886 protein-coding genes, 7 tRNA genes, 1 other RNA gene, 4 pseudogenes and 2 riboswitches (2 of these 900 cut by a window edge) are annotated in these 898963 nt (G+C 68.7%); of the genes and pseudogenes, 472 read left to right on the top strand and 426 right to left on the bottom strand.

The features are described from left to right. The 3 genes in view from AB8M46_RS11060 to AB8M46_RS11050 are tightly spaced (at most 16 nt apart) and all read right to left on the bottom strand, a layout consistent with a single transcriptional unit that may run on beyond the window. Positions 1-522, bottom strand: the start of a protein-coding gene (locus tag AB8M46_RS11060; RefSeq protein ID WP_037334209.1) for an amidohydrolase family protein. The gene continues 786 nt to the left of window position 1, outside the view; the window shows 522 of its 1308 coding nt (coding positions 1-522); the start codon lies at positions 520-522; the stop codon falls past the left edge of the window. Positions 523-538: 16 nt separating this feature from the next. Then, on the bottom strand, positions 539-1189 hold the full coding sequence (locus tag AB8M46_RS11055) for a response regulator transcription factor (protein ID WP_125731249.1): 651 nt from the start codon (positions 1187-1189) through the stop codon (positions 539-541). Then, positions 1186-2961, bottom strand: a complete 1776-nt coding sequence (locus tag AB8M46_RS11050) for a sensor histidine kinase (RefSeq protein ID WP_394360213.1) — start codon at positions 2959-2961, stop codon at positions 1186-1188. The genes AB8M46_RS11055 and AB8M46_RS11050 overlap by 4 nt, the downstream gene beginning before the upstream one ends. A 181-nt stretch (positions 2962-3142) precedes the next feature. On the opposite strand from AB8M46_RS11050, the gene AB8M46_RS11045 reads away from it, so the two are divergent. Both AB8M46_RS11045 and AB8M46_RS11040 read left to right on the top strand, forming a co-directional pair. Beyond that, a complete protein-coding gene (locus AB8M46_RS11045) occupies positions 3143-3838 on the top strand; it encodes an ABC transporter ATP-binding protein (protein ID WP_016338261.1) in 696 nt (231 codons plus the stop codon). Then, positions 3838-6087 (top strand): FtsX-like permease family protein, encoded by a 2250-nt coding sequence (locus AB8M46_RS11040; RefSeq protein WP_394360212.1) that lies wholly within the window; start codon positions 3838-3840, stop codon positions 6085-6087. The genes AB8M46_RS11045 and AB8M46_RS11040 overlap by 1 nt, the downstream gene beginning before the upstream one ends. A gap of 222 nt (positions 6088-6309) precedes the next feature. Here AB8M46_RS11040 and trmB read toward each other — a convergent pair whose 3' ends face one another. The 6 genes from trmB to AB8M46_RS11010 form a co-directional block, all read right to left on the bottom strand. Further along, the gene (trmB, locus tag AB8M46_RS11035) at positions 6310-6993 is read right to left on the bottom strand and encodes a tRNA (guanosine(46)-N7)-methyltransferase TrmB (RefSeq protein ID WP_038521854.1); all 684 of its coding nucleotides are present in this window, start codon (positions 6991-6993) and stop codon (positions 6310-6312) included. Positions 6994-7037: 44 nt separating this feature from the next. Beyond that, on the bottom strand, positions 7038-7580 hold the full coding sequence (locus AB8M46_RS11030) for a hypothetical protein (protein WP_037334228.1): 543 nt from the start codon (positions 7578-7580) through the stop codon (positions 7038-7040). Between the two features lie 169 nt (positions 7581-7749). Then, on the bottom strand, positions 7750-8502 hold the full coding sequence (locus AB8M46_RS11025; RefSeq protein WP_073845880.1) for a hypothetical protein: 753 nt from the start codon (positions 8500-8502) through the stop codon (positions 7750-7752). Beyond that, positions 8499-9419, bottom strand: a complete 921-nt coding sequence (locus AB8M46_RS11020) for an ABC transporter ATP-binding protein (protein WP_378423176.1) — start codon at positions 9417-9419, stop codon at positions 8499-8501. The genes AB8M46_RS11025 and AB8M46_RS11020 overlap by 4 nt, the downstream gene beginning before the upstream one ends. Positions 9420-9568: 149 nt before the next feature. Further along, the gene (locus AB8M46_RS11015) at positions 9569-10297 is read right to left on the bottom strand and encodes an ABC transporter permease (protein ID WP_125731240.1); all 729 of its coding nucleotides are present in this window, start codon (positions 10295-10297) and stop codon (positions 9569-9571) included. A 28-nt stretch (positions 10298-10325) separates the two neighbouring features. Further along, on the bottom strand, positions 10326-11267 hold the full coding sequence (locus AB8M46_RS11010) for an ABC transporter ATP-binding protein (RefSeq protein ID WP_037334240.1): 942 nt from the start codon (positions 11265-11267) through the stop codon (positions 10326-10328). Between the two features lie 190 nt (positions 11268-11457). Between AB8M46_RS11010 and AB8M46_RS11005 the strand changes: the two genes are divergently transcribed. Next, positions 11458-12036: a TetR/AcrR family transcriptional regulator gene (locus AB8M46_RS11005; protein ID WP_037334243.1), complete on the top strand. Its 579-nt coding sequence runs from the start codon at positions 11458-11460 to the stop codon at positions 12034-12036. Next, a complete protein-coding gene (locus AB8M46_RS11000) occupies positions 12037-12948 on the top strand; it encodes an SDR family NAD(P)-dependent oxidoreductase (protein ID WP_037334246.1) in 912 nt (303 codons plus the stop codon). It begins immediately after the preceding gene. A 21-nt stretch (positions 12949-12969) separates the two neighbouring features. On the opposite strand, the gene AB8M46_RS10995 is transcribed toward AB8M46_RS11000, so the two are convergent. The 3 genes from AB8M46_RS10995 to AB8M46_RS10985 all read right to left on the bottom strand — a co-directional run bounded on the left by AB8M46_RS10995 (position 12970) and on the right by AB8M46_RS10985 (position 15381). Then, positions 12970-13383 carry a VOC family protein gene (locus tag AB8M46_RS10995; RefSeq protein ID WP_394360211.1) on the bottom strand — a complete coding sequence of 138 codons (414 nt, stop codon included), beginning with the start codon at positions 13381-13383 and terminating at the stop codon, positions 12970-12972. 157 nt (positions 13384-13540) lie between these two features. Continuing rightward, the gene (locus AB8M46_RS10990; protein WP_005167029.1) at positions 13541-14197 is read right to left on the bottom strand and encodes a response regulator transcription factor; all 657 of its coding nucleotides are present in this window, start codon (positions 14195-14197) and stop codon (positions 13541-13543) included. Next, on the bottom strand, positions 14194-15381 hold the full coding sequence (locus tag AB8M46_RS10985; protein WP_394360882.1) for a sensor histidine kinase: 1188 nt from the start codon (positions 15379-15381) through the stop codon (positions 14194-14196). Before AB8M46_RS10985 ends, AB8M46_RS10990 begins: the two co-directional genes overlap by 4 nt. A gap of 209 nt (positions 15382-15590) precedes the next feature. On the opposite strand from AB8M46_RS10985, the gene AB8M46_RS10980 reads away from it, so the two are divergent. The 11 genes from AB8M46_RS10980 (at position 15591) to AB8M46_RS10930 (ending at position 27302) form a co-directional block, all read left to right on the top strand. Next, positions 15591-17114, top strand: a complete 1524-nt coding sequence (locus AB8M46_RS10980) for a dynamin family protein (RefSeq protein ID WP_378423198.1) — start codon at positions 15591-15593, stop codon at positions 17112-17114. A 129-nt stretch (positions 17115-17243) separates the two neighbouring features. Beyond that, positions 17244-17723: a hypothetical protein gene (locus tag AB8M46_RS10975; protein ID WP_037334255.1), complete on the top strand. Its 480-nt coding sequence runs from the start codon at positions 17244-17246 to the stop codon at positions 17721-17723. Then, a complete protein-coding gene (locus AB8M46_RS10970; RefSeq protein ID WP_037334257.1) occupies positions 17720-18376 on the top strand; it encodes a TetR/AcrR family transcriptional regulator in 657 nt (218 codons plus the stop codon). The genes AB8M46_RS10975 and AB8M46_RS10970 overlap by 4 nt, the downstream gene beginning before the upstream one ends. 38 nt (positions 18377-18414) lie before the next feature. Continuing rightward, complete coding sequence (gene grpE, locus AB8M46_RS10965) at positions 18415-18900, top strand: nucleotide exchange factor GrpE (protein ID WP_037334261.1); 486 nt, start codon at positions 18415-18417, stop codon at positions 18898-18900. Beyond that, on the top strand, positions 18897-20732 hold the full coding sequence (locus tag AB8M46_RS10960; RefSeq protein WP_038521819.1) for a dynamin family protein: 1836 nt from the start codon (positions 18897-18899) through the stop codon (positions 20730-20732). Before grpE (AB8M46_RS10965) ends, AB8M46_RS10960 begins: the two co-directional genes overlap by 4 nt. 177 nt (positions 20733-20909) lie before the next feature. After that, the gene (locus tag AB8M46_RS10955; protein WP_125731224.1) at positions 20910-21629 is read left to right on the top strand and encodes a hypothetical protein; all 720 of its coding nucleotides are present in this window, start codon (positions 20910-20912) and stop codon (positions 21627-21629) included. A gap of 396 nt (positions 21630-22025) precedes the next feature. Further along, positions 22026-23849 carry a phosphoenolpyruvate carboxykinase (GTP) gene (locus tag AB8M46_RS10950; RefSeq protein ID WP_394360210.1) on the top strand — a complete coding sequence of 608 codons (1824 nt, stop codon included), beginning with the start codon at positions 22026-22028 and terminating at the stop codon, positions 23847-23849. 85 nt (positions 23850-23934) lie between these two features. Next, the gene (locus AB8M46_RS10945) at positions 23935-24807 is read left to right on the top strand and encodes an LLM class F420-dependent oxidoreductase (protein WP_394360209.1); all 873 of its coding nucleotides are present in this window, start codon (positions 23935-23937) and stop codon (positions 24805-24807) included. Then, the gene (locus AB8M46_RS10940) at positions 24804-25409 is read left to right on the top strand and encodes an ABC transporter ATP-binding protein (RefSeq protein WP_125731218.1); all 606 of its coding nucleotides are present in this window, start codon (positions 24804-24806) and stop codon (positions 25407-25409) included. The genes AB8M46_RS10945 and AB8M46_RS10940 overlap by 4 nt, the downstream gene beginning before the upstream one ends. Further along, positions 25403-26650: a hypothetical protein gene (locus AB8M46_RS10935; RefSeq protein WP_394360208.1), complete on the top strand. Its 1248-nt coding sequence runs from the start codon at positions 25403-25405 to the stop codon at positions 26648-26650. The genes AB8M46_RS10940 and AB8M46_RS10935 overlap by 7 nt, the downstream gene beginning before the upstream one ends. Before the next feature lie 76 nt (positions 26651-26726). After that, positions 26727-27302: an EndoU domain-containing protein gene (locus AB8M46_RS10930; RefSeq protein ID WP_037334282.1), complete on the top strand. Its 576-nt coding sequence runs from the start codon at positions 26727-26729 to the stop codon at positions 27300-27302. 242 nt (positions 27303-27544) lie between these two features. On the opposite strand, the gene AB8M46_RS10925 is transcribed toward AB8M46_RS10930, so the two are convergent. Both AB8M46_RS10925 and AB8M46_RS10920 read right to left on the bottom strand, forming a co-directional pair. Beyond that, entirely contained in the window at positions 27545-27820 is a 276-nt protein-coding gene (locus tag AB8M46_RS10925) for a helix-turn-helix domain-containing protein (RefSeq protein WP_125731214.1), read from the bottom strand. A gap of 339 nt (positions 27821-28159) precedes the next feature. Further along, entirely contained in the window at positions 28160-29776 is a 1617-nt protein-coding gene (locus AB8M46_RS10920; RefSeq protein WP_037334288.1) for an alpha/beta hydrolase, read from the bottom strand. Between the two features lie 204 nt (positions 29777-29980). Here AB8M46_RS10920 and AB8M46_RS10915 point away from each other — a divergent pair, with 204 nt between their 5' ends. After that, positions 29981-30259: a DUF3311 domain-containing protein gene (locus tag AB8M46_RS10915; protein ID WP_037334291.1), complete on the top strand. Its 279-nt coding sequence runs from the start codon at positions 29981-29983 to the stop codon at positions 30257-30259. After that, positions 30256-31899: a monocarboxylate uptake permease MctP gene (gene mctP / locus AB8M46_RS10910; RefSeq protein ID WP_037334294.1), complete on the top strand. Its 1644-nt coding sequence runs from the start codon at positions 30256-30258 to the stop codon at positions 31897-31899. The genes AB8M46_RS10915 and mctP overlap by 4 nt, the downstream gene beginning before the upstream one ends. Here mctP and AB8M46_RS10905 read toward each other — a convergent pair. From AB8M46_RS10905 to AB8M46_RS10870, 8 genes are all read right to left on the bottom strand, one after another. Next, positions 31896-32522: a hypothetical protein gene (locus AB8M46_RS10905; RefSeq protein WP_394360207.1), complete on the bottom strand. Its 627-nt coding sequence runs from the start codon at positions 32520-32522 to the stop codon at positions 31896-31898. The genes mctP and AB8M46_RS10905 overlap by 4 nt on opposite strands. A 285-nt stretch (positions 32523-32807) precedes the next feature. Further along, positions 32808-34022, bottom strand: a complete 1215-nt coding sequence (locus AB8M46_RS10900) for an RNA polymerase sigma factor (RefSeq protein ID WP_394360206.1) — start codon at positions 34020-34022, stop codon at positions 32808-32810. 7 nt (positions 34023-34029) lie between these two features. Further along, on the bottom strand, positions 34030-34386 hold the full coding sequence (locus AB8M46_RS10895; protein WP_037334303.1) for a YciI family protein: 357 nt from the start codon (positions 34384-34386) through the stop codon (positions 34030-34032). A gap of 56 nt (positions 34387-34442) precedes the next feature. Beyond that, positions 34443-34718 carry a hypothetical protein gene (locus AB8M46_RS10890; RefSeq protein ID WP_037334305.1) on the bottom strand — a complete coding sequence of 92 codons (276 nt, stop codon included), beginning with the start codon at positions 34716-34718 and terminating at the stop codon, positions 34443-34445. A gap of 1 nt (position 34719) precedes the next feature. Continuing rightward, positions 34720-35643 carry a helix-turn-helix domain-containing GNAT family N-acetyltransferase gene (locus tag AB8M46_RS10885; RefSeq protein WP_125732962.1) on the bottom strand — a complete coding sequence of 308 codons (924 nt, stop codon included), beginning with the start codon at positions 35641-35643 and terminating at the stop codon, positions 34720-34722. A gap of 234 nt (positions 35644-35877) precedes the next feature. After that, positions 35878-36027, bottom strand: coding sequence for a hypothetical protein (locus tag AB8M46_RS10880; RefSeq protein WP_007032374.1), 150 nt, complete (start codon positions 36025-36027; stop codon positions 35878-35880). A gap of 256 nt (positions 36028-36283) precedes the next feature. Beyond that, positions 36284-37474 carry an ATP-binding protein gene (locus AB8M46_RS10875; protein ID WP_007032375.1) on the bottom strand — a complete coding sequence of 397 codons (1191 nt, stop codon included), beginning with the start codon at positions 37472-37474 and terminating at the stop codon, positions 36284-36286. 112 nt (positions 37475-37586) lie between these two features. Then, positions 37587-38348, bottom strand: coding sequence for a MerR family transcriptional regulator (locus AB8M46_RS10870; RefSeq protein WP_125732963.1), 762 nt, complete (start codon positions 38346-38348; stop codon positions 37587-37589). Between the two features lie 71 nt (positions 38349-38419). Between AB8M46_RS10870 and AB8M46_RS10865 the strand changes: the two genes are divergently transcribed. Both AB8M46_RS10865 and AB8M46_RS10860 read left to right on the top strand, forming a co-directional pair. Continuing rightward, positions 38420-39451, top strand: coding sequence for a glycerophosphodiester phosphodiesterase family protein (locus AB8M46_RS10865; protein WP_394360205.1), 1032 nt, complete (start codon positions 38420-38422; stop codon positions 39449-39451). Positions 39452-39582: 131 nt separating this feature from the next. Next, positions 39583-40089 (top strand): DoxX family protein, encoded by a 507-nt coding sequence (locus AB8M46_RS10860; RefSeq protein ID WP_037334313.1) that lies wholly within the window; start codon positions 39583-39585, stop codon positions 40087-40089. A 60-nt stretch (positions 40090-40149) separates the two neighbouring features. Here AB8M46_RS10860 and AB8M46_RS10855 read toward each other — a convergent pair whose 3' ends face one another. The 4 genes from AB8M46_RS10855 to AB8M46_RS10840 all read right to left on the bottom strand — a co-directional run bounded on the left by AB8M46_RS10855 (position 40150) and on the right by AB8M46_RS10840 (position 43731). After that, the gene (locus AB8M46_RS10855) at positions 40150-40521 is read right to left on the bottom strand and encodes a YciI family protein (RefSeq protein WP_081975715.1); all 372 of its coding nucleotides are present in this window, start codon (positions 40519-40521) and stop codon (positions 40150-40152) included. Between the two features lie 99 nt (positions 40522-40620). Then, positions 40621-41424, bottom strand: coding sequence for an ABC transporter permease (locus AB8M46_RS10850; RefSeq protein ID WP_037334316.1), 804 nt, complete (start codon positions 41422-41424; stop codon positions 40621-40623). Then, on the bottom strand, positions 41421-42374 hold the full coding sequence (locus AB8M46_RS10845) for a daunorubicin resistance protein DrrA family ABC transporter ATP-binding protein (RefSeq protein WP_037334320.1): 954 nt from the start codon (positions 42372-42374) through the stop codon (positions 41421-41423). The genes AB8M46_RS10850 and AB8M46_RS10845 overlap by 4 nt, the downstream gene beginning before the upstream one ends. Before the next feature lie 67 nt (positions 42375-42441). Then, positions 42442-43731: an acetyl-CoA C-acetyltransferase gene (locus AB8M46_RS10840; RefSeq protein ID WP_378423140.1), complete on the bottom strand. Its 1290-nt coding sequence runs from the start codon at positions 43729-43731 to the stop codon at positions 42442-42444. Between the two features lie 92 nt (positions 43732-43823). Between AB8M46_RS10840 and AB8M46_RS10835 the strand changes: the two genes are divergently transcribed. Together AB8M46_RS10835 and AB8M46_RS10830 are read left to right on the top strand one after the other, a co-directional pair. Then, positions 43824-45158 carry a 3-oxoacyl-ACP reductase gene (locus AB8M46_RS10835; protein ID WP_394360204.1) on the top strand — a complete coding sequence of 445 codons (1335 nt, stop codon included), beginning with the start codon at positions 43824-43826 and terminating at the stop codon, positions 45156-45158. 2 nt (positions 45159-45160) lie between these two features. After that, a complete protein-coding gene (locus AB8M46_RS10830; RefSeq protein WP_378423136.1) occupies positions 45161-46006 on the top strand; it encodes a MaoC family dehydratase in 846 nt (281 codons plus the stop codon). Here AB8M46_RS10830 and AB8M46_RS10825 read toward each other — a convergent pair. Beyond that, positions 45989-46654 carry a TetR/AcrR family transcriptional regulator gene (locus tag AB8M46_RS10825; RefSeq protein ID WP_007032385.1) on the bottom strand — a complete coding sequence of 222 codons (666 nt, stop codon included), beginning with the start codon at positions 46652-46654 and terminating at the stop codon, positions 45989-45991. The two genes, AB8M46_RS10830 and AB8M46_RS10825, sit on opposite strands and share 18 nt — an antisense overlap. 128 nt (positions 46655-46782) lie before the next feature. Here AB8M46_RS10825 and AB8M46_RS10820 point away from each other — a divergent pair, with 128 nt between their 5' ends. Then, a complete protein-coding gene (locus AB8M46_RS10820; protein WP_125732966.1) occupies positions 46783-47418 on the top strand; it encodes an SCP2 sterol-binding domain-containing protein in 636 nt (211 codons plus the stop codon). Positions 47419-47504: 86 nt separating this feature from the next. After that, positions 47505-48095, top strand: a complete 591-nt coding sequence (locus tag AB8M46_RS10815; RefSeq protein WP_394360881.1) for an SCP2 sterol-binding domain-containing protein — start codon at positions 47505-47507, stop codon at positions 48093-48095. 9 nt (positions 48096-48104) lie between these two features. Here the strand turns inward: AB8M46_RS10815 and AB8M46_RS10810 are convergent, their stop codons facing one another. The 4 genes from AB8M46_RS10810 to AB8M46_RS10795 are packed head-to-tail and all read right to left on the bottom strand — an operon-like array spanning position 48105 to position 51674. Continuing rightward, the gene (locus AB8M46_RS10810; protein WP_394360203.1) at positions 48105-48587 is read right to left on the bottom strand and encodes an FxsA family protein; all 483 of its coding nucleotides are present in this window, start codon (positions 48585-48587) and stop codon (positions 48105-48107) included. A 44-nt stretch (positions 48588-48631) separates the two neighbouring features. Beyond that, the gene (locus AB8M46_RS10805; RefSeq protein ID WP_394360202.1) at positions 48632-49132 is read right to left on the bottom strand and encodes a DNA topology modulation protein FlaR; all 501 of its coding nucleotides are present in this window, start codon (positions 49130-49132) and stop codon (positions 48632-48634) included. Positions 49133-49134: 2 nt separating this feature from the next. Next, on the bottom strand, positions 49135-51078 hold the full coding sequence (locus AB8M46_RS10800; protein ID WP_394360880.1) for an ABC transporter ATP-binding protein: 1944 nt from the start codon (positions 51076-51078) through the stop codon (positions 49135-49137). Positions 51079-51104: 26 nt separating this feature from the next. Continuing rightward, positions 51105-51674, bottom strand: coding sequence for a TetR/AcrR family transcriptional regulator (locus AB8M46_RS10795; protein WP_125733640.1), 570 nt, complete (start codon positions 51672-51674; stop codon positions 51105-51107). A 172-nt stretch (positions 51675-51846) separates the two neighbouring features. On the opposite strand from AB8M46_RS10795, the gene AB8M46_RS10790 reads away from it, so the two are divergent. The 3 genes from AB8M46_RS10790 to AB8M46_RS10780 are packed head-to-tail and all read left to right on the top strand — an operon-like array spanning position 51847 to position 56937. Then, positions 51847-54585 (top strand): hypothetical protein, encoded by a 2739-nt coding sequence (locus tag AB8M46_RS10790; protein ID WP_394360201.1) that lies wholly within the window; start codon positions 51847-51849, stop codon positions 54583-54585. An 8-nt stretch (positions 54586-54593) separates the two neighbouring features. Then, positions 54594-55592 carry a hypothetical protein gene (locus AB8M46_RS10785; RefSeq protein WP_394360200.1) on the top strand — a complete coding sequence of 333 codons (999 nt, stop codon included), beginning with the start codon at positions 54594-54596 and terminating at the stop codon, positions 55590-55592. Further along, positions 55585-56937 carry a hypothetical protein gene (locus tag AB8M46_RS10780; protein ID WP_394360199.1) on the top strand — a complete coding sequence of 451 codons (1353 nt, stop codon included), beginning with the start codon at positions 55585-55587 and terminating at the stop codon, positions 56935-56937. The genes AB8M46_RS10785 and AB8M46_RS10780 overlap by 8 nt, the downstream gene beginning before the upstream one ends. A gap of 63 nt (positions 56938-57000) precedes the next feature. Here the strand turns inward: AB8M46_RS10780 and AB8M46_RS10775 are convergent, their stop codons facing one another. Genes AB8M46_RS10775 through pdhA form a run of 3 tightly spaced genes read right to left on the bottom strand, consistent with a single transcriptional unit; the run spans position 57001 to position 60566 of the window. After that, entirely contained in the window at positions 57001-58350 is a 1350-nt protein-coding gene (locus tag AB8M46_RS10775) for a dihydrolipoamide acetyltransferase family protein (protein WP_394360198.1), read from the bottom strand. Positions 58351-58366: 16 nt separating this feature from the next. Further along, positions 58367-59359 (bottom strand): alpha-ketoacid dehydrogenase subunit beta, encoded by a 993-nt coding sequence (locus AB8M46_RS10770; RefSeq protein WP_394360197.1) that lies wholly within the window; start codon positions 59357-59359, stop codon positions 58367-58369. 1 nt (position 59360) lies between these two features. Continuing rightward, positions 59361-60566, bottom strand: coding sequence for a pyruvate dehydrogenase (acetyl-transferring) E1 component subunit alpha (pdhA, locus tag AB8M46_RS10765; RefSeq protein ID WP_037334358.1), 1206 nt, complete (start codon positions 60564-60566; stop codon positions 59361-59363). 373 nt (positions 60567-60939) lie between these two features. Between pdhA and AB8M46_RS10760 the strand changes: the two genes are divergently transcribed. Together AB8M46_RS10760 and AB8M46_RS10755 are read left to right on the top strand one after the other, a co-directional pair. Beyond that, a complete protein-coding gene (locus tag AB8M46_RS10760) occupies positions 60940-62352 on the top strand; it encodes a M20/M25/M40 family metallo-hydrolase (RefSeq protein WP_360957118.1) in 1413 nt (470 codons plus the stop codon). Positions 62353-62436: 84 nt separating this feature from the next. Beyond that, a complete protein-coding gene (locus AB8M46_RS10755) occupies positions 62437-63294 on the top strand; it encodes an alpha/beta fold hydrolase (protein WP_037334364.1) in 858 nt (285 codons plus the stop codon). Here AB8M46_RS10755 and AB8M46_RS10750 read toward each other — a convergent pair. Then, positions 63291-64289, bottom strand: a complete 999-nt coding sequence (locus AB8M46_RS10750) for an ABC transporter substrate-binding protein (RefSeq protein WP_394360196.1) — start codon at positions 64287-64289, stop codon at positions 63291-63293. The two genes, AB8M46_RS10755 and AB8M46_RS10750, sit on opposite strands and share 4 nt — an antisense overlap. 66 nt (positions 64290-64355) lie before the next feature. On the opposite strand from AB8M46_RS10750, the gene AB8M46_RS10745 reads away from it, so the two are divergent. Together AB8M46_RS10745 and AB8M46_RS10740 are read left to right on the top strand one after the other, a co-directional pair. Continuing rightward, positions 64356-65387, top strand: coding sequence for an iron ABC transporter permease (locus tag AB8M46_RS10745; RefSeq protein ID WP_037336159.1), 1032 nt, complete (start codon positions 64356-64358; stop codon positions 65385-65387). Continuing rightward, entirely contained in the window at positions 65384-66388 is a 1005-nt protein-coding gene (locus tag AB8M46_RS10740; protein ID WP_350596502.1) for an iron chelate uptake ABC transporter family permease subunit, read from the top strand. Before AB8M46_RS10745 ends, AB8M46_RS10740 begins: the two co-directional genes overlap by 4 nt. Here AB8M46_RS10740 and AB8M46_RS10735 read toward each other — a convergent pair. The 3 genes from AB8M46_RS10735 to AB8M46_RS10725 are packed head-to-tail and all read right to left on the bottom strand — an operon-like array spanning position 66385 to position 69844. Continuing rightward, complete coding sequence (locus tag AB8M46_RS10735; protein ID WP_037334373.1) at positions 66385-67227, bottom strand: transglutaminase family protein; 843 nt, start codon at positions 67225-67227, stop codon at positions 66385-66387. The genes AB8M46_RS10740 and AB8M46_RS10735 overlap by 4 nt on opposite strands. Next, the gene (locus AB8M46_RS10730) at positions 67224-68171 is read right to left on the bottom strand and encodes an alpha-E domain-containing protein (RefSeq protein ID WP_016338202.1); all 948 of its coding nucleotides are present in this window, start codon (positions 68169-68171) and stop codon (positions 67224-67226) included. Before AB8M46_RS10730 ends, AB8M46_RS10735 begins: the two co-directional genes overlap by 4 nt. A gap of 11 nt (positions 68172-68182) precedes the next feature. Next, a complete protein-coding gene (locus AB8M46_RS10725; RefSeq protein WP_052120306.1) occupies positions 68183-69844 on the bottom strand; it encodes a circularly permuted type 2 ATP-grasp protein in 1662 nt (553 codons plus the stop codon). A 148-nt stretch (positions 69845-69992) separates the two neighbouring features. Between AB8M46_RS10725 and AB8M46_RS10720 the strand changes: the two genes are divergently transcribed. The 3 genes from AB8M46_RS10720 (at position 69993) to AB8M46_RS10710 (ending at position 72434) form a co-directional block, all read left to right on the top strand. Continuing rightward, positions 69993-70808 (top strand): basic amino acid ABC transporter substrate-binding protein, encoded by an 816-nt coding sequence (locus AB8M46_RS10720; protein WP_037334376.1) that lies wholly within the window; start codon positions 69993-69995, stop codon positions 70806-70808. Between the two features lie 70 nt (positions 70809-70878). After that, complete coding sequence (locus tag AB8M46_RS10715) at positions 70879-71682, top strand: amino acid ABC transporter permease (RefSeq protein WP_037334379.1); 804 nt, start codon at positions 70879-70881, stop codon at positions 71680-71682. Beyond that, positions 71679-72434 carry an amino acid ABC transporter ATP-binding protein gene (locus AB8M46_RS10710; RefSeq protein ID WP_037334383.1) on the top strand — a complete coding sequence of 252 codons (756 nt, stop codon included), beginning with the start codon at positions 71679-71681 and terminating at the stop codon, positions 72432-72434. Before AB8M46_RS10715 ends, AB8M46_RS10710 begins: the two co-directional genes overlap by 4 nt. Here AB8M46_RS10710 and AB8M46_RS10705 read toward each other — a convergent pair. The 6 genes from AB8M46_RS10705 to AB8M46_RS10680 form a co-directional block, all read right to left on the bottom strand. Next, a complete protein-coding gene (locus tag AB8M46_RS10705; RefSeq protein WP_394360195.1) occupies positions 72431-73174 on the bottom strand; it encodes an ESX secretion-associated protein EspG in 744 nt (247 codons plus the stop codon). The genes AB8M46_RS10710 and AB8M46_RS10705 overlap by 4 nt on opposite strands. Position 73175: 1 nt before the next feature. After that, positions 73176-74384: a hypothetical protein gene (locus tag AB8M46_RS10700; RefSeq protein WP_394360194.1), complete on the bottom strand. Its 1209-nt coding sequence runs from the start codon at positions 74382-74384 to the stop codon at positions 73176-73178. A gap of 3 nt (positions 74385-74387) precedes the next feature. Then, complete coding sequence (locus AB8M46_RS10695) at positions 74388-74993, bottom strand: DUF3558 domain-containing protein (RefSeq protein ID WP_037334391.1); 606 nt, start codon at positions 74991-74993, stop codon at positions 74388-74390. Further along, the gene (locus AB8M46_RS10690) at positions 74993-75499 is read right to left on the bottom strand and encodes a PE domain-containing protein (RefSeq protein ID WP_394360193.1); all 507 of its coding nucleotides are present in this window, start codon (positions 75497-75499) and stop codon (positions 74993-74995) included. Before AB8M46_RS10690 ends, AB8M46_RS10695 begins: the two co-directional genes overlap by 1 nt. A gap of 173 nt (positions 75500-75672) precedes the next feature. Beyond that, positions 75673-76176, bottom strand: a complete 504-nt coding sequence (locus AB8M46_RS10685) for a DUF3558 family protein (RefSeq protein WP_394360879.1) — start codon at positions 76174-76176, stop codon at positions 75673-75675. Between the two features lie 43 nt (positions 76177-76219). Next, the gene (locus AB8M46_RS10680) at positions 76220-76351 is read right to left on the bottom strand and encodes a hypothetical protein (protein WP_255355305.1); all 132 of its coding nucleotides are present in this window, start codon (positions 76349-76351) and stop codon (positions 76220-76222) included. Between the two features lie 262 nt (positions 76352-76613). Between AB8M46_RS10680 and AB8M46_RS10675 the strand changes: the two genes are divergently transcribed. Next, positions 76614-78959: a hypothetical protein gene (locus AB8M46_RS10675; RefSeq protein ID WP_037334397.1), complete on the top strand. Its 2346-nt coding sequence runs from the start codon at positions 76614-76616 to the stop codon at positions 78957-78959. Positions 78960-78994: 35 nt separating this feature from the next. Next, the gene (locus AB8M46_RS10670) at positions 78995-79456 is read left to right on the top strand and encodes an SRPBCC family protein (RefSeq protein ID WP_037334400.1); all 462 of its coding nucleotides are present in this window, start codon (positions 78995-78997) and stop codon (positions 79454-79456) included. 141 nt (positions 79457-79597) lie between these two features. Here the strand turns inward: AB8M46_RS10670 and AB8M46_RS10665 are convergent, their stop codons facing one another. Beyond that, entirely contained in the window at positions 79598-80167 is a 570-nt protein-coding gene (locus AB8M46_RS10665; RefSeq protein ID WP_394360192.1) for a hypothetical protein, read from the bottom strand. Positions 80168-80346: 179 nt separating this feature from the next. Between AB8M46_RS10665 and AB8M46_RS10660 the strand changes: the two genes are divergently transcribed. From AB8M46_RS10660 to AB8M46_RS10650, 3 genes are read left to right on the top strand one after another with little or no spacing between them, the layout of a single operon-like run. Continuing rightward, entirely contained in the window at positions 80347-82155 is a 1809-nt protein-coding gene (locus AB8M46_RS10660) for an NHL domain-containing thioredoxin family protein (RefSeq protein WP_394360878.1), read from the top strand. 40 nt (positions 82156-82195) lie between these two features. Further along, positions 82196-82489 (top strand): co-chaperone GroES, encoded by a 294-nt coding sequence (locus tag AB8M46_RS10655; protein WP_007032412.1) that lies wholly within the window; start codon positions 82196-82198, stop codon positions 82487-82489. Between the two features lie 30 nt (positions 82490-82519). Next, on the top strand, positions 82520-84364 hold the full coding sequence (locus AB8M46_RS10650; protein WP_394360191.1) for a VanW family protein: 1845 nt from the start codon (positions 82520-82522) through the stop codon (positions 84362-84364). A gap of 178 nt (positions 84365-84542) precedes the next feature. Here AB8M46_RS10650 and AB8M46_RS10645 read toward each other — a convergent pair whose 3' ends face one another. From AB8M46_RS10645 to mug, 6 genes are all read right to left on the bottom strand, one after another. Then, on the bottom strand, positions 84543-85259 hold the full coding sequence (locus AB8M46_RS10645; RefSeq protein ID WP_394360190.1) for a leucine-rich repeat domain-containing protein: 717 nt from the start codon (positions 85257-85259) through the stop codon (positions 84543-84545). Between the two features lie 22 nt (positions 85260-85281). Further along, positions 85282-85575, bottom strand: coding sequence for a GlsB/YeaQ/YmgE family stress response membrane protein (locus AB8M46_RS10640; RefSeq protein WP_038521684.1), 294 nt, complete (start codon positions 85573-85575; stop codon positions 85282-85284). Between the two features lie 73 nt (positions 85576-85648). After that, positions 85649-85924 carry a GlsB/YeaQ/YmgE family stress response membrane protein gene (locus AB8M46_RS10635; RefSeq protein WP_037334416.1) on the bottom strand — a complete coding sequence of 92 codons (276 nt, stop codon included), beginning with the start codon at positions 85922-85924 and terminating at the stop codon, positions 85649-85651. A 124-nt stretch (positions 85925-86048) separates the two neighbouring features. After that, positions 86049-87893, bottom strand: coding sequence for an acyl-CoA dehydrogenase (locus AB8M46_RS10630; protein WP_037334419.1), 1845 nt, complete (start codon positions 87891-87893; stop codon positions 86049-86051). Between the two features lie 149 nt (positions 87894-88042). Beyond that, entirely contained in the window at positions 88043-88843 is an 801-nt protein-coding gene (locus AB8M46_RS10625; protein ID WP_037336170.1) for a response regulator transcription factor, read from the bottom strand. A 282-nt stretch (positions 88844-89125) separates the two neighbouring features. Beyond that, positions 89126-89677 carry a G/U mismatch-specific DNA glycosylase gene (mug, locus tag AB8M46_RS10620; RefSeq protein WP_394360189.1) on the bottom strand — a complete coding sequence of 184 codons (552 nt, stop codon included), beginning with the start codon at positions 89675-89677 and terminating at the stop codon, positions 89126-89128. A gap of 28 nt (positions 89678-89705) precedes the next feature. On the opposite strand from mug, the gene AB8M46_RS10615 reads away from it, so the two are divergent. Together AB8M46_RS10615 and AB8M46_RS10610 are read left to right on the top strand one after the other, a co-directional pair. Next, a complete protein-coding gene (locus AB8M46_RS10615; RefSeq protein ID WP_394360188.1) occupies positions 89706-90359 on the top strand; it encodes a class I SAM-dependent methyltransferase in 654 nt (217 codons plus the stop codon). A 96-nt stretch (positions 90360-90455) separates the two neighbouring features. After that, positions 90456-90632, top strand: a complete 177-nt coding sequence (locus AB8M46_RS10610) for a hypothetical protein (RefSeq protein WP_167551731.1) — start codon at positions 90456-90458, stop codon at positions 90630-90632. On the opposite strand, the gene AB8M46_RS10605 is transcribed toward AB8M46_RS10610, so the two are convergent. After that, positions 90573-91220, bottom strand: a complete 648-nt coding sequence (locus AB8M46_RS10605) for a VanZ family protein (protein ID WP_394360187.1) — start codon at positions 91218-91220, stop codon at positions 90573-90575. The two genes, AB8M46_RS10610 and AB8M46_RS10605, sit on opposite strands and share 60 nt — an antisense overlap. A 150-nt stretch (positions 91221-91370) precedes the next feature. Between AB8M46_RS10605 and AB8M46_RS10600 the strand changes: the two genes are divergently transcribed. The 3 genes from AB8M46_RS10600 (at position 91371) to AB8M46_RS10590 (ending at position 94110) form a co-directional block, all read left to right on the top strand. Then, positions 91371-91856: a GNAT family N-acetyltransferase gene (locus AB8M46_RS10600; protein ID WP_394360186.1), complete on the top strand. Its 486-nt coding sequence runs from the start codon at positions 91371-91373 to the stop codon at positions 91854-91856. Positions 91857-91976: 120 nt separating this feature from the next. After that, positions 91977-93662, top strand: coding sequence for a bifunctional metallophosphatase/5'-nucleotidase (locus AB8M46_RS10595; RefSeq protein WP_394360877.1), 1686 nt, complete (start codon positions 91977-91979; stop codon positions 93660-93662). A gap of 109 nt (positions 93663-93771) precedes the next feature. Beyond that, positions 93772-94110: an MmcQ/YjbR family DNA-binding protein gene (locus tag AB8M46_RS10590; RefSeq protein WP_394360185.1), complete on the top strand. Its 339-nt coding sequence runs from the start codon at positions 93772-93774 to the stop codon at positions 94108-94110. Here the strand turns inward: AB8M46_RS10590 and AB8M46_RS10585 are convergent. Then, positions 94107-94634, bottom strand: a complete 528-nt coding sequence (locus AB8M46_RS10585; protein ID WP_394360184.1) for a GNAT family N-acetyltransferase — start codon at positions 94632-94634, stop codon at positions 94107-94109. The two genes, AB8M46_RS10590 and AB8M46_RS10585, sit on opposite strands and share 4 nt — an antisense overlap. Before the next feature lie 34 nt (positions 94635-94668). Then, positions 94669-95061, bottom strand: coding sequence for a nitroreductase/quinone reductase family protein (locus AB8M46_RS10580; protein ID WP_394360183.1), 393 nt, complete (start codon positions 95059-95061; stop codon positions 94669-94671). A gap of 36 nt (positions 95062-95097) precedes the next feature. Between AB8M46_RS10580 and AB8M46_RS10575 the strand changes: the two genes are divergently transcribed. Beyond that, the gene (locus AB8M46_RS10575) at positions 95098-95499 is read left to right on the top strand and encodes a DUF4279 domain-containing protein (RefSeq protein ID WP_016338169.1); all 402 of its coding nucleotides are present in this window, start codon (positions 95098-95100) and stop codon (positions 95497-95499) included. A gap of 61 nt (positions 95500-95560) precedes the next feature. Continuing rightward, a complete protein-coding gene (locus AB8M46_RS10570) occupies positions 95561-96214 on the top strand; it encodes a hypothetical protein (protein WP_394360182.1) in 654 nt (217 codons plus the stop codon). 3 nt (positions 96215-96217) lie between these two features. Here the strand turns inward: AB8M46_RS10570 and AB8M46_RS10565 are convergent, their stop codons facing one another. The 3 genes and pseudogenes from AB8M46_RS10565 to AB8M46_RS10555 form a co-directional block, all read right to left on the bottom strand. After that, entirely contained in the window at positions 96218-96712 is a 495-nt protein-coding gene (locus tag AB8M46_RS10565) for a GNAT family N-acetyltransferase (protein WP_125732992.1), read from the bottom strand. A gap of 27 nt (positions 96713-96739) precedes the next feature. After that, on the bottom strand, positions 96740-97255 hold the full coding sequence (locus AB8M46_RS10560; RefSeq protein WP_394360181.1) for a hypothetical protein: 516 nt from the start codon (positions 97253-97255) through the stop codon (positions 96740-96742). A 130-nt stretch (positions 97256-97385) separates the two neighbouring features. Continuing rightward, positions 97386-97592 (bottom strand): annotated as a pseudogene (locus tag AB8M46_RS10555) (YdcF family protein); the annotation flags it as partial. A 639-nt stretch (positions 97593-98231) separates the two neighbouring features. Between AB8M46_RS10555 and AB8M46_RS10550 the strand changes: the two are divergent. After that, a complete protein-coding gene (locus tag AB8M46_RS10550; RefSeq protein WP_394360180.1) occupies positions 98232-99224 on the top strand; it encodes a hypothetical protein in 993 nt (330 codons plus the stop codon). 32 nt (positions 99225-99256) lie between these two features. Here the strand turns inward: AB8M46_RS10550 and AB8M46_RS10545 are convergent, their stop codons facing one another. Beyond that, positions 99257-99904: a YdcF family protein gene (locus AB8M46_RS10545; RefSeq protein ID WP_394360179.1), complete on the bottom strand. Its 648-nt coding sequence runs from the start codon at positions 99902-99904 to the stop codon at positions 99257-99259. 65 nt (positions 99905-99969) lie between these two features. Continuing rightward, positions 99970-100040: transfer RNA gene (locus AB8M46_RS10540), tRNA-Gly, on the bottom strand. Between the two features lie 110 nt (positions 100041-100150). On the opposite strand from AB8M46_RS10540, the gene AB8M46_RS10535 reads away from it, so the two are divergent. Both AB8M46_RS10535 and dcd read left to right on the top strand, forming a co-directional pair. Next, positions 100151-101356, top strand: coding sequence for an oxygenase MpaB family protein (locus AB8M46_RS10535; RefSeq protein ID WP_394360178.1), 1206 nt, complete (start codon positions 100151-100153; stop codon positions 101354-101356). A 13-nt stretch (positions 101357-101369) separates the two neighbouring features. Continuing rightward, positions 101370-101951, top strand: a complete 582-nt coding sequence (gene dcd / locus AB8M46_RS10530) for a dCTP deaminase (protein ID WP_016338162.1) — start codon at positions 101370-101372, stop codon at positions 101949-101951. Here the strand turns inward: dcd and AB8M46_RS10525 are convergent. Beyond that, the gene (locus tag AB8M46_RS10525) at positions 101948-103135 is read right to left on the bottom strand and encodes an FAD-dependent oxidoreductase (protein ID WP_394360177.1); all 1188 of its coding nucleotides are present in this window, start codon (positions 103133-103135) and stop codon (positions 101948-101950) included. The genes dcd and AB8M46_RS10525 overlap by 4 nt on opposite strands. Before the next feature lie 73 nt (positions 103136-103208). On the opposite strand from AB8M46_RS10525, the gene AB8M46_RS10520 reads away from it, so the two are divergent. Both AB8M46_RS10520 and AB8M46_RS10515 read left to right on the top strand, forming a co-directional pair. Continuing rightward, positions 103209-103667 carry a MarR family winged helix-turn-helix transcriptional regulator gene (locus AB8M46_RS10520; RefSeq protein WP_394360176.1) on the top strand — a complete coding sequence of 153 codons (459 nt, stop codon included), beginning with the start codon at positions 103209-103211 and terminating at the stop codon, positions 103665-103667. A gap of 121 nt (positions 103668-103788) precedes the next feature. Beyond that, complete coding sequence (locus AB8M46_RS10515; protein WP_394360175.1) at positions 103789-104481, top strand: CAP domain-containing protein; 693 nt, start codon at positions 103789-103791, stop codon at positions 104479-104481. On the opposite strand, the gene AB8M46_RS10510 is transcribed toward AB8M46_RS10515, so the two are convergent. From AB8M46_RS10510 to AB8M46_RS10500, 3 genes are all read right to left on the bottom strand, one after another. After that, complete coding sequence (locus tag AB8M46_RS10510; protein WP_394360174.1) at positions 104475-105470, bottom strand: cation diffusion facilitator family transporter; 996 nt, start codon at positions 105468-105470, stop codon at positions 104475-104477. The two genes, AB8M46_RS10515 and AB8M46_RS10510, sit on opposite strands and share 7 nt — an antisense overlap. A gap of 30 nt (positions 105471-105500) precedes the next feature. Next, positions 105501-106013, bottom strand: coding sequence for a DUF742 domain-containing protein (locus tag AB8M46_RS10505; RefSeq protein ID WP_037334464.1), 513 nt, complete (start codon positions 106011-106013; stop codon positions 105501-105503). Between the two features lie 156 nt (positions 106014-106169). Then, complete coding sequence (locus AB8M46_RS10500; protein WP_394360173.1) at positions 106170-108464, bottom strand: (Fe-S)-binding protein; 2295 nt, start codon at positions 108462-108464, stop codon at positions 106170-106172. Positions 108465-108617: 153 nt separating this feature from the next. Between AB8M46_RS10500 and AB8M46_RS10495 the strand changes: the two genes are divergently transcribed. From AB8M46_RS10495 to AB8M46_RS10485, 3 genes are read left to right on the top strand one after another with little or no spacing between them, the layout of a single operon-like run. Further along, the gene (locus AB8M46_RS10495) at positions 108618-108944 is read left to right on the top strand and encodes a multidrug efflux SMR transporter (RefSeq protein ID WP_037334469.1); all 327 of its coding nucleotides are present in this window, start codon (positions 108618-108620) and stop codon (positions 108942-108944) included. Then, positions 108945-109505 carry a TetR/AcrR family transcriptional regulator gene (locus AB8M46_RS10490; protein ID WP_016338154.1) on the top strand — a complete coding sequence of 187 codons (561 nt, stop codon included), beginning with the start codon at positions 108945-108947 and terminating at the stop codon, positions 109503-109505. A 22-nt stretch (positions 109506-109527) separates the two neighbouring features. Continuing rightward, positions 109528-109962 (top strand): GNAT family N-acetyltransferase, encoded by a 435-nt coding sequence (locus AB8M46_RS10485; protein WP_037334472.1) that lies wholly within the window; start codon positions 109528-109530, stop codon positions 109960-109962. Positions 109963-110024: 62 nt separating this feature from the next. Here AB8M46_RS10485 and AB8M46_RS10480 read toward each other — a convergent pair whose 3' ends face one another. Further along, a complete protein-coding gene (locus AB8M46_RS10480; RefSeq protein WP_350598537.1) occupies positions 110025-110564 on the bottom strand; it encodes a YbhB/YbcL family Raf kinase inhibitor-like protein in 540 nt (179 codons plus the stop codon). Between the two features lie 161 nt (positions 110565-110725). Here AB8M46_RS10480 and AB8M46_RS10475 point away from each other — a divergent pair, with 161 nt between their 5' ends. From AB8M46_RS10475 to AB8M46_RS10445, 7 genes are all read left to right on the top strand, one after another. After that, entirely contained in the window at positions 110726-111493 is a 768-nt protein-coding gene (locus AB8M46_RS10475; RefSeq protein ID WP_037334478.1) for a DUF4097 family beta strand repeat-containing protein, read from the top strand. Between the two features lie 26 nt (positions 111494-111519). Next, a complete protein-coding gene (locus tag AB8M46_RS10470; RefSeq protein ID WP_378422367.1) occupies positions 111520-112191 on the top strand; it encodes a DUF4097 family beta strand repeat-containing protein in 672 nt (223 codons plus the stop codon). Further along, entirely contained in the window at positions 112188-113594 is a 1407-nt protein-coding gene (locus AB8M46_RS10465) for an alpha/beta hydrolase (RefSeq protein ID WP_394360172.1), read from the top strand. The genes AB8M46_RS10470 and AB8M46_RS10465 overlap by 4 nt, the downstream gene beginning before the upstream one ends. Positions 113595-113760: 166 nt before the next feature. Further along, on the top strand, positions 113761-115632 hold the full coding sequence (dnaK, locus tag AB8M46_RS10460) for a molecular chaperone DnaK (protein WP_016338148.1): 1872 nt from the start codon (positions 113761-113763) through the stop codon (positions 115630-115632). Next, on the top strand, positions 115629-116372 hold the full coding sequence (gene grpE / locus AB8M46_RS10455; RefSeq protein WP_037334489.1) for a nucleotide exchange factor GrpE: 744 nt from the start codon (positions 115629-115631) through the stop codon (positions 116370-116372). Before dnaK ends, grpE (AB8M46_RS10455) begins: the two co-directional genes overlap by 4 nt. Before the next feature lie 33 nt (positions 116373-116405). Beyond that, positions 116406-117581: a molecular chaperone DnaJ gene (gene dnaJ, locus AB8M46_RS10450; RefSeq protein ID WP_037334492.1), complete on the top strand. Its 1176-nt coding sequence runs from the start codon at positions 116406-116408 to the stop codon at positions 117579-117581. Positions 117582-117586: 5 nt separating this feature from the next. Beyond that, complete coding sequence (locus AB8M46_RS10445) at positions 117587-118015, top strand: heat shock protein transcriptional repressor HspR (protein WP_037336183.1); 429 nt, start codon at positions 117587-117589, stop codon at positions 118013-118015. Positions 118016-118130: 115 nt separating this feature from the next. On the opposite strand, the gene AB8M46_RS10440 is transcribed toward AB8M46_RS10445, so the two are convergent. From AB8M46_RS10440 to AB8M46_RS10425, 4 genes are all read right to left on the bottom strand, one after another. Continuing rightward, positions 118131-118733: a DUF305 domain-containing protein gene (locus tag AB8M46_RS10440; RefSeq protein ID WP_394360171.1), complete on the bottom strand. Its 603-nt coding sequence runs from the start codon at positions 118731-118733 to the stop codon at positions 118131-118133. A gap of 7 nt (positions 118734-118740) precedes the next feature. Continuing rightward, a complete protein-coding gene (locus AB8M46_RS10435; RefSeq protein ID WP_037334498.1) occupies positions 118741-119496 on the bottom strand; it encodes a lytic polysaccharide monooxygenase in 756 nt (251 codons plus the stop codon). Positions 119497-119655: 159 nt separating this feature from the next. Further along, complete coding sequence (locus AB8M46_RS10430) at positions 119656-120864, bottom strand: globin domain-containing protein (RefSeq protein ID WP_370323670.1); 1209 nt, start codon at positions 120862-120864, stop codon at positions 119656-119658. A 273-nt stretch (positions 120865-121137) separates the two neighbouring features. After that, complete coding sequence (locus AB8M46_RS10425; protein WP_172843548.1) at positions 121138-122343, bottom strand: globin domain-containing protein; 1206 nt, start codon at positions 122341-122343, stop codon at positions 121138-121140. Between the two features lie 270 nt (positions 122344-122613). Between AB8M46_RS10425 and AB8M46_RS10420 the strand changes: the two genes are divergently transcribed. From AB8M46_RS10420 to AB8M46_RS10405, 4 genes are all read left to right on the top strand, one after another. Beyond that, a complete protein-coding gene (locus AB8M46_RS10420; RefSeq protein WP_037334501.1) occupies positions 122614-123078 on the top strand; it encodes a MarR family winged helix-turn-helix transcriptional regulator in 465 nt (154 codons plus the stop codon). 75 nt (positions 123079-123153) lie between these two features. Then, on the top strand, positions 123154-124338 hold the full coding sequence (locus AB8M46_RS10415; protein ID WP_394360170.1) for an MFS transporter: 1185 nt from the start codon (positions 123154-123156) through the stop codon (positions 124336-124338). Positions 124339-124426: 88 nt separating this feature from the next. Then, on the top strand, positions 124427-127024 hold the full coding sequence (clpB, locus tag AB8M46_RS10410) for an ATP-dependent chaperone ClpB (protein ID WP_037334507.1): 2598 nt from the start codon (positions 124427-124429) through the stop codon (positions 127022-127024). Between the two features lie 427 nt (positions 127025-127451). After that, positions 127452-128162, top strand: a complete 711-nt coding sequence (locus AB8M46_RS10405) for a hypothetical protein (RefSeq protein ID WP_037334510.1) — start codon at positions 127452-127454, stop codon at positions 128160-128162. Here the strand turns inward: AB8M46_RS10405 and AB8M46_RS10400 are convergent. Next, complete coding sequence (locus AB8M46_RS10400; protein ID WP_394360169.1) at positions 128159-129292, bottom strand: hypothetical protein; 1134 nt, start codon at positions 129290-129292, stop codon at positions 128159-128161. The genes AB8M46_RS10405 and AB8M46_RS10400 overlap by 4 nt on opposite strands. 121 nt (positions 129293-129413) lie before the next feature. Here AB8M46_RS10400 and AB8M46_RS10395 point away from each other — a divergent pair, with 121 nt between their 5' ends. Next, complete coding sequence (locus AB8M46_RS10395) at positions 129414-130181, top strand: SDR family NAD(P)-dependent oxidoreductase (RefSeq protein ID WP_394360168.1); 768 nt, start codon at positions 129414-129416, stop codon at positions 130179-130181. Here AB8M46_RS10395 and AB8M46_RS10390 read toward each other — a convergent pair. Next, entirely contained in the window at positions 130178-130858 is a 681-nt protein-coding gene (locus tag AB8M46_RS10390) for an MgtC/SapB family protein (protein WP_394360876.1), read from the bottom strand. The two genes, AB8M46_RS10395 and AB8M46_RS10390, sit on opposite strands and share 4 nt — an antisense overlap. A 61-nt stretch (positions 130859-130919) precedes the next feature. Between AB8M46_RS10390 and AB8M46_RS10385 the strand changes: the two genes are divergently transcribed. The 6 genes from AB8M46_RS10385 to AB8M46_RS10360 all read left to right on the top strand — a co-directional run bounded on the left by AB8M46_RS10385 (position 130920) and on the right by AB8M46_RS10360 (position 136719). Beyond that, positions 130920-131399 (top strand): PepSY domain-containing protein, encoded by a 480-nt coding sequence (locus AB8M46_RS10385; RefSeq protein WP_037334520.1) that lies wholly within the window; start codon positions 130920-130922, stop codon positions 131397-131399. Positions 131400-131470: 71 nt separating this feature from the next. Then, the gene (locus AB8M46_RS10380; protein WP_394360167.1) at positions 131471-132229 is read left to right on the top strand and encodes an ABC transporter ATP-binding protein; all 759 of its coding nucleotides are present in this window, start codon (positions 131471-131473) and stop codon (positions 132227-132229) included. Further along, a complete protein-coding gene (locus tag AB8M46_RS10375; protein ID WP_394360166.1) occupies positions 132229-134763 on the top strand; it encodes an FtsX-like permease family protein in 2535 nt (844 codons plus the stop codon). Before AB8M46_RS10380 ends, AB8M46_RS10375 begins: the two co-directional genes overlap by 1 nt. 46 nt (positions 134764-134809) lie before the next feature. Then, complete coding sequence (gene pyrE / locus AB8M46_RS10370; protein ID WP_016338130.1) at positions 134810-135373, top strand: orotate phosphoribosyltransferase; 564 nt, start codon at positions 134810-134812, stop codon at positions 135371-135373. A 118-nt stretch (positions 135374-135491) separates the two neighbouring features. Then, positions 135492-135884 carry a DUF2784 domain-containing protein gene (locus AB8M46_RS10365; protein ID WP_037334525.1) on the top strand — a complete coding sequence of 131 codons (393 nt, stop codon included), beginning with the start codon at positions 135492-135494 and terminating at the stop codon, positions 135882-135884. 181 nt (positions 135885-136065) lie between these two features. Then, complete coding sequence (locus tag AB8M46_RS10360; protein ID WP_394360165.1) at positions 136066-136719, top strand: TrmH family RNA methyltransferase; 654 nt, start codon at positions 136066-136068, stop codon at positions 136717-136719. Positions 136720-136789: 70 nt separating this feature from the next. On the opposite strand, the gene AB8M46_RS10355 is transcribed toward AB8M46_RS10360, so the two are convergent. Then, positions 136790-138925 (bottom strand): molybdopterin-dependent oxidoreductase, encoded by a 2136-nt coding sequence (locus AB8M46_RS10355; protein ID WP_394360164.1) that lies wholly within the window; start codon positions 138923-138925, stop codon positions 136790-136792. Positions 138926-138998: 73 nt separating this feature from the next. Here AB8M46_RS10355 and AB8M46_RS10350 point away from each other — a divergent pair, with 73 nt between their 5' ends. Next, a complete protein-coding gene (locus tag AB8M46_RS10350) occupies positions 138999-140015 on the top strand; it encodes a glycoside hydrolase family 76 protein (protein WP_394360163.1) in 1017 nt (338 codons plus the stop codon). A gap of 13 nt (positions 140016-140028) precedes the next feature. On the opposite strand, the gene AB8M46_RS10345 is transcribed toward AB8M46_RS10350, so the two are convergent. The 3 genes from AB8M46_RS10345 to AB8M46_RS10335 all read right to left on the bottom strand — a co-directional run bounded on the left by AB8M46_RS10345 (position 140029) and on the right by AB8M46_RS10335 (position 142602). Continuing rightward, positions 140029-140562 (bottom strand): GNAT family N-acetyltransferase, encoded by a 534-nt coding sequence (locus AB8M46_RS10345; RefSeq protein ID WP_378422390.1) that lies wholly within the window; start codon positions 140560-140562, stop codon positions 140029-140031. A gap of 47 nt (positions 140563-140609) precedes the next feature. Beyond that, positions 140610-141479 carry a LacI family DNA-binding transcriptional regulator gene (locus AB8M46_RS10340; protein ID WP_037334535.1) on the bottom strand — a complete coding sequence of 290 codons (870 nt, stop codon included), beginning with the start codon at positions 141477-141479 and terminating at the stop codon, positions 140610-140612. 88 nt (positions 141480-141567) lie between these two features. Beyond that, a complete protein-coding gene (locus tag AB8M46_RS10335; RefSeq protein ID WP_037334537.1) occupies positions 141568-142602 on the bottom strand; it encodes a LacI family DNA-binding transcriptional regulator in 1035 nt (344 codons plus the stop codon). A 114-nt stretch (positions 142603-142716) separates the two neighbouring features. On the opposite strand from AB8M46_RS10335, the gene AB8M46_RS10330 reads away from it, so the two are divergent. The 7 genes from AB8M46_RS10330 to AB8M46_RS10300 all read left to right on the top strand — a co-directional run bounded on the left by AB8M46_RS10330 (position 142717) and on the right by AB8M46_RS10300 (position 148394). Then, positions 142717-143733 carry a substrate-binding domain-containing protein gene (locus AB8M46_RS10330; protein WP_378422393.1) on the top strand — a complete coding sequence of 339 codons (1017 nt, stop codon included), beginning with the start codon at positions 142717-142719 and terminating at the stop codon, positions 143731-143733. Further along, complete coding sequence (locus AB8M46_RS10325) at positions 143730-144719, top strand: ABC transporter permease (protein ID WP_037334541.1); 990 nt, start codon at positions 143730-143732, stop codon at positions 144717-144719. The genes AB8M46_RS10330 and AB8M46_RS10325 overlap by 4 nt, the downstream gene beginning before the upstream one ends. Further along, positions 144716-145522 carry an ATP-binding cassette domain-containing protein gene (locus AB8M46_RS10320; protein ID WP_394360162.1) on the top strand — a complete coding sequence of 269 codons (807 nt, stop codon included), beginning with the start codon at positions 144716-144718 and terminating at the stop codon, positions 145520-145522. Before AB8M46_RS10325 ends, AB8M46_RS10320 begins: the two co-directional genes overlap by 4 nt. A 5-nt stretch (positions 145523-145527) precedes the next feature. Continuing rightward, positions 145528-146397, top strand: coding sequence for a PfkB family carbohydrate kinase (locus AB8M46_RS10315; protein ID WP_394360875.1), 870 nt, complete (start codon positions 145528-145530; stop codon positions 146395-146397). Further along, positions 146394-147041: a nucleoside/nucleotide kinase family protein gene (locus AB8M46_RS10310; RefSeq protein ID WP_016338118.1), complete on the top strand. Its 648-nt coding sequence runs from the start codon at positions 146394-146396 to the stop codon at positions 147039-147041. Before AB8M46_RS10315 ends, AB8M46_RS10310 begins: the two co-directional genes overlap by 4 nt. 7 nt (positions 147042-147048) lie before the next feature. Further along, on the top strand, positions 147049-147795 hold the full coding sequence (locus AB8M46_RS10305; RefSeq protein ID WP_350592646.1) for an SDR family oxidoreductase: 747 nt from the start codon (positions 147049-147051) through the stop codon (positions 147793-147795). A gap of 185 nt (positions 147796-147980) precedes the next feature. Further along, on the top strand, positions 147981-148394 hold the full coding sequence (locus AB8M46_RS10300) for a VOC family protein (protein ID WP_005160702.1): 414 nt from the start codon (positions 147981-147983) through the stop codon (positions 148392-148394). Here AB8M46_RS10300 and AB8M46_RS10295 read toward each other — a convergent pair. The 3 genes from AB8M46_RS10295 to AB8M46_RS10285 form a co-directional block, all read right to left on the bottom strand. Next, positions 148391-149059: a DedA family protein gene (locus AB8M46_RS10295; protein ID WP_037334547.1), complete on the bottom strand. Its 669-nt coding sequence runs from the start codon at positions 149057-149059 to the stop codon at positions 148391-148393. The two genes, AB8M46_RS10300 and AB8M46_RS10295, sit on opposite strands and share 4 nt — an antisense overlap. 228 nt (positions 149060-149287) lie before the next feature. Then, positions 149288-151549 (bottom strand): MFS transporter, encoded by a 2262-nt coding sequence (locus AB8M46_RS10290; RefSeq protein ID WP_394360161.1) that lies wholly within the window; start codon positions 151547-151549, stop codon positions 149288-149290. 4 nt (positions 151550-151553) lie between these two features. Continuing rightward, a complete protein-coding gene (locus tag AB8M46_RS10285; protein ID WP_037336196.1) occupies positions 151554-152072 on the bottom strand; it encodes a MarR family winged helix-turn-helix transcriptional regulator in 519 nt (172 codons plus the stop codon). A 192-nt stretch (positions 152073-152264) separates the two neighbouring features. On the opposite strand from AB8M46_RS10285, the gene AB8M46_RS10280 reads away from it, so the two are divergent. Further along, on the top strand, positions 152265-152687 hold the full coding sequence (locus AB8M46_RS10280) for a PPOX class F420-dependent oxidoreductase (RefSeq protein WP_037334551.1): 423 nt from the start codon (positions 152265-152267) through the stop codon (positions 152685-152687). 70 nt (positions 152688-152757) lie between these two features. On the opposite strand, the gene AB8M46_RS10275 is transcribed toward AB8M46_RS10280, so the two are convergent. Further along, on the bottom strand, positions 152758-153285 hold the full coding sequence (locus tag AB8M46_RS10275) for a TetR/AcrR family transcriptional regulator (protein ID WP_394360160.1): 528 nt from the start codon (positions 153283-153285) through the stop codon (positions 152758-152760). An 88-nt stretch (positions 153286-153373) separates the two neighbouring features. Here AB8M46_RS10275 and AB8M46_RS10270 point away from each other — a divergent pair, with 88 nt between their 5' ends. Together AB8M46_RS10270 and AB8M46_RS10265 are read left to right on the top strand one after the other, a co-directional pair. Continuing rightward, positions 153374-154858, top strand: a complete 1485-nt coding sequence (locus tag AB8M46_RS10270) for an MFS transporter (protein WP_073845811.1) — start codon at positions 153374-153376, stop codon at positions 154856-154858. 19 nt (positions 154859-154877) lie between these two features. Next, positions 154878-156266 carry an FAD-binding oxidoreductase gene (locus AB8M46_RS10265; RefSeq protein WP_394360159.1) on the top strand — a complete coding sequence of 463 codons (1389 nt, stop codon included), beginning with the start codon at positions 154878-154880 and terminating at the stop codon, positions 156264-156266. A 76-nt stretch (positions 156267-156342) separates the two neighbouring features. Here AB8M46_RS10265 and AB8M46_RS10260 read toward each other — a convergent pair whose 3' ends face one another. The 4 genes from AB8M46_RS10260 to AB8M46_RS10245 form a co-directional block, all read right to left on the bottom strand. Further along, positions 156343-157065 carry a DedA family protein gene (locus AB8M46_RS10260; protein ID WP_037334559.1) on the bottom strand — a complete coding sequence of 241 codons (723 nt, stop codon included), beginning with the start codon at positions 157063-157065 and terminating at the stop codon, positions 156343-156345. A 53-nt stretch (positions 157066-157118) separates the two neighbouring features. Next, positions 157119-157499, bottom strand: a complete 381-nt coding sequence (locus tag AB8M46_RS10255; protein ID WP_037334561.1) for a hypothetical protein — start codon at positions 157497-157499, stop codon at positions 157119-157121. Positions 157500-157516: 17 nt separating this feature from the next. Beyond that, complete coding sequence (nagA, locus tag AB8M46_RS10250; RefSeq protein WP_037334563.1) at positions 157517-158701, bottom strand: N-acetylglucosamine-6-phosphate deacetylase; 1185 nt, start codon at positions 158699-158701, stop codon at positions 157517-157519. A 91-nt stretch (positions 158702-158792) separates the two neighbouring features. Next, positions 158793-159368, bottom strand: coding sequence for a SigE family RNA polymerase sigma factor (locus AB8M46_RS10245; protein ID WP_007032484.1), 576 nt, complete (start codon positions 159366-159368; stop codon positions 158793-158795). A gap of 141 nt (positions 159369-159509) precedes the next feature. Between AB8M46_RS10245 and AB8M46_RS10240 the strand changes: the two genes are divergently transcribed. Further along, the gene (locus AB8M46_RS10240) at positions 159510-159794 is read left to right on the top strand and encodes a YciI family protein (RefSeq protein WP_043849254.1); all 285 of its coding nucleotides are present in this window, start codon (positions 159510-159512) and stop codon (positions 159792-159794) included. A 4-nt stretch (positions 159795-159798) separates the two neighbouring features. Here AB8M46_RS10240 and AB8M46_RS10235 read toward each other — a convergent pair whose 3' ends face one another. The 6 genes and pseudogenes from AB8M46_RS10235 to AB8M46_RS10210 form a co-directional block, all read right to left on the bottom strand. Further along, a complete protein-coding gene (locus AB8M46_RS10235; protein ID WP_394360158.1) occupies positions 159799-160800 on the bottom strand; it encodes a PDR/VanB family oxidoreductase in 1002 nt (333 codons plus the stop codon). Beyond that, entirely contained in the window at positions 160800-161666 is an 867-nt protein-coding gene (locus tag AB8M46_RS10230; protein ID WP_394360157.1) for a metal-dependent hydrolase, read from the bottom strand. Before AB8M46_RS10230 ends, AB8M46_RS10235 begins: the two co-directional genes overlap by 1 nt. Then, complete coding sequence (locus tag AB8M46_RS10225) at positions 161663-163132, bottom strand: NAD(P)/FAD-dependent oxidoreductase (protein WP_037334569.1); 1470 nt, start codon at positions 163130-163132, stop codon at positions 161663-161665. Before AB8M46_RS10225 ends, AB8M46_RS10230 begins: the two co-directional genes overlap by 4 nt. Before the next feature lie 79 nt (positions 163133-163211). Next, positions 163212-163685: a pyridoxamine 5'-phosphate oxidase family protein gene (locus AB8M46_RS10220; protein WP_125733032.1), complete on the bottom strand. Its 474-nt coding sequence runs from the start codon at positions 163683-163685 to the stop codon at positions 163212-163214. A gap of 3 nt (positions 163686-163688) precedes the next feature. Further along, a complete protein-coding gene (locus AB8M46_RS10215; protein WP_394360156.1) occupies positions 163689-164579 on the bottom strand; it encodes an SDR family oxidoreductase in 891 nt (296 codons plus the stop codon). Positions 164580-164729: 150 nt separating this feature from the next. Further along, positions 164730-165640, bottom strand: a pseudogene (locus AB8M46_RS10210) (aldo/keto reductase). A 50-nt stretch (positions 165641-165690) separates the two neighbouring features. Between AB8M46_RS10210 and AB8M46_RS10205 the strand changes: the two are divergent. The 3 genes from AB8M46_RS10205 (at position 165691) to AB8M46_RS10195 (ending at position 169127) form a co-directional block, all read left to right on the top strand. Beyond that, positions 165691-166512, top strand: coding sequence for an LLM class F420-dependent oxidoreductase (locus AB8M46_RS10205; RefSeq protein ID WP_037334577.1), 822 nt, complete (start codon positions 165691-165693; stop codon positions 166510-166512). Positions 166513-166595: 83 nt separating this feature from the next. After that, positions 166596-167624, top strand: coding sequence for a class II fructose-bisphosphate aldolase (fbaA, locus tag AB8M46_RS10200; protein WP_394360155.1), 1029 nt, complete (start codon positions 166596-166598; stop codon positions 167622-167624). A gap of 225 nt (positions 167625-167849) precedes the next feature. Continuing rightward, a complete protein-coding gene (locus AB8M46_RS10195; protein WP_394360154.1) occupies positions 167850-169127 on the top strand; it encodes an ATP-binding protein in 1278 nt (425 codons plus the stop codon). A 3-nt stretch (positions 169128-169130) separates the two neighbouring features. Here the strand turns inward: AB8M46_RS10195 and AB8M46_RS10190 are convergent, their stop codons facing one another. Continuing rightward, complete coding sequence (locus AB8M46_RS10190; RefSeq protein ID WP_037334584.1) at positions 169131-170336, bottom strand: hypothetical protein; 1206 nt, start codon at positions 170334-170336, stop codon at positions 169131-169133. Between the two features lie 232 nt (positions 170337-170568). On the opposite strand from AB8M46_RS10190, the gene AB8M46_RS10185 reads away from it, so the two are divergent. Then, positions 170569-170976, top strand: a complete 408-nt coding sequence (locus tag AB8M46_RS10185; protein ID WP_394360153.1) for a DUF3151 domain-containing protein — start codon at positions 170569-170571, stop codon at positions 170974-170976. Positions 170977-171100: 124 nt separating this feature from the next. On the opposite strand, the gene AB8M46_RS10180 is transcribed toward AB8M46_RS10185, so the two are convergent. Beyond that, positions 171101-172327 carry a lipase family protein gene (locus AB8M46_RS10180; protein WP_037334588.1) on the bottom strand — a complete coding sequence of 409 codons (1227 nt, stop codon included), beginning with the start codon at positions 172325-172327 and terminating at the stop codon, positions 171101-171103. A 134-nt stretch (positions 172328-172461) separates the two neighbouring features. Here AB8M46_RS10180 and AB8M46_RS10175 point away from each other — a divergent pair, with 134 nt between their 5' ends. Then, positions 172462-173043 carry a TetR/AcrR family transcriptional regulator gene (locus AB8M46_RS10175; protein WP_394360874.1) on the top strand — a complete coding sequence of 194 codons (582 nt, stop codon included), beginning with the start codon at positions 172462-172464 and terminating at the stop codon, positions 173041-173043. Here the strand turns inward: AB8M46_RS10175 and AB8M46_RS10170 are convergent. From AB8M46_RS10170 to AB8M46_RS10160, 3 genes are all read right to left on the bottom strand, one after another. After that, complete coding sequence (locus AB8M46_RS10170; protein ID WP_394360152.1) at positions 173040-174350, bottom strand: GGDEF domain-containing protein; 1311 nt, start codon at positions 174348-174350, stop codon at positions 173040-173042. The genes AB8M46_RS10175 and AB8M46_RS10170 overlap by 4 nt on opposite strands. Positions 174351-174552: 202 nt before the next feature. Continuing rightward, positions 174553-175806, bottom strand: coding sequence for an MFS transporter (locus tag AB8M46_RS10165; RefSeq protein ID WP_378428504.1), 1254 nt, complete (start codon positions 175804-175806; stop codon positions 174553-174555). 439 nt (positions 175807-176245) lie between these two features. Further along, entirely contained in the window at positions 176246-177376 is a 1131-nt protein-coding gene (locus tag AB8M46_RS10160) for an LLM class flavin-dependent oxidoreductase (RefSeq protein WP_073845802.1), read from the bottom strand. A gap of 123 nt (positions 177377-177499) precedes the next feature. Here AB8M46_RS10160 and AB8M46_RS10155 point away from each other — a divergent pair, with 123 nt between their 5' ends. Then, a complete protein-coding gene (locus AB8M46_RS10155) occupies positions 177500-179392 on the top strand; it encodes an FAD/NAD(P)-binding protein (RefSeq protein ID WP_394360151.1) in 1893 nt (630 codons plus the stop codon). On the opposite strand, the gene AB8M46_RS10150 is transcribed toward AB8M46_RS10155, so the two are convergent. From AB8M46_RS10150 to AB8M46_RS10115, 8 genes are all read right to left on the bottom strand, one after another. Further along, complete coding sequence (locus AB8M46_RS10150) at positions 179389-180492, bottom strand: glycosyltransferase (protein ID WP_394360150.1); 1104 nt, start codon at positions 180490-180492, stop codon at positions 179389-179391. The genes AB8M46_RS10155 and AB8M46_RS10150 overlap by 4 nt on opposite strands. Positions 180493-180505: 13 nt before the next feature. Then, positions 180506-181543 carry an LLM class flavin-dependent oxidoreductase gene (locus AB8M46_RS10145; RefSeq protein WP_394360149.1) on the bottom strand — a complete coding sequence of 346 codons (1038 nt, stop codon included), beginning with the start codon at positions 181541-181543 and terminating at the stop codon, positions 180506-180508. Next, positions 181540-183117: a dipeptide ABC transporter ATP-binding protein gene (locus tag AB8M46_RS10140; RefSeq protein ID WP_394360148.1), complete on the bottom strand. Its 1578-nt coding sequence runs from the start codon at positions 183115-183117 to the stop codon at positions 181540-181542. Before AB8M46_RS10140 ends, AB8M46_RS10145 begins: the two co-directional genes overlap by 4 nt. Continuing rightward, on the bottom strand, positions 183114-183929 hold the full coding sequence (locus tag AB8M46_RS10135) for an ABC transporter permease (RefSeq protein ID WP_394360147.1): 816 nt from the start codon (positions 183927-183929) through the stop codon (positions 183114-183116). The genes AB8M46_RS10140 and AB8M46_RS10135 overlap by 4 nt, the downstream gene beginning before the upstream one ends. Beyond that, positions 183922-184872, bottom strand: a complete 951-nt coding sequence (locus AB8M46_RS10130; protein ID WP_016338083.1) for an ABC transporter permease — start codon at positions 184870-184872, stop codon at positions 183922-183924. The genes AB8M46_RS10135 and AB8M46_RS10130 overlap by 8 nt, the downstream gene beginning before the upstream one ends. Beyond that, positions 184869-186476 (bottom strand): ABC transporter substrate-binding protein, encoded by a 1608-nt coding sequence (locus tag AB8M46_RS10125; RefSeq protein ID WP_394360146.1) that lies wholly within the window; start codon positions 186474-186476, stop codon positions 184869-184871. Before AB8M46_RS10125 ends, AB8M46_RS10130 begins: the two co-directional genes overlap by 4 nt. 206 nt (positions 186477-186682) lie before the next feature. Further along, a complete protein-coding gene (locus AB8M46_RS10120) occupies positions 186683-187321 on the bottom strand; it encodes a DUF1524 domain-containing protein (RefSeq protein WP_394360145.1) in 639 nt (212 codons plus the stop codon). A gap of 185 nt (positions 187322-187506) precedes the next feature. Next, complete coding sequence (locus AB8M46_RS10115) at positions 187507-188187, bottom strand: hypothetical protein (protein WP_369797380.1); 681 nt, start codon at positions 188185-188187, stop codon at positions 187507-187509. A gap of 54 nt (positions 188188-188241) precedes the next feature. On the opposite strand from AB8M46_RS10115, the gene AB8M46_RS10110 reads away from it, so the two are divergent. Continuing rightward, positions 188242-189528, top strand: coding sequence for an adenylosuccinate synthase (locus tag AB8M46_RS10110; RefSeq protein WP_037334603.1), 1287 nt, complete (start codon positions 188242-188244; stop codon positions 189526-189528). Positions 189529-189596: 68 nt separating this feature from the next. Here AB8M46_RS10110 and AB8M46_RS10105 read toward each other — a convergent pair whose 3' ends face one another. Beyond that, complete coding sequence (locus AB8M46_RS10105) at positions 189597-190091, bottom strand: OsmC family protein (RefSeq protein WP_037334605.1); 495 nt, start codon at positions 190089-190091, stop codon at positions 189597-189599. 122 nt (positions 190092-190213) lie between these two features. On the opposite strand from AB8M46_RS10105, the gene AB8M46_RS10100 reads away from it, so the two are divergent. Both AB8M46_RS10100 and AB8M46_RS10095 read left to right on the top strand, forming a co-directional pair. Beyond that, entirely contained in the window at positions 190214-191149 is a 936-nt protein-coding gene (locus AB8M46_RS10100) for an LLM class F420-dependent oxidoreductase (protein WP_394360144.1), read from the top strand. Positions 191150-191289: 140 nt separating this feature from the next. Then, positions 191290-192513 carry an MFS transporter gene (locus AB8M46_RS10095; RefSeq protein WP_378426995.1) on the top strand — a complete coding sequence of 408 codons (1224 nt, stop codon included), beginning with the start codon at positions 191290-191292 and terminating at the stop codon, positions 192511-192513. Here AB8M46_RS10095 and AB8M46_RS10090 read toward each other — a convergent pair. Beyond that, on the bottom strand, positions 192497-194035 hold the full coding sequence (locus AB8M46_RS10090; protein ID WP_378426997.1) for an amino acid permease: 1539 nt from the start codon (positions 194033-194035) through the stop codon (positions 192497-192499). The genes AB8M46_RS10095 and AB8M46_RS10090 overlap by 17 nt on opposite strands. A gap of 440 nt (positions 194036-194475) precedes the next feature. Next, complete coding sequence (locus AB8M46_RS10085) at positions 194476-195594, bottom strand: glycerophosphodiester phosphodiesterase (protein ID WP_394360143.1); 1119 nt, start codon at positions 195592-195594, stop codon at positions 194476-194478. Positions 195595-195770: 176 nt separating this feature from the next. Here AB8M46_RS10085 and purD point away from each other — a divergent pair, with 176 nt between their 5' ends. The 7 genes from purD (at position 195771) to AB8M46_RS10050 (ending at position 202210) form a co-directional block, all read left to right on the top strand. Continuing rightward, positions 195771-197033, top strand: a complete 1263-nt coding sequence (purD, locus tag AB8M46_RS10080) for a phosphoribosylamine--glycine ligase (protein ID WP_037334615.1) — start codon at positions 195771-195773, stop codon at positions 197031-197033. A gap of 136 nt (positions 197034-197169) precedes the next feature. Next, entirely contained in the window at positions 197170-197556 is a 387-nt protein-coding gene (locus AB8M46_RS10075; protein WP_037334617.1) for a PE domain-containing protein, read from the top strand. Beyond that, positions 197507-198148 carry a DUF3558 domain-containing protein gene (locus tag AB8M46_RS10070; protein WP_233629601.1) on the top strand — a complete coding sequence of 214 codons (642 nt, stop codon included), beginning with the start codon at positions 197507-197509 and terminating at the stop codon, positions 198146-198148. Before AB8M46_RS10075 ends, AB8M46_RS10070 begins: the two co-directional genes overlap by 50 nt. A 10-nt stretch (positions 198149-198158) precedes the next feature. After that, on the top strand, positions 198159-199814 hold the full coding sequence (locus tag AB8M46_RS10065; protein ID WP_394360142.1) for a hypothetical protein: 1656 nt from the start codon (positions 198159-198161) through the stop codon (positions 199812-199814). Positions 199815-199818: 4 nt separating this feature from the next. Continuing rightward, entirely contained in the window at positions 199819-200589 is a 771-nt protein-coding gene (locus AB8M46_RS10060) for an ESX secretion-associated protein EspG (protein WP_394360141.1), read from the top strand. Between the two features lie 146 nt (positions 200590-200735). Further along, positions 200736-201047, top strand: coding sequence for a hypothetical protein (locus AB8M46_RS10055; protein ID WP_026467133.1), 312 nt, complete (start codon positions 200736-200738; stop codon positions 201045-201047). Positions 201048-201091: 44 nt separating this feature from the next. After that, complete coding sequence (locus tag AB8M46_RS10050; protein ID WP_350592676.1) at positions 201092-202210, top strand: transglycosylase SLT domain-containing protein; 1119 nt, start codon at positions 201092-201094, stop codon at positions 202208-202210. Positions 202211-202352: 142 nt separating this feature from the next. Here AB8M46_RS10050 and AB8M46_RS10045 read toward each other — a convergent pair whose 3' ends face one another. After that, entirely contained in the window at positions 202353-203537 is a 1185-nt protein-coding gene (locus tag AB8M46_RS10045) for an FAD-dependent monooxygenase (protein WP_394360140.1), read from the bottom strand. A gap of 143 nt (positions 203538-203680) precedes the next feature. Here AB8M46_RS10045 and AB8M46_RS10040 point away from each other — a divergent pair, with 143 nt between their 5' ends. From AB8M46_RS10040 to AB8M46_RS10030, 3 genes are all read left to right on the top strand, one after another. After that, positions 203681-204589 (top strand): TetR/AcrR family transcriptional regulator C-terminal domain-containing protein, encoded by a 909-nt coding sequence (locus AB8M46_RS10040; protein ID WP_394360139.1) that lies wholly within the window; start codon positions 203681-203683, stop codon positions 204587-204589. Between the two features lie 9 nt (positions 204590-204598). Then, entirely contained in the window at positions 204599-205786 is a 1188-nt protein-coding gene (locus AB8M46_RS10035; RefSeq protein ID WP_394360138.1) for a pyridoxal phosphate-dependent aminotransferase, read from the top strand. A gap of 85 nt (positions 205787-205871) precedes the next feature. Next, the gene (locus tag AB8M46_RS10030; protein WP_007032516.1) at positions 205872-206057 is read left to right on the top strand and encodes a hypothetical protein; all 186 of its coding nucleotides are present in this window, start codon (positions 205872-205874) and stop codon (positions 206055-206057) included. Here AB8M46_RS10030 and AB8M46_RS10025 read toward each other — a convergent pair. From AB8M46_RS10025 to AB8M46_RS10015, 3 genes are all read right to left on the bottom strand, one after another. After that, positions 206054-206875 carry an SAM-dependent methyltransferase gene (locus AB8M46_RS10025; RefSeq protein ID WP_394360137.1) on the bottom strand — a complete coding sequence of 274 codons (822 nt, stop codon included), beginning with the start codon at positions 206873-206875 and terminating at the stop codon, positions 206054-206056. The two genes, AB8M46_RS10030 and AB8M46_RS10025, sit on opposite strands and share 4 nt — an antisense overlap. Before the next feature lie 88 nt (positions 206876-206963). Beyond that, positions 206964-207554 (bottom strand): HAD family phosphatase, encoded by a 591-nt coding sequence (locus AB8M46_RS10020; protein WP_037334637.1) that lies wholly within the window; start codon positions 207552-207554, stop codon positions 206964-206966. A gap of 2 nt (positions 207555-207556) precedes the next feature. Continuing rightward, positions 207557-208585: a low specificity L-threonine aldolase gene (locus tag AB8M46_RS10015; protein WP_037334640.1), complete on the bottom strand. Its 1029-nt coding sequence runs from the start codon at positions 208583-208585 to the stop codon at positions 207557-207559. 135 nt (positions 208586-208720) lie between these two features. Here AB8M46_RS10015 and AB8M46_RS10010 point away from each other — a divergent pair, with 135 nt between their 5' ends. From AB8M46_RS10010 to AB8M46_RS09965, 10 genes are all read left to right on the top strand, one after another. Further along, positions 208721-209239 (top strand): SigE family RNA polymerase sigma factor, encoded by a 519-nt coding sequence (locus tag AB8M46_RS10010; protein ID WP_005152531.1) that lies wholly within the window; start codon positions 208721-208723, stop codon positions 209237-209239. Beyond that, positions 209226-209927 (top strand): hypothetical protein, encoded by a 702-nt coding sequence (locus AB8M46_RS10005; RefSeq protein WP_037334649.1) that lies wholly within the window; start codon positions 209226-209228, stop codon positions 209925-209927. The genes AB8M46_RS10010 and AB8M46_RS10005 overlap by 14 nt, the downstream gene beginning before the upstream one ends. 23 nt (positions 209928-209950) lie before the next feature. After that, on the top strand, positions 209951-210544 hold the full coding sequence (locus AB8M46_RS10000; protein WP_037334651.1) for a TetR/AcrR family transcriptional regulator: 594 nt from the start codon (positions 209951-209953) through the stop codon (positions 210542-210544). Positions 210545-210634: 90 nt separating this feature from the next. Further along, positions 210635-212065, top strand: coding sequence for an adenylosuccinate lyase (gene purB / locus AB8M46_RS09995; RefSeq protein WP_394360136.1), 1431 nt, complete (start codon positions 210635-210637; stop codon positions 212063-212065). A 162-nt stretch (positions 212066-212227) separates the two neighbouring features. Next, entirely contained in the window at positions 212228-213055 is an 828-nt protein-coding gene (locus tag AB8M46_RS09990; protein WP_081975717.1) for an ABC transporter substrate-binding protein, read from the top strand. A gap of 5 nt (positions 213056-213060) precedes the next feature. Beyond that, on the top strand, positions 213061-213834 hold the full coding sequence (locus tag AB8M46_RS09985; protein ID WP_037334657.1) for an ABC transporter substrate-binding protein: 774 nt from the start codon (positions 213061-213063) through the stop codon (positions 213832-213834). An 8-nt stretch (positions 213835-213842) separates the two neighbouring features. Next, positions 213843-214625 (top strand): ABC transporter substrate-binding protein, encoded by a 783-nt coding sequence (locus AB8M46_RS09980; protein WP_037334659.1) that lies wholly within the window; start codon positions 213843-213845, stop codon positions 214623-214625. Further along, positions 214626-215384, top strand: a complete 759-nt coding sequence (locus AB8M46_RS09975) for an amino acid ABC transporter permease (protein WP_394360135.1) — start codon at positions 214626-214628, stop codon at positions 215382-215384. Continuing rightward, on the top strand, positions 215381-216121 hold the full coding sequence (locus tag AB8M46_RS09970) for an amino acid ABC transporter ATP-binding protein (protein WP_037334665.1): 741 nt from the start codon (positions 215381-215383) through the stop codon (positions 216119-216121). The genes AB8M46_RS09975 and AB8M46_RS09970 overlap by 4 nt, the downstream gene beginning before the upstream one ends. A gap of 307 nt (positions 216122-216428) precedes the next feature. Continuing rightward, positions 216429-217316, top strand: a complete 888-nt coding sequence (locus tag AB8M46_RS09965) for an MOSC domain-containing protein (RefSeq protein ID WP_394360134.1) — start codon at positions 216429-216431, stop codon at positions 217314-217316. On the opposite strand, the gene AB8M46_RS09960 is transcribed toward AB8M46_RS09965, so the two are convergent. After that, positions 217199-218005: an S-adenosyl-l-methionine hydroxide adenosyltransferase family protein gene (locus AB8M46_RS09960; protein ID WP_125733062.1), complete on the bottom strand. Its 807-nt coding sequence runs from the start codon at positions 218003-218005 to the stop codon at positions 217199-217201. The two genes, AB8M46_RS09965 and AB8M46_RS09960, sit on opposite strands and share 118 nt — an antisense overlap. A gap of 35 nt (positions 218006-218040) precedes the next feature. Between AB8M46_RS09960 and AB8M46_RS09955 the strand changes: the two genes are divergently transcribed. The 4 genes from AB8M46_RS09955 to AB8M46_RS09940 all read left to right on the top strand — a co-directional run bounded on the left by AB8M46_RS09955 (position 218041) and on the right by AB8M46_RS09940 (position 221627). Further along, positions 218041-218922, top strand: coding sequence for a phosphoribosylaminoimidazolesuccinocarboxamide synthase (locus AB8M46_RS09955; protein ID WP_394360133.1), 882 nt, complete (start codon positions 218041-218043; stop codon positions 218920-218922). 58 nt (positions 218923-218980) lie between these two features. Then, positions 218981-219688, top strand: a complete 708-nt coding sequence (locus tag AB8M46_RS09950; protein ID WP_228694807.1) for a DUF2334 domain-containing protein — start codon at positions 218981-218983, stop codon at positions 219686-219688. After that, complete coding sequence (locus tag AB8M46_RS09945; RefSeq protein WP_394360132.1) at positions 219685-220416, top strand: TetR/AcrR family transcriptional regulator; 732 nt, start codon at positions 219685-219687, stop codon at positions 220414-220416. The genes AB8M46_RS09950 and AB8M46_RS09945 overlap by 4 nt, the downstream gene beginning before the upstream one ends. A 71-nt stretch (positions 220417-220487) precedes the next feature. After that, positions 220488-221627, top strand: coding sequence for a DUF418 domain-containing protein (locus AB8M46_RS09940; protein ID WP_394360131.1), 1140 nt, complete (start codon positions 220488-220490; stop codon positions 221625-221627). A gap of 301 nt (positions 221628-221928) precedes the next feature. Here AB8M46_RS09940 and AB8M46_RS09935 read toward each other — a convergent pair whose 3' ends face one another. Both AB8M46_RS09935 and AB8M46_RS09930 read right to left on the bottom strand, forming a co-directional pair. Then, on the bottom strand, positions 221929-222564 hold the full coding sequence (locus tag AB8M46_RS09935) for an MBL fold metallo-hydrolase (RefSeq protein WP_394360130.1): 636 nt from the start codon (positions 222562-222564) through the stop codon (positions 221929-221931). Positions 222565-222597: 33 nt separating this feature from the next. Beyond that, positions 222598-223542: a DUF5937 family protein gene (locus tag AB8M46_RS09930; protein WP_394360129.1), complete on the bottom strand. Its 945-nt coding sequence runs from the start codon at positions 223540-223542 to the stop codon at positions 222598-222600. Between the two features lie 62 nt (positions 223543-223604). On the opposite strand from AB8M46_RS09930, the gene AB8M46_RS09925 reads away from it, so the two are divergent. Both AB8M46_RS09925 and AB8M46_RS09920 read left to right on the top strand, forming a co-directional pair. After that, positions 223605-224747 carry an MFS transporter gene (locus AB8M46_RS09925; RefSeq protein WP_394360128.1) on the top strand — a complete coding sequence of 381 codons (1143 nt, stop codon included), beginning with the start codon at positions 223605-223607 and terminating at the stop codon, positions 224745-224747. A 33-nt stretch (positions 224748-224780) separates the two neighbouring features. Next, positions 224781-226283, top strand: a complete 1503-nt coding sequence (locus AB8M46_RS09920) for an aldehyde dehydrogenase family protein (protein WP_125733068.1) — start codon at positions 224781-224783, stop codon at positions 226281-226283. A 77-nt stretch (positions 226284-226360) separates the two neighbouring features. Here AB8M46_RS09920 and AB8M46_RS09915 read toward each other — a convergent pair whose 3' ends face one another. After that, on the bottom strand, positions 226361-227941 hold the full coding sequence (locus tag AB8M46_RS09915; protein ID WP_125685910.1) for a GMC family oxidoreductase: 1581 nt from the start codon (positions 227939-227941) through the stop codon (positions 226361-226363). 102 nt (positions 227942-228043) lie between these two features. Then, positions 228044-228820, bottom strand: a complete 777-nt coding sequence (locus AB8M46_RS09910; RefSeq protein WP_394360127.1) for a hypothetical protein — start codon at positions 228818-228820, stop codon at positions 228044-228046. A 66-nt stretch (positions 228821-228886) separates the two neighbouring features. Here AB8M46_RS09910 and purS point away from each other — a divergent pair, with 66 nt between their 5' ends. Both purS and purQ read left to right on the top strand, forming a co-directional pair. Further along, positions 228887-229126, top strand: coding sequence for a phosphoribosylformylglycinamidine synthase subunit PurS (purS, locus tag AB8M46_RS09905; RefSeq protein ID WP_005152565.1), 240 nt, complete (start codon positions 228887-228889; stop codon positions 229124-229126). After that, complete coding sequence (purQ, locus tag AB8M46_RS09900) at positions 229123-229800, top strand: phosphoribosylformylglycinamidine synthase subunit PurQ (protein ID WP_394360126.1); 678 nt, start codon at positions 229123-229125, stop codon at positions 229798-229800. The genes purS and purQ overlap by 4 nt, the downstream gene beginning before the upstream one ends. Before the next feature lie 54 nt (positions 229801-229854). Here the strand turns inward: purQ and AB8M46_RS09895 are convergent, their stop codons facing one another. Both AB8M46_RS09895 and AB8M46_RS09890 read right to left on the bottom strand, forming a co-directional pair. Then, positions 229855-231582: an ABC transporter ATP-binding protein gene (locus tag AB8M46_RS09895; RefSeq protein ID WP_394360125.1), complete on the bottom strand. Its 1728-nt coding sequence runs from the start codon at positions 231580-231582 to the stop codon at positions 229855-229857. Beyond that, on the bottom strand, positions 231579-233204 hold the full coding sequence (locus tag AB8M46_RS09890; protein WP_394360124.1) for an ABC transporter ATP-binding protein: 1626 nt from the start codon (positions 233202-233204) through the stop codon (positions 231579-231581). The genes AB8M46_RS09895 and AB8M46_RS09890 overlap by 4 nt, the downstream gene beginning before the upstream one ends. A gap of 119 nt (positions 233205-233323) precedes the next feature. Here AB8M46_RS09890 and purL point away from each other — a divergent pair, with 119 nt between their 5' ends. Further along, entirely contained in the window at positions 233324-235606 is a 2283-nt protein-coding gene (gene purL / locus AB8M46_RS09885; protein ID WP_394360873.1) for a phosphoribosylformylglycinamidine synthase subunit PurL, read from the top strand. Positions 235607-235672: 66 nt separating this feature from the next. Here purL and AB8M46_RS09880 read toward each other — a convergent pair whose 3' ends face one another. The 6 genes from AB8M46_RS09880 to AB8M46_RS09855 form a co-directional block, all read right to left on the bottom strand. Beyond that, on the bottom strand, positions 235673-236515 hold the full coding sequence (locus AB8M46_RS09880; RefSeq protein ID WP_037334706.1) for a hypothetical protein: 843 nt from the start codon (positions 236513-236515) through the stop codon (positions 235673-235675). Further along, the gene (locus AB8M46_RS09875) at positions 236512-237621 is read right to left on the bottom strand and encodes a pentapeptide repeat-containing protein (protein ID WP_394360123.1); all 1110 of its coding nucleotides are present in this window, start codon (positions 237619-237621) and stop codon (positions 236512-236514) included. The genes AB8M46_RS09880 and AB8M46_RS09875 overlap by 4 nt, the downstream gene beginning before the upstream one ends. Then, on the bottom strand, positions 237618-238412 hold the full coding sequence (locus AB8M46_RS09870; protein WP_394360122.1) for a Twin-arginine translocation protein TatA: 795 nt from the start codon (positions 238410-238412) through the stop codon (positions 237618-237620). Before AB8M46_RS09870 ends, AB8M46_RS09875 begins: the two co-directional genes overlap by 4 nt. Before the next feature lie 163 nt (positions 238413-238575). Beyond that, positions 238576-239421, bottom strand: coding sequence for a lysozyme (locus tag AB8M46_RS09865; RefSeq protein WP_037334714.1), 846 nt, complete (start codon positions 239419-239421; stop codon positions 238576-238578). A 192-nt stretch (positions 239422-239613) separates the two neighbouring features. Further along, entirely contained in the window at positions 239614-240429 is an 816-nt protein-coding gene (locus AB8M46_RS09860; RefSeq protein WP_394360121.1) for a lysozyme, read from the bottom strand. Positions 240430-240533: 104 nt separating this feature from the next. Continuing rightward, complete coding sequence (locus AB8M46_RS09855) at positions 240534-241151, bottom strand: type VII secretion system-associated protein (RefSeq protein WP_394360872.1); 618 nt, start codon at positions 241149-241151, stop codon at positions 240534-240536. Between the two features lie 53 nt (positions 241152-241204). Between AB8M46_RS09855 and AB8M46_RS09850 the strand changes: the two genes are divergently transcribed. After that, positions 241205-241585 carry a sterol carrier family protein gene (locus tag AB8M46_RS09850; RefSeq protein ID WP_394360120.1) on the top strand — a complete coding sequence of 127 codons (381 nt, stop codon included), beginning with the start codon at positions 241205-241207 and terminating at the stop codon, positions 241583-241585. A gap of 81 nt (positions 241586-241666) precedes the next feature. Here the strand turns inward: AB8M46_RS09850 and AB8M46_RS09845 are convergent, their stop codons facing one another. Then, positions 241667-242464, bottom strand: coding sequence for an SAM-dependent methyltransferase (locus AB8M46_RS09845; protein WP_394360871.1), 798 nt, complete (start codon positions 242462-242464; stop codon positions 241667-241669). Positions 242465-242666: 202 nt separating this feature from the next. Here AB8M46_RS09845 and AB8M46_RS09840 point away from each other — a divergent pair, with 202 nt between their 5' ends. The 6 genes from AB8M46_RS09840 to arfB all read left to right on the top strand — a co-directional run bounded on the left by AB8M46_RS09840 (position 242667) and on the right by arfB (position 247765). Next, complete coding sequence (locus tag AB8M46_RS09840; protein ID WP_007032551.1) at positions 242667-243545, top strand: helix-turn-helix transcriptional regulator; 879 nt, start codon at positions 242667-242669, stop codon at positions 243543-243545. 284 nt (positions 243546-243829) lie between these two features. Next, complete coding sequence (locus AB8M46_RS09835; RefSeq protein WP_037334728.1) at positions 243830-244069, top strand: DUF397 domain-containing protein; 240 nt, start codon at positions 243830-243832, stop codon at positions 244067-244069. Further along, positions 244053-244454: a hypothetical protein gene (locus AB8M46_RS09830; protein ID WP_037334730.1), complete on the top strand. Its 402-nt coding sequence runs from the start codon at positions 244053-244055 to the stop codon at positions 244452-244454. The genes AB8M46_RS09835 and AB8M46_RS09830 overlap by 17 nt, the downstream gene beginning before the upstream one ends. Before the next feature lie 204 nt (positions 244455-244658). Next, a complete protein-coding gene (gene purF / locus AB8M46_RS09825) occupies positions 244659-246197 on the top strand; it encodes an amidophosphoribosyltransferase (RefSeq protein ID WP_007032554.1) in 1539 nt (512 codons plus the stop codon). Between the two features lie 30 nt (positions 246198-246227). Next, the gene (purM, locus tag AB8M46_RS09820) at positions 246228-247298 is read left to right on the top strand and encodes a phosphoribosylformylglycinamidine cyclo-ligase (RefSeq protein ID WP_007032555.1); all 1071 of its coding nucleotides are present in this window, start codon (positions 246228-246230) and stop codon (positions 247296-247298) included. Between the two features lie 35 nt (positions 247299-247333). Then, complete coding sequence (arfB, locus tag AB8M46_RS09815) at positions 247334-247765, top strand: alternative ribosome rescue aminoacyl-tRNA hydrolase ArfB (protein ID WP_016338029.1); 432 nt, start codon at positions 247334-247336, stop codon at positions 247763-247765. Here the strand turns inward: arfB and AB8M46_RS09810 are convergent. The 3 genes from AB8M46_RS09810 to AB8M46_RS09800 all read right to left on the bottom strand — a co-directional run bounded on the left by AB8M46_RS09810 (position 247754) and on the right by AB8M46_RS09800 (position 250465). Beyond that, positions 247754-248512: a GNAT family N-acetyltransferase gene (locus tag AB8M46_RS09810; protein WP_394360119.1), complete on the bottom strand. Its 759-nt coding sequence runs from the start codon at positions 248510-248512 to the stop codon at positions 247754-247756. The genes arfB and AB8M46_RS09810 overlap by 12 nt on opposite strands. Positions 248513-248689: 177 nt before the next feature. Continuing rightward, positions 248690-249343 carry a VanZ family protein gene (locus AB8M46_RS09805; RefSeq protein WP_394360118.1) on the bottom strand — a complete coding sequence of 218 codons (654 nt, stop codon included), beginning with the start codon at positions 249341-249343 and terminating at the stop codon, positions 248690-248692. Positions 249344-249565: 222 nt separating this feature from the next. Further along, positions 249566-250465 carry a Gfo/Idh/MocA family protein gene (locus AB8M46_RS09800; RefSeq protein WP_394360117.1) on the bottom strand — a complete coding sequence of 300 codons (900 nt, stop codon included), beginning with the start codon at positions 250463-250465 and terminating at the stop codon, positions 249566-249568. A 123-nt stretch (positions 250466-250588) separates the two neighbouring features. Between AB8M46_RS09800 and AB8M46_RS09795 the strand changes: the two genes are divergently transcribed. Further along, positions 250589-251044, top strand: a complete 456-nt coding sequence (locus tag AB8M46_RS09795; RefSeq protein ID WP_360087086.1) for a helix-turn-helix domain-containing protein — start codon at positions 250589-250591, stop codon at positions 251042-251044. 12 nt (positions 251045-251056) lie between these two features. After that, entirely contained in the window at positions 251057-251599 is a 543-nt protein-coding gene (locus AB8M46_RS09790; protein WP_394360116.1) for a PIN domain-containing protein, read from the top strand. A gap of 10 nt (positions 251600-251609) precedes the next feature. On the opposite strand, the gene AB8M46_RS09785 is transcribed toward AB8M46_RS09790, so the two are convergent. Further along, positions 251610-252470, bottom strand: a complete 861-nt coding sequence (locus AB8M46_RS09785; protein WP_091598365.1) for a 3-hydroxybutyryl-CoA dehydrogenase — start codon at positions 252468-252470, stop codon at positions 251610-251612. Positions 252471-252558: 88 nt separating this feature from the next. Continuing rightward, positions 252559-252744, bottom strand: coding sequence for a DUF3073 domain-containing protein (locus AB8M46_RS09780; RefSeq protein WP_016338022.1), 186 nt, complete (start codon positions 252742-252744; stop codon positions 252559-252561). A gap of 207 nt (positions 252745-252951) precedes the next feature. Here AB8M46_RS09780 and AB8M46_RS09775 point away from each other — a divergent pair, with 207 nt between their 5' ends. Beyond that, positions 252952-253851, top strand: a complete 900-nt coding sequence (locus AB8M46_RS09775) for a hypothetical protein (RefSeq protein ID WP_394360115.1) — start codon at positions 252952-252954, stop codon at positions 253849-253851. On the opposite strand, the gene AB8M46_RS09770 is transcribed toward AB8M46_RS09775, so the two are convergent. The 3 genes from AB8M46_RS09770 to AB8M46_RS09760 form a co-directional block, all read right to left on the bottom strand. Beyond that, complete coding sequence (locus tag AB8M46_RS09770) at positions 253848-254795, bottom strand: asparaginase (RefSeq protein WP_394360114.1); 948 nt, start codon at positions 254793-254795, stop codon at positions 253848-253850. The two genes, AB8M46_RS09775 and AB8M46_RS09770, sit on opposite strands and share 4 nt — an antisense overlap. Then, a complete protein-coding gene (locus AB8M46_RS09765; RefSeq protein WP_007032564.1) occupies positions 254792-255355 on the bottom strand; it encodes a hypothetical protein in 564 nt (187 codons plus the stop codon). Before AB8M46_RS09765 ends, AB8M46_RS09770 begins: the two co-directional genes overlap by 4 nt. 384 nt (positions 255356-255739) lie before the next feature. Then, the gene (locus AB8M46_RS09760; protein WP_394360113.1) at positions 255740-256867 is read right to left on the bottom strand and encodes a YgfZ/GcvT domain-containing protein; all 1128 of its coding nucleotides are present in this window, start codon (positions 256865-256867) and stop codon (positions 255740-255742) included. 30 nt (positions 256868-256897) lie between these two features. Between AB8M46_RS09760 and AB8M46_RS09755 the strand changes: the two genes are divergently transcribed. Then, positions 256898-257752, top strand: a complete 855-nt coding sequence (locus AB8M46_RS09755; protein WP_394360112.1) for an aminodeoxychorismate lyase — start codon at positions 256898-256900, stop codon at positions 257750-257752. Here AB8M46_RS09755 and AB8M46_RS09750 read toward each other — a convergent pair. From AB8M46_RS09750 to AB8M46_RS09705, 10 genes are all read right to left on the bottom strand, one after another. Continuing rightward, a complete protein-coding gene (locus AB8M46_RS09750; RefSeq protein ID WP_394360111.1) occupies positions 257745-258176 on the bottom strand; it encodes a TFIIB-type zinc ribbon-containing protein in 432 nt (143 codons plus the stop codon). The genes AB8M46_RS09755 and AB8M46_RS09750 overlap by 8 nt on opposite strands. Beyond that, positions 258176-258589, bottom strand: a complete 414-nt coding sequence (locus AB8M46_RS09745) for a hypothetical protein (protein ID WP_037334753.1) — start codon at positions 258587-258589, stop codon at positions 258176-258178. Before AB8M46_RS09745 ends, AB8M46_RS09750 begins: the two co-directional genes overlap by 1 nt. After that, entirely contained in the window at positions 258577-259449 is an 873-nt protein-coding gene (locus AB8M46_RS09740) for a biotin-dependent carboxyltransferase family protein (protein WP_394360110.1), read from the bottom strand. Before AB8M46_RS09740 ends, AB8M46_RS09745 begins: the two co-directional genes overlap by 13 nt. Beyond that, on the bottom strand, positions 259446-260057 hold the full coding sequence (gene pxpB / locus AB8M46_RS09735) for a 5-oxoprolinase subunit PxpB (RefSeq protein ID WP_394360109.1): 612 nt from the start codon (positions 260055-260057) through the stop codon (positions 259446-259448). Before pxpB ends, AB8M46_RS09740 begins: the two co-directional genes overlap by 4 nt. 11 nt (positions 260058-260068) lie before the next feature. Further along, complete coding sequence (locus tag AB8M46_RS09730; RefSeq protein ID WP_037334760.1) at positions 260069-260692, bottom strand: FABP family protein; 624 nt, start codon at positions 260690-260692, stop codon at positions 260069-260071. A gap of 228 nt (positions 260693-260920) precedes the next feature. Further along, positions 260921-261229, bottom strand: coding sequence for a DUF1416 domain-containing protein (locus AB8M46_RS09725; protein ID WP_037334762.1), 309 nt, complete (start codon positions 261227-261229; stop codon positions 260921-260923). Continuing rightward, positions 261229-262065: a sulfurtransferase gene (locus AB8M46_RS09720; protein ID WP_394360108.1), complete on the bottom strand. Its 837-nt coding sequence runs from the start codon at positions 262063-262065 to the stop codon at positions 261229-261231. Before AB8M46_RS09720 ends, AB8M46_RS09725 begins: the two co-directional genes overlap by 1 nt. A 21-nt stretch (positions 262066-262086) precedes the next feature. After that, positions 262087-262521: a DUF4395 domain-containing protein gene (locus AB8M46_RS09715; protein WP_125733089.1), complete on the bottom strand. Its 435-nt coding sequence runs from the start codon at positions 262519-262521 to the stop codon at positions 262087-262089. Positions 262522-262747: 226 nt separating this feature from the next. Beyond that, the gene (locus tag AB8M46_RS09710) at positions 262748-263167 is read right to left on the bottom strand and encodes a thioredoxin family protein (RefSeq protein ID WP_037336208.1); all 420 of its coding nucleotides are present in this window, start codon (positions 263165-263167) and stop codon (positions 262748-262750) included. A 7-nt stretch (positions 263168-263174) separates the two neighbouring features. Further along, complete coding sequence (locus AB8M46_RS09705) at positions 263175-264068, bottom strand: DUF2993 domain-containing protein (protein ID WP_081975722.1); 894 nt, start codon at positions 264066-264068, stop codon at positions 263175-263177. 144 nt (positions 264069-264212) lie between these two features. Between AB8M46_RS09705 and AB8M46_RS09700 the strand changes: the two genes are divergently transcribed. The 6 genes from AB8M46_RS09700 to pstB all read left to right on the top strand — a co-directional run bounded on the left by AB8M46_RS09700 (position 264213) and on the right by pstB (position 270085). Further along, entirely contained in the window at positions 264213-264959 is a 747-nt protein-coding gene (locus AB8M46_RS09700) for a response regulator transcription factor (protein ID WP_037334769.1), read from the top strand. A gap of 63 nt (positions 264960-265022) precedes the next feature. Further along, positions 265023-265898, top strand: a complete 876-nt coding sequence (mshD, locus tag AB8M46_RS09695) for a mycothiol synthase (RefSeq protein WP_037334771.1) — start codon at positions 265023-265025, stop codon at positions 265896-265898. A gap of 229 nt (positions 265899-266127) precedes the next feature. Next, positions 266128-267252, top strand: a complete 1125-nt coding sequence (pstS, locus tag AB8M46_RS09690) for a phosphate ABC transporter substrate-binding protein PstS (protein ID WP_037334774.1) — start codon at positions 266128-266130, stop codon at positions 267250-267252. Between the two features lie 208 nt (positions 267253-267460). Beyond that, a complete protein-coding gene (pstC, locus tag AB8M46_RS09685) occupies positions 267461-268378 on the top strand; it encodes a phosphate ABC transporter permease subunit PstC (protein ID WP_016338002.1) in 918 nt (305 codons plus the stop codon). Positions 268379-268380: 2 nt separating this feature from the next. Beyond that, positions 268381-269298 (top strand): phosphate ABC transporter permease PstA, encoded by a 918-nt coding sequence (gene pstA / locus AB8M46_RS09680; RefSeq protein WP_037334778.1) that lies wholly within the window; start codon positions 268381-268383, stop codon positions 269296-269298. Positions 269299-269308: 10 nt separating this feature from the next. Continuing rightward, positions 269309-270085 carry a phosphate ABC transporter ATP-binding protein PstB gene (gene pstB, locus AB8M46_RS09675; RefSeq protein WP_016338000.1) on the top strand — a complete coding sequence of 259 codons (777 nt, stop codon included), beginning with the start codon at positions 269309-269311 and terminating at the stop codon, positions 270083-270085. A 240-nt stretch (positions 270086-270325) separates the two neighbouring features. Here the strand turns inward: pstB and phoU are convergent, their stop codons facing one another. From phoU to AB8M46_RS09650, 5 genes are all read right to left on the bottom strand, one after another. Beyond that, positions 270326-270988 (bottom strand): phosphate signaling complex protein PhoU, encoded by a 663-nt coding sequence (gene phoU / locus AB8M46_RS09670; RefSeq protein ID WP_016337999.1) that lies wholly within the window; start codon positions 270986-270988, stop codon positions 270326-270328. An 80-nt stretch (positions 270989-271068) separates the two neighbouring features. Beyond that, positions 271069-272472 (bottom strand): LCP family protein, encoded by a 1404-nt coding sequence (locus tag AB8M46_RS09665; protein ID WP_037334782.1) that lies wholly within the window; start codon positions 272470-272472, stop codon positions 271069-271071. An 816-nt stretch (positions 272473-273288) separates the two neighbouring features. Continuing rightward, the gene (locus AB8M46_RS09660; protein ID WP_037334786.1) at positions 273289-274017 is read right to left on the bottom strand and encodes a GGDEF domain-containing protein; all 729 of its coding nucleotides are present in this window, start codon (positions 274015-274017) and stop codon (positions 273289-273291) included. Positions 274018-274130: 113 nt separating this feature from the next. Further along, positions 274131-274694: an isopentenyl-diphosphate Delta-isomerase gene (gene idi, locus AB8M46_RS09655; RefSeq protein ID WP_394360107.1), complete on the bottom strand. Its 564-nt coding sequence runs from the start codon at positions 274692-274694 to the stop codon at positions 274131-274133. 58 nt (positions 274695-274752) lie between these two features. Continuing rightward, entirely contained in the window at positions 274753-275586 is an 834-nt protein-coding gene (locus AB8M46_RS09650) for an alpha/beta fold hydrolase (protein WP_037334792.1), read from the bottom strand. A gap of 122 nt (positions 275587-275708) precedes the next feature. Between AB8M46_RS09650 and AB8M46_RS09645 the strand changes: the two genes are divergently transcribed. Further along, positions 275709-275993, top strand: a complete 285-nt coding sequence (locus tag AB8M46_RS09645; protein WP_037334795.1) for a hypothetical protein — start codon at positions 275709-275711, stop codon at positions 275991-275993. 46 nt (positions 275994-276039) lie between these two features. On the opposite strand, the gene dusB is transcribed toward AB8M46_RS09645, so the two are convergent. The 4 genes from dusB to AB8M46_RS09625 all read right to left on the bottom strand — a co-directional run bounded on the left by dusB (position 276040) and on the right by AB8M46_RS09625 (position 278962). After that, the gene (gene dusB / locus AB8M46_RS09640) at positions 276040-277185 is read right to left on the bottom strand and encodes a tRNA dihydrouridine synthase DusB (RefSeq protein WP_037334798.1); all 1146 of its coding nucleotides are present in this window, start codon (positions 277183-277185) and stop codon (positions 276040-276042) included. A gap of 18 nt (positions 277186-277203) precedes the next feature. Further along, the gene (locus tag AB8M46_RS09635; protein WP_394360106.1) at positions 277204-277596 is read right to left on the bottom strand and encodes a hypothetical protein; all 393 of its coding nucleotides are present in this window, start codon (positions 277594-277596) and stop codon (positions 277204-277206) included. Positions 277597-277875: 279 nt separating this feature from the next. Then, complete coding sequence (locus tag AB8M46_RS09630; RefSeq protein WP_394360105.1) at positions 277876-278196, bottom strand: hypothetical protein; 321 nt, start codon at positions 278194-278196, stop codon at positions 277876-277878. Between the two features lie 382 nt (positions 278197-278578). Further along, a complete protein-coding gene (locus AB8M46_RS09625) occupies positions 278579-278962 on the bottom strand; it encodes a hypothetical protein (RefSeq protein ID WP_394360104.1) in 384 nt (127 codons plus the stop codon). Here AB8M46_RS09625 and AB8M46_RS09620 point away from each other — a divergent pair. Beyond that, a complete protein-coding gene (locus AB8M46_RS09620) occupies positions 278927-280624 on the top strand; it encodes a DUF2339 domain-containing protein (RefSeq protein ID WP_394360103.1) in 1698 nt (565 codons plus the stop codon). The genes AB8M46_RS09625 and AB8M46_RS09620 overlap by 36 nt on opposite strands. A gap of 43 nt (positions 280625-280667) precedes the next feature. Beyond that, complete coding sequence (locus AB8M46_RS09615) at positions 280668-281069, top strand: TIGR03667 family PPOX class F420-dependent oxidoreductase (RefSeq protein ID WP_037334807.1); 402 nt, start codon at positions 280668-280670, stop codon at positions 281067-281069. A gap of 9 nt (positions 281070-281078) precedes the next feature. On the opposite strand, the gene AB8M46_RS09610 is transcribed toward AB8M46_RS09615, so the two are convergent. After that, entirely contained in the window at positions 281079-281630 is a 552-nt protein-coding gene (locus AB8M46_RS09610) for a superoxide dismutase (RefSeq protein ID WP_378426013.1), read from the bottom strand. Between the two features lie 83 nt (positions 281631-281713). On the opposite strand from AB8M46_RS09610, the gene AB8M46_RS09605 reads away from it, so the two are divergent. Together AB8M46_RS09605 and AB8M46_RS09600 are read left to right on the top strand one after the other, a co-directional pair. Further along, positions 281714-282676, top strand: a complete 963-nt coding sequence (locus tag AB8M46_RS09605) for a DMT family transporter (RefSeq protein WP_394360102.1) — start codon at positions 281714-281716, stop codon at positions 282674-282676. Continuing rightward, positions 282621-283085, top strand: a complete 465-nt coding sequence (locus AB8M46_RS09600) for a DUF6328 family protein (RefSeq protein WP_037334815.1) — start codon at positions 282621-282623, stop codon at positions 283083-283085. The genes AB8M46_RS09605 and AB8M46_RS09600 overlap by 56 nt, the downstream gene beginning before the upstream one ends. Here AB8M46_RS09600 and AB8M46_RS09595 read toward each other — a convergent pair whose 3' ends face one another. Next, complete coding sequence (locus AB8M46_RS09595) at positions 283086-283613, bottom strand: hypothetical protein (RefSeq protein ID WP_394360101.1); 528 nt, start codon at positions 283611-283613, stop codon at positions 283086-283088. Positions 283614-283690: 77 nt separating this feature from the next. Here AB8M46_RS09595 and AB8M46_RS09590 point away from each other — a divergent pair, with 77 nt between their 5' ends. Beyond that, a complete protein-coding gene (locus AB8M46_RS09590) occupies positions 283691-285502 on the top strand; it encodes a LamG-like jellyroll fold domain-containing protein (RefSeq protein ID WP_394360100.1) in 1812 nt (603 codons plus the stop codon). A gap of 180 nt (positions 285503-285682) precedes the next feature. Beyond that, a complete protein-coding gene (gene helR, locus AB8M46_RS09585) occupies positions 285683-287887 on the top strand; it encodes an RNA polymerase recycling motor ATPase HelR (protein WP_394360099.1) in 2205 nt (734 codons plus the stop codon). A 79-nt stretch (positions 287888-287966) separates the two neighbouring features. Here helR and AB8M46_RS09580 read toward each other — a convergent pair whose 3' ends face one another. The 3 genes from AB8M46_RS09580 to AB8M46_RS09570 form a co-directional block, all read right to left on the bottom strand. Next, positions 287967-288461, bottom strand: a complete 495-nt coding sequence (locus tag AB8M46_RS09580; RefSeq protein WP_037334827.1) for an Lrp/AsnC family transcriptional regulator — start codon at positions 288459-288461, stop codon at positions 287967-287969. A 168-nt stretch (positions 288462-288629) separates the two neighbouring features. Next, a complete protein-coding gene (gene lysA / locus AB8M46_RS09575) occupies positions 288630-289973 on the bottom strand; it encodes a diaminopimelate decarboxylase (protein WP_394360098.1) in 1344 nt (447 codons plus the stop codon). Positions 289974-290085: 112 nt separating this feature from the next. Next, positions 290086-291006, bottom strand: coding sequence for a dihydrodipicolinate synthase family protein (locus AB8M46_RS09570; RefSeq protein ID WP_394360097.1), 921 nt, complete (start codon positions 291004-291006; stop codon positions 290086-290088). A gap of 38 nt (positions 291007-291044) precedes the next feature. Between AB8M46_RS09570 and AB8M46_RS09565 the strand changes: the two genes are divergently transcribed. Continuing rightward, positions 291045-291515, top strand: a complete 471-nt coding sequence (locus AB8M46_RS09565) for a hypothetical protein (protein WP_394360096.1) — start codon at positions 291045-291047, stop codon at positions 291513-291515. Here the strand turns inward: AB8M46_RS09565 and AB8M46_RS09560 are convergent. Both AB8M46_RS09560 and AB8M46_RS09555 read right to left on the bottom strand, forming a co-directional pair. Then, the gene (locus AB8M46_RS09560; protein ID WP_394360095.1) at positions 291512-291982 is read right to left on the bottom strand and encodes a heme-degrading domain-containing protein; all 471 of its coding nucleotides are present in this window, start codon (positions 291980-291982) and stop codon (positions 291512-291514) included. The genes AB8M46_RS09565 and AB8M46_RS09560 overlap by 4 nt on opposite strands. A gap of 33 nt (positions 291983-292015) precedes the next feature. Beyond that, positions 292016-293245: a M20 family metallopeptidase gene (locus tag AB8M46_RS09555; RefSeq protein ID WP_394360094.1), complete on the bottom strand. Its 1230-nt coding sequence runs from the start codon at positions 293243-293245 to the stop codon at positions 292016-292018. Positions 293246-293321: 76 nt separating this feature from the next. Here AB8M46_RS09555 and AB8M46_RS09550 point away from each other — a divergent pair, with 76 nt between their 5' ends. From AB8M46_RS09550 to AB8M46_RS09540, 3 genes are all read left to right on the top strand, one after another. Next, the gene (locus AB8M46_RS09550) at positions 293322-293804 is read left to right on the top strand and encodes a tRNA adenosine deaminase-associated protein (protein WP_197684721.1); all 483 of its coding nucleotides are present in this window, start codon (positions 293322-293324) and stop codon (positions 293802-293804) included. After that, positions 293759-294280, top strand: coding sequence for a nucleoside deaminase (locus AB8M46_RS09545; protein WP_394360093.1), 522 nt, complete (start codon positions 293759-293761; stop codon positions 294278-294280). The genes AB8M46_RS09550 and AB8M46_RS09545 overlap by 46 nt, the downstream gene beginning before the upstream one ends. Positions 294281-294365: 85 nt before the next feature. Continuing rightward, positions 294366-294572, top strand: coding sequence for a CsbD family protein (locus AB8M46_RS09540; protein ID WP_037334843.1), 207 nt, complete (start codon positions 294366-294368; stop codon positions 294570-294572). Between the two features lie 46 nt (positions 294573-294618). Here the strand turns inward: AB8M46_RS09540 and AB8M46_RS09535 are convergent. The 4 genes from AB8M46_RS09535 to AB8M46_RS09520 form a co-directional block, all read right to left on the bottom strand. Further along, positions 294619-294706 (bottom strand) — tRNA-Ser (locus AB8M46_RS09535). Positions 294707-294748: 42 nt separating this feature from the next. Further along, positions 294749-295294 (bottom strand): DUF305 domain-containing protein, encoded by a 546-nt coding sequence (locus AB8M46_RS09530; protein WP_360087191.1) that lies wholly within the window; start codon positions 295292-295294, stop codon positions 294749-294751. A gap of 235 nt (positions 295295-295529) precedes the next feature. Next, positions 295530-295712, bottom strand: a complete 183-nt coding sequence (locus AB8M46_RS09525) for a hypothetical protein (RefSeq protein ID WP_037334852.1) — start codon at positions 295710-295712, stop codon at positions 295530-295532. 124 nt (positions 295713-295836) lie between these two features. Further along, a complete protein-coding gene (locus AB8M46_RS09520) occupies positions 295837-297168 on the bottom strand; it encodes a BNR-4 repeat-containing protein (RefSeq protein WP_394360092.1) in 1332 nt (443 codons plus the stop codon). Between the two features lie 159 nt (positions 297169-297327). On the opposite strand from AB8M46_RS09520, the gene AB8M46_RS09515 reads away from it, so the two are divergent. Continuing rightward, positions 297328-299793 (top strand): endonuclease/exonuclease/phosphatase family protein, encoded by a 2466-nt coding sequence (locus AB8M46_RS09515; RefSeq protein WP_394360091.1) that lies wholly within the window; start codon positions 297328-297330, stop codon positions 299791-299793. Positions 299794-299866: 73 nt separating this feature from the next. Here the strand turns inward: AB8M46_RS09515 and AB8M46_RS09510 are convergent, their stop codons facing one another. The 6 genes from AB8M46_RS09510 to AB8M46_RS09485 all read right to left on the bottom strand — a co-directional run bounded on the left by AB8M46_RS09510 (position 299867) and on the right by AB8M46_RS09485 (position 304539). Further along, positions 299867-300238, bottom strand: coding sequence for a hypothetical protein (locus tag AB8M46_RS09510; protein ID WP_037334861.1), 372 nt, complete (start codon positions 300236-300238; stop codon positions 299867-299869). Beyond that, positions 300231-302972 carry an FtsK/SpoIIIE domain-containing protein gene (locus tag AB8M46_RS09505; protein ID WP_037334864.1) on the bottom strand — a complete coding sequence of 914 codons (2742 nt, stop codon included), beginning with the start codon at positions 302970-302972 and terminating at the stop codon, positions 300231-300233. Before AB8M46_RS09505 ends, AB8M46_RS09510 begins: the two co-directional genes overlap by 8 nt. Before the next feature lie 15 nt (positions 302973-302987). After that, positions 302988-303233 (bottom strand): hypothetical protein, encoded by a 246-nt coding sequence (locus AB8M46_RS09500; RefSeq protein ID WP_037334866.1) that lies wholly within the window; start codon positions 303231-303233, stop codon positions 302988-302990. Position 303234: 1 nt separating this feature from the next. Beyond that, entirely contained in the window at positions 303235-303495 is a 261-nt protein-coding gene (locus tag AB8M46_RS09495) for a hypothetical protein (protein WP_005167132.1), read from the bottom strand. Between the two features lie 140 nt (positions 303496-303635). Then, positions 303636-303720, bottom strand: a tRNA-Ser gene (locus AB8M46_RS09490). Positions 303721-303792: 72 nt separating this feature from the next. Then, positions 303793-304539, bottom strand: coding sequence for a PP2C family serine/threonine-protein phosphatase (locus tag AB8M46_RS09485; protein WP_081975724.1), 747 nt, complete (start codon positions 304537-304539; stop codon positions 303793-303795). A 77-nt stretch (positions 304540-304616) separates the two neighbouring features. Between AB8M46_RS09485 and AB8M46_RS09480 the strand changes: the two genes are divergently transcribed. From AB8M46_RS09480 to AB8M46_RS09460, 5 genes are all read left to right on the top strand, one after another. Then, positions 304617-306257 (top strand): N-6 DNA methylase, encoded by a 1641-nt coding sequence (locus AB8M46_RS09480; protein WP_394360090.1) that lies wholly within the window; start codon positions 304617-304619, stop codon positions 306255-306257. 1 nt (position 306258) lies between these two features. Beyond that, positions 306259-307143 (top strand): serine/threonine-protein kinase, encoded by an 885-nt coding sequence (locus AB8M46_RS09475; protein ID WP_125733114.1) that lies wholly within the window; start codon positions 306259-306261, stop codon positions 307141-307143. A gap of 94 nt (positions 307144-307237) precedes the next feature. Further along, a complete protein-coding gene (locus tag AB8M46_RS09470; RefSeq protein ID WP_125733115.1) occupies positions 307238-307879 on the top strand; it encodes a L,D-transpeptidase in 642 nt (213 codons plus the stop codon). Positions 307880-308106: 227 nt separating this feature from the next. Next, positions 308107-310917 carry a PQQ-dependent sugar dehydrogenase gene (locus AB8M46_RS09465; protein WP_394360089.1) on the top strand — a complete coding sequence of 937 codons (2811 nt, stop codon included), beginning with the start codon at positions 308107-308109 and terminating at the stop codon, positions 310915-310917. A gap of 87 nt (positions 310918-311004) precedes the next feature. Beyond that, the gene (locus AB8M46_RS09460; RefSeq protein ID WP_394360088.1) at positions 311005-313827 is read left to right on the top strand and encodes a PQQ-dependent sugar dehydrogenase; all 2823 of its coding nucleotides are present in this window, start codon (positions 311005-311007) and stop codon (positions 313825-313827) included. Between the two features lie 76 nt (positions 313828-313903). On the opposite strand, the gene AB8M46_RS09455 is transcribed toward AB8M46_RS09460, so the two are convergent. After that, on the bottom strand, positions 313904-315427 hold the full coding sequence (locus tag AB8M46_RS09455) for a 3-hydroxyacyl-CoA dehydrogenase (RefSeq protein ID WP_394360087.1): 1524 nt from the start codon (positions 315425-315427) through the stop codon (positions 313904-313906). A gap of 169 nt (positions 315428-315596) precedes the next feature. Here AB8M46_RS09455 and AB8M46_RS09450 point away from each other — a divergent pair, with 169 nt between their 5' ends. Together AB8M46_RS09450 and AB8M46_RS09445 are read left to right on the top strand one after the other, a co-directional pair. Continuing rightward, positions 315597-315791, top strand: a complete 195-nt coding sequence (locus tag AB8M46_RS09450) for a hypothetical protein (protein WP_378426831.1) — start codon at positions 315597-315599, stop codon at positions 315789-315791. 9 nt (positions 315792-315800) lie between these two features. Further along, positions 315801-316424 carry a TetR/AcrR family transcriptional regulator gene (locus AB8M46_RS09445; protein WP_038521223.1) on the top strand — a complete coding sequence of 208 codons (624 nt, stop codon included), beginning with the start codon at positions 315801-315803 and terminating at the stop codon, positions 316422-316424. Here the strand turns inward: AB8M46_RS09445 and AB8M46_RS09440 are convergent. Then, positions 316408-317097: a TetR/AcrR family transcriptional regulator gene (locus tag AB8M46_RS09440; protein WP_394360086.1), complete on the bottom strand. Its 690-nt coding sequence runs from the start codon at positions 317095-317097 to the stop codon at positions 316408-316410. The two genes, AB8M46_RS09445 and AB8M46_RS09440, sit on opposite strands and share 17 nt — an antisense overlap. 117 nt (positions 317098-317214) lie before the next feature. On the opposite strand from AB8M46_RS09440, the gene AB8M46_RS09435 reads away from it, so the two are divergent. Next, positions 317215-317685 (top strand): nitroreductase/quinone reductase family protein, encoded by a 471-nt coding sequence (locus tag AB8M46_RS09435; protein ID WP_394360085.1) that lies wholly within the window; start codon positions 317215-317217, stop codon positions 317683-317685. Positions 317686-317777: 92 nt separating this feature from the next. Here the strand turns inward: AB8M46_RS09435 and AB8M46_RS09430 are convergent, their stop codons facing one another. The 3 genes from AB8M46_RS09430 to AB8M46_RS09420 all read right to left on the bottom strand — a co-directional run bounded on the left by AB8M46_RS09430 (position 317778) and on the right by AB8M46_RS09420 (position 319895). Beyond that, complete coding sequence (locus AB8M46_RS09430) at positions 317778-317993, bottom strand: hypothetical protein (RefSeq protein ID WP_016337955.1); 216 nt, start codon at positions 317991-317993, stop codon at positions 317778-317780. Between the two features lie 82 nt (positions 317994-318075). Beyond that, on the bottom strand, positions 318076-318729 hold the full coding sequence (locus tag AB8M46_RS09425; protein ID WP_037334899.1) for a response regulator transcription factor: 654 nt from the start codon (positions 318727-318729) through the stop codon (positions 318076-318078). Beyond that, on the bottom strand, positions 318726-319895 hold the full coding sequence (locus AB8M46_RS09420) for a sensor histidine kinase (RefSeq protein ID WP_394360084.1): 1170 nt from the start codon (positions 319893-319895) through the stop codon (positions 318726-318728). Before AB8M46_RS09420 ends, AB8M46_RS09425 begins: the two co-directional genes overlap by 4 nt. 52 nt (positions 319896-319947) lie before the next feature. On the opposite strand from AB8M46_RS09420, the gene AB8M46_RS09415 reads away from it, so the two are divergent. Then, positions 319948-321006, top strand: a complete 1059-nt coding sequence (locus AB8M46_RS09415) for a hypothetical protein (RefSeq protein ID WP_394360083.1) — start codon at positions 319948-319950, stop codon at positions 321004-321006. Here AB8M46_RS09415 and AB8M46_RS09410 read toward each other — a convergent pair. Further along, a complete protein-coding gene (locus AB8M46_RS09410) occupies positions 321000-321545 on the bottom strand; it encodes a hypothetical protein (protein WP_037334908.1) in 546 nt (181 codons plus the stop codon). The genes AB8M46_RS09415 and AB8M46_RS09410 overlap by 7 nt on opposite strands. Positions 321546-321714: 169 nt before the next feature. On the opposite strand from AB8M46_RS09410, the gene AB8M46_RS09405 reads away from it, so the two are divergent. Together AB8M46_RS09405 and AB8M46_RS09400 are read left to right on the top strand one after the other, a co-directional pair. Further along, positions 321715-322464, top strand: coding sequence for a response regulator transcription factor (locus tag AB8M46_RS09405; RefSeq protein ID WP_037334910.1), 750 nt, complete (start codon positions 321715-321717; stop codon positions 322462-322464). Continuing rightward, the gene (locus tag AB8M46_RS09400) at positions 322442-323923 is read left to right on the top strand and encodes a sensor histidine kinase (RefSeq protein WP_394360082.1); all 1482 of its coding nucleotides are present in this window, start codon (positions 322442-322444) and stop codon (positions 323921-323923) included. Before AB8M46_RS09405 ends, AB8M46_RS09400 begins: the two co-directional genes overlap by 23 nt. Here the strand turns inward: AB8M46_RS09400 and AB8M46_RS09395 are convergent. Beyond that, entirely contained in the window at positions 323901-324791 is an 891-nt protein-coding gene (locus AB8M46_RS09395) for a serine/threonine dehydratase (RefSeq protein WP_394360081.1), read from the bottom strand. The two genes, AB8M46_RS09400 and AB8M46_RS09395, sit on opposite strands and share 23 nt — an antisense overlap. Before the next feature lie 46 nt (positions 324792-324837). Here AB8M46_RS09395 and ffs point away from each other — a divergent pair. Then, an RNA gene (gene ffs, locus AB8M46_RS09390) (signal recognition particle sRNA small type) lies at positions 324838-324932 on the top strand. Between the two features lie 8 nt (positions 324933-324940). On the opposite strand, the gene AB8M46_RS09385 is transcribed toward ffs, so the two are convergent. Continuing rightward, a complete protein-coding gene (locus AB8M46_RS09385; protein ID WP_394360080.1) occupies positions 324941-325774 on the bottom strand; it encodes a spermidine synthase in 834 nt (277 codons plus the stop codon). A gap of 29 nt (positions 325775-325803) precedes the next feature. Here AB8M46_RS09385 and AB8M46_RS09380 point away from each other — a divergent pair, with 29 nt between their 5' ends. Beyond that, complete coding sequence (locus AB8M46_RS09380; protein WP_394360079.1) at positions 325804-327834, top strand: DNA polymerase III subunit gamma and tau; 2031 nt, start codon at positions 325804-325806, stop codon at positions 327832-327834. A 343-nt stretch (positions 327835-328177) separates the two neighbouring features. Here AB8M46_RS09380 and AB8M46_RS09375 read toward each other — a convergent pair whose 3' ends face one another. Next, positions 328178-329026 carry an N-acetylmuramoyl-L-alanine amidase gene (locus tag AB8M46_RS09375; RefSeq protein WP_394360870.1) on the bottom strand — a complete coding sequence of 283 codons (849 nt, stop codon included), beginning with the start codon at positions 329024-329026 and terminating at the stop codon, positions 328178-328180. 89 nt (positions 329027-329115) lie between these two features. On the opposite strand from AB8M46_RS09375, the gene AB8M46_RS09370 reads away from it, so the two are divergent. The 3 genes from AB8M46_RS09370 (at position 329116) to AB8M46_RS09360 (ending at position 331097) form a co-directional block, all read left to right on the top strand. After that, positions 329116-329472 carry a YbaB/EbfC family nucleoid-associated protein gene (locus AB8M46_RS09370; RefSeq protein WP_007035126.1) on the top strand — a complete coding sequence of 119 codons (357 nt, stop codon included), beginning with the start codon at positions 329116-329118 and terminating at the stop codon, positions 329470-329472. Position 329473: 1 nt separating this feature from the next. Next, positions 329474-330070 carry a recombination mediator RecR gene (gene recR / locus AB8M46_RS09365; RefSeq protein ID WP_005166260.1) on the top strand — a complete coding sequence of 199 codons (597 nt, stop codon included), beginning with the start codon at positions 329474-329476 and terminating at the stop codon, positions 330068-330070. Between the two features lie 106 nt (positions 330071-330176). Then, positions 330177-331097 carry a PIG-L family deacetylase gene (locus AB8M46_RS09360; RefSeq protein WP_394360078.1) on the top strand — a complete coding sequence of 307 codons (921 nt, stop codon included), beginning with the start codon at positions 330177-330179 and terminating at the stop codon, positions 331095-331097. A gap of 758 nt (positions 331098-331855) precedes the next feature. Here AB8M46_RS09360 and AB8M46_RS09355 read toward each other — a convergent pair. Beyond that, the gene (locus AB8M46_RS09355; RefSeq protein WP_037334923.1) at positions 331856-332968 is read right to left on the bottom strand and encodes a UDP-N-acetylglucosamine 2-epimerase; all 1113 of its coding nucleotides are present in this window, start codon (positions 332966-332968) and stop codon (positions 331856-331858) included. A gap of 61 nt (positions 332969-333029) precedes the next feature. Here AB8M46_RS09355 and AB8M46_RS09350 point away from each other — a divergent pair, with 61 nt between their 5' ends. From AB8M46_RS09350 to AB8M46_RS09295, 12 genes are all read left to right on the top strand, one after another. After that, positions 333030-334046 (top strand): glycosyltransferase family 2 protein, encoded by a 1017-nt coding sequence (locus AB8M46_RS09350; RefSeq protein WP_394360869.1) that lies wholly within the window; start codon positions 333030-333032, stop codon positions 334044-334046. Continuing rightward, positions 334043-335338 carry a lipopolysaccharide biosynthesis protein gene (locus AB8M46_RS09345; protein ID WP_394360077.1) on the top strand — a complete coding sequence of 432 codons (1296 nt, stop codon included), beginning with the start codon at positions 334043-334045 and terminating at the stop codon, positions 335336-335338. The genes AB8M46_RS09350 and AB8M46_RS09345 overlap by 4 nt, the downstream gene beginning before the upstream one ends. Before the next feature lie 82 nt (positions 335339-335420). Continuing rightward, entirely contained in the window at positions 335421-337400 is a 1980-nt protein-coding gene (locus tag AB8M46_RS09340; protein ID WP_394360076.1) for a DUF6541 family protein, read from the top strand. A 59-nt stretch (positions 337401-337459) separates the two neighbouring features. Further along, complete coding sequence (locus tag AB8M46_RS09335) at positions 337460-338161, top strand: glycosyltransferase family 2 protein (RefSeq protein WP_394360868.1); 702 nt, start codon at positions 337460-337462, stop codon at positions 338159-338161. Positions 338162-338173: 12 nt separating this feature from the next. Further along, a complete protein-coding gene (locus AB8M46_RS09330) occupies positions 338174-338611 on the top strand; it encodes a DUF2304 domain-containing protein (protein WP_394360075.1) in 438 nt (145 codons plus the stop codon). After that, complete coding sequence (locus tag AB8M46_RS09325) at positions 338608-339156, top strand: uridine kinase (RefSeq protein WP_394360867.1); 549 nt, start codon at positions 338608-338610, stop codon at positions 339154-339156. Before AB8M46_RS09330 ends, AB8M46_RS09325 begins: the two co-directional genes overlap by 4 nt. Positions 339157-339626: 470 nt before the next feature. Continuing rightward, entirely contained in the window at positions 339627-341168 is a 1542-nt protein-coding gene (locus AB8M46_RS09320) for an ABC transporter substrate-binding protein (protein ID WP_081975726.1), read from the top strand. An 85-nt stretch (positions 341169-341253) separates the two neighbouring features. Then, complete coding sequence (locus AB8M46_RS09315; protein ID WP_037334940.1) at positions 341254-342255, top strand: ABC transporter permease; 1002 nt, start codon at positions 341254-341256, stop codon at positions 342253-342255. Then, positions 342252-343187: an ABC transporter permease gene (locus tag AB8M46_RS09310; RefSeq protein ID WP_037334943.1), complete on the top strand. Its 936-nt coding sequence runs from the start codon at positions 342252-342254 to the stop codon at positions 343185-343187. Before AB8M46_RS09315 ends, AB8M46_RS09310 begins: the two co-directional genes overlap by 4 nt. Before the next feature lie 6 nt (positions 343188-343193). Continuing rightward, complete coding sequence (locus AB8M46_RS09305; RefSeq protein ID WP_125733134.1) at positions 343194-344189, top strand: ABC transporter ATP-binding protein; 996 nt, start codon at positions 343194-343196, stop codon at positions 344187-344189. Continuing rightward, positions 344186-345304, top strand: coding sequence for an ABC transporter ATP-binding protein (locus AB8M46_RS09300; protein ID WP_037334948.1), 1119 nt, complete (start codon positions 344186-344188; stop codon positions 345302-345304). The genes AB8M46_RS09305 and AB8M46_RS09300 overlap by 4 nt, the downstream gene beginning before the upstream one ends. Before the next feature lie 170 nt (positions 345305-345474). Further along, on the top strand, positions 345475-346116 hold the full coding sequence (locus AB8M46_RS09295; protein ID WP_037334951.1) for an SDR family oxidoreductase: 642 nt from the start codon (positions 345475-345477) through the stop codon (positions 346114-346116). Here AB8M46_RS09295 and AB8M46_RS09290 read toward each other — a convergent pair. Continuing rightward, positions 346085-346672 carry a CGNR zinc finger domain-containing protein gene (locus AB8M46_RS09290; RefSeq protein WP_394360074.1) on the bottom strand — a complete coding sequence of 196 codons (588 nt, stop codon included), beginning with the start codon at positions 346670-346672 and terminating at the stop codon, positions 346085-346087. The two genes, AB8M46_RS09295 and AB8M46_RS09290, sit on opposite strands and share 32 nt — an antisense overlap. An 87-nt stretch (positions 346673-346759) precedes the next feature. On the opposite strand from AB8M46_RS09290, the gene AB8M46_RS09285 reads away from it, so the two are divergent. Both AB8M46_RS09285 and erm read left to right on the top strand, forming a co-directional pair. Continuing rightward, positions 346760-347458, top strand: coding sequence for an SDR family oxidoreductase (locus AB8M46_RS09285; RefSeq protein WP_394360073.1), 699 nt, complete (start codon positions 346760-346762; stop codon positions 347456-347458). 183 nt (positions 347459-347641) lie between these two features. Then, a complete protein-coding gene (gene erm, locus AB8M46_RS09280; protein ID WP_394360072.1) occupies positions 347642-348376 on the top strand; it encodes a 23S ribosomal RNA methyltransferase Erm in 735 nt (244 codons plus the stop codon). On the opposite strand, the gene AB8M46_RS09275 is transcribed toward erm, so the two are convergent. Next, the gene (locus AB8M46_RS09275; RefSeq protein ID WP_037334961.1) at positions 348279-349202 is read right to left on the bottom strand and encodes an EamA family transporter; all 924 of its coding nucleotides are present in this window, start codon (positions 349200-349202) and stop codon (positions 348279-348281) included. The genes erm and AB8M46_RS09275 overlap by 98 nt on opposite strands. Before the next feature lie 87 nt (positions 349203-349289). On the opposite strand from AB8M46_RS09275, the gene AB8M46_RS09270 reads away from it, so the two are divergent. Then, complete coding sequence (locus AB8M46_RS09270) at positions 349290-350228, top strand: LysR family transcriptional regulator (protein WP_016337925.1); 939 nt, start codon at positions 349290-349292, stop codon at positions 350226-350228. On the opposite strand, the gene AB8M46_RS09265 is transcribed toward AB8M46_RS09270, so the two are convergent. Next, complete coding sequence (locus AB8M46_RS09265) at positions 350185-350790, bottom strand: TetR/AcrR family transcriptional regulator (protein WP_394360071.1); 606 nt, start codon at positions 350788-350790, stop codon at positions 350185-350187. The genes AB8M46_RS09270 and AB8M46_RS09265 overlap by 44 nt on opposite strands. Positions 350791-350848: 58 nt before the next feature. Here AB8M46_RS09265 and AB8M46_RS09260 point away from each other — a divergent pair, with 58 nt between their 5' ends. Further along, positions 350849-351475 carry a peroxiredoxin-like family protein gene (locus AB8M46_RS09260; RefSeq protein WP_037334967.1) on the top strand — a complete coding sequence of 209 codons (627 nt, stop codon included), beginning with the start codon at positions 350849-350851 and terminating at the stop codon, positions 351473-351475. Positions 351476-351541: 66 nt separating this feature from the next. Here the strand turns inward: AB8M46_RS09260 and leuA are convergent, their stop codons facing one another. Further along, a complete protein-coding gene (gene leuA / locus AB8M46_RS09255) occupies positions 351542-353299 on the bottom strand; it encodes a 2-isopropylmalate synthase (protein ID WP_037334969.1) in 1758 nt (585 codons plus the stop codon). A 244-nt stretch (positions 353300-353543) separates the two neighbouring features. On the opposite strand from leuA, the gene AB8M46_RS09250 reads away from it, so the two are divergent. Genes AB8M46_RS09250 through AB8M46_RS09240 form a run of 3 tightly spaced genes read left to right on the top strand, consistent with a single transcriptional unit; the run spans position 353544 to position 356367 of the window. Next, positions 353544-353909, top strand: coding sequence for a hypothetical protein (locus tag AB8M46_RS09250; protein ID WP_394360070.1), 366 nt, complete (start codon positions 353544-353546; stop codon positions 353907-353909). Positions 353910-353932: 23 nt separating this feature from the next. Further along, the gene (locus tag AB8M46_RS09245; RefSeq protein ID WP_394360069.1) at positions 353933-354526 is read left to right on the top strand and encodes a chemotaxis protein CheB; all 594 of its coding nucleotides are present in this window, start codon (positions 353933-353935) and stop codon (positions 354524-354526) included. Then, positions 354523-356367, top strand: coding sequence for a CheR family methyltransferase (locus AB8M46_RS09240; protein ID WP_394360068.1), 1845 nt, complete (start codon positions 354523-354525; stop codon positions 356365-356367). Before AB8M46_RS09245 ends, AB8M46_RS09240 begins: the two co-directional genes overlap by 4 nt. Here the strand turns inward: AB8M46_RS09240 and AB8M46_RS09235 are convergent. Then, positions 356300-357091 (bottom strand): ANTAR domain-containing protein, encoded by a 792-nt coding sequence (locus tag AB8M46_RS09235; RefSeq protein ID WP_394360067.1) that lies wholly within the window; start codon positions 357089-357091, stop codon positions 356300-356302. The two genes, AB8M46_RS09240 and AB8M46_RS09235, sit on opposite strands and share 68 nt — an antisense overlap. 119 nt (positions 357092-357210) lie before the next feature. Here AB8M46_RS09235 and AB8M46_RS09230 point away from each other — a divergent pair, with 119 nt between their 5' ends. Beyond that, positions 357211-358083 (top strand): ANTAR domain-containing protein, encoded by an 873-nt coding sequence (locus tag AB8M46_RS09230; RefSeq protein ID WP_394360066.1) that lies wholly within the window; start codon positions 357211-357213, stop codon positions 358081-358083. Here the strand turns inward: AB8M46_RS09230 and AB8M46_RS09225 are convergent. Further along, complete coding sequence (locus AB8M46_RS09225) at positions 358076-358669, bottom strand: hypothetical protein (protein ID WP_394360065.1); 594 nt, start codon at positions 358667-358669, stop codon at positions 358076-358078. The genes AB8M46_RS09230 and AB8M46_RS09225 overlap by 8 nt on opposite strands. Positions 358670-358678: 9 nt before the next feature. Beyond that, positions 358679-359518 carry a helix-turn-helix transcriptional regulator gene (locus AB8M46_RS09220; protein ID WP_350595999.1) on the bottom strand — a complete coding sequence of 280 codons (840 nt, stop codon included), beginning with the start codon at positions 359516-359518 and terminating at the stop codon, positions 358679-358681. Positions 359519-359868: 350 nt separating this feature from the next. Between AB8M46_RS09220 and AB8M46_RS09215 the strand changes: the two genes are divergently transcribed. Next, positions 359869-361329 carry an MFS transporter gene (locus AB8M46_RS09215; RefSeq protein WP_394360064.1) on the top strand — a complete coding sequence of 487 codons (1461 nt, stop codon included), beginning with the start codon at positions 359869-359871 and terminating at the stop codon, positions 361327-361329. On the opposite strand, the gene AB8M46_RS09210 is transcribed toward AB8M46_RS09215, so the two are convergent. After that, positions 361290-361886 carry a nitroreductase family protein gene (locus AB8M46_RS09210; RefSeq protein ID WP_394360063.1) on the bottom strand — a complete coding sequence of 199 codons (597 nt, stop codon included), beginning with the start codon at positions 361884-361886 and terminating at the stop codon, positions 361290-361292. The genes AB8M46_RS09215 and AB8M46_RS09210 overlap by 40 nt on opposite strands. 228 nt (positions 361887-362114) lie before the next feature. Here AB8M46_RS09210 and AB8M46_RS09205 point away from each other — a divergent pair, with 228 nt between their 5' ends. Together AB8M46_RS09205 and AB8M46_RS09200 are read left to right on the top strand one after the other, a co-directional pair. Continuing rightward, positions 362115-363380, top strand: coding sequence for an aspartate kinase (locus tag AB8M46_RS09205; RefSeq protein ID WP_037334984.1), 1266 nt, complete (start codon positions 362115-362117; stop codon positions 363378-363380). Beyond that, a complete protein-coding gene (locus AB8M46_RS09200; protein ID WP_394360062.1) occupies positions 363380-364420 on the top strand; it encodes an aspartate-semialdehyde dehydrogenase in 1041 nt (346 codons plus the stop codon). Before AB8M46_RS09205 ends, AB8M46_RS09200 begins: the two co-directional genes overlap by 1 nt. Before the next feature lie 273 nt (positions 364421-364693). On the opposite strand, the gene AB8M46_RS09195 is transcribed toward AB8M46_RS09200, so the two are convergent. Together AB8M46_RS09195 and AB8M46_RS09190 are read right to left on the bottom strand one after the other, a co-directional pair. Next, positions 364694-365794 carry a DUF4034 domain-containing protein gene (locus tag AB8M46_RS09195; RefSeq protein ID WP_394360061.1) on the bottom strand — a complete coding sequence of 367 codons (1101 nt, stop codon included), beginning with the start codon at positions 365792-365794 and terminating at the stop codon, positions 364694-364696. Positions 365795-365803: 9 nt separating this feature from the next. Beyond that, positions 365804-367303, bottom strand: coding sequence for a M48 family metallopeptidase (locus tag AB8M46_RS09190; RefSeq protein ID WP_394360060.1), 1500 nt, complete (start codon positions 367301-367303; stop codon positions 365804-365806). Positions 367304-367541: 238 nt separating this feature from the next. Here AB8M46_RS09190 and AB8M46_RS09185 point away from each other — a divergent pair, with 238 nt between their 5' ends. Continuing rightward, positions 367542-368732, top strand: coding sequence for an RtcB family protein (locus tag AB8M46_RS09185; RefSeq protein WP_037334992.1), 1191 nt, complete (start codon positions 367542-367544; stop codon positions 368730-368732). Between the two features lie 62 nt (positions 368733-368794). Then, the gene (locus AB8M46_RS09180; protein ID WP_037336230.1) at positions 368795-369166 is read left to right on the top strand and encodes a hypothetical protein; all 372 of its coding nucleotides are present in this window, start codon (positions 368795-368797) and stop codon (positions 369164-369166) included. A 73-nt stretch (positions 369167-369239) separates the two neighbouring features. Here the strand turns inward: AB8M46_RS09180 and AB8M46_RS09175 are convergent, their stop codons facing one another. Beyond that, positions 369240-370382 carry an MFS transporter gene (locus AB8M46_RS09175; RefSeq protein ID WP_394360866.1) on the bottom strand — a complete coding sequence of 381 codons (1143 nt, stop codon included), beginning with the start codon at positions 370380-370382 and terminating at the stop codon, positions 369240-369242. Positions 370383-370589: 207 nt separating this feature from the next. On the opposite strand from AB8M46_RS09175, the gene AB8M46_RS09170 reads away from it, so the two are divergent. Together AB8M46_RS09170 and AB8M46_RS09165 are read left to right on the top strand one after the other, a co-directional pair. Then, positions 370590-372032 (top strand): catalase, encoded by a 1443-nt coding sequence (locus AB8M46_RS09170; protein WP_037334996.1) that lies wholly within the window; start codon positions 370590-370592, stop codon positions 372030-372032. A 433-nt stretch (positions 372033-372465) separates the two neighbouring features. Continuing rightward, on the top strand, positions 372466-372996 hold the full coding sequence (locus tag AB8M46_RS09165) for a hypothetical protein (protein WP_037334998.1): 531 nt from the start codon (positions 372466-372468) through the stop codon (positions 372994-372996). 102 nt (positions 372997-373098) lie between these two features. On the opposite strand, the gene AB8M46_RS09160 is transcribed toward AB8M46_RS09165, so the two are convergent. Continuing rightward, the gene (locus AB8M46_RS09160) at positions 373099-374145 is read right to left on the bottom strand and encodes an alpha/beta hydrolase (RefSeq protein ID WP_038521106.1); all 1047 of its coding nucleotides are present in this window, start codon (positions 374143-374145) and stop codon (positions 373099-373101) included. A gap of 147 nt (positions 374146-374292) precedes the next feature. Between AB8M46_RS09160 and AB8M46_RS09155 the strand changes: the two genes are divergently transcribed. The 6 genes from AB8M46_RS09155 to AB8M46_RS09130 all read left to right on the top strand — a co-directional run bounded on the left by AB8M46_RS09155 (position 374293) and on the right by AB8M46_RS09130 (position 378349). Further along, positions 374293-374868 (top strand): NADPH-dependent FMN reductase, encoded by a 576-nt coding sequence (locus AB8M46_RS09155; protein ID WP_394360059.1) that lies wholly within the window; start codon positions 374293-374295, stop codon positions 374866-374868. A gap of 138 nt (positions 374869-375006) precedes the next feature. Beyond that, positions 375007-375429 (top strand): organic hydroperoxide resistance protein, encoded by a 423-nt coding sequence (locus AB8M46_RS09150; RefSeq protein ID WP_037335004.1) that lies wholly within the window; start codon positions 375007-375009, stop codon positions 375427-375429. A gap of 58 nt (positions 375430-375487) precedes the next feature. After that, positions 375488-375964, top strand: coding sequence for a Dps family protein (locus AB8M46_RS09145; RefSeq protein WP_037335006.1), 477 nt, complete (start codon positions 375488-375490; stop codon positions 375962-375964). Between the two features lie 126 nt (positions 375965-376090). Next, positions 376091-377464: a glutamate decarboxylase gene (locus AB8M46_RS09140; RefSeq protein WP_038521098.1), complete on the top strand. Its 1374-nt coding sequence runs from the start codon at positions 376091-376093 to the stop codon at positions 377462-377464. A 62-nt stretch (positions 377465-377526) separates the two neighbouring features. After that, a complete protein-coding gene (locus AB8M46_RS09135) occupies positions 377527-378153 on the top strand; it encodes a TIGR03085 family metal-binding protein (protein WP_037335009.1) in 627 nt (208 codons plus the stop codon). 10 nt (positions 378154-378163) lie between these two features. Then, a complete protein-coding gene (locus AB8M46_RS09130) occupies positions 378164-378349 on the top strand; it encodes a 2-hydroxymuconate tautomerase (protein WP_125733150.1) in 186 nt (61 codons plus the stop codon). Positions 378350-378363: 14 nt separating this feature from the next. Here AB8M46_RS09130 and AB8M46_RS09125 read toward each other — a convergent pair whose 3' ends face one another. Continuing rightward, positions 378364-380208, bottom strand: a complete 1845-nt coding sequence (locus AB8M46_RS09125) for a prolyl oligopeptidase family serine peptidase (RefSeq protein ID WP_394360058.1) — start codon at positions 380206-380208, stop codon at positions 378364-378366. A gap of 39 nt (positions 380209-380247) precedes the next feature. On the opposite strand from AB8M46_RS09125, the gene AB8M46_RS09120 reads away from it, so the two are divergent. Beyond that, positions 380248-380928, top strand: coding sequence for a methyltransferase domain-containing protein (locus AB8M46_RS09120; RefSeq protein ID WP_037335017.1), 681 nt, complete (start codon positions 380248-380250; stop codon positions 380926-380928). 396 nt (positions 380929-381324) lie between these two features. On the opposite strand, the gene AB8M46_RS09115 is transcribed toward AB8M46_RS09120, so the two are convergent. From AB8M46_RS09115 to AB8M46_RS09100, 4 genes are all read right to left on the bottom strand, one after another. Next, a tRNA-Pro gene (locus AB8M46_RS09115) sits at positions 381325-381398 on the bottom strand. A 28-nt stretch (positions 381399-381426) separates the two neighbouring features. Then, the gene (locus AB8M46_RS09110) at positions 381427-382353 is read right to left on the bottom strand and encodes a metallophosphoesterase (RefSeq protein ID WP_198941694.1); all 927 of its coding nucleotides are present in this window, start codon (positions 382351-382353) and stop codon (positions 381427-381429) included. Between the two features lie 277 nt (positions 382354-382630). Then, on the bottom strand, positions 382631-382945 hold the full coding sequence (locus tag AB8M46_RS09105) for a hypothetical protein (RefSeq protein WP_394360057.1): 315 nt from the start codon (positions 382943-382945) through the stop codon (positions 382631-382633). Between the two features lie 68 nt (positions 382946-383013). Further along, a complete protein-coding gene (locus tag AB8M46_RS09100) occupies positions 383014-385185 on the bottom strand; it encodes a transglycosylase domain-containing protein (RefSeq protein ID WP_378424103.1) in 2172 nt (723 codons plus the stop codon). 350 nt (positions 385186-385535) lie between these two features. Here AB8M46_RS09100 and AB8M46_RS09095 point away from each other — a divergent pair, with 350 nt between their 5' ends. Further along, positions 385536-385853, top strand: a complete 318-nt coding sequence (locus AB8M46_RS09095) for a WhiB family transcriptional regulator (protein ID WP_005166974.1) — start codon at positions 385536-385538, stop codon at positions 385851-385853. Between the two features lie 65 nt (positions 385854-385918). Here the strand turns inward: AB8M46_RS09095 and AB8M46_RS09090 are convergent, their stop codons facing one another. The 4 genes from AB8M46_RS09090 to AB8M46_RS09075 form a co-directional block, all read right to left on the bottom strand. Continuing rightward, positions 385919-387049, bottom strand: a complete 1131-nt coding sequence (locus AB8M46_RS09090; protein WP_037335024.1) for an ArsA family ATPase — start codon at positions 387047-387049, stop codon at positions 385919-385921. Beyond that, positions 387049-388053 (bottom strand): ArsA-related P-loop ATPase, encoded by a 1005-nt coding sequence (locus AB8M46_RS09085; protein WP_037336235.1) that lies wholly within the window; start codon positions 388051-388053, stop codon positions 387049-387051. The genes AB8M46_RS09090 and AB8M46_RS09085 overlap by 1 nt, the downstream gene beginning before the upstream one ends. A 22-nt stretch (positions 388054-388075) precedes the next feature. Next, positions 388076-388324, bottom strand: coding sequence for a hypothetical protein (locus AB8M46_RS09080; protein ID WP_037335026.1), 249 nt, complete (start codon positions 388322-388324; stop codon positions 388076-388078). A 74-nt stretch (positions 388325-388398) separates the two neighbouring features. After that, positions 388399-389343: a triacylglycerol lipase gene (locus tag AB8M46_RS09075; protein ID WP_037335028.1), complete on the bottom strand. Its 945-nt coding sequence runs from the start codon at positions 389341-389343 to the stop codon at positions 388399-388401. Positions 389344-389472: 129 nt separating this feature from the next. On the opposite strand from AB8M46_RS09075, the gene AB8M46_RS09070 reads away from it, so the two are divergent. From AB8M46_RS09070 to AB8M46_RS09040, 7 genes are all read left to right on the top strand, one after another. Then, positions 389473-389634: a DUF4177 domain-containing protein gene (locus AB8M46_RS09070; RefSeq protein WP_005166970.1), complete on the top strand. Its 162-nt coding sequence runs from the start codon at positions 389473-389475 to the stop codon at positions 389632-389634. A 12-nt stretch (positions 389635-389646) separates the two neighbouring features. Next, the gene (locus AB8M46_RS09065) at positions 389647-390102 is read left to right on the top strand and encodes a RidA family protein (protein ID WP_016337888.1); all 456 of its coding nucleotides are present in this window, start codon (positions 389647-389649) and stop codon (positions 390100-390102) included. Next, positions 390102-390731 (top strand): hypothetical protein, encoded by a 630-nt coding sequence (locus AB8M46_RS09060; protein WP_125733156.1) that lies wholly within the window; start codon positions 390102-390104, stop codon positions 390729-390731. Before AB8M46_RS09065 ends, AB8M46_RS09060 begins: the two co-directional genes overlap by 1 nt. A gap of 38 nt (positions 390732-390769) precedes the next feature. Continuing rightward, positions 390770-391921, top strand: coding sequence for a hypothetical protein (locus AB8M46_RS09055; protein ID WP_394360056.1), 1152 nt, complete (start codon positions 390770-390772; stop codon positions 391919-391921). Between the two features lie 89 nt (positions 391922-392010). After that, complete coding sequence (locus tag AB8M46_RS09050) at positions 392011-392823, top strand: NUDIX domain-containing protein (protein ID WP_037335033.1); 813 nt, start codon at positions 392011-392013, stop codon at positions 392821-392823. Then, complete coding sequence (locus tag AB8M46_RS09045) at positions 392820-393590, top strand: MBL fold metallo-hydrolase (RefSeq protein WP_394360055.1); 771 nt, start codon at positions 392820-392822, stop codon at positions 393588-393590. The genes AB8M46_RS09050 and AB8M46_RS09045 overlap by 4 nt, the downstream gene beginning before the upstream one ends. Next, positions 393587-393838 carry a glutaredoxin domain-containing protein gene (locus tag AB8M46_RS09040; RefSeq protein WP_034314716.1) on the top strand — a complete coding sequence of 84 codons (252 nt, stop codon included), beginning with the start codon at positions 393587-393589 and terminating at the stop codon, positions 393836-393838. Before AB8M46_RS09045 ends, AB8M46_RS09040 begins: the two co-directional genes overlap by 4 nt. A gap of 234 nt (positions 393839-394072) precedes the next feature. On the opposite strand, the gene AB8M46_RS09035 is transcribed toward AB8M46_RS09040, so the two are convergent. From AB8M46_RS09035 to AB8M46_RS09020, 4 genes are all read right to left on the bottom strand, one after another. Continuing rightward, on the bottom strand, positions 394073-395137 hold the full coding sequence (locus AB8M46_RS09035; RefSeq protein ID WP_394360054.1) for a DNA polymerase III subunit beta: 1065 nt from the start codon (positions 395135-395137) through the stop codon (positions 394073-394075). 9 nt (positions 395138-395146) lie between these two features. Continuing rightward, positions 395147-396409 (bottom strand): MFS transporter, encoded by a 1263-nt coding sequence (locus AB8M46_RS09030; protein ID WP_394360865.1) that lies wholly within the window; start codon positions 396407-396409, stop codon positions 395147-395149. A gap of 474 nt (positions 396410-396883) precedes the next feature. After that, positions 396884-397558, bottom strand: coding sequence for a Crp/Fnr family transcriptional regulator (locus tag AB8M46_RS09025; protein ID WP_003081747.1), 675 nt, complete (start codon positions 397556-397558; stop codon positions 396884-396886). 160 nt (positions 397559-397718) lie between these two features. Continuing rightward, entirely contained in the window at positions 397719-397970 is a 252-nt protein-coding gene (locus tag AB8M46_RS09020; protein WP_005166943.1) for a hypothetical protein, read from the bottom strand. 238 nt (positions 397971-398208) lie between these two features. On the opposite strand from AB8M46_RS09020, the gene nth reads away from it, so the two are divergent. Genes nth through AB8M46_RS09000 form a run of 4 tightly spaced genes read left to right on the top strand, consistent with a single transcriptional unit; the run spans position 398209 to position 401380 of the window. Next, entirely contained in the window at positions 398209-398892 is a 684-nt protein-coding gene (gene nth, locus AB8M46_RS09015; RefSeq protein ID WP_394360864.1) for an endonuclease III, read from the top strand. After that, positions 398889-399485 (top strand): TlpA disulfide reductase family protein, encoded by a 597-nt coding sequence (locus AB8M46_RS09010; RefSeq protein ID WP_350598789.1) that lies wholly within the window; start codon positions 398889-398891, stop codon positions 399483-399485. The genes nth and AB8M46_RS09010 overlap by 4 nt, the downstream gene beginning before the upstream one ends. Further along, positions 399482-400189, top strand: a complete 708-nt coding sequence (locus tag AB8M46_RS09005) for an NUDIX hydrolase (RefSeq protein WP_394360053.1) — start codon at positions 399482-399484, stop codon at positions 400187-400189. The genes AB8M46_RS09010 and AB8M46_RS09005 overlap by 4 nt, the downstream gene beginning before the upstream one ends. 6 nt (positions 400190-400195) lie before the next feature. Next, positions 400196-401380 carry a MarP family serine protease gene (locus tag AB8M46_RS09000; RefSeq protein ID WP_240596900.1) on the top strand — a complete coding sequence of 395 codons (1185 nt, stop codon included), beginning with the start codon at positions 400196-400198 and terminating at the stop codon, positions 401378-401380. An 86-nt stretch (positions 401381-401466) separates the two neighbouring features. Here the strand turns inward: AB8M46_RS09000 and AB8M46_RS08995 are convergent, their stop codons facing one another. Genes AB8M46_RS08995 through nhaA form a run of 4 tightly spaced genes read right to left on the bottom strand, consistent with a single transcriptional unit; the run spans position 401467 to position 404564 of the window. Next, the gene (locus AB8M46_RS08995; protein ID WP_378424088.1) at positions 401467-401883 is read right to left on the bottom strand and encodes a DUF1992 domain-containing protein; all 417 of its coding nucleotides are present in this window, start codon (positions 401881-401883) and stop codon (positions 401467-401469) included. Next, positions 401880-402803, bottom strand: coding sequence for an alpha/beta fold hydrolase (locus tag AB8M46_RS08990; RefSeq protein WP_394360052.1), 924 nt, complete (start codon positions 402801-402803; stop codon positions 401880-401882). The genes AB8M46_RS08995 and AB8M46_RS08990 overlap by 4 nt, the downstream gene beginning before the upstream one ends. 15 nt (positions 402804-402818) lie before the next feature. Beyond that, complete coding sequence (locus tag AB8M46_RS08985; protein ID WP_016337874.1) at positions 402819-403313, bottom strand: phage holin family protein; 495 nt, start codon at positions 403311-403313, stop codon at positions 402819-402821. A gap of 51 nt (positions 403314-403364) precedes the next feature. Then, positions 403365-404564 (bottom strand): Na+/H+ antiporter NhaA, encoded by a 1200-nt coding sequence (gene nhaA / locus AB8M46_RS08980; protein ID WP_394360863.1) that lies wholly within the window; start codon positions 404562-404564, stop codon positions 403365-403367. 207 nt (positions 404565-404771) lie between these two features. Between nhaA and AB8M46_RS08975 the strand changes: the two genes are divergently transcribed. Further along, the gene (locus AB8M46_RS08975; RefSeq protein WP_199754938.1) at positions 404772-406232 is read left to right on the top strand and encodes a peptide MFS transporter; all 1461 of its coding nucleotides are present in this window, start codon (positions 404772-404774) and stop codon (positions 406230-406232) included. A 160-nt stretch (positions 406233-406392) separates the two neighbouring features. On the opposite strand, the gene AB8M46_RS08970 is transcribed toward AB8M46_RS08975, so the two are convergent. Then, a complete protein-coding gene (locus AB8M46_RS08970; protein ID WP_037335059.1) occupies positions 406393-407112 on the bottom strand; it encodes a VIT family protein in 720 nt (239 codons plus the stop codon). A 112-nt stretch (positions 407113-407224) separates the two neighbouring features. Here AB8M46_RS08970 and AB8M46_RS08965 point away from each other — a divergent pair, with 112 nt between their 5' ends. Both AB8M46_RS08965 and AB8M46_RS08960 read left to right on the top strand, forming a co-directional pair. Beyond that, positions 407225-407740, top strand: coding sequence for an AAA family ATPase (locus AB8M46_RS08965; protein ID WP_394360051.1), 516 nt, complete (start codon positions 407225-407227; stop codon positions 407738-407740). Next, entirely contained in the window at positions 407683-408459 is a 777-nt protein-coding gene (locus tag AB8M46_RS08960) for a tRNA(His) guanylyltransferase Thg1 family protein (protein ID WP_378424078.1), read from the top strand. The genes AB8M46_RS08965 and AB8M46_RS08960 overlap by 58 nt, the downstream gene beginning before the upstream one ends. Here AB8M46_RS08960 and AB8M46_RS08955 read toward each other — a convergent pair. Next, the gene (locus AB8M46_RS08955) at positions 408423-409103 is read right to left on the bottom strand and encodes a DUF2848 domain-containing protein (RefSeq protein WP_037335066.1); all 681 of its coding nucleotides are present in this window, start codon (positions 409101-409103) and stop codon (positions 408423-408425) included. The two genes, AB8M46_RS08960 and AB8M46_RS08955, sit on opposite strands and share 37 nt — an antisense overlap. A 107-nt stretch (positions 409104-409210) precedes the next feature. Between AB8M46_RS08955 and AB8M46_RS08950 the strand changes: the two genes are divergently transcribed. Further along, positions 409211-410515 (top strand): MFS transporter, encoded by a 1305-nt coding sequence (locus AB8M46_RS08950; protein WP_394360050.1) that lies wholly within the window; start codon positions 409211-409213, stop codon positions 410513-410515. Continuing rightward, positions 410512-410850 (top strand): cupin domain-containing protein, encoded by a 339-nt coding sequence (locus AB8M46_RS08945; RefSeq protein ID WP_394360049.1) that lies wholly within the window; start codon positions 410512-410514, stop codon positions 410848-410850. Before AB8M46_RS08950 ends, AB8M46_RS08945 begins: the two co-directional genes overlap by 4 nt. A 55-nt stretch (positions 410851-410905) precedes the next feature. On the opposite strand, the gene AB8M46_RS08940 is transcribed toward AB8M46_RS08945, so the two are convergent. The 3 genes from AB8M46_RS08940 to AB8M46_RS08930 form a co-directional block, all read right to left on the bottom strand. Beyond that, positions 410906-411412 (bottom strand): DUF6319 family protein, encoded by a 507-nt coding sequence (locus tag AB8M46_RS08940; RefSeq protein ID WP_394360048.1) that lies wholly within the window; start codon positions 411410-411412, stop codon positions 410906-410908. A 164-nt stretch (positions 411413-411576) separates the two neighbouring features. After that, positions 411577-413547 carry an acetate--CoA ligase gene (gene acs / locus AB8M46_RS08935; protein ID WP_378424070.1) on the bottom strand — a complete coding sequence of 657 codons (1971 nt, stop codon included), beginning with the start codon at positions 413545-413547 and terminating at the stop codon, positions 411577-411579. 100 nt (positions 413548-413647) lie between these two features. Then, positions 413648-414226 (bottom strand): GNAT family N-acetyltransferase, encoded by a 579-nt coding sequence (locus AB8M46_RS08930; protein WP_394360047.1) that lies wholly within the window; start codon positions 414224-414226, stop codon positions 413648-413650. A 115-nt stretch (positions 414227-414341) separates the two neighbouring features. On the opposite strand from AB8M46_RS08930, the gene AB8M46_RS08925 reads away from it, so the two are divergent. The 5 genes from AB8M46_RS08925 (at position 414342) to AB8M46_RS08905 (ending at position 419662) form a co-directional block, all read left to right on the top strand. Then, entirely contained in the window at positions 414342-414839 is a 498-nt protein-coding gene (locus AB8M46_RS08925) for a phosphoribosyltransferase (RefSeq protein ID WP_007028464.1), read from the top strand. After that, complete coding sequence (locus tag AB8M46_RS08920) at positions 414836-415567, top strand: hypothetical protein (RefSeq protein ID WP_037335083.1); 732 nt, start codon at positions 414836-414838, stop codon at positions 415565-415567. Before AB8M46_RS08925 ends, AB8M46_RS08920 begins: the two co-directional genes overlap by 4 nt. Before the next feature lie 164 nt (positions 415568-415731). Further along, the gene (locus tag AB8M46_RS08915; protein WP_394360046.1) at positions 415732-416490 is read left to right on the top strand and encodes a 3-hydroxybutyrate dehydrogenase; all 759 of its coding nucleotides are present in this window, start codon (positions 415732-415734) and stop codon (positions 416488-416490) included. Positions 416491-416513: 23 nt separating this feature from the next. Further along, entirely contained in the window at positions 416514-417830 is a 1317-nt protein-coding gene (locus AB8M46_RS08910) for an MFS transporter (RefSeq protein WP_378424064.1), read from the top strand. Next, positions 417827-419662: a helix-turn-helix domain-containing protein gene (locus AB8M46_RS08905; RefSeq protein WP_394360045.1), complete on the top strand. Its 1836-nt coding sequence runs from the start codon at positions 417827-417829 to the stop codon at positions 419660-419662. The genes AB8M46_RS08910 and AB8M46_RS08905 overlap by 4 nt, the downstream gene beginning before the upstream one ends. Here AB8M46_RS08905 and AB8M46_RS08900 read toward each other — a convergent pair. Beyond that, positions 419640-420224, bottom strand: a complete 585-nt coding sequence (locus AB8M46_RS08900; RefSeq protein WP_037335093.1) for a nitroreductase family protein — start codon at positions 420222-420224, stop codon at positions 419640-419642. The genes AB8M46_RS08905 and AB8M46_RS08900 overlap by 23 nt on opposite strands. 4 nt (positions 420225-420228) lie before the next feature. After that, positions 420229-421500, bottom strand: coding sequence for a tannase/feruloyl esterase family alpha/beta hydrolase (locus AB8M46_RS08895; protein WP_394360044.1), 1272 nt, complete (start codon positions 421498-421500; stop codon positions 420229-420231). A 119-nt stretch (positions 421501-421619) separates the two neighbouring features. Between AB8M46_RS08895 and AB8M46_RS08890 the strand changes: the two genes are divergently transcribed. Next, positions 421620-422474, top strand: a complete 855-nt coding sequence (locus AB8M46_RS08890) for a PHB depolymerase family esterase (protein WP_394360043.1) — start codon at positions 421620-421622, stop codon at positions 422472-422474. On the opposite strand, the gene AB8M46_RS08885 is transcribed toward AB8M46_RS08890, so the two are convergent. Next, entirely contained in the window at positions 422451-422756 is a 306-nt protein-coding gene (locus tag AB8M46_RS08885; protein WP_037335099.1) for a helix-turn-helix transcriptional regulator, read from the bottom strand. The two genes, AB8M46_RS08890 and AB8M46_RS08885, sit on opposite strands and share 24 nt — an antisense overlap. A gap of 52 nt (positions 422757-422808) precedes the next feature. Here AB8M46_RS08885 and AB8M46_RS08880 point away from each other — a divergent pair, with 52 nt between their 5' ends. After that, entirely contained in the window at positions 422809-423978 is a 1170-nt protein-coding gene (locus tag AB8M46_RS08880; protein ID WP_394360042.1) for an MFS transporter, read from the top strand. 213 nt (positions 423979-424191) lie between these two features. Here the strand turns inward: AB8M46_RS08880 and AB8M46_RS08875 are convergent, their stop codons facing one another. The 7 genes from AB8M46_RS08875 to AB8M46_RS08845 all read right to left on the bottom strand — a co-directional run bounded on the left by AB8M46_RS08875 (position 424192) and on the right by AB8M46_RS08845 (position 433685). Continuing rightward, positions 424192-425241 (bottom strand): HoxN/HupN/NixA family nickel/cobalt transporter, encoded by a 1050-nt coding sequence (locus AB8M46_RS08875; RefSeq protein ID WP_394360041.1) that lies wholly within the window; start codon positions 425239-425241, stop codon positions 424192-424194. A gap of 56 nt (positions 425242-425297) precedes the next feature. Next, complete coding sequence (locus AB8M46_RS08870; protein WP_007028475.1) at positions 425298-426227, bottom strand: N-acetylmuramic acid 6-phosphate etherase; 930 nt, start codon at positions 426225-426227, stop codon at positions 425298-425300. 17 nt (positions 426228-426244) lie between these two features. Further along, complete coding sequence (locus AB8M46_RS08865) at positions 426245-427243, bottom strand: MurR/RpiR family transcriptional regulator (protein ID WP_370323676.1); 999 nt, start codon at positions 427241-427243, stop codon at positions 426245-426247. 210 nt (positions 427244-427453) lie between these two features. Beyond that, positions 427454-429229 carry a serine hydrolase gene (locus tag AB8M46_RS08860; protein WP_394360040.1) on the bottom strand — a complete coding sequence of 592 codons (1776 nt, stop codon included), beginning with the start codon at positions 429227-429229 and terminating at the stop codon, positions 427454-427456. A gap of 11 nt (positions 429230-429240) precedes the next feature. Next, a complete protein-coding gene (locus AB8M46_RS08855) occupies positions 429241-430509 on the bottom strand; it encodes an exo-beta-N-acetylmuramidase NamZ domain-containing protein (RefSeq protein WP_394360039.1) in 1269 nt (422 codons plus the stop codon). Continuing rightward, on the bottom strand, positions 430506-432311 hold the full coding sequence (locus AB8M46_RS08850; protein WP_394360038.1) for a glycoside hydrolase family 3 protein: 1806 nt from the start codon (positions 432309-432311) through the stop codon (positions 430506-430508). The genes AB8M46_RS08855 and AB8M46_RS08850 overlap by 4 nt, the downstream gene beginning before the upstream one ends. Before the next feature lie 576 nt (positions 432312-432887). Then, positions 432888-433685: an HAD family hydrolase gene (locus AB8M46_RS08845; protein WP_394360037.1), complete on the bottom strand. Its 798-nt coding sequence runs from the start codon at positions 433683-433685 to the stop codon at positions 432888-432890. A 562-nt stretch (positions 433686-434247) separates the two neighbouring features. Between AB8M46_RS08845 and ssd the strand changes: the two genes are divergently transcribed. The 8 genes from ssd to AB8M46_RS08805 all read left to right on the top strand — a co-directional run bounded on the left by ssd (position 434248) and on the right by AB8M46_RS08805 (position 439694). Then, entirely contained in the window at positions 434248-435321 is a 1074-nt protein-coding gene (gene ssd / locus AB8M46_RS08840; protein WP_394360036.1) for a septum site-determining protein Ssd, read from the top strand. Further along, positions 435318-436460 carry a TadA family conjugal transfer-associated ATPase gene (locus tag AB8M46_RS08835; RefSeq protein WP_394360035.1) on the top strand — a complete coding sequence of 381 codons (1143 nt, stop codon included), beginning with the start codon at positions 435318-435320 and terminating at the stop codon, positions 436458-436460. Before ssd ends, AB8M46_RS08835 begins: the two co-directional genes overlap by 4 nt. Beyond that, a complete protein-coding gene (locus tag AB8M46_RS08830) occupies positions 436457-437197 on the top strand; it encodes a type II secretion system F family protein (RefSeq protein WP_394360034.1) in 741 nt (246 codons plus the stop codon). Before AB8M46_RS08835 ends, AB8M46_RS08830 begins: the two co-directional genes overlap by 4 nt. Continuing rightward, entirely contained in the window at positions 437191-437760 is a 570-nt protein-coding gene (locus AB8M46_RS08825) for a type II secretion system F family protein (RefSeq protein WP_394360033.1), read from the top strand. The genes AB8M46_RS08830 and AB8M46_RS08825 overlap by 7 nt, the downstream gene beginning before the upstream one ends. Before the next feature lie 16 nt (positions 437761-437776). After that, on the top strand, positions 437777-437950 hold the full coding sequence (locus AB8M46_RS08820) for a DUF4244 domain-containing protein (protein WP_394360032.1): 174 nt from the start codon (positions 437777-437779) through the stop codon (positions 437948-437950). Next, a complete protein-coding gene (locus AB8M46_RS08815; protein ID WP_394360031.1) occupies positions 437950-438288 on the top strand; it encodes a TadE family type IV pilus minor pilin in 339 nt (112 codons plus the stop codon). The genes AB8M46_RS08820 and AB8M46_RS08815 overlap by 1 nt, the downstream gene beginning before the upstream one ends. Next, positions 438285-438650: an Rv3654c family TadE-like protein gene (locus AB8M46_RS08810; protein WP_394360030.1), complete on the top strand. Its 366-nt coding sequence runs from the start codon at positions 438285-438287 to the stop codon at positions 438648-438650. The genes AB8M46_RS08815 and AB8M46_RS08810 overlap by 4 nt, the downstream gene beginning before the upstream one ends. 417 nt (positions 438651-439067) lie before the next feature. Then, positions 439068-439694, top strand: a complete 627-nt coding sequence (locus tag AB8M46_RS08805; RefSeq protein WP_073845645.1) for a bifunctional DNA primase/polymerase — start codon at positions 439068-439070, stop codon at positions 439692-439694. Between the two features lie 26 nt (positions 439695-439720). On the opposite strand, the gene AB8M46_RS08800 is transcribed toward AB8M46_RS08805, so the two are convergent. Beyond that, complete coding sequence (locus AB8M46_RS08800; protein ID WP_394360029.1) at positions 439721-442186, bottom strand: DEAD/DEAH box helicase; 2466 nt, start codon at positions 442184-442186, stop codon at positions 439721-439723. Positions 442187-442504: 318 nt separating this feature from the next. Here AB8M46_RS08800 and AB8M46_RS08795 point away from each other — a divergent pair, with 318 nt between their 5' ends. The 4 genes from AB8M46_RS08795 to AB8M46_RS08780 all read left to right on the top strand — a co-directional run bounded on the left by AB8M46_RS08795 (position 442505) and on the right by AB8M46_RS08780 (position 446774). Beyond that, a complete protein-coding gene (locus AB8M46_RS08795; protein WP_037335130.1) occupies positions 442505-444799 on the top strand; it encodes a sodium-translocating pyrophosphatase in 2295 nt (764 codons plus the stop codon). Between the two features lie 116 nt (positions 444800-444915). Next, entirely contained in the window at positions 444916-445452 is a 537-nt protein-coding gene (locus AB8M46_RS08790) for a hypothetical protein (protein ID WP_235213220.1), read from the top strand. 91 nt (positions 445453-445543) lie between these two features. Further along, positions 445544-446128: a hypothetical protein gene (locus tag AB8M46_RS08785; protein WP_037335133.1), complete on the top strand. Its 585-nt coding sequence runs from the start codon at positions 445544-445546 to the stop codon at positions 446126-446128. Between the two features lie 34 nt (positions 446129-446162). Next, entirely contained in the window at positions 446163-446774 is a 612-nt protein-coding gene (locus AB8M46_RS08780; protein ID WP_394360028.1) for a hypothetical protein, read from the top strand. A 242-nt stretch (positions 446775-447016) separates the two neighbouring features. Here the strand turns inward: AB8M46_RS08780 and AB8M46_RS08775 are convergent, their stop codons facing one another. Continuing rightward, a complete protein-coding gene (locus tag AB8M46_RS08775; protein WP_394360027.1) occupies positions 447017-447829 on the bottom strand; it encodes a serine protease in 813 nt (270 codons plus the stop codon). A gap of 269 nt (positions 447830-448098) precedes the next feature. On the opposite strand from AB8M46_RS08775, the gene topA reads away from it, so the two are divergent. The 7 genes from topA (at position 448099) to AB8M46_RS08740 (ending at position 458164) form a co-directional block, all read left to right on the top strand. Then, entirely contained in the window at positions 448099-450996 is a 2898-nt protein-coding gene (topA, locus tag AB8M46_RS08770; protein WP_378425660.1) for a type I DNA topoisomerase, read from the top strand. A 320-nt stretch (positions 450997-451316) separates the two neighbouring features. Further along, positions 451317-452108, top strand: a complete 792-nt coding sequence (locus AB8M46_RS08765; RefSeq protein WP_038520950.1) for an ESX secretion-associated protein EspG — start codon at positions 451317-451319, stop codon at positions 452106-452108. Further along, positions 452101-452874, top strand: coding sequence for an ESX secretion-associated protein EspG (locus AB8M46_RS08760; protein WP_394360026.1), 774 nt, complete (start codon positions 452101-452103; stop codon positions 452872-452874). Before AB8M46_RS08765 ends, AB8M46_RS08760 begins: the two co-directional genes overlap by 8 nt. A 34-nt stretch (positions 452875-452908) precedes the next feature. Beyond that, positions 452909-454129 (top strand): hypothetical protein, encoded by a 1221-nt coding sequence (locus AB8M46_RS08755; RefSeq protein WP_394360025.1) that lies wholly within the window; start codon positions 452909-452911, stop codon positions 454127-454129. A gap of 13 nt (positions 454130-454142) precedes the next feature. Continuing rightward, on the top strand, positions 454143-454757 hold the full coding sequence (locus AB8M46_RS08750) for a hypothetical protein (protein WP_235213221.1): 615 nt from the start codon (positions 454143-454145) through the stop codon (positions 454755-454757). A 147-nt stretch (positions 454758-454904) separates the two neighbouring features. Further along, positions 454905-456959 carry a dTMP kinase gene (locus tag AB8M46_RS08745; protein ID WP_037335156.1) on the top strand — a complete coding sequence of 685 codons (2055 nt, stop codon included), beginning with the start codon at positions 454905-454907 and terminating at the stop codon, positions 456957-456959. Then, the gene (locus AB8M46_RS08740; protein WP_394360024.1) at positions 456956-458164 is read left to right on the top strand and encodes a DNA polymerase III subunit delta'; all 1209 of its coding nucleotides are present in this window, start codon (positions 456956-456958) and stop codon (positions 458162-458164) included. Before AB8M46_RS08745 ends, AB8M46_RS08740 begins: the two co-directional genes overlap by 4 nt. A gap of 295 nt (positions 458165-458459) precedes the next feature. Here the strand turns inward: AB8M46_RS08740 and AB8M46_RS08735 are convergent, their stop codons facing one another. Further along, positions 458460-460154, bottom strand: a complete 1695-nt coding sequence (locus AB8M46_RS08735; protein ID WP_394360023.1) for a hypothetical protein — start codon at positions 460152-460154, stop codon at positions 458460-458462. A gap of 140 nt (positions 460155-460294) precedes the next feature. Between AB8M46_RS08735 and AB8M46_RS08730 the strand changes: the two genes are divergently transcribed. Then, positions 460295-460368, top strand: a tRNA-Thr gene (locus AB8M46_RS08730). A gap of 82 nt (positions 460369-460450) precedes the next feature. Here the strand turns inward: AB8M46_RS08730 and AB8M46_RS08725 are convergent. Then, entirely contained in the window at positions 460451-461095 is a 645-nt protein-coding gene (locus tag AB8M46_RS08725) for a TetR/AcrR family transcriptional regulator (protein ID WP_394360022.1), read from the bottom strand. Between the two features lie 44 nt (positions 461096-461139). On the opposite strand from AB8M46_RS08725, the gene AB8M46_RS08720 reads away from it, so the two are divergent. The 6 genes from AB8M46_RS08720 (at position 461140) to AB8M46_RS08695 (ending at position 467378) form a co-directional block, all read left to right on the top strand. Further along, positions 461140-462066, top strand: a complete 927-nt coding sequence (locus tag AB8M46_RS08720) for an alpha/beta hydrolase (protein WP_394360021.1) — start codon at positions 461140-461142, stop codon at positions 462064-462066. Further along, positions 462063-462878 carry an SDR family NAD(P)-dependent oxidoreductase gene (locus tag AB8M46_RS08715; RefSeq protein ID WP_394360020.1) on the top strand — a complete coding sequence of 272 codons (816 nt, stop codon included), beginning with the start codon at positions 462063-462065 and terminating at the stop codon, positions 462876-462878. The genes AB8M46_RS08720 and AB8M46_RS08715 overlap by 4 nt, the downstream gene beginning before the upstream one ends. Further along, positions 462878-463807: a hypothetical protein gene (locus tag AB8M46_RS08710; protein ID WP_037335167.1), complete on the top strand. Its 930-nt coding sequence runs from the start codon at positions 462878-462880 to the stop codon at positions 463805-463807. The genes AB8M46_RS08715 and AB8M46_RS08710 overlap by 1 nt, the downstream gene beginning before the upstream one ends. Beyond that, positions 463804-464289 carry an FAD-dependent oxidoreductase gene (locus tag AB8M46_RS08705; RefSeq protein ID WP_394360019.1) on the top strand — a complete coding sequence of 162 codons (486 nt, stop codon included), beginning with the start codon at positions 463804-463806 and terminating at the stop codon, positions 464287-464289. The genes AB8M46_RS08710 and AB8M46_RS08705 overlap by 4 nt, the downstream gene beginning before the upstream one ends. After that, positions 464286-465773, top strand: coding sequence for a flavin-containing monooxygenase (locus AB8M46_RS08700; protein ID WP_394360018.1), 1488 nt, complete (start codon positions 464286-464288; stop codon positions 465771-465773). The genes AB8M46_RS08705 and AB8M46_RS08700 overlap by 4 nt, the downstream gene beginning before the upstream one ends. Before the next feature lie 72 nt (positions 465774-465845). Further along, a complete protein-coding gene (locus AB8M46_RS08695; RefSeq protein ID WP_394360017.1) occupies positions 465846-467378 on the top strand; it encodes a PstS family phosphate ABC transporter substrate-binding protein in 1533 nt (510 codons plus the stop codon). 93 nt (positions 467379-467471) lie between these two features. On the opposite strand, the gene AB8M46_RS08690 is transcribed toward AB8M46_RS08695, so the two are convergent. Further along, a complete protein-coding gene (locus AB8M46_RS08690) occupies positions 467472-467936 on the bottom strand; it encodes a GreA/GreB family elongation factor (protein WP_037336264.1) in 465 nt (154 codons plus the stop codon). A 123-nt stretch (positions 467937-468059) separates the two neighbouring features. Here AB8M46_RS08690 and AB8M46_RS08685 point away from each other — a divergent pair, with 123 nt between their 5' ends. The 6 genes from AB8M46_RS08685 to glyA all read left to right on the top strand — a co-directional run bounded on the left by AB8M46_RS08685 (position 468060) and on the right by glyA (position 472852). Beyond that, positions 468060-468647: a TetR/AcrR family transcriptional regulator gene (locus AB8M46_RS08685; protein WP_037335180.1), complete on the top strand. Its 588-nt coding sequence runs from the start codon at positions 468060-468062 to the stop codon at positions 468645-468647. Positions 468648-468763: 116 nt separating this feature from the next. Further along, entirely contained in the window at positions 468764-469990 is a 1227-nt protein-coding gene (locus AB8M46_RS08680; RefSeq protein WP_038520917.1) for a M14 family metallopeptidase, read from the top strand. 85 nt (positions 469991-470075) lie between these two features. Next, entirely contained in the window at positions 470076-470597 is a 522-nt protein-coding gene (locus AB8M46_RS08675; RefSeq protein WP_125733198.1) for a gamma carbonic anhydrase family protein, read from the top strand. Positions 470598-470630: 33 nt separating this feature from the next. Next, positions 470631-471062, top strand: coding sequence for a 50S ribosomal protein L11 (gene rplK / locus AB8M46_RS08670; protein ID WP_037335188.1), 432 nt, complete (start codon positions 470631-470633; stop codon positions 471060-471062). Then, entirely contained in the window at positions 471059-471472 is a 414-nt protein-coding gene (locus AB8M46_RS08665; protein ID WP_052120324.1) for a hypothetical protein, read from the top strand. Before rplK ends, AB8M46_RS08665 begins: the two co-directional genes overlap by 4 nt. Positions 471473-471583: 111 nt before the next feature. Beyond that, complete coding sequence (glyA, locus tag AB8M46_RS08660; RefSeq protein WP_394360016.1) at positions 471584-472852, top strand: serine hydroxymethyltransferase; 1269 nt, start codon at positions 471584-471586, stop codon at positions 472850-472852. 285 nt (positions 472853-473137) lie between these two features. Here the strand turns inward: glyA and AB8M46_RS08655 are convergent, their stop codons facing one another. Beyond that, the gene (locus AB8M46_RS08655) at positions 473138-473656 is read right to left on the bottom strand and encodes an inorganic diphosphatase (protein WP_016337787.1); all 519 of its coding nucleotides are present in this window, start codon (positions 473654-473656) and stop codon (positions 473138-473140) included. A gap of 151 nt (positions 473657-473807) precedes the next feature. Between AB8M46_RS08655 and dacB the strand changes: the two genes are divergently transcribed. The 13 genes from dacB to folK all read left to right on the top strand — a co-directional run bounded on the left by dacB (position 473808) and on the right by folK (position 487168). After that, positions 473808-475850 (top strand): D-alanyl-D-alanine carboxypeptidase/D-alanyl-D-alanine-endopeptidase, encoded by a 2043-nt coding sequence (gene dacB / locus AB8M46_RS08650; RefSeq protein ID WP_394360014.1) that lies wholly within the window; start codon positions 473808-473810, stop codon positions 475848-475850. A 100-nt stretch (positions 475851-475950) separates the two neighbouring features. After that, entirely contained in the window at positions 475951-476979 is a 1029-nt protein-coding gene (locus AB8M46_RS08645; protein ID WP_037335198.1) for a zinc-dependent metalloprotease, read from the top strand. Next, positions 476976-477950: a tRNA lysidine(34) synthetase TilS gene (tilS, locus tag AB8M46_RS08640; RefSeq protein ID WP_037335201.1), complete on the top strand. Its 975-nt coding sequence runs from the start codon at positions 476976-476978 to the stop codon at positions 477948-477950. Before AB8M46_RS08645 ends, tilS begins: the two co-directional genes overlap by 4 nt. A 13-nt stretch (positions 477951-477963) precedes the next feature. Next, the gene (gene hpt / locus AB8M46_RS08635; protein WP_016337783.1) at positions 477964-478527 is read left to right on the top strand and encodes a hypoxanthine phosphoribosyltransferase; all 564 of its coding nucleotides are present in this window, start codon (positions 477964-477966) and stop codon (positions 478525-478527) included. 144 nt (positions 478528-478671) lie between these two features. Continuing rightward, positions 478672-479037: a hypothetical protein gene (locus AB8M46_RS08630; protein ID WP_037335204.1), complete on the top strand. Its 366-nt coding sequence runs from the start codon at positions 478672-478674 to the stop codon at positions 479035-479037. Between the two features lie 17 nt (positions 479038-479054). Next, positions 479055-480425 (top strand): WXG100 family type VII secretion target, encoded by a 1371-nt coding sequence (locus AB8M46_RS08625; protein WP_125733202.1) that lies wholly within the window; start codon positions 479055-479057, stop codon positions 480423-480425. A gap of 64 nt (positions 480426-480489) precedes the next feature. Beyond that, the gene (locus tag AB8M46_RS08620; protein ID WP_037335209.1) at positions 480490-481284 is read left to right on the top strand and encodes an ESX secretion-associated protein EspG; all 795 of its coding nucleotides are present in this window, start codon (positions 480490-480492) and stop codon (positions 481282-481284) included. 184 nt (positions 481285-481468) lie between these two features. After that, entirely contained in the window at positions 481469-482302 is an 834-nt protein-coding gene (locus tag AB8M46_RS08615) for an ESX secretion-associated protein EspG (RefSeq protein WP_037335212.1), read from the top strand. 189 nt (positions 482303-482491) lie between these two features. Continuing rightward, complete coding sequence (ftsH, locus tag AB8M46_RS08610; RefSeq protein WP_378425045.1) at positions 482492-484909, top strand: ATP-dependent zinc metalloprotease FtsH; 2418 nt, start codon at positions 482492-482494, stop codon at positions 484907-484909. Further along, positions 484878-485492: a GTP cyclohydrolase I FolE gene (gene folE / locus AB8M46_RS08605; protein ID WP_360964106.1), complete on the top strand. Its 615-nt coding sequence runs from the start codon at positions 484878-484880 to the stop codon at positions 485490-485492. Before ftsH ends, folE begins: the two co-directional genes overlap by 32 nt. Continuing rightward, entirely contained in the window at positions 485489-486331 is an 843-nt protein-coding gene (folP, locus tag AB8M46_RS08600) for a dihydropteroate synthase (protein WP_394360013.1), read from the top strand. Before folE ends, folP begins: the two co-directional genes overlap by 4 nt. Beyond that, positions 486324-486683 carry a dihydroneopterin aldolase gene (folB, locus tag AB8M46_RS08595; RefSeq protein WP_020632060.1) on the top strand — a complete coding sequence of 120 codons (360 nt, stop codon included), beginning with the start codon at positions 486324-486326 and terminating at the stop codon, positions 486681-486683. The genes folP and folB overlap by 8 nt, the downstream gene beginning before the upstream one ends. Then, positions 486680-487168 (top strand): 2-amino-4-hydroxy-6-hydroxymethyldihydropteridine diphosphokinase, encoded by a 489-nt coding sequence (gene folK, locus AB8M46_RS08590; RefSeq protein ID WP_394360012.1) that lies wholly within the window; start codon positions 486680-486682, stop codon positions 487166-487168. Before folB ends, folK begins: the two co-directional genes overlap by 4 nt. 82 nt (positions 487169-487250) lie before the next feature. Here the strand turns inward: folK and AB8M46_RS08585 are convergent, their stop codons facing one another. After that, the gene (locus AB8M46_RS08585) at positions 487251-488192 is read right to left on the bottom strand and encodes a MerR family transcriptional regulator (protein ID WP_394360011.1); all 942 of its coding nucleotides are present in this window, start codon (positions 488190-488192) and stop codon (positions 487251-487253) included. A gap of 60 nt (positions 488193-488252) precedes the next feature. Between AB8M46_RS08585 and AB8M46_RS08580 the strand changes: the two genes are divergently transcribed. From AB8M46_RS08580 to AB8M46_RS08550, 7 genes are all read left to right on the top strand, one after another. Continuing rightward, entirely contained in the window at positions 488253-488714 is a 462-nt protein-coding gene (locus AB8M46_RS08580) for a DUF3180 domain-containing protein (RefSeq protein ID WP_037335223.1), read from the top strand. Positions 488715-488783: 69 nt separating this feature from the next. Further along, a complete protein-coding gene (locus tag AB8M46_RS08575) occupies positions 488784-490811 on the top strand; it encodes a DUF6779 domain-containing protein (protein WP_394360010.1) in 2028 nt (675 codons plus the stop codon). A gap of 28 nt (positions 490812-490839) precedes the next feature. Continuing rightward, positions 490840-492009 (top strand): PrsW family intramembrane metalloprotease, encoded by a 1170-nt coding sequence (locus tag AB8M46_RS08570; protein WP_081975729.1) that lies wholly within the window; start codon positions 490840-490842, stop codon positions 492007-492009. Between the two features lie 135 nt (positions 492010-492144). Then, positions 492145-493062 carry a Rossmann-like and DUF2520 domain-containing protein gene (locus AB8M46_RS08565; RefSeq protein WP_394360009.1) on the top strand — a complete coding sequence of 306 codons (918 nt, stop codon included), beginning with the start codon at positions 492145-492147 and terminating at the stop codon, positions 493060-493062. Next, positions 493059-493967 (top strand): pantoate--beta-alanine ligase, encoded by a 909-nt coding sequence (gene panC, locus AB8M46_RS08560; RefSeq protein WP_037335229.1) that lies wholly within the window; start codon positions 493059-493061, stop codon positions 493965-493967. The genes AB8M46_RS08565 and panC overlap by 4 nt, the downstream gene beginning before the upstream one ends. 12 nt (positions 493968-493979) lie before the next feature. Further along, complete coding sequence (gene panD, locus AB8M46_RS08555; protein ID WP_016337767.1) at positions 493980-494474, top strand: aspartate 1-decarboxylase; 495 nt, start codon at positions 493980-493982, stop codon at positions 494472-494474. Between the two features lie 4 nt (positions 494475-494478). Continuing rightward, a complete protein-coding gene (locus AB8M46_RS08550; RefSeq protein WP_394360008.1) occupies positions 494479-495258 on the top strand; it encodes a type III pantothenate kinase in 780 nt (259 codons plus the stop codon). A 46-nt stretch (positions 495259-495304) separates the two neighbouring features. Here AB8M46_RS08550 and AB8M46_RS08545 read toward each other — a convergent pair whose 3' ends face one another. Next, a complete protein-coding gene (locus tag AB8M46_RS08545) occupies positions 495305-496069 on the bottom strand; it encodes a class I SAM-dependent methyltransferase (protein ID WP_394360007.1) in 765 nt (254 codons plus the stop codon). After that, on the bottom strand, positions 496066-496839 hold the full coding sequence (locus AB8M46_RS08540) for a class I SAM-dependent methyltransferase (RefSeq protein ID WP_394360006.1): 774 nt from the start codon (positions 496837-496839) through the stop codon (positions 496066-496068). Before AB8M46_RS08540 ends, AB8M46_RS08545 begins: the two co-directional genes overlap by 4 nt. A 96-nt stretch (positions 496840-496935) precedes the next feature. Here AB8M46_RS08540 and lysS point away from each other — a divergent pair, with 96 nt between their 5' ends. Beyond that, on the top strand, positions 496936-498447 hold the full coding sequence (gene lysS, locus AB8M46_RS08535) for a lysine--tRNA ligase (RefSeq protein WP_037335237.1): 1512 nt from the start codon (positions 496936-496938) through the stop codon (positions 498445-498447). 151 nt (positions 498448-498598) lie between these two features. After that, on the top strand, positions 498599-498952 hold the full coding sequence (locus AB8M46_RS08530) for an Lsr2 family protein (RefSeq protein ID WP_005165380.1): 354 nt from the start codon (positions 498599-498601) through the stop codon (positions 498950-498952). A 6-nt stretch (positions 498953-498958) separates the two neighbouring features. On the opposite strand, the gene AB8M46_RS08525 is transcribed toward AB8M46_RS08530, so the two are convergent. Further along, the gene (locus AB8M46_RS08525; RefSeq protein WP_394360005.1) at positions 498959-499798 is read right to left on the bottom strand and encodes a DUF6597 domain-containing transcriptional factor; all 840 of its coding nucleotides are present in this window, start codon (positions 499796-499798) and stop codon (positions 498959-498961) included. A 66-nt stretch (positions 499799-499864) separates the two neighbouring features. Between AB8M46_RS08525 and AB8M46_RS08520 the strand changes: the two genes are divergently transcribed. Continuing rightward, positions 499865-500446 (top strand): TIGR03086 family metal-binding protein, encoded by a 582-nt coding sequence (locus AB8M46_RS08520; protein WP_394360004.1) that lies wholly within the window; start codon positions 499865-499867, stop codon positions 500444-500446. On the opposite strand, the gene AB8M46_RS08515 is transcribed toward AB8M46_RS08520, so the two are convergent. Next, positions 500443-501261, bottom strand: coding sequence for an iron-sulfur protein (locus tag AB8M46_RS08515; protein ID WP_394360003.1), 819 nt, complete (start codon positions 501259-501261; stop codon positions 500443-500445). The two genes, AB8M46_RS08520 and AB8M46_RS08515, sit on opposite strands and share 4 nt — an antisense overlap. A gap of 347 nt (positions 501262-501608) precedes the next feature. On the opposite strand from AB8M46_RS08515, the gene AB8M46_RS08510 reads away from it, so the two are divergent. From AB8M46_RS08510 to AB8M46_RS08495, 4 genes are all read left to right on the top strand, one after another. After that, on the top strand, positions 501609-504167 hold the full coding sequence (locus AB8M46_RS08510; RefSeq protein ID WP_016337759.1) for an ATP-dependent Clp protease ATP-binding subunit: 2559 nt from the start codon (positions 501609-501611) through the stop codon (positions 504165-504167). Positions 504168-504536: 369 nt separating this feature from the next. Next, entirely contained in the window at positions 504537-504902 is a 366-nt protein-coding gene (locus tag AB8M46_RS08505; RefSeq protein ID WP_394360002.1) for a type II toxin-antitoxin system RelE/ParE family toxin, read from the top strand. Position 504903: 1 nt separating this feature from the next. Continuing rightward, positions 504904-505242: an XRE family transcriptional regulator gene (locus AB8M46_RS08500; protein ID WP_037335250.1), complete on the top strand. Its 339-nt coding sequence runs from the start codon at positions 504904-504906 to the stop codon at positions 505240-505242. A 61-nt stretch (positions 505243-505303) separates the two neighbouring features. Further along, positions 505304-507070 (top strand): Hsp70 family protein, encoded by a 1767-nt coding sequence (locus AB8M46_RS08495; RefSeq protein ID WP_394360001.1) that lies wholly within the window; start codon positions 505304-505306, stop codon positions 507068-507070. On the opposite strand, the gene pcp is transcribed toward AB8M46_RS08495, so the two are convergent. After that, on the bottom strand, positions 507071-507706 hold the full coding sequence (pcp, locus tag AB8M46_RS08490; RefSeq protein ID WP_037335254.1) for a pyroglutamyl-peptidase I: 636 nt from the start codon (positions 507704-507706) through the stop codon (positions 507071-507073). A gap of 26 nt (positions 507707-507732) precedes the next feature. Beyond that, positions 507733-509148 (bottom strand): M1 family metallopeptidase, encoded by a 1416-nt coding sequence (locus AB8M46_RS08485; protein ID WP_394360000.1) that lies wholly within the window; start codon positions 509146-509148, stop codon positions 507733-507735. A gap of 151 nt (positions 509149-509299) precedes the next feature. Between AB8M46_RS08485 and AB8M46_RS08480 the strand changes: the two genes are divergently transcribed. Further along, positions 509300-512485, top strand: a complete 3186-nt coding sequence (locus AB8M46_RS08480; protein ID WP_394359999.1) for a BTAD domain-containing putative transcriptional regulator — start codon at positions 509300-509302, stop codon at positions 512483-512485. Between the two features lie 62 nt (positions 512486-512547). On the opposite strand, the gene AB8M46_RS08475 is transcribed toward AB8M46_RS08480, so the two are convergent. Together AB8M46_RS08475 and AB8M46_RS08470 are read right to left on the bottom strand one after the other, a co-directional pair. Beyond that, a complete protein-coding gene (locus AB8M46_RS08475; protein WP_016337752.1) occupies positions 512548-513345 on the bottom strand; it encodes an ABC transporter permease in 798 nt (265 codons plus the stop codon). Continuing rightward, on the bottom strand, positions 513342-514319 hold the full coding sequence (locus AB8M46_RS08470) for an ATP-binding cassette domain-containing protein (protein WP_125694982.1): 978 nt from the start codon (positions 514317-514319) through the stop codon (positions 513342-513344). The genes AB8M46_RS08475 and AB8M46_RS08470 overlap by 4 nt, the downstream gene beginning before the upstream one ends. A 137-nt stretch (positions 514320-514456) precedes the next feature. Here AB8M46_RS08470 and AB8M46_RS08465 point away from each other — a divergent pair, with 137 nt between their 5' ends. Continuing rightward, the gene (locus AB8M46_RS08465; protein ID WP_394359998.1) at positions 514457-515485 is read left to right on the top strand and encodes an endonuclease/exonuclease/phosphatase family protein; all 1029 of its coding nucleotides are present in this window, start codon (positions 514457-514459) and stop codon (positions 515483-515485) included. A 332-nt stretch (positions 515486-515817) separates the two neighbouring features. Beyond that, complete coding sequence (locus AB8M46_RS08460; RefSeq protein WP_394359997.1) at positions 515818-516339, top strand: hypothetical protein; 522 nt, start codon at positions 515818-515820, stop codon at positions 516337-516339. Here the strand turns inward: AB8M46_RS08460 and AB8M46_RS08455 are convergent. Together AB8M46_RS08455 and AB8M46_RS08450 are read right to left on the bottom strand one after the other, a co-directional pair. Next, a complete protein-coding gene (locus AB8M46_RS08455; protein WP_394359996.1) occupies positions 516332-517144 on the bottom strand; it encodes an NAD-dependent deacetylase in 813 nt (270 codons plus the stop codon). The genes AB8M46_RS08460 and AB8M46_RS08455 overlap by 8 nt on opposite strands. Beyond that, positions 517137-517445, bottom strand: a complete 309-nt coding sequence (locus AB8M46_RS08450; protein WP_016337748.1) for an antibiotic biosynthesis monooxygenase — start codon at positions 517443-517445, stop codon at positions 517137-517139. Before AB8M46_RS08450 ends, AB8M46_RS08455 begins: the two co-directional genes overlap by 8 nt. Before the next feature lie 61 nt (positions 517446-517506). Here AB8M46_RS08450 and AB8M46_RS08445 point away from each other — a divergent pair, with 61 nt between their 5' ends. After that, complete coding sequence (locus AB8M46_RS08445) at positions 517507-518709, top strand: FAD-dependent monooxygenase (protein WP_394359995.1); 1203 nt, start codon at positions 517507-517509, stop codon at positions 518707-518709. 62 nt (positions 518710-518771) lie between these two features. Here AB8M46_RS08445 and AB8M46_RS08440 read toward each other — a convergent pair whose 3' ends face one another. Then, positions 518772-520214, bottom strand: coding sequence for a M1 family metallopeptidase (locus AB8M46_RS08440; protein WP_037335269.1), 1443 nt, complete (start codon positions 520212-520214; stop codon positions 518772-518774). On the opposite strand from AB8M46_RS08440, the gene AB8M46_RS08435 reads away from it, so the two are divergent. Further along, a complete protein-coding gene (locus tag AB8M46_RS08435; protein ID WP_394359994.1) occupies positions 520213-521010 on the top strand; it encodes an alpha/beta fold hydrolase in 798 nt (265 codons plus the stop codon). The two genes, AB8M46_RS08440 and AB8M46_RS08435, sit on opposite strands and share 2 nt — an antisense overlap. Here the strand turns inward: AB8M46_RS08435 and AB8M46_RS08430 are convergent. From AB8M46_RS08430 to AB8M46_RS08420, 3 genes are all read right to left on the bottom strand, one after another. Beyond that, complete coding sequence (locus AB8M46_RS08430) at positions 520992-521426, bottom strand: co-chaperone YbbN (RefSeq protein ID WP_037335271.1); 435 nt, start codon at positions 521424-521426, stop codon at positions 520992-520994. The two genes, AB8M46_RS08435 and AB8M46_RS08430, sit on opposite strands and share 19 nt — an antisense overlap. Before the next feature lie 12 nt (positions 521427-521438). Continuing rightward, positions 521439-521789: a rhodanese-like domain-containing protein gene (locus AB8M46_RS08425; protein ID WP_037335273.1), complete on the bottom strand. Its 351-nt coding sequence runs from the start codon at positions 521787-521789 to the stop codon at positions 521439-521441. A 92-nt stretch (positions 521790-521881) separates the two neighbouring features. Then, a complete protein-coding gene (locus AB8M46_RS08420) occupies positions 521882-522835 on the bottom strand; it encodes a LysR family transcriptional regulator (protein WP_125733224.1) in 954 nt (317 codons plus the stop codon). A 159-nt stretch (positions 522836-522994) separates the two neighbouring features. Between AB8M46_RS08420 and AB8M46_RS08415 the strand changes: the two genes are divergently transcribed. The 3 genes from AB8M46_RS08415 to AB8M46_RS08405 are packed head-to-tail and all read left to right on the top strand — an operon-like array spanning position 522995 to position 525974. Next, complete coding sequence (locus tag AB8M46_RS08415) at positions 522995-523681, top strand: tRNA-dependent cyclodipeptide synthase (RefSeq protein ID WP_125733225.1); 687 nt, start codon at positions 522995-522997, stop codon at positions 523679-523681. Positions 523682-523683: 2 nt separating this feature from the next. Next, positions 523684-524997, top strand: coding sequence for a purine-cytosine permease family protein (locus AB8M46_RS08410; protein WP_394359993.1), 1314 nt, complete (start codon positions 523684-523686; stop codon positions 524995-524997). Continuing rightward, positions 524994-525974 (top strand): LysR family transcriptional regulator, encoded by a 981-nt coding sequence (locus AB8M46_RS08405; RefSeq protein WP_394359992.1) that lies wholly within the window; start codon positions 524994-524996, stop codon positions 525972-525974. Before AB8M46_RS08410 ends, AB8M46_RS08405 begins: the two co-directional genes overlap by 4 nt. 423 nt (positions 525975-526397) lie before the next feature. On the opposite strand, the gene AB8M46_RS08400 is transcribed toward AB8M46_RS08405, so the two are convergent. Continuing rightward, the gene (locus tag AB8M46_RS08400) at positions 526398-527837 is read right to left on the bottom strand and encodes a M1 family metallopeptidase (protein WP_394359991.1); all 1440 of its coding nucleotides are present in this window, start codon (positions 527835-527837) and stop codon (positions 526398-526400) included. Between the two features lie 167 nt (positions 527838-528004). Between AB8M46_RS08400 and AB8M46_RS08395 the strand changes: the two genes are divergently transcribed. Next, positions 528005-529159 carry an MFS transporter gene (locus AB8M46_RS08395; protein ID WP_394359990.1) on the top strand — a complete coding sequence of 385 codons (1155 nt, stop codon included), beginning with the start codon at positions 528005-528007 and terminating at the stop codon, positions 529157-529159. Here the strand turns inward: AB8M46_RS08395 and AB8M46_RS08390 are convergent. From AB8M46_RS08390 to AB8M46_RS08375, 4 genes are all read right to left on the bottom strand, one after another. Then, on the bottom strand, positions 529104-530066 hold the full coding sequence (locus AB8M46_RS08390; protein WP_152610845.1) for an N-acetylmuramoyl-L-alanine amidase: 963 nt from the start codon (positions 530064-530066) through the stop codon (positions 529104-529106). The genes AB8M46_RS08395 and AB8M46_RS08390 overlap by 56 nt on opposite strands. Before the next feature lie 88 nt (positions 530067-530154). Then, a complete protein-coding gene (locus AB8M46_RS08385; protein WP_037335292.1) occupies positions 530155-531030 on the bottom strand; it encodes an A/G-specific adenine glycosylase in 876 nt (291 codons plus the stop codon). An 18-nt stretch (positions 531031-531048) separates the two neighbouring features. Then, positions 531049-531540: a carbonic anhydrase gene (locus AB8M46_RS08380; RefSeq protein WP_037335294.1), complete on the bottom strand. Its 492-nt coding sequence runs from the start codon at positions 531538-531540 to the stop codon at positions 531049-531051. A 51-nt stretch (positions 531541-531591) separates the two neighbouring features. Continuing rightward, positions 531592-532692 carry a LacI family DNA-binding transcriptional regulator gene (locus AB8M46_RS08375; RefSeq protein ID WP_037336281.1) on the bottom strand — a complete coding sequence of 367 codons (1101 nt, stop codon included), beginning with the start codon at positions 532690-532692 and terminating at the stop codon, positions 531592-531594. A 200-nt stretch (positions 532693-532892) separates the two neighbouring features. Between AB8M46_RS08375 and AB8M46_RS08370 the strand changes: the two genes are divergently transcribed. From AB8M46_RS08370 to AB8M46_RS08360, 3 genes are all read left to right on the top strand, one after another. Further along, the gene (locus AB8M46_RS08370; RefSeq protein WP_073845555.1) at positions 532893-533822 is read left to right on the top strand and encodes a metal ABC transporter solute-binding protein, Zn/Mn family; all 930 of its coding nucleotides are present in this window, start codon (positions 532893-532895) and stop codon (positions 533820-533822) included. Beyond that, positions 533822-534655, top strand: a complete 834-nt coding sequence (locus AB8M46_RS08365; RefSeq protein WP_360125195.1) for a metal ABC transporter ATP-binding protein — start codon at positions 533822-533824, stop codon at positions 534653-534655. The genes AB8M46_RS08370 and AB8M46_RS08365 overlap by 1 nt, the downstream gene beginning before the upstream one ends. Positions 534656-534829: 174 nt before the next feature. Continuing rightward, complete coding sequence (locus AB8M46_RS08360; RefSeq protein WP_378424960.1) at positions 534830-535711, top strand: metal ABC transporter permease; 882 nt, start codon at positions 534830-534832, stop codon at positions 535709-535711. Here AB8M46_RS08360 and AB8M46_RS08355 read toward each other — a convergent pair. From AB8M46_RS08355 to AB8M46_RS08340, 4 genes are all read right to left on the bottom strand, one after another. Further along, the gene (locus AB8M46_RS08355; RefSeq protein WP_037335304.1) at positions 535708-537021 is read right to left on the bottom strand and encodes a hypothetical protein; all 1314 of its coding nucleotides are present in this window, start codon (positions 537019-537021) and stop codon (positions 535708-535710) included. The genes AB8M46_RS08360 and AB8M46_RS08355 overlap by 4 nt on opposite strands. Before the next feature lie 134 nt (positions 537022-537155). Next, entirely contained in the window at positions 537156-538379 is a 1224-nt protein-coding gene (locus tag AB8M46_RS08350) for a DUF445 domain-containing protein (protein ID WP_394359989.1), read from the bottom strand. A gap of 50 nt (positions 538380-538429) precedes the next feature. Then, positions 538430-539656, bottom strand: coding sequence for a DUF445 domain-containing protein (locus tag AB8M46_RS08345; RefSeq protein ID WP_394359988.1), 1227 nt, complete (start codon positions 539654-539656; stop codon positions 538430-538432). Between the two features lie 50 nt (positions 539657-539706). Further along, positions 539707-540936, bottom strand: a complete 1230-nt coding sequence (locus AB8M46_RS08340; RefSeq protein WP_037335314.1) for a DUF445 domain-containing protein — start codon at positions 540934-540936, stop codon at positions 539707-539709. Between the two features lie 123 nt (positions 540937-541059). Between AB8M46_RS08340 and AB8M46_RS08335 the strand changes: the two genes are divergently transcribed. Then, the gene (locus tag AB8M46_RS08335) at positions 541060-542019 is read left to right on the top strand and encodes a hypothetical protein (protein WP_125733235.1); all 960 of its coding nucleotides are present in this window, start codon (positions 541060-541062) and stop codon (positions 542017-542019) included. Positions 542020-542023: 4 nt separating this feature from the next. On the opposite strand, the gene AB8M46_RS08330 is transcribed toward AB8M46_RS08335, so the two are convergent. The 4 genes from AB8M46_RS08330 to AB8M46_RS08315 all read right to left on the bottom strand — a co-directional run bounded on the left by AB8M46_RS08330 (position 542024) and on the right by AB8M46_RS08315 (position 546318). Then, the gene (locus AB8M46_RS08330) at positions 542024-543463 is read right to left on the bottom strand and encodes an FGGY-family carbohydrate kinase (RefSeq protein ID WP_394359987.1); all 1440 of its coding nucleotides are present in this window, start codon (positions 543461-543463) and stop codon (positions 542024-542026) included. Then, positions 543460-544794 (bottom strand): MFS transporter, encoded by a 1335-nt coding sequence (locus tag AB8M46_RS08325; RefSeq protein WP_394359986.1) that lies wholly within the window; start codon positions 544792-544794, stop codon positions 543460-543462. Before AB8M46_RS08325 ends, AB8M46_RS08330 begins: the two co-directional genes overlap by 4 nt. A gap of 106 nt (positions 544795-544900) precedes the next feature. After that, on the bottom strand, positions 544901-545695 hold the full coding sequence (locus tag AB8M46_RS08320) for a DeoR/GlpR family DNA-binding transcription regulator (RefSeq protein WP_037335321.1): 795 nt from the start codon (positions 545693-545695) through the stop codon (positions 544901-544903). Beyond that, positions 545692-546318: a histidine phosphatase family protein gene (locus tag AB8M46_RS08315; RefSeq protein ID WP_394359985.1), complete on the bottom strand. Its 627-nt coding sequence runs from the start codon at positions 546316-546318 to the stop codon at positions 545692-545694. Before AB8M46_RS08315 ends, AB8M46_RS08320 begins: the two co-directional genes overlap by 4 nt. A gap of 77 nt (positions 546319-546395) precedes the next feature. Here AB8M46_RS08315 and AB8M46_RS08310 point away from each other — a divergent pair, with 77 nt between their 5' ends. The 7 genes from AB8M46_RS08310 (at position 546396) to AB8M46_RS08280 (ending at position 553108) form a co-directional block, all read left to right on the top strand. Further along, entirely contained in the window at positions 546396-547082 is a 687-nt protein-coding gene (locus AB8M46_RS08310; RefSeq protein WP_037335327.1) for an HAD family phosphatase, read from the top strand. Further along, positions 547079-548764, top strand: coding sequence for a dihydroxyacetone kinase family protein (locus AB8M46_RS08305; RefSeq protein ID WP_350595550.1), 1686 nt, complete (start codon positions 547079-547081; stop codon positions 548762-548764). Before AB8M46_RS08310 ends, AB8M46_RS08305 begins: the two co-directional genes overlap by 4 nt. After that, on the top strand, positions 548765-549220 hold the full coding sequence (locus AB8M46_RS08300) for a ribose-5-phosphate isomerase (RefSeq protein ID WP_037335333.1): 456 nt from the start codon (positions 548765-548767) through the stop codon (positions 549218-549220). Positions 549221-549257: 37 nt separating this feature from the next. Continuing rightward, positions 549258-550292, top strand: coding sequence for a 2-hydroxyacid dehydrogenase (locus tag AB8M46_RS08295; RefSeq protein WP_394359984.1), 1035 nt, complete (start codon positions 549258-549260; stop codon positions 550290-550292). Further along, positions 550289-551737 (top strand): FGGY family carbohydrate kinase, encoded by a 1449-nt coding sequence (locus AB8M46_RS08290; protein ID WP_394359983.1) that lies wholly within the window; start codon positions 550289-550291, stop codon positions 551735-551737. Before AB8M46_RS08295 ends, AB8M46_RS08290 begins: the two co-directional genes overlap by 4 nt. Before the next feature lie 2 nt (positions 551738-551739). After that, entirely contained in the window at positions 551740-552390 is a 651-nt protein-coding gene (locus AB8M46_RS08285) for a class II aldolase/adducin family protein (RefSeq protein ID WP_394359982.1), read from the top strand. A 121-nt stretch (positions 552391-552511) separates the two neighbouring features. Beyond that, positions 552512-553108, top strand: a complete 597-nt coding sequence (locus AB8M46_RS08280) for a hypothetical protein (protein WP_394359981.1) — start codon at positions 552512-552514, stop codon at positions 553106-553108. A gap of 4 nt (positions 553109-553112) precedes the next feature. Here the strand turns inward: AB8M46_RS08280 and AB8M46_RS08275 are convergent, their stop codons facing one another. The 5 genes from AB8M46_RS08275 to AB8M46_RS08255 all read right to left on the bottom strand — a co-directional run bounded on the left by AB8M46_RS08275 (position 553113) and on the right by AB8M46_RS08255 (position 556910). Next, positions 553113-553805 carry an HD domain-containing protein gene (locus AB8M46_RS08275; protein ID WP_037335342.1) on the bottom strand — a complete coding sequence of 231 codons (693 nt, stop codon included), beginning with the start codon at positions 553803-553805 and terminating at the stop codon, positions 553113-553115. Between the two features lie 67 nt (positions 553806-553872). Next, on the bottom strand, positions 553873-554511 hold the full coding sequence (locus AB8M46_RS08270) for a hypothetical protein (protein ID WP_037335344.1): 639 nt from the start codon (positions 554509-554511) through the stop codon (positions 553873-553875). A gap of 40 nt (positions 554512-554551) precedes the next feature. Then, positions 554552-555598, bottom strand: coding sequence for a hypothetical protein (locus tag AB8M46_RS08265; RefSeq protein ID WP_394360862.1), 1047 nt, complete (start codon positions 555596-555598; stop codon positions 554552-554554). A 149-nt stretch (positions 555599-555747) separates the two neighbouring features. After that, a complete protein-coding gene (locus tag AB8M46_RS08260) occupies positions 555748-556353 on the bottom strand; it encodes a transglutaminase family protein (RefSeq protein ID WP_037335347.1) in 606 nt (201 codons plus the stop codon). Further along, positions 556350-556910: a TetR/AcrR family transcriptional regulator gene (locus tag AB8M46_RS08255; protein ID WP_394359980.1), complete on the bottom strand. Its 561-nt coding sequence runs from the start codon at positions 556908-556910 to the stop codon at positions 556350-556352. Before AB8M46_RS08255 ends, AB8M46_RS08260 begins: the two co-directional genes overlap by 4 nt. 87 nt (positions 556911-556997) lie before the next feature. Here AB8M46_RS08255 and AB8M46_RS08250 point away from each other — a divergent pair, with 87 nt between their 5' ends. After that, entirely contained in the window at positions 556998-557717 is a 720-nt protein-coding gene (locus tag AB8M46_RS08250) for an alpha/beta fold hydrolase (RefSeq protein WP_394359979.1), read from the top strand. On the opposite strand, the gene AB8M46_RS08245 is transcribed toward AB8M46_RS08250, so the two are convergent. The 11 genes from AB8M46_RS08245 to AB8M46_RS08195 all read right to left on the bottom strand — a co-directional run bounded on the left by AB8M46_RS08245 (position 557645) and on the right by AB8M46_RS08195 (position 565731). Continuing rightward, positions 557645-558124 (bottom strand): HIT family protein, encoded by a 480-nt coding sequence (locus AB8M46_RS08245; RefSeq protein WP_394359978.1) that lies wholly within the window; start codon positions 558122-558124, stop codon positions 557645-557647. The two genes, AB8M46_RS08250 and AB8M46_RS08245, sit on opposite strands and share 73 nt — an antisense overlap. Before the next feature lie 9 nt (positions 558125-558133). After that, positions 558134-558478, bottom strand: a complete 345-nt coding sequence (locus AB8M46_RS08240; RefSeq protein WP_016337706.1) for a hypothetical protein — start codon at positions 558476-558478, stop codon at positions 558134-558136. Positions 558479-558488: 10 nt separating this feature from the next. Continuing rightward, entirely contained in the window at positions 558489-559922 is a 1434-nt protein-coding gene (locus tag AB8M46_RS08235) for an MBOAT family protein (protein ID WP_037335361.1), read from the bottom strand. 85 nt (positions 559923-560007) lie between these two features. After that, positions 560008-560964, bottom strand: a complete 957-nt coding sequence (gene rlmB / locus AB8M46_RS08230; protein WP_037335364.1) for a 23S rRNA (guanosine(2251)-2'-O)-methyltransferase RlmB — start codon at positions 560962-560964, stop codon at positions 560008-560010. A 35-nt stretch (positions 560965-560999) separates the two neighbouring features. Next, positions 561000-562391 (bottom strand): cysteine--tRNA ligase, encoded by a 1392-nt coding sequence (gene cysS / locus AB8M46_RS08225; protein WP_394359977.1) that lies wholly within the window; start codon positions 562389-562391, stop codon positions 561000-561002. A 46-nt stretch (positions 562392-562437) separates the two neighbouring features. Next, positions 562438-563124, bottom strand: a complete 687-nt coding sequence (locus tag AB8M46_RS08220) for an HAD family hydrolase (protein ID WP_037336292.1) — start codon at positions 563122-563124, stop codon at positions 562438-562440. A gap of 107 nt (positions 563125-563231) precedes the next feature. Continuing rightward, positions 563232-563627 carry a PPOX class F420-dependent oxidoreductase gene (locus AB8M46_RS08215; protein WP_037335370.1) on the bottom strand — a complete coding sequence of 132 codons (396 nt, stop codon included), beginning with the start codon at positions 563625-563627 and terminating at the stop codon, positions 563232-563234. Between the two features lie 14 nt (positions 563628-563641). Continuing rightward, complete coding sequence (locus AB8M46_RS08210; protein ID WP_394359976.1) at positions 563642-564037, bottom strand: PPOX class F420-dependent oxidoreductase; 396 nt, start codon at positions 564035-564037, stop codon at positions 563642-563644. Positions 564038-564065: 28 nt separating this feature from the next. Next, positions 564066-564536 (bottom strand): 2-C-methyl-D-erythritol 2,4-cyclodiphosphate synthase, encoded by a 471-nt coding sequence (ispF, locus tag AB8M46_RS08205; protein WP_034310203.1) that lies wholly within the window; start codon positions 564534-564536, stop codon positions 564066-564068. Continuing rightward, a complete protein-coding gene (locus AB8M46_RS08200) occupies positions 564533-565180 on the bottom strand; it encodes a 2-C-methyl-D-erythritol 4-phosphate cytidylyltransferase (RefSeq protein ID WP_394359975.1) in 648 nt (215 codons plus the stop codon). Before AB8M46_RS08200 ends, ispF begins: the two co-directional genes overlap by 4 nt. A gap of 59 nt (positions 565181-565239) precedes the next feature. Next, positions 565240-565731 carry a CarD family transcriptional regulator gene (locus AB8M46_RS08195; RefSeq protein WP_005165253.1) on the bottom strand — a complete coding sequence of 164 codons (492 nt, stop codon included), beginning with the start codon at positions 565729-565731 and terminating at the stop codon, positions 565240-565242. A gap of 297 nt (positions 565732-566028) precedes the next feature. On the opposite strand from AB8M46_RS08195, the gene AB8M46_RS08190 reads away from it, so the two are divergent. Next, on the top strand, positions 566029-566757 hold the full coding sequence (locus AB8M46_RS08190) for a hypothetical protein (RefSeq protein WP_350595516.1): 729 nt from the start codon (positions 566029-566031) through the stop codon (positions 566755-566757). 111 nt (positions 566758-566868) lie between these two features. Then, positions 566869-568227 carry a DNA repair protein RadA gene (radA, locus tag AB8M46_RS08185; RefSeq protein ID WP_394359974.1) on the top strand — a complete coding sequence of 453 codons (1359 nt, stop codon included), beginning with the start codon at positions 566869-566871 and terminating at the stop codon, positions 568225-568227. Here the strand turns inward: radA and AB8M46_RS08180 are convergent. Together AB8M46_RS08180 and AB8M46_RS08175 are read right to left on the bottom strand one after the other, a co-directional pair. After that, complete coding sequence (locus AB8M46_RS08180) at positions 568224-569321, bottom strand: CU044_5270 family protein (RefSeq protein WP_394359973.1); 1098 nt, start codon at positions 569319-569321, stop codon at positions 568224-568226. The genes radA and AB8M46_RS08180 overlap by 4 nt on opposite strands. Before the next feature lie 10 nt (positions 569322-569331). Beyond that, on the bottom strand, positions 569332-569961 hold the full coding sequence (locus tag AB8M46_RS08175; protein WP_037335389.1) for an RNA polymerase sigma factor: 630 nt from the start codon (positions 569959-569961) through the stop codon (positions 569332-569334). Positions 569962-570119: 158 nt separating this feature from the next. Between AB8M46_RS08175 and AB8M46_RS08170 the strand changes: the two genes are divergently transcribed. The 4 genes from AB8M46_RS08170 to AB8M46_RS08155 all read left to right on the top strand — a co-directional run bounded on the left by AB8M46_RS08170 (position 570120) and on the right by AB8M46_RS08155 (position 573342). Continuing rightward, a complete protein-coding gene (locus AB8M46_RS08170; protein ID WP_125733254.1) occupies positions 570120-570773 on the top strand; it encodes a C39 family peptidase in 654 nt (217 codons plus the stop codon). A 120-nt stretch (positions 570774-570893) separates the two neighbouring features. Then, positions 570894-571850 (top strand): glycoside hydrolase family 6 protein, encoded by a 957-nt coding sequence (locus AB8M46_RS08165; protein ID WP_394359972.1) that lies wholly within the window; start codon positions 570894-570896, stop codon positions 571848-571850. Between the two features lie 166 nt (positions 571851-572016). Then, on the top strand, positions 572017-573069 hold the full coding sequence (locus AB8M46_RS08160; RefSeq protein ID WP_394359971.1) for a WD40/YVTN/BNR-like repeat-containing protein: 1053 nt from the start codon (positions 572017-572019) through the stop codon (positions 573067-573069). Beyond that, on the top strand, positions 573070-573342 hold the full coding sequence (locus tag AB8M46_RS08155) for a MoaD/ThiS family protein (protein WP_394359970.1): 273 nt from the start codon (positions 573070-573072) through the stop codon (positions 573340-573342). Positions 573343-573420: 78 nt separating this feature from the next. Here the strand turns inward: AB8M46_RS08155 and otsB are convergent, their stop codons facing one another. From otsB to AB8M46_RS08140, 3 genes are all read right to left on the bottom strand, one after another. After that, on the bottom strand, positions 573421-575949 hold the full coding sequence (gene otsB / locus AB8M46_RS08150; protein WP_037335403.1) for a trehalose-phosphatase: 2529 nt from the start codon (positions 575947-575949) through the stop codon (positions 573421-573423). 35 nt (positions 575950-575984) lie between these two features. Continuing rightward, positions 575985-577436 (bottom strand): trehalose-6-phosphate synthase, encoded by a 1452-nt coding sequence (locus AB8M46_RS08145; protein ID WP_016337688.1) that lies wholly within the window; start codon positions 577434-577436, stop codon positions 575985-575987. Positions 577437-577517: 81 nt separating this feature from the next. Next, positions 577518-579083, bottom strand: a complete 1566-nt coding sequence (locus AB8M46_RS08140) for a threonine/serine exporter ThrE family protein (protein ID WP_037335406.1) — start codon at positions 579081-579083, stop codon at positions 577518-577520. A 149-nt stretch (positions 579084-579232) separates the two neighbouring features. On the opposite strand from AB8M46_RS08140, the gene AB8M46_RS08135 reads away from it, so the two are divergent. Together AB8M46_RS08135 and AB8M46_RS08130 are read left to right on the top strand one after the other, a co-directional pair. Continuing rightward, positions 579233-580801 (top strand): alkaline phosphatase D family protein, encoded by a 1569-nt coding sequence (locus tag AB8M46_RS08135; protein ID WP_394359969.1) that lies wholly within the window; start codon positions 579233-579235, stop codon positions 580799-580801. Between the two features lie 44 nt (positions 580802-580845). Beyond that, a tRNA-Thr gene (locus AB8M46_RS08130) sits at positions 580846-580918 on the top strand. Positions 580919-580983: 65 nt separating this feature from the next. On the opposite strand, the gene AB8M46_RS08125 is transcribed toward AB8M46_RS08130, so the two are convergent. After that, positions 580984-581877 carry a TIGR03619 family F420-dependent LLM class oxidoreductase gene (locus AB8M46_RS08125; protein ID WP_016337685.1) on the bottom strand — a complete coding sequence of 298 codons (894 nt, stop codon included), beginning with the start codon at positions 581875-581877 and terminating at the stop codon, positions 580984-580986. A gap of 123 nt (positions 581878-582000) precedes the next feature. Further along, on the bottom strand, positions 582001-582366 hold the full coding sequence (locus tag AB8M46_RS08120; protein WP_394359968.1) for a hypothetical protein: 366 nt from the start codon (positions 582364-582366) through the stop codon (positions 582001-582003). A 182-nt stretch (positions 582367-582548) separates the two neighbouring features. On the opposite strand from AB8M46_RS08120, the gene AB8M46_RS08115 reads away from it, so the two are divergent. The 3 genes from AB8M46_RS08115 to AB8M46_RS08105 all read left to right on the top strand — a co-directional run bounded on the left by AB8M46_RS08115 (position 582549) and on the right by AB8M46_RS08105 (position 586399). After that, positions 582549-583340: an ArsR/SmtB family transcription factor gene (locus tag AB8M46_RS08115; RefSeq protein WP_394359967.1), complete on the top strand. Its 792-nt coding sequence runs from the start codon at positions 582549-582551 to the stop codon at positions 583338-583340. Between the two features lie 32 nt (positions 583341-583372). Beyond that, on the top strand, positions 583373-584152 hold the full coding sequence (locus AB8M46_RS08110; protein WP_394359966.1) for a DUF3800 domain-containing protein: 780 nt from the start codon (positions 583373-583375) through the stop codon (positions 584150-584152). 105 nt (positions 584153-584257) lie between these two features. Next, positions 584258-586399: a germacradienol/geosmin synthase gene (locus tag AB8M46_RS08105; protein WP_394359965.1), complete on the top strand. Its 2142-nt coding sequence runs from the start codon at positions 584258-584260 to the stop codon at positions 586397-586399. A gap of 4 nt (positions 586400-586403) precedes the next feature. Here AB8M46_RS08105 and AB8M46_RS08100 read toward each other — a convergent pair whose 3' ends face one another. Then, positions 586404-587591, bottom strand: coding sequence for a beta-1,3-glucanase family protein (locus AB8M46_RS08100; RefSeq protein ID WP_037335427.1), 1188 nt, complete (start codon positions 587589-587591; stop codon positions 586404-586406). A 305-nt stretch (positions 587592-587896) separates the two neighbouring features. On the opposite strand from AB8M46_RS08100, the gene AB8M46_RS08095 reads away from it, so the two are divergent. The 4 genes from AB8M46_RS08095 to AB8M46_RS08080 all read left to right on the top strand — a co-directional run bounded on the left by AB8M46_RS08095 (position 587897) and on the right by AB8M46_RS08080 (position 591313). After that, positions 587897-588517, top strand: a complete 621-nt coding sequence (locus AB8M46_RS08095) for a sigma-70 family RNA polymerase sigma factor (RefSeq protein ID WP_037335430.1) — start codon at positions 587897-587899, stop codon at positions 588515-588517. 438 nt (positions 588518-588955) lie between these two features. Next, positions 588956-589603, top strand: coding sequence for an ANTAR domain-containing protein (locus AB8M46_RS08090; protein WP_394359964.1), 648 nt, complete (start codon positions 588956-588958; stop codon positions 589601-589603). A 32-nt stretch (positions 589604-589635) separates the two neighbouring features. Beyond that, complete coding sequence (locus AB8M46_RS08085; RefSeq protein ID WP_394359963.1) at positions 589636-590349, top strand: GAF and ANTAR domain-containing protein; 714 nt, start codon at positions 589636-589638, stop codon at positions 590347-590349. 52 nt (positions 590350-590401) lie between these two features. Then, positions 590402-591313, top strand: coding sequence for a LysR substrate-binding domain-containing protein (locus AB8M46_RS08080; protein WP_394359962.1), 912 nt, complete (start codon positions 590402-590404; stop codon positions 591311-591313). Here the strand turns inward: AB8M46_RS08080 and AB8M46_RS08075 are convergent. Beyond that, complete coding sequence (locus AB8M46_RS08075; RefSeq protein ID WP_394359961.1) at positions 591295-592302, bottom strand: small ribosomal subunit Rsm22 family protein; 1008 nt, start codon at positions 592300-592302, stop codon at positions 591295-591297. The two genes, AB8M46_RS08080 and AB8M46_RS08075, sit on opposite strands and share 19 nt — an antisense overlap. Positions 592303-592435: 133 nt before the next feature. Here AB8M46_RS08075 and AB8M46_RS08070 point away from each other — a divergent pair, with 133 nt between their 5' ends. Together AB8M46_RS08070 and AB8M46_RS08065 are read left to right on the top strand one after the other, a co-directional pair. Next, entirely contained in the window at positions 592436-592852 is a 417-nt protein-coding gene (locus AB8M46_RS08070) for a YciI family protein (RefSeq protein ID WP_037335443.1), read from the top strand. Positions 592853-592882: 30 nt separating this feature from the next. Beyond that, positions 592883-594157: an RNA polymerase sigma factor gene (locus AB8M46_RS08065; RefSeq protein WP_037335445.1), complete on the top strand. Its 1275-nt coding sequence runs from the start codon at positions 592883-592885 to the stop codon at positions 594155-594157. A gap of 56 nt (positions 594158-594213) precedes the next feature. Here AB8M46_RS08065 and AB8M46_RS08060 read toward each other — a convergent pair whose 3' ends face one another. The 6 genes from AB8M46_RS08060 to AB8M46_RS08035 form a co-directional block, all read right to left on the bottom strand. Next, positions 594214-594654 (bottom strand): sigma factor-like helix-turn-helix DNA-binding protein, encoded by a 441-nt coding sequence (locus AB8M46_RS08060; protein WP_233629609.1) that lies wholly within the window; start codon positions 594652-594654, stop codon positions 594214-594216. A gap of 76 nt (positions 594655-594730) precedes the next feature. Beyond that, positions 594731-595603 carry a hypothetical protein gene (locus AB8M46_RS08055; protein WP_037335447.1) on the bottom strand — a complete coding sequence of 291 codons (873 nt, stop codon included), beginning with the start codon at positions 595601-595603 and terminating at the stop codon, positions 594731-594733. A gap of 107 nt (positions 595604-595710) precedes the next feature. Further along, the gene (locus tag AB8M46_RS08050; protein WP_394359960.1) at positions 595711-597393 is read right to left on the bottom strand and encodes an L-lactate permease; all 1683 of its coding nucleotides are present in this window, start codon (positions 597391-597393) and stop codon (positions 595711-595713) included. Between the two features lies 1 nt (position 597394). Beyond that, positions 597395-598177 carry an IclR family transcriptional regulator gene (locus AB8M46_RS08045; protein WP_037335451.1) on the bottom strand — a complete coding sequence of 261 codons (783 nt, stop codon included), beginning with the start codon at positions 598175-598177 and terminating at the stop codon, positions 597395-597397. 280 nt (positions 598178-598457) lie between these two features. Then, positions 598458-598865, bottom strand: coding sequence for a CoA-binding protein (locus AB8M46_RS08040; RefSeq protein ID WP_037335452.1), 408 nt, complete (start codon positions 598863-598865; stop codon positions 598458-598460). Between the two features lie 34 nt (positions 598866-598899). Beyond that, complete coding sequence (locus tag AB8M46_RS08035) at positions 598900-599472, bottom strand: hypothetical protein (protein ID WP_378426796.1); 573 nt, start codon at positions 599470-599472, stop codon at positions 598900-598902. Positions 599473-599603: 131 nt separating this feature from the next. On the opposite strand from AB8M46_RS08035, the gene AB8M46_RS08030 reads away from it, so the two are divergent. Both AB8M46_RS08030 and AB8M46_RS08025 read left to right on the top strand, forming a co-directional pair. Beyond that, positions 599604-600401, top strand: a complete 798-nt coding sequence (locus AB8M46_RS08030) for a 2-keto-4-pentenoate hydratase (RefSeq protein WP_037335454.1) — start codon at positions 599604-599606, stop codon at positions 600399-600401. Beyond that, positions 600398-601159: a 2-keto-4-pentenoate hydratase gene (locus tag AB8M46_RS08025; protein WP_394359959.1), complete on the top strand. Its 762-nt coding sequence runs from the start codon at positions 600398-600400 to the stop codon at positions 601157-601159. Before AB8M46_RS08030 ends, AB8M46_RS08025 begins: the two co-directional genes overlap by 4 nt. On the opposite strand, the gene AB8M46_RS08020 is transcribed toward AB8M46_RS08025, so the two are convergent. Then, on the bottom strand, positions 601140-602024 hold the full coding sequence (locus AB8M46_RS08020) for an alpha/beta fold hydrolase (protein WP_073845425.1): 885 nt from the start codon (positions 602022-602024) through the stop codon (positions 601140-601142). The two genes, AB8M46_RS08025 and AB8M46_RS08020, sit on opposite strands and share 20 nt — an antisense overlap. Positions 602025-602037: 13 nt before the next feature. Then, complete coding sequence (locus AB8M46_RS08015) at positions 602038-603924, bottom strand: ABC transporter ATP-binding protein (protein ID WP_394359958.1); 1887 nt, start codon at positions 603922-603924, stop codon at positions 602038-602040. 213 nt (positions 603925-604137) lie between these two features. Between AB8M46_RS08015 and AB8M46_RS08010 the strand changes: the two genes are divergently transcribed. From AB8M46_RS08010 to AB8M46_RS07995, 4 genes are all read left to right on the top strand, one after another. Further along, positions 604138-604569, top strand: a complete 432-nt coding sequence (locus tag AB8M46_RS08010; RefSeq protein WP_394359957.1) for a hypothetical protein — start codon at positions 604138-604140, stop codon at positions 604567-604569. Between the two features lie 208 nt (positions 604570-604777). Beyond that, positions 604778-606370 carry a 2,3-epoxybenzoyl-CoA dihydrolase gene (gene boxC / locus AB8M46_RS08005; RefSeq protein WP_394359956.1) on the top strand — a complete coding sequence of 531 codons (1593 nt, stop codon included), beginning with the start codon at positions 604778-604780 and terminating at the stop codon, positions 606368-606370. Between the two features lie 7 nt (positions 606371-606377). Further along, on the top strand, positions 606378-607799 hold the full coding sequence (gene boxB / locus AB8M46_RS08000) for a benzoyl-CoA 2,3-epoxidase subunit BoxB (RefSeq protein ID WP_037335463.1): 1422 nt from the start codon (positions 606378-606380) through the stop codon (positions 607797-607799). Between the two features lie 17 nt (positions 607800-607816). Beyond that, complete coding sequence (locus AB8M46_RS07995; protein ID WP_394359955.1) at positions 607817-609415, top strand: benzoate-CoA ligase family protein; 1599 nt, start codon at positions 607817-607819, stop codon at positions 609413-609415. Positions 609416-609467: 52 nt separating this feature from the next. Here the strand turns inward: AB8M46_RS07995 and AB8M46_RS07990 are convergent, their stop codons facing one another. Further along, positions 609468-609920, bottom strand: a complete 453-nt coding sequence (locus AB8M46_RS07990; RefSeq protein WP_394359954.1) for a MarR family winged helix-turn-helix transcriptional regulator — start codon at positions 609918-609920, stop codon at positions 609468-609470. A gap of 97 nt (positions 609921-610017) precedes the next feature. Between AB8M46_RS07990 and AB8M46_RS07985 the strand changes: the two genes are divergently transcribed. From AB8M46_RS07985 to AB8M46_RS07970, 4 genes are read left to right on the top strand one after another with little or no spacing between them, the layout of a single operon-like run. Further along, positions 610018-610977, top strand: a complete 960-nt coding sequence (locus tag AB8M46_RS07985; protein WP_378428332.1) for a ring-cleaving dioxygenase — start codon at positions 610018-610020, stop codon at positions 610975-610977. After that, positions 610974-611579 (top strand): alpha/beta hydrolase, encoded by a 606-nt coding sequence (locus AB8M46_RS07980; RefSeq protein WP_125733279.1) that lies wholly within the window; start codon positions 610974-610976, stop codon positions 611577-611579. Before AB8M46_RS07985 ends, AB8M46_RS07980 begins: the two co-directional genes overlap by 4 nt. Positions 611580-611615: 36 nt before the next feature. Beyond that, positions 611616-612764 carry a dipeptidase gene (locus AB8M46_RS07975; protein ID WP_378428334.1) on the top strand — a complete coding sequence of 383 codons (1149 nt, stop codon included), beginning with the start codon at positions 611616-611618 and terminating at the stop codon, positions 612762-612764. Between the two features lie 38 nt (positions 612765-612802). Beyond that, positions 612803-613159, top strand: coding sequence for a lipopolysaccharide assembly LapA domain-containing protein (locus tag AB8M46_RS07970; RefSeq protein WP_037335474.1), 357 nt, complete (start codon positions 612803-612805; stop codon positions 613157-613159). Here AB8M46_RS07970 and AB8M46_RS07965 read toward each other — a convergent pair. Beyond that, positions 613147-614076, bottom strand: coding sequence for an AraC family transcriptional regulator (locus tag AB8M46_RS07965; protein ID WP_394359953.1), 930 nt, complete (start codon positions 614074-614076; stop codon positions 613147-613149). The two genes, AB8M46_RS07970 and AB8M46_RS07965, sit on opposite strands and share 13 nt — an antisense overlap. Before the next feature lie 82 nt (positions 614077-614158). Between AB8M46_RS07965 and AB8M46_RS07960 the strand changes: the two genes are divergently transcribed. Next, positions 614159-614557 carry a pyridoxamine 5'-phosphate oxidase family protein gene (locus tag AB8M46_RS07960; RefSeq protein WP_378428336.1) on the top strand — a complete coding sequence of 133 codons (399 nt, stop codon included), beginning with the start codon at positions 614159-614161 and terminating at the stop codon, positions 614555-614557. Here AB8M46_RS07960 and AB8M46_RS07955 read toward each other — a convergent pair. Further along, entirely contained in the window at positions 614520-615389 is an 870-nt protein-coding gene (locus tag AB8M46_RS07955) for a maleylpyruvate isomerase family mycothiol-dependent enzyme (protein ID WP_394359952.1), read from the bottom strand. The genes AB8M46_RS07960 and AB8M46_RS07955 overlap by 38 nt on opposite strands. 80 nt (positions 615390-615469) lie before the next feature. Between AB8M46_RS07955 and AB8M46_RS07950 the strand changes: the two genes are divergently transcribed. From AB8M46_RS07950 to AB8M46_RS07915, 8 genes are all read left to right on the top strand, one after another. Then, a complete protein-coding gene (locus AB8M46_RS07950) occupies positions 615470-616252 on the top strand; it encodes an Abi-alpha family protein (RefSeq protein WP_016337650.1) in 783 nt (260 codons plus the stop codon). A 7-nt stretch (positions 616253-616259) separates the two neighbouring features. Continuing rightward, positions 616260-617504, top strand: coding sequence for a DUF445 domain-containing protein (locus AB8M46_RS07945; RefSeq protein WP_394359951.1), 1245 nt, complete (start codon positions 616260-616262; stop codon positions 617502-617504). Between the two features lie 156 nt (positions 617505-617660). Next, positions 617661-620633: a patatin-like protein gene (locus AB8M46_RS07940; protein ID WP_394359950.1), complete on the top strand. Its 2973-nt coding sequence runs from the start codon at positions 617661-617663 to the stop codon at positions 620631-620633. Positions 620634-620856: 223 nt separating this feature from the next. Beyond that, the gene (gene ectA, locus AB8M46_RS07935; protein WP_038507771.1) at positions 620857-621348 is read left to right on the top strand and encodes a diaminobutyrate acetyltransferase; all 492 of its coding nucleotides are present in this window, start codon (positions 620857-620859) and stop codon (positions 621346-621348) included. A 38-nt stretch (positions 621349-621386) separates the two neighbouring features. Further along, entirely contained in the window at positions 621387-622637 is a 1251-nt protein-coding gene (ectB, locus tag AB8M46_RS07930; protein ID WP_037335486.1) for a diaminobutyrate--2-oxoglutarate transaminase, read from the top strand. A 44-nt stretch (positions 622638-622681) separates the two neighbouring features. Further along, positions 622682-623071 (top strand): ectoine synthase, encoded by a 390-nt coding sequence (locus tag AB8M46_RS07925; protein ID WP_007033454.1) that lies wholly within the window; start codon positions 622682-622684, stop codon positions 623069-623071. 24 nt (positions 623072-623095) lie between these two features. After that, positions 623096-623995 (top strand): ectoine hydroxylase, encoded by a 900-nt coding sequence (thpD, locus tag AB8M46_RS07920; RefSeq protein WP_037335490.1) that lies wholly within the window; start codon positions 623096-623098, stop codon positions 623993-623995. A 565-nt stretch (positions 623996-624560) separates the two neighbouring features. Further along, positions 624561-627350 (top strand): BTAD domain-containing putative transcriptional regulator, encoded by a 2790-nt coding sequence (locus AB8M46_RS07915; protein ID WP_378429455.1) that lies wholly within the window; start codon positions 624561-624563, stop codon positions 627348-627350. Between the two features lie 279 nt (positions 627351-627629). Here the strand turns inward: AB8M46_RS07915 and AB8M46_RS07910 are convergent, their stop codons facing one another. From AB8M46_RS07910 to AB8M46_RS07885, 6 genes are all read right to left on the bottom strand, one after another. Next, entirely contained in the window at positions 627630-628280 is a 651-nt protein-coding gene (locus AB8M46_RS07910; protein WP_037335494.1) for a hypothetical protein, read from the bottom strand. Between the two features lie 161 nt (positions 628281-628441). After that, on the bottom strand, positions 628442-629326 hold the full coding sequence (locus AB8M46_RS07905; RefSeq protein WP_037335497.1) for a hypothetical protein: 885 nt from the start codon (positions 629324-629326) through the stop codon (positions 628442-628444). Further along, positions 629323-629799, bottom strand: coding sequence for a DUF6932 family protein (locus AB8M46_RS07900; RefSeq protein ID WP_037335500.1), 477 nt, complete (start codon positions 629797-629799; stop codon positions 629323-629325). Before AB8M46_RS07900 ends, AB8M46_RS07905 begins: the two co-directional genes overlap by 4 nt. A gap of 91 nt (positions 629800-629890) precedes the next feature. After that, positions 629891-630331, bottom strand: coding sequence for a hypothetical protein (locus AB8M46_RS07895; protein WP_394359949.1), 441 nt, complete (start codon positions 630329-630331; stop codon positions 629891-629893). 7 nt (positions 630332-630338) lie between these two features. Next, complete coding sequence (locus AB8M46_RS07890; RefSeq protein WP_394359948.1) at positions 630339-631058, bottom strand: OmpA family protein; 720 nt, start codon at positions 631056-631058, stop codon at positions 630339-630341. Positions 631059-631196: 138 nt separating this feature from the next. After that, positions 631197-632036, bottom strand: a complete 840-nt coding sequence (locus tag AB8M46_RS07885; protein WP_063273051.1) for an SGNH/GDSL hydrolase family protein — start codon at positions 632034-632036, stop codon at positions 631197-631199. Positions 632037-632309: 273 nt separating this feature from the next. On the opposite strand from AB8M46_RS07885, the gene AB8M46_RS07880 reads away from it, so the two are divergent. Beyond that, on the top strand, positions 632310-632993 hold the full coding sequence (locus AB8M46_RS07880; RefSeq protein WP_037335511.1) for a DUF3159 domain-containing protein: 684 nt from the start codon (positions 632310-632312) through the stop codon (positions 632991-632993). 108 nt (positions 632994-633101) lie between these two features. On the opposite strand, the gene AB8M46_RS07875 is transcribed toward AB8M46_RS07880, so the two are convergent. Together AB8M46_RS07875 and AB8M46_RS07870 are read right to left on the bottom strand one after the other, a co-directional pair. Next, positions 633102-634052 (bottom strand): N-acetylglucosamine kinase, encoded by a 951-nt coding sequence (locus AB8M46_RS07875; protein WP_037335514.1) that lies wholly within the window; start codon positions 634050-634052, stop codon positions 633102-633104. Next, on the bottom strand, positions 634049-635092 hold the full coding sequence (locus AB8M46_RS07870; RefSeq protein ID WP_037336305.1) for an SIS domain-containing protein: 1044 nt from the start codon (positions 635090-635092) through the stop codon (positions 634049-634051). Before AB8M46_RS07870 ends, AB8M46_RS07875 begins: the two co-directional genes overlap by 4 nt. 140 nt (positions 635093-635232) lie before the next feature. On the opposite strand from AB8M46_RS07870, the gene AB8M46_RS07865 reads away from it, so the two are divergent. Together AB8M46_RS07865 and AB8M46_RS07860 are read left to right on the top strand one after the other, a co-directional pair. Beyond that, positions 635233-635988 carry a GntR family transcriptional regulator gene (locus AB8M46_RS07865; protein ID WP_005160527.1) on the top strand — a complete coding sequence of 252 codons (756 nt, stop codon included), beginning with the start codon at positions 635233-635235 and terminating at the stop codon, positions 635986-635988. Positions 635989-636080: 92 nt separating this feature from the next. Further along, positions 636081-637586, top strand: coding sequence for an MFS transporter (locus tag AB8M46_RS07860; RefSeq protein WP_378427165.1), 1506 nt, complete (start codon positions 636081-636083; stop codon positions 637584-637586). A gap of 88 nt (positions 637587-637674) precedes the next feature. On the opposite strand, the gene AB8M46_RS07855 is transcribed toward AB8M46_RS07860, so the two are convergent. Beyond that, on the bottom strand, positions 637675-638613 hold the full coding sequence (locus tag AB8M46_RS07855) for a threonine/serine dehydratase (protein ID WP_394359947.1): 939 nt from the start codon (positions 638611-638613) through the stop codon (positions 637675-637677). A gap of 149 nt (positions 638614-638762) precedes the next feature. On the opposite strand from AB8M46_RS07855, the gene AB8M46_RS07850 reads away from it, so the two are divergent. Continuing rightward, positions 638763-639476: a hypothetical protein gene (locus tag AB8M46_RS07850; RefSeq protein ID WP_037335523.1), complete on the top strand. Its 714-nt coding sequence runs from the start codon at positions 638763-638765 to the stop codon at positions 639474-639476. 89 nt (positions 639477-639565) lie between these two features. Here the strand turns inward: AB8M46_RS07850 and thiE are convergent, their stop codons facing one another. Continuing rightward, complete coding sequence (thiE, locus tag AB8M46_RS07845) at positions 639566-640231, bottom strand: thiamine phosphate synthase (protein ID WP_394359946.1); 666 nt, start codon at positions 640229-640231, stop codon at positions 639566-639568. A gap of 30 nt (positions 640232-640261) precedes the next feature. After that, positions 640262-640369, top strand: a riboswitch (TPP riboswitch). On the opposite strand from thiE, the gene thiO reads away from it, so the two are divergent. The 4 genes from thiO (at position 640363) to AB8M46_RS07825 (ending at position 642940) form a co-directional block, all read left to right on the top strand. Beyond that, the gene (thiO, locus tag AB8M46_RS07840; protein WP_394359945.1) at positions 640363-641436 is read left to right on the top strand and encodes a glycine oxidase ThiO; all 1074 of its coding nucleotides are present in this window, start codon (positions 640363-640365) and stop codon (positions 641434-641436) included. Its footprint overlaps the riboswitch before it by 7 nt. Next, positions 641436-641636, top strand: a complete 201-nt coding sequence (thiS, locus tag AB8M46_RS07835; protein WP_394359944.1) for a sulfur carrier protein ThiS — start codon at positions 641436-641438, stop codon at positions 641634-641636. Before thiO ends, thiS begins: the two co-directional genes overlap by 1 nt. A 1-nt stretch (position 641637) precedes the next feature. Beyond that, positions 641638-642396, top strand: a complete 759-nt coding sequence (locus AB8M46_RS07830; protein ID WP_037335528.1) for a thiazole synthase — start codon at positions 641638-641640, stop codon at positions 642394-642396. A gap of 109 nt (positions 642397-642505) precedes the next feature. Continuing rightward, the gene (locus AB8M46_RS07825) at positions 642506-642940 is read left to right on the top strand and encodes a MarR family winged helix-turn-helix transcriptional regulator (RefSeq protein WP_037335529.1); all 435 of its coding nucleotides are present in this window, start codon (positions 642506-642508) and stop codon (positions 642938-642940) included. On the opposite strand, the gene AB8M46_RS07820 is transcribed toward AB8M46_RS07825, so the two are convergent. Both AB8M46_RS07820 and thiD (AB8M46_RS07815) read right to left on the bottom strand, forming a co-directional pair. Continuing rightward, positions 642918-643715 carry an ion transporter gene (locus AB8M46_RS07820; protein ID WP_037335532.1) on the bottom strand — a complete coding sequence of 266 codons (798 nt, stop codon included), beginning with the start codon at positions 643713-643715 and terminating at the stop codon, positions 642918-642920. The two genes, AB8M46_RS07825 and AB8M46_RS07820, sit on opposite strands and share 23 nt — an antisense overlap. A 26-nt stretch (positions 643716-643741) precedes the next feature. Continuing rightward, the gene (gene thiD, locus AB8M46_RS07815) at positions 643742-644572 is read right to left on the bottom strand and encodes a bifunctional hydroxymethylpyrimidine kinase/phosphomethylpyrimidine kinase (protein WP_037335535.1); all 831 of its coding nucleotides are present in this window, start codon (positions 644570-644572) and stop codon (positions 643742-643744) included. Positions 644573-644721: 149 nt separating this feature from the next. Between thiD (AB8M46_RS07815) and AB8M46_RS07810 the strand changes: the two genes are divergently transcribed. Continuing rightward, positions 644722-646239 (top strand): alkaline phosphatase family protein, encoded by a 1518-nt coding sequence (locus AB8M46_RS07810; RefSeq protein WP_394359943.1) that lies wholly within the window; start codon positions 644722-644724, stop codon positions 646237-646239. Positions 646240-646309: 70 nt separating this feature from the next. On the opposite strand, the gene thiD (AB8M46_RS07805) is transcribed toward AB8M46_RS07810, so the two are convergent. Then, a complete protein-coding gene (gene thiD / locus AB8M46_RS07805; RefSeq protein ID WP_394359942.1) occupies positions 646310-647125 on the bottom strand; it encodes a bifunctional hydroxymethylpyrimidine kinase/phosphomethylpyrimidine kinase in 816 nt (271 codons plus the stop codon). Next, a complete protein-coding gene (gene thiC / locus AB8M46_RS07800; protein WP_052120328.1) occupies positions 647122-648765 on the bottom strand; it encodes a phosphomethylpyrimidine synthase ThiC in 1644 nt (547 codons plus the stop codon). The genes thiD (AB8M46_RS07805) and thiC overlap by 4 nt, the downstream gene beginning before the upstream one ends. After that, a riboswitch (TPP riboswitch) is annotated at positions 648759-648889 on the bottom strand. (Overlaps the previous gene by 7 nt.) 162 nt (positions 648890-649051) lie before the next feature. Here thiC and AB8M46_RS07795 point away from each other — a divergent pair. Then, entirely contained in the window at positions 649052-651220 is a 2169-nt protein-coding gene (locus tag AB8M46_RS07795) for a glycoside hydrolase family 15 protein (protein ID WP_394359941.1), read from the top strand. Between the two features lie 79 nt (positions 651221-651299). Here AB8M46_RS07795 and AB8M46_RS07790 read toward each other — a convergent pair whose 3' ends face one another. After that, positions 651300-651866 (bottom strand): peptide deformylase, encoded by a 567-nt coding sequence (locus AB8M46_RS07790; protein ID WP_037335552.1) that lies wholly within the window; start codon positions 651864-651866, stop codon positions 651300-651302. A 158-nt stretch (positions 651867-652024) separates the two neighbouring features. On the opposite strand from AB8M46_RS07790, the gene AB8M46_RS07785 reads away from it, so the two are divergent. Beyond that, positions 652025-652336 carry a DUF3263 domain-containing protein gene (locus AB8M46_RS07785; RefSeq protein ID WP_005160574.1) on the top strand — a complete coding sequence of 104 codons (312 nt, stop codon included), beginning with the start codon at positions 652025-652027 and terminating at the stop codon, positions 652334-652336. Beyond that, complete coding sequence (locus tag AB8M46_RS07780) at positions 652333-652965, top strand: LytR C-terminal domain-containing protein (RefSeq protein WP_394359940.1); 633 nt, start codon at positions 652333-652335, stop codon at positions 652963-652965. The genes AB8M46_RS07785 and AB8M46_RS07780 overlap by 4 nt, the downstream gene beginning before the upstream one ends. Positions 652966-653019: 54 nt before the next feature. Here AB8M46_RS07780 and AB8M46_RS07775 read toward each other — a convergent pair whose 3' ends face one another. Continuing rightward, positions 653020-655299, bottom strand: a complete 2280-nt coding sequence (locus tag AB8M46_RS07775) for an AAA family ATPase (protein WP_394359939.1) — start codon at positions 655297-655299, stop codon at positions 653020-653022. Between the two features lie 13 nt (positions 655300-655312). Continuing rightward, positions 655313-655927 (bottom strand): nitroreductase family protein, encoded by a 615-nt coding sequence (locus tag AB8M46_RS07770; protein ID WP_394359938.1) that lies wholly within the window; start codon positions 655925-655927, stop codon positions 655313-655315. A gap of 80 nt (positions 655928-656007) precedes the next feature. On the opposite strand from AB8M46_RS07770, the gene AB8M46_RS07765 reads away from it, so the two are divergent. Then, the gene (locus AB8M46_RS07765; protein ID WP_037335561.1) at positions 656008-656649 is read left to right on the top strand and encodes a TetR/AcrR family transcriptional regulator; all 642 of its coding nucleotides are present in this window, start codon (positions 656008-656010) and stop codon (positions 656647-656649) included. A 252-nt stretch (positions 656650-656901) separates the two neighbouring features. Here AB8M46_RS07765 and pssA read toward each other — a convergent pair whose 3' ends face one another. From pssA to AB8M46_RS07750, 3 genes are all read right to left on the bottom strand, one after another. Further along, positions 656902-657873, bottom strand: coding sequence for a CDP-diacylglycerol--serine O-phosphatidyltransferase (pssA, locus tag AB8M46_RS07760; protein ID WP_037335564.1), 972 nt, complete (start codon positions 657871-657873; stop codon positions 656902-656904). 3 nt (positions 657874-657876) lie between these two features. Continuing rightward, positions 657877-658605, bottom strand: a complete 729-nt coding sequence (locus AB8M46_RS07755) for a phosphatidylserine decarboxylase (RefSeq protein WP_038507807.1) — start codon at positions 658603-658605, stop codon at positions 657877-657879. 477 nt (positions 658606-659082) lie between these two features. After that, positions 659083-659364 carry a GlsB/YeaQ/YmgE family stress response membrane protein gene (locus tag AB8M46_RS07750; RefSeq protein WP_039923570.1) on the bottom strand — a complete coding sequence of 94 codons (282 nt, stop codon included), beginning with the start codon at positions 659362-659364 and terminating at the stop codon, positions 659083-659085. 81 nt (positions 659365-659445) lie between these two features. Here AB8M46_RS07750 and AB8M46_RS07745 point away from each other — a divergent pair, with 81 nt between their 5' ends. Continuing rightward, complete coding sequence (locus AB8M46_RS07745; RefSeq protein WP_037335572.1) at positions 659446-660009, top strand: helix-turn-helix transcriptional regulator; 564 nt, start codon at positions 659446-659448, stop codon at positions 660007-660009. Further along, positions 660006-661250: an MFS transporter gene (locus AB8M46_RS07740; RefSeq protein ID WP_394359937.1), complete on the top strand. Its 1245-nt coding sequence runs from the start codon at positions 660006-660008 to the stop codon at positions 661248-661250. Before AB8M46_RS07745 ends, AB8M46_RS07740 begins: the two co-directional genes overlap by 4 nt. A 192-nt stretch (positions 661251-661442) precedes the next feature. Here the strand turns inward: AB8M46_RS07740 and glp are convergent, their stop codons facing one another. Then, the gene (gene glp, locus AB8M46_RS07735) at positions 661443-662636 is read right to left on the bottom strand and encodes a gephyrin-like molybdotransferase Glp (protein ID WP_394359936.1); all 1194 of its coding nucleotides are present in this window, start codon (positions 662634-662636) and stop codon (positions 661443-661445) included. A 74-nt stretch (positions 662637-662710) separates the two neighbouring features. On the opposite strand from glp, the gene AB8M46_RS07730 reads away from it, so the two are divergent. The 5 genes from AB8M46_RS07730 to groL all read left to right on the top strand — a co-directional run bounded on the left by AB8M46_RS07730 (position 662711) and on the right by groL (position 667723). Further along, complete coding sequence (locus AB8M46_RS07730; RefSeq protein WP_037335581.1) at positions 662711-663388, top strand: TIGR00266 family protein; 678 nt, start codon at positions 662711-662713, stop codon at positions 663386-663388. Positions 663389-663392: 4 nt separating this feature from the next. Then, a complete protein-coding gene (locus AB8M46_RS07725) occupies positions 663393-664016 on the top strand; it encodes an AIM24 family protein (protein WP_037335590.1) in 624 nt (207 codons plus the stop codon). A 114-nt stretch (positions 664017-664130) separates the two neighbouring features. Continuing rightward, positions 664131-664337, top strand: a complete 207-nt coding sequence (locus AB8M46_RS07720; protein ID WP_005164266.1) for a cold-shock protein — start codon at positions 664131-664133, stop codon at positions 664335-664337. A gap of 56 nt (positions 664338-664393) precedes the next feature. Then, positions 664394-665845, top strand: a complete 1452-nt coding sequence (locus AB8M46_RS07715; protein ID WP_394359935.1) for a serine/threonine-protein kinase — start codon at positions 664394-664396, stop codon at positions 665843-665845. Between the two features lie 249 nt (positions 665846-666094). Continuing rightward, positions 666095-667723 carry a chaperonin GroEL gene (groL, locus tag AB8M46_RS07710; RefSeq protein ID WP_037335595.1) on the top strand — a complete coding sequence of 543 codons (1629 nt, stop codon included), beginning with the start codon at positions 666095-666097 and terminating at the stop codon, positions 667721-667723. A 361-nt stretch (positions 667724-668084) separates the two neighbouring features. Here groL and AB8M46_RS07705 read toward each other — a convergent pair whose 3' ends face one another. Beyond that, on the bottom strand, positions 668085-669779 hold the full coding sequence (locus tag AB8M46_RS07705; RefSeq protein WP_394359933.1) for a hypothetical protein: 1695 nt from the start codon (positions 669777-669779) through the stop codon (positions 668085-668087). Between the two features lie 206 nt (positions 669780-669985). Next, positions 669986-670210: a PspC domain-containing protein gene (locus AB8M46_RS07700; RefSeq protein ID WP_007033414.1), complete on the bottom strand. Its 225-nt coding sequence runs from the start codon at positions 670208-670210 to the stop codon at positions 669986-669988. A gap of 128 nt (positions 670211-670338) precedes the next feature. On the opposite strand from AB8M46_RS07700, the gene AB8M46_RS07695 reads away from it, so the two are divergent. The 4 genes from AB8M46_RS07695 (at position 670339) to AB8M46_RS07680 (ending at position 673688) form a co-directional block, all read left to right on the top strand. Next, positions 670339-671109, top strand: a complete 771-nt coding sequence (locus AB8M46_RS07695; RefSeq protein ID WP_394359932.1) for a DNA polymerase beta superfamily protein — start codon at positions 670339-670341, stop codon at positions 671107-671109. Then, positions 671109-671903 carry a transporter substrate-binding domain-containing protein gene (locus tag AB8M46_RS07690; RefSeq protein WP_378429063.1) on the top strand — a complete coding sequence of 265 codons (795 nt, stop codon included), beginning with the start codon at positions 671109-671111 and terminating at the stop codon, positions 671901-671903. The genes AB8M46_RS07695 and AB8M46_RS07690 overlap by 1 nt, the downstream gene beginning before the upstream one ends. Positions 671904-671983: 80 nt before the next feature. After that, positions 671984-672622, top strand: a complete 639-nt coding sequence (locus AB8M46_RS07685; RefSeq protein ID WP_037335603.1) for a hypothetical protein — start codon at positions 671984-671986, stop codon at positions 672620-672622. A 157-nt stretch (positions 672623-672779) separates the two neighbouring features. Beyond that, positions 672780-673688: a M23 family metallopeptidase gene (locus tag AB8M46_RS07680; RefSeq protein WP_233629612.1), complete on the top strand. Its 909-nt coding sequence runs from the start codon at positions 672780-672782 to the stop codon at positions 673686-673688. A 56-nt stretch (positions 673689-673744) separates the two neighbouring features. Here AB8M46_RS07680 and AB8M46_RS07675 read toward each other — a convergent pair whose 3' ends face one another. Next, a complete protein-coding gene (locus AB8M46_RS07675; RefSeq protein ID WP_394359931.1) occupies positions 673745-674689 on the bottom strand; it encodes an o-succinylbenzoate synthase in 945 nt (314 codons plus the stop codon). Between the two features lie 57 nt (positions 674690-674746). Between AB8M46_RS07675 and AB8M46_RS07670 the strand changes: the two genes are divergently transcribed. Continuing rightward, entirely contained in the window at positions 674747-677569 is a 2823-nt protein-coding gene (locus AB8M46_RS07670; protein WP_394359930.1) for a BTAD domain-containing putative transcriptional regulator, read from the top strand. A gap of 115 nt (positions 677570-677684) precedes the next feature. On the opposite strand, the gene AB8M46_RS07665 is transcribed toward AB8M46_RS07670, so the two are convergent. The 3 genes from AB8M46_RS07665 to AB8M46_RS07655 form a co-directional block, all read right to left on the bottom strand. Next, the gene (locus AB8M46_RS07665; RefSeq protein WP_394359929.1) at positions 677685-678500 is read right to left on the bottom strand and encodes a DUF72 domain-containing protein; all 816 of its coding nucleotides are present in this window, start codon (positions 678498-678500) and stop codon (positions 677685-677687) included. Positions 678501-678552: 52 nt separating this feature from the next. After that, positions 678553-679308 (bottom strand): DUF4253 domain-containing protein, encoded by a 756-nt coding sequence (locus tag AB8M46_RS07660; protein ID WP_037336314.1) that lies wholly within the window; start codon positions 679306-679308, stop codon positions 678553-678555. Positions 679309-679627: 319 nt separating this feature from the next. Further along, entirely contained in the window at positions 679628-681274 is a 1647-nt protein-coding gene (locus tag AB8M46_RS07655) for a DNA repair helicase XPB (protein WP_016337592.1), read from the bottom strand. A gap of 85 nt (positions 681275-681359) precedes the next feature. On the opposite strand from AB8M46_RS07655, the gene AB8M46_RS07650 reads away from it, so the two are divergent. After that, positions 681360-681995 (top strand): hypothetical protein, encoded by a 636-nt coding sequence (locus AB8M46_RS07650; protein ID WP_037335608.1) that lies wholly within the window; start codon positions 681360-681362, stop codon positions 681993-681995. On the opposite strand, the gene AB8M46_RS07645 is transcribed toward AB8M46_RS07650, so the two are convergent. Then, positions 681992-682948, bottom strand: coding sequence for an ABC transporter substrate-binding protein (locus tag AB8M46_RS07645; RefSeq protein WP_350597049.1), 957 nt, complete (start codon positions 682946-682948; stop codon positions 681992-681994). The two genes, AB8M46_RS07650 and AB8M46_RS07645, sit on opposite strands and share 4 nt — an antisense overlap. A gap of 191 nt (positions 682949-683139) precedes the next feature. Between AB8M46_RS07645 and AB8M46_RS07640 the strand changes: the two genes are divergently transcribed. The 3 genes from AB8M46_RS07640 to mdlC all read left to right on the top strand — a co-directional run bounded on the left by AB8M46_RS07640 (position 683140) and on the right by mdlC (position 688247). Then, the gene (locus AB8M46_RS07640; RefSeq protein ID WP_394359928.1) at positions 683140-685821 is read left to right on the top strand and encodes a nitrate- and nitrite sensing domain-containing protein; all 2682 of its coding nucleotides are present in this window, start codon (positions 683140-683142) and stop codon (positions 685819-685821) included. A 15-nt stretch (positions 685822-685836) separates the two neighbouring features. Then, complete coding sequence (locus AB8M46_RS07635) at positions 685837-686514, top strand: copper homeostasis protein CutC (RefSeq protein WP_350597047.1); 678 nt, start codon at positions 685837-685839, stop codon at positions 686512-686514. Positions 686515-686663: 149 nt separating this feature from the next. Beyond that, positions 686664-688247 carry a benzoylformate decarboxylase gene (gene mdlC, locus AB8M46_RS07630; RefSeq protein WP_394359927.1) on the top strand — a complete coding sequence of 528 codons (1584 nt, stop codon included), beginning with the start codon at positions 686664-686666 and terminating at the stop codon, positions 688245-688247. 390 nt (positions 688248-688637) lie between these two features. On the opposite strand, the gene AB8M46_RS07625 is transcribed toward mdlC, so the two are convergent. The 5 genes from AB8M46_RS07625 to AB8M46_RS07605 form a co-directional block, all read right to left on the bottom strand. Further along, positions 688638-689507 carry an ABC transporter ATP-binding protein gene (locus tag AB8M46_RS07625; RefSeq protein WP_394359926.1) on the bottom strand — a complete coding sequence of 290 codons (870 nt, stop codon included), beginning with the start codon at positions 689505-689507 and terminating at the stop codon, positions 688638-688640. A gap of 19 nt (positions 689508-689526) precedes the next feature. Further along, positions 689527-690360: an ABC transporter permease gene (locus AB8M46_RS07620; protein ID WP_394359925.1), complete on the bottom strand. Its 834-nt coding sequence runs from the start codon at positions 690358-690360 to the stop codon at positions 689527-689529. Beyond that, positions 690357-691127, bottom strand: a complete 771-nt coding sequence (locus AB8M46_RS07615) for an ABC transporter permease (protein ID WP_073845345.1) — start codon at positions 691125-691127, stop codon at positions 690357-690359. Before AB8M46_RS07615 ends, AB8M46_RS07620 begins: the two co-directional genes overlap by 4 nt. Positions 691128-691135: 8 nt before the next feature. After that, positions 691136-692140: an ABC transporter substrate-binding protein gene (locus AB8M46_RS07610; RefSeq protein WP_235213227.1), complete on the bottom strand. Its 1005-nt coding sequence runs from the start codon at positions 692138-692140 to the stop codon at positions 691136-691138. 247 nt (positions 692141-692387) lie between these two features. Next, positions 692388-693344, bottom strand: a complete 957-nt coding sequence (locus tag AB8M46_RS07605) for an ABC transporter substrate-binding protein (protein ID WP_037335625.1) — start codon at positions 693342-693344, stop codon at positions 692388-692390. Between the two features lie 722 nt (positions 693345-694066). Here AB8M46_RS07605 and AB8M46_RS07600 point away from each other — a divergent pair. From AB8M46_RS07600 to AB8M46_RS07575, 6 genes are all read left to right on the top strand, one after another. Continuing rightward, positions 694067-697180: a nitrate- and nitrite sensing domain-containing protein gene (locus AB8M46_RS07600; RefSeq protein ID WP_394360861.1), complete on the top strand. Its 3114-nt coding sequence runs from the start codon at positions 694067-694069 to the stop codon at positions 697178-697180. Positions 697181-697200: 20 nt separating this feature from the next. Beyond that, a complete protein-coding gene (locus AB8M46_RS07595; protein WP_085939650.1) occupies positions 697201-697659 on the top strand; it encodes a roadblock/LC7 domain-containing protein in 459 nt (152 codons plus the stop codon). A 25-nt stretch (positions 697660-697684) separates the two neighbouring features. Beyond that, positions 697685-698467, top strand: a complete 783-nt coding sequence (locus AB8M46_RS07590; RefSeq protein WP_378427347.1) for a DUF742 domain-containing protein — start codon at positions 697685-697687, stop codon at positions 698465-698467. Then, complete coding sequence (locus AB8M46_RS07585) at positions 698448-699056, top strand: ATP/GTP-binding protein (protein WP_007033392.1); 609 nt, start codon at positions 698448-698450, stop codon at positions 699054-699056. Before AB8M46_RS07590 ends, AB8M46_RS07585 begins: the two co-directional genes overlap by 20 nt. 429 nt (positions 699057-699485) lie before the next feature. Beyond that, complete coding sequence (locus AB8M46_RS07580) at positions 699486-699905, top strand: roadblock/LC7 domain-containing protein (protein WP_005156190.1); 420 nt, start codon at positions 699486-699488, stop codon at positions 699903-699905. 3 nt (positions 699906-699908) lie between these two features. Further along, a complete protein-coding gene (locus AB8M46_RS07575; RefSeq protein WP_394359924.1) occupies positions 699909-700478 on the top strand; it encodes a DUF742 domain-containing protein in 570 nt (189 codons plus the stop codon). Positions 700479-700638: 160 nt separating this feature from the next. On the opposite strand, the gene AB8M46_RS07570 is transcribed toward AB8M46_RS07575, so the two are convergent. Further along, entirely contained in the window at positions 700639-702882 is a 2244-nt protein-coding gene (locus tag AB8M46_RS07570) for a helicase-associated domain-containing protein (protein WP_394359923.1), read from the bottom strand. Positions 702883-702975: 93 nt separating this feature from the next. Here AB8M46_RS07570 and AB8M46_RS07565 point away from each other — a divergent pair, with 93 nt between their 5' ends. The 5 genes and pseudogenes from AB8M46_RS07565 to AB8M46_RS07545 all read left to right on the top strand — a co-directional run bounded on the left by AB8M46_RS07565 (position 702976) and on the right by AB8M46_RS07545 (position 707757). Then, the gene (locus AB8M46_RS07565) at positions 702976-703158 is read left to right on the top strand and encodes a hypothetical protein (RefSeq protein WP_037335631.1); all 183 of its coding nucleotides are present in this window, start codon (positions 702976-702978) and stop codon (positions 703156-703158) included. Between the two features lie 100 nt (positions 703159-703258). Then, positions 703259-704659 carry an NAD-dependent malic enzyme gene (locus AB8M46_RS07560; RefSeq protein WP_037335633.1) on the top strand — a complete coding sequence of 467 codons (1401 nt, stop codon included), beginning with the start codon at positions 703259-703261 and terminating at the stop codon, positions 704657-704659. 149 nt (positions 704660-704808) lie between these two features. Next, positions 704809-706356, top strand: coding sequence for an alpha/beta hydrolase (locus tag AB8M46_RS07555; protein ID WP_394359922.1), 1548 nt, complete (start codon positions 704809-704811; stop codon positions 706354-706356). Between the two features lie 17 nt (positions 706357-706373). Next, positions 706374-706844 (top strand): cyclic pyranopterin monophosphate synthase MoaC, encoded by a 471-nt coding sequence (gene moaC, locus AB8M46_RS07550; protein ID WP_240599443.1) that lies wholly within the window; start codon positions 706374-706376, stop codon positions 706842-706844. Next, a pseudogene (locus tag AB8M46_RS07545) lies at positions 706841-707757 on the top strand (molybdenum cofactor biosynthesis protein MoaE). The gene moaC and the pseudogene AB8M46_RS07545 overlap by 4 nt, the downstream one beginning before the upstream one ends. A 216-nt stretch (positions 707758-707973) precedes the next feature. On the opposite strand, the gene AB8M46_RS07540 reads toward AB8M46_RS07545, so the two are convergent. The 4 genes from AB8M46_RS07540 to moaA form a co-directional block, all read right to left on the bottom strand. Further along, a complete protein-coding gene (locus AB8M46_RS07540) occupies positions 707974-708606 on the bottom strand; it encodes a transglycosylase family protein (RefSeq protein WP_037335640.1) in 633 nt (210 codons plus the stop codon). A gap of 455 nt (positions 708607-709061) precedes the next feature. Continuing rightward, positions 709062-709913 carry a phosphatidylinositol-specific phospholipase C/glycerophosphodiester phosphodiesterase family protein gene (locus AB8M46_RS07535; RefSeq protein ID WP_394359921.1) on the bottom strand — a complete coding sequence of 284 codons (852 nt, stop codon included), beginning with the start codon at positions 709911-709913 and terminating at the stop codon, positions 709062-709064. 111 nt (positions 709914-710024) lie between these two features. Continuing rightward, complete coding sequence (locus tag AB8M46_RS07530) at positions 710025-710279, bottom strand: MoaD/ThiS family protein (RefSeq protein ID WP_037335646.1); 255 nt, start codon at positions 710277-710279, stop codon at positions 710025-710027. 1 nt (position 710280) lies between these two features. Then, the gene (moaA, locus tag AB8M46_RS07525; protein ID WP_394359920.1) at positions 710281-711345 is read right to left on the bottom strand and encodes a GTP 3',8-cyclase MoaA; all 1065 of its coding nucleotides are present in this window, start codon (positions 711343-711345) and stop codon (positions 710281-710283) included. A gap of 79 nt (positions 711346-711424) precedes the next feature. Between moaA and AB8M46_RS07520 the strand changes: the two genes are divergently transcribed. The 7 genes from AB8M46_RS07520 to AB8M46_RS07490 all read left to right on the top strand — a co-directional run bounded on the left by AB8M46_RS07520 (position 711425) and on the right by AB8M46_RS07490 (position 716642). After that, complete coding sequence (locus AB8M46_RS07520) at positions 711425-711889, top strand: MarR family transcriptional regulator (RefSeq protein WP_394359919.1); 465 nt, start codon at positions 711425-711427, stop codon at positions 711887-711889. A 33-nt stretch (positions 711890-711922) separates the two neighbouring features. Then, on the top strand, positions 711923-712327 hold the full coding sequence (locus tag AB8M46_RS07515) for a molybdopterin-binding protein (RefSeq protein WP_005156143.1): 405 nt from the start codon (positions 711923-711925) through the stop codon (positions 712325-712327). After that, a complete protein-coding gene (gene modA, locus AB8M46_RS07510; protein ID WP_378427646.1) occupies positions 712324-713076 on the top strand; it encodes a molybdate ABC transporter substrate-binding protein in 753 nt (250 codons plus the stop codon). The genes AB8M46_RS07515 and modA overlap by 4 nt, the downstream gene beginning before the upstream one ends. A gap of 70 nt (positions 713077-713146) precedes the next feature. Beyond that, a complete protein-coding gene (locus AB8M46_RS07505; RefSeq protein WP_350597039.1) occupies positions 713147-713923 on the top strand; it encodes an ABC transporter permease in 777 nt (258 codons plus the stop codon). Further along, the gene (locus AB8M46_RS07500; RefSeq protein WP_394359918.1) at positions 713920-714984 is read left to right on the top strand and encodes a sulfate/molybdate ABC transporter ATP-binding protein; all 1065 of its coding nucleotides are present in this window, start codon (positions 713920-713922) and stop codon (positions 714982-714984) included. The genes AB8M46_RS07505 and AB8M46_RS07500 overlap by 4 nt, the downstream gene beginning before the upstream one ends. Positions 714985-714994: 10 nt before the next feature. Further along, on the top strand, positions 714995-715789 hold the full coding sequence (locus AB8M46_RS07495; protein WP_007033377.1) for an HAD-IIA family hydrolase: 795 nt from the start codon (positions 714995-714997) through the stop codon (positions 715787-715789). A 37-nt stretch (positions 715790-715826) separates the two neighbouring features. Then, a complete protein-coding gene (locus tag AB8M46_RS07490) occupies positions 715827-716642 on the top strand; it encodes a metallophosphoesterase family protein (RefSeq protein WP_037335654.1) in 816 nt (271 codons plus the stop codon). Between the two features lie 3 nt (positions 716643-716645). On the opposite strand, the gene AB8M46_RS07485 is transcribed toward AB8M46_RS07490, so the two are convergent. Both AB8M46_RS07485 and AB8M46_RS07480 read right to left on the bottom strand, forming a co-directional pair. Further along, a complete protein-coding gene (locus AB8M46_RS07485; RefSeq protein ID WP_016337560.1) occupies positions 716646-717020 on the bottom strand; it encodes a YccF domain-containing protein in 375 nt (124 codons plus the stop codon). After that, a complete protein-coding gene (locus AB8M46_RS07480) occupies positions 717020-717781 on the bottom strand; it encodes a PhzF family phenazine biosynthesis protein (RefSeq protein WP_394359917.1) in 762 nt (253 codons plus the stop codon). The genes AB8M46_RS07485 and AB8M46_RS07480 overlap by 1 nt, the downstream gene beginning before the upstream one ends. A gap of 133 nt (positions 717782-717914) precedes the next feature. Between AB8M46_RS07480 and AB8M46_RS07475 the strand changes: the two genes are divergently transcribed. Together AB8M46_RS07475 and AB8M46_RS07470 are read left to right on the top strand one after the other, a co-directional pair. Continuing rightward, complete coding sequence (locus AB8M46_RS07475; RefSeq protein WP_394359916.1) at positions 717915-719573, top strand: AMP-binding protein; 1659 nt, start codon at positions 717915-717917, stop codon at positions 719571-719573. Positions 719574-719652: 79 nt separating this feature from the next. After that, on the top strand, positions 719653-720795 hold the full coding sequence (locus AB8M46_RS07470; protein ID WP_394359915.1) for a hypothetical protein: 1143 nt from the start codon (positions 719653-719655) through the stop codon (positions 720793-720795). A 58-nt stretch (positions 720796-720853) separates the two neighbouring features. Here AB8M46_RS07470 and AB8M46_RS07465 read toward each other — a convergent pair whose 3' ends face one another. Both AB8M46_RS07465 and AB8M46_RS07460 read right to left on the bottom strand, forming a co-directional pair. Further along, positions 720854-721825: a R2-like ligand-binding oxidase gene (locus AB8M46_RS07465; protein WP_394359914.1), complete on the bottom strand. Its 972-nt coding sequence runs from the start codon at positions 721823-721825 to the stop codon at positions 720854-720856. Beyond that, complete coding sequence (locus AB8M46_RS07460; RefSeq protein ID WP_174491991.1) at positions 721822-722433, bottom strand: TetR/AcrR family transcriptional regulator; 612 nt, start codon at positions 722431-722433, stop codon at positions 721822-721824. The genes AB8M46_RS07465 and AB8M46_RS07460 overlap by 4 nt, the downstream gene beginning before the upstream one ends. Before the next feature lie 94 nt (positions 722434-722527). Between AB8M46_RS07460 and AB8M46_RS07455 the strand changes: the two genes are divergently transcribed. Beyond that, positions 722528-723145, top strand: coding sequence for an HAD family hydrolase (locus AB8M46_RS07455; protein WP_125733339.1), 618 nt, complete (start codon positions 722528-722530; stop codon positions 723143-723145). On the opposite strand, the gene AB8M46_RS07450 is transcribed toward AB8M46_RS07455, so the two are convergent. Next, positions 723117-723362, bottom strand: coding sequence for a hypothetical protein (locus tag AB8M46_RS07450; RefSeq protein ID WP_394359913.1), 246 nt, complete (start codon positions 723360-723362; stop codon positions 723117-723119). The genes AB8M46_RS07455 and AB8M46_RS07450 overlap by 29 nt on opposite strands. Before the next feature lie 132 nt (positions 723363-723494). On the opposite strand from AB8M46_RS07450, the gene AB8M46_RS07445 reads away from it, so the two are divergent. After that, positions 723495-723881, top strand: coding sequence for a cold-shock protein (locus tag AB8M46_RS07445; protein ID WP_016337551.1), 387 nt, complete (start codon positions 723495-723497; stop codon positions 723879-723881). 123 nt (positions 723882-724004) lie between these two features. Here AB8M46_RS07445 and AB8M46_RS07440 read toward each other — a convergent pair whose 3' ends face one another. Genes AB8M46_RS07440 through AB8M46_RS07430 form a run of 3 tightly spaced genes read right to left on the bottom strand, consistent with a single transcriptional unit; the run spans position 724005 to position 727242 of the window. After that, positions 724005-724469, bottom strand: a complete 465-nt coding sequence (locus AB8M46_RS07440; protein WP_052120336.1) for a DUF2771 family protein — start codon at positions 724467-724469, stop codon at positions 724005-724007. A 28-nt stretch (positions 724470-724497) separates the two neighbouring features. Further along, positions 724498-726426, bottom strand: coding sequence for an MFS transporter (locus AB8M46_RS07435; RefSeq protein WP_394359912.1), 1929 nt, complete (start codon positions 726424-726426; stop codon positions 724498-724500). Between the two features lie 51 nt (positions 726427-726477). Then, the gene (locus AB8M46_RS07430; protein ID WP_394359911.1) at positions 726478-727242 is read right to left on the bottom strand and encodes a glutaminyl-peptide cyclotransferase; all 765 of its coding nucleotides are present in this window, start codon (positions 727240-727242) and stop codon (positions 726478-726480) included. Positions 727243-727291: 49 nt separating this feature from the next. On the opposite strand from AB8M46_RS07430, the gene AB8M46_RS07425 reads away from it, so the two are divergent. Both AB8M46_RS07425 and AB8M46_RS07420 read left to right on the top strand, forming a co-directional pair. Continuing rightward, positions 727292-728239: a DUF3027 domain-containing protein gene (locus tag AB8M46_RS07425; RefSeq protein WP_378427427.1), complete on the top strand. Its 948-nt coding sequence runs from the start codon at positions 727292-727294 to the stop codon at positions 728237-728239. Continuing rightward, the gene (locus AB8M46_RS07420) at positions 728229-731036 is read left to right on the top strand and encodes a sacsin N-terminal ATP-binding-like domain-containing protein (protein WP_394359910.1); all 2808 of its coding nucleotides are present in this window, start codon (positions 728229-728231) and stop codon (positions 731034-731036) included. Before AB8M46_RS07425 ends, AB8M46_RS07420 begins: the two co-directional genes overlap by 11 nt. 27 nt (positions 731037-731063) lie before the next feature. Here the strand turns inward: AB8M46_RS07420 and AB8M46_RS07415 are convergent, their stop codons facing one another. Then, a complete protein-coding gene (locus tag AB8M46_RS07415) occupies positions 731064-731291 on the bottom strand; it encodes a DUF2530 domain-containing protein (RefSeq protein WP_037335676.1) in 228 nt (75 codons plus the stop codon). Between the two features lie 80 nt (positions 731292-731371). Here AB8M46_RS07415 and AB8M46_RS07410 point away from each other — a divergent pair, with 80 nt between their 5' ends. From AB8M46_RS07410 to AB8M46_RS07395, 4 genes are all read left to right on the top strand, one after another. After that, positions 731372-732829 carry an NCS2 family permease gene (locus AB8M46_RS07410; RefSeq protein ID WP_037335679.1) on the top strand — a complete coding sequence of 486 codons (1458 nt, stop codon included), beginning with the start codon at positions 731372-731374 and terminating at the stop codon, positions 732827-732829. Between the two features lie 67 nt (positions 732830-732896). After that, the gene (locus tag AB8M46_RS07405; RefSeq protein WP_016337543.1) at positions 732897-733328 is read left to right on the top strand and encodes a MarR family winged helix-turn-helix transcriptional regulator; all 432 of its coding nucleotides are present in this window, start codon (positions 732897-732899) and stop codon (positions 733326-733328) included. 107 nt (positions 733329-733435) lie between these two features. Beyond that, entirely contained in the window at positions 733436-734695 is a 1260-nt protein-coding gene (locus AB8M46_RS07400; RefSeq protein ID WP_037335683.1) for an MFS transporter, read from the top strand. Beyond that, positions 734692-735108 carry a hypothetical protein gene (locus AB8M46_RS07395; RefSeq protein WP_394359909.1) on the top strand — a complete coding sequence of 139 codons (417 nt, stop codon included), beginning with the start codon at positions 734692-734694 and terminating at the stop codon, positions 735106-735108. Before AB8M46_RS07400 ends, AB8M46_RS07395 begins: the two co-directional genes overlap by 4 nt. On the opposite strand, the gene AB8M46_RS07390 is transcribed toward AB8M46_RS07395, so the two are convergent. Then, positions 735105-736118 carry a hypothetical protein gene (locus AB8M46_RS07390; protein WP_394359908.1) on the bottom strand — a complete coding sequence of 338 codons (1014 nt, stop codon included), beginning with the start codon at positions 736116-736118 and terminating at the stop codon, positions 735105-735107. The two genes, AB8M46_RS07395 and AB8M46_RS07390, sit on opposite strands and share 4 nt — an antisense overlap. 215 nt (positions 736119-736333) lie before the next feature. Between AB8M46_RS07390 and AB8M46_RS07385 the strand changes: the two genes are divergently transcribed. Further along, the gene (locus AB8M46_RS07385; protein WP_394359907.1) at positions 736334-736816 is read left to right on the top strand and encodes a hypothetical protein; all 483 of its coding nucleotides are present in this window, start codon (positions 736334-736336) and stop codon (positions 736814-736816) included. A 451-nt stretch (positions 736817-737267) separates the two neighbouring features. Here the strand turns inward: AB8M46_RS07385 and AB8M46_RS07380 are convergent, their stop codons facing one another. The 7 genes from AB8M46_RS07380 to AB8M46_RS07350 form a co-directional block, all read right to left on the bottom strand. After that, a complete protein-coding gene (locus AB8M46_RS07380; protein ID WP_394359906.1) occupies positions 737268-738107 on the bottom strand; it encodes an SDR family NAD(P)-dependent oxidoreductase in 840 nt (279 codons plus the stop codon). A gap of 203 nt (positions 738108-738310) precedes the next feature. Next, on the bottom strand, positions 738311-739075 hold the full coding sequence (locus tag AB8M46_RS07375) for an arylamine N-acetyltransferase (RefSeq protein WP_394359905.1): 765 nt from the start codon (positions 739073-739075) through the stop codon (positions 738311-738313). Between the two features lie 91 nt (positions 739076-739166). Beyond that, positions 739167-739790 (bottom strand): superoxide dismutase, encoded by a 624-nt coding sequence (locus AB8M46_RS07370; RefSeq protein WP_016337537.1) that lies wholly within the window; start codon positions 739788-739790, stop codon positions 739167-739169. A 198-nt stretch (positions 739791-739988) separates the two neighbouring features. Continuing rightward, positions 739989-741848, bottom strand: coding sequence for a serine hydrolase domain-containing protein (locus AB8M46_RS07365; RefSeq protein ID WP_394359904.1), 1860 nt, complete (start codon positions 741846-741848; stop codon positions 739989-739991). Positions 741849-741944: 96 nt separating this feature from the next. Next, entirely contained in the window at positions 741945-742613 is a 669-nt protein-coding gene (locus tag AB8M46_RS07360; protein WP_394359903.1) for a heme oxygenase (biliverdin-producing), read from the bottom strand. A gap of 79 nt (positions 742614-742692) precedes the next feature. Then, a complete protein-coding gene (locus tag AB8M46_RS07355; protein ID WP_037348068.1) occupies positions 742693-743280 on the bottom strand; it encodes a TetR/AcrR family transcriptional regulator in 588 nt (195 codons plus the stop codon). Between the two features lie 201 nt (positions 743281-743481). Beyond that, complete coding sequence (locus AB8M46_RS07350; protein WP_037348067.1) at positions 743482-744981, bottom strand: glutamate-cysteine ligase family protein; 1500 nt, start codon at positions 744979-744981, stop codon at positions 743482-743484. Positions 744982-745197: 216 nt separating this feature from the next. On the opposite strand from AB8M46_RS07350, the gene AB8M46_RS07345 reads away from it, so the two are divergent. Both AB8M46_RS07345 and AB8M46_RS07340 read left to right on the top strand, forming a co-directional pair. Then, positions 745198-746013 (top strand): TrmH family RNA methyltransferase, encoded by an 816-nt coding sequence (locus AB8M46_RS07345; RefSeq protein WP_394359902.1) that lies wholly within the window; start codon positions 745198-745200, stop codon positions 746011-746013. A 27-nt stretch (positions 746014-746040) separates the two neighbouring features. Continuing rightward, positions 746041-746643, top strand: coding sequence for a DUF2537 domain-containing protein (locus tag AB8M46_RS07340; protein ID WP_037348064.1), 603 nt, complete (start codon positions 746041-746043; stop codon positions 746641-746643). On the opposite strand, the gene AB8M46_RS07335 is transcribed toward AB8M46_RS07340, so the two are convergent. After that, positions 746640-747377, bottom strand: a complete 738-nt coding sequence (locus AB8M46_RS07335; protein WP_394359901.1) for a hypothetical protein — start codon at positions 747375-747377, stop codon at positions 746640-746642. The two genes, AB8M46_RS07340 and AB8M46_RS07335, sit on opposite strands and share 4 nt — an antisense overlap. 110 nt (positions 747378-747487) lie before the next feature. On the opposite strand from AB8M46_RS07335, the pseudogene AB8M46_RS07330 reads away from it, so the two are divergent. Further along, positions 747488-747586: pseudogene (locus AB8M46_RS07330) on the top strand (MmcQ/YjbR family DNA-binding protein); the annotation flags it as partial. A gap of 56 nt (positions 747587-747642) precedes the next feature. On the opposite strand, the gene sepH reads toward AB8M46_RS07330, so the two are convergent. The 3 genes from sepH to AB8M46_RS07315 form a co-directional block, all read right to left on the bottom strand. Continuing rightward, positions 747643-748488, bottom strand: a complete 846-nt coding sequence (gene sepH / locus AB8M46_RS07325; RefSeq protein WP_038507911.1) for a septation protein SepH — start codon at positions 748486-748488, stop codon at positions 747643-747645. 190 nt (positions 748489-748678) lie between these two features. Then, the gene (locus AB8M46_RS07320; protein WP_378427405.1) at positions 748679-749845 is read right to left on the bottom strand and encodes an ATP-binding protein; all 1167 of its coding nucleotides are present in this window, start codon (positions 749843-749845) and stop codon (positions 748679-748681) included. Next, the gene (locus AB8M46_RS07315; protein ID WP_037348058.1) at positions 749842-750501 is read right to left on the bottom strand and encodes a response regulator transcription factor; all 660 of its coding nucleotides are present in this window, start codon (positions 750499-750501) and stop codon (positions 749842-749844) included. Before AB8M46_RS07315 ends, AB8M46_RS07320 begins: the two co-directional genes overlap by 4 nt. A gap of 1218 nt (positions 750502-751719) precedes the next feature. On the opposite strand from AB8M46_RS07315, the gene AB8M46_RS07310 reads away from it, so the two are divergent. Further along, on the top strand, positions 751720-751974 hold the full coding sequence (locus AB8M46_RS07310) for a hypothetical protein (RefSeq protein WP_394359900.1): 255 nt from the start codon (positions 751720-751722) through the stop codon (positions 751972-751974). Here the strand turns inward: AB8M46_RS07310 and AB8M46_RS07305 are convergent. Next, complete coding sequence (locus tag AB8M46_RS07305; protein WP_394359899.1) at positions 751971-753155, bottom strand: helix-turn-helix domain-containing protein; 1185 nt, start codon at positions 753153-753155, stop codon at positions 751971-751973. The two genes, AB8M46_RS07310 and AB8M46_RS07305, sit on opposite strands and share 4 nt — an antisense overlap. Before the next feature lie 998 nt (positions 753156-754153). On the opposite strand from AB8M46_RS07305, the gene AB8M46_RS07300 reads away from it, so the two are divergent. Together AB8M46_RS07300 and AB8M46_RS07295 are read left to right on the top strand one after the other, a co-directional pair. Then, positions 754154-755116, top strand: coding sequence for a replication-relaxation family protein (locus AB8M46_RS07300; RefSeq protein ID WP_394359898.1), 963 nt, complete (start codon positions 754154-754156; stop codon positions 755114-755116). Then, positions 755113-755781, top strand: a complete 669-nt coding sequence (locus tag AB8M46_RS07295; protein ID WP_394359897.1) for a hypothetical protein — start codon at positions 755113-755115, stop codon at positions 755779-755781. Before AB8M46_RS07300 ends, AB8M46_RS07295 begins: the two co-directional genes overlap by 4 nt. Positions 755782-755924: 143 nt before the next feature. On the opposite strand, the gene AB8M46_RS07290 is transcribed toward AB8M46_RS07295, so the two are convergent. Next, positions 755925-757487 carry a recombinase family protein gene (locus AB8M46_RS07290; protein ID WP_394359896.1) on the bottom strand — a complete coding sequence of 521 codons (1563 nt, stop codon included), beginning with the start codon at positions 757485-757487 and terminating at the stop codon, positions 755925-755927. Positions 757488-757562: 75 nt separating this feature from the next. Then, positions 757563-759365, bottom strand: a complete 1803-nt coding sequence (locus AB8M46_RS07285) for an alpha-L-fucosidase (RefSeq protein ID WP_394359895.1) — start codon at positions 759363-759365, stop codon at positions 757563-757565. Positions 759366-759595: 230 nt separating this feature from the next. On the opposite strand from AB8M46_RS07285, the gene AB8M46_RS07280 reads away from it, so the two are divergent. The 5 genes from AB8M46_RS07280 to AB8M46_RS07260 all read left to right on the top strand — a co-directional run bounded on the left by AB8M46_RS07280 (position 759596) and on the right by AB8M46_RS07260 (position 764415). Further along, a complete protein-coding gene (locus AB8M46_RS07280; RefSeq protein WP_378429376.1) occupies positions 759596-760141 on the top strand; it encodes a hypothetical protein in 546 nt (181 codons plus the stop codon). Then, positions 760138-761238, top strand: coding sequence for a peptidoglycan-binding protein (locus tag AB8M46_RS07275; RefSeq protein WP_394359894.1), 1101 nt, complete (start codon positions 760138-760140; stop codon positions 761236-761238). Before AB8M46_RS07280 ends, AB8M46_RS07275 begins: the two co-directional genes overlap by 4 nt. Continuing rightward, positions 761235-761921, top strand: coding sequence for an ABC transporter ATP-binding protein (locus AB8M46_RS07270; protein WP_007033339.1), 687 nt, complete (start codon positions 761235-761237; stop codon positions 761919-761921). Before AB8M46_RS07275 ends, AB8M46_RS07270 begins: the two co-directional genes overlap by 4 nt. Continuing rightward, positions 761918-763132: an ABC transporter permease gene (locus tag AB8M46_RS07265; RefSeq protein WP_037348051.1), complete on the top strand. Its 1215-nt coding sequence runs from the start codon at positions 761918-761920 to the stop codon at positions 763130-763132. The genes AB8M46_RS07270 and AB8M46_RS07265 overlap by 4 nt, the downstream gene beginning before the upstream one ends. Before the next feature lie 80 nt (positions 763133-763212). Then, positions 763213-764415, top strand: a complete 1203-nt coding sequence (locus tag AB8M46_RS07260; RefSeq protein ID WP_394359893.1) for a glycosyltransferase 87 family protein — start codon at positions 763213-763215, stop codon at positions 764413-764415. On the opposite strand, the gene serC is transcribed toward AB8M46_RS07260, so the two are convergent. Beyond that, complete coding sequence (serC, locus tag AB8M46_RS07255) at positions 764412-765539, bottom strand: phosphoserine transaminase (protein WP_016337521.1); 1128 nt, start codon at positions 765537-765539, stop codon at positions 764412-764414. The two genes, AB8M46_RS07260 and serC, sit on opposite strands and share 4 nt — an antisense overlap. 116 nt (positions 765540-765655) lie before the next feature. On the opposite strand from serC, the gene AB8M46_RS07250 reads away from it, so the two are divergent. After that, complete coding sequence (locus AB8M46_RS07250; protein WP_394359892.1) at positions 765656-765973, top strand: hypothetical protein; 318 nt, start codon at positions 765656-765658, stop codon at positions 765971-765973. Beyond that, complete coding sequence (locus AB8M46_RS07245; RefSeq protein ID WP_394359891.1) at positions 765973-766437, top strand: hypothetical protein; 465 nt, start codon at positions 765973-765975, stop codon at positions 766435-766437. The genes AB8M46_RS07250 and AB8M46_RS07245 overlap by 1 nt, the downstream gene beginning before the upstream one ends. Here AB8M46_RS07245 and AB8M46_RS07240 read toward each other — a convergent pair. From AB8M46_RS07240 to AB8M46_RS07220, 5 genes are read right to left on the bottom strand one after another with little or no spacing between them, the layout of a single operon-like run. Next, complete coding sequence (locus AB8M46_RS07240; RefSeq protein WP_037348046.1) at positions 766434-767780, bottom strand: serine hydrolase; 1347 nt, start codon at positions 767778-767780, stop codon at positions 766434-766436. The two genes, AB8M46_RS07245 and AB8M46_RS07240, sit on opposite strands and share 4 nt — an antisense overlap. Positions 767781-767794: 14 nt before the next feature. Continuing rightward, entirely contained in the window at positions 767795-768415 is a 621-nt protein-coding gene (locus AB8M46_RS07235; RefSeq protein WP_037348043.1) for a response regulator transcription factor, read from the bottom strand. Beyond that, a complete protein-coding gene (locus AB8M46_RS07230) occupies positions 768412-769572 on the bottom strand; it encodes a sensor histidine kinase (RefSeq protein ID WP_394359890.1) in 1161 nt (386 codons plus the stop codon). Before AB8M46_RS07230 ends, AB8M46_RS07235 begins: the two co-directional genes overlap by 4 nt. Further along, positions 769569-770381 carry an ABC transporter permease gene (locus AB8M46_RS07225; RefSeq protein ID WP_037348039.1) on the bottom strand — a complete coding sequence of 271 codons (813 nt, stop codon included), beginning with the start codon at positions 770379-770381 and terminating at the stop codon, positions 769569-769571. The genes AB8M46_RS07230 and AB8M46_RS07225 overlap by 4 nt, the downstream gene beginning before the upstream one ends. Continuing rightward, on the bottom strand, positions 770378-771217 hold the full coding sequence (locus AB8M46_RS07220; RefSeq protein ID WP_394359889.1) for an ABC transporter ATP-binding protein: 840 nt from the start codon (positions 771215-771217) through the stop codon (positions 770378-770380). The genes AB8M46_RS07225 and AB8M46_RS07220 overlap by 4 nt, the downstream gene beginning before the upstream one ends. A gap of 251 nt (positions 771218-771468) precedes the next feature. On the opposite strand from AB8M46_RS07220, the gene AB8M46_RS07215 reads away from it, so the two are divergent. Further along, positions 771469-772359, top strand: a complete 891-nt coding sequence (locus AB8M46_RS07215; RefSeq protein WP_125733365.1) for an endonuclease domain-containing protein — start codon at positions 771469-771471, stop codon at positions 772357-772359. A 46-nt stretch (positions 772360-772405) separates the two neighbouring features. Here AB8M46_RS07215 and AB8M46_RS07210 read toward each other — a convergent pair whose 3' ends face one another. Further along, positions 772406-772996 (bottom strand): TetR/AcrR family transcriptional regulator, encoded by a 591-nt coding sequence (locus AB8M46_RS07210; RefSeq protein WP_394359888.1) that lies wholly within the window; start codon positions 772994-772996, stop codon positions 772406-772408. Between the two features lie 170 nt (positions 772997-773166). Between AB8M46_RS07210 and AB8M46_RS07205 the strand changes: the two genes are divergently transcribed. Genes AB8M46_RS07205 through AB8M46_RS07195 form a run of 3 tightly spaced genes read left to right on the top strand, consistent with a single transcriptional unit; the run spans position 773167 to position 777002 of the window. Beyond that, complete coding sequence (locus AB8M46_RS07205) at positions 773167-774666, top strand: MFS transporter (protein WP_394359887.1); 1500 nt, start codon at positions 773167-773169, stop codon at positions 774664-774666. A gap of 36 nt (positions 774667-774702) precedes the next feature. Then, the gene (locus tag AB8M46_RS07200) at positions 774703-776394 is read left to right on the top strand and encodes an SDR family oxidoreductase (RefSeq protein ID WP_394360860.1); all 1692 of its coding nucleotides are present in this window, start codon (positions 774703-774705) and stop codon (positions 776392-776394) included. Between the two features lie 17 nt (positions 776395-776411). Continuing rightward, a complete protein-coding gene (locus tag AB8M46_RS07195; protein ID WP_394360859.1) occupies positions 776412-777002 on the top strand; it encodes a TetR/AcrR family transcriptional regulator in 591 nt (196 codons plus the stop codon). 51 nt (positions 777003-777053) lie between these two features. Here the strand turns inward: AB8M46_RS07195 and AB8M46_RS07190 are convergent, their stop codons facing one another. Further along, positions 777054-778205 carry a citrate synthase 2 gene (locus AB8M46_RS07190; protein ID WP_037348027.1) on the bottom strand — a complete coding sequence of 384 codons (1152 nt, stop codon included), beginning with the start codon at positions 778203-778205 and terminating at the stop codon, positions 777054-777056. Between the two features lie 291 nt (positions 778206-778496). Here AB8M46_RS07190 and AB8M46_RS07185 point away from each other — a divergent pair, with 291 nt between their 5' ends. From AB8M46_RS07185 to AB8M46_RS07160, 6 genes are read left to right on the top strand one after another with little or no spacing between them, the layout of a single operon-like run. Continuing rightward, positions 778497-778799 (top strand): urease subunit gamma, encoded by a 303-nt coding sequence (locus AB8M46_RS07185; RefSeq protein ID WP_016337506.1) that lies wholly within the window; start codon positions 778497-778499, stop codon positions 778797-778799. Positions 778800-778811: 12 nt separating this feature from the next. Continuing rightward, positions 778812-779105 (top strand): urease subunit beta, encoded by a 294-nt coding sequence (locus AB8M46_RS07180; protein WP_350599334.1) that lies wholly within the window; start codon positions 778812-778814, stop codon positions 779103-779105. Next, on the top strand, positions 779105-780826 hold the full coding sequence (locus AB8M46_RS07175; protein ID WP_378425967.1) for an urease subunit alpha: 1722 nt from the start codon (positions 779105-779107) through the stop codon (positions 780824-780826). Before AB8M46_RS07180 ends, AB8M46_RS07175 begins: the two co-directional genes overlap by 1 nt. After that, positions 780826-781500, top strand: a complete 675-nt coding sequence (locus AB8M46_RS07170) for an urease accessory protein UreF (protein WP_394359886.1) — start codon at positions 780826-780828, stop codon at positions 781498-781500. The genes AB8M46_RS07175 and AB8M46_RS07170 overlap by 1 nt, the downstream gene beginning before the upstream one ends. Continuing rightward, a complete protein-coding gene (gene ureG / locus AB8M46_RS07165; RefSeq protein ID WP_394359885.1) occupies positions 781490-782197 on the top strand; it encodes an urease accessory protein UreG in 708 nt (235 codons plus the stop codon). Before AB8M46_RS07170 ends, ureG begins: the two co-directional genes overlap by 11 nt. Then, a complete protein-coding gene (locus tag AB8M46_RS07160) occupies positions 782194-782898 on the top strand; it encodes an urease accessory protein UreD (RefSeq protein ID WP_394359884.1) in 705 nt (234 codons plus the stop codon). Before ureG ends, AB8M46_RS07160 begins: the two co-directional genes overlap by 4 nt. 57 nt (positions 782899-782955) lie before the next feature. Here the strand turns inward: AB8M46_RS07160 and AB8M46_RS07155 are convergent, their stop codons facing one another. Next, the gene (locus AB8M46_RS07155) at positions 782956-784047 is read right to left on the bottom strand and encodes a lipase family protein (protein WP_038507948.1); all 1092 of its coding nucleotides are present in this window, start codon (positions 784045-784047) and stop codon (positions 782956-782958) included. Between the two features lie 91 nt (positions 784048-784138). On the opposite strand from AB8M46_RS07155, the gene AB8M46_RS07150 reads away from it, so the two are divergent. Further along, positions 784139-784759 carry a TetR/AcrR family transcriptional regulator gene (locus AB8M46_RS07150; protein WP_394359883.1) on the top strand — a complete coding sequence of 207 codons (621 nt, stop codon included), beginning with the start codon at positions 784139-784141 and terminating at the stop codon, positions 784757-784759. Positions 784760-784831: 72 nt separating this feature from the next. Here AB8M46_RS07150 and AB8M46_RS07145 read toward each other — a convergent pair whose 3' ends face one another. Genes AB8M46_RS07145 through AB8M46_RS07115 form a run of 7 tightly spaced genes read right to left on the bottom strand, consistent with a single transcriptional unit; the run spans position 784832 to position 791592 of the window. After that, entirely contained in the window at positions 784832-785425 is a 594-nt protein-coding gene (locus AB8M46_RS07145; RefSeq protein WP_038507950.1) for an ATP/GTP-binding protein, read from the bottom strand. Further along, positions 785403-785783, bottom strand: a complete 381-nt coding sequence (locus tag AB8M46_RS07140; protein WP_034308529.1) for a DUF742 domain-containing protein — start codon at positions 785781-785783, stop codon at positions 785403-785405. Before AB8M46_RS07140 ends, AB8M46_RS07145 begins: the two co-directional genes overlap by 23 nt. Positions 785784-785803: 20 nt before the next feature. Then, complete coding sequence (locus tag AB8M46_RS07135) at positions 785804-786229, bottom strand: roadblock/LC7 domain-containing protein (RefSeq protein ID WP_005156032.1); 426 nt, start codon at positions 786227-786229, stop codon at positions 785804-785806. Further along, positions 786226-788850 (bottom strand): nitrate- and nitrite sensing domain-containing protein, encoded by a 2625-nt coding sequence (locus tag AB8M46_RS07130; RefSeq protein ID WP_037348010.1) that lies wholly within the window; start codon positions 788848-788850, stop codon positions 786226-786228. The genes AB8M46_RS07135 and AB8M46_RS07130 overlap by 4 nt, the downstream gene beginning before the upstream one ends. A gap of 2 nt (positions 788851-788852) precedes the next feature. Then, positions 788853-789641 (bottom strand): ABC transporter ATP-binding protein, encoded by a 789-nt coding sequence (locus AB8M46_RS07125; RefSeq protein ID WP_394359882.1) that lies wholly within the window; start codon positions 789639-789641, stop codon positions 788853-788855. After that, positions 789638-790591 carry an ABC transporter permease gene (locus AB8M46_RS07120; RefSeq protein ID WP_394359881.1) on the bottom strand — a complete coding sequence of 318 codons (954 nt, stop codon included), beginning with the start codon at positions 790589-790591 and terminating at the stop codon, positions 789638-789640. Before AB8M46_RS07120 ends, AB8M46_RS07125 begins: the two co-directional genes overlap by 4 nt. Further along, entirely contained in the window at positions 790588-791592 is a 1005-nt protein-coding gene (locus tag AB8M46_RS07115) for an ABC transporter substrate-binding protein (RefSeq protein WP_394359880.1), read from the bottom strand. The genes AB8M46_RS07120 and AB8M46_RS07115 overlap by 4 nt, the downstream gene beginning before the upstream one ends. Before the next feature lie 354 nt (positions 791593-791946). On the opposite strand from AB8M46_RS07115, the gene AB8M46_RS07110 reads away from it, so the two are divergent. The 5 genes from AB8M46_RS07110 to AB8M46_RS07090 all read left to right on the top strand — a co-directional run bounded on the left by AB8M46_RS07110 (position 791947) and on the right by AB8M46_RS07090 (position 796963). Further along, complete coding sequence (locus tag AB8M46_RS07110) at positions 791947-792318, top strand: hypothetical protein (protein ID WP_394359879.1); 372 nt, start codon at positions 791947-791949, stop codon at positions 792316-792318. Between the two features lie 471 nt (positions 792319-792789). After that, positions 792790-793476, top strand: a complete 687-nt coding sequence (gene pdxH / locus AB8M46_RS07105; RefSeq protein ID WP_037348006.1) for a pyridoxamine 5'-phosphate oxidase — start codon at positions 792790-792792, stop codon at positions 793474-793476. 119 nt (positions 793477-793595) lie between these two features. After that, positions 793596-794879, top strand: coding sequence for an MFS transporter (locus AB8M46_RS07100; RefSeq protein ID WP_037348004.1), 1284 nt, complete (start codon positions 793596-793598; stop codon positions 794877-794879). 24 nt (positions 794880-794903) lie between these two features. Beyond that, complete coding sequence (locus tag AB8M46_RS07095) at positions 794904-795482, top strand: DUF3558 family protein (RefSeq protein ID WP_394359878.1); 579 nt, start codon at positions 794904-794906, stop codon at positions 795480-795482. A gap of 95 nt (positions 795483-795577) precedes the next feature. Beyond that, the gene (locus AB8M46_RS07090) at positions 795578-796963 is read left to right on the top strand and encodes an APC family permease (RefSeq protein WP_394359877.1); all 1386 of its coding nucleotides are present in this window, start codon (positions 795578-795580) and stop codon (positions 796961-796963) included. On the opposite strand, the gene AB8M46_RS07085 is transcribed toward AB8M46_RS07090, so the two are convergent. Genes AB8M46_RS07085 through AB8M46_RS07075 form a run of 3 tightly spaced genes read right to left on the bottom strand, consistent with a single transcriptional unit; the run spans position 796960 to position 799177 of the window. Then, positions 796960-797787, bottom strand: coding sequence for an MBL fold metallo-hydrolase (locus tag AB8M46_RS07085; RefSeq protein WP_037347999.1), 828 nt, complete (start codon positions 797785-797787; stop codon positions 796960-796962). The two genes, AB8M46_RS07090 and AB8M46_RS07085, sit on opposite strands and share 4 nt — an antisense overlap. After that, entirely contained in the window at positions 797784-798614 is an 831-nt protein-coding gene (locus AB8M46_RS07080) for an MBL fold metallo-hydrolase (protein WP_378425985.1), read from the bottom strand. The genes AB8M46_RS07085 and AB8M46_RS07080 overlap by 4 nt, the downstream gene beginning before the upstream one ends. Beyond that, positions 798614-799177 carry a TetR/AcrR family transcriptional regulator gene (locus tag AB8M46_RS07075; protein ID WP_037347997.1) on the bottom strand — a complete coding sequence of 188 codons (564 nt, stop codon included), beginning with the start codon at positions 799175-799177 and terminating at the stop codon, positions 798614-798616. The genes AB8M46_RS07080 and AB8M46_RS07075 overlap by 1 nt, the downstream gene beginning before the upstream one ends. A gap of 217 nt (positions 799178-799394) precedes the next feature. On the opposite strand from AB8M46_RS07075, the gene AB8M46_RS07070 reads away from it, so the two are divergent. After that, a complete protein-coding gene (locus AB8M46_RS07070; protein WP_394359876.1) occupies positions 799395-800180 on the top strand; it encodes an aminoglycoside adenylyltransferase domain-containing protein in 786 nt (261 codons plus the stop codon). Here AB8M46_RS07070 and AB8M46_RS07065 read toward each other — a convergent pair. Further along, positions 800157-801665, bottom strand: coding sequence for a fatty acyl-CoA synthetase (locus AB8M46_RS07065; RefSeq protein ID WP_394359875.1), 1509 nt, complete (start codon positions 801663-801665; stop codon positions 800157-800159). The two genes, AB8M46_RS07070 and AB8M46_RS07065, sit on opposite strands and share 24 nt — an antisense overlap. Positions 801666-801717: 52 nt before the next feature. Between AB8M46_RS07065 and AB8M46_RS07060 the strand changes: the two genes are divergently transcribed. Genes AB8M46_RS07060 through AB8M46_RS07050 form a run of 3 tightly spaced genes read left to right on the top strand, consistent with a single transcriptional unit; the run spans position 801718 to position 804348 of the window. Next, on the top strand, positions 801718-802623 hold the full coding sequence (locus AB8M46_RS07060) for an aldose 1-epimerase family protein (protein ID WP_394359874.1): 906 nt from the start codon (positions 801718-801720) through the stop codon (positions 802621-802623). A gap of 1 nt (position 802624) precedes the next feature. After that, positions 802625-803107 carry a GNAT family N-acetyltransferase gene (locus tag AB8M46_RS07055; RefSeq protein ID WP_394359873.1) on the top strand — a complete coding sequence of 161 codons (483 nt, stop codon included), beginning with the start codon at positions 802625-802627 and terminating at the stop codon, positions 803105-803107. An 11-nt stretch (positions 803108-803118) separates the two neighbouring features. Continuing rightward, the gene (locus AB8M46_RS07050) at positions 803119-804348 is read left to right on the top strand and encodes an amidohydrolase (RefSeq protein WP_350597078.1); all 1230 of its coding nucleotides are present in this window, start codon (positions 803119-803121) and stop codon (positions 804346-804348) included. Positions 804349-804407: 59 nt separating this feature from the next. Here AB8M46_RS07050 and AB8M46_RS07045 read toward each other — a convergent pair whose 3' ends face one another. Continuing rightward, positions 804408-805553: an acyl-CoA dehydrogenase family protein gene (locus AB8M46_RS07045; protein ID WP_394359872.1), complete on the bottom strand. Its 1146-nt coding sequence runs from the start codon at positions 805551-805553 to the stop codon at positions 804408-804410. A 103-nt stretch (positions 805554-805656) separates the two neighbouring features. Here AB8M46_RS07045 and AB8M46_RS07040 point away from each other — a divergent pair, with 103 nt between their 5' ends. From AB8M46_RS07040 to AB8M46_RS07025, 4 genes are all read left to right on the top strand, one after another. Continuing rightward, on the top strand, positions 805657-806247 hold the full coding sequence (locus tag AB8M46_RS07040) for a TetR/AcrR family transcriptional regulator (protein ID WP_037347986.1): 591 nt from the start codon (positions 805657-805659) through the stop codon (positions 806245-806247). 43 nt (positions 806248-806290) lie between these two features. Beyond that, positions 806291-807232, top strand: a complete 942-nt coding sequence (locus AB8M46_RS07035; protein WP_394359871.1) for a carbohydrate kinase — start codon at positions 806291-806293, stop codon at positions 807230-807232. Between the two features lie 192 nt (positions 807233-807424). Then, the gene (locus AB8M46_RS07030) at positions 807425-808741 is read left to right on the top strand and encodes a citrate synthase (protein WP_051972324.1); all 1317 of its coding nucleotides are present in this window, start codon (positions 807425-807427) and stop codon (positions 808739-808741) included. 114 nt (positions 808742-808855) lie between these two features. Then, on the top strand, positions 808856-810202 hold the full coding sequence (locus AB8M46_RS07025) for a cryptochrome/photolyase family protein (protein WP_394359870.1): 1347 nt from the start codon (positions 808856-808858) through the stop codon (positions 810200-810202). On the opposite strand, the gene AB8M46_RS07020 is transcribed toward AB8M46_RS07025, so the two are convergent. From AB8M46_RS07020 to AB8M46_RS06985, 8 genes are all read right to left on the bottom strand, one after another. Then, positions 810199-811389 carry an ABC transporter permease gene (locus AB8M46_RS07020; RefSeq protein WP_037347982.1) on the bottom strand — a complete coding sequence of 397 codons (1191 nt, stop codon included), beginning with the start codon at positions 811387-811389 and terminating at the stop codon, positions 810199-810201. The genes AB8M46_RS07025 and AB8M46_RS07020 overlap by 4 nt on opposite strands. Beyond that, positions 811386-812312 carry an ABC transporter ATP-binding protein gene (locus AB8M46_RS07015; RefSeq protein WP_125733393.1) on the bottom strand — a complete coding sequence of 309 codons (927 nt, stop codon included), beginning with the start codon at positions 812310-812312 and terminating at the stop codon, positions 811386-811388. Before AB8M46_RS07015 ends, AB8M46_RS07020 begins: the two co-directional genes overlap by 4 nt. Beyond that, positions 812309-812539: a hypothetical protein gene (locus AB8M46_RS07010; protein ID WP_125733394.1), complete on the bottom strand. Its 231-nt coding sequence runs from the start codon at positions 812537-812539 to the stop codon at positions 812309-812311. Before AB8M46_RS07010 ends, AB8M46_RS07015 begins: the two co-directional genes overlap by 4 nt. After that, positions 812536-812991 carry a hypothetical protein gene (locus AB8M46_RS07005; RefSeq protein ID WP_037347977.1) on the bottom strand — a complete coding sequence of 152 codons (456 nt, stop codon included), beginning with the start codon at positions 812989-812991 and terminating at the stop codon, positions 812536-812538. The genes AB8M46_RS07010 and AB8M46_RS07005 overlap by 4 nt, the downstream gene beginning before the upstream one ends. Beyond that, positions 812988-813533 (bottom strand): hypothetical protein, encoded by a 546-nt coding sequence (locus AB8M46_RS07000; RefSeq protein WP_037347975.1) that lies wholly within the window; start codon positions 813531-813533, stop codon positions 812988-812990. The genes AB8M46_RS07005 and AB8M46_RS07000 overlap by 4 nt, the downstream gene beginning before the upstream one ends. Then, positions 813530-813799 carry a helix-turn-helix transcriptional regulator gene (locus tag AB8M46_RS06995; protein WP_005155992.1) on the bottom strand — a complete coding sequence of 90 codons (270 nt, stop codon included), beginning with the start codon at positions 813797-813799 and terminating at the stop codon, positions 813530-813532. The genes AB8M46_RS07000 and AB8M46_RS06995 overlap by 4 nt, the downstream gene beginning before the upstream one ends. An 84-nt stretch (positions 813800-813883) precedes the next feature. Beyond that, positions 813884-815425 carry a glycerol-3-phosphate dehydrogenase/oxidase gene (locus AB8M46_RS06990; RefSeq protein WP_394359869.1) on the bottom strand — a complete coding sequence of 514 codons (1542 nt, stop codon included), beginning with the start codon at positions 815423-815425 and terminating at the stop codon, positions 813884-813886. Beyond that, positions 815422-815985: a TetR/AcrR family transcriptional regulator gene (locus tag AB8M46_RS06985; protein ID WP_394360858.1), complete on the bottom strand. Its 564-nt coding sequence runs from the start codon at positions 815983-815985 to the stop codon at positions 815422-815424. Before AB8M46_RS06985 ends, AB8M46_RS06990 begins: the two co-directional genes overlap by 4 nt. A gap of 97 nt (positions 815986-816082) precedes the next feature. Between AB8M46_RS06985 and AB8M46_RS06980 the strand changes: the two genes are divergently transcribed. Further along, positions 816083-817702 (top strand): FAD-binding oxidoreductase, encoded by a 1620-nt coding sequence (locus tag AB8M46_RS06980; RefSeq protein ID WP_394359868.1) that lies wholly within the window; start codon positions 816083-816085, stop codon positions 817700-817702. On the opposite strand, the gene AB8M46_RS06975 is transcribed toward AB8M46_RS06980, so the two are convergent. From AB8M46_RS06975 to AB8M46_RS06960, 4 genes are all read right to left on the bottom strand, one after another. Continuing rightward, the gene (locus AB8M46_RS06975; protein ID WP_038507994.1) at positions 817680-818327 is read right to left on the bottom strand and encodes a gamma-glutamylcyclotransferase family protein; all 648 of its coding nucleotides are present in this window, start codon (positions 818325-818327) and stop codon (positions 817680-817682) included. The two genes, AB8M46_RS06980 and AB8M46_RS06975, sit on opposite strands and share 23 nt — an antisense overlap. Then, positions 818321-819415, bottom strand: a complete 1095-nt coding sequence (locus AB8M46_RS06970; RefSeq protein WP_394360857.1) for an S-(hydroxymethyl)mycothiol dehydrogenase — start codon at positions 819413-819415, stop codon at positions 818321-818323. Before AB8M46_RS06970 ends, AB8M46_RS06975 begins: the two co-directional genes overlap by 7 nt. An 80-nt stretch (positions 819416-819495) precedes the next feature. Beyond that, positions 819496-820761, bottom strand: coding sequence for a C39 family peptidase (locus AB8M46_RS06965; RefSeq protein ID WP_394359867.1), 1266 nt, complete (start codon positions 820759-820761; stop codon positions 819496-819498). Between the two features lie 192 nt (positions 820762-820953). Continuing rightward, positions 820954-822675 (bottom strand): TIGR03767 family metallophosphoesterase, encoded by a 1722-nt coding sequence (locus AB8M46_RS06960; protein WP_394359866.1) that lies wholly within the window; start codon positions 822673-822675, stop codon positions 820954-820956. A gap of 175 nt (positions 822676-822850) precedes the next feature. Between AB8M46_RS06960 and AB8M46_RS06955 the strand changes: the two genes are divergently transcribed. Beyond that, the gene (locus AB8M46_RS06955; RefSeq protein ID WP_016337460.1) at positions 822851-823285 is read left to right on the top strand and encodes a hypothetical protein; all 435 of its coding nucleotides are present in this window, start codon (positions 822851-822853) and stop codon (positions 823283-823285) included. Positions 823286-823366: 81 nt separating this feature from the next. On the opposite strand, the gene AB8M46_RS06950 is transcribed toward AB8M46_RS06955, so the two are convergent. Continuing rightward, a complete protein-coding gene (locus AB8M46_RS06950) occupies positions 823367-823966 on the bottom strand; it encodes a TetR/AcrR family transcriptional regulator C-terminal domain-containing protein (protein ID WP_394359865.1) in 600 nt (199 codons plus the stop codon). Between the two features lie 59 nt (positions 823967-824025). Between AB8M46_RS06950 and AB8M46_RS06945 the strand changes: the two genes are divergently transcribed. Next, on the top strand, positions 824026-824475 hold the full coding sequence (locus tag AB8M46_RS06945; protein WP_394359864.1) for a hypothetical protein: 450 nt from the start codon (positions 824026-824028) through the stop codon (positions 824473-824475). Here AB8M46_RS06945 and AB8M46_RS06940 read toward each other — a convergent pair. Together AB8M46_RS06940 and AB8M46_RS06935 are read right to left on the bottom strand one after the other, a co-directional pair. After that, on the bottom strand, positions 824444-825706 hold the full coding sequence (locus AB8M46_RS06940) for an ABC transporter substrate-binding protein (RefSeq protein ID WP_394359863.1): 1263 nt from the start codon (positions 825704-825706) through the stop codon (positions 824444-824446). The two genes, AB8M46_RS06945 and AB8M46_RS06940, sit on opposite strands and share 32 nt — an antisense overlap. Before the next feature lie 100 nt (positions 825707-825806). Next, positions 825807-827444, bottom strand: coding sequence for a long-chain fatty acid--CoA ligase (locus tag AB8M46_RS06935; protein WP_394359862.1), 1638 nt, complete (start codon positions 827442-827444; stop codon positions 825807-825809). Positions 827445-827894: 450 nt separating this feature from the next. Here AB8M46_RS06935 and mihF point away from each other — a divergent pair, with 450 nt between their 5' ends. Next, a complete protein-coding gene (gene mihF, locus AB8M46_RS06930) occupies positions 827895-828206 on the top strand; it encodes an integration host factor, actinobacterial type (RefSeq protein WP_005155963.1) in 312 nt (103 codons plus the stop codon). 105 nt (positions 828207-828311) lie between these two features. Then, on the top strand, positions 828312-829460 hold the full coding sequence (locus AB8M46_RS06925; RefSeq protein ID WP_394359861.1) for an isochorismate synthase: 1149 nt from the start codon (positions 828312-828314) through the stop codon (positions 829458-829460). Between the two features lie 69 nt (positions 829461-829529). On the opposite strand, the gene AB8M46_RS06920 is transcribed toward AB8M46_RS06925, so the two are convergent. After that, positions 829530-830219, bottom strand: coding sequence for a 4'-phosphopantetheinyl transferase family protein (locus tag AB8M46_RS06920; RefSeq protein WP_394359860.1), 690 nt, complete (start codon positions 830217-830219; stop codon positions 829530-829532). Then, positions 830216-831556 carry a cation:dicarboxylate symporter family transporter gene (locus AB8M46_RS06915; protein WP_378424681.1) on the bottom strand — a complete coding sequence of 447 codons (1341 nt, stop codon included), beginning with the start codon at positions 831554-831556 and terminating at the stop codon, positions 830216-830218. Before AB8M46_RS06915 ends, AB8M46_RS06920 begins: the two co-directional genes overlap by 4 nt. Before the next feature lie 126 nt (positions 831557-831682). Between AB8M46_RS06915 and AB8M46_RS06910 the strand changes: the two genes are divergently transcribed. Then, positions 831683-832852: an acyl-CoA dehydrogenase family protein gene (locus tag AB8M46_RS06910; protein ID WP_037347957.1), complete on the top strand. Its 1170-nt coding sequence runs from the start codon at positions 831683-831685 to the stop codon at positions 832850-832852. Between the two features lie 71 nt (positions 832853-832923). Here the strand turns inward: AB8M46_RS06910 and AB8M46_RS06905 are convergent, their stop codons facing one another. The 4 genes from AB8M46_RS06905 to AB8M46_RS06890 are packed head-to-tail and all read right to left on the bottom strand — an operon-like array spanning position 832924 to position 836267. Continuing rightward, positions 832924-833253 carry a hypothetical protein gene (locus AB8M46_RS06905; protein WP_007028628.1) on the bottom strand — a complete coding sequence of 110 codons (330 nt, stop codon included), beginning with the start codon at positions 833251-833253 and terminating at the stop codon, positions 832924-832926. A 58-nt stretch (positions 833254-833311) separates the two neighbouring features. Next, positions 833312-833947 (bottom strand): TetR/AcrR family transcriptional regulator, encoded by a 636-nt coding sequence (locus tag AB8M46_RS06900; RefSeq protein ID WP_394359859.1) that lies wholly within the window; start codon positions 833945-833947, stop codon positions 833312-833314. Between the two features lie 35 nt (positions 833948-833982). Beyond that, positions 833983-835527 carry an ATP-dependent acyl-CoA ligase gene (locus AB8M46_RS06895; protein ID WP_394359858.1) on the bottom strand — a complete coding sequence of 515 codons (1545 nt, stop codon included), beginning with the start codon at positions 835525-835527 and terminating at the stop codon, positions 833983-833985. Further along, positions 835524-836267 carry an enoyl-CoA hydratase/isomerase family protein gene (locus AB8M46_RS06890; protein ID WP_394359857.1) on the bottom strand — a complete coding sequence of 248 codons (744 nt, stop codon included), beginning with the start codon at positions 836265-836267 and terminating at the stop codon, positions 835524-835526. The genes AB8M46_RS06895 and AB8M46_RS06890 overlap by 4 nt, the downstream gene beginning before the upstream one ends. Positions 836268-836314: 47 nt before the next feature. Between AB8M46_RS06890 and AB8M46_RS06885 the strand changes: the two genes are divergently transcribed. The 6 genes from AB8M46_RS06885 to AB8M46_RS06860 all read left to right on the top strand — a co-directional run bounded on the left by AB8M46_RS06885 (position 836315) and on the right by AB8M46_RS06860 (position 841544). Then, entirely contained in the window at positions 836315-837904 is a 1590-nt protein-coding gene (locus tag AB8M46_RS06885) for an amidohydrolase (protein ID WP_394359856.1), read from the top strand. A gap of 5 nt (positions 837905-837909) precedes the next feature. After that, complete coding sequence (locus AB8M46_RS06880; protein WP_378424673.1) at positions 837910-838359, top strand: GNAT family N-acetyltransferase; 450 nt, start codon at positions 837910-837912, stop codon at positions 838357-838359. A gap of 35 nt (positions 838360-838394) precedes the next feature. After that, positions 838395-839078, top strand: a complete 684-nt coding sequence (locus tag AB8M46_RS06875) for a metal-dependent transcriptional regulator (protein ID WP_037347949.1) — start codon at positions 838395-838397, stop codon at positions 839076-839078. Positions 839079-839245: 167 nt separating this feature from the next. Then, positions 839246-839626 carry a transcriptional regulator gene (locus AB8M46_RS06870; protein ID WP_394360856.1) on the top strand — a complete coding sequence of 127 codons (381 nt, stop codon included), beginning with the start codon at positions 839246-839248 and terminating at the stop codon, positions 839624-839626. 9 nt (positions 839627-839635) lie between these two features. Next, on the top strand, positions 839636-840694 hold the full coding sequence (locus AB8M46_RS06865) for a zinc-dependent alcohol dehydrogenase family protein (RefSeq protein WP_378424671.1): 1059 nt from the start codon (positions 839636-839638) through the stop codon (positions 840692-840694). 211 nt (positions 840695-840905) lie between these two features. Then, positions 840906-841544 carry an alpha-ketoglutarate-dependent dioxygenase AlkB family protein gene (locus AB8M46_RS06860; RefSeq protein ID WP_394359855.1) on the top strand — a complete coding sequence of 213 codons (639 nt, stop codon included), beginning with the start codon at positions 840906-840908 and terminating at the stop codon, positions 841542-841544. Positions 841545-842218: 674 nt separating this feature from the next. Here the strand turns inward: AB8M46_RS06860 and AB8M46_RS06855 are convergent. From AB8M46_RS06855 to AB8M46_RS06835, 5 genes are read right to left on the bottom strand one after another with little or no spacing between them, the layout of a single operon-like run. Beyond that, complete coding sequence (locus tag AB8M46_RS06855; RefSeq protein ID WP_394359854.1) at positions 842219-843076, bottom strand: biotin-dependent carboxyltransferase family protein; 858 nt, start codon at positions 843074-843076, stop codon at positions 842219-842221. Further along, positions 843073-843678 carry an allophanate hydrolase subunit 1 gene (locus tag AB8M46_RS06850; RefSeq protein WP_394360855.1) on the bottom strand — a complete coding sequence of 202 codons (606 nt, stop codon included), beginning with the start codon at positions 843676-843678 and terminating at the stop codon, positions 843073-843075. Before AB8M46_RS06850 ends, AB8M46_RS06855 begins: the two co-directional genes overlap by 4 nt. Then, entirely contained in the window at positions 843678-844436 is a 759-nt protein-coding gene (locus tag AB8M46_RS06845) for a LamB/YcsF family protein (protein WP_394359853.1), read from the bottom strand. The genes AB8M46_RS06850 and AB8M46_RS06845 overlap by 1 nt, the downstream gene beginning before the upstream one ends. Beyond that, the gene (locus tag AB8M46_RS06840) at positions 844436-845230 is read right to left on the bottom strand and encodes a putative hydro-lyase (protein ID WP_394359852.1); all 795 of its coding nucleotides are present in this window, start codon (positions 845228-845230) and stop codon (positions 844436-844438) included. Before AB8M46_RS06840 ends, AB8M46_RS06845 begins: the two co-directional genes overlap by 1 nt. A 26-nt stretch (positions 845231-845256) precedes the next feature. Next, on the bottom strand, positions 845257-846501 hold the full coding sequence (locus AB8M46_RS06835; RefSeq protein ID WP_037347934.1) for an MFS transporter: 1245 nt from the start codon (positions 846499-846501) through the stop codon (positions 845257-845259). Between the two features lie 181 nt (positions 846502-846682). Here AB8M46_RS06835 and AB8M46_RS06830 point away from each other — a divergent pair, with 181 nt between their 5' ends. Beyond that, entirely contained in the window at positions 846683-847330 is a 648-nt protein-coding gene (locus AB8M46_RS06830) for a GntR family transcriptional regulator (protein WP_394360854.1), read from the top strand. A 73-nt stretch (positions 847331-847403) separates the two neighbouring features. Here AB8M46_RS06830 and AB8M46_RS06825 read toward each other — a convergent pair whose 3' ends face one another. Both AB8M46_RS06825 and AB8M46_RS06820 read right to left on the bottom strand, forming a co-directional pair. Then, positions 847404-848630, bottom strand: a complete 1227-nt coding sequence (locus tag AB8M46_RS06825; RefSeq protein WP_394359851.1) for a family 16 glycosylhydrolase — start codon at positions 848628-848630, stop codon at positions 847404-847406. Between the two features lie 109 nt (positions 848631-848739). After that, positions 848740-849987, bottom strand: coding sequence for an ROK family protein (locus tag AB8M46_RS06820; protein WP_394359850.1), 1248 nt, complete (start codon positions 849985-849987; stop codon positions 848740-848742). A gap of 85 nt (positions 849988-850072) precedes the next feature. On the opposite strand from AB8M46_RS06820, the gene AB8M46_RS06815 reads away from it, so the two are divergent. Further along, entirely contained in the window at positions 850073-851461 is a 1389-nt protein-coding gene (locus tag AB8M46_RS06815; RefSeq protein ID WP_394359849.1) for a GH1 family beta-glucosidase, read from the top strand. A gap of 192 nt (positions 851462-851653) precedes the next feature. Continuing rightward, a complete protein-coding gene (locus AB8M46_RS06810) occupies positions 851654-852289 on the top strand; it encodes a DUF2306 domain-containing protein (RefSeq protein ID WP_125733695.1) in 636 nt (211 codons plus the stop codon). On the opposite strand, the gene AB8M46_RS06805 is transcribed toward AB8M46_RS06810, so the two are convergent. Together AB8M46_RS06805 and AB8M46_RS06800 are read right to left on the bottom strand one after the other, a co-directional pair. After that, on the bottom strand, positions 852261-853403 hold the full coding sequence (locus AB8M46_RS06805; RefSeq protein WP_394359848.1) for an acyl-CoA dehydrogenase family protein: 1143 nt from the start codon (positions 853401-853403) through the stop codon (positions 852261-852263). The genes AB8M46_RS06810 and AB8M46_RS06805 overlap by 29 nt on opposite strands. Beyond that, the gene (locus tag AB8M46_RS06800; RefSeq protein WP_394359847.1) at positions 853400-855751 is read right to left on the bottom strand and encodes a bifunctional salicylyl-CoA 5-hydroxylase/oxidoreductase; all 2352 of its coding nucleotides are present in this window, start codon (positions 855749-855751) and stop codon (positions 853400-853402) included. The genes AB8M46_RS06805 and AB8M46_RS06800 overlap by 4 nt, the downstream gene beginning before the upstream one ends. Before the next feature lie 48 nt (positions 855752-855799). Between AB8M46_RS06800 and AB8M46_RS06795 the strand changes: the two genes are divergently transcribed. After that, the gene (locus AB8M46_RS06795) at positions 855800-856198 is read left to right on the top strand and encodes a RidA family protein (protein ID WP_016337429.1); all 399 of its coding nucleotides are present in this window, start codon (positions 855800-855802) and stop codon (positions 856196-856198) included. Here AB8M46_RS06795 and AB8M46_RS06790 read toward each other — a convergent pair. After that, positions 856195-857043, bottom strand: a complete 849-nt coding sequence (locus tag AB8M46_RS06790) for a PaaX family transcriptional regulator C-terminal domain-containing protein (RefSeq protein ID WP_378424654.1) — start codon at positions 857041-857043, stop codon at positions 856195-856197. The two genes, AB8M46_RS06795 and AB8M46_RS06790, sit on opposite strands and share 4 nt — an antisense overlap. 73 nt (positions 857044-857116) lie before the next feature. Here AB8M46_RS06790 and AB8M46_RS06785 point away from each other — a divergent pair, with 73 nt between their 5' ends. From AB8M46_RS06785 to AB8M46_RS06775, 3 genes are read left to right on the top strand one after another with little or no spacing between them, the layout of a single operon-like run. Then, on the top strand, positions 857117-857776 hold the full coding sequence (locus AB8M46_RS06785; protein WP_394359846.1) for an oxidoreductase: 660 nt from the start codon (positions 857117-857119) through the stop codon (positions 857774-857776). A gap of 37 nt (positions 857777-857813) precedes the next feature. Continuing rightward, positions 857814-858164 carry a PLDc N-terminal domain-containing protein gene (locus AB8M46_RS06780; protein WP_016337426.1) on the top strand — a complete coding sequence of 117 codons (351 nt, stop codon included), beginning with the start codon at positions 857814-857816 and terminating at the stop codon, positions 858162-858164. Between the two features lie 38 nt (positions 858165-858202). Beyond that, the gene (locus AB8M46_RS06775; RefSeq protein ID WP_037347915.1) at positions 858203-858619 is read left to right on the top strand and encodes a nitroreductase family deazaflavin-dependent oxidoreductase; all 417 of its coding nucleotides are present in this window, start codon (positions 858203-858205) and stop codon (positions 858617-858619) included. A 509-nt stretch (positions 858620-859128) separates the two neighbouring features. Here AB8M46_RS06775 and AB8M46_RS06770 read toward each other — a convergent pair. Further along, positions 859129-860310, bottom strand: coding sequence for an acyltransferase (locus AB8M46_RS06770; protein ID WP_037347913.1), 1182 nt, complete (start codon positions 860308-860310; stop codon positions 859129-859131). Between the two features lie 97 nt (positions 860311-860407). Further along, positions 860408-861742, bottom strand: coding sequence for an FAD-binding oxidoreductase (locus AB8M46_RS06765; RefSeq protein ID WP_394359845.1), 1335 nt, complete (start codon positions 861740-861742; stop codon positions 860408-860410). A gap of 70 nt (positions 861743-861812) precedes the next feature. On the opposite strand from AB8M46_RS06765, the gene AB8M46_RS06760 reads away from it, so the two are divergent. Beyond that, on the top strand, positions 861813-862697 hold the full coding sequence (locus tag AB8M46_RS06760; protein ID WP_394359844.1) for a LysR family transcriptional regulator: 885 nt from the start codon (positions 861813-861815) through the stop codon (positions 862695-862697). Here AB8M46_RS06760 and AB8M46_RS06755 read toward each other — a convergent pair. From AB8M46_RS06755 to AB8M46_RS06745, 3 genes are all read right to left on the bottom strand, one after another. Continuing rightward, complete coding sequence (locus AB8M46_RS06755) at positions 862666-863745, bottom strand: methyltransferase (protein WP_394359843.1); 1080 nt, start codon at positions 863743-863745, stop codon at positions 862666-862668. The two genes, AB8M46_RS06760 and AB8M46_RS06755, sit on opposite strands and share 32 nt — an antisense overlap. A gap of 118 nt (positions 863746-863863) precedes the next feature. Beyond that, a complete protein-coding gene (locus AB8M46_RS06750) occupies positions 863864-864688 on the bottom strand; it encodes an NAD(P)H-binding protein (protein ID WP_394359842.1) in 825 nt (274 codons plus the stop codon). Beyond that, positions 864685-865293 carry a hypothetical protein gene (locus AB8M46_RS06745; protein WP_394359841.1) on the bottom strand — a complete coding sequence of 203 codons (609 nt, stop codon included), beginning with the start codon at positions 865291-865293 and terminating at the stop codon, positions 864685-864687. The genes AB8M46_RS06750 and AB8M46_RS06745 overlap by 4 nt, the downstream gene beginning before the upstream one ends. 52 nt (positions 865294-865345) lie before the next feature. Here AB8M46_RS06745 and soxR point away from each other — a divergent pair, with 52 nt between their 5' ends. Next, positions 865346-865792 carry a redox-sensitive transcriptional activator SoxR gene (soxR, locus tag AB8M46_RS06740; protein WP_038508065.1) on the top strand — a complete coding sequence of 149 codons (447 nt, stop codon included), beginning with the start codon at positions 865346-865348 and terminating at the stop codon, positions 865790-865792. Here the strand turns inward: soxR and AB8M46_RS06735 are convergent. From AB8M46_RS06735 to AB8M46_RS06725, 3 genes are all read right to left on the bottom strand, one after another. Next, a complete protein-coding gene (locus AB8M46_RS06735; RefSeq protein WP_394359840.1) occupies positions 865782-867002 on the bottom strand; it encodes an RNA polymerase sigma factor in 1221 nt (406 codons plus the stop codon). The two genes, soxR and AB8M46_RS06735, sit on opposite strands and share 11 nt — an antisense overlap. Next, positions 866990-867358 carry a YciI family protein gene (locus AB8M46_RS06730; RefSeq protein ID WP_037348084.1) on the bottom strand — a complete coding sequence of 123 codons (369 nt, stop codon included), beginning with the start codon at positions 867356-867358 and terminating at the stop codon, positions 866990-866992. Before AB8M46_RS06730 ends, AB8M46_RS06735 begins: the two co-directional genes overlap by 13 nt. A 112-nt stretch (positions 867359-867470) precedes the next feature. Then, the gene (locus tag AB8M46_RS06725; RefSeq protein WP_394359839.1) at positions 867471-868994 is read right to left on the bottom strand and encodes a trypsin-like serine protease; all 1524 of its coding nucleotides are present in this window, start codon (positions 868992-868994) and stop codon (positions 867471-867473) included. A 167-nt stretch (positions 868995-869161) separates the two neighbouring features. On the opposite strand from AB8M46_RS06725, the gene AB8M46_RS06720 reads away from it, so the two are divergent. Beyond that, positions 869162-869929, top strand: coding sequence for an SDR family oxidoreductase (locus AB8M46_RS06720; RefSeq protein WP_394359838.1), 768 nt, complete (start codon positions 869162-869164; stop codon positions 869927-869929). Between the two features lie 7 nt (positions 869930-869936). Here AB8M46_RS06720 and AB8M46_RS06715 read toward each other — a convergent pair whose 3' ends face one another. Then, entirely contained in the window at positions 869937-870473 is a 537-nt protein-coding gene (locus AB8M46_RS06715; protein WP_394359837.1) for a TetR/AcrR family transcriptional regulator, read from the bottom strand. Between the two features lie 86 nt (positions 870474-870559). On the opposite strand from AB8M46_RS06715, the gene AB8M46_RS06710 reads away from it, so the two are divergent. Then, entirely contained in the window at positions 870560-871099 is a 540-nt protein-coding gene (locus AB8M46_RS06710) for a DoxX family protein (RefSeq protein ID WP_394359836.1), read from the top strand. A gap of 2 nt (positions 871100-871101) precedes the next feature. Then, the gene (locus AB8M46_RS06705; protein ID WP_394359835.1) at positions 871102-871257 is read left to right on the top strand and encodes a hypothetical protein; all 156 of its coding nucleotides are present in this window, start codon (positions 871102-871104) and stop codon (positions 871255-871257) included. A gap of 2 nt (positions 871258-871259) precedes the next feature. Here AB8M46_RS06705 and AB8M46_RS06700 read toward each other — a convergent pair whose 3' ends face one another. The 3 genes from AB8M46_RS06700 to AB8M46_RS06690 form a co-directional block, all read right to left on the bottom strand. Next, on the bottom strand, positions 871260-871967 hold the full coding sequence (locus tag AB8M46_RS06700; protein ID WP_394359834.1) for a hypothetical protein: 708 nt from the start codon (positions 871965-871967) through the stop codon (positions 871260-871262). 184 nt (positions 871968-872151) lie between these two features. Then, positions 872152-873375, bottom strand: coding sequence for a DUF222 domain-containing protein (locus AB8M46_RS06695; RefSeq protein ID WP_394360853.1), 1224 nt, complete (start codon positions 873373-873375; stop codon positions 872152-872154). A gap of 332 nt (positions 873376-873707) precedes the next feature. Further along, complete coding sequence (locus tag AB8M46_RS06690; RefSeq protein WP_394359833.1) at positions 873708-874556, bottom strand: DUF4394 domain-containing protein; 849 nt, start codon at positions 874554-874556, stop codon at positions 873708-873710. Between the two features lie 128 nt (positions 874557-874684). Between AB8M46_RS06690 and AB8M46_RS06685 the strand changes: the two genes are divergently transcribed. Beyond that, on the top strand, positions 874685-875098 hold the full coding sequence (locus AB8M46_RS06685; RefSeq protein WP_394359832.1) for a hypothetical protein: 414 nt from the start codon (positions 874685-874687) through the stop codon (positions 875096-875098). Here AB8M46_RS06685 and AB8M46_RS06680 read toward each other — a convergent pair. The 6 genes from AB8M46_RS06680 to AB8M46_RS06655 all read right to left on the bottom strand — a co-directional run bounded on the left by AB8M46_RS06680 (position 875095) and on the right by AB8M46_RS06655 (position 885847). Beyond that, on the bottom strand, positions 875095-878082 hold the full coding sequence (locus AB8M46_RS06680) for a BTAD domain-containing putative transcriptional regulator (RefSeq protein ID WP_394359831.1): 2988 nt from the start codon (positions 878080-878082) through the stop codon (positions 875095-875097). The two genes, AB8M46_RS06685 and AB8M46_RS06680, sit on opposite strands and share 4 nt — an antisense overlap. 87 nt (positions 878083-878169) lie before the next feature. Next, entirely contained in the window at positions 878170-882153 is a 3984-nt protein-coding gene (locus tag AB8M46_RS06675) for a TIGR02680 family protein (RefSeq protein WP_394359830.1), read from the bottom strand. Next, positions 882150-883370 carry a TIGR02678 family protein gene (locus AB8M46_RS06670; RefSeq protein ID WP_378421436.1) on the bottom strand — a complete coding sequence of 407 codons (1221 nt, stop codon included), beginning with the start codon at positions 883368-883370 and terminating at the stop codon, positions 882150-882152. Before AB8M46_RS06670 ends, AB8M46_RS06675 begins: the two co-directional genes overlap by 4 nt. Further along, the gene (locus AB8M46_RS06665) at positions 883367-884860 is read right to left on the bottom strand and encodes a TIGR02677 family protein (RefSeq protein ID WP_394359829.1); all 1494 of its coding nucleotides are present in this window, start codon (positions 884858-884860) and stop codon (positions 883367-883369) included. The genes AB8M46_RS06670 and AB8M46_RS06665 overlap by 4 nt, the downstream gene beginning before the upstream one ends. A gap of 87 nt (positions 884861-884947) precedes the next feature. Further along, positions 884948-885274 carry a hypothetical protein gene (locus AB8M46_RS06660; RefSeq protein ID WP_394359828.1) on the bottom strand — a complete coding sequence of 109 codons (327 nt, stop codon included), beginning with the start codon at positions 885272-885274 and terminating at the stop codon, positions 884948-884950. After that, positions 885275-885847, bottom strand: a complete 573-nt coding sequence (locus AB8M46_RS06655; protein WP_394359827.1) for a hypothetical protein — start codon at positions 885845-885847, stop codon at positions 885275-885277. 179 nt (positions 885848-886026) lie between these two features. Between AB8M46_RS06655 and AB8M46_RS06650 the strand changes: the two genes are divergently transcribed. The 3 genes from AB8M46_RS06650 (at position 886027) to AB8M46_RS06640 (ending at position 888434) form a co-directional block, all read left to right on the top strand. After that, positions 886027-887421 carry a helix-turn-helix domain-containing protein gene (locus tag AB8M46_RS06650; protein ID WP_394359826.1) on the top strand — a complete coding sequence of 465 codons (1395 nt, stop codon included), beginning with the start codon at positions 886027-886029 and terminating at the stop codon, positions 887419-887421. A gap of 81 nt (positions 887422-887502) precedes the next feature. Continuing rightward, a complete protein-coding gene (gene msrA, locus AB8M46_RS06645; protein WP_037340442.1) occupies positions 887503-887997 on the top strand; it encodes a peptide-methionine (S)-S-oxide reductase MsrA in 495 nt (164 codons plus the stop codon). Then, entirely contained in the window at positions 887976-888434 is a 459-nt protein-coding gene (locus AB8M46_RS06640; protein ID WP_394359825.1) for a molybdenum cofactor biosysynthesis protein, read from the top strand. Before msrA ends, AB8M46_RS06640 begins: the two co-directional genes overlap by 22 nt. On the opposite strand, the gene AB8M46_RS06635 is transcribed toward AB8M46_RS06640, so the two are convergent. Further along, positions 888416-889729 (bottom strand): plasmid pRiA4b ORF-3 family protein, encoded by a 1314-nt coding sequence (locus tag AB8M46_RS06635; protein ID WP_394359824.1) that lies wholly within the window; start codon positions 889727-889729, stop codon positions 888416-888418. The two genes, AB8M46_RS06640 and AB8M46_RS06635, sit on opposite strands and share 19 nt — an antisense overlap. Next, positions 889704-890282: a TetR/AcrR family transcriptional regulator gene (locus AB8M46_RS06630; RefSeq protein ID WP_394359823.1), complete on the bottom strand. Its 579-nt coding sequence runs from the start codon at positions 890280-890282 to the stop codon at positions 889704-889706. The genes AB8M46_RS06635 and AB8M46_RS06630 overlap by 26 nt, the downstream gene beginning before the upstream one ends. 48 nt (positions 890283-890330) lie before the next feature. Here AB8M46_RS06630 and AB8M46_RS06625 point away from each other — a divergent pair, with 48 nt between their 5' ends. The 4 genes from AB8M46_RS06625 to AB8M46_RS06610 are packed head-to-tail and all read left to right on the top strand — an operon-like array spanning position 890331 to position 892728. Then, positions 890331-890747, top strand: coding sequence for a cupin (locus AB8M46_RS06625; protein ID WP_394359822.1), 417 nt, complete (start codon positions 890331-890333; stop codon positions 890745-890747). Positions 890748-890804: 57 nt separating this feature from the next. Beyond that, positions 890805-891101 (top strand): hypothetical protein, encoded by a 297-nt coding sequence (locus AB8M46_RS06620; RefSeq protein WP_037340450.1) that lies wholly within the window; start codon positions 890805-890807, stop codon positions 891099-891101. Further along, a complete protein-coding gene (locus tag AB8M46_RS06615; RefSeq protein ID WP_394359821.1) occupies positions 891101-892279 on the top strand; it encodes a DUF6973 domain-containing protein in 1179 nt (392 codons plus the stop codon). Before AB8M46_RS06620 ends, AB8M46_RS06615 begins: the two co-directional genes overlap by 1 nt. A 2-nt stretch (positions 892280-892281) precedes the next feature. Then, positions 892282-892728 carry a hypothetical protein gene (locus tag AB8M46_RS06610; protein WP_394359820.1) on the top strand — a complete coding sequence of 149 codons (447 nt, stop codon included), beginning with the start codon at positions 892282-892284 and terminating at the stop codon, positions 892726-892728. Positions 892729-892925: 197 nt separating this feature from the next. Here the strand turns inward: AB8M46_RS06610 and AB8M46_RS06605 are convergent, their stop codons facing one another. Both AB8M46_RS06605 and AB8M46_RS06600 read right to left on the bottom strand, forming a co-directional pair. Beyond that, positions 892926-894581 carry a hypothetical protein gene (locus tag AB8M46_RS06605; RefSeq protein ID WP_394359819.1) on the bottom strand — a complete coding sequence of 552 codons (1656 nt, stop codon included), beginning with the start codon at positions 894579-894581 and terminating at the stop codon, positions 892926-892928. 101 nt (positions 894582-894682) lie between these two features. Then, positions 894683-894755: transfer RNA gene (locus AB8M46_RS06600), tRNA-Arg, on the bottom strand. A gap of 371 nt (positions 894756-895126) precedes the next feature. Between AB8M46_RS06600 and AB8M46_RS06595 the strand changes: the two genes are divergently transcribed. From AB8M46_RS06595 to AB8M46_RS06575, 5 genes are all read left to right on the top strand, one after another. Further along, positions 895127-895780 carry a response regulator transcription factor gene (locus tag AB8M46_RS06595; RefSeq protein ID WP_005155565.1) on the top strand — a complete coding sequence of 218 codons (654 nt, stop codon included), beginning with the start codon at positions 895127-895129 and terminating at the stop codon, positions 895778-895780. Next, positions 895780-896394 (top strand): trimeric intracellular cation channel family protein, encoded by a 615-nt coding sequence (locus AB8M46_RS06590; protein ID WP_037340464.1) that lies wholly within the window; start codon positions 895780-895782, stop codon positions 896392-896394. Before AB8M46_RS06595 ends, AB8M46_RS06590 begins: the two co-directional genes overlap by 1 nt. Before the next feature lie 85 nt (positions 896395-896479). Next, the gene (locus tag AB8M46_RS06585; protein WP_037340466.1) at positions 896480-897172 is read left to right on the top strand and encodes a response regulator transcription factor; all 693 of its coding nucleotides are present in this window, start codon (positions 896480-896482) and stop codon (positions 897170-897172) included. Then, on the top strand, positions 897169-898593 hold the full coding sequence (locus tag AB8M46_RS06580; RefSeq protein ID WP_052120752.1) for a HAMP domain-containing sensor histidine kinase: 1425 nt from the start codon (positions 897169-897171) through the stop codon (positions 898591-898593). Before AB8M46_RS06585 ends, AB8M46_RS06580 begins: the two co-directional genes overlap by 4 nt. Then, a protein-coding gene (locus AB8M46_RS06575; protein ID WP_037340469.1) for a carboxymuconolactone decarboxylase family protein crosses the window boundary here: on the top strand, positions 898593-898963 show its 5' portion. It continues 124 nt past the right edge of the window; 371 of the gene's 495 nt are visible here — the first part of the coding sequence; the start codon lies at positions 898593-898595; its stop codon lies off the right edge, out of view. The genes AB8M46_RS06580 and AB8M46_RS06575 overlap by 1 nt, the downstream gene beginning before the upstream one ends.

The raw sequence follows: 898963 nt of genomic DNA, 5'->3' as shown, positions 1-898963 counted from the left end.
CCCGAACCGCAGGCCGTCGGTGTCGATCCAGCGCTCGATGCTCTTCAACATCGCGCGCCAATCCATCCCGGGCAGTTCCATGATCGGCGGACCCAGCACCACGCGGCCACCGGTGGTGAGCACCGCGTCGGCGAGCTGCTCGCCCTCGAAGTACATCTCCGCGCTCGTCGTGACACCGTGCCGCAGCATCTCGACCGAGCCGAGCAGCATGCCGGTGCGGATGTCGGCCGGCTTCAGCTTCGCTTCGGTCGGCCAGATGATCTCGGTCAGCCACGGCAGCAGCGGCAGGTCGCCGCCCATCCCGCGCAGCAGCGTCATCGGGCTGTGCGCATGCGCGTTGACCAGACCGGGCAGGAGGATGCCGCTCAACCGGGTCACGGGAGCGGACGTTTCGGGCGCCTCGGAAGCGGGACCGACATGGGTGATACGCCCTGCCTCGTCCACGTCGACCACGGCGTCACGCAGCAACGAGCAGGCGGGGTCGGCGGGGAGAACGACAGGAGCGTGGAAACGGCGTTGCATGCCGCCGAGCTTACGGTCAGTCCACAACTCCGCTCCGCCACGCCCACGCCGCGATCTCCACCCGGTTCCGCGCACCGACCTTCCCCTGCACCGACGCCAGATGCGTCTTCACCGTCGACAGCGACAGGAACAGCTCGGCCCCGATCTCGGTATTCGTCAGCCCCTTCGCGGCCGCCTTCACGACGTCCAGCTCCCGCGCCGTCAGCGGCTCCGAAGGCGGACTGACGTCGCGTTTCACCGTCCCGCCGTCGAAATGCTTCAGCAGCCGGACGGTGATCTGCGGCGACACCAGCGCGTCCCCGCGCGCGGCCGCGCGCACGGCTTCGATCAGCAACGCAGGCCCGGCGTCCTTCAGCAGGAAACCGCTCGCACCGTTCCGCAGCGCGGTGTGCACGTATTCGTCGAGGTCGAACGTCGTCACCACCACCACCTTCAGCGGATCGGCGACGTCCGGGCCCGCCAGCTGCTTGGTGACCTCGAGCCCGTCGATCCCGGGCATGCGGATGTCCAGCAGGCAGACGTCCGGCCGCAGTTCCCGCGCCTTCGCGACCGCCGAGACGCCGTCCGCCACGTCGGCGACCACCTCGATGTCGTCCTGCGCGTCCAGGATCATCCGGAAGCCGATCCGCACCATGTCCTGGTCGTCGGCGATCAATACCCGGATCACTCTTCTCCTTCAAGTGGTAGCCACGCTTCGACGCGCCATCCGCCGCCCGGCGCCCGCCCGGCGGAGAGCCGGCCGTGCAGCAGGGCGACCCGTTCGCGCATGCCGATCAGACCGTAGCCGCCCGACCCGCCCGCCGGACGCCGCTGGGGTTCGCGTCCGTCATCGGTCACCTGGAGGTGCAGTTCGTTCCCGGTCACCTCGGCGATGACCATCGCCTCCTTCGCCCCCGACGCGTGCTTGCCGACGTTCGTCAGCGACTCCTGCACCAGCCGCAACGCCGACCGCCCGACCTCGTGCGGCACGTTCGACGGCAGTTCGAGCTTCATCGACGTCTTCACGCCGTGGTTCGACCGTTCGATCAGCGTCCGCAGGTCGGCGGCGAGATCGGTGGTGGCCTGTTCGCTGAACTCGCTGCTCCCGGCCGGGGCGTCCCCGCGCATACTCCGCACGAGCCGCCGCATCGCCGCCAGCGCCTCCACCCCGGCGTCCTCGATCCGGCCCATCGCCTCGACCGCGACCTGCGGGTTCTTCTCGCCCATCATCTTCGCCGCCTGCGCCTGCACGACGATCCCGGTGACGTGGTGGGCGACGACGTCGTGCAGTTCCCGCGCCAGCGCCATCCGTTCCGACGTCTGCGCGTCACTGATCGCCGACTGGATGACCTGCGTGCGCTCCGAATCCCGCGAACGCAGCGCCAGGCCGACCGCCACCGAGATACCGAGCAGCAGCACCGCCGCGACGGCGAGGCCGGCGATCTCGTCCGGGTCGGTCATCAGCCTGGGGCCCGGCCGTTTGGTGTTGAGGATCGCGGCCACGGCGACCACGGCCGAAAGCCCTACGATCCGGGACACGGCCTTGCTGAGCCCGACCGCCCGGACCAGGGTGACGACCAGCCCCATCCCCGCGACGATCTGCGTCCCCGGCACCCCGCCGGGCGTGGCGTAGTCGTAGCGGAGCCGCAGGAACGGCGTCACCAGAGCCGAAAGCAGCATGACCGCGGTGAGCGCCACCATCGCGTCGGCGGGCCGGCGCGGCGCGGCGACCGCGATGATCGCCGCGACGATCGAGCAGACCAGGATCGGGAAGCCGTGCGCCCCGCTCTCGTAGGTGAAGCCGAACTCCAGGATCAGCGCGACACCCAGCAGGCCGATGAGCGGCCATTGGCCCATCACCAGCTTGTTGAGCTTCTGCAGCTTCTCGTAGCGTTTCGGATGCGCCGTGCGGTCGCGGCCGGGGATCGCGAAGATCAGCGTGCCACCCAGCAGGATGCCGCCGAACAGCATCGCCTGCGCCATGGTGCCGTTCGAATCGCTGCCGGAGAAATACCGGCCGGACACCGCGGTCAACGTGGCCAGCACCAGACCCGAGATCACCGCGAAGGCGACGCCCGGTCGCGTCCGGCGTGCGGCGTAGAACAGGATCTCGACCCCCGCCACCACCTCGGTGATGGACAGATGCGCGAGCACGCTCGAGTAGGTCGGGATGTTGAAATACCGGACGACCAGCGTGTACGCGACCAGCACCACCGAGGCCGCGACGGCGGCTACGGCGGCCCGCTTCTGCGCCCAGAGCGCGCAGAACACCATCGCGAAAATGCCGGGGAACAGCAGGAGATCGATGCCGCGGGGGCCCGTGTCGTCGAAAGCCGCGTCGGTCACGAAGACCAGGTCGAACGCGAGCGCGGCCAGCAGGACGACGGCGGGCATGCCGATCCGTCGCGCGAGCGCACTCACCCGCGCGGTGAACTTGTTCTGGGCCGGACCTGCTGTCACACCGTGACGGTAGAGGATCGGCCGCCGTCCGCACCTTGGCCGACCGGCCCGAGCCGGGTCGGCCGATCGGCCGATGCGCGGGTGATCAGCACTGGCCGTCTGCCCGAAGTGGACACAGGTGGTTCACCGCGAAGCTCTTCACCGAAGCAGAACACACAGTGACTGACTAGGGAGAATCACGGTGGTTGATCCACAGTGGACAGGGCAGCCGGTGCTTTCGGGCCGCGGGCTGGTGAAGCGGTACGGCACACAGCACGCGCTGGCCGGGATCGACATCGACATCCAGGCGGGTGACGCGGTCGCCATCGTCGGGCCTTCCGGCTCGGGCAAGACCTCCCTGCTGCACGTGCTCGCCGGGATCCTCCGCGCCGACTCCGGGCAGATCTTCCTGGCGGGCCAGCGCGTCGACCAGCTCAACGAGCGCAAGCGCAGCGAACTGCGGCGCACCGAGTTCGGCTTCGTGTTCCAGTCCGGGATGCTCGTCGCCGAACTGAGCGCCGAGGAGAACGTCGCGCTGCCGTCGCTGCTGGGTGGCAAGGGGCGCAAGGAATCCATCGAAGCCGGCCGCGAATGGCTGGCGAAGCTCGGCCTCGCGGGCAAGGAGAAGCGCCGCCCCGGCGAGCTTTCCGGCGGTGAGGCGCAGCGCGTCGCGATCGCCCGCGCGCTGACGCACCGGCCGAAGGTGATCTTCGCCGACGAGCCGACCGGCGCGCTCGACACCCGCACCGGCCGCGCCACGATGGACGCGCTGCTCGCCGCGGCCGCCGACAGCGGCGCCGCGGTGATCGTGGTGACCCACGACCGCGAGCTCGCCGAAGCCATGCCGCGCACCGTCTCCATCCGGGACGGCCTGATCGCGACGAGGCTGGCCGCGTAATGAACAGCTTCCAGCTGGCCATGCGGGTGCTCCGGGTCGACCGCCGGACCCGCACGTCGGCCATCCTCACCGCGGTCGGGGTCGCCGTCGCGACCAGTCTGGTGCTCCTGCTCGCCTCTCTTCCCGGTGCCACGCAGGCCCGTTCGCAGCGGGCGATCTGGCAGGACATCGGCAGCTACTACTCCCAATCCGGGGAGAGCCAGCGTCCGGCGCCGCTGCTGATGGCGTCGAACAAGGACTACTCGGGCGACCGCGAGATCATCCGCGTCGACATCGCCCTGACCGGTACCGCGCCGATGCTCAGCCTGCCGCCGGGCATCCCGAGGTTGCCCGCCCCCGGCGAGTCGATCGTTTCCCCCGAACTCGGGAAACTGATCCAGTCCGCGCCGCAGGCGCAGCTCGGGGACCGGTTCGGCAAACTCGTCGACGCCCTCGGTCCTGAATCGCTGATGTATCCGGAGCAGCTGGTCGCCGTCGTCGGCCACACCCCGGAGTCGATGCCGCAGACGGCGCTCGCCGCGGACGGCTTCCCCAACAAGCAGGCGAAACCCGACCCGATGCTCGAACTGCTCGCCTGGGTCGGCGTCATCGTCCTGCTCGTGCCGAGCCTGGTGCTCGTCGCGTCTTCGGCCAGGCTCACCGCCGCCCGGCGTGAGCTGCGGATGGCCGCGCTCCGGCTCGCCGGGGCGACTCCCGGCCAGGTGACGAAGATCGTCGCCGCCGAAACGGCGTTGTCCGCGACCGTCGGCGCGTTGCTCGGCATCCTCGTGGCGCCCGCGCTGCAGGGGCTCTCAACGTTCGTCCCGTGGGCTGGCGGGACCTGGCTCGCGTCGGACTTCAGCCTGTCGGTCGGCTCGACCATCGCGGTCGCCATCGCGATCCCGCTGCTGGTCGTCCTCGCCGGGGTCCTCGGCATCCGCCGCGTGCTGAAGACGCCGCTGTTCGCGGCCTCGGCGCACGCTCGCAAGCCGCTGCACTGGTGGCGGCTGCTGGCGGTCCCCGTGGCCGGTGCCTTCTTCCTCTTCGCGATCACCCAGGACAACGCCAGCCTGCCGATGGTGATGCTCGGACTGTTCCTGCTGGTCGGCTCGGCCGCGATCATCGGACCGTGGGTCACCTCGGCGGTCGGCGGCACGTTCGTCCGGATCTGGCGCAAACCGGCGTCGCTGCTGGCCGGACGCAGGCTCCGCGACGACCCGAAGAGCGCTTACCGCGCCACAGCGGGTGTCGTGCTCGCCGTCTTCACCGGCTCGATGGCGCTCACCCTGCTGCCCTCGTTCGAGTCGATGGCGGGTGGTGGCCGGACCTTCAAGGACAACGTCCTCTACGCCCAATCCGACGCGACCCAGGCGCGGCAGGTCGCGGACCAGACCAACGCGTCCCTCGCCCGCTACGGGATCACCGAGAAGGCCGTCGCGGTCGGGCAGGTCTACCTGTCCACCGGCGAACCGGGCACCCGCTCGCAGAATCTGAACCGGGCCTTCGTGATGACCTGCGAGGACGCCTCGAAACTCCTGCGGGTGAACATCGGCGGCTCGTGCCGGCCGGGTCCGGCGATCTACAGCAGGTACGCCATCAACCCGGCGGAGTACCGCGTGCTGTCGGAGTACGACAAGGCCGGTCCGCAGCTGGATCCGAAGGCTCCCGTGCACCTCTTCCCGCAGGGTGACGAGGACACGTCCAGCACGATCGTCATCGACCCGGCCCTGGTGCCCGCGGGGGTCACGCCGGAACGCTTCGACGTGATCGTGCCGACGACCCCGGACAACGCCGAGGTCGTGCGGACCGCACTGGTCGGCGCGGCCCCCGGCCAGGAGGTCGGCAGCCGCGGCCTGCACCTGATCGGCCAGCAGCAGGAGCTCGGCGACCTGCGCCGGGTCACCGTCATCGGCCTGATCGCCGCCGGTGTGCTCGCCGGCTGCAGCGCGGCCGTGGCGACCGCGGGTTCGGTGATGGACCGCCGCCGCACCTTCGGGGCGCTCATCGCGGCCGGGACACCGGTCCGGGTGCTGGCGAGGGCGTTGCGGATGGAAGCGGCCCTGCCCGCGATGGTGGCCACCATCGGCGCGGGGGTGGTCGGGATCGGCGTCGGGATGGGGCTCTACAGCCTGGTCGAGAAGGAGTCGGTCGTGCTGAGCCCGTGGCTGCTGGCGCCCGTGGTGCTGGGAATCGGGGTGGCGTTGCTCGGGGCATCCGTCTCGACCCCGGCGCTCAAGCGGGTGCAGTCGGAGCCCTTGGCCGACGAATAGAAAAAAGATTCGCCCGAATGGCGTCATGGCGCCTGGGCGGGCAGGTCTCGTGGGTGGAGTCGGGTGATCACATCCACGAGGCCGGGTGCCCGGTCGTCTCTCTGTCGGGGGAGGGACGAACGGGCACCGGGGACGCGCAGGGGGCGTTCCAAGGCACGGGGGTGTGAAGAAAGGGCCGGTCAGGGTACGTGGGGACGTCCTGACCGGCCCTTTCTGTGCGCTCTAAACCCGCTCGAAGATCAGGTCGTGCGAGATCCGGCCCTCGACGTCGGCGCGGTTCTCGAACTTCGTGATCGGCCGCCACTCCGGCCGCGGCGCCCAGCCGCCGGGCTCGCCGGCGTGGCGGTTGCGCAGGAGCGGCTCGGCCGAGCAGACCTCCATCATCTGCTCGGCGTAGTTCTCCCAGTCGGTCGCCATGTGGAAGGTCCCGCCCGGCGCGAGCCGCGAGGCCACCAGCGCGACGAACTCGGGCTGCACGATCCGCCGTTTGTGATGCCGCTTCTTCGGCCACGGGTCCGGGAAGAACAGCCGGACGCCGGACAGCGTGCCCGGCTCCACATGCGAGGTCAGCAGCACGACGGCGTCACCGTGCATCAGCCGCAGGTTCTCCACCCCGAGCTTCTCGGCGCGCAACATCAGCTGGCCGAGCCCCGGGTCGTACACCTCGACCGCGACGTAGTTCAGCTCCGGCGCGGCGGCGGCGAGCTGGGACGTGGTCTCGCCCATGCCCGAACCGATCTCCACCATCACCGGGGCCCGCCTGCCGAACCAGTCGTCGAAGTCCACCGGTCCTTCGGGCAGTTCGCCGACGGTGCGGCCGAGCGACGGCCAGAGTTCGTTCCAGGCTCGCTGCTGCCCGACGGTCATCCGGCCGCCGCGTTTGACATAGCTGACCACGCTGCGCATCCGTGGCTGGTCCTCGTTTTCCACCAGCCCATTAAACGCGGCGGTTACCTGACTGCTTCGAACTCCCCCAGCCGCGAGCGCAGCCCGGCGAAACCGCCGACCGCGATCGGGGCGGGCGTCGGGCTGGAATGCGCGGGAAGAACGTCGATCCAGCCGTCGTGGCGGCTGGTGTTCAGCACCGTGGTCGGGATCGAATGCCCGGACGCGCCGCGTTCGGAAGGCATGAACTCCCAGTAGCCGGATTCACCGTCCGCGGCCCACGGCACGAATTCCCAGCCGGGCCGCCTGCCGAGCAGGCCGGCGATGCGATCTTCGATGCGGAAACCGAGCTCCCGCGATTCGAGCCGTCCGTCCACGATGGCGCGGAGCCACCAAGGCGCGGGAATTTCGCCGTGCATTCCGCTCGACGCGCGATACAACGCGACGACGAGATCTTCGGGAGCGCGATGCACCCAGGCGCGGCGGATATCCGACGGCCGGGTCGCGGACGCCACCGTGCGGGGCAGTTCGATCGCCTGTGACCATTCGAGGTCGAGCATGGGCTCGAGCCGGGGCTGCATACTTTCCGTGCGGGCTTGCGGGATCATACGTTCCACTCCCTGACCGGAATCCACCGTCAAGGATCACCTCCGGGGCCGAGAGCCGAGAAATAGGCTCATCCCGAGCATCGCCCGGTCAGGAACAGTATGTCCGCTTCCTGTGAGAGAAGCCACAGGCTCTTAACGTGGACTTAACTCCTTTGGCCGCGGTAAAAGCTCACGCATCCCTTCGATGGGTGATCATCAGCCCGGCCGCATAAACAATCACGCAGATGCCGCCGAAATAAGCCAAATAGCCCCACGGTCCCAACGGCGGTTCGAGTTTCAGCATCGAAACCGTCAGATCCGGCCCCGAAAACTGATTCGCCGCGAAGAACGGCATCCACTGGTAGATGTCGTCGCCCACTTTCGGGATCAGCATGACGAGCCCCTCGAGCAGCTGCGTCCAGGCCAGTGCGAACCCGAGCGCGAACGCGGGACTGCGGAACAGCAGCCCGAGGCCGACGCCGAGCAGGCCGGTCAGGAAGAAGGTCAGGCCCTGTCCCGCCACCGCGCGCCAGTCGGCGCCCGAAGCAAGCCCCAGGTCGGCGGCCGGTTTGATCAAGTACGCGATCGCCCACGAGCCGAAGCCCACCAGCAGGCCGATCAGCCCCGAGAACACCCCGACGACGGCGCCCTTCGCCAGCAAGGCGGGCAACCGCGAAGGCACCGCCTGGAAGGTGAGCTTCATCGTGCCCCAGTTGAACTCCGTCGCCGCCGCGAGGATCGCGAGGACCAGCACCACGGTGCGGCCGAGCGCGCTGGCGACCTGCGTCGAGTTGACGCCGGTCTGGCCTTCGAGCGGGACGAAACCGAAGAACAACGCGGTGTAGGCGAGCGCGATCACGACCGCGATCCCCGCGCACCACCAGGGCATGCGGGTGCTCAGCAGTTTGATCCGCTCCGCGCGGAGCATGTTCGCCGCGGTCATCGGACGACCTCCGGGACCTGGCCGGTGCCGTACTCGACGGCCTCGGCGGTGAGTTGCATGTACGCCTGTTCGAGCGAGCCGGTGAGCGGCTTCAGCTCGTGGAGGGTCGCGCCCGCGGCGAACGCGAGCTCGCCGATGTGGTCGCTGTCCATTTCGGACACGACGAGCGCGCCGTCCTCCTCACGGAATTCGGCGCCCTTCTCGGTCAGCGCCCTCCGCAGCTCGGGCAGATGCGGGCTGCGGACCCGCACGCCGAGGCCCTTCGCGCGGCCGACGAAGTCCTCCATCGTGCCCTGGTAGATCAGCTTCCCGCGCCCGATCACGACGAGGTCCTGCGCGGTCTGCGCCATCTCCGGCAGCAGGTGGCTGGACACGAACACGGTGCGTCCCTCGGCGGCGAGCGCGTGCATCAGCTTCCTGATCCACACGATGCCCTCGGGGTCGAGCCCGTTCACCGGCTCGTCGAACAGCAGCACCCGGGGGTCGCCCAGCAGCGCCGTGGCGATCCCGAGCCGCTGCGCCATCCCGAGCGAGAACTGCCCGGCGCGTTTGCGGGCGACCGGCTCCAGGCCGACGAGCCGGAGCACCTCGTCGACCCGCTTGTCCGGGAGGCCGTTGGTCGCGGCGATCCAGCGGAGGTGCTCGCGGGCGGTGCGGCCGGGATGCCGCCAGGTGGCGTCGATCATGCCCCCGACCGTCCGAAGTGGATCACGCAGCTCGCGGTAGACGTGGCCGTCGATCGTCACCGTGCCCGACGTCGGGCTGTCGAGCCCGAGCATCATCCGCATGGTGGTGGACTTCCCCGCCCCGTTGGGGCCGAGGAACCCGGTCACCCGTCCTGCTTCGGCGGTGAAGGAAAGGTCGTCGACGGCGAGCTTGTCGCCGTAGCTTTTCGTGAGTCCGATGGCCTCGATCATCAGCCCTCCCTCCGGTGGATTCCGACATTACGCGGGAAAGGACCGGGCTGCCCCCGATAGGCGGCCCGGTCCTTGTTCCCCTTTTTCTCCCCGTCCGGACGTCTCGCTCCCCCGAGTGAGACGTCCGGCTTTCTCCCCTGTGGAAGTCCTTACGCGTCGCGCTTGTTCGCGACGACCAGCGAGATGACCAGCAACACCAGCGCGAAACCGGCGAAGTAGGCCAGCGAGCCTGCCTGGTTCAACGGCGCGTCCGCCGCGGCGGGGCCCCCGGTGAGGAACCGGTCGGCGACGTGGAACGGCATCCAGTCGTAGATGTCCTTGCCGATCTTCGGGATGAGCTGGATCAGGTTCTCCACCGCGAGGGCGTAGATCAGCACGAGCGAGATGGCGCCGGCGCTGTGCCGGATCAGGATGCCGACGGCGATCGCGATCACCGAGGCGAGGGCGAACACCACGCCCACCCCGGCGACGGAGACCCACTCCGCGGTGGTGTTCAGCATGAGGTCTTCCGGCCGCATGATCGAAGCGAGGCCCCAGGCGCCGAACGCGGCGACCTCGCCGACCACGAGCGACAGGGTCGCGACCACGCCGGTCTTGGCCAGCAGCGCCGAAGTGCGGTTCGGCACGGCCTGGAAGGTCGTCCGGATGGTGCCGAAGCGGTATTCGGTGGTCACCGAAAGCGCGGCGAGCACCATGATCACGGCCATGCCGAACCCGTAACCGAACTGGGTCAGGCTGACGTCGGTGAGTTCCCCGGCGGGCGCGGCACTGGAGATGATGGCGGCGAAGCCAATCACGACCGCGAGTGCGGCCAGCGCGCACCACCAGGGTGAGCGGGTGGTGAACAGCTTGATGCGTTCCACGGCGAGCAGAGTCATGGCTTTTCTTTCCTCGAAGAGTGGCTGGCTACTGGGCGGCGGAGAACGCGGCTTCGGCAGTGCCGTCCCTGAGACCGGTGTGGTACTCGACCGAATCGCCGGTGATCTGCATGAAGGCCTGCTCCAGGGAGCCGGTCTGCGGGCTGAGCTCGTGCAGCACGATCTGGTTGGCCGCGGCGATCTCGCCGATCTTGTCACTGTCCAAACCGGACACCACGAGCGCTCGGTCGGCGTCGGTGACCTGAGCGCTCGCCTGCGTCAGCGCGGCGCGCAGCGCGGGCAGTTGCGGCGACCGGACCTTGACCGTGTTCTCGGCGGCCCGCGCCACGAAGTCCTCGGTGGAGGACTGGGAGATCAGCCGCCCCTTGCCGATCACGACCAGGTGGCTCGCGGTCAGCGCCATCTCCGAAAGGAGGTGCGAGGAAACGAATACCGTGCGGCCTTCGTCGGCCAGCCGGTGCATGAACTTCCGGATCCAGAGGATGCCTTCGGGGTCGAGGCCGTTGACGGGCTCGTCGAAAAGCAGGACCTCCGGGTCGCCCAGCAGTGCCGCCGCGATCCCCAACCGCTGCGACATCCCGAGGGAAAATCCACCGGCGCGCTTGCCGGCGACGCTGGTGAGCCCGACGATCTCGAGCACCTCGTCGACCCGGCTCTCCGCGATCTTGTTGGACTTCGCCATCCACCGCAGATGCGCCCGCGCCGACCGGTTGGGGTGCACCCATTTGGCGTCCAGCAGCGCGCCGACGGTCCGCAGCGGGTCTTTCAGATCGCGGTAGAGCTTGCCCCCGATGCGCACCTGGCCCGAGGTCGGGTTGTCCAGACCGAGGATCATCCGCATGGTCGTGGACTTGCCCGCCCCGTTGGGGCCGAGGAACCCGGTGACCTCACCCGCCGCGACGGAGAAGGACAGGTCGTTCACCGCCAGTGTCTTGCCGTACCGCTTGGTGAGGCCCGCTGCCTCGATCATGTCTGCTCCCCTCGGCGACTGCGAGAACAATCGTCGTCCATGTGGGTGGCCGAGCGCGTCATCCTGAGGTGCCAACCTGATACCCGACCTGAGACGTAGCTTGCCGTCTTCCGGCGGCGTACGCGATCGGTGATACCCCTGAGAGTGACCCTGATTCGCCAGGGTTAATGAACCGTGGTTCAATAATCGCATGGCGAGGCCCCGCAGCATCACCGACGAACGACTGCTGACCGCGGCGGGAACCGTGATCGGCAAGGTCGGCCCGGGTTTCACGCTGGCCCAGGTGGCGGCGGAGGCCGGGGTGGCGGTCGGCACCGTCGCCCAGCGGTTCGGTTCGAAGAACGGTCTCCTGCTGGCGTTGAGCCGGGCGAACACGCGATCCGTCGTGGGACTGATGCGGGAATGCGGCGAGCTGGCCGATCCCGTGGAAGCACTGCGGGCGGCGGTCGTCGTGGTCTACGAGGGCCTCGGCGACGCGGAGACCGCGGCGAACCATCTCGGGCAGCTGGGGGTGGACATCGGCGATCCGGAGCTGCGCGCCCTGCTCGGTGACCATTTCACCGCCGTGGAAGCGGAATTGCGCAGGCTGGTGCGCGCCGCGACGCGTGACCTGCCGGGCGCGCCGGGGGTCGTCCGCGCCGCGCGAGTGCTGCTGGGGGTGGCGAACGGGGCCGCGCTGGACTGGTCGATCCGGCCGAAGGGACGGATCACCGAACGGTTGGGGCAAGACGTGGACGCGGTACTGACCGCGTGGAAGGGAGTGTCCTGAATGGACCGGAAAGTGGCCGTGGTCACGGGGGCGACGCGGGGATGCGGCCGGGCGATCGCGGTGGAACTGGGCAGGCTCGGCTGGACGGTGTTCGTCACCGGCCGCACGACGCGGGAGCAGCAGTCGCCGATGAAGCGGTCGGAGACGATCGAAGACACCGCTGAGCTCGTCGACGCGGCGGGTGGCCGGGGGATCCCCGTCCGGACCGACTTCACCGTCGTGTCCGATGTGGACGCACTGAAGGCGCGGATCGAGTCCGAAGTGGACGGAAGGATCGACGTCCTGGTCGACGACGTCTGGGGCGGCGACCAGTTCGCGGATTTCGAGGGGGCGTACTGGGACTCCAGCCTCGACGACGCGCTCACGCTGGTGCACAACGCGATCGACACGCATCTGATCGCGCTGCACCGGCTGCTCCCGCTGGTCGTGCGGCGGGAAGGCGGCCTCGTCATCGAGGTCACCGACGGCGACCACGACGAGTACGTCGGCGCGGGAATCCCGTACTTCCTCGCGAAATGCGGGATCCGCGCGATCGGCAGGGCACTCGGCGCCGAACTGAAGAAGTACGGCTGCGTCGGCATGACCGTCACACCGGGCTTCCTGCGTTCGGAAGCCATGCTCGACTACTTCAAGGTCACCGAGGAGACGTGGCGTGACGCGGTCGGCAAGGCCGCGCCGGTCGATTTCGCGATCTCGGAGACGCCGGCGCTGCTCGGACGCGGTGTCGCGAAGCTGGCGACCGACCCGGAGGTCTCGCGGTTCGCGGGCAAGACGCTCGCGTCGTGGACGTTGATGAACGAGTACGGCCTGACCGACGTCGACGGCTCACGCCCTGACTTCGGCAAGTGGATGGCCGAAGTCAGGGAGCAGGGCAAGGACGCCGCGACGGCGGATCACGCGCTGTACCGCTGAGGGATCGTGCCGGCCGGGGAGCTACTTCTTCCCGGCCAGCACGTCCAGGTAGTGCTGGTTGAACATGACGCCGAGGACGTTGCCGAACGGGTCGACGACGGCGGCGGTCACGAAGCCCGGCCCGCGCTCGATGATCGGCTCGTACTCCTTCGCGCCCTTCTCCAGCAGCTTCGCGAAGGCGTCCTCGACGTTGTCGACGGCCCAGTTCGCGATGGCCCCGCCGGGGCCCGGCTGAGCCGACGGCGGCCGGAAGTCCCCGCGGACCAGGCCGAACTCGTGCTGGTAGTCACCGATCCGGAACTCGGCGTACGCCGGCGTGCCGTCGGGACCGTTGCGGACGAAGTACGGCTCGATCCCGAAGAGGCCGGAGTACCACTCGATCGCGGCGGTCAGGTCGTCGGCGTAGAACGTGGTGGTGGTGAGACCTCGCAGCATTTCGTTCTCCTCAAGTAGTGGCTCTGAGAAGAAGGATCCACCGCAAAGTGCTCACCGAATGACCACTTTTCCGAGTTCCGGCGAGAATCACGCTTGATCCGGCTCCAAGCACGCGAGTTCCGCCTGGAATCACGCGAGATCCGCTTTCCAGTGAGGCTCAGGTGACCCCGGGACGCGCCAACCCCGTCTCGTAGGCGAGCACCACGGCCTGCACCCGGTCGCGCAGATCCAGCTTCGACAAAATCCGCCCGACGTGCGTCTTCACCGTCGCTTCGGACAGGAACAGTGTCTCGGCGATCTCCAGGTTCGAGAGGCCCTTCGCGATCAGCACGAGCACCTCCCGCTCCCGTTCGGTGAGGACATCGAGCTCGGCCGCGTCGCGCATCGGCTTCCCGCCGCCGCCGACGAACCGGTCGAGCAATCGCCGGGTCACCGAAGGCGAGACCACGGCATCACCCGAAGCGACCGCTCGCAGCGCCGACACCAGGTGATCCGGCTGCGTGTCCTTCAGCAGGAACCCGCTGGCCCCGCCCTGCAACGCCGAGTACACGTACTCGTCCAGATCGAACGTCGTCATCACGAGCACGCGCGCCGTCCCGGCCTCGACGATCCGCTTCGTCGCTTCGACCCCGTCCAGCACCGGCATCCGGACGTCCATCAGCACGACGTCGGGCCGCAGTTCCTCGGCGAGCCGGATGGCCTGCGCGCCGTCCCCCGCCTCTCCGACGACATCGATGTCGGCCTGCGCGCCCAGGACCATCCGGAACCCGACGCGCATCAATTCCTGGTCGTCGACGACCACCACCCGTATCACGTCGCCAACCTAACCGGGAGCCTCGCGTGCACCTGCCACCCTCCACCGGGAGCGGGGCCGACCTCCAGCGTGCCGCCGAAGACGTTCGCCCGTTCCCTCATTCCGATCAATCCGTTCCCACCGGGGACGGTGAGCTTCCGCGGCGGCGCGGTGTGCGCCGCCACCTTCGTCGCCGTGGGCACCAGCTGTTTCGCGCGGCCGGCGCCGTCGTCGGTGACCTTGACGTCGATCACGTCGGCCTCGCGGCGCACCACCACCTCGGCCTGTGCGCCCTGACCGGCGTGTTTCAGCGTGTTCGTCAGCGATTCCTGCACGATCCGGTACACGCCGAGGGAGACACCGGCGGGCAGCCCGGCCAGCGCTTCCGGCCCGATCGCCAGCGTCACCGGCACCCCCGCCTGGCGGATCCGGTCCGCCAGGTCGGTCAGCGCGGTGGCGTCCGGCTGCGGGACGCGCGGCTCGTCGTCGCCGTCGCTGCGGAGCACGTCCAGCAGCCGCCGCAGTTCGGCGAGCGCGCCGCGGCCGGTCTCCGAAATCGTCTGCAGGGCTCGTTTCGCCATCTCGGGATTCCCGTCGACCGCGTAGGACGCGCCGTCGGCCTGCACGACCATCACGCTCACCGCGTGCGCGACGACGTCGTGCAGCTCACGGGCGATACGTCCGCGCTCCTCGCCGACGGCGATCCTGGTCGCCTGGTCCCGTTCCGTCTCAAGCAGATGCAACCTGGCTTCCACCTCCTCGTGATAGGCGCGCCTCGCGCCGGCGAACTCACCGAGCGTCCAGCACAGCGCGGTGGAGAAAAGGGCGATGATCGCCAGGATCCACACGTCTTCCGGCGTGTCGATCCACAGCTGGAGCCCCGTGACGACCACGGTCGCCAGCAGGTACAGCAGCCCCTGTTTGCGCCCGACGTAGACCAGCACCGAGTAGATGCTGATCATCATCGCGAACGCGCTGGCCGCGCCCAGCTCCAGCGCGCTGTGCGGGATGCCGATCAGCAGCAGGAGATACGCCGACCACAGCGTCGCCTTCCGCCGGAAGACCAGCGGCGCGACCATCGCGACGTCCAGCGGCAGGACCACGTACCAGGGCGGCATCGGGACTTCGGGCGTCTCGGCCGCCGCCACGAAGAACAGCAGGTCCGTGAGCAGCAGGGCGACGGCGATGAAGCTGTCCCCGGCCATGGGGTGGGCACGCATCCAGAGGCTTAACCGTCGCACCTGGTAACACTATGTCGGGCGATGCCGTCCGCGCGTCGGTCGCCGGTACCACCTTCGGTGCGACCCGAGGATGAGCGGCATGGCACGATTCTCCTCGGCGTGCTCGACGACTGGGAGGGGTGGGCGCCGTGACCTCAGCGACGGAGCAGGGCCGTCTCGCCGGTCCGTTGTCGATGTCGGTGGCGAATCTCTGCCATCGCCTCCAGCCCCAGGTGTCCGCGCGGACCGCGGCGGGGTTCGCCGAAGTGCTGCGCAGACTGGGCGGCCCGTTGCAGGTCGCCGTCGCGGGCCGGATCAAATCGGGGAAGTCCACCCTGGTCAACGCCCTGATCGGCCGCCGGGTCGCGCCGACCGACGTCGGCGAGTGCACGCGGCTGGTCACCCGGTTCCAGTACGGCACGGTCGACCGCGTCGAGATCGTCTTCAACGACGGCCGCAAACAGGTGCTGCCCTTCTCCGCCGACGGGATGATCCCGGCCGAGCTGGGCATCGACATCGACCAGGTGTCGCATATCGAGGCGTACCTCACCAACGCGGTCCTGCAGGGCATGACCGTCATCGACACCCCGGGCCTCGGCTCGCTCGACGCCGCTTCGGTGTCGCGGACCGAGGAGCTGCTGGGCGCGGCGAAGCACCGCAAGCCCGACGATGACGAAGAGGAAGAAGAAGGCTCCGACGAGCTGGACGACACCTCGCGCAACGCCGTCGCGGGTGCCGAGGCCGTGCTCTACGTGGTCACGCAGGGCGTGCGCGCCGACGACCAGCAGGCGCTGGCCGCGTTCACCGCGGCGACCGCGAGCCGCGAGGCGGGCCCGGTCAACGCGATCGCGGTGCTCAACAAGGCGGACACCATCGCGCCGGAGTCGGTCGACGGCTCGGGCGGCGACGTGTGGAAGGCCGCGACGCTGCTGTCGGAGAAGCAGGCCGCGACGCTGAAGCCCCGTGTCGCGGACGTGCTGCCGGTGATCGGGCTGATCGCGGAGTCGGCCGAGTCCGGCGGGTTCACCTCCCCCGACGCCGAGGCGCTGCGCCAGCTGGCCGAGATGGACGACGACATCCTCGAGACCATGCTGATCTCGGCGGACATCTTCACCAGCTGGGAATGCGACGTCGCGGCGGGCACCCGGCTGCGGCTGCTGGAGAAACTGGACCTGTTCGGCGTCCGGTACGCCGTCGAGGCGATCCGCAAGGAACCCGAGATCACCGCGGGCTCGCTGCGCCGGAAGCTGCTCGACGCCTCCGGGCTCGAAGCCGTCCGCCAGCGGCTGAGCATCGTCTTCGCCGCGCGGGCCGACGGCATCAAGGCCGCCGCCGCGCTCGCTTCGGTCACCGCGCTGGCCCACGCGTCCGGCGATCCGGCCGAGCGGCAGCGCGTCCACGACGCGATCGAGGTCCTGCTCGCCAAGCCCGAGGCGCATCAGCTGCGGCTGCTCGAAGCGCTCACCCTGGTCGCGTCCGGCGCGGTCGACATGCCCGAGGACCTGTCCGAGGAGGTCCTGCGGGTCGGCAGCAACGCCGACATCGGCGCCCAGCTCGGCAAGCCGGGCGCTCCCCGCGCCGAACTCGCCGCCCACGCCCTCGAACGCGCCGGCTGGTGGCGCTCCTTCGCGTCCTTCGGCGCGACGCCCGCCCAAAGCCGCGTCGCCCACGTCGTGCACCGGGCCTACTTCCTCATCTGGCAGCAGATCCGCGACTGATCCTCCCGCAATCCGCGCATTTAGTCGACTACTTGCCCCGACCGCGGTCAGGCGCCGGAAGGCATCCAGGCAAGTAGTCGACTAAATGCGCGGATTGATAAACCGAGCGCTCGGTCTAATAATGAGCACATGGAAACGATCGTCGACGAGCCCCAGTGGCTGCGCACGGCCTCCTGGATCGGCTGCCCGCTGGCGGGGGCGGCCATCGGCTGGTTCCTCCAGTCGATCTCGGGCTGGGTGGCGTCCCTGAGCTGGATCCCGTTCAAGGGCCCGTTCCAGCTCGTCTCGAACATCCCCCAGCCCTGGGGCACGGTCGTCGGAATCGGCGCGGGGCTGGTCCTCGGCCTGCTGTTCGCCGCGGTCTGGGCGCACGAGCGGCTGATCGTCAAGGTGACGCCGGCCCGTATCACGCTCACCACCAAGGGCCGCAGCCGCGCGTACGAAGCCGAGCTGGAGGCCGTCTTCCTCGACGGCAAGGAGCTCGTCCTCCTCGCCGCCGACGGACGGGAGCTGACGCGGCAGAAGGGCGACGTCGACCGCAAAGCCGTCGCCAAGGCATTCCTCGACCACGGCTATCCGTGGCTCGACGAGCCCCCGGCGGTGAAATGAGGACGGTCGACCCCGCCAAACACGAGGCCAAACGCCGCGCCATCCTCGACGCGGCCGCGTGGCGTTTCTCGGAGAAGGGTTTCGAGAAGACCACGACGGCGGAGATCTGCCGCGCGGCGGGGATCAGCACCGGCAGCCTCTTCCACTACTTCCCGAACAAACGCGCGGTGTTCGTCGGCATCTTCGAGCAGGACGCCGACGAGACCGCGGCCCTGCTCGCGGCCGCCGGGGAGATCCAGGACCCGTGGGAGGCGATCCTCCACGTCATCGCGCACGTGTCCGAGCAGCTGCTGCACCCGGTCGCGGCCAAACTTGTCCTCGAGGTCGCCGCGCAGTGCTCCCGCGACGCCGACCTGGCCGAGCTCGTCCAGGGCAACGACCGCGCCCTGCGCGACGGGCTCACCCTCCTCGTGACACGGGCGGTGGACGCGGGCCGGATCGACCCCGGGCTGCCCCCACGGACGGTGGCCAGCTGGCTCGTCGCGCTGGTCGACGCGCCGCTTTCCCGCGTGATTCTGGAGCCGGACCTCGATCCGGCGGCGGAACTCGCGGTGATGAAGGAGCTGATCGCCAGATTCCTGCGTCCCGTTCTGGCGATTCCGCCCCCGGCGGCCGGGCGAGTGGCCGACACTGGTGAAATCTCCCCGGGCTGATCGGTAGGCCCGGGACATCAGTTACGGGGGTCGAATCGGTGGGTGCCTGGCTGCGCAAGAAGGCGGTCGACGAGGAAAATCCGGACGATGTGCCGACCGGCCAGATCTCGGCGGCGCTCATCGCCGAAGCGGATGGCGGGACTTCGCCGTCCGAGGGAACCACGGAGGTCGAAGCCGCGTCGAAACCCGATGTGGAGTCCACGACCACGGGTCCGGCCGACCTCGAACAGGCTCTCGCCGACAGGCAGGCACTGATCCAGATGTGCCTGTACGCCCTCGATCGCGCCCGCAGCGGCGGTGTCGTCGAGCGGCTCGAACACGGTCTCGCCGCGATCGGCGTCCGTGCCCTGCGTCCGGACGGCGAGCGGTTCGACCCCGCCGTGCACGAGGCGGGCGGCGCGGTCGCGACCGAGGATCCCGCGCTCGAAGGGCTCGTCGCGGAGACCGAGGTCGTCGGGTTCGCCGATCACGACCGGGTGCTGCGCGCGCCGATCGTCATCGTCTACGCGAAGAAGGCACAGTGACCGCTCCGAGCGCGGCGGCCAACCTGCCCGCGGTCGTGAAGAGCACCCGCGAGCAGCTGCTCACCGTCGTCCGCGAAGCCGATCCCCAGGCCGCGAAATGGGTCGAGGACATCCGGAAGACGCGGCCGAAGAAGCCGTCCGTCGTGGTGGTCGGCGAGACCAACCGCGGCAAGAGCTCGCTCGTGAACGCGCTCCTGTCCATGCCGGGACTGTCCCCTGTGGACGCCGACGTCGCCACGGCGACCTATCTCGTCTTCGAGCACGCAGAGCAGTGGTCCGCGCAGGCCTGCTATCCGGGCCAGCTGGCGCCGGTGCCGATCAACCTGAACGACCTGATCCACTGGGTCTCGGCCGCGCACGAACTGCCGGAAGGGCAGATCCCGCCGCGGTACGTCGAGGTCTCCGGCCCGGTCCCGCTGCTCGAACGAGTGTCCATTGTGGATACCCCGGGTGTAGGCGGGCTCGATTCGATGCACGGCGAACTCGCGAAGGAAGCCGCCGCGGGCGCCACCGCGCTGCTGTTCGTCGTCGACTCCTCCTCGCCGTTCACCGCGCAGGAACTGCAATTCCTGCAGGACATGGGCGAGCGCGTCGAGACGGTGCTGTTCGCGCTGACCAAGACCGACCAGTTCCGTGGCTGGCGCGAGGTGCTCGAAGCCGACCGGCGGCTGCTCGCCGAGCACGCCCCGCGGTTCGCCGACGCGGTGTTCCACCCGGTGTCCGCGCGTATGTTCGAGACGGCGGCCAAGGCCCCGAACGAGCAGATGGCCATGATGCTGCGCGAGAAGGCGGGCATCGCCGCACTGCAGGGCGCGTTGCAGGAGATGCTGGTCGGCCGTTCGGCGATGCTGGGCGAGGCCAACACCCTGCGCGCGCTGTCGAGCGCGCTCGGCGAACTCAAGGCGAAACTCCAGGCGGAAAGCCGCGCCCTGTCCGCCGGCGAGGCCGAAGCGGAGCAGCTGCGCCAGCGCCGCGACGACCTGACCACCGAACGCCGGTCTTCGACCCGCGGCTGGCAGCTGAAACTGCGCGCGGAGATCCAGCGGACGCGTGTCGAGGTCGGGCACGAGACCAGCAGGCAGATGCGCGACGCGTCGACCCACTTCCGCCAGCGGATCGACGGCGCGAAACGGGACGATCTCGCGGCGCTGCCCCAGCAGGTCGACATCGCGCTGCAGACGACGTCGCAGCGGATCTCGATGCTGCTCTCCCAGCGGCTCAACCAGGTCACCAACGTCGCGCTCGCCGAGTTGTTCTCACCCGAAGAGCTCGACATCATCCGCGGCCAGTTCGCCAGGGCGGGCGGCCCGCCGGTCGTGCTGCGCCCGCCGGACAAGAAACCGCCGACGGCCGAGGACAAACTCCTCATCTTCATGGGGGTTTCCGGTGGTCTCGGCGCCGGGAAGGTCGCCGCGCTGCCGCTGGCGGGTGTCGCGATCCTGAACCCGGTGATCCTGCCGGCCACGATCATCATCGGGCTCGGTGCCGGCTGGTGGATGGCGCGGACCCGCAAACACGCGTCGGACAAGCAGCATATGAAGCAGTGGCTGGTCGAAGCGATCGCCGACGCGCGGTCCACGTTGGACCAGCTCGTCGCGGAGCAGCTGATCGAAGCCGAACAGCAGCTTTCGATGGCGCTCGACGAAGCCCTCGGCCGCCGCATCGACGCGATCGAGGCGGAGCTGAAGGAAGTCGACAAGACGATCAAGATGGGCGCGCAGGAACGGGCGAAGAAGATCTCGGTCGTCGCGAAGCGCCTGAAGGACGTCTCGGACGGCCGGGACCGCGCTGAGGCACTGCTCGGACGCATTCGGTCACTGCGCGACGCCTGATCACCCGCGTTTAGTCCTCTGGATGCGGTACTTGCACGCGCAAGTACCGCATCCAGAGGACCAAACGCGCTGGGCCGGCCTGCCCGCGCGGGTGGTCCTGTTGTGGACCGGAACCGAACCGGCTTACGGTGAGTCTTAAGCTTCGACACACCAGCAGGTCAACGAGGGGGTTATCCCATGTGGGTCGACGAGAGCGGCGGCACGGACACCGAGTCGGGCTCCACCGAAGCGGTCACCGTCCACGTTGACGGCGAGGAGTACCAGGCCGAGCTCAACTACGACCTCGACAAGGACGGCGTGAACGACGCCGCCGTCATCCAGCACGAGGACGGCACGGGCCAGGCGTTCGTCGACAGCGACGGCGACGGCGAGGCCGACCAGTACGCGGTGCTCGACGAGAACGGCAAGGTCGTCCAGGAAGCCGTCTACGACGAGGCGTCCGGTTCCTGGGTCGAAGCGGGCGGCAGCGGTGGCGACGACGGTTCCGACGCGGGCACCAGCGGCACCATGCACGCCGACATGCCCAGCGGCGACGTCGAGGTCGGCCCGCCGACCGTCGACACCAACAACGACGGAACCCCGGACACCGCCATCGTCCACACCGAGGACGGCCGCACGATCGCCTTCACCGACAAGGACGGCGACGGCAGCGCCGACATCGCGGTGGAGACCGACGCCTCCGGCAACTCCAAGACCTACGAGCACACCGGCCCGGGTCAGTGGTCCGAGGTCGGCAGCGGCCTGGTCAACAACGACATCGACTCGGTCTTCACGAGCGCTCCGGCGGCCGAAGGCGACCCGGCGGGCGACGCGGCGTGGGGTGGCGAGGGCACCGAAACACTCGAAGGAGTGGCGAAGATCGATTCCGCCACCGGCCAGTGGATCAGCCCCAACTAAATCCTGAAATGGCCTGGACCAATACAAGAATGGTTTAGTCCATTTCGGCGGGCCGATTAATGTAATCCTGGTCACAGAACAACCCGGCACGAGACCTCGTGCCGGGTTTTCTCATGTCCGATTCGGCCGGCGACTGTGCCATCGATCACCGGAAGAATTTCTGCGTATGGCCCATTCCGGTGATACTGAATCGATTCCCTTATCGTTCTTGTGAGAGAACCGACAGGTCAGCTCTCGGTTACCTGCCGGTCATCCGGCTACTCTCGGGGAATCCCAAAACCTGCACGCCGGTCTTCCCGCCGGTGTGCGAAGCCATTCGGTCGCCGGCATCGAAGCCCGCATCGGAACAGCGTCGTTCCCGGTGTGGGCTTCTGCCGTCGGAAGTCAGGAGAAGAGATGACCGCAGTCGCCATCCCCGGACTGGAAAATGCGCCGACGACGCACAGTGGCGTGCTGTCCTGGGTCCGAGAGGTCGCCGAACTGACCACTCCGGACCGTGTGGTGTGGGTCGACGGGTCCGACGAAGAGGCCGCCCGGATCAACGCCGAGCTGGTCTCCGCCGGCACGTTCGTGCAGCTCGACGCGAAGCCCAACTCGTACTGGGCCGCTTCCGACCCGAATGACGTCGCCCGCGTCGAAGAGCGCACCTTCATCTGTTCCGAGAAGGAAGAGGACGCCGGTCCCACCAACAACTGGATGGACCCGGCCGAGATGAAGGCCACGATGACCGAGCTGTACCGCGGATGCATGCGCGGTCGCACGATGTACGTCATCCCCTTCTGCATGGGCCCCCTCGGAGCCGAGGACCCCAAGCTCGGCATCGAGATCACCGACTTCGCCTACGTCGTCGCCTCCATGCGCGTGATGACCCGCGCCGGCAAGGCCGCGCTGGACAAGTTCGTCACCGAGGACGGCACCGAGCGCGAGTTCGTCCCGGCCCTGCACTCCGTCGGCGCGCCGCTGGAGCCGGGTCAGGAGGACGTCTCCTGGCCGTGCAACACCACCAAGTACATCTCGCACTTCCCCGAGACCCGCGAGATCTGGAGCTACGGCTCCGGCTACGGCGGCAACTCGCTGCTGGGCAAGAAGTGCTACTCGCTGCGCATCGGCTCGGTCATCGCCCGCGACGAGGGCTGGCTGGCCGAGCACATGCTGATCCTCAAGCTGATCTCGCCCGAGGACAAGGTCCACTACGTCGCGGCGGCGTTCCCGAGCGCCTGCGGCAAGACCAACCTCGCCATGCTGCAGCCGACCATCCCCGGCTGGCGCGCCGAGACCCTCGGTGACGACATCGCGTGGATGCGGTTCGGCGAGGACGGCCGTCTGTACGCGGTGAACCCCGAGTTCGGCTTCTTCGGCGTCGCGCCGGGCACCGACTGGCACACCAACCCCAACGCGATGCGCACCATCGAAAAGGGCAACACGGTCTACACGAACGTCGCGCTCACCGACGACGGCGACGTCTGGTGGGAGGGCATGGGCGACAAGCCCGAGCACGCCACCTCCTGGAAGAAGCAGGACTGGACGCCGGAGTCGGAAGAGAAGGCCGCGCACCCGAACTCGCGCTACTGCACCCCGATGTCGCAGTGCCCGATCCTCGCGCCGGAGTGGGACGACCCGAAGGGCGTGCCGATCTCGGCGATCCTGTTCGGCGGCCGCCGCAAGACCACGGTCCCGCTGGTGAACGAGGCCCGCGACTGGCAGCACGGCGTGTTCATGGGTGCCACCATGTCGTCGGAGACCACCGCGGCCGCCGCCGGCGCGGTCGGCAACGTGCGCCGCGACCCGATGGCCATGCTGCCGTTCCTCGGCTACCACGCCGGTGACTACTTCAAGCACTGGCTGGACCTCGGCAAGAACGCCGACGCGGACAAGCTGCCGAAGATCTTCTACGTCAACTGGTTCCGCCGTGGCGACGACGGCCGCTTCCTGTGGCCGGGCTTCGGCGAGAACTCGCGGATCCTGAAGTGGGTCATCGACCGCGTCGAGGGCAAGGGCAACGCGAACGAGACCCCGGTCGGCTTCGTGCCGAACGCCGAGGACCTCGACACCGAGGGCCTCAAGGAGCCGCTGGCCGACATCCAGGCCGCGCTGGACGTCTCCGCCGACGAGTGGCGCCAGGAACTGCCGCTCATCGAGGAGTGGTTCGACAAGATCGGCGACAAGGTCCCGTCGTCGCTGCGTGACGAGCTGGACGCGCTGAAGCAGCGCCTCGGCTGATCGCCCGAACGCCGGAGCAGGCCTCATCCTCGGAGTCATTCCCGAGGATGAGGCCTTCTTCTTTCCCGCTCGGTACCGTGGCCGCATGGTCAAATTCGGCGTCAACATGGTCGTCCCGGAAAGCCGTGCCGCGTGGGTCGAAAAGTGCCGCAAGGCCGAAGACCTCGGATTCGACGTGATCGGCGCGGCCGACCACCTCGGCATGGCACCGCCGTTCCCGGCCCTCGTGCTCGCCGCCGAGGTGACGAACCGCCCTCGGCTCAACACTTTCGTCATCAACACCGCCTTCTACAACCCGGTGCTGCTGGCCCGCGACGTCACCGGCACGGATCAGTTCACCGAAGGCAGGCTGGAGCTCGGTCTGGGGGCCGGTTACGTGAAGGCCGAATTCGAAGCGGCGGGCATGGAGTTCCCGCGTGCGGGCAAACGCGTGGACCATCTCGAAAACACCATAAAAGCGCTGAAACGGCTCTATGCCGACGAAAACCACAAACCGCCGACGGTGCAGAAACCGGGCCCGCCGCTGATGATCGCCGGCCGCGGTGACAGGCTCCTCACCCTCGCCGCCGAACACGCCGACATCATCGGCTTCACCGGCACGGCGGCCGTTCCCGACGGCGGCGCGCTCGCCGTCGACGACGCCGCCGGAATCGAAGAGCGGGTGAACTTCGTCCGCGGGAAACTGAACGGCCGCGCGGTCGAATTCAACATCCTCTCGCATTTCGTCGCCGTGGTCGAAGACCGGCGAAAAGGGTTGGAGAGCCTGCGAGAGTTACTCGACGGCAAGCTCACCGTCGAACAACTCGCGGAACTGCCGACGGCTTTGGTCGGCACCCACGAACAGATCGCCGAACAGATCCTGGCACATCGCGAACGCTTCGGCTTCACCTACTTCACCGTGCTGGAACACAACATGGACGCGCTCGCTCCGGTGATCGAATCCTTGCGCGGCGAATGATCGACGTACGCGGGCTCGGCGTCCAGGCCGGGGAGCACTGGTTGTTCGACGGCCTCGACTTCGAGGTCGAGGCGGGCGAATGCGCGGTCATCGTCGGCCCCAACGGAGTCGGGAAATCGACCCTGCTGCGGTGTTTGTACGGCACGCAAACTCCGCAGCGCGGCCGCGTCGTCGTCGCGGGCGGAAAACCCGACGAACGCGATGTTTCCTTCCGTCGCAAGGTTTCCGTTCTGTTCGACGACTCCGATTTCTTCGCCGAGCTGACCCCGCTCCAGCATCTCGAACTGCTGGAGGGTTCGTTCGGCGCCGATCTCGGCGACTACGGCGCGCTCCTCGCGGACGCGGGGCTCGCCGAGCGGGCGAAGGTCACCGCGGGCAAGTTCTCGGCCGGGCAACGCCGTCGGCTGTTGCTCCTCGGTGCGACGGCGCGGCCGCACGACGTCCTGCTGCTCGACGAGCCCGAGCGGGCACTCGACGTCGCGGGGAAGGAATGGCTGACGTCGTTGATCAAGCGTTCGACCGACGCCGGGGCGGCCGTCGTCGTGGCCACGCATCACCCTCCGCTGCTCGAAGCGGCCGACTCCACCCTCGAGTTGTGGTGACCACGAAAGCGTCCGCGCACGTCCCAGGGCGGCAGCGTTTCGGTGGGCTGCTCAACGGCGACTACCAGACCTTCCTGGCATTGTTCGGTTTCGGCGCGCTGTTCACCGCCTTCCAGAACCTGCCGAAGCTCCGCGATTTCCTCTTTGGACAGTCCGTTGTGGACTTTCCGGCGGTCTTCGGGCTACTGGTAGTGCTCTGCGCGATGTTCTGGCGCGGCCTGCTGCGCCGCGGTTTCGTCTGGGCCGAACCGGCGGCGCTGACGTGGATGGACTTCGCCCGCGTCGACAGGCGCCGCGTCGTCGTGAAGCGGATGTGGACGCTGTGGTCCGGCCTGGTCCTGGTGGTCGGCTACACCGGGGCGCTGGTCACCGCGATCGGTGGCGGGTCGAAGGACGTGTGGATCGCGATGTCGGCGTTGACCGCCTCCGGCGCGATCCTGGCCGCCGTCACCGCGCGGCGGACGGCGATCCGAGGGGAAACGCTCGCGCCGGTCGTGCTCGCGCTCGCCGGTCTGGCGTTCGCGGCCGCGGGTCTCGGCCCGGTCGCCGTCGAGGTGCTGGCCGGCGCGCTGTTCGTGGTGGCGGTCGCGGTGGCCTTCGGTGGGGAGCCGATGTCCGGGGTCGGCCGCCAGGAACTCGTCGACGGCTGGAACGCGCGGCTGCTGCGGGCGATGGCCGCGGTCTTCATGGACCCCATGCTGCTGATCCCGGAGTCGAAACCGGTGCCGTGGCTGTCGCTGCGGCGTCCGACGACGCTGCGGCTCGCGTGGGCGGGGGTGCTCGGCCGGGCGCGCTACGCGGCGTCGAGCGTGGTGATCGCGTGCCTGGCCGGCGTCACGCACCTGGCCTTTCCGGCGATCCCCGCGGCGGCGCTGTTCGCGCTCGGCGCGTACGCGGCGCTCGTGCCGTTCGTCGGCGGGCTCGGCGAACTGTGGCGCAACCCCGGCCGCAGGCGGTGGCTCGGCGCGTCCGACTGGGAGTTGCGGCTGGTCAACGGGCTGGTGATCACCCTGCTGGGTGTCGCTTGGGGGATCCTGCTCGGCCTGGTGACACTGCTCCTCGGCGTGATCCCCGCCTGGCCGGTGTGGCTCGCGATCCCGCTCGCGGTGTTCGCCGCGCTGCGGACGGCGACCCGGCCACCGATGAACTACGACGTCAGCGGCGGGGCGGCCGGGCTGCAGGCCTTGCGCGGCGTGGACGTCCTCGTCGTCGGCGCCGTCTTGCTCAGCGTGATCGCCTGAGGTCACCCGTTCCCGCGTTCGGATCATTCGGATACTCCGAACGCGGGTTACCCTCGATGCGACGAAAGGAGCACGAGTGGGCGGCGGGCACGCACCGGGGAAGGGGCGGCGGGCGACCAGCGAGTTCCCCGCGGGCTGGACCGACGAGCAGATCATCGCGGTGATCAAGGACGTCGCGAACGATCCGAGCGAACCCCGCCTCAGACTCCACAACGGCCGTTGGCGCTGCGCCGGCGAACGGTACGGCGTGCACCTGATCGTGCTGGTCGAAGACAACGGCCACGTCAAGACGGGTTATCCGGTGGCGGGCCCCGGCGTGGTCCGCAATCCCGACACCGCCGCCGACCCGGCGAACCCGACCGTCGCCGACCTCGCCGCCGGACGGATCAGCTTCTTCGGCGACAGCCTGCTCGACCAGATCGGCGACCGGATCGCGCCGGACCTCCTGGCCTTCTACCGCACGCTGCACTGGTCGGGCGAGTGGGAAGAACTGGCGGACGTCCTCGTCGCGCACGCGCTGAAGGAGAACCTGCACCTCGGCGTGGACGAGTACGCCACCCTGGAAAGCCTGCTGAACAGCTTCGACCTGCCGATCGACGGCTTCCTCTACCTGAACGACCGGGCACACGCCCTGGCCGCCCTGCGCCCCTGATCTCGGCGTCCCCCGCGCACCCCACCCCCCACCCATCCCCGGGGGGCGCGCCCTGCACCAGCGTATCGGCGGTGGGTGACGGGAATGGGGTGGAAGGTGATCGAGGGCGGGAGTTGTCCACAACGGCGGGGGCCTGTGGATAGTGGGACGAAGGGGCCTTGACCGCATGCGATGCGGCGAAAGCGTCCTTCGCCCGCTTCTCGAGTACGCCCACCGCTCACGAAGCGGTGCTGAAGCCCTCGTCAGCTCGCTTCGGCGACATCTTCGGCGTCGCCCTCGGCGGCCGAACGCAGTGCGTCCAGCGGCAGCGCGACGGCGTCCGCGATCGCCATCACGGTGAAGAAGGCGGGCGTCGGGATCCGCCCGGTCTCGATCTTCCGGAGCGTCTCCACCGAGATCCCGGCCTCGGCCGCGACCTCGACCATGCTCCGCGACGACGCCGCGCGCGCGTCCCGGAGCGCCAGCCCCAGCCGCTCGCCGCGTTCGCGTTCCTCGTCCGTCAACGGCACTCGCACCATGAGCCCAATACTAATACCGGTCGGATTGGTCGTGAGTGGCGATCCGGGTCGCACCGTCCTTACCACTCACGAGGTGCGGCACCGGCGATGTCACGTGTTTGGGCGGACGACACGCGTGACTGGATGGACGAGACGCCACGAACCGTCCGCTGGATCACGCGTGTCGTCCATCCAAACACGCGTGTCGTCCAACTGATCCCGCGAAAGCGCCACGCCACTTACGACCGGCCCACTGAGTTACCCCCAGCCTGTGGACAACTCTGTGCACAGGTCGTGGACAACCCCAAGAAAAGGGCCCCGCCGAGCCGAAACTCGACGGGGCCACAATCCCTAGTGGCTTCAGGCGCCCGCGGGCACCGGAAGTGGGAGTCCGGGGAGGCTCTGGTCGTTCGGCACCTTGCCGTCGACGAGGTAGTCCTCCACGACCTTGTCCACACCCACGTTGCCGCCGGCGTAGATACCGTGGTCACCCTCACCGGTCACGGTGATCATCCGCGAGTTGGCGAACGCGCGGTGCGCACGGGTCGCGCCCTCGATCGGGGTCGCGGGGTCGTGCACCGACTGGACGATCAGCACCGGCGGGACGCCGCGGCCGTCGAGCTTCGGCAGGTCGACCGGCTTGTTCTTCCAGAAGATGCACGGCTGGATCAGCCAGCCGGCGCCGAGCAGCGGCAGATCACGGTCGATCAGCTTCTGCGACTGGCGGATGACGCTCTGCCGGGTGCCGGTCCACTTGCCCTCGTTGCAGGGGATGGACCAGAAGCTGGCGTTGTAGGAGTCGCCGTCGCTCGGGACGAACAGCGGCTGCGGGCCGATGACGCCGTCCCCGTCGACGGTCTCGGCCTTGACCTTCTGCGCGGCCGAGGCCTTCTGCTGCTGCGACGAGGTGCCCTCGGTCAGCGTCTTCAGGTTGACCAGGTAGTCGGCCAGCGCCGGGAAGTTGCGCTTCGAGTAGAGGTACGAAGCGATGGTCGAGTCGAGGGCGTTGGCCGAAACCGGGACGCCGTCCACCTCGACCGGGTTCTGGGTCAGCGCGAAGCGGACCTTCTCGTAGGTCTGGCGAGCGGCCTCACCGTTCTTGCCGAAGCCGTAGACCTTGTCGTACTTGCCCATCCACGGCAGGAAGTCCTGACGCCAGCGGCGCTCGAAGCCGAGCGGCTGCCCGTCGAACGAGTTCTGCCAGGTGGTGGTGAACTCGGTCGAGGAGTCGAGCAGGAAGCGGCCGGTCCGGGTGGGGAACTGCTGCGCGTAGTGCGCGCCCATCCAGGTGCCCGCCGAGTAGCCGACCCAGTTGATCTTGTCGCGGCCCAGGAGGACACGCAGCAGGTCGATGTCGCGGATGGTCTGGGCGGTGTTGATGAGCGGGCCCAGCTCGCCGGACTTCACCTGGCAGGAGTCCGCCGCGTACTTGGTGGCGTCCAGGATCAGGTTGAGGTTCGCCCGGCTGCGGTCGCGCGGGTCCAGGTCGGAGCCGGTGCCGATCGCGTTGCCGCAGGTGATGTTGGTGCTCTTGCCGGTGCCGCGCGGGTCGAGACCGATGATCTCCTGGTTCGCGCGCAGCTTCGTCTGGTTACGGAGACGGGCCGGGAAGTTACGGCCGGGAGCGCCGGGACCACCCGGGTTCGTGATGACACTGGCCGTCGCGTTGCCGCTGGTGGCGGCGAGGCGGCTGACGGCGATCGTCAGGTCGATGGCCTCGTTCGGCTTGTACCAGTTACGCGGCGAGCGGTAGGTCGCACACTCGATGTTCTCGGCCCCCGGAGGCGGCGCGGACGGCAGCTCACTGGCGGTGCACTTGTGCCAGTCCAGCTTCTGGTCCGCGTACTTCGCCGGAATGTTGGTGGAGTTCAGCGGCTGCTGCCCGGCAGCCTCCGGACCTGCGAACGCAGGCGTGAACCCGGCCAGCATGGTGCCGGCGACAGCCGGGATCACCACCGCATAGCGGAGTTTCTTCATCCGATGCCCCTTTGATGTTGCGTGCGAAGTTCCTGTTCGCGACTTGCGGCTATTGATATCCGCCGGGGACTCCGACGGCAACCGCCCTTCGTCGTATGAGGCGTCGCTGATCAAATCGATATCCGGCACGCGTGACCCGGGCGGGTGAGAGGTTCTAGGGTCATCGGGTCGATCCGGGGGTACGGGAACGTTAGGTGAGGTCCGATGGCGTCAGGTAAGGCAGACGGGAAGGTGAGGGGCTTTCAGTTCAGCCCCTGGAACCTCCTGTTGATCATCCCGTTGCTGGTGCTGATCACGTCCTTGTTCAATTCGGACGGTCCCCGGCTGTTCGGGATGCCGTTCTTCTACTGGTTCCAATTCGTGTTCGTGGCGGTCGGTGTCCTCTGCACATGGATCGTCTACGTGATGACGAAGGACAAGCCGACCAGTGAGCGTCCCGACCGGCTGTCCGTGGACGAGCTCGACGAGGGGGACGTCAAGTGACCAACATCCAATGGCCCGAGCTGATCATCTTCACGATCCTCTTCGCGGTCGTCACCGTCCTCGGCTTCGTCGCGTCTCGCTGGAAGGCAGGCAACACCCTCGATCACCTGGACGAGTGGGGTCTCGGCGGCCGCAAGTTCGGCTCGTGGATCACCTGGTTCCTGCTCGGCGGTGACCTCTACACGGCTTACACGTTCGTGGCCGTTCCCGCGCTGATGTTCAGCGCCGGCGCGATGGGCCTGTTCGCGCTGCCGTACACGATCATCGTCTACCCGATCGTGTTGATGCCGGCGCTGCGCATGTGGTCGGTCTCGCGCGTCCGCGGCTACGTCACCCCCGCCGACTTCGTCCGCGGCCGGTTCGGTTCGCCGACGCTGGCGCTGCTGATCGCCATCACCGGCATCATCGCCACGATGCCGTACATCGCGCTGCAGCTCGTCGGGCTCGAGGCGGTCCTGCGGACCATGGGCATCAACGGCTCCGGCATCGTCGGTCACCTGCCGCTGCTGGTCGCCTTCATCATCCTGGCGGTCTACACCTACCAGTCGGGCCTTCGCGCGCCCGCGCTGATCGCGTTCGTCAAGGACATCCTGATCTACCTCGTGATCCTCGTGGCGATCATCTACCTGCCCTCGAAACTCGGCGGCTGGTCGGCGATCTTCGACGCGGCCGACGCGAAATTCGACAAGACGCCCTCTCCGGCGGACGGCATCCTGCTCAATACCAACAACCAGTTGCAGTACGCCACGCTGGCGCTCGGTTCGGCGCTCGCGCTGTTCCTGTACCCGCACTCGCTCACCAGCGTGCTCGCCTCGCGCGGCCGCAGCGTGATCAAGCGGAACATGGTCGCTCTGCCGGCGTACTCGCTGGTCCTGGGCCTGCTGGCGCTGCTCGGCTACGTCGCGATCAGTGCCTCGGTCAAGCCGATCACGAACAACGCCACCGGCAAACCCGACACGAACACCGTCGTCCCGGTGCTGTTCGACACGCAGTTCTCGTCGTGGTTCGCCGGGATCGCGTTCGCCGCGATCGGCATCGGCGCGCTGGTGCCCGCGGCGATCATGTCGATCGCGGCGGCCAACCTGTGGACCCGCAACATCTACAAGGAGTACATCAAGAAGAACGCGACGCCGGGCCAGGAGGCGAAGCAGGCCAAGCTCGCTTCGCTGATCGTGAAGTTCGGCGCGGTGGCGTTCATCCTGTTCATCGACCCGCAGTTCTCGATCGACCTGCAGCTCATCGGCGGGGTGCTGATCCTGCAGACGCTGCCCGCGGTGGCGATTTCGCTCTACACGCGGTGGTTCCACCGCTGGGGCCTGATCGCCGGCTGGGTGGTCGGCATCGGGTGGGGCCTGATCATGCTCTACAACATCCCGAACCCGGCGACCGGCAAGGCGCACTTCGGTGGCTCGGCGCTGAAGCTCGGGGACCTGTCGATCTTCGGCTGGCACCCGCTCAGCGGCTCGCAGCTGCAGATCTACGTCGGGTTCGTGGCGCTGATCGCGAACCTGCTGGTCGCCGTGATCTTCACGGTGATCGCGCGGCAGCTGAAGGTCTTCAACGGCACGGACGACACCGAGGCCGAGGACTACCACGCCGATGAACACGACAAGGATCTCCGCGAAATCGGCGTCCACTAGTCACCGCTGATCGAAGGGGCCGCGTCCTGCCGGGACGCGGCCCTTTTCGTGGCCGCGGTCGCCGCCAGGTAGAGGGTGAGGCCGTTCAGCAGGTGCCAGAGGAAGTGCGTCCCGGCGGGAAAGCTGCCGCAGACCGTGTGGTCGGCCGTGCGGAAAGACAGGGACACCCCGAATACGGCCGCGGCGAGGGCGAACCTGCGGCGATGTTCACCCCTGAGGATGATCGCGAAGATCACGAGCCCGAGCAGCGCCGAGAGGTACAGCCCGCCGCCCAGTGACGCGACGACGGCGGTGAAGGCGAGGAACACGGGGATGCCGAGCCACGAGAGCCCACGGCGGACGCCGAAGAACAGATGCGGGAACACGGCGGCGTAGTACAGGACGAACACCAGGATGAAGCCGGTGTCGGCGGCCGCGGACCAGCGGGTGGCGAGCAGGTGGAAGGCCGTGCTGCCGAGGAACACCAGTCCGATGAGGACGGCGAAGACGCGACCCTTCGGCTGCCGCCAGACCGCGATCGCCGCGATCAGGAACGCGAGATTGCTGAGACTGTTGAGCGGCTCGCCCCAAAGGCCGGGAGCGAGGCGTTCGCAGTAGCCGTCGACGTACGCCGTCCAGTTCACTCCCCCAGGTAACCGTGCCCGCGTGAACCGGAGGTGTCTTTCGCGCTGGACACCTGCCGGATCTCCGCGTCCTGAAGGGTCCCTTTGAGACGCTCAATGTCCCCAAGGCCCCCTTTGAGACACCCACCCCGAGTTGTCCACACCCACCCGCCGTTGTGGACAACTCGGCCCCCACCCCCACCGGAACCCACCCCGCGTCACCCCCTCCCGATACGCTGGTGCGGGGCGCGCCCCCCTGGGAGCGGTGGGGGGTGGGGTACGCGCGGGGAAGCGAAAAAAGCCTGGTCAATCGGGTGAGCAGGACGCCAGTCGTCGGTTGAGGAAGCGACGTCGCGGCTCCGAGCAGGGCAGCGCGAGCGCCCGCCGGTAGTGGTCCGCGGCTCGCCCGGGGTCGCCGGCGCGCAGCCACAGCGCGCCGAGGACGGCGGGCAGCAGCGTGTAGTCCGGCAGATCGGCCTCGACGGCTTCGAGTTCGGCGATCCCGGCCGCCGCGCCGTCCACCATCGAAAGCGCGATCGCGCGATTCAGCCGCGCCACCGGCGACGGCCGCAGCGCCAGCAGGTCGTCGTACAGGCCGACGATCCGGCGCCAATCCGGCGGCGAAGCCGTGCTGTGGCACAGCGCGATCGCCGCTTCGACGTGATACGCCGACATCTCCGGCCCGGTGCACGCTCGCTCGAACAGCCGTGTCCCCTCGGCGATCATCGCGTGATCCCAGCGATCCCGGTCCTGCTCGTCGAGCAGCAGCAGGTCACCGTCGCGGTCCACCCGCGCGGGCAGCCTGCTCCCCTGCAACAGCATCAGCGCGACCAGCGCCCGCACCCTCGGCAGATCCGTCTTCGGCTCGGCCAGCAGCAGCCGCCCCAGCCGGATCGCCTCGCCGCACAGTTCGCCGCGCACCGCGACCTCGCCGGTCGTCGCGTCGTAGCCCTCGTTGAACAGCAGGTAGAGCACGGCCAGCACACTGTCCACTCTGGACTCCAGAGCGTCCGGCCCCGGCAGGGTGAGCGGCTTCCCCGATTCCCGCAGCCATTTCTTCGCCCGCACGAGCCGCTGCGCCACGGTCGCCGGTTTCGTCAGCAGGGCCGCCGCGATCTCGTTCACCCCGAGCCCACCGACGGTCTTCAACGTCAGCGCCACCTGCGAGACCGTCGGCAGCGCGGGATGACAGCACAGCAGCATCAACACGAGCTCGTCGTCCGTACGCCGGTCGGCTTCGTGGCCGTTCAGCTCCACGAGCCGCGGCAGCAGCGCGCGCAAGGTCTGTTCGCGCCGGACGACGTCCATCGCCCGGTTCCTCGCCGCCCGGAACAGCCAACCGCGCGGATTGTCCGGCACGCCGGTCTGCGGCCAGGTCCGCAGCGCCTGCTCCAGCGCGTCGGCGACGGCCTCCTCGGCCAGGTCCAGGCGTTCGGGGCCGAGCGCCCTGGCCAGCGTGGCGACGATCCGCCCGGCGCTGTGCCGGAACAGATGCTCCACCACGCCGGCCGGGCGGCTCATGACGGCGTCAGTCCTCACAACCGCGTTCGCCGACCTTGCGCACCTCGATCGGCCCGAACCTCAGATGCGGATGCGTCGCGAAGATCTTCTCCGCCTGGTCGAGATCCACGGCCTCGATCACCTGGTAGCCGCCGACGATCTCGGTGGCTTCGGTGTGCGGTCCGTCGGTCGCGCCGACCTCGCCGCCCGTGCCGCGCAGCACCCGGCCGCCTCGCGACAGCCCGCCGCCGACGACGAAACGGCCCTCCTTCGTGCGTTCGTCGGCCCAGGCGATGTAGCTCTCGAGCACGCGTTGTGCTTCGTCGGGGCCGAGGTGATCATGCGAATCCGACTGGGACCGCAGGAAACCGACGTACTGGGGCATGGTGTCCTCCTTGGAATCGATGGCCCCTAGACGAACGAGCCCCCGGGGAATCGACATCAATAGCGGAAGAGCCGGTCGTGCAGTTCACGTTGCCGCGCGAACCAGGCACCAAGCCTGGTCCGGCGGCGACGGCGTTTCAACACGTGCTGGACTTCGCGCACACAGGGCTCGTCGGGCGCGAAGGATTTCCCGGTCAGCAGGACGGCGTAGTGGCCGTCCGGGCAGCGGCCGGAAACGGAGATCATGCCCGGCGTCAGGTCGTCGACGAAATCGATCGAGTCGACCCCGACCACGGACCGCCGATCGCAGACGGGGCAGTAGACGACGAACACGTCACAGCTCCAGCCGCCAGGTCTGCCCGGTCAGCTCGTAACCGAAGCCCGTGATCGTCTCTTCGCTCACCAGCTGGAAGCCGGCCTTCTGGTAGATCGCCCTCGCCGCCTCCAGCAGTGAGACCGTCCAGAGCTCCATCGCCGGGTAGCCGGACGCCCTCGCGAACTCGACGCACTCGCTGACCAGGCGTTTCCCGACACCCCGTCCTCGTGCGGCCGGTTCGAGGAGCAACATGCGCAGCTTCGCGGTGACGCCGTCTTCGGCGGGCATGCAGAAGATGCTGCCGACGCGCTCCCCGTCGAGTTCGGCGATCCAGCCCGCTTGACGTGGATCGCCGCGCCTGTCGACGTACTCCGCGACGACACGGGCGACGAGAGCTTCGAAGCGTTCGTCCCAGCCGTACTCGCGGGAGTAGAGGGCGCCGTGACGGTGGACCACCCAGCCGAAGTCACCCGGCCGGGGCGGGCGCAGGACCAGCGTGGGATCCGCGGCGCGCTCGCCGACCAGCGAGGTGATCGTGTCCATGGCGCCGAGCAGCCGTTGCTGTTCGTCGTCGCCGAACCGGCCGAGCAGCGAGCCGATCCGGCCCACCGACCGTTCGTCGAGGACGGCGAAGGCCTTGCGGCCGTTCTCGGTCAGCCGGACGATCTGACGGCGGGCGTCCTCGTCGCTGCGTTCACGGGTGAGCAGGCCGCGCCCCTCGAGCCTCGCGAGCAGCCTGCTCGCGTACCCGGCGTCGAGGTCGAGACGTTTGCGCAGGTCGGTGACCTGGGTTTGGTCCTGCTGCGCGAGTTCGAAGATGACCCTGGCTTCGCTCAGGGAGTACTCCGCGTCGGCCGGTCCTTCGTCAAGGACGCCGATCACGCCGGTGTACAGGCGGTTGAAGGCCCGGACGGTCGCCACCCGGTCTGCGGAACGATTCATTTGACCACCTCAACAGATTCGTTGACGAGGTCAAGTGTTACTCCGCGAAGCGGTGAAGGCAAGAATCTTTCGGGGTCCGGACATATGGAAACCCCGTGATGCTGCCAGGTCGGGGGTCCGCCAGCATCACGGGGTCGTAGTGGGTATCGACGCCGCGTTCCGCGGCGTTACACCTCACGCACTATGTGTCGTAGGTCACTCGAACGGGCGACACCTACAACGGTTGTTGTCGGGTCAGCGCATGTGCGTGTGACGCGCCTGGGAGATAGCGATGAGCTCCTGACGAACGGTCGCGGTGGCCGCGGTGTCGATCGCCCGGTTCAGCGCCCGGCGAGTGCGAGCCTCGGCGCGACGGGCACGGAGCTTGGCGGCGATGTTGTTCATCGGTTTTTGTCATCCCCTTGGGAGTAGGTCTTGCGTCTTCGTGGCTGTGCTCCTAGTATGCACCCTTTTTCACAAGGATGCCAACGATTATCCGGTGACTTGGCACACCTGCCGATGAATCATCGGCAACATGAGCGTAAAACCGGAGAGATTTGGTGGCGCCGGTCACTTCTTGATAACGCCGGAAGGCGCGACGAAGCGACGATAGGGGTCTCTACCGTTTTCTAGAGCTGAGGCTATAAAGCTTGAGAGAGGCTTAGTCCCGGCCGAGCAGGTAGTGGCCGAAGTGCGGGACGGTGAAGGCGATGTGCCCGCGTTCGGCGGAGTACACCAGCCCCTTCTTCATCAGGCTGTCCCGCGCCGGTGACAGCGACGAAGGCTTCCGCCCCAGGTAGACGGCCACATCGGCGGTCCCGGCGGACTCGTCCCGCCCCTGCGTCAGCTCCGCCATCGCGAGCAGGTACTCGCGTTCCGCGGGTGTCGCGCGTTCGTAGCGGGAGCCGAAGAAGCCGACCGCGAGCTCGGACTCGGCCTCCGGGGCGGCGACCTGGACGTCCTTCACGGTGATGGGGTCCGCGGGCGCGGCGTCCCAGGCGGCCTTGCCGTAGGCCTGGATGAAGTACGGATAGCCGCCGGACGCGTCGAACAGGGCGTCCAGCGCCTCCGGCTCGATGCCCGCGTCCTCGCGTTCGATCGGCGCCATCACCGCGAGGTCGGCGTCTTCGCGCTCCAGCCTGTCGATGCGCGCGTAGCGGAAGAGGCGCTCCGAGTACGACTTCGACGCCGACAGGACGGCAGGTACATGCGGCAGTCCCGCGCCGACCACGACCAACGGCGCCCCGGACTGCGAAAGTTCGTGGCAGGCGGCGCAGAGCGCGGAAACGTCCTCCGGCAGCAGGTCCTGGATCTCGTCGATCAGCAGTGCGACCCCGGTGCCGACGTCGGCCGCCAGCTCCGCGACCTCGGTGAACAGTTCGACCAGGTCGATCTCGATGTCGCCGGAATCGGCGCGGCCCTGCGCGGCGGGCACGTCGATGCCCGGTTGCCAGCGGTCGCGCAGCTTCGCGTCCGGTTTGTTGGCGCGCAGCGCGAACGCCTTGAGCACGCCGAGCACCTGCTCGACCCGGTCCGGCGCGCGATGGCGCACGGCGAGATCGCGGATCGCGCGGTGCAGCGCGGCCGAGAGCGGCCGCCTCAGTTCGGTGTCCGGGCGGGCCTCGATCTTGCCCGCGCCCCAGCCGTGCTTGATGGCCCGCGAGCGCAGCTCGCCCAGCAATACGGTCTTCCCCACGCCGCGCAGGCCGGTCAGCATCAGGCTGCGTTCCGGTCTCCCCCGCGCGACCCGTTCGAGCACGACCTCGAAGGCCTGGAGCTCGCGGACGCGACCTGCCAGCTCGGGTGGCCGTTGACCGGCACCCGGGGCGAAGGGGTTGCGGATGGGATCCACTCTCACACGCTATCGGGGTTTCTAGCGTCGACCCGATATTCCGCCATAGAGGGATAGGCGTGTCGTGGCGGGTTACTCCGAGTGGACGGGTCTGCAGCCCCGTCCCTCGTTCCTACTCACTCAGGTTGCGTTCCGCGTAGATCGTCATCGCGTCACGGATGTATTCCGCGGTGCCCGCGCCGTACTTCTCGTCGTACTGCCCGTAGCGCGGGTCGTCGACGTACAGCTGCCCGAGACCGGCGAAGTAGCCCTTCGACACGGCTCGCACCGCCGGCCGCAGCCATTCGTACAGCCGCCGCGTGATCGCCTGTGCCTCGTCGCCGTCGGCGGGCAGGCCCTGCGCGCGGGCCTCGCCGAACGCGGCCGCGATGTCCTTCTGTTCCTGCTGGTGCGCCTTCTTGTCCTCGGCGCTCAGCGACTTCCACCACCGGTCACCCTGCTTGTAGGCGTCGGCGCCCCAGCGTTCGGTGACCTCCTTCTCGTACTTCGTGTGGTCGAAGCCGTCGAACACTTCCGTTGCCATCAGTTGTTCACCTCTCTCCGTCTTCCTCAAGGTCGTTTTGACCGATTCGATCTGCCGTCCGAGCCGCTGTCGCTCCTGCTCCAGCCACTTCAGATGCGTGCGTAGCGCCGCCGTCGTGTCCTGCTCCCCTTCGAGGACTTCGCCGATCGCGGGCAGGCTCAGCCCGAGTTCGCGAAGCAGCAGGATCCGCTGCAGCCGCACCAGCGCGTCCTGGTCGTAGTAGCGGTATCCGTTGCTCCCCACCCGGCTCGGTTCGAGCAGTCCGATGTCGCCGTAGTGGCGCAGCGTGCGGCTCGTGGTCCCGGCCGAGCGGGCGATGTCCTGGATCGACCACTCCGTCTCGTTCGGCATGTCCACGAAGGTAGAGGTTGACGTTGCGTCAAAGTCAATCGAAGTTCACCCGACCGTGGCATGGTTCACGGATGAAGACATTCGCGCTGGTCATGGCCGCTGCGCTGACCTTGACGACGGCCGGGGTCGCCGACGCGCAACCGCGTCGCGCCTTCGACATCCAGGCTCACCGCGGCGGGCTCGGCCTTACGGTCGAGAGCACGCTCGCGTCCTTCGGCAAGGCGATGGAGCTGGGGGTGACCACGCTCGAACTCGACATCCAGATCACCAAGGACGGTCGCGAGGTCATCACCCACGACCGCAAGACGACACCCGCGAAGTGCCGCGACACCGCGCCCGCGACGCCTGGCGACCCGGCGTATCCGTACGTCGGCAAGTACGTGAAGGATCTGACGTTCGCGCAGGTCCGCACGCTCGATTGCGGCTCGATCCGGCAGCCCGCCCACCCCGGTCAGACGCTGTCCCCCGGCGCCAAGATGCCGACACTCGCCGAGCTCTTCCAGCTCGCCAGGGACCACCACGCCTGGGGGATCGAGTTCAACATCGAGACCAAGGTCGAGGCCGCCGCGCCGCACGAGACGGCGCCGCGTGAGCAGTTCGTCCAGCGGGTGGTGCGGGAGATCCTGCGTGGCGGGTTCGCGCGGAACGTCACCGTCCAGAGCTTCGACTGGGGCGCGTTGATGCGGCTTCGCGAAGTGGCGCCGTGGATCCCGACGGTCGCGCTGACCCAGCCCGAGTTCCTGCAGGTCGGGCAGCCGGGCAAGTCGCCTTGGCTCGGTGGTCTCGACATCGACGACTTCGGCGGCAGCCCCGTCCGCGCGGTGAAGTCGTTCGGCGCGAGCGCGCTTTCGCCGGTGCACGGCAACCCACAGGGCGGCAAGGTCGGCGACCCCGACTACCGGCCGTTCACCACGAAGGCGCTGGTCACCGAGGCGCACCGGGCGGGGATCAAGGTCGTGCCCTGGACGATCGACGACCTGGCCACCATGCACAAGCTCATCGACGACGGCGTCGACGGCATCATCACCGACTATCCGGACCGGCTGCGGCAGGTCGCGGCCGACCGCGGCTTCAAGCTGCCGAAGGCGTATCGGGCTCGCTAGCGAGATCTAGCGCTGTCTAGCGTCAGAGAAATATTCCGGGATACACCGTTAGCGCGGTTCGGCGCGGTGGCGGGCGGGAAGACTGGGGATAGGTTTGTTTCCCGGGTCCGGATCCAGAAAGGTTTACGACCGTGATTCTCCGTCGCGTCGCACGTCCGCTCCTCGCCGCGATCTTCATCTCCGGCGGGATCGGTGCGCTGAAGGACACCCAGGGGCACGCCAAAGCCGTGGAGCCGTTCCTCACCGAGTCCTTCGACAAACTGGAGGGCGTGGTGCCGGAATCGGTGCCGCGCGACCCCGCCACCCTCGTCCGGATCGACGCCGCGGTGAAGGTCGGCGCCGGGGTCGCGCTCGCCGCGGGCAAGGCGCCGCGCCTGGCCTCGATGCTGCTGCTCGGCAGCCTCGTCCCGACCACGTTGGCCGCGCACCGGTTCTGGGAGATCAAGGAACCGGCCGAGCGTCAGCAGCAGCAGATCCAGTTCATCAAGAACGCCGGTCTCGCCGGTGGTCTGCTGCTGGCCGCCGCCGACACCGCGGGCAAGCCGTCGCTCGGCTGGCGCGCCAAGCGTGCCGCGGCCAAAACGGAGAAGCGCGCCGAGAAGCTGGCGAAGAAGGCCGAGAAGGCCATCACGAAGTGACGACCCGCGTTTAGTCCTCTGGATGCGGAAAAGCGCATCCAGAGGACTAAATGCGTGGGGTCATGAGGTGAAGGCCTCGATGTCCTCTGCCTCGACGACGGTGCGGACCTCGACCTCGATCTCGTCGAACAGCGCGGCGTAGGACTCGGCGAACGAGACGGCCTCCGCCAGGTCCTTCGCGTTGATCAGCGCGAACCCGCCAATGACCTCCTTGGCCTCGGTGAACGGGCCGTCGGTCGCGGTGATCTTGCCGCCGCGCACCTTGCGGACCTTCGCGCCCCGCTCGGAGGGGTGCACGCCCTCCGCCGTGATGAGGATGCCCTTCTCGAACGAGTCCTCGATGAAGGCGCCCATCTTCTCGATGAACTCCTTGCTGGGGTTCCAGGCCTCCGGGGCGCTCTCGTCCAGCCGGTGCATCATCAGAAACCGCATCGTCGCTCCTCAGTGTCTTGGCGGGGCTGTTTCTACCCCGCCTTCACCGACGCGTCGAGCGGCTCGACGGCGGTTCGACATTTGTGCACAGAAGTTTTTCTACCGGCTCGCGACCTTCTTGTACTGGGCCGTCGCCAGCGGCGCGAAGATCGCGATGATGGCGATGCAGCACAGGATCGCGTACAGCGACGCGTGCTCGGCGGGCCAGCCCGTCGGGGGCGCGCCGAAGCGGTTCCCGAACAGGTCACGGGCCGAGTTGATCACGGCGGTGAACGGGTTCCAGTCGGCGATGGCCTTCAGCACGCCCGGCAACTTGTCCGCCGGGACGAACGCCGTCGAGATGAAGCTCAACGGGAACATCCACATCAGCCCGGCGCTCTGCGCCACCTCGACACTGCGCGCGACCAGCCCGATCCAGGCGCCGACCCAGGACAGCGCCCAGGCGAACATCAGCATCACCAGGTAGCCGAGCACGGCGTCGAGGAAGCTGCCGCGGATCCGCCAGCCGACCAGCAGCCCGCACAGCGACATGACGACCAGCGCGACCACGCTGATCACCAGGTCGGACGTCGTCCGGCCGAAGATCACCGCCAGCCGCGAGATCGGCAGCGAACGGAACCTGTCGATGATGCCCTTCTGCAGGTCGTTCGCGAACCCGATCACGGTGAACGCCGAGTTGAACGCGACCGTCTGCGCGAAGATGCCGGCGATCAGGAACTCCCGGTACGCGAGCCCGCCCGCCTCGCCGCCGATCGCGTCCCCGAAGACGTACGCGAACAGCAGCACGAACATGATCGGCTGCAGCGTCGCCGCCATCAGCCAGTCCGGGTTGCGCTGGACGTTCTTCAGGTTCCGCCAGGTGATCACACCACCGTCGGAAAAGGCCTTCGCGACCGCGCTCACTTCTTTTCCCCCTCGTCCGTGGCGTGCCCTGTCAGCGAAAGGAAGACGTCGTCGAGCGTCGGCCGGTGCAGCGCGACGTCCTGGACGGCGACGCCGTGGCCGTCGAGCCGCCGCAGTGCCTCGATCAGTGCCTTCGGCCCGCCCTCGACCAGGACGTCGACCTTGCGGGTGTGCTCGTCGACCGACGGCGTGCCCGACCCGACCTCGGTGAGCACCTGTGCGGTCATGGCGAGGTCGCTCGTGTCCGCCACGACGAGCTCCAGCCGTTCACCGCCGATCTCCTGCTTCAGCTCGTCGGCGGTGCCGCGCGCGATGACCTTCCCCTTGTCGATCACGACGATCGAGTCGGCGAGCTGATCGGCCTCCTCCAGGTACTGCGTGGTCAGCAGCACGGTGGTGCCGTCGGCGACGAGCTCCTTGATGACCTCCCAGGTGTCGATCCGGCCGCGCGGATCGAGCCCGGTGGTCGGTTCGTCGAGGATCACCACGGTCGGCTCGGCGACCAGCGCGCCCGCGAGGTCGAGCCGCCGCCGCATGCCACCGGAGTACGTCTTGGCGGGCCGATCCGCCGCGTCCTCCAACCGGAACCGGGCGAGCAGCTCGCGCGCCCTGGACTTCGCCGCCGCCTTCTTGCTCCCGTACAGCCTGCCGACCATGTACAGGTTCTCGAAGCCGGTGAGGTTCTCGTCCACGGCGGCGTACTGCCCGGACAGCCCGATCGACCGCCGGACGGCGTCGGGCTGGGCCAGCACGTCGTGCCCGGCCACCTCCGCCTCGCCCGAATCCGGGCGGAGCAGGGTGGTCAGGATGCGGACCGTCGTCGTCTTGCCGGCGCCGTTCGGCCCCAGCAGCCCCAGCACCTTGCCCGTCGGGATCGACAGATCGACCCCGTCGAGCGCGCGGGTGGAACCGTAGGTCTTGACCAGCGCTTTCGCCTGAACTGCGAACATGCGCACACGCTAGACCCGGGCACCGACAAAGACACCCGGGTTTTTCCCGATCCGCTGCGGGCGAACGCTACTTTTCGAGGATCGCGGTGACGCCCTGGCCGCCCGCGGCGCAGATCGAGATGAGTCCGCGGCCGGATCCCTTCTCGCTCAACAGTTTCGCGAGGGTGGCGACGATGCGGCCGCCGGTCGCGGCGAACGGGTGCCCGGCCGCGAGCGACGAGCCGTTCACGTTCAGCTTCGCCCGATCGATGGAGCCGAGCGGTTCGTCGAGACCCAGCTTCGACTTCGCGAACTGCGGGTCCTCCCACGCCTTGAGGGTGGCGAGCACCTGCGAGGCGAAGGCCTCGTGGATCTCGTAGAAGTCGAAGTCCTGCAGAGTGAGTCCGGCACGCGTGAGCATCTGCGGGACGGCGTACGCGGGCGCCATGAGGAGGCCCTCGTCGCCGTGGACGTAGTCGACGGCCGCGGTCTGCGAGAACGTCAGGTACGCCAGCACCGGCAGCTTCCGCGCCTTCGCCCACTGCTCGGTCGCGAGCAGGACGGTCGACGCACCGTCGGACAGCGGCGTCGAGTTGCCCGCGGTCATCGTGCCGTCAGGACCACCGAAGGCGGGCTTCAGCTTCGCGAGCTTCTCGACGCTGGAATCCGGCCGCAGGTTCTGGTCGCGGGCCAGCTTGAGGTACGGCGTGACCAGGTCGTCGAAGAAGCCCTTGTCGTACGCGGCGCCGAGACGCTGGTGGCTGGTGGCGGCGAGCTCGTCCTGCGCCTCGCGCGTGATCTCCCAGACCTTCGCGGTCAGCGCGGCGTGCTCGCCCATGGACAGGCCGGTGCGCGGCTCGGAGTTGCGCGGGATCTCGGGGACGATGTGGCCGGGGCGCAGCTTCGCGGCCAGCTTCAGCCGTTCGGGGAGCGTCTTCGCGGCGTTCAGCTGCACGAGGATCTGGCGCAGGTCGTCGTTGACCGCCAGCGGCGCGTCGGACGTGGTGTCGACGCCGCCCGCGATGGCCGAGTCGATCTGGCCGAGGGCGATCTTGTTGGCGACGTTGATGATGGCCTGCAGGCCGGTGCCGCACGCCATCTGCACGTCGGAGGCCGGGGTGGCGGGGTTCAGCCTGCTGCCGAGGACGCTTTCGCGGGCGAGGTTGAAGTCGCGGGCGTGCTTGAGCACCGCGCCGGCGGCGACCTCGCCGATCACCTCGTCCTGCAGGGAGAAGCGGCTGACCAGGCCGTCGAGGGCGGCCGTGAACATGTCCTGGTTCGACGCTTTCGCGTACGGACCGTTCGAGCGGGCGAAGGGGATCCGGTTGCCGCCGATGATCGCGACCTTGCGCACGGGTGCCGTCCTTTTCGTGGCCATTTTTTCCACTCCTCCGTAGGCTCTCTCACACTGTAACCTACTAGCGAGTAGGTTAGAATGCGACGTGACGCAAACTGCACGGGAGGCACGTAATGGCTGACAGGTACCAGCAGTTCACGAAATCCCCCGTGGGGAAATTCGTGGTGCCGAAGCTCGGCCTGCCGAACCCCGCGACGCTCCGCCGGTACAAGCCCGGCCAGCCCGCTCTCGAGGGTCCCGCACTTCTGGGTGCCGCGCCGGGCGGTCGCCTCGAAAAGGTGATCGAGGCGCAGCTGCACCGCGCGGGGATCGAGGTCATCGCCGCCGCGACGGACAGGCACGCCGCGCTCGTCTTCGACGCGACAGGCGTGAAGGACCCGAAGCAGCTTCGCGAGGTCTACAACTTCTTCCACCCGGTGATCCGGAGCGTCGGGCCGTCGGGCCGCGTCGTCGTCCTCGGGACGCCGCCGGAGCTGGCCGAAGGCAACGAGCGGATCGCCCAGCGCGCGCTCGAAGGCTTCGTCCGTTCCGTCGGTAAGGAACTGAAGCGCGGCGCGACCGCTCAGCTCGTGTACGTCGCCGAAGGAGCCGAAGAGGCTACTGAGTCCACGCTCCGCTTCCTGCTCTCGTCGAAGTCCGCCTTCGTCGACGCCCAGGTCATCCGCGTCGGAACCGAGACCAAGACCGCCTCCGCGCCCGCCGACTGGGCGAAGCCGCTGGACGGCAAGGTCGCCCTGGTCACCGGCGCTTCCCGCGGTATCGGCGCCGCCATCGCCGAGGTGCTGGGACGCGACGGCGCCCACGTCGTCGCGCTCGACATCCCCGCGCAGGGCGCGGACCTGTCGAAGGTGGCCAACAAGGTCGGCGGCTCGGCGCTGCAGCTCGACATCACCGCCGCCGACGCTCCCGAGAAGCTCGCCGAGTACCTCGTCACCCGCCACGGCGGCGTCGACATCGTCGTGCACAACGCGGGCATCACCCGCGACAAGACGCTGGGCAACATGACCGAAGGCGGCTGGGACTCGGTCATCTCCGTCAACCTCGCGTCGCAGCTCGCGGTGAACGAGAAGCTGCTCACGGACAAGGTGCTGCGCGAGAACGGCCGTATCATCGGCGTCTCCTCGATCGCCGGCATCGCGGGCAACGTCGGCCAGACCAACTACGCCACCAGCAAGGCGGGCGTCATCGGCATGGTGAACGTCGGCGCGCCGAAGCTCGCCGAGTACGGCGGCACGATCAACGCCGTCGCGCCCGGCTTCATCGAGACCAAGATGACCGCCGCCGTCCCGCTGTTCATCCGCGAGGCCGGGCGGCGGCTGTCCAGCCTCGGCCAGGGCGGGCTGCCGGTCGACGTCGCCGAGACGATCGCCTGGTACGCGAACCCGGCTTCGGCCGCGGTCAACGGCAACGTGGTCCGCGTCTGCGGCCAGGCACTGCTGGGGGCGTGAACATGGCGGTCAAGGAACTCCACGAGTCGCCGAGCCTGTCTTCGTTGTATCCCAAGGCGTTGCTCGGTTCGCTGCGCAAAAGCGGCGGGAACGCGCTGCCGTCGACCGAGTTCGTCCGCGAGGGTGTCGTCGTCGACCCGGCCCATCTCGCCGCGTACAACCAGGTGTGCGGATTCCGGCTGGACGACGTGCTCCCGGCGACGTATCCGCACATCCTCGCGTTCCCGCTGCAGATGGCGCTGATGACCGAGGACGACTTTCCCTTCCCGTTGCTGGGCATGGTGCACGTCGCCAACCGGATCACCCAGCACCGGCAGCTGCGGCTCGACGAGTCGTTCACCCTGCGCGTGCGCGCCGAGGATCTGCGCCCGCACGAGAAGGGCAAGCAGTTCGACGTGATCAGCGAGCTGCTCGTCAACGACAGTCCAGTGTGGACGGACGTCAGCACGTACCTGCGCCGCGGCGGTGGCAGCGGCGAGAAGACTTCGCGCGGCCAGCTCTCACAGCCCTCGCCCACCGCGATCTGGCACGTGCCCGGCGACATCGGCCGCCGCTACGCCGAGGTCTCCGGCGACCGCAACCCGATCCACCTGCACCCGATCACCGCGAAGGCGTTCGGGTTCCCGTCCGCGATCGCGCACGGCATGTGGACGAAGGCGCACGCGCTCGCGGCGTTCGAAGGCAGGCTTCCGGAGGCCTTCGCCGTCGACGTCAAGTTCAAGCAGCCGGTCCTGCTGCCCGCCAAGGCCGCTTTCACCACCTGGAGCGAAGGCGATGGCTGGGCGTTCGAGCTGTGGAACGCGCGCAAACCGAAGCCGCACCTGGAGGGCTCAGTCGTCGCTCTCTGACGGCTTCCAGATCTCGCCCTCGACCAGGTCGTTGAACCCGAGCCAGACCAGGTTCATCAGCCACGAGGCGAGTACGCCGTCGGAGACATCGGGGTGGTCGAGCGCCCAGTCGGCCAGCGACTCGGCCGCCCCGACCAGCGCGGCGGACAGCCCGGCGCCGGAGAACTCGGCCTGCTCGCCGAGGCCCTTGCGGGTGCCCGCGGAGACGACCAGCGCGGCGACCAGCTCGATCGCGCGGGTGCGCATGTCGGTGATCTCCGCGGCGAAGGCGCCGCCGACGGTCATGGCCTGGCGGTGCAGCACCGTCCAGGACTCGCGATAGTCGGCGACGAAGCGGTAGAACGCGCGCAGACCGTGCCAAAGCTGCATGTCGGGAGGCAGATCGGGTTTGATCCCGTCCTGCACCGCCTCCAGCAGGCGGGTGGCTTCGCGGCGGATGCACGCGCCGAAGAGGTCTTCCTTGGAGCCGAGGTAGGTGTAGATCATCGGCTTGGACACGCCGGCGACCTCGGAGATCTCGTCCATCGACGCGGAGTGATAGCCGTAGCGCGAGAACACCGAGACCGCTGCGTCCAGGATCTGGCGTTCCCGCACCGCTCTCGGCAGCCTTTTGGCGCGTTCGGCGGGACGCGGCACTTCCTCGGACAACTCATGACCTCCCATTAGCTCGCGTAAGACGCTACCGGGCTGCCACCGGCATGGGTGATTTCGGCACGCTTGCCCGCCTACCTACTGGCGGGTAGCCTTACGCCTTGGTAGGTGGAACTGGAGGGAAGATGACCGAGATCGTGGGGCTGACCGGCCGCGCGCTGGTCGACGCGCTGGAACGGATCGAGCCGGACTCGGCCGAAGCGCACTCTCTCGACGTCAACGAGGTCGCGGGCGCCATCGACCCGAAGGACCTCGGCAAGGACGACGTCCGGCGGCTGCTCACCGCGCTGGGGCGGCTCGCCGAGTCCGCGCCCGCGTTCGACCTCCGCAAGGTGGACCCGGCCCGGTTCGCGAACCTCGTCGCCCGTGCCTCGCGCACGCAACTCGAGAGCGTCGTCGCCGAACGGCCGCTCCGGGAGCGCGTGCTGCGCGAGATCTTCGACCGCATGGGCGCGCACATCCGGCAGGACCGCGCGAAGACACTGCACGCCGTCGTCCACTGGCGGCTGTCCGGTGGCACCGGCGACGGCGGTTACGACCGCTATGAGACGGTGATTTCGCACGGTGAGTGCACGGTCAGCCGCGGCATGAAGGAGAAGCCGAGGGTGACGATCACGATCGCGCCCGTCGACTTCTTCCGGCTCATCACCCATCAGGCGACGCCCGCTGTGCTATTCGTCACCGGAAAGATCAAAGTAAAAGGTGACCTGGCGTTCGCGGCCGGTCTCATCGGTTTCTTCGACCTTCCGAAACCGTCCTGAACCCGGCCGAGCAGATACACTTCCGTGCCGTGCCCCGAAATTCCCCGAACCGGCGCTGGCGGGACAAGGTACGCCTTTCCCGTCCGTTGAGGACGCACAAGACGCGCACCGGTGGCGAGCACGTCGTCAACGCGTTCGCGGAGAGGCTCGAACTCGCCAAACTGAGCCCAGAGCAGTTCACCCAGGTGCTGGAAACCCTGCACATGCTGGGCGAAACCGGTGCGGGCATCGAGCTGAGCTCGTTGGAGACCGAGGTGCTCGTCGACGTCGTGCAACGGGCGTCGAGGGAGCAGCTCAAGGCGATCGCCGACCACCCGGAACTGCGTTCGGCGTTCCTCGACGAGATTTTCCGCAGAATGTCGGACCATTTCGTTCCCGAACGCGCGCGGCATGTCGACTTCGTCGTCGCATGGCGTTTCACCGATGGTGACGGAGAAGACGGTTTCGATCGTTTTCAAACGGTCATCGAAGACGGCGTCTGCGTTTCGAGCACGGATCTCGCGCGCACTCCGGACACCACCATCACCCTTTCCGTCGACGACTTCATCCGGATGGCGACCGGCAACGCGGCGGTGGCGGCGATGTTCGTGACGGGCAAGGTGAAGGTGAAGGGCGAGTACGCGCCGGCCGTGCGGTTCAGCGGGTACTTCGACATCCCGAAGCCGAGCGTGGGCTGAAAGCGTCCTTCAGCCCTCGACGATGCGGCCCTCGATCACCGGCGGCTGCTTCTTGGCGGCCTCCGCGGGCGGCGTGTCCACGACGACCTCACTGTCCACGACCATCACCGGCCCGCGGGCGCGGTTCGCGAACTTGACCGCCCGGCGCTGCATCCGCTTCTGCCACACCTTGCGCGCGACACTCCGCGTCGGCGGCAGGATGAACAGCAGGCCGATGACGTCGCTGACGAAACCGGGCAGCAGGATCAGCAGACCGCCGAGCCCGATCAGCATCCCGTCGGTGAGTTCCTTCTCCGCGTCGGCGGGACGGCCGAGCCGCGCGGATTCGGCGAACGCCCGGAAGGCGCGGCCGCCTTCGCGGCGCGCGAGCCAGGATCCGACGAACGCGCCGGCGAAGAGCAGCGCGATCGTGCCGAGCACGCCAATGGCCGAGCCCACCGCCCACACGGCGGCGATCTCGGCGACGACATAGAGCAGGAACGCGACAGCCATACCTGGACAACGTACGGCTTGCCCGTTTTGCTCCCGACCCCCGGTCAGCCGATCCGGCGAAGGAACTCCTCCGCCTCACGTGGTGTGGTCAGCACGATCCGCCGTGCGTGCGCGCCTTGCTCCGCCAGTCGTCGCACCGTCCGTTCCCGGTGGTGCTTCGGCCAGCGCCAGACGTAGGAATAGAACTCCGGATCCAGTCTTTCGGGGCAGCCGGGCGCCTGGTTGTCCCGGCCGTATTCGCGCAGGCTCCGCACCAGCACCCGCCGGAGGCAGATGCGGCGCGGGTAGTCGAGGAACACGATCGTGTCCGCCCTCGGCAGGCGGAGATGCATCGACGCTCCGTAGTTCCCGTCGATCACCCAGGCGTCGGACGCGATGACCTCCTGTTGCGCGGCGTGGAACTCGGCGTCCGGCGCCGGTGTCCACCCCGGCCGCCAGTAGAGCCGGTCGAGGTGGATGACCGGCAAGCCGAGCGCGGCGCCGAGTCGTCGCGAAAACGTCGACTTCCCGGCGCCGCTGCAGCCGACGACCATGATCCGTCGCACGCTCAAGCCTCGTCGAGGTATGCGGCCGCCTGCAGGGTGAACAGTTCGGCGTAGCCCCCCTCCGCCGCCATCAGCTCGTCGTGTGTCCCGTATTCGGCGACCTTTCCTTGCTCCAGCAACAGGATCCGCTCCGCCTGCCGCACGGTGGAGAACCGGTGCGAGATGTACAGCGTCGTGCGCCCCTCCGAAAGCTCCCGCAGCCGCGAGAACAGGTCGTGCTCGGCTTGGGCGTCCAGCGCGGACGTCGGTTCGTCGAGGATCAGGATCGGCGCTTCCCGCAGGAACGCCCTGGCCAGCGCGATCTTCTGCCATTCGCCGCCGGACAGGCTGACGCCCTGGTCGAACCAGCGCCCGAGCGGGCTGTCGTACCCGCTGGGCAGGCGCTCGATCCGCTCGTCGGCGCCGGCGCGTTTCGCCGACGTCTCGATCCGTTCGCGGTCGACGAGGTGCGTCAGGTCGCCGAGTCCGATGTTCTCGGCGGCGGTGCCCTGGTAGGTCACGTAATCCTGGAACATCGCGCTGATCTGTCGCCGCAGTGCCACCGGGTCGTATTCGCGGATGTCGACGCCGTCGAGCAGGATCCGCCCACCCGTCGGGTCGTACAGCCGGCACAACAGTTTGAACAGTGTCGACTTCCCGGCCCCGTTGCGGCCGACGACGGCGACCGTTTCACCCGGCCGGATCTCGAAGCTCACGCCGTCGAGTGCGGGATCGGCTGCTCCTGGATAGGTGAAGGACACTTCCTCGAACTGGATGTGTCCCTCCACAGTGGACGGAAGCGGTCGCGGCTCGGGTGGCGCGACGATCTCCGGTTTCGTCCCGAGGAAGCGATACAGCGTGTCGAGATAGAGATTGTTCTCGTACATCCCGGAAAACGCGGTGAACAGACCCTGGACGGATGTCTGCACCGACGCCGCGGCCGCCGTGTACAGCGCGAGGTCGCCGAGGGTGAGCCTGCCGCCGACGGCCTCCAACGCGATGTACAACGCGATCGCGGAACCGGCGGCGGTGCTGAGCAGACCCCACGATGTCGAGCTGACGCTGCGCTTGCGGGTCAGTGTCCGCTGACGGTCGTAGAAGACCTGCCCGAGCCGCTGGAACCGGTCGACGAAGTACGGGCCGAGACCGAAGAGCTTGGTCTCCTTGGCATACGTGTCGGTGGTGACCAAAGAGGACAGATAATCCATCCGCCGTTTCAGCGGCGACATCATCAACGTCAGCCAGAAGGCGCGGGCGCCGTACTTCGACTGCGAGATGAACGCGGGGATCGGCGCCAAGAGGGCGACGAGCGCCAGCAGCGGGCTGATCGAGACGAGCAGCGCGATCATGCTACCGAAGGTGATCACGGTCCGGACCAGGCCCAAGGCGGAGTTCATCATCGACAGCGGCCGGGTCGGCGCCTCCTGCGCGGCTTGGCGCAGCATGTCGTAGGACGCGGAACCCTCGAAGTACGAAAGATGCAGTTTGCTCGCGTGGTCCATCACCTGGTGGCGGATGGTCAGCGTCATCCGTTCCTGCAGCAGCGACTGGCCATAGGTGGTCAGCGCCTGCGAAACCGCGGTGAGCACGAGGATGCCGAATTGGAAGAGGGCGACACCGACGATCGCGCTCTTCGTTCCGTGTCCCTGGATCGCCGCGACCACCGAGTCGATCAGCAGCTTCGCGATGTACGCGGTCGCCGTCGGGAGGAGACCGGAAAGCAGTGTCACCAGGGTGATCACGATGGTCAGCACCGGGCTTGCCTGCCAGGTCAGCTTCGCGACCTTCGGCAGGCCGCGAACCGTCCCCGCGACGTTGACCCACATGCGGTTGAGCCGGGACTTGAGGTCTTTCGGGACGGCTTCGGGTTCGGGCTCCGGGATGTCGACCGGGCCGGTCAGCCCACTGTCGGGCACCGTCGACGGCGGACGACGGCGCCTGCCGCCGCGGGCCATGAACAGCTCCAGGCCGCCTCCCCCACCGGGCGGGCCGATCACGCGGCCGCCAAGGCGCCGTTGAGGAACACGTCGACGAGCTCCATCGTGGTGGGCTCGTCACCGGTCTCGCTGAACCGGATCCGGCCGCTGAACAGCAGCGACAGGAAGAGCGCCGCGGACTGCGACGGTGGCAGGCGGAGCCGGTCCTTCTCCGGCTCGAACAGTTCGGCCATGGCGTCGCGCATCACGCTCATCGACTCCTTGCGCCGGTCTCGGCGATCGTCATGGCGATGCTCCGGACGCTTGCCGGAACCGTGCATGACCGCCATGAGCGCGCCCATCCGCTGGAGGTGCGCGCTGAGCGCGTCGGCCGCCTCGATGAGCCTGTCGTCGAGGGGCTGTTCGAGGTCGATGACCGCGATCGCGTCGAGTACCTGGTCGGGCTTCAGCGCTTCGGCGAAGCAGGTGGCGAACAGTTCGTCCTTGTCCTTGAACACGCGGAAGACGGTGCCTTCGCCGATGCCCGCGGCGCGCGCGATCTGGCTCGACGTGACACCGGCCCCGTGCTCCACCAGTAAGGGCAGCACGGACTGGACGATCATCCGGCGCCGCTCGTCGGCGCTCATCCCCGGCGCTCTCCGCCGGGCGGTGGTTTCTGTCATGCGTCCAGTGTGCGGAGTGAGCGCTCACTCCGTCAAGCGAATAAGGCGCGACCCGGCTCGCCGCACCAACGGGCGGTCGATCAAGCCCTTTGGGCGAACCCTCCGTCCACTGCTCGAAAGATCCGCCCGCTGAAGCATGGACATCGATTCAGCGAAGATCGACGAGGGGCGGAACACCGTGCCATTGACCGTGACGTTCACCGGAAAGGTGCCGCTGTCCACCAGCGGCCCGAACGCGCACTATCACGTCTGGACCTACACCCTGCAGGGCTCGCCCGGCGACTTCATCGGCGTGAACCAGCGGTTCGCGCTGGCGCTGGCTGCCGAGGTCGATGTCCAGGATCCTCGCCGGTATCCGGATGTCACCGCGCTGAACGGAGCGTTCCTCGAGAAGGACACGACAATCAGCCGCCAGTACGCGGGCAAGGTGATCAGCTCGCCGAACGGGACCCAGACGATCTCCTTCGTCGCACCTGCCGCACAGACCGAACGTGAGCTCTTCCTCGTCGCCGCGTCCGGGGCGGGGCGGCCGTGGAGTGTGGTGCCGTTCGCGAAGACCGTGGGAGGCACGGTCGCGAACGTTCAGTCGCTGCCTTCGCCGGCAGGACAGGTCTTCACCGGGCGGCCCGTCGCCGACTTCGCCGGTACCTACCCGTACGCGAGCGAGGTCTTCGGTGTCTACCAGCCGCTCGTGGGCTGGATGGGTGCGCAGAGTTCGGAACGCTTCGCCGGGGAGCGGGTGCCTGGTGCGGCCGTCGCGGCGCTGGCGGACGAAGCACCCGTCGAAGGGATCCTTTCGCCGGTCGGCCTCGTCAACCTGTTCCGCGAGTACTTCTTCGAGTTCGACACCTTCCTCGGTGTTCCCGCCGGGCATCTTTGGCTGAGCCCCGGCGGCACCGTCGAGGTCGTCGAAACGAGCTCACGCCGCACGCTGACCGAACGGACGGCCGAGCAGTCCGAGCAGACGACGCGCCGGGTCGAGGAGAGCCTGACCGAACAGACCGACGTCGCGGACGCGGTCAAGGAGGACAACGCGAACGACACCACACTCGGCGCGAGTGCCAGCGCCGGGGCCAAGTTCGCGGGGATCTATCACGGCGACGTCAGCACGACGTTCAGCACGACCACGTCGACCGGCAAATCGTCGGAACAGACCCACAAGCACAGCCGGACGCAGAGTTCGAAGGTCAGCAGCGAGATCGTCCGTAACTTCAAGACGACCTTCAAGACCGTCACGGAGACCACGGACACCTCCAGTCGTCGGTACGTCGTGCAGAACACCACGAACAAGCTCGTCAACTACGAGCTGCGACGCAAAATGCGCAAGGTCGGTGTCCAGATGCAACATCTCGGCACGCAGCTGAGCTGGCAGGTGTTCCTCGGGCCAGGCGGGATCACGCCGCCAGGAACGGATCCGAAGCCGTCGGTGGCGCCCGGCCGGAAACTGGGGCTCGGTGAACTCGTCCACGTGGTGCCGGCTCCGGACCTTTCGTCGCTGCGCAAACCCGAGCCACTCGCAGCACTCGAAGAGAAGACGGTCACCTTCACCGGCGTCTTCCCGTTTCGCTGGTATCACCGGGAGAACAGCAACCCGCCGCACAACGGCGCGACGTATCTGCTGGACGGAAGCCTGCTGTGGATGAACAACGAGGACGAGGACAACGAGCACGTCCACGCGGTCAACGATTTCGTGGCCGTCCCGCCCGCTCCCGGGTACAAGCTGAGCGACCGGATCGTGGTCCTGGAAGCGAAGAACGGCAACGGCGGGCCGGCCAAACTCATCCCGCACCACATCGAAGTACGGCCCGAGAACGCGAAGAGCGGGAAGTTCTCCTTGACGGCGAGCGAAGCCAGCTGGGCGGGCACCGATTCGATGACGCTGACGTTCTCGCTGACTTGGGTACCGCCCGAGTCTCACCCGGACCAGGGATCCTATGACCGTGCGCTCAAGGAGTACGAGGCCGCGGTCGCGGTGATCCAGCGCCGCACGTACGCGCAGGCCGTCAGTGACCGGGTCGACCTGGTCAGCAAGGTCCGTGCCCGGTCGTCGGAGGAACTCCGCAAGGAGGAACGCCAGGTCGTGTTCGCGGATCTGGTCAAGCAGCTCAACAAACAGGTCCCGGACGGACATCTGGCCGCCGAGCTGATCCGGCAGATGTTCGACGTCGACCGGATGCTCTACTTCGTCGCACCCGACTACTGGCGGCCGATGAACGTCACCGACCCGGCGGGGCCGGACACCAAGGGCCGCTATCCGGTGCCGCCGCACAACTGGGACAACAAGTCGCCGGATCCGATCGACGGCGAGACGGTGGTGAGCTGGTATTCCCACACCAGCTCGGAGAACCGCGGGCCGGGCGATCCCGTCAAGGACCCGGAATACCGCGTCAACTACCTGATCACCGAGAAATCGAACCCGGCGCCCACCGGAAGTTCGCTCGGCTGGTTGATCCAGTCCGACGGGGACGAACGGCGTAACGAATTCCTCAACGCCGCCTGGGTCAAGGTGGTGCTCCCGATCCGGCCGGGCCACGAGACCAAGGCCATCGACTGGCTGAAACGCGCCGATGTCGAGGGCGAGGCCGCTCTCGGCAAACAGTACGAATGGCAGACGGGTGACCCGGAGACCTGGCGTGGCCAGACCATCGGATGGGTACTCGACGAACTGGCCAAGGAACTCGAGGCCGCCAATACGAACATGGACAACACTCTGGCCACGGAGCGCGTGTTCGAAACCGGTTTCGACCCGCTCGACGGCGGGTTCCGCCCGGCGTTGCCCTACCAGATCTTCGATGAATGGGTCGAAGTCCTGCCGACCGACCAGGTCGTCGCCGTGGAGGTCGAGTACGACCCCAAGACCGGGCAGCAGCGATAGGGGTGCGGGTGTTCCATCACGACCCGCCGCCGGGAGCACCGTTCATCGAGCCGATCGTCCCGCCGTCGCGGCCCGAACCGCCGCACGGGCCGCCGAAGGTCAAGGAGTCGATCCGGATCTATCGCCCGGGAGACCCCGCCGAAATCGGCGGCAAGGCCGAACTGATCCAGCGCGCGCTGTTCCCGGACGTGCGGGAGCGCCGGCTTCAGGTGCATCCGGCCAGCGGGGCGCTCTGGTTCGGCGGCGCCCGCCGGACGGGCGGGCCTCGACCGCCGTCACCGATCGAGGCCCGTGAGGCCGCGGCGGCGTTCCTCGCCGATGCGCGACGCCGGCTCGCGGCGGAGGACGGGCGCCTGGCCGGAATCGTGCCCGGCGACCTTCGTCTGCTCGACACCTGGGCGGGCTCCGAAGGCGGTGGCGATCGCGGCGGCACCACGGTCTGCCGCTTCGCTCGCACGCTCCGGCCGTCTCCGGCCGAGCCGCCGGTGCCGGTGTTCGGGGAGATGGTGGAGATCTGGGTGGACGCCGCCGGGGTGGTCCGCTCCTTCGGATCCACCTGTCGTCTGCTCGTAGCGGACACGACCGTCGCCAGGCTGCCTTCACCGGATCCGGAGACCTTTCACGAACACGGGAAGGAGGCGGGGCTCATCTATCTCAGCGGCGACGAGGACGAGGAACGGGACGCCATCTGTCCTTTTTGGATTCGCTGGGGCGAGGAGCTCGCCGTGATCTCTCCGGCGAGCGGGCACTCGATGGCGGTGCGCCTGGTGCCCACGCGGTTTCCGGGCGGAGTCGCCCTCGAAGCGCTCACGGTCGGCGGCTCCGGGCGGTTCGAATACAGCTGGCAGGCGTGGTCACCGCTGGCGCCGGCCGAGTTCGTCTCCCTGTCCCGAGGGGCTTCGGCCAGGGTGGGGGTCGGTGTCTGGGACGTCGTCGCCCGGGTCCGGGACGTGGTCAACGACGTCACGGAGAAAGCGATGCTGAGAGTGGTGGGCACGAATGGCTGAGCGATTCTTCGGTGGCTGGGAGTTCCGCGATCGGCTGGACGACGGCGGGCTGATCCTCGACTCCGTCTGGCATCGGGACTATCCGTTGGCCTCCGACATCCGATTCCCGAGGGTCTGGGTCGCCGCGCCACCGCCGCGGATCCGTTCGGGCGGACCGGATCCGCTGCTCAAGGCCAAAAAGCGGGCCTTCGTCCTCGGGAAGGACATGCACGCGAAAAGCGCGCCCTACGAACTCGTCCGCGGCGGGCAGTCGATCGGTGACTTCGCACTCTATCCGGTGGTCGGCGGGCTCGGGGTGGACTACGAGGCGGAGATCGCGATTCCCGGTGTCCGCAACGATGTCCTGACCGTCAGCCAGCGCTATCTGTTCGGGGCGTACTCGAAACATCCCGCGCACGAACCCGGCTCGGTTCTCCGCGCGGCCAGGTTCTTCCCCTTGCTGGAGTTCCGGCTGAAACCGGGCAAGGAGAATCTCCCCGGACCGTCGTACTTCCGCGCGGACCTCCGGTTCGACCTGGCGCTGCACCGGAAGGGAGACGGACACGACCTCGGCGGGGTGTTCCGCGATGAAGAGCATGTCAGTCTCTCGATCGCCGACGAGAACATCCACGGCGGAAGGCCACCACTGCTGCAGGATGTGTTCGCGGGCGCGGAGAAACCGTTGCATCACGACCTGATCGGGCCGGGGCTCCGGGAGCGGACGAAGCGCGACACCGGCCCCGATCTCCAAACCTGGGACAATTACCACCACTTCCCTTCGGCCGAGGACGGCAGCCTGCCGTCCTCGCCGGGGGCTTTCCACTGTTTCCACACCCATTGGCGATGGGGTGCGGTCAGCGCGAAGGGGATGTTCCCCGTCCTCACCGGCGGACGGCAATTCGCCGGCTTGAACTGGACGGAGGAACTGGGCGGGCCGCTGATCGATCCCCGGATCCCGGACCAGGACCTGACCTTCGCCGTCACGACGGATTCGCGTCACGGCACCCCGCTCGAAGCGAGCGCCAATCCCAGCGAATGGCCCTTCGCGGACCTCTTCACCCGCTGGCGGGCCGAACCGGCACCGATCAAGAAGGACGGCGCGAAGATCACGTTCTGGATCTCGGTCGAGGTGAGCAGGCCGGACGGCGCGGAAAACCGGGAATGGGGCGGGACACTGTTGCCGCACGGGATGTTCTTCTCGCACGAACCGGAGCCAGAGCTGTTCGACTTCGGCTCCGACGTCCCCGTGATCGTGCCGATCCAAGCCAAGCTCGCGGGCTTGCGGAACGCGTTGGTGAAGGAGTCGGTTCCGGCCTCGGCCAGCCCTATGCCCTGGTGGCGCTACCCGCCAGGGCCGAAGAAGTAGATGCGCGTGAAGGCCCCCTTCCCTCGACTCAGCCGAGGGAAGGGGGCCTTCACGCGCGAAACGTCAGTAGGTGATCGCGACCGCCGGGTCGGCCAGCAGAGCGCCGACGTCGGCCAGGAACTCCGAGCCCTGCTGCCCGTCGACCACGCGGTGGTCGAAGCTCAGTGAAAGCTGGAGCACCTTGCGCACCTTGATCTCGCCGTCGACCACCCACGGGGTGTCCTTGATCGCGCCGAGGCACAGGATCGCGGACTCGCCGGGGTTGATGATCGGCGTACCGGTGTCGACGCCGAAGACGCCGACGTTGGTGATGGTGATCGTGCCGCCGAGCATCGCCGCCGGGGTGGTCTTGCCCTCGCGGGCGACGTCGGTCAGCTCGGTGAGCGCGATCGCGAGTTCCTTCAGCGACATCGAATCCGCGTCACGGACCTTGGGCACGACGAGTCCGCGCGGGGTGGCCGCGGCGATCCCGAGGTGCACGTAGTCCTTGTAGACGATCTCCTGCGCCGCCTCGTCCCACACCGCGTTGACGTCCGGAGTGCGCTTGGCCGCCAGGCAGACGGCCTTCGCCGCGAAGGTCAGCGGGGTGACCTTGACCCCGGCGAACTCGCGCGACTTCTTCAGCTTCTCCCGGAATTCCATCATCGGCGTGACGTCGATGGTCAGGAACTCCGTGACGTGCGGAGCGGTGTAGGCGCTCTGCACCATCGCGGCGGCGGTGGCCTTGCGGACGCCCTTGATCGGGACACGGCGTTCCCGCGTCGCCGGGTCGTAGCCACTGTCCGAATCGGACACAGTGGACGACGAAGCCGCTGGTGCGGCCGAACCGTTGGCGGCCGCCTGCACGTCGTCACGCGTGATGACGCCGCCGTCGGCGGTGCCGGTGAGGGCGTGCAGATCGACGCCGAGGTCCTTGGCGAGCTTGCGCACCGGCGGCTTCGCCAGCGGCACGTACCCGCCCTTCGGCTTCGAAGCGACCGCAGGCGCGGCAGGTGCGACGGGAGCAGGAGCCGCGGCCACCGGAGCAGGAGCAGCGGGAGCCGCGCCCTTCCGTGCCCGGCGCTGCGTGACGACGGCCTTGGAGCCGTAGCCGACCAGCGGCTTCATCTCCTCTTCCGCCGGCTCTTCCGCCGCGGGAGCGGTGGGTGCCGGGGCCGCCTTGCCGCCGGGGTCGACGTCGATGGTGAGGATCGGCGCGCCGACCTCCACCGTCTGGCCCGGTTCGACGAGCAGTTCGGTGATCACGCCCGCCCAGGGGATGGGCAGTTCGACGGCGGCCTTCGCGGTCTCGACCTCGACGACGATCTGGTTCACCGTCACGGTGTCACCCGGCTTGACCTGCCAGGCGATGATGTCGGCCTCGGTCAGCCCCTCCGCCGTGTCGGCCAGGGGGAATTGTTTGTACTCGGGCATTTCAGCGATTTCCCCCTTACCAGGCGAGCGAACGGTCGACGGTGTGCAGCACCCGGTCCAGGTCGGGGAGGTAGTGCTCCTCGAGTTTGGCCGGCGGGTACGGCGTGTCGAATCCGGTCACCCGCAGCACGGGGGCTTCCAGCGAGTAGAAGCATTCCTGCTGCACGCGCGCGGCGATCTCCGAAGTCAACGACGATTCCGACGGCGCCTCGCTCAGCGCGATGAGCCGCCCGGTCTTGCGCACCGACTCGAACACCGGCTCCAGGTCGAGCGGGGACAGCGTCCGCAGGTCGATGACCTCCAGGGACTTGCCCTCGTCCTCGGCGGCGGTCGCCGCGTCGAGCGCGACCTTCACCGACGGGCCGTACGCGACGACGGTGGCCGTCGTTCCTTCGCGGACGACGCGGGACTTGAACAGCGGGTCCGGCGTGGTGTCGGTGTCGACCTCGGACTTCATCGCGCCCGAGTGGTACAGCTTCTTCGGCTCGAAGAACAGGATCGGGTCGTCGGACTTGATCGCCTGCTGGATGCCCCAGTAGGCGTCGACGGCGTTCGAAACCGAAACGACCTTCAGGCCGGGGATGTGCGCGAACAGCGACTCCGGCGACTCCGAGTGGTGCTCGACCGCGCCGATGCCGCCACCGAAAGGCACCCGGATCACGATGGGCATCTTGATCTTGCCCTGCGTCCGGTAGTGCAGCTTCGCGACCTGGCTGGAGATCTGGTCGAAGCCAGGGAAGATGAAGCCTTCGAACTGGATTTCGCACACCGGGCGGAAACCGCGGACGGCGAGGCCGACCGCGGTGCCGATAATGCCCGACTCGGCCAGCGGCGTGTCCAGCACGCGCTGCTCGCCGAAGTCCTTCTGCAGGCCGTCGGTGATGCGGAAGACGCCGCCGAGTTTGCCGACGTCTTCACCCATGATCAGGACCTTCGAGTCCTCTTCCATGGCGCGCCGGAGGCCGAGGTTGAGGGCCTTGCCGATGGTGAGTTTCTGGAGGTCGGCCATTTCAGTGCTCCCCCGCCCCGACGAAACCGTCCATGTAGGACAGGAACTCTTCACGCTGCGCGTCCAGCAGCGGAGTGGACTCCGCGTACACGTTGGAGAAGATCCGGTCCGGTGGCGGTTCGGGCATGTTGAAGCAGTAGTCGCGCAGCTCGGCCGCGAACGCGTCCGAATCGGCCTGCACCTGGTCGAAGAACGCCTGGTCGGCGCCGCCACCGCGGGCGAGGTACGCCCGGACGCGCTCGATCGGGTCCTTCAGCTTCCACTCCTCCAGCTCGTCGGAGAGCCGGTAGCGGGTGGGGTCGTCGGTGGTGGTGTGCGCGTCCATCCGGTAGGTGAACGCCTCGATCAGCACCGGGCCGTTGCCGTGACGGCACTCCTCCAGCGCCCAGCGGGAGACCGCGAGGCAGGCGAGGACGTCGTTGCCGTCCACGCGGATGCCGGGGAAGCCGTAGCCGCGGGCGCGCTGGTACAGCGGCAGGCGCGACTGGCGCTCGGTGGGCTCGGAGATCGCCCACTGGTTGTTCTGGCAGAAGAACACGAGCGGCGCGTCGTAGACGGCGGCCCAGACGAAGCCTTCGTGCACGTCGCCCTGCGAAGTCGCTCCGTCACCGAAGTAACAGATGGTCGCTTCGCTGTCGTCGTCGCCGACCTTGCCTTCGAACTTCTGGCCCATCGCGTAACCGGCGGCGTTGAGCACCTGGTTGCCGATCACGATGGTGTACGGGTGGAAGCCGTGGGCCTGGTAGTCCCAGCCACTGTGGTCGGTGCAGCGGAAGATGCCGAGCACCTCTTTGAGGTCGACGCCGCGGGTGTACGCGACACCGTGCTCGCGGTAGCTGGGGAACGCCATGTCCCCCTTCCGCAGCGCGCGGCCGGAGCCGATCTGCGCGGCCTCCTGCCCGAGCAGCGGCACCCAGATGCCGAGCTGGCCTTGGCGCTGCATCGCGTTGGCCTCGCGGTCCGCGCGGCGGACCAGCACCATGTCGCGGTACAGGCCCTTGAGGGCTTCGGCGTCGATGTCGTCGACGTAGCGGTCGAATTGCGGCGAGGAGACCCGTTCGCCTTCGGGGGTGAGCAGCTGAGTCAGCTCAGCGCCACCTTCGCTCGTTGCTCGCAAACCGGCGATCACCTGTTCGGGGGAAGGTTGCGCCGCTACGGCGGCGGGACCGTCTCCAGGTTCCGGGTGCGTCCAGTGTTCGGACGGCATGCGCTGCTCTCCTTGATGTCGGCGCCTCTGGCGGCCACTTGTGGCGGCCACAGTGACTGCGCCGGCGGGGACCAGCGCGTCGGATCTGAAGCGCTGGGTCACCGTCGGCGTTGACGGTTCGTGCGGACATCCTGGCATGCCGGATGCCGTTTTGGTCAGTGGCGGATGCTGATTTGTTGCTGAGAAAGGGTGCCTGATCAGGGAAAATGCTAGGACGCCCGAGTGTGGGGCCGCCGAAAGTAGGGAATTCACCCGCGGGCCGACCAGCGGACGACGGACCCGGACGGGTGTCCTGTCCGGCGCGGGCGATGACGATCCGTGCCCGCCGTTGTGATCCATCCCACTCTCCGGCACCCGTGGCAGGATGGCGGACGTGGAGCAGAAATCCGTACGCGAAACCGTGGTTTCGAACTGGACGAACGACGTCCTTCCCAGCCTGTCCGGCCTGGTGGCGATCCCGGCCCTGTCGCCGGCGTTCGACGCCGAGTGGGCGAAGACCGGCCATCTCGCCGCCGCCGTCGAGCACGTCCGCTCCTGGATCGCCGCGCGGGAGATCCCCGGCGCGACGCTCGAGGTCGTGGAGCTCGAAGGCCGCAGCCCGCTGCTGGTCGTCGACATCCCGGCGACGTCCGAAGCCGCCGACAAGGGCACCGTGCTCATGTACGGGCACCTCGACAAACAGCCCCCGGTGGGCGGCTGGTCCGAGGGGCTCGACCCGTGGACGCCGGTGATCCGCGACGGGCGGCTGTACGGCCGCGGCGCGGTCGACGATGGCTACTCCGGCTACGCGGCGACCACGGCGATCGAAGCCGTGCGCGCCGCCGGTGGCGAGCACTCCCGCGCCGTCGTGCTGCTGGAGACCGGTGAGGAATCCGGCAGCCCGGATCTGCCCGCCTACGTCGAGCACCTGAAGGAGAAGCTCGGCGCGGTATCGCTGGTCGTCTGCCTCGACGCCGGCGGCACCGACTACAAGCGCCTGTGGCTGACCACCAGCCTGCGCGGCATGCTGCACGTCAACGTCACCGTGAAGGTGCTCGAGTCCGCGCAGCACTCCGGCATGGCCAGCGGCATCGTGGCGAGCTCGTTCCGCGTCCTGCGTGTCCTGCTCGACCGCATCGAGAACGCCGAGACCGGTGAGATCAAGCTCGCCGAGCTGAGCGTCGACATCCCGGAGAACCGCGTCGAGGATGCTCGCGGTGTCGTCGAGATCGCGCCCGGTGCGGCGAAGACGCTCTTCCCGGTGGTCGGTCGGACGGTGTCCGACGACGACCTGGAGCTGCTGCTCAACAACTCGTGGCGGCCGACGCTTTCGGTGATCGGCGCGGAGGGCTTCCCGCTCCCGGCCGACGCGGGCAACGTGCTGCGCGACAGCACCACGCTCACCCTGAGCTTCCGCCTGCCGCCGACCGCCGACGCGCAGGCCGCGATGGAGGCGGTCCGCCGCGTGCTCACCACCGACGTGCCGTACGACGCTTCGGTGGAGCTCGGTGACTTCCAGGCGGAGAACGGCTGGAACGCGCCGGACACCGCGCCGTGGCTCGACGAGGTGCTGCACCACGTCAGCGGTGAGGTCTTCGGCGAGCCGCACAAGAGCTTCGGTATGGGCGGATCGATCCCGTTCATGGGGCTGCTCGGCGAGAAGTACCCGGACGCGCAGTTCGTGGTCACCGGCGCCTGCGGGCCGGACTCGAACATCCACGTGCCGGACGAGTGGCTGAACATCGACTTCGCGCAGCGGGTCACCGAGGCGGTCGCGCACATCCTGGACGCGCACGCGCGGAGCTGATCTCCCGGCTCACGCTGCAATGAAAGGTCCTTTCCTAGCAGAATTTGCAAGGAAAGGACCTTTCATTGCACGCGCGGGAGGATCATGTTCGAAGGCTTCGAGCTCGAAAACGTCGACACGGGCGAAGTGACCCTCAGGGTCCGCCACGGCGGATCGGGGCCGCCGCTCGTCCTCCTGCACGGGCATCCCCGCACCCACACCACCTGGTACGACGTCGCGCCGCGGCTCGCGGACGCGTTCACCGTCGTCTGCCCGGATCTCCCCGGCTACGGCCAGTCCTCGAAACCCGAGACCGCCGAAGACCACTCGGCGCACTCGAAACGTGCCATGGCCAGGCACATCGTCGCCCTCATGCGGCATCTCGGCCACGAACGGTTCGCCGTCGCCGGGCACGATCGCGGCAGCTACGTGGCGCATCGGCTGGCCATGGATCATCCCGAAGCGGTCACCAAACTGGTCGTCCTCGACGGCGTCCCGATCGGTGAGGCGCTCGCACGGGCCGACGCGGACTTCGCGCGGAAATGGTGGCACTGGTTCTTCTTCGGCCAGCTCGCGAAACCCGCCGAGCGGGTGATCAACGCCGACCCGGACGCTTGGTACGGCGGCGATCCCGAAGCGATGGGCGCGGAGAACCACGCCGACTTCCTGCGCGCGATCCACGATCCCGAGACGGTCCACGCGATGCTGGAGGACTACCGCGCCGGGCTCGGGCCCGACCGCGAAGCCGACGACGCCGACAAGGCGGCCGGGCGGAAGCTCGGCTGTCCCGTCCTCATGCTGTGGTCCAGCCGCGACGACATGGCCGAGCTGTACGGCGACCCGATCGCGGTGTGGCGCGAATGGGCCGACGACGTCCGCGGCTTCGCGATCGAATCCGGGCACCACATGGCCGAGGAGAATCCGGCCGACCTCGCGGCGGCGTTACGGGAGTTCCTGGGCTAGGCGAACTTGTTCAGCGCCGCGGTCAGTTCCGTCAGCTGCGGCGTGAAACGCTGGTAGGAGAACGGCGTCTCGTTGTTCCACGGGATCAGCTTCCCGGCCTTCACGGCGGGCAGCTGAGCCCAGGTCGGCACGCCGCCGAGCCCGTCCGGGCCGAGCGAGAGCGAACCGCCGCGGTTGTCGTACATGATCACGTCGGCCGGGTACTTGCCGATGTTCTCCCAGCTGATCTGCTGGTAGTAGCCGCCCTGGCTCTCGTCCGGCGCTTCCGGCGTGACGAAGTCGAGTCCCTTGCTCTGATAGTGCTTCGAGGTCGCGAACTTCGGCGCGTTCGAGACGTAGACGGCGTCCTTCTGCGCGGACACGAGAAGGATCTTCAGTCCAGCGGCCTTCTTCGCCGCCTCGGCGAGCGCGGCGTCAGCCTTCTCGTACTCCTCCTTCGCGGCCTTGATCGCCGGAGTCTCCGTGTCGGCGCCGAGCGCCTTCGCGAGCGCGATGAACTTCGCGATCCCTTCGGGCATCGAGATGTCCTGCAGCCGGACGCCGACGCTGGGCGCGGCCTTGTCGACCTTCTCCGTCTGCGTGTCCGGGACGTACCACATCTGGTCCTTGAGGTACATCACGCTGATCAGCAGCTGCGGATTCAACGAGACGAACTTGTCGAAGTTGAACTCGTTCCACACGTTCCCGAGCGAGGTCACCGCGTTCAGGTCGACGCCGCCCGCCTGCGGGTCCGGTTTGCCGTCGGCGAACTTCGACGGGCCGAAGATCCCGACCGACTTCACGCCGAGGTCCCACAGCGCCGCCGCCGCGGTGACCTGCGCGACGATCCGCGTCGGCCGCTCGCCTTCGAGTTTCCGGCCGCGGTCGTCGGTGAACGACCAGGTCGCGCCCCCTCCTTGCGCGGGCGTCTCGTCCTGGTAGCCGCAGGCGGTCAGGAGGCCGGTGGCGCCGAGCGCCGCGGTGCCGGCGAGAAAGCCGCGTCGGGAGAGGTGCATGGAGATCTTCTTTCAGCGAGGGACCGAAGTTCGGCGTTAGGCTAGCCTTCCCTTATCGTGAACGCCATGGTCCAGGTCACGGAGCGCGGCACAACCGGGAGAACCAGCGTTTCCTTGAGAGCGCTGGTCCTGACGGGGTCGCTGGTAGCGCTTGCCGCGGTCATCCTGCTGTCGATCGGCTTCGGCTCGAACCGTCTCTCGCTCGGCGAAGTCCTGCATGCCCTCTTCGCCTACGACGGGAGCTACAACGACGTCGTCGTCCGCGACGATCGCCTGCCCCGCACGGTGCTCGGTGTCCTGGTCGGGATGGCGCTCGCGCTGGCGGGCTCGCTCATGCAGGCGATCACCCGCAACCCGGTCGCGGAACCCGGTCTGCTCGGCATCAACCACGGCGCCGCCGTCGCGATCGTGCTCGGCTCGACGCTGTTCTCGGTGACTTCGCCCGGCGAGTACGTCTGGTTCGCCTTCGCCGGGGCGCTCGCGGGAACCGCGCTGGTCTCGGTGATCGGCGGGACACGCGGCGCCACGAGCCCGCTCCGGCTGGTGCTGGCCGGCGTCGCCGTCCAGGCGGTGTTCGTCGGGATCAACCAGGGCATGCAGATGGTCAACACGCACAACCTCCAGGCCATGCGGTTCTGGCTGGTCGGCTCGCTGGTGAACCGGAACCTGGATCAGCTGTCGGTCTTGCTGCCGTTCTTCGTCGCGGGCGTGGTGATCGCGATCGTGCTGGCCCGCGCGCTGAACGCGCTGGCGCTCGGCGAGGACACGGCACGCGGTCTCGGCGCGAATCCGGCGCTCGTCCGCGTCGCCGGGATGGTCGCCGTCGGCCTGCTTTCGGCGTCGGCGACCGCGGCCTGCGGGCCGATCGCCTTCGTCGGCCTGATGATCCCGCACGTCGTCCGGACGCTGATCGGCCAGGACGAACGCTGGGTGCTCCTGATTTCGGCGTTGCTCGGGCCGGTGCTGCTGCTCGGCTGCGACGTCCTCGGCCGCCTGCTCGGCTCGCCGGGGGAGATCCAGGTCGGCGTGATGACCGACGTCGTCGGCGGGATCGCGTTCGTGATCGTGGCCCGGCGGTTGAAGGCGGTGCGCCGATGACCGCGCTCGTCCGCCGTGAGTCCGGTGTGGACGGACGATCGGTGATCGTCGTCGCCGCGCTGGCCCTGGTGACACTGACGCTCGTCGTGCTTTCCGTCGGCACCGGCGACTACGAGATGAGCCCCGGCGAAGTGCTCGCCACCCTCGCGGGTTCGGGCACGAAGGCGCAGTACCTGGTCGTCATGGGACGGCTTCCGCGCGTGCTGGTCGCGATCCTCGTCGGGGCCGCGCTGGCGCTGGCAGGCGCGGTCTTCCAGACGATCACGCGCAACCCGCTCGGCAGCCCGGACATCATCGGCTTCACCACCGGCTCGGCGACCGGCGGCATCGTGACCCTGCTGCTCTTCGGCTCCGGTCCGGGGCTCGTCTCCGTTGGCGCGCTGGTCGGCGGGCTGCTGACCGCGCTGGTCGTGATGGCCTTGTGCGCACCGCACGGTCTGCTGAGTTCGCGGCTGGTGCTGCTCGGGATCGCGGTCAGCGCGGTGCTGGTCGGCGTGAACTCGTACCTGCTGGTGAAGGCGAACCTCGAAGCCGCCGCGCAGGCCGTCGGCTGGCTGGTCGGCGACCTCGCCGGCCGCGACTGGAGCTTCTTCGTGCCGCTGGCGATCGCGGTGGCGGTGCTCGCCCCGGTCGTGTTCGCCAACGGCCGCGCGCTGCGCATGCTGGAGATGGGCGACGACACCGCCACCGGTATCGGCGTCGACGTCCATCGCGTGCGGCTGACCCTGGTGCTGGTCGCGGTCGCGCTGGTCGCCGCCGCCACCGCCGCGACCGGGCCGCTGCCGTTCATCGCGCTCGCCGCGCCCCAGCTCGCGCGCCGGATGACGCGTCTGCCGGGGCCCAACCTGGCGGCTTCGGCCTTCGTCGGCGCGGCGCTGGTCGTCGCGGCGGACTACCTCGGCCAGCGGCTGCTGGAGTCCTCGCTGCTGCCCGCGGGCGTCGTGGCGGCAGCCCTCGGCGGCGCCTATCTGCTCTGGCTGCTGCTCAGGCGACGGGCTTAGGTCAGCCGGGTCAGCTGCACCGAGACGTCCAAAGTGGACTGACCGCCACCGGTGAAGATGCCCTTGAGCGGTGGCACGTCGGCGTAGTCGCGGCCGTACGCGACCCAGACGTGCCGCGGCCCGACCGGGATCGCGTTCGTCGGGTCGTAGGCCCACCAGCCGCCGGTCCAGACGTCGACCCAGGCGTGGCTTTCGCCTTCGACCGTCTCGCCGAGTTTCGCCTCCGGTTTCGTGTGCAGATACCCGGAGACGTAGCGCGCCGGGACGCCGATCGCGCGCAGCATCACCAGCGTGACATGCGCGAAGTCCTGGCAAACCCCTTCGCGCGCACGCCACGCGTCGGTCGCCGTGCTGTGCACACCGGTCGTCCCCGGCTGGTACTTCAGCTGCTGGTTGACCCATTCGCAGACCGCGAGCACGGCCTCCGCCGGGTCGAGCCCCTTCCGCAGTTCACGCGCGACCTTCGTCAGCTCCGGATCGCGTGGCGTGTACGGCGTCGGCGTCAGGTACTCGGTGCGGTGGTCGACAACGGTGTCGCTGCGGAGGTCCTTCCATGTCGCCGAACGGACCGGCTCGCCTTCGTCGGCGGTCTCGACCACCGACGTCGCGAGCACGGTGAACTCGGTGTGCGGCGCGTGAAGGTCGAACGAGGTCACGACGGTGCCCCAGTAGTCCGTGTACCGGTAAGCACGGGTCGCCGGCGTCGTCTCGACCCGGTTCACGACCGTGGTCTGCCGCCGGTCGGAGCGCGGGGTCAGCCGTGCCTCGTTGTACGACTGCGTGGCCGGGGTCGCGTACCGGTACCCGGTCCGGTGGGCCACCCGAAGCTGCCAGGTCACAGCGAAACCTCCGCACCGCTCCAGGCCACCCAAGGCGACGAATGGAAGTACTGCACCGAAACCGCGTCGCCGATGTCCTTGATCGAGGTCTGCAGGGCGCCGAGCCGTTTCGGCAGGTCCTCCAGCAGATCCGACGGCCGCAGGAACTCCAGTTCGCTGCGCGCGCGGCCGAGCTGCCGCAGCGCCTCGGACTTCTCGTTGGCACGCGAGTTGACGCCGGGATCCAGCCGCTCCAGGCATTCCTCGGCCTGGCGCAACGCGTGGAACACCGAACGCGGGAAGAGCGTGTCCCGCAACAGGAACTGCACGACCCGGGCGGCGTCGAGCGCGCCGCGATAGGTCCGCAGGTAGGTGTCCTGCGCGCCCGCCGAACGGAGCACGGTGATCCAGCCGGGTGACGACGCGCTGTCCTGCACCCGCGAAAGCAGCAGCCGCACCACCATGTCCGCGCGTTCGACCGAGCGCCCGAGCACCATGAACAGCCAGCCGTCGTCGCGGCTCATCGTCGAATCGGCGAGCCCGGCGAACATCGCCGCGCGCTCCTCCACGAAGGAGAGGAACGCGTGCGGTCCGGCGCGGCGCGCGTACCGCTGCCTGTCCGGCACCGCGTTCCACGTCGCGTTCAGGCATTCCCACAGCTCGGTCGAGACGACCTCGCGGGCGCCGCGCGTGTTCTCGCGGGCCGAGTTGATCGAGCCGACGATCGACGCCGGATTGTCCTTGGCGTAGGCGACCAGCTCGGTCAGCTTCCACACGTCGAGGGTGTCCATGCCCTCCGGCGAGATGCCGAGGACGGCGAGCAGCTGGCGGCTCGCGTGGTCCGGGTCGACGCTCGCGTCTTCGAGCAGCTGATGCACGGAGACGTTGAGGATCCGGGAGGTGTCATCGGCGCGTTCGACGTACCGGCCGATCCAGTACAGCGATTCCGCGTTGCGGGCGAGCACATCAACCTCCCTTATGCCTGTTGCTGCTGCTGTTGCTGGGTGGTGGTCAGCTCCGGGCCCTGTTCGGCGACCAGACCGTCCACTTGGGACAGTGCGCCGAGCGCGGGCCGGTCCAGTTCCCGTTCCGCCGTCGAGGACCGCGGCGCGAGCACCCAGGTGTCCTTGGAGCCGCCGCCCTGCGACGAGTTGACGACCAGGCTGCCCTCCGGGAGCGCGACCCTGGTCAGCCCGCCCGGCAGGACGAAGATCTCCTTGCCGTCGTTGACCGCGAACGGCCGGAGATCGACGTGCCGCGGCGCCAGCCGGTCGTCCACTTTGGACGGAACGGTGGACAGCTGGACCACCGGCTGGGCGATCCAGCCACGCTTGTTCGCCCGGACTTTACGTTTGAGCGCGGTCAGCTCGGCCTGGGTCGCCTCCGGGCCGAACACGATGCCGTACCCGCCCGAACCTTCGACCGGTTTGATCACCAGCTCGTCCATATGCCGCATGACGTGGTCGAACTCGTCCGGCAGCCAGCACCGGAAGGTGTCGACGTTGGGCAGCAGCGGCTTCTCGTTGAGGTAGTACTTCACCATCTCGGGCACGTAGGTGTAGACGAGCTTGTCGTCGCCGACGCCGTTGCCGACCGCGTTCGCGATCACGACGTTGCCCGCGCGCGCCGCGTTGAGGATCCCGGCCACACCGAGCACGGAATCCGGCCGGTAGTGCACCGGATCGAGGAACTCGTCGTCGATCCGCCGATAGATGACGTCGACCTGCCGTTCGCCCTCGGTGGTGCGCAGGTAGACGACGTTGTCCCGGCAGAACATGTCGCGGCCCTCGACCAGCTCGACCCCCATGAGCCGGGCCAGCAGCGAATGCTCGAAATACGCGGAGTTGTGCACGCCGGGCGTGAGCACGACGACCATCGGGTCGGCGACGTTCGCCGCGGCCGCCGCCCGCAGCGCGCGCAGCAGATGCGAGGCGTAATCGCCGACCGGGCGCACCCGGTGCTGGGCGAACAGGTCCGGGAACACGCGCGCCATCGTGCGGCGGTTCTCCATCACGTACGACACGCCGGACGGGTTGCGGAGGTTGTCCTCCAGCACCCGGAAGGTGCCCTCCTCGTCGCGCACCAGGTCCACACCGGACACATGGATACGGACGCCGTTGGGCGGGTTGATCCCGAACGCCTCGCGCTGGAAATGCTCGCACGAGGTGATCAGCCGTCGAGGGAGAACGCCGTCACGCAGGATCTGCCGGTCGCCGTACACGTCGGCGAGAAAGGCTTCGAGCGCGCGGACCCGTTGCGCCACACCGCGTTCGAGTTTGCTCCATTCGGCGGTGGTGATCACGCGCGGGACCAGGTCGAGCGGGAACGGGCGTTCCTGGCCCGACAGCGAGAACGTGATGCCCTGATCCACCATCGCCCGGTCGATCGCCGCCGACCGGGACGAAAGGTCCGCCGACGTCAGCGCGGAGATCGATTCGTACAGCGCGCGGTACGGCTGGCGGACCGTGCCGTCGGCGGTGAACATCTCGTCGTACGCGCCCGCGTGCGGCCGCGACGGCGAAAGATAGCCATCGAACTGCGCCCCGGGTTTCGCCGCGCGCCGGGCCGACGTCGTCGTCCGCGGGCGGCGGCCCGCAGGTGGGAGACGGGGCGCCGAGTTGTTGTTCATGGTCGCCATACTCGCTCACCCTGCCATGTCGGCGCGATACCTCATGCAACGCCCGTGACGGCCGAAACGGCGCTGTAACGTCGTAGTGCTGTGATTGCCGCCGGATGAGTGGCAATATGCGTGCTCTCGACACATGGGAACTACGAGGAGTGACGACGTGGCTCGATTCAAAGCGCTCGCCCTGATCCCGGCGCTCGCCCTGGCCGCGGGTGCGCTGTCCGCGTGCGGCGAGGAAGGCGGAACCGCGGCCGGCGGCGTCCAGCTCGTCGCGTCCGGCAAGGTCACCACCTGCACGCACCTGCCCTACCAGCCCTTCCAGGTCAAGCAGGGCGACAAGATCGTCGGCTTCGACGTCGACCTGGTCGACCTGGTCGGCAAGAAGCTGGGTGTCGAGCAGAGCATCGTCGACATCGCCTTCGAGAACATCGAGTCCGGCGAAGCGATGAACAGCGGACAGTGCGACCTCGCCGCGGCCGGTATGACGATCACCGACAAGCGCAAGGAGAAGTTCGACTTCTCCGACCCGTACTTCGAGGCGACCCAGGCGCTGCTGGTCAAGACCGGTTCGCCGATCAAGGACCTCTCCAACGTGACGGGCAAGAAGATCGGTGTCCAGTCGGCCACCACCGGCGCCGACTACGCCAAGGAGAAGGCGAAGGGCGCCGAGATCGTCACCTTCGACGACCTCGCGCTGCTGGAGCAGGCCGTCAAGAACGGCACGGTCGACGCGGGCGTCAACGACAACGGCGTGCTCTACGACTTCGCGAAGACGAACCCGGACACGACGGTGGTCACCGAGTTCAAGACGAACGAGTTCTACGGCATCGGCGTGAAGAAGGGCAACAGCGCCCTCCTCGGCCAGGTCAACGAGGTGCTCAAGGCGTCCGTGGCGGACGGCTCCTACGCGCAGATCTACCAGAAGTGGTTCGGCAAGGCGCCGACCTGGCAGCCGGGCAGCCCGACCGCCGGTTGATAATCCGTCCCCTGTGGCCGGTGCCCCGCGCACCGGCCACAGGTTTGTCGCCACCTGTTTGAGGAGAGAAATGGCTTTGAGCCGCCGCCAGCGACGTTCGGCGTTCCGGACCGGGCAATACGTCCTGCTGCTGGTGATCGTCATCGTGCTCGCGCTGCTGGCCGACTGGAGCAAGATCGGCAAGGCGTTCTTCGACCTCGAAGTCGCCGCCAAGCAGTTCCCGGACGTGATCACGGTCGCGCTGAAGAACACCGTCATCTTCACCGCGCTGGGCTTCGCGCTCGGCCTCGGGCTGGGCCTCGTGCTCGCCCTCATGAGACTTTCCTCGGTCGGCCCGTACCGCTGGTTCGCGCGCGGGTACATCGAGTTCTTCCGCGGTCTGCCCGCGTTGCTGATCTTCCTCGCCGTCGGCATCGGTGTGCCCACGGCGTTCAACACCCAGCTGCCGCGCAACGTCGCGATCATGCTGGCGCTGGGCATCGTGTCCTCGGCCTACATGGCGGAGACCATTCGCGCCGGTATCCAGGCGGTGCCGCGCGGCCAGATCGAGGCCGCGCGTTCGCTCGGCATGTCGCCCGCCCGCACGATGATCACCATCGTGATCCCGCAGGCGTTCCGGATCATCCTGCCGCCGCTGGCCAACGAGCTGATCATGCTGACGAAGGACTCTTCGCTGGCGTTCCTGCTCGGCACCACCCCGGCGCAACAGGAACTCGCGCAGTTCAGCCGTCAGGCGCTGCTGGAGGCCAAGGGCCTGACCCCGATCGTCGTCGCCGGTCTGTGCTACCTCGTCATCACCATTCCGCTGTCGATCCTGCAGCAGCGGCTAGAGAAGAAATACGGAGCCGGAGTGCCCGGCGGAGGAACGGTATGAGCACCCAGACGATCGTCGAAGTTTCGGGACTGCACAAGGCGTTCGGCGAGCTCGAGGTGCTCAAGGGCATCGACCTGGAGGTCCAGCGCGGCCAGGTCGTCTGCATCATCGGCCCGTCGGGTTCCGGCAAATCGACGCTGCTGCGCTGCGTCAACCTCCTCGAGGAACCGCAGCAGGGCAAGATCGTGGTCAACGGCAGCGAGATCACCGACCCGGACGTCGACATCGACGGCGCCCGCACGAAGATCGGCATGGTCTTCCAGTCGTTCAATCTTTTCTCGCACCTGAGCGTGCTCGAAAACCTCACCGTCGCTCAGCGCAAGGTGTTGAAGCGCGGCAAGGAAGAGGCGGAGCGCGTCGCGCGGGAAAACCTCGCGAAGGTCGGGTTGGCGGAGAAGGAGTCTTCGCTGCCGACACAGCTTTCCGGCGGGCAGCAGCAGCGTGTCGCGATCGCCAGGGCGCTCTCGATGGATCCCGACGTCATGCTGTTCGACGAGCCGACGTCGGCGCTGGACCCGGAACTGGTCGGCGACGTCCTCGCGGTCATGCGGCAACTCGCGCAAGAGGGTATGACGATGCTCGTCGTCACGCACGAAATGCAGTTCGCGCGTGAAGTGGCCGACATCGTGCTGTTCATGGACGGCGGCGTCGTCGTCGAGCAGGGCGCGCCGGACCAGGTGATCGGGGACCCGCAGGAGGAGCGCACGAAGACGTTCCTCTCGCGGGTCCTGAACCCGAACCACCAGGGCTAGCGTCCGCGAAGCTGCGACTCCAGCTGGACGACCTTCGCGATGATTTCGTGCGGCCCGGCGCCCATGAGGCTCACCCAGCCCTTGGCGTCCGGGCCGAACACGACGCGGCCGTGTTCGGTGTCCATCCAGCCCGGCGGCCTTTCGACGCGTTTCCGGTTGCCGCCGCCGTCACGGATGGCGACGTAAAGCCTGCCGAAGAAGGTGTGCGGCGACCGGATCCACTGGAGGATCTTCTTGGCGTCGCGGATGCTCGGGCCGGAGCCGGTGAGCATTTCGCCCTTCATCAGGACCTGGAGATCGGCCTCCGAGCAGTTCAAGGACGGCGTGCGTGCGGCGGCTGCCTCGGGAAGCAGGCCGGTGAAATCCTGCGCCAGCGTGTCCGGCCGCGTCGGTGTCAGGTAGACGACCTTGTCGACGAGGACGACGCTGACCGCTTCCCGGCCACTTCCCGCGGCGCGAACCGTCCGTTCACGTCCCTCGGACTTCACCCACGAGTAGTACTCCACGGCCGGCCGCTGCAGGAAACGCAGTGTGTCGAGGAATTCGTCGTCGATCTTGCCGCGTCTGAGCAGTCCTTGTCTGTCCAATTCGGACTGCGCGGTGGCGGCGAGCTCACGTCGTTCCTCGGGCAGGTACCACTGCGCGCCGCGGACGAGCGTCGGATGGATGTCGCCGAGGTTGTGTTGGTCCAGCAGGGTTTCGTAGGTCTGAAGCGTCAGTTCGACGGGTTTCTGCAGCACGTTACGCGCCGATCACCGGCGGAACCGGCTTGTCACCGTCGTAACCACCGAAGAGGGAGTCGCCGTCCTCTTCCTGCAGCGTGATCTTGCGCTGGTGCTCCTCGTCCTCGCCGCCCTTGCCCTTGCCGGCGCCGCCACCCATGCCGCCACCGCCCATACCCGGCGCGCCGGGACGACCCGCCGCCGCGGCACCGCCCGCCGGCGTACCGCGCATCGCGCTTTCACCGGGCATCGCGGCGCCGACGCCGCGACCGGGCCCCATGCTCCCGGGCCCACCCGTGGACCCACCCGGCCCGAACCCGCCGCCGGGCCCGAAACCGCCAGTGAATCCGCCCGATCCCGGCCCGAAGCCGTTGCCGCCGCCAGGTCCACCGGTGCCCGGCCCGCCGGGCCCGAAGCCGGGTTGGCGATAGTCGATCGGCTTCGCTTGGATCAGGTCGTTCGCCCGGGAAAGGTCGGTCTGGTCGTTCGGCCGCGGAGACGGGAGTGGCCGCGGCATCTGCGGCACCCTCGGCGCCGGCGGAACCTGCGGCGGCCTCGGCGCCTGATACCCCTCGGCCCCCGGAGGCGCGCTGTACGAACTCGGCCCACCGGTGTACCCACCGGGAGCACTGTGCCGCCCGGAGTCGCCCGGCCCGCCGCTGAACCCGCTGACCTTGGTCTGCCCAGGATCGATCGGATCCGGCGTGATCGGCCCCGCCGACACGTTCGGATCATGCGCGGCCGGATAGACCGGCGCGAGCGACTGCTGCCGCGGCTGGGTGCTCTGGTAGTACGGCTCGTAGATCTCGACGTTGTGCTTGGTGTCGGCGTCGAACTTCGCCGCCGCGATCTCGTCGTCACTCGCGCCGATGGACAGGATGTCCTCGGGCCCGCTGTCCCCCGCGCGCTCCTTCTCGACCGGGCGGACATTGCCGCGCGTGTAATGGAAGGAGGCGTTCTGGTCGAACATCGACTGGCGGGCGCGGTCCATGTTCTCGCCGGCGATCTTGGACGTCGCGATGAGCGGGGCGAGGCCTGCTGTTCCGGAGTCGGCGGCCTTGCCCTTCCAGAAGGCACTCAGGGCGGTTTGGCTCTTCTCCATGGCCGTGCTGATGCGCCCGTGGGTGTCCATCAAGCTATGAGATGCCTGCTGTGCCCTGTCCAGGGTCGCCGTGGTTTCGGGGTAGGTATTGAGCTTGGTGAAGATCTCCCAGCCACTGTAGGTCATGGCCTACGCCCCTTTGAGATTCTTGAGCGCTGCCTCAGCGACCTTGGTCGCCATCCCGCATGGGTCTGAAAAGGAAGGGTGGTCATCACTCAGGCGCGGGATAACGGTGTAGACGAGGTCGTTTCGGACACCGACGGCGAGAGTGCAGGTTCCCCTGCCTTCGCCACCGTTGGCGTAGATGACCGCTGGGTACCCGTTGACCGGATCGACCGGCTTGAAGGTGGTGAGGCCACCAGTCGCGTTCTGTGCGTACAAGGCGCTCAGGCCGTCCTTGTTCCCGGTGACGAGCCCCGCGCTGACGGTGTTCGGCGCTTCTTGGAAGATCCAAGCGCAGGAGTTGCCCATGCTCAACTTCTCAAGATCGGTCCGCTTGACCTTGCCGCCGATGGATTCGATCACCGGGTTGGGGATCGCACTGCACGGGTCTGTCTCCACACCCGCGGTGTTGGTGATCGGATCGGCCACGGCCGGAGCTCCGTTAGAGGGCAGTCCGGTGGAGGAGGGTGCGCTCGTCGGTGTGGGTGTGCCGGACTTCTGATCGCTGCAGCCACCGAGCAAGGCAACCGAGGCCAACGTCGCGAGGGTGATGAAGGCAGCTGTGGGTCGCATCAGTCGACTTTTCCAATCTGGCGGAGCGCGTCGATCGCCGCCTGGTCCTGTGCTTTATAGGCGGTCCGGATCTGCTTAAGAGTTCTGACATAGGACGTGGTGTAGTCCTGAGCACCCTTGAGAAATGCTTGGTAGGCAGCGCCAGATGCGTTGGCGGCTGTCGTGTAGCCCTGGCTGCCGACCTCATCGCCGGGCGGTTTGATCTGCGTCAGCCAGGTGGCTTCGTTCTGTGCCAGGCGGAAGTCGGTGTCGATGCAGTCCTCGAGCGACTTGATCACGTGGTCCATCGCCACCGGATCGAACTCCCAGCCCCCGTTCGCCGAGGCGGCCGCGAAGTCGGCCTTCGCCTGGCCGCTACCCAGTTCGGTGTAGTTCGGCGGCGGACCAGGCGGTGGCGGTGCCGCGGCGGCGCCCTGAATCAACCCCGAGCCCGGCGGCGGGGCCTGCTGCGGTGTCGTGTTGAGCTGGTTGTAGACCCCCTGAGGGCCACTTCCCGGTCCTGTCATGTCGTGCCTCCCCGCACGGGCCGCGATGGGGCGCGACCTACCCGTAGTTCCCTGCCGACTCCAACCGGTGACGATAGCAGCAGGTAAAGCGTTGATCAGCCCCTTCGCGGAAGATCACCATCGAAAGGTGGGACGAACCAGTGTGTTTTGCCGTGGAAAGCCGGTTTGCCTGATCAGGACTTCTTGAGGTTCTTGATCGCCGCCGCGGCCACCTTGACCGCCAGGCCGCCGGGGTCCGAATAGGACGGGTGCTCGCTGGAAAGCCGCGGGGTCAAGTTGTAGACGAGGTCGTCCCGAACACCGACGGCGAGAGTGCGGTTTCCCTTGCCTTCGCCCTCGTTGGCATATACGACAGCGGGGTATCCCTCTATCGGATCCACTGGCTTGAAGGTCGTGAGGTTTCCCGAAGCGTGCTGCGTGCAGAGGGCGCCTAGTCCGTCTTTGTTGCCGAAGACCCAGGTGCAAGCCGCGCCCGAGGTCGTGTCCTCGGCACGTGTCCGCTTGACCTTCCCAGCGATGGCTTCGATCTCCGCGGCGGAAATAGCAGCGCACGGGTCTGCTTCGACCGCCGAGGTGTTCGTGATCGGATCTGTCACGGCAGGAGCTCCGGTGGATGGAGGTTTGATCGAGGGCGGGGTGTCGGCATTCTTGTCGCCGCAGCCTCCGAGCGACGCGATCGATGCCAGTGTCGCCGAGGTCAGGACATGGCGGTGGATCGCATCAGGCGGTCTTCCCGATCCGCAGGAGGGCGTCGAGGACGATCTGTTCTTGACTTCGATGGGCGGTGCGGATCTGCTTCGAGGTCCCGAAGTCGGCCTCGGCGTAATCACCTGCGCTTCCCGGTCGTGTCATGGCTTCTCCCAACGGCCGCGACCAACTTGTAGTCCACCACCGACTCCGGTGAGTGACCGTAGCAGCGACACAACGCCCCGGCGGCGAATCCGCCCAAGATCACCACCGCGGACCCAAACGGCCTGTTCCAGCACCCGAGTCGGCCGTTCTGCCGTCGCGACCCCGTGGCAGGTTCCGGTCCACTGTCCCGGGCCACTTGCGAACCCCGTGCGTGATCGGCTTCGCTGGGGGCCGAGGAACGACGGGGGAGGGAAGCGAAACGATGCCGGGTTTTCGGCGCAACAACGGGCCGCGCGATCCGGGGGAAGGTGACCAGAACGGCGACACGTCCTTGCCGCCGCTCGACCCGTTCGACCCGAACCCCGACAAGCGGTACGAGGTCCCGGCGTCCGAGCTGATGAAGCCGGGGACGACGGGGCTGCTCCGGTGGCGCCGCCAGGCGACCAACGCGCCGATCGTGCAGGTCGAGGACGCGTACATCACCGGGACGCTCGATCTGCGCGCCGCCGACATCAAGTATCTGTTCCGCTTCGAGCGGTGCCGGTTCGAGCATCCGCCGGACGTCCGCGAGGCGCATCTGCTCGGGCTCGTGTTCCGCAAGTGCTGGCTGCCGGGGCTCAAGGCACGCAACCTCCGCACCCGCAACGACGTCCGCCTCATCCGCAGTGTCGTGCACGTCGACGCCGAGCACGAGATCGAGGAGACCACGGTCCAGCGCGGCGACGATCGCGAGCGCGGGATGCCGAACGCGGCGGTCAATCTCACCGACGCGGTCATCGAGGGTTCGGTCGTGCTGACCCGCACGGTGATCACGCATCCTCGCGGCAAGGCGATCCAGGCCGACCGGGTCAACATCGTCGGCGCGCTGCTGGCGTATCGGCTGGTGGCCAACGGAGAAGTCCGCATCCCGGGTATGCGGGCCGGCGGTAACGTCAACTTCTCCGGCGCGACGCTGAACAACCGGGACGGCTTCGCGCTCAACGGCAACGGCATCCACATCGGCGGCAGTCTGCTGTGCGAGGTGGACAACTACGGGCCCGCCGCGCAGCGGAAACGCTTCTCCGCCAGTGGGATCATGTACCTGCCGAGCGCCACTGTGGACAGTGACATCATCCTGCGCGAGGCCAAGCTCTCGGTGAACCAGTCCGGGCCGATCGTCGTCGACGCGTGGAAATCGAACGATCCGTACATCGATCCGCGGCCCGCGTTGGTCGCGGATCGCTCGACGGTCAACGGGAACCTCGAGCTGAGCGACGGCATGCAGGCCACCGGGACGCTGCGGATGGTCAACGCCCGCATCGGCGGTTCGCTGCGGTTGGCGGGCGCCGAGGTCCAGGTCGTCCGCGGGCAGAGCATTCCCTACTACGACCGCGCGATCCATCTCGACGGGACCACCATCGGCGGCGATCTCGAGGCGACGAGCCTGCGGGTGCCGTCCGGTCAGTTGCGCATGGCCGACATCACCGTCGGTGGCAACGTGCTGGCGTGGAACTCGATGTTCCTGCACCCGCGCCGCGACGTCTTTTCCGCGCGGCGCGCGAAGATCGCGGGCAACTTCCAGCTCACGGACGCGACCGTCCAGGGCACGTTGCGCTTGCAGGGCGCCGAGATCGGCGGCAGCGTGAACCTCTTCGGCACGAGCCTGACCGAGCCCGGCGCGCGCACGCGGACCAGCTACTCGCTGGACGTCCGCACCGCGCGGATCGGCCGGGATCTGATCCTCACCGAGAACAAGGAACGTCCGTTCGTCGCGCAGGGCGGGGTCAACCTCGACGGCGCGCAGATCGCACGACGCGTCGACTTCCGTGGTGCGCGGCTCGGTTCCCTGCCGCAGCACGGGATCGCGCTCGACGGCAGTGACGTGTCGGCCGACGAATTCCTGCTCACGCCCGCCGTTCCGCCGGACGGCCGGATCGTGCTGCGCCGGGCGCATTGCGGGACGCTGGGCGACAACGAGGCGTTCTGGGCGTCGGCGACGGGGATCGAGCTGGAGGATTTCCGTTACGACGCACTGCAAGAGGACATCGCACTCGACGACGACCGGGCGATCGACCATCGGATCGTGTTGCTGCGCAAGGCGATGGACGGTTACCGCCCGGGCCCCTACGACCAGCTGGCGGCGACGCTGCGCGCGTCCGGTAATGAAGAGCACGCCTCCACGGTGCTGTTGAAGAAACAGCAGTTCCGGTACGAGGCGCTCGCGAAGGGCTTCAAGTTCTTCGGGCCCGGCGTGCACGTGTGGAGCTGGTTGCAGCGGTCGATGGTCGGCTACGGCTTCCGTCCGGTGCGTGCGCTCGGCTGGCTGTTGACGTTGTTGGTGCTGGGCAGCCTGTGGTTCGGGTTCGGCGTCGACGACTGCGTCACCAAACCCAATCTCACGGTGAGCGGGCCGCGCTGCCTGGTCAACCAGGACGACACCGGACTGCAGTGGAATCCGGTGCTGTACACGATCGACCTGCTGGTCCCGATCGTCGACTTCGGCAACAAGTCGCGCTGGTACATGCACGGCATGGACAACTGGGTCGCGGCCGGGTTCACCGCGTCGGGCTGGGTGCTGGCGACGACGGTCGCGGCCGGGATCAGTCGCATGCTCCGCCGGGACAACTGAGGGTATTTCACATACCCTCAGTACGGAGGTATGTCATGACTGAGCCCAGCGCCACCGGAAAGATCGCGATCGCCGCCCCGCCCGAGAAGGTGTATTCCCTGGTCAGTGACCCGGGTGCGCTCGCGGGCATGGCCGAGGAGTACGAGGGACACCGCTGGGTGGGAGCCGCGGGGGCGGCTGTCGGCGCCAAGTTCCGCGGCCGGAACCGCCGCGGTCTCCGTCGCTGGAGCACGCTCTCGACGATCACGGATGCCGACGAGGGCAAGCGGTTCGCGTTCGAGGTGACCACCGTCGCCGGGCTTCCCGTCGCGCGCTGGCAGTACGACATCGAGGCGTCGGGCGACGGTTGCGTGGCCGTCGAGAGCACATGGGATCGGCGGCCGGGCTGGCTGCGCGGGCCGACGTCGCTGTTCACCGGGGTCTGGAAGCGGGACGACGCCAACCGGGCGAACATCGCCGCGACGCTGGCCCGGCTGAAGGCCGCGGCCGAGTCCTGACCCATACCACGGCCGGTCCCGGATCACCGAAAAGAGCAAGGGACCTTTGCTACCACTTGGGGCACATGTGGTGACACACGCCGCTCAACGCCGCCACATGTAGCGGCCCCACTCCGCAAACTCAAGTCATGAACGGGCCGTTCATTCGACGAACCGCGACCAGAACTCGACGTGCCGCGGCCCGCCCTCCGGCGGCGGGCCCAGCGGCTGGCCGCAAAAGTCGTGCTGCAGGTATCCCCGCAGGTCGTAGCCGTAATAGACGATGTCGGTCTGATACACCGACAGCACCGGATATCCCGTGCTCCTGGCGATCCCGGGCAGATACCGGTGCCCGCAGACGGGTACCAGCTGCGGCGCGAGCGCCAGGTGTGATCGCGCCCGTGAAAGCGCGTCGGCGAGGTCGATCGGGCGCATGCCCCAGTCCGGCAGCCAGAAGCCGTTGTGTTCGACGTCGTAAAGCACCCCGTCGACCGGCCAATCCAGGCGTTTTCGCAGCTGGTCGGGGTTGCCGCAGCGCCAGTCCGGCCAGCGGTCGCCGATCGGCACCCCGGCGGACAAAAACGTCCGGTGGTCGGCGGCGAACCGGAAGCCGAAGCGGGCTTCGACGTCGTCGAGCTCGGCCTCGCTCAACCCGGGACGCACGGGTTCGGCCAAGCTCGCCTGGAGGTCGTGTGCCTCCTCGATGGTGAAGGCGTGCTCAACAGTGGACATGTGTTCGAGCCTAAATTGCGCAACGCGAAGGCGCCTTCCCTTTTAACACCACTCCCTCATCACCCACATGGGCCTCCTCCCGAGGGGTGAGCTCGCCCTCTCAACGCCTGGACCTCGGAACAGCACGGCCACGCGTGTAGTTCACTCATGTCGTGACTTCCCCACGAACGCAGTCCCGTGTGCGCGCCCCCGAGCTCGCCGGTGACGGGTGGCTCAACACCGGCGGCGAGCGGATCACGCTCGCCGGGCTGCGCGGCCGCGTCGTCCTGCTGGACTTCTGGACCAGCGGCTGCATCAACTGCCTGCACGTGCTGGACGAGCTGCGCCCGCTGGAGGCCGAGTTCGCCGACGTCCTGGTGACCATCGGCGTGCATTCGCCCAAGTTCCTGCACGAGGGCGAGGCGGCCGCGATCGAGGCCGCCGTGCGCCGTTACGAGGTGCACCACCCGGTTCTCAACGACCCGAAGATGACCACCTGGTCGCAATACGCGGTCAAGGCGTGGCCGACGCTGGTCGTCGTCGACCCCGAGGGTTACGTCGTCCACGTCGCCGCCGGCGAGGGGCACGCCGAGGCGCTGCGCCGGGTGATCGCCGACCTCGTCGCGACCCACGAGGCCAAGGGCACGCTCCGCCGCGGTGGCAGCCCGTACGTCCCGGCCGAGGAGCAGCGCACCGAGCTGCGGTTCCCGAGCAAGGCCGTCACCACCGCCGAAGGCCGCATCCTGGTCGCCGACACGGGCAACCACTCCATCGTCGAGTTCGCCTCCGACGGCGAGACGATCATCCGCCGCTTCGGCAGCGGTGAGCGCGGCGCGCAGGACGGCCCGTTCGACCTGGCGAGCTTCACCGAGCCGTCCGGGATCACCCTCTTGCCGTACGAGGTCGCCGAGCGCGCGGGTTATCACGCCGTCGTCGCCGACACGGCCGGTCACCGGCTGCGCGGGATCGACCTGATCACCGGCGAGGTCTCCACGGTCGCCGGCACCGGCCGCCAGTGGCGCGACGGCGTCGACACCGGCAAGGCGCTCGACATCGACCTCACGAGCCCCTGGGACGTCGCCTGGTGGGGCCCCGCGGGCGGCGTCGTGGTCGCCATGGCGGGCAACCACACGCTGAGCGTGTTCGAGCCGGTCTCGGGCACCATCCGCCGCTTCGCGGGCACGACCGTCGAGGGCCTGCGTGACGGCGACGTCCACGAAGCGTTCTTCGCGCAGACGTCCGGCCTGATGCCCGACGGGCAGAAGCTGTGGCTCGCGGACGCGGAGACGTCGGCGTTGCGCTGGATCCAGCCCGAGGGCGAGACGTTCACCGTGCACACCGCGGTCGGCGTCGACCTGTTCTCCTTCGGCCACGTCGACGGACCCGCCGACAAGGCGCTGCTGCAGCATCCGCTCGGCCTCGCCGTGCTGCCCGGCGACACCGTCGCGATCGCCGACACCTACAACGGTGCCATCCGCCGCTACGACCCGCTCACCCGCCAGGTGACCACGCTCGCGACCGGACTCGCCGAGCCGTCCGGACTGCTGATGCACGACGGCGAACTGCTGGTCGTCGAGTCGGCGGGCGGCCGGATCGGGCCGGTGCCGCTCGGGGAGCAGGCCGTGGCCGGGGACGCGCACGCGGTCCGCCGTCCGCCGACCGTGCTCGCGCCGGGTGAACTGGAGTTCTCCGTCGTCTTCACCCCGCCGCCCGGCGAGAAGCTCGACGACCGGTTCGGCCCCTCGACGCGGCTGGAGATCAGCGCGTCGCCGCCGGAACTGCTCGCCGACGGCGCCGGGGTGGGCACGGACCTGTTCCGCAAGCTCCGCTTCGCCGAGGGCGTCACCGGAGGGGTGCTGCAGGTCGTCGCGCAGGCGGCGAGCTGTGACGACGGCGGCGAGCATCCCGCCTGCCGCATCACCCGCCAGGACTGGGGTGTGCCGGTGCGGTTCGAAACCGGCGGAGAAAGCGTGCTGAGCCTGGTCATGGCGGGCGACCCGGGTAAGTAGAGTCGTACCTGTGTCAGATCGGCCGAAACTCGAGATTCAGATGCTGCAGGACAGGGTGCTCGTGAAGCTGTCCCCCGAGGACGGGGAGCGCCGAAGTTCGGGCGGCATCGTCATCCCCGCCACCGCGCAGGTGGCGCGGCGGCTCGCGTGGGGTGATGTACTGGGCGTGGGCAACAGTGTGCGGAACGTCAAGACCGGCGACCGCGTGCTGTTCAACCCGGACGACCAGCACGAGGTCGAGATCCAGGGCGAGGGGCACCTGGTGATGCGGGAACGCGACATCCACGCCGTGGCGACCGAACGGACCGAACACGGCACGGGGTTGTACCTGTAACTCGAGCCACGGGAGGGGTGGTGAGGGGCGGTGCGCGAAGACCATGACGAGCCGGGCGCCGACCTGTTCACCGAAGATCTCCTCTCGGCCCCGGAAACCGACGAGGGCCTGGTAGACGAGCTCTTCGAGGGCGACAGGGTGGTGCATCCGCCGCCGACGCCCGCGTCGAAGTTCCGCAAGGGCCTCGGCAAGGCCCTCATGGTCACCGGCGTGCTCATGGGCCTGTTCGTGCTCCTGTACGCGGTCGACCTGATCGTCAGCGCCGGGGACGTCCCGCGCGGCGTCACGGTCGCGGGGATCGACGTCGGCGGTCTCACGCACAAGGAGGCCGAGTCGAAGCTGCGCCGGGAGCTGGAGCCGAGGTTGATCGAGCCGGTCCGGGTGCGGGCGGGCGACGTCCGCACGGTGCTGTACCCGACCTCGTCCGGGCTCGGTCTGGACTGGCCGCAGACGCTGGGCCGCGCCGGCCATCAGCCGCTGAGCCCGTACACGCGGCTGATGTCGTTCTTCACCAGCCGCGAGGTCGGCGTCGTCACCTGGACCGACGCGCCGAAGCTCGAAAAGGCCGTCTCGGACCTCGCCGCCACGAAGCTGAACCGTCCGCCGGTCGAAGGGAACATCACCTTCCAGCCGGTCGCGGGGACCGACGGCGGCGTCGTCCCGGCCGCGGTCGAACCGCGGAACGGGCAGACCCTCGCCGACCTCAAGGAGGCCGTCACCGCGGTCACCGAGGGCTGGTTGAGCGACAACGGTGTCGAGTTCAAGGTGAACGTCGCGCCCGTGAAGGCGACTTCGCCCGGTGTGCACGCGGCGCTCGTCAAGATCGTCGTCCCGGCCGTCGCGAAGCCGCTGGTCATCCGCGGCGAGGGCAAGGACGCGACGCTGAAACCGAACGTGATCGCGGGGTCCTTCCAGTTCGCCGCACGCGACGACGGCAACCTCGAAGTCCGTATCGACCAGGGCAAACTGCGGGCGGTGGCGCAGCCACAGCTCAAGGAGACCGAGACCGACGGGGCGGACGCGCAGATCGTCTTCGTCGGCGACAGGCCGGCGGTCCAGCCGTCGAAGGACGCGAGAAAGGTCAACTGGGACCTCACCTTTTCCTCGCTAACCTCGACGCTCGCCAAGAGCGAAGAGCGGGAGCTGAAAGCGGTCTACGACGCCAGCAGCCCGGCCGTCAGCACCGAGGCGGCGAACGTCCTCGGCATCAACGAGGTCATCGGTGAGTTCACCACGTCGGGTTTGAGCGGGCCGGCGATGACGAACGTGCAGACGCTGGCCGCCAGGGTCTCCGGCGCCATCGTGAAGCCGAACGAGCGGTTCAGCCTCGGCGCGCGGTCCGGGGCGAGGACGGCGGACGCGGGCTACGTGCCCGCCCCGGTGAACGAGGACGGCACCGGGCCGGTCGTGGTCGGCGGCGGCGTCTCGCAGCTCGCGACGACGCTCTACAACGCCGCGTACCTGGCGGGCCTCGCCGACGGCGGCCATCTGGAGCACGACAACTACCTGGACCGGTATCCCGTCGCGCGCGACGCCAAGGCGATCAACACCGACGGCTCGCCGGTCGAGCTGCAGATCGTCAACGACGCCCCGACCGGGATCGCGCTCCAGGTGATCCCCGCGAACGGCTCGGTGACGGTGCGGATCTGGGGTACGAAACGGTTTTCGGTGCAGAGCGTGGCCGGCGAGCGGCACTCGTACGTCCCCCAGCCGGTGCAGATGGGCTCGGGGCCCGGCTGCGTCCCGGATCCCGGCGCGGCCGGGTTCAGCACCTCGGACACCCGGGTGCTCGTCGACGTCGTCACCGGTACGGAGGTCCGCCGGGAGACCCGCAACGCGACCTACTCGCCGAGGACCGCGATCATCTGCGCCTGAGTGCCTATAGGTGAACCCGCCTCCGCGATCGACGTCGGCAGGGCGCCGCCTGGTCTTCCCCGTCACGATGGCGGATCAGGCGCCCTGCCACCGCGATAGCGGGGCCTTCGGCCAGGGCGGGTTCACGTGTTCGGCCACTTTCGGAGTGCGTCATCAGCTCCGCCAACGGGCCTGAGCTTCACCGCAGCACCATGCAGCCCCGCTCCTCGAAGTCCGCGAGCCACGGAGGTTCGCGCAGCTCCTTGTTCCACCGCAGATCCAGTTTGTCCAATTTGGACAGCCGCGTGATGGAATCAGGCAGCGAGGTGAGCCGGTTCTCCCGCAGGTCGAGCTGACGCAGCTCGCTCAGATCCCCGATGGAGGACGGCAAGGAGGTCAACAGGTTCTTCCGCAGGTGCAGTTCGCGTAACGCGGAAAGCGTCCCCATCGATTCCGGGATCCCGGTCAATCCGTTGCCGTACAAGCGGAATTCGCGCAACGACGTCAGGCCGGAAAGATCCTCCGGAAGGGTGGGGATGCGATTGTCCGTGCACCCCAGGTATTTCAGCCGTCCGAGCGAACACAGCGCGGCGGGGAACTCGGTCAACCGGTTGTCGCTCACGTAGAGGTATTCGGTCAGTCCGGAAAGCTCGCCGAGTTCGTCCGGCAGGACGGAAAGTTCGTTGTGCCCCAGATCCAGCGTGTGCAGATTCCGCAAGGCGCCGATGGCGGACGAGACGGAGGTCAGCCGGTTGGTGGCCAGATTCAGCACGCGGAGTCCGGAAAGCGACCACAGCTCGTCGGGAACGGACGTGAGCCGGTTGTCGTACAGATCCAGGTACTCCAGCGTCGCCGGAAGGGAGATGCCGGACAGGGAGGTCAGCCCCTGGCCACCGAGTTCGAGTCGAGTGGTCACAGGGGCCGACCGTAGTCCTGGGTCAGGTCGCGGCGCGATGCCCGCCCTTGATCTTGGCGTAGATCGCGGCCGCGGCGATGACGCCGACGATGGCCGCGCCGACCTGGAAGGCGTGCCGGATCCAGTCGATGCCCGCGGTGTCGCGGACGCCGAACACGCCGGCCAGCCAGTTGCCGATGAACGCGGCGACGATGCCGACGACGATCGTCAGCCACATCGGGATCTTCTGATCGCCGGGCGCGATCATCCGGCCGATGACGCCGAGGATCAGCCCGACCACGATCGTGGTGATGATGCCCCAAAGGCCACCCAACATGGTCCCTCCTTCGCTGGAGAATCGAGTGAACCCACGGTGACACCGAAACCGGCTCGTCGCGCCTCAAGACCCCTTACCGGGTGACACCGCGGCGTCCGTAGAGGTTGGCGGCCAGTGTGACCCCGATCCCGGCGATGACGATCTGGGTGATGAGTTCGAGCCAGTCGAAACCCTTCGTGTCCGCGTAGCCGAGCCCGCGGGCGATCGCCGTGCCGACGAAGGCGGCGACGATACCGACGACGATGGTCAGCCAGATCGGGATGGACTGCTTGCCGGGGGCGAAGAACCTGCCGAGCACCCCGAGGATCAGGCCGACCACGATCGCCGTGATGATGCCGGTGACTGTCATTGAGACTCCTTTGCCGAGGTCTCCGCCAACGGGCGGACTCAGCACGGAAATTCCCCCGGAAATCCCCCTCGAAACCACGAAGAGCCCCCTCCGGACCGGAAAGGGCTCTTCGTCACGAAACCGTTTAGAACGCGGCTTCGGGGATCTCCATGAGGCTGTTGTCCGCGGCCTCGACGATCGCGCGACGCGACGTCAGCTCCGGCAGCACGTTCTTCGCGAAGAACGACGCCACGGCGAGCTTGCCCTCGTAGAACGGGACGTCCTTCGCCGACGCGCCCGCGTCGAGCTTGCCGATGGCGACCTCGGCGTGCTTGATGAGCTGCCAGCCGATGAGCAGGTCGCCGACCGACATCAGCAGGCGGACCGTGTGCTGGCCGACCTTGTTGATGTTCTGCGGGTCTTCCTGCGACGAGGTCAGGTAGCCGATCAGCGAGCCGAGCATGCCCTGGGTGTCCTCGAGCGCCTGCTTGAGCAGACCGCGCTCGTTCTTGAGCCGCCCGTTGCCGATCTCCGACTCGATGGTCTTCGTGATCTCCCCGGCGACGTAGGCCAGCGAAGCGCCCTTGTCGCGGACGATCTTGCGGAAGAAGAAGTCCAGCGACTGGATGGCCGTGGTGCCTTCGTACAGCGAGTCGATCTTCGCGTCACGGATGTACTGCTCGATCGGGTAGTCCTGCAGGAAGCCCGACCCGCCGAGGGTCTGCAGCGACTGCACGAGCTGCTCGGTCGCACGCTCGGACCCGACGCCCTTGACGATCGGCAGCAGCAGGTCGTTGACGCCGTGCGCGACCTTCTGCGAAGCCTCGTCGCCCTCGCCGGTCCACACCTGGTCCTGGAAGGTCGCGGTGTAGAGGTACACCGCGCGCAGGCCCTCGGCGTACGCCTTCTGCAGCATCAGCGAGCGGCGGACGTCCGGGTGGTGGGTGATGGTGACGCGCGGCGCCGCCTTGTTCAGCATGTTCGGCAGGTCCGCGCCCTGGACGCGCTCCTTGGCGTACTCGAGCGCGTTGAGGTAGCCGGTCGACAGCGTCGCGATGGCCTTCGTGCCGACCATCATGCGGGCGTACTCGATGACCTGGAACATCTGCGCGATGCCGTCGTGCACCTCGCCGAGCAGCCAGCCCTTGGCGGGGGTGCCGTGCTGGCCGAAGGTCAGCTCGCAGGTGGTGGAGGCCTTGATGCCCATCTTGTGCTCGACGTTGGTGACGAAGGCGCCGTTGCGCTCGCCCAGCTCACCGGTCTCGCCGTCGAAGTGGAACTTCGGCACGAGGAAGAGCGAAAGGCCCTTGGTACCGGGCTTGGTCTCGATGCCGGGGCCCTCGGGACGGGCCAGCACCAGGTGCATGATGTTCTCGACCATGTCGTTCTCGGCCGAGGTGATGAACCGCTTCACACCGTCGATGTGCCAGGAGCCGTCCTCCTGCTTGACGGCCTTGGCGCGGCCGGCGCCGACGTCGGAACCGGCGTCGGGCTCGGTGAGGACCATGGTGGCGCCCCAGCCGCGGTCGATCATGATCTGCGCCCAGCGCTTCTGCTCGTCGGTGCCGTTCTTGTCGACGATGCCGGCGAAGTTCGGGCCCGCCATGTACATGAACAGCGGCGCGTTGGCACCGAGGATGAGCTCGGCCGCGGCCCACTGCACGGTCGGGGGCAGGCCGAAGCCGCCCAGCTCGTTCGGCAGGCCCAGCCGCCACCATTCGCCGTCCATCAGCGCCTGGTAGCTCTTCTTGAACGACTCGGGGATCTTCACCGAGAAGGTCTTCGGGTCGTACACCGGCGGGTTGCGGTCCGCGTCGGCGTACGAGTCGGCGAGGGGACCGGAAGCGAGCTTGTTCAGCTCGGTCAGCACGCCGCGGGCGGTCTCCTCGTCGGATTCCGCGAGGACGCCCTTGCCGAGGCGGTCCTGCACGCCGAGGACCTCGAAGAGGTTGAACTCCAGGTCTCGGACGTTGCTCTTGTAGTGGCCCATTTCGTCACTCCAATGTGTTCGGCTCCCCGGCCGGGCACACGTCCCTACTCGCCGGTAACATCAGGATATTACCTGCGGGTAACCGGCGGCAAGTGAATGGCCACTGTTGTGATGTGTAAATCAGCAATTCGGGGGGCCTGGGTGCTGGTTCATCGGGGTGACGGCGCGATCGAAGCCGCGGCGGCCGGCTCGACCGGGGTGTGCGCGTCGTCGGGGTTCGCCACCAGGATGCCGGAGCGGAACGCGATCGTCACGGCGTGCGTGCGATCGCGGGCCGAAAGCTTGCGCAAGATGCTCTTGACGTGCGTCCGCACGGTTTCGACGGACAGGAACAGGATCTTCGCGATCCCGGAGTTCTCCAGCCCCTCGGCCACCAGTTGCAGGACCTGGTATTCGCGGCGGGACAGCGGCATCAGGCCGCGCGCGGTCGCCGGCTTGGGGGCGTCGCCCGGTTTCGGGAGCACGGGCTGGCGCTTCGGCCGCGCCGTCAGCGCGGCCAGCGTCGGATCGATGTAGCGGCGGTCGCTGTGCGCGCGCCGGATCGCCTCGGCCAGGTGCCGTCCGTCGGTCGCCCTCGGCACGATCGCGTGCACGCCCGCCGCGATCGCCGCGGCGAGGTACTGCTGGGTGCGGTTGGTGTCCCTGATCATCGTGATGATGACCAGCGCCGGGTCGCCGCCGCTGAGCAGCCGGGACAGATGGCAGTTCGGGTCGAGCGCCGAATCCAGCACGATGACGTCCGGTTTGAGCTGTTCGCACAGCTGGAGCGCGGCATGATGGCTCGCCGCGTGGCCGAGCCACGTCAGTCCCGGCGTGCGGTGGACCAGCGAGCTCAATCCCTCGCAGAAGATCGGGATCGGATCGACGGCGGCCACGCCGAGTCCGCGGCCGCCTGGCGACAGTCCGCCAGGCCTGCCGGCCTGCGTTCGGTTCGGCTCGATGCTTCGCATCACGGACCCCTCCGTTTTCGTGCCCGCCATCTCCGGACGAGAGGACTCGGAAGTCCATTCGGTGACCACTGCCCCCCGGCGTGGTCACCCTCGTCAACCGGTCCCCCCTGCGGGACCGGACAGAGATGACACCTCGTAACTATTACGAGTCGGTAGGTCGGAGCACGTGACGCGATATCCCCCTCATAGATGTATCGCCTCGTCGCAGCAAACTCTGCGTATCAGCTGGTTGTGGATCTCTTGCTCGAATGAGCGCGCCGGCGGGAGATCCTGACCCGTTCACTACTCAGAGTGGACTTCGGCCCGAAGGCGCCCGAACTCGTCCCCGAGCGCCGCGGGCGTCCAGTGCGCGTTCAGCCCGCTCGGATTCGGCAGTACCCAGACCCGCGCTCCGCCGATCTCGGTGTCTTGCGCGCCGATCTTCGCCTTCGGCATGCCGAACGCCGTCCGGTAGGCCGTGATCCCGACCACCGCGAGCCAGCGTGGCCGGAATTCGGCGACCCTCGCCGTGAGCAGGCGGCCGCCTTCCCGGAACTCGTCCGGCGTCAGCTCGTCGGCCCGCGCCGTCGTCCGCGCGACGACGTTCGTGATGCCGAGACCGAGGCCGAGCAGTTCCTCCTGCTCACTGGGGTCGAGCAGGCGCGGGGTGAAGCCACCGCGGTGCAGCGCGGGCCAGAACCGGTTCCCCGGCCGGGCGAAATGCAGGCCGAGGGCGCCCGAGTAGAGGCCGGGGTTGATCCCGCAGAACAACACGTCCAGATCGGGCGCGATGATGTCGTCGATGGTCTTGCCGTAGGCGGCGGCCAGCTCGTCCTTGGTCGGTTTGGTCCTCACCGGGCCAGTTTCCGGCACGCTGGCGGGTATGGAGCAGGGGGCGTTCACGGCGGACGGCTGTTCGGTGGAGGTGTACCGGCTGTTGCCGCCCGGCGACGAGCCGGGGATCGTGCACGCGGCGGTCCCGCCCGGGGCCTCGATCCTGGAGCTCGGCAGCGGCGCCGGGCGGGTCACGCACGCGTTGCTGGAGCTCGGGCATCCGGTGGTCGCGGTGGACGATTCGCCGGAGATGCTCGCCGACGTCCGTGCCGAGACGGTGTGCTCGAAGATCGAAGACCTGCGGCTCGGCCGGGTCTTCGACCTGGTGTTGCTCGGCAGCCACCTGGTCAACACCGCCTCGGAAGCCGATCGGGCGGCCTTCCTGGCCACCGCCCGCGCGCATGTCGCGCCCGGCGGGCGGGTGCTCGTCGAATGGCATCCGCCGGAGTGGTTCGACTCGGTCCGCGACGGTCAGGGCGGCACGCTCGGCGAGGTCGACGTCCGGCTCGGTCAGGTCGTCCGTGACGGCGACCTGCTCTCGGCCGTCGTGCGGTACACGGCGGGCATCCGGTGGTGGAGCCAGGCGTTCACCTGCCGACGGCTGGACCTGCAGACCCTGAAAGCCGCCCTGACCAGCGCAGACCTGACGTTCGAACGCTGGCACATCGAAGACCGGACCTGGTTCTCGGCGAGCCCTGAGTGACCTGCGACACCCACTTTCGTCTCAAGGGGTGGTCAACTCAGCACGATGTGCGTACTGTTTGTGATCTCGCACACAAGGTCGTTCCGAGGAGGCGTTTTGCAGCTCTCGCTCATCCTCGGCCTGGTCGCGTTGATCTTCGTCGTGGCCACCGTGCTGGTGATCGCGGAAGACCGGCGGGCCGCGCGGCGCGCGGCCCAGCGACGGCAGGCGAGGCTAGCGGACCTGGGCGAGGTCGACCCGCTCGCGGCGCGGAAGCTGAAGCTCGACCGTTGAGGGAACGGGCTTCCGCACGAGGCTGAGCAGCAGGGCCCCGGCGATCCAGCCGAGCATCGCGCCACCGGTGTTGTTGAGCAGGTCGTCGACGTCGAAGATCCGGTAGACGTAGGGCGCGGTGCCGAAGTTCGCGGTCAGCTGCGTGACCTCGATCAGCAGCGAAGCGGCGAAGCCGATCAGCGTCGTGCCGACGAGGCCGCGCTTCCAGAGCGTCCTGGCGAAGAAACCGAGCGGGACGAACAGCAGCACGTTCATGGTGGCCTGCTGGAAGGTCTGCGTGGTGAACCAGTCGGCCATCGGCAGCCCGTGCTTCAGCAGTTCGGTGTGGATGTCGGCGACCCACTGGAAGGGGTTCAGCTGCACGGTCTGGCTCAGCCGTTTGACACCGGGGCCGGGCAGCGGCAGGAAGGTCACCGCCACCGTCATGGTCGCGTAGAGCAGTACGGCGGCCATGACCAGGACGGGGCGAAGCCGCACTCGGCCGTGCCGCGCGTGCAGGACGATCAGCTGCGGGATCAGCACCGTCGCCCAGAGCGCGAAGAAGCCGATCAAGCCGTACTGCAGGGCGGTGACCTGTGCGTTCGTCATGACCACGACGTTATGGATCACGAGGGGTCCGCCACTTCGGTCGAAGGGCCGCGGCGGACGGGGCCGGATCGGCCGAGTGGCCGACCCCGATCTTGGCCGATCGGCGATATTCGTTCCCCGATCCGCCGCTCGACGTGGGATTCTGCCCGGATGTTGCTCGTTCGACGGCTCGTCCCTTCGGACCTCGACGTCTTCCGCGAGGTCCGCCTGCGTGCCCTGACGGACACTCCCGAGAACTACGGCTCGATCGCCGCGGCCGAAAGCGCGCAATCCGACGAGGAGTGGCTCGCGAAGCTGGTGGGCGACGTCTGGTTCGCCGCCTTCGACGACGAGCGTCCGGTCGGTCTCGTCGCCGGACGGGCGCGGGACGACGGCTGGATCCTCTACTCGATGTGGGTCGCGCCCGAAGCCCGGGGCCGGGGGCTGGGCACCCGGTTGATGGGCGAGGTGCGGTCGGCGGCCGAGGACGACGGCGCGCGCGAGGTGTGGCTGCACGTCGCGGAGGACAACGACCGGGCGCGGCGGCTGTACCTGAAGCTCGGGTTCATCGCGACGGGTGAACTGGAGCCGATGCCGAACGACGTCACCCGGCGGCGCGAACGCCTTTATTTACCGGTTACCGCCGGTAGCAGTTAATAGCTCGCGGGTACTGCTCGACGGCAGTGCGCGCGCCATGTGACGGTTGCCTATCGTCCTCCTTTTTCCTCTGGTGAAGGTCAAACCCGCAAGGCAGACTCCTCCGCCGTGCGCCCAACAATGAAGCTCTCCACCCGGCTGGCCGTCGTCGCCGGTGCCGCGCTGACCGCGCTGGCCGCCGTCGCCGCGCCCGCGTCCGCCGCGTCGGCGACCACCGACGTCCGGCTGATCACGTTCAACGACCTGCACGGCAACCTCGAACCGCCGTCCGGTTCGAGCGGCCGCGTCACGCTGCCCGACGGCAGTACCGTCAACGCTGGCGGCGCCGCCTACCTCGCGACGCACCTGAAGAAGCTTCGCGGCGAAGCGCGCAACTCGGTCGTCCTGTCGGCCGGTGACAGCATCGGCGCGTCGCCGGTGATCTCGGCGCTGTTCCACGACGAGCCGACCGTCGAGCTGCTGAACCGGCTCGGCGTCGAGGCTTCCGTGGTGGGCAACCACGAATTCGACGAGGGCCTCAAGGAACTCCGCCGGATGCAGCACGGCGGCTGCCACCCCACCGACGGCTGCCAGTTCCGCGAATCCTTCAAGGGCGCGAACTTCCCCTTCCTCGGGTCCAATGTGTACTACGAGAACGGCGTCCCGGCGTTGCTGCCGTTCAGCATCGAGGTCTCCGGCGGCGTCCCGATCGGCGTCATCGGCGCCACGCTGAAGGATCTGCCGCAGGTCGTCACCCCGGAGGCGATCAAGGGCCTCAAGTTCGGCGAAGAGGTCCAGGCCATCGACCGCACGGCCAAGCTGCTCGACTTCTTCGGGGTCAAGGCGCAGGTCGTGCTGCTGCACCAGGGCGACAACTCCGAGACCGCCGGTCCGGACGAGTGCAAGGTCAAGCCGGGTGCGGCGACCGCGATCGCGCAGAAGGTGACGTCCAAAGTGGACGCCATCTTCACCGGGCACAGCCACCAGCAGTACAACTGCGTGATCAACGATCCCGACGGCGCACCGCGTCCGGTGATCCAGGGCGCGTCGTTCGGCCGTCTGCTGTCGGTCGTCGACCTGAAGATCGACCGCCGGACCCGTGACGTCGTCCGCGGCGAGACCAAGGCGCACAACCAGATCGTCACCCGCGACGTCACCCCGGACGCCGACGTGGTGAGGCTGATCGACGAGGCGAAGACCAAGGCCGCGCCGATCGCGAACAAGGCCGTCGGCACCATCACCGCGGACCTGGTCGCCAAGGGCGCGGCGTCCGGTGAGTCGCCGCTGGGCGACGTCATCGCCGACGCCCAGCTCGAAGCCACGAAGTCGAACGGCGCGCAGATCGCGATGACCAACCCGGGCGGTATCCGCACGGACTTCACCTACGCGTCGTCGCCCGCCGGCGAAGGCGACGGTGTCGTGACCTACGGCGAGGCGTTCGCCGTGCAGCCGTTCGCGAACATCATGCAGACGATCACGCTCACCGGCGCGAACCTGAAGAACGTGCTCGAACAGCAGTGGCAGGCCAACGGCGTCGTGCGCACGCTGCAGATCTCGAAGTCGCTGAAGTACTCGTACTCGGCGTCGGCGGCACAGGGTTCGCGCGTTTCGAACCTGACGCTCGACGGCGCGCCGATCGACCCGGCGGCGTCGTACCGCGTTTCGGTGAACAACTTCCTCGCCGCAGGCGGGGACGGCTTCACCGAGTTCACGAAGGGGACCAACCTGTCGGGTGGTCCGGTGGATCTGGACGCGCTGATCGCGTACTTCGGGGCGCACCCTGGCATCGCTCCGCCGCCCGCGGACCGGATCACCGTCCTGCCGTAGCTCCCGCGAGTGTCATGAAAGGGCCGTTCCTGACGTTTTTCGTCCTGAACGGCCCTTTCATGACGTCAACGGGGTGGTTTTGTCAGTGACCCAGGGCACAATGTCCGCCATGACGACCTGGGAAGAAGTCGTGGCTCTGGCGGGCAGGTTGCCGGAGGTCGAGGAGTCCACGTCGTACCGCACGCCGTCGCTCAAGGTCGCGGGCAAGAACTTCGCCCGGCTGCGCACCGAGGCCGAGGGCGGTCTGATGCTGCTGTGCGAGCACGCGGAGAAGGAGGCCCTGCTGGCTTCCGGCGACCCCGCGTACTTCACCACGCCGCATTACGACGGCTACGGCGCGATCCTCGTCGACCTCGAGAAGGTCGAGAAGACGCAGTTGAGTGAACTCATCGAGGAGGCCTGGCGGATGAAGGCACCCGCCAGGCTCACGAAAGGACTGAACGACTAGCGGAGTTCCCCTTCGAGCAGGCTCATCAGGTACTCGTCGTGCCACTGGCCGTTCTGGCCGCGGAACGACTGCCGATGCCTGCCGTCCACCTGGAACCCGAGCTTCTTGTAGATGTGGATCGCGGCCTCGTTGTCGACCACGACCCACAGCGCGATCATGTGCAGCCGCATCATGTCGAAGCCGTAGCGGCAGAGCGTGCGCATGGCGTCGGTGCCGTAGCCGCCGCCCCAGTGGTCCTTCTCGCCGAGGTAGATGTCGAGTTCCGCGCGGCCCTGCTCCGGGGTGGCGTCGCGCAGGGTGCAGGTGCCGATCAAGGTGCCGACGGCGAGGCTCTCGATCGCGAAATCCACCTGGCTGAAGCTGTTGGGTTTCCGGTGGGTGAAGCGTTCGCGGATCTGGGCGAGGGATTCCGGATGGTCCGCGGGCAGCCAGCGCGTGACCTCCGGGTCGTTGTGCCAGCGCCACAGCGTGTCCGAGTCCTCGGGTTCCAGCGGGCGCAAGCGGATCAGTTCACCGGTCAGCATCGTCCATCCCAAGATCGGTATCGGACTTTCCAGACTATTGGGCGACACCCTTGAGCAGCCACCGCTTAACGGGGACTTCCAGCAGCACTCTGGCGCCGAACGGGGCGATCTCCACTCCGGCCGCCCAGCCGTCGTACTTCGCCGCCAGGGCCGCGAGGACGTCTTCGCGCAGAGCCCCTCGATGGACGCGCGCCACGCCTTCGGCGACAGCCGGAGCGTCGCCGTCTTCAAGTGCGAGGCTGACCCGCGGATCGCCGTCGATGTTGCGCACCTTGACGTTCCGCTCGCCGCTCCCGATCCAGAAGACGTCGTCGAGATACACGAACCACACCGGCGTGACGTGCGGCGATCCGTTCCTGCGGAGCGTGCACAACCAGGCGTTGCGCTCCCGGGCGAGCCGTTCGATAAGCGATTGATCACGTTTCATCTGGTCAGCCTGCCCGAAAGCTAGGGTGCCGGGCGTATGAAGGTCCACCAGTACTGCTACTTCGCCTTGAAGAGCGAAACCGTGTCCGCCGGGGAGATCACCGCGCGGCTCGGCATGGAGCCCGACGAGGTGCTGGTACTGGGTTCGCGGTCCGCCGAACACCGGTTGCCGCGGATGCACGCCTGGAAGGTGACGCATCGCGGTTCGGAACCGGTCGACGACCAGATCGAGAGCGTGATCGGCAGGCTCGCCCCGGTCCGCCCGGAAATCCGGCGGCTGGTGGACGAAGGCGTGAGCGCGGTGCTGCAGGTGGTGCGCTACTTCCATCACCGTGACGGCGGCGAGGAATTCGGCTGGCACCTCTCGCCCGCCGTGATCGCGTTCCTCACCGAAGCGGCGGCCGCGCTCGACGTCGACGAGTACGACCTCAGCGAATGAGCTTCCGCCGGTCGTGGTGGGATGGTGCCCCACAGCCGGACAACCCCGTTGGGAGCCCAGCATGTCGAGCGAGAACTGGCCGATGAGTCAGGATCCCGAGTCGCCGGTGATCATCTCCCGGTCGCTGGTGGAGGATCCGTCGAACCTCGCGTTCGTCGTCCTGGACGACGACGGCGACTGGTTCATCAGCGACGGCAACGAGTTCTCCGAGAACATGGAGGAGAACAAGGACGCGTTCGGCGCGCTGCCCCTGCGGGACGCGGTGGAGCTCATCCCGGAGATCGCCGCGCTGGCCGGCCTCCCCACCGGCATGGCCGCCGACTGGGACCCGGAGCGGCGCACATGGCTGCTCAGTTCGGTCGCCGACTCGGACGACGACGAGGAAGACCTCCTGGTGCGCGCCGCCCGCCTCGCCGCGTGGACGCATCCCGGCTCGCCGCTGGAAGAAGTCCAGGTGAGCACCGAACTCGCCGAGATCTCCACCGACCCCGCCGCCCCGGCGCGCGCCGTCCGCCAGGTCGTCCGCGAGGCGGACGGAAGTTGGCTGCTCGTCGGCTTCCAGGTCCCGGAGAGCGAGGATTTCGAGGTCGAAGCCCTCGAAATGGAACACGCCGTCACGCTGTATCCCGACGTCGCGCTGGTGCTGAGCGCCGCGCCCGGCCAGGTGTACGACCGGCCGAGCGCCGACGCCCCTTGGGAACTCGTCGAAGGCTGACGCTCAGCCTCGGCCGAAGTCGCAGTACATGACGTGCAACCCGATGCGCCCCAGCGTCGGGTGCTCGAACGCGCCCGGCACCGTCCCGACGATCTCGAACCCGAGCCGTTCGTAGATCCGGATCCCGGCCGCGTTCGACTCGGCGACCGCGTTGAACTGCATCCCCGCGAAACCCCGTTCCCTGGCCCAATCCAGGGCATCCGCGCACAGCGCGCCACCGATGCCCTTGCCGCGAACGTCCTTGTCCACCATGAAACTGGCCGTCGCCACATGGGACCCGGGCCCGCCGCGGTTCGGCCCCATCTTGGCGGTACCGAGCACGCGGCCACCCTCGACCGCGACCACCGTCCGGCCAGGCGGCGTCTCGACCCAGGTGCCGCGGGCGTCGTCCTCGGTGAGGTTCGGGTCGTAGGTGTACGTGTCCGCCGCCCGCACGACTTCGCGCACGATCGGCCAGACCTGTGCCCAGTCGTCTTGGGTGAACTCCCGGATTTCCATACCTGGCACGGTAACGACGCTGGGAAGTCAATAACCGGTCCGGCGGTTCCGGCGCCACCGCCAGGCGAAGCCGGAGAGCAAGAGCAGGCCGGCGACCGTCAAACCCGAGCCGATCCAGATCCGCGTCGAGCCGGATTCCCGCTCGACACGGACTTCCGGCGGCAACCCGGCCGCGATCCCGTCGATCCTGTCCTGGACCGAACGATGGTCGAAGACGCTCAGCTCGCCGTCTTCCGCCAACGTGGCCAGCCAGCGGCGAATGTCGTCGTTCTGCTCGCGGGAGAAACCGGGGAACTCGAGCGCGGCGTCCCGCAGCACTCCCGGACCCATGCACCTGAGCGGTTCCCCAGTGGACGAGTCGAGATACTGGCCCGTCGCCCCGCATTCGTCACCCGCCTTGGCGAAAACGACGGTGTACGGCCCCGGGGTGCTGCCGGTGTTCAAGCCGACGATGAGGAAGATTCCGCCGACCAGGAGGAGGGGAAGGATCAGCGACCCGGCCAGCACGGTCAGCAAGGCCGCGGCCGTACTGTCGCTCGGCATTTTCCGCACGGTGCAGAAGGTAATCGCGGGGCGCGGGACGGGTCCCCGGCTTCGGCTCAGGTCGTGACAGGGCCGGTGACGCGTGACTGTGTGGATTTTGGGACGTCAGATGTCCCGAAATCCACACAATCACGGCGAAACCACGCTCGGCGTAGACGGTGATCCGTTGCGTATCACCGACAAGCATGTTGATCACCCGGTTCACATCGCCAATGCTCGCGACGTAGTCATCCAGCGGCAACGGCCGGGAAGCGCAGATGAGGTCCACCCCAGGCCATAGCTTCCTGCAGGTCGCGTAAGCCCGCCGCTGTTGGTACGGCCGAGAGATGAGAACGACCAAAATCGCACGTGGGGCGCAGACGTCGTCCGGCAGGGTCGCGGCCATCATAGGGGCCCAAATCGAAAGCCCCAGGTCCTAAGTGGATATCCACTGGCCTGGGGCTTCGCGTGAGAGCGGATGACGGGAATCGAACCCGCGTATTCAGCTTGGGAACCAAGGGTGCTCATACTGGAAGGCCCTGACCTGCGGACGATGCTTGCTCGGGTGGCCACGATTGACCGTGGCTGACCCCCTGAATGGCCCAACGTTCCCCTGTCTCCACCTGCGTCTTTGTGCCTGTTTGCTCCGCTTCCCTCGCCCCTGCCATCTCTAGCGCCGGGCCGGTCGTGTCAAGGCACGCTTTCCCGCCTTGATGCGGGCGACACGGTGTTAGGCGCTGAGCAGCGAGGGACACCCGGTGACCACTGCCACGCGGTCAGGTGGGTCGGATGATCTGACGTCATGTTCCATGGGTCTCCGGTAGCGGCGGCGCGCTGTGCGGTGCTGCCTCGTCGGCGGGCTCGCCCGGCGTCCGCCATGGGACGGAGCCCGCCGTACGGGCGGTGACGTGCGCGCCGCCGCTGGCGGCGCCTTGACCCCATAGAGCCAAGTCCGGCAGGTGTGTAACTTGTATGCCTCAGTCGGCGACTCAACTGCATGACCCAAGATGACTCGTCGGATAAGGCCGGTAAGGACGCTGTCTCGCCGGACCCCGTTAAAGTGGTGGACGCGAAAGCGGAGTCAGGCGAATCGGGTCCCGCTGGCCTGGCTTGGGTGACGAAGTTGAGGCGTGGTGCCGCATTCTTGCTGGTGGTACTTCTCGTGCTATTGGCGATGTTAAGCTACCGGTGGTCTGCATTTGAAATCTGCCGCGATACTGCGGCTGCCAACTCGTCAGTTGTGACTTTATGCAATCCGTGGGCGACTCAAGATCTAGTCCCATTTATTGTTTTGGTTGGCTTTCTGCTATTGCCGGATTTGTCTGAGTTGAACATATTTAACCTGATAAGCATAAAAAGAGAGGTAAAGTCCGCAAAGGCTGAGGCTGAAGTGATCAAGGCGCGCCAGGAGGCTCTAGAGGTTAGATTTGCTTCTGCCGTCTCGCAAGTTTCGTCCCAGCAAACAAGTGTGGTCAGTCATAGTCACTTTTATAATGATCAGCGCGCTTCGGAACTGCCTGGCTTGATAGACAAGAAGGTTCACGATATTGACGAGCGACACGGTGATTCGACCAGCGATGATCCGGTTAATGGTGGGCAACACGATGAGTGGACGCCTGATCGTGAAACAGATTCCGTTGAGTCTCGCGATCGCGTTTCATCTGCAGAGTCGAATGGATCTACCGATGCTGGCGGCGTGTCGCTTGACATGATAACTGACGATGTGTTAAAGCTGGGCATACTGAACAACTGGGAGCAGCTTTCGGAGAGTTTACAGCTGGGGTCATACTACCGAATTAGTCAAGATGGTTTCACGCCAGCTCGTCGCAGATTTCTTGATTTATTCAAAGAGGAAATTGGTACGGTTGGAGCGGTTCGTAATAGTATTGCTCATGCTAAACCTGTTTCAAGGGAAGATCTCATTGGTGCGTATGACGCGGTTCGTCAACTTAACAAAATTTGGAGAGAATCTGCCGCAACTCTTGGTTGACTTGTTAGGAATAAATGATTCCCGCTCGAGAGTCAAAGCAGTCTCTTTGTGAATCCCTGCCTTATCAATTGGGTGTAAGATTCTTTGACTGTTGCAGGAACTTCCTGGGCAATCGCGAAACCGCGTTCCGCGTAGACGGTGATCCGTTGCGTATCACCGACAAGCATGTTGATCACCCGGTTCACATCGCCAATGCTCGCGACGTAGTCATCCAGCGGCAACGGCCGGGAAGCGCAGATGACGTCCACCCCGGGCCATAGCTTCCTACAGGTCGCGTAAGCCCGCCGCTGTTGATACGGCCGAGAGATGAGAACGACCGACCCGACCTCGATGCCGCGTGACTCCAACAGTGCGCGAGTGAGCGTGATGTTGTCCCCGGTGTTCCGCGCCTCGGTCTCGACCAAGATCGCGTCATCCGGCACGCCCAAGTCAAGCGCGTGTTCGCGGTAGTGCACCGCCTCGCCGCGCGGGAAGCGTTCGACGGTGGTCGGCGCGTTGGCCCCGGTGAAGACGACGAGCGGGAACATCCCGGCATGGAACAGTTCCGCGGCACAGGTGGCGACGCCGAGGTCGTGGCTGCCGAGTCCGATCCCGACGTCGGCGGGCCGGAGTTCGTGCCGCATGTCGTGGTAGTCCCAGAGCGTCTGGACGTCGTGGCGGAGGTCGTCCGGCAAGGTCATAGGACTCCAAAGCGAAAGCCCCAGGTCCACAGTGGACATCCACTGACCTGGGGCTTTCGCATGAGAGCGGATGACGGGAATCGAACCCGCGTATTCAGCTTGGGAAGCTGATGTTCTACCATTGAACTACATCCGCAGTGCTCGGCCAGCATACATGGCCCGGATCTCTCCTTGCCAAGACCCCGCCCATCTTGACGTCGCCGCCGAAAGTGACAACACTTGTTGTCTACCTCGGAGGTGATCCGGATGGGCGAGCGGCTGCCTGACCCCGAACTGTTCCGTCAAGGCGGGTTCCGGGTCGCGTCGAGGTTGTTCATCGAGGGCGACATCAGGGGCGACGAGCGCCAGGTCGCCCGGTTGCGGCAGTTCGCGCAGTGCGAGGACCCGGCGGCCGACGTGCTGGTGCCGCTGCTGCGAAAGGGCGCGCAGCCCCAGTTCGAACAGGCGCTGCGTCAAGGCATCGACAGTGTCGAGAGTCCGCCGGAAGAGCTCGAAGCCTTCTTTCGCAACGTCGAGGCGACGCCGTACTGGGTCGACCGGGACCGCCTTGACCGCGGAGCGCGGGCGATCACGCGTGCCGGGTTGCTCGGGCTCTTCCCGCTCGGCGACGTCTCGTTGATGGGCGGCTATCTCGCTTCGCGCGCCACGAAGTCGCTCGTCGGCACCGGCGAGATCGAGTACAAGGCGGCACGACGTCTCGTCGAGACGGCGACGTGGTGGATCCACGTGACGACACCGGGCGCGCTGGTGCCCGGCGGGCGCGGGTACGAGTCCGCGTTGCGGGTGCGGATCGTGCACGCCCACGTCCGCGCGGCCATGAACCGCCGCAAGGATTGGGATTACGCGGCCTGGGACAGGCCGGTCAACCAGGTCCAGACCGCGGGCACGCTCCTGCTCTTCTCCCTCGTCTACGTCTTCGGCACGCAACTGCTCGGGCTCCGCTACAGCGCCCGCGAGCGCGCCGACATCCTGCATCTTTGGCGCTATGTCGGCTGGCTGATGGGCGTCGACGAGGAACTCCTGCCCGCCGGCGAGGACGACGCCTGGCGGCTGCTGTGGCTGCTCGCGACCACCGAGTTCATTCCCGACGACGATTCCAAACGGCTCGCCGCGGCCCTCATGAAGGCCCACGCCGGGATCGGTGACGGCCGCGGCGCGCTCGGCAAGGTCCTCGCACACGTGTCGGTCGCGGGGCACGGCGCGATCAGCAGGCTCCTGCTCGGCAAGACCAACGCCGACTTCCTCGAACTGCCCGACGATCCGATCGCCCAGGCGGCCGTGGTCGCGGCGGCCGGGGTCAACTTCGCCGCCGAGACGGTGCGGCGGGTGGTGCCCGGCGCGACGGCGCTCCAGGAGCTGATCGGGGCGGCCGGCCGTCGCCACTATCTACGGCAGGTGACCAAGGTGTTCGGGCTCGACCCGACCTACGGCAGGCACATGAAGGCCGCTTGACTACGCTGATCGCGTGCTCCTCAGCGACCGTGACCTCCGTAAAGAGCTCGACGCAGGCCGTCTCGGCGTCGACCCGTTCGACCCGACGATGGTCCAGCCGTCGAGCATCGACGTGCGACTCGACCGCTTCTTCCGCGTGTTCGACAACAGCAAGTACACGCATATCGACCCGCAGCTGCAGCAGGACGAGCTGACTTCGCTGGTCGAGAAGGAGGGCGAAGACCCCTTCGTCCTCCACCCCGGCGAGTTCGTCCTCGGCTCCACCTACGAGACCGTCACGCTCGCCGACGACCTCGCCGGCCGCCTGGAGGGCAAGTCCTCCCTCGGCCGCCTCGGCCTGCTGACGCACTCCACCGCGGGCTTCATCGACCCCGGCTTCTCCGGCCACATCACCCTTGAGCTGTCGAACGTCGCCAACCTGCCGATCACGCTCTGGCCGGGTATGAAGATCGGCCAGCTCTGCATCTTCCGCCTGTCCAGCGCGGCGGAGTTCCCGTACGGCTCGAACGAGGCCGGTTCGCGATACCAGGGGCAGCGGGGCCCGACCCCGAGCCGCGCGTACAAGAACTTCCACCGCGTCGACACCTGGCGCTAAGAAGCGACTGGGGCTTCCCAATCGATCCGATGCCGCCACATGAAGGCGTTCGGATCCTCCGCCGGCGGGTTCTTGAACGCCCGCGCGAGGAAGAGGTCCCGGATCACCCGCCCGACGGGCCCGACCGCCTTGTCGTCGCCGTTGCGCTTGCCGCGCTCGACGACGGCCTCGACGCGCTCGCGCCGCAGGCCTTCGTAGACGGCGAGCGCCTTCGGGATCGAGGGCACGTCACGCAGGCATCGCGCCAGCGTGACGGCGTCCTCGATGGCCATCGCGGCGCCCTGCCCGGCCGCGGGTGAGGTCGCGTGCGCGGCGTCGCCGATGATGACCATCCGGGCCGTCCGCCAGGTCGGCACGCTCGGGAAGTCGTACGTCGCCCACGGCCGGTAGATCTCGCGCGTCGCGCGCACGATCTCGACGGCCGGGGTGCGGTCCACCGCCAGCCCTCGGATCAGGTCCTCGCGCCAGGTGGCCGTCACGGTGAGGTCGGACGGCGACGGCTCACGCTTCCGGGGGACGTTCGCGAACCACCAGACACCCCCGGCAGGGTGGACGACGTGGGCGAAGAACAGCCGCTTGCCGAACGTCATGTGCATGACGCCGGGTTCGTCGTCCAGCCGCAGGCCTTCGGCCAGCCCGCCCGTGTTCAGCAGCGGCACGTAGCGCGGTGACGGCGCCTTCGGGTCGATGATCGTCCGCACCCGCGAGCGGAGCCCGTCCGCGCCGATCAGCAGGTCGCCTTCGGCCGATGAGCCGTCTTCGAAGGTCGCGAGGACGCCGTCGCCGGTCTCGCGCGCGTCGGCCAAACGTTTGCCGTAGTGGATCTCGATGCCGCGTCTGACGGCTTCGTCGCGTAGGCCGATGTACAGCTCGGAGCGCAGCACGGTCTGGCTCACGGTGCCGTCCTCGAGCGCCCCGCCGAGGGCGAAATCCGCCAGTTCACGTCCGTCGCCGAGATGCATCTTTATCCGTGGCGTATCGAATCCCAGGCTCTTGACCAGGCTTTTCAGTCCCAGCGGCGCCAGTGCGTCGAGGCCGTTCACCGCCAGGGTCAGGAACGCGCCGACCCCTTCGGCGGTCCGGTCGTACGCCTCGTGGATCACCGGCTCGTGGCCCGTCTCGTGCAGTGCGATCGCCGTGATCGTGCCCGCGATACCCCCGCCGGCGATCAGTACCTTCGCCATATCGTTCACCCCATCGAATCTCTTAGGAACTAATTCGTTCTATCGAACTAAAGACTCCGCTAGGCTGGTCGATGTGTCAAGCGAGCGAGCGGAACTGGTCGAGCGGATCCTCAACGGGTCGCGCGCGCTGTCGACGGAGACGGTCATGTTCCACACGGCCATCGCCGAGCTGAGCGGACTTTCGGCCGTCGAAAGCAAGGTGACCGATTACCTCGCCCGCTTCGGACCGCAGACGCCGAAAGCCCTTTCGCAGCTGTCGGGGCTCGCGCCGGCGTCGATCACCGCGCTCATCGACAGGCTCGAAGGCAAGGGGATCGTCACCCGGAAGCCGCATCCCGAGGATCGGCGAAAGGTCCTGATCGAGATCGACGCGGCGAGGATGGCCTCCGCCGCGCCGCTGTGGGATCACCTGGTGAAGTCGGTCCGCGAGGCCTGCGAGAACTACACGGACGACGAGCTGAAGACCGTGATCCGGTTCCTCGCCGACGCGGCGGCGATCACGCACGACTCCACGGGCCGCCTCAGCCGCTGACCGGTATTACTACTTTCGGGGGTATTGCCGTAACCAGTTCGTGATAGTTTTCGGCCCCGTGTCCCCCAATAGAACACGAAGCCGGTTACTGCTTGTCACGCTGAGCGTCCTGCTGGGTGGGGTGATCGCCAGTGCGAGCTACCTGATGGTGACCGATCGGTTCCAGGGCACCGCGCTGAGCAATCTCTCACTCAGCGTCCCCGACACGAAGGGCAGACCGGGCGACGCCCTCGCGAAGCCGCCTGCCTACTTCGGTCAGACGTCCTCTCCGGCGCCTGAGGGTTCCGCGCCTGGCTCGGCCGCTCCGACGTCGTCCTCGGCGGCTCCCACGTCGTCCACCGCCCCGCCCAGCTCGTCCTCCGCCGCGGCCGAGCCGCCCGCGAAGTCTTCCGAGGCTCTCAAGCCCGCTTCGAGCAAGGCTCCGGAGCCGCCCCGTTCGCAGGACAGCTCGCTCGCCGGGCAGGTCATCGACCTCGTCAACGCCGAGCGCGCCGACGCGGGCTGCTCGCCGGTGAGCAACGAGTCGCATCTCGCCGCCGCCGCGCAGGGCCACAGCGACGACATGTCCGCGCGGAACTACTTCTCGCACACCACGCCGGAAGGCGTCACGTTCGACCAGCGCATCCGGGCCGCCGGCTACGACAAGCCGGGCGCCGAGAACATCGCCAAGGGCCAGTCGAGCGCCGCCAAGGTGATGGACGCCTGGATGAACTCCGAGGGCCACCGCGCGAACATCCTCAACTGCAAGCTGAAGAAGATCGGCGTCGGCGTCAACACCAAGGGCATGTACTGGACGCAGAACTTCGGCTACTGACCCTTGTCCCACCGTTCGGCGATGTCGCCGTAGCGGGCCAGCACGGCCGCGCGCAGTTCGGCGTCCGTGCGCGGGACCGGTTCGATGAACACCTCGGTGACGTCGCCGAAGGTCCCGGTCAGCTCGGTCGCCATCCGGACGCAGGCGCGTTCGACGTCCGCCGCGCCGAGTGCATCGTCGAAGTCGACGCGGGCGCAGACGAGTACCTGATCGGTGCCCATGAGCATGGTCTGCAGGTCGACGACGGCCTCGATCTCCGGCGCGTTCCTCAGGTGCTCCCGCACCCCGCGCACCAGCCGGGGATCCGCCTGCCTGCCGATCAGCAGGCCGCGGTTGGTCCGCCCGAGCACGTAGGCGACCAGCGCCAGCAGGATCCCGATCGCGATCGACGCCGCGCCGTCCCAGACGTGCGAGCCGGTGAGCTGGTGCAGCCCGATCCCGGCGAACGCGAGCAGCAGGCCGATCAGCGCGGCCGAGTCTTCGAACAGGACGGTCTTCGGCGCCGGGTCGTCGATCATCCTCAGGTAGACCGAGACCTTCTGGCCGGAGTCGGCGGCGTCGCGGCGCACCTGCCGCACGGCCTGGAACCAGGAGACTGATTCGAGGGCGAACGCGATCGCGAGGACGATGTAGCCGACGATCGGATCGGTCTGCTCGGTCGCCTCGCCGAAGACCGTCGAGAAGCCTTCGTAGAGCGCGAACATCGCGCCGGAGGAGAAGATCGACACCGCGGCGAGCAGCGACCAGAAGTACCGCTCCTTGCCGTAGCCGAAGGGATGGACACGGTCGGCGGGGCGATCCGACCGTTTCAGCGCGGTCAGCAGGAGCACCTCGGTGATCGTGTCAGCCACCGAATGCGCGGCCTCCGACAGCATCGCGCCGGAGCCGGTGATGATCCCGGCGATCAGTTTCAGCACGGCGATGGCGAGGTTGACCCCACCCGCCAGCACCACGGTCAGCGTGCTTTCGTCACCGGATTCTTCACTCACCTCGCGTAGCGTAGTGCGGGTGCGCCGATCTCACAGGCGACGCAATCCCTGCAGGACGCGTTCCATCAAGGCGAGTGCCGGATGACCGTCGAATTCAGCCTGCGTTTCGTGAACGGTGACCAAACCGAGTTCGGCCATGTCACCCAAAAGGACCTTTGCAACGCCGAGTGGAACACATAAGGACGCGGCCACTTCGGCGACCGAAGTCGGACGACGGCAGAGTGATCTCACGGAATGGAATTCGACGCTGAATCCCGGGGCGGTCCACGGTGCGTCGTTCCGGACGGAAATCATCGCTTCGATCGCGAAGTTCCGCTTGGACTGCGTGCGTCCGCCCGTGCGGACGTACGGGCGGACGCGCGTGCGTTTCCGTTCCTGTCGCGGCGGCCGCCGCGCGGCCGGGATGCTGGGGATGGTCGCTTCCTGGGCCACTCTGGCGAGTGCCGCGGACGACGGGATACGGGCGGTCGGGCGAACGGTCGGCGATCCCGGTGTGGCGAGCCGGTGCTCTCTGACCGAGCGGAGTTCGTGACGGTTGCCCATTGATTCCTCGCCCCTTTTTTCCGGATCCGCTGCAGCCTATCGCCACGGTGTACCGCCGAACGGGTAATGGAACGAAATAACCGCACCGGGGATAAAACAAGAGGGAACATTCTCTCGCATTATGTGCGAGAGAATGTCCCCTCCGGGTGTGACGTTCTACTTGTCTTCCTCGGGCAGCGGAGTTCCGGTGGCCGTTTCGTCGGTCGGCGTGTCGGCCTTTCCGTCGAGTTCGGCGTCCGAGACCGCGTCCAAGGAGGGTGCGCCCGCCGGGACCAGTTGCGGCTCCGGCTTCCGCTTGACGGCGGTCAGCAGCAGCTGGGCGACGTCGACGACCTCGACCTTCTCGCTCGCCTGCCCGTCGCTCTGGCGCGCGGTGACGCCGTCGGTGAGCATCACGCGGCAGAACGGGCAACCGGTCGCGATCTTCGAGGGGGCGGTGCCGAGCGCTTCGTCGACGCGCTCGACGTTGATCCGCTTGCCGATCTTCTCTTCCATCCACATCCGCGCGCCACCGGCGCCACAGCACATCGAGCGGTCGCCGTGCCGCGGCATCTCGCGCAGCTGGGCGCCCGAAGCGCCGACGAGCTCACGGGGAGCGTCGTAGACCTTGTTGTGGCGGCCCAGGTAGCACGGGTCGTGGTAGGTGACGTCCTCGGCGACCGGGGCCACCGGGGTCAGGTGCTTCTCCCGCACCAGGCGGTTGAGCAGCTGCGTGTGGTGCACGACGTCGAACTGCCCGCCCAGCTCCGGGTACTCGTTCGCGAGGGTGTTGAAGCAGTGGGCACAGGTGACGACCACCTTGCGCGCCTTGCGTTCGCGGCCCTCGAACACCGAGTTCAGGATCTCGACGTTCTGCTGCGCCAGCATCTGGAACAGGAACTCGTTGCCCGCGCGGCGGGCCGGGTCACCGGTGCAGGATTCCTCCGAACCGAGCACGGTGTACTTGACGCCCGCGATGTGCAGCAGCTCCGCGACGGCCCGCGTGGTCTTCTTCGCGCGGTCCTCGAACGCGCCGGCACAACCGACCCAGAAGAGGTACTCGGTGTCGCCGAGGTCGCCGTCGAACACCGGCACCTCGAAGTCCAGGTCCTCGGTCCAGGCGAGCCGGTCCTTGGCGTTCTGGCCCCACGGGTTGCCCTTGTTCTCCAGGTTCTTGAACATCCCGTTGAGCTCGCTGGGGAACGCGGACTCGATCATCACCTGGTAGCGGCGCATGTCGACGATGTGGTCGACGTGCTCGATGTCCACCGGGCACTGCTCGACGCAAGCGCCGCATGAGGTGCAGGACCACAGCACCTCGGGGTCGATGACGCCGCCGTCGTCGCCGATGAGGGCCTTCTGGGACTCGGCGATCGCGAGGACGTCGATACCCGCGTACATGTTGTCGCCGGACAGACCGATCTCGTCGCCGGCCATGTCGCGCTTGCCGCCCGCGAGCAGGTACGGCGCCTTCGCGTAGGCGTGGTCGCGAAGCTGCGTGATGAGCAGCTTCGGCGAGAGCGGCTTGCCGGTGTTCCACGCGGGGCACTGCGACTGGCAGCGGCCGCATTCGGTGCAGGTGGAGAAGTCCAGCCAGCCCTTCCAGCTGAAGTCCTCGATCTTGCCGACGCCGAAGGTGTCCTCGTCCGGGTCCGCTTCTTCGAGGTCGAGCACCTTGCCGTTGCTCATCATCGGCTTGAGCGCGCCCAGTGCGACGCCGCCGTCGGCCTCGCGCTTGAAGTAGATGTTGAAGAAGGCGCTGAAGCGGTGCCAGGCGATACCCATGGTCATCGTGCGCGCGATGACGAACAGCCAGATCGTCGCGCTCATCAGCTTGACGAAGGCGAACACCGAGACCAGGTCCGGGCTGGCGGGCAGCAGTTCACCGATCGGGTGCGAGACGAACGCGGCCCAGATCGGGGTCTCGTGGACGTTCAGCGCGGACTTCGCGGCACGGACGCCGATGATGCCGATGCCCTCGATGAGCACGACGGCCTCGATGAAGTACGCCCACTTGAAGTTGGAGCCCTGGAAGCGGGACTGCCGGTCCGCGCGGCGCGGGTGGTTCTTCTGCCGGATCCAGATCAGCACCAGGATGCCGACGATGGTGCCGACCCCGAGCAGCTCCATGAGCAGCTGGAACAGCGACCAGTCGTCGAGGATGGGCCAGCCCCACGTCGGGACGAAGACCTCGCCGTACGCCTCGAACAGCGCGAGCGACCCGATCAGGAAGCCCCACATGACCAGCCAGTGCGCCGGGCCGACGCTCTTGACCTTGTTCATCCGGGTGTGCGCGGCGAATTCCTTGATCAAGGTCTTCATGCGCGGGATGAACGGGCCGTTGCGGGTCGAGTCCGGCTGACCGAGGCGGATCACCCGCACGAAGCGGGCGATGGTCGCGAAGAACATTCCCCAGGCGACGACGCCGAGCAGGACCGCGATCCCGCCGAGCGTCAGCTGTACAGCGCCCATCTTCGGGTGCCTTTCGTCCGAGTGAAGCGTGTGGTGGTGGGGGCAGACTAATGCTTCTTACTGATGGGTAACCCACTGACCGCGCCCAAGTCCCACCGATGTGGTGTACGCCTCTCTTTGTTTTAAGACGATCGTCCAGGTAGTTTTTGTGACATGGGTGCGTATCTCCTTCTGGCTTTGGCCATCGCCGCTGAGGTATCCGCGACCGTGTCGTTGAAACTTTCCGAGGGCTTCAGCAAGGTGGGGCCGTCGATCGTCGTGGTCGTCGGATACGCCGTCGCGTTCGTCGCGCTCGCGTATGTACTGAAGGCGGGCGTGCCGGTGAGCGTCGCGTACGCGATCTGGGCCGCGGCCGGGGTCGCGCTGGTGGCGGCCGTCGGGATGGTGTTCTTCAAGGAGCCGGTCAACCTCTCCGTGATCGCCGGTCTGGTACTGGTGGTCGGCGGCGTCGTGTTGATCGAGGCAGGGAGCGCGCACTAAGTGAAGATCCAGGTCGACGGCCGCAAGGCCAGGGGCGAGAAGCGGCGCGAAGAGATCATCGCGGCCGCGTTGCGGGTGATCGAACGGGACGGCGTCGCCGGCGTCACCCATCGGACGGTCGCCGCCGAGGCCGGCGTGCCGACGGCTTCGACGACCTATCACTTCTCGAGCCTCGACGACCTGCTGATCGCCACCCTCATCTCGTGCGCCCGGGATATGGCGACCGAGGTCTACTGGATGATCGACCGCGCCCGCTCGCGCGGCAGCCGCGGCGCGGAAGAGGTCGCCGGGCTGCTCGCGGAGGCGTTGGGCCCGCGCCGCGGGCGGACGATGGCGGAGTACGAGCTGTACCTGCTGGCCGCGCGCAAACCCGAGCTGCGGCCGGCCGCCCGGCGCTGGCTGGACGTGCTCACCTCGATGGTCCGGCACGACGACGAGGTCGCGTTCCGGGTGTTCCTCGCCGGGATCGACGGTCTGCTGATCCAAGGCCTCATCGACGACGAGCCGCCGTCCGCGGAGGAACTGCGGCCGGTGGTGGACTACCTGCTGAAACCTCGTTGACCTGCTGGGTAGCGTTCGGATCATGAGGATCGTCGGCGCGTACGAACTGGATGACGACCCGGCACGGGTGGACCTCGACGTGGTGTGGAAGCACCTGTCCACCGGCGTCTACTGGGGCAAGTGGCGAGACCGCGAACTGGTCGAGAAGGTCTTCAGGAACGCTTGGCGCGTCGTGGGGGCGTACGAGACGTCGACCGGTCGTCTGGTCGGCTTCGCGAGGGCGTTCTCGGACACCATCGGCAGTGCTTATCTCGCGGACGTCTTCGTCGTCGACGACGCGCGTGGCGCTGGGCTCGGCAAGGAACTGGTCCGGGAGATGATCGACAACGGGCCGGGCGCGGAGTTCCGGTGGATGCTGCACACCGCCGACGCGCACGGGTTGTACCGGCAGTTCGGCTTCGGCGACCCGCCCGAAGGGCAGTACATGGAGCGGGGCCGGGCGAACGGGCAGGTCTAGGGCGGTCGTGAGTGGCGATTCGGGTTAGAACCCGAATCGCCACTCACGACCCGCTGTACCGATCAGCCCTTGTTCTCGTGCAGGGCCGTCAGCGACGCCCGGGCGATCGCGTGGCCGAAGAGGTTGAAGCCGAGGAACGCCGGCGTCGCGTCTTCGCCGACTTCCAGCTTTTCGACGTCGACGGCGTGCACCGTGAAGATGTACCGGTGCGGCCCGTGTCCGGGCGGCGGAGCCGCACCGAGGAACTGCTTCACGCCGCCGTCCCCCTTCAGGGTGACGGCGCCCTCCGGCAGACCGGAGCCCGTTTCGTCGCCCGCGTTCGCGGCGAGCGCGGTCACCGACGCCGGGATGTTGAACACCGCCCAGTGCCAGAATCCGCTCGCCGTCGGGGCGTCAGGGTCGTAGCAAGTCACGGCGAAGCTCTTGGTCTCAGCGGGGAACCCCTCCCACGACAACTGCGGGGAACGGTCCTCGCCGCCCGCGCCGAAGATCCCGGAAAGCTGGGGTGTCGGCAGGAAGCCGCCTTCTTCGATGTCGGTGCTGCTCAGGGTGAAGGCAGGCAGATCGGGCAGGAAGCTGTACGGATCGGGTGCCTGCGGCATGCGTCCTCCTGGTCGTTGAACAGATGACGGAGCCAGGTTATGACCCCGAGGGCCCGGGTGCGGGTTCAGGGACGAATCCGGGGGTTACCCCTATGTCCAAGCCGTCGTGGTGCCCTTAGCGTCGGGTTACACGAAAACCTGCTCTGGAGGGACTCAAGACCATGGCGCGCCCACTCCTCGCAATCGGCGGCATCGCCTTGATCGGTGTCGGTGTCCTCACCGGCCTCGGCTGGTGGTGGCCGTCCGACGCGGAGGCCACCGCGGAGGTGGCCCAGCCGATCCGCAGTGTGCGCATCGACAACGAGGAGGGCCGCGTCAAGGTGCACGCCGGCGAGGGGCCGGTGCGGATCCACCAGCAGTTCGAGTACCGCGGCGGCAAGCCGGGCGACGCCTTCCGCGTGGAGGGCGACACCCTGGTCCTCGCCGATTGCGGCTCGTCCTGCGAGGTCGCCTACGACGTGGTGGTCCCGGCGGGTATCCCGGTCTCGGGCAAGCTGGACTCGGGGGCGCTCGACATCGCCGGAGCGTCCACTGTGGACGTCACGGTCGACTCCGGTCGGGTCGAGGTGCGCGACGTGCCGGGCACCGTGAAGGTCCGGTCCGAAGCCGGTCGCGTCGACCTGGCGAATATCGGGCAGGCGGTCACGGTGCAGGCGGCTTCCGGTGCCATCAAGGGAGAACGGCTCGGCGGCGACGTCGAAGCACGGACCGACAGCGGCCGTATCGAACTCGAACTCCTCAAGAGTGCCGACGTGACCGCGCGGACCGACAGCGGTTCGGTCGAGGTCACCGTCCCGTCGGGTGAGTACAACGTCACCGGCGGCACCGGCAGCGGCCACCGCGACATCGAGGTGAACCAGTCCGGTTCGGCACAGCACAAGCTCGATCTCAACACCGACAGCGGAAGCGTCACGGTCAAAGCGGCCTGACAGACTTATCGGGGGAATACTTTCTCATGGGGAACAAGGAGAAGCGCGTCCTCGGCGCGCTCGCTCTCGGCGCGCTGACCGCCTTCGGGATCGTCGGCTGCACAGGGGAATTCCAGCAGAAACTGAGTGACGGCGCGCCCGTCACCGAGCAGATCACCGCGATCCGGGTGGACGTGCCGGTCGGCACGGTCACGCTGCGGGTCGAGGACGGTGCGCCCGTCTCGTTGCGCCGCGAAGTGACTTATAACGGCAAGAATCCCGGGAAGACGTACAGCGTCGAGAACGGCACGCTGGTCCTCGGCGGCTGTCAGCAGTGCGGCGTGGACTACGACGTCGTGGTGCCGCGCGAGCTGGCGGTCTCCGGGTCCATCGGCACCGGCAAGATCACCCTCGCCCGCGCCGCCTCGGTCGACCTGAAGGGCGACGTCGGCGACTTCAAGGTGATGGGCACGTCCGGGCCGGTCAACCTGCGCACCGGCACCGGCGACATCGAAATCGGCCTGGCGAAGCCGGGCGCGGTCACCGCGAACGCGGAGGTCGGCAAGGTCGTCGTCACCGTTCCCGACGGCGCGTACCAGGTCCGTGCGAAGGCGGAGACCGGCAAGGTCGAGACCGGTGGCGTGCGGCAGGACCAGGCTTCGGCGAACGTACTGGACCTCCAGTCCGGCACCGGTTCGATCACGGTGAAGCCCGCATGAAAGCGCTCGCCGCCGTCGCCGCGCTGACCCTGCTTCCGCTGACCGCGCTGCCGGCGTCCGCCGCGTCCGGGATCGACTGGAGGCCGTGCGCGACCGAGTACGCGCCGACGCTGGAATGCGCGAACCTCCGGGTGAGCGGCGGTTTTTCGATCGCGCTGGCGAAACTGCCCGCGACCGATCCCGGGCGCCGTATCGGTTCGCTGCTGACGAATCCGGGCGGGCCGGGTGGTTCCGGGGTCACCGTGCTCAAGTACGGCGGCCGCGGTTTCGCGCTGGACAAGCCGGAAATGGCCGAAGTGCGGCAGCGGTTCGACGTCATCGGGTTCGACCCGCGCGGCGTCGGCGAAAGCACGCCCGCGATCACCTGCGGGCCGGATCTGCACGATCCGGCGGTCAGCCGGTTCCCGCGGAGCCGCGCCGATTACGACAAGCTCCTGGCGCACAACCGCGCCTCGGGTGAGGAATGTCTGAAGAGGACCGGGCGAGCACTGTCCTCTGTGGACACATGGCACGCCGCGGACGACATCGAAGCGATCCGTGGCGCTCTCGGCGAGCCGAAGGTGAACTGGCTCGGCGTCTCCTACGGTTCCGAACTCGGCGCCGTGTACGCGGAGAAGTATCCGAACCGCATCCGGACGATGGTGCTCGACGGCGCCGTCGACCACTCGCGGCCGACCAGGCAGGCGGTCCTCGAAGAAGCCGTCGCGACCGAAGGCGCACTCAAGGACTTCGCGCAGTGGTGCACGACGTCGGCCGACTGCGTGCTTCGCGGCAAGGATGTCCTCGCCACCTACGACGCCTTGATGCGGACGCCCGGCGGCGTGCCGTCGAAACAGCTCGGACGGAACGTGACCGCCGAGGAGATGGCGTCCGGGGTCTACGGCAACCTGATCCTTCCCGCGTTCTGGCCGGGCTTGGCGAAGGCGATCGACGCCGCGACGGCGGGCGACGCGGACGGACTGCTGCCGTATTCGCAGCTCGACCCGTCCTACGGCGCGTACCGCGCGATCGGCTGCCACGACTTCGGCTCGCCGTTCACCTCCTACGCCGACATGAGGGCGATGCAGGGACTGGTGAAGACGCTCTCGCCGCACGGCTGGCGGTACTCGGAGTTCTGGGACATGGCGAGCGGGTGCGCGGCCTGGCCGGTGCCCTCGGCGTACCTGCCGCGGCCGCAGAAGGTGAGCGGCGCCGCGCCGATCCTCGTGGTCGGCGGTGAACACGATCCGGCGACGCCGCTCGTTTGGGCGAAGGGGCTCGCGAGGAACATCGAGAACTCGACGTTGCTCGTCGACGCCGGGTACGGGCACACGGGGCTGCTGAACTCGGCCTGCGTGCGCTCCGAAGAGGTGAAGTACCTGGTGAGCGGTGTCACACCCGCTCCGGGCACGGTCTGCCGGTAGTCCGGGAACAAGACGACCGTGCCGCACGTTGAGCCGGATACAAGGTTGAGTGAGGGTGACTCAAGTCCGGCTTGACGGAAGCCCCACCATCCCGATACAACTTGCGTTGAGCCCACTCAAGGTGGGCGAGAACGTGCAGGTCACGAACTAGCAGGAGGATCACACCATGGCGCGAGCGGTCGGCATCGACCTCGGCACGACCAACTCGGTCGTCGCTGTCCTTGAGGGCGGCGAGCCGACGGTCATCGCCAACTCGGAAGGTTCACGCACCACCCCGTCCATCGTCGCCTTCGCCAAGAACGGCGAAGTGCTGACCGGCCAGCCGGCGAAGAACCAGGCCGTGACGAACGTCGACCGGACCATCCGGTCGGTCAAGCGGCACATCGGTACCGACTGGAAGACCGAGATCGACGGCAAGGCATACACCTCGCAGGAGATCAGCGCCCGCGTGCTGATGAAGCTCAAGCGCGACGCCGAGGCGTACCTGGGCGAGACCATCACCGACGCGGTCATCACCGTCCCCGCGTACTTCGAGGACGCGCAGCGGCAGGCCACGAAGGAGGCCGGGCAGATCGCCGGCCTGAACGTGCTCCGCATCGTCAACGAGCCCACCGCGGCGGCGCTGGCGTACGGCCTCGACAAGGGCGAGAAGGAACAGACCATCCTGGTCTTCGACCTCGGTGGCGGTACGTTCGACGTCTCGCTGCTGGAGATCGGCGAGGGTGTCGTCGAGGTCCGCGCGACCTCCGGTGACAACCACCTCGGTGGTGACGACTGGGACGAGCGGATCGTCACCTGGCTGGTCGACAAGTTCAAGTCGTCCAACGGCATCGACCTCACCAAGGACAAGATGGCGCTCCAGCGCATCCGTGAGGCCGCCGAGAAGGCGAAGATCGAGCTGTCCAGCTCCAACTCGGCCAGCATCAACCTGCCGTACATCACGGTGGACGCGGACAAGAACCCGCTGTTCCTCGACGAGCAGCTCTCCCGCGCCGAGTTCCAGAAGATCACCTCGGACCTGCTCGAGCGCACCCGCAAGCCGTTCAACAACGTCATCCGTGACGCGGGTGTCGCCGTCGGCGACATCGACCACGTCGTGCTCGTGGGTGGTTCCACCCGCATGCCCGCCGTGTCCGAGCTGGTCAAGGAGCTGACCGGCGGCCGCGAGCCGAACAAGGGCGTGAACCCGGACGAGGTCGTCGCGGTCGGCGCGGCGCTGCAGGCCGGTGTGCTCAAGGGTGAGGTCAAGGACGTCCTGCTGCTCGACGTGACCCCGCTTTCGCTGGGCATCGAGACCAAGGGCGGCGTGTTCACCAAGCTCATCGAGCGCAACACCACGATCCCGACCAAGCGTTCGGAGATCTTCTCCACCGCGGACGACAACCAGCCGTCGGTGCAGATCCAGGTGTTCCAGGGTGAGCGCGAGATCGCGGCGCACAACAAGAAGCTCGGCATGTTCGAGCTGACCGGTCTCCCGCCCGCCCCGCGTGGCGTGCCGCAGATCGAGGTCACCTTCGACATCGACGCCAACGGCATCGTGCACGTCCTCGCGAAGGACCTCGGCACGAACAAGGAGCAGTCGATGACGATCACCGGTGGCTCCGCGCTGCCGAAGGACGACATCGAGCGCATGGTCAAGGACGCCGAGGCGCACGCCGAGGAGGACAAGCAGCGCCGCGAGGAGGCGGAGACCCGCAACCAGGCGGAGACGCTGGTCTACCAGACCGAGAAGTTCGTCAAGGACAACGAGGACAAGCTGCCCGACGAGCTCAAGGGCAAGGTGAAGTCCGCGATCGACGAGGCCAACGAGGCGCTCAAGGGCACCGACTCGGCGAAGATCCGCGAGTCCATCGAGAAGCTGAACACCGCTTCGCAGGAGTTGGGCACCGCGCTCTACGCCAACGCCACCCCGGGTGCCGAGGGTGCCGCCGGTGAAGGCGCCGCCGGTGCGGCGGGCGCGGGTACCGGTTCGCAGGCCAAGGCGGACGACGTCGTCGACGCCGAGATCGTCGAAGAGGACGAGAAGGACAAGAAGTGACGGGACGCTACGACGAAACCGAGGGCCGGGGCCCGGAGGAACCGGTGGTCGTGCGGGACCGTAGGCGGATCGACCCGCTGACCGGTGAGGTCCGCCCGGCTGCCCCGGCCGCCGAACCCCAGGACGGCCCGAAGCACGCCGCTCCGAGTGAAGACACCGCATCGACCGAGCCGGAGCCCGCGACCCACGCGGGCCCCGGCCTCGGGGAGTCCATTGTGGACGACTCGGTGTCGGTGGCCACGGGACTGGAGAAGGAGCTGGCGGAACGCACCGCCGACCTTCAGCGTCTCCAGGCCGAGTACGCGAACTACCGCAAGCGCGTGGACCGCGACCGCGAGCAGGTCGTCGTCGGCGCGAAGGCGTCGGTCGTCGGAGACCTGCTTCCGCTGCTCGACGATCTCGAGCGCGCGGAGCAGCACGGCGATCTGACCGGTGCCTTCAAGGCGGTCGGCGAGAAGCTGGTCGGCAGCCTGCAGCGGTCGGGCCTCGAAGCGTTCGGCACCGAAGGCGAGCCCTTCGACCCGAGCGTGCACGAGGCCGTGCAGCACAGCACGTCCCCGGACGTCACCGGGCCGACGGTCACCATGGTCATGCGCCGCGGTTACCGCTTCGGCGAGCGCGTGCTGCGTCCGGCGATGGTCGGGGTCACCGACCACGAGCCGGGTGGCGCCCCGGTGGACCCGCCGGTGGGCGGCGAGCTGCCGCTCGAGGGCGAACTTTTCGATGAGAACAACCGCTGATCGGCGATACGGCGTGAAAGGAGGAGACGTTCGGTGAGTGCACGGGAATGGATCGGTAAGGACTTCTACCGTGAACTGGGCGTCTCCTCCGACGCCACCGCGGACGAGATCAAGAAGGCCTATCGCAAGCTGGCCAAGGAGAACCACCCCGACGCCAACGCGGGCAACGCGGAGGCGGAGAAGAAGTTCAAGGCGGTCTCCGAGGCGTACGGCGTGCTGTCCGACACGGCCAAGCGCAAGGAGTACGACGAGGCTCGCCGCCTCTTCGGCTCCGGCGGTCCCGGTGGCTTCGGCTTCCCGGGTGGCGGTGCCGGCGGCGGCGGTTTCGACGTCGGCGACATCTTCGGCCAGGCGGGTCAGCAGCAGGGCGGCTTCGGCGGTCTCGGCGACATCCTCGGCGGGCTGTTCGGCCGCCGCGGCGCCGCGGCCGGTGCCACGGCGAACCGGCCGCAACGCGGATCGGACGTCGAGACCGACGTCCGGATCGACTTCACCGAGGCGGTCAAGGGCGCGACCCTGCCGCTGCGGCTGTCGAGCCCGGCGACCTGTTCCACCTGCGGTGGCAACGGCGCGAAACCGGGGACCTCCCCGAGGACGTGCGCGACCTGTCAGGGCAGCGGGCTGGTCAGCCGCAGCCAGGGCGCGTTCGCGTTCTCCGAGCCGTGCCGCGACTGCCGCGGCCGCGGTCAGATCATCGACGACCCGTGCCCGGAATGCGCGGGCGAGGGCATCAGCACCCGCACTCGCACGCTGACCGTGCGGATCCCGCCGGGCGTCGCCGACGACCAGCGGATCCGGCTGGCGGGCCAGGGCGAACCGGGCCGCGGCGGCGCGCAGCCGGGCGACCTGTACGTCCGCGTGCACGTCGCTCCGCACACGTTGTTCGGGCGCAAGGACCTCGACCTGACGATCACCGTGCCGGTGTCCTTCACGGAGCTGGCCCTCGGCGGCACGATCACCGTGCCGACGCTCGAGGGCAAGGTCTCGCTGAAGGTGCCGCAGGGTACGGCGAGCGGTCGCGTGCTTCGTGTGCGCGGCAAGGGAATCGCGAAGCGTGACGGCTCGCAGGGCGATCTGCTGGTCACCCTGCAGGCGGCCATCCCGGCCAAATTGGACGACAAGGCCCGTGAAGCGCTGGAGGCGTACGCGGAAGCCATGGCCGACCACGACCCGCGACCGGAGATCACCGAACTTCTCGAAGGCAGGTGAGCAAGATGTTCGGCGGGCTGCCGCACGGTGCGGACGAGGACACCCCGGTGTTCGTCATTTCGGTGGCGGCACAGCTTTCCGGCCTGCACGCGCAGACCCTGCGGTCCTACGACCGCCAGGGTCTCGTGTCGCCGGGCCGGACCTCCGGCGGTGGACGGCGTTACTCGATGCGGGACATCGCGTTGCTGCGCGAAGTGCAGCGACTGTCCCAAGAGGACGGTGTCAATCTCGCGGGCATCAAGCGGATCATCGAGCTGGAGAACCAGGTCGACGCGCTCCGCTCGCGTATCGCCGAACTGACCGAGGAGCTCACGGCGGCGTACCTCACCGCCGAACAGACGGCCGCGGCCGTGCACGCCTCCTACCGCAAGGATCTCGTTCCCCTGCGGCAGCAGACGGCCCTCGTGGTCTGGAAGCCCAAAAAACGCAATTAGTCCTCTAAATGCCGCGGGTCCCCAGCCCTCGTGAGTACGTGAAGGCCCCCTTCACCGCGCTAGACGCAGTGAAGGGGGCCTTCACGTACTTCACGCATTCAGAGGACTAAATGCGTCATTGGCCGGGGACCAGGGTCCGGATCTGCTGGACCTCGCCGGTGCGCGAGTCCTGGATCCGCTGGGCCAGCGCCTTCGACTCGGGGTTCTTCCCGTCCTTCAGCTCGGTCCTCGCCAGCGCGACCCCGTTGTGCTGGTGCGCCACGAAGATGTCGGCGAAGTCGAGGGTGAACTCCGGACCATCCTTTTTGGACAGTGCGTCGAGCAGGCCCTTGTCGGTGAGCCCGTCGCCACCGTGATGATGGTGCGCCTTCGGGTCCATGGAACCCGTCTCGGGTTTGCCCCAGGCCTTCAGCCAGTTCCGCATGTCGGTGCTCTCGGTCTGCTGCGTCGCCTCGATCGCGGCCGCGAGATCCTTGAGCTCCTGCTTCTGCCCCTGCTTGGCCTTGACCAGCTTGACGATCTCCACGCCCTGGTTGTTGTGGGCGATCATCATCTGCAGGAACATCACGTCGGCGTCGTTGTACTCCGCGGCCGCCCCGGCCGACTGGGGAACCGGGGAGATCGGGGCGCCGGCGTTGGTTGGTGAGCCATCGCCGGCCCCGCAGCCCGCGAGGGCCACGAGACCGGCGACGAGAACGAGGGCCAGCTTCACTGGCACGTCCCCCTTACTGCCGGGTCCACAAGGCGGGGGTGTTCGGCGGTTCCCAGCCTTGGATCGCGGTATGCGCCAGCTGGCAGCGGTAGGTCGCGCCGCCGTAGGTCACCGTGTTGCCGACCGCGTAGGACGTTCCGGCCGCCCAGGTGCCGCCGGTGGGCGGGTTGCTGGTGCTGGTCGGCGGGTTCGACGTCGTGGGCGGGTTGCTGGTGGTCGGCGGGTTGCTGGTGCTGGTGGGCGGGGTGCCACCGCCGATCTGCAGGTCGATGCAGCTGTAGAAGGCCATCGGCGTGTCCGCGATGTTCCAGATGGCGAGCACCTTCTGGCGGCCGCTGAAGCCGGCCAGGCTCACCGTGTGCGACGTCGGGTCCTTCGGCGCGGAGTTGTTCCCGCTGATGTCGGCGATCTTGGTGCCGCCGATGTAGTACTCGTAGTTCGTGGTCCGGTGGTAGGCGGTGAACTTCCAGTTGAAGGTCACGCTGTTGCCGACCGACGCGGCGGGCCACGGCTTCGACTCGTCGTTGAGTTCGGCGAATCCGGGAAGGCCGCCGTTGCAGCTGCGGAGCCCCTTGGGGCCTTCGACGCTCTGCGGTTCGTAGACGATGGCGCCGCAGCCGGAAACCTTGCCTTGGGCGCAGTTCGCCTGGCGGCTGGGCGGGGACAGCACATAGCCGTGGGCGCTGGCCACCTGCGGGATGGCCACGATGGCGATCGGGGCGAGGATCGCACCGGCGGCGGCTGCCACGAGCTTGCGTTTGACGGTCATGCCGGCTCCTGGGGATGGAACGACGGTGTTCCCGTGAGGGGGAGCAATGTGGTCTAGACCATAAATCCGCCGGTGACCGTGGTCAATGATTCACTGACCTACTGCTGCGTCGGGCCCAGGTGGAACAGCCGATCGGCCTAATACGAACGAAGTATCACCTCAGTCCAGGGTGAAGGGGTCGTACTTGATCCGGCCCAGGTCCGTGCCCGCGGCGAGCAGCTTCGCGATGGTCGCCCGGATCATCGACGGCGACCCGGCGACGTACACGTCACGCTCCTTCCAGGCCCCGCGCTGCGTGACCGCCGTGGCCAGCGTGCCGCGGTCACCGCCGGTGACGGCGCCTTCCTCGGTCACCGGTGTCACCGTCAGCCAAGGGCAGGTGACGGTGAGCCCGCGGAGTTCGTCGAGGGCGTAGAGGTCTTCCGGACGGCGCCCGCCGAAGAACAGGTGCACCGGCGGGTTGTTCTTCCAGCGCGACATGTCGTCGAGCAGGGCGAGCAGCGGCGCGACGCCGGTACCGCCGCCGATCATCAGCAGCGGACGGCTTTCCGTGTGACTCACCGAAAGCGCGCCGAGCGACGGGCCGAGGCGCCAGACGTCGCCGAACCGGGTGTGGTGGACGATCGCGCGCGAGACCCAGCCGCCGCGCACGGCGTGCACGTGGAACTCCATCGTCCCGTCGTCGTGCGGCGCGGTGGCCGGCGAGAAGTACCGCCACATCCGCGGCCGTTGCGGGACCTCGACGCTCACATAGCCGCCGGCCCGGTACGGCAGCGGCTGATCGGTGCGCACCTTGACGATGGCGACGTCACGGGACACGACGCGGTGTTCGATGACTGTCGCCTTCCACCACGCCGGCCCGACCTCCTTGCCCGCGGCCTCGCGCATGGTCTTCGAAATGACGCCGTACGCGGTGACCCAGGCGTCCTCCACCTCGGGAGTCCAGTCGTCCTTCAAGAACCTTTTCAACGCGGCGATCAGCGCGACGCCGACGGCGTCGTAATGGCGGCCGAGGACGTCGAACTTCCGGTGGTCCCGGCCGAGCTGGCCGAGGAACGTGGCCAGTTCGTCGGGCCGGTCCACCATCTGCACGACGTAGACGAGAGCGCGCAGCAAACGATTTCGCTGCGTGGCCATGTTGATCGGGAAGAGCGCCCTGGCGTCGGGTGAAACGGAGAAGAGCGCCCCGTAGAAGTATTGGGACAGCTCCTCGGACTTCGTTTCGACGGCGGCGAAACTCTCCCTGATGAGCTTGGCCAGCTGGACGGACTTGTCCGCCGTCGGCGTCTCGATCAAGGGCGGGACGGGAATCGGTGAAGATCTGGACGAACTGGGCGGATGCTCGTACTTCACTGTTTCGGCAGTCATGGGTGAACGATTTTCTCCAGTTGGATCGGGCATATTCTCCAGACCCGATGTCATCGTGCGCGTGTTCCCCCGAGGGTTCTCGACTGTATGCCCGAAAGTCGCGAAAGGATCCACGAATGTTTGTTTCCCGCTCGAACGGAGCAAACGATATACGCGCCGTCAACCCCGTCTGGCACTAAGTAAAGGAATGCGTGATCGGCCGATCGGGTGGGTTTTTCTCCGTGTTCACGAGATCACGTAACGCGGCCGAACACCATTGTGGAATCGAATTTCCTAGTCGATGGTGAAGGGGTCGTACGCGATCTGGTCGAGCGCGCTGCCCGCGACCAGCATCCGGGACACCGTCGCCCGGATCATCGCGGGCGAGCCGGCCACGAGGATCCGGTGTCCCGGCCAGGATCCTTGCTGTGTAACGGCTTCCGCGAGCGTGCCCTGCACGCAGCCGGGGGCTTCTTCGCCGTGTTCGACCACCGGGGTCACGGTGAGCCACGGGTTCGTGGCCGCCAGGGCGCGCAACTCGTCGAGGTCGTAGAGGTCCTCACGCGACGGTCCGCCGTAGAACAACTGCACCTTCGGGTTCTCGCCCCACTGCGCCAGATCGTCCAAGATGGCGCGCAGCGGCGCGATACCGGTGCCGCCCGCGATCATCAGGACGCCGCGGCCGTCGGTCCGGTCGACCGAAAGCCTGCCGAGCGGCGGTCCGAGCCGCCAGACGTCGCCGGGCTGCGTGTGGCTCACGATGGCACGGGACACCCAGCCACCGTCGACCGCGCGCACGTGGAACTCGATGCCGCCGTCCTCGCGCGGCGCGTTCGCCGGCGAGAGGTAGCGCCAGAGCCTCGGCCGCTGCGGTACTTCGACGCTCATGTACTGGCCGGGCTGATACGGCACCGGGAATTCGGGCTGGACGCGGACCAGGGCGAGATCCCAGGTGAGCCGCCGGTGTTCGAGGACGGTCGCCGACCACGACGCCGGGTTGACGTCGGCCGCGGCGGCCTCCTGCATCGCGCGGGCGACGATGGTGAACGCCTCCGCCCAGGCCCGTTCGACCTCGGGTGTCCAGTCCGGACCGAGGTGGTTCTTGAGCGAGGCGAGCAGCGCGGTGCCCACGGCCTCGTAGTGCCGCGGGATGACGCCGAACTTGCGGTGGTCGCGGCCGAGCTGGGTCAGGAACGGGACGAGGTCGTCCGGCCGGTCGACCATCTGCACGATGTGGACCAGCGCGCGGACCAGCCTGCCGCGCTGGACCTCCATGTTGATCGGGAAGAAGTCGCGGGTGGCAGGCGCGAGGGTGAACAGCATCCCGTAGAAGAACTGCGAGATCTCCGGGATGAAGGGTTCCGACTTCGCCCAGGTGTCCCGGATGAGCCGCACCATCGCGGTGACGGCGGGCGGTGCTTCGCGCGGCGCCGAAGACCGCGGGACCGGGCTGACCGCGTCGGCCGTCACGGGCTGGGAGTCGCTGATCGGGAAGCGCATACCGGAAGACAGTTCCCCGGTTTCACGTACGAGGGTCCACTGGAGAAGAATTCACGGATCATTCACCTCTCCGGTCAGTGGCTGTCGGCCGGTCGGCTGAGTTCCGGCTCGTTCGCGAGACTAGCCGCCGAGAGACCTTTTGCCCGCATCGTTGCTCCGGACGGGTGTACTCGAAGCCGGTCCGCAGTGGGCGATCTCACGAGGTAAATAGTTGTCTTACGCAAGTGTCGCCGAATAAAGTTGTACTGTACAAGTAGCCAGGAGGGACCGATGAGCTCCGCGGACGACGCCAGGGTCGAGCTGATGCGTGAGTTGAAGGCCGCCTCGCAGCTGCAGCACGCCTGGATAATGCAGGCGTGGCAGGACGACCCCGGGCTGCATCCGGCGGCCGCGATGCTGCTGTCGGATCTGGCGAAGCACGGCGAGGCACGGCCCTCCGAATTGGCCAAACGACGCTTCGTGGACCTTTCGGTCGTAAGTCGTCAAATTTCCCAGCTGTCCGCGGCGGGCATGGTCGACCGCCGTCCGGCGCCCGAAGACGGCCGCGCGTCGATCATCAGCATCTCCGAGCGCGGGCGCGCGGAGCTGGGGCGCAGGCGGGCCGGATATCTGGAGTTCATGGAGCGCGCGCTGGGCGGCTGGGACGACGAAAAGGTCCTCGAACTGACCACGCGCCTGGCGGAGATGAACGCCGACGTCCGCGCCGCCCTGTCCGTGCGGACCTGCGACGTTTGACCCAGGTCGTTACTACCCGCCGGTCTTGACTGAACGGACCTTTCGTAGCGCTGTGACGCCGGTAGCGTCGTATCAGTGCGTAACCGGGTCGCATTGCTGGTCGCCTTGGGAATCGACAACTTCGGCTCGGGACTTTTCCTCCCGCTCGGGCTGGTCTTCGTCATCCGTGTGGTCGGTCTGCCCCTCGCTCAGGCGGGGAGCGCCGTCACTCTCGGTGCACTGGCCGGCTTGCTCGTCCCCGCGTTCGCCGGACGGCTCGTCGACCTGATCGGCCCGCGGACGGTGATGATCTGCGCCCACGTCCTGCAGGCCGCCGGGGTGGGCGCCTTCCTGCTGGCCCGCGGGTTCGCCGGGGTCGTCGGCGCGTCCGTCATGCTCGCGGCCGGACAGCAGCTGTTCTACAGCTCGCAGTTCTCGCTCATCGCCGACGTCGCGGGTGAAGGACCGAAGGACCGGCCGTTCGCCGAAGCCGCGATGGTCCGCTCCGCGGGCTTCGGGCTTGGCGGGCTCGCGGCGGCCGGGCTGCTGGTGTGGATCGGACGCGAAGGCCTCTACGTCGCCGTGATGCTGGACGTCGCGACCTTCGTCATCGCCGCGGCCATCCTCTCGACGCTCGTCACGCCCGCCCCTCGGCATCTGCCGCGGCGCCCGGGATCCGCGCGGGTCTGGCGGAACCGTCCGTACCTGGCGCTCATCGTGTTCAGCGGCCTCTTCGCGCTCACGATGGACTTCTTCCTCATCGGGATGCCCGTGTACGTCTTCAACGCCTTGCATGGGCCTCGATGGCTTCCCGGCGCGATCATCGCGCTGCTCACCGTCGTCACCAGTCTGGGTGGAGTCCTCGGGCTGCGGCTGACCAGGAAGCTGACCCGGATCGCCGCGATGCGCGCCGGTTCGGCGTTGTTCGCGGTGTGGTGCCTCGCCTGTCTGATGGTGGTGTTCGTGCCGAAGGTGTTCCAGCCGGTTTACCTGCTCGGCGCGACCCTCGTGCTGGCCGCGGGCGATCTCGCGTTCGGTCCGCGCTCCGGGGCGCTGGCCGAAGCGGCGGCGCCACCGGAGGCGCGGGGCCGGTATCTGGCGGCCTTCCAATACGCATTCACGCTCGCCGCGGTGATCGCTCCGGCCGTCGTCGCGCTGTTCTCCGTGGCAGTCTGGATCCCGTGGGTGCTCGTGGCCGCGTGCGCCTGCGCGGCCGTCGTCGGCCTCGGCCGGGTGGGTCCGCGGCTGCCCGCGGAGGCCGTCTCCCCGACCGGGGGCTGAAACTTTTCGGAGTTGAGTGGAACAGACTCAACTTTCCTGACGTTGTACCTGTCGACAGAGCTTTGCAAGACCTAGTACGAGGTGAGGGATGGACGCTTTCAACCCGACCACGAAGACCCAGCAGGCGATCTCGTCGGCGGCCCAGGCGGCCACGATGGCGGGGAACCCGCACGTGGCGGCCGCACACCTGCTCGGCGCCCTGCTGGCGCAGGGTGAGGGGCTCACCGCACCGCTGCTGACCGCGGTCGGGGCCGATCCGGCGCAGGTGCACAAGGAGCTGGAGCCGCTGATCGCGGCGTTGCCGTCGGCGACCGGCGCCACCGTGTCGAGCCCGCAGTTCGACACGAACGCCGTCAAGGCGCTGACGCACGCGCAGAAGCTCGCGACCGAACTCGGCGACGAATACGTCTCGACGGAGCACCTCCTCGTCGGCCTCGCCACCGAAGGCGGGCCGGTGGCCGAGCTGCTCAAACGGCACGGCGCCACCCCGGACGCGCTGCGCGAGGCGTTCGCCAAGGTGCGCGGCTCCGCGCGGATCACCAGCGCGGATCCCGAAAGCACGTTCAAGGCGCTGGAGAAGTACGGCGTCGACCTGACCGAGCGCGCCCGCGCCGGCGAGCTGGACCCGGTGATCGGCCGCGACACCGAGATCCGCCGCGTCGTACAGGTGCTCTCGCGCCGCACCAAGAACAACCCGGTGCTGATCGGCGAACCCGGCGTCGGCAAGACGGCCATCGTCGAAGGGCTCGCCCAGCGCATCGTCGCCGGTGACGTGCCGGAGTCGCTGCGCGGCAAGCGCGTGGTGGCGCTGGACCTCGGCTCGATGGTCGCGGGCGCCAAGTTCCGCGGCGAGTTCGAAGAGCGGCTGAAGGCCGTGCTCAAGGAGATCACCGATTCCGCGGGCGAGGTCGTCACCTTCATCGACGAGCTGCACACCATCGTCGGCGCCGGCGCGACCGGCGAGGGCGCGATGGACGCGGGCAACATGATCAAGCCGATGCTCGCCCGCGGCGAGCTGCGCATGGTCGGCGCGACCACGCTCGACGAGTACCGCGAGCACATCGAGAAGGACGCCGCGCTGGAGCGGCGTTTCCAGCAGGTGCTGGTCGGCGAACCGTCCCCCGAGGACACCATCGCCATCCTGCGCGGGCTCAAGGAGCGGTACGAGGTGCACCACGGTGTGCGCATCACCGACGCCGCGCTGGTCGCCGCCGCGACCCTGTCCGACCGCTACATCACCGCCCGGTTCCTGCCGGACAAGGCGATCGACCTGGTCGACGAGGCCGCTTCGAAGCTCCGCATGGAGATCGACTCGCGGCCCGTCGAGATCGACGAGGTCGAGCGCGCCGTGCGGCGGATGGAGATCGAGGAGATGGCGTTGTCCAAAGAGGACGATGCCGCGTCCAAGGAGCGCCTCGCCGCGCTGCGCTCGGAACTGGCCGAAAAGCGGGAAACGCTGACCGCGCTGACCGCGCGCTGGCAGAACGAGAAGGGCTCGATCGAACGCGTCCGCGAACTCAAGGAGCAGCTGGAGCAGCTGCGCGGCGAGTCCGAACGCGCCGAACGCGACGGCGACCTCGGCAAGGCCGCCGAACTCCGCTACGGCCGGATCCCCGCGCTGGAGAAGGAGTTCCAGGCCGCGACCGAGGCGAACGAGGTCAGCCAGCAGAACGTCATGCTCAAGGAGGAGGTCAGCGCGGACGACGTCGCCGACGTGGTCAGCGCGTGGACCGGCATCCCGGCCGGACGGCTGCTGGAAGGCGAGACGGGCAAGCTGCTCCGGATGGAGGAGGAGCTCGGCAAGCGGGTCGTCGGGCAGAAGGAGGCCGTGCAGGTCGTCTCGGACGCGGTGCGCCGCACCCGGGCCGGCGTCGCCGACCCCGACCGGCCGACCGGTTCGTTCCTGTTCCTCGGCCCGACCGGCGTCGGCAAGACCGAGCTGGCGAAGGCGCTGGCGGAGTTCCTGTTCGACGACGAACGCGCGATGCTGCGGATCGACATGAGCGAGTACGCCGAGAAGCACTCGGTGGCGCGCCTGGTCGGTGCGCCCCCGGGCTACGTCGGCTACGACCAGGGCGGGCAGCTGACCGAGTCGGTGCGCAGGCGGCCGTATTCGGTGGTGCTGCTGGACGAGGTCGAGAAGGCGCACCCGGACGTGTTCGACGTGCTCCTGCAGGTGCTCGACGACGGACGGCTCACCGACGGCCAGGGCCGCACGGTCGACTTCCGCAACACGATCCTGGTGCTGACGTCGAACCTCGGCTCGCAGGCCATCGCCGACCCGGCGCTCGACGAGCGTCAGCGCAACGACGCGGTGATGTCGGTGGTGCAGCGGCAGTTCAAACCGGAGTTCCTGAACCGGTTGGACGACATCGTGGTCTTCCACGCGCTGGGCACCGACGAGCTGACGTCCATTGTGGACATCCAGATCGAGCGGCTCGCCACCCGGCTTTCGCGGCGCCGCCTGACGCTGGAGGTCACCGACGGGGCACGCGAGTGGCTCGCGCTGAACGGCTTCGACCCGATCTACGGCGCGCGGCCGCTGCGGCGGCTCGTGCAGTCGGCGATCGGCGACAAGCTGGCGAAACAGCTGCTGGCCGGTGAGATCCGGGACGGCGACACGGTCCGGGTGGACATCCCGGCCCAGGAGGCGTCGGACGCCCTGACGGTCACGCGGGTGGACTGAGGCCTCGCCTTCTGTACCTCCTTGTCCGAAGTCCGTGAAGGCCTCCTTGAGGGACCCAGAGTCCCTCAAGGAGGCCTTCACGGACTAAGCACACAGGCGCGGCGTGAGCGGAGGCGTGATTCGCGTGATCAGGGACGTGACTCGCGTGATTGGAGGCCGCACTCGGGTGTTCCGCCTCTGATCACGTGAGTTCCGCCTTCGGTCACGTGAGTCACGCCGCTGATCACGCGTGTCGGCCGTCCAATCACGTGAGTCGTCCGTCTGATCACGCGCGATCGCCTGCCGCTCACGAGTGTTGGCGACAGGGAGATTTGTCGACCTTTCCTTGCGTCTTTCGTGGTCTTTCCCGGGTGCCGCACCGAAAGGGGCGCGCGACACGGCGCCCGGCGATCACATCCGGTGAGGGCAGGGGGATACCCTGACCGTCGTGGGTATTCCGGCGTGGATCTGGTTCGTCATCGCCGCCGTCGCCTTGGTGGCGGGGCTGGCGCTGCTCGCGGCCGACCGGGCGAAGGAGGGCTCGCGCAATCGCGAGCGCATGCGCTGGGCCGAGCTGCGCGGCTGGCAGTTCGTCGAAGAGGACGAGCGGTTGCCGCGGCAGTGGTCCAACGGCGCGATCGGCTACTTCGGCGCGCAGCTGGCGGTCAACGTCGTGGCCGGGTCCACCTTCACCTCCGATGGACGGCGCCCCGTCTTCATCTTCGACATCGAGACCGAGGGCCAGATCCCGGCGGTCGTGGTCGCCGTGCGCTGCAACCGCGTGCACGAGACGCCGCTGGAGATGTGGCTGTCCAGCGTGCCGTTCCAGCGCCAGGACATGCCCGAGATGCTCGGCCCGATCGGTCAGCGCTACGCCTTCGCGGACGATTCCGAGGGTGCCCGCAAGGTGATCACGCAGGAACTCGTCGACGCGGCGGATTCGCTCGGCGGCGACGTCGGCGTGGCGTGGCTGGAGAACGAGTGGGTGCTCGCGAGTGTCGCCCCGAACGCCGGGCCGTCGCGGCTCGAGCGGCTGCTGCGCGACCTCGGCGAGATCGCCGACATCGTCGACCCGTTCGACGAGGAGTACGACAACGCGTCGACCCCGGGCCGTCACTGGCAGGCCGAGGCCGCCGACGACATCGAGCCGCAGGCCTAAGCCGGCTTGAGTTCCAGCGGGAGCGCCCCGGCGACGTAGCCGGTGTGCGCCGGCTGACCGAGCAACGTCAGGTCGAGCGTCCCGGACTGCGTCCCATGCCCCGCCTCCGCCGGATCGGTGGTGGGCAGGACCCCGCGCACGGACGACGTCGTGGTGCCGTGCACGGCGGCGATCTCGCCGATGCCGAGGTCGCCGCTGATGGTGTGCGAACCGCCTCCGGTGAATCCGCCGCCGTGCTGCGCCAGATCCACGTCCTGTCCGGTGGTCACCAGCCCGGTCGCCGGGCCGACGGTGCCGCCGAACGCGTGTTCCTGGCCGAAGGCGGCGCCCGAGCCGACGTCGAGCGGGAGTACACCCTTGAACCGGCCGTTGCCGTGCTGTGCCGACGTCGTCCCGACGGCCGCGAGCTCGCCGACGTCGACCGCGTGCCCGGACGATCGCCCGGCCTCCAGGACACCGCCGAGGTCGCCGGAGAATCCGCCGTCGAGGCGGACGGCGCGGTCGAGAGTGCCGCCGACGCGCTGGTCGGTCTCGTTGATCACGCCGACCCCGGGCAGCGGACGGACGGCGTGGTAGGTCCCTTCGGAGGCGCGGAGACCGCGGCCGTCCTGGGAAACAAAGCTGGGGACGCCGGTGCGCGGGTCGAGCGCGACCTCGGTCAGCCGGGCGCCGGTCCGCTCGAGTTCGGTCTCGTTCCCGGCGACGACGCTGCCGTAGCGGTCGACCTTCACGGCTTCGCGCTGGCCTTGTTTGAGGGTCTCGGCGGTCTTCGCCGCGCCGAGCGCGCCGACCTTGTCCGGGCGGGCCGTGACACTCTCGCGGGTCTCGACGGTCTCGCTCACCGAGCGGCGGACGTCCGCGACGGCCTTCGCGTCGCCCAGGTCCTTGCCGAAGACGTTCCGTTCGGTGTTGGTCAAGAAACCGCGGAAGACGGATGTGTCGCCTTCGGTGGTGAAGCCGGCCCCGCGGTCGAGGCTGCCTTCGCGCTGGTGGTCGAGGGGCAGCGGGATCGACGGGTCGGTCTGGGCGGCGATCGCGGTGGCCGGGCCGGCGAGCAACAACGCCAGCGGCGCCGCGCCGACCGCGACTTTGGGCAGGTAGCTCGGCTTTCGCCTGCTGTGCTTCCCCATGGGGGCGGACGATACTTCCCGACTCCGGCCATTGCACGTCAAATCCCCACGGTGGGTGACCCCCACGCTCGCCTCAGCCGAGCGTCTTCCCGGAATCCGACCGAGGAGTAGGTTCGGCGGCATGACACAGACCGCCCTGATCACCGGTGCCACCGCCGGCATCGGTGCACAGTTCGCGCGCCGGCTCGCCGCCGAGGGGTACGACCTCGTGCTCGTCGCCCGCGACGTCGACCGGCTGGAGGGCTTCGCGGCGGAACTGATCGAGGCGCACGGCGTCGACGTCGTCGTCCTACCCGCCGATCTGTCCGAAGTGGACGGACGGGCGCTGGTCGAGGCCCGCCTGGAAGACGAGCCGGTGGACCTGCTGGTGAACAACGCGGGCTTCGGCCTCAACGGCGATTTCTGGACCATCCCGCCGGACGCGCTGCAGCGTCAGCTCGACGTCAACGTCACGGCCGTCCTGCGGCTGACCCGCGCCGCGCTGCCGGGCATGATCGGCCGCGGCGAGGGCGCGATCATCAACGTCAGCTCGGTCGCCGGTTTCTTCAGCGGGCGCGGCTCGACCTACACCGCCAGCAAGAACTGGGTCACCTCGTTCACCGAGGGCATCGCCGCCTCGCTGCCGAAGAACATCCGCATGATGGCGCTGTGCCCCGGGTTCACCACCACGGAGTTCCACGAGCGGGCGGGGCTGGACAAGCCAGGACCGAAGGCGTTCTGGCTCGGTGTCGACCAGGTCGTCGACGAGGCGCTCGCGGATCTGCGCCGCGGAAAGGTGATTTCGGTGCCGAGCCTGCAGTACAAGGCGCTCGTCGCGGTCGGCGGATTGTTGCCGAGGGCGGTGCTGCGCAAACTCGGCGGAGGCTTTGGCGGCAAAGGCCGCACCTAGTCGTCATCGGTGGTCTCGATGGACCGCACGCCTTCGGTCGCGGCGAGCACGGTCGGGGCCGCGGCGTGATCCGGGCCGGTGAGGTCGAGTGAGACCGTCACCTCGCCGTCGCGGTCGTCGGTGATCCGCAAGGACGTGATCGACCATCGGCGGCTCGTGCAGAGCGCGAGCAGATCGCGCAGGACGCCCTGCCCGTCCGCGTAACTCACGCGCAGCCTGGTCGTACCCGTGCCGCCAGGAAGATGCTCGGTCAGCCAGGTGAAACCGAGTACCACCACGAAATGCATGGCCGTCACGACGACCGCCAGCAGCAGCAAGCCAGCACCCGCCGCCATTCCGATGGCCGCGGTCTCCCAGACCGCCGCGGCCGTCGTGAGTCCCCGGATCGCGCCCTGCCTGGTGATGATCAGCCCGGCGCCGAGGAAGCCGACACCGGAGACGATCTGCGCCGCGATCCGCGACGGGTCGAGTACCACCTGCCCGGTCGCGAGGATGTCGCCGAAACCGTACTTACTGACCAAAAGGATCAGCGCGGACGCCGTGCCCACGATCGTCTGGGTCCGCAGCCCGGCGCTCTTGCCCCTGATCTGCCGCTCCAGCCCGATCGCTGCCGAAAGCGCGAACGCCGTCGTCAGCTCGCCGATCTGGAGCCAGCCCTGTCCGTTCGAGACCATCACCCCACAGTGCCATCCGGTCCGGCGACGGTTCGAGCTCGCGGCGGGCGGGTACGCGCGGATCATGAAGTCATCACTTCTCGTCATCGCGGTCGCGCTGACGCTGGCCGCTTGTTCCACCGAGCCACCGCCGGGGCCTGCGGCTCCGGGACCGGAAGCCCAGCCGGTGAAGGCGATCCAAGCCGCGGCGGCCGCCGTGCCCGGCGGGCGGGTGTTCGACGTGGAGCCCGCGAACGACGGCTGGGCGATCAAGGTCGCGTCCGGCGGGCAGGAACACGAGATCCGCGTGAGCCGGGACGGCGGGCAGGTCCTCGGCGATCGGCAAACGGCGAAGCCGAGCGACGATCTGGCGAAAATCGCACAGGCGGACGTCGACGCGGTCAAGGCACTGCAGACCGCGCAGCAACGGCAGCCGGGTGAGCTCGACGAGATGGAGATCGACCGCGCCACCGACGGTGCCCTCGTCTGGCAGGTCGGCTTGCGTGACGGCAAGGGGATCGAGCACGACCTCGACGTGGACGCCAAGACCGGGGCGGTCAGGTAGGGCCCGCCCTACCAAGGAGACGCACGCTCGCCCCAGGGTGCTTCCGACCTGGGATTCCTAGGGTTTTCAGCATGAACCCTGGGTGGAACGGAGACGCGGTCCGGCTCGACGGCGTCCGCAAGGAATACGGCAAGGGCGTCGTCGCGCTGGACGGGGTGACGCTCGCGTTCCCGCGTGGTGGCTTCACCGCCGTGATGGGCCCTTCCGGCTCGGGCAAGAGCACCTTCCTGCACTGCGCGGCCGGGCTGGACCGGCCGACGTCGGGATCCGTCGTGCTCGACGGGCAGGAGCTGGCCGGGATGAGCGAGACGAAGCTGACGAAGCTGCGACGCGACCGGGTGGGCTTCATCTTCCAGGCCTTCAACCTGCTTCCGGCGCTGACCGTCGAGCAGAACGTCACGCTCCCGCAGCAGCTCGCCGGTGCCAAGCCGGATCGTCGCGTCGTCGAGGAGATGCTGGCCCGCGTCGGGCTTTCCGGCCGCCGCAAGCACCTTCCCGGTGAACTGTCCGGCGGGCAGGCACAGCGCGTGGCGATCGCGCGGGCACTGGTCACCCGGCCCGCGGTGGTCTTCGCCGACGAGCCGACCGGGGCGCTCGACACCCGCACCGCCGCCGAGGTCCTCGAACTGCTGCGTGCTTCGGTCCGCACCATCGGTCAGACGGTGATCATGGTGACCCACGACCCGATGGCGGCTTCGTACGCGGACCGCGTCATCTTCCTGGCCGACGGCCGGATCGCGGACGAACTGCACGCGCCGACCGCGGACGTCGTCGCCGAACGCATGACCCACCTGGGTGCCTGGGGCAGCCCGGCCAGGGCGGGTGCGTGATGCTGCGACTCGCCTTCCGGACCTTGCGCCTGCGCAAGGGCGGCTTCATCGGCACCTTCATCGCCGTCTTCTTCGGCGCGCTGATCGTCGCCTCCTGCGGTGGCCTGATGGAGACGGGGATCCGCGGCAACGCGGAACCGCAGCGGCTCGCGGCCGCCCCGATCCTCGTCACCGGCGGCCAGACCTTCGAGCTGCCCAAGGAGGACCCGGCCTCCCTCGAACCCGACGACAAACGCAAGTTCGAGGACGCGCGGCTGCCCGAACGCGTCCGCCTCGACGACGGCCTGGTCTCCCGGCTGCGGTCCGTCCCCGGCGTCTCGGACGTCGTCGGCGAAGTGAGCTTCCCGCTCGCGGCGGGCGGGAAGCCCGCGCTCGGCCACGCTTGGGACTCCGCCGTCCTGACCCCGTACGCGCTGGTCGCGGGTGCCGCGCCGGTCGCGGGCGAGGTCGTCGTCGAGTCCTCGTCGGGCGCGAAGCCCGGTGACGTCGTGCAGATCGCCGCGCGCGGCAAGGCCGAGTCGTTCCGCGTCGCCGGAGTGGCCGGTGCGCCGCGTTCGATCACGCAGGCCGCCGTGTCCTTCTCCGCCGCCGACGCCGCACGGCTCTCCGGGCACCCCGGCAAGGCCGACGTCATCGGCGTCTTCACCGATCCCGGCGCCGACGTCGAAACGGTGCGGGCGAAGGTCGCCGAGGCCGCGTCCGGGGCGAACGTCCTGACCGGTATCGACCGCGGTGTCGCGGAGTTCCCCGAGGCCGAGACGAGCGGGACCAACCTGATCGTCATCGCCGCGGTGTCCGGTGGGCTTTCGGTGATGGTCGCGATGTTCGTCGTCGCCAGCACGCTGAGCCTGTCCACCCAGCAGCGTTCGCGGGAACTCGCGTTGATGCGGGCGATCGGCACGACCCCGCGTCAGCTGCGGCGCATGGTCCTCGGCGAAGCGCTGGCCGTCGGCCTGCTCGCCACCGCGCTCGCCGCGGTCCTCGGCCCGGTCCTGGGCGAATGGCTGTTCGGCCAGCTGGTCGAAAACGGCGTGGTGCCCTCGGTCCTGCGGTTCTACCAAGGCTGGCTGCCCGCCGTCGTCGGTGCGGGTGCCGCGATGCTCGCGGTGTTCATCGCCGCCTTCGTCGCGGGCCGCCGGGCCGGGAAGATCCGGCCGACCGAGGCGCTCGCCGAGGCCGCGGTCACCCGCCGCTGGCTGACCCCGACGCGGTTCATCGTCGCCGCCCTCTGCTTCGGCGGCGGCACCGCGCTGGCCATCGTGACCGTCGCGGTGATGACCGGACCGATCGCGGCCAGCACCGCCGGCCCCGCGGTGATCCTGTGGGCGATCGGCGTCGCGATGATCACGCCCGGCGTCGCCAAGGTGATGACGGCGATCCTGCAGTGGCCGATGCGCCTGCTCGGCGGCATCGACGCCCGGCTCGCCGTGCTCAACACCCGCGCCGGGATCGTCCGGGCGGCGGGCGCGGTCACCCCGATCATGCTCGCCGTCGGCATCGCGACCGCGAACATCTACCTGCAGACCACCCAGCAGGAGCTGGCGAACCAGGCCTTCACCGAAGACGTCCGGGCGGACGCCGTGATCGGTTCCGTCGCGGGCGGGCTGTCCCCGGATCTCGTCCAGCGGATCCAGGCCGTGCCCGGCGTCGCCGGTGCGTCCGAGTACGTCACCAGCAGCGTGTTCCTCGAGAAGCCGTACGACTCCTCCGACGAGGGGCGTCCGGCGATCGGCCTCACCGCTTCCGGCGCGGCCGCCACGACCGACACCAAGGTGACGCAGGGCGACCTGACGGCACTGACCGGCCGGACCGTCGCGCTCCCCGAGGTCTTCGCGAAGGACTTCGGCCGCGGCCTCGGCGACACGCTCAGCCTTCGGCTCGGCGACGGCGCGCCCGTCGACGTCAAGGTCGTGGCGGTCACCAGCCAGCGTCCCGGCTTCGAAAGCCTGCTGCTCCCGGCCGACCTCCTGGCCCCGCACACCACCGCGGGACTCGCGCCGCAGATGCTGGTCCGCGCCGCCCCGGACGTCGATCCGGCGGCGCTCACCGAGCGGCTCCGCGAGGCGACGGCCGGACTGCCGGTGTCCGTCGGTGACCGGGCGGCGCTCGTCGCGGCGCACGACAAGGACCAGGCCGTCGGCGCGTGGGTGAACTACCTGCTGGTCGGGATGATCATCGCCTACACGGTGATTTCGGTCGCCAACACGCTCGTGATGGCGACCGTGCGGCGGCGCCGTGAGTTCGGTCTCCAGCGGCTCATCGGCTCGACGAGGGCGCAGGTGCTGCGGATGGCCGGCTTCGAAGGCGGGCTCGTCGCACTGGTCGGGATCGTGCTCGGCACCGTCGTCTCGGCGGGCGCGATCGTCCCGTTCTGCCTGGTCGCGGCCGATTCGCTGCTGCCGATGGGCTCGCCGCTGATCTACCTGACCATCATCGGGCTCGCCGCGGCGCTCGCATTGGCGGCGACCCTGGTCCCGGCCTGGGCGGCCACCCGCGGCCCGGCCGTCGACGCGGCGACGGCCGGCAGTGACTAGAGCTACCGTCGAAGGACCCGGCGGGCCGTGTGTAAGACTCTCGGCCGTGGCGTACCCCGGTGTTGATCAAGCGGCGAAACTCGAACTGGCGAGACTGGTCGGCGAACTCGCCGTCGTGCACGGCAAGGTGACCTTGTCCTCTGGCAAGGAAGCCGACTACTACATCGACCTCCGGCGGGCGACGCTGCATCACGCGGCCGCGCCGCTCATCGGGAAGCTGCTCCGGCAGCTCACGCACGACTGGGACTACGTCGCCGCCGGCGGCCTGACCCTCGGCGCGGACCCGGTGGCGCTGGCGATGCTGCACTCCGCGGCGACCGACGGCGTCGTGCTCGACGCGTTCGTCGTGCGCAAGGCCGTCAAGGAACACGGCATGCAGCGCCGGATCGAAGGCGTCGAGGTGCTGGGGCAGCGCGTGCTGGCCGTCGAGGACACCTCGACCACCGGCGGCAGCGTCCTCACCGCCGTCGAGGCGCTGCGCGAGGCCGGAGCGAACGTGGTCGGCGTCGCGACGGTCGTCGACCGGGACACCGGAGCGCGCGAGGCCATCGAGAAGGAAGGCCTCGAATACCGTTACATCCTGAACAAGGACGATCTCGGTCTGTCCTGAGTAAAGTCTCCCGAACGGGGCATCCTCTGTGCGAACGGAGGATGCCCCGTTTTTTCGTGAGCGTTTCTCAATACGAGAGGGGTAACGTCGCTGGTAGGGGTGTGAAAGGGGGCTTGAGGTGGCGGGTTTCCTGGCGAACGTGACAGTCGCGGTGCATATTTTCGCGCTGTTGTTCATAGGATTCGGCGGTTTCCTGGCGTGGCGGTGGCCGAAGGTGATCTTCGTGCATGTGTTCTTCGCCGCATGGGGTGTCCTCGTCAACGTCTTTCCCTGGCCCTGCCCGCTGACCGCGGCCGAGAACTACTTCCGGCACCAGCAGGGCCTCGGCGACCTGCCCGGCGGCTTCAACGCCTACTACCTCTACGACACCGTGTTCCCGCGTTCGTCGCTGCCGGTGGTCGTCGTGATCGCGATGGCGACGGTGATCGTGTCCTACGTCGGCGCGTACCAGCGCTGGCGTCACCGCCACCACGACGGGGACGCACCGGCGCACCGCGTCAGCATGGGCTGAGTGGTCACCATCGGAAGTCCTCCGAGGGTCTCGACGGCCCAGCTTCCCGCTGGGCGCACGGCCGCGAGGCCCGAGTACAACCCGGTACGAGGACCTCGCGGCCGCGCACCCAGCGGAAACCTGGATCCGCCGAATACCCCCGAAGGACTTCCGATGGCGACCACTGGGTGACAATCACCGGGTGACTGAGAACGAGGCCGGGCCCACCGAATGGGTGGCGCGGGAAGAGGTCGGCGTCGGTCCGTGGGAGGGCGAGTGGCCCGCGGACGAGCGTTACGACCCGGAACTCCTGGCCAACGGTGATCGCCGCAACGTCGTCGACCCGTACCGCTACTGGCGGCGCGAGGCCATCGTGTCCGATGTGGACGGCCGCCGGCATCCGTTCCACGTGGCGATCGAGAACTTCCAGCACGACCACAACATCGGCACCGTGGTCCGGACGGCGAACGCGTTCGCCGCGGCGGCGGTGCACATCGTCGGGCGGCGGCGCTGGAACCGGCGCGGCGCCATGGTGACCGACCGCTATCAGCACCTTCTCCACCACGAGGACGTCAACGGCCTGCTGACCTTCGCCGCGACGGAAGGCCTCGCCGTGGTCGCGGTCGACAACACGCCCGGTTCGCAGCCCGTCGAGACCGCCGAACTGCCGCGCGAGTGTGTCCTGCTGTTCGGCCAGGAAGGGCCCGGGCTGTCGGCCGAGGCGCAGAAGACGGCGTCATTGGTCGTTTCGATCGCGCAGTTCGGCACGACCCGCTCGATCAACGCCGGCGTGGCCGCCGGGATCGTCATGCACGCCTGGGTCCGGCAGCACGCCGATCTCACCCAAGCCTGGTGACCCCCGCATTTCGTCCTCTGAATGCGGTAGTTGCACGCGCAAGGACCGCATTCAGAGGACGAAACGCGGGCTAGACGGGGGTCACCTCCACCGGGATCCCGTTCAGGACGGCGTTCCCGGACGGCACGTCGAGCAGGGTCTCGTCGGCGACCAGGTTCGAGTTGACCCCGGCGTGCGCGGCGGCGACCTTCGTCCGCGTTCCGTCGAGGTCGTGCCCCCAGCCGTGCGGCATGCTCACCACGCCGGGCCGGACGTCGGCCGTGACCTCCACCGGCGCTTCGAGCTTGCCCGCCCGTGAAGTCACCGACGCGAGCCCGCCGTCGGTCAGCCCGAGCCGGGAAGCGTCGTCCGGATGCACCTGCACGGTGCACCGGTTCCCGCCGCGCACCAGCGGCGTCAGGTTGTGCATCCACGAGTTGTTCGAGCTCAGATGCCGCCGCCCGATCAGCAGCAACCCGCCGTCGGGCGCCTTGTCCAGCTCCGCGCGCAGCCGCGGCACGTCCTTCGTGATCGCCTCCGGGGCCAATTCGACCTTCCCACTCGCGGTGGCGAGCGCTTCGGGCAGCCGCGGCTTCAGCGCGCCGAGGTCGATGCCGTGCGGGGCGGCTTCGAGGTCGGCCAGGCTCAGTCCGTACGGTCCGCCGCGCAGCATCAGATCGATCATCCGTGCCGGTCCCGTACGACCTTCGGCCAGCGAGAGATCGACGCCGGTGCGCCGCGCCGTTTCGCCCGCGACCATCGTGTCGAAGGCGGCGACGTCGACGTCCGGGCCCTGGCCGGCGGCGATCCCGGCCAGCCGCAACAGGGTCACCCACTCCTGCGGCATGTCCGTCTCGAGCGTCTGCGGCGTCCAGTTCGCGACATTGCGGACGGCGAGCGCGTACAGCGCGACGTCGTAATGCGGCCGCTCCATCGGTGACGGCCCGGGCAGGATGACGTCGGCGTGCCGTGTGGTCTCGTTGAGATACACGTCGAGCGAGACCATGAAGTCCAGCTGCCGCAACGCTTCCGAGAGCCGCGCGGAGTTCGGCGTGCTCAGCGCCGGGTTGCCGCTGATGGTCACCAGCGCCCGCACCTGGCCTTCGCCCGGCGTCTCGATCTCGTCCGCGAGCGTGGCCACCGGCAGTTCGCCGAGGACCTCGGGATACCCGCGCACCCGGCTCGTCCAGCGGCCGCTGGTGAACGGCGAGGACCGGCGCGGCCGCCACAGGGCGGGCAGCGGGAACATCACGCCGCCTTCGCGATCGAGGTTGCCGGTCAGCGTGTTGAGGACGTCGACCAGCCAGCTCGCGATGGTGCCGTACGCCTGGGTCGTGGTGCCCATCCGGCCGTACACCGCGGCGCGTTCGGCGTCCGCGAGTTCGAGCGCGATACGGCGGATCTCGGCGGCGTCGATCCCAGTCGCGGGCGCGACCGCTTCCGGCGTGAACGGCTCCGCGAGCACGCGCACCTCGTCGACACCGTCGACGTGCTCTCCCGGCGTGACCCGGTTCTCCGCGAACAGGACGTGGACCAGCGCGAACAGGAACAACGCGTCGGTGCCGGGCCGGATCGCGTGGTGCTCGTCGGCGAGCTGTGCGGTCCGAGTGCGGCGCGGGTCGAGGACGACGATCTTGCCGCCGCGCTCCTGGATCCCGCGCAGCTTTCCCCGCGTGTCCGGGGCGGTCATCAGGCTTCCGTTGGACACCAACGGGTTCGCGCCCAGGATCAGCAGGTGCCCGGTGCGGTCGAGATCGGCGACGGGGATGGTCTGCGGGTCGCCGAACAGGTAGCCGGAGGAAAAGTGCTTCGGCATCTGGTCGACCGTGGTCGCGGTGTAGAAGTTCCTGGTGCCCAAGGCTTTGAAGAACACGCGGCCGTAGAGCACCAGTGCCGCGTTGTGCACCGTCGGGTTGCCGGCGTAGACCGCGACGGCGTTCCGGCCGTGCTCGTCGATGATCGGCCGGAGCCGCCGGTCGATCTCGGCGAACGCCTCGTCCCAGGTGACCTCGACGAACTCGCCGTCCCGTTTGACCAAGGGCGCGGTGAGCCTGTCCGGGTCGTGGTGCAGCGCCCCGAGCGAAGCACCTTTCGGGCAGATGTAGCCCTTCGAAAAGACGTCCTCGCTGTCGCCTCGAACCCGGTTCACCAGGCTCTTCTCGTCGATCGTCACCTCCAGACCGCAGGTGGCTTCGCAAAGCGGGCAGGTCACGTGCGCCGTGGTCATGAAGCACCTCGCGGGTCCGGGAATCATCCCAACATACTGAGCGGTATGTCGGCGGGCAAGGGATGATGGCCCGATGACTGCTCTCGCCGACCGGGCCGCGACCGCCGAGCGCGCGATCCGCGACCGGCATCTGCGCCGCGTGTGGGGGCTGCCGGGGACCGTGCTGGGCCGCAGCGGCTGGCCGCCCTCGACGGGGCAGCGCGTCCACTGGCACTGGAACTACTGGTGGCAGGCGCATCTGCTGGAGACGCTCGTCGACGCCCAGCTGCGGGAGCCGTCGCCGGATCGGCTGAAACTGATCGACCGGTTCGTGGTGTCCGTGCGGCTGCGCAACTTCGGCAAGTGGATCAACGACTACTACGACGACATCGCCTGGCTCGGCCTCGCGCTGCAACGGGTGGGGCACCTCGGGCTGGACGTCCGCGGCGGGCTGGAGGCGATCAGTTCGCGGCTGCGCGAAGGCTGGACCGACGACGCGGGCGGCGGGATCTGGTGGCGCGTCGGCGACGACTTCAAGAACGCGCCCGCGAACGGCCCGGCGGCGATCTTCCACGCTCGCGAAGGCTCGACGCAGCACGCTCGCGGCTTGACCGACTGGATGACCGAACGGCTCGTCGACCCGGAATCCGGGCTGGTGTGGGACGGTCTACGCGTCGGCAGCGGCGAACTGGTGAAGCATGTTTTCACGTACTGCCAAGGTGTTTACCTCGGCGCCTGCCTCGAACTGTCCGAAATGGACAGAGTGGAGCACACGATCCACGCGGTCGCGGAACACGTCGCGCCGAACGGCGTGATCCGAGGGCAGGAAGGCGGCGACGGCGGCCTGTTCGGCGGGATCCTGGCCCGATATCTGGCGCTCGCGGCGCCGCTGCTGCCGAGCGGCGTGGCGCGTGACCTGGTCATCCGGTCGGCTGACGCGTGCTGGTCGGGTGCCACCGAGACGCCGCACGGGCCGCTCTTCAGCGCCGACTGGGCGACTCCGGCGCCTTCGCTGCCCCTCGCCGCCGACGCCCCCGAACGCGACTTGTCCGTCCAGGTGAGCGCGTGGATGCTGCTCGAAGCCGCGGCCACCCTGGAACACCGCATTTAGAGGACTAAACGCGTCACCAGACGTCGCCCGCCCGCCAGTCGCAGGTGATCTCCCCGTCCAGATCCAGCGTGACCCCCACCGGCAGTACGTGGATCGACCCGTCCTCCTCCTTCGTCGCCTCGATACCCGTAGGCGTCATGGCCGACGAAGTCCCGCGCCACAGCAGCCAGCCCCGCGACGCGTAGAACTCCAGCGCCTCGTCGGACGCCGAAAGCGCCCCGAGGTCGTACGCCTTCCTCAGGACCCGCTCGAGCGCGTCCATCATCGCGGCGCCGTGCCCGCGCCGCCGGTGATCCGACCGGACGGCGACCGCCTCGATATAACCCGTGCGGAGGACCCGTCCGTCGTGCACGAGCCGCCGCTGGACCAACGACGCGTGCCCGATCAGTTCGCCGGACTCCCAGACGAGCGTGTGCATGCCGCCGAGGGCGTTTTCCCAGTCGTGATCACTGAAATCGCCGTCGAAAGCGTCGTCCAGCAGAGCGCGTGCCGACGTCAGCACGCCTGCTTCGAGGTCGGCGGTGTGCACGGTCCACAGGTCGGTCATGCCGCCATCATCACCCGGCGGCGGGCTTCTCACCAGCGACTTGTGATTCAGCAGCCGCACGACTGCCGGTGGATGAACCGCGGCGCGAGCCGGACGGATTCGGGCCGTCGCTCCGGGTCGGTGATCCGGGCCAGCAGGAGTTCGACGGCCTTGCGCCCGATCTCCTCGATCGGCTGCGCCATCGTGGTGACCGCGGGGGTCACCTGCCCGGCCCACTCCATGTCGCCGTAGCCGACGATCGCGAGGTCGCGCCCGATCCGGATGCCGAGCCGGTGCGCCTCGTACTGGACGCCGATCATCATCGCCTCGCTCGCCACCACGAGCGCGGTCGGCGACGGCCAGCTGTCGAGCAGTTTCGCGGTCGCGGCGGCCGCCCCGCCGGGCGTCGACCGCCCGCACGCGACCAGCTGCGACGTCCACCGGAGGCCGGAGCGGCCGAGACCGAGCCGGTAGCCCAGCGCCCGCTCCTCGTAGGTGGTCACGTCCTCTTCGCCGGAGATGAAGCCGATCTTGCGGTGCCGCAGCGCCGCCAGATGCCGCACGAGCGCGCACACGGCCTGGATGTTCTCGGAACCGACCTGGTCGACGTCGTTGCGTCCGGCCATCCGGTCGACGAGCACGGTCGGCACACCCATCCGGACCAGCCCGTTGATCACCGCTTCGTCGCCGGCCGCCGGGACGAGCAGGACACCGTCGACGCGGTCCGCTCGCAGCGCGCGGATGACCGCGGCTTCTTCGGCGACGCTGTCGCCGGTGTCGGCGAGGGTGATCTCGCAGCCGTGACGGCGTGCGGCGCGGCGGATGGCGCGGACGAGTTCACCCGAATACGGGTTCGCGTGCATCGCCATGGCCACCCCGAACCGGTGGGTGACAGGGGTGTCCTCCCACAGGGGTAACGCCGGGGACAATGCGGTCATCGCTCCACGCCTTCATCCGAGCTTGAATGACGGTAACGGCTGACGGAGCGTCACTCGGCGGCGAGACCGGAAAGTCTCCCAACAATCATCAATGTGAGTGAACGAGAGCGCATCCGCAGGACGCACGATGGCGGAGCGTAGGCGGAATCCGCATCGTCTGGGCCTTGCGTGCGGGATCGTTGATGCGGGCGAGCAACAGGCGCACCGCCTGTGTGCCTATCTCCTCGATCGGCTGGGCCATCGTGGTCAGCGGCGGGTCGACCAGATCGGCCCACTCGACGTCGTCGTAGACCACCACCGGCAGGTCGACGCCCGCGCGCAGGCCGCGGCGCCGCAGCTCGTGCAGCACGCCGACCATCATGGTGTCGTTGGCGACCACGAGCGCGGTCGGCGGCTCCGGGAGCGCGAGCAGCGTGCTCAGCGCGAGCGCGCCACCGGCCTGCGAAGACTGCCCGCACGCGACCAGGTCCTCCGACCAGGTCAAACCCGAGCGCCCGAGCCCCAGCCGATACCCGAGGATCCGCTCCTCGCTGGTGCTCAGCCCGGCCGTGCCGCTGATCATGCCGATCCGCTGATGCCCGAGCGACGCCAGATGCGCCGTCAGCGCCGACGTCGATTGGATGTTCTCCGCACCGACCTGGTCGACGTCGGTACGCGTGGAGAGCCGGTCGATGAGCACGGTCGGGACGTCGAGCGAGACGAGCTCGCCGATCACCGAACCGTCGCCCGGCGACGGCGTGATCAGCAGGCCGTCGACCCGGCGCGAACGCAGCGTCCGCACGGTCTCACGCTCGGTGTCGACGGTGTCGTGAGTGTCCGCGAGCAAGACCGTGTACCCGGCCAGCGCGGCCTCGCGTTCGATCGCCTGGATCAGCACGGCGAAGTACGGGTTCGCGATCAGGGAGATCGCGACGCCGATCGACCGCGTCCCGCCGGTCACCAGCGAGCGGGCGATGGCGTCGCCGGTGTAGCCCGTCTGCTCGATCGCGCGCAGCACCGCCAGCTTGGTGTCCTCGGCCACCGCCCTCGTCCCGTTGACCACGTGGGAAACGGTGGTGATCGAGACTCCCGCCAGCTCGGCGATGTCGCGTTGGGTGGGACGGGACGAGCGAGACGGCGGCATTACCAATCCTCGTGAAGTCAGCTGGCAAGCGTTTGCGCAAACGCTTGCGACTGAGCATAACCCTGTCTACCTTCCGGTCCATCACGGACAGCCTTGAATCGGAGGGCATCCCCCATGAGACAGCGCAGTCTCGCCGCACTCGCCCTGGCCGCCGCCTTGACGGTGACCACGGCCGGGTGCACCGTCGAACGCCACTGGGGTGGCGGCTCGAACGCAGGCGGCGGTGGCAAGGCCAAGGTCGGCCTGGTCACCAAGACCGACACCAATCCCTACTTCGTGGAGCTGAGAGCGGCCGCCAAGGCCGCCGCCGAGGCCAACGGCGCGGAGTTCAGCGCGCTCGCCGGCCAGTTCGACGGCGACAACGACGGTCAGGTCCGGGCCATCGAGAACCTCATGCAGCAGGGTGCGAACACCATCCTGATCACGCCGAGTTCCTCGACCGGCGTCCTCGACGCCATCGACCGCGCCCGCAAGGCCGGGGTGCTGGTCATCGCGCTCGACACGGCGACCGAGCCGGACACCGCCGTCGACGCCACCTTCGCCACGGACAACTTCGAAGCCGGACGACAGCAGGGCGCGTACGTCAAGGCCGCGCTGAACGGCAAGCCGCCGAAGCTGTTCATGGTGGACGGCACCGCCGGGTCCACAGTGGACACCCAGCGGCACACCGGATTCCTCAAGGGCATCGGGCTCACCGACGCGTCGCCGGAGATCAAGGGCAAGACGCCCGCGAACGGCGACCAGAGCCTCGCGCAGCAAGGCGTCGAGAACCTGCTGCAGCGCACCACCGACATCAACGCCGTCTACACGATGAACGAGCCGATGGGCCGCGGTACGTACGCCGCGCTCCAGGCCCGCGGTCTGGTGGACCGGATCGTGATGGGCTCGATCGACGGCGGCTGCGAAGGCGTCAAGAACGTGCGCGACGGCCAGTACGCCGCGACGGTCATGCAGTTCCCCAAGAAGATGGCCGAGCAGGGCGTCCTCGCCGCCGTCGAATACGCCAAGACCGGGAAGAAGCCGAGCGGGTTCGTCAACACCGGATCCGCGGTGATCACGGACAAGCCGATCCCCGGCGTGGAAAGCCAGGACACCAAGTGGGGCCTCGAGAACTGCTGGGGGACGAAGTGACTACCGCAACCCTCAAAGGCAACGAACGCCCGTCCATCGGTGAGTTCTTCCTGCGCGCGCCCGCGGTCGGGCCCGCGCTGGCCCTGCTCGTCGCGATCGTGGTGTTCTCGCTGTCGACGGACACCTTCCTCGACCTCGACAACCTTTCCCTTGTGGTGCAACAGTCCCTGGTGGTCGGCACGCTCGCGCTCGGGCAGACGCTGATCATCCTGACCGCGGGGATCGACCTGGCCAACGCGGCCGCGATGGTGCTCGCGACGCTGATCATGGCGAAGCTCGTGGTCGGCGGCGTCTCCGGGATCTGGGCGCTGCTGCTGGGAATCGTGGCGACCGTGGTGATCGGGATGGTCACCGGCTCGCTGGTCACCCGGATCAAACTGCCGCCGTTCATCGTCACGCTCGGCCTGCTGACCGTGCTCACCGCGGCCGCGAAATTGTTCGCGAGCGGGCAGGCCGTCCCGGTCGCCGACGAACTGCTCAAATGGCTCGGCACCCGCCGGTACCTCTTCGGCGGCATCCCGATCACCTACGGCATGACGCTCGCCTTGCTGATGTACCTGGGACTTTGGTACGCGCTCACGCGGACGCCGTGGGGCAAGCACGTCTACGCGGTCGGCAACGCGCCGGAATCCGCGCGGCTGTCCGGGATCAAGGTCAACCGGACGATCCTTTCGGTGTACATCGTCGCCGGGGTGATCGTCGGGATCGCGGCCTGGCAGGCGCTCGGCCGCGTGCCGAACGCCGACCCGAACGCCTTCCAGCTCGGCAACCTCGACTCGATCACCGCGGTGGTGCTCGGCGGCGCGAGCCTGTTCGGCGGCCGGGGTTCGGTACTCGGCACGATGATGGGCGCGCTGGTCGTCGCGGTCCTGCGGTCCGGGCTGACCCAGCTCGGGGTGGACGCGCTCTACCAGGACGTCGCCACCGGCGCCCTGCTCATCGGCGCGGTGTGCGTCGACCGGTTCGCGAGGAGGCAGCAGTCATGACGACGCCCACGTTGTCCGCTCAGGGACTGGTCAAACGCTATGGCCGGGTCACCGCGATCGACGGCGCCGACTTCGAGCTGTTCCCGGGTGAGGTGCTCGCCGTCGTCGGCGACAACGGCGCCGGGAAGTCGAGTCTCATCAAAGCCCTTTCGGGCGCGGTGATCCCGGACGCCGGAGAGATCAAAGTGGACGGTCAGACTGTCCACTTCAAGTCCCCTTTGGACGCTCGGCACTACGGAATCGAGACGGTGTATCAGGATCTCGCCGTCGCCCCCGCGCTCGACATCGCGTCGAACATGTTCCTCGGCCGGGAAAAGCGGCGCACGGACCTGTTCGGGAGAGTGTTTCGCAAACTGGATAGCGCCGCGATGCGGGCCGACGCGCAGCGGATCCTGGACGAGCTCGGCATCAACATCAAATCCATCACGCAGCCGGTGGAGACGTTGTCCGGCGGGCAGCGCCAAGGTGTCGCGGTCGCGCGGGCGGCGGCCTTCGGCACCAAGGCGGTGATCATGGACGAGCCCACCGCCGCGCTCGGCGTCGCCGAATCGGGCAAGGTGCTCGACCTGATCAACCGCATCCGCGAACGCGGCCTGCCGGTGGTGCTGATCAGCCACAACATGCCGCACGTGTTCGACATCGCCGACCGCATCCACGTGCACCGCCTCGGAAAGCGGGTCGCGGTGGTCTCACCGAAGACGCACACTATGAACCAGGTCGTCGGCCTGCTCACGGGTGCGCTGAAGATCGGTGAAAACGGCGAGGTCGAAGAGGTCGCTTCAGCCGTCCACACGGGCCTGTAGTGAAGGTGCTGCTGGCGGGCCTGTGCACCGTCGACCAGATCCAGCGCGTCGCCGAGATCCCGGCGCCGGGCGAGAAGGTGCGTTCGCTGTCGATGGACGTCGCCGCCGGGGGGCCGGCGACGAACGCGGCGGTGACCGTGGCCGCGCTCGGCGCCGGGGCGACGTTGCTGACGGTCGCCGGTGCGCATCCGCTGGCGGCACTCGCCCGCGCCGACCTCGAGGCGCACGGCGTCGACCTCGTCGACCTCAATCCCGAACGACCCGATCCGCCCGCGATCAGCGCCATCGTCGTCCGCGACTCCGACGGGGAACGCACCGTCGTCTCGCGCAACGCCCACGCTTCCTCGCGTTTCGTCCTCTCGATGCGGTCCTTGCACGCGCAACTACCGCATTCAGAGGACGAAATGCCGGGGTGTGTGCTCCTGGACGGGCACCATCCGGAGGTCGCGCTGGCGGTCGCGCGCTGGGCTAAGGACCGGAAGGTGCCGGTGGTGCTCGACGCCGGGAGCTGGAAGCCGGTCTTCCCCGAACTCCTCCCGCTGGTCGACGTCGCCGCGTGCTCGTCGCTGTACCGCGGGGACGATCCCCGAGAGCATGGCGTGCCGGTGGTCGTCACGACTGCCGGGCCCGAACCGGTCCGCTGGTCGACGACGGACGGATCCGGTGCGGTTCCCGTTCCCGTCGTCCAGGCGCGTGACACGCTGGGCGCGGGCGACGTCTGGCACGGAGCTTTCGCGTACGCGGTCGCCAGGGGCACAGGGGATGTCCCGGGCTGGATCGGGTTCGCCAACGAGGTGGCCGCCGAACGGGTGCGGCATGAAGGACCGAGGTCGTGGACGGCCGCGGTCGCGAAGATGGGAGAAGGACAGCCATGAGTGCCATGCCTCCGGTGTTCGAGGACCTGTTGAGCAGGGCTCAGACGCTGGCGAAGCCGGGACAGCGCAGTGTGCTCGGCATCGTCGGCGCCCCCGCGTCCGGCAAGACGACGCTGGCCTGGGGCCTGGCGAAGGCGCTGGGCACGCGGGCGGCCGTGGTCGGGATGGACGGGTTCCACCTGGCGCAGGTCGAACTGCAGCGGCTCGGGCGGGTGGAGCGCAAGGGCGCGCCGGACACCTTCGACGCCGCCGGGTACGTGCACCTGCTGCGCAGGCTCGCCGAAGGCCGCGAGACCGTGTACGCGCCCGAGTTCCGCCGGGAGATCGAGGAGCCGATCGCCGGTGCCGTCGCGGTCACGCCGGACGTCCCGCTGGTCATCACCGAGGGCAACTACCTGCTCATGCAGGACGACCCGTGGAGTGGCGTGAAGCCGATCCTCGCCGAGTCGTGGTTCCTCGCGCCGGACGAACCCGAGCGCATCGAGCGGCTCGTCTCGCGGCACCGCCGCTACGGCCGTTCGCTGGTCGAAGCGCGTCGCCGCGCGCTCGGTTCCGACCAGCGCAACGCCGATCTGATCGCGTCCACCAGTGGCCGGGCCGACCTGGTCCTCGAGAACCTGCCGCTGGTCAACTTCGCCATATGATCCGGTCATGACTGGGGTTCTCGTCGTCACCGGCGGAAGCAAGGGCATCGGCGCGGCGGTCTGCGAACTGGCCGCCGCGCGCGGATACGACGTCGTCGTCAACTACGCAGGCGACGCCGAAGCGGCCGAAGACGTCGCTTCGCGCGTCCGGAAGCACGGCGTCCAGGCGATCACCCAGCGCGGTGACGTCGCGTCCGAAGACGACGTGGTGGCCCTGTTCGACGCCGCCGTCGCGCTCGGCCCACTCGCCGGGGTGGTCGCGAACGCGGCCATCACCGGCAACACCCCGGGCCGCTTCGACGAGTACGAGGTCGACGTCGTCCGCCGCGTGGTCGACGTCAACGTCACGGGAGTCTTCCTGTGCGTCCGCGAGGGCATCCGCCGGATGTCCACCCGGTACGGCGGTGCGGGCGGCTCGATCGTCACGCTGTCTTCCACCGCCGCGAAAACCGGTTCACCCGGGGAATGGGTCCATTACGCGGGCACCAAGGCGGCGGTGGAAACGATGACCTACGGCGTCGCGCAAGAAGTCGCGAAAGAGTCCATCCGGGTCAACGCCGTCGCGCCGGGCATGATCCACACCGGATTGCACGCCGCGGCGGGAATGCCCGACCGCATGGACCGCATCGCCCCCACCATCCCGATGGGACGGGCGGGTGAACCCGGCGAAGTCGCGGAAGCCGTGCTGTGGCTGCTTTCCCCGGCGGCGTCGTACACCACCGGGACGGTGCTGACCGTCGGCGGAGGACGTTGACACCCGGGGCCACGGACCGGTCACGGGGCGATATCGGGTCCGCGTGCGGTTCAGCCACTTTTCAACACGCTTTCCCGGCGGATATCACGATTCATGTGGGAAGTCGGCGGATCACCTCGTGGCCCGAGGCGCCTGTGTCACCCTGGTGGCGCCCCCAAGCTTCTTGATCAGGACGGTCATCCCCGATGTCCAAGCTCATGTCTGTGCACCACCTGGCACTCACCGTGACCGATGTGGACCGGAGCGTGCCCTGGTACGCCCGTGTGCTCGAACTCGAGGAGTTCACGCGGCGCGAAGACCCGGAGACGGGACTGCGGAAGGTCGTGCTCAGGTCGCCGAGCGAAGGTTTCGCCGTGGTGCTCGTCGAGCACCAGGACACCGAACGGCCGCGGTTCGACGAACGGCGGACAGGTCTGGACCACGTGGCGTTCAAGGTCTCGTCGCGGTCGGAACTGGCCGAATGGGAAGCGCGGCTCTCGGAATACGGCGTCGTCTATTCGCCGTCGAAGGGATCGCGGACCTTGGAAGGCTCGTCGGTCATCGTGTTCCGCGACCCCGATGGGATCCAGCTGGAGATCTGGGCTGACCCCGAGGTTTAGGTGGTGCTCTGTTCCGGCTCTTCGGCGGGACGCCGCATCTCCTGGCGGTAGCGGATGAAGCCGTAGGCCGTACCCACCACGAAGAACGCGATGCTGATCCACAAGGCCGCCGTCTTGACCCACGGCAGCTGGTCGAGCAGGCCGGCGCCGTAGTAGCCGAGCAGGACCAAGGTCGGCACCCAGAGCAGCCCGCCGAGCGCGGTCGCGAGGGCGAAACGCCGCGGATCCATCCGCGCGGTCCCCGCGATGAGCGGCGCCAGCGTGCGGATCCACGGGATCCAGCGCGCGGCGACGATGGCGAAGAAACCCTTGCGATCCAGGAACGCCCTGGCGCGGTCGAGGTTGTGCCGGTTCAGCACCTTGCCGCCGCGGCGGGCGATCAGTTTCGTGCCCGTGCCCCGGCCGATGTAATAACCCACCTGGTTGCCGAGGATCGCGACGAGCAGCGCGGCGGCCGAGAGCAGCCACGCGTTCAGGTCGGAGCCGTGCTGCGCGAGGACGACTCCGGCCGCGAACAGCAGGGAGTCGCCGGGCAGGAACAGCCCGATGATCAGCGCGCACTCCACGAAGATGAAGCTCAGCACGATCACCCAGACGAGCACCGGCCCGGCGGTGTCGAGCCAGCTCACCCCGATGCCCGCGGCCTCGGTGTACACCTCACTCACGACGCGAGCCTACGTGTACTCGGCGAACCGCACTTCACCGAACGGTGGAATCGGGGTGTCCTGAGCCCTGTGACCCGCTCCGCACGGTGGTCGTGAGTGGCGTTTCGGGTTCTAACCCGAAACGCCACTCACGACCAACCCGACTCACCGCCTACCGCACCCCCGATGCAATGAAGGGGCCTTTCATCGCAAAATTTGCGATGAAAGGCCCCTTCATTGCAAGCCGGGCTAGTGCTCGACGAGCTCGTCCAGCGCCTGGTCGTAGCTCAGCCGGACGTCGTGTTCGGCCTGGTCACCGCCCAGCAGCTCCACCCGGCTGGTCGCCGGCGGGTAGCCGCTGGCGATCACCGTGTAGGTCCCGGCGGGCAGGTCGCTGACCGTGTAGTTGCCCTCCGCGTCGGTCCTCGCCACGGCGGCCACGCCGCCCGAGGCGTCGAGCACGGTGATCCGCGCGTCCGGCACCACCCGGTCGCCGTCGGTACGCGCGACCCCGCTCAGCAGGATCGTGCTGACCAGTTCGACGTCGTGGCGCAGCATCCCGGAGCCGGTGGCGGTCAGCGTCGCCGCGACCGGCCGGAACCAGCGGCCGCTGGCGACGATCGTGTACCGCCCGCCCACGATGCCGGCGAACGAGTAGACGCCGTTCTCGTTGGTGTGCGTCCTGGCCACCTGATTGCCGTTGTGGTCGATCAGGGTCAGCGCCGCCCCCGCGACGTTCGTGGCGTCGTCCCGGCGGACGTGCCCGCTGATCTGCGCGGATCCGGCCCGATAGGCGCCGTTCCCGTTGGCCAGCGCGTGCTTGCCGGGCTCGACGGGCGCGGTCACCACGGTCTTCTCGGAAGCCGTTTCGGCAGGCACGTCTTCCTCTTCGAGGAGTGCTTCGCCGCCTTCGAGCGCCGAGGCCGCCGAAGGAGCCGAACCGCCGAGCAGCGGGATCTCCTTCATGAACATCAGCACCAGCGTCGCCAGCAGCGCGACCGCACCCGCCACGTAGAACACCGTGGTGATCGACTCGGTGAAGCCGATCAGCACCGGGGTCTTGATGGCCTCGGGCAGGCTCGCGATACCGCTCGTGTTCGACTGGATGTCGCCCAGCGCCGCCGCGCCGGGGCCGCTCGGCGGGTTGCCGCCGAACGCCTTGGTGATGTTGCCCGGCAGGACGTTGAACAGGATCGTCAGGAACACCGCGACACCCGCGGTACCACCGATCTGCCGGAAGAACGTCGCCGACGCGGTCGAGACGCCCATGTCGCTGCGCGGGCCCGCGTTCTGCACCGCGATGATCAGCGTCTGCATGCAGGCACCGAGGCCGAGACCGATGATCGCGGCCGCGACCAGCGGGTGCCACAGCGCGCTGTTGTACTCGACCTGCGCGAAGAAGAACGCGCCGCCCGCGATCAGCAGCGTGCCGACCACCGGGAACACCTTGTAGCGCCCGGTCTTGCTGGTGATCTGGCCCGAGATGATCGAACCGCTCATGATGCCCGCCATCAGCGGGATCATCAGCAGACCCGATTCGGTCGGCGAGAACTCCTGGACCACCTGCATGTACTGCGGGATCATCATGATCGCGCCGAACATCGCGACACCGACGATGATGCCGCCGACGATCGCGACCGTGAAGGTCGAGTTCTTGAACAGCCGCAACGGGATCAGCGCCGCGTCCTTCATCAGCTTCTCGATGAAGACGAAGGCGATCACGCCGATACCGCCGATGATGTAGCAGATGATCGCGTTCTGCGAGCCCCAGCCCCATTTGTTGCCCTGCTCGGCGACGATCAGGAACGGCACCACGGCGACGACGAGCGCGAGCCCGCCCCACCAGTCGATCTTGTGATCGTGGCGCTGGTGCGGCACGTTGAGCACGCGGGCCACCACGAACAGCGCGACGATCGCGATCGGCACGTTGATCAGGAACACCCAGCGCCAGCCGGCGATGTCGTAGCCGAAGACGCTGCCGAGCTTGTCGAAGTCGGCGAAGAAGCCGCCGAGCACCGGGCCGAGCACGGTGGAGATACCGAACACGGCGAGGAAGTAACCCTGGTAGCGGGCGCGTTCCCGCGGCGGCACGATGTCGCCCATGATCGTCATCGCCAGCGACATCAGACCGCCGGCGCCGAGGCCCTGGATCGCGCGGAACGCGGCCAGTTCGTACATCGACGTCGCGAACGCCGAAGCGATCGAGCCGACCAGGAAGATCGAGATCGCCGCGATGTAGAACGGCTTGCGCCCGTAGATGTCGGACAGCTTGCCGTAGATCGGCGTGACGATCGTCGAGGTGATCAGGTAGGCCGTGGTGATCCAGGCCTGCAGATCGAAACCGTTGAGGTCATTGGCGATCCGGACGATCGAGGTACCCACGATCGTCTGGTCGAGCGCGGCCAGGAACATGCCCGACATCAGGCCGATCAGGATCGTGACGATCTGACGGTGACTGAGCCGGGGTCCGTCTTCCGAGACGGAGGGTGGACTTTCTACGGTGGAACTCATTGCTTCAGGCCCCCTTGGCCTTCGACGCCGACGCGGGGTCGGCGAACTGTGGAGATGTTTTTTCGAGGTCGTCGTTCAGCCGGTGGAACAGCGAGTTGAGGGTCTTCCGGTCGTCGTCGGACCAGTCGCCGAGCACCTCGGCGAGCCACTGGTTCCGCTGCTTGCGGTTCTCCTCGAACACCCGGAGCCCTTCGGCGGTCGGTGCGAGCAGGCAGGCGCGGCCGTCTTCGGGGTCGGCCAGGCGTTCGACCAGTCCGTGCTGGACGAGGGAACTCGACTGCCTGCTGATGGTCGAGATCTCGGAGTGCAGGAACTCGGCGAGTTTGCTGGTCCGCTGGGGGCCGACGTGGATGAGGCAGAAGAGGATCGCGTACGCGGCCCGCTCGATGCCGTCCGGTCCCTGCTTGGACACCTGGGACTTGGCCCGGTTGACCAGGCGCACGAGCCGCACGAGCTCATGCCCGAGGGTGTCGGCCAGATCGAGGTCGGACTTCGACCTGGTGCCGGGTGTCGTGGGTGTCATGGTGGTCTCTCTCGCCGGTTGCTTGGTCACTGCAACTAGTTGTCTAGAGCAAGGATGTTCCTCTCAAAGGAGGTTCGCAAGGAGAAAACGATGTTGTGTGTCGGATGACACTTTAGTTGCCGCATGCAAGCACATTTATTCGTGCATGTTTGTCCGATTCGCCCTGAGCTGCACTTTTGCTTTGATGGAGTCATGACCGACTCCGCGCTCTACGCGATCCTCGCCGCCCGAAACTTCGGCACCCTCGCCACCATCAAGCGTGATGGGCGGCCCCAGCTGTCGACCGTCAACTACCTCTACGACGCGGACGCCGGCGCGATCCTGATCTCGATCACCGCGCCGCGGGCCAAGACCAAGAACCTTCAGCGCGATCCGCGGGCGACGTTCCACGTTTCGACCGAGAGCGGTGACGGCTACGTCGTCGTCGAGGGGCCGGCGGTGCTCACGCCGACCGCCGCTTCGCGTGACGACGCGACCGTCGACGCGCTCGTGGATCACTACCGGCGGGCGCGGGGCGAGCATCCGGACTGGGACGAGTTCCGCGACGCCATGGTCGCCGACCAGCGGGTGCTGCTGACCATCCCGATCGAGCGCGTCTACGGGCTCCAGATGTAGGTGCCCCGCATTTAGTCCTCTGGACGCGGTAGTTGCACGCGCAAGGACCGCATCCAGAGGACGAAATGCGTCAGCGGGCGATGCGGGCCTTGATCTCGTCGAGCCGGTCGAGGAGCGGGCTCGCGTCGTCCCGGCCGAGCGCGGCCCGCAGATAGAGGCCGTCGCCCACCAGGATGACCAGTTCGGCGGTCAGCAGGTCGTCGACGTGCTCGCTGATCAGGTCGTGGACCTTCTGGTTGTAGACCTGCACGACCTCGGAGACCCGGGGCTCGTTGAGCATGATCCGGATCGTCGCCATGGTCGTGCGATGCAGTGCCTTCTGCTGCGTGACGTCGGTGATCGCGGTCCGCAGATACCAGGAGACGACGCCTTCAGGCGCCTTCCGCGCCTCTTCGAGATCCGCTTCCGACAGCGTGGCGAGACGTTCCATCAGGCCCTCGACCAGGGCCTCCTTGGAACCGAAGTGATAGAGCAGGCCGCCCTTCGACACCCCGGCGTGCGCGGCGACGGCGTCGAGGGTGACCCCGCCGGGGCCTTGCTCGATGAGGATCTCCTCGTACGAGTCGAGGATGCGTTCCTTCGCGGTGGGCTTCGCCATATCAGTTGACTATACCGTCTGGACGGTTTACCTTCGAACGAGGCGGTAACTGTACCGTCCAGACGGTTTAGCTAAAGGAGAGTGCGCCATGGCGGGGCGCAAGCAGTGGTGGGCGTTGGCGGTACTGGTGCTTCCGGTGCTGCTGATCAGCGTGGACATGACGGTGCTCGGGTTCGCGCTGCCGTTCCTGTCCGAGGATCTGGCGCCCACCGGTGCGGAGCAGTTGTGGATCGTCGACATCTACTCGTTCATGCTGGCGGGCCTGCTGGTCCTGATGGGCACGCTCGGCGACCGCATCGGCCGCCGCAAGCTGCTGCTCATGGGTGCCGCGGCGTTCGGGGCCGCGTCGGTGCTCGCGGCCTTCTCGACCAGCGCGTTCATGCTGATCATCGCCAGGGCGCTGCTCGGCGTCGGTGGTGCGACGCTGATGCCGTCGACGCTGTCGCTGATCCGCAGCATCTTCGTCGACGCCAAACAGCGGCGGATCGCCATCGCGGTGTGGAGCGCCGGGTTCTCCGGCGGGATGGCGCTCGGGCCGGTGCTCGGCGGCTGGCTGCTGGAGCACTTCTGGTGGGGTTCGGTGTTCCTCATCAACGTCCCGGTGATGCTGGTGCTGCTGATCGTCGGACCGTTCGTGCTGCCGGAGGCGCGTGACCCGAAGCCGGGCCGCTTCGACCCGCTGTCGGCGCTGCTGTCGCTGGCCGCGATGCTGCCGGTGGTCTACGGCATCAAGCTGGTCGCCGAACACGGCTTCACCGTGAAGGCCGCCGTCAGCGTCCTGATCGGGCTCGGCCTCGGTGTCGTGTTCGTCCGCAGGCAGAACAGCCTCGACGAACCGATGCTCGACCTGAAGCTGTTCTCGAACCGGGCCTTCAGCGGCTCCGTCGTGACGAACATGCTCGGCGTGTTCGCCATGGTCGGCCTGCTGTTCCTGGTGCCGCAGTATCTGCAGCTGGTGCTCGGGCTGAGCCCGGTCGTCGCCGCGCTGTGGATGCTGCCGGCGACGGTCGCCGGTATCGCGGGTGCGCTCCTCGCGGCCTGGCTCGCGAAGCGGATCCGGGTGTCCTTGCTGGTCAGTGGCGGTCTCTTGGTCGCGGCGGTCGGCTTCCTGGCGTTGACCCAGGTGTCGTCAGGGGGTGGGCTCGCGTACGTCGTCGTGGCGTTCACGCTGCTCGGGGGCGGTGTGGCCCTGTCGGAGACGTTGACGAACGACCTGGTCATCTCGGCCGCTCCGGCCGAACGGGCGGGCGCCGCGTCGGCGATCTCCGAAACCGGGTTCGAGCTCGGTGGCGCGCTCGGTACGGCCATCCTCGGCAGTGTCGCGACCGCGGTCTACCGGTCCGGTCTGCCGGAGGGGACGGCCGAGTCCGCCCGGGACACGCTGGGCGGCGCGGTGGCGACCGCGCAGCAGCTCGACCCCGCCGCGGGGCAGGCGCTCCTGGAATCGGCCCGCGAGGCCTTCACCCAGGGGATGCACGTCACCGCATGGGCAGGCGTGGCCGTGCTCGTCTATACAGGTGTTCAGGCCTTCGTTCTGCTAGATCGGAAAAAAAATTCCGCAGTGCGGAGCTGATCCGGCTTACCATGAGGGCATGAACAACCATGCCCTGGTCACCCGCCTCCGCGAGCAGCTCGGCGACGCCGCGGTGCTCACCGACACCGATGTCACGGACGCCTACTCGCGCGACATGATGCCGCTGGCGGCCAGCGGCAAGCCGCTCGCGGTGGTCCTGCCGTCCGACGTGGAAGGTGTGCAGGCCGTGGTCAAGGCCTGCGCGGAGTTCGAGGTGCCGATCGTGCCCCGCGGCGCCGGCAGTGGCCTGTCCGGCGCCGCGAACGCGATCGACGGCTGTGTCGTGCTGGTGCTGACGAAGCTCGACCAGATCGTCGAAATCGACGAAGGCAACCGGCTCGCCGTCGTGCAGCCCGGCGTGGTGAACCTCGATTTCCGCAACGCGGTGGAGAAGCACGGCCTGTTCTATCCGCCGGACCCGTCCAGCTACGACTGGTGCACCATCGGCGGGAACCTGTCCACCAACGCCGGTGGACTCTGCTGCGTGAAGTACGGCGTCACCACGGATTCCGTGCTGGGACTGGAAGTCGTGCTCGCCGACGGCTCCGTGCTGAAGACCGGGCGCCGCACGGTGAAGGGCGTCGCGGGGTACGACCTCGCGCGGCTCTTCGTCGGCAGTGAGGGCACGCTCGGCGTGATCACGCAGGCGACCGTCGCGCTGAAACCGTTGCCACAGCTGCCTTCCACGCTCGTCGCCGCCTTCAACAGCACGGAGGCCGCGGGCGAGGCCGTCGCGCGGGTCGTGCGCGAAGGTCTGGTGCCGTCGCTGATGGAGATCATGGACGCGACGTCCATCAAGGCCGCCGAGGCGTACCTCAAGACCGACCTCGGCACGAGTTCGGACTGCAAGGCCTTGCTGCTCGCGCAATCCGACTCCGGCGGCGAGGTCGCGCGGAAGGAACTCGCGGTGCTGGAACAGATCTGCGTCGACTGCGGCGCGGATCTGGCCTACGCCACCGAGGATCTCGAAGAGGGCAAGATGCTGCTGCAGGCGCGGCGGGTCGTGCTCACCGCGCTGGAGATGTACGGCGTCTGGCTGACCGACGACGTCTGCGTGCCGCGTACGCGGATCGCCGAACTGATCGCCGGCTGCGAGCGGATCAGCGAAGAGGTCGGGCTGCGGATCGCCGTCGTCGGCCACGCCGGTGACGGGAACATGCACCCGACGATCGTCTACGCGCCCGATTCCGAGGAGGAGTTCGCCCGCGCGCGGGTCGCCTTCGACGCGATCCTCGACGTGGCCCTTTCACTGGGCGGGACGGTCACCGGCGAGCACGGCATCGGCCGGATCAAACGCGAGTGGCTGGCCAAGGAGATCGGCGAGGTCGGGATCGGCGTGCACCGGCAGATCAAGCGGGCGCTGGACCCGGGGAACCTCTTCAACCCGGGCTCGATGTTCTCCCTCTGAACGCCATGAAAGGTCCTTTCCTTGCAAAATTCGCAAGGAAAGGACCTTTCATGGCACAAGAGCTGGGAGAAGCGGGTCAGTCGCGGATGCGCGGGATCTGCTGCGTGACGTCCTCGGCGGTGTCGGCGACGATGCCGGTCGCGGTGTTCCCGTGCTTCTTCTCGCGACGTGCCTTCAGGTACTCGATCACGATCGGCACCACCGAAACCAGCACGATCAGGATGAAGATCGCGTCGACGTTGTCGCGGATGAACGCGACGCCGCCGAGCAGGTGGCCGAGCGCGGTGATCCCGGCGGCCCACAGGATGCCGCCGATGACGGTGTAGGTGAAGTACTTCTTCGGGTCCATCTTGCCGATGCCGGCGATCCAGGTGATGAACGTCCGCACGAACGGCACGAACCGCGCCAGCACGACCGCCTTCGGCCCGTGCTTCTCCAGGAAGGCGTGGGTCTGGTCCACGTACTTCTGGTTGAAGAACTTCGAATCCGGCTTGCGGAACAGCCAGGGGCCGACCTTCCAGCCGAGGCCGTATCCGACGGCGTTGCCGAGCAGCGCGGCGACGGTGACCAGGACGCACACCAGCCACAGCGGCGCCTCGATCGAACCGTTCGCGATGAACAGGCCCGCGGTGAACAGGAGCGAGTCACCGGGCAGCACCGGGAAGATGCTGCTCTCGATGAAGATGATCAGGCAGAGCACGGTGATGACCGGAACGGTCAGCCCGCTCAGCAGGTGCTGCGGGTCCAGCCACTCCGGCAGGAGGCCCATCGTCGTCACGTTGTTCTGCGCCAGGATCACACCAAAACGGTACAGGGTGACGCAGAGTGCCTTGACCCGGCGGGAGACCGCGCTCAGATCAGCGTGAGCAGACCGATCACCGAACCGGCGGCGAGCCCCAGCAGCACGGCCAGCAGCAACACCCAGTACGCGGGCAGCGGCGGGCTGCCCGGCGAAGGTGCCGGAGGCGGCGTCGGACGCTCCGCCAACCTGGCCGTTTCCGCGTCTTCCAGCGCGACGCGCTCCCGTTCGAGCGAGTCCGCGCCGGCGCCGGACAACAGGCCGTACTGCAGCGGCAGTTCGTGTTCGCCGGCGGAACCGAGATTACTCTCGGTGTCCGTTTCGACCGGTTTGTCGGTGGTCGTCTCGGAGATCCGCTCCGCCGAAGGGGCGAAGACGGCCTGAGCGCGCAGGGCGTCGGCTAGGAGCTTCTCCGGGTCCTTGGGCTCGCTCATCCGGACTCCTTTCGCCGCTACCCGTCGCTGACCGACACACCGCCTTCGATGGCGCTGCTCAATGTAGCCGCAGCGTCGTCTTCGACCCACTCGCCCTGACGAAGCACCTTGACCGGCCGCAGGTCGCGGTCGAGCACGACGAGGTCGGCCGCGAGCCCGGCCCGCAGCGAGCCGGTCCGGTCGGCGATGCCGAGCAGCTCGGCGGGGCGCCCGGAGGTCGCGCGGACGGCGTCGAGCAGGTCGATGCCCGCGCCGCGCACGAGGTTGCGGAAGGCCGCGTCCATGGTCAGCGTGCTGCCCGCCAGCGAACCGTTCCCGGCCAGGGTGGCGACGCCGTCGCGGACGTCGACCTCGAGGCGGCCGAGGATGTAGCTGCCGTCGGCGGCGTCGGTGGCCGACATGGCGTCGGTGATGAGCACCGTCCGGCCCTTGCCCGCGTGGTGCGCGGCCAGCCGCAGGACGGTCGGGTGCACGTGGACGAGGTCGCAGATCAGCTCGACGGTGATGCGTTCGTCGTCGAGGAGGGCGCCGATCGGGCCCGGCTCGCGGTGGTGGAGCGGCCGCATGGCGTTGAAGAGGTGTGTCGCGACGGAGGCGCCCGCGTCGATCGCGGGGATGATCTGGTCCTCGACGCCGTCGGTGTGCCCGATGGCGGCGATGACGCCCGATTCGGCCAGTTGCCGGACGGCCTTGATCCCGCCGTGCAGTTCGGGGGCGAGGGTGACCATCCGGATGTCGCCGCGGCCGGCGGCGAGCAAGGCGTTGACCGTCGCCGTGTCCGGCTCGATCAGCGTCGCCGGGTCGTGCGCCCCGCACCGCGCCTTCGAGATGAAGGGTCCTTCAAGGTGAATTCCGGCAAGTTCACCCTCTTGGACCAGCTCACGCAGGGCCGCGATCTGGTCCCTGAGTACCGGGATGGGGTCCGAGACCAGACTGCCGAGCATCGTCGTGGTCCCGTGCCGCCGGTGCGCGCGGACCGCGCGGAACAGCTCCTCGGGGTTCGCACTGGAGAACGATCCGCCCCCACCGCCGTGGCAGTGCGTGTCGACGAAGCCCGGGACGACCAGGCACCCGTCCACATCCACGCGGTCGATGTCCGGGGGTGTCCCGGAACCGACTTGGACGATCTGGCCGCCGGCGATAGCCAGCCAGCCGTCGTCGAGTACACGGTCCGGGGCGACGACCCGGCCGCCCACGATCACGAAATCTCCGGCGCCTCTCACGCCCCCCAGCATATATTGGTCTGGACCAAGCATGGCGGCACAACCCAGCGGTCGAGATGAAGGCCGGGCATCAGTTCGGTGACTGCATCGCTTTCTGCAGTGCTTCGAGCGCCCGGCTGGCGGTTGACTTAACGGTACCTTTCGAAATCCCGGCGGCCTCCGAGATTTCGGCCTCACTCAGCCCACCGTAGTAACGGAGGACCAAAACCTCGCGCTGGCGAGGGGGCAGTTTGGACAAAGCGCTCACAACGGCCTGATGTTCACTCGACAGCATGGCGAGGCTTTCGGCCGAACGCGCGTTGACGGCGTGCGGCGCGACGTACTCGCGCGCGGTCTTGCGGCGGCGCAGCACGCTGCGTGAGCCGTTGACCACGGCGGTGCGCAGGTAGCCGACGGCCGCGGCGGCGTCGCGCAGGCGCCCCCAGTTGCGGTGCAGCCCGGTGAAGGCCTCCTGGACGACGTCTTCGGCGGTCGCCGGTTCGTCCACGAGCAGGATGGCCAGCCGGACGAGCCGCATCCGGTGCTGGCGATAGAGATCCTCAAGGGTCAGCGGTGCCGCAGGCGGCGGTGGCGTGACCGGTCCGTCCATGGTGCGCAAGTGGCCGAGGGTCGCCTCGACACTGCGTTCCGCATTGCCCTCGAGCATGTACCCCTACCTGTTCATTTACCCCTTTGAAGCACAACCTGTGCATGGCGCTCGATCAGCGTATCGGGTGGGGTGACGGTCCTGCCTGATCGGATCCTGAGAAGCTGGGAGGCGTCTGTCGGAACGACCTTGGAGATGTCGATGGCCTGGTTCCTGGTGGAGATCACGTACGTGCAGGAGAAGCTGGCGGACGTGCGTCCCCGGCACCGGAAGTTCCTCACCGACCTCGCGGACCAGGGCGTCGTCGCGCTCGGCGGCCCGCTGGGCGACGGCTCCGGAGGCATCTCGATGTACCAGGCGGCCGACGAGGCGGCGTTGCTGGAGATCATCGACCAGGACCCGTACCACCTCGAAGGGGTCGTGGCGAAGCGGACCGTGCGCGAGTTCAAGCCGGTGATCGGCGCCTGGATCCCGAAGGAAGACTGACGGGTCAGAGATCGAGGGTGACCGGCTCGCGTTCGACGCAGACCCGGACGCGGTCGCCGGTCACCGTCGGCAGCTCGCACGTCCCGCAAAACCCCTGCCGGCACGAATAAGCGATGCCGGGCACGGTCTCGCGCAGGACGTCGAGGGTCGACCGGTCGGCGGGCACGTCCAGTGTCACGCCGCTGCGCGCGAGTTCGACGCGGAACGGCTTGCCGCCGACGATCGGCGGCGTCGAGAACCGTTCGAAGAACACGGGTCCCGAGTCGCGCAGCGCCGCGTCCGTCCGGACGCTCACGATCATCGGAACCGGGCCGCAGCAGTAGATCGGGGCACTCTTCGGTGCCCCTTCGAGCAATTCCGCGCCCGACGCGGGGATCCCGTAGTCCGTGTCCGGCCGGATCCACACCCGGTCCTCGAATTCGGACAATTCTTCCAAGAACGGCATCGAAGCCTCGTCGCGACCGGTGTAGACCAGTCGCCAATCCGCTCCCGAAGCGGCCGCCTGCCGCACCATCGGCAGGATCGGCGTGATCCCGATACCGCCCGCGATGAACAGGTACGCCGGGCTCTCGACGAACGGAAAGGCGTTGCGCGGGCCGCGCCCGGTGATCCGCGCGCCCTTCTTCAGCGCGTGCATCGCCGTCGATCCCTCGCCGAGCAACCGGACTCCGACGCGGTAGGCCGAGCGGTCGTCCGGGTCACCGCACAGGGAGTACTGCCGGACCAGACCCGGCCGCGGAGAGAGATCGACATGCGCGCCGGGCCGCCACCGGGGCAGCGGCTCGCCGCGTTCGTGCACCAGCCGCAGGACGGCGACGCCGTCCGCCTGGGCGCGGAGGTCGTCGACGACCAGCGGGAGGTCACGGTCGACGGCGACCACAGGCGGACGGCGACGGCCGCTCACCCCGCTGAGCCTGCGGTACAGCGCGACGACACCGGTCAGCGACGCCATCGCGCGGTCGGTGCGCCCGCTGCCGTCGAGCCGCAGCGGCCTCGGCGGTGTCATCACCGGGGTTCGTCGGCGGCCAGCGCGGCCGGAGAGCTCGCGAGGTACGCGACGGCCTGATCGGTGTTGCCGGTTTCGGTGGGGTGGTAGGACTTCCGGAAGTACGGCCGGATCTCACGCCGCAGCTGCTTGCCCGAAGGCAGAAGCCCGTGCTTCGCCACGCGCAGATAGGTCCGGAAACTCGCCTTGCCCGGCCGGGTCGGGTCGTTCTTCATGAGGAACCTGGTGCCCCGCAAGAAGACCCACGCGAGCACCGGCGTCACCACGAGCATGCTGCGCACGCGGCGCGCGTAGCGGCCGTCGAGGTGCATGAACAGATCGAAGGCGACCGAGCGGTGCTCGACCTCTTCGGCGCCGTGCCAGCGCAGGAGATCCAGCATCGTCGGATCGGCGCCCGCCTTGTCGAGCGCTTCGGCGTCGAGGATCCACTGGCCGAGGAACGCGGTGTAGTGCTCGATCGCGGCGATGACGGCGAGCCGTTCGATCAGCCACTCTTCGCGCCGTTTGGCGGAAAGCTCACGGTCGCCGAGCAGACGGCGGAACATCCACTCCATCTGCGCGATGTACGGGCGCACGTGGACGCCCGCCGCTTCGAGGTGTTCCGCCGCGCCGTCGTGCGCCTCGGCGTGCATGGCCTCCTGGCCGATGAAGCCGAGGACGTCCTCCTTGAGCCGCTCGTCGCGGATCAGCGGGACGGCCTGCTTGAACACCTCGACGAACCAGCGTTCGCCCTCCGGCAGCGCCAGGTGCAGCACGTTGATCGTGTGCGTCGCCTGCGGTTCGCCGGGGATCCAGTGCATCGGCAGCGACGCCCAGTCGAACTCGACGTCGCGGGCGTGCAGGACGATCTGCTCGTGGTCGGTCACGACGACCTCCCGCTGAGTTCGTAGTCGCTGGCGTCGACCTTGCGGGTGTCGAGCCAATAGCGCCAGGTGAAGCCCGGCCAGATCGTGCGGTTGACGCCCTTCGCGTCGAGGTACCAGCTCTTGCAGCCGCCCTGGGTCCACACGCCCTTGACGAGTTTGTCCTGGATCTCGCGCTGGAACTTCTCCTGCACGCCGGGGCGGACGTCGAGCGCGGCGGCGCCCCGCGAGTCGGCGAGTTTGATCGCGTCGACGACGTACCGCGCCTGCGACTCGATCATGAAGACCACGGAGTTGTGGCCCAGCGCGGTGTTCGGGCCGAGGAGGAAGAACAGGTTGGGGAAACCGGCGACGTTGATGCCCTTGTGCGTGCGCATCCCCTCGGTCGCCCATTCCTTGGCGAGGTCGCGGCCGTCGATCCCGGTGATGTCCAGGTATTCCAAGGCATCCGTGACCTTGAAACCGGTGCCGTAGATGATCGCGTCGACCTCGTGCTCGACGCCGTTCCCATCGACGATGCTGTGCGCCTTGACCTCTCGCACGCCTTCGGTGTTGACGTCCACATTGGACCGATTGATCGCCGGGTAGTAGTCGTTGGAGATCAGCACCCGCTTACAGCCCATGGTGTAGTCCGGGGTGACCTTCTTGCGCAGCTTCGGATCCTTGATGGCCTTGCCGATGTGGCGCTTCGCGATCACCTCGCCGGCCTTCATGATCGCGGGGTGACCGTTGAAGCCGACGGCGCGGACTTCGAGGAACCAGTACAGCGCGTTGCGGTAAAGCCGTTGCACGCCGGGGATCCGGCGGAACGCGGTCTTGGCCCAGCCCGGCATGGCGTGGTCGGGTTTCGGCATGATCCACGGCGGCGTGCGCTGGAACAGCGTCAGCTCGTCGACCTCGGGGGCGATCTTCGGGACGAACTGGATCGCGCTCGCGCCGGTGCCGACCACGGCGACCTTCTTGCCGCGCAGGTCGTACTCGTGGTTCCACTGCGCCGAATGCCAGGTCTGGCCCTTGAACTTCTCGATCCCGGGGAGCTGGGGCACCTGCGGGATGTGCAGGCCGCCGACACCGGAGACCAGGAACTGGGCCTCGAACTCACCCGACTTGGTGTGCACGTGCCAGCGGCGCGCGGTGTCGTCCCAGGTGGCGCCGGTGAGCTCGACCCCGAAGCGGATCTTGCGCCGCAGCCGGTACTTGTCGGTGACGTCCTTCAGGTACTGGAAGATCTCGGGGGCGGGCGAGAACGACCGCGACCAGTCCGGGTTCTGCTCGTAGGAGAACGAGTACATGTGGGACTGCACGTCGCAGGCGCAGCCGGGGTACGAGTTGTCGCGCCACGTACCGCCGACTTCGTCCGCCTTCTCCAGGATCACGTAGTCGGAGATCCCGGCCTTTTCGAGCTGGATGGCCTGGCCGAGCCCGGAGAATCCGGTGCCCACGATCACGACCTTGAATCGCTCGGTCATCTGCGCCCTCCACGTCGAGGCTTTCTTGCGCAGATGACGTTACCTGAAGTAACAGTTACTTGCTAGTACTACCTACCCGTCAGTACGTGCCGCCGAGTTTCGTGTGGTCCCAGCTGACGATCTTGGTGGGCCGGAAAATCAGCCCGATCCGCTTCGGGGCCTGCTTGCCGATGAAGCCGGACAGCTCGTCGGGCACCGGGTCCCCGGGCTTCGCGCCCGCGTACCGCTGCATGAGGCTGATACCCATCCGGGTGACCACGGCCGTGTCGGTGATGACCTCGACGTCGGCTTCGAGGGAGACCCCGCGCAGCTTCTCGTAGCTGTCGCCGTCCTCGATGAGCACGGTGGCGCGGGGGTCTCGCTCCAGGTTCTTCGCCTTCTGGGACGTGCCGTAGGTCCAGGTCGCGACACCGGACTCGTGCGGGTAGTACCAGAGCGGCGCCAGATGCGGGCGGCCGTTGGGGCCGATCGTCGCGACGTTGATGACCTTCTGCTCGTCGAGATAGGCGGCGAGTTCGTCGGGTGACATGCGGATCTGGTCGCGACGGGACATACGTCAGCCCTTTCGTGTGGCGGCCCGGCCTGCCTGGCCGGTCACTGAAGATTCGTACGCCCCGCGCTCTTTGATGTCCATGAGCGCGGCGGCGTCGGCCTTCTTGATCCGGCCCTTCGCGCCGATCTCGATGATCGGCGGCAGGAACGCGCGGATCAGCTTCAGGCCGCCGACCCAGCGGGGAACGTGCACGGTGCGGGCGCGTTTGTTGACCCCGGCCTGCAGGTGGTCGAGCGCGACGGACAGCGGGTAGGTCTTGCCGAGCAGGCCGGGCATGCCGGCGCGGAGCTTGCCGAAGACCGGGTGCTGGTCGGCGCTCTCGACGAGGTCGGTGCGGATCCAGGTGGGGTGCGCGACGCCGACCTTCACGCCGAGGTGGGCGACTTCGGCGCGGAAGCTGTTGCAGAACGCCTCGACGCCCGCCTTCGCGGCGGCGTAGTTCGCCATGCCGGGCGCGTGGGTGATCGCGGCCAGCGAGGAGATCGCCAGCAGGTAGCCCTTGCGGTCGATGACATGCGGAAGGGTGACGCGGAAGGTGCGCCAAACGCCCAGGAGGTCGACCTCGATGACCTTCTCGAAGGCGGCGGGATCCACCGACCGGACGAAACCGGAGGTCGCGATGCCGGCGTTCGCGATGACGATGTCGATCCCGCCGAAGTGCTGGACGACGCCCGCGGTGGCGCGTTCGAGGTCGTCCCAGCTGGTGACGTCGGCTTCCCACGCGTGCGCGCTGGGGCCGATCTTGTCGGCGACCGCCTGCTGTTCCTTGGCTTCGATGCCGACCAGGGCGACCTTCGCGCCCTGCGCGGCCAGGCGCTCGGCGAGTCCCGCGCCGATGCCCCTCGCGGCGCCGGTGATCAGGACGACCTTGCCGTTCACGCTGTTCTTGGCCACGTTGCCTCCTCGTCCGAGCCCTAAGGCTTTCGGACGGTACCTCAACCTACCCGGAGTAAGCTACCCGCAAGTAAGTCCGCATTTCGTCCTCTGGATGCGGTAGTTCGTGGTGCCGACTACCGCGTTCAGAGGACGAAATGCGGGAGGGGGTCAGCGCGAGGCGACGGTGAGGGCGTCGACCTCCTCGGTGGTCAGCGCGAGGTCGGCGGCGGGCAGGAGGTCGTTCAGCTGCTCGACCGAGCGGGCGCTCGCGATGGGCGCGGTGACGGTCGGCTGCGCGAACAGCCACGCGAGCGAAACGGCCGCGACCGGGACGCCGCGGGAGGCCGCGACCTCGTCGAGCGCCGCGAGCACCCGCTCGCCCCGTTCGTCCAAATAGGACGAAGCGCGAGCGGCGCGCGGGCTGTCCCCGAGGTCGTCCTTCGAGCGGTACTTCCCGGCGAGGAAACCCTTGGCCAGCGAGAAATACGGCAGTACGGTCAGGCCTTCGCGCTCGACCGTCGGCGCCAGGTCCTGCTCGTAGTCCCGCTCGACGAGGTTGTAGTGCGGCTGCAGCGCGACGTACTTCGCCAGCCCTCGCGGTCCGAAATGGACAGTGCTTCGCTCAGTCGTTCGGCGGAGTAGTTCGACGCCGCGACGTAGCGCACCTTGCCCGCGCGCACGAGTGCGTCGAAGGCCCGCACCGTCTCCTCGACCGGGGTGTCCGGATCGTCGATGTGCGCGTAGTAGAGGTCGATGTGATCGGTGCGAAGCCGTCGCAGCGAGTCTTCGGCCGCCGCCGCGATGTTCGCCGCCGACAGCCCCTTGCGCTGCTCCCACATACCGGTCTTGGTCGCGATGACGACGTCGTCACGGCGCCCGCGTTTGGCCAGCCAGTCGCCGATGATCGTCTCGGAACCGCCTTGGGAGTACAGGTCGGCGGTGTCGATGAAGTTGCCGCCCGCCGCCGTGTAGGCGTCGAGGACGGCGAAGGACTGCTCCTCGTCCGCGGTCCAGCCGAAGACGTTGCCGCCGAGGTTGATCCCACGGACGTCGAGGTCGGTGTTCCCGAGTTTCGCCATGGTTCGAACATAAGGGAAGACATCGCCCGCCCGTGGTGTTGGCTCGGAACATGGGAATCGAACTCGGCAGGATCGGCATCTGGCAGCACGAATCCGTCTTCACCCCGGAGATCGCCCGTGAGCTGGAAGAACTCGGCTACGGCGCGATCTGGCTGGGCGGCTCACCGGACGGCGACCTCGTGAAGGCGGAGGAGCTGCTCGACGCCACGAAGACGATCAAGGTGGCCACCGGCATCGTCAACATCTGGAAGGACGACGCGGCCACGGTCGCCGAGTCGTACAAGCGCATCGAGGCGAAGCACCCGGGCCGCTTCCTGCTCGGTATCGGCGCCGGGCACCGCGAGCACACCGCCGAGTTCAAGAAGCCGTACACGGCGCTGGTCGAGTACCTCGACGCTCTCGACGCCGCCGGGGTGCCGGTCGAAGGCCGCGTTCTCGCCGCTCTCGGCCCGAAGGTGATCAAACTCGCAGGAGACCGCACAGCGGGAGCCCACCCGTACCTGATGACGCCCGAGCACACCCGTCAGGCACGCGAGATCCTCGGCGAAGGACCGCTGCTCGCGCCGGAGCAGAAGATCGTCCTCGAGGCCGATCCGGCGAAGGCCCGCGAGATCGGACGGCCGAGCGTCAAGTTCTACCTCGGTCTCGTCAACTACACGAACTCCCTGCGGAAACTCGGTTTCACCGACGAGGACCTGGCGGGCGAGGGCAGCGACAAGCTGATCGACGCGCTGGCCGTCCACGGCGACGCCGAGACGGTCGCCCGCGGCGTCACCGCGCATATCGAGGCCGGGGCGGACCACGTCAACATCCAGGTACTGAACTCCGACCCCCTGCCGGTCTACCGGGCGCTCGCCGCGGTCCTCCTCTGACGCGACGGCTGTAGGCACCTCCCGGCCGACCTCGTACGATGCGGCCGAGAGGTGCACCAGCCTGCTTCGAGGAGGAGTAAACGATGCCCATCGCCACCCCCGAGGTCTACGCGGAGATGCTCGACCGGGCGAAGGCGAACGAATTCGCCTACCCGGCCATCAACGTGACCTCGTCGGAGACCCTGAACGCCGCGATCCGCGGGTTCGCCGAGGCGGAGAGCGACGGGATCATCCAGTTCTCCACCGGCGGCGCGGAGTTCGCGTCCGGCCAGAAGGTCAAGGACATGGTGACCGGTTCGGTCGCGCTCGCCGAGTTCGCCCAGGTCGTCGCCGCCAAGTACGACGTGAACGTCGCGCTGCACACCGACCACTGCCCGAAGGACAAGCTCGACGGCTTCGTCCGCCCGCTGATCGAGATCTCCGCGGAGCGGGTCAAGAACGGCCAGAACCCGCTGTTCCAGAGCCACATGTGGGACGGTTCCGCGATCGACCTCGACGAGAACCTCGAGATCGCGCAGGAGCTGCTCGCCAAGGCCGCGGCCGCGAACATCATCCTCGAGGTCGAGATCGGCGTCGTCGGCGGCGAGGAAGACGGCGTCGAGGCCGAGATCAACGAGAAGCTGTACACCGCCGAGGGCGACTTCCTGAAGACGATCGACGCGCTCGGCTCCGGCGAGAACGGCCGCTACCTGCTGGCCGCGACCTTCGGCAACGTGCACGGCGTCTACAAGCCCGGCAACGTGAAGCTGCGCCCGGACGTGCTCAAGGGCGGCCAGGAGGCGGCGGCGAAGAAGCTCGGCCTCGCGGCGGGCTCGAAGCCGTTCGAGCTGGTCTTCCACGGCGGTTCCGGTTCGCTGCCGGAGGAGATCCGCGAGGCGGTGTCCTACGGCGTCGTGAAGATGAACGTCGACACCGACACGCAGTACGCCTTCACCCGGCCCATCGCGGACCACTTCTTCAAGAACTACGACGGCGTCCTGAAGATCGACGGCGAGGTCGGCAACAAGAAGGTCTACGACCCGCGTAGCTACCTGAAGGCCGCCGAGGCCGGCATGGCCGCGCGCGTCGTCGAGGCCGCTCAGTCGCTGGGCTCGGCCGGCAAGAAGCTCTGACCTTCCCGCATTTCGTCCTCTGAATGCGGAAGTACGTGAAGGCCCCCTCCCTTGCGCTAGACGCAAGGAAGGGGGCCTTCACGTACTCGGAGCGTGGCTGAGACCAGCGGTTTCAAGATCAGCAAAATGTCGGTCACTTGTGCTGTGGAATGTCGGTTCACCTGGTCGTGAAATGTCGGTCGAGGGTACTGTGAGATGTACACGACCTCCGGCATTCGAGGAGCTATGGCCGAATCGGACCTGGTACGGGCCAGTTGCGCCGTCGCAGAGGAGTACTTGGCGAGCTTTCGCATCGTGATCCTCAACGGCCCGCGTCAGGCCGGTAAGACGACCATGCTCAGGCATCTGCACCGGCGGCACGGTGGTACCTCGTTCAACCTCGACGACGAGCAACTTCTGCAAGCGGCCATCGAGGACCCAGTCGGATTCGCCGGTACCGGCCCGGAGCCCAGGCTCATCGATGAGGTGCAACGGGCAGGGGACCCGCTGATCAGAGCGATCAAGGCGGAGGTCGACGCGGATAACGGGCCAGGACGCTACGTCCTGGCCGGGTCCACCAGGTTCCTGGCGACTCCCAGCCTTTCGGAGTCCCTGGCGGGCAGGGGCGTCGTCGTCGATGTGTGGCCGTTTTCGCAGGGGGAGTTCGAGGGGCGGTTCGAGCGGTTCATCGATGTCGCTTTCGACGAACCCGGCCGTTTGCTCGGCCTCGGTCCCGCGAGCGTCGATCGCGCGGACTACTTCGAGCGGATCTGTCGCGGAGGTTTTCCCGAACCCGCGCTTCTCGGCGGCGCGCGTGCGCGTAAAGCCTGGTTCCGTGCCTATGTGCAGGCCATCGCGGAGCGCGACATCCGGGAGATGTCCAGGGTCAATGAACCCAGCGCGATGACGGCCTTGCTGGCTTACCTGGCCTCCATCACAGCGCAAGAGCACAACAGCGTGAACACGTCGACCAGGACAGGCCTTCACCGCACCACGGTGAACAAGTACGTCGAGTTGCTCGAAGCGGTGTTCCTGGTCCACCGGCTCCCGGCGTGGTCGCGAAATCTGACGTCCCGGGCGGTGAAACACGCCAAGTTGCACCTCACCGACACGGGACTCGCCGCTTCTTTGCTGGGCGTGTCACCGGAATCCCTGGCGAAGCCCGTGGCGCCGACCCGTGGCCCCCTTGTCGAGACCTTCATCGTCAATGAACTGGCCAAGCAAGCGACGTGGAGCGAAGCCGAGGTTCGGCTGCACCACTGGCGAGTGAGCGGTGGCGCGGAGGTCGACGTGGTCATGGAACGGGACGACGGGCAGGTTGTCGGCATCGAAGCGAAGGCGCGAGACACCGTGACCGCGGCGGATTTCCGCGGCCTCGCCCAGTTGAGAGACCTTCTCGGTGATCAGTTCACGCAAGGAATCGTCTTGCACACGGGGAGCCAGGGCGCCATCAGCTTCGGTGATCGGCTGATGGCGCTCCCGCTCGATTCCTTGTGGCGGGCCGGGCACGATCCGGCCGTGTGAGCCTCAGGCGGCGCGTGCGCGACGCTTCTCCAGCACCGAGTTCATCGCCCGCGTCCCCGGCCCGGCGGCGGCCCACAGCACGCCGACCCCGACCAGACAGACCGCGGCCGTCCAGTAGGCCACCGGCGGCGCGGACTCCGTGTGCGCGTCACCGAGGATCCACGGCCGGAACTGCGACTGCACCCACAACATCCCGTAACCGAAAGCGGTCACCAGCAGCGCGCCCGCGCCCGCCGTCAGCATCGGATGCCCCCGCCCGATGCGGAACGCCAGGTCGACGGCGAGCCCGACGGCCAGCAGATAGAACGGCACGACCGAGACCGGGAAGCCCATCCCGAGCAGCAGCGGCCACATCACCAGCCGGTACGCGAGGTACGCGGCGGCGACCGTCGTACCCGCCCAGCGGAACCCGGTCGTGTGCCGCGCCAGCGCGAAGATCAGCGCCATCACGCCGATGCCCCACAGCGGGTACACCCAGTCGTCAATCGGCATCGTGAAGTATTCGACGGCGACCCGGTCGACCGGATGCCCGATCTGGTTGGCGGCGAAGTTCAGCAGCTCGGGCTCGGCCTCGGGCGTGCCGCGTTCCCAGGCGCGCAGGCCGAGGATGCCGTACTCCTGCTGACCGTTCGGGAAGAACGTGTTCTCGAGGAAGAAGGCCCACAGTCCGATCAGGACACCGGTGCGCAGGCGGCCGGGTTTGGCGTATTTGAGCCAGCCCATGATCACGCCGGCCTGCATGATGCCCGTTCCGATGTAGAGCATCATGTGCGACGGGCTCCACGCGGTCAGGTCGAGACCGTTGACGCGGTGGTTGATGACGTCCAGCGGCGCCGCGATGAGGAACACCACGAGCCCGATCTGCATCAGCCGCAGCGAACGCCGGTCGGCGCCCATGCCGGTGTAGCTGTGGATCGCCACCAGCACCATGATGATCACCGTGCCGACGGTGTTGATCAGGTGCGGCGGGGCGAGGTCGTCACGCAGCCACATGAAATGCCACGACATATCCCAGGACGAGCCCACCAGTTTGAAGGCGAACGCGGCCAGCCACATCGAGTAGCAGAAGTTCAGCACCCAGTCCGGCGTCGCCTGTCCCGGCGCGCCGCGGTGCCAATGGAGCTTGAAGAACAGCCTCGTCTTCGCGATCGGGCTGCGGGGGATGACACCCGGCGAAAGGTCCCCGGTCACTTCTGTCGCCTTTGTCATGCGGGCCATCTTCCCTGCTCCAGATCACGGGATGGGCATTTGGGGTCGAAAATCGGGGTTCACCCGTAGGGGTGGTGGATTTGCGACCGGCGTGCGAAACAGGGCAAGGTGTGCCGCCATGATGCCGAAACGACTCGTCGCGGCGGTCCTCGTCGCCGCTCTGGTGCTGGCCGGTGGGGGCATTCTCGGGAGCCTGTTCTTCTAGTCACACGCGGTCGGCACAATGGCCCGTATGACGAACCTCCTCGGCCCCCAGCCGACGCATCTCCCCGAGCACTCCGCCGCGCAGGCGGCGCTGGACGCCGGGACCGATCCGGCCGCCGTCGCCGCCGAGCACCCCGACTACAGCGAGGCGTGGGCCGCCCTCGCCGAGAAGGCGCTCGACGCGGGCGAGACCGTCGCCGCTTACGCGTACGCCCGCACCGGTTACCACCGCGGTCTCGACCAGCTTCGCCGCGCGGGCTGGAAGGGACACGGGCCGGTGCCGTGGTCGCACCGTCCGAACCAGGGTTTTCTGCGTTCCCTCGCCGTCCTCGGCAAGGCCGCCGGCAAGATCGGCGAGACCGAGGAGTACGACCGCTGCAAGACGTTCCTGAGCGACTCGGACCCCGCCGCCGCGGAAGCCACCGGCCTCAAGTGACGTCGTGAGTGGCGATTCGGGTTCTAACCCGAATCGCCACTCACGACCACCTGGACCGATCGGCCGCGCTCACGTGATCGAAGCCGGAACACCCGAGTGCGGCCTCAAGTGACACTCGGCAGCGCTAGAAGAGGCCGCAGTTCCCGAAGGCCGGCAGCCCCGCGAAGCGTCCCTCAAGCCAAGCGAAGGCCTCCGGGAACGCCCGGATCGCCCCGCCGACGTGCGTCGGAACCAGCGAAGTCGAGAACTGCACCTTCGCACCCTTCGCGCACCACGAGCGCGCCATGGTCCGCCCCTGCGCGTAGGGGACGATGTCGTCGAGAGCACTGTGGACGACCAGAGTCGGCGCGCCCGGCTTACGCGCACCGATGAGCTGCTCGCCGACTCGCGTCTTGTACGGCTCTTCGCCGAGGTAAGCGGTCAGCGGCCGACCGTCCTTCGTCAGGTCCTTCGACTGCGTGAACGCGTGCGCGAAGATCGCGTCCACAGTGCACTCCTGCTTGACCTTCTCGAACGCTTCGGCGCCCTTCGCGTTCAGCAGGGACGGGATGTTCAGCTCCGGATACGCCGCGTCCATGCTGACCATCGTGAAGCCGAGGAACCCGAACGCGTAGTGCCCGTCGATGTTCTTGCCGACTTCGGCCAGGTCGGCCGGGACGGCGCCCGCGTACGAGCCCTTCAGCTTGAGTTCGGGCGCGTACGACGGCTGCAGTTCGGCGGCCGACGCCGACGCCCCGCCGCCCTGCGAGTAGCCCGCGGTCGCGACCGGGCCGTTGTCCGGCAGGTTCGCTTCGGGCAGGCGCTGCGCCGCGCGGATCGAGTCGAGGACGGCGTTGCCCTCGGCGACGCGGTTGACGTACGTGTGGACGCCGGGAGTGCCGAGGCCCTCGTAGTCGGTGACGACGACGCCGTAGCCGCGAAGCAGCAGCCCGGCGATGAAGGGGCCTTCGTACTCCATGCCCGCCGAGAGGGCTTTCGACGGCGCGCACTGGTCGCCGACGCCCTGCGTCCCGGCCGCGTAGCCGATGACCGGCCGTTCGCCCGCGCCGGTCCACGCCTTCTTCGGGGTGAGGACGGTGCCGGTCACGGCGTTGGCCCGGCCGTGGGTGTCGGTGCTGCGGTACATGATGCGCTGGACGTCCGCGTCGGCCTTGATGAGTTTCACGGGATCGACGTAGAAGGTGGACGGCTCGTGCCGGATGATGTCGCCGGGAGCACCCGCGGGCAGTGGCGACGGGGGATCGTAGAAGGACGGGGCGGCGCCGGCCTGCTGTGCCCCGAAGGTCAGCAGGGCCGCGATGGTGGCCGCTGAGACGGCGGCGGACACACCGCGCCGGGATCCTGGACGCATGCTTGCTCCTCGTTGAGCACAAACATTTTCGACAGACGTGTCGAAAAAGAGAGTCAGTGAGGTGGCGCACAATGTCAAGTCCGGCGCCGCGAGGGAGACCCCGCAAACTCCCGATCGGCGAGCAACGCGCGCGGGTGCTGGGTTCGGCCGCCGGCGTCTTCGCGGTGCACGGCGCGCAGGCCGCGACGATCGAGCAGATCGCCCGGCGCGCGGGGGTGTCCCGTCAGGCCGTCTACGAGCAGTTCGGTGATCGCACGACGTTGTTCGCCCAGGTCGTGGCGGACATCGAGGAACGCGCCTTCGAGGCGATCGGCGCGCCCGCCCTCGACCTCTCGCAGCCCGAGCTCCGGTCATGGGCCCGCGCCAACTACGCCAACATGTTCGCCTTCGTCGCGGCGAATCCCGACGCCTTCCCCGTACTGCGCGAAGCGGAGCGCATGGGCGATCCGGCCCTCACCCGGCTTCGTGAACGGCTCGCGACCGTCTACACCGAGGCGAGCCGTCAGCGCTGGGCACGCCACGGCGTCGACTCCGGCCGCGCGGACAAGGCGCTGGTCACGCTGTTCTTCGCGATGACCGAGGCACTTGTCCAGGCGAGCTGGGACGGTGAGCCGCCCGCCGCGGACGCGCTCATCGACCTGCTCACCGAATTCACCGTCGGCGGCGTCGTCCGGCTCCGGACCGCGGCCGCCGACGTGATGGAAAGACTGCGCTAAGCCGCGACGGCCTCCATGGCTTCTTCGGTGACCGACGCCAGATCCGGTGACGAGACGACGCGGTTGCGGCCGTTGCGTTTGGCCGCGTAGACGGAGGCGTCGGCCGAGGCCATGACCTCGTCGATCGTCCGGCCGTCGAGCGGGAACGTCGCGACGCCGACCGACGCCGTCCGCTGCTCGATGACCACGTCGTTGCCCTCGTTGTCCTGGGTCTTGATGACCATTTCGCTGATCCGCTGCCGGATCCGCTCGGCGACCGCGACGGACTCCTGCTTCGAAGACGAGGTCAGGAGTACGACGAACTCCTCACCGCCGAAGCGGCCGGCGAGGTCCTGCGTCCGCGTTTCGGCCTTGACCAGCGCCGCGACCCCCTTGAGCACGTCGTCGCCCGCCAGGTGGCCGTACGTGTCGTTGATGCTCTTGAAGTGGTCGAGGTCGATCATGAGCGCGCCGAACTGGCCGTTCTCGCGCTCCGCGCGGGAGACCTCGCGGACGGCGCCCTGCTGCCAGGTCGTGGCGTTGAGCAGCTGGGTCTTCTGGTCGGTGGTGGCGAGCTCCTCCAGCTGCTTGATCAGCACCGACCGCTGCAGCAGGTACAGCGGCAGGAAGACGAGCAGCACGAGCACCGGCTGATGCGGCAGGACGGCGAGCACGAGCGCGCCGATGCAGACCGTCGAGGCTTCCAGGATGTTGTCGTCCCAAGAGCCGAGGAGCGTCTGGACGCTCGCCTTCTTGGGCGCCGCGAAGTACAGGCCGGTGCCGGTGAAGACGGCGTTCATCAGGAAGAAGGCGAGGCTCGCGGCGCAGATCGACGTCACCGACGCCGTGTCGGCGCCGACGATCTGCACGGCCGCCCAGGCGGCGAACGCGGTCAGCGTCATCGATGTGGCGTTCGCCACAGTTCGATGGGGGTTGACCGTGCGAAGGCCCGCCCAGCTGCGGTATCCGAGGTGAAGATAGATCACGGTTACGAGAAGCGCGGTCAACTGCGGCGGAAGCAGGATCGCGCCCGGCAGGACCCAGACCGAGGTCATGTTGATATGCGGGGTGACGCTCATGCTGCGCCGCTGGCGCTCGATCCGGCGGGTCGCCTCGGTGTGCGCGATGGCGAGCCCCGCGAGCAGGGAACACAGCAGGACCTGCGAAGACGTGATGGCGATGGATGCGGCGAAGACCCCCGTCAGTGCCAGCATCGTCGCGACGGACAGCCCGGTGTAGGCGATCCAGTGCTTGGGCCTCTTCCACAGCTCCCACGTCGCTACCGTGAGAGCCGAACGATGTCCAGCGCGTTCCTCCGATGTGATCATCTTTCCCCCTGACTCTTGCGTCATTCTCCGAAACCCCCTACTTACGGACAGCTTCTACCGACTTGCGGGCTGTCGACAAGCTCCCTAGGTGTGTACTTTTCTCTGAGAGGTCGAGGGAAAGGTGCCAGCGATGGCCGGTAGGGATCAGTGAACTGGGGCGCGCGCCAGACGTCCGCGCGATCGGGCCGGCGCGTGGAACAGCTCAATGTTCTGCGCGTGCGGCGTCTTTTTCCTGCCACCGTTCCGGGTCGCGGCTGAGGGTCCGGAACCAGCTCAACGCGAGCGGGACGGTCAGTATCAATCCCGCAAGGCCGAAGACGCCGACGGTCGACTGAGGGCCGACCTGGTCCGCCAGGATGCCGCCGATCAGGGGACTCACCCCCATCGTCGTGGTCAATCCGGTGTTCGACAGCCCCATCACCTGCGCCCGGCTCTCGTCCGGCACGGCCAGCGTCAGCGACGCGGTCGCCTGCATCAGCGCCACCGTGCCGAAGCCGCCGCAGAGCACGAACAACACGATCGACGCCAGCGGTCCCGGCTGCAGGAAGCACAGCAGCAGCGGGAGCGCGGTCAACGCCGAAAGCGGCCCGATCAGTTTCGGTCTGACGTGTGCCGGCACCCACCGTGAGTAGATGAACGCCCCGATCACGCTGCCGATCGGATCGGCGGCCAGCAACAGGCCGATGACCTCGGGGCCGCCGCCCGACGAGGCGACGTAGGGCGCCGCGATGCCCTCGTACACCGGCAGCAGGCCCATCAGCCAGGTGAACAGCAGCAACGAGCGCAACCCGGCGCTGGCGAAGACGATCTTGCCGCCCGAACCGATCGACGCGAAGAACGATTTGCGCTTCTCCCCGGACGCCGCGGCCGGCCGCGATTTCAGTCCGAACCGGACGAACAGCGCCGAGATCACGAAGGTGACCGCGTCCAGCGCGAGGGCGATATGGGGTTCGAGCGCGGTCAGCAGGAGCCCGCCGCCGGCGAATCCGGCCAGCTGCGCCGATTGGACGGTCATGCTGCGGATCGCCATGCCGACGACGAACCGGTCGCCTTCGAGGATCTGCGGCAGCAGGGCCAGCTGGGCCGCCTTGAACGGCGGGTTCAGCAGCGAGACGCCGCCGACGAGGACGCACAGGACCCAGAACGGCAGCACCGGCACCGCGACCAGCGCGATCAGCAGGGCCCGTAAGAGGTCGACGACCACCATGACGGTCCGCCGGGGGAACCGGTCCGCGAAGCCGGTGAGGAAGATGCCGCCGAGCAGCGAAGGGGCGTAGGTCAGCGCGTAGGTGAGACCGGTCAGGGTCGCGGAGCGGGTTTCGGTGAAGACGAGGACGGACAGGGCGACCCTGGCGAGTTGATCACCGAAGATCGAAAACAGTTCGGCGAACCAGAGCGAACGGAACTCGGCTACACCGAACACCTCTCGGTAAGTGACCCGTCCGGCCGAAGCCATGCTGCCCCCAATAGGGTCCTTATTACGCGAGAAACTCGTGACCGAGAGTAACGCGGTCACGAGCTCGTCACGAAGCGTCATTCGTTCACGTAAGTGTCTCCTGACTGTTGGTGATTGGCTAGGTTCTTTCGCCGGGTTTCTGGAGTTGGAGATCTTTTTCGTGGATGAACTTTCGCCCGCGAAGATGTCCCGGTGACCGGTATCAACGCCCAGGCCAGCGCTTTTGGGTTGATTCGGGCTTTTCGCCGGTAAAAAGCGGACAGGACGGCGTCACCCGGGGCGGGGATGCCGCGTCGCGACGGCGGTCCGCGAGTGGTCCCCGAGGCGCCTACGGGCGAACGTGTTTCGACTCCGCTCCGCGACGACCGGGACAATCGACGGCAGTCGGCGTCGTGGGCCGAATGGATGACGCTGCCCGCCATTCGGTGTAGTGAACGGTTCAGCCGTCGACGGCGAGTACCTCGCGCGCCGAAGCCGCCTTCGCCGCGTCGCGTTTGGCGACCTCTTCGCGCACGATCGGGATGACGTGACGGCCGAAGTCGATCGTGTCGCCGAGCATGTCGTAGCCGCGGGCGGAGAGGATGTCGACGCCGAGGTCGTAGTAGTCGAGCAGGGCCTGCGCGACGGTTTCGGGCGTGCCGACCAGGGCGTTGGAGTTGCCCGCACCGCCGGTCGCGGCCGCCGTCGGGGTCCACAGCGCCCGGTCGAACCGTTCGCCCTCGGCGGCGACCGCGAGGAGCCGCTGCGAGCCGGTGTTCTCCGGATTCGTGAGCGAATGCCGCCGGGTCAGCTGCTGACCGCCGCTCGTCCGGGCCTTGATCGCGTCGACCGTGCGGTGCGCCTTCTCCCAGGCGAGTTCCTCGGTCGGCGCGATGATCGGGCGGAAGGCGACCTGGATGCGCGGGACGTCGGTCCGCCCGGCGGCCCTCGCCGCGGCCTTGACGGACTCGATCTGCTCGGCCGTTTGCGCGAGGGGCTCGCCCCAGAGGCAGAAGATGTCCGCTTCGGCCCCGCCCGCCGCGTACGCCGCCGGAGACGAACCACCGAACGAGACGCCAGGGCGTGGCTGCTGCACAGGCCGGACGTCGAGAACGAAGTCGGCGAAGCGGTAGTGCTCGCCCTCGTGGTCGAAGGGCTCTTCGGACGTCCAAGCCCGCTTCACGATCTGGATGTACTCGCGCGTGCGTGAGTAGCGCTCGTCCTTCGTCAGGTAGTCGCCTTCGCGCTGCTGCTCGTGGTCGCTGCCGCCGGTGATGAAGTGGACCGTGAGCTTCCCGTCCGAGAGCTGGTCCAGCGTGGCGAACGTCTTCGCCGCGAAGGTCGGGTACGAGACGTTCGGCCGGTGTGCCAGCAGGATCTGGAGCTTGTCGAGCTTCGCCGCGACGTACGCGGCCGCCTGCGCGGGGTCCGGCCCGCTGGAGCCGTACGCGAACAGCACCCGGTCCCAGCCGAATTCCTCGTGTGCCCGCGCGAGCCGCAGGGTGTAGTCCTTGTCGAAGACGCCACCCGATCGCGGATGTGTCTCCGAACCGTCGTTGGTGCCTCCGATACCCAGGAATTCGACCGGCATCGTCCGTCCCTCTCGTCCGTGTCCCCCTGTTCGACGAGTACGCGCCGGTTCCTCGCCGTGGCAACGGGTTCCGCTCCTTGAGAACCCGCACACGCCCCGGAATCCCGGCGTAGCTTCGGCTTCGTGAGTACCGCAGACCTTCCCTACGTGCTCGCGGTGGTCGGCGCCGGTCCACGTGGGGTGGGCGTGCTCGAACGGCTCGGTGCCAACGCCGCCGAGCTCCTCGGCGGGCGGCGGCTGGTGGTGCATCTCGTCGATCCCTTTCCCGCCGGGGCCGGGCGGGTCTGGCGTCATGAGCAGTCACCGTTGCTGCGGATGAACTCCATGCCCGAGGACGTCACCGTGTTCACCGACGACACCGTGGAGATCGACGGGCCGATCCGCCCGGGGCCCTCGCTGATCGAGTGGGCGCGGCTGGTTCGCGAGGGCGCGCTCGACGCGGAAGTCGACGAAAGCCTGCGCGCCGAACTCGAGGCGCTGCAAAGCGATCACTTCCCGACGCGACGGCTGCAGAGCGCGTACCTCGCCTGGTTTCATCGCGAGGTCCGCGCAGGGCTTCCGCCCGAGATCGAAGTCGTCGAGCACCGGACGCTTGCGGTGCGGCTGGAAGACGGCGATCCGCAGTCGCTCTGGCTGGAGGACCGGGCGGAGCCCCTCGCCGTGGACGCGGTCCTGTTCACCGTCGGGCATCTCGACGCCGAACCGGACGAACGCGAAACCGCACTCGCCGATTTCGCCGCCCGGCACGACCTCGCCTACTACCCGGCAGGCTACACCGCCGACGTCGACTATTCGGCGATCCGGCCAGGGGAAACCGTGCTGGTGCGCGGATTCGGCCTCGCGTTCGTCGATCTGATGCTGCTGCTGACCGAAGGCCGCGGCGGCCGGTTCGAAGAGCAGGCGTGCGGCGGGCTGAAATACCACCCCAGCGGCGCCGAGCCGGTATTGCACATCGGTTCACGCCGTGGCGTGCCGTACCACTCGAAGATCGGCTACCGGCTGCGCGGAAAGCCCTTGCAGTTGCCCAAATTCTTCGATGCCTACGCGATCGGGAAGCTCTGCGACGTGCCCGGACCGATCGACTTCCGCCGCGACGTCTGGCCACTGATCTCGAAGGAGATCGCGTGGGCCTACTACAGCGAACTGTTCACCGCCCACCCCGAGCGGGTGCGGATGGATTTCGCGGTCTTCGCCGACGCTTTCGCGGACGCCGCGCCCGGCGAGCTCGACGCGCTGGTGGCGCGGGCGGTTCCGGCGCCGGACGACCGGCTCGACCTCGGCAGGCTCGACCGGCCGATGGCGGGAGCCGAGTTCGGCACCGCCGAGGAGTACGGCAAGGAATTGCGCGAGTACGTCGAAGCGGACTTGAGCCGCCGGGCGGACCCCGAGTACAGCGCGGATCTGGGTGCGTTCATGGCGCTGCTTTCCGTGATGGGGCAGCTTCCGGCGCTGGTGCAGACCGGACGGCTCGACGCGGCGTCGCAACTGTCCGATTTGGACGGCTGGTTCCTCGGCTTCTTCTCCTACTTCGCCAGCGGCCCGCCGCCGCGAAGGCTCGAAGAACTGCTGGCGCTCCAGGAAGCAGGTCTCGTTTCCTTCTTGGGTGCCGAAATGCGGGTGTCGGCCGACGAGGAGCGCAGGGCCTTCGTCGCTTCAGGTGCGAGCTTCCCCGGCGAGACCGAGGCTCGGACCCTGGTCGAGGCACGGCTCCCCGAGCCGAGCGTCTCCAGGGCGTCCGATGTCCTTTTGCGACAGTTGCGCGACAGCGGCGCGCTCGGCGAGGAAGCCGTCCTCGACCCGGTCACCGGCGACAGGCTGCTCGCCGGCCGTATCCACACCCGCGTCTCCGACGGCCGGATGCTCGACGGCGAGGGCCGTCCGCATCCGCGCCGGTTCGCGCTCGGGCCGCATACGTCGGCGCGGTCGGCCGGGGCGTTCACCCGGCCGAGGACCAACGCGCTCCCGTTCCGGCAGAACGACGTCGTCGCGCGAGAGATCTTGCGGTCGGTCACTTAACGAGCGGCGAACTCCTCCAGCCGCCGGACGACCTCCGACGGCGCGGGCATGGCGGCGATCTCGTGACGGGCCCTGGCCGCCACCTCGCGCACGCGGGCGTCGTCGAGGAGGGTCTTGGCCCTGTCCTCGACGGCGTCCGCGGTCACCTCGTCGCCGGTCAGCGCCCGTCCGGCATTGGCCGTCTCCAGCATTTCGGCGTTGACGAACTGGTCCGCGCCCTGCGGCAGCACCAGTTGCGGCAGTCCGGCCGAAAGCGCGCCGAGCACGGTCCCGGTTCCGCCGTGGTGCACCACCAGATCCGCGCGCGGAAGGACTTCGGACTGCGGCACGAAGCCGGTCACGTGGACGTTCGGCGGCAGGTCGCCGAACTCGCCGGGGTCACCGGGACCGCGGGCGACCAGTACGTCCACCGGCAGCCGCGCGAGGCCGTCGATCGCCGCGCGCAGTACGCCGGTGGCGCCGAAGGCCACGGTGCCCAGCGTCAGGTAGACGAGGGGCCGGTCGCGTCCGTCGAGCCACGACGGCACCGTGCCCGGTTCGTTCCACGGCACCGGCCGGAGCCGGAAGACCGTCGGCAGCGAGCTCGCCACCGGGTCGCGGACGACATCCGGCCACACGTCGATCCCGGCGTCGCCCAGCATGAGGTCGGCAGGCGGGTTGCCGTCCCACAGCGGCGCGAACCGGTGCGCGGCGGCGGCCATCAGCTCGGCGGGCATCGACCGCCCGATCACGTGGGACACCACCGGGATCCCGGCCCGGCGGGCGGCCGCCGCCGCGCCGACGTCGCTCATCTCGTAGACGACCAGATCCGGCCGGAGCGTGGGGAGCAGCGGGCTCAGGTCGGCGATCGTCGCCTGCGGCAGGATGTCGGCGAAGGCGGTGAAGATGGCCTCGAGCGCGTCCCCTTCGGCCTGGTCGACGGCGTCCTGGATCGAGATCCCGACCTCGTGCGCGTCGAAGCCGAGCGAACGGACCTTGTCCAGGAAGGCCGCTCCGGTCCCGAAGACCACTTCGTGTCCGGCGTCGCGGGCGGCGATCGCCAAGGGCATCAACGGGTACAGGTGGCCGTAGGCGGGGCGGCACGTGAAGAGGATGCGCACCTCCTAGAAGCTACTAGCTTTCCCAGACGCGCGAGGGCAGTTCTTTCCGCACGATCGGGACCACGTCGGCGGCGAAGAGCTCCAGGACGTCCCGCGCCTCCCCGGCCTCCAAGCCGTCGACCGACACCGCCTGCACCTCGTGCCCGAACGACGCGTGGTAGTCGCCGATCTTGTCGATCACCTGTTCCGGGCTCCCGACGAGCGCGGAACCGCCGGCGATCTTGTCCTCCAGCGTGGCGAACTCCGACTTGTTGTGCTGATACGCGGGCGTCTTCATCAGCGCCTCGAAGTACGGCCGGTACCCGTCCAGCGCCTCCTGCGAGGTCTTGGCCACGTACAGCCCGCCCGCGCCGGAACCGACGAGCGCGTCCGCCGGATCGTGGCCGTACTCCGCCCAGCGCCGCCGGTAGTGGTCGATCAGGTCCGCGTACTTCTTCTTGGGGTGGAAACCGTTCGCGGTGAACAGCGGATCGCCGAACTTCGCCGCCAGCTCGGTCGATTCGGTGCTCGACGCGCTCCCGTGCCAGATCCGCGGCCGGGCGTGGAACGGGCGCGGTTGCGTCGTGACGTCGGTCAGCGGCGTGCGGAACTCGCCCTCCCACGTCACGCCCTCCTCCAGGAACAGACGGCGCAACAGGGCGAACTTCTCCGCCTGGTACTCCCATTGCCGGTCTTCTTCGAGGCCGAACAGCGGGAAGTGCCGCGGATCGTTGCCCTTCCCGATCATGAGTTCCAGCCGGCCGCCGGAAAGCTGGTCGAGCGTCGCGTAGTCCTCGGCGACGCGCACCGGGTCGAGCACGCTGATCACGGTCAAGGTGGTCAGCAACCGGAGCCGTTCCGTGCGTTCCGCGACCGCCGCGAGGATCACCGGCGGAGCCGAGGAAAGGAACGGTTCCCCGTGCCGCTCGCCGACGCCGTACGCGTCGAAGCCCAGTTCCTCCGCGAAGATCGCCTCGTCGACGACCCGGCGCAGGCGTTCGTGCTGGGTCGGCGTCGCGCCGGTCACCGGGTCGGGATGGTTGGCGACCAGGGAGAAGAGCCCGAACTTCATCGTGTCTCCAAGGGTTTGCGGCCGGGGATGGCGGCGAGCAGCTCCCGGGTGTAGTCCGCGCTCGGCCGTTCGAGGACGTCCCTCGCCGGGCCGAGTTCCACGAGTTCGCCGCCGCGCAGCACGCCGACGGTGTCCGCGATCTGCCGGACCACGGCGAGGTCGTGCGAGATGAACAGGTACGTCAGGCCGAGTTCGTCCTGCAGGTCGGCGAGCAGCCGCAGGATCTGCGCCTGCACCGAGACGTCCAGCGCGGACACGGGTTCGTCAGCGACGATCAGCTCCGGGCGCAGGGCGAGCGCCCGCGCGATGGCCGCTCGTTGCCGCTGCCCGCCGGACAATTCGGCGGGCTTGCGCTTCAACACCGAAGTCGGCAGGGCGACTTGGTCGACCAGCTCGGCCGCCCGCGCCCGGCGTTCCGCCTTCGTGCCGACGCCGAACGCCCGCAGCGGCTCGGTGATGACGTCCTCGATGCTGAACTTCGGATTCAGCGACGCGTACGGGTTCTGATACACCAGCTGGAACCGGCGCCGCAGCCGCCGCAGCTCCTCACCGCGCAGCGCCGTGATGTCCTGGCCGTCGAACTCGACGACCCCGTCGGTCGGCGTCTCCAGCCGCAGGATCATCCGCGCGGTGGTCGACTTGCCGGAACCGGATTCGCCGACCAAGGCGAGCGTCCGGCCGCGGGCGATGTCGAACGAAACGCCGTCGACCGCCCGGACGGTTCCGAAGGTCTTGCCGAGGCCACGGACCGACACCAGGGCATCGGACGACGGCGGTTTCGGCTCCCTCAACGGGGTGTCGGACAGACTGGGCGCGGCGGCCAGCAGATCCCGCGTGTACTTCTCCGAGGGCGCGGCGAGGATCTCGCCGGTCGTGCCTTCCTCGACGACACTTCCCTGTGACAGCACGACGATCCGTGACGCGCGATCCGACGCGACACCGAGGTCGTGGGTGATCAGCAGGACGGCGGTGCCCGCTTCGGCGGCGAGTTCTTCGAGGTGGTCGAGGATCTGCCGTTGCACGGTGACGTCGAGCGCGCTGGTCGGCTCGTCGGCGATGATCAATTTCGGCCGTCCGGCGAGTGCGGCCGCGATCAGCGCGCGCTGCCGAAGCCCGCCGGACAGCTCGTGCGGATACTGCCGCGCCCGCGTTTCCGGATCGGCGATCCCGGCCTTGCGCAGCAGCTTCACCGCCTCCGTACTGGCGCCGCGTTTGTCGGCGAGACCGTGGATCAGCAGCACTTCCGCGACCTGATCACCGATCCGGTGCACGGGATTGAGCGACACGGTCGGATCCTGCGGGACCAGCGCGATCTCGCGGCCCCGCACCGAACGCCAAGCACGGTCGGAGAGTTTCGTGAGGTCACGGCCGTCGAAGGTGATCTCGCCGCGGTCGATCCGTCCGCCGCGGGGCAGCAGGCCGATCGCCGCGTGCGCCGTCGTGCTCTTGCCGGAGCCGGACTCGCCGACCACCGCGACGATCTGTCCCTTGTGGACGGAAAGCGAGACGCCGTCCACGGCGGTCACGGATTTGTAGGAAACCGCGAGATCGCGGATGGTCAGCAGTTCGCTCACCGCACGTCTCCTTCGATCGCTCTGGACAGCCGGTTCGCGGACAGCACGACGGCCGCGACGGTGAGTCCGGGGAAGGTCGTCATCCACCAGGCGGTGGCGAGGAAGCCGCGGCCGCCAGCCACCAGCGAGCCCCATTCCGGGGTCGGCGGGGTGGCGCCGTAGCCGAGGAAGCTCAGCGCCGACACCTCCAGCACCGCAGTGCCGAAGGTGAGCGTCGCGAGCGCGAGCACCGGGCCGAGCGCGTTGGGCAGCACGTGCCGCCCGAGCACGCCGGTCCAGCGCACACCGCCCGCCCTGGCCGCCTCGACGAACACGCCATTGCGGACCCGCAGCACTTCGGCCCGCATCAGCCGGGCGAACTGCGCGAGGTTCGCGACCCCGACCGCGATCGCGATATTGGTCGTCCCGAAGCCGAGCGCGGTGACCAGCGCCAGCGACAGGAGAATCGACGGGATCGCCAGCAGGACGTCGACGCAGCGCATGATCGCCGAATCGAGGGCGCCGCCACGGAACCCGGCGACCAGGCCGAGCGCGGAACCGGCGACCAGCGCGACCACGACGGCGATCACGGTCGCCTGCAACGAAAGCGCGGCGCCGTGGACGACACGGGCGAAGATGTCGCGCCCGGTTTCGTCGGTACCGAAGAGATGGCCGAGCGACGGCCCCTGCATCTTCTCGGCGGGGACGCCGGCGAGCGGGTCCTGTCCGGTGAAGAGGCCGGGTGCGACCGCCGACAGCAGGGCGAAGGCCAGCACGGCGATCGCGAGGATCAGGCCCGGCTTGCGCCCGGTGCGCACGAGAACGTCAGGCATCGGCCGTCTCCCGGTGTCGGATCCGCGGGTCGAGCAGGGGATAGACGAGATCGACGAGCAGGTTGATCACCACGAACACCAGCGCCGCGAGCACGATCACCGCCTGCACCACCGGGATGTCCTGCGCGGTGACCGCCGACGACGTCACGCGGCCGAGGCCGTCGCGGGAGAACACGGTCTCGGTGATCACCGAACCCGCGATCAGGTTTCCCGCGACCACGCCGGCGATGGTGAGCGTGGGCACCGCCGCGTTGCGCAGGAGATGTCCGAAGTGGACTCTCGACCGGCTCGCCCCTTTCGCCAGCGCGATCTCGGCGTACGGCTCGGCGAGCTGCGTGCGGAGGCTTTTTGCCAGCACCTGCCCGATGATCGCGCCGGTGGGGATGGCGAGGGTGATCGCGGGCAGGATCAGCGACTCGAAGCCGTTCGAACCCAGCGCGGGCAACAGCCTGAGCTGGAAGGAGAAGAACTGGATCAGCAGCAGCCCGACCCAGAACGGCGGCAGCGAGATCCCCAGCGGCGGCAACGCGAGCAGGAGGTTGCCCAGCCAGCGGTGTCGCGTAAGGGTGCCGGCGAACGCGATCCCGCCGCCGAACAGGATCGCGAGCACCAGGGCGAAGCCGGTCACCGCCAGCGTCGGCGGCAGGGCGGAGACGACCATGTTCGTGGCGTCGTCCCCCGTGGCGATCGAGCGTCCGAAGTCTCCCTGGAGTGCCGCGAGCAGCCGCTTTCCGTACTGCAGCGGCAAGGGGTCGTCGAGTCCGTACTCCGCCTTCGCCGCGGCGAGTTGTTCCGGCGTCACCGAAAGACCGGCCTCGCCCCCGCCGAGCTTCGCGCTGACCGCGTCGCCCGGCAGGAGGTAGAGGATCACGAAGGACACGGTGAACGCGGCCCACAGCACGAAGACCGCCTGCAGGATCCGCCGCAGCAGATACCGCGTCACGAGCCGGACACCCAGGCGTCGAACAGCTGAAGCCGGGACGACGCCTCGAAACCGACGCCGTGCGCGTTCGGCCCGTGCGCCAGCACCTGGGTCAGCTCGAACACCGGCGCCGAGTAGCCGTGCTCGATGATCGCACGCTGCGCCTCCTCGGCTGCGGGCTTCCGTTTCGCCGGGTCCACAGTGGACGACTGCGCGTCGAGCGGCGCGTCGACCGGATTGCCCGCGGGCAGTTTGCTGCGGTTGTTGGCCTTGGTGGAGAACAGGTTGCGCAGGATGTCCGGATCGGCGCGGGTGGTGTTGTACCAGAGGTACTCGTAGTTCCCGCTCTGCGTGATCTGCACGCTCTCGGCCGTCGTGCGCTGCTCGATCTGAAGGTCGAAGCCGATCTTGCGCAACTGCTGCTGCACGAGTTCGAGCACGCTCTTGTTCTGGTTGAACACCAGGGAGAAGACGACCTTCGCGGTCAGCCGCTGCCCGTTCTTGGTGCGGATCCCGTCGGGGCCGGGGAGCCAGCCCGAGCTCTCCAGCAGCGCCGTGGCGCCGGCCGGATCGTAGGCGAGCAGCGGGGAAAGGTCGGTGTAGAACGGTGTCGCCGAGCCGAGGACGCTGGTGGCGGGTTTGTAGTTCGGGGTCAGCACGGTGTTCGTGACCTCGGGCCGGTTGATGCCCTTGACCACCGCCTGGCGGACCTTTTCGTCGGTGAGCACGCCCTTGGTGACGTTGGCGTGCAGGTTGAACACGATGCCGGGGTTCGGGCGCGTGGGCTCGGTGAAACCGTTGGCGGTGAACTGCGGTTCGTCGACCGGCTGGACGTCGGTGATGGCGTCGAGCTGGCCGGATGCGAGGCTTCCGGTGCGTACACCGGGTTCCGGAACGATCTTGTAGGCGATCTTGTCGAGGTATGCCTCGCCCTGGTGCTTGAACAGCGACGAGCCCCAGTTGTAGCCCTTGCGTTTCGCGAGGACGATCTCCTGATTCTGCTTCAGGCTCTCGAAAACGAACGGCCCGGAGCCGATCAGGCCGTCACCCTGGCAACGCTGGTCGGCGGTCTTCCGGTACGCGGCGGGCGCGAGGACACCGAGCGACATCGTCGAGCTGGCCTGCAGGAACTGTGCGCTGGGAACGGAGAACTCGATCTTCACGGTCTTCGGGTCGACGACCGTCGTCCCCTTGTACACGGCCAGATAGCCGGAGCCGAGCTGCGATTTCGGGCCGAGCGCCTTGATCGCGTCGAAGCTCGTCTTGACCGCGGTCGCGTCGACCGGGCTGCCGTCGGAGAAGGTCGCGCCGTCGCGCAGATGGAAGGTGAACGCGGTCGAATCCGCGTTGCTCTCCCATTTTTCGGCCAGCCACGGCTTGATCTCGCCGGTGGCCGGGTCCTGGTCGGTCAGCGAATCGACCAGCTGACGGCCGACGTTGAGCGAAGCGTTGGTGCCGACCTGTTGCGGGTCGATGCAATCCGGGCTCGACGAGATCCCGAGGCGCAGCGTGCCACCGGGTTTGGGCGGCCCGGCGTCGGCGCCCGTCGCACCACCCGCGGAGGAGCAAGCAGTGACGACGATCGCGGTGAGGGCGAGCAAGGAAGTGGCGGCGGTACGGGACACCGGGTGGCCTCCAGCGGGGAACGGGGGCGCTTTCTCTTGCGCCTACCCGAATCACGCTAATCACGGCCTTGAGCCCCGCCCACATGCTGAACCCGGCTCCCAGCCCGCGAAACGTCCCATGATCCCGCTTGACAGCGCGCGATGCGCGTGAAGGCCCCCTTCCCTCGGCTGAGCCGAGGGAAGGGGGCCTTCACGGGAAAACCGGTTCAGCAGCGGTTGAGCATGTCCGTCAGCGCGGTCTTCTCCGCCGACTTGATGCTCAGCTTGTACTTGTACTTCACGGTGGTCCACATCTTCGCGTAGGTGCACCAGTAACCGACGGTCGGCGGCTTCCAGGCGTCCGGCGACTTGTCGCCCTTCTCCTGGTTGACGTTGTCCGTGACGGCGATCAGCTGCGGCGCGCTGAGGTCGTTCGCGAACGCCTGCCGCTGCGCGGTGGTCCACGAAGACGCCCCGGTGCGCCACGCGGCGGCCAGCGGGACGACGTGGTCGATGTCCACATCGGACGCCGCGCGCCAGGTGGCGCCGTCGTACGGGCTGAACCAGCTGCCGGAGACGGCGGCGCAACTGCTGTCCTGCTGAACGTTCGTGCCGTCCCGCTTCAGCACGACCTCACGCGTGTTGCAGCTGTTGCCCTGGTCGGACCAGTGCGGGAACTTGTCGCGGCTGTACCCGGTCGACGAACCGTCCGGCTTGACGGTCAGCGAGGCGAGCTGGGATTTGGCGGTGTCCGCCGACGGGATGCCCGGGGGTGTCGCTTCGGCGACACCCACCACGCCCGCGGAGACGATCGCCGAGACGGCGAGAACGGTGAAGGAGCGACGAACAGCAAGCGCAGTTGGCATATTGCTGCCTCCGTGTCAGGTTTGGGGACCTGGTCACCATGCGGCACGGATATGACCCACGCAACACCATCGGATGACACTCTGCTGGCTATTCGTGAACGGAGGGTGTCACGAGCAGGTAGGACAGGGTGTCCGTCTCCGAAAAATCTTCGGAAAGTCCAGCTGAAGGTTCTGAGCCGAACGGCCTAGTCCAGCCCGCGGACCAGGCGGAGATCCTCGGTGTGCCGGTACCAGGTCCACCGGCTCATGGCCCGCGGATGGGCGACGCCGTCGCTGCTCGGCCGCGTCGGGATGCAACCGAGCTGGAACGCCCGCGCGTACTGCGTCGAAGGCCGCTTGAACAGCGTCCCCTTGGTCACCCGGACCATCAGCCCAGGGCCGCTCGTGTCCGGCTCGACCTCGATCGAGCGCGCGGGCCCGCGAAGGACGGTGTGCTCGTCGCAGTAGGCCACCCCGCGGATCATCCCGATCACCCCGCGTCCGACCAGCACACCGCCGGTGTCGTCGCGGATCAGCGGCACCGGGTCGACCTCGCCGCGCAACGCGAGCGAGAGGGCGCGCAGCGGCTGCGTCGGCAGGCTCCAGATGCGGGCGACGTCGGAGTCCGGCGAGGAAGGCACGAAGCCGAGCGACACGCCCGAGAGCTGTTCTTTTCGTAACAGCCGCAGTGCGACCGCCGCCAGGTCGGCATCGGTGCCCGCGACCACGAGGTGATCGTGTTCCCCCAGCAAGGGGTCGATATCCGCCTTGCCGGGGCGGCTCGGGACGTGCACCATTTCGACGTCGTCGATCTCCGGGAGTGTGGGCTCGCCCGCCGGACAGACCACCACTATTCCGCGCACCCGAAGGCCCTCCGTTACGCTCATGCACCGGCATTTACCAGCGCCAAACCACAAGTCGCCGAACACCTGGAGTGTCACATGCCGGCCATCGTGCTGATCGGGGCCCAATGGGGGGACGAGGGCAAGGGCAAGGCCACCGACCTGCTCGGCGACCGCGTCCAGTGGATCGTGCGTTACCAAGGCGGTAACAACGCGGGCCACACCGTAGTCCTTCCCGACGGGCAGAACTTCGCCCTCCACCTCATCCCGTCAGGGATCCTCACGCCGGGCGTCACCAACGTCATCGGCAACGGCGTCGTCATCGACCCGGGCGTGCTGCTCGACGAACTCGCCGGGCTGGAAGAACGCGACGTCGACACCAGCAAGCTGCTGATCTCCGCCGACGCGCACTTGATCATGCCGTACCACGTGGCGATCGATAAGGTCACCGAGCGTTACCTCGGCAGCCGCAAGATCGGCACCACCGGCCGCGGCATCGGCCCCTGCTACCAGGACAAGATCGCCCGCGTCGGCGTCCGCGTGCAGGACCTGCTCGACGAGAAGATCTTCCGGCAGAAGGTCGAGTCGGCACTGGAGTTCAAGAACCAGGTGCTGGTCAAGGTCTACAACCGCAAGGCGCTGGACGCGAACCAGGTCGCCGACGAGGTGCTGGCCGCCGGCGAGAAGTTCGCGCACCGCATCGCCGACACGCGCCTGCAGCTCAACCAGGCCCTCGAACGCGGCGAGACCGTGCTGCTCGAAGGCTCGCAGGGCACCCTGCTCGACGTCGACCACGGCACCTACCCGTTCGTGACGTCGTCGAACCCGACCTCCGGCGGCGCGAGCGCGGGTTCGGGTATCGGCCCCGGCAAGATCGAGACCGTGCTGGGCATCCTCAAGGCCTACACCACGCGTGTCGGCTCCGGCCCGTTCCCGACCGAGCTGGACGACGAGTCCGGCGAGTACCTGCGCAAGCAGGGCGGCGAGTTCGGCGTCACCACCGGCCGCTCACGGCGCACCGGCTGGTTCGACGCGGTCATCGCGCGCTACGCGGTGCGGGTCAACGGCATCACCGACTACTTCCTCACCAAGCTGGACGTGCTGTCCGGCCTGGAGAAGGTGCCGGTGTGCGTCGGCTACGAGGTCGACGGGGTCCGCACGTACGACATGCCGATGACGCAGACCGACGTGCACCACGCGCTGCCGATCTACGAAGAGCTGCCGGGCTGGTTCGAGGACATCTCGGGCTGCCGCACCTTCGAAGAGCTGCCGGCGAACGCGCGGGCGTACGTCGAGCGGCTCGAAGAGCTCTCGGGCGCGCGGATCTCGGCGATCGGCGTCGGTCCGGGGCGGGAGCAGACCATCGTGCGGCACGAGTTCGTCTGACCCCCTTCGCGTGCTAGGAAAGGTCCTTTCATTGCAAAATTTGCAATGAAAGGACCTTTCCTTGCGTCTTAAGCGAGCGAAGTCTTCACCGGCGTCGGGTTCCGGAACAGGTCCAGCACCGGGCAGTGCTCGTCCACCTGCCGCTTCAGGTCCTCGTAGACCTCCGCCCCGGCGGGCCCGCTCAGCTCGACCGAAACGCGCACGTCCCCGAAGCCCGGCCGGGTCTCCGAAAACCCGAAGAACCCGTGAAGGTCGATGTCGCCGTCCACGGTCACCTGCACGCCTTCGAGCGGCACACCGAGCTTCGCCGCCCAGAACTGGTACGTGATCACCTGGCACGAGCCCAGCGCGGCGAGCGCGTACTCGACCGGGTTCGCCGCGGTGTCGGTGCCGCCGAGCGCGGCGGGCTCGTCGACGGCGAACGAGTGGTCGCGCACCCGCACGTCCACCCGGGTCGCGGTCCCGGGGGTCAGCGCGTTGGCGACGCTGAACGAGACGGCGGCATTGCGCGGGTCGGCGTCGACGGCGGTCTTGGTTCCTTCGATGACATCGGTCAGCGACATCGGGTCTCTCCAGGATCGAGGTGTCGGACGCCGCCCAGGGTGGGCCACCACCGCGATCCGCGCGCATGATCCCAACTGGTGAACGGCGAAATATCCTCACGGCGCCGTCGTTGGCCACGAATATGACCATCGGAGTGGCACTCCCGTCCGGGGACACCGCGGACGCCGTCAACATCGTCGACGAACTCGTCACCCAGACCCGGCAGGCCGCCGACGCGGGCCTGACGTCGGTCTGGTTCTCGCAGCAGATGGAGCACGACGCGATCACCGTCGCCGCCCTCGCGGGCCGCGCGGTCCCGGGGATCACCGTCGGGACGAGCGTCGTCCCGATCTACCCGCGGCATCCCTTGCTGATCACCGGTCTCGCGCAGACGGCGCAGGCCGCCACCGGGGGCCGCTTCGTGCTCGGCCTGGGAACCGGCGCGAAAAACTGGCTCGAACCCGCGTACGGCATCGAGTACCCGTCGCCGATCAAGCACCTTCGCGAGTACCTGACGATCCTCCGTCAGGTACTCGGCGGCGGCGAAGTCGACTTCCACGGCGAGACGGTCCGGGCGCACGCCAAGGGTTTCGCGGCTTCGCTGTCCGTCGCGGGGTCTTCGGACCTCCCGGTGATCGTCGCCGCGATGGGACGGCAGGCGCTGCGCGTCACCGGCGAGCTCGCCGACGGCACGATCCCGTTCCTCGCCGGGCCCAAGGCGCTTTCCGGGCTGATCGTCCCCGAGATCACCAAGGCCGCCGCCGGTCGTCCGGCGCCGCGGATCATCGCGATGGCCCCGGTCGTCGTGACCGACGATCCCGACGCCGTGCGGGCCACCGTCGACCGGCAGTACGCGTTCTTCCGCGACATCCCGTCCTACCGCGCGGTCTTCGACGCTCAGGGCGTGGATTCCGCCGGAGAGCTGGTGATCGCGGGGGACGAGGAGACCGTCGCGGCCGAAATCCGGCGGTACTTCGACGCCGGGGCGACCGAGGTCGTCGCGGCGCAGACCGGTATCCGGAACAGCGAAGAGCGGCTTCGCACCTGGCAGGTTCTCGGGGAGCTCGTGAAGCGCTGACGCTCGTGTCATGAAAGGGCCGTTCAGGACATTCATCGTCCTGAACGGCCCTTTCATGACATCCAGGGGTCCAGTGGCCTTGCTCACAGCGTTCGGATTGTGCATACTCGTGCGCATAGCGAACACAGCTGGAGGTCCCCATGTCCCCTGCCGCGGCCCGTTCGTGGGTGGTCCCACTCGCCTGGACGGCGGTACTGCTCGACGGATTCGACCTGGTCGTCCTGGGCACGGTGCTGCCCGCGCTGCTCCGTGACCACGTCTGGGGCCTGACGCCGGGCACGGCGTCGGTGATCTCGACGGTCGGCCTGATCGGCATGACGATCGGCGCGCTGGCGATCGGCACGATCACCGACGTCATCGGCCGCCGGAAGGCGCTGATCATCGCGGTCACCGCGTTCTCGGCGTTCACCGCGCTCTGCGCGATCTCGCCGTCGGCGTTCGTCTTCGGCCTGCTGCGCTTCCTCGCGGGGCTGGGCCTCGGTGGCTGTCTGCCGACGGCGATCGCGCTGGTCACCGAGCACGCCCGCAAGGGGAAGGGCGGCAGCGCGACCACCACGGTGATGACCGGCTATCACGTCGGCGCGGTACTCACCGCCCTGCTCGGCATCTGGCTGATCCAGCCGCTCGGCTGGCGGGCGATGTTCGTCGCGGGCGCGCTGCCCGCGCTCGTGCTGGTCCCGCTGATGATCAAGTACCTGCCGGAGTCCGAGACCTTCGAGCGGGCGCGGGAAACGCAGGAGAAGTCGGCGACCGAGGTCGTCGGCGGGCTGTTCCGCGGCGGGCTCCTGCGCGCCACCATCGCGTTCTGGGTGACGTCGTTCATGGGGCTGCTGCTGGTCTACGGGCTCAACACCTGGCTGCCGGAGATCATGCGCCAGGCCGGGTACCCGCTGGGTGCTGCACTCGGGTTGCTGCTCACGCTGAACCTCGGCGGGGTCGTCGGCCTGCTCGTCGCCGGCCGGGTGGCGGACAAGGTCGGGGTCCGGCCGGCGGTGATCTTCTGGTTCCTCGGCGCGGCCGTGTTCCTCGCCTTGCTGAGCGTGAAACTGCCCGCCGTCGGCCTGTACGTGGCCGTGTTCCTCACCGGCGGTTTCGTGTTCAGCGCGCAGGTGCTCGTGTACGCGTACATCGGCAAGACGTACCCGGACGTCATGCGCGCCACCGGGATCGGCTGGGCGGCGGGTGTCGGCCGGGTCGGCGCGATCTGCGGCCCGATCCTCGGCGGCGCGCTGCTGAGCGCCGGGATCGCGTATCCGTGGGGTTTCTACGCCTTCGCCGGAGTCGGGGCGTTGGGAGCGGCCGCGGTGACCGGAGTCCGCGCGGGCCGCTCCCGGGAGAACGTCGCCGCTACCCCAGTTCCTTGAGTTCCTTTTCCACGGCGGCGAGTTCCTCCTCGGAGCCCTGCACCTTCGGGCCCGTGAACCACTTGCGTGCCGAGACGAACCACCACACCGCCGCACCACCGAGTACGACGAGGAAGGCGATGGGCGTGTAGTTGAAACTGTCGATGGTGACCGGTGATCCCTGCGGAAGCATGAACAGCACGAAGATGAAGCAGACCCAGACGGTCGCGATGGTCCCGACGAGCTTGCCCCAGCGGCCGAGATTCCACGGTCCTGGTTCGAAGTCGTCGCCCTTGCGCACCCGCAGGAACACCGGGATCACGTAGGCCACGTAAAGACCGACGACGGCGATCGAGGTCACCGCCGCGTAGGCGGTCGCGCTCCACAGGTACGGCAGGGCGAGCAGGAGCGCGCCGCCCGCGGCCAGCCACACCGCGTTGGTCGGTGTCTGGGTGCGCTTGTTGATGCGGTGCCAGAACTTCGAACCCGGGATCGCGCCGTCGCGGGCGAAGGCGTAGATCATCCGCGAGTTCGCGGTCACCGACGCCATCCCGCAGAACAACTGGGCCCCGATACAGATCAGCAGGAGGAACTTGCCGGTCGTCGCGCCGGTCGCGTCGATGAAGATCTGCGCGGGCGGCACCCCGGTCTCGGATTCCACGGCGCCGTCGTAGTCCTGGATGGCGAAGGTGAGGCCGATCAGCAGGATCCATCCGGCGACCAGGGAGACGAGGATCGAGTTGATGATGCCGCGCGGCCCGGCCTTCGCCGCGTTCTTGGTCTCCTCGGTCATATGCGCCGAGGCGTCGTAACCAGTGAGTGTGTACTGCGCGACGAGGAGCCCCAGTAAGAAGACGTAGACCGGGGAAGCCCAGCCGGTCTTGTTCACGAACTCGCCGAAGACGAAGGACGCGTCCTGGTGCTTGGCGGGCACGACGATCAGCACCCCGACGATGACCAGCACACCTACCAGATGCCACCACACGCTGATGCTGTTCAGCAGCGCCACGATCTTGACGCCGAAGGTGTTCAGCAGGCCGTGGATCACCAGGATGATCGCGAGCAGCAAAATCGTGTTGCCCGGTGTCGCCTCGAAGCCGAACTGCAGGTCGAGGAAGGCGTTGAGGAACAGCGCCGCGCCGAAGTCGATCCCCGCGGTGACGGCGATCTGCCCGATGAGGTTGAACCAGCCGGTGAACCACGACCACGCCGCGCCGTTGCGCGGGGCGAGCTTCGCGGCCCAGTAGTAGAGGCCGCCCGCGGTCGGATAGCTGGAGCAGACCTCGGCCATGCCCAGCCCGACCAGGATGACGAACAGGCCGACCAGCGGCCAGCCCCAGATCATCGCGGCGGGCCCGCCGGTCTTCATGCCGAATCCGTAGAGGGTCAGGCAGCCGGAGAGGATCGAGATGATCGTGAAGGAGACGGCGAAGTTGGAGAAGGTCGACATCGTGCGCCGGAGTTCCTGCGCGTAGCCGAGTTGGTGGAGCCGGGCACTGTCTTCGTCGGCGGGTTCTGCGGCCTGCTTGTCAGAGACATCCATCGGGCACCCACTTAAAAGGTATGCGGACAGACCATTGAGATCCGCCGAAATTAGGCCCGCCGACCTGCGCATGTCAAGGTCCCGTCAAGAAACCCGTCCCCAGATGTCAGGAAAGGGTCGTTCAGGACGAAGAACGTCCTGAACGACCCTTTCATGACACTTGCACAGCTGTAGGGCCACTGGATGTAACCAGTGGGGGCGCAAGCGTTACCGCGTGTGAGGGGCGTGTGGAAATAGAGACGTTCAACGTCCCCGTTTCCACACACCCCCACGTCTCCGGCGGTCTGACCGTCGTGCCGGGCGGTCACGCGGGCACTGTGTGGATTTCTGGTCACCCAACGCCCCAAAATCCACACAGTCGGCGGCGACCGTTCCGCAGGCCTTGCCTTGCGCCAGGAATCCCCTCAACGACCGGCCCCCCGTCACCACCGCGAGAGAGCTCAGCGCCCCTGGAACGCCTTCACAGCCTCCAGCGCCGTGTCCGGGTGGTCGGCGAAGTACCCGTCGACACCCGCCTTGAGGAAAGCCTCCTGCTCGGCGAACGCGTTGCCGTACTCGGCGGGGTTCGCCGACGAACGCAGGTTCTGCGGGAGGAAGTTGTTCTCGTTGCGGAACGTGTACGGCCCGACCTTCAGTCCGGCCTTGTGCGCGTCGGCGACGAGCTTGGTCGGCTGCCCCAGCGCGCCGTTCACCACCGGGATGACCTGCGCCTTCTCCGGGCCCAGGTAGTCCGCGTACTTCGAGATCTCTTTCAGGCCCGCCGGCGTCACGAGGTCGGCGTACGTCCGCGGGTCACCCTTCGCGACGAAGTCGGCCGGAGCGCCGGAAGCCGAGGTCAGCTGCAGCAACGGCACCCGCACCTGGCGCGAAAGCTCGATCAGGTTCGACACCTCGAACGACTGGATGATCACCGGCGCCTTCGGGTGGTTGAGCCCGTTGCGCTTGAGCAGCTCGACCAGCTTCGGTTCGGTCGGGTTCTTGATCGACGAGAAGTAGGTCGAGTGCTTGATCTCCGGGTACGTCCCCAGCTCGCGGCGCAGTTCGCGGCCCAGGCGGCGCGTCAGGTCGAGCACTTCCTGGTAGGTGGCGATCTGGTAGCGGCCGTCGTAGATCTTGTTGTTCGGCCGCAGCTGCGGGATCCGCTCGGTCGCGCGCAGGGTCTTCAGCTCGGCGAGCGTGAAGTCCTCGGTGAACCAGCCGGTGAACGACGTGCCGTCGATGACCTTCGTCGTCTTCCGGCCCGCGAACTCGGGGTGCTTCGCGACGTCGGTGGTCCCGCCGATCTCGTTCTCGTGCCGGGCGACGAGCTGGCCGTCCTTGGTGGGCACCAGGTCGACGTCGACCCAGTCGACGCCCTGGCGGTAGGCGAGCTCATACGAGGCGAGCGTGTGCTCCGGGCGGTAGCCGGGGGCGCCGCGGTGTCCGACGATCACCGGCCCATCGTGGCCCTTGGCCGACGCCGACACATCTCGGGCACCCGGCTCGGCGGCGCCGGCCAATCCGGTGACACTGAGTACGGCGAGTCCGGACAGGGCGAGCACGCCCAGGCGCTTTCGCATGGTGGATGACCTCTTTCGGTTGAACTCGGGGTACCGCGCCACCCTTGACGCAGGAGGCGTCCGGACGGCGAAGACGGACCGGCGGAGGCCTGACCGCCGGGTGAACGCCGGATGGAACCACCCGCTCGAGGACGGCGACGTCTCTGTAGCTCACCGGCCCGGTTACCCTGTGCGTCGTGCGCGTACTGGTAATCGGGTCCGGCGCCCGTGAGCATGCACTCGTCCTCGCGGTCGCGGAAGACCCTTCCGTCACCGCACTGGCCTGTGCCCCGGGCAACGCCGGCACCTCTTCGGTGGCCGAGCAGCTCGGCGTCGACGCGGCCGACCCCGAATCGGTCTCCGCCCTCGCGAAGCAGTGGCAGGCGGACCTGGTGGTGGTCGGTCCCGAGGTCCCGCTGGTGGCGGGTGTCGCCGACGCGGTCCGGAAGGCGGGCATCGCCTGCTTCGGCCCGTCCGCGTCCGCGGCCAGGATCGAGGGCTCGAAGGCCTTCGCGAAGGACGTCATGGCGGCCGCGAAGGTGCCGACGGCGCACTGCGAGGTCGTCGACAACCCGGCCCGCCTCGACGCCGCGCTCGGCCGGTTCGGCCCCACCTGGGTGGTCAAGGACGACGGTCTCGCCGCGGGCAAGGGCGTCGTGGTCACCACGGACGTCGACGTCGCGCGCAAGCACGCCCTGATGCTGCTCGACGGCGGCCACCCGGTGCTCCTGGAGTCGTTCCTCGACGGTCCGGAGGCCTCTCTCTTCTGCTTCGTCGACGGCCGCACGGTCGTCCCGCTGCTGCCCGCGCAGGACTTCAAACGCGTCGGCGACGGCGACGCGGGCCCGAACACCGGCGGCATGGGGGCGTACGCGCCGTTGCCGTGGGCGCCGAAGGACCTGGTCGACGACGTCGTCGCCCGGATCGTCCAGCCCGTGGTCGACGAACTCGACAACCGTGGCGCCACCTTCTCCGGCCTGCTTTACGCCGGTCTCGCGCTGACTTCCGAAGGCCCGCAGGTCATCGAGTTCAACTGCCGCTTCGGCGACCCGGAGACCCAGGTCGTCCTGGCGCTGCTCCGCAGCCCGCTCGGCAAGGTCCTGCACGCGACGGCGACCGGCAAGCTCGCCGAACTGCCGCCGCTGGAGTGGGATTCCGGTGCGGCGGTCACCGTCGTGCTCGCCGCCGACGGCTACCCCGGCAAGCCGAGGACCGGCGACGTCATCACCGGTGGTGAGCTCGAAGGCGTGCTCCACGCCGGCACCCGCCGCCGCGACGACGGCGCCGTGGTCTCCTCCGGCGGCCGCGTGCTGTCGGTCGTCGGCACCGGCAAGAACCTGAAGGCCGCCCGCAAGGACGCCTACGCGACGGTCGAGAAGGTCCACCTGGCCGGCTCCCACCACCGCACCGACATCGCCCTGCTCGCCGCCAAGGGAGAGATCGCCACCCCGGTCTCGTGAATTCCGGACGGAACCGTTCCGGTCCCTGGTGCGTCTAACCCGGTATTTCCGGCAAAGCTTAGGCAGCCGATACATCCGCGTTGGTAGCCTCAGGCAGGACGAACGGTCACCGTGCGCAGTGTCCAAGGGGTGGGGAATGGCAGCATCGGGCAAGGTCCAGGACCTCACGTCGGCGGTCCCGACGCCACCGTCGGTGGCCGACATCAGAGTCGATCCGTCGAAGCTGCTCGAAGTGGCGAAGATCGTCGAAGAGCAGGTCGACGCGTTGCAGGACAAGCTCATGACGCGGCTCGACCAGCTGCGGATCGACACTCCGGCCAACGACACCGTGAGCGTGCACGCGACCGACGTGTGGAACTCGCTGGTCGCCGACGGCGACCAGTCGTACGCCGCGCAGGTCCGGGCATACGTGGCCGGTCTCCGGGGATTGGTCAGCCAGCTCCGCACGGCGGCCAAGGAGTACAAGACCAGTGATGCGGACAAGGCGGCCGCACTCGGGGACCGTGGTGTTCACCGGGCGTAGGCCCCGTGTGCTGGTGTCCGGCGGCGTGCTCACCCTCGCCTTGGCCGGATGTACCACGGACACGGGCGGCCAGCCGTTCCCCAACGAACCCGCGCTGGCTTCGGCCACGCAGGGTGCCAAGGCGTCCGCGCTGCCCGCCAGGCCCGCCGAGCTGCCCCTCCAGGGTGTCGATCCGTGTGCCCTGCTCGCCGATCCGCAGCTCGACCGGCTGAAGATCAATAGCAAACCGCGCACGGCCGCCGAACCGATCGACGGCCCGACCTGTGTCTTCGACGCGGACGCCGAGCAACCCTTCCACAGCTACTACGTCCGCACGATCACCGCGGACGTCGAAGAATGGTTCACCGGCAAGCGCCGCAAGAACAGCATGACGACGGAACCGGTGCAGGTCGACGGGTTCCCCGCCATCAGGAACCACCGTGACACCGGCACGCCGGGTGATTGCGAAACGCTCGTCGGTGTCGCGAAAGGACAGACGCTGGCGGTGCGGGCGGTCACCATCACCGCCGGCGCGTTCACCATGCCGCAGCTGTGCGAGAAATCCGCACTGGCGGCCGATTTGGCTTTGCAGACCTTGAAAGCACGCAATTAGGGAGGGCGGCGTGAACGTTTCCGACCTCGCGGGCAGGCTCCGCGATCTTCGGTTCGACGGCTACACCGACACCGGGATCGCGACCGAGATCGAGCAGTTCCGCAGCGGCGACGGCACCGGCAGCATCGGCATCGCCGTCGACGCGCTGAAGGCCGTCGCGGGCGCGCTCGCCGACACCGACAAGACGCTGCGTGACGAGCTGGGCAAGCTCGGCGTGGAATGGCAGAGCGAAGCGGGCGGCGCCGCCGGTCAGGTGTTCACCGAGCAGGCGGGTTTCTCCCAGGACGCGAACACGAAGGTCTCGCATTCCGCGGAGATGATCTTCGCCCAGGGTGAGGCCTTCAACCGGACGCTGCACAAGCTCCCGGATCCGGACGTGGTCCGGAAGGGCGCCGGCGGCCTGACCGTCGGCGACGTCCTGCTGAGCCTCATCGGGTTCGAGACCGACCACGCCAAAACCGTCAGCGCCGCGAACAACGCACGGGCGCAGGCGCAGGAGGCGTTGAACGACTACGCCAAGACGAGCGGCGAGAACCTGCTGACGACCGACACCCTGGCCGATCCGCAGGCGATGAACCTGACCCAGACCACGACGACCGCCGGCGCGGGCGGCGGGTCCGCCCCGCTCGACCTCGCCGGCACGGCCACGGATCTGACCCCGGACGGCAGCGTGCGGCCCGCGTCGGCCGCCGTCGAGTCGAAGTACGTGCCGCCGGTCGCGCAGCCGGTCAGCCACCCGAAGGCGCCGTCCTACGACGCTCCGACCCCGGCCTATGGCGTCGCCATGGGCGGTGGAACGGCTCGGAAGACCGCTTCGGCGGCGCCCGGCCCGGGCGCGACCGCTCCCGCGTCGGCGGGCTCGACGACGCCGGCCGGCACTTCGCGGCCGGCTCCCGCCCCGGGCTCCGGCTGGGTGACGCCGAACCGGCCGTCCCCGCAGCCCGAACAGGGCAGGCCTTCGTACCCGGTCACCGGCTCTCCCGCCTCGCCGCCGTTCGTCCCGCCGGGCGCGCCGTCCAACCCGAACATCCCGCCTGGCCAGTCCACCGGCAGCCTGCCGCCGAACAGCACCACGTCGGCGCAGCCGGTCGGCAAGTCCTTCGGCACCGGCCCCGGTATCGACGCCGCACTCGGCAAAGGCGCCGGTTCCAGCTCCGGCCCCGGTGTCTTCGGCAACGTCGGCGGTGGTGCCGGTGGCGACCAGGCGCTCGGCAAGGGCCGCTCGGTCGGCTCCGGACCGCAGGCGCCGTTGGCCCCCGGCAACGAATCCGGTCGCGGCTTCCCCGCCGTCCCCAAGATCACCGGTCCGCCCGCGGGCGATCTGGGCGCCGGTGCCGCCGCGCTCGGCGCCGGTGTCGCCGGTGGCGCGCTGAGCGGCGACAAGGAACGCGACCGCCGTCCCCGTCAGGAAGGCGGCGTGAAGCCGACCCGTCAGCTGCCGATCGGCGAGCTTCCCGAAGAGGAGGCCATGCGGCGCTCGGAGAAGATCGGCGCGAAGCAGCCGAAGCCCGAGTCGAAGTTCATGGAGCGCGCGGCCACCCAGGACGTCGAAGAGGACGCGGAACACATCAGGCGTTATGGCGTCGACGACAAGGATCTGTTCACGGACGAGCGGCTGGTGTCGCCCGACGTGATCGGTGACCACGGCAACTCCGAAACGCGCTGAACCTGTGCCGAACGACAACGGCAGCCTGGTGCTGTCCGCACTCGAGTTCGAAATGCTCTGGGAAGCCGAAAGGCTGCCCCGCCGCCATGTCGCACTCGACGTGCCGAGCCCCGGAACGACCCATACGGAGCGGGCGGCACTGATCGAAGAGGCCTGGGAATCCCTGCGCGCGCGAGGGCTCGCGCGGGGACATCAGGCGTCGGGCGAACTGGTCGACATGCTGAACCTGTTCGCGCATCCCCGGCTCGCGATCGACGTCTGGGTGTGGACCGACCGCGAGATCAAGGGACAGGCGGTCAGCGTCGGCAACCAGGCGTTGCTCGGCGTGATCGACGCCGGTCAGGTGTGGTTGATCCCGGCCCGCGAAAGCTCGCTGGCCGAAGCCGCCGTCTCGGTCGCGGGTGATCTCGGCCCCGGGGTCGGCCAGTCGATCAGCATCCCCCATGACGTCCTCGTCCAAGCCGACGCCGCGGCTCGCGGTGACGCGAAAGCGCTGGTCACGGCTCTGGAAGATCTGGACGTGCCCCTCTGGCAGGCGCAGGAGGTGGCGGGCATGCTGCTGGGCCAGGAGGCACGCGGCCAGTTCGGTGCCGAACGCGCGGGCCGAGACGGCCGCCCCCGGCGCGCGGGCGGCGTGGTCGCCTTCTACGACACGGACGCGGGCCGCTATCTGTTCCAGGTCGCGCGGAACCGCGACGGGCGGGATTGGGCGACCATCACCCCGGCGGACAATCAGCTGCTGGCGACGAGGATCCGGGAAGTCGCCGATTTCTGATTCGCCCGATTATCGGCGGGGTGGAAGTTGGCGTGGATACGCACACGGCCCCCTGCCGAGGTCTTAAAGTATGCGCGGGAACCGTCTTGATCGGCCGCGCGTCAGATCGGGCGGACACAAGTTTTCCGTGAAGGGGATGACGAACCGTGCCTGTGTACGACCCGGATTCCATGGGGATCGCCGCCGGTCAGGTGGAGAAGCTCAAGGACGAGTTCGAGAAGACCAAAAAAGGCGTCACCGGGATGGATGACGAGAAGGAAAGCCCCTTCGGCGGAGTGGACGAGCACGGCGACGCGCACGGCGCGGTCGGCAAGTTCAAACAGGGTGTCCACAACGAATTCGATTCGGCCGGTCAGCTGATGGAGGCCACGGCCTTCGTGCTGCGAAAGGCCGCGGGGCTGATCAAGGAGACCGAAGCGGTCCACGTGGACAACCTGAAGGTGCACGGGGACCTGTGACGACTCGCCAGGCCTGGGGGCCGAAGACCAAGGGGGCTTGAGCAGTGGCTTTGAACGGTGTCGGCGCCGGCACGCCGGACGGCTGGGACGGACTGACCCAGAAGGCCGAGCAGATCAGCAAGGTCAACCTCGCCGCCATTCAGAACGCGTCGAGGCAGTTCAAGACGGCCGCCGACAACGCGGGTGACCACAGCGCGGCGTTGTCGACCTCGACCGAGGCGCTGAACGGCGGCGTCTGGGCCGGGCCCGCCGCGGAGGCCTTCTTCGAGTACGTCAAGTCGATCACCAAGGCCGGCAAGAACGTCGAAGAGCAGCTGGGCAAGGTCGTCGACGACCTCGATCGCGTCCACACCGATCTCGGCAACATCAAGGCCCAGGTGAAGGGCGTCTACGAAGACGCCGAAGCGGCGGTCAACACCAGGAACGCGCAGGCGGAGAAGGACAAGAACGCGGCGATCACGGCCGCGGCGCAGGCCGAGAAGGATCACAAACCGGCGCCGAGCCCTTCGGCCGACGAGATCATCCAGAAGGCCAAGACCGACATCAACGGTATCGCCAAGGACGCGGACGGCCGGGTCAAAGGCCTGCTCGACCAGGCCAACCAGATGATCCAGAAGTCCCAAGAACTGATGAAGAAGGACATCCAGGGCGGCTATTCCACCGTCCCGATGCCCGGCAAGGACGGCTCCGTCCCCAAGCGCACCGGCGGACTCCACGCCGGTGGTGGTGGCGGTGGAGGAGGCGGTGGCGGTGGTGGGGGCGGCGGCCTCGGCCCGAGCGGCGGCCCGCCGTCGACGACGCCGCCGGGCAACGTCCAGCAGTGGATCCAAGAGGCCATCAAGATCCTGCAGGCCAACGGGATCCCGGTGACCGAGGCGGATATCCAGAAGATCTGGACGATCATCGAGAAGGAGTCCGGCGGCAATCCCAACGCCATCAACAACTGGGACTCCAACGCGGCGAAGGGCACGCCGTCGAAGGGGTTGATGCAGTGCATCGACCCGACCTTCAACGCGCACAAGCTGCCCGGGCACGACGACATCTACAACCCGGTCGACAACATCATCGCGGGCGTGCGGTACACGTTCTCGCGGTACGGCGGTTTCGATGGCCACCCGGGCCTGAAGTCCATGGCCGGTGGCGGCGGATACCAGGGCTACTGACGAGATCGACCGGCTCGCTTGCCGGCGTCTCGGGCCCGCCAGAAGTACGTGAAGGCCCCCTTCCTTGCGCTAGACGCAGTGAAGGGGGCCTTCACGTACTTGGGAAGGTATGAAGGCCGGTCGGCGCACGCAAGGCCCGCCGTCAGTAGTCCTTGAGTGCCAAGGCGTTCGCCGCTTCCGTGAGCGGCCGCATGGCCGCCTTCATCAGCCGGTCCCGGAACGGCAGATGAGGCAGCACCCGCATCGACTGGATCTGTTTCCACTGCCGGAACCGCGTCTGGTTCTTCTGGTTCATCGCGGCCAGTGCTTGGTTCTTGAGCACGAACGGCCGCATTTCCCTTTCGTAGGAAGCAAAAGCGGCGCGGTGGTCAAGAGAAGCGGCCAGTGACCCGGCGAGCACGTAGGCCCCGACGATCGCCAAACTGGTGCCCTGCCCCGAAAGCGGCGAGGGGCCATAGCCCGCGTCGCCGACCAGCGCGACCCGCCCGTCGGTGAACCGGTCCATCCGGATCTGGGTCATGGAATCGAAGTACAGCTCACTCGACGCCATTTCGCGAAGCAGCCGCGGCACTTCCCAGCCTTGGCCGGCGAACCGGTCGGCGATCAGTTTTCGTTGCTGCTCCAGGTCGTGCCGGTCGAAGTCGAGCTCCGGCGACTGGAAGCCGAGCATCGCCCGCGCTTCCGTGTTCTTGCGCGCGCTGTACAGACCGGCCAGTTTCCCCGGCATCATGTGGAAGGTCTGCCAGCGGTCCAGATCGAGGAAGTTCGGCACGGTGAACACCGCGAGATAGGTGTCCATGTAGTGCGAAAACTGTTTCTCCGCACCGAAAACCAGTGACCGCACGGCCGAGTGCTGCCCGTCCGCGCCGATGACGAGATCGAAGTCTCGGGCCTCTCCGCGTGCGAAGGCGACTCGGACACCGTCGGTGCGCTGCGTGATGCCGGTGATCCAGTCCCCGTAGACGTACTCGACACCCTCCTGAGCGACCGAAGCCAGCGTGTCGGTGAGGTCGTCCCGCAGGATCTCGACGTCCTCGCTGTCGGTGAGCCCGCCGGTCAGCGTGTGGTCGGTGACGTTCACGAGGGTCTTGCCCTCGCCGTTCACGAACGACATCCCGCGCATGTCCGTCCGCAGCTCCCGGAGGCGTTCGAGCACCCCCATCCGGTCGACGACGCCGAGCGCCGTGCCGCGGATGTCGACCGCGTGCCCGCCGACCCGGGGCGCGGGCGCCCGTTCGACGACCGTCGGCGCGAAACCGTGCCGGCGCAGCCAGTAAGCCAGCGTCGTGCCGGCGATCCCCGCGCCCGAAATCAGGACCTTCCGCATGTCCACTCCCTGTGTACGGCGTTTTGAAGCACTGCGTACAACGTATGTACGTTGGGACCCGGACCCAGGAGAATGCCTGGAAAACCTTCAATGCACTAGTGCGATACGGCTAGTGCGGCACCGGGAACGCGGTAAGGTGCACTATGGCAAGAACCGAGCCGCCCTACCTGCGGATCGCCGCCGAGATCCGTCGCCGGATCACGTCCGGCGAGCTTCGCGAGGGCGACAAGATCCCGTCGACCCGCCGGATCATCGCCGAATGGGGCGTCGCGATGGTGACCGCGACGAAGGTCCTCGCCACGCTCAAACGGGACGGCCTGGTCGTCGCCAAACCCGGCGCGGGCACGGTCGTCGCGAGCCGCACCCGGAAGGCCGCGCCGAGGACCGAGGCGGAGCTGTCACGCGAGCGAGTGGTGAAGGCCGCGATCCGGATCGCCGACGCCGAGGGCATCCGCGCGCTCTCGATGCGCCGCGTCGCCTCCGGGCTCGGCGTCGCGACGATGGCGCTTTATCGCCATGTCACCGCGAAGGAGGAGCTGATCCTCGAGATGGCGGACATGGCGCTCGGCGAAATCCGCTTCCCGCCCGAGCCGCCATCCGGCTGGCGGGCCCAGCTGGAGCTGATGGCGAGGGCGCAATGGGCGCTGTTCCGGCGGCATCCCTGGCTCGCGCAGGCGCTCTCGATCACCCGCCCGCAGCCACTGCCGAATCTGCTGACGCACGCCGATTGGGCGACCCGCGCGCTCGACGGTCACGGCCTCCCGCCGTCGACGATCATGTACGCGCACATCACGATCTTCAACCACGTACGCGGCATCGCCCTCAACTTCGAGGCCGAAGCCGACACCGAATCCGGAACGGCGGTCACGGCCGACGCCTGGCTGGCGGAGCACGAGCCGATCCTCTGGGATCTGGTGTCCGGCGGCCGTTTCCCGAACTTCGCCGGTGTCGTCTCCCGCGCTCCGTTCGACTACGACCTCGACACGCTCTTCGAGTTCGGCCTGCAACGGCTCCTCGACGGCTACGCGGTTCTCCTCGCGAAGTCCGGTTAGCCTCACGTCATGCTCATCCCCGGTCCCGCCGCACGTTCCGACGTCCCGCCGTTCCATGTCATGGACGTCCTTTCGGCCGCACAAGCCCGGCAGCGCAGCCACGGCGACCTGGTCCCGTTGCTCGCCGGGCAGCCGTCCGCCCCGGCGCCGGGACCGGTGCTCGAAGCCGCGCAACGCGCGCTGAAGGACCACAACCTCGGCTACACCGAGCAGCTCGGCATCCCGGAGCTGCGCGAGGCCGTCGCGGAGCACTACAACCGCACGTACCCGGTCGACGTGAGCCCGCAGGACGTCATCATGACGACCGGTTCCTCCGGTGGTTTCCTGCTTTCGTTCCTCAGCGCCTTCGAGGCGGGCGACCGCGTCGCGATGGCGCGTCCCGGCTACCCGGCCTACCGCAACCTGCTGAAGGTGCTCGGTTGCGAGGTCGTCGAGTTCGCCACCGGGGCGGACACGAACTTCCAGCCGACCGTCGCGCTGCTCGACGAATTGGGACCGATCAAGGGACTCATCGTGGCCAGCCCGAGCAATCCGACCGGCACCGTCCTGCCGCCGGGTGAACTGGCGGCGATCAGCGGCTGGTGCGCGTCACGCGGTGTGCAGCTGATCAGCGACGAGATCTACCACGGGATCTCCTACGGCGCCGGACTCGATTGTGCCTGGCAGTACGGCACCGAAGCGCTCGTCCTCGGCTCGTTCTCCAAGTACTTCGCCATGACCGGCTGGCGGCTCGGCTGGATGCTCGCGCCGCAGCGGCTGCATCGCGCGATCGACGTCCTGACCGGCAACTTTACCATCTGCCCGCCCGCGGTCTCCCAGCACGCCGCGGTCGCCGCGTTCACCCCGGAGGCGTACGCGGAGGCCGACGGCCACGTCGAGCGCTACCGGGCCAACCGCGACGTGCTCTTCGCCGGTCTCAAGGGCATCGGCATCGACAAGCTCGCGCCGGCCGAAGGCGCCTTCTACGCCTACGCCGATGTCTCCGCGTACACGAACGACAGCCTCAGTTGGTGCCAACGGCTCCTCGCCGAAACGGGCGTCGCGATCGCCCCCGGGATCGACTTCGACCCGGTCGACGGCGGCCGGTTCGTGCGGTTCTCCTTCGCGGGTTCTCGCGAGGACATCGACGAAGGGGTCCGCAGGCTGGGCCAGTGGCTCACCGCTCAGGGGGAACCCGGAAATCACCCTGAACGTTAGCCGGAATGAAGGCGCTCGCGAGCTTCGCCTGACAACCTGGACTCACCGGGCCCGCTCGGGCACGGTGAGGCAATCGGAGGATGCCATGTTCTGGAAGATCGTCGGCGGGCTGATCCTGGCTTGGGTGGCCTTCATGGTGCTCGGATCCGTGCTCGGTTTCCTCGTGAAGGCCGTCTTTTGGATCGCCGTCATCGGCGGCGCGGTCTTCCTCGGCACGGCCGCGTACGGCGCCATCAAGGGCAAGGGCACCCCGAAGCAGCTCCGCCGCTAAGGCTTACGCGCCACCCCGCCGAGCGACGTGAAGTTCACGGGCGAAAGCGGGGTGAAGCGCGGGCCGTCCGGCCACCACAGGTGCGGGTACGTCAGCCCGGGCTCCATGAGATCGAGTCCCTCGAAGAACGACTCGATCTCGTCACGCGTGCGGTACAGCGTGTCCAGCCCCGTGCCGTTGAAGCGCTTCTCGAGTGCCGTCGCGACGTCGGCGGCTTCGGAGCCGTCGGCGGGGTTGTGCTGGTGCAGCAGTGCGACGAACGAGCCAGGGGCCAGCGCGTCGACGTAGGCGCGGACGATCTTCCGCGCCTCGTCGAGGTCCTGGAGGTGGTGGACGATCGCGCACAGGACCAGCCCGACGGGCCGGTCGAAGTCCAGCCGGTGGGTGCGGGCGAGTTCCTCGACGACCTCGGCCGGTTCGGTCAGGTCCGCGGCCACCATATGCGCGAAGTCGTTCGCCGCGAGCAGCGCGCGGCCGTGCGCCTGCACCACCGGATCCCGGTCGACGTAGACGACCTGGGCCTCGGGGTTGTACCGCTGCGCGACCTGATGCGTGTTGTCCATGCTCGGGAAACCGGACCCGAGGTCGAGGAACTGGTCGATGCCTTCCCGGTCGGTCAGGTAGCGCACGGTCCGCACCAGCCAGTGCCGGACCTCCTTGGCCATCGTCTGCGCGTCCGGCGAGATTTCCAGGATCTGGCGCAGCGCCACCCTGTCCGCCTCGTAGTTGTCCTGGCCGCCCATCAGCGCGTCGAAGACCCTCGCGATGCTCGGCCGGTCGAAATCGACGGGCACGAACGGGCGCTGGTCCGCTGACATGGGCACCTACCGGGGTAACTCGGTTTGGACGCGTTCAGCGTAGGTCATCCGGTTCACCGCGCGTAAGCGGATGAGCGGTGAGGGTGAATTATTCCTCCGAAGAGCCGAAGCCGGATTTCGCTGTTGTCACGCCGACCCACCGTTCGGCCTTCATCCCCACCGCCCGTGCTCCGTCCACATTGGACTGACGATCGTCGAAGAACAGGCAGTCGCCCGGTTCGGCGCCGAGTTCGGCGAGCAGGATCCGATAGATCTTCGCGTCGGGCTTCATGCAGCCGAGATCACCCGAGAAGAGCTTCACGCGGAACAGCTTCGCCCACTCCTGCTCGCGCACCCAGCGGCCGAAGGTGGACGAAGCGTTCGAGAGCAGCGCGAGCGCCGCGCCGGCCTCGTGCAGCCCTTCCAGCAGTTCGAGGACGTCCGGTTCGAGGTGCGTCCAGCCCTCGACGTCGATGCGGGTCAGCTCGTCGGCGAACGCCTTGTCGACAGGGACGTTCAGCGCGCGGCCGACGTTCTGCCAGTACTCGAGGTCCGAGCCGCCGGAGTCGTACTGGACCCGCTCGGCCCAGTAGTGCGGCTCGAAGTCGGCGACATCGAGGTCGAAGGCCTTGGCCAGGGTCGGCAGCGCGTCGGTGTGCTCGCTGATGACGTCGCCGTAGTCGAAGACGATCCAGTTCATGTTCAGCCCCCGGTCTTGACGCGTTGAAGGGTTTCTTCGATGTCCGCCGCGGAAAGGTCGCGGTGCGCGACGAAGCGGATCCGGCCCGAGCTCGGCAGCGTCAGGATCCCGAGCCCGGCCAGCCAGGCCAGCCGTCCTTCGAGATCCGGTGCGGTGACCTGCACGATGTTGGTCTCGGGAGCGTTGACCTCCCAGCCGAGCTCGGCGAACCCGGCCGCGAGCCGGGTCGCGTTCTCGTGGGTCTCGGCGAGGTCGCCGATGCGGTCCAGCGCCACCATGCAGGCCGCGGCCAGCACGCCGGCCTGGCGGACGCCGCCGCCGAGCATCTGGCGCATCCGCCGTGCCTTCTCGACGAACTCCTCGCTGCCGGCCACCACCGAGCCGACGGGGGCGCCGAGGCCCTTGGAGAAACAGGCGGACACGGTGTCGACGCCGACCGTGAGGGCCGCGGGCGGGACCTCCAGCGCGACCGACGCGTGCCAGATGCGGGCGCCGTCGAGGTGCACGGTCAGCCCGGCCTCCTTCGCGATCGCGACCAGCTGCGCGTGCTCGTCGGGCGGGGTGACCGCGCCGCCCGCCGTGTTGTGCGTGTTCTCCAGGCACAACAGCGGGGTGCGCAGCGCGTAGTACGGCCCGCGCGGGACGCCGATCGCGGCCGAAAGCGTCTCCGGCGTCGGCCGCCCGGGCCCGGCGTCGTGCTCCAGCGGCTCCGGCATGCCGCCCGCGAGCCACGCGGCGGAACCGAGTTCGTCGGTGATGACGTGCGAGCCGCGCGGCGCGAGGAACCGGTCGCCACGCTGGAGATGGATGCTCAGCGCGATCAGGTTCGCCATGGTCCCGGACGGGGTCCAGAGCGCGGCGGGCATACCGAGGAGTTTCGCGGCGCGCTGTTCCAGCGCGGCGACGGTCGGATCGCCGTCGAGGACGTTGTCGCCGACCTCGGCCTTCGCCATGGCCTGGCGCATGACGTCGTCGGGACGGGTGACGGTGTCGGAGCGGAAATCGATCAGCGGGAGAGAGCGCGAGGTCACGGTACGATCACATCACATCGACGGGCCCGCCATGAATCTCCTCCCCGGCTGGTCCGCCGCGCCCGCTCATGCAACCGTGGACGCCCCCGGTTCCGTCCTACCCACCGACGAGGCAAGAGCGGAGACAAAAACCGCGTGAACCAGCGCGACGAACAAGAGTTCGCGGAGTACTTCGCCGCGAAGCGGGACTCCGTGCGCAGGACCGCGTACATGCTCTGCGGTGACTGGCATCGTGCGGACGATCTCGCGCAGACGGCGTTCGTCGCGCTGCACCGGAGGTGGAAGAAGATCAGAGAACGGGCGGCGACCGACGCCTACGTGCGGAAGACGCTGGTCAGGGCGGCCATCGACGAGTCGAGGCGGCCGTGGCGGCGGGAGTGGCAGACCGAAGAGCTGCCCGAACCGCCGCAGGACGGCTTCGACCTCGGCGAACAGGTCGTCACCAGGGAAGACCTGCTGGCCGCGTTGCGCGAAGTGCCCCCGAAGCAGCGTGCCGTGCTGGTGCTCAGGTTCTTCGAGGGGCTGGACGTCGGTGCCGCGGCGAAGGCGCTGGGCTGCAGCGAAGGGAACGTCAAGAGCCAGACCGCGCGCGGGCTGGCGAACCTCAGGCAGGTCATGGAGAAGGAGGAGGTGGCACGGGATGGACGAGAATGACCTGAAGGCGTTGTTCCGTGACGCCCCCGGCGACGCGCCGTCGCCGACCTTCGACACCGCCGACGTGGTCCGCGCCTCGAAACGCGCCACCGCTCGACGCCGAAACGGTATCGCGGTGGCCTGTAGTGCGGTGGTTTTGGTGCTGGCCGGAGTGGGCATGTTCGGCGTGCTCGGCGGAACCGACTTCGAACTGGGGACCGCGGCCAAATCCGATCAGGAAGCGGCGTCCGCGGGGCAACCCGGGGCGGCGTCCGCACGTCCTCAGAACGGGGAGTCCTCGAACTTCTCGAACCCGCCGCCTCAGCAGGGGGGCGGCGGAGTAGAGAAGACCGGCCCATTGGTGGCCGAAGGCACCTACGGGTGCGACCAGGTGGACCGGGAGCTCGCCACCGCCCTCGCTGGCGAGCTCCCGGTCCCCGTGGATGTCGCCAAGTCGACGCCCGGCGACATCTGTACGACGGGAGCCAGGTCCGCGGGGTTCCAGGTGCCGGGCGGCACGGTCTCCGCGGCGGTCTACCCGGCGGGCTCGTCCGTCCCGGTGATGCCCACCGGCGCCGCCGAGGCGCGGCGGACCACCCCCAAGGGGTCCCTCGTGGTCGTGGTGAGCCTCGGCGACGGTTCGGGCAGGCCCGCCCTTCCCGAGTCCGACGTCGACAGGCTGGTCGGCGTACTCGCCGCCCGCTACTGACCGAGCTGGCAAAATAGCCCGCCATGACCGCCGCAGCGACCACACCGAAGGGTGAGCGACGCCGTGCCGAGTTGATCGAGGCCGCCTCGTCGCTCCTGGCCGAGGGCGGTTTCGACGCCGTGCGGCATCGTGCGGTCGCCGAGCGGGCCGGTCTTCCGCTCGCTTCGACGACGTACTACTTCGATTCGCTGGAAGAGCTGGTCACCGCCGCGGTGGAGCATCACGCGAAGGTGGAACTGGAGGACGGGCGGCAGCGTCTCGACGAGCTGGCGACCCGCAACCGCGGCGTCGAGGCCACCGTCGACCTGGTGCTGGACATGCTCCTTGGTCCGCTCCGCCCGGATCGCGAGGCCGACGCCGAAGCGGTCCTTCTGCGCTACGAACGCCTCGTCGGGACGGGGCGCCGTCCGTACCTTCGGCCCCTGATGCGGACGCTGTCCGCGCAGCTGTACGAGCTGCTCCACGAGATCTTCGCGCGCTCCGGCACTCCTGTGGACGCCACCGAACTGGAGCGGCTCGTCGCCCTGGTCGACGGTGCCGTGGTCAACGCGCTCATCGAGGTCGACCCGGAGCCCCGGGCCGCCGCCGCGCGCATGCTCCAGGCGGCCCTCGCCTGACCTCCCGCATTTCGTCCTCTGAATGCGGTAGTTGGCGTCGCGAACCACGGCATTCAGAGGACGAAACGCGGGGCGGGTTAGTCTGGCCGCGTGACGGACAAGCCCCGCATCCCCAACGTGCTCGCCGGCCGCTACGCCTCGCCTGAGCTGGTCGAACTCTGGTCCCCGGAACGCAAGGTCGTGCTGGAGCGCGAGCTCTGGCTCGCCGTGCTCCGCGCGCAGGCCGACCTCGGCGTCGAGGTGCCGGACGGTGTCGTCGCCGACTACGAACGCGTCCTGGAGCAGGTCGACCTCGACTCGATCGCCGCACGTGAGCGCGTCACCCGGCACGACGTGAAGGCCCGCATCGAGGAGTTCAACGCGCTCGCCGGGCACGAGCACGTCCACAAGGGCATGACCTCGCGGGACCTCACCGAGAACGTCGAGCAGTTGCAGGTGCTGCGGTCGCTGGAGCTGGTGCGCGGCCGCGTCGGCGCGGTGCTGGCCCGGCTCACCGCGATCGCGGTCGAGCACGCCGACACGGTGATGGCCGGTCGTTCGCACAACGTCGCCGCGCAGGCGACGACCCTGGGCAAGCGGTTCGCCACCGCCGCCGACGAACTGCTGGTCGCCTTCGACCGGCTCGAAAACCTCATCGGCCGCTACCCGCTGCGCGGGATCAAGGGCCCGGTCGGCACCGCGCAGGACATGCTCGACCTGCTCGGCGACGAGTCCACTTTGGACGAACTGGAGTCGCGGGTCGCGGCCCACCTCGGCTTCGAGAACGTGTTCACCAGCGTCGGCCAGGTGTACCCGCGTTCGCTCGACTTCGACGTGCTGTCCACCGTCGTCCAGCTGGCGGCCGCCCCGTCGAGCCTGGCGAAGACGATCCGGCTGATGGCGGGCCACGAGCTGGTCACCGAGGGCTTCAAACCCGGCCAGGTCGGCTCGTCGGCCATGCCGCACAAGATGAACACGCGTTCCTGCGAGCGGGTCAACGGGCTGGCCGTGGTGCTGCGTGGCTACCTGTCGATGATCGGTGAGCTCGCCGGCGACCAGTGGAACGAAGGCGACGTGTCCGACTCCGTCGTCCGCCGGGTCGCGCTGCCCGACGCGTTCTTCGCGCTCGACGGTCTGCTGGAGACCTTCCTCACGGTGCTGGCCGAGTTCGGCGCCTTCCCGGCGGTCATCGGACGTGAGCTCGATCGCTATCTGCCGTTCCTCGCGACCACCAAGGTGCTCATGGCCTCGGTCCGCGCGGGGGTCGGGCGTGAAACCGCTCACGAGGCGATCAAGGAGAACGCCGTCGGCGTCGCGCTCGCGATGCGGGAGCAGGGGCTGGCCGAGAACGACCTCCTCGACCGGCTCGCCGCCGACGAGCGCATCCCGCTCGACCGCAGTGAGCTGGACAAACTCCTCGCCGACCGCATCTCGTTCACCGGTGTCGCGCCCCGCCAGGTGGCCGCGATCGCGTCCCGCGTCGAGGCCATCCTGGAGCGTTTCCCGGAGGCGGCGAACTACTCGCCGGCCCCGATCCTCTGACCTGTGAGCAGCCCCACCACGGGGCGTTCACAGAGTGAGACGAAGTTACTCGATCGGGCGAAATGCCTAATCTCGATCGCTGAACCCGGAGCGCCAGGCCGCCCATGAGGCGGCCTGGCGTGCTTGTATCGCGCCTTGCGCGCCGAACCCACGGAAGAAGCGATGAGATCCACGCTGTCGAAAATCGTCGCCGTCGTCACGGCCGGAGCGGCCACCCTCGCCCTCGCCGCCTGCGGCTCCGGTGACGCGGGTGCGAGCGCCCAGAAGCTGCGGGTCGGCACCCTGACCGACGCGCCGCCGTCCATCTACCTGGAGAACGGCACCTTCACCGGCTACGACAACGAACTGCTGCGCGACATCGCGAAGCGCGAGGGCTTCGAGGTCGAGTTCGTCGGCACCGAGTTCGCCGGGCTGCTCGCGGCCGTCGCCACCAACAAGTTCGACATCGGCAGCTCCACGATCTCCACCACCGAGGCCCGCAAGAAGACCGTCGCGTTCAGCAACGGCTACAGCACCGGGTTCACCTCGATCATCACCAAGAAGGGCGCGGGTCTCAAGGACGTCGGCGCCTTCAATGGCAAGCGGCTCGGCGTCGTGCAGGCGTCGGTGCAGGACGATTTCGCCAGCGGCAAGGTGCCCGGCGCCAACGTCGTCCGCTTCCCCGACTACAACGCCGGTTTCGCGCAGCTGAAGGGCGGCAGCCTCGACGGCTGGGTCGTGCCGAAGGACATCGGGCAGAAGTACATCGACCAGAACCCGGACCTGCAGCTGGAGTTCGGCTACACCGTCGAGACCAAGGACACGCCGTCCGCGTTCGCCGTCCGCAAGGACAACAAGGAACTGCTGAAGAAGATCAACGACGGCCTCGCGAAGGCCGTGGCGGACGGCACCGTCGCCCGCCTGCACGCTCAGTTCTTCAAAACCGAGCCGCTGCCCAAGGAACTCGAACAGGGCGGCCCTGGCCTGCCCGTGCAGAACCCGGGGGTCTGAAAATCATGAAGAAAACGTTCCTCGCCACGCTGGCCGCGGGCCTCGTCGCCGTGCTCGCCGCCTGCGGTGGTGGCGAATCCGCCACCGAGAAGACCCTGCGCGTCGGGACGCTGAGCGACGCGCCGCCGAACATCTACGTCGAGAACGGCAACTACACCGGCTTCGACAACGAACTGCTGAAGGCCATCGCCGCCAAGCAGAACCTGAAGCTCGAGTTCGCGTCGACCGACTTCTCCTCGCTGCTCGGCCAGGTCGCGAACAACCAGTTCGACATCGGCAGCTCGGCCATCGCGCAGACCGACGAGCGCAAGAAGAACGTCGACTTCTCCAGCCCGTACAACTTCGAGGTCATGAGCATCCAGACCAAGGACGGCTCGCCGATCACCGACGAGAAGGGCCTGTCCGGCAAGCGGGTCGCGGTCATCCAGGCGACCGTCGGCGACAAGTGGCTCACCTCGACGGTGCCCGACGCGCAGGCCGTGCGCTTCCCGGGGTACGCCCCGGCGCTGGCCGCGCTCAAGAGCGGCGCCGTCGACGCCTACATCCTCGACCAGGCGATCGCCGAGACGAACGTCAAGGAGAGCACCGACGCGAAGCTCAAGGTCGTCAAGTCCTTCACCACCGACGTGCCCCACGGCTTCGCGGTGAAGAAGGGCAACAGCGAGCTGCTCACCAAGATCAACGAGGGCCTCAAGCAGGTCATCGCCGACGGCACCTGGGTCAAGCTGCACGAGAAGTTCCTGCCGACGGCCCCGGTCCCGGCCCAGTTCAAGGCGTGAGGATCACGATGAAGAAGTCACTCGCCGCCGTCGTCAGCGCTGCCCTTCTGGCGGTGCTGGCGGCGTGCGGCGGCGGTGAGGACGCCGGCGGGAAAACCCTCCGCGTCGGCACCCTCAGCGACTCGAAACCCAACGCCTACCAGGAAAACGGCGTGTTCACCGGGTTCGACAACGAGCTGCTGAAGGCCATCGCCGCGCACCAGAACCTGAAACTCGAGTTCGTCTCCACGGAGTTCTCGGCGCTGCTCGGCCAGGTCGCCACCGGCAAGTTCGACATCGGCAGCTCGGGGATCTCGCAGACCGACGAACGCCGCAAGACCGTCGACTTCTCGGCGCCGTACAACTACCAGTCGCTCGGCATCGAGACCCGCGAGGGCGTCGCGATCACCGACGAGAACTCCTTGGCGGGCAAGCGGATCGGCGTCGTCCAGGGCACGGTGTCGGACAGCTGGCTGACGGCCAACGCGCCCACCGCGCAGGCGGTGAAGTTCCCGCAGGACGCCGCCGCGCTCGCCGCGCTGAAATCGGGTGCGATCGACGGCGCGATCTTCGACCAGGCGACCGCCGAGGACTACGCGGCGAAGAACCCGGACGCGAAACTCAAGGTGGTCAAGGCGATCACCACGACGATCCCGCACGGTTTCGCGGTCAAGAAGGGCAACACCGAATTGGCGGGCAAGATCAACGCCGGGCTCAAGGCGGTCATCGCCGACGGGACCTGGGAAAGGGTGCACCAGCGGTTCGAACCGAACGCGCCGGTGCCCGCGGAGTTCAAGGCCGGGCAGAAGTAAGTGGACGATTTCCTCAACACCTTCCTGAACTGGGAGTACATCTGGGAGGTCTTCCCCGACCTCCTCGGGACCGGCCTGCTGAACACGCTGATCCTGTCGGCGTTCTCGGCACTGATCGGCACCGTGCTCGGCATGCTGCTGGCCACGATGGGCCTGTCCAGCAAGGCGTGGCTGCGCTGGCCCGCCCGGGTGTACACCGACATCTTCCGCGGCCTGCCCGCGATCCTGACCATCCTGGTGATCGGGCAGGGCGGCGGGATCCTCATCCCGTCGCTGTCGCGGAACCCTTACCCGCTGGGCATTCTGGCGCTGAGCCTGATCGCGGCCGCGTACATCGGCGAGATCTTCCGCGCCGGTATCCAGAGTGTCGAAAAAGGACAGATGGAGGCCAGTCGTGCGCTGGGCATGAGCTACACCAAGGCGATGACGCTCGTCGTCATCCCGCAGGGTGTGCGGCGCGTGCTGCCCGCGCTGGTGAACCAGTTCATCGCGCTGGTCAAGGACTCCAGCCTGGTGTACTTCCTCGGCTTCCTCGCCGAGCAGCGCGACCTGTTCCGCATCGGGCAGGACCTCGCGGCGAACACCGGGAACCTGTCGCCGCTGGTCGCCGCCGGTGCCGTCTACCTGGTGATCACCGTGCCGTTGACGCATCTGGTCAACTACATCGACAAGAAGCTGCGCACCGGCAAGAAGATCCGGGTCGACGACGAGGGCGGCGAAACGGAACTCCTGAACGCCGGAAAGGTGCCGATGTCATGACCGCCGCCGTCCGTTCTTCCAGCGTCGAACTCCGCGACATCCACGTCTCGTTCGGCACCCTCGAAGTGCTGAAAGGCGTGAACCTCAAGGTCGAGAAGGGCCGCACGACCTGCATCATCGGGCCGTCGGGCTCCGGCAAGTCGACGCTGCTGCGTTGTGTGAACCGGCTCCAGGAGCCCGACTCGGGCGATCTGCTGCTGGGTGGCGAGAGCGTCATCTCGTCCGATCCGGACGCGCTGCGGCAGCGCGTCGGGATGGTGTTCCAGCACTTCAACCTGTTCGGGCACCGCAGCGTGCTGGACAACATCACCCTGCCGCTGCGCAGTGTGCGCAAACTCGGCAAGGAGGAGGCGGCGGAGATCGCGCACGCCCGCCTCGCCGAGGTCGGCCTCGCCGACAAGGCGCCGTACCGGCCGAGCGCGCTCTCGGGCGGGCAGCAGCAGCGGGTCGCGATCGCGCGGGCGCTCGCCATGGAGCCCGAGGTCATGCTGTTCGACGAGGCGACCAGCGCGCTGGACCCGGAGCTGGTCAAGGGCGTCCTCACGCTGATGGCGGGACTGGCCGAGCGCGGGCTGACGCTGCTCGTGGTCACCCACGAGATGGGTTTCGCGCGCGGCGTCGCCGACGAGGTCGCGTTCATGGACGACGGGAAGATCGTCGAACAGGGCGCTCCGGAGGCGATCTTCGACGCTCCGCGGAGCGAGCGGCTGCAGCGCTTCCTGTCGCAAGTGCTGTAGAGCGCTTCCCAAGTACATGAAGGCCCCCTTCCTTGCGCTAGACGCAGTGAAGGGGGCCTTCACGTACTTGGGGAAGGTGTGAAGGGGCCCTTCACGCGCATCTGCTGTGACTGCTGGGTCTGGTGGTGTCGCAGAGTCGCGGGTGGCGATCGTGTAGTCCGTGAAGGCCTCCTTGCCTACCTTCAGTAGGGAAGGAGGCCTTCACGGACCGGCGGCCAACGGTCGCCCACATTCAGTAGGCACCTATGGCAGCCTTGGCCCTAACCGTCCTTACCACTCACGACGCCTTAGTCGTTAACCTGCGGCTATGGCGAGAGTGGCGAAGCTGGTCCATTACCCGGTCAAAGGCTGCGCGGGGACGTCGGTCGAAACGGCCGACGTCACCCCCGCGGGGCTGCGGTTCGACCGGGCCTGGATGGTCGTCTCCCCGGAGGGCGAGTTCCGCAGCCAGCGCAAGCATCCGGTGATGGCCTCGATCCGGGCCGAGGTGCTCGACGACGGCGCCCGCCTGCGTATCGCCGCTCCCGGCGTCGAGGAGCTGCTGGTCGAGACGGTCGCGGACGGGCCGAGGCAGCCCGCCGCGACGTTCACCTGGCAGGGCAAGGGCGTCCACCAGGGCGCGGAGGCCGCCGAGTGGTTCTCCGACGTCCTCGGCCTGCCGTCGGTGCTCGTCGGGCTCGCGCCGGAGCACGAACGCGTCACCAACGGCGAGATCCCCGGCACCGCGGCCTTCGCCGACGCGCACGCGATCCTGCTGACCTCCGAGTCCTCTTTGGACGGTCTGAACGAGCGCATCGCGTCGCGCGGCGCCGAAGCCGTGCCGATGGACCGCTTCCGGCCCAACATCGTCGTCGCGGGCTGGCCCGAGCCGCATCGCGAGGACGACGTCCGTTCGCTCACCGCCGGTGGCCTCGAACTGGGCTACGCCAAGGTCTGCATCCGCTGCACGGTGCCGATGGTCGACCAGGAGACGGGGAAGAAGGCCGGTCCCGAGCCGATCCGGTCGCTCGCCGACTACCGCCGCGAACCCGAGGGCGGCGTCTCGTTCGGGATCAAGATGGCGGTGACCGGGCCCGGTCAGGTGTCCGTCGGCGACGAGGTGATCGTGCACTCCTGGGCGGGTCCGAGCCCGAGCACCGCCGAGGCGGAGCCGCCGTTCACGGCGACCGCGAGCCGTCCCGCGGAATCGGTGTAGAGCACGTTCCGGCCCGGCGGCACCGTGCCGAAGGTGTCGCCGACCAGCGCTTTCACCAGCACGTGTTCGCTGCTGACGGAGACCGTGCCCGCCAGCCCGGCCAGTTCGAGGTCGGCGGGGCTCGCGGCCAGCTGGACGTTGCCGAAGTGGTCGACCGTGAGCACCTCGGCCACCAGCTTGCCGGGGAACACCGCGACGAACGGGTCGGGCAGCCGCACGAGGTCGTCGACGCGCGGCCCGAACTCCTCGGGCGGGACGCCGAGCGCGAGATGCGCCGCGGCGGGGGCGAACACGTCACGCCCGTGGAACGTCGACGACGTCACCGGAAGACGGTATTCCGGCGCCGCGAGTTCGTACGCCGCTATCACCCCGGTGAGTGTTTCGGCGGCGGGAATGAGAAGTCCGTTGTCCGGGCCGACGAGCATTCCGCGCTCGGTGACCACCACGACGCCGCGCCGGGCGGTGCCGACGCCGGGGTCCACGACGGCGAGATGGACGGACTCCGGCAGATACGGCGCGGTCTGGGCGAGCACCTCGGCGCCGGTCCTGACCTGCTGCGGAGGGATTTCGTGGCTCACGTCGATCACCCGTACGGACGGCGCGATCCGCGCGATCACGCCGTGGCACGCGGCCACGAAACCGTCGCTCAGCCCGTAGTCGGTCGTGAACGAAACGCAGTGGATCGGCATGATCAGCCATCATCCTTGATCGCTAGGGTGCAGCCGTGACGACGCTCGAATACCCGAAGATCGCCGCCGGCAAGGTCCGTGAGCTCTACGCCGTCGATGACGAGCATCTGCTGCTCGTCACCTCCGACCGGATCTCCGCCTACGACGTCGTCTTCGACACGCCCATCCCGGACAAGGGTCGGGTGCTCACCGCGATGAGCGTGTTCTGGTTCTCCCTGCTCTCCGATGTCCTCCCCAACCACCTGGTCTCCTACGAAGACGAACGCATCCCCGCCGAGGTCCGCGGCCGCGCGCTGCTGGTGCGGCGGCTGGCGATGCTGCCGTTCGAAGCCGTCGCCCGCGGGTATCTCACCGGTACCGGTCTCGCCGATTATCGCGCGCGCGGCACGGTTTGCGGTGTCGAACTTCCGCCCGGTCTGACCGAATCGTCCCGCCTGCCCGAGCCGATCTTCACCCCCGCGACCAAGGCCGACCGCGGCTCGCACGACGAGAACATCGCCTTCTCCGACGTCGTCGGGCAGCTCGGCCGCGAGCGGGCCGAGGAGGTCCGCGAGGCGACGCTGGCGGTGTACCGCCGCGGCGCGGAGTACGCCGCCGAACGCGGCATCCTCCTCGCGGACACGAAGCTCGAATTCGGCGTCGACCGGGAAGGGAACCTCGTGCTCGCCGACGAGGTCCTGACCCCGGATTCCTCGCGCTACTGGCCGGCGGGCGGCTACGCGCCGGACAGCCCGCAGCCGTCGTTCGACAAGCAGCCGCTGCGGGACTGGCTCACCAGCCCGGCGTCCGGCTGGCACCGCCGGGACAGACCCGGGTCGCCACCCTTGCCTGAGGACATCGTCGCCGCCACGCGCGCGAGGTACATCGAGTCGTACGAACGCATCACCGGCCGGTCGCTGCAGGATTGGCCCGCCTGACCTGCGGCGTTCACTCCGTCGTCAGTCCGGCGCAAGCCGAGGCTGGCTCACTGGTGGGGTGGACGCACGTTTGCTGGTTTCCCTGTCCGGCGTGACCACCCGGACGTTGCACCGCTGCGCCGATCTCGCGGCCGAACTCGACCGGCGCAGGGTCCCGTTGTCCGTGCTCTACGCCGCTCGCACCGGCGAGGGCCCCGTGACCGAGTGGGTCCGGACGCGCCGCACCCGCGGCGATTCCGTCCTCCTGCACGGGTACGACCACCAGATCCCGCCCACTCATCGTGCCGTCTACCTGGGCAAACGAGCCGAGTTCGCGGCTCTGCCCGCGCACGAGGCGAGGCTGCGCCTGATCGCGGCGAAGGCGGCGCTCGACGCCAACGGCATGGCCGTCGACGGCTTCGCGCCGCCGCGCTGGATCGCGTCGGAAGGCACCCTGCAGGCCCTGCGCGAGCACGGGTTCACGTTGTGCGCGGATCTGGCTTCGGTGCGGGACCTGGTGTCCGGCGACGTCCAGCGCGCCAGGGTGCAGGAGTTCGGCGGACCGTCGCACCGCACGGAGACCGTCCGGTGTTTCGCGCTGGTGCTGGCCGCCGCCAGGGCCGCGCGTCGCGGCGGGCTGGTGCGGCTCGGCATCGACGCCGCGGACCTCGCCCGGCCGGGACTGCGGCAGGCGTTCCTCGACGCCGTCGACGTCTCGCTGGAGAACCGCGCTTTCGGAACCACGTACGGCTCGCTCTCGCGAACGCGGGTTAAATTGTCGGGATGACCGACGAGGCAGGCGCACCGGCGACGCTGATGCGGCTCTGGCGCCGGTCGGAACGCCCGACGCGCGGCAGGCCGTCCGTGCTCGACATCGACGGTGTCGTGGCGGCGGCGGTGGACCTCGCCGATCGCGAAGGCGTGGCGAACGTGACGCTGGCGAACGTGGCGAAGGATCTGGGCGTCACGAAGATGTCGTTGTACCGCCACATCGGTTCGAAGGCGGAGCTGCTGGAGCTGATGGCCGACTTCGCCATCGGCGATCCGCCGAAGGTGGAGCCCACCGGGGACTGGCGGGCCGAGCTGACCACATTGGCCGAGGCCAACCGCGATGTGCTGATGAGCCACCCGTGGCTGGTCGAGCTGCCGCTTTCCGGCCCGCCCGCCGGTCCGCACGCGGTCGCCTGGATGGACGCGTTCCTGCGCACGCTGCGCGAAACCGGTCTCGACTGGGGGACCAAGGGCGGGATCCTGGTCCTGATCGGCGGCTATGTCCGCCTCGCCTGCGCGCAGGCACTCCAGCTCGCCGAGGGCCGGAAGGACAGCGGGCTGACCCAGGCGCAGGCGGAGCAGGCCTACGGCAAAGGCCTTGCCGAGCTGATCGACCCTGAGCGTTTCCCCGACGCCGTGGGCTTCCTGAGCTCGGGCCTCGGCGGCTCCGAACAGAACTCCGATTTCGACTTCGGCCTCGACGTCGTCCTCGACGGCATCGCCGCTCTCGTCGAAACGAGCTGACAAAACCCCTCCTCCACCTTTAGTATCCGCCGGACATTAATTAGTGTACGTTGGATACTAAAGGGGGAACCATGACATCGACACCGACGGGCGAGCGTGTGCTCGCACCGGATCTGGCCAGGGGTTTCGCGCTCCTGCTGGTCGCGCTGGCGCATACCGCGAGCATCTTCCTCGGCAACACGCCGGGCGTGGATCAGACGTCGGAAGGGCTGGAACGGCCGTACTTCGTGGTGCTGTTCGTGCTCGTCCACGCGTGCGCGCTGCCGCTGTTCGGCATGATGCTCGGCTACGGGATGGTGCAGTTCGCCGATCGCCAGGAGGCGCTGGGGCAGCCGTGGCCGCGCACACGTGGCATCCTGCTCCGCCGTCACGCGTGGCTGCTCGTCTTCGGCGCCGTCGACGGGGTGCTGTTCTTCTCCGGCGACGTGCTCGGCGCGTACGGCGTGGTCGGCATGGTGTTCGCCCTGCTGTTTTTGCGGCGCGGCAAGGGTTTCTACCGGATTCCGGTGCTGTACCTGGGTTTCGGCGTCTGCTATCTCGCCGTGCTGATGTACCTGGTGCTCACCGGGAACTCCGGGAACGCGCCGGTTCCGTCCACCGAGGACGCGTCGTCACTGGCGCCGACGTACGGCGACGCCGTGGGGGAACGGCTCGTCGAATGGCCGATGACCACCGCGGTCCTGCTGTCGTCGATCCTGTTCGTCTGGGTGGGCGCCTGGGCCGCGAAGAAGCGTGTGCTGGAGGAGCCGAATCGGAAACTGCTCCTTTTCGGTCTGTTCGGGGGTTTCGGGGTCGCGATCGCGGGCGCGCTGCCGATGGGGCTCTTCGCCGGTGACTACGTCGGCTTCGACGAGGAGGCCGCCGGGCTCGTCAAGCTGATGTACGAGGGCGCGGGTCTGTTCGGCGCGATCGGTTACATCAGCCTGTTCGGACTGATCGGCATGGCGGTCGGCGGGAAACGCCGCGGCGTCGTGGTCACCGCGATCTCGGCGCTCGGCCAGCGCACGCTGAGCGCCTACCTGTTCCAGTCGGTGGCGTGGCTGATCCTGGCTCCGCCGTTCATGCTGGGGCTGAGCGGCAGCACGTTCGTCGCGGCCGCGTGCGGGCTCGGCGTGTGGCTGCTGACGGTCGTCGTCGCGTACGTGATGCACCGGCGGGCGTATCGGGGACCGGCGGAGATCTTGGTGCGGAAACTCGCGTACCGGAGCTAGAAGCGTGTGTCGCGAAAGCGGCATTCGTAACGTCACCGGGGGCCGCGCGGCGTGCTGTCCACAAGGGACGCCAAGGGGTTGTGAGTGGCAATGACGGTTCTAACCGTCTTTACCACTCACGACCCGGGCGCGCTGGATCATCGGCCAGTCCGATCACGCCACGGTTGCCCTGCCTTCAATGGAAGCCTGGCGTCCTGAAAGCCACTTTCGGGACGTCAGATGTCCTGAAAGTGGCTTTCGCGACACGGCTGGCCGACCCCCGGCGACCGGACGGCAACGTCACCGGGGGCGCGGCTTACCGCTAGAGCTTCACCGGCTCCCCGACGTCGAGCACCTTCACCTCGGTGCCTTCAGGAGCGAGATTCGCGAACAGGCCGTAGTGCATCTGCGGCCGCGCGAGGACCGCTTCGTGGATCGGGACGGCGAGGCGCGGCGACACCGCACGCAGGTAGTCGACCGCCTCGCCGGCCTTGAGCCACGGGGCGCCGGTGGGCAGGCCGAGGACGTCGATCTTCTGTTCCGGCACGAAGAACGAGTCGCCCGGGTGATAGAACGCGCCGTCGTCGACGAGGTAGCCGACGTTCGGGATCACCGGGATCTCCTCGTGGATCACCGCGTGTTCACCACCGACGACGCGGATCCCGCTGGACCCGATCTCGAAGGCGTCGCCGGGGTTCGCGATCTGGAACTCGGTGCCGATCTTCCCCACCGCTTCGGCGGAACCCGGGTCGACGACCAGCTTCACGCCGGGGTTGGCCTCCAGCAGCGCGGGCAGCCTGTCCAGGTCGAGATGGTCGAAATGCTGGTGGGTGATCAGGATGGCGTCCAGTTCGCGTTCGCCTTCGAAACCCGTCGAGAAGGTGCCGGGGTCGATCAGGATCCGCGCGCCCTCGGTCTCCAGAAGCGTGCAAGCGTGTCCAAAGTGGACAATACGCATCGGTGTTCTCCTTCGCGGTAGGTCGATTCCAGCCTATGCCCCGATCAGGGCGTCGCCAAGTTCGGTGCGCCGGTATCGGACTTCGCGGCCGCGGCGCCGGGTGTCGAGCAGGCCCGCGGCGTGCATCGCGGTCAGATGCTGCGAGACCGTCGGCGCCGAGAAGCCCAGCCGCCGGGCCAGTTCGGTGGTGCTCGCGGGTTCGTTGAGCGTCGTGAGCAGGGCGGCCTTCGTCCGGCCGAGGACTCCCGCGAGCGCGCCGGGCGGACGTTCGGGGTCCGACCAGAGTTCGGCCACGCCGCGCGCCGGATACAGCAGCGAAGGCTGCCACGGCTCCATCGTGATCACCCCGACCGAAGGCCACGCGAAGACGCCGGGGATCAGCAGGAGCCCGCGGCGGTCGAGGTGGACGCGGCCGCGTTCCTTCATCTCGATCACCAGGACGTCGTCGACGAGCCGCACCCGCGGGTGGATGTCCTCCAGTACCAGCGCGATTCCGCCTGCGGCCAGCCGCCGCGAGCGTTCTTCGATGTCGGCGACGAGGAACCGGCGCATCCGGGGCCAGTGTGGTTCGACCAGTTCGGTCCAGGCGATCTCCATCTGGCTCGCCAGCAGATCCCTTGCCACGGCCGGGTCTTCGGGGAGACCGCTCAGATCGGCGTCTACTTTGGACAGTTCGTGGGCGACCTGGTCCGGTGGCGTGCGGCGGATCTCGGCGAGCTGGGCGGACGCGGTGGTCTCCGGCCCGCTCGGCGGCGGGCTGAGGAAGTCGGTGATGTAGTGCCGCGCGCTCATCACCTTGGTGAAGCCGTCGATGGGCAGGTCCGGCAGTTTCGCGGCCGCCTCGCGCAGCCACGGCAGGTGGCTCGGATGCCCTCGCCGTCCGAGCAGGGTCTGCATCGCGCCCATGGTCTCGTCGAGCGGGGAGATGCCGAAGCGGACGCGGTTGGCGCTCTCGGCGGTCAGGACCAGCTCGATCATAAGATTAGGCTATGTCCTAATCAATGGTTCTCGCCAGGCCGTGTTCGGCAAGCTTCCCCGGCATGACGTTGTTGCGTAATCCCGGTTATTGGCGCTGGTCGGCGGGGGTGCAGCTGAACCGGCTGCCCGCCACGATGGCACCGCTGGCCTTCACCGTGCTGACCACCGCGACGACCGGTTCGTACCGGCTCGGCGGGGTCATGATGGCCGTTTTCGTCGCCGCCGAGATGGTCGGCGCCGTGCCGACCGGACGGCTGCTCGACCGCGTCGGCCCCGCCCGCGGTCTCGTCGTCCTGCTGCCCCTGGTCGCCGCCGGGCTGTTCCTGCTGGCCGCGGTCGCTTCCGCCGGAGCCCCGGACTGGGCGTTGCTCGCGCTGGCGATTCCACCGGGCCTGGTCGCGGGCGGGCTGAACGGCGGTTTCCGGACCCTGCTCGCCGGGACGGTGACCGAAGAGGAACTGCCGAGGGCGGTTTCGGTGGACGCGATGATCCTCGAAGGCGTCATCGTCGGCGGGCCGCTGCTCGTGGCGCTCCTGGCGACGTCCGGACCGGTCGTCCCGGTCCTCGCGATGGCCGTCGTCGCCTTGCTCGCGGCGCTGCTCGTGCCACGACGGACGGTCCAGCGAGATCCACAAAGGACGGTCGAACGGCAGCCGATCCCGGTCGCCGCCTGTGTGCCCTGGCTGGCGGGGCTGTTCACCGTCGGGCTCCTGTTGTCGACCATCGAGGTCGGGCTGCTGCCACTCGTCCAGCGTCTCGGCGCCCCTGACTCGGCGACGGCGATCGTCATCGTCGTGCTGTGCGCCGCGAGCATCACCGGGAGCGCGCTGTACGCGGCGCGCGGGAAGGTCGGTGATCCGCGGCTGTTCCTGGCCGGTTTCGTGCTCGGCGGGATCGTCGTTTCGGCGGGCTTCGGCTGGGCCGGGTTGCTCGGCGGGGTCGCGCTGATCGGGCTCTGCACCGGCCCGCTGATGGCCGTCTCGTCGGTCAACCTGCAGAAGCTGCTGCCGGAACGCCGCCGGTCCGAGGGGTTCTCGCTGGCCTTCACCGTGCAGGCGTCCGGCTTCGGGCTGGGCTCGCTGGCGATCGGCGTGCTGCCGGTCTGGCTGTGCCCCCTTCTCGGTGTCCTTGCGGCGCTCGTCTCCTGTGCGATGCTGGTGGCACGCCCCAGGCGAGCTATTGGCACGCCGTCAGTAACGTCGTAGCCTGGGCTTTGAGCCGAGACACGGGAGAAGTCGATGACCGCAGTCCAGCCGAAGCCGACCGCGCACAGCGTGGGGGAGACCTTCGATTCCCTCAGCCCGGCGACCGACGAGGTCGTCGGCACCTACCCGGTACACGGCAAGGAGGACGTCCGCGCCGCGATCGCTCGCGCGAGGGACGCCGCCGAATGGTGGGCCGGGCTCGGCTACGACGGCCGCGCCGAACGTCTGCGCCGCTGGAAGGGCGTCATCACCCGCAGGCTGCCGCAGCTGTGCCAGGTCGTGCGCGACGAGACCGGGAAGCCGATCGCCGACGCGCAGCTGGAGAGCGTCCTCGCCATCGAGCACATCGCGTGGGCGGGCAAGCACGCGCGCAAGATCCTCGGCAAGCAGCGCCGCGCGGCCGGGCTGATGATGTCGAACCAGGCGGCGACGGTGGAGTACCAGCCGCTCGGCGTCGTGGGCGTGATCGGCCCGTGGAACTACCCCGTGTTCACCCCGCTCGGCTCCATCGCCTACGCGCTCGCCGCCGGCAACACCGTCGTCTTCAAGCCGAGCGAGTACACGCCGGGCGTCGGGAAATGGCTGGTCGACGCGTTCAACGAGGTCGTTCCGGAGTGGCCGGTGCTGCAGCTGATCACCGGCTTCGGCGAGACGGGCGCCTCGCTCGTCACAGGCGGCGTCGACAAGATCGCCTTCACCGGTTCGACCGGTACGGGCAAGAAGATCATGGCCGCGGCCGCCGAGACACTGACCCCGGTGATCATCGAGGCAGGCGGCAAGGACGCGGTCCTGGTCGACGCGGACGCCGACCTCGAGGCCGCCGCCGACGCGACCGTCTGGGGCGCGTTCTCCAACTCGGGCCAGACCTGCATCGGCGTCGAGCGTGTGTACGTCCACGAGCGCGTGCACGACGAGTTCGTCGCGAAGGTCGTCGAGAAGTCGAAGGACGTGCGAGCCGGCTCGGACGCGGCCGCGCAGTACGGCCCGGTGACGATGCCTTCGCAGCTTTCGGTGATCAAGCGCCACATCGCGGACGCCATCGAACGCGGCGGCAAGGCGCTGGTCGGCGGTGTCGACGCGGTCGGCGACCGTTACGTGCAGCCCACGGTGCTCGTCGACGTGCCCGAGGACTCCGCGGCCGTGCAGGAGGAGACCTTCGGCCCGACCGTCACCATCGCCAAGGTCCGCGACATGGACGAGGCCGTCGAGAAGGCCAACGACACGAAGTACGGCCTCGGCTCGACGGTGTTCTCGAAGTCGCGCGGCCTCGAACTGGCCGGACGGCTGCGCACCGGCATGACGTCGATCAACGCGCCGCTTTCGTTCGCCGGTATCGCTTCGCTGCCCTTCGGTGGCGTCGGGGATTCGGGCTTCGGCCGGATCCACGGCCCGGAAGGCCTGCGCGAGTTCGCCCGCCCGAAGGCCGTCGCGCGGCAGCGGTTCACCGCGCCGATCGTGCTGACCTCGTTCTCCCGCAAGGAAAAGACCGACGCTCTGGTCGCGAAGCTGATCACGGTGCTGCACGGGAAACGCTGACGCTTCTCCCTCGGATGTCATGAAAGGGCCGTTCCTGGCGAAAAACGTCAGGAACGGCCCTTTCATGACATTTGGCGCTACCTGCCCCGGATGAGGTCCGCGGCCTTCTCCGCCACCATGATCGTCGGCGCGTTCGTGTTCCCGCGCGGCACCACGGGCATCACCGAAGCGTCCACCACCCGCAACCCCTCCACCCCGCGCACCTTCAGCGACGGATCGACGACGGCGTTCTCGCCCGTCCCCATCGAGCAGGTCCCCACCGGGTGGTACAGCGTCTGCGTCTTCTCACGCACGTAGTCGGCCAGCTCGTCGTCGGTCAGGTCGTGCCGCTCCGGCAGGAACGGCTTGTCCAGATACCGCGCCAGCGGACCGGACTTCCCGATCTCCACCAGCGCGCGCATCCCGGCGAGCATCTTCTCCATGTCCACGGACTCCGCGTAGTACGCCGGATCGATTTCGGGTTTCCACAAGGGATTCCCCGACTTCAACCGCAGACGTCCCCGGCTCGCGACGTCCACGAGGGTCGCCGCCGACGTGAAGCCCGGCACCGTCGGCTCGCGCATCCCGTTGTCGTAGAACAACGTCGGCGCGACGTGGATCTGCATGTCCGGCGGCGAAACCCCGTCCGCCGCGGGGAAGAACGCGCCCGCCTCGCCGATGTTCGAAGCCAGCGGGCCGCGTTTGGTGAGCTGGTAGCGCACCAGGCCGCCGGGCGTCGCCGCGTCCACCAGGTCGGTGGTGCCGCGTGTGGACCAGATGATCCCGCAGGCCGGGTGGTCGTGCAGGTTGTCGCCGACGCCGGGCAGCGCGGCCACGACGTCGATCCCGTGCTCCCGCAGATGTTCCGCCGGGCCGACGCCGGAGAGCATCAGCAGTTGCGGCGAGTTCACCGCGCCACCGCTCAGCAGGACCTCGGTCGACGCGCGCACGGTCGTCTCGGCGCCTCGGTCCAAATAGGACACTCCGACGGCGCGGGTGCCTTCGAAGACGACGCGGGTGGCTTGCGCGTTGGTCCGCACGGTGAGGTTCGGGCGCGACAACGCCGGCCGCAGGTACGCGTCGGCTGTCGACCAGCGGCGGCCCTTCTTGCAGGTCACCTGGTAGACGCCCGCGCCTTCCTGCGATTCGCCGTTGAAGTCGTCGGTGCGCTTGAGGCCCCAGGCGACCGCGGAATCGACCCAGGCGAGGGACAGTTCGTGGGTGAAGCGTCGGTCCTCGACGTTCAGCGGACCGTCGGTGCCGTGCAGTGGCCCGCCGAGCCGCTGGTTCCCCTCCGCCCGTTTGAAGTACGGCAGGACGTCGTCGAAGCCCCAGCCCTCGGCGCCGTGCCCGTCACGCCAGCCGTCGTAGTCCGCGCGGTTGCCGCGGATGTAGATCATCGCGTTGATCGACGAGCAGCCGCCGAGCGTCTTCCCGCGCGGCCAGTACAGCGACTGGCCGGTGTGCTTCTGCTCGACCGTCTCGTAGTTCCAGTCCCATTTGGTCTTGAACAGACCGGGGAACGCGGCGGGGATGTGGATCTCGTCGGCGTCGTCCTCGCCGCCCGCTTCGAGCAGGAGCACCCGTGCCGACGGATCCTCGCTCAGCCGGTTCGCCAGTACGCATCCCGCGCTGCCCGCGCCGACGATCACGTAGTCGAAGGAGTCCTGATCGGCCACGGTGCCTCCTGCTGCTCGCCCGGTGTTGACGCCCCGCCAATGGGCTCATCTTGGCCCAGCGCCGCGCTCCGAGCATCCCCCAGACGAAGGATCGGTGCGAGCTCAGTCGGAGTCGGGTGAAAAAGAGGTCACGCAGGGGCCGCCCTCGGCGTCGTCCTCGGTCTCGATGCGTCCCGGGCTCCGGACGCCGTCGACCTCGCCGGTGAGGTGCAGGATCGTCTGCTTCGCGGTGGTCAGCACGTCGGCGTTGTCGACGGTGTACCTCGCTTCGCCGTGGATGATCTGCTGCACGCCTTCGCGCGTCGTGTCCGCCACCTTCTCGCACAGCACGGACAACGCCGCCGGGATGTCGCGCGCGTTGATCGCGTCGACGAACTTGTTCCCCGCCTCTTCCCCGGTCTTGACGTCCGGTCGGGGCGAGGGCTTCGTGTCGAGGCTCGGCAGCGGCTCGGGCTCGCCGCCGGTCTTGGCGTCGCGCACGCACCAGCCGCCCTCGCCGGGGATCATCGCGATCCCGATGGTCTGACCCCCGAGGGTGAACGCGGCCGAGTACTCCTGCGGCGCACGCTGGTGCGCGGGCGTGCTCAGCTGTGCGCCTTCGGAGACGGCCGCCATCTGCTCGAAGGTGTACGACCGCTTCGAGCGGATCGGGCACCAGAGCTGACTGACGCGGCCCTCGCCGACACCGTTCACGAACGACTGGCCCAGCTGCTCCGGCGTCGCGCGCGAGGTGATGTCGGGCTTGGTCTTGAAGAACCCCGGCGTCACGAAGCCGGTGAACGCGACACCGCCCGCGATCAGGACGAAGACCAGCGCCAGCGTGATCCAGAGCCCGGTCTTCGACTTCTTCGGCGCGTACTGCGGTTGCCCGTAGGTCATGCGGCAACCGTAGTGAAGTAGGCTCGGGCGGTACCCACGACCTGCGTGAATAAGGAGCAGCCTGCCGTGGCCCGAGTCGTCGTCGACGTCATGCCCAAGCCCGAAATCCTCGACCCGCAGGGCCAAGCCGCGCTCGGCGCGGCCGGTCGTCTCGGCTTCACCGGGATCACCGGGATCCGTCAGGGCAAGCACTTCGAGATCGAGGTCGACGACTCCGTCGACGACGCGACGCTCGAAAAGATCGCCGAAGGTTTCCTCGCGAACCCCGTCATCGAGCAGTGGACCATCAAGCGGGTGGACGCGTGAGCGCCCGCATCGGGGTCATCACCTTCCCCGGCACGCTCGACGACGGTGACGCGGCCCGCGCGGTCCGCTACGCCGACGCCGAGGCCGTGCCGCTGTGGCACGCGGACGAAGACCTCAAGGGCGTCGACGCCGTCGTCGTCCCCGGCGGCTTCTCCTACGGCGACTACCTGCGCGCCGGCGTCATCGCCCGGTTCGCGCCGGTGATGTCGTCGGTGATCGAGGCCGCCCACAAGGGCATGCCGGTGCTGGGCATCTGCAACGGCTTCCAGATCCTGTGCGAGGCCGGGCTGCTGCCGGGCGCGATGATCCGCAACGCGGGCCTGCACTTCATCTGCCGTGACCAGTGGCTGCGCGTCGAGCACAACGAGACCGCGTGGACCACCCGGTACGACAAGGGTGCCGAGATCCTCATCCCGATGAAGAACATCGACGGCTGCTACGTCGCCGAGCAGGCCACCCTCGACGAGCTGGAGGGTGAGGGCCGCGTGGTGTTCCGCTACGTCGGCGGCAACCCGAACGGCTCGCGCAACGACATCGCCGGGATCTGCAGCGAGAACGGCCGCGTCGTGGGGCTCATGCCGCACCCGGAGCACGCCATCGACGCCCTCACCGGGCCTTCCGACGACGGCCTCGGCATGTTCTACAGCGCGGTCGACGCCCTCGTCTCCGCCTGACACCCCCTCGCATTTCGTCCTCTAAATGCGTTCGCATTTAGAGGACGAAATGCGTCAGGAGGCGGCGGCCACCAGAGCGGCGTAGGGCCCACCGGCCGCCAGCAGCTCCGCGTGCGAGCCCAGCTCGGTCACCCGGCCGCCCTCGATGACCGCGACCCGGTCGGCCGCGGCCGCCGTATGCAGCCGGTGCGCGATCGCGATCACCGTGCGCCCTTCGAGCACCGCGCTCAGCGACCGCTCCAGCTCCCGCGCCGAACCCGTGTCCAGCAGCGACGTCGCCTCGTCCAGCACCAGCGTGTGCGGGTCGGCCAGCACGACCCGCGCCAGCGCCAGCTGCTGCGCGATCGCCGCCGGAACGGCGACCGCCCCGGCCCCGACCTTCGTGTCCAGCCCGTCCGGCAGGCTCGCGACCCACTCCGAAGCCCCGACCGAGGCCAGCGCGGCCAGCAGCCGTTCGTCGGTCCAGTCCCCGGCCGGGAGCGTGAGGTTGTCCCGCAGCGTCCCCGCGAACACGTGCTGCTCCTGCGTCAGCAGCAGCACCTCACCGCGCAGGACATCGTCCGGCAGCGTCGACACCTCGGCGCCGCCGATCCGCACCGAGCCCGAGGTCGGCGCCGACATCCCGGCCAGCAGCCGTCCCAGCGTCGACTTGCCGGCCCCCGACGGTCCGACGATCGCCAGCCGCTCGCCGGCGGGCACCCGCAGGTCGATCCCGTGCAGCACCTCGCGGTCCGCGTTGTAGCCGAAGCGCACGTCGCGGACCTCGATGTCCTGGCCGCGCGGAGCGTCCGAAGTCCCACCTGAAGACCCAGCAGGCCGGACACCCAGCAGCCGCCGCAGCGAGACCCCCGCGACCTGCATGTCCGCCAGCCAGAACAGCGCCTCGTTCAGCGGACCCGTCATGACCTGCGAATACAGCAGCATCGCGGTGATCGTGCCGAGCCCTTCCCAGCCGTTCGAGTAGGCCAGCAGACCCAGCCCGAGCATCACCGGCACCGGCAGCACGTAACTGATCTCCAGCGACGGGATCCACCGCATCTGCAGTGCCCGGACCTTGCGCTCGCCCAGCATCGCCGCGTCGAGACCGTCGTGCCCGGTCCGGATCCGGCGGCCGGTCAGGTTCAGCGCCTCGGCCGTCCGCGCGCCCTCCGCGGTCTCGTGCGTGGTGGACTGCAGCTCGGACCACTTGTCCAGCATCCGCCGCATCACGTCCGGGATCCGCCGCTGGTACCAGATGTTCACCGGCACCAGCAGCGGCAGCGCGACCAGCAGGCCCAGCGCCAGGAACGGGGACGTGATCACCATCGCCACCACGGTGAACACCACCGTGACCGCGGCGATCAGGATCTCCGGCGCGCCGAAGCGCACCGCGTGGTCGATACGGCTGACGTCGGTGGTCGCCCGGCTGAGCAGGTCACCGGTGCCCGCGGCCTCGACCGTCCCGAGCGGCAGGTCCAGCGCGTTCCCGACGAACTCCTCGCGGTTCTTCGCCAGGATCCGCTCGCCGAACACCCGCGCGCGAAGCCGCGCCAAACCCTTGAACCACGCTTGCGCGCCCAGCACGACCACGAACGCGATCGCCAGCCAGGTGATCGTGGCGGTCGTCGTGCCGCCGACGACCTCGTCCACCAGCGCGCCCAGCAGTTGTGGCCCGGCCAGCCCGATCGCGGTCGCGACGCAGAACAGGCCGAGCATCACGGAGAACTCGCGCTTGTTGGCGCGCGCGGTCTCCCTGATCCATCGTCGAACGTCTTTCTTGTCTGCCAGCGGCAGCTTCTTCATGCCGGTACTTTCGTACTCACGACCACATCGGCCACATGTGTCCACAATGGACTTTGACTGAACACGACGGTGGTCTTGCCGCGCCGCAGCTTCGCGACGCGTTCGGTTATGCGGGCTTCGGTATGCGCGTCGACGGCCGAGGTCGGCTCGTCGAGCAGCAGGACGTCGGCGTCGGTCGCCAGCGCGCGGGCCAGATTCAGCCGCTGCCGCTGACCGCCGGAAACCTCACGTCCGCGTTCGCCGATCACCTCGTCGACGCCGTTGGGCAGCGCGTCCACGATGTCCTCGGCGTCCGCCGCGTACAGCGCTTCGGTGATCTCGACGTCGCCAGGCTCGGCGGGGCTGACCTGCTCGCGCAGCACACCGGAGAACCAGATGTCCTGGTTGTGCGCGAACACGACCCGCCGCCGCAGCTCGTCGAGCGCGACCCGGTCCACCGGAACCCCGCCGACGAGGGCAGGTTCACCCGGATCGGTGAACCGCGCCATCCGCGACGCCACCGCTTCGGCGTCGGCCCCGACGTCGACGACGGTCAGCTTCCCGGCCTCGACCTTGATCCCGGACGTCTCGTCGTAGAGATCCAGCGGGCCTTCCGGCAGCGGCACCGGACGCTCCGGCTCGGCGAGCGTGCGTTCGGTGGACAGCAGTTTGCACACCTTCCGCGCCGAAACCAGCGCGGCGCTCAGCACGCCCGCGAACTCGGTCGCCGTCGTCACCGGGATCACCAGGAACACCGAGACGCCGTAGAACGTGATCAGCTCGCCGACGCCGATGGTGCCGTTGATCGCCAGCTGCGCGCCCAGCCAGGTGATGACCACCGTGACCAGACCCGGCAGCGCGACCTCCGCCGCCGCGAGCCACGCCTCGCTGCGCCCGACCTGGACGCCGGCCGCGCGGACCTTCTGGCTGGAGCGGCGGAAGCGGTCGAGGAACTGCTTCTCGCCGCCGACCCCGCGAAGGATCCGCAGGCCGGAGACGATATCCGCGGCCAGCGCGTTGACCTCGGTCTTCTCCTCGCGCTGCTTCGTCTGGCGCTTCTCGAGCGGCTTCAGCAGCGGCCCGATGCCCACCACCGCCAGCGGGACACCGATCAGCGCGACCATGCCGAGCAGCGGCGACGTCGTCAGCAGCGCCGTCGCGCACACGACGAACGCGATCAGCGAACCGAAGGCCCGCCCGAGCACCTCGAAGGAGTCACCGATCGGGTTGATGTCGCTGGTGGTGATCGCGACCACGTCACCCGTGGTGGTCGTGTCCCGCAGGTTCGCGCCCAGCTTCGCCGCGTGTTCGGTGGCGAGCCGCTGCGTCACCCCGGCGCCGTGGATCCAGCAGCCGTAAGACGCGAAGTGCTGCACCGTGCCCGCGAGCGTCTGCGCGATCCCCAGCCCGGCGGCCGCGAGGCCCCACAGCCAGACGGAATCGCCGTCGCCGCGGCCGATCGCGTCGATACCCCGGCCGATCGCGACCGGCAGCAGGGCGATCGGCAACGACCACAGCGCACCGCTGATCGCCGAGACGGCGAGCAGTCCCGGGCGCGCGAGCATCATCCTGAGCAGGTACCGCCAGGCGGTCGGCTTGGCGGGCAGTCGCAGTCGCGGAAGGGGATATGTGGCGGAAAGCACGATTATCGACGGTAAGCGGATCACCACCGCGGGCGCGACCGATTTATCCGTGGGCGACCGAGAGGTGAACAACCCTCTCCCTTATTCTGGCGGCCGTGGCGAACCCTGATGCGGACACCGTGACCAGCACCGTTGACACCACTCAACACGCCGAGGCGACCCCCGAGCAGACCCAGCCGTACGTCGAACTCGGCCTCGCCGACGACGAGTACGCCCGGATCCGGGAGATCCTCGGCCGCCGTCCGACCGACGCCGAACTGGCGATGTACTCGGTGATGTGGAGCGAGCACTGCTCGTACAAGTCCTCGAAGAAGCACCTGCGCTACTTCGGTGAGACGGCCACTCCCGAGATGAAGGAAAAGATGCTCGCCGGTATCGGCGAGAACGCGGGCGTCGTCGACATCGGCGAGGGCTGGGCGGTCACCTTCAAGGTCGAGAGCCACAACCACCCGTCCTACGTCGAGCCGTACCAGGGCGCCGCGACCGGCGTCGGCGGCATCGTGCGCGACATCATGGCGATGGGCGCGCGCCCGCTCGCGGTGGCGGACGCGCTGCGCTTCGGCCCGGCGGACGCCCCCGACACCCGCCGCGTGCTGCCCGGAGTGGTCGCCGGCGTCGGCGGCTACGGCAACTGCCTCGGCCTGCCGAACATCGGCGGCGAGCTGGTGTTCGACCAGAGCTACTCGGGGAACCCGCTGGTCAACGCCCTGTGCGTCGGCGCGATGCGCGTCGAGGACCTGCACCTGGCCTTCGCCTCGGGCAAGGGCAACAAGATCATCCTGTTCGGCGCGCGCACTGGCCTCGACGGCATCGGCGGCGTGTCCGTCCTCGCCAGCGACACCTTCTCGGGTGACGAAAGCTCGGGCGGCCGCAAGAAGCTCCCGAGCGTCCAGGTCGGCGACCCCTTCACCGAGAAGGTGCTCATCGAGTGCTGTCTCGAACTGTTCGCCCAGAAGCTCGTCGTCGGCATCCAGGACCTCGGCGGCGCCGGGCTCTCCTGCGCGACGTCGGAGCTCGCGGCCGCCGGTGACGGCGGTATGCACATCTACCTCGACCGGGTTCCGTTGCGCGCCACCGGGATGACCCCGGCGGAGGTGCTCTCCAGCGAGTCGCAGGAGCGGATGTGCGCGGTCGTCTCGCCGGAGAACGTCGAGGCGTTCATGAAGGTCTGCGAGAAGTGGGACGTCATCGCCACCGACATCGGCGAGGTCACCGACGGCGAGCACCTGGTCATCACCTGGAACGACGAGATCGTCGTCGACGTCCCGGCGCACACCGTGGCGCACCAGGGCCCGGTGTACGACCGCCCGATCCAGCGGCCGTCCACGCAGGACGCCCTGCAGGCCGACACCTCGGCCAAGCTGCCGCGTCCGTCCACTTCGGACGAACTGCGCGCCGACATCCTCAAGCTCATCTCGTCGCCGAACCAGGCGTCGAAGGAATGGGTGACCTCCCAGTACGACCGCTACGTGCGCGGCAACACCGTTTCCGCGCAGCCATCGGACTCGGGTGTCATCCGCATCGACGAGTCGACCGGCCGCGGGGTGGCCGTTTCGACGGACTGCAACAGCAAGTTCGTCTACCTCGACCCGTACGAGGGCGCGAAGCTCGCCTTGGCCGAGGCGTACCGCAACGTCGCCACCAGCGGTGCGAAGCCGGTCGCGGTGTCGGACTGCCTGAACTTCGGCGCGCCGACCGACCCGGGGGTGATGTGGCAATTCGAGCAGGCCGTGCACGGTCTGGCCGACGGCTGCGTCGAACTCGGCATCCCGGTCACCGGCGGCAACGTCAGCTTCTTCAACCAGACCGGTGACGTCGCCATCCTGCCGACGCCGGTGGTCGGCGTGCTCGGCGTGATCGACGACGTCACCCGCCGCATCCCCACCGGGATCGGCGCCGAGGCCGGGGAAACCCTGCTGCTGCTGGGCGAGACCCACGACGAGCTGGACGGTTCCGCCTGGGCACGCGAACTGCACGGCCACCTCGGCGGCCGCCCGCCGCGCGTGGACCTGGCGCGCGAGAAGCTGCTCGCCGACGTCCTCATCGCCGGTTCCCGCGACGGCATGATCTCCGCCGCGCACGACATCTCCGACGGCGGCCTGATCCAGACGCTCGTCGAGACCGTCCTCATCGGACAGTGCGGTGCCCGCGTCTTCCTCGACTCGGAGCAGGACCCGTTCGTGCAGCTGTTCTCCGAGTCCGCGGGCCGGGTGCTGGTCGCCGTGCCGCGCACCGAGGAACTGCGGTTCACCGAGATGCTGACCGCGCGCGGCCTGCCGTGGCGCAAGACCGGCGTGGTGGACCCGGAGTCGGGCTCGCTCGAACTCCAGGGCATCACGGAGTTCACGCTGGAAGAGCTTCGGGAGACTTGGGAGCGCACGCTCCCGGCCCTCTTCGACTGATACGTCGCCTCGTGCGTGAAGGCCCCCTTCCCTCGGCTCAGCCGAGGGAAGGGGGCCTTCACGTACTCACGAGCCGGGAAGCGTCGAACCGGCCGCGAACTTCGCGCCCTCAAGCGACGGCGGCTCCACGAAGGTGGCCACGCCGAAGTCGACGGGTTTCTCCACGACGAGATGGTCCAGCGACACCTTGCGTTCGAACCGCGTCCTCGTGAGGTCGAACGTCCCGTGGATGGTCACGTCCTTGAGCGAGAACTTCCCGGAGATCTGGGCGTCGGTGAGATCCACGTAGCTCGCCACCTCGCACCGATCCGCCCCGAACCAGCCGACCCGCCTGCCGAGCAGTTCGAGTTTGTCGAGCCGGGCGTCGCTGAGGTTGAGCCCCAGCGTCGGCCCGGTGGTGCCGGCGTGGGGAAGGATGTCGCGGATCAGCCGCTCGGCCGCGCGCCGGACCAGCCGTTCGCGTTCCGCGGCCGCCTCGGTTTCCTTGTTCCACTTCGTCTTGCTCGGGAACTTGGGATGCTCGAACGGCCGCCGCAGGTAGGCGCACAACACGTCGAGCACCGTCTGCCGGTACTCCGGCCGGGTCCTGGCCAGCCCCGCGAGCGAATGCATCGCGCCGACCCGGACCTGATCGGCCTCGTTGCCCAGCAGTTCGATCGATTTGGCGAACCGCTCGTCGGAGATCCGGCTGCGCTCGATCTCGTGCCGGTCCTCTTCGGTCCGCCTTCGCCGGTCGTTGAGCCACAGCCCGTAGAGCGCGGCGATCGCCCCGCCCGCCAGCGCGCCGGTCTTGAGCGCGTCACCGCGGCTGGTCGCGCGATCCGTGAGCAGCCAGGCGGTGACCCCCACGAGCACCACGACCGACGACAGCAACGTCCACAACAACGGGGACTTGAGCAGGCGTCTCATACGTCCTTCACCGTGAGCCGGGCACGGCCGTCCGGCAGCGTTTCGACGGACCAGTCCGCCGGGAGTTCGTGATCCCTCGCCGGGTCCACCGAAGTGTTGTACAGCGACACGGAGCCCGGTGCCTTGCGGAACTTCAGGTCCCCGAACCCTTCGAACCGCGCACGACGCAGATCCAGTGCCCCTTCGAATGCGGCGTCGGCGAAGACGGCGTCCTTCGCGAAGACACTGTCCTTAAAGGACGTTTCGCCCGCGAACACCGTCCCGCGAAACTCGGCGTCCTCGCTGAACTGCACCCCGCTGAACCACGCCCGCTGCTCGAACTTGGCTTCGTTGCACCGGAAGTAGCCGATCCGCTTGCCGGTCTCCGTCCCGGCGCCGGTCAGGTAGACCGGCCCGAGGAACACGCAGCCGGACAGGTTGGTGCTGCTGTACAGACCGGCGTAGCGGAGCAGCAGCTTGCCGACCTTCCGTTCGGACAGGTCGAAGTACTCCAGCACCGCCCCGGTCAGGTCGAGGTCGTAACCGGGGGCGTCCTCGGCGTCCGCGGCCGGGAGCAGGTCCCCGATGAGGCGCTGGGCGGTCTGCCGCACCTGGAGTTCCTGTTCCTGCTCGGGTTTACCGGGTGCGGGAAGCTTGTTCCCTTGGCGTTTCGCTTCTCCTTCATAGCGCGGATGCTCGAACGGCCGCCGCAGATACGAGCAGAGGATGTCCAGCACGGTCTGCCGGTAGAGCTCGCGACCGCGGGCGAGCCCCGCCAGCGCGTGCAGGGCACCCACCCGCACCTGGTCGGCATCGTGCCCGAGGAGCTCGACGGCCTTCGCGAACCGTTCGTCCGAGATCCGGTCCCGGTCCTGGTCGGCCCGCCGCAGCTCCAGCTCCTGCCGCTGTCGTTCGACCTCCTGCCGTCGTTCCTCCACCCGGCGTCGCCGGTCGTTGAGCCACAACGCGTACAGCGCGACGATGGCGGCGCCGGCGACACCGCCGGTCTTCAACGCCTCACTGCGGCTGGTCGCCGGATCCGTCAGCAACCAGCCGCCGACCGCGAGCAACAGGACGAACGAGAGGACGAACGTCCACAGCAACGGGGAGCGGAGGAACCGCTTCATCGGGCCTTGGAGACCAGAAGCGAAGAGACGCACCAGGAGCCGGACTGGCTCTGCGCGAACATCGTTCCCTTGGCGTCCTCACCTTCGACCGTGCCGGTGATCTCGGCCATGACGAGGTTGGTCGTCCCCTGCGTCCGCTTGACCTCGGCCGTGGAGCCGGGCGGAAGGAAGACGTCGAGCACGGAGCCCATGCTCGGCCGACGGTTTTCACAGGCCAGGGCGATCGCCCCTTGCCGGTCGCCCGACGAGATCTTGGCGAGGAAGTCCTGGATGACCTTGACGCCCGCAGGATCGCCGGAGCTGGTGCCGCCGCTTTCGGTGCTCCGCGGGGTCCTGGTCGTGCTCGACTTCGGGCTGCTGCTCTGCGGCGCGGAGGTCGGCGCGGGCTCGGACGACGAGGGCGGCGCGGCCACCGGCTCGTCCTTGCTCAGCAGGAAGCCCGGCGCGACGAACCCGGTGACACCGAACGCCACCAGCACGACCACGCCGATCACGATCCCGATGATCAGTCCGGTCTTGCTCTTCTGCGGCGGCGCGGGCGGGCCACCGAAGCCCTGCTGGTAACCCTGCTGATTCGGGTCCCAGCCCTGCTGCGGCTGCTGGTACTGCTGCGTCTGGTCCCAGCCCTGCTGCGGCTGCTGCTGGTACTGCTGGGTCTGCTCCCAGCCCTGCTGCTGGCCGTACTGCTGAGGCTGACCGTACTGCTGGTTCGGGTCCCAGCCACCCTGCTGCGGCTGCTGTCCCTGCGGGTCCTGGCCATAGGGCTGGCCTGGCTGGGGTGGGTAGGTCATCGGTCTCGCCTTCCGTACTGGGGCCTGAGGCTTCAGATCAGACGACCGGCGGTCAGCGCTGGTTCCGGATCCGCCCGTGCCAGGGATTTCCCAGGGAAAATACCCCGCGCGCGAAAACGGCTCCCGGCCGAGGCCGGGAGCCGTTCTTCACGGAATGCGCAGCTCAGCCGTTGGCCAGTGCCTGCAAGCGGTCGTAAGCGCCGTTGAAGGTGTTCTGGTCGAGCGGGCTGGAGGTGTACTGCCACACGGTGTAGAAGCCCCAGCCGTAGGGCAGCGTGCCCACGGTGGACGCGTAGCGCGCGATCCACAGCGGGACCGTGCCACCGAAGTTCTGCGACGTGCCGACGCAGGTGCTCCACCAGCTCGTCGAGGTGTAGATGACGGGCCAGCGGCCGGTGCGCGCCTTGTACCGGTCGTGGAACGCCCGGATCCACGAGCCCATGGCGGACTGGCTCAGGCCGTAGCAGGTCGCGCCGTACGGGTTGTACTCCATGTCCAGCGCGCCCGGCAGCGTCTTGCCGTCCTTCGACCAGCCACCGCCGTTGTTGATGAAGAAGTCGGCCTGCGCCGCGCCGCTCGAGACGTTCGGCAGGGCGAAGTGGTACGCGCCGCGGATGAAGCCCTTGTTGTAGGAACCGTTGTACTGCTGGGCGAAGTACGGGTTCTTGTAGCTGGTGCCTTCGGTGGCCTTGGTCCACACGAAACGCTTGCCCTGGTTCCACCAGTAGTTCCAGTCGACGTTGCCCTGGTAACTGGCCACGTCCATTCCCGCGACCGTCGCGAGCACGCCGACCTCGGGCTGCGGCTGGGCGGCCTTGGCCTTCGACTCGGGGGTGGAGGTGTCGCCTTCCACGCGCCGGATCTGCGATCCGATCGTGTGGTCGTTCCGCTGGAGATCCTGTTCGATCGACATGATCTCGGGGGACGGGGCGGCCGACGCCTGGACCGTGCTGCCGAGCAGGAGCAGCGCGGAGCCGACGGCGATGGCGATTCTTCGGGAAGTGCGCATCACGACAATCCCTTCACGGATAACCCTCGCTGAGGACGGCGACCTTGCAGGTGGTAGCCGTCCGGGCACGATTGTTGACGACGGGTGCCGGGTTTGTCACTAACTTCCGTGAAATTGGTACTACGCGTGGGTGATTTTCATTTCCAAGTAGGGCGAGTTATGTGATCTTGTAACGCCCACTCGGGTGGGTGTTCAGCCGAGCGACAACGCGCGCACGCGGTCGATCGTGCCGTTGAACCAGTTCTGATCGCCGGGGAGACTGCCCTTGTTCGAGAACTGCCAGATGGTCTGGTGCTTCCAGCTCGCGGGCAGCTCGCCGATCTCCGTGTTGTAGCGCGCGATCCACAGCGGGTTCTGCCAGAACGCGTTGCTGTTGCCGGTGCAGCGTTTCCACCAGCTCGTCGACGTGTAGATCGCCGGATGCCGCCCGGTCCGCCACAGATAGGTCTCGGCGAACGACGCCATCCACGCGACCATCTGCGCCGGCGTCTTGCCGTAACAGGTTTCGCCGTACGGGTTGTATTCGACGTCGAGCGCACCCGGCAGGGTCTTGCCGTCACCGGACCAGCCGCCGCCGTGGTCGACGAAGTAGTGCGCCTGCGCCGCGCCGTCCGAGATGTCGGGGCGCGCGAAGTGGTAGGCGCCGCGGATCAGGCCGACGCCGTAGGAACCGTTGTACTGCTGGGGAAACCGGGGATTGACGAAACCGGTGCCCTCGGTGGCCTTCACATAGACGAACTTCGCGCCGGTCCTCGCGGCGGCGGGCCAGTCGACGTCGCCCTGGTGGCCGCTGACGTCGTGGCCGAGCGTCTGCGCCTCGCCGCCGTACAGCGGCCCCACCGACACGTTGACGCCTTCGTGCAGCGCGATCTGAGAACCGGCGTAATGCTCCTCGGCCCCGTCGTACCTGGGCCCGCTTTCCCGTGCGACGGCGGGGGTCTGCGCGAGCAGCAGAACCCCCGCCGCGAGGACGGCCCCCCAGCCTTTCGAACACACTCTGCGACTCATCACGTCGCCACGATCCCTCGGGAAAAGGGAATCAGCGACTCGAACATCACCCGAAAGTGTTGCTTTCGGGCCGAAAAAATTGGGCCGAGTGGGTTAATCGGGCCCTAACGACGCTCGTCTGAAAGGGCTTTGTCGAGGTGCTCCGAGGGGACGATCGCGGTGAGCCGGTCGTGGGGGTTGATCGTCACCGGGTGCCCGGCGAGCAGCGGGACCATGTCCCGGCCCAGCACCGCGCGGGCGTGCGGCCATTCGCGCGGGACCAGCGATTTGGCCGTGTACGCGGGCACGAGCACCTTGCCGTCGTTGTTGTGGAAGCCGATCACCGTGCGCTGCACCGGGGAAAGGGCGTAGACGAACAGCGTCGAATCGAGGATGACGCGCGGCAGGTCGGCGGCCGGGCGGTGGTTCGTGCGCACCAGCTGGAGGAGCTGCTCGAGCTCGTTGCGCGGCTCCGGGAAGCCGAGCGCCTTGGGCGAGGGACGGTAGCGATCGTTGGGGTGGAAGTCCTCGACGATCTCGCCGCCGCCGTTCACCGGGTACGCGCCGACGACCGCCCAGGACGGCACCGGGCCGTCGGGATCGAAGGCCTCGTCGATGACGTACAGCCAGCTGTTCGGGTTGGCCTTGGCGTTGGCGCGCATCTCTTCGGTGATCTTCGGCTTCTTCTTGCCCGCCGGGCTCGACGCCAACCGATCCGCCTCGTCCCGCTGCGCCATCGCCATCCCCACGTTCCGGGTGCCTGAAGGTTTGTTCGCGCTCACTCTACTGTTCTCCCATGGCCTCTTCGCGTACGGTCGACCCCGCTGAGTTACGAGCCGCGATCGCGGCGATTTCCCCCTGGTTGAGCGGATCCGGTCCGGAACCGGCCCGTCCCGAGCTGGCCGTCGCGGTGCGGCTGAGCCTGCGGACGCTGGCCGGGGACGCCCCGGGGAAGAGTGTCGAAGTGCGGGTGCCGCCGTTCGCGGCTGTGCAGTGTGTCGAAGGATTGCGCCATACCCGCGGGACCCCGCCGAACGTCGTCGAAACGGATCCGCGTACCTGGCTGGAACTGGCGACCGGGCTGCTCGGCTGGGCCGACGCCGTCGAATCGGGGCGGGTCACCGCCTCCGGGAGCAGGGCCGATCTGGCCCGCTGGCTGCCCTTGGTCCGCCTCTAGACCCCGCCCTGGCGTGCAATGAAGGACTCCTTCATCGCAAATTTTGCGATGAAGGAGTCCTTCATTGCAGGGCGCTGAGTCTTAAGCCTTACGGCCGATACCGCCCGAGATGGTCCGCTGGGCCGCGTTCAGCTCCTTGATCCGCGGGCCGTCCGGCCACCAGTCGACGCACAGCTTGACGCCGGGCTCGACCATCTCGAGGTCGTGGAACAGCTCCTCGATCTCGGCCTTCGTGCGGAAGGTGCCCGAGCCCATCGGGCTGTGGATGAAGAAGTCCTCCATCTTGCGGGCGGTCTCGGACAGCTCGTCCTCCGGGTCGGAGAAGTGCGAGATCGCCACGTAGGAGCCCGACGGCAGCGCGTCGATGTACTTCTTCATGATCTTGGCGGGCTGGTCGTGCGGCCCGTTGTAGTGGTGCAGCGTCCCGAGCTGCAGCAACGCGATCGGCTGCGAGAAGTCGATGTGCCGGCGGATGTCCGGGTTCTCGATGATCCGCTCAGGCTCGAAGATGTCGTCCGAGACGAAGTGCGTGTTCTCGTTCTCCTCGAGCAGCGCCCGCCCGTGGGCGAGCACGACCGGGTCGTTGTCGACGTAGACGACCTTGATCTCGGGGTTGATCCGCTGCACGACCTGGTGCGTGTTCTCCGCGGTCGGCAGGCCGGATCCGAGGTCCAGGAACTGCGTGATGCCCGTCTGGCTGGCGAGGAACCGGCAGGCGCGGATCAGGAAGCCGCGGTTCTCGGTCGCCAGGTCCTGCGCCTCCGGGGCGGCCTGCTGGACCTTGCGCAGCACCTCCCGGTCGATCTCGTAGTTGTCCTTGCCGAGCAGGAAGGCGTCGTACACCCGGGCGATGCTGGCCCGGGTCGGGTCGACACCCACGGGCACTCGTTCCGTCCGGGTCGGGGCGTCGGGCATCTTGAACCTCACAAAACTGTGTCGGAAGTCTCGGGCTCTACGTAGAGTAGAACCACGTACGCGACCGGTAAACCGAGCCATCCCTGTCGTGTCGAGGCCCAAACGTGTACTTTCAGTAATCGGCTTGTTCTCCTGTGAGTGTCGTCGCGCGAAAGGTCCCCGGTCGATGAACGCGGTCACCCCGCCTGGCGGTGAGCAGTCCCTGGGTCCCACCGCGCGACGGATGATCCTCGGCTCTCAGCTCCGCCGGATGCGCGAGGACGCGGGCATCACGCGCCAGGAGGCCGGCTACAGCATCCGCGGCTCGGAATCGAAGATCAGCCGTCTCGAGCTCGGCCGCGTCGGGTTCAAGGAACGCGACGTCGCCGACCTGCTGACCATGTACGGGATGACCGACCCCGGCGAGCGGCAGCAGTTCCTCGACATGGTCAAGGAGTCGAACGAGCCGGGTTGGTGGCGCCGCTACGGCGACCTGATGCCGAGCTGGTTCAACGACCTCGTCGGGCTCGAAGAGGCCGCGGCGCGGATCCAGGTGTGGGAGCCGCTGTACGTCACGGGTCTGCTGCAGACCGAGGACTACGCGCGGGCGATCATGAGCCACGGCCGCAAGGACATGGTCAACGAGCAGATCGACCGCCGCGTCGCGCTGCGGATGCGGCGCCAGAAGATGCTGTCGAGGCCGGACGCGCCGCGGTTGTGGCTGGTGCTCGACGAGTCGGTGCTGCACCGGCCGATCGGCGACCGCGAGGTGCTGAAGGCGCAGATCGACCACCTGCTGGAGATGATCCAGCAGCCGAACATCTCGGTGCAGATCCTCCCGTTCGACCGGAGCGGTTACTCCGCGGACAGCGCGTTCTCGCTGCTCAGGTTCGCGGAAGAGGAATTGCCGAACATCGCGTACACCGAGTACCTGACCGGCGCGCACTACATCGACAAGCGCGACGAGATCGAGCGGTACAGCCGTGCGCTGGACATGCTCGCCGTCGACGCGGAGACGCCGGACCGCAGCCGCCAGATGCTGATGAAGCGCCGCGCCGAAATCTGAGTCGATCACCGTTGTGGGGCTGACCGCCGTTCCGGGGACGGCCGGGGTTTTCTTGCGGTCACCCGAAATTCCGGCGACCAGTCGTAGCTGTTCACCCGTTGGGGACAGTGCGCGTCACCCTTTGGTGGGACGGCTGAGGACTTAAGTCATCACTGCACGCGAATTCTGCAAAAACTTCTGCACGTGCATTTACCGCTGCAGTCACACGTGCTAACTTTGGGATCACAGGCAAATGCACATGCAGATGCATCGCCCGAAGTCTTCTGTCGGGGAAGGTGGGGACCATGGCTGAACAGTTCGACAACGGCATCCCGGCCGATCGTCTTATCGGCGCGCAATGGCGCAAAGCGAGCTACAGCAACGCGATCGGCAACTGCGTGGAGGTGGCACCGCTCGCGTCCGGCGAGATCGCGATGCGCAACTCGCGCTTCCCGACCGGTCCCGCACTGGTCTACACCCAGGCCGAGATGGCCGCGTTCCTCGCGGGTGCCAAGGACGGCGAATTCGATGACGTCCTCGGGTGACACCATCACCGCGGAAATCACCGACATCGAAAGCGGCCTGCAGGAACTGATCCACCGCGGGTACCAGTTCGTGCACCCGTGCGACGCGAACGGCGAGGTCATGGCCGTGGTCGGCGTGCGAGTCCACGACAACGTGGTCGACGTGGTCCGGCTCAACGCCGAGGACGACGTCGTCGCGACCCGTATGCCGGGCACCGAGGAGGACATCCTCGAACCCGAGGTCTGGCTGTGGCGGTACACCGGAGACGCCGCGACGGTGCTGACGGCACTGCTCGCGCTCCCGGACGAGCGCACACCCGGCTCGCTCTACGTTCCGGAGACCGCGGCCAAGGGCTGCTGGGTTCCCGGCCGCGGCGGCACGTCCAAATGGCTCGCCGCGGGCTAGTCAGCTCCTAAGCACAGTCGACCGCCTCTGTCGAGGGGGAGCGGTCGGCTGGTCGGGGGTCGTGAGTGACGGGTCTTGACACCCGCTCGTCACTCACGGTCATCAGTCGAAGCGTGTCCAGCGCCACCTCGTGCGGCGCGTTGATCTCCTGCTCACCGTTTACACTGGTGGCGGCCTGCCCTCTTTCTCCCTGGGAGCACCTCGGTGGTTTCCGACCCGTCCCTCGCCGGACAGCCCGTGACCGACCAGCCCGATCCGGAACCCCGCGAGGAATGCGGTGTCTTCGGTGTCTGGGCGCCCGGAGAAGAGGTCGCGAAGCTGACCTACTACGGGCTCTACGCACTTCAGCACCGCGGCCAGGAAGCGGCCGGCATCTCCGTCTCCGACGGTTCGCAGATCGTCGTCTTCAAGGATCTCGGCCTGGTCAGCCAGGTGTTCGACGAGCAGGTCCTGCAGTCGCTGCAGGGACATATCGCCGTCGGCCACTGCCGCTACTCGACCACCGGCGCGACCATCTGGGAGAACGCGCAGCCGATCTTCCGCACCACCGCGACCGGTAGCGGATTGTCCTTCGCGCACAACGGAAACCTCGTCAACACCGCGGAACTGCGGGATCGCACGGTCGAGGCCGGGCTCAAGCCGCACGCGGGGCTGACCGGTTCGTCCAGCGACTCCGACCTGGTGTGCGGGCTCCTCGCGGCCAACGCCGCCGACAAGGGCATCGAAGCCGCCGCGCTGGAACTGCTGCCCACCCTCAAGGGCGCGTTCTGCCTGGTCTTCGCCGACGAGTCCACCCTGTACGCCGCGCGCGACCCGCACGGCGTGCACCCGCTGGTGCTCGGCAGGCTCGAACGCGGCTGGGTGGTCGCGAGCGAGACGGCCGCGCTCGACATCTGCGGCGCGTCGTTCGTCCGCGAGGTCGAGCCCGGTGAGCTCATCGCGATCGACGCCGAGGGCCTGCGCTCCTCGCGGTTCGCGAACCCGGAGCCCAAGGGCTGTGTCTTCGAGTACGTGTACCTCGCGCGCCCCGACACCTCGATCGCCGGCCGCAGCGTGCACGCCACCCGCGTCGAGATCGGCCGCAAACTCGCCGCCGAGCATCCGGCCGACGCCGACCTGGTCATGCCGGTGCCCGAATCCGGCACCCCGGCCGCCATCGGCTACGCGCAGGGCTCCGGCATCCCCTACGGCACCGGCCTGGTGAAGAACGCCTACGTCGGCCGCACCTTCATCCAGCCGTCGCAGACCATCCGGCAGCTGGGCATCCGGCTGAAGCTGAACCCGCTGCGCGACGTCATCCGCGGCAAACGGCTCGTGGTGGTCGACGACTCCATCGTCCGCGGCAACACCCAGCGCGCACTGGTCCGCATGCTGCGGGAGGCCGGCGCGCTCGAGGTGCATGTCCGGATCGCCTCGCCGCCCGTGCGCTGGCCGTGTTTCTACGGCATCGACTTCGCGTCGCGGGCCGAATTGGTGGCCAACGGCGTCGACCTCGACGGCATCCGCCGCTCCATCGGCGCCGACACCTTGGGCTACATCTCCCTGGACGGGCTGGTCGCGGCGTCGGAGCAGCCGAAGTCGCGGTTGTGCACCGCGTGCTTCTCCGGCGAGTACCCGATCGCGCTGCCCGAAGACGCGCTGATCGGGAAGCACCTGCTGGAGAGCCTGGACTCGGTGAATGGCGCGGCGAAGCCCGTCAGCCCTGCCGGGTACGGTGCTGAGGACGCCATCCGGCGTCCCTAGACCTCTCTTCCAGAGTTGGAGTCCGCTTCCGTGAGCGAGTCCACGAGCGCCACGTACGCCGCCGCCGGCGTCAGCATCGACGCCGGTGACAAAGCCGTCGAGCTGCTCAAACCGCACGCCGAGAGGGCCACGAGGCCCGAGGTGATGGGCGGCGTCGGCGGTTTCGCCGGGCTGTTCTCCCTGAAGCTGGACAAGTGGAAAGAGCCGGTGCTGGCCTCGTCGACCGACGGGGTCGGCACCAAGATCGCCGTCGCCCAGGCGCTCGACAAGCACGACACGGTCGGCATCGACCTGGTCGCGATGGTCGTCGACGACCTGGTCGTCACCGGCGCCGAGCCACTGTTCATGCAGGATTACATCGCCGTCGGCAAGGTCGTGCCGGAGAAGATCGCGGCGCTGGTCGGCGGGATCGCCGAGGGCTGTGTCCAGGCGGGTTGCGCGCTGCTCGGCGGCGAGACCGCGGAGCACCCCGGCCTGATGGGCGAGCATGACTACGACCTCTCGGGCACCGGCATCGGTGTCGTCGAGGCGTCGAACGTGCTCGGCCCGGAGCGGGTCCGCCCCGGCGACGTCGTCCTCGCGCTCGGCTCGTCCGGCCTGCACTCCAACGGCTACTCGCTGGCCAGGCACGTGCTGCTGGACATCGCGCGCATGCCGCTCGACGGGCACGTCGAGGAGTTCGGCCGCTCGCTGGGCGAGGAGATGCTGGAGCCGACCAGGATCTACGCGAAGGACTGCCTCGCGCTGGCCGCCGAAGCCGACGTCCGCACGTTCGCGCACGTCACCGGCGGTGGCCTGGAGCAGAACCTCGCCCGCGTCATGCCGCGCGGCCTGGTCGCGCGGCTCGAACGCGGCACCTGGACCCCGGCGCCGGTGTTCGCGCTGATCGGCCACCGCGGCAAGGTCGAGCGCGCCGAACTGGAGAAGACGTTCAACATGGGCGTCGGCATGGTCGCGATCGTCGGCCCCGACGACGTCGACCGCGCGCTCGCGATGCTGACCGCGCGGCACGTGCCGGCGTGGATCCTCGGCGACGTCCAGCCCGCGGAAGACCCGGACGGTCCGCGCGCCGTGCTGTCGGGTGACCACCCGCGCTTCTGATTTAACGGCTTGGGCCCGGGTGACACACTGGGTCCGTGGCTGATGACGTGGTGATCGGTACCCGGTTCGTGATCCCGGGTGCCGAATTGAGCGAACGGTTCTCCCGGTCCTCGGGCCCGGGTGGGCAGGGCGTGAACACCACGGACTCGCGGGTCGAACTGTCCTTCGACGTGGCCGGTTCGGCATCCGTCCCGGAGCATCTCCGGGCCCGGATGCTGGACCGGCTTTCGTCGCGCCTGGTCGACGGCGTCGTCACGATCGCCGCGTCCGAACACCGCTCCCAGCTGATGAACCGGGAAGCCGCGCGGGCACGGCTGGTGATGCTCCTGACGGACGCGTCGGCGCCGCCGGCCGCCAAGCGGCGTCCCACCAAACCCTCACGGGGTTCGAAGGAACGCCGCCTGGCGTCGAAGAAGCGCCGCGGCGAGGTCAAGAAGTCACGCCGCGGCGGCTACTCAGACGACTGACAGGTGCACGCACTCGGCAGCGGTCTTGAACCCGACCCGGCCGTAGACGCGTTCCGCCTGCCCGGCGCCCGGCGTCAGGAACACCGACCGGCCGCCGCGCACGTGTGCTTCACGCGTCAGGTACTCCGTCATCGCCGCGGCGATCCCGCGGCTCCGGTACTCCTCGAGCACCCCGATCCCGGCGATCTCCGTCGCGCCGTCGAGGATCGCGGTCGCGACGCCGCCACCGACGACCTCGCCGTTCTCGTCGACCGCCATCACCGAGATGGTCTCGCCGCTCAGCTGATCCGGCGACGGGTCGAGGTGTTCGTCGGGATCGGTCTCGCCGAACGCCAGGTTCTGCGCCCGGATCATCTGCCGGAGTTCGCCCTCGGTCTTCGGGGTGACCAGGCTGATCCCCGCCGGTTTCGGCTGTTCGACGACCTGCCCCGGGGTGCAGATCATCAGCGGAACCCGCCGCTCCAGCGTGTAATCGCACCGGACGAGCACGGCTTCGGCGGCCGGAACGGCCTCGGTGAGGAACTCCAGACGCGGCGCGAGCCCGCGCTTGCGGAACGCCTCGGTGAGCGCGGCGACGTCGTCCTCGGTGGGGACGGCGCCGTCGTCGGGGATCGCGTAGTTGAGGAAGGGGCTGCTGGATTCGAGGTAGTAGGTGGCCAGGAACGGCCCGATCCGCTCGGTTTCGCGGAATTTCGCCGCGGTGAGGCGGATGTAGGACTGCAGAGCACGAATCGTCTCGGAAAGCACTGGTGGAAAGCCTTTCGGGCAGAAGAAGGAGACGCACGGGACGATCCGCGTGCGTGGTGGGCTGGCGGGTGCGCCGGCTAGCTCGTGCCGACGCCACCGAAGGCGTCAGGCATGAGGCATCCCTCTTTCTTGCTGCGTAGGGCTTTCGCGATCACTCTCGCACGACGGTCAACTCCTTTACCTCCGCTGCGGATGCGCGATGCCCGAATACCGCTCGTCCCACACCGATCTCGGGACCCGGAGCCGGACCGGCGCCTCGCACACCCGCCGGACCTGCGCCGGGATCGCCACGGGCGGCCGGACGTCCAGGCGATGCCACAGTCGTTTGCTCACCGCGGCGCCCGCGACGGCGCCCAAGGTGTTCAGCAGGATGTCGTCGGCCGAGGTCACCCGGCCCGCCTGGATCAGGTATTGAGTGCCCTCCACCAACACCGAGACGGCCAGCGCGCCCAGCGCGATCCGGCCCAGTGAGCGCAGGCGGCGGAACCGGAGGGGGAGCAGGGCGCCGAGCGGGCTCAGCATGAGGACGTTGCCCAGCGCCTGCCAGAGATTGGCGCTGTCGTTCAGGGCGAGGCGGAGGTCGGTGCCGGGTTCGAGGTTCAGCCTGCTGCCGTGCGCACCGGTCACCGGCATCGTGACCAGGCACAACACCAGGAAGCAGGTCAGCGCGAGCGTCATGTCGACGGCGGCCGTCGCCGACGCGGAGAAGAGATCGGCCTGTCTTCGCCGCCGCCGGTGGGCCGCGAGCAGCGGCCACCCGAGCAGTGCGTACGGAATCGCGGTGATCGTCAACGGGATCATCACACCGAAAGCGCGGAGCAGCTCACCCATGGCCTTCCTTTCCGGAGCGCCCAAGATCACCTTCGCATCACAAGATCGACTCGGCATGGCGGAGCGGACGCACTAAGAGGTGATCTTTTCCGGTGGCGGAAAAGGTTTTCCCATGCTCGGAACCGTCCACAAAGGAACCTGTGGACAAACCTGTGGACGGCCGCGAACCAGCCGGAAGAAGGTGTTATCCCGCAAGGAAAAGCCTTGTGGGTGACCTGTGTACTACTTGCCGTGTCCGGCGAGCTCCCGCGCGCGTTCGAGCAGCTTTTGGAGGTGCAGCCCGCGACGTACGTCACACGGGTGCGAGGTCGTCCCGCTCGCGGCCATCGCCGCGAAATCGTCCAGGAGCGCGGTGTACGACTCGCCCGCCGAGCCCGGCTTCCGGCCGAGCGTGCGGTAACCGTGCTCGCCGTAGACGGCGACTTCGACGACCGTCGGCTGGATCGGCAGCCGCAGCGACAGGGTCGCCGTACTCGTCGCGCCACCCTCGTGGGCTAACAGCACCTGCCACAGATCGTCATCGGTCCGGTTCGCCGCGAGCACGTCGGTGATCTCGCCGAGTGCCGCGTCCAGCAGATCGAAGGCATGCGGGCCGATGTCGGCGAGCGCGCCGGAGTCGTGCCGCCACGCCGAGGACTGGTACTGACCGCCGAGCAGCGCGCCCGAAAGCCAGCGAGCCCCGCCGCCCCGCCAGCCGCCGGCTTCCTTGATGCCGTCGAGCCACTCGCGGGTCATCGGCGAGAACCGCAGGATCAGGACCACGAGAGCCGCGACACCGGCGGCCTCCACCGCGTCCGCGAGCCGCCGCGCGCCGTTGAGATCCGCGGCGATCGGCTTCTCCAGGATCAGATGCTTGCCCGCTTCGGCCGCCCGGACCGCCAGCTCCGCCTGAACGGCGGGCGGCACGGCGAACGCGACCGCGTCCACCTGGTCGAGCAGCTCGTCGAAGCTGTCGACGGCCTGGGCGCCGTGGGCCTCGGCCAGCTCCTTCGCGGCCTCGGGACGCCTGGCCCAGACCGCGCGCAACGTCATGCCGGGGTGATCGGCGAGACCTGGCGCGTGCACCGTCTTCGCCCACGGACCGGCACCGACCAGACCCGCACGCAGCTGTCCCTGTCCCACACCCCCGAGTCTAGGTGTGCCCTCGCGCAAGCTGAACGCACCATCGAGTTGCGTTTATTGCGTTTGTTGCGAATAATTCGTTTGAGAGCCGATACTGGGACCACGTTGAACACGGGAGCAGTGATGACTGCGCTGACCATTGACCAGATCGTCCCAGGGCGCCACGACATCGACGTGGCACTCGAGGCACTCCCGCACGTCGAGGCTTACCTGGCCCGGCGGCATGAAAGGGACACCGTGCGCGTCGTCGTCGATGAGCACGAGGAGTCCGTGGTCGTCCCCCGAGGGGTCGTCGACCTGATGGCTCGCGTGCTCGCCCTGGTGGCGGCGGGTGAGAGTGTCGCGATCGTCCCGTCCCATGCCGAGCTGACCACGCAGCAGGCGGCAGACCTGCTCAACGTTTCCCGGCCGTTCCTGATCGGGCTGCTCGAAGCGGGACGGATCGAGTACCGCACGGTCGGTAAGCACCGGCGAGTGAAAGCCGGTTCCCTCCACGACTACTTGCGTGAAGACGACCGCCGGCGTCGCGAGGCCGCGGACGAGCTTTCCGCCCTGAATCAGGAGATGGGGCTGACCTAGCAAGTGGCCTTCGTGGTCCTGTTCGACGCCAACGTGCTGTACCCCAACGTTCTGCGTGATCTGCTGCTCCGGATCGCGCAGAGCGGTTTCGTCCAGGCCAAGTGGACGGACGAGATCCTCGACGAGGTCTTCCGGAACCTCCGGAAGAACCGGCCCGATCTCGACCCCCGCAAGCTGGACAGGACGCGGCACCTGATGAACGCCTCGGTCCGGGATTGCCTCGTCACCTGCTATGAACCACTCATCACTACGCTCGACCTGCCAGATCCGGACGACCGTCATGTACTCGCAGCGGCCATCAAGGCGCAGGCCCGGGTCATCGTGACCGAGAACCTGCGGGATTTTCCCGGACGGGTCCTCGGTCAATGGAACGTCGAGGCGCAGAGCTCGGACGATTTCGTGCTCGACCGGATCGAGCTCTGCGAGAGAGTGGTCGTGGAAGCGGTACGGCGAATCGCGGACTCGCGCCGTGCTCCGCCTGCCAGCGTCTCCGAGGTTCTCGACGCTTTGGAGCGCTGCGGCCTCCGCAAATCGGTCGCGGCGCTCCGTCGCTGAACGACTTGGGTCAGGAGTAGCTGTAGAAGCCGCGGCCGGTCTTCTTGCCGAGCAGACCGGCGTCGACCATGCGCAGCAGCAGCGGCGGCGAGGAGTACAGCGGCTCCTTGAACTCGGCGTACATCGAGTCCGCGATGGCCTTGATGGTGTCCAGGCCGATCAGGTCCGACAGCCGCAGCGGGCCCATCGGGTGCGCGGTGCCGAGCTCCATGCCGCGGTCGATGTCCTCCGCGGACGCGAAGCCCGACTCGATCATCCGGATCGCGGAAAGCAGGTACGGCACGAGCAGCGAGTTCACGATGAACCCGGCACGGTCCTGCGACCGGATCACGGTCTTGCTCAACGCCGTCGTCGCGTGCTCCTCGGCACGGCGGGCGGTGTCGTCGCTGGTCAGCAGCGAGGGCACCAGCTCGACGAGCGGCAGTACCGGGACCGGGTTGAAGAAGTGGATGCCGACCACCTGCTGCGGGCGGCCGGTGGCCATCCCGAGCTTCATGATCGGGATCGAGGAGGTGTTGGACGCGAACACGGCGTCCTCGCGCTCGACGATCTTGTCCAGCGACCGGAAAACCTCGACCTTGGCCTGCTCCTGTTCCAGGATGGCCTCGATGACGAGGTCGCGGTCGGCGAACTCGCCGATCTCGGTGGTGAAGCGGAGTCGTCCGAGCGCGGCGTCGGCGTCTTCCTGCGAGAGCTTCCCGTTCTTGACGCCGCGTTGCAGCGACTTCTCGATCCGCGCCCGCCCGGAGTCCAGCGCCGGCTGGTTCACCTCGGTGACGATCACGTCCAGTCCGGCCCGTGCGTGCACCTCGGCGATGCCCGAGCCCATGAGCCCGGCCCCGACGACACCTACTCGCGCTACGTCAGACATGGCACCTCCTCATATTTTGGGCAGCACGCGACACGCGAGGGCGGTCACCGGGACAAGCCCGGATCCACCCTCGCGTGTCACGCGTTGCTCAGCGGCGGTATTCGTCGTACCCGTCGTACGGGTCTTCGTCGTACCGCTTGTCGTCCTCGTGCCTGTCTTCCGAGGAACTACTGGACAGCTCGCGCTGCAAAGCATCGAAGTCGGTTTCGTGCGAGCTGTACTTGAGCTCGCGCGCCACCTTCGTCTGCTTGGCCTTAGCCCGGCCGCGCCCCATGGCTCGACCCCCTCGCACAGGGGCGGGGCGGCCGGGGGAATCGGCGGCCCCGCATCGTCTCGACAATTCTTTCCTGCTGACACCGTACCGTGTCCGGGGGGTTGGATGCGACGTGGCACGGTGTGCCGGTGGCGACAGTGTTCACGGAACGCCGGTTACCGGCCGGTCGGTGGCGATAGTCGCAGGTCGGCGTGCCACGATGCTCGTGTGCCCCGTCCGTTCGCGGCTTATCTCCGCGTCTATGAGCCCCTGCTCGCGCTGGGGGATCCACCGGACGAACGCCTGCTCGAGGCCGTCGAAGCGGCCCGGCTCGATCGTTCGGCCGCGGGCGAGCGCGAGCAGGCACTGTGGCTCAAGTCACAGCATGTCGGGCGGTTGCTGCCCGCCGAACTCGCGGACGGCAGGGCCGCCCCCAGTCTCGTCACCGACGTCCTCGTGCTCGACCCCGAAGACGTGCCGGAGGGTGAGCACGGCGACGCCGGTCCGGGACCGCTGATCTGTCCGATGGAGATCCGCGCGCGCTCGGCCGCGGCGTTGGTGACCTTCCTCGGCGACGCGCATCCGGCGTTGAAGAACGCGGTGCTCGACGCGGGCGGCGCGTCGCTGGACATGATCCGCGCGCGGGCGAAGTCCGCGATCGGCGACTTGTCCGCTTCGGCCTCGCACACGCTCTCGACGACGTGGACCGTTCCGCTCCCGTGGTTCGTCCTGTTCGACCCCGGGATGCGCCGGGTCAAACTCGGCAAGGGACGCGACGACCCGGAGCGCGAGGTGTCGTGGCGGGTCTCCATCGCCGACGCGCGGTACCGCGCCCGCGAGGTCGGGGACCTGCTCGAAGCGACCTTCGGCGACTCGGGGCCCGGCCGGGTGCTGCTGGAGACGCGACGCTGGCTCGACAGCTTCCACCCCGGCTCCGCGGTCGAACTCGACTACGGCGGTCTCGTGCAGCTCTTCGCCGACTCGATCCTGCAGGCCGACACGACCGCCGAAGAGGTGCACGACATCCTCGACGCGCTCCGCACCGGCAACGTCGACGAGCTGGCGGAACTGTTCGCCGACCTGCGCGACTTCTGGGGCGACCTGGCCGCGCGGGAACGCGCGAACTAGCCGAACAGACCGGCGGCGACCTTCAGCTCGCCGACCGGTTTCCCGCCGCCGAGCACCGCGTCGCGCGCGAGGCCCACTGCTTCGTCACCCGGGTCGATGCCGAGGTGACGCAGGGTCGCGAGCAGCAGCGGGAGCCGGGCGCGGACCGCGCCGTCGTCGATCTTCAGTGCCAGCGCCGTGCCGTCCGGGAGCGCGAACGCGTGCACTCCCTCGGCGCCGCCCTTCGAGAGCAGGCCGTCGATGGTCCGCATCAGCACGGTGTCCTCGCGGCCGGTGCCCGCGACCTGCCACGGATGTGCGCGGACCGCGTCCGCGACCCGGCGTTCCGGCCCGCCCATGGCGGTGACGAGCCTGCCGAAGGAGCGGGCGAGGCCGGTGAGGGAGAACGCGAACAGCGGGGCGCCGCAGCCGTCGACGCCGACCGTCTCGATCGTTTCGCTGGTGAGATCGGCGACCGTGGCCTGGATGATCTTCTGCAGCGGGTGGATCTCGGCCGCGTAGTCGTCGGTCGGCCAGCCGACCTGCGCGCAGGTCGTGAGCATCGCGGCGTGCTTGCCGGAGCAGTTCATCGCGGCGCGGCGTTTCCCGGCGGAGGCGACGGCCAGCATGCTCGGCTCGTGCAGCGGGAAGGCGGGCGGGCAGGCCAGCGCGTCCTCGGTGAGCCCCGCGCGGGACAGCATCTTCAGGGCGCTCTCGACGTGGTCGGGTTCGCCGTTGTGCGAGCCGCAGCCCAGCGCGAGTTCTTCGTCGCCGATCGTGAGACCGGCGCGGAGCATCCCGACGGCCTGCAGAGGTTTGTTGGACGAGCGCGGGTAGACCGGCCGCTCGATGTCGCCGGCGGAGAAACGCACCGAGCCGTCCGGGGCGGTGATCACGAGCGCGCCGCGGTGCACGCTCTCCACGAAACCGGATCGAACGACCTCGACCAGGACCGGATTCGTCACTCGGACCCGCCGCGTTCGGTGTCGAGCAGGTCGTCGACCGATGCCGTGCCCTTGCGGTAGCGGGTCGCGATCTCGGCGTTGATCGTGTCCATCACGCTCTGCACCTCGCGGCGGTACGAAGAGACGGAGACCTCTTCGTCGGCGTACCGGTTGAGGGCGTTGACCAGCTTCTCGTCCGAGAGCGTGCTGACGTCGGAAAGATCCGTGTCGCCGATGAGGGCCTCGGCGAACCGCCGGTGCTCGCCCGCGCGAGACGGCTCCAGCCGCTGATGTCTCCCCGAGCCCGTGGCCGGGCCGATCGCGTTGTCCGCCAGGATCGCGGCCAGCCGCTCGACGACGCTGCTCTCGCCGCCGGAACTCCGGCGCTCCTGCTCGGCCCGCACGATGTCGATACGCGCGTGGAGCAGGCGCCGCAGGTACGACAGGTCGGTCTCCTCCTGCGCGGCCTCATCACGGCGCTCGCGCAGCACGGAAAGCGTCAGCTCGCCGAGGTCGCTGAGATACCCAGGGCCGAGCACGCGGTCGATACGACGGCGACCACCGGGCCGGACTTCGATCACGCGCGTAGCTTATCGCGCTCCAGCGGAAATGTTCCGCAGGGAGCGATACCACAAGGATCTCCGCCCCTTCCGAGCCCCTCCGCCGGACGGCTGCTCTTTCGGTCCCTTCCAGAGCCCGCCCCCCACCCGTCCCGGGGGCGGCCCCTGGTCCAGTCTACCGGGGGTGGGCGGGGAAAAGTGCTGGTCGGCGGAGTTGTCCACAGGTGGGCAGAGTTGTGGACAACCTGTGGATGAGTACGTGAAGGTCCCCTTCATTGCGTCTAGCGCAGTGAAGGGGACCTTCACGTACTTCAGTCGTGAGTGCGCGAGGTGCCCGGGCCGTGAAGGCCTCCTTGAGGGACCCAGGGTCACTCAAGGAGGCCTTCACGGACAGCCGAAACCGGCTCAGCCCCGCAGCCGCTGAGCCGCTTCCCGTCCGGGAGCCGGAGCCTCCCCCGGAACCGAGTCCGGGTCGATGGTCGCCTGCACGACGCGGTCCTCGGCGCCCACCAGCAGTTCCGCGCCCGGCTGCGTCGAACGTTTGACCAGCGCCAGCGCGATCGGGCCCAGTTCGTGGTGCTGCACCACGCTGCCGACGCGCCCCACCGTCCGCTCGCCCAGCGCCACCGGATCGCCGGTCTCCGGCGTGATCTCCGGCGAACCGTCCAGGTGCAGCAGCGCCATGTAGCGCGGCGGCCGCCCGACGTTGTGGACCTTCGCGACGGTCTCCTGTCCGCGGTAGCAGCCCTTCGCCACGTGCGCGGCGGAGTCGACCCAGTTCACTTCGTGCGGGATCGTGCGCTCGTCGGTGTCGACGCCGAGGCGCGGCCGCAGCGATTCGACCCGCAGCGCGTCGAAGGTCCAGCTGCCCGCCGGTCGCGCGCCCGCGTCGGTCAGACGCCGCCACCAGCCCGCCAGTTCGGCGCGGGGCACGGCGAGGTCGACGCTGTGCCGTCCCGGCCACGGCATCCGCCGCGCGAAACCGCCGGGGATCGCCACGACCGAGTACGGGTCCGAGCCCACGGAAACACCTACGGCGTCCAGCACTCGGTCCGCGTCGGGGCCGAGGACGGTCAGCAGCGCCAGCTCGTCCGAGACATCGCGGATGTCCACTTTGGACCAGAACTTCATCGCTTCGAGGTAGTCGCGCAGTGTCTGCTTGCCGCCGGACGGCAACGCGCTGGTGGCCACCGCGCCCCGGTCGCTGTCCAGCCACACCGTGCCGTCCGCGTGCGCGACGACCATGTGCGTGTCGACGCGGCCTTGGCTGTCCAGCACGAGCGCCTCGGTGCCGGTGCCCTCGGCGAGCCCGGTGACATGCTGCGAGATCACCAAATGCAGCCAGGACAACCGTTCTTCGCCGGTCACGCTCAGGATCTCGCGGTGCGAACGGTCGATCACGACCGCGCCGCGAGCCGCGGTCCGTTGCTCGGCGAAGGGGTCACCCCAGTGCCACGGGACACCTTCCTCCGGATGCCCGTCGGGTGCCGCGATCGGTCCGGGAAGGTCGAGCAAGGGGGAGCGGTAGGGCATGAAACCCATGCTAGTGAGTACCGTGTCCCCATGCGCGTGCTTGCCTTCCTCGACGGGACCCTGGCCGACCCCGAAGCCGCCCACCTGCGGGTGGACGATCTGGGACTGCTTCGCGGCGACGGCGTGTTCGAGACGATCCTCGTCGTCGACGGACGGCCCCGCGAGCTCCGCCCGCACCTCGAGCGGCTGGCCCGTTCCGCGGCCATGCTCGACCTGCCGGAGCCGGACCTCGCGGTCTGGGAGCGCGCCGCGCAGACGGTCATCGACAACTGGTCCGGCCCCGCCGAGATCGCGCTGAAACTGGTGTACACCAGGGGAATCGACGGCGATCCGGAGGCGAAGCCGTTCGGGTTCGCACTCGGAGTGGAGATCGACGAGAAGGTCCAGCGGGCCCGTGTCGAAGGCGTCGCGGCGATCACCCTCGAGCGCGGTATCGAGGCCGACCTCGCCGAGCGCGCGCCGTGGCTGCTGCTGGGCGCGAAGTCGATTTCGTACGGCGTCAACATGGCGGCGTTGCGGGAGGCGGGCCGCCGTGGCGCGAGCGATGTGATTTTCACCGCCGCCGACGGCACGGTCTTCGAAGGGCCGACTTCGACGGTCGTCCTCGCGAAGGACAAGACGCTCTACACGCCGCCGGCGACCATCGGCATCCTTCCGGGGACGACGCAGGCGGCGCTGTTCCGCGGCGCCGAGCGCGCGGGCTGGTCGGTCAAGGTCGAGCCGCTCAAGGTCTCGGACCTCACTGAGGGCGAAGGACTGTTCCTCGCCTCGTCGGTCCGCAAGCTGACCCGGGTGCACACGCTCGACGGCGTCGCGCTCACCGACTCCAGCGCGATCCACGCCGAGCTGGCCGCCGCGTACGAGAGCGAGTACGCGATCAGCTGAGCGTCGCGCGCAGCTTGGCGATGGTGCGAAGGATCTCGTCCCGGTGCTTGGCCGTCGTGATCCAGGCGGGCAGCCGGGCGACCAAGGTCATGCCGGGACGGTTCCCGAGCCCGCGTTCGCGCAGCTTCGCCGCGACGAATCGTTCGAGCAGATCGAGGTGACGTTCGTGGAACGCCCAAAGGGTGTTCCCGCCACAGCAGTCGGCGCGCAGCCAGAGGGGTTCGCGGAAGAACGGGTCGACCGGGCGGTTCCACCCGAGGTAGTCGGGCTCGGGGCGAAAGCGCACCAGAGCGCAGCCGACGCAGGTCAGCCGTTCGTGAGTGACCGAGGCACGGCCCGAGCAGCGTGGACAGACGACCAGGATCGGCTCGGCGGCAAGGTGCCTGAGCCGAATCTGCGGATCGCGGAACCGCGGGCCGTCCATCAGCCGAGCGGGCTGATGATCAGCAGGTGCGGCAGGATCTCCTCTTCGCGGTAAGCCGCGATCTTGTGGTGCCCGTCGAGGATCACCGCCGCGTCGGTGGTCTCCAGTACGACCGCGACCGGCCGGTGCCCGCTCTTGATCGCGGTCCGGTAGTAACCGACCCGGGACACGTCGGCGGGCGGCCAGTCGGCGCTCGGGGTCAGGTAGCGGTCCTCGGCCAGTCGTTCGGGTCCGGTGACCTGGTACTCGCCGTCGGCGAAGAGATCGAGAAGCGGGCGGAGCGTGTCGCCGAGCGGACGCCGCATCTGGCCGGTGGCCAGCGCGATCCGCAGCGACTGCGGCAGTTCCGGTTGGGTTGGTACCGAATTCGTGTCGATGACACCCGTGCCACCGTCGACCTTTACCTGTTCCACACCCTCGTGGACGAGTGAAAGCGGAGAAGGGTTCCGGGTCTGGCCTGCGCGAGGGCCGGGAGTGACGCCTGTCTCACCACGGCCGCCACGGGATAACCACCGGTAGTCGGATGATCCGCCAAGAACACCACCGGCAACCCGTTCGGCGGAACCTGCACGGCACCGGTCAACAGGCCCTCGCTCGGCAGTTCCCGCTCCGCGTATTCGGGTCGACGAGTCAACGCGGGGCCGTCGAGCCGGAGCCCGACGCGGTTGGATTCCGCCGTCACCGTCCAGGTCTTCGCGAGCCCCGCCGCCGGATCCTCGAACCAGTGCGCGCGCGGGCCAGGATCCACGCGCACGACCAGTTCCGCCGGTGCCTTCGTGGGCAGCACGACGTCGGCTCCGCCGGACACGGACGACGGGTCGAGCGGCAGGACGTCGCCCTTCTTGAGCGGCGCGGGGCCGATCTCCGAAAGGACGTCCCGCGACCGGCTGCCGAGTTCCGCGTCGACCGTGATGCCGCCGGAAACCGCCAGGTAGCACCGTAATCCGGTGGCAGGCGCGCCGACCGCCACGACCTGTCCCGCCGCCAGCCACACCGGAGCGTGCGAGCCGACGGGACGCCCGTCCACCTCGACGGCGACGGAAGGACCGGTCACCGCGACCGTGCAGGACGTCCTCGCGCGCAGCCGCAGCCCGCCGAGCAGGCATTCCACGCCGGCCGCGTCCTCGGCGTTGCCGACGAGCCGGTTGGCCAGTTTCAGCGCCGGGACGTCCAGCGCGCCCGACGGAGGCACGCCGAGATGCGCGTAGCCGGGCCTGCCGAGATCTTGGATCAGCGCGAGCGGGCCGGTCTCGACCACTTCGAGAGACCTCATCCGGCGCTCCGGAACCGCACGCGGTCGCCGGGCGCCAGCAGCGCGGGCTTCTCGGCGCGGGGATCGAACAGCACGGTCCGGGTGTGCCCGATCAGCCGCCAGCCGCCGGGCGAGACGCGCGGGTACACGCCGGTGAACTCGCCCGCGATGCCGACCGAACCCGGTGGCACGCGAGTGCGCGGAGCGGGCAGCCGCGGCTGCTGGAGTGGCTCGGGAAGTCCGGTCAGGTAACCGAATCCGGGCGCGAACCCGGTGAACGCCACGGTGTAGACGGCGCCGGTGTGGAGCCGGACGACGTCCTCTGTGGACACTCCGGCGTCCCGTGCGACGAGTTCGAGATCCTCGCCGTCGTAGGTCACGTCGAGGGTGATCTCGCGGGCTTCGCCTTCCGGCGGATGGTCGAGGTCGGCGTCCGCCAGCAGTTCACGGACGGCCGCGAGCGCGCCCGAGCCGGGGGTTTCCACCACGAGCAGGCTGCGCGCGCCGGGAACGAGTTCGGTGACGCCGTCCGGACGCGCGGAGGAGATCATCGCGTGCGCCGCCATCGACTCGGCCAGGGAAGCGCAGTCGAGCAGGGCGGCGTGCTCGCCGTAGGCACGCCACCGCATCGGAAAGTACGTCAGCCCACCACGCGACGCAGCAGCGCCGACGTGTGCGGCTGCAGTTCCTGGCCCATCATGGCGCGCTCCTCGACGTAGCCGAGTTCGCCGTTGACGATGCCGTAGAGCCGCTGAGACGCCGTGACGTCCTTGGCCGTCGAGGTGCGGACGACCGCGTCGGTGCCCAGTTCCCAGGCCGGGACCGAGGCCTTGCCGCGCGGCTTGCCGTAGAAGAGCTCCACGATGCCGGTGTTGTGCGTCAGCAGCAGTTCGATCGTGTCGTCGGCCTGCGGGCGCCAGAACCCGGATTCGCGCGCGGCGGGACGGATGACCTTGCCGTCCTCGTCGAGCAGCCAGGCACGCGCCTCGTGCGTGAGGAACGGGCGGCCGTCGTGCGCGATGGTCAGCTGCATGCCGAATCGGTACGGGCCCTCGATGGTCGGGTAGTCGACCTCGCCCTCGCCGCGCCACACGCCGACGAGCGGCAGGAGCGCCAGGCAGGCGTCGTTGAGGTTCGGGCCCTCACGCAGGTTCGCGGTGTCGCCCGGAATGGGCATGTCGTCGAACTGCGGAAGGTTCCGGTCGCGCGTGCTCTCCGCGCGCTTTTCCGCGGCCTGGATGGCCTCGTCGCCACTAGCCGTCATGGGTCAGCGCTGGTCCGCGTAAAGCCGGTAGACGACGTACACGGCGAACCAGGTGATCGCGACGCCGGCGAGCACCAGCAGGGTCGTAAACAGGATCTCCACGACACGCACCTTAGTCGCTACCTGCCCCGACAGGCCTGCCGAGGTCGCGTGGCAGTGCCCACACGCGCGTGAAGGCCCCCTTCCCGCGGCTGAGCCGAGGGAAGGGGGCCTTCACGCGCGAAAACGTCAGGCGACCGAGATCGCCAGCTGGTGCACGCCCGGTCCCTGGGCGGTCACCGAGGCCTCGCCGTTGCCGGAGCGGTGCAGCGCGCGCACCGTCCAGTCACCGGGGGCCGCGTAGAAGCGGAAGTCGCCGTCGGCCGACGAGACCACCTCGCCGGTGAAGTCGCCGCCGCCGTCGAGCAAGCGCACGAAGGCGCCGCCGACGGGGCCGTCCGAGCCGGTCACCTTGCCGGCCAGCACGACCTGGCCGCGGGTGTCGTAATCGGCGGGGGTGGCCTCCTGGACCGGCGCGCCGCAGCTGTCGTCTGCCATCACTTAGCTCCCAACTCGACCGGCACGCCGACGAGCGAGCCGTATTCCGTCCACGAACCGTCGTAGTTCTTCACCTGGTCGTAGCCGAGGAGCTCGTGCAGCGCGAACCACGCGATGGACGAACGCTCACCGATCCGGCAGTACGCGATCGTGGACTTCGCCTCGTCGAGGCCCTCGTCGGAGTACAGCTCCTTGATCTCTTCCTCGGTCTTGAAGGTGCCGTCCTCGTTGGCGACCTTCGCCCACGGGACGTTCAGCGCGCCGGGGATGTGGCCGGGGACCTGCGACTGCTCCTGCGGCAGGTGCGCCGGGGCGAGCAGCTTGCCGGAGAACTCGTCGGGGGAACGCACGTCGACGAAGTTGCTCTTGCCGATCTCGGCGACGACCTCGTCGCGGAACGCGCGGATCGACAGGTCCTGCTCCTGGGCCTGGTACGTGGTCGGCTCGCGCTTGACCTCGTCCGAGTTCAGCTCGCGGCCGTCGAGCTCCCACTTCTTGCGGCCGCCGTCGAGCAGCTGCACCTTCTCGTGGCCGTAGAGCTTGAAGTACCAGTACGCGTACGCGGCGAACCAGTTGTTGTTGCCGCCGTAGAGGATCACGCGGTCGTCGTTCGAGATGCCCTTCTCGGACAACAGCTTTTCGAAGCCCTCCTTGTTGACGAAGTCGCGGCGGACCCCGTCCTGCAGGTCCTTGCGCCAGTCGAACTTCACCGCACCGCGGATGTGTCCGTTGTCGTACGCGGTCGTGTCCTCGTCGACCTCGATGAACACGACACCCGGGGTGTCCAGGTTCTCCTCGGCCCACTGGGTGGTGACCAGGACGTCTTCACGGCTCATGGAGCTGACTCTCTTTCTGGGTTAGGACGCGCGAGGGCTGGGGCTGAAACGCTTGATGAGCAGGTACATCTCGCAACCGAGACAGAAGTTGAACGCCGCGTTGAGGAACGCCGCGAACAGCGCGAACGCCGTGGCGACGAAGCCGAGCGCGGTCAGGCCGGTGGCGAAACCGACGGTGCCGACGACCGCGAACACGAACCCGACGGCCTGCGCGAACCGCAGCGGGGCGGCGTCTTCGCGTTCGGTCGTCGGGCCGAGCCGCGGCGCGACCAGGTAGCGATAGATCAGGGAGTACGGCGCCGGCTTCAGCCCGACGAAGGCACCGATCGCGAACACCACCGCCTGCGCCGCGAGCAGTGGCCACCACTGGGTGATGAGCACGACCGCGAGCACGATCGTCGTCAGGATGGCGGCGAAACGCGGACCACGGGGGTCGACGGCCGGTCCTGCGGACATGGTTCCTCCTGCGAACGAGAGGGAAGGAGATGCGTGCCGGACGGGCACGCGCAGGCGAGGTTCAGCGAACGCCGGGACACAGGCTGCTGCGAACGCGGCACAGATCCACTGCGCGGCGCTGGGTCAGCAAGGTTCGGGGCAGCCTGTTCACGGGCACGAGGGTACGCAGAGCTCCCTCAGGTTGGGAACCGTGTTCACACCTTGGGACGCTTCCCAAAATTCGGGATCAGGCGTTCGCCAGATGGGGCTTCAGGGCTTCGAGAAGCTCCTGACCTCGGGGAACGCCGCCGACCCGGAAGACCTCCCGGCCGTCCGGGGTCAAGGCCAGCGTCGTCGGAGTCCGCAATATCGAAAGCGCCTGGGCGACTTCGGGGGTTTCGGTGACGTCCAGATCGACGTGCGTGAGGCCGTCGGTCTTGTCCGCGAGCGCCGAGAGGATCGCGCGGGTGTGGCGGCACGGCGCGCAGAAGGTCGTCGAGATCTGGACCAGGGTGACGCCTTCGGGCGCGAGGGCGCCCGAGACGCGGCCGGGCAGGGTGGGCGCGCCGGGTTTGGCCGCGCGGATCCGGCCGTTACGCGCTCGCATCAGCACGCCCGCGACCCCGCCGAGCACCAAGACGCCCAGCAGCACCCACACTCCGGTCATCCGCAAGTCACCCCTGAGGCTTCGCTCCGCTGAAGGCCACGTTCTTGCCTTCACCCTTGATGGTCACCGAGCCGCTGTTCACGCGCACCGAGGTCGGCGTCACCGAGAACGGCATCGCGCCGGTGTCGATGGTCGCGTTGAAGTTCGGCAGCAGCGCGTCCTGTACCGCCTGGGGAACGACGGTGGTCTCCTTGTCATTCCCGAACTGCAGCCGCTTCGGCTCGAGACGGATCTTCTGCCCGTCGAGTTCGATCATCGCGAAGCAGAAGATCTCCACCTTCTGCCCGGCGATCTGGACGTTGCCCGAAACCCGGATCCCGGCGCTGGCGGTGTCGACCGGCTCGCCGTTCTCGTTGGTCGCCGTCGGCTTCGTCTCGCCCTGGCCGCTGTCGCCGTTGCGGACGTAGTCCTCGGTGACCGGTTCGATCTTGAGGTTCTCGATCTTGTCCAGCGGCGCCTGCCGCGCGATGTCGGCGGCCTTGATCGTCACCTCGCCCTTGAGCGTGCCGATGACGATCGACTTCGTGTTGCCGGACGTCAGGTCCGACAACGGCGCCGTGACGTCGCTCATGTCCGCGTTGAAGTCCACGTCCCTCAGCCGCGGTGGAACGGCGACGCCCTGGGCGTTGATGGTGATGTGACTGTAGTCACCGGAAAGGGCCTGGGTCAGGAACGGGAAACCGTGCACCGTGACCGCCGGATCGTTGGCCAGGTCCAGCTGTTCGCGGGCCTTCTGGGAGATCGTGTGCTCGGCGAACGCCGCCGCCCCGAAATCGGCGCCGACCAGCAGCACCACGAGCACCGCGAGGGCGATGAGCCAGCCCCGGCCACGGCGCTTTCCTCGCTTGGCGGACCGCCCCGGAGAGGGTCGGTCGTCCTGCGCCACGGGCCTGCTCACCATTGCGTCGATTCTCCTTCGTCAACCTCTTTGGCCAGGTGTGATCGATCCAGCACGGGGTAGGTCCCCGGCTGTTCACCCGCTATTCTCACTAAGCACCGGCAGTCGCCACGTTCGAGGCGGCCACGATCCGAAGGCGGTGCGGCGATGAGCCTGGACCTTCTGGTACTGACCGCGGAAGCAGATGCCACCACGGTGTTGCCCGCCCTGGATCTGCTGCCCCACACCGTACGCGTCCGTGCTCCGGAAGTGACCGCGCTGCTCGACGCCGGCCACCGCGACGTCATCGTCCTCGACGCGCGCGCCGATCTCGCCTCCGCGAAGAGCCTCTGCCGTCTGCTCAAGGGCGCCGGTGAGGACGAGACCTCCACGCCGGTCATCGCCGTCGTCGGCGAAGGCGGACTGGTCGCGGTCAGCGCGGAATGGCGCACCGACGACATCCTCCTCCCGACGGCCGGTCCCGCCGAGGTCGACGCCCGGTTGCGGCTGGTCACCACCCGCGACGGCAGTGCCGCGCAGGTCGACGCCGAACTCCGCGTCGGCGACCTCGTCATCGACGAAGCGACCTACACCGCGAAGCTGCGCAAGCGCACTCTCGAGCTCACGTACAAGGAGTTCGAACTCCTCAAGTACCTCGCGCAGCACGCCGGCCGGGTGTTCACCCGCGCCCAGCTGCTGCAGGAGGTCTGGGGTTACGACTTCTTCGGCGGTACGCGCACGGTCGACGTCCACGTCCGGCGTCTGCGCGCGAAGCTGGGGCCGGAGCACGAGCAGATGATCGGCACCGTGCGCAACGTCGGCTACAAGTTCGAGCGTCCCTCGAAGGGGGCGGCCAAGCAGGCCGTCGCCCCGGACTCGAGCGTCTACGAGCCGAGCGAGTTCTCCGCGCACTGAGTCCCCCTTCCTGTCTGACAAGACGTCCAGGCGGGTGCCGGGTTCCCGGGTAGGGTCGATTTCATGCTCGATCTGGCTTGGACCGGTGAACCGGACACGGAAGAGATCCACGACTTCCTCCTCGCCGTGCGCGAGGCCGACGGCCGCCCGGAGGACTCCGGGTTCGACGGTGGGCGGCACCTCCTCGGCCGCGTCGACGGCGCGTTGGTCGCGTACGCGCATCTGGACACCGAGGGCGACTCGCACGGCAACCAGGTCGCCGAACTGTTCGTCCACCCCGCGCATCGCCGCTCCGGCCACGGCAGGGCGCTCACCAGGGCGCTCGTCGAAGAGACCGCGGGGAAACCGCTGCGTGTCTGGGCGCACGGCGACCACCCCGCCGCGGTCCACCTCGCCGGGACCGAAGGTTTCGAACGCGCCCGCGAACTGCTGATCCTGCACGCCGACGTCGAAACGGCCGACTGGCCGGAGCCTGTGACGCGCGAAGGGGTCACGCTGCGCACGTTCGTCCCCGGGCAGGACGAGGAAGCGATGGTGCGGGTCAACGCCCGCGCCTTCGACTGGCACCCCGAACAGGGCGCGCTGACCGCCGACGAGGTCCGCGCGACCGAGAAGGACGCCTGGTTCGACCCCGAAGGCTTCTTCCTCGCGGAGGAGAACGGCGAGGTCATCGGCTTCCACTGGACGAAGGTCCACGAGGCGGTCCCCGGCCGGTTCGGCGGCGAGCCCGCCGGCGAGGTCTACGTCGTCGGCATCGACCCGGACGCGCAGGGCGGCGGCCTCGGAAAGGCCCTCACGCTCGCCGGGCTGCGGTATCTCCGTGATCGCGGACTGGGGCAAGTGATCCTTTACGTCGAAGGGGACAACGCGCCCGCACTCGCCGTGTATTCGAAGCTCGGCTTCACCCGATACGAGGTAGACGTTCAATACGCACGGTAACGGCGTTCACACGGGCGGCACTTGACCGGTCACGGAGAGCAGACGCGCAGGTCACGGGCGGGACACGGGTCACTTTCGGAGTAGTCGCGCTGCTCACATCGGCCGCCTTGTTCACTTGCCGTTCACCCTTAGACGGTCGCCTGTCCACTGTCGGTGCTTAATGTCCGGGTCCGGAAGGAACGCTCCCGTTCCACCGATCCGGCGAAAGTCTCCCAGTGGAGGAAATGCAGTGAAGATCATGCGGCCCGCGGGCGCGATCGGCATCGTGGCCACCGCCGCCCTCGTGCTCGGCGCTTGTGGATCCGACCCGGCGGCGACCAAGCCCGGCAGCACGGGTGCCGCCGCCGCTCCGAGTGGCGCGGCCAACGTCGAATGCGGCGGCAAGAACCCGCTTTCGGCCGAGGGTTCGTCCGCCCAGAAGACCGCGGTCGACATCTTCGTGCAGGCTTACGCCGCCAAGTGCTCCGGCCAGAAGGTGAACTACAACCCCAGCGGTTCGGGCGCCGGCATCAAGCAGTTCAACGCGAACCAGGTCGACTTCGCCGGTTCGGACTCGCCCCTCAAGGACGAAGAGGCCGAGAAGGCCAAGGCCCGGTGCGCCTCGGACGCGTGGAACCTCCCGCTCGTCATCGGCCCGGTCGCCGTCGCGTACAAGGTTTCCGGGGTCGACAAGCTGACCCTGACCCCCGAGGTCACCGCCAAGATCTTCAACGGCGGCATCACCAAGTGGAACGACCCGGCCATCAAGGCGGTCAAGGGCAACGAGAGCGTCAACCTGCCGGACAAGGCCATCCAGGTCATCTCCCGCACCGACGAGTCGGGCACCACCGACAACTTCCAGAAGTACCTGAAGGCGGCCTCGAAGGGCGCTTGGACCCAGGGCGACGGCAAGAAGTTCAACGGTGGCGTCGGTAACGGTGCCGAGAAGTCCAACGGTGTGGCCAGCGCGGTCAAGGCCACCGACGGCGCCATCACCTACGTCGAGTCCTCCTTCGCGAAGGACGGCCTGAACGCCGCCCTGATCGACAGCGGCTCCGGCGGCGTCGAGCTCACCGCCGCGAACGTCGCCAAGTCCCTCGACTCGGCGAAGTTCAAGAAGGAAGGCAGCAACGACCTCGCGCTGGACCTGAACTCGATCTACTCCAGCAACGTCGCGGGCGCCTACCCGCTGCTGCTCGCCACCTACGAGATCGTCTGCTCGAAGTACGCGGACGCCGAGGTCGGCAAGGCCGTCAAGGCGTTCCTGAACGTCGCCGCCACCGACGGTCAGAAGCCGCTTTCGGACAAGGGCTACGTGCCGATCCCGCAGAGCCTGCAGGACAAGGTCCTGACCGCCGTCAAGGCCATCGCCTGACCTGTCGACGACCTCTAGGTTGATCAGTAAACAGGCTGGACAGAAGTAGTCGATGAGCGATTCGTCTTCGCCCAGAACGCCCACCGGCGACCCCGGTGGGCGTTCTGGCGTCCGCGAGACCTTCACGGAGGACCCGATTTCGGAGCAATCTGCCGCGTCACCGCCCGAGCAGTCCTCGGTGCGCCTCGCGAGCCCCAATTCCAGGACGGTGCGACCCGGTGACCGCATCTTCCAGATCCTGACCACCGGAGCCGGCGTCTTCGTCGTCTCGCTGATCGGCCTGATCGGGCTGTTCCTGCTGGTGCAGGCCATCCCGGCGCTGCAGGCCGACAACGTGAACTTCCTGACCAGCCAGGTCTGGCAGACCACCCCGGACGACATGCGCTTCGGGATCATGGGCCTGCTGCTGGTGACGGTGTACTCGTCGCTGCTGGCGCTGATCATCGCGATGCCGATCTCGCTCGGGATCGCCCTCTTCCTCACCCAGTACGCGCCGAAGCGGCTGGCGCGGCCCTTCGCGTACGTGATCGACCTGCTCGCCGCGGTTCCCTCGATCATCTACGGCCTGTGGGGCCTGATGGTCTTCGCGCCGGCGATCGAGCCCTTCTCGCAGTGGGTCAACGACACCTTCTCGTGGATCCCGCTCTTCGCGGCCGGCAACGTCTCGCCGGATCTGCGGGGCACCATCTTCACCGCGGGCATCGTGCTGGCCGTGATGATCCTGCCGATCATCACCTCGCTGTCCCGCGAGGTGTTCGAGCGGACCCCGACCCCGCATATCGAGGGCGCGCTGGCGCTGGGCGCCACCCGCTGGGAGGTCATCCGCACCACGGTGCTCCCGTTCGGCAAGGCGGGCTACATCGGCGCTTCGATGCTCGGCCTCGGCCGCGCGCTCGGCGAGACGATCGCGCTCGCGATCATCCTGACCGGCGCCGTCGGCCGCGAGTTCACCTGGAGCCTCTTCGACGGCGGCGCCACGTTCGCCTCGAAGATCGCGGCGGACTACGCGGAACTCAACAACGAGATCTCGGCGGGCGCGTACATCGCGGCGGGTCTCGTGCTGTTCCTGCTGACGCTCGTCGTCAACTTCATCGCGCGATCCGTCATCGCCAAGAAGGGGGACTGAGCATGTCCACCACGCTCGAGAAGACCCCCGCCACCACCCCCGCCTTCCAGCAGGTCAGCCTGGCGAGGAAGGTCAAGAACGGCTTCGCCACGACGTTGATCTGGCTGTCGTTCCTGATCGCCGTCGTGCCGCTGGTGTGGCTGCTCGCCACCGTGGTCATCAACGGTGTCAAGCGGATCCCCTACAGCAACTGGTGGACCGAGGACTTCGGCTCCGTGCTGTCGGACGAGGTCGGCGGCGGCGTGCTGCACGCGGTCATCGGCTCGGTGCTGCAGGGCCTGGTCTGCGCGATCATCGCGGTCCCGATCGGCATGCTGGTCGCGATCTACCTGGTCGAATACGGCCGCGGCAAACTCGCGAAGGTCACGACCTTCATGGTGGACATCCTCTCCGGTGTCCCCTCGATCGTCGCGGCGCTGTTCATCTACGCGCTGTGGATCACGACGTTCGGCCTGCCGCGCAGCGGTTTCGCCGTGTCGCTCGCGCTGGTGCTGCTGATGATCCCGGTGGTCGTGCGCTCCTCGGAGGAGATGCTGCGGATCGTCCCGGACGACCTGCGCGAAGCCTCCTACGCCCTGGGCGTGCCGAAGTGGAAGACGATCATGAAGATCGTCCTGCCGACCGCGCTGTCCGGCATCATCGGCGGCATCATGATGGCGCTCGCCCGCGTGATGGGCGAGACCGCGCCGCTGCTGGTCCTCGTGGGGTACTCCGCCTACGTGAACTGGGACATCTTCGGTGGCGAACAGGCCGCACTGCCGCTTCTGATGAACAACGAACGGGTCAGCAACCCGTTCGACGAAGGTACCGTCGCGTTCGACAGGATCTGGGGAGCGGCGCTCACCCTGGTACTGATCATCGCGATCGTGAACCTCCTCGCCATGCTCTTTGCCCGTCTTGTCGCCCCGAAGAAGAAGTGAGCTGTTTGAGATGGCCAAACGAATCGACGTCAAAGACGTGGACATCTACTACGGCAAATTCCACGCCGTGGACGGCGTCACCCTCTCGGTGCCGCCGCGGAACGTCACCGCGTTCATCGGCCCGTCGGGCTGCGGCAAGTCGACGGTGCTGCGCACGCTGAACCGCATGCACGAGGTCATCCCCGGCGCCCGCGTCGAGGGTGAGGTGCTGCTGGACGGCGAGGACATCTACGGCGCCGGTGTCGACCCGGTGCAGGTCCGCCGCACCATCGGCATGGTGTTCCAGCGCCCCAACCCGTTCCCGACGATGTCCATCCGCGACAACGTCGTGGCCGGCCTGCGCCTGGGCGGCACCAAGGGCAAGAAGGAGCTCGACGACGTCGCCGAGCGCGCCCTGCGCGGCGCGAACCTGTGGAACGAGGTCAAGGACCGGCTGAACAAACCGGGCGGCGGCCTCTCCGGTGGTCAGCAGCAGCGGCTCTGCATCGCGCGGGCGATCGCCGTGCGGCCCGACGTGCTGCTGATGGACGAGCCGTGCTCCGCGCTCGACCCGATCTCGACGCTGGCCATCGAGGACCTGATCGGTGAGCTCAAGAAGGAGTACACGATCGTCATCGTGACGCACAACATGCAGCAGGCGGCGCGGGTCTCGGACCAGACCGCGTTCTTCAACCTGGCGGGCGTCGGCCAGCCGGGGCGCCTGGTGGAGCTGAACGACACGGAGAAGATCTTCTCGAACCCGGACGAGAAGGCGACCGAGGACTACATCTCGGGCCGGTTCGGCTGATCTTTGTCGCGCGTGAAGGCCCCCTTTCCTCGGCTGAGCCGAGGGAAGGGGGCCTTCACGCGCTTGGGGGCGATCGCGGCAAGGCCGGCGTCGGTCCAGGTGGTCGTGAGTGGCGATTCGGGTTAGAACCCGAATCGCCACTCACGACCGACCCGACCGAGGCCGAACCGGCGCTGACATGGCGAAGGGGTCCTTCACCGCACGAGATGCGGTGAAGGACCCCTTCGCGGGAAAGTCCCCTTACAGCTCGTCGGGCCCGTACCCGGGCATCTTGCCGGTCACCACGAAGATCATCCGGCGCGCGACCGAGACGGCGTGGTCGGCGAAGCGCTCGTAGAAGCGGCCCAGCAGGGTGACGTCGACGGCCGCGGCGACGCCGTGGTCCCAGTTCCGGTCCATGATGACCGTGAACAGGTGCTTGTGGATCTCGTCGACCTCGTCGTCGTCCGATTCGATCGTGCGGGCGGCCTCGACGTCCTTGGACTTGATGACCTGCTCGACCTGACGGGCCAGGCTCACGCCGACCTCGCCCATCTTGGCGAAGTCCGCCTTCACCTCTTCGGGCAGTACGGGGTCCGGGTGGCGGCGGCGCGCGGCCTTGGCCACGTGCAGCGCCAGATCGCCCATCCGCTCCAGGCTTTCCGCCGCGTGGATCGCGGCGAGCACGGTCCGGAGGTCGGTCGCGACGGGTGCTTGCAGGGCCAGCAGCGCGTACGCCTGCTCCTCGCATTCGGCGCGCGCGTCGTCGACCTTCGCGTCGTCGCTGATGACCTGCTCGGCGAGCCCGAGATCGACCTCGAGCAACGCCCGGGTCGCCCGCTCCATCGCGTCGGCGACCTGGAGGGACATGCTCGCTAGGTTCTCGGCGAGCTGTTCGAGTTCGACATGGTAAGCCTCACGCATGGCCCAACCCTACGGGGAACAGGGACCAAAAGCCGCATCCCAGAGTGAACCTGACGTGAACCCGGACTAACGAATGATCCTCAGCCTGAGCTGCTGCTCTTCTTGGCGCCGCCCGACTTGGCGGAGCTGGTCGGGGGCGACGCCGTGTCGCTCGCGGGAGGCGCCGGAGCCTTCTCTTCCAGCGGCGTGTTGTTGATCAACGCGTCGAAGACGGCCTTCGCCTTGCTCTGCAGCAACACCTCGTTGCCGCGTTTGTTCGCCTCTTCGGTGGTGGGCACGGTGAGGAACTTGACCTTGTCCGAGCCCATCCCGCGCATCGACTTCGCCAGCGTCATCATCTGGTTGATGCCGAGGTTCTCGCCGAAGGTGGCCTTGGCGAACGCGTCGATGAAACCGCTGAGCTTGCCGGTGTCCAGGATGACGTCCTTCGACATCACCGTCTTCAGCAGCGCGCCGAGGAAGGCCTGCTGCCGTTTGATCCGGCCGTAGTCCGACGTCGGGTCGCCCTTGACGTGCCGCGCCCGGACGTAGTTCAGCGCCTGGTCGCCCGAGATCCGCACCTCGCCCGCCTGCGGGATGATCATGCCGAGCGTGGTGTCGTCGATCGGCTTCTCGTTGTACACGGTGACGCCTTGCACGGCGTCGACCATGGATTTGAAGCCGTTGAAGTCGATCCCGACGAAGTGGTTCATCTTCATGCCGGTGATCTGCTGGATGACCTTCGTGACGCACTGCGGGCCGCCGACCGCGTAGGCGGTGTTCAGCTTCGCGATCTTCTGCGCCGGCGAGGTCTGGTCCGAGTACGACGACGTCGCCGGGTCCCAGCGCTTGCATTCGGGGCGGCTGATCTCGAGGTCGCGCGGGAAGGACACCATGACGACGCGCTGCCGGTCCGCGGGGACGTGCGCGATCATCACCGTGTCCGAGCGGGCGCCCGGCGTGCCCTCGGCGTCGCCGACACCGTCTTCGGCGGCCGCGCCGTCACGGGTGTCGGAGCCGACCATCAGGAAGTTCTCGTCGCCGGTCTGGCCCGCGGCGTCCTGGATGTCGGCCGAATCCTCGTCGAGCGAGGCGACGGTGTTGAACTTCGCGTCGAACCAGGTCTGGGCGCCCCAAGCCGAACCGATGGCGAGGAACACGAGCGCGGCGACCACGGCGGCGGTGATCCGGCCCGCCTTGGCCGTCTGCCTGGTCTTGCGTTCCTTCTTCTCCTGCAGCCGGGTCTGCGGCGCGGACTCCTCGGAGGCCGCGGCGGGCTCGGGATCGGTGGTCGTGACCACTCGCTGCAATGCCGTGCGGGTCTGCTCCAGCAGCGCGGCGGGGCGCAGGGCGAGCCGTTCGCGGCGCTCGCGCTTCTTGGCCTCTTCGGCCTCGAGTTCGTCGTGCGCGGCGGAGAACCGGGCGAGCGTGTGGTCGATCTTGCGCTTGGTGATCGTCGCGTCGTCGATCGCCTCGAGCTCGTCGGTCATCGTGAGCCGGTCCATCTCGGACCGCGGCGGGACACCCGGCGACGGTGGGACGGGTGCCTGCTGCACCGGCCGTTGCGCCGGACGGCGGGGACGACGCGGGGGCGGCGGTACCGCGGGCTGCTGCTGCGCGCCCGGGTTGACCACGGGCGGGCGGCGCTGCGTCGGCGCTTCGGGGCTGGGCGCGGCCTGCGAAGTGCGGCGCGGCTGGCGCGCGCGAGGCGGACGCGGGGCCTCGTCGGGTTGCGGGCCCCGCGGCGGCATCTGGGCACGCGGCGCGGCGGGTTTGGCCGCGCGAGGAGCGGGCGCCGGACTCTCGGCGGGGGCGGCGGGACGAGGACGGCGAGGTGCGGGCGGCTCCGTCCGGGCGGCTCGCGCACCGGGTCTCGGAGGCTCCGGCGACGGCTCGCTCTGCCGGAGACGGCGCGGAGCGGGCGCCTCGGCGGAGGGGTCGAAGATCGGGCGTTCACCGGTATGACGTGCGACGACGTCGGAAACGCTGATCCCGCCGTGGGTGTCCATCGAGCGGCGTCGAGCCCGGCGGCCGCGCTCACCGGCAGTCCTGTCGGTGTTGCTGTGGCGACCGGTCCCCGGGGTGTGGTGCTCGTCGGGCACTCGGTCTCCTTTCAGGCCTGGCGTCGAAGCTCTTTCGTTATCGTACGGACACCTCAGGTTCGTGACGACAACCATCCCGGAATTTTCTTCACCCAAGGTACCGAGAAGCGCCGAACGGTCCATGCGATCGGGTGAGCGGTCGTGGTTAAAGCTGCGTTAAAAGGTTCGAAACCGCTACGCAGAGTGGGACCGTTGACTGTGTGAGTGGACGGCGAGTGGCTAAGCGCCCGCGGACTCCGCCGTGTTCATCGGATGCGGAATCGTGCGCGACGATTCCCTATCCCGATAGGCCACTTTGTTTCGGCCCGCCCGTTTCGCCATATACAACAAAGCGTCGGCACTGCGCAACTGCCGTTCCGGTTCGGCCGCGAGATCCGGCTCCATACGGCTTTCGTGTGCGAGCCCGACGCTGATCGTCACCGACAGGCCCGGGCGGATGCGGCGCCACGGATGGCGGGCCACCCGGATACGGGCGGTGTCGGCGATGCGCACGGCGCGGGCGGCGTCGACGTCCGGGATGACGAGCGCGAACTCCTCGCCGCCGTAGCGGGCGCAGAACGCCTCCGGCGGAAGTCCCTGTTGCAGCAGGTCCGCCACCTCGCGGAGCACCCGATCGCCCACCAGATGCCCGAAAGTGTCGTTGACGTCCTTGAACAGGTCGAGGTCGACCAGCGCGATCGCGACACCGGGCGGACCGCGGTGGTCGACGGCCGGGCCGTGCAGCCACTGGTCGAGGTAGCGGCGGTTGTAGCTGGAGGTCAGCGTGTCCCGCAGGCTGCCCGCCCTGGCGAGGTCGAAGGCGGATTTGAGGTGGTGATACGCGCGCCGCCAATCACCCTGTGTGGCCAATACCCCGGCGATCGACTCGTGGAGACTGAGCAGATCGGTGGCCGGCGCGCCCGGTGGGAGCGCGGCCTCGTCGTCGGCTGCCACGCTCACCTCCGCCACGAATTGGTTTTCGTCGTATAGGAGGGATCTCTTGAGGTATGAGTACGGGCCAAAGTGAATATCCCTCAAGAGGACGACGGTTCGGCGCCATTGTCACGCACCGAAGTGTCTTTTCATAAGGACGAAAACGGCTCGGCGTCCTTGAGCTGCGAAAACTGATCTTTCGCCCAGTAACTCACGTCAGTCACATCGTCATTCAGCAACAGTGCGTAATCGTTCCAGCTCAGCCAGCGCCAGTCGCCGACCTCGTCGGGATGCGGTTCCGGATCGTCGTCCACCCAGGCGACGAAGACGGGGCAGAACTCGTTCTCGACCACGCCTTCGAACGGCGGAGTGGAGTAACGGTAGGAGGGAAGGACGCACTGGAGCCCGTTGAGCCGCGGCAGCCCGAGCTCGAAGGCGGCACGGCGCCGGACGGCCTCCTCGATGGGTTCACCCGGTGCGGGGTGCCCGCAGACACTGTTGGTCCACACGCGGGGCCAGACCTTCTTGCTGGCGGCGCGGCTGGTGATCAGCAGGGCCTGGTCGCTGCCGCGCAGCAGGTAGCAGGAGAACGCCAGGTGCAGCCGGGTGTGCTCGTGGTGCGCGGCCAGTTTGGGCGCGGTCTCGCCGGTCGGCTCGCCGTCCTCGGTGACGTAGACGATGCGTTCGGTGTCCACTTCGGTCATGTTGTTCATCGGCCCCACTGAACCAGCAGGCTCGCTGTAACCGGTACCGCGACCAGAGTTACCCCTGTTAGTGGGATGAAAGGTGCTCGACGAGCAAAGATGTGACGGCCTCGGGAGCTTCCTCCACGACCCAGTGGGAGACGTCCTCGATCATCTCGAAGCGGTACGGGCCGGTGACCCGGTTCGCGGTGTCGAGCGCGGCCGTCGAACCGAAGGCGGCGTCCTCGGTGCTCCAGATGTAGAGCGTCGGGACCTCGATCGGCCCGATCTTCCCGCCGGGACGGCCGGCGCGGTACCAGTTGAGCGCGGCGGTCAGCGCGCCCGGCTCGGACAGGCGCTGAACGTATTCGTCGATCTTGCTCGGCGGCACTTTCCAGTCGAACATGCGGCGCAGCGCGTCGGCGTTGTTCTCGAGCATCCGCCGTTCGGTGACGCGGGTCTGCCGCCATTCGGTCATGTACGCCGAACGGAGATGCTGGTCCTCGTCGGTCTTCATGGCCTCCGCCAGCGCGGCCGGATGCGGTGTCGAAATCACGGCGAGACTGCGGAGCCTGGCGGGATGCGCGTCGGCCGTCCACCACGCGACCGCGCCGCCCCAGTCGTGTCCGACGAGATCGAATTCGTTCCACCCCAAGCGATCCGCGATCGCGATGACGTCACCGACGAGGTCGTCGATCCCGTATTCGGACGCCTGTTCCGGCCGGACGTCCGGGGAGTAGCCGCGCTGATCCGGGGCGACCGCGCGATAGCCGAGCACGCCGAGCGTCGCGACCTGGTGCTCCCATTCCACCGCGGCCTCGGGAAACCCGTGCAGCAGCAGGACGGGGCGGCCGTCTTCGGGGCCCGCCGCGATGGCGTCGAAGGAACCGGCCGCGGTGGGGATGCTCAGCTGCTCGATCACGACGCCGACTTTACGGGTCTCCGGTTTCCGGCGAGCGGCAAGGGATTGACGACGAGTGTTCGTTGATCGTCTAATAAACGCGCTGCCGATCTTCGGCCGCACTGGGGAAACTGGGGTATCACATGTCGAACAGTTGGAGGCGCCGGCTCGCCGTCGGCGCCGCTTCCGTCGCGCTCGCGGGCGGAATCGGTGTCACCGCGGCGAATGTCGCGGTCGCGCAGGAAGCACCGGTTTCGGTGCTCGGGGTCTGTGACGGCAACCCGGGTTGTCATCTCGGGCCGTACCCGACCTACGAGGCGTGTCTCATCGAGCAGAGCAACATGGCCCGGTATTACACGATCACCATGCGGTGCTTCGAGGTCGACCACGACCAGTGGAAGTTCGCCTACAAGACCAGGGGAACCTGAGTCGTGAACGAAACGCTCCCGCCGCCCGGCGGGAGCGTTTTTCGTTTCAGCCGCCCGAGTGCATGTCCTCGGCTTCGGGGACGCAGTCGTCGTCCGGGTCGTCGAGCCAGCCGTGCGGCAGCGTGACCTTGCCCGGCGAACCCTGCCGCCCGCGCGGACCGGTGGCCGCGGTGGGGAACGGCGCGTCGTGGTCGAGTTTGGCGATCAGGTCGTCGAGCTGGTCCATGCTGGACAGCATCGCGAAACCGCGTCGCAGCTCCGAGCCGACCGGGAAACCCATGAAGTACCAAGCCATGTGCTTGCGGATGTCGCGCATGGCCTTGTCGTGGCCGTCGTGCTCGACGAGCAGTTCCGTGTGGCGGCGCAGCACCTTCGCGACCTCGCCGAGATTCGGCGGCGTCGGCTGCGGGCGCCCGGCGAAGGCGGCCTCCAGCTCGCCGAACAGCCACGGCCTGCCCAGGCAGCCGCGGCCGACGACGACGCCGTCACAACCCGTCTCGTCGACCATGCGCAGCGCGTCCTCGGCGGAGAAGATGTCGCCGTTGCCGAGCACCGGGATGCTGGTGACGGCCTCCTTGAGCGCCGCGATCTTCGTCCAGTCGGCCTGGCCGGAGTAGCGCTGCGCGGCGGTGCGCGCGTGCAGGCTGACCGCCGCCGCGCCCTCCGCCTCGGCGATGCGCCCGGCGTCGAGGTACGTCAGGTGGTCGTCGTCGATGCCCACCCGGAACTTGACCGTGAACGGCACCCCCGCCTCGGCCGCGGCCTTCGCCGACTCGCGCACGATGTCGGCGAACAGCTTGCGCTTGAACGGCAACGCCGCGCCGCCGCCCTTGCGCGTCACCTTCGCCACCGGGCAGCCGAAGTTGCTGTCGATATGGTCGGCGAGCCCCTCGCCGGTGATGATGCGGACGGCCTCGGCCATGGTCTTCGGGTCGACCCCGTAAAGCTGCATGGACCTGGGCTTTTCGTTCTCGCCGAAGGTCATCATGTGCATGGTGCCGGGGTGGCGCTCGACCACCGCGCGGGCGGTGATCATCTCGCAGACGTAGATGCCGGCGCCGTACTCCTGGCACAGCTGCCGGAAGGCGACGTTGGTGATGCCGGCCATCGGAGCGAGCACGACCGGCGGATCGACCTCGTAGGGGCCGATCTTCAGGCTGGGCTTGCTCAGGGTGGCTGTCACGCCCTCCATTGTCGCCTGTGGTGTCTGTCACTCGCAGGTGGGCCGGGTTCGGCCGCCGATTTCCTCGCCGTCAGGAGCGGTCACCCACCATTTCATCTGCCCGTCGGGGTAGGTCCCGTCGATGTAGGTCAAGCTGCTGGCGACGACCACGCCCGTGTGTTTCGGTGATCTCAGCTCGATCCGCAGCCGGTAGAAGCGGGCCGTGTCGTTCTCCACGGTCACGTCTTCGTCCCGCCATACGGTCAGCTCGGGAAAGTGGAGGTCGTCGAAGTGCATCGACCGAACGCCTTCGAAGTAGAGCTCGACAGGCTCGCTCTGCGGCCTGAACCCGGACCGGAGGAACAACTCCGAGTGCCCTACGCCGTATCGCCACAGCTGGAAGGTGCGCGACGTGCTGAGGAGCGTTTCGCCGGGGTTCATCCAGTCAGTATGGAGAAACTTCCGGTACCCCGGCCCGATGGCTTCCTGCGGTGACCGTGTGGATTTTGGGACGTCAGATGTCCCGAAATCCACACAGTGCTCTGTGACATCGTCGCCGGGGCCGTTCGGGCTCGAAGGCAAGTTGACCACGGACATGCGTAAGGCCAGGGTCCCGGTATTCCCCGGGTGCACCTGGCCTTGCGACTCGTGCGGTGCCCGCGGCGCCACACTCCGTGTTCAACGTAGTCCGTGAGTGATCCGTGCGCGACCATCGGCAGATCAGCGGCGCGCCGCGGGGCGTGGGGACGGCGTCTTTTCAGGACGACTTCGCCAACTGGCTGACTCGCTGGAAGGACATGCCGAGTACTTCCCCCGCTTCGCGTTGTGAAACGCCGAGAGCGAGCAGCACTGTACTTCGAGATGCAGGTCGTACTCTTCGTCCCTGACGCCGTCCATGATTTCGATGAGCTCGCTGGCCATCGTCACGACGTCCTTGTAGCGGAGAGCCTGGGTCGAGCGGTCGATCTCGCGGACACGGATGAGCCAGAACCTGCCATCGCGAGCGACTTCGGCGTGATAGGTCTTCACTTCCTCCGTCACCCCTTTACCGCGATCTCGCCCAGTTCGGCATGGGCACCACCATGCCGCGCGTTGCCGCCTGGCGGCGACGTATGTCTAAGGAGAGCTAGACGCAGGCGTCAAGGCTGGGCTGGACAACTCCCGAGATGGGATGGAAAAGATCGTCTCGTTGCGGCTGTGCAGTACTGGATTTCGAGAGCTTTGCCTTCCTGAGCGTCCCGACCAGAGGACGACCTCTACGCGACTTCCGGTGTCGGGTCCTATCGGCAGATCAGCGAAGGGGAGATCGGCAGATCCACGGACTGGCCGGGCGCTCCGAGTGTGGGCCAGATCGCGATGATCTTGCAGGTCGCGACCACATCGTCATCACGATTGAGTAGTGCTACGGATCCCTCGGCGGGCCTCAGGCCGCATGCTGATCGCCATGACCACCGATGGGGATGTGCTCCTCAGGCTCGCCGGGGAGATCGACGACCTTGGGGCCCGCCTCGCGCGGGTCGGCACCGAGCTGCGGACCGTCCGGACCGAGGCTGAGCCGAAGCCCGAAGAGGCGCCTGAGCAGGCCGAGAAGCCCGCCGAGCAGCAGGAAGAGCAGCAGGCCACGGCACCGCAGGCCGAGCAGGCAGACCAGCCGCAGACGGAGCAGCCGCAGGCAAACCAGCCCGAGCAGGCTGACCAGCCGCAGCGGCCGCAGGCCGAACAGCCGCAACAGCCCCAGGTGCCGCACCAGGGCCAGCCGCAGCAGCCCCACGTGCCCCAGCAGCCCTACCCGCGCTACTTCACCCACCCGCAGCACCCCCAGTACCAGGGCCAGTACCACCAGCAGGCCCAGTACGCGCAGTGGCAGCAATGGCAGCAGCAGTACCGCCAGCAGTACCAGCAGCCGCAGCAGCCCTACCGTCCGTACCAGCCCGCGCCGAAGGTGTCGCTCGCCGAGAAGCTGGGCAAGGAGGGCGCCGGCAGCAGGCTGCTGGCCTGGATCGGCGGCGCGGTCACGTTGCTCGGCATCGTGCTGTTCCTCGTGCTCGCGATCCAGCGTGGCTGGTTCGGACCGGTGCCGCGGGTGATCGGTGGTGCCGTGCTCGGCGCGGCGCTGGTCGGGATCGGCCTTCGCCTGCACCGCACGCCGGCGGGCCGCACGGGGGCGTTCGCGCTCGCCGCGACCGGGATCGGCGCGCTGTACCTCGACGCCATCGCCGCGACGACGATGTACGAGTACCTCCCGGCCTACGCCGGTCTCGCGATCGGGCTCGTGATCGCGGTCGGCGGGTTGCTGCTGGCCGTGCGGTGGGAGTCTTCGCTGCTCGCGACGGCCGTCGTGCTCGGCTGCGTGATCTGCGCGCCCATCATCACGCAGGGGTTCACCCCGCAGCTGGTCGCGTTCCTTCTGGTCGTCCAGATCGCTTCGACGCCGGTGCAGCTGCGCCAGTCGTGGCCGTCGGTCGCGGTCGCGGCCGGGATCCCGCCGCTGCTCGCCTCGGTCTGCAGCACGGCGTTCGTCGGCTTCGGCGGCAGCACGGGCAACACCGCCGCCGCGCTGGCCGCGGGCGGCACCGCTCTCGCACTGGCCCTGATCGTCACCCTCAAGCGGCCGGGAGACACCGCCGGGCTCGCCCTGCTCGCCGTCGCCCCCGCCCCGTCCTTGCTCGCCGCGCTGTTCCTGCCGAAGACCCCGGCCGTGCTCGTCACCGCGTCGGTCGCGCTGGTGCTGCTCGTGGTGTGGGCCGTCGGGCAGTGGCTCGACGGTTGGACGGGCGAGCTCGCGGGCGCCGCCGGGCTCGTCGCGGCCCTGCAGACGACGATGACGCTGTTCGACGGCAGCGCCCGTTCGGGGATCCTCATCGGCGAAGCGGTCCTGCTGGCCCTGGTCGCGCTGTGGACGAAGAAGCACGTCGCGCTCTTCGGCGGCCTCGCCTTCGCCGTCATCGGTGGCATGATCGCGCTGGTCCTCGACGTCCCGCCGACGCTGTTCTTCCTGGTCCGCAACCGGTCGGAGGCCGACCTCGCCGCCGCGTTCCTGGTGGCGCTGGCGATCTTGGCCGCGGCGATCACGCTTCCGTGGGTCTCGCACCGGCTGGGGCTGTTCAAGGCCGCGGCGGAGAACGTGGTGCCGTGGCTCTTCGCCGGGATCTGCGGGCTCTACGGCGCGGGCGCGCTGGTGCTGTGCGGCGCGCTGATGGCGGTTCCCGGCCGGTCGGGTTTCCTCGTCGGCCACGTGGTGATCACGGTGTCGTGGACGGTCGCCGCGCTGGTGCTGCTCATCCGCGGCATCTCGGCGATCAACCTGCGGGTGATCGGGTTCGTGCTGGTCGGCGCCGCGGTGCTGAAGCTGGTCCTGTTCGACCTCGCCGCGCTCGACGGTCTGGCCAGGGTCGCCGCGTTCCTCATCGCCGGGCTGGTGCTGCTCGGCGCGGGGACGCGGTACGCGAAGCTCGTCGCGTCCCGCTGAGCGGACGTGGAAGAAAAGCCGCGGGATCGTGGTTGGTCGGTTCATGACCTACCAACCCGATCCGCGGCTCGCCGAGCGGGCGAAGGAGAACGTCGCCTGGCTGACCACGATCAGCCCGAAGGGACGCCCTTCGCCCCGCCCGGTGTGGTTCGTGCTCGACGGTGAGGATTTCATCGTCTTCAGCCAGCCGGACACGGCGAAGACCCGCCACATCGAAGCCAACCCCGAGGTCAGCCTCCACTTCAACAGCGACGAGCACGGGAACTCGATCCTGGTGATCGGCGGCAAGGCCGAGATCCTGCCGGACGGTCTCGCTTCGGAGCAGCCGGGCTTCCTCGCCAAGTACGAGAAGCACTACCCGGCGATCGACTACGACGTCCCGAAGTTCGACCGGGAGTACAGCGTCCGGATCAGGATCCGGCCCGAACGTACCTGGGGTTTCTAGAAAACACTGCTAGAAGCCGACGGTCACGCAGGCCAGCCGGGCCCCCGCGGTCCCGGCGTGGCCCGGGTCGGTGTGCGTATGCGTCTCGTGGATCACGATCGAGTTCGCGCGCCGGTCGGTGAACGTCCAGTCCACTTTGGACACGGCGACGCCGCGGCCGGTGGCGTCGGAGGTGAGGTCGAGCCAGATCTCGTTGCGGGGGTTGGCATAGGCCGGGTCCACCGACGGCTTCACCGGGTCTTCGACGTTCTGGTAGTGCGGGCCGGCGAGGTCACCGGTGGCGCCGCACGGCTTCGTGTGCGCGTGGGCGCCGTATTCGCGGTTGGGCAGCAGGCCGGTCACGAGGATCGCGGTCGACGTGCCGTGGGCCTTGGACGTCAACCCGAAGACGTGCGCGCGGGCGCCGGGCGGCACCAGGTCGGGTTTGTAGATGGTCAAGCCACTCTTGGCGGTGATCACGTGGACCCGGGAGCCGGGGGCGGCGGTGGCCGGCCCGGCGCCGGCGGTCAGGGCCAAGGCGGCCGCGGACAGGACGAGGGCGAGTGCGGGGACGGGGCGCATGCCCCTTGCCTAGTCGGCACGAATCGGACACGCCAGAGCGGTCACTCCGTCGGGCGATCATTCTCAAACTATGGGCAGGGTAAGTGAGTACAAATCCTCCGGATCGCACCTGGCTGGTCGCGGTCGCCGCCGCGCTTTGGGGTACCGACGGGCTTCTTCGGCTTCCACTGGCCGAGGCACTTCCGGCGGCCACGGTGGTCTTCTGGGAGCACCTGCTGGTGGTGCTCGTGCTGAGTCCCTTCATTCCCGGCGCTTTCCGCGCGCTGCGCCGGACCGGACCGCGGGAATGGCTGGCCGTGCTCGCCATCGGCGGCGGATCCTCCGCGCTCGCGACGGCGATGTTCACCGCGGCCTTCAAACTGGGCGACCCGGTGACGCCGCTGGTGCTGCAGAAGCTCCAGCCGGTGTTCGCCGTGCTGGCGGCGTATTTCGTCCTTCGTGAGCGGGTCCGCCCCGGTTACGCCTTCTTCGCGATCCCGGCGCTGCTCGGCGCTTGGCTGCTGGCGTTCAAGGATCCCCTGAACATCCAGCTCGCCGCGGCGAAGGCGGCGCTGCTGGCGGTCGGCGCGGCCGCGTTGTGGGCGGCGGGCACGGTGCTCGGACGGCTGCTCTCCACCGAACTGGCGCCGAAGGAGGTCACCACCCTGCGCTTCACCGTCGGGCTCCCGGTCGCGGCGGGCATCGTGGCGTATCAGGGCGGCGAGTTCGCGGTCGGCTGGGACAACGCGCTCGGGCTCGGCCTGCTCGCCTTCGTCCCCGGCCTGCTGGCGCTGAGCCTGTACTACCTGGGCCTGCGGTCGACTCCGGCCGCCAGGGCGACGCTGGCCGAGCTCGCGTTCCCCGTCACCGCGGCCGTGATCGGCGTATTGTGCTTGAACGCCGATTTGTCGGGTACTCAGTGGCTGGGCCTCGCCGTGGTGGTCGTGTCAGTGACGTCGCTCGGCTGGCATGAAAAGGTCAGGCGTCAACCGATGGTCCTGGAGCCAATGCATGGTCGAGCACACCGGCGAGACGAAGAACGAACGCCTGACCCGCAACGTCAGTGAGCTCTTGCAGGAGCTGCGGGTCGCGCAGGCCGGTGTCCAGATCCTCTTCGGTTTCCTGCTCACGGTGGTGTTCACCGACGAGTTCCACGAGGCGAGCGGGTTCGAGAAGGCCGTCCATCTGACGGCGGTCCTGCTCACGGTCTGCTCGACGGTGCTCCTGACGGCGCCCGCCGCGTGGCATCGGCTGCTGTTCCGCACCGGGAACCGTGAGCGCATCCTCACCGTCGGCAATCGTTCCGTGCTGGCGGGCCTCGCCTGCCTGGCGGCCGCCATCACCACGACCGTCGCGCTCATCGCCAAGGTCGTCTACGGCCCGATCGCGATGACGATCCTCGGCGTGGTGTCGGCGGTGCTGTTCGTCGTCATGTGGCTCGTCGTGCCGAAGAAGATCGACCGCAACGGCGACTGATCACCGTCCGGTGCGCACCGGCGTGCTTTCGGGCAGGCCGAAAGCGGCGGCCGACACGGACTTCGGGTCGTCCGGGCTCGCGCCGTCGAGCACCCGCCGGGCGCCGGTCCACGAGAACATCGCCTTGACCGAAGGCGAGAAGCCCGCGCCGTCCTCGGCGACCTTCCGATCGAGCACACGGAACCCGCCCGGGGTGCGTTCGACGCGGTAGACCATCGGCTGACGACGGAATCCGGCGCGCGTGACGAGGCCGACGGCGTCCCGCTCCACCTCGTCGCAGCTCGCGACCAGGCCGACCTTGACCTGGTCACCGTCCGGCCTGGTCTCGATCACCTTCTGCGTGCACACCCAGCGGGTTCCCGTGTCGCCCGAACCGGCGCGCGCCCGCAGATGCTCGTCGATCGGCGGCAGCGCCTCGCGGGCGACCGCGTCGTCCACCGTCGGCATCTCGTCCACGATCCACCAGCCCGACGCGGCCACCACCACACCGACCCCGGCGAGCACGGGCCAGCGTTTGACGTTCCCCATGGGACGAAGCTACCGAGCGGGGCAAGTGTTCATCCGCGGTTCGGGACGCGTTGCCTCCGCGACCGTAGGTTGCGGCCGTGAACGACTCATCCAGACGGACCTTCCTGCGCGGCGCGGGCCTGCTCGGCGCCGGTGCGGCGGTCTCCGCGTTACCCGCGCTCGGTGCCCCCGCCGCCTCGGCGGCCTTCGGTCGCGGCCCGGACACCGAAGACGGCCGCTTCACCCTCGCGGTCCTGCCCGACACCCAGTACCTGTTCGACGCCGACCGCGGCGACCCCGCGCCCTTGGACGCCACGCTGCGGTACGTCACCGGCGGCGACGAGAATATCGTCTTCCTGGCGCATCTCGGCGACCTCACCGAGAACGGACAGCCGGGCGAGTTCGACCAGATCAGCCGGTCCTTCCAGCACCTGGACCGGCGCCGGTTCCCGTACAGCACGCTGGCGGGCAACCACGACATCAAGTCCTCGACCGACGACCAGCGCGGCCGCACGCCGTACCTCGACGCCTTCGGGCCGCAGCGGCAGCGCGGTTCGCGGACCTTCCGCGGCGCGAGCCCGGACGGCTACAACAGCCACCACGTGTTCCGCGCGGGCGGACGCGAGTGGCTGCTGCTCGCGCTCGACTGGCGGCCGTCGGCGGGCGGGCTGGAGTGGGCGCGGTCGGTGCTGGCGCGGAATCCGCGGCTCCCGGCGATCCTGACCATCCACGAATTGGTATGGGCCGACGAGGCCGGGCAGGCGCAGTTCTCGGAGTTCGGGCAGAAGGTGTGGGACGAACTGGTCGCGGGCAACGACCAGATCTTCCTGACGCTCAACGGGCACTACTGGCCGCCCGGACGCATGGTGAAGCAGAACAAAGCGGGCCACGACGTCCATCTGCACATCACCAACTACCAGGACCGCTACTACGGCGGCAGCGCGATGATCCGGCTCTACCGGTTCGACCTCGCGCGCAACGTGATCGACGTCCGCACGGTCTCGCCGTGGCTGGCGGACCAGGCGCCGCGGCTGAACGAGCTGCAGCGGCAGGAGATCGAACGCACCGACCCGGCGGACTACTTCAGCATGGAGATCGACTTCGAGTCGAGGTTCGCCGGGTTCGCGCCGGTCCCGGTCCCGCCCGCGCGGCCCGCCGAACGCCAGCTGATCCGCGGGACCGTGGCGTACTGGCGGTTCGAGGGCCGTGACGGCACGCCCGTCGACCGAGTCCGTGACCTTTCGGGCCGGGGCAACGACCTGGTCCGCGTGACCCTGCCCGGGAGTGCGCCCGAGGCGTTGCGGTACTCCGGCGAGTTCTCCACACGGCAGCCGTCGAGGTCGAGTCTCCGGTTCGACGGCGGCAAGAAACCGGCTCGCGGCGGGTATCTGCGCACGGCGGACTCCGCGCCGATGAACGCGGAGACGTTCGCCCGCGGTTACACCGTCGAGGCGTTCGTGAAGCTGCCCGAGGATTTCAAGGACGGCAAGCATTCCTGGGCCGCGATCTTCGGCAGGCAGGGCTCGGGCGGCAAGGCGGGCAAGACCGGCGACGATCCCGGCGAGCCGTCGGCCACACTGTCCCTTTCGGACGGTGCCGCGTTCCAGTGGGCGGTGTTCCCGGTGAACCAGAACGGGATCTCCACCTGCTGGGGGCACGAACTGGCGTTGCGGGAATGGATCCACGTCGCGGCCGTCAACGACGGCAGGCGGACGACGCTCTACGTCGACGGCTGCCCGGTGCTGCGGAACCCGAAGACGCCGGCGGCGGGGATCGCGAACCCCGGCGGTTCGTGGCTGATCGGCGCCTACGCCTATGACTCGATCGTCGAGCAGGCGTTCCACGGCTGGCTCGGCGACGTGCGCGTGGTGGGCAGGGCGCTGGACCCCCGCGAGTTCATGCTCGGCTGAGTTTCGCGCGGATCGTGCGCGGTAATGGTGGGCGACCGTCCCCATTATCGCGCACGGTCGTTTCCGGGGGAATACGGGGGGTCTCTTGACAAGCGGGGGACAATAAAAAATCGGCGCCTGATTCAGATTCACTGATCAGTACGCCGAATGTGTTGTCAGTCTAACCGCTGTGAGGGGAACTTGTCAAATCAGGGGTACGACGAGGAATTGCGATCCGAGCGGCGTTACGTGGCGTCGCTCTACGGGCGGCTGGACGCCGAACGCGTGCGCGTGAGCGAGGCGTATGCCGGTGCACTGCGCGGAGAAGGCTTCGCGCTGTCCGACCGCGAGGTGTCCGTCGGCGCGAAGGCTCGCGAGATGGCCAGGCTGAAGGTCGCCGACGAGGGTCTTTGTTTCGGTCGTTTGGACGCCCTTTCGGGAGAACGTTCGTACGTCGGCCGGATCGGCCTTTTCGACGAAGAGAACGACTACGAACCCTTGCTGCTGGATTGGCGTGCGCCGGCGTCGCGCGCGTTTTACTGCGCGACCGGCGCGTCGCCGGAAGGAATGGCGAGGCGCCGTCAATTCCGCACCCTCGGGCGCGAGGTCCTCGACTTCACCGACGAGGTCTTCGGCCGTCCGGAATCGGCGGGGGAACGGGGCGATGTCGCGCTCCTGGCCGCGGTCAACGCGCCGCGCGGCGAGGGGATGCGGGACATCGTCGCGACGATCCAAGCCGAGCAGGACGAGATCATCCGGCTCGCCCACCCGGGGGTCGTCGTCGTGGAGGGCGGGCCGGGCACCGGGAAGACGGCGGTGGCACTGCATCGCGTGGCGTATCTGCTGTACACGAAACGGGGGCGCATGGAACGCCGCGGCGTGCTCGTGGTCGGGCCCAGCAGCGGCTTCCTCGACCACATCGGCCGGGTCCTGCCGTCGCTCGGCGAGACCAGCGCCGTTTTCGCGACACCCGGCGGCCTCGTCGCCGGTCTGCGCGCCGAACGCGAGGATCCGCCGCCGGTCCAGCGGATCAAGGGTTCGCTCGCGATCCTGGACGTGCTCGCGGCCGCGGTGGCGGACCGGCAGGAACTGCCCGCCGAACCGGAGCCGATCGAGCTCGACGACGTCACCGTGGCGTTGGACGCCGAGATCGCGGCCGCCGCGCGCGAGGTGGCCAGGGAGAGCGGCCTGCTGCACAACGAGGCCAAGGCCGTCTTCGAACGCACGGTGATCGCCGCGCTCGCCGTGCGCGCGGTCGACCGGATCGGCGCGGGCTGGCTCCCGGAGGACGATCGGCACACCCGTCCGGAGATGCTCGAGAACGCTCGCCGGGACCTGGAAGCGAGCGAGGAACTCGGTGCGGTGCTCGATCGGCTCTGGCCGTCGCTGACGCCGCAGCGGCTGCTCGCCGACCTCTACGCGTCGCCGGAGCGGTTGCGGGCCGCCGGGGCCGATCCGGCGCTGTTCCGTGAGGACGCGGACGCGTGGACGGTGTCCGACGTGCCGTTGCTGGACGAAGCCGTCGAACTGCTCGGCCGGGACCGTGCCGCCGAGCGCCGGGCGGAGGAACGACGGCGGCTGGCGCGCCAGGAATACGCGGAGCGGGTGCTGGAAATCGTCGAGGTCGAAGACGACCACGACGATTACGAGTTCGCGCTGCGGCCCACGGACGTGCTGATGGCGGAGGAACTGGCGGACCGGTTCGCCGAACGCGACGAGCGGGATCTCGCGGAACGCGCCGCCGCCGACCGGGAATGGACCTACGGTCACGTGGTCGTCGACGAGGCGCAGGAACTGTCCGAAATGGACTGGCGGGTGCTGATGCGGCGCTGTCCCAGCCGGTCCTTCACCATCGTCGGGGATCTCGCGCAACGCCGGTCGCCGTCCGGCGCGCGGTCGTGGGACGAGATGCTCTCGCGGTACGTCGCCGACCGGTGGGTGTACCGGAAACTGACCGTCAACTACCGGACGCCGTCGGAGATCATGGCGGTGGCGGCGTCACTGCTGGCGAGTTTCGCGCCCGATGTCGTACCGCCGGAATCGGTGCGCTCGTGCGGGGTCCGGCCGTGGGCGCGGCGACTGTCCGAAGTGGACATCGAGGACGCCGTCGCCGAGTTCGTCCATGAAGAGGCTGGGCGCGAAGGGACGTCGGTCGTCATCGGGCCGCCGGGAGTGCCCGGTGCGATCGCGCCGTCCGCGACGAAGGGGCTGGAGTACGACGCCGTGCTGGTGGTCGAGCCGGAGCGGATCCTCGCGGAAGGCCCGAGCGGTGAGGCGGAGCTGTACGTCGCGCTGACGCGGGCGACGCAGCGGCTCGGGGTCCTGTACAGCGGGGTGCTGCCGAAAGTCCTCCGCGGTCTTGATTCCGGGCGGCGGACTCCCGACGCTTACCTGCACTGCGTCTGACCCTCCCGCGAGTGCCATGAACGGGCCGTTCCTTGCAAATTTCGCAAGGAACGGTCCGTTCATGGCGCGGGGCGTGCTGTCATCGGGTCAGGTTGCCCCAGGCATATGTCTGTTTTGCGAGTTTCAAGTAGACCAAGGTCTCCGTGCTGACGACACCCGGGATGGGCCGGATGTCGTCGTTCAGCACACTCAAGAGGTGTTCGTCGTCCCGGCAGGCGACCTCGGCGAGCAGGTCGTAGCCTCCCGCGGTCAGCACGACGTAGTGGACGTCCGGCATTCCGGAGAGCTGGTCGGAGACCGCCCGCGGATCGCCTTGCACCTTGATCCCGACCATCGCCTGACGGCCGAGCCCGACGTTCGCCGGATCCGTGACCGCGACGATCTGCATCGTCTCGTCCCGCAGCAGCCGCTGGACGCGCTGCCGCACGGCGCCCTCCGACAGCCCGACGGCCTTGGCCAAGGCCGTGAACGAGGCCCGCCCGTCGACTTGCAGTAGAGCGATCAGGGTGCGATCGGTATTGTCCAAACCTCTAGGTGTGCGCTGCTCCATCTGCGCGCGTGGTTCGTCACCCATGCCGTCCCTCCCTTTGTTTCGGCATGCGATTCTTGTCGCGCAGCGTATCGATAAGTGTCCAGAATGCTACCGCCGTTAAGTTGTTTGTCGTGATTCTCTTTCTCGGCGCCTTCGCGCGAAGGATTCTGTCGTGCGATAGGGCGGGTGCCGAGGTTTTCGGATGACGCGTCAGCCGAGGTCGCGTTTCAGCAGGTCTTCCTCGGTTTCACGGCGGACGAGCAGCGTCGCGGTGCCGCGGGAGACGCCGACCACCGGCGGCCTGCCGACGAGGTTGTAATTCGACGCGAGCGAGTGGTGGTATGCCCCGGTGCACGGGACGGCGAGCAGATCGCCGGGGTGGACGTCGTCGGGGAGCGAGAGCCCGTCGGCGAGGACGTCGCCCGATTCGCAGTGCCGTCCGACCACCGTCATCGGCCGACGGGCGGAACGGCTGCGCCTGCCGATCAGACGCGCCGTGTACGCCGCCCCGTAGAGCGCCGGCCGTGCGTTGTCGCTCATCCCGCCGTCGACGGCGACGAAAGTGCGCGAGCCGCGTTTCACCGCGCAGATCCGGTACACGGTGATCCCGGCCGGACCGACGATCGCGCGGCCGGGTTCGATCGTCAGCTTCGGCAGGGGGAAGCCGTGCGAGGTGCATTCGTAAGCGAGCGCGACACGCAGACGGCGCACATAACCGTCGATGTCGAAACCCGTGTCGCCGGGCAGATAGCGCACGGCGTGCCCGCCGCCGAGATCCAGTTCGCGCAGGGTGACACCGTGGCTCTCGCGGAGTGCGACGAGCACCCCGATCATCTTGCGGGCGGCCAGTTCGTACAAGTCCACCCGCGACACCTGCGAACCGATGTGGCAATGCAGCCCGGCCAGACGGAGTCCGGGCTGCGCGAGCACGGCGGACACAGCGCGCCCGAGGTTGTCGCGGACCTCCTCGCGCAGCGAGAAGCCGAACTTCTGCCCTTCGGTGCCGGTGGTGATCGCGGCGTGTGTACCGGCGGCGACGTCGGGCGTCACGCGGATCAGCACCTGCTGCGCGCCGGTGGCCAGCGCGCCGAGCTGCTCGATCTCGTCGAGCGAGTCCACCACGATCCGGCGGACGCCGTAGGACAAGGCGGTTTTGAGGTCTTCGGGGGTTTTCGCGTTGCCGTGCAGCAGGATCCGCTCGGCGGGGAAGCCGATCGACCGCGCCACCGCGATCTCGCCCGCCGAGCAGGTGTCGAGGGAAAGGCCTTCTTCGGCGACCCAGCGCAGGACCGCCCGCGTGCAGAGAGCCTTGCTCGCGTACGCCACTTCGGCGTCGGGCAGTGCTTTCCGGTACGCGCGGGCGTTCTGCCGGACCTCGTCCTCGTCGAGCAGGTACGCCGGTGTCCCGAACCTCGCGGCGAGGTGCGACACCGGCGCGCCGGCGAACAGCAGTTCCCCGCCCGGTCCGAGCCGGGTGCTGCGTGGCCAGACCCCGGGTTCGAGGTGGTCGGCGGCCTCGCAGCCGAGGCTGGGCAGGAGCTCGCTGAGCGTCACGGTTACCTCCGCGTCGATCGGTCAGTGCCTCCTCAGCACAACTCCGATCGACCCGGCCCGGCCGTCGCGGCAACGTCTCCCTGACGCTCCGCGCGGCCTCGCTGACGCCTTGTTAACGCGCGAGTAACCCCGGCCACACCGCGGCGGTGACCCGCTCGCGTTCCGCGCCGGTCAGCGGGCGGCTCGGCGGCCGGACGTCCGCGCGGCACAAACCCAGCTGTGCCAACGCTTCTTTGACCACGCTCACGTTGTTGGCGTTGCCGTCCGCGGCCCGCAGCTCCTCGAAGGGCCGGATCCGCTCCCAGACCGCCATCGCCGCGGCGAAGTCGCCGTCCCGCAGCGCGCGGAACATCTCCAGCGAAAGCGACGGCGCGACGTTCACCAGGCCGGAGGTGAACCCGGTCGCGCCGACGGCGAAGTAGCCCGGCGCCGACAGCTCCGCCAGCCCGGCGATCCACGCGAAACGGTCGATCCCCGCGTCCCGCGCCACCGAGGCGAAGCGCACCGGATCCGGCACCGCGTACTTCACGCCGATGACGTTCTCCGCGGCGTCGGCGAGCCTGGCCAGCTGCTCGCCCGTGATACGCGCGTCGCGCACGTACAGCACGACACCCAGCTCCGGGACCGCCGCCGCGATGGCGCGGTGGTACTCGACCCAGCCCTCCGCCGAGACGTACGGATGCACCGGCTGATGGATCATGACCAGGTCGGCGCCCGCGTCCCCGGCGTGCCGGGCCGCGCCGATCGCCGTCCGGACGTCGTGCCCGACCCCGGCGACCACACTCGCCCGCCCCGCCGCGGCTTTGACCGTCACCTCCAGACAGTGCCGTGCCTCGGCCTCGTCCAGCGCGTAGAACTCGCCGGTGTTCCCGTTCGGTGTCACGACGTCGACGCCGGCGCTGAGCACGCGGTCGACCAGGTGCCCGTAGGTCTCGGAAGCCACGGCGCCGTCGGCGTCGAACGGCGTCACCGGGATGGCCACGACCCCGGACAGCCGCCGTTTCCGCTCGTCGAACCGTGAGGTCACTGGCATGTCCGATCTGATATATGATGTGACGGCATCAGATTAGCATGCCGGGACGACTGTCCCGGACATCAGGACGACTGGTCCGATGCAACCGGGACAGCCGGTTCGCGCGTCTCTCCGGTATGCGAAGACGGCGGCTCTGGGGGACCCCGGCGAAACTGGTGCTGTTCGGTCTCGTGCTCGTGTTCCTGAACGCCTCGTGCGGCCCGCCGGCGGTGGGCGACGCGTTCACGCTCCGCCTCGGCGGCTGGACGGTGCTCCCGGACGAAGACCTGCGCCTCGCCTACTTGACGGTGCTGGACGAGCGGTGCCCGCACGGGGAGATATGCGCTTCGGCGGGACGTGCGATCGTGACGATGTCCTACGCCCGGCCGTCGGAGGGCCCGGCGGTGTCGTTCACGCTGGACGCGGTCAAGGCCGAGGGGGCCACTTTCGGCGGCTACCGGGTCGACTACGCGAGTCTCTCGCCCAGTGCCGGCTTTCTCACCTTGCGCCTCGGCCGGCAGTCCACTTAGGACAAGGCGCCGAGGAAGATCTCCAGCTGCTCGACCACGAACGCGTGGTCGTCGGCCTGGGGCAGCCCCGAGACGCCGACGGTGCCGACCGGACCGACTCCCTCGACGATCACCGGGAACACGCCGCCGTGCGCGGCGTACAGCTCCGGGTCGAGGCGGGAGTCGGCCTCGAATGTCGTGCCCTTCGCGCGGAACTGTTCGCCGACGAAGAACGAGCTGTGCCCGTAACGGTCGACGACGCGGCTCTTGCGGTCGATCCACGCGTCGTTGTCGGCCGAGGTGCCCGGCAACGCCGCGTGGAACAGCCGCTGCCCGCCGCGACGCACGGAAACCGTCACCGGAAGGGCGCGGTCCCGTGCCGCCGCGAGCAGGTGGGCGCCCAGCTCCAGCGCGGTCTCGTTGTCGAACCGGCGGAAGATCAGGCGCTCCTCCTGCGCGGCCAGGACGGCCAGGGTGTCATCGCTCATGGCACCCATTAAATCAACGCTGTTGTGTAATGGCTAGCGAAGGGCGTCCAGGGCGAACGCGGCGTACATCGCCACGCCGTTGGCCATCGCGTCCTCGTCGAAGACCACCCGGTTCGAGTGGTTCGCCTCCACCGTGGCCAGATCGGCGCCGGGCGGGCAGGCCCCCAGGAACGCGAACGCGCCCGGCACCCGCTGCAGGACGTACGAGAAGTCCTCCGCGCCCATCACCGGGTTCTCCATGACCTCGGAGTTCTCGGCGCCGAGTACCTCGCCCGCCAGATCCAGCACCCTCGCCGCGACCTGCGGGTCGTTCACCGTGACCGGGTAGCCGGGGAGGACCTCGGCGCTCACCTTGACGCCGTGCGCCGCGCCGACCGCCTCGCACACCCGCGGCAGTTCCTCGCGCACGAACGCCTGCGTCCGCTCGGACAGCGTGCGGATCGTGCCCTCCAGGAACGCCGTCTCCGGGATGATGTTCGTCGTCGTGCCCGTCTCGATACGGGTCACCGACACCACCGCGGGCTCGAACACGCTGACCTTGCGGGTCACCATCGTCTGCAGCGCGCTGACCATCGCGGCCGCCGCGGGCACCGGGTCGATCGCCTGGTGCGGCGCCGAGCCGTGCCCGCCCCTGCCGGTGACGGTGACGTGGAAGCTGTTGGCCGAGGCCATGATCGGGCCCGGTCGCGTCTGTACGACGCCGGACGCGGCCGAGGTGAAGATGTGCAGGCCGAACGCCTTCTCGACGCGCTCGCCCGCGGCGTCGAGCACGCCCTCATGGATCATGTGGCGAGCGCCGTGCTCGCCTTCTTCGCCGGGCTGGAACATGAACACCACCGACCCGGCCAGCTCGTCGACGTGCTCGCAAAGCAGCCGAGCGGCCGACGCCAGCATCGCGACGTGGGTGTCGTGCCCGCAGGCGTGCATCGCGCCGTCGTCATCGGAGGAGAAGTCGAGCCCGGTGTCCTCGTGCAGCGGCAACGCGTCCATGTCGCCGCGGAGCAGGATCGCCGGGCCGGGCTTCCCGCCGCGGAGGACGGCGGTCAGCGAGGTGGTCGATTTGCCCTCGGTGATCTCCAGCGGCAGGCCCTCGAGGGCGGCTTTGATCGAGGCCTGGGTCTTCGGCAGGTCGAGGCCGATCTCCGGATTCCGGTGGATCTCCCGGCGGAGCTCTACGGTTTTCGTCTGGAGAGCGCGGGCTTCGTCCAGCAAACCGGCGAAGCGCGCGTCGGGGAGGGTGGGCAGGTCGGTGGGTCCGGTCATGTCTCGATAGTGGCGCATGCGGCGCTTCGGGCGCACCGTGCGTGCGTTCCGAATGCGGGCGGAATACGGTGTGCGCATGGCGGTGCAAGAGCCGATCACGGGGTTCGCGGTGGCCGTGGTGCGGGAGGACGGTCGGTGGCGGTGCAGTTCCCTTGATCCGGGGGCGCTCGGCGAGCTCGACGCTGCGATCACCGAGCTCGGCAAACTGCGTTCGACAGGGGCCGCGTTCGGGCTGCTGGCGGTGGACGACGAGTTCTTCGTGATCGTCCGGCCGAGCCCCAGAGGCCCGTCGCTGCTGTTGTCCGACGCCGCCGCGGCGCTCGACTACGACATCGCCGCCGACGTCCTCGACGTGCTGAGAGTCGACCCCCCGGACGAGGACGACGACGCGGTCTGGCCGGAAGGCGACCTGGAGATCCTGTCCGACCTCGGACTGCCCGGGGCGGAGCTGCAGGTGATCGTCGGCGAGGTCGACCTCTATCCGGACGAACAACTCCAGATGGTCGCGCAGCGATGCGGCTTCGCCGCCGAGTTCACCAAGATCCTGGACGAGATCTGAGCCCCGCCGCCTCCGCCGCCGACATCGCCGCCGTCCGGGCGGCGATCGTCGCGGCGCGAGGTGCGGGCGAGGACGTGCCGATCGGCGCCGTCGTCCTGTCCCCGGACGGGACCCCGCTCGCTTCCGCGCGCAACGGCCGCGAAGAACTCGGCGACCCGACGGCGCACGCGGAGATCCTCGCGCTGCGGGCCGCGTCGAAGATCTACGGCGACGGCTGGCGGCTCGAAGGCTGCACGCTCGCGGTGACGCTGGAGCCGTGCACGATGTGCGCCGGCGCCCTCGTGATGGCGAGGGTCGCGAAGGTCGTCTTCGGCGCCTGGGAGCCCAAGACCGGGGCCGTGGGGTCGCTGTGGGACGTCGTCCGCGACCGGCGGCTCAGCCACCGCGCGGAAGTCGTCGGCGGGGTCCTGGAGGCCGAATGCGCGGCCCTGCTCGAAGACTTCTTCCACGGGCAGCGGGGTAACCGCACCGGGTGAAGCATGTGTCGGACCCCGGGGCACGGGTAACCCTCCGGAGAGGCGGCCGCAGACGGTGGCCGCAGTCGAAGGAGGAACATCCGCCATGAGCGTTTTCGACAAGGCGAAGGACAAGGCCGAGCAGGCCATCGGCGCCGCCAAGGAGAAGCTCGGCGAGAAGACCGACAACCAGGACCTCGCGAACTCCGGCCGGGCCGATCAGACCAAGGGCGAAGTCAAGGAGGCCGGGCACGACCTCCGCGACCGCGCGGAAGGCGGCGTGCAGGACCTCAAGGACAAGTTCAACAAGTAGCCGCGAAGCAGAAGAGCCGGTCTCCGTGGAGACCGGCTCTTCGCTGCGGTGGCGGTGGGATTTGAACCCACGGACGGGTATTAACCGTCACACGATTTCGAGTCGTGCTCCTTCGGCCGCTCGGACACGCCACCGCCGAGAACAATACCGGAGGGCCTTCCGGTGTCTTCAGGGGGTCAAGAAAGCTGCGAGGTGATCTCGTCGATCGCCGCCGTCTGGTTCTCGACGATCTCCTGTGCCAGCGCTTTCGTCTCGGCGTGCTCGCCGGAGGAGAGCACCGTCTTGGCCATCGCGACGCCGTTGCGCAGATGCTCGGCCATCAGCGGGAGCCACATCTTGTCGAATTCGGCCCCGGTCAGGTTCTGCAGCGACGCGACCTGGCCTTCGGTGATCATCCCCGGCATCGCGTGCCCGGCGTGGCCCGCCGCGGGGAGCACGGCCGCGTTCCACGACTGGAGCCACGCGGTCATCGTCTGGACTTCGGCCGACTCGGCCTTGACGATCTTGGCCGCGGTGGCCTTCACGTATTCGGACGCCGAGCGTTCCGAGGCCAGGTTCGCGACCTGGATCGACTGCTGGTGGTGCGGCACCATCTGCTGGGAGAAGGTGATGTCGGCCTGGTTGGCACCCGGTGTCGCCGGGGCGGCGCCCGTGGCCGTCGAGCAGCCCGCGAGCACCCAGGCGACCAGCGCGAACAGGGCCATCGGCAGTCGCCGTCGCATCGATACCTCCGTAGTCAGGGGAAACCGGCCCCTCCGCCCTGTGATACGGCTGTGACCTTCCGGCGGTTCAAAACCGGATCAGCCTTGGTGGAGGTGACGGATCCGAAGAGCTCGACATCGACGGTCCGATGAGTGCGTGTGGCGCGAGGCGGAAATGACACACCGCCGGTGTACGGGCTCCGTCCTCCCCCGACGGGTCCCGTGCACCGGCGGTGCACCCCCAGTTCCCCCCTGCTCACCCTCCCCGGTGAGCGTCCAGAAGTCGTTCGCCCAGATCGGCCTCGCGCAGGACGGCGTCGAGCCGTGCCCCGCCGAACGGGGCCACCGGGCGTCCGCCGCGTTTCCGGTCGCGCAGGTCTACGGCCAAGGCGGTGGTCAGCAGCAGGACCAGTGCCGTACCGACGATGAGCCAGTTCATCGGACACCTCCTCCGGCGACGTGAGGGAGGATTTGTGTCCTCGCTCACGTCGCCAAGGTAGCTCCGGAAATGCCGGGTTGTACCCGGACTTGAGGTTCATTTAAGGCAGCGGAACACCAATGGGCTATTTCCGCGGGGCTCCCGCGACATAAACGTCACCGTCGGCCACGGAGACGTCACGGGCACTGGACGCGCCGGTCGCCAGAATGCGGGCGGGGTCCCGGAAACCGGTGATCACTTCGACGCGCTGGACCGGTTTCGGTGTGGTGATCAAGGTTTCCGGCGTCCAGACGCGGCTGTTCTCGAGCAAGAACGTTTCGATGCCCGGTCGTCCGTCGCGCGTTCCGTAAACGCGCCAAGTGCCGCCATTGAGCTGTTCGATCTCACGCAATCGGAGCCCGTTCGCGACTTCGCGCACTTCCCAGTTCCGGCCGTTCCACGCACCCGCGAAATCGCGCGGCGAGCCCGCGGCGTCGAACTGGAACCAGGTGACGAACGGTTTGCCGTCGCGCTGGGTGCCGACCTGCAGGATGTAGTCCGGCGACTTGAGCCCGCCGGGGAGTTCGAGCGGCGTTTCGACGACCTTGAGATCCCGCTCCTGCTCGGCGTCGTCGACCTGCGTGCCGAGGTCGCGGCCTGCCGCGGAGAAGAAGTGCAGGCTCCGCACGTCGAACGACAGGTGGTAGACGTTCCGGTGGTAGACGTCGTGTTTGTGCTGCGACGGCCCGCCGCCGGCGAGCGTGTAGGCGAAGTGGATCCGCCCCGACGACGGCAGGTACCGCAGCTGCCCGACGTAGATCTCGTCCATGTGGTCGGCCCGGCCCAGCGAGCCGAACGCCCACCGCTTCCCGGTCAGCTGCACGGAGTTCTTCCACGTCTTCCCGTGATCGCGGGAGACGAGGTACTTCATCGGGCGGAAGTCGGAGTTCGCCGCCGGATCCAGTTCGTTGGTCGTCTCGCGGTAGAACAGGAAAAGCGTGCCGTCGACAGTCTTCACCGGCATCGGGTAACTCGCCGAATCGCCCTCGGGCACCTCGGTGTCGGTCCAGGTGCCGTCGAGGGAATGGGCGAGCGGCGCGCGGCTGAGCACGGTCCGTGTGTTGTGCATGCCGCGGAAGATCAGCAGATGCCCGTCGCCCGCCAGCAGCATCGTCGGGTAGTTGTGCGGATCGGATTCGCCGTCGGCGATCTTCTTCGGCGCCGTCCAGACGCCGGTCCGGTGGTCGTAGGCCTGGACGTAGGTGTCCGCGGCCTTGCCGGACCACGAGATGAACGTCTTGCGCGCGACCGGGTCGAAGACCCCGCCCGCGTTCGGCCGCCGGTCGGTGCGGGACGCGACCGTGCTCGCCGGGGTCATCACGTCGAACGCGACCTTGCCGGGTGGTGGTGCGGCGGTCGCCGCGGGAACCGGGATCACGAGACCGGCCGCGACGAGCGCGCAAAGCAGTCCGCGCATGAAAAACGCCTCCTGGTGTGTGGCAGGCGGCGGAGTTCGATCGTCTCACGCGAGGATCCGAACGGGCTAGTGGTGACGAATCGTTGTCTTGACGTCTTCCTCATTTCACTTGTTCGGGGGAGTATGCCTCGACCGATCTTGCGAAAAAGGGGACTCAGCGTGACCACATCCCGACGTGCTGCCCGGAGACGGGCCCTGACCGTGGCCGTCGCCTCGGGCCTGGTCGTGAGCGGCCTGACCGCTCCGGCCGCGCTCGCCGCGCCCAGCGCCGACGCCGTGATCGCCGAGGTCTACGGCGGTGGCGGCAACTCGGGCGCCACGCTGACCAACGACTTCGTCGAACTCGCGAACCGCGGCTCGGCCGCCGTGAGCCTCGACGGCTTCAGCGTCCAGTACGCGCCCGCGTCGGGGAACAGCTGGCAGGTCACGCCGCTGACCGGCGGCGTCGCGCCGGGAGCGCGGTATCTCGTCGCGCAGGCGAAGGGCTCGGGCGGCACGGTCGCGCTGCCGACACCGGACGCCACCGGTTCGCTGGCCCTGTCCGCGACCGCCGGCACCATCGCGCTCGTCCAGGGCACCACGGCGCTGACCTGCAAGACGGCCGCCGAGTGCGCGGCCGACAGCCGCATCAAGGATCTGGTGGGCTTCGGCTCCACCGCCGTCATCCGTGAGGGTGCCGCGGCGCCCGCGCCGTCCAACACCGCGTCCGTCGCCAGGGGCGCGACGCTCGCGGACACCGACGACAACGCGGCCGACTTCACCTCCGGCGCGCCCACGCCGACCAACGGCAAGGGTGAGACGCCGGGCGAGACCGGTCCGCCGCCGGTCGACGCCAAGATCCACGACATCCAGGGCACCGCGCGGATCTCGCCGTTGAAGGACCGGAAGGTCGCCGGGGTCACCGGCGTCGTCACCGCGATCCGGAGCTTCGGTTCGGCGCGCGGATTCTGGATCACCGACCCCGCGCCCGACACCGACCCGCGCACCAGCGAAGGGCTGTTCGTCTTCACCGGCTCGACCACGCCCGCCGTGGCCGTCGGTGACGCGGTGACCGCCACCGGCACCGTCCGCGAGTTCTACCCGGACGCGCCCGCGAGCTCGCCGTACCAGTCGCTCACCGAGCTGACGAGTGCACAGTGGACGGTCGGCTCCAGCGGGAACGCCCTGCCCGCGCCCACCGTCGTCACGCCGGACACGGTCCCGGACACCGTCGCGCCCGCGCCGGGCGGCAGCATCGAGCCGTTGCCGCTGGAGCCCGCGAAATACTCGCTGGACTTCTGGGAGACGCACGAGAGCGAGATCGTCAGCGTCTCGGACGCACGCGTCGTCGGCCCGACGTCGTCGTTCAACGAGCTTTACGTGACCACGAAGCCGAAGCAGAACCCGAGCGTCCGCGGTGGCGCGGTGTACCTGGACTACGACCGGCTCAACACCGGCGTACTCAAGGTCGCTTCGCTGATCCCGTTCGCCGAGCAGCCGTTCCCGAAGGTCAACACCGGTGACGTGCTCACCGGCGAGACGTCCGGCCCGGTCGAGTACAGCAACTTCGGCGGCTACACGCTGTTCGCGACGAAGCTCGGCGCCGCCAAGGACAACGGCTTGCAGCGCGAGAGCACCCGTGCGCAGCGCAGTGGTGAGCTCTCCGTGGCGACCTACAACGTCGAGAACCTGTCCGCTTTGGACAGTGACGAGAAGTTCGGCGAGCTGGCGAAGGCCATCGCCACCAACCTCGCGAAGCCGGACATCCTGAACCTGGAAGAGATCCAGGACAACAACGGGCCGACCAACGACGGCACCGTCGCCGCGGACCAGACGCTGAAGAAGTTCACCGACGCGATCGTCGCCGCCGGTGGCCCGCGCTACGAGTGGCGACAGATCGACCCGGAGAACGGCAAGGACGGCGGTCAGCCCGGCGGGAACATCCGTGTCGGCTTCCTGTTCAACCCGGCTCGGGTGTCCTTTGTGGACCGGCCGGGCGGCGACGCGACCACCCCGGTCGGCGTGGTCAAGGAGCACGGCAAGACCCACCTGACCGTCTCGCCCGGCCGCGTCGAGCCCGGGAACGAGGCGTGGGAAGCCAGCCGCAAGCCGCTGGTCGGCGAGTTCGTCTTCAAGGGCCGCACCGTGTTCGTCATCGCGAACCACTTCAACTCCAAGGGCGGCGACCAGCCGACGCACGGCCGCAACCAGCCGCCGGTCCGGAGTTCCGAGGTGCAGCGGGCCAAGCAGGCGACCCTGCTTCGCGGCTTCGTCGACAAGCTGCTCGCTTCGGACAAGAACGCGAACGTCGTCGTGGCCGGCGACCTGAACGACTACCCGTTCTCGCCCGCCGTGAAGACGCTGACCGCCGGTGGCGCGCTGAAGGACCTGATCGCGTCGCTGCCCGAAAACGAGCGGTACAGCTACGTTTTCGAGGGCCAGTCTCAGGTGCTCGACCACATCCTGGCGTCGAACGCGCCGCGCGGTCTCGACTACGACGTCGTGCACCTGAACGCCGAGTTCGCGAAGCAGGCCAGCGACCACGACCCGCAGGTGCTGCGGTTCCGGCCGAGCGCGGGCAACCCGGTCCAAGACGCGTTCTGGGACCTGGCCGACTACCTGGAGAAGATCTTCGGGCGCCCCTGACCCGCAATTAGTCCTCTGGATGCGGTACTTGCACGCGCAAGTACCGCATCCAGAGGACGAAACGCGGGTGGGGTCAGGAGCGTTTGGCGCGCCACCCGAGGGAAAGGACGGCCTGCACGAGTTCCTGGTAGCTCGGCTTGACCTCTTCCAGGTACTTCTCCAGGTATCCGGCCCGCGCGGTGGGCACCGGGCGCGGTTCCTCGTCCTCCGGCAGCCACGAGAGGCCTTCGACGTTGTGCTGCGCCATCTTCCACCAGCGCGTGCACCGGTCGACGGCGCGCTGCTCGCGTTCGGCGGCGTCCGCGACGGCCTGATGCGCCTCGGCGAGCCGGGCCTCCAGTTCGTCCGCGCGGCCGATCTCCCAGTTCCGGAGGTTCTCCGCCGAAGCGCGCGCGAGGCCGACGATCTCCTTGTACCGCATGGCCGCGGTGATGCCGTCATCCATCGAGAAGCCCTTCCGGACGCTGGAACGGGATGATCACCTCAGGGGCGCCGTGCGTGGTGCGGTCGAAGAACAGCGCGCGGCCCGGCCGCGGTGACCAGTGCACGACCTGCCCGGCGGCGAACGGCGACAGTTCGTTGCCCTGGACGTCCAACGCCGCCCAGGAGCCGATGTCGTCGGTGCCCGCGAAACCGAGCGTGTCCTTCAGCCGGGCGATGCTGCGCCACCAGCCGATGGTGTGGACACCGTGCGTCGGGCCCTGCTTCAGCAGCACCCGCAACTGATCCAGACCGCTCTTGAGCTGTCCGGGCGCCTTCGCCTCGAGTGCGGGGATCGACGCGTCGACGCCGTACAGCAGCAGCACTCGCGCTTTGTCCAAAGAGGACAGATTCTCCGCGATATCGATTACCCGGGCGGGAAGATCGTCGACCAGGGTCGCTTGGTGGCCCTCCGCGCGCAGGCGCTCGGCCAGTTCGGCCACGGCGGGGACGGACGCCTCGATGGGGCACGAGAGTACAAATTCCACCGTCTCGCGGTGATATTGGCGGGCCAGCGAACGCGCGGCGGAGTCCATGATGGACAGTGCCTCCGCCGTGGCCGCGCCGAGGACGGCGACGTTCCGGCCCGGGGCCTTCGGCAGCTCGACCCCGCAGGCGGCCTCGTCGACGTCGATGGACTGGCCGAGCAACGCCCGCGGTTTGTCCGTCGGCTTCAGGTCGGTGAACGCCGGGAACTGTTCCAGCACCGGGGAATGCGCGCCGTCGAACAACCGGGGCCGCTTGAACGACTCCGAATACCGCTCCCAGAGCCGGTGCTGCAGCTTGTTGAAGACGTCCTTGCTGCTCGCGTCCGGGACGTGCGCGAGCTGGTTCCCGTGCGCCACACCGGAATCGTGGTTGATCACCGCGTGCCACTTCGGCGCGGAGACGGCCGCGTTGTTGGTCTCGGACAATACCCGCCGCGCCTTCGGCATGGCGATCCGCAGCGTGCACTGCTCGAACACCGCCGGTTTGCCCCAGAAGGCCTCGATCCCGGCGACGTCCTGGCTCGCCAGCACCAGGTGGATGCCTTGAGACCGGCCTCGCCGCGCGATGTCCTCCAGCAGCTGTGTCGCGGTCGCCGTCACGCCGTCGCGGCCGGCGAACAGGTACTGGAATTCGTCGATCACCGCGACGATCCGCGGCCAGTGCCCGCCGGGGTCCTGCTCGCGCAGATCCGCGAGATTGGTGACCTCGTGCAGTTTCGCGGCGGCCGACCGGCGGCGCAGCTCGTCGGCGAGGTACCGCAGCAGCGCCAGGCCGAACTCGCGGTCGGTGTTGACGTTGACCCCGATGAGCTTGGCGTGCGGCAGCCAGCTCGCGTCCCGCCGCCCTGGCGCGAGCCCGGCGAACGACACGCCTTCCTTGAAGTCCAGCAGGTACAGCGCGAGTTCGTCCGGCGAGTACCGCGCCGCGAGGCTGCCGAGCAGCGAATACAGGAAGTTCGTCTTCCCCGAACCGCTCGGCCCGCCGATGAGCACGTGCGGGCTGGCGTCACCGATGACGACCTCCACCGCCTCGCCCTCGAAGAACCCGACCGGCGCCCGCAGTTCCCGCGCCGAGCTCTCCTTGCCCAGTTCGGTCGGCAGGAGGTCGGCGAACGCGCGCGGCCCGCCCTGTTTGGCGATCAGCGCCTCGGCGATCCGCCCGGCGGCGCGGATGACCTGCCCGGACGGCATCGGCGGATCGAGGTCGACCATCAGGTCGGGGCCGGTCATGCTGCTCGTCGCGTGCCGTTCGTCGTGCAGGCTCAGCGATTCGACCGACGTCGACAGCATGGTCGGCACGTCGATCAGGATCAGGCAGATCCCGGCCGCCAGCGCCCCGGTGGCGACCCGTTTCAGTTCGCGGGCGCGCTCCGGTTCGAGGGTTTCGCCGTTGCCGTAGAGCACCGCGACACGGAACGGTTCGACGCGCTGGCCGCTCGCCCGCCGGATCTCCCGCAGCGACGTGTGCCCCGCCTGCATCCCGGTCGCGTGGATGCGGCGGATGTGCCCGGCCAGTTCGTCGAGGAGGTCCTCGAGCCGTCCTGGGTCGTACAGGGTGAGCGCGCTGGTGCGGCTCAGCGGGTACAGGTCAGGAAGGATCGCGGTCAGCTGCCCGACATCCCACAGATGGATGCGCACCGCGCCGGGTTCGAACGTGCTCAGGATCCGCATCAGCAGGTTCTGCACGATGCCGTCCACCGCGGCCCTGGTCTTCGGCGCCGACGTTATGGACAGATGCGACTCGTCGAGCAAAGGGACCGCGACGTCGAAGGTGCGCGGGACGTCCTGGCCCGGCACCGTCGCCGAGCCGACGCGCCACAGCCCGGGCGAGGTGATACCGGGATTCCCGCCGACGCGGCCCAGCCAGTCGCCCGGCGGCCGGCTCGCGGGCCCCGGCGCGTTGTTCGCGACGAGTTCGCGCAACGCGTTCGGGCCCGCTTCCCAGTCGGCGTAGAACTGGCCGCGCACGCTGCCCAGCAGGCCGAACACCTCGTTCGCGGCGGGATGCCGCGACCATTCGGCGTACTGCTCCGAGGTGGAGTTGTTCATCCCCACCCGGACGATGTGCTGTTCCAGTTGCAGTTTGGCCAGTTCCGCCTCGGCGGCCTGACGGGCGCCGGCGGCGGCGCCGAGGACGAGCCCGATCTGGTGCCGGACCCGCTCGAGCGCCGTGGCGACGCGATTGCGCTGTTCACTCGCTTTGCTGCCCATACCGGCTCGCCGATCTCAGAGGCGGGATTGGTAACCGCTGACCAGGTCGTCAGCGGCGGAAAGGCGCGTCAGGAGGTTTTCCATTCCCTCGTCGGCCTGCGCCAGCTGCGCCGGAACCCACGGCACGGCTTGGGCCTGGGGTTCCACGATGGCGCGTCTGGACTCTTCGAGCAGGCTCCTGGCCCGCTCGGCATGGGCGCGTCCGTCGGCGAGGCCGGTTTGGACGGCCGTCAGCAGCTGGTGCAGTTCCTCGAGGTACATGTCAGAGACGGGTCGAGTACGACTCGGCCGACGAGATGCCCGCCTGGATGGTGCTCTGCATGCCGGTGATGCCTTGCAGGGCTTCGGCGAGAAGCCCGTGCGCCTGGCTCACCTCGTGCTGGGTGCTGCCCTGGGTGGCCTGGGAAAGCGAAAGCTGGGCTTCTTCGAGAGACTGCGCTGCCTGCTGAAGTGCGGCGATGCTCGCGGATGCCTTCTCGTTCGCGAGCGCGATACCAGCGCGGATCTCTTCGACTCCGGCCATTTTGGCGGACTCCTTGGGACGTCGGGGGCTGGAACGACCACTATTAAACTTAGCGTGATCAACTGACTCTGTTAAGTGAAGGTCCTGCTAAGTAATCAACAAGGCCCCGGACGTCGGAACGTCCGGGGCCTTGCTGACGGCGGAGGATACAGGATTCGAACCTGCGAGGGCGTGAACCCAACACGCTTTCCAAGCGTGCGCCTTAGGCCGCTCGGCCAATCCTCCGTGGGGAACGATACCGGATGCCGTTTCGGCCCCTCGAAGGCGGGTCTGACCTGCGTTTGCCGCTTCGCCGGCTCAGGCGGCCGCAGGGGCGAGAACGTCCGCCACGACGCAGGTGATGTTGTCCGGTCCGCCGCCTTCGTTGGCCAGTTCGATCAGCCTCGGGACGGTCTCGGCGGGATCTTGGAAGGCGCCGAGGACGTCCTTGATAACGGTTTCGACAACCGTTGCCGTTAACCCGTCCGAGCACAGCAGGAGACGGTCGCCGGGAGCGGCGTCGAAGGTCCAGATGTCCGCTTCGCCGCTGCCGGTGCTCAGGAGCGCCTTCATCAACAGCGAGCCGCGGGGGTGTCCCTCGACCTCTGACGGGTCGATGCGGCCGTCGTCCGCGAGGGCTTGGGCGAGCGTGTGGTCGCGGGTGAAGCGCTGAAGCGTCCCACCGCGGAGGAGGTAGCCCTTCGAATCGCCGATGTGGGCGGCCGTGAAATGCGAGCCGTCGAACAGCAGGGCGGTCAGCGTGGTGCCCATGCCCCGTGTCTCGGGGTCCTGCTCGGCCGTCGCGGAGAGCCGGTCGTCGATGGCGCGAAGCCCGCCGGTGAGCACCTCGACCAGGTCGACGTCCGCGAGGTCGAAACCGCGGAGGTCCGTGTCGAGCCGGGACAGGACGCCGACCGCCGCGGCGCTGGCCACTTCGCCGTGCGGCTGCCCGCCGATGCCGTCGGCGACCGCCAGCATCCTGGCGCTGGCGTAGACCGAGTCCTGGTTGACCTGGCGGCGCCGTCCGACGTCCGAGCCGGCGGCGTACCGAAGGGTGTACCTCATGGGTCCCAGTAAAGCAGCTGTGTACTGAGTTCACAAACAAAGGGTTGGAATAGCCAGCTGTCGGTTACGATGCGGCGATGGAGGAGCAAGCCACCGTCACCGCGGCGGACATCGCGCGCATCGCCGGCGTCGGCCGCGCCGCCGTCAGCAACTGGCGCCGACGTTACGGCGATTTTCCGCCGCCCGTCGGCGGGACGGCGTCGAGCCCCCTCTTTTCCCTGTTCGCCGTCGAAAGCTGGCTGCGTGAGCGGGGGAAACCGGTCGAGATCTCGCTCGGTGACCGGGTCTGGCAGCGGCTGCGGAACCTCGGTGACGATCTGGCGCTCGGCGACCGCGTCGGCCGGGTGGGGTCGTATCTCTCGCGTCGAGGCGTGTGGACCTTCTCGCCGCGCTACGACGACGCGGAACTGCTGGGACTGCTGGACCGCTTCGCCGAGGAGCGAGGGCCGCGCGAGGCCTACGAGTTCCTGTGCGAACGCTACGTCGAGGCGCACTCGCGCCAGCTGTCCGTCACGCCGGAACCGGTGGCGGCGTTGATGTCCCGGCTCATCGGTCCCGAACCCGGCGTCGTGCTCGATCCCGCGTGCGGGCTCGGGACGCTGCTACTGGCCTCCGGCGGGACCCGGCTGCTCGGCCAGGTCGACGATCCGGCGACTTCGTGCATCGCCGCGCACCGGCTCCTGCTCGCGGGGGCGGACATGGAGATGTACGGCGCGGACGCCCTGTCGATGGACTCCTACGAAGGGGTTCTCGCGGACGCGGTGGTGTGCGATCCGCCGTTCAACGAACGGGAATGGGGTTACGACGAACTCATCGGCGACCCGCGCTGGGTGTACGGCCAGCCGCCGCGCGGAGAGCCGGAACTGGCTTGGGTGCAGCACTGCCTCGCGCATGTGAAACCCGGCGGGCTCGTCGCGATCCGCATGCCGCCCGCCGCGGCCGGCCGTCGCACGGGGCGGAGGATTCGCGGGAACCTGTTGCGTGCCGGTGCTTTGCGTGCCGTGATCACGGTCGGCGGCGCGGATCTCTGGTTGCTGCGGCGGCCGGAATCCGGGGAACGGCCACCGTCCCGGCTTCTTCTGACGACTGACCCGTCCACTGTGGAGGGATATCTGTGCGGTGCCGACGTACCCGGCACGATCCGGATCATCGATCTGCTCGACGAGGAGATCGACCTTTCCCCGGTTCGCCATCAGGCGCGCGGCGAACACGCGGGCGAAGCCTTCCTTGAAGTCCTCAAGCGTTTCGAGGGTGTTCGGCCGGAACCGCCGTCGCTGGTCGTGTCCGACGAGAAGCCCTCGTACGTCACGATCGGGGAGCTGCTGAAGTCCGGGGTGCTCACCGTGCCGGAATCGGTGGAAGAAGGCGACGTCGTCGCGTCACCCGCCGTGCCCGCGTATGTCCACAATGGAGAGACGTTCACGGCGGAGCCGACGATGTCGAAGTACCGCACCGATCCCGAACGACTGGACGCCGCGTTCCTCGCCGGCTGCCTGCGCGCGGCCGGGCAGATCGCGCCGACCTCCTCGACCAGGATCGACCTCAAACGCACCCGGATCCCGCGTCTGCCGATCGAGACGCAACGCGCGCACGGAGCGGCGTTCACCCGGCTCGCCGCCTTCGAGGACGCCCTGCGCGAGGCGGCGGAATCGGGCCTGGAGCTGGTGAGGCTAGGCTTGGCGGGGCTCACCGAAGGACAGCTCACGCCGGAGAACTAGGTTGCTGATCGCCGATCGCTACGAACTCGACGAGCTGCCGCTCGGGCGGGGCGGTATGGGCGCGGTGTACGCGGGCCACGACCGGCATCTCGGCCGCCGTGTGGCGGTGAAGTTCCTCGGCCTTCCCGGCGGCCCGGACGCCGAACTCGAACAGCGTTTCATCCGCGAGGCGCGGATCCTGGCCACCCTGGAACACGCGGGAGCGCCGACGCTGTACGACTTCGGCACCTATGACGAGCGGTTGTACCAGGTCATGCAGTTCATCGAGGGCGTGACCGTCGCCGACCTCGCCGCCGAACACGGGCCGCTGCCGGTGCCGTGGGCGGCCGCGATCGCCGCGCAGGCCTGCGCCGTGCTGTCCGCCGCGCACGCGCTGTCCATCTGCCACCGCGATCTCAAACCCACGAACCTGATGCTGTGCCCCGACGGCAGTGTGAAGGTGCTCGACTTCGGGCTCGCGATGCTGCGCGAAACCGACGTCGCCCAGTTCACCCGCGCGGGGCAGATCCTCGGCACCCCCGCGTACATGGCGCCCGAGCAGATCCAGCGTGGGATCGCCGGGCCGCGCAGCGATCTGTACGCGCTGGGCTGCGTCCTGCACGAAATGCTGACCGGCAGGCAGCTGTTCACCGGCCCGACGGCGTACGCGGTCTTCGAGAAGCAGGTCAAGGAGAGCCCGGCCGAAGTGGACGGTGTCCCGGGTGGACTGAACGTACTGCTCGCGGAGCTGCTGGAGAAGGACCCGGAACGGCGGCCCCGCGACGCGGACGAACTGTTCGGAAGGCTGGCCGTGTTCGCGCGGGACCTGCCGCCGCTGCCCGGATATCTGGACGAGGGCGCCAACCCGGGCCGGATGTACGCGAGGGTCGTCGGCCGCGTGCCCTGAGACGCGATCGTGACCTCCCGATCAACAACCCCGACCGGGTGAGCTCCGTCTTTACCCATGTCGGACGGACTACGGACAAACGGGGGTAAGGGTCGTGAAGAAGTTCCTGGTGGGGGTGACCGCACTGGCCACCGCGCTGGTGCTGACCGCGTGTTCGGGCAACGCCGGCGGCAGCGCGCCCGGTGGCGGAGCCGTCGCGCAGGGCGACCCGGCGGGCGGGCCCACGACCACGTCGGCGCCGTCTTCGACCCCGGCCACGTCGTCCCAGACGCCGACGCCGAGCAGCAGCAGTTCCGCGCCGAAGCCGACGTCTTCGAAGCCCAAGCCCAAGCCCACGCCGAAACCGGCGCCCAAGCCCGCCGCGAACGCCGCCGACGTGCCCTGCAAGGCGGCGCTGGCCTCACCGGGTGTGAGCGCTTGCGTGGATCTCTCCGCGCTCAAGACGTGGCTGCTGCAGGACGGCAAGGTCATCTACGGGCCGGTCAAGCAACTGCCCGGCAAGAAGGGCCACGCCACGCCGACCGGGGTGTTCCACGTTTCGGCCAAGGTCAAGAACTACCACTCGAAGGCCTTCGACGCGCCGATGCCGAACTCGGTGTTCTTCCTGCCGGGTATCGCGTTCCACACCGGCAGCCTCTCGGTGTACTCGCACGGCTGCATCCACCTGTCGGCGGCGGCTTCGCAGAAGTACTTCACGACCTTGCAGAACGGTGATGTGGTGCAGGTCGTGGCCTGAGCCGCTTCGGTACCGGTGGTCGTGAGTGGCGTTTCGGGTTAGAACCCGAAACGCCACTCACGACCCACGCGGCCCATGCCTCACCGCAGCCTTGGGTAGGTGACCGAACGCGATCCGTGGCGATCATTGCGGTTCGGTTGCTTTGAGATAAATGAAAGCTCCCGGTGGCAATGACTTCCCCGCTCCCGGCGACGTGCCCAGGACACGCCGGAAATGGGGAAGTGCCGATGATCTGGAGCCGCCTACTCGTCGCACTGTCGGTTTCCATCCTGCTTCTCCCGGGATGGGTGGGCGCTCCGGAAGCGACCGGAGCGCCCACTCTGCCGTCCGGCTTCGTCCTGCGCGACCAGCCGAGCGGTCAGGCCGCCTTCGACCTGACCGATTTCGCTTATCTGCCGGACGGTTCCGTGCTCAGCATCGGCAAGAGCGGCAAGGTCGCCTGGGTGCCGGTCACCGGTCCGGCCAGGACGATCGCGAACCTCCCCGTCCACGACGACGGCGATCTCGGGCTCGTCGGGCTCGCCATCGCACCGGATTACGCCACGTCACACCGGATCTACCTCGCGTGGTCGTTCGACACGGGCGGTGGCGCGTTCACCATGCGGGTGGCGCGCTGGACGGTGACCGGCACGGACATCCCCAGCGGGCTCGCGAACGAACGCGTGCTCGTCGACCTTCCCGGGTTCTACGACGTCCACGGCATCACAGGTCTCGTCACGGCGCCCGACGGCACGTTGTGGATCTCCATCGGCGACGCCGCCGACTTCACCAGGATGGATCCGGGCGCGTTGCGCTCGCTCGACCTCGATCAGCTCTACGGCAAGATCCTGCACGTCACCCCGGACGGCGCCGGCGTTCCCGGCAATCCGTACTACTCCGCCGCGGCCCCGGATGCCAATCGTTCCAAGGTCTTCTCCAGTGGCTACCGCAGTCCCTTCCGGTTCTCCCTCGACCCGCGGCTCGGTCTGCCGGTCGTGGGCGACGTCGGCTGGAACACCTGGGAAGAGGTGGACGTGGTGCGGCCGGGGGAGAATCACGCCTGGCCCTGCTGGGAGGGAAACGCGCCCACGCCGGGGTATTCCGGGCTGGCGGGCTGCGCCGGGGTGGTCAACACACCGCCGATCACCGCGTACCACCACGGTTCCGGCGTCGACGAAGGCAACAGCGTCACCGCCGGGATCGTCTACAGTGGATCGTCCTATCCGGACGAATACCAAGGCGCCTTCTTCTTCGGCGATTACGTCACGCAGAAGATCTGGACGATGACGTACGACAGCCAAGGCAGGCTCGTGCGCGCGCCGGAGCGGCCGCCGGAGTTCGTCGGCATCGGCGGGCCGGTGAAGTTCGCGGCCGCGGCCAACGGCGACATCGTGTACGCCGACATCCACACCGGCAATCTGCGGCGCCTCAGCTATCCGGGGACGAACGCGGAACCGGTCGCGGTCGCCACTTCCGAAACGAACCCCGAAACCCACACCGTCACCTTCGACGGCGGCGGTTCCTACGATTTCGACGGCGATCCGCTGACCTACCACTGGGATTTCGGTGACGGCACGAGCCAGACCGGCGTCCGCGTGACCCACGCCTACGGCACCGGGCTCACGAGAGCGACGGCGCGCCTCACCGTCACGGACCGTCTCGGCGCGTCCGCCGGTACGGACGTCGTCGTGGTGCCGGGAAACCACTCGCCGGAACCGGTGATGACGGATCCCGGCGCCCGGACGTTCGCGGTCGGGGAACCGGTCGTCGTCGAGGTGACGGCGACCGACGCGGAGGACGGCGTGCTGCCGGTGTCGTGGACCACCCTCATCCGGCACTGCCCGGAGGAAGCGACCTGCCACGCGCACCCCGGCTCGCCGGGAAGTGGACCGGCGTTCACCGTGCCCTTCACCGGCCACCAGGACTCCCGCGTCGAGATCACCGCGACGGTGACCGACAGCGCCGGCGTGACGGCGAGCAGGACCTACGTCGCCATGCCGCGTGAGCACCGGCTGACACTGACCGGCAACGTGGCGGCGGCGTTGAGCATCCCGGCCGAAGGCGGCGTCAGCACCGCGATGGTGACCGAAGGCGCCACGTTCGAGGTCGTGGCGGAGGAGATCGCCGCGGACGGCGTCTCGACGTTCTCGAACTGGTCCGACGGGCGGACTTCGCGCACGGTGACCGTCACCGTGCCGGCGAGCGACGTGACCCTGATCGCGAACTACCTCACCCCGATCGACAAGCGCTACCAGGCGGAACCCGCGCTGCGGCAACGGCTCGGCGCACCCGCCGGGCCCGAGGTCGCCGACGGGACCGTGCGCTACCGGCCGTATGCGAACGGCAGGCTCTACTGGAGCGCCGAGACCGGCGTGAAGCAGATCGAGGGCGAGATCCTCAAGAAGTACCTCGCGCTGGGCGGACACCGGAAGTTCGGCCCGCCCGCGACCGACGAGACCGCCACCCCCGACGGCGTCGGCCGCTACAACCACTTCCCGAACCGGCCCGGCACGATGCAGTCGTCGATCTACTGGACACCGTCGACCGGGGCGCATCCGGTGTACGGGCGGATCCGGGTCAAATGGGCGGCGCTGGGCTGGGAAGCGGGCCCGCTCGGCTACCCCACGACCGACGAGCTCCCGACCCCCGACGGGGCGGGCCGGTTCAACCACTTCAGCAAGAAGGCGTCCATCTACTACACGGTGCAGACCGACGCGCACGCGATCTGGGGCCGCATCCGGGTCCGGTGGGAGGCGCTCGGCTGGGAGACCGGCCCGCTCGGCTACCCGACGACGGACGAATCCGCCACCCCGGACGGCGTCGGCCGCTACAACCACTTCACCAAGGCGGGCTCGATCTACTGGACGATGGCCACCGATTCGCACGCGATCTACGGTGCGATCCGGCAGCGGTGGGCCGCGCTCGGCTGGGAGCGGTCGTACCTGCGCTACCCGGCGACGGACGAGTTCGGCATCGCCATCGGGCGGCAGAGCAGCTTCCAGAGCGGCTACATCACCTGGAACCGGAGCACGGGGCAGGTGATCGACCGACGGTGGTGATCACAGTTCGATAAAGCCACTCGGAAGTGTGAAATGTCCACGTAGGCCCCTTCGATGAGACGTTCGACTGGGGAAAGGGGCCCTTGCATGCCTTCGAGATTCCGTGCGCTCTGTCACGCCCTCGTGACGTTGCTGATAGTGACCTTGCTGGTGCCGCTGACGTCCACATCCGCGTCCGCGGCGCCGGTGCTCCCGCCCGGCTTCGTCCTGCGTGACCAGCAGAGCGGGCAGGCTCCGTACGACCTGACCGACTTCGCCTACCTGCCCGACGGCTCGATGTTGACCACCGGGAAGCAGGGCAACGTCGCCTGGGTGTCCACCACCGGGCAGACCAAGAGCATCGCCACCCTGCCGGTGCGCAGCAGTGGTGACCTGGGGCTGGTCGGAATCGCGATCGCGCCCGACTTCGCCACCTCCCGCACGGTCTACACGGCCCGCGCGGTCGACGTCGCCGGCGGCGGCATCGCCCTGCGCGCCTCGCGCTGGACGGTCACCGGTACCGCCGAGCCGACCGGGCTGACCGCCGAGAAGGTGCTCATCGAGGGTGCCGCCAACACCGACATCCACGGCATCACCGGCGTCGTGGCCGCCCCCGACGGCACGGTGTGGGTCTCGACCGGCGACAGCTCCCGGTTCCAGGGCGCGGCCGACCCGTTCGCGCTCAACGTGTACGACCTCGACAAGATCTTCGGCAAGATCTTCCACATCACTGCGGACGGTGCGGGCGTTCCCGACAACCCGTACTACACCGCGGCGAACCCGAACTCCTTGCGCTCCAAGGTGTTCGCGAGCGGCTTCCGCAGCCCGTTCCGGTTCAGCCTCGACGCCAGCACCGGTCTGCCGGTGGTCGGCGACGTCGGCTGGGGCACCTGGGAAGAGATCAACTTCGTCCAGAAGGGCGCGAATCTCGGCTGGCCCTGCTTCGAGGGCAACCAGCCCGCGGACGGTTTCTCCGCGATGCCGCAGTGCGCTTCGGCCGTGAACACGCCTCCGATGCTGGCCATCCGCCACGGGCAGGGCGTCGACAACGGCAACAGCATCACCGCCGGGATTGTCTACAATGGAGAGTCGTACCCGGAGGAATACCGGGGCGCGTACTTCTTCGGCGACTACGCCACCCAGAAGCTCTGGACGGCCAAGTACGACACGCAGGGCCGCGTCGTCCGCCCGCAGGAGACGCCGCCGAAGTTCACCGGCATCGGTGGCCCGGTCAAGTTCCTGGCCGCGGCCAACGGCGACATCGTCTACGCCGACATCTACAGCGGTCTGCTGCGACGGCTCAGCTACACCACCGGGAACAAGGCGCCGGTCGCGGTCGCCACTTCCGAAACGAACCCCGAAACCCGCACGGTCACCTTCGACGGCAGCGGTTCCTACGACTTCGACGGCGACCAACTGACCTACGAGTGGGACTTCGGTGACGGCACCACCGGCGCCGGCGCGAAGGTCAGCCACGCCTACCCGGCGGGCACCGAGAAGTTCACCGCCAAGCTGACGGTGAAGGACGGCCTACAGGCGTCCGGGAGCACGGACATCGCCGTGGCGCCCGGGAACCACTCGCCGAAGCTGACCATGACCGACCCCGGCGAGCGGCTGTTCGCCGTCGGCGAGGAGGTCAAGGTCGGCGCGACCGTGACCGACACCGAGGACGGCGCACTCCCGGTCACCTGGACCACCCTGGTCCGGCACTGCCCCGAGAACGCGGTCTGCCACGCGCATCCGGACCACAGCGGCACCGGACCCGAGTTCGCCATGCCGTTCACCGATCACACGGACTCCAACCTGGAGTTCACCGCGACGGCGACCGACAGCGCGGGCGTCAAGGTCTCGAAGACCTACATCGCGAAGCCTCGCGAGCACCGGCTCACGCTGACCAGCAACGTCGCCGCGGCACTGGGCATCACGCCGGAAGGCGGGGCCTCGTCGGCGATGGTGGTCGAAGGCGCGAAGGTGGAGATCCAGGCGGCCGAGGTCGCTTCGGACGGCGCTTCGACCTTCACCGGCTGGTCGAACGGCGCCACCGGGCGGCTGACCGAGATCACCATGGGCACCACGGATCTGACGCTCACGGCGAACTACATCACCCCGATCGACAAGCGCTACCGCGACGAACCCGCGCTGGCGCAACGACTCGGCGCGCCGACCGCGCCCGAGGCCGTCGACGGCACGGTCCGCTTCCGCACCTACGAGCGCGGGCGGCTGTACTGGTCGAAGGACACGGGTGTGAAGCAGATCGAGGGCGAGATCCTCAAGAAGTACCTCGCCGCCGGCGGACACGTGAAGTTCGGGCCGCCCGCGACCGACGAACAGTCCACTCCGGACGGTGTCGGCCGGTACAACCACTTCCCGGTCTGGCCCGGCGTCCTGCAGACGTCGATCTACTACACCGTGAACACCGGGGCGCACCCGATCTACGGCAGGATCCGGCAGAAGTGGGCTTCGCTCGACTGGGAGCGGGGACCGCTGGGCTACCCGAGCACCGATGAGGCGGGTACTCCGGACGGGCTCGGCCGCTACAACCACTTCAGCAAGGACGCGTCGATCTACTACACCGTCCAGACGGACGCGCGGGCGATCTACGGCCGGATCCGTGTCCGGTGGGCGGCGCTCGGCTGGGAAGCCGGCCCCATGGGCTACCCGACCATGGACGAGGCGGCGACGCCGGACGGTGTCGGCCGGTACACCCACTTCACCAAGGGTGGTTCCATCTACTGGTCGATGGCGACCGACTCGCACGGCGTGTGGGGCGAGATCCGTAAACGCTGGGCGGCGCTCGGCTGGGAGCGTTCGTACCTGCGCTACCCGACCACCGACGAGATGGTGGTCACCGGCGGACGGCAGAACAACTTCCAGGGCGGCTACGTGTTCTGGAACGCCTCAAACGGCACCGTGACCGACGGCCGCTGGTAAGCGGTAAACGCGCGTGAAGGCCCCCTTCCCTCGGCTGAGCCGAGGGAAGGGGGCCTTCACGCGTTTCGGGGTTGTTTCAGTGCAGGAGGTCCGCCGGTGACGTGCCCGCCGACGTCAGCGGCAGGCCGAGCGCGACGCGTTCGGTGAGCCAGGCGCTCGGCCGGTAGCGCTGGTCACCGGTGCTCGCGACGAGACCACGCAGCACCCGCAACACGAGCTCCGCGCCCGCCTCGTCACCCCAGGTCAGCGGCCCGCGCGGGTAGCCGAGGCCGAGCCGGACGGCGGTGTCGATGTCCTCCGGCGTCGCGAGCCGTTGCCCGGCGATGAAACAGGCGGTGTTGACGATCGACGCGAGGAGCCGCTGCGCGATCGGCGCGGGGCCGTCGCGGACCACGGTCACCGGCAGGCCGGTCGCGGCGAGCGCACCCCAGGCGGTGCGGCCGGCCGCCGGGTCGAGCGCGGGGTGGACCGAGAGTGTCAGGCGTTTCCCGTAGCCGCCGAGGGGATCGACGCCGACGACCCGTTCCGGCGGCAGACCCGCCGCGAGTGCGGTGTCCACAGTGGACGACCCGATCGGGCTGACGATCAGGACCGTGTCCGGGTAGGCGGAGTGCACGACCTGGATCCCCGCCGCCGAGAGCAGCGTGCCGAGGCGTTCGTCGTCGACCCATACCGGGGTGCCCGGGGCTTCCGGCGCGGCCGGTTCCGGCTCGACCTGTTGCTGCCCGTCGACATAGCTGTAGAAGCCTTCGCCGTTCTTGCGGCCGAAGAGCCCGGCCGCGACGCGGGGGCGCGTCAGCCACGACGGCCGCAACCGCGGTTCGCCGTGGAAGCCGCTCCAGATGCTTTCGAGCACGGCGTGCGAGACGTCGAGACCGGTGAGGTCGAGCAGTTCGAACGGGCCGAGTTTCAGGCCGAGCACGTCACGGGCGACGCGGTCCACTTCGGCCGGGCTCGCGATCCCTTCGGCGAGGATCTGCAGCGCCTCGGTGCCGAGCCCGCGGCCGGCGTGGTTGACCAGGAAACCCGGTGCGTCGCGGGCGAGGACCGGTTCGTGTCCCCAGCCGCGGACGAGTTCGGTCATGGCGGGCGGCAGCCACGCGGCGGTCCGCGCGCCGGGCACGACCTCGACCAGCCGCATCAGCGGGACCGGGTTGAAGAAGTGGAGCCCGAGCAACCGGCCGGGATCGGTCAGCGCGGCACCGATCTCGGTGACCGAGAGCGAACTGGTGTTGGTGGCGAACACGGTGTCCGGGCCGCAGACGCGTTCCAGCTCGGCGAACAGCGCGCGTTTGATCTCCAGATCCTCGCGGACCGCTTCGACGACGAGGTCGACGCCGTCGGCGGGGGCCAGCGGGCCCTCGGCCGCGATCAGCCTGCCCTTCGCGGACGCGGCGGCCTCCTCGGTGATCTTGCCCTTCGAGGCGAGCTTGCCCAGCATCGCGCCGACGTGGTCGATGGCCTCGCCGACCGCCTCGGGCCGCGCGTCAGCGAGCTCGACCTCGAGCCCCGCGGTCACGGCGAGCTGGACGATGCCCCGGCCCATCACCCCGGTTCCGATGACCCGGATCCTGCCGACCTGCTCCGCCCACTTCTCCACCGCGAGCCGCCTTTCCGTCGATGTAGTGCCGTCCTGACGCTAGCCGCCACGCCGGTATCTCGCCCGGACGGGTGATCCGTGCGCCACTCGGCGTAAGGCCACCGAGCCGCCGAGGTCTCCTCCGCGAAAACCGAGTGTTCCGCGCACCACCCCCGAAGGGAAACCTCCCATGGCCACCGTCCCCGCCGCCGCAGCCGTCCGGACCACGCCGTTGCTCCTCGTCGCCGTTCTCTTCGGCGCGGTCGCCGCGTTCCTGGCGAGCCAGGCGTTGTGGTCGCTCACCGCACTGGCCGTCGTGGTCGCCGCCGCCGTCCTCGCGGGCGGGGTGTGGCTGTCCGGCCGGAAGGCCGCGGCCGAACTCTAAGATCGCCGTGTGACGGCGAAACGCTTGACGCGGGAGGAAAGCCGCGAACAGACCAGGCAGCGCCTGCTCGCGGCGGCCGCCGAGCTGTTCTCCGAACGCGGGGTCAACGGCACGTCCGTCGAGCAGATCGCCGAGCGGGCGGGTTTCACGCGCGGCGCCTTCTACGGCAACTTCGACGGCAAACATGAGCTGGTCGTCGAACTGCTGCGCCGCCGCACCCAGCGCGAGGCCGAGGAGGTCGCCGCGCTGCGTGACGGCGTCGGATCCTTCGCCGAGATGATGGACCGGCTGCGCGCGTGGAACGTCGAGCGCGCCGAACACCTCGCCGGCTGGCTGACGCTGCGCACCGAGCTGGCCCTGTACGCGCTGCGGAATCCCGACGCCCGCCCGCTCGTCGGCGAAGGCGAGAAGTCGACAAGGGCACTGCTGGAGACGTCGATCCGGACCGAGCTCGCCGCGCGGGGCGCGGAACCGCCCGCCGATCCGGCGTTCCTCGCGTTGATCCTGCACGCGCTCGAGGACGGTCTCCTGCTGCAGCGCTTCCTCAGCCCGGAGGGAACCGGCGACGAGGACGTCGTCGACGCAGTCCAGCTGCTGATGCGCTCGTGGACCGCGCTCAGCCGGTCATCTTGATCCCGGTGAACTCGGCCATCTGACGGACCCCGTGCGCGAAGAAGGCGTCCGACGGGTCGACGGAGCCGACGTATTGGCCGAACAGCTCGAAGTTGATCATCCCGAACAGCTGGGTCCAGGCCATGATCAGCCGGGAGGCGGTTTCGGGGCCCAGGTTGACCTTGAGGATTTCGGTGAGCGCGTCGAGCTGGTGAAGCAGTTCGACGGGCATCTCGCCGACCTCGGTCTCGACGCGGAGGTTCGCGTCGCGCAGGACCGCGACCAGCGCGAAGGCCACCCGGCCGGCGGGGGCGACGGTGTCCTGCGGGGCCTGGTAGCCGGGGATCGGTGAACCGTAGATCAGCGCGTGCTCGTGCGGATGCGCCTTCGCCCAGGCGCGAACCGCGTGCCAGATCGAGTCCCATCGTTCCAGCGGGCTCTTCTTCGGGTCGTCGGCGGCCTCCGCGGCTTCTCCGACGGCGTTGTAGGCGTCGACGATCAGGGCGGTCAGCAGCTCCTCGCGGCTGGAGAAGTACCGGTAGAGCGCGGACGACACCATGCCCAGCTCTCGCGCGACCGCGCGGAGTGAGAGGCCGAGCGCGCCGACTTCGGCGAGCTGGCGGCGGGCTTCGTCCTTGATCTCACGGGTGAGCTCGGCGCGGGCACGTTCGCGCGCGGTCTGAGTGGCGGCCATGCTCTCACTGTAGAGCATCGCACCAAAAAGAGAGCACTGCTCTTGACGTGGCGCACTGCTCTGGTGTTCACTGCTCTTAACAGAGAGCACTGCTCTCGCAGACTTCGAGGAGACGAGATGACCACCAACGCCGCCACGACCGCTACCGACGCCGCGATCCGCTACGTCAAACCGGCCAAGGCGACCAACGCGTTCAACGAGTTCGTGCTCAAGCTGACGAAGCTCGGCGTCAGCGTCCTGGGCAGCCGGGTGCTCTCGGTCCGGGGCCGCAAGAGCGGCGAACTGCGCTCCGTCCCGGTCAACCTGCTGAAGCTGGGCGGCGAGCGCTACCTGGTCGCTCCGCGCGGTGTCACGCAGTGGGTGCGGAACCTGCGCGTCGCCGGTGAGGGGCAGCTCAGCGTCGGACGCCGCACCGAGACGTTCACCTACACCGAACTCGCCGACCACGAGAAGCCCGAAATCCTGCGCGCGTACCTCAAGCGCTGGAAGTTCGAGGTCGGTGTCTTCTTCGACGGTGTCGACGCGAAGGCGTCGGACGAGAAGCTGCTGGAGATCGCGCCCGGCTACCCGATCTTCAAGATCGCCTGATGCCGAGAGTTCGCCGTCCAATCACGCGTGTTCGCCACTCAATCACGCGAGTTACGCCTCTGATCACGCGTGTCCGGCGATAACGACCGTGGCTAGTCGGCCCGGTCCTCACCGGAGGTCTGCCGTGTGCGGCGGGCGGTGGCCGCCACCAGCACCACCCCGACCAGGAACGCGACGAGCCCGATCAGGAACCACAGCTTCTGCCCGGTCATGAAACTGCCGGTCAGCACGCCGGCGCCCTGCAGCACCCAGACGCCGCCGACCAGCAGGAAGACCAGCCCGATCGTGAGCGTGACCCAGCGTTTCATCCACGGCTCCAAGCGTCGACGTGCCCTGTGGCGATTCTGGCACCGGGCGCCCCGCCCGGCGAACCGATCAAGCCCGGCCGGGTCAGTTCCCCACCAATCCGTTGCGGTAGGCGTAGACGACGGCGTGCACCCTGTCCCGCAGCCCGAGCTTCGCCAGGATCCGGGAGACGTGGGTCTTCACCGTCTCCTCGCCGACGTGCAGATGCGCGGCGATCTCCGCGTTGCTGGAGGCGTCGGCGACGAGCAGGAGGACTTCGCGTTCGCGTGAGGTGAGCCGTTCGAGCTCGGCCGGTTCGGCGGCCGCGGGTTCGATGCTGGTGGCGAAGGTCGACACCAGCCGCCGGGTCACCGACGGGTCGATCAGCGCGTCGCCGCGCGCGGCCACCCGCATGGCCGAGACGAGTTCTTCGGGCGCGAGGCTCTTCAGCAGGAACCCGCTCGCACCGGCGCGAAGCGCGCGATACACGTACTCGTCGGAGTCGTAGGTCGTCAGCACGAGGACCCGGGTGTCGTTGCCGGGCGCGGACATGATGGCCTCGGTCGCGGCCAGACCGTCCAATTTGGGCATCCGGACGTCGAGGACGGCGACGTCCGGGCGCAGCGAGGCCGCCTGCGCGACGGCCTCGCGTCCGTCCGCCGCCTCGCCGACGCATTCGAAGTCCGCCTGGGTGTCGAGCACCGCGCGCATCCCGGACCGGAACATCGCGTGGTCGTCGGCCAGCAGAACCCGGATCACTGTGCCTCCAAAGGAAAACCGACTCGAACCCGCCATCGCCGCCCGTCGTCGAGCGGTCCGCATTCGGCTTGTCCGCCGAACAACGCGACCCGCTGCCTGATCCCGGCGAGACCGCGTTTCGTCGACTCGGCCGACGCGTTCGGACGGCCGATCTCGTTGGTGATCGTGAGGAGTACTTCCGTCTGCCGGTAGGCGAGGTCGATCTCGACGATTCCGCCGGCCCCGTGCCGGAGCGCGTTCGTCAGCGCCTCCTGCGCGATGCGGTACAACGCGATGTCCACCGAACCGGGGAGTTCGCGCGGCCCGCCGTGGCTGGTCAGCCGCGCGGGCAGCCCGGCGGTGCGGAGGTTGTCGAGCAGCTCGTCGAGGTTGTCCAGCCCCGGCTGCCGTTGCACGTCACCGTTCTCCTTGCCGTGCAACAGATCCAGCAGACGCCGCAGATCGGCCATCGCGGCCCGGCTCGACGATTCGACGGCGGAGAGCGAACGCCGGACGGCGGGTTCGCCCTCCGGCAGCCCGAGCCGCGCGGCACCGGCGTGCACACCGATCGCGCTGACGTGGTGGGAGATCACGTCGTGCAGATCGCGGGCGATCGTCGTGCGTTCTTCGACGACGGCTCGGCGGACGGCCTCGGCTTCGTGCTGCTGCCGTTGTTCCTCCGCGCGCTGGAGATCGGCGATGTACGCGCGCCGCGCGGTCGTGTAGCGGCCGACCATCCACGGCAGCAAACCGCTCACGCCGACGTCGATGACCAGCAGGCGCCAGTCCCGGTCGCCGCGGTCGACCGGGATGAGATTGCAGGCGACGAGCCCGGCGAGCATCGTCACCAGGGCGGCGACCGCGGGTTTGGTCGCGAGCCAGGCGCCCGCGCGGTAGCCCGCGATCAGCACGCCGGCGTTGGTGGCCTGCAGATAGTGGTCGTACGGGAACAGCAGGAGCGGCGCGGCGGTCAGCAACGCGCCGTGCGCGGCGGAAACCCAGCCGGAGTACCGCGAAGGCCCGGCGAGCGCGGCGTTGGCGAGGATGCCGCCGAACAGGAGAACCCAAGCCTGCCAGCCCAGTGAGAGCGGCGGACCGGCGATGAGGAACAGCCCGGCGTCGGCGATCAGGCAGACGGCCGCGACCGCGCACGCCTGCCTCGCCAACGAACCGCTGATGTCCCGCACGGGCTCAACTCTGCCCTATTTCGCTGGACAGGGGTTCCTAAGATCGAAACCCATGGGGGCAGCGAAGACACCCGTGCTCTGGACGACCGGGGCACCGGGAACAGGGAAATCGACCACCGCCTGGGGTTTGTACACCCGCCTGACGCGAGCGGGCGGCAGCGTCGCGTATGTCGACATCGACCAGCTCGGGCTGATCGGCCCGCCGCCCGGCGGCGGGGACGCCGCGCACGCGATCAAGGCGGCCAATCTGCTGCGCGTACTGGAAGTCCTGCGAGGCACCGCGCAGATCGTCGTGTCCGGGGTGGTGAACCCGGCGAAGCCGTACATCGAAGACCCGGGCTTCGACCTCACGCTCATCCGGCTGACGTGCGATCGCGACGAGCTCCGGAGCCGCTTCCTCGGCCGTGGCTCACCCGCCGCGGCCTTGCCCGACCTCTTCGCGGTGGCGGACGTCTACGACCGCGCCGGTTTCGGCGAGGCGATGGACACGACCGGCCAGCGGCCCGAGCAGACCGTCGAAACGCTGTTCCGCCGCTGCACCTTGGACGCCGGAACCGTTCGCCCGCCGGACGCGGGACAACCGCAGCCCGGACCGGTGACCGTGGTGACCGGCCCGACGGCGGTCGGCAAGTCGACCGCCGCGTTCGGCGCGCTCCGGGATCTCTGGGAGCGCGGGACACCCGTGGCCTACGTCGATCTCGCGCAACTCGGCTTCGCGCACCCCGGCCCGGATCCGGCACGGGAAGCGGCGCTCCTTTCGGCCGTCTGGAGCGGCTATCGCGACGCGGGGGCGAAGCGGCTGATCGTCGTGGCCCGGGAATTCCGCCCGGAGCATCGGCGGGTCTTCGACGCCGTCAGCGTCGTGCACCTCGACGCGGACGACGCCACGCTCACCGAGCGAGTCCGGCGCCGGGCCGAAGGCGAGTCCGCCTTGCTGGCGGGCGACGAACTTCGCGGCGCGCCACCCGGTGTGCGTGACCGGGTGGCCGCCCGCGCGGTCGCCGAAGCGGCCCGGATGCGCGCTTCCGGCGGCGATCGCGTCGTCCTCGACACCTCAGGGCAGGAACCCGCCGAAACGGCCGCCGCGTTGCTCGCGGTGGTGGCTCAGTAGCGCCGCTGACCGTCCTGGCCCTGTCCGGGCGGCCCACCGCGCTGGTTCTGTCCTGGTTTGCCGATGGTCGTCGCCGTCGCGGTGTTCCCGGTGACCTTTGCGGTCACCATCACCGTCTCGCCGACCTTGGGTTCGCCGGTCTTCATGGTCGACGCGTCGATCGTGTAGACCTGCTTGTAGCCGTCCTTGCTGGTCAGGCTGACGGAGGTCGCGCTGACCTCGGTGACCTCCCCGGTCTGCGTCCGCTCGGTGCTGTAGCCGCCTTTGCCGTCGGAGACGACGAAGTCGCCGTGCAGCGTGTCGCGAGGCATGCCCCCGCCGGGACCCATGAGCACCCGGCCGCCGCCAGGACCGCCCGTCATCGTGCCCCGTTCGGCGCCGTTCGCGGCGGTCCCGGCCCAGATCGCGGCACCGCCGCCGGCGGCGATCACCACCGCCGCCCCGGCCGCGATCGCGGTCTTGCGCCCCGACCAGGTCTTCTTCGGTTCGCCTTCCGGGGCGGGCGCGCCCCATTCGGCGGGTTCGGTCGGTTCGGTCATCTGGACGCCTCCCTGTACTCGGTTGCGGCCATGGTCGGCGCCGTCGCTGTGCGGGAGCTGTGCCGCCGGTGGGCACGCGCTGTGACTCGCACCCGGCAGGGTGATCGTTCACAGGAAACGCACAGGCGGCACACAGAGAAGCCTCATCGGCGCCGCCCAGGATGGCACCATGACCAGTGTGAACGTCCCTTCGTCCGGTTCCGCGAAGGCCGGCCTGCGCCGTGCCGACGGCAGCCCCGTGCGGGTGCTGGTCGTCGACGACGAGGCGACCTTGTCCGAACTCGTGTCGATGGCGCTGCGCATGGAGGGCTGGGACATCCGCACCGCCGCCGACGGCACCGAGGCCGTCCGCGTCGCGCGGGAATTCCGGCCGGACGCGGTGGTGCTGGACGTCATGCTGCCGGATATGAGCGGCCTGGAGGTCCTGCGCCGCCTGCGTTCCGAGGTGCCGAACCTGCCGGTGCTGTTCCTGACCGCGAAGGACGCGGTGGAGGACAGGATCGCCGGGCTCACCGCGGGCGGCGACGACTACGTCACCAAACCGTTCAGCCTGGAGGAGGTCGCGCTGCGGTTGCGCGCGCTGCTCCGCCGCGCGGGCGGCGTCGCCGGGCCGAGCGGGTCGACGCTCGTCGTCGGTGACCTGACCCTGGACGAGGACAGCCGCGAGGTGCACCGCGGCGGCGATCTGGTGCCGTTGACCGCGACCGAGTTCGAACTGCTGCGTTATCTCATGCGCAATCCGAAGCGTGTGCTGTCCAAGGCGCAGATCCTGGACCGGGTGTGGAGCTACGACTTCGGCGGCCAGGCCAATATCGTCGAGCTCTACATCTCCTATCTCCGCAAGAAGATCGACGCCGACAGGGAACCGATGATCCACACGATGCGCGGCGCCGGGTATGTCCTCAAACCCGCGGGGTAGGCGGCCGTGGTCCCTGCGGCGACGGCTGATCGCACAGGTCGCGGGCCTGCTCGCGCTCGTCTGCCTGGTGGTCGGCGTGGTCACCGAACTGGCGTTGCGGAGTTTCCTGATCGACCAGCTCGATGCCCGCCTCGCCGAGACCAGCGAACGCGCGAGCCGTCCGCCACCACCTGGCCGTCCCGGCGGGGAAAGGGTTCCCGAGGGCCTTCGCGCGTATGGGCAGAGCACCGGTTCGTTGTTCGTGAACGTGTTCCCGGACGGACGCGTGCTCGCGGCGGTGCTGCGGTCCAGCTACGACGCGAAGGTCACCGATCCGTTCCCGCACGACGAGATCAGCCCCACCCAGATCGCCACCCTGATGCGGTCGGCGACGGGTGACAAGCCGACCGATGTGAACCTCGGGTCGCTCGGGGAATACCGCGTCGTGGCGAAGAAGACGGCGGGCGGCGGCGTCGCGATCACCGGGCTGCCCACCAAGGACGTCACGGATACGTTGTGGAGCCTCGGTTTCATCTTCGGCGGGGTCGCCGTCGGCGGCATCCTGCTGGCGGGCGCGCTCGGCGCGGTGACCGTGCGGCGCACCATGAAACCCCTCGACCGCCTGGCCGCCACCGCGACCAGGGTCGCCGAACTCCCGCTGGATCGCGGCGAGGTCGCGTTGTCCGAGCGAGTGTCCGAAGTGGACACGGATCCGCGGACCGAGGTCGGGAAGGTCGGGTTCGCGCTCAACCGCATGCTCGGCCACATCTCGAACGCGCTTTCCGCCCGGCAGGCCAGCGAAAGCCGGGTGCGCCGGTTCGTCGCGGACGCCAGCCACGAACTGCGGACGCCGCTCGCGGCCATCCGCGGCTACGCGGAACTCACCCGGCGCTCCGGTTCCGAGGTGCCGCCGGACATCGCGTTCGCGATGGGCCGCGTGGAGTCGGAATCGACGCGGATGACGGGCCTGGTCGAGGATCTGCTGCTGCTCGCGCGGCTCGACTCCGGCCGCCCGGTGGTGCACCAGCCGGTGGACCTCTCGCGCCTGGTCGCGGACGCCGTCGCCGACGCGCACGTCGCCGGGCCGGAGCAAAAATGGCTGCTGGAGGTGCCGCCGGAGCCGATCACGGTCCTCGGCGACGCGGATCAGCTGCATCAGGTGGTGATCAACCTGCTCGGCAACGCGCGCACGCACACCCCGGACGGCACCGAGGTCACCACGTCGCTGTCCATAGTGGACTCGACGGTGACACTGTCCATTGTCGACGGTGGGCCGGGGATTCCGCAGGAGATCCTCCCGGAGGTCTTCGAACGTTTCGCTCGCGGCGACGACTCACGGTCGCGGGCGGCGGGCAGCACCGGGCTCGGGCTGGCCATCGTCGCGGCCGTCGTCGCCGCGCACGGCGGGCAGGTCGGCGTCGCCAGCCGTCCGGGGCGCACGGAGTTCCGGGTGGTGCTCAGGGCCGCCACTCACTGTTAGCGCCGCAGAGGATGACGCAGGGCAGATCGCCTTCGGTGCGCCCGGCCAGCCACGCGGCGAACGGCACCGCGGCGGCCGGTTCGACGGCGAGGCGGAACTCCTCCCAGAGCCGGTCCCGCGCGGCGAGCAGTTCCTCGTCGCTGACCAGCACGGACGTCACCCGGTCCCGGAGCACGGCGAACGGGACGTCCCCGACCTTGGTCGCGCCCAGCGCGGACGCGGCCACCGAGTCGATCTCCACGTCCACCGGCTCGCCCGCCTCCAGTGCGGCGCCGAGCGCGCGGCACCGTTCCGGCTCGACGGCGAACGTCGGCAACCCGGCCAGCGACGTCCCCGCGACCAGCCCGCCACCGCCGACCGCGACCAGGAACGCGTCGACGTCCGGCGCGTCCTGGACCACTTCGGCCGCGACGGTGCCCTGGCCGGCGACGACGGCCGGATCGTCGTAGGCGTGCAGGTATCGCGTACCCGGCTCAGCGGCGGCTTCGAGCGCCTTCTCGGCTGCCTCGGCGTACGTCGCTCCGTGGCGGATGAGCTTCGCGCCCGTGGCCTCGATCCGGACCGTCTTCGCCTGCGGAGCCGACTCGGGCACGTACACCGTCGCAGGCAGATTCAGCAGCGAAGCCGCCGTCGCCACGCCCAGCCCGTGGTTGCCGCCGGACGCCGTCAGCACCCGTTCCGGCAACGGGCCGCTCACCAGCGCGTTCACCGCGCCCCGCAGTTTGAACGATCCGCTCCGCTGCAGATGCTCCAGTTTGAGGACCAGCGGCCGCCCGTCGACCTCGGCGCGCAACACCGGCGTGCGCCGCACGAACGGATGAACGGCTTCGGCGGCCTTGAGGACATCTTCCCAGGTCGGAGTACTCATACCCCCCACTGTCCTCCATGCCGGGACGGGAGTGACTACACTGGTCCCCGGATCCCGCGCGGCGTCCATCTTGTGAACCTCCCCAGGGCCGGAAGGCAGCAAGGATAAGCAAGCTCTGACGGGTGCGCGGGATCCCCTTTTTTTGGGGGCTAGAAGATCCCGAACACATCCTTCGGCGGCACGGGCGACGGCAGGGCTTCCGCGTCCGTGATGGGTTTCGCCTTGCCCTGGAGCTGCCGTAGGTCTTCTCCTGCGACGCAGCGCGCCGGGTACGCCGACGAAGCGGCGCGGCGGGTCAGGTCCGCGACCGGGAGTTCGACGCGGGAAGCGGCGACCACGATGTTCCCGAACCGGCGCCCCCGCAGGACGCCCGGCTCGGCCAAGATCGCCAGGTGGGGGAATGAATCCGCCAGCGTCGCCAAGAACCGGCGAAGGAACGGCAGGTTCGGCCCGTCCGACACGTTGGCGACGTAGGTTCCGCCCGGGCGGAGGACCCGCGCGATCTCGTTCGTGAACTCGACGGTCGCGAGCCCGCCGGCCAGGATCCCGCGTTCGAAAGCGTCCACGATGACCAGGTCGGCCGAAGCGTCGTACCTGGCGGAGACGCCTTCGCGGCCGTCGCCGACACGGACCTTCAGCCCCTTCAGGCCCAGCTGCTCGCGAACGAGCGCGACGAGCTCACCGTCGGCGTCGAAGACCAGCTGCCGTGATCGCGGCCGCGCCGCCGCGAGGTAGCGGGGCAGCGTGCAGGCCGCCCCGCCGACGTGCAGCACGTCGAGCGGGCCTTCGCCGAGGCAGTCGACGACGTCGGCGATCCGGCGGATGTAGTCGAACTCGAGGTCCAAAGGGTCGTCGAGGTTGACGTGCGATTGGGCGACGCCGTCGACCGAGATCATCCAGGCGTTGGGACGGTCGGCGTCCTGGAGCAGTTCGGCGGTGCCGAAGTGCACCGGATACCTGCCGGGGGTCGGTGCCGGTCTCACCTGTCGGGCCCTCCCGGTAGTCTCGCCGCGTGGCTCTAGCTCTATACCGAAAGTACCGTCCGGCTACCTTCGCCGAGGTCGTCGGGCAGGAGCATGTGACCGATCCGCTGCGCACCGCGCTGGCCGCCGGTCGCATCAACCACGCCTACCTCTTCTCCGGCCCGCGTGGCTGCGGCAAGACGTCCAGCGCCCGCATCATGGCGCGGTCGTTGAACTGCGCGAAGGGCCCGACGCCGGATCCGTGCGGCGAGTGCAACTCGTGCCGCAACCTCGCGCCCGAGGGCCCCGGCAGCGTCGACGTCACCGAGCTCGACGCGGCCAGCCACGGTGGTGTCGACGACGCCCGCGAGCTGCGGGACAGGGCCTTCTACGCCCCGGCCGACTCGCGCTACCGCGTCTTCATCATCGACGAGGCGCACATGGTCACCACGCAGGGCTTCAACGCCCTGCTGAAGATCGTGGAAGAGCCGCCGGAGCATCTGATCTTCATCTTCGCGACCACAGAACCGGACAAGGTGCTCCCCACCATCCGGTCGCGGACGCACCACTACCCCTTCCGGCTGATCCCACCCAGCTCCATGCGCGAACTGCTGGAACGCAACGTCGCCGCCGAGGGCGCGAAGGTCGAGCCCGCGGTGTATCCGCTGGTCATCCGCGCGGGCGGGGGTTCGGCGCGGGACACGCAGTCGGTGCTCGACCAGCTGCTGGCCGGCGCCGGGCCGGACGGCGTCGACTACTCGCGCGCGGTGTCGCTGCTGGGCGTCACCGACGTCGCGCTCATCGACGGCATGGTCGACGCGCTGGCCGCGGACGACGCGGCCGCCGTGTTCGGCACCGTCGAGCGGCTCGCGGAGGCCGGGCACGACCCGCGACGGTTCGCCACCGACCTGCTCGACCGCCTGCGCGACCTGGTGCTGCTGCGTTCGGTGCCGGACGCGGGGGAGCGCGGCCTCGTCTCCGCGCCGGACGACGAGCTCAAGAAGATGAAGGAACAGGCGGGCAAACTGGAGCCCGCCACGCTCTCGCGTTACGCCGACATCGTCCACAATGGACTCCTGGAGATGCGGGGCGCGACCTCGCCGCGGCTGGTGCTGGAGCTGCTGACGGCGCGGATGCTGTTGCCGTCGGTCGCGGAGAGCACCGACGCGTTGCTCGCCCGCCTCGAACGGCTCGAGCGCCGCGCCGCTTCGGCCCCGGCACCCGTCGCCGCTGCTCCGGCGCAAGCCGCTCCGGTGGCGCAGTCCGCGCCCGCCCCGGCCGCTCCGCCCTCGGGGGAGCCCGTCCGCGAGTTCCAGCGGCCGTCGCAACGAGCCGCCGCCGCGCCCGCTCCGCAGCAGGCTCCGGTGCAACAAGCCCCTCAGCCCGCCGCGCGACCCGAGCCGGTCGCCGAGCGACCCGCTCCGCAACGTCCTTCCGCGCCGACCCCGCCGCCCGCCGCACCCGCGCCAGCCCCGGCCGCGGCTTCGGGCGATGCGACCGACGCGGACGGGATCCGCGGTCGCTGGCCGCAGGTGCTCGCCGCGATCCGCAAGGTGCCGGGCGGCCGCAGCACCGAAGCGATGCTCACGCAGGCGAGCGTCGTGAGCGTCGAGGGTCGCGCCGTCACCCTCACCCACAGCGCGGAGCCGCTGGCCCGGCGGCTTTCCGAGCCGCACAACGCGGAGCGGGTCGCGGCCGCGCTGAAGGAGGTCTTCGGCGGCGACTGGCAGGTGCGTTGCGTCCACGGCGCCGCACCGGCCCGGCAGGCCGCCGCGCCGAAGGCCGCGCCGCCGCCACCCGCGCCCGAGCGTTCCTTCACCCGCCGGTCCGCCGAAGCGCCCAGCGCACCTCCGGCGGCCCCCGCGCCGAAGCCGGAGCCCCAGCGGCCCAAGGTGACGACGAGCGAGCCGGACATCCCGCTCCCGCCCGAGCCGGTCGAGGAGGACGAGGACCTCTACAACGAGGACGCGAGCCCCGCGCCGCCGCCTCCGCCGCTCCCGCCCGAGCAGGATCCGGAAGAGATCGCCCGGAAGCTGCTCGCCGACCATCTCAACGCCCGCCCCCTCGACGAACGCAAGTAGTCCTCTGAATGCGGTAGTTGCACGCGCAAGGACCGCATTCAGAGGACGAAATGCGAGGGTGAGCGGGTCACTGCCCTGCCGGACGCTGGTGACGAGCCCGGCCTCGCGCACCACGGTGGCCTGTTTGCTGGCCGTGCCGATCGAGTGCCGAGGCCTTCGGCGTGGGTGCGGCCGAGGAGTGCCACCAGTCCGGGTGCCCGATTGATGTCGTGATGCACGACCCCAGGGGAATACTGCGCAAAGTGCCCGCATCGGACGTCTTAACCTCGAAAAGTGTCCCTTTTGGACAGTCTGAGAGGCAGGTCAGGCCCCGGTGGCGAGCCCGCTCGCACCGCCGACTCCATCACGACGCCGCGAGGTAGTCCTCGATCGCCTTCGCGATGACGGCCGCGTACTGCTGCCGTCCCTCTTCGCTCGCCATCGCGGCGGCCTCGGCGGCGTTGCGCATGTTCCCGCATTCGACGAGCGCGGCGGGACGGGTCGAGAGGTTGAGCCCGCCGAGGTCGGCGCGCGGGGCGAGCCCGTTCGCACCGAGGTACGTCGAGGTCGGGAAGCCGCCCGTGCGGAGGCCGTCCCGCAACGCGGTCGCGAGCCTCATCGACGGCTCGCCCTGCTGGGCGTTCAGCGGCGGCGCCGAGTAGGCGACGTGGAAACCGTGCGCCCCGGCGGAATTCGAGCCGTCCGCGTGGATCGAGACGACCGCGTCCGCCCCGGCGTCGTTCCCGATCGCGGCGCGTTCGTTGACGCACGGCCCGACGCCGGTGTCGTTCTGCCGGGTGAGGATGACGCGGATTCCCTTGGCCACCAACGCCTGCGAGATCCGCTGCGAGACGTCCCAGGTGAACGCGTGCTCGGTGTAGCCGGAATTCGTCGAGGTTCCGGTGGTGTTGCACGGTTTCGTCTTGCCGCGTCCCGCCGGGACCTGCTTGTTGATCTCGCCGGGCTTGCCTGCGTTGCCGCCGTTGTGCCCGGGATCCAGCACGACGACCTTGCCGGTTTTCGGCGGCTGCTGGCTGCTCGGCGGCGGCTGAGGCGCGCTCGATGGCGGAGCGCTCGTCGTGGAGCTCGGTCGCGGAAGGGTGGTGAACACCGTGGTGGTGCCGGGCGGCGGCGGACTCGACGGCGAAGACGCGGGGGTGTCCACCCCGCACGCCGTGAACAGCGTCAATCCGATTGCCAGCACCAGGCCCATCCGTCGTCGCACGGCGCCCACGGTGCCACACGGGTGGCGGCTAGGCTGGTAGGCGGCACGGGATTTTCCAGGAGAGGACCGATCGGATCATGGTGCAACCCGGTGGCGGCTTCGACCTGTCGCAGATCATGCAGCAGGCACAGCAGATGCAGCAGAAGCTGGTCGAGGCCCAGGAAGAGCTGGCCAACACGGAGGTGACCGGCACTTCCGGCGGCGGCCTGGTCACCGCGACCGTGTCCGGCGACAGCCAGCTCAAGTCGCTGTCCATCGACCCCAAGGTGGTCGACCCCGACGACGTCGAGACCCTGTCCGACCTGGTCGTCGCGGCCGTCCGCGACGCATCGGCCAACGCGCAGAAGCTCACCGAGCAGAAGCTCGGCCCGCTCGCCGGCGGCCTCGGCGGCGGGATGCCGGACCTCGGCGGCTTCCCCGGGCTCGGCGGCTAGCTTGTACGAGGGTGTCGTCCAGGATCTGATCGACGAGCTCGGGCGGCTGCCCGGCGTCGGTCCCAAGAGCGCGCAGCGGATCGCCTTCCACCTGCTGGCCGCCGATCCCGCGGATATCGCGCGCTTGCAGGAAGTACTCGGCAAGGTCAAGGAAGGCGTGCAGTTCTGCGAGGTCTGCGGCAACGTCTCGGAGCAGGAGACCTGCCGGATCTGCCGCGACACCCGCCGCGACCTCACGGTCATCTGCGTGGTCGAGGAGCCGAAGGACGTCCTCGCGGTCGAGCGGACGCGTGAGTTCAAGGGCCGCTATCACGTGCTCGGCGGCGCGCTGGACCCGTTGTCCGGGATCGGACCCGAGCAGTTGCGCATGCGTGAACTGCTCGCGCGGATCGGTGGCGCGGAGATCAGCGAGATCATCATCGCGACCGACCCGAACACCGAAGGCGAGGCGACCGCGACGTATCTCGTGCGGATGCTTCGCGACTTCCCCGGGCTGACCGTGACGCGGCTGGCGTCGGGGTTGCCGATGGGCGGTGACCTGGAGTTCGCGGACGAGCTGACGCTGGGCCGTGCGCTCTCGGGACGGCGTGCTCTCTAGCGTGACGAATGAAACACGAGAGTGGGCGGTCACGATCAAGGTTGTGACCGCCCACTCTCGCACCGGGGGCCTGGGGCCATAACCGATGAACCGAAGGAATGACGCTATGCGAGCACGAATAGTGCGGTCTGTTGTCGCTCTCGCGCTGATCGTTGCGACGCTCGCCGCAACGCACGCGCCGGCCGTGTCCGCGGTTGCCAACACCACGACATTAAGTTTTTCTGCCCACCCAGACGACGACCTGCTTTTCATGAATCCGGACATCGCCTCAGATGTCCAAGCCGGTTATAACGTCTGGGTCACCTACCTCACGGCAGGTGAACTGCCCTGTGAAAGCCACCATCCGTGCGGTATGGACTATGCCGACACACGGGTCCAAGGAGAACGCGCTGCTTACGCGGAGTCGGCGGGGGTGCCGAATACTTGGACGTACGAGCAAATGTGGTTCGGTGGCCACCCCGTCGCCGTCAACCACCTCAACGGGACGAACGTGCACCTGGTGTTCACCTACATCCACGCCGCCGCCGGACCAGAGGACAATTGCGGTGATCTGTACCGAATGCTGCATGACGACTCCTATGTAGCGCGGCCGATCGATTATCGACCGGCGTACACCAAGGACACGTTCGTCGGCATGCTGAGGTCGATCATCGACTACGTCCGACCCGACTATCTAAGGACGCAAAGCACCGTCGGCCACCGCGAACGCCGGGGCGATGGTGTGGCGGACAACGTCGACCACGTAGCCGGTGCGATTCTCGCCGCCGACGCGGACGTCGATGGGGCGGGCAACACGCGGATTCGCAGAGACGAATATCAGGGCTATATCATCACTGATTACCCTGACAATGTGGGCGGTTACTGGCGGGACCGCAAGCAGCAGATCTGGAACCGGTACAAGCCTTTTGACCACCAGATGGGGCCCACCACCTGGGACAACGTGATGGGAAAGCAGTACCGGCCGAAAGGTCGTATCTTCTGGCCGGGCACGCCATGGGTTCCGCCGGGCGACTTCAACAAATGCTAGTAGTGTTCCGCAGGGGTCATCTCCGTTCGGGAGGTGGCCCCTGCCACCTTCGGCACTTTCCCGTTGGTGAGCACGCACATATGCCCTTCGCTGCTAAGCAGACTGGCCGGACTTTGTATTTCGCCAGCTTCGTCGAACATTATCGGCAGGCGCTTTACATGTAGACAGCGCCCGGCAGCCCTCGGCACGTTCGTCGAGACCGGCGGGGTGCTCGGCTCCAACGAGCCAGGCACGTACAGGACCAGGCCGAGCACTCGACGAACTCGGCGGACGGGCCCGCTGGTCACAGGTGAGCCGCCAGTCATGGATGTCTCGCCCGTCGGCGACGGTCTCCGTTCGGTCTCGGAGGTCTGAGACTTCGTCGTCTTCCGCTGTCGGCCGGGTGCACTCCGAGTGTCGATGGTGCAGCCGCTCGGGCCGGTCCGATAACCCGCTTGTTCGGTGAAGAAGGCGCTGACTTCCAGCCGGTCGCTAGCCCGCCCAGCGCCGTTCGCTGTCAGGAGAGCGCCGCGAGTAGATTACGGGTTATTCCGCCCCGGGCGGCACTGGCATTTTGTCTCGCTGTGCCTCCGCCGGCCCAAAGGCTGAAACCACACTGAACCCTGACTCGCGAGATCACCCGATCAGTGTCTCGTGTGGCCCTTAGTGCACTTGGCGGATTCCGCACAAGGACGCGATCACCGCCATCGCGGAGGGGATGGGAAAGTATCCCAACGGCGGTAGTCGGCATGCAGGTTTGATCAGTGGGTCGGCTAAATTCAGCAGTAGCCCAGCCGCGCCAGCGTGTCGACGATGATCTCCGACGGGTGGAACTTGTCGACCCACGACTCGCCGCGGCGGTTCTGGTAGGTGTCGAGGAAGTTCTGCAGCTTGTCCCCGCGCATCTCGGTCAGCACGACGGTCTCGCCGAGGTGCTGCGGCGTCTCGGTGCGCTCGCGGTGCACGGCGCACGGCAGGCCGAGGTAGTAGCACTCGGCCGAAAGGCCGCCCGAGTCGGTGACGACGTACTCGGCCCGCGCGACCAGCGGCAGGAACTTCAGGTACCGCATCTTCGGCTGGATGATGAAGTTCTTCTCGTCGAACAGGTTCGCCAGGCCGAGCGCGCGGATCTTCTCGCGCTCGGGCGCGCCCGCCATGTAGAGGATCGGCATCTGCTTGCTCTGCTCGCGCAGGATCTCCAGCGCCTCGCGGTACTTGTCCGCGCGCGAGACCAGTTCGAAGCGGTGCAGGGTGGCGAGACCGAACTTCTCCGGCAGGCCCTCGACGTCGAGCGGCCCGTTGATGGCCATCCGCATCGCGTCGATCGCGGTGTTCGCCTCGGTGTCGACGACGACGCCGCGGGCGTTGCGGAGGTTGTTCACCTCACGCGCGCTGGGCGCGAAGTGCATGTCGACGATCTTCGCGGCGATCTTCCGGTTCAGCTCCTCCGGCAGCGGCGACATGATGCTGCCCGACCGCGCACCCGCCTCGACGTGCCCGACCCGCGACTTGAGGATCCGCTTCCCGATGAGCGAGCCGTACGGCGTGGTGAAGGTGTCGCCGTGCACCAGCACCAGCGGCGGACGCCCGTCCTCGACCAGCGCGGCCTTCAGTTCGGCCCGGCGGCCCCACGCGGTCCGCAGCACCTGCGCGGCCCAGCCCGGCACCTGCGCGGGCGACTCCAGGTTGTGCGCCTTCTCCTTCGGCACGAGCCAGACGTCGGGCTCGGGGAGGTCCAGGTCGGCGAGAACGTCCGAGACCTCGTCAACGTGCTGGGCGGTGAACCAGATCTTCGGCCGGACCCCGCGTTCGAGGATGCCGTGGTAGACCGGCGCGATTTTGATCAGTTCCGCCGTGGTGCCGAGAATGAAGGAAATCACCGGAAGAGCCATTCTGTCGGGGTCTGCGGTGCCCGAAGGATACTGGTGGGCCGCGCAAGGTAGCCTCGCCGGGGTGAGTGCGAATTCGCTCCTCCCGGCCCTGTCCGTCGTGATCCCGGTCTACAACGAGCAGGACTGGATCGATCGCAGTGTCGGCGCGCTGATCGCGTCGGCACAGGCGGCGAACTGGCCGGTCGAGGTTGTCGTGGTCGACGACGGAAGCACCGACGGCACCGGCGACAAGCTCGCCAAGCTGCAGAAACTGTACGGGATCACTGTCATCACCCAGCCGAACAGCGGTCGGTTCGAGGCGCGCCGGGCGGGGGTCGCGAAGGCGTCGGGCCGGCAGATCCTCCTGCTCGACAGCCGTGTGATCGTGGACACCCGTTCGCTCACGTTCCTCCGAGATCAGATCATGGATCACCCAGAGCGCACGGTGTGGAACGGTCACATCAACGTCGCGTCCGAACACAACCCGTATGCGGGATTCATCGCCGGGCTGGTCAAGATCCCGTGGCGCCGTTATTGCGCGAACCCACGGTTGATGTCGTTCGGTATCGAGGAGTTCGACGTCTTCCCGAAAGGGACCACATTCTTCTCTGCGCCGAAGGATGTCCTTGAGGACTCGGCCGACGCGTTCGTATCGCTCTTCGACGATGTGCGATTCGCGAGTGACGATACGGGTCTCCTGCGCGGGATCGCCGAACGTCACCGCATCTTCCTCGCCCCGGAGTTTTCGGCGACCTATCACGGTCGGGACTCTTTCAAGAAGTTCGTCTCGCAGTCCTACTTCCGTGGTACGACCTTCGTCGACTCGTACCTTGCCACCCCTGGTCCCGCTCGTAATGGTCTCTTCGTCGCCCTGGCTGTGGGAACCGCTGGCCTCGGTGTCGCCGCGAAGCACCCGAAGTCGGCTGCGGCGCTGGTCGCCACCGGGTCGGCCGTGGCGGGTGTCGCGGTGACCCGATTCGGAGCGACCACCGCGGAAGCGAAGGCGGTAGCCAAACTGGCGCCGGTGTTTGCGACTGGATTCGGCATCGGCGTGCTCCGCGGCTTGTTCTTTGCATTACGGGCACGGCTGCGCAAATGAGCAGTGAGACCGTGACCGGTGGAACCGACGGCCTGGCCAAAGACACCGGTAAGTCCGCCGGGCGGATCGGTGTCTGCATGCTGATCGGGATCGCGCTCGGGTATGTGCTGACGGTGGTCTGGGGTCGGACGTTACCGCCGGGCGACAACAAGGTCCTGCTGTCGTTCTGGGGAGTCCTGATGGGACTGGGCGCAGCGGTCTCGCCCTTGGAACAGGAGATCTCGCGTCAGTCCGCACATGCCGCCCTGAACGGCCGCAAAGTCGGGCGTCCCGCGTTGATCGTGTTCGTCACGAGCGTTGTGGCGATCACCGCCGTCGCGTCGTTCACGCTCTTGCCCCCGGTCACGGACCGGGTGTACGGCGGCCGTTTCTCCTTCGCGGTCATCGTGCTCGCTGGCGGGCTCTCGTTCGTCTTCCAGTTCGCCGCGCGCGGCCTGCTCATCGGGTACAACCAGGTTCGGTCCTACTCGTGGCTGCTCCTGGCCGAAGCCTCCGTGCGGGTCATCGTCGTAGGTGCTCTGGTCGTCGCCGGGCTGACCCAGCTCTTCTGGTTCGCGGTGGCCGCCGCAACCGGTTCGTTCGCGTGGCTGCTGTTCGCCCGTGGCGCGGCTCGTCTGGTAGATCATCGGCTCGATCGCGACGAACCGGCGAAACCGCAGGTCGCCAATATGCTGATGTTGCTTATGGGCGCGGGGCTGACCGCCAGCGTAATCACCGGCTATCCAGCGATGGTCAGCTTGCTCGCCCCGGCCGGAAACGACGCCCGGCTGGGGGTGCTCTTCCTGACCTTGTTCGTGGCCAGGACCCCGCTCATGCTGCTCTCGCCGGTGCAGGCGATCGCCGTGCCGACCGTGGTCAGGCTCTCCGCCACCGAGGACGGTAAGCATCGCCTGCGGCGACTGCTCGCCGCCGGTTCGGTCGGAGCCTTGGCGCTGGCGGCCCTGGGCGCGCTGGTCGGTTACCTGATCGGCCCGTGGGCGGTCGGGTTGGTCTACGGCGCGGACAAGAACCCCGAGGCATGGTGGGTAGCCGGGCTGGTCTGGTCTTCTGTGCTGATCGGCGCCATACAGCTGCTGGCGGCGGTACTCGTGGCACGGGCAAAGGCGGGCAAGGTACTGGTCACGTGGGCGGCCGTGGTCATTTCCACCGCGTTGGTCCTGCTGCTCCTCCCCGGCGACACCGTGTTCCGGGCAGTCGTCGGGTTGTCCCTCGGCCCGGCCATCGGGCTGGTTGTCGTCATCAGTTTCGTGCTCAGCAGCACTGGCGTCGAAGGCAACGACGAGGCATCTTAAACGTCCCGGTAGTGTGGCCGCGCCATCGCGCGCCGCGAGCGGGTGGCGTCTTGACGCCGAATAGGGTTGGACAGCGAATTCGATGAACGTTCTTTTGGTCTTGCTGGCGTTCTGGCTGCCGGGGCTCGTCTTCGGTGCCGCCATCCGGTTGCGCGGCTGGACCCTCGCCGCCGCGGCCCCGCTGCTGACCTTCGGCCTCGTCGCCATCGGCATCCCGATCCTCGGCCGCTTCGGCATCCGCTGGACGATGCTGAACGTCGGCCTTTGGGTGCTCCTGCTGTCCGTCGTCGGTTTCGCGCTGTCTTTCCTCGTGCTCCGCTTCACCGCGAAGCGTCACCCGGACTGGGCCGAGGACGAAGACGACGACGATTCGAAGCGTTCCCTGCGTGACCACCTGCTGATCGGTGCCGGTGTCCTGGTCGGTCTCGGCGTCGGCACGGTGACCTTCCTGCGCGGCTCGCACAGCCTGGAGAACGTCCAGCAGGGCTGGGACGCCCCCTTCCACGGCAACCTCGTGCGCTGGATCGCCGAACACGGTGACGCGCGCGCGTCGACCGTCGGCACCATCGCGAACCTGCCGAACCAGACCGACTACTTCTACCCGGACACCTACCACGCGCTGCTCGCCCTGGTCTTCGGCAAGGGCGGCCTGACGATGATGCCGACGCTGAACCTGGCGGCGCTCATGGTCGTGCTGACCGTCCCGGTCGGTGTCGCGGCGATGTGCCGCGCCTGGCGGATGCCGGTCCTCGCGACCGCGGCCGCGGCGGCCGTGTCCACCTGGTTCACCGCGTTCCCGTACGACTCGCTGTGGCGCGGTCCGCTGTGGCCGTACGTCGCCGGTGTGGCGCTCGTCCCCGCGATGCTCGCGCTCGCCCGCCTGCTGCTCAAGCCGAACGGCGTCGCCGGACCGCTCGCGATCGGCGTCGGCGTCGCCGGGCTGGCCGGCCTGCACACCAGCCTGATCTTCGTGATCATGGTCTACTTCCTGCTGATCTTGCTCGCGGTGCTGTTCCGCTTCGAGAAGATCGGCTGGCGCCGCAGCGCCGCCTCGCTGATCGCGACGATCGTGATGGCGGTCGTGCTCGGCGTGCCGCAGGTCCTTCCCGCGCTCTACAACGCCGGCGGTGTGACGAGCGCGTTCTGGGCCTCGGAGACCAGCGTGTCCGGCGCGCTCGGGCAGACGATCACGTTCTCGCCGATGGCGTCGTTCCCGCAGTGGTGGATCGGCATCCCGGCGATCATCGGCGTGTTCCTCCTGGTCAAGCACCGCCGGATGCTCTGGATGGTCGGCGCGTATGTGGTGCTCGGAGGCCTGTTCGCCGCGACGATCTCGCTGGAGACCCCGCTCATCCATACCCTGACCGGGCCGTTCTACAACGACCACTGGCGGCTCGGCGCGCTCGTCCCGCTGGCCGGTGCTGTCGCGTTCGGCGAGTTCGTGCACACCGCTTCGGGAAAGTTCGCCGAGAAGCTCGGCGAACGCAAACCGAATTTGAACCCGGTCACCGCGGCCATCGCTGGTGCGCTGGTGGTCGGGCTGGTGGTCACCGTGCTGAGCAGGGGTGGCTACATCGGCCGCAATTCTGCGCGGCTCGCGATGAACTACGGAGAGGACGGCCCTTCGGTCAGCAAGGGCGAGGAAGAGGCCTACGCCTGGCTCGGAAAGCACGTCGTGCCGGGCGAGCGCGTGATGAACGACAAGGCCGACGGCTCGGTGTGGATGTACGCGTTAGCTGGGGTCCAGCCGGTCGAGTGGAACTACTACGGCGCCGAGTTCACCACCAAGGCGGGCTGGCTGAGCGTGTTCCTCAACGACATCAACCGCGAGCCGCGCGTGCGCGAGGCGCTCACCGATCTCAAGGTCCGCTACGTGCTGGTCGGCAAGGGTAAGGTGGCCCCCAACGCGCAGTCCGCAGTAGGTCTTCAGCGGCTCGACATCACTCCGGGTTTCAAGCGCGTCTTCCACAACCTCGACGCGTCGGTTTACGAAATCGAAGGTCAGCAAGGTGTGGTCGCCGTGGGCGCCCCCGCCGGGTCCGACACCGCTCACGGCCAGTAAGAAGATAGAGTGATCCAGTGTCCAGTACGTCCGTGACCACCCGCCGCGTACTCATCGTGATGCCTGCTTTGAACGAGCAGGCCAGTGTCGGCGCGGTCATTTCCCAGGTCAAGCAGTCCTTGCCGGGCATGGACGTGCTGGTGGTCGACGACGGCTCGTCCGACGACACGGCCAAGCTCGCCCGCGCGGCGGGCGCGGAGGTGGCCCGCCTGTCGGTGAACCTCGGCGTCGGCGGGGCGATGCGCACCGGCTTCCGGTACGCGGCCGCCCGCGGCTACGACGTCGTCGTGCAGGTGGACGCGGACGGCCAGCACGATCCGGACGAGGTCGGCGCCCTGCTGGACGCGCTCGACGACGCCGACATCGCGATCGGTTCGCGGTTCGCCGGCAAGGGTTCGTACAAGGCCAGCGGCCCGCGGAAATACGCGATGGTCGTGCTCTCGGTCGTTTTCTCCCGGCTCGGGAAGACCAAGCTCACCGACGTGACCTCCGGGTTCAAGGCGATGGGCCCGCGCGCGATCAAACTGTTCGCCGCGTACTACCCGGCCGAATACCTCGGCGACACGGTCGAATCGCTGGTGATGGCGATCCGCGCCGAACTGAAGATCAAGGAAATCCCGGTGATCATGCGGGAACGGGCCGGTGGCACACCGAGCCATTCGCCGGTGAAATCGGCCGTCTACCTCGGCCGCGCCGGACTCGCCCTGCTGCTGGCGCTGGTGCGCCGCCGCCCCGCCGTCGACTCGTCGGATTCGGCGTAAAAGGAGCTGATTGTGGCTGGCTGGCGCATTCTCAGCATCGTCGTCGCCTGTCTGGTGCTGTTCGTCGTCCTCGAGATGATGCGGCGGCGGAAACTGCGGGAAAAGTACGCGGGTGTTTGGCTCGTCGTCGCTGTCGGAGTGGTCGTGCTTGCGCTAGTTCCGCAGGCAGCCGACTTCCTGGCGCGGATAACCGGTATGCAGACGCCGTCGAACTTCGTATTCCTCTTGGCCGGTGTCGTGCTGGCACTGGTCGCGTTGCATCTGTCGACCGAGGTCGGTCACCTCGAAGAAGAGGTTCGGACCTCCGTCGAGGAGATCGCGCTGCTCCGTTGCGAGCTCGCCGACGCCCAGCGTGACCTGGAAGAACGCGTCGCCGCGCTCGAAGCACGGACGGCCACGCCCGACAACGTCAAAGGGCTCCCCGAAGTGAGCCCCGCGCGCGCACGCTGATCGACGCCCTTTTCGCCGCCCCGCCGAGGTTGGGCGCCGTCCGCGTGCTCGCCGTCGACGGTCCTTCCGGCTCCGGGAAGTCCACGCTGGCCGGGAAGATCGTGGCCGAACTCGCCGGTCGCGGTGCCCGGGTGGCGCTGGTGAGCACCGACGAGTTCGCCACCTGGGACGAACCCGTTTCGTGGTGGCCGCGGCTGGAGTCCGGCGTGCTGGAACCGCTGCGCGCGGGCAGGCCCGGCCGCTACCGGCGGGTGGACTGGTCCACTGGCGTCCCACTGCCGGGTGAAGAGGTCGAGATCCCGGTCCCCGAGGTCCTGGTGCTGGAAGGCGTGTCCAGTGGGCGCGCGCGGATGCGGCCTTCGTTGTCCCTGCTGACCTGGCTCGATGGCGGCAGCGAGGCCGAACGTCTCGACCGCGCCGCCGCGCGGGACGGCGAGGGATCCAGGGCGGAACTGCGGCGCTGGCAGCTGTTCGAGCGCGGGTGGTTCGCCGTCGACGGGACCAGGGCCGCGGCGGATCGTGTGGTCACCTGTCGTGAGTGGTGAGGACGGTTCTAACCGTCCTTAGCACTCACGAGACGGGACCCAATGTCCTGCCGATGTCCTGTTCCTCCGGCACCCATTGGTTGTAGTGGTGGACACCCATTTGAGTCAGTGACCCGGCACTCTGCGCGTTAGTGGTCGGGAATTGATTACACTCCGTCCGGAATTGCGGACACTTTGCGGTCGTATTGGCCGTCGTGTAGCGCGATCGTAACCTCGCGTGCTTAAGTGCGGGCTGAGTTCCCGCTAGTGTCGGCGGGCACACCGATCGTCCGTGGAGTTCGAGTTACCGACCGACCGGACGGTGCCTAAACACCGAAAATCTCCTCAAGGGGTGCCAGATGCAGCAACTGCGGGTGACCCGAGCACGCCGTGTGGCCCTGATCGGGCTTGCCGGCGCACTCGCGGTCTCCATTTCCGCCTGTGCCGAATCGAAGCGTGAAGAAGGCGCAGGGGGTGGCTCGGGAGGCACCATGGTCTTCGGCGCCGCCGGTAACCCGAAGACTTTCGACCCGCTCTTCAACGACGACGGTGAGACCTTCCGCATCATCCGCCAGATGATGGACACCCTGATCATGAACAAGCCGGGGACCGCGGACCTCGAGCCCGGCCTGGCGGAGAAGTGGGAAGGCAGCAACGACGGCAAGACCTGGACCTTCAGCCTGAAGAAGGGCGTGAAGTTCCACGACGGCACCCCGTTCAACGCCGAAGCGGTCTGCTTCAACTTCAACCGCATGTTCAACATGAAGGGCGCCGCCGCCCAGAGCCAGATGATCTACTACGGCGACGTCTTCGAGGGCTTCGCCAAGAACGAGGGTGACGCCTCCGGCGCCCCGGTGTTCAAGGACTGCCAGGTCAAGGACGAGTCGACCGCCGTCCTGAACCTGAACAAGGCCAAGGGTGCCTTCCCGGCCGCCTTCACGCTGCCGTCGTTCTCGATCCAGAGCCCGGACGCGCTGAAGAAGTACAACGCGGACCAGGTCACCCAGAGCGGTGACTCGTTCCAGTACCCCGAGTACGCGCTGAAGCACCCGACCGGCACCGGCCCGTTCAAGTTCGAGAGCTGGGACCAGGCCAAGGGTGAGATCACGCTCTCCAAGGCCACCGACTCGCCGACCCAGACGGCCAAGCTCGACAAGCTGGTCTTCAAGGTCATCCCGGACGAGAACGCCCGCAAGCAGGCGCTCAAGGCCGGCGACATCCAGGGCTACGACTACCCGTCGCCCGCGGACTACGGCCTGCTGCGCAACGACGGCGAGCAGGTGCTCATCCGCCCGTCGTTCAACATCCTGTACCTGGGCATCAACCAGAAGAACAACCCGAAGCTGAAGGACCTCAAGGTCCGCCAGGCGCTGGCCTACGGCCTCAACCGCGCCCAGTTCGTGAAGTCGAAGCTCCCCGAGGGTGCCGAGACCGCGACCCAGTTCGTGCCGAAGGCGATCGACGGCTACAACGAGAACGTCACCAAGTACGACTACAACCTTCAGAAGGCGAAAGACCTGCTGAAGGAAGCCGGTGCCGAGGGCATGACCCTGAAGTTCTACTACCCGACCGAGGTCACCCGGCCGTACATGCCGAACCCGGCGGACATCTTCACCTCGCTGTCCGAGGACATGAAGGCCATGGGCATCAAGGTCGAGCCGATCGCCAAGCCGTGGAACGGTGGCTACAAGGACGACGTCCAGAAGGCGGGCAAGCAGGACGTGCACCTGCTCGGCTGGACCGGTGACTACAACGACGCCGGTAACTTCGTCGGCACCTTCTTCGGTCGCGAGAAGCCGGAGTTCGGCTTCAACAACCCGGAGCTCTTCTCGGCCATCTCGGCCGCGGACGCCGCGCCCGCCGGTGAGGCGCACACCAAGGCGTACCAGGAAGTGAACCAGAAGATCATGGAGTACCTGCCCGCCATCCCGATCTCCTACGGCCCCCCGGCGATCGTCGTCGGCCCGAAGGTGAAGGGTCTGGTGGCCAGCCCGCTGACCGACGAGCGCTTCTACACCGTCACGGTCAACTGATCCTCCACCACTAGTGGCTCAGGGGGTGGGTGCTACCGCGCCCACCCCCTGAAGTCCATCCCGGGCTGGCAACAAAGGAACGCACGTGCTCCGTTTTCTCGTGCGTCGGCTGCTACAAGCGATACCGACGCTCTTGATCCTGTCCATTTTGATCTTCGCCTGGCTCCGGTCCTTGCCCGGTGGCCCCGCCGGCGCCCTCCTGGGTGACAAGGCGACCCCGGAGAAGATCGCCGACCTGAACAAGCTTCTCGGCCTCGACGATCCGATCTTCGTCCAGTACTTCAAGTTCCTCGGCCGGGCGATCACCGGCGATTTCGGCAACTCGCTGGTCTCCGCCCAGCCGGTCATGTCGGAGATCGGGAACTTCCTCCCCGCCACCCTCGAGCTCGGCTTCTGCGCGATGCTCATCGCGGTGGGGCTCGGCATCCCGTTCGGCTATCTGTCCGCCCGCTTCCGCGGCGGTGCCGTCGACAACATCATCATCGTGCTCTCGCTGGTCGGGGTCGCGGTGCCGGTGTTCTTCCTCGGCTACATGATGCAGGACGCGCTGGCCGCTCCGCTCGGACTTCCGTCGCAGGGCCGTCAGATGGCGGGTCTCGACGCCACCACCGTCACCGGCTTCGCGGTCTTCGACGGCATCATCACCCAGGAATGGGACGCCGCCTGGGACGCGATCACCCACCTGATCCTTCCCGCGTTCGCGCTCGCCACCATCCCGCTCGCGGTGATCGTCCGGATCACCCGCGCGTCGGTGCTGGACGTGCTGAACGAGGACTTCATCCGCACGGCCAACTCGAAGGGCCTGACCCAGCCGATCGTCCGGCGTCGTCACGTGCTCCGCAACGGGCTCCTGCCGGTGGTCACCGTCATCGGCCTGCAGACCGGCGCGCTGCTCGGTGGCGCCGTGCTGACCGAGCGCGTGTTCAACTTCCGCGGCCTGGGCTTCCTGCTCGCCGAGGGCATCGAACGGCGTGACTACCCGCGTCTGCAGGCGCTGCTGCTGTTCGGCGCGCTGGTCTACGTGCTGGTGAACACGCTGGTCGACATCTCGTACGGGCTCATCGACCCGAGGGTGCGTGTCCGATGAACACATTGCTGAACAAGAAGAAGGAACCGATCGACAAGCTCGCCGCGACGTCGGCGAAGGGGCACAGCCTCGGTGGCGAGGCGGTCCGCCGCATGCTGCGGAGCCCGGTCGCGATCACCGGTGGCGTGATCACCCTGCTGTTCCTGCTGCTGGCGATCCTGGCGCCGTTCATCGCGCCGAAGGACCCGTACGAGCGGTACCTGCAGAGCGAGGTCATCCTCGGCCAGGGCATCATCCCCGGCGCACAGGCCGGTTTCCCGCTGGGCGTCGACGACTTCGGTCGCGACTACCTTTCGCGGCTGCTGGTCGGCGCGCAGAACACGCTGCTGGTCGGTGTGCTCGCGACGGTCATCGGCGTCGTGGTCGGCATGATCATCGGCGGTCTCGCCGGTGCCTTCGGCGGCTGGGTCGACACGGTGCTGATGCGCCTCGTCGACGTCATGCTGTCCGTGCCGTCGCTGTTGCTGGCGATCTCGGTCGCCGCGCTGTTCCAGAAGCCGAGCCAGTGGACCGTGATCGTGGCCGTGTCGATGGTCGGCGTGCCGATCTTCGCGCGGTTGCTGCGCGGTTCGATGCTCGCGCAGAGAAACAGCGACCATGTGCTCGCGGCGACGTCGCTCGGCGTCAAACGCGGGGCGATCGTGTTGCGGCACATGCTGCCCAACTCGCTCGGCCCGGTCATCGTGCAGGCCACGCTGACCCTGGCCACCGCGATCCTCGAGGCGGCGGCGCTGTCGTTCCTCGGTCTCGGCGACCCGGACCCGAACCGGGCGGAATGGGGCATCATGCTGAGCCGCAGCGCTCGGCAGTTCCTCGACATCCGTCCCGAGCTGGCGTACTACCCGGCCATCGCGATCATCATCGTCGCGCTCGGGTTCACCCTGCTCGGCGAGTCCTTGCGGGAAGCCCTCGATCCGAAGAACAGGCGGTGATCTTTCATGGCTCTCCTTGAAGTACGTGACCTCAAGGTCGTTTTCCAGCGACGAGGCGAGAAGCCGTTCACCGCGGTGGACGAGGTCAGTTTCGATGTCGAACCCGGCCAGACGGTCGGTCTCGTCGGTGAGTCCGGTTGCGGCAAGTCCGTGACCTCGCTGGCGATCATGCGGCTGCTCGCGAAGCGCGGCAACCAGGTCAGCGGTTCCGTGTCGTTCGAAGGCACGGATCTGCTTCGCCTGTCGGACAAGGAAATGCGGGACCGCCGGGGGCGCGACCTCGGCATGGTGTTCCAGGACCCGCTGTCCTCGCTGAACCCGGTCATCCCGATCGGGCTGCAGATCACCGAGGTGCTGGAGCGGCATCGCGGGATGGCGCGCAAGGCGGCGTCGGTGGAGGCGGCGGAACTGCTGGACAAGGTCGGCATCCCCGACCCGACCCGGCGGCTTTCCGAGTACCCGCACCAGCTTTCCGGCGGGATGCGGCAGCGCGCGCTGATCGCGATCGCGCTGGCGTGCCGTCCGCGGCTGCTCATCGCCGACGAGCCGACCACCGCGCTCGACGTGACGATCCAGGCGCAGATCCTCGCGCTGCTGCGGGAACTGGTGCAGGACACCGGGACCGCGTTGATCATGATCACGCACGACCTCGGTGTGGTCGCCGGTCTCTGCGACCAGGTCAACGTGCTCTACGGCGGCAAGATCGTCGAGCGGGCGGAGCGGCACGCGTTGTTCGCCGAGCCGCGGCATCCCTACACGCACGGCCTGCTCGCCTCGATCCCGCGTCTCGACGCGGGCCGTGGCGAGAAACTGATCCCCATCAAGGGATCCGTCGCCGACAACATCCCGTGGGACGGCGGCTGCGCGTTCGCGCCCCGCTGCCCGAACGCTCTCGGCGTGTGCCGGGAGGTTTCACCGCAGCTGACCCCGGATCGCAACGGGCTGCTGCGCTGCCACAACCCGGTGATCCCGGCCGTGGCCGCACGAGGAGGGGCCCGATGACCCACACGGTACCGCCGCAGGACGTGCTCCTGGAGGTCGACGATCTCAAGGTGCACTTCCCGATCAAACGCGGCATCGTGGTCGACCGCACGGTCGGGCACGTGTTCGCCGTCGACGGCGTCGATCTGGCCATCCGCCGGGGTGAGACCTACGGCCTGGTCGGGGAATCCGGCTGCGGGAAGTCCACTTTGGGCAGGGCGATCCTCCGGCTGACCGAGCTGACCGACGGCAAGGTCGTCTTCGACGGCACCGACGTGGCCGGGCTCAAGGGCGAGGAACTGCGCAAGGCCCGCCGCCGGATGCAGATGGTGTTCCAGGACCCGATGTCCTCTTTGGACCCTCGGCAGTCGGTCGAATCCATCCTGACCGAAGGGATGAAGGCGCACGGCCTCGACAAGGACAAGGAGGCGACGGCCAAGCGGCTGCGCGAACTCCTTGCCGCCGTGGGACTTCCCGAGTCCGCGCTGCGGAAGTACCCGCACGAGTTCTCGGGCGGTCAGCGTCAGCGCATCGGCATCGCGCGGGCACTGGCGGTCGAGCCGGACCTGATCGTCGCCGACGAACCGGTGTCCGCGCTGGACGTCTCGGTGCAGGCACAGGTGGTCAACCTCCTGGAGGATCTGCAGGAGAAGCTCGGGCTGACGTACCTGGTGATCGCGCACGACCTCGCGGTGGTGCGCCACATCTCCGACCGCATCGGCGTGATGTACCTCGGCTCGCTGGTCGAAGAGGCCGACGCGGACACGCTGTACGAGAACCCGCTGCACCCGTACACGCGGGCGCTGCTGTCGGCGATTCCCGTGCCGGACCCGACGGTGGAGGACACCCGTGAGCAGATCCTGCTCGCCGGTGACCTGCCCTCGCCGGCGCGGCCGCCGTCCGGCTGCCGGTTCCACACGCGGTGCCCGTGGAAGCAGCAGAGCCTGTGCGACACCGACCGCCCGCAGCTGCGGGAGATCGGCACCGGGCACCGGGTCGCGTGCCACTACGCGGAGGACATCCGCGACGGGCGGATCAAACCGCACGAGGTCAAGGCGGAACTCGTCGAGGCCGGGGAGCTGAACCCGGACGTCGGCGGACTGCCGGACGTCGGCTCGGCGGCGGAGATCCTCTAGTCCCGAAACGCGCGTGAAGGCCCCCTTCCCTCGGCTCAGCCGAGGGAAGGGGGCCTTCACGCGCTCCCCGCATTTAGTCCTCTGAATGCGTGCAGTCGGCGAGGGCGCGAAGCCGTCCGCATTCAGAGGACTAAATGCGGGGAGTACGGCCATCAGGCAGACTCGGTGTCATGCGGGTCACAGTGCTGGGAGCGTCGGGGCGGACGGGGATCCACGTGGTCCGGCTCCTGCGGGGGCGGGGACATCAGGTGCGGGCGGGCCTGCGCAGCCGCCGCCGCGCCGAGCAGGTCGCTGGGCTCGGCGCCGAAACCGTGGTCGCGGACGTCACCGCCGACGCGGACGACCTCGTCGAGGCGCTCGCCGGATCCGAAGTGGTGATCAGCGCGATCGGCGCGCCCGATCCGGATCAGGCCTCGGTCGACCTCGTCGACCGCGACGGCGTGATCACCGCGATCCGCGCGGCGGAGAAGGCGGGCGTCGCGCGGTTCGTGCAGCTTTCCGCGCAGTTCGCGGATTCGCCGGATCAGGGTGATCGCCTGGTGCGGTCGATCCTGATGGCGAAGCAGATCTCCGACAGTGTCCTGCGCCGTTCGAGCCTGAACTGGACGATCGTCCGGCCCGGCACGCTCACCGACGACCAGCCCACCGGCCACGTCAAGATCGCCGGTCACCTCGAACCGGGCCGTGTTTCCCGCGCCGACGTCGCGGCCGTCCTGGTCGCGACGCTGGAAGAGCCGCTCGCCGAGAATCAGGGTTTCGACGTCATCGGCGGGGAGATCCCTATTCCGTCGGCGCTGGCGTCGTTGGGCTGAGCGCCTTCTTCCGCTCCCGCGCGGCCCGCAGGTTCGCGACGTTCCCGCAGGTGCGCACGTCGTGCCAGACGCCGCTGTTGTTGCGCGAGACGTCGTAGAAGGCCGAACGGCAGCCGTCGAGCCGGCACAGTTTCAGCCGCGACCAGATCCCGGCCTGCTGCGCGAGCAGCGTCTCCGTCCACAGCGCCGAAGCGAGCCACTGCCGCCCGGTGCCGGAGGGGAACAGCCGGACGACGCCGTCACGCAGGTCGAGATCGGCCTTGACCGGCTTGCCGAGGTCCGTTTCGTCACCGTCCACGAGCGAAACGAACGACGCGCGAAGGTCGCGAAGAGCGCGAAGGTCGCCCGGACCGAGCGAGATGTCGGGTGCCTCGGAGTCCCGGGCTCGCGACCATTCCGCCAGCGCCTCGGCGGCCCAAGGCCGTGCCAGGTCGGCGTCGCTCAGCAGGTCGAGGCCGTAGGTCTTGATCGCCTTGGTGTTGAGGAAGTCCTGAACGAGCGCCAGCCCCGAGGGGGCGGTGCGTAACCGGTACCGGTCCGTCGCGGTCCATGACATAGGTCAAGCGTACTTGACTCTGTCGAGTCGCGTCGCCATCCTGACGACAGAGGCAAAAGCCGAACACTTCTGTCAAGGGAGCAAGTCATGACCTCCATCGAAGGCGCCGTCGTCCTGGTCACCGGCGGGCAGCGCGGGCTCGGCAAGGCGTTCGTCGCCGAACTGCTCGACCGCGGCGCCGCCAAGGTCTACGCGACCGCCAGGTCGCCGCGCGAGGAGACCGATCCGCGGATCGTCCCGCTTCCGCTCGACGTCACCGACCCGGAATCCGTCCGCGCGCTGGCCGAGAAGGCGGGCGACGTGACGATCGTCTTCAACAACGCCGGCGTCCTCGGGCTCGGCTCGCTGTTGGGCGACGGCGTCGACGCGCACCGTCCGGTCTTCGAGACGAACGTCTTCGGTGCGCTGCGCGTCGCGCAAGCGTTTGCGCCGCAGCTCAAGGACGGTGGTGCGCTGGTCAACGTGCACTCGGTCCTGTCGTGGGCGGCGGGCTCGGGGTCCTACGGCGCCTCGAAGGCGGCGTTCTGGTCGCTCACCAATTCGCTCCGCATCGAGTTCGCCGAGCAGGGCACCCAGGTGGTCGGCGTGCACCTCGGCTACACCGACACCGACATGACCCAGGGCCTCGACATCCCCAAGAACGACCCTCGCGATGTCGCCCGCCAGGTCGTCGACGGCTTGGAAAAGGGCGAGACCGAGGTGCTCACCGACGACCTCACCCGCCGGGTCAAGGCCGCGCTGTCCGGTCCGGTCGAGCATCTCGGCACCAGCCGGATCGGCGCCTAGAAAACCGTTGGCGGGAGGTCGCCGGTCCGAGGTAGCTTCGCCGCCATGTGTGCCCCCGCGTTCACCCGGATCCGCCGCGCCTAGCGGCGGATTCCCGGCTTTCGGCAAGGAACCGCCGCCCGAGCGAGTCATCGCCGGGCGAGCCTCGTGCTGCCCGGCTCACCTCGAAGCCGCGGAGATCCCTTGCGCACACAGCGTCCTGGCCGTCATGAACTCGGCCAGAACTTCCTCATCGACCGGAACATCATCGAAACCGTCGTGAAGCTCGTCGACGGCACGACCGGGCCGATCATCGAATTCGGCACGGGCGACGGCGCCCTGACCCTGCCGCTGGAACGGCTCGGCAGGCCGCTGACCGGCGTCGAGATCGACGACCGCCGCACCGCCCGGCTGGCGGGCCGCGTCCAGCCGACGACGAAGATCGTCACCGCGGACTTCCTGCGGTTCCCGTTGCCGAAGACACCCCATGTGCTGGTGGGGAACCTGCCGTTCCACCTGACCACCGCGACCCTGCGCCACGTCCTCGCCGCTCCCGGGTGGACGGACGCCGTCCTGCTCATGCAGTGGGAGGTGGCGCGCCGCCGGGCCGGGGTCGGTGGCGCGACCATGATGACCGCGCAGTGGTGGCCGTGGTTCGACTTCCGGCTGGCGGGCCGGGTGCCTGCGGAGGCGTTCCGCCCCAGGCCGGGCGTCGACGGCGGTCTGCTCACCATGACCCGGCGTGAGCGTCCGCTCGTCGGCGACGCGGATCGTGCGCGCTACCAGGACTTCGTGCGGCAGGTGTTCACCAGGCCCGGCCGGGACGTCGTGCCCAAACGGCTCACCGCACGCCAGTGGGCTGAGGCGTTTCGGCTTCGGCGAGGAAATCCGGCTCGCGCACGCGGCGTTTCGTCGAACCGAACAGGACGCCGCCGATGACGACGGCCGCCGCGACGATCTCCACCGGCGAAGGCCGCTCGTCGAGGACCAGGAACGCCATCGACAGCCCGACCACCGGAACCAGCAGGGAGAACGGCGCGACCACGCCCGCCGGGTTGCGGCGCATCAGCGACGTCCAGATCCCGGAGCCGACGATCGTGCCGAACAGCACGACGTAGGCGAGGCCGCCGAGCCCGATCAGCCCGGTCGTCGTGCCGAGCGTGCTCAGTGAGTGCCCGATCTCGGCGGGGCCCTCCATGACCAGCGACAGCGCGAACATCGGCAGCGGCGGCACCACGGACATCCAGAGGACGAAATTCAGCGGGTTGTCCGGTGCCGCCTGCCGGGTGCTGAGGTTGCCGAACGCCCAGCTCAGCGCGCCGAGCAGGGTCAGGATCACCGGCAGCAGGGCGGCGTTCCCGGCCTGCTGCCAGGCGATCGTCGCCATCCCGGCGACGGCGAGCAGGATCCCGGCGAGTTGCCGTCCGGACACGCGTTCGCGCAGGAAGACGGCGCCGAGCAGCACGGTGAACGGGGCCGACGCCTGCAGCACGAGCGACGCGAGACCGGTCGGCATACCGGTGTCCATCGCGATGAAGAGGAACACGAACTGCCCGGTGCCGAAGCCCAGCCCGTAGCCGAGCAGGTGGCGGATCTTCACCTTCGGCCACGGGACGAACAGGATCGTCGGGATCGCGATGACCGCGAAGCGCAGCCCGCCGGCGAAGACGGGCGGGAACTGGCCGAGGGTGGCGTGGATGGCGAGGAAGTTGCAGCCCCAGAGGACGGCGACGAACAGGGCGAGCAGACGATCGCGGGCGGGCATGTCTTCACTCTTACGTGGAACGACCCTTTAGGACCAGCGAGAATATTTGCAGCGATCGTTCAGTTCGGCTTCACATATGCTGACGCTATGGACATCGGCCGGTTGCGGACCCTGCGGGAGTTCGCCGATCGCGGCAGCGTGACGGCGGCCGCGAAAGCGTTGCACTGCACGCCGTCCGCGGTCTCCCAGCAGCTGCGCGCCTTGCAGGGTGACGTCGGTCTCGCGCTGACGGAACCGGCCGGACGCGGCCTGCGGCTGACCGACGCGGGCCGCGCGCTGGTCGCCCGCGCGGACGACGTACTCGCCGCGCTGGAGCGGGCGGAGTCCGAATTGGACACTTATCGCAGCGCCCCGCGCGGCCGGGTCCGGGTGGCGATCTTCCAGTCCGCCGGGCTGATGCTGTTGCCTGGGCTGCTGCACCGGACGGCGGAGTTCGACGGCCTGGACGTCATCGTGCGCGACGTCGACATGACCCCGCCGGAGGTCCCCGGGCTCGTCGCGGATTACGACATCGTGGTGGCGCACCGGGACGAGCACGCGCCGTCGCTCGGCTCGGACCGGCTGGAGACCCGGCATCTGCTGCGGGAACCGCTCGATGTCGCGCTCCCCGCCGGGCATCGGCTCGCGAAGCGCCGCCGCATCGAACTCGCCGAACTGGCCGACGAACGCTGGATCAGCGTCAACGCCGGCTTCCCGGTGGACGACATCCTCCAGTCGCTGATCATCCGCACCGGCGTGCGACCGCAGGTGGTCCAGCGCATCAACGACTTCCGCATCACCGAACGGCTCGTCGCCGCCGGGCACGGGATCGCGCTCCTTCCCCGGTACACAATGGACACCCGGCGCGGCAGCGGTCTGGTCTGCCGTCCGCTCGCCGGGATCAAGGCGGCCCGGCACGTGGAGGCGGTCTACCGGCTCGGTGCGTCCTCGCGGCCCGCGGTGGCGAAGGTGCTCGACGCGCTCGCCGACGAGGTCGGCGCGCTCACGGGCGAGCGTGACTCTTCAGGTGGTCCAAGGCGATCTTGAGCGCGTCGGCGATCGGCGTGACGTCGTGGCGCAGGTGGGCCATCAGCAGGCCACCCTGCACACAGGTCAGCGCGGCCTGCGCGAGCCTCCCCGGGTCTGCGCCTTCGACCAGTTTTCCCTGTTCCCGCAACGATTCCAGGCCGCGCTGGAGATGCGATTCCCATTCGCGGTAAGCCTTGTCCAGCAGCGGCGCCATTTTGGGGTCGTCCCCGAGTTCGCCGGTGAGATTGCCCAGCGGACAGGCGATCGGCCCTTTGGGCGTGGTTTGGATGGCCAGGATCTCCCTGGCCCACTGGTCGAAATCGGCCCAGTCGTGCAGCTCGAAGATGGTCGGCTGGTTGCCGAGGATGTTTTCGAGGAAGCGGGTGATGACCGCTTCGACGAGCTGATCCTTGTTCTTGAAGTAGTGGTACATCTGCGATTTCCCGGCCCCGCTGGCCGCGAGCACCTTGTCGACGCTCGTCCCGGCGACGCCGTGGACGTACATCAGCTCCGCCGCCGCGTCGACGATGGCGTCCCTCGTCATCCGCCCCTGCGGGGTCTTCGCCGGTTGACCGCTCATGTACCGAATAGTACAGTCGGCGTCACTGTACCGATCAGTACAACCGAAGGAGCCGACCGTGGGGGATCTCAACACCGAACTCGCCGAGCTGCGGGAATCCGTCGCGAGCCATGTTCCGGCGGAGGTCGCCGAGGTGCTCAAGGCCGACCGCGCGACGTTCGTCGGGGTGGTCGCCGAGGCGGCCGCGAAACCGGGGACGCCGATGCCGGATCTCGCGCTGCCGGACGCCGGTGGCGATCGGGTGCGGGTCGCGGACGGGCCCGCGGTCGTGGTGTTCTATCGCGGCGCGTGGTGTCCGTACTGCAACCTCGCGCTGCGCACGTATCAGCAGGAGCTGGTGCCGGAGCTGGAGAAACTGGGCGTGAAGCTGGTCGCGGTCAGCCCGCAGCTGCCGGACGGCTCACTGTCCACAAAGGATCTGGAGTTCGCCGTCCTGTCCGATGTGGACAACGAGCTCGGGCGCGCGCTCGGCATCACGTTCCGGCTGGCCCCGGAGACGAAACCGGCGTTCGACACGCTCATCGGCGACGTCGAGAAGATCAACGGGGCGGCGGAATGGGAGCTGCCGTATCCGACCGTCCTGGTCGTGGACGGCGAAGGCGTCATCCGGTACATCGACGTGCACCCGGACTACACCACGCGCACCGACCCGGCCGACGTCCTGGCCGCGGTGAAAGCCCTGTAGAAGCGCGTGAAGGCCTCCTTCCCTCGGCTCAGCCGAGGGAAGGAGGCCTTCACGCGCAAAGCGGTTTTACCGGTTAGCGCGGTTCACGGCCGACACGACGGCCCGCAGCGAAGCGGTCACGATCGACGGGTCGATCCCGATGCCCCAGTACACCCGGTCGGAGATCGCGCACTCGATGTACGACGCCGCCCGCGCGTCGTCGCCCGGCGAGAGCGTGTGCTCGCTGTAGTCCAGCAGCCGCAGGTCGAACCCGACGGTCGACAGCGCGTCGAAGAACGCCGCGATCGGGCCGTTCCCGCGCCCGGTGACCTCGTGCTCGTCGCCTTCGACCCGCACGGTCGCGGTGATGTCGTACTCACCGTCGCCGTTGTCCCGGACGTGCTGGCGCACCAGCTCCAGCGGCGTCTTCAGCTCCAGGTACTCGGCCGAGAACGCGTTCCACATCGTGGCCGGGTCGACCTCGCCGCCCTCGGTGTCGGTGTGGCGCTGGACGACCTTCGAGAACTCGATCTGCAGGCGCCGCGGCAGGTCGAGTTGGTGCTCGGCCTTCATGATGTAGGCGACGCCGCCCTTGCCGGACTGCGAGTTCACCCGGATCACGGCCTCGTAGTTGCGGCCGATGTCCTTCGGGTCGATCGGCAGGTACGGGACCTCCCACGGGTGCTCGTCGACCGGCGTCCCGACCTTGTCGGCGGCGGCCTTCAGCGCGTCGAGGCCCTTGTTGATCGCGTCCTGGTGGCTGCCGGAGAACGCGGTGAACACCAGATCGCCCGCCCACGGGCTGCGTTCGTGCACCGGCAGCTGGTTGCAGTACTCGACGGTCCGCTTGATCTCGTCCATGTCGGAGAAGTCGATCTGCGGGTCGACGCCCTGGCTGTACAGGTTCATGCCCAGCGCGACGAGGTCGACGTTGCCGGTGCGCTCGCCGTTGCCGAACAGGCAGCCTTCGATCCGGTCCGCGCCGGCCTGGAAGCCCAGTTCGGCGGCGGCGATACCGGTGCCGCGGTCGTTGTGCGGGTGCAGCGACAGGATCACCGAGTCGCGGCGGTCCAGGTTGCGGTGCATCCACTCGATCGAGTCGGCGTAGACGTTCGGCGACGCCATTTCGACGGTCGCGGGCAGGTTCAGGATCACCGGTTTCTCCGGCGTCGGCTGCCAGATCTCCGTGATGGTGTTGCAGACCTCGAGCGCGTACGACAGCTCGGTGCCGGTGTAGGACTCCGGCGAGTACTGGAAGCGGAAGTCGGTGTCCGGCTGCTTCGCCGCGTAGTCGACGACCAGCTCAGCGGCCTGCGAAGCGATCTTCGTGATGCCGATGCGCTCTTCGCGGAACACGACGCGACGCTGCAGGATCGAGGTCGAGTTGTAGATGTGGACGATCGCGCGCGGCGCGCCTTCGAGCGCCTTGAAGGTGCGCTCGATCAGCTCCGGGCGGCACTGGGTCAGCACCTGGATGCTGACGTCGTCCGGGATGGCGCCCTCGTCGATGATCTCGCGGACGAAGTCGAAGTCCGTCTGCGACGCCGCCGGGAAACCGACCTCGATCTCCTTGTAGCCCATGCGGACCAGCAGGTCGAAGAACTTGCGCTTCCGCGCGGGCGACATCGGGTCGATCAGGGCCTGGTTGCCGTCACGCAGGTCGACGGCGCACCACAGCGGCGCGCGCTCGATCCGCTTGTCCGGCCAGGTGCGGTCGGGCAGCGAGATGTCCTCGACCAGGTCGTACCAGGGGCGATAGCGGTGTACGGGCATCGAAGTGCCGCGCTGGGTGTTCCACGAAGCCTGCTCGGAAGGCGCAGGACGGGTGGGCTTGCGAATACTCATGAGGGGACGGTTCTCCTGAAGAATCGGGTGCGACGACCGGCACCACGAAGCCCCGCGACGGGGAGCCGGTCCGATCAGGCCCCGTCGCGGCAGCGAAGCAGGAGAGCTCGAGCCACGACGCCACCTTAACCGCGCGATCTCCCGAAGGGAAACCCGGGCCGCGATCGAACCGTGACCACAGTGGCGCCCATTCGGGTTACTCGCGGGTAGCAATCGGACCAGGCGACGTGCCACACTGCCCGGCATGGGCGAGCACGCAGAAGAGAAGGAAACCGCTGATCAGGCGACCAGGCGCAAGGTCGACTGGCGAGCGGGCGGCAGCCGCGCGGCCGGGATCCTGGCGAGCGTCGTCCGCGGGGTCGGCCTGATCTTCGCGGCCATCCTCGTGCTGCACGTCGTCTTCGTGATCGGCGAGGCGAACCCGGACAACGGCATCGTGTCCTTCGTCCGCGGCTGGGCCGACGGGCTGCTGCTGGGCTTCAAGGATCTCTTCATGCCCGAAGACGCCAAGCTGCGCGTGCTGATCAACTACGGCATCGCCGCGATCTTCTGGATGGTCGTCACCGGGATCCTCGCGAAGATCATCCGGCGTGTGGGCGGTTCCGCTTAGCCTCGGAGCACTACGCTCGGAAGATGTTCGCGCGGGCGGTGCCCTACGAGATCGTCGCGATCGGGGCTTCGGCGGGCGGAGTCAAGGCACTGCTGACGGTGCTCAAGGCCTTGCCCGGCGACTTCCCGGTGCCCGTGGTCATCGTCCAGCACCTCGATCCCCACCACGACACGGTGCTCGCCGAGCTTCTCGACCGGCGGTCGCGCTTGCGGGTCAAGCTGGCCGAGGACGGCGAAGTGGCCGAGCCCGGTGCCGCCTATGTCGCCCCGCCGGACCGTCACCTCCTGGTCGGGCCCGGCGGAGAACTCCGGCTGTCGGAGCGGGACAAGGTGAGATTCGTCCGGCCGTCGGCCGATCTGCTGTTCGAATCCGTCGCGGTGGCCTGCGGTGCCGCGGCGCTGGTCTGCGTGCTGACCGGGACCGGTTTCGACGGCTCGGCGGGCGCGAGGGCGGTCTCGTCGCGTGGCGGTACCGTGGTCGCCGAAGATCCGAGTACCGCGGAATTCAAAGGCATGCCACAGGCCGTGGTGAACGCCGTGGCGGTCGATCTGACGCTGCCGCTGGAGGGGATCGCGGCCGCGCTGGTGGCCCTGATCGAAGGAACGAGATCGCTGTGACCGCGTATGACGGCGGGGCCGAAGACGAGCAAGAGCTGGAATCCCTGCTGACGTTCATCAACGATTCCCGCGGCTTCGATTTCACCGGGTACAAGCGGACGTCGCTCGGCCGCCGGATCCGTAAGCGGATGCAGACCGTGAACTTCGAGAAGTACGCGGATTACCGGGACTTCCTGGAAAGCAACGCCGACGAGTTCCAGGAACTCTTCAACACCATTCTGATCAACGTCACCGGTTTCTTCCGCGACCCGGCGGCGTGGGACTACCTGCGGACGGCCGTCGTCCCCGGCTTGATCGCCAAGGCCGACCCGGACCAGGACATCCGGATCTGGAGCGCCGGCTGTTCGAGTGGGGAGGAGGCCTACACCCTCGCGATCATCTTCGCCGAACACCTCGGGATCGAAGCCTGCACGAAACGGGTCAAGATCTACGGCACCGACGTCGACGAGGAAGCCCTGCGCGAGGCGAGGGCCGGGGTGTACTCCCTCAAGGCGCTGGAGAAACTCCCCGACGACGTGAAGGCGAAGTACTTCGAACCGAACGGCGCCCTGTTCGCCTTCCGCCGGGATCTCCGCCGCCGCGTGATCTTCGGCAGGCACGACATCACCCGCGACGCCCCGATCTCACGGGTCGATCTGCTCGTCTGCCGCAACACCCTGATGTATTTCAACGTCGAAGCGCAGACGAAGATCATCGAACGGTTCCATTTCGCGCTCAACGAAGGCGGCCACCTTTTCCTCGGCAAGGCCGAGATGCTGCTCGCCGACGGATCCCGGTTCGAGGTCACCGACATGCGTAACCGGGTGTTCCGCATCCAGGCCGGTGCGGGGGCGGCGAAGCCGTCGAGGTATGACGTCTTGCCCGTTTCCGAGGCCGGAAGGATCAATCGGCGTCAGGTGGCCGAACTGGCCTTGGCGGCCTCGCCCGATTCGGTGGTGGTCCTCGACCGGGACGGCACGGTCGCGTTGATCAACGGCGCGACGACGCCGCAGTTCGGGCTCTCCCCGGACAAGGTCGGCACTCCGTTCGGTGAGCTGGAGATCTCGTCCCGGCCGCTCGAACTCGGGTCCCTGGTCGACAGAGCCCACAGTGAGCGCCGGAGTGTGCGGGTCAACTCCGTGCGCTGGGACAAGAACGACGGCGAGACAAGGTATTTCGACGTCATCGTCAAGCCGTTGCTCACCGGTGACGGCGAGGATCTCGGCGCCGCGATCACCCTCATCGACACCACCGAGGCCACCCGGCTCCAGCAGGAGGTCAAACGGGTGCAGGAGGACCTCGCCACCGCCTACGCGGAACTCCAGTCGACCAACGCGGAACTGGAGACCGTCAACGAGGAACTCCAGTCGAGCATCGAGGAACTCGAGACGACGAACGAAGAACTCCAGTCCACGAACGAGGAACTCGAGACCACCAACGAGGAACTCCAGTCGGGCAACGAAGAACTCGAAACGATGAACGAGGAACTGCGGATCCGCACCGCCGAGCTGGACGAGGCGCGCACCTTCCTCGAAGGCGTGCTGTCTAGCGTCGCCGCCGGAGTGGTCGTGCTCGACAGCGATCTCCTGGTGCGCAGCTGGAATCGCGGCGCCGAGGACCTGTGGGGGATGCGCGCCGACGAGGTCTACCGGACGGATTTCTTCACGCTCGACTTCGGCCTGCCGACGGACGGGCTCCGCGACATGGTCGAGATCTGCAACGAGACCGGCCACCGCGCGCTCCCGGTCGAGACCGACGCGGTCGACCGGAAGGGCAGGCCGTTCGCGGCCTCCGTCAGTTGTTCGCCGCTGGGCGGGCCGGGAAGTGGCGTCGTGCTGCTGATGGAGAAGCGGCGGAAGTGAGGTCGTCGCCGTGGGGGATCAGGTCGGCGACCGTCAGACGGCGGCTCATCAGCCGTTCGGAGAGGTCGCCGATCCGCATGTTGTGACTGCGGGCGTACCGCCGCAGCACGCGGAAAGCGCCGTCCGGGCTGACTTCCAGCCGGGCGGACAGCAACCCCTTGGCCTGTTCGATGATCACCCGGCTCGACAGCGCGCCCTGCAGTTGCCGTGAGGTCGTGGTCAGCCCGTCGATCGTCCGGTGGTTGAGCATGGCGATCGTCGCGACGTCGGCGAGCGCGTTCGCGATGCTCAGCTCGGTCGGTGGCAACGGCGCCGTCTCCGTGGTCAGGATCGTCACCGCGCCGAGCGCGTCTTCGCGGCGGCTGAAGGGGAACGCGTGCACCGACCGGTAGCCGAGGGAAAGCGCGGCGGGAGCGAATCTGCTCCAGCGTGACGTCGCTTCGTCGAGGAGCACGTTGACTACCGGCGTCCCGCTCTCCTCGCTCTCGACGCCCGGACCTTCTTCGGCGAACAGCTCGCCGAGCGGTGGCGCCTCGAGTCTTTCGTCGGTGTCCACCACGACGTGGCGGTCGCCGGAGGCGGTCAGGTGCACCGACGACGAAGCGATCAGCTGGGTGTACCGATCCGCCACGCAGAGCCAGTAATTCGCCGGATCCAACGCGGGGACGAGAGTGTCCGCCAGCTCCACCAACGTGTCGGCGACCCATTTTTCGCGATTCCGCATCAAAAATCGGCCTTCCTTGGGGGCAGCCAACGCTAGTCCTCTTGATGCGGTCACGGAAGTCGCCTCACTCAGCCATCCGGGTCACATCCGCGGGGCGGTCGCGGGCGTACTCTCGCCTCATGTGGGACGGCACCGGTGGCCGGTACGACCAGTCGGCCCTGCGGGAACTGGTCGAGGCCGAACGAGGGCGTGCGGATCGCGCCGCGGGGGTGGCCTCACGGCACGAAATCCTCATGGAAACGGCCGTCGCAACCATGCGGCCGTTCCACCGGAGGATGGCGGAACTCCATCGCGCCACCGAGGGCAGGCACCGGGCGGCGGCCGATCTCCACGCGGGTTATGTCGCCGCGGTGAGGGACTGGGCCGCCGGGCGGGCGGGCGTCCCGCCGGCGTTCCTGGCCGCGGTCGCCGAGAACGCCGGCGTCCAGAGCCTCGCGGTGACCTTGTTCAGCAGCCCCGGGACCGCGGCGGTCGTCGTGTCCGATCCCGTCGCCGCCAGGGCGAACGACCTTGAGTGCGTCTTCGGTGAAGGACCCTCCCGGGAAATGCCCGGCGTTTGCGCGGAGTGGGAACTGTCGAGCCGGTGGCCCCGGTTCGGGCCCGCCGCGAGGGAACTCGGGGTCCGGGCGGTGGTGTCGGCCCGGCTGGGGCTGCGCGAAGCGCCGCTGGGCACCCTCACCGCGTATCGGTCCGAACCCGAACCGGACGCCGAAATCGCCCGTTCGACGGAACTGGTGGCCGACGCGCTCACCGCGACCGCATTGCATCCGGCCACCCGGCTCGACGTGGAAGACGGGCTCCCCGTCCATCCGTTGTTCGGTGACCTGGACCTCGAGGTCGTGGTGCATCAGGCCACGGGGATGGTCATGGCCACCCAGGATTGCACAGCTTCGGACGCGCTCGCCCTCATTCACGCGCGTGCCTACGCCCAGGAAGAAAGCGTCATCGAAGTCGCCCGGACGATCGTGAACCGGACGTCGACGCTCAGCTGACACCGAGCCTTTCGTACGCCTCGACGGCGGCTTTCGGGTCGTCCGCCTGGAATTTCACGACGCGGACGGTCTCGGTCGCCCCGAGGGGCCGGGTCACGGTGATCGGCTCACGCAGTTCGGCGACCAGGTTCGTCTCGTAGAAGTTGTCGTGACGGAGCCAGGTTTCGTCGCGAAACGCCTTCGCCTTGGCGGGATCGTGGCTTTCCTTCACGTGCCTCAGGGCGACGATGTTCTCCCTCGGGATCCGCACGTCGTAGAACGAGCTGTAGCGCACTCGCACCTCGCGCGACGAGATCACGTGCGGCCGGACGACGGTGCCGGCGTAGACGCCGAAAACCAGCAGCGCCGAGTACACGCCGAGGACGAGCAGCAGGATGTCGACGACGAGACCGAAGTCGATCAGCCAGAAGAGACCGGCTTCGAAGACGCTCACCACGGCCAGGACGACGAAGATCGGCTTGCCGTCCGAGCCGTACGGCACCGCGACGGCGTCCCCGTCGATGCCGTCCTTCCGACCGGTCAGATACAGCCAGAGCCCGGCCATCGTGCGTGACTCGTTGCGGATCAACGCGTGAACTGCCCCCATAACCCCAGGTTAGCGATCAAACCGGGTCAAAATCTTCACCGCGTCGGCTGATGCCGGGTCCTTCGGGGTGTAGATCTCCAGCCGGTGGTCGGGGCTGTCGGGCTGCAGCCACACCTGATAGTCGACGCCGAGCGCGCCGACCGTCGGATGCCGCAACCACATGGCGCCGACCGTGCAGTCGGCGACGTCGCCGGTCGCCCAGAGCGTCGCGAACTCGTCGCTGCGCATGGTCAGCTCGCCGATGAGCGCCGCCAGCCGCGCGTCGGTGGGGTAGCGACCTGCGGTCAACCGCAGATAGGCGACGTGGACGCGGGCGAGCTCGGCCCGGTTCCGGTGCAGCTCGCGGGTGAGCGGGTCGAGGAAGAACATCCGGGGCAGCGACGGCCGCCGGTCCGGATCCTTCGGCGCGTCGAAGCCGACGTGTTCGGCCATGAGCGCGTGCCCGCCGTGGTTCCACGCGAGCACGTCGCCGCGACGGCCGAAGACGAGCGCGGGCACGGTTTCGCCGAGGTTCTCCAGCAGCGCGAGCACCCGGGGATGCGGCTCTTCCGGTCCGGGATCGGACAGCTTCGGGAGCGAGGACCTCCGCGCGAGGTTGTGCAGGTGCGCGGTCTCGACGTCGTCGAGCCGCAGCGCGCGGGCGAGCGCGTCGAGGACCTGCTGTGAAGCGGTCTCGGCCAGTCCTTGTTCCAGCCGCGTATAGTACCCGGCGCTCACCCCGGCGAGCTGGGCGAGTTCCTCGCGGCGCAGTCCGGGCACGCGGCGAGAGGTGCCGTAGGTGCGCAGGCCGATCTCGGCGGGGGTCACCCGGTCACGACGGCTTTTGAGGTACACGCCGAGGCTTTCCATGACTCCGAGCCTAAGTACTCCGCCCGCCGCGTGGGGGTACCCGCGAGGTGTACCCATGGCACGGGGGCCTTCTCCTCAACGGTTTGCCGCATGTCGCGAAAGCCACTTTCGGGACGTCTGACGTCCCGAAAGTGGCTTTCGCGACATGCCAGCCTTCACGCGCGGCAGGCAGACCGGCGCGGGTTGGGCAGCTGAGGTACATGAAGGCCCCCTTCCTGTACCTAGGCGCAAGGATGGGGGCCTTCATGTACTTGAAGGGGGCCTTCGCGTAAGCGCACTGGGGGTACCCGCGAGGTGTACCCACGGCACGGGGATGGCTGCGGTCGCGAAGCCGGTACAGCGTCGAAGGCATGACACGACAGCACACCAGGGCCTGGTTCGGCCTGCTGGTGATCCTCTGCCCGGTGTTCCTGGTCTCGATGGACGGCTCGATCCTGTTCCTCGCGATGCCCAGGATCAGCCAGGCCCTCACGCCCACGGCCGATCAGGCGCTGTGGATCCTCGACGTCTACGGTTTCGCGGTCGGCTCGCTGCTCATCGCGTTCGGCGCCATCGGCGACCGGTACGGACGGCTGAAACTGCTGATGATCGGCGCCGCCGTGTTCGGCCTGGGCTCGGCGGGCGCGGCCTTCGCCCCGAATCCGGGAACGCTCGTCGCCTTCCGCGCGCTGATGGGGCTCGCGGGCGCGACGCTGCTGCCGTCCGCGCTGGCCGTGCTCAGCGAACTCTTCCCCGATCCGCGACGGCGGGCGCGCGCCATCGGGATCTTCGCGGCCGCGTTCGCCGCCGGGTTCGCGATCGGCCCGGTCGTCGGCGGGGTGCTGCTGGAACGCTTCCCGTGGGGCTCGGTCTTCCTGGTCAACCTGCCGGTGATCGCGGTGTTCCTGGCGTTCGCGCCGGTGCTGTTGCGCGAGGTGCGGGCCGCCGGGACGGGCCGGGTCGACGTGCCGAGCGTGGTGCTCTCCGCCACCGGTCTCCTGCTCGCGATCTACGGGATCAAGCACGCGGCCGCCGACGGTCTCTCCGTCTTCTCGGTCGCTTCCGCGGTCGTCGGCGCGGTGCTGCTGACGTGGTTCGTCCGGCGGCAGCGCGGTCTGGAGCACCCGCTGATCGAGTTCTCGCTGTTCCGCGACCGTGTTTTCACCATCGCGATCGTCACCGGGCTGGTGCCGTTGGCCGCGTGGTCGGCGGCCGCGTACCTGTCGGGGATCCACCTGCAGTCCGTGCTCGGCCTGCCCGTCCTGCAGGCGGCGTTGCTGGCGCTGCCCGGCGCGGCCGTCCTCACGATCATGTGCGTCGTCACGCCCGCGCTGGTCGACCGCGTCGGCAAGCGAATCGCGCTGGTCGCCTGCCATTTCTCCATCGCCGCCGGGCTCGCGCTGCTGCTCATGACCGGGGTCACGGGCGGCGCGGGCTGGTACGTCGCGTCGACGGTGGTCGCCGGGATCGGTTACGGCATCTCGTTCAGCGTGGTGGCCGACACGGCCGTCGGCGCGGTGCCCGCCGAACGCGCGGGAGCCGCGGGCGCGATCGCCGAGACCAGCAACGAGATCGGCAACGCGCTGGGCATCGCGCTGATGGGCTCGCTCGCCGCGCTGGTGTTCCGCCTGGCGGGACCGGATCTCGCGCCCACTCTCGGGGAAACCCTCGAAATCGCGCCCTCGGCCGCTCTTGACGCGAAGGAGGCCTTCGTCACCGGCCTGCACACCGCCGTCGCGGTGCTCAGCCTGCTGCACGCCGGGCTAGGGGTTCTCGCTCTGCGATGGCTCCCTCACCCGGAGAAGGCGCTCGTGCCCCAGGCGTCGGCGTAGGCGAACTCGGCCAGGGGAATCCGCTCGCGCGGCGCTTTCTCGCGCTCGATCCGCCAGTCCTCTTCGAGCACCGCCGGGTCCGCGGGGTGGCCGACCGCGATGGCGACCTTGGGGACGACGTTGTCGGGAAGGCCGAAGAAGTCCTTCGCCGCTTCGGCGGAGAAGCCCGCCATCTGGTGCGCGATCAGGCCGAGGTCGACGGCCTGGAGCACGAGGTTTTCGCTCGCCAGGCCCAGCCCGTACTCGGCGTACGGGACGTCGCCCTTCTCGTTCGTGGTCACCATCACGCCGATCAGCAGCAGCCCGGCGCGCTGCGCCCACGCGCGGTTGCCCGAGTTGAGCGTCGAGAGGATGCGGTCGAACGACGGCGTTCCGCGCAGGCCGACCAGGTAGCGGGCGGGCTGGGTGTTGCCGAACGACGGCGCCCAGCGAGCCGCTTCGAGCAGCGCGCGGAGCTGGTCTTCGGACACCGTGGCGGCCTCGTCGTAGGCGCGCGGGCTCCAGCGGTTGGCCAGGATCGACGCGATCGGGGTACTTGTCTCGGCGGGTTTGTGCACCGCCGGACCATAACAAGGGGGTGCTCTCCGTCACTAAAGTGAAAGGCCTCCGACTATTTCGTTGGTGTTAAGGAAGATTTACTTCGGGAAGTCCTCTATGTGGTGGTCAGGACCACTTACGAGGGTGGCGGGCGTGCGCGACCCCGGTAGGCTTTCGCCCAAATAAGGGACGCGGGGGCTCCTCGGTGCCCACGAGGAGCACGCCCGGCCCGTCGAGGAGGTTCGGGCGTGGCCCTCGTGGTCCAGAAGTACGGCGGTTCGTCGCTGGAAAGTGCCGACCGGATCAAACGCGTCGCGGAACGCATCGTCGCCACCAAGAAGGCGGGCAACGACGTGGTCGTCGTCTGCTCCGCCATGGGCGACACCACCGACGAGCTGCTCGACCTGGCTCAGCAGGTCAACCCGGCTCCGCCGGAGCGCGAGATGGACATGCTGCTCACCGCGGGTGAGCGCATCTCCAACTCGCTGGTGGCGATGGCGATTTCGGCCCACGGCGCGGAAGCCTGGTCGTTCACCGGCTCGCAGGCGGGCGTGGTGACGACGTCGGTGCACGGCAACGCGCGGATCATCGACGTCAGCCCCAGCCGCGTGACGGAGGCCCTCGACCAGGGCTACATCGCGCTGGTGGCCGGTTTCCAGGGCGTGTCTCAGGACACCAAGGACATCACCACCCTCGGCCGCGGCGGTTCGGACACCACCGCCGTCGCGCTGGCCGCGGCGCTGAACGCCGACGTCTGCGAGATCTATTCCGATGTGGACGGTGTGTACACCGCCGATCCCCGGGTCGTGTCCGACGCCCGCAAGCTCGACACCATCGCCTACGAGGAGATGCTGGAGCTCGCCGCGAGCGGATCGAAGATCCTGCATCTGCGCTCGGTGGAGTACGCGCGCCGCTACGGCGTCCCGATCCGAGTCCGTTCTTCCTACAGTGACAAGCCGGGCACCACGGTGACCGGTTCTATCGAGGAGATCCCCGTGGAACAAGCGTTGATCACCGGTGTGGCGCACGACCGCTCCGAAGCCAAGATCACGGTGACCGGCGTACCCGACACCACCGGTGCCGCCGCCCGGATCTTCCGCGTGATCGCCGACAACGAGATCGACATCGACATGGTGCTGCAGAACGTGTCCAGCACCTCGTCCGGCCGCACCGACATCACCTTCACCCTGTCGAAGGCCAACGGGGCCAAGGCCGTGCAGTCGCTGGAGAAGATCAAGGACGAGATCGGCTTCGAGTCGGTCCTCTACGACGACCATGTCGGCAAGGTGTCGCTCGTCGGCGCGGGGATGCGTTCGCACCCCGGTGTCACGGCGACGTTCTGCGAGGCGCTCGCGCAGTCGGGCGTCAACATCGAAATCATCAACACCTCGGAGATCCGGATCTCGGTGCTCATCCGGGACGCGCAGCTCGACGACGCGGTGCGCGCGATCCACGAGGCGTTCGAACTCGGCGGCGACGAAGAAGCCGTCGTCTACGCGGGGAGTGGTCGCTGATGTCGGAAGGTTTGCGGGTAGGCGTGGTCGGGGCGACCGGTCAGGTCGGCGGCGTCATGCGCCGTCTGCTGGCCGAACGGGGTTTCCCGGTCGCCGAAATGCGGTACTTCGCTTCGGCGCGGTCCGCCGGTTCGAAGCTTCCTTGGGGTGACGGGGAAATCGTCATCGAGGACGCGACGACCGCGGATCCGTCCGGTTTGGACATCGCGCTGTTCTCGGCGGGCGGCTCGACCTCCAAGGCCCAGGCGGAACGGTTCGCCGCCGCCGGCGCCACGGTGATCGACAACTCGTCGGCGTGGCGGATGGACCCGGACGTCCCGCTGATCGTCAGCGAGGTCAACCCGGAAGCGGTCAAGGAGGCGCGCAAGGGGATCATCGCGAACCCCAACTGCACCACCATGGCCGCGATGCCGGTGCTCAAGCCGCTGCACGCCGAAGCGGGCCTGGTGCGGCTGGTCGCCAGCACCTACCAGGCGGTCTCCGGCAGCGGGCTCGCCGGCGTCGAGGAGCTGGAAGGCCAGCTCGCCGCGGCCGCGGCGAACGCGGGCGCCCTGACCCACGACGGCGCGGCGGTGACCTTCCCCGAGCCGAAGAAGTACGCGCGGCCCATCGCGCACAACGTCCTCCCGCTGGCCGGGTCCATTGTGGACGATGGCGAGTTTGAGACGGACGAAGAGAAGAAGTTCCGCAACGAGAGCCGCAAGATCCTGAGCATCCCGGAGCTGCGGGTCTCCTGCACCTGCGTGCGGGTGCCGGTGTTCTCGGGACACTCGATCTCGATCAACGCCGAGTTCGCGCAGCCGCTTTCCGTCGCCCGCGCGACCGAGCTGCTGACCGGCGCGCCCGGCGTCGAACTGTCGGACATCCCGACCCCGCTGCAGGCCGCCGGCCAGGACCCGTCCTACGTCGGGCGGCTGCGGACGGACCCGGGTGTCGACGGCGGTCGCGGTCTGGTGCTGTTCCTGTCGAACGACAACCTGCGGAAGGGCGCGGCGCTCAACGCCGTGCAGATCGCGGAACTGGTCGCCGCGAACTCCTGACCCGTGCCAGGAACGGTCCTTTCCTTGCGAAATTTGCCAGGAAAGGACCGTTCCTTGCAGCCGCTGGTCCGTCTTCGCGTGGTGAAATGACCGATTGATCACCATATGCACGGGTTCCCGCGGGGGTCGTGAGCGTTAAAGAGGGTTAGAACGACCATTGCCACTCACGACCCCTCGGTGAACCACCCAAACCGGGCACCCGAGCCGACTTTGTGTCCCTTGTGGACGGTCGGGCTCGGGTTCCGCGCGCCGCGGGCTAACGCATTCAGAGGACTAAACGCGCGTGGCCCCCGCACAGGCCGCATACCGCGTAGCGAGGAACTCACCCCGAGGATCCCCGCTGTAGGACCACACCCCGCCGTCCGCCCGCGTCCCCAAGTGCCGGAACTGCTCGACGGCCTCGTCGAAGCGCCCGTTCTCCACCAGCGCCTTCGCCAGGTATGCCCGGTCTCCCCGTTTCTCCGGATAGTCTTCGCCGTCGAGCAACGCCAGGATCCCGTCGAGCGCGCCGGACACCTGCGGCGAACGCCAAGCGGGAACGTCCTGGAACTCGGCTTCGTGCGCCGCGACCAGCAGCAGCGGAGCCAGGTTCGGCGACTCCGCGGCCGCGGTTTCGGCGAACTCCCACATCAGCTCGTTCGAGCCGAACCACTTCGCGCACCAGTACTGCAACGCCCGCGAGTGCGCGCCGCGGTGCCGCGGGTCGCGGGCGACGAGTTCCGCCCAGACCTTCCGGTACTCGTCGTTCTCGTACTGCCGCCCCATCGCGATCGTGAGCGCGGTCACCCACGGCGTCGGGTCTTCGGGAGCGAGCCCAGCCGCCTCTTGCACGGCCTCCTCGGCCTGCTCCAGCACCCGGAAGAACGCGGCGAACTGCTCCTGCGTGACATGCTTCGCCTGCAGCGAGCTCCGCACCTCCCAAGCCACGTCCACCAGGGACGCCGCGTTGACGAGCGCCGCGCCCGGGTCGCCGGGGCGGGCCTTGCGCCACGCGCGCAGCCACTCGTCGTCCTTCGCGGCGGCCTCGCCGAGCGCGCCGGTCACCTGGTCGCGGCGAGCCCAGTTCCCCCGGGTCGACGCCAGCAGCGCGGCGGCGCCTTCCCAATCGCTGCGGGCGGTCGACTCCTGCACGGCGAGGATCTCCCCGTCGGTCCAGTACTCCTTGGCCGACACCTCGCCGTCGGCCGGGAGGCCCCAGCGCGTGACGTCCGGGATCCTGCCCTTGAACTTGGGCTTCTCCGGCGGCAGCAGTGCGGCGAACTCTTCGGGCGTCAGCACGTTGTTGAGTTCGTCGATGCTGACGCCGCGCCGCTTCGCTTCCTTCATCACGGCGAACACGGCCTTGCGCTGACGGGATTTGAGCAGCCAAAGCATGAAAACTCCTTAAGAACGAACAAGGGTGAGAGTCGGCCGGTAGCCCGCGGGCACTCCGGCGGCCGTCAGCAGCGCACGCAGCGGCGCGGTGTCGGATTCGGCGGCGGTGGCCTGGTCGAGCGCGGGCTCCAGCCCGTCTTCCAGCGGCTCGTCCACGGTGAACGGCGCCGGTCCTGACCACGAAAGCGACCATCGCCCCGCGCCGACGTCGGTGAGCGCCGCGTGGACGACGACCGCCAGCCGACGGCGGACCGAGACGACGGCGAACTCCCGGCGGGCACGCGGACCGGCGCCTGCGGGCGGCGCCGCGTCCGGATCGGCGAGCTCCTCGTGCCTGCCCGCGTCGAGCAGGTCCAGCGCCATGTCGAGGGTGCGTTCGCCCAGGATCTCGGCGGCGGCTTCGGCGGCGGCGTGACGACGGCCGATGGCGACCAGCGACTGCCAGTCCGTCCGCCGTTTCGTGCGCGCCTCGTCGGAGAAGACGGTGAACAGCGCCTCGTCGAGCATCTTCTCGGCGCCGGTCAGCAGGTCGGTCGCCGGCCGGTCGCCGCCGGGGCGGACCGGGAACCGGGTGCCCGCTTCGAGCGTCGCGACCCGGTCCCGGGTGGCCGGATGCGTGTCCCACCGCGACGTCTCGTCCTCCGACGGGTTCCGGCGCATCTCCTCCATCTGCTCCGCCCTGGTCGGGTCCGTGAGCAGCGCGCGGTAGCCCTCGCCGAACCGGTCCGGGAGGTACCCCGCGTCCCAGCCGATCGCGGCGTAGTTGTTCATGAAGAACCGCCAGGTGACGGCCAGCGCTTCGATCTCGCGCAGGGCCGAGGTCGCCGCGTCGGTACCCGCGAGCCGCGCCGAAACGGCGTCGGCCGCGAGCTCCTGAGCCCGGCAGACACTCATCGAGACGACGAAGTACAGCTTCGCGTACTGCTTGAAGAGCCAGCCGACGAAGCGTTCGAAGTAACCGTCGCGGTCGAGGCCGTTGACCACCCGAGCGATCGACTTGCGCCCGCGATAGGTCAGCGCGGCGAAGCGGGTGTCCTTGTTGCTGTAGTGCCCCAGTTCGTGCGCGAGCACGGCGCGGAACTGGTCCTGGCGCAGGCCCATGATCAGCGGGACCCCGATGATCATGCGGCGGCGCAGCACCCGAAGTCCGAGCCACGAGGTGCGCTCGGTGACCGCGGCGTTGACGTCCGGATCGAGGTAGATCTCGTCCGGCGGGCGGGTGCCCGCCTCGGCCGCGAGTTCCCGGACCAGTGCCCAGAGGGCGGGTTGGGACTCCGGCGTCACCTGGACGCCGGGTACGTCGTCGTCGGTCGCCCGCTCGACGGTGAGCAGGGTCTTCAGCAGGATCCAGCCGACCGGCACGGTGATGATGCCGAGCTTCACCGCCGCGATGACGTTGTGCCGCAAAGCCAGCACTTCGAGCGCCACGATCCCGCCCACGAACGCGAGCACGAGCAGCGGGAACCCCGCCAGCAGGACGGCAGCGAGCAGCCCACGAAAAGACTTCACTGTGAAACGGACCTTCCCCAGAGTTGGTGTACCCCCGACACCGAGCGCTCATTGTGCCCGAAGCGCCTCTCGCGGCCGATCACTTTTCGAATACGATCGAAGACTTCGGGATGAACATCACCCCGGCGCGCGTCGTCGCATGTGGACTGTCCATTGTGGAGCGGATAATTGCCTTGTCCGGTTCGCCCGATCGGTGCATTCTCGACGACGACAAAACGTTTTCCACGAAAGGAAAGTCATGTACACGGCGGTCGAAGGCTCGCGGGTTCCGATCCGGATGTGGGCGGACCCCGCATCGGTCGAGGACCAGGCCATGCGACAGCTGCACAACGTCGCCAACCTGCCGTGGGTGCACGGCGTCGCGGTCATGCCCGACGTCCACTACGGCAAGGGCGCGACCGTCGGCAGCGTGATCGCGATGCGCGACGCGGTGTCCCCGGCCGCCGTCGGCGTGGACATCGGCTGCGGGATGAGCGCGGTGCGGACCTCGCTCACCGCCGCCGACCTGCCCGACGACCTGCTGAAGCTCCGCCGCCGGATCGAATCGGCCGTTCCGGTCGGGTTCGGCCTGCACAAGACCCCGGTGAACCCGGCGAAGGTGCACGGTGTCGGTGGCTGGGACGCCTTCTGGAAGTCCTTCGGCGACCTGCATCCCGGCGTCCAGGATCTGCACGACCGCGCGTCGCGCCAGATCGGGAGCCTCGGCGGCGGCAACCACTTCATCGAGGTCTGCCTCGAACAGGGCGGCGAGGACGAAGGCCGCGTGTGGCTGATGCTGCACTCCGGTTCGCGCAACATCGGCAAGGAACTCGCGGAACGGCACATGGCCGTCGCGCGGAAGCTGCCGCACAACGCGGATCTGCCGGATCCGGACCTCGCGGTGTTCGTCGCGGGCACGCCGGAGATGCAGGCGTACCGGCGCGACCTGTTCTGGGCGCAGGACTACGCGGCGCGCAACCGCGCCACCATGGTCGCGCTCGTGAAGCAGGCGCTGAAGGACGTCGTGCCGCAGACGACGTTCGACGACGCGATCAGCTGCCACCACAACTACGTCGCCGAGGAGACCTACGACGGCGTCGACCTCCTGGTGACCCGCAAGGGCGCGATCCGCGCGGGTTCGGGCGACCTCGGGATCATCCCGGGCAGCATGGGCACCGGTTCGTACATCGTGCGCGGCCTCGGGAACGCGTCGTCCTTCCAGTCCGCGTCGCACGGCGCGGGCCGCCGGATGTCGCGGAACAAGGCCAAGAAGCTGTACACCGCCGAGGACCTCGCCGCGCAGACCGCCGGCGTGGAATGCCGCAAGGACTCCGGTGTGGTGGACGAGATCCCGGCCGCGTACAAGGACATCGAGACGGTGATCAAGGCGCAGACGGATCTCGTCGAGGTGGTCGCGCACCTCAAGCAGGTCGTCTGCGTGAAGGGCTGAAACGTGGGTGGTGTGCCGGGGAACCCGACATACCACCCACGTTTCTCGCTAATGTGGTCTTCATGAAGAGGTTGGGAATCGCGGCGCTCCTGGCGGCCGCCGGACTCGCGCTGGCGGGCTGCAGCGAGGTCACGAACGCCGTCGATCAGACGAACAAGGCCGCGACGAAGGTCGGTGCCTGCGCCGAGGCGCTCAGCCTCGCCGACCTCAATCCGGACCCGGCGACGATCAAGGAACGCGCCGCGGACAAGGAGAAGCGGCTGCGTGAGCTGGCGAACAGCGTCGGCGAGCAGAACGTCGCGAGCGCGCTCACCGGCATGGCCGACTCGTATCTGCAGGTGCAGAAGGAGAACATCCAGGACGCGGGCAAGATCGCGGACTGGACCAAGCGCAACCTCGACCGGCTCGACGCCCTCCGGAAGGTCTGCGCCTAGCCCCCTCTCGCGTTTCGTCCTCTGAATGCGGTAGTTGGCGATGCCAACGACCGCATTCAGAGGACGAAACGCATCAGGAGGAGGTGAGCGCGGGCACCCGGGCGGGCGTCCGGGACCGGCGCCAGAACAGGCCGACCGAAGCGATCGCCAGCGCGCCCAAGGCCGAGGCCGTGAACCCCCAGCCGGGGCTCGAATGGTCGATCACGAACCCGATGATCGGGCTCCCGATCGCCAAACCGATCCGGCTGGCCGCGTCCAGCAGGCCCATCGCCTCGCCGCGCACCCGCGGCGGCGCCGCCGCGCTGACCGTCTCGGTGCTCGCCGCGAGCGTCGGCGCGCACAGCACGTTGCTCGGGAAGAGCACGATCGCCAGCAGCCACCACGGGTGGTCGATCAGCCCGACCGGCAGCGTCAGCACCGCGAGCAGCACCATCAGCGTGCCCTGCGAAAGCGACCGCCGGACCGCGCCGTGGATCGCCCCGCCGAGCACGGACGCGACGCACATCAGCGTGATCAGCAGCCCGGACCAGGCGATGTCCCCGCTCGCGCGCAGGGTCGCCAAGGCGGCGAGCTCCATGCCGACCAGGCAGAACAACGCGCCCGCGGCGATGAACATCGCCATCACGAGCCGTCCGGTGAGCCAGCTCCGCACGGGCGGCCGCTCCCCGGAGAACACCTCGGCGTCGGCCTCGGCGCGGATCGGCGGGTTCTGCCGGTAGATCAACGTCGCCGAAAGCGCGAAGCAGACCCCGATACCGGTGAGCGCGTAGACCGCGGGCAGCTGCGTGATCGCCATGATCCCGGCCGACGGCCCGATCATGAACGACGCCTCCACCAGGATCGTGTCGAGCGAGTAGGCCGCGCGCCGCTGCTCCAGCGGCACGAGCGCGGTGAGCACCAGCCGCGCGAGCGTTCCCGCGGGCACCGACAGCACGCCGGCGGGGAGCGCCACCGCGAGCAGCACCTGATACGGCAGATGCGGCGCGCTGATCCAGAACGTCGACGAGGCCACCCCGCAGATCGCGACCACCGGCCGCAACCCGTAGCGGTCGACGTACCGGCCGACGAGCGGCGCCCCGATCGCGCTGCCGAGGGTGGTGGCGGCGCCGATCAGCCCGGCCGCGCCGTAACCGCGGCCGAGGTCGTTGACCACGTACAGCGTCATCGTCACGCCCATGGCCGTCATCGGGAGCCGGGCCAGGAACATCAGCAGCATCGAGCTGGGAACTCCGGGCACGGCTAACACGCGACGATACGGAGCGAGGGCCATGGAACCGATGAGAACGTAACTTGGTACGCGCGTGCAAGTTTTTTTCGCGAGGTACGGGTCACCCGGTCCGGGGGGTTTTCTTGACTGATTCCAGATTAGACGAGAGGGTGGTGAGGACTGACCGCTCACCACCACGAACCAGGAGGCACCGGCGTGACCCTGCCGACCACGAACAACGTGGGCATCCCCGTCGCGAGCGACAACGACTCCCTGACGGTAGGCGCCAACGGCCCGATCCTGCTCCAGGACCACTACCTGATCGAGAAGAACGCCCAGTTCAACCGTGAACGCGTGCCGGAGCGCGTCGTCCACGCCAAGGGCGGCGGTGCCCACGGCTTCCTCGAGGTCACCGAGGACGTCAGTCAGTTCACGAAGGCCGCGCTGTTCCAGCCCGGCGTGCGCACCGAGAGCCTGGCCCGCTTCTCGTCGGTCGCCGGCGAGAACGGCTCGCCCGACACGTGGCGCGACCCGCGCGGCTTCGCGGTGAAGTTCTACACCTCCGAGGGCAACTACGACCTCGTCGGCAACAACACCCCGGTGTTCTTCATCCGCGACCCGATCAAGTTCCCCGACTTCATCCACTCGCAGAAGCGCCGCGCCGACAACCACCTGCGCGACCACGACATCCAGTGGGACTTCTGGACGCTGCGGCCCGAGTCCGCGCACCAGGTCACCTGGCTGATGGGCGACCGCGGCATCCCGTCGAACTGGCGGGAGATGGACGGCTTCGGCTCGCACACCTACCTGTGGGAGAACGCCGGCGGCGAGAAGTTCTGGGTCAAGTACCACTTCAAGACCGACCAGGGCATCGGTTACCTGTCGCAGGCGGACGCGGACCGCATCGCGGGCGAGGACTCCGACTACTACATCCGCGACCTGTTCAAGAACATCAAGCAGGGCAACCACCCGAGCTGGACGCTGTACGTCCAGGTGATGCCGTACGCGGAGGCCGCGGACTACCGCTTCAACCCGTTCGACCTGACCAAGGTGTGGCCGAAGGGCGACTACCCGCTGATCAAGGTCGGCCGCTGGGTGCTCGACCGCAATCCGGCGAACTACTTCGCGGAGATCGAGCAGGCCGCGTTCGAGCCGTCCAACCTGGTGCCGGGTATCGGCCCGTCGCCGGACAAGATGCTGCAGGGCCGCCTGTTCGCGTACCCGGACGCGCACCGCTACCGGATCGGCGCGAACTACACGCAGCTGCCGGTCAACGCGCCGAAGTCGCCGGTGAACAGCTACTCGCGCGACGGTGCGATGCGCTACAACAACCCGGGCGACCCGGTGTACGCGCCGAACTCCTACGGCGGCCCGCACGCGAGCGCGGAGATCGCCTCCGAGACCGCTTCGGGCTACGGCGTCGAGGACGAGGTCATCCGGTCGGCGTACAAGCTCCACGCCGAGGACGACGACTTCGGCCAGCCGGGCACCCTCGTCCGCGAGGTGATGGACGACGCGCAGCGCGAGCGGCTCGCGAACAACATCATCGGCCACGCTTCGAACGACGTCTCCCGGCCGGTGCTGGAACGCGTCTTCGAGTACTGGCGGAACGTCGACAAGGACCTCGGCGACAAGGTCGCGGACGCCTTCCGCGAGTAGAAGGACCTCTTTCGAGAGGCTGCTCCCACCACGGAACGCCCCCGGTGCCCGCACCGGGGGCGTTCCCATGTCCCCACTCGCATGTGAAGCCAGAAGGTGGCGTGGCGTGCGTGGGGGACACCCCGAGTGGAGCAGTGCGACACGCCTGTCCGACGGAGTGATGAAGCCAAACGATCACCGTTTACACCGCTGTGGGTGAACGAGCCGCTCCACGGTGGAGATCGGTCACAGGTGGTCATAAATCGGCGGGAAAAGGATGATCTTCAGGGGGAAGCACAAGATTTCGACGTTAATCAATTGCGGGGGTCTTCCCCGGGAATGAATCCGGCACGTAAGGGTTAGAAAAGTGTTCCAACCGGTGATCGGGTGGTGTTCGGCCGATACGGCGGGTATCGATTTACCTCGTCAGGTCCCAGAGGCCAGGAGGTAAGGAATGAAAGGCAACATTGCCCGGATGATTGCCGTGGTCGCCACCGGCAGTCTGTTGGCGGTGGCCTCGGCCGGCGCCGCGACGGCTGGTACCGATGGTGGAAAGGGTTCGTCGAACACGCAGGCGCTCGCCGCGCAGGTGCTGCAGATGCGGGACGGCCTCACCAAGGTGGCCTACGCCGGTGACGTCGCCAAGACGCGGGCGGACTTGGACAAGCTGAGCCCCGTCCTCGGTGACATCGCCGCGGGCAAGCGCTACCAGATCCAGACCGAAACACAGAAGCTCGGCGACCTGGCCCAGGGCCGCTCCGTCGAGTCCAGCAGGCTGCTGGCCGACCCGACCGCCAAGGCGCGTCAGCTGCCGCCGCTGCCGGTGCCGATCCCGTCGCTGCCGGACCTTCCCGGACCGCTGAAGATCGTCAGCGACCTGGTGAAAGCGCTGCTCACGGCCGTGACCGGCATCCTCGCCGGCCTGCTCGGCGGACTTCCCGTCCCGCCGCTTCCGGTACCGCCGGTACCACTTCCCACGCCCTAGGAGACCGAGGGAGTCGTCAGGTTCCGCCGTGCAGGGCGGCGGGCCACGAAATGGGGGCCGGGGCCCGAGTGGGGACATTTCTCCTCACTCGGGCTCTGGCCGTCACCGGGGCGCGAGGCCCACCCGCAACGCTCCCGCCGCCTCGGCCGTCGCCTCGCGGAACCGCCGTCCGACGCCGAGGAAGTTGAGGTACCCGTGAATCAGGTCCGGCTGGCGGCTGAGCGCCACCGGCACCCCGGCCTTCCGCAATTTCTCCGCGTACGCCTCGCCCTCGTCGCGCAACGGGTCGAATCCGGCCGTCGCGATATAGGCGGGCGGTAATCCGGAAACGTCGCCGTGCAACGGGGAGAGTTTCGGGTTGTACAGATCGGTGCCCTTCGGCACGTAATGTCCTTCGAACCAGGTCATATCCGAATCGGTGAGGAACAGGTCCTCCGCGAACAATTCCCGGGAGCGGCGGCGCACGGTGAAATCGGTCGCCGGATAGAACAGCAGCTGGAACGCCGGGATCCCGCCACCGCGTTTCACCGCCTGCTGCGCCGTCACCGCCGCGAGGTTCCCGCCCGCGCTGTCGCCGCCGACGGCGATGCGTGCCGGATCGGCCCCGAGGTCCCTCGCCTTCGCGTAGGCGTACTCGAATGCCGCGATCGCGTCTTCGGTGGCGCCGGGGAACCGCGTCTCCGGCGCGAGCCGGTATTCCACCGAAAGAACCCGCACGCCCGCCTGTTTCGCCAGGTAGCGGACGCTGTTGTCGTGGGAGGCGCGGCTGCCGACCACCCAGCCCCCGCCGTGGAAGAACACGAGCAGCCCGGACGGATCCGGCAACCCGGCCGGGGTGTAGAGCGTGGCCGGCACGTCACCGTCACCCGTGGGGATGAGCAGTTCCCTGGTGGCGACCGGCTCGATCGTCGGTCCGCTCACCAGATGCCTGCTCGCCAGGAGCATGCTGCGCGACTCTTCGACGCTTCCCCGCACCAGCGACGCCTTCGCCAGCTTCTGCAGGCGGAGCAGGAGCTGGGCGTCCAACGCCAGTTCCTGCCCGTCCAGGCGGAGCGGCGGCCCGGCGATGGCCCGTCTGACCGGCTTCGGGAGCCAGAACGCCAGCTGTGAAAACGCGGCCTCGGCACGGATCTGGAGCGGTATCGCCATGCTTCCTCCTGGGGGCTTCCGGCCAGGTTACTTTCGAGTAGGTATGCCGTCCAGCGGGACCGGGCCCGTTGCGGCGAACGGGTGTGACGCAGACCTCCGTTCCAGATCCTGGTCCTCCACTTAAGTAGAGGGGTTAGCCTCGAAAGCGTGACTTCGACGAATTCGGTGCATGTCCTCGGTATCGGCGGCTCTCTGCGGGAGGGCTCGCAATCCGAGCGCGCGCTGCGGATCGCCCTCGGCGCGGCGGCCGAGGCCGGGGTCGCCACGGAGCTGATCTCCGGGCCCGAACTGGTGTTGCCGTTCTACGACACCGCCTTGGACGAGCGGCACGAGCGCGCCACCCGGCTGGTCGAAGCGGTCCGCCGTGCCGACGGGATCGTCGTCGTCTCGCCCGGTTACCACGGGGCGCTGTCCGGCCTGGTCAAGAACGCCCTGGACTACGTCGAAGACTTGCGCGACGACACCCGCCCGTATCTCGACGGCCGGGCGGTCGGTCTCGCCGCCGTCGCCTACGGCTGGCAGGCCGCGGTCACCACGCTGGAGCAGCTGCGCACGATCACGCACGCACTGCGTGGCTGGGCCACCCCTTTGGGTGGTTCGATCAACACCGCGGAGACCAAATTCGACGAAGCCGGCGGCGCCTCGGACGAGAAGAGCGTCCGCACGCTCCGCCTGATCGGAAGCCAGGTCGCCGAGTTCGCGCTGAGTCGCGCCGGTCACTAGTCGTTTGCTCCGGTCGTCGTCCGGGTAATTCCCGGACGTGATGCCTGCCATGGGGTGGCAAGGTTTCGCGGTTGCGGGACGTTGACACCGAAGAGACGCTCAACGGGGCGTGTCTTGAGACCAGAAGGTAGGCGAAGAATGGCTGAGGCTCTGTACACCGCTGTGGCCACCGCTCGCGGCGACGGCCGCAACGGTGAGGTCACCTCCTCCGACGGCGTCATCGACGAGTCGCTGGCGATCCCGAAGGAGATGGGCGGGCCCGGTGGGGACAAGACGAACCCCGAGCAGCTCTTCGCCGCCGGCTATTCCGCCTGTTTCCACTCCGCGTTGCAGCTCGTCGCGCGCCAGGCGAAGGTGAAGCTGGACGGCTCCACCGTCACCGCCGAGGTCAGCGTGCTCAAGCAGGACGTGGGCTTCGGTCTCGGCGTGGCGCTCAAGGTTTCGCTGCCCGGCCTGGAGCAGGCGCAGGCCGATCAGCTCGTCGAGCAGGCGCATCAGGTGTGCCCCTACTCGAACGCGACCCGCGGCAACATCGAGGTCGCCCTGTCCGCGACGGTCTGATCCCGTCCACGGCAGGTCCATTCCCGAACCGACTGATTTCTGAAAGGAAGACCGAAAAATGGGCAAGTCTCCGATCCAGAGTCCGTTGAGCGAAGCCGACAAGGAGATCACCGGTAACGCCTTGCAGGCCACGCTGGTCGATCTGGTGGACCTGTCGCTGATCGCGAAGCAGGCCCACTGGAACGTCGTCGGCGCGAACTTCCGCAGCGTGCACCTCCAGCTCGACGAGCTGGTCGACACCGCGCGCCAGTACGTCGACGAGGTCGCCGAGCGCGCCAACGCCATCGGTGTCTCGCCGAACGGTCAGGCGAAGGCCGTCGTGGAGAGCTCCGGCCTGCCGGCCTATCCCGACAACTGGCAGTCCGTCGAGTCCACGGTCGCCGCGATCGTCGGCATCCTCGCGGCGCTGATCGAGCGGCTGCGCAAGCGCATCGACGAGACCGACAAGAGCGACCTGGTCACCCAGGACCTGCTCATCGCGATCACCCAGGAGCTCGAAAAGGCGCACTGGATGTGGCAGGCGCAGCAGGCCTGACCCCCTCCGGTCCCGCGGATGTCATGAAAGGGCCGTTCAGGACGAAAAACGTCCTGAACGGCCCTTTCCTGACATTTGGGGGCTGACCGAAGTGCCCTCGCCCGCCTGCGGGGATAAGTTCAGATCATGGTGCTGCACAAGGGAACCGCGTCCGATCCGGACCGCAAGACCGGGGCCAACCCGCTGTACGCCGGCGCGTATCCCGCGCTCGCCGCGAACATCCGTCTCCCGCACGACAGCCTCGCCGAAGACCCGCTCCCGCCCGACACCGCGCTCCAGCTGGTGCGCGACGAGCTGATGCTCGACGGGAACGCCCGGCTCAATCTCGCCACGTTCGTCACCACGTGGATGGAACCGCAGGCCCGCGAGCTGATGGCCGAATGCGTCGACAAGAACATGATCGACAAGGACGAGTACCCGCAGACCGCCGAACTCGAGCGGCGCTGCGTGAACATCCTCGCCGATCTGTGGCACGCGCCCGATCCCACCGCGATCATGGGCTGCTCCACCACCGGTTCGTCGGAAGCCTGCATGCTCGCCGGCATGGCGCTGAAACGCCGCTGGTCGAAGCTCGGCCGCACCGGCAAGCCGAATCTGGTGATGGGCGCGAACGTCCAGGTCTGCTGGGAGAAGTTCTGCGAGTACTGGGAGGTCGAGCCGCGGCTGGTGCCGATGGACGGCGACCGCTTCCACCTCACCGCCGACGAGGCGATCGCCCGCTGTGACGAGAACACCATCGGCGTCGTCGCGATCCTCGGGTCCACTTTCGACGGCAGCTACGAGCCCGTCGCCGAGATCGCCGCCGCGCTCGACGGCCTGGCGGAACGCTCCGGCTGGGACATCCCCGTGCACGTCGACGGCGCTTCGGGCGCGATGATCGCGCCCTTCCTCGACCCTGAGCTGAGCTGGGACTTCCGCCTGCCGAGGGTGGCGTCGATCAACACCTCCGGGCACAAGTACGGGCTCGTCTACCCCGGCGTCGGCTGGGTGCTGTGGCGCGACAAGGACGCGTTGCCGGAGGAGCTCGTCTTCAACGTCAACTACCTCGGTGGCGACATGCCGACTTTCGCGCTGAACTTCTCCCGTCCCGGCGCCGAGGTGGCCGCGCAGTACTACACGTTCGTCCGGCTCGGCCGAGAAGGTTTCCGTGCCGTGCAACAGGCTTCGCGTGACGTCGCGACCCAGCTGGCGGACGGGATCGCCGAGCTGGGCCCGTTCCGGCTGCTGACCCGCGGCGATCAGCTGCCCGTGTTCGCCTTCACGACGAAGCCGGACGTCGAGGGCTTCGACGTCTTCGACGTGTCACGGCGGCTTCGCGAGCGTGGCTGGCTCGTCCCGGCGTACACGTTCCCGGAGAACCGGACCGATCTCGCGGTGCTGAGGATCGTGGTGCGCAACGGTTTCACCCACGACCTCGCCGAGCTGCTGCTCGCGGATCTCCGCCGCCTGCTGCCCGAGCTCGATCACGGCCCGCGACGGCGGACCGCGTTCCATCACTGAGCCGGGTGCCCTGCGTCACGCCGGATTTCCCCGGGCCCTACCGGCGCGTAACGTCGGGGGGTATGGGAGTCGCCGGAGACGAACGTCGTGCGTTGAGCGAGCTTTTCGAAGAGGTCGGCCCGGACGCGCCGACCCTGTGCACGGGCTGGAAGACGCGGGACCTCGCGGCGCATCTGCTGGTCCGCGAGCGGCGGCCCGACGCGGCGCCCGGCATCCTGGTGCCCGCGCTCGCTTCGTACACGCAGCGGGTGCAGGACTCCTACGCCGCGCGGCCGTGGTCCGAGGTCGTCGGCAAGGTCCGGTCCGGCCCCGCCTGGTACTGGCCGACGTCGATCGGCGCGGTCGACGAGCTGGCGAACAGCGCGGAGTTCCTGATCCACCACGAGGACGTCCGCCGGGGACAGCCCGGCTGGGAGCCGCGTCCGGCGGACTCCGCGCGGGACGCGGCGGCGTGGAAGTCGGCGAAGCAGGCCTCGAAGCTGAACCTGCGGAAATCACCGGTCGGCGTGATCCTGAAGACCCCCGAAGGCCGCGAAGCGCGGGTGAAGGAAGGCCCGGACACGGTGACCGTGATCGGTGCGCCGATCGAGCTGCTGCTGTTCGTCTTCGGCCGTGACGCCGCCCGGATCACCTTCGAAGGCGACGCCTACGCCGTCGACCGCCTGCGGAAGCACGACCGCGGGCTTTAGAGTTCCGGCCATGCCGATGATCAATGTTTCGATGTTCCCCGGCCGCACGGCCGAGCAGAAGCAGGCCCTCGTGCGCGAGGTGACCGACGCCTTCGTCCGCACCTGCGGCGGAAACCCCGAAGGCGTCTGGGTGACCATCAACGAGATTCCCGCCGAACACTGGGCGTCCGGCGGGACTCTCTTCTCCGAGCGCTGACCCGTTGGCCGGGGTCAGCGAAGCCCGACCGCCCGCTGCGCGAAGAACACCTCGATCGCGGTCTGCTTGATCGTCTCGGCGATCACCAGCGAACCGTGGCCCGCGTCGAACCGGTAGAACTCGAACGGGATCTCCCGTTTCGCGAGCCTGTCGAGGTAGTTCTCGACCTGCCGGATCGGGCAGCGCGGGTCGTTGTCCCCGGCGAGCACCAGCACCGGCGCCGTCACGGCCTCGACGTAGGTGATCGGCGAGCATTCCCGGTACACCGCAGGCACCGTCTCCGGCGAACCGCCGAACAGCGCCCGGTCGAACGACCGGAGCTGCTCCATCTCGTCCTCGTACGCGGCGACGTAGTCGGCCACCGGCACCCCGGCGATCCCCGCCGCCCAGCGCGCGGGCTGGGTGCCCAGCGCCAGCAGGCTCAGGTAGCCACCCCACGAAGCACCGTTCACCACGCACTTCTCCGGATCTGAGAGTCCACTTTGGACCGCCCAGTCGTGTACGGCGGCGACGTCTTCGAGTTCGGTCAGGCCGGGACGGCCTTCGATGGCGTCGCGCCAGGCCGAGCCGTACCCGGTCGAGCCGCGGTAGTTGACCTCGACGACGGCGAATCCGGCGTCGAGCCAGACGGCGCGGTACGCGGAGAAGCGGTCTTCGTCGGCCGAATGCGGCCCGCCGTGCAGGGAGAAGACCGTCGGAAGCGGACCTTCGGGCGCGTCGGCCGGACGCGAGACCAGCGCGTGGATCTGCCCGCCGATCCCGTCGACGAACGCGTCGGTGACCGGGGAAGACTCCGGGGCGCGCTCACCCGGCGGTTCGAGGAGCACGGAGTCCTCGCCGTCCGCGGTCCGCGCGCGCACCGCCGTCGGCTGCGCGGCACTGGACCACGAGTACTCGACCGTGCCGTCGGGCCGTACGCCCGCGCCGCCGATGCGGCCGGGCGGCGTGTCCAAAGAGGACAGTTCGCCGGTCGCGAGGTCGTACCGGTGCAGGGAACTGCGGCCTTGGTGGAAGTGCACGACCAGCAATGCCGTCGCGTCGGGATACCAGCCCGCGACCACCTCGCCGGGCAGGTCCAGCTCGATCTCCTGCTCGGTGTCCGCGGCGGTGTCCCAGATCAGGAGCTCTTCGCGGCCGCGCCGCTCGTGCAGCACCAGCAACCGCTGATCGCCGGCGACCGGCGAGTACTCGAGCGCGCCGAGGCCTTTGCCCTCGCCGTCCCATTTGTCGGCGATCGTCGTGAAGCCGTCGGTCGAGAGGACACGCAGCGCGGGGTGGCGTGAATCACCGTGTTCGGAGTGGGAGATCGCGAGGAGCGACTCGTCACGGGACAGGGAGGCGATCCCGGCGTCGTCTTCGTGCTTGTAGAAGCTGGTGGTCTCGCCGTCGATATGGGCGAAGAGTTCGCTGCCGTCGTCGGTCGAGACGCCGACCGCGATCACCCGCGTGCCGATCTCGAGCCCGGCGGGGTAGCCGTCGTGGACGTCCGGCACCGCGCGCTCGGCGGCGGCACCCGGTGCGAACGGTTCGCGGACCCAGGAACCGAATTCGTCGCCGTCGGTGTCGTTGAACCACCAGATCCAGCGGCCGTCGGGGGACGGGGTGGCGTGCATGGTGCCGTTCGGCCGGTCGGTGACGCGACGGTGTTCGCCGGTCGACCGGTCCCAGGAATAGACCTCCCAGACGCCGCTGGCGTTGGAGACGTAGACGTTGGCGTCGGGGGCGTCGATGGCCCACTCGGGGACCGAGATCCGCGGCGCGTGGAAGCGGGCCCGCCACCTCGTCTCGGCTTCGGCGTCGTCGAACAGGCGGTCCGGGACCGCCGCGGACGGATATTCAGTGCCTGACTGCGTGCTCACCCCTCGATCCTGCCACTCGGGAGCCGTACTGTGTGCGGGGTGCTGGAGGGAAACGCGCCTCGCGCGCGGTCCGCGCGTCAGGCGGTCGAACGGGCCGTGTTCGCGCAACCGCTGTTCGGGCCGGGGATGGGGTGCGTCGACGTCGGCTGCGGGCCGGGTTCGATCACCCTCGGTATCGGCAACGGACACAGAAAGTCCACAGTGGACTTCTTGGTGGCGGAGGCGTGCGCGTTGCCGTTCGCCGAGGATTCGGTGGACGTGCTCTTCGCGCACGCCGTCTTCGAATACCTGAGGGAGCCGGGTGCCGCGCTCGCGGAGTTCCGTCGCGTCCTCAAACCGGGCGGCACCCTCGCACTGTCCACATCGGACTGGAGCCGGGCGCGTCTGCGGCCGAAGACGGCGAATGTCGACGCCGCCCTTCGTGGCCACTACCTGCTGTGGCGCCGCGCGGGCGGTGACCCGTTCGCCGGGCGCTCGCTGCCCGCGGCGGTCGCGGCCGCCGGTTTCACCGACGTACGAACGAAAACCCGCTACCGCACGGACACGACTTACCGCGCGCTGGCGACGTCCGTGGAGGCGCGGCTGGTGACGGCGCTGGAAACCGCGACGACCCCGGACCGCGACCAGCTCGCGTCGGCCGCCCGCTCGGCCTGGTCGTGGGCGCGCTCGGGGGACGGGGATTTCGCGCAGTGCTGGACCGAGTTGCTCGCCACCCGCTGAGTGCTCTTGCGGCGTCCCCAATGTGGCATTGGGGACGCTGAGTGTCCCCAATGCCACATTGGGCGCGCTCAACGCTCGTTGTCCACAGGCGTTCATCGTTGTGGACAACCACCGCCGCCGGCGGCCCTTTCGCCCAGTCCCGACGCCCCTCGGCGATACGCTGGAGCCGGGGTCGCCCCCCTGGGAGTGGCGGGGGCTGCGCGGGGGTCCTGTGTTGGGGAGCGCGTCGGCGGGGGCGTGTCCTGAAGGGGGCCTTTGGGACGTTGAGTGTCCTGAAGGTGGCCTTCAGGACACGTTTCCCATGTCACACGGGGACATCCGGCGTCAGCCCTGCGGAAGCCCGCAACGCGAAAGAGCCTTGCTCGCGAAAGCGAGCAAGGCTCTTTCGATCTTGCGTCGGGGTGGCGGGATTCGAACCCACGACCTCCTCGACCCGAACGAGGCACGCTACCAAGCTGCGCCACACCCCGGATACTTCTTAGCGGGTCGAGGAGAAGTTTAGCGGACGGTGTTTCGGGCTTTGCGGGGGGCTGCTTTCCGGTGGTTCTCGCTGGTCGTGCCGCGTGGGACGAGGGTCAGCAGGCTCGCCTCGGGCGGGCACGCGAAGCGGGCCGGGGCGTACGGAGAGGTGCCCAGTCCGGCGGAGACGTGCAGCCACATCTGGGCGCCCCAGCGGGACGCGCCGCGGGCGCGGGTGCGGTCCAGTTCGCAGTTGGTGACGAGCGCGCCGTAGCCGGGGACGCGGAGCTGCCCGCCGTGCGTGTGGCCCGCGAGGACGAGGTCGTAACCGTCGCCGGCGAACTCGTCGAGCACGCGGGGCTCCGGCGAGTGCGTGACGCCGATGCGGACGGCCGCCGCGGTGTCCACGGGGCCCGCGATGTCGGCGTAGCGGTCGCGGTGAAGGTGCGCGTCGTCGACGCCCGCGGTGAACACGTACTGGTCGGCCACCTCGATGGTGCGCCGGACGTGGGTGAGGTCGTTCCACCCGTGCTCGACGAACGCCGCGCGGAGGTCGCGCCACGGCAGGTGCTCGCCGTGGATGCGCTTCTTCTTGCCCTTCGGCATGAGGTAGCGGGCGGGGTTCTTCGGTTTCGGCGCGTAGTAGTCGTTGCTGCCGAAGATGAACACGCCGGGCCGGTCCAGCAAGGGGCCGAGTGCGCGCAGCACCGACGGGACGGCCTGGTGATGTGACAGGTTGTCACCGGTGTTGACGACGAGGTCCGGTTCGAGTTCGTCGAGCGCCGCTACCCAGCGTTGTTTGCTCACATGACCGGGCAGCATGTGCAGATCAGAGATGTGGAGGATCGTGAAGGGCTTCGCCCCTGCCGCGAGGACCGGGAGCTCCGCGGTGCGAAGCGTCCACCGGCGCCTTTCGATACCGACCGCGTAACCGAGGGTCGCGGCACCCAGGGCGACGGTTCCCACGGCCAAGCGCCGTACCGTCGCCCCCGAAGTGCTTTTGTTACTGAGCGTGCTCACAATGTCCAGTTTACGTGCTCTCCGGTGGTGATCGTCCGCCCCCATTCCGGCGATCTCGGTAAATCGCTGGAATGGCCTCTTTTCTTCACTTTCCGTGGTCGGCGCGAAGTGTCGCGATCAACCAACATGGTCTCGTCGACCGCTGTTCCCCGATAGGCCGCCAGGCGGTAACTCAAAGTTAGAATGACGTGACACATCGTGATTTGCGCTGGTGAATACGGCTTCAGCGCTGCTGATCGTTTTTCGGTGGCGTACCCGTCTGCTCGCCAGTGATTCCGGCCGACCGGTGCCACAGTACGACAACGAGGCGGCACAGGGCGATGGCGGCGCCGGGTCCGAAGATCACCACCCAAAGTCCGACGACGCCAGGCTCTCCGTGGTTGACGGAAGCTATACCGAGCCCGGTCATCAAGGCGGCGGATACAAGCAAATGAGCCGACAAAGCGAAGAGCTTGGTTCGCCGCGTCGGGTACGACCGGCTGGCAAGGTAGATGGACAAGATGAAGGCTGGAATGTAGACGAGCCCTGCTCCGGTCACATCAACCCCCTTCGCTCCGGCTGTCGGCGAAGGCCGACCGGCGCAGGCCTCGGCATGTCAGGCGGGAGTCAGCGTCCGCCGCCCATGTACTTCGGGTCCGGAGCCGGCAACGGCAGCGCTTCCTGGCCTTCGAGGATCTTCGACATCGCCCCGAACCAGGTCTGCGCCGGCGTCTTCCCGCCGAACATGTTCGGGTTGCAGCCGCCTGTGCGTACATTGCCGGGCCCGAAGTAGCAGAGGCCACCGTTTCCGCCCTTCGGACGGAACACCATCGCCGCGCCCGCGAGCTGCGGAGTGGCCCCCAGGTAGGTGCCCGAGCCGTTGTTCTGCGTGGTCCCGGTCTTGCCCATCACCGGACGGTTCCAGCCGACACCGTTCGCGGCGCCGAACGACGTCCCACCGGGCTGGCTGTCCCTGCTCATGCCGACCGCGAGGGTGTTGGCGAGGCCTTCGGGCACCACCTGCTCGCAAGCGGCTTCCTTGACGGGCACCGGCTTTCCGTCCCGGTCGGTGACACCGGACAGCGGGGTCGGCGGGCACCAGACGCCACCGCTCATGATCGTGGCGCCGACGTTCGCCAGTTCCAGTCCGCTCAGCGGAGCCGGGCCGAGGGTGAACGAGGCGTTTCCGGCCCAGCCGGGTCGCGGACCGAACGCCTGCAGCTGACTGGTGTTGGCACCGGGGTTGTCGGACTTCGGATCCACGGCGCCACCGCCGAGGTTGCTGGCCATGGTGTCGCGCATCCCGAGTTTGCGCGCCATCTCCACGATCGGCCCCGTACTCCCGACCTTCTCCTCGAGGGCCACGAACGCGGTGTTCGGCGAAGTCGCCAGCGCCTGCTGCATCGACATCTGCCCGCCCGCCGGGTTGTAGTCGCCCGCGTTGCCGAGGCAGTACCAGCGGGAGCGCAACGGCGGCCCGGTCGGAGCGCACTTGGGGCCACCACCGGCGAACACGCGGGAGGTGTAGAAGTCGGTCACCGGAAGGGGACTGTTGATCCCCGCCACACCGGCTTCCAAAGCCGCGGCCGCGGTGAAGGTCTTGTACGCCGATCCCGCGCCACCGGTGTTGTAGACGCCGGAAGGCAACGCGAACGTCGTCTGTCCCTGGTCTTCGTGCAACCCGTAGTCACGGTTCGCCGCCAGCGCGACGACCTCGTGCCGCTGTTTGCCCGGTTTCACCAAGGAAAGCGTGTTCGCGACGTTGTCCTGCGTCTTCTTGACCTGGGCCTCGGCCGACATCTTGGCCTCGTGGTTCGCCCGTTCGTCCAAAGTGGTCTGGATCCGGTAGCCGCCGGTGTAGAGATCGTCCTTCGTCATCCCGGATTTGAGGAGATAGTCCTCGACGTACTGGCAGAAGAAACCGTTCTCGGTACCGGCGCCGACGCAGTTCGACGCGGGCTTCTGCGGGCCGCCTTCGACCACGCCGAGCGGCTCGGCCTTGAACCGTTCCGCGTCCGCCTTCGCGAGCTTCTGGTTGTCGACCATGCGGTCCAGCACCAGGTTTCGCCGTTCGGTCGCCTTCGCCGGGCTCTTCCACGGGTCGTTGACGGCCGGGTTGTTCACCAGACCGGCCAGCAACGCCGCCTGCGGCACCGTGAGCTTCTCGACGGGCGTGTTGAAGTACGCGTTCGCGGCCGCGCCGACGCCGTAGATCTCACGCGAGAACTCGACGACGTTCAGGTAGCCGGTCAGGATCTGCATCTTGTTCAGCTTGGTTTCCAGCTGGATCGCGATCCGGGCTTCCTTCAGCTTCCGGGCGACCGACTGTTCCTGTGCGCGCTTCTGGCCCGGCTTGTCGTCCCGGTAGACGACGTTGATCAAGTAGTTCTTGACGTACTGCTGGGTCAGCGTCGACGCGCCCTGCGTGTCCCCGCCGGTGCTGTTGCTGACCGCCGCGCGCAGCGTGCCCTTCCAGTCCACCCCGTTGTGCTCGTAGAAGCGCTTGTCCTCGACGGAGATCAGCGCCCACTTCATGGCGTCGTTGATCTGCGTCTCGGTGGTCGGGATGCGGTACTGCTTGTACAGCGTCGCGATCTGCTTGCCGGTGTTGTCCGTGATCGTCGTCACCAACGGCGGCGGGATGTCCGCTAGGTCCGAAGATGTCTTGTCGACGGTCTCGCTCGCCTGGTTCGACAGCACCCCCGCGGCACCCGCCACCGGGAACAACATCCCCGCGACCAGCACCCCCGCGAGCACACAAAGGCCAATGAGCTTCAGCAGACCGTCCGTTTTGCGCACGCGGACCAGGGTACGCGGATGCCGTTAGCCCACCGTGACGTCACCTAGCTGAAAGTGTGGATTCGGTTACGAAATCGACCCCATGAGGTGACGGCCGGTAGTCGGAGGCATTCTAGGGCTTGGCGGAGGGAACCGAGGGCCCTTACAGTCCGTCAACGTCTCACGTATGAAAAAGCCGACAGACGGGTGAGTGCGAGCGGCAGTCGCATTCGGCCGAACGGAGGCACCGGCACCGGGGAGGTGTCGGCTCAACCGACGTGAGCACACAGGGAGACACGCTCATGGGGGCAGGAGCGCAGGCTTTTCGTCCCCCCGTGGTGTGTCGAACACCAGGGTAGGGAGCTGGGGGTATGGAAACCAACCAGTCGAGCTGGCGAGTCAATGCGTCGTGCCGCGACACCGATCCGGACGGGTTGTTCGTCCGGGGGGCGGAACAGAACCGGGCCAAGGCGGTCTGCCTCGGTTGCCCGGTCAGGACGGAATGCCTCGCCGAAGCGCTCGATGGCCGGATCAACTTCGGTATCTGGGGAGGTATGACCGAACGGGAACGGCGGGCGCTGCTGCGGCGGCGGCCGGACGTTTCCAGCTGGGCGGACCTGCTTGAAGCGGCGAAGCGCAGTTTCACCGGGATCGACGAAGAGGAAGACGTGCGCGTCCGAGTCTCGTGATCGTGGTTCCGTGAAAAGGCCCCTTCCCTGAGTCCAAGGTAGGGAAGGGGTCCTTCACGAAAGACTCAGGACTGGGTGGCGAGCCTGGTTCCGATGTCGCGCAGGCCTGCGAGATCGTGCACGTCGCTGGGGAGCGCGGGCACCCGCACCAGCGGGACCTCGGGATGCGCCCGCGTGAACCTGGCGAGCAGCCGCGTCTCCCGATCGGCCAGCGCGACCCGGTCCGCGTGCAGGCGAAGGACGGCTTCGGCCAGCGGAGCGCTGGTCTCGCCCTTCGCGAGCTGCTCGGCGGCCGCGACGGCTTCGGCACTGGAGAGCGGGGCGAGCACCGGATGCGTCCGGTTCGCGACCAGCCCCGCGAGCGGCATGCTCTCCTCCGAAAGCCGCTCCACGAAGTAGGACGCCTCGCGCAGCGCGTCCGGCTCAGGCGCGGCCACCACGAGGAACGAAGTGCCGCCGGACCGCAGCAGCTCGGAGGTTTTGCGCGCGCGTTCGCGGAAACCGCCGAACATGCTGTCGAAGGCCTGCATGAACGCCGAAGCGTCCGTCAGCAGCTGGCCGCCGATGATCGTCGAGACGGCCTTCGCGAACATCGAGAACCCGGCGTTGACGACCTTGCGCAGGCCCCAGCCGCCCGCCTTGGCCGGACCGGTGAGCAGCCGGATCATGCGGCCGTCGAGTGCGCTCGAAAGCCGTGTCGGCGCGTCGAGGAAGTCCAGCGCGGACCGGCTCGGCGGCGTGTCGACGATGATCAGATCCCATTCGTCGGTGGCCGCGAGCTGCCCCAGCTTCTCCATCGCCATGTACTCCTGCGTGCCGGAGAACGACGTGGAAATGGTCTGGTAGAAGGGGTTCTGCAGCAGCTGCTCGGCGCGTTCGGGGCCGGCGTGGACGCGCACCATGTCGTCGAAGGTGCGGCGCATGTCGAGCATCATCGCCCACAGCTCGCCCTTGGGCTCGAAACCTTCGACCTGCACCTGTTTCGGGTGATTGCCCAGTTCGCGCAGACCGAGCGCCTGCGCCAGCCGCCGGGCCGGGTCGATGGTGAGCACCACCGTCTGCCGTCCGCGTTCGGCCGCGCGCAACGCGAGCGCCGCCGCGGTGGTCGTCTTGCCGACCCCGCCGGAGCCGCAGCACACGATGACCCGGCTCTCCGGATCGTCGATCAGCTTGTCGACCTCCAGGATGTCCGACATCAGCGCACCCCCTGCTCGGTCAGCGCTTCGGCGAGGTCGTAGAGCGCCGCGACGTCGACGCCGTCGGTCAGATCCGGCAGTTCGAGGCCCGGCAAGTCCGCCTCGGACAGCTGTTCGCGGGCGCGCTGCTCGGCCGCGACCCGCACGGCGTGCTCGACGGTCTCCTCGACGAGCGCGTCGAGGGTGCTTTCGGGCAGGTCGAGACCGGCCGACGCGAGCCCGGCGCGGACGCGCGAGGCGTCGACACGGCCGTCGGCGGCGGAACTCACCGAGCGGGCGGGCAGCCGCGGCGGGCGCACCCGGTTCACCAGCACGGCGCCGGGACGCAGGTCGGCGCCGTCGAGTTCGGCGACCGCTTCGACGGTCTCCCGCACCGGCATCTCTTCCAGCAGCGTGACCAGGTGGACCGCGGTCTCACCGGAGTGCAGCAGCCGCACGACGCCGTCGGCCTGGCCGCGGATCGGGCCGGTTTTGGCGAGGTCGGTCAGTGCCTTGGTGACGTCGAGGAACTTCACGACCCGGCCGGTGGGCGGCGAGTCGACGACGACGGCGTCGTAGGTGTGGCGGCCGTCCGATTCGGTGCGGCCGACGCATTCCTTGATCTTGCCGGTGAGCAGGACGTCGCGAAGGCCGGGCGCCAGCGTGGTCGCGAACTCGATCGCGCCCATCCGCCGCAGCGTCCGCCCCGCGAAGCCGAGGTTGTAGAACATCTCGAAGTATTCGAGCAGCGCGGCCTCGACGTCGATGTGCAGGGCGCGCAGTTCGCCGCCGCCGGGGACGGCCGCGATGCGCTGCTCGGCGTACGGGAGCGGCTCGGTGTCGAAGAGCTGGGCGATGCCCTGGCGGCCTTCGACCTCGATCAGCAGCACTCGGCGCCCGCCCTTGGCGAGAGCGAGGCCCAGCGAGGCGGCGAGCGTGGTCTTGCCCGTCCCGCCCTTACCGGTGACGAAATGCAGCCTGGCTCTCGCGAGTTCGTCGGTCCAGCCGGCAAGGGGTGTGCTCACCGGTCCCACCCTAATTGAGCGATCAGCTCGCCAGCATCATGACGCCGAGCGCGGCCACGACCAATCCCACGACGCACCAGGTCAGGACGCCGGGCAGCACCGTGAGCATCACCACACCGAGCAACAGGAGCGCCACGAGGGCGACCGCGCCGGTGCTCGCGACCGTCGCCGAGCGGCCCGTGCGGTCCCGTGCCTTGGCCATCAGGACCAGCACCAGCGGCAGCCCGGCCGCGGCGAGCAGGACGGTCGCGACCACACGCCAGGTCTCCACGGGATCTCACGTTAGCGTCGTGAGTGGCGATTCGGGTTAGAACCCGAATCGCCACTCACGACCCACTGGACCGATCAGCTTCCGACGGGGGTCGCGGGCACGCAGGGGACCGGCTTCGCGTGCGCCGGGTCCAGCGCGTTGAGGACGTGCCCGGCGGCGTTGCGGTCCGCGGCGACCCCGGCGTGCTCGGCCAGGTCCAGCAGACAGCTGTCCTGCAGCACGATGTTCTTCACGTTCGGGCCGGTGCCCATCCCGCTCGTGTACGGGACGACGGCCTCGTCGTACCGGGTCATGATGTTCGTGTAGGTCACGCCCGGCTGGAAGACGCCGTTGCCCGACCGCAGCTTCGTCAGGAACTCCGAGCCGCGCAGGAACTGGCGGCACGAACCGCAGAGCGGATCGAGGATGCCGTTGAAGCCGGGCGCGAGCCCCAGCGCGCCCGCGAGCGCGTACAGATGCGAGGCGCCGAACAGCGTCGTGCCGTTCCAGAGCGGGGTCAGGCTGACGTACTTGTCCACTTTGGACGCTCCGCCGAGGAACTTCACATAGTAAGAAGGCATCAGCGTGCCCTCGGAATGCCCGAGGATGTCCACCTTGGACGCGCCGGTCGCGCCGCGCACCTTGTCGATGAACGCCGAAAGCTCCTTCGCGCTCTGCTCCATCGGCAGCAGCCCGCCGGGCTGGTAGATCGGCAGTGGCTCACCGGGGACGCCGTAGGTGAGGGAGAAGACGCAGTACCCCTGGTTCTTGAGAAGCGGGCCGAACGTCTGCCAGTTCACCGTCTGGTTGGCGCCGAGCCCGTGGGTGAGCACCACCGGGTTGGGATGGGCCGCGCTCGGGCGGCAGTCGAAGTCGTTCGCGCCGGGTGGCGGGCCGCCGGGGTTCGCCGCTTGCGCGGGCAGTGCCGCGGCCAGCGTCCACGGGACGGGGAGTTCCTCGTCGGCGGTCGCGGGGGAAGCGCAGATCAGGGCAAGGGCCGCGGCCAGGAAGGTGGCGGCGAGGGACTTCGTCGTCCGCATGTCGGCGTCCTATCTACTCCCGAGTAGGTGTGAAGTGAACCACATCGACGGGAATTCGGCGAACCGTCCGCGAGAGGGTTTTCCGCATGTGTGTCGGGCGCCCTTGCCGGTTTGGCTACGCTCCCGGGCATGAGCGCCACCAAGTGGGAGTACGCGACCGTCCCCCTGTTGATCCACGCCACCAAGCAGATCCTCGACCAGTGGGGCGAGGACGGCTGGGAGCTCGTCACCGTGCTCCCGAACCCGACCGGCGAGCAGCACGTCGCCTACCTCAAACGAGCGAAGAACTGAGGGATTGAAGCCATGACCTGGAGCGATCGACTCGCCGAGCTCGGCATCGAACTGCCGGCCGTCGCCGCCCCGCTGGCGGCCTACGTGCCCGCGGTCCGCACCGGTTCGCACGTCTACACGGCCGGGCAGCTGCCCTTCGTGAAGGGTGAGCTCGAAGCGACCGGCAAGGTCGGCGCCGAGGTCAGCCCTGAAGAGGCGAAGCAGTACGCGCGGACGTCGATCCTCAACGCCCTGGCCGCGGTCGACTCGGTCGCCGGCATCGACAACGTCGTGCGGGTGGTCAAGGTCGTCGGGTTCGTGGCGTCCGCGGAGGGCTTCACCGGCCAGCCCGCGGTGATCAACGGGGCGTCCGAGCTGCTGGGCGAGATCTTCGGCGAGGCGGGCATCCACGCCCGGTCGGCCGTCGGCGTCGCCGAGCTGCCGATCGGGGCGCCGGTCGAGATCGAACTGATCGTGGAGGTGAAGTGATGGACCCGGACATCGAACGGTCCTCGCACGAGCTCCTGCTCCGGCTGGCCGGACGGCTGCCGGACCAGCTCTTGTGGCGGTTCCGTGACTGGCTGGGCGAAGGTGCGATGGGCACGCTCGCGCGGACCCTGCCCAGGTCTTTGCTTAAGCACAGGATCGACCTGGATCAAACCGAGTATCGCCTGCTAGTCGCCGGGCTCATCCCTCACGGAGCCGACTGGCATCAGGTGAGTTCCACCCTGGGGGTAGACGACGTCACCGAGACCAGGTACACATTCACGCAGAGTGCGCCCGAATGGGTGAACTCCGTCGACTCTGTGTCCGTATTGATCCACGCGACGTTGCGAGGACGGCCGGATGTGGGTGAAGTGCGGCAAAGCTGGCGACACCTCGGTGTGGTCGGCGAGGGTGGGGCGAAACGAGTCCTCCTGGTCACGGCGACGAACGGGCTGCCGAGGCTGACCGGCGAACTGCAGCGCGTCCTGCGCGTGCTGGGTGACGAGGAGCCCGGCGTCGAGGTTCTCCCGCCGAGCATCGACCTCACCGGCTATCACCGCACCGCGCTCACCAACTCCGAGCTGATCTGTGTGGGCGCGGTGGACACCGGAAGTCGGCTGGTCGCCGCTTAACGCTCGCTCCACCAGGCGAGCCGGGAGGGAGCAGAGCAATGGTGGAGGTCCACGACGGCCCGCCCATGGACGGGTTCTCGGTGCCCCTGCGCCTGCACAACCTGTTACTGGCCCTGGCGGGTCGTATCGACGACAGTGCTTTGACCGAAGCGCGTGAGCTGATCGCGCGTGCGCACATCGACGAAGCGGTGGAGCTCACCACCGGCACCCTGATCGCGGGGAAGATCCCGGTGAGCTCCTCCGAACAGCGTGAACTCGCGCTCGTCCTCGAGATGAGCCGGTCCGACGCCACCCTCGCGAACGACCTGCTGGTCGTCGAGGAGGACGAGCCGGTGCTCACCCACCGGTTCACCGGGGAGAACCAGCCCGAATTCGGCCTCGCCGAGGCGCTCGACCGCACCCTGCAGGTGCTGCCGGACGTCCGGTCGGTGCACGCGGTGTGGCGGAACACGCCGGCGGGCAGTGTGCCCGGCGCGCTGCCGCAGCGGGTGGTCCTGGTCGAGATCGGGCCCGAGGGCAACCCGCCCGCGGTCGCGTTCCGCGTGGACACCGCGCTTCGCCGCGCGGGCATCCGTTCGGTCGTCGAGGTCGCGGGCCCCGGCGTCGCGCGGTCCGCGTACCACCAGGCCGCGTCTTCGGCCGCGAGTCCTGTCTGGGTCACCGGGAGTACCCACTCCAGTGACTTTCGGTCCGAACCGGTGACTCCGCCGCCCGCTCCCGCCCCGGCTCCCGAGCCGGTCAAGGAGCAGCCGAGCAGGCACGGGCTGCGGCCGGTGGGCGGCGGGAGCCACGAACCGGCCGAGCCGATCGCGCCGGTGGTGCCGATCGTGCAGCAGGCACCCGCGGCGACGACGTCTTCCTCGTCCTCGTCGGAGTCGGCACCGCCGCGCAAGTCGCGGGCGGAGACCCGTGCCGAGCGCACGGCCGACCTGACCCCCGCCGAGGTGGCGCAGCTTCGCCAGGCGCTCAAGGAGGACCCCGAAAAGGGCCGCGAGATCGCCACGGGCAAGCCGAGCATGCACGAGGTCGTCGAGCTGCCCGCTCTCGATCTCGACGATCCCAGCCTGAGCGAGCGCGACCGCGCCCTTCTGCGCGAGCTGCACGCCGAGCTCGCCGAACGGGAGCGCGCCGAAGCGGCGAAGATCCGGCTGAACGGCGCTTCGCGCAGCAGCGGCTCTAGCTGGTCCTGACGAGTCCCACGCGTTTCGTCCTCTGAATGCGGTAGTTGCACGCGCAACGATCGCAACCAGAGGACGAAACGCGGTGTTAGGTTGCGGGTGTGGCTGAAGAACTGACATTCGACATCCCGGTGGGGGCCGGGGTGGGCACCCGCGCCAACGCCGACGGCGAGCCCGTGACGCCCAAGGACGCGGCGACCGTGATCCTCCTCCGCGACGGCACCGAAGGCGTCGAGGTCTTCCTGCAGCACCGGGTGAAGGGCATGCCCTTCGCGGGCGGCATGACGGTCTTCCCCGGCGGCGGCGTGGATTCCCGCGATGTCGACACCTCCGTGAGCTGGGCAGGCCCCGAGCCCGCCTGGTGGGCGGAACGCTTCGGCTGCGACGAGTCGCTGGCCCGCGCCCTGGTGTGCGCGGCCGTGCGGGAGACGTTCGAGGAGTCGGGCGTACTGCTCGCGAGCACCGGCGACACGGTCGTCACCGACACGACGCCGTATCACGACGCCCGCGAAAAGCTGGTCTCCCGCGAACTGTCGCTCGCCGCCTTCCTCGAAGCGAACGGCCTGACGCTGCGCGCGGATCTCTTGCGCCCGTGGGCGAACTGGGTGACGCCGCCGCAGGAACCGCGCCGCTACGACACCTGCTTCTTCGTCGCCGTGCTGCCCGAGGGCCAGCAGGCGGACGGCGCCACCTCCGAAGCCGTCAGCTCCGGCTGGCAGCGGCCCGAAGAGGCCATCGCCGATGCCAAGGAAGGCCGCCGCATGCTCATGCCACCGACCTGGCTCACGCTCGCGGAACTCGGCGAGTTCGAGTCGGCGGCCGCGGCTCAGGCCGCCGAGCGCGAGATCTCGAAGATCATGCCGACGCTGGTGCGCGACGGCGACAAGGTCCGAGTCATCCTGGACCCGGCGTGAGCGCCCCCGCGTACGGCGTGCTGCGCCGGATCACGCCGACGACTTCCGTGCTGCTGGAGAACAATCCTTCGTCGATGACGTTGGAGGGCACCAACTCCTGGGTGTTGCGCGGGCCCGGAGCGTCGGGTTCCGTGGTCGTCGACCCCGGTCACGAGGACATCGAGCATCTGACGCGGCTGGCGGAGATAGGCGCCGTCGAGCTGATCGTGCTCACCCACCATCACCCCGACCACGCCGAGGGCGCGCCCTGGTTCGCCGAGCGCGTCGGCGCCCCCGTGCGGGCCTTCGACGAGAAGCTCTGCATCGGCGGGAAGTCCCTTGTGGACGGTGAGGTGCTCGAGGCCGGCGGTGTCCGGCTGTCGGTGCTGCACACGCCGGGCCACACCGGCGACTCGATCTGCCTGGTGTCCGACGGCCAGATCCTGACCGGCGACACCATCCTCGGCCGCGGCACCACCGTGCTGCACGACCTCGGCGACTACCTGCGCTCCCTGCGGAAGCTCATCGGGCTGCCCGACGGCACCGTCGGCCTGCCGGGACACGGCCCGGAACTGCCCGACCTGGCCGCGACCGCGCGCGAATACCTGGCACACCGGGAAGAACGGCTCGACCAGGTGCGTTCGGCACTGGAGACACTCGGCGCGGACGCCACCCCGCGCCAGGTGGTCGAGGTCGTCTACGCCGACGTCGACAAGGCTTTGTGGGCGCCCGCCGAATGGAGTGTGCGGGCGCAGTTGGACTACCTGAGGTCGGAGGACGGCGAATGAGTGACGTCGAGGTCGAGTTCTACTGGCGCCCCGGATGCGGATTCTGCGCCGCGCTGGAGCGGCCGCTGTCGAAGAGCGGCTTCAAGGTGAAGCGGGTCAACATCTGGGAAGACCCGGACGCCGCCGCCCGCGTGCGTTCGGTGGCGAACGGGAACGAGGTCGTGCCGACGGTCTTCGTGGGCTCGAAGGCGATGGTGAACCCTTCGTTCGGGGAGATCGAGGCCGCGGTGAAGGCCGCCTCCGCCTGACCCCGCAGCGTGCTATGAAAGGTCCTTTCCTTGCGAATTTGCAAGGAAAGGACCTTTCATGGCGTTCAGTACCGGACGACGCGACACCTCCCGGGAGGAGCTGACGAACCATCCGGGCCGAACGCCTACCCGCCTCAACCGTGTTGCGAAAGCCACTTTCGCAACCTTCAACGTTGTGAAAGCCACTTTCGCAACACGCCGCCGAGTCGCCCCGGCCACGTACGAAGGCGGGTGTCAGCGCGGCAGCATCGGCATCACGTAGTACGTCAGCTCCACCTCGCCCGGCTCCACCGCGCGGATGACGCAGGCGCGCATCCCGGGCTGGATGTCCAGCCGCACCCGCTCCCCGGCGAAACCCTGCAGCGCGTCCAGCAGGTAGCGCGCCTGGAACGAGGGCGACGTCCGGCCGCCGGACACCTCCGCCTTCAGCGTTTCCTCCGCCTCGCCGGTGTTCTGCTTGGCGCTGGCCAGCCGCAGGTGCGCGTCGCCGACCTCCAGCGTCAGCACCCGGCGATCGTCCGCGTAGACGCCGACGCGGCGCACGGCGGCGGCCAGCGCGTCGGCGGAGACTTCGACCGTGGTGTCCACAGTGGACGATTCGATCAGCTTCTCCGACAGGAAACCCGCGTCGAGCACGGCGGTCGTGACGGCGACCCCGGCCCAGCTCAGCCCGAACCGGGTGCCGTCGCCGTGCAGGCCGACGGTGCCGCGCGCCTGCTTCGCCGTCTCGGCGAGCAGGCCCGCCGGGACCAATGCGTCGATCGGCTCGCCCGCGGAGCGCAGCGGCAGGGTGGCCACGGCCATCCGGTAGCGGTCGGACGCCGTCAGTCGCAGCTCGCGGCTGAAGCTCTGCACGCGGACACCGGTGAACATCGGCAGGGCGTCGTCCTTCGCCGCCGTGCCCGCGACGGTGCGCAACGCGGTCACGAGGGCGTGACCGTCCACTTCGGACACCTTCGGCGGCATGTCCGGGAGGTTCAGCTCACGGCTCAGCAACGGCAGCGCGTAGCGCCCGCCCTCCACCCGCACGGCCAGCCGCGAACCCTCGACGACCAAACGCACCAGGTCGTCGTCGAGCATGCGCAGCGTCTCCGCCAGTGGCCCGGCGGGGACGAGGACCTCGCCATCGGTGTGGACCATGGCCTCGGCGGTCAGGCGGACGGCTCGCTCACTGTCGTTGCCGCCGACGGTCAGCCCGCCTTTTCCGGCGCGCAGCAGCAGGCCGGAACGGGCCGACAGCAGCCGGGCGGCGGCGGAGACGGCGGACGAGAGGGGGCGGGTGGCGGCGGTCAGGTCCATGCCCGCAAGCTAGCGGGCGGCACCGACAAGTTCGGGCGCTTCGGCGGCGGCCGCGGCGGGCTGGGGGCGGAAGGTGCCGCGCAGCAGCCACACCACCGCGGCGAGCGCGAACCCGACCACGCCGGCGGCGAGGAACGCCGCTTCGTGTCCGGCGTGCTCGACGAGGTAGCCGCTGATCGACTGCCCGAACGCGAGGCCGAGGGTCACCGCGGTGAGCACCCAGCCGAACGCCTCGGCCGCCGTGCCCTTCGGCGCGGCGATCTCGATGGCCGCCGAATGCGTCGTCGACTGCGGCGTGATGAGCGCGCCCGCGGCGAGCATGGCGAGCGCGAGGCCCCAGAGCGAACCCGGCAGCGCGAGCAGCGCCACCAGCGCGCCGAACCCGGCCAGCAGTACCGGCAGCCGCAGGCCCATCTGACGCGGCCACGGGCGCAGGCTGTACGCCACCCCGAACGCGACCGAGCTGACCGACCACGCCGAGAGCAGCAGACCGCCGATGGAGGTGTTCCCCGCCTCGGCCGCGGCCGCCGGGACGGCGACCTCGACGAACCCGATCACCGCGCCGAAGCCCAGCGCGGCGATCGCCAGCGTGCGCATCCCGGGGCTGGCCAGCGCGCCGAGCAGTTTGCCGCCCGTCGACGGCGACGGCCCCCACGCGCGCACGGTCGGGCTCAGCGCGAACAGGACGGCGCCCGCGATCATGGTCAGCGAGCCGGTCACGATGCCGGTGCCCGCCCACGGCGCGGCGATCAGCAGCCCCGCGAACCCGGGGCCGAGGATGAAGAAGACTTCCATGCTGATCGCCTCGTAGGAGAACGCGGCGTTGCGCGTCGGCCCGGCGGGCAGCAGCCGTGTCCACAGCGCCCGCGAGGCCGAACCGACCATCGGTTCCGTGATCCCGGTGCCGAAGGCCAGCGGGACCAGCACGAGCGTCGGGGCGTGCGCCTCGATCGCGAGCACCAGCCCGGTCATCGCCAGCGCGAAGAGCATCGTGGTGGTCAACAGCGGCCGGGTTGGCCCGAACCGGTCGATGAGCCGTCCCTGCACGACCGCGCCCACGGAGACGCCCACCAGCGACCCGGCCGACACCAGTCCGGCCGCGGCGAAGGAGCCCGTCTCACGCTGGACGTAGAGCAGCGCGGAGATACCGATCATCGCGATCGGCAGGCGGGCGAGCAGCGACGCGATCACCGCCCCGCGGGATCCGGGCGCGGTCAGCGCGGCGCGGTAGTCGGCGAGGGAGGTGCGGTGGCTCTCGGCGGAAGCGGACACAGACTGGGACACGCGTACCAGTATGAACACTTTGGTACGCGAGTACCAGATCTGCGGCGGTAAGTTTGGTCACCACCGGATCCGGGTACTACGGACCACGAATCCTCCAGGTTCGTCACGATCAGGTAACAGTCGGCCGATTCTGGGTCATTCGGGGCAACAAATCGACGCAGATGGCGTCCTTGAGAGTGAAAGAACTTGAGTTCACGGCCGATGGCCGTGGATGGTTGTACGACAAACACACAGCTTCCAGCTCCCTCCGGCGTACGGGTCGGGGCCTTGTTCCGGAGGGCGGGGAGCGCGGATCGTCGGGGGATGGTCCGCGCACAGCGAAGAGCCGGTGCGCCACGTCGGGGGTGGCGCCCGGCTCTTCGTTGTGTCTAGCGCTGTGTTCGGGTCCAGATGTCATGAAAGGGCCGTTCAAGACGAAAAACGTCCTGAACGGCCCTTTCATGACACTTCTGAAGGGCGGGGCTAGCGTGCGCGGCGGGCCAGGCGCTCCGGGTCCAGGATCAGCACGCTCTTGCCTTCGAGCCGCAGCCAGCCGCGGTGCGCGAAGTCGGCGAGAGCCTTGTTGACGGTCTCGCGCGAGGCGCCGACGTACTGGGCGATCTCTTCCTGCGTCAGGTCGTGGGTGACCCGCAGCAGACCGGCCTCCTGGCTGCCGAAGCGCTGCGCGAGCTGCAGCAGCGCCCGCGCCACGCGGCCGGGAACGTCGGTGAAGATCAGCTCGGCGACCATGTTGTTCGTCCGGCGCAGCCTGCGGGCGACCACCCGGAGCAGCTGCTCGGCGATCTCCGGGCGAGTGGAGATCCACTGCCGCAGCGCCGGGCGGTCCATCGTCACCGCGCGGACCTCGGTCACCGTCGTCGCGCTGGACGTCCGGGGGCCGGGGTCGAAAATGGACAGCTCGCCGAACATGTCGGACGGGCCGAAGATGCCCAGCAGGTTCTCGCGGCCGTCGGGTGACTTGCGGCCGATCTTCACCTTGCCGGACTGGATGATGTAAAGCTTGTCGCCGGGTTCACCCTCGTTGAAGATGACATGCCCGCGAGGGAACTCCACGGATTCCAAGGTCTGTGCCAGCGCCTCGGCGGCTGCCGGCTCAACACCCTGGAAAATGCCCGCTCGGGCCAGGGTTTCGTCCACCTCGGGTGCCTCCTCATCGAGATACGACGTCGATCCTCATTCTGCCGAGGACCGTGTCGTCGATCACTTTTCGCGTCAGTCTAGGTCGTGCGCGCGAGATCGCTCGTCGGCACGCCGAACGCGCGCGCGGGCCGGGAACGATCTCGCTCGAACGTGGAGCCTAACTCCGCACGCGTCGCGCGCGAAGCCTGGCCGCCTTCCCGCCCAGCCTGCGCAGCCGGAAAAGCTCGAGGGCGCGCCCGATGCCGTGCCCGTAAAGGGCCCTGACCTCGTTGGGCTGAGCCTGCTCGAGGAACTCCTCGACCTCGTTCTCCTGCACCGCGACGTGCTTGAGCCTGGTCTCCACGCGTTCCATGAACAGCGCGAAGAACATGATCACCAGGGGCACGAGGATGACGAACCAGACGGTCATGAGCCCTGCCCAGGGAATTCCGAAAAGTTGTGCATTACTCCAGATCCTCGCTCATGGCGTCCTCGATCGAAGCGCCGAGGTGGTGCTCTGGCGTGTCGGCCGTCGACCGGCGGGATGCTCCCACTGGCTCGTCCGATGGCGCCCGTAGGCTATCGGGGTGCCTCCTGCCCCCACCAATGCCCCCCGCGCGGGGGGCAAGGGTGAAAGCCGGCTCGCGTTGGTGAGACGCGCCAGGCGGATGAAGCGTTGCCTCGACGACGAGTTCCCCGACGCGCACTGTGAGCTCGACTTCACCACTCCGCTCGAACTGCTGGTCGCGGTCGTGCTTTCGGCACAGACCACCGACGTCCGCGTGAATCAGGTCACGCCCGCGCTCTTCGCGCGCTACCGAACCGCCGAGGACTACGCCGGCGCAGACCGCGCCGAACTCGAGGAGTACCTCCGCCCGACGGGTTTCTTCCGCGCCAAGGCGAACTCGGTCATGGGGCTGGGCGCCGCGCTGGTGGAGCGCTACGACGGCGAAGTGCCCGGCAAGCTGAAGGACCTCGTCACGCTGCCGGGGGTCGGCCGCAAGACGGCCAACGTCGTGCTCGGCGACGCCTTCGGGGTCCCCGGGATCACCGTCGACACCCATTTCGGGCGCCTGGTCCGCCGCTGGGGCTGGACCGAGGAGGAGGATCCGGTCAAGGTCGAGCACGCCGTCGGCGAGCTGATCCCGCGCAAGGAGTGGACGCTCCTCTCGCATCGGACGATCTTCCACGGCCGCCGGGTCTGCCACGCCCGCAAACCGGCCTGTGGCGCCTGCCCGCTGGCCAAGATGTGCCCCTCGTACGGAACCGGCCCGACGGAATTCGAAGAGGCCGCGAAGCTGGTCAAGGGCGAAGAGCGCGACCACATCCTCGATCTGGCGGCCCGCCGGTGACCAGGGTCACCAAACTGGCCCTCGGTGCCGCCGTGCTGGTGGTGGCCCTGATCGTCGCGTTGCTCACGACGCGGGACGGCCAGGCGCCCGCGAAGACGTCGGGGGATCTCACGGCCGCGCGGGCGAAGGCCGCGCTCGCCCCTTGCCCGCCGCCTGGGCCCGGTGAGGTGGCGAAGCTGCGTGGTGTCGACGTCGAGTGCCTCGGCGACGGCTCCAGGGTCGACCTCGCCAAGGTGGTCTCGGGCGGTCCCGTGCTGGTCAACCTGTGGGCGTCGTGGTGCGAGCCGTGTCGTGCCGAGCTCCCGTTGCTCCAGCGGTACGCCGCGCAGCCCGGAGCCGCGCGGGTGCTCCTCGTCCAGGTCGCGAGCTCCGGCGCGGACGGGCTGGCGATGCTGGCCGAACTGGGTGTCCGGCTGCCGTCCGTGTTCGATGGTGACGGACAGTCGGGGCCGGTGCGGACGGCACTAAAGGTCCCTTCCTCCCTGCCCGCGACGTACCTGGTCACGGCGGGCGGCGACGTCCGGCTCATCGAGAACCCACGCGTCTTCCTGAACACTGACCAGGTGCGCGCCGCTGTGGAAGGGACACCATGACCGGCCCCCTCGTGGACCCGGAGGCTGTGCCCGCCTGGCTGCAACCGCTGGTCAAGATCAGCGGCGAGGTCGACGCGGCCACCTTCAGCCGGTTCAGCGTGCCGCCGGACGCGAGCTACCGGTCCGCGTCCGTCCTGATGCTCTTCGGCGAAGGCCCGCAGGGGCCGGACGTCCTGCTCCAACGCCGCGCGGACACCCTCGGCTCGCACGCGGGCCAGGTCAGTTTCCCCGGCGGGGGTGCCGAGCCGGAGGACGGCGGACCGGTCGGCACCGCCTTGCGCGAGGCGGAGGAGGAGACCGGCGTCGAGCCCGAGGGTGTGCTGCCGGTGGCGGTCTTCCCGGAGCTGTTCGTCCCGGTGTCCAGCTTCGCCGTGACGCCGGTGCTCGCCTACTGGCGGACGCCGTCGCCGGTGCACGCCGTCGACCCCGGCGAGACGGCGGCCGTGGCCAGGGTGCCGGTCGCCGAGCTCACCGACCCGGCCAACCGGTTCCAGGTCACGCGCAAGGGTTACGACTGGAAGGGGCCGGCGTTCGACGTCGGCGGGATGTTCGTCTGGGGTTTCACGGGCGGTCTGCTGGCGATGACGCTGGCGCTCGGCGGCTGGGAACGGGACTGGGACCACGGCGACGTCCGGGACCTTGACGTAGCGTTGGCCGAACATCAGGCGCGGGTCGACGGGCGGCAAGTGCCGGAGAAGGAGTAGGCGCCGGTGAACTGGGTCGACGTACTGGTGATCCTGCTCGCACTGCTGGCGGGCGTGTCCGGCGCGTTCCAGGGGGTGATCATCGCCCTCCCCTCGCTGGTCGGGGTGGTGCTCGGCGCGCTCGCGGGGATCAAGATCGCGCCGCTGATCGTGGAACTCTTCCAGCATCCGGCGGCGAAGGTCGCCTTCGCGGTGGCGACCGTGGTGTTCCTGGTCGCGCTCGGGGAGACCCTCGGGGTCTGGGCCGGCCGGAAGCTGCGGCAGAAGATCAACCCCGACAAGCTTTCCGGCGTCGACAAGACGCTGGGCGCGGTGGTGCAGGCCGCCGTCGTGTTCGTGGTCGCCTGGCTGATCGCGACCCCGCTCACCGCCGTCTCGGGCGTGCCGGGGCTGGCGAAGTCGATCAACAGCTCGGTCGTGCTCGGCGGCGTCAACGACGTCATGCCCGAAGCGGCGCAAGGCTTCCCGAGCGAACTGCGCAAACTGCTGGACGCCTCGGGCTTCCCGTCCATTGTGGACCCGTTCCAGAAACCGAACGTCGAGGACACCAGCCCGCCGGACACCGCCCTGCAGGCGAGCGCGATCGTCAAACAGGTGCACCGCAGTGTGGTGAAGATCCGCGGCAACGCGACCTCGTGCTCGCGGGCGCTGGAGGGCAGCGGTTTCGTCGTCGCGCCGCAGCGGGTGATGACGAACGCGCACGTGGTCGCGGGCACCGACGAGGTCGCCATCGAGTCGACGTCCGGCAAGTTCCCGGCCAGGGTCGTCTACTTCGATCCCGAGGCCGACGTGGCCGTGCTCGCGGTGCCGAGGCTGCAGGCCCCGGTGCTCCCGTTCACGCCGCGGGTCGCCCGCGCGGGCGACAACGCGATCGTGCTCGGCTACCCGCTCGATGGCCCGTACACCGCGACGCCGGCCAGAGTGCGCGGCCGGATCAACCTGCGCGGACCGGACATCTACGAGTCCAACACCGTGCAGCGTGACGTGTTCACCGTGCGCGGGCAGGTCCGCAGCGGGAACTCGGGCGGGCCGATGATCAACCCTGACGGCGAGGTCATCGGAGTCGTGTTCGGGGCGGCCGTCGAGGATCCGGAGACCGGCTTCACGCTGACTTCGGAGCAGGTGCGGCCGGTGGTCGAGACGGCTCCGGCGCTGAGCGCGAACACCTCGACCGGGCCTTGCGCTAACTGAGCCTTCCGGATCCTGGATGTCATGAAAGGGTCGTTCAGGACACAAGATGTCCTGAACGACCCTTTCATGACATCTGCGGGAAGGGGTCAGGAGTCCGGAGAGAGGCCTTCGCGCCACGAAGCGACCGTCTCTTCCACGTCCAGCGGCCGTGCCCGCAGCACCGGACCGCCCGCCGGACGCCGGTGCTCGGCGCGGATCCGTTCGTTCAGGTCCTCGACGATCTCCCGCACCCGCGCCTCACGACGTACGCGGGCCAAGGTGTCCGGCAGGTCGTCGAGCTCCTTCGCGATCGCCAGCGAAGGCGGCAGCAGCGCCGAAACGTCGTGCCCCTCGGCGCGGACCTTGTTCACCACCCACGCCAGCGCGGTGTCCTTGCCGCCGGTCTTCGGCAGCGGTTTCCCCGCGCCGGGAAGGTCGTCGAAATCGCCCTTCGCGGCGGCCGCGCTGACCTGCCTGTCCACCCAGGACTCGAACGACACGCCCGTCGGTTTGCGCTCGGTCATACGTCCAGGGTACGGAAAAAGCCCAGCAAAGCGGCCGACGTGCGGTCCGGGGCCTCCAGATGCGGGAAGTGCCCGATGCCCGGCCAGCGCTCGAGACGGGCGTCCGGGGCCCAGCGACGGGACGCCGCCGCGGTGTCGGGTAGGACGCACCGGTCCTCTTCTCCGTGCAGCTGCAGCACGCGGGGCGCGAAGCGGCCTCGCAACGCTTCGCCGAATCGGCGTCCTTCGCCGCGGAACTGCGCGCGGAACGCCCATCGGTAGTACTCGAGCGCGCTGTGCGGCACTCCCGGCACGAGCATCGCCTGCCGGAACGCCCGCACGGCCTCGGCGAACCCGGCCGTGTCCGTCCACTGTGGACCTGACCAGGAGCGGAACAGCTCTTCGACGGCGAGCGCGTCGTCTTTGACCAGCCATTTCTCCGGTGCCATCGGCACCTGGAAGCGGAACAGATGTCCCGAAGCGCGCAGCTGCCCCGGCCGCCGGACGGCGCGGCGCAACGCCAGCGGATGCGCGCCGCCCAGCACGCTGACCGACGAGACCAGCCGCGGGTGCAGCGCGCCGACCGTCCACGCGAGCATGCCGCCCCAGGCATGCCCGACGAGATGAGCCTTGCGCGCGCCGAGCGACTTGATCAGCCCGCCGACGTCGCCCGCGAGGGTCCAGGCGTCGTAGCCGCGCGGGGGTTTGTCGGAGTCGCCGTAGCCGCGTAGATCCACCGCGACCGCGCGGAAACCGGCGTCGGCGAGCACGGTCAGCTGGTGGTGCCAGGTCCACCAGAACTCGGCGAACCCGTGCAGCAGCACGACCAGCGGCCCGTCGCCGACTTCGGCGACGTGCAGCCGGATGCCGTTCGCCGAGACGTCACGATGGGTCCACGGACCGTCGATCCGGACGATCGACGGATCCGGTGTCGCCTGCACCGACTCGAAGACTTCTCAGTCGCGGTCCGCGGGCGCGTCGTCATGACGCGGCTTGAACGCGGCGGCGGTGTCCTTGAAGCTGTTGATCGTGCGCTCGGGCGCCTTGATCTTCTTCACCTTGCGGTAGCCCAGGAACCCCGCGACCGCCGTCGTGGCGAGCATCAGCCCGAACACGATCGCGAACGCCGCCCAGCGCATCAGCCACTCCGACAGCAGCTCGCCGAGGAAGAAAAAGAAGAAGAACGAGCTGTACAGCCCGACGACCAGCGCGACCAGGAAGAAGATGGCGCCCTTGAGGCCCTTCTTCGCCTCCGCGACGACCTCGGATTTGGCCAGCTCGACCTCGGCGCGGATCAGCGTCGAGACGTGCTGTGTGGCATCGCCGACGAGTTTCCCGAGGGACTGCTCGCTCGCTACCACGTCGTCATCGCTCGACAGGGGGAGGTAGGGCACGGCCCCCACGCCGTCGGGGCCGGTACGTTCGTGCTTGGGGCTGCTCACACCGGTCATCGTGCCACGTGCCCCGATCACGGGCGCGGCGGACCGGCGAGTGTCGCATTCTCAATCTTCGCGCGCGTGCACGCGGCTGCGGTGCAGCAGCATCGCGGCGGCCGAAAGCGAGGCGATGGCCGAGGCGATCAGCACCGCCGCCTTCGCCAGCTCGACGGCCTCCCCGTCGAGCGCGAGATCGGCGATCAGCAGGCTCACGGTGAACCCGACGCCGCCGAGCATCGACAGCGCCCCGATGTCCCGCCAGCCCATCCCCCTGGGTTTCTCCGCGAGCTTGAACTTCACGGCGAGCAGGCTGGCGCCGAAGATCCCGATGAGCTTCCCGCCGACGAGCCCGACGAGCACGGCCAGCGGCAACGCGGTGGTGAACACCGCGCTGAGCGATTCGCTGTCCACTGTGATCCCGGCCGCGAACAGCGCGAACAGCGGTACCGCGACCGCGGCCGACCACGGCTGCAAGCGGTGTTCGAGCCGGATCGCGGGCGCGTGCTCCTCGCCCTCGTCGGCGCGGACGCGGGTGAGCAGGCCGAGCGCGACGCCGGCGATGGTGGCGTGGATGCCCGCCGAATGCACCGCGACCCAGGTGATCAAGGCCAGCGGCACGTAGATCCAGGCGCTGCGGACGCGACGGTGCTGCAGGTACGCGTACAGCGCGAGGGCGACGACGGCGACACCCGCGGCGACGAGGTCGAACTTCGCGGTGAACAGGATCGCGATGAGCAGGATCGCGCCGAGGTCGTCGACCACCGCGAGCGAGAGCAGGAAGACCCTCGCGCTGCTCGGCAGGTTCGACGCGGTCAGGGCGAGCACGCCAAGGGCGAACGCGATGTCGGTGGCGACCGGGATGGCCCACGCGCGTTCGATGCCCGGAGTTCCCCAGCCCACGGAAAGCGCGACCAGGGCAGGCACGATCATGCCGCCGACCGCGGCGACCACCGGCAGGATCGCCTGTTTGAACCGGGAGAGTTCACCGACCACGAGTTCGCGTTTGAGTTCGAGCCCCGCGACGAAGAAGAACAACGCGAGCAGACCGTCTTTCGCCCAGTCGCCGATCGTCAGATTCAGATGCAGGAATTCGGGACCGAGCCGGAAATCGCGGATGGCGCGGTAACTGTCGTCAATGGGCGAATTCGCCCACAACAGGGCGATCGCGGTGGCGCCGAGCAGGATCATTCCGCCGGTGGTCTCCGTGCGGAGATAGCGGGCGAACTCGGCGACGACGACTTTCGCGGGACGATTCGGTCCGGACAAGGCGACCTCCGGTTTCGGCAACGACGAATACTGTTGCCGACCAGACTTCCCGGCGCACCTTGACACCATTTTAACGCCTGGAGCTGCGGAAATCTCGCGTTCATGACGGCGACCACAAGATCCATGCGGACGTCGGTGTCCCGTCCACATGCTGGGCTTCTAGCATGTCAACTGAAAACCGACAACGATGTCTTCGATAAGGACGGCATGGTGAGTACCTCTACCGAGGTCCAGCAAGACACGAGGTTCTTCGGGCACCCACGAGGGCTGGCGAACCTCTTCGGCGTCGAGATGTGGGAGCGTTTCTCGTACTACGGGATGCTCGGCATCCTCCCCATCTACCTCTACTACGAAGTCAGTCAGGGCGGCCTCGCGCTGCCGAAGGCCTCCGCGCTCGGCATCGTCGGCGCGTACGGCGGCATGGTCTACCTGTCGGCGGTGATCGGCGCCTGGGTCGCGGACCGCGTGCTCGGCTCCGAACGGACGCTGTTCTACAGCGCGATCCTGATCATGATCGGGCACATCAGCCTCGCCGTGCTGCCGGGACTGGCGGGTATCGGCGTCGGCCTCGTCTGCGTGGCCGTCGGCAGTGGCGGGCTGAAGTCCAACGCCACGGCCATCGTCGGGACGCTGTACGCCGACGGCGACGAGCGCCGCGACGGCGGTTTCACCATCTTCTACATGGGCGTGAACATCGGCGGTTTCGTCGGGCCGCTGCTGACCGGCCTCGCGCAGAGCGAGATCGGCTTCCACGTCGGCTTCGGGCTCGCCGCGTTCGGGATGGCGCTCGGCCTGACCCAGTACACGATCGGCCGCAAGAACCTCGGCGAGAAGGCGAGCGAGATCCCCAACCCGCTGCCCGCCTCGCAGCGGCCGCTGGTCTTCGGCGGCACCGCGGTGGGTGTCGCGGCGATCGTGCTGCTCGTGGTGTTCGGCGTGATCAACCCCGGCAACCTCGTCGACGTCGTCGTCTGGGCCGTCGCGGTCATCTCGGTGATCTACTTCGTGGTGATCATCAGCAGCAAGAAGATCACCTCCGACGAACGCAGCCGGGTGTACTCGTTCATCCCGATGTTCATCGCGAGCGCCGCGTTCTTCTCGCTGTACCAGCAGCAGTTCACCGTGGTCGCGGCCTACACCGACGAGCGGCTGAACCGGACGATCTTCGGCTGGGAGATGCCGGTCGCGTGGGTCAACTCGATCAACCCCGTGTTCATCATCCTGTTCGCGCCGGTGATCGCGGCGATCTGGACGAAACTCGGTTCGCGGCAGCCGTCCTCGCCGATCAAGTTCGTGCTCGGCACGGTCACCATGGGCGTGGCGTTCCTGCTGTTCCTCCCGATGGTCGGCAGCGGCAAGAACGCGAGCCCGCTGCTCGCGCTGGCCGGCATCCTGTTCGTGTTCACCATGGCGGAACTGATGCTTTCGCCGGTCGGCCTCTCGCTGTCGACGAAACTCGCGCCGGAGGCGTTCCGGACGCAGATGGTGGCGCTGAACTTCCTGTCGATCTCGCTCGGTACGGCGATGTCCGGGAAGCTCGCCGAGTACTACACGGTCGACGACGAAGCGCCGTACTTCAGCATCGTCGGCGGCGTGGCCATCGTGGTCGGTGTGGCGCTCCTGGTGGCGACGCCGATGATCCGCAAGCTCATGAAGGGCGTTCACTGACGCGCTTCTTCCCGCGCTGACGAGCGACCCTCGGAGGTGCTGAAAGGGCCCTTCACCGCATAGGACGCGGTGAAGGGCCCTTTCGCTGTCTTACGGCTCCAATCACGCGAGATCGCCGTCTGATCACGCGTGTCGTCCCTCCGATCACGCGAGATCGCCGTCAGCCGACGGTGGTCCCGAACAGCACGCCGACGTAGTACGTCACCAGCATCGTCAGCGCGCCCACGCCGACGTTCCGCGCGATCGCGCGGCCCGCCCGGGCGTCGCCGAGTTTCGCGCTGATGAACCCGGTCAGCGCCAGCCCGACCACGACGGCCGCCGCGCACGCCCAGACGCGGGCCGAGGTCGACGTCCACACGATCGCCAGCAACGGCAGCAGCGCGCCGACGGTGAACGCGACCAGCGAGGCCCACGCCGCCTGCCACGGACTGGTCAGATTGTCCGGATCGATGCCGAGTTCGGCCTCGGCGTGCGCCTGCAGCGCGTCCTTTTCGGTCAGTTCGCGGGCGACCTCGGCGGCCAGTTCCGGGGAAAGGCCCTTGCCTTCGTAGATTTGCGCGAGTTCCCGTTCTTCGGCTTCCGGCATCTCTTTCAGTTCACGCTTTTCCAGCCGCAACTGTGCGCGTTCGGTGTCGCGCTGCGTGCTCACGGAGACGTATTCGCCGCCCGCCATCGAAAGCGCGCCCGCGACGAGCCCCGCGATTCCCGCGGTGGCGATCGTGGTGGAGTCGGTGGTCGCGCCCGCGACGCCGACCACGATGCCCGCCACCGACACGATCCCGTCGTTCGCGCCGAGTACCCCGGCGCGTAACCAGTTCAGTTTGCCGCCCAGATCCGCGTGCGGTTCGTGGGGATGTTCGGTCGATACCGTCTCGGTCACCGTTTCAGTGAAACACGGAAAACGGCGCGAGGCGAGTGGAAACCGATTCGGTCAATTGAGGCAATCCTTATTCATTATTGCCTTACCTAAGTCTTCGGATAGATTGCCGGACATGGCAGAGGTGGTGCTCCTGATCGGGTTGCAGGCGTCCGGGAAGTCGACGTTCTTCCGGCGGGCGTTCGCGGACACGCACGTCCACCTCAGCAAGGACCACTTCCCGAACGCCAAGCAACGGCAGCGGCGCCAGCTTCGGATGCTCGCCGAGGCGCTCGAAGAAGGCCGTTCGGTGGTCGTGGACAACACCAACCCGTCGACGGAGGAGTGGACGCCGCTGATCGAGGTCGCGAGACGGCACGGCGCGCGCGTGTCGGGGTACTGGTTCCCGCCGGATCTCGAAGGTTCCCAAGAGCGCAACGCGCGGCGGAGCGGCAAAACCCGGGTGCCCGACGTCGGTCTGTATGCGACTCTCAAGCGGCTGCGGCGCCCGAGCGCCGAAGACGGTTTCGACGAGCTGTACACCGTCGGTTTCGACGGCGAAGGCGGTTTCGTCGTGGAGCGGGGGGGTGAACCATGGACGCCGGTGATTTCGAGGCACGGCAACGGGAACGGGAGTGGTTCCACGGGCTGACCGTGCCACCGGGAGCCTGGACGGTGCTCCGCGTCGACGGCCGGGGTTTCTCCAAGTTCACCGAAGCGCGGTTCGAGAAACCGTTCGATCCCCGGTTCGCCGACTGCATGGCCGAAGCGGCGAACGCGTTGATGGCGGAGTTCGCTTCGCCTTACGTGTACACGGAAAGCGACGAGATCTCCCTCGTGCTGCCTCCCGCCGCCGACCTGTTCGGGCGGGGCGTGGAAAAGCTCGTGTCGATCTCCGCCGGGGTCGCGTCGGCCGCGTTCACCCACGCGGCCGGGGTGCCCGCGCACTTCGACGGCAGGGTCTGGCTCGGCACGACGGCGGACGACGTCGTCGACTACTTCTCCTGGCGTCAGGCGGACGCGGCCCGCTGCGCGCTCAACGGCTGGTGCTACTGGATCCTGCGCAAGGCGGGGAAATCGGCGAGTGAGGCCGGAGCGGCCCTCGAAGGCACCGGCGTCTCCGAGAAGAACGAACTGCTCTTCGCGCACGGCGTCAATTTCGCCGAAGTCCCCGCCTGGCAGCGCCGCGGCGTCGGGCTGTACTGGGAGTCCTACGAGCGCACCGGTTTCGACCCGGTGCGGGAGGTCGAGGTCTCCGCGACCCGCCGCCGCGTCCGCGTCGACCGCGAGTTGCCGATGAAGGGCGAATATCGCGCCTTCCTCGGCGAGTTGCTTCAGCCGATCGGTTCGGGCAGCCGCCGCACGGAGTAGGCGAGTTCGATCGTCTCGCCGGTCGCCGGGTCGCCCAGTTCGACGCGCCAGGAGTCGGCGAACTGGTCGACGCCGTGCACCATCGGGATCGTCCCCGAGATCAGCACGGTGCCGGGGGCGTACAGATCGCGTTCGCGCAACACGTCCAGCCAGTACGACGGCGGCAGCAGTTCGGCGAGTTTCCCTTGCTGGATCAGGGTTTCCCCGGCCCAGGCGGACAGCGTCAGGTCGTCGAGCCGGTCCTGCACGTCGACGAGCCGCCAAGCCTTGGCGGCGAGGACGTCGGGGCCGGCGTTCTTGCTCCACGCGACGCCGTGCGCTTCGAGCGCGCGGTCGGTGTGGTCGCAGGCGGCGGTCAGGAGGACGTCCTCGGGCTCGGGGCCGGTGATGACGAGGGCCCATTCGGCCTCGCCGGAGGTTCGCTCGTGCTGCACCGGGACCTCGTCGGTCTGGCTCGCCAGGTACGGCGCGACCGGGTAGAGCGCCGGGATCACCGAAGGCGCGGGGACGCCGAGTTCGGCCAGTTCGGCCACGTGGGCGGCGACGTCCTCCTGGCTGCGGCCGGCGTATCCGGCGTTCAGCAGCGTGTGGACCTCGGTCCGCCGCTCCTGGCCGTCGGGAAGGGTGAAACGCAGCTCAGGCATCTGTCCTCCGAGATTGGGGGTTGCGCATACAGCTTGTATACAAGGAGTATATCCGCAATTCAACCCCTCCCGGCGGGGTTGCGGACCTCCTACGGACGGATGTGGACATGACCTCACCAGCCGGTGACCGGCGTTCGTTGCACAAGGCCTTCGCGGCCAGCCTCTCGGGAACCGCGCTCGAGTGGTACGACTTCGCGGCCTACTCGGTGGCGGCCGCGACGATCTTCGGGCATCTCTTCTTCCCCTCGGAAGACCAGCTCGCGAGCACGATGGCGGCGTTCTCGACCTACGCGGTCGGCTACCTCGCCCGGCCGATCGGCGGGTTCCTCTTCGGCCGCCTCGGCGACGTACTCGGCCGCAAACGCATCCTGGTCATGACGCTCGTGCTCACCGGCGTGGCGACGTTCCTCATCGGTGTCCTTCCCACGTACGAGACGATCGGCGGCTTCGCGGCGGTCCTGCTCGTGGCGCTGCGGTTCGCGCAGGGCGTCGGCATCGGCGGCGAATGGGGTGGCGCCGTCCTGCTGTCGAGTGAGTTCGGCGATCCGGGCAAACGGGGCTTCTGGGCTTCGGCCGCGCAGATCGGCCCGCCCGCGGGCAACCTGCTCGCCAACGGTGTCCTCGCCGTGCTGGCCGCGCTGCTCACCGAGGACCAGTTCAACAGCTGGGGCTGGCGGATCGCGTTCCTGCTGTCCGGCGCGCTCGTCGGGTTCGGGCTGTGGATCCGGCTCAAACTGGAGGAGACGCCGGTCTTCAAGCAGATCCAGGAACGGGGCGAACGTTCATCGGCGCCGATCTCCGAGGTCTTCCGCACCGAACGCCGCGCGCTCGTCGCGGCCGTGCTCATCCGCGTCTGCCCGGACGTGCTCTACGCGCTGTTCACCGTCTTCGTCCTCACCTACGTCACCACGCACACCGACCTCTCGCGCGGTGCCGGGCTGGCCGCGGTGATGATCGGCTCCGCGTTCCAGCTGATCCTGATGCCGCTGTTCGGCGCGCTTTCGGACCGGGTCTCCCGGCGCAAGATGTACCTGTTCGCGACCATCGCCGCCGGGATCTGGCCGTTCGTGTTCTTCCCGATGGTCAGCGGCGGATCCTTCGCGATGCTGGCGATCGGCATCGTGTTCGCGCTGGTCATCCACGCCGCGCTCTACGGCCCGCAGGCCGCGCTCGTCACCGAGCAGTTCTCGCCGCGCCTGCGGTACACCGGCAGCTCGCTGGCGTACACGCTCGCCGGCGTGATCGGCGGGGCGCCCGCGCCGCTGCTGTTCACCGCGCTGCTGGCCGGTTTCGACACCTGGCTCGCGATCGGGGCCTACTTGCTCGTGACCGCGGTGGTGACCATCATCGGTGTCGTGCTCGCCCGTGACCCGGACCGCGAGGAGGCCGCCGCCATGGAGCCCGTGCGATGACGGCTTGGACACCGATGTCCACAGTGGAGGGTCTGCCGCTGATCGGCGGACAGGGCCGCTTCCGGATGCTCGCGACCGCGGAAGGTGGCCTGGCGTATGAGATCCACTATCCGGTGGGCGTCGCTTCTCCCGTGCACAGCCACGATCACGACAGCATCGTGTACCTGATTTCGGGTTCGCTGCGCGGCACGCTCGACGGTGAGGAAGTGACGCTCGAAGCGGGCGGCACGATCGTCCACCCGCGCGGCGTCCCGCACAGTGTCGAGGCCATTGTGGACAGTCAGTGGGTCGAGTTCAAGACCCCGCTGCCCGCGCGGCCACCGATCGCGGAATGAAAGAAACCGGGGCGGACACTGATATCCAGCGTCCGCCCCGGTCGGGAGGAAAGTCTCAGGCGTCCAGCTCGGCCAGCGCCAGCTTCGCCTTCTCCAGCTCGGCTTCGAGCTGAGCCACCTTCGCGGCCTGCAGCTCGCGGGCGGCGTTGATGACCTCGTCGATCGGGCCCGACAGGTCCGCGTGCAGCTCCTTGGCGGCGCGGGACACGGCGGCGGCCGGGATCTCCAGGCCCTTCGCCACCCACTTGGCGCCGTTCTTGAGCTCGGCCTGCCACTCGCCGTCGGCGGTGCCGGTGACCGTGAGGGTCAGCTCGACGGTGCGGGTCTTCTTCGCCGTCGTGGCGACCTTCGGACGGCCGCGCTTGGGCTTGGGGGACTCCGCCGTGGCTTCTTCGGCGGGGGTCTCCGGGGTGCTCGAAGCCTCGGGGGTCTCGGCGTTGGCCTCGGCCGGGGCTTCGGTGGTCTCCGAGGTGGTCTCCGCCTGCGGCGTCGAGTCGACGGGCGCTTCGGTAGCCGCTTCTTCGGACACGGCGTCAGTGCGTGTCAAGGCATCCACGGTCATCGTCGGTGTCGTCTCCTTGCCCGGGTATGGGGTGGTACCCGGCACATCCTAGAACAGGCGTTCGACTCGTGCCCGGCGGGGTGTGGTAAGCGTGCCGGATGTCATGAAAGGGCCGTTCAGGACGAAAAGTGTCCTGAACGGCCCTTTCATGACGTTTGGGTCGGTTACTCCTCGGACTTGCCGGACTTCAGACCCGAAGAGATCAGGTCCATCACCGACGAGTCGGCCAGCGTCGTCACGTCGCCGACCTGGCGGTTCTCCGCGACGTCGCGCAGCAGCCGTCGCATGATCTTGCCGGACCGCGTCTTCGGCAGCTCCTGCACGACCAGGATCTGCCGCGGCTTCGCGATCGGGCCGATCTCCTTCGCGACGTGGTTGCGCAGCTCCTGGACGGCCGCGTCGCCACCGTCCACGGCGTTGCCGCGCAGGATGACGAACGCGACGATGCCCTGTCCGGTGGTCGGGTCGGTCGCGCCGACGACGGCGGCCTCGGCGACCGTCGGGTGCGAGACCAGCGCCGACTCGACCTCGGTGGTCGAGATGCGGTGCCCGGACACGTTCATCACGTCGTCGACCCGGCCCAGCAGCCAGACGTCGCCGTCGGCGTCGTACTTCGCGCCGTCTCCGGCGAAGTAGTAACCCTGGTCGGCGAAGCGGGACCAGTACGTCTCACGGAAACGCTGCTCGTCGCCCCAGATGCCGCGCAGCATGCCCGGCCACGGCTTGTCGAGCACCAGGTACCCGCCGCCGCCCTTGCCGACCTCGACGCCCTGGTCGTCGACGACCTTCGCCGAGATACCCGGCAGCGCCTTCTGCGCGGAGCCCGGCTTCGTCGCGGTGACGCCCGGCAGCGGCGAGATCATGATCGCGCCGGTCTCGGTCTGCCACCAGGTGTCCACGATCGGCGCCGAGTTCGCGCCGATGTTCTCGCGGTACCAGATCCACGCCTCGGGGTTGATCGGCTCGCCGACGCTGCCGAGCACGCGCAGCGACGAGAGGTCGTACTTCTGCGGGATCTCGTTGCCCCACTTCATGAACGTGCGGATCAGCGTGGGCGCGGTGTAGTAGATGGAGACCTTGTGCTGCTGCACGATCTCCCAGTGCCGGCCCTCGTGCGGCGTGTTCGGCGTGCCTTCGTAGACGACCTGGGTCGTCCGGTTCGCCAGCGGCCCGTACACGATGTACGTGTGCCCGGTGATCCAGCCGATGTCGGCGGTGCACCAGTAGACGTCTTCGCCCGCCTTGTGGTCGAAGACGTTGTGGTGCGTGTACGCGGCCTGGGTCAGGTAGCCGCCGGAGGTGTGCAGGATGCCCTTCGGCTTCCCGGTGGTGCCGGAGGTGTAGAGGATGAAGAGCGGGTGCTCGGAGTCGAACGCCTGCGGCGCGTGCTCCGCGGACTGGCCGTCGACCAGTTCGTGCCACCAGATGTCGCGGCCTTCGGTGATCGGCACCTCTTCGCCGGTGCGGCGGACGACGATGACCTTCTCGACCGATTCGGCGCCTTCGAGCGCTTCGTCGACATTGACCTTCATCGGGGCGGCCTTGCCGCGGCGGTACTGGCCGTCGGTGGTGATGACGATCCGCGCCGCCTGGTCGTCCACGCGGGAACGCAGCGCTGTCGGCGAAAAACCACCGAAGACGACACTGTGCAGGACGCCGATGCGGGCACACGCGAGCATCGCGACGATCGCTTCGGGCACCATCGGCATCTGGATGGCGACGCGGTCGCCCGCCTCGAGGCCGAGGGATTCGAGGGCGTTCGCGGCGCGGGAGACGTCGTCCTTCAACTGCGCGTAGGTGATGTCACGGCTGTCGCCGGGCTCGCCGACCCAGTGGATGGCGACCTGGTCGCCGTGCCCGGAATCGACGTGGCGGTCCACGCAGTTGTACGCGACGTTCAGCTTCCCGCCCACGAACCACTTCGCGACCGGCGCATTGGTCCAGTCCAGTACCTGCGACCACTTCGTTTCCCAGTGCAGGCGCTCGGCCTGCTTGGCCCAGAACGCTTCCCGGTCGGCGTCGGCTTCGGCGTAGAAGTCGGCGGTGGCATTCGCTTGCGCGCTGAAAGCCTCACTCGGGGGGAAGGTCCTGCTCTCCGTGAGCAAATTGTCCAGCGCCGGCGACTGCTCGGTCATGGTGCGATGCCTCCTGTGTTTCGCGTGTCTTCACGCCCGTTGGCACGCTATCGACGTTACGACGCGAAGTAAAAGGTTGCATCGTGGTTGCGCGCGGCATTCACACGCTTGAGGACAAGGCGGTACGGACCGCCGGCCATTCTGGTCCGGTCAGGGAGTAGACGACGGTGTCGCGGATGGTTCCGTCCGGCCGCACGCGATGCGCGCGCAGCACCCCTTCCCTTTGCGCGCCGAGACGTTCGATCGCCTTCTGCGACTTGAGGTTGCGGATGTCGGTCTCCCACGAGACGCGGTTCGCGCCGAGGTCGTCGAAAGCGTGGCGCAGCAACAGGAGTTTGGACTCGCGGTTGAGCCCGGTCCGCTGCCATTCGGAACCGATCCAGGTGTAGCCGAGGGAAATGATCTTGTGGCGCGCGTTCATCGCGTAGAACGACGTCGTTCCCGCGACCTCGCCGGTGCGCGCGTCGATCTGCGCCCAGGCGCGGCGGTCGGTGTCGGCGAGGATGCCTTCGACCATCGCTTCGGCGGCGGCGAGATCCGCCGGCTGCCGGAGGCTGAGCCAGGTCCAGATCGCCGGGTCGGAGCCCGCCGCGAAGAGGCCCTTGGTGTGGTCGCGGGTGAGGGGTTCGAGGCGGACGCGTTCGCCGGTCAAGGTCGCATGGTCGTTCCAGTCGGTCACGATCTTGACGGTACGACCGGCAATGGCCTCACTGGATAGCCAGTTTCGAAGCATTCGAGAAGGCCACTACGGCGTTGCCTATGCTCGCGGGAACGATCGACGAAGGCGAGGCACCATGGCCGAAGAGCGGGAAGAGCTCACCTGGGAGTTGTTCGGGACGGCCAGCAGGGATCTGGCACAGGCCGTCGCCGACGACGGCTTCGAGCCGGACCTGATCCTGTCGATCGCGCGCGGCGGGCTGTTCGTCGCGGGTGCGCTCGGCTACGCGCTGGACGTCAAGAACCTGCACGTGATGAACGTCGAGTTCTACACCGGCGTCGACCAGCGTCTCGACCTGCCGGTGATGCTGCCGCCGGTGCCGAACGTCGTGGACCTGACGAAGAAGAAGGTGCTCGTCGCCGACGACGTCGCGGACACCGGTGCGACGCTGAAGCTGGTCCGCGACTTCTGCGCCGACCACGTCGCCGAGGTGCGCTGCGCGGTCGTCTACGAGAAGCCGCGCTCCGAGGTCAAATGCGAGTACGTCTGGAAGCACACGGACCGGTGGATCAACTTCCCGTGGTCGGTGCAGGCGCCCGTGGTGCGGCGCGCGGGTCAGGTGCTGGACGCGTGACGGATCCGCTGAAGCCGCTGCTGGACCTCGAAGGGGTCGCGGCGGCCGCGAAATCGGCTCAGGACGCGGTGTTCGCCGTCCACCGGCTGCCGGCCAACCTGCGTGGCGGCGCGGCGACGGCCGCCGAAGCCTCCGTGCGGTCGGCGCGGGCGTCGGCCGGGATCGAGGGCGCCGCGCCCGAACTGCCGGAATCCGGTGAGGTGACCGATCCGGTGCTGGCGGGCGCGCTGCGGGTCGCGGAAGCGCTCGAAGGACTGCTCCCGACGTGGCGGCGCGCGCCGCTGCAGGCGTTGGCGCGTTTGCACGTTCTCGCCGCGTCGGATCTGGTGACGGATCTCGACGCGCTGGGGCGGCCGCGGTCGTCCGGTGACGTCGGGCCGCGGCTGGAGCTGCTGGCGCAACTGGTCACCGGCGCGACGTCGGTGCCGGGTCCGGTGCTGACCGCCGTCGTGCACGGGGAACTGTTGGCGCTCAAGCCTTTCGGCTCGGCGGACGGCGTCGTCGCGCGGGCGGCGGCACGGCTTTCCGCGGTGGCGACCGGGCTCGACCCGAAGGCGCTGACGGTGCCGGAGGTCGCGTACTTCCGGCGGGTGCCGAAGTACCTCGAAGCCGCTACGGGCTTCTCCAGTGGGACTCCCGACGGCGTCCGCGCTTGGCTGCTCTTCTCGTGCGAAGCGTTCGAGGCGGGCGCCCGCGAGGCGAAGTCCATCTCCGACGCCGCCGGCTGACCCCCACCCACGCATTTCGTCCTCTGAATGCGGTAGTTCGCGATGCCAACTACCGCATTCAGAGGACGAAATGCGTGGGTGGGGTGAGCCCACATGGGATCTTGCCCAGGTGTGGTGCGTGACCACATGGCCTAAGCGCGCCGGGAGACCTAACGTCGTCCGGCATGAGTGGTGCGTATCACAGCGATCTGGCGGGTAAGTCCGCGCTGGTCACGGGCGCGGCCGGCGGGATCGGCCTGGCCTGCGCCGAAGCGCTGTCACAAGCCGGGGCCAAGGTCCACCTCGTCGACATCGACGACGCCGTCGAGAAGGCGGCGGCCGACGTCGACGGCATCGCGCACGTCGTCGACCTCACCGACGCCCAGGCCGTCGAGACCCTCCCCGCCGAGATCGACATTCTCGTCAACAACGCCGGTTTCCAGCACATCGCGCCGATCCACGAGTTCCCGCCGGAGACGTTCACCCGCATCCAGGCGCTGATGGTCACCGCGCCGTTCCTGCTCATCCGCCGCGCGCTGCCGAGCATGTACGAACGCGGCTGGGGGCGCGTGGTCAACATGTCGAGCGTCCACGGCCTCCGTGCGAGCCCGTTCAAATCCGCGTACGTCACCGCGAAGCACGCGCTCGAAGGCCTCTCCAAGGTCACCGCGCTCGAAGGCGCGGAACACGGCGTGACCAGCAACTGCGTCAACCCGGGCTACGTCCGGACGCCGCTGGTCACCGGCCAGCTCCAGGCACAGGCCGAAGAGCACGGGCTCGAACGCGACGCCGTCATCGAGCAGGTCCTGCTGCGGCGGTCGGCGATCAAACGGCTCATCGAACCGGCGGACGTCGCCGCGTGCGTGCTCTGGCTGTCCGGCGACCACGCCGCCCACGTCACCGGTACCTCCATCCCCCTCGACGGCGGCTGGACCGCCGCGTGAACCCCCAAGAAAGGATCTCCCCGGTGACCACCCAGAACCGCGGCTCGATCGCGAAGGTCGTCAGCGCCAGCCTGATCGGCACGACGATCGAGTGGTACGACTTCTTCCTCTACACCTCCGCCGCGGCGCTGGTGTTCGGCAAATTGTTCTTCCCCACCAACGATCCGCTCACCGGGACCCTGCTCGCGTTCCTCACCTACGCCGTCGGCTTCCTCGCCCGGCCCATCGGCGGGCTGGTGTTCGGGCATTTCGGTGACCGCGTCGGCCGCAAGAAGCTGCTGGTGCTGAGCCTGCTGCTGATGGGCGGGTCGACCTGTGCGATGGGCATCCTCCCGACCTACGCGACCGTCGGTGTGGTGGCGCCGATCCTGCTGACGCTGCTGCGGCTCGTGCAGGGTTTCGCGCTCGGCGGCGAATGGGGCGGCGCGGTGCTGATCGTCTCCGAACACGGCGACGACCAGCGCCGCGGGTTCTGGGCGTCGTGGCCGCAATGCGGTGCTCCCGGCGGCAACCTGCTCGCGACGGCGGTCTTGGCGATCCTCGCCGCGACGCAGTCCGACGAGGCGTTCCTCAGCTGGGGCTGGCGGATCCCGTTCCTGTTGTCCGGGGTGCTCGTGGTGATCGGGTTGTGGATCCGGCTCGCGGTCAGCGAATCGCCGGTGTTCCTCGCGGCGCAGAAGAACGACACGACCACGCACGCGCCGGTCGTCGAGGTGTTCCGCAAGAGCTGGCGCGCGGTGCTGATCACGATCGGTTCGCGGATGGCGGAGAACGTCTCGTACTACGTGATCACCGCGTTCATCCTCGTCTACGTCACCACCGGGCTGAGCCTGCCGAAATCGGTGGGACTCAACGCGGTGCTCATCGGTTCGGCCGTGCACTTCGTGACGATTCCCTTGTGGGGCAAGCTTTCCGACCAGATCGGCCGTCGCCCGGTCTATCTGTTCGGCGCGATCGGCATGGCGGTGTGGAGTTTCGTGTTCTTCGCGATGCTCGACACGAAGAACTCCGGCGTCATCATCCTCGCGGCGACCATCGGCCTGGTGCTGCACGGGGCGATGTACGGCCCGCAGGCCGCGTTCTTCTCCGAGCAGTTCCCGACACGGGTGCGCTACACCGGGCTTTCGGTCGGCGGTCAGCTGTCTTCGATCGCGGCCGGTGCGGTGGCGCCGCTCATCGCGGTCGCGTTGTTCAAGGAGTTCGGCAGCACGGTCCCGGTCTCGCTCTACGTGGTCTCGATGTGCGCGCTGACCGTGATCGCCCTGCTCGCCGCCCGCGAGACCAAGGGTGAATCCCTGCACTCCGAAGTTCTCACGGAGCGCGGTCACGTGTCAGCATGACCGCTGTGGACGGAGCCGTGGAATTGCGCCGGCTGCTCGAACTGCTCGCCTCCGGCGCGGGCAGCGAGCAGCTGGCGCACGTCCCCGTCGACCCGAAGGCCACCGAGCTGGCGCTGCGGATCCGGGACACCGTCGCCGAGCACCGGCGGCGCGAGGCGGAGCTGGCCGCGTTGTTCGACACGGCCAGCGACCTCGCGCGGCTGGACGATCCGGACGCCGTCCTCCGGTCGATCGTGCGGCGGGCGCGGGCGCTGCTCGGCGTGGACGTCTCGTATCTGAGCCTCAACGACGAGACCGAGGGCAAGACCTACGTCCGGGTCACGGACGGGTCGGTTTCCGCGCTGTTCCAGGACATCGTGCTCGGTATGGGCGAGGGGCTCGGCGGGCTGGTCGCGCAGACCGCGCGGCCGTACGCGACGGCGGATTACTTCAACGACAAGCGGTTCCGCCACACGTCGTCGATCGACACCGGAGTGCTCGACGAAGGACTGACCGCGATCCTCGGGGTGCCGCTGGCGATCGGCAGCAAGGTCATCGGGGTCCTGTTCGCCTCGGACCGGACCACGCGGGAGTTCTCGCCCGACGAGGTCGCGCTGTTGTCGTCGCTGGCCGACCACGCGGCGATCGCGCTGGACAACGCGCATCTGCTCGACGAGACACGCCGCGCGGTCGCCGAACTGAACGCCGCGAACGCGACGATCAGCGCGCACAACGACGCGATGCGCCGCGCCGAGGACGCCCACGACCGGCTGATGGATCTCGTGCTGCGCGGCGGTGACCTGGCCGAGGTCGCCGCCGCGGTCGCGGACGTGCTCGGCGGCGCCATCGCCGTCTACGACGCGGACGGCGCGGTCCTCGCCAGGACCGATGGCGAGCTGAATCTTTCGCGCACCGCGGTTTCCGCGTCCAGGGCGAGCGGGCGCGCGGTGTCCACTGAGGACGGTTGGCTGTGCGCGGTCCAGGCGGGGCAGGAATTCCTCGGCAGCCTGGTGCTGGGCGGCGGACGCTCGCTCGGCGAGGCCGATCGACGGCTGTTCGAGCGGGCGGGCGTGGTCACCGCCGTGCTGCTGATGCAACGGCGGTCCGTCGCGCGCGCCGAGGACGAGGTGCGCGGCGAGCTGCTGTCGGATCTGCTCACCGCGCCCGGCCGCAATCCGGCCGCGCTGCTGGCGCGCGGTCGACGGCTGGGAGTCGATTTGTCGACATCGCACGCGGTGCTGATCGCGCATTCCGACGACGTTTCCCGGCGACGGCTCGCCGCGGCGGCTTCGCGGCACGCGGACCTCGTCGGGGTCCACGCCGACGAGGTGGTCCTTCTGGTGCGTGGCGCGGATCCCGGCTCGTTGGCACGATCCGTCGCGGCCGAACTCACGTCCACAATGGACTGTCCGGTGACGGTGGGCGCGGCGGGGCCGGCCGCCTCCCCGAAGGCGCTGGCCGTGGCGCACGCCGAAGCCGCGCGATGCGTCGCGTCGTTGCTGGCGCTGGGCCGGGCGGGGGAAGGTGCGAGCATGGCCGACCTCGGGTTCGTCGGGCTGCTCCTCGGCGAGCACGCCGACCTCGGTGCGTACGTCACCGCCACGATCGGCCCGGTGCTCGACTACGACGAACGCCGCGGCACGGACCTGATCGGCACGCTCCGCGCGTACTTCGCCTGTGGCGGCAACTTGACGCGGGCGAAGGACCTGCTCCACGTGCACGTCAACACCGTCGTCCAGCGGCTGGACCGCATCGCGTCGCTGCTGGGCGAGCAATGGCAGGCGCCCGAGCGCGCGCTGGAACTCCAGCTCGCGCTCAGGCTGCATCGCCTCACCAGTGACCGAAACGGATGACGTCGTCGAAGTCGCGGCGGGCGACCGTGGTCGGCGACGAACCGGGTGACGGACCGGATTCGGCGCCGTGCCCGAGCGCCACGACACCGATCGGGTCGTGATCCTCCGGCACGCCGAACTCGCCGTGGAGCCGCTCCACGCTTTCCGGCGCCAGCCCGAAGAACACCGCGCCGAGACCTTCGTCGACGGCCGTCTGGAGGATCAGCATCGTCGCCATCCCGGTGTCGACGTCCCAGTACGGCACGCGCCACCACGAATCGTCCCGATCGGTGAACCCCTTGTCCGGCTTGGCATAACGGTCGAGGTACGCGTTCTTGACCGAAAGCGGGACGATCGCGACCGGGGCCGTGGTCACGGTTTCCGGCGCCCAGCTCGCGCCGAACTCCCAGAATTTGGCGAGTTCTTCGCCGGTGAGGACGAGAAATCCTTGTCCCTGTGAGAATCCGGCCGAGGGACCTTTGAGCGCGTTGCGCAGGATGCGCTGAAGGCTCGCCTCGGCGACGGGCTCGTCGGTGAACTTCCGGACCATGCGACGGCGTCGTACGACGTCCTGGAATTCCATGCGATCAGCTTAGTGCGCAAGAGGTCGCCAGGTCACCGCTCGCGCGCGGGATCGTCGCCGAAGCGGGCGGGCGGATGCCGTCGAGCCAGCCTTCGAGAGCGCTGAAAGCCGTACGGAAACACGGGCCGATCGGGCGCAGCTTGTCCGGATACGCGTCGTACAGGCCGTCGACGTGGTTGCCGTCGACGATCCGGTAGTAGCGCTGCAGACCGGCGCGGCCCTGGTCGGTGACCATCCGCTGGTAGACATCGGAATCGCGGGTGATCGGCAGGAGTGTGTCGAGGGTGCCGTGCAGGGTGATCAGCGGTTTGCCGATCCGGCCGGTCAGCGAAATCCGTTCGACCGCGCGGTGCACCGATCGCGGGCGAGCGGCGTAGTCGTAATCGGTCCCGGTGAACGACGGGTCGAATTCGGCCTGATAGATCCGTTGGGTCAGGCCCCAGTAGACGTCGTTGTGGTACTTCCAGAGGAATTCCGAACCCGGCGCGAAGCCGGCGTCGAGGATCTCCTGGTGGGCTTGCGCGGAACCGGCGGCGTACGCGGGATAGGCCTTGATCGCGGGCGGCAGGAAGGTGAACAGGTTCGGGCCGTCTTCGTGCCAAAGCGTGCCCTCCCAGTCGATTCCGCCGTCGTAGAGCCACGGCCGGTTCTCGAGCTGCCAGCGGACGAGGTAGCCGCCGTTCGACATCCCGGCCGCGAGGGTGCGGCTCGGCAGGCGTCCGTAGCGGTGCGCGACGGCCACCTTCGCGGCGATGGTCAGCTGCGTGACCCGCGAGTTCCACTCGGCGATCGCGTCACCGGGGCGGCGTCCATCGGTGTGGAAGTCGGCGCCGGTGTTGCCCTTGTCGGTCGCGGCGAACGCGTAACCGGCGGCGAGGACCTGGTCGCCGATCGCGCGATCGTTCGCGTACTGCCGTCGCACGCCGGGCGATCCCGAGACCACGAGGCCACCGTTCCAGCGATCGGGCAGCCGCAGCACGAACTGCGCGTCGTGGTTCCAGCCGTGTGTCGTGTTGGACGTCGACGAATCCGGGAAGTAGCCGTCGATCTGGATTCCGGGAACACCCTTGGGTGCCGGGAAACCGGCGGAGGTGAGCCCGGCCCAGTCGGACTGCACGGTATGGCCGGTGGCCAGGGTGCCGGTGGTGGTCAGATCGTCCAAACAGGACAGCCGTTGCGCCGCGGCGCCGGGAACGCGCACGTTCCCGCAACCGCTCGCCGCCTGGGCGGGGGTGGCCAGGGCCAGCATCATCGCGAGGACCAGGAAGAGCCGCATCGGCCGACGATAAGCGGGCGTTTCGCGGATCGGTACCCGGCGCGACCACACAAAACGTCTCGTCGCTGTGGTGGTCTTCCACGTGGAAACCCCGCCGGCGCCGGTTTTAGCCTCGGGTGATGCGAAAACTCCTCATCGGCGCGGTGGTTTCGGCATTGACCCTTCTCTTCGCGACTCCGGCACAGGCGGCGACGATCCGTCCGGTGACCGGGTTCGGGAGCAATCCCGGTGCTTTGCAGATGTTCGAGTACGTTCCCGACGGGCTGCCGTCCGGACGTCCGGCGGTGGTGGTGCTGCACGGCTGCACGCAGGACGCCGCCGGATACGCGCGTGGCTCCGGCTGGGTCGGGCTCGCGGACAAGCTGCGGTTCAAACTCGTTCTGCCGCAACAGGTCTCGGCGAACAACTTCAGCAAATGCTTCAACTGGTTCCAGGCGGCGGACATCAAACGCGGCTCCGGGGAAGCCGAATCGATCGCGCAGATGGCGCGGTATTCGGCCGGGAGCCGGACGTACGTGACCGGCTTGTCGGCCGGTGGCGCGATGACTTCGGTACTGCTGGCGGCGTACCCGGAACTCTTCGCGGGCGGCGGTGTCGTCGCGGGGCTGCCTTACGGCTGCGCGACCTCGATGATCGACGCGTACTCCTGCATGAACCCCGGCAAGGATCTGACCCCGAAACAATGGGGCGACAAGGTGCGCGCCGCGGGCACAGGGCCGCGTTCGGCGGTCAGCGTCTGGCACGGGACCGCGGACTACACGGTCGCTCCGATGAACATGCGCGAGCTTTCCGAGCAGTGGACCGACGTCGGCGCGGCCGTCGACACGCACGCCGTCAGCGGGATGGGGCACGGCCAGCCGATCGCGCCGGGGTCCAGTTGCGGGCAGGCGGGGCCGTATCTGCTGGACGTCGGTGTGTGCGCCGCGGCGGAACTCGCGGCGAAGTGGCGGCTAAGCGAGGACGGCGTCCAGTAGCCCGGGGAAGCGCGCGTGGACGTCCTCGGTCCGTAGCTCGACCCAGCGGGTCCGGCCCTCGACGAACGTCGTCGTGAGGCCGGCCTCGCGCAACACCTTCCAGTGGTGGGAGAGCGTCGGCGCGCTGATGTCGACGTCGTACTCGGTGACGGCGCAGCTTCGCGGCGAAGGGTTGCTTCGCAGGGCGCGGATCAGCTCCAGGCGCACGGGATCCGCGAGCGCCTGGAGCACCGGCACGATCTCGATCTCGTCGATCGACGGCTGCGGCAGCGTGCTGCTCACGGCGCTCCAAACTATTTGACAGTCATCGAACAGTCCCGCCACTATACCTCTTATGACGATTCGACGATCATCAAATGATCGGCTCGCTCTGGGGGCTCTGCTGGTACTCGCCGTCGGGACGTTCACCGTCGGCACCGACGGATTCGTCCTGAACGGGCTGCTGCCCACCATCGCCGCCGATCTGCGGGTCTCCGAGGCCGTCGCGGGCCAGCTGACCACGGTCTTCGCGGTGACCTACGCGATTTCTTCGCCGCTGATCGCGGCTTTCACCGGACGGCTCGACCGGCGCTGGGTGCTCGGCGCGGGGATGGTGCTGTTCACGATCGGCATGGCCGGTCAGGCACTCGGCGAGTCCTTCGCCGTGGTCGCCGTCGCCCGGGTGCTGGCCGCCCTCGGCGCCGCCGCGTTCCAATCCAACGCCTATGTGCTCGCCGGCGCGCTGGCGTCGGACGAGCGCCGTGGCCGCGCGCTGGCCACGGTCTCGAACGGGATGAGCGTGTCGATGGTGCTCGGCGTGCCGATCGGGGTGCTGGCCGGGACCTGGTTCGGGTGGCGCGCGGTGATGTGGGGGATCGGCGCCGTGGCGCTGATCGTGATGCTGCTCGTGCCGCTGCTGCCCGGGGTTCGGATGCCGACGGTGTCGTTGCGCGACAGGCTCGCCGTCGTCGCGCGGCCGCCGATCGCGCGCGTGCTCGGCGTGAGCGTCCTAGGCACCGCCGCGGGCTTCGCGGCCTTCGTGTACCTGCCGGTGCTGGTGGCTCCGGTGGCGATCGGCGCGACGATCTCGTGGCTGCTCGTCGGCTTCGGGATCGGGCAGATCGTGGGCAACGCCTTCGCGGGCCGTGCGACGGACTCGCTGGGGCCTTCGCGCGTTCGGTCGATCTCGCTGATCGGGACGGTCGTGACGTTCGCGCTGCTGGATGTCGCCGTGCTGAGCCTGCCCGGTTCGCTGGTCCTCGCGCTGGCATCGGGGGTCTTCGGCGGCATGCTGATGGTGCCGCAGCAGCACCGGCTGTTCTCGCTGGCGCCTGACGCGCCGACGGTCGCCATGGGACTCAACGGTTCCGCGATCTACGGCGGTGGCGCTCTCGGTGCCGCGCTGGGCGGTGTCGTCCTGTCTTCCGCCGGTGTCTGGTGGATCGGTCCCGTTGCCGCCTTCGTCGCTCTGCTGGGCTTCGCGCTTTCGGTGCCTTCGCGGGCGAAGGTGCCCGAGCCCGCGTGACCCCAGGGGGAGCAAGGGACCTTTGCTACCACTCCGCTGGGTCGGCTTTGCTGCGACACGAGGCGGAAGGTTCGTGCTCTGACTATCCGCAAGAGAGCGGTGCGAGCGGGCTCGCCCTCAGGCTGTCCAAAAAGGACAGTTTTCGAGATTTAGACGTCCGATTTGGGTGCTTTGCGCAGTGTGCCCCGAGGGTCGTGAGTGGCAATGATCGTTCTAACCCTCTTTGCCACTCACGACCCCCGGCCAGCGCTCCTCGATCCGCCAGAAGCGCCACACCAGGAGCGCGAAGAGCCACGTAAGCACGAAGAGCGCGACAACCGCGTAGCCCACGTAGTCAAGACTCAGCGACCCGATGGCCGCGAGCGGTCCGGTCGTGATGCCGAACCGTTCGGTGATGATCGAGATGACCTCGATCGTCCCGATGAGCAAGGCGACCGCGACGGAAAGCGCCGTCACGATGAGGTTGTAGTAGATCTTCCGCACCGGCTTCGCGAACGCCCAGCCGTACGCGTAGTTCATGAAGCAGCCGTCGGCGGTGTCGAACAGCGTCATCCCCGCGGCGAACAGGATCGGCAGCACCAGGATCGCGTACCAGGGCAGGGAGAACGCCGCCGCGCCGCCGGCGAGCACCAGCAGGCTGATCTCGGTCGCGGTGTCGAAGCCGAGACCGAACAGCACGCCGATCGGGTAGATGTGCCAAGGCTTGCGCACCGCTTTGGTGGCCCCGCGGAGCAAGCGGTTCATGAAGCCGCGGTTGTCGAGCTGCCGTTCCAGCGCTGCTTCGTCGAACTCGCCCCGCCGCATGCGCCGGAACACCTTCACGATGCCGACGAGCACCACCAGGTTCATGATCCCGATGAGGTACAGGAACACCGCGGAAACGGACGTCCCGATCAGCCCGGTCGCCTCGTGCAGCGCCGACGAGTCGTCCTCGACGGCCCCGGCGAGCGCGCGGACGCCGAGCGACAGCAGCAGGCACAGGACGAAGACGATCGTCGAATGGCCGAGGGAGAACCAGAAACCGACCGAAAGCGGCCGTTGCCCGTCGGCCATCAGCTTGCGGGTGGTGTTGTCGATCGCGGCGATGTGGTCCGCGTCGAACGCGTGCCGCGTCCCGAGTACGAACGCCGTGACGCCGAGGCCGACCCCGAACACGCCCGTGGCGCCGAGCTCGTACTGGCGCGGCGCCACGAAAAGCGTCAGGACCCCCCAGCCGATGACGTTGAGCGCCAGGATGAAGGAGGCCATCCCGGCGACGGACACCCGTTCGCGTCGCGTGAGCGCGAAGCGTCGGGATGAACGGGTCTGTCCGCCGGTGTTCAGCTCGCGCGCACCCTGAGGGAGTCGAGAGCCTTTCGTACATGGCCATCGCTGGCCGTCAGCGCCTTCGCCGCACTCGCGACGTCTTCGCCGGACAGCAGATGGACCAGCGCGACCTTGAGGTCGCCGTCGGCCTCGGTGAGCGCGTCGGAGCAGTCCGCCATGCTCATGCCGGTGGCCTCGCGCAGGATCCGGATGGTCCGCCCGCGCAGCTTCGCGTTGGTCGCCCGCATGCTCACCATCAGGTTCGAATACGTGCGTCCGAGCTTGATCATCGTCGCGGTGGAGAACGCCGTGAGGATGATCTTCTGCGCCGTGCCCGCCTTCATCCGCGTCGATCCGGCGATCGCCTCGGGGCCGGTGTCCACCGCGATGAGGACGTCGACGCCCGGCGGCGTCACCGCTGCCGGATTGCCCGAGACGAGCGCGGTACGGGCACCGCGACGGCTGGCCGCGGCCAGCGCGCCGAGGACGTAGGGCGTCCGGCCGGAAGCCGTCAGCCCGAGCACGAAGTCGCCGGGCGCGACGGACTCCGCCACCTCGGCGGCTCCGGCCTTCGCGTTGTCCTCGGCGTCTTCGACGGCCTGGCGCAGAGCGCGCGCGCCGCCCGCGTGATGCGCGATGAACCAATCGGAGGGCACGTTGAACGTCGGCACGAGCTCCGCCGCGTCCAACGTCGCCAGCCTGCCGGAGGTACCGGCCCCGAAGTAGTGCACGCGGTGTCCCGACCGCAGCGCTTCCACGGCGAAGTCGACCGCCCGCGCCACCTGCGGCAGCACCGCCGCGACGGCTTCGGGGACCCGGCGGTCCTCGGCGTTGATCGCCCCGAGGATGCCCATGGTCGACATCAGGTCGATGTCGGTCGTCCGTGGATTGCGCTGTTCGGTTGGCGAGTCGACGTGCACCACCTGGCGTGGGACGGTCATCATGCGCCTCACTTTTTCGCTCATTTGCCGGTTTCCCGCGGCCGCCGCCTGCCGTCGGGCCGGACGCCCAGACGGTGCGAGCCAACCGCGTCCCTGGTCGCGTCGAGCGCGTTGACCGACGCGTCCATGTGCCGCTGCGCGACACCGATGAACAGGCAGTCGATGACGGTCAGCTGCGCGATGCGACTGGCGGTCGCACCCGAGCGGAACGTCGTCTCCCGCGCGGCCGTGGTCAGCACGTGGTCGGCGACCTCGGTGATCGGTGAACGCGGGAAGTTCGTCACGGCGACGGTGATCGCGCCGTGCTCACGCGCCACCCGCAGCGCCTCGACGGTGTCCGTGGTCGCGCCCGTGTGGGAGATGCCGATCGCGACGTCGCCGGGGCTCAGCACGGCGGCCGAGGTGAGCATGATGTGCGTGTCCGACCAGGCGAAGCTGACCCGCCCGATGCGGTGCAGTTTCTGCTGCAGGTCCGCGGCGACGAACGCGCTCGCGCCCACGCCGTAGACGTCCACGCGGCCCGCGCCGGCCACGATGTCGATCACGCGCTGTAGCGACGGGACGTCGAGCTGGTCGGCCGTCTCTTCCACGGCGCGTGCGTCCGCGAAGCTGACCTTGCCGATCACCGCGGCCAGGTCGTCCTCTGGCCCGATCTCGCCGCCGAGGTTGCGGGTCGACCGCGCCTCGGAGCGGGCGGTGTCGGCCGCCAGAGCGATCCTGAGCTGCGGATACCCGCCGACGCCGACCGCCTTGCAGAACCGCGTGACGGTGGTTTCGCTGGTGTTCGCCGCGAGCGCGACCTCGGTGATGCTGCGCCGCGCGACCTGTGCGGGATCGTCGAGGACGACCTTCGCGACGCGCTGCTCGGCCCGGGCGAGCCCGGGCAGGAGGGAGCGGATCCGGACCAGCGGGCTCGCGTCAGCGTCCCGTGTCGGCTGCGCCGGCACGGCCTCGGACGGTGCGGCCGCGATTACGGATTCGGTATCGCCCACCGTGGGAAAGTTACTAACCGTTGGCATCTGCGACAAGGCTACCCACACCCTTCGGGAAGATCGCAACCTATCCGTGTCTGCGGATTCGATTTGCGATTAATCGTTGACCAGAAAGTCGCTAACCAGGTCGAGGCCGTTAACGAGGTCGAGCTAACGACTTGGCAACTTAGTGTCGCGACGCAAGGGGCTGTGTCCCGGTCAACGGGGCGGTCCGGTCAGCACATCGGAGCCGATTGGCTACCTAGTGCTCAACTTCCAGCCGGTAGCGACGAAAGTAGGGGGATTATGCTCACTGTCCAGCAGTATGCGGCCGCGTTCAGTGACTTTCACACCGTCCAAGGAAATTCCCCGTCCGGTGTAACGGGCATCGGTCGTGTAACGCCAGCGGAGGGTGATTTGTGAGCTTTGCGACACCTCGGCGGCGGCCCGCCACCAAGCGCGATGTCCATGGCCGCCGAGCCCGGTTTGGTCCCCGGCGGGGGCACCTGGTCCGGAAGCACGCAGGGTAATCGATTTCCAGGTGGCTCCGCCGTCGGTACTTATTTCCAGGAACAGCGAATCCGAGGGGCCTTCGGTGTCCACGAAGGTGTCGAAGGAGACCTTCAGCGGCCCGCCGCGCGTCTGTAACGGCGGGGTCGTGAGCGTGGCCGTGGAGACGTCCCCGGCGCCGCTGAACCACGCTTCGCGGCCGTGCGCCGGGCGGACGGCCATCGCCTTCGCGAGCGAACTCGCCCACGTCTCCCTGGCGAGATTGATCGAGCCCCAGTTCCGCGTCGGGTGCACGCGGTTGGTGAGCAGGATCGCGAACGACCGCGACAGCGGGTCGATCACCAGCGAGGTCCCGGTGAAGCCGGTGTGCCCGGCCGTCGACGGGGCCGACAGCGCGCCCATGTACCAAGGCTGGTCGAGTTCGAAGCCGAGCCCGTGCGCGTTGTCGGGGAACTTGTGGTTGTAGTTCGTCAGCATCGCCCGCACGGTCTCCTCGCGCAGGATCCGGTGACCGCGGTACGCGCCGCCGTTGAGGATCGCCTGCGCCAGCACCGCCATGTCGGGGGCCGTGGAGAACACGCCCGCGTGCCCGGCGACACCGCCCAAGGACCAAGCGTTCTCGTCGTGCACTTCGCCGCGTACGAGCCCCCGAGGCGGCTTCGCGGCGTACTCGGTCGCCGCGACCCTGGCGAGTTTCGAGGCCGGCGGGTTGTACCCGGTGTCGACCAGACCCAGCGGCGCGGCGATGCGGTCCTGGACGACCTTGTCCAGTGGTGCCCCGGCCACCTTCTCGACCAGGAAGCCGAGCGTCAGCAGGTTGATGTCGGAGTAGAGGTACGTGCTGCCCGGCGCGTTCTTCAGCGGGCTGTCGAGGACGGCCTTCCGGCGGGACGGGATGTCCGGGTAGCCCTCCCACAGCGACGGGAGCGGTGTCGCGGCGAAGCCCGAGACGTGGGTGAGCAGCTGCTGGACGGTGACGGACTCCTTGCCGTTCACCCCGAACTCCGGCAGGTACCGCACCACCGGCGCCGAGATGTCCACCTTGCCCGACTCGGCCAGCTGCATCACCGCGATGGAGGTGAACAGCTTCGAGATCGAGGCCATGTCGAAGATGGTGTCCGCGCGCATCGGCACCTGCTGCCCGGGCGGCAGTTCCGTGCCCTTGGCGTCGGCGTAGCGGACCGCGCCACCGACGGCCTGGCGCTCGACGACCACGCCGTCGTGCGCGAGCAGGCCGACCGCCCCGGAGAAGTGCGGATGCCCCGTGGCGTCCGGCTTCGTCCAGCTCTCGATGAACCGCTCCGCCGCCTTGATCGGCTCGGGGTCGAGGCCGACTTCCGAGGGCGCGCCGTCGCGCAGCACGGTGGACGCGGGCGCGAAGCCCACACGCGGCTTGTCGAACCGGCCCGCCGTGCCGTTTCCCTGTTGCCCGGTACCCGGAATCGCCTGTGCTCCCGCCGTCGACAGCGTGGTCGCCGCGACCAGTACGGAGACGGCCGCGATCAGGATCTTCCTAACACGCACGGTCGTTCCTCTCAGCGGTAGATGAGATGGCGGCGGCGTTTCCGGTCGAACTCGGCCAGTTCCGCCTGCCAGGACCCGACGATCTCGTCCACCCCGGCGCCCTTGTCGATCATCGTGCGCAGCCGGTCGGAGCCCGAGAGCTTGTCGAGGAAATTGTCGGGGCGCCACTTGAACTTGTCCGGATGCACCTGTTTCGCGGTGACGAACATGGTGACCGCGGTGCGGATGGCGTCGAACGCCCGCGGATCGGTGATCGTCACCTGCACGCCGCCGCAGGGTTCGTTGACGAACTTGCCGAACGTCGGCACGAAATAGGCCTCACGGAACTTCACGCCGGGAAGCCGTAGCTCGCCGAGCTTCTCGCGCCAGCGCCAGTCGAGACCCGGCGCGCCGATGATCTCGAACGGCCTGGTGGTGCCCCGGCCTTCGGAGAACACGGTGCCTTCGAACATCCCGGTGCCGGGATAGACGAGCGCGGTGTCCGGCGTCGGCATGTTCGGGCTCGGCGGGACCCAGGTCAGGCCGGTGCGGGCGAAGAGCTGATCACGGCGCCAGTCACGCACCTCGACGATTTCGAGCTTGCCCGGCGTGACCCCTTCGGCAGGCAGGAACTCGGCCGCGAAGAACCGCGCGAGTTCGCCGACGGTCATGCCGTGCTGCTGCACGATCGGCTTCCGGCCGACACCTGAGGCGAACGCCGGGTCGAGCATCGGCCCGGCGGCCTTGCCGCCCAGCGGATTCGGCCGGTCCAGCACGACGACCGCCGCACCGACCTTCGCCGCCGCGACCATCGCCGTGTACAGCGACCAGATGTAGGTGTAGAACCGCGCGCCGACGTCGGCGATGTCGAAGACGACGGTGTCGACGCCCGCCTTCGTGAACATCCCGGCGAGCTTCGTCGCGTCGGCGCCGTACGCGTCGTACACCGGCACGCCGGTGCGTGGGTCGGTGTAGTCGCCCTCGGAGCCGCCTGCCTGCGCGCTGCCGCGGAACCCGTGCTCCGGCCCGAACGCGGCGAGCGGCCGGACGCCGGCGGCGACCATCGAGTCGACGATGTGGTCGCCGCTCGCCAGCACACCCGTGGGGTTCGACAGCACGCCGAGCTTGCGGCCGGAGAGCGGCGCCCAACCCCGGGCGGCGAGCACGTCGGCTCCGGTGCGGGTGAGCGGGGGACCTTTGCTCTCGCTTTCCGGCTGGGCCCCCGCGACCGAGGACCCGGCCGTCAGCGCGGGGACCGCGAGCGCGCCGGTGACGAGGAAGTGGCGTCGGTTGAGGTTCACCAGGTCAGCCCGTGGCCGAAGGGGTACTTCACCGTGCCCACGTCCTTGCCCGCGGGAACGTCCACCGGCAGCTTGCCCTGCGGCGTCACCTTCCCGAGGATCACCTTCGCCAGCGCTTCGAGCGAAGGCGTGATGTAGCCGTACGTGGCGAGCCACGTCTTGATCGGGTTTTCGTAGCCGGCGTCGTAGGGGATCTGGGCGGCGACAGCGACGACGGGCTTCCCGGTGTCGGCCAGCGCCTGCAACAGCTTGCCCTGCAACGGATACGTGCCGACGTTGTTGGTCAGCACGACGACGAGGTCGACGTTCTTGGCCGCCGCGGCCGCCTGCGCGATCTGCGCGTCCGTCGGCGTCTGGCCGGTCTGCAGCGCGGTCGCCTGCGTGCCGTGCGCGGTGAGCTTCGCGGCCAGCGACGTCGTCGTGGTCGCGCCCCAGCCGGTCACGAGCGTCTTCGCGGGCTGCTGCTTGAGCGGCAGGACACCGCCGTCGTTGCGGATCGCGGTGATCGATCGGTCGGCGATGCCCTGCGCGGTCGCGAGGTTGGCCGGGACACCGACCTTCGACATCACCTTGGCCGGGTCGACGAACGGCGAGGTGAGGATGCCGCGGTTCAGCTTGAGCTTCAGCACCCGCAGGACGCTCTCGTCGATCCGCCGCTCGGTCAGCTCGCCCTTGCGGACGGCGTCGAGCACCGAGTTGATCGCGAGTTCGAGGTTCACCGGCATGAGCAGCTGGTCGATACCCGCCTTGAGGGCCAGCACCGGGATCTCCGCGTCGGTGTGCATCTCGCGCACCGCGTCCATCGAGAGGGAGTCGGTGACGACGACTCCGCGGTATCCGAGCTCTTCGCGCAGCTTGCCGGTGAGGATCGGCTTCGACAGCGTGGCGGGCTCGCCCGACGGGTCGAGGCTGGGGAACTGGATGTGCGCGCTCATGATCGAGTCGATGCCCGCCTTGATGGCGGCCTTGAACGGCGGCACGTCGGTCTCGCGCCAGCTGGCCTCGCTCCGGTCGATCCGGGGCAGTTCGTGGTGACTGTCAGTGGCCGCGTCGCCGTGGCCGGGGAAGTGCTTCGCGGCGGCGGACACAGTCTCGGAGCGTCGGCCGGAGTTCTGGAAGCCCCTGACCTGGGCTTCGACGAACTGGCTCGCCAGCTCCGGGCGGCCGGAGAAGGATCGGACGCCGATCACCGGGTTCGCCGGGTTCGAGTTCACGTCGGCGTCGGGGGCGAAGTCCTGGTTGATGCCGACGGCGCGCAGTTCGTGCCCGAGGATCCGGGCGGCGTCCTGCGCGGCCTTGGTGTCACGGCCGGCCGAGATCGCCATCGCGTTCGGCAGTTCGGTGGCGGGGGCACCCATCCGGGTGACCGTGCCGCCTTCCTGGTCGGTCGCGATCTGCAGCGGAATGCGGGCGCCGCTGCGGAGGGCCGCTCGCTGGAGCCCGTTCGACAGCTTGGCGACCTGCACCGGGTCGTCGAAGTTGTCGCGGCTGTCGTTGTTGAAGTAGATGACGCCGCCCAGGTGGTACTTCTCGATCACCTGCGCGGGGGTGTCCACGCCGAAGTCGGCCTTGTTCTTGGCGTTGACCTCGTCGGCCGACTTCCCGTTCACCCACGTGACGAAGAGCTGCCCGACCTTCTGCTCCAGGGTCAACCCGCGCAGCGCCCGCTGCGCCTCCGCGTCGGCCGTCACCGGCTGCGCGGTCGCCGGTACGCCCGCGACACCCAGGGCGAGCAGACCCGCGAGGGGCAGGGCGAGCGCATGGATCCTCCGATGACGGGCGTGCGCGATTCGGGTCGTCACCTCAAGCCTCCCAGATTCGTGCCTGACTCTCAGGTGGAAAGAAGTCCACCTGGAAGCACTGATATCCGGAAGCTACCCACGAGCACTTTGCTTGTCCATCGGCCACCCGCACGAACGGTCCGTTCATACACAAAGGGACGCGAAGGGGCCTGTCACGCTTGAAAACCTGGGCAAAACACTGGCGGCGCCCGTCGGCAAGAAGCCGGCGGGCGCCGCCAGTCGGTGCGGACCACTCGGGCGACCAAGCGTGCAACTCTGGTCGTACCTTCATGGACTCGGCGTCCGGCGTCCCGGTACGCAGTCCCTAGACGACGAGCCTCCCGCGGCGCGCTGCGCGTGGGTACCCGGTGTCCGCACACGGAGATTCGCCGGGGTGGAACAGGCTTCTCTTCTACCTGTTCCCTGGCCGACCGAACGTCCGCACCTACTTTCTACGCCGTGAGCCGGGTCACTTCAAGTGCGCAGACGGGTGCACCGGTACAGAGGCTCGATCTAGTGACACGGGCACCCTCCGCGACGGACAATTCGCGGCCCTGACTGCGAAAACCGGTCCGGTACCGCCGTGTGGGTGCGTGCTCAGCGGGTGCGTTTGCGCCGGTTGTAGCCGTACCAGGTGGCCCCCGCCGCGAAGGCGCCGAGCGCGACCAGGCCGGCCGACCGCGCGGGGATCCGGGTCCGCAGCGACATCGGGTGCTCGAAGGCGAGGATCTCCCAGCCCTGTTCCATCGCGTGCTTGCGCAGGACGCGGTCGGGGTTGACCGCGTGTGGCCGTCCGACGACTTCGAGGAGTGGGATGTCGGTGCTCGAGTCGGTGTACGCGTGGCACTGCGTGAGGTCGTAGCCGTACGTCGCCGCGAGCTGCTTCGCGGCGACGGCCTTGTTCTCGCCGTAGCAGTAGAAATCGACTTCGCCCGAGTAGCGGCCGTCCACGATCTGCATCCGCGTGGCCACGCTGCGCGTCGCGCCGAGCATTTCGGCGACCGGCGCGACGACCTCCTCGCCGGTCGCCGACAGCACCACGACGTCGTGCCCGTCCGCGCGATGGGACGAGATCAGTTCCGCCGCCTCCGCGTACACGAGCGGGTCGACGACGTCGTGCAGCGTTTCGCGGACGATCGCGGACACCTGTGCGACGTCCCATCCGGTGCACAGCGCGGAAACCTCGGTGCGCATCCGCTCGGTCTTCGCCGCGTCCGCGCCCGCGAGCGAGAAGACGAGCTGGGCGTACGCACTGCGAAGGGCGGCTCGGCGGTTGATCAGGCCTTCGCGCAAAAGCGGCTTGCTGAAGGCCAATGCGCTCGATGACGCGATGATCGTCTTGTCGAGATCGAAGAACGCCGCGACCTGGCTCGGCGTCGTGCTGGGTCGGTCCACTCGCCAAGGATAGGAGAGCGGTACGGCCGGGCGCCCGTTGGTCGACCACGATCGGGATACGGCGGTGGAAAATTCACGACCGCGTACCCGATCCGGCGCGTCGTGCCGTTATCGAATTGTGGGTACCGGCGCCGCCCGCAACGGGCCGGTATCGGAGTTACAGTGAGATTGCCCGGTGTCGCACCGGGCCCAGGTTCAGTCCGACCCCCCGGGGCTGAACCCCAGGCGGCCCTCGTCCCTCCCCCCTGGCGAGGGCCGCCTCCTATTTCCCCGTCGTACCAATGGTTCAGACCTTGTCGGCCGCGGAAACTTCGCCAGGGCAAGGACGAACCGGCGGGAGTTTGTTAACTTTCTTTTCTCTCAAGGGTTTCTTGTGCCCAGTCCGGCTCCGAATCCCATAGCGGAAGGGACCGACGGAAATCCGGGAAACCGGTTTCTCGAAACGGAGTTGTCCACAACACCCCAGTTGTCCACAGGTGGGGCGGAATGGCGTTGTGCGGGGTGGGGAAGCGGCGCGACCGTGGAGTGGTCACCCGAGTCCGACCGAATCACTGGGGGAGTCATGACCGCGGAACATCCGCTCGTCGTCGCCGGAGACGACGTCCTGCTCGACGAGATCCTGCGCGTGGCGGCGGCCGCGGGGTGCGAGGTCGAACGAGCACCCGATCTGGACGCCGCACGCGGGAGATGGGCCCGTGCGCCGCTCGTGGTGCTCGACGAAGAGGCCGCGAGCGCGCCGAACCGGCTGCTGCGGCGGAACAAGGTCCTGCTCGTCTGCAAGGGCGCGCCGACACCGGTCACGTGGGAGCGTGCCGTCAACACCGGTTCGGAGAAGGTCCTTTCGCTGCCGGACGAGGAAAGCGACCTCATCGGCGAATTCGCCGATGTCGTCGACGGGCCGCCACGGGACGACGGCGTCGTCATCGGGATCATCGGCGGGCGAGGCGGGGCCGGGGCATCGGTGCTTTCGGCCGCCGTCGCGTACCGGGCGGAGAAGTCCGGCACCGGCGGGCTGCTTGTCGACTGCGATCCCCTCGGCGGCGGGGTCGACGTCCTCCTCGCCGCCGAACGCGATCGCGGGCCACGCTGGCCGGAGCTCGAACTCGGTGGCAGGGTGTCGATGGCCGCGTTGAGCGAAGCCCTGCCGCGGAAGAAGTACGCGACCGGCTCACTGTCCTTTGTGTCCTATGGCCGGGAAGGAAGCGGACCGGGGCCCGATGCGATCGAAGGCGTGCTGAGTGCCGGACGCCGGGCGGGGCGGACGGTCGTCTGCGATCTGCCGAGGTATTTCGGCGCCGAGACGGCCGCCGTGATCGGGCTCGCCGATCTGGTCGTGGTCGTCGTCCCCGCCGAACTCCGCGCCTGCGCGGCGGCGAAACAGGTCCTCGCCAGGATCGAACCGCACGCGTCGCGGGTCGGTGTCGCGGTACGGGGGCCGTCGCCCGCCGGGCTGATCCCGCAAGAGATCGCCGACGCCGTCGGCGTTCCGCTCATCACCTCGATGGGCCGCGAGCGCTCCCTCGCGGCGGCCCTCGACCGCGGTGAGTTCGTCCTGAGGCAGCGCGGGCATCTGGCCATCGCCGCCGGCGAAGTCCTCGCGGCCGCGCGCGGGCGGCTGGCCGGTGCCTCGCGATGACCGACGATCTGGTCGAGCGGGTCCGGCGGCGGCTGGCCGGATCGGCCGCCCCGGCGGATCCGGTGAGCGTCGCGCGGGCCGTCCGCGCCGAAGCCGGTGGCGCGCTCGGGCAGGAGGCCGTCCTCGGAGCGGTGCGGCTGGCCCGTGACGAGTTCGTCGGAGCCGGTCCGCTAGCGCCGCTTCTCGAAAAACCCGGCGTCACCGATGTTCTCGTCACGGCACCCGACGAGGTCTGGACCGACACCGGCGAAGGCATCCGCCTGTCGGATGTTCGTTTCGCCGACGAGGAAGCCGTCCGCAGGCTGGCGCAGCGGCTCGCCCTCGCCGGCGGTCGGCGCCTGGACGACGCTCAACCGTTCGCCGACTGCTGGCTGCCGGGAGTGGGTCCGCAAGGCCGGGTCCGCATGCACGCGGTCCTCCCGCCGATCGCGCCGGCCGGGACCGCCCTCTCGCTCCGCGTGCTCCGGCCAGCCACCCATGATCTCGCCGAACTCCGGCTGCGCGGGGTGTTCGGCACCAGCGGCGCGGACCTGCTCGGCTCGGTCATCCGGCGGCGGCTCGCGTTCCTGGTCTCCGGCGGGACGGGAGCGGGCAAGACGACCCTGCTCTCCGCGTTGCTCGGCGCGGTTCCCCCGGCCGAACGCATCGTCTGCGTCGAGGACGCCGGAGAACTGCAACCGGACCATCCCCAGTTCGTCAGCCTGCTCACCCGGCCGCCCAACGTCGAGGGCGCGGGCGAGGTCGGGCTGAGCGAGCTGGTGCGGCAGGCGTTGCGCATGCGGCCGGACCGGCTGGTCGTCGGCGAAGTGCGCGGTGGCGAGGTCATCGCGTTGCTCAACGCCATGAACACCGGGCACGAGGGCGGCGGCTGCACCGTGCACGCCAACTCGCCGGAGGACGTCCCCGCGCGGCTGGAGGCGCTGGCCGCGCTCGGCGGGCTGAAACGGGACGCGCTGCACAGCCAGCTGACGGCGGCGATCCGGGTGGTCCTGCACATGCGCCGCCTGCCGAGCGGGATCCGGCGCCTGGACGAGGTCGGTGTCCTCCGGTCGTTTCGAGGCGAGGCCAAGGTCGTCCCGGTCTGGAGCAAGGGCTCGTGGATCGGCGACGAGACGCCGTTCGAGGAGATGGCGGCGTGAACCCGTGGTTCCTTCTCGCCTGGGGCGCGGGTCTCGCCTGCTGGCCCAAGTCGATGGCGCGTGCTCCGATCGCCTGGCGGCTGCCTCGCGCCGTCCGGGTGGGCTGGTGGCCGTTGCCCGCGCTGGCTCTGTCCTTCGTGGGAATCGGGTGGGCGGTGGCGACGCTCGTACTCACGTGGGCCATCCGCCAGGAGCATCGGTGGCGGGCACGGGAGAAGGCGGCGCTGGCCGAAGCGGAACTCACCGGGTCCGTCTTGCGCACGATGATCGCCGAACTCCGGGCGGGCGCCCATCCGGTGGCCGCGGCCGAAGCCACCGCGGAGGCGGTGCCCGCGGCGTCCGGGCGTTTGCGCGGACTCATCGCGGACGCCCGGTTCGGTGGCGGCACCGCCGCCGATCCGGACGCGCCACCGGCGCTGGCGAACGCCTGGACACTCGCGCACCGGTTCGGGCTTCCGATGGCCGAGGTACTCGATGCCGCGCGACGGGACGCCGAGGCGGAGGCCGGCTTCCGCCGTCGGCTCAAAGCCAAGATGGCGGGCCCCAGGGCGAGTGCCGCCGTGCTCGCGGTCCTCCCTCTGCTGTGCCTGGTGCTCGGCGAAGTGATGGGTGCCGGGCCGGTCCACGCCCTCACCGGGACGGGCGCCGGGCAGCTGTCGTTCGTCGTGGGCAGCGGGCTGATCTGGGCGGGCACGGCCTGGTGCCGGGCCCTCACCGGGAGGGTGGCGCCATGGTGATCGGGGTGGCCCTGATCCTGCTGGGCGGTGCCGTCTTCTGTTGGCCGCGCGTCACCTCCGTGGCCCCAGCGCGGCCCGGGTGGCTCCGGCCGCGCAGGAGAACGTCTCGCGAGAACGGCGTCTCCGAACTCCTCCGGTCCGCGGCCACTCTCGACCTGCTGGCCGCCTGCCTGGGCGGCGGGCTGCCGGTACCCGTCGCGCTCGAAGCCGTCGTACCGACCGCGTCACCGAAGACCGCCGCGGCACTGCGCTCGGTGGCGTCGCATCTCGCTGTGGGCATCGGACCGGCGGAAGCCTGGGCGCCGGTCCGCGACCGGCCCGGCCTGACCGAACTGTCCGTCGCCGCCGTCCGTACGGCGAGGGCGGGCACCGCGCTCGCCGACCACGCGAAGGATCTCGCGCGAAGACTGCGCGAGTCGCTCGCCGCCGAGGCCGAGGAACGAGCCGAACGGGCCGGAGTGCTGCTGGCGGCGCCGATCGGCCTGTGCTTCCTCCCCGCGTTCCTGTGCCTCGGTGTCTTCCCCGTCGTGCTCGGCCTCGCCGGGCGTCTCGACTTCCTTTGATCGAAAGGCAATCCCCATGACCAAGCTCCCCACCTTCCGCGAAGACGACGGCATGACGACGGTCGAGTACGCCATCGGTACCTTGGCCGCCGCCGGCTTGGCGGCCCTCCTCTATCTGGTCGTCACCAGTGATGCCGTCTCCGCAGGGCTCACCGCGCTCATCGAGCGGGCCCTGTCGGTGAAGTTCTGATGGCCGACCACGGCTCCGTCACTGTGGAGGCCGCCCTCGGCATCGGTGCCCTGACCTTCCTCTCGGCCTTGTTGTTCACCGGCGTCGGCGTGGCCTCCGATCAGCTCCGCTGCACCGACGCGGCCCGCGAGGCGGCCAGGCTCCTCGCCCGCGGTCAGCCTGCCCGTGCCGAACAAGCGGTGCGGGAGATCGCGCCGTCCGGCGCTCGGCTGGACGTCGTCCGCGAAGGGGAGGCGATCACCGTCGGCGTCGAGGCCGAACCGGTCGGCGGCCTCCTGCCGGGGATCCGGCTGCACTCCCGTGCCTTCGCCATCGCCGAGCCTGGGAGCGGGCCATGACCTCGGACACCACGGACGATCGCGGTGTCGCGACCGTGTGGACCGCGTCGATCGTCGCGGCCCTGGTCTGCGCGGCGGCGTTCGTCTTCTGGCTCGGAGCCGCCGTCACGGCCCGGCATCGCACCGAGGCCGCCGCCGATCTGGCCGCGCTCGCGGCCGCCTCGCACGCGACGGAGGGCCCCGGCGCGGCCTGCGAACGGGCCCGGCAGGTCGCCGTCCGGATGTCGGTCACGCTGCTCACCTGCCGCTGGGAGCGCGGCGATGCCCTGGTTGAGGTGCGCTCGGAGCCGTCGGGGCGGCCGGCGGTCACCGGACGGGCGGAGGCACGCGCGCGGGCGGGGCCGGTCGACCGGCCACCGTGACGTGCGTCGCACGACGAACGGTCGTCGGGCGGTGACCGGCCGGTAGTACGCGTGAGTAACCGCTCGGCGCGAGCAGCGGTCGTTGACGCACGGCGAGCGGTCGAAGTCATGATCAGCGCACCGCCGAACGGCCGCCCGCCGCTCACCGTGAGCGCCGTCACGCGGGACGGAAACCCAGGTCGGCTGCGACGAACGGCCTCGGACCGGTCACGCACGCCCGTTAATCGGACGTCCGGCGTTCGGTCCGTCCGGTCGCACTACCGCGCGTTCATCGCTGAGTAACCGCCGGTTGTCGCGCGAGGTCTTCTCCCGATGTGCAACTTGCCGTTTATTGAGATGTGCGCCACCTCGAGAAGGTCGCCGGGTAGCGCGGAGCAGAACCGACACAGGACAGAGTTGACCTGAGGCAGGGACGGAATGTTGGACGCGAATTGGCCGGACAGCTGGCGGGGCGCCTTCCGCATCGAGATGCGGGCGGAGGCGATCGGCCTCGCGTGGCGTGGCTGGCCGGTGCTCCCGGGTGCGGAGCCCGCCGCGATCACCGCGGAGGGTGACGACCTCACCTGGCGTCGTCCCGTCCCGGCGCAGGACAACTGGCGTGAACTGCTCGAGACCCACCCGCACGAGGTCGCCACCTGGTTCGGCGACGACACCCACAGCCTGCTCGTGGCCACCGGCACCGTGCTCGACGCCATCGAGGTCGACGACGAGCTCGGCAAGGCCGCCGCCCGCCTGCTTCGTGCCACCGGCCACCCCGCCCCGATCGTCGCGATGCCGAACGGCCGCTGGCTGTTCCTTACCACCGTCGCCACGAGCATCCCGCGGGAACTGGCCGACCAGGCTTCGATCCAGTGGCACGGCGCGAACGGCTACATCCCGCTGCCCCCGTCGCCGTTCCAGCACGGTGTCGTGCACTGGCGGGTCAAGCCCGAGGTCTGGGGCTGGCAGCTGCCCGAGGCCACCGAGGTGCACGACGTGCTCGTCCGTGCGCTGGCCGGTGACCAGACCGTCGCCCCGGTGGCGACCCTGAGCACCGCCGCCTGATCAACCCACAAGTTCAACCCACAATTTCAAGCCACCCCGTGGCCGGACACGGACCCGTGCTGACGCAAAGCCCCGAGCACGGTGTCCAGAACGGCCACCGCCCCCGCCTTGTCCAGCGGATCGTTGCCGTTCCCGCACTTCGGCGACTGGACGCAGGACGGGCAGCCGGCCGGGCACTCGCAGGAAACGATCGCCTCCCGCGTTGCGGCCAGCCAAGGGACAATCGCGGCAAATCCGCGGTCGGCGAATCCCGCACCCCCGGGATGGCCATCGTGCACGAACACCGTCGCCTCCCCGGTGTCTTCGTGCCACGCGGTCGACACCCCGCCAATGTCCCAGCGGTCGCACGTAGCGAACAGCGGTAGCAGGCCGATCGCCGCGTGCTCGGCGGCATGCAGGGCACCGGGGACGCGCGCCGGATCCAACTCGGCGCTCGTCCCCGGTGCTCCGCCAAGTTCCTCGGTCCCCACCCTGGAGCCTCCGGTCCCCACCGGCTCCAGAACTTCGGTCCCCGTCCGATGGCCCCCGGTCCCCGCCACACCATCGGACACACCGAGCAGCTCCGCCGAGATCGTGTACCAGACGGCGCGGGTGTGCAGGCTCTGCTCCGGCAGATCCAGCGGCGTCTGGTCCAGCACCTCACCGGACGGTCGCCGCCGCAAGTAGCCGACCACTTGCGAACTGACCGACACCTCGCCGAGATTCACCGTGACCCCGCCGTGCACGCTGGTCTCCTCGGTGCGCAGCACACTGATGTCGACGATCTCGCGCGGTGACGTGGTCCAGTCCGGATCCTCCGCGTGCACCAGCGCGAGCCCGGTCTCCAGATCGAGTTCGTCGACCACATAGGACGAACCCTGGTGCAGGTACACCGCGCCGGGATGTACCGCGTAGCAGGCGGAACCCGGATCGACGGTGCCGAGCATGCGGCCGGAGTCGGCCTCCACCACGGCGATCTGCTCGCCGCCGGAACCGCGGATGCCGACCTCGGCGTGCGGCCGGTCCCGCGAGGTCCAGTACCAGCCGCTCGTCCGGCGCCGGACGATCTTCTCCTTGACCAGATCGGCGAGCACGGCACGCGCCGGATCGCCGCCGAAGGCCGCGACCTCCGGCTCGGTCAACGGGAGTTCGGCGATGGCGCACGCCAGTTGCGGCCCGAGGACATACGGATTCGACGGGTCGAGGACGGCGGCTTCCACCGGCCTGTCCAGGATCGCGGCCGGATGGTGCACGAGGTAGGTGTCCAGCGGATCGTCCCTGGCCACGAACACGACCAGCGCCGCGTCCCCAGCGCGCCCGGCCCGCCCCGCCTGCTGCCAGAACGAAGCGAGCGTGCCCGGGTATCCCGCCAGCACCACCGCGTCCAGCCCCGCGATGTCGACGCCGAGTTCGAGCGCGTTCGTCGTCGCGACGCCGAGCAACCGCCCGGACAGCAACGCCGCTTCGAGGGCGCGTCGTTCCTCCGGCAGGTAGCCGGAGCGGTACGCGGCCACGGATTCCGCCAAGGAACCGTCCACTTCGGACAGAATGCGCCGGGCGCCGAGCGCGGTCAGCTCCGCGCCTCGCCGCGACCGGACGAACGCCAGCGAACGAGCGCCTTCGATGACCAGTTCGGCGAGGATGCGGGAAGCCTCGGCCCCCGCCGAGCGCCGCACCGGCGCCCCGTTCTCGCCCGAGAGTTCCGACAGCAGAGGGGGTTCCCACAACGCGACCGTGCGGGCGCCACGGGGTGAGCCGTCCTCGGTGACCGGGACACAGTCCTGCCCGGTGAGCTTCGACGCGAACGCCGCCGGGTCCGCCGTCGTCGCGGACGCGAGGACGAAGACCGGCGAAGCGCCGTAGTACGCCGCGACCCTTCGCAGCCTGCGCAGTAGCAGCGCCACGTGGGAACCGAAGACCCCGCGATAGCTGTGGCATTCGTCGACGACGACGAACGCGAGCCGCCGGAAGAACCGTGACCAGCGCGCGTGCGACGAGAGGATCCCGCGGTGCAGCATGTCCGGGTTCGTGAAGACCCAGTTCGCGTGCGCGCGGACCCAGTCCCGCTCCTCCAGCGGGGTGTCACCGTCGAACGACGCCGCCCGCGCCTTCTTGATGTCCAAAGAGGACACAGCGCGCAACTGGTCGGCGCCGAGCGCCTTGGTCGGCGACAGGTACAGCGCCGAAGCGCGCTCGTCCTCGACCAAAGCCGAAAGCACCGGCAACTGGTACGCGAGCGACTTGCCCGACGCCGTGCCGGTGGAGATCACCACGTGCTCGCCCGCGCGGGCCAGCGACGCGGCTTCCACCTGATGCCGCCAGGGCGCCTTGACGCCGTTCGCCCTCAGCGCCTCGACGACCGGGGCCGCCGCCCACTCCGGCCAGTCGACCGAATCCGCCGGACGGGCGGGCAGCTCGGCCACATGGGTGACCGGGTACAGCGAAGCCGGGATCCCCGCCGTCGCGCGGTCGAGAAGCCGCCGCCCTTTGCCGGGTCGCACCGTGCCGTCCACCTTCCGAGCTTCGCACAGCGCACCGACAGAAACGGGGCCGCCGCCGAACGGATCCGGCACTGGAAGCGGCCCTCGATGATCGATAAAGTGACCAGCCTCACAAGGTAACGGAACGTGTGGTGGCAGGGACGCCTTGCCGTCCGCCATCCCACTACCAATACACTCCCGCAATCCACACCGTCTGTGGCGAGCGTCATGTGAGACGTACCTTGCAGTGCGACTAGCGTGACATTCGGCTCAGATCCCATGCCAGCGCGCGAGCCGCCGGTTCCATCGGCGGATCGTCGTTGGCCAACGGCGACGTCTCCAGGAGGACGAATGTCCCGGCAGTTCCTCGCGGAGGGCGAACTCACGCTCTCCGGAGGTGGTTACACCATCGTCGGTGTGATCGCCGTGGTCGCCCTTGCCGCACTGGTCATCGGCTACGTTCTGCTCAAGGAGGTGCTGGCCGCCGGCCAGGGCACCACCAAGATGCAGGACATCGCGAAGGCAGTGCAGGAAGGCGCGGCTGCCTATCTGAAACGGCAGCGCAACACCCTCGCGATCTTCGGTGCGATCGTGTTCGTACTGCTCTTCGCCTTGCCGGCCGATGACTGGAACGAAAAGATCGGCAGGTCGATCTTCTTCCTGGTCGGCGCGGCGTTCTCCTTCGCGATCGGCTATCTCGGCATGTGGCTGGCGACGCAGGCGAACCTGCGCGTCGCGGCCGCTTCGCGGGAGGAAGGCGGTCGCGAAAAGGCGATGCGCGTGGCCTTCCGCACCGGTGGCGTGGTCGGCATGATCACCGTCGGCCTCGGCCTCTTCGGCGCCGCGGTGGTCGTCCTCGTCTACACCGGACAGGCCCCCAAGGTGTTGGAGGGCTTCGGTTTCGGTGCCGCGCTGATCGCGATGTTCATGCGTGTCGGCGGCGGTATCTTCACGAAGGCCGCCGACGTCGGCGCGGACCTGGTCGGCAAGGTCGAGCAGGGCATCCCCGAGGACGACCCGCGCAACGCGGCCACCATCGCCGACAACGTCGGTGACAACGTGGGCGACTGCGCCGGGATGGCGGCGGACCTCTTCGAGTCGTACGCGGTCATGCTCGTGGCGGCGCTGATCCTGGGTAGCACCGCCTTCGGCGTGCACGGCCTGATCTTCCCGCTCATCGTTCCCGCCATCGGCGTGATCACCGCGGTCATCGGTGTCTACATCACCAAGGCCAAGGCGGGCGAAGGCGGTCTGGTCACGATCAACCGCTCCTTCTACATCTCCGCCGGTATTTCCGCGGTGCTCTCGACGATCGCGGCGTTCGTCTACCTGCCCGGTTCGTTCTCCGAGCTGACCGGTGGCGCCACCAACGAGTCCGGGAACCCGGCGGTCATCGCGACCGTCTCGGTCATCATCGGCATCGTGCTCGCGGCGGTCATCCTCAAGCTCACCGGGTACTACACCGGCACCGAGCACAAGCCGGTCAAGGAGGTCGGCAAGTCTTCGCAAACCGGTGCGGCGACGGTGATCCTGGCCGGTATCTCGGTCGGTTTCGAGTCCGCTGTGTACACCGCGCTGGTCATCGGCGCGGCGGTGTTCGGCGCGTACCTGCTCGGTGGCGGCGTCGCGCTGTTCGCCGTGGCGCTGGCCGGTACCGGCCTGCTCACCACCGTCGGTGTCATCGTCGCGATGGACACCTTCGGCCCGGTTTCGGACAACGCGCAGGGCATCGCGGAGATGTCGGGCGACGTCGACGAAGACGCCGCGCAGATCCTCACCGAGCTCGACGCGGTCGGCAACACCACCAAGGCCATCACCAAGGGCATCGCGATCGCCACGGCGGTCCTCGCGGCGACGGCGTTGTTCGGGTCCTACCAGGACGCGATCAGCAAGGCGCTGAAGTCGATCCCGGAAGCCGCGGAAGCCAGCATGTCGACGCTGAACTTCTTCGTGAACACGGTGGTCAGCCCGAACACCCTCGTCGGCGTGATCGTCGGCGCGGCGGTCGTGTTCCTGTTCTCCGGTCTCGCGGTCAACGCGGTGTCCCGTGCCGCCGGCGCGGTCGTCTACGAAGTGCGCCGCCAGTTCCGCGACATCCCGGGGATCATGGAGGGCACCACCCGTCCCGAGTACGGCCGGGTCGTCGACATCGTCACGCGCGATTCGCTGCGTGAGCTGACCACGCCCGGTCTGCTCGCGGTCTTCGCCCCCATCGCGGTCGGTTTCGGCCTCGGCACCGGCGCGCTCGCCGGCTACCTGGCCGGTGCGATCGCGACCGGCACCCTGATGGCGATCTTCCTCGCCAACTCCGGTGGCGCCTGGGACAACGCGAAGAAGCTCGTGGAGGACGGAAACCACGGCGGCAAGGGATCGGACGCACACGAGGCCACCATCATCGGTGACACCGTGGGCGACCCGTTCAAGGACACCGCCGGCCCCGCGATCAACCCGCTGATCAAGGTGATGAACCTGGTGTCGGTGCTGATCGCCCCGGCGATCGTGCAGTTCTCGATCGGCGCGGACGCCAACGTCGGCATCCGCATCGCGATCTCGCTGGTCGCCGTCGCGATCATCGTCGCGGCGATCGTGGTCTCCAAGCGCCGCGAGTCGGTTCTTTCCGACACTCCCGCGGAAGCGAAGGCGTAACACCGAACAGTTCCCCCGCCGGGCCCGCCACGATTTCCCGTGGCGGGCCCGACGGCTGTCCGGGGCGGGCTAATCTCTGCGCGTCACGCCGATCCGATTCGGGGGGAGTTCCTGTCATGAGGCGTTCGGTCATCCTGTTCGCCGCCGGAATCCTGCTGGCGGGCTGCGGTGGCGCCGAGCGGACGGCTTCTCCCGCTCCGGTGGCGGGGACTGCCTGGATGAACGATTTCTGCGGTTCGCTGATCGACTTCGCCAAGATCGGCGATTTCACGATGCCCGACTTCGAACAGAACGACGTCGCCAGCGCGAGGAAGGTGATGGACGACGCCTTCGGGGTGTTCGCGCCAGGTTTCGACAACGCGGTCACCGGCTTGGGAAAGCTCGGCCAGGCACCGAGCGCGGAGGCCGACGCGGCGCGCAAGAGCATCGTCGAAGCGCTGACACCGATCCGGGACGAGGTACTCGCCGCGAAGGCGGCACTCGACGCCGCGCCGAAGGACGACAAGAACGCCGTGGTGGCCGCGGGGGCGGCCTTCCGGCGAATCGGTTCCCACATGAACGACATGCCCGACCCGTTCCAGCAGCTGGAAACGAACGTTTCGGTGAAAACACTGGCCGCGCAGGCTCCGAACTGCGGAAAGCTGCCTTCTTGACCGTTCTTTCCGCCACGTTGATTTGCATTGCCCCCCGGTATCGGTACCGTCGGGGGCCAGCCGGGAAGTCGTCAGGTCGGGAGGTGTTTTCGTGCGGCCGCGGTTCACCGTCCTTGCCGCGCTAGCAACAGGTATCGGACTCGGCCTCGCCGGGTGCGGGCAGCAGCCCGCGGTGACTTCCCACGCCAGACAAGAAGGTCTCGCGACGGTCAGCGCGTCGGAGGCCGACCCCACCTCCGCCTGGGCGGAGGCGTACTGCGGCGCGGCGGGCGGACTCGTCCGGACGCTGGCGGCGCTGCCCAGCGTCGATCCGAGCACGCCTCAGCAGGCCTCGCGCACCTCCAGCGAGCTGATGCTCTCGGTGGTCGAAGGGCTGGACCGCACTTCCGCCGCGCTCGAGAACCTCGGCCCGGCACCGGTCGCCGGCGGGGACTCCTCACGCGCGGCCGCCGTCGCTCAGCTCGGCGGCATCCGCGCCCGCGCCGACGACGTCCGCCAGCGTCTCGACTCCTCAGCCGACCCCGAGGCGACGAAAACCGCGCTTCGCGACGCCAGGACGTCGCTCGACGAACTGGACCGCCTTGACCTCCTCAGGGGCCTTAACGACGTCCCTCAGCTCGCCGCGGCGAGCAGCCGGATCCCGGTTTGCCAGGAATTGGTGAAACAACCTCGCTGAGTCATCGGCCGATCACTGGCCATGAGTCGAACTTGTGTTCTATTCTGTGCGAGTGGACGGGACGATCTCGCTCTTCTCGGCGGAGGCGAGCGGGCCGGTGCTCGCCGACCTCGCCGGAGTGCTGTGCGGGCCCGGGCGGATGACGGGCTTCGGGCGGACGGCCGGGCGGCTGTCCGCCGTGGTCGACGAGCCGTGGCGAGCGGGTGCCCTCGCCAGGGAATGCCGTCGGCGCGGCGTCCAGGCGCAGGTCTCGACCGCCGAATGCGGGCGGCCGCTCGTGAGAACGCCGTTCCGGGTCGATCTGCTGCCGCTGGAGCAGCGGTGGAACCGTGGTGAAGAGAAGGTCCTGCCGGAAGGCTTCCGGCTCGACGGGGCCATGTTGAGGATGTGGGCGCTGGCGGCGGGCAGTCCCCAGGGCAACGGCTACCTGCTCGCGCTGGATCCGGCGGCGCCGGAGACGCATGAGCCGCTGATCACGGCGCTGGCGCGGCTGGGTGTGCCCGCCAAAGCGCAGAAGGGGGAAGAAGCGCTGCTCCGGGTCACCGGACGGCGACGGCTGGCGCACGTCCTCGAGCTGATCGGGGACGCGCCCGCGGGTGCCGAGCCCGCCTGGCCGAGCCTGGTGCCGGTGGTGCGCGCCGTCTGACGTTCCCGGTCGCGCGGGTCGTGAGGCCGCACTCACGTGATCGAAGGCGGAACTCGCGTGATCAGGGGCGGAACTCCCGAGTGCGGCGTCCAGTCACGCGAGTTACGTCCCCGATCACGCGAGTCACGCCTTCGCTCACGCCCCACTGGACCCGGAACTCGCCGGGAACGCCATGAAAGGTCCTTTCCTTGCAAATTTCGCAAGGAAAGGACCTTTCATGGCAGCCGGTGAGGGAGGAAAGGTCAGGGTTTCGGCGCCCGGCAGTTCGGGTTCGCGAGGTCGAGTTCACTGTGCGAAAGGCAGGAGGTCAGCTGGTAGGTCTGCTCCCCGTAGTTGATGCCCTGCCGCACGGTCACGTTCCCGGCCGCGTCGACCTCGCACGGGTTGTTCATCGTGCACCGCTGGCCGCTTTCGTTGCCGGTGTTGTTGACGCCGACGACCTTCCCGGTCGAGGTCTCGATGATGGGCGACCCCGAGGTCCCGCCGATCGTCTTGCACGCCGAGGTGTACCGGATCGAGTCCTTCCAGACCCAGTCCGCCTCGTGCAGCTCGTGGACGAAGCCGTCGATGTTGCAGGAGTAGATCTTCTTCCAATATCCCGAGACCACGTCCATCGCGATACCCGCGGACGGACGGGTGGGCGAGAGCGTCAGCGGGGCGATACCGTACGTCGACTTGATCTTGGCGTAGCTGGTGTTGAGCTGGTAGAGCGAGACGTCGGTGTCGGTCATCGTGGCGTAGAGCAGCTTCTTCGCCTTGAGCGTGCCCAGTGACGAGCGGCCGTCCTTGGACAGCAGGCTGAACGTCCGTGACGAGGCCTTGTTGACGATTACTTCCCCGGGGTCCGGGAAACCTTCTTGCAGGCAATGCCCGTTGGAAAGGACGAGGGCGGGGTCGTCGAGGCTCGCCTCGGGCGGTTTGATCACCGACCCGGAGCAGTTCGACAACGCCACCGTTCCGGCGAAGGTGGTCGTGGCCGCTTCCGCCGGTGCGGTTCCGACCAGGGCGGACGCGGTCAGCATGGCGAACAGGGTGCCGAGGAGTCGTCGGGTCACGTGGAGTCCTTTCGGGTCGGCGTGGACATCAAGTGAAGCGTTGGCGGCCACGGTGTCACCACCGTCGAACGGAGGGTGTTCACCCCGTCACGCGGGACCCCAGGCGGACGTGTCCGACATCACGTGCTAGGTGTTGAAAGGAAACATCGACGAGGTCAGCGGCGATGCGCTGGACACACGATCGGCGGCGTGTTGCGCCACCTAGCCGTGGTCCAGGCGGTGCGAGCGTGCACACTGACGGGTCGAGAGGCGGCGCGAAGGCGCCGAAGATGAGCGGAGAGCAGGACAGCGTGGCAGGAGCACGGACGAAGAAGACCGCGGCGTCGGACGACGGCGCGGGCCGTCGTCGGCTGGTGATCGTCGAGTCGCCGACCAAGGCCCGCAAGATCGCCCCGTACCTCGGCGGTAACTACGTCGTGGAGTCCTCCGTCGGACACATCCGCGACCTTCCCCGCGGCGCGGCCGACGTGCCCGCCCAGTACAAGGGCGAGTCGTGGGCGCGGCTGGGTGTCGACGTCGACAACGACTTCAAGGCGCTCTACGTCGTCACGCCGGACAAGAAGTCCAAGGTCACGGAGCTGAAGGGCCTGCTGAAGGACGTCGACGAGCTCTACCTCGCCACGGACCCCGACCGCGAGGGCGAGGCCATCGCGTGGCATCTGCTGGAGACGCTCAAGCCGAAGGTCCCGGTGCGCCGGATGGTCTTCCACGAGGTCACCGAGCAGGCGATCCGCGCCGCGGCCGACAGCACCCGTGAGCTCGACGGAGACCTCGTCGACGCGCAGGAGACCCGCCGCATCCTGGACCGGCTCTACGGCTACGAGGTCTCGCCCGTGCTGTGGAAGAAGGTCATGCCGAAGCTGTCGGCGGGCCGCGTGCAGTCGGTGGCGACCAGGATCGTGGTCGAGCGGGAGCGCGAGCGCATGCGCTTCACCTCGGCGTCGTACTGGGACATCTCCGCGACGATGGACGCCGGCGCCGAGGCGTCCCCCCGCAACTTCCCGGCCAGGATGATCGCCGTCGACGGTGCCCGGCTGGCCACCGGCCGTGACTTCGGTTCGGACGGGCAGCTCAAGGCCTCGAACAACGAGATCCGCGTGCTGGCCGAGGCCGACGCCGTCCGGCTCGCCGAGGCGCTGAAGAACCGCGACTTCAAGGTCGCGAGCGTCGAGGAGAAGCCGTACACGCGCAAGCCGTACGCGCCTTTCATGACCTCGACCCTGCAGCAGGAGGCCGGCCGCAAGCTGCGGTTCACCTCCGAGCGCACCATGCGGATCGCGCAGAAGCTGTACGAGAACGGGTACATCACTTATATGCGTACCGACTCCACGACGCTGTCGGAGTCGGCGATCTCGGCGGCGCGCAGCCAGGCGACGCAGCTGTACGGCAAGGAATACGTCTCGCCGTCGCCGCGCCAGTACACCCGCAAGGTGAAGAACGCGCAGGAAGCCCACGAGGCGATCCGTCCTTCGGGTGAGGTCTTCCGCACGCCGGGCCAGGTCGCGAAGGATCTGGACACCGACGAGTACCGCCTTTACGAGATGATCTGGCAGCGCACGATCGCGTCGCAGATGGCGGACGCGAAGGGCACCACGATGTCGGTGCGCATCGTCGGCACGGCCACCAGCGGCGAGGAGTGCACGTTCGCCTCGTCGGGCCGCACGATCACCTTCGCCGGGTTCCTCAAGGCGTACGTCGAGGCCGTCGACACCGAGAGCGGTGGCGAGGCGGACGACAAGCAGAGCCGTCTGCCGCAGCTGGTCAAGGACCAGGCGCTGACCGCGACCGAGCTGAGCCCGGACGGGCACACCACGTCGCCGCCGGCGCGCTACTCGGAGCCGAGCCTGGTCAGCAAGCTCGAAGAGCTGGGCATCGGCCGCCCGTCGACGTACGCGTCGATCATCAAGACCATCCAGGACCGCGGCTACGTGTGGAAGAAGGGTTCCGCGCTGGTGCCCTCCTGGGTCGCGTTCGCCGTGATCGGCCTGATGGAGCGGCATTTCGAGCGGCTGGTCGACTACGACTTCACCGCCGGCATGGAGGACGAGCTCGACCGCATCGCCGCCGGTGACGAGCACCGGACGCAATGGCTGTCGAAGTTCTACTTCGGCGGTGACATGGGCGTCGACGGTTCCGTCGGCCGTCTCGGCGGGCTGAAGAAGCTGGTCGGCTCGGGTGTCGAGGACATCGACGCCCGCGAGATCAACTCGATCCCGCTGTTCAGCGACGCCGACGGGCACACCGTCGTCGTGCGAGTCGGCCGCTACGGCCCGTATCTCGAGCGTGAGGTGGACGGGACGTCGCAGCGGGCGAACCTGCCCGAGGACCTGCCGCCGGACGAGCTGACCAAGGAGATCGCGGAGAAGCTGTTCGCGACGCCGCAGGAAGGCCGCGTGCTCGGCAAGGACCCGGTCAGCGGACACGAGATCGTGGCGAAGGAAGGCCGCTTCGGCCCGTACGTCACCGAGCTCCTGCCCGAGCCGGAGCCGCTGCCCGAAGGCGCGACCGCCGCGCAGAAGAAGGCCGCGAAGGCGAAGCAGCCGAAGCCGCGGACGGGTTCGCTGTTCAAGTCGATGTCGATCGAGACGATGACGCTCGAAGACGCGCTGAAGCTGCTTTCGCTGCCGCGCGTCGTCGGCAAGGACCCGGAATCCGGCGACGAGATCACCGCGCAGAACGGGCGCTACGGGCCGTACCTGAAGAAGGGCACGGACTCGCGTTCGCTCACCACCGAGGACCAGCTGTTCTCGATCACGCTCGAAGAGGCGCTGAAGATCTACTCGGAGCCGAAGCAGCGTGGCCGGTCGGCGACCGCGAAGCCGCCGCTGAAGGAACTGGGCGACGACCCGGTGTCCGGTAAGCCGATGGTGGTCAAGGACGGGCGCTTCGGGCCGTACGTGACCGATGGCGAGTACAACGCGACGCTGCGGAAGTCGGACAGCATCGAGGAGCTGACCGCCGAGCGTGCCGCCGAACTGCTGGCGGAGAAGCGCGCGAAGGGCCCGGCGCCCAAGCGCAAGGCTCCGGCGCGGAAGACGGCGGCGTCGAAGACGGCGGCCACCAAGACGACCGCGGCCAAGAAGACGACCGCTACCAAGACGACCGCGACCAAGACCGCGGCGGCGAAGAAACCTTCGACGCGCTCGACGGCCACGAAGACGAAGTAGCTCCCTTCAAACGCTATGAACGGTCCTTTCCTTGCAATTTCGCAAGGAAAGGACCGTTCCTTGCATTCGGGGTGACCACTGAGGGGACGTGAGTGGAGTCGGGGCAGGTCGCGCAGGCCGTCGGGATGTTCGCGGTCACCAACGTCGACGACATCCTGATCCTCATCGAGGGACCATGAGCGCGGGTGTAGCCGAGCTCCGCGACCGTCTCGATGGCCGCCGCTCAGCCGAGCAAAACTCTCCCCGGTGACCGCTCGCCGACCGCTCGCCGAACCACCTCACCCGTTCGAACAAAAGTTCTAAAAATTGTCGGTACCAGGGTGTTCAATGGTCAGGTGAGCACTTCAACGACCGCTGTCTTCGACGTCATCGACGAGGTCATCGCCCCGCTGGCAGCCGAGGTTCCGGAGCGTCCTTCGGTGATGGAGTTCTACGACCCGGAGCTCGCCGTGCCGCCGGTGCTGGCCGACGAGGAGCCGACTCCAGGGCTCACCCTGGCCGAGGAGGTGGAGCAGTACACCCGGTTCGTGAGCGGGATGGCGACCATCGGGCTGGCCCCCGGCGGCGAGGTCACGCCCGAGGCCGTCGGGCTGTATCGCGCGCTGCGCGGCGGGTTCATCCGCGGCGTGGTGACCGGCGTGTTCCCGTCGCGTCCGGAGCCGTGGGAGGTCCGGTTCTTCGGCGACGAGGACTACACCACGGTGCTGAACAAGCTCGGCAGGCGGGCGCGGCTGCGGTCCGGTTTCCTCAGCGCGCTGCCGGGCTGGGTGTTCGACGGCCTGCCCGACCATCCGCCGGGCACCGGCGAGACGGTGCGCATCGTGACGGACGCAGGCGGGTTGATCCCGCTGCGGGCCCGCGAGGCCGTCGAGGTGATCCGTGAAGGCGCTTCGCGGCCGCGGCACGGCACGGTCCTCGTCGATCTCGCGGTGCGGAACTCCATCCTCGCCGAGTATCCGCACGGCGCTTTCGGCCTGGTGGACAACGACCTCGGCCGGTACCAGTTCAGCGCGGCGATGGACGGCGACGGCCGCTGGACGCTCACCTGGGGCCCGGCCAGCCGGTCGACGGCCGAGCAATGGATCGTGAAGGCGGTGCAGAACCATGCGTGAACCGGCGACCGTGAAGGAACTGATGAGGCGCGCCGCCGAGCCGCTGCTGCGCGCGGTGCCCGAGCGGCGGAGCGTGTACCTGGGCTACGACCCGGAGATCACCGACGACGAGATCCGCCGCCTGTGCCCGTCCTACGACGAGCCGGCGGATCTCGTCACCCAGGCCGAGCGGTACGCGGCCAAGGCGGCGATGCTCGAAGAGGCCGGGCTGATGGAGAACGGCGAGATCCATCCGGCCGCGGTCCAGATGCACGGCGTGATGCTGCGCGGTTCGGTCCGAGGCGTCCTCACCGGCGTCTTCGCGTCCGCGCCGCGCTCGGTGCGCGTCGATTGCTACGGAGACGGCCATCAGGCGGTCGTCTGGCGGATGCGGTCGGGGCGGCGGACCACGTTCAGCCTCAGCGATTTCGGCGAGCTGGGAGCCCGGGTCTTCGGCGGGCTCCCGCACGTCCCCGCCGGGGAGACCGAGCCGATGCGCATCAGGATCGACGAGCACGGCGTGCCGCTGCCCGGCCAGGAGGAAGAGGTCGGGCTGGTCGCCGACACGCTGAATCGTCCGCGCACCGGCACGGCGATCCTCGATCTGGTCGCCTTCGGTGGGCTGAACGCCGAGTACCCGGACTACGGCTTCGTGATCGTCGACAACGATTTGGGGAGGTTCGTGTTGTACGCCGCCCCTTCCGAAGGGTGGCTGATGTTCGGTGGAATGGACCGCCGGGCACTGGCGGGCTGGCTGCACGAGGCGGTGGACTTGAGCCGGACGTAGCCGCCTTGGGCGATGACGACTGGGGAGGGCGGGCATGGACCTGGACCGGCGCGCGGCCGACGCGTGGTTCCGGCGGCGAGGGCTGCCGATGGTCATCCACCGGCGGAGGCGCGGAGCCGGCATGTTGCGCCGGTCCACGCCGGGGCTGGTGTTCCTGTGCCTGCTCGACCTGCTGCTGGCCGCGTTGCTGAAGCTGCTCGACGTCCCCGAGGACGTGCTCGCGGCCCGGATGCGCAGCAGTGGCGTCGGCTACGTGCTCGGCGTGCTGGCGCTGACGTTCGCCGTGGTCGTGGTGCCGGTGATCGCCGGACGGCTGATGGCGAAGCTGCTTCGCGTGCTGAGCCGCACCAGAGTCCGCTTGGCCGTCATGGCGGCGACGATCGGCTTCTGGCTGCTCGTGCTGCCGCTCGGTGAGCGGCTCACCGGGCTGGTGTCGTGGGACAACCCGCTGTGGGTCGCCATCCTCACCAACCTGGTCGCGCTGGCAGTGCTGATGTTCCTGGTCCGGATCGGCGTCGGCTCGATCCTCACCTGGGCGGCCCGGAGCGCGGTCGCCCAGGTCAGGGCCATCGGCACGCTCGCGTCGCGGGCGTTGCCGCTGCTCCTGCTGGTGGTGATGTTCAGCTTCTTCACCGCCGAGCTGTGGCAGGCGGTGGAACGGCTGACCCCCGGCCGGTTGTGGCTGGTGGTCGGCTTCCTCGTGCTGATCGGCGCCGTGTTCCTGGCGTCGATGCTGTCCGACGAGATCAAGGAGCTGAAGTCCTGGACCGTGGAGCCCGGCGCGACCGTCCTGCGCGGCACGCCGTTCGACGACGACACCCAGCCACCCGGCAGGCGCGCGCTGACGAAGACCGAGCGCCTGAACATCGCCCTGGTGCTGTTCTTCGCCCAAGCGGTGCAGATCGTGGCGTTCGGGGTGCTGGTGTTCGCGTTCTTCGTCGTGTTCGGGGTGCTGATCCTCAGCCCGGAGGTCGTGACGGAGTTCGCCGGCCGTGAATCGGCGCCGGGGACACTGCTGGGTGTCCCCCTTCCGGTGAGTTCCGCGCTCGTCAACGTCTCCGTCTTCCTCGCCGTTTTCTCCGGTTTGTACTTCGCCGCATCGACCGCGACGGATGCCCGGTACCGGCGTTCTTTCTTCGAACCTTTGCTGGAGGATGTGAAGATCAGCCTCGCGGCGCGTGACATTTATCTGGCCCATTGGGCGGATGTGCGGCGGGCCGAGGTGGTTACCCTGGAAGCAGAGGACATTCCGTAGTGAGGTGGTCACCATGAGCGGGAAGGGCGGAACTCCCTTCTTCGATGCCCCCGACTTCGTGAAAGGCGATGGCACTCAGGCAGATCCTCCGGGCGACACGTTCGCCGACCCGCTGTCCGGGCTGGTCACGACCGGCACGACGGCCCAATCCGATCCCTCGGCGGGAGCCGACGACGTCCACGTGCAGGTGCCGGGACCGGTCCAGCACGACCCCGAAGTGGTGAGCAGGATGGTCAGCGCGGCCATGCTCGCGGACGACCAGCCCGCGGAAAGCCCGGGCGCGGAGCAGACCGCGGCGCCGTCGCCCGCCAAGATCGTCAGCACGGTGGGTGAGCAAGGCGCTGCGCCGATCGGGATCCTGCCCCAGCAGCGAACCTGGCCGTCGAGGCCGTCCCAGCTGATCCGTCAGCCCCGTCGGCTGAAGCCGGAAGAGCCGGTCGAGGTCGACGAGGAGGCCGAGGTCGAAGTACGGCGCGCCAAGCGTTCCATGCAGATGCCGAGGCTCGGCAAACCGTCGTCGAACACCGCCGGCGTGATGATCGCGATCGCCCTCATGATCGTCTTCGCGGTGCTCGCCATCCAGCTGCTCGCGAGCCTGTTCAACAGCATCGCGGGGATCTTCGGGTAACCCGTCCGGCGGATACCGCCGGACGGGGCCGTCCGTCCAGACGTCACCCATCGGGATACCCTGGCCCTACGGTCGGGGTACCCGGTGTTGACCCGGGTCGCAACCCCGGCGCCGCGTGACTAGTGGGGTGGGCGTATCAGCGAGGGCGTGCAGTCGGTGCCCGAGACGGGCACGAGTGGTCCGTCGGGACGTGACGCTTCCACCATGCACCGGGTGCGGCGGGTGCTGGCGATCAAGCCGTTCCGCCGGATCTGGGGCGTCTCTTATCTGTGCAGTGTCGCGGACTGGCTGAACCTCCTCACGCTGACCGGTCTGGTCACCAAACTGACCGACAACTACGCCGCGCAGAACTTCGCGTTCGTCGGGGTCGTGCTGACGTCGCTGCTGCCGGGGCTGCTGTTCGCCCCGCTCGGCGGGCTGCTCGCCGACCGTTTCGACCGGCGCAAGGTGATGGTGCTCTGCGACCTCGGCCGATGCGGGTTCCTGCTGTCGATCGCGTTCGTCGGCACGCCGTGGTGGGTGTTCGTCGGCAACTTCCTGGTCGGCTGCTGCTCGATGATGTGGATCCCGTCGAAGGACGCGGCGGTGCCGAACCTGCTGCGCCGTCCGGACCAGGTCGAGACGGCCAACCAGCTCGGCATGGTGATGACCTACGGCCTCGCGGTGATCACCGCGGCCGGGGCGAACGCCGTGCTCACCGGTAGCAACACCACGTTCCACTTCTTCCAGGGCGACGCCCAGCTGGGTATCGCCAAGGTCGCCGTCGTCATCACCGGTCTGCTGTACCTGACCAGCGCGATCGTGATCGCGACCCGGATCCCCGAGCTGTCGCTGCGCAACGTCCACGCGGTCGAGAAGCCCAAGGTCAAGCCCGCTGACGAGGAGAAGTTCGGCTTCCGGCAGATGATCGCCGACGGCGCCCGGTTCGTGCGGACGACGCCGCTGGTGCGCGGGCTGATGATCGGCGCTTTCGGCGCCTTCGCCGCCGGTGGTGCGGTGATCGGTTCGGCCAAGCCGTACTCGTCCAGCCTGCTCGCCGGTGACGCGGCGTTCAACCTGCTCGTCCTGGCCGTCTTCCTCGGGCTCGCCACCGGTATGGCGGTGGCGCCGAAGCTCGCGCGGCGGCTCGCGCACGACCGGCTGTTCGGGATCTCGATCGTCGCCGCGGGGCTGTGTCTCGTCGTGGTGGCGCTGTCGCCGCATCTCGCCGTTTCGCTGGTCGCGGTCGCGGCCGTCGGTGTCTGGGCGGGGACGGCGTTCCTGACCGGTGTCACGATCATCGGTTCGCGGATCGAGGACTCGATCCGCGGCCGGATCAACGCGATCTACCAGTCGCTGATGAAGATCGTGTTGTTCGGCTCGACGGTGCTGGTGCCGGTGCTGATCAGCGCGGTCCGGACGACCGAGGTCGAGCTGTGGGGCGGCACGATCACAATCGACGGCACGCGGCCGGTGATGGTCGGCGGCGGCATCCTCGCGCTGCTCGCCGGCATCTTCGCGTACCGGCAGATGGACGACCGGCGGGCCGAACCGATCCTCGCCGATCTCCGCAACGCTTTGCGCCGCAGCCCGCGTCGCGTGAACGGGCTGCTGATCGCGCTCGAAGGCACGCGGGCGATCAACACCGAGACGCAGGCCGCGCGGCTGGCCGAATGGCTGCGCGCGGGTACGCGTCCGGTCGTGCTGGCCGCCGACCCGGCGTTGGACGATCAGCGGCTCGCGAAGCTCGTCTCCGGTGCTTCGCTGTCCGGTGCGCGGGCGCAGGCGCTGGCCGCCGCCGCGGTGCGGGCGGACATCGTCGAACGGGACATCCAGCCCGCACTCGACGCCGGTTCCGTCGTGGTGATGGAACGGTTCGTGGACTCGCCGCTGGCGCATCTGTCCGCGGTCGCCGGGCTGGACAGCCAGGAACTCGAAGGGCTCGCCGACTGGGCGACCGGCAGGCTGCGGCCCGACATCACCATCCTGCTCGACGCCGACCCCGGCACGGTGATGCGGAAGTCGGAGTCGCTGGACGCGCAGTGGCGGGTGCAGCATCTGCTCACGGAGATGGCCGCCGCCGACCCGGACCGGTATGTCGTGGTCGACGCGGAAGGTACCGAGGACGAAGTGGGCGACCGGGTGCGGACCGCGATCCGCGCGGTGCTCGTCGGCAGGCTCGCCGGGCTCGCTCCGGCGGAGGAGAAGGTCGAAGCGAAGTGACTGAAGCCCCTGTGCTGATCGGTGTCTGGAAGCAGCTCGTCGGCCAGGAGCCCGCCGCGCGCACGCTTTCGTCGGCGTCGACGGCGGCCGCTCGGATCATCGAGAATCAGCCCGTCGCGCCCGGCGCGATGACCCATGCCTGGCTGATCACCGGTCCGCCGGGTTCGGGGCGTTCGACGGCCGCGCGGGTTTTCGCGGCGGCGTTGCAGTGCAGTACCGGCACCGGCTGTGGCGAGTGCCCCGGCTGCCGCACCGTGATGGCCGGGACGCACGCGGACGTCAAGCTCGTCGTGCCGGAAGGCCTTTCGATCTCGGTCGCCGAAATGCGTTCGCTGGTGCAGGCCGCCGCCCGCCGCCCGACCACCGGGAAGTGGCAGGTGGTGATCATCGAGGACTCCGACAGGCTGACCGAAGGCGCGTCGAACGCGTTGCTGAAGGCCGTCGAGGAGCCGCCGGATCGCACGGTGTTCCTGCTGTGCGCGCCGTCGGATCACCCGGACGACGTGTCGGTGACGATCCGCTCGCGGTGCCGTCTGGTCACGTTGCGGACGCCGCCGGTCGAGGCGATCGCGCAGGTGCTGATGGAGCGGGACGGTATCGATCCCGAACGCGCGCGATGGGCGGCGTCCGTCTCCAGTGGACATGTCGGCCGCGCGCGGCGGCTCGCGACCGACGAGGCGGCGCGGCAGCGGCGGGCGACGGTGCTGCGGATCCCGCTCGGCCTGCGGCGACCGTCCGATGTGTTCACTTGCGCCGATCAGCTGATCAGCGCGGCGGAGGCCGACGCGGGCGAGGAGAGCAAGGTCCGCGACGAGGCCGAACGTTCCGAACTCCGCACCGCGATGGGCGGCGACGGCACCGGAAAGGGCGTCGCCGGGGCGAAACGTGCCGCCGAAGCCGCCGTGAAGCAGCTCGAGAAGCGCCAGAAGTCCCGCGCGACCCGTACGCAGCGAGACACTTTGGATCTCGCGCTGGTGGATCTGGCCGCGTTCTACCGGGACGTGCTCGTGACCGCGAGTGGCGCGGGCGCGACGCTGAACCACCCCGACCACGCCTCGGAAATCTCGCAGGCCGCCTCCGCGTGGGCGCCGGACTCGATCCTGCGGCGGCTCGAAGCCGTCCTGGAATGCCGCGAGGCGATCGACCTGAACGTGAAGCCGAGGATCGCCGTCGAAGCCATGGTCACCACCCTGCGCCAGGGCTGATTCGCGCTTCGCTCCCTACCCCACCCCCCGCCCTTCCCAGGGGGGCGTCCCCGAGTCCAGTCTACCGGGGGTGGAGGGGGAAAAGGGCTGGTGACGGGAGTTGTCCACAGGTGGGGATGGTTGTGGACAAGTGCTGTGGGTAAGTGAAGGGGCTTCGGGTTCGGGGGAGCCGAAAGCAAAGGAGCCCCACCGCGTCAAAGCGGCGGGGCCCCACTGCTGAAGAGCGATCAGGGGGTACGAACGGTCCTCTCACGCGGGGACGTGAAAGGACCGTTCATCACCCTCCTCGCCCCGTCTAATCCTCCGAGTCCAGCGAGCGCGGCCGCGGCGAAGGCTTGAAGCCAGGCGACCTCTTCGCGACCGGAACCGGAGCCACGGCGAGCCGGCGGCGTCCCGGCATGGCGGCCACGAGAACGACGCCGATCAGCAGCATCGCCGTACCCGACCAGAACATCGGCACCGTGTCGTAGGCGGCGTTGGTGTACGCCAGGTTCTTGACCGGCCCCTTCGGCGCCGCGCCACCGTTGTTGCCCGCGGGCGGCGGGGTCGCCGTCCCGCACTCGACACCACCGGTGGGTGCGTACGCCCGTGCGATCTGCTCACCGAGCGACACCTGCGCCAGCGACGAAGGCAGCTTCTTCGCGGCGTCCGGCGGCAGCGCCTTCTGCAGTGCCGTCGTCGGCAGGATCTGCAGGTCCAGCAGCCGCGCCGAGGCGCCCATCTGGAAGCCCTTGAACGGCGAGGTCATGTCGCTCGACTTCTGGTTCAGTCCGGCGATCGACAGCTTCAGCACCCCGATGTCGAGGGTGAGCCCGTTCCCGGCCTCGCCGCCGGGGAGCTGCTTGGTGGCGCCGTTCAGCATCTCGGCCAGCCCGCCGATCACCGGCACGTTCTTCAGCTGGTCGAAGCCCGGGACCTGCTTGAGCGACGGCAGCGGGATCCCGATCGGGATGTCCTTGGTCGGATTGTTCGCGTCGAGGGTGAACAGCACCTTGTCGCCGCGGACGATCTGCAGCACCGGGGCGCTGTACTCGACCTTCGACGTCTTCTTCTCGCCGGTCGAGGTGACCCGCAGCGTCGGCTGGCTGGCGACCTTGATCGTCAGGCCGAGCGGCGTGCCCTTCAGGATTTCGATGTTGGCCGCCTGCAGGGTCGACGTCGATTCGACGGCCTTGTTCTTCGAGCCGGGGATGTCGACCAGCCGCACGACCGAACGCGACGACAGCGTGTTCGGCAGGCTCAGCACCGCGCCCTTGCCGTCGGCGCTGGTGCTGGTTCCCGACAGCAGCCCGCCGAGGTTCGCCAGCGGGCCGAGCGCCGAGAGACCCGCCTTGAGCTGGTCGGAGGCCTGGGTCAGCTGGTCGGCGCCCGGGATGTTCGGGATGGTCGGCAGCAGTGCGAGGTTCGCGATCGACGTGCTCGAATCGGCGATCGTGCCGACGCACGGCCCGAGCGTCGGGCTCCAGCGCGCGTGCGCCTCACCGTTGAGCAGGCCGAGGTTGAACAGCGGGTTCTTCGGCGCGTTGAGGCCGCCGCTGATCGGCTTCGGGTTGTCCGGCAGCGCCGTCTGCACGAGGCTGCCCGGCGTCTGCGGCGCGTTGCCTGCGGCGGACAGGCCGAACGGCGACGACTGCGCGATCGACTTCTCGTAGTTCAGGTAGGCCTCGGAGTTGGCCTGCGCGCTGGAAAGCCCCATCCCCGCTTCGAGCGCGGACTGCTTCGGCAGCAACTCGCCCGCGCCGGGCAGGATGGCGCTGGTCGGCACCGCGTTCGGCAGCAGCCGCAGCACACCGAGCGCCGCCCCCGCGTCACCGACCGCCTTGCCGAGCGGCTGCGGCCCGATCGGCGCCGACATCGGCGGCTGTCCCGGATTCGCCGGATCGGGGATCGGCGTGGTCGGGATCGTCTGGGCGGTCGCCGGAGCCGCGGTCAGCAGAAGCAGGGCCGCGGCGGCCGGAAGCGCCAGCACACGGGGCAGTCGTTGCCGCATGAACAGGTCCTCCAGTGGGGATGGGCCGATCTTGGGGGACTGAGACCGGCGTCATAGGACCTTAACGACGGTGGCCCTCGAAGGTGACGTTCAAGCCTCCGCTACACTTGGCTCCGTCATCGGGTGCGAGCCCGATGTCCGCCGCCTTAGCTCAGTCGGCCAGAGCGATTCACTCGTAATGAATAGGTCAGGGGTTCGATTCCCCTAGGCGGCTCCGCAGGTCAGGGCCTCATTCGGAACACTCCGGATGAGGCCCTGACTCGTTTCCGGCTCAGTGCCGGGGCTGTGCCCAAAGTTCACCCGTTGGTGTCCCCTGAGCCCTTGAGGAACATCCGCGACAGCGAGGTGCCCACACCCGTGAGGTGCTCGACGAGCGTGTCCGCGTCCGCGTCGAGCAGTCCGGAGCGCCACGCGAGCATGATCTCGACGAAGCCGCCGATGCCCAGCAGGACGTTGACCCGGAACTCCAGCCCGTCCACGTCCGGCTTCAGATGCGGCCGCGCCAGGTCGATCAGCAGGCCGGTGGTCTCTTGGACGGTCTGCCGCCGCAGCTGCTCCAGCACCGCGCTGCCCGCGTGGTCGCCGAACAGGATCTGCGCGCGCGACGGCTCTTCCTGCACGTGGTGCACGACGACGTCGACGGCGGCGCGGAGCTGGTCCAGGGCGGGTTGCTCGATGCGGGCGGCGACGGCGTCGAGGACCATCCGCAGGGTTTCGTCGCGGACCTGTTCCCAGGCGGTGGCGAGCAGCGCGTCGCGGTTGGCGAAGCTCTCGTAGAAGTACCGGTCGGTCAGGTTCGCCCGCGCGCAGACGCCGCGCATGGTGACCGCCGCCCAGCCCTGTTCCTGCCAGATCTCCAGTGCGGCGCCGAGGAGTGCGAGCCGTCGTTCGGCGCGGCGTTCGTCGGCGGTTTTGCCGCTGTAGCGGCGGGACGCGGTCACCCCTCCATCTTGACAGCAGGTGCCCTCAGATTCATTCTGAGGGCATGCGACCGCAGAATGGCCTGCGTGCCGGATTGGCCTCCGCGCTGACGTCCGCTTTCGTGCGGCCGATCGCCAACGCGATCCCGGCCAACCGCGCGGGGGTCGCGTTCTCCCGTGCCTTCATCGCGAGCAGTTTGTGGCTGGCGTCGCCGCCGTTGAAAGGGAGCCGCATCGAGCCCGGCATCCGTGGCGAGTGGGTCCGCGCGCCCGGGACGAGCGAGGGCAACGCCGTGGTCCTCTACATCCACGGCAGCGGTTACGCGCTCTGCTCGGCGCGCACGCATCGCGGGCTGACCACGCGGGTTTCCGCCGGCACCGGGCTGCCGGTCTTCGCCTGCGAGTACCGGCTCGCGCCGCGGCACCGTTTCCCGAGCGCCGCCGACGACGTCCGCGCGGCCTACGACCGGCTTCTCGACCAGGGCTATCGGCGGATCCTCGTCGCGGGCGACTCCGCGGGCGGGCATCTCGCGGTCGACCTCGCCGCGCAGCTGATCCGCGAGCATCGAGAACCGCCCGCGGCACTGGCGCTCTTCTCGCCGTTGTTCGACGTGACGTTTTCGTTGGCCGCTCAACGAGAACGGATGAGCCCGGATCCGATGATCTCCGCCGCCGCGGCCGCGCGGCTGGTCGGTCTGTACACAGTGGACGCCGACCTCGCGTCGGAGCGGCTGCGGTTCGCCTTCGACGACATCAAGGGTTTCCCGCCGACGATCATCCAGGCGGGCGGACGCGAAATGCTCGCCGCGGACGCCATCGAGCTGGCCAGGGCGCTGCGCCGCGCGGGAGCCGACTGCGAACTCGACGTGGTGCCCGGTCAGATGCACGTCTTCCAGGCCTTGACCCGCTTCATCCCCGAAGCGGCGCCGGCGATGGAGCGGGCTTGCCGCTTCCTCACCGGGAACCTTCCAGCGATCGTGAGGGCGGCATGACCAAGCGAACCCACGGAGCACATGCTGTCGTCACCGGCGCGGGAAGCGGGATCGGAAGGGCGATCGCGGCCGAGCTCGTCCGGCGCGGCAGCCGGGTCGTCTGCGCCGACATCGACCTCGAAGCCGCCGAAGAAACCGCGAAAGCGCTCGAGAACGCGGTCGCCATCGCCTGTGACGTGTCCGATGTGGACGAAGTCGCGGACTTGGCGAACCAGGCGCGGTCCTGGCTCGGCCGCGAGCCGGATCTCGTCGTCAACAACGCCGGCATCGGCGCGGGCGGCAAACTCGTCGGGGAGAGCCCGCTGTCCGACTGGCAGCGGACACTCGGAGTGAACCTCTGGGGCGTGATCCACGGCTGCCACACCTTCGTCCCCGCCATGCGCGTGGCGAAGGCGGGCGGCGTCATCAACGTCGCGTCGGCCGCCGGATTCACCGCCGCGCCGAGGATGGCCGCGTACAACGTGAGCAAGGCCGGGGTCGTCAGCCTGTCCGAGACACTGGCCGCCGAACTCTCCGGCACCGGCGTCGCGGTCACCGTGCTGTGCCCGACCTTCGTGCGCACCAACATCTTCGGCGGCGAGCTCATCGAAGACGGCGCACGCGGCCTCGCGCAACGGGTGTCCGATGTGGTCGGGTTCTCACCGGAGCGCGTCGCGAAGACGACGCTCGACGCCCACGATCGCGGCCGCCTCTACGTCGTGCCGCAGCCCGACGCCCAGCTTCTGTGGCACGCCAAACGATTCGTGCCCGTCCCGTATACGCGGATCGCCGGTCTGCTCGGCCGGTTCCTGCCCGCCGAAAAGGAGAAGTGATGGCCTACGACTTCGCGGCGATGCTCCAGACCATCAAGGACAAGCAGTGGTCGCTGGCCGACATCGACTGGGACGCGCCCGGTGCCGAAACGATGACCGACGAACTGCGCGCCAAGATGCGGCCGTTCATGGCCGACCTCGTGTGGATCGAGCACGTCGGCGCCCGCGGGTTCGCCTCGCTGGCCAAGAAGGCGCCGACCCCGGTGATCCAGGAGATCTACCGCTACTTCCACGCCGAGGAACAGAAGCACGCCAACGCGGAACTAGCGCTGATGAAGCGCTGGGGCATGCTCGACGAGCACGGTTCGATGCCCGAGCCGAACATCAACGTCAAGCTCGCGATCAAGGTCCTCGACGACTTCGGCGACACGCTGCCGCTGACGGCGCTCGCCACGCTCATCCCGCTGCTGGAATGCGCGCTGGACGGCGCGCTGGTGAAGTTCCTGCTGGACGAGGTCTCCGATCCGGTGTGCCACCAGGTGTTCCGGCATATCAACTCCGACGAGGCCCGGCACATCACGGCCGATTTCGAGGTGCTGGAACTGATCGGCGCCGGATCCACGACCAAACTGCTCACCGAATCGATCGGCTCGCTCAAACCCCAGATCGTCCTCGGCCTGATCGTGGTGTTCGTGCCGCTGATCAACAAGATGCGGGACAACATCGTCGCGATGGGCCTGCCGGAGAAGAAGCTGTACAACGCCGTGAAGCGGTTCTCCACCATCGGCGGCCGCGGCGAGTTCACGAAACGCATCCCGGCGTACCACGTGCTCAAGGCGCAGGCGGCGATGATCGTCGACCGTTCGCACGTCTACCACCGGCTGCTCGCCGACCCGATGGTGAAGGCGACCCGGCTGATTCCCGCCCGGCTGCTGGGAAAGCCGCAGTCGTGGACCGAGGAGATCACCCACGAACCGGTCGCGTCATGACACTCGGGGAGTTCCGGGGCGAGGTGCTGCGCGGCACCGAGTGGTTCGGGCACGACTTCGCCGGGCAGCGTGTCGCCGTGCTCGCGCCCGGCCGCGAGGCGGCGCAGATCGTGCCCGAGGTGGTGGCCACCGCGCGATCGGTGAAGGTGTTCCAAGAGGAGCCGGACTGGGTGGTGCCGATGCCGGTCCCGGGCCCGACCGTGCTCGGCATCGCCGTCGCCCGGGTTTTCCTGCGCTGGCAGGTGAAAGACCCCTGGATCCGCCGGCTCCTGACGCCCGACCGCCGCTTCGGTTCACGGCGGACGGCGCCGGGCCTCGGCTACTACGGCGCGCTTCGGCGGCCCGGCTGCAAGCTCATCACCTGGCCGGTTTACGCCTTCGCGCCCGGCGGAATCCGCACCGCCGAAGGTATCGAGCACCAGGCCGACGTGGTGGTGCTCGGGCCCAGCTCACTGTTCGCCGAGGAAGGGCTCCCCGCATGAAACCCGACCACGAGATCGCGATCATCGGCGGGGGATTCTCCGGTATCGGGGCCGCGATCCTGCTGCACCAAGCCGGTTTCGAAGACTTCCTGATGCTGGAGGAGGGCGACGGCGTCGGCGGCGCGTGGCATTGGAACACCTACCCCGGTGTGGCCGTCGACATCCCGTCGTTCAGCTACCAGTTCTCGTTCGAGCAGATCTCCGGGTGGTCGCGGGTCTACGCGCCCGGCCGTGAACTGAAGGCGTACGCCGACTACTGCGTCGACAAGTACGACATCCGCCGCCGCACCCGCCTCGGCAGCAAGGTCGTCTCCGCGACCTTCGACGACGAGACGCACTTGTGGCGCCTCGAAACCGCCGAAGGGTGGTCGATGACGGCGCGGTTCGTCGTCGGCGCCACCGGCGTGCTCACCCAGCCGAAGCCGCCGGACATCGAGGGCATCGATGCTTTCCGCGGCACGGTGATGCACACCGCGCGCTGGGACCACGGCGTGGACCTGCGGGGCAAACGCGTCGCCGTCGTCGGCACCGGGGCATCGGCCGTGCAGGTGATCCCGTCCATCGCGCCGGAGGCCGCGCATCTGACGGTCTTCCAGCGCACGCCGATCTGGTGCCTGCCCAAACCCGATGCCGCGTTGCCCCGGACGGCGCGCCTCGCGCTGCGGCGGCTGCCGGGCGCGAAACTGGTGTCCAGGCTGGCCAGTCAGGCCCTCGTCGAGGTGACCTTCCCGCTGGCCGCGCATTTCCACAACCTGCTGCCGACCGCGGGCGCCGGCGAGCGGATCGGGCGCGCGCATCTGCGCCGCGCGGTCAAGGACCCCGAAACCCGCGAGAAGCTGACCCCGCGCTACGCCTTGGGCTGCAAGCGGCCGAGCTTCTCGAACGAGTACCTCCAGACGTTCAACCGGGACAACGTCACGCTGGAGACCACCGGCATCGACGCGATCACCGAATCCGGCGTGCGCACCGCCGACGGCACCGAGCATCCGGTCGACGTCCTGGTGCTGGCGACCGGGTTCAAGGTGTTCGAGAAGGGCAACATGCCGGCCTTCACCGTGCGCGGTTCGGGCGGCGCGGATCTGGAGAAGTTCTGGGAGGAGAACCGGTTCCAGGCCTACCAGGGCGTCAGCGTCCCCGGTTTCCCGAACTTCTTCACCATCCTCGGGCCCTACGGCTACAACGGTTCCTCGTACTTCAACCTCATCGAGACGCAGACCGCGCACATCATCCGCTGCCTGCGCAACGCGAGGAAGACCGGCGCCACGCGCGTGGAGGTCACGAGCGAGGCCAACGACCGCTACTTCCGGAGCATGCTGGACCGGCGCAAACACCAGGTCTTCTTCCAGGACAGCTGTTCACTGGCCAACAGCTACTACTTCGACGCGAACGGGGACGTGCCGTTCCGTGCCTCGCCGACGCTGGAAACCATGGTGACGAGCCGGTTCTTCGACCTCGACGACTACGCCTTCGCGGACGGCCGGTGAACTCTGGCTGAAGTCCGCCGCCCCCGGCCGTGACGGGCCTTAGGTTCGATTCCCCGAACCTGGAGGCTGGTCTTGGAAGGCTTTCCCTGGGACGTCCTGCTCGCGGTGGCCGGGATCGCCGTCCCGGCCGTCGCTTTCCTGTGGGAGTTCGCGCTCGTCGGCCGCAAACGGCTCGGCTACCGCGTGCAGATGGACACCCCGACGGCGTCCGGGCGCGGGTTCGCGCCGACCGCCGACGCGCTGGCGCAACTGCAGCACGAGAACGGCGAGCGGCTCGTCGACCCGTCGTTCGTGCTGCTGCGTATCGAGAACAACGGCACCACCGACATCGACACCGACGACTACGCGGTCAACGAGAACGACCGCGTCGGCGTCCGCGTGAAGTTCCCCGGCCGCACCGTGGCGGGCATGGTGGTGACCGAACTCAGCTCGCCGCATCTGCACGAATGCTTCGGCGACGACTCCGGTTTCGGCGCGCGCGACGAGAATCCCGAGCGGCCGGCGGGTGTGATCGACCTGCCGAGGGTGCCGTTGAACCGCGGCGCGCATTACAAGATCCTCGCCGTGCTCGACCGGATCCCCAACGGCTCGCCCGACGATTTCGACGATCCCCAGGTCGTCGGCGAGATCAAGGGCGGCAGCCTCCGCGAGACCAAAAGCCGCACCGGGCCGACGACTTCGGTGATCGCGCTCATCCTGTTCCTCGTGGTGATCAGCATCTTCCAGCTGACCCGCTCCCTGTTCTTCGACGAGAAGCCGCCGCCGCTGGACTGCGCGTCCGGGAAGCTCACGATCACCGGATCGACGGCGTTCGCGCCGGTGCTGAAGGAAGCGACGGCTTCGTACGCGAAGACGTGCCCGGGTGCGTCGTTCGTCTTCGACACCCGGGGGAGCGCGGAAGGGCTCGGCAGCCTGAACCAGGCCGGGAACGAAGGCGTGCTGGCGTTCTCCGACGGCGCGAAGGGCGAGGGCTTCCCGCAGCTGCTGCCGCGTCCGGTCGCGTTCTCGCTGTTCACGCTCGTGATCAACAAAGAAGCCGGGGTCCAGGACCTCACGCTCACGCAGATCCGCGACATCTACGACGGCAAGATCGCGAACTGGCGGGAGATCGGCGGCAAGGACCGGCCGGTCCGGCTCGTCGACCGGCATTCGGACTCCGGCACGCGGCGGACGTTCGAGGGGCGGATCCTGGCGGGCAAGCGGGAGCCCGGCGACAACTCCGACGACTGCCTCAAACCGGCGCCGGGTGCCCAGCCGGGAGTGGTGCGATGCGCGAAGCCGTCCACGAACGACGTCCTCGACGCGGTGGCGCGCGTTCCGGGCGCGCTCGGCTACAGCGAACTGGGCGCCGCCACGAAACGCGAGGACGTGCTGCCGGTGCGGATCGGCGGTCACCAGGCGACGCTGGAGGGCGCGATCCACTCGGCGTACCCGTTCTGGGAGACCGAGTACGCGTACACGTTCGGCGAGCCGAAGGCCGACTCGCTCGTCGCGAGCTTCCTGCGGTACCTGACCAACCAGGTCGGCAAGGACATCGTGCGGTCGCACGGGCACCGGCCGTGCGCCGAGCTGGCGAATCCGGTGCTGTGCCGTCCGGGCGCGTGAAGGCCTGACCGGCGTTCAAGTGTCATGAAAGGGTCGTTCAGGACGAAAAGTGTCCTGAACGACCCTTTCATGACATCCGGGGCGGTACGAGGGTCAGGCAGGCGGCTTCAGCGTGACGACGGTGGCGCTGGTCTCGCCACGCGGCGTCCGGTACGTGATCTCGTCGCCCTCCTTCGCGCCGACCAGCGCGAGGCCGAGCGGGCTGTCCGAGGTGACCGTGGAGGCGTCCGCGTCCTCGCCGGGGATCGTGACGATGTGGAGCTCGTCCTCGTCGCCGTCGGCGAACCTGAGGGTGACGGTGGTGCCATCGGGGAGCAGGCCCTTGCTGTCACGGCCGCCGTGCTCCAGTTTCGCCGCGACGTCGGCGATGCGCCGGTCGAGGTAGGCGGCGGCCTCCGCGCGGTCCAGCACCTCCGCCTGGTCGGCGGCGTCGCCGGTTCGTTCCTGCTCGCCGACGAGCGGCGCCATCGCGTCGCGCTGCGCACGCAGATCGGCGAGTTCCTTCTCCAGCTGCCGTCGTGCGGCCGGGCTGAACCCGTTGTCCCCTGAGGTCACCATGCCGGGCATTGTCCGCTACGGATCGACGGCTAGCCACCTAGATTTTTCACCCGCTGTGATCGGACAGGACGCTTGCCCTAAGCTTCAGGGCTCGTGTCCTGACTACTTGGTGTAAGGAACTTCGTGACCGCCGTTCCCGGCCGCAGCGCGCGGCTCTCCCCCAATCAGCTGCAGAAACAGGAACAGATCGTCGAAGCGGCGCGTGTCGTGCTCGCCAGGGACGGGCTCGCGGGCTGCACCGTGCGGGCGATCGCGGACGCCGGGCCGCTCACGAAGAGTGCGATTCATTACTACTTCGCGGACATCGACGTCTTGATCGACCGCGCGATGGCGGCGCACATCACAACGTTCACCGCCGATTTGCGCAAAATATCGGCGAAACACGATCACCCGGATGAGCGGCTCTTCGCCGCGCTGGAAGCCTTCCTCGCCGAGTTCTCCGGCCGTCCGAACGCGGCCTTCCTCTGGTTCGAGTACTGGATCGCCGCCGGCCGCGCGCAGCACCCTCAGGCCATCGACGTCATGCTGACCTCGATCACCGAACTGCTCGCGGAACTGCTCGCGCCGCTCGACGTCGAAGACCCGCGGGCGCGAGCGCGGGCCCTACTGTCCTATCTGCTCGGTGCGATCGTCCAGCAGCGCGTCCGGCGGCGGCCGTTCGCCGCACTGCGTGGTGACATCGAAGCGCTCTGTTTCGCGAACTACGGCTAGAAATACGCATTAGATCCGTACCGTTACGGATTGTTCGCCCTTCCGGCTCCGGTCATGGTGAGGTTCCCCTTCCCCTGCCTCAGAGCTAGGAGACGACGATGCGCATAAGACGGTGCATGGCCGTGGCGATCGCGGCCGTCGCGGCGTTCACCATCCCGGTCGCCGCGAGCCCGGCGACCGCGGACCAGCAGGCCGAGGACGCGCAGGTCCAGATCTACGAGGTCTTCGGCACCGGGACCTCCCAGCAGCGCACCCAGATCTCCCGGCTGGGCGTCGACGTCCTCGGCTCCGCGGGCGGCACGACCACGTTCATCGGCGAGGCGCGCGACGCGGCGAAGATCCGCTCGCTCGGCTACCGCGTCGAGCAGCGCGGCGTGGTCGACCGGTCGGAGAAGGTCGGCACCAACGCGATCAACGACTTCCCGCCGTCGGACTCCGGCTTCCACAACTACGCCGAAGTGACGACGGAACTGCGCAACGCCCAGTCGAACTACGGGTCGATCGCGCGGCTGAGCAGCGTCGGCAACTCGTACCAGGGCCGGGCGCTGAACATGCTGAAGATCAGCGACAACGTCGGCACGGACGAGAACGAGCCGGAGGTCCTGTTCACCTGCAACCAGCACGCGCGTGAACACCTGACCACCGAGATGTGCCTGCGGATCGTGAACCGGTTCACCCAGGGCTACGCCTCGGACCCGGCGATCAAACGCTTCGTCGACAGCACCGAGATCTACGTGATCCCGAACGTCAACCCCGACGGCTCGGAGTACGACATCTCCGGCGGCAGCTACAAGTACTGGCGCAAGAACCGCCAGGGCAACGGCACCGACCCCAACCGCAACTGGGGCTACAACTGGGGCTGCTGCGGCGGTTCGTCGGGCTCGACCACCAGCGAGACCTACCGCGGCCCGTCGGCGTTCTCCGCGCCGGAGACCCGCGCGGTGTCCAACTTCGTCAACTCGCGCAAGATCGGCGGCGTCCAGCAGATCAAGGCGAGCATCGACTTCCACACCTACTCGGAGCTCGTGCTGTGGCCGTTCGGCTTCACCTACAACGACACCGCACCCGGGATGACCGCGGCCGAGGCGCAGCGGTTCCAGACGCTGGGACGGCAGCTGGCGGCGACCAACGGCTACACGCCGCAGCAGTCGAGCGACCTGTACATCACCGACGGGACGATCGACGATTGGATGTGGGGCACCCACAAGATCCTGAGCTTCACCTTCGAGATGTACCCGCGGGGTTCGAACCCCGGTTTCTACCCTCCCGACGAGGTGATCGTCCGGGAGACCACCCGTAACGACAAGGCCGTGGACCTCCTGCTGAACACCGCCATCGGCTGACCCCTTTAGCGCGTGAAGGCCCCCTTCCCTCGGCTCAGCCGCGTGAAGGGGGCCTTCACGCGCTCGGGCGCATAGGGTGCGGGGCATGCCGATGTTCGAATTCGAGGGGCTGCGTCCCCAGGTGGATCCCGAAGCGTGGATCGCCCCCACCGCCACCCTGATCGGCGACGTCGTCGTCGAGAAGGGCGCCTCCGTCTGGTACGGCGCCGTGCTGCGTGCTGACTTCGGGAAGATCATCGTCCGCGAGGGCGCCAACATCCAGGACAACTCGGTCATCCACGTCAACGGCGGCGTGACCGAGGTCGGCAAGAACGCCACCGTCGGGCACCAGTGCCTCGTGCACGACTGCACGGTCGGCGAGCAGGCGCTGATCGGGAACGGCTCGACCGTGCTCGACAAGGCGCAGATCGGCGCAAAGGCACTCGTCGCCGCCGGTGCCACGGTGACGCCCGGCATGGTCATCCCGCCGGAGACGGTCGCCATGGGCAGCCCGGCGAAGAAGCACGTCCCGCTCGACGGCACCGCCCGCGGCTGGGTCGAGCACAACGCGGTGATCTACCAGGAGCTGGCGCGCCGTCACGCGGAGACCGTCAAACCGATCGATTGACTCTCCAGTAACTGGAGACCATAGCTTCGGCGCATGGCACCGAAGTCGAAGAAGAAAACACATCAGGCGACCCTCGAGCTGACCGCCGGCAACGCGCCGGTGGTCGACCTCGGGAAGACGCTCGGGCAGACCGGCGTGAACCTCGTCGAGGTCAAGAAGGCCTACGACGCGGCGACGGCGGCGCAGCGGGGCGACATCGTCCCGGTGGTCGTGTCGGTGTTCGAAGACCGTTCCTTCGAACTTCGGCTGAAGACCCCGCCGGCGTCGTTCCTCATCAAGAAGGCCTTGGGCGGCAAGGGATCCGGCCGCCCGGGGCATGAGGTCGCCGGGAAGCTGACCCGGGAACAGCTGCGCGAGATCGCCGAGCGGAAACTGCCGGACCTCAACACCGGCGACGTCGAAGCGGCCATGCGCACGATCGCGGGCACCGCTCGCTCGATGGGCGTCGCGATCGAAGAACCGTGACGCGCAAGCACGTGATCGTCCCGCCTTTCCGCGACCTCGACCCGGCTCTCGAGATCGCGGAAAGGCTGCTGGCCCAAGGGAATCCGTGGCTCGCCGGGGTCGTATCGGCGCTGCCGGACGAACCCGCCGCCGCCGACCGGCTCAACCGGATCCTCGCCGGGAACGGTGCCGCGCCGCGGCTGGTCGAGTCCGGGAAGGGCTGGCGATTGGTGCACGTGACGGCGTGGCCCGGCTGCGGTGACCTGGTCGCGGGAGCGTCCGGGCTGGCGGAACTCGTCGTGTTCGGTGGCTGGCGGCGGATCAAACGCTGTGCCGTCTGCGCACAGGCGTTCTGCGACCGCACGGCCGGATGCAGCCGCCGATGGTGCGCCGGGCATCGTCCGCACGCCGGGCCTCGCGCCGTGCTCTAGGCTGGTCCGCACCAGCGACTGGCGCCATTTGAGGTGGAGCACCACCGGGAAGCGACGACAAGGCCGGTACCGCGCGCCTGGGTCCGGCCGTCTCCGGCAGGAGTACGTCCGATGACACACCAGCCCGAACTTTCCGCGCTCGCCGCCGCCGACCCGCAGATCGCGGGGCTCGTGGAGGACGAGGCGAAACGCCAGCACGACAAGATCCGCCTGATCGCGTCCGAGAACTACGTTTCCCAGGCCGTCCTCGAAGCGACGGGCACCGTCCTCACCAACAAGTACTCCGAGGGCTACGCGGGCAAGCGGTACTACGAGGGCCAGCAGCTCATCGACCAGGTCGAGACCCTCGCCATCGAACGCGCGAAGGCCGTCTTCGGCGTCGACCACGCGAACGTCCAGCCGTACTCCGGTTCCCCGGCGAACCTCGCGGTGTACCTCGCTTTCGCGCAGCCGGGCGACACCGTGCTCGGGATGGCGCTGCCGGACGGCGGCCACCTCACGCACGGCTGGAGCGTGTCCGCGACCGGCAAGTGGTTCACCCCGGTCCGCTACGGCGTCCGCAAGGAGACCGGCCGTGTCGACCTCGACCAGGTCCGCGAACTCGCGCTGAAGCACCGGCCGAAGCTGATCTTCGCGGGCGGCACCGCGATCCCGCGCACCATCGACTTCCCAGCGTTCGCGGAGATCGCCCGCGAGGTCGACGCCGTGCTGGTCGCCGACATCGCGCATATCGCCGGGCTGGTCGCCGGTGGTGCGCACCCGTCGCCGGTCGGGCACGCGCAGGTCATCACCACCACCACGCACAAGACGCTGCGCGGCCCGCGCGGCGCGATGATCCTCTCCGACGCCGACCACGCGAAGGCCGTCGACAAGGCGGTGTTCCCCGGCCTGCAGGGCGGCCCGCACAACCACACGACCGCCGCGATCGCCGTCGCGCTCGGCGAGGCGCAGAAGCCGGAGTTCTCCGCGTACGCGCACCGCATCGTCGCCAACGCGCGGGCGCTGGCGGAAGCGCTGGTGGAGCGGGGCTACGACCTCGTGTCCGGCGGCACCGACAACCACCTGCTGCTGATCGACCTGACGAACAAGAACGTGCCGGGCAAGCCGGCCGCGCAGGCGCTGGACCGCGCCGGGATCGAACTGAACTACAACACCGTGCCGTTCGACCCGCGCAAGCCGTTCGACCCGTCCGGCATCCGGCTCGGCACCTCCGCGATCACCACCCGCGGGCTCGAGCCGGAGCACCAGGTCAAGGTGGCGGAGTGGATCGACCGCACGATCACCGCGGCGGCGGGCGGGGAACAGTCCGCTTTGGACACCATCGCCGCCGAGATCCGCGAGTTCCTGGCGCCGTTCCCGATCCCGGGCTACTCGGCGTAGTTCAAAGTCCGGTTTCGCGGGTGGTCGTGAGTGGAAAAGAGGGTTAGAACGACCATTGCCACTCACGACCCCCGGGCAACACTGTGCAAAGTGCCTAAATCGGACGCTTCGATCTCGAAGAGTAACCGCCCTTACCGCTCACGAGGCGCAGCACCGGCGATGTCACGTGATCCGGCGGACGACACGCGTGATCCGGCGGACGACACGCGTGACTGGACGGACGAGACCCGAAGGGGCCCTTCACCGCATGCGATGCGGTGAAGGGCCCCTTCGGTGCTTAAGCGACTAGTGAGCCGCCGGACCGTCGATGGCCTCCTTGGCCAGCCGGTCGGTCTCACGGTCGAGCGAACGCTTGATCTCGGCCTCGGCCTCGGAGCGCCCGACCCAGGTCGAACCCTCGACGCTCTTGCCCGGCTCCAGGTCCTTGTACACCTCGAAGAAGTGCTGGATCTCGAGCTTGTGGAACTCGTTCAGGTGGTGGATGTCGCGCAGGTGCTCGAGCCGCGGGTCGTTCGTCGGGACCGCGAGGACCTTGTCGTCCGGGCCCTTCTCGTCGGTCATCCGGAACATGCCGATCGCGCGGCAGCGGATCAGGCAGCCCGGGAAGGTCGGCTCCTGGACGAGCACCAGCACGTCGAGCGGGTCGCCGTCCTGGCCCAGGGTGTCGTCGATGAACCCGTAGTCGGCGGGGTACTGGGTGGCGGTGAACAGCGTCCGGTCGAGTTTGATCCGACCGGTCTTGTGGTCCACCTCGTACTTGTTGCGCTCCCCCTTGGGGATTTCGATAGTGACGTCGAATTCCACGCCGGCCTCGCTGCTCTCGTCTTTGGTACGCCCCGCCTCGCGGACGGCTCACCGAAATCATCGTCTTGTCTTCACTAGTGTGGACCACGGGGGCCCGGGCGGTCGCATCGATGTGGTCGTATGTGAGCTTGGCCCCTTCCCCGGACGGTGGATGAAGGAGTGTTGCGTGCCGGAAAACGATGTCCCGATGTGGCCGTCGGACGACAAGGACACCTCATCCGCCGAGCCCAAGGGCGCCAAGGGGGAGGGTGAGGCCACCGTCTGGCTGCCGATGACGGGGCTGGCGAACGGCAAGACCGAAGAGCTGGCAGTGCCGAACGTCACACCCGAAAGTGGCTCGTGGTTCCAGCCCGTCGTCGAGGTCGAGGAGGAGCCGGACGTCCCGGAGACCCCGACGCCGCAGTGGTCCGCCTTCGAGCCCGCGACGCCGGTCGAGCCGAAGGAGCCAGAGGCGCCGAAGACGGTCTTCGTCCAGCCCGTCCAGCCGCGGCAAACGGACAAACCCGACTGGGAGCAGTTCGACCGGGGCGCCCCGACGCCGACGCGGGATCACGAGCTCGCGAGACCCGAGCGGCGGCAGGAACCCCCGCAGCAGCAGCGCCGTCCCGAGCCGAGCCGGGTCGAGCCGCCGGCGCCCGCGCCCGTTCCGTCCGCGACGATGCACGCGCGTCCGGTCCGCATCGAGCCCGCCGAAGAGCGCTTCGACGCCGAAGCGACCGTCGGGATCCAGCAGTCCGAGCCGCCTTCCAAGGAGCCCCCGGCCGCCGAGGCCGAATCCGCACCCGCGCCGAAGCCGAAGCGCAAACGCAAGGCCCTGCTGATCACGACGCTGGTCGTCGTCCTGCTGCTCGCCGGGATGGGCGGCGCCGCCGCGATGCCGAAGGTGTCGAACCGGCTCGGCCTGCCCTGGGCGCCGAACGCGCCGAAGGGCGAGATCCCCAAGCCCGCCGGTGTCACCCGCGTCCTGCACGGGCCGGACATCAACGGCGCCGGGCCGACGAAGGACGGTCTCGCGGCCGCGCTGGCCGGCCCCGCCGGTGCGCCGGACCTGGGCACGCTCACCGGCACCGTCGTGGACGCGGCGACCGGTGAGGTCCTGTGGGACAAGAACTCCGGCACCCCGCTGACCCCGGCGTCGACCACGAAGATCCTCGTCGTCGCGGCCGCGCTGCTGTCGATGGAGCACGGGACGCAGTTCTCGACGAAGGTCGTCCAGGGCGCCGAGCCGGGCACGGTCGTCCTCGTCGCGGGCGGCGACCCGTCGCTGACCGCGTTGCCGCTGGGCACCGATTCGCCGCTGTACCCGGGCGCGGCGCATGTCGACGACCTCGTCGCCCAGGTCAAGAAGGCCGTGGGCGGCAAGATCTCCAAGGTCCAGCTGGACGTCAGCCTGTTCAAAGGGCCGACGGCCGCGAAGGGCTGGGACCCGGAGGACACCGCCGCCGGGAACACCTACATGGCGCCGGTCCTCCCCGTGATGGCCGACGGCGGCCGCACCGACCCGAAGAACGACCACTCGCCCCGCGTCGCGAATCCGGCGGCCGCGCTGACCCAGAAGATCGCGGGGAAGCTCGAAGCCCAAGCCGGCGGTACGACGACGGCGCCGAAGGACGCGAAGGTGCTCGGCGAGGTCAAGTCGCAGCCACTGACCGAGTTCGCCAACTCGCTGCTGCAGCTCTCGGACAACCTGATGGCCGACGTCCTCGCCCGCCAGCTCGCGCTCGCGAAGGGCGTCGAGCCGTCGTTCACCGGCGGCGCGGTCGCGACGATGGACGTGCTCAAGCAGGCCGGATTCGACCTCACCGGGGTCCAGATCAACGACGGCAGCGGACTGTCCGACCAGAACAAGATCCCGGCCAAGGTGCTCAGCGAGATCCTCGCGGTCGCGGCGGCGCCGGACGGCAAGGATCCGAGGACGCCCAAACTGCGGCCGCTGCTGGCTGGCCTCCCCGTCGCGGGCGGCAGCGGGACGCTGGAGAAGCGCTACGGCGATCCGGCGTCGTCGGCGGGCCGGGGCTGGGTGCGCGGCAAGACCGGGACGCTGTCCGGGGTGAACACCCTGGCGGGCGTGGTGCTGGACACCGACGGCCGGATGCTGGTGTTCGCGCTGATGTCGTCCGGTTCGGACCAGAACAAGGGCAGGGCCGCGCTCGACGTCGTCGCGGCGACCCTGCACAAATGCGGCTGCAGGTGAGCGACCGGAATCGGAGCGTGAGGAACTCGGGACGGAAACCGGTCTTCCAGCGGGTAGCGTCATAAGAGTGACTGAGGAAACGCCGACCAAGACACGTTCGATGGTCGACTGGTCCCTGGCCGCCTCGACGGGCGCCCTCCTGGTGCGTGGCGGTCCGGTGGTCGACCGCGAAGAGGCCGAAGAAGCCGTCGCCGAGCTACGTGACCTGACGAGCGAGGCCGAGGGGCACGTCCGCGAGCTGACTGGGCTCGGCCTCGACCTGCCGCTTTTGCCCGCCGAAGTCGTCGACCGGCCCGGTTGGGTCCGTTCGGCCGCCGCCGGGCTCGACGCGCTCACCGGTCGCGCGCTGCCGGAAGCGCAGGGCGGCCCGCTGGCGCCCGTGCTGGCCGGTGGCGCCGGTGTCCAGACCGGTCTGGTGCTCGCCTTCCTGGCGTCCCGCGTGCTCGGGCAGTACGACCCGTTCGGCGGACCGGACCGCGCCGGGCAGCTGGTGCTCGTCGCGCCGAACGTCGTCGCCGCCCAGCGCGCGATGGACGTGCCGGGGCACGACTTCCGGCTGTGGGTCTGCCTGCACGAATGCACCCACCGGCTGCAGTTCACCGCGGTCACCTGGCTGCGCGACTACTTCGCCGACGAGGTTGAGCGCCTGATCGGCGGGCTCGCCGGCCGGGACGCGGACGGGCTGAGCGATCTGGTCGGCCGTCTGCCGGACACCATCAAGCAGATCGGCAAGGGCAAGACGGGCGGCGCCGGTCTCGCCGAACTCCTGCAGTCGCCGGGCGAACGCGCGGTGTTCGACCGGCTGCTGGCCCTTTCCACCCTGCTGGAGGGGCACGCCGACTTCGTGATGGACGCCGTGGGGCCGCAGGTGGTGCCGAGCGTCGAGCTGATCCGTTCGCGGTTCACCGCCCGCCGCAAGGGCGGCGGCCTGATCGACCGAGTGCTGCGCAGCCTGCTCGGCGTGGACGCGAAGCTGCGCCAGTACGAGCAGGGCGCGAAGTTCACCAAGCACGTCGTCGACGCTGTCGGCATGGACGGCTTCAACGCCGTGTGGACGTCGCCGAACACGCTGCCGACCAGGGCCGAGATCGGTGATCCGGCGGCCTGGGTGCGGCGCCTGCACGGGTGAGCGGACCCGATCCCGCGGTCGCGGCCGTGCGGACGGCCGTGCGGGAGTTCCTCGCGTCGGCGAGCCCGCGCGACGAGGTGTACGTCGCGGTCTCCGGCGGCGCGGACTCCCTGGCGCTGACCGAAGCCGCCGCGTTCACCGGCGGCCGCGCGGGGCTGAAGGTGCGCGCGCTCGTCGTCGACCACGGCCTCCAGGACGGTTCCGCCGAAACCGCCGCCCGCGCCGCGGACACGGCACGAGAACTGGGCGCCGACACCGCCGAAGTCCTGAAGGTGCGCGTCGAGGGTGCGGGCGGACCGGAAGCCGCCGCCCGCCGGGCCCGCTACGGCGCCTTGCGTTCGGCGCTGCCGGACGGACACGGCCTCGTCCTGCTCGGCCACACCCTCGACGACCAGGCCGAAACCGTCCTGCTCGGCCTCGGCCGGGGTTCCGGTCCGCGTTCGCTGGCCGGGATGCGGCCGCTCGACCCACCGTGGGGACGGCCGCTGCTCGGCGTCACCCGCGCCACCACGCGCCGGGCTTGCGCGGCGCTCGGCGTCGACCCGTGGCAGGACCCGCACAACGCGGACCCGCGGTTCACCCGTGTCCGGTTGCGGACGGAAGTACTGCCCCTTCTGGAGGAGGTGCTGTCCGGCGGGGTCGCGGCCTCGCTCGCCCGCACGGCGGCGCAACTGCGCGAGGACACCGAGGCGTTGGACACACTCGCCGGCGAGGTCCACCTGCGGGCTTTCACCGGCGAAGGGCTCGACGTCGCCGTGCTCGCCACCGAACCGCCCGCGCTGCGGCGACGCGTCCTCCGCAGGTGGCTGCTGGACTCCGGGGTCCGCGAGCTCACCGACGCCCATCTGCGTTCGGTCGACGCGCTGGTGGGGAACTGGCGGGGTCAGGGCGGGGTCTGGCTACCCGGCGACTTGGTGGCGAAGCGGGCGCATGGCAGGCTCTTGCTCGAAACACCCCAGTCCACCACCTAGAGGGGAACGTCCTGTGTACGAAGGCGAGATCGCCTCCGTGCTCGTCACCGAGCAGCAGATCAACGACAAGATCGCCGAGCTGGCCGCACAGGTCGCCGCGGACTACCCGGCCGACGGCCCCGGCTCCGGGCAGGGAGACCTCCTGCTCGTCGGCGTGCTCAAGGGCGCGGTGATGTTCATGACCGACTTCGCCAGGGCTCTCCCTCTTCCCTCCCAGCTCGAGTTCATGGCGGTCTCCTCCTACGGCTCGGCGACTTCGTCGTCCGGCGTGGTGCGGATCCTCAAGGACCTCGACCGCGACATCGCCGGCCGCGACGTGCTCATCGTCGAGGACATCGTCGACTCCGGGCTGACCCTGTCCTGGCTCCTGAAGAACCTCGCGAGCCGGAACCCGGCGTCGCTGGAGGTCGTCTCGCTCCTGCGCAAGCCGGAGGCGGTCAAGGTCGACGTACCGGTCAAGTACATCGGGTTCGACATCCCCAACGAATTCGTAGTCGGATACGGCCTGGACTACGCGGAGCGTTACCGGGACCTGCCCTACATCGGCACCCTGGATCCGCACGTTTACACGTCCTGAGAACCGCTTGCCCGTTCGCGGGGAAATGCGGAACCCTGAGCGCGGAGAACGCGTCATAGGCTGCGATCAAGTGCGTTAACCTATGCGAAGACCTTTGCCACGAAGCCGTCGTGGCCTGGCCCGGGGGAAACGGAGAGAGCTCAGATGGGGAACAGCAGCCTGGCGGACGCGAACGCGTTCAAGAACGCCGCGGCTCAGGGGCAGGTCGGGATCGACCCGGACGCGGCCCAGACCGCACTGAACAAGATCCGCACCGGCAAGGACGCCGTCGAAGCGCTGCTCCACAGCGCCGGCGACCTCGGGCAGGCGCCGAAGCTGGGCAACAACCCGGTCGGCAACGCGATCGCGGCGAAGGTCGCGAACCGGGCCGACGGCGGCGGGGACTCCTACACCGCCGCCCTCCAGAACCTTTACCAGCAGTACGAGGCGGCCGAGGCCGGCATCGTCACCGCGATGGCCCGTTACCACGAGATCGACCAGGCCGCGGCCGAGCCGTTCCGGAACGTCTGAGGGGGAGTCAGAAAGCCATGCCACCGAAGCACAGCGCCGACTCTTACGGCGAGAGCAACACCAGCGGCGCGCCGGTCCAGCTCGGCGACAACACCGAAGCCGCGAACATCGTGTCGTCCGCGCGCGGCCGTTCCGACGGGTTCGACATCGGCGCGGACCGCGCCATCACCAACCCGCCGAACTGGGAAAGCGCCCCGAGCAGCCAGGACCTGTGGAACCAGGCCAACCTCGGCAACGACCCCAGCACCGCGACCGCGATCAGCCAGTCCTGGAGCTCGCACGGCAGCAAGCTGAGCCAGGCGTCGAACGACCTCTACAACGCGATCTCCGAACTGGGCTCCGCCTGGATCGGGCAGGGCGCGGCGGCCGCGCAGGGTTCGCTCGTCGCCATCGCGAACTCGGGCTCGCAGGCCTCCGAGGCCGCGCACACGATGTCGGACCGGCTGCAGAAGCAGGCCGACGCCGCCACCAAGGTCAAGCTCATGCCGAAGCCGACCGACTACAGCCCCGAGAAGGCCATGGGCCAGGCGCTGGCGGCGGGCCCGGTCGGCATGATCACCGACCAGAAGCCCCTCGCCGACCAGGACAAGGAAGTGCGGGCGGAGCAGGCCAGGTTCCTCGAGGCCTACACCAAGGAGATGAGCGAGGTCGACAGCTCGACCCCGAGCTTCGGCCCCGAATCCCTCGGCATGAAGCCGACCGCCACGCACAACAGCGCTTCGTTCAGCGGGGTCGGCAACATCGGCGGCGGTGGCCTCAACTCCGGCGCCGTCTCCGGCACCCCCGTCTTCGCCGGTACGCACGGCTACGGCGGCGCGCACGGCAGCGGCGCGGCTCCGATCCACGCCGGTCCGGACTCGGGTGTGTTCTCGCAGGCCGGCTACAACCCCGCCGCGAACGTCCCGGCCTCCGGTGTCGCGCCGGGCGCCGGCGTCGCCTCCGGCGCGGGTGCCCCGATGACCCCGCACGCCCCGGCGAGCGGCGGCAACGGACTCGGCCAGGCCCTCACCGCGGCCGGGCTCGGCGGCGCTCTCGGCTACGCCGGTGCCAAGGCGCTCGGACAGGGCAACAAGTCCGGCGCCAAGGACACCGACAGCACCGACGCCGCGGCCACCGAGAAGGGCGGGCCCGCGCAGAGCGCGGCGTCCCAGGCCGTGCCGCAGCAGGGCATCGTGTCCTCCAGCGGCACCATCGGTGGCGGCGCCACCCCGCCGATGCAGGGCATGGGCGGCATGGGCATGGGCGCCCACGGCGCGCAGGCCGAGCAGGAGGAGGAGCACACGCACGCGTCGTTCCTCATCGAGCCGGACCCGGACGACGCCTTCGGCGCCAACGAGGCGACCCCGCCGCCGGTCATCGGCGCCTGGACCGAAGACGACGAACGCTAGAACGGTTTTCACCGGGCGCGCGGCCGATCGGCCGCGCGCCCGCTGACTTGTTTGGGGGCCGAAGATGGCGAACGGTGAACTGCTCACCCCGGTCGAGCTGGACTTCCTCTGGGAGGGCGCGAACGCCGGAGAGCTGCCGTACCCGCTACGGCTCCGCTCGCACGGGGCGACCATGGACGAGCGCGGCGCCCTGCGCACGCAGACGCTCCAGTCGCTGAACCAGCGCCGCCTCGCCGACGAGCGCGGACGCCCCGAGCCGCATATCGAGGACTACTTCGGTGTCCTCGCGAGGCCGGACCTGAGCCTGGACTGCGTCCAGCTCAACAATCCCAACACCGAACCGCTGCTCGCGGTCGCGTCCCTGCTCGGCGGCCAAGGCCTGCTGACGGTGCAGGACCCGCGCGGTTTCCACTTCCACCCCATCGCCCCGGACGGCCTCGCGAGCGCGATCGTCTCCCTCCTGCCGCCGGGGACCCGCGGCACGGAGAAGTCGATCACCCTCCCGCTGGACGGGCTCGTCGGCGCTTCGGGGGCGGACTTCCTCCAGCGTCGCCAGCCGCAGATCGACGGCACGGCGACGTCCGACGAGGACCGCAAGGCCCTGTCGAGGCTCCAGGCCCAGCCGCGGCTACGCGGTGGCCAGTTCGGCGCGAACGCGCGCAGCAAACACGGCACGCGGAGCCGGTCTTCGGTGCTGAGCTGGTTCGACACGCAGTCCGGCCGGTACTTCACCCAGGCCACCCGCGGTGCCGACGGCCGGGACTGGATCACCATCGCGCCCGCGGATCCGGCGACGTTGCGGCACCGGCTCACGGAGATGCTGGGGAAGATCGCTTCCGACGCTTCTCTCGCGCGCTGACCCCTCTTCGAAATGTCATGAAAGGGTCGTTCCTGACATTTTTCGTCCTGAACGACCCTTTCATGACATTTGGCAACCCGGGCACTTAGCGCATCCGGACGACGACTGTCGTACCCCTTCGCTATCGTGAACCCGCTGGGCGTCCCGAGGCCCAGAAGCCGAGGTGCCGGGAGGGCACGGAGCAATGCACCAGGAACATTTCACGCCGATGGCGTTCGACTTCCTCTGGGAGTCCGCCGAGCTCGGCGACCTGCCGTACCCGCTGCGCGTCCGGTCGCACGGCGCGACCGAGCTCGAACGGCGGGCGCTGCGCCAGCGCGTCGACAACGAACTCCAGGCCCGCGGCATCCGCGACGGCCGGGGCAGGCTGGACCGGAAGATCGAGGACTGGCTGTACCTCCTCGCCCGCGGTTCGCTGACCATCGACGCGCTGCACATCCCCGATTTCCAGGCCCCGACGATCGCCGTGCTCGGCGCCACCGACGGCCGCGACGCGGTGATCGCGATCCAGGACCAGTCCGGGATCTGGCTGCGTGAGGCACCCGCCGACGGGCTCCCGACCGCGGTCGTCGACCTGCTGCCCCCGGGGCAGCGCGGTTCGGAGGCGTCCATCACGCTGCCGATCGACGACGCCCGCCGCACCGAGCCGATCCGCGCCGCCATCAACGCGACGAAGCAGTCCGAAGAGCCCGAAGCGGCGAAGTCCCGCCGCAAGGACAAGCCGCGCGTCTCGCTCAGCGAACGCATCACCGCGGACCCGCGCGAGGCGTTCGGCAAGCTCACCGGCCAGCCGAGGCTCCGCGGCGGTCAGCTCGCAGCGAACAGCCGGTCCCACGTCGGCGCCAAGCAGCGGTCCCGCGTCCTCGGCTGGTTCGACACCGCCAGCGGCCGCTATCTCAGCACGTCACAGGCCGGTCCGGACGGCCGCGAATGGGTCACCGTCTCACCCGCGGACGTCAAGACACTCCGCATGCGGCTGGGTGAAATGGCCGCCGGTGTGGCGGTCGACACACGGTGAGAGCCCGCTCCGGGAACCCTCGCGAGGCGTCCGCCGTTTACGTCCGAGAGGCTCACCACCCTCATCCGTCCAGGCGGGCGGTATCCTGAGGGGCGGGTGTCGGAGCACCATGGGTCGTCAAGATCGTGATGGCGGGTATCACAGGAGCCGCCCAACCAGGAAGGGTCGAGGCCACCAGGGCCGAGTCGTATGAACCGGAAGAGCGTGCTCAGGAACCCAGTGCTCTGGATTCTCGCGGCGGTACTGGCGTTTCTCGCATACAACACGATCTTCGACAGTGATCGTGGCTACACCCAGGTGCCGATCTCGATCGCGAACCAGCAGATCACCGCGAACAACGTCAAGGAAGCCTCGCAAGAGGACAAGGAGCAGCAGATCAAGCTGCTGCTGAACAAGAAGATCGAGGTCGACGGCCAGCAGGTCGACCAGATCATCGCGCAGTACCCGGCGAACGTCGCGGGCACCATCTACGGCCAGCTCATCGGCCTCAAGAGCGGTGACAACCCGGTCAAGTTCACCACCAAGGTCACCCAGCAGAACGTCCTCACCCAGATCCTGATCTTCGCCATCCCGCTGGCGCTGGTGCTGGGCCTGCTGATGTGGATGATGAACAACGCCCAGGGCGGCGGGAACCGCGTCCTCAACTTCGGCAAGTCGAAGGCCAAACAGCTCAACAAGGACATGCCCAAGACGACCTTCGGGGACGTCGCGGGCGCCGACGAGGCCGTCGAAGAGCTGTACGAGATCAAGGACTTCCTGCAGAACCCGGCGCGCTACCAGGCGCTCGGCGCGAAGATCCCCAAGGGCGTGCTGCTCTACGGGCCGCCCGGTACCGGTAAGACGCTGCTCGCGCGCGCCGTCGCCGGCGAGGCGGGCGTGCCGTTCTACACGATCTCCGGTTCCGACTTCGTCGAGATGTTCGTCGGTGTCGGCGCCTCGCGGGTCCGCGACCTGTTCGAGCAGGCCAAGCAGAACGCGCCCTGCATCATCTTCGTCGACGAGATCGACGCGGTCGGCCGCCAGCGCGGCGCCGGCCTCGGCGGCGGCCACGACGAACGTGAGCAGACGCTCAACCAGCTCCTCGTCGAGATGGACGGCTTCGACGCGCGCGGCGGCATCATCCTGATCGCCGCGACCAACCGTCCCGACATCCTCGACCCGGCGCTCCTGCGCCCCGGTCGCTTCGACCGCCAGATCCCGGTGTCCGCGCCGGACATGCGCGGCCGCAAGGCGATCCTCGAGGTGCACGCCAAGGGCAAGCCGATCGCGCAGGGCACCGACCTGAGCAGCCTCGCCAAGCGGACCGTCGGCATGTCCGGCGCCGACCTGGCGAACGTGCTCAACGAGGCCGCCCTGCTCACCGCCCGCCAGAACGGGCACGTGATCACCGACGCCGCGCTGGAGGAGTCCGTCGACCGCGTCGTCGGCGGGCCCGCCCGCAAGAGCCGGATCATCTCCGAGAAGGAGAAGAAGATCACGGCCTACCACGAGGGCGGGCACGCGCTCGCCGCGTGGGCGATGCCGGACATCGAACCGGTCTACAAGCTGACGATCCTGCCGCGTGGGCGCACCGGCGGGCACGCCCTGCTCGTCCCGGAGGACGACAAGGAGTTGATGACCCGTTCGGAGATGATCGGGCGCCTGGTCTTCGCGATGGGCGGCCGGACGGCGGAGGAGCTCGTCTTCCACGAGCCCACCACCGGTGCCTCCTCCGACATCGAGCAGGCGACGAAGATCGCCCGCGCGATGGTCACCGAATACGGCATGAGCGCCCGGCTCGGCGCCGTCAAGTACGGCCAGGAACAGGGCGACCCGTTCCTCGGCCGCTCGGCGGGCCGCCAGGCGGACTACTCGCTGGAGGTCGCGCACGAGATCGACGAGGAGGTGCGCAAGCTCATCGAGACCGCGCACACCGAGGCGTGGCACGTGCTGAGCACCTACCGCGACGTGCTGGACGAGCTGGTCATCGAGCTCCTCGAGAAGGAGACGCTGACCCGCAAGGACCTCGAGCGGATCTTCGCGACCGTCGAGAAGCGCCCGCACATCACCATCTTCAACGAGTTCGGCGACCGCAAGCCGTCCGACAAGCCGCCGATCAAGACCCCCGGCGAGCTGGCCATGGAGCGCGGCGAGCCGTGGCCCCCGCCGGAGGAGAAGAAGGAGCAGCCCGTGCTGCAGCCGGCGCCGACCCCGGTCGGCACCGCGCAGGGTGGCGGCGACCTTCCCGGCGGCCCGCCGTACCCGCAGCCGGCCCCGCCGCCGGACCCGAACGCCAACCCGTACGCCCCTCCGCCGCCGGGCGCCTACCCCAACGGCGGTCGCCCCAACGGCGGGCCGAACGGCACCGGTCACTGGCCCCAGGCATATGGTGGGCAGCAGCCGGGCGGACCGGCAGGCGGTTACCAGGGTGGGCCCGTAGGCGGCCCGCCGAACTATGGGGCTCCTCCCGGATGGACCCCGGCCACGCAGCCGGGCGGCCAGCCGAACCAGCCCTGGCGTCCCGCCGAAGACCGCCCGCGCGACGGCTGGTTCGCTGACCAGCCCGGCGGTCAGCAGGACGAAGGACAGCAACGGCGTGACGACGGACAGGACGACACCAAGCGGTAACGGCGCAAGCCCGGTCTTCGACCAGGACCGGGCCGAGAAAGCCGTACGCGAACTCCTGCTCGCCTGTGGTGAGGACCCGGACCGGGACGGTCTCTTGGAGACCCCGGCCCGGGTCGCTCGCGCTTACCGGGAAATGTTCGCCGGTCTCTACACCGAACCGGACCACGTCCTGGACCGCACGTTCGACGAGGCCCACGAAGAACTCGTGCTCGTGACGGACATCCCGATGTTCAGCACCTGTGAACATCATTTGCTCTCATTCCACGGCGTCGCTCATATCGGGTACATCCCCAACGAGCACGGCAAGGTCACCGGCCTGTCCAAACTGGCCCGCCTCGTCGACCTCTACGCCAAGCGCCCGCAGGTCCAGGAGCGGCTCACCTCCCAGGTCGCCGACGCGCTCATGCGCAAACTCGAACCCCGCGGCGCGATCGTCGTGGTCGAGGCCGAGCATCTCTGCATGGCTATGCGCGGGATCCGTAAACCCGGCGCCAGGACGACGACGTCCGCCGTGCGCGGGCTGCTGCAGTCTTCGGCGTCCTCGCGGGCGGAGGCGCTGGACCTGATCAAGGGCCGTCGATGACCGCCCTGCCCCGGCCCGGCCGGTGTGCGGTGATGGGCATCCTGAACGTCACCCCGGATTCCTTTTCGGACGGTGGCCGCTACCTCGGCGTCGATCAGGCACTGGAGCACGCGCACGAGATGTGGGCGCGCGGCGCGGATCTGATCGACGTCGGCGGGGAGTCGACGCGGCCGGGAGCGTCCCGGGTGGACGCCGGGACCGAGATTTCCCGGATCATGCCGGTGATCCGCACGCTCGCCGCCGACGGTGTCGCGATGTCCGTGGACACCACCCGCGCCGAGGTCGCCCTCGCCGCGGTCGAGGCGGGCGCTTCCGTGATCAACGACGTCTCCGGTGGGCTGGCCGATCCGAACATGGCGAAGGTCGCCGCCGAGACCGGTGTCCCGTATGTGCTGATGCATTGGCGCGGGCACAGCAAGGACATGAACGCGCTGGCGTCCTATGAGGACGTCGTCGCGGACGTGCGTGTCGAGTTGCTGTCCCGAGTGGACGAAGCACTCGCCGCGGGTGTCGACCACGGCGCGATCGTGCTCGACCCCGGGCTGGGTTTCGCGAAGAACGCCGAGCACGACTGGGCGTTGTTGAACGGTCTGGATTCCTTCCTGTCACTGGGTTTCCCGGTCCTCGTCGGCGCGTCGCGCAAACGGTTCCTCGGGCGCTTGTTGTCCGGAAAGGACGGAAAGCCCGCCCCGCCGGACGGTCGCGAGAACGCGACCGCGGCCGTGTCCGCGCTCGCCGCGGCGGCCGGAGCCTGGGGTGTGCGGGTGCACGAGGTCGGCGCGAGTATCGACGCCGTGACCGTCGCGGCGGCTTGGCGGAAGGGGAGTCCTGTTGTCTGACCGGATCACGTTGACCGGATTGAGGGTCTTCGGCAGGCACGGGGTCTTCGACCACGAGAAGCGGGACGGGCAGGAGTTCGTCGTCGACATCGTGGTGTGGCTGGACCTCGGCCCGGCCGCCGCGTCCGACGACCTGACCAAGACGCTGCACTACGGCGAACTCGCGGAGCTCGCCGCCGGGATCGTGGCGGGCGAGCCGTACGACCTCATCGAGAGTGTCGCCGGGAAGATCGCCGACGAGGTATTGCGCGACGAGCGGCTGACCGCCGTCGAGGTGACGGTGCACAAGCCGTCCGCGCCGATCCCGCTGAACTTCGACGACGTCGCCGTCACGGTGCGACGCGAACGATGAGCCGCGCGCTGCTTTCGCTCGGCTCCAACCTGGGTGACCGGCTCGCGTACCTCCGGTCCGCCGTCGACGCGGTCCGGCCCGCGGTCGTCGCGGTGTCGTCGGTGTACGAGACCAAGGCTTGGGGCGTCGAGGACCAGCCGGACTTCCTCAACGCCGTCGTCCTGGTCGACGACCCGGCGCGCGATCACTGGGACTGGCTGCGCACCGGGCAGGCCGCCGAGCAGGCGGCGGAGCGCGTGCGCGAACTCCGGTGGGGTCCGCGCACGCTGGATGTCGACATAGTGACCGTGGACGGGGTGCGCTCCGACGACCCCCAGTTGGTGTTGCCGCATCCCGGCACGCCGGAGCGCGCGAGCGTGCTGATCCCCTGGCTGGAGATCGAGCCCGACGCGGTGCTCCCCGGCCACGGTCCCGTCGCCGACCTCCTCGCCGCCCGCCCCGCCTCGGACCGCGACTCCGTCAGCCTCACGCATTTCGTCCTCTGAATGCGGTAGTTCGCGATACCAACCACCGCATCCAGAGGACTAAACGCGGGTGGTAGCCAGCGCATTCAGAGGACTAAATGCGTTAGCCCAGCGCGGAGCGCAGGGCGGCGACGATCCACTCGGCCTGCCGCATCTGTGACGGGAACGACGGCCAGCCGTTCATCTTCCCCAGCAGGAGCCAGTACCGCTCGGCCCGCGGATCCATGCTGATCGCCATCCCGTCGGTCAGCCGCTTCCGCCAGGCCGGGTCGCGCGGGTCGCGGCCGTTGCGCGAAGACTGCGTGAAGATCGTCTCCGCCAGTTCCCGGCCTTCGGGCGAGTCCGGCGCGAGGCCGGCTTCGAGCGCTTCGGTCGCCTTCGCGCTCCACGCCGTCCACAGCTCCTGCTGCTTCGCGCCGAAGTCCGCGCCGTCCTCCTTCCGGAGCTGCGAGTGCCACTCGCTCATCCGGCGGATGGACGCGCGAAACTCCTCGTCCTGCACGAGTTCGGCGAACTCGATCCACGCCTCCAGCTGCTCGGGCGTCGGGTCGTCGGGCAGTTCCGGTTTCGCCGAGCGCATCCGCTCGTAGAACTCCGGATCCAGCTCGAGCCCTTCGACCATGTCCGCCCAGAACTCGTCGAGCAAACGTTTGCGGTCTTCGTCCGACATCGACGCGAGTTTGTTCATCAGTTCGACCTCCTCCAGTGGTGAGTCCCGTTTGGCCACCGCTCGCAGGACCGCGCGGCGCAGTTCCAGCCGCCGGATCTGCTCGTCCAGGGCGGCGACGTGCTGGACCGCGAGGTCCCCGATGGTCGCTTCCCTGGTCAGCGCCCGCTCCACGTCCGCGAGGCCCAGCCCGAGTTCCCGCAGCGTCCGGACCAGCTCCAGCCGCGCCATCGCGGTGGCGTCGTAGAGGCGGTAGCCCGAATCGGTGCGGTCGGTCGGGGGCAGGAGCCCTTCGTCGGAGTAGAAGCGGATGGTCTTCACCGGCAGGCCGGTCCGTTTGGCCAGCTCCCCGATGGTGAAAACCGCTGCGGTGCCCATATGCCTCATCGTCGACTCTCCAGTTGGTGGAGAGTCAAGCCTGCCAGGTAGCGTTGGACCATGCACTTCACCCGGCCACGCGAGCTGGCGGTGGCCGGCCTCCTGGGAGTGGTCCTGGCCTATCTGCTCTTCCAGGTCGCCTACGGATCCATCCCCGCGCTTCCGCTCTTCGCCGGAATCACGCTGCTCGTCCTCGCGCTCTGCGAGGTCGTGCTCGCCTTCATCATCCGTGCGCGGATCAAGAGCAACCGCGTGCTCTCCGCGATCTCCGTCGCCCGATCGGTGGCGCTCGCGAAGGCCTCGTCGCTCGCCGGATCCGCCATGACGGGGGTGTGGCTGGCGGCTTTCGCGTATCTTTTTCCGCGACGTGACGAACTCCTCGCGGCGAGCGGTGATCTCCGCTCGGCGACGGTCGGGATCGTCAGCTCGGCGGCGCTGGTAGCTGCGGCTTTGTGGCTCGAACACTGCTGCCGGACCCCCGAGGGCGGCGATCGGGAGCGCGATCCCGAGCCGACCGGTTAACGCTCGAGAGCCACCGCTCGAAGTACCGACTAGGTCTCGTTCGGATTACTAGAAGGTACGGTGTTGGGCATGACCGGGGTGGGTGACGACTCGCGCGGCCGCCTTGCGGGTAGGCCGTGGCTTGTCGTCGGCTTGGTTCTCGCCGTCGGCGCGACTCTCGCATTGGTGCTTTCCGACGACCTCCGCTACTTGCGGTTGGGCATCGTCGCGGCGCTGTGGGCCGCCTTGATCGGTGCGTTCCTCGCGGTCCGCTACCGCAAGCACGTGTCGCAGAGTGAGGACGCCGTCGCCGAGGCACAGGCCGTCTACGAGCTGGAGCTGGAACGCGAGATCGCCGCCCGCCGCGAGTTCGAGCTGGAGATCGAGGCGGAGACCCGGCAGGCTGCCGAGAGCCGTTCCCACGAAGAGCTCGAAGCGCTCAGAGCCGAGGTGAGCGCCCTGCGCGAAAGCCTCCAGTCGCTCTTCGGTGGCGAGGTGCTCCTCGAACGCGTCGCGCTCACCGCGCAGGCCACCCGGATGCGGTCCCTCGACAACAAGCAGCTGATGAGCGCGGGGTCCGAGAACGGCAACGGCAAACCCCAGCTCATGGCGGCCAAGAGCACCACGATCGACGTCGACGAGCGTGAACGCGAGCGCGAGCGCCCGACCGAGATGATCGACCGCGTCCTCGAGCCCGCCTCCGCGCGGGTGGGCACGCCGCCCGCGGCTCGCCGCAAACCGGCGAACGGCCAGGTCAACGGCACCAACGGGTACGGGCAGAGCAATCAGGTCCAGCGGCCGAAGCCGGTCGACGAGTCGACTCGCCGCAGTATGCGCAAGGCGGACGCCCGTGCTTCGAAGGCGGCCGAGGCGCTCGCCGCCGAAGCCGCTCGCCGCGAGCGGCTCGAGATGTCCAACCCCGGGATGTCGCCCGCCGAGGTCTCCCGGCCGATGCCGAGGGTCGACGCCCCGCGCAAGACCCCGCCGCCGGTGACACCGGCTGAGGTGTCCCGTCCGTCGATGCCGGGGGTGTCGCGCGCCGAGGTCTCGCAGCCGTCGATGCCGACCATCGCCCGGCAGCCCCAGCGGCCGGAGCCCCCGCGCAACGAACCGCCCCGCCGCACGCAGCAGTCTTCGCTTCAGCAGCGGCTCGACGCCGGCACCGTGCAGCGTCCTCCCGCGACGCGGCCCGAGGAGCAGACCCGGAAGCAGACGCCGCCGGTGAAGCCCCCGGTGCAGGCGAAGCCGGTGAAGAAGGTCGAGCCGGACCGTCCCCGGCCGAACCGTGAGCTCGGCCTGACGCGCCCCGGGATGAAACCCGTCGAGCGGCAGCGTCCGGCCGGTGGCACGCCGCCGCCCGCGAACAAGCCCGCCACGCCGGAGCCCATGGAGGCCACCGGCGAATGGAAGCCGTCGTGGACGCAGGAGCGCCCGGTCTCCGATCTGAGCGCCGCGTTCCCCAGGAAGGACGACTTCCAGGACCGGCTGCGGCCCACGCCGCCCGCCAAGCCCCAGCCCGCGGCCGCGCAGTCGCGTCCCGAGCCGCGTCCGGAACCGCGCCCCGAGCCGAGGCCGGAATCGCGTCGCGACCCGGAGCCACCGACTCCGCCGTCGATCCCGGCCGTGTCCGAGCCGCCTCGCCGGGCCGAGCCCGTGCGGCAGCCGGAGCCCGAACCGGTGCGCCGTCCGGCGGCCGAGGCGCCGTCGCGGCACGGATCCCCGGCCGCGGAGGAACCGCCCGCGGTCAACCCGACCCTGCCCGAAGAGATCCGGCTGGCGCAGAACGGTGGCGGCGGACGCCGTCGCCGGGCCGCCGAGGACTCCTCGGTCTCGATCACCCCGGCCCCGAACGTCCCGGAGCCCACCGGTGGCGGCCGTCGCCGTCGCCCGGACGGGGAGCCCCCGGCTTGGCAGAGCACCGAGTCCACCGGCGGCCGTCACGGCGGCAGGCGGGCGAAGCCGGACGACGAGACGCCGTCCCGCAACGGCTCGTCGCACAGCCGTCCGGAGACCTCGGACGCGGGCTCGCACGCCTCCGGCCGATCGGTGATGGACCTGCTCGCCGCCAACGGCGCGAACGAATCCACTCCGCGGCGCAGGCGGCGCGCCGAAGACTGACCCCGTACCGACGGTAGGGTGACCCGCTGTGAGCGAGCCTTCCTCCCCGGCGCCCGGTCTCGACCGGCCCCGCCGGTCTCGGTCGATCACCGTGCTGCTGCCGGTGCTCGGGTTGATCGCCGTCGCGCTGTGCGGGTTGTTCGTCTTCGGCACGGTGACCGAAAAGGTGGGCCCGCTCGCGGTGGGGATCGGTGTGCTCGCGGCGCTGGTCCCGGTCGCCGTGGTGGTCACCGCGTTCCTGTGGGTGGACCGCTGGGAGCCGGAACCGCCGAAGCTCCTGCTGCTGGCCTTCGTCTGGGGCGCGTGCGTCGCGACGATCATCGCGTTGCTGCTCAACAGCGGCGCCGAGGCCGTCGGTGACCTGCTGCTCGGTACGGGCGTCGGCGGCAAGATCAGCGGGCTGGTCTCCGCGCCGCTGGTCGAGGAGGCCGCGAAGGCCGTTTTCATCCTGCTGCTGTGGTGGCGCCGCCCGAGCGAGTTCGACGGCGTCGTGGACGGCATCGTCTACGCCGGGTTCACCGCGGCGGGCTTCGCCTTCACCGAGAACATCTACTACTTCGGCCGCGCGTTCGCCGAGCACGGCTTCGGCGACGGCACGAGCGCCGGTGTGCTCGCGGCGTTCTTCCTGCGTGGCGTGCTCTCGCCGTTCACGCATCCGCTGTTCGCCGTGATGACCGGGATCGGACTCGGGGTCGCCGCGAGCAGCAAGGTCCGCTCGCTGCGGATCCTGGCGCCGATCGGCGGCTACCTCGTCGCCGTGCTGCTGCACGCGCTGTGGAACGGCGCGGCGCTGCTCGGCGGCGCCAAGACCTTCCTGAACGTCTACTTCCTGATCATGGTGCCGCTGTTCATCGGCGTCTTCTCCGTGGTGGTCATGCAGCGGCGCCGCGAGCAGCGGATCGTCGCCGCGGCCCTGCCGATGATGGTCGACGCCCGCTGGATCGCCCCGTCGGAGGTGTCGCTGCTGGCCAGCCTCTCCGGTCGGCGGTCGTGGCGGAAACAGGCCCGGAAGCAGTCGGGGCGGGAGGCGGCGAAGGCCGTCGGCCGCTACCAGGCCAGCGTGACCGAGCTCGCGTTCCTGCGGCGCGGTCCGAAGCTCACCGACGAGGCGAAACAGCGGCAGAGCGAACTGTTGCAGGTGCTCAAGACGTCACGCGCCGAGGCCGTCCGGCTCGCCGACGGCGCGCCGCGCGGGTGACCACGGTCAGGTGAAGCTGGTCACGAGCGCCGGGTCAGACCCGGGGCGGAGGGTTACCCTCGCGCCGTCGTCTGGTACCCGCGACCGCAGAGCGGGACTGGAACGAGTTGAGGAGTTTTCGACCATGAGCGTCCATTGGCGCACGCCATGATGAGGCCCGCTCGCCTGGCCGTGGGCGTTGTCTCCGCAGGTCGTGTCGGCAGTGTCGTGGGCGCGGCGCTCACCAGGGCCGGGCACACGGTCGTCGCCGCTTCGGGCCTTTCCCACGCTTCGGTGCGCCGGGCGGAGCAACTGCTCCCCGACGTGCCGCTCCTGCCGCCCGACGAGGTCGCCCGCCGCGCCGATCTGGTCCTGCTGGCCCTGCCGGACGACGCGCTCGCCGGGATGGTGCGTGGTTTCGTCGCCACCGGTTCGCTGCGCCCGGGACAGATCGTCGTGCACACCTCCGGGTCGCACGGCATCGACGTCCTCGCGCCCGCCGCCGAGGCGGGCGCGCTGCCGCTGGCGCTGCACCCCGTGATGACCTTCACCGGCCGTCCCGAAGACCTCGACAGGCTCGCCGCCTGCAGTTTCGGCGTCACGGCGGCGGAGGGGGACGAGGCGGCGTGGAACGTCGGCGAGGCGTTGACCGTGGAGATGGGCGCGGAGCCCGTCCGGGTCCCCGACGAAGCGCGAGCGCTCTATCACGCGGCGTTGGCACACGGTGCGAACCACCTGATGGCGCTGGTCGCCGACTGCGCGGAACTGTTGCGGGAGGCGGGAATCGCCCAGCCCGAACGCCTGGTGGCTCCGTTGTTGTCGGCGGCGTTGGATAATGTTCTGCGACACGGGGACCGCGCACTGACCGGGCCGGTGGCCCGTGGTGATCTCGGCACCGTGCGCAAGCATCTCGCGGTGCTGGCCGAACGTGGCCCCGACATCGCCCCGAGCTATCGCGCGCTGGCCAAGCGCACGCTGGCGCGCGGCGACGCCGCCGGGCTCTTGGACGCCTCGGCAGCCGCCGAGCTCACCGAACTCCTCAGTGACCCCGCCGAAGGGCAGCAAAACCAGTGACCACACCGAAATTCGCCCGAGGCACGCTGCACACCTTCCAGCCGCCGGAGCAGGTCAGCCAGGTGACGCGTGCGCTGCACGGCGTCGGCCGCAAGGTCGCGCTGGTGCCCACCATGGGCGCACTGCACGCCGGTCACCGCGAGCTGATCCGCCGGGCGAAGCGGCTGCCGAACACGGTCGTCGCGACGTCGATCTTCGTGAACCCCCTGCAGTTCGGGGAGGGCGAGGACTTCGAGGCGTACCCGCGTCCGCTGGACAAGGACCTCGAAGTGCTGAAGGAGGACGGAGTCGAGCTGGGCTTCCTGCCCAAGGCGTCGGATCTGTATCCCGAAGGTGCCACCGTCACGGTGCACCCCGGCCCGCTCGGCGACGAGCTGGAAGGCGCGGTGCGGCCGGGGCATTTCGCCGGCGTGCTCACCGTGGTGGCGAAACTGTTCAACATCGTGCGGCCGGATTACGCCTTCTTCGGGGAGAAGGACTACCAGCAGCTGGTGCTGATCAAGAAGATGGTGCGCGACCTGAACTTCGACACCCGCGTCATCGGGGTGCCGACGGTACGGGAGCGCGACGGGCTGGCGTTGTCCTCGCGCAACGTCTACCTGACTCCGGAACAGCGCGAGGACGCGATCGTGTTGTCGGCGGCGCTCACCGCGGGTGCCTTCGTCGGACGCGACGGCGCGGAAGCCGTGCTGGCGACCGCCAGGCAGACCCTCGCCGCGCGACCCGCGGTCGAGGTCGATTATCTGGAATTGAGGGGAACCGACCTCGGGCCCGCGCCCGTCGACGGTGAGGCGCGTCTGCTGATCGCGGCCAGGGTGGGGAGTACCCGGCTGATCGACAACGTCCCGGTGGTGCTCGGCGCGGCCGTGGACCATCCGGAACACGCGCCGGACGCAGGGGAATAGGGAGAGTCCACGATGTACCGCACGATGCTGAAATCGAAGATCCATAGGGCGACGGTCACCCAGGCCGATCTCCACTACGTCGGATCGGTGACCGTCGACGAGGACCTGATGGACGCGGCGGATCTGCTGCCGGGCGAACAGGTGTCCATTGTGGACGTCACCAACGGCGCGCGGCTCGAGACCTACGTGATCGCGGGCGAACGCGGCAGCGGGGTGCTCGGCATCAACGGCGCCGCGGCGCATCTGGTGCACCCCGGCGATCTGGTGATCCTGATTTCGTACGCGCAGATGGAGAACGCCGAGGCGGCCGCGTTCCGGCCGCGCGTCGTCTTCGTCGACGCGGACAACCGGATCGTCGAGAAGGGCGCCAACCCCGGGCACGCGCCGGAGGGCTCCGGCCTGTTGAGCGGCACCGTGACCCTGGCCGACGACGACACGATGACCTTCCCGGTCGCCGAAACCGCCGACGCCCGCCGTCTCGACGCGCTGCTGCACGCCGAAAGCTGAGTCCTTGCTGCTCACGATCGACGTCGGCAACACCAACATCGTTCTCGGGCTGTACTCGGGAGACGACCTGGTCGGTGACTGGCGGATGCGCACCGACGCGCGGATGACCGCCGACGAACTCGCGCTCACCATGCGCGGGCTCCTCGGTTCGCACGCGGACGCGGTCACCGGGATCAGCGCGCTGTCCACGGTTCCCGCCGTGCTGCGGGAGCTGCGCGTCATGCTTTCGCGGTACTACGCCAGGGTGCCGAAGATCGTCATCGAGCCGGGAGTGCGCACCGGCGTGCCGCTCCTGGTCGACAACCCCAAGGAGGTGGGCGCGGACCGGCTGGTGAACACCCTGGCCGCGCATCACCTGCACCCGTCCACCGCCTGTGTGGTGGTGGATTTCGGGACTTCGACCAATGTGGACGCCATCTCCGCCAAGGGCGAGTTCCTCGGCGGCGCGTTCGCGCCCGGGATCGAGATCTCGGTCGACGCGCTGGCCGCGCGTGCCGCGGCGCTGCGGAAGGTGGAGCTGGTGCCGCCGCGGTCGGTGATCGGGAAGAACACCGTGGAATGCCTGCAATCCGGCATCCTCTACGGTTTCGCCGGCCAGGTCGACGGCCTGGTGAAGCGGATCAAGCGCGAGCTCTCACCGGGCGGGGCGGATCCGGTCGCGGTGATCGCGACCGGCGGCCTCGCGCCCCTGGTACTCGGCGAGTCCGAGACGATCACCGAGCACGCGCCCGATCTGACGCTCCTTGGCCTCCGGCTGGTCTACGAGCGCAACCACCGCGTTTAGTCCTCTGAATGCGGTCCTTGCGCGGGCAACTACCGCGTTTAGAGGACTAAACGCGGCGGGAGGCGATCATCAGCACCCGCCGCGTCATCAGGTCCTGGTTCCGCAGCGTCTGTTCGAGGCTCGCCCGGAGCCGCGAAGGATCGTCGCCCGATTCCGCCGCCAGCTCCTCCAGACGTTCGAGCGAAAGCTCCACGGTCCGCCGCTGCCGCGCCCGCCAGTCCGGCGTCTCCTCGTAGGTGAGGACGTCGAAGCCGGCGGCCTCCAGCAGCGGCCGGTGGTCGGCGACCTGGGGCGGCCGGTTCACCGGCTGCCCGTCGAAGTCCCAGGTCGTGACGAGCAGCCGCCCACCCGGCGCGAGGATCCGCGCGAACTCCTCGCAGGCGCGCCGCTTGTCGGGCGCGAACAGCAGCGCGTCGACGCTCATCACCGCGTCGAACGACGCGTCCTCCAGCCCGGTGTCCTGAAAGTCGCCGATCCGGAAATCGGTCGCCTCGACGTCCATCGCTTCGGCTCGGCGCCGTGCCGACGCCAGTGCCGTCGCCGCGATGTCGATGCCGGTGAGCGTCGCGTACGTGCGCGCGGCGACCCAAAGCCCGGGACCGCCGCGCCCGCAGCCGATGTCGGCGAGTCGGCCACCGGGCTCCAGCTGCGCTTCGGCCGCGATGCGGCGCAGGTCGGTCCGGGTCACGAAGCTGTAGGTGTCCAGCTCGGCGGGGTACTCGTCGCCGTAGACCTCGGCCCAGATCCGCGCGGACACCGCCGACGCGGGGGCGCCGAACGTCGTCGTGAACGCCGCCTTCCAGTCGGTCATCGCTTACGCGCCCGGAAGACGGTGGTGGTGATCGGCAGATCGAATTCCCCTGACGCGGTTTCCGGATTCCGGTCGAGGAATTCCCGCGCCGTGCGAAGTTTGGCTTCGCGTTCCTCCGCCGGGGCCACCAGGATGTGCGAATGGGTCGCGAGGGTGGCCACGAGGGTTTCCGCCGTCCTGGGTTGTTTGTGACCGAACGTCTTCTTCTCGAACGGCTCGAAGGCCTCGTGTCGCGGCAGCGATTCGTAGTCGCTCAGCCAGCGCCTGCTCATCGACGTCTTGATCAGCGCGTTCAACTCCGCCAGCCAGCCCGCCGACTCGTCGTCGTGGTTCCACAGCGCCGCAACGACTCCGCCCGGCCTCAGCACCCTGGCCATCTCCGGATAGGCCCGGTCGAGATCGAACCAGTGGACGGCCTGGCCCACCACCACGGCGTCCACGGCTCCGTCCGGCAGCGGGATCTCCTCGGCGGTCCCGATGAGCGGGGCCACGGCGGGAAGTGTCCTGGTGAGCTCGGCGAGCATCTTCTCGTCCGGCTCCACGGCGGTCACCGTGACGCCCAGCGCCAGCAGTCCTTCGCTGACCTTGCCGGTCCCGGCCGCCAGGTCCAGGACCCGCTCCGGGGCTCCCGCCGCGCCGGCCAGCCCCCAGGCCAGTGCCTTTTCCGGATAGTCCGGCCGATGCGCGGCATAGTCGGCGGCCTTCGCGCCGAACGAGGCGGCGCGGCGGGCGTGCAGTTCGGGTTCGATGCCGGGAGTGGATGAGTTCACGCGCTCAAGGTTAATGGAGAGAAAACCGGCCGGTCCGGACCCGGAAAAGGTAATCCGGTTGGCGTAGGGAACCGGCGGGTTCGTACGCTGTGCGCCATGACTGAAATCCCCGCATCCGAGGGCGTGAGCCCCGACGAAGACCTGCCGGAACAGATGCGGGTGCGCCGGGACAAGCGCGACCGGATAATCGCGGAGGGTATCGATCCGTATCCGGTCGAGGTGCCCCGGACGCACTCGCTGGCCGAAGTGCGCGCGAAGCATTCCGGTCTTCCTGTCGACACCGCCACCGGCGACATCGTCGGTATCACCGGCCGGGTCATGTTCATGCGCAATACCGGCAAACTGTGTTTCGCGAGTCTTCGTGAAGGCGACGGCACCGAGTTGCAGGCGATGCTCAGCCTCGCGAAGGTGGGCGAGGACGCGCTCGCGGCGTGGAAGTCCGATGTCGATCTCGGTGATCACGTATTCGTCTCCGGTGAGGTCATCACCTCCAAGCGCGGTGAGCTTTCCGTGATGGCCGACTCGTGGCGCATCACGTCGAAAGCATTGCGCCCGTTGCCCGTGGCGCACAAAGACCTGGCCGAGGAAACGCGGATCCGGCAGCGTTATGTCGATCTGATCGTGCGTCCCAAGGCCCGGGACGTGGTCCGTACCCGCGCCGGTGTGCTGCGTTCCCTGCGTGACTCGTTTCACGGCCGGGGATTCCTCGAGGTCGAGACCCCGATGCTGCAAACGCTGCACGGCGGCGCCGCGGCGCGGCCATTCGTCACGCATTCGAATGCCTTCGACCTCGATCTGTACCTGAGGATCGCGCCGGAGCTGTACCTCAAGCGTTGCGTGGTCGGCGGTATCGAGAAGGTCTTCGAGATCAACCGGAACTTCCGGAACGAGGGCAGCGACTCCTCGCACTCGCCGGAGTTCGCCATGCTCGAGTACTACGAAGCGTATGCGACCTATGACTCCAACGCGGTGATGACGCGGCAGCTCATCCAGGAGGCGGCACAGAACGTTCTCGGTACTCAGGTGGTCACTCTCGCCGACGGTTCGGAGTACGACCTGTCCGGCGAGTGGACCACGCTCGGAATGTACGAGTCGTTGTCCGAGGCGTTGTCGGAAGAGGTCACTCCCGAGACATCGGCGGACAAGCTGCGTTCCTATGCCGAAGCGCGAGAGCTGGAGCTCGACCCGAAGTTAGGTCACGGCAAACTCGTCGAAGAACTTTGGGAACATCTCGTCGGCGATCATCTCCACGAACCCACTTTTGTCCGTGATTTTCCGGTCGAGACATCCCCGCTGACCAGGCAACATCGCAGCAAGCCGGGGGTCGCGGAGAAGTGGGATCTGTACGTGCGCGGATTCGAACTGGCCACCGGATACTCCGAGCTGGTCGATCCCGTGGTGGAGCGTCAGCGTCTGGTGGAACAGGCTCGGCTGGGTGCGCAGGGTGATAGTGAGGCCATGAACCTGGATGAGGATTTCCTCCGCGCGCTGGAGTACGGAATGCCGCCGAGCGGTGGTGTCGGAATGGGGATCGACCGGTTGCTGATGGCGCTGACCGGCCTTGGTATCCGGGAGACCATCCTGTTCCCGCTCGTCCGACCCGAATAACCCGTCCGCGTGACAGATACCTCGATCGTTCTCGTAAACAAGATTTGCGTTATGAGTCGGTAGCGGGTATTAATGTCGCTAGACAAAGTCTTCTGTCCGGGGCATGCCCCGTACCAGATCATTCGTGTAAGCCCCCAGCAGGAGGAAACAGATGGCACAGAAGGTGCTCGTCTCGCTCGTCGACGACCTCGACGGCACTGAGGCGGAAGAGACCGTCGAGTTCGGTTTGGACGGTGTGAGCTACCAGATCGACCTTTCCGCGGAAAACGCGGAAGAGCTTCGTGACGCGCTGGCCCAGTATGTGGAGCACGCCCGTCGCGCGGGTGGCCGTAAGCGCACCGCCATTCGTCCGGTCGCCGGCGTGAAGGCCGCCGCCCGTCCCGCGACCGTGGACCGCGAGCAGAACCAGGCCATTCGCGCCTGGGCCCGCAAGAACGGCTTCCAGGTTTCCGACCGTGGGCGTATCCCGTCCGAGGTCGTGGAGGCCTACCACAAGAAGAACTGAGGTCTTTCAGACCAGACGGCCGCCGGGAAACTTTTCCCGGCGGCTTTCTTGTTCTTGTACACGGTTCAAGCGGGCGTACTCGGTGGGCGCCCATCCGGTCACGGAGCGGAAATCCCGGGTGAAGTGCGCTTGGTCGCTATAGCCCAGCGTGAACGCCAGTTCCGCGTAGTCCGGCCGTTCCTCGGCCGCGATCCGTGCCGCCGCTTCGTTCAATCGGTATACCTGAATCGCCCATTTGGGGGCGGTACCGACATGTTCGGCGAACAGGCGTTGCAGGCTTCGTTGAGACAGGCCCGTCCGGCTTGACAGCTCGGCGACCCGGGTAATGGACGGCTCGGCCGCGATTGTTTCCACCGCTTCGATGGCCGCCGCGGCCGCGGCGGTGAGCACGGGGTGTTTCGCGAGGAGCAGTTCCTCCGCGACACGGACCATTTCGAAGTCGTCCGTCGCATTCCGTACCGATTCCGTCACTCCGCCGTCGCCGGGGAAGAGATCGGTGAGCGGAACGGAACCGCCGGAGATCATCGAGACCGGACCACCGAGGAATGCCCGGAATGCCCCGGGACGGAATCGCACGCCGATACCGTGGTCCGTGCCCTCGACGAGGTAGCGGAAAGGCCGTTTCCCCGGCCCGAACGCGCCGGCCGCGAGGCGGAAGAACGTGACGTTCACCGCGAGATTGGGCAAAACCACCTGTTCCTCGCCCGGTCTGCCGCGCAGATCCCACCGCAGCACCCAGTGATGGTCGACGTACGGGCGCAGTTCCGGCGAGGGCGGATGCCGGACGAGGCTGAACTTCGCCGCCCGCGCGTTGACGATCCCCGCCGGGATCCGGTGCCCGCTCACCGGATCAACCTAACCTTGTCGCGTTTCTTCAAGACAGCGCACAGGTCCCCGTGAACTCATGGCCTCATGTCCGAACACGCCGCCCTGATCGCCCCCGCCGCCGCGGAGTTCACCGGAATCCTGCGCGGGATCGGCGAAACCGACCTCTCCGCCCGCACGCCGTGCGCCGAGTACGACGTCCGCGCGTTGCTGAACCACCTTCTCTACTGGGGTCCCTGGCTCGAAGCCGCCGGGCGCAAGACGGCACCGCCCGAGGTGTCCGTCGGTGAGGCCGAAGCGGGCCTCGCCGACGGCGAATGGCTCAGCGCCATCGAGAAACAGACCGCGCGGCTCGTGGACGTCTTCGGGACATCCGAAGCGTGGCAGGGCACGACGGCGCTCGGCACGGCGGAAATGCCGTCCTCGTTCGTCGGCGACATGGTGCTGGGCGAGTTCGTCTTCCACGGCTGGGACCTGGCGAAGGCGACCGGCCGCTCACTCGACGTCGCACCCGAAGCGGCCGAAGCCGTCTTGGCGTCCGCCGCGGCGATGGGCGAACAGGCCCGGGCGATGAAGGTGTACGGCGAAGAAGTGCCCGTCGCGGAAGGCGCGACGACGTTCGAGCGCGCTTTGGGCGCGACGGGTCGAAACCCCGGCTGGCTCCCTTAGCGGACCCGCGGGCAACCGCCGCATTCCGATTCCGCGGGAAGCAGATAGTTGTAACAGCAGCCTTCGCGGTTTCGCGTCCACTCGCGGCGTCCGTCGGCTCCCGATGTCAGGGTCAGCTTCGACGCGGACGTCAGCGGCGGGAACCGCGTTTCGAGGACCAGGGCGGCGTCCGCGACCCCGGCGCCCTCGGCCTCCGGAGTCCCGCCCAGCCGCCCCGCCGACCACAGCGCGTTGTCGAGCGCGTCCGTGGCGGCGGCCCACAACTGGCGCCGCCCGAGCCTCGTCAGCGGCCCGTAGACGTCGATGAACCGGCTCGCGTGCGCGACGTACCGGCCCCGCAGGACGGTCGCGAGCGCCCGCTCGTCCGGGACCACGACGGCCCTCGGATGCGCCGAACCCGCGTCGGTCGGCAGGCAGTGGAAGCCGTCGCCGAGAACGGCCACCGAGTCCGGGTGGGGCCGGTCGGCGCCGATCCGGAACGCCAGCGCGGACGGCGCCAGCGACGGGACGCGGCGTTCGTGATGGAGCAGCATCGCGCCGGCCAGGGCCGGGACGTGCAGGTACCAGGACAGGATCCAGCTCGCCGGGGCCCGCTCGGGGATCATAGGGGCTTCCCGATACGTCTCGGCGAGCCAGCCGGTGAGCCGCTCCCGCCAGCGCAGGAGACGGGCCGGTTCGCGGAGCAGGTCGCCGCAGCGGACCCAGCCCGGCTCGTCCTCCGGCACGTCCGCGCGGAGCCGGGCGTCTTCGGGCATCCTCGACAGGGAGGCGCGGAGCTCGTCTTCGCGCGACGCGAGCGTGTGGGGATACGACACACCGGCCTCCCGTCATTAGGTACGGCTAACCTTACATACCGTCCGTGACTACTCCGGACGGGTGTCCATCCACTGGGCGGAGCCCGTGTTCGCGCTCAGCGGACAACCCTCGTCCGGCGGAATCCGGACGCGTGTTCGCACGTTGGGCTTGACGTAAAGGTGCAGGGCAACCGGAAGATGAAAGAGCGCACGGCCGGAGAACGGCCGGGGCGCGAACGGGCCGCAATCAGCCGTAGTGGTACGCCAGCGCGACCGCATGGCTACTAGAGTGGTCTCACGGTGCTGAATCCATCGCGGTGAAAGCACGATGGAAACGGGCCGCCGTCGCAGCAGTCGAGGGAGTGCACATGTTTGAGAGGTTCACCGACCGCGCGAGGCGGGTGGTCGTCCTGGCCCAAGAAGAGGCCAGGATGCTCAACCACAACTACATCGGCACCGAGCACATCCTCCTGGGTCTGATCCACGAGGGTGAAGGTGTCGCCGCCAAGGCGCTGGAATCGCTGGGCATCGCGCTGGAGGGCGTCCGCCAGCAGGTCGAGGAGATCATCGGCCAGGGGCAGCAGGCCCCGAGCGGGCACATCCCCTTCACCCCGCGGGCCAAGAAGGTGCTTGAGCTGTCGCTGCGCGAAGCGCTGCAGCTCGGCCACAACTACATCGGCACCGAGCACATCCTGCTCGGGCTGATCCGCGAGGGTGAAGGCGTCGCCGCACAGGTGCTCGTCAAGCTCGGCGCGGACCTCAACCGGGTGCGTCAGCAGGTCCTGCAGCTGCTGTCGGGCTACCAGGGTGGCAAGGAGTCGACCGAGACCGGCTCCGGACGCGGTGAAGGCACCCCGTCGTCGTCGCTGGTGCTCGACCAGTTCGGCCGCAACCTGACCGTGCAGGCCCGCGAAGGCAAGCTCGACCCGGTCATCGGCCGGGGCAAAGAGATCGAGCGGGTCATGCAGGTGCTGTCGCGGCGCACCAAGAACAACCCGGTCCTCATCGGCGAGCCCGGCGTCGGCAAGACCGCCGTCGTCGAAGGGCTCGCGCAGAACATCGTCAAGGGCGAGGTCCCGGAGACGCTGAAGGACAAGCAGCTCTACACCCTCGACCTCGGCTCCCTGGTCGCCGGTTCCCGGTACCGCGGTGACTTCGAAGAGCGCCTGAAGAAGGTGCTCAAGGAGATCAAGACCCGCGGCGACATCATCCTGTTCATCGACGAGCTGCACACGCTCGTCGGCGCGGGTGCCGCCGAGGGCGCGATCGACGCCGCGTCGATCCTGAAGCCGATGCTGGCCCGTGGTGAGCTGCAGACGATCGGCGCGACCACGCTCGAGGAGTACCGCAAGTACATCGAGAAGGACGCCGCGCTGGAGCGCCGCTTCCAGCCGATCCAGGTCGGCGAGCCGTCGCTCGAGCACACGATCGAGATCCTGAAGGGTCTGCGTGACCGGTACGAGGCGCACCACCGCGTCTCGATCACCGACGGCGCGCTGGTGCAGGCGGCCACCCTCGCGGACCGCTACATCAACGACCGCTTCCTGCCGGACAAGGCGATCGACCTGATCGACGAGGCCGGCGCCCGGATGCGCATCCGCCGCATGACCGCGCCGCCGGACCTGCGCGAGTTCGACGAGAAGATCGCCGACGTGCGCCGGGACAAGGAGTCCGCGATAGACGCGCAGGACTTCGAGCGCGCCGCCCGCCTCCGTGACGAGGAGAAGACCCTCCTCGGCCAGAAGGGCGAGCGGGAGAAGCAGTGGAAGGACGGCGACCTCGACGTCGTCGCCGAGGTCGACGAGGAGCAGATCGCCGAGGTCCTCGCCAACTGGACCGGTATCCCGGTGTTCAAGCTCACCGAGGAGGAGACCACGCGTCTGCTCCGCATGGAGGAGGAGCTGCACAAGCGGATCATCGGCCAGGAGGACGCGGTCAAGGCCGTCTCCCAGGCGATCCGCCGCACCCGTGCCGGCCTGAAGGACCCGAAGCGCCCCTCCGGCTCGTTCATCTTCGCCGGCCCGTCCGGTGTCGGTAAGACCGAGCTGTCCAAGGCGCTCGCGGCGTTCCTGTTCGGTGAGGACGACGCGCTCATCCAGATCGACATGGGTGAGTTCCACGACCGCTACACCGCTTCGCGGCTCTTCGGTGCCCCTCCGGGCTACGTCGGCTACGAAGAGGGCGGCCAGCTGACCGAGAAGGTGCGGCGCAAGCCGTTCTCGGTGGTGCTGTTCGACGAGATCGAGAAGGCCCACCAGGAGATCTACAACACGCTCCTGCAGGTCCTCGAAGACGGCCGTCTCACCGACGGTCAGGGTCGTACGGTCGACTTCAAGAACACCGTGCTCATCTTCACCTCGAACCTGGGTACCTCGGACATCTCCAAGTCCGTTTCGCTCGGGTTCTCGTCCGGCGGTGACAGCACCAACCGGTACGAGAAGATGAAGCAAAAGGTCAACGAGGAGATGAAGAAGCATTTCCGGCCGGAGTTCCTGAACCGGATCGACGACATCATCGTCTTCCACCAGCTGACCAAGGAACAGATCATCGAGATGGTCGACCTGATGATCGCCCGGGTCGAGACGCAGCTCAAGGCCAAGGACATGGAGCTGGAGCTCACGCCCAAGGCCAAGTCGCTGCTCGCCAAGCGCGGCTTCGACCCGGTGCTGGGCGCGCGGCCGCTGCGTCGCACGATCCAGCGCGAGATCGAGGACCAGCTGTCGGAGAAGATCCTGTTCGGCGAGGTCCAGCCCGGCCAGATCATCCTGGTCGACGTCGAAGGCTGGAACGACGAAGAGGGCGAGAAGGACGACAAGGCGCACTTCGTCTTCCGCGGCGAAGCCCGCCCCTCGTCGGTCCCGGACGCCCCGCCGGTGAGCATCGGTGCCGGCTCGACCGAAGAGAACGGTGAAGCCGAGGGCGAGTAACGCCTCTCTGCTCCGGAAGTGCCCGTCGCGGTTCGCCGCGGCGGGCACTTCCGCGTTTCGGTGCGGTGTGTCGTCTGCCCAATCACGCGAGTTCGCCTTCCAATCACGCGAGTTCCGTGTTCCGTCACGTGAGTCACGTGTTTCCGTACGGACGCCATTCGTGTGCGGATGGACGACACGCGTGATTGGGCGGACGACACACGTGATTGGGCGCGGGACTCACGTGATTGGGGCCGTGACTCGCGTGATTGGAGGCGGAACTCGCGTGCGGTCCTTGCGGTTGCGGAAGGCCCGAGGCGGAAGCGCGCCTTCGTGGGAACTCTGGTCTTCGAGCCTCGACCGATATAAGGTCTACATTATGGTCGGCTGATGCAGTGGGAGATCGAACTTCACGAGGAAGTGGATCGCTGGTTCGCGGCGCTGTGTCGGGAAGAACCGCGTACGGCCGACCGGGTCGAAGAGGCGATCGACATGCTGGCTCGTGAAGGCCCCCGGCTCGGGCGGCCGCTGGTCGACCGGATCAGCGGATCGCGAAGACACAACTTGAAAGAGTTACGCCCGGCGTCGGCCGGGCATACCGAGATCAGGATCTTGTTCGTCTTCGATCCGGTGCGCAGGGCCGTGCTCCTGGTGGCCGGTGACAAGGCCGGAAACTGGAAACGGTGGTACGACATCAACATCCCGATCGCGGAGGAGCGATACCGGCACCACCTCGACGCGATGGAGGAAAGCTGAAATGGGTCGGTCCTGGAAAGAGGTCAAGGCCGAAAAGCTCGCCGCGGACCGTGACGCCGGCCGCGACGTCGAAGCCGCGCGGGCCGAGGCGCGCGAAGCCACTCAGGCGTACGTTCTCGGCTTCCGGCTGTCGCGACTGCGTGAGGACGTCGGACTGAGCCAGGCCGAGGTCGCCAAGCGGATGGGTGTCAGCCAGCCGCGAATCAGCCAGCTCGAGCAGGGTGATCCGAGCCAGATGGAATTGGACACGCTCCGCAGGTACATCGGCGCCTTGGGCGGCCGGATGCGCGTGGTCGCCGATTTCGACGATCACGACGTCACCATTTCCACCGCCGTCTGAACCCGCCCCGGTCTCCCGATCTTCGCGTGAGACGATGCCATCGGGTCCGGGAGGGGGTCAGGTGGACGTTCTGGCGATCGATTTCGGTACCTCCAGCACGGTGGGGGTGCTTTCGATCCACGGCAGGGGGACGCAGGTCGTCGAGATCGACGGGTCGGTGACGATGTCGTCCGCGATCTACGCCGACAAGGACGGCACGGTCTTCGTCGGCCGGGACGCCGAACGCCGGGCCCGGCTGGATCCGAGCCGGTTCGAGGCGAATCCGAAGCGGCGCATCGACGAGGGCGCCCTTCAGCTCGGTGACCTCTCGCTTCCCATCGCCGACGCGTTCGCCGCGGTCCTGCGCCGGGTCGGCGAAGAGGCCGAGCTGCTCCTTCAGCGGATGCCCGCGCAGGTGCGCATTTCGCATCCCGCCGGCTGGGGCCCGGATCGCAAGCAGATCCTCCGCGACGCCGCCCTCAAGGCCGGATTTCCCACCACGGTGCTGATTCCCGAGCCGGTCGCGGCCGCCGCGCATTACGCCTCGCTCAACAACGGCAGGCGCCCGCCCGGTCCGATCGCGGTGTACGACCTCGGGGCGGGCACCTTCGACTGCGCCGTCGTCGGCGTGAGCGCGCAGGGGTTCGCCGTGCTCGCCGAGGACGGGCTGCCCGATCTCGGCAGTCTCGACATCGACCAGGCGCTGCTGGTGCACATCGGCCGCGAGGTGTCGCATTCCGATCCCGCGCACTGGCAACGGATCCTGCGCCCGCAGTCGGTCAGCGACCGCCGGACGCGCCGGTCGTTGCTGCAGGATGTCCGCGACGCCAAGGAAAGCCTGTCCCGCCACCAGCAGACCGAGATCCCGATGCCGGAGCCCTTCGGCGACGTGCGGGTGACGCGGATGGAGCTCGAAGCGCTCGTCCGGCCGAGTTTCCTGCGCAGCGGCGAACTCCTGGCCACCACGATCCATCGCGCCGGGCTGACCCCGGACCGGCTCGGCGGCGTCTACCTCGTCGGCGGGCCGAGCCGGATGCCGTTGCTGGCGAGCCTGCTGGCGAACCAGCTCCGGATCGCGCCGACCACGCAGGACCAGCCGGAGACGGCGGTCGCGTTCGGGCTGCATCACGTGCCCACCGGTGGCGAGGATTCCCAGCTGACCGTGCCCGCTTTCGCGCCGGTGCGGCCACAGCCCGTCCAACAACCGGTTCAGCAACAGCCCCCGCCTGCTCGGCGTCCGCAGCCGCCGCGCTGGACGCCGCCCACGCCACCGCCCGGCTGGAACTGGCAGAAACCCACGACCTACGGCGTCGTCGCGCTCGCCCTCGCGGCGATCGTGACGACGATCGTCCTGCTCACCGGCGGCGAGGACGAACCGGTCGCCGGACCGGCCCCCGCGAAACCGGTGAGCTGCGATCAGCCCGGGACGAAGGACGCGCAGGGGTTCACGGACTGTCTCCGCCGGATCGCCGCCGTCATCCCGCAGCGGGACGAATGCCGGGACGCGCCGGACGCGGCCGCCACGGTCGGCGCGTCGTCGGCGGTCACCTGCGTGTTCAAGGACGCCAAAGGATCGAACGCGATCAACTACTACCAGGGCGTCGCGATGACCGGCCTGGAGGACGGCGTCCGGCAGCGGATGACCAAGGGCAAGCCCGCGGAGGGCACCTGGGCGGCAGACGGCCTCCGAGGGCGCTACGTGGCGGGCGTAGGCGCGCGAAGCGGCATCGTGCTCTTCGGGACCGAAGACGCGCCGTTGAGCGCGATGCTCGTCTCGACCCGCAGCGACGGCACCGCGCGGACGACCGCGGAGATGGTCGAGTTCTTCACCGCACAGCTCAAGCCTTGATCAGTGCAGGGTGCCCGCCGGTGTCGAAAGGTCTTCGGTCACCGAAAGCGCGGTGTCCACGATGATCTCCAGCGCCTCGGCGGCACGGTGCACGGCCAGGCTCGGTGCGGTGGTCCGCGCGGCCTGCTCCGGGGTGTAGGGCACGTGCACGAAACCGCCGCGTACCCCGGGAAAGTCGTTGTCCAGCAAGTGCATCAGGCCGTAGAAGACCTGGTTGCACACGTACGTCCCGGCGGTGTGCGAGACCGACGCCGGCAACCCCGCGTCCTTGATCCCCGTGACACAGGCCTTCACCGGCAAGGTGGTGAAGTACGCGTTGGGCCCACCGGGGATCACCGGGACGTCGACGGGCTGCGAGCCCGCGTTGTCCGGGATGCGGGCGTCGATCAGGTTGATCGCGACCCGCTCCGGGGTGACGTCGGGGCGGCCGCCCGCCTGGCCGACGCAGATCACCAGCTCCGGGCGGTACTCGTCGATCGCGTCGCGCAAGGTGACCAGCGAACGCGAGAAGACGCACGGCAATTCGACGGCCACGGTGTCGTGCCGACGGCCGGTGAGCAGGGAAACCGCCTGCCACGACGGATTCACCCGCTCACCGCCGAACGGTTCGAAACCGGTGAGGAGCACAGACGTCATGACCTCACCCTAACGTGTGACGCACCTCAGGCGGCGGGCTTGAGGTCCCCCGGGTACAGGTACTCGGGCGCCGGCTTGGTGTTGCCGTAGAACCACGCGTCGAAGAAGCCCTGGAGGTTCTTGTGCGCGACGCGCTCGGCGAACTTCTGGAACTCCGGCAGGCTCGCGTTGCCGTCGCGGTGGATGGCGGGCCACGTCTTGAGGATGCGGTCGAACGGCGCCGCGCCGATGTAGTTCTTCAACGCGTGCAACGCCGCCGGGCCCTTCGAGTACACATACGTGAACTCGTTGCCGGGCCCCATGTCGTACAGCTTCCCGGCCCAGAACCGGTCCGTCGCCTTCTGCACGGCGTTCAGGTAACGCGCCTTGAGGTCCTGGCCCGACTTCGCCTCGGACCACAGCCATTCCGCGTACGACGCGAAGCATTCGTTGAGGCAGACGTCCTTCCACTTGTCGACGGCGACCGAGTCGCCCCACCACTGGTGGGCGTTCTCGTGCACGATCGTCGGGATGTTGCCCGCCGCGCCCGAGTAGATCGGCCTGCTCAGCGTCTCCAGCGAGAACCCGATCGGCTCGGCGAGGAAGATGCCGCCCGCCGCGTCCACCGGGTAGCGCCCGAACTTCGACGCCAGGAAGTCGATGATCTCCGGCAGCCGCGCCTCGGCCTGTTTGGTCGACGCGGGGGTGCCGGGGGCGTAGGCGTTGACGACCGGGGTGCCGTCGGACAGCTTCGTCCGCTCGAACTCCCATTTGTCGATCGCGACCGTCGTCATGTACGGCACGGCCGGGGTCTCTTCGGCCCAGACGTAGGTGGTCTTCGGCCCGTCGGCGAAGTGCCCGCGCTCGCGGCCGTTCGAGATGACGCCCCATTCCGAGGGCACGGTGACGGCGAGGTGGAAGGTCGCCTTGTCGCGCGGGGTGTCGTTGACCGGGTACCAGGTGGTCGCGGATTTCGGCTCGCCCGCGACGAACGCGCCGCCGGATTTCGCGTACTGCCAGCCGTTCTCGCCCAGCGACGGATCCTCGATCGGCTGCGGGACACCGTGATACGCGATTTCGGCGGTGAACCGCTCGTGGTTCCGCAGCGAACGCGCCGGGGTGATCACGAGTTCGTGGTCGCCGGTGCGGGCGAAGGCCGCCTTCCGACCATTGACCTTCACCGAGTCGACGGTCAGCCCGTGCAGGTCGAGGTTGAACGAGCTCAGCGCCTGCGTGGTCCGTCCGGTGATCGTCTGCAGGCCGGTGAGCTGTTTGGTGGCGGGCTCGTAGCCGATTTTCAGGTTGTAGTCGCCGACGTCGTAGCCGCCGTTGCCGTCCTGCGGGTAGTAGCTGTCGCCCGCGCCGTCGGCGCCGGGTTTCCCGGTGTCGGCGAGGGCGGTCCCGCCGCCGAAGACACTCGCGGCCAGAACGGCGGCGATGACGGCCGCACTCCGGTACCTCATTCACGCTCCCAGTCGATCGGCTGTGACTTGGCCTCGAACGTAGCGCCGTGACCTCGCCCTACCGCCCGGAAAGCTCCTTCGTGCCCGGATAATCCCCACTTCCGTCGCCTGACCGGGGTATGCGTTTGCGGCTTCTGGAAAGCTGGGGTCCGTGCGTGTGACGCTGCTGGGCCCGGTCGGAGCGGAGGCCGGTGACGGCACCCCGGTCGACATCGGCGGTGCCCGCCTCCGCATGCTCTTGGCCAGGCTCGCGCTGGAGCCCGGCCGCGCCGTCCCGGCGACGTCCCTCGTCGACGGTCTTTGGGGCGCGGAGCCGCCCGCCGACGCGGCGAACGCGCTGCAATCCCTGGTCTCGCGGCTGCGCAAGGTCCTGCGCGCCGAAGACGTCGCCCTCGACTCCGGCCCGGGTGGTTACCGGCTGGACGTCGCCCGCGAGGACGTCGACGTGTGCCGCTTCGAGCGGCTGGCCGCGGAGGGACGCGCGGAACTCGCGGCGGGCCGGGACGCCGGTGCGGCCGCGATCCTCGCCGAGGCGCTCGGGCTCTGGCGTGGTCAAGCACTGTCCGACGTCCTCGACGCTCCTTTCGCGCAGGCGCCCGCGACCCGCCTGGAGGATCTACGTCTCGAAGCCGCCGAAGACCGCTTCGAAGCGGAGATCCGGCTCGGCGGGCATGACCGGGTGCTGGCGGATCTCAAGGAGGCCGCCGCACGGCATCCGCTGCGCGAACGGCTCGCCGGGCTGTGGATCCGGGCGCTGTGCGCGGCCGATCGCCAGTCCGACGCCCTCGCGGTCTACGAGGAGGTCCGGGCGGCGCTGGCCGACCAGCTCGGCGTCGACCCCTCGGCCGAACTCCAGGAGATCCATCTCGCGGCGCTGCGCGGCGAACTCGGCCCGCCACCCGCGCCCGCCGATCATCTGCCGGTCCGGCTGACCAGTTTCGTCGGCCGTGACGACGAGCTGAAGCTGATCGCCGAACTCCTCGCCGGCGCGCGGCTGGTGACGCTCGTCGGGCCCGGCGGCGCCGGGAAGACACGGCTGGCCACGGAGGTCGCGACGCGGCATCCGGCGCACGCGCGCGGACGCGTCTGGTTCGTGCCGCTCGCCGGCGTCCGCGACCCCGGCGACCTGCCCGGCGCGGTCTTCGCGGCACTGGAGCTGTGGGATCTCGGCCTCACGCACACAGGCGATCCGATGCGCCGACCGGCGGACGCGCTGGCCAGGGTCGTGGAGACGCTCGGCGCCGGTGAATCGGTGCTGGTGCTGGACAACTGCGAGCATCTGATCGACGCGGCGGCGGAGCTGACGAACACCCTGTTGCGGCGGGTGCCGACCTTGCGCGTCCTCGCGACGAGCCGGGAGGCGCTGGCCATCGACGGCGAGACGTTGTGCCCGCTCGGTCCGCTGTCCGTTCCGGAAGGCACGCCGACCGTCTCGCAAGCGGCGGAGGCGGGCGCGATCCGCCTGTTCGTCGACCGGGCGGTGGCCGTGCGCCCGGACTTCCGGCTCGACGAGTCCACAGTGGACGACGTCGCGCAGATCTGCCGCAGGCTGGACGGGATGCCGCTGGCGCTGGAACTGGCCGCGGCGCGGCTGCGGTCGATGACCGTCGCGCAGATCTCGCAGCGTCTCGACGACCGGTTCCGCCTGCTGACCTCCGGCAGCCGGACGGCGCTGCCGAGGCAGCGCACGCTGCGTGCCGTGGTCGAGTGGAGCTGGGACCTGCTCGACGACGCCGAACGCGTGCTCGCCAGACGGCTTTCGGTGTTCGGGGGCGGTGCCGAGGTCGAAGCGGTCGAAAGCGTCTGCGCCGACGACGATCTGCCCGTCGAGGACATCCTGTACGTCCTCGGCTCGCTCGTCGAGAAGTCCATTGTGGACGCGATCGCGGGTGAGCACGGCGAGCCGCGCTACCGCATGCTGGAGACCATCCGGGCCTACGCGGCGGAACGTCTCGACGAGGCCGAAGAGCGAGAACGGCTGAGAAAGGCCTATCACCGCTACTACGCGCAGCTAGCCGAGCGGTTGGAGCCGATGCTGCGGACGGCGGATCAGCTCGTCGCGATCTCCCGCTACGACGTGGAGCACGGCAACATCGTGACCGCGCTCCGCCAGGCCATCGACGCCGACGACGTCGAGATGGCGATGCACCTGTTCGGCAGCACGTTCTGGTACTGGCTGATCAAGGGCGACAGCGATCGGGTCGAGTCCTTCGTCGCCGAAGTGCTCACTTTCGACGACCGCCTGGAGGACGACTTCGCGGCCGCGTTCCAGGCGATGCGCGAGATCACCACGATGGTGCCCGGCGTCGGCGACCCGGAAGCCGTGCGCTCGCTCATCGACGAATGCGTCCGGACCGGCGCGTACAACCGGTTCGCCGGGCTGGCCATCGGCCTGCCCATGCTGGCCTTCTTCTCGCAGGACAAGAAGCTCGCGCACCGCGAGGTGGAACGGGCGCTGTCGAGTGAGGATCCGTGGTCGAGGGCGGCGGGATCGTGGGCACACAGCTTCGTTCTCACCGACGACGGTGATCCCGACGGCGCCGAACAGGCCAGGGACCGGGCCTACGAAGGGTTCCTGGCGCTGGGCGACCGGTGGGGCACCGCGATGGCGCTGGGTATGAAGGCGAGCGACATCTCGATGTCCGGCGATCACGAAGCCGCGCTCGCGCTGTACCGCCGAGGGCTCGCCCTCGCGCTCGAACTGGGTTCGCAGGACGACGTGATCCAGCAGCGCTGGCGGCTCGCGACGGAGTACGCGCGGGCGGGCGACCTGGACACGGCGACGCGCGAGATGATCGAGGCCGAGCGCTACGCGAACGAAACGGGCAACGCCCAGCTCGCGGTGATGGTGCTGGTGGGCAAGGCCGATCTGCTCTGCCGCGCCGGACGCGTGGACGAGGCGCGCGAGGCCGCCGTCCGGTTCCGGGAGAAGATGACCTCGGTCGCGGCGCCGGGCATGTTCGGCGAGGAGTTCGGCGGCTACATCGACACCGAGATCGGGCTGGCCGCCGGGGACCTGGCCGCGGCCGAACGCGGTGCCGCGGTCGTCGTGAAGTCCACCGCGGAACGCGGCGACATCGCCGACCTCGGGCGGATCGTCGAGGTGTGCGGCCTGATCCGGTTCCGGCAGGGCGACCCCGAGACCGCCGTCCGGCTACTCGGCGCGGCGAAACTGCTGCGCGGCAGGCTGGATCTCGGTGAGCCCGCCATCCGGGATCTGATCGGCGAACTTCGCGAGCGATTCGGCGAAGAGCGCTACGAAGCCTTGCTCGCGCAGGATGCCGGGCTTTCCCGCCCCGACCTGATGTCCTGGATCCTGGGGGAAGTGGGCGCGTGAAGAAGGGCCCCTCGCCCGGCAGCGGCGAGGAGCCCTTCACGCGCGTTTCCCCCTGACCCCCGTCAGACGCGCTTCCGGTAAGCCCACGTGGCGAGCGGGAAGAAGACCGCGAGCGCGGCCGCCATCCAGATCAACGCCCCGGTCAGCGGTCCGGCGATCGGCCCGCCGTTCATCAGCCCGCGCAGGACGTCGGACATCTGGGTCACCGGGCTGATGTCGGCCCACGCCTTCAGCCAGCCGGGCATCGTGCTCGTCCCCACGAACACGTTGCTGCCGAAGGTCAGCGGCATCAGCACCACGAACATCAGGCCCTGCACCGCGCCGGGGCTCTTCACCAGCATTCCGACGAACACCGAAGCCCAGCAGAACGACAGCGCGAAGGCGATGACGAGCAGGATCGCCAGCGCGAACTCGGCGGGTCCGGTCTGGATCCGGTAGCCCATGATCGTCGCCACCACCATCAGCACGACCAGGCACACCAGGTACCGCACGATATCGGCCAGCACGGCGCCGATCAGCGGTGCGGACCGGGCGATCGGCATGGCGCGGAACCGGTCGAACACGCCCTTGGTGACGTCGGTGTTCAGCTGGACGCCGACGGTCATGCTGGCCTGCAGGATGTTGAACACCATGATGCCGGGCACGATCATCTGGAGGTAGCTCTCGGTGCTGCCCATGATCGCGCCACCGAACAGGTAGACGAACATGACCAGGAAGATGATCGGCGCGAGCGTGACGTCGGCCAGCTGCTCCGGGTTCTTGCGGATCTTCAGCACTCCGCGCCAGGCGAGGGAAAGCCCGTGCCGCGTGCTGCTCGACAGTGAAACGCGCCGTGGTGCGGGCGCGGCGATGGTCGTCATACCAGGCTCCCTTCCGGAGTAGCGTCCTTTGTGGACTCGTCGGTCTTCTTGCCGGTCAGCGCGAGGAACACCTCGTCGAGGCTGGGCAGCCGCAGCGCCAGCTCGTCCGCGGTGATCCCGGCTTCGTCCAGCTTGCGGACCAGAGTGGACAGCAGGACGGGATCGGCGACGGGCGCGGTGAGCAGCCCGGTGTCGTCGTCCCGGTTCGGCCGGACCCCGGTGAGCCCGGCCAGGATGCGCTCGACGGCGTCGAGGTCGGCGAGCGCGGACGGCCGCACCTGCAGCGTCTGGCCGCCGGTCCGCCGCTTGAGCTCGTCGGCCCGTCCGTTCGCCACGACGTGCCCGTGGTCGAACACGGTGATCGTGTCGGCCAGCTGGTCGGCCTCCTCCAGGTACTGCGTGGTGAGCAGCACCGTCGTGCCGTCGGCGACCAGCGTCCGGACCACGGCCCAGACCTCGTTGCGGGCGTGCGGGTCGAGCCCGGTGGTCGGCTCGTCCAGGTACAGCACCTTGGGACGGCCGACCAGGCTCGCGGCGAGGTCGAGCCGTCGCCGCATCCCGCCCGAGTAGGTCTTGATCGCGCGGCCGGCGGCGTCGGTCAGCTCGAACCGCTCCAGCAGCTCGGCCGCGCGCTTCTTCGCGTCCGCCCTCGAGAACTCCAGCAGCCTGCCGATCAGGACGAGGTTCTCCGTACCGGAAAGGTCCTCGTCGACCGAGGCGTACTGCCCGGTCAGCCCGATCATGCTCCGGACCGCCATCGGGTTCTTGACGACGTCGTACCCGAAGACGCTCGCGTGGCCGCGGTCCGGCCGGATCAAGGTGGCCAGGATCCGGACGGCGGTCGTCTTCCCCGCGCCGTTCGGCCCCAGCACCCCGACCACCTTGCCCGCCGGGACCTCCAGATCGACCCCGTCGAGCGCCTTCGTCTCCCCATAGTGTTTGACCAGGCCCTCGGCCCTGATCGCGTGAGTCATCGCTTTCCTCCTGTGGATCTCGCCCCGCGGACAAAGGTGCACCCCGGCCCTGGCAGACCGCGCACAGCGCGCTGGCAGCGGCTGTCAGGAACTGATAAGCGCTGGTAGACGCCGTGTGAGGAGGTTGTGAAGGTGTTGTGGAGACCGCCGCCCCGGCGCGCTCGATCGGCATACTCGACGGCATGGTGATCGAAGAACGTCCGGTTCGCCCGGCGGCCCGTCCCGGCACCGGACGGAAGCTGGTCAGCGGGCTCCTGATCGCGGCGGTCGTGCCGTTCGCGGTGCTGACCGGGCTGCGGCTGGTCGGCTACGACGGCAACACGTACACGATCGCCGCGCTCGCGCTGACCCCGTACGCCGGGATCGCGACGCTCGTGCTCGGCGTTCTCGCGCTGGTGCTACGCCGCTGGTGGACCGCGGTCGTCGCACTGGTGCTGACCTGCACGATCGCGTCGATGGTCCTGCCGCGCGCCTTCGCGAACGAGCAGAAGGCGCTCGACGGGAAGCACGTCCGTGTGCTGGCGTCGAACATGCTCGGCGGCCAGGCGGATCCCGCCAGGATCGTCGGTTACGTGAAGGAACACCAGGTCGACGTCCTGAGCCTGACCGAGCTGACCCCCGAGGCGATCACCGCACTCGACCGGGCCGGGTTGTTCCAGGTCCTGCCGTACCACGTGCTGCATCCGGCCGAGTGGGCGTTCGGCTCCGGGCTGGTGTCGAAGTACCCGCTCACGCCGCTGAAGCTGAGCGGCGACTCGGATCACAAGCAGCCCAGCGCGAGCGTGGATCTCGGGGAGGGCGTCCGCGTCGAGGTCGTCGCGGTCCATCCGTCGGCACCGATGTGGGACCGGTACGAGTGGGTCGCCGAGGCCAAGGACCTGCCGTACGCCGACGCCGAGCACGACATCCGGATCCTGGCGGGCGACTTCAACGCGAGCCTCGACCACGCGCTCTTCCGCGAGCTGCTGACCAGGGGATACGTGGACGCCGCCGACGAACTGGGGAAGGCGTTGGAAGGGACCTGGACGAACGGGATCGCGCCGCCGGTGGCCATCGACCACGTGCTGGCGGACAAACGGACGGCCATCGCGGACTTCAAGGTGCTGGAGACGCCCGGCAGCGATCACGACGCCGTCTACGCGGAAATCGTCCTGCCCGGAAAGTGACCTTCCGCTGGCAGGCTTCCCGCCCATGAGGAAGCTCTGGGGAGTGCTCGCGCTGTCGCTGCTCGCGGCCTGTGTCCCGGGGCAGTTGCCGCCGAGTGAGGCGAAGAGCGCGCTGGGCTTCGCCGCCCGGCCCGGCGAGGCGGACGCCTTCGGTGTCCAGGATCCGGTCGCCGAGATCCAGCGGCTGTTCCGGCCAGGGTCCGACCGGACCGGGGTGGCGCTGACCCGCGCGGGCCGCCGTGATCGGCGTCGGCTTCCGGGAGTTCCCCGGGGAAAGCCGGTCGGACCCGATCGCGTGGGTGTCCGGGGACGGAGGTACCCGGGAGATCGTGTTGCCGCAGGACAGACCGGGTCACTGGGCGCCGACGGCGATCGCCGCCGACGGCGACCGGGTGCTCGTGACCGCGGCCCTCGGCGGGGACGTCCGGGTGTGGGCATCCGGTGACGCCGGCGCCACCTGGACGGTCTCGCAGGTGCTCGTGCGGGCGAGCGACGTCTGGTTCTCCACCGCGCTGCGGGCGGGCGGGAAATGGCTGCTGGCCGGAGGTTCCGCGGCCGGTGCGCTGGTCGTGACCGGCGAGCCCGGTGCCTGGGAACTCGCTCCGCTCGGCGACGGCCGGATCCTCGGCGGGACCGTCGGCAAGGCGGGTGAGCCCGTGCTGTTCGGGGACCGCGTCGAGTGGAACCGGGGCAAGACGTCGAATCGGTCGTGCTCGGTGGTGTGGGTCGGGCAGGGAGGCTGGCAGCGGGGTGAGCTCGGCTGCCCGGCCGGACGGCTCGTCGCCGCGATGACCCTCGACGACGGACGTGTGGTGCTGAAGGGCGACCGCGACCTGTGGGTGCGGCCTAGCTGAGCAGGGCGTCCAGCGCTTCGAGGGTTTCCAGGCCGTTGGTCGCGAGGGAGACCCCGCGGCCGTGCCGGATCCCGGGTTCACGCGGGTTGATCCGCACCAGGGCGCCGGTCGCGGCGCTGGCCAGCTCCGAGTACCGCCGCACCGTCGGCACGGCCTGTCCGGCGCCGAGTTCCACCACCACGAGGTCGCGATGCGCGCGGCGCCACGCGTTCAGCTCGTCGAGCTGGGCCTGGCTGCGCTGCCCGAGCCAGTCGTAGTCGCCGAACATCAGGATGTTGGGCCGGGCGAGACCGCCGCAGCGCGGGCAGGACGGCAGCGGGGTCCGCGCGCGCATGGTGTCTTCGTCGATCGGGACCTCGACGTCGTCCGCGGACCAGATCTCCTTGGTGCACCTTTCGAGGCACTGCAGGTGATGGATGGAGCCGTGCGCCTCGGCGACGTACGGATAGCCCGCCTTCTGGAACTGTCCGTCCACATTGGACGTGAACGCGCGGGTGCCACCCGGTTTGCGCGCTCCCCAGGACGACAGGAGACGGAACCCGTCGTGCGGGACGGTGGCGCGGTACAGCGCGAGCCGGTGGCCGTAGAAACCCCAGGCCAGCTCGGGATCCTCGGCGAAATGCCGTGGGTCGGCGAGTTCGACGAAGCTGATGCCCAGCCGCTCGTACGGCGGATACGCCCTCCAGAACCCTTCGTCACCCCGGAAATCGGGCAGGCCGGAGTCGACGCCCATCCCGGCACCGGCGCAGACGAGCAGCGCGCCGGCGCCGTCGATCAGTTCCGCGGCTCGTTCGAGTTCACTCACCCGGCTTCGAAGCCTGGACGACCTCGAATTCCAGCAGGTTCGCACCCGTGGAGACCGGCTTCGCGCGCTCGCCCGCGTGCGCCTCACGCGCCGGGCCGGACGCCCACGCCTGGTACGCCTCTTCGGACTCCCACTTGGTGTAGACGAAGTAGCGCGACTCGCCGGAGACCGGGCGGAGCAGCTCGAAGCCGAGGAAACCGGGCTGGTTGTCGACGGCGTGCAGCCGCGCGGCGAACCGCTTCTCCAGCTCGGGGCCTGCGCCTTCGGGTACCTCGATCGCGTTGATCTTCACGACAGCCATGCCGCCAGCCTACGACGAAATCGTTTTGCGCCGCGATGTGATGCGTGGGACCTTCCAGACGATGGCTGACACCAAGATCCTCATCTCCGGAGCGAGCGTCGCCGGACCGGCCTTGGCCTTCTGGCTGACCCGGTACGGCTTCCAGGTGACCGTCGTGGAGCGCGCGCCGTCGTTGCGCCCCGGCGGCCAGGCCGTCGACCTGCGCGGAACGGCCAAGGAGGTCGCCCGCCGGATGGGGCTCGACGAACGTATCCGCGCGGCCTGCACGGACACGAAGGGCGAGACGCTCGTCGACCGGAAGAACCGCACGAAGGCCACCATCCGCGCCGACGACTTCGACGGCGACGGTGTCGTCGCGGAGATCGAGATCCTCCGCGGCGACCTGACCGAAGTGCTCTACGAAGCGACCAGGGAGCGGACGGAGTACGTCTTCGGCGACCGGATCACCGCGCTGGACGAGCGGGCCGACGGCGTCGACGTCACCTTCGCGAGTGGTTCGAGGGCGACGTTCGACCTGGTCATCGGGGCGGACGGGCTGCATTCGGGCGTGCGGGCGCTGGCCTTCGGCGAGGAATCCAGGTTCGTCCGGCATCTGGGCTCCTACCTGGCGTTCTTCACCGTGCCGAACCACCTAGGCCTGCGGAACTGGGCCGTCGGCTACGACGACGTCGGCCGGGCCGCCGGGATCCGCGGCGTCCGCGACGGCGACGAGGCGATGGCGTACTTCGGGTTCGCGTCGCCGGAAATCGACTACGACTACCGCGATGTCGAAGCGCAGAAGGCGCTGGTCCGCCGGTTCGCCGCCGGGATGGAGTGGGAAGCGCCCTGGCTGCTGGACCGGATGGACGAGGCGCCCGACTTCTACTTCGACTCGTGCGCCCAGGTGGTCATGGACTCCTGGTCGCGCGGCCGTGTCGGGCTGCTGGGCGACGCCGCTTTCTGTCCCTCGCCGCTGTCCGGGCAGGGCACGAGCCTGGCTTTCGTCGGGGCGTACGTGCTCGCCGGGGAACTCGCCGCCGGTCTCGACACCGGGCTGAAGCGCTACGAAGCCGTCATGCGTGAGTTCGTCGAGAAGACCCAGGAGCTGGGGCGGGAGAACGCGGAGTCGATCTTCGCGAAGTCGCGGACAGGGTTGCGGATGCGGTACCTGGCGATGCGGGTCATGCGGCTGAAGCCGTTCGCCGCCCTGGCCTCGCGGAAGATGCGGGACGTCGTGAACGGCATCGACCTGCCGGACTACCCGACCCCGCATTCAGAGGACTAAATGCGTGGGCTGAGTGCCCCGCAAGACCGCATTTAGAGGACTAAATGCGGGAGTGGGGTGGGTCAGCCGCGCAGGGTGCCTGGGAGGAGTTCGGCGTCCGGCGGGATCGTCGTCCCGTGGAACCACGCGTCGAAGAACGGCCGCAGGTCCTGCTCCGAAAGCTTGATCGTGAACGCCTCGAAATCCGCCCAGCTCGCGTTGGCGTTCCGATGCGCCGCCGGCCATTCCTTCAGCAGCCGCGCGAAAGCTCCTTCGCCGATCTTCCGCCGCAGCGCGTGGACGGCCAGGATCCCCTTGTCGTAGACGCCGCGGAATTCCTGCCCGGCCCCCATGCCGACCAGCTTAGGCTTCCAGAAATCGGTGCTGCCCCGCATGATCTCCAGTGCGGCGCGATAACGGACGTCCAGGTCCTCGTTGTCCCGCGACTCCTGCCACAGCCATTGCGCGTACGACGCGAGACATTCGTTGAGGCAGATGTCCGACCACGAATCCAGCGTCACCGAATCGCCGAACCACTGGTGTGCGGTTTCGTGCACCACGGTGATCAGGTCGGCCCATTTCGCGTAGGTCGGCCTGGTCTGGGTCTCCAGCGAGAAGTGGATGTCCTCGTCGAGATAGATGCCGCCCGCCGCGTCCACCGGGTACGGCCCGAACTTCGAGCTCAGGAAGCCGATGATCTCCGGCAGCCGCCTGCCCGTGTCTCGCCGGTCCTCGGCGCCCGGCGCGTACGCGTTGACCACCGGCGTCCCGTCCGGGAGCGCCATCCGGTCGACGGTGAACTTGTCGATCGCCACCGTGGTCAGGTACGCCGCCACGGGGGTGCGTTCCTGCCAGGACGTCGTCGTCCAGCCGTTCGCCGCGGTCTTCTGGATCTCGCGTCCGTTCGAGATGACGGTCCAGCCGTCCGGCACGCGGGCGTTGAGGGTGAACATCGCCTTGTCGCGCGGGGTTTCGTTGACGGGATACCAGAACGACGCCGAATGCGGCTCGCCGACGATGAACGCGCCGCCGTCCTTCGACTTCTGCCAGCCGTTCTCGCTGCCGCCCGCCTTGGGCGTCGCCGACGGGTCGCCGCCGTAGAGGACCTTCGTGCGGAAGGAGGTCCCGTTCCGGATCGGCTCGGCGGGCGTCACCACCAGTTCGAATTCGCCCTCGCGCGCGAACTTCGCCGGTTTCCCGTCCACTTCAACGGATTGGACCGTCAAGCCGCGTAAGTCCAAGTTGTACCGATTGAGGTCTTGGGTCGCTTTCGCGATCACCGTGGTGTCGCCGTCGAGACGCCCTTTCGCGGGGTCGTAAGTGATCCCGACCTGGTATTCGGTCGCGTCGTAGCCGCCGTTTCCGTCCATCGGGTAGTACGGGTCGCCCGCGCCCGAAGCGCCCGGCGCCGGGTTCATCGGCGGCGGAGGAGGGGGCGTGGCCGGAGGAGGATCGGCACTGCAGCCGATAATCAGGGCGCAGACGACCCCCAGAACCAGACCGGCGGCGGGGACACGGCTGCGCATGGAGGGGAGCTTAGTGGTGATTCAGCGCGACGGGTTGGTCACTTTCGGCGGTGAAGGGCCGCCGATCGTCCTGCTGCACGGGCTGATGGGCAGGGCGACGACGTGGTGGCGGGTCGCGCGAAGGCTCGAACCGTACGGGCGTGTCCACGGCCTCGACGCGCGCGGCCACGGACGCGGGCCGCGCGGCGGGCCCTGGCGCACCGAACGGTTCGCCGACGACGTCGCCGAGGTGCTGCGGACCTTCGGCGAACCGGCGATCCTGATCGGACACTCGATGGGCGGCCTGCACGCGTGGGTCACCGCGGCCCGGCATCCCGAACTCGTCCGCGCCGTGGTCTGCGAGGACTTCGCGCCGGATCAGCGCGGCCGGACCGTGGACACCTGGCGCGGGTACTTCGAGTCGTGGCCGGTCCCGTTCCGGTCGCTGGCCCACGTGCGCGAGTTCTTCGGCGACACCGGCGACTACTTCATCGAATGCGTCGAGGAACGCGAAGACGGCTATCACCTGATCGCGTCGCTCACGGACCTGTACGAGATCGCGGCCGAGTGGGGACGGCGTGATTTCTGGGAGTTCGTCGAACGCGTCAAGTGTCCGCTGCTCGCGATCGAGGGCGAACGCACCGCGATGCCGCACGGCCAGCAGGCCGAACTGGCCGCCCGCGTGCCCGGCGGCCTCGGACGGCACATCGTCGTCCAAGGCGCCGGGCACGTGGTGCACGACGAAGCGCCGGAGACCTACCTCGGTGCCGTCGAAGCGTTTCTCTCCGACGTCATCGGTCAGCCCTTCGCGAGCTGAGCGTCGATCCAGGCGCGCAACCGCGCTTCGCCCGGGTAACCGATGTTCCGCGACGACGGCAGTTCGGCGGCGTTGCGGACGCCGACCAGCGTCGGGAGGTAGCGGATGTTGTACCGGGTGGACAGGTCACGGCTCTGGTCGACGTCGACCTCGCCCAGCAGGAACCGCCCGCCGTATTCACCGGCGAGCCGCTCGATCACCGGTTTCATCTGGCGGCACGGCGGGCACCAGGTCGCGCCGAAGTCCATGATGACCAGCTTCTGCTTCGAGATGTTCATGACTTCGGCGTAGTTGGCCGAAGTCACCGTCATCACGTTCTCGGCCTTCGGTGCGGCCGAAGCCACACCGCCGCCGAATCCGGTGACGAGTGCCAGCGCACCGGCCAGCACGCAGACGAATCGTTTGACCTTGGACAAGACGATCTCCTTTCAGGACGAAGACCAGGTCGGAAGATCGTTCGCGACCCAGTCTTCGATGCCTTCGCGGTACTTGCGGACGTTCGTGTATCCGAGTTCCAGCAGCCGCCGTCCGACGAATTCGCTGTTGCGGCACGGCGTGTTCGCGCAATAGACGACGATCGCGGCGGCCTTGTCCGGAAGCACCACGGGTGCCAGCCGGTCGGTGAATTCGGCGGCTCGTTCGTACGGGAAACCCGGAATGTTGCGTGCTTCCGGCAGATGTTCCTTGTCGAAATAGGCGACCGGCATCGTGTCGACCACGACCACCGAACCGGACTCCATCCGGGAAAGCAGTTCCGTACGGGTGATCAACGGCAGCATGGTGCCCCTTCTTTCGGCGACCGTGATTGACGATCCACATCGTCGGCCGCCTCGCGGGACACGCTCTAGTGCCGCCTCGGCATGCCGAGGGGTTATCCGGCGGCCACCCTTCCGTGGCGGTGCAACCAGGAGCGATACGACGCCGTCCGTTCGGCGAGCCGCCAATAGCCCGCCCTCGCCTCGGTGGCGAGTTCCGGGACCCCGTGCGCGCACGGACCGTCTTCCCGCCACGCCAGCACATGCCGCACGCACATCGGCGCGCCCGCCAGCGGCCGGATGGCCAGCCCGTCCGCCGGTGGCCGGGTCGGCTGGACCAGTCCGACCCCGTACCCGCCACTGACCAGGTCTTCCCGTGCGGTGTCGATGTCGACGTCGTGGGTGATCCGCGGATCGAAACCGTGCGCGAGACACATTTCGCGGAACACCACCCGGCAGCCGTCGCCGCCGCTCGACACGATCCAGTCCTCCCCGGCGAGTTCGGCGAGCTCGATCTCCTCTTCGCCGGCGAGCGGATGTTCCGCGGGGATGGCGACGAAAGACGGCTCCTCGACCAGCGTCAGCGTCCGCACCTCCGGCGGCACGGGGAGACCGCGACGGCCGCAGATCATGATCAGCGCCAGGTCGATGCCCCGGTTCGCGACCTGCGCGAGCAGCCGCGTGCGCGAAGTGTCGGCGCGCGTGCGGAACGGTTCGCCCGGACGCAGATCGCGCAGGCCGCCGAGCAGTGAACCCGTGATGGCGCTGTCGTTCCAGCCGATCCGGATCGATTGGCCCGTCTCGGGTTCCTGCCGGTGGAAGTCGTGCTCCAGTTCGTCGAAGGTGAGCACGATCGCCCGCGCCCGCCGCAGGATCAGGGCACCGAGTTCGGTGGGCCGCACCCCGTGCTGGTCGCGGTGGAACAGCGGACCGCCGACCATCCGCTCGATCCGGCGCAACTGGTGGCTGAGTGCGGGTTGCCCGAGTCCCAGCCCGGCCGCGGCACGATTGAGACTGCCGGCGGCGGCGATCTCACAGATCACGCGAAGATGCCGAACCTGAATCTCCATGACTTCGTATACCGCGACCGGTTCGCGCCCGGCACCCCCGAAAGTAGAGACAGCCGATTTCTCATAACCCGGTGACAACATTCTCCGGCAATACCCGCGCGGGAGTGCCGTGGCTACGTTCGGTCGACGCCCCGCAGATCACGCGAATCAGGAGCCGTCTTGCCGCGACCACTGCCACTCACGGAGCATTGCGCCGATCCGCTGGCGCGGGCCGAGCACGTTTGTCTCGGCGTCAGCCCGTTCAACAGCCATTTCACGGTGGAACGTATCGCCGATCTCGCCCGCTGGGCCATGTCGGCCTTTCGGGGATTCCATTTCTTCGTCCCGGACGGCCCGTCCGCGTTCACCCTCGAAGCGCTCGGTTACGACCCGGTCCGCGCCGCGCAAAAGGCGCAACGACAGGGCAATTACACGCGTAACAAGATCGTCCGCGCGCTACAGCAGGTCTGCCCCGCGGATCCGCACACCCTGATACTGGACGCCGCGGCGTTGGAGGCCGACAGCGCGTATCTCGGCTTGCTTTCCGAGGCACACCAACGGTTCGCCACCGATCCGGAGTTCGCCGAGCAGTGCCTCGGCGCCACGGGCTGGGTGCTGGACCGGCGCCTGCCCGAAGGTGAACACCCCACGCGTGACCAGCTGCGCAGCGCCGTCCGGTACTTCCTCGCCGAGTTGCCGATGTTCGTCGGCACCGTCGCCGTGGCGGGCGTCGAAAGCTCCGTGTTCGCCTATCACCAGCGGGTCGGCTTCCTCGAACGGCTCTATCGCGGCGAACTCTCGTGGCGGCCGTTGCCGGGCCAGGGTTTCGTCGTCCTCGAACAAGCCGTCCCGGAACGGGTGGAGTGAGCGTGGAACACGACGACTTCTCCCTGCGCCGGGTGCCCGCCGAACGCCGCTACTCCTGGGTTTCCGTCGCGCTGCAACGGTTCGGGCAGGTTTCCTCGTTCCATCAGTTCCTGCTCGGCGCGGTACTGGGGTTCGGGATGACGTTCTGGGACGCGGTTCTCGCCATCACGATCGGCTCCGTACTGCTGGAGATCATCACCATCCTGATGGGGGTCGCCGGCACGCGGGAAGGGCTTTCGACGTCGGTGCTCGCGCGCTGGGCCGGGTTCGGCACCGGCGGATCGTCGCTGGTCGGGCTCCTGATGACGGTGAGCCTGGCCGGCTGGTTCGGGGTGCAGAACGACGTCTTCGCCCACGGTCTGCACGCGTTGATGGGCGGCCCGCCGGTGTGGGTGTGGGCGCTCGCGGGCGGCGCGCTGGTCACCGCGATCGTCGTGTTCGGCTTCCACGCGATGGCGTGGACGGCGTATCTGACAGTGCCCGCTTTCCTGGCACTGGCCGGGTTTTCGATCATCTCGGCGCTCGGCGACCATTCGCTGCCCGCGCTGATGGCCGGGCCGCCGCCGGGGCCGTCGATGTCGCTGGCGCAGGGCACCACGCTGGTGGCGGGCGCCTTCATCATGGGCGCGATCATGACGCCGGACATGACCCGGTTCAACCGGACCGCGTCCGACGTGGTGAAACAGACCCTGGTCAGCGTCACCCTCGGCCAGTACCTGATCGGCCTGATCGGGGTGCTGCTCGCGCACGCGGCGAAAAGCGCCGACGTGGTCGGGATCATCACCTCGTCGTCCGGGGTGCTGGGCACGCTGATCCTGGTCACCGCGATCCTGAAGATCAACGACTGGAACCTCTACTCGTCCTCGCTCGGGCTGGTGAACGCCGTGCAGGTGCTGCTGTCCCGGCGGCTGGACCGCACCACCGCGACCCTGCTGCTCGGCGGCCTCGGCACGGTGCTTTCCGCGATCGGCATCCTCGATCACTTCACCACCTTCCTGACCTGGGTCGGCGTGCTCACGCCGCCGGTGGCGGGGGTGGTGATCGCCGAGTACTACGTGGTCCGGCGCTGGAAACCGGAGCTGGACGCCACCCGCGCGTCGGGGGAACTGCCGCCCACCTGCCCGTCCTGGGTTCCCGCCGCGTTGATCTGCTGGGCGGCAGGTGCGGCGGTGGGGATCTGGCTGCCGTGGGGAATTCCCACGGTGAACTCCGTTTTCGCGGCTTTTCTGCTGTATGTTCTTCTCGGCAGACGGACCACGGCCGCGGCGGTTCCCGCGGCCACGACTTCTTCCGGCGGGTCGAAAACCCGTTCGTGACAAAGGAGTTCGACGTCGTACAGCTGGATGTCCACCACCTGCGGGTGATCCGGGCGATCGCGGACACGGGCAGCCTTTCCCGTGCCGCGATCGCGCTGGGCGTCACCCAGCCCGCGGTTTCCGCGCAACTCAAACGGCTGGAGAACATGCTGGGGTACCAGCTGTTCGACCGGAGCGAAGGCGGCGTGACACCGACTCCGATGGGGGAGCTGCTGTTGCGCCGCACCGCCGCTTTGCTGCCACAGCTGGACAAACTGCTCGAAGACATCGAGCAGCGCGTCTGCCCCAGCGGTCCGCCCGCCGTGGTCCGGGTGGCCGCGGTGGCGAGCGCGCTGGTGGCGTGTCTTCCGTCGCTGGTGACCCGGTTGTGGCCGGAGGTCTCCGAGGTGCAGGTCGTGCACGACGACCATCCCGAGCGGCTGTTGCCGCTGCTGGCCCAGCGCCGCGCGGAAGTGGCGCTGGTCAAGGACTATCCGGGCTACGAGCTCGAAATCCCCGCGAACGTGGACACCGCGGTGGTGGTGACCGAGCCGACCTTCGTCCTGCTGCCCGCCTTCCATCCGTTGGCGCGGCGGAAGGTCGTCGACCTGTGCGACCTGCGGGACGAATCGTGGGTGATGGTGTCCGATTCGTCGGCGGCCACGTTCACCAAGTACTTCGCCGACACCTGCGCGCGGCACGGCTTCACGCCGTCGTTCACTCATCAGGTGACTTCGCAGCAGGTGGCGCTGCTGGTGGTGAAGGCGGGCGCGATCGGGCTGTCCCAGCCGATCTGCGATCCGGGCGACCACGGCGTCGTGACACGGCCGCTGCGCGGGGATGTGTTGCCGCGCAGGCATGTTCTCGCTTGGAACAAGGAGACGTTCGTGGCGGGACGGCGGGAAGAGCTGCTCTCCGCGGTGGTCGACGCTTACTGGGCGGAGGCGCGGACGGCGCCCGTTTATGCGGAATACCTGGCCGGGCCTCGTGAGTGGTGAGGCAAAGGTGACGTGTGGTACGCGGCCCACCGTCCACAAGGGACACCAAGGGGTCACCGCGCTCTTCCACCTGTCGAACGCGTCGCGAAAGTGGGTTTCGCGACACGGGCGCTGGCGGCGGGGTGGTCGGCGCGGGCGGGTGACCGGGGTGAAGGCTCCCTTCACCGGATTAGACGCGGCGAAGGGAGCCTTCGCCCCACCGCCGACCCGCCCGCGAGCACGACCCCTCAAGAGAACCACCGGCGATGTGTCGCGAAAGCCACTTTCGGGACATCAGACGTCTCGAAAGTGGCTTTCGTGACATGATCGCCAGGACGGGTACCGGGCCCGGTCACGGCCGATGTTGCGAAAGCCACTTTCGCAACGTTGAAGGTTGCGAAAGTGGCTTTCGCAACCCGCCGTCCTCACCACTCACGAGGTCGTTCAGCTCCCCGGGAAGAGGAGCGAGTCCGGCGGCCGCACCGTACCGTCCAGCCAGGCGTGAGTGAACTCGCCGAGATCGCGTTGCGTCATCGCGGAGACGTAGAGCTCGAAGTCGTGCCAGTTCTGGTTCCCCTGCGGGTTGATCACCGGGAAGCCCGCCAGGATCTGGAAGAACGCGTCGTCGCCGACGAGACGGCGCAGCGCGTGCACCATCAGCACCGCTTTGGTCGTGGGCGCGAATTCGGCGCCCTTACCCGGATCGGTGAGCTTCGGAGTCCAGAAAGCCGCGTCGTCGCGCACCTTCGTCACCATCTCGCGGTAGCGACGATCCGGATCGACGCCGTTCTTCTCGTCCCACAGCCACACCGCGTACCGCGCGATGGACTCGGGCATCAGCGCGTCGCGCCACATCTTGCCGCTCACCCCGACTCCCCACCATTGGTACGCGCTCGCGTACACCAGATCGGCGATCGTGGCGGCGCGGCCGTAGACCGGCCTGGTCTGGGCGCCGTGCGTGTAACCGAGGGAGCGGTCGAGGAACAGCCCGCCCGCCGCCGACTGCGGGTAGTCGCCGAACTTCCCGGTGAGGAATTCCAGCACCTCGGGCAGCCGCCCGCCGATCTTCCGCTTGTCCACGGCGCACGGGTGGTAGGCGTTGATCGCGGTCCGCCCACCGGGAAGGGTGATCCTCTCGACCTCCCAGCGGCCGATGCCGAGCATCGCCGTGCTCGGCGCGAGCGCGGTTTCCTCCGACCAGGTGACGGTGTGCCGCCCGACGCCGGCGGGCACGTCGGAGACCTGGAAACCGTTGCCCAGCACGGAGAATTCGTCCAGGACGGTGACGGAGACGCGCAGGGTCGCCTTGTCGACTTCGGTGCCGTTGACGGGGAACCAGGTCATCGCCGAACGCGGCTGCCCGGTGGCGACGGCGGAATCGCCGTACGCGGCCAGCCAGCCGACCCGTCCCCGCGCCGTGGCGATCGGTTCCGGACGCCCGTCGTAACCGACCACCACGGTGAACCGGGCACCGTTGGCCAGCGGGGTGCGCGGCGTGATCACCAGCTCGTGTTCACCCTCCCGGCGGAAGGTCGCGGCCACGCCGTCGACGGTGACCGACCGGACGGTGAGACCACGCAGATCGAGGTCGAACCGGTCCAGGTCCTGGGTGGCGGTCGCGGTGATGGTCGCCTTGCCACTTAAGAACATCGAGTACGGCGCGTAGTCCAACGCGAGTGAGTACTGGTCGACGTCGTAACCGCCGTTGCCGTCCTTCGGGTAGTAAGGATCGGGTCCGAGGACGGTGCCGTCGGGTGAGACGTGCACGTACCCGTCGCTGCCGGGGGCCGGCTTGGCCACCGCCGAAGCCGGGCAGGCGCCGAGCATCGTGGTGGCGAGCAACGCGGTGCACAGTGGCTCCTGCCACCGAATCCGCACGGTCATGAACGAGCCTTCTCTCTGACTGGGGAGGATGCCCGGTCATCGTGCGTACGCCCGCGCGGCGCGCGGCACTGCCAGCCGGTCATGCCGCCGGGTTATCCCGGCCGATAACCGCGAGGCATACCCGCCAGGGACTATCCGCGTCCCCCGGCAGAAGAGATCGTCGAGGCATGCTGCCCCTCCCGGCGCTGCTCGCGCTGACGACCACGGTGTTCCTCGGTTGCCTCACCGAAGTGCTCCCCGCCGGTCTGCTGCTGGGCATGTCCGAGGACCTGGGCGTCTCGCCGTCGGCCACCGGGCAGCTGGTGACGGTCTACGCGATCACGACCGCGCTCACCGCCATCCCGCTCACGGGCGCGACCCTCCGGGTGCCGCGCAAACGCTTGCTCCTGGCGCTGATCTTCGGCTTCCTGGCGACGAATCTGGTGATCGCCGTGTCCTCGTCGTATCCGCTGATCCTGGCGACACGGGTGGTTTCCGGTGCGCTGACCGGGGTGATGTGGTCGCTCGTCGCGGGTTACGCGATGCGGCTCGCCCCGGCGGGACTCACCGGACGCGCGCTGGCCGTCGCGATGTCCGGCACGCCGATCGGCTTCGCGCTGGGCGTGCCCGCGGGTACCGCGCTGGGTGAATTCGCCGACTGGCGCTGGGCGTTCGCCGCGATGGCGCTGATCTCCGTGCCGCTGCTGGCCTGGGTTTCCGCCGTGGTCCCCGCCGTGCCCCCGGAAGCGTCGCGGCCCACCCGGCCGCTGGCGGCGTCACGGCTGCCGGGGATGCGTCCCGTGCTGGCGACGGTGGCGCTGTTCTCGTTGGGGCACAACGTGGCCTACACCTACATCGGGCCGGTGCTCGCCGGGCTCGACGCGGCACCGATGCCGGGCGCGGCGCTGCTGGTGTTCGGCTGCGCCACGGTGGGTGGCCTGGTCGCGGTCGGCTCCGCGCTCGACAGCCGTCCGCGCGCGGTGCTCGTGTCCTGCGCCGCCGTGACCGCGGCCGCCATCCTCCTGCTGGGGATCAGCGACGGCGTCCACGGACTGGTGCTGGCCGCCGCGGGCCTGTGGGGCCTGGGATTCGGCGGCGCGCCGACCGCGTTCCAGGCCGTCACCGCCTTGCTCGCGGGACCCACGGCCGACGCCGCCCAGTCGCTCACGATCGCGGCCTGGAACGGCGCCGTCGCCGGGGGAGCCCTCGTCGGCGGGCTGCTGCTGCCGCTGGGAACGTCGTCGCTCCCGTGGTGCGCGGCCGTGTTGATCCTCGTGCCCCTGCTGTTCAGCCGGCGAGTCGTGCTTTCAGTGCCCTTAGATCGGTGCCGGAGCCGACGATGAGCGGCCAGACGTCGGAGCCGAGGAACCCGGTCTCGTCGGTCGCCGCCGTCGCACCGCAGGCATCGCGTTCCAGCCCGTTGCGAGCCGCCACCGCGGCGACCGCGTCCTTTGTGGACTGTCCGAACAAGCCGTCGACCGGGACGGCGAAACCGCGTGCCCGCAGGAGTTCCTGCGCCGTCCGCACACGAGGCCCGGAGTCGCCGGGTTTGAGCAGCGGCCACTCCGGCAGGTCCACCTTGGGTGACGCGGTGCCCAGCAGCTTGCCGACCTCGGTGCGCAGCTCGGGAAGCCGGTTGTACAGCACCGTTCCCGGGCATTCGGTCGAGTTGAAATCCCGGTGTCCCTTGATGAACTCCGGCGAGATCCCGTATTGCGACGCGATGTACGCGACCAGCTTCACCAGCGAGTCCCAGAGCGCGGGCGTGACGTCCTCTTTGCTGTAGAGGCCCTCGTTCTCGATGCCGATGCAGGTGCTGTTGTTGTTGCCCACGTTCGCGCCCAGCACGTGCCGGGTCCCACCGCGCAGGATCTCCAGGCTGCGGTGCCGCCCTTCGGTGATGTGCCCGCCGCGGCTGTTCGTGAACTGCTGGCCGGTGTCGATCCAGCCACGGGTGTCCATGTGGAAGTTCTGGATCGAACGCGACGCCCAGAAGGCGTGTTCGAGCGTGTAGTCGGTGACGTTCCCCGGATCGACCGTGTGGTGCACGACGATGTACGTCGGTTTGTGGTTCTGCACCTCGATCGCCCCGGCCGGCGGGCGGGCGTTCCAGGCCGTCGTGTCGTGGATCTTGGGTTCCGCCACCCCGGAAGCCGCTTCGGCGGCGGAAGTCGTCGCTGTCCCCAGTAGCCCGACGGCGCTTACCGTCAGGCCGCCCTTGAGCGCGGTACGTCGGTCGAAGTCGGCCACGGGCGTAACTCCCATCATGCGCGTTGGCCGGAAAACTAACCCGCCATCGCGCCGATGACAACCATTGACCAACTTTTGTCGTAATGCGTTAGTGTTCGCCAGGGAGCGCGAACAGACCGTCCCGGGTCTGTTCGAGGAGGCCGTCGACGAGCAGGGAGTCGAGGCAACGGTCACGCTGCCCGGATTCGTCCCACACGAGATCGAGCCGCGCCTTCTCGACCGGTCCTTCGCTGCCGCGCAGGACGTCGAGCAGCAAACCGCGCACCTGACGGTCGGTGCCGGCGAACTTCTGGACCTGCTTCGCGGGCCCGGCGTAAGCGGGTTTGCCCGCGCGCTGCCACGCGCAGTCTTCGTAGATCGGGCAGTCCGCGCAGCGCGGCGAGCGCGCGGTGCAGACGAGCGCGCCGAGTTCCATCAGTGCCGCGGAGAGCTTCGCGGCGGGCGCGTCCTCCGGCGGGAGCAGCGCCTCGACGTCGGCCATGTCGCGGGTGTTCGACGGCGGCCCGGCGTCACCCGCGCCGTGCACCGCCCTGGCGACGACGCGCCGGACGTTCGTGTCCACCACCGGCGCCCGCTTGCCGTAGGCGAAGGCCGCGACCGCGCGGGCGGTGTACGCGCCGATCCCCGGCAACGCGAGCAGAGTGTCCACATCGGACGGAACGACGTCGCCGTGTTCGGCGGCGATGACGGCCGCCGCGGCGTGCAGCCGCAGCGCGCGCCGCGGGTAGCCGAGTTTGCCCCAGGCACGCACGACCTCGCCCTGCGACGACGCCGCCAGCGCCGACGGCACCGGCCAGCGCGCCATCCATTCGAGCCAGATCGGCTGGACGCGCGCGACCGGGGTCTGCTGCAACATGATCTCGCTGACGAGCACGCCCCAAGCGGAGCATTCCGGCTCACGCCAGGGCAAATCGCGCCCCACTTCGTCGAACCATTCGGTCAGCACATCCGCGTCGACGCCCACTGTGTCAGCTTAAAACCCTTACTCGACCTCGGTCAGGCGGCCCAGCTTCACGTCGTAGACGAACCCGCGCACGTTGTCCGTATGTGCCAGGAAGTCGCTGCGCCGGACCCGCTGCACCGACCGGCGCACGCTGTCCTCCACCACCCGGAACGCCTCGACCGACCACGTCGGACGCAGGCCGCTGGCGGCTTCGAGTTCGTCCTTGAAGTCGTCCTCGGTGACCATGGACAGGCCGCAGTCGGTGTGCTGCACGATCAGCACCTCACGCGTGCCGAGCTTCCGCTGGCTGAGCGCGAGCGAGCGGATCATGTCGTCGGTGACGACGCCGCCCGCGTTGCGCAGGATGTGTGCTTCACCCTGGATCAGGCCGAAGATCTCGAACACCCGGATACGGGCGTCCATGCAGGTCAGGATCGTCACGTGGAGCGATGGCCTCGGAGACGAGCGGTCACCAGGAGTGACATCACCCAGCTCCTGGTTTCGCTTGAGCAGTACGTCGATTGAGGTCACGTGTTCATTGGAACCGACGCGCGGGGCGACGGCAACGCGTGCGGGCGCGGATCACGGCCCGAACCAGCGTTCTTCGGCCGTTCGCGGCGGCGCGGACGTGCGCCCGACCCGGAGTTCCGTCGGCAGCGTGATCACCTTCGGCCCGACCCGGTCGGCGGAGCTGAGCAGCAGCTTGCCCGCCGCCTTCCCCTTTTCGAGTACCGGCTGGTGGACCGTGGTGAGCCCGGAACGCTCGGCCTCGGTGATGCCGTCGAAGCCGGTGACCGTCAGATCCTGTGGCACCCGCAGCCCACGGCGCTCCGCCTCGGCCAGCGCGCCGAGGGCGAGGATGTCCGAGGTGCAGATCACGGCCGTGACCTGCGGATACGCGTCCAGAAGCTGGCGTGCGGCCGACGCGCCGTCGTCCACGGTGTGGTCGAAGCGCTCGACCACCGGAACGGTCGCCCAGTCGACCCCGGCCGCCGAGAACGCGGCGGCCAGCGCCTCCAGCCGGATCCGCTGGACGTGGAAGTGGGCGGCGCTCTGCCGCTGGATGGAGACGAAGTCGTCGTTGCGCTCGCGGGCCAGCCGCATGCACAGCACGCCGATCTGCCGGTGTCCGAGCGAGATGAGGTGCTCGGCCATGGCGGTGACCGCGGCCGCGTCGTCCGGGCCGACCCGGTCGACGCCGTCCACGCGCGGCTGGTCGACGATCACCGTCGGCACCGGACGCTCCAGCACGGCGCCCAGATGCGGGTCGTCGTCGGGCACCGAGTAGACGACGAAGCCGTCGACGCCGGCGCGGTGCACGGCCGCGACGTCCTCGCGGCCCGGGCTCGCCGGGACGAGGTGCAGGCCGACGCCCGCGTCCTCGCAGGCCAGCGCGAGCCCTTCGAGCACGCCGACGGCGGCGGGGTCGCGGAAGGCGTAGGAGAGGTTTTCGGTGAGCAAAAGACCCACAGCGCCGGCTTTGCGCGTCCGCAGTGAACGGGCCACCGGGTCCGGGCCCGGGTAGCCGAGGCGGCGCGCGGTCTCGAGGACGCGGCGGCGCAGCTCAGGGGACAGCTGGTCGGGTCGGTTGTAGGCGTTGGAGACGGTGGTCCTCGACACACCGAGCTCTGCGGCCAACGACGCCAGTGTCGCCTGCCTCCTGGTGCGGATAGGACGGCCCATCCGCAAACCGTAACGGTTCAGAACGTTTTGCAGAAGCATCACCCGACGTGTGGCAGGTCTCGATTCAGAGTGACCCTGGGTACAGCTCGCGCCTGGACGGGGGGCACCGTCATCCGGATGGGGTACAGTTGAATCTGACAACGGTTTCCATTACCCGGCATCGGTGACACCTGGCCTGGGCATCCGCAGGAGTGCAGTAAATGAATTCCCGCCGTACTAAGAGTGTTTTCGCGGCCGTGTCGGCCCTGGCCGTCCTCGCGCTCGGCGCGACGGCTTGCGCGTCGAGCGACAAGGCGTCGACGGGCTCCGGTTCGCCGAACGCGTCCGCCGCGAACCCGGGTGGCGAGAAGATCAAGGTCGTCGCCTCGACCGACGTCTGGGGCAGCGTCGTGACCGCCGTCGGCGGCGACAAGGTCGAGGTCACCTCGATCATCCACGACCCCTCGGCCGACCCGCACTCCTACGAGACCACCGCGAGCGACGCCATCGCCGCGAAGAACGCGAAGCTGACGCTGTCCAACGGCGGCGGCTACGACGAGTTCTTCTCGAAGCTCGCCGACCAGGCCACCGGCGCGCAGAAGCTGGTCGCCGTCGACATCGCCGCGACCGGCAACGAGAACGAGCACGTCTGGTACAGCCTCCCCGGCGTCGAGAAGATCGCCGACCAGGTCGCCGCGAAGCTCGGCGAGATCCAGCCCGCCTCGAAGGACGCCTTCACCGCCAACGCGACCGCGTTCAAGGGCAAGACCCAGGAGCTGCTGAAGAAGGTCTCGGGCCTGGGCGCCTCGAACGCCAAGGTGGTCGCGACCGAGCCCGTCGCGCACTACCTGCTCGACAGCGCGAAGGTCACCGACGCGACTCCGCCCGCCTTCGCCGAGGCCGTGGAAGCGGAGCAGGACGTGCCCGCCGCCGCGCTCAACGAGGTCAAGCAGCTGATCTCCGGCAAGCAGGTCAAGGCCCTGATCAACAACGCGCAGACCACCACCCCGGTCACCCAGCAGGTCGTCGGCGACGCCAAGAACGCCGGTATCGCGGTCGTCGACGTCACCGAAACGCTCCCGCAGGGTGTGACCGACTACATTGCATGGATGACCAAGGAAGTGGACGCGCTGGCCGGAGCACTGAAGTAGTGACCTCCGTACCCGCCGAAGCCCGCCCCGCGGTCCGTGTCCGCGGGGCGAGCCTCGCCTTCGGCGCCAGGACCCTCTGGTCCGGGCTCGACCTCGACGTCGAACCCGGCGAGTTCCTCGCGATCCTCGGGCCCAACGGCTCCGGGAAGAGCAGCCTGCTCAAGGTGCTGCTCGGCCAGCAGGGGCTGCCCGAGGGCACCGTCGAGATCGCGGGGCGGCGCCCCGGCGGGACCAACCGGCGGATCGGCTACATCCCGCAGCAGCGCGCCCTCGACGAGGGCCTGACGATGCGCGGGGTGGACCTGGTCGGCCTCGGCCTGGACGGGCACCGGTGGGGCACCGGGCTCTTCGGGATTTCGAAGCGGCGTCAGCTGGTGGCGAAGGCGATCGAGTCCGTCGGCGCCCAGGCGTACGCGAAGCAGCCGGTCGGGCGGCTTTCCGGCGGCGAGCAGCAGCGGCTCCGCGTCGCGCAATCGCTGGTCGGCGACCCCGAAGTCCTGCTGTGCGACGAGCCGCTGCTCTCCCTCGACCTCGCGCACCAGCGCGCGGTCAGCGAGCTGATCGACGAGCGGCGGCGTTCGGCGGACACCGCCGTCCTGTTCGTCACCCACGAGATCAACCCGATCCTGTCCTATGTGGACCGGGTGCTCTATCTGGTGAACGGCCAGTTCCGGGTCGGCAAACCGGACGAGGTGATGAACTCGGAGACGCTGTCCGAGCTGTACGGGACGCGGATCGAGGTGCTCAAGGTCGGCGGGCAGATCCACGTCGCCGGGGCGCAGAGCGCGTTGTGCGAGGACGAACCCCACCACATCGACGAACAGGTTTCGTAGCGGAAGTGGTAGACGAAGTGAGGTCATTCGTGCGGCCTGGACCACACGCAGAACCCGTCCTGGCCGGAGGCCCCGCGATCGGGGCGGCAGGGCGTCTTGGTGAATCAACGCGCTCGATGACGCGAACTCGCGCCCTGGCGACGCGATCGCGGTCGCGGGTTCTCGGATAACGCCGTGGACAAGATGTTCGACTTCGCCCTGACCGGCGAACTCCTCGGCCTCGATTTCGTGCAGACGGCTTTGCTCGCGGCCGCCGTCCTCGGCCTGGTGGCCGGCGTGCTCGGCCCGCTGGTGGTCATGCGGCGGATGTCGTTCGCCGTGCACGGCACCGCCGAACTGGCCTTCACCGGCGCCGCGGGCGCGCTGCTGCTGGGCGTCGGCGTCGAACTCGGCGGCCTCGCGGGCGCGGTCATCGCCGCCCTGCTGATCGGGATCCTCGGCGGTCGCGAGTCCGAACGCGACTCCGTGATCGGCGTGATCCTCGCCTTCGGCCTCGGCATGGGTGTCCTGCTGCTGTCGTTCTACGAAGGCCGCAGCGCCAACAAGTTCGGCATCCTCGTCGGGCAGATCATCACCATCGACTCGACCAACCTGAACCTGCTCGTCGGCGCGTCGGTCTTCGTACTGGTGGTGCTCGCGGTGATCTACCGGCCGCTGCTGTTCGCCACGGTCGACCCGGCGGTCGCGACGGCACGCGGCGTGCCGGTGCGGCTGCTGTCGCTGATCTTCGCGGTGCTGGTCGGCATCTCGAGCGCGCTCGGCGTGCAGATCGTCGGCGCGCTGCTGGTCGTCTCGCTGATGGTGACCCCGGCCGCGGCGGCCGCGCGGGTCACGGCGAGCCCGTGGAAGGCGACCGTGCTGTCGATCGTGTTCGCGGAGATCGCCGCGCTCGGCGGGATCATCCTCTCGCTCGCGCCGGGGAAGCCGGTGAGCGCGTTCGTCACGACGATCTCGTTCGTGATCTACCTGGTCTGTCGTCTCATCGCGTGGCTGCGCGGGCGTACGTCGCGGGTCCGCGTCGAGCCGACGGCGACCGCGCGGCCGGCCCTGCGCTAGCGGATCGGGTTCTCGGCGAGCGCCTTCTTCAGCGGTTCGAGGAAATTCGGGTCGATGAAGGCGAGCTGACCGCCGGCCACACTGCGCTCCACGGCCTCGACGACCACGACGTTCGCGTTCACGAAAGCGTCGACGGCCTCGGCCTGCGACGTCTTCTGCGTGAAGTGCGCCAGCATCGTCAGGTTCGTGAACGCGCCAGAGAGATACCGCGAAGACGCCTTCGTGAACGAGTCGCCGTAGATCAGGATCTTGTCGTCCACGGTCCCGATCAACGGGCTCGCCGTGCGGTAGACGGGCCGGTCGATGTCGCCGTTCGGCTCGCCCGCGCGCTCGACGACGCCGTCCGGGCGGAGGCTGTACAGCGTGTTCGTCTTCGTGCCCTGCTTGCTGATCAGCGGCGGCAGATCGGCGACGGTGTCGTACTGGCCGACGGGAACGCTGACCCAGGTCTGCGTGACCCCCGGTTTGATGGCGTTCGCGATGGCGCGCGTCATCACCAGGGCGCCCTCGTCGGCCCAGTGGGTGTCGTTCGGCGGGTAGATCGGATGCTGCACGCGGCCCTCGGACGCGCGGAGTTCCGGCCGCAGGTCGATCGCGCGGGCGTCCTTGAGCATCCGGTGCCAGGTGGACGCCTCGGCCGACCGCGAGCAGTCCTTGCCCGGGTACGTGTCCGGCAGGAACTGCGGGACCATCGTCGACTTGTCCGGCGCGACGACGAGCTCGAACCGCCTCCCGGACTGCTCGACCGCGCGCCGCAGCTCGTTGATCTTGGCGATGGTCTCGGGCAGCGGACGGGACGGATCGCATTTCGCGTCGGCGTCGTAGCCGTAGTACAGCCAGCCGTCGCGGCCCTGCACGACACGGCGGTAGCCGGACGCGGCGTTCGGCGTCGGCCCCTGGGTGGGCGCGGTCTTGGACGGCGACGGTGCCGGCGGCGCGGGGATCGGGCCCGCCTGCTGCTGCGGTGGCGGCTGGTCGAGCGGGGCGCCCTCGCCGAAGACGCCGCGGCTGATCGCGTCGGCGGCGGCGATCGCGCCCGGCCGGAACGACAGCTGGTCGATCGCCCAGGTCGGCATGTCGGTGAAGAAACCCCAGCCACGGTCCAGCCCGGGGAAGCTGGCGAGCTTGTGGTTCTCGATCTCGCCCGGCCGCACGCCGAACACCCACAGGAGCGTGGGGGTGGTGAAGAACAGAAGCGCGCTGATCAGCGCGGTCAGCTGCCTGCCACCGTGGCGGGGACGGTGCAACGCGTGCTCGCGCGGAAGCCACGCCTCGTGGACGGCTGGCAGCTGCTGGGGTTCGGACGCCACCCCTCCACCGTAATCACCCCGTGTCTCGCGCACGTGAGAACGCCTCACTTCCGCGCCCCGGATCGCGTTTAGCCCGCGAAACGCGATCCGGCTGGACGGAGACCCGGGATCGCGATTAGCCCGCGAAACGCAGGTCAGTGGAGCATCAGCAGGACCTGCAGCTCACCGACCAGGAAGCCGATGAGCCCACCCACCGCGATCAGCTTCCACTCGTCCTGGCGGAACGCGGGCCTCAGCAACCCCTCGAACTCCAGCGGCGTCAGCCCCAGCATCCGCCGTTCGACGATCTTCGCGACGTCCATCGCCTCGGTCAGGTAGCCCTCGGCGTACCGGATCGTCGGCGGCAGCCGCTCCAGCGCCTTCCGCGCGGCCGCCTGCTTGATCTCCTGCAGCCGCTGCCCGCCGACGGCCATCACGACCATCGGTTTCGCGACACTCGCCTGCTCGTCGACGGCCTGCGCCACCAGCCGCTCGACCAGCGCGTACAGCCGATCCGACCGCGGCCCGCGCAGGACGGCGTCGAGCAGGTTCGGCACGGTGAGGATCTCGTTCGCGATCATCTCGCCGTACTGATGCGCGACCTCGGCCCGCCGCCGCTGGAACTTGCCCTGCAGGATCACCCGCCCGACCCGGACCGGCTCACGCGGCACGAAGATCAGCTTGATCGCCAGCCAGTCGGTGAACAGCCCGATGCAGCCACCGAAGATCGGCAGCACCCACGGTTCCTTCGTCAGCGCCCAGACGAACGCCTGCACGATGCCGAGCCCGAAGCCGAAGTAGATCCCGGTGCGCGCGATGAACGCCATCTCCGGCCGCGACGTCTCGCGGATCAGCCGGACGAGCAGCTTCTTGTCCCTGGTGAGCCGCTGCACGGTCATGTGCTGGAAGTCGAGCACCTCGTCGAGGTTCTCGGTCATCTCTTCCATGAACTCGCGCACCAGCCGCGGCGTCGACGCCTGGACCTGCTTGATCAGCAGCTCCTGCGCCATCGTCGGCATGACCTCCCAGAGCCTGGGATGGTGCTTTTCGAGCACTTCGCGGGCGACCTCGTCCACGGCCCGCAGCAGCGGCTGCTCGATCTCGCGCGTGATGATCGCCGGATCGATCCGGCGGAAGACCTCCTTGACGTCCAGCAGATTCGACGTCAGCAGCTCGGTCGCGACGGCGGCCATCCGCCCGCCGTGTTTGGGCACCACGCCCTGCCAGCCGAGGAAGGGTTTGATCCCGACGAACTCGAGCGGTTTGAACATCATCTCGATGGCGACGCGTTTGGTGACGTAGCCGATCAGCGCGGCGACGAACGGGATCGCGGCGTACAGCCACCAGTGCCGGGCGAGGTCGTCCAGGACGGCGTCCACACGACCTCCTCGCTTCGCTCAGGGAAGGGGGAAACCGTATCGGTTGGCCTTCAGTGAAGCAGTAGAAGCACCTGAAGTTCACCGACAAGGCCGCCGATCACCGCGCCGACGGCGATCAGTTTCCACTCGTCCTGCCGGAACGCCGGGCGCAGCAGCTGCTCGAATTCGAGCGGGTTCAGCCGCCGCATTCTGTCCACAATGGTGTTCCGGACGTCGAGCGCGTTGACCGCGTAGCTTTCGGCGTGGCGGATCGTCTCCGGGATCCGCGTCGCGGCCTTCGCGGCCGCCGTCTGCTTCATCTCCTGGAACCGCCTGCTCCCGACGGCCATCGCGACGAACGGCTTCACGACACTCGCCTGCGCGTCGATGGTCCGCTGCACCTCGCGGGTGATCATCGAGAACAGCTTGTCCGATTTCGGCCCGCTCAGCACGGCTTCGAGCAGGTTCGGGATGGTGATGATCTCGCGCGCGATCATGTCGCCGTAGTCGGCGGAGACCTGGTCCTTGCGCTTCTGGAACACGCCTTGCCAGGTGTAGAAGCCGAAGAACCGTTTCGGCTCGCGCGGTAGGAAGATCATCTTCAGCGCGATCCAGTCGGTGAACCAGCCGATGCCGATACCGAACAGCGGCAGCACGATCGGCGACTTCGTCAGCGCCCACACCAGCAGCTGCACACAGCCGAGGGAGAACCCGAACACGATCCCCGACCGCGCGATGAACCGCATCTCCGGCCGCGAGATGTCGCGGATCAGGCGGTTCAGCAAGGCCTTGTCGCGCACCAGGTTCGTCACGACCATGTGCTTGAGGTCGAGGACGTCCTCGATGTTCTCCGAGATCTCGCCCATGATCTTCGTGATCGCACGCGGCGCCTCCGCCTGCACGCGTTTGAGCAGCAGTTGCTGGGCGGTGTTCGGCAGTACTTCCCAGAGTCTGGGCTGGTACTGCTCCATCACCTCGCGGGTGACGTCCTCGACGATCCGCAGGAGCGGTTGCTCGATCTCCTTCGCCACCTGGGCCGGGTCGAGTCTGGCGAAGATCTCCTTCGGGTCGACGAGGTTGTTCGTCAGCATCTCGGTGGCGGTGGCCGCCATCCGCTCCGCGTTCGCCGGCAGTACCCCTTGCCAGCCGAGGAACGGTTTGACGCCGACGAATTCCACCGGTTTGAACATCATCTCGATGGCGACGCGTTTGGTGACGTAGCCGATCAGCGCGGCGATGAACGGCATGCTGACGTACACCGGCCAGTGCTCGCCGAGATCGGCGATGACGGCGTCCACTTCCGAGCCCCTCCCGCGTCTTGCTTGAAGGGCAACCTAGCCGCCGGTCCTCAATGGAGGAGTAACAGGACCTGAAGTTCACCCACGAGCCCGCCGATCACCGCGCCGACCGCGATCAGCTTCCATTCGTCCTGCTGGAAGGCGGGACGGAGGATCCCCTCGAACTCGAGCGGGGTCAGCTGCTGCATCTTCGTGACGATGGTGTTGCGGACGTCGAGCGCGTCAGTGGCGTAGCTCTCCACGTGTTTCACCGTTTCGGGGAGATAGGCGATCGCCTTTTCCGCCGCGGCCTTCTTCATCTCCTGGTACTGGACCCCGCCGACAGTCAGCGCCACCAACGGTTTCGCGATGCTCGCCTGCGCGTCGATGGTCCGCTGCACCTCGCGGGTGATCATCGCGAACAGTTTGTCCGATTTGGGCCCGGTGAGCACGGCCTCCATCACGTTCCGCACGGTGAGGACCTCGTCGGCGATCAGCGCGCCGTAGTCCTTGGCCACCGCCTGGCGGCGTTTCTGGAACATGCCCTGCCAGCTGAAGAACAGGAACCGGCGGGGCTCGCGCGGGTAGAAGATCATCTTCAGCGCCAGCCAGTCGGTGACGAACCCGGTGACGAAACCGAAGATCGGCATGATCAGCGGCTGTTTCGTCAGCGCCCACGCGACGAACTGGATCAGGCCGATGACGAAGCCGAACCAGATGCCGGACCGGGCGATGAAGCGGAGCTCCGGGGTCGCGACCTCCTTGATCAGGCGGCAGGTCAGCGATTTGTCACGGACCATCGAGTTGATCAGCATCTCGTTGACGTCGAGGACCTCATCGATATTCGTCGACACCTCACGCATCAGCCGCGCGACGACCTTCGGCGCCTGCGCGCGGACCTGATCGACCAGCATGCGCTGCGCCCGGGTCGGCAGCAGTTCCCACAGTCTGGGCTGATACTGCTCCATCACCTCGCGGGTGACGTCCTCGACGGCCTTGAGAAGCGGCTCTTCGAGTTCCTTGACCATTTCCTCGGGATCGAGCCGGGAGAAGATCTCCTGCGGATCGACGAGGTTCTTGGTCAGCAGGTCGACGGCGGTGGTCGCCATCCGGCGCGAGTTGGCCGGGATGACCCCCTGCCAGCCGAGGAACGGTTTGATCCCGACGAACTCCAGCGGCCGGAACATCATCTCGATGGCGACGCGTTTCGTGATGTACCCGATGAGCGCGGCGATGAAGGGCATCGTGGCGTAGACGTGCCAGTGCTCGCGGATGTCTTCGAGGATCGCCGAGATGTCCAACCGGGCCTCCGCTGCTTACGACCTGTCAACAATGCAGGATGCCATGTGATCGGTCCGCCGCACGCCGAGTGCAGCCGTTTGGCGGTACTGCCCGACGGGTGCCAGCTCATTAAGGTGGCCGCCATGGTCGCTCCTGAGAAGACGGCGCCTCAGGCGCCCTCAGCGAAATCGTCCCCGTTCGCGGGCTCTGTCCGCGGTTACGACAAGCGTCAGGTCGACGAGCGCCTCGCCGAACTGGCGACCGAACTCAAGCAGACGTCACGCAGCCGCGACGAGGCCGTGGCGACCGCCGGTGAACTCACCAAGGCGCTCGGCCACGCCCAGAAGGAACTGGACGAGACCAAGGCCGCCCTCGTGCGGATGAGTTCGAGCCCGTCCGGCGCAGGCGCGATGGCCGAACGCGTCCGCATGATGATGCAGCTCGCCGAGGAGGAGATCGCCGACCTCAAGGCCGCCGCGGAAGCCGACGCCAAGTCGACCCGGGCCGAAGCGGACAAGTACGCCCACGAGACGCAGCGCGCGATCGAGAAGGCGGCCAAGGACGCGCAGGCCGAGCGGGAAAAGCTGCTCGCCGACGCCAAGGCGGAGATCGAGCGGCTGAACTCCGAGGCGGCGCAGAAGCGCAAGGAACTGGACATGGAGAGCGTCCGGGCCCGCGCCGCCGCGGACAAGAAGGCCGAGGAGGCTTCGGCGGCTCGCCGCGCGGAGGCCGAGAAGGCGTCCGCGGACAAGATCGCGGAAGCCGATCGGGTGTCGGCGGCCAAACGCGCCGAGGCCGAGCGGATCTCCGCGGAGAAGATCGCCAAGTCGGAGAAGTCTTCGGCGGAGGACATCGCCGCGAAGCAGGAGCAGGTCGCGGAGGCTCTCACCGACGCGAAGACTCAGCAGGCCGAAGCCCAGCAGGCCCGGAAGCTCGCGCTGGAACTCCGGTCGAAGGTCGCCGATCGGCTCTCCGCCACGGACGTCGCCGTCCAGGAGGCCATCCGGCTGCTGGCTCCGGCCCCCGATGCCGCCGAGGCACCCAAACCGGAGGCCGCGCCGAAGCCCGCTCCCACCAAATCCAACGGCCCACGCCCTTCCTGATCTTTTAACGCCGGACGACGGCGAACAACTCGTCGTCGATCCAGCCCCTGGTGTGCAGCTCGGCGCAGAATCGCTGGTACGACTCGGCGAGCGCGGCACTTTCGCGCTCGTCGGGCTCCACCAGTGTCCCCCCGCCGAGCCCCTCGGATGCCTCGGTGAGCCCGCCCGGCAGGACTCCCGCCGCGGCGAGCAGTGCGGCGCCGTAACCCGATTCCGCCTGGGGTGACACCCGCAGGCCGAGACCGCTGACGGTCGCCCTGATCCGTGTCCACAAAGGACTTCTGCTGCCGCCGCCCGCCGCCAGCAGCGGATCGGTGACCGTGACACCGAGGCGGCGCAGGTGGTCCAACGCCAGCCGTTCGAGGAAGGCGACGCCCTCCAGCCTGGCCCGGTGCAGCTCCACCTCGTCGGCCTCGCCCGACACGAAGCCCTCCGCGTCCGGGCTGGCGAACGGGAAGCGTTCGCCCTTGCGCCGCAACGGATACGCGACCACCTTCGCCGGACCCAGTTCGGCCGCGGCCGCGTCGAGTTCGGAAAGGCGATCCTGCCCGGCGACGGCCTCGCCGCCGGTGTTCGACGCGCCACCGGGCAGCCACCAGCCGTCCGGATGACGGTGGCTGTACATCGCCCCCGTCGGATCCGGCACCAGGTCTTCGGTGACTCCCTTGAGCACGTACGTCGTGCCGAGGATCCCGACGAAGCTCCCGGGAGCGACCGCGCCGGCCGCGAGCTGGCCCGCGCAACCGTCGGTCATCCCGGCCACGACCGGACAGCCGGCCGGGAGCCCGGCGACCGGACGGGCCACCTCGCCCAGCACGGTGGCCGGCGCGACCACCGAGGGGAGCAGGCTCGCCGGCACCCCCAATGCCTCGAAGACCTCGGCGGGCCATTCGAGGGCGAGCGGGTCATAACCGCTCTTCAAGGCATGCGACCAGTCGGCCGCCACCGGCCCGCCGGTGAGCTCCGCGGCGATCAGATCGGGGGTGTGGCGGATCCCGGCGACGTCGGGGACGTGCCCGGCCAGCCAGGCGATCCGGCCGAGCGCGGCCGTGGCGGACACGCCGAAACCGAGCCGCCGCCAGCGATCCGCGCCGAGCGCGGTGGCCTCGCGGTTGAGCTCCGCACCCCGCCTGTCGTCGTACATCAGCGCGGGGGTGACCGGCGCACCCGACGCGTCTACCCCGACGATCGTCCCCGACGTCGCGGCGATGGCCACCGCGGCGACCTCGCCGCCCCTGCCCGGCAGCTCGCCGGTGACCTTCGCCAGCACCGTCTTCACCGCCGGCCACCAGGACCGGGCGTCCTGCTCGCTGTGTCCGCGGCCGTCGCGGACCGGCGCGGGCAGCGGCCCGGCGGCCGAAGCGAGGACGGTGCCGCCGCGCACCGCGAGGGCTCGCACCCCCGCGGTGGCGACGTCGATGCCGATCGTGACGGGCTGGTTCACGTGGTGACGACCTTCTCTCCGACTTCTTGCAGACTCTTGTCCTCTTCGATCGCCTTCGCCGTCTCATCGGGCAGCTTCAGGTAGCGCACCATGACCGCCGCGACCAGATACAGCGCGGCGAAGACGATCACCACGCCGGCCGCGCCCAGCGGGCCGAGGAACACGCTGACGATCGCCGGCCCGACGAACGCCGCCGCGCCCGCGCCCAGGTTCAGCAGGGCCATCGCGCCGCCCTTGTTCTCCGGGGCGAGCGAGGGGAGCAGCGCCGAGATCGGCACGAACCCGGCGAGCGTGGCGCCGTACAGCGCGCCGACGAGCAGCGCGAGCCAGTAGTACTCGGCGCCCATGGCGATCGGGACGAAGTAGAGCAACAGGATCGAGACGGCGCAGCCGATCGCGCCGAACCAGAAGATCGTGGTGCGCCAGCCGATCCGGTCGCTCAGCACGCCGAAGATCAGGTTGAAGAAGATGTTCGTGCCGTAGATGACCGAGACCAGGAGGAGCCAGCGGCTCTCCCCGAACCCGATCCCCTCGATGAAGATCGTCGGGAAGAACACCAGCATCCCGAATTCGGGCGCGGTGTTGATGACGCGGACGAGCATCCCGACGCCGACGCGTGGCTTCTTCCACGCGATCGACACGCTGGAAACCAGGCTCTGCACCGGTTTCACGTCCGGCGGCGCGAGCCGGGTGTACCCGGTCCGTTGCCGGACACCGAAGATCGCGAGCAATCCGCCGAGCGCGAGCAGCGCCACCGACACCCACAGCGTTCCGTACTGGCCCAGCACCGGGTTCGTGAAGCTCGCGACCAACGCGCCCAGCGTCGGAAGCCCGCCGGTGAAGGCGAAGTAGAACCAGCCCACCGCCGCGCCGAGCCTGGCGACCGGCGCCACCGCGGTGATCCAGACCAGGAAACCGAACGCGAACATCGGATAGCCGAACCCGCGCAGACCGTAGAACACCAGCATCAACGGGTAGTTCTCACCCGACACCGCGACCGCGAGGAACAGCACGTCGAACACCAGCCAGATGGCCAGGCCGATCATCATCACGCGACGCGGGCCCCACAGATCCGACAGCGCGCCCGACAACCACGACGCCAGCATCACGGCGACGCCGTACACGGTGATCACGTACGAAGCCTTGATCTCGGTGCCCGCGCCGTTGTCCGCCATGAACGGCGCGATGAAGCCCGACTCGACCCCGTCGCCGATCATGAACAGCAGCAGCCCGGCGTAGCCGAGGAACAGCGGGGCGGGCAGGCCCCAACGGTTCAGTACGCGGGCGAACCCGCTCCCGGATCGCGATAACGGCGGTGTTACCTGGTTCATGCACGCCTCCATGACGTCGTGTTCAGCGTATCATGGATCGTGTTAACTTAACTTTCAAGATGTTACATCGGTGGATTTTCGTGTTAGCCTCACCCGGGCGCGCGCCTCAGAGCTCCGCGAGGTCCACTTCCACCTGGCTCCGCATCTCCTCGACCAGGTGCTCTTCCACTCCGTCGTCGACGATCAGCACGTCGAAGTCGCTCAACGGCGCCAGCCGGTGCAGCGCCGCGCGTTCGGTCTTGCTGTGGTCCATCAGCAGCACCTTCGTCCGGGCGCTGGCCAGCATCGCGCGCTTCAGCATCACGATCTCCGGTTCCTGGTGGAACGTCATCCGCGTGTTCATCGCCGACGTCGAAACGAAGGTCGCGTCGACGTTGATCCGCTCGATCGCCTCGAGGCTCTGCATGCCGAGGAACGAGTCGTGGGTCGCGGAGTAGTCGCCGCCGATACAGATGAGCCGCAGGTCGGGGACGCCTTTGAGCAGTTCGATGGCGCCGAGGTAGTTCGTCGCGACGGTCAGCGGGGTGACGCGGTGCAGCATCTTCGCCAGCGCGAGCGCGCTCGTCGAGTCGTCGAGCAGGATCGACATCCCCGGCTCGACGCGCGCGAGCGCGTGCGCGGCGATGGCCATCTTCTCTTCCGAATGCACGTTCATCCGGTAGTCGGCGTTGCTTTCGAACACCGTCGACGGCATGGCCGACACGCCACCCCGGTACTTCCGGAGCAGGCCGCGCCGCGCCAGTTCGTCGACGTCGCGGTGCACCGTCATGGTGCTGACGCCGGTGAGTTCCACCAGGTCGGCGATACTCGCGGAGCCGGCTGTGAAGACGTGTTCGGTGATCAGCTGCTGACGCGTGTTACGAGAGTGCGCGCTCGCACCGGCCGTCTTCTCATCGCTCATGTCGTCCAGTATCGCGTGCGCGCAGGCTGATTGAGGCGCAGCAGGCCGGTGCGCGTGCCGTCGATCTCTATCTCCGTGACGGCCGCGTTGTCCAGCCGCGGGAACACGGTGCGGTAGTTCTCGAGCGGGATGCCGAGCAGTGCGCACAACGTCAGCCTGATCAAGGTGTTGTGCGCGACGACCAGCACGGTCTCGCCCGGCACCTCGGCGGCGATCCCGCGCAAGGCGACGGCGCCGCGGGCGGCCGCGTCCGCGGGCGGCTCCGAACCGGGGAACGCGCCGCTCACGGGATCGGCGAGAAACCTCGCCACCGCAGCGGGATCCGTCTCCGCCAGCTCGGCCCTGGTGCGCCCCTCCATCAGTCCGAAGTGGACTTCGTGCAGCTCCTCGACCACCCGTAAAGGCAGGCTCAACGCCTTGGCGGACGGCTCCGCGGTGCGCCGTGCCCGGCTCTGCGGCGAGCAGAACACGGCGGACGGCTTGGCCGCGGCGGCCAACCCGGCGAGCTCGTCCGCCTGCCGTAGCCCTTCCTCGGTCAGTGCGACGTCACTGCTGCCCGCGTACCGGTTCTCGGCATGCCATTCCGTCTGGCCGTGCCGCGCCAATAACAACCGTGCGACCACGCGATCCCTCCTCAAAGCTTGCCTAGATCACAATATCGATGTTAACTTAACAGCATCGATGTGAAAGGAGATGCCGGATGGCACTCGCCGCGGTGGTGTTCGACCTGGACGGTGTCCTCGTCGACAGTGAACACCTTTGGGAGGAGAACTGGGTGGCGTACGCCGCCCGGCACCGCACCGAATGGACCGCCGAGGACACCGCGTCCGTGCAGGGGATGAGCGCGCCCGAGTGGGCCGCGTATCTCGCGAAGCGGTCCGGCACCCCGGAAAGCGCGGCCGAGGTCGAGCGTGCCGTCGTGGACGGCATGATCGCCGCGATCGAGGCGGGCGAGGCGCCCCTCCTGCCGGGCGCCGGGGAGATGGTCCGCGAGGTGAGCGCGAAGGTGCCGGTCGCGCTGGCGTCGTCGGCCGCCCGCCGGGTGATCGACGCGGTGCTCTCCAAGCACGGGCTCACCGGCGAGTTCGCCGCGACCGTCTCCAGCGCCGAGGTCGCCAGGGGCAAACCGAGCCCGGACGTCTATCTCGAAGCCGCGGCCAGGCTCGGCCGGTCCGGTGAGGAATGCCTTGGCGTCGAAGACTCCAGCAACGGCATCCGTGCCGCCGCCGCGGCCGGGCTCACCGTGATCGCGTTGCCGAATCCGGTGTACCCGCCGAAGCCGGACGCGCTGGAGCTGGCAGCCGAGGTCGCGGAGAACAACGACGACGTCCGTCGCAAGCTGCTCGCGTACCTGTCCGGTGAATTCGCGGAAGCGAGCGGGCGATGACGGTCCTGGGCGCCGCGGAGACGTTCAAACGCGATTGGCTGGACGGGTTCGTCACGGCCTACGGGCGTTCGGTGCGCAAGGTTCCCGGCGCCTATGGCGTGCTGCGCCGGGAAGAAACCGAACCCAAGGTCGCGGTGGTGATCGGCGGCGGCTGCGGGCACTATCCCGCGTTCGCCGGGCTGGTCGGTCCCGGTCTGGCCGACGGAGCCGTGGTGGGGGACGTGTTCACCAGCCCGAGCGCCGAACAGGTCTATCGCACCGCGCGGGCCGCGGAGAGCGGAGCCGGCGTGCTCTTCGGCTACGGCAACTACCAGGGCGACGTGCTGCATTTCGGACTGGCGGCGCGCAGGCTGGCCGCCGAGGGCATCGAGAGCCGGACGATCCTGGTCACCGACGACATCGCCAGTGGTCCCGCCGACGCGCCGGAAAGGCGTCGCGGTGTCGCGGGCGACTTCCTGGTCTTCAAGATCGCGGGCGCCGCCGCCGAACGCGGTGACGATCTGGCCGCCGTGCACGCGGTGGCGGAGAAGGCGAACGCGAACACCCGGACGTTCGGCGTGGCGTTCGGCGGGTGCACGCTGCCCGGGGCGTCCGCTCCGCTGTTCACCGTCGGCGAGAGCGAGATGGAGCTGGGCCTCGGCATCCACGGCGAGCCCGGTGTCCGCACGGTCGGCAGGCTGAGCGCACGGGAGCTGGCCGACGAATTGGTCGACGGTCTCCTCCCGGAGTTGCCCACCGGCGACGGACGCGTGGTGGTCCTGCTGAACGGGCTGGGCCGCACCAAATACGAGGAGATGTTCGCGACCTACACCCGGGTGCACGAGCGGCTCGCCGCGGCGGGGCTCAGCCCGTCGCACACCGAGGTCGGCGAGTTCGTCACTTCGCTCGACATGGCGGGTGTCTCGCTGTCGATCCTGGTGCTCGACGACGAACTCGCCGAGCTCTACGCGGCCCCCTGCGACACGCCCGGCTACCGGAGCACCGGTGCCGCGCTGGCGCAGGTCCCGCTGGAGTCCACAGTGGACGCTCTGCTGGCGGAGGCCGAGCCGGGCCAGGGCATCGTGGATCGCGCGTTGACCGCGGCCCTGCGCGACATCGAGGCCAACGAAGCCGAGCTCGGCCGGTTGGACGCGGTAGCGGCCGACGGCGATCACGGGCTGGGGATGACCAGGGGTATGCGGGCTGCGGTGTCCGCCGCTCGGCGCGATGGAGACTCGCTGTCCACCGCGCTCCTGGCCGCCGGGACGGCGTTCGCCGACGCGGCGGGCGGTGCGTCCGGCGCGCTGTACGGCGTCCTGCTCGCCGAGACCGGCGCGGGACTGCGTGGCCTGGCGGCCGAAGAAGTCACCACGGAAACACTCGCGAGCGCGGTGGACGGCGCGGTGAAGGCGTTCGTCGAACTGGGCAAGGCCGAGCCCGGCGAGAAGACCATGCTCGACGCCATCGAGCCGTTCCGACTGGCGTTGCGCGAACAGGCCGAGGCGGGCGCCGACGTCCCGCAGGCCTGGCAGAAGGCGGCCCAGATCGCGGTGAGCGCTGCGGAGGCTACGGCGGACCTGCTGCCCGTCAAAGGCCGGGCGGCGCGGTTGGCGCGGCGGAGCGAAGGGCACCCCGATCCCGGGGCCACTTCGTTCGCGCTGCTCGTCACCGCGGTCGGCCAGGCTCTCGGAAAGGAAGACTGAATGCGGATCGTGGTGGCGGCGGACAACGCCGGGGTGGCACTCAAGGACCAGCTGCGTGACCTGCTCCTCGCCGACGACCGGGTGGACGAGGTCACCGACCTCGGCGTGGCCGACGGGTCCGACGACAAGGCGTACCCACTGCTCGGCCTGGCGGCGGCGGAGACGATCGCACGGGGCGAGGCGGATCGCGGAGTCCTGGTCTGCGGGACCGGGATCGGCATGGCGATCTCGGCGAACAAGGTCCCCGGTGTCCGGGCCACGGTCGCGCACGACTCGTACTCCGCCGAGCGTTCGGTCAAATCGAACGACTGCCAGGTGATCACCTTCGGCGCCCGGGCGATCGGTCCGGAGCTGGCGAAGAAGATCGTCGCCGAATGGGTCGGCCATCGTTTCGACCCGGCCTCGGCCAGCGCGAGCAAGGTCGCGCACATCACCGAATACGAGCAAGCTCACTGAACGCGGCCCGACACGGGCACGGAGAGAGGACGCAGAGTTGCGGGTACTCGCTGCGGGAGACCATTTCGTCGGCACCGGCCTGCTGGCCGACGCCGTCCGTGCCGAGATCGGCGCCGGGCACGAATTCTCGGAACTGACCCTGCCGTGGCCGGTGGAGCCGTTCGGTCCGGTCGCGAACGTCCACGAGGCCAGCGGCACCGAGGAGCAGGTGATCGAGGCCTTGGCGGGAGCCGAGGTCGCGGTGACCCAGATGGCGCCTTTCACCAAGCAGGTGTTCGCGGCCGCGCCGGGGCTCAAACTCGTGTCCGTGTGCCGGGGCGGCCCGGTCAACGTCGACCTCGCGGCGGCCACCGAAGCGGGCGTCGCGGTGACGTACGCGCCGGGCCGTAACGCCGGTGCCGCCGCCGAATTCGCGGTGGGGATGATCCTGGCCGCGATGCGCCGGATCTCGACGTCCTCGGCCGAACTGCTGGGCGGCACCTGGCGCGGCGACTACTACGCCTACGACCAGACCGGCCTCGAACTCGACGGGACCACCGTCGGCCTGGTCGGGTACGGCGCGATCGGTGCGCGGGTGGCCAAGGTGCTCGTCGCGTTCGGCGCGAAGGTACTGGTCTCGGACCCGTTCGCCGACCCGGCCCGGATCAGCGCCGACGGCGCGGAGCTCGTCGAACTGGACGACCTGCTGCGCCGCAGTTTCGTGGTGAGCCTGCACGCCCGGCTCACCGAGGAGACCCGGCACCTGATCGACGCCGCCAAACTCGCGTTGCTGCCGGAAGGCGCCGTGCTGGTCAACACCGCGCGCGGCGGCTTGCTGGACTACTCCCCGTTGCCGGAAGCCCTGCGCTCAGGACGGCTCGGCGCGCTCGCGCTCGACGTGTACGACGTCGAGCCCCCGCCCGCGGACTGGGCGTTGCGCGACGCGCCGAACGTGATCGCGACCCCGCATCTCGCCGGGGCCAGCAGGCAGACGGCGGAGCGGGCGGCGAGCATCGTCGCCGCCGAAGTCGGCCGGTACGCGCGCGGGGAGGCGCTCGCCAATCTGGCGAACCCCGAGGTCCTGCGGCCATGATCATCGGCGTCGACATCGGCACGTCACTGACCAAGGCGGTCGTCTTCGACAAGGCCGGGATGTCCGTGGCGAGCGCGTGCACCACGTCCGAGGTGCACCACCTGCCGGGCGGGCTGGTCGAACAGGATCTCGATCAGGTGCTGGGCACCGTGGCGACGGTGGTGCGCGAGGTCGCCGCCGGGCTCGACGGTCCGGTCACCGCACTGGCCCTCACCGGTCAGGGCGACGGGCTGTGGCTGCGCGACGAATCCGGCGAGGCCGTGCGCCCGGCGATCTCCTGGCTCGACGGCCGGGCGAACTCGTTGCTCGCCCAGTGGCAGTCAGGCGGAGTGACCAGGGAAGTGTTCCGCCGTACCGCGTCGGGAATGTTCCCCGGTTGCGCCGCGGCCATCATGTCCTTTTTGGACACTCATGAACCGGAGTCGCTGGACAGGGCGGCGGTCGCGGGTTACTGCGTCGACGCGGTACTCCAGCGGCTGACGGGCGAGATCACGGTCGACGCGTCGGATGCTTCGCTGCCGTTCCTCGACCCGGCCACCCGGCGGTACGACGAAGCCGCTATCGCGGCCGTCGGTCTCTCCCACCGCCGGAACCTGTTCGCGGAGCCGGCGGCGCCGAAGACCGTGTTCCGCTTGGACGAACGCGGTGCCCGGCTGCTCGGTCTTCCGGTCGGGCTGCCCATCACCGCGGGGCCGTTCGACCTGCCCGCGAGTGCCATCGGCGCCGGTGTGCGACGGCCGGGCGACGGCATCCTCACCGCCGGCACCACCCTCGCCTGCCAGGTCCTGACGGACTCGGCGGAGTTCGATCCGGAAGGCGAGCCCGCCGGGATGTTCCTCTGCACGCCGGAAGAAGGCGAGTTCCTGCGGGCGATGCCGGCGATGGTCGGCACGGCGGGGATCGACTGGGTGTGCCGCCTGTTCGGAATCGAGGTCGAGGAGATCGGCTCGCTGCTCGGCACGAGCGAGCCCGGAGCGGGCGGGGTCCGCGCGCTTCCGTTCCTCTCCGCGTCCGGCGAGCGGGCGCCGTTCGTCGACGCTTCGGCGCGGGCCCAGTTCTCCGGGCTGAGCTTGGAGAGCGAACGTGGGGACATCGTCCGGGCGCTGTGCGAGTCGATCGCATACGCGGCAAGGCAATGCTTCGAGGCGGCCGGGCTCACCGGCACGTTGTACGCGTGCGGCGGCGGGGTCCGGTCGCTCGAATGGACCCGGATCTTCGCCGACGTTCTCGGACGGCCCATCGTGATCCCCGGCGATCCCGGGGTGGGCGCGCGAGGCGCGGTGATCGTCGCGGCGGACGCCCTCGGCGAGCCGGTCGACCGGGAACTCTGGGCGGAGAGCGCGCGCGTCGTCGAGGTCCGGCCCGAGAACGTAGGGTTCTACGAGCAGGGCTATGCCGACTATCAGGCCTCACTGGCCGCGGCCCGCGGACTTTGGAGGTTGTGACGGTGATCCTGGCCAAAGAACGCCTGGCGGTCTGCGAGTTCGCCCGCCGGATGACCGCGGACGGGCTCGTGGTCGGCACCTCCGGCAACGTCTCCGCGAGGCAGGGCGAGCTGGTCGCGGTGACCCCGACCGGGGTCGACTACGCCGGGCTGCGGCCGGAAGACATCCCGGTGGTCGGTCTGGACGGCGAAATCGTCGAAGGCACGCTCAAACCGACCAGCGAACTCCCGATGCACCTCACGGTGTACCGGCAGGCGGCGGATCCGGACGGCAAGCCGATCTCCGCGGTGGTGCACACGCATTCCGTGCACGCCACGGCGGTCTCCACCCTCGTGACCGAGGTACCGCCGATCCACTACATGCTCGCCGCGATCGGTCCGACAGCCCGCGTAGCGCCCTATGCGACGTACGGCACCGAAGAACTCGCCAAAGCCATGCTGGAGGCGCTGGACGGCCGCCGGGGCTGTCTGCTGGCGAACCACGGCACCACCACCTTCGGCGACAGCCTCGGCTCGGCGTACAGCCGGGCGCAACAGCTCGAGTGGGTCTGCCAGGTATGGCTGACGGCGCGCGCGGCCGGAACGCCGAACCTGCTCCTGCCCGACGAGATCGAGCACGTCGTGGAGAAACTTCGCGGCTACGGCCAGCGCTAGGCCACACCTTCCCCCAAGCGACGGGCGGGGTTCAAACCGGCGAGGGAGGCCGACGGGCAGCGGCGGCTGTGATCGTGGGAACCGATCAACTGATCGGCATCCGATGGTCCGAGGAGCATGCATGACTGTCCACCACCCCACCGCGCCCGGGCGAATGCGCGCCGCCTGGCACAACGCGCACGCCCCCGTGCCGGGAGTCCCCCGGTGGGCCCGGATCGCCGCCTACGCCATCCCCTTCGTCGTGCTGCCCTCCGGCGTGTGGCGGATCATGACCGTCGTTTTCCACATCGGCGACGACGCCACGCACGGCTCGGGCCAGCTCCCGTCGTGGTTGCCGGGGCCGGTGTACATCGTCGGCCTGTCCGTCGTCTCGGAACTGCTGGCGTTCACCGCCATCGGACTGATCGCCTCCTGGGGCGAGGTCGTCCCTCGCTGGATCCCGTGGCTGGGCGGACGCCGAGTGCGGCCCTTCGCCGCGATCCTGCCCGCCGCACTCGGCGCCACGATCCTGACCGTCCTGTGGACCACCGCCTTCGTCACCGGGATGTCCGGGCTCACCATCCAAGGCGACCCGCTCCCGGCCGACTACCCCGCGAATGCCATGCACGGCTGGCAACTCGCGTTCTTCGAACTCACCTACGTGCCGCTCCTGCTGTGGGGCCCCTTGCTGGCAGCAGTCTGCTTCGCGTACTGGCGGAGGCGCCGGCACGTTCACTGACGTCCTAGGACGCCGCGGGCTCGACTTCGAAGTCCGTGGCGTCCACGGCGTGCACCGCGTCGAGCAGTTCGACGACCGTCGGATCGTCGACGGCTTCCTTGATGCATTGCCACAACTGGAGATTCGCCAACGCCCAGCGGGAGTAGTTCTCTGCGGCTTTCGGGTTATAGAAGTAATAGCCGCTGTCGTGGACGTCGCGTTGTTCCCCGACGATCTTGTGCGCCAGTTCGCGGAGGCTCAACCCGTTCTCCCGCAGATAGCGGTGGGCGAGGACGACGGGCGTCACCGGCAGCGCCTTGAACAGCGTGTCGGCGTCGCTCAACGCCTGAGCTTCGAGCGAGATGTGGCGGCCTCTGGTGGCCATTTCGGCTTCGTCGATGATCTCGTCGATCCATCGGCCCACGTTCTCCTCGACCCCGCATTCCCGCAGGATGTCCATCCGGAGGTCTCGTCCGGCGGCCGCGGGGGAGTTCCGGAGCACGATGTAGTTCACATCGTGCACCAGCGCCGCCACTTCGACGACGGTGCGATCCGCGCCGTTGTGGTCGGCGAACCCCGCGGCCTTGGCCCGGACGAAACTCACGTGGTGCCAGCCGTGGAACTGCAGTTTGTCCGCATAACGCCAGCACAGTCGCCGGACGTGCTGCTCGACGGCGTCAATGGTGTGGGAAGGAATCGTGCTCTTTCGCGCGCGCATACACCTCTCCGATCCCGTTCAGGAGACGGGTGGAGTAATGGTATGCGCCTTCGACGGCGGTGTGTAGTTAGATGCGGCCGGCGAGATCCCCCAATCGGACCTCAACCGGAACGTGACGATGCCCTGTCCCGGTCTTCGGGTCAAAGGAAAGACTGAACTCGCTCACGGGGCGTGATTTCACCAAAAACGTCATAGTCCCTTCGGTGGCCTCGGGAATCCGATGGAACTCGTCCGCGTACATGACGCCTACCGACCCGGTCTGACACAGCGTGCTACGTCGTAACCGAACCGATGTGATCAATCCGGAAAGCTGGTCGCGCAGGGTCGAATAACGTTCGTGGACGTAGTTGCCACGGAGGATCGTGGTGCAGAAGTGGTATCTGTGATTGTGCACGGAATCGGCGTACCCCTCACGCCAGTCCTCCGGCGCCTTGTACTCGTGGAGCCAGACCGAAAAAGGATCTGTCGGACAATCGAGCAGGCACCAGGCGAAATGGGTGGTGGTCTCCCTGGATCGCTCGAGTACCGCGCTCGCCTCGTCCGGGCTCAGCGAATCCAGATGCCGCCGGAGGTCGTCGCGCAACTCCGGTCTCGACGTCCAGTCGCGGAAGATCCCGTCGACGATCTGCCAGTGCTGCGCCAGCGGCAGGTCCGTGGTCCGGAGCAGCGCGGAGAGCTGGGTGAGGGGGGACAAGCGAGTGAGCAACTTCAGCTCCTCAAATCTAGTGCTCTGCGACGCCGAGAGGTCAGGGGTTCAACTCGGCGAGGGTGGTGAACTCCTTCCGGAAGGCATGGAATTTCCCTTCCAGTTCGAGGAAGTTCTCTTCGGACAGGGGAGAGCCGGTGATCTTTTCGTACAGGGCGAGGAAATCCGCCCGCGTCGTCGTGGTGGAGATGCGGAAGTGCCGTCCCGACCGCGACTGGGACACACGCAGGAACTCGGAGCGTTCCTTGTTGTACAGGAAGGATCCTTCGCTGAACCGCAGCGTTCGCGGATACAACGTGGTCGCGCCGCGGATGTCGCTGTACAAGGTCACCCAAACGCTCTCGTCGAACACTTCGAGCCGGTCCAAGGGCGGGTCGGCGACGACGGTGATGTCCACCAGCGAGCACCGGCTGCGCGCCAGGAACAGCCCGACCAGGCCGATGCTGATCTCGTCGTTGAGCCGCGACCGAATGGTCTCGTAGTCCATGCCCGCTTCTTCGCTGCGCAGGAGATACCGCGCCCTGCCACCGATCGCGCCCTCGTCGCGTGGATCGGCGATGACCACGCGGAGCTCCCTTTCGGTGCGGGACAACAACAATCGGGCCGCGGCGTGCCTGCCGGAGAACCCGCGGAAGAAGTAGTGCCTGGCCACGTCGAGGTCTTCGGTCATGACCCGGTTGAACAACGGATCCGGATCGGTGGTCGCTTCGAAGACGTGGGTGGGGAAGAATTCCTTGTTGAGCGAACGGTATTCGGCGCTGAGCGCTTCCAGCGCTCGTCGGCTTTCCTCGATCACCGGGGTCACCATCGCGCGTTGTGACGCGGTGGCGGTGATCAGGGTCTGGCCGAAGCCGACCACCGCGGAGATCAGGGTGCCGGTGCCCAGTGAGGTGAGCAGTGTCTTGCCGGCGCCGGGATCCATCATGCTGGAGATCCACAGGCTGAGGCCCGCGACGACGACCAGTACGGTGAGCAGAAGACTCGTCCTGGTCCAGAAGATCTCTTGCAACGGGGTACGGCGGAGCCGGTCGGCTTCCGCGGGCACGAGGGTCACCTCCTTGATCAGCACCCGAACGGACGAACGCAGTGCGTATCTGTTCGAGTGCGGGGAGTTACTCTACGCGCATCGTGACAATGTCGAAATAAGAAAATCGGGGGAAAGGGACCAACAACGAATGTGACGCTCGGCGATGCCGGTTTCGCATCGGAGGTTTCGCCGGATCACGGAAAAACCACTCACGGAGCGTGCGGAAGGATTCCTTCGTACCACGCCGGACCGGGCTTCGCGGACGACAAGGTTTCGACGACGGCCGAAGACGGTGCGGTGTACACGGTGGGGAAGTCGATCTCGCCCTTCGCCGGGTCCAGCGTCCAGGCGAGTCGTTCGTCTTCCGGCTGACTCGCTCGTATGAAAGGAAAGTGCGCGTCCGCGCCGTTCTTGTTGCCCCTCGGGTCCAGCCGGATCCACCGGTCCGGACCACTGAGGTACACGGCGTTGAGCCCGTGCAGGACGCCGATCCGCTGATAACAGAACCCGGCCGGGATGCCTTGACTGCGAAGCAAAGCGGCCAGCAGGTGGGCCTTCGCGTAGCAGAGTCCGACCCGCTCGCGCAAAACCTCGGAGGCCATAAGGGTGACGCGGGAATCGGCGGCGTCCACCGTATGGGCGATCTCGTCGCGTACGAAGTGAAACATCGAACGAATCACGTCGACTTCGGTGCCGCCGGTCGGTGACAGGCTGTCAGCCGTTTCGCGGATCAGCGGATGATCGTGATCGACGATCGCGTCGGCGGCCAGATAATCTTCGAGCCGTTCGGATTCGATCTTCAGCGTGATTTTCACGCGGCACCACCCAGCACTGTGTCGACGACTTCTTCGAGGAATTTCGGACCGGTTTCGCCGCCGCGCAGCAGCGAGCGGAACCAGATCGCCCCCGCCAGCAGATCCATCACCAGGACCGGATCGACGCCGGCGCGCAGTTCGCCTCTGGCGATGGCGCGTTCAAAGATCGGCTCCTCGCGAGCCATGCGGTCGGCGAAGAAACTCCTCGCCACGTCACCGAGTTCCGGGCGCCGGGGGCCCGCGGTCAGGGTCGCGGTGACGACCGGCGCGGTGTGCTCCGAAGTCAGCAAGCGATGGATTTGCGTTGCCACGGCGAGAAGATCGCCGCGCAGGCTGCCGGTGTCCGGGACGTCGACGGCGAACAGGCCCGAATCGCGCAACGCGGCGGCCAGGAGCGCGTCCTTTGACGGCCACCAGCGATACAACGTCGTCTTGTTGACGCCGGACCGGGCGGCGACGGCCTCGATGGCGAGCTTGTCGTAGCCGTGCTCCGCCAGGAGTTCGAGAGTCGCGGCGAAGATCGCCTCCGCCTTGCGAGGGCCGTTCCGAGTGCTCACCGGCGGAGAATACAACGCACCGTTGCGTTGTGCGACGATCGGGCGTACTTTGCAACGCAACGGTGCGTTGCAATCAGGAGGCAGCCCATGGTCCCCGTCGTCTTCGTCCACGGCATCCGGCTCAGCGGTGCCGCCTGGTCCGAGCAACTGCAATTGCTCGGACATCCCGCGAAAGCGGTCGATCTCCCCGGCCACGGCACCCGGCGAGGTGAGCGGTTCACCTTGGCCGCGGCGGCGGACGCGGTCGCCGAAGCGATCGACGAGCCCGCGCTGGTGGTCGGACACTCGCTCGGTGGCTACGTCGCGATCGCGGCGGCGGCGAGGTACCCGGAGCGCGTGGCGGGTCTCGTCGTCGCGGGCTCGACCTTCCTGCCGGGCAAGGCACTGGAGACCCCGTTCCGCATGGCGCACCGCTTGCTGATGCGGCTGCCGGACCAGGGTGAACGGCTGGGCCGATGGCAGTTCCGAAGCGCCCTGCCGCCGAAACTCGCCGAAGCGGTGATCAGCGGCGGCATCGCGACCGAGGTCATCCCGGACGTCGCCGAGGCCTTCGCGGGTTTCGACGTGCTCGCGGACCTGGCGGCCTATCCGGGGCCCACCTGGCTCGTCAACGGCTCACGCGACCACTTCAGGCGCCATGAACGACGCTTTCTCGACGCGTGCGCCGACGGCAGGCTGGTCAACGTCCCGAAGGCGGGGCACTACCTGCCGATGGTGCGGGGCAAGGAGTTCGCTCAGCTGGTGCTCGACGCGGCCCGCAGCCTGTCGAGCTCGTCGGCCAGGTCGGTACGCAGCGAGTCGTGCTGAGGCCCGAGCGAAGCGGCCCATCTCTCCACCGGATACAGCCAGACCGGCCGCCCGACCACGTCGGCCGGTTCCCAGTCGTACCGCGGCCAGACATGCGCGTGCAGGAACGGATCGGTGTTGCCGAGGATCTCCAGATTCACCCGGCGGAAGTCCGGATCCCTTCGCGCGCAGACGTTTTCGACGGCTTCCCCGAGCATCTCCATATCCGACAGAAACTCCAGCCGCCGCGGCCGCGGTAGATCGCTCAGCCTGCCGACACCGGGGGAATCGGTGAGCAGGACGCAATAGCCCGGGAGGAATTGCGTATCGCCGATCACCGCGAAACCCGCGTCCAGGCGCCGCAGCACGGTCGGATTCCCGCCGCGCAGCGCCGAACCGATGCGATCCCGCTTCCAGCCGTCGGTCATGAGGCCGAGCTAGCCGACCGGGAGGATCGAACCGCCCTGGCTGGTGAGCTGGGTGGCCAGCCGGACCGGCTCGTGATGCGGCGCCAAGACGATCGAGGCGAACGGCGTCGCACTGGACCCGGCCCCGTAGTTGGTCTGCATGTGGACGCTGACGTGCACGTTCCGGTCGGCGGGGATCTCGAACATGACCGACCCCCACGAGACCACGTACTGCCTGCCGTCGATGCTCGCGAACGGTACGTAAGTCAGCCTCATACTGGGAAAGGGCCGCATGTCGACCGTGAGCAGGCGGCGAGGACCGTCGTGGTTGTCCACGTACGGGATCACTCCGGGCTGGGCTGCCAGGTTGGTCATTTCGGCTCCGTCAGAACTGGTAGTAGAGGAACGGGCTGAACGTCCCGGTCGCGATCAGGATGGCCGCGTACACCAGGCCGACGGTCATCACGCCGATCCGCAGCGCCGTGGCCGGGCGGCTCCGCGACGATTCCAGCAGCGGCCCGGTCACCGGATGCGCGGGCAGGAACACGATCGCCAGCGCGCACAACAGGATGAGCAGCCGCTGGTTGGTCACGGCGCTCTCGACGACGTCGGTGAGCCCGGTGAAGTCCGGCAGCACCATGTGCCCGATCATGCCGAGCGCGTGCGGCAGGTCCTTCGCGCGGAAGAACACCCAGCCGAAGACGACGAGCACCAGCGTCAGCGCGCGGCGGCCGATGCGGGCGGCCTGGGACTTCGGGGTGACGTCGTAGCCGAAAGCGCGTTCCACGATCAGCAGCGCGCCGTGGTAGATGCCCCAGATCAGGAACGTCCACTGCGCGCCGTGCCAGAACCCGGTCAGCACGAAGACGATGCACAGGTTCCGGTACGTGTGCCCGGCGCCGGTGCGGTTGCCGCCCAGCGGGATGTAGACGTAGTCGCGGAACCAGCGGGACAGCGACATGTGCCAGCGTCGCCAGAATTCGGTGATGGTCACCGACGAGTACGGTCTCGCGAAGTTCTCCGGCAGCCGGAAGCCGAGCATGCGGCCGAGCCCGATCGCCATGTCGGAGTACCCGGAGAAGTCGAAGAACAGCTGCAGCGTGTACCCGATCGCGCCGAGCCAGGCGATCGCGAAGGTCATCTGGTCCGGTGGCGTGTTGAAGCAGGCGTCCACCATCGGGCTGAGCGAGTCCGCGATGATCGTCTTCTTGCACAGCCCCAGCGCGAACCGCGGGAAACCGGCGGCGATGTCGTCGAGGCGGTGCGACCGCCGCTGCGGCAGCTGGTCGGCGATCTCGCGGTACCGCACGATCGGCCCGGCCACCAGCTGCGGGAACATCGCGATGTACGCGGCGAACGACACCGGGTCGCGCAGCGCGCGGCGTTCACCGCGGTAGATGTCCACCACGTAGGAGATGTGGTGGAACGTGTAGAACGAGATGCCGATCGGGATGACCAGGTCGGCCACCGGGAAGCCGCCCCCGAACCAGTGCGTCACGGCCGCGATCTGCTGGGTCGCGAACCCCGCGTACTTCCAGATCAGCAGCATGCCGACGTTGAGGCCGATGACGCCGAGCAGCAGCCGTTTACGCCGTTTGTTCTGCAGATCCCACGCGTTCGGCTCCAGCGCGGGCCCGGCGAGGAAGTTCACCACCATGCAGCCGAGCAGCACGAGCGTGTACGGCCCGGCGCCGGTGGCGTAGAAGATCAGGCTGCCGACCGCGACGATGCCGTTCCGCCAGCCGCGCGGGCACACCAGCACGGCGAGCAGGACCGCCGGCATGAAGTACCACAGGAACAGCGGTGAAATGAACGACATCGGTGCGGGGTCCCCCAGGGCGGTTACGCGTTATCCGCTGGTGACCTTAGCCTGCGCACCCCGCACCGTGTGCTGAAGTGCGGGGTCAGACACGTCCCGCGAGCCGTCGGCGGCGCGCCACCTCGGCCAGCAGCACCCCGGCCGCGACCGACGCGTTGAGCGATTCGACGCCGGCCGCCATCGGGATCGAGACGGTCGCGTCGCAGGTCTCGCGCACCAGCCGGGACAGGCCGCGGCCCTCGGAGCCGAGCACGATGACCAGCGGATCCGCCGCGAGGTCCAGTTCGTCGATGTCGACCGAGCCGTCCGCGTCGAGGCCGACGACCATCAGGCCCTCGTCCTTCCACGCCTTCAGCTGGCGGGTCAGGTTGGTCGCGACGGCGATCGGCAGCTTGGCCGCGGTGCCGGCGGAAGTCCGCCACGCGACCGCGGTCATGCCCGCGCTGCGCCGCTCCGGCAGGAGGACACCCTGCGCGCCGAACGCGGCGGCCGAGCGGATCACGGCGCCGAGGTTGCGCGGGTCGGTGACCCCGTCGAGCGCGACGAACAGCGGGGTCTGCCCTGAGTCCTTCGCGACGGCCATCAGGTCGCGCGGGTCGGCGTAGACGAACGGCGGGACCTGCAGGCCGAGGCCCTGGTGCATGGCCCGGTTGGTCTTGCGGTCCAGTTCCTCGCGCGGGATCTCCAGGATCGAGATGCCCTTGTCACCGGCGAGCCGGACGGCCTCGTTGACGCGGTCGTCGATCTCGATGTTGATCGCCACGTACAGCGCGGTCGCGGGCACGTCGGCGCGCAGCGCCTCGACCACCGGGTTGCGGCCGGCGATCAGTTCCGGCTTGTCGGCCTTCTTCTGCCGCGCCTGGTCCTTGCGGTCACGCGCGTTGGCCATCCGGTACGCCTTGTGGCCGGGCCGGTCCTCGGCCTTGGGGGTCGGGCCCTTGCCTTCGAGGCCCTTCCGGCGCTGGCCGCCGGAGCCGACGACCTGACCCTTCTTCGTGCCGGGCTTGCGAATAGCGCCCTGGCGCCGGGAGTTGCCTGCCATCAGTGAGAATCCTTGAGCTAGAAACCGAGTAAGAGTCAGACGTCCTTGACGGTCCACTGTGGACCGTTGGGCGTGTCCTCCACCACGATGCCCGCCTGCTGGAGGCGGTCACGCGCGGCGTCCGCACGGGCGAAGTCCTTGTCGGCGCGGGCCTGCTGCCGTTCGGTCAGCAGCCCTTCCACGAGATCGGACAGTGCCTGCCGGGTGGGCGTCTCATTGCCGCCCGCCTCGGACCAGCGCGCGGAGAGCGGGTCGAGGCCGAGCACGTCGGTCATCGCCCGCACGGAGGCGGCGATTTCGAGTGCCTTGGAATTGTCGGCCGCGTCGAGGGCCGCGTTACCGTCCCGGACCGTGTTGTGCAGCACGGCGAACGCCTGCGGGGTGGCCAGGTCGTCGTCGAGGGCGGCGGCGAATCCGGCCTGGATCTCGCCGAGCGGCACGGCGCCGGCGCTGCTCGCGGTCCGGCGGAGGAACTGCTCGATCCGCCGGTAGCCCTGCGCGGCTTCCGTGAGTGCTCCGTCCGAGTATTCGATCGTCGACCGGTAATGCGGCTGGACCAGGTAATACCGCAGTTCGGGCGCTCGGTAGTTCTTGAGCATCTCCGGGATCGAGACCGTGTTGCCCAGCGACTTCGACATCTTCTCGCCGGACATGGTCACCCAGGCGTTGTGCAGCCAGAACCGCGCGAACGGATCACCCGCGGCGTTCGACTGGGCGCGTTCGTTCTCGTGGTGCGGGAACACCAGGTCGACGCCGCCGCCGTGGATGTCGAACTCGGCGCCGAGGTACGTCGTCGCCATCGCCGAGCATTCGAGGTGCCAGCCGGGGCGTCCGGAACCCCACGGCGTCGGCCACGACGGCTCGCCCGGCTTCGCGCTCTTCCACAGTGTGAAGTCGCGCGGGTCGCGCTTGCCCTCGCCGAGGCTCTCGCCCTGCTGGACCTCGTCGAGCTTCTGGCCGGAGAGCTCGCCGTAGCCGTCGAACGCCTTGACCGAGAAGTACACGTCGCCACCCGAGGCGTAGGCGTGCCCGCCGTCGATCAGCCGCTGCATGAGCTCGACCATCTGCGTGACGTGCCCGGTCGCCCGAGGGGCGATCGAAGGGGGCAAGCATCCCAGCGCCTCGTACGCCGACTCGAAGGCGCGCTCGTGCGTCGCCGCCCATTCCCACCAGGGACGATCCGCCGCGGCGGCCTTGGTGAGGATCTTGTCGTCGATGTCGGTGACGTTGCGGACCATCAGCACGTCGAGTCCACTGTGGACGAGCCAGCGACGCAGGACGTCGTAGTTCAGCGCGCCGCGGACGTGGCCGATATGCGGGATGCCCTGCACGGTGGCACCACACACGTACATGGACGCCGTTCCGCTACGGGCGGGATGGAACTCCCGCACGCTTCGGGTCGCCGTGTCATAGAGGTGTAGTGCCACCCTAAAAGGGTACGGGGTCGGCGTGAGCGGTGTCGCAGTGACCGTATTACAGCACGTTATGGGTGCGCAGGGCGCTGAGCAGGGCGTCCGGCCGCTCGGTCGTCGGCAGCGGCTCTACCAGCGCGAACGCGCAGCCGATGTCGCGCGCGGCGCCGTCCGCTTCCTCGCTGTCGCCGACCATGAGCGTTTCCGCCGGGTCGACGCCGAGCCGCTCGACGGCCGCGCGGAAGATCTCCGGCTCCGGTTTCACCGCTCCGACCTCGAACGACAGGATGAACTCGTCGACGTAGGCGTCCCAGCCCCGTCGGCCGAACGCGGGCCGGATGTCGAAGGCGATGTTGCTCAGCACCCCGAGTTTCACGCCCTTGCCCGAGACGCCCTTGAGGACTGCCTCGGTGTCCGGGTACGGCGTCCACTGGGTGGGATCGATCAGCCGGGTGTAGAGCGCGAGGGCCTGGTCGGCGTGCGGCACCCCGGACTGCTTGAGGACCTCGAGGTACACCTTCCGGTGCAGCACCGGGTCGCGGTCGCGGTGGTTCCAGGCGTACAGGTGCTCTTCGTCGAGATCGACGACCTGGCCGACCGGCGCGGTCATCCGGCGCATCAGTTCGGTCTGGGCTTCGAGGTCCAGGCTCTCGCCATCGTGGCCGGTGAGGTCGGCGAGCCAGGTCTCGTCCTGTTCGAGCCGGAAGACCGTGCCGGAGAAGTCGAACAACACAGCGCGAAAGGTCACGAGGTCCACATTAGCCACGATCGTGGGGTTCCTGCCGCCCCTCGCGTGTGAGATGAAAGGTCCTTTCCTTGCAAATTTTGCAAGGAAAGGACCTTTCATGGCGCGTGTCAGGCGGCGTTGCCGGTGATCTTGGTGGGCGTGATCCGGACCAGTACGCGGACGACCTCCGCCGGCTCGTCCGGGTAGTCCTTGCCGAGGTACTTGTGCGACAGCTCGTTGATCAGCTCGCGCCCGCCCTCGTCGGTCATCTCCACGGTCCCGCGGATCTCGACGTAGTCGTACGGGTTCTCCTGGTCGAAGACCGAGACGGACACCCGCGGGTCCCTGGCCATGTTCCGCTCCTTGAGACGGCCGCGGACGGTCGCGAAGATCACCGTGTCTCCGTCCCGCTTCGCCCACAGCACGGACGTCTGCGCGGAGCCGTCGGCGTTGATGGTCGCCAGCACCGGGAAGTTGTTGCCGTCGAGGAGTTTCTTGGTCGCGTCGTTGAAGGTCACACCCATGCCCGAGAGCCTAATCACCGGACGTTCCCGGCGATCCGTTCGACGCGCAGGCGGACGATCACCCGCTCGACCTCGTCGCCCTCCGGCGGCGGGTCCTGGCCGAGGTACTTGTGGCTGAGCGCCTTCGGCAACGTCTTCCCGGGATCCGGGGTGATCGTGACCGTGCCGCGCAGCTGCGTGTGCCGGTACGGGTTCTCCGCGTCGGTGATCGACACGCTCGCGCGCGGATCGCGGCGCAGGTTTCGCACCTTCAGCCGGTCTTCGGTGGCGCTGAAGACCAGATCGCCGTCGTCGAGGCCCACCCAGACGACCGAGGTCTGCGGGCCGCCGTCGGCGTCCAGCGTGGCCACGGTCGCGAAGTTCTTGCCGTCCACCAGTGCACGGACCGGTTCGGGAAGTGTGACTGCCATGACAGCCCGAACCGGCTTCCGCCCGCGGCTATTCCTGCGAGGGCAGCAGCAATGCCGTCGCGAACGCCGCGATGCCCTCGCCGCGTCCGGTCAGGCCGAGTCCGTCGGTCGTCGTCCCGGACACGCTCACCGGCCCGCCGACGGCCTCGCTCAGCACCTTCTGCGCCTCTTCGCGGCGTTTCCCGACGCGCGGCGCGTTGCCCACGATCTGGACGGTCGCGTTCCCGACGGTCCAACCGCCCGCCTCGACCAGACGCCGCGCCTCCGCGAGGAATTCGACGCCGTGCTTGCCCGCCCAGCGCGGATCGCCGGTGCCGAACACCGCGCCGAGATCGCCGAGCCCGGCCGCGGACAGCAGCGCGTCGCACAGGGCGTGCGCGGCGACGTCGCCGTCGGAATGGCCGGCGCAACCGTCGACGCCGGGCCAGAGGAGCCCGGCGATCCAGCATTCACGGCCCGCCTCGACGGGGTGGACGTCGACGCCGTTCCCGATCCTCACAACACTTCCTCTTTCCCAGCGCGAGCGATCGCTTCGGCCAGTTTCAGTTCGAACGAGTTGGTGACGCGCATCGCATCAGGGTGTCCGGCGATGGTTTGCGCGCCGTCGAGAGACGGCTTGCCGGCATACGAGAGAAAAGTCTCACGAGTGAAGCCGAGCGGGGTTTGCGCCGTGCGCAGAAACGCGCGGTCTTCGGTCCCTGTAATCACTTTCGCCGCATCAGTCACCTTCACGGTGTCCGCCATCGGCAGTACGGGAATCACGAAAGGAGATCCCGCACGGACCGCGTCCACGACGGCACGGACAGTGTCCGGAGGAGTGAAGGCGCGCAGCGCGTCGTGCACGAGGAAGACCGGATTCCCGGAGATCTCTTTTTCGACGGTGTCGAAAGCATGCTTGAGCGACGAGCCGGGTACTATCCGGCAACGCTCCTCGAAGCCGCTCAAAGCGGCCGAAAACAAATCAGCACACCGCTCGGGGGCCGCTACGACCACCAGATCGAGATCCGGCAGAGCGAGCAGCCCCCGCACAGTGTGCGTGAGTAGCGCTTCACCATTGACCGGCGCGAGAGCGAGCTCCGCGTCGGAGGCATGGTGTCGAACGACAGTGACGAACACGATTGTGCTCATATGGACGGTGCTCATATGTGCGCGATCGTAGAGGTATCCCTCGCAGCCTCACCTGGCGTGGGACACCCGCCGGTTCAGACTGCCGCGGTTTCCAGAACTTCGTCGAGGAGGACTTCAGCCTTGTCCTCGTCGGTGCCCTCCGCGAGCGCCAGCTCGCTGACCAGAATTTGCCGCGCCTTCGCCAGCATGCGCTTCTCGCCGGCTGAAAGTCCGCGGTCCTTCTCTCGCCGCCAGAGGTCGCGCACCACTTCGGCCACCTTGTTCACATCGCCGGAGGCGAGCTTCTCGAGGTTGGCCTTGTACCGACGAGACCAGTTGGTGGGCTCCTCGGTGTGCGGAGCACGCAGAACGTCGAAAACCTTGTCCAGTCCTTCTTGCCCGACGACATCACGAACGCCGACGATCTCGGCGTTGTCTGCGGGCACGCGAACCGTAAGATCCCCTTGCGCGACTTTGAGGACGAGGTACTTCTTCTCCTCGCCCTTGATCACGCGGGTCTCGATGGCTTCGATGAGTGCGGCACCGTGGTGCGGGTAGACGACGGTCTCTCCGACCTTGAAAACCATGTGTCCTCTGCCCCTTTCGCTGAATTCATCTTAGCACGTGCCGACGAGGCCCACCTAGTGGCCCGCGATCGTCGTCGCAGGTCAGCGGCCTGACGGTGGTCCGCCCGGGGGTTGACAAACCCAATTCGCCCATGCTCACGCTGGTGAGAAGCGAACGATTTCCAAATCCTTTGTGGACGGTTGATCTTGGGCACGTCACCGCATTGGTGGGGTGCCAACACGCACCGGGTTCTTGGCCCGTGAAGGCGCCCGGCTAGTCTTCGCGGTGAAGAGGCCGTGAGATGGAAGGACTCCGACGTGAGGCTGCAGAATCGTCGCGTGTTCGGCGCAGGTGTGCTGGCGCTCGGCGCCGCGCTCGTGCTCGCCGGCTGCGGTGCTGGTCAGATCACCCAGACCGACTCGCAGCAGCCCGCGGTCAACGGGACGTACGCGCAGGCGAAGGACCTGGTGCTGCGGAACGCCGCGCTCCAGTTCCCGACCGAGGGGCAGGCGTACCCGGCCGGTGCCGCCGCGCCGCTGACGCTGACCATCGTGAACCAGGGCAAGCTGGACGACGAGCTCGTCTCGGTCTCCTCCGAAGCCGCCACCGGTGACGCCAAGATCACCGGCGCCAAGGTCGTCGTGGCGAGCCACGCGCTCGTGATCGGCCCGTCCGACGCGGTCGAGTCGACCAAGGAGGTGGCGCCGACGAGCGCCCCGGCGTCCTCCGCGCCGGCTTCGTCCTCGGGCGCACCGTCCTCCTCGGGGGCGCCCTCGTCTTCCGGCGCCCCGTCGTCGAGCGTCGCCGGGACGGTCACGCCGTCCGCGGGCCCGGAGCAGACCAACGCGCCGGACCAGGTGGGCAAGGCCACGATCGTCCTGCAGGGGCTGAAGCAGCCGGTGTGGGCGGGCCAGACCATCAAGGTCACCTTCGTCTTCAAGAACTCCGGCTCGATCACCGTCGACCTGCCGGTCGCGGCGCCGTCGCACCCGGGCAGCCGGGCGCCCGCGCCGGAGAAGCCCAAGGCCGAAGGCGGCGGGCACTAGCTCCCTCGTAAGTACATGAAGGCCCCCTTCCTTGCGCTTGGGTACAGGAAGGGGGCCTTCATGTACTTGTCGCTCCCCGGGTTTGTCGGTGGTGGCCGCTAGCCTCGCGGAGTGGTCAAGAAAGGCAGCACCTACCGCTGCGGTGAGTGTGGGTACGAGGCGCCGAAATGGGTCGGGCGCTGCCCCGAATGTCAGGCGTGGGGAACGCTCGAGGAACGCGGCGACGCCCGCCCCGCGATAGCCAGGGTCGCGGCGGGCGCGCCCAGTGCCCCGGCGCGTCCGATCGGCGAGGTCGACGTCGAGACGGCGCGCGCGAAGCCCACCGGCGTCTCCGAGCTGGACCGGGTGCTCGGCGGCGGGTTCGTGCCGGGCGCGGTCATCCTGCTCGCCGGGGAGCCCGGTGTCGGCAAGTCGACCCTCCTGCTGGAGGTCGCCTACCAGTGGGCGGCCACCGCGGGCCGCGCCCTCTACGTCACGGGTGAGGAGTCGGCGGGGCAGGTGCGGCTGCGCGCCGAGCGCACCGGCAACGTCCACGACGAGATGTTCCTCGCGGCCGAGAGCGATCTCTCCGCGATCCTCGGCCACGTCGACGCGGTCAAGCCGGGTGTGCTGATCGTCGACTCGATCCAGACCATGGCCTCCCCGCAGGTGGAGGGCGCGCCGGGCGGGGTCACCCAGGTCCGCGCGGTCACCTCCGGGCTGGTCGCGCTGGCCAAGGAACGCGGGCTGCCGATCGTGCTGGTCGGCCACGTGACGAAGGACGGCTCGGTCGCCGGGCCGCGGGTGCTGGAGCACCTGGTGGACGTCGTCCTGCAGTTCGAGGGCGACAAGCATTCGACGCTGCGGATGCTGCGCGGTATCAAGAACCGCTTCGGCGCCGCCGACGAGATCGGCTGCTTCGAACTGGTCGAGGAGGGCATCGTCGGCGTGCCCGACCCGTCGGGGCTGTTCCTCAGCCACACCGCGGAGCCGGTCGCGGGCACCGCGGTCACGGTGACCATGGAGGGAAAGCGGCCGCTGCTGGGCGAGGTGCAGGCGCTGGTGTCGGCGACCCAGTCACCGCAGCCCCGGCGCGCGGTGAGCGGTCTCGATTCGGCCCGTGTCGCGATGGTGCTGGCCGTGGTGGAGAAACGGGCGGGTATCAAGGTCGGCGACAAGGACGTCTACGTCGCGACGGTCGGCGGCATGAAGATCACCGAGCCTGGCATCGATCTCGCGGTCGTGCTGGCGCTGATGTCGTCGGCGAGGGACACGCCGCTCTCGCCCAAACTCGTCGCGATGGGCGAGGTCGGGCTCTCGGGTGAGGTCCGGCGGGTGCCGAGCGTCGGGCGGCGGCTCGCGGAGGCAGCCCGGCTCGGCTTCACGTACGCGCTGGTGCCGCCGGATTCCGGCAAGATCCCGCCGGGTATCCGGGTGCTGGAGGTGGCCGACGTCGGAAGCGCGCTCAACGCCGCGAAGCACGCTCGTTAGGGGCCGTCGTCGTCGGTGATCACCACCGAGATCGTCGTGTCGAACAGGGTCAGCCCCGGCCAGCCCTCCCGTTTGTCGTTCGCCCGGACGGCGCGGCTCCCGACGACGGCCGCCGTCGCCCGGTCGACGATGAACGTGCGTGTCCGGTCCGGCATCGTGACCGAGAACGACAACGCGGAGCGACCGTCAGGAGTGGTCACGGTCTCCAGGACGATGCCGGGCATTCTCGCGAGCGCTTTGCACAGAGCCACCCGTTGCGCGCCGAAGCCCTGGGACGAGCGCAGCACGTTGAACGCCATCTCGAACATCTCGGGCGGCGAGTTCGGCTGTTCCGCGGGGCGGCCGTCCGGCCAGATGCCGTCGTGGCGGAGCCGCTCGGCCATCTTCCCGGGGTCGATGGGCAGTTCCGCGAGGAAATCCGGGGAGGGTTGCGTCCAGCCGCTCTCCGAAGGGAGCCGGTCCTGGGGCGGGAGGATCGGAGGTGCCGGCGACGTCGTGGTGGTGGTGGGCGGCGGCACCTCGTTCACGCTGACCGAGGACGACGGGCCCGGCAGTGCCTCGCCGTTCCTCATCGCCGTCTGGTAGTCGCCCTTGACCCAGCGGATCTCGCCGGTGCCGGTGAACCGGGTCTTGAACGACTTCCAGCCCGGGACCGGCAGCCAGCGTTCGAGGATCTCGTGGGTCTGGTAGACCAGCCCGGACTTGGTGACACGAGTGGTCCAGGTGGACTCCGTGACGAGCCGGTACTGATCGTCGCGAAGCGGGAAGTCGTCGCCGTGGAGGGATTCGAGCGCTTCTTCGTTGGGGCCGACGACCGAATGGTCCGCGGGGGCCGGGCCGTCGCCGTCGGTGAAGGCGTTCGTCGCCACGATCCCTCCGCCCGACACCAGGGCCGCGGCCGCGGCGGCGGCGATCCATCGCCAAGCGCCGGGCCGTTTCCTCGGCGGGGGCGCGAGCCTCGGGAGCAGTTCGTCCTCGACCTCGCCGGCGGCGCGCAGAAGTGCCGCCTTGGCGCGGGACAGTTCGTCCCGCCGGGTTTCCGGTTCGGCGTGGAGGCAGGCCAGCGCCTCGTCGAGTTCGGCCTCCGACCACACCTTCCTGACGCTATCGCCGTGCACTTTCGCCCTCCTCGTTCCTGCTCGATCCGTCCTTTGTGGACTCCGGTGCGTTGGCGCGCAGCCATCTCCTGATGCGGTGCAGCCGTGATCTCACCGTCCCGGCAGGAATCCCCAACGCCTCGGCGACCTCGCCGGGATCCAGGCCCGCCCACGACACCAGCAGCAGGGTGTCGCGGTCCGCGACGCTCAGTTCGGCCAGTGCGCCCGCCAGCTGGGCCGCGCGGGACTGCGCGTCGACCCGCTCGGCGACACGGCCGTCATGCCCGGCCGAGACCGCCTGTCCGGCGGCCGCGAGCCGGGCCGTCGCGTTGAGAGCCCTCGTCTCGGTGCGGACATGATGCCGCAGCAGGTTCGTCGCGATGCCGTAGAGCCACGCCCGCGCCGTCCCGGCCTCCGGGCGGTACGTCTCGCGCCGCCGGAGCGCCACGAGGAACGTCTCGGCGACGAGGTCGTGCGCGGTCTCCGTGCCGACGCGGCGCGCGAGATAACGCTGCAGCGGGGCCGCGTGAGCGTCGAAGAGCATGCCGAAGACGGGTGCGGGATCGGGGCCACCGAGATCGGGTCTGTCCGGTCCGCGCGAGCCGGCCTGCTCGTGATCGTCTTTCATCACCTGCACGATCGCTATTGCCCGATGGCGCTCGAAGCGTTCATCCGATCCTACTTTCGTCGTGGGCCGACCGGGGAAAGCGCAGGTGAAGCCGCAGACAAAAGCCCCAGGACCGGCGATCATGTTCACTATTCACCATTCAAAAGTGAAACTGGGGAAGGATTACCATGCGTCGACTCAGGACCGTGGTCGTCGCCGCGCTCGCGGCGTCCGCCTTGATCACCGCTCCGGCGGTGGCCGTCGCTCAAGGTAAGACAGTCGTCGATGTGGAGTCGATGGCGCCGCCGGCCAAGGTCGAAGGGGTCAGGGCGGCCGCCGAACTCAACATCCAGTACCAGATCCAGGAGACCGGGTACTGGTGCGGCCCGGCCGCCACCCGTATCGCCATTTCGGCCAAGAACGGCAATCCGCCGAGCCAGCAGCAGCTCGCGAACGAACTGCCGACCACCACCAACGGCACCGACTGGATCGGGCAGGTCACCCGCGTCCTCAACAACCACGTCGCCGGCGGCTGGTACGAGACCAAGGAGATGCCGAACGACCCGCCGACCCAGGCGCAGCGCGACCTGCTGTGGCGCGACATCGTGCTGGACGTCGACAAGGGCTACGCGATCGTCGCGAACATCGTCGCCCCGGCGAACAACCACCCGCCGGGCTACCCGAACTACACGATCTACCACTACTTCACGATCATCGGCTACAACAGCGACAACATGACGGTGAAGATCGCCGACCCGGCCAACTTCGGCGGCAACCAGATCTACTGGCTCACCTTCAACCAGCTCGCGACCCTGATCCCGCCGAAGGGCTACTCGGCCTGACCCGCGCCCTCCCGCATTTCGTCCTCTGAATGCGTTACTTGCGTGCGCAAGGATCGCATTCAGAGGACGAAACGCGTGGGTTGTACGAATCTTGTACGGAAGAGCCCGAAGCTGGGGGACATGCGCATCAAGACGCTCGGTCTGCTGGCCGCCTCGTTGCTGGCCCTGGTCGCCTCGCCGGCCTTGGCCGCCGACGGCAACCCGCTCGAGAAGACCAACGGCTTCTATGTCGACCCGAACTCCAACCCCGCGGTCTGGGTCAAGGACCACCCGGGCAGCACCGCCGACAAGATCAAGGCCGCCATCTCCACCAAGGCGGGCGCGCGCTGGTTCGGCAACTGGAGCGGGAACATCAAGACCGCGGTCGACGGCTACACCTACGCCGCCGACGTCGCGGACAAGCTGCCGATCCTGGTCGCGTACAACATCCCCGGCCGTGACTGCGGCGGTCACTCCGGCGGCGGCGCGGGCAGCCCTGACGCCTACCGGACCTGGATCTCGAACTTCGCCGACGGTATCGGCGGCAAGCCCGCGGTCGTCGTCATCGAGCCGGACGCGCTCGCGCAGCTCGACTGCCTGCCCACCGGTGAGCGCCAGACCCGCCTCGACCTCCTCAAGTACGCCGCGGAGCAGTTCGCCGCGAAGGCCCCGAACACCTGGGCGTACATGGACGGCGGCAACTCGACCTGGATCCCGGCCGCGACCATGGCCGACCGGCTCAACGCCGTCGGGGTGAAGTCGATCCGCGGTCTCGCGATCAACGTGTCGAACTACAAGACCACCACCGACTCGGCGAACTACGGCAAGGCAGTCAGTGCCGCGCTGTCGAGCAAGTACGGCTACACCAAGCCGTTCGTGATCGACACGAGCCGCAACGGCAACGGCCCGCTGGGCTCCGAGTGGTGCAACCCGGCCGGGCGCAAGCTCGGGGCGACCTCGCAGACCGGTGGCGGCGCCGAGATGCTGCTCTGGGTCAAGGTGCCCGGCGACTCCGACGGCAAATGCGGGATCGCGCCGAACGTCGAAGCCGGTCAGTTCAGCCCCGATCTCGCCCTGCGCCTGATCAGCGGTACCTGACCGCCCCCGAAAGCCCGTCGCGCCGGCTGCTCGTCTGTGACCCTCGTTCTCCCGAGAAGGCGAAGGCCACGACCCCTTGGACAGCAGCCGGCGCGACGCCTCCATTTCCCCGCTCGCGGTAGTACGGTGACCTGGGTCACATAACCGGAGCGAGGAGGACGGCGTCGTGGAGTTCCAGCTGGGGATCGGTACCAGGAAGGGCTTGTTCCTCGCCCGGAGCGGGGATCGCGAGAACTGGGCACTCTCCGAGCCGAAGTTCCCGATGGAGGCCGTGCGCGCGGTCGCGCTGACCCCCGGCAAGGTCTACGCGGCCGCGGTCAACGAACACTTCGGACCGACGATCGCGACGTCCGAGGATTTCGGCGAGAGCTGGTCCGAACCCGATCACGCCCCGGTCGCCTTCCCCGCCGACACGGAGACCGCGCTCGAAGGCATCTGGCAGATCGTGCTCGCCGGTGACGTCGTCTACGCCGGTGTCGAGCCGTCCGCTCTGTTCCGGTCCGAGGAGGGCGGCGAGACCTTCGAACTCGTGCGCGGGCTGTGGGATCACGAGCACCGTCCACACTGGACACCCGGTGGCGGCGGCCAGATGATCCACACGATCCTGCCGCATCCCAGCGATTCCCATCGGATCACCGTCGCCATGTCGACGGGCGGCGTCTACCGGACCGAGGACGGCGGCAAGAGCTGGACGGCGTCGAACCGCGGGATCAGCGCGGGATTCCTGCCCGACGAGGAACCCGAGTTCGGGCAGTGCGTGCACAAGGTCGCCATGCATCCGGCGCGGCCCGAACGGTTCTTCCTGCAGAACCACGGCGGTGTCTACCGCAGCGACGACGACGCGAAGACGTGGAAGTCCATCGCCGGCGGCCTGCCGAACGACTTCGGATTCGCCATGGTGGTCCATCCGACCGAGCCGGACACCGTCTACAACTTCCCCTTGGTGGCCGACGTGCTCCGGTTCCCGCCGGAGGGCCGCTGCCGCGTCTACCGCAGCGAGGACGCGGGCGAGACCTGGACGGGACTCGGAAACGGCTTGCCGGACAAGGGTTTCTACGCTGGCGTGCTCCGGGACGGCATGTGCGTCGATGCGCGGGACGGGATCTACTTCGGCACCCGATCCGGTGAAGTGTGGGCCAGTCCCGACGGGGGCGACATCTGGCATCAGGTGGCCGCGCATCTGCCGGACGTGCTGTGCGTCCGGGCCCAGGTGGTCTAGATGGTCCGGGTCCTGCTGCCCGCGATGCTGCGACCGCTCGCGGGCGGTGCGGGGGCGCTCGACGTCGACGCGCCGACGCTCGACGCGGTCCTGGACTCGCTCGGTGACGGTTTTCCCGCGCTGGAACGACGTTTGCGCGACGAGACGGGGGCGCTGCGGCGCTATGTGAACTTCTACGTGGACGGTGAAGAATGCCGTCGTCTCGATGGGGCCAAGACTTCGCTCGCGGAGGCGAAGGAAGTCCAGATCATTCCGTCGGTCGCCGGGGGTTGAGCGGCAGCCGGATGTCAGGAAAGGGTCGTTCAGGACGAAAAACGTCCTGAACGACCCTTTCCTGACACGTGAAGCGATCTACTGGGAAAGCAGGTTCGCGCACCGGATCAGCCCGATGTGCGAGTACGCCTGCGGGTGGTTGCCCAGCGAGCGCTCCGCGATCGGGTCGAACTGCTCGGGCAGCAGGCCGGTCGGGCCCGCCGCGTCGACGATCTGCGTGAACAGTTCCTCGGCCTCGGTGCGCCGCCCGGTGAGCAGGTACGCCTCGATGAGCCAGGCCGCGCAGATGTGGAAACCGCCCTCGCCACCGGGAAGGCCGTCGTCGCGGCGGTACCGGTACACGGTGGACCCACTGCGCAGTTCCGCCTCGATCGCCGTCACCGTGGACTGGAAACGCGGGTCGGCCGGATCGATCAGCCCGGTCAGCCCGACGAACAGCGAAGCGGCGTCGAGGTCCGTTCCGTCGTAGGCGGTGGTGAAGGCCTGGACCTCTTCGTTCCAGCCCTTCTCCAGCACGTCCGCGGCGATCTCGTCACGCAGCGAAGGCCACGCGCCCGGCACCTCACGGCCGTAGACCTCGCCGAGTTTGACCGCCCGGTCGATGGTCACCCAGCACATCACCCGCGAGTACACCCGGTGGCGCGGCACGTGCCGCTCCTCCCAGATGCCGTGGTCCGGCTCGTTCCAGCGCCGCGTGACGGCCTCGGCCATCGCGCGCACCATCTGCCAGTCCTCGTCGCGCAGTTCCCCGCGCGCCTCCGCCAGCGTCTGCACGAGTTCGACGACCGGGCCGAACACGTCCAGCTGCACCTGGTGGTTCGCCAGGTTGCCGACGCGGACCGGCCGCGAACCGGCGTATCCGGGCAGCGATTCGATGACCGCTTCGGCGCCGATCACGCTGCCCGCCAAGGTGTACAGCGGGTGCAGCCGTTCCGGACCGGCCAAAGTGGACAGAACGCCGTGCAGCCACCGGAGGTAGCCTTCGGCCTCTTCGGTCGAGCCGAGGTGAACCAGTTCGCGCACGGTCATGGCCGCGTCGCGGATCCAGCAGTAGCGGTAGTCCCAGTTGCGGACGCCGCCGATCTCCTCCGGCAGCGAGGACGTCGCCGCCGCGAGCACGCCGCCGGTGTCGGTGTTCACCAGCCCGCGCAGGGTGAGCGCCGAGCGGCCGACGAGGTCGGTCTGGACGCTGGGCAGTTTGAGCGTCCGCGCCCACGTGCTCCAGTAGTCGCCCGCGCGCGTCCGTCGCTCCACTTCGGACAGTTCGTGCTCGCTGAGATCCGAAGTGCCGCAACGGAGTTCGAGCACCACCGGGTTCTCCGGCGAGGGGGTGACCAGCGCGGTCGCGGTGTCGTTCATGCCGTCGGAGGTGATCTCCCACTCCACGCCGGGCGAGCGCAGCGCGAACGGTTCCGAAGTGCCCTGCACCAGGATCCCGTCGCCCTCGGCGACCAGCTTCACCGGCACACCGCCGAATTCGGGCCGCGGCGCGAACACGATCTCCGCCGCCGTCTCACCCGAGATCACCCGGACGAGATCCGTGCGGTGTGCGGGGCTCTCCGGCTCCAGGTAGTCGGTGACGAGCAGCCGCGACCAGCGGGTCTCGACGGTCATCGTGTTCGGCAGGTAACGCTGCCCGAGCGGCAGGCCGTTGCGGTGCGGTTTGATCGAGAAGTGACCAGCGCCGGCACCGCCGAGCAGGTCCGCGAAGATCGCGGGCGCGTCGGGGCCGGGGTGGCACAGCCAGGTCAGCCGGGCGTCCGGCGTGACCAGCGCGACCGAACGTTCGTTGGCCAGCAGGGAAAGCCGCTCGATCGGCGGGGCCTGCTCGCCGTAGAGCCAGTTGCGCCGCTCTTCGAGCAGGAAGGCGAGCGCCATCGCGACGTCGACCGTGTCCGGAACCCGGTACTGGGCCAGGCTTTCGCCGTCGCCGACCTTCACGCCGAGGTCCGGGCCGGAGATCCGGGCGAACGCCTTCTCGTCGGTGACGTCGTCGCCGAGGAAGACCGCCGCCGTCGCGCCGACCTGGTGGCGCAGGGTGTCCAGCGCGCGGCCCTTGTCCGTCTGGACGACCGCGAGCTCGACGACCTCCTTGCCGTCGGTCGTGGACACGCCCTCCCACTTCGAAGGTCCATTGTGGACATCACGAAGGACCCGGCGGCCCGCCTCGTGCTCGGCGCGGCGGACGTGCACCGCGATGCTCGCGGGTTTGACCTCGAGCGAGACGCCCGGCACGTCGAGCACCAGGTTCTCCAGCTCGGCCTCGAGCCGTCTGTGGAGTTCGCGGGCCTTGTCGTCGAGCGCGTGGATGAAGCCGATGTCGAACTCGGATCCGTGGCTGCCGACCAGGTTCACCTCGGCCGGAAGGCGGGAAAGAGTGGCGAGATCACGCAACGCGCGGCCGGAGATGACCGCGGTGGTCGTCTCGTGCAGGCCGGCCAGCGACCTGAGCGCACCTACCGATTCGGGCAGGGGACGGGCTTCGTCCGGGTTGGCCGTGATCGGAGCCAGCGTGCCGTCGTAGTCGCAGGCGACCAGCAGCCGCGGGGTGCGCGCGACCTGAACGATCGCACGCCGCAGCTCGGCGGGCAGTGCCTCGGCGGTCAACGATTTCTCCTCGGGAACTATGCGGGGTAGGGGGATCAGTCGGCCGGTTCGGCACCGAGCGCTTGGAGGAACGAGCGCGCCCAGCGGTCGACGTCATGCGTGAGGACCTGTCGACGCATGGCGCGCATACGGCGGCGTCCCTCTGCGGGGTCGAGCGTAATGGCAGTCTCCAAGGCGTTCTTCACCCCGTCCAGATCATGCGGGTTGACCAGGAGCGCACTGGTCAGCTCGGCCGCGGCGCCGGCGAACTCCGAAAGCACGAGCGAACCGCCCAGGTCGTGGCGGCAGGCGACGTACTCCTTGCAGACGAGGTTCATCCCGTCACGCAGGGGAGTGACCACCATGACGTCGGCCGCGGAGAAGAACGCGGCCAGTTCCGTCCGGTTCACGGACTGATGCAGATAATGCACGACCGGGTGACCCACGCGCGCGAATTCGCCGTTGATCCGTCCGACCATCTGCTCGATGTCGCCGCGCATCCGCTGGTAGTGCTCGACGCGCTCGCGGCTCGGCGTGGCCAGCTGGACGAACGTCACGTCCTCCGGACGGACGCGGCCTTCGTGCAGCAACTCGTGCAGCGCCTGCAGCCGCAGGTCGATGCCCTTCGTGTAGTCGAGCCGGTCGACGCCGAGCAGGACCTTCTTCGGGTTGCCCAGGTCACGGCGCAGCTGGGCGGCGCGTTCGGCGACGCCCTTGGTCTTGGCGAGTTTGTCGAGGCCGATGGCGTCGATGGAGATCGGGAACGCGCCGACCCGCACCGTGCGGTCGCCGACCTGCATCAGGCCGGGGCGGGTGCGGATACCGACCGCGCCGCGGCTGGATTCGAGCCCGGCCAGCTGCCGCGCCAGCCAGAGGAAGTTCTGCGCGCCACCCGGCCGGTGGAATCCGACGAGGTCGGCCCCGACCAGGCCGCGGACGATTTCGGTCCGCCACGGCATCTGCATGAACAACTCGACCGGGGGGAACGGGATGTGCAGGAAGAACCCGATCCGGAGATCGGGCCGCAGCTCGCGGAGCATCGCCGGGACCAGCTGCAGCTGGTAGTCCTGGATCCACACGGTCGCGCCCTCGGCGGCGACCTTCGCGCTCGCCTCGGCGAAGCGCCGGTTCACCCGGACGTAGGACTCCCACCAGCTCCGGTCGAACACCGGCCGCGCCACCACGTCGTGGTACAGCGGCCAGAGCGTCGCGTTGGAGAAGCCCTCGTAGTAATCGCGGACGTCGTCCGACGTCAGGGAGACCGGGTGCAGCACCAGGCCGTCGTCGTCGAACTCCTCGACGTCGACGTCGGGCACACCCGGCCACCCGACCCAGGCTCCCTTGCGTGACCGCAGGAACGGTTCGAGCGCGGACACCAGCCCGCCCGGGCTCGCCGTCCAGCGCCTGCTCCCGTCGGCGGTCCGTTCGAGGTCCACCGGGAGCCGGTTCGCCACCACCACGAAATCCGCGGAGGCCGTTCTGCTCGTCTCGGCAATCACTTCGTCCACCAGCCGCTCCCTCGAATCGCGGGTCGCTGCCCTAAGCGGAAACCCTATCGCGCGAGGAGGCCGCGGCCCGTGGCCGAGCGATCACTCCAAGCGTCGTTCGGCGGGTTCCAGCGGACCCGCCATCCGCGGCCCGGCGAATTTGCGTTCCAGCCTGCCGAGCCCCGTGCGCACCGGTTGCGCCAGGTATTCGCCGAGTACCACACCCGCTGCCAGGGCAAGCCCGATCGCGACCGCGGTCATCAGCGTCGAGATGTTCCCGCCGGGCTCGACGCCCAATTGGTATAGACCACGATAGGTGGAGAGACCGGGGAGGAGGGGCGTGATGCCGGACACAGCCACCACGAGCGGCGTCACCTTGAGGCGCCTGGCGAGCACGCCGCCGCAGAACCCGACCAGCGTGGCGGCGACCGCGGAGGAGCTGACGGCCTGGAAGTCGGTCAGCATCAGCGCGCCGTACACGGCGCCGCCGATCGCCCCGGCCGCGCCCGCGACGATCATCGCGCGCAGGGTCGAATACGAGGCGAGCGCGAAGCAGGCCGACGCGCCGACGCTGCCGATGACGATGATCGGCAACTGCTGCGGGGTCGAGGAAACGACCTCGGGCAGCGGTGTCAGCGGCAGGCCGAGCAGGACCGCGATCTTCAGTGCGAGCACCACACCCGCGATCAGCCCGGCGCTCATCAGCGCGGTCTCGGTCGTACGCCCGGCCGCCGTGACGTAGTAGCCGGTGATGGCGTCCTGCACGGCGGAGACCGTGGAGAGCCCGGACAGCAGCACGGTGACGGCCGCCGCGACGACCAGCGTGGGTTTGTCCGTGGTGAGCAGGTTGCTGCTGACTATCGCCATCGCGGACAGCGTCGCGACCAGGCCGCCGATCACCTGCTGGAAGAAGAACGGCAACGCGAAACGGTTCAAGAACCGGCCGAGCCGGTCGATGACCGCGCTGATCACCAGCGCGACCAGCGCGACGTCGATGCTGCCGCCGAGGATCAGGGTGATGAACGCGGCCAGCCCGCCCCAAGCGGCCGTGGCCACCCAACGGGGGTACGGGTGCGGCGCGGTCGTGATCCGCTGCAGTTCCTGCTGGGCCTCTTCGGCGCCGATGTTGCCGCGGACGATCCGGCGGACCAGGGTCTCGGTCTGGGTCAGCCGCGTGTAGTCGAGGCTGCGCGAGCGGACCACGCGCAGCGCCGTGACCGGGGCCATGTCGGTGCCGCGGTGGCAGGTCACCGTGATCGACGTGAAGATCACGTCGACCTCGCAGTGCGGGAGGCCGAGCGCGGAGGTCAGCGCGATGATCGTCGCGGTGACGTCGGAGGCGCCGGCGCCGCTCGACATCTGGACCTCGCCGATGCGCAGGACGAGGTCCAGGACGAAGTTGACCGTCGTGTCGTCCGGCGGCTGCGGGCCCATCGCCTCGTCGACGTCGACGGCGGGCTGCTCCGCCGTCGGCGCTTCGAGGATCTGCCAGGCGCGGCGGCGCAGCAGATTCGGCCGGTGCGAGCGAGTCTGGGGGATCGATCGCTCTCCGTCACGCTGGCGCGGCGCTTCCAGCAGCCATTCGCCACGTTCGGGTGTTTCGTCCTGGTTCTTTTCGGCACCGCGTTCGCCGCGCTGGGCTCCCTTGGTGTGCTCGTTGATCTTCATGATCGATCCACCTCCTCACTCTGGTTCGAGGGACTTTCCCGAGGAGCATCGGGGCCGGTGCCTCGACCGTTGCAGGAAACCCGAAGTGGCGTCCGCCACGTCGGAGGAAGATCATCGCGACGCCGCCGGTTTACGGCACACTGCATGTCATGGCGTCCTCCGTGAGCAGGCGTTCCGTTCTTCGCGCGGCCGGTGTCACCGCTGCCGGGACCGCGGCGACGTTCACCCTTTCGGGTGCATCTAGCGGGGCGGAAGCCCCGGTTTTCGCGCACGGGGTCGCCTCGGGTGACCCGATGCCCGATTCGGTCCTTCTCTGGACCCGCGTCACCCCTTCGCCCGAGGCCGTTCCGGGATCCGGAAAAGGGGCGACGGTGGACGTCCGGTGGGAGGTGGCCGAGGACGCCGGCTTCACGCGCGTCGTCGCTCGCAGTCACCTTCGGACCGGGCCGGAACGCGATCACACGGTGAAGGTGACGGCCGGCGGGCTGTGCGCGTCGACCGGGTACTGGTACCGGTTCACGTCTCAGGGGAAGGTCTCGCAGACCGGCCGGACCCGCACGGCGCCTCCGCGCGACGAGGACGTCGAAAGCCTGCGCTTCGGCGTGGTCTCGTGTGCGAACTGGGCTGTCGGTCACTTCGCCCCCTACGGCTATCTGGCCGGCCGCGATGATCTGGACGCCTTCATTCACCTGGGTGACTACCTCTACGAAGGGAATCCCAACCCTGCGGGTGATCTCCGGCCTTCGGTACCGCCCAACGAGTTGATCACCCTGGCGGACTACCGGCAACGTCACGCGATGTACAAGACCGACGATCACCTGCGGCGGCTTCACGCCCGGCATCCGATGATCGCGACCTGGGACGACCACGAGGCCGCCGACAACGCCTGGTCCGGCGGATCGCCGTCACACGACCCGGCGACCGAGGGCGACTGGGCGGACCGGCTGCGGGCCGCGCACCAGGCGTACTTCGAATGGATGCCGGTGCGGCATCGCGGCGACCGGCTGTACCGGCGGCTGAAGTTCGGGACGCTGGCCGACCTGACCATGCTGGACCTGCGGACGTACCGGACGCGGCAGCCCGGCCCGGTCTCGGCGGAGGACACCATCCTCGGCGCCGATCAGCGGCAGTGGTTCCTGGACGGCCTCGCGCGCGGGACCGCGTCCTGGAACTTGATCGGGAACTCGGTGATGGTCACGCCGATCAAGATCCCCGCGCTGCCCACACGCGAACGGCTCGCGCTCGGCGACCTGCTCGACGGCCAGCCGACCACGGTCAACACCGACCAATGGGACGGCTACACCGCCGACCGCCGCCGCGTCCTCGGCACCATCGCCGCGCAAGGCCGGGGCAACACGGTGTTCCTGACCGGCGACGTCCACTCGTCGTGGGCGAACGACGTGCCGCGAGACGGAACGAGCGTCGCCGTCGAGTTCGTCTGCTCGTCGGTCACCTCGGACAACATCGACGAGCAACTGGGCGTCCCGCCGCGGACCGGCTCGCTGAAGGTCGAAGCCGCGATCCGCGCGCTGAACCCGCACGTGCGTTTCGTGGAACTGGACTCGCACGGCCCGGGCGTCCTCGAAGTGACCCCGGACGCCGTCCGGATGAACTGGTACTACGTCGCCGATCGCCGGGATCCGGCGACCGCCGTGACGTTCGCGCACGCCTTCCGGACGGTGGGCGGGGACCCGCGGGTGCGCCCTGCGGAGCGCTGAACGGGCGCCGATATACTTGCCTCGCCCAGGCTGTCCTGGGCGAGGCCGCAATAGCTCAGCTGGTAGAGCATCTGTCTTGTAAACAGAAGGTCAGGGGTTCGAGCCCCCTTTGCGGCTCCCGATCGACATGCTGACGCCTCGCGTTTCGCGGGGTCTGTTCATGGCCCCTATGGGCTCCGCTTTCAGCCTCGGGCGGTCAGTTCCAGCAGGCGGCCGGTGAGGTCGATGTGTTCTTCCACGCTGCTGGTCAGGTAGGTGAGGTCGACGAAGGTGTGGTCCGGCGCAAGTGTCGCGACGATCTTCGTCACCGACTCGGCGATGAGTTCCGGCTTCGTGTCCGGGGCGGCGTTCACTCGCAGTGCCACGCCCAGTGTCCGCGGGTCGCGACCGGCTTGTTCGGCGTCGGCCCGGATCTTGGCCAGGGTGGAGGTGAGCATGTCGGCGGGGATGGTTTCGGGCACCGTCCAGACCGGCAGCCAGCCATCCGCCCGCTCGGCGACCCGGCGCAGTGCCCTCTCGCCGAACCCGGCCAGGTGCACGGGCGGCTTGCGTACCGGTTTCAGGTGGACGTGGGTCTCCGGAATCGTGTAGCCGATGCCGTTGTGTGACACGGTGTCCTTGGTCCACCAGGTGTCGAGGAGATCGAGTAGATCGTCCAGCCGCTTGCCGCGTTCCGCCATCGGAACGCCGACGGCCGCGTATTCGTCGGGTGACCAGCCGATGCCCAGGCCGGGGAGCAGCCGGCCGTTGCTGGCAACGTCGATGCTGGTCAGCAGCCGGGCGAAGTTGGCGGGCTGGTACTGCGTCGCGTTGATGGTGCTGGACCCGAGGATCGCGGTTTCGGTCACGGCGGCCGCGACGGCCAGTGCGGTGAACGGATCTTGGGCGGTCCAGAACTCCTCGGGCATGGTGTCGTAGCCCGGGTAGGCCACCTCCGGGTTCACCGGCGACAGCAACCGGTCGCCGACCCAGAGACTGGCCGCCCCGGCCTGCTCCGCCGTACGCGCGTACCGCGCGATCCCACCTGGTGTGGCCGCCGCCTTGCCGAACACCGGAAGGCTGAACCCAAGACGCATCGATACTCCCCTGAGGTATGGACGGACCGTATCGGCCTTGGTGCCACTAGTACTCGCATTTGGTTGCGCGTTCAAGTATCTCGGGTGGAGGGACGCACGATCGGCAGACTTCCACCGCGGTCATCAAGGCGCCGCCGCTTCCCGTGGCAGGGGCTGGATCCGGCTCAGCTGTACGAGGCTGAAGCCGAACAGCAGGACACCGAGCGGGACGTGGACCGCCGTCACGTGCGCGATCCCGAGGAACACCTGCACCAGCGTGAGACCGAGGAACACGGCCGCGGGCAGGATCGGCTTGGCGGAGCCGCCACCCGGCCGCCACACGAGGATCGCGATGAGCACGTGCAGCATCGCGACGACGAACAGCGTGTAGGCCGTGGCGCTGTGCAGGGTGTGGCCACTCGGCACGGTCAGCAGGAGACCGGCGGAGATCGGGGTGAGGAAGACGGCCAGGGTCTGCACGGCGATCGCGACGCGCAACGGGGTCGGCATGGGAACTCCTTCGAGTGGATGTGTCACCGCCTGGACGAGGGAGCCGCGGGAAACGTGACGGGGCGTTCGCGGGCTCCCATGCCCGCGCCGAACCCACGGACCTGGCGAGCGCCTTGACATGCAGCCGCACGGCTGCCTAATCTGCAAAGGCAGCCGCGAGGCTGCATATCTGGGAGAGCGGCATGGACGAGGTCTTCAAAGCACTGGCCGACCCGAGCAGGCGGCGGTTGCTCGACGACCTGAACGCCCGCAACGGGCAGACCCTGCGCGAGCTGTGCGCGGGGCTGGACATGGCGCGGCAGTCGGTCAGCAAGCATCTGGCCGTGCTGGAAGCGGCGAATCTGGTGACCACGGTGTGGCGTGGCCGCGAGAAGTTGCACTACGTGAACGCGGAGCCGATCAACGCGATCGCCGAGCGCTGGATCGACCGGTACCACCAGGGCCGGGTCGACGCGCTCGCCGACCTCAAGAAGGCATTGGAGCAGGAACCCATGAGCACCGACGAATTCGTGTACACTAGCTACATCAGGACGACGCCGGAGCGGCTTTGGCGGGCGCTCACCGATCCGGTCTTCACCAAGCGGTACTGGGGTTGCGAGTTCACCTCGGACTGGAAGGCCGGGTCGACGATGGCCTGGGAACAGCTCGGCGTGAAGCTGGAGGATCCCGAACAGGTCGTCCTCGAGTCCGACCCGTACCGGCGGCTGTCCTACACCTGGCACACCTTCACACCGGAGTTCGCCAAGTCGGTCGGCCTCGACGACGACGTGTCGGCGAAGCTTCAGGCCGAGTCGCGGTCGAAGGTGACGTTCGATCTCGAACCCGTCGGCGACATGGTGAAGCTGACCGTGGTGCACGACGGTTTCGACCAGGGCAGCACCGCGCTGGAGATGGTCAAGGGCGGCTGGCCGTCGATCCTGTCGAGCCTCAAATCGCTGCTGGAGACCGGCGAGCCGCTGCCCGAACCCGCGTAACCCGGTCGACCCGGCCCTCCCGATCGGGCACGATGCGCAGCGTGCCCCTGGAGATCGCCTGCGACGAGTCCGGGGCCGAGGGCGAGAAACTGATCGGCGGCCGGACCGGCGTGTTCGCGCACGCGGGGGTCCGGCTGAGCCTCGAAGAGGCCACGGCCTGCCTGGTCGAGCTGCGGCGGAGGATCCGCTCGCCGGCGGTCGAGTACAAGGCGAACCACCTCCTCCGCACGAAGCACCGGCGGGTGCTCGAATGGTTCCTCGGTCCGCGCGGCCCGGTCCACGGGCGTGCGCAGGTGTACCTCGTGGACAAGAAACGGCTGCTGGCGAACGAACTCCGGGCGCTCGTCGGCCCGGAAATCCGGCCGGACGACGAGCTCCTCGCCGCGTTCAACGACGTGCTGCGGACCAGGAACCGTCGCGATCCGGCGACGGGGTCGTTCTTCGCGATGGCCGGGGACACCGCGGAATTGAGGGCGAGGGTCGGCCGGGCGCGTGACGCCAAGATCCTCGATCCGCTGGTGCCCGCGATCCTCCGCGCCATCGAGTACTGGAGCGCGGGAGGGGAGCCGGTCTTCCTCGTCCACGACGAACAACCGTCGCTCAAAGGCGACCGGCTCGCCCGGATCGAGGCGAGTCCGGGATTGGCCGGGGTGAAGTTCGTGGATTCCCGGACCGATCCGCGGGTGCAGGCCGCCGATTTCCTCGTCGGCGTCGCCCGCCGGATCGCGGAGGACGCCTTGAACGGGAACGGTGACGAGATATTGACCGGATTGCTCGTGCCGTATGTCGATCCCGAGTCACTCTGGGACTGATTCACTCCATGGCGCACCGAATCGCTCGGGTGGACGGTTGCCCGGCGCGGCGACGGGCTGGAAACGTCGGAACGGATCCGACCCCGGCCCGGGAGGCAGTCGCAGATGCAGGCTTTCACCTTGCCCGAGTTCTACCTGCCGCATCCGGCCAGGATGAATCCGCACCTCGAAGCGGCGCGGGCGCACAGTATGTCCTGGGCCAGGGAAATGGGGATGCTCGATTCGCCGTCGCCGTCCGGTGACGTCGTCTGGACCGAGCAGGCGCTGGCGAAAATGGATTACGCGCTGCTCTGCGCGCACACCCATCCGGACTGTGACGGGCCGTCCCTCGATCTGGTCACGGACTGGTACGTGTGGGTGTTCTTCTTCGACGACGATTTCCTCGCGCAATTCAAGTGCACCCGTGACACCGAGGGCGCCAAGGCCTATTTGGACCGCTTGGAACTGTTCATGACCGGGCCCGGAGAAAGGTCGCCGGAACCCGGGAATCCCGCCGAAGCCGGGCTCGAAAATCTTTGGGCACGCACCATTCCTTCGATGTCCGAGGCCTGGCGACGACGCTTCGTCACCAGCACGCAAAATCTGATGGTCGAATCGCTCTGGGAACTGGACAATATCGACCGCGGCCGTATCGCGAACCCCATCGAATACGTCCAGATGCGCCGTCGTGTCGGCGGGGCGCCGTGGTCGGCGAACCTCATCGAGTTCGCCGTCGGTGCCGAGGTACCGGACGGGATCGCGGCGACCAGGCCGATGGAGGTGCTGCGTGACACGTTCGCCGACGCCGTCCACCTTCGCAACGATCTCTTTTCCTACCAACGCGAAGTGCGCGAGGAGGGCGAGAACTCCAACGCCGTCCTCGTCTTCGAGAAGTTCCTCGACTGCCCGACGCAGGAAGCCGCCGAACTCACCAACGACCTGCTGACCTCGCGCTTGCAGCAGTTCGAGAACACCGCGCTCGTCGAGGTGCCCGCGTTGCTCGCCGAGCGCGATGTCTCGCTGCCCGAGCAGATCGCGGTCGGCCTGTACGTCAAAGGCCTGCAGGACTGGCAGTCCGGCGGTCACGAATGGCACACCCGGTCGAGCCGGTACATGAACGAGGGAGCGGCCGCCAACGGGCCGGGCCTCGTTCAGCGGATACGGCAGCAGGCGCCGCCGCCGTTCGCGAAAACCGGGCACCTGCCGTTGCCGGAATTCCGCATGCCGTATCCCGTGCGCACCAGCCCCCACCTCGCCGCCGCCCGCGAATACGCGCCCGGTTGGGCGCGGGAGACGGGGATGCTCGACGGCGGGATCTGGGACGATCGCCGGTTCCGCGGGCTCGACCTCGCGTATTGCGCCGCGATGATCGACCCGGACACGGACCTCGACGGGCTGAAGCTGTCGACCGACTGGCTCACCTGGGGCACGTTCGGCGACGACTACTTCCCGCTGGTCTTCGGGGCGAAACGGGACGCGGTCGCCGCGAAACTGTGCAGCGACAGGCTTTCCCTGTTCATGCCGCTCGAAGGCGAGCCGGTGCCGAAGCCGTCGAACCCGATCGAGGTCGGCCTCGCGGACCTGTGGGGCCGCACCGCGGGACCGCTGTCCCCGCGCACGCGCGCGGGTTTCCGGCAGGCGGTCGAGAGCATGACCGCGAGCTGGGCCTGGGAGATCGGGAACCAGGCGCAGAACCGCGTCCCCGACCCGGTCGACTACGTGGAGATGCGGCGGCGGACGTTCGGCTCCGACCTGACCAAGAGCCTCGCGCTCCTCGAACTCGGCGACGTCGTGCCCGCCGAGCTCTTCGGGAACCGGGTGCTGTTCGAACTCGACACGGCGGCGCAGGACTACGCGGCGTTCTCCAACGACCTGTTCTCGTACCAGAAGGAGATCGAATACGAGGGCGAGACGCACAACCTCGTGTACGTCGCCGAGCGGTTCCTGGACGTCGACCGGATCGAGGCCCGCGACATCGCCGCCCGGCTGATGAACGCGCGGATGACGCAGTTCGAGCAGCTCGCCGGCGAGGATCTGCCGCGGATGTGCGACGACCTCGGGCTCGGCGACGACGTCCGCGCGGCGGTCACCGGGTACGCGGACCACCTGAAGGACTGGATGGCGGGAATTCTGGAATGGCACCGGAAGTGCGTGCGGTACACGCCGGAAGAGCTGGCGCGCGTCCACGCTCCCGAGCCGCCGGTGTTCTCGCTCGTGCCGAGCGGGATCGGCATGTCGGCGTGGCGGATCGGGAGCGGGGCGCGCTGATCGCCTAGAACGCGGTCAGCGTGATCCGCGCGGTCCGCGGATCCCCGTCGTGCACCAGCGACTCGAAGTGCCCGACGTCGTCGAAAGCGAAGCCGTACGCCTTCCCGTCGACCATCTGCTCGTGCACGATCCGCGAGTAGTGGTCGGTCACGGACTGCTTGTAGAACTGGCCCGCGTCATACGTCGGCTGCGTGTGCAGCGAGCCGAGCGTCGAGCGGTGCAGCGCCGCGCACAGGGTCCGCGCGATCGGGCCGACGACCTGGTCGTTCGGCGCGTGCAGGCGCCCGTCGCAGTTGAAGACGTCGCGGGTGCTCGGCTTGCTGAACGACGCCACTTCGGCGCCCGAGGTGTCGGTGAAACGCAGGACGTCGTCCCCGCCGGTGCGGCCGGTGAACTTCTTGCCGGGTTCGGCCTCGAACGGGACGACGGTGAGCGGCGTCGACTTGTAGGTGTTCCAGGCGCTCGTGACATAGCCGTCGAGGTAGTTGCCGGCGAACTTGCCGGTGTCGAGCCCCTTGCCCGGTGCGAGGACCCGCAGCCGGTTGTACACCAGGTTCGAGAACCCGGACTGGCCTTGGACGGCGTTGAAGACGTTCTCGCGGCCACCGGGCTTCAAACGGCCGGCTTCCTTGCTCGCGCCCGCCCCGTTGGTCAGCCCGACGGCGTGCGGCACGCTGAACATGTCGACCTGCGAGCTGTTGATGAACAGCCCGCCGTTGTCGTAGGTGAATTCGCTCCAGTCGAACAGGATGTCGCGGTTCGGGTCGCCGTCGGCCCACGGCGCGGGCTGCACCAGGCCGTCCGGGGTGAGGAAGAATTTGATCTTCTGCCCGAACGACATGTAGACCCGGCCCGAGAGCATGCGCGGGATCCGCAGGGTGGTCGAGCCGCCGTTGCCGGGGCCCGCGATCGAGACGTCCGGCGCGGGGCTCGGCGGGTTCGCGCCCGGCGGCCACGCGGTGAAGGCGCCGGCGGCGTTGACGTAGCCGAGTTTCCCGGTGTTGAGGTTCGTGCCGAGCACGTAGAGGTGGACCGCGTCTGAGCGGTTCGAATTGTTCGTCACGGTCAGCGGCAGCGGATCGGGGCCCGCGGCGGCCGCGGTGGACGCCGAAAGCGCCGAAACACCGGTGACCAGGGGGAGGGCGACCGCCAACGCGGTCAAAACGCGCCGGACCTTCTTGCGGATGCGCACAGTTCACTCCTCGGCGGAATCCCGTCGCGGAGCGTGGACGCGCCGCGGCGGTGCTTGCGGATGTCGGCCGGGGGCGCGTTCCCGGCCTGGGCGTGACCTTGGCGAGGGGTCTCAGCACGGGAAGTTACGTCGCGGGACGCCGACATGTCCAGACCACTGGTGGGAATCTGTCCGGTTTTCCGCCCAGGCGGACAATTCGTCGCGGCCCCTTCGTCGATTGAGGTGGCCGGATTCCTCGACTACCGTTGTCCGGGTTCCGTCCTGGACCCCGGCGGCCGGGTTTTCTCATCCGTGGGGAGCGGGACATGAGCGACGAATTTCCGATGCGAAGAACCGGCGGCGGCGAGACGTGGATTTCCGCCGCCGGCTGGGACGGCCTCGCCAAGGCCGCGGCGGACGGTGAGCCGCACGGCATGGACGATCTCATGTCCGCCGTCGCGGCGTGGGCACGGCAGTACGCCGAGACCCGCCTCGGCGGCCATGAGCTCACCTACCTCGAACCGGCCGACGTCGCACAGGAGATCTGCCTCGCGGTGTTGGTCGCCGTCCCCGGATACGGCGTACGCGGCGGTTCCTTCCTCTTCCTCCTGCGCGCCATCGCGGCGAACAAGGTCGCCGACGTCTTCCGGAAGGCGGCGCGGAGCAAGCAGGTGCTGACCGGAGAACTCCCCGAACGCCCGGCCGGACCGGCGGACGAACCGGAGCAGCGCGCGTTGCGGACCGATCTCGGGGTCCGGCTCGGCAGGCTGATGCGGATGCTGCCCGTCTCGCACCGCGAGGTGCTGGGGATGCGGGTGATCGGCGAGCTGACGTCGAACGAGACCGCGGCGGCGCTCGGGACGACCTCGTCACGGGTGCGCGTGACCAAACATCGCGCGATCAGCAGGCTGCGGGCCTGCGCTCAGCGCCAGGACGCCTTGAGCTGAATACGGATCAACAACCGGACCAACGGATTCTCCCGTTTGGCGCGGGTTTCGAGAATGCGAACGCACATGGCCCCTCCAGAGCTCGCCGGCGAGCACCGTTGCCGAGGGCCAGGACAAGCGGTCTCAGTTTCCACCCTAGGCGCGGTCCGGGGAGCCGGAACCGGCTGAACGGACCATTGACGGCCACCAGCACCCGCCATTCAGCCCTTCGGGCTACTGCATTAGTGCCGAAGAAGTCGTTGTGGGCACGGCAAAGAGCGGAAACGTGGGAGGATGGTCGCGGCGCGAACGGCAGGTTCGCACTGTTCGCCCCTGACCTCGGCGATCCCGTCCGGCACCGGACAACGCCGAGAGGCAGACATGAGGCCTGCAAGGCCCGATCACACCGCACTGGTATGGGCGAGGTTGCGTAACCTCGCTTCGGAATCCGGATCCGCGGTGACAGTGGAACACGCGTGCATCGTCTGCGGAGAGGTTCTCGAGGCCGCGGGCGTCGGCCTCGCACTCGCCGCGAAAGGAGGTCCCGCCGAGCCGGTCTTCGCCACCGACCAACGCAGCAGGGAATTGGAAGACCTGCAGTTCACCCTGGGAGAAGGACCGGCGCTGGAGGTGATGGACGGCGGGATGCTCGTCGTCGTCACCGACCTGACCGATTCGGAGGCGTCGCTCCGGTGGCCGCTGTTCGCCCCCGAGGCGATCGACAGAGGCGTCAAATCGATCATCGCGGTGCCCATTCAGGCCGGGGCGATCAAACTGGGCGTCGTCGACTGCTATCGCGAACTCGCCGGGCTCCCTTCGGTGAACGGCCAAGCGGAGGCACTCGTCTGCGCCGAAGCCGCGATCACCCTCGCCGTCGCCGATGACGACATCGGCAGACCCGGCCTCGCCGAACTGATCGACCTCGAATTCACCCAGCACCGTGCTCAAGTCCACCAGGCCGCGGGCATGGTGTCGGTCCAGCTCGACATCGGGCTCAGGGACGCGCTCGCCCGCTTGCGTGCCCACGCCTTCGCCAACGGCCGCAAGCTGAGCGAGGTGGCCGAGGACGTGGTGACGCGCAGGTTCGCGTTCCGGCCCGGCTCGTGATGGGTCGTGTGCCTAAGGAGAGAACGGAAAAGATGACCGACTCGGCGACCGCCTTGCGGGAAACCTTCGTGCAGCTGGCGGACACGCTTGTCGACGACTTCGACCTCATCGAGTTCCTCGACCTGCTCGCGTACAGATGTGTCGAGCTGCTCGGCGTCTGCACCGCGGGCCTGCTGCTCGCCGACCCGCGCGGCACGCTCACCATGGTGGCCGCCTCCGACGAACAAACCCGGTTGCTCGAATTGTTCCAGCTGCAGAACTCCGAGGGGCCGTGCTTGGACTGCTACCAGTCCGCCGAGCCGGTGAGATGCGTGGATCTGGTGCGTGCGCGCGGAAGATGGCCAAAGTTCGCCCGGGAGGCGGAAAACGCCGGATTCCGTTCCGTGTACGCGTTGCCGATGCGGTTGCGGGAAGACGTGATCGGCGCGCTGAACCTGTTCGGCACGCGTCCCGCGTTGCTCGACGACGACGGATTGCGGCTGGGACAGGCACTCGCGGACATCGCCACGATCGGCATCGTGCATCACCGCCTGCTGCAGCGGCAGGAGATCATCACCGCGCAACTGCAGACGGCGTTGAACAGCCGGGTGATCATCGAACAGGCGAAAGGCGTGCTGGCTGAACGGCTCCGCGTTTCGATCAGCGACGCGTTCGGCGTACTACGCGCCTACGCGCGGAGCAACAACCGCAAGATCCTCGCCGTCGCGACGGGGATCATCGATCGCACAGTGGAAATCCGGCGCTGAGCGATACCGGTTCGGCGCTTGTCCGCCCCGGGCCGATTCCTAGACTGGATGGGTGTTCTCCCTGGAGCAGCTGGTGAGTTTCGTCGCGGTGGCCGAGGAACTGCACTACGGCCGGGCGGCGGAGCGGCTCTCGATGACGCAGCCGCCGTTGAGCAGGCGGATCCAGCTGCTGGAGCGGGAACTCGGGGCCGAGCTTTTCGACCGTACGCACCGCACCGTCCGGTTGACCCCAGCCGGACGGGTTTTCCTCGCCGAGGCAAGGAAGATCCTGCGTTCGTCACACGAGGCGACGTTGTACGTCCGCCGCGTGAAGAAGGGTGAGGTCGGCGTCGTGACGCTCGGTTTCACCGCCACGGCGGCGTATTCGTATCTCGAACGCGTCATCGCCGCGGCGAACGCCGAGGTGCCCGGTGTCGATCTCGTGCTCCGGGAGATGGTGACGGCGGCGCAGGTGGAGGAGTTGCTGGCGGGCGGGATCGACCTCGGCATGATCCGGCCACCGGTCGCGGGCGCCGACATCGTGACCCTGCCGCTGTGGCGGGAACCGCTGCTGGCCGCGCTGCCGTCGGCGCATCCTTTGGCGCGGCGCAAGAAGAACCCCGACGTCCGTGATTTCGACGGCGAACCGTTCATCATGTATTCGCCGTCGGAAGGCCGGTACTTCCACGATCTGCTCGTGGCGGTGTTCCGCGCCGCCCGGGTGTCGCCGGAGTACACGCAATACCCCTGCCAGGTGCATACGGTGCTCGCGCTGGTGAAGGCGGAACTCGGCGTCGCGCTGGTGCCTGCCGCGGCGGGCACGCTGCGCTTCGAAGGTGTCGTGCTCCGTCCGGTGGACGGGGTCGAGGGCCGTCCGGTGGAACTCGACCTGATGTGGCGGCGCGGCAACGACAATCCGGCGCTCGGCGCGCTGCTCACCGCCATCGGCAATCCGCCGCGGCGCCGTCAGTCCACTGTGGAGTGATCGGGCCAGGCGTCGCCCCATTCCGCGTCCCGGGCCATACGGTAGGCCGGGCCGTGCCGTTTGGTGACGATCTTCTCGGTGAGCCCGGACTCGGCGCACAGGGACAGGCTGACCATGCCCTTGCGTTTGGCCGGATGCCGCAGGACGCGGGCGTCGGCGCGTTCCGGCGCCGTGCGGGAGGCGACGACGTAGGAGAACTTCTCGTCCTCGAAGCCGAGCGTCCCGGACTTGAGCTGACGGTGCAGGCCGGTGCGCGGGAGGCGCGCGGAGAAATGGCACCAGTCCTTGCCGCGCGGGATCGGGCACGCGCCCTCGTGCGGACAGGGAGCGACCAGGGAGAGCCCGAGTCCGACGAGCTGATCCCGCGCCGCGACGATCCGCTCGTAACCCGCGGGGGTGCCGGGCTCGATCAGCACCAGCATCGAGGCCTTCGCCGAGAGCCAGCGGACGGTGTCGGCCCGGCGCGCTTCGGGCAGCTCGCCGAGGACATAGGAGAGGGTCACCAGATCGGCCTCGGGGGCGGGCGCCGCCGGGTCGATCAGGCCGCGTCGCCAGGTCGAGCCCCGGACGGCCTTGTCCCCGGCGTTCTCCGCGAGCCGCCGCCCCAGCGCGATCGCGCCGGGGACCTGTTCGACGACGGTGCTCTCCTCCAGCGTCGGCCACACGTCGGCCGCAGCCCAGATCGCGGCGCCGGTTCCGCCGCCGATGTCGATCTGCGTGCGCGGAGCGAACCCAGGAGCGCGAAGGGCGGCTTCGGCGAGGACGGCGTGTACGGCCGCGTACGTGGCCGGCATCCGGTAGCCCGCGTACGCCGCGATGTCCGCTTCGGACGAGAGGATCGGCGCGCTCGCGGGGGCGTTCTCGCGGTAGCGCGTGCTGAGCCGCTCGACGGACTGCGTCAGCCTGTTCTGCGGGTACTTGCCCAGCTCTTCGTCGAGGGCGGAGCGGAGGGTTTCGGGGAGTCCAGGCACGATCGCAGATTCTCTCATGGGTGCTTGACCTGCGGTTTTCCGGCTGCTCGAATATCCGCGGAAAAAAGTTCGGGGACCGTGTCGAAACCCGGGGTGCCCGATCGACGCGTAGATGTGGCAGGGACGAGCCCCGCCGGGAACGGAGACTTCGATGCGGTTCATGGTGATTGTCAAGAGCGACGAGAAGACCGACGTGGCCGGCGCCCAGCCGAGCGCCGAGGAGTTGCAGGAGATGGGGAAGTTCAACGAGGAACTGGTGAAGGCCGGCGTCATGCTCGCGGGTGAAGGCCTGCTGCCCAGCTCGGAGGGTTTCCGCCTCCAGTACTCCGGCACCACCGAGGCGCGCGTCGTCGACGGGCCGTTCGCCGAGAGCAAGGAACTCATCGCGGGTTTCTGGATCCTGCAGGTCAAGGACCGGGCCGAGGTCATCGAATGGATGAAGCGCGCGCCGTTCCGCGAGGGCGAGATCGAGATCCGCCGGATCGCGGAGATGGAGGACTTCGACAACGCGACCCCGGAGATCGTCGAGCACGAGCAGAAGCTGCGGGAGCAGGCCGAGGCCAACTAGTGGTTGCGGTCGTCGCGCCGACGATGTTGATTGGTCGGCGTGACGGCAACGACAGACTCCCGTTCGGCGATCGACGCGGTGTGGCGGATCGAATCGGCCCGCCTCATCGCCGGCCTCGCGCGGATGACGCGCGACGTCGGCCTCGCGGAGGAGCTGGCGCAGGACGCGCTGGTCGCCGCGCTCGAACAATGGCCTGAGTCGGGCGTCCCGAGGAATCCGGGCGCCTGGCTCATGACCACGGCCAAACGGCGGGCCGTCGACACCTTCCGGCGCAACGAGCGGTACGAGAAGAAGCTCGGCGAGATCGGCCGCGAGCAGGAGTACGAGGAGGAACCCGACTTCACCGCGGGCCTCGACGACCATATCGAGGACGATCTCCTGCGGCTGGTGTTCACCGCCTGCCACCCGGTGCTTTCGACCGAGGCGCGGGTGGCGCTGACGCTGAAGATGATCGGCGGGCTGCAGACGCACGAGATCGCGCGGGCGTTCCTGGCCAAGGAGACCGCCATCGCGCAGCGGATCGTGCGGGCGAAGAAGACGCTCGGCGACGCCAAGGTGCCGTTCGAGGTGCCCGAGGCGGCGGACAGGGTCGCGCGCCTTTCCTCGGTGCTCGAAGTCATCTACCTGATCTTCAACGAGGGCTATTCGGCGACGGCGGGCGAGGACTGGATGCGGCCCGCGCTGTGCGAGGAGGCGCTGCGGCTCGGACGGATCCTCGCCGGGCTGATGCCGAAGGAACCCGAGGTGCACGGGCTCGTCGCGCTGATGGAGATCCAGGCTTCACGGTCCGCCGCCCGTGTCGGGCCGAACGGCGAGCCCGTGTTGCTGATGGACCAGGACCGCACGAAATGGAACCGGATCCTGATCGGCCGCGGCCTCTCCGCGCTGGAGCTCTCCGAGTCGCTCACGGGCGGCGCTTTCGGCGTCTACGCGGCGCAGGCCGCCATCGCCGCCTGCCACGCGCGGGCGCGGACGGGCGAGGAGACCGACTGGGCGCGGATCGCCGTGCTGTACGAAGGGCTCGGGAAGCTGAACCCGTCGCCGGTGATCGAACTGAACCGCGCGGTGGCGTTGTCGATGGCCGTCGGGCCGGAGGCGGGGCTGGAGATCGTCGACAAGCTGACGTCGGAGCCCGCGCTCAAGGCGTACCACCTGCTGCCGAGCGTGCGCGGCGACTTCCTGTCGAAACTCGGCCGCCTCGACGAGGCCCGCGCCGAATTCGAGCGCGCGGCGGAGATGACCGGGAACGACCGGGAGCGCACCCTGCTCCTGAACCGCGCGGCCGAATGCACCCCTCGCGATTAGTCCTCTGAATGCGGTGGTTCGTGGTGCGAACCACCGCATTCAGAGGACGAAACGCGTCAGGCGCGGGCGGGGCGAAGCGCGGTCAGCGCCCGGTGCTGGCCCAGCCGGACCGCCTGGACGGAGCAGCCGAGCGCGAGCGCGGTGTCGTCGGCGGAAAGCCCGACGAGCGACCGCAGCACCATGATCTCGCGCTGCTGCCCCGGCAGCCCCGAAAGCGGATTCGGCAGTTCGGCGGCGGTCCGGTGGAAGTCGTCGACCAGACCGTGCGTGACGTCGTAGGCGAACGCGAGCAGGGCGCGCGCACCGGCCGTCCCGGCGACGATTTCGCGGCAGCTGTCCTTGGCGACCGCGTCGGCGATGTCGTAGGTGCCCGAACGACGACCGATCCGCGCCCGGCAGTAACGCACGACCAGGACGCGGACGGCGTCGACGAGTTTCGAAGTCGGCTCCATCCGCCCGTCGGCCTCCTCCGGCCGTCGCGAACCGTGTCCTTCCATCGGCTCCCTCTCCCACCTTTCAGATGAGCACGGCCGCGGGGGAGGGAGGTACGGTCTTTTTGCCCACACGAGTGGGTCAGGCCTCGATGAAGACGATCCGCTCGGGCTCGATCGTGAGGCTCACGGTCTGCCGCTTCACGCTCACCAAGGTCTCGAATTCCGTCGCGTGCCCGTCCGGGACGGTGAACAGGCGATCGTTGCGGGAATCGAGGAAGTCGGAGAAGCCGGTCAGCGAGACCCCGCCGCTTTCGTCGAGCGCGAGGTAGTCGACGAGCCGGCGGAACAGTTTCGGCAGGATCACCAGTTCGTCGGCGAGTTGCCGCCGCGACGCGAGCTTGAACCCGGAGTTCGTGACGTCCTGCGGCCACAGCCCGAGCCCGTTCTGGCGGGCTTTGACCGCGGCTTCGGCCAAGGCGTCACGGAGATCGGGATAAAGCAGTGAATAGAACGTCGGATAGACGAGACCGTCCGCGACCTGCCGGTAGTTCGCGGAGTTCTTCAGCGTTTTGACGTCGAGATGGACCTTGGAAAGGTCCGCCGACCGGCCCGGCCGCTGCCCGGGAAAGGCGAACGCCACGGCTCGTCCGTATTTGTCGGCGAATCGCGTCAGTATGTGACCGGCTACCTTGATCGGCGTCGACGAAGTGACCGTTCCCCGCTCGTCGCGTTCGACGGTTTTGAAGCCGAGGCACTTCAGCAGGTTCGCCGCGGCGGCGTCGGCGAATTCCGCGGGCTGGTGCCACATCCCGCCGGTTCCCCTGGCCTGGTAATGCGTTTCGAGCGCGTCGATCGCGTCGAGCCGCAACTGCATCCCGCCCCGCGAATTGAGCCGGACCTTCAGGCCCGCCTTCTTGGTCGCCTGCGGGTCTTCGGGATAGAACCGCACCGAATCGCCGTCCGGTGAGGCTCCGACAAGCTGGAACGTACCTTTGATCAGCGTCATGGGCATGAGGACAACGGTAGTTCGCATTCCGGTGAACGGATCCGGTGTTCATCCATCCAGCCCAATGGCCGGTTAAGATCGGATGACCATTGTGGACATTATCGAATTCACGTTCACGACGGGATCATGAACCGCAGCACGGTCGCCTGCAGCAACGAGATCACCCCGACCACGGCGGTCAGCACCACCGACCACAGGAACGTCTGCCGCAGCAACGCGCCTTCCTCACCGGACCGGCCGATCGCGGTGGCACCGATGGACAGGTTCTGCGGCGAGATCATCTTGCCCATCACGCCGCCGGAGGTGTTGGTGGCGCCGGCGAGGATCGGGTCGACGTGCAGTTGCTGAGCCGAAATCACCTGCATCGGCCCGAAGAGACTGTTCGTCGACGCGTCCGAGCCGGTGAGGAAGACGCCCAGCCAGCCGATGTAGGCGGAGAACAACGGGAACAGCACCCCGGTGGTCGCGAGCGCGAGGCCGAGGGTCTGCGTCGCGCCCGAGTAGTTCATGACGAACGCGATCGCGAGGATCATGAAGATCGTCGCCAGCGCCCACCGCATCTGGTGCAGTGTCCGGCGGTAGGTCGCCAGCAGCAGCCGCGGTTTCGCGCCCATCGCGAACCCCGCCACGATCGCCGCGATCAGGGCCACCGTTCCGGGCGAATAAAGGAAGTCGACGGTCAGCGTCGCCGCGTACGGCGTGTCCTTGGGCGTGATCGGCGGGTGCTGGACGACCTCCTTGTGCAGCCCCGGCCACGCGAACATCCAGTCGGCCTTGTGCAGCAGCTTCGTCAGGTCCAGCCATTCGGGCAGGTTCTTGAAGATCGTGCCGATCCGGGAAAGGAAGATCGCCGTGATCAGGATGATGTACGGCGCCCACGCGTACAGCGCGCCGCGTCCGGCCTTCGCCGCGCCGAGACTGGCCTTCACCGGTTCTTCGCCGTCGAAACGCCAAACCGCCGAAGGCTGCCAGAACCGCGTCAGGATCCACAGCGAGGCCATCGCGGCGAGTGCGGCGACGACGTCGACGAGGCTCGGGCTGATGAAGTTCGAGGTGACGAACTGCATGACCGCGAACGACAGCCCGGCCGTCAGCACCGCGGGCCAGACCTCGATCATCCGCTTCCAGCCCGCGAGCACCACGATCAGGAAACCGGGGACGATCAGCGCCAGCAACGGGAGCTGCCGTCCGACCATCGACGAGAACAGTTCCGTCGCCTGTTCCTGTTTCAGGTCGAGGATCGGCGCGGTCAGCCTGCCCAGCACGATCAGCGGATTGCCGAGACCGCCGAACGCGACCGGCGCGGTGTTCGCCAGCAACGCCAGCACGACCGCCTTCACCGGCGGGAAACCGAGCGCGGCCATCATCGCCGCGGTGATCGCGATCGGCGAGCCGCCGCCCGCGATCCCTTCCAGCAGCGCGCCGAAACCGAACGCGATCAGCAGCGCCTGGAGGCGGCGGTCCTCACTGAACCCGGCGAGGACCGCTTTGATGTCGTCGAACCGTCCGGTCGCGACGGTGACGTTGTGGAAGTACACGGCGTGGAACGCGATCCAGGCCACCGACCACACCCCGAAGACCAGCCCCATGACGGCGGAATCGAGGGCGAGCCCGGCGGGCATGCGGTACAGCAGCACCGCGACCAGCAGCGCGGTGATCAGCGCGAGCCCGGCCGAGAGCTGCGCCGAGCGGCGCAGGACCCCCAGCGTCACCAGCAGCACGATGATCGGCAGCGCCGCCAGCGCGGCGGACAGCCACAGCCCGCCCGCCGGCTGGTAGTCCTGGAGCCAGCCCACCTCAGGCCCTTTGCGCCCGGACGTAACCCAGGCGGAGCGACAGCGCGGCGGCGGTCCCGGCCACCGTCGCGCCGAGTTCGTCGGTGCGGCGGAGCACGCGGCCGGCGGGGCCCGCGACGCTGATCGCGGCGATCGGCCGTCCGGTGTGGTCGCGGACGGCGGCGGCCACGCAACCGACGTCCGGTTCGTTCTCGACGTCGTCCACCGCCCAGCCGCGACGGCTCGTCCTGGCGAGATCGTCGAGCAGCCGGACGGGATCGTTGATCGTCTTGAGCGTGAGACTGTCGAGTTTCATCCGGCGGATGCGCTCGACGCGGTCCTGTTCGGGCAATGCAGCCAGCCACGCCTTGCCCAGCGACGTCGCGTGCTGCGGACGGCGGGTGCCGAGGCGGCAGGCCAGCGTGACGGCGTTGGCGCTGCGTTCGGTGGCGACATAGACCATCGTGTCGTTGTCCGGGACGGCGAGATACGTCGTCTCGCCGCTCCGCTCGGCGAGCGAGGCGAGGTAGCGCGGCGCGCAGCGGTGGAGGTCGGTCGCCGCCATCGCGCGGGCGCCGAGTTCGACCAGCCGGGTACCGAGCCGCACACGGCCGGTGGCGCGATCGGCTTCGAGGTATTCGAGATTCTTGAGGGTGCCGACGATGCGGTAGGCGGCACTCCGCGAGAGACCCAGTTGCCTGGCGATCGCGTTGGTGGAAATCTCCTGGTTCTGGCCGACGTGCTCGAGAACCGCGAGACCGCGCTCGAGTGTGCCACTGGAATCCAGCCCGCGTGGTGTGCCCACTTCGCCCTCCGTAGGACCGGGGTGCCGATCATCGGCACCTGTTTCCGCTAAGCGGATTCGGACGTTAACAGTTCACCGGACCCTTGGGAAGGTTTCTTAACAAACTGGCGACCGGACAAGTTTTCCCAGCTCGCGGGCTTCCCGTCAAGATCACCGGTTTGGACCAATCCGTTCGGCGGGTCCGATTCGGCGTATGACTTCAGAGGTCATTTTTCTGTTCACGGACATGAAAGAACCCCCGCCGGAAAATCGCGGCGAGGGTCCGGGGCGGAGTCCGTTTCTAACGCACCGAGAGGTTTCCGATCGCTCGGACGACCGCAGTGCAGCGGTCTTCGACGTAGTCCAGACCGCCTTCTTCGGCGATCCGGCGGGACTCGGCGGAGACGATGCCCTGCTGCAGCCAAAGCGCCTTCGCGCCGATCGCGACGGCCTGTTCGGCGATCGGCGGGGTGTCGGCGGACGGGCGGAAGACGTCGACCAGGTCGACGGGTTCCGGGATGTCGGTGAGCGAGCGGTAGACCTTCTCGCCCAGCAGTTCGTCGGCCGACGGGTGGACCGGGATGATCCGGAACCCGTGTGCCTGCAGTACGGCGGCGACCCCGTGCGAGGACTTGGCCGGATCGCGGCTCAGCCCCACGACGGCGATCGTCTTCGATCCGGCGAGGATTTCGGTGGCGCGATCGGTCATATCCCGTACAACAGCCACCGGCCCAGGGGAATTCCTAGAGCTTCCAGAGCCGCAGCCCGCGCACCCGGTACACCGGCCAGACGACGTGCCACACGCGGCGCCGCAGGAAGACCGCGGAACAGGTGAGGACACTGCGCGCGGACGTCGTCGCGACGTCGTGGCGGTCCGGCCAGATCTCGCCGTGCCGTCCGGCGGCGATCCGGAAGACGTTGACCAGACCGCGGCCCTGCAGGTCGAACTTCGCGCCGGTGTCGCCGGAATCCGGGGTCAGTGACGCGATCTCCGGGCCGAACGCGGCCGCGGGCGCCGGCCCCGCGTCGGCGGGGAGATCGCCGACGGTGGCCGAGACGGCCTTGCCGTAGAGGCGCCGGGTGTAGCGCTGGAGCAGCAGCCGCTCCCACAACGGCAGGACCCGGCGGTGCTTGAGCAGCGCCGAACACTCCGCGTGCCCGATGGCGAAGATGTCGGTCAGCTCGTCGTAGGCGTTGTGCGCGGTGGGCTCGTTGAGGTGCACCCGCACCTCGTAGCGGATACGCGCGGTGAGCTCGTCGAGCTCCTCGCGGCGGTCGATCCTGGTCTTCGCCCGGGAGAGCGTCCAATCGGACATGGGAGCAGGCTAGGTGATGATCGGGGTCGTGCGAGACCCTTTCGGCCTAATCTCGTCGTACCGGCCAGTGGAACGGCCGTCTTGTGCGGGCCGGGGTGACGGGGCAGAGTCCGACTGGTCGGAAGGAGCCCATGGACGCCAGCACGCTGCAGGAGGCCGCGGCCGCGCTGCTCAGCGCGTACGAGACCGGTAAGCCGATCGCGCCCCTCATCGAGACCTATCCCGCCGCGACGCTGGAGGACGCGTACCGCGTTCAGCAGCGGCTCGTCCGCCATTGGGCCGAGCGCGGCGACGGCGTGCGCGGGCACAAGGTCGGCCTCGCTTCCGCCGCCATGCAGCGGCAGATGGGCGTCGACCAGCCCGACTACGGCCATCTGACCGCTTCGATGTTCCATCTCGAACACCAGCCGATCCCGATCGGCGGCTTCCTGCAGCCGAAGATCGAACCGGAGATCGCGTTCGTGCTCGGTTCGCGGCTGCGCGGCCCCGGCGTCACGGTGGCAGACGCGCTGCGGGCGGTGGATTTCGTCGTCCCGGCGCTGGAGATCGTCGATTCCCGGATCCGGGACTGGAAGATCAGCATCGTCGACACCATCGCGGACAACGCGTCTTCCGGCGGTGTCGTCCTCGGCAGCAGGCCGACCGCGATCGGCGACATCGACCTGCGGCTGGTGGGCTGCGTCCTGCACCAGAACGGCGAGATCGCGGCGACCGGCGCCGGTGGCGCGGTGCTCGGTTCGCCGGTGAACGCGCTGGTATGGCTCGCGAACACGGTCGGGCCGCTCGGTGTCGCGCTCGAACCGGGGCATGTCGTGCTGCCGGGTTCGATGACGCGGGCGATCCCGGTGAATCCGGGCGACACCGTCGTCGCGACGATGGCGGGGCTCGGCAGTGTCACCGCGAAGTTCTCCGGGGAGGAACGGCCGTGAGCCTTGAAGTGCGGGAGACGGCGGAAGCGCTGCTGTCCGGGGAAGAACGCGAACCGCTGACCGACGCGTGGCCGGAGCTGGACGTCGACACCGCGTACGCGATCCAGGACGAGGCGCTCCGGCTCAGGCTGGAGCGCGGCGAGACGCTGATCGGCGTCAAGCTCGGCCTGACCTCGCGCGCGAAACAGCAACGCATGGGCATCGACTCGCCGTTGCTCGCGTGGCTGACCGACGCGATGGTGCTCCCCGCCGGGGTGCCCGTGCCGTCCCTGCTCCATCCGCGTGCCGAGCCGGAGCTGGTTTTCGTTCTGGGGCAACGTCTTTCGGGGCCTGGCGTGACCGCGGCGACCGCGATGGCGGCGGTGGACCGGGTCTACGGCGGCGTCGAGGTCATCGACAGCCGCTACCGCGACTATCGCTTCGAACTGCCGGACGTCGTGGCGGACAACGGTTCTTCCGCGTACGTCACGCTCGGGCCGGTGGGCGCACAGCCCGCATCGCTGGATCTCTCGCTGGAGGCGGCCCTGCTTGAGGTCGACGGCGCGATCGTCGACACCGCCACCGGGGCGGCGGTGCTCGGGCATCCGGCGGAAGCGCTGGCGCTGGCGGCCAACGCCCTCGGTGCGCGCGGGCGCGCGCTGGAGCCGGGCTGGCTCGTGTTCACCGGCGGGATGACCGACGCGGTCGACGTGCGCCCGGGTTCACGGGTGGCGGCGCATTTCTCGAACCTGGGCTCGATCACGCTCGCCGGGTCTTGACGTCGGCGCGGTCGGCCGTCCGGACCAGACCGCGCGTCAGCCGGGGCCAGATCGCGCGCGGCAGGTCGTGCCCCATGCCCGGGACGATGTCCACTTCGGACTCCCGCAGCGCGCGGGCCGTGGCCCGGCCGCCGGAAACGTGCACGAGCGGATCCTTCGAACCGTGCACGACGAGCGCGGGCACGTCGACCTTCCGCAACGCGCGGAAGCGATCCCGGCTCGAAACGATCGCCGCCAGCTGCCGCGCCGTCCCGCCGGGGTTGACGCCCCGATCGAACGACCGCTCCGCGCGCTCACGCATCCGGGCCTCGTCGAAGGGATAACCGGGCGAGCCGATCACGCGGAACGTGCGCACGAGCGAGTCGACGTACTCCTCGCGGCCGCGCGGGGGCGCCGAAAGCAGCATCGCCATCGCCTTGGCGCTCGGGCGCCCGACGAACCGGTTGCCGGTGGTCGACATGATCGACGTCAGCGACCGGACCCGCGACGGATACTCGATGGCCAGGGTCTGCGCGACCATCCCGCCCATCGACGCGCCCACGACGTGCGCGCTCGCGACGCCGAGCTCGGTCAGCAGCCCGGCGGCGTCGCCCGCCATGTCCGCCAAGGAGTACGGCGCCGTGCGCAAGGCGTAGGCGAGCGGCAGGTTCACCCGGCCGGTCATCCGGCTGGACCGGCCGGCGTCCCGGTTGTCGTAGCGGATGACGAAGAACCCCTCGGCCGCGAGGTTCTCGCAGAGTTCGTCGTCCCACCAGATCATCTGGGAGGCCAGGCCCATGATCATCAGCAGCGGCCTGCCGTCCGGCGAGCCGAACGTCTCGTGGCACAGCTGGATGCCGTTCACTTCGGCGATCTTCTCCGGCATCACGACAGTGTGCCTACTCACCGCGGTACGCGCGAGCCTGGATTTCGTAAAGTTCGTGGTAGAGCCCTCCTTCCTCGATGAGTTCGGCGTGCGTGCCCTGCTCGATCAGCCGCCCCTTCTCCAGCACCAGGATCCGGTCCGCGGAGCGGATGTTGGCCAGCCGGTGGGTCACCAGGATCGTCGTGCGCCTGCTCGCGTGCCGCAGCCCGGCGAAGACCCGGGCCTCGGCCTTCGCGTCGAGCGCGGCCGTCGGCTCGTCGGCGACCAGGACGGCGGCGTCCCGGTAGATCCCCCGGGCGATGCCCATCCGCTGCCATTGCCCGCCCGAGAGGTCCTGCCCGTCGTCGAACTTCTTGGACAGCACCGTCTTCTCCTTGGCGGGCAAGGATTCGATCACCTCGTCGGCGCCGGAAGAGGTGATCGCGTCCTGCCAGGCGACGCGGTCCGGGTCGTCGCGGCCGAGCCTGCCGACGGTCACGTTGTGCTCCGCGGTCATCGGCCATTCGGCGGGATCCTGGGCGATCACCGCGATGTTCGCGTGCACCGACTCGTGATCGGCGCCCGCGAGATCGACGTCGTCCCAGTACACCTTTCCTTCGGAAGGCGGATAGAGCCCGGTGAGCAGTTTGCCCAGCGTGGTCTTGCCCGACCCGTTCTCCCCGACGAGGGCGATCACCTCGCCGCGCCGGATGGTCAAGGAAACGTCGCGCAGAGCCGGGGTTTCCTGGCCGGGATAGGTGAACCCGACGTTCTCCAGCCGGATCTCCCCGGGGTCTTCAGGAGCGGCGACCCCGCCCTTCACCGGGCCGCGTTCGGCGGATTCCACGAGCAGCCGGTGGAAGAACGCGATGTAGAAGGACTCCTCGTACAAGGAGTTCACCGCGTGCATCGTGATGGACAGCGAATTCGACGCCGTCCGCATGGCGAGCGCGGCCGTCCCGGCGAGGGCGAGTTCCATCTGCCCGCTGTAGAGCAGGAGACCGAGCACCAGATACGCGATCGCGGTGCCCACCCCGGCCGCCGCGCGCCCGGTCAGCCGGACCATGTTGCTGCGATGCGCGAGCCGGACCTCTTCGCGCATCAGGCTTTCCGTGATCCGCCGGTACTCCTGGAGCAGCGGCTCCTGGAGGGTGAGGGCGTGTCGTTCGAGGGCGAACTGGCGCCACGTGGCGACCTCTTCGACGATCCCCTTCCGGATGTTGCGGCCGACGGTGTCGAGATAATGCCGGTAGTTCAGGCGCGCGACCTTCGCCGCCGCCCAGCCGTCGGCGACCGCGGCGAGCAGCAGCACCGGCGCGAGCCACGGGTTGAGCAGACCCGCCGCCACCAGCGCGGCGACCAGCGAGATCAGCGCCGACGTCAGATCCGCGAGCCAGCGCAGGCTCATCTCGATCGACCGGACCCCGTATCGCGCGCCCTGCCTGGCCAGCTCCCGGAAATCGGCGTCCTCGAAGGCCAGCAGCCGCACCCGGACCATCGCCGCGGTGACCTCGTCACCCGCCGACGTCACGACCCGCGGCCGGAGCGCGCCCTCGACCGCGGCCACCGCCGTGTCGAGCAATGCGCGCAAGGCGTACGTGCCGACGACGACCACCAGCGCGGGCAGCGATTGCAGCACGCGTTCCGGCGTCGGACCGCTCTCCAGCAACGCGATGAACACGTTCGCCGTCGCCAGCAGGCCGAACGCCGTGACACAGCCGGAAAGCAGATGGACGACGCCGGCGAGCAGGGTCAGCCGCGGCGAGGTCCGCCAGGCCAGCCGCAGCACGATCGCCACGGCGGACGGGAGCGTGCGGATGGCCTTGACCATCCCCGCTCGGGCCACGGTCTCGTCGACCGCGGCCCACTCGGGCATCTTGAGGTTCTCGACCCCGATCAGGGGCACGGTCGCTTCGGGCACTCCTCCTTCTCTACGCGCACCCACCGACATTTCCGAGAGCCGAAGAGGTGCGGTGTGGCATGGGCCGGGTGGGTCGTGAGTGGCGTTTCGGGTTCTAACCCGAAACGCCACTCACGACCACAGTGACCCACTCGGTCCCGGCGCCCTTCCACACACCTTCGCCTTGGGCTACGCTCTCGCTAGAGCGATCTATCAAATCGCAAGGGGGCGAACATGGAAGCTCTTCGAACCGGCGGACTCACCGCGCTACGCCTGATCCTGGCCTTCACCCTGCTGACCACCACGTTGCACTACGCGCACAACGTGATCAGGGCTGCCGACTATCCGCAGATCGAGGGGATCCCGGTGGCGGTCGCCGCCACCTTGGTCGCCGTCGCGTACGTCGTCTTCACCGCGTTCGGTCTCGCCGGCTACCGCGACTACCTGCGCGGACGCTACTGGCGGGCGCTCGCGTTCCTGATGGTCTACTCGCTCTCCGGCCTCGCGAGTCTCGGGCATTTCCTGGTCGCCGTGCCGCAGATCCCGGTCTTCTGGTTCGCCACGATCTACACCGACACCGCCTCGGCGCTCGCGTTGTGGGTCTTCGTGACCTGGGCGGCGGCGAAGCTCAACCGCGTGCCCGCGGTGGTCAGTTCCCATACGTGATGCGGTGGGGCGCGGCGACTCGGAGACGCGGCGCAAGGCATGCGCGACGAAGGTGCCCTTCGTCGCGATGTGGGTCTCGTCGGCTTCGTGGCGCCCTGTCGTCGATCATCCGCAAGGGCGCCGATCGGGGTCGTTTCCTCGACCTGCTCCGTGACCAACTTTCTACATAACATTGACGCTGATCAGTGCAATGTAGACAATCGGAAGGGTGACGCGGACCACATCGGTGACGTTCGAACGTCATCCCAGCGGCTACCGGCACTGGAAACTGACCACCGACGGCGACGTCGCGTGGCTCGAACTCGATGTCGATCCCGACGGCGGCCTCGTCCCGGGTTACGAGCTCAAGCTCAACTCGTACGACCTCGGCGTGGACATCGAGTTGTACGACGCCACGCAGCGGCTGCGGTTCGAACATCCCGAGGTCCGCGTGGTCATCGTGACCAGCGCGAAGGACAACGTCTTCTGCGCCGGCGCGAACATCCGCATGCTGGCGGCGTCGTCGCACGAGTGGAAGGTGAACTTCTGCAAATTCACCAATGAGACCCGCAACGCCATGGAGGACGCCGCCGCGTATTCGGGTCAGCTCTACGTCGCGGCGGTCAACGGCACCTGCGCCGGCGGCGGCTACGAGATCGCGCTCGCCTGCGAAAAGATCCTCCTGGTCGACGACAACTCCTCGACCGTCGCGCTGCCGGAGGTGCCGCTTCTCGGCGTCCTCCCCGGAACTGGCGGGCTCACCCGGGTGGTCGACAAACGCGGCGTACGGCGGGATCTCGCCGACGTCTTCGCCACACGCCCCGACGGAGTGAAAGGGCGGACCGCCGTCGACTGGCGGCTCGTCGACGAACTCGTGCCGCGGCAGGGATTCCGCGAAGCCGTGCTGGCCAGGGCGAAGGAGTTCGCGCGGACGAGCGAGCGGCTCGACGGCGAAGGTGTCGAGCTGAAGCCGCTCAAGCATCGTTATGTCGACATCGCCCGGACCGCGACCGAAGCGACGATCACCGTCAAAGGCCCGGAGGATGACGACGGCTGGCTGCTGGACGTCACGCGCGAGCTGGACGACGCGATCCTCCGGCTCCGCACCAACGAACCCGAACTCGGCACGTGGGTGCTCCGCACGGAAGGCGATCCGGCGAAGGTCCTCGAACACGAACGCGCCGTGTTCGACGCGAAAGACTGTCTGAGCAACGAAATCGTCCACTACTTCAAGCGGACGCTGAAGCGGCTGGACGTCACCAGTCGCAGCCTGATCGCCCTCGTCGAGCCGGGTAGCTGCTACGCCGGGCTCCTGCTGGAACTCGCGCTCGCCGCCGACCGGCAGTACATCTTGGACGGTCCGCCGATCGACGACGAAGACAGTGAAGAACGAGCGGCGATCACGTTGTCCGAAGCCAACTTCGGCCGCTTCCCGATGGGCAACGGCTTGACCCGCCTCGAATCCCGGTTCTTCGGGGACCCGGACCACGTCACGAGGCTCGCGGGGGTGCGCGGCAAGGCGCTGAGCCCGGCGGAAGTGAACGAACTCGGCCTCGTCACCGACGCCCCGGACGACCTCGACTGGGAGGACGAGATCCGGATCGCGCTGGAAGGACGGGCCTCGCTCAGCCCCGACGCGTTGACCGGAATGGAGGCCAATCACCGGTTCGTCGGGCCCGAAACCCTGGAAAGCAAGATCTTCGGCAGGCTCGCCGCCTGGCAGAACTGGATCTTCACTCGTCCGAACGCATCCGGTCCCGAGGGTGCGTTGCGTCGCTACGGTACTGGTCAGAAGGCCGTCTTCGACAGGAAGCGGGTTTGAACAGCGCATGCCCACCAAGATCGATTACGACGCCAAGATCCCCAACAACGTCGACCTCTCCGGTGATCGCCGCCTTCAGCGGGCGCTGGAGGGTTGGCAGCCGAAGTTCCTGGACTGGTGGGGCGAAATGGGCCCCACACTGCGGACGCAGGGGGTCTACCTGCGCACCGCGGTGAGTGTCGGCCGGGACGGCTGGGCGCATTTCGACCACGTCAACGTGCCCGACTACCGGTGGGGGATCTTCCTCGCGGAGCCCGACCCCGACCGCGTCATCGGTTTCGGCGAGCACAAGGGTGAGCCCGCCTGGCAGCAGGTTCCCGGCGAATACCGCGCCGACCTGCAGCGGCTCATCGTCATCCAGGGCGACACCGAACCCGCTTCGGTCGAGCAGCAGAAACTCCTGGGCCTCACCGCGCCGAGCCTCTACGACCTGCGCAATCTTTTCCAGGTCAATGTCGAAGAAGGCCGCCATCTGTGGGCGATGGTGTACCTGCTGCACGCCTACTTCGGTCGGGAAGGCCGGGACGAAGCGGAAGGATTGCTGCTCCGGAATTCCGGAAGTCCGGACGCCCCGCGGATCCTCGGCGCCTTCAACGAGGAGACCGCGGATTGGCTCGCGTTCTACATGTTCACCTATTTCACCGATCGTGATGGCAAATATCAGCTCGGCACCCTCAAGGAAAGCGGCTTCGACCCGCTTTCCCGCACTTGTGAATTCATGCTCAAGGAAGAGGCGCACCACATGTTCGTCGGCACCACGGGGGTCGACCGGGTGGTCACCCGCAGTGCCGAACTGATCCGCGAGCACGACACCTTCGACATCGGCGGGTACGGCGGCATCCCGCTGGACGTCATCCAGCGGTACCTCAACTTCCACTACACCGTCTCGCTCGACCTCTTCGGCGGGGAGACCTCGACCAACGCGGCGAACTACTACACCGCCGGGCTGAAAGGCCGCTGGCAGGAGCCCCGCCGCAAGGACGACCACAAGCTCACCGACGCCGCCGGATCGCTGTCCCGGCCGAAAGCCGACGGCACCTGGGAGACCGAGGAACACGCGGCGATCCTGCTGCTGAACCTCGACCTGCGGGAGGAGTACCGCGCCGACTGTCAGACCGGGGTCAACCGCTGGAACAAGATCCTGGACGAGGCGGGCGTCGACTTCCGATTCGTCCTCCCGCACCCTGGATTCAATCGCGAAGTCGGCATAAACTCCGGCCACCATGTGACGCCCGACGGCACCGTTGTCGACGAGCGGACGTGGCTGGCCGGCAAACGCAAGTGGCTGCCCACTCCCGAAGACCTGACTTTCGTCCGATCGCTGATGCACCCGGTGTACGAGCGAGGAAAGATCGCGAGCTGGGTGGCGCCGCCACGCCAGGGCATCAATGGGAAACCGTTCGACTACGAATACGTTTACCTGAGCTGAGCGATTGAGGTGCGCCCGTGACCGCTGCTGCTACCGGGTTCAACGCGGCGAGCTACCTGCTCGACCGGCATCTGGCGGAAGGGCAGGGCGCGAAGGACGCGGTCGTTTCCCCGAGGCGAAGTCTCACGTACGCGGGGTTGGCGGCCGAAACCCGGCGGGTCGCGGCAGGGCTGAAGGCGATCGGCGTCCGCCCGGAGGAGCGGGTCCTGTTCTGCATGGCCGACGACGTCGAACTGCTCACCGGCATCCTCGGCGCGATGCTGGCCGGAGCGGTCGCGGTACCGGTGTCCACCATGGTCACCGGACTGGACCTCGGCAAGATGCTCGCCGATTCGCGGGCCAGGGTCCTGTGCGTCTCGGGCGAGTTCGCGTCGCAGGCGACGGTCGCGCTGGGGCTGGCGCCGGAGGTCACCGACGTCGTGCTGGACCGGGCGAAGGCGGCCGATCTGCCGTCCGGGATCCGCACGCACCAATGGGGTGATCTGTCCACAGTGGACGACGTCGGTTTCGAACCGGCGCCGACCTGGGAGGACTCGCCCGCGCTCTGGCTGTACACCTCGGGGACGACGGGTAAGCCGAAGGGCGCGATGCACCGGCACGCGGGTATCCGCGCGGTCTGCGAGACGTACGCGCGCGGCGTGCTGGACATCGGGCCGAACGACCGGTTCTTCTCCGTCCCGAAGCTGTTCTTCGCCTACGGCTTGGGGAATTCGGCGTTCTTTCCGCTCGCGGCCGGCGGGACGGCACTGCTCGAACCGGCGAGGCCGACCCCGGGACTGATCGCCGCCAGGGCGCGCGCGGAGCGGCCGACGTTGTTCTTCGCCGTCCCGACGTTCTACGCGGCGCTGCTCGCCAGCGACATCCCCGACGACACGTTCGCCTCGGTGCGCCAAGCGGTTTCGGCGGGCGAACCGCTGCCCGCCGTGCTGTACGAACGGTTTCGCGACCGGTTCGGTGTCGAGATCCTCGACGGGATCGGCTCGACCGAGGCGTTGCACATCTTCCTGTCCAACCGGCCGCGTCAGGTCCGTCCCGGCAGTACCGGGACGCCGGTACCGGGTTACGAGATCGCGCTGCGCGACGAAAACGGCGATCCGGTGCCGGACGGGCAACCCGGTGAGCTGTTCGTCGCCGGGCCGTCGATCGCGACCGGGTATTGGGCCCGGTACGAGACGACGAAGCAGGTCTTCCAGGGCGAATGGCTGCGGACGGGCGACAGTTTCGTGCGCGACGCCGATGGCAGCTACACCTGCTTGGGGCGCTTCAACGACATGCTGAAACCGGGTGGGATCTGGGTTTCGCCCACCGAGGTCGAGGACAGGCTGCGGCAACATCCGGCGGTCGCCGAGGTCGCGGTGGTCGCCGCCTTCGACGCCGACGGCATCGAGAAACCGGTCGCGTGCGTGGTCGGCGTGCCGGGGCACCGGCTCGACCCGGACGAGCTGATCGAGTTCTGCCGGGCGGGACTGGCGTCGTTCAAACGGCCGCGGGGCATCGTCGAACTGGGCGAACTGCCGAAGACGGCGACCGGGAAGATCCGGCGCAACGTCATCCGGGAACTGGTCCGGGACATGTACGAGGTCCGGGCCCCCGCCCCGCCGCATTTAGTCCTCTGAATGCGGTCCTTGCACACGCAAGTACCGCATCCAGAGGACGAAACGCGGGGAGTCAGGAGCCGTTGACGGTACGCAGGGTGCGCATGGCTTCGGCGAGCGCGTGCGCGTCGTCACCGAGCGGAGTCAGGACGATGCGCCGCAGGATCTCCGCGCACGCCTCCCGCGCCTTCTCCGCGACGTCGAGACCGTGCTCGGTGAGCGCGGCGAACGTGACGCGGCGGTCGTCCGGGCTGGGCACCCGGCAGATCAGGCCCGCGGCGACCAGCCGGTCCGCGACCTTGGTGAACCCGCCGCTGGACAACGCCGCCTCGACGGCCAGCCGCGTCATCGGCATCCGGTGCTCGGGAGAGCGCACGAGCCGCAGCAGGATGTCGAACGACGCCGGCGCCAGGCCGAACCGTTCGGCGATCTCGCCCATCAGCTTGTTCTGCGTGGCCAGGTAGCCCTCGATCACCAGGCCCCACCACGTGACCACTTCGTCGTCTTGCGGTTCCTCGGTTGTCACGCGGGCGAGAGTACACCAAGAACTCTTCCAGGAATATATCTTGCGCGCGAGAGGTTATCGGGCTAGCGTGATTCCACCGGCTCCAGAGGAGGGCACCATGTCGATCAAGACTTCGGGCCTGCACCACGTCACCGCCATCGGTGGCGACCCCCAGCGCAACGCGGACTTCTACACCCGGGCCCTCGGCCTGCGGCTGGTGAAGACCACCGTGAACTTCGACGACCCCGGCACCTACCACCTCTACTACGGCGACGGGTCCGGCAAACCCGGTTCGCTGATGACGTTCTTCCCGTGGAAGGACGCGCCGAAGGGCCGTCACGGCACCGGCCAGGCGACCACGACGTCGTTCTCCGTACCCGAGGCCTCGCTCGGCTGGTGGAAGCAGCACCTCGCCGCGAGCGGCGTCGAGACGAGCCAGATCCGGAACTCCGACGGCGAGGAGACGCTCACCTTCGCCGACCCGGACGGCCTGAAGCTCGCGCTCGTCGCGCATCCGCAGGGCGACCCGCGCGACCCGTGGGACACGAAGCTCGTGCCCGCCGAGCACGCGATCCGCGGCCTGCACTCCGTCACGCTGTCGGTGTCCAAAGAGGACGCGACCGCCGGGATGCTGACCGACGGCCTCGGCCTTTCCTTCGAACACCAGGACGGCAATCGCCTCCGGTTCTCCGCCGGTGAGGGCGGCCCCGGCGCGCTCGTCGACGTCCTCGTGACCCCCGACGCCCCGCGCGGGCTGGTGGCCGCGGGCACCGTGCACCACGTCGCCTGGCGCGCGCCGGACGAAGAGACCCAGGCCGCCTGGCGCGACGAGCTCATCGACGACGGTGTGAACGTGACGTCCATTTTGGACCGTCAGTACTTCCGCTCGATCTACTTCCGCGAGCCGGGCGGCACCCTGCTCGAGGTCGCGACCGACGAACCCGGTTTCGCGATCGACGAGCCGCTGCTCGAACTCGGCCGCGCGCTGAAACTCCCGCCGTGGCTGGAGCCCAAGCGCGAGGACATCGAGGCCATGCTGCCGAAGCTGGACCTCCCGAGCGAGAACAACCCGCGATGAGCACCTTGGAGCACAAGTACGTCGAGGGCGCGGCCGACGAGCCGGTGCTGCTGCTCCTGCACGGCACCGGCGGCGGGCCGGACGACCTCGTGCCGCTCGCCCGGCAGCTGAGCCCGGCGTCGGCGCTGCTCGCGCCGGCCGGGCCGGTGTCGGAACACGGTGCGGCGCGCTGGTTCCGGCGGCTGGCCGAGGGCGTCTTCGACCACGAGGACGTCGTCTTCCGCGCGAACCAGCTGGCCGATTTCGTCCTCGCCTCGCGCGAGGAATACGGCCTCGGCGACCGGCGGCTCGTGGCCATCGGGTTCTCCAACGGCGCCAACATCGCCGCCGCGGTGACCCTGCTCCGCCCGGACGCCGTCCGCGAGTCCGCGCTGTTCGCGGCGATGTCACCGCTTCCGGAGCCGCCACGCGAAGACCTGTCCGGTACCAGGGTCTTCCTGTCGAACGGCGAGCACGATCCGATGGCGCCGCTGGGTTCGGCCGAGACACTCGTCCGTGACCTGCGCGAACGCGGCGCGGACGTGGTCGCCCACCGGCATCCCGGCGGGCACCAGGTCACCGGCAACGGTTTGGTAGCGGCCGCCGGGTGGCTCAACCCGTAACGGGGAGAGCAAAGCACGCGAACGTAAAATCGTCCGATGACTAACGGGGACCTCGTCCGCGCCCAGGCCCTGCTCGACAGGGTCCTCCTCGCGGACGGGCACAACGATCTGCCATGGGAACTGCGGGTCACGACCGGGCCGGATCCGGTCGAGGCCGTGGCGGGCACGGATCTCACGGTCCGTCAGCCGCATCTCCACACCGACTTCCCGAAGCTCGCCGAGGGCAGGCTCGGGATGCAGTTCTGGTCCGTCTACGTGCCTTGCCAGTTCGAGGGGCACAGCGCGGTGACGGCGGTCCTCGAACAGATCGAGATCGTGCACCAGATGGCCGAGCGATACCCCGATCGCCTGGCCCTCGTGGACACCGCCGACCAGGCCGAAGCCGCGTTCCGCGACGGCAAGATCGCTTCGCTGCTCGGTGCCGAGGGCGGCCACAGCATCGCCGAATCCCTTGGCGTGCTGAGGATCCTGCGCCGTCTCGGCGTCCGCTACATGACGCTGACGCACAACTACAACACCACCTGGGCCGACTCCGGCACCGACGAACCCGAGCACGGCGGGCTCACCGAATTCGGCCGCGACGTCGTCCGCGAGATGAACGAGATCGGCATGCTCGTCGACCTCTCGCACGTCGCGCCGAGCACCATGCGCGCCGCGCTGGAGGTCAGCTCCGCGCCGGTGATCTTCAGCCACTCCTCGTGCACCGCGGTCAACGACCACCCCCGCAACATCCCCGACGACGTGCTGGAAACGCTGGCGGCCAAGGACGGCGTCGCGATGGTGACGTTCGTGCCGGGCTTCATCTCGCCGAAGGTCGCCGAGTGGGACGACCAGCTGCGCTTGGACATGGAAGCCGCGGGCAAGGACTACCGCAACATCGACCAGCGCACGAAGTTCACCGCGGAACGAGGCGGCCCGGAGAAGCCGAAGGCGGGTATCGACGACGTCGTCGCGCACATCGAGCACGCGCGTGAAGTGGCCGGTGTCGACCACATCGGCCTCGGCGGTGACTACGACGGAGTCGCGACGCTGCCCGAAGGTCTCGAAGACGTTTCCAAGTACCCGGTGCTGTTCGCCGCGCTGCTGGAACGCGGCTGGAGCGAAGAAGACTGCGCGAAGCTGGCCGGGAAGAACACCTTGCGCGTGCTGCGCGCGGCGGACGAGGTCACCCGTTCGGACGCTTGAGAGCGCGATCCAGCCCGCTTCGGCGGACACTGTCCTGCATGACGCAGCCGGAGGAAGGCGCCGCCGAGGTTCCCGTCCGTCCGCCCGAGACCGCGGGCGGCGCACGACACAGCGGAAAGTTCGAGGCCGGCCCGAAACTCAAACGGACGCGGGTGAGCGGCACCTGGATCGCCGTCATCGTGGCGCTGATCGTGCTGGTGTTCCTGCTCGTGTTCATCCTGCAGAACCAGGACACGGCCACCGTCCACTTCCTCGGCATGTCCGGCAGCATGCCGCTGGCGGTCGCGATGCTGTTCTCGGTGATCGCCGGCGGCGCGCTGGTCGCGCTCGTCGGCGGCGCCCGGATCCTGCAGTTGCGCAAGCAGGCCAAGAAGTCCCGGCATCAGCTGCGCTGAGCGACGCCGGTCCGGAACTCGCTGGGGTTGACGCCCCGCACGCGTTTGAACGCCGCGCTGAACCCGAAGGCGTCGGAGTAGCCGACCGTGCGCGCGACGTCCGAGATGGTCGCAGACGCGTTGCCGGTCAGCAGATCCGCCGCGAGCGTCATGCGCCAGCGGGTGAGGTAGGTCAACGGCGGTTCGCCAACCAGGTCGGCGAACCGTTTGGCCAGCGTCGACCGCGAGACCCCGGCCCGGGCGGCCAGCGAGCCGACCGTCCACGGTGCCGCCGGCTCCGCGTGCAGGAGGCGCAGCGCGTCGCCCACCACCGGATCCCGCTGGGCCGCCCACCACGCCGGAGGCTCACCGCCCGGCCGGTCGAACCACTCGCGCAGGGAACAGACCAGCATCCAGTCCAGCAGCCGGTCGAGGACGACCTGCTGACCCGGCGCGTCGATGGCGACCTCCGCGGCGAGGTGCTCCAGGACCGGGTCGCCCGCGCCCCCGGCGTCCACCCGCAGCACGACGGGCAGCGCGTCCAGCAGCGGGCGGCCGATCTCACCGCGCACCGGATACGCGCCGACGATCAAGGTCGTCTCGCCGCCGGGGTCGTCGACCCAGCCGAGCCGGTGCCGCGTCCCGCCCTGTTCGGGCGTCGCGCAGTGCTCGCCGCACGCGAGCGGCTCGGCCGAAGTGCCGACTTCGTCGACGAAGGTGAACGTCGCGGGCCCGCGCACGATGACCGACTCGCCCGCGCGAAGCGGCTCGGGCGGACCGTCCTCCGGCACGATCCAACCCGCCCCGGTGAGCACGGCGCACAGGGTCAGCGGCGCGCCGTCCACGAAGTGCAGTGCCCAGGGCGGGGACAGCGTCGTGCTGCCGAACAACGAACCGTGGGACCGCACGCCGCGGATCAGGTCACTGAACACGTCCACGCGGCCGAGGTTAGACGAATGGACAGGTGATCCGGCCTTTCACCTATGGGCACGTCCGAGCCCGCCGGATTGAATCGAGCTCATGCTGACCTCCGACGACCTCGAATTCCTCCGCCGCCCCCTGCACGGATTCCTGACCGTGGCCGGCGGCCCGGTCCGGCCGGTGTGGTTCGAGGCCACCGCCGACGGCGCCATCCAGCTGTTCACGCCCCGTGAGTCGCCCAAGGTGCGACGCCTGAAGGACGACCCTCGGGCGTCGATCATCGTGGCCGCGCCGGTCGGCGAGCGCGAGCGCTGGGTCTCCGTCTCGGGCCCCGCCACGGTGGAACCCGACGGGGCGCACGACCTGGCCGCCCGGCTCGCGGAGCGCTACTGGGACCTCGAAGACCCGGCCCACGCGGGCGAGCTCGCCGGGATCCAGACCCTCGACCTCGTGCGGCTCGTCATCCGGCCGGAGAAGGTGAGCCGCTACCTGATGTGATGATCGAGGTCATCCCGAGCACGGCGGCGCAAACGTTTTCGTCGCCCTCGGCGGAGACGCGGGCGCGGTCCGCCGGGTTCCGGGTGCACAGCCGCCAGAAGGTGTCCGCGTCCGTCGTCACCGAGGCCAGCGGCGCCCGTGATGTCGGCGCGACACGGTCGAGTTCCCAGCCGTCTGCGGTCCGCTGTGCCGTCCACTTCCCGCCGCCCTGGCCGGTGACGGTGTAGGCGACCTGCCTGCCGACGCGGGCGTCGATGTCACGCAGGGTGTGCGGCAACGCCCGCATGAAGGTGTCGACCACCGGCCCGCGGAAGTCCGCCTCGTCCAGCATCCGCGCGCCCACGGCCTCGCGGATCTGCTGCTGGTGCACCCAGAACTCGGTGTACTCACGGGCGACGTCGAGCCACACCGGCGCGGGCTCGTCCCCGGCCCAGCTCACCGGATCCCCGACGGCGTCGAGGTCGGCGCGGCCGAACATCTCGGCGATCTGCGAGGTGCTGTCCACCAGCATCGCGAACAGCACTTCGGGGGACAGCCGCCGGCACGCGACCACCCATTCGTCGTTGATCCGGTCGATGAAGTCCTCGAACCGCTCACCTTCACGGGGCGCCGTCGTCCGGTAGTCGTCGCGGTCGCGGGACAACCTGCCGAGTTTGTCGCCCAGGATGTGGGCCGCGAGATCGTGCACGGTCCAGCCCGTGCACACCGTCGGCGCGGCCCATCGGTCCGCGTCCAATCCGGTCAGGACGTCCAGCAAGGCCTGCTCCTCCCGCGCGAACAACGGGAGGACGTCGATCGGCGGACCCCAGCGCGTGAAGCTCATGGTGCCCATCCAAACACCCAGGTCCATCACATTTTCGGCCATTCGGCCTACTCGCAGGTAGCATCAGCGCGAACGCGAGGGGAGTGCCCGTGAGCAACGATCGACCCGCCGGTGAAGACCTGGCCGCTTTCGCCAAACGAGCGGGACAGCTGGCGGGCTGGGCCGCCCGCACGGGTTTCGAGTTCACCCGCAAGCTCCCCGGCGTCGAGATCGCCGAACAGATCGTCAAACAAGGTGAGCGGCAGCTGCTTTCGGAGCTGCGCCGCCGTCTCGACGAGGTCGACGACCCGTACCACGCCGCGCTCACCGCCGCGTCCGCGATGAACCGGCCCGACACCAACGGCTCCCGGCCGGTCGAGGCCACCATCACCCTCGTGCACACCCGTGCCCAGCTCGAACCGCTCCGCGCGGCGATGGCCGAACTGCTCAACCACTCGATCGGCTTCGGCCGCGAGCGGGCACGCGAATACCTCTACGCGATCATCCTGCGGCAGCTCACGCCGGACGAGGCCCGCATCCTTTCCGCGCTCTCCGACGGCTCGCCGTTCCCCGCCGTCGACGTCGCCGAGCGCACGAGCCTCGGCGCGGCCGGGCGGTTCGTGCTGCGCAACGCCTCCACCGTCGGCAAGGCGGCCGGGGTGTCGCTGCCGGACCAGGTGCCCGGCTACCTCACCAGGCTGATCGGGCTCGGCCTGGTCGAGCTGGACGAAGAGGTGCCCGCGCTGGAGACGCAGTACGAGATCCTGCTGACCGACGAGACCGTCCGCGAGGCGGAGAAATCGGTGAAGCGGGCCAAGTTCGTCAAACGTACGGTCCACATCTCCCGGCTCGGCGCCCAGTTCTGGCAGGCCTGCGACCCGAGCGCCGGTTGACCCCGGCATGGGTGCGTTCCTCGACGGGATCCTCGCCGATTTCGGCGAGCACTGGCCGATCTACGTCTCCATCCCGATCGTCGCCGCGCTGATCGGCTACACCACCAAACTCGTCGCGATCCGGATGATGTTCCAGCCGGTCGAGTTCATCGGGATCAAACCCTTCCTCGGCTGGCAGGGCATCGTGCCCAAACGCGCCGCGCGGATGGCGAGCATCGCCTGCGACACGATGACCGAGCAGCTGATCAAACCGGCGGAGGTCGTCGCCCGGCTCGATCCGCAGAGAATCGCCAAGGAGATCGAAAAACCGCTCCAGGCGGCCGTCGAGGACATCGTGCGCGACGTCGCCGCCCACTACCAGCCGGGGCTGTGGGAATCGCTGCCGGTGGGCATGCAGCGGCTGGTGATCCAGCGCGTCCAGGCTGAGACGCCGCGGATGGTCGCGGCCGTGCTGGAACTCATCAAGTCCGATGTGGACAGTGTGTTCGACCTCAAGGGCATGGTGGTCACCGCACTGGTCAAGGACAAACGGCTGCTGAACCGGATCTTCCAGGAAGCGGGCGACAAGGAGTTCAAGTTCATCGCCCGCTCCGGCATCTTCTTCGGCGGGCTCATCGGCGTCATCCAGATGGTCGCGTGGGTGCTGTTCAAGTTCCCGCTGATCATGCCGCTGTTCGGGCTCTTCACCGGCTGGTTCACCGACTGGCTGGCGCTGCGGATGATCTTCTACCCGATCGAGGAACGCCGGTACTTCGGCGTGCGCTGGCAGGGGCTGTTCCTGAAGCGGCGCGGCGAGGTCGCGGAGGCGTACGGCGCGCTGATCGCGAAGGAGATCATCACCCCGCACAACGTGATCGAGGCCGTGCTGCACGGCCCGCTGTCGGACCGGGTGCTCGGGCTCATCCAGCGTCAGCTCGACGAACAGCTCGGCCGCCGCGTCGGCGTCGGGAAACCGCTGGTGGTGTTCGCCGTCGGCAGCAGGCGGTATCAGGACATGAAGCTGAACATCGCCGAGAAGATCATGGACAAGCTGCCGGAGACCATGCGGTACATCGAGGATTACGCGACCGACGCGATGGACATCCGGAACGTGCTGGTGACGAAGATGAAGGAGCTGTCGCCGCGCGAATTCGAAGGATTGCTGCGGCCGGCCTTCCAGCAGGACGAATGGATCCTGATCGCGACCGGTGCGGTCCTCGGCTTCGCCGTCGGTGAGGCCCAAGTCCTCCTCCTGGAGCACTTCGCCGCCTGACCCTTCCCGCATTTCGTCCTCTGAATGCGGTAGTTCGCCCGCGCAAGGACCGCATTCAGAGGACGAAATGCGCGGATGGCTGCCCCATCGGCGGTACACCGGGTCCGCCGTCCGGTCTAGAGTGCCCCCTGCAGCAAAGCCTTGGGGAGGGCGCACATGGCCGACGCGGGGAGCCCGTGGCCGCAGGAGATCCGGCTGGCGATGACCATGGTGGGCGGGGCGAGTCTCGCGGTCTGGATGGGCGGGGTCGCCACCGAGACCTCGCATCTGTTGCAGGCGTCGAGAACACCGGAATCGAAGAGCCCGTACCGGGCCCTGCTCGACCTGCTCAACGCCACCGTCTCGCTCGACGTGCTCACCGGCACGAGCGCGGGCGGCATCAACGCGGCGTGCCTCGGGCTGGCCGAGGCGTTCCGGTCGAGCCCGCAGGTGCTGCGCGACACGTGGATCAGCACGGGATCGCTCGACAACCTGATCCGCGATCCCGGCGAGAAGGAACCGCGTTCGCTGCTCGACGGCGACAAGGTGCTGCTCGGGGATCTCAAGGACGCGTTGCACCGGATCACCGACAAGGCGACGGTGAAACCCGACTGTCCCGACATCACCGTGCTGCTCACCGGCACGATGATCGACGGCGAGACGACCCGGTTCGACGACGCGCTCGGAAACCTGGTGCGGGACACCGAACATCGGCTGCTGTTCCGCTTCGACGCTCCTTTGTGGACGGACGACGTGGTCGGGCCGCTCGCCCTCGCGGCACGCTCCACCGCGTCGTTCCCCGGCGCGTTCGAGCTGTCCAGGATGCCGATCGGCGAGAAGACCGGCCCGCTGCATCCGGACATGACGAAGTACACCGACGTCACCCGGTCGCATTGGCTCACCGACGGCGGTGTCCTGCTCAACAAACCGCTGCGGCCGGCGCTGCGGGAGATCTTCGAGCGGCAGTCGCATTCGGACGTCCGGCGGCTCCTGCTGTACGTGGTGCCGACGGCCGAACGCGAGGCCGAGCGGGTCGCGGTCGATCCCGAGCGCCCGCCGCTGCTGGGCAGCGCGATGAGCAAGGTCGTCGGCACCGTGCTGAGCCAGACGATCAGCGCCGAGCTGGAAGACCTGACCAGGCACAACGACGCCGTCGTCCGCACCAGGGGGACCAGGGTCTCCCTGGCCGCGATGGGGGTTCGTGGCGGCCCGGACACGCTGGTCGACCAGCGGCTGATGAACGACTACCGCGACCGGCGGGTGCAGGAGGACGCCACCGCGCTGGTCCGCGAGGCGACCCGCAGGCTCTCACTGTCCGATGTGGAGGATCAAGGCCGTCAGTGGGCGTCCGGTACGGCGGCGCAGCTGCGCGCGGCCGCGGCGGCCGGATTACGGGACGGCCTGCCCACCGAACCGCCGAAGGACACCTGCGAGCTCACGGATCTGGTCGCCTTCCGCACCACCGCGCTCGACGATTCCGTCGCCACCGGTCTCCAGCTGGTGAACGCCGGCTTCCGGCTCGATCCGTCGCCGGAGCAGGCGGTGCAGCTCAACCGTTGCCGGGTGCTGCTGCACGAAGCGCGTCACAAGGCCGCGCGTGGGAAACGGCTCGCGGGCTGGGTCACCGAACAGGGCCCGCCGTCGGCCGACGTCACGCTGGCCGCCTGGATCGAAGGCCTCGCCAAGGAATGGGCCAGGCTCGGCCGGTCGGACACGCTGAAGGAGGCGTGGCCGCTCGTCGTCGCTGCGCTCCGGCAGGCGACCCCGATCCTTTTGCCGCTGGCACAGGCGAAACCCGATACCGAAGCCGCCGACGCGGTCAGCACGCTGCTCGCCTGGACGGGGCTCACCTCGGATGACACGAGCGCGGGCGACCCGATCGTCACCTCGCGGCTGGTGCGCCTGCACATCGCGACCCGGGGACTGCTCGCGCAGCCGCCGTCGGTCGACCAGCGGGTCGATCTCGTCCAGGTGAGCGCGGACTCGCGGACGCTGATGGACATGAAGCGCCGCCGTTCCTGGGACAAGCTCACCGGGATGCAGGCCGACTATTTCGGCGCGTTCTACAAGGCGTCCTGGCGCGCGAACGACTGGATGTGGGGCCGCGTCGACGGCGCGGGCTGGCTGGTGCAGTGCCTGCTCGATCCGAAACGCCTGCGGCTGCTGCGCGACGTCGTCGGGCGCGAGGCGTTCCGGACCCAGGTACGGGACACCTTCAAGGCGATCGGCTGGCGACAGCCGGGCACGGAAGACGGGCTGTCGCAAGAGGAAGCGGACGCCCTGCGCGCGCAATTGGCCGGGGAGCTGGCTTTCCTCGGTCTCGACGGCGAACTCGCCGATGTCGAAGGGGAAGCCGTCCTGCCGATCAGCATGCCGGTGACGGCGATGGTGCTCGCCAGGGTGCGGCAGCTGGAGATCGCGCGCGAGGAACTGCCGTGCGTCGGCCTCCACTGCGGACACGACGCGAAAACGGCCAAGGGCAACGGAAAACCGTCGGAACGGTTCCGCCGGATGATCGAGAACGAGCCGGAAACCGATGAGCAGACCCAGCGCGCGTTTCAGGCGTGCCAGGTCTCCGGCGAACGGTTCGAGCACGAACGCGGGACGATGCTCCTGACGAAGACGTTGGTCAAGGCGGGCGCGGCGGGGCTCAACGCGGCCGCGGGGGCGACGCGGGTGCCGAAATCGGTCCAGCCCGCCGCGACCTTCGCCAAGGCCGCCGGGCGAAGCGCGTGGTGGATCACGCGGGGCGCGGCCACCCTGCCGTCGCCGTGGAACGTGCTCGCCGCGCTGATCACCGTGCTGGCGGGTTTCGTCCTCGGTGGACAGGGCGGCCCGGTCCTGCAGTGGGTCGGCGTGCCGGTCGCCGCGGGCGCCGTCGTGTTCCTGGTGGTCAGCCTGATGACGTTGCGCAAGACGTGGCGGATGGTGCTCACGGTGCTCGGCGTGCTGGTGGTGGCCGCTCTGCTTTTCGCCGCGTTCCTGCCACCGGTGCGCGACCCGCTCTTCGGCTGGCTCGGCGACGTCGTCGCGGGCTGGCGGCGCGGCGAGGCGCCGGTGTGGTGGCTGGCCGTCTGCCTGCTGCTCGTCCTGCCCGCCATCTGGACGCCGATCGGTGCGATCGCCGGGCGAAAGCGGCGTCGTGAATAGCGGAATCAAGTGCCGAATCGCGCCCTGACCGTGCGACGAAGTGGTAACGGTTGGTATCGTCACGTGCAGTGAGACCGCACCGAAGCGGCCTTACCCACACGTGCTGCGCTTCAAACGTTACAGTTACCTTTGTCACGTGTGTTTCGAGGTTGTTGCAGGTAGCCGCGTTGCCGCTGCCGCGCTGATCTGACCGCGCCCGAATCCTCCGGTACGTTTCTTGGACATGTCCGGAAAGCACTTGATCGAAACTCCGACCAAGGCAGACGGTGCCGCGCTCTGGAGAATCGCCCGCGATTCGAAGAAGCTCGATCTCAACACGCCTTACGCCTATTTGCTGTGGTGCCACGATTTCGCCGACACCTCGGTCGTCGCGAAAGTCGACGGCGTCCCGGTCGGCTTCGTGATCGGATACCGCAAGCAGGACACCGGCTTCGTGTGGCAGGTCGCGGTCGACGCGTCCCAGCGGGGAAAAGGCCTGGCCGGAGCCCTGCTCGACGAGCTGTTCAGCCGTCTGACCGCGCAGGGCGTGCGGTACCTCGAAACCACGATCACGCCGGACAACGAGGCTTCGATCCGGTTGTTCGCCTCGTTCGCCAAGCGGTGGGACACCACCGTGGAACGCCAGGATCTGTTCTCCGCGACGGATTTCCCGGCCGAGGAAGGAACGCATGAGCAGGAGGACCTGTACCGAATCGGTCCGCTCAGCAGTCAATAGAACGTAAATCCGGGGATCTCAGGGAGAAAGAAAACGTGATGAGCATTTTCGAGGAACTCGAATCCGAAGTACGCAGTTACAGCCGTGGCTGGCCCGTGGTGTTCGACCGGGCCCAGGGGAGCTACCTGTACGACGAAGACGGCAAGGCCTATCTCGACTTCTTCGCGGGCGCCGGCGCGCTCAACTACGGGCACAACAACCCGGCGCTGAAGCGGGCGCTGATCGACTACATCGCCCGTGACGGCGTGACGCACGCGCTCGACATGTTCACTGTGGCGAAGCGGGACTTCCTCCAGACGCTCCAGGAGAAGATCCTCCGGCCGCGCGATCTCGACTACAAGGTCGTGTTCCCCGGCCCCGGTGGCGCGAACGCCGTCGAGGCCGCGCTGAAGCTCGCCCGCAAGGTGACCGGCAAGGAATCGGTCATCAACTTCACCAACGCCTTCCACGGGATGACGCTGGGCGCCCTCTCGGTGACCGGCAACTCGATGAAGCGCGGCGGCGCGGGTGTCCCCCTGGTGCACGCCACCCCGATGCCGTACGACAACTACTTCGACGGCTCGATCCCGGACTTCCTCTACTTCGAGAAGCTGCTCGAAGACTCCGGCAGCGGCCTGAACGAGCCCGCCGCCGTGATCGTCGAAGGCGTGCAGGGCGAGGGCGGCATCAACGCCGCCCGTATCGAGTGGCTCAAGGCGCTGGACGACCTGTGCAAGAAGCACGGCATCCTGCTGATCCTCGACGACGTCCAGATGGGCTGCGGCCGCACCGGCCCGTTCTTCAGCTTCGAGGACGCGGGTATCAAACCCGACATCGTCTGCCTCTCGAAGTCCATCGGCGGCTACGGCATCCCGATGGCGCTGACGCTGATCCGCCCGGACCTCGACGTCTGGGAGCCGGGTGAGCACAACGGCACCTTCCGCGGCATCAGCCCGGCGTTCGTCACCGCGACCGAGGCGCTGCGCGTGTACTGGAGCGACGACGAGCTGGAGAAGTCGACGAAGGCGAAGGGCGAGCGCATCGCCGCCGCCTTCCAGGGCATCGTCGAGGCGTACCCGGACGCGAACCTGTTCGCGAAGGGCCGCGGCCTCGCCCGGGGCATCGAGTTCGCCAACGGCGACCTCGCGGGCAAGGTCTGCGCCGCCGCGTTCGAGCGCGGGCTGCTGATGGAGACCTCCGGGCCGGACGGAGAGGTCATGAAGGTCCTCCCGCCGCTCACGCTGACGGACGACGAGCTCACGAAGGGCCTCGCGATCATCGACGAGGCCGTCGCCGCCGTCCTCAACTGACCCGAACCGACCGCCCTCAACCAAGAACGAGAAGGAGTTTTCCGTTGCTTGTCAGAACACTCGACGAGGTCACCGACACCGACGCCGACATCAAGACCCCGAACTGGCGCAGCAAGCGCATCGTGCTGGCCAAGGAGGGCGTCGGCTTCTCGGTGCACGAGACCACGTTGTACGCCGGGACGGTCAACGACTTCTGGTACGCCAACCACATCGAAGCGGTGTTCATCACCTCCGGTGAAGGCGAGCTCGAAAACACCGCGACCGGCGAGGTCTTCCAGCTGAAGCCGGGCACGTTGTACCTGCTCAACGACCACGACAAGCACCAGGTCCGGCCCAAGACCGAGATCAAGTGCGTCTGCGTGTTCAACCCGCCCATCACCGGCCGTGAGGTCCACGACGAAAACGGCGTGTACCCGCTCGTCACCGAACCCTAGGAAACGCTCGAGGAGGCGACTGCATTGACGCTGACCGACACCCGAGTCGACGACAGTTACCCGACCCGCATCACGGGTAAGCCCGAACACCTGCCCAGGACGCACCCCACCGTCTGGGGCACCGAGGCCGACGGCCCCTTGGACGCGGCCACGCTCGCCAACCACGAAACGCGTGGTTACACCGTCGTCGACCAGTTGTTGTCGCCTGGCGAAGTCCAGACGTACTGGCAGGAACTCGTCAGGATGTCGTCGGGGGACCACCGCGACGACGAGCGCGTCATCACCGAGGCCAAGACCGGTGAGGTCCGCTCCATCTTCGACGTCCACGAGACCAGCGAGCTGATCGCGGAACTCGTCCGCGACCCGCGCGTGCTCGACCGGGCCCGGCAGATCCTCGGCTCCGAGGTGTACATCCACCAGAGCCGCGTGAACTACATGCCCGGCTTCAAGGGCACCGGGTTCTACTGGCACTCGGACTTCGAGACCTGGCACGCGGAGGACGGCATGCCCGTGCCCCGCGCGGTCAGCTGCTCCATCGCGCTCACCGACAACTACCCGTTCAACGGCGGGCTGATGGTGATGCCGGGCTCGCAGCGGACCTTCGTGCAGTGCGCCGGGGAAACCCCGGAGGACAACTACAAGAGTTCGCTGAAAGAGCAGCGGGTCGGCGTCCCGAGCGAGGAGGACATCACCTCGCTCGCCGCCGAATACGGGATCGACCAGTTCACCGGACAGGCCGGTTCCGCGCTCTGGTTCGATTCGAACGTGATGCACGGTTCCTCGAACAACATCACGCCGTACCCGAGGTCGAACATCTTCGTCGTGTTCAACAGCGTCGAGAACGCGCTGCAGAAGCCGTACGCCGCGATCGAACCGCGCCCGGCCTTCATCGCCGGCCGCGACTCGACCCCGCTGACGCGTTGACCCGTTTGACGAAACCGCAGGTCGCGAAGGCCATGACGGGGCGCTTGTAGCCGTCGGTGTGCGCCCTGTTACGTTGTCGCCACGTGAGCGGGCCAGTGGGCTCGCTCACGTAGGTGTTGTCGACGACCGAACGGGTTCTTCGCTCGGGGTGAGCCCACCCGGACGGACGTGGACGCCGATGTCCGATGTGGGTCGCGCCCCCAGGCGGCCCAAGTCGGACATCCCCCGGCTCCGTGCCATCAGATCGGGACTGATGGCACGGAGCCTTTTTCGTGCCGTTGAGTGGCACGCGTCGGTCCGTGAAGGCCTCCTTGAGGGACTCTGGGTCCCTCAAGGAGGCCTTCACGTACTTCAGGACATGAGCGCCGCCTCCACCGAAAGTCCATAGTGGACAGAAGCTCCCGTGGGGCATTTGTCCGTATCGAGTGGCCGTGAAGGCCTCCTTCCCTACCCTCAAAGTAGGGAAGGAGGCCTTCACGACCAGCCGCGTTCTGGTTGGCGGGCTCTTCGCGCGGTAGGTTGGCTACTCCGGTAAGGGGAGAGATCGGAGGGAGGGGGGCTTGTCATGGCCGAAAGCGGTTCCCCTGCCCGCTTCCAGCTCCTCGGTCCCGTGCGCCTCCTCGACGGCGACCGGCCCGTCCCCGTCGGCGGCCCCGGCGTCCGCGGGCTGCTCGCGCTGCTGGCGCTGAAGGTCAACAAGGTCGTCGCACTCGACGAGATCATCGACGCGCTCTGGGGCCACGATCCGCCCGCCACCGCCCGCACGATCGTCCACGGCAACGTCTCGCATCTGCGCCGCGTGCTCCGGGGCATCCAGGGTGATCACCCGGATGGCGCCCAGATCCGCACCACGCCGCCCGGCTACCAGCTCACCGTCGAGCCGGACCGGATCGACGTCCACCGCGCCCGGTCCCTGCTGGAACGGGCTTCGACGGAAGAGCCGGAGAAGGCGTCCGAACTGCTCGCCGAGGCCCTCGCCCTTTGGCAGGGGCCCGCGCTGGCCGGCGTGCCGAGTTCGGTCCGTGCTCCCGAGCTGGAGGATCTGCGGCTCGCCGTCCACGGCGCCAGGGTCGACGCGGATCTCGAACTCGGCAGGCACGCGGAACTGATCGTCGAGCTGAGCCCGCTGGTCCGGGCGAATCCGCTCGCCGAGCGCACCGCCGGTCAGCTGATGCGCGCGCTCTACCACGCCGGACGCCGCGGCGACGCGCTCGAGCTCTATCGCACGGTCTCCCGGGCGACCCTGCGCACCCTCGGGGTCGAACCTGGCGCGGACCTGCGCTGGCTGCACGAACGCGTCCTCAACGACGACCTGCCGGTCAAGGTCGTCGCCGAGCCGAAGCCCGAGGCGGGGCCCGTCCAGCAGCTGCCGCCCGCGGTGCCGAACCTCGCCGGGCGCGAGGCGGATCTGGCCTGGCTCGACGAACTCGCCGAGCGGGCCGAAGCGGGCGAGACCGCGGTCGGCGTGGTCACCGGCACCGCCGGGATCGGCAAGAGCAGCCTGGTGGTGTGGTGGGCGCATCGCGCGGCCCGTCGCTTCCCCGACGGCATCCTTTTCGCCGCGCTGCGCGGGTTCGATCCGCACCATCCGCCGCTGGAGCCCGCCGAGCTGCTCACCCAGTTCCTGCTCGGGCTCGGCGTCCCGGCCGAGGGCGTCCCAGAACAGGTCCACGAACGCGTGGCCCTCTACCGGTCGATGATCGCCGGCCGCCGGATGCTGGTCATCCTCGACAACGCCCGCTCCGCCGACCAGGTCCGGCCGTTGCTGCCGCCCGGTTCGCGGTCGATGACGCTGGTGACCAGCCGCTCCCGCCTCGACGGGCTCGCCGTGTCCAACGCCGCCAAACTGCGGGTGCTCGGCACGCTCGCGCCCGGTGACGCCGTCCGGTTGATCGAGGAACTCGCCGGGCCCGCAGGCTACGACCTCAACCACGCGCTCGCCCGGCTGTGCGGTTATCTCCCGCTGGCGCTGCGGATCGCGGGAGCCCGGCTCGCCGCCAGCGCGCAGTGGTCCGCGCAGGATCTCGTCGACGAGCTCGGCAACGAGCGGACCAGGCTGGCCGCGCTCGACGTCGAAGGTCCGGACGACGGGGTCCGCGCGGCGTTCGACGTCTCGTTCCGCGGTCTGCCCGCCGAGGTCGCGAACACGTTCCTGCGGCTCGGCGTCGTCCAATGCGTTTCGGCCGGTTCGCATCTGACGGCCGCGATCGGCGGGATCACCGTCGCCGAGGCGCGGCGGCATCTGCGGGTGCTCGCCGCGCACAACCTGCTCGCCGAAACCGGCCGCGATTCCTTCGTCCCGCACGATCTCGTCCGGCTGTTCCTGCGCGAACTGGCGGAGAACGAACTCGACGAGGCCGACCGGGAGGACGTCCTGTCGCGGTCGGTGCGGTTCTATCAGGCCGTCGCCGACCGGGCCCGCCGCAAGATGCTGCGGATCGTCGACCCCCTCGATTTCACCGCTGTGCTGACCGACGCGCAGACGCCGCCGATCGGTTCCTTCGACGAGGCGCAGGACTGGTTCACCGCGGAATGGGAGAACCTGCTCGAAGTCCTCGAAGCCGCCCGTGCCGCCGGACGGCACGACGACGTCTGGCGGCTGGCCAGGGTCGCGCACACCTATCGCGCGGTGTATCCGTTGCTGGACGAATGGACGCGGCTGGTCGGGATCGGGCTGGAGGCCGCCGAACGGTCCGGCGACGTCCTCGGCCAGTGCTGGATGCTGATCTCCCGGTGCGCCATCGCGCTCACCTTCGAGCTGCCGCAGGGCTGTCTCGCCGACGCCGAACGCGCGCTGGAACTCGCGAGCGCGATCGGCGACGACCGGCTGATGGTCTCGGCGAACATCCACCTCGGCTCCGCGCTGACGCTGCTCGGCCGGTACGACGACGCCATCGGGACGTTGCGGCGGGCGATCGAGGAGACCGAGCGGACCGGCGACCTCGAACTGCGCGGACAGGCGCTCAACAACTGCGCCGAGGCCGAAAAGCGGGCGGGGCGGTTCATCGAGGCGATCGGGCACCAGATCGCCTCGCTGGAGATCGACCGGACCCTCGGCGACGACAGCTACGTCGTCGTCTCGCTGAACAATCTGGCCGAATTGAGTATGCGGATCGGCGAACTCGCCGCGGCCGAACGGTACGTCTGGGAGGCCGTGGACCTGACGATCAGCAGGCGGTTCGTCCTCCAGGAGGGCGTACTGCGGCTGACCTTGGGCAGGGTGCTGCGGGCCGGGTCGGATGTGGACGGTGCCCGCGAACAGTTCGCGCTCGCGCTGAAGATCCTCGCGGACGTCAATCCGAAGCTCGCGGGAATGGTCCGTGCGGAACTCACCGACCTCGGCGAAAGTCCGTGAGTGATCCTTAGCGGATTCTTAGTGGCCTCGCCGCACACGCGCGTAGGGTCCGGTTCAGCGTCGATCGAGCCCTAGGGGAGGGGCATGCGGTAAGGATCGGCGCTCGGGCGGGCCCTTCGCGGGCCCGTCTGAAGAGCCGCCAGGAGCGGCTCGTGGCGGTCCGGCCGGTGGAGGTGGGGGCGATACCGGCCGGCCGCCAGGCGGCACCACCGCGTTTCGTCCTCTGAATGCGGTACTTGCACACGCAAGGACCGCATTCAGAGGACGAAACGTGTGGGGTCAGCGGGTGCCGGCGGTGCACAGGGCGATGGTCTGCCCCTTGTTCTCCGCGACCTTCTGGCCGTTGACCAGGATGGTGCAGGCGATCTGGTTGCTGACCGACGAGTTCCGGGTGTCCGCGGTGACGGTGAGCAGGTAGTCGCCCGAATTGAAGGACGCCGTGCCGCGCCATTCGTCGGTGCTGGCGGGGGTCGTCTCGGTTCGCTGGTCGTTGAGCGAGCCGAACCGGATGGTCGCGCCGCCCGAGGCGCTGACGATGAACTCGACGGTGTTCTTGTCCCCGGCGACGGCCGGGACGTGCAAGCCGGACTCGCCGGTGGCGAAGAAACTGGTGTAGACCAGTAACCCGCCGGCGGCCAGCAGACCCGCGACGGAAAGCGCGAGTCCCGCGATCCCCATTCCCTTCTTGTCCGCTTCGCCCTTCTTGATTTTGGTCAAACCGATCACGGAAAGAATCATTCCGATCACGGCGAGCGGCCAGGCGGCGATCCCGGCGACCGGGACGAAGGCGACCCCGAGCGCTGCCAAGCCGACCAGGAAACCTGCGATGACCAGGCCGTTCTTGGGCTTGCGGTGCCGTGTTCCGTGCGCGGCGAACCCCGGGCCGTAGCGGGTGGCGGGTGGGTGCGGGAGAGGTGGATCGGTCGGCATACGTGCCCTTTCGGAGGCTTCCGTCCGAAGACGTTAACCCATCGTTCGGGGCAATGGCCGAAATTGTTACCTGCCGGAAAAAGTCATCATTCAACGATGATCAAGCGGTCATCGACATTTTCTGACGAGAATTGTGGCATCGCCGAATGTCGGAAACCCGATCACTGATCGAACAGGCTGACTTCCGGGGTGATCTCCAGCAGTTCGTGCACCGGGCGGCCGCGGCGGCCGTCGATGGTCGTGGTGCGCACGACGCGCAACCGCGCGGTCACCGGCCGGTCCAGGTTCTCCTTGATCTCGTCGAGCAGATCCGGCGCCACCGCGCCCTGGATCGTGCCGCCCGATTCGCGTTCGAGATAGAAGATCCGGCGCCGGGTGCGGACCCCGTCGAGCCTGCCGCTGACCGTTTCGTAGCCGACGGCCTCGCGTGACTCGCGCAGGCTCCCGGACAGGATCCTCGCCTGCTCGGTGGTCATGCTGCGGGTCAGTTCGTCGCCGGACGTCGGGGTCAGCGCCATCCCGATCCCGGCGTGTTTGCTGACCGCGTTGACGATGTCGCTGACCGCGTTGCGGACGGTGTCGCGCTGCAGCAGCACCGCGTCCAGCGCGCCGTCGTCGGAGCCGTTGGCGGGCAGGAAGTCGCACAGTTCCTTGACCGCGCGTTCGGACAGCGACTCGATCCCGTCGTGGATCAGCGCGTCGTCGAGCGCCGGTTCGGGGAAGCCGAAGAAGATCGCGTTCCCCGCCTGGCCGCGCTGGATCAGCGGGGCCTTTTCCCGGTCCGCGGGCTGGACGAAGGTCACCTCGCCCGACGGATTGCGGATGATGTGCCCGATCTTCGCCGTCGCGTCCTGCAACGCGCGGCTGATGTCGGAAAAGGTGTACGCGTCCAGATGCGATTCGCCGATCACGGACACGCGGAGCAGCGGCGAGCGCGACGTCCGCTCGAACTTCGCGTACGCGGCCATCGCCGACGCGCGGGCGAGGTCGTCGAGCCAGGTGCCGCCGGGGATCTCGTCGGCGATACGCCGGAATTCGTTCCTCACCAGATCACTTCCGGAATTCCCCTGCCACCCGATGCCCAGACTTCTTCCCAGATCTCCTCGTCGCCGGGGCGGCAGAGGAAACCGTCGAGCATGCCGCCGACGGGCTGGACCTGGTCGAGATACATCGCGGGCTGGCCGACGATGACCCCGCGCAAGGTCAGCAGTCCGTACAGCGCCGAGCGGCCCGCGTCGTCGAGCCGTTTGAGCGCGCCCCATTCGTCCGGGATCAGCACCACGTCGAGCCCGAGCGGCGCGTGCGGGGTCCTGGCGGTCAGATCGCCGCCGATCCACGCGCGACCGGTCGGCATGATCCGCCGGGCGACGCCCAGGTAGCTGTTCAGCGCGCTGAACAGGATTTCACGGTCGTTCTGGTGTGGCGCGTCGAAGACCAGCCGCTCGTAGACATCGGCCAGATCGGCGGGATGGCGGCCAGGAGGCAGCAGGTTGTGCGGCGTCCAATAGGGGAGCGCCAATCGGAGCCTCCTTCGTGTGCCGGAGCTCCCGATCGAAGAAACGTACCCGGCGTCCCGCTCACAGTGCGTAGCCGAATTTACCAGGCGAGTGTCAGCCGCCCTGCCCCGGCCGGTGCTCGGGCGCCTGCCTGGCGGGCGGCCAGTCCTCGTCGCTCGGCCAGACCGGTTCGGGTTCGTGCGCGCCCTCGCCGTTGCGGGCGGCCGGTTCCGGCCGCTGCGGGTGGTAGGCCCGCACCGGTTCCGGGATCAGCTGACCCTCGCGGTGGCCTTCCGCCTCCTGGTCGTACGGCTCGTCGTCGTCCTGGATCCGCGCGGGCGGGAGGAACTGCGTCCGTTCGGTGGAAAGCAGTTCGGGCACGGGTTCGGGATCCGGTTCGTGCTCGACCGGGAATCCCCGCGCCGGCTCCTGGGCCACCGGTTCCGTGGCAGGCCGTTCACGTCGTTCGCCGCGCATCAGCAGCCAGGTGACACCGCAGCCGAGGGCGAACGAGATGAGCAGCCAGAGCCAGATCTGCCCGAAGAGCCAGAGCATCAGGCCATCACCTCTGTTCCGCCGTGATGTCGACGCGGCGGCCCTCGCCGCTCGCGCCGTCGGAGTTCTTGCGCTGGGGGGAGTACACCTGGTCGCGTTTGACCCCGTTGCGCTCCAGCAGCCGCTCCACCGTGAGCGCCCGGTTCAGCGCGAGCTTCCGGTCCGAACCGGTCGCGACCGACCCGGTGATCCGGAACTTCAGGTCGCGGGGCGCGTCCGTGAGCAGCTTCGCGATCTCCAGCGCGCCGCGTTCGCCGTCCGGGGTGAGGTCGGTGGTGTCCGGTTCGAAGGTGATCGGCGTGGCCGCGAGCAGACGGTCGATCTCGGCCTGGAACCCGGCCTTGTCCGTCGGCTTGGCCGAGGTCGGCGTCGGGCTGGGCGAAGGGCTCGGCGGAGTTGTCGGAGCCGGGGGCTCGCCGCTGGTCGTCACCGGGCCCGCGGGCGGTGCGGTGTCGCCGGAGATCTCGACCGTCCGGACCCCGTCGATCCGCTGGATGGCGTCGATGGCCTGCGCGGCCTTGTCCGGTGGGAATCCGGAGAGGCTCGCGTCGCGGCCGGAGAAGCTCACTTGCCCGCCGGAGACGCCGACGTCGGCGAGCGCGGCCTTCGCGCGCGCACCCAGCTCGGCCTCGATGTCGTCCGAGGCCGACCAGACGGTGATCGCCGTCAAGGCGAGCGTGACCAGCAGCGCTGTAGGCAGCAAGCGGCTCCAGCGTGTACCGGGCATAAAGGGACTGTAAGCCGCACTCGGCGTAGGTGCATCGGACGAACAGGACATGACCCGTTCGGGTGATGTGAGTCGAAGGGGCCCTTCACCGCTCCATCTGATGCGGTGAAGGGCCCCTTCGAGGCGCCGGAACGCGGCTCAGCTCGCGTGGTGGTGGATCTCCCGCAGATCCTTGGCGGGCAGGGTCACGGTCCCCGACTCGATCTGCTCCAGCGGGAGCAGCGGCGCGAGCTCAGGGCGCTTCGGGGACAGGCCGTCGCCCATGGACTCGCCCTTGAGCTGACGCCGGATCCACGGCAGCAGATGCGCCTTCGTCCATTCGAGATCCGAACGGCGCGACGTGATCCAGGTACTCGGCTGCTCGGACGCCGGCCACGGCTCGCGCCAGTCGTCGGCGACCGGGACGCCGAGGACCTCGGCCGCGCGCAGCGCGATCCGCCGGTGGGCCTCGGGGGTGAAGTGCAGCCGGTCGTCGCTCCAGGCGCGGCGGTCGTGCAGCGGGGCCATCGCCCACATGTCGACCATCTTGGCGCCGTGCCGGTCGGCGATCGCCCACAGATGCGCGTTGTAGATGCCGACCTTCCCCCGCAGGACGTGCATCACGGACAGGTACTTGGTGTCCGGCCCGTTGAAGATGAGCACCGGGATCCCGGCCTCGCGCAGCTTGGCGACCCCCGCCTCCAGCCGCGCGGCGACGGCGTCCACGTCCGCGCCGGGCACGATGATGTCGTTGCCGCCCGCGCACAGGGTGACCAGGTCGGGCTTCACCTCGAGGGCGATGGGCAGCTGCTCTTCGAGGATCTCGTCGAGCATCTTCCCGCGGAGGGCGAGGTTCGCGTACTGGAAGTCGGGCCTGCCTTCGGCGAGGATCTCCGCCAGCCTGTCCGCCCAGCCCCGGAAGGTGCCGTCGGGCAAGTCGTCGTTGAGTCCTTCGGTGAAGCTGTCACCTATCGCCACATAGCTGTCGAATCCGTACACGTTGGGTCCCCTTCCGTCCGTGTGCCCCCGGTTGGTACTTGTACACCACAACTAACAGCTGAGAGCGCCCCTGCAATCCCGCCTGGCCGAAACCCGTGGTTCAGCCCGTTGACACAGTCTCTTATTTTGTCGGACGTCCATGCATCTCCATTACCGGGATGTACACTCCTGGGCTGCGGAGATTCCCCTCAAGTGGGCGTAAACCGGACAGGGTGTGTGGCGAACGTCTCCCCGCCCGGGTGTTCGGGCTCAGAGATCCGGCAGGCTGTAAGGGTGACCTCACGACCCCCGCGCGAGTCGCTCGCCCAGATCCTCGGCGGGCGGCGTGGCGCCATCGACGCGAGCATCCCGCCCGCGGCCTTCGTCCTGGGCTGGCTGATCGCCGGCCAGTCGATCGCCTGGGGCTCCGGCGTGGCCATCGGGGTGGCGGTGCTGCTCGGCGGGTACCGGGTCGCGCGGGGCGACAAGGCCCGCGCGGTCGTGGTGAGCCTCGCCGCGGTGATCGCCGCCGCGCTGATCGCGCTGCACACCGGCCGCGCCGAAGACTTCTTCCTCATCCAGCTGCTGTCCAATGTGGCCAGCGCGCTGCTGTGGGCGGCCAGCATTGTGGTCCGGTGGCCGTTGCTCGGCGTCGTGGTCGGGCTCGTCATCGGGCAGAAGACCCGCTGGCGCCGTGATCCCGCGCTGCTGCGCGCGTATTCACGGGCGAGCTGGGTGTGGGTCTTCCTCCAGTACACGCTGCGGGTGGCCGTGTACGGCTCGCTGTGGTGGAGCGGGCAGGTGGTCGCGCTCGGCATCGCGCGGACGGTGCTGTCCTGGCCGCTGGTCGCGGTGACGGTCGCCGTCAGCGGCTGGGTGCTGTACCGCGCGCTGCCGCCGGACCATCCCGGTCTGCGGGTGGTGGAGGAGAACGGGGATCCCTCGGATTCCGAGCCCGGTGGGCTGCCCAGGACATAAGGCGGCCCCCGGCGAGGGGGGAGGGTCCGGGGGCCGGGTCCTACGGTACCCGGAGTTCGGCCCCGGAGTCGATGGTTTGGTCTTTTCGGGCTTGTTTCGGGTGTTTTTTCACCGGGGTGCCGGCCGCGGCGCCCCTTCCCCATAGGCGTCGACGGCGGCGAGCCATGCGGCACCGAGTACCCCATCGGTGCTGGTCAGGACTTCGAGACCGGCGAGTTCGGCGCGGACCTTCGCGCCGACCGGGCCCTCCGGCGACAGCACGCCGCCCACCAGGACGATCGGCGTCGTCTCCCCGGGATCCCGCGCGGTCATGACGTTCGTCACCAGCAGGGCGGCCGCGCGGGTGGTGATCTCGTCCGCCGCCGGGTCGCCTTCGCGGTAGGCCTCGCTGACGAACGGGGCGAACCTGGCGAGCCGGATCGGCGCTTCGGCGTTGGCGCTCGTGATGAGCGCGCGCCAGAGCGGGGTCCGGTCGCTCCCCGGGTCCACTGCGGACGGTCCGAGCGCTTCGGTGAGCACGGCGCGCGCGAGCGGACCGGGTTCGCCGCCGCGGCCGAGAACATCCAAAGTGGAACGAACGGCTTCACGGCCGAGCCAGTACGCCGAACCTTCGTCACCGAGCAACCAGCCGTAGCCGCCGACGGTGGATACCATGCGCCTGCCGCGGATCCGGCCGGCGATCGACCCGGTTCCCGCGACGAGGACCGAACCGTCGGGCGAAGAGGTCGCAGACGCGTAGGCGACCTCCGGGTCGGGAACCGTCCGCACCGGACCGATCCCCGCGTCCTTCCAGGCGGCTTCGAAGATCTCCGCGATCGACGGATCGCTCAGTTTGCTGACGCCCGCCATGCCGACGACGCACGCCGCCGTCGCGGCCGGGTCGAGTCCGCCCAGCGCGCCGGTGATCGCGCTCGCGATCCGCGACGCGGCCGTGTGCGGGGGATGGGAGTTGGGGTTCGCCCCGCCCGCGCGCCCGGTGCCGAGGACGGCGCCGGAGGCGTCGACGACGATCGCTCGCGTCGACGTGCCTCCGGCGTCCACACCTACGACGTGACTCACCGGGTCTTGGTCACCTTGAGCAGCCCGCGGGGGCTGTCCGGGTCACCGCCGCGCGCCAGCGAAAGGCCGAGCGCGATCCGCTGGATGGGCAGGATCTCCAGGATCGGGGCGACCTCTTCGGCGGACGGCGCGACGCCGATCCGCAGCGCCGCGGGGACGTCGGCCGAAGCCGAACCGACCGCGAGCACGTCCGCGCCGCGTTTGCCGACGGCCTCGAGGACCTCCTGCATCGCGCCCACACCGTGGCCCTGGCTCGTCACGGCCAGCACGGCGGTCTCGCCGTCGACCGCGGCGACCGGACCGTGCAACAGGTCCGCGCCGCTGTACGCGCGGGCGGCGAGGTAGCTGGTTTCCGCCAGCTTCAAGGAACCTTCCAGCGCCGAGGCGTAGGAGTAGCCGCGGCCGGTGGTGAGCACCCGGTCGACGAAGCGGTAGCGGTCCACCGCGCGCTGTACGCCTTCGACGGAGCCGTCGAGGGTCTGCTGCGCGAGCTCGCCCAGCTTCTCCGCGTCCTCGCCCTTGCCGCCGCGGACCGCGTCGATCAGAAGGTAAAGCGACAGCAAGGTGGCCGAGTAGGTCTTGGTGGCGGCCACGGCCTTTTCCAGCCCCGCGCCGATGTCGACACCGAGTTCGGCGGCGGCGCGCAGCGGCGATTCCGGGGTGTTGGTGACCGAGACGGTCAGCGCTCCCTGGCGACGCGCGGTTTCGGTGACCTCGATGAGATCCGGAGAACCACCGCTTTGGCTTACTGTGATGAAGAGAACGTCCCGCAGATCGGGACGGGCGCCGTACAAAGTCGCGGTGGAGGGCGAAACGAGACCGCAGGGGAGACCGAGGAGTACTTCGATCAGGTACTTCGCATACAGGGCGGCGTGGTCGCTGGAGCCCCGGGCGGCGAGCAGTGCGAACCTGGGCGGGCGCTTGGAGATGGCTTCGGCCACCTCGGCGATTTCGGCCTGTCGCTCCACGATTCCTGCCAGAATGGCGGGTTGCTGGGAGATCTCCGCGGCCATGTGCTCGCCGGGGCGCTGTTCGGTCATCTCGTTCCCTTCCACCGGGACGTACTTCGTCCCCCGAGTAGGTCTAGACCAATGCTAGCCCGAATGGACGTTTGTGGAGAAGGGTACGTTTCCTAGCGGGGACGGTGCGCGTTCGAGTGGGAAGGCTTAGGGAGTCGGTCATGTTGGAGACAACCACCGCGAGTGAGGCGGGCGCTACGGCAGGGATGCGCGGACAGCGCGAACCCAAGTACTGGGCGCTGAAACAGCATCTGCTCGATCTTCTCGACGCGTTGCCCCCGGGCTCGCCGATTCCGACGGAACGGGCACTGGCGGGGGAATTCACCGTTTCGCGCACCACGGTCCGGCAGGCGCTCGCCGACCTCACCGCCGAGGGCAGGCTCCACCGCGTGCAGGGCAAGGGCACCTTCGCCGCCGAACCGAAACTCGCGCAGCGCCTGCAGTTGTCGTCCTACACCGAGGACATGCGCAAGCAAGGCCTCAAGCCTTCCTCCAAGCTCCTGGAGATCGACGAACTGCCCGTCGAAGCGGATCTGGCGAAACTGCTCGGAATCCGGGTGGGCGCGAAGATCCTTCGCCTTCGCCGTCTCCGGCTCGCCGATTCGCAGCCGATGGCGTTGGAGACCACGCATCTCCCACTCGGCCGGTTCCGCGGTTTGCGCAAACACGTTTCCGCAGGTGGCTCCCTGTACGCCGTGTTGAGGGAGCACTACGGAGTCGAGCTCGAAAGGGCCGAGGAAACGATCGAGACCGCCCTCGCCGGACCGCACGAGGCGGAGATGCTCGGCGCCGACGTCGGAATGCCGATGTTGCTCCTTTCGAGGCATTCCTTCGCCACCGACGGAAAACCGGTCGAGTTCGCCAGGGCGATCTACCGGGGTGACCGTTACAAGTTCGTCACGACACTACTTCCCTGACGAGTCAGGTAATTCCGGGAAAGATCGCTTTCCCGGAATTCACGCCGATTTCCCGGTGGCCGGGTTACCGATCGTCGTGATTCAGTCATCCCATGACTGACACGGCGGCGGGAATCCGATGGGGGACGCCGGTGGCGCGCGGCGTACTCGCCACGACCATCGTCGGCTCGGGTATGGCGATGCTCGACGGGACGATCATCAACGTCGCGCTCCCGAGGATCGGCGAAGAACTCGAAGCGTCCGTCGCGGGCCTGCAATGGATCCTCGACGGCTATCTGCTCGCGCTCGCCGCGCTGATCCTCGTCGCCGGATCACTCGGCGACCGCTACGGCCGCCGTCGCATGTTCCTCGTCGGCGTCGTCTGGTTCGGTGTCGCCTCCGGACTGTGCGCCGCCGCGACGACCACCGAGATGCTCGTCGCGACCCGGATCCTCCAAGGGATCGGGGGAGCTTTGCTCACGCCCGGCTCCCTCGCCATCCTCCAAGCGTCCTTCGCCCATGACGACCGGGCCCGCGCGATCGGCGCCTGGTCCGGGCTCGGCGGTATCGCGGCGGCGATCGGCCCGCTGCTCGGCGGCGTCCTCGTGCAGGTGTGGTCGTGGCGGCTGGCGTTCCTGATCAACCTGCCGCTGGCCGCCGTCTGCGTCCTGCTCGCCCGGCGCTACGTGCCCGAGTCCCGCGACGAGGAGGCGACCGGGCATCCCGACTTCCTGGCCGCCGCCGTCGGCGCGATCGGTCTCGCCGGTCTCACCGGCGCGCTCGTGGAGGCGCCCGGGCGCGGTATCGGTGACGTCGTCGTCCTGGTGGCGATCGTGCTCGGCGTCGCCGGGCTGGCGGCGTTCCTGGTGATCCAGCACCGCTCCGCCGATCCGCTGGTGCCGCCGAAACTGTTCCGCGACCGGACGTTCAGCCTCGCCAACGCGCTGACCTTCGTCGTCTACGCGGCGCTCGGCGGCGTGATGATGCTGATGGTCATGCAGCTCCAGGTGTCGCTGGGCTATTCGCCGACCGCGGCCGGGCTCGCCGGGCTGCCGATCACCGTCATCATGCTGCTGTTCTCCGGCCGGTCCGGCGCGCTCGCGCAGAAGATCGGGCCGCGGACGCAACTGGTCGTCGGCCCGATCCTGGTCGGCGTGGGCATGCTCCTGCTGATGCGGGTCGGGCCGGGATCTTCGTACCTGGGATCGGTGCTGCCCGCCGTCGTCGTGTTCGGCGCCGGGCTGGCGACGGTCGTCGCGCCGGTGACCGCGACGGTGCTCGCCGCCGCGCCGGACCGGTACGCCGGCGTCGCCTCCGGGGTCAACAACGCCATCGCCCGGTCCGGCGGTCTGCTCGCGATCGCCGTCCTGCCCGCCGTCGCCGGGCTTTCCGGCGCCGCGTACACCGATCCGGTCGCGCTGACCGCGGGCTGGCGGACGGCGTTGCTGGTGTGCGCGGCGCTGGCGATCGGCGGCGGGTTGATCGCGCTCGGCATCCACAACGGTGTCCTCGACACCCCTTCGGGCGAGGACGCCGACGAGTCACCGCATCCGGGCGAATGTCTCCATTGCGGGGTCGACTCGCCTCCGACGCACGTCCGCCCCGGCGGTCACGCGTGATCAGACGGACGACACGCGTGACTGGACGGACGTCACGAGTGTCGTCCACTCAATCACGCGTGTCGTCCATCTGGACACGTGTGTCGTCCTAAGCGAGGAGGTCGGCGAGGGTGGCCGGGTCCAGGTTGCCGCCCGAAACGACCGAAACGACCTTGCCCGGCGGCAGCGCTTCGCGGTGGGAGAGGAACGCGGCGGTCGCGGTGGCCCCGCTCGGCTCGGCGACCAGCCGCGCGCGGTGCGCCAGCGTCCGGACGGCGTCCCGGATCTCCTCCTCCGAAACGGTGATGACGTCGTCGAGCACCGACTGGAGGTGCGCGAAGGTCAGGTCCGACGGCTGGGCGCGCAGGCCGTCGGCGCTGGTCCGCGCCCGCAGGTCCATCGGCCACTCGATGCGCCTGCCCGCGCGCAGGCCCTCGGCGGTGTCGGCGGCCAGCTCCGGCTCGACGCCGATGACCTTCGCGTCCGGCAGCAGCGCCTTGATCGCCGTGCCGACGCCCGAGGCCAGCCCGCCGCCGCTCAGCGGGACGAGGACGACGCCGGCGTCAGGCAGGTCTTCGGCGATCTCCAGGCCGACGGTGCCCTGTCCGGCGATGACGTCACGGTGGTCGAACGGCGGGATCATGGTGAGCCCACGTTCCTCGGCGACGGCGAGCGCGGAAGACTCCTGGGCGTCGATCGGGACCTCGATGACTTCGGCGCCGAGCGCCTTGGTGGCCTCGACCTTGGCGCGCGGGGCGACGTCCGGAACGAGGATCACCGAGGGAATCCCGAATCGCTTCGCCGAGTAGGCGACCGCTTGCGCGTGGTTGCCGCTGGAAAACGCGACGACGCCGCGGGAGCGCTGATCTTCGGTCAGCGCGGCGATCGCGTTGTAGGCGCCGCGCACCTTGAAAGCGCCGATCGGCTGAAGGCTTTCCGGTTTGAGCCACAACGGCGCCCACCCTTGTGCCAGCAGGGGTGTGTGCACCGCGACGCCTTTGACACGGCTCGCCGCGTCGCGGATTTCCTCGATCGATACCAGATCCATACGGCCGATTATGTCAAGGAGTTGTGAACCGTGGACAGTCCTTTTTGGACAGACGGCGTGGCGCTCCTCACGTGCGGACAACGAAGGGAGCATCCCGCGCGCCTTATTCGTTAGGACGGGTGAGGACCGACTAGCAGCAGAACGGGATCATGACCAAGGAGAGCACGGAGAAGACCGAAAAGACGGAAAAGCAGGGCCGGATCATCCAGGTGACGGCGGCGGCGATGGCCGCGATCACCGCGGCACTGCTGGGTTCCACGCTCGGCGTGGCCGGGACGGTCGCGGGCGCCGGGCTGGCGAGTGTGATCACGACGCTCGGCGGCGAGCTGTACCTGCGTTCGCTTCAGCGGACGAAGGACGCGGCGCTGAAGGCGCGAGTGGTGCTGACCGTGCCGGGGCGGCGCCGGGTGCTCGACCCGGGCGAAGAAGAGACCGTCCGGTTGAAACCGTCCGAGGACGAAGAGGAACCCACGGGCCGGAAGTTCAAACCACGCTGGGCGGTGATCGCCGGGGTCAGCGTGGTGGCGTTCGCGGTGGCGCTCGTCGCGATCACCGGCTTCGAGGGCGCGACCGGGAAGACCTTCGGCGGCGGCACCGGGACGACCATAGGGAAGATCATCGGCGGCGGGCAGGCCAAGGAGCCGCAGGACAAGCACGACACCCCGCCCGCGACGTCCCCTTCGGAGACGAAGGACGACCGGCCCGAGACGACGCCGACGAACACTCCGCCCCCTTCGACGGCACCCACCACCACGCAGGCGCCTCCGACGACGCCGACAGCGCCGTCCACCACGCCTTCGACCTCTCAGGCACCGTCGACGACGCCGTCGGCCCCGCCCGCCTCGAACACCCCCGTGCCCTGACCCTTCCTCGTCCCCGCGTTTAGTCCTCTGAATGCGGTAGTTCGTATCGCCGACTACCGCATCCAGAGGACTAAATGCATGGGAGGGGGTCAGGGGAGGGCGGAGCGAAGCGTGCGAGCGGCCGCTTCGGGGTCTTCGGCCTCGGTGATCGCCCGGACGACGACGATCCGCGACGCGCCCGCGGCCAGCACCTCGGGCAGGCGCTCGGTGTCGATCCCGCCGATCGCGAACCACGGCCGCGTCGTCCCGGACGCGGCCGTCGAGCGCACCAGGTCGAGTCCCGGCGCGGACCGGCCCGGTTTCGTCGGCGTCGGCCAGCACGGGCCGGTGCAGAAGTAGTCGACGCCGGGCTCCCCGGCGGCGGCCGCGGCCTGTTCGGCCGAATGGGTGGACCGGCCGATCACCACGTCCTCCCCCAGCACGCGGCGCGCCAGCGACACCGGGATGTCGTCCTGACCCAGGTGCAGCACGTGCGCGCCGACGGCGAGCGCGACGTCCGCGCGATCGTTCACCGCCAGCAGCTTGTCGTGCTTTTCGCACGCCTCGGCCAGCACTTCGAGGGCGGCGATCTCGTGTTTCGCCTCGATCGGGGCACCGCCGGTCTTGTCCCGCAGCTGGATGATGTCGACCCCGCCGGCCAGCGCCGCGTCGGCGAATTCGGCGAGATCGCCGCGGCCGCGGCGGGCGTCGGTGCAGAGGTACAGGCGGGCGTCCGCGAGCCGGGCGCGGATCGGCGAACCAGACAGGGTGGGCATGGCGGCGACGGTACTCGCGCGCTACGGTGTGGTGGTCCGCACGGGAGCCCGAGGACGGGCTGAGAGGGAGCCGGGACCGCTCCGACCGTGGAACCTGATCCGGGTCATGCCGGCGCAGGGAGCGTGATTCCATGAAGGAACTTTCGGTTGTCGGCGGCGGGGTCATCGGCCTCGCGATCGCTTGGCGTGCGTCCGCGCGCGGTCGTCGCGTCACCGTGTACGACCCGGATCCGGGACGAGGCGCGTCGTGGCTCGCGGGCGGCATGCTCGCCCCGGTCACCGAGGCCTGGCCCGGCGAGGAGGACGTGCTCACCCTCGGTGAGGCGTCGCTGCGGCGCTGGCCGGATTTCGCCCGTGACCTGGCGGAAGAGGGCGTCGATCCGGGCCTTTCACCGCACGGCACACTCGTCGTCGCGCTGGACAGCGCCGACGCGGGCAACCTCGAAATGCTGGCCGCGTACCTCACCGAACTCGGCCGCGAGGTCGGGCAGCTGACCGGGCGCGAAGCCCGCCGCGCCGAGCCCGGTCTCGCCGGAACAGTCCGAAGTGGACTCCTGGTACCCGGGGATCTGGCCGTGGACAACAGAAAGCTGCTGCACGCGCTCAAACACGCGTGCGACGCGCACGGCGTAGAGTTCCGCCACGAGACGGTCACCGGGCTCGAAGACCTCGACGGCGACGTCGTCCTCGCAGCGGGCGCCTGGACCGGACGCCTGCACCCCGCGCTCGACGGCGCGGTCCGCCCGTTGAAGGGCGAGATCCTCCGCCTGCGGCCGCGACGGGGCTGCCTGCCGCCGCCGAAGCGGACCGTCCGCGCGATGGTCGAGGGCCGCCCGATCTACCTCGTCCCGCGCGACGACGGGCAGCTCGTACTCGGCGCGACCCAGTACGAGGCCGGTTTCGACGAGACCGTCACCGTCCGAGGCGTGCGTGAGCTGCTCGAAGGCGCGGAGCGCGTCTTCCCGGGCCTGACCGAATACGAACTCGTCGAGACGGCTGCCGGGCTTCGCGCGGCGAGCGTCGACACGATGCCTTTCATCGGTGAGCTGGGCGAAGGCGTCTTCGCCGCGACAGGTCACCATCGCAACGGTCTCCTGATGGCCCCAGTCACCGCGGACGCCGCGGTCGCCTGGCTGGACGGACGGCCGTTGCCGGACGAGGTCGCGGCGGCCACGCCGTCGCGGCGAAGCGAGGAGCGGGTGTGATGGAGATCCAGGTCAACGGCCAGTGGCGCGAATTCCCCGACGGGACCACCGTCGAGGGGGTGCTGGAGGCGCTGGGCACGGCGACGCGGGGAGTCGCGGTCGCGGTGGACGGCGTGGTCGTCCGGCGGGGCGACTGGCCGGAATCGGTGGTGCGCAAGGGCGCCAGCATCGACATCCTCACCGCTGTGCAAGGAGGCTGACATGAACGGTGACGAACTCGTCATCGGCGAGCACAAACTCTCGTCGCGGCTGATCATCGGCACCGGCGGCGCGGGCAACCTCGCCGTGCTGGAACGCGCGCTGGTGGCGTCCGGGACGGAACTGACCACCGTCGCCATGCGCAAGGCCGACGCCGAAGGCGGCTCCGGTGTCCTCGAACTGCTTCGGCGGCTTGGCATCCGCCTGCTGCCCAACACCGCCGGTTGCCGCACTGCCGCCGAAGCGGTCCTCACCGCGCAGCTCGCCCGCGAAGCACTCGAAACCGACCTCATCAAGCTGGAGGTCCACGCCGACGACCGCACGCTGCTGCCCGACCCGTTCGAGACCCTCGACGCGGCCGAACAGCTCGCCGCGGACGGTTTCACCGTGCTCGCGTACACCAACGACGACCCGGTGCTGGCGCTGCGGCTGGAGGAGGCGGGCTGTGCGGCGGTGATGCCGCTCGGCGCGCCCATCGGCACCGGTCTCGGCATCCGGAACCCGCACAACATCGAGCTGATCGTGTCGCGCGCCGGGGTCCCGGTGATCCTCGACGCCGGGATCGGCACGGCTTCCGACGCGACGCTGGCGATGGAGCTCGGCTGCGACGCCGTCCTGCTCTCCACCGCCGTGACCAGGGCCGCGGATCCGGAACGGATGGCATCGGCGATGCGGGCCGCCGTCACCGCCGGGCGGCTGGCCGCCGGCGCGGGGCGGATCCCGCAGCGGTTCTGGGCGCACGCTTCGAGCCCTCCTCGATAACCCTTTTGTACGGTTCACGGCCTTGACCGCGAGTACGCCCCCGGAGCCCGTATGGTTGACGGCACTTTCCGGAGGCGCACCCGCCGCCGTGTACCCAGAGGAGCCAGTGGTGACCACGTCAACGGTCCAGGACGTTTCGGGCAGGTTGTTCCTGGCGGTGGGCAGGCTGTCCCGGTCACTGCGGCAGGCCGGCGTGCCCGGGCCAGGCCACGGTGCGATTTCCGCGCTCGCGACGCTCGTGCACCACGGGCAGCTCCGTCTGGGGGATCTCGCGGCGAAGGAAGGCGTCGCCGCGGCCACCATGTCGAGGATCGTCGCTTCGCTGGTCGAAGCGGGCTACGTCAGCCGTGAATCGGACCCGATCGACAGGCGCGCCTGGCTCGCGGAGGCCACCGAAGAGGGCGAGAGGCTGGTTTCCGGCGTCCGGTCGACGCGGGTGAACGAACTCGGCAAACGCCTCGAACGGCTGACTCCGGAGCACCAGGCGGCCTTGGCGGCGGCTCTCCCGGCGCTCGAAGCGCTTATTGCCGACGAAGAGCGCTGACTTCCGCCCGAAGAGCGCGAAGCTCGTCGAGGATCTCCTTGTTGGCCTGAGCCTGGGTTTCGGCTTGCTTCGCCTCTTCCTCGCGGATGTCCTGGCGAAGCTCGTCCTCCATCCCGCTGACCACCACGGCGATGAAGAGGTTCAGCACCGCGAAGCTGGACACGAGGATGTAGACCACGAAGAACACCCAGGCCATGGGTGCTTCCTTCATGATCTCCTTCGCGATGTCCGGCCACGCCTCGCCCGTCATCACCTGGAAGAGCGTGAACAGCGAAGTGCCGAGGTCGCCGAAGTTCTCCGGTGAGATCGCGCCGAACAGTTTCGTCGCCATCACGCCCGCGACGAAGATGATCAACGCGAGGAGCGCGGCGATCGAAGCCATCCCGGGGATCGACGCGAGCAGGCCGGTGACGACCTTCCGCATCGACGGCACGACCGAGATCAGCCGCAGCACCCGAAGGACCCGCAACGCCCGCAGCACCGCGAACGGGCCGGTCGTGGGGATCACCGCGATGCCGACGACGAGCAGGTCGAAGATGTTCCACGGGTCGCGGAAGAACTTCGCGCGGTAGGCGTAGAGCTTCGCACCGAGCTCGAGGACGAAGATCCCGAGCGCGACGTAGTCGACCGTGTGCAGCAGCGACCCGTACTCGGCGACCATCCTGGTCGAGGTCTCCAGGCCGAGGGTGACGGCGTTGAAGACGATCACCGCGATGATGAAGTTCTGGAAGCGGCGGTCTTCGACGACCCTGGCCACCGTTTCGCGTCCCGTCACGGCGCAGATGGTAACCGTCCGTGCGCTCAGTGCTCCGGCGCAAGCCGCCAAAACGCCGAAACCGGACCGACCTTCGCACCCATCGGGTAGGCGTTTTCGACCGCGTGTGAGACGAACCACTTGCCGTAGCGGGCGGCCTCGACGACGGACATCCCCTTCGCGAGACCGGCCGTCAGCGCCGACGCCATCGTGTCCCCGGCGCCGTGCGTGTGCTGCGTGGCGTATCGCTCACCCGGCAGCTCGACGAACGTGGAGCCGTCGAAGAGCACGTCGACGCACTCCGGGTCGGAGACGAGGTGCCCGCTCTTCACGAGCACGTACTTCGGCCCGAGCCGGTGCAGGACGACGGCCGCCTGGTGCATCTGCTCGCGGGTGGTCACGGTCATCCCGGTCAGCAGGCGGACCTCGTCGAGGTTCGGCGTGAGGACGGTCGCGCGCGGCAGGAGTTCGTCGCGCAGCGCCACCAGCCCGGCCTCGTCGAACAGCGGATGCCCGTGCATCGACGCCGCGACCGGGTCGACCACGAACGGCACCTTGCTGTCGCGGCCGATCTCGGCCTTGTCGCAGGCCGCGGCGACGGCGTGGATGATCTCCGCCGAGGCGAGCATGCCGGTCTTGGCCGCGTTGACGCCCATGTCGGCCGCGACCGCCTCGATCTGCCCGGCGACGATATGCGCCGGGATGTCGGTGCGGTCGTGCACGCCGAGGGTGTTCTGAACGGTCACCGCGGTGACCGCGACCAGACCGTGCACCCCGCAGGTGAGGAACGTGCGCAGGTCGGCCTGCAGGCCGGCGGCACCGCCGGAGTCGGACCCCGCGATGGTCAGCGCCGACGGCGGGCTCGGGTTCTCGCTCATGGGTCCATTTTCCATGTGCGATCTCAGACGGTCAGGACGAGCTTCCGTCGGCTGACGTCCTCCGCGAAGGCACGCGGACTTCATCGGGAAGTCGGTTCGGCGCACTAACTTGACGAACAATTGGTTCGAACAAGTTACCGGAGGCTTTCGTGCGCAGAACGCTTTCCCTCCTCGCGGTCTTGGTGGCCGTCGCCGGGCTGACGTCCGGCGTCGCCGTCGCCGCGGCCAAAACGCCCAAGGTGCTGGTCATCGGCCTGGACGGCGCCCGGTTCGACAAGCTGATGGCCGCCGACACCCCGAACGTCCACCCGCTGGCGAACCGCGGGTACGTGTCGCGCAGTTCGTTGTACGGCAGCGGGATGGCGCCGACGGTCAGCGGCCCCGGCTGGTCCACGATCCTCACCGGTGTCTGGCCGGACAAGCACAAGGTGAAGGACAACTCTTTCACCGGCGACGATCTCGCCTCGCATCCGAGCTGGCTCGCGCGCGCCGAAACCGCGAACCCGGCGCTCGACACCTACGCGGCGGTCGACTGGACGCCGATCGGCGACCGGATCCTGCGCACCGGCCAGGACCGCAAGTTCGTCCTGAACGGCGACAGCGCGGGCTACGAGAAGACCGACGAGCAGGTGGCCGTCGACGCGGAGAAGCATCTCAAGCAGGACAAGGCCGACGCCTCGTTCGTCTACTTCGGACAGACGGACATCGCCGGCCACGAGCACGGCGCGGACTCCTCGCAGTACGAAGCCAGTCTGCGCACCGACGACGCGTTGATCGGACGCCTGCTCGCCGCCGTCGACGCCCGGCCGGCCCGCGCGGACGAGGACTGGCTGATCATGATCTCCGCCGACCACGGCCACACGGCCTCCGGCGGACACGGTGGTGACAGCCCCGAGGAGCGGATGACCTTCGTGATCGCCGCGGGCGGTGCGGTTCCGGCCGGAACCCCCGCCGTGGCACCGAAGATCGTCGACATCGCACCGACGGTGCTGCGGCATCTGGGTATCGCGGCTCCGGCGGTCTACGACGGCTACCCGCTCGGCGCCGCGCCTTTGGACGTTTTCGACACCGCCGTTCTGAAGCCCCGGCAGGACGAAACCGGTGTCCCGGCCGGAGTGCTCGGCTGGACGCACGACGCACCCGGCGGCTGGAGCGTGCGCAACGCGTCCGGAATGCCCGCCGGTGTGACGGAATGGCAGGGCTGGGCCTTCACGACCGACGACTTCTGGACCCGCACCGCTCCCGGACAGCAGCGTGAGGCGAACGCCCGAGCGCGGGGCATTTTCGCGGTCGCGGACCCGGACGAGTGGGACGACAAGGGTTCGCCCTCGTCGCGTGGAACCTTCGACTCTTCCCTGGTGTCGCCTTCGTTCGACGTCTCCGGAAAGTCCACTGTGGACGTCGCGTTCGTTTCGCACTACCGGCAGGAGGGAACGCAGCGGGGCGCGCTGACGGCGTCGTTCGACGGTGGTCCCGAGCAGAACGTGCTGGCCTACGGGCCGGAGTCCGGGACGGCGAACAAGGGTGGCGACGTGCTTTCGGTGCCGACGTCGGCTTCGGTGAAGGTGCCCGCGGGGGCGCGTTCGGTGAAGCTGACCTGGCGGCTCTACGCGGCGGGGAACGACTGGTACTGGGCGGTGGACGCTCCTCGCCTCACCACTCGCTAACGGATGTCATGAAAGGGCCGTTCAGGACATCTTTCGTCCTGAACGGCCCTTTCATGACATTTCCGCACTCCTACTTCAGTGTCCAGAAGGGTGAAACAGGGCCGACCCCGGCCCCCAGCGGATACGACTCCGCGACGCACCGCTCGATGAACCGCTTCCCCTCGGCGACGGCGGTCGGCACATCGGCCCCCTTCGCCAGCGAGGACGTGATCGCCGAAGCCATCGTGTCCCCGCCACCGTGCGTGTTCCGGGTGTCGAAGCGCGGGCCGCTCAGCTCGACCCAGGATTCCCCGTCGGACAACAGGTCCACGCAGTCCTGGGCGGCGTCGAGATGCCCGCCCTTCACCAGCACCCACTCGGAACCGAACTCCAGCAACGCTTCCGCCGCTTCCCGCTGGGTCCCGGGCCCGGTCACCTCGACGCCGGTCAGCAACCGCACCTCGTCCAGGTTCGGTGTGATCAGCGTGGCGCGCGGGAAGAGTTCGGTGCGGATCGCCTCCAAAGCCTCCTCGCGCAGCAACGCGTGCCCGGTCATCGAAGCGGCGACGGGGTCGACGACGAACGGCGTGCCCGTCGAGCGTCCGATGTGGACTTCATCGAGCGTTTTGGCGACGGCGTTGATGATCTCGGCCGTCGCGAGCATCCCGGTCTTCGCCGCGTCGACGCCCATGTCCGTGGCGACGGCCTTGATCTGGCCGGTGACGACGTCGACCGGGATCTCGCTGAACCCCTGCACGCCCAGCGAGTTCTGCACGGTGACCGCGGTGAGCGCGACCATCCCGTGCACGCCGTTGGCGAAGAAGGTGCGCAGATCGGCCTGGATGCCCGCACCACCACCGGAATCCGATCCGGCGATGGTGAGGGCCGTCCTGGGTGTGGCTGTCACTGATTGACCACCGGCAGGTACACCTTGTTGCCCTGCTCGGCGAATTCGTTCGACTTCTCCTCCATGCCGGCCTCGATGGCCTCCACAGTGGACAGTCCGTGTTCCTCGGCGTACTTGCGGACGTCCTGCGTGATGCGCATCGAGCAGAACTTCGGCCCGCACATCGAGCAGAAGTGCGCCGTCTTCGCAGGTTCCGCGGGCAGCGTCTCGTCGTGGTACGAACGCGCGGTGTCCGGGTCCAGCGACAGGTTGAACTGGTCGTTCCAGCGGAATTCGAAGCGGGCCTTGGACAGCTCGTCGTCCCACTCCTGCGCGTACTGGTGGCCCTTGGCGAGGTCGGCGGCGTGCGCGGCGATCTTGTAGGTGATGACGCCGGTCTTCACGTCGTCGCGGTTCGGCAGGCCGAGGTGCTCCTTCGGCGTGACGTAGCAGAGCATCGCCGTGCCGTACCAGCCGATCTGCGCCGCGCCGATGGCCGAGGTGATGTGGTCGTACGCCGGCGCGATGTCGGTGGCGAGCGGGCCGAGGGTGTAGAACGGTGCCTCGCCGGTCAGCTTCTCCTCGAGTTCGACGTTCTCCTTGATCTTGTGCATCGGCACGTGGCCGGGGCCCTCGATCATCACCTGGACGTCGTGCTCGCGGGCGATGTGCGTGAGCTCGCCCAGCGTCTCCAGTTCGGCGAACTGCGCGCGGTCGTTCGCGTCGGCGATCGAGCCCGGCCGCAGGCCGTCACCGAGGGAGAAGGTGACGTCGTACTCGCGCAGGATCTCGCAGAGTTCGGCGAAATTGGTGTACAGGAACGATTCCTTGTGGTGCGCGAGGCACCACGCCGCCATGATCGAACCGCCGCGCGAGACGATGCCGGTGACCCGGCGCGCTGTCAGCGGGATGTAGCGCAGCAGCACCCCCGCGTGCACGGTGACGTAGTCGACGCCCTGTTCGCACTGCTCGATGATCGTGTCGCGGTAGACCTCCCACGACAGTTTTTCCGGCTCCCCGTTGACCTTTTCCAGCGCCTGGTAGATCGGCACGGTGCCGACCGGGACCGGCGAGTTGCGGATGATCCACTCGCGCGTCTCGTGGATCCGCTTGCCGGTGGAGAGGTCCATGATCGTGTCGGCGCCCCAGCGGGTGGCCCACACCATCTTGTCGACCTCTTCCTCCACGGAGGACCAGACGGCCGAGTTGCCCATGTTGGCGTTGATCTTCACCAGGAAGTTCTTGCCGATGATCATCGGCTCGGTCTCCGGGTGCTTGCGGTTGGCGGGGATCACCGCGCGACCGCGCGCGACCTCGTCCCGCACGAATTCCGGCGAGCAGCGCTCGCGTGCCGCGACGTACTCCATCTCGCGGGTGATGACGCCCTGTTTCGCCCAGCCGAGCTGGGTGTTGTGCTCACGACCGTCGGCCCATCCGGCGCGCAGCCGGTGAAGTCCACTGTGGACGTCGATCTGCGCGTCGTCGTCGGTGTACGGGCCGGAGGTGTCGTAAACGTCGAAATGCTCGCCGTTCGAAAGATCGATCCGCCTCGCGGGGACCCGGAGCCCGGATTCCGTCTGGTGATAGACCTTCCGGGAACCGGTGATCGGACCGGTGGTCACGGTCGGCTTGATGCCCTGGGCATTCTCAAGCGTCGTCAACGACGTTCACTCCCTACGCCGGCATTACCCGGTCAGGTTCATGCGGTCGGCGGCGCCGGGTCCTCTAGAAAGACACCAGCCGCCCTCTCAGCCCGCCATGGCGCGAGCTCCCGCGGTTGTTTGGTTGTGCCCCGACCATGCCACGCCGGGGCCGGATCAATCAACCCGCCCTCGGGTGACGACTTGTCGACAGCGTTGACGGTTCACCGGTTCGGGTCCTGTGCGCGCCGGGGATTCACGACAGAATCCCGGAGATTCTGCACCGTTACAGAAGTCTGGGGTGGATATGCGGAAACTCGTGCTCCCGGCATTGGCGGGCGTGGTGGTCGCGGGGCTGGTCCCGGCGGTCGCCGAGGCTCAGGGAGGTGAGGCGCCAGGTGCGCCAGGCGCTCATCCGAGCTGGCTCCCGGCCGACAAGACCGGCTTCGGCACCGCCCGCGAACGGGCGAGCAACGTCTGGTTCACCCTGCAGGGCGGCCGGATGTCCGAGGTCTACTACCCGGATCTGTCGACGCCGGGCGTGCGGTCGCTGGATCTCGTCGTGACCGACGGGACGAGCTTCGCGACCGTCGATTCCTCGGCCAAGGCCCAGCAGGTGCGCCGCACCGGCGGACTCACCTACGAACAGACCGTCACCGACGACCAGCGTCGTTGGAAGCTCCGCAAGACCTACGTCACCGACCCGGCGCGCGCGAGTGTGCTGATCGACGTCGACTTCGTTTCGCTGACCGGCCGCCCGTACCAGGTGTACGCGGTCGCGGATCCCGATCTCACCAACGAAGGATCCGACGACTCCGCGCGCTCACAGGGTGCGAGCGCGGTCGCTTCGGATGCGAAGACGGCGGCCGCGCTGGCGGCGGAACCGGCGTTCTCGCGGACTTCCGTCGGCTTCGCGGGCTTCTCCGACGGCGTCACGCAGCTGACGAAATCCTTCAGCCTCAAGCATTACGCGACCGCGGCCAAGGGCAACGTGCTGATCACCGGGCAGACCTCCGCCGACGGTGTCCGCTCACGTGACTTCACGCTTTCGCTGGGCATGGGCGCGAAGGACTCCGACGCGCTCGCCAATGCGAAAGCCTCTCTGCGGCGTGGATTCGCCGACGCCGCCCGCGCGTACGACCGGGGCTGGACGAAGTACCTCCGTCAGGTGAAGGACGCGCCCTCCTCGTTGAAGACCAAGCGGGAGCGCGATCTCTATCAGGCGTCCGTGCTCATGCTCGCCGCGAGCGAGGACAAGATCCACCAGGGGGCGCTCATCGCGTCGCCGAGCATGCCGTGGCGGTTCGGGAACAACGACCCCGAATGGTCGCCGTCGGGTACTTACCACCTGGTCTGGCCGCGTGACCTCTACCAGATCGCGACCGGGCTGCTCGCCGCCGGCGATCGCGACGCCGCGAACCGGTCGGTCGACTACATGTTCGGCACGCAGCAGTTGTCGGACGGACATCTGCCGCAGAACAGCCACGTCGACGGCACGCCGTACTGGACGTCCATCCAGCTCGACGAGACCGCGCTGCCGATCGTGCTCGCGCAGCAACTCGGCCGCACCGACGCGAAGACCTGGCGCGGTGTGCGCAAGGCGGCGGAATTCCTGTTGTCCTACAAGGCGGACAACGGGCACGCGTCGCCGTACAGCCAGCAGGAACGCTGGGAGGAGCAGGACGGCTATTCGCCTTCGACGATCGCCGCGGTGATCGCCGGACTGGTCTGCGCGGCCGATCTCGCCAAGGCGAACGGTGCCGACGCCGACGCGGCGCGCTACCTCGCGACCGCCGACGCCTTCAAGGCGAAACTCGCCCGGTGGACGGTGACCACGAACGGCCCGCTGTCGAAGGACCCGTACTTCGTCCGGCTGACCAAGGACGGCGACGCGGACAACGGCACGAAGTACAACCTGGGCAATTCCAGCGTGACCATGGACCAGCGTGCGGTGACCGACGCCGGATTCCTCGAACTGGTGAGGCTGGGCATCTACCGCGCCGACGATCCGGTGATCACGAACAGCATCAAGGTCACCGACGCCGACATCGCGTTCACCACCCCGACGGGGCAGTTCTGGCACCGCTACACGAAGGACGGATACGGCGAGAAGGCCGACGGCTCGCCGTGGGACTACACGTTCCCGGCCGAAAGCCGGACCACCTTCGGGCGACTGTGGCCGCTGCTCGCGGGTGAACGCGGCGAGTACGACCTCGCCGCCGGTGACCGGGGTACGGCCGCGAAGCGGCTTCGCGACCTCGGACGCGTCAGCAGCTCCGGGGACACGATGCCGGAGCAGGTCTGGGACGAGAACGCGCCTTCGGGGCAGCCGGGCTTCCCGGCGGGCACGCCGACCGCGTCCGCGACGCCGCTGGCCTGGACGCATGCCCAGTACCTCCGGCTCGCGTGGTCGGTGGAGGCCGGGAAGGTGATCGAGCAGCCGCGGGTTGTGCGGTGCCACTTCCTGGGGTGCTGACCCTCGCGTAAATGTCATGAAAGGGCCGTTCAGGACATCTTTCGTCCTGAACGGCCCTTTCATGACATGCGCTGAGGGATCAGTCGTCGGAGGGCTGGGCCTCGGGCAGCCACGAGTTGCCCGGAACGCCCCATTTGTTCGACTTCAGCATCTTCTTCGCCGCGCGGGCGTGCCGCCCGACCAGCCGGTCGAGGTAGATGAAGCCGTCCAGGTGATCGGTCTCGTGCTGCAGGCAGCGCGCGAGGTAGCCGGTTCCTTCTACCTCGATCGGATTGCCCTCGACGTCGAAGCCGGTGACCTTCGCCCACGAAGCGCGCCCTGTCGGGTACGACTCGCCGGGAGCCGACAGGCAGCCTTCCCAGTCGTCGTCCGGATCGGGCATCGTCTCCGGGATCTCCGACGTCTCGAGCTTCGGGTTCACCACGACACCCTTGTGGCGCGTGCCCTCGTCGTCGGGGCAGTCGTAGACGAACACGCGCAGGTCGAGGCCGATCTGGTTGGCCGCGAGGCCCACCCCTTCGGCGGCGTACATGGTCTCGAACATGTCGTCGACGAGGGTGCGCAGCTTGTCGTCGAACTCGGTGATCTCCCGAGTCGGGTTGTGCAGCACGGGCTCGCCGGCGATCACGATGGGATGGACGGTCACGCGCGCAGTTTAGTCGGACCCTTCTGGTAGACCCTTACCCGTGACGCGCCGACGCCGTTACCGAGGCCGGGCGCCGCATCCGTGGTCTAATGGCGCCGCGGAATGACAAGCCTGTGGTTTCACGCCCGCCGAGCACTGACCTGATTGCGAGGAGTCGGATGGACGCCGCGGAGTCGATGGCTGAGCCCGACCAGCCGTCCCCGTCGGAGACCGTGAACGGCCTCAGCGAGCGCGAGCTCGACATGCTCGCGTTCGAACGTCAGTGGTGGAAGTACGCCGGCGCGAAGGAACAGGCCATCCGCGAACGCTTCTCGATGTCGTCGACGCGTTACTACCAGCTGCTGAACCGGCTGCTCGAGAAGACCGAAGCCATGCAGGCCGACCCGATGCTGGTGAAGCGCCTGCGAAAGACGCGAGCGGCCCGGCAGCGCAATCGCGCGGCCCGGCGACTGGGGATCGATCTCTCATGAGTCTGTTTTCGGGCCTGTCCCGGCCGATGAAGGCCGCCGGACTGGCCTTGGTCGGTGTCGCCGTGATCGCCGCCGTGATCGGCGGGATCACCCTGACCAGCGGCGGCGGTGACTCCGACACCGCGACACCGCCCGGCACCACGCCCACGTCCTCGGACGGCGCGACGCAGCCTTCGTCACCGGCGCCGGGCTCGCCTTCGGCCAGCACGCCGCCCGCGTCGTCCTCGGCGCCGCCGTCGAGCGCGCCCGCGAGTTCCGCGCCTCCGGCCAGCCAGCCGGGGCAGACCGGTCAACCGGGCCAGCCCGGTGGCGACCAGCAGGCGTCGCACAAGTGGGTGACGGTGCGCGTTTACAACAACAGCACGATCCAGGGCCTCGCCGAGCAGGCCGCGAAGGATTTCCGCGCCTCCGGCTGGAACGTCTCCGAGGTCAAGGGCTACCCGGGCAGGCTCCCCGAGACGGTGGCCTACTACCGCCCGGGCACCGACGAGGAAGCGGCCGCGAAGGCGCTGGCGCTGGAGTTCGGGTTCCGCGCCGAGCCCCGGTTCAAGGAGATCGAGAACATCGGTCCCGGCGTGATCGTCATCCTCACCAAGGACTACAAGACCAACGACAAAGACGGCTCCTAGCCACGACGGGAAAGGGCCCGCTTCCTCGCAAGGAAGCGGGCCCTTTTCACATGCTCAGACCTGGGTCTGCGCGTACGCCTCCAGGGCGGCGAGCTGGGCCGGGTCGAGCGACGGCCGGACCGTCTCGGCCGCCTTCGTCAGATGCGCGGCGGTGACCTCCTTGGCCTCCAATGACTCCCGCATCGCGGTCAGCGCGGCCTCGCGGATCAGCGCCGCGCAGTCCGCCGCCGAGTAACCGTCCAAAGTGGCCGCATACGCCGCGAGGTCCACATCGGACGCCAGCGGCGTGTTCTTGGCGCTGGCGGCCAAGATCGCCTCACGGGCGTGCGCGTCCGGCGGCGGGACGTAGACGCGGCGCTCCAGCCGTCCTGGCCGCAGCAAGGCCGGGTCGACCAGTTCCGGCCGGTTCGTCGCGCCGAGGACGACGACCTCGCGCATCGGCTCGACACCGTCCAATTCGGTCAGCAGGGCCGCGACGACGCGGTCCGACACACCGGAATCCGACGACTGGCCGCGGCGCGGGGCGAGCGCGTCGATCTCGTCGAGGAAGATCAGCGACGGCGCGGCCTCGGCGGCGCGGCGGAACAGTTCTCGCACCGCGCGCTCGGACTCGCCGACCCATTTGTCCATCAGTTCGGCGCCCTTGACCGCGAACACGTTCAGCGCGCCGGTGCCGGCGAGCGCGCGGACCAGGAACGTCTTGCCACCGCCGGGCGGACCGTACAGGAGCACGCCGCGCGGCGGATCGACGCCGAGGCGCGCGAACGAGTCCGGGTAGCGCAGCGGCCACAGCACCGCCTCGGTGAGCGACTGCTTGACGTCGGTCATGTTGCCGACGTCGTCCAGCGTCAGCCCGCCGGTGGCCAGATTGTCCGAAGTGGACATCGAGATGGGGCGGACCGTGGTGAGCGCGTCGAGCAGGTCCCGCTGGGAGATCCGCGGCTCGTCGGCCTCACGCTGCCGCAGCGCGGCGCGGAGGGCGGCGTCACGGCGGAGCGCGATGAGGTCCGCGGCCACGAAACCGGGGGTGCGCTCGGCGATCGGGCCGACGTCGACACCGGGCTCCAGCGGGGCGTCGCGCAGGAGCACGCGCAGCAGTTCGGTGCGTGTCTTCGCGTCCGGGAGCGGCAGGCCGAGCTCGCGGTCGAGGAGGTCGGCGGCGCGCAGCCTCGGATCGGTGGACTCGGCGCGGCCGGTGGTGGCGACGACGGCGAAACCCTTGGTGCGCAGGGCCTTGCGCAGATCGTCGAGGACGACCGTCGCGAGCGGCGGCGGCTGGGACGCGGGCAGCAGCGCGTCGATGTCGGTGATCAGCAGGACGGCGGGGTCTTCGTCGTGGGTGGCCTGCTCGATCGCTTCACGCAGCCGCGCGGCGGCGACGTTCGGGTCGAGGACGGCGATGTTCGGCGCCGCGAGCGACACCACCCGCACCTTCTCGGCCTGCGCCACGGCGCGGACGAGCGTCGCCTTCCCGACGCCTTCCGGCCCGGACAGCAGGACCCCGAGATGCGCCGACGTCCCGAGTTTCGCCAGCAGCTCCGGGCGGTGGAAGGCCAGGTCGAACCATTCGGCGAGTTTGCGGGCGGCCGCTTCGGAACCGGCGAGGTCCGACAGAGGAGGCACGGTTTCCTCGGCGACCTCGTCGATCCGCTCGTCTTCGACGATCTCCGCGTCGATGAAATCCTCGTGCGGCGTGGCGGGCGTGCTGCGTACCAGCGTCGTCCCGGCGCGGGCGGGCGCGGCGGCGGGGGCGGCCTCGCCGGTGCGGGCGCCGTCACGCCAGCTGACCACAGTGGACGGTCCGACGGCGACCGGCCCCGATGGCTCGGTGGCGGTGACGGTGAGCAGCTCGTTCGTCCACGTCATGCCGATGGCGCGGGAAAGCTGGCCGCGGACCGCGGAGACGTCGGAGCCCGGCGCGGGCGCGAGATCCTGGGGGAGCAGGGAAACGGCGTCGCCGACGGTCAGCACCTTGCCGATCAGGGCGAGCCGCAGGGTGTGCGGGGAGAGCGACACGCTCGCGATACGCGAGCCCGCCACGGTGACCGTTTTCGCGGCCGACACCTCCGCGGGCGCGACGACCACTTCCGAGCCTTCGGTCACGCCGAGGTTCGACATCGTGACGTCGTCGAGGAGGATCACGCCCGGGATCCCCTCGGCGTCCGACGGGGCGGCCAGCGCGGAGCTGACCCGCGCGCCGGTGACGCGGACGGCGTCCCAGGCCATCAGGCCGAGCGCGTCGAGGACTTCGGGGTGCAGCCGGACGACGCCGCGGCGGGAGTCCAGTGCGGACGGGGTGTGCCGGACGGTCAGCGTGATCTGGGGTGCGCTCACCCCGCCACCCTATCTACGCGGACCGTGCCCAGCGGTCGAAGGACAGGATCTCCCCGGCGGGTCGCCTGGCGGCCGGGGAGAAGTCGCGCTGGGTCGTGTAGGCGACCGCGAGCAGGCTGATCTGCGCGACGTCTTCGGGGATTCCGAGCAGTTTCGCGACTTCGGCCTCGCGTGCGGGCAGGTGGTACGCGCACATCGAACTGCCGAGCCCCTTCGACCGCAGCGCGAGCTGGAAGCTCCAGATCGACGGGTACACCGAGCCGTAGTACCCGTTCTGGAGCACGGGATCCTCCGGCGGGCGGCCGATCATGCACGGGATCGCGAGGGCCGGGACGCGGCCGAGGTTGTCGACGAGGTGGCGGGCCGACCGCATGACGGCCTCGCTCGCCAGGTGGCCGTACTTCGCCATGGCCGGGATCGCCTCGGCGCGGACGATCTTCGCGATCTCCGCGCGGAGATCCGGGTCGCGGACGATGACCCAGCGCTGGGCGTCGAGCAGCATCCCCGCGGCGGGCGCCTGCTGCGCGACGCGAACGCAGTCTTCGAGCAGTCCTTCCTCGACCGGCCGGTCGAGGTCGAGTTTGCGGCGGACCGAGCGGGTGGTGGTGAGCAGGGTTTCGGTGTCCATGACATCCCTCCAGGTGACTTACGGCGTAAGCATACGATGTAAGTACTTACGGCGTAAGGGGTGCCGGTAAACTGGGACACATGGCGCTGAGCAGGGAGAAGGTGCTCGACGCCGCATTGCGGCTGGCGGGCGAGCAGGGACTGGCCGGACTGTCGATGCGGAAGCTGGCCGCCGAAGTCGGCGTGGAGGCGATGTCGCTCTACAACCACGTCGCGAACAAGGGCGATCTGCTCGACGGGCTGACCGCGCGGGTCTTCGAGAGTGTGCCACTGCCCGAACCCGGACCGTGGGACGAGCGGCTGCGGGCGCTGACGCATGGCCTGTACACGGCCTTTTCGCGGCATCCGGTGGTGGTGCGGGCGCTCGCGACCGACGCGGCGAATCCGCGTTCGGCGGGCGCACTGAAATTCATCGACGCGATGTTCTCCGCGCTGCTGGACGCCGGGCTCGACGAACGCGGCGCCGCGCGGGGCTACCGGTCGCTGATCGGGCTGGTGTTCGGGGCCGTGCTCACCGAGACGGTGGGGCTTTCCGGTGTCCCGGATCCGTCGGATCTGGAGCGCGCCGAGCCGGTGGTGGCGTGGTTCCAGCGGTCGGTGACCGCGGACGGGCTGCCCTCGCTGCACCGGGCGCTGCCGTCACTGCTGGACGGCGACTGCCTGCAGGACTTCGAGGCCCAGCTGGACCTGGTGATCGGCGGTCTGCGCGCTTCGGTGGGGTGAGCTTCGGCTCGGCTGGTCTGGGCCGGATGTCAGGAAAGGGCCGTTCAGGACACTTTTCGTCCTGAACGGCCCTTTCCTGACACTTCAGCTCCAGCGATCCCCAAGTTGTCCACAGCCCCACCCGCTTGTGGACAACTCCCGCCCCTGGCCCCCGTTTCCCCCGGTCCCGTCCGACACCCTCGGTACGCTGGGCGCGGGGCCGTCCCCCAGGGACGGGCGGGGGGCTGGGAGTGGGCGGTCAGGGCCGGTGAGTCAGCGTTTCCGCAGGCCGATCCGCCGCCACGAGCGGCGCCGCGGGCCCCGGCCGTTGTCCCGGTCCTTGTCGGTCGGGATGGTGCGCGGAGCGCGCGCGACGTGCTGTTCGCCGCGCTGCAGCCGGACCCGCTGAGCGGCGCCGGCCACCACGCGCCGCAGCGGCGGCCGCAGGCCGAGACGGCGGCGGCTCGAAGAACGCCGGATCGCGCGCCGTTCCCGCGGCGGCGCCATCCACGCCTCCGGATGCTTCGCGAGCCAACGGTGCCGGTACACCGAGTACGGGATGTGCGCCAGGTACAGAATCAGCGCGATCGCCAGCGCCACCAACGGGAACTGGATGATCGCGGCGGCCAGCAGGCCCACCCCGACCAGCAGCGGCGCGATCGCCTTGGGCGGCGCCTTCACCGTCTTCAGCGAAAGCGTCGGGATCCGGCTGATCAGCAGCGCGGCGACGGCGATCGTCCACACCCACACCACGTACTGATGCGACCACCAGCCCTGCCCGAACTGCAGCTCCAGGATCAGCGGCAGCATCGCCAGCAGACCACCGGCGGGCGCGGGCACACCGACGAAGAACTCGCCCGCGTACGGCGGCTGCTCGGTGTCCTCGATCAGCGTGTTGAACCGCGCCAGCCGCAGGATCATGCAGACCGCGAAGATCAGCGACGCCACCCAGCCGATCCGCTCGCCCTCCGCGTGCCACACGTACAGCACCAGCGCGGGCGCGACACCGAACGAGATGCCGTCGGACAGCGAGTCGAGCTCCTGGCCCATCTTCGACGTCGCGTCCAGCAGCCGCGCGATCCGGCCGTCGAGACTGTCGAGCACCGCGGCGATCCCGATCGACGCGATCGCCATCGGATAGTTGCCGATCAGCGCGAACTGCACCGACGACAGACCGGCGCACAGGGCGAGCACCGTGATGGCGTTCGGCAGCAGCCGCACGCCGGGAGTGGTCACGCGGACCATGGATCAGCCTTCCGGGTGCGGCGCCGTGGGCAGCTCGGCGATCGGCGTCTCGCCGCCGATCGTGCGCTGGCCCTTCGAGACGAGAACCTTGCTGCCCGGCGGCAGATACAGGTCGACTCGCGAGCCGAAGCGGATGATGCCGTACGTCGCGCCGACGCCGACCTTGTCACCCTCGCGGATCTCACAGAGGATGCGCCGGGCCACCAGCCCGGCGATCTGCACCACGACGAGCTCGTGGCCGTCTTCGGTGCGCATGAGCACGGAGTTGCGCTCGTTGTCGTCGCTCGCCTTGTCCAGGTCCGCAGACAGGAACTTCCCGGGCCGGTACGCGACCCGCTCGATCACCCCCGAGGCCGGGATCCGCTGGACGTGCACGTCGAACACCGACAGGAACACGCTCACCCGCATCCGCGGCTCGGCGGGCAGCCCCAGCTCGGGCGGCGGCACGGCCTCTTCGATCAGCGAGACCAGGCCGTCCGCCGACGCGACCGCGAGGCCGGACTGAGCGGGCGGGACCCGCTTGGGCTCACGGAAGAACGCGGCCGTCGCGGCCGTCGCGAGCGCGCCGACGACACCGAGGCGCTTGGAGAACCTCCGCAGCACCAGCGTCGCGGCGAGACCGCCGAACACGAACGGCCTGCCGGCCGGGTGCATCGGCGGAACGGTCTCGCGGGCCAGCTTCACGGCGTGCGCGAGGGGATTACCAGTGGCTTCCGGCCGGTTGCCGCTCATTGGTCGGGTTCACCGCAGTTCGTGTCGGGGGGTCGGGACAGGAAGAGCCACCACGCTACCGCCCTGTCCGGAGCCGGGCCGTGGCCTCCCCCGGAAGGGTTTCCCCGCGCCGGGTGGGAGGGACCACATCCCGGTAACGGAAGGTCGAAATACGCGATAACTCTAGGTAATTGACGCCGATAGCAGACCTTGAGGACCCTCGAATGCCCGCCAGCCCGGACCCCGCAGGCGAGCGACTCGCCGAGCTGTTCCGCGCCTGGAAGAAGGACATTTCGGCGGCGCCGATGCCGCCGCTCGTCGACCCCGTCCGCGCCGCCTCCGTCATCGCCGAGGCACGCGCGTCCGGATGCATATGCCCCCCGACGGCACATGCATCCGGACGCGGCCACTGGAACTGAGCGAACATCCCACTCTAGTGCCCCGCGCGCCGGTGATCACCGGTCGCGAGAAAACCGTTACCAACGGTTACTCCGTTGATCACCGCCGATACGAGTCGCTCCGCCCGGAGCCGCGCACCAGCCGCAGCAGGGCGAGCAGCACGATCGAACCGAGGATCGCGACGCCGAAGCTGGGGAAGTCGAACTCGAAGGTCCGTTCGGTCCCGGTGGCGAGCCGGTAGATGAAACCGCCGAGGGCCGCGCCCAGCACGCCGATCAGGATGCTGAACAGGCAGCCGCCGCGCCGGTCCGGGCCACCGACCACGACATTGGCCAGCCAGCCGGCGATGGCGCCGAACACGATCCACGAGAAGAAACCCATGCCATCGAGGTTACCGACCCGGATGGAGTAGTACACAAGGGGACTTGTACAATGACTCTTGTGCAACTACTGTTGTGCGTTATGGCCGATCGCGAAGTCCATGAAGTCCACGATTCGAAGGTGCTCGCCGCGATGTCGCATCCGCTGCGGCGCCGCCTGCTCGACGTCCTCCGCCTGGACGGCCCGTGCACGGCTTCCGTGCTCGCCGAACGGACCGGGCAAGCCGTCGGGAACGTCAGTCACCACCTGAAGGTGCTGGCCGCCAGCGATCTCGTCGAGGAGGCGCCGGAACTCGCCCGCGACCGTCGCGAGCGCTGGTGGCGCCGCGTGAGCTACGCGGTGTCCTGGTCGCCTTCGGACTTCCCCGACGACCCGGTCGCGGCCGCCGCCGAATCCCTCGCCCTCGAACGCCAGGTGTCCATGGCGCGCCAATGGTTCGCCGAACGCGACAGCTATCCGGAGGAATGGCATCGCGCCGCCTTCGCCACCGACAGCTGGGCGAAGATGTCGGTCGCCGAGCTGGCCGAGCTCGAACAGAAGGTCCACGAGCTGATCAAGTCCTACAGCGGCCGCGAGATCCCGGACGACGGCCAGGAACGCCGCCCCGTCTTCATCTCCACCCGAGTCGTCCCGGCCCGCCCATGACCACCCGCGAACGCGGCGGATTGCTGCGCTCCAGGGATTTCCGGCTGCTGTGGACCGGCGAGACGACCAGCGTGCTCGGCAGTTCCATCGCCGTCGTCGCGCTGCCGCTCGTCGCGGTGGTCACCCTGCAGGCGAGCACGTTCGCGGTCGGGCTGCTGACCGCGGCCGCCTGGCTGCCGTGGCTGCTGATCGGCCTGCCCGCCGGCGCCTGGGTCGACAGACGGCCGAAACGCCCGGTCATGCTGGTGTGCAACGGCATTTCCCTGCTCGTCTTCCTCAGCGTCCCGGTCGCGGCGTGGTCCGGCCTGCTCACGATGACCCAGCTGATCGTCGTCGCCCTGGCGGGCGGCGTCGCGAAGGTGTTCTTCAACGTCGCGTATCGCGCGTACTTGCCGTCGCTGGTCGACAAGGGACAACTGCAGGAGGCCAACGAAAAGCTGCAGGGCAGCGAATCCGCCGCGCAGATCGGCGGACCGGGGCTCGCCGGGCTCTTGGCGCACTGGTTCGGCGCCGTCGCCGGGGTGTTCGCCGACGCCGTCAGCTTCGGGATTTCCGTGCTGTGCCTGCGATCCATCCGGCATCGGGAGCCCGAGCGCCCGCCGAAGACGCGTTCACGGCTGCGTGACGAGATCCGCGACGGCCTCGTTTTCGTCGTCCACGACCCGTATTTGCTTGTCCTGGCGGTCTTCGGCGCGATCTCGAACGTCGCGCTCATGGGCTACCAGTCGATCGAGGTCGTGTTCCTCGTCCGCGATCTCGGCGTGGGGGAAGGCGCCGCCGGGCTCGTGCTCGCGCTCGTCGGCGCGGGCGGCGTTTTCGGCGCCGCGCTGTCGGGCAAACTCGCCGCGCGGATCGGCACCGCGCGCGCCTTCGTGCTCTGCGAGGCCTTCGGGGCGCTGATGATGCTGCTCGGCCCGCTGGCGAACGGCGGGTGGGGGCTCGCCTTCTTCGTCGCCGCCGGGTTCTCGGTCAGCGCGGGCGTCGTCGGCTCGAACGTCCTCAACGCCACCTTCAGGCAGCGCTACGTCCCGGCCGGGATGTTCGGCCGGGTCACCGCGAGTTCGTCCGTGCTCAGCTTCGGCGCGGTCGCGCTCGGCGGGCTGCTCGGCGGGATCCTCGGCGAAACGGCCGGCGTGCGGCAGACGCTGGGGCTGATGGCCGGACTCGAGGTCGTCGCCGTCTTCGTCCTGCTGTTCACCCCGGTCGGCCGGTGCCGCGACTTCCCGACGGATCGCGTTTAGGCCGTGTCTCTCGAAGCGCGCTTTCGGATTTCCACAGCCGGGCCGCGGCATGGCGGAGCTACTCGCTCAGCCGTGTCGGCGGCCCGCCTCCGCAAATCCGAGGCCTCCGGCCGAAAAGAAACGCGCGCGTGTGTCCTCGCCTGACCTGCCCACTTCAGTTCGGGAGACACCCTTTAGCCCGCTAAACGCAGGTCAGAGCAGGAGGACGTCCACCTCGTCGCCCTGCTCGGCCGAGTCCACGTCCTCCGGCAGCACGATCAGGCAGTTCGCCTGCGTGAACGACGCCAGCAGATGCGAGCCCGGCCCGCCGCGCGGACCGACGATCCCGGTGACCTCACCTTCGGCATGCGTGTAGAAGCCCCGCCGGAACTGACGCCGTCCGGCGGGGGAGGTCATCGCCTCCGTGAGCCGGGCCCGCACCCGCTGCCGGTCGACCCCCGCGTGCCCCATCGCCGCGAGCAACGCCGGCCGCAGGAAGGCTTCGAACGACACGAGCACGCTCACCGGATTGCCCGGCAGCGTCACCACCGGCACGCCGTTCCAGTGGCCGCAGCCCTGCGGCCCACCCGGCTGCATCGCGACCTTCCGGAACTCCACGCCCTGTCCGGTCAGCGCGTCCTTCACGACTTCGTACGCCCCCGCGCTCACGCCGCCCGAGGTCACCAGCAGATCGACGTCCGCCAGCCGCGGCTCGATCACCGAGCGGAACTCGTCCACGTCGTCGACCACACTGCGCACGACCTCGGCCTCGCAGCCGAGCGCGCGGATCGCGGACGCCAGCATGATGCTGTTCGACTCGTAGATCTGCCCGTGCCGCAAGGGTTCCGGCGCGTCGACGAGTTCGGTCCCGGTGGACACCACGAGCACCTTCAACGGCCGGTACACCGGAACCTCGGCGAGTCCGACGGCCGCCGCGAGACCCAGCTGCGCCGGGCCCAGCACCGTCCCCGCGGAAAGCGCCACCGTGCCCTCGACGACGTCCTCGCCCCGGCGCCGGATGTGCGCGCCCAGGACGGCCGTCCTGAGAATCCGGACGTCCGTCACACCGCCGTCCGTGTGCTCCACCATCACCACCGCGTCGGCGCCGGGCGGCAACGGGGCGCCGGTCATGATCCGGTGCGCGGTGCCCGGCTCCAATTTCGTGCTGTCGACCCGCCCCGCGGGGATGTCCTCGGCGACCGGCAGCGTCACGGGCACCTCCGCGACGTCCTCGGCGCGGACGGCGTAACCGTCCATCGCGGAATTGTCGAACGGCGGCAGCGAAACCCCCGCGCGGACGTCCTCGGCGAGCACGAGCCCGGCGGCGGAGGCGAGCGGAAGGCGGATGACGGGGGCGTTTCCGAGCAGGCCGGTGACGGTCTCACGGTGGGCGTCGACGGAGATCACCGGACCATCCTCCCGCCTCGGGCCCCGCATGCAAGACTCTGCGCGTCACAACGACCATCCGGGGAGAAGAAGACATGCAGGTTCAGATCCGTCACCAGCCATCGTTCGCGGTGGCGAGGCTCATCCTCGCCCCGGGCGAGCCGGCGCAGGTCGAGTCGGGCGCGATGATGGCGACGAGTTACGGCGTGCAGGTCCAGTCCCAGGCGCAGGGCGGCATCATGAAGGGCCTCGGCCGCGCCTTCCTCTCCGGCGAGTCCTTCTTCATCTCCACCTACACCGCACCGCAGAACGGCGGCTGGGTCGACGTCGCCGCGAACCTGCCGGGCGACATGCAGATCATCAACCTCGACGGCCGCACCGGCTGGTGCGTCACGCGCGGTTCGTGGCTCGCGTCCTCCCACGGCGTGCAGACCGAGACCAAATGGGGCGGGCTCAAGAACCTCGTCGGCGGCGAGGGCGGCTTCCTGACCCACGCGACGGGACAGGGCCCGCTCGTCGTGGCCTGCTACGGCGCGCTGGAGACAGTCACCCTGCAGCAGGGCGAGGTGATCACCATCGACACCGGGCACGTCGTCGCGTTCGCCGACACCGTGCAGTACCAGATCCGCAAGGTCGCCACCGGCGTCATCCAGTCGATGAAGAGCGGTGAAGGCCTCGTCTTCGACTTCGCCGGTCCGGGCCAGCTGCTCACCCAGACCCGCAACCCGTCGGCGCTGTCCGCCTGGGTGATCGCCCAGGTCCCCTCCCGCTGACCGCATGCGGGTCCAGACGAGGCACACCCCGAACTTCGGGGTCGCACGCGTGCTGCTGTCCCCCGGCGAGGCCGTCCAGGCCGCCGGGGACACCATGCTGGCCAGCAGTTTCGGCATCACCGAAACCGTCCCGTCCCGCGGTGGCTCGCGGGCGGGCAAGGCCGCCCCGTCGGTGTTCAACGCACCGGAGGGCGGCGGCTGGATCGACTTCGCGCCGCTGGCCGCCGGAGACGTCTACCCGCTGGAGTTCACCGGCGGCGGTGGCTGGTGCGTGAGCCGGGACGCGATCCTCGCCCGGCCGGCGACCGTCCGGCACGACCCCGGCTGGGCACCGCTGCAGAAGCTCTTCGGCGCCGATTCCGGTTTCCTGGAGCACTACAGCGGAACCGGCCCGCTCGTACTGGCCGCGCGAGGCCCGGTCGACGCCTTCGAACTCACCGCGGGCGAACTCGTCACCGTGCGGCCGGACTTCCTGCTGGCCTATCCGGACACCGTGCAGTGCCGTCTCCGCGCGGTCGACCAGTCCGGCCCGCAGTCGGTGCGCACCGGCGAAGGGCTCGCGCTGGACTTCGCGGGACCAGGACGCGTCCTCGTGCAAGCGCGCAATAGGCGGCTTTCTCGCGGATGACCTTGGGACGAATTGAGCATTGCCGAAGCCGGTAATTCGGGTAGCGTGAACTGCACTCGAAACCGCCGGCCGGGGCAGAGAAGGCCGACGGATCCTGTGCTGAGGGAGTGCGCCGTGGCAGTCGGCACCGTCAAGTGGTTCAACTCGGAAAAGGGCTACGGATTCATCGAATCCACCGAAGGGCCCGACGTCTTCGTCCACTACTCGGCCATTCAGGCCGACGGATTCCGGACGCTCGACGAGGGTGACCGCGTGGAATTCGAAGTCCAGTCCGGCCGCGACGGGCGGAGTCAGGCCGCGGACGTACGCAAGGTCTCTTAAGGAGACTTCGGGCGACCCCCGGCGGCGCCCGGAACTGGCGCGTTAGGCTTCGCTGCGTGACAGGCGATGAGTCGGGGGACCTGACGGGTCGTCGGCTGGGCAACTACCGCATCGACGGCGTGCTCGGCAAGGGCGGCATGAGCGTGACCTACAAGGCCACGGACGTGCGGCTCGGGCGCAAGGTGGCACTGAAGGTCATCGGTGATCACCTCGGGGCCGACGCCGAATTCCGCGAACGCTTCGTCGACGAGGCGCGGAACACGTCCGCGATCGACCATGCCAACGTCGTGCCCTTGTACGACTTCGGCGAGCTCGAAGGCATGCTCTACATCGCCATGCGGATGGTCGACGGCGGCGACCTCGCCGGGCTGATCTCCGGCGGCCCGATCGCGCCCGCCCGCGCGCTGAACATGCTCGACCAGGTCGCCGACGCGCTCGACACCCTGCACAACCGGGGTCTCGTGCACCTCGACGTCAAACCGGCGAACGTCCTGGTCACCAGCAAGGAGACCTCGCGCGAGCACGTCTACGTCGCCGACTTCGGCCTGACCCGCCGCGGCGCCACCGGGCACCGGACCCGCGGCGGCGACTTCCTCGGCTCGCCCACGTACGCGGCGCCCGAGCACCTGCGCGGCGAGCCGCTCGACGGCCGCACCGACCAGTACGCGCTCACCTGTGTCCTCTACGCCTGCCTGACCGGCAGCCCGCCCTTCAAGGGCGACGTGCAGACGGTCATCAAGGGGCACCTGAACGGCGAGCCCCCGGCCATCTCGCGGATCGTCGGCCTGCCCGCCGGGATCGACGAGGTCGTCCGGAAGGGAATGGCGAAGAATCCCGCCGATCGCTACCCCAACTGTGTTGAGATGATCGCGGCCGCCAGGCGCGCGCTCGGTCCGCTCGCGACTTCGAACGAGCCTCCCGGCGCGCCCGGGCAGGCGGCGGCCGCGACCGTCCAGCAGGCGGTACCGCAGCAGGCGCCACGGCAGAACACGCCGCCACAGGGAGAGGGGGGCCCCGTGCACCCGTACGGAGGACAGCAGCCCGGCTACGGCCAGCAGGGACCGGGACCGCAGGGTCCCCCGCACCAGGGCCCGCCGCCCGGTTACGGCCCGCCGCCGCAGCAGGGTGGCTTCCAGCAGCAGGGTGGGTTCCAGCAGGGCCCGCCCTCTGGCTACGGCCCGCCGCCGCAGCAGGGCGGTTTCCAGCAGCAGGGTGGGTTCCAGCAGGGCCCGCCCCCCGGTTACGGCCCGCCGCCGCAGCAGGGCGGTTTCCAGCAGCAGCCCAAGAAGGGCGGCGGCGCCAAGTGGATCTGGATCGTCGTCGGCGCCCTCGTGATCGCGGGCGCGATCGTGGCCGCCATCTTCATCTTCGGTGACTCGAACAGCGGCAACGGCCCGCAGACCACCGCGCCGAACATCCCGGTCGGCCCCGGCGGCTCCCAAACGCAGGGTCCCGGCTCGTCGTTGAAGCCGCCGCCGTCGTCGATCTCCATCAAGCCGAGCAGCTGAATGCCACCGCGCTGACCTGCGGTTCTTGCACTCTCCCCAGGAGAGTGCTAAACACGACATTGGCACTCGACGCCGTCGAGTGCCAGGCGGAGCGGTCACCGACCGTTCGCCTGAAGGTCGGGACGGTGAGGCCGCACCCTTGATCGGGTGGGTCGTCCGTCGCGGGCACCGAGCCTGGCCGAGGAAGAGTCCTGCCGCCGCGCTGTAGTAGGCGTGCGGCGGCGCCCAATACCGGAGGACCACACCGCAATGGCCAAACTGATCGCGTTCGACGAGGACGCCCGCCGCGGTCTTGAGCGCGGCTTGAACACCCTCGCCGAAGCCGTCAAGGTGACCCTCGGCCCGCGGGGCCGGAACGTCGTGCTCGAAAAGAAGTGGGGCGCGCCGACGATCACCAACGACGGTGTCTCCATCGCCAAGGAGATCGAGCTCGAGGACCCGTGGGAGAAGATCGGGGCCGAGCTCGTCAAGGAAGTTGCCAAGAAGACCGACGACGTCGCGGGTGACGGCACCACCACCGCCACCGTGCTCGCCCAGGCTCTCGTCCGCGAGGGTCTGCGCAACGTCGCCGCCGGGGCCGACCCCATCAGCCTGAAGCGCGGCATCGAGGCGGCCGTCGAGGCCATCACCGAGCAGCTGCACAAGGCCGCCGTCCAGATCGAGACCAAGGAGCAGATCGCCGCCACCGCGTCGATCTCCGCCGCGGACCGCACCATCGGCGAGCTCATCGCCGAGGCGCTGGACAAGGTCGGCAAGGAAGGCGTCGTCACCGTCGAGGAGAGCAACACCTTCGGCCTCGAGCTCGAGCTCACCGAGGGTATGCGCTTCGACAAGGGCTACATCTCCGGTTACTTCGTGACCGACCCGGAGCGTCAGGAAGCCGAGCTCGAGGACCCGTACGTCCTGCTCTTCGGCTCCAAGATCTCCACCGTCAAGGACGTCCTGCCGCTGCTGGAGAAGGTCATCCAGTCCGGCAAGCCGCTGCTGATCATCGCCGAGGACGTCGAGGGCGAGGCCCTGGCCACCCTCATCGTCAACAAGATGCGTGGCACCTTCAAGTCCGTCGCCGTCAAGGCCCCGGGCTTCGGTGACCGCCGCAAGGCGATCCTGCAGGACATCGCGATCCTGACCGGTGGCCAGGTCATCTCCGAGGACGTCGGCCTCAAGCTGGAGAACGCGGACCTTTCCCTGCTGGGCAAGGCGCGCAAGGCCGTCATCACCAAGGACGAGACCACCATCGTCGAGGGTGCGGGCGACGCCGACCAGATCCAGGGTCGCGTCAACCAGATCCGCGCCGAGATCGACAACTCGGACTCGGACTACGACCGCGAGAAGCTCCAGGAGCGTCTGGCGAAGCTGGCCGGCGGCGTGGCCGTCATCAAGGCCGGTGCCGCCACCGAGGTCGAGCTGAAGGAGCGCAAGCACCGCATCGAGGACGCGGTGCGCAACGCCAAGGCCGCCGTCGAAGAGGGCATCGTCGCCGGTGGTGGCGTCGCTCTCATCCAGGCCGCCGAGGCCGCCTTCGCCGGTCTGAAGCTCGAGGGCGACGAGGCCACTGGTGCCAACATCGTCAAGGTCGCCGTCGAGGCGCCGCTCAAGCAGATCGCGATCAACGCCGGCCTCGAAGGCGGCGTCGTGGCGGAGAAGGTCAAGTCCCTCCCGCAGGGCCACGGCCTCAACGCCGCCACGGGCGAGTACGAGGACCTGCTCGCGGCCGGCGTGCCGGACCCGACGAAGGTCACCCGCTCCGCGCTGCAGAACGCCGCTTCCATCGCGGCGCTGTTCCTGACCACCGAAGCCGTCGTGGCGGACAAGCCGGAGAAGGCCTCGGCCGCTCCCGCCGACCCGTCCGGTGGCATGGGCGGCATGGACTTCTGAGTTCGAGCCGGTAGCACCACCGGAAAGCCCGGACGCGCCTCGCGCGTCCGGGCTTTTCCTTTGCCCGCCTTGTTGCATCCGATCACGCGAGTCACGCGCGCCCGATTCGGGCGTTTCGCGCTGGGTCGTGAGTGATAAGGAGGGTTAGAACGACCATTACCACTCACGACCCCGGTCGAATTCGTGCAGATAGGCATCAAGCGGACATCCACCTGATGGCTGGTGTCCTTTGTGGACGTTGACCGTTCAGGCCCCTGTCCTCTGCCCACCTGTTTGCGCGTGAAGGCCCCCTTCCCTCGGCTCAGCCGAGGAAAGGGGGCCTTCACGCGCAAAGACGTCGTGGCAGCTGGAGGTGTGGTCCCTACCGCTGCCCGTCCACCGCGTACTTCCCGCCTTGTTTCCGGCGGTCCTCCTCGTACGGATCGATGGAGTTCGGCTCCGAAGGCTTCCTCGGCTCGAGGCCGGTCCGGTCGGTCCCGCCGGCCTCCGCGGCGGGGTTCTCCCGTTCGACCGTCTCGGGATTGGGATCGATCTTCCCCCGGTCCTTGTTGGCGTTTTCCCAGTTGGCGAACATCTTCTTGAGGTCGTCCGACAGCTCGCCGTCCGTTCGCGCGTAGGCCTCGGCCGCAGTCCTGAGCTGCTCACCGGCGAGAAGGAATCGCGCGCAGCTCGTCCTCATGAACTGCTCGACGGCGTCCCGGATCTCCAATGTCGTGTCGTCGCCCGTGCACGTCTGCTCGTCGCGGCCCGCGAGGTGCCGGTCGGCGCTGTCGGCCTCGGAGAGGATCCGTAGTTGCGCCGAATAGGCTTCGGCCGCTTCGAAGCAGGTCTGCGCCAACCGCAGTACGAAGTAGACCTGGACCTGGACGCCGTGGTACTTCGCGCGGTCCGTCTGGTTCGGCAGCTTGTTCGCGGTGAGGTCGTAGAGTTCGAGGTTGTAGCTGTGCACCCTCGCGATCGCCTTCTGCAGGGTCAGCACGTTCGCGCCGAAGCCGGATTCGAGGCCGGACAAGGCGTTGTGCTCGTCCTGGATCGACGTGGTGAGCTTCTGCAGGATGTCCTGGAGGGACATGGCGTCCTGCTCGACGGTGAGTCCCTTGATGATCCCGCCGGCGAAAACGGCCAGGTCGAGAACGGCACCGGCCAGGCCGCTGGCCTTCCCGCCGGCCTCTTCCACGGTCTTCACGACCTTGCTGAGCTTCGCTCCCGCGGACAGCAGAGTGGTCGCGATCCCGTGGAGCGTTTTCGCCTGGTCGACCTTCTCCAGGATCGAGTCCGCGGTGAAGACCTTGAGGGTGACCTTCTCGTCCAGTTTCTTGGTGGCCCAGTTGAGCCGTTTGACGATGTTGAGCCGGGTCGCCTGGATCGTCGCGGCGCGGGTGGAGTACAACGTGGACAAGCTGGCGAGGATGAGCGACTGGTTCGCCATGGTCGGCGCGATCGAGGCGAAGAACCCTTCCCTGAACTGCTGGGCGGCGAGCCCGGTCCACTCGATGAACCAGGGCTCGGTCGCGCTGGTCGCGCCGTCCAGCCATTCGACGTTCCGGACGACGGCGCCCTGACCGAGCAGCTCGGCGACCCGGCCGTTCTTGTCATGGAAGCCGAGGTTGCCCGCGACGTTGAGGAACGTGTTGTGGGCGGCCTCCAGCTTCGCGAGGTCGGGCCCCTCCAGCTGCGGAACGAATTTGGCGACCTCCTGCCGCCGGTTCCAGGCCAGCCGCTCGATCTGCGCGAGGTTCCGTTCGACGTGGCACTCGACGTACTTCTGGGTCTGCGGGTTCCAGCCGTCGCAGTGGACGTCCTTGTAGTGGCCGTGCATCCCGTCCATGACCCAGGTCAGGTAGCCGCAGAAATCGTCGGCGCCCGAGAGGTGGCCGTAGGATTCGGCGGGCCACTGCCACGCCCAGGGTTCCGCGGAGCACGGAACGGCGGGCGAGAGGTGCGTCATGGCGTCGACGGCGTCTTCCATCCAGCGTTTGGTCAGCGCCTGCCAAAAGTCGTCCAGCGCGCCTTCGAGCATCCGCTTGTACTCGCTGAGGCTCAGATACCCGGCCATGGAGGCCCCCGCTTCCCGCTCCCTGTGACAAAGTCAGGGGAAGTGTAACGGCGGGCGCGCCATCCCGCGGCCGAAAACCGGAAAGGGCCCGGACATCCCCATGTCCGGGCCCTTCTCCATCCCCCTGGTCCCCAGGCGGATCGCGGTTAGCGGGCTAAACGCGATCCGGCGGACGCCGCGCCCCCTGCGCACGGCGTCCGCCCTGCTCAGGATTCGCCCGGCTGTTCCGGAGTCAGGAGCCAAGCGGCGGCGTAGAGCGGGATCGCGAATCCGGCGGTGAAGAAGACGCCCGCCACGAGGGCGATGCGCAGGATCGCGGCGTCCACGCCGAGGTAGGCGGCCCAGCCGCCGGCGACGCCCGCGAGCATCTTGTCGGTGCGGCTGCGGTAGAGCTTCTTGGTGGCCTGGGGGGTGTACACGCTGTTCGTCATGGCTCCATGTTCGCTCCGGAACGACCCCCGGCACATCGGGGAACGGCCCCGACCCGACCCTGGAATCCGACCCTGAGGGGCCGAAAACCGGATGCCCGGTGCCCCCGCCCGCGAGTATGACTTGTCCGGTGAAACACGACAGCCCCGAATTCGCCGCCATCGCCGAGCAGGGCACGATCCTGCGCTGCCAGGTCGGGTCCGGGCTGCACGGCACCGCCGTGCTCGGCCAGGACGACCGGGACGAGCTCGGCATCTGCGTCGAGCCGCCGGACCACGTGATCGGCCTGAAGCGGTTCGAGCAGTACATCTTCCGTACGCAACCCGAAGGCGTCCGATCCGGCCCCGGTGACCTCGACCTGATCGTCTACTCGCTGCGCAAGTGGATGCGGCTCGTGCTCAACGGGAACCCGACCGTCCTCCTGCCGTTGTTCGTACCCGAGTCCGAGATCGTGGTGATCGACGAACTGGGCGCCGAACTGCGCGAGCAGGCGCACCGGATCGTCTCGCGCCGGGCCGGGCTGCGGTTCCTCGGCTACTCCCGCGCCCAGCGCGAGCGGATGCTGGGGCTGCGCGGCAAAGCGGGCAGGCCGGAGCTGATCGAGAAATACGGCTTCGACACGAAGTTCGCCATGCACATGGTGCGGCTCGGCGTGCAGGGCGTGGAGCTGCTGGAGACCGGCCGGATCACGTTGCCGGTCCCCGAACCGGGGCTCGGCTGGCTCCGCGATCTGAGGCAGGGCAAGAAAACCCGCGAAGAGGCGCTGGAAGCGGCCGAGTCGCTGGAGCGCCGTCTCGACGAGCTGGTACGCGGCGCGTCGCCGCTGCCGGAGGAGCCGGACGCCGAGTGGGCCGACGCTTGGCTGGTGCGCGCTTACCTCAGGGCGTGGAAGATGCCTTGATGACGATCAAGGCGAAAGCGCTCACGTTCGGGGTCGCGGTGCTGACCGTGCTGGGAATCGGCACGGCCGGTGCCGCGCCCGAAGGTCATGGCGCGCAAAGCAGGCTGGACGTCGTTCAAGCACGCGGCGAGATCCGCGTGTGTTCGACGGGGGACTATCGCCCGTTCACCTATCGGGACGCCACCGGTGCGTGGAGCGGGATCGACATCGACCTCGCGGGCGACCTCGCCCGGCGGCTCGGCGTTCGGCTCCAGCTGGTCCAGACCACTTGGAAGGCGATCGCCGACGACGTCGGGCGGAAATGCGATCTGGCGATGGGCGGGGTTTCGGTGACCTTGGACCGCGCGAAGAAGGGTTTCTACACCGTTCCCTATCTTCGTGACGGCAAGACGCCGATCACCTTGTGCGAGAACGAAAAACGGTTCCAGACCCTGGAGCAGATCGACCAGCCGGGCGTGCGGGCGATCGTGAATCCGGGCGGTACCAACGAACAGTTCGCCGATGCCAACCTGAAGCGCGCGACCATCGTGCGGCATCCGGACAACAACACCATCTTCGCCGAGATCCTGGCGGGCCGGGCCGATCTGATGATCACGGACGCCACCGAAACCCGTTGGCAGGCGAAGCAAAACCCGCGTTTGTGCGCGGTGCATCCCGACGAGCCGTTCACCTTCTCGGAGAAGGCGTACCTCCTGCCGCGCGACGTCGTGTTCAAGGAGTGGACCGACCAGTGGCTGCATCTCGCGCTGAACGACGGCACGTACGCGCGTATCGCGAAGCCCTGGCTGGGCTGAAATCGGTTTGAACCACTTTCGTTATCCGGCCGTATCCCTGGATGTGGGTGAGGAGGAAACCAGACCGGAGGAAGACACCGATGATGAACAGCGCCGGGAAACACCGCAAACGCGCGACGATCGGCATCGCGTCCGTGCTCGGGGTGGCCGCCATCGCCGCGGCGATGTTCGCGATCAGCACTCCGGACGGAGAGGCCGCGGAAAGCTGCCAGGGACTCGACACCGCTCTCCGCAACAACCTCACCTTCATCGCGGGCCAAAAGGCGCAGCCGGACGCCTTGTCCGAGGCGCGGATCGCGAACAGGCAGGCCGTCGTCGACCTCATCCAGCAGCGCCGCGAAGCCGCCGGGTGCACCGAAGAAGTACAGGCCGACAGCGGGAAGCAGGCCGCGGACGACGCCATGGCGGTCGAGGACGAGGCGGCGCCGAAGGAAGAAGCGGCCCCGCGGGAGGAAGCGGCCGCCGGTGACGGCGAGGTCGTCTGCCCGGGCTCCACGGTGACGCTGTCGGGCGAGGGCGGCGCCCCCGCGGCGTCCAGCAGCGAGTTCCCGGCGGGGACCAAGCTGAAGGTGACGAACCTGGACAACGACAAGTCCACGACCGTCGAGGTCACCGGCGTTTCGGGCAGTTGCGCGCTGCTGAACAACGCGGCCTTCGAGCAGGTCCGCGAACCGGGCAAGTTCCTGATCCGCCGCGCCACCATCGAGCGGGTCGGCTGAGACACCCGCACCGGGACGGGGAAGACGCGGACGGTCCCGGTGCGGAGGCGGCACGAGTCCTCCTGGTCCCCTCGGCCAGGAGGGCTCGTGGTCGTTTGTATCTCGCTTGTACGCCCTTTCGGGACGCTTCTCGCGAAACGCCGAGAAAGGACATCCGATGAGATTCAGACGAGTGCTCACGGCGGCCGCCACCGCCTTGCTGGGCATGGCCGGGCTGGCGATCACCGCGACGTCGGCCGAAGCCGCCGTCGGGCCGCGTCCCAACTTCCAGCTTCCGTTCCCCTGCAACCAGGTGTGGAACGGCGACAACGACAACAGCAGCGCGCACCGGGCCTACGAGATCGACTTCAACCGGGGCAGCTCCGCGGGGGCGGATCTGGGCGACACCGTGGTCGCGGCGGCGGCGGGCAAGGTCGTCATCTCGGCGCACCAGGGTTCCGCGAACGGGTTCGGCAACCTGGTGAAGATCGACCACGGTGGGGGATGGTCGACCTACTACGCGCATCTGAAGGTCCGGTCGGTCGCGCTCAACGCGCAGGTCGCGCAGGGGCAGAAGATCGGCGAGGTCGGCAACACCTCCAAGCCGGGCAACAACATCAGCCCGCACCTGCACTACGAAGTCCGCACCAACGACTCGTCGTGGCCGAGCAACATCAAGCCCGCGTACTTCAACGGCGTGAAGTTCGGCTACCCCAACGCCAACGTGACCTCCAAGAACACCTGCAGCGGCAACGGGAACCCCAACCCGTACGACGCCGTCGAGGTGTGCGGCGACGGCTACAAGGTGATCGACTCGCAGGCGGTCGGCAGCGCCGCGACGGCGTACCTGCTGTACAACGCCACGAACAAGAACAACTGCGTCACCACCATCAAGTCCACCTCGGTCGGCACGGGCAGCGCGGTCTCGGCCTTCCTCGAAGTGCAGGGTTCGGCCAGGAAGACCGACTCCGGCAGCTTCGAGTACTACGCGGGCCCGGTGAGCGCGGCCGCCGGCGCGAAATGCGTCCGGTGGGGCGGCTCGGCGGGATCCGCCAGCTACGAATCGCCTTTCGAACACTGCACCTGATCGCGGAAGTGTCATGAAAGGGCCGTTCAGGACATCTTTTGTCCTGAACGGCCCTTTCATGACATCCGGAGGTGGGCGCGGACGCGGGTGAGGCGGGCTTCCCAGGCCGCCTGCACGTCCGCAGCGGCGGCGTGGGTGGCGAACAGATCGGGAGCGGGTGTCTGAAGCGGCACCGGCAGCCGACCGTCCACAGGGGACAGTGAATCGCCGCAGACGTCTCCGGTCAGCAGCGACATCGTGCCCAGTCCGCACGCGAAGTCCAAAGTGGGCAGTGCGCCCGCGAGCGCCAGCCCGGCGGCGAGCCCGACGCTCGTCTCGACGGCGGAAGACACCACGCACGGCAGGCCGCAGGCTTCGGCGACCTCCAGCGCGCGCCGCACCCCGCCCAGCGGCGCGACCTTCAGCACGGCGACGTCGGCCGCCCCCGCGACGGCCACCTTCAGCGGATCCTCGGCCCGGCGGATCGATTCGTCCGCGGCGATCCGCACTCCGACCCGGCGCCGGACGGCGGCCAGGTCGTCGATCGACGGGCAGGGCTGCTCGGCGTACTCGAGTCCACCGGCCGCGCGGTCCAGTTCACCGATGGCCTTGACCGCGGTGTCCACGTCCCAGGCCATGTTCGCATCGACGCGGACGGCACCCCGCGGGCCCAGCGCGGCCCGCACCGCCTCCACCCGGGCGCAGTCCTCGGCGAGGCTCACCCGCGGGTCGGCGACCTTCACCTTCGCCGTGCGGCAGCCCGAAGCGGAAACGAGTTCGTACGCCTGCTCCGGGGACACCACCGGCACGGTCGCGTTCACCTCGACGCTGTCCCGCACCGGCGACGGCCAGCCGCGTTCGCTCGCCTCCAGCGCGGACGCGAGCCACGGCGCGCTCTCGGCGTCGGAGTAGTCGGAGAACGGGCAGAACTCGCCCCAGCCCGCGTCGCCGCGGACCAGCAGTCCTTCGCGGACCGTGATGCCTCGGAACCGTGTGCGCAGGGGGATAGCGTAGACGTCCATCGGCACCGATCATGCCAGTGCGGGAATCGCGTGCCGATTTCGTCGGTTCCGGACAGAATGAGCGACGTGGCACTCGACTTTCGCGTGCTGGGGCCCACCGAGGTCACGGCGGACGGGCTGCCGGTGCCCTTGGGCGGCAGCAGGCCGCTCATCGTGCTGGCAGGCCTGTTGCTGCGCGCGAACACGGTGGTGCCGGTCGGTGAACTGGGGCGCTGGCTGTGGCCGGACGACCAACGGCGGTCCAAGGGGGCGCTACAGACCTACGTCCTGCGGGTCCGCCGCGCGCTCGGCGACGAGGTCACCATCCGCACCGAACGGGGCGGTTACCTGCTCGAACTCGACGAAAACCTGCTCGACCTCGCCCGTTTCCGCGCCCACGCCGCGGCCGGGGCGGAGGCCGCTCGGGACGGCGACCTGCGCGGGGCCGCGGGCCGGTTCGCCGCCGCCTTGGCCGAATGGCGGGGTCCGGCGCTGCAGAACGTCCACTCCGAAGCGCTGCTTCGCGACGAAGCCGACCAGCTGGGCGAAGAGCGGTTACGCGTGTGCGAGCAGTGGGCCGACGCGCTCATCGCGCTCGGCGAGCACAACGTCGTCGTGCCCGAGCTGATCAGACTGTGCCGTGAGAACCCGTTGCGGGAGCGGCTGCACGAACAGCTGATGATCGCGCTCTACCGCTCCGGCAGGCAGGCCGAGGCGCTGAACGTCTACCGCCGGATCGGCGCGGTGCTGGCCGAGGAGCTCGGCTTGGACCCCGGAGCGTCGCTGCAGCGGGCGCACCAGGCGATCTTGACCGGCGAGGAGTCCGTCGAGACCACATTGGACTCCGAACTGACGCGGTACCGGCTCGGCGCCGAACCGCTGATTCCTCGCCAGCTCCCCGCCGATCTGCGGGTGTTCTCCGGGCGCCAACGCGATCTCAAGGCGTTGCACGGGCTCGTCCCGGAGGCGCTGGACACCGAGCGGTCGACGTCCATCGCCTCGATCGAGGGAATGGGCGGTATCGGCAAGACGACACTCGCCGTCCACTTCGCCCACGAGGTCGGAGACCGTTTCCCCGGCGGGCAGGTGTACCTCAACCTGCGCGGTTACGGTCCCGGCGAGCCGGTCGAGGCCGCCGCCGCGCTCGAAACCATGCTGGTCTCCGTCGGCGTCCCCGCCGACCGGATCCCCGCCGACGTCGACGGACGCGCGGCCACCTGGCGCACGTACAGCGCGGGCCGCCGGATGCTGATCCTGCTCGACAACGCGGCGAGCACCGAGCAGATCCGGCCGCTGCTGCCCGGCCCCGGCTGCCTGGTGCTGGTGACCAGCCGATGGCAGCTCCAAGCGCTCGTCGCGACCCACGGCGCCCGGCGCGTCGCGCTGGAAGAGCTGCCGGACGAGGACGCGATCGCGCTCCTCGCTTCGACGATCGGGCTGGACCGGGTCGCCGAGGATCCCGAGGCCACCGAACGGTTCATCCGGTACTGCGGCGGGCTGCCGCTGGCCATCCGGATCCTCGCGGTGCGGGCGGCGCAGTTTCCGAACCTCGCGCTGGGCGAGTTCGTCCGGCTGCTGGAAGCCGAACAGGACCGGCTGGGCTCGTTCGATCTCGCCGACGGCGACGAGACGAACATCCGGGCCGTCTTCTCGTACTCGTACCGGGCGCTCGACCAGCGGGCCGCGCGGATGCTGCGGCTGCTCGGCCTGCCGACCGGCGGCGACTTCAGCGTGCCCACCGCCGCGGCGGTGGCCGGCGTCGACATCGCGGAAGCACACGAGGATCTGGCGAAACTCGCGTCCGCGCATCTGATCGCGCGGTCCAAACCGGGCCGGTACCAGTTCCACGACCTGATCCGCGCGTACGCGGCCGAACTTTCGGCGGAGCTCGACGGGCCCGAGGCGCGGACGGCCGTACTGGACAGGCTGCTCCACGCGTCGCTCGCCTCCGCGCTGAACGCGTCGAGGCTGCTGCGCTCGGAACGGCACTACCGGCTCGTCCAGCCGGAGCGGTTCGACGGCGCCGGGCTGAAGTTCGGGCACTACGAACAGGCTCTCGACTGGTTCGACGAGGAGGCCGGGAACCTCATCGCCGCGGTGAACATCGCGTACCGGGAGCGGCGATACCGGGAATGCTGGCAGCTGGCGTGGCTGCTGCAGTCGTACTTCATCGTGCGGGCGCGGCTGGATGACTGGCGTTCGGTGTTCGGCGTCGCGCTTCGTGCCGCCCGCGATCTCGGGGACCGTTCCGGCGAGGCCGCCATCCTCAGCGGGCTCGGCGTGGCCTGCGGGGTCGCCCGCCAATACGAGGACAGCATCGCCTACCTGGAGCAGGTCGTCGAACTGCAGCGGCAGGTCGGGGACCGGCAGGGCGAGGCGCGGGCCCTCTACAACCTCACGCTGGCCAGCCAGGATCCCGACACGGGATGGGACTACGGCACGCGCGCGTTGCGGCTCATCCGCGAGAGCAACGTCGGCGCCGGCATGGAGGCCAGCGCGCTGCAGGCGCTCGGCGACATCTGCGCCCAGGCCGGCCGCTTCGAGCAGGCACTCGACTTCGCCGACCAGGCCTTGGCGCTGGAGGCGCACGCACTGCCCGACGAAGCCCGCTTCACCCTGCACACCAAGGGAACCGCGCTGGTCGGACTCGGCCGCGGGGACGAGGGCATCGCCTGCATGCGGCGCGCCGTCGAGATGTTCTTCGCGCACGGAGAGCTCTACGAGGCGGCCGACGTGCTGGCCCAGCTCGGCGGAATCCATCTGCGGCTCGGTGATCCCTCGTCGGCGCGTGAATGCTGGCTGCGTTCGGTGCGGGTGCTGACCGAACTCGCGCATCCCGACGCCGAGGACGTCCGCACCAAGCTCGCCTCGCTCGTGGGCGAAACCGTGAAGGCTGAGTGAGGCACGGGCGCCCGGCGTGCCGACCCCCAGAACCAGCACGCGAGTACGCCCGTGACCTCACGAGCCAGTGAACAGGACACCGCTCACTGCGCGCTGACTGTGCAGCTTGCGAGGGTCAAGCCAGGAGTTCCGCGAGGGCGATCGCGTTCTTCGGCGCCTCGACCTTGACGTCGTTGTCGAAGTAGACGTACGTGTCGCGGCCCCAGCCCTTGATCTTCCGTGCCCACTTTTCGAGGGCCTTGTCGCTGTATCCGCTGACGTACAGCTCCTCGTCGCCGTGCAGGCGGACGTACGCGAACTCTTCGCTCGTCATCTCGTCGATGTACGGGAACTTGCCCGCGGTGTCGGCGACCACGAGCGCGATGCCGTGTTTCCGGAACAGGTCCAGGCTTTCGGGCTCGGCGAAGCTCGGATGCCGTACCTCGACGGCGTGCCGGAGCTTCCGGCGAGGGCTCGGATCGGTATGCGGTTCGGCCTTCAGCTTGTCGTCGTGTCGTTTCGCGAGCTCGGCGGCGGCATGGCTGGTGCGCGGCAGCAGCTTGAAGAACGTTTCGACGCGCTCGGCGTCGAACGCCAGCCGCGGCGGCAGCTGCCAGAGGAACGGCCCCAGTTTCCGGCCGAGCGCCAGCACACCGGAGGCGAAGAAATTCGCCAGCGGTGTCTCGACGTCGCGCAGTTGCTTTAGATGCGTGATGAAGCGGCCGCCTTTGACGGCGAAGACGAAGTCGTCCGGGGTCTGCTCGACCCACGCGCGGTACCGCTCGGGACGCTGCAGCGAGTAGAACGAACCGTTGATCTCGGCCGAGTTCATCCGGGACGACAGGTATTCCAGCTCGCGCCGCTGCACCAGGCCGCGGGGGTAGAAGTCCCCGCGCCACGGTGGATAGCGCCAGCCCGAAGTGCCGATCCTCAGCTCCGCGACGTCGATCACCGCCTTCCCGTGTCGCCCTGATTCCCCCTCTCTCCTCGGGATAAACGACCACTCACGCCCAAGAGAACCGCCACCGGCGGGTCTGCACCAGGCCGGCCGCGAACTCGCGCAGATTGCCCGGCTGACCGGCGAACGACGGCAGGCAGAACGAGCGGTGCTCGGCGGCGACCGTGAGCGCGCGGCCCTGGGTCCGCGGCGGCGCGGCCACCGACAGCTCCATCGAATCGAAGCCCAGCACCGTGAGCGTCGCGCCGAAGCGGTCTTCCCAGCTGCGCAGGACGGCGGACAGCTCGTGGACCTGGTCGGTCGCCTTGATCATGCCCGTCCAGCCGAGGATCGCCGGGATGTCGGCGGGCCGCTCGGTCTGCACCAAAGCCAGCCGGTGCTGCCCGCGCGCGGCCAGGATCGACCCGGTGTTGCCCGCCTCGGCCAGCGGATCCGCCCGGCGCGACGGACGGCGGGCGAGGCCGGGGAACTTCGCGCCGAACGGGCGCAGGCAGGCTCCGTCGCAGCACGACGTGTCCCACCAGCGGGCCAGCACCTCGGCCGGATCCACCGAGTCGATCCGGTGGTCGGCGGGGGCGAGCCTGCCGCGGTCGTCGATCCAGTCCTCGCCGTTGGCCGCGAAACGCTGGTCGTGCGGGATCAGCACCGGCCACAGCCCGGACCGGTCGAACTCGGCGACGCAGCCGGTGTAGCGCTCCGGCCTGGCCAGCGGCAGGTCGGAAACCCAGATCCGGCCGTGCCACCGGCCGGGCGGCAGGGTCTGAACTGGTGGTGTACCCGGTCGGAACGGTGCGATGGTCATCGGCTTCCCCTCGAACTGGTGTTCGGTCAACTCTACCGAACACTAGTTCGAAGCACCGACAGTTTTCGATACCCCGTTTGCGGGATCTCGGGATGGTCGCCTCAGGCGTCGCTGGAGTCACACGTGCACCAGCTGGTGTCCACAGTGGACTCGTTGTGCTCGGGTGCCCGGACTTACTGCTGGGACGGAGCCGCAAGTGGTAGCAAAGGTCCCTTGCTCTCTTGCCGCAGGCCGGAGGATCGGTGCTGGTGGTCGTGAGTGGCGATTCGGCTTAGAACCCGAATCGCCACTCACGACCACCGTGAGCCGAAGCGAAGCCCTACATCGGGCGCAGCAGGTCGTCCGCGTCCACGATCCGGTACGCGTACCCCTGTTCCGCCAGGAACCGCTGCCGGTGCGCCGCGTACTCCGTGTCGACGGTGTCCCGCGAGACGACCGAGTAGAAATGCGCCTGGCGTCCGTCGCCCTTGGGGCGCAGCAGCCGTCCGAGCCGCTGCGCCTCCTCCTGCCGCGAGCCGAACGTCCCGGAGATCTGGATCGCGACCGACGCCTCCGGCAGGTCGATCGAGAAGTTCGCGACCTTCGAGACGACCAGCGTCCTGATCTCGCCGCGCCGGAACGCGTCGAACAGTTCCTCGCGTTCCTTGTTCCGCGTCGCGCCCTGGATCACCGGCGCGTCGAGTTCGTCGCCGATCATCTCCAGCTGGTCGAGGTAGGCTCCGATGACCAGCGTCGGCTCGCCGGGATGCCGGTCGACCAGCGATTTGATCACCTTGGTCTTGGTGTCCGCGGTCGCCGCCAGCTTGTACCGCTCCTCGGCCTCGGCCGTCGCGTACGCGAGCCGCTCGGCGTCCGTCAGCGTCACGCGGACCTCGGTGCACTCGGCCGGCGCGATCCAGCCCTGCGCCTCGATGTCGCGCCACGGGACGTCGTATCGCTTCGGGCCGATCAGGGAGAACACGTCGCCTTCGCGCCCGTCCTCGCGCACGAGGGTCGCGGTGAGCCCGAGCCGCCGCCGTGACTGCAGGTCCGCGGTCATCCGGAAGACGGGCGCGGGCAGCAGGTGGACCTCGTCGTAGACCACCAGGCCCCAGTCCCGCGAATCGAACAGGTCCAGATGCTTGTACTCGCCCTTGGTCTTGCGCGTGACGACCTGGTACGTCGCGATGGTGACCGGCCGGATCTCCTTCTTCTCCCCGGAGTATTCGCCGATCTCCTCCTCGGTGAGCGAGGTCCGCGCGACCAGCTCCCGCTTCCACTGCCGGCCGGCGACGGTGTTCGTCACCAGGATCAGCGTGGTCGCCTTCGCGTGCGCCATGGCCGCGGCGCCGACCAGGGTCTTGCCCGCACCGCACGGCAGCACGACGACGCCGGATCCGCCCGCCCAGAACGCCTCGGCGGCCTTGCGCTGGTAGTCGCGCAGCTCCCAGTCGTCCTCGGCCAGGTCGATCGGATGCGCTTCGCCGTCGACGTAACCGGCGAGGTCTTCCGCGGGCCAGCCGACCTTCAGCAGCGCCTGCTTGAGCCGTCCGCGTTCGGACGGGTGCACGACGACGGTGTCCTCGTCGATACGCGCGCCCAGCATCGGGCTGATCTTCTTGTGCCGGAGGATCTCCTCCAGCACCGCGCGGTCGATGGTCGACATGACCAGGCCGTGCGCCGGGTGGTTGGCGATCTGCAGCCGCCCGAAGCGGCCCATCGTGTCCACGATGTCGATGAGCAGCGGCTGCGGCACGGGGAACCGCGAGTACGTGGTCAGCGCGTCGACGACCTGTTCGGCGTCGTGACCCGCCGCGCGGGCGTTCCACAACGCGAGCGGCGTGATCCGGTAGGTGTGGACGTGCTCGGGCGCGCGTTCCAGTTCGGCGAACGGCGCGATGGCGATCCGCGCGTCGTCGGCCTGGCTGTTGTCGACCTCGAGGAGCACGGTCTTGTCGGATTGGACGATCAGCGGGCCATCGGTCACATCCTCCTTTATACGTTCCGGCCACACCGGCTCCCGTCGCGGCACCGCTGGTGGAAGGATGTACGCAAGGTGACTGGAGGGGACCTTGACGACTACACCGACCGGCGGGACGCCCGAGTACGACCCGTTCAACGCGCCCGCGCCCCTGCCCTCGATGCCGGAGGCGGCACCGCCGACGCCGTTCCCCAGACCGGCGCCGCTGAGCGTGCTGGCCAGGGTCTCGATCGTGCTGGGTGTGGTCCTCGCGCTGGGCCTGGGGAGCCTGGCCGCCTGGGGGATCTCGCGGTCGAGCAGTTTCGCCACGGTCGAGGCGGGCAAGTGCCTGTACCTGACCGACGAGGCGGGCGGCAACCAGAGCTACACGACGGCCAATTGCAGTTCGAACCGCGCGACCTTCCGCATCGACGAGGTGAGGACGGGTTCGTCCGACTGCCGCGACGCGGACTACATCCAGTTCGAGCTCTACGGGTCTTCGTCCAGCCGGACGGCCAAGAAGACGCTCTGTCTCGCGCTGAACGTCGAGACCGGGGATTGCCTGCGCGACGTCGTGCACGAGACGCGGATCGCGAAGGTCCGCTGCACCGACATCAGCGCGGAGGCGCGGGCGGTCGTCACGCGGGGATCGTCGGAGACCGCCTGTTCGTCGGAAGACACCGCCCTGCACTACACCGGGCCGCCCGAGCGCACCGTGTGCCTCAGGCCGACCGGCGAAAACATCTAGCGCGCCACCATCGACTGCACGTCGAGCCGGGCGCCGAGACTGCCCGAGTTGTGCATCAGATCGGCGACGCGCTGCAGCCGGATGCCGTTGAGGGAGACCGGGTACGTCCCGAGCGAGATCAGCGAAGCCGTCGTCCGGTCGATGTCGGAGAACGACGGCAGCGCGTCGCGGACGACGGCGGGGTCGGCCGCGCGCACCTGCGCCTCGCCGAGGACCTTCCGGAACACCGCGAGCGTGCGGGCGTTGGCCTGGGCGAAGGCCCCCATCGAAACGTAGGACGACATCGGGAAGTCCAGGGTCGCGCCGCGGGCGCCGTCGGCGAGGATGCTCGCCCCGAGCTCCTTCTCGGCCCTGGTGATGTACGGCTCGACCATCCACGCGGCGTCGACCTCGCCCGCCTGCAACGCCTGCGGCATCCGGTCGAACGGGTTCTGCTTGAACTGGATCCGGTTCACGTCGACGCCCGCGGTCCCCAGCACCGACCTGGCCGCCAGCACGCCGACGTCGTCGAGCATGTTCACCGCGATCTTCGGTGACTTCTTGAGCGTCGGTTCGGTGTAGTCGGAGCCGGGGAGTGTGACGAGCGCCATGGTGTTGCGGCCGGCGGTGTAGGCCTCGCCCTGCAACTGCAGCGCCGTCCCCGCCGCGGCGGCGCGGAAGATCGACACGTCGCTGGCGAACGCGAGGTCGACCTCGCCGGCGGAGAGTTTGCCGATCGCCTGGTCGCCGGGAACCTCGACGAGGGTCACGGAAAGGCCGGCCGCGGTGAACTTCCCGGCGGCGACGGCGACCCGCAAGGGCGCCGTGTCGATGGGGCTTCCGACGCCGATCCGCAGTTCCGTCCGTTCGAGTGGCGCGTCGGTACTTGCGTCACCACCGGAAAACACTCCGCAACCGGCGGTCGCCAGCAGAGCCGCTACCAGCGGAATCGCCAAGACACGCATCTTCGTCACCGCTCACCTACCGAGAGAATGTGCTCCTCCTTCTGGATCGTATGGTCCGTGCCCCATACGATCGCCTGCGGGAGACGCCGGATGGCGCGGCTTTCGATCGTTCTCGAACCTTGTTACTCTACAGTAGGTTCGGGCTCTCGTCCCCGATGTCAGCCATGGGAAAGGGTCCCGTGGTGGGAAAAGGAAACCAGGTGGCCCGTCGCGACAAGCGTCCCCGTGGGGGCGACGCGGCGGAACGGCATCCCCGTGTCGGCGGCCGCTGGCGGCTGCGGAACTGGCACCTGCGTACCAAACTCTTCGTGGTACTCCTGATTCCCGCGCTCGCGGTGGTCGCGCTCGTCGGGCTCCGGGTCAACTCCGATCTGCGGGACGCGCGGCAGCTGGCCGAATTCGCCACCCGCGGCCGGGTCGACAGCACCGTCGCCGAAGCGGTGCATCAGCTTCAGCGCGAACGCGACCTCACCGTCCGGTTCGTCGCGGGCGATCGCAAGGGCGACCTTTCCGAATTGACCGAACAGCGCAAACGGGCCGACGAGGCCATCGGCACGTTCGACCGCACACTCGGCGAGAGCAAGAGCAGGCTCGGCGACAAGGCCGCGACGAGCCTGCAACAGACCAGCGATCGCCTGCGCGTGCTGACCGGGCTCCGTTTTTCCGCGGAACACTCGGCTTTTCCCGCCGACGCGGTGCTGCGGTCCTACAGCGAGCTCATCTCCGGCCTGCTCGACATCAGCGACGCCACCGCCGCCGACGTCTCCGACCCGGATCTGGGGAAGCTCCGGCTCGCGGGCAACGCGCTCGCGCGGGTCAAGGATCAGATGTCGGTCAAACGCGCGATCATGGCGGCCGCGCTCGCGCAGGGCGGGCTCAACCGGGACCGGACCCGCGCGCTGCTCGGCGCGGAGGCCGAACTCGCCGCCGCCCGCAGCGACTACCGCACCTTCGCGACTCCCGAACAGCAGCGCATGTACGACGACACGGTCATCGGCCTGATCGTCGACATCGGCAACGACATGGTGGAATCGGCGCTCATCCGCGCCGAGAACGACCAGGGGCTCGGCGGGCTGGACCCGAACCAGTGGGACACCTCGGCCACGTACACGGTCAATCTGGCCCATCAGGTGCAGCAGGCGCTGCTCGTCCAGCTCCAGGAACGCACCGACGCCCTCGCGGCGCGCGCGAGGACGTCCGCGATCTGGGACGGCGGCATCGTGCTCGCCGTGCTGATCGTCGCCGGGGTGCTCTCGGTGATCATCGCGCGGTCGCTGCTGCGGCCGTTGCGGATCCTGCGCCGCAGCGCGCTCCAGGTCGCCGAGCACCAGCTCCCGGCGGCCGTCGAAGGCCTGCTGAGCGATCCCGAACCGCAGCCGGAGAACCTGCGGCGTCGGCTGGCCGTCGCGCCGGTCCCGGTGTTCAGCCGCGAGGAACTCGGCCAGGTGGCGCGCGCGTTCGACGCGGTGCACGGCGAGGCCGTCCGGCTCGCGGGCGAACAGGCCATGCTGCGGGAGAACATCAACGCGATGTTCGTGAACCTGTCGCAGCGGAGCCAGGATCTCGTCGAGCGGCAACTGTCCGTTTTGGACCGTATGGAGGCCGACGAACAGGATCCCGACACCCTCGCCGGCCTCTTCGAACTCGACCATCTCGCGACCCGGATGCGCCGCAACAGCGAGAACCTGCTGGTGCTCTCCGGAACCGACGTCGTCCGTGAAGACGGCGGCGCCGTGGTCGCCGACGAGATCATCGGCGCCGCGCTGTCGGAGGTCGAGCACTACCAGCGGATCGAACTCGGTGCGGCGCCGCGGATCGCGGTGCGCGGCGAGGCCGTCAACGACCTCGTGCACGTGGTCTCCGAGCTGCTGGAGAACGCGACCCGCTATTCGGACCAGAGCACGATGGTGCAGGTCGAGGGGCACGAGACCGACCGCGGCGAATGGCAGATCGAGATCACCGACCACGGCGCGGGCATGCCGCAGGCGGAGATCGACCGGACCAACACGCGGCTGGCGAACCCGCCGGAGGTCGACGTCGAGGTCTCCCGGCGGATGGGCCTGTTCGTGGTCGCGACGCTGGCCGTCCGGCACCATATCGACGTCCGCCTGCGGTCCGCCGACGGCGGCGGGATCACCGCGGTGGTCGTCGTACCCGCCGAACTCATCGTCGAAGCGCCCCGCCCCGCGCCGCTGCCGGAGCCCCCGCCCGTCACCGTCGTCGTGCCGGAGCCGGAACCCGAACCGCCGCTGGAAGTGCCGCCGCTGCCGGAACCCCAGGAGAGCGCGGACGAATCGCGGTTCGCGCCCGTGCTGGATCCCGGGCCGCTGCGGCGTGCGCCGGTCGTCGAGCGCGAGACCCCGCCGGAGTGGCCGTCTTCGGACGACGACGCCGTCAACCATCTCGAACTGGACTCGCCGACCGAGCGGATGCCCAAGTACCAGAGCGTGCTTTCGCAGTGGTTCGACCACGGAGGCCCGCGCGAAGGGCCTTCGCCCGCCGAACCCGGCCCGCCCTCCTTGCCGTCATTCGAACCGGTGAAGAACACCGTGCCCGAGGAGCCCGCGCAGGATCCTGACGAGCCGACCGAGCCGACGTTGAAGCCGCTGGAGCCCAAGGGAAAGGCACCGGAGCCCGAGCCCGAGCCCGCTTGGCCGACGCCCGCCGAGCTGGAGCAGGAGGACGGGGCGGAGGAGACCTGGCCGGTGCTGCCCGCCGTCGTCCCCGAGGCTCGGACGCAGGACGACAGGCCGGAGAAACCGCGGGGGGAGAGGCCGATACTCTCACTTTCCCCCGAAGCGGTCCGCGAACGGATGACCAGCCTGCAAGGCGGTTTCCGGCGCGGTCGCCACGCCAGGGGTGACGACAACCCCTCGGTATAAGCGAATTGGATGGTCATGAGCCCGAAAACCGGCCTGCTGGAAGTGATCGCGCTGACCGCGGTGGACGCGGAGCGCGCACAGGAGGGCGGGGCCGATCGCCTCGAACTGGTCAGCGACATGGCCAGCGACGGACTCACCCCGTCGGTCGAGACGCTGCGCGACGTACTCGCCGCCACCGATCTCCCGGTGCGGGTCATGCTGCGCGACAACATGTCCTTCGCCGCCGGTGACCTCGACGGGCTGCGCGCGGACGCCGGGCGCCTGATCGACGCGGGCGCGCGGGAGTTCGTCTTCGGTTTCCTGGACCTGGAAAGCGAAATCGACGTCGAGGCCTGCGAGACGCTGGTCAAGGAGCTCGACGGGCTGCCGTGGACCTTCCACCGCGCCATCGACCGCGCGCGGGACCCGTTGCGCGCCTACGACCAGCTGACCGCGCTCGGCTGCGACACGGTGCTCGCGGCCGGGCATCCGCACGGTGTGGCGCACGGGCTTTCGGTCCTGCAGCGGCTCGCCCGGCGGGAGGACGGGCCGCGGCTGCTCGTCGGCGGCGGCCTGCGGGCGCAGCAGGTGCACCTGCTGCGGGCGGGCGGGGTCGGCGCTTTCCACGTCGGCAGCGCGGTGCGGCCGGGTGGCTGGGAGTCCGATGTGGACGTCGCCGCCGTGCGCGAATGGGCGGCACTGGTCAAGGAGTAGGCCGGGCGTTCCTTGCGCGTGCGACTGCCGCATTCAGAGGACGAAATGCGGGGGTTGCCGGACGTACGCAGGGGGTCAGGTCCAGACCACATACGGTGATACGAGGTTGCATCTTCAACTATCGCGTGCCGACCAGATAGCGTGTGGCCATGGCTACCCGCACCGTACGTGACGCGACCAGGGAACTGCTGCGCGATCTGGGCCTGACCACCGTTTTCGGCAATCCCGGGACGACCGAGATCGCCTTCCTCACGGAGTGGCCCGACGACTTCACCTACGTGCTCGCGCTCCACGAGGCGTCCGTCGTCGCGATGGCCGACGGGTACGCCCGCGCGAGCAGGCGGGCGGCGCTGGTGAACCTGCACTCCGCGGGCGGGGTCGGGCACGCGCTCGGGCATATCTTCACCGCGTACCGCAACAACGCCCCGCTGATCATCCTCGCCGGCCAGCAGACCAGGTCGTTGCTGCCGGACGACCCGTTCCTCGGGGCCGTCGAGGCGGCGAACTTCCCCAAGCCGTACGTGAAGTGGAGCTGCGAGCCCGCCAGGGCCGAGGACGTCCCGGCGGCGCTGGCGCGGGCGTACCACATCGCGACGCAGGCGCCCATGGGGCCGGTGTTCGTTTCGGTGCCGGTGGACGACTGGGATGTCGAGACCACGAAGCCGATCGTGTCCCGGCCGCAGATCCGCGGTTTCGCGCCCGATCCGTCCGCTTTGGACGAACTGGTGTCGGCCTTGGACGCCGCCGAGCGCCCGGCGATCGTGGTCGGCCCCGGTATCGACGGTGAAGGCGCCGTGCCGGACGTCGTCGAACTGGCCGAGAAGGTCGGCGCCGGGGTCTGGGCGCCGCCGATGGGGGCGCGCTGCTCCTTCCCCGAGGACCACCCGCAGTTCTTCGGATTCCTTCAACCGGAACGGAAAGCGCTCGCGAGCGCGCTGGCGGACCACGACCTCGTGGTCGTCATCGGGGCCCCGGCGTTCACCTACCACGTGTACCGCGGCGAGTCGGAAACCGCGCTGCCGCCGCTGTTCCTGGTCAGCGACGACGAGCAGATCCTCGCCAGGGCGGCGGAAGGCATCGGCATCCGCGCGACGCCGAAGCTCACCATCCGCGCGCTGCTGGACCGCGCCGCGCCGCGGGAAGCGCCGAAACCCCGCACCCGGCTGGAAAAGCCCGCCGCGGTCACGCCGATCACGCCCGGCTTCGCCTACTCGGTGATCTCGGAAGTCCTGCCGGACGACGCGATCGTCGTCGAGGAGACGCCGAGCCACCGCAACGAACTGCACGACCACCTGCCGATCAAGTCCACCGACACCGGTTTCCTCACCGTCGCCAGCGGCACCCTCGGCTACGGTCTCCCGGCCGCCGTCGGCGCCGCGCTGGCCCGCCCGGACCGCAAGATCGTGGCGATCCTCGGCGACGGGTCGAGCATGTACTGCGTCCAGGCACTGTGGACGGCGGCGCAGCACAATCTGCCGGTGACGTTCGTGATCTTCGACAACTCGCAGTACGCCGCCGTGCGCATCCTCGGCGAGGCCGCGGGCGGTGAGAAGGTGCCGGGAGTCGACCTCGGCGGCATCGATTTCCCCGCGCTGGCGAAGAGCCTGGGGCTGCGGACGTCGGTCGTCGAGAAGGCCGAAGACCTCAAGCCGACGCTGGAAGCGGCGTTGCCGGACGAGCGGCCGCATCTGGTGCACGTCCGCATCGACGCGAACCCGCGCACGCTGTACTGAGTGGGCTGAAGGGCGCTTTCCCCGCATCACATGCCGGGAAAGCGCCCTTCATCGCGTCGCGTGGTTGTGATCCCCTGTGGAGCGTTGCGAAAGCCACTTTCGCAACCTTCAACGTTGCGAAAGTGGCTTTCGCGACATGGCAGCCGCAGGAGTGGCGGCCTTCGCAGCCCGGTCCGGATTCGTCGTCTTAGCCGATCGCGGCCCAAGTGTCCAAAAAGGACGCAACCGAGTCTATTTAATGCCTGTATGTACGGTTTTCGACCGGGTCGTGAGTGGTAAGGGTCGTTCTAACCCTCATTGCCACTCACGACCCGCCGGTCAGACCGTGCAAATCGACCAAACCAGGCGCTGTCGCCCTGGAAGAGTCCCTTATGGACGATCAAGAAGGCTTCAGCTCTTCGCGCGCGCCTCGGCCTCGGTGGCGTCGGCAGCCGCCTCCTGCTGCGCCAGCTCGTACTCGGCCGCGTCCGAAGCGGCGGCGACCGCTTCCGGGGCGCCACCGTGCAGCAGCCGCGCGACCTCACCGCGCAGCGTCACGAACTCGGCCGATTCGCGCGTGGTGATCTGGTCCCGCTCCGCGGGCAGCCCGACCGGTAGATCCGCGACGATCTTCGCGGGCGACTTCGACAGCACGAGCACGCGGTCCGACAGGTAGACGCTCTCGTCGATGTCGTGCGTGACGACGAGGACCGTGCTCCCGTTCTCGCGCTGCACGCGCCGCGTCAGGTCCTCCAGTTCGAACCGCGTCTGCGCGTCGACCGACGCGAACGGCTCGTCCATCAGCAGCAGGGCGGGACGGCTGGCCAGCGCCCGCGCGATCGACACCCGCTGCTGCATACCGCCCGAGAGCTGCCACGGGAACTTCGAGCCGACCCCGGACAGGCCGACCGACTCCAGCGCCTCCTGTGCCCGCGTCCGGCGCTCGGAGCGGCTCAAGTTGCGCCACCGCAAGGGGAACTCGACGTTCTTCGCGACCGAGAGCCACGGGAACAGCGAGCGGCTGTAGTCCTGGAACACGACGGCCAGGTCCTCCGGCACGCCGGAGACGTCGTCGCCGTGCAGGCTGACGCGGCCGGACGTCGGCTTGATCAGCCCGGCGATGCAGCGCAGGAGCGTGGACTTGCCGCAGCCCGACGGGCCGACGATGCTCGCGAGCTGTCCCGCTTCGACGGTGAACGACAGGTCGTTGACCGCGACGTGCGCCTTTTCTCCCGCGCCGTACCGGTGGTTCAGCCCGGAGACTTCGAGCATGGTTGACATCTTGCTGACCCTTCGAAAACTAGAGACGGCCGTTGCGGGTGGGCTGCCAGCGAAGCACTCTCTGCTCCACCGCGAGGAAGGCCGCGTTGAACCCGAAGCCGAGCAGTCCGAGCAGGACCAGCCACGACCACATGAGCGGGAAGTCGAACGCCTGCTGGGCGTCCATCAGGGACCGGCCGATGCCGTTGTAGGAACCGACCAGTTCCGAGATCACCATCAGCAGCAGGGAGATGGACAGGCTCAGCCGCAGGCCGGCGAAGATCTTCGGCCCGGCGGCGGGGAGCACGATCGAGCGCACCCAGTACGACCGCGGGGTCCGGAACGACTTCGCGGTGTCGATCTTCACCTGGTCCACCGACCGGACGCCGTCCACGGTGTTGAGCAGCACCGGCCAGATCGCGCCGAAGATGATCGACCCGGTCTGCATCCCCGGCCCGAGTCCGAAAAGGACGATGAACACGGGGATCAGCGCGGGCGGCGGGACCGAGCGGAAGAACGCGAAAAGCGGGCCGACGTAGTCCATCCCCGTCTTGGACCGTCCCAAGAGGACACCCAGCGCGACACCGAACGCGCCGGCCAGCAGCCAGCCGCCGAGGGTTCGGCCGAGGCTGGGGAGCACGTTGTCGAACACCGTGTCGGTCAGGAACAGCTGCGAGGCCGGGCCGGTGAACCACAGTTTCACCGAAGCGCTCAGGATCTCGCTCGGCGGCGGGAAGAACGGGCTTTCCGCGAGCCGGGTCGCGAGCTCCCAGATCCCGATCAGGGCGAAGAAGAGCAGCCAGTTGCGGACGAGGATGCCGATACCCCGGCCCACTCGCCTGCCGACGCGGCTGGTCAGCGTGAGGGTCGTCACGAGACCGCCTCCCGGTCGACCGTGCTCCAGCGGAACGCCCGCCTGCCGATCATCTCGAGCCCGCCGTTGATGAGGAAGCCGAGCGCGCCGACCACCACGGTGCCGGCGAGCACGAGGTCGAACCTGGTGGAGCCGGTGCTGGCCTGCATGATGAAGTTGCCGATGCCGAGTTTGGCCCCGGCGAGGAACTCGGTACTGACCACCGCGATCAGCGCGATGTTGGCGGACAGCCGCACCCCGGTGAACACGAACGGCGCGGTATGCGGCAGCGCCACCGACGTCAGCGTCCGGAACTTGCTCGTACCGCAGGCCTTCGCGGTCTCCAGCAGCACGGGGTCGATCTCGCCGAGCGCGTAGATCGTGTTGAACATGATGGGCCACAACGACGCGTACACGGCCAGCGTGATCTTCGCCTCGGGCCCGCCGCCGATCAGCAGGAGCACCAGCGGGATCAGCGCGACCGCGGGGATCGGCCGCAGGAACTCGATGACCACCGCGGTCGCCGTGCGCAGGCCGGGGATGCTGCCGAGCAGCAGACCGGCGGGCACCGCGATGGCGACCGCGATCAGCAGGGCGATCGCCCACGCGAGGAACGTGGCGATCAGGTCCCGGACGAACTGGGTCTCGCCGAACTGTTCGACGATCGTCACGAGGACGACGGACGGCGGGGGGAGGAACTCTTTACGGACCAGGCCGGCCTGGACGATCACTTCCCAGACGAGGAAGAAACCGGCCAGACCGGCAAGGGCACGGAGAAGTCGTGACACCTTTACCTTTATCCAGCTTGAGGGGCGAGCATCGGAGCGGCGTCGAGCTTGGCCCCGATCACTCCGGTCTGCAGCAGCAGATCCGGTACCCGCTGCAGGCGACGGGCGTCCAGAGTGGACCCGAACGTCGGCAGCGTGAGCAGTGAAGCGGTTTCCGCGTCGACCTTGGCGAACTTGACGATGAGGGGTTCGATCTTGGAGCGGTCGGCCGAGTCGCGCACGGCCTTGCCCAGTGCGCGCTGGAACGCGGCCAGCGTCTTGGGGTTCTTGTCCACGAAGGACCCGAGCGCGCCGAAGCCCGCCAGGGGGAAGTCCTGGGTGGCGCCGGTCGAGATGTCGACGACCGGGGTCGCGCCGACGACCTTGGATGCCTGGGTCAGGAACGGCTCGGGCAGGTAGCCCGCGTCGACCTGGCCCGCCGCGAGCGCCGAGGCGATGTTCGGCAGCGCCATCGGCACCCACTGGACCTTGCTGGTGTCGACGCCGTGGTCCTTCATCACCGAGACGGTGAGCAGGTGGGAGGCGGTGTTCTTGTCGGTGATCGCGATCTTCTTGCCCGCGAGGTCGTTGATCGTCTTGACCGAGGAGGTCGGCACGGTGACGACCGCGTTGCTCTTGGGGCTGGCCGAAACCGCGTCGGCGACGAGGCGGATGTCGGCGGCGCCCTTGCTCTTCGCCACGAAGAACGGCATGTAGGTGGAGAAGGCGATGTCGACCTCGCCACCGATCATCTTGGTCATCGCCTGCTGGCCGCTGGGCGCGTCGACCGCTTCGACCTCGAGACCTTCGGCCTTGAAGTAGCCGCCCTCCTGCGCCAGCCGCAGCGGCGCGAGGTCGACGACGGGCAGCAGGGCCACCTTGATCTTCGGCTTCTCAAGGCCGCCTTCGCCACCCGACGCCTTGGACGTGTCCTCGCCGCCGAGTGCGCCACAGGCGCCCAAGGTGGCCAGCATGAGCGCGCTCAGGGCGACGCCGATGGCACCCCGTCCTCTACGTACACCGCTCCTGCTCATGGCGTTTCGAAACAAAGCCAGCTCCTCGGAAACAATGAATCACCGTTGGGTTTTTTCATCCGTGTCGTGGCTTCATTCCGCCAGGCACGCGGTCACCTTAGAGATTTGCCCACCTGCTCACAATGGGTGTCGTGAGCGGGTGATCATTTTAGGCCATTCGCCCGATCACCTGATCACCCGCTTGGACATCATTACTTTCAGTGATCAATTTCCGAGAAATGTGACTATTAGATGTAATGCCGCGTCGTCAGCTGGTGGCCTGCGCCGCGATCATCGGGCCGACGTCGATCTTGGTCTGGATCGCGCCCATCTGCAGGAGCAGGTCCGGGACCCGCTGGATACGGCGGGGGTCCAGGGTGGACTGGAACGTCAGCAGCGTGGTCAGCGCGGCGGTGTCCTGGTCGATCTTGGCGTACTTGACCAGCAGCGGCTCGATCTTGGAGCGGTCCGCCGCGTCCCGGGTGGCCTTCTGCATGGCGCGCTGGAAGGCGGCCACGGTCTTCGGGTTCTCCGACACGAACTTGCCGAGCGAGCCGTAGCCCGCGGTGGGGAAGTCCTGGGTGGCGCCGGTGGCGGTGTCCACGACCGGGACGGTGCCCGCCTGCTTCGCGGTCTGGGTGATGAACGGCTCGGTCAGGAAGCCGGCGTCGATGTCGCCGTTCTTGAGCGCGGTCCCGATGTTCGGCAGCGGGATCGGCACCCACTGGACCTTGCTGGCGTCGACGCCGTGGTCCTTCATGACCGACTTGGACAGCGTGTCGGACACGGTGTTCGGCGCGGTGATGCCGATCTTCTTGCCCGCCAGGTCGCTGACGCTCTTCACCGACGACGTCGGCAGCGTGACCAGCATCGTGCTCTTCGGGCCCGCGGAAGAAGCGTCCGCGACCAGCTTGATGTCGGCGGTGCCCTTGCTCATCGCGATGAAGAACGGCGTGTAGCTCGCGTACGCGATGTCGACCTCGCCGCCGATCAGCTTGGTCAGCGAGACCTGACCGGTCGCGGCTTCCACCGCCTCGACGTCGAGGCCCTCGTTCTTGAAGTAGCCGCCGTCCTGGGCGAGGCGCAGCGGGGCCAGGTCGATGGTCGACATCACGGCGATCTTGATCTTCGACTTCTCGAGGCTCCCCGAGCCGCCGGAGGAGGACGAATCGTCCCCGCCGAGCAGGCCGCAGCCGCTGACCGATACCGAGACGACGGCCGCCATCGCGAATGCGAGGGCTCCACGTCGACCCCGGCTGATGCCCAAGGCCTTCTTCGAGCTTGCAGAGCCAAGCAAAGTGGTGCTCCTGATCGAGGGGGAGGACACGTGATGACGTGGCCTGATGTGGAATTCGGAAGTGACTCTTTGTCGAGTCACGGGCCCACTGTAGAGAACACACACTGTGCTCACAATGGGTGGTCATCCCATGATCCCAAGTGGTAACGATCACCCGAACAGGTTGTTTGTCAGAAGTGAACACAACGGGGCGTGTTCGAGGCGGGGACTTGTTGACGAATGAGCGTCAACGGGTCAAGACCCGTCCGGGGCTTACTTGCAGGTCTTGACCGAAGGGTTACATCTGGGCCGCCCGTTCGCTACCCTCATGCACCGGTAGTGAGGTGTGGACCACTGATGTAGTGAAAGAGAGTGCCTTGGATGGCCGAACGCTCTGGACCTTTCCCGAGGTGCAAGGCACTCTGTGTCGAACGCGATCCTGATGTCGGACACGACCGTGCTTCACTGGTGCGCGCCCGCGCACTGGCGGGTTAGGCCGAATAGACCAATGACGTCAGGCGGGATTTCGGCCAAGTGCACTTGAGAGACTGCGTCAAAGACGACTTCCTCATTCGTCAGAGTGAGCACTCGCGTCCAACGTCTCCCTGCCGGGTGGCAGGAGCGTGCGGGTAGTGGTCTCCGACAACCGACCCAGGCAGCAGCAGAACGGCATGTCCAAAATGGGCTTTCCCGGCCCGAATGAAGATGATGGTGGTGCGGCGGTGCCGAACGAAGACACCGCGGGGGTGGGAGGGACCCCTGCGCGGGAAACCGGAGACGGTCCTGGTGGGAAGGCCGGGTCGTTCCTGGGCCTGCGTAACTGGCGTCTGCGATCGAAGCTCGCGGCCGTCCTGATCATTCCGACGCTGACCGCGCTCGCGCTCGGCACGCTCCGCGTGATCGACGACAGCAGCGAAGCGGCCCGGTTCCAGGACACGGCCGACCAGGTCGCGTTCGCCGACAAGATCACCCTCGTGGTGCACGAGCTGCAGAGCGAACGCGCGCTCGCCGTCGCCAAGATCGCCTCCGGTGACCCGTCGCGCCAGAACGGTCTCGACGCGCAGATCGCCAAGGTCGACCGCGCCATCGACGACCTGCGTGCCTCGGCGAACCAGATCAACCCGGACGATCAGGACACGAGGGACCGCTACTCGCGCGGTCTGCAGCGGCTCGACGCCCTGCGCCCGCTGCGCGGCGCGATGAACACCTCGCTGCTGGGCGACACCCCGATCCTCATCGCCTACTCCGGCATCCTCGACTCGCTGGTCCAGCTCGGCCGCGAGGTGACCACCGCGGTGGCGAACCGCGACGTGCTCCGGCTCGGCGTCACCGTGCAGGCCATCAGTGAGAGCAAGGAGTTCATCGCCCGCGGTGACGCGGCGCTGCTGATCGCCTCCTTCCGCTCCGGCTTCCCCGGCGACCTGTTCGACCAGGCGCGTTCGGCGGTCGCCAGCGGCGACGCCTCGACGGCGGCGTTCCTCAACAACGCCAGCCCCGAACAGCGGCAGCTCTACTCGGACACCTTCTCCGGTCCCGAGGTCGACGACCGGCGCCGGATCACCACGATGGCGTTCTCGCTGCACCAGCAGAACGAGCCGCCGGCGATCGACAACGTCGCCCTCGGCAACGACAGCCGGGTCGCGCTGGACAAGCTGCGCGCGGTCGAGACCAACCTGCTCGGCCAGCTGCGGGCACAGGCCGACGGCCTGGCCACCGACGCGATCAACTCGGCCTGGATCGGCGGCGCGGTCGTGCTGCTGGCGCTGCTCGCGGCGCTGTTCCTGATGCTCGTCATCGCCCGCCTGATGCTGCGCCCGCTGCGGGTGCTGCGGAAGACGGCGCTCGACGTGGCCTACACACGACTGCCGGAAACCGTGCAAGCGATCCTCGACGACCCGGACCCGGTCAACGCCTCGAAGCGGTCGGTCGAGCCGGTGCCCGTCACCTCGCGTGACGAGATCGGTGAAGTGGCGCGGTCGTTCGACGTCGTCCACGAACAGGCCGTCAAGATGGCCGCCGAACAGGCCCTCCTGCGCGAGAACGTCAACGGCATCTTCGTGAACCTGTCCCGCCGGTCGCAGCGGCTGGTGGAACGCCAGCTGGGCGTGATCGACCGGCTCGAGGCCGACGAGCAGGACCCGGACCACTTGGCCAGCCTGTTCGAGCTCGACCACCTCGCCACGCGGCTGCGCCGCAACGGTGAAAGCCTCCTGGTGCTCTCGGGCGCCGGTCTCGCGAAGTCGGTGCCCAAGCCGGTGCCCGCCGCCGACGTCATCGGCGCCGCGGTCTCGGAGATCGAGCAGTACGCCCGGATCGAGATCGGGATCGTCCCCGAGGTCGCCGTCCAGGGCCTGACGATCCACGACCTCGTGCACGTCCTCGCGGAACTCCTGGACAACGCCACCTACTTCTCCGAGCCGGAGACGAAGGTGACCGTCCGCGCGGTGATCACCCGCAAGAAGGCGCTCGCCATCCAGGTCACCGACCACGGTGTCGGCATGACCGAGGAGCGGCTCGCCGAGGTCAACCAGCGGCTGGCCGACCCGCCGGACCTGGACGTCTCGGTGACCCGGCGGATGGGCCTGTACGTGGTCGCGCGCCTGGCGCGCCGCCACGGCATCGAGGTCCGGCTCCGGGAGAACGAGGACATCGAGGGCGGCGTGATCGCGCGGGTCGTCGTGCCCGCCGAGCTGCTCACGCAGATGCGGCCCGGCGCGCGCAACACCCCGCCGCCGGCGAACCGGTCGGAAACGTCGATGCCTTCGATGCCGTCGGTGTCGGAGATGTCGACCTCGCTGCCGAACATCCCCGCCTCCGACCGCGGCCTGGAGATGACCCCACCGCCGCCGTCGAAGCCGCCGGCCGCTCCGCAACCGGTCGCGTCGCAGGGCGGGCTCGTCCCGCTCGACCAGCCGATCAGCCTCGACGACCTGGTCGCGGGCAAGAACGCGGCCGGGCCGTTCCTCAGCCCCGCGTCCCCCGCCGAAGAGGCCCCGGCGTGGCCGACGGCCGAAGACATCTCGCCGGCGAACGGTGACGGCGCCTCCAGTGGCACCGAGACCCAGTTCGCGTCGCTGGTGCTGCCGAAGCGGGAGCCGAAGTACACGCCGGTCGAGCCGCGGAACAAGCCTGAGGAGCCCGCGGAGTCTTCGGACGCGGGCAAGTCGGCGCTCGACGACGACGTGCCCACCCGGCGGCTGCCGATCTACCAGTCGGTGCTCTCGCGCTGGTTCAGCGAAGGTGACGAGACCGGGGGCGACTCCCCGACGACGTACACCGAGCCGGTCGAGTCCGAACTGCCCGTGCGGACCCCCAACGGCGGCGCCGAAGCGGTGGAATCCGCGGCCGAGGACACTTCCGGAGAGGCATTGCCCACTCGGACCCCACGGAGTGTTCCGCCGGAGACGGTGCTCCAGGACAATGGCTGGCGCAGCGCGTCGGACGACGGCTGGCAGGCGGCGCAGGTCCTGTACGAAGACCGGAACGACGAGATCACCCCGGCGGGCCTGCCCAAACGGGTGCCGAACCAGTACCTCGTCCCCGGCTCGATCGGCGGGAACGAGCCGAAGAAGGAAGACTCGTTCGCCGACAAGACCTCCGGAATGCCGGGAACGGGTGCGATCGCCCGCTCGGCGACGGCGGCGCGGAGTCGGATGGCAAGCTTCCAGAAGGGCTACACGTCGGGACGGCACGCGTTGAAGGAACGCCCGCTCGATGCGCTGGATGACAACGGCGTTCCGGTGACCGGCAGGGATACCTCTGCCGATGACAGCAGTAAGGAGTGACAGTGACACGGGCGGGTGCGATGCAGCCGGGTGGTCCGGCGCAGCCTGGCGGCCAGGCGCAGGGTAAAGGACACACGAGCAGCTTTGCCTGGCTGATCACGGATTTCGTGCACCGGGTCCCGGGCGCGGCGCATGCCGTGGTGGTGTCGGCGGACGGTTTGCTGCTGGCATCCTCGAAGGGACTTCCCAAGGACAGGGCCGATCAGCTGGCGGCGGTCGCGTCGGGGCTCACGAGCCTCGCGCGCGGTGCGGCGAAGGTGTTCGAGGGCGGCACGGTCGCGCAGACGGTGGTCGAGATGGCCAACGGCTTCCTCTTCCTGATGTCGGTGTCCGACGGTTCCTGCCTGGCGGTCCTCGGGTCGCCGGAGAGCGACATCGGCTTGGTCGTCTACGAGATGACCCTGCTGGTGGAACGGGTGGGGCAACAGCTGACACCGGAGATGCGCGCGCAGCTGCAGGGCGCGTCGGTCCGCCGCTGAGCGACCGGGAACCGAGGAGAATGCCGTGGACGACGGGCGCTTGAGGGGCGATGGCCGGCTCGGTGACGACTTCTCCGGCGGGTGGTCGGAACGAGACGACGGCCGGGAGGACTGGACGTCCTTCCGGGACCGGGTCGACCGCGAATGGCGATCGCGAAGGGCACAGGGGTCGGACAACGACCCCGTGGCCCCGGACGAAGCCTCCCGCTGGCTGACCGATTCGAACGCGGGACAGGGACCCGCCGACTTCAGCGTCTCGGACTACCGGGAACGCCTGCTCGGCGGGCCGGGGGCGGAGCTGTTCGGTGGTGGCAGCGGTCCGCTCTACGACTCGGGCGAGTTCGCCAAGTTCTCCTTCGACAAGGAGGAGGAGCGCCGGGCGGCGGCCGCCGCCGACCCGCTCGCCGCGGCCCTGCCGCAGCAGGCGCAGAACGAGTTCGTCGACGAGCAGTACACCACCGACGTCGAATCCTCCGGCCTGGTCCGGCCGTATTTCCGCACGCGGGGCCGGACCAAGCCGACGTACGACCTTGCCATCGAGGCGTTGATCTCGACCAGCGAACAGGGACGTGTGCTCGACCGGGTACGCGTCCCCGAACACCGGTCGATCTGCGACCTTTGCCTGGACACCCGGTCCGTCGCCGAAGTCGCGGCGCTGTTGCGCCTGCCGCTCGGCGTGGTCCGGGTGCTGATCGGAGACGTGGCCGGCCTCGGTCTGGTCCTGGTGCACACCGCCAGCCAGAACGTGGGTGACCGGCCGAGTATCGAGTTCATGGAGAGGGTGCTCAGTGGGCTTCGGAGAATTTGACTCCGACGCGAATGCGCCGCAGGTGACCGGACCGACTTCGTCGGCCAAGATCGTGGTCGCTGGCGGATTCGGCTCGGGGAAGACCACGCTGGTCGGAGCGGTTTCGGAGATCGATCCGCTGACCACCGAGGCCATGATGACCGAGGCCAGTACCGGCGTCGACGACAATTCGGCCACCCCGAACAAGTCGACGACGACCGTGGCCATGGACTTCGGCCGGATTTCGCTGGACTCGGACCTGGTGCTGTACGTGTTCGGTACGCCGGGCCAGCACCGGTTCTGGTTCATGTGGGACGACCTCGCGGTCGGCGCCATCGGTGCCGTCGTGCTGGTCGACACGCGGCGGCTCGCCGACGCGTTCCCGTCGATCGACTTCTTCGAGAACCGGAAGCTGCCGTACGTCGTGGCGATCAACTGCTTCGACCGGCTGCTGCACCACCAGATCGAGGACGTCCGGCACGCGCTGACGATCTCACCGTCCGTGCCGATCATGGCCTGTGACGCCCGGGAACGTGAGTCCGCCAAGCAGGTGTTGATCTCGGTCGTGCAGCACGCCATCGCACACGATTCGGCGTTGCGCGCTGGGTAAAAGGGACAAAAGCCCGGAGCGGATGCGGCCGTTGGAGTGAACTCGGCAGGCTTCACCCGCTTCGGGGAGTGGCGTCACCGGTCGGATCGAACGCGGGGCGACCCCTTTCACGCGATCCGGCGCCGACGACCCCCGATCGAGTGGTCGCAACGTCGGTGACCTGCGCGGACGCCGGTTCACACCTGGTCGCGCCAGGCCACCACAGGGTGACCCACGAATGCGTGGTTCACGATGTGTCGACGCGGTGCGCGGCTGGACGTTTACGTTCGGTTAACGCGGTCGGCCGGGTGGCGGGCTCGACACGATCGACGGGACGAATACGCTGGGTGGAGGCGTCTTTCGGCTCGTCGGCACCGGGATCGGTGCTGGTGGGCGGGAGACGCCCGGACCACGCCGCCCAGGTGGTCTTGACGCAGCGAGGAGGGACTTGTGACGGCATCCGGGCAGCAGAGCTCGTTCGGCTGGCTCATCACGGATTTCGCGCGCCGGGTTCCCGGTGCGGCGCACGCCGTGCTGGTCTCCGCGGACGGGCTTCTCCTCGCGCCGTCGGACGGGCTGCCGCAGGAACGGGCCGAACAGCTCTCCGCGGTCGCCTCCGGGCTGATCAGCCTCACCGCCGGCGCGGCCCGCTGCTTCGACGCGGGCGGGGTCAACCAGACCGTGGTCGAGATGGAACGCGGTTACCTCTTCCTCATGTCGGTCGCCGACGGCTCGTCACTCGCCGTGCTGGCCGCGCCGACCTGTGACATCGGCACCGTGGCCTACGAGATGACGCTGCTCGTCGAGCGGGTCGGCCAGCAGATCACCCCTGAGCTGCGGGCGCAGCTGCAGGGCGGCGTACGTGGGTGACCGATGAAGATCAGCGGATTCACCGAACCGGACCCCTCCGGCTGGGACTCCCTCTATCAGGGCACCGAACGCGAGGCCTTCGATTCGCCCAGCCGGTTCGAGCTGAGCTCGATCAGCACGGTGATGCCGCGGCGCCCTCCCGAGCCGGCGCCTCCGATGCCCTCACCGATCCGGCAGTCGCCTCCTCCGCGGCCCACTGACGTCGCCCCGGCTTCGGTCTACCTGCCGCCGGCTTCGGGCTCCCGGGTCCGGCCCTACACCCGCACCGGCGGGCGCACCCGCACCGCGCACGACCTGGCGCTGGAGGCGCTGGTGTCGACCAGTGAGGACGGCCGCCGGTACCGCGGCGTGCGGACCCCAGAACACCGGCAGATCTGCGACCTCTGCCTGGACACCCGCTCGATCGCGGAGATCGCCGCGCATCTGCGGCTGCCGCTGGGCGTGGTGAAGGTGCTCGTGGGCGACATGGCGGACGCCGGTCTGGTGCTGATCCACCAGACGGAGCTGATCCTCGGTGATTCCTCTTCGCGCGCTTTCATGGAACGCGTGCTGCAAGGCCTGCGCGCCCTCTGACCGCCCGCATTTCGTCCTCTAAATGCGTGCCGGTGCTCTCGGCCGTGGCTTGTCCTGAAGGCCACCTTCAGGACGTTGGATGTCTCAAGGGTGGCCTTCAGGGCATCGCTTCACGGTGTGCCTGACTCCCCGCATTCAGAGGACTAAATGCGGGGAGTGGTCAGTCTTCGACGAGAGCGGCCGACGTGATCCGGTGCAGCGGGTAGCGCTCGTTGTCGGTCCCTTCGAGGACCCCGCCGCCGACCCGCAGCGGCCGCACCACCCGCTGGCTCGCCGTCCCGCGTGAGTCGACGAACCCGATCCACACCTCGCGGCGCTCGATGGTCGCCTGGGAGAGCAACGCCAGCGTCGCGGACGTGTCCCCGGCGCCGCCTCCCTGCGGTGCGCGCACCGTCTCGCCCCGGCGGCGCGCCGAAGCGGCGTCGCCTGCCCGGACGTGCGCGACGATCTTGCCGACCTGTTCGTCGGTCAGCCCGGCAGGCTCTCCGGGCGCGCGACGCGCGGCACGCGCCTTCGCGGGCAGGCGACGTCCGGACGGCCTGATGTCCATGACGCGTCCGTCGGGGCCTTCGGCGGCCGGAGCGAACCCGGCGGCGCGGAGCGCGTCGAGGACTTCGGCGAGTGGGTACGCGCTGATGAGCACGGTCGGCGCGATCATCCGCAAGCCGTACTCCGTCGCGACGGGGCTGCCCATGACCTCGGCGAGCAGCGACGCGTCGTCGCAGCGCAGGAACGACTCGGCGGCACCGCCACGCAGCCGCCCGTGCCGCCGGGCGACGTCGTCGATGAGGTAACTCAGCGATTGGGGCACCGGCGTCGCCGACTTCGACGTGAACAGCTGATGCAGCTCGCCCGCGGTCCGCCCGGTGTCGAGCGCGCGCCGCACGGACGTCTCCGTGATCCGGTAGACGGTCGCGTGCCCGGCCGATTCGATGTCGGCGACTGCGGTCATCTCGGCCGCGAGTTCCGCTTCCAGCGGTCCCGGCGCGACCACGGTCAGATCGGCCTGGACCAGCACGTGGCCCACCGGACGCGGCAGCGCGTCGATCATCGCCTCGATCGCCCCCGGGCGATCCTCGGCCAGTAGCGCCCGGGTCGCCGTGGTGAGCCCGCCGAGGCCGATGAGGCCGAGCGCGGCCCCCTCGGCCATCGTCCAGCGCACGGTCTCGTCCCGCAGCCGCCCGCCCCGCCGCGGCGCGCGCCAGGCGAGCGCGGCGACCAGTTCGTCGGTGCTCTTCACGCCCGCGCCTTCGGGCAGCGCCGCCAGCGCGAGAAGGATTCGGCGCCGCGAAGTGGGCGCCAGCGGACGGCGCAGGTCTTCCGAAAGCGGCGCGATCGGCTTGTCCTTCGCGTCCCGCCCGTCGGCGAGACCGGGCAGCCGGGGCAGTTCGAGCCAGGCCTGCGCGACCGTCATCCAGCGCTGCGCGGTCGGCGACGCGAGCCACGAATCCGTGAGCGTCGTCGGCACCCATTCCGGCGTGGTCGCTTCGCTGTCGGCCACCAGACCGGCGCCGACCGCGATCTCCGCGAGCAGGGTCACCCGCGCTTCGTCGACGTCGAGATCCTTCGCGAGCTTCTTCAGTTCGCGGACGCCGAGCCCGCCGGACTTCAGCACCGGCGGTGGCGTCTCGGACCAGGCGCGAAGCATGTTCTCGGTCTGGCGCAAGAATTCCATCGCCTCGCCGGCCGCCGTCGTGTCCACAGTGGACTGCTGATGCGGATGGACGGGGAGTTCCGGTTCGCGCAGCGACGCCTGCTCGAAGACCACCCCGCCGCGCAGCGCGATCCCGATCTCACGCGGCAGCTCGACGGTCTGATCGTCCCGGCGCAGCAGCAGTCCCCTGGCGAGCAGGCGCTGGACGGGGTTCTGCGCCCGTTCCAGCGGGACGTCGGCCGACGCGTCGCGGGTGCGGCCGATCGGCGGCCCGGCGGCCAGCGTCGTCAGCAGGGCGCGTTCGTCCTCGCCGACCTCCGCGAGCGCGGCCTCGATATCCGTTCCGGCGAGCGAGGGGGACGACGCCCCGAGCCCGGCGGGGAAGGGGCCGAGCGCGTCGCGGGCCGACGGCGGGACGCGCAGCGCGTCGTCCTCGCCCCAGACCAGGGCCCGCTTGCGCAGCAGTGTCAGCGCCTCGCCGATCTCCGTGCCCGCGAGTCGCGCCACCTCGGCGGCCGGGACCGGCTCGGTGTCCGCTCCGGCCAGCAGCAGGGCGTCGAGGACGGCGAGGGTGAAGGTGTCGAGGTCTTCGCAAGCACGCGCGACGGAGCCCGGCGTGCCTGCCCGGGTGGCGAGCACGATGGTGTCGGACGGGGGCGGCGTGGACAGGTCGCGACGCGTGCGCAGCAGCGCGGCGAGGGCGTCGTCGGACTCCTGGCGCAGCCAGTCCGCCAGGGATGGCGCGGGCATAGAAGACCAGGATACCGGGCGGGTGGTGGCCCGGCAGCCGCGTTCGGGCAGACTGTCCCTCGAGAACGGCTTGACCATGCTCTGGAGGACGTTGTGGCGAAGGGCGATAACAAGAAGCGCGCGGGCATCGACCCCACGTGGCCCGGTGAGGACGGGGAGCACCCCGTCACCGAGCTCGCGTCCGATCGGCAGGGCGCCTTGTCCCCGTTCGGCGACGTGACCTTCCCCCTCGACGCGGTGCCGTACGTGCACCCCGAGACCGAGATCAACCGGTAAGAAGCTACTGGCGGGTTACCCCTGCGAGGGTTCGTGGCGGTCGTCACGGGAGTAGGTTTTCGATCGACCTATTCGAGCTTTCCTCAGCGGGGGTAGTGCCATGCCGGTTCCCGGTCCGGGATATTCGATCACCGTCCGGGTGGAGGCCCCCGCGTCGTCCACCGCGGCGGGTGATCTGACCACCGCCGTCGGCCGGGTCGGCGGCGTGCTGACCGCGTTCGACGTCGTCGAGTCGCACCCCGATTCGATCGTCGTCGACATCAGTGCCAACGCCCTGTCGGAGAACCACGCGCAGGACATCACGCAGACCCTGGACTCGCTGCCGGGCGTCCGCGTGCGCAAGGTCTCCGACCGGACGTTCCTGATCCACCTCGGCGGCAAGATCGAGGTCAGCCCCAAGGTCGCGCTCCGCAACCGTGACGACCTCTCCCGCGCGTACACGCCGGGTGTCGCCCGCGTCTGCCAGGCGATCGCGGCGAACCCCGAGGACGCGCGCCGCCTGACCATCAAGCGCAACACCGTCGCGGTGCTCACCGACGGTTCCGCGGTGCTGGGGCTCGGCAACATCGGCCCGGCCGCCGCGCTGCCGGTGATGGAGGGCAAGGCGGCGCTGTTCAAGAAGTTCGCCGACGTCGACGCGTGGCCGGTCTGCCTGGACACCCAGGACACCGAAGAGATCATCATGATCGCGAAGGCGCTCGCGCCGGTGTACGCGGGCATCAACCTCGAGGACATCGCCGCGCCGCGCTGCTTCGAGATCGAGAAGCGCCTGCGTGAACAGCTCGACATCCCGGTCTTCCACGACGACCAGCACGGCACCGCGATCGTCGTGGTCGCCGCGCTGCGCAACGCCCTGCGCGTGGTCGGGAAGAACATCGAAGACTGCAAGATCGTCGTCAGCGGCGTCGGCGCGGCGGGTTCGGCGATCATCCGCCTGCTGCTGCGCAAGAACCCGGGCGACATCGTGGCCGCCGACATCGACGGCATCGTGCACTCGGCACGCGGCAACCTCGACGAGAACCTGACCTGGATCGCCGGTCACACGAACAAGGAACAGCAGGCGGGCACGCTGCACGAGGCGCTCGTCGGCGCCGACGTGTTCATCGGGGTCTCCGCGCCGAACCTGTTCGGGGCCGAGCAGGTCGCGACCATGAAGTCCGATGCCGTCGTCTTCGCGCTGGCCAACCCGGACCCGGAGATCGACCCCCTCGAAGCGCAGAAGCACGCCGCCGTGGTCGCCACCGGCCGCAGCGACTTCCCGAACCAGATCAACAACGTGCTCGCGTTCCCCGGCGTCTTCCGCGGGCTGCTCGACGCGCAGGCGCACCACATCGACGACTCGATGCTCCTCGCGGCCGCCGACGCCATCGCGGACGTCGTGGACAACGGCAAGCTGAACGCCTCGTTCATCGTGCCGAGCGTGTTCGACAACGCCGTCGCCCCCGCGGTCGCCGAAGCAGTGAAGAAGGCGGCGAAAGCAGCGAAGGCTGCTCAGTCGTAGGACGTGGTAGCAAAGGTCCCTTGCTCCATTCGGCGGCGCCGTCATCACTGAGGCCGACATCGAGGCCGACTTCAGGGTGACGACTCCGCCGATGGCCCGCTCATAGGCTCGGCTCCGACCAGGAAGTCGATCATGACGGGGGTTTGGGGATGACTCGCTCTGTCCTGAGCAGGATCGGGACACTCACGGCCGCGGCGGTCACCATGGCGGTACTCGTACCGGCCACGGCGTCCGCCGCGGTTTCGTCTGTCAGCTGGGGGCCGTGTCCGGAGGACGCGGCCGCGCCCGGCGTGGAATGCGCCACCTTGAAGGTCCCGCTCGATTACCGCAACCCGGGCGGGAAGACCATCGACGTCGCCATTTCCAAGCTCGCCAGCACCAAACCGGCGAAGCGGCGCGGCATCATGCTCACCAACCCGGGTGGCCCCGGCGGCCCAGGGCTGACCATGCCCGCGGGGTTGCGGGCGGCGGGCATGCCGTCGAGCGTGCTCGACGCGTACGACATCATCGGCTTCGATCCGCGCGGAATCGGCCGCAGCACGCCGGTCACCTGCGACCTCAAGCCCGAGCAGCAGGTCAGCAACGTCCCGTTGTACGCGCGCGACGCCGCGGCGGTGGCGGAGCGCGCGAAGTACGTCGAGGGCGTCGCGAAGCAGTGCGCCGACTCGAAGACGGCCGCGAACCTGCCGTACATCACCACGGCCAACACCGCCCGCGACATGGACCGCATCCGGGAGGCCTTGGGCGAGGAGAAGCTCTCGTACTACGGCGTCTCGTACGGCACGTACCTGGGCGCCGTGTATTCGACGCTGTTCCCGCGGCAGACCGATCGCATCGTGCTCGACAGCGCGACCGGTCCGGGCGGGCTCGACACGACCGGGTCTCGCCGGCTGGCGGAGGGGTTCCAGGACCGCTTCCCGGACTTCGCGAAGTGGGCGGCGGCGCGGCACGCGAGCTACGGGCTCGGCCGTACTCCACAGCAGGTGACGGCGAAGTTCTACGAACTCGTCGCCAAGCTCGACGGCGGCGCGGTGCCGGGGGTGGACGGCGCGGCCTTCCGGGCGGGCACGTTCGGTTCGCTGTATTCGACCGGCTCCTTCCCGGTGCTGGCCCAGCAGTGGCAGGCGCTCGACACCGAAGGCGTCGTGAAGCAGACCGCTCAGGCTCAGCAGCTCGACGTGGCGCAGCTGCTGTCCGCGCAGCTGCACGTGGTGTGCAACGACGTGAACTGGCCGGAAAAGGTCGCAACCTACCAGCGCAACGTCGAGAAGGACCGGGTGCGGTACCCGATGTTCGGCGCCGCCGCGGCGAACATCTGGGCGTGCGCCTACTGGCCGTCCGAGCCGATCGAGCCGCAGGTGCGGATCGGCGACCGGGGTCCGTCGAACATCCTGGTCGTGCAGAACCTGCGTGACCCGGCGACCCCGCTGAGCGGGGCCAAGGAGATGCGGCGCGCGCTGGGTGACCGGGCGCGGATGGTGTCGGTCGACGACGGCGGGCACGGGGTCTGGCTGAGCTCGGAGAACGCCTGCGGCAACAACGCCGTCAACCGGTTCCTCGTGGACGGCAAGCGTCCCGTGCACGACACGGCCTGCGCCGCGGACCGGGGCGGGCTCTTCGCCTCGATGACGCCGGAGCAGCGTCAGGAACGGGAGAAGGCCCTCGGCGAGGTTCGCTCGAAGCAGCGGATGTTCTGAGGACTAGCCTGCTGGGCGTGAGTGAACTCAGCCACGTCGACCATACGGGCGCCGCCCGTATGGTCGACGTTTCCGGCAAGACGCCCACCGCCCGCATCGCGCTGGCGGGCGGCACCGTGCACACCACGGCCGAGGTGCTCGGCCTGCTGGCGACGGACGGGCTCCCCAAGGGCGACGCGCTCGCGACCGCGCGGATCGCGGGCATCATGGGCGCGAAGAAAGTGCCCGAGCTGATCCCGCTCTGCCACCAGATCGCGTTGTCCGGCGTGAAGGTCGAGTTCGTCCTCGACGAGACCGCCGTGCACATCACCGCGACCGCGAAGACGAACGACCGGACCGGCGTCGAGATGGAGGCGCTGACCGCCGTCGCCGTCGCCGGGCTGACGCTGCACGACATGATCAAGGCCGTCGATCCGGCGGCGACCCTCGACGACGTCCGCCTGATCCGCAAGGACGGCGGCAAGACCGGGACCTGGGAGCGGCCGTGAACCGGGTCGCGAGGGTGATCGTGGCGTCGAATCGTGCCGCGAAGGGCGTCTACGAGGACACGACCGGCCCGGTCATCACGGACTGGCTCGCTTCACGGGGCTGGGAGGTGCCAGCGCCCGTCGTCGTCCAGGACGGCGAACCGGTCGGCGAAGCCCTGCGGGACGCCGTCGCGGCCGGGGTCCAGGTGATCGTGACGACCGGCGGCACCGGTATCTCGCCGACGGACCGCACCCCGGACGTCACCCGCGCCGTCCTCGACTACGAACTCCCCGGCGTCGCGGACGCGATCCGCGCCGCCGGACTACCCAAGGTGCCCACCGCCGTGCTCTCGCGCGGCGTCGCGGGCGTCGCGGGCCAGACCCTCGTGGTGAACCTGCCCGGTTCACGCGGCGGGGTGAAGGACGGCCTGGGCGTACTGGACGGGATCCTCGACCACGCCGTCGACCAGCTGGCGGGCGGCGACCACCCACGGGAGGCACAGCAGTGAGCGTTCGGGTCGCACGGATCGCGGTGGTCGACGAGCCGCTCTCGGTCGAAGAACACGCCCGGCTGGTGGACGACGCGGCCGCGGGCGCCGTCGTCACCTTCGGCGGGGTCGTCCGGGACCACGACGGCGGGCGGTCGGTGGAGAGGCTCGCGTACGAAGGGCACCCCAGCGCCGCCGACGTGCTCGCGGAGGTCGTCACGGACCTCTCGGGGAAGTGGGAAGGTGTGCGAGCGGTCGCCGTCAGCCACCGGCTGGGCGCGCTGGCCATCGGGGACGTCGCGCTGGCGTGCGCCGTGGCGGCCGAGCACCGGGGCCAGGCCTTCGCCGCCTGCTCGGAGCTGGTCGACGAGGTCAAGGCGCGGCTGCCGGTGTGGAAGCACCAGCACTTCAGCGACGGGAGCGACGAATGGGTCAACTCGCCGTAGCGGGGTGAGCCGGCCCCAGGCCCGCCAAGTGTCATGAAAGGGCCGTTCAGGACATTTTTCGTCCTGAACGGCCCTTTCATGACATCTGGAGGCACGACCGGCCCCGGACACGACAAAGCCCCACCGCCGGGGGAATGGCGCGGTGGGGCCTTGTCAGTCGTGACGTGGCCGCGCGGGGAATCCCGCGGGCATCACGACTTACTCGTGCTCAAGAGCTCACTTGGTGGCGAGCTTCTGGCCGACGACGATGAAGTCGGCGTTCGACACGTAGTCCTTGTTCAGCTCCTGCAGCTTCTGGTAGCCGCCCTGGACGTTGAACTTGGAAGCGATCTTCGACAGCGTGTCGCCGGCCACGACGGTGTAGTCACCCGCCGGGTTCGAGTTGGCGACGTTCGCGGCCGGGGCCGGAGCCTGCTGCTTCTGGACCGGCGCGGTCGACTTCTTCGGGGTCACCTTCTTGGTGGCCTTCGGGGCGCTCGACTTGGCCTTGGCGGGGCTGGCGGAGCCGCCCTTCTTGCCACAGTGCGGCCACGCGCCGATGCCCTGGCCCTGGAGGACCCGCTCGGCGACGGCGATCTGCTGCTCACGCGACGCGTTGTGCGCGCTGCCGGTGCCGCCGTAGGCGCGCCAGGTGCTCTGCGAGAACTGCAGACCACCGTAGTAGCCGTTACCGGTGTTGGTGCTCCAGTTGCCGCTGCTCTCGCACTGCGCGATGGCGTCCCAGTTGGTCGCCGACGCGGGGGTCGCGGCGATTGCGAGGGGAGCGCCGACCGCGACACCCGCAATGGCGACGCGGGCGATGTGACGGGTGGCGGCGGACATCTTGCGGTGCTTGCCTCGGTAAGACATGTGAATAAATCTCGCTCCCTGCGCCTACGAGTCGGTGCTGAGGGAAGACCCGCGGGTCTTGGCCGGCCGTTGCGGGCCGGCTGACTTCGCCTGACGCACGACGCGTCGGCTCGGTCCCCTCGTCCCTGTCCGGAAATGCTTTCGCTCGGGGTTGGGTCCGGGAATCCGTTGGACAGGGCTCGGCGCTACGGGTTCCCGGTGTTGCGTGGTCGGTCGGGGCCAACCGAAAAGCGACGGTACGTAACGAACGGCCGGGACGGAAATTATTCGAGCTGTGACCTACATCACAGTAACAGCACGCAACCCATAACGATTCGGCTGTTTATGCAGGTCAGCGGGCCGTTATCTGGCCGTTTCCTGACCGAGATAATTCACGGATCGTGAGGCTTGCATCACGTGGATTAAGGGATGACTGGCCCATTCGTGCGCCTTCGCGCGCGAATGGGCCGCGCACTTTAGCGAGACCTCAAGAAGTTCGCCAGCCCTGGCAGGTCATCCGTATTCAGGTGGTCGACCCCGGCGGCGACCAGCTCTTTCCACAACGCGTCACGGCCGGGCCCGGCGGCGTCCGGCGTGGCCCAGAAGCGCACGCGCTGACCCGCCGCGTGGGCCCGCTTGACCAGGTCGTGCAGTTTCGCCCGCTCCTCGGCGGGGAAGGGGCCTTCGCCGGTCCAGGTGAACAGCCCCGTCCAGGAGTCCGAGACCAGCGGGGTGACGCGCGGGTCCGAGCCGATGCCGAGGTCGTTCTGATCCTTGATCCGGCCGTCGTAGAAGGCGAGCCGGAACTTCTGCCCGAGCATCACGTCCTTGGGTCGCCCGCCGGAGATCACGGCGGTGACGGCCCGCTTCTTCACGTGACCGAACGCGTACAGAGAGAAGAGGAAGGAGTAGCGCGGGTCGTGCAGCCGCTTCTCGAGCGCCGCGTAGGTGCTGTTCGCGTCGCCCTTGACGTCGATCAACAGCTGGAACTCCGCGCGCTGCCGATAGACGCCGACGCCGTGGTTGGCCAGCACGCGCTTGCGCAGCGGCTCCAGGTAGAGCGACTCCAGGGTGCGGTCCGGGCGGGTGTCCGCGAGGTCGTGGGCGACCAGCAGCTGCCCGTCCACCAGGTAGATGTCGGCCTCGACGCTGGTGAAGCCCTGATCGAGCGCGTCCTGCAGCGGACGGGTGTGCTCGTAGTCGTTGTGGCTGTGCGCCTGCGGCAGCGGCCTGACGCCGCGTTCATGGGCGGAGGCCGGGGCGGTCGCGAGGCTCGTGGCGACGACCGCGGCGAGCAGCGCGGCGAGGATACGGCGGGGAGTGATCACTGGCGCATCCTCGGCTGCTTCGGCGACCGGACGGTGAACTCGAGACGGCGAGCAAGGGACCTTTGCTACCACTTTCGAGGTTCCCGCAGGTCAGCGATGGTCGGCGGCGGGTCAGCCGCCGGCGAACGGGGGCAGGACGTCCAGTTCGGCCGCGTCGGTCAGCGGCCGCGTGAGATCCCGCACCGCGACGCCGTCCAGTAGATAGGAGACCGCGTCGAGCAGCTTCGGCAGCTTCTCCGGGTGGAGTTCGCGAAGGCGGGCGACGGCGTCGGCGACGCGGGCGCCGTCCGGGAGCGTCACCTTCTCCTCGTCGAGGCCGACGGCCGCGCGAGCCGAAGCGAAGTACCGCACCACGATGGTCACCATGTCAGCCGCCGATCGCGCTCATCGGCCGGATCGGCTGCGCGAACCCGGCCTCGTTGATCTCGTGTCCGGCGAGCTTGCCCCACATGGTCGCCCGCCAGGCGTCCGCCACCTCTTCTTCGCGCGCGCCCGCGCGCACGAGGGCACGCAGATCCGTCTCGTCGTTGCTGAACAGGCACGAGCGCACCGCGCCGTCCGCGGTCAGCCGGGTCCGCTCGCAGGCGCCGCAGAACGGCCGGGTCACCGACGCGATCACGCCGACGTCGCCGGGGCCGCCGTCGACCAGCCAGCGTTCGGCGGGCGCCCCGCCCCGCGCGGCGGGGAACGGCGACAGCGAGAACTCCTCGCCGAGCATGCCGAGGATCTCCTCTGCGGTGATCATGTCGCCCCGGTTCCAGCCGTGCTGCGCGTCCAGCGGCATCTGCTCGATGAACCGCAGGTGATACCCCTCGGCGAGGCAGAACTTCAGCAGCGGCACGGCCTGGTCTTCGTTCAGCCCGCGCATCAGCACCGCGTTGACCTTCACCGGGTCCAGCCCGGCTTCGCGCGCGGCGGCCATCCCGGCGAGTACGTGCGAAAGCCGGTCGCGACGCGTGATCGTCTCGAACAGCGCGGGGTCGACGGTGTCCAGCGAGACGTTGATGCGGTCCAGCCCGGCGTCGGCGAGCGACTTCGCGCGTTTCGCGAGCCCGATCCCGTTGGTGGTCATGGAAAGCCGCGGCCGCGGTTCGAGCGCCGCGACCCGCTCGACGATCTTCTCCAGCCCTTGGCGCAGCAGCGGTTCGCCACCGGTGAGCCGGATGTCGGTGATCCCGAGCCGTTCGACGGCGATCCGCAGCAGGAGCACGAGTTCGTCGTCGGTCAGCACGTCCGCGCTCGGCATCCATTCGAGCCCTTCGGCGGGCATGCAATAGGTGCAGCGCAGATTGCACTTGTCGGTGAGCGACACCCGCAGGTCGGTCGCCACGCGGCCGAAGGTGTCGATCAGAGCGGGGTTGTCCGGCCTGGGCACGCTGGGGCGACCACGTGTACCGGGGACACGGGGAAACCCGAGATCGACTGCTGTCATTGACACCAGACTAACCCCGAAGCGGGCGAAAACCGACTGTCTAGAATCTCATTTCGCACCGAATCGGAAGGGTTTCCGGATGGCGAAATATCCGCTCTCGGCGGACGAATTGGCCCGGTTCGCCCATCTCGGCAGGGAAAGCAGCACGCTGACCGTTCTCCGGCACGCGCGTATCGCCGAGCGGATGGGCCTGTCCGCCACCGACCACAAGGTGCTCGAACTCGCCGGGCAGGCGCCGGGACCGTTGACAGCGGGCAGGATCGCGGAGCTGACCGGGCTGTCGACGGGCGCTGTGACCGGAGTCATGGACAGGCTCGAGAAGGCGGGTCTCGCCCGCCGCGTCCGCGACACCGCCGACCGCCGGAAGGTCCTGATAGAGGTCGTTCCCGGCGGCATGGAGCGGTACGCGCCGCTCTTCGAATCCGCGTACACGAACATGAAGTCGGTGCTCGAACAGTTCTCTCCCGACGAGCGGAAAGTGCTGGAGCGATTCCAGAGCGCGGTGCTCGATGGCCTCCGCGACGAACTCCCCGGTTCCGCATAGCTTTTCCGTATCTGCGGAAGTAATCTTCCAGGCATGCCGCAATTTCGGTTGTCTGAGGCCGCTCGTCTGCTCGGCGTCAGCGACGACACCGTCCGCCGCTGGGTCCGCGCCGGCCAGCTCACCGCGTTCGACGACTCGGCGGGCCGCAAGGTCGTCGACGGCGCCGAACTCGCCGCGTTCGCCAAGGCGCAGGCCGAACAGCCCGAGGATCCGTCGAACGTCGGCCGCTCGGCGCGCAACCGCTTCGTCGGCCTCGTCACCGAAGTCGTCACGGACAAGGTGATGGCACAGGTCGAGCTGCAGTGCGGCCCGCATCGCGTGGTCTCCCTGATGAGCGCCGAAGCCGTCCGCGAACTCGGGCTGCGGCCGGGGGTGCTCGCGGTCGCCGTCGTCAAGGCGACCACCGTCGTGATCGAAACCCCGGAAGGAAGCCGATGAGGAGACTCGTCCCCGCCCTGCTCGCGCTTGCACTGGCCGCGACCGCCTGCGGTTCCGGGGAGCCGGCCGCGGAGGCCAAGACGCTGACCGTGTTCGCGGCGGCGTCGCTGACCGAGTCGTTCGGGACGCTCGGTAAGCAGTTCGAGGCGCGGAACCCCGGGGTGACCGTGAAGTTCAGCTTCGAGGGTTCCTCGGCGCTGGTGCAGAAACTGACTCAGGGCGCCAAGGCGGATGTGTTCGCCTCCGCCGATCAGGCCAATATGGACAAGGCTGCCAAGGGAGAGCTGCTCAACGGGCAGCCGTCGGTGTTCGCCACCAACCGGCTCGCCATCGCGGTCGGCAAGGGCAACCCCAAGGGCATCAAGGGCCTCGCCGACCTCGCGAAGGACGGATTGACCGTGGTCGTCTGCGCTCCGCAGGTGCCGTGCGGGTCGGCGGCGAAGAAGGTCCAGCAGTCGTCCGGGGTCACGCTCAAACCGGCCAGTGAGGAGCAGGACGTCAAGTCGGTGCTCGCGAAGGTGCAGTCGGGTGACGCCGACGCCGGCCTCGTCTACGTCACCGATGCGACGTCGGCGGCCGCGAAGGTGGACAAAGTGGACTTCCCCGAGGCCGCGGGCGCGATCAACAGCTACCCCATCGCGGTGGTGAAGGACGCTCCGCAGGCTCAGCTCGCCGGGCTGTTCAGGGACTTCGTCCTCAGCGAGGAAGGCAAGAAGGAATTGGCGAAGGTCGGTTTTGGCGCGCCGTGACCCCGCGTTTCGTCCTCTGGATGCGGTAGATGCACGCGCAACGACCGCATTCAGAGGACTAAATGCGGGGGTGCCGTGGGTGCTCTGGCCGCCGGCGATCTGCGCGCTGGCGCTGGTGGTGCTGCCGGTCGTCGGCCTGCTGGTGCGGTCGGACCTGACGCGCTTCCCGAGCCTCATCACCTCGACGTCGTCGCTGAACGCGCTCAAGCTCTCGCTGCTCACCGCCGGACTGTCCACTGTGGCCTGTGTGCTGCTCGGTGTCCCGCTCGCCGTGGTGCTCGCGCGTTCGGGGGCGCGCGGTGTCCGTGTGCTGCGTGCGGTGGTGCTGCTGCCGCTGGTCCTGCCGCCGGTGGTCGGCGGCCTGGCGCTGCTGTATCTGCTGGGCCGCAAGGGTTTCCTCGGCGTCCTGGTGACCACGCTGACCGGCGAGCAGGTGCCGTTCACCACGGCCGCGGTGGTCATCGCGCAGACGTTCGTGGCGATGCCGTTCCTGGTGGTCAGTCTCGAAGGCGCCCTCCGCGGCGCCGGTGACCGGTACGAACGGGTCGCCGCGACGCTCGGCGCCAAGCCGTGGACGGTGTTCCGCCGGGTCACGCTGCCGCTGCTGCTGCCCGCGCTGGGCTCGGGCATCGTGCTCAGCTTCGCGCGGGCGCTGGGCGAGTTCGGCGCGACGATCACCTTCGCCGGAAGCCTCGAAGGGGTGACCAGGACCCTGCCGCTGGAGGTCTACACCCAGGCCGAGGTCGACGTCGACAGCGCCGTGGCGCTCGCCTTGCTGCTCATCCTGGTCGCCGTCGCGGTGATCGCGCTCGCCCGGCCCCGCGCGCTCGAAGGAGTCCGGTCGTGACCCTCTCGGCCGAGATCGCGCTCCGGCGCGGCGAGTTCACCTTGGACGTCGGCTTCGAGGTCCCCGACGGTGGAGTGCTCGCGCTGCTCGGTCCGAACGGGTCGGGCAAGTCCAGTGTGCTCGGCTGCCTCGCCGGTCTGCTCCGGCCGGACCGGGCACGGATCACGCTCGGCGGGCGTGGCCTGGCGGGCCTGCCGCCGCACGCGCGCGGGATCGGCCTGCTCTCCCAGGACGCCCTCCTCTTCCCTCATCTGTCCGCTTTGGACAACGTCGCCTTCGCGCCGCGCTCGACCGGAGCCGGGCGCGCCGAGGCGAAGCGGCGCGCGCGGGACTGGCTGACCGAAGTGGACGCGCTCGAACTCGCCGATCGACGGCCCGCCCAGCTCTCCGGCGGGCAGGCGCAGCGGGTCGCGATCGCGCGGGCACTGGCCGCCGAACCGGGACTTCTGCTGCTCGACGAGCCTTTCGCGGCGCTGGACGTCGACGCGGCGCCCGCCATCCGGGGGCTGCTCCGCCGGGTGTTGCGTTCCGGACCGCCGACCGTCCTGGTCACGCACGACCCCCTCGACGCGCTGGCGCTGGCCGATCACGTCGCCGTCCTCGACGGCGGCCGGATCGTCGAACGCGGCGAGACCCGCAAGGTCCTTTCCGCGCCGCGCACGGCGTTCACCGCGCGGATCGCCGGGCTGAACCTGGTGCCCGGCGTCGCCGTCGAAGGCGGTTTGCGCACGTCAGGCGGGCAGTTGGCCGGTATCCCGGCCGAGGACGTCGTCGAGGGCGAAGCAGCTGTCGCCGTCTTCGCGCCCAGCGCCGTCGCCGTGTACCTGCGCGACGGCGAGCACCGGGGCAGCCCGCGCAACACCGTCGAGGGAATCGTCGACGCGCTCGAACCACACGGACCGGTGATCCGTGTCCGGGCCCGCGGTGACGGCTGGGCGGCGGGTCTCGCCGCCGACCTCACCCCGGCCGCGGTCGCCGAACTGGCGCTCGAACCCGGCACACCGGTCAATCTTTCGGTCAAGGCGGCGTCCGTGGCTGTTCACGCCGTCTCGGATCATTAGGGTGAGAGGTATGAACGAGCGCCGTTGGACCTACCTCAGCGACATGGATGGCGTGCTGGTGCAGGAGGAGCATCTCGTGCCCGGCGCGGACGAGTTCCTCAAGGAGCTGCGCGCCAACGACATCGGCTTCCTGGTGCTGACCAACAACTCGATCTACACCCCGCGCGACCTGCGGGCGAGGCTCGAGCGGACCGGTCTCGACATCCCCGAGGAGGCCATCTGGACCTCCGCGCTGGCGACCGCGAAGTTCCTCGCGTCGCAGCGGCCGAACGGCTCGGCGTTCGTGATCGGCGAGGCCGGGCTCACCACGGCACTGCACGAGGTCGGCTACGTGCTGACCGAACGCGACCCGGACTACGTCGTGCTCGGCGAGACGCGCACGTACAGCTTCAGCGCGATAACCCGCGCGATCAGGCTGATCGAAGGCGGCGCGAAGTTCATCGCCACCAACCCGGACGCCACCGGCCCGAGCATGGAGGGCTCGATGCCCGCCACCGGTTCGGTCGCCGCGCTGATCGAGAAGGCGACCGGCCGCTCGCCGTACTACGTCGGCAAGCCGAACCCGCTGATGATGCGTTCCGCGCTGCGGCGGCTGGGCGCGCATTCGGAGTCGACGCTGATGATCGGCGACCGGATGGACACCGACGTCCACTCGGGAATCGAGGCCGGATTGCAGACGATCCTGGTGCTCACCGGCATCTCCACGCGGGAGAGCGCGGAGCACTACCCGTACCGGCCGACCAAGATCATCGACTCGATCGCCGATCTGGTCGGGCGCACCGCCGACCCGTTCGGCGAAGGCTGAGCGACACGACGGCATGCGGAGGGCTTATCGTCAGACGATGCACGACGATCAGCCCACGTCCCCGACCTATGTGGTCGGTGACGTGCACGGACACCGGGACGAGCTGGCCGAGGCGCTCCGGGAGAAGGGGCTGCTCGACTCCGACGACGACTGGGCCGGCGGCGAAGCGACCCTGTGGTTCCTCGGCGACTTCGTCGACCGGGGGCCCGACGGCGTCGGCGTCATCGACCTGGTGATGCGGCTGGAACGCCAGGCCGCCACGGCGGGCGGGCACTGCGGGACGCTGCTGGGCAACCACGAGATCCTGCTGCTCGGGATGTACCACTTCGGCGACACGGAGGTGCCGTCCGACTTCGGGCCGCGCAGCTTCGCCCGCAGCTGGGAGATCAACGGCGGGCTGCTCGAAGACCAGGACAGGCTCACCCCGCAGCATATCGAGTGGCTGACCTCGCGCCCGCTGCTGACGCTGGCCGCGGATCACCTGCTGATGCATTCGGACACGCTCGAGTACCTCGGCTGGGGCGAGGACATCGACGGGATCAACGCGCGTGGCCGCGAGATCCTCGAAGGCAGTGACATCGAGGCCTGGTGGGACGTGTGGCGGCGGATGACCACGCGGTACGCCTTCCGCGGCCCGGAGGGCGCCGACGTCGCGCAACAGCTCATGGACCGGCTCGGCGGCGAGCGGATCGTGCACGGGCACAGCGTCATCGCCGACCAGCTGGGGATCCACCCCGCGCAGATCGAGGGACCGTATCTCTACGCGGGCGGGAAGGCGCTGGGGATCGACGGCGGGTTGTTCGTCGGCGGTCCGTGCCTGATCATCCCGCTGCCTTGGGAACCCGAGGACTGAGCCTCAGGGGAGTTCCACGATCTCCTTGCCCAGCGGCATCAGCGACACCGGGATCATCTTGAAGTTCGCCACGCCCAGCGGGATCCCGATGATCGTGATGCACAGCGCCACCCCGGTCAGCACGTGGCCGATGGCGAGCCAAAGGCCGGCGAAGATGAACCAGATGACGTTGCCGATCGTCGACGCGGCCCCGGAGTCGCGCCGGTCCACCACGGTGCGGCCGAACGGCCAGAGCGCGTACGCCGCGATCCGGAACGACGCCAGTCCGAACGGGATGGTGACGATCAGGATGCAGCAGATGATGCCGGCGACGATGTAGCCGAGCGCCATCCACAGGCCGCACAGCACGAGCCAGATGACGTTGAGGATCAGGCGCATCAGACGTGCAACTCCCCGCTGGCCACGGTGACCGCCTGCCCCGAAAGCAGGACGCGGTCGCCTTCGAGTTTCACCCGGACGATGCCGCCGCGGGCCGAGGCCTGCTCGCCGACGAGCTTGTCGCGGCCGAGCCGGGCGGCCCAGTACGGCGCGAGGACGCAGTGCGCGGAGCCGGTGACCGGGTCTTCGTCGATGCCGACGCCCGGCGCGAAGAACCGGGTGACGAAGTCGATCCCGTCCACGTCACCCGGTGCGGTGACCATGAGCCGTCCGGTCCAGTGCGCGCGCAGCGCGGCCAGGTCCGGGGCGAGCGAACGCACCACCGCGGCGTCGTCCACCACCGCGAACAGGTTGTGCTTGCTGCGCCCGACGTACTCGAACTCCAGCCCCGGCAGGATCGACGACAGATCGTCGTCCGACTCGCGGGGCGGATCCGACGGGAAGTCCATCGACACCCAGCCGTCCTCGGCGCGGCAACGCAACTCGCCGCTTTTCGTCGTGAAGGTCTGCTCGCCGCCGAGGACGTGCGTGGTCGCCAGCGTCGCGTGCCCGCACAGGTCGACTTCGGTCTCCGGCGTGAACCAGCGAAGCGCCTTCGGCCCGTCGCCACCGACCTCGACGAAGGCCGTCTCGGCGTGCTTCAGCTCGGCGGCGACGGACTGCATCCAGCCCGCGTCGCCCGGAGCGTCCAGCAGCACCACGCCGGCGGAGTTACCGGCGAAGGCTTCGGAGGTGAAGGCGTCGACGATGTAGAGGCGCATGCCCTCGACGATATCGGCCGCCGCCGGAGCGGGCCTCCGGGTTTCCCCTGAGGTGGTCTCCACTTGCAGGTGGCCGCCGTCACGCCACGTTCCTAGACTCGACGCGTCGATGCCGCCGAACGCAGGAGTCTCCATGCCCGACGCCCCCGCAGTACCGAGCTACGCATCGGGAATCTCGGACACCCCGCTGCTGGGGGACACCATCGGCGACAACTTCGATCGCACCGTCGCCGCCTTCGGCGACCGGGACGCGCTCGTCGACCGCGCTGCCGGGAAACGCTGGACGTACACCGAACTCGCGGCCGAAGTGGACGCGCTCGCGCTGGGCCTGCTCGACCTCGGGATCGCCAAGGGCGACCGCGTCGGCATCTGGTCGCCGAACCGCTGGGAGTGGACCTGCGTCCAGTACGCCACCGCGAAGATCGGCGCGATCCTGGTCAACATCAACCCGGCGTACCGCTCGCACGAACTCGAATACGTGCTGAACCAGGCCGGGATCAAGCTCATCGTGGCCGCGAATTCGTTCAAGACCTCGGATTACGCGGGCATGATCGCCGAAGCGGGCCCGAAGTGCCCGGCGCTGGAACACGTCGTGCTGCTCGACAGCCCGGAGTGGCCGTCGATGCTGGAGATCGGCCGCAAGGCCGACCGCGCGCCGCTGGTGAAGCGGCAGGCCGAACTCTCCGCGGACGACCCGATCAACATCCAGTACACGTCCGGCACCACCGGCTTCCCCAAGGGTGCCACCCTCAGCCACCACAACATCCTCAACAACGGCTACTTCGTCGGCGAACTCTGCAACTACACCGAAGCCGACAAGATCTGCATCCCCGTGCCCTTCTACCACTGCTTCGGCATGGTGATGGGCAATCTCGCGGCGACGAGCCACGGCGCCTGCATGGTCATCCCGGCGCCCGTGTTCGAGCCGAAGGCCACTCTCGAAGCCGTCGCGGCCGAGAAATGCACGTCCCTGTACGGGGTTCCGACGATGTTCATCGCCGAACTGGCCGACCCGGACTTCGCTTCCCACGACCTGTCCTCGCTGCGGACCGGGATCATGGCCGGCTCACCGTGCCCGGTCGAGGTGATGAAGCAGGTCATCGATCGGATGGGCATGGCGGAGGTGTCGATCTGCTACGGCATGACCGAGACGTCGCCGGTTTCGACGCAGACCCGCGCGGACGACTCGGTCGAGCGGCGGGTGTCGACGGTCGGGCGGGTCGGGCCGCATCTGGAGGTCAAGGTCGTCGATCCGGAGACCGGGCTGACCGTGCCGCGCGGCGAACCGGGCGAACTCTGCACCCGCGGCTACTCGGTGATGCTGGGTTACTGGGAACAGGCCGACAAGACGGCCGAGGCGATCGACGCGGCGCGGTGGATGCACACCGGCGACCTCGCGATCATGGATGCCGAGGGATACGTCAACATCACCGGCCGCATCAAGGACATGGTCATCCGCGGCGGCGAAAACCTGTACCCGCGCGAGATCGAGGAATTCCTCTACACGCATCCCGATATCCTCGATGCGCAGGTGATCGGCGTCCCGGACGAGAAGTACGGCGAGGAACTCATGGCCTGGGTCCGCATGCGCGAGGGCGCGGAGCCGCTGACGGCCGAAGCGGTGCGGGAGTTCTGCGAGGGCAAGCTGGCGCGCTACAAGATCCCGCGCTACGTGCATGTCGTCGAGGAGTTCCCGATGACGGTGACCGGCAAGGTGCGCAAGGTCGAGATGCGGGCGGAGTCGATCAGCATCCTCGGGCTGGAGAAGGCGGCGGCCACCAAGCACGCCTGACACTTCGAGGCAACCTGTCACACCGTTGTCGCGTGTTCCCTTCGTGGCGGACCCGAACCGCCGCGAAGGGGAGAAAGTCATGACACTCAAGCGAAGCAGAAGAGTTCTCGCTCTGGCCGGCTCGCTGGCGGCGCTGCCGCTGATGCTGCCCGGCGTGGCGGCCGCCGCCACCGGGCCGATCGATCTGGGCACGCTGCCGGGGGATCAGTACAGCGAGGTCAACGCGGTCAACGACGACGGCGTCATGGTCGGTTCGTCGACACCGCTGGAAACCCAGATCAAGTACCACGCGGCGAAATGGGACGCGCTGGGCCGGATTTCCGCGTTGCCCGGCCTCGGCGGCGAGCAGAGCAAGGCGACGGACGTCAACCGCGGTGGGGTCGCGGTCGGCTGGGCCCACAAGGACGCGAACTGGAACCAGGCCGCGGTCAAGTGGGCGCCCGACGGAACGGTGACCGCGTTGCCGTACCTGCCCGGCGGGGATTACGCGACCGCGAACGCGATCACCGACGGCGGCGTGATCGTCGGCGCCGGGCGCGCGGCGGACGGGACGATGCACGCGGTCCGGTGGAACCCGGACGGCAAGGTGGTGGATCTCGGCGGCTTGCCGGGCGGCGCCTACGCGAACGCGGAATGGATCACCCCGGACGGCAGGACCGTGGCCGGAACGGCGTCCGACGCCGCGGGGAACAACCACGCCGTCCGCTGGAACCTCGACGGCGCCATCACCGACCCTTCCCCCGGGAATCCGAACAGCACCCCGGAGGACATGAACGACTTCGGCGTGATCGTCGGAAGCGCGGAGGTGAACGGCACCACGAAACCCGTGCGGTGGGAACGTGACGGGCGGATGACCTGGCTCGACTGGCCGGAACGGGATCCGGGCTGGGCGCGGGCGGTGAACAACGCCGGTGTCGCGGCGGGTGGCGGCTATCTGGTGTTCGGCACGACGAGCCCGGTCAAGTGGAACCGCGCGGGTGCTCGCACGACACTTTCGACCGGACGCGGACTGGGTTACGACATCGACCGGCTCGGCACGGTCGTGGGCCTGGAGAACAGCGTCGCGACGAAGTGGTCGGCGAACGGCACTCCGACGGTCCTCGGCGGGTTGCCGGGCGGTTCCTACAGCGTCGCCACCCACATCGCGGCGAACGGGACGGTCGTCGGCTTGTCCGACAACGAAAACGGTCGTACTCACGCCGTTTACTGGCCCGCCGGCTAATGCGCGTGAAGGCCCCCTTCCCTCGACTGAGCCGAGGGAAGGGGGCCTTCACGCGCCATCAGGCCGCGGAGTTGGCCGCAGCCGCAGCGATCGCCTTCGCGTCTTCTTCGCCGAAGGTCTCTTCGAGGTTCTCCGGTGAGTAGTCGAGGTCGATCTGCTCCACCGGCATCCCGCGCGCGGACTCGATCGCGCCGATACGCCGCTGCGCCCGGTCCGCCGCGTACTGGATGATCTCCTCGGGATCGTTGTCGAACGGGATCTCCTCGAACTGGTCCTGCACCCACTGGATCATGCCCAGCGCGTGGGGGAGCAGTTCGCCCATCCGCTGCTGCACCGCGTCCCACAGCGAATCGTCGGCGGCCACGTGACGGCGGCAGGTGAAGGTGCCCCACGCCATGTGGCGGCGTTCGTCGTCGCCGATACGGCGCACCAGTTCCTGCATACCCGGCAGGATGTCGTGCTGTGTGCAGATCAGCTGCCACGAGTAGTACCCGGTCAGCGCGAGACTGCCCTCGATGACGTGGTTGTAGGTGACGCTCGCGCGGATCTGGTTGAGCGGACTGGGATCGTCTTCCAGCGCGCGCAGGGACTGCGGCAGCTCTTCGTAGAAAAGCTTGCGGTAGTGGGGATTCTCCGCGACGTACGGGTGCAGGTCTTCGGTCAGCCCGACGGAGTCCATCCAACGACGGAACACCTCGGTGTGCTTGGCCTCCTCGAAACAGAACTGCGTCAGGTACATCTCGTCGCCGAAGCGGCCGGTCGCGGACATCGCCCGCATGAACGGCTGGATGTCTTCGGTGACCGCCTCTTCGCCCGCGATGAACTGTGCCACCAGATAGGTCGTCGACCGCTGCTGTTCCGGGTTGAGGCTTTCCCAGCCTTCGCGTTCACGGGAGAAGTCGATGTCGGCCGGGTTCCAGAACTTCTTGTTCCCCTTGACGAACAGCCGCAGCGGGAACGAGTCCCAGTTCAGCCCGCCCTTGCGCAGTGAGGAGAAACCGGTCCGCAGTTCGGAGAGCGTGTCGGTCATGATGTCCCCTTCGAATCGGTGGTCAGCGCCCGTATCGCGGGTGCCAGCACGGCGACGACCGCCGCCGCCGCCTCGTCGGCCGAATGCGTCGGCATGACGAGATGGGACAGGGAAAGCCGCACGACGGTCTCCGCCAGCAACGTGGCGGATTCCGGGGAGAGCGACGGCTCGAACTCGCGGTACTGCCCGGCCGCGACTTCGGTGGCCGCGGTCAGGATCGGTTCGCCCTTGGTGGTGAGCAGGGGAAGCAGGTCCTCGCCCGCTTCGGTGCCCAGCGTGGTCGCGACGAGCCGGTTCTCACGGGCGTGCTCGATCGTGTACACGACCGCCTCGCGGATCCCGTCGCGCAGGTCCAGCGCGTCCTGGACGCGCACGCGGATGCCTTCCAGGAACTCCGAAGTCGTCCGGAGGACCACGGCTTCGGCGAGCGTGCCCTTGTTGCCGAACTCGTTGTAGACGGTCTGCCTGCTCACGCCGGCGCGGGCGGCGACGTCCGCCATCCGCAGCGCCGTGTAGCCGTGTTCGGTGAGCAGCTCGGTGGCCGCGTCGAGCAGTGCCTCCCGCAGAGAGGCCTTGGTCCGATCGGAGAAGCTCGTGATCTCGCCCACACTTTCAGCTTGACACAGATCACGCGCATGTCAAAGAAGTTGACGGGTGTCCGTCCGGTGTAAATCGGTCGGTGGCGGCGGCTACCGTGATCGTGTGGGCATCACCGTGGGGTTCGACCTCGACATGACACTGATCGATCCGCGGCCGGGCATGGTCGCGGTGATGAACGCGCTCGGCGTGGAATCCGGCCTGCCGCTGGACGGCGAATACTTCGCGGCCAACCTCGGCCCGCCCCTCGACGCCAGCCTGCGGGGTTTCGGCGCGCCGGAGGAGCGCATCCCGGAGCTGGTGGCGCGGTTCCGCGCGATGTATCCGGAGACGGTCGTGCCGGTGACGGTCGCGATGCCCGGCGCGGCCGAAGCCCTGCACGCGGTCCGCGAGGCGGGCGGGCGCACCGTCGTCGTCACCGGCAAATACGCGCCCAACGCGAAACTCCACCTGGACGCGCTCGGCCTGGAGGTCGACGTCCTGGTCGGGGAACTGTGGTCGACGGAGAAGGCCGCCGCGCTCACCGAGCACGGCGCCCGTGTCTACGTCGGGGATCACGTCGGCGACATCCGCGGCGCGCTGGCGGCGGGCGCGGTCCCGATCGGCGTCACGACGGGCCCGTGCACCAAGGAAGAGCTGCTCGCGGAAGGAGCCGACGTGGTGTTCGACTCGCTGACCGAGTTCCCCGGCTGGCTCAGCTCTTTCGGCGAGCCTCGCGGATAAGGGCGATCAGGCCGAGGGCGAGCCCCAGCGGAGTGATCACGCCCGCCGCGGCGGAGAGCCACGCCGGCAGGTTCTCGAGCCCGGCGGCGAACATGACGAAAACCGCTGTGACGGCGATCATGCCCAGCGCGAACAGGCCGATGCCGACGCGCATGAGGATCGGTTTGCCGGGCTTTTCGGGGACGGCCACAGCGGCCTCCTTTACTGCGGTCTCCATGAAGGAGAGGGTATCCGCCGGTATCCGCTTCTCCACAGGGCCTGTGGCGAGATACGCTTATGGGACGCGCGCCCTGGGTACGCCCCCGGGCGCGTTCGTTGTGAGCGGGACAGCAAAGGATTGGTGAGGGAAGTGCCGACCGGCAAGGTCAAGTGGTACGACGCGGAGAAGGGTTTCGGTTTCGTCACCCAGGATGGGGGCGCCGACGTCTACATCCGCAAAGCCGCGCTGCCGCAGGGCGTCGAAGGGCTCAAGGCCGGGCAGCGCCTCGAGTTCGGTGTCGCCGACGGCCGCCGCGGCCCGCAAGCGCTCTCCGTCCGGCTGCTGGATCCGCCGCCTTCGGTCGCCGAGGCGCGCCGCCGCCCCGCCGAGGAGCTGCACGGGCTCATCGAGGACATGATCAAGCTGCTCGAACTCAAGGTGCAGCCGGATCTGCGGCGCAACCGCTACCCGGACCGCAAGAACACCAAGCAGATCGCCGAGATCATGCGCGCGGTCGCGCGGGACCTCGATCCCTGATCGGCGCTCCCCACCCTCATCGCGCGTGAAGGCCCCCTTCCCTCGGCTCAGTCGAGGGAAGGGGGCCTTCACGCGCAATCAGCTCAGGACGCCGCGCGGTGGTAGCAAAGGTCCCTTGCTCCCTCAGGCGGCCGGCGGCTCGACCTGCAACGACCAGATGGCCGTCGTGACCGCCTCGGCGTCCTCCGGCCGTCCGGTCCGGCTGAGCACCGAAGCCTGCGCGACCTCGACGACGAGGATCTGGTCGTCGGGCCGCGGCGTCGTCACGGTGTAGGCGAACCGGTCCAGCGACGTGATGATGTCCTGCTTGAGCTCCTGCGGCTCGCCCTGGCCGTTCACGTACTGCACCGTGACCTTCCACGGCGTTTCCGCGATCGCGCTCGGCACCGAGATCTGCACCGGCTTCCCCGGCCGGATCCGCAGTTTGCCCGCGGCGTCGGGCCTGGTGGTGCACTGGGCGGTCTTGATGTCGCACGACGCCAGCGGGCCGACGTTCACCGTCTTGCCGTCGGCGAAGAAGGTCACCTCTTCGGGGCCGGGGGCCGCGCAACCGGCCACCACGAAACCACCCGCCGCGAGCAGGGCCAAAATACGAAGTCGCCGCATACGGTGAAGATTACGAGCCCGGCCGCCACCGGGAGTCACCGGGCTGCGAGGGGACCGGCGTTTCGCTGGTCGGCTCCGGGCGCAGCGGCCGGTCGCCGCCGAGACCCGGGATCAGCGAGGTCCCGCGCCGGACCATGAACGTCTGCGTGAACCCGACGGCCAGCAGGATCGACAGCACCAGGAAGCCGATCCAGTACGTCGGCGGCAGCAGCAGGCCGACGGCGCCGCCGAAGCACCAGGACATCTGCAGCACGGTCTCCGACCGCCCGAACGCCGAGGCGCGCGACTCCTCCGGCAGGTCTTCCTGAATGACGGCGTCGAGGCTGATCTTCGCCAGCGCGCTCGCGGTCGCGCCGACGAGCGCCACGATCGCCGCCGTCGCCAGTCCGGCCGCCACGGTGGCGATGATCGCGATGCCGAGACAGGCTCCGACACAGGCCAGGATCACCTGATCCGGTTTGCCGAAGTGCAGCCGCGAACCCAGCGCGTTGCCGAGGAAACCACCCACGCCCGCCGCGGCGCCGATGATGCCGAGCAGCAGCAACTGGTCGAACGGGCTCTGCCCGCTGCCTTCTGCCTGCGCCTTCACCGCGAACGCGGAGAACATCATCAGGAATCCGGTCAGCACACGGACGGTGCCGTTGCCCCACAACGAGACGACGATCTGCCGCCCCATCGGCTGCCGCTGCTTCTTGACCCGCCGCTCGGGATGCGCGGACAGCGACGCCGGCACCTCGCCCTCGGTCTTCTCGACCCAGGACGGGATGCGCATCGACTGCACCGCGGCGGCGACGCAGATCAGCATGGTGAACCACAACGCGCCCTGCGAACCCCAGATCGCGTTGACCCCGCTCGCGAGCGCGCCGAACGCGCCGGCCGCGACCAGGCCGAACACGGTCAGCCGCGCGTTGGTCTTGGAGAGCGTGATGTCGGGCGGCAGCACCCGTGGGGTCACCGCGGCCTTGAGCACGGTGAACGACTTCGAGAGCACCATCATGCCCAGCGCCGCCGGGTACAGGAGCCAGTCGTCGAAGTGCAGCGCCATCACGATCGCCATCAGCGCCTGCCCCGCCGAGGACACGCACATCGCCAGCCGCCGTCCGCGCTGGATCTTGTCCAGCGCCGGGCCGATCACCGGCGCGACCAGCGCGAACGGGGCGATGGTGATGAGCAGGTAGAGCGCGACCTTGCCCTTGCTCTCCCCGCTGGTGGCGGCGAAGAACAAGGTGTTCGCCAGTGCGATCGCCATCGCGGCGTCGCTGGCGTAGTTCAGCATCACCGCGTACGTCAGCGAAGTGAGGCCCGACTTGTCGGCGCCGTCCGCCTTCGTCGCGCGCTGGAACGCGCCGACGGCCTGCCCGGTGAGCTGACGGCTGCGCATCGCCGCGACCCGGGTGACCGTGATCTTCTTCGGCATCTTCGGCAGAGAGCCGGCGCGTGGCGGGACCGCGGTCGTCGGATGCTCGTGCGGCGGCTCCGGCACCTCACGCGGCTCGCCCGCGTAACCGCCGGTGTCGTAGTGCTCGTACTCGCCGCTTCCCGGCGGGTGCTCGTCGTAGAACCCGCCCGGACGACGCCGGACGGGTTCGGTCTGCCGGTGCGAAGGATCCGGGTACGGCCGCGCGCCACGAGGAGGCGTCCTCGGCGGCGGGGGCGGCGGTGGCTGGTGGTGTCCCATCGGGATCGCGCCGGTGCGCGCCTCGTCGGCGGTGGGTCCGGCCGGATGCGGCTGGTACTGGGGGTGGGGGCGGGCCGCGCGCGGCGGCGGGGGCGGCACCGGCTGCTGATCGACCCTGGTCGGCGGCGGTGCGGACCAGCTGCGTGCCTGGGCGGCGCCGGGCTCCGGCGTCCACTTCCGCTTGCTCTTGCGGCCACGCTCCTTGCCCGACCGGCCGGAACGCGTGCCGTCGGGTCCAGAGTTCGAGCCGAAGATTCCCACGCTTCAATCCTGCCTTACGCGGGACTCGCTTCGCGCGTTCACCACTGCTTTCTAGGGGGTCGGGACGAATTTCACGCGGAACATCTTGGGCCAGAGCTTGCCCGTGATCAGGAATTCGTCGGTCCCGGGCACCGCCGCGATGCCGTTGAGCACGTCCGCGGAACCACGCTCGGCCTGGTCGAGCAACCCGGAAGCGTCGATTTCGCCGGTGACCCGCCCGGTCGCGGCGTCGATCCGCAGGATCCGGTCGGTCTGCCAGACGTTCGCGTACACGGAGTCGCCGACGCATTCCAGCTCGTTCAGCTGGTCACGGCCGACATCGACACCGCCAGTCGGCGCGAAGGACACTGGGTCGCGGAAGGTCAGCTTCGACGAGCCGTCGCTCATCACCAGCCGCCCGTCGTGATGGCAAAGGCCCCAGCCCTCGCCGGTGTAGGTCACCCGCCTCAGCTCGGCCAGCGTCTTGGCGTCCCGTTCGATCGCGACGCCGTCCTTCCAGGTGATCTGCCAGGCCGTCGCCCCGAGCACGGTGATGCCCTCGCCGAACAGACCGGGCAGTTCCTGCCGGACCGCCGGCGCCGCACCCGCGGGCCCGGCCCGCATCGACGACTTCCCGACCAGGCCGGTGCCCTCGTACAGCGTCTCGCCGGAGAACTCGAGGCCCTGGGTGAAGGCGCCCGGATCGTGGGGCAACGTCGAGAGCACCCGCACCTTCAGTTTCTCGGGCGCGGGCGGCGCGGCGTCGCTCACCGGCGCGGCGGCGCAGCCACCGAGGACGGCGGCCAGCAGGAGCGAGGTGGTCATCAGCGTGCGCACGCGGACAGCCTGACATGGACCGCGATATCGCGTGCGGCAGAATGGGGGCATGACCCTGCTGTTGACCCTGGACGACGGCTCCATCCAGCGCAAACTCGCCGAGGCGGTCGATCTGGCCCGCGCGGCGGTGCTGGAGGACGCCGGTGCCGAACAGGTCGGCGCGCACGTCGGCGTGGACCGGGAGGACGCGGTCTCCGCGAGCCACCTGTTCGAGGCGACCGTGACGGGGTATCGAGGCTGGCGCTGGTCGGTGACGGTCGCGCTCGCCGGTGAGGACGAGCCGATCACGGTCAGCGAGGTCGTGCTGATCCCCGGTCCGGACGCGCGTGTCGCCCCGGCGTGGGTGCCGTGGGACCGCCGGGTGCAGGCGGGCGACCTCGGCGTCGGCGACATCTTCCCGGTGGAGAAGGACGACCCGCGGCTCGCCCCGGCGTATCTGGAGTCCGACGACCCCGCGGTCGAGGCGGTCGCCAAGGAGATCGGGCTCGGCCGGGTCCACGTGCTGTCCCGGCACGGCAGGCTCGACGCCGCCGCCCGCTGGCACAGTGGCGAGTTCGGCCCGCGGTCGGACATGGCGCGCAGCGCGCCGGACGTCTGCGGGAGCTGCGGGTTCTTCGTGCCGCTCGCCGGGTCGCTCAGCGCGGCCTTCGGCGCGTGCACCAACGACATCTCCCCGGCGGACGGCCACGTCGTCGACGTCGAGTACGGCTGCGGCGCGCACTCCGAGATCGAGGTCGAGGTGACCTCGTCGGTGCCGGTGGCGGAACTGGTCTACGACGACTCGCTGATGGACTTCGAGCCCGCTCCGGAGACGCCGGCCGAGGCTCCCGAACCCGAGCCCGCCGAAGCCACGGTCGTCGACGAGTCCGAGGCCCCGGTGGCCGAGGCGCCCGAGACCGCCGAGGTCCAGCCGGAGGTCGAACCCGAGGCCGCCGAGCCGGTCGCGGAAACCGCCGACGAAGCGCAGGTCGAAGCCGAAAGCGCCAGTGAGCACTGACCCGTTCGGCACCGAGCGGCTCCGCGCCGCCGTCCTGCGGGCGTGGGCCGATTCGCCGACGCGGTTCACCGAGGACACGAACACCGAGAACGACCTGCGAGTCGGCGGCTATCGTGACCGGCTGTTCGTCGAGCTGGCGCAGAACGCCGCCGACGCCGCCCTGGCCGCCGGTGATCGCGGCACGCTCCGGGTGTCCGTTGTGGACGGTGAGCTGAGGTTCGCCAACACAGGTGCGCCCCTGGACGCACGCGGCGTCGAATCCCTTGCCTCCCTTCGCGCTTCCGGCAAGGGGGAGGAGACCGTCGGCCGGTTCGGCGTCGGATTCGCCGCCGTGCTCACGGTTTCCGCCGAGCCGAGGATCGTTTCGGTGACCGGTGGGGTCGCGTTCTCCGCGGAACGCACGCGGGCCGAAGCCGATCGCACCGGCGACGTTCCCGTGCTGAGGCTGCCGTGGCCGGTCGCCGCCGACGAGCCTCCCGTGCCCGAGGGTTTCGCCACCGAAGTCCGCCTTCCGCTGCGCGAAGGCGTCGATGTCCGGGCCCTGCTGGCGGATCTGAAGAACGACATCGGTGATCTCCTGCTCACCTTGCCCTGGCTGGAAAGCGTCGAGGTCGAAGGCGGTGTCTGGCGCCGCTCCGATCTCGGTGACGGCGTCGTCGAGCTCGCGTCGCCGGACGGTTCCGAGCACTGGCAGGTGCATCGCGGCGAGGTCGTCTGGGCTGTCCCGCTCGACGGATCCGGTTCGCCCCGGCCGCTCGGCGACGATGTCCTGCACGCGCCGACCCCCACGGACGACGAGCTTTCCCTGCCCGCCAGGCTGATCGCGACGCTTCCCATCGAGCCGTCCCGGCGCCGCGCGCTGCCGGGTCCGGAGCTGACCGCCGCGTTGAAGAACGCCGCCCTGGAGTACGTCGATCTCGTCTGTTCCTTGCCGGGCAAGGAACGTCTGGCGCTCGTGCCCGGCGCCGGCTTCCCGCGTTCCACTGTGGACGGAACGCTGCGCGAGGCCATCCTGGAGAATCTCACCGACTCGCCTTGGCTTCCCGCGCAGCAGGATGACGATCTGCCGGGGCGTCAGGCGCGTGTCCTTTCGGTGGACGTGCCGGGATTGGCGCCGCTGCTGGCCGATCTCGTACCCGGACTGATTTCACTGTCCGGTGTGGACCTTCGCGCGGTCGGCGCGCGGTCGCTTTCGCCCGCCGAAGCCATCGAACTGCTGACCGGGGCCCAGCGCGAGCCCTCGTGGTGGCGTTCGCTCTACGACGTGCTGCTCCCGGCGCTCGAAGCACACGACCTCACCAAGGACGATCTCGGCGCGCTGCCGGTGCCGATGTCCGACGGCCGCACCTTGCCCGGCGTCCGCGACGCGCTGCTCGTCGGCGGCTCGGCGGAACTGCTCGAACTTCTGTCCGATGTGGACATCATCGGCCTGCGGCTGGTGCATCCGGCCGCCGCGCATCCGTTGCTGGAACGCTTGGGTGCCAAGCACGCCGAGGCGAGCGACCTGCTGGAAGCCGACGCGCTGAGCGCGGCCGTCGAACGCAGCGTCGAAGACGTCCGGTCCGGTTTGGACGGTATGGCGCTCGCGGGCGCGGTGCTCCGCCTGATCGCCGAGGTCGGCGACGAAGCCCCCGATTGGGCGGGTGCGCTGGCTCTGCCGAGCGAGGACGGCTGGCGTCGCGCGGACGAACTCGTCCTGCCGACGTCACCGCTGGGCGACATCTTCGACCCCGAGGTGTTCGAAGAAGACGGCGCTTTGTCCGTGCTGGACGAGGAATTCGCCGAAGACTGGCCGGTGGCCACGCTCGTCGCGGTCGGTGTGCTCGATTCGTTCGCGATCGTCACCGACGACGAACCCCTCGAACCCGAACACGGGCTGCCCGAGGAACACGAGTGGTGGGACTCCCGGGAACGGCCGCCGTCACGGGTGCTCGCCGTGCGCGACCTCGACCTCGTCGGAGACGACGCCTGGCCGGAGGCGCTGCGCCTGCTCGCGGCGCGTCCCGAGACCTGGCGGGCCCTCACCGAACCCGGCGGGCACACCGGCTGGTGGCTCGCGCGGTACGCGTTGCTGGACGGGCACGCCCCGCTCGACTGGCGGATGCCGGAAGCGTCGGCGCTGGCCGGGCTCTACGACGTCGTCCCGGATTCGGGGCTGAGCAAGGAGATCCTGCTCGCCGCCGGTGTCCGGACGGAGCTGGGCGCGGATGCCGAAGACGTCGAGGATCTCTTGGATCGGCTCGGGGATCCCGAGCGCAAGGTGAGCCCCGGGCTCGCTTCCCGCGCGCACGCGGCCCTCGCCGAGTACACAGTGGACGTTCCCGCGCCGGACCGGGTCCGCGCCGCGGACGGCTCGGCCGTCGATGCTCGCGACGCCGTCGTGCTCGACGTGCCGTGGTTCGCGGCCGTGCTGCCGCCGGAGCGGATGGTCGTCTCGGCGAGCGGCGCCGCCGCGCTGGCGGAACTGCTGGACCTGCCGGTGGCGAGCGGTCTCGACGCCAAGGTCACCGAAGACGGCGAGTACGTGCCGTGGACGGAGCTGTCCGCGCTCCGGCTGGCGGCCGATCAGCTGGGTGTCGAACTGCCCGAGGGTGGCGTGCTGCTGCACGAGGCGCTGACGGTGACCTTCGAGGACGCGGAACACGAGGTCGCCTGGTGGTCCGACGGCAGGCTGCACGCGGCGGATACCCCCGAAGGCCTCGGCCGGGCCTTCGCCTGGGCCACGGACCGATGGGCCGATCGCCACGTCCTGACGGCCCTGCTCGACGACCCCTCGCCCTCGGCCCTCCTGAACTGACCGCGTTTCGTCCTCTGAATGCGGTCCTTAGAGTCTTTGGGCGCTCTTCGAGCCCCGGCGGGCGGCGGCGCGCTGCCAGGCGATGATCGCGAGACCGATGAAGCCGAGCACGACGCCGGAGAACGCCGTCTGCACCCAGATGCCGTCGGTCACAAAGAACAGGACCACGGTCGCGACCGCCCAGAGCGAGGTACCTACGATCACGACCGGCGTCAGGTCGGTCAGCCGCTTCGGCAGCTCCGGCGTTGGCCGCAATGAACCGTTTACTTCCCCGGAATTGATCGATTCGCCCACGTGGGGAAGGGTACCCGGCAACGGGCGAAGGGTGGTACGCGATGGCGGAGCAGCGCACCCGGTCCACACTGGACCGGTTCTTCAAGATCAGCGAGCGCGGCTCGACACCGGGGCGGGAGATCCGCGGCGGGATCGTCACCTTCTTCACGATGGCCTACATCGTGGTGCTGAACCCGCTGATCCTCGGCAGCTTCTCCGCCGAAGACGCGGGCGCGCACAAGGACGTCCTCGGCAACATCCTCCCCGTGCCGCAGGTCGCCGCGGTGACCGCGCTGGTCGCCGGCGTGCTGACGATCATCATGGGCCTGGTCGCGAACTACCCGTTCGCCATCGCCACCGGCCTCGGCATCAACAGCCTGATCGCGGTCACCTTCGCCTCCCAGATGACCTGGCCGGAGGCGATGGGCCTGGTGGTGATCGAAGGCCTGGTCATCGTCCTGCTGGTCTTCGCCGGCATCCGGACGGCGGTGTTCAACGCCGTGCCGCCGCCGCTGAAATCCGCGATCGCGGTCGGCATCGGCCTGTTCATCTGCCTGATCGGCCTGGTCGACGCCGGTTTCGTCCGCCGCGTGCCGGACGACGCGAAGACGACCGTGCCGGTCGGGCTGGGCATCAACGGTTCGATCGCCTCGTGGCCGACGCTGGTGTTCGTCGTCGGTCTGCTGGTCACCGGCATCCTGGTGGCGAAGCGGGTCAAGGGCGCGATCCTGATCGGTGTGCTCGCGTCGACCGTGCTGGCGATCGTCGTCGAGGCGATCACCAAGGTCGGCCCCTCCAAGGGCGTGAACCCGCTGGGCTGGAACCTCGGCTACCCGGCGCTGCCGGATCAGGTCCTGGGCCTGCCGGACCTCTCGCTGGTCGGCGAGATCTCCTTCGGCGCCTGGACGCGGCTGCCGATCATCACCGTCGTGCTGCTGGTGTTCACGCTGGTGCTGGCGGACTTCTTCGACACCATGGGCTCGATGACCGGCCTGGCGAAGGAGGGCGGGCTGCTCCCGGCGGACGGCAAGCTCCCGAACGTCGGCAAGGCGCTGTTCGTCGACGGCACCGCCGCGGTGGCGGGTGGCTTCGCTTCGTCGAGTTCGAACACAGTCTTCGTCGAATCCGCGTCCGGTATCGCCGAGGGCGCCAGGACCGGGCTCGCGAACGTCGTCACCGGCGTGCTGTTCATCGCGGCCATGTTCCTGACCCCGCTCTATCAGGTCGTCCCGGTCGAGGCCGCCGCTCCGGCGCTGGTCGTCGTCGGCGCGCTGATGATGAGTCAGGTCAAGGAGATCGACTTCTCCGACTTCACCGTCGCGCTGCCCGCGTTCCTGACGATCGTGGTCATGCCGTTCACCTACTCGATCGCCAACGGCATCGGCGCCGGCTTCGTCAGCTACGTCGTCATCCGCGCGGTCACCGGCAAGGCCAAGGGTGTGCACCCGCTGATGTGGGGTATCGCGGCGATGTTCGTGGCCTATTTCGCGGTCGGGCCGATCCAGGCCGCGTTCAACTGACCAGCGGTTATGTCATCCGTGGGCGATCTCACGGGCCGATGATCCGATCGTGAGGTATGCTAACTATATGTCCGGAGACACGCACGAGCGCTCACTGGCGAGCCGCCTGCGTCTCGCGGTGGTGCGGCTCAATCGACGGCTACGGGCCCAGCGTGCCGGTGACGGCATCTCGCTGACCCAGGTGTCCGCGTTGTCGACGTTGCACAAATGCGGTGCGCTGACCCCTGGCCAGCTCGCCGCGAAGGAAGGTGTCCAGCCACCTTCGATGACGAGGGTGATCGCCGCGCTCGAGGAGATGGGTTACGTCGAGCGCAGGCCGCATCCGACGGACGGCCGCCAGGCCATCGTCGAACTGTCCGATCGCGGCCGGGCCTACGTGATCGAGCAGATCACCGCGCGGGAGATCTGGCTGGACAAGCAATTGGCGGAGTTGAGCGCCGAAGAACGCGAAGTGCTCTCTCGCGCCTCCGAGATCATCGACAGGATGGCGGGGAACTAACAGCGGTGACGACCACGGGTAGCGAAACACAGTGTCCTTCCAAGACCACCGCTACCCGGGAACCCGCACCACCGCCACCTCCCGCGCGCGAGAAGCCGCGCGGGAGCATGTTCTCCTCGCTGAAGGTCCGCAACTACCGGCTCTTCTTCACCGGCCAGGTCATCTCGAACATCGGCACCTGGATGCAGCGCATCGCGCAGGACTGGCTGGTGTTCACCCTCAGCGGCAACGACCCGATCGCGCTCGGCATCGCGGTCGCGCTGCAGTTCGCGCCGACGCTGTTCCTCTCGCTGTGGGCGGGTGTGCTGGCCGACCGCGTCGACAAACGACGGCTGCTGATCGGTATCCAGATCGCCGTGCTGACGCAGGCGGTGATCCTCGGTGCCCTCGACCTGAGCGGGATCGCGGCGCTCTGGCACGTGTACCTCCTCTGTTTCACCCTCGGCGTGACGGCCTCGCTGGAGGTGCCCGCGCGGCAGTCGTTCGTCGCCGAGATGGTGGGCAGGGACAAGGTCACCAACGCCGTCGCGCTCAACTCGTCGATCTTCAACATGGCCCGGATCGTCGGCCCGGCCATCGCGGGTTTCGCGATCACCTGGGTCGGCACCGGCTGGCTGTTCATGGCGAACGCGGTGAGCACGGGCGCCGTCATCGCCGCGCTGGTGCTGATGAACCCGGACAAGCTCTTTCGCGGCCCGGCCATCCCGCGCGAGAAGGGGCAGCTCGTCGAGGGGCTGCGGTACGTCCGGCGGCGCAGTGACCTGATGACCGTGATGGTGCTGGTGTTCTTCGTGAGCACGTTCGGCATCACGTACTTCACGTCGCTGCCGATCGTCGCCGCCAACGTCTTCCACACCAACGCCGACGGCTACGGCCTGCTGTCGACGCTGGTCGCCGTCGGCACCTTCACCGGCGCGCTGATGTCGGCCCGCCGCAACAGCCGCGGCGGTCCGCGCGTGCGGCTGCTGCTGGTCTCGGCGTTCCTGCTCGGCGCGTTCGAGGTGATCACCGCGTTCATGCCGACGTACCTGACCTTCGGGCTCGCGCTGATCCCGCTCGGCTTCGCCACGATCACCTTCCTGAACACGGCGAACGCGCTCGTGCAGACCGCGGTCAGCCCGGAGATGCGCGGCCGGGTGATGGGCCTGTACGTGCTGGTGCTGATCGGCGGCAACCCCATCGGCGGCCCGATGACGGGCTGGATGGCCGACGCCTTCGGCGGACGCTCGCCGTTCTACATCGGCGGCGCTATCTCGGCGCTCGCCGCGGTGGTGTGTGCCGTCGTGCTGATCCGCCGTGGCGGGGTGAGCCTGCCGGTGCGGCGGTTCGGGAACGGACTGCGCGTGCTGAAGCGGGAGCGGGTGTGAACCGGCTCGGCGTCGAACCGTCGGGGACCGGGTTCCTCGACTGGACGATCGACGGCGTCGCGCTGCGCTCGATGGTTCCCGCTGAGCAGCGGACGCCGTTGTTCCTGGACGACGAGCTGTGGCGGGAGGCGGCGGTCGGTACGCTTCGCCGTCTCCTGGGCCGCCTGCCGGGCGATTTCGACGACGGCCGGGTCGCGCTGCTGGTGTGTCCGCTGTGCGGCGATCTCGGCTGCGGTGCTTACAGCGTCGAGGTCGTCTTCGGTGACGACGTGGTCGAGTGGCGGGCCTTCGGCTGGCAGACCGACTACGAGCCGTTCGACGACCCGGAGGAGTACCGGTTCACCGGCGCCCGCTTCGAGCGGACGGCGTACGAGACGCTGCTCAGCGACCTCTTGTCGAACTACCGCGCCTAACGGCCGAGCAGCGGCGGCACCACCTTCTCGGCGAGTGCCACGAGGTCGCCGGTGCCCTTGAACCTGAGCGTCTGCCCGGCCGGATCGTCGGTGAGCTGCACGACGACGCCTCGTCCGTCGACTTGGGCAGGCAGCCCGGCGACGGTCGTGGTCGGGGCGACGGCGGTGGACAGCTCGCTGTAGTCCGCGGTCACGCCGTTCAACTCGCACGAGGCGAAGAAGTTCGGCTTCGCGGTGTCGGCCGGGACGCCGAGCGCGCGGCCGAGTTCTCCGCACAGCAGCCAGGAGATCACCGGCAGCGGCTTGTCTTTGATCGGGCCGGGTTCGGTCTTCTCCAGCGGGATCTCGCCGTCCTCGCCGATTTTCGGCAACTTCGGTCCCGGCGGCATCGCACCGGCGATCAGTGCTTCGGCGAGCGCCCTCGCCTTCTTCTCGGTTTCCGGGCTCTTCACGGTCCTGCCGCGGATCGAGACGTGCAGCACGGGCGAGGCGCCGTTGTGCGGCGCGACTTCGACGAGTTCGACGCTCAGGCTGGTGCCGTCCTCGTTCGTGGCGATGACCGCGAGCTTGCCCGCGACCGTGGTCCTCGTGGGCAGCCCGCGGCTCGTGTCGTCCGGCAGCGCCGGCGCCATCTGCGCGCTGACGTCGAGCTGCGCGGTGACCGCGTGGCAGGACCGGCCGGCCTCGCGAAGTGTGCGGCCGCCGAGGATCTCCTCCCAGCGCTGCTCCGGGATCGCCTGGCACAGCACCTGCGCGGCGGTTTCGTCCGTCAGCGCGGCCACCATCTCGCCCGTCGGCATCGTGACCGGGCGGAGCGCCTGTCCGGACCTGGACGGCCAAGTCGCGGGGAGCTCGGCTTCGGGCTCGTCGTCCCGGTTCAGCACGGTGATCGCGACGACGATGCCGACGCCGAACAGCAGCAGCGCACTGACCAGCGCGCAGCCCGCCCAGATCCACATCGGACGGTCGGTCTTGCGCGCGATGGCGCGGTAGTCGTTCGGGGTGGCCACGGGGGTGAAGCTAGTCCGTCGGGCGCCCGGTGTCCGGCGAAACGCCCAAAGGCTCGTGAGTGGTAAGGACGGCTAGAACCGTCTTTACCACTCACGAGTCAGGTGCGTTCCCCTCTCGTGGGGGAGTCCGAAGCACCACCGGAGGGAACCGCCGCGAAGCGCGTCCGACGAGGCTTCAAGCTATGGACAGCACAGCGTTTCGCAGCGTTCCAGGCGTGCCCGGATGGGCGAAGTGGTCGGCGCACACCGTCGCACTGGTGAACGTCCCGTCCGGCCTTTGGCGGCTGGGGCTCGCGGTCGGGATCCCGTTCGGGCTGGCTCAGTCCGAATTGGACAGCTTGAACACTCCCGGCTGGGGCTCGCTCTATCTCGTGTTCCTCGCCGTGTTTTCGGAAGCCGTCGCCTTCCTGGCGCTCGGCCTCATCCAGCCGTGGGGCGAGACCTGGCCGAGATGGCTTCCGTTCGTCGGCGGCAAACCCGTTACCGCCCGCAAGGTGGTGGTCGTCTCCTCGCTCGGCGCAGTGGCCACGACGGTCTACGGAGGCTTCTTCGTGTACACGACCTTCATCGGTGAAATGGCGGGCGAGCCCTGGGCGTACTGGCTGGTCGTCGTCCTCTACGCGCCGTTGGTGCTTTGGGGACCGCTGCTCGCGGCGGTGACGTGGCATTACCACCGGCGCCGTTCTCCGGCCTCTTGAGTACGTGGTACCGCACTCCTTCACGAACTTTCGACGAGTAAGTGCATAGGGCTTGCCACCGAGGCCTAGCCCCAGGACTGTCCAAAAAGGACACTAGTCGACATCAAAACGTCTGATTTGGGCACTTTGCGTAGTATTGCCCGAGGGTCGTGAGTGGCGATGGTCGTTCTAACCCTCTTTAGCACTCACGACCCACGCGGGAACCGGACATCATGACGTCAATCGGGCGCACGGTCCGCGCAAGATGTCCGTTGTGGACACAACGCGCCGGGGTCATCCCCGCGAGTCATTCCGGAATCCCGGGTGGCATGGGTTAGAACCCGAAACGCCACTCACGACCACCTGTACCGATCGGCCGCGCTCGCGTGATTGAAGCCGGAACTCGCCGAGTGCGGCCTCCAGTCACGCGAGTCACGCCTGGACGCGGTGGGCTTAGAACCCGAAACGCCACTCACGACCACCTCGCCGACGGAGGCGGTTCCAGCGCCTCCCGCAGCTCGCCGTCCAACGCGTCCGCGATGTCTTCGACGGTCCAGCCGTCCCGGTCCAGCACGGGGTCCTTGATCGCGGTCTGCCGCAGCACGCACAGGATGTCGCCGCGGAACCGGAGGATCTGCCCGGTGACCCCCGCCGACAGATCGCTGAGCAGGTACGTCACCAGCGGCGCCACCCGTTCCGGGGTGTGCTCCGGGGTCTGGACGACGCTCGGATCGTTCCAGGCCATCCGCGTCCAGGCCACCGGCGCGACGGCGTTGACCCGGATGCCGTGTTCGGCCAGGTCCACCGCCCACGAGGCGGTCATGGAGGCGATGGCGCCCTTCGACGCCGAGTACGCGGCCGCGCGCCGCTGGCCGATCATCGAGCCGGAGCCGACGTTCACGATCACGCCACCGCCCTGGGCACGTAGCACCTTCGCCGCTGCGGTCCCGCAGAACAGCGGGCCGAGCACGTTGACCTCGACCACTTCACGCATCCGCGCCGGGTCGGCCGCCCACGGCTCGGCCCGGTAGTTGACGCCGGCGTTGTTGACCAGGCCGTCGAGCCGTCCGAATTCGGCGACGCACCGGTCGATCAGCCCGGCGGCCTGCTCGGCGTCGGCGACCGAACCCTCATGGGAGACGGCCCGCCCGCCCAGCGCACGGATCTCCCGCGCGACCTCGTCCGCGGTCCCCACTTCGACGTCGTTCACCACGACCGCCGCGCCCTGCGAAGCCGCATCGTGCGCGAAAGCCCTGCCCAGGCCCTGTCCGGCGCCGGTGATCACCACGGCCTTGCCGCTAAGAAGACTCATGTCACTCATAAGGGTGAGATCGGCGTCTCTCGACGGAACCCCTTGCCGGAGTAGATGAGGTTAGGCTAACCTCATACACGTCCGCTTCGTGGTGGGAGCGGCAGTCAGTTCGGGAACGGACGAAGCCCCGCAACCGGGTTACCCCCGGAGGTGGGGCTTCGTTCATTCCGGAGGATTCATGGTCGATGACCGCGCCGCTCGGGTCAAGGCACCCGGTCGAGTTCGATCCCGAACTCCTTCCGATAAGCCTCCAGGATCTCCTGGTCACCCGAAAGCCTGGTCTCCGTACGGACGCCGTGGGTGGTGACGATCAGCTTGTCACCCGCCAGGGTGACGCGGCCGTGCTCGGCCGGCAGCGAGCAGGTCGGCCCTCGCGTGAAATGCGAATCCGGCGAGGTCGCCTGCCAGAACGCCGTCGGGACGAACTCGTCCAGCGCCCGCGGCCGCCGCTCGATCCGGTACTGGGGCTTACCGTCCTGGAGGACGTCGATGTCGCCGTATGGCGCGTCGAGCACCAGGAACTCGCCGTCCGGGTCGGCCTGCGCCTCGGTGGCGGACAGCCGCAGCGGGAACCGGCTGAACCGGCCGAAGCCGACGTCCGCCAGCCACGGCTCCTCCAGCTCGACACGGACGACGGCGTGGTCGAACGGCGGCCCGACGGTGCCGTCCGGCCGGAAGACCTTCGCCGCCTGCAGGGTGACGTCGAAGCCCAGCTCGCCCAGCAAGGCGGCGAAGAGCCCGTTCAGCTCGTAACAGAAGCCGCCGCGGCGCCGCCGCACGATCTTGTCGAACAGCGCTTCGGTGTCCAGGACGATCGGTTCGCCGAGGTGGATGCTCAGATTCTCGAACGGCACCACCGCGAGATGGCGCTCCTGCAGCGTCCGCAACGCGGCGACGTCCGCGGTGGCGGGGCGGTCGAGACCGAGCCGGTCGAGACCGAGCCGGTCGAGGTATGCGGCGACGTCCATGCGACCACCTTGACACCTCGACTTCGCTGGAGGTCAAGAAACGAAGAACGGGGCCCTCCTCCGAAGGAGAGCCCCGTTTCGTGGCGAGAAGTCAGCCGAGCAGCAGGCCGTTGCCACCGGCGACGGCGTTGTCGAACCGCTTGGAGATCTCGGCCCAGTTGAAGATGTTCCAGAGCGCCTTGACGTAGTCCGGCTTCACGTTCTTGTAGTCCAGGTAGAACGCGTGCTCCCAGACGTCGACCAGCAGGATCGGCGTGGTCGGGAGGACCAGGTTGTTGTGGTGGTCGCGCAGCTGCTGGGTGATCAGCGTCTTGCCGATCGGGTCCCAGGAGAGCGCGGCCCAGCCGTTGCCCTGGATCGTGGTGGCGACCGCGGTGAACTGCGCCTTGAACTTGTCGAAGGAGCCGAACGCCTCGTCGATCGCGGAGGCCAGCTCGCCGGTCGGCTTGTCGCCGCCTTCCGGGGAGAGGATCTTCCACCACACGACGTGGTTGGCGTGCCCGGCGAGGTGGAACGCCAGCGTGGTCTGCAGGCCGACGATGTCACCGAAGTTGCCGGCCTCGCGGGCCTCGGCGATCTTGTCGAGCGTGTCGTTCGCGCCCTTGACGTAGGTCGCGTGGTGCTTGCTGTGGTGCAGCTCGTTGATCTCGCCCGAGATGTGCGGCGCCAGGGCGCTGTAGTCATAGTCGAGATCGGGGAGCACGTAGCGGGCCATCGGCCCTCCTTCTGTCTTCGACACAAGTTTCCAAGGACGAACTTAGTCGTCTTCACCCGTTTGCGGCGACCGGGGGCGCCGCGTTTCTCCCCAGGTGGAACGACCCGTTCGTAGCGGCTGTACCCGGTGGGGCCACCGCCTGAAACCCACCCTGCTAGCTCCAGTTAGCTGGAGGTCAAGGCGATGTGACGGCGGTCATCAAGCCAGATAGGGCAGTCCCACCAGGTGATAAGAGGCGATGACCCCGAGGAAGGCGAGCAAGGCCACGGAAACCACCGTGTAGGTGATCCTGGCGGGCGTGGTCCACCAGCCGCGGACCCAGGCGAGCACCGCGCAGACGACGACCGCGCCGGTCAGGAGCAGCACAGCGTTCGGCAGGAGCAAGGTGATGCTCAGCAACGGCGAGTGGCCGGACGTCAGCGCCACGGCGGCGGCGCTCAGATCGCTCATGAGCAGGGCGAAACCGGTCGTGAACAGCAGGACGGCCAGCGCCGCGGACCAGGCGGCGACGGTCGCGAACCGGGCTCCCGACGGGTTCCGCTCCCGGCCGCGCCGGACGAGCGCGCGAATCGGCCACCACACCAGCGCGCCCAGCAGGAGCAGCAGCGCGACGCCGAGGATCAGCAGGTGCGTGGACGACGAGCCGAGCCACGACATCCGCTCGTAGGAGGAGTTCGGGTCGTCGCCCGCGAAGAGCAGGACCTCCCCGCCGGACTCGCGGAACGCGATCCGTTCACCGGCGGCGTCGGTGAACAGCCCCGGCGCGGTCTGCGTCCAGCGCCGGGTCCCCTCGCCGAGGCCGGAAGTCGTCAGCACGCCGTCGCCGTCCGAGGTCACCGTGACACCGCCTGCGAGCGCGCGGACCTTCGTGAAGCTGTCGTAGTCCAGCCGGGTGTTGTTATAGCTGCCCTCGAACCTTGAGACGTCACCCGCGAGCTTCACGGGAGCGGGGACGGGCGTGGCGGGCCGCAGCCGTTCGACGAACGCTTTCAGCACCTCGGCGGTCACCGCGGCGGCGTCGCCGGAGAACGCGCCGCCGTTGAACGCCAGGTACACGCCGGTGTTCTTCTCCGGCACGAGTTCCAGCACACTGAAGAACCCCGGTGAGTCACCGGTCTTCTCCACCAGGCGCAGACCGTTCAGATACCGCTCGGAGAAGCCGAAACCCATCGCGGGCAGCCGCGGGTCGTTGCGGAACCGCGCGCCGTGCAGCTGGTCGAGCAGGGGACGGCTGAACGTGCCGGGGACGAGGTTCGCGGACAGGTAGCGGCCCATGTCGGCGGGAGTGGCGACGTTCCCGTCGCCCGCGGGCGGTTCGGGGCCGAAGTTGGCGGGCGGGACGACCTGCGCGGAGCCGTCCCAGCGGTAGCCGGTCGCCAGCGGGACATCGGGCGTGGGCTGGGCGACGCTGCTGTCCTTCATCCCCAACGGTTCGAAGATGTGCTGCCGCACGTAGTCCGAATAGGACTGTCCTGACGCGAGCTCCACGAGATGCCCGGCCAGCGCGTAGCCGTAGTTCGAGTACAGGGCGACCTCGCCGGGCGGGCGGACGCGGGTGGGCATCTCGGCCGCGAGGTGCTCCGCGAGCGTCGGCAGATTCTCTTCCCGTGGCGTGAACATCCGGTACACGCGGTCTTCGAAGCCCGCGGTGTGGGTGAGCAGGGAGTACAGGGTGACCGGGCGGCCGGGGAAGGTTTCGGAGATCTTGAACGCTTTCAGGTACGTGTTGACGTCGGCGTCCAGTGCGAGCTTGCCCTGTTCGACGAGCTGCATCGCGGCCGTCGCGGCGATCGACTTGCCGACGGAGTTGATCAGGAACCCGGTGCGCTCGGGGTCCACCTTGGCCTGAGTGTCCACTGAGGACACGCCGTAACCCTTCGAGAACACGGTCTTCCCGCCCTCGACGACCACCACGGCGGCACCGGGAATGTGGTGCTCGGCAAGGCTTCGCGGGAGGATTTCGTCGAAGACGCCGGCGGGTGTCGCGGCTTGGGCGGCGGGAGCGGTCAGGACCGTCGCGAAGGTCAGCAGGGCGGCGGTGGCCGCGATTCGGAACATACCTGGAAAGTTAGGGATTTCCCCGGGGTGAGGGGATCCGGCGGACCGCCGATCGCGGGGTGGGGCCGGCCCTACCCCGCGACCGGACGCACGAGGTCAGGCGGCCCGGTACTCGTCCAGTTCGCTCGCCAGCTCGTCGAACACCGCGATGTTGCACTCGAAGGCCACGATGGCCTCCTCGATCAGCCGCGCGCGCTCGTCCTCGCTCCACGGCGCGGCGTTCAGCTGTTCGCGGTAGTTGTCCCGGAACTTCGGAGCGCTGCCCAGCTGGTCGAAGTGGTAGAACAGCGAGCCCGCCTCGGTGAGCTCGTACTTGCGCTCCAGCAGCCGACGGATGACCTGACCGCCGGCGATGTCGCCGAGGTAGCGCGTGTAGTGGTGGGCGACGAACCCGCCGGACCAGTCCGACGCCTCGGCCACGCGCCGCGCGTAACGCTCCGTCGAGGGCAGCGGCCGGACGGTTTCGCGCCAGTCCGGGCCGACGAGGTGTTCGAGGTCGCGTTCGAGGCTGGGCAGCCGCCGGAGCTCCTCGAAGACGAACTTGCCCGCCACCGGGTCTTTCGCCAGCTTGTCGGCGGCCTGCTCGATCGCCTGGTAGATGAAGTAGTACTGGATCGCCAGCCGCGTGTACCCGTCGCGCGTGAGCTCGCCGCCGAGCAGCGCGTTCATGTACTCGGAGTGGTTGGCCCGCTCGTGGGCGGGCAGGGTGGAGGCGCGCAGGGCCGCGGAGAACGGCCCGGATTCGACGTCGGTGGTCACCGGCATGGACAGAGCCTCCAAGCATCGATCTGACATGCTGTCAGAAAGAGCGTAAGGCACGATTGCGGGTTAGGCTACCCTAATTTTACCGGTTTTCCGCCATCCCGACCGCTCTGAGCACGAAACGGACCGCTCCCTCGATCGCGTCGTCCAGCCGTTCGGGTGGCACGTCGACCACCTGACGGCTGCCGAGCGCGGCGGTGATCATCGGGATCAGGAGGTCGGGATCCTCGTCCGGCACCCCCTCGGCGAGGATCTCCCGCAGCTGACCGGTGATCGGGTCGGCGTGCGCGCTGATCCGCCGGTACGCGGCGGGCGCCAGCGCCGATGCGAGCGCCGTCCCCGGCGGCAGGTGGTACTCGGCGAGCACCCGCAGCTGGAGCCGGACGAACGTCGAAAGCTTCTCGACCGGGGTGTCGGCCTTCGCGACGGCCGCCGTCAGCCGTTCGACGTACCGCGTCGCCTCGTCCTCGACGAAGGCCACTAGCAGGCTTTCCTTGTCGGGGAAGTGGTTGTACATCGCCGTCCGGCCGAGGCCCGCTTCGGCGGCGACACCGGCGAGCGTGATCGCGTCGAACCCGCGCTCGTACAGCTGGCCGCGCAGGACGTCGAACACCCTGCTGCGGACCTCGCGCCGGTGCTCCTCCAGCGAGCGGCCGATGATCTTGGGCACGAGCCACCTCCCTGGGAGGAAACTCTAAACCCGGTGTCTCAAAGCGCGCTTTCGGATTTCCGTAGCCGGGCCGCGGCGTCAGCTGGTCACTCACCCGGCCGTGACAGCGGCCCACCTCCGCAAATCCGAGGCCTCCGGCCGAAAAGAAACGCGCGCGCGTGTCCTCACGGCCCAGCCGAGCCTCGGTTTGAGAGGCACCCCCTAAGCCTCCAGTGGCCAGGTGTGCACCGGCGTCTCCGTGGCGGACAGCTCCAGATACCGGCCCAGCATCCGGTTCAGCGCGGTCTCCCGTTCGGCGCCGCGCTCCTCAGCGCGCAGGACGTACTCCCGCTGCCACGCCGCGCCGGTCCGCCTGGTGAGACACCGCTGCTCGATGATGCCCAGATAGCGCTCTCTCGCCTCGTCCGAAACGTCCGACCGGCGCAGTCCCTCGTGCGCCAGCGGCAGCAGGACCCGCAGCACGAGCTCGTCCGGCGGGATCCAGCCGATACCCGGCCAGTACAGCTGCGCGTCGAAACCCCGGCGCGCGCCCGCGTACATGTTCTCCTCGGCGGCCTGGAACGACATCTGTGTCCACACTGGACGGTCGGCCTCGGCGAGGGCCCGCTGCGCGCCGTAGAAGAAGGCGGCGTTCGCGACCATGTCGACGACGGTCGGGCCGGCGGGCAGCACCCGGTTCTCCACCCGGAGATGCGGCAGGCCGTCGACGACGTCGTACACCGGCCGGTTCCAGCGCCAGACGGTGCCGTTGTGCATCCGCAGCTCGGTGAGCTTCGGCGCTTGCCCGGAGTCGAGCGCCTCGATCGGATCCTCGCGATCGGTCTCGGGCAGGAGGCCGGGGAAGTATCGGACGTTTTCCTCGAACAGGTCGAAGATCGACGTGATCCACCGCTCGCCGAACCACACCCTCGGCCGCACGCCCTGGTTCTTCAGTTCTTCGGGCCGGGTGTCCGTGGCCTGCAGGAACAGCGGGATCCGGGTCTCGTGCCAGAGCGCCTTGCCGAGCAGGAACGGCGAATTCGCGCCGACGGCGACCTGGACGCCGGCCAGCGCCTGTGCCGCGTTCCAATGCGCCGCGAACTCCTCGGGCGCGACCTGCAGATGCAGCTGGACGGAGGTGCACGCGGCCTCGGGGAGGATCGATTCGGAGTAGCTGCGCAGCCGCTCGGGCTGCCTTCCCGGCAGCGGCGCGCCCTCCATCGACAGGACCGTGCGCTCGCCACGAGCGGCGAAGATCCGGTCATTGAGCAACGAGTAACGGGCGTTGTTGGTGAGCCACTTCTGGTCGAAGTGCTCGTGCCGCAGCGTCGGGAGGATGCCGATCATCGCCAGCGAGGCGCCGGATTCCTCGGCCTTGCGCGACGCGGCGCCCAGATACGCGTTGAGGTCGTCCTCCAGCTGGAGCGCGGATTCGCCGGCCAGCGGCCGCGGCGGCACGTTGAGCTCCAGGTTGTGCTGGCCGAGCTCGGTGGTGAACGACGGGTCGTTCAGTGCCTCGAGCACCGTGGTGTTCGTCATCGACGGGCGCATCTCCGCGTCGACGAGGTTCAGCTCGACCTCGAGCCCGATGTTCTTGCGCGGGAAGGAAAAACTTCCGTCGGTGAGCATACGGGCCAAGGTGTCGAGGCAGCGCTGGACCTTCCGGCGATAGCGGCCGCGATCCTGCGGCTCGGAGGGGTCCGCCGAAAGATTCTTACCCATGTTCGTCGAGCTCCTCATTGGCCACGCTCCGCGGGATCCAGGCGGGACTGCCAGGCGGCCCAACGGTTTCACGCATCGCTGTCGCCCGGCTAGCGGCCAAACTGGTGCTCTCTGTCACTAGGGGTTAACTGACAGCAAAATACCTCCATTCGTACCACCTACCCTTCGACGTTCGGACGCAAACACGGCGCAGGGAGCGGATGACACACTCTCCGGGTGGCTGAACTGATCACCATCGACGACCGTGACGACCCGCGGCTCGACGATTTCCGCGACTTGTCCACAGCCGATCGGCGTCCCGATAGGCCGGGTGGGCGTGGCTTCGTGATCGCCGAAGGCACCGTCGTGGTCGAGCGGCTGCTCAAGTCCCGTTATCCGGTCCGCTCCCTCCTCGGGGTGGAGCGGCGATTCCACGAATTGGGCGAGGTCCTGGACGCGGTCGACGTCCCCGGTTACGTGACTTCGGCCGAGACGATGGCCGACGTGGTCGGGTTCCACCTGAACCGCGGCATCCTGGCCGTCGCCGACCGGCCGGTTCCGCCGCCGTCGGTGGAAGAGGTCGTCGACGGCGCACGGGTGCTCGCGATCCTCGAAGGCGTCGGTGACCACGAGAACCTCGGTTCGCTGTTCCGCAACGCGGCCGCGCTCGGCGTCGACGGGATCCTGCTCGGCGTCGGCTGCTCGGACCCGCTGTACCGGCGCAGTGTCCGCGTCTCGATGGGGCACGTCCTGCGCGTCCCGTTCGCCACCTTCGGGTCTTGGCCCGAGGACCTGGAATCGCTGCGGGACCGCGGTTTCCGCATCGCGGCCCTGACTCCTCGTGCGGATTCCGTTTCGCTGCGCCAGTTACGGGACCAGACACCGGGGAAGGTCGCGTTGATGCTGGGCGCGGAGGGGCCCGGCCTGACCGACGAGGCCATCGCCGCCGCGGACGTCGCGGTGCGGATCCCGATGCCGGAAGGCGTCGATTCGCTGAATGTCGCCACGGCGGGCGCGATCGCGTTCTACGAGACGCGTCCACCGCTATCGTGAGCACCCGAGCGATCACGAGGAGAACCCATGGAATTGCGGATCCGTGAGGGACGCGCGGTGCTGGCCGGGCCGGGCGGCGAAAGCGCGCGCGAGGTGGACCCGCATTCGCTCGCGATCGGTTCGGATCTCGCCCAGGCGTTGCACGAATGGGCCAGGGTCGCCTCCGCCGTCGGTTCCTCCGGCACCGAAGCCGCTTCCGTGGTCTCCCAGCGAGGCCGCCAGCTCGCCCAGCGGGTCGCCGCCACGATGGGCACGTCGGTGCGATTCGTCGACCCCGTGTCCGGCGACGGCGTCGTCATCGACCCGCCGGCCCCCGCACCCCGCAGCGAACTCGCGCGGCGCCTTTTCGGCACGCCGGACCCGGCCGGGGAACCGACACCGTGGCTGACCGGGCTGACCGTCTCGGCGTTCGTCGCGGCCGTGGTCGTCGTGGCGATGCTGGCACTGGCGAACACCCTCGCGCGCGAGACCAACGGCTGGCTAGCGCTGCTCGCGTCCGCCGTCGTGACCGCCGGGATCACGCCGTCGCTGTGGCTCGCGCGGCGGGTGCCGATCGTGCGGTGGGCGTCGTTCGGCGCGGCCGCGGGGATCGTGATCGCGTGGATCGGCGTGCTGATCGTCGTCTTCTAGCGTTTGCGGAACTTGAGACCCGGCCCGCCAGCCTGTGTCGCCGACTGCCCGTAAAGCTCATAACCGTGATAGGCGGCGATCTGGACGACCAGGTCGGCGGGAATTCGATAGGACCGCATCGGGAATCCGACCTGGGGGCTGCCGTCGAATTCCCGGGCCAGCCAGCCGACCCGGGTGGTGCGCGGGAACAGGCCGGTGGTGAACGCGGCCGGGACCATGCCGGTGAAGGCCGCCAAGAACAGGAGGTTGGTGACCGGCGCTTCGAAGCCCGACGGAATTCCGGAGATCACCGCAGCCGCGCCGAGGAGGACGAGGACGGTGACCGGGGCGATGTGGTTCAACCAGGCGTAGCGGAGCCGGAGTCCCGTGGGCGCGGGCAGGGGAAGTCTCGGCGGCGACGGATCCCGGCTGAGCAGGAGCACCCGGTCGGCGGGGTCGCCGAAATCCGCCGCGACACGCAGGCCTTCGGCCTCGGCTACCTCCGCGACACGACGGGCGGAGAGGTTCGCGTGCTTGAGGCTGATCCAGACCTGGTCGGAGCCGGTGAGCTGGTTCAGCAGCCAGCGTTCCCGATCCTTGTCCGGCCGGTCCGGCCCGTCGAAGACCGGAACCGGCGGGACGTACTGAGGCGCGTACTGGAAACTCAGAGAGCCCTGGAACATCGGCGCGATCTCCAGGTAGCCGCGGCTCCGCGCGATGCCGCGGAGTGCCTCCGGGTCGATCCGCCATTCCATCGGCGACACATGTGCGTACGGCGTCCCCGTGAAGACCTGGAAACGCAATCGGACAGTGCGTACGTACCAATCCTGCATGAAATCCCCCCGGCCCGAGGATACTGAGATTCATGGCCGGTGGTCCGCTCGACGCACTCAGACGGCTTTGTCTCGCGCTGCCGGAAGCCTCCGAGCGGCTCAGTCACGGCGAGCCGACCTGGTTCGTGCGCAGGTCCCCGGACGCACGTAATGGCCCCTCCACCGGAAGGGGCCACTACGTGCGGATTCAACCTCGTTGCGATCGGACGCCCAGGAGGACGTCTTCCCAGGATGGAACGATGGGGTGGTTCTTCTTCCCCTTCGCCCGTGGAGCGGGTTCGGCCACTTCCTCCGGCTCGTCAGCCGGAAGTGGTGGCTCGGCATCTTCTTCGGGCTCGGCTATCGGCGCGTCGATCACCTTCGCGACCGGCTCGTCCGGGACCGAATCGAGAGTCGGCTGGACGACCGCGTCCCTGCCGGGCTCGAGTGCCCGTACCGTGCGCGGGGCACGGTAGGCGTTGGGGTTGAGCAGGACTTCGGCGTTCTCGTCGAGGGCCTGCACGGTGCCGCCGTGCGCGCCGGGTGCGAACGCCCAGTGCGCGCGGTTGTCCGAACGGCCGGCCTTCCAGCTCAGCACGACGACCCACTTGCCGTCGTCGCCTCGCCAGGAGTCCCAGGTCGCCTGGCTGTAGTCGTGACCGCGCTGCCCGAAGGAGTGCGCGACGACCTCGCCGAGGGTCTGGACGTCGGGGCCGTCCTCGCGGACCGGATGCGCCCGCTGGGCCAGTTCGGCGGTGCGGGATCGTTCGAGCAGGACGGGGTACGCGAACCGCTCGACGCGCTGCACGGTGACGCCGGCGCTGCTCGCGACCTGCTCCACGGACTCACCGGCCCGGATTCGTGCCTGGATCTCGCGTGGCCGCATTTGGCTCTCCAACTCGATTTCGATCTGGCCGAGGCGGGTGATGTCACCCCTCGCCGCCGCTCGCAGCCTCTCATCCGCGGGGAGCAGGAAGCGCGTGCGGCTCGCCGGGTCCTCGCACACGATGGACTTACCGTCCTCGTGCAGCCCGACCACCCGTAGCGCTCGCATTCTCGCCTCCCCGATTCTTCACCTTTGTGGGTGTCCACGTTAAAACGGCGCGTCGCCTTGACGTGTGAGGCGCGCCGATGTCATGTGTCCTGCTCACTATTTTGTTCATGACGGCAAGGGGAATTCTGCGGGAGCGAAGGCCGGCTTGCCGCGTGACGCGCCGGACACGCACAGTCACGATCGGGGGAATCTACGGCAGCCGCACCCGGACGACCAGTCCGCCGCCGCGGCCGCCAGGTTCCGCGCCCGCGGTCCCGCCGTGCGCCTTCGCGATGGACCGGACGATCGACAGGCCGAGTCCGGCGTTGCGGGAGTCGCCGGTGCGGTCGCCCGAAAGGCGGCGGAACGGCTCGAACAGGGCGGGTACGGCGTCCAGTGGCACCTGCGGGCCGGTGTTGCGCACCACCAGCGCCGGATCGCCGCCGATGTCGACGTGGATCCAGCCGCCCTGGCGGTTGTAGGTGATGGCGTTGTGCACGAGGTTCGTGACCAGCCGTTCCAGCAGTACGGGATCGCCGGACACCGTCCGCGGCCGCAGCCGCGACTCCACCGTCACCCCCGCCTCCTCGGCCATGGCCGACGCCGACCGGATCACCGTCGCCGCGACTTCGTCCAGCCGCACGGGGGCTCGCGCGGCCAGGCCGCGGTCGCTGCGGGCGAGTACGAGCAGGCCTTCGATCATCCGTTCGCTGCGTTCGTTGGTGTAGATCAGATGTTCGCCGAGTTTCCGGACCTCGGGGCTCGCGTCGGGGTCGGCCATCGCGACCTCGACCAGGGTCCGCTGCACCGCGAGCGGGGTCCGCAGTTCGTGGGAAGCGTTGGCGACGAAGCGTTTCTGGCTGTCGAACGACACGGCGAGCCGGTCGAGCATGCCGTCGAAGGTGTCCGCGAGTTCCTTGAGTTCGTCGTCGGGGCCGTCGAGGTCGATGCGCCGGTCGAGGTTCTCGACCTCGAGTTTCCGTGCCGTCGAAGTGATCGCGTGCAACGGTCGCAGCACGCGGCTCGCCATCAGCCAGCCGAGCAGCACCGCGAGCCCGCCGGCGATCGCCAGCGCCACCAGTGATTGCCAGAGCAGGGTGGAAAGGACGTCCGAGCGGTATTCGGTGATCGACGTCGCGACTAATTGCGTGGCCTGGGCGCGCTCGACCGGGAGAATGGTCGTCGTGTCCAGCGGATACGCCCTGGCGACCTCGAATTGGGCCCCGGCGATCGCCCCGTTCGCGAAAGTGGCCGTATCCGGCAGGGTCGAGCTGACCAGCAGGTAGTTGACGATGAGCAGGGCGAGCCCGACGATCAGGAACGCTCCGCCGTAGAGCGCCGTCAGCTTGGTGCGGACGGAGAGCCGGAGCGGTTTCACGACCCGAACCGGTAACCCGCGCCGGGCACGGTCTCGATCAGCGGCGGTTCGCCGAGTTTGCGCCGCAACGTCATCATCGCCACCCGGACGGCGTTCGTGAACGGGTCGGCGTGTTCGTCCCACGCCTTCTCCAGCAGTTCTTCGGCGCTGACCACGGTCCCTTCGGCGCGCATGAGCACCTCCAAGACGGCGAACTCCTTGGGGGACAAGGGAAGGAACCGGCCGTCGCGGGACGCCTGGTGCCGGGGCAGATCGAGGACGACGCCGCCGCGTTCCAGCACCGGCGGCAACGCCGGCCGCGCGCGCCGCGAGAGCGCCTGCACCCTGGCGACGAGTTCGGCGAACGCGAACGGTTTCGTCAGGTAGTCGTCGGCGCCGAGGCCCAGCCCGGCGACCCGGTCGTTGACGTCGGCCGCGGCCGTCAGCATGAGGACCCGCGCCTCGCCGCCGGTCCCGATCACCGCGGCGCAGACTTCGTCGCCGTGCACGACGGGGAGGTCCCGGTCGAGCACGACGACGTCGTAGCCGTGCACCCCCACCCGGTCCAGGGCCTGCGCGCCGTCGTAGCAGACGTCGACGGCCATGGAGAACCGTCGCAGGCCTTCGGCGATCGTGTCCGCCAGGAGCCGCTCGTCTTCCACCACCAGCACTCTCACCTAGTCAGTCTGCCCCGGGAGGGGGTAAGCGGGGGATAAGCGCCTGGTCGCGTGGGTCGTGAGTGGCGTTTCGGGTTAGAGCTGACCCTGTTTAAGTTACCTACTCGTGACCAGCGGATTTGGTTCTCCTGCCCTGCTTGCTGGGGCAAGCAGGGCAGGAGAACCACACGTGATCTTCCTGGCCCGGTTCGGTGCTGCGGGGTGTACCACGGCGATGGGCATCGGCGGGTGACGTGGCAACGGGTGTTGCTAGCGAGGATAAGGACCTCTGTCTCTCCCACGGGCGACGTTTTGGCCTCAGCCACCCGCGAATGAGTAGCGGCCAATGCCGAATCGGTCGCCTGTCATGAGATACTACTCTCGCCGGAAATCAAGTCATCGGATTGCTGGGAATATTCGAAGATCTCGGACTTTAATTCATTGTGATCGTCGTTGGCGACGACCAGAACACGAAGCGTATAGCCAAGGAAACGTGCATACATTTGAAGCTCGCCAACGTTACTGGCATAAGCAGGGTTGTTCTCCCATCGCCAAACGGTCGACGGGTGAACGCCCAGGCGAATTCCTACGTAGTTCGTAGTCCAGCCCCGAAATTTCCTGATCCTGCATAGTTGACGCTGAACCCGTACAACTTCCTGCATCGCGTCCCTGTCGTTGGTCGTGTCAGCTGACGGTATCGCACCGCAGGTCTTCATGATCTGGTCCTATTCCTAGTTCGTTCGCGAGTTTGCGGCCATGCAACTAGAAGGCGTTCGCTGCCAATGTTTCCGGGCTAGCTGTCCACCGGGGGATCAGGAGGTGGCCGCACGCTAGGACGGCCGCATTTCTGCATGAACCGACGCCATCTAAATGGTGCGCGATGACGTGTCGGTCGCCGCTGATGCCGAATAGCTCGCGCAGCCGACCAGGCTCTCACGTACGCGCGGCAGTCCTCGCAGGGGCGGCCGTTCGGCAGGAGCATCGGCGCCGCCAGCACTACGTGACCGCACAATGCCCCGTACCGTCCGCAGGAGTTTTCCGTGCGCGCGCGGAAGAATTCCTCGTCTGTGACCGCATGGTCCAGCCCGTCGCACTGGCTGCGATGCCAGCAGATATACAGTCCGCCATTTCGCCCCGCCCGCGCCCCATGGATCATGGTCGCCATCCCGCGTCCCATGCACGCAGCATTCGGGCGGCTTCCGCCCAGTCGGCGGCGGTCATCTCCGCGATCATCGTACCGTGACGACGGTTTTCAAGGTCGATTTCACCAGCGCGGCGACGACCCCGGTTGTCGAATCCAAGATCTATCAGGCCGCTGCAACAATGCTTTTCGCGGCCATGCCGAGCATTCCGATTCCGGTCATTCTCATTCTCCCCGCCACTCGCCGGAGGCGTTCCACCTTCATGCGTAGTCACCTCAACAGTTTCGAGCCGGTCAAGATCCGAAACTTGCCACGGTGGCAAACACTCGAATGGGCTACACGTTCGAGTTAGACGCGCAAGCCAGCCCGGTACGCCATACCGCGAAGCTCGCGGCCGATAGTTGCCTGTTTGGTGCCCTTGGCGACGAGTTCTGCGAGAATCGAGCGCATGAAGGGGTGGCGGTGAATACGTGCTGGAGAGATCTTCTCTGCCTGGCGGAGCATCAGCACGGCTTCGTCACGGCGTTTCGGGAATCTAGCGAGGGCGCGCCCGTACTCGCGGTAGTAGGCCGACCGCCGCGTTGGCGTAGGGAGCGCATCCGGATTGACCGTCTCAGCGATCTTGACGGCGTCCGCGTGTTCTCCGGCTTCTAGTGCCACCGACATGCGCCACACGCCCACGTTCGATGGTCCGAAACCGAACCACAGTGCGTTGTTGCCTTCGCCGACGTGAGCTGCCAGATCGGCCGCATAGTCAAGCGCGGCTACGCGCTGCGTGTTGTCCTTCTGAGCTGCGGACACCAGCGACGACGTGAGACTGAGCATCCCGGACACCTGCATGTCCGCCAAGGTCGCGGTACCAGGAGCAGCATCGGCAAGCGTGCGGGCGGCCATGTCGAAGCCTCCGGCGCCGATCAGCCCGAACGATGTCCCGAAAGCCGACACGGCCCCATACAGTGGTTCATCGAGCCGTTCGGCCGCGCGTTGCGCGAGGCTGACGGCTTGCCAAGCGAGGTCCATACTCGCGCCGATGTCACCAAGCCACGCTTGAGTGCCTTGCACGTGTGTTGCCACCAGCAGCCGGAGAATTTCGCGCTCGTCACGCCGGGCATCCAGGCTGGCATGGAGGTCCCTGATCAGTTGCGGCAGCAGGGTCCCGACCAGGGCGTAGTCACACTCTCTTTGCTTGGCGAGGAGGTCCGAAGCTCGGACCATCAAGGCTTCCAGGGGCAGGACTTCCCCACGCGGGTCGCCCATGCTGATGGCGAGAAGTGCGAGTCGTACTTGGTTTAGGGAGTGGTCTTCCTCTAGTTCACCCATGGTGATGGCGGCGGCCCCGGTGATCTCGCTCGGCGCCACTTCGAGAGCGTTGGCGAGGGAGACAAGGAGCGACCGGCGGTCAAGCGCCCGATCGCCGGATTCGAGCCGAGACAGGTACGACGGCGAAATGCCAGCCAACCCGGAGATGACCGCTAGCGACTTGCCTTGAGCTTTACGAAGCTCTCGTAGCCTGTTGCCGATCGGCGAGGACATTTCGCATCCCTCATTCGCGGAGTCGCACGCGGAGAACTACCAGACCAGCGTACCCCCCGGTTCGTCGTCGACCCGTCTGTCGCTGCCATCAATCGCGCCCCATCACCCCATGTCGGGAGAAGTGAACGCGCGCCAGGCACTGGTGCTTTCGGGTGATCGCGCTGCGCCCGGTGTCGAAAAACGGCCCGAAAACCGGCCTTTTGCAGCGAAAGGAGGTGGCAAGGCGCCCGCGTCGCCTGAACGTGAAAGAAGTTCTTGGGCAAACCGTGGCGCAAAAGCGCTGCTTTCTCGGTATTGCCCCGGCGAACAAGGTCCGGCGGATGGTGCGGCGCATGGTCGGCGTCGTAGCTGTGCCGCCCCACCCGCTGGGAAGGGGGCGACTGAGCCGCTGGCGAGGCCGCTTGAGGTCCCGGCCGACGGGAGGCCGACCGACCCCGCCGCCCATTCGAGGGAAAACGAAGTATTCGCCAATGCAATGTCCCAAAACAGCGTTTTTTTTGGAGTTAACAGGTGACAGGTTCCCGCGTTAGGAGGTGATCGCCGAAGGCCCATAGCGAGGGGCAACTAAATAGCTCTATTTCGTCTCGCCTGGTTCGTCGCACGGTTCACGAAAGAGGTTGTTTCTCATGTCTGACAGGAAAACTACGCACACGCCGCAGGGCGCGGTTCCGCCCGGCAATGGTTCGCATGGTCGTGGTGGCGGCGGTGCGGATGGGTTGGCGGTTGGTTCGGCGGATGCTTCGGCGTCGGCTCGGCGTTCTATGTCCGCCGCCCCAAGCGCCGGGGGTGCTGGCCGCGTGTCCCCTGGTACGGCGTGGGTTCGGCGGTCCGGTGAGGGAGGCCGACTGAGGGGGTGTAAGTCATCATCCACCCGAAAAAAGGTGGGGTCCGCGGGGTCGCCGGCTGCGGCCGCGGGACGGTCGCCGGCCAGGTCGGTCAGGCCCGGCGAACCAGATCCGGGGATCTGGTTCCGCCTGGTCGAACGCGATCGTCGTCTGTTGTGGCTGCTGGCCGAACACCAGGTCCTGACCACCGGGCAGATCGCGTCGGTGGAGTTCTCGTCGCGGCGCCGGGCGCTAGACCGGTTGGCGCGGTTGCGGTCGTTGGGTGTGCTGTTCGCGTTCCGTGACTCGTACATGTTCGGCGGGACCAGTGAGGCCCGGTACACGCTCGGCTACTCCGGGGCACGGCTGATCGCCGCCGCACGGGCGGTGACCCCGCCGACCGCGAAAGCCCACATGCAACGGCTGGAACGGCTCGCGTTCTTGCCGACGTTGACGCATCAGCTCGGGGTGAACGGGTTTTTCTGCGGGCTGGCCGCGCACTCGAACCCCGCCCGCACCGATGGCGCGGGGAAGCTGACGCAGTGGTGGCCGGAACGCCGCTCGGCGGAGTTCTTCTGGACCAACCACGGGACCGATGGAAGTGAGGCGCGGGTACGGCCGGACGGCTACGGCTGCTGGGAATCCGGTGGGCGGGCGGTGAGGTTCTTCCTGGAATACGACACCGGTACCGAGTCGCTGCGGGTGCTGGCCCGCAAGATCACTGCCTACAGCGCGTTCTACACCGACCGGTTCGGGGTGCTGCTGTTCTCCCTGCACTCCGCGCGGCGGGAACAGGCGTTCCGGGCGGGGCTGGTGAAGTTCCTCGGTGGACACGATCCGGGCGTGGTGATCGCGACGACCGCGCGGGACCTGCCGGGCGCCGATGATCCGGCGGGCGACGTCTGGGCGTTGTGGTCCGGCCGTGATCACGGTCCGGTCACCCGGCTCACGTTGGCGAATCTGCCCGAACGGGGTCCACGGGTGCGCCACCACGCCCCGGAACTGCCGTATGGGGAAGCGGCGTTCCAGCCGGGCGACAAGGCGATCATGCCGCTACTCAGCGCCTCGCCACCGCCGCCCCGTGAACCCGCGTGGTGGGACTCCCCGTCCGGTCACACGCCCCGGAGGTCCGCATGAACCACCGCGCCACCACCGACCACGAAGACGGGCTGACCGTGGCGCTGCTGGCCGAACTTGCCGCCGCCTGTGCCGTCCCGGACGGCGGATTCACCATCGACCCCACGACCGGGGTCACGCCGTGTACGGGGTTCGCGGTGTCGGTGCACCCGCAGTACGAGCACGTCATCGACGCACCAGTGACCGCCGATGATCTCGCCGCCTACCTCACCCGCCACGCCTCCATCCTGCACGTGGCGGGGCGGGCGTTCGGCGGCTGGCACAACCCCGACACCGGACGCGTCTACCTCGACGTGTCCATTGTGGTGCCCACCCTGGCCGAAGCCCTCGACCACGGACGCGCCGCCCGCCAACTGTCCGTCTACGACCTCGCGACCGGGGCATGCATCGACGTGCCCGCCCCTGCCAGCACCGCCGGAAAGGAGCCGCCAGCCGAACCCACACCTCCGATTCCCGCACCACGCGCCGAGAGGACACCGCCGCCATGCCCACCCGGCAATCACGCCCGCACCGCCACCTCAAGACCACCCAGCAAGCCACCCGCAGGAGGGAAACCTACGCCGAAGAACAGGCCCGGCTCGACGCCGAAGCGGTTGACCGGTGGGCCGCGAAAGTCGCCGACCTCCCGCCGCTCACCGAAGAACGGATCACCTCACTCGCGGTGATCCTTAACCGCATCGACAAACGCCGCCACGCCGCTAACGCTGAGAGGAACGACGAAAGCCGCCGCGCGGCCTGACACACCGACGACCCGAGGACACACCTGCCCCCCGTTTCCGGGGTGGTGTGGCCTCGGGTCGTTGCTCTATCAGGCCGCGTGCTGGCCGCGCGTACGGCGCTTGGGCTTGCGCGGGTCGATTCGCACCCGCTTGGGGTCGAACTGCCGTTTCCCGTTCTTGGCGGCAGGGTCCAGATAGAGGGTGTCGCCGCTGAGTGCGTCGGTGAGCATCGCGCGGCGTTCGTCGAACTCGGCCGCGTCCCACTGCGCCGCCGCGTCCTCTCTGCTCATCGCCTCGGTAGGGCCGTCCGGGTTCCCGCCGGTCAGTTCGTCCCGCTCCGCTTCCAACCGCGCGCGTGTGGCCATCAGCGGTTCATTGGCCGCGTCATAGGCGTCCTCGGTCATCTTCCCTGCGCCGAGTTTCGCCGCGATCGACGTCAGCAGGCGCTCACACTCGCCAAGTTCGGTATGGATCTCCGCGAGCCGTTCCGAGACACGCGCACGCGCGGCGCGGATCGCCGCCGCGTGCTTGGCGTCCGAGAGACGCGAGATCACCAGCCCGCGCAGTTCACGATCCACCCGCCTCATATCGGCGCCGACCTTGCCGCACCCGCCCGAACTCTTCGAGCACCCGTACTGACGTCGCCGCTCACCATCTGGGTAGTTCCCCGAATGCGGGCGCCCGCTCACACCTCGCCCACATAACGGGCAGCGCAAGATCCCCGACCCCACGTAGACCCCGCTCGGATGCTGGCCCTGCGTCCGCCCCGCACACAACGCGCGCAGCTTCGTGAACGTCTCCGGTTTCACGATCGGCTCACCCGGCATCGTGCCCACCACCACGCCGTCATGCTCGATCAGACCAGCATTAATCGGCCTGAGCAGCACCTCCCCGACCTGGCGCGGCAGCCACGTCTTACCCGTGATCGTGAGCAGTCCCGCCGCGTTCCACTCATCCGCGATCGTGGACTGAAACACCCCCGCCAACACGGCGTCCGTGGCGTCACGCAACGCCTTGCGTTCCCGTTCCACCAACTCCGCCGGAACAGGCTTACGGATGTCCTTCCCGTCCTCGTCCAACCACTCCTCACGCGGCACGGTCCGGTCCAGACCGGGAAACCCGAACCGGCGTCCCTGGTGATGCGGAATACCGCGCTTGCGCAGCACCTCGAATCGCCGCGAAATCCGCTGGGACGCCTCATCGGAGTTGCGCTGGTTGTGCGCGACCTCCTGCCGTAACTGGTACCGGTCGTTGTAGTCGGTCAGGTCGTAACGGCCGTGTGAGGACGCCACCGTGTACGAGTCATAGCCCTTGCTCTCGATCAGCTTGAACAGGTCCTCAAGATCCTGCGACTGCCGCCAACCACGGTCGGTGTTCCACAACACCACCCCATCCGACGCCCGCGCCGCGACCCGCTTCATGATCCGTTCCCAGCCCGGACGCTGCACCTTTGGGTTCCAGGCCGACAGCTTCGGGTCCGAGATCTCCTCACCCAGCACGCCGCCCAACCGGTCGATCACATCCCGGTTGTCGGCGTGCTGGGTCTCGCACTTCTCCAGCTTCCCCGCCTGATTCCGCGACAGGCGCGCATACGAGTCCAAAACCGGCCGACGCCCGCCCTGACCTGCACTAACCTGATGACTGAATCCCATGTGATCCACAGTAGGTACATAAGACAGGTTCAGCTAGAACCCGAAACGCCACTCACGACCAGCTGTACCGAACGCTCAGCCGGCCGGGTGCAACTGCCGGGCCGGGATCACCTGCTGCGGAGTGTTCGGGCTGGACCACAGCAGCTTCATCGACGCCTCCCCGCCGCGTTCGGTGTGTTCGAGCCGGATCGCGTAGGACCGCCCGGCGACCAGGTCGAGAGTCGCTTTGTCGACACTCGGCCCGTGCGGTGTGGTGTTGTCGATCAGGAGTTTCCCGTCGACCCACAGCCGCACGGTGTCGTCCGAGACCGTGGTGAACGTGTACTTCCCGGTGTCGCGCGCGGTGACCTGCCCGGTCCAGCGCGACGAGAAGGTCTCCGCCGGGATCTTCGCGTCCGGTGAGCCGGTGAACTTCCAGTTGTGGTTCACCCCCGGCTCGACCCGCCGCACCGTCGGCGTCCCGGTGAAGTCCGCGTTCGGCCAGTATTCGGCGGTCAGCCCGGTCCCGCGCCCGGCGGGTGCCTGCGGCAGCGGGTCGACACTCAGCTCGATGACGGTCGCGATGTCGTTCGTCCAGCTGCCCGACGGCGTGAGCTTCACGCTGCCGGGTGACTGCTCGACCCGCACGCGCTGACGGCTGCCGAGCACTCGGGCGTCGCGGACGCGGAAAGGCGCCAACGCGTCGAGCGTCAGCGAACCGCCCGAAGCGGGCCAATCGAACACCGACGCGTACAGCTTGTCGCCGCGACGGCTGACGACACCCCAGCCCGGTTCCGCGACCAGACCTGGCGCGCCCGCCCCGTAGACGGCCGCGGACTGGCCGTTCGTCCGCAGCCACTGTCCCATCTGCTTCAGCCTGTCGATGGATTCCCGTGGTACCCGGCCGTTGCGATCCGGGCCGACGTTGAGCAGGAAATTCCCGCTACGGCCGGCGATCGAGAGCAGTTTCCTGGTCAGATCCGCCGAGGACTTCCAGTTGTGGTCCCAATCGGTGTAGCCCCAGCTGCCGTTGAGGGTCATGCACGATTCCCACAGCTGCCCGTCGACCGGCTTGTCCGGGATCTCCTGTTCGGGCGTTCCGGTGTCGCCGTCGACCACCCGGCGTTTGCCGACGCGGTTGTTGACCACAATGGACGGATCGAGGCTGCGGACGTAAGCCTCCAGTTCCTCGCCGTCCCGTTCCGTCCAAGGGTTGTTGGGCCGGTCGGTGCTCCATTCGCCGTCGAACCACAGCACCGCCGGGTGGTAGTTGTCGACGAGTTCCTTGAGCTGGGCGTACATCCGCTCCTTGTACTTCGGGAAGGTCGCGGGGTCCGGGAAATCCGGGTCGTGCCAATCCCAGATCGAGTAGTAGAAGCCGAGTTTGACGTCCCGCGCGGCCGTCGCGCGTTTCAGTTCGGCGAGGATGTCACGCTTCTTGTCGAACGCCGAGTGGTCGCGGAGGTTGAACTTGTTGACCTTCGTCGGCCACATCGCGTAGCCCTCGTGGTGCTTCGACGTGATCACCACGTACTTCTGCCCGGCGTCCTTCGCCGACTGCGCGATGGCGTTCGCGTCGAAACCGGCGGGGTTGAACTTCGCGGCGATCTGCTCGTATTCGGCGCGCGGGATCTGACAGTTCCGCTGGATCCATTCGGCGTCCTGGCAAACGCTTCCATCAGGGCGGGTGTACTTCCCCTGGAGCTGCGAGTACGCGCCGAAGTGGATGAACTGGCCGAAGCGGTCGTCGCGCCACCAACGCGTCCGGTCGGCGGTGAACGGGTCGTCGTAGGCGTGGTCGGACGGGAGTGGCGCGGCTTCCGCGGCGGGCGCGACGCCCAGTGCGGTGGTCGCGATGACGAGGGCCGCCAGGGCCCGGAGTGGCTTGCGGCGATTCATGCACTCCTCCTCGCTGAGGTGTGGACGTCGGGGACTTTAAGAAGCCAGAGGTCGGATGTGAACCTCCGAAAGGTCCATCGGGGAGCTAGTTCACCCGGAAAGACGGAAGAAAGGTCGGATCTCTGTTCCGCTGAGCGGGACGGTAAGCGCGGCATAAGCAACATCGCTTACCGCCCCGGAATCGCCGTCTCCGTAGAAATCGGGGCGCCAGGACGACCGAAGGAGCAGCGATGCGGAAACGACCCATGGCGGTACTGATCGCCGGAGCGGTCTTCGCGCTCGTGGCCGGTTGCGGTGGTGGCGGGGACGGCGGCGACAAGGTCGCCTCGATCTCTTCCCCGCCCGCCGCCGGCGCGGGCGACGGGAAGCAGGCGGACAACGTGTCCGACGAGGACAAGATCCGCGACTACCGGAAATGCATGCGCGAGCACGGGATCGACATGCCGGAGCCCAAACCCGGCGCCAACGGGCAGGACACCGTCACCTTCGAAGCGCGCGACATGCCGGACGAGAAGAAGATGAACGCCGCGAGCGATGCGTGCAAGAAGCTGCTGCCGAACGGTGGCGAGATCAAGCCGCCCACGCCCGAAGAACTCGACAAGATGCGCAAGGAAGCGAAGTGCATGCGCGAGCACGGCATCGACTTCCCCGACCCCGAGCCCGGTGGCAAGGGCGCGGCCATCGCGATGGACGCCGGCGGAGACCCCAAGAAGTTCGAAGAAGCGGCGAAGGCCTGCGGTCTCGGCATGACCATGAGGGCGGCCCCGGCGAAATGAGCGAACACGAAGGACCCGGCGGCGCACGGCGGTCGCGCCGGGCGCGCTGGTTCATCATCGCGGCGGTCCTCGTCGTCGTGGTCGGGACGATGTCCGTGGTGGTGCTGACCAGGGTCACCTCCGAAGCCCAGCAGGTCGGGCAGGCGCCGCCGCCGGTCGAGACCGCGAAGGTCGAGAAGACCGACCTGCAGGAGGAAGAGGAAGCGAACGGAAAACTGGGCTACGGCGAGGAAAGCTCCCTCGCCGGCCGGAAACAGGGCACGATCACCTCCCTGCCGGAAGCGGGCGCGGTGCTCACTCGCGGCAAGGCCGTGTACGGCGTCGACGCCAAGCCTGTCCCGTTGTTCTACGGCACGCTGCCGTTCTTCCGCGACCTCGCCGACGGGACCGCGGACGGCCCGGACGTCAAACAGCTGGAAGAGAACCTGAAGGCGCTCGGGTTCGGCGGTTTCGGCACGCCCGACAAGAAGTTCACCTCCGCCACCGCCGCCGCGATCAAGAAATGGCAGAAGTCGCTGGGCCTGGAGCAGACCGGCGCGTTCGGCCAGGGCGACGTCGTCCTCGCGCCCGGTGAGATCCGGGTTTCGCAGCTCGCCGCGCAACTCGGCGGCCCCGGCGGTGGCGAACTGCTGAAGTACACCGGCACCGAGCGTCTCGTCGAGGTCAAACTCGACGCCGCCAAGCAGGCCATCGCCAAGGCGGGGGACAAGGTCGGGGTCGACATCACCGGTGGCAAGACCACGACCGGCGTGATCACCGACGTCGGCAAGGTCGCGGAGAACGGCAAGGACGGCACCGGGCAGGACGACGGCAAGCCGAAGATCAAGGTGAGGATCAAGCTGGACGATCCGTCCGCGGCGGGCTCGCTCGATTCGACACCGGTGTCCGTGCGGTTCACCAAGGAAGTCCACAGTGGAGTGCTGGCGGTTCTGGTCGGGGCGCTGCTCGCGCTCGCCGAGGGCGGATACGCCGTCGAGGTCGACGAAGGCGGCAAGCGTCGTCTCATCGCGGTGAAGACCGGTTTGTTCTCCGGCGGACGCGTCGAGGTCACCGGCACCGGCCTCGCCGCCGGGATGCGGGTGGTGACGACGTCATGACCCCGGTGCTGGCCGTGCGCAACGCCTCGCGCACCTATCCCGGCGGCGTGCGCGCCTTGCACGAGGTGACACTGTCCATTGAGGACAGGGAGATGGTCGCCATCCTCGGCCCGTCCGGCTCCGGCAAGTCGACGCTGCTGCAGCTGATGGGCACGCTCGACCGGCCGACCAGTGGCGTCATCGAACTGCGCGGGCACGACGTGGCGAAACTGCCCGACCGCAAGCTTTCGGCGTTGCGGTCGCGATGGATCGGGTTCGTGTTCCAGCAGTTCTTCCTCAGCGAGGGGGTGAGCGCGGTCGACAACGTCGCGACGGGCCTGCTGTACGCGGGGGTGCCGCGGCGGAAACGGCGTGAGCGGGCGCTGGCCGCGCTCGACCGCGTCGGGCTCGCGCATCGGGCGGGGCATTTCCCGAACGAGCTCTCCGGCGGGGAACGGCAGCGGGTGGCGATCGCGCGGGCGGTCGTCAACTCGCCGTCGATCCTGCTGGCCGACGAGCCGACCGGGAACCTCGACACGGGCAACGGCGCGGCGATCCTCAACCTGCTGGCCACGTTGAGCTCGCAGGGGACGACGGTCGTGATCATCACGCACGACCGGGAGATCGCGGCGGGCATCCCGCGGCGGATCGAATTGCGGGACGGCCGGATCCGGCTCGACACCGGGACGGGGGTGCTGGTGTGAGCGCGCCCGTCCTCGACAAGACGCCGGATCCGGCCCGGCTCGGCCCGCGTGACGTGCTGAACCTCGGCGCGCACGGGATGCGGACGCGGCCGATGCGGGCGGTGTTGTCCGCGCTCGGCATCGGGATCGGGATCGCCGCGATGGTGGCGGTGCTCGCGATCCCGGCGTCGGGCGCGAAGGCGTTGCAAGACCAGTTGGCCGCGCTGGGCACCAACCTGCTCACGGCGGGGCCGGGCAAGACGATGTTCGGCGGCGACGCGACCCTGCCGGACAGCGCGGTGCCGATGGCGAAACGGATCGCCCCGGTCACGGCGGCGTCCGCGACCGGAACCACCGGCGGGACCGTGCGGCGTACGGACAAGATCGACAAGGACGAGACGTCCGGCCTCGGCGTCTACGCGGCGACACCGGATCTCCTCGACGTCATCGGCGGCGCCGTCCGCGACGGGCAGTTTCTCCGGGACGCCACACGCGACTATCCGGTCGTCGTACTGGGTTCGGTCGCGGCCGCGCGGCTCGGGATCGACCACATCGACCCGGCGAAACCGCCGCAGGTGTACATCGACGGGAAGTGGTTCACCGTGGGCGGCATCCTCGGGCCGACGCCGCTGGCGCCCGAGATCGAGCGTTCGGTGCTGGTCGGCTGGGACGCGGCCAAGCGGCTCCTCGACTTCGAGGGCCACCCGACGACCGTGTACGTGCGGGCGAAGGATTCGCAGGTCGAGAACGTGCGCTCGGTGCTCGCGCAGACGATGAACCCGGAGGCGCCGAACGAGGTCGAGGTCCGTCGTCCGTCCGAGGCGCTGGAGGCGCAGAAGCTGACGGAGAACACGTACAGCGCGCTGTTCCTCGGGCTCGGCGGGGTGGCGTTGCTGGTCGGCGGCGTCGGGGTGGCCAACACGATGGTGATCTCGGTGCTGGAACGGCGGCGGGAGATCGGCCTCCGTCGCGCGCTCGGTGCGACGAAACGGCAGGTGAGAGGCCAGTTCCTGGCCGAGTCGGTGCTGTTGTCCGGGCTCGGCGGGATCGCCGGGGTCCTGGTCGGGGTGCTCGTGACGTCCGGCTACGCGCTGAGCCAGGGCTGGCCGGCGGTGCTGCCCGTCGGCGCCCTGCTCGGCGGGGTCGGGATCTCGGCACTGGTCGGTGCCGTCGCCGGCGCTTATCCGGCGATGCGCGCGGCACGCCTGCCTCCGACCCAGGCCCTCGCCTAGCTCGCGTTTCGTCCTCTGGATGCGGTGGTTCACCGCATCCAGAGGACCGAACGCGGGGCGACGGTGGGTAATCTCGCCGGGTGCTGGTGGGAATGTCGGGGCGGAAACTCGCGGGGGCGTTGATCGCGCTCGAAGCCGTCGTGGTCGGCGTGCTGTTCACGCTCAAGGTGTTCGACGGCCAGGACCTCGAGGTCTACATCGGCGGCGCGCGGCTGCTCGTCGACTCGGGCGACCCGTACGGCGCGTGGGTGCAGACGCACGGCGGCTGGCTGCCCTTCACCTACACGCCGTTCGCGGCGGCGGTGTTCCTGCCCGGCACGCTCCTGTCGGCCGCGCTGGCGACGCGACTGGTCGGGCTCGCGTCGATCATCGCGGGCGGGGTCGTCGTCTACGTCTTCGTCGCGACGCTCAACGGTTCGCTCACCGATCGTTCCGCCGTCCGGGGCCGCGCCATCGCCGTCCTGGCGGCGATCGGGGCACAGGCCGTCGGCGGGATCATGGAGCCGGTCCGCTCGACGCTCGGTTTCGGCCAGGTGAACACCCTGCTGATGCTGCTCGTCGTCCTCGACGCCCTGCTGCCGGGCCGCGCCCGCACGAAGGGCCTGCTGATCGGGGTCGCCGCGGCGATCAAGCTGACGCCCGCCTTCTTCATCCTGTTCTTCTTGTTCCGTAAGGACTTCCGCTCCGCGGGCCGGGTGGTGGCCGGTTTCCTCGGCGCGGGCGCGCTGATGTTCCTGACCGCGCCCGGCGCGTCGGCGAGGTTCTGGACGGACATCCTGTTCGACACCAGCCGCATCGGCGATCGCGGCTACGTCGGCAACCAGTCGCTGCGCGGGATGCTCGCGCGGTTCGGTTTCGGCTCGGCCGAAGACGTCGTCTGGGTGCTGGCCTCGATCGCCGTGGTCGCGCTGACCGCGTTCGTGATCGTGCGTGTCGCGGAGCCGGTGGTCGCGCTGACGGCGTGTGCCGTCGGCGGGCTGCTGGTGTCACCGGTTTCGTGGACGCACCACTGGATCTGGTGCGTGCCGATCCTGGTGTTGCTGATCCGGGCGCGTTCGGTCGTTTCGTACGTGCTCGCGGCGGTGACGGTGGCGTTGTTCGTGATCGCGCCGATGTGGCTCGCGCCGCGGCCCGCCGGGAGCTTCGGCTGGTGGCTGGCGACGGAGTCCTACGTGCTCTACGGCCTGGTGCTCCTGCTGTATTTCGCCCTGATAGCGCGTGAAGGCCCCCTTCCCTTGGCTGAGCCGAGGGAAGGGGGCCTTCACGCGCGAAAAGAGTCTTAGCCCAGGCGCTCGACGACGTACTCGATGCTCTGGGTCAGCTTCGTGATGTCGTCCGGGTCGATGGCCGGGAACAGGCCGACGCGCAGCTGGTTGCGGCCCAGCTTCCGGTACGGCTCGGTGTCGACGATCCCGTTGGCGCGCAGCACCTTCGCCACCGCGGCGGCGTCCACCTCGTCGGCGAAGTCGATGGTGCCGACGACCTGCGAGCGCAGCGACGGGTCGCTGACGAACGGCGTCGTGTAGCCGGTCTTCTCGGCCCACTCGTACAGCCGGGTCGACGAGTCGCGGGTCCGCGAGGTCGTCCACTCCAGGCCACCGTTGGAGTTCATCCACTCGATCTGGTCGGCCAGCAGGAACAGTGTCGACACCGCCGGGGTGTTGTACGTCTGGTCCTTGCGGGAGTTGTCGAGAGCCGTGGTCAGCGACAGGAACTCGGGGATCCAGCGGTCGCTCGCGCCGATCTCGCCGATGCGCTCGACGGCGGCGGGCGAAGCCAGCGCGATCCAGAGGCCACCGTCGGAGGCGAAGGACTTCTGGGGCGCGAAGTAGTAGACGTCGAAGTCCTCGGCCTTGACCGGCAGACCGCCCGCACCGGAGGTGGCGTCGATGGCGACGAGGGCGCCTTCGCTGCCTTCGGGGCGGCGGACCGGCACCGCGACACCGGTCGAGGTCTCGTTGTGCGCCCAGCCGACCAGGTCGGCGCCGGCCTCGTAGGCGATCTCGGGCGCGCTACCCGGGTCGGCCTTCACGACGATCGGGTCGGCGAGGAACGGGGCGCCCTTGGTCACCGTGGCGAACTTCGAGGAGAACTCGCCGTAGGTGAAGTGCTGCGCACGTTCCCGCACGAGCCCGAACGCGGCGGCGTCCCAGAATGCGGTCGTCCCGCCGTTGCCGAGGACCACTTCGTAGCCTTCGGGCAGGGAGAACAATTCGGACAGACCCGCACGCACGCGGCCGACGAGGGACTTCACCGGCTTCTGACGGTGCGAGGTGCCGAGGTAGGTGGCACCGGATTTCGCCAGGTTGGCGAGCTGCTCGTCACGGACCTTGGACGGTCCGCAGCCGAAGCGGCCATCGGCAGGCTTCAGGTCCGCGGGGAGGGTCAACTCAGGTGCGTCGGTCATGTGCCCAGTCTCTCAGGTCGGGATGACCCTGCTGAAAGTCGGTGTCGCGTGTCCGGTATGTGGGATCGGAGAACTCGCTCCCGCGGGTGCCCCTCGTCCGGGTAGCTTCTCGCCTCATGGCGACAGTGCACGAACGATTCCCCCTGGCCCCCGAGGCGTTGTGGCAGGCCCTTCCGAACGGGGTCACGGCGGTCAAGGGGAAGAACCCTTTCTACGACGCGGCCGCGGGCTACGTCACCTTCTCCACCGGCATGGGCCTCTTCAGCTACGGGCAGACGGTCACCGTGAAGGTCGAGCGGACCTCCGAAGGCTCCGGGCTGGCGATCCAGACGAGCCTGAAGTTCGGCTTCGTCGACTGGGGTGAGGGCAAGCGCATCGCCCGCAAGTTCATCGCGGCCGTCGGCGCGGCGGTCGGGCACACCCCGGCGGTCTGATGCCCGAACCGTGGAGACCCCGATGGGGTTTCCTGTTCCTGTACTTCCTCGTCTTCGTCGTCCACGCGGTCTTCGCCGAGTGGGACGAGACGGCGGCGATCGGCGCACCGCTCGGTTTCGTGGCGACGCTGGTGCTCGTCTTCGTTCCCGGCCTGCCGCTCCGTCGAAGGTGGGCGGCGCTGCGGTTCACGATCCGGCGCCGGGCAGGTGTCCTCGACGTCGTGTGCGGCCCTTGGACGCTGGCCACCGCCACGCTGGATCCGGACGCCGGGACCACGCGCGGGTGGGTGGTGCTCGAAGGCGCCCCGGCGAAGTTCGTCATCGATGACTGTCCTGACGAACTCGCCGAGTCACTGCGCGGCCCGCGCCGGATGTGGGTCGTCGGCGACGCCCACTACGGCGACGTCCCGGTGTGCGCGGACGGCGGCCGCGAGTTCACGACCGCCGCCGTCCGCTTCCGCTAGCGCCAGCCCTCGGGGTCGACGCCGCCCGGGATGGGCGCGGCCGGGTCGAACGGGGTGCGCGAGAAGATGAACGTCGCGAGGTCGAGGTGGTTCGGCTTGCCCGCCGAATCCCGTCCGACCCGCAGCGTCTCGCCCGCGTAGTAGGCGTCGAGACCGACCCAGGTGTCGTCGCCCACCGGCGCGAACCGCGACGCGCGGCCCGGTCCGTCGGTCGGTGCGAGGGAGAACAGGCCGCCCGGGAGCAGCCGCAGGTGGTACGGCGTCGGCCCCCAGTGCCACAACCCGGTCAGCTCCAGCAACTTCGGGTCCACAGTGGACGGTTGCCACTCGGCGGGCATGGACGGCTCGTGCTGTTCGGTCAGGTTCATCAGGTCGAGGCACAGCTGCGTGATGCCGACGCCCGCCGTCGAGTTCGTCAGCACCAGCGCGCCGATGCCGGCGTTCGCGTCGACCAGCGAGCAGGCGAGGAAGCCCGGCATCGATCCGGTGTGCCCCGCCAGCCGCCTGCCCTCCGTCCGGACCAGCATGACGCCGAGGCCGAACCCGGTGGTCCAGGTGTCGCCGTCGTCCACGGTGACCATTTCGCGCATCTCCGCGACGGTCTGCTCGCTCAGGACGCCGCCGGTGTGCCCGCCGAGGAACGCCGTCCAGCGGGCGAGGTCGGTGGCCGTCGACCACAGCTGGCCGGCGGGGGCCATCGCGCCCGCGTCCGGCGACGGTTCCGGCATGAGGAGATCGGCGAAGGGATGCACGGCGAACCCGTCCGCGTGCGCGCCTTCCGGATGCGGCGAGGTCCGGTTCATGCCGAGCGGGCCGAGGATCTCGGCGCGGACGACGTCGAGCCACGACTGCCCGCGGTGCCGCGCGACCAGCTCGCCGAGCACGCCGTAACCGACGTTGCTGTAGTGGAACCGGCTGCCCGGCCGCAGCCGCGTCGCGCCGTCCTTGAGGCTCTCGACGAGCGCGTCCCAGTCCGCGCCCACGGTGCGCTCCCACCAGGAGCCGGGCGATTCCGCGGTCAGGCCCGAGGTGTGCGACAGCAGCTGGGCGATGGTGGCCGAGCCGAACGAGGTGCCGGGCAGGTGCTGCTCCAGCGGGTCGTTGAGGTCGAGCTTGCCTTCGTCGCGCAGCCGCATGACGGCCGTCGCGACGAGTGTCTTGGTGATCGACCCGAGCCGGTACTGCGTGTCGGCGCCCGGTGTCTCGCCGTCGACGCGTCCGCGCCCTCCGGACCAGGCGATTTCCCCGTCGCGGACGACGGCGGCGACGATGGACGGGGTGCGGCACGAGGATTGCTCGTGCGCGAGGCGGCGAAGCAGCGCCATTTCGGTCGTGGCAAGCATGGGTCGCATTCTGCCTACCCGAGCAGCCCCAGTCGCATAGCGGTGGTCACAGCGGCCGTACGGTCCGAAACGTCCAGTTTCCCGAACACGCGCAGCAGATGCGTCTTGACCGTCGCCTCGCTGATGTGGAGCGTCCGGCCGATGTCGGCGTTCGTGCTTCCCCGCGCCACCAGCCGGAGTACCTCGATCTCGCGCGCCGACAAGGGCGACGCCGTCGGGTTGCGCACCCGGTTCACCAGCTTCCCGGCGACCGAAGGCGCCAAGACCGTCTCGCCGCGCGACGCGGCACGAATCGCACCGGCGAGCTCCGCGCGCGAAGCGTCTTTCAACAGATAGCCGGAGGCTCCCGCTTCGACCGCGCGCAGGATGTCCGCGTCCGTCTCGTAGGTGGTGAGCACGACGACCCGCTGGCCCGGCCGGTCGGCGAGGATCTTCCGCGTCGCGCCGACGCCGTCGAGACCGGGCATCCGCAGGTCCATCAGGATCACGTCCGGCTGCTTGACCCGGCTCAGCGCGACGGCCTCGTCACCGGAGCCCGCTTCCCCGATGACGCTCAGGTCCGGCTCGGCCTCCAGCATGCCGCGCAGGCCTTCCCGCACCACGGGGTGGTCGTCGACCAGCATGATCGTGATCACGCGGGCACCTCCAGTTCCAATGTCGTCCCCGCACCGGGTTCGCTCTTCAGCGTCACGATGCCACCGACCTGATCGGTACGCGTGCGCATCCCCGCCAGACCGAAGCCTCCGGTGGGTGCGGCGGGGTCGAATCCGATGCCGTCGTCCGTGACGCCGAGCCGGACACGTCCGTCCACAACGGACAGTCGAAGCGAGACGCGGGTGGCACGGGAGTGTTTGCGGATGTTGCTCAGCGCCTCCTGCGCCGCGCGCAGAAGGACGACCTCCGTGGACATCGGGAGCATGGGCAGCGGCCCGTCGACCTCGATCGACGCCTCGATCCCGGTCTCCTCGGTCAGCCGTTCCCCCTGGCGGCGCAAGGCTTCCTCCAGCGAAGCGGCGGCGAGTGCCGACGGTCCCTGCGCCGCGACCATCGCCCGCGCCTCGGCCAGGTTCTCCCGCGCCGTCCGTGCCGCGAGCTCCAGATGACGGCGGGCCGCCTTCGGATCGGTGTCCATTTCGGACTCGATGGCCTGGGTGAGCGTGACGATGCTGGTGAAGCCCTGCGCGAGCGTGTCGTGGATCTCGCGGGCCATGCGCTCGCGTTCGGCGGCCGTCCCCGCCTCCCGCGAGAGGCGGGCGACTTCCGCCTGGCTGGCTTGCAGCTGTTCGATCAACGCGGCCCTGCTCTTGCTCTGATCGATGATCTGGCTGGTGTAGCGGCCGGCGAGGATGCTGAAGACGATCAGGATCGCCGTCATCGGCAGCAGGATGCGCAGGGACGGCTGGTCGAAGCCGCCCCGCGCGATCGACGACGCCGGTCCCAGCAGCACCCCGATCGTGGTGAAGACCGACGCCGTCTTCGTCGACAGCGTCATGTAGAGCACCGGGCACACGAAGAACAGGATGAAACTCGACGTGGTGCTGGCGAAGTTGGCGCCCGCCAGGAAAAGCATCACCACGACGGTGTGCAGCCACGGCGTGGCTTCGTGGTCCGGGCCCTTGATGAGCCGGCGGCCCCGGACCAGGTACGCCACGGCGATACCGGTCAAGCACAGGATCGCGACCGTTTTGTCCGTGGTCGTCCCGTCGTCGAAGACCACCAGGGCGATCGTCGCGGCGAAGGTGATCCCGAAGAGGACCTCCCACAACCAGTAGAACCGCTCCCAGGCGTTCACTTGCCTTCGTTCGACCAGCGGAACGTCAGCTTCGCCAGCAGCAGCCCCGCGACGCACCACGCCGTCAGCACCAGTGCCACCATCGGAAGTTCCCATGTCCCCGCCATTTCCTGACTCGCGGCCTCGGCCGGCAGGAACACCGAGCGGAAGCCCTGGCAGATCCACTTCACCGGGAAGAACGAAGCGATGTCGACCATAACCTTCGGCAGGTTGGTGATCGGTGTGACGAACACCCCGGAGATGAACTGCAACGCGATGTAGATCAGATTGGCCACGGCGACCGCGCCGCTGACCGATTTGGTCACCGAGCCGAGCGCGATGCCCAGCAGGGTGCAGCTGGTGACGCCGAGCAGGAAGACCCACAGGGCGGTCAGCAGTTTCACCGGATCGGTGGGCAGGCTGAGGTCGAACAGCAGGACACCGACGACCGACATCAGCACGACCTGGGCGATACTCGTCGCGCCGACCAGGACGATCTTGCCGATGAAGTAGGACGCCGCGGGCATCGGCGTACCGCGAAGGCGTTTCAGCGCACCGGCTTCACGGTCTGCTGCCAAGCCGATACCGACGCTGTTGAACGACGTCGAGACGATGCCGGAGCCGATCATGCCGGCGGCCAGCACCTGTCCGGTGGTGATCGCCATGCCGGGCATCGAGGAGTTCAGCATCGAGCCGAGCAGGACCATCAGCAGGGACGGGAAGGCGAAGGTGAAGATCACCTGCTCCCGCAGACGGAAGAACTGCTTGATCTCCGCGGCGCCGCGGACGAGGCCGAGCGAGAAGGTGCCCGGGAGGGTCAGCGTGCTCATCGGGCTTCTCCGATCAGGTCGAGGTAGGTCTCTTCGAGCGTTGGACGGTGGACGGTCAGCTCCGACGGCTCGCGGCCGTCGGCGGAGAGCTCGCGGATCAGCTCGGCCGGGAAATGGGTGCGTTCCAGGTGGGCGCCGTGCTCGTCGGCCCAGCGGACGGTGGCCTCCGCGGTGGCGCGGCCGCCGAGCGTCTGCGGCGTCCCCTCGGCGACGATCGCGCCGCGGGTGATGACCGCGACCCGGTCGGCCAGCGCCTCGGCCTCGTCCAGATAGTGCGTGGTGAGCAGGATCGTGGTGCCCTCGCGGGCGAGACTCCTGATCAGCTCCCAGAACTGGCGCCGGGCCGCCGGATCGAACCCGGTCGTGGGCTCGTCGAGGAACACCAGCTCGGGCCGCCCGATGATCCCGAGCGCGACGTCCACCCGACGGCGTTGCCCGCCGGAAAGGCTTTTGACGCGGGCGCCTGCCTTCTCGGTCAGGCCGACCTTCTCGATCACTTCGTCGGTGTCACGAGGATTCGGGTAGTAGCGGGCGAAGTGCCGGACGGTCTCGGCGACGGTGAGCTCGGCGGCGTCGTTGGCCGTCTGCAACACGATCCCGAGCCTGGCCCGCCAGGCGCGGCCCGCCGTCCCGGGATCCTCACCGAGGACTTCGACCTCGCCTTTGGTCCTTTTGCGATGGCCCTCCAGGATCTCGACCGTCGTCGTCTTGCCCGCGCCGTTGGGGCCGAGCAGCGCGAACACCTCGCCCTGCTCGATGTCGAGGTCGATCCCCCCGACGGCCGTGTGGCCCGGGTACTCCTTGCGCAGGCCACGCGCTTTCACCGCTTTGTTCATACGTCGATCGTGCTTCAGCCGGCCGCTGTCCCGGGACGACCGCTGGACTGAACCCGGCTGTCAACCGATCGATGGACACCGGCGTCACCCCTCCCGCATTTAGTCCTCTGGATGCGGTCCTTGCGCGTGCAACTACCGCATCCAGAGGACTAAATGCGGGGCGTCCACAGGCGCGGGGGCGTTGTGGACAACTCGCGCGAAGATGATCTTGAAGCCGGGGTTCGCCCGTGAGCGGATGTCATCGTTCGGTCGTGCCCAGTAATAGTTACGCGACGACCGAGTTCTTCGGCCCCTTCGTCGGAAGCCGTGTCGTCAGCGAAGGAGACTTGACCCGCTCCCAGCTCCGCTCGGGGCCGTACAACCGGCTCTTCCAAGATGTCTATGCCCCCATCGGCATACCTCTGGATCACGAGCTGCGGTGCAAGGCCGCGATCCTCGTCGTACCCGACGGTGCGGTGCTGACCGGGTGCTCGGCCGCGACGGTCCGCGGGTTCCCGTTCTCGCTCGAGAACGATCCGGTCGAGTTCGTGGTGCCTGAGGCGAGGGGGTTTCACAGCCTGCGAGGAACACACTTCCGCCGGACCAGGCTGCTCGGGCGGGACTTCGTGCCATGGCGGGACGGCCTCATCGCGACGCCGTTGCGGATCACCATGGACATCTTGACCGAGACTCGCCTTCGCCGGTCCTTTCCCCGTGTCGTCGGCTTGCTGGACACGTTGCTCCGGGCCGGCTTCATCGACGGCGAAGCGCTCAAGGTGTACCTGGAACACCGGCACGACAACGGGATCGTCCGAGCTCGTCAGGCTTTGGCCTTCTCGGACGAGCGCGCGGAGTCCATTCCGGAGTCGGAGGTCAGAGTGTGGCTGAGACTTCACGAGATCGAAGCGGAGCCCCAGGTCGAGGTCTACCGTGGCACCCGGTTCCTCGGTCGGCTCGACCTCGCGATCCGTGAGGCCAAGGTCGCCGTCGAGTACGACGGGGCCTGGCATCTCGAAGGCGAGCAACCGCGTTTGGACGCGCGTCGGCGAGCGATGATCGAGGCCGAGGGCTGGGAGTTCGTCGTCATCACCAAGGAAGAGCTCTATGCCGACCCGCGGGCGATGGTGCGCCGGGTCAAGGCCACCATCGCCTCCCGCATTTAGTCCTCTGGATGCGATCCTTGCGCGTGCAACTACCGCATCCAGAGGACTAAATGCGGGGAGTCAGGAGCGTGCGGACGGAGGTTTCGAGGGACGGAAGGAGCGCGGCCGGGTCGGCGGAGGTGAGCATCCGGTTCGCGAAGCCGTCTGACAGGGCGAGGACGGCATCGGCCAGGTCGCCCGCCGCGAGGTCGTCCCGGACATGGCCCTCCGACTGTGCTTTCGAGATGTACTGCGTCGTGATCTCGGCGAGCTCGTCGTAGCCGGTTCGGATGAACTCGGCCCAGGACGGCCGGACGGCGGCGCGGGCGGTGAAGGCGTTGATGACGATCACCTCCGCGCGGCGCTGCTCGTCGAGCGGCATCGCCTCGAAAAGCAGGCGCAGCAGCAGGTCCAGCAGGTCGCCGGACTGATCGAGGGTGTCCCAGCGCTGTTCCAGGAACTCGCTCGTCATATCGAGGGCGAATCGGAACAGGTCTTCCTTGGTGGAGAAGTACTTCTGCACCGCGCCCGCGGACACCCCGGCCTCGACGGCGACCGAGCGCACGCTGACGGCCTCGACGCCTTCACGCGCGACGATGCGCAGGAGGGCGCCGGCGATCTCCCGGCGGCGTTCGGCGCGGTCCACGATCTTCGGCACGGATGCATCCTCCCCTCTGTGCGCCGGATGGGCCGGGTGGGTCGTGAGTGGCGTTTCGGGTTAGAACCCGAAACGCCACTCACGACCACCTGGACCGACTCGGCTCCGGCGCCGCCTTGCCCGGCCGCCACTTTTTAGAATACAGTCGTATCCGAACAGGGGGTACTGGGGTGGACGAGGTAGCACACAAGAAACGCGCCGAGGAGAACCAGCTCGCCGCCGCGCTGACCAAAGGACCGGCGGAGGTGCTCGATTTCCTCCTGCCGCTGTGGGTGGGGAGTCAGCTCGGCGCGTCGGCCGCCGAGGTCGGGGCGCTGACCGCGTTGGAGACGTTGGTGTCGTTCGTGGTCCGGCCGATCGCGGGCTCGCTCGCCGATCGGTTCGACCGGGGCCGGATCGCCGCGGTCGGCGCTGTCCTCTATGGACTGTCCTTTGTGGTCTACGCGGTGACGCCGGGCATCGGGGTCGCCTACCTGGCCGCGGTTCTCGGTGGCGCGGGTGGCGCGCTGTTCTGGGTCGCGTTGCGGGCACGGGTCGGGGAGGGGCTCGAGGCGGACGACGGCGCGTTCAGCAAGCTGTTCGCGGCCGAGGGGGGCGGCACGTGGATCGCCTTCGTGGTCGCGCTGACCGCGATCGCCTGGATCGACTACCGGGGTGTGTTCTGGCTCGGCGCCGCGGCCTGCGCGGTGGCCGCGGTGGTCCTGCTGAACGCGAAGTCCGCGCAGGTGCGCGAGGTGGACGCGCCGCGGCTGCTGCAACTGGGCAAGAGGATGCGGCCGATGCTCGCGCTCGTCGCGTTGACCGCGATGGCCGAGGCCGGCGTCGCGCTGTTGCTCCTCATGCACCTGCAACGCGGGCATCAGCTCCAGCTCGGCGAGATCGCGGTGGTCTTCATTCCCGGCTTCATCGTCTACAGCCTGCTGCCCGACTACCTGCATGGCTTCGTCCGCAAGGTCGGCCGGACACGGGTGCTCGCGCTGGCGATGGTGGCGAGCGCGATTTTCGCCGCCGGACTGTCCTTCGCGCCGAGCCCGCCGGTGCTCGCGGTCATGTGGGTCCTGTCCGCGGCGGCGTTCGCGGCGGCCATCCCGGTCGAGCAGGCGGTGGTCGCCGAGGCGGCCGGGCTGAGCCTCGGCCGGGCGATGGGGATCTACGAGAGTGCGACGCTACTCGGAGCGACGATCGGAACCTTCGTGGCGGGGCAGCTCTACGGCTCGGACGCCGGATGGCGTGTCGCCTGCTTCGGCGCGGCGGGGCTTCTGCTCTTCGGATCGTTCGTGGTTCGTGGTGCCGTACGGCGTGTCGGAGTTGCGGAGTTTCCCGTGGAACCACGAAAAACGGTGTCACAAAAGGAAAAGCAGGCGCCTGGCACGATCGAGGACAGTCCACAAGCGGCCGAATCGGTGACGGAGGAGGCGAACAAGCGCGCGAACCCGCTCCGCAACTGGGCGATCCATGCCGGGGTCTACGTCGTTGCGCAGGCGGCTCTGGCGGTCGCCGGTTACAGCTGGCCCGTCGAAGCCTTGTTCGGCGAAGTGCACGAAGCCGGCTGGTACTGGAACTCCAGTGGTCACTGGCTGTTGAACCTCGGCCGCATCTGGACCTTCGTTCTCGTGATCGACACCGTGTGGACCTTCGGCCGCCAACTCCTCAAGAAGCGGCCTTATTGACAAGTTGTCTAACATGACAGGATGTCTCACAAGTGGGTGACGGCCAGCGACGGTGTCCGCCTTTCGGTCCGGGTGACCGGCGTCGACGACGCGCCCACGGTGGTGCTCGTCCACGGCTACCCGGACAACGGCTCCATGTGGGACGGCATCGCCGCCCTGCTGGAACGCCGCTACCGGGTGGTCGTCTACGACGTCCGCGGCGCGGGCCGCTCGGACAAGCCTTCGGGACGTGCGTCCTACAAATTGGATCAGCTGTCCGACGACCTCGCCGCGATCGTCGACGAGATCCAGCCCGAGGGCAAGGTCCACCTGCTCGCGCACGACTGGGGCTCCATCCAGACCTGGCATTCGGTCACCGGCGACCGGCTGCGCGGACGGCTCGCGTCGTTCACGTCGATCTCCGGGCCGAGCCTCGACCACGCGGGAGCGTGGTTCCGGGCGCAGCTGCGCCCGAGCCCGAAAAAGCTCAAGAACGCGCTCGTCCAGTGGGCGCATTCGACGTACATCCTCGGCTTCCAGATCCCCCTGATCCCGCAGGTGCTCTGGCGCACCGGCGCGATGGGCGCGCTGATCGGCCGGATGGATCCGGCGGCCGGTGCGCCGTCCACTTCGGACGGCTTGTACGGCCTCAACCTGTATCGCGCCAACATGTTCACGCGCCTTTCCCGGCCGAAGCCGCGGCCCGCCGAGATCCCGGTGCAGGTGCTCGCGCCCACCGGCGACAAGTTCGTCACCACGCCGCTGCAGACCGAGATCGAACGCTGGGCGCCGGACCTCCGGATCCGCCGGATCGTCGGCACGCACTGGGTGGTCCGCGAGAAGCCGCGGGTGATCGCCGACGCGACCGCCGAACTGATCGACCGCGTCGAAGGCGGCGAGGAGAGCCGCGCGCTCAAACAGGCCAGGACGAAAGGCTTCGCGCACAAACTCGTGGTGATCACCGGTGCCGGCAGCGGGATCGGCCGCGCGACGGCGCTCGCGTTCGCGGACAAGGGCGCGGACGTCGTCATCACCGACATCAACGGCTCCGCCGCCGCCGACACCGCGAAACTGCTGCGGGACAAGGGCGCGACCGTCGGCGAGTACACAGTGGACTCTTCCGACGCCGAAGCGGTCGAGAAGTTCGCCCAGCGGGTCAAGGAGGAGTTCGGCGTCCCGGACATCGTCGTCAACAACGCGGGGATCGGCCTGTCCGGCCCTTTCCTCGACACGACGGTCAAGGACTGGGAACGTCTCATCGACGTGAACCTGTGGGGCGTCATCCACGGCTGCCGCGTCTTCGCCGAGCAGATGCGCGAACGGGCCGAAGGCGGCCAGATCGTCAACGTCGCCTCGGCCGCCGCGTATCTGCCGTCGAAAATCCTTTCCGCGTACGCCACCACGAAATCCGCTGTGCTGACCTTGAGTGTCTGCCTGCGGGCGGAGCTGGCCGCCGAGAACATCGGCGTCACCGCGATCTGCCCCGGCATCGTGAACACCAACATCACCAGCACCACCCGATTCGTCGGTGTCGACGACATCGAGCAGAAGCGGCGCCAGAAGTCGAGCAGCAAGCTGTACGCGAAACGCGGCTTCGGCCCGGAGAAGGTCGCCCGCGACATCCTGGGGGCCGTCGAGAAGGACAAGGCCATCCAGCCGTCGACACCGGAGGCCAAGGCCGCGCTCGTCCTCTCCCGGCTCACCCCCGGACTGCTGCGGGCCGCGGCCAAACTGGACGTCACCCCGTGACCGGACGCCCACGCCGGATGTCGCCGGAAGCGCGCCGCGAGGACCTCATCCGCGCCGCGCTGGACCTGTTCGGCTCACGCGCGCCCGAACTCGTCACGGTCGACGACATCATCGCCCGCGCCGAGGTCTCCCGGCCGCTGTTCTACCGGTACTTCTCGAACCTGCGGGAACTGCAGGTCGAGGCGCTGAAAACGGTCACCGAAGGGCTCATCGACGGCCTGGCCGGACTCGAGGAAGGCCCGCCCGAAACCCGGCTGCGGGCCGCCGTCCGCGGGCTGATCGACGTCGCCGACCACTACCGGGCGGGGTATGTCGCGCTGTTGCGCAGCGGTTCGGTGATCGCGACATCCGAGACGGACGCGGCGATCGACGAGGTCCGCAACCGCGCCGTCGAGCTCATCCTCGGCGCGCTGGGAGTGTCGGAGCCCTCACCTATGCTCCTGCTGACCTTGCGGTGCTGGACGGCGGTGGTGGAGGGCGCACTGCTGAGCTGGCTGCAGGAGCGTTCCGTGCCGCGTGAGGCGCTCGACGGCTGGCTGGTCGATCAGCTGACCGCCATGCTCTCGGCGACCGCGGTGCACGATTCTTCCGTCCCGCAGATGCTATGAAAGGTCCTTTCCTTGCAAAATTTGCAAGGAAAGGACCTTTCATAGCGCGCGTCAGGACTGCTTCGCCACCAGGTCCCAGCCTTCGACGTCTTCCGGCTTCCGAGGCTCCGGCCCGACGTACTTGGCCGACGGGCGCACGAGACGGCCGGTCTTCTTCTGCTCCAGGATGTGCGCGGCCCAGCCGGCGGTACGCGCCGAGCTGAACATCGCGGGCATCATATGCGGCGGTACCTGCGCGAAGTCCAGGATCACGGCCGCCCAGAACTCGACGTTGGTCTCGATCGGGTGGTCGGGACGCCGCTCGCGCAGCTCCTTCAGCGCCACCTGCTCCAGCTCCGCGGCCGCTTCGTAGCGCGAAGCGCCGAGCTCCTGGCAGGTCCGGCGCAGCACACGCGCCCGCGGGTCCTCCGCGCGGTACACGCGGTGCCCGAAGCCCATCATCCGTTCCTTGCGGTCCAGGATGCCCTTGACCAGGCCGACCGCGTCACCGGTCTTCTCGACCTCTTCGATCATCGGCAGCACCCGCGCCGGCGCGCCGCCGTGCAGCGGGCCGGACATCGCGCCGATCGCGCCGGACAGCGCCGCGGCGACGTCGGCACCGGTCGAGGCGATGACCCGGGCGGTGAAGGTCGAGGCGTTGAGGCCGTGCTCGGCGGCCGAGACCCAGTAGGCGTCGATGGCCTTGACGTGGGCCGGGTCGGGCTCGCCGCGCCAGCGGACCATGAAGCGTTCGGTGATCGACTTCGCCTCGTCGACCCGGGTCTGGGGGACGGCGGGCTGCCCGATACCGCGGGCGGACTGGGCGACGTACGAAAGCGCCATCACCGAGGCGCGGGCCAGCTGGTCGCGCGCCTCGTCGTCGGTGATGTCCAGCAGCGGCCGGTAGCCCCAGATGGGGGCGAGCATGGCCAGCGCGGCCTGGACGTCGACGCGGACGTCGCCGGTGTGGACCGGCAGCGGGAACGGCTCGGCGGGCGGTAGCCCATGGCCGAAGCGGCTGTCGACGAGAAGACCCCAGACGTCACCGAAGGTCACCTTGCCGGCGAGATCCTCGATGTCGACACCGCGATAACGCAGCGCGCCGCCGTCACGGTCGGGCTCGGCGATTTCGGTCTTGAAGGCGACCACGCCTTCGAGACCCGGTCGGAAACCGTCGTCGACCTGCTCGGACGGCTGATTGGTGCTGATCGTGGAGGTACTCACTGTGGTGAAACCTTTCGATGCGCATTCCCCGGCTTTGTGTTCATGCGTGGACGGGATACACGCAGCGAAGGCGCGCCTCATCGCACGGATGGACAAACTTTGCTCCACGTCGCGGCCTGGGGCAATCGAAAGATGTGGTGCTTTCGGTCACGATTACGAGAACGATTCAGTGAAAAGCTCGTTCGTACGCGAAGAGTTACGGCGACGTTCACTTTGCGTGTACCGGGCACCGAGGTAAATCCTGTGTTTCGAGAACCGGCGGCGAGCCGTTTCCGGTGATAGACCTTTCCCATGCACCTGAGCCCCCAGGAGCGGGACAAACTGCTCATCCACGTCGCGGCGGACGTAGCTCGCAAACGCCTGGAGCGCGGGGTCCTGCTGAACTACCCCGAGGCGGTCGCCCTGATCACCGATCACGTCCTCGAAGGCGCGCGCGACGGCCGGACGGTGAGCGAACTCGTCGCGAGCGGCCGGTCGGTGCTCGGCCGGGCGCAGGTGCTGGACGGAGTGCCGGAGATGGTCGATTCCGTGCAGGTCGAAGCCACTTTCCCGGACGGCACGAAGCTCGTCACCGTGCACGACCCGATCGTCTAGAAAGGGCCGCGAGTGCGACCAGGAGAGATCATCACCGGCGACGTGCCGGTCGAGCTGAACCCGGGCAGGCCGCGGGTGCGGCTGCTCGTGCGGAACCTCGGCGACCGGCCCGTCCAGGTCGGTTCGCACTACCATTTCGCGGCGGTCAATCCAGGACTCGAATTCGACCGCGAAGCCGCCAGGGGACATCGGCTCGACGTGCCCGCGGGAACGTCGGTGCGTTTCGAGCCGGGGGTCGAACGCGAAGTCGACCTCGTCCCGCTGGCCGGGAATCGCTCGGTGCCCGGACTGCGGAAGGCGACCTGATGCCGTCGATCGATCGCGAGCGCTACGCCGAACTGTTCGGCCCGACCACCGGCGACCGGATCCGCCTCGCCGACACCGATCTGCTGATCGAAGTCACCGAAGACCGCAGCATGGGGCCGTCGGGCAGCGGTGACGAAGTGCTGTTCGGCGGCGGCAAGGTGATCCGCGAATCCATGGGCCAGGGGATGGCGACCCGGGCCGAAGGCGCGCCCGATCTGATCATCACCGGCGCGGTGATCCTGGACCACTGGGGGATCGTCAAGGCCGACGTCGGCGTCCGCGACGGCCGGATCGTCGGCATCGGCAAGGCGGGCAACCCGGACACGATGGACGGTGTCGACCCCGCGCTGGTCGTCGGACCGTCCACGGAGGTGCTGTCCGGCAACGGGAAGATCCTCACCGCGGGCGGCATCGACTGCCACGTCCACTTCATCTGCCCGCAGCTGACCGACACCGCGCTGGCGTCCGGGCTCACCACGCTCGTCGGCGGCGGGACCGGGCCGGTCGAGGGCAGCAAGGCCACCACCGTCACGCCCGGCGCGTGGAACCTCGGCCGGATGCTGCGGGCGATGGACGGCCAGCCGGTCAACGTCCTGTTGCTGGGCAAGGGGAACACCGTCCGGCACGAGGCGCTGCGCGAACAGCTCGCCGCCGGCGCGGGCGGATTCAAACTGCACGAGGACTGGGGCAGCACCCCGGCGGCGATCGACGCCTGCCTGACCGTGGCGGGCGAATCCGGTGTCCAGGTCGCGATCCACACCGACACGCTGAACGAAGCGGGCTTCCTGGAGTCCACTGTGGACGCCATCGGCGGCCGGTCGATCAACGCGTACCACACCGAAGGCGCGGGCGGCGGGCACGCGCCGGACATCATTCAGGTCGCCGGACTGCCCAACATCCTGCCGTCGTCGACGAACCCGACCCGCCCGCACACCGCGAACACCCTCGACGAACACCTCGACATGCTCGTCGTCTGCCATCACCTGAACCCGTCCGTGCCCGAGGATCTGGCGTTCGCCGAAAGCCGGATCCGGCCGACGACCATCGCCGCCGAGGACGTCCTGCACGACCTCGGCGCGATCTCGATGATGAGCTCGGACTCGCAGGCGATGGGCCGCATCGGCGAGGTGATCATCCGGACCTGGCAGACCGCGCACGTCATGAAACGACGGCGTGGCGCGCTTCCCGGCGACGGCGCGGCCGACAACCTGCGGGCCCGCCGCTATGTCGCCAAATACACGATCAACCCCGCGATCGCGCACGGTATGGAGCGCGAGATCGGCTCGGTGGAGATCGGGAAACTCGCCGATCTCGTGCTGTGGGAGCCGAAGTTCTTCGGCGTGCGGCCGCATGTGGTGCTCAAGGGCGGTTTCCCGGCGTGGGCGGCGATGGGCGACGCGAACGCGTCCATCCCGACGCCGCAGCCGGTGCTCGCGCGGCCGATGTTCGGCGCGGCACCGGCGGTCGCCGCCGCGAGCAGCTTCCATTTCGTGGCCCCGGAAGCGCTGGAAAACGGGGTGGCGGAGCGGTTCGGCATCGCGCGGAAGCTCGTGCCGGTCGCGAACACCCGGTCCCGGGGCAAGGCCGACATGGTGCTCAACGACGCGACGCCGGACATCCGAGTGGAGCCGGACAGTTTCGCCGTGCACGTCGACGGCGAGCTGATCGAGCCGCGGCCGGTGACCGAACTGCCCATGGCGCAACGGTATTTCCTGTTCTGATGGAGCTTTCAGCGGTCATCCTGGCCGATTCCAGGTTCCCCGGAGGCGGTCACGTCCACTCCGGCGGACTCGAAGAAGCCATCACCCGGAAGCTGATCACGCACGAACGTGACCTGCCAGGTTTCCTCTCCGGGCGCTTGCGCACGGCCGGTTCGCTGGCCGCGGTGTTCGCCGCCGCGTCGGCGCACGCGGCCGCGCGTAAAGTCCGAAGTGGACACTGGCGACGGCTCGATCTCGAACTCGACGCCAGAACGCCTTCGCTCGCGCAGCGGGAGGCGTCCCGCGCGCAAGGGCGGGGAACGGCGCGGGCGGGAAAGGCGGCCTGGCCGTCTCCGGTGCTTTCCCAGCTGCTGAAGGAAACGCCGCGCCCGCATCATCCGGTGATCGTCGGCGCGCTGGTCGGGGTGCCTTTCGACGCCGCGATGGCGGTGGCCTATCTCGCGATCAGTGGTCCCGCGAGCGCGGCCGTGCGGCTGCTCGGTCTCGACCCGTTCGCCGTCAACGCCGTCGTGGCCCGCCTCGCGGACGAGGTCCGGGAGGTTTCCCGGCGGGCCGCCGACGTCGCGGGCGACGATCCGGCCGATCTCCCGGCGCCGGGTTCACCGGCGCTCGATCTGTTCGCCGAGGCACACGCCCGGCATCACCAGGAAGAGGTGCGTCTCTTTGCCAGCTGAGCATGGTCACGGTCACGGACATGTGCACCCGGTCAACTTCGACCCGACCGCCGCGGAACCCGAACACTACGAGCAGGCGCCGACCGCCGGGCGCGCGTACCGGATCGGGATCGGCGGGCCGGTGGGGAGCGGGAAGACCGCGCTCACCGCGGCGCTGTGCCGGGCGCTGGGCGACGAGGTGAACCTCGCCGTCGTCACCAACGACATCTACACCACCGAGGACGCCGACTTCCTGCGCAAGGCCGGGGTGCTCGACCCGGAGCGGATCGAGGCCGTGCAGACCGGCGCGTGCCCGCACACCGCGATCCGTGACGACATCACCGCGAACCTCGACGCGGTCGAACGGCTGGAGGAGCGGTTCCCCGGGCTGGATCTGGTGATCATCGAAAGCGGCGGGGACAACCTCACCGCGGTGTTCAGCCGGGGACTCGCCGACAGTCAGGTGTTCGTGGTCGACGTCGCCGGTGGCGACAAGGTGCCGCGCAAGGGCGGGCCGGGCGTGACGACGGCGGATCTGCTGGTGATCAACAAGATCGACATCGCGCATCTGGTCGGGGCGGACATGGACGTGATGACCTCGGACGCGCACCGGATGCGGGGCGAATTGCCGGTGATCACCCAGTCCCTTGTGGACACTCCGAACGCGCCGGCCGTCGCGGACTGGGTCCGCTCACTGCTCCCGGTCCGCGCGGGGTGAAGGCGCACGCGCGGCTGACCGCCTGTTTCGAGGGCGGCCGGACCGTACTGCGTGAGCTGCGCTCGATGGCGCCGCTCACGCTCCTTCCCAAGCGAGGCACGGGTTCGACGGCGGTGGTGCACCTGGTCAATTCGGCGACCTCGCCTTTGGGCGGCGATGAGCTGAAGCTGACCATCCGGGTCGGTCCCGGTGCCTCGCTGCGGCTTTCCGGGGTGGCGGCGACGATCGCGCTGCCCGGGTTGCACGGTGAAGGTAGTTCGTCCCTTGTGGACATCACCGTGGATGATGGTGGGTCAGTGGAGTACCTGCCGGAGCCGACGGTGGTGACCGCGCGCGCTCGGCACACCGCCGTGTTCCGGGCCTCGCTGGCCGCGGAGGCCTACTTGCACGCGCGCGAGGTGCTGGTGCTCGGGCGGGCGGATGAACGGCCCGGCTCCCTCGTGACGACGCAGCAGGTGACTCGGGGTGCTGTACCGGTCTTGCGGCAGACGTTGGAGATCGGGGACTCCACTTTGGACGCCAGTCTCGCGCATCTGGCCGGGCGGCGGGTGCTGGCGACCGATCTGGTCGTCGGTGGTCCCGTGGTGCCCGAGGCATCCGGCGAGTGGTGGTCGCGTACGTCGCTCGCCGCCGGTGGGACGCTCACGACTTCCTTGGCGCCGGACGCCGTGACCGCGCTCCGGGTCTTCGAAAATCCGTGAAGGCCCCCTTGCCTACCCTGAGGGTAGTGAAGGAGGCCTTCACGGACCGACTCCCTGTCAGAACTTGGTGCCCAGCCAGGTCATCGCGACCGGGCCGCCCGCTGAGACGCCGCCGATGTGTTCCAGCAGTGGGAATTCCTGCCAGGTGACGTCGGCGCCGAGAGCCTGGTAACGGTCGCGCAGGCCCTTGCCGACCGCGAGCGGGATCAGTTCGTCCAGCGACGCGTGGTACAGGAAGACCGGCGCGCCCGGTTTGGTCTTGCCCGCCAGGTTCTCGCCGAGCCGGGCCTGCCAGCGCGGGTCCGACGAAACGTTCGGAACGGTCGTGAAGTCGTTGAGCCGCGCGAAAGGCGCCGCCGCGCCGAGTTCCACGGTGCACGCTTCCTTGACCTTCGCGACGGCCTTCTCGCCCTTCGCGTTGAGCACGTCGGTGAACGGCAGTTCCGGATACGCGGTCGCGTAACCGACGGCCGCGCCGAGCACCAGCCCGAAGGCCGGGCCGCCGTCGTTGAACTTCAGGACCGCGTTCAGATCCGCCGGGACCCCGCCTTCCGCGACGCCGACCAGGTTGACGTCGGGCGCGTAGGACGGCTGCAGTTCGCCGGCGAACGCCGCGGCCTGACCTCCTTGCGAGTAACCGAAAACGCCGACCGGTCCGGTCTTGGACAGGCCCGCTTCAGGAACCCGGGACGCGGCGCGGGCGGCGTCGAGGACGGCCCGGCCTTCGGACTGGCCGACGGCGTAGGTGTGCGTGCCCGGGGTGCCGAGGCCTTCGTAGTCGGTCACGACGACCGCCCAGCCGCGCGAAAGTGCTTGGCTCATCAGGAGGACTTCGTTCTCGGACCCGTTCGTCAGCCGGGTCGACGGCGCGCAGCGGTCGCCGAGGCCGTGGGTGCCGACGGCGTAGCTGACCAGCGGCCGCGCGCCCTTCGTCCACGGCGTGTGCGGGACCAGCAGGATGCCCGACACCGTGTTCGGCTGTCCTGTCGCCGATGTGGAGCGGTAGTGGAGTTTCCAGGCCTTCGCCGGGGCGGTGGCGACGACCGATTTGTAGTCGACCAGGTCGCCGGGCGCGCTCGGCGCGGCTTGCGCGGCGGGCGCGCCGATCAGGGTGGCTGCGAGGGCCGAGACCAGAACTGTCCGAAGCACCGTTGCCTCCAGTTTGGTAATCGAGATTTTCGCAATGTAGGCGCAGTTGCTAGCATCTGGCAATCCCTGTTACCGAATCGGGGGAGGACGAGTGGCCCGCACCTATGGCGGGGTCGCGCCCGAGCAACGGCGCGCCGAACGGCGTGAACGCCTGCTCCTGGCGGCCCTGGACCTGTTCACCTCGACGGGCTACCAGCAGGCGAAGATCACCGAGTTGTGCACCCGCGCGGGTGTCTCCACGCGGAACTTCTACGAGGAGTTCGAGAGCAAGGAGAAGGTGCTGCTCACCCTGCACGAGCGGATCAACGCGCTCGCGCTGGAGCATGTCACCGGCACCCTGGAACGACTGGAGGACGCCGACGCGGTCACCCGGATCGGGACGCTGCTGGACGTCTTCGTCAGCACGGTCACCTCGGATCCCCGGATGCCGCGGCTGAACTACGTCGAGGCCGTCGGGGTCAGCGCCGCTTTGGAGGCACAGCACCAGGAATGGGTCGATCGGTGGGCCGCGTTCATCGAAGCCGAGGCCCGGCACGCCGCCGCGCACGGCGTGGCGCCCGATCGCGACTACCACCTGACGGCGATCGCGCTCGTCGGCGCGGCGACCGGTCTGCTGCGCGAGTGGCAGGCGCACACCCCGCCGCTGCCGGTCGCCGACGTCGCCGCCGAACTCCGGGCCCTGATGCTGGCCGCGATCACCCGGCCCGCCTGATCACCCCCGGCGTTTCGTCCTCTGAATGCGATCCTTGCACGCGCAAGTACCGCATTCAGAGGACGAAACGCGTCAGGAGGCGGCGGAGGCGCGCCGGAAGGTGTTGTGCAGAACGGCGAGCAGCGCATCCCGCACCGAAAGGCGTTGCCGCGCGTCGAAGGTGATCAGCGGGACGTCCTCGCTCACCGCGAGCGCCCACCGCACGTCTTCCAGGTCGTGTTTGAGCGAGCCGTCGAAGACGTTCACCCCGACCACGAACGGCAACCCGGCCTTCTCGAAGTAGTCGACGGCCGGGTAGCAGTCGTCGAGCCGCCGGGTGTCGACGATGACGAGCGCGCCGAGCGCGCCCAGCACGAGGTCGTGCCACATGAACCCGAACCGGTCCTGCCCCGGCGTGCCGAAGAGGTACAGCTTCACCTCTTCGTCGATGGTGATGCAGCCGAAGTCCAGCGCCACCGTGGTGGTGGTCTTCGACGGCACCTCCCCGCCGGAGCCGTCGACGGCCGCGCCCGCCGAGGTCATGGCCGCCTCGGTGGTCAGCGGTTTGATCTCGGAGATCGCGCCGACGGTGGTCGTCTTGCCGACCCCGAACCCGCCGGCGATGACGATCTTGACCGGTGTCGGCGGTTTGGCCGACGCCGGTTCAGCGAATTGCTTCGAGTCCACGAATGACCCTTTCGATCATGCCGAGGTCCTGGGTGAAGGCTCCCGCCGGGCGACGGAGCACGACGTAGCCGAGTGCGGCGAGATCCGCCACGAGCACCCTGGCCACGCCGATGTGCAGGCCGAGCATCGCCGCCACTTCGGCGACGGATTTCGTTTCCCGGCAAAGGGAAACGATCTCCCGTCGTTCGAAGGTCAGCCTCGCGTGCGACGCCGCGCCGAGCCTGCTCGTGAGTACCTGAGCCTCGATTTCGAGCGTGCCGTCCACCGGCTGCGCGCGGCCGGCGGTGAGCAGATACGGGCGTAGCGGCGAGATGCCCTGTTCGGCGCCTCGCGGCTGGGGTACCTGATCGTCGCTCATTCCCTTGTCCCCTCGTCAGTTCAGCTGCCGACGCTCTTCTTGAGTTCCTCGATCAGCGCGGGGGTGAGCACCTCGGTGGCGCGGTTGGCGAACATCGCCATCTCGTAGGCGATCGTGCCGAGACTGGCCTGCTTGGTGGCGAGCACGCCGAGCGAACAGCCGATGCTGATCGTGCAGACCAGCAGGTAGCCCTGCTCCAGCTCGATGATGATCTTGTCGGGCGAACCGAGCGGGTGGCTCTCGGAGACACCGTGCGCGAGGCCGAGCATCGCCGAGCAGATCGCGGCCAGCCGGTCGGCGTTGGCCCGTTCCAGCTCGGACGACATCGCGATCAGCAGGCCGTCGGCCGAGACGGCGATCGCGCCCATCGCGCTCGCCGTGTTCTGCGCGAAGCGCGTCACCAACCAGTTGAAGTTCCGGGCTTCGACGCTGACTCCGGTCGTCATCTCTTGCTCTTCTCTCTCTGTTGCATCTCCGGGTTGACGGCTTTCTCCAACCCGTCACTGAAGGCGTCGAACGCGGCACGCTCGGCCTCGGGGTCACGCATGCCCTTGGGCTTGGTGGTGTTCAGCGCCGCCCGCGCGGTCTGGTGCCGCGCGGCCGGACCTTTCGCCAGTCCCGGCGCCAGTTGCGCGCCGGGGACCCGCCGGGTGAGACCACCGCGGGAGGCGGCGGGCACCGGTGTCGGGGTCGGCATCGGCGCCGGGGCGGCGGCCGGTGGTGCTGGTGGTGCCGTGGCCTTCGCGAGTCCGGCCTCGAACCCGTCGAAGGCCGCCTTGGCGGCTTCTGGATCATGCCTGGACTTCTGCCGCGCCGGCGCTTCGGGGGCACCGGGAAGCTGCGCGCCCTTGACCCGCCGCCGCAGCCCGCCGCGGGTCTCTCCGGAGTCGGCGGCGGTGAGCGTCGGCGCGGGGGCCTGGTACACGGGCTCGGGCACCGGCGTAGGCAGGGGCGGTGGTTCCAAGATCTCTCCGTCGGTCTTGCGGAACCACCGGAAGTCCTTGGGCTGCCTGCCGTCGCGCGGGATCATCCCGGCGATCGCGAGCGTCGGCGGTTCGCTCGGAGCGGTCTTCTGCCGCGGCTCGGGCAGCGACGGCGGGGCGGGCTCGTCACCCGGTTCCGCCGTCGGCCACACCGGCGGCGCCGGGACGGATTTCGGCGCGGGCGGCCGGTAGGTCAGCAGATTCGGCGGGACGGTGAGCCGCGCGGTGATCCCCGCTCCCGGCTCGGTCTCGGTCAGTTCGACCTTGAGCCCGTGCCGCCGCGCGAGCCGTCCGACCACGAACAGCCCGAGCACACTGGTCGGCGCCAGTTCGAGCCGCTCGCGTTCGACCAGCCGCCGGTTCTCCTCGGCGAGCCGTTCCGCGGTCATGCCGATGCCCTGGTCCACGATCACGATCAGGCAGGAGCCGTCGGGCAGGATCTTCGTGCCGACGTCCACAAAGGACTCCGGCGGGGAGAACGACGTCGCGTTCTCCAGCAGCTCGGCGAAGATCAGCACCAGATCGGAGCCGAACGGCGACGACAGCAGGACGTCGCCCATCGAGCCGAGCCGCACGCGCTGGTAGTCCTCGATCTCCGCGAGCGCCGAACGCAACGCCGTCGAGAGTTCGATCGGGCCGGAAATCCTCGCCTCGTCCCGGTTTCCCGAGACGACGAGCAGGTTGTCCGCGTTCCGGCGGAGACGGGTGGAGAGGTGGTCGAGCCGGTAGAGGCTCGCCAGCAGGGCGACGTCCTGCTCGTTGCGTTCCAGTTCGTCGACCAGCGCCAGCTGCCTGCCCACCAGGTTCTGCGTGCGCTTCGCGACGTTGGCGAACATGAGTCCGACGTTGCGCCGCGTGACGGCCTGCCGTTCCACGAGTTCGGCCGCGGTGGCCTGCACCCGGTTGAACGCTTCGGCCAGCTTGCCGAGTTCGTCCTGCGAGGACACGTCGATGGTGGCCAGCCGCGGCGCGAGCTCTTCGGCCTGCTCGGTGTCGGTGACGCGGACGAGTTCGGTGCTCGCGAGGTCCGCGACCGACGTCGCCGCCGTGGTCAGCTTCCGCAGCGGATCCGCGATCGACCGGCTGACCGCGATCGCGAGCCCGCCGACCAGCAGGAACAGCACACCGGCGCCGACACCGATCGTCCACGCGAGGTTCTGCGCCGCGTCCGCTCGCGCGGTCGCCGCGTCGGTGATGCCGGTGGTGACCGCGTCCTGGGTGATCCGCCGCTGGTTCGACTGGGCGTCGACGGCGCCGAGGATGTCGGGCAGCAGGTTCTGCACGGCCTGCGGGCCCTTGGCGTCGGAGAGCCTGGCTTCCAGCGCGTCGACCCGGCGGCCCGTCTCACCCTGCTCGACCGCGACGACCTGCGTGGCCTGGGTGACGTCGGCCTGTTGCACGAACCGTTCGAGGAACAGCGACGACTGCTGCTTCGCGTCGGCCAGCACGGGCGCGCCCGATTCGGGGGTGACCAGCACGATGATCAACGCCATGCCGCGCAACGAGTTCTCCTCGTTCGCGCGCAGCAGCGCGTCGAGCGCCGTCAGCTGCTGGGTGCCCGCCGCGTCACTGGTCTGCTGCGGGACGAGGCGGAGCGCGTTGATGACCGCGTCGATCACCGCGTGATACGTCCGCGCCACGCTGTCGAGTGAGGCACCGCGCCGGAGCGCGTTCTCCCGGATCTCGTTCAGCGACCCGATGCGCACCAGCGCCGCCGCGAGTTCTTCCGGCGCGTCGGCGCTCAGCCCCGACCGCACCTGGTTCACCGTTTCCGCGACCACGCCCTGCTGCTTCAGCATCGCCGAACTGCTCGCCGACGTGGACGCGATGTAGTGCGCCGTCAGCAGCCGCTCGCGCTGCAGTTCCCAGGCGAGCGTGCCGAGCGCGCGGGCCTGCGACGCGACGTCGGCGGTGGTGCGGGCGGACCGGGCGTCGTCGACTTCCCCGGCGACGTAAGGCACCGACACCAGGACCACGGCGGTCAGCGGCAGCATCAGGAGCAGGTTGAGCTTGCCCCGGATGCCGAGTCTGCCGAGCAACCCGGACCGTGCCGTGCGTTCCGGCCGGGACTTCCCGTGCCTCATGGTCACCTTTCTCCCCGGCTCCGCCCGAGGTGTCCGCGGTGCTGCTCCCGGACGAGGTCTTCGATGGACGCGCGCAACGAGACGAACTCGGGCGCGCGTTTGACCGCGAGGTCGCGTTCGGCGGGCAGGTCGACCGTGATGTCCGCGGCCACCCGGCCCGGGTCCGAGGCCAGCACCACGACGCGCCCGCCGAGGAACACGGCCTCCTCGACGTCGTGGGTCACCATCAGCACGGTGGTGTGCGTGTCGGTCCAGATCCGGCGGATCAGGACCTGCATGTCCTCTTTGGTCTGGACGTCCAGCGCGCCGAAAGGTTCGTCCAGCAGCAGCACGTCGGGCTCGCACACCAGCGCCCGCGCGATCGCGACCCGCTGCTTCTGCCCGCCGGAAAGCTGTTTGGGCAACGACTTCCGCAGGTGGCCGAGCCCGGTCTCGTCGAGATACCAGTCGATCCGGCGCGCCCGCTCGGCCTTGTCGAGGCTCAGCAGTTCGAGTCCGAACGCGACATTGCTCTCCACCGTGCGCCACGGGTACAGCGCGCCGTGCTGGAACACCAGCCCGCGCTCCGGGCCCGGCCCGGTCACGGCGTCGCCGTCGAGGGTGATCAGACCCTCGGTCGGTTCGGTCAGCCCGGCGATCAGCGACAGCAGCGTCGATTTGCCGGAGCCGCTCGCGCCGACCACGCAGACGAAGTCGCCGCGTGCGATGTCGAGGTCGATCCCGTCGAGCGCGCGGGTGGTCTCGCCACGGACCGTGTAGTCCTTGGCGACCGCTTTCAGCTGAAGGGTCATGTCGCCCACTTCCCGACCCTGGCCCGCAGGAGCCGCAGCGCGATGTCGATCACCAGTCCGAGCAGGCCGATCACGATCAGCAGCGCGAAGATCCGGTCGGTCTGGGTGAACCGCTGCGCCCGCATGATCCGCAGGCCGAGCCCGGCGGTGGCGTTGATCAGTTCGGCGACCACCACGAAGTTCCACGCGGCCGCCGCGTTGACGCGGGTCGCGTCGATCATGCCGGGCAGCGCGTGCGGGACGATCACCTTCCGCAGCACTTCGCCGCGCCGCGCGCCGAGCGTGTAGGACACGTCGATCAGCGATCGCGGCACCCCGCGGACGGCGTCGGCGATCATCAGCGTGTTGAAGAAGACCGTGCCGAGGAACAGGACGGCGACCTTCGACGGTTCGCCGAGGCCGAGCCAGATCATCAGCAGCGGGATGAACGCGCTCGCCGGCAGATAACGCAGCATCGCGATGACCGGCTCGAACAGCGCCAGCCCCGCGTCGAACGTCCCCATCACGATGCCGAGCGGGACCGACACGAGGATCGCGAGCCCGAAGCCGAGCAGCACGCGCTGGGTGGTGGCCCAGAGGTCGCTGAACAGCTCACCCGACTCGATCATCTTCACCAGCGCGTCGAACACCGCGACCGGCGTCGGCAGGAACATCGGCTTGATCGTGCCCAGCGCGTTCAGCGTCACCCAGATGAGCAACGGGATGACGAACGAGGCCGCCGCCAGCGTCCATCGCCACCGGGCGGGGATCGGCGTCCGGAGTGAAAGCAGCGGGGAGGCGTTCGGCTTGAGGCCCGCCCGGCGGGGCAGCGGCGACCAGTCCGGTCGCGCGCCGCGCCGCTCTTCCTGCGCCTCGGCGAGCCGCTGCTCGTCTTCGATACGGCGCGCTTCGGCCTCGTCAGCGGCGTCCGTCCGCTGAGCGGCCCGGCCCGTCGCGTCGGTGGCGCTCACTTCACCGCCTTGACGTACTGGTCGTCGAACAGCCCGTCGAAGTTCGGGCGGCTCTGGGCGAGCCCGTTGGAGACGATGAAGTCGGCGATCTTGCCCGCCTGGAAGTTCAGGTGGGCCGGGGTGACGCCGGGGGTGAACGCGTCGAGGTTCTGCTGCTTGGTGAAGATCGTGGTGCCCGCGTCGTAGGACTTGTACTCGTCGATCGACACCGCGCCGCGTTTCGCCATGATCTTCACGGCCTCTTCGCGGTTCTGCTTGATCCAGTCGATCGTCTCGAACCAGGTGTTCACCAGCGCCTGGACCTCCTTCTTGCGCTCCTTCGACATCTGCTCGGAGACGACCAGGTGGTCCGGGATGGCGCCGGGGAACTCGGCCGACGTCGCGATCGCGCGGCTGCCGGGGCGTTCGAGCGCCTTCGAGGTGAAGGGGGCGAAGGCGGCGACGGCGTCGACCTGCTCGCCGACGAACGCGGCCGCGGCGGCGTCGGTCAGCAGCGGGACGATTTCGACGTCCTTCTCGGTCAGCTTGGCCTCCTGCAGCGCGAGCAGCAGCAGGTAGTGGTCGACGGTGCCCTGCTCGACGGCGATCTTCTTGCCCTTGAGGTCGGCGACGCCGGTGATGCCCTGGCGGGCGATGATCTTGTCGTTGCCGGTCGAGTTGTCGTTGACCAGCACCACCGACAGCTTCGCGCCACCGCTGACCGAGGCGAGGGTGTCGTTCAGGGTCTGGCTGTTGGCGTCGATCGCGCCCGAGGAGAGGGCGTTGATGCTCTCGGTGTAGCTGTCGAACCACTTCAGGTCGACGTTCACGCCGTTCTTCTCGAAGATGCCCTTCTCCTGGGCGACCGCCCACGGGAACCACCCCGGCCAGGCGCTGTAACCGATCGTGACCTTGGTGCCGGAGGCGGCCGTGCTGTCGGAACAAGCCGAAAGGGCGGTCACGCCCGCCAGCGAAAGGGCGCACAACAACGCCGTCATCAGACGGCGGGAACGGGAAATCACAACGCACTCCTGGGGAAGGGGAGTAACTCGGGCGTGGAAAGTTCCGGCTGTTCGAGCGCAGGACTGATCGACCGGTGCGGCCGCACACCCGGCCGTCCCGTCCTAACCTCTGAACCCTGGGTATATCCGGATAGAGGTGATCACCCCGTTGCTCTCGGCGGCGATCCTATCGAGTGGCGCAAGGTCTACCTAGTGTGATCGTCGGCTCTTGCACGATTCGCTGTCACATTCTGCTAAATCCGGCCGTTCGCCCCAATGGGCGGAGTCTCGGTGGATGGACAACCCGGTCCAGGACGTCGTACGTCCCTCGGGTGGCGGGTGAATCTCCGCCCGCCCTTCGGGAGGGAGCAGAGGATGAAAATTCGTTCGGCCGCGTTGGGTGTCGCGGGGGCGGCGATCTTGTCCACTTTGATCGGCGCGGGACCGGCGAACGCGACCAGACCGTCCAGTCTGGTCATCAGCCCGAGCGCCGTTTCCGCAGGTGGGACGGTTACCGCGGATATCTACTGCCTGCGCCCGTCCGGTGCGGGCGAGCTCGCGACGTCCCTCGTCGCGGACGGTCTCGCCGCCCCGATCCCGTTGCGGGTGGTGGGCGACGGCGGCACCGGCGGCATCGGTGTCGCGTTGCGCGGCGACGGTCCGGTGGGGACGGTGCCGGGGCGCTACACGGCGGCTTACGACTGCTGGGGCTGGATCGTCCGCGCGGAGTTCACTGTCACGAACTGACAGAAGCGAGGCCGGTTTCGGGACGCGAATTGCCGTCCCGGAGCCGGCTCTCGCTGACACATCCGGGGGAGATGTTCCGGGCGGTAATTTCTGTCAATCGACAGAATTGGCTCCGGCCGGCGCTGGCGCCTTCGTGAAATCCGGAAGAATTGTTCGCGGAGTGCCGAAATACCGGTGAAACAAAAGTGGAAAGAATTCCGCGCCGATCCGCGCGGACCCGGTCTGTCCAGGGCATTTCCGCCGTTTGCGGAGACGGACGCGATTTCGCGGGACCGACGTTCGACCTTGATCGATCAGGTCCGGCCAGGTAACGGGGAGGTGACGGCTTGCGGTCCGGCGGCTACACACAGATGATCCAGCAGGGGTGGCGGGTGTCACCGTTCAGTGGGTTTCGCCGCCGCGTCGGAGGCAATACCGTCGGCGGCAAAGCCGAAGTCACAGATGCCCCGACCGGGTACGGAGGTTTGGCGGATGATGCCGGAGATCAAGGAAGGCGCTGCCGGGAACGGCGACGCCGTCGTGCGCCTGCCCGGGATGCGGGTGGCCTACGAAGGCGCGGCCTTCGACGAATCCGCGCTGGCGGAGACCTGGACCGATCAGCTGCAGGACTGGCTGAACCAGGCCGTCTCCGCCGGGATCGCCGAACCGAACGCGATGGTGCTCGCCACGGCCGACCCGGAGGGCAGGCCGTCCTCCCGGACCGTCCTGTGCAAGGGCCTCGACGAGCGTGGGGTCGTGTTCTACACGAACTACACCTCCACCAAGAGCCACGACCTCACCGCGACGCGCTACGCGTCGGTCACCTTCCCGTGGTACCCCCTGCAGCGGCAGGTCCACGTGCGCGGCGAGGTGGAGAAGGTCAACGTCGCCGAGACCGCCGAGTACTGGGCGTCCCGCCCGCGGGGCTCGCAGCTCGGAGCCTGGGCCTCGCCGCAGTCCCGCGTCGTCGACGGCCGCCGCGCCCTCGAGACCGCGCTGCACGGCATCGAGCGCCGCTTCGCCGACGTCGAGAACATCCCGTTCCCGCCGCACTGGGGCGGGTGGCGCATCCGGCCCGACGTCGTCGAGTTCTGGCAGGGCCGCGAGGACCGCATGCACGACAGGCTCCGCTACGTGCGGACCGACGACGGCTGGCAGATCGAGCGCGTCGCGCCGTAGCTCAAAGCGCGTGAAGGCCCCCTTCCCTCGGCTGAGCCGAGGGAAGGGGGCCTTCACGCGTGATCGGGTGACCTAAATCGCGCGCGGATGGTTAGTTAGCGCGGCTAAGCTGTCTGGTTGTGAGTGACGACGTGGGGGTTGAGCAGCGCAAAGGTGTCCGCAAGCTGTTCGGCTCGATCGTCGTCGACACCCGGCCGCTCAAGATCCCCGCGTTCCGCCGCCTCTGGCTCTCCACCGCGGTCACCGCGATCGGCAGCCAGCTCACCGCCGTCGCGGTCCCCAAACAGGTCTTCGACCTCACCGGATCGTCCGCGTACGTCGGCCTGACCGGCCTGGTCGCCCTGATCCCGCTGCTCGTCTTCGGGCTCTGGGGCGGCGCGATCGCGGACGCCGTCGACCGCCGCAAGCTGCTCCTCGTCACCAACGTCGGGGTCACGCTCACCTCGGTGGTCCTCTGGCTCCAAGCGTTCCTGAACGTCGGCTCCGTCTGGCTCGTGCTGGGCCTGCTCGCGGTCAACCAGGCGTTCTTCGCGGTCAACATGCCGACTCGCAGCGCCGTCGTCGCCCGGCTGGTCCCGGACAACCTGATCGCGCCCGCGACCGCGCTGAGCAGCACGATGGCCACCTTCGGCGCGGTCTTCGGCCCGCTGCTCGCCGGATCGCTGATCCCGATCCTCGGCCTCTCGACGCTCTACCTGATCGACGTCATCGCGCTGACTCTGACCCTTGTCGCGGTCTACAAGCTTCCCCCGATCCCGCCGCTCGGCGAGATCGCGCGCCGGGCCGGGATCCGCGACATCATCGACGGCTTCAAATACCTGGCGACCCAGAAGATCCTGCTGGCCTCGTTCCTCGTCGACATCATCGCGATGGTCGCGGGGATGCCGCGCGCGCTGATCCCGGAGATGGCGGAGCGCACCTTCGGCGACCCGCCCGGCGGCGGTCCGGCGCTGGGCTGGCTGTACGCCGCGCTCCCCGCGGGCGCGATGCTGATCGGCCTCTTCTCCGGCTGGTTGACCAGGATCCGCAATCAGGGCGCGGGCGTGATCGTCTCGGTCTGCGTCTGGGGCGCCGCCGTCGCCGGTTTCGGGCTCGCGAACTCGCTGTGGCTCGCGGTGTTCTTCATGGCGCTCGCCGGCGCGGCCGACATGGTCAGCGCGATCTATCGGATGTCGATCCTGCAGGTCGCCACCACCGACGAGATGCGCGGACGGCTCCAGGGCGTGTTCACCGTGGTCGTCGCGGGCGGCCCGCGGATCGCCGACCTCACCCACGGCTGGGCCGCGGCCGGTGTCGGCACGGCGGCCGCGGCCTCCGGCGGCGGGGTCCTGGTCATCGTGCTGGTCGTCGGCGCGGCGCTGCTGATCCCGTCCTTCTGGCGGTACCGGGCCCCGGTGGACTGAGCCGTTCGGTCTATCGTCGGGCCCATGCGTATTTCACGGGCGATCGTCCTGTTCGCCGCTGTCATCGCGACCCTTTCCGCCTGCTCGTCCGGCGGCGAAAAGACGGACAACGCGGCCAAGCCGTCGAGCCAGGCCCCCTCGGCCGCGCCGAGTTCCTCGTCCGCTCCCACCGGTGGCGCCGGTGCGAAGGAGCCGTGCGCGCTGCTGCCCGCCGAGGCCGTCGGCAAGGCCGTCTCCATTCAGGGCGTGACGTCGGCGCCGGGCCCGGTGCAGGACAACGCCGCCAACGGGGGCAAGGCCAAGAGCTGCGTCTACTCGGCCGCCGGCAAGCAGATCGGCGCGCTCGCCGTGACCCGGTTCGAAGGCAACAAGATCAAGCCCGCCGAGATGGTCGCGGCGCTGAAGAAGGCGAAGCAGAACGCGAAGGACGTCGCCGGTGTCGGCGAGGGCGCCCTCTACTACACCGACGAGAACAAGACCGCGACGCTGGCGGCCGCCGAGCTCGTGGACAACGTCCCGGTGCTGGTCAACTACACCGGTCCGGCGAAGATGACGCAGGACATGATGACCCCGTTGGTGAAGACCGCGGTCGACGCCAACTGAGCGATTTACCCAGAAGCGGCCTTCGTCAACCCGTGACGAAGAACTGACCAAATCGGACTGTCGGCCACAGACGTGATGCGGCACACTCTTGCCGCATGGCGGACACGACGACAACAGAACAGACCGGTCCGGCCGGTCAGCCGAGCCTCAAACGGGTCATGGGTTCCAAGCTCCTGCTGTTCTTCGTGGTGGGGGACATCATCGGGACGGGCGTCTACGCGCTCACCGGGCAGGTGGCGGGCCGGGTGGGCGGCGCGCTCTGGTTGCCGTTCCTGATCGCGTTCGTGGTCGCGTTCATGACCGCGTTCAGCTACCTGGAACTGGTCGGGAAGTACCCGCAGGCGGCGGGGGCCGCGCTCTACACGCACAAGGCGTTCAAGATCCGCTTCCTCACCTTCATGGTGGCGTTCGCGGTGATGTGCTCCGGGATCACGTCGGCCTCGTCGGCGGCGAAGGCGTTCGGGGACACGTATCTCAAGGAGTTCATCACCGCGCCGATGCCGCTGGTGGCGATCCTGTTCGTGATCGGCCTCGCGCTGATCAACTTCCGCGGGGTCTCCGAATCGGTGAAGACCAACGTGGTGCTGACCTGCATCGAGATCGGCGGTCTGCTGATCATCATCGGGGTCGGCGTGTGGGCGGTGCTGAACGGCAACGGGGACGCCTCGCGGCTGGTCGAGTTCGACACCGAGAACCAGACGATGCTGGTGGCGATCACCTCGGCGACGTCGCTCGCGTTCTTCGCGATGGTCGGTTTCGAGGACTCGGTGAACATGGCCGAGGAGTGCAAGGATCCGATCCGGATCTTCCCGAAGGCGATGCTGTGGGGCATGGTCATCGCCGCGACCATCTACATCATGGTGTCGGTGACCTCTTCGCTGCTGGTGCCCGCGGACGAGCTGGCGGCGGCCAAGAGCAGCGCGCTGCTGAAGGTGCTCGACGTCGGGGCGCCCGGCTTCCCGCGCGAGGTGTTCTCCGCGATCGGTCTCTTCGCGGTCATCAACTCGGCGCTGATCAACATGCTGATGGCCAGCCGCCTGCTCTACGGCATGGCGAACCAGCGGATCATCCCGAAGCAGCTGGGCACCGTGCACCCGTTCCGCCGCAGCCCGTGGGTGGCGATCGTGTTCACCAGCCTGATCGCGATCGCTCTGGTGTCCTTTGTGGACATCGGTGTGCTCGGCGGTACCACGGCGTTGCTGCTGCTGGCGGTGTTCGCCATCGTCAACGTCGCGGTGCTGGTGCTGCGCAAGGAAAAGGTTTCGCACAAGCATTTCCGTGCGCCGACGATCGTCCCGGTGCTGGCCGCGGTCTTCTGCGTCTACCTGGTGACACCGTTGTCCGGACGGCCCGCGCGCGACTACAAGGTCGCCGCGATCCTGCTCGGCGTCGGTGTCCTGCTGTGGGGGATCAACTGGCTCGTCATGCGGGCCACGCACAGTGAAGAAGACCGGCGGCCCATCGAGCCGCCGGTCGGCTAGCCGCGACTGAGCGCCTGGTACTCCACCGGGCTGTGGGCCGAGAACACGGTGACGTCGTCGGCGTGTTCTCGGCTCAGCTCGCGCAGCCGCTCGACGTTCTCCAGCCGCGGCTTGCGCAGCGTCTGCACCATGTTCTGGAACGCGGTCATCCCCGGCGGGCAATGCGGTTTCACCGGATCCATCTGCCCGTGGAAGAAATACGCGTCGCCCGCGTGCAGCAGCCAGCCGTCGCCGGTGTCGACCGCGACGCCGGTGTGGCCCTTGGTGTGTCCCGCGAGCGGCACCAGCAGGATTTCCGGCGGCAGGCCCTTCAGCTCGCGGACGGCCTGGAAGCCGAACCACTCGTCGCCGGCCTCGTCGTACATGCTCCACAGTGGACGGTGGGCGAACTGGTTGGCGCGGAAGCGGAGCTTCTCGCTCTGGTTGGACGGCGCCGTCGCCGCGTCGTGCTCCGCGGTGCGGACGTGCACGACGGCGTTCGGGAAGTCCGCGAGCCCGCCCGCGTGGTCGACGTCGAGATGGGTGCAGATGATGTGCCGGACGTCTTCGAGCTTGTGGCCGAGTGCCTCGACGTGGTGGGCCGCAGTCTCCGTCTCGACCGGCTTCGCGCCGACCATGATCGTGAACGGCGTGCCGAGCCAGGCGCCGGGGTTCGCGACGCCCTTGCGGCCGAAGCCGGTGTCCACCAGCACGAGGCCGTCGCCGGTCTCGATGAGCAGGCAGTGCGCCACCAGCTCCGAGCGGCGCAGGAGCCCGGGCTGGCCGTCGAGCAGCTTGCCTCCCGGTGCGCGCATCGTGCCGCAGTTCAGGTGGTGCACCTTCATAGCCTGCTCCTCTGGCTGAGCCGTTCGAATGCGGTGGCGTCGTGCGCGGCGAACACCGTCACTTCGGCACCGTTGTTACTGACAAGTTCGCGCAGCCGGCGCTGGTTGTCCAGTCGTGCCGTCTTCTCCGTCTGCATGTACGACTCGAAGAAGCCCAAAGCGGCGGGGATGTGCGGCTTTCGCTCCAGCTCGCCGCCGTGGAAGACGGCGTCACCCGCGTTGAGGAGCCAGCCGTCACCCGTGTCGATCGCGATCCCGGCGTGGCCGCGGGTGTGCCCGGCGAGGGGGATGAGCAGGACGTCCGGGACGCCTTCGAGTTCGCGGACCGCGTCGAAACCGAACCACGGCTCGCCGTCGGCGCGGTACGAGCGCCAGATCGGCCCGTGGGCGAACTGGACCTTGCGGTAGCGGCTCGCCTCCTTGCGGTCGATCGGCTTCTCCAGTGCCTGGAGCTCGCGGGCGTGGACGTGGACCCGCGCCTGGGGGAAGTCGACGAGCCCGCCCGCGTGGTCGAGGTCGAGGTGGGTGAGCACGATGTCGCGCACGTCGGCCGGGTCGAAGCCGAGTTCGCGGATCTGGGTGGTGGCGCTGAGGTCGTCGTCGCTGTCGGGGTGCACCAGCCGGACGAACCCGGCGCCGAGCCATTCGACCGGCCGGGAGACGGTGGGCGTGCCGACGCCGGTTTCGATGAGCACGAGCCCGGTGTCGGTCTCCAGCAGAAGGCAGTGACAGATCAGTTCGGCGCGGCGGAAGAGCCCGGGCTTGCCGTCGACGAGTTTGCCGCCGATCGGCCGCATGGTTCCGCAGTTCAGGTGATGGACACGCATCAGGAGAGCTCCCGTTCGAGTGTGGCGCGGAGATGAGGGGCGATCGCGCGCAGTGGCGCGGTGTCGTGCAACGTCTTGGCGAGCAGCAAGCCGCCCTCGATGGCGGCGAGGACGACCGTCGCCAGGTGGTCCGCCTTGGCGGTGTCCAGCGCGTCGGCGATGACGGTGTGCCAGGACTTGTAGCCGTCGGCGCAGGCCTGGCGGATCGCCTCGCTGTCCCCGGACGCGTCGAGCGCGACCGTCGCGAGCGGGCAGCCGCGCTGGAAATCGGACTCCTCCAGCGAGGTCGCCAGCGCGTCGACCACGTTCTCGATGCCGGTGACGATGTCGGGCGCGTTCGCGGCGATCGTGCGCAGCTGGTCGCAGAGCCGGTCGGCGGACTGGCGGATGGCCTCGGCGGCCAGCTGCTCCTTGCCGCCGGGGAAGTGGAAGTAGAGCGAGCCCTTAGGCGCGCCGACGGCGGCGACGAGCTGGTTGAGGCCGGTGGCGTGGTAACCCTGCTGGTGGAAGAGGTCGGCGGCGGAGTCGAGCATGCGCTGCCGGGTGTCGGTGCGGCGGACCATGCGGCCGACTGTAGCTCAAACTATGACGACCGGTCTAGTAAGCCCCGGGTGATCCAACTCCGATCTCGCGTGATTGGAGGCGTAACTCGCGTGATCAGACGCCGCACTCATGAGTTCGCCGTCCAATCACGCGAGTTACGCCTCTGATCACGTGAGTTACGTGTCTGATCACGCGAGTCGCGCCTTGCCGCTCACAAGGCCCGGTAGCGTCCGGCCCGTGTACACGCCCTACGCCGAACTCGACCAGGTCCTCACCGGCCTGGTCGCTTCAGCCCGCGAGATCCTCGGCGACACCTACGTCGGCGCGTACGTCCAGGGCTCCTTCGCGCTCGGCGCCGGTGACCTCCACAGCGACTGCGACTTCATCATCGCGACCACCGAACCGCCGAGCGGCCGCGTCGAAGCCGACCTCCGCGTGCTCCATGACGGGCTCCCCACCGGAGAAGGCTTCTGGTGCAAGGAAATCGAGGGCTCGTACGCGGACATCGCGTCACTGAAGACCAGCGAGGGGCTCGGCACCCCGTGGCTGTACTGCGACCACGGCCATCGCGTCCTGATCTGGGACACCCACTGCAACAGCCTCCACACGCGCTGGATCCTGCGCCACAAGGGCATCGTGCTCGACGGCCCGCCGATCGCGAGCCTGGTCGACGAGCCGCCGCCGGACGCGATGCGCGCGGCGATGCGCGAGGAGCTGCACGGCTTGGTCGACGGCGTCCGGACGTGGGCGCCCTTCGACATCGCCTGGACGCAGCGCTACATCGTGTCGACTTGTTGCCGCGTGCTCTACACGTTGCGCACGGCCGAGGTCGAGTCGAAACGAGGCGCCCTCGAATGGGCGCGCGAGCGGCTCGATCCACGCTGGCGCCCGTTGCTCACGCAGGTGCTCCAAGATCGCGAACTCGGCTGGGACCCCGGCGATCCGCCACGTCCGGGCAGCCTCGAAGCGGCCTGCGAATTCGCCGCGTACGCCGAGTCGCTAGACGCCGATCGCCGACGCTGACCCGCCGAACTGTTGCCGCAGCTCGCGTTTGAGCAGCTTGCCGGACGCGTTCTTCGGCAGTTCGCCGACGAAATGCACCGACTTCGGCACTTTGTGCGCCGCGAGCGACTTCTTGGCGAACTCGATCAGTTCCGCTTCGTCGACGGGTTCCTTCACCACGACCACCGCGGCGATCGCCTCGATCCACCGTTCGTGCGGCAGGCCGACGACGGCGACCTCGGCGACGGCGGGATGCGCGTACAGCGCGTCTTCCACCTCGCGCGACGCGACGAGCACGCCGCCGGTGTTGACGACGTCCTTGATCCGGTCGACGACGAACAGATAGCCCTCTTCGTCCTGCCGTACCAGATCACCGGAATGGAACCAGCCGCCCGCGAACGCCTCCACCGACTCCTCGGGCTTGCCCCAGTAACCGGTGCACAGCTGCGGAGAACGGTAGACGACCTCGCCGAGTTCGCCCGGCGGGAGATCGTTCATGTCGGCGTCCACCACGCGCGTCTCGACGAAAAGGATCGGGCGGCCGACGGAATCCGGTCGTGCGTCGTGCTCTTCGGGCCGCAGGACCGTCGCGAGTGGACCGATCTCCGATTGCCCGAAGCAGTTGTAGAACCCGACTTCGGGCAGCCGGGCGCGGAGCGCGTTCAGCACCGGGACGGGCATGATCGACGCGCCGTAGTACGCCTTGGTGAGGCAGCTCAGATCCGCGTCCGCGAGGCCGGGATGGTTCGCGAGTCCCACCCAGACGGTCGGCGGGAAGAACAGGGAAGTGATGCCCTGGCGGGGAATCCGCGTCAGGATGTCGTCGAGATCGGGCCCCTCGACGAGATGGTTCGTCGCGCCGACGGCCAGCCCGGGCATGAGGAACACGTGCATCTGCGCCGAGTGGTACAGCGGCAGCGCGTGCAGCGGCACGTCGCGGTCGCTCAGGTCGAGCGCGGCGATGCAGGACGAGTACTCGTGCACCAAGGCGCGATGGGTGAGCATCGCGCCCTTCGGCCGCGAGGTCGTCCCGGACGTGTAGAGCAGCTGGACGAGGTCGTCGTCCGAGACCCCGGATTCCTCGTGCGGCACGACGGCTTCGTCCAGCGCCCACTTCAGAACGTCCACTGTGGACACATGATCCACGTCGACGTGCTCGGCCAGCGCGGGGTCGACGAAGGCGACGGCGGGCTCGGACTGCGTGAGCAGGTACTCGAGTTCCTCGCCGCGGGCGTTGAAGTTCACCGGCACGTGCACCAGGCCCGCCCGTGCGCAACCGAGGTACAGCAACAGATACGCGTCGGAATTCTTGCCGAAGGCCGCGACCCGGTCACCGTGGACGAGCCCGCGATCGAGCAGCTTCGCCGCGACCCGGCCCGCCGCGCGGTCGAGCTCCGCGTACGTCCACACGCGATCGGCGAAGGTGAGGGCGACCCGGCCCGGGACGCGGCGCGCGCTCCGCTCCAAAATACGGCCGACGGTGCTGGGGTAGCCGGGAACGGTCATCGCGGCGGTCTCCTTCGTCCGGGCGTGGCGTTCTCACAGTAACCTCGTCGGCATGGCCAATCCCACCGGAGAGCAGTTCGAGATCACCCGCGGCAACGCGCGAGCCGTCATCACCGAGATCGGTGCCGGGTTGCGCGCGTTCGAGGTCGGCGGAGTGCCCTACGTCGAGGCGTTCGCCGAGGACGAGAAGCCGCCGAAGGGCGCCGGGCAGGTACTGCTGCCCTGGCCGAACCGCACCAAGGGCGGCCAGTGGGACTACCAGGGCGAGAAGCAGCAGCTCCCGATCACCGAAGAGGCGCGCGGCAACGCGATCCACGGCCTGACCAGGCACGAGGAGTGGGAGCTCCTCGAACACGCGGAGTCGTCGATCACCCTGGCCATCGACGTCCCGGCGCAGGAAGGCTGGCCGGTGCCGCTGCGCGCGACGATCACCTACGAGATCTCGCCGCGCGAGCTGGTCGTCACGCACGAGATCCGCAACGAGGGCGAGAGCCCGATCGGTGTCGGGCTCGGCACGCACCCGTACTTCCGCATCGGCGACGTGCCCACCGACGAGCTGACCCTGACGCTGCCCGCGAGCCGGGTCCGGCCGTATCTCGGCGACGAGCAGATGCCGTACGCCGACGAGCAGGACGTCGAGGGGACCGAGTACGACTTCCGGTCCGGCAAGCTGCTCGAAGGTGTCGACCTGGACACGGCGTTCGGCGGGCTGACCGTCGCCGAGGACGGCAACCACCATCACGTCCTCTCGCACGAGGACCGGGAGCTGCTGGTCTGGGCAGGCCCGGATTTCCGCTGGGCACAGGTCTTCACCCCGGACGACCTGGTCGGTCGCGGCCGGGCGGTGGCGATCGAGCCGATGACCTGCCCCGCCGACGCGCTCAACACCGGCACCGACCTGATCGAGCTGGAGCCCGCGTCGTCGTGGACCGGGAGCTGGGGAATCCGGGTGCGCTGAGATGTCGCTGCTCCGCCTGGGGCCCGCCGACGCGGGCGAGGTGCTCACGCTGCAGCGCGCGGCGTACGTCCCGGAGGCCAGGGCGCACGCGAACATCGACCTCCCGCCGCTGACGGAGACCTTGGAGCAGGCCAAAGCGGCTCTGGGTGATCCCGCGTGTTCCACCTGGGGCATCAGGGAATCCGGGCGGCTGGTGGCGAGTGTGCGGATCGTCGTGGACGGCGGCGCCGGTCTCGTCGGCAGGCTCATCGTCGCCCCGGACAGGCAGGGACACGGGCTCGGCAGCTCCTTGCTGCTCGCCGCCGAGGACGCGGCGCCGCCTTCGGTGACCGTGTTCCGCCTGTTCACCGGGGAACGGAGCGCGGGGCCGCTGCGGATGTACCGGAAGCTCGGCTACGTCGAGACGCACCGCACGCGCGAGAAGCACTACGAACTGATCCATTTCGAAAAGCCCCGCGTGCGGACCGGCGGCCCAGTTCGTTAGCGTGTCAAAGTATGTCTGACAAAGCACAGGTCAAGGCCATCGTCGGTGGTTACGTCGTCCCGGTCGACGGTGATCCCATCGACGGCGGCACGGTCCTCATCGAGAACGGGAAGATCGCCGCGGTCGGCACGGCCGCCGACGTCGACATCCCCGACGACGCCGAACTGATCGACGCCGCGGGCAGCTGGGTGCTGCCCGGGTTCATCGACGCGCACGCCCACCTCGGCGTGCACGAAGACGGCGAAGGCTGGTCCGGGAACGACACCAACGAGATGACCGACCCCAACGGCGCGCGGTTCCGCGCGATCGACGGGATCGACCCGTACGAGCCCGGTTTCGACGACGCGCTCGCGGGCGGCGTCACCAGCGTCGTCATCAAACCCGGCTCGGGCAACCCCATCGGCGGGCAGACGATCGGCGTCAAGACCTGGGGCCGGACCGTGCTCGACATGATCTTCGCCGAGGGCGTCAGCGTGAAGAGCGCGCTCGGCGAGAACCCGAAGCGTGTGTACGGCGAGAAGAAGCAGACGCCGTCGACCAGGCTCGGCGTCGCGTCGACCATCCGCGACGCCTTCACCGCCGCGCGCAACTACGCCGCCCAGCGCGAGCACGCCGCCGGCGAGGGCAAGCCGTTCGACGTCGACCTCACCAAGGAGACGCTGGCCAAGGTCCTCGACGGGGAGCTGTACTGGGACCAGCACGTCCACCGCGCCGACGACATGGTCACCGCGATCCGGCTGGCCGACGAGTTCGGCTACAAACTGGTGATCAACCACGGCACCGAAGGCCACCTGATCGCGGACCTGCTCGCCGAGCGGGAGGTGCCGGTGATCCTGGGGCCGCTGTTCACCACCAAGTCCAAAGTGGAGCTGCGCAACCGCACCCTGCGCGCGCCCGGCATCCTCGCCAGGGCGGGGGTGAAGATCGCGATCACCACGGACCACCCGGTCGTGCCGATCAACTTCCTGGTGTACCAGGCGGCGCTGTCGGTGAAGGACGGGCTCGACCCGGAGACCGCGCTCAAGGCGCTGACCGTCAACCCGGCCGCGATGCTGGACCTCGACGACCAGGTCGGCTCGCTGAAGCCGGGCCTCGACGCCGACGTGGTCATCTGGTCGGGTGACCCGCTGGACGTGATGAACCGGGCGATGCGCGTGTTCGTGCGCGGTCGCGAGGTCTACCACTTCGACGAGGAGACCGGGGTCGGCGTCGCCGAAGACCGGCGTTACCGCGAGGCCTGAGCGGACGGACTCGTGAGTGGTAAGTGTCGTTCTAACGGCACTTACCACTCACGAGGCTGTCAGCCCTTTCGCAGTTCCCGTGCGATGACCATGCGCTGGATCTGGTTCGTGCCCTCGAAGATCTGTGGCACCTTCGCCTCCCGCATGTACCGCTCCACCGGGAAGTCCTTCGTGTAACCGGCACCGCCGAGGACCTGCACGGCGTCGGTCGTCACCTTCATCGCGCCGTCGGTCGCGACGAGTTTCGCGATGGACGCCTGCCGCTGGAACGGCAGCCCGCGGTCGCGGCGGCGGGCCGCGTCGAGGTACATCGCGCGGGACGTCTCGACGGTCGCGGCCATGTCGGCCAGCAGGAACTCCAGGCCCTGGAACTCGATGATCGGCCGCCCGAACTGCGTGCGCCCCTTCGCGTACTCGAGCGCCTCGTCCAGCGCGGCCTGCGCGAGCCCGACGGCGCACGCGGCGATACCCAGCCGTCCGGAACTGAGCGACGACAGTGCGATCTTCAGCCCCTGACCCTCCTCGCCGATCCGGCGTTCGGCGTCGACGGCGGCGTCTTCGAACATCAGCTGCGCCGTGGTCGACCCGGTGAGGCCCATTTTCCGCTCGGGCGGCGCGGCCGAGAGGCCCGGCGTCGCCGCGTCGACGAGCAGGCAGCTGATGCCCTGCCCGCCCTCGTCGCTGGTGCGCACCATCGTCGTGTAGAAGTCGGCCTCACCCGCGTGGGTGATCCACGCCTTCGTGCCGTTCACGACGTACTGGTCGCCGTCGAGCCGCGCGCGCGTGGACAACGCGGCCGCGTCGGAGCCGGCGTGGGTCTCCGAGAGCGCGTACGCGCCCAGCAGGCCGCCTTCGAGCATCGCGGGCAGCCAGCGGTCACGCTGTTCGTCGGTGCCGTGGTGCGCCAGCGCGAAGCAGGACATCGTGTGCACGGAGAGCCCGACGCCCACCGACATCCACGCGGCGGCGATCTCCTCCAGAACCTGCAGGTAGACCTCGTACGGCAGCTCGCCGCCGCCCCACCGCTCCGCGTACGGCAGGCCGAGGAGCCCCGCCTGCCCGAGCAGCAGGAACTGCTCGCGCGGGAAGTGTGCGGTCTCTTCGTACTTGCTCGCGATCGGGGCGAGTTCCTCGCGCGCGATCTCCTTGGCCAGGTCGATCAGGTCCTGGGCCTCGGTGCTGGGCAGCAGACGGTCCGCCGGCATGGCTCCTCCGAGCTGAACGGTACTAAAAACAGTACTGTGGGCTGATTCAGCGTACAGTAGACGGTGCTGGGGGGACACCGTTCGCGTAGGGGATAGTGATCCGATGACCTCGCGCCGCCAGCCCACCGCGCGCCAGAGAGCACTGCTCTCGGAACTCGAAGCGCTCTTCCTCGCCGAGGGGTTCTCCCAGTTCACGCTGGACGACCTGGCCGCGAGGCTCCGCTGCTCGAAGTCGACGCTCTACGCGCTCGCCCCCAGCAAGGAGCAGCTCGCGGTGAAGGTCGTCACCCACTTTTTCAAGGGGGCCGCCGAGCTGCTGGAGGAGCGGATCGCCGGGATCGACGACGCCCGCAAGATCCTCGGCGAGTATCTCGCCGGGATCTCCGAATACCTGAATCGCGCCTCGGCCGCTTTCATGACCGACATCGCCGAATTCGCGCCGGCGCGCGACGCCTATCAGCTCAACAGTCGCGCCGCGGCCGCCCGGATCCGGTCGTTCATCGACCGCGGGGTCACCGACGGTGTTTTCCGTGAGGTGCACGCGCGGCTGATCGCGGAAATGGCGGGGCTGATCATCGAGGGAATCCAGACCGGCGTGATCGGGCAGCGCACCGGGGTGACCGACGCCGAAGCGTTCACGGCGTTGTCCGAACTGCTTCTTGGCGGTATCGCGACAAAAAATGTCCTGAACTGACAATTCTGGTGGTGGAACCACCGCCTCGGCTAGCATCGCGCCCGTGATCGTGGTGGGTGGAGAGGCGCTGGTCGACCTCGTTCCTGGTGAACCGTTGGATTCCACTGTGGACGGTGGGTTGCGCGCGCTGCTGCCCCGGATGGGTGGTGGTCCCTACAACGTCGCGCTCGCCGCCGGACGGCTCGGCGTCCCGACGGGTTTCCTCTCGCGCGTCTCGAACGACCGTTTCGGCGTCGCGCTGGTGGGCCGGCTGCACGCCTCCGGCGTCGACACCGCGTTGCTGCAGCGGGGAAACGAGCCGACGACGCTCGCCGTGGTCGCGCTCGACGAGAAGGGTTCCGCCCGGTACACCTTCTACACCGAGGGCACCGCGGACCGGCTCGTCGCCGACCCCGGCCCGCTCCCCGAAGATGTGACGGCGCTCTCCCTGGGCACTCTCGGCATGGTCCTGGAGCCGGGCGCGAGCACCTACGAAACGCTGTTGCGCCGCGAATCCGCGCGCGGCGTGCTGACCGTGCTCGATCCGAACATCCGTGCGGCGCTGATCGAGGATCCGGCCGCGTACCGTGCGCGGTTCAAGTCCTGGCTGCCACATGTCCGCCTGCTCAAGATCTCCGACGACGACACGGAATGGCTCGCCGAAGGCGCCGACCCGGTCGACGCGGCAAAGGTCTGGACCTCTTGCGGAGTCGATGCCGTCGTGCTCACCCGAGGCGCGCAGGGGTTGTCCGTCATCACACGAGCGGGCGAAATCGCGCAGGTCCCGTCACGCCGGGTCGACGTCGTCGACACGATCGGCGCCGGTGACACCGTGCAAGGCGCCCTCCTGGCGTGGCTGTACTCGAACGGCGTGCGCGACGTGTCCACTCTCGACGCCGACGGCTGGCGTTCGGCGCTCGAATTCGCGGCGAAAGCGGCGTCGATCACCGTCTCGCGGAGCGGGGCGGAACCGCCGACGGCCGAGGATATGGCATCCGCCGTGTGAACCTGGTCCCAAAGGGGCTGTTGTGAGCAACTCACCCGCTGCGCGTTGACCCCATTCTCGACTAGCGTGGAGGGGAATTCATACCCCAGCGGGGCGGTGTGCAGCGAGGCCGTGGGTCACGCGCGTGAAAGAGGGCGTACCTGTGGAACCTACAGGCGCCGCCGGCCCGTGCTGAACGTGAGAGGGACTTACATGTCCGACGCGACGACGGCTGCGGGGCAGTCCGGCGAGACCGCGACGCTGCGCCTGCCCAACGGCGAGCACGAGTTCAAGGTGATCCACCCGGTGGAGGGTGCGCCTGGGATCGAGCTGGGGAAGCTGCTGGCGACGACCGGGTACATCACCCACGACCCGGGGTTCGTGAACACCGGCGCCGCGTCCTCGGCCATCACCTACATCGACGGTGACGCCGGCATCCTGCGCTACCGCGGGTACCCGATCGAGCAGCTGGCCGAGAAGTCGACCTTCATCGAGGTCTCGTACCTGCTCATCTACGGCGAGCTGCCCACCCAGACGCAGCTGTCGGAGTTCACCGAGAAGATCCAGCGCCACACCCTGCTGCACGAGGACCTGAAGGCCTTCTTCAGCGGCTTCCCGCGTGACGCGCACCCGATGCCGGTGCTGTCCAGCGCCGTATCCGCGCTGTCGACCTTCTACCAGGACTCGCTCAACCCGTTCGACGAACCGAACGTCGAGCTGTCCACCATCCGCCTGCTGGCCAAGGTCCCGACCCTGGCCGCGTACGCGTACAAGAAGTCCGTCGGCCAGCCGCTGCTGTACCCGGACAACTCGCTCGGCCTGGTCGAGAACTTCCTGCGGATGACCTTCGGCTTCCCGGCCGAGCCCTACGAGGTCGACCCGGACGTCGCCAAGGCGCTCGACCTGCTGTTCATCCTGCACGCCGACCACGAGCAGAACTGCTCCACCTCGACCGTGCGCCTCGTCGGCTCCTCCGAGGCGAACCTGTTCGCCTCGATCTCGGCCGGCATCAACGCCCTGTTCGGCCCGCTGCACGGTGGCGCCAACAGCGCGGTCCTGGACATGCTCGAGGGCATCCAGGCCGAGGGCGGCGACGTCGCGAACTTCGTCCAGCGCGTGAAGAACAAGGAAAAGGGTGTCCGCCTGATGGGCTTCGGGCACCGGGTCTACAAGAACTACGACCCGCGCGCGAAGATCATCAAGAACACCGCGGACGAGATCCTCTCCAAGCTCAAGGGCGGCGACCAGCTGCTCGACATCGCGAAGAAGCTCGAAGAGACCGCGCTCTCGGACGACTACTTCATCGAGCGCAAGCTGTACCCGAACGTCGACTTCTACACCGGCCTGATCTACCGGGCGCTCGGCTTCCCGACGAAGTACTTCACCGTGCTGTTCGCGCTCGGCCGCCTGCCGGGCTGGATCGCGCACTGGCGCGAGATGATCCAGGACCCGGCCACCAAGATCGGCCGCCCGCGGCAGATCTACACCGGCTACGCGTCGCGGGACTACGCGCCCATCTCGGAGCGCTGATCCCCCCTCCCGCAAATGTCATGAAAGGGCCGTTCCTGACGTTTTTCGTCAGGAACGGCCCTTTCATGACATCCGGGCGTGCGAGCGCAAGAGACCGGCCTTAGGGTTTCCGGAGTGACCAGAGAAGCCCCGGTAGTCCTGTGGTTCCGCCGCGACCTCCGCCTCGGCGACCACGCCGCCCTGCTGGAGGCCTCGAAGCACAGCAAGCACGTCCTCGCGCTGTACGTCCTCGACGATGCGCTCCTCAAACCCTCCGGCGCCCCGCGCGTCGCGTTCCTGCACGGCTGCCTGAAGGCGCTGGACGACCAGCTCGGCGGACGGCTGATGCTGGTCAAGGGCGACCCGGTCAAGGAGGTCGTCAAGGCCGCGCGCGAGGTCGGCGCCGCGGCCGTGCACGTCAGCACCGACACCGGCCCGTACGGCCGCCGCCGCGACGACGAGGTCGAGAAGGCGTTGGCGGAGCACGACATCGCCTGGGTCGAGACGGGTTCGCCGTACGCGATCACGCCGGGCCGCATCACCAAACCCGATGGTGACCCGTACCGCGTCTTCACCCCGTTCTACCGTGCGTGGGTGCGGCACGGCTGGCCGCGCCCCGCCGACACCGGGAAGTCCATTGTGGACTGGGTGGAGCCGCCACGATCGGTCAAGCTTCCGAAATCCCCGTCGCTCAAAGGAATGGAGCTGCCCGAGCCCGGCGAGCAGGCGGCGCTGGAGCGCTGGCGCGAGTTCCTGGACGACGGCCTCGAAACCTACGACGGGGATCGCGACCGTCCCGATCGTCCCGGTACGACAAGGCTTTCACCGTATCTGCGCTGGGGTTGCGTCCACCCGCGCACCCTGCTGGCCGACCTCGCCGGGAACGAGGGCTCCGGCGCCAAGGCGCTGCGCGGCGAGTTCGCCTGGCGCGAGTTCCACGCCGACGTCCTGTGGCACCGCCCCGAAACCGCGCGGAAGAACTACGATTCCCGGTTCGACGCCATGGAACACGAGAGCGACGACGAAGCCTTCCAGCGGTGGTGCGAGGGGCGAACCGGGTTCCCGATCGTCGACGCCGGGATGCGTCAGCTGCTCGCCGAGGGCTGGATGCACAACCGCGTCCGGATGATCGTGGCGAGCTTCCTGGTCAAGGATCTGCATCTGCCGTGGTGGCTCGGCGCGCGGCACTTCATGAAGCATCTGGTCGACGGCGATCTCGCGTCGAACCAGCTGAACTGGCAGTGGGTCGCGGGCAGCGGCACCGACGCCGCGCCGTATTTCCGGATCTTCAACCCGACGACGCAGGGGGAGAAGTTCGACCCCGCCGGTGACTACGTCCGGCGCTACGTCCCCGAACTCCGGTCCGTGCAGGGCAAGGCCGTGCACAAACCGGAGAACGTCGAGGACTACCCGGCACCGATGGTCGACCACGCGCACGAACGCCAGGTCGCCTTGGAGCGTTACGGCGCCATCAAAGGTTAGCCGCGCAGGGCTTCCGAAAGCTTGATCCGGCTGCCGACCCGCAGGACGCTGTTCTGGTAGATGCGCGCGCCCAGCCAGGTGAACAGGGCGATGGCGCCCACGGTCAGGCCCAGCGACGCCACGATCTCCCACACCTCGACGGTGCCCGCCGCGATCCGCGCGGGCATCAGCACCGGGGAAAGCAGCGGCACCAGGGAAAGCACCTTGGTGGCCGTGCCTTCCGGCGCCTGGGCCAGCAGGTTGAACCCGACGACGAAGCCGAGGATCAGCACGATGTTGACCGGCCCGATCACCGACTGCGTGTCCTCCTGCCGGGAGACCAGCGAACCCATGGCGCCGTAGACGGTGGCGTACAGCAGGAACCCGAGCAGGTACCACACGACACCCCACAGCAGGGCGCTCGTCGCGACACCGGACAGCGTCAGCACGTCGGTCGCCGAAGCGACGATGAACCCGGCACCACCGATGATCACCAGTTGCGTCAGCCCGACCAGGCCGAGCCCGATCACCTTGCCCAGCAACAGATGCCACGGCCGCACCGTGGAGAGCAGGATCTCCACCACCCGGCTGGACTTCTCTTCGACCACACCCTGCGCGACCAGCGTCCCGTAGGTCACGATGCTCATGTACAGCAGCACCGCCACGATCAGCCCGATGACCATCCGCTGCGATTTCTCGGGGTCCGGCGGTTTGATCGAGTCGACCTCGACCTGCGTCTGGTGGACCGTGCGCATCACCTGCTCAGGGGATTCCTGGGCTTCGGAAAGGATACCGTTCAACACCTCCTGCTGGGAAACGCCATTCAACAGCGCACGCAGTTTGGTGTCCAATTCGGACTTGACGAGCACCTTCAGCTCGGTGGCGTTGCCGGACAGCAACGCGTCGAGATCACCGTTCTCGACCTGCGAGCGGCCCTGCGCCGGATCGGCGACGGTGACGGTCTCGATCTTCTCGCCGATCGCCTCGCCCGCGGTCTTGAGCTGCTGCGCGATCCCGGCGGTCTGGCCGGTGAGGCCGACCTTGCTCTTGTCCTCGTTGCTGATCAGCGTCGACTGCAGCAGGACGTAGCCCATCAGCATGACCAGCAGGACGGCGGTGCCGACCACGAAGGACCTGGTGCGCAGCCGGGTGTTCAGCTCGCGTGTGGCGATGAGCCGGACCGCGCGCCATGAGGAAACGGTGTTCATGCGGAAACTCCCTGTGCCGCAGGCTTTTCGGCGACGGCGTCGCGGAAGAGCTCGGTCAGCGAACGCCTGCGTTTGGTGAATTCGGTGACCGGCCCGGTGGCCAGCGCCGCGGCGAGCACGGCCTGATCGTCGGCACCCGTCTCGAGTTCGAGGATCGTCGTCGGACCGTTCTGCTCGATCGTCCGGACCCCGGGGACGGCCGAAGCCCAGCCGGGAACGGCGCCGGGCGCGGTGACGACGAGCCCGTTGCCCGCGCCGGCGGTCAGCTCCCCGACGGTGCCGGAGGCGACCATCCGTCCACTTCGGATGATGCCGACGCGGTCGCACAGCCGCTCGACCAGATCCAGCTGGTGACTGGAGAACACCACCGGCACCCCGGTCGCGGCCTTCTCCCGCAACACCCCGCTCATCACGTCCACGGCCAGCGGGTCGAGGCCGGAGAACGGCTCGTCCAGCACGAGGACCTTCGGATCGTGCACCAGCGCGGCGGCGAGCTGCACGCGCTGCTGGTTGCCGAGGCTCAGCTTCTGGACCTCGTCCTTGCGCCGTTCGGTCAGCCCGAGCCGGGCGATCCAGTTCTCGGCGCTGCGGTGGGCGTCGTTGGCCGACATCCCGTGCAGCTCGGCGAGATAGACCAGCTGCTCCAGCACCTTCATCTTCGGGTACAGCCCGCGTTCCTCCGGCATGTACCCGATATGCGTGCGGGTCTCGTGGGTGATCGGGGCGCCGCCGAAACGCACCTGGCCGGAGTCGGCCGCCAGCACCCCGAGCACGATCCGCATCGTGGTGGTCTTGCCCGCGCCGTTGCTGCCGACGAAGCCGAACAGCTCACCGGGCTGGACCTCGAAGCTCACCTCGTCCAGCGCCACCTTGGCGCCGTAGCGTTTGGAGACCTTGTCGATCTCCAGCTTCCCCTCGCTCATTTCCACTTCCCCTCTTCGAAATACCGCACCAGCGCCGCGAATCCCCGATGGACGCCGGAAACCGTGCGGTTCCGTTCGATCAGCCCGTCCAGCTTGACGTTGCTCACCACCGAGGTGGCCCGGTAGACCAGGACCGCCCTCCCCGCGCCGGCGAGGACCCCACCCGCCACCAGCACGACGGCGACCACGCCGATGGACATCTTGTGCCGCTTCTTGTCCCCGGTCATGCCGGAGCCACCCCCTCGAAGTCTTCGGGGTCGTCGTCCGGCAGCCGCCACGCGAGCCACAGCGCCGGTAGCGACGTCCCGAAGACGAACAACGCCGCTGTCATCGCGGCCAGCAGCGAACCGGAATCCGGTTGCCCCGCCGCGTAAAGCCCGTACCCGAGATCCACCAGCATGAGCACGCAGATCCCCTGGAACGCAGCGTAGTGCGCGCGGTTTCGCAGCAGCAGTTCGCGTTCGTCGAGATCCTTCGCCGCGGAGCCCGGCCTGCCGACGGCCTTGCGCAGCACCGTCGCCGTGCCGACGCAGAGACACAGCCCCGGTCCCATCAGGCCCACCGCGAACCACAAGGTCGGCTCGCGCAGCAGTGCGGCACCGGCGATCACGACCAGATGGCCGATCACGGCGGCGACGGCGAGCCGGCGGCGATCCGCTCGCGTCCGGGTGGTGGTCATGCCGGGCTCACCCCTTCGAAGTCTTCGGGGTCGTCGTCCGGCAGCGACCAGCCCAGGATGACGCCGGAGAGCGTGGTCCCGGTGACCAGCAGCGCGCAGGCCATCATCGCGCCGCGCGCGCCACCGTCTTCGGTACCGGCGACGATCAGGCCGTAGAACACCGCGATCAGCATCAGCGCGACCAGCACCTGATAGCTGACGAAAGTGACACGATGACGCCATTCCCGCTCGCGTTCGTCGAGACGGCTGGAGAACCCGTTGCTCATCTTGCCGGTCAGGATCCGCAGCAGATAGTGCGCCCCGCCCGCGATGAAGCAGCCGCCGAACCAGCACACCAGGAAGGCGGGGGTGTGGCCGGTGTGGAACAAGGCGGCACCGGCGATCAGGATCAGATCGCCCGTCACCACCAGCACACTCAGCGTCCGCCGCCGTTTCCTCGTGCGCCACGACGGAAGCCGGAGGGCGCGTTTGCGTTCCAGCTCCTCCCATCGTTCCTGCTGACGTTCCCAGTACGCCGCGAGACGGCCTCGTTCCTCGCTCATGTTCCCCCCTCCCGGTAGACCTGAGTGGACAGCGGCGTGAACGGTTCGCGGCTGAACACGGCTTCGACCGGGAGGTCGAACACCGCGCAGATGCGGAACGCCAGGTCCAGGCTCGGGTAGTGGTCTCCCCGTTCGAGCGCGCCGATGGTCTGCGGATTGACCTCGACGGCCGTCGCGAGGGCGGCCCTGCTCAGTCCACGCTCGGCCCGGAGCACGGGAAGCCGGTTGTAGATCGGCAGCTCTTTGCCGCGTCTTACCGGGCTCATGGAACATACTGTTGCAAAAACCCAACGACTCGTCAAGCTGAGGGCATGACTCACCGCATTTAGAGGACTAAATGCGGTGAGGGGTCAGACGAGGCCGGCGAGCGATTTGTCGACAAGTTCCTGGACGCGGGCGCGGGCGGCGGTGGCGTCGGGGGCGACCAGGCCGAGCCGGGTGCGGCGGTCCAGGACGTCCTCGACGTCGAGGGCGCCCTCGTGCCGTACGGCCCAGACGACCTCCGCCGCGCTGATGTCGGTCCCGTCGAACAGGGGGAGCCCCAGTTCCGGGTCGACCTCGCCGAGTGCCGAGACCCGTGGGGCCTCGGTGCCGTACTTCGTGACGAGCCGAGGTGGCGCGTCCACAGTGGACAGACGGTCGCGCGGTGTCGCGCCGAGCAACGGGAGCCGGGACGTCGTCGACGGTCCGGCGAGGAGCCCGGACCGCTTCAGCGCGGCATCGACGGCGTCTTCGGCCATCTTCCGGTACGTCGTCAGCTTGCCGCCGACGACGGTGAGCACGCTGTCGGCTCCGGTCACCACCGCGTGCTTGCGGGAAAGATCCGCGCTGCGCCCGCCACCGCCTTCGACCAGCGGCCGCAGGCCGGCGAACGAGCCCGCGACGTCGGCGCGGGTCAGCGGGCGGGTGAACGCCGTCGACGCCACTTCGAGCAGGAAGTCCACATCGGACTCCGGCACGGTCGGCACCCGCGGCACCGGCCCGTCGGTCGGTTCGTCGGTGACCCCGACGAACACGCGGCCGTCCGGTTGCGGCAGCAGGAAGACGAAGCGGTTGTTCTCGCCGGGGACGGGCACGTTGACCGACGTCGCGCCGATCCGCGCCGCCCCCGAGGCCAGGATGAGGTGCGAGCCGCGCGACGGCCGCAGCCGGACCGACTCCGCCAGTTCGCCCGCCCAGACACCCGTCGCGTTGATCACCTGCCGGGCGTGGATCTCGATCTCCTGCCCGGTGAGCCTGTCCCGCGCCAGCACCGATTCCGCGTCGAGCCGGAGCACCTCGACCCTCGTCAGGATCTTCGCGCCGCGTGCCGCGGCCGTGCGGGCGAGGCTCACCACCAGGCGCGCGTCGTCGGTCAGCGCGCCGTCGTAGGCCAGCAGTGCCCCGCGCAGGCCTTGCGGGGAAAGGCCGGGTGCGAGCGCCAGCGCCTCCGCGGCCGGGATCGACCTCGGCCGGGGCAGTACCGACGCCGGGGTGCCGGCCGCGCGGCGAAGGCCGTCACCGGCCAGGAGACCGGTCATGATGAAGGCCTGTTGACCGCGTGAGGTCTTGCGGTACATGGGGAACAGCTGCGGGATCGCCCTGGTGAGATGCGGGGCGGTGCGGGTCATCAGGATTCCGCGTTCGACGGCGCTTTCGTGCGCCAGCGCCAGATCGCCCTTGGCGAGATACCGGAGCCCGCCGTGGACGAGCTTGCTCGACCAGCGCGACGTCCCGTACGCCAGGTCGTACGCCTCGATCAGGGCGACCGAAAGCCCGCGCGCGGCCGCGTCCAGCGCGATCCCGGTGCCGGTGACACCGCCGCCGACCACCACCAGGTCGACCCTCTCGCCGCCGGCCAGCGCCGTGAGTTCCCGGTCGCGCCGCAGAGCGTTGAGCGAGCCCGGCGTCACGGGCGCAGCGCCGCGTCGAGCACCTGGGCGAACTCCGTCATCAGCGCCTTCTCGTCCACGTCCGCGATGGCGGGACGGTACGAGAACGCGAACGACTGGATGAGCAGCAGCAGGGTGCGAGCCTGAGCGGCCAGATCACCCTTGCGGATCGAGCCGTCCTCGTGGCCCGACTTCAGCAGGTGCAGGATCACGCCTTCGGCGAAGCGCTGGGTCTTCCCGAACCGCTCGACGATGTAGGGCAGGACCAGTTCCGAATCGAGGTCCAGCAAGGTGCGGAACAGCGGATCGCCCGACAGCGCGGCGACGGCGGCCGAAGAGCTCTGGACGAGCTTCTCGCGGAAGTGGGCGGGCTCGATCTCGGGTTCCGCGGCGCCCTGCAGCAGGCCGCCGAACTCGCGGGTCATGAGGGTCGCGAGCACACTGCGCACATCCGGGAACCGGCGGTAGACGGTCATCCGGCTGACCTTGGCGGTCCGGGCGATCTCGGCGAGGGTGGTCCGCCGCACGCCGACGGCGAGCACGCACTTCTTCGCGGCGTCGAGCAGAACGTCGTCGGACACACGTGTCGAGGCCTGGCGGGATCGGGTGTCCGCCAGCGCCGAGACGCCTGTTTCCGCAGGTGAGTGACGTTTTACGTCCATATGTAACACTGTAGTCGTGACCGAGCTTATTGACCACCGGTTAAGACGATCCTGGACGCCCGAGGCCGGTGACGCCGCCCACCTTCCGGCCAAGGCCCTGAGGTGGCTCGTCCAGCGTATCGGGCCGTTGGGCTCCGCGGCGCCCTTCGCGCCCGATTCGGCGCTGTCCGTTCCCGAACCGGTGCTGGACGAGCGGCCCAAGCGAGACCTCGAAGAACTCGTCGGCGCCGAGCGCGTCCTGACGGCGCCGGGGGAACGGCTCGCCCGGGCCAGTGGTCTGTCCTATCTGGACTTGATACGGCGCCGGGGGTTCGGTGATTTTCCGGTGCCGGACGCCGTCGTCCTGCCGGAGAATCCCGCCGAAGTCCAGTCGGTACTGGAAATCTGCGCACGGCACGACGTCGGCGTCGTCCCGTTCGGCGGCGGGACGTCGGTGGTCGGCGGGGTCGCCGCACTGCGCGGTGACAAGACCTCGGTGATCGCGCTCGACCTCACCCGGCTCGACGAACTGGTCTCGGTCGATCCCGTTTCCCGGATCGCGGTCCTGCAGGCGGGGGTCACCGGCCCGGAGGCCGACCGGCTGCTCGCCGCGCACGGTTTCACCCTCGGGCACGTGCCGCAGTCCTACGAACGCGCCACCATCGGCGGATTCGCCGCGACCCGGTCCGCCGGGCAGGCCTCGTCGGGCTACGGCCGGTTCGAGGACATGGTCAAGGGCGTCCGGCTCGCGACCCCGCGCGGGGAATGGAAACTCGGCGTCGCGCCGGCTTCGGCCGCGGGACCGGACCTGCGGCAGCTCGCCGTCGGCAGCGAAGGCGCGCTCGGCGTGATCACCGAGGTCGCCCTCCGCGTCCGTCCGGTGCCGGAAGTCCGCCGCTACGAGGGTTTCGTCCTCGATGGCTGGGAGAAGGGCACCGACGCGGTCCGCGAACTCGCCCAGCGGCACGTGCTCGCGGACGTCACGCGACTGTCCGATGTGGACGAGAGCGAGGTTTCGCTCGCGCTCAACGACAGTGTGAAGACCAAGGCGCTGCGCCGGTATCTCAAGGCACGGGGAGTGCACGCGCCGTGCCTGCTGATCGTCGGCTGGGAAGGCGCGTCGAAACGCGAGGTCGCCCGGCGACGGCAGGAGACCACCGGTGTGCTGAAGGAGTTCGGCGCCGTCCGGATCGGGGCCGCGCTCGGCGAATCCTGGCGACGCGGCCGGTTCTCCGGACCTCGGCAGCGGGATGCCTTGATGGACAACGGTGTCTGCGTCGAAACTCTGGAAACCGCCGCGTACTGGGCGGAACTGAGCGACCTGCGGGACGCCGTCCGCGCCGCGCTCACCGCGACCCTCGGCAACGCCATCATCATGTGCCACGTCTCGCACGCCTACGAAACGGGCGCGTCGCTGTACTTCACCGTGCTGACGCCACGCGACGAGGCCGACCCGATCGCCCAATGGCAGCGGGCGAAGGCGGCCGCTTCGGAGGCGATCACCGGCATCGGCACGATCTCGCATCACCACGCCGTCGGCGCCGACCACGCGCGGTATCTGGCGGCGGAGATCGGCGAGATCGGCGTCGAAGTGTTGCGTGCGGCGAAGAAGGCCGTCGATCCGAGCGGGATCCTCAATCCCGGGAAACTCGTCTGATCAGCGTCCCGGCCTCGACCAGCGTGCAGTCCAGACCGTGCGTTTCGGCGGGGATCCCGTCCAGCGCGGCGGCCCGGCGCTGTTCGAGGTCGGCGACGCGGATATGCCTGCCGTCCACCAGGATCGGCAGGCGGATGTCCGCGGCGCCGACGTACGCCACCACGTCGTCGAGCACGGTTCCGTCGTCGAGCGTGATGGCCGGGGCGGTCAGCCGCACCAGGTTGTAGCGCATGCCGTTGCCCTCGCATTTGTCGAGCACGGCCAGCTGTTCGGGCGTCGCGAACCACACGGCGTGCTCCTCGACGACGCCCGGCGCGGCGGCCAGCGTCGCGGGGCGCTGCCCGTCACGGAACCGCAGGCCGGACGCCCAGACCGCGGCGAGGTCGGTGCAGCGCGCGTGGCAGACGACGACCGGGCCCTCCAGCCCCATGTTCTCCCGCAGCCAGGTGATCTTGGACGGGCACGCGTTGGAGCCGTAGGCGAGCACGGCCTGGCGTTCGCGCCAGCCCTCCGGCGCGGTGTCGAGACTGTGCCCGGCACCGTCGAAGTGGACGAACGAATGCCCCGGCCGCGCTCCCGGATACGGATCGGCCGGGAAATCGGCGTCGGTGAAGAGTTTCACCACGTCACCACGCTGCGGAGGACGTCTCCGTCGTGCATGCGCCCGAAGGCCTGCTCGACGCCGTCGAGGGCGATCCGCTCGGTGACGAACTTGTCGAGCGGGAGCCTGCCCTGGAGGTAGAGGTCGATCAGCATCGGGAAATCGCGTGAGGGCAGGCAATCGCCGTACCACGACGATTTGAGCGAGCCACCGCGCGAGAAGAAGTCGATCAGCGGCAGATCCAGCCGCATGTCCGGGGTCGGGACGCCGACGAGCACCACCGTGCCCGCCAGATCGCGCCCGTAGAACGCCTGCCGCCACGTTTCGGGCCTGCCGACCGCGTCGATCACGACGTCCGCGCCGAACGAATCGGTGAACTCCCGGATCGCCTCGACGACCTGGTCTTCGCTCAGTCCCTTGCTGTTCAGCGTGTGCGTGGCGCCGAAATCCTTGGCCCACGCCAGTTTCCGGTCGTCCGTGTCGACGGCGACGATGGTCTTCGCGCCCGCCAGGTTCGCCCCCGCGATCGCGGCGTCACCGACACCGCCGCAGCCGATGACCGCGACGGAATCGCCGCGGCTCACCGCACCGGTGTTCAACGCGGCGCCGAGGCCTGCCATCACCCCGCAGCCGAGCAGTCCGGCGACGGCGGGCTCGGCGGCGGGGTCGACCTTCGTGCACTGTCCACTGTGGACGAGCGTCTTTTCGAGGAACGCCCCGACGCCGAGTGCGGGCGACAGGGCGGTGCCGTCGGCCAGCGTCATCGGCTGGGCGGCGTTGAACGTGGAGAAGCAGTACCAGGGCCTGCCCCGGCGGCAGGCGCGGCAGGTGCCGCAGACCGCGCGCCAGTTCAGGATCACGTAGTCGCCGGGTTCGAGGTCGGTCACGCCGTCGCCGACGGCCTCCACGAACCCCGCGGCCTCGTGGCCGAGCAGGAACGGGAATTCGTCGTTGATCCCGCCCTCGCGGTAGTGCAGGTCGGTATGGCAGACGCCGCACGCCTTGACCGAGACGACGGCCTCGCCGGGCCCCGGATCGGGCACCGTCACGGGCTCCAGCGAGACCGGCTCACCCTTGGCGCGGGAAACGACGCCCTGGACCTCGTACGGCATGCCCACCTCCGAGTAGTCGACTCTGTAGCCTGCCATGCGACAGGCCCGGATCGCGACATCCGCTCGGGTGCGGTATCGGTTCAGTGCCCCGGCGTGATGATGTAAGCGATGCCGCCGGGACCACTGGAAACGCCGCCATTCGTGTTGTACCGCTTGGTGCGCTGCCAGATGGTTTCGAACTGGTGTCGTTTGTAGACGTTCCGGACCCGGTCGTTGCTGCTCGCGGCCGGGTCGTTCGCGATCACGTCACCGTCCTTGGTGAAGCCGACGACGACCATGATGTGCCCGGCGGTGCCGTAGCCCGCGCCGTCGAGTTCCTCGGCCTTGAACGACTGCGACGTGATCACCGGGATACCGCGCACGATGTACTTCTCGAGTTCGTTCAAGGAGTGCAAACGGGTGATGTGCCCACGCAGTCCGAGTGATGCGGCGTACGCGGTGTTGAACGGCCAGTTGCCGGTTCCGTCGTAGGCGTAGTCGAACGTGTAGCGGGCGGCGTACGCGACGGTCGGATCGACGTAACCCTCCGGGATCCACTTCATGTCTTCGGGCTTGGGCCGTTTGCCCCAGTACTCGGCGACCATTTCGGTGGACGTCGGGCTGCACCAGTTCTCGCCGCCACCGCCGTACTCCGGGAACTGTCCTTTGTGGAGGTTCTGCGCGTAGGCGGGCACCTTGAGTTCGATCCCGGTGGCGCGGCCCGGCTTGGTCGCCTGGACCTCGAAGCGGTCCGGGACCAGCGACGTCATCGCGCCGACCGACGTCACCGACGGTGTGGCGCGGGAACCGGCCTCGCGGTACAGGCTGACCCGCAGCTGGTACGAGCGGAGCGCGACGCCCGCCTTCATGACCAGCGTGTCGACGTCGACCGCGGCGTTGGCGTCGCTCTGCCCGTCGACGCTGGTGCGTTTGATGTCGGCGTCCCCGCTGGCCCAGCGGCCCATGACGTACCAGGAGGTCTCGGCGCCCGACGCGGTGCGGCCCTTCGCCTCCACCTTGATCCAGGTCTTGGCCGGCGTCTTCGCGTTCCACGAAGCGACCAGCTGGGAGGCGTCGAAGCCCTGCGTGTGGCTCCGCGACGTCCACTGGCCGTATTCGTAGGTCTTCGTGGTGCCGAGCACGGGTTCGGTGTGCTCGATCGTGCCGATCGGGCGGTCGATGCGCAGGGCGCCGTGGTCGAGGCCGAGCCCTTCGAGCCTGCCGTCGCGGAAACCGGCGTGACCGGACCATTCGTGGTAGTCGATCGACTCGTCGTCCGGACGGCCGGGACCCGCTTCCGCCGTCTGTGCCGTCACCGCGGTCATCGTCGCGATCGTCAGCAGCGTGACCAGCCCTCGTCTGCGCATCCCGGCTCCATCCCTCGATTCCACCCAGTAGGGAAGGGATTTTCGCCGGTCGCGCGAGGTATGTAAACAGTTGCCTACAAGACGGCCTGGGTCTGTGTCACTTTCGCGACCAGCCCTCGCCCGCATTTCGTCCTCTGAATGCGATCCTTGCGCGTGCAACTACCGCATTCAGAGGACGAAACGCGGGGGGCGTCAGGCGAGCGGGTGGGGCAGCAGGAGCTCCGTGTTCTGGTCTTGAGCGGTGCCGACCGCGCCCAGTGAGGCGTGGATGTCGTTGTACGAGAACTCCCGGTACAGCGACGCAAGCGCTTGCGTCGAGGTGTCCGAGTACGACGCCTCGTACGGCGCTTCCGCCTCGATCAGCGTCGTGAACAGCGACAACGTGCCGTCGGCGTTGTCGGCGACCTCGATGATCCGCGCGTGCTGCGGGAAGTCGATATGCGAGGCGGTGTTGATCTCCCAGAAGCCCTGCTTCGCGGTCTTGCCGGCGTGCGGGGTGATCTTGTTGCGGTGCGTGTGCCCGTTGACCCACGCCAGCACGTTCGGGAACCGGTGCAGCAGCGAGACGAACGTGTCGCCGTTGAGCCTGAGCTCCAGCGGATGCCGCGCGTCCGGCAGCACGTTGCCCATGGTGTCGCTGGTGTGGTGGCTGAACAGGATGAACAGCTCGTCCGTCACGTTCTGCGTGACCTTGCGCCCGAAGAAGTCGTAGTACGTCGAGCTGTTGCGCTTGAGCGTGTTCTCCACCCAGGTGAACTGCCCGAGCCCGATCGATCCGTCGGCCAGCCCGGCCATCGTCGTGGTGTCGAGGCTGATGCCGGTGATCCCCGGCGCGATGCGGAAGGTGTAGTACACGTTCCGCCCGTCGGCGTTGTTCCCGCTGAACCCGTGGCCCACCGGGCCGGGACCGGTGTTGGTGGAGTCGAGGTGGTGCTGGACGAATTCCGCGGTGCTGAACGGCCGCCGTCGCTCGTCCGGGGTGATCTCGCGGATCGTGCCGGAGCCGCCGAACAGTTCCGTGATCGGCACGCCCGAGCCGGAGCCGATCGCCTTGGCGAGCTTCCGCGACGTCGTCTCGTCCTTGCCGATCACCTTGAAGCGGCCGGTGTACCAGGCGTCCATCCCCGGCAGATCCGGCACGGTGCCGACGATGCTGTCGTCGTGGTTGCCGAAGGTGCAGAACCACGGGACGTCGAGACCGGGCGAGGTGAAGGTGTTCGACGCCGCGCCGAGGAGGCCGGGCACCTGCGGGAAGCCCTTCTTCGTGTACGCGTCGTCCAGTGGCTTGCCGGGGTTCCAGTAGTGCGAAGACCCGGACGTCTGGACGCCTTCGTGCACGTTCGGGTCGCCCGAGGTCGGGTGCACCGTGCCGCCGTTGAGCACCTTGAGGAACCATTCGAGCTCGATCAGCTCGTGGTTGTCGGTGTTGTCGCCGGTGGTGACCATGAAGTCGATCGCCCGCCCGGTGAACGGGCCGGTCTTCAGGCTGTTCACCCGCTCCACCAGCGCCGTCGTCGCGACCGGGCCGAGGGTCTCCTGCGGCCGGTGCGCCGAGCCGACGAACGGGTGCAGGTACTCGAACCGCGCGGGGCTTTCGGCGTCGGTGAAGTGCAAGTCGGTGAACTGCGCGAAGGACGCCATCGCGCGGCGCCGGTCGTCGCGGCCGGACTTCGGCGCGGCGAGATCGCCGCGGACCACGAGTGGCCAGCCGGGGCCCGCGGTCAGCCGCGTGTAGCCGGGACCGCCGGCCCGCGGGGCCGCCGCGGCTTCCAGTGTGGTGCCCGCGGTGCGGACCGCGCGGGACGCGGTGCGCGCCAGCGCGCGGTCGAGCGCGTTGGCGGTCGGTGCGCACAGCAGCAGGCCGACGCCGGCGGCGCCCGCCGCGGTGAAGGTGCGCCTGGAGATGACGGACATGGCGGTGCCCCCAGTCGTCGCGGGTGGGTGTCGCGGAAGGACGATGCCGGAAGACGTTAGCCGTGGGGTGAACGCCAGAAAAGGGTAATGCGAAAATTTGTCACGTTCGGCCGAATACGCAAGTAGCCAAGCGGGCTGGTTACGCTGGCCGCTCGACGAGCGAGGAGGTGGCCCGGTGGGTGCTTCGGCTTGGTCCGTCCGCGGCCGGTTCGACGGCGACCCGGAAGCGGCGCTGGACGCGATGAAGGCACGCGTCTTCGAGGAGGGCGACTACCTCTGGGAAGAGGACGAACTCGGCCGCCCGGACTCGATCGACGAGCTGTACGAGGTGGAGAGCGTCCAGGAGTCCGGGACCCATTCCGTACTCGACGTCCACGAGTTCATCAGCGCCACGGGCGAGGACGACTTCGGCACGATCCGGCCTCTGACCGACGCCGAGCTTGTCGCCGCGTTCGGCACGGAGGAGCCGTCCGTGGCGGACTTCGACGAGCTCGACAAGGCCGGTCGGCTGCCGTACGAGCGGCGGCCTCGGTGGAGCGCGAACTGCGCGTTGCTGTACGAGAACGACGTCGCCGTCGAGTTGGCGATCTGGGGTGTGTCCGGCGACTAGAGCCGAGCTTCCTTGAGGCGTCGGTCCAGTGGGTCGTGAGTGGCGTTTCGGGTTCTAGCCCGAAACGCCACTCACGACCACCTAGAGTCGCGCCGCGAGCCCGTCGAGGATCACCTCGACACCCAGCTCGAACAGCTCTTCGCCGCTCTGCCGCGCGAAAGCCGGCCCCAGCCTGCCCACATGCGGATAGGCCTCAAGCCGCGCGAGGAACCCTTCGTCCGGCTTCCGCACGGGGAGCGTCTCGACCGACGCGAGTACGTGCGCCGTGAGCAGGCGCGAAATCCCGGCGGTGTCCTCTTCGGAGAAACCCGCCTCCAGCAGGATCCGCGCGGTCGTCTCGATATGGCCTAGCCGGTGCGGCCCGGTCGGCGGCCGCGCGCGCAGCAGTGCGGCCGAGTCCCGGTGACGCAGCAGCAGGGCGCGGAACTGGCGGAGCCCGCTCGCGAGCTGATCGCGCCACGGCAGCGATCCATCGATCTCGAAGGCGTCGGCGCAGATCGCCTCGGCGACGAGATCCAGCAGCTCGGCCTTGTCCTTCACATGCCAGTACAGCGTCGGTGAGCTGACGCCGAGCTTCGCCGCCAGCCGCCGGGTCGTCAGCTCCGCGAGGCCGGCGTCGTCGAGCAGTTCGACGGCCGCCTCGGTGATCTTGGCGAGGTCGAGTGAGCCTTTGCGTGCCACCCGGCGGACTCTATCAGTGATAGATTTATCTCTATCGCTGATAGAGATCGGGGGAAGTGATGCTCTGGACACCGAAGATCCGCCTGGTCACGGTGCTCTGCTCGATCGTCTTCGTGCTCGGGACGACGCTGCAGAACTACGTGATCATCGATCTGGATCTGATCGAGGCGAGTATGCGGCTCAAGAGGGCCGACACCGCCGACGCGCCCGCGTACCTGAGCGCGTTGCGGCTGGTGGGGAACGTCTTCATCGTCGGCAACGCCTTGGGCCTGCTGGTGTGGTTCGGGTGGCGTTGGCTGTTCTGGCCGGTGCTCGCGTTCAACGTCGCCCAAGCCTTCGGCGTGTTCGTCGTGCCGTTCGAAGTGCACCGGGCGGCGATCGCCGAACACGGCTGGCCGGGCGTGCTGCCTTCGCTGGTCACCGACGGTGGCGCGGTGATCCTGTCGATCGTGCTGATCGTCGCTTACGTGCGGTCGTTCAGGCGGAAAGGCGACCCAGTTCGGCTTTGACGGCCTCGACGGCGGCCTTCGTTTCGGTGGCCGGGTCGGCGCCGTCGCGGGCGATCCGGCCCAGTGCGTCGACGAGCGCGGTGTTCGCCGCCGGTGTCCACAGTGGACCGGCGGCGCGCCCGTTCTCCTTGACCAGCTTCGCGGCGTCGCCCGCCGCGGTGACCTTGTCGAGCACGCTCAGTCGCGCGGGCAGATGGAAACCGAACTTGGTGGCGAACTCCTGCTGGAAGTCGACGCGCTCCAGCCACAGCCATTTGACGAAATCCTTGGCGGCGTTGGGGTTCAGGCTCTTGGCGTGCACCATCGCGCTCAGTCCGCTGACCGGCACGGAAGGCGCGCCCGCCGCGTCGAGCCGCGGGAAGGCCAGGACACCGAAGTCGTCTTTCAGGGTGTCCTGGATCTTCGGCAGATTCCACAGCCAGGTCCACTGCATCGCGGTGAGCCCGTCGATGAACGGGAGCGGATCCGGCCAGTCCGTCGCGGCGCCCAGCAGCAGCGAACCGTTGAGCTCGTGGAGTTTCGCGAACGCCGTGGCGGTGCGCGGATCGTCGAAGCCGACGGATTTCCCGTCCTTGACGTAGTCGAGCCCGGCCGACCACAGTAGCGGTCCGGCGAGCGCCGCGGCGCCCGCGTCGTTGCCGGCGAACAGGCCTTTGACGCCGTCTTTGGACAGCTTCTTCGCGGCATCGACGAGTTCGTCCAGCGTCTGGGGCGGCTGGACCCCGGCCTCCTGCAGGAAACTCTTGCGGTAGAAGAGGACTTGGGTGTCCAGCGCTTGAGGAATGCCGTAAGTCTTGCCGTCGACTGTCTGTGCCGCGAGCACTGAAGGATTGAAATCCCCGCGCACGGGCCCGATGACGTCGTCGAGCGGGACGAGGAGGTTCTGCCGGACGCGCTCGACGGTGACCTGGCCTTCGAAGACATCCGGGACCGGGCCCGCCCGCAGTGCGGCATCGAGTTTCGTTTCGTAGTCGTCGGGATTCCACTGCACCGCGACCTTGGACTTCTGATACGCCGCCGCGTAGCGCGTGACGGCTTCTTGGACGCCCGCCTCGGGATACGGGTGGTACCACTGCGTGAGATCCACCGGTTTCGGTTTCGGCCTGGTCACCCCGGCGGAGTAGGCGGTCGAGGGTGGCGGGTTTCCTGTTTGGACGGTGTTGGCCCCGCAGGCGGAGAGCACCGTCGTCCCCGCCAGTGCCAGGAACGCCCGCCTGTTTGTCTTACGCACCAACAAAACCCTTCGCCGAACGCCGTGAAGGCCATCTCCAGGGACCAGAGTCCCTCAAGATGGCCTTCACTGAAGCGCAGGCGCGCGGGAGATTAACCCGTTAGAGCTGACTGACGTCGAGTTTGCCTTCGGAGTGGAACGCCCGCAGCCGCTTCTTGTCGAACTTGCCGACACTGGTCTTCGGGACTTCGTCCACAAAGGTCCAATTCTCCGGAAGCTGCCACTTGGCGACCTTGTCGGACAGGAAATCGCGCAGCTCTTCGGCCGTGACGCTCTGGCCCTCCTTGAGCACCACGGCGACCAGCGGGCGCTCGTCCCACTTCTCGTCGGGGATGCCGACCACGGCCGCCTCGGCCACCGCGGGATGCGCCATCACCTGGTTCTCCAGGTCGACCGACGAGATCCATTCGCCGCCGGACTTGATGACGTCCTTCGCGCGGTCGGTGAGCGTCAGGTAGCCGTCGGGGCTGATCTTGCCGACGTCGCCGGTGCGCAGCCAGCCGTCGTGGAACTTCTCCGGGTCGGGCTCGTCACCGGTCTTGCCGCCGTAGTACGACGCCGCGATCCACGGGCCCTGCACTTCGAGCTCGCCGACGCTTTCGTTGTCCCACGGCAGTTCCTCGCCGTCGTCGCCGATCAGCCTGGCGCTGACGGACGCCGGGAAGCGGCCTTGGGTGTAGCGGTAGTCCCACGCCTTCTCTCCGGTCGCGGAGGCGGGCGGACGCGCGACGCTGCCCAGCGGCGACGTCTCGGTCATGCCCCAGGCGTGCAGGATCGGCACGTTGTAGCGGTCTTCGAAGGCGTGCATCAGCGACGGCGGCGCCGCCGATCCGCCGACGACGACCTCACGCAGATGCGAGATGTCCTGCGGGTTCGCGTCGAGGTGGGAGAGCAGGCCCTGCCAGATGGTCGGGACGGCGCCGGCGAAGGTCGGCTTCTCCGCGGCGAGCATCTGGGCGATCGGCGCCGGCTGGAGGAAGCGGTCCGGCATGAGCAGCGAGGCGCCGACCATCAAGGCCGCGTACGGCATGCCCCACGCCATCGCGTGGAACATCGGGACGATCGCGAGGGCCTTGTCGTGCTGGGCCAGCCGCATGCTGTCGGACATCGTGACCTGCATCGAGTGCAGCCAGATCGACCGGTGGGAGTACGCGACGCCCTTCGGGTCACCCGTGGTGCCCGACGTGTAACACATCGCGGCGGCCGACCGCTCGTCCACCTCGGGCCAGTCGAAGGTGTCCGGCTGACCGGCGAGCAGTTCGTCGTAGGAGTGCACCTGGACGCCGTCGGGCGCCGGGAGGGTGGAGGCGTCGCCGTTGGCCACGATGACGTGACGCACGGTCTTCAGCTCGGGCAGCTGCTTGGCCAGCAGCGGGACGAGCGTGCCGTCGACGATGACGACCTGGTCTTCGGCGTGGTTGGCGACGAAGACGAGCTGCTCGGGGAACAGCCGGATGTTCAGTGTGTGCAGCACCGCGCCCATCGCCGGGATGGCCAGGTACGCGGCCATGTGCTCGGCGTTGTTCCACATGAAGGTGCCGACGCGCTGGTCGCCGGTGATGCCGAGGCTCCGGAGGGCGTTCGCGAGCTTCGCGGCGTGCTTGCCGAGTTCGCGGTAGGTCTCGCGGCGGGCTTCTGAACCGGTCCAGGTGATGACTTCGCTCTCGGAGTGCACCGTGGTGCCGTGGCGGAGCAGCCTGCCCAGTGACAGCTGCCCGTCCTGCATCGTGCTCAACATCGCGTACTCCCGTGGTGCTCGTTCTCCGGTGAACTGGGGTTGCGCCGACTCTAATCCGGGAGGGGTGAACCGGTCAGTAACATCGCAGGCAACCGTTCGGTCACAGTGTCGCGCTAACGGGTGTTCGCCGGTTCGGGCCAAGATCATCAATAATTCGTATTTTTCTTACCATGAAACGAAAAATGGCTGACTGTGCGAAGTGGTGACATCGCTCATAAGGGTGATGAACGCCGGTGAATCGCCGCTCGAACGGCGTGTTTCCGCAGGCTGGGGCGGGTTGCCCGTGGCGTGGTCGAGGGGTAATAAGTGCGTGTCGGTTTCACGGCCGAGGAACGGGTGGCGTTTACTGGAGCCGTGGTACAGAGACGGCTGGCCAGCGCTTGCTCTCGCAAGCATGGTTAAAGGCCGTCGGCCGCGAAAGCGGAGACCTGAGATGAAAGGACTACTACGTTGGCTCTGCCCACGTTGACTCCGGAGCAGCGCGCCGATGCCCTCGCCAAGGCGGCTGAGGCTCGCAAAGCGCGCTCCGAGCTGCTTGCGTCGATCAAGTCCGGCAAGGAGAGCATCGACAAGGTGCTCAAGCAGGCCAAGGAGAACAAGACCATCGGCAAGACGAAGGTCACGCAGCTGCTGAAGGCCGTGCCCGGCCTGGGCGCGGTCAAGGTCGCCGCCCTGCTGGAGCAGGCCGGCATCGACCCGGACCGGCGTGCCGCCGGCCTGGGCGAGCGGCAGCGTGAGGCCCTTCTCGAGGCGCTGAAGTAACGCTTCCGCAGGTCACGGGCTGTCCGGGGGAAGGTGTTGCCTGAGAGGCTGTTGCCCGGGCAACACTTTCCCCTGGTCTCAGCCGGAGCCTGGGACGCTGGTGGGGTGACGACCAGTACCGCACCGGCGACCCCGGCAGACCTGGCCGCCCGCTACGAGCGGGGCGACTTCCTCCTGGCCACGGCACGGCACGCGCTCCTCGCGAGCGGGGCCGTGGCCACCGCGACCGACACCGAGCCGTCGCGGCTGTCCGGGGCGCTCCCCGGGCTGTTCACCGACTCGGGTGCTTCGATCGCGGTCGGCGTGCTGCCCTTCGACACCAGTGACGCCACGTCGACACCGGGGCATCTGGTGCTCCCGCGCGCGGTCCACCGCGCGTCGTCCGACCACGCGGCCGTTCCGCCGCGCACCTCGCTTCCGCGGCCGGTCAAGGTCACACCCGTGCCCGAGCCGGAGGCCCATCTGGCCGCCGTCCGCACGGCCGTCGCGGCACTGAGCGACCGTGACCTGCGCAAAGTCGTCCTGGCCCGCGCTCTCGATCTCGACTTCGACGAGGCCGTCCCGGTCGCCGAAGTCGTCCGGAACCTGGCGAACGGGAACCCCCGGCACACCACGTACGCCGCGCAGCTGCCCGGTGGGCGCACGCTGGTCGGCGCCACCCCCGAACTCCTGCTCTCCCGCACCGGCGGCACCGTCGTGTCCCGGCCGCATGCCGGGTCGATGCCCCGGTCGGCGGACCCGGCGATCGACAAGGCGAACGGTGAGGCGTTGCTGGCGTCCGAAAAGGACCACGTCGAGCACGCCGTGGTGGTGGAGTCCGTCGTCGAGATCCTGCGGCCGTTCTGCCGCACGCTCGACGTCCGCGGCCCCGAGCTGGTCTCGACGCCGGCGATCTGGCATCTGTCGACGACGGTCACCGGCGAGCTGATCGACGAGGACGTCACCGCGCTGGACCTCGCCGCCGCGTTGCATCCCACGCCCGCGATCTGCGGCACGCCGACCGACGCCGCCCGCTCGCTGGTCCAGGAGCTTGAGCCGTTCGACCGCGCGTACTACGCGGGCGCCGTCGGCTGGGTCGACGCGGCGGGGGACGGCGAGTGGGCCGTCGGGATCCGGTGTGCGGAGATCGCCGACACCTCGATGCGGTTGTACGCCGGCGGCGGCATCGTGCCCGCCTCCGACCCGAAGACCGAACTCGACGAGACCTCGGCGAAGTTCCGCACCCTGCTGGCCGCGATGGGCCTCGAGATCTGACGCGTTTCGTCCTCTGGATGCGGTCCTTGCACACGCAAGTACCGCATCCAGAGGACGAAACGCGGGAGGTCAGAGGGGTGCGAAGTCTTCGGTGACCGTGATGTCGTCCGAAGTGATCAGCGCGACGGCGGCCCGGTAGCCCTCGGTCGCCTTCAGGTCCGCGAGCCGGGTCCGGTCCGGGTCGAGGGCCTCGTGGGTCGACCGGACCAGCCTCGCCTGCTCGTCGTAGCCGGAGAACGTGATGCTCTGCAGCGGGATCTTGAGGCCCTTCCCGGTGGCCTTCATGACCGCTTCCTTGCGCGTCCAGTAGGTGAAGAACGCCGTCGCGCGCCGCTCGTCGGAGAGCCCGGAGATCGCGGCCAGCTCGGCCGGGGTCAGCGCGTACTCCATGAGCGAGTCCTCGGCCCGCCTGGTGGCCGTCTCGACGTCGAGGCCGACCGGGGTGCCCGCGGTGGCCGCGACGCCGATGAGGTCGCCGGAATGCGAGATCGACAGCATCAGGGGCGCGCCGGGGACCTTGGGCCGCCCGTGCGGTTTGCCGCAGTCTTCGCAGGTCGCGTCGAAGCTCACGGCCTCGACGGCCAGGCCGAGCCGCTCGGCGGCGACGGTCTTCGCCAGCACCCGGCCGGTCAGGAACCGGCGTTTGTCGATGTCCTGGCGGTAGTTCGCGTACCGGCCCTGTTCCAGCTCGTCGAGCAGGGCCAGGAACCGGGGTTCAGCGGGCAGGGGCTCCGACCAGCGGACCGCGCATTCGATCACGTCTCCTTCTTACCCGATTCCGCGGTCGCCTCACTCGCGTTTTCGTCGAGCAGGGTCGCTTCGTCGAACGGTGACTCGCCGTTCAGCGTACGGTCGAGCTGCTCCCGGTCGATCTCGTTGGTCCAGGTGCCGATCAGCACGGTCGCGACGGCGTTGCCCGCGAAGTTCGTCAGCGCGCGGGCCTCGGACATGAACCGGTCGATGCCGACGATGAACCCGACGCCGTCGACCAGCTCCGGCCGGTGCGACGACAGCCCGCCCGCCAGCGTCGCGAGCCCCGCGCCGGTGACCCCGGCCGCGCCCTTCGACGCGATGATCATGAACACCAGCAACGAGATCTGCTCGCCGATGGTCAGCGGTTTGTCGAGCGCGTCCGCGATGAAGATGGACGCCATCGTCAGGTAGATCGCGGTGCCGTCGAGGTTGAACGAGTACCCGGTCGGCACGGTGATGCCGACGACCGGTTTGGAGACGCCGGCGTGCTCCATCTTCGCGATCAGCCGCGGCAGCGCCGATTCGGACGACGACGTCGACAGGATCAGCAGGAACTCGCGGCCGAGGTATTTCAGCAGCTTGAAGATGTTGACCCTGGCGAACACGCCGATGATCAGCCCGAGCACCACGAACACGAACAACCCGCAGGTGATGTAGAAGCCGAGCATGATCACCGCGAGGCTCTGCAGTGCCTTCCAGCCGGTCTCGCCGACGACGGCGGCGATCGCGCCGAACGCGCCGACCGGGGCCGCCCACATGATCATCGCCAGGATCCGGAACACGAGCCGCTGGATGTGCTCGATGCCGCGGCGGATCGGCTCGCCCTTGGTGCCCAGTTTCTGCAGCGCGAACCCGGCGAGCAGCGCGACCAGCAGCGTCTGCAGCACCTCGCCCTCGGTGAACGCCGAGACCAGCGTCTTCGGGATGATCCCGAGCAGGAACTCGACGGTGCCCTCGCTCTTGGCGATCTGGTCCTGTCCCTTTTCGGCGATCTCGGGCGTCAGGTGCAGGCCGGTGCCGGGCTGCAGGAGGTTGCCCACGACCAGGCCGATGACCAGCGCGACCGTCGACATGATCAGGAAGTAGCCGATCGCGAGCCCGCCGACGCGGCCGACCTTCGCGGCCTTCGCCACCGAGCCGACGCCGAGCGCGATCGTGCAGAAGATGATCGGCGAGATCATCATCTTGATCAGGTTCACGAACCCGGTCCCGAGCGGCTTCAGTTCCTTGCCGAGGGCCGGGAACAGGATGCCGACCGCGATGCCGAGCCCCACCGCCACGATGACGGCTATGTACAGGTAGTGGGTGCGATCCCGCTTCGTCGCGGGTGCTGCCGTGCTCATGGGTGCCCTTCGACGAGACGGGAACAGGTTGCGAAAACTTATGACAACTCCTCGGCTAACGACAACCGAAGCGGTACGCTGAACTAAGCGAGCGCTTAGTCACTGTCGAACAGGAGCGGGCTGACCATGGATTTCTCTCTGAGCGTCGAGGAACGCGAGGTGCGCGACTGGGTCCGCACGTTCGTCCAGCGCGACCTCATGCCGCGTGAGCAGGAGGTGCTGCGCCGCGAACGCGCCGGTCAGCCCGGCCTGACCGCCGACGAGCTGCGCGAGCTGCAGCTGAAGGCCAAGGAGTCCGGGTTCTGGGGTGTGCAGACGCCGGAGGAGTACGGCGGCATGGGCCTGTCCGCGGTGATGACCGCGCTGCTGGAGGCCGAACTCGGCCGCACGTTCGTGCCGTTCCGCTTCGGTGGCGCCGCGGACAACATCCTGTACTACGCCAACGACGAGCAGAAGGAGCGCTACCTGCTCCCGACGATCTCGGGCGAGCGCAAATCGTGCTTCGCGATCACCGAACCCGGTGCGGGTTCGGACGCCAAGGCCATCCGGACCTCCGCCCGCAAGGACGGCACCGACTGGGTCATCAACGGCGAGAAGACCTTCATCACCGGCGGTAACGAGGCCGACTTCGTGATGGTCTTCGCGATCACCGATCCGGAGAAGGGCGCGAACGGCGGCGTCACCTGCTTCCTCGTCGACCGTGACGCGGGCTGGAAGTCCGAATACATCGACACCATGGGCGAATGGGGCCCGGCGGCGCTGGTCTTCGAGGACGTCCGCGTGCCGGAGACGCAGATCCTCGGCGAGCTCGGCCACGGGTTCGACCTGGCCATGCAGTGGATCGGGGCGGGCCGCTACCTGCTGCCCGCCCGCGCCATCGGCTCCTGCGAGCGGCTGATCTCGATGGCCATCGAGCACGCCAACACGCGGGAGACGTTCGGACAGAAGATCGCCGAGCGCCAGGCCATCCAGTGGATGATCGCGGATTCCGGCACCGAGCTCGAGGCGCTGCGCTGGCTGGTGCTGCACGCCGCCTGGCAGGTCGACCAGAAGCTGGACTCGCGGCACGCGCAGTCGATGGCGAAGCTGTACGGCGGGGTGAAGGCGAACGAGATCGTCGACCGCGTCCTGCAGATCCACGGCGGAATGGGCTACACGCGGGAACTGCCGGTCGAGCGGTGGTATCGCGAACTGCGGCTGCTGCGGATCTACGAGGGCACCGACGAGATCCAGCGCCGGACCATCGCGCGCAACCTGCTCAAGGGGCACGTCAAGGTCGGCGGCACGCTGGGCTGACGCTCACCCGTGCAATGAACGGGCCGTTCCTCGCAGATTTCGCAAGGAACGGCCCGTTCATCGCGTCGGCCCTAGTCTTCTTCCTTCTGGTTCCGCATCGCGATCGGGACCCCGGCCAGGTCCTCCTCGTTGCAGAGCAGTTTCACGTCGTAGTAGGGCGAACCCTTGCGGTCGTCATAGTCGAGATGGACGGCCAGCACATCGACCGGTTCCCCGAGCCACTCCTGAGCCTGGCGTAGCCATGTCGCGCACCGTTCGAGCGCCGTGGGCAGGTCGTCGTCGCGGAAGCCCACCGGGCGGTAGGGGACGTCCTGCACCTGATCACGGGGGTTCGAAGGCACCGGCAACGCCGGCGAGAGACCCGAGTCGTCCAGTTCGAGTTGGATCGTTTGCTCAGTCACCCTTCGAGCGTCCCCCAGAGAAGCCGTCTGAGCAAGGCGTACAGACCTAAAGTCGCCGCTAAACGGGCACTCGCCACACTCCTGAGACCACTTCACGGCAGTTTTGCAACGCTGTGACGTCCAACTGCCGATCGCAGGCGAGCGCCCGGAGCGCCAATCCGGCGTAATGGGCGGCCAGCTGATCCAGGGTGAGCGGCCCCTTCGGCGAATACCAGCGCGCGACCCCGCTGCACATCTCCACCAGCGCGAGCCGGGTGACCGACGGCTGATCGGTGTGGAAGACGCCGGCCGCGACACCGTCTTCGATGGCGTCCGCCCACAGCTTTTCGTAGGCGTCGCGCAGCCCCACCACCCCGGCCCTGGCGCCGGGGGTGAGCGCGTGGACCTCGTTGTCGACCACCCGGGTGTCATCCGGCTGGATGGCGTGCGCGAGCACGTGCAGCGCCACCAGGGATCCGAGCCGTGACACGGGATCGGTGAGCCCGGTGGTCGCCTGCTCGGCCGCGTCGAGCAGGCGCCGCAGCGACTCGTTCATGATGGCGACCAGCAGGTCCTCTTTGGTGCCCATGTAGTGGTACAGGCTGGCGGACGACAGCTCCGCCTCCTGGGCCAGATCCCGGATGCCGGTGCCGTGGAACCCCTTGGCGGCGAACAGTTTCACCGCCGCCTGGCGGACCCTTTCCCGGGTGTTCACGACCCGAGGTTCTTTTTCCCGCCGAGGGTCCATGTTCAGAGCCATGTCTCGGTGGTCCTGTCCCAAGAACCGGCGCGGAGGTCTTCCGCCTTCTTGAGCTCGCCCTTCGCGACCCGTTCCGACGGTGTCATCGGCAGTTCCGTGACGATGGTCCAGAACCGGGGGACCTTGAAGTAGGCCAGCTTCGCCGAACAGAACTCCGCCAGCTCGGCCGGTTCGCACCGGTGCCCCTCGTTCTCGTCGAGGACGAGGTACGCCTTGACCTCTTCGCCGCGGATGTCGTCCGGCACCGCGATGACGGCCGCGAGCTTGACCGCGGGATGCAGCTGCAGTGCCCGCTCGACCTCGTCGGCGGAGATGTTCTCCCCGCTGCGGCGGATCATGTCCTTGGTGCGGCCCACGTAGTACACGCGGCCTTGGTCGTCCACTGTGGCCAGGTCGCCGGTGTGGAACCAGCCGCCGTCGAAGGCGCGCCTGGTCGCTTCGGGATCGTCGTGGTAGCCGTGCATCAGACCGACTCCGCGGATCAGCAGCTCGCCGGTTTCCCCGCGCGGCAGCGGTTTCCCGTCGGCGCCCGCGATCATCACCTCGCGGGTGGGCGCCGGCCTGCCGAGGCAGCCGGTGCCGACGGTCTCCTCGTGATCCGCCGGGTACATCCGGATGTCGCCGCCGGTCTCGGTCATGCCGAAGGCCTCGAACCACGGTGCGCCCCAGCGTGCTTCGAGCGCGGCGTGCAGGTCACGCGGGATGGCCGAAGCGCAGATCGCGCGGACCTGGTGTGCCTTGTCGAGCTCGCTTTCCGGCTGGCGCAGCAGAAGGGTCGGCATCAGCCCGAGGCAGTAGAACCAGGTGACCCCGTGTTCGCGGATCTTCTCCCAGAACGTCGACGGGTGGAAACGGTCGAGCACCACCAGGGTCGCACCGCCCGCGAGCCCCAGCGCCACGTTCCACTGTGGATCGATGTAGTGGAACGGTTGCGCGGTCAGGATGACGTCGTCCGCGCCGACCGCCGGGAAGTCGGTGGCCAGGCTGATCGCCAGTGTCGTCCAATACCTGTTCGGCAACACGCAGCCCTTGGGCGCGCCCGTGGTGCCCGAGGTGTACTGGATGTTGACCGGGCGTTCGCCTTCGCTCGCGAACTCCGGGACATTTCCCGAGCCGGTGAGTTCGCCGGGCGTGAGCACCCGTTCCAGCGAGGTCTCCGGCGCGATCTTGTTCAGCAGCTCCAGGAATTCCTCGGCGGCGACGGCGAACCGGGCGCCGGAATGGCGCAGCACGTGGGCGCCGTCGAACTCGCGGTATCCGGTGTTGACCGGGACGAGCACCCCGCCGATCTTGGCCAAGGCCAGCCACAGCAACGGGAATTCGGGCTGGTTGCGCAGCATCACCGCGACCCGGTCGCCCGGTGTCACGCCGAGGTCGAGCAGCGCGCGGGCGTACTCCGTGCTGCGCGCGTCGACGTCGGCGAAGGTGAGGCTTTCCCCGGTGGCGTCGAAGATCCACGCCGTCTTGTCCGGCCAGAGCGCGGCGGCCCTCGTGGTCAGGCCGGAGAGAGTGTCGATGCCGGCGAGCGAGGTCATGACCGGCTCCGGAAGGCCTCGGACGAAGCGGCGACCTCGGCGGAGTGTTCGGTGATCAGCGCGTGGCTGACTTCGAGTTCGAGCGCGGCTTCGAGCGAGCTGTCGATGCCGGAGTCGAGCGCGCGTTTGGCCATCGTGGCCGCGGCTGCCGGGTGGGAGGCGATCTTGGTCGCCCACGCGAGCGCGGTGTCCATCAGGTCGTCGGCGGGTACGGCGGCGTTGACCAGGCCGAGTTCGTACGCCTCGGTGCCGCTCACGCGTTCACCCAGCAGGAGGAGTTCCTTGGCCTTCAGGGGGCCGACCAGCAGCGGCAGCAACCGCGACGCCGCACCCGTGACGCTCAGGCCCAGGGAGACCTCGGGGAAGGCGAACGCCGCGTCTTCGGCGGCGAGGATCAGGTCGCAGCCCATCGCGAACTCCGCGCCCGCGCCGATCGCGTAGCCGTGGACGGCGGCGATGACAGGCTGGCGGAGGCCGCGAAGGCGGCGCGTCACGTCCTGTAGCCGGTCGAGTCGCGGGCGTGAATCACCCTCCGGGGTGGGCTCCTTCAGGTCGTGGCCGGCACAGAACGCGCGCCCGCGACCGGCGAGCACGACGGCGCGCGCGTCCGACTTGGCGGCCGCGTCGAGCGCCTCCAGCAGGTCGTCGACCAGTTCGGCGACCACCGCGTTCAGCCGTTCGGGGCGGTTCAGCCAGATCACAGCGATTCCGTCGTCGAGTGCGTAGTCCACGGTGCTCATGACGCCGAGCCTAGACGACCGATCGATCGATCGATAGAGTCGAAATCATGCGGGTCGACACGGTCTACGAGAACGCCCGATTCCTCACTGGAACGGGGGAATCCGTAGCGCTTGCCGCGCTGAACGGACGGATTGTGGCGTTAGGCCACGATGCGGCCGCGCTTTCCGCACAGCGGCGCGTGGACCTCGGCGGCTCGGTGGTGGTACCCGGCTTCCACGACGCGCACAACCACATGGCCTGGTTCGGCATGGCGCTCGACGACGTCGCCCTTTCGGACTGCCGCAGCGTCGACGAGGTGTACGACGCCATCGCGCTGCGCGCGGCCGAGACCCCGCCGGGTGGCTGGATCATCGGCAGCGGCTACGACCAGAACAAGCTCGTCGGCGGTCATCCGACGAGGCAGGGTCTCGACCGGGCCGCCCCCGGGCACCTCGTACGGCTCAAGCACACGTCCGGGCATATGACCGTGGTCAACTCCGCGGTGCTGGAGCGACTGGACCTGGGCGACGTGCCCGTCGGCGGTGACGTCGTCCGCGACGAGGATGGTTCCCCGACCGGGCTGCTGCGGGAACAGGCCCAGCTCATGCTGCGGCCGCTGACCTATCCGACGCCGGTCGAGCGGGTCGTCCGCGGGCTGGACCGGGCGAGCGAGCGCTACCTGGCCGAGGGCATCACGAGCGTCCAGGAGGCCGGGATCGGCGGGGGTCTCGTGGGGGAGACCCCCGCCGAACTGGCCGCGTACCAGCTGGCGCGCGAACGCGGGGTGCTGCGGGTGCGGAGCACGGTGATGGTCGCGGCGAGCGTGCTCCACGACCTCGACGCGGGGGCCGGCTTCGGCTTGGACCTGGGGATGCGCACCGGCTTCGGCGACGAATGGCTGCGGATCGGCGCTATGAAGCTGTTCGCCGACGGCTCGCTGATCGGCCGCACCTGCGCCATGCACGAGCCGTTCGCCGGCGAAACGGACAACGTCGGCTACTTCCAGGTGCCCGAGGACGAGATCGCGCGGACGATCGCCGCCGCGCACAAGGCGGGCTGGCAGATCGCGACGCACGCCATCGGCGACCGCGCGATCACCGTCGTCCTCGACGCCTACGAAGCCGCGCTGAAGGCCGATCCGCGTCCCGGCCACCGGCACCGCATCGAGCACTGCGCGGTGCTGCGGCCCGAGGAGCTGAAGAGGCTGGCGTCCCTGGGGTTGATCGCCTCGCCGCAGGGCCGGTTCGTCAACGAGATCGGCGACGGGATGCGGGCCGCCCTCGGCCCCGAGCGCGAGCCGTGGTGCTACCGGCTCAAGAGCCTGCTGGACGCGGGATGCGTGCTGCCCGCCAGCTCGGACCGCCCGGTCGTCGAGGGCGCGCCGCTGCTCGCGCTGGCCGACATGGTGCGGCGGAAGACCGCGTCCGGGGTCGTGCTGGGGCCCGATGAGCGGCTCACCCCCGCCGAAGCCCTGCGCGCGTACACCTACGGATCCGCGTACGCCGCTTTCGCCGAGAAGGACCTGGGCACGCTGGAGGTCGGCAAGCTCGCGGACTTCGCCGTCCTCTCGGCCGATCCGACCGACGAGTCCACTTTGGATTCGATCCACGTCGTCGCCACCGCGGTCGGCGGCGACATCGTCTACGAACGGAGCTGAGACCCATGCCGGTGCGGGACGCGGTCGCGGACGACATCGAGGAGATCTGCGCGCTCATCGAAGAGCACGCCGTCTACGAGGACAAACACGATCTGAAGCTCGACAGGCAGGAGATGGCCGGGTTCCTCTTCGGGCCCGATCCGAAGGCCTGGGTGCTGCTGGCCACCCCGCCGGACGAGCCGGGCAAGGTCGCCGGCTTCGCCTTCTGCAGCTGGAACTTCTCCACCTGGGAGGCCCGGCCGGGGATCTGGCTCGACGACCTCTTCGTACGCCCTGAGCACCGGCGTTTCGGCCTCGGACGCGAGCTGCTCGAAGAGCTGAGCGCGCGGACCCCCGGCCGGGTCGAATGGGACATGCAGGAGGGCAACGAGAAGGGCGAGGCGTTCTACGCCCAGCTCGGCGCCGAACCCGTCCCCGGCTGGATCCGGTACCGCTGGCGGCCGCACGCTGGGTGATCCGCGACCGGGCGGCAAGCCGTAAACTCGCAGTCATGGGTGAAGGGGCAAGTCGCAGGTCGTCGTCCGTGGAGGACTACGTCCGGGTGATCTACGGGCTGGTGGAGCGCGGCGAGGCCGTCACCAACACGTCGCTGGCCGGACGGCTGGAGGTCAGCCCGTCGTCGGCGTCCGGCATGGTCACCAAACTGTCCCAGCTGGGGCTGGTCGCGCACGTCCCGTACCGCGGCATCGAGCTGACCACCGAGGGCAGGCTGCTGGCCCGCTCGGTGCTTCGCCGCCACCGGCTGATCGAGACCTACCTGGTGTCCGAACTCGGCTACACCTGGGATGAGGTGCACTCGGAGGCCGACGCGCTCGAACACGCGGTGTCGGACCGGCTCGTCGAGCGGATCGCGGCGAAGCTCGGCAACCCGATGCGCGACCCACACGGCGACCCCATCCCCGCCCCCGACGGCAGCGTCGAGGAGATGCCGATGCGCATCCTCGACGACCTCCCGCCCGGCGCGGTCGGCGAGATCGTCCGCGTCTGGGACACCGATCCGGAACTCCTGCGCTACCTGACCGAGCATTCGATCGGCCTCGGCGAACGGATCGAGGTCGTCGAGCGCCAGCCGTTCGGCGGCCCCATGGTGGTCAAGGTCGGCTCGCCGCCCGACGCGGCCACGCACGCGATCGGCAAGGAGATCGCGCAAGCCCTGTCGGTCGCCCTGCGCTGAATCGTGTCCATTGTGGACCGGTATCCGCCGGGGTGGGAATTTTCCTACGTCTCTGCATAATTACGTCACCCGCCTGCCGCGCCGATAGGTGATCTAAGGCCCTTCCGATCATGTGTTTCCCCGCCTAGGCTGCGCATTTCCGGGTGGCTAGCGAGCGTGCGAAGGCGATGAAGATGACCGGTCAGCGGACACACACCATCGACCGGGGGGTGGCGGAAGGACGTGAACTCAGGCGGCTTTTGGAGACCGGGCCGTTCGCGGACGCCCTCAGGGCGGCGATCAGGGCGAGGGGCCTCGGGCTCGATCGGATCCGGTACCGGCTGAGAGGACGGGGGTGTTCGGTCAGCCTCGCGACCCTGAGCCATTGGCAGTCGGGGCGTTGCCGTCCCGAACGGCCGGAATCCCTGCTGGTGCTCAAGAATCTCGAGGAGGTTCTCGGGGTGCCGCCGGAGTCGCTGTCGCGGCTTCTCGGGCCGCCGCGCGGGCGGTCGGCCCGGTGTACGGTGCCCGGCGAGGGCCTCGTGATGCCGAGAGGCCGGGACACTTAGGGAGCGCGAGTGCGGGCGGTCGTCTTCGAGGAGTTCGGGGTGCTGCCCGAGGTACGCGAGGTGCCGGATCCGGTCGCGCCGCCGGGCGGGGTGGTGATCGCCGTCGAGGCGACCGGGGTGTGCCGCAGCGACTGGCACTCCTGGCAGGGGCACGACACGTCGGTGAAACTGCCGCACGTCGCCGGGCACGAACTCGCCGGCCGGATCGCGTCGCTCGGCGAGGGCGTCCGTGGCTGGTCGGCGGGTGACCGGGTGACCGTGCCGTTCGTCTGCGCGTGCGGCACCTGTGCCCAGTGCGCCGCCGGTGACCAGCAGATCTGCGACCGCGAGTTCCAGCCGGGCGCGACCCACTGGGGCTCGTTCGCCGAGTACGTGGCCATCGAAAACGCCGAGGTCAACCTCGTCGCGCTCCCGGACTCCCTGTCCGCGGCCGAGGCGGCGGCGCTGGGTTGCCGGTTCGGGACGGCGTTCCGGGCCGTGCTGCGCCAGGGTGGGGTCCGGCCGGGTCAGTGGGTCGCGGTCTACGGCTGCGGTGGCGTCGGCGTCTCGTCGATCCTGCTGGCCGTCGCGGCCGGAGCGTCCGTTGTCGCCGTCGACCCGTCTCCGCACGCCAGGGCGCTGGCTTCGCGGATGGGCGCCGCTTTGGTCGTCGATCCCTCGGCGTTCGAGGGGCATGAGGCGATCTCAGCGCGCGTCCGGGAGCTGACCGGCGGCGGCGCGCACGTCTCGCTCGACTGCCTCGGCTCGCCGACCACCTGCGCCGCCTCGATCGGGAGCCTCCGCAAACGCGGACGGCACGTCCAGGCCGGTCTGATGCCGCCCGCGCAGGGCATCGCGCCGATCCCGATGCACCGGGTGATCGGCGGGGAACTGGAGATCGTCGGCATCCACGGCCTGCAGGCGCACGAGTACCCCGAGATGCTGCGGGTGGTGGAGACGGCCGGGATCGACCTCGAAGGCATGATCGGCAAGCGGGTCGGCCTCGACGACGTCCCCGCGGTGCTCGCGGAGATGAACGATCCGGTGCCCGCGCGGGCCGGGGTGACCGTGGTCGAATTCGCACAGTGACCGGGTGAACGCACTGCGGTCAACCGGCCGATCGGAGTAGTCCGAAAGGTGGCTTCCGCGGCCGCTTTGTGGCAGCTTGCTTGGCCGTGACAGTCATGGATGCCCCGGTGGGACCCCGATTCGGCCGTCGCGTGCTGCGCTGGTTCACCACCGCCGGTGTCATGGTGCGGGGCCACCGGATCATCGGCGCGCGCCCTGGCAGACTCGACGTGTGGACGCGCTGATCCCTCGCCCGCGGACCGAAGTCGCGCCCGGCGCGGTGCATGTTCCGGACTGGCTCGACCTCGACGGGCAACGGCGCCTGGTCGAAGCCTGCCGCGGCTGGCGCGGTTACCGGCGGACGCGGCTGCCGAACGGCGGCGTCATGTCGGTGCGGACGGTCTGTCTCGGCTGGCACTGGCATCCGTACCGGTACGCGAAGGTGACCGATGACGGCTCTCCGGTGCTTCCTTTTCCTTCGTGGCTGGGGGACCTGGGGCGACAGGCGGTTTCGGCCGCTTACGGTCCGACGCCGTACGAGCCGGACATCGCGCTGGTGAACTTCTACGACTCCGCCGCGAAAATGGGGCAGCATCAGGACAAGGACGAGGCTTCGCTGCAGCCCGTGGTGTCGTTGAGCCTCGGGGACGCCTGCGTCTTCCGGTTCGGGAACACGACCGATCGCGGGCGGCCCTACACGGATGTGGATCTGCGCTCGGGGGATCTGTTCGTGTTCGGCGGGGAGTCGCGGCTGGCCTTCCACGGGGTGCCCCGGGTGCTGCCGGGGACGGCCGATCCGGCGCTGGGTCTGGTGGGGCGGCTGAACATCACCTTGCGGGTCTCGGGCCTCGTGAGTGGTAAGGACGGTTAGTGGGGCCGGCCTTGCTCGGGGTTGCGAAAGCCACTTTCGCAACGTTGAAGGTTGCGAAAGTGGCTTTCGCAACGTCGGCCGTGGCCGGGCCCGGTACCCCCCTGGCGACACACCTCCAGCACCTCCACGGACCGTAAGCCGGTGGGTAGCCAAGACACCCGTGGTCAGAACCGTCCTTACCGCTCATGAGAGGCGGAACCGCACCCGCTACCCCGGCCGCACCTGCGCGGCCAGATCCAGATCCGATTCCTCCGCCACCGCCATCATCGGATGTTCGGCCAGGGTTCCGGCAAAGTCGTCTATTCACTGGTCAACTGGGCGACGGAGGGGCTCGTCATGGTGGCCTTGGCTGTCCAAAGAGGACACTTATCGAGATAATCGTGCCCGATTTGGTCGTTTTTCCGAGGGGTCGTGAGTGGTAAAGAGCGTTAGAACCCTCTTTGCCACTCACGACCCTAATCGTGAACCGTGCGTATAAGCACAAAACGGACATTCTCCTGTCGTCTGGTGTCCTTTATGGACATCGTCCGTTCAAGCCTCCTGGCACCGACCGGCGCTTATGCGACTTTGCCGGGGTCCTGACCTTGACGGTAGGGAAGGAGGCCTTCACTACCTCTCCGGCGTGCCTCATTGGCGAGCTGAATGGTCGTGGTGCGTGTCGTTTGCCTTACCACTCACGAGAGACGGAAAAGCACCCGCTGCCCCGGCCGCACCTGCGCGGCCAGATCCAGATCCGCTTCCTCCACCACCGCGATCACCGGATAGCCCCCGGTCACCGGGTGGTCGGCCAGGAACAGGATCGGCTGCCCCGAAGGAGGTACCTGCAACGCTCCCGGCACGGCGGCCTCGGGCGGCAATTCGCCACCACGCGCCCGCGACAACACGGGACCTTCCAGCCGCACGCCCACCCGGTCGACGTCGGCGGTGGCGACGTAACCCGTGGAGACCAAAGTGGACAGTGCGTCGGGAGCGAACCACGAAACCCGCGGCCCCGGAGTGACGCGCAGGACCGGGACGTCCGGCAAGGGCGCGCGAGGAGCGAGATCCACTCCGGGGTGGGGCGACACCCGTTGTCCCACCGGCAAGGTCATCCCGGCCGAGAGCGCGGGCGGTCCGATTTTGCCCAGTGTGTCGGTCGCCCGCGCACCCAGCACCGCGGGGACGTCGACGCCGCCGCGCACGGCGACATAGGAACGTAAACCGTGGGAAGCCGTCCCGAGGACGAGTTCCTCGCCAGGGCCGACCGGGATCGGTGAGCCGGGGCCGAAAGCCCGTGCGCCGACGGTGATCGAGCACGGCGCGCCGGTGACCGCGACGGTGGCCGGAGCCGAGAACCGGAGGGCGAGGCCGCCCAGGACGCATTCCAGGGCCGCGTGGCTCTCGGGATTGCCGACCAGCCGGTTCGCCAGCCGCAGCGAACCGCGGTCGGCGGCGCCGGACCGGCCGACGCCGATCGCGGCCAGCCCCGGTCGTCCGAGATCCTGCACGGTGGTGAAAACGCCGGGCCGGAGCACTTCGATCTTCGCGGTCATGAAGTGAACCGGATCCTGGTGCCCGGTGTCAGCAGGTTCGGCGGCTGCCGTTCGACGTCCCACACCGGCAGCGTGGTGCGCCCGATCAGGTGCCAGCCGCCGGGGGAGGCGTTCGGGTACACCGCCGTGTATTCGCCCGCGATCGCGACCGAGCCGGCGGGCACCCGGGTGCGCGGGCTCGTCCGGCGCGGCAGGTGCAGCGCGGGATCGAGCCCGGTCAGATAGGCGAAACCCGGGGCGAAGCCGCAGAACGCCGAGACGTAGGTCCCGTCCTCGTGCCGCCGCACGACGGCTTCCGCGGACATGCCGGACGCGGCCGCGACGTCGGCCAGGTCCGGGCCGTCGTAGTGCACCGGCACGACGATTTCGGCGGCCTCGCGCGGTTCGGTGTCCACTGTGGACCGGTGGAGGACGTCTTCGGCGAGCCGGTCGTGGTGGGTGCGGCCGGGGTCGAACCGGATGAGCAGGGTCCGCGCGGCCGGGACCAGTTCGAGGACGCCGTCCGGCGGATCCTGCTCCAGTGACGCGTGCAGCCCGAGCACCTCCGACGGATCGTCGAAGTCGACCATGGCCGCACGCGCCCCATAGGGCAGCACTCGCATCATGCGGCCTCGATGAACGATCCGATGTGGACACCGGAAGCGTCGAGTCCCGCGCGGATCCGGCGCGCCAGTTCGACGGCACCGGGGGTATCGCCGTGCACGCACAACGAATGCGGCTGAAGCGCCAGCTCGGTCCCGTCGGCGGCGACGACCTTGCCGGTGGTCGCCATCGTGACCGCCCGGGAGGCGACCTCGTCGGCGTCGTGGAGCACGGCGCCCGGCAGTTTCCGGGAGACGAGAAGACCTTCGGAGGTGTACGCGCGGTCCGCGAACGCCTCGGCGTACGCGGGGAACCCGGCTTTTTCCGCCTGCTTGGCCATTTCCGAGCCCGGCGGGCACAGCAGCGCGAGCCCGGGACGGAACCGCCGGATCGCCTCGACCACGGCGGCCGCCTGCTCCGGATCGACCGCCGCCGTGTTGTACAGCGCCCCGTGCGGTTTCACGTACCGCACGCTCGTTCCCGCCGCGCGGGCGAACGCGTCGAGCGCGCCGATCTGGTAGAGCACGTCGTCGGCCAGATCGGCGGGGGCGACGTCCATCGCCCGCCGCCCGAAGCCCGCCAGATCGCGGTAGGCGACGTGGGCGCCGATGACGACGCCCCGTTCCGCCGCGCGTTCGCAGACCCGCCGCATCACCGACGGGTCGCCGGCGTGGAAGCCGCAGGCGACGTTCGCGCTGGTGACGATGTCGAGCATGGCGTCGTCGTCGCCCATCTTCCAGGCGCCGAAACCTTCGCCCAGGTCACTGTTGAGATCCATCAGGCCACCCTGAACTCACTGTCGAGTTTGTCGGTCACGAACATGTAGCCGGGCGCGTGCGTGATCGCGAACGGCGGCCGCGAGGCCATCAACGCCGCCTGCGGGGTCACGCCGCACGCCCAGAACACCGGCACGTCGCCGGGGGCCGCGTCGACCGGGTCGCCGAAATCGGGTTTGCCGAGGTCGGCGATGCCGAGTGCGGCGGGGTCGCCGATGTGCACCGGCGCACCGTGCACGGCAGGCATCCCGCGGGTGACGCGCACGGCGTCGTCGATGCGGCATTCGGGGATCTGCCGCATCGAGACCACCATCGGCCCGTGCAGCCGTCCGGCCGGGACGCATTCGCGGTTCGTCATGTACATCGCCACGTTGCGGCCCTGTTCGACGTGCCGCAGCGGGATCCCCTCCGCGGCCAGCGCCGATTCGAAGGTGAAACTGCAGCCGATCGAGAACGTGACCATGTCGCTGCGCCACAACCCGGTCGCGTCCGCGAGCTCGCCCGCCAGCGCGCCGTTCTGCCACACGCGGTAGCGCGGCAGGTCGGTGCGCAGATCCGCGCCGGGCGCCAGCCGGGTCGACGGATCGCCGGGATCGCTGACGTCGAGCACCGGACAGGGCTGCGGGTTCCGCTGGCAGAACAGCAGGACGTCGTAGGCCCAGTCCTCGGGGACGGCGATCAGGTTGGTCTGGGTGAAGCCGTTCGCCCAGCCGGTGGTCGGACGGGCCGTGCCCGCGCGGAACAGGGCGCGGGCCTCGGCGGGGGACAACGTCGCCGGGTCGTCGAAGGTGGTCATCGCGGTGCCTCCTCTTCCGATTGTGGTCACAGCAGTTCGCGGCCGCGAGTCTCGGGCAGGCCGAGCAGCGCCAGCACGGCGATCCCGTAGCCGACCGCGCCGAACACCATCGCGCCGCCCGCGCCGAGGAAACCGACCACGGCGGGGAACGTCGCGCCGATGGCCCGGCCGAGGTTGTAGGTGAAACCCTGCCCGGTCCCGCGCAGCGCCGACGGGTACAGCTCCGCGAGGAAGGCGCCGAACCCGCTGAAGATCGCGGACATCGAGAACCCGAGCGGGAAGCCGAGGAACAGCACGAGCGTGTTCGCGCCCGCCGGGATCTGCGTGTAGGCGACGATGAGGCCCGCCGACAGCACCGAGAACAACAGGAAAGTCTTCTTGCGGCCCAGGAGATCCGTGAGGTAGCCGCCGGTGACGTACCCGATGAAGGCGCCGGAGATCAGGAACGCGAGATAGCCGCCGGTGCCGATGACAGTGAGGCCGCGGGTGGTCTTGAGGTAGCTCGGCAGCCAGGTCGCGAGCGTGTAGTAACCGCCCTGGACACCGGTGGCGAGCAGCGCGGCGAAGAACGTCGTGCGTAGCAGGTCTGGCTTGAAGATCCCCGCCAGCGAACCGCGTTCCTTCTTCGTGGCGCGGGCCGCTTCGGCGACGGGCGCGTCCTGGACGTTGCGACGGACCCACAGCACCAGCAGCGCCGGGATGACGCCGGTCCAGAACATGACGCGCCACGCGACGTCCGGGCTCCAGATGCTGAAGACCACCGTGTAGACGACGACGGACAGCGCCCAGCCGACCGCCCACGCGCTCTGCACGAAGGCGACGGTCCGGCCGCGGTACTTCGCCTGCGAGTACTCCGCCACCAGCGCGGCACCGGCGGCCCATTCGCCACCGAAGCCCAGGCCCTGCAGGGCGCGGAAGATCAGAAGCGTCTCGAAGTTCGGCGCGAACCCGCAGAGCACGGTGAAGACCGTGTACATCGCGATGGTGATCTGGAGGGTGCGGACCCGGCCGATGCGGTCGGCCAGGACGCCCGCGCCGATCCCGCCGATCGCCGAGACCACCAGCGTCGTGGTGCCGAGCAGACCCGCCTCGCCGCCGGAGAGGCCGTAGTAGGCGGTGATCGCGGCCAGGCCTAGCGGAAGGGTCTGGTAGTCGAACGAGTCGAGCCCGTATCCGCCGAACGCGCCGACGAAGGCCCGGCGGCCTCGCGAACCGAGCGTGCGGAACCAGGCGAAGGGGCGGGTGTCTTCGGTAGTGGCTGTCGCGTCCATCGGCACCTCCAGAGGTGGATCCCATCGTGGCACGGGTCACATGGGAAGCCACTGTAGGTATTGTTCAACAATTCCACAAGAGGATCCTTGGCTGGGCCTCTTGTAGCCGGTTAGGATCGGTCACGTGACGATCGCGGAGGGTGGTCCTGCCTCGGTTCAAGGACTCGAAGCGGATCGCGGCATGGTGAGCCGCACCAGTACGGCCGAAAGGGTGGCGGGCGTCCTCCGCACACGCATCGCGGAAGGGTTCTTCCTGCCCGGCGTCCGGCTCTCGGAGCACGACATCGGCTCGGCGCTCGGCGTCTCCCGCAACACGCTGCGCGAGGCGTTCCGGCTGCTGACGCACGAACGCCTGCTGGCCCACGAGCTCAACCGCGGCGTTTTCGTGCGGGTGCTGCCCGTCGAGGACGTCGTCGACCTTTACAAGGTGCGCAAGGTCGTCGAGTGTTCGGCGGTGCGGGCGGTGACGGAGAAGCCGCCGACGTTCGCGAAGCTCGCGCGACTGGTCGAGGACGGCAAGCTCGCCGAACGGAGTGAGCGCTGGCAGGACCTCGGCACCGCGAACATCCGGTTCCATTCGGCGCTCGCCGCACTGAGCGGCAGCGAGCGGATCGACGAGCTGATGCGCGGCATCCTGGCCGAGCTGCGGCTGGTGTTCCACATGATGGCCGACCCGCGGCGCTTCCACGAGCCGTACCTCAAGCGCAACGCGGAGATCCTCGAACGCCTCGAGGCCGGCGACGGCCTCGGCGCCGAGAAGCTCCTCGCGCAGTACCTCACCGACGCCGAAAACCAGCTCGTCGAGGCCTACGCCGAGCGCTCCCCCTGACGCGTTTCGTCCTCTGAATGCGGTAGTTCGGGATGCGAACCACCGCATTCAGAGGACGAAACGCGTGGGGGTGCTAGGGGGTGACCCACTTCTGGTTCGCGCCACCGCCGCAGGTCCAGATCTGGAGTCTGGTCCCGTTCGCCGAGCTGTTCCCGGTGGCGTCCAGGCATTTGTTCGCCTGCGGGTTCACGATGTCGCGCGCGCCGCTGATAGCCCATTTCTGCGCGCCGGTTCCGTTGCAGTCCCACAGTTGCACGGCCGTGCCGTCCGCGGTCCCGCCGCCGGAGACGTCCATGCACTTGCCGAGCGCGCGGAGCGTGCCGTCGCCGCCGACGGTCCAGTTCTGCGCGGCGTTCCCGTTGCAGTCGGTGATCTGGATCGGGGTGCCGTTGGCGGTGTTCGCCCCGGCGACGTCGACGCATTTGCCGCCGATACCGGTGATCCGCCCGGTCCGGCCGGCGGTGTCGCTGGAGTTGACGTGCACGTAGTCGACCACGAGCCGCTGCGGGAAGACGGTGCTGGAGTTCGGGTCGCCCGGCCAGTAGCCGCCGACGGCGAGGTTCAGGATCAGGTAGAAGGGATGGTCGAACACCCACCGGTTGCCGTTGAGATCGGCGGGAGTGCGGGTCTGGTAAAGGTTTCCGTCCACGTACCACTTGATCTGGTTCGGCGCCCAATCGACGGCGTAGGTGTGGAAGTCGTCGGAGAAGTTCGGGCCGTTGTAGGCCGCGCCGATGCCGCCCGCGCCGGAGTAACCGGGGCCGTGGAGCGTTCCGTGCACCGTGTTCGGCTCGAAGCCGACGTTCTCCATGATGTCGATCTCGCCGCTGTTGGGCCAGCCCACGTTGCCGATGTCGGCGCCGAGCATCCAGAACGCGGGCCACATCCCTTGTCCGCGCGGCAGTTTCATCCGCGCTTCGAACCGGCCGTAGGTCTGGGTGAACTGGCCCTGCGTGGACAGCCGCGCCGAGGTGTACTCGCAGCGCCCGTACCAGCAGTTGTAGTTGCCCGGGTTCTCCTTCTTCGCGGTGATGACCAGATTGCCCTGGCCGTCGAGCGCCGCGTTGTTCGTTCCGGACGTGTACCACTGCCGCTCGTGGTTGTTCACGTTGTCGCCGGTCTCGAAATGCCATTTCGAGGTGTCGATGCCCGCGCCGGCGGGCCCGTTGAAGTCGTCAGTGAAGGTCGCGGCCATGACCGCGGCCTCGGCGGGCGGGGTCTGCGTGGTGGCCGGGAGTGAGCCGAGGAGAACGCCGGCGGCGAGGAACGCCGCCCAGCGGAAGCGGGAGGAGATGGACATCGTTGTCGCCTCTCTTCGCAGGCGGAAAACCACTTTGTTGTGCCTGACAACAAAGTATGCATGGTCTCAACCACTGCGACAAGACGTATTTTTCGACCTCGAATTAAGGTCAGGCGGCGGTACCCCGCTTCGACCCGGCCGTCCGCGGGTCCGCGCCCTGCTCCAAGAGGGCGGCGACAGGGAGGGTGGCGGCTCCTATGGCGACGGCGTCCGGCCCCAGCTGCCCGAGTTCGATCTCGGTCTGGCCGAACACGTGCGCCAGCGCGTGCTCGCTCGCCACGCGCCGGATCTCGGGGAGGTAGTGCTCGCCGAGCGCGAGTCCGGCCCAGCCGCCCAGCACGATCCGCTCCGGGTTGAACAGATTGATCAGGTTCCCGATCCCGGCGCCGAGGTAGCCGGCGGTCTCTTCCAGCACCTTGGCCGCGGCCTTGGCCTTGCCCGCGGACTCCAGCAGGGCCGCGAACTGCGTCTGCTCGTCCTCGTCCGACGCCGTCTTTCCGCCGCGCGCCTTGCGATAGCGGGCGAGGACGCCCTCCGCGCCGACGTAGGACTCCAGGCAGCCGCGTGCTCCGCAGCGGCATTCCTGTCCGCCGTAGACGATCGTCGTGTGGCCCCATTCGCCCGCGCTGCTGGTGGAACCCCGGTACGTGGTGCCGTCGGTGACCACGGCCGCGCCGACGCCGGAGCCGATCAGCGCGATCACCGCGTGCCGGGCGCCACGACCCGCGCCGAACCACATTTCGCCCTGGCCCTGGGTTTTCGCGCCGTTGTCGACGAACAGCGGCAACTCGACACCCTCCGCGCGCAGGAGGTCGGTGAGCGGGACCTCTTTCCAGCCGATGGTGGGCGCGTGCACGCGGAGCGCCTCACCTTGCTGGACGGTGCCGGGCACGCCGACGCCGACGCCGAGCACGGTCGCCTCGTCGATCCCCGATTCCGCGATCACTTCCCGGAGCCCGGACGCCACCTGGGTGACCGCCGCGGCCGCGTCCGGGCGCCGGGAGGCGAGGGGATGCTCGACGGTGGCGAGCCGGTTCATGGTGAGGTCGAACAGTTCGACCTTCACCCCGGTCTCGCCGATGTCGACGCCCGCGACATGGCCGTACGCCGGGTCGACGCGGAGCAGGACGCGCGGCCTGCCGCCGTCGGATTCGACCAGACCGGCCTCGACGATGAGGCGTTCTTCGCCGAGTTCGGCGGTCACGTTGCTGACGGTCGCGGCGCTCAAACCCGTCAGACCGCTCAATTCGTGGCGGCTGAGCGGGCCGTCGAAGTAGAGTTTCGACAGGAGGAGGGAACGGTTGTGCCGCCGCAGGTCACGGACGGTGGTGCGCTTGGCAGGCATGCGGATACCCATCTTATGGCGGCGGACCTTTCCAGGATGCCCCACGACCTTAGCCTCCGCCATGTATCAACTGGTGAAATAAGGCGGGAAGAGGGTCATGACGGGGGAGGACGAGCTCATCGGCTCCTTGCCGCCGGACTTCCGGTGGGGGGTCGGCAGCTCGGCGTACCAGATCGAAGGCGCGGTAGCCGAAGACGGACGAACACCGTCCATTTGGGACACCTGGGCCCAGTCGCCGTGGTCGGTCGACAACGGTGACACCGGCGAGATCGCCTGCGACCACTACCACCGGATGCCCGCCGACATCGCGCTGCTCAAGGAACTCGGCGTCGACACCTACCGGTTCTCCGTCTCCTGGCCCCGCGTTCAGCCGCGCGGACGCGGCGGCGTCAACCCCGCCGGGATCGCCTTCTACGACCGGCTGGTCGACGAACTGCTCAACACCGGCATCGATCCCTGGCTGACGCTGTACCACTGGGATCTGCCCCAGCACCTCGAAGACGCGGGTGGCTGGCCCGCGCGCGACACCGCCGTCCGGTTCGCCGATTACGCGATGCTCGTGTTCGAGCGGCTCGGCGATCGAGTCCGCCACTGGACCACGCTGAGCGAGCCGTGGTGCACGGCGATGCACGGGTACGTCCACGGCGTGATGGCGCCCGGCCGCCGGGACGCGAAGGCGGGGATGGCGGCGGCGCATCACCTGCTGCTCGGCCACGGTCTCGCCGTGCGGCGGATGCGGGAACTCGCGAAACCCGGCACGAAGTTCGGCATCACGCTCAACCTGAGCACCGCCGACCCGGAAACACCCAGCGAGGCCGATCACGAAGCCGCCCGCTTCGAGGATGGGCTCGGGACGCGGTTCTACCTCGACGCGCTCGTGCACGGCCGGTACCCGGAGGACGTCCTCGAGACCCTGGCGCGCCAGGGCATCCGCCTGCCGTCCGAGCCGTGGGATCCGTCGATCATCGCGGCACCGCTCGATTTCCTCGGCGTCGACTACTACTTCGGGACGCGGTACTCCGGGGTGGAGGAGAACGGGGACGCGGTGGAGCACTTCGGCTTGCCCGCGTTCCGCAAGGTCCCGTTCGGGGTGTCGTCGACGGCGCTGGGCTGGGAGATCCTGCCGCACAAGCTCACCGAACTGCTCGTCCGGATCGGCCGGGATTACCCGGGCCTGCCGCTGTACGTCACCGAAAACGGCGCCGCGTTCGCCGACGTCCCCGACGAGACGGGCTTCGTTCGCGACGACGACCGCGCCGCGTACCTGTCCGCGCATATCGCCGCCACGGCCGCCGCACGGCAGGCGGGCGCGGACGTGCGCGGCTACTTCGCCTGGTCCTTTTTGGACAGTTTCGAATGGGCGTACGGCTACGCGAAACGGCTCGGCCTCGTCCGGGTCGACCGGGAGACGCAGACGCGGACGATCAAGCAGAGCGGGCTGGCCTATCGCGACGTCGTCCACCGGGTGCGCGGCAGCCGGCGGTAGGGCCTGCTCCACCATCGAACCGGCGGCCCGCTCCATTCTTCCCGATCGCCCGGCGTTCTAGGTTCGGCAACGGAAAGTTGTTGCCGGTACTGGAAAACGTGGGGGACAGTGATGACCGTCAGGCTAGAACGACGTGACCAGCCGGAGGCGGCGCCCCGGAAACCGTGGTGGCGAAGGCCCTGGGTGGGGCCGATGGCCGTCATCGTCGTGGTGTTCCTGGCCTTTTCGATGCCGCCGTATCTCTCGCTGGACCCGTCACAATCGCGGGTACCGCAGCCACCGGGGTTCACCTCGCACTACTGGTTCCTCTCGGCGCACGTGCTGTTCGGCTCGATCGCGATGATCTCCGCGTTGCTGCAGATCTGGCCGTGGTTCCGGGCGAAGTATCCGGCGGTGCACCGGAAACTCGGCCGCGTGTACGTCTTCGCCGGGGTGCTCCCGGCCGGAGTGATGGCGCTGACCGTCGGCGCGCTGAGCCCGTTCGGCCCGACGACGCGGGTGGCCAACGTCGTGGCCGGGGTGCTGTGGCTGGCGTGCACGTTCGCCGGCTGGCGCGCGGCACGGCAGCGCCGGTTCGCCGACCACCGCCGCTGGATGGTCCGCAGTTTCGCGCTGACCATGTCGATCATCGTCAGCCGGGTGGTCGGGCCGATCGCGATGATCACGCTGGAACCGCTGATCCCGACCACGTTCGGCGGCAGCGGACTGGCCTACCTGCAGTCGGTCTCGGCGATCACCGCCTGGCTGAGCCCGACGCTGGTCCTGCTCGCCACGCAGTGGCACCTCGACCGGCGTCCGGCTAGGAAGAAGCCAGCGATCGCGCGATGATCGTACGCTGCACTTCGGACGCGCCTTCGTAGATCCGCGGTGCCCGGACCTCGCGGTAGAGGTGTTCGAGCAGATGCCCTCGCCGCAGCGCCCGGGCGCCGTGGATCTGCACGGCCGCATCGACGACGTACTGCGCGGTCTCGGTGGCGAACAGTTTCGCCATCGCGGCCCGGCCGGCGAGGTTCCGCTCGCCCGCGTCGTACGCGGCGGCCGCGGCGTAGACGAGCAGGCGCGACGCTTCGGTGCGGGTCGCCATTTCGGCGAGGGTGTGCGCCACGGTCTGCTGTTTCAGCAGCGGCCCGCCGAACGCCACCCGGGTCTGGGCGTGGGCGACGGCGGCGTCGAGCGCGGCCTGCGCCATCCCGACGGCGAACGCACCGACACTCGGCCGGAACAGGTCCAGCGTCCGCATCGCCACGCCGAAGCCGCGGTCCTGTTCGCCGAGCAGTTCGTCGCGTTCGACGCGGACGCCGTCGAAGACCAGGGTGCCGATGGGATGCGGGCTGACGAGGTCGAGATGCTCGCCCGTCAGCCCCGCGCGATCAGCCGGGACGACGAACGCGGAGACCCCGCGCGATCCCGCTTCCGGGGTGGTGCGGGCGAAAACGCTGTAGAAGTCGGCCTCGGGGGCGTTGGAGATCCACATCTTCTCGCCGGTGAGCCGCCAGCCGTCGCCGTCGGGCTCGGCGGCGAGTTCCAGCGCGGCCGCGTCCGAACCCGCGTTCGGCTCGGTGAGCGCGAAGGCGGCCACGGCGTCGCCCGCGGCCACGGCGGGGACCCATTTCGCGACCTGCGAGTCCTGGCCGGATTGCAGCACCGGGTACGTGCCCAAACCCTGTAGCGCCAACGCCGTCTCGGCCTCGGTGCTCTGGCTCGCTAGGGATTCCCGCAGGATGCAGAGATCCGTCGCGGCGGCCTCCCGGCTCGGGCTGCCGCCGTCGACCCCGGGGAACAGCCGGGCGAGCAGGCCGAGCGCGCCCATTTCCTTGAGCAGCGGCCGGTTGACCGCGCCTTCGGTGCCGGATTCGGCCAGGGGGCGGAGCTTTTCGGCGCCCAGCCGCCGGACTTCTTCGGCGAAAGACTGCTGCTCGGGGCTCAGTGCGAAGGCGGTCATCGGTCGCTCCCAGGTCGCCAGCGGGCGTGCGCGGTGCCGGGTTCCCCCGAGCGCAGCAGTTCCAGCCGTGGTTTCGGCCCGTCGGTGCGGCCGCCCTGCGGTTTCCGGCTGCCCGCTGCGAACTGCTTCGGCCACGGCATCGGGTAGCCCTGCTCGGCGGCGGCGTGCAGTGTCCACTGTGGATCGTAAAGGTGGGTTCTGCCGAGGGCGCACAGATCCGCGCGGCCCGCGAGGATCAGCGAGTTGACGTCGTCGTAGGAGGAGATCGCGCCGACGGCGATCACCGCGATCCCGTACTCGCGCCCGATCTCGTTGCGGATCCGGTCGGCGTACGGCGTCTGGTAGCTGCGGCCGTACTCGGGCTTCTCCTCGCTGACGACCTGACCGGTCGACACGTCGATACCGTCCGCGCCGTGCTCGGCGAACGCGCGGGCGATCTCGACGGCGTCGTCGACGTCGATTCCGCCGTCGTACCAGTCGGTCGCGGAGATGCGGACCGTCATCGGCCGCTCAGCAGGCCACGCGGCACGGACGGCGTCGAAGACTTCGAGCGGGAAGCGCAGCCTGTTCTCCAGTGAGCCGCCGTAGTCGTCGGTGCGCCGGTTGGTCAGCGGGGACAGGAACGACGACAGCAGGTAGCCGTGCGCGCAGTGCAGCTCGAGAAGGTCGAATCCGGCGCGCGCGGCGGCGGCCGCGGCCTGCGCGAACTGGTCGCGGATGCCGTCCAGCTCGGCCTTCGTGAGTTCGCGCGGGGTCTGGTTCGCTTCGCTGTACGGGATCGCGGACGGGGCGCAGATCTCCCAGTTTCCTTCGGGGAGCGGCTGGTCGATGCCGTCCCACATCAGTTTCGTGGAACCCTTGCGCCCGGAATGGCCGAGCTGGACCCCGATCCGCGCGGGCGAGTGCCCGTGGACGAAATCGGTGACCCGCTTCCACGCTCGCTCTTGTTCCTCGGTGTACAGGCCGCCGCAACCCGGGGTGATCCGGCCGGTCTCGGAGACGCAGACCATCTCCGTCATCACCAGGCCGGCGCCGCCGAGCGCCTTGCTGCCCAGATGGACCAGGTGGAAGTCGGTCGGGACGCCGTCCTCGGAGGAGTACATGTCCATCGGCGAGACGACGACGCGGTTCGGCAGGTCCAGGTTCCCGATGCGGAACGGCTGGAACATCGGCGGCCGTACGTCGGTGTCCAAAGTGGACGCGAACCAGGTGTCCAGCTCTGCGGTGAACTCGGGATCGCGCAGCCGGAGGTTGTCGTAGGTGACACGGCGGCTGCGGGTGAGGATGTTGAACGCGAACTGCGCCGGATCCTGATGGGTGTACTGGCCCAGATTCTCGAACCATTCGAGACTCGCCTGCGCGGCACGCTGGGTCGAGGTGACGACCGGCCTTCGTTCCGCCTCGTAGGCATGCAAGGCACTGTCCATATCGGACTGTTCGTGCAGGCAGGCGGCGAGCGCGAGGGCGTCCTCCATGGCGAGTTTCGTGCCGGAACCGATGGAGAAATGCGCGGTGTGCGCGGCGTCGCCGAGCAGGACGACGTTCTTGTGCCGCCAGCTCGCGCAGCGCACGGTGGCGAAGGCGGTCCACTTCGAGTTGTTGGCGAACACCTGGTGGTCGCCGAGGACGTCCGCGCACAGCTCGCGGATGACCTCGATCGACTTCTCGTCGCTCTCGCCCGGTGCCAGTGAGGTCGCGGCGATCTCACCGAACGCGCGCTGCCAGACGTCCTCGTGCAGTTCGAGGATGAACGTGCTCGCGGTGTCGCTGTACGGATAGCCGTGGATCTGCATGATCCCGTGCGGGGTTTCCAGGACGTGGAACTTGAAGGCGTCGAAGACGAGGTCCGTGCCGAGCCAGATGTACTTGCAGCGCCTGGTTTGGAGGCTTGGCCGGAAGCTCTCGGAGAGTGCGTTGCGGGTCGGCGAGTTGACGCCGTCCGCCGCGACGACGAGGTCGTATTCGGCGCTCGCGTCGGCCGCGCTCGGCGCCTCGGTGCGGAACCGGACGTCGACGCCGAGCTCCGCGCAGCGTTCCTGGAGGATGCCGAGCAGCCGTTTGCGGCTCATCGCGGCGAACCCGTGCCCGCCGGAGGTGTGCACCGTGCCGCGGAAGTGGACGTCGATGTCGTCCCAGCGCGCGAACTCGCGGCGCATGGCCGCGTGGATCTCCGGATCGGCGTGCTCGATACCGCCGAGGGTCTCGTCGGAGAACACCACCCCGAACCCGAAGGTGTCGTCGGGCGCGTTGCGCTCCCAAACGGTGATCTCGTGATCGGGATGGAGCTGTTTCGCCAGCGTGGCGAAGTAGAGCCCCGCCGGGCCGCCGCCTAACACCGCGATACGCACGTCGCTCAGGGTATGTCGCGGTATGTACGACCGTCAACGATACGGGATATGCTGACCCGTATGGAGCGCATCAACCCGCCCGAGCTCGGCCGCCCCTCCGGCTTCTCGCACGCCGTCGCGGCGAGTGGCCGGTTCGTCTTCCTCGCCGGTCAGACGGCGTTGGACGAGGAGAACCGCATCGTCGGCGACGGTGTGGTCGAGCAGTTCGAACGCGCGCTGTCCAATCTGCTCACCGCGTTGCGCGCGGCGGGCGGGAAGCCGTCGGACCTGTGCAGCGTGACCATCTACATCGTCGACATGGACGACTACCGGGCCCACGCGCGCGAGATCGGCGCGGTGTGGAAGCGGCTGGCCGGGAGCGAGTACCCCGCGATGGCGGGGATCGGTGTCAGCCGGCTTTGGGACGTGGAAGCGCTGGTCGAGGTGCAGGGCTTCGCGGTCGTCTAAGGCAGTGTGCGCGAGACGTGCGCGGCCGCGGCCTCGCCCAATCGCGAGTGCAGCGTGAAGAACAGGTCGGCGGCCCGGATCCCGGCCCAGCCCGGCGGCAGCAGTTCGGCGGGCAGGCCCGGGTCGAGGTAGGGCAGCCGCCGCCAGTCGGTCAGCACCCGGACGTAATCCGCGAACGCTTCGGCTTCGTCCGTGGTCTTGCGCCGCTGCCACCGCCGGAGCGCGGCCGCGTGCTCGTCGACGAAGGCGGTGTACAGCGCTTCGAGCTGGTCGAGGTCCCACCACTCGCGGATCTTCTCCCGCACGTCGCCGAACGCGAGGTGCTCGGCGTGGAAGAGATCGGCGTAGCCCTCGAGTTCGAGCCGCCGGAGCATGTCGGACGTCGCGTCCCGCAGATGCGCGGGCGCGATCCAGACGCCGGACGACGCGGTCCCGAAGCCGAGCCGGGCCAGTTGCGTGCGCAGAACGTGCCTTTTGTGTCGTTCGGCCTCCGGGACGGAGAACACCGCGAGCAGCCAGCCGTCGTCAGGAGTGGCGCGTTCGCGGCGGAAGATCCGCTCGTCGCCTTCGCGCAGGATCGCCAGCGCGGTCTCGGAAAGCTCGTACCCGGCGGCCCCGTCGCGGCGCACCGCGGACAGGATCCCGCGCCGCTTCAGGCGGGAGATCGACGACCGGACGGCCGGTTCCTCGACGTCCACACCGGCCAGCAGGTCGATCAGGGAACGGACGGAGAGCCAGCCGCCCTCGCCGCGCGAGTAGAGGCCGTACACGGTCACGATCAGCTGGCGCGGTTGCGCCGTTCGCCCCGCGCCGTCGACTTCGGTTGCCTCCGACACGGCCGTCACCCGGTCACCATAACAACGCCGATGAGCTCATGTTTCGGCCGTGACCGAAGCGTTCCGCACTTAGCGTCACGGTATGGAGAATCCCCTGATCGAAGCCCCTGTTCCGCCGGTGCCCCAGGACGTCGAACCGGGCGGCGTCCGGTGGTTGCGCGCGAACGTCGCCCGGTTCAGTCGTCCGGAGGACCACGCGCGGCGGCGGGCGCTCGTGCTCACCGAGCTGGCGCCGATGGGATCTTTGCGGGACAAGGCTTTCGCGCTCGCCAAGGTGATGCGGGACGAGGTGGAGCGGGTTCCGGTCGCCGTACTCGCCGCGGAACTCGGCCTGCCCGACGTTTCCCGCGACATCGCGACGGTTTCCGCCGCCTATCACCCGCATACGGAAATCGGGGACGACGCCGAGGAAGCCATGCGGCGGCTGGTCGAGGCCTGCGGCGGTGCCGCCGACGAGCGGACGGCCGCACGGATCGGCCTCCTGGTGCAGGCCTGTGACGCGACGGCGAAGCTGCTCGGCAAGGCGCTGGCCGCCCATCGGCCCGGTGAGGACGCCGAAAGCCTGATCGACCGCGTGCTGCGTGAGGATCCGCCTGTTCGGATCACCCGGAGGTGGGTCGGCGGCGAGGTGGTCGAGGTGGACCTGTCCGAGCATCCGTTCGGAGCAGGGCCGAAACAATGCCCGGGGGAGGCGTCGGCGCGGCAAGTGGCCGCGGGGATTCTCGACGCCCTGCTGTGCTAAGACTTACCCCGGTCATCTGGAACTGGGGAGTCTTTCGATGCTGTATTTCAATGGTTTCTTCGGCGTTCTCACGCTCGGTCTGTGGATCTTCTGCATCGTCGACGTGATCACCACGGACGAGGGATCGTGCCGCAACATGCCGAAGGGGATGTGGCTGCTGCTGGTGCTGATCGTCCCGCTGATCGGCTCGATCGTCTGGCTGGTCGCCGGGCGTCCGCAGCACGCCGCCCGCGCGCCGCGTGGCCGGTACGAACGGGAGACGCCGGCGTTCCCGGAGTACGACCGTCCGGGCCGCTTCGCCGCGACGAGCGCGGCCGACGACGAAGAGTTCCTCCGTAAGTGCCGGGAGCGCGCCGAGGAACAGCGCCGCAAGGCCCGTGAAGGCTGAGTAGCCTCGGCGGAGAGATCGACACTGGAGGAAGAGGAATGTCCGAAGCACTCGACTGGAACAAGAACATCATCAAGGAGTTCCGCGAGAACGAGGGGAAGGTGGGCGGCCCGTTCGAGGGCGGCTCGCTGCTGCTGCTCACCACCATCGGGGCGAAGAGCGGCGAACCGCGCACGTCGCCGCTCGCGTACGCGCAGGAGGACGGCAAGTACATCGTCGCCGCGTCGTACGCCGGGGCCGACAAGAACCCGGCCTGGTACCACAACATCGTCGCGAACCCGAAGGTCACCATCGAGGTGGGCACGGAGAAGTTCGAGGCGACCGCGACCGTCGTCCTCGAAGACCGCGCCGAGCGTGACCGTCTGTACGCGAAGATGGTCAGCCTGATGCCGGGCTTCGCGGACTACGAGCAGAAGACCGACCGGGTGATCCCGATCGTCACCATCTCGCGCTGACTCGCATTCAGTCCTCTGGATGCGGTACTTGCGCGTGCAACTACCGCATTCAGAGGACGAAACGCGAGGGGTCAGCGCGCGCCGCTGGGGTCGTCCGATCGTGCGTGGGCTGAAGGCTCCCTTCACCGCGTCCGATGCGGCAATAGGAGCCTTCACCTCGGGCGGATATTGGTCGTGAGTGGCGTTTCGGGTCAGAACCCTGTCCTCTGTACCTACCGGTCCGAAGTCCGTGAGGGCCTCCTTGAGGGACCCTGGGTCCCTCAAGGAGGCCCTCACGGACTAGGCACACAGGCGCGCGGTGTGAGCCAAGGCGGAACTCGCGTGATCAGGGACGTGACTCGCGTGACTGGAGGCCGCACTCGCGTGTTCCGGCTTCGATCACGTGAGTGCGTGCCGCGTGGTCGTGAGTGGCGTTTCGGCTTAGAACCCGAAACGCCACTCACGACCAGCTGCACCGACGCGGTACTTGCGCGTGCAACTACCGCATTCAGAGGACGAAACGCGAGGGGTCAGCGCGCGCCGCTCGGGGCTTCGACGGCGTCCGGGCGCTTGAGCTCGGCTTCGGCCGCGCGCAGCGCCTTGCGCTCCTGGCGGCGCGCGATCAGCTTCTTGCCGGTGAGGATCATCGGCTGCTCCACCCAGCGGTGGATCAGGTCCGCGATCCCGAGCCCGACCGCGAACACGGTCAGCGCGCTGATCATCCGGTGCTCGCCCAGCGGCGGGATCGCCGCGACCACGGCGAAGTGCACGGGGCCCTGCAGCAGGTAGAGCGAGTACGAGCGCTCACCGACGAACCGCATCACCTTCGTCGCCAGCAGCCAGCGCAGCGGCCCCGGCGACACCAGCACGACCAGCAACATCGCCGAGAGCAGGCCGTAGGCGATCAGCAGGCCGAGGTTGCTGCCGGTCTCCCACCACAGGCTTTCCATGTTGACGTGCAGCACGGCGAACGCGCCGAACACCGGGATCGCCGCGAGCGGATGGGTCAGCGGTTTGATCACCGCGTAGGACCGGCGGTAGTGCATCGCGATCGCCAGCACGCAGCCGATCAGCAGGATCGCGTAGTGCACGGTCGAGCGGTAGATCGGCACCTGCGGCCCGTTGAGCACCCAGCCGCTGGTGACCCCGACCAGCCCGGCCATCAGCGCGAACGCGGCGATCGCCAGCGCGAGTTTGCGCCAGGCCGCGGCCAGCCCGACGGCACCCGCCACCACCAGCAGGAACGGCCAGAACAGGTAGAACTTCTCCTCGATGCCCAGCGTCCACGAGCCGCTGAAGAAGTTGTCCGGGCCGTTCGGCTTGCTGCCGGGCAGGAACTCGTTGAAGAAGGTCAGGTAGTACTTCAGCGCGTGCGGGAAGTCGCGGGTGAAGAACTCCCCGCGCAGCCACACGAACACGATGATCCCGCCGAGGATCACCAGGTACGGCGGCAGGATCCGGAACACCCGCCGCAGGTAGAACGCCGAAAGCGAGATCCGGCCGGTCCGGTCCTGCTCACGCAGCAGCAGCGTCGTGATCAGGAAACCGGACAGCACGAAGAAGATGTAGACACCGACCCAGCCGGACAGCCAGCTCCACTTCGGACCCGCGAAGTGGAACAGGATCACGATGGTGGCCGCGATCGCGCGCAGCCCGTCGAGCGCGGGGAACCGACGCATGGCGAGGAACTCGTCATGGTCCAAAGTGCGCACAGTGCCCCCTAATGGCGGTATCGGCCCGGAAGTATACGGGTGCCGCCCACTGTGCCCTCGCCCCGGCTCGGGGCCTCCCACCAGCGGATTTCGGAGATCACCCAGCGTCACGCGCGGGTTCGACGTTATGGGTCAGCCGGAACCGGTTCGCCGGATCGACGGCCGCCTTGACCTCGGCGAGCCGCCGCAGATCGGCCGGGGAGTACACCTTGGCCGCTTCGTCGCCCGCGCCGCTGTCGCCGTAGACGAAGGTCAGGAGCTTGCCGGTCGACTTGGGCTTCAGCGCGTCGAACAGCTTCCCGTGGGCCGCCTTGATCTCGGCCATGCCCGCGTCGTCCACGACGGACAGTGCCCGGACGGTGAAGCGGGCCTCGCGGTCCCAGCCGACGCCGGGGTGCTCGGGCAGGTCGGACAGTGCGCCGCCGAGCAGGTCCAGCAGGACGACGGTCGGCACCGGGGCGCCGGGGCCGGCGTGTTCGAGGATCGCGTCGAGCATCGTGTCGTCCAGTTCGGACACGGTGGTGTTGTCGGCGCGGTAGCCGTGCGGGAACGGCGGCTCGTTCGCGATCTTCCCCGATTCGGTGAAGGGGATCTCGGCGAGCGTGTCACCCAGCACGGGGGCGGCGGCGCGCAGTGGGGCGACCAGGCGTTCGCCCTCGGCGGCGTCGCCGAGGTAGGCGATGCGGATCTGCGCGACGTGCTGCCCGCGCAGCGGCTCGGGCACCATCGGCAGGTCGGGCATCGGGACCATGCCCAGCGACGACGTCATCTCGCGCGGCAGGTCCGCCGCCCAATCGCGCCAGGCGTGGAGCACGGCGGACAGCGATTCGGTGCCGAACTGCAGGCTCCCGCCGTACAGCCGGGTGACCGGGACGAGCCGGAACTCCAGCGCGGTGACGATCCCGAAATTGTCGCGGCCGCCGCGCAGCGCCCAGAACAGGTCGCTTTCGGTGTCCGGGGTGGCGCGGCGGAGTTCGCCGTCGGCGGTCACGACCTCGATCGCGGTCACCTGGTCGGCGGCCAGCCCGTACTTGCGGCCGAGCAGGCTGAACCCGCCGCCGAGGGTGTAGCCGACGACGCCGACGCCGGGGAAGGAACCGCTCAGCGGCGCGAGCCCGTGTTTCGCGGCCGCCTCGATGACCGCACCCCAGCGCACGCCCGCGTCGACTCGTGCGACGCCGTCTTCGATCCGGATCCCGGTCATGCGGTGGGTGGTGACGAGGACGCCGCCCTCGAAGGGGACGCCCACGCCGTGCCCGGTGGAGTGGACGGCGATCGGGAGATCGTGCTCGGCCGCGTGACGGACGGCCTCGACGACGTCGGCGGCCGAAGCGGCGGGCACGATGACGTCGGGCCGGCGGGGTACCGCGGTCTGGAAACCGGCGAGTTCGTTGTCGTATTCCGGGTCGCCGGAGCGGAGCATCGTGGTCATGGGACCAGCGTGGTCCCGATTCGGCCAGAAGTCCAAGATCTGGTTTGTCTGGCAACTAGAATCATCGGTTATGGAACTGCGTCAGCTCGAATACTTCGTCGCGGTCGCCGAGGAAGCGAACTTCACCCGCGCCGCCGAGCGGCTGCACGTCGCGCAGCCCGGCGTCAGCGCCCAGATCCGCCGCCTCGAACGCGAACTCGGGCAGCCGCTGCTCGACCGGTCGGCGAGGGCGGTGCGGCTGACCGAGGTCGGCGCCGCCGCGCTCCCGCACGCCAGGGCCGCGCTCGCCGCCGTCGCCGGGGTGCGGCAGGCGGTCGACGATCTCACCGGCCTGGTCCGCGGCCAGGTCGCGATGGGCATGGTGTCCTCGCGCGGCCCGGTCAACCTGCCGGATCTGCTCGCGCGTTTCCACGAGCGGCATCCTGCCGTCGACATCACGCTCGCCGAGGCGACTTCCGACGTCCTGCTCGCGGGCGTCGCCGACGGCCGGTTCGACGTCGCGCTGATCGGGGTCTCCGGCGAACCACCGCCGGGGATGGGGCTGGAGGTCGTCCTCGACGAGCCGATGGTCGCCATCTCCGGGCCGGACGATCCGCTCACCGGACAGGCCACGATCACGTTGTCGGAACTGGAAAGCCGGTCGCTGGTGAGCCTGCCGAAGGGCACCGGCATGCGCGCGATCGTCGACGCGGCGTTCCTCGCCGACGGCGTGCAGCCGCGGGTGACGCTGGAGGCGGGCGATCCGAACGTCGTCGCCGAACTGGTCGGGCGCGGGCTAGGGGTCGCCGTGGTGCCGATGTCGCTGGCGACGCATTACACGAAACTGCACGCCATGAAGATCACGCGGCCGGCCGGATTGCGCGCGAAACTGGCGCTGGCCTGGCGGACGGAGGGGCCGGTCAGCCCCGCCGCCCGCGTGTTCATCAGTCAGGCACGGGCGCTGCTCGGGTTGTGAGCCGCCCCGTTTTCAGTCGCCACAGCGAAGTCACCTCCTTCGCGTCGGCTCGTCGATGCCTCGGCCGGATGTCCTCCCTGCCCACGACTTCGAGGCCGGACCGCTCGAAGGCGCCGAGCAGGTCTTCGCGACGGCGCAGACCCAGCAGTTCGGCGAGGTCGGAGATGATCAGCCAGCCCTCCCCACCGGGTTCGAGGTGCCGCGGCAGCCGGTCGAGGAACGCCTTCAGCATCCGGCTTCCCGGGTCGTAGACGGCGCGTTCGAGCGGGGTGTGCGCGCGGGCGGGCAGCCAGGGCGGATTGCAGACGATCAGCGGTGCGCGGCCCGGCGGAAACACGTCCGCCTCAAGGGTTTCGACCCCGTCGAAGCCGAGCCGGGCGAAGTTCTCCCGCGCGCAGGCGAGCGCGCGGGGTTCGTTGTCCGTCGCCACCACGCGGTCGACTCCCCGATGCGCGAGGACGGCGGCGAGCACACCGGTCCCGGTGCCGATGTCGAAGGCGAGTTCCTTGGTGGGCAACGGAGTTCTCGCCACCAGATCGATGTACTCGCCGCGGACGGGGGAGAAGACCCCGTGGTGCGGGTGGATCCTCGCGCCGAGCGCCGGGATCTCGACGCCCTTCACCCGCCATTCGTGCGCGCCGACGACACCGAGCAGTTCGCGCAACGAGACCAGCGACGCGGCCTCGGACGGTCCGTAGGCCTCGGTGCAGGCCTCGCGGACGTCCGGTCCGCGGCGCAACGGCAGGACGTGGCCCGGATCCAGCGGGACCAGCAGCCTGCCGAGGATCCGCGCCCGGCGCGACCGCTGGTTCCGCTGGTCCCGAAAGGTTTTCCCCGCCGCCGTACCGCATCGCCGGGACAACGCGGCGAGCAGGTTCCGTGCGCCGGGGAAGTCGCCGTACCAGACAAGTCCGGTGCCGGACACGGCGAGCCGGAACGCCTCGTCGGCGGTGATGCGATCGTCGACGTCGACGAGGCGTTCGGGGCGTTTCGTGCCGACGGTGGTCAGCCAGCGCCGACCACCGTCCTTTGTGGACAGGGGGTTCATGGTTTCCGTTCCTGTTTTCGCCCGCGGCGAAGAGACCCCGCGGGCTCCGTGGGGTGATTTCAGGAACGGCGGTTAGTGGACCGTCGCGGCATGAACCGGTGTCGACACGAAGCCGAGTTTAGCGGAACGACGCGGCGTGATCGGCCGCCCAGACCTCGAAGTCCAGGCCCGGCCTGCCGGTGACGTCCTGGACGGTCGAGGTGACCTCGCCCGGTTTCGTCACCAGCTCCCGGAATCCGGTCAGCATCGTGTCGACGACGAAGTCCGGCATCCTGGTGAGCAGTGCGGCACGGGCTTCGTCGAGCGGGAGTTCCTCCCAGCGCGCCGGGCGGCCCGCGGCCTCCCCGATGACGCGGACCTGTTCGGCCTGCGTGAGCGGCCGCGTTCCGGTGAGCGTGTACTTCGCTCCGGCGTGCCCGTCGCCGGTCAGCGCTTCGACGGCCACCGCGGCGATGTCCTTCTCGTGGATCAGCGGCATCGACGCCTCGCCGTATGCGCCGCGGACGACGCCCTCCGCGCGGATCGACGGCGCCCAGCCGAGGGTGTTGGTCGCGAACGCGTGCGGCCGCAGGAAGGTCCACTCCACGCCCGCGGCTTCGATCGCCTCTTCGACGGTGCGATGCCAGGCGCCGATGGCGTTGTCCTGCTCCGCCAGTGAATCGTCGACGGCGCCCGAGGAAAGGAACACCACGCGGTTCACCCGTTCCCCGAGCAACGACACCGTGGGCACCAGGGCCTCGGCGGCGCCGGAGAGCATCAGGAACACGGTGTCGACGCCGTCGAGCGCCGCTGCGATCGTTTCCGGTTTCGCCAGATCGCCGCGGACGCCGTCCGGCGGCGGGTTCCGGCTCAGCGGCCGGACCGGGACGTCTCGCTCCCGCAGCTGGGCGACCACCTGCGAACCGACGTTGCCCGTCGCACCGGCGACCAGGATCGGCTTCATGCCGCCACCGCCGAGAAGACCGGGCGGTACCGCTTGACCGACCCGCCCGACATCCCCGGGTAGGTCTGCACCTTCTTCCACGCGTCCGTCGTCCCGATGCCGTCGGCGCCGGGGGCCGCGAGCGCGGCGAGGTGGGCTTCGGCGCTGACCCATTCGGCGTAGTTCAGCACGCGGGTCCCGTCGGTGCTCACGTGGAAGTACCCCGAGATCCCGCCCTTGGGGCGCGCGGGTTCGGACGCCAGTGCTTCGAAGACGAGGTCGATCCAGTCGCGTTGCCGCCGCTCGTCGGGTCCTTCGAACTCGACCGAGACGATCACGAGGCAGCCTGGCGTTCCTTCGCCGCGGTGGCCGCGGTAGAGCTGGAACACGGGCGCGCCGTCCAGGTTCTGGATGGCGTCTTCGCTGGTCCACTGCTCGTAAGTGAAGGCGCCGTCGTGGTCGATGCCTTCGTACGCGGTGAAGGAAACGAGCCCGTCGTGGCTCTTGTACGCCGCCCGTGCCGCGTCGGCGTCCGGCCATTCCCGCGCCACGACGACGGTCGCGTCATCGGGTGTCGGCCAATGTCCTTTGTGGATGGTCATTTCGGAGGTCCCCTGTACTGTCATGCCTCCAGCATGAAACTTAAACAAGGGTTCAAGTCAAGCTAGGATCACGGGCATGTCCGAACTCCCGGCCGAGCTCACCATCGGGGAGCTGTCGCGGCGCAGCGGTGTCGCCACCTCCGCCCTGCGGTTCTACGAACGCCAGGGCCTCATCAGCAGCAGGCGGACCAGCGGAAACCAGCGTCGGTATCCCCGGAGCACGCTTCGCCTCGTCGCGTTCATCCGCGCGTCGCACCATCTCGGCATCCCGCTCGAGGTGATCGGCGGCGTACTCGATTTCCTGCCCGAGGGCGCCGCGCCGGATCACGCGTTCTGGCGGCGGGCATCCGCTTGCTGGAGCGCCGAGCTGAACAAACGCATCGAGCAGCTGGAGTGCATGCGGGACCGGTTCACCGAATGCATCGGCTGCGGCTGCCTGTCCTTCGATCAGTGCGTGCTGGTGAACCCCGGCGACTTCCTCGCCGCCAAGGGGCCCGGCCCGGCGCGGCTGATCACCGACTGAGCACGGCCAGTTTTCGTTCCAGCAGCCGTCGTTCGGCGCTGTTCGCCGCCTGCCGGATCGCCTCTTCGTACTCCTGGGCGGCTTCCGTCGTCCGGCCCGCGCGATGCAGCAGATCGGCGCGGATGGCGTGGTAGAGGTGGTATCCCTCCAGATCGAGGGCGTCGATCACGTCGAGCGCCTTCTCCGGGCCGCGTACCTCGGCGACCGCGACGGCCCGGTTGAGCGCCACGATCGGCGTCGGATTCATCGCGAGCAGCAGGTCGTACAGCTCGACGACCTGCGCCCAGTCGGTGCTCGCCGTGTCGGCGGCGTCGCTGTGGACGGCGTTGATCGCCGCCTGGATCTGGTACGGCCCCGGCTGGTTCCGGCGCAGGCAGGCGCGGACCAGCGTCTGTCCTTCGGCGATGAGCGCCCGGTCCCAGCGTGACCGGTCCTGCTCCGCCAGCAACACGACCTCGCCGTCTTCACCGGTCCGGGCGGCGCGGCGCGATTCGGTGAGCAGCATCAGCGCCAGCAGCCCGGTGGCCTCCGGTTCGTCGGGCATGAGGCCGGCCAGCAGCCTGCCGAGCTGGATCGCCTCGGCGCACAGGTCCTCGCGCACCAGCCGCTCACCGGAACTGGCCGCGTAGCCCTCGTTGAACACGAGGTAGATCACGGCGAGCACCGAACGCAGCCGGTCCGGCAGGTCGGCGTCGCCGGGGACGCGATACGGGATCTTCGCGTCGCGGATCTTGCCCTTCGCGCGCACCAGCCGCTGGGCCATCGTCGTCTCGGGGACGAAGAATGCGTGCGCGATTTCGGCAGTGGTCAGGCCGCCCAGCAGTTTCAGCGTCAGCGCGACCTGCGCGGGGACGGCCAGCGCGGGGTGACAGCAGGTGAAGATCAGCCGTAGGCGGTCGTCGCGCACCGGGCCCTCCTCCACTGGTTCACTGTCCGCGTTGAGCAGCGCGGCCTGGGCGTGCTTGTCGTCGCGCGCGGCTTCCCGGCGCAGCCGGTCGACGGCCTTGTTTCGGGCGGTCGTGATGATCCAGCCCGCCGGGCTCGGCGGCGGACCGCTGGACGGCCACCGGTCCACCGCCTCGGCGAAGGCGTCCTGGACCGCGTCTTCGGCGATGTCGATGCTGCCGAAGACGCGGACCAGCACGGATACCGCGCGGCCGTACTCCTGTGCGAAGACGCGGCCGATGTCTTCGGAGGTCAGGGGACGCACGAAGGGTCTTCCACACCCTGGAACGGCCGGACCTCGACCGGGAGATAGGTGATCTCGGCGACCCGGCGGCCCCAGTCGAGCGCGGCGTCCAGATCCGGCACCTCGACGATGGTGAAACCGCCCAGATGTTCCTTGCCTTCCAGGTACGGGCCGTCGATCGTCGCGATCTGCCCGTTCTCCGTCGCCCGCAGCACGGTCGCCGTGGTCGGCGGGTGCAGACCGGCGGCGAACACCCACACCCCGGCGGACTTCATCTCGTCGTTGAGCGCCTGGATCTTGCGCATCACCGGCTCGAGGAACTCCGGCGGCGGGAGAGGGCCGTCGGGGTGATAGAGGCTGATCAGGTACTGGGTCATGGCGTCCTCCTCGTTCGTGCGGTCTTTCACTCCCTATACGAAGGGCGACCCGCCGATTCGACAGCGACGGCGATCTTTCCGGTTTTTTTCTTTCCCCGCATTTCGTCGCAGGTCAGGCGGGCAGCCGGCAGCCTGGGCGGGACAGGTCGAGCCGTGAACCCTTGCTCAGGCAGGCGGAGATCCGGTGGACCTGCTGGCCGTAACCGCGGCCCTTCACCGCGGTCACGGTCCCGTCCCGGCCGACCTCGCACGGGTTGCCCTCGGTGCATCGCTCACCGTCCCGGCTGTGGGTGTTGTTGATACCCATCACCGTATTCGTGTCGGGGGTCAAAAGCGCCGCGCCGGAGCGGCCGGGCCTGCTCACGCAGGTGTCGCTCGGGGCGTAGCGGACCGCGTCGTCCTGCTGGTACCCCGCCTCACGCAGGTGCGGCACCACCGCCTCGATCGTGCATTGCGGGCGGCCGCTGGCGTAGGACATGAGCAGCCGGTCCCCGGCGCGCATCGGGCTGGTGGCCAGCCGGAAGACCTTCGCGCCCTCCCTGGCCAGCTGGGCGTAGGTCTTGTCGAGCCGGTACAGGGCGACGTCGGTGCCGGTCATCGTCGCGTACACCAATCGGGTGGCGCGGGCACTGGCCTTCGGGTAACCGTCCCGGCCGGCGATGGTGACCGGGCGGGGCAGGTCGGCGGGCCGGTCGACCAGGGCCTTCCCCGGTGCGGGCCGTCCGCTCGGCACGCAGTGGCCGTTGGTCAGCACCAGCGCCGGATCGTGGGGACGGGCGGAGGCGGCACGCACCACCGCGCCGTTGCAGTCGCCCACCGCGGCCGTGCCCTCCACGTCCGGGCCGGGGTCGTCCGGCGGGACGTCGGTGCCGGTCACGATGCCGTTGATCCAGGCCGAGTTCTTCGCGACGTCGGTGTACATGCCGGGGAAGTCGGCGCCCCGGACACCCGGTCCGATGACCGTTCCCGCCAGCGCCCAGCCGTCGCCCGAACGGACCAGGGCGGGACCGCCGGAATCCGTCATCCCCGGTCCGACCGGCGGATCGGTGCGGCCGACGCACAACGGCAGGGTGTGCCCGTCGTCGTCCCAGCAGCGGTCGAGCGGCACGACCTCGGTGTCCGCTTCACGCAGCTTGCTCGGGTAGCACTTCGGGTCGGCGAAGTCGCCACAGCCGGTCGAAGCCGCGCCCCAGCCGAGGATGCGGACGGGGGTTCCCACGGCGGGACTGCTCCCGGCGAGCCGGATGGGCTTGGCTCGCACGGGTTCGCGCAGGTGCAGCAGCGCGATGTCCTCACCGGGCGGGTTGTAGGAAAGGTGGCGACGGTAGAACTTGTCGATGTCGGTGACCTCACCCCCGGCGGTGGTGTCCAGCGAGCCGACGCGGACCTTCCAGCCGCGGGGGACGCCCGCCGTCGCGCCGTTCGGGGTGTTGGCGCAATGGCCGGCGGTGACCGCCCACTGCGGGGCGATGAGCACCGCCCCGCACCGATGTCCGTCCGGGCGGGGAGCCTCGTACTGAAGCGAGACCATGAAGTCGTAGGGCGTGGTGGACTCGGTGCCGCCGATGACGGCGGCCGCGGGGGCGGCGGTCGCCGTCATCAGGATCAGCGCGAGCGCGAGGGATCGGATTCGCATGCGGATCACGCTGGCCGGTCCGTGTCCGCGGAACTCGATGAGCACGTAACAGTTCCGTGCGCGGTCTGACTGGTACTGCCGGACCCAGGCTGAACAGACCGTGCCATCTCCGCGCACGGCCCGGTTTTCTGGACTTGTCACCCCGAGTCCACTTAGGAGAAACAGAAATGACGAACTCCCCGGCACCGCACGCGAACAGGGTCGCCGTCGTCACCGGAGCGTCCAGCGGGATCGGCGAAGCGGCCGCCCGGCGGCTGGCCGCGTCCGGTGCGGCTGTCGCGCTCGTCGCCCGCCGGGCCGACCGGCTCGAAACCCTCGCCAAGGAGATCGAACGGGACGGCGGCACTGCGCTCGTACTCGTGGCCGACGTCGCCGACGCCGACGCGATGCGGGCCGCCGCGGCCGAGGTCGAAGCGAAACTGGGCCGCGCGGATCTGCTGTTCAACAACGCCGGCGTGATGCTGGCCGCGCCGATCGACGAACTCGCCACCGGCGACTGGCAGCGCATGATCGACGTCAACATGACGGGCCTGATGAACGCCATCGGCGCCTTCGTCCCGCAGCTGGTCGCTTCGGCGGCCGAGAAGGGCGTCGCGGACCTGGTGAACACCTCGTCCATCGGCGCGCAGGCCGTCTTCCCCTCCTTCGCCGTATACGTCGCTTCGAAGGCCTACGTGACGCACCTGTCGAAGAACCTTCGCGCCGACCTCGGTCCGAAGGGGGTGCGGGTCGCGGCGATCGAGCCCGGCCTGGTCGAGACCGAACTGCAGGGGCACGTCACCGACCCCGGTGCCCTGGAGTGGCTGGACGGCGTGCGCGAAACGCTGACCTGGCTGAAGCCGGAGGACATCGCCGAGACCGTGGCGTTCCTGACCTCGCTCCCGGCGCGGGTGAACCTCCAGCAGGTCACCGTGATGCCCACCGCGCAGGTCTGAGCCGGTTTCAGGGGAACAGGATCCGGGCGATCGCGCGGGCGGCGGTGTCCGGATCCTCCTGGAGCTCGGCACGCAGCGCGCCGGTGAGCCACAGGTTCGCGAACCCGTGCATCAACGACCACGCGGCGACCCCCGCCATCGCGTCGTCGCTGACCGACGACGCGCCGCTGGTGAGCAGGGCCCCCGCGCGGTCGCGGGCCGCGGTCAGCGCCTCGTCGTCCTCGCGGAGGAGCTCGGGGCGGAACATCACCTCGAAATGCGCGCGATGCTCGATCGCGAAGCGCACGTACGCCACCCCGACCTCGACGAAGTCCCGGTCGCCCTCGGCCACGAGCGCTTCCGCGAGCAGGTCGAACCCCTCGGCGGCCAGCGCGGTGAGTACCCCGGCCTTGTCGCCGAAATGGTGCACCGGCCCGGCGTGCGAGACCCCCGCGCGCCGGGCGAGGTCGCGGAGGCTGATCCCCGCCGGGCCGTGTTCGGTGACGGCCGCGACGGCGGCGTCGAGCACGGCCCGGCGGAGGTCGCCGTGGTGGTAGGGACTCATGACGACGAATCTAGTCATTGACAAGATGGGCCGCAAGAGCGCATCTTGTCAGTGGAAAGATTCACTGCTGCTTCGGAGGCATGGTCATGGATCCCGGTCTCGTACCCGTACTGATGCTGATCGCCGTCACGGCGACGTTGTCCCTGCTGGGCGTCTTCGGCGTCCAGCGGCTGAAACCCTGGCCGGTGGCCGTGCGCGGCGGTGTCGCGGCACTGTTCGTCACCACCGGTCTCGCGCACTTCATCGGCATGCGCGAGGAACTCGTCGCGATGGTGCCGCCCGCGCTGCCCGCGCCGGGACTGCTGGTCACCGTCACCGGCGTCCTCGAACTCGCGGGCGCCGCGGGAATGCTGTGGTCGCGTACGGCGCCTTGGGCGTCCGCCGGGCTGACGCTGTTGCTGCTGGGGATGTTCCCGGCGAACGTGTACAAGGCGCTGCACGGTCCGGTGACCTCGACGATGGACGAACTGGTGCCGCGGAGCCTGATGCAGGTGGTCTTCCTGGCCGCGACGGTTTCGCTGGTGGTGCATTACGCGCGCGTACGCCGGACAGACCCTTTTCCCAAAGGAGACCTTAAGTCTTTCCCAAGTTCGGGGCCCAGTGTCGAAAAGGGCCCTACCCTCTGAGAATGAAGATCTCATTGTGGATCGGATTCTGTGGGCTGTGCATCCTCGCCGGGCACATGCTTCTCGGTGCTGTCGGTGTCGTACTGCTGATGAGCTGCCTCCCGGCGGGGCGCGAACACGAATCCGGTGACACGAAAGCGCCCGCGCGGCTGGCCTGAACTCAGCCCAGCGCGCTGGCGAACGCGAGGCCGCCCAGCACCGGAACGGCGATCGCCGCGAGCAATACTGTCCGCCGGCTCGGTTTGGGACTTTCCAGTAATGCGCGGACACCGGCCGGAACCAACGCGAGACAAAGTCCGGCGGTGCCGATGATCGACACGATTTCGGTGCCCTTCAAAACCCCGAGCGGCAGAAGTCCCATCGTCGCCATCCCGATCGACCCGGCGACACCGAGCACTTTCGCCCGATAGGCGGCGAACGCGAGTACGTACCAGCCGAACATGATCGTGAACGACAGAAAACTGAACAGATGTAGATCCTGGTACGACTCGCTGACCACACCCTCGGTGAATCCGGCGCCGCGCCGTTCGGCAAGGCTGAGGGCGGCTTGGTCGATCCCGGCGTGGAAGGTCCGCTCGAAGAGTCCGAAAAGGACGAACAGACCACCCCAAGCGGCCAACGCGGGCTTGGTACGGCCGATCTTGGTGGCGATGGCGACCATCGCGGGCCACAGCAGGATGTTGCCCGCCAGGAAACACGTGTACGCGGCGGTCATCAGCGCGGGATGCTCGCTCATCGCTTTCAGCTGGTCGGGAAAGAAGAAGTTGAAGCGTGACCGCAGTAGCGTCCCGGTGAGCAGCAGGAGCGGGCCGAGGATCATCGAAACTGCGGCGATGCGGCGGCCGGGGAAGACGTGGTCGGTTTCCATGCTGTGAGCGTGCCGATCGCGATGGGTGGGCGGATCGGGTCAGGGGCCGATTTCGCGGGTCAGACCGTGGGTGGAGTTCTTGAGTGGTTGCTGGGCTGCGGCCTGTCCGTTGCCGCTTTTCGGCGATGCTGCGGAACGCTGAAGTCCCACGCAACCCGCCCATCGCCGTTTTCCGGCGACGGGCTCAGAACGGTGGCGGTTCGTCGACCGCCGGGCGGGGTCCGTGAAGCGGCGGAGGGGTGCTGGCGTAACGCTGCCCGGTGGGTGTGGTGATCGTGAGAGTGCCGTCGGCGGTGAGCTGATAGATCCAGCCGGGTTCGTCTTTCAACCGGTGGTCGCGGCGGCAGAGGTCGATGAGGTCGGTGTCGGTGGTGTGCCCGCCGTGCTGCCACGGCACCGCATGGTCGAGGTCGCACGCCTGAGCCGGACGGTGGCAGCCGGGTCTTCGGCATTCTCGATCCCGTACCCGCACGAACTCCGCCAAACCCGCGGTCGGCCGGTACCGGTCCCGGCCGAGATCTAGGACCTGCCCGGACAGCGGATCGGTGACGATCCGCCGCAACACACTGTTCCCACCCGTGGCGATCTCCCTGGCCAACGTGGCAGGGATCGTGCCGTGCCCGGCCAGCTCCGCCGGATCGTCATTCAGGCCGAGATAGGTGAACAAATCCATATAGAGAAACACTTCGCTGCGCTCACTCGCCCCACCCTGACCGCCGAGCAAGAGATCGAGGGCGACATCGGCCCGTAACTGCTCCAACGTACGAGTCTCACCACCAGCTCGGAGAGCCCGCGCTTCACGATCGATCCGCTGATACGCGGCAGCGACCTTCTCCACCGGCCCATCCTCGACCTCGATCGAGGCGACCCCCGTCTCACCATGCCGCATAGTGAGGCGGCGTCCCTCACGATGCCGCTCGGCCCGTTTACCGGCACCCTCAGGATCGACGGTGTTCGCCGCATGATTGGCCGCTTTCCGCACCTGATCCGGGTTCTTGTCCGCGATCCGCTCTTCCAGCAGTGCGTCGACCGCGCGAGCGTCCTTGTCGGAGAGCCACGCGGTGGCCGTTGCGACTTTCATCGCGCTGAACCCGGCCAGCTTCCCCTCATCCATCAAGCTCAGCGTGCGGGGCAGGCGGGTGGTCAGCGCGTCGGCGGCGGCGACCAGCGCACCGGCATGATTGTCCACAAGGGACAACTCAAGTGCGACCTCCTGCGCCACACTCCGTGCGCCGTCACGATGACGATTCAGCTGCGCGAGCGCCCGGAACCGGACCGCTCCCAGGCGTGCGATCCCGGCCGAGGCGACCTGCGCCAACGCCACGGAATCCTTGTCATCCAACAGAATCGCGGCATCGTTCACCGCGGCCAATACCTCGGGATCGGTGAGACTTTCCACAAGCGCCACAGGCGCGGAATGAGTGTCCACCCCACGAACATACGACCCGCCACCGACAATTACCGGCCCCGCGAACGACCGAGGCATTGCCGATTTTCGGCGACGATAGAACTGTCGATGTCGCCGATTCCCGGAAACACCACCATCCGGTGCACAGGCCGAAGTCTGGACATCGGGCAGGGGCGTTCCCCGCTCAGCTACCGTCGAGTGCCACCGCGACATCCCCGATCGGCAGCGGGAAGTCGCCGATTTCCGGCAACAAGAAACTGTCCCCGAACCCCCGAACACCACCATCCGGTGCCCAGTCTGAAGACCCGGCACCGGACAGCGGCGTTCCCCACTCAACTACCGTCGAGCGCCACCGCGACATCCCCGATCGGCAGCGGGAAGTCGCCGATCTTGGCGGCCGCGCCGGTCAGCAGATTGACGCTGTAGAAGGCCGACGGGCCGGCGGCCGGGTTGAGTACGGCGAAACCGCTCACCGAGGTCGTCTTGCCGTTGGTCAGATCGCTGTAGATGTCGAAGCCCGCGATCGGGCCGGTGTCGACGCCGAGCGCGCCGGTCGGGCTGAGGAATCCGTTGTTGGCCGGCGCTTGGACGAGTACCTGGTCGGTGGCCGTGCCGATGTCGAACAACGTGGTCGCGGTGTCGGGGTTGAGATCGTTGTTCGTGTAGGCGGCCGCCGTGACACCCCTGGTCGGCCCGCCGGCCGGCGGAGTGGTCAGGACGGTGTCTTCGATCGTGACGTGGTCGCCGAGATTGTGCCGCAGGTTCTGGCCATAGTCGCTGATCACCCGGAGCCGGTCGGCGGCCGGGTTGAAGTCGACGCCGAAGTCCTTGCCGTACAAAGGAACGCTCAGTTGCGAGACCTTCGTGACGATGACGTCGGGTGCCGCGGGCGGGAATTTGATCGTGTAGATACACCCTTTCTCGCCCACGCCGTACAGCAAACCGTTCTGTACGCGGAAATCGAGCCCGATCAGGCGCGTTTCCCCGCAGGTGAGGCCTTGTACGAGCCGGACCCAGTCGAGGACCTGGGGTGTGTCGGTGTAGAAGGTGGCCATCAGCTTGCCGTCCGACGAGATCGCGAACGCCCGCGGCCCGGCGGCCTGCGCCGAGTTCGCGGTCCCGACGACAAGCGTCGTCGCGAGCGCCACCACGGCCAAGACCTTCGTGAGTCGTGCCCTCATCCGTACTCCCCTCAGCGGAAACTGTGCGAGCACAAGCTATTCGGCGGCACTGGACGGCCATTGGACGTCGGTTGGACCCGGCATCCGGCGGCTTGCGGACGAGCGGGTCCGGCGGAACAGTGGGAGCGATGAACGTCCTTGTCTGCTCGGCGATCCTCTGCGCCGGTCTCACGTTCGCCGTGCCCGGTGAGGCGGAAGCGGTCCGGGAATGCGCTTCCGGTGCCAAGGTCATCAAGCCGGTCGTGCTCGAAGATCCGGGGAGGTGGACCTACACGTTCGACCTTTCGTGGTGCGCGGAGGGCGGGAGCATCGTTTGGGCGGACCCCTCGGTGACGGCGCGGGTGCACAGCCCGGCCTGCCGCTGGGTCGGCCGCGTCGAGGAGTCGATCAGGCGACTCCCGGACAAGACGTGGAGCGTGTTCGACATGAGCGAGTTCTCCTGCCAGGACGGCGCGGGCAAGGAACACGGCGTCAACCCCTGGGTCGTCGTGACCTTCCATCCGGCGGGCACGTATGACACCAGCGGTGACATCGCGGCCTAGGCCCGGAGGATCGAATCCACCGCGGCCGCCGCCCGTCTTCGCAACGCGTGATAGCCCGCCTGCTCGGCGAGGGCGAGCGCCTGACGGGCCTGCCCGAGGTCGCCGGTGACGGTGGCGAGCCCGATGAGCGCGTCGGCCTCGGGATACCGGTCGCCGGTTTCCCGCAGCAGCACCAAAGCCTGCCGGTACCGGCGGACGGCGTCCTGCCGGTGTCCCGCGCGCTGGTGCACGTGCGCGAGTGCGACGAGCGCCTCGCCCTCACCGCGTGGTTCGCCGGTCTCTCGCGCGAGCCGCAGCCCTTCGCGCGCGTGGTCGAGCGCGTCCGAGTGACGGCCGAGATCGCAGTACACCGACGCGAGCCTGCCGAGCGTTTCCGCTTCCCCGGCGCGATTCCCGGCCTCGCGATGCAGCGCGAGAGCCTTGGTGAGCAGCCCGGCGGCCTCCGTGACCCGGCCGCGGGCGTGCTGCGTCTGCCCGAGGTTGGCCAGGTTGATCGCCTCGCCGTAACGCGAGCCGATGCCGCGATACCGGCGCAGTGCCTGGACGTAATGCCCCGCGGCCCCGGAAAGATCGCCCATCTCCCACTGCACCAGCCCCAGATTGCCCAGCGCGACGGCCTCCCCGGCGGGTGTTCCGGCGCGTCTGCTCAGCTCCAGCCCTCGCGAAAACCGTGCCGCGGCCGCCGGGAGCCGTCCGGATTGCCAGTACACGCAACCGAGATTGCCCAGCACCGCGGCCTGCGCCTCCACCCAGCCCGCCCGCCGGGCGAGCATGAGCGCGCCGGTGTAATCCCGGACGGCCTTTCGATACCGCCCCTGACGGAAACCCAGATCCGCCATGCTGAACCGGGCGGACGCGCGGGCGCGGAGGTCGCCGTCCTCCTCGGCGGCGGACAACGCGGCTTCGGCGGTCGCCCGCCATTCCACCTGGCGCGACGACATCCAGAAGTAGCCACGCAGGGCGTCGGAAAGCAGCCAGGCGACCGAAAGCGGTCCGGTCCGCGCCGCGTCTTCGGCGACGGCGGCAAGACTTCCCAGCTCGGTTTCCAGCCAGTCCGCCGCCGCGGCGGGAACCGGGCCGTCGGGCACGGCCAGCGGGAGCCGGAACATGTGCGGGTACAACAGTTTCGCCGCGACGTCGACGCCACGCAGGTACCACTCGTGCAGGCGTTGCCGGGCGGATCCGATCTCCGCCGGGGATTCCCGCAGGCGATCGGCGGCATAACGGCGAAGCAGGTCATGGAAGTGATAGCGATCCGGCGCGTGCTGCTCGACGAGATGCGCACCCGCGAGCGTGTCCAGCATCCGCCCCGCCTCGTCCGAACCGGTGAGGACTTCGACCGCTTCGACGCCGATGTCGTTGCCCGGCACCAGGCTCAGCAGCCGGAACAGACGGCGCGTTTCCGCGGGCAAGGCCGCGTACGAAAGGTCGAACGCGGTCCGGACGGCGATCTGCTCGTCGCCCGGCACGGAGAGCGCGGCGAGCGGATTGCCTTTGCGCAGCTCGATGGCGTAGTCCTCGACACCGTTCCCGGGATCGTCGGCGAGATTGGCCGCCGCGATCCTCAGCGCCAGCGGGAGATACGCGCACAGCCCGGCCACCTCGACGGCCGCTTCGTGCTCGGCCCGGACGCGCTCGACGCCGAGCAGCCGCGCGAGCAGTTCCAGCGCTTCACCGGGATCGAGGACACCCAAGGTGATCCGCCGGGCGCCGTGCAAGGCCACCAGCCCGGCCATCCGGTCCCGGGCGGTGACCAGCACCAGACAGCCGGGGCCGGCGGGCAGCAGCGGCCGGACCTGCTCGACGTCGACGGCGTTGTCCAGCACCACCAACGCCTTCCGGTCGGTCATCAGCGTCCGGTACAGCGCGGACGCGGTCTCCGTGTCCGCGGGAAGCCGTTCGGCGGGGATCTCCAGCGCGGCCAGGAACCGGGTGAGCACTTCGAGTGCCGTCGCGGGCGCGCCGCCGGAATGGCCGCGCAGGTTCGCGTAGAACTGCCCGTCCGGGAACCGGTCCTTCATCCGATGCGCCCAGTGCACGGCCAGCGCGGTCTTCCCGGCGCCCGCCGTTCCCGTGACGGCCGCGATCGCCACCGCGCCACCGGAGCGGCCGGGACGCGGCACCAGCTCGTCCAAAATGGACAGTTCGGTCGCCCGGCCGGTGAAGCCGGGTGGTTCGGCGGGCAACTGCCGGGGGACCCGGGTGGCGGGACGCGGGTTCGGGAGCGGTTCGCCGTCTTCGAGCAGGGCGGTGTGCGCCGCGACGAGTTCCGGCCCGGGTTCGACGCCCAGTTCTTCGAGCAGCCGCTCACGAATGTCCTGGTAGAGCCGGAAAGCCGTCGCCCGCTGGCCCGCGCGATGGTACGCGCGGAGCAACCGGGCTTGCGCGGGTTCGTCCAGCGGCTGATCCGCGGCGGCTTCGACCAGTTCGGTCAGCACTTCGTCGGCGGCGCCGATCGCGAGCATCGCGTCGCCGTAGCGGGCGAGCAGCGCGCGGCGTTCCGCGAGCAGGGCCAGGACCTTGGGATGCGTTGCGAGCGAAGGCACATCGGCCAGCGGCCTGCCACGCCACCGGCGCACGGCCTCACCGAACAGGGACGCGGCGCGGCCGGTCTCGCCGTCGCGCTGGGCGTCGTTCGCTTGGGCGACGAGCCCGCGGACGTGGGGCAGGTCGATTTCGACGGCGTCCCAGCGCACCGCGTAACCGCCGCCGACATGGGGCAGGATGTCGCTTCCGGATCGCGACGGGCGGCCGGGTTCCAGCAGCCGCCGCAGGTGTTTGACGTGGGTCTGGAGGACGTTCACCGCGCTGCGCGGCGGCCGGTCACCCCACAGCGCGTCCACCAGTTCCTGCTTGGACATCGCCTCGCCGCCGGCGAGCACGAGCAATCCCAGGACGGCGCGGCGGCCCGGTGGGCCCAGGTCGACCTCCGCCCCGGCCAGCCACACGCGCAGCGAGCCCAGCACCTGGATCCGCACGGCCACCGGCAGGAACGTAGCGAGCCCTTCCGCGCCGCACAAGGAAAAACGACGGAAAGGGCCCCGCTGCGCCCGGCTTTGGGGCCGCTCAGGCTAATGGCCGGCGGGCTGCAGGTCGTGGCCGTTCCAGGTGAACCGGGCCGTGGTGACCGCGTCGTCGCCGTCGCCGCCGGTGATGAGCTGGTGGATCCCGACGCCGCCGAGTTCGGCGTAGGTGCACCATTCGTGGTCCGACGTCAGCATCAGGTCGAGGTCGAGTGCGGACAGCAGGCCGAACACCTGCCCCCGGTTGGTGGTGTCGACGCCGACGAACACCTCGTCGAGCAGGATCACCCTCGGCGCCTCGGGCGCGGCCTGGTAGTGCGCGGCGACGGCGGCGAACAGCGGTAGGTGCAGCGCGATCGCCTTCTCCCCACCGGAAAGCGCGCCGTGCAGCTTCTTGGTCAGCAGCTGCCAGCCCGCCCCGTTCGCGCGGTCCACCTTGACCACGAACCGGTGCCACGACGTGTAGTCGAAGACCTGCGCGAGCTGCTGTTCCCAGCTGGTCGCCGTGTCGTCCGCCTTCGCCTGCTCGACGCGCTCGCGGAAGAACTTGTGCAGCGACACACGGTCTTCGGCGGTCAGCTGATCCGGATCCTTCAGCAGCAGATCCCGCGCGGTCTTGGTGCCCGGCGGCAGATCCGGGGAGACCTGCCAGACCAGCCGGACGGCGACCCTCGACGCGGTCCGCACGCGTTCCAGCCGCGCGTTCATGCCGTCGACGAGGTCGTTGGCCTGCCGGATGCGGGCCGCGAGATGACGGCGGGTGTCGCCGGTCAGCGTCTTGTCGAACAGGTCGCTCTCGCGATCGGTGATCTCGTGCCTGCTCTGTTCCGCTTCCGCGTAAAGGATCTTGAGCAGTTCGGCCGCGCCGACCCGCAGCCCGTCGACGACGGCGGTGAAGATCTGGACGTCCTCGTCGGTCTCCAGATCGAGTTCCGCGCGCGAGCTGAGCGTGTTCCGGCAGGTGTGCACGGCTTCCGACAGCCGGTGCAGTGCCTCGCCGAGGTTGCTCGGCGCGTGCGGCACGGACGGCCACGCGGCGGCCACCAGCCGGGCCGTGTCGAGCGCCGCACGGACGCTCTCGGACGCGGACAGGGTGGCCTGGAACTTCGGCAGATCCTCGATCCCGCCGTCCGCGGGGAAGATCCCGGTGGCGAGCTTCCGGAACCGGAGCGCGGCGGCGTCCTGCTTCTTGGCCGCCTCTTCGCGTGCCCGTGCGTCGGTGGTCCGGCGGACGCCGAGCGCGCCCAGCGACACCGCGAGCTCCTTGGCGTCGGCGTTCGCGGCGCGGAGTTCGCCCGAGAGTTCACGCAGTTTCGTGCGCAGGCCGTCGATCTCGGCGAGCACCTCGCGCTGGCCGGTGCCGACCGTCCCGTCGATCGCGTCGAGCATCGCGGTGAGCTTGGTGCGTTCGGCCTCCGCGTCGGCGGCCTCCTCCTCGCGCCGGGCCGCGTTCCCCTCCGACCGGTCCGCCTGCTCGGCGCACAGCTCGGCCCGCTGGGTCGCGGTGAGCAGGTTCCCGTGCTCGTACAACCAGTTCTCGCCCTGGTCGGAGTACGTGCGCAGGGCCGTCGCGAGTGCGGCCAGAGGCGCGCGTTCGGTCGGCAACCCGGATTCCGAAGCCTGCGCGGTCAGCTCGTGCAGCGCGGTCTTGGCCTCGATCTCCAGCGCGGAGACGGCGCCCTCCAGATGCCGGACGGCGGCGTCGGCGGCGGTCAGTTCGGCCTCGGCTGTGGTCAGTTCCCCTGTGGCGGCAAGGAGATCGTCGTGACCGGGGCGGGCAGCGCGCTCGATCTTGATCAGCTCGCGCCTGCCGCGCAGGGCGGCCAGCTCGCCCTCCAGCTCGGCGATGGTCTTCTCACGGAGGGAGATCTTGTCCCGCAGCGCGGCGATGCGGCGTTCGCGGGCGCGCAGCCGCGCGGAACCGCCAATGTAGGCCGGGGCGTCCTTCGCCCAGCTACCCGACAGGCTGCCCATCCGCCAGCCACCGTCCGCGCCGATCGCCGCGGGACCGGCGGGGAGGGTGTCGTCGAACGCGATCACTTCCAGGATCCGGCGGATCTTCGTGGGGGAAACCTCCGCGTCGGGTTCCGGCACGAGGACGTCGGCGAGCGAACGACCGGAGGCCACCGGCAGCGTTCCGGACTCCGCGAGCACGTCGTGGCCGTCGACGACCCCGTGGGAGTTCACCCAGGCGTCCAGCAGACCGGCGCCTTCGAGCGCGGCCTCGATCCCCGCGTGGCTGCTTTCCGGGACCGAGCCAGCGAAATCGACCAGCCGCCACAACGGCGCGCCGCTCATCTCGGCCCGGTCCGCCGTGCGGGTGCGCGGCGGCTCGGGCGCGAGGATGTCCTCCGATTCGAGCACGCCCGCCTCGACGAGGAGTTCGTCGTGCTCGGCGCGCGCGGTGGCCAGCGCGGCACCGGTCGCCGCCTCCCGCCGGATGATGTCTTCGAGCACGGTCTCGGCGACGACGCCGAGCCTGCCCAGCAGCGAGACCTCCGCCTCGGCGTCCCGGACGACCGCTTCCACGTCGGGGAACCGCAGCTCGCGGCAGCCGATCGCCCATTCGGCGAGCCGGGTGCGCAGATCGCTCAGCGCGAGTTCCCGCGTCGCCGTCGTGAGTTCGACCCGCTCCTGCGCGACCGAGAAATCCGCTCGTGCGCGGTCCAGGTCCGCTTCGGCCTGGTGACGTCGTCCGACGGCGCGTTCGTGTTTGTCCAGCGTCCGGCCGAGTGCCTCGACCTGGTCGCGTTTGCCGCGGACGGCGGCCTGCAGCAACGGGCGGAGCCGGGCCGGTTCGTCCAGCCCGGCGACGAGTTCGTCGTGTACCCCGGCCAGATTCGCGCGGGTCGCGGCGGCGCGGACCTCGGTCTCCAGCGAGCGCACGAGGTCGGCTTGCCGTTTCACGACCTGCTTCGCCGCCCGTGAGCGCTCTTCGTCGGCGTCCGCCTCGGCACGGAGCCGGTCCGCGTCCGCGCGCAGTGCCTCCGCTTTCTCGCTCGTGGACAAGGTCCGTTGCCGCAGCTTGTCGAGCTCCTGGCCCTTGCGATACGACTCGGATTCGGTCAGCCCCGACAGACGCGCTTCGGTCTCTTCGACGTCTTTTTCGAGCTTCGCCGCCCGTTCCTCGGCGGCCTCCTTCTTCGCGGCCACTTCGTCGTGCTCCTCGGCCGAACGGCGGGCGGCCGCGGCGAGCTCGTCGAGTTCCGTGGTGGCGTTGATGAGGTTCGCGGCGCCCGCGCGCAGCACACGCTGGGCGTAGGTCTTCTGCCGCGCGGCGAGCGCGCGGGTCGCGTCGACCTCGGTCTCCAGCGAGCCCAGCCGTTCGCGTTGCGCGTCGAGCCGCTCGAAACCCTCGGCGAGATCCGCGATCTCCTGCTGTCCCAACGGCGGAAGCGCGCGGGAGAGCAGGTTGGACAGCAGGCTCGGGTCGAGCCGCTGCGAGAGTTTGGGCATCCGCAGCTGCAGCAGCGCGGTGATCAGCGCGTCGTAGCGCTGTTCGCTCAAAGTGGGGAACAGTTTCGCGCGGATCGCCGCGCGGTACTCGGCCGCGCCGTCGTGCACCGTCCCGTGCTCGCCGAGCGCCTCTTCCAGCGCGCCCTTGGTCAGTGGCTGACCGGCCTCGTTGACCAACGCCAGGCCGTCGCCCACGCGCAGATCGGTGGTGAAGAAATCGGCGTGCACCGTGCTGGTGTGGGTGCTGGCCTGCAGCCGCGCGCCGCAGGTGAACCACTTTTCGCCCGCCATGCCGAATTCGAGCCAGACGTACCCGACGCGCGTGGCGCCGGAAGCGCCTTCACCCATCAGGTTCCAGTGCATGCTGCGCTCGCTGGTGCCGAAGGTCGACAACCGGTTGGCGCGCAGGCTCGCGTCGAACAGGAACGGCAGCAGCAGCTCCAGCGCCTTCGACTTGCCGCTCCCGTTGGGGCCGCGCAGCAGCAGGCGCCCGTCGTGGAACTCGAAGATCTCGTCGTAGTAGCGCCAGATGTTGAGGATGCCCGCACGGGAGGGGATCCACCTCGTCACGGTCACGGCGCCTCCTCGGTGCGGTCGGTGTACCTCGCGGCGGCCGGGAGCGGCCGGACGAGTTCGGCTTCGGTGCGGACCAGCCCGAAGCCGGTCAGCACGGCGAGCGCGTCGACGGTCAGCCGTCGCACGCCGTCCTTGCCCCGGTAGGTCTTGGCCCAGCGCGGGAAGCGTTTCAGCAGTTTGGCGGTCGCCTTCTGCAGGTAATCGATGGTCCGCGGCTCGTCGAGCGCGTCGAGCAGCAGGAGCGCGGCGACCTTGGCGTTGCTGCCGTCGTCCGGGAACCGCTCGTCGGTGGCCAGCCCGTCGACGTCGACGAGCAGCACACCCTCCGCGCGCTCTTCGAGGACGAAACCGCCCTGCTCGGCGGCACGCCGCAGCAACTGGCGCCCGGTCGGCGTGCCGAGGTACGCGCGTTCCTCCGCGGTCAGTTCGGCGAAGTACAGCACCGGATCGTCGACGAGACGGCGGAACACCGTATGCCGCAGCCACAGGTTCCGCTGGACGTCCGACGCGCTCGGCGTGTCCTCGTGGCGGCCGGAGGAAAGGCCGTAGCGCTGCTCGTGCGACACCGCCTCCAGCAGTTCCTCGAACCGCAGCGCGACGTCGTCGGCGGGCACGGCCAGCTGGGAAGGACCGACCGGCGCGGCGAGCAGCCGCAGCAACAGCGTCGCGTCGACCCGGAACAGCACCTTCGCCGCCGGATCGTCCACAAAGGACTCCGGATCCCCGTCGGCCGCTTCGAGGACGCCGAAGGACTCCAGCAGTTTGAGGACGTCCACGAACGCCAGCCGCTCCGCCCTCGTGGCGACGTCGAACGTCGTGACGAGGTCGTCCGCGGCGCTCGCCTGCGCGACGCGGCCGGCGAGGAGTCCGATGGTCGTCACCGGCACGGTCAGCAGTTCGGCCGCCACCACGCACAGCAGGACGTAGCGGCGGCGGTCGAACGCCGCGCGCCCGGAGCGCAGCCGTCGCGCCGGGCGGGTGGGGTCGGCGGCCGCGCGGACCTTGACCAGCCGCGCGTAGCCGAGCCGCGGTTCGACCGTGAGCGTCCAGCCGCAGTAGTAGTCGAACCACTGCCGGATGGGTTCGCGGCGGCGCCGGATGAGGTCGAAGGTCTCGGGGGAGCCGCGTTCGCCGATCAGCGGGGTGGCCAGCAGGGCCCGGATCCCGCGCGCGACCTCTTCGCGTTCCGCGATGACCAGTTGGTTCGTGAGGCTCACGCACCGCCTCCGGCCGTGCTGATCTCGATTTCGTAGTCGGGGCCACGGAAGACGCCGCTCGTGGTGGTCAGGCGCGCGACCGCGCCGTTCCGCGGTGGCCGCAGGACGATCTCGATCTGGCCGTCGGACGTCGTGCTCCGACGCGCGCCCTCCGCGCCGGGAGGCCTGCCCAGCGCCTGTCCCAGCAGATCCAGCAGCCGCTCGAAAACGGTGTGGTCCAGCTTCTCGAACGCCGAAAGCCGCACGACGCCGCCGGTGTCGAGCATGTTCCACGCGGCTTCGAGCTCGGCGCGTTCCTGCAGGGCTTTTTCGGCTCTCGCGGCTCTGATCGCGCTGACGTCGCGGACCCGCCCGGTCCGGGTGAACCGCTCGGTGCGGCCCGCGGAGCGAAGCAGTTCCGACACCTCGACCGGCGGCGCGTCGAGCCATGAGGCCGTCGTGCTGACCACTTCCGGGTCGGCGTGGGCGAGATGCGCGTGCCGCGCGGAGCTCAGCCCGAACATCGTGGACCACAGGCGATGCAGGTCTTCCTGCGCCGGGACGACGGTGAACCACCGCGCCAGCTCCCGGAAATCGGCGACCGCGCTGCTCGCGCGCCGCCGAGACTCGGTGATCCGGTCCAGCACCTGGAGAAGCGTGATGATCGCCCGCCGCGCGAGGTTGTGGAGGTCCTCGACCCGCGGCGTCGCCCCGTCCTCGGGCAGGAACCACGCGCGCAGCCCGTCCCACCGCGCCTTGCGGACGTCGAGCCAGCGCTGATCCGGGTTGAGGAGGGCCGCCCCGTTGAGCGCCCGCCGGTGCACGCGCTCGATGCCGTGGTCGTCGATCTCCTTGATGCGGGTGGCGATGGTGTGGGTGTGATGCTCGAGGTCGTTGAGGAACTCCTGCAGATACGCGACCGTCGCCGCCTTGACCTCGTGGAACGTCGCGAGATCGGCCTCCGCGTGCAGAAGGCGCTGGAGGTCGCCGTTGAAGCGCTTCGTGTTGTCGCGGAACGCTTCGAGGTGGCCCTCGACTTCGGAGAGCGCACTGAAAACACGCCTGTCGGTGCCGTCTTCGAGCTGCTTCGCGAGCTCACCGAGCCGTTCGCCGAGCGCTTCGAGCGTCGCCGTCTGAAGCGCGCCGGTCGCGTTGAGCACCTCGTTCGCGCGGACCACACCCGCGTACGCCGCCTCGCCCTGCCGGGTCAGCGCGTACTGGAGATTGCGGCGCTCGTACTCGGACGCGGTCCGGTAGTCACCCGCGTGGCTCTGGACGACGTCGAGGTGGCCCTGGCCTTTGAGCTGGTCCAACGCTTTGACGAGGTCTTCGTCGTCGAGCGTCTCCAGCCAGCCGACCTCACGCAGCCGCGTGCGGACGTCGTCGATCCCGAGCGCCGTCTCCAGCCGCTCGTTCGCCTCACCGAAGGCGTGCAGGATCGCCAGGGGAAGCCCTGATCTGCTCCCGTCGGTGAAACGGAACAGCTCGGGCGGTACACGGAACGGATCCATGCGTCCTCCGGCGGATGGTGCGTGGAGGTACACGTTAGGGGGTCACCCAGGCGAGTCCGAACGGCCCATCTTTTTCACGCAGAGTGCTCACGTCGTGAACATCTCGAGACGCACCGTGGTCCCCTCGACGTTGACCCTGCGGTAGACGTGACGACCGTTGACGACCCTGTCGTCGTTCAGGACCCCGGGCGCGAAATTCGACCCTTCGAGCAGCTTGGGCACGTCCTCCGCAGGCAGGGTGAGGACGACGACGTAGCGCGAGTCGATACCCCTGTCGTACTGCGTCTCCAGCACCTTGCCGCTGGCGGGCATCGAGATCCCGCCGAACCGGAAGGCGTCCTCCGGTGTCGGGCTTGGCGGGGGCGTCGCACAGCCGGCCAGGAGGAGGGCGAGGACCGCGAGGAGGGCTTTCACCTAGCGTGAGACGCACGGTGGACGTAAGCGTTCCGTCACGTCGGCGATCAGAAGCTCCCCGCGGTTGAGCGGTGAGACCTCCAGCAGCTCGGCGAATAACTCGAGCATCGCCCGATGCTCGCCGGCGCGCCCGCTGAAGGGCTTCTTGCCGGACCAGCGGAGCCACCCGCCGTCCACCATGGCGCCACCGTCGAGGGTCGAGAACGGCGCGTCCGGCGTTCCCACGCCGTGCAGGTGCTCCGCCCTGGCATCGAAGAACCCGGGACCTTCGACCAAGGCCGCCGCCGCACGCAGGTCCGAGACGATCGAGCACCGGCCGCGAGACGAGGCCGGCCGAAGCATGAACAGGGCGAGGCACTCCAGCGGTTCGGTTCTCACCGCGTAGCCGACAAAGCTGACCGGATCCAGTGCGGGATCCGGCCTGCCCCGCAACCGAAGGCCGTGACCGCCGGAAATCGAGAAGTACGGCACGCCGAAGGCGGCCACCATGACCGCGGCCGCGCGTCGCGCCGGCTGATCCGGTACTTCCGGTGGGACGGCCGCGAGACGGATGTAGCGCCGAAGATCGTCCATCGCTTGCCTCCGCCGGTCGTCACGTTGTCAGAGTTCCAGACCATGGAACGCGCGTTCTCGCCTCGGGTCAGGGCTGTGTGCTCGATCGGCAACAAGTTTGCGGAACTGTCAAATTGCGATCCGGGCAACGCCCTACTGCCGCGGCTGCCCGTTGCGGGACCATCGCCGGGGAGGTCGCCATGGACGCACTCCACCCGTTTTGGTCGTCGCCCGAGATAGTGCAGGCCGCCGCGATGGCTCGGTACGGCTCGTTGGCCAGGGCCGTCCGGCGCGCTCGACAGCTGACGCTGGCGCAGGTGGCGGGCCGCTGTCATCTCTCCCTGAGCACGTTGTCGAGGATGGAGACGGGCCAACGCAAACTCATCGATGTCCATTACTTGCGGACTCTCTCCGAGGTACTCGAAATCCCGCCCCACCTCTTCGGTCTCGCACCCGCATTCACCGGCGCGGCGCAAATGCGCGAGGATGGCACGCCGGTTAGTGTCGGCACTGCTATCCCCGGTGGACAGGACGGTGACGAGGCGATGCGGCGACGACAGGTGCTCGCGGGGCTGGTCGGTGTCACGATCGCCGGGGTCTTGCCTGGCACAGCGCGTGCGTCCGCAGGTGAGGAATCTTTAGAGGCCTTGTTGCTGGCGAAGTCACAGTGCCCCGCTGTGCCGGTGCCACTGGTCTCGCTTTCCCAGGCGCTCGCCGAAGCGCAGAGAAAATTCGAAGCCTGCGAGTATGCGCATCTCAGCCGAGCGCTGCCTCAATTGATAGCCACCGCACACGCGAGCAAGGACGCGTCCGCCGGGCAAATGCGGGAACGGATGTCCGCGGCACTCTCCAGGGCGTATCTGCTCGGTTCGGAACTGGCGGTCAAACAACACCGCGATTGCGTCGCACGCGTCGCCGCCGATCGGTCACACTCGGCGGCGGAGTCGAGCGGCGACCCGTTGGTGATCGCCGCGAGTTCGCGGGCCATCGCGATCGGAATGCGGCGGCATGCGCTCAGCGCTCCCGAGAAGATCGACAGAGACGCCGGTCTGAACGGTGCCATCACCATGCTCACCAGGACCGCTCTCGACCTGGGAGCCGATCAAGGCAGTCCTCCGGATCGGCAACTCGCGTCCTATGGCTCGCTCTTGTGCACGGCGAGCTATTCCGCGGCCCAGAACGGGAACAGCGCTCAGGCCGTCGCACTCATCGAAGAAGCAGAGGACGCCGCGCGGCGGCTGAAGGCGACCGGAAGTGGAATGGGCAACGCGCAATTCAGCGCGACCACGGTCGCCGTCTATCGCATCGGTGTGCACACCACTCTCGGTGACACCGCCCGCGCGCTGACGTATTTCGACTCGGTCGATCCGCGGCGGCTGCCGAGCGCCGAGCGACGTGCACGAGCGTTCGTGGACGGCGCCCGAGCCTGGAAGGACCATGGCGACGTCGAGCGCGCCACCGAGGCGTTGAACCGCGCCCACGACTGTGCGCCTCAAGAGCTCAGCAGGCCGTCGGTCCAGCGGCTCATCGCCGCCATGGTCGATGCACCCGGGCGTACCCCGGCCGCCCTCTCCGCGCTGGTCCGTCGGACGTAAGCGTTCCGTCACACTTGGACGGGGATGACAGAGGCGGTTCGACACGTTGTACTGGGTGTCAACGACCGAAGGAGATCTACAGTGACGGAAAAGGCTGTTCTCGCGGGCGGCTGCTTCTGGGGCATGCAGGACCTGTTCCGCCGGCACCCCGGGGTCGTCTCCACCAGGGTCGGCTACACCGGCGGCGACGTGCCGAACGCGACCTACCGCAACCACGGCTCCCACGCCGAAGGCATCGAGATCGTCTTCGACCCGGAGCAGCTGACGTATCGGCAGATCCTGGAGTTCTTCTTCCAGATCCACGACCCGACGACCCGCAACCGTCAGGGCAACGACATCGGCACGAGCTACCGATCGGCGATCTTCTACACCGACGACAAGCAGAAGCAGGTCGCCGAGCAGACGATCGCCGACGTCGACGCCTCCGGGAAGTGGCCGGGCAAGGTGGTCACCGAGGTGACCCAGGCCGGTGACTTCTGGGAAGCCGAGCCGGAGCACCAGGACTACCTGGAGCGCATCCCGAACGGCTACACCTGCCACTACGTGCGGCCGGAATGGCAACTCGGGGAGCGCTGATCGTCGCGCTGCACGTCTCTTCCGTGCACGCCTACGAGGGCCGTCCCGCTGACGGCCCTCGCCCCGATCCCGCTCCGGTCTCGCGCGACCACGTCGAGGTGCGCGCGGGACTGGGGCTGGTGGGGGACCGGTACTTCAACCATCCCGCGCATCGCTCGGCCGCGGTGACGCTCTTCTCTGCGTCCGTGCCTGGTGATCCGCTGCTGGCCCGGCGGAACATCGTGCTCTCGGGCTTCGATGTGGACGCTCTGGCGCGGGGTTCGGTCGTGACTCTGGACTCCGGTGACGGCCCTGTGCGCTTCGAGGTGCACCGGCCCGCGAATCCGTGCGCTTGGATGGACGTCGTCTACCTCGCGGGACTTTCGCTGCCTTGCGGGGCCGCGGCGGGAAGCGGTGCGTGCCGCTGGACGACGGCGTCTTACGCGTTGGTCCGGTAGAGATCTACTAGGCCATTGGCCACGGCGAGGCGCTGGTCGGCTTCGTCGAGGTCGAAGTGAGCGGGATCGAACTGGCCAGGGTCGTCGAGACCGAGCCAGTCGACCATGTCCTGGTGTTCTGGATGCCCGGGATCGCCGAGGATCTCGATCAGACGGGTATACCCACCGGTTCCGCCGACGTCCTCCGGCGGGCAAGCCGATTCGCCCGCGATACACCTTGGGTAACGCCCATTTGACGGGGCGACTGTGGCTTCCTCGACGAGGACTTCGTGGTCCCAGCTGTCGCCGAAGTCGTAGTTGTACAAGAGGCGGCCGCCGGGCTTCACGAGGTCGTCCAGCCGCACCTGCCGTTCGTCGCGGTACTGCAGCTCGGGCTCGGCTTCGCCGTAGTAGGTCTCCCCGTCGAGGAAGTAGTGCAAGTGGTAGTTCTCCCAGCCCATCGCGGCCTGGATGACGATGTGCAACCTGTCGAGCGGGATGGCCGACGGGACCAGCAAGCGTCGCCACACGGGGAGGCTTTCGTTGTCCAGCAGAGTGATTTTCACCTGGTAGATCGGATCGCCGGCGTCCGGCTCGCCCAAGAGCCGTCGCATACCCGATCGGCCGAGCTCGGTCATCTCGGCTGATTCGTCCCGGAGGGTTACGACCCCCAATTGCCGAAGGGCATCGAGTGCGTGCGCGGTGTCGCGATCGGTGGCGATGCGCAAAGTCTCGAGTTGGAGTTCGTTGAGATCTTCCAGCACATAAGGCGCGCTTACGACGTCCCAGACCAGCGCACACAAGCTCGCGATCGCGACAGCACCGTCCGCGCCGTACAACGACGCCAACGCGGCGCGGCTGCCGTGCGCGAACTCGGGGCGCAGCAGTGACTCGCCGAATCCCGAGTGCAGGAACGCCTCACCAAGTTTCTCGAACCCGGTGAACAAGGCGAGCCACAGTTTCCGTGGGTCCTTGAGAAGCGACTGATTCTTCTTCACCGGAACCAGCCGTTGCCCCGTCTTGCGAACCAGCCCCGCCGCCTTGGCGCACTCCACGACGAGCATCAGGTTGAGGAGGCGCTCGCTCGACCTGGTCCGGTACACGTGGCTGCCGATGGTCTGCTCGAGCACGTCACCGGTCTTCAGCAACGGCACCAGCGCTTTGGCATCTGCCAAGGTGATACGCCCGGTCTGGGTGAGTTTCCGCCCGTCGCCCACCCACTCGGTGAACGCGCGCACCTGCTCGACCAGTTCGGACTTCACCGCGAGATCCATGCCGCCCCTTCCAGTTTCAGTCATCCAGCCGGCACAGGTCACTCAAACCCGCTTTGATCTGTTCAGGCGTCATGCTTCGCCGCTGGTAGACGTACTGCGCGGCCGCCAGTGGTGCGAGCAGCGCGTCGGCCCTGAAATGCGCGTCCGCTTCCGGTTCGATCTCGCTGATCAACGCGACCAGGTGACTGTGGTGCAGCCGGTACGCGCCGGTCACGAATCGAGCCATCGGCGTCTCCGTCTCCGCGACCATCAGCAGTTCGCCGTGGGTCTCAAGCCTGTCGACGTACGCTTCCAGGAACGCCCTCAGTCTTTGGGGCGCAGGTGCCCCCGGCCCGAGTGGCGGCGGCCCACTGATGAACGCTTCCTGGAACTCGCGCTCGTTCTCGTCGAGCAGCGCCTGCGCCAACGCGCCCTTGTCCGGGAACCGGCGATACACGGTCCCGATCCCGACGCCCGCCTCCGCCGCGACCTCGTCCAACGCGAGCCCGTCGATCCCTTTGGCCGCAACGAGCTTGGCCGCCGCTCGGACGATCTTCTGCCGGTTGCGAGCCGCGTCCGCCCGCTCTGGAGTCCCGGCTCCTGCGATGGGAAGCACCTCGTGAGCCTAACCGGTGGACAAGTGGAACTTTCTCCAGTTAACTAAGTGGAGAAAGTTCCACTTAAGGAGACTCGGATGTCCGTCGAACACTTCACGAGCGATGACGCTTCGACCTGGTTTCAGCGGCTCGACCAGCAGATCTTCTTGGCTGACGTCCTCGCGCAAGACAGCGGCGCGGCCATGTCCGTCGGCTTCGCCCGTTACGGCAAAGGGGAGAAGAACCCCTGGAAGATGACCTACGACGAGGCCCTCGTCATCACTTCGGGCGTTTTCACCGTCGAGGGCCCTTCGGGTTCGGTGACGGCTCGGGCCGGCGAGGTGATCTACCTGCGTTCCGGTGCTGAGGTCGTCTACGTGGCCGAGGAGGACACGGAACTCGTCTATGTCACCCATCCGCATTGGCTGGCCGCCACGGAATCTTCAATCGAAGCCCATCGTCTCGACGATTTCCACGAAGCCTGACGGCGACTTGAACCTCCCAAATAGGACAAGTAGCCTCAATCTGAGGGGGAGGGGTCTATGACGGGGTTCGAAGCTGATCCGAAAGCCTTGCGAGATGCGGCCGATCAGGCCAAGCGAGCCGCTGGAATCGTGCGTGAGCTGGATCTAGAGCGAGTGGCGGCGCTTTCCGGCGCGTTGACCGGAACCGAGTCGGCGAAGACCGCCGCCGAGCTCGGTCCGCATTGGGAGAGTTCCATCGGCGTCTGGGCGAAGGGTGTGGATTCCTACGCCGCGTCGCTGACCACCGCCGCAACTGCGTACCGCGCTCGAGATGGCGCCGGTGAGCAGGAATTCGATGGGCCGGGTGGCAATTGATGGTCACCTGGGCCGATGTCAGCCAATGGAACGCTGATGGGATAGGACAGATCGGTGACCACTTGGCCGCGCAGAACCGCCAGGTGCTCGGGTTGCAGGACGAGATCGACGGTGCCAAGCCCGCCGGGTGGGCCGGGGAAGCAGCGGACGCGGCCGCCGAGAACCTTCGCACCCGATGCCAGGAACTCGAGGACCTGGCGGCGCGCTTGTCCGCAGCCGTGAAGATCATCGATGACACGGAGCAGGCTGTGCGCGATTTGGTGCGCAGCGTCGAGACGACCGAGGACTTCGCCACCAAGAACGGTTTCCGGATCGACAACGGCAAGGTCGTCGAGACCGAGGAAGCCACTGGGTTTCTCTCCAGCGTGCTCTTGCAGGTCGAGGTGGAAGCCATCCTGGCCCGCGCCGACCAGATCGACACCGAACTGAACTCCGTGCTCAAACGCATCATGGCCGGCGAGATCGGCGACGCCGGTGCGACGACGTTGGCCGCTGCCGCCGCGGCAGGCGAAGACCGCATCGCCGACGAACAGCGGCATCGCGATCTTCTGGCGAAATATCAGGTCAAGACGGACGGCACGACAGTGTGGCCGAGTGGCCTGACGGGCTGGCTCGCGGAGCGGGCGGGTTTCACTAAAGAGAAGATCACCCAAGCCGAAGCCAAGCTGCTCGACGATCTGCAAATGCGCAAGGGATTGCTCGGGCTCAAGGAGTTCGCCGATATCCGGCAGGATGCCTTGCACGTCGCAGAAGGCAAGTTCGAGGGCAAAGGCCTGACCGACGGGCACGCCGACGCGTTCCGCCACGCCTACTGGAACGCGATGATGACGCAGCGGTACGGCGAGGAATGGGCCCGCGACTTCGCCACGGCGCACGAGCGGAACCCGAACAGCCACCATGTCCCGGTGGCCATGGACCTCCACAACAACGAAGTCGGCCGCGCGATCGCCCGAGCCAACCCGGACGCCAGTCCCGAGCAGATGGCGAACCTGATCGAACAAGCGGTCAAGGGCGGCAAAATGGTGGTCATCGACAAAAACGACACACTGGTATCGTCCAACGAATCGCCTCCAGGCGAGACCCGCGAAACCAAGAACAAGCCTTGGCCCACGGACAATCCGGGGCGCAACGACGACCACGACCCCGGCGACCCGTCGGCGTATCCGGACCAATACTGACCATGCGCTTGATAGTGACTCTGCTCGCCCTGCTCGCCCTCGTGGCGGGTTGCGGCACGAGCACCCCAGGAGTGACAGTGGAATTCGACGAAGGTCTCGAAAAGACGATCGGCGATCTCGCCAGGACAGGCGGCTCACGACCGCTCAAGGAACTGGCACCCGGCGATTGGACGTCCGTGCAGGTCCTCACCGGCCCCGCTTCCGGCGCGCGAATCGAACGCGAGCTCGGCAGGCCTGTCACGGTCGAGGGCGATGGCACCCATAGCGGCGACTACGTCCAGGATGGCAACCTGCTGGTGTTCGACCGCGACGGCGCCACCACACGGATGGTCAGCCTCGGCACTCTCGCCGCCCTCGGCGAGGGGAAGTACCGGGCGAACGTGGTGCTGCGGGCGCAAGGTGGCGCCATCACGATGACGGACCCGGACGGCCGTCCCGTGGGGCGCTGATCAGGACGCGTCGGGGGCGGAAATCGTTTACTAGTGCGATTTCGTCGACATGTGGCCGGTCCCGGCGCGTGTTGGACACCCGCATTGCGCAAAGCTCGATGAACTTGTAGGCCTAATCGAGGATGTCAGCTACTTCAAGTCGAATCGAATCCGCACCACGTATCCGAGCGGCACGTTGTAGGCGACTCGAACGAGGTCTATTCGTTAACGCCTTCCTGGATACGGACCGCGACATCGAGAATGTGCATCGGGCGGATGCGGTCGTTTGCGCCAGAGGCTGTGCTGAGTGTCAGTTCGCTCCGGCTACCGACCCACATGCCTATGAGCAGGTCTCGAAGGTATTGGCCGAGCCCGATGGCTGCATGCCGGATCTCGGTGTACCGGACAGTTATGGACTTCGCAGCGTCGGTCGCCGAACGTACGTCTGTCTTCGCGACGGTGATCGCGTACAGAAGTTTTGCCGGTAAGCACAGCACGCTTCCGGATCTCTGGATTAGCCAGTACGCTGAAGTCGGGCTATGTTCCAAAATGTCATTCAGCTGTTTGATGTCGATACGCCAAGACTCGCTTGCTCCAGTTACGCCATGAAGTTGCTTTGACTTCTTGACTTGAATAAGCTCGCCAAAATTGACTCGTAGTTTCTGTGGAAGTTCAATGGAGACAACCAGGCCGATGTCGGCCCCGATTGTCCTTTCGTCTGACTTGCGCACTGGGCGCTGCGCGAGCGATATTTCGGGTCTGCGCGCGGTATGAGACGCTGTTATCTCCAGGTGAGTATCGATCCTCGAAAACTCTTTTTCGAGGCAGCTGAGAAGCCGTGTCGTGAGCACATCTTCCTCTGCGGCACCTTGCATGCGTATGATCTCAGAAAAACTGTCAAGGCCCAAAGCGGCGCGATCTTCCATCAAGCGCTCCAGAGGGCCATAGGACAGCCAGGTACGGGTCGGCTCCGCAAGAGGTTGAGGGAACTTCTGAATGCGCCTTCGGTCGTCGTCGAGAACACCGGCGACTATTTCGAGCAAATGTTCACTGAGTTCGACCTCAGCTGTACCGTCTGCCCGAGCCAGTACGCCATCTGCTGGCATCCTGATAGCCAGGTGCGGATGATTTGCGGCTGACTCGACCGCCTTGCGGAAACGGCTGTCTCCCATGGCAACTGTGGCTACGAGCAGGGATTCCAGGTATCCATGCGAATTCTTGCTCGACGCTAATAGCCAAGGCATCGCTTCCGTCCATGCCTCAGGGTGCTCGTGCAGGTGCTGCTCAAGTCGGCTACGTACGGCCGTATCGTGTAGGGCAGGTTGGCCCCGGTGCCTTAGCCGCCTCAACTCAACGAGCATTGTCAGGTTGGCCCATAGATCGCAGTGGCTTTTCGGTGCCACCTGAGCCAAGCGAACCCGGGATAGATCTTCCGTATGACCTTCCTCGTACTGTCTCCAGCGGTGCAGTTGGCTTTCTCCGATGATTTCACGAACAGCCTGCCGTCCGGCCAGTACGCCGGCGGCCACGCCAACGGCAATTCGGAGGTCGCGCCACACTCGCTCGTCAAAGTACTTGGATTGCTCTGCTAGCCACGCCACGACTAGTGGCGCTTGTCGGCCGTCCAAGAGATCTTCGTGGCTAGCCGTCAGTAACGCCTGTTCCACGGAGCCGGCGTCGTATGCGGCGATTAACGCACTTCCGCGCTCGTCATAGGCGTACTTCAGCGAGTTCGGCGTGTGCCGGAGTTCGCGGATGATCTTCGGGAGGTCCGCGGTGAAGGCTCGTCCTTCCTGGGTATCGCTTGCCCAAGCAGCTACCTCGTCCGGCGGCGACAGTCGCACCTGCTTGGACGGTTCGTTCGCACTCGGCATTCGCCGAGTGTAGTGACACGCGTTGTAAAGCTATCCGGATCCTCGAAGATTGGTGAACGAACAGACGGCTGTCTCGCTGAGTGCGGCGGTCGGTCTGAAAGTGCCCCCGGCAGGATTCGAACCTGCGACACCCGCTTTAGGAGAGCGGTGCTCTATCCCCTGAGCTACGAGGGCATGTACTGCCAGGCGCAGCCTACCGGGTGACGCGAGCCGCCCGAGCGCGAGGTCGCAAGTCGCACCCGGGCGGACCAAGCGGCCGGCCCGGTGAAAGTCCGAAATGCCCCGAACGGCGGTTGCCCGGCAGGCCGGCGACAGCAACTGGCCGGACAGCGACACTGGCCGTCCAGTGACACTCGACCTGCGGATCCGCCCAGGAGCGGCGACACTCGACCCAGGCAAAACAGGGTCTGAATCGACGCCTAGATCGACACAGATGACCCGCGCGGGTCACTCGTACGTGTCTGGTTTCGAAACCCTGAACAACAGTAGGTAATCTTCGTTAACGGGACGCGAGACGCCGCTCCCCCGGCTGCCGGAGGGCTTCGTTGATCAAGCTCATGTTCGCCGACGACGAGGAACTGGTCCGTTCGGGCCTGCGTGCCATGATGTCGGGCGCTGCCGATATCGAGATCGTGGGCGAGGCGAGCGACGGGAGATCAGCGGTCGAGGTCGCCCGGAGGTACCACCCCGACGTCGCGCTGCTCGACATCAAGATGCGGGCGCCGGACGACGGCATCCGCGCGCTCAGGGCGATCTTGGCCCTGCCGGATCCGCCGACCGTGGCCATGTTGACCACGTTCGACATCGACGACTACGTCAGTCTCGCGCTCAGGCTCGGGGCGAATGGCTTCCTTCTGAAGGACATCGACCCGGCGGCGCTGCTCAGGGCCGTCCGCGACCTGGCCCGTGGTGGCGCGGTGCTCGACCCCGGGGTCGCGGCGCGCATGGTGCAGTCGCATCGGGACGAGCAGCGGGCCGCGCAGCCGGCGCGCAAGCTGCTCGCGTCGTTGTCCGAGCGGGAGCGTGAGGTCGTCGGGCTGATCGGACAGGGGCTGTCCAACGCCGAGATCGGCGGCCGCCTTCACCTGTCCGAGGCCACGGTCAAGGGTTACGTCTCGGCGGTCCTGTCCAAGATCGGCGCGGCGAACCGGGTGCAGGCCGCGCTGCTGGCCTACCGCGGTGGCCTGCTCGACCAGTAATGATCCTCACCGCCCTCGAGTTCCTCGGCTTGATCGCGTTCGCCGCTTCGGGGGCGCTCGCGGCGGTGCGGTCCAGGTTGGACGTCTTCGGAGTCGTGGTCGTCGGGTTGACGACCGCGCTCGGCGGCGGGGTCATCCGCGACGTCCTGCTCGGGATCACGCCGCCCACCACCCTGCGGACCTGGCCTTATCTCGCGGTCTGCGGCGGGACGGCGCTGATCGTGTTCGTCTTCCATCCGCAGATCGCGAAGCTGCGGCGTGCCGTACTCCTCGCGGACGCGCTCGGGCTCGGGGTGTTCGCGACGGCGGGGACCACCATCGCGTTGAACGCGGGCGCCACTCCCTACGCGGCGTGCTTGATCGGCATGACGACGGGTATCGGCGGCGGTGCGGTGCGTGATCTCCTGTTGCGGGAAATCCCGCTCGTGCTGCGGAAGGAGATCTACGCGGTCGCGGCGCTCGCGGGGGCCGTGCTCGTCGTGATCGGTCACGCTCTGCGACTGCCGCCGGGGCCGGTGACGGTGGTAGCAGCCGCCGCCGTCGTGGGGGTCCGGATGCTCGCTTTGTGGCGTAGATGGAACGCACCTGTTGCAAAAGGGCCCGAGACCGGCTGAAACGTCTTCCGGACCGCCGGATTTCCTTTGTTGGTTCTGTGTGTGTTCTTAGGCGAGTCTCAGCACTCTGCGTAAGACTGTCGCCATGCGCATCCTCGTAGTGGACGACGACAGGGCCGTCCGTGAATCACTCAGGCGATCCCTTGAGTTCAACGGCTACCAGGTGGAGTTGGCCGGGGACGGCGCGCAGGCCCTGGAAGCGATCATCGCCAACAGACCGGACGCGATGGTCCTCGACGTGATGATGCCGCGGCTCGACGGCCTTGAGGTCGCCCGGAGGCTGCGAAGCACCGGTGACGACCTGCCGATCCTCGTGCTGACCGCGCGGGACACCGTTTCGGATCGCGTGTCCGGTCTCGATGCCGGGGCCGACGACTACCTGCCGAAGCCCTTCGCGCTCGAAGAGCTGCTCGCGCGCCTTCGCGCGCTTCTGCGCCGGGCGATCCCGGATCCGCAGGCCGGTCAGAACGCCGAGGTCCTCTCGTTCGCGGACCTCACCTTGGACCCGGGGACGCGCGAGGTGCGCCGCGCCGGGCGGGAGATCAGTCTCACCAGGACCGAGTTCGCCCTGCTGGAGCTGTTCCTCTCGTACCCGAAGCACGTGCTGACCCGCAGCCGGATCCTGGAGGAAGTATGGGGATACGACTTCCCGACGTCGGGCAACGCGCTGGAGGTCTACGTCGGCTATTTGCGCCGAAAGACCGAGGCTGGGAACGAACCGAGGCTGATCCACACGGTGCGGGGAGTGGGCTACGTGCTGAGGGAAACCCCGCCGTGACGGAGCCGGTCCCGGTCGTCGACGTGTCCGAAAAGGATCCGCGCGGCGACCGCTGGGGCACGCGGCGCTTCTCGCTCCGCGGCCGGGTGACGCTGCTCGCGGCCGCGTCGGTGGCGGGCGCGGTGGCGCTGGTGTCCCTCGGCGCGTATCTCGTCGTGCGCGACAACCTTTACCAGCAGGTGGACGACAACCTGCTCGCCCGCGCGCAGGCCGCGGTCGATTCGCCGCAGGTGCAGACCGAACTGCAGCAGGTCCCCGGCGCCTTCCTGGCCAGCGCGGACCTGCAGATCGGCCAGCTGACGGTGGGGCAGAAGGTCCGGCTGACCTATCCGCAGTCCGGCAGCCGCCCGCCGTACGGCGACGACGAGATCGCCGTCGCCTCCGGGGACAAGGCCTTCTCCCTGCGCACCGACCCGAAGACCGACAGCCGGGTCGTCGCCCTCCCGCAGGGCGCCGGCCAGGCGATGGTGCTCGCCCAGTCGCTCGGCCCGACCAAGCGCACCCTGAACGAGCTTTCCGTGGTCCTGTTCCTGATCGGCGGCGCCGGGATCCTGGTCGCCGCGGCGGCGGGAACGGCGGTCGCGAGAGCGGGGCTGAGGCCGGTCGACCGGCTGACGTCGGCGGCGGAACGCGTCGCCACCACGGGCGACCTGCGGCCGATCCCGGTCAGCGGCGACGACGAACTCGCCCGCCTCACCCAGAGTTTCAACACGATGCTGGGCACGGTCGCCGAATCGCAGGAACGCCAACGGCAACTCGTCGCCGACGCCGGCCACGAACTGCGCACCCCGTTGACGTCGTTGCGCACGAACCTGGAGCTGCTCCTGTCCGCGAGCAGGCCGGGGGCGCGGACGCTGTCCGACGAGGACCGCAGCGACATCGAGGCCGACATCCGCGGTCAGCTCGACGAGCTGACCCAGCTGATCGGCGACCTCGTCGAGCTCGCCCGCCAGGACGAGCCGCGGATCGAGCACGAGCGCGTCGAGATGGTCGACGTCGTCGAGCGCGCGCTGGACCGGGCACGCCGCCGCGCGGGCGAGATCGAGTTCGACGTCTCGCTCCAGCCGTGGGTGCTGACCGGCGACACCAGCGCGCTGGAACGCGCGGTGCTGAACCTGCTGGACAACGCGGTGAAGTTCTCGCCGGAGGGCTCGACGGTCGGCGTCCGGCTGTACCCGGTCGGCGACGGCACGGCGGTACTCGAAGTCGAGGACTCCGGGCCGGGGATCGCCGACGAGGACCTGCCGAAGGTGTTCGACCGCTTCTACCGCTCGTCGGAGGCGCGGACGCTGCCCGGTTCCGGGCTCGGCCTCGCGATCGTCCAGCACGCGGCGCAGCGGCACGGCGGCGACGTCTACGCGGGCCGCGCGTCCACCGGCGGCGCGCTGATGACCTTGCGGCTCCCGGGAGCACCGGCCTGATGGGCGATTACGACAAGGGCCTCGAACTGCTCCGGCTTCTCGGCGGCGTCGAGAACCCCGCGGTGCTGGAGCTGTTCGACGCCGTCGAGGCGACGGACTACGGCAGGGAAGCGGTCGCCTTCGTCTACGGCGGCGTCTACCAGCGGCCGGGACTTTCGCTGGCACAGCGGCAAGTGATCACCGTCGCGGCGCTGGAGGCCTTGGGCTACGCGGAGGCACAGCTGCGGTTCCACCGCGACGCCGTGGCGAACGTCGGCGGTGACCTGGCGCAGGACGACGAAACGACCAGGCGGCTCAAGCGGATCGCGGTGTACACGGCAAAGGGCGGCGTGGCGCCGGAACTGGCCGACGTCCTCCAGGAAGCGAAGGA

Origin of the sequence: Amycolatopsis sp. SB7-3 (assembly GCF_041021335.1) — a bacterium.
GTDB lineage: Bacteria > Actinomycetota > Actinomycetes > Mycobacteriales > Pseudonocardiaceae > Amycolatopsis > Amycolatopsis japonica.
This window is presented reverse-complemented; position numbering and strand designations above follow the sequence as displayed.

Excerpts from the sequence above, each read along its gene's own strand:
- AB8M46_RS09140 (WP_038521098.1), top strand. The coding sequence starts at position 376,091 with ATGGTGCTGCACAAGGGAACCGCGTCCGATCCGGACCGCAAGACCGGG.
- AB8M46_RS08300 (WP_037335333.1), top strand. The coding sequence starts at position 548,765 with ATGCGGATCGTGGTGGCGGCGGACAACGCCGGGGTGGCACTCAAGGAC.
- AB8M46_RS09805 (WP_394360118.1), bottom strand. The coding sequence starts at position 249,343 with ATGGGTGAGCTGCTCCGCGCTTTCGGTGTGATGATCCCGTTGACGATC.
- AB8M46_RS06875 (WP_037347949.1), top strand. The coding sequence starts at position 838,395 with ATGGGTGAAGGGGCAAGTCGCAGGTCGTCGTCCGTGGAGGACTACGTC.
- thiD (WP_037335535.1), bottom strand. The coding sequence starts at position 644,572 with ATGAGCGAGAACCCGAGCCCGCCGTCGGCGCTGACCATCGCGGGGTCC.
- AB8M46_RS08055 (WP_037335447.1), bottom strand. The coding sequence starts at position 595,603 with ATGCCCATGACGCTGATCAAAGGTACGTTCCAGCTTGTCGGAGCCTCA.
- AB8M46_RS08395 (WP_394359990.1), top strand. The coding sequence starts at position 528,005 with ATGCTGCCCCTCCCGGCGCTGCTCGCGCTGACGACCACGGTGTTCCTC.
- AB8M46_RS09195 (WP_394360061.1), bottom strand. The coding sequence starts at position 365,794 with ATGCTTTGGCTGCTCAAATCCCGTCAGCGCAAGGCCGTGTTCGCCGTG.
- AB8M46_RS09290 (WP_394360074.1), bottom strand. The coding sequence starts at position 346,672 with ATGTCATGGACCGCGACGGACCGGTACCGGTTACGCACCGCCCCCTCG.
- AB8M46_RS09945 (WP_394360132.1), top strand. The coding sequence starts at position 219,685 with ATGACCGACGAGGCAGGCGCACCGGCGACGCTGATGCGGCTCTGGCGC.
- AB8M46_RS08895 (WP_394360044.1), bottom strand. The coding sequence starts at position 421,500 with ATGCGGCTCTTCCTGGTCCTCGCGATGATGCTGGCCCTGGCCACCCCC.
- glyA (WP_394360016.1), top strand. The coding sequence starts at position 471,584 with ATGACACACCAGCCCGAACTTTCCGCGCTCGCCGCCGCCGACCCGCAG.
- AB8M46_RS09005 (WP_394360053.1), top strand. The coding sequence starts at position 399,482 with ATGACCGGCCCCCTCGTGGACCCGGAGGCTGTGCCCGCCTGGCTGCAA.
- AB8M46_RS08810 (WP_394360030.1), top strand. The coding sequence starts at position 438,285 with ATGACCTCGGACACCACGGACGATCGCGGTGTCGCGACCGTGTGGACC.
- nth (WP_394360864.1), top strand. The coding sequence starts at position 398,209 with ATGAAGCGTTGCCTCGACGACGAGTTCCCCGACGCGCACTGTGAGCTC.
- AB8M46_RS09935 (WP_394360130.1), bottom strand. The coding sequence starts at position 222,564 with ATGCGTATTGTCCACTTTGGACACGCTTGCACGCTTCTGGAGACCGAG.
- AB8M46_RS10300 (WP_005160702.1), top strand. The coding sequence starts at position 147,981 with ATGTCCAAGCTCATGTCTGTGCACCACCTGGCACTCACCGTGACCGAT.
- AB8M46_RS10335 (WP_037334537.1), bottom strand. The coding sequence starts at position 142,602 with ATGCCGCCGTCTCGCTCGTCCCGTCCCACCCAACGCGACATCGCCGAG.
- AB8M46_RS09530 (WP_360087191.1), bottom strand. The coding sequence starts at position 295,294 with ATGCGACGGCGACTGCCGATGGCCCTGTTCGCGCTGGTCGCCTGGGTG.
- AB8M46_RS10270 (WP_073845811.1), top strand. The coding sequence starts at position 153,374 with ATGGCGGGGCGCAAGCAGTGGTGGGCGTTGGCGGTACTGGTGCTTCCG.
- AB8M46_RS09265 (WP_394360071.1), bottom strand. The coding sequence starts at position 350,790 with ATGAGCGGTCAACCGGCGAAGACCCCGCAGGGGCGGATGACGAGGGAC.
- AB8M46_RS07045 (WP_394359872.1), bottom strand. The coding sequence starts at position 805,553 with ATGCCGGCGGACCGTCTGCTGCCCAGCACCGAGGCCCAGGACCTGATC.
- AB8M46_RS10470 (WP_378422367.1), top strand. The coding sequence starts at position 111,520 with ATGGGGAACAAGGAGAAGCGCGTCCTCGGCGCGCTCGCTCTCGGCGCG.
- AB8M46_RS10480 (WP_350598537.1), bottom strand. The coding sequence starts at position 110,564 with ATGCCGCAGGCACCCGATCCGTACAGCTTCCTGCCCGATCTGCCTGCC.
- AB8M46_RS08940 (WP_394360048.1), bottom strand. The coding sequence starts at position 411,412 with ATGACCGTGGATGCCTTGACACGCACTGACGCCGTGTCCGAAGAAGCG.
- AB8M46_RS08070 (WP_037335443.1), top strand. The coding sequence starts at position 592,436 with ATGCGGTTCATGGTGATTGTCAAGAGCGACGAGAAGACCGACGTGGCC.
- AB8M46_RS09090 (WP_037335024.1), bottom strand. The coding sequence starts at position 387,049 with ATGTCGGACATCCTGGAGGTCGACAAGCTGATCGACGATCCGGAGAGC.
- AB8M46_RS07245 (WP_394359891.1), top strand. The coding sequence starts at position 765,973 with ATGCCCGAACCGTGGAGACCCCGATGGGGTTTCCTGTTCCTGTACTTC.
- AB8M46_RS08750 (WP_235213221.1), top strand. The coding sequence starts at position 454,143 with ATGAGCGGGAAGGGCGGAACTCCCTTCTTCGATGCCCCCGACTTCGTG.
- clpB (WP_037334507.1), top strand. The coding sequence starts at position 124,427 with ATGGACGCTTTCAACCCGACCACGAAGACCCAGCAGGCGATCTCGTCG.
- AB8M46_RS08290 (WP_394359983.1), top strand. The coding sequence starts at position 550,289 with ATGATCATCGGCGTCGACATCGGCACGTCACTGACCAAGGCGGTCGTC.
- AB8M46_RS08500 (WP_037335250.1), top strand. The coding sequence starts at position 504,904 with ATGGGTCGGTCCTGGAAAGAGGTCAAGGCCGAAAAGCTCGCCGCGGAC.
- AB8M46_RS07945 (WP_394359951.1), top strand. The coding sequence starts at position 616,260 with ATGGGTGCGTTCCTCGACGGGATCCTCGCCGATTTCGGCGAGCACTGG.
- idi (WP_394360107.1), bottom strand. The coding sequence starts at position 274,694 with ATGAACAACATGACCGAAGTGGACACCGAACGCATCGTCTACGTCACC.
- AB8M46_RS09230 (WP_394360066.1), top strand. The coding sequence starts at position 357,211 with ATGTGGGACGGCACCGGTGGCCGGTACGACCAGTCGGCCCTGCGGGAA.
- AB8M46_RS10655 (WP_007032412.1), top strand. The coding sequence starts at position 82,196 with ATGCTGCAGGACAGGGTGCTCGTGAAGCTGTCCCCCGAGGACGGGGAG.
- AB8M46_RS07040 (WP_037347986.1), top strand. The coding sequence starts at position 805,657 with ATGACCTCGCGCCGCCAGCCCACCGCGCGCCAGAGAGCACTGCTCTCG.
- AB8M46_RS10545 (WP_394360179.1), bottom strand. The coding sequence starts at position 99,904 with ATGACCTTGCCGGACGACCTCCGCCACGACGTCCAGACGCTCTGGGAC.
- AB8M46_RS07705 (WP_394359933.1), bottom strand. The coding sequence starts at position 669,779 with ATGGCCGGGTATCTGAGCCTCAGCGAGTACAAGCGGATGCTCGAAGGC.
- AB8M46_RS06825 (WP_394359851.1), bottom strand. The coding sequence starts at position 848,630 with ATGTCCATCTCCTCCCGCTTCCGCTGGGCGGCGTTCCTCGCCGCCGGC.
- AB8M46_RS07140 (WP_034308529.1), bottom strand. The coding sequence starts at position 785,783 with ATGAGCGACGATCAGGTACCCCAGCCGCGAGGCGCCGAACAGGGCATC.
- AB8M46_RS08140 (WP_037335406.1), bottom strand. The coding sequence starts at position 579,083 with ATGAAGATCAACGAGCACACCAAGGGAGCCCAGCGCGGCGAACGCGGT.
- AB8M46_RS07095 (WP_394359878.1), top strand. The coding sequence starts at position 794,904 with ATGCGTATTTCACGGGCGATCGTCCTGTTCGCCGCTGTCATCGCGACC.
- AB8M46_RS09850 (WP_394360120.1), top strand. The coding sequence starts at position 241,205 with ATGGCCTCTTCGCGTACGGTCGACCCCGCTGAGTTACGAGCCGCGATC.
- AB8M46_RS08075 (WP_394359961.1), bottom strand. The coding sequence starts at position 592,302 with ATGAGAGAATCTGCGATCGTGCCTGGACTCCCCGAAACCCTCCGCTCC.
- AB8M46_RS09740 (WP_394360110.1), bottom strand. The coding sequence starts at position 259,449 with ATGAGGTCTCTCGAAGTGGTCGAGACCGGCCCGCTCGCGCTGATCCAA.
- AB8M46_RS09920 (WP_125733068.1), top strand. The coding sequence starts at position 224,781 with ATGACCGCAGTCCAGCCGAAGCCGACCGCGCACAGCGTGGGGGAGACC.
- AB8M46_RS07890 (WP_394359948.1), bottom strand. The coding sequence starts at position 631,058 with ATGCCCGGTACACGCTGGAGCCGCTTGCTGCCTACAGCGCTGCTGGTC.
- AB8M46_RS10255 (WP_037334561.1), bottom strand. The coding sequence starts at position 157,499 with ATGAGCGAGCCCAAGGACCCGGAGAAGCTCCTAGCCGACGCCCTGCGC.
- AB8M46_RS07495 (WP_007033377.1), top strand. The coding sequence starts at position 714,995 with ATGAACGAGCGCCGTTGGACCTACCTCAGCGACATGGATGGCGTGCTG.
- AB8M46_RS10565 (WP_125732992.1), bottom strand. The coding sequence starts at position 96,712 with ATGGAAATCCGGGAGTTCACCCAAGACGACTGGGCACAGGTCTGGCCG.
- AB8M46_RS08435 (WP_394359994.1), top strand. The coding sequence starts at position 520,213 with ATGGAGGGGAGCTTAGTGGTGATTCAGCGCGACGGGTTGGTCACTTTC.
- AB8M46_RS06710 (WP_394359836.1), top strand. The coding sequence starts at position 870,560 with ATGGATCCCGGTCTCGTACCCGTACTGATGCTGATCGCCGTCACGGCG.
- AB8M46_RS10485 (WP_037334472.1), top strand. The coding sequence starts at position 109,528 with ATGAGGATCGTCGGCGCGTACGAACTGGATGACGACCCGGCACGGGTG.
- AB8M46_RS07425 (WP_378427427.1), top strand. The coding sequence starts at position 727,292 with ATGACCCTGCTGTTGACCCTGGACGACGGCTCCATCCAGCGCAAACTC.
- AB8M46_RS06620 (WP_037340450.1), top strand. The coding sequence starts at position 890,805 with ATGACGGGGTTCGAAGCTGATCCGAAAGCCTTGCGAGATGCGGCCGAT.
- AB8M46_RS08735 (WP_394360023.1), bottom strand. The coding sequence starts at position 460,154 with ATGCGGCAACGACTGCCCCGTGTGCTGGCGCTTCCGGCCGCCGCGGCC.
- AB8M46_RS10190 (WP_037334584.1), bottom strand. The coding sequence starts at position 170,336 with ATGACAAAGGCGACAGAAGTGACCGGGGACCTTTCGCCGGGTGTCATC.
- AB8M46_RS09760 (WP_394360113.1), bottom strand. The coding sequence starts at position 256,867 with ATGCCCTACCGCTCCCCCTTGCTCGACCTTCCCGGACCGATCGCGGCA.
- AB8M46_RS10000 (WP_037334651.1), top strand. The coding sequence starts at position 209,951 with ATGACCGCCGCAGCGACCACACCGAAGGGTGAGCGACGCCGTGCCGAG.
- AB8M46_RS09750 (WP_394360111.1), bottom strand. The coding sequence starts at position 258,176 with ATGGACGGCCCGCGGTTCCGCGATCCGCAGATTCGGCTCAGGCACCTT.
- trmB (WP_038521854.1), bottom strand. The coding sequence starts at position 6,993 with ATGCGCAGCGTGGTCAGCTATGTCAAACGCGGCGGCCGGATGACCGTC.
- AB8M46_RS10980 (WP_378423198.1), top strand. The coding sequence starts at position 15,591 with ATGTCGGTGGCGAATCTCTGCCATCGCCTCCAGCCCCAGGTGTCCGCG.
- AB8M46_RS10070 (WP_233629601.1), top strand. The coding sequence starts at position 197,507 with ATGCGGACAAGGCGGCCGCACTCGGGGACCGTGGTGTTCACCGGGCGT.
- AB8M46_RS10180 (WP_037334588.1), bottom strand. The coding sequence starts at position 172,327 with ATGCGTCCAGGATCCCGGCGCGGTGTGTCCGCCGCCGTCTCAGCGGCC.
- AB8M46_RS10550 (WP_394360180.1), top strand. The coding sequence starts at position 98,232 with ATGACCCAAGATGACTCGTCGGATAAGGCCGGTAAGGACGCTGTCTCG.
- AB8M46_RS06970 (WP_394360857.1), bottom strand. The coding sequence starts at position 819,415 with ATGCCGTACGAGGTCCAGGGCGTCGTTTCCCGCGCCAAGGGTGAGCCG.
- AB8M46_RS07910 (WP_037335494.1), bottom strand. The coding sequence starts at position 628,280 with ATGCCGACCGATCCACCTCTCCCGCACCCACCCGCCACCCGCTACGGC.
- AB8M46_RS07005 (WP_037347977.1), bottom strand. The coding sequence starts at position 812,991 with ATGACCACCACCCGGACGCGAGCGGATCGCCGCCGGCTCGCCGTCGCC.
- AB8M46_RS06795 (WP_016337429.1), top strand. The coding sequence starts at position 855,800 with ATGCTGACCCGTATGGAGCGCATCAACCCGCCCGAGCTCGGCCGCCCC.
- AB8M46_RS07700 (WP_007033414.1), bottom strand. The coding sequence starts at position 670,210 with ATGACGAACAGCGTGTACACCCCCCAGGCCACCAAGAAGCTCTACCGC.
- dusB (WP_037334798.1), bottom strand. The coding sequence starts at position 277,185 with ATGGAGGGCGTGACAGCCACCCTGAGCAAGCCCAGCCTGAAGATCGGC.
- AB8M46_RS07575 (WP_394359924.1), top strand. The coding sequence starts at position 699,909 with ATGAAGATCAGCGGATTCACCGAACCGGACCCCTCCGGCTGGGACTCC.
- leuA (WP_037334969.1), bottom strand. The coding sequence starts at position 353,299 with ATGAGTATTCGCAAGCCCACCCGTCCTGCGCCTTCCGAGCAGGCTTCG.
- AB8M46_RS10780 (WP_394360199.1), top strand. The coding sequence starts at position 55,585 with ATGGCTGAGCGATTCTTCGGTGGCTGGGAGTTCCGCGATCGGCTGGAC.
- AB8M46_RS09035 (WP_394360054.1), bottom strand. The coding sequence starts at position 395,137 with ATGGACCTGACCGCCGCCACCCGCCCCCTCTCGTCCGCCGTCTCCGCC.
- AB8M46_RS07740 (WP_394359937.1), top strand. The coding sequence starts at position 660,006 with ATGACCACCCGCGAACGCGGCGGATTGCTGCGCTCCAGGGATTTCCGG.
- AB8M46_RS07090 (WP_394359877.1), top strand. The coding sequence starts at position 795,578 with ATGGCGGACACGACGACAACAGAACAGACCGGTCCGGCCGGTCAGCCG.
- AB8M46_RS07605 (WP_037335625.1), bottom strand. The coding sequence starts at position 693,344 with ATGGCGGCCGTCGTCTCGGTATCGGTCAGCGGCTGCGGCCTGCTCGGC.
- AB8M46_RS06880 (WP_378424673.1), top strand. The coding sequence starts at position 837,910 with ATGCCGGTGCGGGACGCGGTCGCGGACGACATCGAGGAGATCTGCGCG.
- AB8M46_RS06870 (WP_394360856.1), top strand. The coding sequence starts at position 839,246 with ATGAAGATGACCGGTCAGCGGACACACACCATCGACCGGGGGGTGGCG.
- AB8M46_RS08120 (WP_394359968.1), bottom strand. The coding sequence starts at position 582,366 with ATGCCGACCCCGTTGCGCGTCGCGATCGCCGTGCAGACCCTGGCCGTC.
- AB8M46_RS10320 (WP_394360162.1), top strand. The coding sequence starts at position 144,716 with ATGACGACGCCCACGTTGTCCGCTCAGGGACTGGTCAAACGCTATGGC.
- AB8M46_RS10630 (WP_037334419.1), bottom strand. The coding sequence starts at position 87,893 with ATGGGCCACTACAAGAGCAACGTCCGAGACCTGGAGTTCAACCTCTTC.
- AB8M46_RS06715 (WP_394359837.1), bottom strand. The coding sequence starts at position 870,473 with ATGAGTCCCTACCACCACGGCGACCTCCGCCGGGCCGTGCTCGACGCC.
- AB8M46_RS07065 (WP_394359875.1), bottom strand. The coding sequence starts at position 801,665 with ATGACCGTTCCCGGCTACCCCAGCACCGTCGGCCGTATTTTGGAGCGG.
- AB8M46_RS10445 (WP_037336183.1), top strand. The coding sequence starts at position 117,587 with ATGTTCGGCGGGCTGCCGCACGGTGCGGACGAGGACACCCCGGTGTTC.
- AB8M46_RS09865 (WP_037334714.1), bottom strand. The coding sequence starts at position 239,421 with ATGCGCACTTCCCGAAGAATCGCCATCGCCGTCGGCTCCGCGCTGCTC.
- AB8M46_RS10045 (WP_394360140.1), bottom strand. The coding sequence starts at position 203,537 with ATGCGGAAGGTCCTGATTTCGGGCGCGGGGATCGCCGGCACGACGCTG.
- AB8M46_RS06995 (WP_005155992.1), bottom strand. The coding sequence starts at position 813,799 with ATGAGCCCGGTAAGACGCGGCAAAGAGCTGCCGATCTACAACCGGCTT.
- AB8M46_RS09980 (WP_037334659.1), top strand. The coding sequence starts at position 213,843 with ATGAAGAAGTCACTCGCCGCCGTCGTCAGCGCTGCCCTTCTGGCGGTG.
- AB8M46_RS07400 (WP_037335683.1), top strand. The coding sequence starts at position 733,436 with ATGTTCTCCTCGCTGAAGGTCCGCAACTACCGGCTCTTCTTCACCGGC.
- AB8M46_RS08790 (WP_235213220.1), top strand. The coding sequence starts at position 444,916 with ATGAGGCGTTCGGTCATCCTGTTCGCCGCCGGAATCCTGCTGGCGGGC.
- AB8M46_RS06720 (WP_394359838.1), top strand. The coding sequence starts at position 869,162 with ATGACGAACTCCCCGGCACCGCACGCGAACAGGGTCGCCGTCGTCACC.
- AB8M46_RS10715 (WP_037334379.1), top strand. The coding sequence starts at position 70,879 with ATGGCTTTGAGCCGCCGCCAGCGACGTTCGGCGTTCCGGACCGGGCAA.
- AB8M46_RS07240 (WP_037348046.1), bottom strand. The coding sequence starts at position 767,780 with ATGCTTGCCACGACCGAAATGGCGCTGCTTCGCCGCCTCGCGCACGAG.
- AB8M46_RS10395 (WP_394360168.1), top strand. The coding sequence starts at position 129,414 with ATGACACAGACCGCCCTGATCACCGGTGCCACCGCCGGCATCGGTGCA.
- AB8M46_RS10355 (WP_394360164.1), bottom strand. The coding sequence starts at position 138,925 with ATGACCACGGCGCACGTGACCTGCCCGCTTTGCGAAGCCACCTGCGGT.
- AB8M46_RS07530 (WP_037335646.1), bottom strand. The coding sequence starts at position 710,279 with ATGGTGACCATCGTGGTGCGGTACTTCGCTTCGGCTCGCGCGGCCGTC.
- AB8M46_RS07570 (WP_394359923.1), bottom strand. The coding sequence starts at position 702,882 with ATGCCCGCGCCATCCCTGGCGGACTGGCTGCGCCAGGAGTCCGACGAC.
- AB8M46_RS09615 (WP_037334807.1), top strand. The coding sequence starts at position 280,668 with ATGACCTACCAACCCGATCCGCGGCTCGCCGAGCGGGCGAAGGAGAAC.
- AB8M46_RS07750 (WP_039923570.1), bottom strand. The coding sequence starts at position 659,364 with ATGGGTTTCTTCTCGTGGATCGTGTTCGGCGCCATCGCCGGCTGGCTG.
- AB8M46_RS06775 (WP_037347915.1), top strand. The coding sequence starts at position 858,203 with ATGTCCGAAGCACTCGACTGGAACAAGAACATCATCAAGGAGTTCCGC.
- AB8M46_RS07780 (WP_394359940.1), top strand. The coding sequence starts at position 652,333 with ATGAGTCTGTTTTCGGGCCTGTCCCGGCCGATGAAGGCCGCCGGACTG.
- AB8M46_RS07865 (WP_005160527.1), top strand. The coding sequence starts at position 635,233 with ATGTTGGAGACAACCACCGCGAGTGAGGCGGGCGCTACGGCAGGGATG.
- AB8M46_RS10625 (WP_037336170.1), bottom strand. The coding sequence starts at position 88,843 with ATGCGAAGCATCGAGCCGAACCGAACGCAGGCCGGCAGGCCTGGCGGA.
- AB8M46_RS10750 (WP_394360196.1), bottom strand. The coding sequence starts at position 64,289 with ATGCACCTCTCCCGACGCGGCTTTCTCGCCGGCACCGCGGCGCTCGGC.
- AB8M46_RS10975 (WP_037334255.1), top strand. The coding sequence starts at position 17,244 with ATGGAAACGATCGTCGACGAGCCCCAGTGGCTGCGCACGGCCTCCTGG.
- AB8M46_RS07595 (WP_085939650.1), top strand. The coding sequence starts at position 697,201 with ATGCAGCCGGGTGGTCCGGCGCAGCCTGGCGGCCAGGCGCAGGGTAAA.
- AB8M46_RS10475 (WP_037334478.1), top strand. The coding sequence starts at position 110,726 with ATGGCGCGCCCACTCCTCGCAATCGGCGGCATCGCCTTGATCGGTGTC.
- AB8M46_RS10090 (WP_378426997.1), bottom strand. The coding sequence starts at position 194,035 with ATGGATGTCTCTGACAAGCAGGCCGCAGAACCCGCCGACGAAGACAGT.
- serC (WP_016337521.1), bottom strand. The coding sequence starts at position 765,539 with ATGACCGACGCACCTGAGTTGACCCTCCCCGCGGACCTGAAGCCTGCC.
- AB8M46_RS10575 (WP_016338169.1), top strand. The coding sequence starts at position 95,098 with ATGAAGGTCCACCAGTACTGCTACTTCGCCTTGAAGAGCGAAACCGTG.
- AB8M46_RS06935 (WP_394359862.1), bottom strand. The coding sequence starts at position 827,444 with ATGTTGAGCACGATGCAGGACGGGCAGCTGTCACTGGGCAGGCTGCTC.
- folK (WP_394360012.1), top strand. The coding sequence starts at position 486,680 with ATGAGCCGCGCGCTGCTTTCGCTCGGCTCCAACCTGGGTGACCGGCTC.
- AB8M46_RS10590 (WP_394360185.1), top strand. The coding sequence starts at position 93,772 with ATGACGACCTGGGAAGAAGTCGTGGCTCTGGCGGGCAGGTTGCCGGAG.
- panD (WP_016337767.1), top strand. The coding sequence starts at position 493,980 with ATGTACCGCACGATGCTGAAATCGAAGATCCATAGGGCGACGGTCACC.
- AB8M46_RS06785 (WP_394359846.1), top strand. The coding sequence starts at position 857,117 with ATGGAGAATCCCCTGATCGAAGCCCCTGTTCCGCCGGTGCCCCAGGAC.
- AB8M46_RS07020 (WP_037347982.1), bottom strand. The coding sequence starts at position 811,389 with ATGAACACCGTTTCCTCATGGCGCGCGGTCCGGCTCATCGCCACACGC.
- AB8M46_RS10665 (WP_394360192.1), bottom strand. The coding sequence starts at position 80,167 with ATGTCCACTGTTGAGCACGCCTTCACCATCGAGGAGGCACACGACCTC.
- AB8M46_RS10995 (WP_394360211.1), bottom strand. The coding sequence starts at position 13,383 with ATGCTGCGAGGTCTCACCACCACCACGTTCTACGCCGACGACCTGACC.
- AB8M46_RS09435 (WP_394360085.1), top strand. The coding sequence starts at position 317,215 with ATGACCACCAACGCCGCCACGACCGCTACCGACGCCGCGATCCGCTAC.
- AB8M46_RS10635 (WP_037334416.1), bottom strand. The coding sequence starts at position 85,924 with ATGACAGTCACCGGCATCATCACGGCGATCGTGGTCGGCCTGATCCTC.
- AB8M46_RS09875 (WP_394360123.1), bottom strand. The coding sequence starts at position 237,621 with ATGAAGCGGTTCCTCCGCTCCCCGTTGCTGTGGACGTTCGTCCTCTCG.
- AB8M46_RS06615 (WP_394359821.1), top strand. The coding sequence starts at position 891,101 with ATGGTCACCTGGGCCGATGTCAGCCAATGGAACGCTGATGGGATAGGA.
- AB8M46_RS07220 (WP_394359889.1), bottom strand. The coding sequence starts at position 771,217 with ATGAACAAAGCGGTGAAAGCGCGTGGCCTGCGCAAGGAGTACCCGGGC.
- sepH (WP_038507911.1), bottom strand. The coding sequence starts at position 748,488 with ATGCGAGCGCTACGGGTGGTCGGGCTGCACGAGGACGGTAAGTCCATC.
- dnaK (WP_016338148.1), top strand. The coding sequence starts at position 113,761 with ATGGCGCGAGCGGTCGGCATCGACCTCGGCACGACCAACTCGGTCGTC.
- AB8M46_RS09960 (WP_125733062.1), bottom strand. The coding sequence starts at position 218,005 with ATGCCGATCCACTGCGTTTCGTTCACGACCGACTACGGGCTGAGCGAC.
- AB8M46_RS11030 (WP_037334228.1), bottom strand. The coding sequence starts at position 7,580 with ATGATCCCGCAAGCCCGCACGGAAAGTATGCAGCCCCGGCTCGAGCCC.
- AB8M46_RS09540 (WP_037334843.1), top strand. The coding sequence starts at position 294,366 with ATGAGCGTTTTCGACAAGGCGAAGGACAAGGCCGAGCAGGCCATCGGC.
- AB8M46_RS10740 (WP_350596502.1), top strand. The coding sequence starts at position 65,384 with ATGACCGCGCTCGTCCGCCGTGAGTCCGGTGTGGACGGACGATCGGTG.
- AB8M46_RS08095 (WP_037335430.1), top strand. The coding sequence starts at position 587,897 with ATGAGCGACGAATTTCCGATGCGAAGAACCGGCGGCGGCGAGACGTGG.
- AB8M46_RS10425 (WP_172843548.1), bottom strand. The coding sequence starts at position 122,343 with ATGCGCTTCCCGATCAGCGACTCCCAGCCCGTGACGGCCGACGCGGTC.
- AB8M46_RS09925 (WP_394360128.1), top strand. The coding sequence starts at position 223,605 with ATGACGTTGTTGCGTAATCCCGGTTATTGGCGCTGGTCGGCGGGGGTG.
- AB8M46_RS09720 (WP_394360108.1), bottom strand. The coding sequence starts at position 262,065 with ATGAGCCGTGAAGACGTCCTGGTCACCACCCAGTGGGCCGAGGAGAAC.
- AB8M46_RS09495 (WP_005167132.1), bottom strand. The coding sequence starts at position 303,495 with ATGGCCGGAGTCGAAGAGATCCGCGCTGGTATCGCGCTCGCGAACGAG.
- AB8M46_RS07540 (WP_037335640.1), bottom strand. The coding sequence starts at position 708,606 with ATGTCTTACCGAGGCAAGCACCGCAAGATGTCCGCCGCCACCCGTCAC.
- AB8M46_RS08060 (WP_233629609.1), bottom strand. The coding sequence starts at position 594,654 with ATGGAAGGACACGGTTCGCGACGGCCGGAGGAGGCCGACGGGCGGATG.
- AB8M46_RS09700 (WP_037334769.1), top strand. The coding sequence starts at position 264,213 with ATGAGCCTGGACCTTCTGGTACTGACCGCGGAAGCAGATGCCACCACG.
- ssd (WP_394360036.1), top strand. The coding sequence starts at position 434,248 with ATGACCGCGGAACATCCGCTCGTCGTCGCCGGAGACGACGTCCTGCTC.
- AB8M46_RS07335 (WP_394359901.1), bottom strand. The coding sequence starts at position 747,377 with ATGGAATGGCGGATCGACCCGGAGGCACTCCGCGGCATCGCGCGGAGC.
- modA (WP_378427646.1), top strand. The coding sequence starts at position 712,324 with ATGAGGAGACTCGTCCCCGCCCTGCTCGCGCTTGCACTGGCCGCGACC.
- AB8M46_RS10135 (WP_394360147.1), bottom strand. The coding sequence starts at position 183,929 with ATGCCTGACGTTCTCGTGCGCACCGGGCGCAAGCCGGGCCTGATCCTC.
- AB8M46_RS08400 (WP_394359991.1), bottom strand. The coding sequence starts at position 527,837 with ATGACCGTGCGGATTCGGTGGCAGGAGCCACTGTGCACCGCGTTGCTC.
- AB8M46_RS07675 (WP_394359931.1), bottom strand. The coding sequence starts at position 674,689 with ATGGACGTCTACGCTATCCCCCTGCGCACACGGTTCCGAGGCATCACG.
- AB8M46_RS07970 (WP_037335474.1), top strand. The coding sequence starts at position 612,803 with ATGACGCAGCCGGAGGAAGGCGCCGCCGAGGTTCCCGTCCGTCCGCCC.
- AB8M46_RS06830 (WP_394360854.1), top strand. The coding sequence starts at position 846,683 with ATGGTGAGCCGCACCAGTACGGCCGAAAGGGTGGCGGGCGTCCTCCGC.
- AB8M46_RS06700 (WP_394359834.1), bottom strand. The coding sequence starts at position 871,967 with ATGGAAACCGACCACGTCTTCCCCGGCCGCCGCATCGCCGCAGTTTCG.
- AB8M46_RS08085 (WP_394359963.1), top strand. The coding sequence starts at position 589,636 with ATGACCGACTCGGCGACCGCCTTGCGGGAAACCTTCGTGCAGCTGGCG.
- AB8M46_RS06805 (WP_394359848.1), bottom strand. The coding sequence starts at position 853,403 with ATGACCGCCTTCGCACTGAGCCCCGAGCAGCAGTCTTTCGCCGAAGAA.
- AB8M46_RS09355 (WP_037334923.1), bottom strand. The coding sequence starts at position 332,968 with ATGGCTCTTCCGGTGATTTCCTTCATTCTCGGCACCACGGCGGAACTG.
- AB8M46_RS07030 (WP_051972324.1), top strand. The coding sequence starts at position 807,425 with ATGTCCGACGCGACGACGGCTGCGGGGCAGTCCGGCGAGACCGCGACG.
- AB8M46_RS09275 (WP_037334961.1), bottom strand. The coding sequence starts at position 349,202 with ATGCCCGCCCGCGATCGTCTGCTCGCCCTGTTCGTCGCCGTCCTCTGG.
- AB8M46_RS09940 (WP_394360131.1), top strand. The coding sequence starts at position 220,488 with ATGACATCGACACCGACGGGCGAGCGTGTGCTCGCACCGGATCTGGCC.
- AB8M46_RS07560 (WP_037335633.1), top strand. The coding sequence starts at position 703,259 with ATGCCGGTTCCCGGTCCGGGATATTCGATCACCGTCCGGGTGGAGGCC.
- AB8M46_RS06890 (WP_394359857.1), bottom strand. The coding sequence starts at position 836,267 with ATGAGCACCGTGGACTACGCACTCGACGACGGAATCGCTGTGATCTGG.
- AB8M46_RS10795 (WP_125733640.1), bottom strand. The coding sequence starts at position 51,674 with ATGAGCGCCGACGAGCGGCGCCGGATGATCGTCCAGTCCGTGCTGCCC.
- AB8M46_RS06585 (WP_037340466.1), top strand. The coding sequence starts at position 896,480 with ATGCGCATCCTCGTAGTGGACGACGACAGGGCCGTCCGTGAATCACTC.
- AB8M46_RS09525 (WP_037334852.1), bottom strand. The coding sequence starts at position 295,712 with ATGAACTGGCTCATCGTCGGTACGGCACTGGTCCTGCTGCTGACCACC.
- AB8M46_RS10585 (WP_394360184.1), bottom strand. The coding sequence starts at position 94,634 with ATGCTGACCGGTGAACTGATCCGCTTGCGCCCGCTGGAACCCGAGGAC.
- AB8M46_RS10505 (WP_037334464.1), bottom strand. The coding sequence starts at position 106,013 with ATGGGCAACCGTCACGAACTCCGCTCGGTCAGAGAGCACCGGCTCGCC.
- AB8M46_RS10885 (WP_125732962.1), bottom strand. The coding sequence starts at position 35,643 with ATGAATCGTTCCGCAGACCGGGTGGCGACCGTCCGGGCCTTCAACCGC.
- AB8M46_RS07755 (WP_038507807.1), bottom strand. The coding sequence starts at position 658,605 with ATGAGCGGCAACCGGCCGGAAGCCACTGGTAATCCCCTCGCGCACGCC.
- AB8M46_RS09185 (WP_037334992.1), top strand. The coding sequence starts at position 367,542 with ATGTACACGGCGGTCGAAGGCTCGCGGGTTCCGATCCGGATGTGGGCG.
- AB8M46_RS10340 (WP_037334535.1), bottom strand. The coding sequence starts at position 141,479 with ATGACCGCATTGTCCCCGGCGTTACCCCTGTGGGAGGACACCCCTGTC.
- AB8M46_RS08165 (WP_394359972.1), top strand. The coding sequence starts at position 570,894 with ATGCGCATCAAGACGCTCGGTCTGCTGGCCGCCTCGTTGCTGGCCCTG.
- AB8M46_RS09430 (WP_016337955.1), bottom strand. The coding sequence starts at position 317,993 with ATGAAACGCTGGGTCACGCTCACGATCGGGCTGGTCTTCCTGCTGGTC.
- AB8M46_RS10185 (WP_394360153.1), top strand. The coding sequence starts at position 170,569 with ATGACGAACCTCCTCGGCCCCCAGCCGACGCATCTCCCCGAGCACTCC.
- AB8M46_RS08335 (WP_125733235.1), top strand. The coding sequence starts at position 541,060 with ATGGTCGCTCCTGAGAAGACGGCGCCTCAGGCGCCCTCAGCGAAATCG.
- AB8M46_RS07480 (WP_394359917.1), bottom strand. The coding sequence starts at position 717,781 with ATGCGCCTCTACATCGTCGACGCCTTCACCTCCGAAGCCTTCGCCGGT.
- AB8M46_RS07980 (WP_125733279.1), top strand. The coding sequence starts at position 610,974 with ATGAGCACCTTGGAGCACAAGTACGTCGAGGGCGCGGCCGACGAGCCG.
- AB8M46_RS10290 (WP_394360161.1), bottom strand. The coding sequence starts at position 151,549 with ATGAGTTCCACCGTAGAAAGTCCACCCTCCGTCTCGGAAGACGGACCC.
- AB8M46_RS07520 (WP_394359919.1), top strand. The coding sequence starts at position 711,425 with ATGGCGAAATATCCGCTCTCGGCGGACGAATTGGCCCGGTTCGCCCAT.
- AB8M46_RS10755 (WP_037334364.1), top strand. The coding sequence starts at position 62,437 with ATGTTCGAAGGCTTCGAGCTCGAAAACGTCGACACGGGCGAAGTGACC.
- AB8M46_RS10345 (WP_378422390.1), bottom strand. The coding sequence starts at position 140,562 with ATGACCGACCTGTGGACCGTGCACACCGCCGACCTCGAAGCAGGCGTG.
- pcp (WP_037335254.1), bottom strand. The coding sequence starts at position 507,706 with ATGACGTCTGTGCTCCTCACCGGTTTCGAACCGTTCGGCGGTGAGCGG.
- AB8M46_RS10240 (WP_043849254.1), top strand. The coding sequence starts at position 159,510 with ATGGCCTGGTTCCTGGTGGAGATCACGTACGTGCAGGAGAAGCTGGCG.
- AB8M46_RS07295 (WP_394359897.1), top strand. The coding sequence starts at position 755,113 with ATGAACCACCGCGCCACCACCGACCACGAAGACGGGCTGACCGTGGCG.
- AB8M46_RS07350 (WP_037348067.1), bottom strand. The coding sequence starts at position 744,981 with ATGGGTAAGAATCTTTCGGCGGACCCCTCCGAGCCGCAGGATCGCGGC.
- AB8M46_RS08620 (WP_037335209.1), top strand. The coding sequence starts at position 480,490 with ATGGCGAACGGTGAACTGCTCACCCCGGTCGAGCTGGACTTCCTCTGG.
- AB8M46_RS08965 (WP_394360051.1), top strand. The coding sequence starts at position 407,225 with ATGGCAGAGGTGGTGCTCCTGATCGGGTTGCAGGCGTCCGGGAAGTCG.
- AB8M46_RS09730 (WP_037334760.1), bottom strand. The coding sequence starts at position 260,692 with ATGACGGCTAGTGGCGACGAGGCCATCCAGGCCGCGGAAAAGCGCGCG.
- AB8M46_RS08880 (WP_394360042.1), top strand. The coding sequence starts at position 422,809 with ATGACGATTCGACGATCATCAAATGATCGGCTCGCTCTGGGGGCTCTG.
- AB8M46_RS08645 (WP_037335198.1), top strand. The coding sequence starts at position 475,951 with ATGGTCGACTGGTCCCTGGCCGCCTCGACGGGCGCCCTCCTGGTGCGT.
- AB8M46_RS07850 (WP_037335523.1), top strand. The coding sequence starts at position 638,763 with ATGACCAAGGAGAGCACGGAGAAGACCGAAAAGACGGAAAAGCAGGGC.
- AB8M46_RS09480 (WP_394360090.1), top strand. The coding sequence starts at position 304,617 with ATGGAGGAGCAAGCCACCGTCACCGCGGCGGACATCGCGCGCATCGCC.
- AB8M46_RS09880 (WP_037334706.1), bottom strand. The coding sequence starts at position 236,515 with ATGAGACGCCTGCTCAAGTCCCCGTTGTTGTGGACGTTGCTGTCGTCG.
- AB8M46_RS09300 (WP_037334948.1), top strand. The coding sequence starts at position 344,186 with ATGACCCACACGGTACCGCCGCAGGACGTGCTCCTGGAGGTCGACGAT.
- AB8M46_RS08925 (WP_007028464.1), top strand. The coding sequence starts at position 414,342 with ATGGCCGAAGAGCGGGAAGAGCTCACCTGGGAGTTGTTCGGGACGGCC.
- AB8M46_RS07765 (WP_037335561.1), top strand. The coding sequence starts at position 656,008 with ATGGCGCTGAGCAGGGAGAAGGTGCTCGACGCCGCATTGCGGCTGGCG.
- AB8M46_RS10560 (WP_394360181.1), bottom strand. The coding sequence starts at position 97,255 with ATGCCGAGCGACAGTACGGCCGCGGCCTTGCTGACCGTGCTGGCCGGG.
- lysS (WP_037335237.1), top strand. The coding sequence starts at position 496,936 with ATGACTGAAATCCCCGCATCCGAGGGCGTGAGCCCCGACGAAGACCTG.
- AB8M46_RS06655 (WP_394359827.1), bottom strand. The coding sequence starts at position 885,847 with ATGGACGATCTTCGGCGCTACATCCGTCTCGCGGCCGTCCCACCGGAA.
- AB8M46_RS08905 (WP_394360045.1), top strand. The coding sequence starts at position 417,827 with ATGACCGCTGTGGACGGAGCCGTGGAATTGCGCCGGCTGCTCGAACTG.
- AB8M46_RS10985 (WP_394360882.1), bottom strand. The coding sequence starts at position 15,381 with ATGGCCGGGGACAGCTTCATCGCCGTCGCCCTGCTGCTCACGGACCTG.
- AB8M46_RS10400 (WP_394360169.1), bottom strand. The coding sequence starts at position 129,292 with ATGGGGAAGCACAGCAGGCGAAAGCCGAGCTACCTGCCCAAAGTCGCG.
- AB8M46_RS09715 (WP_125733089.1), bottom strand. The coding sequence starts at position 262,521 with ATGTCCGCAGGACCGGCCGTCGACCCCCGTGGTCCGCGTTTCGCCGCC.
- AB8M46_RS07290 (WP_394359896.1), bottom strand. The coding sequence starts at position 757,487 with ATGGGATTCAGTCATCAGGTTAGTGCAGGTCAGGGCGGGCGTCGGCCG.
- AB8M46_RS07015 (WP_125733393.1), bottom strand. The coding sequence starts at position 812,312 with ATGAGCGAGGGGAAGCTGGAGATCGACAAGGTCTCCAAACGCTACGGC.
- AB8M46_RS08510 (WP_016337759.1), top strand. The coding sequence starts at position 501,609 with ATGTTTGAGAGGTTCACCGACCGCGCGAGGCGGGTGGTCGTCCTGGCC.
- AB8M46_RS11005 (WP_037334243.1), top strand. The coding sequence starts at position 11,458 with ATGGCGAGGCCCCGCAGCATCACCGACGAACGACTGCTGACCGCGGCG.
- AB8M46_RS08250 (WP_394359979.1), top strand. The coding sequence starts at position 556,998 with ATGGTCCCCGTCGTCTTCGTCCACGGCATCCGGCTCAGCGGTGCCGCC.
- AB8M46_RS08485 (WP_394360000.1), bottom strand. The coding sequence starts at position 509,148 with ATGAGGTACCGGAGTGCGGCCGTCATCGCCGCCGTTCTGGCCGCGAGT.
- AB8M46_RS06960 (WP_394359866.1), bottom strand. The coding sequence starts at position 822,675 with ATGTCCGTCATCTCCAGGCGCACCTTCACCGCGGCGGGCGCCGCCGGC.
- AB8M46_RS10830 (WP_378423136.1), top strand. The coding sequence starts at position 45,161 with ATGGCGGTCAAGGAACTCCACGAGTCGCCGAGCCTGTCTTCGTTGTAT.
- AB8M46_RS10580 (WP_394360183.1), bottom strand. The coding sequence starts at position 95,061 with ATGAAACGTGATCAATCGCTTATCGAACGGCTCGCCCGGGAGCGCAAC.
- AB8M46_RS09870 (WP_394360122.1), bottom strand. The coding sequence starts at position 238,412 with ATGACCTACCCACCCCAGCCAGGCCAGCCCTATGGCCAGGACCCGCAG.
- AB8M46_RS10195 (WP_394360154.1), top strand. The coding sequence starts at position 167,850 with ATGGCCGAATCGGACCTGGTACGGGCCAGTTGCGCCGTCGCAGAGGAG.
- AB8M46_RS08320 (WP_037335321.1), bottom strand. The coding sequence starts at position 545,695 with ATGAGCGATGAGAAGACGGCCGGTGCGAGCGCGCACTCTCGTAACACG.
- AB8M46_RS10695 (WP_037334391.1), bottom strand. The coding sequence starts at position 74,993 with ATGCGACCCACAGCTGCCTTCATCACCCTCGCGACGTTGGCCTCGGTT.
- AB8M46_RS09175 (WP_394360866.1), bottom strand. The coding sequence starts at position 370,382 with ATGCTGCTGATGTTCCTGGCCCGGCTCCCGATGACGGCCATGGGCGTG.
- AB8M46_RS10595 (WP_394360877.1), top strand. The coding sequence starts at position 91,977 with ATGAAGCTCTCCACCCGGCTGGCCGTCGTCGCCGGTGCCGCGCTGACC.
- AB8M46_RS07860 (WP_378427165.1), top strand. The coding sequence starts at position 636,081 with ATGACTGACACGGCGGCGGGAATCCGATGGGGGACGCCGGTGGCGCGC.
- AB8M46_RS10915 (WP_037334291.1), top strand. The coding sequence starts at position 29,981 with ATGGCGTCAGGTAAGGCAGACGGGAAGGTGAGGGGCTTTCAGTTCAGC.
- AB8M46_RS10955 (WP_125731224.1), top strand. The coding sequence starts at position 20,910 with ATGTGGGTCGACGAGAGCGGCGGCACGGACACCGAGTCGGGCTCCACC.
- AB8M46_RS07305 (WP_394359899.1), bottom strand. The coding sequence starts at position 753,155 with ATGTCCTCGCCGATCGGCAACAGGCTACGAGAGCTTCGTAAAGCTCAA.
- AB8M46_RS09710 (WP_037336208.1), bottom strand. The coding sequence starts at position 263,167 with ATGACCGGAGTGTGGGTGCTGCTGGGCGTCTTGGTGCTCGGCGGGGTC.
- AB8M46_RS07485 (WP_016337560.1), bottom strand. The coding sequence starts at position 717,020 with ATGCGCCTGATCCTCAACGTCATCTGGCTCGTGCTGTGCGGCCTGTGG.
- AB8M46_RS09970 (WP_037334665.1), top strand. The coding sequence starts at position 215,381 with ATGACCGCCGCCGTCCGTTCTTCCAGCGTCGAACTCCGCGACATCCAC.
- AB8M46_RS08030 (WP_037335454.1), top strand. The coding sequence starts at position 599,604 with ATGGACGCCAGCACGCTGCAGGAGGCCGCGGCCGCGCTGCTCAGCGCG.
- AB8M46_RS09570 (WP_394360097.1), bottom strand. The coding sequence starts at position 291,006 with ATGCCAGTGACCTCACGGTTCGACGAGCGGAAACGGCGGCTGTCCGGG.
- AB8M46_RS07185 (WP_016337506.1), top strand. The coding sequence starts at position 778,497 with ATGCACCTGAGCCCCCAGGAGCGGGACAAACTGCTCATCCACGTCGCG.
- AB8M46_RS09860 (WP_394360121.1), bottom strand. The coding sequence starts at position 240,429 with ATGAGTCGCAGAGTGTGTTCGAAAGGCTGGGGGGCCGTCCTCGCGGCG.
- AB8M46_RS09200 (WP_394360062.1), top strand. The coding sequence starts at position 363,380 with ATGTCGGAAGGTTTGCGGGTAGGCGTGGTCGGGGCGACCGGTCAGGTC.
- AB8M46_RS10670 (WP_037334400.1), top strand. The coding sequence starts at position 78,995 with ATGACTGAGCCCAGCGCCACCGGAAAGATCGCGATCGCCGCCCCGCCC.
- AB8M46_RS10280 (WP_037334551.1), top strand. The coding sequence starts at position 152,265 with ATGACCGACTCCGCGCTCTACGCGATCCTCGCCGCCCGAAACTTCGGC.
- AB8M46_RS09060 (WP_125733156.1), top strand. The coding sequence starts at position 390,102 with ATGGACCCGGACATCGAACGGTCCTCGCACGAGCTCCTGCTCCGGCTG.
- ftsH (WP_378425045.1), top strand. The coding sequence starts at position 482,492 with ATGAACCGGAAGAGCGTGCTCAGGAACCCAGTGCTCTGGATTCTCGCG.
- AB8M46_RS10725 (WP_052120306.1), bottom strand. The coding sequence starts at position 69,844 with ATGGCGACCATGAACAACAACTCGGCGCCCCGTCTCCCACCTGCGGGC.
- AB8M46_RS07135 (WP_005156032.1), bottom strand. The coding sequence starts at position 786,229 with ATGACGACCGGAGTCAGCGTCGAAGCCCGGAACTTCAACTGGTTGGTG.
- AB8M46_RS07955 (WP_394359952.1), bottom strand. The coding sequence starts at position 615,389 with ATGGGCACCATGAGCTTCACGCGCTGGGGTCCGCCGATCGACGTCCTC.
- AB8M46_RS06820 (WP_394359850.1), bottom strand. The coding sequence starts at position 849,987 with ATGGGTATCCGCATGCCTGCCAAGCGCACCACCGTCCGTGACCTGCGG.
- AB8M46_RS08170 (WP_125733254.1), top strand. The coding sequence starts at position 570,120 with ATGCGTCGACTCAGGACCGTGGTCGTCGCCGCGCTCGCGGCGTCCGCC.
- AB8M46_RS10385 (WP_037334520.1), top strand. The coding sequence starts at position 130,920 with ATGAAGTCATCACTTCTCGTCATCGCGGTCGCGCTGACGCTGGCCGCT.
- AB8M46_RS10920 (WP_037334288.1), bottom strand. The coding sequence starts at position 29,776 with ATGAAGAAACTCCGCTATGCGGTGGTGATCCCGGCTGTCGCCGGCACC.
- AB8M46_RS07270 (WP_007033339.1), top strand. The coding sequence starts at position 761,235 with ATGACCCCGGTGCTGGCCGTGCGCAACGCCTCGCGCACCTATCCCGGC.
- AB8M46_RS08805 (WP_073845645.1), top strand. The coding sequence starts at position 439,068 with ATGTTGGACGCGAATTGGCCGGACAGCTGGCGGGGCGCCTTCCGCATC.
- AB8M46_RS06850 (WP_394360855.1), bottom strand. The coding sequence starts at position 843,678 with ATGCGAGTGCTGCCCTATGGGGCGCGTGCGGCCATGGTCGACTTCGAC.
- AB8M46_RS09180 (WP_037336230.1), top strand. The coding sequence starts at position 368,795 with ATGAAGAGGTTGGGAATCGCGGCGCTCCTGGCGGCCGCCGGACTCGCG.
- AB8M46_RS09510 (WP_037334861.1), bottom strand. The coding sequence starts at position 300,238 with ATGGATGACGGCATCACCGCGGCCATGCGGTACAAGGAGATCGTCGGC.
- AB8M46_RS08630 (WP_037335204.1), top strand. The coding sequence starts at position 478,672 with ATGGGGAACAGCAGCCTGGCGGACGCGAACGCGTTCAAGAACGCCGCG.
- AB8M46_RS09545 (WP_394360093.1), top strand. The coding sequence starts at position 293,759 with ATGCGGCTTCGCCGCCGAGTTCACCAAGATCCTGGACGAGATCTGAGC.
- AB8M46_RS07370 (WP_016337537.1), bottom strand. The coding sequence starts at position 739,790 with ATGGCCCGCTACGTGCTCCCCGATCTCGACTATGACTACAGCGCCCTG.
- AB8M46_RS06685 (WP_394359832.1), top strand. The coding sequence starts at position 874,685 with ATGAACGTCCTTGTCTGCTCGGCGATCCTCTGCGCCGGTCTCACGTTC.
- AB8M46_RS08440 (WP_037335269.1), bottom strand. The coding sequence starts at position 520,214 with ATGCGCAGCCGTGTCCCCGCCGCCGGTCTGGTTCTGGGGGTCGTCTGC.
- thiO (WP_394359945.1), top strand. The coding sequence starts at position 640,363 with ATGAAGGAACTTTCGGTTGTCGGCGGCGGGGTCATCGGCCTCGCGATC.
- AB8M46_RS10945 (WP_394360209.1), top strand. The coding sequence starts at position 23,935 with ATGGTCAAATTCGGCGTCAACATGGTCGTCCCGGAAAGCCGTGCCGCG.
- AB8M46_RS08375 (WP_037336281.1), bottom strand. The coding sequence starts at position 532,692 with ATGGGCCGTCCTATCCGCACCAGGAGGCAGGCGACACTGGCGTCGTTG.
- AB8M46_RS07625 (WP_394359926.1), bottom strand. The coding sequence starts at position 689,507 with ATGTCAACCATGCTCGAAGTCTCCGGGCTGAACCACCGGTACGGCGCG.
- AB8M46_RS10085 (WP_394360143.1), bottom strand. The coding sequence starts at position 195,594 with ATGCGAAAGCGCCTGGGCGTGCTCGCCCTGTCCGGACTCGCCGTACTC.
- rlmB (WP_037335364.1), bottom strand. The coding sequence starts at position 560,964 with ATGGCAGGCAACTCCCGGCGCCAGGGCGCTATTCGCAAGCCCGGCACG.
- AB8M46_RS07405 (WP_016337543.1), top strand. The coding sequence starts at position 732,897 with ATGTCCGGAGACACGCACGAGCGCTCACTGGCGAGCCGCCTGCGTCTC.
- AB8M46_RS06730 (WP_037348084.1), bottom strand. The coding sequence starts at position 867,358 with ATGACCCAGTACCTGATCAGCCTCTATCACCCCGACGGCCCTCTCCCG.
- AB8M46_RS08580 (WP_037335223.1), top strand. The coding sequence starts at position 488,253 with ATGCACTTCACCCGGCCACGCGAGCTGGCGGTGGCCGGCCTCCTGGGA.
- AB8M46_RS09460 (WP_394360088.1), top strand. The coding sequence starts at position 311,005 with ATGCCTTCGAGATTCCGTGCGCTCTGTCACGCCCTCGTGACGTTGCTG.
- AB8M46_RS06640 (WP_394359825.1), top strand. The coding sequence starts at position 887,976 with ATGGCAACTCGGGGAGCGCTGATCGTCGCGCTGCACGTCTCTTCCGTG.
- AB8M46_RS08900 (WP_037335093.1), bottom strand. The coding sequence starts at position 420,224 with ATGGAATTCCAGGACGTCGTACGACGCCGTCGCATGGTCCGGAAGTTC.
- AB8M46_RS08235 (WP_037335361.1), bottom strand. The coding sequence starts at position 559,922 with ATGTCGTTCATTTCACCGCTGTTCCTGTGGTACTTCATGCCGGCGGTC.
- AB8M46_RS11025 (WP_073845880.1), bottom strand. The coding sequence starts at position 8,502 with ATGACCGCGGCGAACATGCTCCGCGCGGAGCGGATCAAACTGCTGAGC.
- phoU (WP_016337999.1), bottom strand. The coding sequence starts at position 270,988 with ATGCGTGAGGCTTACCATGTCGAACTCGAACAGCTCGCCGAGAACCTA.
- AB8M46_RS08505 (WP_394360002.1), top strand. The coding sequence starts at position 504,537 with ATGCAGTGGGAGATCGAACTTCACGAGGAAGTGGATCGCTGGTTCGCG.
- AB8M46_RS08280 (WP_394359981.1), top strand. The coding sequence starts at position 552,512 with ATGACTGTCCACCACCCCACCGCGCCCGGGCGAATGCGCGCCGCCTGG.
- AB8M46_RS10865 (WP_394360205.1), top strand. The coding sequence starts at position 38,420 with ATGAAGACATTCGCGCTGGTCATGGCCGCTGCGCTGACCTTGACGACG.
- AB8M46_RS09415 (WP_394360083.1), top strand. The coding sequence starts at position 319,948 with ATGGGGGCAGCGAAGACACCCGTGCTCTGGACGACCGGGGCACCGGGA.
- AB8M46_RS06835 (WP_037347934.1), bottom strand. The coding sequence starts at position 846,501 with ATGGACGCGACAGCCACTACCGAAGACACCCGCCCCTTCGCCTGGTTC.
- AB8M46_RS09855 (WP_394360872.1), bottom strand. The coding sequence starts at position 241,151 with ATGGCGATGGCGCAGCGGGACGAGGCGGATCGGTTGGCGTCGAGCCCG.
- ectB (WP_037335486.1), top strand. The coding sequence starts at position 621,387 with ATGAGCATTTTCGAGGAACTCGAATCCGAAGTACGCAGTTACAGCCGT.
- AB8M46_RS09550 (WP_197684721.1), top strand. The coding sequence starts at position 293,322 with ATGGCGGTGCAAGAGCCGATCACGGGGTTCGCGGTGGCCGTGGTGCGG.
- AB8M46_RS09965 (WP_394360134.1), top strand. The coding sequence starts at position 216,429 with ATGGCGAGAGTGGCGAAGCTGGTCCATTACCCGGTCAAAGGCTGCGCG.
- AB8M46_RS07660 (WP_037336314.1), bottom strand. The coding sequence starts at position 679,308 with ATGACCATCGCACCGTTCCGACCGGGTACACCACCAGTTCAGACCCTG.
- AB8M46_RS10330 (WP_378422393.1), top strand. The coding sequence starts at position 142,717 with ATGAGACAGCGCAGTCTCGCCGCACTCGCCCTGGCCGCCGCCTTGACG.
- AB8M46_RS10420 (WP_037334501.1), top strand. The coding sequence starts at position 122,614 with ATGAGCTCCGCGGACGACGCCAGGGTCGAGCTGATGCGTGAGTTGAAG.
- AB8M46_RS10925 (WP_125731214.1), bottom strand. The coding sequence starts at position 27,820 with ATGGTGCGAGTGCCGTTGACGGACGAGGAACGCGAACGCGGCGAGCGG.
- AB8M46_RS10120 (WP_394360145.1), bottom strand. The coding sequence starts at position 187,321 with ATGCCAACTGCGCTTGCTGTTCGTCGCTCCTTCACCGTTCTCGCCGTC.
- acs (WP_378424070.1), bottom strand. The coding sequence starts at position 413,547 with ATGACCGAGCAGTCGCCGGCGCTGGACAATTTGCTCACGGAGAGCAGG.
- AB8M46_RS07010 (WP_125733394.1), bottom strand. The coding sequence starts at position 812,539 with ATGACCGGGGACAAGAAGCGGCACAAGATGTCCATCGGCGTGGTCGCC.
- AB8M46_RS09135 (WP_037335009.1), top strand. The coding sequence starts at position 377,527 with ATGGGAGTCGCCGGAGACGAACGTCGTGCGTTGAGCGAGCTTTTCGAA.
- AB8M46_RS07785 (WP_005160574.1), top strand. The coding sequence starts at position 652,025 with ATGGACGCCGCGGAGTCGATGGCTGAGCCCGACCAGCCGTCCCCGTCG.
- AB8M46_RS06965 (WP_394359867.1), bottom strand. The coding sequence starts at position 820,761 with ATGCGCAGACGAGGGCTGGTCACGCTGCTGACGATCGCGACGATGACC.
- AB8M46_RS10220 (WP_125733032.1), bottom strand. The coding sequence starts at position 163,685 with ATGTCCCGTCGCGACCAGATCCGCATGTCACCCGACGAACTCGCCGCC.
- AB8M46_RS08200 (WP_394359975.1), bottom strand. The coding sequence starts at position 565,180 with ATGAGCACCGTCCATATGAGCACAATCGTGTTCGTCACTGTCGTTCGA.
- AB8M46_RS10110 (WP_037334603.1), top strand. The coding sequence starts at position 188,242 with ATGCCGGCCATCGTGCTGATCGGGGCCCAATGGGGGGACGAGGGCAAG.
- AB8M46_RS07360 (WP_394359903.1), bottom strand. The coding sequence starts at position 742,613 with ATGCCGGTGACCACCGACGTCGAATCCGGGCCGTTCTCCGCGGCCCTG.
- AB8M46_RS08210 (WP_394359976.1), bottom strand. The coding sequence starts at position 564,037 with ATGGCAGTCACACTTCCCGAACCGGTCCGTGCACTGGTGGACGGCAAG.
- AB8M46_RS07745 (WP_037335572.1), top strand. The coding sequence starts at position 659,446 with ATGGCCGATCGCGAAGTCCATGAAGTCCACGATTCGAAGGTGCTCGCC.
- AB8M46_RS09295 (WP_037334951.1), top strand. The coding sequence starts at position 345,475 with ATGCGGGTCACAGTGCTGGGAGCGTCGGGGCGGACGGGGATCCACGTG.
- pdxH (WP_037348006.1), top strand. The coding sequence starts at position 792,790 with ATGATGCCGGAGATCAAGGAAGGCGCTGCCGGGAACGGCGACGCCGTC.
- AB8M46_RS10745 (WP_037336159.1), top strand. The coding sequence starts at position 64,356 with ATGGTCCAGGTCACGGAGCGCGGCACAACCGGGAGAACCAGCGTTTCC.
- AB8M46_RS10285 (WP_037336196.1), bottom strand. The coding sequence starts at position 152,072 with ATGACACCCACGACACCCGGCACCAGGTCGAAGTCCGACCTCGATCTG.
- folP (WP_394360013.1), top strand. The coding sequence starts at position 485,489 with ATGACCGCCCTGCCCCGGCCCGGCCGGTGTGCGGTGATGGGCATCCTG.
- soxR (WP_038508065.1), top strand. The coding sequence starts at position 865,346 with ATGTCCGAACTCCCGGCCGAGCTCACCATCGGGGAGCTGTCGCGGCGC.
- AB8M46_RS08955 (WP_037335066.1), bottom strand. The coding sequence starts at position 409,103 with ATGCCTGAGCTGCGTTTCACCCTTCCCGACGGCCAGGAGCGGCGGACC.
- AB8M46_RS10310 (WP_016338118.1), top strand. The coding sequence starts at position 146,394 with ATGAGTGCCATGCCTCCGGTGTTCGAGGACCTGTTGAGCAGGGCTCAG.
- AB8M46_RS08325 (WP_394359986.1), bottom strand. The coding sequence starts at position 544,794 with ATGAACCAGGTAACACCGCCGTTATCGCGATCCGGGAGCGGGTTCGCC.
- AB8M46_RS08720 (WP_394360021.1), top strand. The coding sequence starts at position 461,140 with ATGCGACCGCAGAATGGCCTGCGTGCCGGATTGGCCTCCGCGCTGACG.
- AB8M46_RS07275 (WP_394359894.1), top strand. The coding sequence starts at position 760,138 with ATGAGCGAACACGAAGGACCCGGCGGCGCACGGCGGTCGCGCCGGGCG.
- AB8M46_RS10430 (WP_370323670.1), bottom strand. The coding sequence starts at position 120,864 with ATGACTGCCGAAACAGTGAAGTACGAGCATCCGCCCAGTTCGTCCAGA.
- AB8M46_RS10100 (WP_394360144.1), top strand. The coding sequence starts at position 190,214 with ATGACCATCGGAGTGGCACTCCCGTCCGGGGACACCGCGGACGCCGTC.
- AB8M46_RS06845 (WP_394359853.1), bottom strand. The coding sequence starts at position 844,436 with ATGGATCTCAACAGTGACCTGGGCGAAGGTTTCGGCGCCTGGAAGATG.
- AB8M46_RS07490 (WP_037335654.1), top strand. The coding sequence starts at position 715,827 with ATGCACGACGATCAGCCCACGTCCCCGACCTATGTGGTCGGTGACGTG.
- AB8M46_RS09360 (WP_394360078.1), top strand. The coding sequence starts at position 330,177 with ATGCGAGCACGAATAGTGCGGTCTGTTGTCGCTCTCGCGCTGATCGTT.
- AB8M46_RS09370 (WP_007035126.1), top strand. The coding sequence starts at position 329,116 with ATGGTGCAACCCGGTGGCGGCTTCGACCTGTCGCAGATCATGCAGCAG.
- AB8M46_RS10035 (WP_394360138.1), top strand. The coding sequence starts at position 204,599 with ATGCTCATCCCCGGTCCCGCCGCACGTTCCGACGTCCCGCCGTTCCAT.
- AB8M46_RS08755 (WP_394360025.1), top strand. The coding sequence starts at position 452,909 with ATGGACCTGGACCGGCGCGCGGCCGACGCGTGGTTCCGGCGGCGAGGG.
- AB8M46_RS08035 (WP_378426796.1), bottom strand. The coding sequence starts at position 599,472 with ATGTCCGATTGGACGCTCTCCCGGGCGAAGACCAGGATCGACCGCCGC.
- AB8M46_RS08040 (WP_037335452.1), bottom strand. The coding sequence starts at position 598,865 with ATGACCGATCGCGCCACCGAAATCCTCGCCGGATCGAAGACGATCGCC.
- AB8M46_RS09795 (WP_360087086.1), top strand. The coding sequence starts at position 250,589 with ATGACTGCGCTGACCATTGACCAGATCGTCCCAGGGCGCCACGACATC.
- AB8M46_RS09560 (WP_394360095.1), bottom strand. The coding sequence starts at position 291,982 with ATGAGCGATGACACCCTGGCCGTCCTGGCCGCGCAGGAGGAGCGCCTG.
- AB8M46_RS08700 (WP_394360018.1), top strand. The coding sequence starts at position 464,286 with ATGAAACCCGACCACGAGATCGCGATCATCGGCGGGGGATTCTCCGGT.
- AB8M46_RS06855 (WP_394359854.1), bottom strand. The coding sequence starts at position 843,076 with ATGACCGCGAAGATCGAAGTGCTCCGGCCCGGCGTTTTCACCACCGTG.
- AB8M46_RS07175 (WP_378425967.1), top strand. The coding sequence starts at position 779,105 with ATGCCGTCGATCGATCGCGAGCGCTACGCCGAACTGTTCGGCCCGACC.
- topA (WP_378425660.1), top strand. The coding sequence starts at position 448,099 with ATGAGCGGAGAGCAGGACAGCGTGGCAGGAGCACGGACGAAGAAGACC.
- AB8M46_RS10700 (WP_394360194.1), bottom strand. The coding sequence starts at position 74,384 with ATGACCTACAGTGGCTGGGAGATCTTCACCAAGCTCAATACCTACCCC.
- AB8M46_RS09395 (WP_394360081.1), bottom strand. The coding sequence starts at position 324,791 with ATGAGTACTCCGACCTGGGAAGATGTCCTCAAGGCCGCCGAAGCCGTT.
- AB8M46_RS10570 (WP_394360182.1), top strand. The coding sequence starts at position 95,561 with ATGTCGAGCGAGAACTGGCCGATGAGTCAGGATCCCGAGTCGCCGGTG.
- AB8M46_RS07555 (WP_394359922.1), top strand. The coding sequence starts at position 704,809 with ATGACTCGCTCTGTCCTGAGCAGGATCGGGACACTCACGGCCGCGGCG.
- AB8M46_RS10835 (WP_394360204.1), top strand. The coding sequence starts at position 43,824 with ATGGCTGACAGGTACCAGCAGTTCACGAAATCCCCCGTGGGGAAATTC.
- AB8M46_RS06910 (WP_037347957.1), top strand. The coding sequence starts at position 831,683 with ATGGATTTCTCTCTGAGCGTCGAGGAACGCGAGGTGCGCGACTGGGTC.
- AB8M46_RS08425 (WP_037335273.1), bottom strand. The coding sequence starts at position 521,789 with ATGCTGCCGTTGATCACCCGTACGGAACTGCTTTCCCGGATGGAGTCC.
- AB8M46_RS09220 (WP_350595999.1), bottom strand. The coding sequence starts at position 359,518 with ATGGAAAGCCTCGGCGTGTACCTCAAAAGCCGTCGTGACCGGGTGACC.
- AB8M46_RS06705 (WP_394359835.1), top strand. The coding sequence starts at position 871,102 with ATGAAGATCTCATTGTGGATCGGATTCTGTGGGCTGTGCATCCTCGCC.
- AB8M46_RS10380 (WP_394360167.1), top strand. The coding sequence starts at position 131,471 with ATGAACCCTGGGTGGAACGGAGACGCGGTCCGGCTCGACGGCGTCCGC.
- AB8M46_RS07380 (WP_394359906.1), bottom strand. The coding sequence starts at position 738,107 with ATGAGTCTTCTTAGCGGCAAGGCCGTGGTGATCACCGGCGCCGGACAG.
- AB8M46_RS06840 (WP_394359852.1), bottom strand. The coding sequence starts at position 845,230 with ATGACCACCTTCGACGACCCGGCGACGTTGTCCCCCGCCGAGGCCCGC.
- AB8M46_RS06760 (WP_394359844.1), top strand. The coding sequence starts at position 861,813 with ATGGAACTGCGTCAGCTCGAATACTTCGTCGCGGTCGCCGAGGAAGCG.
- AB8M46_RS11010 (WP_037334240.1), bottom strand. The coding sequence starts at position 11,267 with ATGATCGAGGCAGCGGGCCTCACCAAGCGGTACGGCAAGACACTGGCG.
- AB8M46_RS08010 (WP_394359957.1), top strand. The coding sequence starts at position 604,138 with ATGGAAGCTCTTCGAACCGGCGGACTCACCGCGCTACGCCTGATCCTG.
- AB8M46_RS09405 (WP_037334910.1), top strand. The coding sequence starts at position 321,715 with ATGACCAGTGTGAACGTCCCTTCGTCCGGTTCCGCGAAGGCCGGCCTG.
- AB8M46_RS09070 (WP_005166970.1), top strand. The coding sequence starts at position 389,473 with ATGAGCGCCACCAAGTGGGAGTACGCGACCGTCCCCCTGTTGATCCAC.
- pxpB (WP_394360109.1), bottom strand. The coding sequence starts at position 260,057 with ATGCGGTGGCGTGCCTACGGCGAGCACGCCGCCCTGCTCGACTGCGCT.
- AB8M46_RS06690 (WP_394359833.1), bottom strand. The coding sequence starts at position 874,556 with ATGAGGGCACGACTCACGAAGGTCTTGGCCGTGGTGGCGCTCGCGACG.
- AB8M46_RS07465 (WP_394359914.1), bottom strand. The coding sequence starts at position 721,825 with ATGACCGACACGCTCTCCGAACTGCGGACCGGTTTCTCCTCACTGCGC.
- AB8M46_RS06915 (WP_378424681.1), bottom strand. The coding sequence starts at position 831,556 with ATGAGCACGGCAGCACCCGCGACGAAGCGGGATCGCACCCACTACCTG.
- AB8M46_RS07225 (WP_037348039.1), bottom strand. The coding sequence starts at position 770,381 with ATGAGCACGCTGACCCTCCCGGGCACCTTCTCGCTCGGCCTCGTCCGC.
- AB8M46_RS06895 (WP_394359858.1), bottom strand. The coding sequence starts at position 835,527 with ATGACCTCGCTCGCCGGCATCGACACTCTCTCCGGCCTGACCACGAGG.
- AB8M46_RS06780 (WP_016337426.1), top strand. The coding sequence starts at position 857,814 with ATGCTGTATTTCAATGGTTTCTTCGGCGTTCTCACGCTCGGTCTGTGG.
- AB8M46_RS09835 (WP_037334728.1), top strand. The coding sequence starts at position 243,830 with ATGGCTGAACAGTTCGACAACGGCATCCCGGCCGATCGTCTTATCGGC.
- AB8M46_RS07085 (WP_037347999.1), bottom strand. The coding sequence starts at position 797,787 with ATGAAGGTGCACCACCTGAACTGCGGCACGATGCGCGCACCGGGAGGC.
- AB8M46_RS08305 (WP_350595550.1), top strand. The coding sequence starts at position 547,079 with ATGACGGTCCTGGGCGCCGCGGAGACGTTCAAACGCGATTGGCTGGAC.
- AB8M46_RS08680 (WP_038520917.1), top strand. The coding sequence starts at position 468,764 with ATGGCCGTGGCGATCGCGGCCGTCGCGGCGTTCACCATCCCGGTCGCC.
- mshD (WP_037334771.1), top strand. The coding sequence starts at position 265,023 with ATGCTCGATCTGGCTTGGACCGGTGAACCGGACACGGAAGAGATCCAC.
- AB8M46_RS09665 (WP_037334782.1), bottom strand. The coding sequence starts at position 272,472 with ATGGACCGGCTCACGATGACCGACGAGCTCGAGGCGATCGACGACGCG.
- AB8M46_RS08710 (WP_037335167.1), top strand. The coding sequence starts at position 462,878 with ATGGCCTACGACTTCGCGGCGATGCTCCAGACCATCAAGGACAAGCAG.
- AB8M46_RS06750 (WP_394359842.1), bottom strand. The coding sequence starts at position 864,688 with ATGAAGCCGATCCTGGTCGCCGGTGCGACGGGCAACGTCGGTTCGCAG.
- AB8M46_RS10775 (WP_394360198.1), bottom strand. The coding sequence starts at position 58,350 with ATGCCCGAGTACAAACAATTCCCCCTGGCCGACACGGCGGAGGGGCTG.
- AB8M46_RS07895 (WP_394359949.1), bottom strand. The coding sequence starts at position 630,331 with ATGCTCTGGCTCTTCGGGCAGATCTGGCTCTGGCTGCTCATCTCGTTC.
- AB8M46_RS09600 (WP_037334815.1), top strand. The coding sequence starts at position 282,621 with ATGGTCGAGCACACCGGCGAGACGAAGAACGAACGCCTGACCCGCAAC.
- AB8M46_RS07870 (WP_037336305.1), bottom strand. The coding sequence starts at position 635,092 with ATGACCGAACAGCGCCCCGGCGAGCACATGGCCGCGGAGATCTCCCAG.
- AB8M46_RS10690 (WP_394360193.1), bottom strand. The coding sequence starts at position 75,499 with ATGACAGGACCGGGAAGTGGCCCTCAGGGGGTCTACAACCAGCTCAAC.
- AB8M46_RS08445 (WP_394359995.1), top strand. The coding sequence starts at position 517,507 with ATGGCTGACACCAAGATCCTCATCTCCGGAGCGAGCGTCGCCGGACCG.
- AB8M46_RS07960 (WP_378428336.1), top strand. The coding sequence starts at position 614,159 with ATGCTGACCTCCGACGACCTCGAATTCCTCCGCCGCCCCCTGCACGGA.
- AB8M46_RS07080 (WP_378425985.1), bottom strand. The coding sequence starts at position 798,614 with ATGCGTGTCCATCACCTGAACTGCGGAACCATGCGGCCGATCGGCGGC.
- fbaA (WP_394360155.1), top strand. The coding sequence starts at position 166,596 with ATGCCCATCGCCACCCCCGAGGTCTACGCGGAGATGCTCGACCGGGCG.
- AB8M46_RS07285 (WP_394359895.1), bottom strand. The coding sequence starts at position 759,365 with ATGAATCGCCGCAAGCCACTCCGGGCCCTGGCGGCCCTCGTCATCGCG.
- AB8M46_RS08105 (WP_394359965.1), top strand. The coding sequence starts at position 584,258 with ATGCAGGCTTTCACCTTGCCCGAGTTCTACCTGCCGCATCCGGCCAGG.
- mdlC (WP_394359927.1), top strand. The coding sequence starts at position 686,664 with ATGGCTACCCGCACCGTACGTGACGCGACCAGGGAACTGCTGCGCGAT.
- AB8M46_RS07340 (WP_037348064.1), top strand. The coding sequence starts at position 746,041 with ATGGAATTGCGGATCCGTGAGGGACGCGCGGTGCTGGCCGGGCCGGGC.
- AB8M46_RS09250 (WP_394360070.1), top strand. The coding sequence starts at position 353,544 with ATGGGCGAGCACGCAGAAGAGAAGGAAACCGCTGATCAGGCGACCAGG.
- AB8M46_RS09075 (WP_037335028.1), bottom strand. The coding sequence starts at position 389,343 with ATGCGGACGACGAAGTCCCTCGCCGCCACCTTCCTGGCCGCGGCCCTT.
- AB8M46_RS09830 (WP_037334730.1), top strand. The coding sequence starts at position 244,053 with ATGACGTCCTCGGGTGACACCATCACCGCGGAAATCACCGACATCGAA.
- AB8M46_RS10535 (WP_394360178.1), top strand. The coding sequence starts at position 100,151 with ATGGGCGAGCGGCTGCCTGACCCCGAACTGTTCCGTCAAGGCGGGTTC.
- AB8M46_RS10275 (WP_394360160.1), bottom strand. The coding sequence starts at position 153,285 with ATGGCGAAGCCCACCGCGAAGGAACGCATCCTCGACTCGTACGAGGAG.
- AB8M46_RS09150 (WP_037335004.1), top strand. The coding sequence starts at position 375,007 with ATGGCTGAGGCTCTGTACACCGCTGTGGCCACCGCTCGCGGCGACGGC.
- AB8M46_RS07000 (WP_037347975.1), bottom strand. The coding sequence starts at position 813,533 with ATGAGCGAGGAACGAGGCCGTCTCGCGGCGTACTGGGAACGTCAGCAG.
- moaA (WP_394359920.1), bottom strand. The coding sequence starts at position 711,345 with ATGACAGCAGTCGATCTCGGGTTTCCCCGTGTCCCCGGTACACGTGGT.
- AB8M46_RS07610 (WP_235213227.1), bottom strand. The coding sequence starts at position 692,140 with ATGAGCAGGAGCGGTGTACGTAGAGGACGGGGTGCCATCGGCGTCGCC.
- AB8M46_RS09130 (WP_125733150.1), top strand. The coding sequence starts at position 378,164 with ATGCCGATGATCAATGTTTCGATGTTCCCCGGCCGCACGGCCGAGCAG.
- AB8M46_RS08245 (WP_394359978.1), bottom strand. The coding sequence starts at position 558,124 with ATGACCGACGGCTGGAAGCGGGATCGCATCGGTTCGGCGCTGCGCGGC.
- AB8M46_RS08240 (WP_016337706.1), bottom strand. The coding sequence starts at position 558,478 with ATGACCAACCTGGCAGCCCAGCCCGGAGTGATCCCGTACGTGGACAAC.
- AB8M46_RS07795 (WP_394359941.1), top strand. The coding sequence starts at position 649,052 with ATGCGGAAACTCGTGCTCCCGGCATTGGCGGGCGTGGTGGTCGCGGGG.
- pssA (WP_037335564.1), bottom strand. The coding sequence starts at position 657,873 with ATGGTCCGCGTGACCACTCCCGGCGTGCGGCTGCTGCCGAACGCCATC.
- AB8M46_RS07130 (WP_037348010.1), bottom strand. The coding sequence starts at position 788,850 with ATGAGGCACGGGAAGTCCCGGCCGGAACGCACGGCACGGTCCGGGTTG.
- groL (WP_037335595.1), top strand. The coding sequence starts at position 666,095 with ATGGCCAAACTGATCGCGTTCGACGAGGACGCCCGCCGCGGTCTTGAG.
- AB8M46_RS09345 (WP_394360077.1), top strand. The coding sequence starts at position 334,043 with ATGAGCAGTGAGACCGTGACCGGTGGAACCGACGGCCTGGCCAAAGAC.
- AB8M46_RS10680 (WP_255355305.1), bottom strand. The coding sequence starts at position 76,351 with ATGACACGACCGGGAAGCGCAGGTGATTACGCCGAGGCCGACTTCGGG.
- AB8M46_RS07515 (WP_005156143.1), top strand. The coding sequence starts at position 711,923 with ATGCCGCAATTTCGGTTGTCTGAGGCCGCTCGTCTGCTCGGCGTCAGC.
- AB8M46_RS08795 (WP_037335130.1), top strand. The coding sequence starts at position 442,505 with ATGTCCCGGCAGTTCCTCGCGGAGGGCGAACTCACGCTCTCCGGAGGT.
- AB8M46_RS10265 (WP_394360159.1), top strand. The coding sequence starts at position 154,878 with ATGAACAACCATGCCCTGGTCACCCGCCTCCGCGAGCAGCTCGGCGAC.
- AB8M46_RS08020 (WP_073845425.1), bottom strand. The coding sequence starts at position 602,024 with ATGCCGGAGAAGATCGCCGAAGTGAACGGCATCCAGCTGTGCCACGAG.
- AB8M46_RS08545 (WP_394360007.1), bottom strand. The coding sequence starts at position 496,069 with ATGACCGACTGGAAGGCGGCGTTCACGACGACGTTCGGCGCCCCCGCG.
- AB8M46_RS07060 (WP_394359874.1), top strand. The coding sequence starts at position 801,718 with ATGGCCAATCCCACCGGAGAGCAGTTCGAGATCACCCGCGGCAACGCG.
- AB8M46_RS09225 (WP_394360065.1), bottom strand. The coding sequence starts at position 358,669 with ATGGGGGCAGTTCACGCGTTGATCCGCAACGAGTCACGCACGATGGCC.
- AB8M46_RS07250 (WP_394359892.1), top strand. The coding sequence starts at position 765,656 with ATGGCGACAGTGCACGAACGATTCCCCCTGGCCCCCGAGGCGTTGTGG.
- AB8M46_RS09780 (WP_016338022.1), bottom strand. The coding sequence starts at position 252,744 with ATGGGGCGCGGCCGGGCTAAGGCCAAGCAGACGAAGGTGGCGCGCGAG.
- AB8M46_RS07600 (WP_394360861.1), top strand. The coding sequence starts at position 694,067 with ATGTCCAAAATGGGCTTTCCCGGCCCGAATGAAGATGATGGTGGTGCG.
- AB8M46_RS06650 (WP_394359826.1), top strand. The coding sequence starts at position 886,027 with ATGGACGCACTCCACCCGTTTTGGTCGTCGCCCGAGATAGTGCAGGCC.
- AB8M46_RS07855 (WP_394359947.1), bottom strand. The coding sequence starts at position 638,613 with ATGGATCTGGTATCGATCGAGGAAATCCGCGACGCGGCGAGCCGTGTC.
- AB8M46_RS08275 (WP_037335342.1), bottom strand. The coding sequence starts at position 553,805 with ATGCGCGCGCGAAAGAGCACGATTCCTTCCCACACCATTGACGCCGTC.
- AB8M46_RS06610 (WP_394359820.1), top strand. The coding sequence starts at position 892,282 with ATGCGCTTGATAGTGACTCTGCTCGCCCTGCTCGCCCTCGTGGCGGGT.
- AB8M46_RS10870 (WP_125732963.1), bottom strand. The coding sequence starts at position 38,348 with ATGCCGAACGAGACGGAGTGGTCGATCCAGGACATCGCCCGCTCGGCC.
- AB8M46_RS11000 (WP_037334246.1), top strand. The coding sequence starts at position 12,037 with ATGGACCGGAAAGTGGCCGTGGTCACGGGGGCGACGCGGGGATGCGGC.
- AB8M46_RS10525 (WP_394360177.1), bottom strand. The coding sequence starts at position 103,135 with ATGGCGAAGGTACTGATCGCCGGCGGGGGTATCGCGGGCACGATCACG.
- AB8M46_RS08995 (WP_378424088.1), bottom strand. The coding sequence starts at position 401,883 with ATGACCGAGCGCAAACCGACGGGCGTGTCGTTCGAGTCCTGGGTGGAC.
- AB8M46_RS09410 (WP_037334908.1), bottom strand. The coding sequence starts at position 321,545 with ATGACCGAACCGACCGAACCCGCCGAATGGGGCGCGCCCGCCCCGGAA.
- AB8M46_RS10970 (WP_037334257.1), top strand. The coding sequence starts at position 17,720 with ATGAGGACGGTCGACCCCGCCAAACACGAGGCCAAACGCCGCGCCATC.
- AB8M46_RS09095 (WP_005166974.1), top strand. The coding sequence starts at position 385,536 with ATGGAAACCAACCAGTCGAGCTGGCGAGTCAATGCGTCGTGCCGCGAC.
- AB8M46_RS07450 (WP_394359913.1), bottom strand. The coding sequence starts at position 723,362 with ATGGAGACCGCAGTAAAGGAGGCCGCTGTGGCCGTCCCCGAAAAGCCC.
- AB8M46_RS07685 (WP_037335603.1), top strand. The coding sequence starts at position 671,984 with ATGATGAACAGCGCCGGGAAACACCGCAAACGCGCGACGATCGGCATC.
- AB8M46_RS10820 (WP_125732966.1), top strand. The coding sequence starts at position 46,783 with ATGACCGAGATCGTGGGGCTGACCGGCCGCGCGCTGGTCGACGCGCTG.
- dacB (WP_394360014.1), top strand. The coding sequence starts at position 473,808 with ATGAAGGAGTGTTGCGTGCCGGAAAACGATGTCCCGATGTGGCCGTCG.
- AB8M46_RS10855 (WP_081975715.1), bottom strand. The coding sequence starts at position 40,521 with ATGCGGTTTCTGATGATGCACCGGCTGGACGAGAGCGCCCCGGAGGCC.
- AB8M46_RS08950 (WP_394360050.1), top strand. The coding sequence starts at position 409,211 with ATGACCTCACCAGCCGGTGACCGGCGTTCGTTGCACAAGGCCTTCGCG.
- AB8M46_RS08945 (WP_394360049.1), top strand. The coding sequence starts at position 410,512 with ATGACGGCTTGGACACCGATGTCCACAGTGGAGGGTCTGCCGCTGATC.
- AB8M46_RS07470 (WP_394359915.1), top strand. The coding sequence starts at position 719,653 with ATGACACTCAAGCGAAGCAGAAGAGTTCTCGCTCTGGCCGGCTCGCTG.
- AB8M46_RS09910 (WP_394360127.1), bottom strand. The coding sequence starts at position 228,820 with ATGACCTACGGGCAACCGCAGTACGCGCCGAAGAAGTCGAAGACCGGG.
- AB8M46_RS08625 (WP_125733202.1), top strand. The coding sequence starts at position 479,055 with ATGCCACCGAAGCACAGCGCCGACTCTTACGGCGAGAGCAACACCAGC.
- AB8M46_RS06745 (WP_394359841.1), bottom strand. The coding sequence starts at position 865,293 with ATGACAGTACAGGGGACCTCCGAAATGACCATCCACAAAGGACATTGG.
- AB8M46_RS10225 (WP_037334569.1), bottom strand. The coding sequence starts at position 163,132 with ATGACCGAGCGATTCAAGGTCGTGATCGTGGGCACCGGATTCTCCGGG.
- AB8M46_RS10465 (WP_394360172.1), top strand. The coding sequence starts at position 112,188 with ATGAAAGCGCTCGCCGCCGTCGCCGCGCTGACCCTGCTTCCGCTGACC.
- AB8M46_RS10305 (WP_350592646.1), top strand. The coding sequence starts at position 147,049 with ATGACTGGGGTTCTCGTCGTCACCGGCGGAAGCAAGGGCATCGGCGCG.
- AB8M46_RS09895 (WP_394360125.1), bottom strand. The coding sequence starts at position 231,582 with ATGAAGAAGCTGCCGCTGGCAGACAAGAAAGACGTTCGACGATGGATC.
- AB8M46_RS09040 (WP_034314716.1), top strand. The coding sequence starts at position 393,587 with ATGAGTGACGTCGAGGTCGAGTTCTACTGGCGCCCCGGATGCGGATTC.
- AB8M46_RS08585 (WP_394360011.1), bottom strand. The coding sequence starts at position 488,192 with ATGGGCACCGCAGCGGTTTTCACCATCGGGGAGCTGGCCAAACGGACC.
- AB8M46_RS10940 (WP_125731218.1), top strand. The coding sequence starts at position 24,804 with ATGATCGACGTACGCGGGCTCGGCGTCCAGGCCGGGGAGCACTGGTTG.
- AB8M46_RS10710 (WP_037334383.1), top strand. The coding sequence starts at position 71,679 with ATGAGCACCCAGACGATCGTCGAAGTTTCGGGACTGCACAAGGCGTTC.
- AB8M46_RS10770 (WP_394360197.1), bottom strand. The coding sequence starts at position 59,359 with ATGGCCGACCTCCAGAAACTCACCATCGGCAAGGCCCTCAACCTCGGC.
- AB8M46_RS08470 (WP_125694982.1), bottom strand. The coding sequence starts at position 514,319 with ATGACTCACGCGATCAGGGCCGAGGGCCTGGTCAAACACTATGGGGAG.
- AB8M46_RS06765 (WP_394359845.1), bottom strand. The coding sequence starts at position 861,742 with ATGACCACGATGCTCCGCTCCGGCGACCCGGAATACGACAACGAACTC.
- rplK (WP_037335188.1), top strand. The coding sequence starts at position 470,631 with ATGGCACCGAAGTCGAAGAAGAAAACACATCAGGCGACCCTCGAGCTG.
- AB8M46_RS06815 (WP_394359849.1), top strand. The coding sequence starts at position 850,073 with ATGACGGGGGAGGACGAGCTCATCGGCTCCTTGCCGCCGGACTTCCGG.
- AB8M46_RS09285 (WP_394360073.1), top strand. The coding sequence starts at position 346,760 with ATGACCTCCATCGAAGGCGCCGTCGTCCTGGTCACCGGCGGGCAGCGC.
- pstB (WP_016338000.1), top strand. The coding sequence starts at position 269,309 with ATGGCCAAACGAATCGACGTCAAAGACGTGGACATCTACTACGGCAAA.
- AB8M46_RS07975 (WP_378428334.1), top strand. The coding sequence starts at position 611,616 with ATGACTAACGGGGACCTCGTCCGCGCCCAGGCCCTGCTCGACAGGGTC.
- AB8M46_RS06665 (WP_394359829.1), bottom strand. The coding sequence starts at position 884,860 with ATGGATCCGTTCCGTGTACCGCCCGAGCTGTTCCGTTTCACCGACGGG.
- AB8M46_RS10030 (WP_007032516.1), top strand. The coding sequence starts at position 205,872 with ATGTTCTGGAAGATCGTCGGCGGGCTGATCCTGGCTTGGGTGGCCTTC.
- AB8M46_RS08705 (WP_394360019.1), top strand. The coding sequence starts at position 463,804 with ATGACACTCGGGGAGTTCCGGGGCGAGGTGCTGCGCGGCACCGAGTGG.
- AB8M46_RS10375 (WP_394360166.1), top strand. The coding sequence starts at position 132,229 with ATGCTGCGACTCGCCTTCCGGACCTTGCGCCTGCGCAAGGGCGGCTTC.
- AB8M46_RS07195 (WP_394360859.1), top strand. The coding sequence starts at position 776,412 with ATGTCGCCGGAAGCGCGCCGCGAGGACCTCATCCGCGCCGCGCTGGAC.
- AB8M46_RS08530 (WP_005165380.1), top strand. The coding sequence starts at position 498,599 with ATGGCACAGAAGGTGCTCGTCTCGCTCGTCGACGACCTCGACGGCACT.
- AB8M46_RS10020 (WP_037334637.1), bottom strand. The coding sequence starts at position 207,554 with ATGAACTGGATCGTCTTCGACTACGGCGACGTCATCAGCGAGCACACC.
- AB8M46_RS09335 (WP_394360868.1), top strand. The coding sequence starts at position 337,460 with ATGCCTGCTTTGAACGAGCAGGCCAGTGTCGGCGCGGTCATTTCCCAG.
- AB8M46_RS10675 (WP_037334397.1), top strand. The coding sequence starts at position 76,614 with ATGCCGGGTTTTCGGCGCAACAACGGGCCGCGCGATCCGGGGGAAGGT.
- AB8M46_RS09465 (WP_394360089.1), top strand. The coding sequence starts at position 308,107 with ATGATCTGGAGCCGCCTACTCGTCGCACTGTCGGTTTCCATCCTGCTT.
- AB8M46_RS07915 (WP_378429455.1), top strand. The coding sequence starts at position 624,561 with ATGGCCGAAAGCGGTTCCCCTGCCCGCTTCCAGCTCCTCGGTCCCGTG.
- AB8M46_RS09400 (WP_394360082.1), top strand. The coding sequence starts at position 322,442 with ATGTCCTCAAACCCGCGGGGTAGGCGGCCGTGGTCCCTGCGGCGACGG.
- AB8M46_RS08960 (WP_378424078.1), top strand. The coding sequence starts at position 407,683 with ATGGACGCCGGTGATTTCGAGGCACGGCAACGGGAACGGGAGTGGTTC.
- AB8M46_RS10245 (WP_007032484.1), bottom strand. The coding sequence starts at position 159,368 with ATGCTCGAGGGCAATGCGGAACGCAGTGTCGAGGCGACCCTCGGCCAC.
- AB8M46_RS08865 (WP_370323676.1), bottom strand. The coding sequence starts at position 427,243 with ATGCCAACGGTTAGTAACTTTCCCACGGTGGGCGATACCGAATCCGTA.
- AB8M46_RS10235 (WP_394360158.1), bottom strand. The coding sequence starts at position 160,800 with ATGACACCGCCGAGGCCGCTGCGGCTCGACGGCAGCGGGCGCACCGAC.
- AB8M46_RS07280 (WP_378429376.1), top strand. The coding sequence starts at position 759,596 with ATGCGGAAACGACCCATGGCGGTACTGATCGCCGGAGCGGTCTTCGCG.
- AB8M46_RS07635 (WP_350597047.1), top strand. The coding sequence starts at position 685,837 with ATGAGCCCGAAAACCGGCCTGCTGGAAGTGATCGCGCTGACCGCGGTG.
- AB8M46_RS10105 (WP_037334605.1), bottom strand. The coding sequence starts at position 190,091 with ATGTCGCTGACCGATGTCATCGAAGGAACCAAGACCGCCGTCGACGCC.
- AB8M46_RS10165 (WP_378428504.1), bottom strand. The coding sequence starts at position 175,806 with ATGGCTTCGGCCGGACGGGTCACTTACCGAGAGGTGTTCGGTGTAGCC.
- AB8M46_RS09235 (WP_394360067.1), bottom strand. The coding sequence starts at position 357,091 with ATGCGGAATCGCGAAAAATGGGTCGCCGACACGTTGGTGGAGCTGGCG.
- AB8M46_RS07075 (WP_037347997.1), bottom strand. The coding sequence starts at position 799,177 with ATGGTCCGCCGCACCGACACCCGGCAGCGCATGCTCGACTCCGCCGCC.
- thiE (WP_394359946.1), bottom strand. The coding sequence starts at position 640,231 with ATGCCCACCCTGTCTGGTTCGCCGATCCGCGCCCGGCTCGCGGACGCC.
- thiS (WP_394359944.1), top strand. The coding sequence starts at position 641,436 with ATGGAGATCCAGGTCAACGGCCAGTGGCGCGAATTCCCCGACGGGACC.
- AB8M46_RS10075 (WP_037334617.1), top strand. The coding sequence starts at position 197,170 with ATGGCAGCATCGGGCAAGGTCCAGGACCTCACGTCGGCGGTCCCGACG.
- AB8M46_RS08575 (WP_394360010.1), top strand. The coding sequence starts at position 488,784 with ATGACCGGGGTGGGTGACGACTCGCGCGGCCGCCTTGCGGGTAGGCCG.
- AB8M46_RS08820 (WP_394360032.1), top strand. The coding sequence starts at position 437,777 with ATGACCAAGCTCCCCACCTTCCGCGAAGACGACGGCATGACGACGGTC.
- AB8M46_RS09020 (WP_005166943.1), bottom strand. The coding sequence starts at position 397,970 with ATGACCGTCTGGTTCGTCATCCTCGTGCCCCTGGTGATCATGTTCTTC.
- pstA (WP_037334778.1), top strand. The coding sequence starts at position 268,381 with ATGTCCACCACGCTCGAGAAGACCCCCGCCACCACCCCCGCCTTCCAG.
- AB8M46_RS09840 (WP_007032551.1), top strand. The coding sequence starts at position 242,667 with ATGAACGCGGTCACCCCGCCTGGCGGTGAGCAGTCCCTGGGTCCCACC.
- AB8M46_RS07830 (WP_037335528.1), top strand. The coding sequence starts at position 641,638 with ATGAACGGTGACGAACTCGTCATCGGCGAGCACAAACTCTCGTCGCGG.
- AB8M46_RS08135 (WP_394359969.1), top strand. The coding sequence starts at position 579,233 with ATGGCGTCCTCCGTGAGCAGGCGTTCCGTTCTTCGCGCGGCCGGTGTC.
- AB8M46_RS09705 (WP_081975722.1), bottom strand. The coding sequence starts at position 264,068 with ATGGTGAGCAGGCCCGTGGCGCAGGACGACCGACCCTCTCCGGGGCGG.
- AB8M46_RS09755 (WP_394360112.1), top strand. The coding sequence starts at position 256,898 with ATGCGCGTGCTTGCCTTCCTCGACGGGACCCTGGCCGACCCCGAAGCC.
- AB8M46_RS10845 (WP_037334320.1), bottom strand. The coding sequence starts at position 42,374 with ATGTTCGCAGTTCAGGCGAAAGCGCTGGTCAAGACCTACGGTTCCACC.
- AB8M46_RS09215 (WP_394360064.1), top strand. The coding sequence starts at position 359,869 with ATGACACGACAGCACACCAGGGCCTGGTTCGGCCTGCTGGTGATCCTC.
- AB8M46_RS09500 (WP_037334866.1), bottom strand. The coding sequence starts at position 303,233 with ATGTACCTCGAGGAACTGCACCAGCTGCTGACGGCCGTCCAAACCGGC.
- AB8M46_RS09930 (WP_394360129.1), bottom strand. The coding sequence starts at position 223,542 with ATGATCGAGCTGGTCCTGACCGCCGAGAGCGCCAACCGCGTCCGCTTC.
- AB8M46_RS09485 (WP_081975724.1), bottom strand. The coding sequence starts at position 304,539 with ATGAGGTACACCCTTCGGTACGCCGCCGGCTCGGACGTCGGACGGCGC.
- ectA (WP_038507771.1), top strand. The coding sequence starts at position 620,857 with ATGTCCGGAAAGCACTTGATCGAAACTCCGACCAAGGCAGACGGTGCC.
- AB8M46_RS10205 (WP_037334577.1), top strand. The coding sequence starts at position 165,691 with ATGGGAATCGAACTCGGCAGGATCGGCATCTGGCAGCACGAATCCGTC.
- AB8M46_RS09635 (WP_394360106.1), bottom strand. The coding sequence starts at position 277,596 with ATGAACCCCGGCGAAACGCTCCTCAGCACGTCGCGCACCTTCCAGCTG.
- AB8M46_RS07110 (WP_394359879.1), top strand. The coding sequence starts at position 791,947 with ATGAAAATTCGTTCGGCCGCGTTGGGTGTCGCGGGGGCGGCGATCTTG.
- AB8M46_RS08450 (WP_016337748.1), bottom strand. The coding sequence starts at position 517,445 with ATGGCTGTCGTGAAGATCAACGCGATCGAGGTACCCGAAGGCGCAGGC.
- AB8M46_RS07670 (WP_394359930.1), top strand. The coding sequence starts at position 674,747 with ATGAGCGACGTGGCACTCGACTTTCGCGTGCTGGGGCCCACCGAGGTC.
- AB8M46_RS06755 (WP_394359843.1), bottom strand. The coding sequence starts at position 863,745 with ATGAACCCCCTGTCCACAAAGGACGGTGGTCGGCGCTGGCTGACCACC.
- AB8M46_RS07940 (WP_394359950.1), top strand. The coding sequence starts at position 617,661 with ATGGCCGACGCGGGGAGCCCGTGGCCGCAGGAGATCCGGCTGGCGATG.
- AB8M46_RS07725 (WP_037335590.1), top strand. The coding sequence starts at position 663,393 with ATGCGGGTCCAGACGAGGCACACCCCGAACTTCGGGGTCGCACGCGTG.
- AB8M46_RS10950 (WP_394360210.1), top strand. The coding sequence starts at position 22,026 with ATGACCGCAGTCGCCATCCCCGGACTGGAAAATGCGCCGACGACGCAC.
- AB8M46_RS09055 (WP_394360056.1), top strand. The coding sequence starts at position 390,770 with ATGGTGGAGGTCCACGACGGCCCGCCCATGGACGGGTTCTCGGTGCCC.
- AB8M46_RS07410 (WP_037335679.1), top strand. The coding sequence starts at position 731,372 with ATGGCGGAGCAGCGCACCCGGTCCACACTGGACCGGTTCTTCAAGATC.
- AB8M46_RS10895 (WP_037334303.1), bottom strand. The coding sequence starts at position 34,386 with ATGCCCCAGTACGTCGGTTTCCTGCGGTCCCAGTCGGATTCGCATGAT.
- AB8M46_RS10605 (WP_394360187.1), bottom strand. The coding sequence starts at position 91,220 with ATGACGAACGCACAGGTCACCGCCCTGCAGTACGGCTTGATCGGCTTC.
- boxB (WP_037335463.1), top strand. The coding sequence starts at position 606,378 with ATGCCCACCAAGATCGATTACGACGCCAAGATCCCCAACAACGTCGAC.
- AB8M46_RS08215 (WP_037335370.1), bottom strand. The coding sequence starts at position 563,627 with ATGGGTGTGACCTTCAACGACGCGACCAAGAAACTCCTCGACGGCAAC.
- AB8M46_RS08890 (WP_394360043.1), top strand. The coding sequence starts at position 421,620 with ATGCGAAAACTCCTCATCGGCGCGGTGGTTTCGGCATTGACCCTTCTC.
- AB8M46_RS07690 (WP_378429063.1), top strand. The coding sequence starts at position 671,109 with ATGACGATCAAGGCGAAAGCGCTCACGTTCGGGGTCGCGGTGCTGACC.
- AB8M46_RS08310 (WP_037335327.1), top strand. The coding sequence starts at position 546,396 with ATGGCACTCGCCGCGGTGGTGTTCGACCTGGACGGTGTCCTCGTCGAC.
- AB8M46_RS08985 (WP_016337874.1), bottom strand. The coding sequence starts at position 403,313 with ATGACCGGTGTGAGCAGCCCCAAGCACGAACGTACCGGCCCCGACGGC.
- AB8M46_RS09165 (WP_037334998.1), top strand. The coding sequence starts at position 372,466 with ATGAAAGGCAACATTGCCCGGATGATTGCCGTGGTCGCCACCGGCAGT.
- AB8M46_RS08915 (WP_394360046.1), top strand. The coding sequence starts at position 415,732 with ATGAGTGGTGCGTATCACAGCGATCTGGCGGGTAAGTCCGCGCTGGTC.
- AB8M46_RS08815 (WP_394360031.1), top strand. The coding sequence starts at position 437,950 with ATGGCCGACCACGGCTCCGTCACTGTGGAGGCCGCCCTCGGCATCGGT.
- AB8M46_RS09440 (WP_394360086.1), bottom strand. The coding sequence starts at position 317,097 with ATGGCCGCCACTCAGACCGCGCGCGAACGTGCCCGCGCCGAGCTCACC.
- AB8M46_RS09520 (WP_394360092.1), bottom strand. The coding sequence starts at position 297,168 with ATGCGCGGACTGCTTTGCGCGCTCGTCGCGGCCGGTCTCGTGATCCCG.
- AB8M46_RS06590 (WP_037340464.1), top strand. The coding sequence starts at position 895,780 with ATGATCCTCACCGCCCTCGAGTTCCTCGGCTTGATCGCGTTCGCCGCT.
- AB8M46_RS10170 (WP_394360152.1), bottom strand. The coding sequence starts at position 174,350 with ATGATCACATCGGAGGAACGCGCTGGACATCGTTCGGCTCTCACGGTA.
- AB8M46_RS09160 (WP_038521106.1), bottom strand. The coding sequence starts at position 374,145 with ATGGCGATACCGCTCCAGATCCGTGCCGAGGCCGCGTTTTCACAGCTG.
- AB8M46_RS09375 (WP_394360870.1), bottom strand. The coding sequence starts at position 329,026 with ATGGGCCTGGTGCTGGCAATCGGATTGACGCTGTTCACGGCGTGCGGG.
- AB8M46_RS10810 (WP_394360203.1), bottom strand. The coding sequence starts at position 48,587 with ATGGCTGTCGCGTTCCTGCTCTATGTCGTCGCCGAGATCGCCGCCGTG.
- AB8M46_RS10840 (WP_378423140.1), bottom strand. The coding sequence starts at position 43,731 with ATGGCCACGAAAAGGACGGCACCCGTGCGCAAGGTCGCGATCATCGGC.
- AB8M46_RS11015 (WP_125731240.1), bottom strand. The coding sequence starts at position 10,297 with ATGACTCTGCTCGCCGTGGAACGCATCAAGCTGTTCACCACCCGCTCA.
- AB8M46_RS10005 (WP_037334649.1), top strand. The coding sequence starts at position 209,226 with ATGGACGAGAATGACCTGAAGGCGTTGTTCCGTGACGCCCCCGGCGAC.
- AB8M46_RS09505 (WP_037334864.1), bottom strand. The coding sequence starts at position 302,972 with ATGGGCAGCAAAGCGAGTGAACAGCGCAATCGCGTCGCCACGGCGCTC.
- AB8M46_RS09990 (WP_081975717.1), top strand. The coding sequence starts at position 212,228 with ATGAGATCCACGCTGTCGAAAATCGTCGCCGTCGTCACGGCCGGAGCG.
- AB8M46_RS07985 (WP_378428332.1), top strand. The coding sequence starts at position 610,018 with ATGTCGATCAAGACTTCGGGCCTGCACCACGTCACCGCCATCGGTGGC.
- AB8M46_RS09320 (WP_081975726.1), top strand. The coding sequence starts at position 339,627 with ATGGTCTTCGGCGCCGCCGGTAACCCGAAGACTTTCGACCCGCTCTTC.
- AB8M46_RS08475 (WP_016337752.1), bottom strand. The coding sequence starts at position 513,345 with ATGACGACCATCGCCGCGCCCGCACCACGGCGCGTTTCACTGTCGAGC.
- AB8M46_RS09270 (WP_016337925.1), top strand. The coding sequence starts at position 349,290 with ATGGACATCGGCCGGTTGCGGACCCTGCGGGAGTTCGCCGATCGCGGC.
- AB8M46_RS10790 (WP_394360201.1), top strand. The coding sequence starts at position 51,847 with ATGGACATCGATTCAGCGAAGATCGACGAGGGGCGGAACACCGTGCCA.
- AB8M46_RS06945 (WP_394359864.1), top strand. The coding sequence starts at position 824,026 with ATGCTCTGGACACCGAAGATCCGCCTGGTCACGGTGCTCTGCTCGATC.
- AB8M46_RS09645 (WP_037334795.1), top strand. The coding sequence starts at position 275,709 with ATGTCGAACAGTTGGAGGCGCCGGCTCGCCGTCGGCGCCGCTTCCGTC.
- AB8M46_RS10640 (WP_038521684.1), bottom strand. The coding sequence starts at position 85,575 with ATGTTGGGTGGCCTTTGGGGCATCATCACCACGATCGTGGTCGGGCTG.
- AB8M46_RS09555 (WP_394360094.1), bottom strand. The coding sequence starts at position 293,245 with ATGACCGGACCCACCGACCTGCCCACCCTCCCCGACGCGCGCTTCGCC.
- AB8M46_RS09305 (WP_125733134.1), top strand. The coding sequence starts at position 343,194 with ATGGCTCTCCTTGAAGTACGTGACCTCAAGGTCGTTTTCCAGCGACGA.
- AB8M46_RS11040 (WP_394360212.1), top strand. The coding sequence starts at position 3,838 with ATGAACAGCTTCCAGCTGGCCATGCGGGTGCTCCGGGTCGACCGCCGG.
- AB8M46_RS06885 (WP_394359856.1), top strand. The coding sequence starts at position 836,315 with ATGCGGGTCGACACGGTCTACGAGAACGCCCGATTCCTCACTGGAACG.
- AB8M46_RS07730 (WP_037335581.1), top strand. The coding sequence starts at position 662,711 with ATGCAGGTTCAGATCCGTCACCAGCCATCGTTCGCGGTGGCGAGGCTC.
- AB8M46_RS08835 (WP_394360035.1), top strand. The coding sequence starts at position 435,318 with ATGACCGACGATCTGGTCGAGCGGGTCCGGCGGCGGCTGGCCGGATCG.
- AB8M46_RS10615 (WP_394360188.1), top strand. The coding sequence starts at position 89,706 with ATGGAGCAGGGGGCGTTCACGGCGGACGGCTGTTCGGTGGAGGTGTAC.
- AB8M46_RS07055 (WP_394359873.1), top strand. The coding sequence starts at position 802,625 with ATGTCGCTGCTCCGCCTGGGGCCCGCCGACGCGGGCGAGGTGCTCACG.
- AB8M46_RS09565 (WP_394360096.1), top strand. The coding sequence starts at position 291,045 with ATGCCGGGACGACTGTCCCGGACATCAGGACGACTGGTCCGATGCAAC.
- AB8M46_RS08675 (WP_125733198.1), top strand. The coding sequence starts at position 470,076 with ATGCCGATGTTCGAATTCGAGGGGCTGCGTCCCCAGGTGGATCCCGAA.
- AB8M46_RS08690 (WP_037336264.1), bottom strand. The coding sequence starts at position 467,936 with ATGGTGACCTCAGGGGACAACGGGTTCAGCCCGGCCGCACGACGGCAG.
- AB8M46_RS07375 (WP_394359905.1), bottom strand. The coding sequence starts at position 739,075 with ATGGACGTCGCCGCATACCTCGACCGGCTCGGTCTCGACCGGCTCGGT.
- pdhA (WP_037334358.1), bottom strand. The coding sequence starts at position 60,566 with ATGCCGTCCGAACACTGGACGCACCCGGAACCTGGAGACGGTCCCGCC.
- AB8M46_RS10900 (WP_394360206.1), bottom strand. The coding sequence starts at position 34,022 with ATGAGCCGCCCGGCCGGCGTGGTGGAGCATCTGTTCCGGCACAGCGCC.
- AB8M46_RS09610 (WP_378426013.1), bottom strand. The coding sequence starts at position 281,630 with ATGCGCCCCGTCCCCGCACTCGCCCTCGTCCTGTCCGCGGCCGCCTTG.
- AB8M46_RS07125 (WP_394359882.1), bottom strand. The coding sequence starts at position 789,641 with ATGACCCTTCAGCTGAAAGCGGTCGCCAAGGACTACACGGTCCGTGGC.
- AB8M46_RS07365 (WP_394359904.1), bottom strand. The coding sequence starts at position 741,848 with ATGTTCCGAATCGCGGCCACCGCCGCCCTGCTGACCTTCGCGACGGTC.
- AB8M46_RS06605 (WP_394359819.1), bottom strand. The coding sequence starts at position 894,581 with ATGCCGAGTGCGAACGAACCGTCCAAGCAGGTGCGACTGTCGCCGCCG.
- AB8M46_RS08975 (WP_199754938.1), top strand. The coding sequence starts at position 404,772 with ATGGTGAGTACCTCTACCGAGGTCCAGCAAGACACGAGGTTCTTCGGG.
- AB8M46_RS08760 (WP_394360026.1), top strand. The coding sequence starts at position 452,101 with ATGCGTGAACCGGCGACCGTGAAGGAACTGATGAGGCGCGCCGCCGAG.
- AB8M46_RS09595 (WP_394360101.1), bottom strand. The coding sequence starts at position 283,613 with ATGGGGAACGTCAAACGCTGGCCCGTGCTCGCCGGGGTCGGTGTGGTG.
- AB8M46_RS06725 (WP_394359839.1), bottom strand. The coding sequence starts at position 868,994 with ATGCGAATCCGATCCCTCGCGCTCGCGCTGATCCTGATGACGGCGACC.
- AB8M46_RS09245 (WP_394360069.1), top strand. The coding sequence starts at position 353,933 with ATGTTCGCGCGGGCGGTGCCCTACGAGATCGTCGCGATCGGGGCTTCG.
- AB8M46_RS09145 (WP_037335006.1), top strand. The coding sequence starts at position 375,488 with ATGGGCAAGTCTCCGATCCAGAGTCCGTTGAGCGAAGCCGACAAGGAG.
- AB8M46_RS10435 (WP_037334498.1), bottom strand. The coding sequence starts at position 119,496 with ATGACCGTCAAACGCAAGCTCGTGGCAGCCGCCGCCGGTGCGATCCTC.
- AB8M46_RS08615 (WP_037335212.1), top strand. The coding sequence starts at position 481,469 with ATGCACCAGGAACATTTCACGCCGATGGCGTTCGACTTCCTCTGGGAG.
- AB8M46_RS10880 (WP_007032374.1), bottom strand. The coding sequence starts at position 36,027 with ATGAACAACATCGCCGCCAAGCTCCGTGCCCGTCGCGCCGAGGCTCGC.
- AB8M46_RS09065 (WP_016337888.1), top strand. The coding sequence starts at position 389,647 with ATGACCTGGAGCGATCGACTCGCCGAGCTCGGCATCGAACTGCCGGCC.
- AB8M46_RS10025 (WP_394360137.1), bottom strand. The coding sequence starts at position 206,875 with ATGTCAGCGGACCAGCGCCCGTTCGTGCCCGTCGATTTCGACCGGCCG.
- AB8M46_RS08195 (WP_005165253.1), bottom strand. The coding sequence starts at position 565,731 with ATGGTTTTCAAGGTCGGAGAGACCGTCGTCTACCCGCACCACGGTGCC.
- AB8M46_RS09725 (WP_037334762.1), bottom strand. The coding sequence starts at position 261,229 with ATGGCAGACGACAGCTGCGGCGCGCCGGTCCAGGAGGCCACCCCCGCC.
- AB8M46_RS10350 (WP_394360163.1), top strand. The coding sequence starts at position 138,999 with ATGACTGCTCTCGCCGACCGGGCCGCGACCGCCGAGCGCGCGATCCGC.
- AB8M46_RS08125 (WP_016337685.1), bottom strand. The coding sequence starts at position 581,877 with ATGCGTCTTGGGTTCAGCCTTCCGGTGTTCGGCAAGGCGGCGGCCACA.
- AB8M46_RS07170 (WP_394359886.1), top strand. The coding sequence starts at position 780,826 with ATGGAGCTTTCAGCGGTCATCCTGGCCGATTCCAGGTTCCCCGGAGGC.
- AB8M46_RS06810 (WP_125733695.1), top strand. The coding sequence starts at position 851,654 with ATGGCCGTCATCGTCGTGGTGTTCCTGGCCTTTTCGATGCCGCCGTAT.
- AB8M46_RS07050 (WP_350597078.1), top strand. The coding sequence starts at position 803,119 with ATGTCTGACAAAGCACAGGTCAAGGCCATCGTCGGTGGTTACGTCGTC.
- AB8M46_RS09580 (WP_037334827.1), bottom strand. The coding sequence starts at position 288,461 with ATGGGTGACGAACCACGCGCGCAGATGGAGCAGCGCACACCTAGAGGT.
- AB8M46_RS09340 (WP_394360076.1), top strand. The coding sequence starts at position 335,421 with ATGAACGTTCTTTTGGTCTTGCTGGCGTTCTGGCTGCCGGGGCTCGTC.
- AB8M46_RS10115 (WP_369797380.1), bottom strand. The coding sequence starts at position 188,187 with ATGAGCGTAACGGAGGGCCTTCGGGTGCGCGGAATAGTGGTGGTCTGT.
- AB8M46_RS08115 (WP_394359967.1), top strand. The coding sequence starts at position 582,549 with ATGGACGAGGTCTTCAAAGCACTGGCCGACCCGAGCAGGCGGCGGTTG.
- AB8M46_RS10500 (WP_394360173.1), bottom strand. The coding sequence starts at position 108,464 with ATGGGCGCTGTACAGCTGACGCTCGGCGGGATCGCGGTCCTGCTCGGC.
- AB8M46_RS10145 (WP_394360149.1), bottom strand. The coding sequence starts at position 181,543 with ATGAAGTTCGGGCTCTTCTCCCTGGTCGCCAACCATCCCGACCCGGTG.
- AB8M46_RS09450 (WP_378426831.1), top strand. The coding sequence starts at position 315,597 with ATGGCCACCGTCCCCGCCGCCGCAGCCGTCCGGACCACGCCGTTGCTC.
- AB8M46_RS08870 (WP_007028475.1), bottom strand. The coding sequence starts at position 426,227 with ATGATGACCGTCCCACGCCAGGTGGTGCACGTCGACTCGCCAACCGAA.
- AB8M46_RS08155 (WP_394359970.1), top strand. The coding sequence starts at position 573,070 with ATGGTCCGGGTCCTGCTGCCCGCGATGCTGCGACCGCTCGCGGGCGGT.
- AB8M46_RS09310 (WP_037334943.1), top strand. The coding sequence starts at position 342,252 with ATGAACACATTGCTGAACAAGAAGAAGGAACCGATCGACAAGCTCGCC.
- AB8M46_RS08420 (WP_125733224.1), bottom strand. The coding sequence starts at position 522,835 with ATGGAGATTCAGGTTCGGCATCTTCGCGTGATCTGTGAGATCGCCGCC.
- AB8M46_RS08110 (WP_394359966.1), top strand. The coding sequence starts at position 583,373 with ATGCGCAGCGTGCCCCTGGAGATCGCCTGCGACGAGTCCGGGGCCGAG.
- AB8M46_RS10600 (WP_394360186.1), top strand. The coding sequence starts at position 91,371 with ATGTTGCTCGTTCGACGGCTCGTCCCTTCGGACCTCGACGTCTTCCGC.
- AB8M46_RS08715 (WP_394360020.1), top strand. The coding sequence starts at position 462,063 with ATGACCAAGCGAACCCACGGAGCACATGCTGTCGTCACCGGCGCGGGA.
- AB8M46_RS10160 (WP_073845802.1), bottom strand. The coding sequence starts at position 177,376 with ATGCCGGTCGAATTCCTGGGTATCGGAGGCACCAACGACGGTTCGGAG.
- AB8M46_RS09985 (WP_037334657.1), top strand. The coding sequence starts at position 213,061 with ATGAAGAAAACGTTCCTCGCCACGCTGGCCGCGGGCCTCGTCGCCGTG.
- AB8M46_RS08825 (WP_394360033.1), top strand. The coding sequence starts at position 437,191 with ATGGTGATCGGGGTGGCCCTGATCCTGCTGGGCGGTGCCGTCTTCTGT.
- AB8M46_RS10040 (WP_394360139.1), top strand. The coding sequence starts at position 203,681 with ATGGCAAGAACCGAGCCGCCCTACCTGCGGATCGCCGCCGAGATCCGT.
- AB8M46_RS07770 (WP_394359938.1), bottom strand. The coding sequence starts at position 655,927 with ATGGACACCGAAACCCTGCTCACCACCACCCGCTCGGTCCGCCGCAAA.
- AB8M46_RS11020 (WP_378423176.1), bottom strand. The coding sequence starts at position 9,419 with ATGATCGAGGCCATCGGACTCACGAAAAGCTACGGCGACAAGCTCGCC.
- AB8M46_RS09785 (WP_091598365.1), bottom strand. The coding sequence starts at position 252,470 with ATGTCTGACGTAGCGCGAGTAGGTGTCGTCGGGGCCGGGCTCATGGGC.
- AB8M46_RS07680 (WP_233629612.1), top strand. The coding sequence starts at position 672,780 with ATGAGATTCAGACGAGTGCTCACGGCGGCCGCCACCGCCTTGCTGGGC.
- AB8M46_RS10495 (WP_037334469.1), top strand. The coding sequence starts at position 108,618 with ATGGGTGCGTATCTCCTTCTGGCTTTGGCCATCGCCGCTGAGGTATCC.
- AB8M46_RS08520 (WP_394360004.1), top strand. The coding sequence starts at position 499,865 with ATGTCCGAACACGCCGCCCTGATCGCCCCCGCCGCCGCGGAGTTCACC.
- AB8M46_RS08370 (WP_073845555.1), top strand. The coding sequence starts at position 532,893 with ATGAATTCCCGCCGTACTAAGAGTGTTTTCGCGGCCGTGTCGGCCCTG.
- AB8M46_RS07475 (WP_394359916.1), top strand. The coding sequence starts at position 717,915 with ATGCCCGACGCCCCCGCAGTACCGAGCTACGCATCGGGAATCTCGGAC.
- AB8M46_RS10095 (WP_378426995.1), top strand. The coding sequence starts at position 191,290 with ATGTCCCCTGCCGCGGCCCGTTCGTGGGTGGTCCCACTCGCCTGGACG.